Origin of the sequence: Rhodococcoides kyotonense, from assembly GCF_001645385.1 — a bacterium.
GTDB classification, from domain to species: domain Bacteria; phylum Actinomycetota; class Actinomycetes; order Mycobacteriales; family Mycobacteriaceae; genus Rhodococcoides; species Rhodococcoides kyotonensis_B.
The window spans coordinates 1-922,746 of sequence record NZ_LVHI01000012.1; the positions used below are offsets into that span (position 1 = coordinate 1).

Genomic DNA, 922,746 nt, shown 5'->3' on the forward strand with positions numbered 1-922,746 from the left:
GACTGATTAAGTGTCGTGTTCGGTAGTCGCGAGTTCTCCTGCTAATTACCCCAGTTCGGTGTTGTCGAGGGCCAGCGGATTGTGCGAACAACATCTAACCGCGCCGTAGTATCGGTGGCAGCGAGGAGAAAGGTGGTAGCAGGATGGAGAAGGATTTCGACGACGTCGGCGATCACACGGCAGCAGAAGATCCACGGGCGCGCTGGAGGAAGCTGCCGCCGGAGGTGGAGCCCACCACCACCTCGAAGGACCCAGCAGTCCGAGCTACGGACTTCGATGTGGCCCCGATCTACGACCCGCAGACTGGACTGGTGCGAACGTTCCGCTGAGTCGATTTTGGTGGCCGCCCATCATGGGCGAACTCAGTCGCATCCACCTGTCGCAACGTGATTCGTCAGATGCACCGAGCAGAGGCTTGACGTTCTAGGTCGCGTGTCCAGGGAGCTAGAAGTCGTGCGTGGATGGGTATGAGCTCCATGCGGTCCCGATGGTGAGTGCGTGGCGTTCGGTGGTTCCGGGGTAGAAGCCGAATTGGTTGGCGACGATCGCCGGCGGGATGGTCCGGAGTAGTTCGCGCATGGCGCTGTTGCGGGCGCCGAGTAGGTCAATTCCGTTGCTGCGCAACTGTTTCATCATCGATTGGGGACTGATGTGCTGTCCTGGTGATCTTCCGGGAAATAGCCACGGGGACCCATGGTTGGACGCGGTGTTCATGTGCGGCCGCCGGCTGATCAAAGCGATGATCGGGGTGGCAAGAGCTGCGGGGATCGAGACAGGGTCGTCGTCGATACCGATGTCGACCTGGCCGTCGTCGGCTTGGGTGATCGCGCGGAGGGGGAGTGCAGCAATGCGGGTGATCGGTTGCGCGCATATCAACAGCAGGACGGTCGCTGCTTGAATCCAAGTCGGGACGTCTGGGTTTCGCAGGGTGTTTGCGAGCTGGGCATAACGGTCCGCGTCGCTGGTGACGGGTGTATGGCGAGACGTGCGGTGAGGGAAAACCAGGTCGTGAGCCATGTGCTGGTGCCGGGTGCACCACCGGACGAACATCATGGCCGAGCTCCGGGTCGTCGGGCCGGTGGCGATCCACGTGTCGATGTCTGCCTGGGTCGCAGATCCAAGTTCCAGGCCGCGGTCGTGGAGCCAGTTGACGAAGTCGATTGCGACGGTGATTTCCTGTTTGGCGCTGAGCATCGCTCCTTCGGGAAGTGGTGCCCGTTCGGCGCGGGTTCGAAGTTTGCGCAGGTGATTCCAGTTTGCGAAGCCGGCGATGACGTCGCGGGCTTGCCGGATGTCCGTGGTGGCGAGTTTGGTGTCGATCCAGCTGGTGAATCGGTCGAGATTGCGGTCGTAGGCGGGCAGGATGCCGCAGCGGACGAACAGGTCTCGCAGGTGGCGGCCGATCCGCGGGGAGGCGTGGTCGGCGAAGGTGGCATGGGTGATGGGGTAGCGGCGGGTGGTGATGCCGGTGAGGAGGTCGAGCACGTCAGGGTTGCGCAGCCAGATCATGGCGCTGCGGGGGTTTTCCTGGGTGGTCAGCGCCTCGAGCAACGGCTCTAGTTCGGGTGTGATCTCGTCGGCGTCGGGTGCGGTGAACAGATCGGTGAGGTCATCGGTGAGGCAGCAGCGGGCGCAGAGTCCGCGGCGGTGCGGTTCGTCCTGGTCTCCGCATCGGGTGCAGGTCAGGCGTGGATCGTCGATGCCCGCGCAGTCGGTGCAGATCGGGTTGCCGTGGGTATCAAGGCCGGGCAGGAGTCTGTTCGGTAGGGCGCAACCGGGGCAGATGCCGCGGCACCGGGTGGCTCGTTGGTAGCAGCGGCGACAGACGAAGCCTTCCGGCCAACGCACTCCTCGGTGTTGGTTGGTGTCGCCGCACCGGGCGCATAGATGTTGCGACGCAATGGTATTGCTGGTGCTTGTCATGGCGCGATCCATTCGTAAAAGGTGCGGCGGGATTCTACTGCGGTGATCCGGGACGGTGGATGCGGGCGCGTTTGGGTCGCACTGATGGATCGGGAACTGCGGCGATCGCTGGGCCGCGTGTGCCGCTGGCTGTTCGGCGTGACGGGGTGGCGTCGACGCGGAAGTCGCACAAGTCTTCGGTGGTGCAGTCGAGGACGTGGCATAGTGCGCCGAGCAGCGCCAGCGGCAGTCTGTCGGGGGTGTTTCCGAGAAGGCGGTAGAGCTGGGAGGCGGACAGTTCGATCCCGACTTCATGCAGTGGGGTCATCAGGTCCGAGATGTTGTTCATTCCGCGTGCGGCCATGACTTCCCGCAGGCGCCATTGGTATCCGATACGGTATTGCATCGTCAGTACTCCTTCCGTTGTTGCCTAGCAGCGGTTTTCGCAGCGGTGAGGCGGTCTGCGGCGGCTTGTAAGGCCGAGGCGACAACTCGGGTGCGATAGTCGGGGGAGACGAAGGTGTAGATCGATGTGGTGGATGCGTGTTCGTGGCCGACCTGCTCTTGGACGAACCGAGTGTCGTAGCCGGATTCGACGAGCATGCTGACGTAAGACCGGCGCAGCGAGTGGAAGTCCAGTCCTGGATCGGTGAGTCCTGCCTGGTCGCAGAGTGCGGCGAAACTGGTCGAGATGGCTCCGGCGCTGATTCGATCGGATCGTTCGGTGGGGAACAATGCCGCGCTGGTGCGTCCGAAGGCGGGGCGAGCGTGCTCGATCCATTGTTCGAGGCAGTCGATGACCCACGCTGTTTCTGGAACGGTGAGCACTCCGCGGCGTTTGGGTGGCGATCCCTTGCTGGGTTTGCCGTATCGGACGTAGCAGACGCCGAACTGGCCGAATTGCGGCGCCCGTGGGTTCGGGCCGAAGTCGGACAGGTCGAGCATGCGAGTTTCGTTGCGGCGCAATCCCCATGCGTAGGCGACCTTCGTCATGGTCGCAGTCCGGAAGGCGACCATCGGGCCCTTGACGCCGGCGTCTCGGCGCTGTTCGACGAGGTCGTCCGCCGTGTCGCACAGGTCCTGCAGCTCGTCGACTGTGTAGGCGCGTTTGCGTGGATCACGTGCACTTTCTTGAACGTGACGGGCCGAGTTCGACTCGACGATGATCTGCACCGGATATGTACCGAATCGGTGTTCACACTGGGGGATCCACCCATAGGCGGGATCGGTCAGATATGCCATGAACTGCCGGATCGCGCCCTGGTAGCCCAGCACTGTGCTGTGCGCGGAACCGCTGATTCCGCGGAGCTCGGCGACCCAGTCGTCCGCCTGCGTCGCGGTCCACTCCCAAGGCCCGTCCACGTCACAGAAGTCCCTGAATCTACGCAGGACCGAGATTCGACTCGCGATGGTGCCCGGGGAGAGGTTGCGTGCCAACTGTTGTCGCGTCCAGCCAGTCACCATTGCCTCGAACACCGCTTCGGCTGGTCGCAGTACAGCGACCCCGTCAGCCAGCTGCAACTGCGCCGCACCAGGCGGCAGCTCACCACGACTCATCGACAGACCCCCCAGTCATTCGCATGATGCGCGAAAGTCTCGCACAATCTGCGAATCACCGCACGTCGTAGCAGGTCACAGCCTCACTAATCTAGGCCAGATTCGACACCGCGGCCCGGCGCGGCCACCAAACAATCCGTCCCTGGCCGAGCTAGCATCGGCATCGCTACAGGTAGCTGCCTCGGAAACTGCGTTCAGGAACGCAGCCATCGGGGTGGGGTTCGAGTTCGCACTTCCTGCGACTCGCAACAGACGACTTGTCATAAGATAAGTTATCGGCGTTAACATATTTGCTCGCAGGAGCGTTTTTCTGGCGCGATATCCGCTCAGGGCAGGTTTTGGAACCGCGGCCCGGCGCGGCCACCAAACAATCCGTCCCTGGCCGAGCTAGCATCGGCATCGCTACAGGTAGCTGCCTCGGAAACTGCGTTCAGGAACGCAGCCATCGGGGTGGGGTTCGAGTTCGCACTTCCTGCGACTCGCAACAGACTAGTTGACATAATGTAGATTATCGGCAAAACGCCGACATGGGCGCCGAGTCATGAACTGGCTGTACACGGTGCACACGCGTCACGCCTCGACACATCGGAACGCTCTGTCTCACACCGCTCGTAACGTCGATCTCCACGCGGTTCGCGCACTCGGTCCAGCCGGCATCCGCCGGGACGTCGACGGCCCACGATTGTCGCGGTTCTCGCCCCACGATCGTCGTTCACCTCATGGAGTCTCGGCGGCACCGCAAAGCCACGGGACCCCCGACTCACCGACCCTGCCCACACCTGTAGAAACGTCACAGTGACGTTTCTATAGGTGTGGAGTTCGTCGCCGGGATCTAGCTCACTGTGACGCTGCGTCGAGAAATTCGAGAACCTGTGGGGTAACCGGGTCCACGATGTCCTGGACCTCCGTGTGCTTGCCGACGTACTTGGCCACCAGCGGACAGACGGCGACCACTCGCAGGCCCTGTGCACGCACGTCGTCGAGTGCGTTCTTCACCAGGATCGAACTGAGGCCGTGGCCCGCATAGGCGTCGTCAGTCTCGGTGTGAAAGAACACCCTCCGGCCGTCGTGGTCGCGGTACTCGGTGAAGCCGATGACGGAGTCGTCGATTCCGAGGGTGTAGCGCTGCCCGGGAGCATCGTGAGCGACGGTGACGCGGTCGCGGATGTCGTCGTTCGAAGCGGTCATCGTGTGGCCTTTCTACTGTTGAGGTCGCACCGTGTGTCGGCTGACGATCGATATGCGGTTGAAGGCATTCATGGCGATTGCTACCCAGCACAATGCCGAAATCTCTTTGTCGGACAACACCTTTCGGGAGAATGCGTAGTCGCGATCCTGGCTGGCGCTGTCGGGCAGCGTGGTGACCGACTCGGCGAGCGTCAGAGCGGCGCGTTCACGATCGTCGAACAACGTCGTGTCCCGCCACGCGGGCAACACCGAGAGCCGCTGCGGCGTCTCCCCCGCTGCCACTGCGGCTGCGCCATGGACGTCCAGACAGTATGCGCACCTGTTGATCTGGGAAACACGGACGTTGACCAGCTCGACGAACCGGCGATCCATACCGGCGTCGTGCGTGGCGGCGCGGACAGCCTTGGCCACAGCGACTTGCGCTTTGAACACTTCGGGATCATGTTTGTCGATCAACACCCGCAGCACTGGAGAGTGTGCATCGTCGGAATCGCTGTGGGTCACGGAAGCCTCTCGGGTCGTACGGAGGGGATCGAACACGTTCTCGCGCATCGACATTACTCGTCGACCGACGGCAGTTCCCACCCCGATCCGGCGAGGTGCGCCGGTGAGGAGGAACATGAGCACATGAGCAACCTCGAAACCCGGCCGTCCGAGATCGACTGCCGGTCGGACGCGGACGCAGGTACTGCTGGTGACGTCGGCGACATCGTCGTGGAGGTGCTCACAGCGCGCGATGTGCCGCTCGGTGGACCGCGTGCGATGACGGTGCGTCGCACACTGCCCCAGCGTGAACGGTCGTTGATCGGCGCCTGGTGTTTCGCCGACCACTACGGTCCCGACGACGTGTCGACGACGGGTGGCATGGACGTACCACCGCATCCACACACCGGTCTGCAGACGGTCAGTTGGCTGTTCACCGGCGAGATCGAACATCGCGACACGATGGGCAATCACGCGATGGTGCGGCCCGGTGAGCTGAACCTGATGACGGCAGGCCACGGGATCGCGCACACCGAGGTGTCGACGTCGAACACCACGATCCTGCACGGCGTCCAGCTCTGGGTGGCCCTTCCGGCCGACGCCGCGGACACGCCGCGCGACTTCGCGCACTACGTGCCGCCTGCCGTCGAGCGGAGCGGCGTCGCCGTTCGCGTGTTTCTCGGCGAATGTGCGGGTGATCGGTCGCCGGTGCACACCTTCACGCCGTTGCTCGGGGCCGAGCTGACGTTCGCGCCGGGTGCCGAGATCGAGCTCGACGTGGACCCCACGTTCGAACACGGTGTCCTCGTCGACGACGGAACAGTGCAGGTCGTCGAGTCCGCAGCCGAACCGCTCGTTCGAACCGAGATGGGATACATCGGGGTCGGCGCGACGCGTCTTCACCTGCGCAACGTCGGCGCCGACGTTGCGGCCCGTGTCGTGTTGCTCGGTGGAACGCCGTTGAACGAGGACATCATCATGTGGTGGAACTTCGTCGGCCGCACGCACTCCGAGATCGAGCGCTACCGCGAGCAGTGGCAGGCGCACAGTGACAGGTTCGGCCAGGTGCAGGGCTACGAGGGGGATACTCAACATCTGCCCGCGCCGACGCTGCCGAACAGCAGCCTCAGGCCGCGAGAGAACAAGGCCGGGCGCGCTTTTCGCGATCGATAGCCGAGTAGCCCAGCCGGGGAACGATTCGCGGGGCGGAATCCATCGAACGGCGGCCCGGCCCGGGATAGCATCGCCCGGTGGAATTCGCCGAATACGTGTCCAACGACGCCACGTCTCTGGCCGAGCTGGTTCGAACCGGCGAGGTCAAGCCCCGCGAACTGCTGAATCTGGCGCGCACGCGGGCGGACGCCGTCGACGGTGGCCTCAACTCCATCGTCATGCGAATGGACGCTGCTGCCGACGAGCGTGCCGACAGCGGCGAATTGACCGGGCCGTTGGCCGGTGTCCCGTTCCTGATCAAGGATCTGGCGCAGGAGTACAAGGGTTACCCGACGTCGTACGGTTCACAATCACTGAAGAACGATGTCGCCGCAGAACATGCACTGGTCACACAGCGGTTCCTCGATGCCGGTCTGGTGATCTTCGGAAAGACCAACACCCCCGAGTTCGGCGCGAAGGGCGTCACCGAATCGGAACTGTGGGGCCCCGCCCGTAATCCGTGGAACCCGGAACGCACGCCGGGTGGATCGTCCGGTGGTGCCGGCGCCGCAGTCGCCGCCGGTATCGTCCCTGCAGCGGGCGCCAACGACGGCGGTGGATCCATCCGCATCCCGGCTGCCTGCAATGGACTGGTCGGGTTGAAACTCGGTCGCGGTCTCTCGCCGTACGGACCACAGACCGGTGAGGTCCTGTTCGGGATGGTCGGGCAAGGTGTGGTGAGCCGAACCGTTCGCGACAGCGCAGCACTGTGCGACGCCATCGTCGGCCCCGACCCGTACGCCGACTATTCGGCGCAGTTCCCGACCACGCCGTTCGCGTCCGATCTCGACCGCCGTCCTGCGAAGCTGCGCATCGGCTGGTCCATCTCGTCGTCGGTGAACCCGAACCCCGACCGTGAAGCCGTCGCGGCGGTCGAACGGGCCGCGACGCTGCTGACCGGGCTCGGCCACCGCGTCGAACAGGTGGCTCCCCCCTACGACGACCGGTCCTTGTCCCGTGACTTCCTGACGATCTGGTTCGCGCAGGTGTACGCCCAGGTCGTCGACATCAAGGCCCGTCTCGGTGCGAAGAACTCGCAGTTCGAACCGGACACGCTGGCGATGGCCGAGTTCGGCCGTCACAGCGGGATGAACGCGATGATCGCCGCTCTCGAGAACACGAGGACCTACGTACGGTCCCTCGCCGAGTTCCACACTCGGTTCGATCTGTTCCTCACCCCCACGCTCGCAACTCCCCCACCGCGGCTCGGCGCAACCGCGACGTCGCCTCTGGTCCAACTTGCAGCACGCGTCATGAACGCCATGCGTGGCGGGCGCGTCATGGCACTGAGCGGCTTGCTCGACGACGCGATCGAGCAGAACCTCGGTTGGGTGCCGTACACCCAGCTGGCCAATCTGACCGGCCGCCCCGCGATCAGCGTTCCGTTGCACTGGACCGACGACGGCCTCCCCCTCGGAGTGCAGTTCGTCGGACCTCTCGGCTCGGAGCGTCTCCTGCTTCAGCTCGCGGCGCAGCTCGAGGAAGCGCAGCCGTGGATTCAACGGTTCCCGGCCCCGCACGGCGTCGTTTGAACAGCGCAACGCACGGATATCCGACTCCCGACACGACGTCAGGAGGAACCATGCCGAAGAATTCGTCGAGCGACTCGAAGCCGCAGCTCAAGGACCAGGACATGTACGAGGAGCTCCGCAAGGAAGGCAACTCGAAAGAAAAAGCGGCTCGCATTTCCAACGCCGCGGCGAACAAGGGTCGGTCGTCCGTCGGCGCGAAGGGCGGTCATTCGGGTTCGTACGAGGACTGGACCGTCGACGACCTGAAGTCGCGGGCCAAGGAACTCGGCCTGTCGGGCTACTCGGATCTGAAGAAGGACGATCTTATCGAGAAGCTGCGCGACCACTAGGACGCAGTCGGACCCCTAGAGTCCGATATCCGGGATTCGTCGCCGGAATCCATGTCGCCATGCGCGAGATGGCTACGCGGCAGGACCCACCACAGGCCGATCAGCAGTACCGCGACGACGATCGCAGCACTGACGGCTCCGACGATGCCCAGCACCAGGTCGAACGTCAGAGTCACTACCCCGACGAGCGCCACGGCGAGTGACAACAGCCCGAGAATGGCAAGTCGGTTTCCGACTCGGACCAGATATCCGATGGCCCGCTTGCGGAACAGAAGACGGTGCATACCGACTGGGGCGATCAGCAGTATCGTCGCGACGATCGACGCAGCGACCGTGACCAGATACACGGCCCGGCCAGTCGACGACAGCTGATCGAAGCGGCCTTGGAACGGGACCGTGAGCAGAAATCCGGTCAACAGCTGAACACCGGTCTGCACGACTCGAAGCTCCTGAAGCAGTGCGTTCCAATTGCGATCGAGTTGCTGAGTCGGGGTCTCGTTCCGCGCCTTGCCATTCCATTCGCGCTGAGCCTCGCCCTCGCCGGTGTTCATTCGACAACACTACTGCCGGACCGGTCCAGATCCCTCCCACCTCACCGAAGTCGTTCGGCGTCCCGTGCTCGCGATACGAGGTCGTCGCACAGGCGCGTCAATTCCTCGGCCGTGGCACCTTCACCTATCGCGATCGCCACGTCCTCGGCGGCGCACCGGACCTCGAAGGCTCGATCGATCAGGGCCGACGCCTCGTCCGCGGACAGGACGACCGCATCCTCCGCGATCGACGTGCCCTTGACTGCGCTTCGGTGTTCGTAGGCGCGTTGACGGCACGACTGCCTGCAGTACCGTCGCCGACGCCCCATTCCGGAATCCGCGACTTCGCGTCCACACCATTCGCACGCATGGGCTCGTCGGGACATCGGTGACATGCCCACGAGCCTACGGCGTGCTGCCGGGTAGAATGATGCGTACTTGTGCGCGGATCGATTCGTGTCGCACGCCGAACCGGGAACGATCGGCGTGCTCGGCGCGTTGAAGAATCTGTGAGTGGCGTGGGGATCGTGTACAGCAGGCACGACGTCCGCCCCAGCACGCACTATCGAGGGAGAGGACTTCACAATGGCAGATCGTGTACTTCGGGGTAGCCGACTCGGCGCTGTCAGCTACGAGACCGATCGAGATCACGACCTCGCGCCTCGTCGCGTCGCCCGCTACCGCTGCGACAACGGCGAAGAGTTCGATGTGCCGTTCGCGGACGACGCCGAAATTCCGGGCACCTGGATGTGCCGCAACGGTCTGGAAGGCACCCTGATCGAGGGCGCTGCGCCCGAGACCAAGAAGGTCAAGCCTCCTCGTACTCACTGGGACATGTTGCTCGAGCGTCGCTCGGTCGAGGAGCTCGAAGAGCTTCTCAAGGAGCGAATGGACCTCCTCAAGGTGAAGCGACGCGGAGCCTGATACTCGGGTAGCGCCGATGCGCACCACCGTTCGCGTTCGGACTCCGCGAATCCGAGCGTACGAAATGCAACTGCGCCGAACGAATTCATTCGTTCGGCGCAGTTTTTTCGTCTCGAATGGGCTCGAAGTTTGTTTTTCGGGCGTCGTGCAACGATCCGACGACGAAAACGAAAATGTCGGTCATTGTTCCCCTCGTGGGGCGCGCCGAGATGTCAGAATCGAAGGCTGAGCCGATCGTCGTCGGGGTAACGGTCCAGAAAGTCAGCGCGATATGTTGTGAATACCGTTGAAATCGAGCAATCGCAGCGCTGTGCTGCAGAACGAGGGGGCAGCGAATCGTGAGCGACGAGTCCGACGGATTGTTGAGATCGCTTCGCGGTGAACTCGATGCGATCGACCGGCGGCTGCTGGAAGCGGTCAAGGAACGCATCGACGTGTGCGTTCGCGTCGCACATGTGAAGCGAGACTTCGATATTCCGATGATGCAGCCCGGCCGTGTCGGTGTCGTGCAGGACCGCGCTCGTGAATTCGCGCGGAACAACGATCTGTCCGAGGACTTCCTGGCGTCGGTGTATTCCCTGCTCATCGCAGAGGCTTGTCGCGTCGAGGACGTCATCATCGACGCGGACCCGGTCGCAGCCTCGCTGGAGTCGAACTCGGACGGCGCAGCATCGACGAACGGCGACGGACCCGCCTCGACTCCGCGGCAGCGTTAGGTGGCCGTCATGGCAGTGCGCACTTTGTTGATCGACAATTACGATTCGTTCACGTACAACCTGTACGGACTACTCGCCGAGGTCAACGGAACTCCGCCCACCGTCGTGAAGAACGACGTCGCTTGGGAGACATTGGATTTCGCCCGATACGACAACGTTGTCATCTCCCCCGGCCCCGGCCGACCCGCCACCGCCCACGACCTCGGCATCTCGTCGCGTGTGATTCTCGAGAGTGGTCTACCGGTGCTGGGTGTCTGTCTGGGGCACCAGGCCATCTGTCACGTGCTGGGTGGTCACGTCGATCTCGCGCCGCTCCCGATGCATGGTCGTGTCTCGACGATCACGCACGCCGGCACCGATCTGTTCGACGGGCTGCCGTCGTCGTTCTCGGTGGTCAGGTATCACTCGCTCGTCGCAATCGAGCTTCCCGACGACCTGGAGCCGTGTGCGTGGACGGCCGACGGCCTCGTCATGGCTGTTCGCCACCGCACGCTTCCGATGTGGGGAGTGCAGTTTCACCCCGAGTCGATCAGCACCGAATACGGACGGGAGCTTCTGGCGAACTTTCGCGATCTGAGTCTGCCCGCCGCGACGTCGCAGACTGCGCCTACCCGGTCCGCGTACGCCATCGAAACCCGTTGCGTCGAGGGCGATTTCGATACCGAACAGGTCTTTCGCGCATTGTTCGCCGACGGTCCGAACAAGTTCTGGCTCGACGGGAGCTCGGCGTTGGAGGCGGACTCACGGTTCTCCATCATGGGTGATTGTTCCGGTCCCCGTGCGGAATACGTGACCTACAGCGTCGCCGCGGCGCGCGTGAACGTGCAGCGCAGCGACGGCACCGTCGAGTCGGTGGATTCGACGTTCTTCGACTACCTGAATCGGCAGTTGACGGAACGCGCCGTCCCGCCGCTGCACGACCATCCGTTCGCCTTCGGTCTCGGGTACGTCGGCTATCTGGGGTACGAACTGAAGGCAGACGTGGGAGGTCAGCTGGTCCACACTGCCCCGACTCCGGACGCGTCGATGGTCTTCGCCGACCGCGCGCTCGTGTTCGATCACGACGCCGGGCGGTGCCATGTTCTGGCGCTGGTCGCCGATCACGAGGAGCCGGCGACACTCGACTGGTTCGCATCGATCACCGAGTCGCTGCGGCGTCTCGACGGAGTTCGAGGTCGTTCCGAGCCGGAGCCCGAACAGCCGTTGGTCGCTCCGACGGTGCAAGCGGATCTGCAGCTCCGCCACGATCGCGCGAAGTACATCGGACTGATCGAACAGTGTCTCGCCGACATCCGGTCGGGTGAGACCTACGAGGTGTGTCTGACCAACATGGCGACGTTCCCGGGACCGATCGACGCGCTCGGCACGTATTCGTGTCTGCGCGAGATCAATCCGACCCCGTACAGCGCGTTCCTCGGGTTCGACGACCTGTCCGTCTCCAGCGCATCGCCCGAACGCTTCCTCCGCATCGACGCCGACCGCATCGTGGAGTCGAAGCCCATCAAGGGCACGCGTCCCCGGGGCGCAACGGAGGCGGAAGACGAGTTGCTGCGGGCGGATCTTCTCTCGAACGAGAAGGACAACGCCGAGAACCTCATGATCGTCGATCTGGTCCGTAACGATCTCGCTCGCGTGTGCGTGCCCGGTTCGGTGCACGTACCGAAGCTGTTCGATGTCGAAACCTATGCTCCTGTGCACCAATTGGTGTCGACTGTTCGGGGCCGTCTGCGTGAGGACGCGTCGGCCGTGGACTGCATCGGGGCTGCATTCCCGGGCGGCTCGATGACGGGAGCGCCGAAGATCCGTACGATGGCGATCATCGACAAGCTGGAAGACGGCCCTCGCGGGGTGTATTCCGGAGCGATCGGCTACTTCTCGTTGACCGGCACCGCCGACTTCTCGATCGTGATCAGAACCATCGTCTCCACCGAGCACGAGGTGACCTTCGGTGTCGGCGGCGCAATCGTGGCGTTGTCGGATCCCGAGGAGGAATTCACCGAGACCATGGTGAAGGCCGTCTCGATGCGCCGCGCGTTGGACAACACGAACAACTGACCTACCCATCGAAAAAGATCGGGCCGCAACGGTGACACCGTTGCGGCCCGATCTTTCGTCGTGCCGTCTACGGAGTGTTGAAGTACTCGAACGCCGCAGGCCCGATGTTGGGGTTCGCGTTGTTCGTCCCGATGATCGTGCCCGCCACGACACCGATCGCTGTACCGATGATGCAACCCGCGATGAAATTGGGGAAGATCGACACACACCCGATCGCAAGTCCGAGTGCCGCACCTACGGCTGCTCCTGCCGCTCCCCCGTTGGCCAGTCCGATTCCGGTCTGGCTGAGCAGGTTGTCCAGCGCCTGCTGTTTCGTCACCGGTCCGGCCACGTCGGTGACCAACGCGGCCGGCTGCGGTGTGAGCAGAAGCTGCCGCTCCCCTGTGATCGACGGTGCGATCGAATACTGCGTTCCGTTCACCGTGTACGTCAGCGGCAGGCTCGCGAGCACCGCCCCCGAATCACCGACGACCTGAACCGCCGACGCCGACGCGTCGAGGCGGAAGGCGCCGCCGTCGAGGACGGTCCTCACCGATCCTTCGGGGGTGGCCGACGTTTCGAAGCCGACCGACTCTGCTGCGGGTGCAGCATTCGCAGGGCCGCTGCCGAGAGCCACGGTGACCGCGGTCGTGGCCACGACCGCCACGATGGTTGCTGACACGGACTTGATTCGTTTCACAGGCATCCCCAGACCGTAGTTCGGCGAAATGGATCGTGCGTAGGTCACGATGGTATTCGCTACCGCGCGTTCTGTGACCGAATGAAGCAAAATTCGTCGGAACCAGAAATCATCTGTCGAGATACTCTTCGAGTTCCTTTCCGATTTCCGCGAGAACCTCCGGCTCGATCATTTGATTGTGCGCGCAATCGATCGATCGAATACGTATTTCTCCGGACACGAACGAATTCCACTGCGACGGTTCTCGTCGAACTCCGTCACCGGATCCCCGTGCGGCCGCGAAGAACAGAACATCACCGTCGAACTCATCCGGAACGAATGCATTCATCAAAGCTGTCGAATTCGAGAATCCCGCATTGATTCGTTCGAGGTGACCGGGAGTCAGGCCGGTGTCCTGTCCGAAGGCGTCGTTCAGCAACGTCACGGCACCGTCGTAGGTCAGGGCAGGTTCGGACTCGTCACGCGAGACGTCCACGCCGAGGCCCTCGAGAAGTTCCTCGACGGTCAGTTCACCCGCGGTCGTCTCGGCAGGATCGAGAACGTAGCTGTCCATGATCGTCAGCGACTCGATCTCCGCACCCGTCGCACGCAACTCGACGGCGACGGCATGCGCGATGGCGCCGCCGAGCGACCACCCGAGCACGTTGTACGGCCCGTCCGGCTGAACCGCGCGGATTTCCTCGACGTACCGGTGTGCGAGTTCCTGGATGGACTCGAACCGCCCACCTTCGGAGATACTCGGCAGCTGCAGACCGTAGACGGGACGGTCGTCGTCGAGGTGCCGCACGATTCCCGAGTAACCCCACGACAGGCCGATTCCCGGGTGGACGCAGAACAACGGCGTTCCGTTGCCCTCCGCGCGCAACGGGATCACGACCGAGAACGCGGCGTCGAGCTGGGATGTCGACGTGCCTTCCCCTGCGTCGATCCGCGCGGCGAGACCGCCTGCCGTCGGATCGAGGAACAGCGCCTGCAGCGGAACCCGGACGCCGACGGCCGCTTCGAGTGCGGGCACGATCCTCGTCGCGACGAGGGAGGTACCACCGAGATCGAAGAAGTTGTCGTCGACTCCGACCGTGGTGACTCCGAGGATGTCGGCGAACACCGCGACGACCGCGGTCTCCGTCGGGGTCGACGGCGCACGGTACGGCGTCGATGTCGACCCCAGCTCCGGTACCGGAAGAGCACGGCGATCGAGCTTGCCGACGGGAGTCAACGGAATCTCGTCGAGTTCGACGATCGCCGTCGGCACCATGTGCCGCGGAAGGGATGCGGCGAGGAAGTCGGTCAGCTGCGTCGTCGAGACGCTGTGCTCGTCGTTCACCCGGATGTAGGAGACGAGAACCGTGTCACCCGACGGCGCGGTGTGACCGATCGTCGCCGCGAAGCCGACCGCGTCGTGCTCGGTGAGCGCGGCGTCGATCTCACCGAGTTCGATGCGGAAGCCGCGCACCTTGACCTGGAAGTCGCTGCGTCCGACGAACTCGATCGTGTGACCACTCGTCCAGCGGACGACGTCGCCCGTGCGGTACATACGCTCGCCGGGCTCGCCGAACGGATCCGCGACGAACCGTTCCGAGGTCAACGCGAACCGGTGCAGGTAACCGCGGGCCGTCGCGGGTCCGGCGATGTACAGCTCGCCGGCGACCCCCGCAGGCACGGGCCTGAGTCGCTCGTCCAACACGAGGTACCGGAACCCGATCGCCGGGCTACCGACGTCGATCGAAGCACCGGCCGCGAGCGGGCCGCCGACGCTGGCCTGGATGGTCGTCTCCGTCGGGCCGTACCCGTTGAACAGTTCGCGTCCGGGCGCCCAGCGGGCGACGAGTTCGGACGTCACCGCCTCGCCGCCGAGTGCGAGCACCTCCACGTCGGGAAGCCTGTCGGCGTCGATGGACGCGAGCGCCGCGGGTGTCAGGAACGTGTGCGTCACCCGGTGCGCTTCGAGGTAGTCGGCCAGATCACTGCCGCCGTAGAGGCCGGGCGGGACGATGACCAGAATCGCACCGACGCCGATGGCCATCGTCATCTCGTACACGGACGCGTCGAAACTCGGTGACGCGTTGTGCGAGATGCGCGATTGCCGCGTCGGGTGGAACCGCAGTGTCACCTCGTGCTCGAGGTTCGACATTCCGCGGTGTCGGACGGCCACACCCTTCGGACGACCCGTGGACCCCGACGTGTAGATCAAGTACGCCGGATGGTCGAGTTGCAGAGCCGACGTTCGGTCCGCATCGGTCACCGGATCCGTCGGGTACTGCTCGGCGTCGGCGACGAACTCCGGGTCGTCCACGACGAGCCAGGTGACGCTGTCCGGCAACTGATTTCGGAACGCAGACAACGTGAGGCCGATCGGAGACCGGGAGTCGTCCAGCATGTGAGCGATGCGCTCGGACGGGTAGTTCGGATCGACGGGGAGGAACGCGGCGCCCGATTTGGTGACGCCCCATGTCGAGACGACCGATTCGATCGACCGCGGCATCGCGAGCGCCACGTACGTCTCCGGTCCCGCGCCGTAATCGATGAGCATGCGCGCGATCTGGGTCGAGACGGAGTCCAGTTCGGCGTACGTCAGCGTTCGGTCGAGGTACTCGAGGGCGATGCCGTCGTGATTCTCCCGGACGGCATGCGCGAGAATTTCGGGCCACGTCGAGGGTTCTCCCCCGTCGTCGCCGCGCGCAGGCGCGAACAGCGGCCGTTCGGTCTCGGTGAGGATGTCGATGTCGCCGAGTGGAGCATCGGGTGCGCCGATCGCCGCATCGAGGATGCGTACGAAGCGTTCGGCGAACGAGTAAACGGTCGACGGTTCGAACAGCGCGGTCGCATAGTCGATCGCACCGTCGATACCGGCGGGTGCGCCCTGTTCGTCGAACGTTTCGGACAGCAGCAGTTGCAGGTCCTGCTTGGCCACCGGCACGTCGATGTCGACGCCTTCCACGACCAGGCCCGGCAGGTCGAGTCGCGCCCGTTCGTTGTTCTGGAACGACAACGCGACCTGCGACAACGGCGCATACGCGGTGGAACGCGACGGGTTGAGCACTTCGACCACCCGCTCGAACGGGATGTCACCGCGCGCGAACGCTTCGAGGTCGTCGTGTACGAGGCGTCGCAGAAGCGCATCGAACGACTCGGCGCCCACGACGACGGTCCGCAGCACGAGGGTGTTGACGAACATGCCGACGATGTCGTCGAGTGCCGCCTCGCCGCGGCCGGCGATCGGAGTCGAGATGGCGATGTCGTCGGTGCCGCTGAGCCTGGACAGAGTCACCGCGAACGCACCGTGCACGATCATGAACATCGTCGCCGGGTGAGTCCGGGCGAACTCGGTCAGCCTGACGTGCAGTTCGGCGTCGATCGTGAATCGGACGCGGCCACCGACGAATGTCTGCGTGGTCGGACGGGGCTTGTCCGTCGGCAACGGAAGCAGCTCGGGCAGACCGCGCAGCGTCGTGCGCCAGTACTCGAGCTGACGTGAGGCGATGCTCGTCGGATCGTCCTCGTCGCCGAGCAGCTCGCGCTGCCACAGCGTGTAGTCGGCGTACTGCACCTCGAGCGGTTCCCACGCGGGAGCCGTCGACTGCGTTCGTGCCAGGTACGCGGTCATGACGTCGCGAGCCAGCGGCGCCATCGACGCGCCGTCGGCCGAGATGTGGTGCACGACGACGGTGAGGACGTGGACGGGCTCGTCGGGCGACGGGACCTCGAACACCGCGAGGCGGATCGGAATCTCGGTCGCCACGTCGAAACCGACGCCGACGAAGCGTCCGACGGCCTCGTGAATGTCGTTCTCCTCCACCGGCGTCACGACGACCGTCGGAAGGACGTCCTCGGTGCGGTGTACGAGCTGCTGCGGTCCATCGGCTCCGGCGGGGAACGTCGTGCGCAGCGACTCGTGCCGATCCAGCAGGTCCGACACCGCCGCCGTCAAAGCGGCCGGATCGAGCTCGCCGGTCAGCCGGACGACGAGAGGCACGTTGTACGCCGGTGACGACGGGTCGAAGCGGTTGATGAACCACATCCGCTGCTGCGCGAGCGACAGCGGAATCTCCGCAGGTCGCGCCTTCGCGCCGAGTACCGGACGGCCGTCCACAGCCGAAGATCCGCGGACGAGTGCGGCGAGCGCCGCCACCGTCGGGGCTTCGAAGATGGCTCGGACACCGAGGCTGCTCGACGTCGTCGCATTGACACGTGCGATCACGCGCGTTGCGGACAGCGAGTCGCCACCGCGGTCGAAGAATCCGTCCAGTGCTCCGACGCGGTCGACTCCGAGGATGTCGGCGAACACCGCGGCGACCGCTTCTTCCTCCGCGTCGCGCGGCGCGACGTAGTCGGCGGTCTCGGCACCGAACTCGGGTGTCGGCAGTGCTCGGCGATCGAGCTTGCCGACGGGCGTCAGCGGAATCTGTTCCAGCGGAACGATGATCGACGGCACCATGTGTCCGGGCAGGCTGGCGGCCGCGTGTTCGGTCAGTACCGACACGTCGAGTTCCGCCGTCCGGTCCACCGGACGAACGTATGACACGAGAACCGTAGTGCCGGAGGGTGATTCGGCGCCCACCGTCGCGACGAAGTCGACGCTCGGGTGCGAGGACAACACTGCGTCGATCTCGCCGAGCTCGATACGGAAGCCGCGCACCTTGACTTGGAAGTCGCTGCGTCCCACGTATTCGACGGTGCGTTCCGGCGTCCACCGAACGACGTCACCGGTGCGGTACATCCGCGTTCCCGGCTTGCCGAACGGATTGGCGACGAACCGCTCCGCGGTGAGGCCGGGACGATCGTGGTAGCCGCGTGCCAGGCCTGCGCCCGCGAGGTAGAGCTCTCCCTGCACGCCGACGGGAACCGGCTGCATCCGGCCGTCGAGGACGACCGCTTCCACGCCGCGGATCGGGCCGCCGATGGTGAGCAGCGAATCGCCGTCGAGCGGATCGCTGATGTTCGACATGATGGTGGTCTCGGTCGGGCCGTATCCGTTGAACAGGGCACGGCCGGGCGCCCACGTCGTCACGAGCTCGGCAGGCACTGCTTCGCCGCCGACGACGACGTTTTCGAACGTGTCGAGCCCGATCGGATTCACCGAGGCCAGCACAGCGGGCGTGATGAACGCGTGCGTGACGCCTTCCGCCGCGATGATGGCCCGTAGTTCGTCGCCGCCGTAGACGGTGGGCGGGACGATCACCATGGTCGAGCCTGCACCGAACGCCAGCAGATATTCGAGTACGGATGCGTCGAAGCTCGGCGACGACACGTGCAACGTCCGTGCGTCCGGCGTCAGCGAGTACCGATCGATCTGCTCGTTCGCGAAATTCTCCAGGCCGCTGTGGGTGACGACGACGCCCTTGGGCAGACCCGTCGAACCCGATGTGTAGATCGCGTAGGCCGCGCTGGACATGTCGACGCCTGCGACGCGTTCGGTCTCGGTGAGAGGCTCGGACGACAACGACGCCAGTTCGGACTCGGTGTCGACGTCGTCGACGACGATCCAGGGCTCACCGCCGACGAGTGCGGCCGGAAGATCGTCGCGATTCGTCGTCGTCGTGATGCCGAATCGGGCGGCCGAATCGGACAGCATGTGGTCGATGCGATCGCGTGGATAACCCGGGTCCACCGGAACGAATGCCGCTCCGGTCTTGGCGACGGCCCACACCGCGACGACCGACTCCACCGACCGAGGCAGGCCGAGCGCAACGAACGTTTCGGCTGCCACTCCGCGGCGCAGCAGCAGGCGTGCCAGCTGCGACGACCGGCGATCGAGTTCGCGGTAGTCGACGGACCTGCCGTCGTAGCGCAGCGCGATCCGATCGGGGTCCATCGACGCCGCACGCTCGAAGACCTGCGCGAGCAACCGCGTCGACCCGCCTTCGAGTCCCGAGACGGGTGCCAGGGCGTCGTGCTCCGCGTCGTCGAGCAGCCTGATGCCTGCGACCGGCCTGCGGTCGTCGGACAGCATCGCGTGGAGCACGCGTTCGACGCGGCCGACGATGCGCTCGACCTCGTTCTCGGCGAACAGATCTGGGAGATACTTCGCCTTCAGATGCAGTCGATCGTCCACCGACGCGACGAGCGTCAGCGGATAGTGCGCGGCGTCCTTGCCCACGACGTCGGCGACGCGCATGCCTGCGATGTCGGTGTCCTCCGACAGTCCCGCGCGATCGACAGGATACGACTCGAACACGGTGAGGGTGTCGAACGCGACGCCGGCGCCGGCGGCACGCTGGATCTCGGTGAGACCCATGTAGTGGTGATCGAGCAGTGACGCCTGCTCCACCTGGATCCGGTCGACGAGATCGCCGATCGGCTCTGCCGGGTCGAGTGTGACGCGGACCGGCAGCGTGTTGATGAACAGGCCGATCATGGACTCGATGCCCGGAATCTCCGGCGGTCTACCCGAGACGGTGGCGCCGAAGACGACGTCGTGACGACCGGTCAACGTGGCCAACACGATTCCCCACGCGCTCTGCACGAACGTGTTGAGCGTCGCACCGCGCTGAGCCGCACGGTCGCGAAGTGCCGCCGTCGTCTCCAGGGACAGCGATCGCGTCGTCTCGAGCGACACCGTCGACAACTGACGGCCGCGGTCCGCGGCGGCCAGCAGCGTCGGCTCCTCGACACCCGCGAGCGCCCGAACCCATTGTGCCGTCGACACTTCCGGGTCCTGCTTCTTCATCCACGACAGATAGTCACGGTATGCAGGCACCCGCGGCAGCATCGAGTCGTCGCCCGCCGTCGCGTACAGCGTCAGCAGTTCCTTGATGAGAAGTGGGGTGGACCAGCCGTCCAGCAGTATGTGGTGATTGGTCAGCAGCAGTCGCCACTCGCCGTCGGCCTTCGTGATCAGGGTGAACCGGAGCAACGGCGCACGATCGAGCACGAACCGCGTGCCCCTGTCCTCGGCCAGGACGGATTCCAACGCGCTCTCGGCGTCGTCGGCGCCGCGCAGGTCGACCTGCTTCCACGGCACCCGAACCCCGGTCTGTACGACCTGCACGGAGTGGCCTGCGGCGTCGTGCACGAACGCGGTACGCAGGTTCGCATGGCGATCCAGCAGCGTCTGAGCTGCCGCCTTCATGCGCGTCGCGTCGACCGTTCCGCGGAGCTCGAGGCCGAGCTGCACCATGTACGCGTCGACGCCGTCGTCGGCACCCGCTGCGACGCCGTGTCCCACCTCGCCCGCGAGGCGCGCGTGGAACAGCAGACCCGACTGCAGAGGCGACATCGACCAGACGTCGTCGAGCGCCGGGAAGCGCTGTTCGAGGTCCACGATCGTCGCCTGGTCGAGATCGACGAGCTCGAGGTCGGACGGGGTGTATCCACCCGCATCGGTACCTGCCGCGTGCACGGTCAGCGCCGTCAGCGCTTCGATCCACAGTTCGACGAGCCGCTCCACCTCGGACGCGGACAACACACCCGTCGGGAACGCGAACGTCGCGTCGAGCACCGGGCCGGCAGGCGTCGAATTGGTGACTGCGTTGATGTCGAGCAGCGCGGGGACCGGCATCGTCGGATTCTGCGCATCCCCGAGGGACGCGTCGGACACCGGAATCCAGCCGACGTCGTCCATGCCCTCGGTCGACGCGGTCGCGAACCGGCCGAGGTAGTTGAAGCTGACCTGCGGACGATCGAACCCGCCCAGTGCCTGCCCGCCCTGATCGGTCAGGTAGCGCAGCAGGCCGAAGCCGATGCCGTGGTCCGGGATGCCGACCAGCTGTTCCTTGATCGACTTGATCGCGTCGCCGGCGGAACTACCCGCGACGAACGCGTCGGCGACATCGATGCCGGCGAGGTCGAGCCGAACCGGGAAGATGGTCGTGAACCACCCGATCGTGCGGCCGAGGTCCGCGCCGGGAACGACGCCTTCCTCACGCCCGTGGCCCTCGAGGCTCACGAGGGCGTCGTCGACGTCCGCACCGCGTTCGCGGCGCCACGCGGTCAACGCCAACGCCAGACCGGTCAGCAGCCCGTCGCTCACGCTGCCGTGGAATGCCTCGGGCAGCGTCGTCAGCAGATGTTCGGTGACCTCGACGGGCAGCGACGCCTTCACACGATCGACGGTGGCGTCGACGTCGACCGCCGGATCGAGCGCCCGCGTGCCGATGAGCGGGTCGTCACCGGTCAGAATTCGAGTCCACAGCGGGAGCTCGGATACGCGACGTTCGGCGACCTCGGCGAGACCGGTGGCCCAGCGCCGCATCGATGTCCCCGTCTCGGCCAGATCGGGATTCTCTCCTGCCACGATCCGTGCCCACGCCGTGGCGAGGTCGGGCACCAGGATCCGCCAGGAGACGCCGTCGATCACCAGGTGGTGAGCGACGATCAGCAGACGGCCCGCGCCCGATTCCGTGGCGAACCAGACCATCTGGATCATTCGTCCGTCGGCGGGGTCGAGGCGGTCAGCGGCGGCGTCGAGTTCGCGCGCGGCGACGGCGGAGAACTCGTCGCCGACGACGGTGTCCACGACGACGCGGTGGATCACCGATGCAGCGGTGATCGTTCCTGCCGGAGCGACCGTTTCGGTCCAGTCTCCGATTTCGTTGCGGTACAACCTCGCTCGCAGCATGTCGTGGCGGTCGAGCACCGCTTGCACGGTGCGATCCAACACGTCGGAGTCGATCGACGGCGGCAGCTGCAGCAAGGCCGTCTGCGTGTAGCGACCGAAGTGCTCGCTCCGCCCCAGCATCCACTGCACGATCGGAGTGAGCGGCAGGTCGCCGACTCCCCCGCCCGGAAGTTCCTCGAGCACGACGACGTCGGTGGCGCTGCCGAACTTGGCGACCTCGGCGAGCGACGCGACGGTCTTGCGCTCGAAGATGTCCCGCGGCGCGATGACCAGTCCGGCCGCCTTCGCACGCGACACCAACTGGATCGACATGATGCTGTCGCCGCCGAGCGCGAAGAACGAGTCGTCGACGCCGACCGCGTCGAGACCGAGCACCTCGGCGAACAGCGATGCGAGCCGCTCCTCGATCGGGGTAGCCGGCGCTCGGCTCTGCGTGACACGCGAGGCGAAGTCCGGGGCAGGCAGTGCGCGACGGTCGAGCTTGCCGTTGGCGGTGAGCGGCAGCTCGTCGATCACGAGGAGCGCCGCGGGAACCATGTAGGACGTAAGCGTCGCGCCGACGAACTCGAGCACGGCCGACGGTTCGACGGTGCGGCCCGATTCGGGCACGACGTAGCCGACGAGTCGATCTCCTGCCCCGTCGTCACGGACCGTCACGACCGCCTGGGCCACCCCGTCGAAGTTCGACAGCGCCGACTCGATCTCACCGAGTTCGATGCGGAATCCGTGCAACTGGATCTGTGTGTCGCTGCGGCCGAGGTATTCGAGGCTCCCGTCACGGTTCCAGCGCGCGGTGTCGCCGGTGCGGTACATGCGCGTACCGGTGGCGGACTCCGGATCGGCGACGAAACGGGTCGACGTCAGCGCGGTGCGGCCGAGGTAACCGCGGGAGAGCTGTGCACCCGAGACGTACATCTCACCCGTGACACCCGGCGGAACGAGCCGCAGGCGGTGGTCGCGAACCGACACGGTCAGCCCCGGTAGAGCCTGCCCGATGACGCTCGCGGACGCCGACGCGGCGAAGTCCGCGGTCAACGGCAGGTAGCTGACGTGCACCGTCGTCTCGGTGATGCCGTACATGTTGACGAGGGTCGGAGCATTCTCGTCGTGACGTGCATACCACCGACCGAGCTGGGCCAGGTCGAGGGCCTCACCGCCGAAGACGATGTAGCGCAACGCAAGTCGGCCTGCCTCGGCGGGTGCGACTCGGTCGGCCTCGGCGAATTGGTAGAACGCCGTCGGTGTCTGGTTGAGCACCGTGACCTGTTCGGAGACCAGCAGTTCGCGGAACTTCTCCGGCGAGCGAGCCGTGTAGTAGTCGACGATGACGAGCTTGCCGCCGTACAGCAGCGGTCCCCACAGCTCCCACACCGAGAAGTCGAACGCGTACGAGTGGAACATTGTCCACACGTCGGTGTCGTCGAAGCCGAACTTGTCGATCGTGTTCTCGAACAGCGTCGCGACCGTCGTGTGCGTGACCTGAACACCCTTGGGGCGTCCGGTGCTTCCGGACGTGTAGATGACGTAGGCGATCGAGTCCGCGGACGCTTTGCCGAGGCGATCCTCGTCGCCGAGCACGTCGGACGACAGCCGCTCCAGTGCGGACGCGGTCTCCGGGTCGTCGACGAGCACCGAGGTGATGCCGTCGGTCGGCACCGATCCGATGTCCGCCGTCGTGGAGACGACGCACACCGGGCTGGCGTCGTCGAGCATGAACGCCAGCCGGTCCGCCGGATAGGTGACGTCGACCGGGAGGTAGCCGCCGCCCGCCTTCAGTACTGCGAGCAGCACCACGACGAGGTCGGCGGTGCGCGGCATCGCCACCGCGACGAGTGTCTCGGGTCCGACGCCGACGGAGACCAGATGTCGCGCAAGCCGATTCGCGCGTGCGTCCAGGTCTGCGTACGTGTAGGTCGACGTGCCGTCGACGACGGCGACGGTGTCGGCGAAACGGGCTGCAGCCGTTTCGAATCGGCTGGTGAGCGTGTCCTCGGACGGCGTGCGACCCGCATGGTTCCACGTGGACTGCATCGCCGTGACTTCGGCGGGGCTGACGATGTCGACGTCACCGACGATGCAGTTCGGGTCGGCGGTGACGGCCTCGACGATGGCGGAGAACCGGTCCGCGAACATGCGTACCGTCGACTCGTCGAACAGATCGGTGGCGTACGTGATCGCCGCCGACATGCCTGCGGGAGCACCGGATTCGTCGACCTTCTCCGACATCGTCAGCTGCAGATCGAACTTCGCGACGGCAGCGTCGAAGTCGAGCGCGGTGACGACGAGTTCGGGCAATTCGAGGTGCGGCCGTTCGTTGTTCTGGAACTCGATCAGCACCTGGAACAGCGGCGAGCGATCCGTCGTGCGCAGAGGCGCGAGCTCGTCGACCAGTCGCTCGAACGGTACGTCGGTATTGTCGAACGCGGCGAGATCGGCGGCACGCGTCCGTGCGAGCAGGTCGGTGAAGCTCACGTGCGGTGAGACCTCCGTGCGCAGCACGAGGGTGCCGACGAACATGCCGACGAGCTTGTCCAGTCCTGCTTCTCCGCGACCGGCGATCGGCGTACCGACGGCGATGTCCTCGGTACCGCTCAATCTGGCCATCAACAGTGCCCACGCGGCGTGTACCGCCATGAACACCGTCGAATGCGCCTCTCTCGCAATGTCGATCAACGCGCGGTGCACCGACGGCGCGAATTCGAACTTCACCGTGGCGCCGCGCATCGACTGCTGCGCGGGCCGCGGCCGATCCGTGGGCAACGGCAGCAGATCCGGAAGATCGGCCAGCTCACGCGACCAGAACGCCAACTGCGACGACATCACCGACGCCGGATCGTCCTCGTCACCGAGCAACGCACGCTGCCACAACGTGTAATCGGCATACTGCACCGGCAACGGCTCCCAATACGGCGACTCACCGTTCACCCGAGCCGAATACGCCACCATCACATCAGCAGCCAACGGCGCCATCGACGCACCGTCGGCAGCAATGTGATGCACCACGATCGCCAACACGAACTCATCGACCGCAACCCCAACGGCTCCCAATACGGCGACTCACCGTTCACCCGAGCCGAATACGCCACCATCACATCAGCAGCCAACGGCGCCATCGACGCACCGTCGGCAGCAATGTGATGCACCACGATCGCCAACACGAACTCATCGACCGCAACCCGATACAACCGAGCGCGGAACGGAACATCCACCGTCACATCGAAACCGAGACCCGCATCGGACGCGATGCGCTCGAACAACGTCGACGCCTCCACGTCCACGGGCACGAGCGACACGAGCGTCGACCGCGCGTCGTGGATCGATTGACGCGGAGCCTCGCCGTCCGACGGGAACGTCGTGCGCAACGACTCGTGACGCACGAGGACATCGGCGATGGCCGCGTTCAAGGCGTCGACATCCACGACGCCTGTCAGTCGCACCGCAAGCGGAATGTTGTACGCAGGCGACGACGTGTCGAACTGGTTGATGAACCACATCCGCTGCTGCGCCTGCGACAACGGAATTCGATCCGGACGGGTCATCGGAACCAGCGCCGGCCTCGAGTCGACCGCGGCGAGTCGGCCCGTCCGTGCCGCCAACATCTCGACGGTCGGGGCCTCGAACAGCGCGCGCACGCTGACGTTCGTGCCGAGCGCACTGTTGACTCGCGCCGTCACACGCGTCGCACTCAGCGAATCGCCGCCGAGGTCGAAGAAGTTGTCGTCGAGTCCGACGTCGTCGATACCCAGCACCTCGCCGAACACCTGAGCGACGGTGATCTCGGCGTCGGAGACAGGTTCGCGACGCTCTCCCCCGCTGCGCAGATCCGGTGTGGGCAGCGCCCGGCGATCGAGCTTGCCGGCAGGGGTCAGTGGAATGGCGTCGAGCAGCACGAACGCCGACGGAACCATGTGCGACGGCAACGCCGAGGCGGCCTTCACACGCACGTCGTCGACGTCGATCACGGCACCCGGCACCGGCATCAGGTACGACACGAGCACGGTCGAACCGGCAGGCCCCGGAACGCCGAGTGTGGCAACGAATTCCACACCGGGAACCGTGGCGATGACCGCATCGATCTCGCCCAGCTCGATGCGGAATCCGCGAATCTTGACCTGGAAGTCGGAGCGGCCGACGTATTCGAGCGCGCCGGAATCGTTCCACCGCACCACGTCTCCGGTGCGGTACATCCGTTCGCCCGGTACACCGAACGGTGCCGCGACGAATCGTTCGGATGTGAGTACGGCGCGATCGTGGTACCCGCGAGCCAATCCTGGTCCGGCAAGGTACAACTCACCCGCGACTCCGACCGGAACCGGCTGCAGTCGCGCATCGAGGACGACGACCGCGGACCCGAGGACGGGGCTTCCGATCTCCACCGGGACACCGGGGTGCATCTCGTTGCTGAGAACAGCGACGACCGTCGCCTCGGTAGGTCCGTAGGCGTTGAACATCTTTCGGCCCGGCGCCCACCGCTCGACCAGTTCGGGACCGCACGCTTCACCGCCGGTCGCGACGACTCTCAGCTCGTCCAGGCCCGTCGGATCCACCGACGCCAACGCGGCAGGCGTGATGAACGCATGCGTCACACGGTGTTCCGCCACGAACGACGCCAGTTCCGCGCCGCCGTACACGTCGGTCGGCGCGACGACCAGCGTCGCTCCGCTGCCGTAGGCGAACAGCAGCTCGAGCACACTGGCGTCGAAGCTCGGGGACGCGAACGCCAGCACCCGAGAATCGGCCGTGACCTCGAAGCGCCTGCGCTCCTCCTCGGCGAAGTTCTTCAGGCCCGTGTGCGTCACGACGACGCCCTTCGGCACACCCGTCGAACCGGACGTGTAGATGAGATACGCAGCGTGGGACGGCCGGAGTCGGCAGGTCCTGTCGGCGTCGGTGACCGGGGTGTCGGGCAACGCTGCGAGCGTCGCCCCGATCTCGTTGTCGTCGAGGAATACCCAGTCGACTGTCGTCGCGGCGTCGCCCAACACGGAGCGATGTGCCGACACGGTAACGCCCACGCCGACACCGGAGTCGGTGAGCATGTGCGCGATCCGGTCCACCGGATACGACGGATCCACCGGCAGGAACGCAGCACCGGCCTTCGCCACCGCCCACACCGACACGACCGACTCGACCGACCGCGACAACGCCAACGCCACGAACGAACCAGGACCCACACCNTCGGTGAGCATGTGCGCGATCCGGTCCACCGGATACGACGGATCCACCGGCAGGAACGCAGCACCGGCCTTCGCCACCGCCCACACCGACACGACCGACTCGACCGACCGCGACAACGCCAACGCCACGAACGAACCAGGACCCACACCACGCGAAATCAACAGACGCGCCAACCGCGTCGACGCCGCATCCAACTCGCCGTACGACATCGTCCTGTCACTCGACACGAGCGCCGCCGCGTCGACGCCCGCGCCATCGACCGCACCGCACAGAATCTCCGGCAACAATCGCTCGCCGACCGACGATCCACCACGCACCGGCACCAACGCCGCNGCCGCATCCAACTCGCCGTACGACATCGTCCTGTCACTCGACACGAGCGCCGCCGCGTCGACGCCCGCGCCATCGACCGCACCGCACAGAATCTCCGGCAACAATCGCTCGCCGACCGACGATCCACCACGCACCGGCACCAACGCCGCACGCTCGGACTCCGACAGCAGATCGAGCTTGCCCATCAGCAGGTCGGGTGTCGTGGCGAATGCATGCATCACGCGTCCGATGCGACCGACGATGGCGTCGACTGCCGACGATGCGAACAGTTCCGGCAGATACTTCGCCTCGATGTGCAGGCGATCGTCCACCATGGCCACGAGCGTCATCGGATACTGCGCGGTATCGCTGCCGTCGACGATGTTCGCGACGCGCATCCCGACGATGTCGGTCTCGGTCGTCAGGCCTGCGCGGTCCATCGGGTAGGACTCGAACACCGTCAGCGAATCGAATGCGACGACGGGTCCGACGATGCGCTGAATCTCGGTCAGGCCGAGATAGTGGTGATCGAGCAGGCTCGCCTGTTCGTTCTGCAGCCGAGAGATGAAGTCTCCAAGGCTTTCTCGCGGATCGATCGTGACGCGGACCGGCAGCGTGTTGATGAAGAGACCGACCATGGACTCGATGTCGTTGATTTCCGGTGGCCGGCCCGAGACCGTCGCGCCGAAGAGGACGTCGTCGCGCCCCGTCAGCGACGCGAGGACGGTTCCCCATGCCGCCTGGACCAGGGTGTTCAGGGTGACACCGTGGACTCGCGCGAACGTCCTGAGTCGTTCGGTGTCCTCCGTCGTCAGGGAGGTCAGCTTGCGCGCGGCGAGAGTCGATTCCTGCCTGCGGCTCTCGACGGGGGTGAGCAGCGTCGGCTCGGACAGCCCTGCCAACGCGGAACGCCATGCGTCACGGGCGGCCTCGGTGTTCCGGCGACTCATCCACGTCAGATACTCGCGGTACGCGGGCACCCTCGGAAGCACGGAGTCGTCGCCGTCGGTTGCGTACAGCGTCAACAGTTCTCGCACCAGCAGCGGCGTCGACCAGCCGTCGATCAGAATGTGGTGGTTGGTGAGAACCAGACGCCACTCCGTCTCGGTGACCGCGATGAGCATGAACCGCAGGAGCGGTGCTTCGGCCATGTTGAAACGCCGTCCGCGATCGGCCGCCAGAAGGCGATCGAGTTCGGCGTCGCGTTCGTCGTCGGGCAACGAGGTCAGATCGATCGACGTCCACGGCACGTCGACGCGTCCGGAGACGACCTGCACCGAATCGCCCTCGATGTTGTGCACGAACGCAGTACGCAGGTTCGCGTGCCGATCGAGAAGCTTCCGTGTCGCCGCACGGAAGCGTGCCTCGTCGACCGACCCCGTCAGCGTCATGATCAACTGCACCAGGTAGGCATCCACGGACTGGTCGGACAGTTCGGCGTGGAACAGCAGACCTGCCTGCAGCGGGGACATCGACCAGATGTCGACCGCTCCCGGATAGCGCGCCTCCACGTCGTCGATGGCAGCCTGGTCGAGCTGGACGAGGTCGAGATCGGACGGCGTGAATCCGCCGGAACCCGTACGACGCGCGTGGTGCGCGAACGCCGTCAGCGCACGCACCCACAGCGCACCGAGGCTGTCGACGTCGTCGCGTTCCAACACCCCGGTCGGGAAGGCGAACGTTGCCTTCAGGCGTGCCTCGCCGTCGTGGGTCGTCGTCGTGACCGCGTTGATGTCCAGGGCCGCGGCGACGGGCAATTCGGGATTCTGGACGTCGCCGATCTCGTCGCTGTCCACCGGCAACCAACCGACGTCGCGCAGGTTTTCTGGGACCGCCGAGCTGTAGCGGCCGAGATAGTTGAAGCTGATCTGCGGCGCCGCGTAACTGGACAGGGCCGCGGCGGACTCCTCGTCGAGGTAGCGAAGCATGCCGTATCCGATTCCGTGATCGGGTACGGCGAGCAGCCTCTCCTTGACGGCCTTGATCAGTCGGCCCGCATCCGCGCCTCCGTCCAACGCGTCGTCGATGTCGATGTCCGTCATCGCGATTCGGACCGGGAAGATCGTGGTGAACCAGCCGACGGTCCTGGCCAGGTCCGCACCGGGCACGACCTGATCCTCACGGCCGTGGCCCTCGAGGCTGATCAGCGAATCGGGTGTCTCGATGCCGCGATCTCGACGCCATGCGGCCACCGCGAGCGCGAGCGCCGCCATCAGCCCGTCGTTGACGCTGCCGTGGAACGCTTCGGGGATGGTCGTCAGCAGGTCGTCGGTGACGTCGGTCGGAAGTTCGACTTCGACCTTGTCGACCGTGTCGTGGACGTCGACCGTGGAGTCCAACGGACGCGATCCGACGAGCGGATCCTGGCCCGACAGCGTGTGCTGCCACAGGTCGAGCTCGCATCGACGATCGACGCTGACCTCGACGAGACCGTGCGCCCACCGGCGCATCGACGTTCCCACCGGAAGAAGCGTCGGCGTCTCGCCCGCAACGATCTGCGACCACGCAGTCCCCATGTCGGGCACCAGGATTCGCCACGACACACCGTCGACGACGAGGTGATGCGCGACGATCAGCAGCCGGGGTTCGGCGGAATCCAACCAGACGAAACGAATCATCGAACCGGCGGCCGGATCGAGCAGGTGTGCCGCCCGATCCAGTTCGGCTGCAGGCGTTGTCGATTCCACGTCCGCATGGTGCAGAATGTCCGCGGCGGTCACCGATCCCACCGGCTGCACGTCCATGGTCCACGCACCGTCGATCTCACGGAGGCGGCCGCGCAGCATGTCGTGGTGGTCGACGATCGCCTGGATCGTTCCTTCGAGCGTGACGCGATCGATTCCTCGAGGCAGCGTCAGCAACGCAGTCTGGGTGTGTCGGTCGAAAACCGGTGTGCGTTCGATCATCCAGGAGACGATCGGTGTGAGCGGTACGTCGCCGACGCCTCCGCCGGGGAGCTCCTCGAGGACCGCGACGGCCTCGTCCGCACCGGACAGGGCGACTTCGGCGAGCGCTGCAACGGTCTTGCGCTCGAACACGTCTCGCGGAGACAGGACGATGCCCGCAGCTTTCGCACGCGACACGAGCTGGATCGACATGATGCTGTCGCCGCCGAGCGCGAAGAACGACTCGTCGATGCCCACATGATCGAGACGCAGCACCTCTGCGAACAGTTCGGCGAGATGCTTCTCGACGGGAGTGCTCGCCTCACGTGAGGATTCGGAACGCGTGTCGAACGTCGGCGCGGGCAGTGCCCGCCGATCCAACTTGCCCGCGGGCGTCAGCGGAATCGACTCGAGTTCGACGAATGCGGCCGGAATCATGTGGCTCGGAAGTGATTCGGCGACGTGATCGCGCAGAACGCGGGTGTCGACCGATGCACCGTCAGTAGGCAGGACGTACGCCACCAGAATGGTGTTGCCCGCCGGGCCCGTCGCTCCGACCGTCGTCACGAAATCGACCGTCGGATGCGTAGCCAGCACGCTGTCGATCTCACCGAGTTCGATGCGGAATCCGCGCACCTTGACCTGGGAGTCGCTGCGACCGACGAACTCGAGCGCGCCGGATCGCGTCCACCGCACGACGTCGCCCGTCCGGTACATCCGAGAGCCGTCGGTCGCGAACGGATTCGCGACGAACCGCTCGCTCGTCAACACCTGTCGGCCGTGATAGCCGCGTGCCAGCGCAGGCCCGGCGAGGTACAGCTCGCCGGGCACCCCGACCGGAACCGGATTCATCCGCCGATCGAGCACCACCTCGGCGAATCCGATGGTCGGAGCGCCGATGTCGACGGGCATACCGGGATGCAGCTCGTCGGAGATCGACGAGAAGATCGTGCCCTCGGTCGGCCCGTACGCGTTGAACATCGACCGGCCGGGCGCCCACCGCTCCACCAGTTCCGGTGAGCACGCGTCGCCGCCCGTGGCGATGACGTCGAGATGCCGGAGGCCGGTCGGATCGACCGACGCGAGGGCGGCAGGCGTGACGAACGCGTGTGTGACCCTCTTGTCGTCCAACAACCGTGACAGTTCGGGTCCACCGTAGAGACTCGGCGGTGCGACGACCATCGTTGCGGCGCTACCGAAGGCCAGCATGAATTCGAGAATCGACGCGTCGAAACTCGGCGATGCGAACGCGAGCGTCCGAGAACCGGGAACGACGCGGAATCGCCGGTTCTCCTCTGCCGCGAGGTTGGCGAGTCCACGGTGAGTGACGACGACGCCCTTGGGCACGCCGGTCGATCCCGAGGTGTAGATGAGGTACGCGGCGTCGTCGAGTCGGAGTGGTCTCGTGCGGTCCGCGTCGACGACGGGCGCCGTCGACCGGGCCGAGACGTCGGCGGTCGACTCGTCGTCGCCGAGGACGAGCCACGTGGTGCGGTGCGTGTCGTCGGCCGACGTCAGTTCACCGAGCGCGTCGGCATGTTCGGGTGTCGTGAGTCCGATGGGCGCCGCGGAGTCGACGAGCATGTGACGGATACGGTCCGTCGGATACGTCGGGTCGACGGGCAGGAACGCGGCACCTGCTTTCGCCGTCGCCCACATCGCGACGATGGTGTCGACCGAGCGCGGCAGCGCGAGTGCGACGAACGTGTCCGGACCGACGCCGCGATCGATCAGAAGGCGGGCCAGTTGTGAGGAGCGAGCGTCGAGTTCGCCGTAGGACACGACGACGTCCTCGAATTCGATTGCTGCAGTGTCCGTCCCGGCCGCAGAGACGGCGTCGGTCAGGATGTCGGGGAGCAATCGCTCGGGCAACGCCGCCGCACCGCGTACGGGAGCCAGCGCGGTGCGCTCGGCGACGGTCAGCATGTCGATGTCGCCCACGGCCACGGCGGGGTCGGCGGTGACAGCGCGAAGCACCGACTCGTACCGGGTCGCGAACTCGGCGACCGAAGCCTCGTCGAACAGGTCCGTCGCATAACGGAACGACGCCGTGATTCCCGCCGGCTGGCCCGAGACGTCGAACGCCTCCGAAATGGTCAGCTGCAGATCGAAGTTCGCGATGTCGTCGACGAGATCCATGGCTTCGACATCGAGATTCGGCAGTGTGATGTTGGGGCGTGCGGTGTGCTGGAACTCGAGCATCACCTGGAACAGCGGCGTGTACGCGGGCGTACGCACCGGATCGAGGCGGTCCACGACGCGCTCGAACGGCACGTCGGCGTGCGTGAACGCCTCGAGGTCCGTGCTGCGCACGGCGTCGAGCAGGTCCTGGAACGAGGTGGACGACTCGATCCGGGTGCGCAACACCAGCGTGTTGACGAACATACCGACGACGTCGTCGAGCGCCGCGTCACCGCGACCGGAGATCGGTGTTCCGACCGAGATGTCCTCGGATCCCGACAGCGCGGACAACAGAATGCCCAGTGCCGCATGCACGATCATGAACACGCTGGAGTCACGCGACGACGCGAGCGACGCCATCCGACCGTGCAGTTCGGCATCGAGATCGAACCCGAGCTTCGCGCCACGGAACGACGGGTCACTCGGCCGCGGACGATCCAGCGGCAGTTCGAGCACCTCGGGCGCCCCGGACAACGTGTCCACCCAGAACGCCAACTGAGTCGACATCAACGACTCCGGGTCCTCTTCGGACCCCAGGAAGGCGCGCTGCCACAGTGCGTAGTCGGCGTACTGGACCGGGAGCGGTTCGATGTTCGGCGCATGGCCGTGTACCCGGGCGCTGTACGCGACGATGAGGTCGCGCGCGAGCGGCGCGGTGGAAAATCCGTCGGACGAAATATGGTGGACGACGAAGGCCAACACGTGTTCGTCGGGACCGAGGCGCAGCAACTGTGCGCGCACCGGAACGGCCGCCGCGACGTCGAAGCCCTCGCTCGTGACCTCGGCGACGATGCGCAGCGCGTCGTCCTCGGACTCGGCGTCCACCGGCTCGAGGTCCGAAAGCACCTGGTGGGCTTCGAGAATCGACTGAACCGGTCCGTCGTCGGTCAGCGGGAACACCGTACGCAGCGATTCGTGCCGCTCGACGACGTCGGCAACGGCCGCGCGCACCGCGTCGACGTCCAGCGCTCCCGTCATCCGCATCGCGAAGGCGACGTTGTACGCGGACGAGGACGTGTCGTACTGGTTGATGAACCACATACGTTGCTGTGCAAGGGAAAGCGGAACCGTATCGCCTCGTTCCATCGGTACCAGCGCCGGACGGGCTTCGGTCCGATGTTCCTGCGACTCGACGACGGCAGCGAGACCACGCACTGTCGGCGCATCGAACAGATCGCGCACCGTCAGATTCGATCCGAGCGACGCATTGATTCGGGCGACGAGCCTCATCGCGACCAGTGAGTTGCCACCGGCCTCGAAGAAGTTGTGCGTCACACCCACCATCGGCACGCCGAGCAGGTCGGCGACCTCGGCCGCGATGATTTCCTCGATCGGATTCTCGGGTGAGACGACGTCGGTGTCGAGAGTCCCGAACTCGGGCTCCGGCAGCAACTTACGATCGAGCTTGCCGCTCGCATTGAGCGGGAATGCGTCGAGTTCGACGACGATCGACGGGACCATGTACGCCGGAAGCGACGTCGCGACTGCTGCCGTGACCGCGGAGGCGTCGAACTCGGTGTCGCGGGTCGGAACGACGTAGGCGAGCAGGTGCTCCCCCGTCACCGCATCGCTGTGCACCAGAGCGACGGCCTGCGCCACGGTATCGTGCCGCAGCAGAGCGGCCTCGATCTCGGGCAGTTCGATGCGGAGCCCGCGTAGCTTCACCTGGAAATCGGTGCGCCCGATGTACTCGAGATTGCCGTCCGCACGCCACCGCACGAGGTCGCCGGTTCGATAGAGTCGAGATCCGCTGCTGCCGAACGGATCGGCGACGAACCGGTCCGCGGTGAGGTCGCCGCGTCCGACGTAGCCACGCGCGAGCTGGACACCGGCGAGATACAACTCACCCGGCGATCCGACCGGTGCGGGCTTCAGCGAACCGTCGAGCACGTACACCTGCGTGTTCCACACCGGTGAACCGATCGGAACGACCGTGAGATCGTCTGCGGCGCAATGATAGTGAGTGACGTCGACGGCTGCCTCGGTCGGGCCGTAGAGGTTGTGGAGCTCGGCGCTCGCGAACTGCGAGAACGCTGCCACCGTCGCGGGCGGCAATGCTTCGCCACTGCAGAAGACCAAGCGCAACGATGCACAGTCGTCGGCGTCTGCCCCCTCGGTGAAGACCGACAGCATCGACGGTACGAAGTGCACGGTCGTGATGCGCTCGCGAGAGATCGTCCGCGACAGGTAACCCGGATCGCGGTGACCGTCGGGCTCGGCGATGACCAGCTTGGCGCCGACCTGGAGCGGCCAGAAGAATTCCCACACCGACACGTCGAACGTCGCAGGCGTCTTCTGCAGCACGTTGTCCGACGGCTCGAGGTGATACTCGTTCTGCATCCACAGCAAACGGTTGGCAATCGCGTCGTGCGTGACGGCGACGCCCTTCGGGCGGCCCGTCGACCCCGACGTGTAGATGACGTACGCGGTGTTGGCGCCGGTGAGGTCGGCGGTGCGGTCTCGATTCGTCAGTGCAGCTGTGTCGCGATCGGAGACATCGATCAGGTCCAGCGCGAGAACGGGGGTCTCGACGGGAACGTTGATCCAGTCACGGCTGGTCGTGACGATGCAGATCGGATCCGCGCTGTCGATGACGTACGCGGAACGATCGACCGGATGGTCTGGGTCGATCGGTACGTAGGCACCACCGGCTTTGAGGATGGCATACATTCCGACGAGCAGATCGGTCGAGCGGCGAACAGCGAGACCGACGTGCGTCTCGGGGCCGACGCCCAACGACACGAGGTGGCGCGCAAGCTGATTCGAGCGATCGTCGAATTCGCGGTACGTGACGTGCTCGTCGTCGAACACCAGGGCGATCGAGTACGGGCTTCGGGCGACCTGCAGATCGAAGAGGCTCACGAGCGTCGGATCGTCACCGACGGCGGCGGGCAGTGGATGATCGGTGGCGTTCCAGGTCTCGAGCACGGTGGTGCGTTCGGCTGCCGACAGCATCTCGAGTTCGTGCAGCGACGCCGTCGGCGCCTCGCAGATCGATCGGAGAAGGCGCAGGAACCTGTCGACGAAGCTGTCGACGGTGGACGCGTCGAACAGTTCCGTCGAGTACGTGAAGTTCGCGCGCGAAGCACCGGTTTCGGTCGGCGCTTCGTCGACGCGCAACTGCAGGTCGAACTTCGTCGTCCCCGTCGGGATCTCCTCGAAGGACACTGCCAAGCCCGGCAGTTCGAGGTGCGCGCGTTCGTTGTTCTGGAACTCGAGCAGTACCTGGAACAGCGGCGAATGGTCGGTCGACCGTGTGGTCGCCACTGTGTCTACGAGCTTCTCGAACGGTACGTCGGTGTTGTCGAACGCGGCGAGATCGGCGGCACGCGTGCGTGCGAGCAGGTCGGTGAAGCTCACGTGCGGTGAGACCTCCGTGCGCAGCACGAGGGTGCCGACGAACATGCCGACGAGCTTGTCGAGGCCTGCTTCGCCGCGACCGGCGATCGGAGTGCCGATGGCGATGTCGTCGGTACCACTGAGCCGCGACAGCAGCAGCGCGAGAGCCGAATGAACGACCATGAACAGGGTGGCGTCATGCTCCGATGCCAACTGCGCCAACGCATGTCGGAGATCGCTCGGAATTTCGAACTCGGTGGTGGCACCGAGTACCGATTGCTGAGGCGGGCGCGGGCGGTCGATCGGCAGCGGCAGCAGATCCGGAAGATCGGCCAGCTCACGCGACCAGAACGCCAACTGCGACGACATCACCGACGCCGGATCGTCCTCGTCACCGAGCAACGCACGCTGCCACAACGTGTAATCGGCATACTGCACCGGCAACGGCTCCCAATACGCAGATCCGGAAGATCGGCCAGCTCACGCGACCAGAACGCCAACTGCGACGACATCACCGACGCCGGATCGTCCTCGTCACCGAGCAACGCACGCTGCCACAACGTGTAATCGGCATACTGCACCGGCAACGGCTCCCAATACGGCGACTCACCGTTCACCCGAGCCGAATACGCCACCATCACATCAGCAGCCAACGGCGCCATCGACGCACCGTCGGCAGCAATGTGATGCACCACGATCGCCAACACGAACTCATCGACCGCAACCCGATACAGCCGAGCACGGAACGGAACATCCGTCGTCACATCGAAACCCAGACCCGCATCGGACGCGATGCGATCGGCCGCCTGTGCAACGTCCACGTCGGTCACGGACAACGACCCTGCCGCGGCGACGACTTCGGGCGAGTCGACGGGAAGAACGTTCTGATGCGGGATCTCGTCGGCCACCGGGAACACGGTTCTCAGCGACTCGTGTCGAGCGACCACGTCGGCGACGGCCGTTTCCAACGCGGACACGTCGACCGCGCCCTTCATGCGGACCGCGAGCGGAATGTTGTAGGCGGGTGACGACGTGTCGAACTGGTTGATGAACCACATCCGCTGCTGCGCCTGCGACAACGGAACTCGATCCGGGCGGTCCATCCGCACCAACGCGGGGCGTGCATCGTGGCCGACCGAGGTCTCCGCGCGGGCGGACAGGGCCTCGATGGTCGGAGCTTCGAACAGGTCGAGAACGCGCAGTCCAGTGCCCAGTTCGGCGTTCAACCTGGCGACGACGCGGGTGGCAACCAGCGAGTTACCGCCCAGGTCGAAGAAGCTGTCGTCGATTCCGACGCGCCTGCCGTCCAGGAGTTCGGCGAACACGTCGGCGATGCGTCGTTGCGTGTCGGTCACCGGGGCGCGGAACTCGGTGGTTCGTCCGAACTCCGGTTCCGGGAGTGCACGGCGATCGAGCTTGCCTGCCGGCGTGAGTGGAATGGAATCGAGCAGCACGAAGGCCGACGGCACCATGTGCGACGGCAATGCCGAGACCATCTGTGCGCGTAGGCTTTCGACGTCGATCGTCGAGCCCGGGATCGGAACGAGGTAGGACGCCAACGCCGTCGACCCTGCAGGTCCCGAAACACCGAGCGTCGCAACGAATTCCACGTCGGCGGCCGACGCGATGACCGCATCGATCTCGCCCAGCTCGATGCGGAATCCGCGCACCTTGACCTGGAAGTCGGAGCGCCCGACGTACTCGAGTGCACCGGAGGCGTTCCACCGCACCACGTCTCCGGTGCGGTACATCCGCTCGCCGCCCACACCGAACGGCGCAGCGACGAACCGCTCCGACGTCAATCCGGCCCGCGCATGATAGCCACGCGCCAGAGCAGGCCCGCTCAGATAGAGCTCACCCGCGACACCCACCGGAACGGGCTGCAGACGCTCGTCCAGAACCAGCTGTACCGAGCCCGTGATCGGCGAGCCGATGTCGACCTGCTTCCCCGGTTCGAGCGCGGAACTCACCGACGAGAACACGGTCGCTTCGGTCGGGCCGTAGGCGTTGAACATCTGTCGGCCCGGCGCCCACCGCTCGACCAGTTCGGGACCGCACGCTTCACCACCGGTCGCGACAACTCTCAGCTCGTCCAGGCCCGTCGGATCCACCGACGCCAACGCCGCAGGCGTGATGAACGCGTGCGTCACATGCTGTTCGAGCAGCAATGACGCCAACTCGGGGCCGCCGTACACATCCGTCGGCGCGATCACCATCGTCGCGGCACCGGAGAAGGCGAGAAGAAGTTCCAGAACCGAGGCGTCGAAACTCGTCGAAGCGAACGCGAGCGTCCGAGAACGCGGCGACACCTCGAATCGGACGCGCTCGAGTTCGGCCATGTCGGAGAGGCCGCGGTGCGTCACGACGACGCCCTTCGGCACGCCCGTCGAACCGGACGTGTAGATCAGGTAGGCGGCGTCGTGAAGCGTGAGCGGATGTACCCGTTCCGCGTCGGTGATCGGGCTGTCGGAATGGGTGGCGAGCGCGGATACGACCTGCTCATCGTCGAGAATCGTCCAACTCACGGACGGACCGACCTCGGTCAGGGTAGTGCGGTGAGCGTCGATGGTGATGCCGAACGCCGCACCCGAATCGGTGAGCATGTGCGCGATCCGGTCCACCGGATACGACGGATCCACCGGCAGGAACGCAGCACCGGCCTTCGCCACCGCCCACACCGACACGACCGACTCGACCGACCGCGACAACGCCAACGCCACGAACGAACCAGGACCCACACCACGCGAGATCAACAGACGCGCCAACCGCGTCGACGCCGCATCCAACTCGCCGTACGACATCGTCCTGTCACTCGACACGAGCGCCGCCGCGTCGACGCCCGCNTCCAACTCACGGACGGACCGACCTCGGTCAGGGTAGTGCAGTGAGCGTCGATGGTGATGCCGAAATCGGTGAGCATGTGCGCGATCCGGTCCACCGGATACGACGGATCCACCGGCAGGAACGCAGCACCGGCCTTCGCCACCGCCCACACCGACACGACCGACTCGACCGACCGCGACAACGCCAACGCCACGAACGAACCAGGACCCACACCACGCGAGATCAACAGACGCGCCAACCGCGTCGACGCCGCATCCAACTCGCCGTACGACATCGTCCTGTCACTCGACACGAGCGCCGCCGCGTCGACGCCCGCGCCATCGACCGCACCGCACAGAATCTCCGGCAACAATCGCTCGCCGACCGACGATCCACCACGCACCGGCACCAACGCCGCGCGCTCGGACTCCGACAGCACGTCGATGTCGCCGACGACGGCGTCGCTGTTCTCGGCGGCCACATTCAGGATGCGGAGAAGCCGTTCGGCGTGGCCGCGGACGACCTCCTCGTCCAGAACAGCCGCGTCGTACTGCACGTCGACGGAGATGCCTGCCGGCGCTCCGAGTGCATCGACGTTCTCGGTGGTTTCGACCACGAGATCGACGCCGTCGAAGTCGGTCAGCCGAGCAGTGCAGGAGTGCGCGAGGACGATGCGGAACAGTGCGGCGTCGTCGGTGGCGACCTCGCGGGCGACGTCGGCGAAGGTCACGTGGCTGTGAGCGAGCGCCGCAGAATCGATGCCGCGCAGCCGCTGAGACAGAGACGAGAACGACTCGCTCGGGTCGACGGAACTCCGCAGAACCACGGTGTTCCCTGCTGTGTACGGGGTTCGCGCGCCGATCGAGACGTCGTTCTCGCCGGAGACGCGTGCGAGCACGGTGGCGACCGCGGTGTGCAAGGACACCAGGACACTCGAACCCTGTCGTGCTGCCGAGGCCAGCAGCGCTCGGTGAGACTCGGCCCCGAGCTGCACGCTCAGTGTTCGTGGTTCCCGCGTAGCGTCCGCGGTACGCGGTCGGGACAGTGGAAGCCCCGCAGGCTCGGGCCGGTCGGCGAGCTCGGAGTGCCAGTACAGCAACTCCTGCCGCTCGACACGCCGGCGTGCTCCGATCGCTGCACTCTCGGGATGTACGTCGTCGATGGCGTCGTGAGGGCTCGCGGCCACGAAGGCGGAGACGACCTCGACGAACGAACGGTGGTGTTGCGCAAGGTCTTCGTCGACGTAACGGTTCGGGTTACCGCGGAAATCGACGAATGTCTTTGCGGGATCGCCACTCTGGTAGATGTTGACCAGGAGGTCGTCGACCGGGCCGGACGTGACGATGTTGAATTCGCCGACGATCGAACCGAGATGGATCTGCTGATGGAACAGCATCACGTTGACCATCGGGGCAACCAGCGCCTTGTCGATACCGTTGCTCTTCAGGTCACGGCGGATGTCCTCGATGCTGAACCGCTGGTGGCGGAGCGCACCCATCAGTTCGAGCTGCACCTGGGCGACGAGATCGCCGACTGTCCCGTGCGTCGGCACGGTCACCGCAATGGGCGCGACGTTCACGAGCATTCCGCCCGAACGGCGCAGTGTCGCAGTCGTTCTCGCGGACACAGGCATGTTGACGAGAACGTTCTCCCGCCCGGTCATGCGGGAGAGATAACACGCGAAGGCCGCGATGACGACCGCCGCAGCCGTGGCACCCTTGGACGCGTCGGAGTTCTCCAATGCTGCGACCACGTCGTCGGGCAGCGACGCGCTCTCGAGCTTGCTGGCCGCAACCGTCGCGCCGGGGTTGTTGGCCAGCGTCGCACCGTCGTGTACGTCGCGGACGTGATCGGCCCAGTACTGCCGATCCGTTTCGAAGCGTGCCGACGAGCGGTATGCCTGATCCACCTCGTACAACGTGCGGAGATCGGCCGCTTTGGCCGGTGCAGGCTCGCGGCTTTCGACCTCGGCGGTGTAGAGCTCGGCGGTTCGGTTGACCATCGTCATGGCGCCGTAGCCGTCGAGCGCGACATGGTGAATCTTGCTGTACCACAGGTATCGATCGTCTTCGACCTGCAGCAACGACATGGCAACCAGTCGGTCACGTGTCAGATCGACTGGTGTGGTGTAGTTTTCGTCGATCCAGCGACGCGCCGACGCCATCGGGTCCGTTTCGCCCCGGAAGTCGACGAGTGCAATCGTGTCGTCGATGGAATGGTCGACGATCTGGATCGGTTCGCCGTCCACCTCGACCAACTGTAGAAATCCCGATTGGAACTCGTGCCCAGCCACCCGCGACGCCCGGCGCAGGACGTCCACGTCCAGATCTCCCCGCAGATCCACGTACTGCGCGATGCAGACCGGAACGGACGGAGCCAGCTGCTGCGCGAACCACATTCCTCGCTGCGCCGACGACAACGGGAAACCGGAACCTGCGTCACCCTGTTCGTGCAGTGGAGAGCTGTGAGATTCGCCTGAAACTGCGGCCCGCATTCATTCGCCTTTCTGGAGCGAGGTCGAGGAAGGGAGAGTCGGGGCAGGGTCGGTCAATGCAAGATCCGTTCTCGAACGTGCGACGACGGGCGCTGAAAGATCCACCCCGGGAGGCCGGTGTCGCGCGGTGGCTGTCCGCCCGACGTGGCCTTTAGTGTGGTTCGTTGCGCGCAAAGGCGTGGATTGGCCCGCACCGACCGGGCGACGCCGCAATTCGGTACGGCAATGGTCGCATGACCGTACTCGCGGATTGTTTCACGAGCGATTCTGCAGGCTTGTCGACGAGCACCCAATCTTCCACCGAAGATCCCTCCCGAGTGTCCGAGCCACCGACCGCACATCGACGACCGAGACGAACCGCGCAACCTGCGTCGTGCACGACAGGTCTCCACCACGATCGACCGAACGAATCGCCGACCGAGGCCGAAGCTGTTCATTCCCTACGACGGACATGTGCGCTTACACACACCGCGAACTAGAACATACAATAATGCGCCGCCCCCTTTTATGGCCGATCACTATTGAGGAATCGAGCCTACGTCGGAGACCGTTACAGATCTCGACAATGGCTGGCGCGCAACCCAAGTCGTCATACGAAAATCGGCGTATAAATCGACGTCGAATCCATATGAGTCGGTCGTTACGGGGCTAGTGGTCGAATTTGCCGACCGAACCGGTCGTGTGGATTGTTCTGCGCGATCGTGCAACTCCGACAATGACGAATATCGCTGCAAGCGAACAGAGAACGTACTCCGGAATCGCCCCGAGATCGGTGGCGACCGTCGTGTCGTGACGCAGCTCGATCTCCGAGACCAGCGCATCGGGAACGAACAGCTCCGTCCGTTGCGTCACAGCCCCGCTGGGCGACACGATCGCACTGACACCACTCGTCGCCGCCACGACGACCGACCTGCCGTGCTCCACGGCGCGTACGCGTGACATCGCCAGTTGTTGATAGGTCATCTCGGTATCGCCGAAGGTTGCGTTGTTGGTCGGTATCGCGATGAATTCCGCACCGGAGCGGACGGATTCGTTCAATGCACGATCGAATGCCACCTCGTAGCACGTCGCGATACCGGCGGCGATTCCGTCCGCGTGAACGACACCGTTGCCGGTCCCCGGCACGAAGTAACCGGCACGATCGGCGTACTCGGAGAACAGCCGGAAGAAGCTCCGCCACGGCAGGTATTCGCCGAACGGCTGAATGATCTTCTTGTCGTGGCGTTCCCCCGGCCCTGCTGCGCCGTCCCACACGATGACCGAGTTGGTGGTCGTGCGATCGTCGTTGACGAGAACGGATCCGACGAGGATGGGCGCGCCGACCGCCTCGGACGCCGCGGTGATCTCGGTGGCCGCATCTGCGTTGCGGAGCGGATCGATGTCCGACGCGTTCTCCGGCCACACCACGAGGTCGGGCGCGGGCGTGCGGCCGGCACGCACGTCGTCGGCAAGACTCAGCGTTTCGCGAACGTGGTTGTCCAGCACCGCGCGACGCTGTGCGTTGAAGTCGAGCCCGAGGCGCGGGACGCTTCCCTGAATCGCCGCGACGGTGATGGTGCGCGAATCCGGATCGTGCGAGTCCCCGATGAGCATCGGTGCCACGGCAAGGGCGACGATCGACGCACTCGCGGCGACGGAGACGCCGACGATGATTCCGCGAAGGCGTTTCTCGAGCAGCGCGACAGCCACCGCGGCCAGTCCGGTCCCCGTCAGTGCGACACCGAAGCTCAGGAGCGGGGCGCCACCGACGCCCGCGAGAGGCAGAAGCCACCCGTCGGGCTGTCCGAACGCGAGGCGACCCCACGGAAAACCACCGAACGGGAAACTGGATCGAGCCCATTCGACGAGGCTCCAGACGAGAGCGAGAGCCAGAGGCCACCACCGGGTCCGTGCCGCGACGACGGCGAGCACGCCGAACAGTCCGGTGAAGACCGATTCCGCCGTCGCCAGCGCGAGCCACGGAAGTGGTCCGACGTACACACCGATCCACGGCAACAACGGAACGAAGAAGCCCAAGCCGGCGAGCAGTCCGTATCCGAAACCGGCCTTCTTCGATTGTGGACCGTCTCCCCGCCCTCTGACGAGCACGAGGACCAGCAGTGCGATCGACAACGGTGCCAGGAACCACAGCGTGCGGGGTGGGAAGCTCAAATAGAGCAGCAGACCCGACGCCACGGAGACAGCACTCGACGCGGCGACCCTCGTGATCGCCCGAGGGTCACGCTTCATGGATCACGCGCCCGCGATGAACGGTGCGCAGGCAACGCGGGCTCGGCGAGTCCAGCTCGAGCGGCGGCAAGGGCGGCACTCCCGCTCTCGGATCGGTGGACCACCGCTGGACGCCGTCCTTCGGGGCCCTCACGACGAGTTCGGGCGCGTCCCACATCGCGAAACTGGCAGGCGCTCCCGGCGTCAACGTCCCCGCCAGCCCGTCGCGCACACCGCCTGCTCGCCACGCGCCCCTGGTGGCAGCGGCGAACGCTGCGCGCGGCGAGACTCCGCTACCGGCTGTGTGGTGACCGACCGCAGCGCGTAGTACCGCCCACGGGTCCATCGACGTCGCCGGTGCGTCGGATCCGAATGCCAGGGAAACGCCCGCGGAGGCCAACGGTGCCAGCGGATTCAGTGCACGCGCGCGGTCCGCGCCGAGGCGTTGTGCGTACATGCCGTCGTCACCTCCCCAGAGGCGGTCGAACCGCGGTTGCATGCTCGCGATGACGCCCCACGCCGCGAGCGACGCGGCGTGGTCGACGGAAACCATCTCCAGGTGTTCGACGCGGTGGCCGCGCGCGGCCAGCGCTGGACCACCCACCGAGGCGGCGACACGCGCGAAGCCGTCGACGACGGCTGTCACCGCAGCGTCTCCGATGGCGTGGAATCCCGCCTGAACACCGACTTCGGTGCACGCGGCGACGTGCGCAGCGATCGCGTCGACGTCGAGGTACGACGTGCCTCGGCCGGGGACGTCGGTGTAATCGTCGGTGAGCCACGCGGTGTGCGATCCGAGGGAACCGTCGACGAACACGTCGCCCGCCAGTCCGTGCGCACCCGTCCGTGCGAGCAGGTCTCGGGCCTCCGCGGCGCTGGTGACCGCTTCGCCCCAGTAGCCGCGGACCTCCACCCCGTGCTCGGTGGCCAGGAGTTCGGTGAAGTCACCCAGACCCGATACGTCGGGGCCGCCACACTCGTGCACTGCGCAGATCCCGGCTGCGGCCGCCGCGTCGAGCATCCGCCGACGGGCCGCGTCACGTGCGGCGGGGGTCAGCAGGGATCGAGCGGCGGCGCGAACCACGTGATGAGCCGCAGCGGTCACCGGCAGCTCCGGGTGGAAGCCGATCGCGTTCGCCAGGTCCGGGCACGCCGCGCGCAGGACCGTCGAGCACGCGGCGGAATGCGAGTCGACGCGCGTCAGATACACGGCGCGGCCGGGGGCAATGGCGTCGAGCTCGGAGGTGGTGGGTGCTCCCCCGTCCGGCCAGTGCGACTCGTCGAAGCCGTGACCCCAGATCACCGCGTCGTCGGTTCGCGCGGCGTGACGGCGGAGTTCGTCCAGACACTGAGCATGGGACCGGGACGCCGACAGGTCCAACCCGCCGAGCAGCAGCCCGTGTGCCGTCGTATGAACATGTGCGTCGACGAAGGCGGGAGCGACGAAGGCCCCCGCGAGGTCGAACTCCTCGGCACCCGGATGAAGTGCGCGGCCGGTTCGGTCTTCGCCTGTCCACGTGACGATTCCATCGGTGACGGCCATCGCCGTGGCGTCGGGAGCGGAAGCGCTGTAGATCCGCCCGCCGAGAAACAGTTGGGTGCTCACGGCTGACCAGTCTGCCCTCAGCGGGTCGGCTTATCGAAATCCCGTCCGTCGATCTCGATGATGCGCCCGCTGGTGCTCGGGTACTGCCCCGCGTACGTCTCACCGATCACCTCGCCGTCGATGACGGTCGGTCGCATTCTGCGCGTCGCGACCGCGACGCTCGGCATCCAGCGGGCAGCAGCGGCCAGCACCAGCGGCCGCAGGGCCCACCGCGAGACCGGCAGCAGCAACAGGATGCCGAACACCGTCGTCACCAGACCTGGTACGAACATCGCGACCGACCCGACCGCGAACAGAACACCGTCGGCGACCGCTCCCGCCGGCGTCCGTTCACCGCGACTGGCGGCGCGCAGACCCTCCATGACGCGGCGGCCCTGCGACCGTACGAGGACGAGCCCGACGACCGAACCTGCGATCAACAGCAGCACGGTCCACAGCACACCGATCGCGCTGCCGACCGCGACGAGTGCGGCCACCTCGACGACGACATAGAGGAGAAAGAGCGCAAACACGGTAGTTCCTTTCGTTGCCTGTATCGACAACGAACCGGGGTTCCGATTTTCTCCCGGATCGGACGACATTCCGTCGAGCAGCTAGGCCCCCGGCCGAACCAGTCCCGTTTCGTAGGCCAGAACGACGGCCTGGACGCGGTCGCGTAGACCGAGCTTTGTCAGTACACGCCCGACATGTGTCTTCACCGTCGCCTCGGACAACACCAGGCTGCCGGCGATCTCGGCGTTCGACAATCCTGTGGCGAGCAGTCCGAGCACCTCGCGCTCACGGTCGGTCAGCGCGTCGAGCATCGCCGGATCGCGAGTGGGCGTCGTGTCGCCGGAGATGAACCGTCCCAGCAGGCGCCGCGTGACTTTCGGCGACACGACGGCGTCGCCACCCGCGATGCTCCGGATGGCGGAGACGAGATCCTCCGGTGGGGTGTCCTTGAGCAGAAAACCGCTCGCACCCGCCTTCAAGGCGCCGAGGACGTGCTCGTCGAGATCGAACGTCGTCATCACCAGAACACGCGCCTCGGAATTCGACTCGACGATGCGCGACGTCGCCGTCACGCCGTCGATGCCCGGCATCCGGACATCCATCAGTACGACGTCCGGCTTCAACTCGTCGACCTTCGCGAGCGCCGACGCACCGTCCGACGCCTCGCCCACGACAGACAGATCGTCCTGGGCGTCGAGGACCATCGTCAGGCCCATCCGCATCAATTCCTGGTCGTCGACGATGAGAACGGTGATCGGCACAGGGGACAACCTATCCCCCGCGGCCGATAAGTTCCGCAGGCTCCACTCCCGTTCATTCGAGTGGGAGCACCGCACGCACCACCCACTGGCCGTCGTCGGTACGGCCCGCGTCCAGCGTCCCCTGCAGGACGGCGACGCGTTCGCGCATGCCGAGGAGCCCGTTTCCGGTTCCCTGCACCGTGCTCGCAGTCGGTCCGACGTCGCGATTGATCACCTCGACGTGGACGCCGCTGTCCCGTCGGACGACCGAGACGCGAGCTCTCGGCGCATGACCGCCGTGTCGCAGCACGTTGGTCAGCGACTCCTGGACGACACGATGTACTCCCAAGCTGATCGCGGGGCTGATGTCGTCGAGGTTTCCCGTCTGCTCGAGTTCGACGTAGAGGCCGGCCTTGGACATCATGTCCACCACCTTCGCCAGACCCGCTGTGCCGTACTGCGGCATGTCGTCGGTGTGCGGTGTCGTTCGCAGCAAGGCAACGGTCCGGCGCAGTTCGGCAAGCGCCTGCCTACCGGTCGCCGAGATGTTCGCGACGGCTTGTTCGGCCCGCTCGGGATCTTTGCGTATCGCGTAGGACGCACCGTCGGCCTGTACGACCATGACGCTCACCCCGTGGGCGATGACGTCGTGTAGTTCGCGTGCGATGCGCGTCCGTTCGAGGGCGACCGCCTCCTCGGCGCGGCGATCTCGGTCGTACTCGGCGACGACAAGGCGCGCTTCGACGGCCTCGTCGTACGCGCGCCGGGCGCCGAGGAACTCGGCCGCGATCCACGCCAGCGCATACATCATGGCGCCGAACACGACGCTGGTGATGAGGTCCTCGTCGAACAGAAGCAGCGCCAGTATCGAATCCAGGATCACCGCGATCAGATAGAACAGCGCGTCACGCCGACCCACGTAGGCCACCAACGTGTACAGCATGATCGGCAGCGCGAGCAGCGAGGGATGAAGGTTGGTCGTCTCTCCCAGTGCCGCGCCGGTCGTCGTGCCGAACAACGACACCACGAGCACCGCGACCGCGACCGTTCGAGGGTGCCGACGACGCCATGCGATCGGGGTGCAGACCGCCGAGGTGACCACACCGAACAGCACCCAATTCGTCGACTCGGCGTTGGCGACCAGCGCGACGACGTCGAGCACGACGAGCATTCCTGCGAGCAGCGAGTCCGCGACGAAGGGCTTGCCCCTGAGCCACAGGCTGAATCTCCGCATGTGATTGAGTTTGCCGTATGCGAGCAAGGGCCTTATGACCGCGGCGGACTGGGGATTGTTGATGGTGGCGGCCACTGCCGCCGGCTGGGTCGATGCGGTCGTCGGCGGCGGCGGATTGATCCTGCTACCCGCGATCCTGCTGGTCGCGCCGCAGCTGAGTCCCCAGGCAGCGCTCGCGACCAACAAGGTGACAGCCGTGTTCGGTACGGCCGCGGCCGTCGTGACATTCGCACGCAAGGTGGCTCTCGACTGGAAGATTCTCGTGCCGGCCGCGGTGCTCGCCGCGGTCGCGGCTGCCGGTGGCGCCGCGGCGGTGTCGCTGATCGACCGCGACCTGTTCATCCCGATCATCATGGTCGCGCTCGTCGGTGTCGCGGTGCTCGTGACGACGCGCCCGACCATCGGGACCGTCGCCGCAGCTCGCCCGCCGACGACTCGGAAGATTCTCGTCGTCGTGTTTCTCGCCGCCGGCTGCTTCGGCTTCTACGACGGCATTCTCGGCCCCGGCACGGGAACGTTCTTCATCATCGCGTTCGCGACGCTGCTCGGCACCGAGTTCGTGCGCAGCGCCGCGATGGCCAAGGTGCTCAATCTCGGATCCAACGTCGGGGCTCTGACGTTCTTCGCCGTGACCGGACACGTGCTGTGGCAGTTGGGCGCAGCGATGGCGGTGTGCAACGTGATCGGTGCCGTGCTGGGATCGCGTGCGGCGCTCGCACGCGGCGCCGGATTCGTGCGCGTCGTACTGCTCGTCGTCGTCATCGGCATGGTTGTCCGCCTCGGCTGGCAACAATTCGGCTAATCTCCGTGTCTGTGACCCAGCCGCCCCACCGCGATGTCGATCCGGACTTCCGTGCGATGCCGTGCGGTGAACTGGCCGCTGCTGCCCTGGACGTCGCGCGGCGCGCCGGTGCGTCGCACGCGGACTTCCGAGTGCAGCGCCTCACCACGCAATCGCTGAACCTGCGCGACGGCGTCGTCCAGTCGGCCGTGGACGGCTCCGAAATCGGCCTCGCAGTGCGCGTCGTCGTGGACGGTACGTGGGGTTTCGCGTCGCACAGCGATCTGTCGGTCGACGCGGCCGCGGCGACGGCACGCACGGCCGTCGACATCGCGCAGGCACTCCGGTCGCTGAACCGCGAACGCGTCGAGCTCGCCGACGAGCCCGTGTACGCGAACGCGACATGGGTGTCGGAGTACGACGTCGATCCGTTTCACGTTCCGACCCGCGACAAGGTCGAACTGCTCACCGACTACTCCGCCCGCCTTCGCGCGTCGGACGGCGTCGATCATGTGACCGCTTCGGTACTGCAGGTCAAGGAACAGACGTACTACGCCGATCTGGCCGGCAGTTCGATCACGCAGCAACGAGTCCGGCTCCACCCCCAGCTCGAAGCGACGACGGTCGACACGGCCGCGGGCGCCTTCGAGACGATGCGCACTCTCGCCCCGCCGGTCAGCCGTGGATGGGAGTACCTCGGTGCCGACAGCACGTGGGACTGGTCGGACGAACTGACGCGCATCCCCGGATGGCTCGCCGAGAAGGTGAAGTCGCCGTCCGTCGTTCCGGGTCCGACCGACCTGGTGATCGACCCGACCAATCTGTGGCTCACGATCCACGAATCCATCGGTCACGCAACCGAGTACGACCGCGCAGTCGGGTACGAGGCGGCGTACGCCGGTACGTCGTTCGCGACCCCGGACCAACTCGGCACACTGAGGTACGGCAGCGACATCATGCACGTGACGGCCGACCGCACGGAGGTGGGCGGGCTCTCCACCATCGGCTACGACGACGACGGCGTGGCCGCGCAGCAGTGGGATCTGATCCGTGACGGCGTGCTCGTCGGCTATCAGCTCGACCGCGTGTTCGCGCCGAGGCTGGGACTCTCCCGCTCCAACGGGTGCTCGTACGCCGACTCGGCGCAGCACGTTCCGATTCAACGAATGGCGAACGTGTCCCTGCAACCGGATCCCGTCGTCGATCGCACCATCGACGATCTGGTCGCCTCGGTCGACGACGGGATCTACGTCGTCGGCGACAAGAGCTGGTCGATCGACATGCAGCGCTACAACTTCCAGTTCACCGGACAGCGGTTCTTCCGCATCAGGAACGGCGTGCTCGACGGCCAGGTGCGCGATGTCGCCTATCAAGCGACGACGACCGACTTCTGGGGATCGATGGATCTCGTCGGCGGCGTGTCGACGCGACGCCTCGGTGGCGCGTTCAACTGCGGAAAGGCGCAGCCCGGTCAGGTCGCGGCCGTCAGTCACGGATGTCCCGCTGCCGTCTTCCGTGGAGTGAACGTTCTCAACACGCGATCGGAGGCAGGCCAGTGATTCCCGGTCACGAGGTCGTCGAGCGGGTGCTCGCACTCGCCACGGTCGACGACACGTTCGTCATCGTCACCGACTCCAGCGAGGCGTCGTTGCGCTGGGCCGGAAATTCGATGACCACCAACGGAATCGGAATTTCGCGACACTGGACCGTCGTCTCCGTCGTCCGTGGATCCAGCGACACGAAGGTCGCGACGATGTCGTCGACGAGCGTCGACCCGGACGAGATCGCGTCGATCGTCGCAGCGTGCGAGAACACCGCTCGCGCAGCCGAACCCGCCGAGGATGCGATGCCACTCGTCACCGGCACCGGCGATCCGGACGACTGGGCCGCCGACACCGCGCTCACGAGCATCGGCGTGTTCGGCCGTTTCACCGAGGACCTCGCCGCGGGCTTCGCCGGCCGGGACCAGCTGTACGGCTTCGCCCATCACCGCCTCGACACGGTCTGGCTCGGATCGACGTCGGGGATCCGGCGCCGTTTCACGCAGCCCACCGGCTCGATCGAGATCAACGGCAAACGCGACGACGCGAGTGCCTGGGTCGGCGCGAGCACCAAGCACTTCGACGACGTGAACGTCGCCTCGTTGCTGAGTGACCTGTCGACGCGGCTGGGGTGGGCTTCGACGCAACTCGATCTTCCAGCAGGACGATACGAGACGTTGCTACCGCCGTCGGCCATCGCCGATCTGATGATCTACCTGATGTGGACGATGGAAGGCCGGGGAGCGCAGGAAGGTCATACGGCGTTGTCGCGGCCGGGCGGCACACGCGTCGGCGAGAAGCTCGGTTCGATTCCCCTGACGCTGTTCTCCGATCCGAACTACGCCGGGCTCGAGTACTCGCCCTTCGTCGCGACCGGTGCGTCCAACGATTCGGTCTCGGTGTTCGACAACGGAATGGCCACCTCGCGCGTCGACTGGGTACGTGACGGTGCCGTCGGAGCGCTGGCGTACCCGCGGTTCCTCGCCGACAAGTACGACACCGACCCCGTGATCCCCGGCGACAACCTCGTCCTGACGGGCGGCAGCGACGCCGACCTGGACGCGATGATCGCACGCACCGAGCGTGGACTGCTGCTGACGACGCTGTGGTACATCCGAGAGGTCGATCCCGCCACGTTGCTGCTCACCGGACTGACCCGTGACGGCGTCTACCTCGTCGAGGACGGAACGGTCACCGGAGCCGTCAACAATTTCCGCTTCAACGAGAGCCCACTGGATCTGCTGCGCCGCGTCACCGAGGCCGGGGCGACGGAGAAGACGCTGCCCCGGGAGTGGAAGGACTGGTTCACGCGAACGGCGATGCCGCCGTTACGTATTCCTGATTTCCACATGTCCTCGGTGAGCAAAGCACAGTAGGACTACTTCTCCGGTCCTGAGATCTCCAGCGCGATGTTGTCCGGGTCACGGAATTCCAGGATGCTCAGGCCTTCGCCGGCCGACTTGATGCCCTCGTGACGAATTCCCAGTTCGTCGAGGGTCGCCACGGCGTTCTCGAGATCGTCGTAGGTCGCGACGGCGAAGCTCAGGTGGTCGAGGCCTGCGCGGTCTTCGTCGAACCGATCCTCGCCCGGCGCAACCGGACGAAGGCCGAACAGTCCCCCGGCGAACGAGTAGATCACTCCCCCGAACAGAAACCACAGCTCCTTCTTGGTCTGCTCGTCGGCGTTCGGATCCCACTCGTACGCGACGTCGAAGCCGAACACGTCGTCGTAGAACTTCCGCGAGACGTCGATGTCGCTGACGGTGATGCGGACGTGGTGGAAATCGGTAGCTGCTATCGCCATGGTGTGTCTCTCCTCGTCGAAGACCTGTCGCCGTCGCGCTGCCCGCGTGCCACCCCGCCGAAGAGTGCACCACCGAGCGCGAGTCGAAACGCGCGAAGCCCACTCCGGTCAGGATTCGAGAAGTATCACGGCGCCGCTGGAACTAACGTATTCCGCGTGAACCCACCGAGGGAGAGGCGACAACGGATGGCAGCGAGTGCGGGCACACGGTCACCCGAGATGCACGCGGCCGACAGCCACGATCTGATTCGAGTCCAGGGCGCGCGGGTCAACAACCTGCAGGACATCAGTGTCGAGATCCCCAAACGCCGACTGACCGTGTTCACCGGCGTGTCCGGTTCGGGCAAGAGCTCTCTCGTGTTCAGCACGATCGCCGCCGAGTCGCAGCGCATGATCAACGAGACGTACAGCGCGTTCGTCCAAGGTTTCATGCCGACGCTCGCGCGGCCCGACGTCGATGTGCTCGACGGCCTGACCACGGCGATCATCGTCGATCAGCAGCGGATGGGTGCCAATCCGCACTCGACGGTCGGCACTGCCACCGACGCCAACGCGATGCTGCGCATCCTGTTCAGCCGCCTCGGTGCGCCGCACATCGGGTCGCCTCAGGCGTTCTCGTTCAACGTCGCGTCGATCTCCGGCGCCGGAGCCGTCACAATGCAGAAGGGCGGGCGTGAGACCAAGGAGAAGCGGACCTTCTCGATCACCGGCGGCATGTGTCCGCGCTGCGAGGGACGCGGGTCGGTCAGCGACATCGACCTGACGGCGCTGTACGACGACAGCAAGTCCCTCAACGAGAGTGCGATCACGATCCCCGGATACAGCATGGAGGGGTGGTACGGCCGAATCTTCCGTGGCTGCGGCTACTTCGACCCCGACAAGCCGATCGCGAAGTTCACCAAGAAGGAACTGAACGATCTCCTCTACCGCGAGCCGACCAAGATCAAGATCGAGGGCATCAACCTCACCTACTCGGGTCTCGTTCCCCAGATCCAGAAGTCGTTCCTGTCCAAGGACGTCGACGCGATGCAGCCGCACATCCGCGCGTTCGTCGAGCGTGCGGTGACGTTCCAGACGTGTCCGGAGTGCGACGGGACCCGTCTCAACGAGGGCGCGAGGTCGTCGAAGATCAAGGGAATCTCCATCGCCGACGCGTGCGCGATGCAGATCAGCGACCTCGCGAAGTGGGTGGGCGGGCTGAAGGAACCGTCCGTCGCACCCCTGCTCGAGTCGCTCGGCGAGACGCTCGACTCGTTCGTGCAGATCGGACTGGGCTACTTGTCGCTCGAGCGTCCCGCAGGCACGCTCTCCGGTGGTGAAGCTCAGCGCACCAAGATGATTCGGCACCTGGGTTCGTCGCTCACCGACGTGACCTACGTCTTCGACGAGCCGACCACCGGTCTGCATCCGCACGACATCCAGAACATGAACGACCTTCTGCTGCAACTGCGGGACAAGGGCAACACCGTTCTCGTCGTGGAACACAAACCCGAAACGATCGTGATCGCCGATCACATCGTCGATCTCGGGCCCGGGGCCGGATCCGCCGGTGGCACAGTATGTTTCGAGGGCACGGTCGACGGCCTGCGTTCGAGCGACACGATCACCGGACGGCACTTCGACGACCGGGCGACGCTGAAGGAGTCCGTCCGAGAGTTCACCGAGGTCGTCGAGATCCGCGGCGCCGATACGCACAACCTGCAGAACGTCGACGTCGACGTGCCGCTCGGGGTGCTGACCGTCGTCACGGGCGTCGCGGGCTCCGGCAAGAGCTCGCTCATCCACGGGTCGCTGTCCGGGTTGGACGACGTCGTCGCCATCGATCAGGGCGCGATCCGTGGGTCGCGTCGTAGCAATCCCGCGACGTACACCGGACTGCTCGAGCCGATCCGCAAGGCGTTCGCGACGACGAACGGCGTCAAGCCTGCTCTGTTCAGCGCGAATTCGGAAGGCGCCTGCCCGACGTGCAACGGCAACGGTGTCATCTACTCGGACCTGGCGATGATGGCAGGCGTCGCAACCCCGTGCGAGGAATGCGAGGGCAAGCGCTTCCAGGCATCGGTCCTCGAATACCACCTCGGCGGCAAGGACATCAGCGAGGTGCTCGAGATGTCGGCGGCGGAAGCGCACCAGTTCTTCGGTGAGACGTCGAAACTGGCTGCGGCGCACAAGATCCTGACGCGATTCGTCGACGTCGGCCTCGGCTACATCAAACTGGGTCAACCGCTGACCACCCTCTCCGGCGGTGAGCGTCAGCGGCTCAAGCTCGCGACCCACATGGGCGAGAAGGGCGGAATCTACGTTCTCGACGAGCCGACGACCGGCCTCCACCTGGCCGACGTCGAACAGCTGCTCGGTCTGTTGGATCGTCTCGTCGATGCGGGCAAGTCGGTCATCGTGATCGAACATCATCAAGCGGTCATGGCACACGCGGACTGGATCATCGACCTCGGCCCCGGCGCCGGTCACGACGGCGGTCGCGTCGTCTTCGAGGGCACGCCGACCGATCTCGTCGCCGATCGGTCCACGCTGACGGGCGAGCATCTCGCGGCGTACGTGGGGCGCTAGCCCTCGTGCGCGCGAATGCATAACCCTCTATGTACTCGCGCGCACATGGGGTGCATGACGCGTCATCATCCGCTGAGCGCGGTCGAACACCGCGGCCCGCACGTCTGCGGGGCCGAGCAGTTCACAGTCGCCTCCGAGCATCCATACCGTCGAACAGGCATGTGCCACACCGCCGAACAGTGCGTCGAGTTCGACCCACCCGTCGTGCGGGGCCGATGTCTCGTCCACTCGGATCGCGGTGGCGGCGACGTGGTCCAGCTGATCGGGCCGCACACGCAGTCGAACGGACACGGTGTCCCGACTCGACCTGAACCGTCGGCGACCGGCATCCCACAGCGCACCGAGATCGACCTTCGGACTCCTGCGGGCGTCGTCGTCCAGTAGTTCCGCACGGCGAATCCGAGACAGTCGATAGGTCCGTTCGTCCCCGTCCACCGTCGCCATCAGGTACCAGTGCCCGGCGGCGTACACGAGTCCGATCGGGTCCACCGTCCGCACGCTCGGCGTACCGCTACGGCCCTCGTAGTCGAGCCGTAGTCGGCGCCCGAGAAAGACCCCGCGCTGGACGACGTCGAGATACTCGTCGCGTTCGGGGTCTCGGAGCCAGCCTTCGGGCCGGACCAGTACGCGGTCGGCCACCGACGTCGCGACGCGTCGCTGCTCGTCGGGCAACGACGCCGCGACCTTGCGCATAGCGGACGCGAAGGCCGACCCCATGCCGAGCGACGCCGACGCGTCCGCGGACATGAGCGCTGTCGCCTCCTCCGCGGTCAAGCCGGTGAGGTCCGTCGTGAAGCCGGGAAGAAGCTCGAAACCTCCGTGACGACCGCGTTCGGCGAACACCGGGAAGCCCGAGGTGGACAAGGCGTCGATGTCCCGCAGCACCGTGCGCTCCGAGACTTCGAGCTCGGCAGCCAGCTGCGACGCGGACATGCGCCCACGATGTCTCAGCAGAAGAACCAACGAGATCAATCTGTCCGCGCGCACTCGCCGATCCTCGCACGAATACACGACAGAAGATGTCATGTATTCGATGTTGACTTCTTCTCGTACCGTTCGAACCACGACGAAACGAGAGCATCATGACCGACATCGCACTCGATCCCCGGCCCCTCTACCGCGACGCGCTGGCCTGGGTCGCCGACCTGATGGAAGCAACTCGCGACGACCAGATGACGCTGCCGACGCCGTGCCCGGACTTCGACGTCCGAGCGCTGCTGGGGCACCAGATCGCGGGTGTGCGACGCGCCAGGACGATGGCACTGGGCGGCGACCCCACGACCGTGCCGGTGGTGCTCACCGGGTTCGACGACGCGACTGCCGCGTATCGAGAGGAGGCCCGACTGGCGCTCGAGGCATGGGCGGGTGAGAACACGCTCGACATGACGGTCACGGCGCCCTGGGGAACCGTGCCGGGCCGCGCCGCGGTGTGGGCCTACATCAACGAAACCCTCGTTCACGGATGGGATCTGGCGGTGTCGACGGGTCGTCCGTCCGAGGCCGAACCCCGGCTCGTGGAACCCGTGCTCGCCGCCGCCGCACGCGCGATTCCCGCCGAGCCTCGCGACGTCATGCCTTTCGACGAGGTCGTCGAACCCGCCGCCGACGCCGGCCCGACCGAACGCCTCGTCAATTGGTCCGGCCGGGTCAGTGCTCCGTGGCTCGGTGCCGCGTCACGCTGAGCCGTCGAACACCCGGGTGCCCGCGAGGTAGGTGGCGCGGACGTCGAGGTCGGCGATGTCTTCCGGCGGGACGGTGCGAGGATCGGCGGACAGCACGACGAAGTCCGCGTACTTGCCGACTTCGATGGAGCCGATCTCGTTCTCGGAGAACAGTTGCCAGGCTGCGTCGATGGTCTGAGCGCGAATGGCCTGTTCGACGGTCAGCCGTTGTTCCGGACCGGAGACGTGCCCGTTCGGTGTCGTTCTCGTGACTGCGACGGCGATGTTGCGCAGCGGTTCCTCCGGAGTGACGGGAGGATCGTTGTGCAGGGAAACCCTCATGCCTGCCGCTACGGCCGACCCGGCGGGCATCCACCTCGATCCATGCTCGGGCCCGAAGAGTCCGTCGACGAGAACGTCACCCCAGTAATGGATCTGGTCGACGAACAGGCTGCACGTCACGCCGAGCGATACCGCGCGTGCGATCTGATCGTCGCGGATCGCGCCGACGTGTTCGAGGCGCAGCCGGTGGTCCGGACGGGGGTGGCGAGTGAGGACGCTGTCGTACACATCCAGAATCGTGTCGATCCCGTTGTCGCCCATGACGTGACACGCCAACGGCCATCCCAGCGGAAAGTAGGCGTCGACGATTTCGGTCAGCTGTTCGCGGGTGTAGTTCGCGTGCCCGCACGATCCCGGCTCGACGCCGATGGCCGCGGTGGCGTCGGTGTCGAGGTACGGGAACGTCAAGTCGATGTTGCCGATCCACGGCGAACCGTCCACCCAGATCTTGATTCCCGTAGCGCGCACCATGTCGTCGCCCGCACCAGGGGTGGATCGCGCGGTCATCGTCGGGTTGGACATCTCGTAGGTACGAAGGCGAACCGTCAGCGCTCCCTGCGCGTTCAACGCCTCGACGAGAGGGCCGAACTTCGGGTCGTACGCCATCTCGGAACACGTCGTCAGCCCGGCGCGGTTGAGCCGTGCGCACTCCTCGGCCAACATCTTCGGATAGGAGCCGGCATTCATCGCGGACGAGACGAGCGGAAACACCGCCGCAGTCTCTCGGGCCGTACCGTCGAGCTCGCCGTTCGCTTCACGCCCGTAGGCCGCGCCCTTCGGGTCGGGTGTGTTGCGGTCCAATCCGTGCAGACGGGCCGCCACGGAGTTGAAGAACGCGAGGTGGCCCGAGTTGTGCAGGATCACGAGCGGCGTATCCGGTGCGACGGAGTCGAGCCACGCCAGGGTCGGCTCTGGAAGGCCTTTCTGCAGCAACGCATCCCACCCGCTGAGGAATGCGCCGTCGTCACCGCGGCGCCCGACCTCGTCACGCACGGCCGCCACGACGGCGTCGGCGTCGCGAACGGTCACCGGACGGATGTCGACCATCCGATCGGACAGCACCACCGCCTCCATCAGCGGATGGCCGTGCGCCTCGACCAGACCGGGCATCACGCATCCGTCGCCGACGTCGACGACGTGTGTGCTCGGGCCGATCTCGGAGTCGAGTTCCGCTCTGGTGCCCACCGCGCAGATACGACCGTCCCGCACCGCAACGCCTTCTGCGGTGGGGCGACTCGCGTCCACGGTCAGCACGGTTCCGACAAGAACAAGATCGGCGTACGACGACATCCTTACCTCCCGAAAAGGAAGTATGCAGGTCGCGTCAGGCGGGCGCCACCGATATGCCGACGGTGCCGGTCTTGCCGCGCCGAAGCGTGCTGCCGGTGACGGTCAGCCAACCGAGAATGCCGTACTTCCGTGCGATCGCGCGACGAACCTTGTCGGTGGCGGGACCGTCCAGTATTTCGGCGAAGCCGTTCTGCGCCTCGCCCTGGATCTTCCCGCGCGCCGTGCAGGGCGCTACCGTCACACGGCCGTTGCGCCGGATCCTCTTGACCTTCCACGAATCGGAGGTCGTCCACACCAGTAGGCGGTCACCCTCACGAACGCCCCACAGTGGCGTCGCGACGGGCGTGCCGTCCTTCTTGAACGTGGTCAGCGAGACGTACTTTCCGTCGGCGATCTCCTGAAACGTGGGCATACGACCAGCGTACGGCTACTCCCCCTCCAGATCGCCTTCCGTCTGCAGATACACCTGGCGAAGTTCACCGAGAATCTCCGGATCCGGTTCCGCCCACATGCCGCGTTCGGTCGCCTCGAGCAGCCGTTCGGCGATGCCGTGCAGCGCCCAGGGGTTCGACTGTTGCATGAACTTCTGGTTCTGCTCGTCGAGAACGTATGTCTGGGCGAGCTTCTCGTACATCCAGTCCGCGACGACGTCGGTCGTCGCGTCGTACCCGAACAGATAGTCGACGGTGGCCGCCATCTCGAACGCGCCCTTGTACCCGTGCCTGCGCATCGCCTCCAGCCAACGCGGATTGACGACGCGTGCGCGGAACACCCGGGTGGTCTCCTCCGACAACGTACGGGTGCGGACGGTGTCCGGCCTCGTACTGTCGCCGATGTAGGCCTCCGGTGACGTGCCCGTCAGCGCGCGCACCGTAGCGATCATGCCGCCGTGGTACTGGAAGTAGTCGTCCGAGTCGGCGATGTCGTGCTCGCGCGTGTCGGTGTTCTTGGCCGCCACGGCAATTCGGCGGTACGCCGTGCGCATGTCGTCCGACGCGGGCACACCGTCCAGGCCGCGGCCGTATGCGAAACCGCCCCACGTCGTGTAGACCTGCGCGAGATCCTCGTCGCTACGCCAGGTCTTGCTGTCGATCAGCTGCAGCAGGCCTGCCCCGTACGTTCCTGGCTTGGACCCGAAGATACGCGTCGTGGAGCGTCGTTCGTCGCCGTGCTCGGCGAGATCGGCCTGCGCGTGCGCGCGGACGAAGTTTCGGTCCGCAGGCTCGTCGAGCGCGGCGACCAGACGCACCGCGTCGTCGAGCAACGCCAGGACGTGCGGGAACGCGTCGCGGAAGAATCCGCTGATGCGCACGGTGACGTCGATGCGCGGGCGTCCCAGTTCTCCCAGGTCGATGACCTCGAGCGTCGTGACGCGCCGCGACGCCTCGTCCCACACCGGCCGGACTCCGAGCAGCGCGAACACTTCCGCGACGTCGTCACCGGACGTGCGCATCGCGGACGTGCCCCACACGGACAGGCCGACCGATTTCGGCCACTCGCCGTGATCCTTCCGGTACCGCTCGAGCAGGGAGTCGGCCATCGCCTGCCCGGTCTCCCACGCGAGCTTCGACGGGACGGCCTTGGGGTCGACGGAGTAGAAGTTGCGGCCGGTGGGCAGGACGTTGATCAGTCCGCGCAGCGGCGAACCGCTCGGCCCCGCGGGGACGAATCCGCCGTCGAGGGCGTGCAGAACCTGCTCGATCTCTTCGGACGTACCGCGCAGTCGCGGAACGACCTCGGACGCGGCGAACCGAAGGATGTCGGCGACGACGGATCCGTGGTCCCCGGCAACCGTGTCCGCTGCTGCCGGATCCCATCCTGACGCCTGCATCGCCGCGACGAGACCGTGAGCGACGGACTCGATGTCGTCGACGCGTGTGCGTGCCTCGTCGCCCTCCTCGCTCAGACCGAGCGCCTCGCGCAGACCGGGAACCGACTGTTCACCACCCCACATCTGCCGCGCGCGCAGCATCGCGAGCACCAGTTCGACCTCACTGTCACCGGCGGGCGCCTGCCCCAGAACGTGGAGCCCGTCGCGGATCTGAACGTCCTTGATCTCGCACAGCCACCCGTCGACGTGCAGCAGCATGTCGTCGAACACGTCCTCGTCGGGTCGTTCTTCGAGACCGAGATCGTGGTGCATCTGCGCCGCCGTCATCAGCGTCCAGATCTGCTGGCGGATCGCCGGGAGCTTCGCGGGGTCGAGTGCCGAGATGTTCGCGTGTTCGTCGAGCAGTTGTTCGAGGCGCGAGATGTCGCCGTAGCTTTCCGCGCGCGCCATCGGCGGGATGAGATGGTCGACGAGGGTCGCGTGCGCACGACGCTTTGCCTGGGTGCCCTCGCCGGGGTCGTTGACGAGGAAGGGGTAGATCAGCGGGAGGTCGCCGAGTGCCGCGTCGGTGCCGCACGAGGCTGACATACCGAGGGTCTTACCCGGCAGCCATTCGAGGTTGCCGTGCTTGCCGAGATGCACCATCGCGTCGGCGCCGAAACCACCGTCGTCCTGCGACGCCTGGATCCAGCGATACGCGGCGAGGTAGTGGTGACTCGGCGGGAGATCGGGATCGTGGTAGATCGCGACGGGCTTCTCGCCGAACCCGCGCGGAGGCTGAACCATGATCACGACGTTGCCGAATTGCATTGCCGCGATGACGATTTCGCCGTCCTTGTCGGACGATCGGTCGACGTACATGTCGCCGGGTGCGGGGCCCCAGTGCTCCTCGACGGCCGAGGTCAGCTCGTCGGGCAGCTGGGCGAACCACGATCGGTACCGCGCTGCCGAGATGCGAATCGGATTGCCCTCGAGTTGCTCGTCGGTGAGCCAGTCCGGGTCCTGACCGCCGCGTGCGATCAGGGCGTGGATCAGCGCGTCACCGTCACGGGCCGCCAGCCCTGGAATGGCGTCCGGTCCGTCGACGGGTCCGAGATCGTATCCAGCGGAACGCATCTCGGTCATCAGTGCGATCGCACTGGCAGGCGTATCGAGTCCGACGGCATTGCCGATGCGCGCGTGCTTGGTCGGGTACGCCGAGAACATCAACGCGATGCGGCGTTCCGGCGTCGGGATGCGACGAAGTTTCGCGTGCCGCACGGCGATTCCCGCGACGCGGGCTGCCCGCTCGTGATCGGGCACGTAGGTGGTCAGGCCGTCGCCGTCGATCTCTTTGAACGAGAACGGAACCGTGATCAGGCGGCCGTCGAACTCCGGGACCGCGACCTGGGTTGCCACATCGAGCGGAGAGAGTCCGTCGTCGTTCGCTTCCCAGGTCTCGCGGCTGCTGGTCAAGCACAGTCCCTGCAGTATGGGCACGTCGAGCGCGGCGAGTTCGGCGACGTCCCATGCCTCGTCGTCACCGCCTGCCGATGCGCTCGCCGGCTTGGTACCACCGGCGGCCAGGACCGTCACGACCATCGCGTCGGCTTGTTTCAGGGTCTCGAGAAGTTCGGGCTCCGCGGTGCGCAACGACGCACAGAAGATCGGAAGCGCTTGTCCACCTGCATTTTCCACGGCCGTGCACAGCGCATCGATGTAGGTCGTGTTTCCGGCGAGGTGCTGGGCACGGTAATACAGAACGGCGACGACAGGAGCGGAGCCTGCGGAGTGACCCGATGGCACAGGGGCGGAATCGACGGTTCGAGTCGGTTGGCGCTCCAGAATCCCCCACGTCGGGGTGTGCAGTGGTGCCGAGAATCCGTTGCCGGTCAGCAGGACCGTGTCGGACAGGAACGCGTGCAGCTGCACGAGGTTCTCGGGGCCGCCCTCGGCGAGGTAGTTGTGCGCCTGGGCCGCGACGTTGGCCGGAACCGTCGACAGCTCCATCAACTCGGCGTCCGGTGCCTGTTCGCCACCCAGCACGACGACGGGAAGTCCGGATGCGAGGACGGCGTCGACGCCCTCTTCCCAGTATCGCCTCGAACCGAGGATGCGCAGGACGATCAGATCGACGCCGTCGGCCAGCGCGGGAACGTCGTCGGCGAGCAGTCGGGACGGGTTGCCCCACCGGTAGTCGGCGCCGCTGGCGCGCGCACTGAGCAGGTCGGTGTCGGACGTCGACAGCAGCAAGATCACGGGTAAAGCCCTCCTGAAGGGTTTCGCGCCCTTCTACGTCGATCGACAGCGTCGAACGAGAGTGTCGAACGAGAGTCTCGTGCTGCGATCCGAGAGGGTCTGGCTTTCACAGTGGCGCGACCGCACCGGGATTGCACCGGGTTTCCTCTCGGACGAAGCCTTGTCGGGACGGAATGCTACCCGGGTGTGTTCGATGCCGACGTGGACGCCGTCGATACCGCTTGTAGCCTCGACGACATGAGTTCGACCGACCCGCGTGAGCACCCGGACCGCTGCCCCGGTGCGCTGACGATGCATCAGGCTGCCGACGGCGGCCTCGCGCGTGTCCGCCTGCCCGGTGGCCGGCTCACGCCCGATGCGATGGTGCAGCTCGCGCACGCGGCCTCCGAGCTCGGCGACGGCAAGCTCGAACTCACGTCACGCGCGAACGTGCAGTTCCGCGGCATCACCGATGGCGACGCGCTGGCGGAGCGTCTGGCGTCGGCGGGGCTGCTTCCGTCCGCGACGCACGAGCGCGTGCGCAACATCCTCGCGTCACCACTGTCTGGCCGTGTCGGCGGACTCGCAGACGTGCGTGCTCTCGTCCAGCGTCTCGACGAGGCGCTGTGCTCCCGCGATACGTTGGCGGAACTGCCTGGTCGGACGCAGTTCGCGCTCGACGACGGCCGAGGAGACGTCACCGCCTTGCAGCCCGACTTCGGCGTCCAGGCGATCACGCCCGAGGAGTTCGCGCTGATACTCGCGGGAGCCGACACCGGTGTGCGCATCGATGCGGAGGACGTGGTGGACGTCCTGCTCGACGCCGCTCAGGTATTCGTCGACCTTCGGGACACGCAATGGCGGCTGTCCGAACTGTCCGACGGACCGGCACGAGTGCTCGACCAGCTGGGGCTCGGTGCCGGAGAACCCGAAGAACTCGACTCGTCCGGGGCGGACGAGGCGCCGATCGGTTGGATGACGCAGGACGACGGCCGTGTCGCGCTCGGCGGTGTGCTCGCGATGGGGGTGCTCGACGCCCGTCTCGGGGAGTTCCTGGCAGCGATCGAACGGCCGCTCGTCGTGACGCCCTGGCGCGGCATCGTCGTGTGCGATCTCGACGAGGGTGCCGCCGACACCGTCGTCCGAGTGCTCGCACCGATGGGACTGATCTTCGACGCATCCTCGCCGTGGGCGCAGGTCAGTGCCTGTACCGGATCACCGGGGTGCGAGAAGTCCCACGCCGATGTGCGCGGCGACCTCACGCAGGCGGTCGAGAGAGGTGACGTCGAGGCCGGACGTCGCCAGCACTGGTCCGGATGCGAGCGGCGATGCGGTAAACCGAAAGGCGACGTCGTCGACGTCGTCGCCGGACCCACCGGCTACCGGGTGTCCTGACGCCTCGTAGCACTCCCCTATCGTGAACTTCATGTACGACTACATCCGCGACGGTGCGGAGATCTACCGGCAGTCCTTCGCGACCATTCGGGCGGAGGCCGATCTGTCGGCATTCGCACCCGAGGTCGCGCAGGTCGTCGTCCGGATGATCCACGCATGCGGTGAAGTCGATCTGACCGAGGTCGTCGCCGCCACCGACGACGTCGTCTCGACGGCCCGCGCCGCGCTGAGGGCAGGCGCGCCGATTCTGTGCGACGCCAACATGGTGGCCGCAGGCGTCACGCGTCGGAGATTGCCTGCCGACAACGACGTGCTCTGCACGTTGTCCGATCCAGCGGTTCCCTCTCTCGCCGAGAAGCTCGGCACCACGCGCACCGCGGCGGCGCTCGAGCTGTGGGGCGAGAAGCTGGACGGCGCGGTCGTCGCGATCGGTAATGCTCCGACAGCTCTGTTCCATCTGCTCGAGATGCTCGCTGCAGGTGCTCCCCGACCGGCCGCGATCGTCGGCGGCCCTGTCGGATTCATCGGTGCAGCCGAGTCGAAGGAAGACCTGATCGCGTCCGAGCTCGGGCTCGACTACATCGTCGTCCGCGGTCGGCGCGGTGGAAGCGCCATCACGGCGGCCGCCGTCAACGCCATTGCGAGCGAGGAAGAATGAGCGTGCAACACGGGAAATTGTGGGGCGTCGGGCTCGGCCCGGGCGATCCGGAACTGGTGACCGTCAAGGCCGCCCGCGTCATCGGCGAGGCCGACGTCGTCGCCTTCCACAGTGCGCGGCACGGCCGAAGCATCTCGCGGGGCGTCGCTGCTGCCTACATGCGCGACGGCCAGATCGAAGAGCACCTCGTCTACCCCGTCACGACGGAGGCGACGGACCACCCGGGTGGATACCAGGGCGCGATCGACGAGTTCTACGAGGAATCCGCGGATCGACTCGCTGCCCACCTGTCCGCAGGTCGGTCGGTAGTCCTTCTGGCAGAGGGCGATCCGCTGTTCTACAGCTCGTACATGCACATGCACAAGCGGTTGTGCGATCGGTTCGACGTCGAGGTCGTTCCTGGCGTGACGTCGGTGAGCGCGGCGTCGGCGGCGTTGGCCACACCGCTCGTCGAACGCGACGAGGTCTTCACGGTCCTGCCGGGAACCCTGCCCGTCGAGGAGCTGACGCGTCGCCTCCGCACCACCGACGCGGCCGCGATCATGAAGCTGGGTCGCACCTACCCGAATGTCGTTCGTGCGCTGCGGGAATCGGGACGCTTGGACGAGGCGAAGTACGTCGAGCGGGCGAGCACACCCGCGCAGCGTGTTCTCGCCGCGGCCGAGGTCGACCCATCCGAGGTGCCGTACTTCTCGATCGCGATCGTTCCGAGCCCCGTCAACAACCCGGTGGCAGCACGCGGCGCGAGCACGACAGGTGAAGTGGTCGTCGTCGGACTCGGTCCTGGCGCGGACCGGTGGACCACCGACGAGGTGCGCCGGGAACTGGCGGTCGCGACCGATCTGGTCGGGTACGTCACCTACGTGGATCGAGTGCCGGTGCGCCCCGGGCAGACTCGCCACATCAGCGACAACAAGGTCGAGTCCGAACGTGCCGCGTTCGCGCTCGATCTGGCCAAGCGCGGCAAGCGTGTCGCCGTCGTCTCGTCCGGCGATCCAGGCGTGTTCGCGATGGCATCCGCCGTCGTCGAGGTCGCGGCGGAACCTCAGTGGTCCGGCGTGCCCGTCCGAGTCGTTCCGGGAATGACCGCAGCGAACGCCGTGGCGAGCCGAGTCGGCGCACCGCTCGGCCACGACTACGCCGTCATCTCGCTGTCGGATCGCTTGAAGCCGTGGGACGTCGTCGCGCAGAGGCTGTCCGCCGTGGCAGCCGCCGATATGGCGATCGCGATCTACAACCCTGCGTCGAAGTCGCGTACCTGGCAGGTGGCGGCGATGCGCGATCTCCTGCTCGAGCATCGTGGGCCGGACACACCGGTGATCATCGGTCGTGCGGTCGGCAGCGACGACGAGACGGTACGGACGGTGCGCCTCGCGGACCTCGATCCCGCGGACGTCGACATGCGGTGTCTGCTCATCATCGGCTCGTCGCAGACCACGGTCGTCGAGACCGGCAGCGGTACGCAGATATTCACGCCGCGGCGTTATCCCGAGGTGGCGGCCAACCCGTCATAGGTGGTCGTCCAACCAGGTCACGACGTCGGCGACCGAATCCGTCTCGAGGTCGCCGTGCGGGGGCCGCGGTCGTTCGATCATGACGACCGGCAGCCCGAGTTCACGCGCGGCGACCAGCTTGGCTTCGGTCATCGCTCCCCCGCTGTTCTTCGACACGATCAGGTCGATGCGCCGACTCCGCATCAGGTCACGTTCGGCGTCGACGGTGAACGGGCCACGCGCCAGCAGCAACTCGTGTTGCGGGGGCAAGTCGGCGTCGGGCGGATCGATGCTTCGGACGAGGAACCACGATGTCGCATCGCCACCGAACGCACCGACGCCCTGACGTCCGATCGTCAGAAACACCCGCCGAGGCCTGTCGCCGACGATCGTTGCCGCGTCCTGCACCGACGCCGCGGCCGTCCAGCGGTCGCCGGGTCCGGGAACCCACGCCCGACGACGCAGCGCCGCAACAGGAATCGACGTCGTGGCGCCGGCCGCGACCGCGTTCTCCGAGATCTGCGCGGCGAACGGGTGAGTCGCGTCGACCACGGCACCGATGTCGTGTTCTCGAATCCAGGACGCGAGACCGTCGACGCCACCGAAACCGCCGACGCGGACACGTCCCGCGGGCAGCAACGGATCCCGCACACGGCCCGCCAGCGACGTCACGACATCGAATCGGCCGTCGCCGTCGAGAGACTGCGCGAGGGCGCGCGCGTCGGACGTGCCTCCCAGAATCAGAACTTTCACGGCTTGACCGAAACCCACTGCGCGACGGGCAGTTGCGGACGCCAGCTCGTGAACGACCCCAACGGCTCGCCGCGATAGATCTGGAACTTTCGCAGCGACCCGCCGTAACGCGAAACGCACTGCAGCAACAGCGCTTCCGACTCGGCAGTGACGGCGTTGGCGACGACGCGGCCACCGGATCGCACCCGTGCCCAGCACGCGTCGAGCATGCCGTCCTGGGTCAGCCCACCGCCGATGAAGAGTGCGTCGACCGGACCGTCGTCCGCCAAGTCCTCGAACGCAGACGGTGCGGCTCCGACGCATCGCAACGCAGGCACCCCGAGCGTCGACGCGTTCTGCGTGATCTGGGTTCGCCTGTGCGGCGCCGATTCGAAGACGACCGCACGGCACCGCGGATCGGTGCGCATCCATTCGATGGCAATGGATCCCGAGCCGCCGCCGACGTCCCACAACGTCTCGCCCGGTGACGGTGCGAGTGCGCCGACAGTGAGCGCGCGCACTTCCGCCTTGGTCAGCTGCCCGTCTCCGGCGTACGCGGTGTCGGGCAGACCGGGAACGCGCGTGAGCCTGGTCGTTCCGGAGAAGATGCATTCGATCGCGACGACGTTCAGCGCATCGGCCGCCCCCTCGGTCCACGTGTTCGCGGTGGAACGAACGGAGCGCTCCGCAGGTCCGCCCAGCTGTTCCAGGACGGTGACCCGCGACTCGCCGAACCCGTTCTGTCGCAACAACTCTGCGACAGCACCCGGAGTGGTGCCGTCACGCGAGAGCACCAGCACGTTCACCCCGTCGGCGAGGGCAGGTCCGAGCGCCCCGACGGGAGTGTTCACCAGGCTGACCGTCGTCGTGGTGTGCACTGCCCATCCCATCCGCGCGCAGGCCAACGACAGCGAGGACGGGGCGGGTATCACGTGCAGTCGGTCGGCGCCGAACACCCGCGCCAGCGTGACGCCGATCCCATGGAACATCGGGTCGCCGCTCCCCAGCACGCAGACCGAACGGCCGTCGAACTCGTCGATCGCACCGCGCAGCGTCGGCAGCATCGGACTGGCCCACTGCCGTTTTCGCGCGTCCGGCACCGGTACCGAATCCAACTGTCGGGCCGACCCGAACACGACGTCGGCCCGTTCCACGATCGCACGCGTTGCATCGGACAGTCCGTCCCAACCGTCGGCGCCGATACCCACGACGTCGATCGGTACGTCCACGGAGGCAGGCATCAGCGCGGCATCCTTCGCCAGATCCACGCCGGAAGTAGATTCATGACGATGTTGATCGGCGCGAGGATGCCGGGAATCCACACGCGGGCCCTACCGGCTTTCACTGCCCGCGCGGTCGCGTCGGCAACCTGCCCCGGCGTGCTCGAGAACGGCGCGGGAGTCATGCCCTCGGTCATCGAACCGATGACGAACCCTGGGCGCACCAGGAGCAACGACACACCGGATCCGTGCAACGCATCGGTCAATCCGGATGCGAATCCATCCAAGCCGGCCTTGGCGGAACCGTAGACGTAGTTGGCCTTGCGCACACGCTTGCCCGCGATCGAGGAGAACACGACGAGCTGTCCGCGTCCCTGCGCTCGCAGCAGGTTCGCGGCGTGCGTCAGAACGGACACCTGCGCCACGTAGTCCGTGTGCACGACGGCCACCGCATGCTCGGCGTCGACCTCGGCACGCGCTTGATCACCGAGGATCCCGAAGGCCAGGACGACGGTGCCGAGCGGCCCGTGTTCGTTCGCCACCGCTTCGAGCAAGGGGCGGTGTGAACTCAGGTCGTCGGCGTCGAACTCGACGGTGACGACGTCTCGCGCGCCCGCCGCGCGTACCCGCGCCACCTGCTCGGACAGATCGTCCTTCCGCCGCGCTGCCAGTACGACGGTTCGTCCCTGCGCGAGCCGAACGGCCAGCTCGACGCCGATCTCGCTGCGGCCGCCGAGCAACAGAAGTGTCTCGTGGTCGTAAGTGGTCGTCACGTCACACAGTCTGTCCGATTAACGTTTCGTCCATGGCTACCACCCCCGCCGACCCTTCGTCACTGACCGAAGAGGCACTGCAGTTCCTCACCGACCGCCATCTCGCGACGCTGACGACACTGCGACCGGATTCCACACCCCACGTCGTCGCCGTCGGGTTCACCTGGGATCCGGACGCCGGCATCGCTCGCATCATCACCAGCGGTCGATCCCAGAAAGCGATCAACGCAGCCCGTGGTGGATACGCGGCAGTGAGCCAGGTCGACGGGGCGCGCTGGCTGACGCTCGAAGGCCCCGCCGAGGTCCTGACCGAGCGTCCGGACGTCGCCGAGGCCGAGCGACGCTACGCCGAGCGGTACCGCGTCCCCCGTGAGAATCCGGAACGAGTCGTCATCCGAATCGCGGTCCAGCGCGTTCTGGGCTCCAAATCCTTGCTCGGGCGGTGACAGCTCGTTCCCGCGGGGACTAGTCGACGGGAAGAACCGTGAGGCCGTGCGGACGGAGGTTGACCGATTCGCAGCCGTCGGCGGTGACGACGACGATGTCCTCGATCCGGGCTCCCCACTCGCCCCGGAAGTAGATACCGGGTTCGACACTGAAGGCCATTCCTTCGGTCAGTTCGATGTCGTTGCCGGAGACGATGTACGGCTCCTCGTGCACCGAGAGTCCGATCCCGTGGCCCGTCCGGTGCAGGAACGCCTCTCCGAGCCCCTCGGCCGCCAGGATGTCGCGAGCCGCTGCGTCGATCGACTGCGCCGTCACTCCGGGCCGCACCGCGTCGACCGCGGCCTGCTGTGCGCGTTCGAGCACCGCGTACTGCGAGGCGATCTCCGGCGTCGGCTCACCGAGCACGTAGGTGCGCGTCGAATCCGAGTTGTAGCCCGGTGCGACGGGCCCACCGATGTCGATGACGACGACGTCACCTGCTTCGATGACCCGGTCGGACACCTCGTGGTGCGGGTCGGCGCCGTGAGGGCCGGACCCGACGATGATGAACTCGGCTCCGGTGTGGCCTTCGTCGACGATGGCCGCACCGATGTCCGCGGCGACGTCGGCCTCGGTGCGGCCCACCTTCAAGAACTCCCCCATCCGTGCATGTACGCGGTCGATGGCCTGACCGGCCCGACGAAGTGCGTCGATCTCCGCATCGTCCTTGATCATGCGCAGGCGCCGCAGCACGTCCGTTGCCAACACCGGTACCCGGCCGACGGCCGCGGCCAACGGAACGAAGTGCAGCGCGGGCATGGCGTCGTCGACGGCCGTTGCGGCGCCGGGGTGCAGCGCCTCGGCCACCAGATCGTAGGGGCTGACGCCGTCGACCCAGTCGGTGATCTGCAGTCCCAGCTCCGCCACCGCGGAGTCGGTCAAGGCCGCCAGCTCCAAGCGGGGTACGACGACCGTCGGCGTTTCACCGTCGGCAGGCACGACGAGGCAGATCAGTCGCTCGAAGGAACTGGCTCTCGAGCCGACGAGATACTGCAGGTCCGGTCCGGGCGTGATCAGCAGTGCCGCGAGCCCGGCCTCCCGCGCGTACTCCGCGGCGCGGGACAGGCGGGAGGCGTAGACCTCGGACGGAAAACGGGCAGCCGAATGTGTCGAATCGGAACTCATGACTCCAGGCTATCGGCGTTTGGCAAGATGTTGCCCATGACAGCCCCGGGAAAGTCGCCCTTGCTCCTTCTCGACGGAGCCAGCCTGTGGTTTCGCGCCTACTACGCTCTGCCCGAATCGATTACGGCTCCCGACGGAAGACCCGTCAACGCGGTCCGCGGCTTCATCGACATGGTGGCCGCACTGATGACGCGCACCGAGCCGTCGCGCATGGCTGTCTGCTTGGATCTGAACTGGCGACCGCAGTTCCGCGTCAACGCGGTCCCGTCGTACAAGGCACACCGAGTCGCCGAGGCAGTCGTCGGCAGCCCCGACAGCGAGGAAGTGCCCGAGACTCTGACACCCCAGGTCGACATGATCATGGACGTACTGGCCGCGGCCGGTGTCGCGACCGCGGGCGCCGAGGGACTCGAAGCCGACGACGTCCTGGGCACGCTCGCTGCCCGCGAACGCACCGACCCTGTCGTCGTCGTCAGTGGCGACCGAGATCTCCTCCAGGTCGCCGCCGACGAACCCAACGAGGTACGCGTGCTGTACGTGGGGCGCGGACTCGCGAAGGCCGAATTGTTCGGGCCCGTCGAGGTCGCCGAGAAGTACGGCGTCCCGCTGCACCGTGCGGGCGACGCCTATGCCGAACTCGCTCTGCTTCGGGGTGATGCGTCCGACGGGCTACCGGGCGTCAAGGGTGTGGGCGAGAAGACCGCGTCGACGCTCATGCTGCGGTTCGGCTCGATCGAGGCGCTCCGCGCGGCCGCGTCCGATCCGACATCCGATCTGGCACAGGGCATTCGAGCGAAGTTGGCCGCAGCGAGCGACTATCTCGACGCCGCGCTACCGGTGGTGCGCGTCGTCCGGGACGCCGACGTCGTGTTCTCGCGTTCCGACGTCATCCCCGCGGTTCCGGCCGACGAGGCACGGCTGGCGGAGTTGGCGTCCGAACTGGGTATCGGCAACGCCGTGAATCGACTGACCACTGCCATGTCGACTCACGGCGCTCGCTGACTCGATCGGAACGCGGTCAGCGCGGCCGCGACACCTCGTACGTGCCGTCGTCGTCGGTGAACGTCAACGTCACGGTTCGCGAGATCCCGTCGACGTTCAACGAGCAGTCGAACGAGTTGCCGCGCTTGACATCCTGGCCGTCCGGGCACGACACGTCGGTCACTCCCGACGATCCGTAGGTGCCGGTCACGATTTCCTCGACGCCGGACTCGGCCGCCGTCCGATCCAGGGTCTTGCCCCCGCCGAGCGTGGCGAACAGAACGCCGCCGATGACGGCAATGGCCAGGACCAGGCCGAGGATGACGAACAGCGGAGTTTTCGAGCTGCTTCCCTGCGACGGCTGCTTACCCGGATTCCACGGCTGCTGCCCCTGCGGATACTGCCCTTGACCCGGCTGACCCTGACCTGGCTGACCCTGGCCGTACGCCTGCTGCGGATACTGGCCGTACTGCCCGGGCTGCTGCCCGTACTGCTGTTGACCGGGTTGCTGTCCGGGATACTGGCCCTGCGGATAGCCACCCTGCGGGTACTGCCCCTGCGGATAGCCCTGTGGGTACTGACCCTGCGGGTACTGCCCCTGCTGGTACTGGCCCTGTGGGTACTGACCCTGTGGGTACTGACCCTGCGGGTACTGACCCTGCGGATAGTGGCCCTGAGGGTTCGGGTACTGGCCACCCTGGGGATTCTGAGCCTGCGGATTCTGAGCCTGCGGGTTCTCGGCCTGCGGAGTCTGGCCCTGCGGGTACTGGCCGTACGGCTGTTGCGAGTGCTGGCCCCACGCCTGCGCACCGGACTGCCCGGCGTCGGGTGCATCGCTCCCCGATTCACCCTGCGTACGGGACCACTGATCGTCAGGATTGCCAGGACCGTAAGGGCCGCTCATCTCGCCTCCACTGAGTTTCGATTTCTCGACCGATACCGTATCCCGCCGCGCCGACTCAGGCGGCATCGACGGCGACCACTCCACGACGCAGCGCCGAAATCGCCCGCGCTGCAGTCTTCGACAGCTCCGGATCGGGCGCTGCCAGGCGTACCTGATCCAGCAGATCGATGACCTGCCGACACCACCGGACGAAATCACCCCCTGACAGGGCTTTTCCGTGGTCACCGGCCGCGAGCAACGCGTCGACGAGCGAATTGTCGCTGGCCCAGCGGTACACGGCCTTGACGAATCCCATGTCGGGCTCACGCGTCGGCGGCAGCTTGTGGCGAACCTCGTCGGCATGCAGTTCTGTCCACACGCGGACCGTTTCGCCGAGTGCGAATCGAATAGGACCCGTCGGGCCGTGCGGGATCGGGTCGCCTTCCTGACGTGACTCGTAGACGACCGCGGACACCACCGCGGCGAGCTCGGCCGGCGACAACCCCCGCCACAACCCTTGCCGGAGGCATTCGGCGACGAGAAGATCCGATTCCGAGTAGATGCGGCCGAGGCGACTGCCGTTCTCGGTCACCGTCGGCGACTTGCCCGTGGTGATGTAATCGCGCTCGGCGAGCAAGGCCAGAATGCGATCGAAAGTTCGCGCGAGCGAGTTGGTCGTCGCGGACACCTTCTGACGCATCGTCTCGGTCTCTCGCGCAATTCGGTTGTAGCGCTCCCCGACTCGCCCGAGTTCGTCGCGATCGGGACGCGAGTGAACCGGATGCGACCGGATGCTGCGCCGCAGCGTCGCAAGCTCGCGATCGTCCGCCGCCGTCGATTTACGACGCCGCCTGTCCGACCCGGCCGTGATTCCCGTGGACCGGAGAGCCGCGGCCAAGTCACGACGGGTGCGAGCGGTGCGGTGATCGACGTGCCGTGGCAGGCGCATACGGCCGAGAGGGTCGGCAGGCGACGGGAAGTCCGCGGCCGAGAGTCGCCCGGCCCACTTGTCCTCGGTGAGGAAGAGCGGTCTCGGATCGCCGCGATCGTCGTCGGGTTCCAGTACGACGGCGAGGCCACTGCGACGGCCGCTCGGAATGGAGACGACGTCGCCGCGCTTCAATGCACGCAGTGACTCGACGGCCTTGTCGCGACGGTCCTGCCTCCCCTGGCGTTCGAGCGTCTTCTCACGCGCCTTGAGCCGTTCACGGAGGCTGGCGTACTCGAAGTACTCGCCCTCGGGTCCACCCAGCTTCGTACCGAGCTGAGCCAGCGTCGTCTCGTTCCGTTCGATGCCGCGCACGAGACCCACCACCGAACGGTCGGCCTGGAACTGGGCGAACGACCGCTCGAGAAGCGCGCGCGAATCCGGCGCCCCGAACTGCTCGACGAGGTTGATCGACATGTTGTAGCCGGGGCGAAACGAACTCCTGAGCGGGAACGTGCGCGTGGACGCGAGACCGGCGACCTCGGTCGGTTCGGTTCCCGGTTGCCACAGCACGACGGCGTGACCCTCGACGTCGATTCCGCGCCGACCGGCACGTCCCGTCAACTGCGTGTACTCGCCAGGCGTCAGCTCGGCGTGCGTCTCGCCGTTGTACTTGACGAGCTTCTCCAGCACCACGGTGCGCGCGGGCATGTTGATGCCGAGGGCGAGCGTTTCGGTCGCGAACACCGCGCGGACCAGCCCTTTGACGAACAGTTCTTCGACTGTGTGCCGGAACACCGGCAGCATTCCGGCATGGTGGGCGGCGAGTCCCCGCTCGAGCGCCTCACGCCACTCCCAGAACCCGAGCACCTCGAGATCCTGGCGTGGCAACTCCGACGTGTGCTTGTCGACGATGTAGCGGATTTCCTCGGCCTGTTCCGGGGTCGTCAGCGCCAACCTCGATCGCAGACACTGCGTCAGCGCGGCGTCGCATCCCGCACGGGAGAAGATGAACGTGATCGCCGGAAGCAGTCCCTCCTGATCGAGGCGCGCGATGACCTCGGGGCGCGGAAGCGGTCGGTTGTTGACGCTGCCGCTGTAACTGCCACCGCCACCGGAGCGCCCGCGGCCGCGACTGTGGGGGGCCTGCCAGCGATCGACGTGGTCGAGTGCCTGACGCTGCTTGACGTGTCGGACGAGTTCCTTGTCGACGACGACCTTCGATGCGCCGTCTGCATTGGCCCTGCTGTCGAACAAATCGAAGAGGCGACGACCGACCATGATGTGCTGGGACAGCGGAACCGGCCGGTTCTCGTCCACGACCACCGTCGTGTCTCCCCGGACCGTCTCCATCCACGCACCGAACTCCTCGGCGTTGCTGACCGTCGCGGACAAGCTGACCAGTCGAACGTCCTGCGACAGGTGCAGGATCACTTCCTCCCACACCGCGCCGCGGAAGCGGTCGGCGAGGTAGTGCACCTCGTCCATCACGACATGCGACAAGCCGCGAAGTGCGTCGGACGACGCGTACAGCATGTTCCGCAGCACCTCGGTGGTCATGACGACGACCGGCGCGTCCGGATTGATGCTCGAATCACCGGTGAGCAAGCCGACCGATTCGCGCCCGTAGCGGGCGGTCAGATCGGCGAACTTCTGGTTGCTGAGCGCCTTGATCGGCGTCGTGTAGAAGCACTTGCGACCTGCGGACAGCGCGAGATGAACCGCGAACTCGCCGATGACCGTCTTGCCCGCACCCGTCGGGGCACACACCAGCACGCCGTGACCGGCTTCCAGAGCGGTGCAGGCGTCGACCTGGAAACGGTCGAGAGGGAAATTCAGAGCGCCGGCGAATCTTTGCAATTCCGACGTGGAGACGGTCACTCGATCACGTCAGATCGTGTCGGTGAAATCCTGGTCGCGGCGAACGATCTGCTCGCGTGCTGCCGGTGGCGTGACGGAAACCGGAGACTCGATGGAACTCGCGGAGTCGATCGACGTTGCCTCGTCATCGGACACATCACCCCAATCGTCGTTTCTCTTCCGCAATTTACGCCTGTCGTTCAGACGCGCGATCTGGACCGCGATCTCGAACAACAGCGTCAACGCCAGCGCCAGTGCCAGCATGGAGAACGGGTCCTGGCCCGGAGTCGCGATGGCTGCGAACACGAACAGGGCGAAGATCAGTCCGCGGCGCCATGCCTTGAGTCGTTCGTACGTCAAGACGCCGACGAAGTTCAGCGCGACCACCAACAGCGGAATCTCGAAACTGACTCCGAAGATGATCAGCAAATTGATGAGAAAGCCGAAATACTGCTCACCGCTGAGCGCGGTGATCTGCACGTTGTCACCGATCGACAGCAGGAAGTGCAGTCCCTTGGCGACGATGAAGTACGCGAGCACCGCACCGGCGACGAACAGCGTCGCCGCCGACGTCACGAAACCGATGGCGTACTTGCGTTCCTGCGAGTACAGGCCGGGCGTCACGAACGCCCAAATTTGGTACAGCCAGACCGGGCACGCCATCACGACGCCCGCGGTGAACGCAACCTTGAATCGCAGCAGGAATTGATCGAACGGTCCCGTCGCGAGGAGCCTGCACTCGTCGTCGCCACTCAGATTCGCCCGCAAGCTCGGGTCCAACGAACAGTACGGCCCACGCAGTAGGTCACCGAGACTCTCGATGCCGACGATCGTGTGTGAATACCAGAAGAACCCGAACGCAGTCGTCACTGCCATTGCCAGCAGCGACCACATCAGTCGGGTCCGCAGTTCGTACAGGTGATCGACCAACGACATCGTGCCGTCGGGATTCAGGCGGCGCTTGCTTCGCCGTGGATCGAACGGGATTCGCATTCTCTGTCTTCGCTCAGCAGTGAACCGGGGTGCAGGCGTGCACCCCGGTTTGCCCCAGTGTGTGGGTTACGTCAGGCGGACTTGGAGTCCGGCTGAACGTGAGCGTGCGCGTCGACCGGACGGGTCGAATCGAGCTGTGCCGGAGCTGCGGTCGGTGCGGCCGGAGCGTCGGACTTGCCGTCGTTCTGCATCTCCTTGACTTCGCTCTTGAAGATGCGCAACGAACGTCCGAGTCCACGAGCTGCGTCGGGCAGCTTCTTCGAACCGAACAGAATGACGACAACGAGCGCAACGATCGCCCAGTGCCACGGGCTCATGGCTCCCATGTTTACCTCCCAAGATCAGATGGTGTCGAGCGTACCCGAGTTTTCGGCGGGAACGCCGCCGAGGACCGGTCGTTTCCTGTTCGTTCATCTGTATTGAGCCGAACGAAACAACAGGCTCCGAGTCACTCCAGGTCCGCGTACGCAGCCAGCGCCGACCGCGCGCGGTTCTCGACGCTGCGCTGCAGCTCAGGGGGCCCGAGAACGGTGACGCCTTCGCCGAAGCCCAACGTCAGACGCGTCATCCAGGCGAGGGTCGCGAAACGCATGGTCACCGTCAGCGAGCCGTCGGCGTCGGCGCCGACCTGCGTCATCGGGTAGTAATCCATCACCCACGCGTATCCGGGAGCGATACGCAGCCGCGCCTGAGGCAGCGTCGGGTCGTCGTTGAAGATGTCGAAACTGTCGTCCTGCGGCACACCCTCCGGGGGGCGCGACGGCTCGTCGAGTTCCACGGCGCGATCGATTCGGTCGAAACGGAACAGCCGCACACCTTCCGCACGACGGCACCACGCCTGCAGGTAACTGTGATCGTCGATCAAGACGGTGCGGATCGGGTCGACGACGCGTTCGGACACTGCGTCGCGGGACGCCGAGTAGTAGGTCAGATCGAGCGCGTGCTGGTTGCGCGACGCGGAGCGCACTGCCGCCGCCGCCTCGTTCTCGACTCCGGAAACGTCGTCGCCACCGTCCGAGGACGACGGCACGTTCGCCGCCGCGGTACCGGCGGCGTCCTCGATCTTCGCGATCGCACGCTGCGCTGCCGACGGATCCACCATTCCCGGCATGGCCGTCAACGTTCGAAGCGCCACGAGCAAGGCGGTCGCCTCCGTGGACGTCAACCGCAGCGGGCGATCGATTCCTGCCGAGAACGTCACCTCGATGCTCTCCTCGGAGAACGACAGATCGATGAGATCACCGGGTCCGTAGCCGGGCAGTCCGCACATCCACAGCTGATTGAGGTCGGCCATCAGAGTGCTCGTGGACACGCCGAGTTCGTCGGCCGCTTCGGCCGCGCTCATGCCCGGATTGGCGAGGAAGAACGGAACCATGTTGAGCAACCGAGCGAGCCGCACCGACAGACGCGCGCTCATCGTTGCATTCCGAACACTCCGGTGGTCATGTTCGCGGTCGACTCGACGCCGGCGTCACCGGCGACGGATCGGAGCGTGGTGAGCACGTCCTGACGCAGTTCGAGCGGTGCGAGCACCAGCGCATCGGCACCGTGTCCGGCGACCAACCGGGTCACCCATTCCCACGAGCGCACCGGAATCTGCAACACCGATCCCGTTCGACCGCCGACGGTGCGATGCTCGACGACGTCGCCCAGGCGTCTGATTTCGAGCGCACGGTCGTCGGCGACCCAGATGGTGGCCGTCCCACTCACCTCCGCGGTCCCCGCGACGCGCTCCACGATCGCCTGCAGATCGACGTCGTCCGGCTTTCCGACGCTTCCCGCCCTTCCGAACGTCGTCACGTCGTCTCCGATGCGCGACAGACGGAAGGTACGAACGTCGTCTCGATCGAGGTCGTGACCCACCAGATACCAGCGCCCGCGGAACGTGACGACGCCCCACGGCTCGACCGTTCGGGTGGTGAACGGATCCGACGTCGAACTCCGGTGATCGAACTTGACCGAACGGCCGGCGTCGATGGCCGCCAGCAGCGCGCCGAGCGCAGGTTCCGATCCCCGAGTACGCGCGGGCACAGCCGTCACGGACGCGGCCGACTCGTCCTGGTCCACCTGGATGCCCGCGGCGCGAAGCTTCAGCAGAGCGCTCTGCGCGGCGGAGGTGAGCTCGGGCGACTCCCACAGCTGAACGGCGACGGCGACGGCTGCTGCCTCCTCCCGACTCAGATCGATGTCGGGCAGTTCGTAGGCGTCGCGGTTGATGCGGTACCCCTCTACACCGTTGTTCCCGACGGACACGCCCGTCTCCAGAGGAACGCCCAGGTCGCGGAGTTCGTTCTTGTCGCGCTCGAACATCCGACCGAACGCCTCGTCGCTTGCCGAATCCCCGTATCCCGCGACGCTTTCCCTGATCCGCTCCGCCGTCACGAACTGACGCGTCGACAACAGACAGATGACCAAGTTCATCAATCGTTCGACTTTGCTGATCGCCACGTGAAGAAGCCTAATGGTCGTAGCGAAGACTGCTACATCGACGCGATCAACCGCTCGACACGCTCGTCGACGCTGCGGAACGGGTCCTTGCACAGAACGGTGCGTTGTGCCTGGTCGTTGAGCTTGAGATGCACCCAGTCCACGGTGAAGTCACGACCTGCCTCCTGCGCGGCAGTGATGAATTCGCCCCGCAGCTTCGCGCGCGTCGTCTGCGGCGGCACGTCGACGGCCTCGTCGATCTGATCGTCCTCGGTGACGCGCTTGGCGAGACCCTTGCGCTGCAGTACGTCGAAGACGCCTCGGCCCCGCTTGATGTCGTGGTAGGCCAGATCCAGCTGTGCGATCTTGGGATCGGACAGTTCGATGGAATACCGGTCCTGGTAGCGCTGGAACAACTTGCGCTTGATCACCCAGTCGATCTCGGTGTCCACCTTGGCGAAGTCCTGGGCTTCGACGGCGTCGAGGGTGCGGCCCCACAAGTCGACGACCTGCTCGACCTGGGTGTCGTGCTCTCGGGTCTTCAGATGTTCGACGGCGCGAGAGTGGTACTCGCGCTGTATCTCGAGGGCACTGGCCTGCCGTCCACCCGCCAGACGGACGGGCCTGCGACCCGTCAAGTCGTGACTGACTTCGCGGATCGCGCGAATCGGGTTGTCCAGAGCGAAGTCTCGGAACGCGACACCTGCTTCGATCATCTCGAGAACGAGCGCGGCGGTGCCGACCTTGAGCATCGTGGTGGGCTCGGCCATGTTCGAATCGCCGACGATGACGTGCAGGCGACGGTACTTTTCGGCGTCCGCGTGCGGCTCGTCGCGGGTGTTGATGATCGGGCGCGACCGAGTCGTCGCCGACGAGACGCCTTCCCAGATGTGCTCGGCGCGCTGCGACAGGCAGAACGTGGCGGCCTTGGGCGTCTGCAGCACCTTGCCCGCTCCGCAGATCAGCTGACGGGTGACCAGAAACGGCAGCAACACGTCCGAGATGCGCGAGAACTCACCGGCTCGCTGGACGAGGTAGTTTTCATGGCAGCCGTACGAATTGCCTGCCGAATCGGTGTTGTTCTTGAACAGGTAGATGTCGCCGCCGATGCCTTCCTCGGCGAGGCGCTGCTCGGCGTCGATGAGGAGGTCTTCGAGAACGCGCTCGCCCGCACGATCGTGCGTGACGAGTTGGAGGAGACTGTCGCACTCGGCGGTCGCGTATTCGGGATGCGAACCGACGTCGAGGTAGAGGCGCGCGCCGTTGCGGAGAAAGACGTTGGAGCTACGTCCCCACGACACGACCCGCCGGAAGAGGTAGCGGGCTACCTCGTCGGGGCTGAGTCGCCTGTGCCCGTGGAACGTACACGTCACACCGAATTCGGTCTCGATGCCCATAATTCGTCGCTGCACACTTCGACAGTACAACGCAGACGGCGCCGATGACGGCTCCCAACACACCGCATTCGGCGAGTGCCGGGCCTGCACACCTACGCTCGACGCATGAGAACCCGTTCCGCTTCGTTCGCACCCGGGTCGTTCCGCACGCTTCACTTCTGTTCCAGCCGAGTTCACGCGTGGGACGAGGCGATGTTCGACCGAACCGCGACACTGCGGGCGTCGGTTGCCGATCCTGCACTTCGTGCGCTGAGCACGGCAGCGAACCACAGCGTCCTGTGGGGAGTGTCCGCAGGCATCCTTGCGTTGCGTCCGGGTCGTACACGCCGCGGAGCCGTTCGAGGCGTGCTCGCCGTCGGCGCGGCGAGCGCCGTTGCGAACGGACTTCTCAAGCCGCTCTTTCCGCGGACGCGTCCCGGCACCGAACTGACGCCGCTCGTTCGTCGTCTTCTGTCGCCCCCGGTGTCGTCGTCGTTCCCGTCCGGCCACTCGGCGTCCGCCGCGGCGTTCGTCACCGGCGTCGCCCTCGAATCGCCTGCGGCGGGGGCCGTCCTCGCCCCGGTCGCCGCAGCAGTCTGCTACTCACGCGTGCACACCGGCGTTCATTGGCCGAGCGACGTCGTCGCCGGTGCCGCACTGGGCGCAACGCTCGCTCTTTCCACCCGCCGTTGGTGGGCGGTGCGTACCGAGGAACCTGCCGACGTACGGGGAGAATGCGATGCTCCCGCACTCCCCCGCGGCGGCGGGTTGTTGGTCTTGACGAATTCGGGGGCCGGCACCGACGACGACGGCATCACGAACGACATTCGTCGATACCTCCCCGATGCCGAACTGTTCGAGCCTGACCTCGATCTGGATTTCGGTGAGCAACTCGAACGGCGCATCGCGGCGGCCCAGCCGCGGGCGCTCGGGGTGTGCGGCGGCGACGGTTCGATCGTCGCAGTCGCCGATTCCGCTGTGCGGCACGGTCTTCCGCTGGCCGTGTTCCCCGGCGGAACATTGAACCACTTCGCGCGCGACGCGGGCATCGTCGACGTGAAAGCGACCGCGTCGGCCATCGAGAACGGACGTGCTGCCATGGTCGACGTCGCGACCGTGCGTGTGGACGACGCGCGTACGGTGTCGTTCGTCAACACCTCGACGTTCGGCGGCTACCCGGACTCGGTGCGCATCCGCGAGAAGCTGCAGGGGCGGATCGGGAAATGGCCTGCCGCAGCGGTGGCCATGGCGCGCGTCCTCGCCGCGGCCGAGCCGCTCGACGTCACGATCGACGGCCGGCGCAAGGCAGTGTGGATGCTGTTCGTCGGGAACGGTCGGTACTCACCGTCCGACCAGGTTCCGATGTCGCGGGACTCCATCGGCTCGGGAACCCTCGACGTGCGCTACCTGCCGTCGAAGCCGTTTCTGTCTCGCACGCGTCTGTTGTTGGCGGCCGCGACCGGCACGCTCGGGTCGTCGACGACGTACGTCTGCGAACGGGTTCGGTCCGTGACGGTGTCCGTCGTCGGACCGGAGGTGGCACTCGCGACCGACGGCGAGGTCACCGCGGACGGCCGTGTGTTCGAGTTCGCGAGCGGAACCGGCGTCGCACTCTACCGCGATCGGTAGGACGCGACGCCGGCCCGAATTGCCGATGGGTTACGCGGGAAGCAGATCTTCCAGCGCCGGGCCTGCGATCCTGCGGAACGCACGCCGCGGGCGTGCCTGATCGAGCACGGCGACCTCGAGCGAGCTGACCTCGAGAACCTTTTTCTCACCGTCGGCGGAACCGCCTGCTGTCGCCCCGGAACCTGCGCCTGCACCGTCGGACAACGCCGCGACGGCGATCTTCACCGCAGAGGCGAGGTCGAGCCCGGGACGGTAGGACTCGCGCAGTGCCGTCACGATCGGCTCGGTCGTGCCGCCCATGACGACGAAATCCTGCTCGTCGACGATCGACCCGTCGTAGGTGATGCGATAAAGCTGCGTCGACGGGGCCTCGTCGGAATGAGAGACCTCGGCGACGCAGATCTCGACCTCGTACGGCTTCAACTGCTCCGTGAAGATCGTGCCGAGTGCCTGCGCGTACGTCTTGGCGAGCGAGCGGCCGGTGACGTCACGCCGGTCGTACGTGTAGCCCTTGGTGTCCGCGTGCAGAATGCCTGCCTTGCGGAGGCTCTCGAACTCGTTGTACTTGCCGACCGCCGCGAAACCGAGACGGTCGTACAGCTCGCTGACCTTGTGCAGCGCGGTCGAACGGTTCTCCGCAACGAACAGAACGCCGTCGGCGAACGTGAGAACGATGACGCTTCGGCCCCGTGCGATGCCCTTGCGCGCGAGCTCCGAGCGATCGCGCATGATCTGCTCGGCCGACGCGTAGTACGGCATGGTCATGACGCGGTCCCCCCTTGCGATGCGTGTCGGGCTTCGGCCGCGCGCTGCGCGATGACAGCCTGCGCCGCGTCCGCGATTCGAGATTCCGCCACCGGAGCGGCACCGACGCTGGTGACCGCCACGGCCGTGGGGTAGATCCCCCGCGTGACGTCGGGACCACCGGTTGCCGAATCGTCGTCCGCGGCGTCGAACAATGCCTCGACGACGGCAGCGAGGGCTGCATCCTCGGTGGCACCGGGCGTGTACAGCTTCTTGAGCGCTGCCTTGGCGAACAGGGAGCCCGACCCGACTGCGTGATATCCCGACTGCTCCTCGTACCGTCCACCCACGATGTCGTACGAGACGATGCGGCCCGCCTTCTCCGGCTCGTTGACGTCGATGTCGAAACCGACGAGAAGCGGGACGGCAGCCAGACCTTGCATCGCGGCACCCAGGTTGCTGCGCACCATCGAGGACAGCTTGTTGGCCTTGCCGTTGAACGTGAGCGGAACGCCCTCGATCTTCTCGTAATGCTCCAGTTCGACCGCGAACAGGCGTACCAGTTCGATCGCGATACCTGCTGTGCCTGCGATGCCCGCCGCCGAGTACTCGTCGGTGACGAACACCTTCTGCATGTCCCGATTCGCGATCAGGTTTCCCTGCGTCGCGCGCCGGTCTCCCGCGATGAGGACGCCACCGGCGAAGGTCACGGCGACGATGGTCGTGCCGTGCGGCGCAACGTCCGACATACCGTGGCCGGCCGCCGTCATACGGCCCTCGGGGAGCAGATGTGGTGCATGGTCGCGCAGGTAATCGGTGAACGACGAGTGATGAGAGCCGAACGACGGCAACAGATCACGCGGGGCGTGTCCGGCTGTGCGATCCTCCGTCACTGGCCGCCCTTCTGAACGTAGGCGCGAACGAAATCTTCAGCGTTCTCCTCGAGCACGTCGTCGATCTCGTCGAGAAGGTCGTCGGTCTCCTCCGCCAGCTTCTCGCGACGTTCCTGACCACCACCGGCCTCGCCTGGGACCTCGTCGTCGCCGTCGCCACCGCCAGAGCGCCGTGTCTGCTCCGTAGCCATAGTCGCCGACCTCCTTACGTATTCGCATCGATGTGCTCGGACCTTCACCCTACCGATTCGATACGCGCCAGGGGTGGCAAGACACAACGTCCGACGACTTCGAATACCGGGGACGGCGGCGCAGCCGCAGATCAGGTGGTGAGTTGCTCGACGAGTTCGGCGGCCGTTTCCGCGGTCTCCAGAAGTTCGCCGACGTGCGCCTTGCTGCCGCGCAGCGGCTCGAGCGTCGGGATTCGGACGAGCGAGTCGCCGCCCAGGTCGAAGATCACCGAATCCCAACTGGCAGCGGCGATGTCGGCCCCGAACTTGCGCAGAACCTCTCCGCGGAAATAGGCGCGCGTGTCCGCGGGCGGCGTCGACACGGCGTCGAGAACCTGCTGTTCGGTGACGAGCCGCTCCATCGAGCCGCGCGCCACGAGGCGGTTGTACAGGCCCTTGTCCAGGCGGACGTCGGAGTACTGCAGGTCGACGAGGTGCAGCCGGGGCGCCGACCAGCCGAGCCCTTCGCGCTGACGGAATCCCTCGAGCAACCGCAGCTTCGCAGGCCAGTCCAGCAGGTTCGCACACTCCATGGGATCGCGTTCGAGCAGATCGAGCACCATGGCCCACTTGTCCAGGATGTCGGCGACGCGGGGGTCGTCGTTGCCCTCACTGGCCACGAACTTCGCGACGCGCTGGTGGTAGATGCGCTGCAAGGCCAGACCCGTCAGTTCCCGCCCGTCGGCGAGTGCAACAGCCTGCCGCAGCGTCGGGTCGTGGCTGATCTGATGGACGGCCGTGACCGGACGAGCCAGCTGCAGGTCCGACAGGTCGACGCCCGCCTCGATGATGTCGAGGACGAGAGCCGTCGTGCCCACCTTGAGGTACGTCGCCATCTCGGCGAGGTTCGCGTCGCCGATGATGCAGTGCAGCCGGCGGTACTTGTCCGCGTCGGCGTGCGGCTCGTCGCGCGTGTTGATGATGCCGCGCTTCAGCGTGGTCTCGAGCCCCACCTCGACCTCGATGTAGTCTGCGCGCTGCGACAGCTGGAAACCGGCCTCGTCGCCCGACTGCCCGAGACCGACCCGTCCGGATCCCGTGATGACCTGGCGGGATGCGAAGAACGGTGACAGTCCGGCGATCACCGCGGAGAACGGCGTCTCTCGCGACATCAGGTAGTTCTCGTGCGTGCCGTACGACGCGCCCTTGCCGTCGACGTTGTTCTTGTAGAGCTGCAGACGCGGCGCTCCGGGAACACTCGACGCGTGGCGAGCGGCCGCCTCCATGACGCGTTCGCCCGCCTTGTCCCAGATGACGGCGTCGAGCGGGTCGCTCACCTCCGGTGCCGAATACTCGGGGTGGGCGTGGTCGACGTACAACCGTGCGCCGTTGGTCAGGATCATGTTGGCGGCGCCGACCTCGTCGGCGTCGATGACCGGGGCCGGCCCGCTGAAGCGACCCAGATCGAATCCGCGTGCGTCGCGCAAGGGTGACTCGACCTCGTAATCCCACCTGGTTCGCTTCGCACGCGGCACTCCGGCCGCCGCGGCGTACGCCAGCACGGCCTGGGTGGATGTCAGGATCGGGTTCGCCGTCGGTTCGCTCGGTGACGAAATTCCGTACTCGACCTCGATACCGATGATGCGCTGCATAATCTACGAGCCTAGGTGATGAACGCGACCGGCATCGAACCCAGGACCGTCGAACGGCCGAAAGCGTCGGGGCCGTTCGCACGATGTACGAACGGCCCCGACGAAGACCTCGGTTGCCTCACACGGCCCTTACAGGTACTGCCCCGTGTTGGACTCGGTGTCGATCGCGCGCGACGCACTCGCGTTCTTGCCGGTGACCAACGTGCGGATGTAGACGATGCGTTCGCCCTTCTTGCCGGAGATACGCGCCCAGTCGTCCGGGTTGGTGGTGTTCGGCAGGTCCTCGTTCTCGGCGAACTCGTCGACGATCGAGTCGAACAGGTGCTGCACCCGCAGACCCGGATTGCCCGATTCGAGAACCGACTTGATCGCGTACTTCTTCGACCTGTCGACGATGTTCTGGATCATCGCGCCCGAATTGAAGTCCTTGAAGTACAGAACTTCCTTGTCCCCGTTGGCGTACGTGACCTCGAGGAACCGGTTGTCGTCGCTCTCGGCGTACATACGGTCGACGACCCGCTCGATCATCGCGCGTACGCACGACGGCCGATCTCCGCCGAACTCGGCGAGGTCGTCGGCGTTGACCGGCAGCGAATCGGTCAGGTACTTCGAGAAGATGTCCTGTGCCGACTCCGCGTCGGGACGCTCGATCTTGATCTTCACGTCGAGACGGCCGGGGCGAAGGATGGCCGGATCGATCATGTCCTCGCGGTTGGACGCGCCGATGACGATGACGTTCTCGAGACCTTCCACGCCGTCGATCTCGGCGAGAAGCTGTGGCACGACCGTGGTTTCGACGTCGGAGGACACACCCGATCCGCGCGTGCGGAAGATGGAATCCATCTCGTCGAAGAACACGATGACCGGCGTTCCCTCGGACGCCTTCTCGCGCGCACGCTGAAAGATCATCCTGATGTGACGCTCGGTTTCACCGACGAACTTGTTGAGCAACTCGGGGCCCTTGATGTTCAGGAAGTACGACTTGGCTTCCTTGGCATCCTGGCCGCGCGCCTCGGCGATCTTCTTCGCAAGCGAGTTGGCGACGGCCTTGGCGATCAGCGTTTTACCGCATCCCGGCGGGCCGTACAGCAGCACACCCTTCGGAGGCCGAAGCGAGTACTCGTGGAACAGATCCTTGTGCAGGAACGGCAATTCCACCGCGTCACGAATCTGCTCGATCTGCCTTCCGAGGCCACCGATGTCCTCGTAGCCGACGTCGGGCACTTCCTCGAGCACGAGGTCCTCGACCTCCGCCTTGGGAACGCGTTCGAATGCGTAGCCCGCCTTCGTGTCCACGAGCAATGAATCGCCGGGCCGAAGCCTGCGCGACGGCTCGCCTGGATCGTCGGGGCCCTCGTCGTTGGCCATGTCGAACAACGGCTTGGCCAACCACACCACACGTTCTTCGTCCGCGTGACCGACCACCAACGCCCGCGAGCCGTCACCCAAGAGCTCGCGAAGCGTACTGATTTCACCGACCTGCTCGAACGAACCTGCCTCGACGATGGTCAGCGCTTCGTTCAGCCGGACGGTCTGCCCCGATGCGAGCGTGTCGGTCTCGATGTTCGGCGAACACGTCAACCGCATCTTGCGCCCGGACGTGAACACGTCGACGGTGTCGTCCTCGTGGACGGTCAACAGAATTCCGTAGCCGCTCGGCGGTTGTCCCAGGCGGTCGACCTCTTCGCGCAGCGCGATGAGTTGCTGGCGTGCCTCCTTGAGGGTGTCCATCAACTTCGAATTGCGCAAAGAAAGCGAGTCGACGCGCACCTCGAGTTCGCGTACGTGTTCAGGCGATTCGCCCAGTTGACCCAGCTGTCGACGCAGCGACGCAGCTTCGGCGCGCACGTTGTCGAGTTCCGCTCTGGCCGCGGCCGAATCCGGATTGTCTGTCGAGCTCATGAGCGACTCCTCCCAGTCCGATCAGTCAACGCTACCGGCACGGCGGCAAAAGTGCGTGTGGACACGATCCAGTGGTCTCGTATGCCCCGGTTCGAGCCATCCGAACCCTGAGTCGCGTCATGTTAGCCTCGCCTGACCACCTGCGATTTCTGCATCTCGAGGGAGAGACTTCACCAGTGAAAATGTTCAAGGTCACAGCAGCGGTCGTGTCCGTCTCGGGGGCACTCCTGATCGCCGGGTGCAGCTCCGGCGACGACACCGATCATGCGGATCACACGACGACTGCCGCGGTCACCTCCGGAACCGATCAGTCCTCGGCCGAGAACGTCGCAGCTCCGACCGTCGACGAGTTGACCGCGTCGCTGAACCTGCTCGTCGACCCGCAGGTCGACGCGACGACCAAGGCCGCGACCGTGGAAAACGGTCAGGCTCGGCTGGCGAACCTCGAGCAGATGACGGCCGCCCTCGCGAACTACGGGGACATCACCTTCCAGGTCGACGAGCCGACGGTCGAGGGCGAGACGGCGACCGCGCCGGTCACGATCGCGACCGCACGAGGCACGACCGCTCCGACGCCGAACACGTGGGTACTGATCGACGGCAAGTGGAAGGTGTCCGACGCGAGCGCATGCCAGATCCTCGCCATGGGACAGGCGCCCTGCGTCTAGAACCCGGAGTCCATCTGCCGGTGCGCGTGATCGACACTTGCTGTTCTCAGCCCTTGCCGGAGCGACGCTGCGGCTTGGGCGTCACCGTCCCCGCCGCGAGCTTTCGCGCGCTGACGAGGAAGGCCGTGTGCCCCTGCATCCGATGTTCGGGGCGCACGGCGAGGCCTACGACGTGCCATCCGCGCACGATCGATTCCCACGAGCGCGGCTCGGTCCAGCATTCCTGCTCGCGCAGGGCTTCCACGACGCGGGACAGCTGCGTGACGGTCGCGACGTAGACGATGAGCACGCCGCCCGGGACCAACACGTCGGCGACGGTGGGCAGCGCGTCCCACGGAGCCAGCATGTCGAGAACGACGCGGTCGACGGTCTCCCCCGGCCGGTCGTCGGCGAATCGGCTGATGTCCGCGACGGTGAGTTCCCAGTTGTCGGGCCGCTCGCCGAAGAACGTCTCGACGTTCTTGACCGCGTAGTCGGCGTGGTCCTGGCGGATCTCGTAGGAGATGACGGTGCCGCTCGGTCCGACGGCGCGAAGCAGCGAGCACGTGAGCGCACCCGACCCTGCACCGGCTTCCAGCACGCGAGCCCCGGGGAACACATCCCCTTCGTGCACGATCTGCGCCGCGTCCTTCGGGTAGATCACCTGCGCGCCGCGCGGCATCGAGAGAACGTAGTCGGTCAGCAGCGGACGAAGAGCGAGGTACGGCGTGCCGTTCACCGACGTGACGACGCTGCCCTCGTCGGCGCCGATCAGCGCGTCGTGTGTGATGCCGCCGCGGTGGGTGTGGAATTCCTTGCCCGCGTCGAGAACGACGGTGTAGTGACGTCCCTTGCCGTCCGTCAGCTGAACGCGGTCACCGACACGGAACGGGCCGCTGCGGGCCGGACCGGTGTGGTGCGCGAGACTCTCGTCGTGGGACTGGGTCTCGTCGTGTGACTGGGTCTCGAGGTGGGACTGGGTCTCGTCCGAAGACATGCTCTCGTCCGAAGACACAGCAGTTCTCTCTTTCGTCGGTGCTCGCGGAGGTCGTGTCGCCTCGGAAGTGGACGACGACTCGACCGACCAGATTACGTGCCTCCACGATCGTGTCGGACGACGGGCTTAGTCTGCGTGGTGTGAGTATTACCGATTCGCTGCCGATGGAGCTCTCCGTCGGATCGACTGCCCCGGACGCGTCGGACCCTTCTCGACGTAGCAGGCCCGCACTGTCCCCCTCCCGCGCCAACGACTTCAAACAGTGCCCGCTGCTGTACCGCTTCCGTGCGGTCGATCGCATCCCGGAGAAGTCGACCACCGCACAGGTCAAGGGAACCGTCGTTCACGCAGCACTGGAAGCGCTGTACGGAATGCCCAGTGCGACACGAGATTCGGCGACGGCAGTCGAGCTCGTCGACCCAGCGTGGGAACGCGTCGTCGCCGAGTCTCCGGACATTGCGGATCTGCTCACTCCTGCCGAACGTGCCACGTTGCTCGACCAAGCACGAGCACTCGTCAGCGGCTACTACGAGATGGAAGATCCCACTCGGTTCGAACCCGAGTCGTGCGAACAGCGCGTCGAGATCGAGCTCGCCGACGGCACTCCCCTGCGCGGTTTCATTGACCGGATCGACGTCGCGCCCAACGGCATGGTTCGCGTCGTCGACTACAAGACGGGCCGTGCGCCCAGCGGTTTCACCGAGGCCAAGGCGCTGTTCCAGATGAAGTTCTACGCGCTCGTGATCATGCGGATGCGCGGCATCGTTCCCGCGCAGCTCAAGCTGATGTATCTCGCGGACAAGAAGTCGTTGACGTACACCCCCGACGAGGGCGAGTTGCTGCGCTTCGAGCGCATGCTGTCCGCGATCTGGAAGGCGATCGTGACGGCGGGCGAGACCGGCGACTTCCAACCCCGTCGCGGAACGCTGTGCAAGTGGTGCGATCACCAGCCGCTGTGCCCGGAGTTCGGCGGAACTCCGCCTGTGTACCCCGGTTGGCCTACCGGAGGCGACCGATGACACCGAGTCCAGCGACAGCCGACGCGTTCTACGTTCCGCTCGGCCCGAACGAGCGCGGCCACGAGGTGTTCCGCACCACCGAACGAACCGTCAGCCTGTGGGCACCCACGATGCAGCACGGCGCGCCCCCGTCTGCTCTGCTGGTCCGAGCGCTGGGGCGCGTCGCCCCGCGTCCCGACATGCAGCTCACGAGGGTCGTCGTCGAGTTACTCGGCCCGGTTCCCATCGCAGACATCGAAGTTCGCGCGTGGACGGAACGCCCCGGGTCGTCCATCGAACTCGTCGTCGCCGAGCTGTGGGCGCGTACGAGTTCCGGTGTCGACCGAGCCGTCGCCAGAGGAACGGCGTGGCGCATGGCCACCGCGGACACATCCGCCGTCTCGTCCGCCGCAGACACGCCGCTGAAACCGTTGTCCGACGCCGTTGTTCACACCTGGGGCGGCACCTGGAAGTCCGGTTACCTCGACAACGTCGAGATGCGCGCGCTCACCGAGTTCGGCGTCGACGGGCCCGGTCAGGTGTGGGCGCGTCCGAAACCCGCTCTCGTGGAGGGCGAATCGATGACTCCGATGGAGCGCTTGTTCTCGATCGCGGACATCGCCAACGGGATCGGTGCCAAGATCGATATCGACCGATGGACGTTCCTCAACACCGATCTGACCGTGCACGTGTTTCGCGAACCGGTCGGCGACTGGGTGGGCGTGTCCGCCGAAACATCCACCGGCCCCGACGGATTCGCGATGTCCGCAGGCGTACTCCACGACGAACGCGGACCCGTCGGACGGATCGCTCAGACGGTGCTGGTACGACCTCGGTGAGGTGTCGACATTCCGGTGATCAGAACGCCCGACAGGACCTGATGTCCGACGCCAGAATCGCTTTCGCGCCGAGCTCGGCGAGATCGTCCATGACGGAATTGTGGGCCTTTCGAGAGACCATGGCGCGCACCGCGATCCAGTTCTCGTCGGCCATCGGCGACAACGTCGGCGATTCGATTCCCGGCGTGATCTTCACAGCCTCGTCGAGAATGGCCTTCGGGCAGTCGTAATCCAGCATCAGGTACTGCTGCGCGAACACGACACCTTGAATGCGGGCGATCAGCTGCTTCCGAGTTCGGTCGCTGCTGTCGCTACCGTCCCTCCCGTCGCCGCCTGCTCGTTCGATCAGCACACCCTCGGAATCGCACAACGACTCACCGAATGCGACGAGATTGTTCTGCCGCAGCGAGCGACCGGATTCGACGACGTCGGCAATTGCGTCGGCGACACCCAGCTGGATGGAGATCTCGACGGCACCGTCGAGCCGGATGACCGTCGCCTCCATTCCACGCGCTGCGAGGTCGGCCTTCACCAGATTGGGGTACGACGTCGCGATGCGGAGGCCGGCGAGGTCGTCGGTGGACCAGTCCTTGCCCTGCGGTCCGGCGTAACGGAAGGTCGAACGCCCGAATCCGAGAGACAGAAGTTCCTCGACGGGAGCTCCTGAGTCGAGCGCGAGATCGCGGCCGGTGATGCCCAGGTCGAGCTGGCCGGAACCGACGTAGATTGCGATGTCCTTGGGGCGGAGGAAGAAGAATTCGACGCCGTTGGCGGGGTCGAGGACGGTGAGGTCCTTGGAGTCGCTTCGACGCCGGTAGCCGGCTTCCTTGAGAATCTCTGCGGCGGATTCGGAAAGAGCACCCTTGTTGGGAACTGCTACGCGCAACATGACGATGTCCTTATGTGAGAGAAGTCCGATGGAGGAGAACCTGCTCACAGATGTCGGTAGACATCCTCCAGCTTCAGCCCGCGACCCACCATCAACACCTGAACCCAGTACAGCAGCTGGGAGATCTCCTCGGCCAGCGCGTCGTCGCCCTCGTGTTCGGCGGCGATCCAGACCTCGCCCGCTTCCTCGATGATCTTCTTCCCTTGAGCGTGCACACCTGCATCCAACGCGGCCACGGTGCCGGAACCCTCGGGACGGGTGGCGGCACGGTCGGTGAGCTCGGCGAACAGTGAGTCGAAGGTCTTCACGGTGGATGATTCTTTCATGACGCTGGATTCGTGACGCGGCCGACGCCTCTCATCACTGTTCACGCCGGTCGTGCGTCGCGCCAGGCCGACCGAAATCCTGCATCGGTGAGTCCCACCAACGACTCGCGGACGACGTAACCCGGCCGCGCGTCCACCGACACCTCGGACGGCACGAGCAGCACCGAACAGCCTGCCCGGTGCGCCGAGAGCGATCCCGTCGGCGAATCCTCCACTGCCAGACACGACGACGGTTCGAGACCCAGCAGCGAGGCCCCACGAAGGTACGGCGCAGGGTGCGGCTTACCTTCCTCGACTTCGTCTCCGCTCACGGTAAAGTCGAAGTACTCGCGACCGATCGTCTCCAACGCGTTCTCGACGAGGCCGCGTTCGGTGTTGGTGACGAGCGCGGTCTTCAGGTCCATGTCGCGGGCCAGCTGCAGCGCATCCTTGGCACCCGGTCGCCACGGGATGCCTTCTGCGAACAGAGTTCCGACGCGGTCGGTCAGCCAGTCGCGTCCGCGTTTCAACGATTCCTCGGTGACCTCGGTGCCGGTATGCGCGAACACCTTCGTCAGCGCGCCGCGCATCGAGTTGCCGAGGGTGCTCTCACGGACCTCGGCCGTCAGCTCACGCCCCAGCTCGAGCGACAGCTCGGCCACCGCGACGTCCCAGATCTTCTCCGAGTCGAGCAGTGTGCCGTCCATGTCCCACAGAACAGCGAGCAGAGTGTTCTCAGACATTGAAGTACTTGGCCTCCGGGTGGTGAAGCACGAATGCGTCGGTCGATTGTTCGGGATGCAGCTGCAGCTCTTCGGACAGCTTGACGCCGATTCGCTCCGGTTCGAGCAGGGCCGCAAGCTTGATGCGGTCCTCCAGATCGGGGCACGCGCCGTAGCCGAACGAGTAACGCGCACCACGGTATTCGAGCTTGAAGAACCCTTCCGGGTTCGTCGGGTCGTCGGCCGCGACACTGGTCCCGCCTGCCAACTTCAGCTCCTCGCGGACGCGGCGGTGCCAGTACTCGGCGAGCGCTTCGGTGAGTTGCACTCCGATGCCGTGCACTTCGAGGTAGTCCCGGTACGAATCGGATGCGAACAGCTGATTCGCGAAGTCCGCGATCGGCTGGCCCATCGTCACGAGGTTCATCGGAAGCACGTCGACCTGACCTCGCTCGCGCGCCGATTCGCGTGACCGGACGAAGTCGGCGACACAGAGGAACCGGTCGCGCTGCTGGCGGGGGAACGAGAAGCGGAATCGCTCCGGTGCGTCGGGCTCGGGTTCGGTGAGCACGACGACGTCGTCGCCCTCGGAGACCGCTGGGAAGTACCCGTACACGAGCGCCGCGTGCGCCAGGATGCCGTCGGTGCTGAGGCGGTCGAGCCAGTAGCGCAGGCGCGGTTTGCCTTCCGACTCGACGAGATCCTCGTACGTCGCGCCCTCACCCTTGCGTGCGCCCCGCAGACCCCACTGGCCGAGGAACAGTGCCCGCTCGTCGAGCAGACCGGCGTACTCGGTCAGCGAGACACCCTTGACGATGCGCGTGCCCCAGAACGGCGGCACCGGCACCTCGATGTCGGCCGCGACGTCGGAACGATCCGGCACGACGACGGGAGTCTCGGCCGCCTTACGCTGCTCGGCGATTCGACGCGACCGCTCGTGGCGCGCCTTGCGCTCCTCGGCTTTCGCCTTGGCCTCCAACGCTTCCGGACTGTCGGGCGCAGGGCCCCCACCGCGCTTCGTGGTCATGATGGTGTCCATCAGGCGCAGACCCTCGAACGCATCGCGTGCGTAGTGGACCTCGCCCTCGTACACGTCCTGAAGATCGTTCTCCACGTAGGACCGCGTCAATGCCGCGCCGCCCAGCAGCACCGGGAACTGCTCGGCGACTCCCTTGTTGTTGAGTTCGATCAGGTTGTCCTTCATGACGACCGTCGACTTCACGAGCAGACCGGACATGCCGATGACGTCGGCACGCTTGTCGAGCGCAGCTTCGAGGATGGTCGAAATCGGTTGCTTGATACCGAGATTGACGACCTCGTAACCGTTGTTGCTCAAGATGATGTCGACGAGGTTCTTGCCGATGTCGTGCACGTCGCCCTTGACGGTGCCGAGCACGATGCGACCCTTGCCGTCGTCGTCCGTCGCCTCCATGTGCGGTTCGAGGTACGCCACGGCAGCTTTCATGACCTCGGCCGAGGCGAGCACGAACGGCAGCTGCATCTGACCGGAGCCGAACAGTTCGCCGACGGTCTTCATGCCGGACAGCAACGTCTCGTTGATGATCTCGAGCGGCGGCTTCTCGGTCATCGCAGCATCGAGATCGGCGTCGAGTCCGGCGCGTTCGCCGTCGACGATGCGACGTTCGAGGCGCTCGAACAACGGCAGGCGTGCCAGTTCCTCGGCGCGAGACTCGCGGGCGGACGCGGCCGACACCCCCTCGAACAGCTGCATGAGCTTCTGCAGCGGGTCGTAGTCGTCGGTGCGCCGGTCGTACACGAGATCGAGAGCCGTCTCGCGTTGCTCGTCCGGAATCTTGTTCATGGGCAGAATCTTCGACGCGTGCACGATGGCCGTGTCGAGGCCCGCTTCGGTGCACTCGTGCAGGAAGACCGAGTTGAGCACCTGCCGCGCAGCAGGATTCAGGCCGAACGAGATGTTCGACAGACCCAGCGTGGTGTGCACGTTCGGATACTTCGCCTTGAGCTGCCGAATGGCTTCGATGGTCTCGATGCCGTCGCGTCGGACCTCTTCCTGGCCGGTCGAGATGGGGAACGTCAGCGTGTCGACGATGATGTCCTCGTGGCTCAGACCCCAGTTGGTCGTGATGTCCTCGATCAGTCGGTCGGCGACGCGCACCTTCCACTCGGCGGTACGAGCCTGGCCCTCCTCGTCGATGGTCAGCGCGACGACAGCGGCACCGTGTTCCTTCACCAGCGTCATGATCTTGTGGAAGCGCGAGTCGGGACCGTCACCGTCCTCGTAGTTCACCGAGTTGACCGCGCTGCGCCCACCCAGATGCTCCAAGCCTGCCTGCAGCACCGCGGGCTCGGTCGAGTCGAGCATGATCGGCAGCGTGGACGCCGTCGCGAGACGTGACGCGAGCGCGGCCATGTCGGCGGCGCCGTCGCGGCCGACGTAGTCGACGTTGAGGTCGAGCATGTGGGCGCCGTCGCGGGTCTGATCCTTGGCGATGTCGAGGCACTTCTCGTAGTCCTCGGCGATCATCGCCTCACGGAAGGCCTTGGATCCGTTGGAGTTGGTGCGCTCGCCGATCATCAGGATGCTGGCGTCCTGTTCGAACGGAACGGCCGTGTACAGCGACGACACACCGGGCTCCGGGGCGGGCACGCGGTCGGCCTTGGTCACACCGTGCACGAGGTCTGCGACCTGACGAATGTGCTCGGGCGTCGTACCGCAGCAGCCGCCGACGAGCGACAGGCCGTACTCGCTGACGAACGAACCGAGAGCCGTCGCCAGCTCAGGTGCCGTCAGCGGGTATTCGGCGCCGTTCGCGCCCAGCGTCGGCAGGCCGGCGTTCGGCATGACCGACACGGGAAGCGTCGAGTGCTTCGACAGGTGACGCAGGTGCTCGCTCATCTCGGCGGGACCCGTCGCACAGTTGAGACCGATCATGTCGATGCCGAGCGGCTCCAACGCGGTCAACGCTGCGCCGATCTCGCTGCCGACCAGCATCGCTCCGGTGGTCTCGACCGTGACGTGGGTGATGATCGGGATACGGACGCCGAGCTTGTCCATCGCGTTCTGGCTGCCGATGATGGCCGCCTTGACCTGGAGCAGATCCTGGCAGGTCTCCACCAGGATCGCGTCGGCGCCTCCGTCGATCATGCCGAGCGCTGCCTCGGTGTACGCGTCGCGGAGCGAGGCGAACGGCGCGTGACCCAGGGTGGGCAGCTTCGTGCCCGGACCCATGGATCCGAGGACGAACCGGTCCATGCCGTCGCGTCCCTTGCCCATCTCGTCGGCGGTCTCACGGGCGAGACGGGTGCCCTTCTCGGCGAGGTCGCGGATGCGGTCGGCGATGTCGTAGTCGGCGAGGTTCGGCAGATTGCAGCCGAACGTGTTGGTCTCCACCGCGTCGGCACCTGCCGCGAAGTACGCCCGGTGGATTTCGCGCAACACGTCCGGGCGGGTCTCGTTCAGGATCTCGTTGCAGCCTTCGAGACCCAGGAAATCGTCGAGCGTCAGATTCGCGTCCTGCAACATCGTTCCCATAGCGCCGTCGCCGATCACAACGCGAGAACGAATCGCATCCAGCAGGCCGGTTCTATGTAGCGCAGGCATCCCTACAGAGTAGAGGGCAAGGCGCCGCGGCCACGACAGCGCTGCCTGGTCGTAGTCTGTCGTGGTGAGTCCCCGAAACCGCGACGGCAACTTTCCCGCCGACAACGACGACAACATCGACGCAGAGCGCGACAAATCGGACAGCGCAGCCGAAACGCTACTGGATGCGGTCTCCACCGCTGTGTCGAACGCAACACCGTTTTCGCCGGTTTCCGAGCTCGTCGACGACGACGAGATGCCGCTGCCGACGCTGCGCGACCCGATTCTGGTGGCTGCGTTCGAAGGCTGGAACGACGCGGGCGACGCCGCGAGCGGTGCCGTCGAACACCTGGAACTGATCTGGGACGCGAGTCCGCTCGCGGAGCTCGACTCCGAGGATTACTACGACTACCAGGTCAACCGACCGACCATCAGGCAGGTCGACGGCGTCACCCGCGAGATCCAGTGGCCGTCGACGCGTCTGTCGGTGTGTTCTCCCCCCGGAAGCGCCCGCGACATCGTTCTGCTGCGCGGTATCGAGCCGAACATGCGGTGGCGTAGCTTCTGCGACGACCTGTTGGAGTTCATCGAGCAGCTCGGCGTCGACACCGTCGTCATCCTCGGCGCGCTCCTGGCCGACACGCCGCACACCCGCCCTGTTCCCGTCACCGGAAGCGCGCACAGCGTGGAGGCGGCCGAACGGTTCAATCTCGAACAGACCCGCTACGAAGGTCCGACCGGCATCACCGGAGTTCTGCAGGACGAGTGCGTCAAGGCAGGCGTACCCGCCGTGTCGTTCTGGGCCGCGGTTCCCCACTACGTCTCGCAGCCGCCCAACCCGAAGGCAACGGTTGCGTTGCTCCAGCGTGTCGAGGAAGTACTCGACATCGAGGTGCCGCTCGGCGAGCTCCCCACCCAGGCAGAGGATTGGGAGGAAGCCGTCACCGAGATGACGAAGGAGGACGAGGAGATCAGCGAGTACGTCCGCAGCCTCGAGGAGCGCGGCGACGCCGAGGTCGACATCACCGACGCCATCTCCAAGATCGACGGTGACGCCATCGCCGCCGAGTTCGAACGCTATCTCCGTCGGCGGGGTCCCGGCAGCTTCGGTCTGTGACGGGTACTCGACCCCAGGACAGACCTCGATCCGAACGTCTTCGCGTCGCTGCGCTGTACTCGGGAGGCTTTCTCGGCCCGTTCGGCGGCGCACTGGTCGCGTCGATGCTTCCCGAGATGGGTGACTCGCTCGGTGTCTCCACCGGGTCCGCGTCGTCGTCGTTGACGGCGTATCTGCTGCCGTTCGCGCTGACGATGCTCGTGTCGGGCACGCTCGGCGCCAGGTGGGGACGCCTGCGCACGGTCCGGATCGCCTACGGCGTGTACACACTCGCGTCCATCGTCTGCGCGCTGGCGCCGACGCTCCAGATTCTGCTCGCGGCGCGAGTGGTGCAGGGATGCGGAAACGCGTTCACGACGCCTCTGCTGCTCGCAACCCTCGCGGCGGCGACCCCTCGTGAACGTCTCGGCCGAGTTCTCGGGACGTTCGGCGCGCTGCAGGCGGCAGGGCAGACGAGTGCGCCGCTCGTCGGTGGGGTGGCTGCACAGTTCGACTGGCGCTACGCGTTCGTCGTGCTGGCGGTGGTGTCGGCGGTTCTCGGTCTCGTCGGCCTGCCGCGCACGGATGACGCGACGTCGGCAGCGCCGCGCGAACGGCTCCGCGACGCACTGCGCCCGCATGTGGTGCGTATCGGGTTGGTCGCGCTGCTCGGGTGGGGCGCGCTGGGTGGGCTGAACTTCATGCTCGCGTATCGCGCCGAGGACGTGTTCGGCTTGAATGCGCCCCAGCGCGGTGTGCTGCTCACCGTCTTCGGGCTGACCGGCATCCTGACGGCGCGGGCGGTCGGTCGGTTGATCGACCGTCTCGGCTCGGGCCGAACCGTCGTCATCGGCGCTGTCGCGGGTGCTGCTCTCGTCGCCGTAGCCGGAACAGCTCCGGCGCTGTGGGCCGTCGGAGTCGCGTGGGCACTGGCGGGCGTGGCATCGCAATTCGTGCTCGTCGGCGTGAACGCCGCAGTACTCGGCGGTGGGGCGAATCGGGGCGGCGCGGTATCGGTGGTTCAGGCCTTCCGCTTCTCGGGCGCCGCCCTCGCGCCACTCGCACTGACGCCGCTCTACCTCGTACACCCTGCAGCCGGATTCCTGGTCCCCGCACTTCTTCTCGCGGTGGTGGCGCCGATTGCGATGCCACGGGCCGCGCCCCCTGACAGGGGGTCCACGCCGGCTGTGAGTTCTTCCTGAGTCGACGCCCGGCCAGCTACCTGCGCGGGAAGGAGCGATCGGACGTCTCGCTTGTCCGCGCAGGTTCCAGCCAGCGCGCACGTTGCAACCCGCGCAGCTGCTGCAACCTGCGCGGACATGACGTCCGCTGCGAAATTCCCGCGAATCCGTCGACGGGTGGGAGTCGCCTCGGCAGCTGATTGCACGAGAACGAACGTCACGTGTTTTCGCTCCCACACGCGCACCCCCTACCCTGTTCCAGTGAGCGATTCGGGTGACGACAACGCACGTGCGATGGGCGCGGCGACGTTTCTGCAGGAAGATCGCCTCAAACTGTTCGCGTTCACCGTGGCAGAGAAGCGGCACGAGTACCTCTGGGTGCTGCGCGCGTTCGACATCGCCCGTGCCAACTACGTCGTTCTCCTGCACGCCGCCGACATCGCCGACACCCTGGCCAGGAATGCGCCGGACGATGCGCAGCTGCGCGCGTCGGAAATCGGGCCGTTGCTCGAACAGCTGCATTCCTGGGAGCTCCTCGAACGCAGCTACGACGGCTCACGCGCCGCGACGCTCGCCGAGTACCGCAACCGCCACTTCGTCTATCAGTTCAGTCAGGCCGGCTACAAGGCGTTCCGTGCCGTCGAGGACGTGCTGGGCGCCCGCCTGGACGACGCGTCGCTCTCGCGGCTCGTGCTCCCCGAACTCCTGGCCGACATGCACGAACTCGCCGACGCGAACCGTCAGGCCGACGGCGACCTGATCTACCGCAAACTGTCACGGCTCGACTCGACTCTGTCGGAGATGGCGACGCGTGCCGCCCACTTCTACCTCGTGCTCGGTGACCTGGTGCGCACCACCGAGATCACTCCCGAGTCGTTTCTCGTGCACAAGGACGCGCTGCTGACGCACATGCGTGAGTTCAGCTCGGACCTGACGCGCTACGCGCCCAAGTTGGCCGAGGCGATCGGCGTCGTCGAGGCCACCGGCATCGACGCGTTGATCGACCGTGCTGCGGTCAGCGACGAGCGAGTGTTCCTGACGGTCGACGAACGCCGCGCCGACTGGCGTGCCCGGTGGTCCGGCCTGTCGCACTGGTTCGTCGCGGCGGAATCCCAGCTCAGCGAATCCGAACGACTGCGCGAAGGCACGATGAGCGCCATCGCGGCAGTTCTGTCGCTTCTGCGCCGCGTCACCGAGACGCGGAAGGGCGGCGTCAGCCGCGAGAGCCAGCTACGTCACCTTGCCGGGTGGTTCGCCAACAGTCCGACCGAGGACAGCGCGCACGCGCTGTTCCATGCGGTGTTCGGGCTCGGACGCCCCCGACACCTGTCGATGGTGCATCCCGATGCGGACATCATCCCGACGTCGCGAAGCTGGTGGGATGCTCCCCCCGTCGAGATCTCCCGGACGCTCGCCGAAACCGGCAGGACGCCGTCGCCCGGTGTCCCCGGCCGGTTGCAACGCAACGACGGCAGTATTCGACGCCTCCGCGAGCGCCAACTGGAAGCCCAGCGCTCACGCAGCGTCGCGGCGCAGTCGCTGGCGACGGCAGGTGTCTTCGAACGCACCCTCGACGAGGAGGAAACCGAGGTCTTGTTGAGCTTGCTCAATGCCGCCCTGACCGCACGCGTGAAGGTCAGCGGTCGAACGTCGGGATCCACGAGGTCCGACAGCGGCGTCAAGCTGACGCTGAGCGACAGCCCGACGTCCACTGTCGTCCGAACAGCAAGGGGCAGACTGCATCTCGACCGACTCACGCTCGACGTCGCAGAGGTGACGCGTCGATGAGGGCACGCGACATCCCCACTCTCGCACTCGATTCCTATCAGCGTGCAGCGCGGGTAGCGCTCGCCAACCATCTCGTGACGACGACCTTTCCCGACCGGATCGCCCTCCCTCTGCTCCGACGCTGGGCGACCGAACTGCGCGAGGACCTGCTCGAACTCTTCGGGTATCGACTCGAGGTCACCGAAACCACCGCCCGGCTGTTTCCCGTGCTCGACGCGCTCGACCCGACTCAGCCGGCGCGCACGGCGTCGGATCGGGTGTTCGATCGGCGACGGTACGCGTACCTGGCGCTGGCGCTGGCAGCTCTCGGTCGAGCGGGAAACCAGATCACGTTGTCCGAATTGGCCGATCACGTTGCCGGAGAAGCAGCTCAGGTCGACGGCGTCGAACTGGCAACCGACCGCGCCTCGGACCGCGATGCGTTCGTCGACGCCGTGGGCTGGCTCGGTACTCGCGGCGCAATCTCGCTCGCAGACGGCGATGCAGGCGGTTGGGCGAACAACCCTGCATCCGGTGAGGCGCTCTACGACATCGAGCGGTCCGTCGTCGTCGCCATGTTCCGGCCCCCGCGTGCGATTCAGCACCTCCGATCGGTCACCGGCCTGCTGGCGGGGTCGGACGTCGTCACGATGGAGGACGACGACACCCCGGTCCGCTCCGATCCGAAGGAGACCATTCGACAGGTGCGACGGTTGCTGGTGGAACGGCCCGTCGTCTATTTCGACGACCTGGATCGTGACGAGCGTTCGGCGCTCGCAGCCGACCGGACCGTCGCCGACGTCGAATTGCTCACCGGGTTGGTGTCCGAACGGCGCGCCGAGGGCGTCGCACTGATCGACACGTCAGGACGGTTGTCGGACATACGTTTTCCGAGTACCGGCACCATCGCCCAGGTCGCATTGCTGCTTGCGGGCGAGATGTCGGATCGGGTCGTCGATCCGGACGCCGACGAGTTGGCCACGCACACGATGCCGGACGACTCGGATCTGATCGACCGCCTCGACGCCGCCATCCCCGGTGGCGGCATCTTCGACGATCTGGCCGAGTTCGGTTCCGCAACACTGGCTTCGAAGGACGACACGGAGGCCGCGACCTACCCGTTCCTCGAGAACAGCTGGCTCGCAAGCGTTGTCGCCGACCTGATCGAACGCTTCGGGAAGACGTTCGCCGCGCAATGGCAGGCGGACCCCGATGGACTGCGCGAACGCGCGATCGCGATGCTCGACCGACTTCGCTTGGTGCGCAGCGTGTCCGGCGGAGTACTCGTGCTCCCCGCGATCGCCCGCTACCGCGACGTCATGGTCAACGTGCGCGAGCGCACGCCCCAGGACTCCCTTTTCGACAACTCGAACTCAGCAGAAACCGAGGCGCACTAGATGACAGCACACACACAGCGCTTCCGCCCCACCCGCGCGGGCATCATCAACCTGTGGGACTACCGCGACCAGGAGTTCTCCTTCGCCGACGGGCGACTGGTGTTGCGCGGACCGAACGGTTCGGGGAAGACCAAGGCACTCGAGGTGCTCTTCCCCTTCGTGCTCGACGGACGTATCGAACCGCGCAGGCTGAATCCGTTCGCCGGTGAGGAACGCACGATGAAGTCCAACCTCCTGTACCGCGGACAGGAGAGTGCGCTCTCGTACGTCTGGATGGAGTTCGGGCGCGGTTCGACGGACGATCCCGAGTCGGTGACCGTCGGCATCGGCATGCGCGCCACCAAGTCGAACGACAAGGTCACGCGGTGGTACTTCGTCGCGGACGGCCGTGTGGGCGTCGACTTCTCGCTGATCGGTTCCGACGATCGCCCGCTGACCAAGAAGCAGCTCGCCGAACAGCTGGGCACCGATGCGCTGACCGATCGCCCGGTGGACTACCGCGCTGCGATCGACGCCCGCATGTTCGGACTGGGCGCGCAACGCTACGACCAGCTGATCAACCTGATCCTCACGCTACGTCGGCCCCAGCTCGCGAAGAACCTCGACCCGAAGGGCCTGTCGCAAGCGCTGACCGACGGTCTGCGTCCGCTCGACGAACAACTCGTTCTCGAAGCCGCACGATCGTTCAGTGACATGGAAGAGGTCGGCCGCGCCCTCGAAGGGCTCGCCCAAGCCGATCGAGCCGCGAAGAGCTTCGTCTCCGTCTACTCCAAATACCTTCGTGTGCAGGCACGTTCGGACATCGAGACGGTGACGCGCCGCCTCGAAGCCGTTACGCACGCGACGACGGCACACTTCGCTGCCGCAGCGCTGAAGGAACGACGCCTCGGCGAGCGCGAGGCGGCCGAGAAGCGGTTCGACGACGCCGAGCGTGCACTGGACCAAGCTGTCGCCGACCGCGAGACGTTGCAGCGCTCGAGCGCCTACGAGGGCAAGCAGCAGTTGGACGATCTCGCCGAGTCCGCCGAGAAGCTCGCGGTGTCCGCGAAGACCCAGACCGATCGTGCACGAGGCGCCCAAGCCGAACTCGAGAAACGGTCCGCGGACGCGACCCGAGCAGAGGCAGCGCTGCGCGACTCCGTCGCAGCACTCGGTCGGGCGGAGGACGACCTTCAGGCGGCAGCCGAAGACGCGGGCATCGTGTGGACGCCGTTGCCGTCGGGTTCGCGTAGCGACCAGTTCACCACCGCACTTCGTGGCCACGCCGAGGAACGTGACGGCGACGTCCGCGCTGTGCGCGAGGCGCTGAGTACCGTCGAGAAGGCGGCGACCGAACGGGCACGGGCCGACAAGAGCAGTTCCCGGGCTCGCGAACTTCTCGACGCGGCCCGCGCTGCCGTCACCGAGGCCGAAGCCGCCGTCGAACTGGCACGGGCCCAGTTCGCGTCGGGACTTCGCTCGTGGTGGTCGGAGCACTCGACGCTGTACGCGTCGGCCGACATCGGTGTCACGGCGTTCGAACAGCTCGACGCCGCTGTGCCGCACATCGGTGAAGACGACGCACCGAGCCTCGACGCCGTGCTCTCCGACGCGTCGGCGGACGGTCTGGAGTCGGTGCGTGCACGACGGGCGCAGGCATCGATGACAGCGACAGCGCTGTCGGAGGAACTGGCGTTCATGCGATCCGAGCGCGACACGATCAGCGCGGAGCACGACGACGCTCCCCCGCCGTTCGCGGCCCGCATCAGCTCGCGCGACGGTCTCGTCGGCGCACCGCTGTGGCAACTCGTCCGGTTCGCCGACGGGGTCGACCCAGCCGATGCGGCGGGCGTGGAAGCGGCGCTGCAGGCGGCGAACCTGCTCGACGGGTGGGTCTCGGCGTCGGACGCGCCGACGTCGCTCGAATCCGACCAGTTCCTGGTCGCTATACCCGAGACCGACCGCCCGCGTGGTTCGACGCTGGCGGACGTTCTCGAGGTGGAGCCGAATACGGATGTTCCCGAAGGGGTGGTCAGCGCGATTCTGGAGTCGGTCGCCCTCCGCCGCGACGGCGCGTCCGAGAACTCGGCGGTGTCAGTCGGCGTCGACGGCCGGTTCTGGCAGGGCGTACAGCAGGGCCGTCACGTCAAGAGCGACGCGGAGTACATCGGAGCCACGGCACGCGCACGGCGTCGCGCCGCTCGTATCGCCGAGCTCGACGGGTCGATCGTGTCCACCGAGGCCGCGCTGACCGCAGCCCAGGACACCGAGCGCGCGGCCGGTGAACTGCTCCGAGACTTGACCACGGCCGCCAAGAAACTGCCGAGAGTGGCCGCCATCGCCAAGGCGCAGAAGTCCGTCACCGAAGCTGCCGGTGCGCTGCGCACGTCACAGGCGGCGTCGACGGCGGCCGACCGCGAACTCGACCAGGCGATCGCCGAACTGTCCGCCCGCGAGAAGCATCTGCGAACCACCGCCGTCGCGCACCGCACCCCGCACACCGCTCGGGACGTGGACTCGCTCGCCGCGGCGATTCGGCATTTCGAGAACCAAGGTGCGCTCGTCCTGCGCCGACGCGGAGACAACGTGCGCGAAGCCGAACGCCAGCGGGAAGCGCAGAACCGTCTGGAAGAAGCAACGGGTCTCGCCGAGGAACTCGCCGAGGAAGCGGCGATCGCCGAGGAGAACCATCAGCAACAGGTACAGCGTCTCGAGCTTCTGCGTGAGAATCTCGGTGCCACCGCCGACCAGATCGACGCCGATCTCGAGCAGGCGCGCGAGCGTATAGAGAAGTGCAAGGTGGAACAGCGCGCTGCCCGCAAGGCCGACAAGGAGGCAGGTGAGGCGATCGGCAAGGCCGAGGGCGCGTGCAACACCGCCCAAGAGAGCTTGCGGGCAGCACTGACCGAAACTCTCGGCGACGCAAACCGTCTCGCACCCTACGCACGCAAGGATCTGCTCACGATCCTCGGCGTGGACGAGGTCTATGCGTGGCCGGCCAGCGACTCGGCGTGGCTCACCGTCGATCAGATTCTGTACCGCATCCAGCACGCCTCCGGCCCGGACGAGGAGATCCAGGTTCTGCCACCGGTCGTGCACGAGATGCATCGGGCTCTCGACGCAGCGACTTCGTCGGTGAAGGCGAGCGATTCGTACCGCAAGAGCACGCGGACCGCGCTGACCGGGGCTTTACAGGAGTTCGATTCGCAACTCGCCGGGTCCGGCCAGGACTACCGACTGCAGTGGGACGCGCCGGACGGCTTGACCGTCGTCCGCGTCCAGGACGAGCAGGGGTACTCGTCGGTCGGCGAATTCGCCGAACGCATCGCCGATGCACGGTCGAACCAGGAGCTGCTGCTCACCGAGCACGAGCGACGCATCCTCGAGGATGCCCTGCTCACCGGATTGGCGCAGCAGATCCACGAACGGACCGTCGACGCCCGCGAGCTGATCGCGCAGATGTCGACCGAGATGAAGCAGCGAAAGATGTCGTCGGGCAACACGATCGGCGTGCACTGGGTGCTCGCCGACAATCTCGACGACGGCGCCCGGGCGATCTCGAAGCTGCTCGACCGCGACGCGTCGGCACTGAATGCGGAGGATCTCGCCACGATGCGTGCCCATTTCGCGTCGGAGATCCGGATCGCACGTGCCGCGCACCCCGAACGTTCCTATCCGGAGATTCTCGCTACGACGCTCGACTATCGACGTTGGCGCGTGTTCTCGTTCTCGTTGATCCGCGGCGACGGGACGGAAGACCGTCTGACGGTGGCCCGTCACAGTGCACTGTCCGGCGGTGAGCAGTCGGTGTCGCTGCACCTGCCGTTGTTCGCCGCTGCCCACGTCATGTTGTCGTCGGCCGACCCGCATTCGCCGCGACTGCTCGCGCTCGACGAGGCGTTCGCCGGCGTCGACGACAACGGTCGAAGCGAATTGCTCGGTCTCAGTGTGCAATTCGATCTCGACCTGTTCATGACCGGGTACGACCTGTGGATCACGTACTCCCATGTGCCTGGCTGCGCGCACTACGATCTCGCACACTCGACCGCCGAGAACACCGTCAGCGCCGCACTTCTGGTGTGGGACAACGGAGAACTCTTCGCCGAGCACGACGGCACCGATCTTGCTGCGGCACTGGGTTCCCCGCTGACGCGTCGGGTCCCGACACGCGCCGAGGGCGGGCTCGAGTTCGCTCGCTGACGCCCGAGAACCCCGTGCGCCGACCCAGCGCACGGGGTTCGAGGTGCTTTATCGGTCAGCGCAGATTCACACCGAGCAACGCATCGACGGCGTCCGCGAAGAGACCGGGTGCCGACGTGTCCGAACCGCCCTGTGCAACAGCAAAACTCGCCCATGCGTCGAGCGCGTCGAGCGCCTTGGGGGTGTCCAGGTCGTCGGCGAGGTGCTGACGCAGTCGGGCGACGACGTCGTCGGCGCCGACGGCAGATTCCAATGCCGCGGCACGACGCCACAGCGCCAGACGCTCCTGCGCACGCTCCAACACCTCGTCGGTCCACGCTCGGTCCTGGCGGTAGTGCCCGGAAAGCAGACCGAGACGAATGGCCGCCGGATCCACGTCCTGCGCGCGCAGCTTCGACACGAAGACGAGGTTGCCGCGACTTTTCGACATCTTCTCGCCGTCGAGACCGATCATGCCCGTGTGCACGTAGTGGCGCGCGAAACGGCCGTCGCCGGATGTTGCCTCGGCGTGCGCGGCCGAGAACTCGTGGTGCGGGAAGATCAGGTCGCTACCGCCGCCCTGGACGTCGATGCCGGATCCGATGCGATTCAGTGCGATTGCCGCACACTCGATGTGCCAGCCGGGGCGACCGGGACCGAACGGGGACGGCCACGACGGCTCACCGGGGCGCTCGGCACGCCACAGCAGCGCATCCAACGAATCCCGCTTGCCCACGCGATCGGGATCTCCCCCGCGCTCGGCGAAGAACTTGTCCATGGTCGCGCGGTCGTAACCGGACTCGTATCCGAACTCCGGCGTCGCGTCGGCACGGAAGTAGACGTCCGGGTACTGCTCGTCGTCGACGACGTACGCCGCACCCGAAGCGAGCAGCTTCTCGACCAGTTCGACGACCTCGTCGACCGACTCGACCGCACCGATGTAGTCACGAGGAGGCAGTACACGCAGCGCCTCCATGTCCTCACGGAACAGCGCGATCTCCCGGGCACCCAGATCACGCCAGTCCTCACCGTCTCGGTCCGCACGCTCGAAGAGCGGATCGTCGACGTCGGTGACGTTCTGGACGTAGTGCACGTCGTGTCCGGCGTCGCGCCACAGACGGTTCACCACGTCGAACGTCAGATACGTTGCGGCATGACCGAGATGCGTCGCGTCGTACGGGGTGATTCCGCAGACGTACATCTTCGCCTGCTGACCCGGAGTGACCGGCCGCACTTGCCGGTCCGCGGTGTCGTACAACCGAAGTGGTGGCCCCTGACCGGGGATCGACGGAACGGCTGTGTCGGACCAAGACTGCATGCAGACGAGCCTATCGGAGTCGTCTCAGAAGGCGGGCCACGGTATCGGCCTACTCGACCGAGGCTCGGGCATGACAGGTCGTGCGATCAGTCCGCGTGCTCGCGCGAGCAGTGCATCGATCTCGTGTTCGGTGATGTGGCCGCGCAGTCGCGGTTCGACGGCGTCGGCGAACGTGTCGACGAACTCGACGATGTCGCTCATCGACGCGTCGTCGATCGCCCTGCCGGACCAACCCCACAGCACGGTGCGCAGCTTGTCCTCGGAGTGCAGGCAGATGCCGTGATCGACGCCGTAGACGTAGCCGTCGAGTCCCTCTAGCGCGTGGCCGCCCTTACGGTCGGCGTTGTTGAGCAGTACGTCGAGGACGGCCATGCGCTGCAGACGTGGATCGTCGGCGTGGATGAGGGCGACTTCCTGCCCCTCGCCGTCGTAAGCCTGCAGAACCGGAATCCACCCCTCCGGCACGAGTTCGGGTGGACAGAGGTCGACGAGGTCGATGCGCGTACCGTCCTCCCCGTGCGGCTCGGGAGTGTCGATCCAGCGCTGCACCATGCCGGGCCCGAACGGCCCGTCGCGCAGAATCGTCGTCGGGATGACGCCCCAGCCGAGCGCGTCGGAAATCTCGTACGACGCGATCTCACGGCCTGCGAGAGTGCCGTCCGGGAAATCCCACAGCGGCACCTCGCCGCGAATGGGCTTGTAGACGCAGCGCACCGGCTCGGAGGATTCGGTCGACGTGCCGGAAGCGTCACCGTCGAGGGTTGCCTCGCACACCAACGTCGCATTGCTCGCGGACACGACCCGACCGACGACGGTCAGTTCGCCGGTTTCCATGACGGCACGCCCGGCGAACGGTGGCCTGTCTTCGATCAAAGTTCGTCGCCCAGTTCGGTCGCGGAGCCGAAGGTCGCGTCACGCCGGTATCCGTTGGATCGCACACACGTGTGGCCGTCCTGCGCCAGCGGCTGACCGCACAGCGGGCACGGGGCCCGTCCGGCGGCGATCACCTTCTCCGAGCGCAGCGCGAACTCACGCGCCTGGATCGGTGTCAGGAACACCCGAACGGCGTCGGGACCCTCGTCGGTGTCGTCGAGCACGACCGACTCGTCGACCTCGGTCTCGCTGATGGCCAACAACTCGACGACGACGGCGTTCGCGTCCGCGTCCCAGCCGAGACCCATCGTCCCGACGCGGAACTCGGTGTCGATCGGCGTCAGCAGCGGACTCGTGTCCCCCACCGTCGTCTCCTCCGGTGGTACGTCCGCGCCGAACCGACGATGCACCTCGTCGAGTAACAGACCCATACGGTCGGCGAGTACCTGAACCTGCTGCTTCTCGAGAGCGACCGACACGACTCGCGTCTCGTGTACGGCTTGCAGGAAGAACGATCGGTCGCCGGGCTCACCCACGGTTCCTGCGACGAATCGATCAGGGGTGCGGAAAACATGTATTGCGCGTGGCATTGCACCTCCTGGGTTCATGGCGTACGAGCTCGAAAGAACGTACCGAAGGGATCCGCCCTATCGGACCCCGCACTGTTTCATTATCCGCTATCGAGCGGACTACGCTCCGGAACCTCCGCCCGGCACCGCGTCGGAATCCGACCCGGTCTGCGATTCCGACGCCGATCCGGACGACGTGGACGACGCCTTCTCGACGGCAGGAACCACACCCGACAGATCCAGCCCCGTGTCGTTGGTTCGCAGCACGAACGGCCTGGTCGAGGTGTACCTCACGACGCTCACCGATGCCGGATCGGCGACGATGCGCTGAAAGGAATCGAGGTGGCAGCCGAGGGCGTCCGCCAGCACCGACTTGATGACGTCGCCGTGTGTGCAGGCAACCCACAACACGTCTCGCCCGTACTCCTCGGCGAGTCGTGCATCGTGCTCACGGACCGCTGCGACCGCTCTCGCCTGAACCTGCGCGAGACCCTCGCCGCCCGGGAAGATCGCGGCGGACGGGTGTTGCTGCACGACCTTCCAGAGCGGCTCGTTCACCAACTCCTTGATCGCCCGCCCGGTCCACGACCCGTAGTCGACCTCGAGCAGCCGCTCCTCGACCACCGGGGTCAGCCCGCGCTTCGCAGCCAGCGGTTCGACGGTCTGCTCGCACCGCTGCAGCGGCGAACGCACGATCTCCTCCACCGGGAGCGAACCGAGCCGCTCGGCGACGAACGCAGCCTGCTCCACCCCGCGGTCGTCCAGGCCGACGCCCACCGACCGGCCCGCCAGCGTTCCGGCCGTGTTCGACGTGGACCTACCGTGGCGCAACAAGATCACCGTCATGAACGCCAGCCTAATAGGCAGACTGAATCAGGTCGTTTCTCCCAGGCTCCACGCCCGGCCTATCAGGTCGCCGAGACGACGCCCGTCGCCAACAGCGCCATGACTCCCACACCCAGCACGATGCGGTAGCCGACGAACCAGTACAGCGAGTGGTTCGCGACGAACTTCAGCAGCCATGCGATCGACGCGTAGCCGAGACCGAAGGCCACCAGCGTCGCCACGATCAACTGCGGTCCCGACGCGTTCAGACCCTCGCCCGCCGGCGCGAAGGCGTCGGGAAGCGAGAACAGGCCGGACGCGGTGACCGCGGGGATCGCGAGCAGGAACGAGAACCGCACCGCCGCTTCGCGTTCGAGGCCCATGAAGAGGCCCGCACTCGTCGTGGCACCCGAGCGAGAGACACCAGGAATCAACGCGAGGCACTGCGACAGTCCCATGACCAGGCCGTCGCGCGTCGTGATCTGCTCGATCGGCCTGCGCTTGGTGCCGACGTATTCGGCGACGGCGATGACGATCGCGAAGACGATCAGCATCGTCGCGATCAGCCAGAGATTGCGAGCCCCGGTACGGATCTGGTCCTTGAACAAGAACCCGAGCACACCGATCGGAATGGTGGCGATGATCACGTACCAGCCGAGGCGGTAGTCCAGGGTGCGCTGAGTCTTGTCCCGGAGGCCGACGAACCACGCTTTCACGATGCGCACGATGTCGCGCCAGAAGAACAGCAGCACCGCGGCTTCGGTGCCGAGCTGCGACACCGCGGTGAACGACGCGCCCGCGTCGTCGCCGAAGAAGACGCTGGACACGATGCGCAGGTGACCGGACGACGAGATCGGCAGGAACTCGGTGAGCCCCTGCACCGCTCCGAGGACGATCGCCTGCAACCAGGTCATGGACTCACCGATCATCGGACCTGCCCCCGTCCGGTGATGCGGCGTCCGTTCGGACGGCTCCGAGCTGTGGATTCGGCGAGCATGTTCACGATGCTGACCGTACCTAACAACCGACATGCGCACTGGGCGACACTCGCACCGCCCCGCGTCGCGCACTACTCTGCTGACTCGGCGCGCCCCCGTGCCGCAATCACTCGAGTGAGGAACTGTCGAACGTCATGAAGCAGAGATCTGTCGGCTCCAGCGGGCTGCGTGTGTCGAGACTCGGACTCGGCACCCTCGGATGGGGCAGCGGCACCGACGGCGACGACGCCGCTGCTCAGCTGTCCGCGTTCGCGGACGCCGGTGGAACTCTCGTCGACACGTCGCCGGCCTACGGTGACGGCCGCGCACAGCGAGTTCTCGCCGAGGTCCTCGACGACGTCGTCCCGCGCCGCAATCTGATCGTCAGCGGTGCTGCCGGCGTGTCGACGCAGCGCGACACCTACCGCGTGGACTGCTCGCGACGCGCTCTGTTGGGCCAGTTGGAGGAAACTCTGCGCGAACTGGGCACCGATTACCTGGATCTGTGGCAGGTCGCGGCCTGGGATCCGAATACACCGGTCGACGAGATCGCGGCCACACTGGACTACGCGGTGACGAGCGGCAAGGTGCGCTACGTCGGGGCGCGCGGTCACCTCGGGTGGCAACTCGCGACGGCGGCGGGAGCGGCAGGAGCGGGCCGCATTGTCGCGACACAGGCCGAGTACTCCCTGCTCGCACGCGGCATCGAGGACGAGCTGATTCCTGCGGCGGTGCATCACGGCGTCGGCGTCCTTGCGGCCGTTCCGCTCGCGGGCGGTGTTCTGACCGGCAAGTACCGCAAGGGCACGCCTGCGGACTCGCGCGGCGCCGACGACCTGCACGCACACTCCATCGCCGCGTATCTCACCGACACTTCCGACAACGTCGTCGACGCCACCGTCACCGCGGCCAGTGGACTCGGCACGTCGCCTCTCGCGGTGTCGCTGGCCTGGGCGCGTGATCGACCCGGCGTCAGTGCTGCCATCGTCGGCGCCCGCGATCTGGCGCAGCTGACGGGCGTACTGGTCGCCGAGGATCTCGAACTCCCGCGCGCCATCACGTCGGCGTTGAACGACGTCAGCAGCTGATCATGGACAGGCTAACCTTGTTCGCGTGAACGGATTGCGCGCGAAGCGGACACGGCTGGCCTTCGGAATCGTCGCCGCGGTGTCGTCCGTCGTCCTCGTCTCGTGCGCGGGGACGGATGCCGGGAACGGCGGTGAGTCCGCGGGCTCGATCGGACCGCGCACGGCGGTCGTCGAGAATCCGGATCCGGAACCCATCACCGACGCGCCTGCACCCGCGCTGCCCGTCACGACGCGGAGTCTGGACGGAGTCGACGTCACGGTGTCCGACACCAGCCGGATCGTGGCAGCCGACCAGTACGGCACTCTCGCCACGACGGTGTATGCCCTCGGACTCGGTGACAACCTCGTCGGCCGCGACACGTCCGCCGATTTCCCGGCGGTCGCCGACGTCACCGACGTGACCCCTGGCGGCCATTCGCTCAGCGCAGAAGGAATCCTCGCGCTGAACCCCACCGTCGTGCTGACCGACACGAGCATCGGGCCACGCGCGGTCCAGGACCAGTTGCGGGCTGCGGGCATCCCGGTCGTCTACTTCGACCCGACGCGCACTCTCGACGGCGTCGGACCGCAGATCGAGGCCGTCGCGTCGGCTCTCGGCGTTCCCGACCGGGGCGCACGACTCGCCGAGCGCACAGCCTCCGAGATCGACGCCGCGACACGCGCGGCGCCGACCGACGGTGACCCGCTGAAGATCGCGTTCCTGTACATGCGCGGTCCCGCGATCAAGATGCTCGCCGGACCCGGCTCGGGAGCGGATTCGCTCGTCGCAGCGCTGGGCGCCGACGACGCGGGGACCGCATCCGGCCTGACCCAGCAGTTCGTGCCGGTCACCAGCGAAGCGCTGATCGCAGCCGCACCCGACGTCATACTGATGATGACCGACGGCCTCGAGTCCATCGGCGGCATCGAGGGCCTCGAACAGGTGCCCGGGATCGCCCAGACGCCGGCCGGGCAGTCCGAGCGCATCGTGGACATGGCCGACGGCGTGATCCTCAGCTTCGGTCCGAACACCGGAAAAGTACTCGACGCCCTCGCGAAGGCCGTCTACGAACCGGCTTCATGACGTCCCACGCAGAGACACAGGTCGGGTCGACGCCGGAACGGCACCGACACCTGCGCACCTGGGCGGTGTTCGGTGTGCTCGCGGCACTCGTCGTCGTGCTGGCTCTGGTCTCCGCCTGTACGGGCCAGGTGCAGACGACCCCGTTGGAAGTCGTCGGAAGCATCTTCCACCGCATCGGTCTCGACGTCGGCCCCATGCCGTCGCATCCGAGCGGCGACGTCACGCTCTGGCAAGTTCGCTTCCCGCGCATCGCGCTCGGAGCCGTCGTGGGCGCAAGCCTGGGCTGCGCGGGCGCATTGCTGCAAGGCGTTTTCGCCAACCCGCTCGCCGAGCCGGGCGTCATCGGTGTGTCGTCGGGAGCAGCGGTCGGCGCGTCGTCCGTGTTCGTGCTCGGAAGCGCATTCGCGGGCGTCTGGTCGGTCGCCACCGCCGCGTTCCTCGGCGGGCTGATCACGACCGTGCTGGTCTATCTCCTCGCGCGCGGGGGCGGCCGGACCGAGGTGGTGACGCTCATCCTCACCGGCGTCGCGATCAACGCCTTCGCGGGCGGCTTGATCGCGTTCTTCACGTTCGTGGCGTCGCCCGCGGCTCGCGATCAGATCGTCTTCTGGCAGCTCGGATCGCTGTCCGGGGCCACCTGGCAGGCTGTCGCCGTAGTCGCTCCGCTGGCGGTGGTCGGGATCGCGGCGTCGATGGCCATCGCGCACCGGCTCGATCTCCTTGCGCTCGGCGAGAACGTCGCACGACACCTCGGCGTCGACGTCGAACGGCTGCGACAGTTCGCCATCGTCGTCGTCGCGCTGTTGGTGGCGTCCGGGGTCGCGTTCACCGGCATCATCCTGTTCGTCGGGCTCGTCGTCCCGCATCTGATGCGCATGCTTCTCGGACCGGCGCACCGCACGCTGATTCCCTCAAGCGCATTGGGCGGTGCCGTGGTGTTGATCGGCTCCGATCTGCTGGCCCGCTCGCTCGTCGCGAACGTCGACATGCCGCTCGGCATGATCACGTCGCTGATCGGCGCGCCGTTCTTCTTCTGGATGTTGCGCCGCACACGAGCGAAACAGGGCGGATGGGCATGAGGCTGTTCTCCCGCCGACACGACGAACTCACCCCCGTCACGCCGGGCGACGTCACACTGCGCGCCCGAGGCGTCGACGCAGTTCGGTCCGGTCGTACCGTTCTGCGGTCGCTCGACCTGGACATCGTCGCAGGCGAGGTTCTCGCACTCGTCGGACCGAACGGGGCAGGCAAGTCGACGGCCCTCGGAGTGCTCGCCGGAGAGACCGACCCCCAGGCGGGCACGGTCGAACTACAGGGGCGACCGTTGTCGTCGTGGTCGGACGTTCGAGTCGCGCGTCGGCGAGCCGTTTTGCCCCAACAGCACACCGTCGGTTTCTCGTTCACCGTCGAACAGGTCGTGAGGATGGGCCGATCGCCGTGGAACGGAACGCCGTACCAAGACGGGGACGACGTATCGATCGCGGCCGCGATGGACGAGTGCGACGTCGCTCGGTTCGCGCACCGACCGTTCTCGAGTCTGTCCGGCGGCGAACGAGCCCGCGCGTCCCTCGCCCGAGTTCTCGCCCAGGACACCACGACCCTGCTCCTGGACGAGCCGACGGCCGCGCTCGACCTCGGTCACCAGGAAACGGTGATGTCCGTCGCACGTGGACGCGCACTCGCCGGGAGTGCAGTCGTCGTCGTTCTGCACGATCTGGGTCTCGCAGCCGCGTACGCCGACCGGATCGCGGTGCTGCACGACGGCTCGCTCGAAGCCGTAGGTAGCCCGAGGACGGTCCTGCGGGCGGACCTGCTGTCCCGGGTCTACGGTCATTCCGTCGAGGTACTCGATCACCCCGTGACCGGCGCTCTGCTCGTGCTGCCGGTGCGCGACGGCTCGTCGCGCCCGGAGTCAGCCGACGTCGATCAGTGAGCTCATCCGCCCCAGAAGCGACCTCATCGGTGACGACTCGCTGGTCGACGAGTCGACCGGAGTCGCATGGTTGACGGCGTCGCGCACCGCAGCGATGACGCTGCGTTCGTCGGCGATGTCGACCTCGGTCATCGACTGCTCGGCGACGGCCGAGACGTCGGACTCGTCCGGGACGGCGGACGACATGGTCGCGCGGTAGACCGCCAGATACAACGTGCCTCGGTGAACACGGAACGCGAACGGCCGACCGTCGTCGGTCCTGCCGAATCCGTTGGCGTGGGATCCCGTGGTGATCTCTTCGACGTCGAATCGGTCGGATTGGGCGTGCTGGAGTGAAGTGCCTGCGGTGTCGAAACGATCTTCGGTTTCCAACTCGACTCCTCGTTTTCTCCCCGCGAACCACGGTACCGCCACGCGCAGATCGGTCCGAGTCGGGTCCGACGACGGGCTCGCCGGAGCGATCAGGCAGGCTTGGGAGCGGTCACCGAGAACACGAACGTTGTCAGGAGCAGACGAAACCGATGGAACACACACAGTCGCCGCGGCGGATCGCTCTGGTCATGGCGGCCGCTTCGGCTGTGCTTCTCGCGACGGCGTGCTCGAGCGACAGCAGCGACGAACCCGATGCCGTGAACCTCGAACCGGTGACGAGAGTGGACTCCCCCGACACTGCGGTACCCCCGATCGGCGTCGTCACCGACTCCCCTTCCGGTCTGCATTCCACCACATTCGACGCCGACACGCGCTCCGTCGTCGCGCTGTCCGACGACCTGATGTCGCTTGTCGTGTTCACCGCTCCCGACGGCCAGATCGCCGACCAACCACCTCGTGAGATCTCACTACCGGGAGCGGCCGCCGGGATCGCCGACGCCGGTGACGGTCGCCTGCTGCTACCGATGGACCGATCGCTCGTCGAAGTCGATCTGCGCACGTCGGACATCGACTCCATTCCGATCGACGCGAATCTGACGAGCGCGGCGCGCCTCGACGACGGCCGCTTCGCCGCGGGTGACGACGGTGGCACGATTCACGTCGTCGACCCGGACGGCGATCGGTCACAGGTCGAGACGGTCGGCGGTCTGACGTCGGTCGACGCGCTGGCATCGACCCAGTACGGCGTGACCGCTCTCGACCGCCACCAGACCTCGCTCACCGAGGTGAAAGTCGACGACGGTTCCCTCGGCCTCGCCTTGCGAGCCGGCGAAGGAGCGGCGCACCTCGACACCGACAGGTTCGGACGGATTCTGGTCACCGACACCGTCGGACGCGAACTGCTGGTCTACTCCTCCGAGGATCTGCTGCTCCGTCAGCGCTTTCCGGTCGATGCGCAGCCGTGGGCCGTCGCCTACGATGACAAGTCCGACGTCGTCTGGATCAGTTTGCCCGGAGACAACGAAGTGGTCGGATACACGCTGGACACGGGCATTCCGGTCGAGGTCGCACGGTTCCCGACCGTCCGGCAGCCGGATTCGATCGCGGTGGATTCCGACACCGGTGACCTGTTCGTCGGGTCGGCGACCGGGAATGGACTGCAGCGAATTTCGGTTGCCGAGGGGCGATAGAACACCAGCGAAAGGCAATGCCACAGTGCCGAAATCCACAGTGCCGAAATTCACTGCGCCGAAAACGACCACCGCACGCACCCGCGTTCCGTCCGACTGGGACATCACCTCCGAGGATTGGGAGTACATTCCCCTCCGCCTGCCTCCGGACGTCACACGCGTGACAGCATCGATGCGGCTCGCAATTCAGGCCGAGTTCGGCGGCTGGGAGCTGTCCCGGGTCCGGCTGTACACGGACGGCAGTCGACGGGTTCTGCTCAAACGCAAGAAGACGGCCTATCACGTTCCCGAACCGGGCATGTAAGTGTCCCTCGACCGGGACTCCAAGTAGAGAGAAGATCTGTGGGTCACACGTTGTATCGCGCTTTGCTCCGGCTGATGTTCCTTCTCCCGCCCGAGAAGATTCACCACATTGCCTTCGGCGCGATGCGCGCTGTGACCGCGTTCGCACCCCTACGGGCGCTCGTGCAGAAAATCCTCGTCGTCGACGATCCGTTGTTGCGCAGCACGGTGTTCGGCGTCGAGTTCCCCGCGCCTCTCGGTCTCGCGGCCGGATTCGACAAGAACGCCGACGGTGTCGACGCCTGGGGTCCTCTCGGGTTCGGGTTCGCCGAAATCGGCACCGTCACCGCTCAGGCTCAGCCCGGCAACCCGCAGCCCCGCCTGTTCCGCCTTCCCGACGACCGAGCCCTCGTCAATCGCATGGGCTTCAACAATCACGGCGCAGGCGCTGCGGCCGGAATCCTGCGTGGTCGTCGGGGCATGATTCCGATCGGCGCGAACATCGGCAAGACGAAGGTCACACCGGCAGCCGAAGCCGCCGCCGACTACACCGCAAGCGCAACCCTCCTCGGACCGCTGGCCGACTTTTTGGTCGTGAACGTCAGTTCGCCGAACACACCGGGTCTGCGTGACCTGCAGGCAGTGGAATCCCTGCGGCCGATCCTCTCCGCAGTACAGAGCGTCGTGTCGATTCCGGTTCTGGTGAAGATCGCTCCCGACCTGTCGGACGACGATATCGACGCCGTCGCCGATCTGGCGGTCGAGCTCGAACTGGACGGAATCGTCGCGACGAACACGACGATCTCCCGGACAGGCCTGCGCACCGATCGTGCCGTCGTCGAGGCCGCGGGCGCAGGTGGAGTGTCGGGCGCGCCGGTGGCCGAACGCTCGCTGGAGGTGCTCCGACGGCTGTACGCCCGCGTGGGGGGCCGAATCGCGCTGATCTCTGTCGGTGGCATCGAGACGCCCGATCAGGCATGGGAGCGGATCACGGCAGGCGCGTCCCTCGTGCAGGGCTACACCGGATTCATCTACGGTGGCCCGTTCTGGATGCGGCGTATCAACAAGGGCATCGCCGAACGTGTTCGCGCAGGCGGCTTTTCGACGCTGTCGGACGCGGTGGGGTCGGCGAGCCGCTGACGATCGTGTGGGGCGCGCGGACGACACACCGCACGCCCCACACCATCACGCCTCGTAGACGCCGGTCAGCAATGCACGTCCGATGGCGTGCGAGAAGAGATTGAACCCGAGGTACGCCGGCGTGGCCGTGTCGTCGACCTCCAGTCGCTCCACGTCCACGGCGTGCACGGCGAAGATGTACCGATGCGGGCCGTGTCCGGCGGGCGGCGCGGCACCGATGTAGCGGGCAAGGCCTGCGTCGTTCTTCAATGTGATTGCCGAGCTGGGGATTCCGGTGCCGCCGTCGTCACCTGCACCCGCGACGAGCGACGTCGTGTCCGCCGGAATGTTCGCGACGGCCCAATGCCAGAACCCGGATGCGGTCGGCGCGTCGGGATCGTACGCGGTGACCACGAAGCTCTTGGTGCCCTCGGGGAAGCCGGACCACGACAGCTGCGGTGAATTGTCGTGTCCTCCCGCGCCCATGATTCCGCTGACCTGCTGCAGATCGAGCGTCGCCCCTTCCTGGAGATCTTCCGAGGTGAGCTGAAACGACGGCAGGTCGGGCAGCGCGGCGTACGGGTCGAATGTCATCGACGGTCCTTTCGTAGCGATCCTGAGTGCAGCTGGGGGTCTCAGCTGTGGAGCAGAAAGTGTTCCAGTACCTGTGTACCGAACTCGAGCGAAGCGACGGGTACCCGCTCGTCGACTCCATGGAACAACGCGGCGAAGTCGAGTTCCGGTGGGAGCCTGAGCGGAGCGAATCCGAAGCAGCGAATTCCCAACCGCGCGAACGCTTTGGCGTCGGTGCCGCCGGAGAGCATGTACGGAACGGTCCGCCCGTTCGCGTCGTGAGCCAGGACGGCGTCGTTCATCGCGTCGACGAGGTGACCGTCGAACGTGGTCTCGTACGAATCGAGCTTGGTGATCCATTCGCGTTCGACGTTCGGACCGATCAGTTCGTCGACCTCTCGCTCGAACTCGGCCTGACGACCCGGCACGACGCGGCAATCGACCATCGCCTCGGCCGTCTGCGGAATCACGTTGGCCTTGTATCCCGCCTTCAGCATCGTCGGGTTGGCCGTGTCGCGCAGCGTGGCACCGACGATGCGAGCGATACTTCCCAGCTTCTGCAGGGTGCCGTCGAGATCCGGGGACGTCGGATCGAAATCCAGACCGGTCTCTTCGGAGACCGCGGCAAGAAACTCCGCGACCGAGTCGGAAATCACCAGCGGAAACGTGTGATTGCCGAGTTTGGCCACTGCCTCGGCAAGGTAGGTCACCGCGTTCTCGTCGTGCAGGAAGGATCCGTGTCCGGCACGCGCCTTCGCGGTCAGCTTCATCCAGCCGAGACCCTTCTCGGCCGTCTCGACCATGTACAGCCGCCTCTCGGTGCCGTCCGGACGCGCGACGGTCAGCGAGAAGCCACCGACCTCTCCCACTGCCTCGGTCACACCCTCGAACAGGTCGGGACGGTTGTCGACGAGCCAGTGCGAACCCCACTTGCCGCCGTTCTCCTCGTCGGCGAGGAACGCGAACATGATGGTGCGAGGCGGAACGGTTCCGCGCGACTTGAACTGTCTGGCCAGCGCGAGCGCCATGCCGACCATGTCCTTCATGTCGACGGCGCCACGTCCCCAGACGTAGCCGTCCTCGACCGCCCCCGAGAACGGATGGACACTCCAGTCGGCGGGTTCGGCGGGAACGACGTCGAGGTGGCCGTGGATCATCAACGTGCCGCGGTCGGGATCGGCGCCTGCGAGCGTCGCGAAGACATTGCCTCGGCCGGGAGCACCGGACTCGACGTACACCGTCTCGTATCCGACCTCCTCGAGTTTCCGCGCCACCCACTCCGCGCATTCCTTCTCGCCCTTGGTGGTCTCGAGTTCGCCCGTGTTGGACGTGTCGAATCGGATCAGGGCACTGACGAGATCGACGACCTCGTCCAGTGCTGTGGTCGGGACTGTCGCTGGTGCGGAGTTATCGGCTGAAGACACCACACTTTCCTACCACCTGTCCGGGATGCGCGGGTGACGTGACGGGTCGGATGACGTGCGGATTTGGGAGATCGGGCGTCTCTCGTATAGCTTTAACGAGCACACAGCGACCGGGTGTGCGAGCGACGGAGTGCTCGTCGAACAACAGAACAACGCAAACTGGTCCGAGTGGCGGAATGGCAGACGCGCTAGCTTGAGGTGCTAGTGTCCTATTAACGGACGTGGGGGTTCAAGTCCCCCCTCGGACACCAGAGATCGACACCGACGCCTCGGTGAGATCGAACAAGATCTGAGTTGAGACAGACGACGTAGGCCCCGATTCCTTTGGAGTCGGGGCCTACGTCGTTGTTCTCGATTCGGTCGTCGTCCGGCTACAGTCCTTGTCCGGATGCAGTCGAGTGACAGGCGCCTGCCTGGGAGGAAAACGAAGATGACCGACGCCGCCACCGGTATCGATCCCGCCGATCTCGAGACGTGCCTACGGGTGCTGAAGCTCGCAGGCGATCTGGACAAGAATCACCCTGATTCCATTGTCGTGCAGCGGGCGTCGGGGCAGATGTTCAAGGACCTCAAGCGGGCTCGTCGTATCGCTGCCCGCAACGCGAAGTCCGAAGCGGACCGGGCCGTCGTCGCCGCCACCGCAACGGGCTCCCCCGACCGCATCGACGACGAGACGGCAGGTCTGTCACTGACAGCACGTGCGACGGGGGAATTCGCGGGTACGCTCATCCGGCCTCGCCCCTGCTACATCTGCAAGCAGCGCTACACCCAGGTCGACGCGTTCTACCACCAGCTGTGCCCGGACTGCGCTGCGACGAACCGCAGCAAGCGCGACGCAGGCACCGACCTCACGGGACGGCGCGCACTGCTGACCGGCGGACGCGCCAAGATCGGCATGTACATCGCCCTGCGGCTTCTGCGCGACGGTGCCCACACCACGATCACCACTCGCTTCCCGAACGACGCGATCCGACGGTTCAGCGCCATGGAGGACAGCGACAAGTGGCTGCATCGTCTGCGCATCGTCGGAATCGATCTCCGCGACCCCGCTCAGGTTGTGGCTCTTGCCGATTCGGTCGCAGCCGAGGGTCCGCTGGACATTCTCATCAACAACGCGGCGCAGACGGTGAAGCGCTCGGCCGGGTCGTACAGTGCGTTGATCGACGCGGAATCCGAAGCGCTGCCGTCGGGTCCGCGACCCGATGTGATCACCTTCGGCAAGACGAGCGAGGCGCATCCGGCCGCACTGACGAGCGCGTTGCCCGGCACTGCCGTGGGCGCGGTCGCAGGCACGTTGACGGCGGACGCCGTGAGTTCGCTTGCGCTCGTGGCCGGTTCGGCAACAGCCGAACGTATCGAGCAGGGCATCGCCATCGACGCCGGTGGTCTCGTGCCCGATCTCGCGGACACGAACAGCTGGGTGCACACCGTCGATCAGGTCGATCCCGTCGAACTCCTCGAAGTGCAGCTGTGCAATTCCGTCGCGCCGTTCATCCTCGTCAGTCGTCTTCGTGCCGCCATGGAATCCTCGCCCGCGCGTCGCAAGTACGTCGTCAACGTCTCGGCGATGGAAGGCCAGTTCGGCCGCGCATACAAGGGTCCCGGTCACCCGCACACCAATATGGCGAAGGCGGCGCTGAACATGCTGACGCGCACCAGCGCCAAGGAGATGCGCGAGAAGGGCATTCTCATGACGGCCGTCGACACCGGATGGATCACCGACGAGCGCCCGCATCCGACCAAGATGCGGCTCGCCGACGAGGGATTCCACGCACCGCTCGACCTGGTCGACGGCGCAGCACGGGTCTACGACCCGATCGTCCAGGGCGAACTCGGGGTGGACCTCTACGGCCAGTTCCTGAAGGATTTCGTGCCCTCTCCCTGGTGATCGTGTCGCCTACGTTTGTGCTGCGACGGTCACGGTTATACGAGACACTCGGCAACATACGGGGCGAAAACAGGGTGGTCACAACATGGGCGACGACGTCGACCGGCGCAAGTTCACCCGTCAGGACCGGCATCGGTTCCGGCAGAAGGTCCAGGACTGTCTGGACGCACTCGCGACGATGCTCGCGCACGACACGTTCGACGTCGGCGAGCCGAGAATCGGCATGGAGGTCGAGCTGAATCTCGTCGACGACGAGATGGCTCCCGCGATGGCCAATGCGACGGTCCTCGACGCCATTGCCGATCCGGATTATCAGACCGAACTCGGCCAGTTCAACATCGAGATCAACGTCGAGCCGCGGCCGATGCGCGGCGACAGCATCGGGGCGTTGGAGTCGGACCTTCGTCGGTCGCTCAACGCCGCCGACGAGCGAGCGCGCGAGTCGGGCAGCCGTCTCGTCATGATCGGAATGCTTCCGACGTTGACCGAGAAGCACTTCGAGCATCGGTGGCTCTCGTCGAATCCTCGATACGATCTGCTCAATCAGCAGATCTTCGCCGCGCGAGGTGAGGACATCGAGTTGCAGATTCCCGGCGTTCGCCTGCCGGGATCGACCGCCGCCGAAGATCTGAACACGATCACCGACACCATTCTTCCCGAGGCTGCATGCACGTCGATGCAACTGCACCTGCAGGTCTCCCCCGACGACTTCGCCTCGTACTGGAACGGTGCGCAGGCGCTCGCGGGCATTCAGGTTGCGCTGGCGGCGAATTCACCGTTCCTCGCGGGCCGCGCGCTGTGGCACGAAACTCGAATTCCGTTGTTCGAGCAGGCGACCGACACCCGCCCGCTGGAGCTGAAGAACCAGGGCGTCCGCCCCCGCGTGTGGTTCGGAGAACGCTGGATCACGTCCATCTTCGATCTGTTCGAGGAGAATTCGCGCTACTTCCCCGCCCTGCTCCCGGTCTGCAGCGACGAGGACCCGAAAGAGGTTCTCGCGCAGGGTGGTACACCTGAGTTGTCGGAGCTGCGGATGCACAACGGGACGGTGTACCGCTGGAACCGCCCGATCTACGATCGCTCCGACGGCGGCCACCACATCAGGCTGGAGAACCGAGTACTGCCCGCCGCGCCGACGGTCGTCGACAGCCTCGCCGATGCCGCGTTCTATTACGGAACGCTACGGACTCTCGCAGAAGCCGATCGTCCGCTGTGGTCGCAGATGTCGTACGACGCGGCCGCCGAGAATCTACATTCCGCGGCCCGCAGCGGATTCGATGCGCGTCTGTACTGGCCCGAGGTCGGGTGGGTCAGTCCGCAGGAACTGGTGTTGCGACGCCTGCTGCCGATGGCCGATGCCGGTCTTGCGGCGTACGGCGTCGACGCGGAGGTGCGGGACCGCTATCTCGGTGTGATCGAGGGCCGGTGCCTGGCGAAGGTCTCCGGTTCGGTGTGGCAACGGAACTCCGTCGTCGACCGCGAACGCGCCGGGCAGTCTCGTGACGACGCGCTCTCGGGCATGTTGGCCGACTACGTCACGCAGATGAACGAGGGCGGACCCGTACACACCTGGTCGTTCTAGCGCCTACGATCGACACATGCTCTACCGAGCTGTCGCCGACGTCACGGTGGTGGTGCATCTGGCATTCATCGCCTACGTCGTCGCGGGCGGGTTCGTGGCGTGGCGTCTGCCGAGAACGATCTGGCTCCACGTCTGCGCCGTCGCATGGGGTTTCACGTCGGTCGTCGTCGGCGTCGACTGCCCGCTGACGGCGGTGGAGAACTGGGCGCGGGTCCGTGCCGGCGTCGCGGAACTGCCGTCGACGGGCTTCATCAGCCACTACCTGACCGGCGTCGTGTATCCCGAGAGCGCGCTGGGCGCCGTAAGGCTGGCCGCTGCGTTCGCGGTGCTCGTCTCCTGGATCGGATACGCGCATCTGCGGGTCCACTCCCACCGGGAGGCGGGAGTGGAGCCTGCGGAATGACCCGGGGGGCGGGAGTGGAGCCTGCGGAATGACCCGGGGTGCGGGAGTGGAGCCTGCGGAATGACCCGGGGTGCGGGAGTGGAGCCTGCGGAGTGACCGAGGGGGTCTTCGACTCCCGTGGAGATCCGCGTTACTGTCCAGTACATGACTTCGTCACGCGAGCACGACATCGTCGTCTACGGTGCAACCGGTTTCGTCGGCAAGCTCACCGCCGCCTACCTTGCGTCCCATGCCCCCGCGAACACGTCGATCGCCCTGGCTGGACGGTCGCTGTCGAAGCTGGAGGAAGTCCGACGTTCGCTTCCCGCTTCGGCGGCCGAGTGGCCGTTGATCCAGGCCGATGCCGCCGACACCGACGCACTTCGCACGATGGCCGAGAGCACGCGTGTCGTCATCACGACGGTCGGCCCGTATGCGAAGTACGGCCTTCCGCTGACCACCGCGTGCGCCGAGGCAGGGACGGACTACGTCGACCTCACCGGTGAGGTGCTCTTCACGCGAGAGAGCATCGACACCAACGAGGAGATCGCCCGACGCACGGGCGCACGGATCGTGCACGCCTGCGGATTCGATTCCATCCCTTCCGATCTCGGCGTCCATGTCCTGCACGCGGCCGTCGCAGCCGACGGTGCGGGCGAGATGACCGACACCACCCTCGTGGTCACCTCGATGCGCGGCGGCGTCAGCGGCGGAACCATCGACTCGTTGCGCACACAGATCGAGGTCGTCAAGAAGGACAAGAAGCTGCGACGTCTGGCCGCGAGTCCGTACACGTTGAGCCCGGACCGGTCTCGTGAACCCGACCTGGGTCGGCAGTCCGACGTGCAACTGGTCGACGGCAAGGACATCGCTCCCGGCGTGAAGGGGTGGAAGGCGCCGTTCGTCATGGCGTCGGCCAACACCCGTGTCGTGCGACGCAGCAACGCACTACGAGACTGGGCCTACGGCAGGAAGTTTCGCTATCGCGAGGTCATGAGCGTCGGCTCGTCCGTTGCTTCCCCGCTCGTCGCCGGCGCCGTGTCCGCCGGGTTGGGCGCGATGGTGTTCGCGATGACGGTCGCGCCGAAGAAGCTTCTCGATCGTGTTCTGGTTGCGCCCGGCAGCGGCCCGAGCACGAAAGCTCAGGAGAACGGACACTTCACGGTCGACATCTACACGACCACGACAACCGGTGCCCGCTACCGTTCGCGCGTGAAGGCGAAGGGCGATCCTGGATACAAGGCGACCTCGGTCATGCTCTCCGAATCCGCTCTTGCCTTGGCGTTCGACCGGGATCGTCTGCCCGACGCGGCAGGGGTGCTGACGCCCGCGACTGCGATCGGCGACGCCCTGGTGACCCGCCTGCGTGACGCCGGGTTCGAGATTCGAGCCGAGAAGGCGTGACCGTCGACGACCTCATACGGTCGTACGACGCCGCCCTCGGGATCGATTCCGGCGCAAGCTGTTTCACCGTCGGTGACTTCGGTTCGATGCTGTCCGCGACGCTCCCCGTAGCAGAACTGGCGAGTGGAGCAGTCGCGTCGTTCGCTGCGGCGGTCGACCGCTACCGGGTGGCCCACGGACTTCCGACGAGTGCGTGGCACCTCGACCCGGGACGGATCACCGCATCGTTCTCCGGCGATCGGATGTTGCGGATCGACGACGCTCCGGTTCAGGGATTCGCAGAGTTGTCCGGGTTCTTCCGCAGCGCCGACGGCTGGGTCCGCACGCACGCGAACTATCCGCACCACCGGCGTGCTCTGCTCGCCGCCCTCGGCCTGCCGGACGATGCCGACCGCGGGGCGGCGGCGTCGCTCATCGGCAAGCTGACGGGACAGGACATCGAGGATCGGTGTGCCGCCGCCTCTGCCGTCGCTGTCCGGGTGCGCACTGAGGCCGAGTGGACCCGCGACGCTGCGTCGGTCGCCGATTCCGGCCCACTGATACGAACCGCGGCCGGGTCTCGATCATCAGGGAGACGACGTTCGGGCGCTCGGTCCGACGCGACGGCCGACGCGCCGATGCGCGGCATCCGGGTGCTCGACATGACGCGTGTGATCGCCGGGCCCGTCTCGACGCGGGCCCTCGCGCTGCTGGGTGCGGACGTGCTCCGCGTCGACCCTCCGCAGATGCCGGAGATCGAGTGGCAGCATCTCGAGAACGGACAGGGTAAGCGGTCCGCACTTCTCGACATCCGTGCGTCCGACGACGCCGAGGTACTTCGCGATCTCGTCGCGACTGCCGACGTCGTCGTCACCGGATACCGCCCCGGCGCGCTGGAGGCGTTCGGGCTCGACGTCCTGCCTGCGGGCGTCGTACACGGTCGCGTGTCGGCGTGGGGGCACGGGCCATGGGTGGATCGACGCGGGTTCGACAGCATCGTCCAGGCGGCCACCGGGATTTCGCTCGTCGAAGGCACGTCCGAGAAACCCGGAGCCCTGCCGGCGCAAGCGCTCGACCACGCGAGTGGTTACTTGCTCGCCGCCGCGGTCGTCGACGCGCTGACAGCGCAACTTTCGGGCAACGACTCGCTCGATGTGTCGGTCTCGTTGGCACGGACCGGTGCGTGGCTACGGGGCCGACGGGGACGCGTCACGCATCCGGTGGCGTCGACACTGCCCGGCGACGAGACGACAGTCCAGCACGGTTCGATCCGTGCCGCACGGCCCGCGTTGATCGAGTACTGCGACTATCCGTCGCCGGCTCGTCGATTCGGATCCGACCAACCGGCTTTCCGGTGACCTGAGAACCCGACTCAGGACGCGGGAGCAGGCAGCTTGGACGCCTCCTGGTAGAGCGTCTTCGCTTCCTTCGGCGAATCGACCTGCGGCGGGGATCCCTCGAGCGGCTGTGTCGCGGATTCGCGAAGGAATCCGACCGCGACGAGGCCGATGACGCCACTGAGAATCAGATAGAACGCGGGGACCATGGCACTGCCCGTCGCCGAGACCAGCGCCGACGTGACGAGCGGGGTCGTGCCGCCGAACAGCGAGACCGACAGGTTGAAGCCGATCGACAGGGCTGCGTATCGGACCCGGGTGGGGAACAGCGCGGGCAGCGTCGATGCGCTCGGCGCCGCGAAGCACGCCAGGATGACACCGAGAACCAGACATCCGATCAACGGTCCGACGAAGCCTGTCCGTTGGATCAACAGGAAGCACGGAATCGCGAGGACGATCTGCGCGACGGCTCCGAAGACGAAGACGGGCTTGCGCCCGATCCAGTCGGTGAGGCGTCCGACGCCCACGATGATCGAGACCACGATGACCATCGCGGACAGCACAAGCAGGTCGGCGCTGAGTTGCGAACGACCGAGCACCTCGGTGAAGTAGGTCGGAAGGTAGCTCGTGACCATGTAGTTGGACACGTTGTACAGCAACACGATTCCCATGCAGATGAGCAGCGCGCGCCAGTGCTGCGTGAAGATCTTGCCGATCTCCTTCGCTCCGCTTTCCTGCTCCTTGACCTTGGAGTCGTGATCGTCGAGCTGCTTCCGGAATGCGGGAGTGTCCTCGAGCTTGAGGCGCAGGTAAAGGCCGATGATTCCCATCGGGCCTGCGATGAAGAACGGTATGCGCCAACCCCATTCGACCATCGTGGCGTCGCCGAGCGCCGCGTTGAGGATCGTCACGAGACCCGAGCCCATCGCGTAACCGACGAAAGTGCCGAAGTCGAGCCAACTTCCGAAGAAGCCACGTCGTTTGTCGGGCGAATACTCGGCGATGAACGTCGTGGCACCGCCGTATTCGCCGCCCGTCGAGAAACCCTGAACGAGACGCGCGACCAGAAGCAGAATCGGAGCCCAGATCCCGATGGTGGCGTAGCTCGGGATCAAACCGACTGCGAGGGTTCCGATGGACATCAGGATCATCGTCGCGGCGAGAACCTTCTGCCTGCCGATGCGGTCACCGAGCGGACCGAAGAACAGACCACCCAGCGGTCGGACGAGGAAGGCCGCAGCGAACGTCGCGAACGTACTGAGAAGCTGAACGCCGGGCGAGGCATCGGGATAGAAGACCTTGCCGAGTGTCGCGGCCAGATAGCCGTAGACGCCGAAGTCGAACCACTCCATCGTGTTGCCGAGCGCGGCGGCCGAGACCGCGCGCTTGAGCATCGGCTGGTCGACGACCGTGATGTCGTCTTCGGTCAGCTTCGGTTTACGGTGCATCAGGCGGGCGAACACGCCCCGCCGCAGATGCCGGACATGTTCGTGTCCCCACCGGGTGTCCTCCGGTGGCGTCTGGGATGACTCGGAATCCTTCGCAACCGTCATTTTCTTAACGTTAGCCAGCATAATTATCAGGTTTCAAACCGTTCGGCGGTCGATGAGTCGGATTCCTCTGCATCCCCGCAGGTCATCTGACCTAAACCTCAATTTTGTTCGCGCACTGCACAATTGGGCCATTTCGGTCAATTCGGACGCGGCCTGGTCGTCGGTGCACACCCCGAAACACCGCGAACACCTCGAACCGGGCACGATCATTCGGTGCGCACTTCCATGCTCCCCGAATCCCACAGCCCGAAAGCGGTGATCGCGTGACCGTCCCCCTGATCGTCGACGTCGACACCGGAATCGACGACTCTCTCGCTCTGCTCTACCTGTTGTCGAGTCCCGAGGCCGAGATTCTGTCGATCGCGTCCACCGCGGGCAACGTCCCGGTGAACCAGGTCGCGGCGAACAACCTGGCCTGGCTCGACCTCTGCGGCGCCACCGACATCGAAGTCACACTCGGCGCGCAGAAGCCACTCGTCGCGCCGCTCATGACGACCGAGGAGACACACGGCCCGCAGGGAATCGGACACGCCGAACTACCACTCTCGACGCGTTTGCTGTCGGATCGCGACGCCGCGACCGCCTGGGTCGAGATCGTCCGTGAACGTCCCGGCGAGGTCACCGGTCTCGTGACAGGCCCTCTGACCAACCTCGCGACGGCCATTCGCGTCGAGCCGGAACTGCCGCGGCTGTTGAAACGATTGGTCGTCATGGGCGGGGCGTTCCACCATCCCGGCAACACGACCCCGACGAGCGAATGGAACATCGCGGTCGACCCCGAGGCAGCGGCCGAGGTCTTCGCGGCGTTCGCCGGTCTGCCCGAAAACCGACTGCCGATCCTGTGCCCGCTGGACGTCACCGAGACGGTGGAGATGTTCCCCGAGCACATCGCGCGGCTCGCGGAACGCGCCGGAAGCACACCGCGAGAGGTTCTGTCGGAGGACGACGCGTCGACGACACGGTCCTCGGCGTCGAACCCCGTCGTCAGACACTTCTCCGACGCCGTTCGGTTCTACTTCGAGTTCCACCGCGACCACGATCAGGGGTTTCTCGCGCACATGCACGATCCCTTCGCGGCTGCCGTGGCGTTGGATCCGAGCATCGCCGTGCAGCGCACCGCGACCGTCGACGTCGAACTCGACGGAAAGCTCACGCGCGGAACGACGGTCGCGGACTACCGGGGAATGTGGGGACGCGAGCACAACGCATCCATCGCGTATGCAACCGACCCCAGCGCCTTCTTCGACGATCTGATCGAACGAGTGGGCGGGCTGGCTGCGCGCCTGTACCCCTAACTCTCCCCCGAATCGAATGCATCGAGGAGTTTCTGGGCGGCCAACGCCGCCGTGAGAGATCCGTCGCGGACGCTTTGTTCGACGTCCGCGCGGATTTTCTTGACGGCCGGGTTCTGCGCCAGCCGCCGGAGCAGCTGATCGTCGACCATCGTCCACGTCCAGTCCACCTGCTGCGTACGTCGTTTCTCGGCGAATTCGCCTGCGTCGGTGAGGATTTCACGATGCCGCAGCACGGTGTCCCAGAAGTCGTCGAGCCCGACTCCTTCGAGCGCGCTCATCGTCAGCACAGGCGGCTTCCAGATCGCGTCGTGCGGGTAGATCATCCGCAGCGCACCCTGCAGTTCGCGCGCGGCACTCTTCGCCTCGATCGCATGCTTGCCGTCGGCCTTGTTGACGGCCACAAGATCGGCGAGCTCGAGCACGCCCTTCTTGATGCCCTGCAGTTGGTCACCGGTGCGTGCCAACGTCAGGAACGCGAAGCAATCGACCATGTTCGCGACGGTGACCTCGGACTGCCCGACGCCGACGGTCTCCACGAGAATGACGTCGAACCCGGCGGCCTCGAGCAGCACGATGGTCTCGCGCGTCGCACGGGCGACGCCACCGAGAGTGCCCGACGTCGGAGACGGCCGGATGTAGGCGTTGTCCTCGACCGTCAGCCGGGCCATGCGCGTCTTGTCACCGAGAATCGAGCCACCGGTACGCGTCGACGACGGATCCACCGCCAACACCGCAACCCGGTGTCCCTTCCCGATCAGATACATCCCGAGCGCATCGATGAACGTCGACTTTCCGACGCCGGGAACACCGGTGATGCCCACCCGATGCGACCCACCCGCCTTGGGCAGCAGCTGCAGAAGCAGCTGCTGCGCCAACTCGCGGTGATCGGTGCGCGTCGATTCGACCAACGTGATCGCCCGGGCAAGACCCGACCGTTCGCCCCTCAGAACCGACTCGGCAACCGCGTCGATGTCGATCTGCCTGCCAGGCTTGTTCGCAGACGTCATGCTCAGGCGGACGCCTCACCGGATTCGGCGGCAGGGCCGTGTCCGAGTTGCTCCGAGAGCTTCTGCACCAGCCCGATCGCCGCGTCGGCGATGACCGTTCCGGGTGGGAAGATCGCCGACGCGCCCGCGGCGTAGAGCTCGTCGAAATCCCCGGGCGGGATGACGCCACCGACGACGATCATGATGTCGGGACGATCCACCGCCGCGAGTGCGTCCCGCAGTGCGGGAACCAGCGTCAGATGGCCTGCGGCCAACGAGGACACTCCGACGACGTGAACGTCGTTGTCGGCCGCCTGACGTGCGACCTCCTCGGGTGTCTGGAACAACGGGCCGACATCGACGTCGAAGCCGATGTCCGCGAAGGCCGTCGCGATGACCTTCTGACCTCGGTCGTGCCCGTCCTGGCCCATCTTACAGACCAGCACGCGGGGACGACGGCCCTCGTCCTCGGCGAACTTCCTGGCCAGTTCGGTCGCCGTGGCGATGTTCTGGGATTTGCCTGCTTCGTCGCGGTACACACCACTGATTGTCCGGATTTCCGCCTGGTGACGCCCGTAGACCTTCTCGAGCGCGTCGGAGATCTCGCCGACGGTGGCCATCTTGCGCGCCGCATCGATCGCGAGGTGCAGCAGGTTGTTCTCCAGCCCCGATTCGTTCGACGCGGCAGCTCGGGTCAGGTTCGCCAGCGCTTCCTCGACGGCGGCGGTGTCACGCTCGCCGCGCAGACGCTCGAGCTTCTCGATCTGCTCGCGTCGTACCTTCGAGTTCTCGACCTTGAGCACTTCGATGGTGTCCGGCTCGTCCGGGACGTACTTGTTCACGCCGACCAGGGGCTGACGACCGGAGTCGATGCGAGCCTGAGTACGGGCGGCGGCTTCCTCGATGCGCAGCTTCGGAATGCCCTCGTTGATGGCTTGCGCCATACCGCCTGCAGCCTCGACCTCGGCGATGTGTGCACGCGCCCGGTTCGCGAGCTGGTGGGTCAGCCACTCGACGTAGTGCGAGCCGCCCCACGGGTCGATCGGTCGAACGGTGTTCGACTCCTGCTGGATCAACAACTGCGTGTTGCGCGCGATACGTGCGGAGAAGTCCGTCGGCAACGCCAGAGCCTCGTCGAGGGCGTTGGTGTGCAGCGACTGAGTGTGTCCCTGCGTCGCGGCCATCGCCTCGACACACGTACGAGCGACGTTGTTGAACACGTCCTGCGCCGTCAGCGACCATCCGGACGTCTGCGAATGTGTCCGCAGCGACCGTGATTTCGCGCTCTTCGGCTCGAACTTCTGTACCAGCTCCGACCACAACAGACGCCCGGCCCGCAGCTTGGCGACCTCCATGAAGAAGTTCATGCCGATCGCCCAGAAGAACGACAGGCGCGGCGCGAACGTGTCGATGTCCATGCCTGCATCCAGTCCCGCGCGGATGTACTCCACACCGTCGGCGAGTGTGTACGCGAGCTCCAGATCGGCTGTCGCACCGGCCTCTTGGATGTGATAGCCGGAGATCGAGATCGAGTTGTACTTCGGCATCTTCTCGCTGGTGTAGGCGAAGATGTCGGAGATGATCCGCATCGACGGCTTCGGCGGGTAGATGTAGGTGTTGCGGACCATGAACTCCTTGAGGATGTCGTTCTGGATGGTCCCGGCCAGCTTCTCCGGGGGCACACCCTGCTCCTCGGCGGCCGCCACGTACAGCGCGAGAATCGGCAGCACAGCGCCGTTCATCGTCATCGACACCGAGACGCTGCCCAGGTCGATGCCGTCGAACAACTGACGCATGTCGTAGATGGAATCGATTGCAACACCGGCCATTCCGACGTCACCCTGCACGCGCGGGTGATCGGAGTCGTAGCCGCGGTGCGTCGCGAGGTCGAACGCGACCGACAGACCCTTCTGTCCGGCGGCGAGGTTGCGGCGGTAGAACGCATTCGATTCCGCCGCCGTCGAGAAGCCAGCGTACTGACGAATCGTCCACGGCTGATTGACGTACATCGTCGGGTACGGGCCGCGAACGAACGGCGGTGCACCCGGGTAGCTGTCGACCGGATACCCCTGCGCTTCGGCTTCGTCGCGATCGGCCTTCGTGTAGACGGGCTTGACGTCGATTCCCTCGGGAGTCGACCAGACCACCTGCTCGGCCGTGTAGTTGTTCGCTCGCGCGCCTGCGGCGATGTGCGCCGATGCCTCGTCCGGCGTCGGCGCGGACGGTGCCGGCTCGGACGGATCCTTCAGCGGCACATCGGCGAAACTGCCGATCGTGTGCGAGATGCGCTCATCCTGACTGGTCATGGCTCTACGCTCCCAGCGTGTCGAGGAGGTCGGACAGGACAGCGACGGCGTCGACCTTCATGGTCAGGAAGCCGTCGGGACGCTCGTCCCCGGTGACATCGGCGAAGATCTTGTCCGGGCCGGCGAGCAGGACCCGCTCGATGCCCGCCTTCCGCAGCGCAAGCACCGCAGCACGTGCTTCGTCCGCGTAACGCTTGTCGGTACCGCACAACACCGCGGTCGTCGCTCCCGACGCAGCGACAGCGGCCGCGACGGCGTCGGCCGTCAGCGGACCCGGGTTCTCGGTATGAATGCCGCCCGAAGCAAGGAGATTCGCCGCGAACGTCGTACGCACGTTGTGCTCGGCGATCGGCCCCAGTGGAACGAGCAGTATCTCGGGCCGCGAACCGTTCGCCTTCAGGTATGCATCGGATCGGTCCCGCAGCGCCTCGAATGCCGCGCCGTACCGAGCGACACCCGTGTCGGTCGACTGCGGCGGCAACGGCTCCTCGGCGAGGTTCGGGAACTCGTTGACGCCCGTGACCGGGGTACGTCGGTGCGCGATATCGGAATCGCGCAGCGCTCGGACCCGGTCGATCTCGCGCGAGACGAAGCCCGAATCCAGCGCACTCACGTAGCCACCGTTCGACTCGATCGCCTGGGTGAATTCCCACGCCTTGGCTGCGACGTCGTCGGTCAGCTGCTCGATGTACCACGAGCCGGCACCCGGATCCAGGACACGGCCCAGATGCGATTCCTCGAGCAGCAACAGCTGGGTGTTGCGGGCGATCCTGGCCGCGAACGTCTTCGACACACCCGCGGCGCCACCGTCGATCGCGGCGTCGAAGGGCAGGACCGTCACCGCATCGGCACCGCCGACACCCGCGCCGAACGCGGCCAACGTCGTACGCAGCATGTTCACCCACGGATCACGTTGTGCCATCATCGCTTCCGACGTCACCGCGTGCTGCGGCGCGCCACCGTCGGCCGGTGCGCCGCACACCTGCGCGACGCGCGCCCAGACCGACCGCGCCGCACGGAACTTCGCGATCGTCTGGAACTGATCGTCGGTCGCTGCAAAGCGAAATTCGATCTGCCGCAACGCATCTCCGACCGACATGCCCACGTCGGTCAGCGCGCGAAGGTAGTCGAGACCCGCCGCGACCGCAGCCCCGACCTCTTGGGCGTCACTCGCTCCGGCGTTGTGAAAGACAGTGCCGTCGATCGTGATCGCGCGCACGGTCTCCGCCCGCTGCGCCGCACGAGAAGCCAGTCGTACCGTCTCGTCCAGATCCACGGACTCGGTCCCGGCGAAGCGCGACGTCAACGACGCCGCGCCCAGGCGTACGTCGATGGCGCCTCGATCCTCGGCGGTGACTCCGTCGAGGATCCCGAAGACGACGTCGGCGGCGTCGCTCGTTCCCGCCTTCGCGTCCAGGACGACCGGAGCCAGATCCCACAGCACGCCGTTCAGGGCCACCGGCAACGCTTCGACGGCCAGATCGGCTCCCCCGAGCCGCAGCCACAGCGCACTGACGCCGTTGTTCAAACCGTCGAGGATCGACTCGTTCACCGCCCCTGCATCGGTCTGTCCGATGCCGTACCGCGCGCTGACCTTCCAGCCTGCGTTGACGTCACGACCGGAGTCACGACCGCGAACGAACGGGAACACGCCCGGCAACGGACGGTCCACGAGTTCGTCCTGCGGCCCGTACAACGGCGACACCGTCACACCGTCGTAGGTGTGGGTCTCCAACAGACGCTCGGGCTCGGGAGGCAGGTCGGCGACGTCGACACGACGCGACTTGGCCAGCACCGTCGCGACGGCCTTCTGCCACGCCTCGTACGCGCTGCGCGCAGCGTCCTCCTGTGTAGCACTGGGCACGATCTGCTCCTCGATTGATCGGCGAGAGCCGATCGACAGTAGGCATTTTGTGTGATGTTAACCGCGATCGATCCGACATTATCGTGAGGAACACCTCACGTTCTCGTCGGTAGCCCTTTCCAGCGATCGACAGCATCGTTCGCGCCGGTAGTCTCGGTGAACGTGGCGAAGCGACTGCGTGATCCGAGGTTCATCGGACTCGTCGTTCTCGTCGTCGTTCTGACCGCCGCGGCCCTGATCGTGCCGCACCCGTCCATCGCGCAGGTCCGCGCATGGGCGCAGTCGATCGGCCCCCTGTTTCCTGTCGTGTTCTTCGCGGTCCACACCATCGTCACCATCGCACCGGTTCCGCGAACTCTGTTCACACTGTCCGCCGGTGTGCTGTTCGGCCCGGCGATCGGACTGACCGTCACCGTCGGCGCCACCACCGTCAGCGCAGTCCTGGCGCTGCTGTTGGTGCGCGCGGTCGGCCGCGAATGGTTCGCGACGCGTTTGACCCACCCGGCAGTGAAGGCGATCGACGACAGCCTGATTCGTCGCGGCTGGTTGGCCGTTGGCTCCCTCAGGTTGATCGCCCCTGTCCCGTTCTCCGTCGTCAACTACTGCTGTGGGGTGTCGTCGATTCGAGTGCTTCCGTTCGCGGCCGCGACGGCGGTCGGCGTCGTACCCGGCACGATCGGCATCGTCGTACTCGGGGACGCGTTGGGCGGCCACACCGATCCACTGCTGTTGGCGCTGTCGGGCGTGTGCATCGCGGTGGGCGTGGTGGGCCTCGTCGTCGACTGGAGGTTGTCGGTGACGTCGCACAGGCGTTCGGCCGATACATCACCGTCAAGCTTGGATGCTTGATTCTCGTCAGTCAAGCTAAATGCATTGACTTGGCGGAATCCAGTCTCTAGCCTTGTCGCAATGTACGTATTGACGGTCGACCAACGCGGTAGCCGCCGGGACGTCGACCGCGTCGGCCGGCTGCTCGACAGCATGCAGGACTCCCGGCTGGTCCGGCCGTTCGAACGAACTGCGGGCGACGAGGTACAAGCTGTCGCAGCCGACGCCCGCACGGTGGTCGACATCGCGCTGTCGTTGGTCAGGCAGGGGTGGTGGAGCGTGGGCATCGGCGTCGGTTCCGTCGAACAGCCGCTGCCGGAGAGTACGCGCGCAGGTCGGGGCCCGGCGTTCGAGGCGGCGCGCGACGCCGTGACCCGGGCCAAGAACGCGCCCGCGTCGATCGCGATCACCGCAGCCGACGCCGCGTCGGAAGGCCGCAGCCGAGACGCCGAAACGGCCCTCACGCTGGTTGCCCTGCTCGTCATTGACCGCACCGACCAGGGTCACGCCGCGGTCGATCTGATGGCCGACGGTCATACCCAGAAGAGCGCCGCCGAAGTATTGGGGATCAGCAAGCAGGCCATGTCGCAACGACTGTCGGTGGCCCGGTGGACCATCGAGGCGGGCGGACGGGTCTTGGCCGAACGTCTGCTCGCCGAACTGGACACGGCACCGGGTCACACAACACAGGGGGATACATGACGGTCGTGACGTTGGTTCTGCTCGGAGCCGCGGCTGCTGCAGCCGTCGTACCGCCGCGTCGGCCCGTCCCGCACTGGTTTCCGGCGGCCGCAGCGACGATCCTGCTCGCAGCGGCGGCCGTCACCGGCGCGAACACACACCCGGCGACAGGATTCGCGCTGGCCGCCACGTACGTGCTCACCGTCGCGGCAGCGCTGACCGGTGGCTCACCCGTCGTCACGGCGGTCTTCCGACTGGCACGTCGGACGAACGGTCCGGCTCCCGACGCCGCGGATCAGCCTCTGCACGGTGGTCGCACGATCGGAATCCTGGAACGCAGCGCGGTCGCGGCGTCGATCCTGGCCGGATGGCCCGAGGGCATCGCCATCGTGCTGGCGGTCAAGGGTCTTGCACGCTATCCCGAGCTACGCGGGGCTCAGGCGTCGGCAGCCTCGGAGCAGTTCATCATCGGCACGTTCACGAGCGTCATGTGGGCCGTAGCGGTGTGCGGCGTCGGTCAGGCGCTGGTGACGTGACACCAGCGGCCCGACGTCGGCGTCACCGCTGCTGTTCGGGATCCATCGACGGCGTGAGCGGTCCGGTCTCCGGCTGACGGGCGGACAATTCGCCCAGATCGAGACCCTTCGTCAGACTCGGGTCGGGCGCGAGAGACGTGTCGACCGGTGTCCGGGCGACGGCCTCGGCTGCCTTGACGGCTTCCGCCACGGCCGGGTCGGTCTTGGCCTCGAACCAGTCGGCGACCTCCGCCGAATCGTCCTCCGGCTTGGGCGCGACACCGCCGTCGGCACTGGGCTCGAAACGGAAGACTCCGTCCTCGCCCTGCGCGCCGAGATTCTTCGCGAACCCCTTCAACGCATCCCCGAAATCGCTGGGGATCATCCAGACCTTGTTCGCATCGCCCTGCGCCATCTGGGGAAGCGTCTGCATGTACTGGTACGCGAGCAGCTCGGGAGTCGGCTTGCCTGCCTTGATCGCGGCGAACACCTTCTCGATGGCCTTCGCCTGGCCCTGCGCCTGAAGGTATTTCGCGGCACGGTCACCCTGAGCGCGAAGGATGCGCGACTGGCGTTCACCCTCGGCCGTCAGAATGGCGGCCTGCTTGGCGCCTTCGGCTGCGAGGATGCGGCTCTGCTTGTCGCCCTCGGCCGTCTTGATGGCCGACTCTCGGTGGCCTTCGGCCGTCAGAATGGTCGCCCGCTTCTCTCGGTCGGCCTTCATCTGCTTCTCCATCGACTCCTGGATCGACGGCGGTGGATCGATGCTCTTCAGTTCGACGCGGGCGACGCGCAGGCCCCACCGACCCGTGGCTTCGTCGAGCACGCCGCGCAGCTGGCCGTTGATCGAATCGCGCGACGTCAGCGTCTCTTCCAGCGTCATACCACCGACGACGTTGCGCAACGTGGTCGTCGTGAGCTGCTCGACACCCACGATGTAGTTGTTGATCTCGTAGACCGCAGCCTGGGGATTGGTGACCTGGAAGTACACGACGGTGTCGATCGACACCGTCAGGTTGTCCTTCGTGATGACCGGCTGCGGAGGGAACGACACGACGCGCTCACGCAGATCGACCTTGGCCCTGATGCGATCGACGAACGGTACGAGGAACGTCAACTGACCGGACACCGTCTTCGAATAGCGCCCGAGCCGCTCGATGACCGCTGCGTCCGCTTGCGGAACGAGCGCAACGGATTTCGCGACCAGAACGACGACGAGCAGAACGATCACGCCGAGAACTATCAGTGCTGCCATGAAGCTACGGTCCCCTCCACACGACGGCGGTAGCGCCGTCTATTTCCATCACGGTCACGGTGGTGCCCGGCGCATACACCTCGGTCTCGTCGAGCGGACGAGCCGTCCACACTTCGCCGGCGAGCTTGATCTGTCCTTCGTGCGCCGAAACCTGTTCCAGCACAAGGGCACTCTTGCCGGTCAACGCGGCAGCGTTGGTCGGCAGAAGCGGCGGCTTCGCGAACTTGCGGAGCAGAATCGGCCTCACGCCGAGAACGAGGGCCAGCGACACGACGCCGAACACGAGCGCGCCGGCCCACACCGGAAAGTCCGTCACGGCCGAAACCCCGGCGGTGGCCAGTGCGCCACCGGCGAGCATGAGCAGGAAGAAATCGCCCGTCAGTGCTTCGGCAGCCGCGAGTACCACTCCTGCGATGAGCCAGATGATCGCCGCCACACCGACCATACAACCACAAACCGGACATCCGGCGGCAGCGTCGCTGCGTACGGCGGTGTTCGGAAACGAACGCCGATCAGACCTCGGTGACGAAATCGACGAGACGCTCCACCGCGCCGATCAGCGGCGCCTCGAGATCGCGGAACGTCGACACCGACCCGTACACGTGTCGCCAACCGTCCTTGGGTGTCCCCCATCCGAGTTCGCGGCAGATACCGGTCTTCCAGTCCTCACCGCGAGGGATCTTCGGCCACGCGGCGATCCCGACCGCCTTCGGGCGCACCGCTTCCCACACGTCGATGTACGGATGGCCGGTGACGAGAACGTGCTCCCCGAGCGAGGTCGTCAGCCGAGACTCCTTCGAGCCCTCGACGAGGTGGTCGACCAGCACACCGACACGACGACCCGGCCCCGGCTGGAAGTCGGCGAGCCGCTCCCCCAGATTGTCGAGTCCCTCCAAGTGTTCGACGACCACACCCTCGACCCGAAGATCGTGGCCCCACACACGTTCCACGAGGGCCGCGTCGTGCACTCCCTCGACCCAGATTCGGCTGGCACGCGCGGTACGAGCCCGCAGATTCTCCACCTTCGTCGAACCGGACGCCGATCGCGTCGATTCCTGCTTCTTCGGTGCCACCGCGCGCTCGAGCGTGACGCGTTTGCCGTCGATCATGAACGCCGCCTCGCGGAGCGCGAACAACCGCGTCGTGCGTGCCGCATCTTCCAGTCGGACGAAATCGCCGTCGTAGGTGCGCTCGAACCCGACGACCGCGCCGCAGAACCCGCTGGCTGCGTCCTCCACGACCAGTCCGCGCTCGGCCGGCACGCGAGGTGCGGGCACCTTTCGCATCCGGCTGTGCCCCGCAAGAATGTCTCCGCCGTACATGTCCACGGCGGATCACGGTATCGAAGGCCACCTTTGTGCGCCTGTCGCCACGCCGTCCTATGCTCGTGAGTCGTGAGTTCTCCCAGTGCAAGCCTCGCCGTGTGGGCCAGTTCGTGGCTGGCCGGAATCGGTGCGCCCGACGACGTGATCGACGCCCTGACCGAATGGGCGCCGATGCATCTTCTCGTTGCAGGCGACGGCCCGTCCGCCGACGCCACCGGCTTGTCGTGGCCAAGTCCGCGCGCCGACGGCGTCGCGGGACTGCTCACCGTGATTCGACGTCACCTACCCGCCGAGCGCACCGAACCCGGCATCGAGCTGTTGCTGCCGGGGCCCGGTGCCACGACCACCCATCTGCCGCCGGGAACGCCGTTCGCGCGCAGCGCCATCGGAGCGGAGCAGGCGGTCGTCGTCGGTGATCCCGGGGCCCGCGGTCTCGGCATCGTCCCCACGGTCGAGGGCCCCGACGTCCTGCGTTGGACGGTGTTCGTCATCGATGTCCCACTGCACGCAGGCACCGATTTCACGTTGGGTGAAGCCGAGTACGCCATGCGTGAGGCCGTTCGCGGCGCAGCCGATGCGCTCGGGACGATGCAGTCACTGCCCACGCGATCCGAGCTCGGTGACCCGCGTGCCCGCATCGCGGCCGAGCTCGCCGAACTCTCTCGGCACCGCTACCCCGACGAGACGCCCGAACGCGCGCTCCGCGTTCTCGAGTCCGCCGACCGTGTCGCAGCGATCCTGTCGGTGGCTCGCCATTCGTCGCCCACCGAGGAACCCACCGCGCACTCGGCGGCTGCGCGCGAGGACCTGATCAGACCGCTGTGGAACGCGGTTCGCTCCGCACGACTCGGCGCGATCTCCGCGAGTATCGCGTCGAGCGTTCCCCGCCGCTGACGCCTGCGAACGGTGTCGCCGCTGCCCTCAGGTCGCGGCCCCGGCACGAGTGGGACGTGCCGGTTGTTCGCAGCACCGGAACGCGCAGCGAGACCCGTTGAGCGTCGATCCGTAGCGCGGGACCGTGCCTCGGCCACGTTCGTCGGCACCTGCGATGTGCTCGCGAACCAGCTCGACGACCATCTGCGCGAACCGTGCATCGGTACCCGGCGTCGCCGCCCGCGCGAACGCCATGTTCAGCTCGCGCGCTTTGTCCTTCGCCTCGGTGTCGAGATCCCACACCACTTCGAGGTGGTCGGAGACGAACCCGATCGGGCAGACGACAACGGCGTCGACGCCGTCACGCGACAACGACTCCAGATGATCGCAGATATCCGGTTCGAGCCACGGCACCTGCGGTGGGCCCGAACGGGACTGCCACACGAGATCGAAGTCGTCGATGCCCGACGCGGCCGCCACGAGTCGCGACGCCTCGGCGACCTGCCTGCTGTACAGATGGCCACCGTCTTCCGGCGGACCTGCGTTCGCGTCGGCGGCGCTCGGAATGGAGTGCGCGGTGAACACGACCCGGGCGGTCTGCCGATGCTCTTCGGGAAGGGATTCCCGTGCCGCTGAGATGGCATCGGCGAACGCTGCGATCATCGCCGGATGGTCGTAGTACTGCCGAATCTTCACCAGGTCCGGGGCGCCGTCACCCGCGGCGTCACGGGCGCGCGCGACGTCCTCGTGATACTGCCTGCAGCCCGAGTAACCGCCCCACGCCGACGTCGGGAAGACGAGAGCACGCTCGACGCCGTCGGATGCCATCTGCGCGACGGTGTCCTCCACCATCGGATGCCAGTTCCGATTCCCGAAGTAGATCGGCAATTCGATTCCGGCCGCGGCCAACTCGGTCTCGATCGCCGCGATGATGTCGCGGTTCAGAGCATTGATGGGAGAGACTCCACCGAAATGCATGTAGTGCTCGACGACCGCGTCGAGGCGCTCGGGGGGCACTCCGCGCCCACGCGTGACGTTCTCCAGAAACGGTCGGACATGGGCTGGCTCTTCGGGGCCGCCGAACGAGAGAACGAGAAGAGCGTCGTAACCGGGGGACGTCGTCGTCATGGGCTCCATTGTGCGCCTGGCCCTCGTGTGACCGAACACGCACCGACCCCGAATACGGGAAATGCGCGCCGCAGCGCGCATTTCCGGTAGTCGACGAGTGCTACATGCCTTCCGGCAGGTAGGTGTTGTGGCTGGCACCGCCGTCGACGTAGACGATGGAACCGGTCGTACCGGGGAGCCAATCGGACAGCAGCGCGACGACCGACTTGGCGACGACCGTCGGGTCGTCGTAGTTCCAGCCGATGGGCGAGGCGGCATCCCAGTACTCGTTGAGCTGGTTCATCTTCTTCGCGTCACCGGTTGCGGTGCCTGCGATTGCCTTCGCGGCGAGCGTGCGAATAGGGCCTGCCGCAACGAGATTCGAACGAATCTTCTTCGCCTCGCCGACCTCGCGAGCGACATAGCGGTTGACCGACTCGAGAGCGGCCTTCGCGACGCCCATCCAGTTGTAGTACGGCATCGCGGTGCGCGGATCGAAGTTCATGCCGACGATCGAACCGCCCTCGTTCATGACGGGCAGTGCTGCGCGAGCCAACGACGCGTAGCTCCACGCCGAGATCTCGAATGCCTTGGCGGCGTCGGGGCCTGGGCCGTCGAGGAACGGCTTGGCGTCCGGACCCATCAGCGTGCGCGGAGCGAACGCAATGGAGTGCAGAACGCCGTCGAGGCCCTCGGGTGCGACCTCACGGACGCGATCGGCCAGCGCCGCAAGGTGTTCCTCGTTGGTCGCATCGAGCTCGATGGCCGGCGGAACGGGCTGCGGCAGTCGCTGCGCGATGCGGTCGATCAGACGCAGCCGATCGAACCCGGTGATGATGACCTTGGCGCCCTGGTTCTGCGCCATGGCGGCAGCGTGGAACGCGATCGAGGCATCGGTGATGATGCCGGTGACGAGAATTGTCTTACCTTCGAGCAGTCCGCCCATGTGTCTTCCTTGTCGAAATCGGAAACGAATCGAGAAATGAAAAGCCGGATGACCGACGAGGGCTCAGTGGCCCATGCCCATGCCGCCGTCGACGGGGATGACCGCACCGGACACGTACGCCGAGTCGGGGCCCGCGAGGAAGCTGACGACGGCCGCCACGTCCTCGGGCTGGCCGAGACGCTGCAGCGGGATGAATTCCTTTGCCTTGCCGCGCAAGTCGTCGGGCAGATCGGCGGTCATGTCGGTCTCGATGAATCCCGGCGAGACGACGTTCGCCGTGATCGATCGCGAACCGAGTTCACGTGTGATGGAACGAGCCATACCGATGACACCGGCCTTGGACGCCGCGTAGTTGATCTGGCCCGGGCCACCGCCGAGCGCGACGACGGAACTCAGGAACACCATGCGGCCCCAGCGCGCACGCAGCATTGCGCGGTTGGCACGCTTGGCAACTCGGAACGCACCCGTCAGGTTCGCGTCGAGCACCCGCTCGAACTGCTCCTCGGTCATACGCATCAGCAGCGTGTCGTCGGTGATTCCGGCGTTGGCGACGAGCACCTCTACGGGGCCCTGCTTCTCCTCGACCTCCTTGAACGCAGCGTCGACCGACTCGGAATCGGTGACGTCGCACTTCACGCCGAGTAGACCCTCGGGCGCTCCGGATCCGCGGTGCGTGACGGCGACCTTGTGACCGTCGGCGGCGAGCCGTTGTGCGATGGCGAGGCCGATGCCCCGGTTACCTCCGGTGACGAGTACCGATCGAGCGGTGAAGTCGGGTGTTGACATGTCTGCAACCTATCTGTTCGTGCGGAAATGGCAAAGCAGAGCTACTGGTGAGTAGTAACAGGGAATCACGGCAATCTTTGCCGCAGGACCAAAGCCGTGCCCAATCCTGTTGCGGTGAAAAGGACTCCGAGAATCAGCCACGGGCGACTCGCGTCGCCCCGCGTGATCTCGAACCCGATCTGCTCTTCGAGAGTGTCGTACACCGCACGCAGTTCCTCCAGCGACGACGCCGTGAAGAAACTCCCGCCCGACAGGTTCGCGATCTCTCGGAGCGACGGGTCGTCCACGGGAACAGGGACACGTTCGACACCGGAATCGTCCTCGATGTCGACGGTGCCGTAGCTCGTACCGAACGAGATGGTCGAGATCGGAACGTTCTTGTCCTTGGCCGCACGTGCGGCCGTGTAGCCGCCGCGGGGATCGTCCGGACTCTCGGGAACGGTCTGTTTGCCGTCGGACAACAGCACGATGCGTGCGGGCGGTGCCGCGTCACCGCCGCCCAGGACGGCACCGAGTGTGTCGATGGACTGCAGCGACGTGAAGATCGCCTCACCCGTCGCGGTACGTTCGCTCAACTGCAGCTTGTCGATGGCCGTCTTGGTCGCTTCGCGATTCGCCGTCGGCGAGACCAGCACCGACGCGGTGCCCGCGAACGCCACGAGACCGAGGTTGATGCCGGGCGTCAACCCGTCGGCGAACGACTTGCCTGCCTCCTGCGCGGCCGCCAGGCGCGACGGTTCGACGTCGGTGGCCTCCATCGACAGCGACACGTCGATGACGAGCATGACGGTCGCCCGGTTCCGCGGAACCTTCTGATCCGACGTGGGACCGGCGAGCGCAACCGTCAACAGCAGCAAGCCGACGAGGACGAGCGCAGTCGGCACATGCCGCCAATAGCCGGGACGCGTCGGCGCGACCTTCTCCAGCAGGTCCATGTTGGAGAAGCGCAACGTGTGCCTGTGCCGCGTGCGTTGCACGAGAACGTAACCGACGACGAGGCCGATCACGACGAGCAGGAACAGCAGCCACCACGGTGACGTGAAATCCGACAGACTCACCGGCGACCCACCCGAGCGTTGGTGACGGCACCCGCACCGAGCGTGTGACGCCGCGACGAGACGAAGCGGACGACGTCGGCGATCCAGTCCCCGTCGGTGCGGAGCGTCATCCGCGGTGCTCCGCAGCGACGCAACGCTCGTTCGACCTCGGACCGATGATTCGCTGCAGCCTCCGCGAAGTCCTCACGGAGACGCGGAGTCACGCTGAACTCGCGCGTGCGACCGGATTCGGGATCGTGCAACACCACATCTCCGATATCGGGTAGTTCGAGATCCCGCGGGTCCAGAACTTCGACGGCGAGCACATCGTGCCGAGCCGCGATGGCACGGAGCGAACGCTCCCAGTCGATCTCACCGAGGAAGTCACTGATGACGACAGCCATACCGCGCCGCCGCTGCGGCCGACGCAACGACTCGATCGCACCCCGCAGATCTCCGCGAACACCGTCCGCCGCGCTCGGCGTCGTCGCGATGGTTCGAAGCATCGACTGAAGGTGCACTCGGCCACCGCGCGCCGGAATACGCGTCGTGTTCTCTCCCGTCGCGACCACCGCGCCGATCCGGTTACCTCCACCGCTCGTCAGATGCGTGATCGCTGCCGCCGCGGCCACCGCGAGATCACGCTTCTCGCATCCCGTCGTGCCGAAGTCCAGGCTGGCCGACAGGTCGACGACCATCCATGTCTCGAGCTCCCGGTCCGCGACCGACTGCCGGACGTGTGGATGCGTCGTGCGAGCGGTGACGGACCAGTCCATCTGGCGTACGTCGTCGCCCGGCTGGTACTCGCGTGCGTCACCGGGCTCGGAGCCCGGCCCGGGAATCAACCCGAGGTGGTCTCCGTGCAGCACACCGTCGAGTCGACGACGCACCGTCAGCTCGAGAGTGCGGAGCGCCGCCGTCAGCGTCGGGTCCCGAAGCTCACCGCTGCGAAACGAGGGCGGACGCGCGTCGGACGACCGAGCGGCCGCGCCGGCTGCTGCCCCACTCACTGCTTCTGGCTACCCACGGCCGGAGAATTGCCAGCGGACTTGTCCAGGTTCGGCGCCGGTGCACCCTGCTGCCCGTTACCGGGGAACGGCGCCTGGCCCGGCTGTTGCGGTCCGTGCTGCTGCGGTCCCTGCTGGTGCGGTCCGGGCTGCTGTGCGTGCGGCTGCTGCGGGGCGTGCGGGTGGGCAGGCGCCTGATGCGGCCCCTGCTGCTGCGTAACCGCTTGCTGCGAAACCTGTTGCTGCGGAACGGGAACGGCCTGCGGTGACACCTGAGGCAGACCCACCGTCTGCAGCACGCGCGTGATGACGTCCTCGGGTGTGACCTCGTCGGCGAGCGCGTCGTACGACAGCACGAGACGGTGACGCAGCACGTCGGGGATCACTTCGAGGACGTCCTGCGGGACGACGTAGTCGCGTCCACGGAGCAGCGCGAGCGCGCGGGACGCCGAGATGATGCCCAGCGTGGCGCGTGGTGACGCTCCGCACGCGATCCAACTGGCGACGTCGTCGAGGCCCAGCTGTTCCGGGGTCCTGGTGGCGGCGATGACTCGGACGACGTAGTCGACGAGCGCATGATGCACGAACACCTGACTCGCGACGTTCTGCAGCCGGACCAGCTCGACGGGGTCGAGGATCTGCTTGGGTGTCGGCACTGCCGTTCCCATGCGGTAGACGATCTCGCGCTCTTCCTCGACCGACGGGTAGTCGACGACGATCTTGAACAGGAAGCGGTCGCGCTGCGCCTCGGGAAGCGGGTACACACCCTCGTTCTCGATCGGGTTCTGCGTCGCCATCACGAGGAACGGATCGGGCATCGGGAACGTCTTGCCGCCGATGGACACGTGCCGCTCGGCCATGACTTCGAGCAGCGCCGACTGCACCTTCGCGGGTGCGCGGTTGATCTCGTCGGCGAGGACGAAGTTCGCGACCACGGGGCCGAGTTCGGTGTCGAACTCCTCGCGGCCCTGCCGGTAGATGCGCGTACCGATCAGGTCGGTCGGTACGAGGTCGGGCGTGAACTGAACACGAGAGAACGATCCGCCGACCACTTTCGCGAAGGTCTCGACCGCGAGCGTCTTCGCCACGCCGGGAACGCCTTCGAGGAGAACGTGGCCACGGGCCAAAAGGCCGACCAGAATGCGCTCGACCAGCCGATCCTGGCCGACGATCACACGCTTGACCTCGTACACGGCCTTCTCGAGCGTCTGAACATCCTGGGCGAGAGCCGAGGTGTCCGTCCGGCTCGAACCGCCCCCGCTCGGCATACTGCCGTTCGGTTCGCTGCCGTCACGTGATGTCACCAAGAATTCACCGCTTTCATTCGCATCGTCTCTCGGGCACGTCGGTGTCCCCCGCCAACTATTCCAGGTGATTCTCTCGCGTGCCGGAAGGCCGAGGCCACCGGCGAACTACACCCGCTCAGGACACCATACGCACGGCGTACGGCGTCATGCCGTCGTATCGGACGGGTGAAACTTTGACGACGTCGCCCGATTGTGGCGCCTCGAGCATCTTGCCGTCGCCGAGATACAGCGCGACGTGCTGGCTCGCATTGGGACCGTAGAAGAGCATGTCGCCCCTCTTCATGTCCGAGGACGGCACCTGCTTGCCTGCCGTGTACTGGTAGCCGGTGTAATGCGGGAGCGAGATCCCGAGACCTGCGAACGCGTAGATCATGAGGCCGGAGCAGTCGAATCCGACCTTGTTGTAGTCGCCGTAGCTGTCGGCGACGCCACCGTCGCGGATGCCCTTGGTCGGGCCGTTCTCGTCGCCGCCGCCCCACGAGTACGGAACGCCGAGCTGCGACATACCGCGGTCGATCGCGAGCTCGATGGCGGCGCTTCCGGTGAGTGACGGGTTCGACTGGCCCGAACTGCGCGGCTTCTTCGGCGTCGGCGTCGCGGCGGTTCCCGAACTGCTGTCGCTGTCGCTGTCACCGATGCTGCTGGATTCGTCGTCGATGTCGGTGTGGGCTCGCTGGCCGGCGGCGGCAGCCGCGGCAGCTGCTGCCGCCGCCTGGTTCGCTGCGACCCTGGCGGCGGCCTGAACAGCAGCTTCTTTCGCGGCCGCGGCCGCGGCGACGATGGCGGCGTCTTCTGCAGCCTTCTGCTGCTCCCACGCCGAGTACGCCGCACGCTGACCTTGCAGACCGGCGACGTCGGACCGAGCCGCGTCGAGCTGCACCTGGGCAGCGTCACGCTGGCTCTCGATCGCGGCCTTCTGATCGGCCTGGGCCTGCAACGCGGCTCGGGCGACGGCGATCGCTTCTTCCGCTTCGGCCTTCTTGTTCTCGGCCTCGGCGGACGCGGCGTCGGCCTGCTGCTTGGATTCGCGTGCCGTCGACTCCTTGTTGGCTTCCTCGGCACGAGCACGCTGCAGACCGTCGAGCACCGCGTTCTGGCTGTTCGACAACACCCGCAACACCTGCGCGCGGTCGAGGATGTCGTCCGGGCCCGTCGAACCGAGGAACGACGCGACCGACGCGACTCCCGAGCCCTGCGTGTAGCTGGACCGAGCGAATTCGTCGAACTTCTGCTGCGCGGCTTGAATCTGGCCACCGGCGTCGGCGAGAGCCTGTTGCGCCGTCGCCACGACCTGCGCCGCCAGATCCGCCGCGTCGCGGGCGTTCTGGAGATCGACGAGCGCTTTGTTGACGTCCTCGCGCTTGATGGCGACGTCGTTGTCGAGCTGCGCCAACTGCTGGTTCGCGGCCGCAACCTGGTTGATCAGGTCACCGACCGCGCCGAGCGACGAGTCGACGCGCGAGCCGGCTGCGGCGAGGTCCGAATCGGACGGGTTGGGAGGTGGCGGTGGAACTGCGGCCGCGGTACCGGACACTGCGCCCATGAGCGCGACGACCAGGCCGGCCCCGACCAGTAGTCGAGCAGAACCCGAGAACGTCCTACGGCGAGTACTGCGGAATGCCCGTCGCCTCACAAATGTCTCCCTCGGTCCCGGCACTCGCGGCGTTCGATGAACGTCGTCGCCGGTCGAGCGGCCCGTCGCATCCACGTCGGATGCGTCTGCTCACTCGCCGAGCAGGAAGAAAGCACGCAGCAACACGACAGGTGCAGACCACGTCGGTCACACCCGAAGCATCGGTCGACCGTTTCCCCACGGATAGACCTCTGCCCTCTGCGACACTCCTTCCCCAGCAGTGCCAATGGCACCGTACGACACTTCGCCCACTAATGAAACTCCAGTCACAAAGAACACATTTGTAATTCGACCAGCGAAAACGCGCTGAACTCGGGTTATGCCGAAAACAGTTCTTCGGTCTTTTTCCGGGGATCGTGACCCCGATACGACGAACGCCCCGACCGCGTGGTCGGGGCGCTGTCGTGAACGGCTGCTACCGGTCGGCGGTCGGCCGATGCTCGACCGACGTGTGCCGACGAACCTTGGCGACCGCGGTGGCCGCGGCTGCACCGGCGACTACGACCACGATGGCGCCGGTCATGAGCGCCCACGGAGTCTGGTCCCCGGTCAGGGTGTCGACGAAGTTGTCCGCCGCCACGACGGGGTCACCGGTGTACGTGCGGTCCTGTCCGGCTTCCAGCACGACGCGCGAGACGGAATCGCTGAACGATCCGACCTGCCCCGGACTCAGCACGAGAACCGTGCCGCCGTCCTGCGCGCCCACGGCCGTCGCCAGATCTCGGAGTTGCGAATCGTGCGACGCGTTCTGTTCGACGACGACGATGCTCAGATCGATGCCGTTGTCCTCCGCGCGCTGGACCGCATCGAGCAAACCGTCTTCGACGGAAGCAGGTGCGCTCACTCCGGTTGCCTCGACCGCAGCCACGATCGAATCCACGTCGACACCCGGCGGGATGTCCGCGGCAAGGGGAACGAAGGCCGCGAGCGGAGCAATGGCGTGGATCGGTTCAGGCATCTCTCGTCCAGTCGGATCTAGGAAAGGAATGTCGGGGGCGGAAGCGACCGCACCGCACAGACCATAGCGTCACGGGGCGTCCTCGAGTCGTCGGCCCGCCGGTCCCACGCCGGAGAGACTGAGGCTGCCCTGCATTGCGAACCCACAGCAACTACACGAAAATCGACCCCGAACGGCAACCGCAAGAACATGTAGGCTGCCCTTCGTTTCAACCGGACAAGCGTACTGTTAGACTCGAGAACGAGACGTTCACCCGCGCCAACCGGCCCGCGACGTACGCCTCGCTTCAACCGTCGACACAGCCCCGTCGGCGGTGTGCCTCATAGACGAGTGGAGCTGAAGTGACCGCCAGTAATGATTCATTCGGTGCAAAGGGCACCCTCGAAGTCGGAGAGAACTCGTACGAGATCTTCCGTCTGTCGGCCCTGCCCGGCGCCGAGAAGTTGCCCTACGCGCTGAAGGTCCTCGCGGAGAACCTCCTTCGCACCGAGGACGGTGCCAACATCACCGCCGACCACATTCGTTCGATCGCGTCGTGGGACCCGTCCGCGGACCCCAGCATCGAAATCCAGTTCACCCCTGCACGTGTCATCATGCAGGACTTCACCGGCGTTCCCTGTGTCGTCGACCTCGCCACCATGCGCGAAGCTGTGACGACTCTCGGCGGCGACCCGAACAAGGTCAACCCGCTGTCCCCCGCCGACATGGTCATCGACCACTCGGTCATCCTCGACGTCTTCGGCAAGGCCGATGCCCTCGAGCGCAACGTCGATCTCGAATACGAGCGCAACGGCGAGCGTTACCAGTTCCTGCGTTGGGGCCAGGGCGCGTTCGACGACTTCAAGGTCGTCCCCCCCGGCATGGGCATCGTCCACCAGGTCAACATCGAGTACCTGGCACCGACGGTCATGACCCGCAAGGGCCAGGCCTACCCCGACACCTGTGTCGGCACCGACTCGCACACCACGATGGTCAACGGCCTCGGCGTGCTGGGCTGGGGCGTCGGCGGTATCGAGGCCGAGGCAGCCATGCTGGGCCAGCCCGTCTCGATGCTCATCCCCCGCGTCGTCGGGTTCAAGCTCTCCGGTGAGATCCAGCCGGGCGTCACCGCGACCGACGTCGTGCTGACCGCTACCGACATGCTGCGCAAGCACGGCGTGGTCGGCAAGTTCGTCGAGTTCTACGGCAAGGGCGTGGCCGAGGTTCCTCTGGCCAACCGCGCGACGCTGGGCAACATGAGCCCCGAATTCGGTTCCACCGCAGCGATCTTCCCGATCGACGACGAGACCATCAACTACCTGCGCCTCACCGGCCGCAGCGACGAGCAGATCGCTCTCGTCGAGGCGTACGCCAAGGAGCAGGGCCTCTGGCACGACCCGGACAACGAAGCCGAGTACTCCGAGTACATCGAGCTCGACCTCAGCACTGTCGTCCCCTCGATCGCAGGCCCGAAGCGTCCGCAGGACCGAATCCTGCTGTCGGACTCCAAGGTCGCGTTCCGCAAGGACATCCACAACTACGTGGAGGAGAACTACCCGGCCGAGCACACCCAGCTCGACGAGGCAGTCGAAGAGTCGTTCCCGGCGAGCGATCCGGCCGTGCTGTCCTTCGCCGACGACGGTGCCGTCGACGTTCAGTCGGCCGCCAACGGCTCCGAGGGTCGCCCGACCAAGCCGGTCAAGGTCGTCACCGACGAGGCCGGAGAGTTCGTTCTCGACCACGGCGCCGTGGTCGTCGCGGGTATCACCTCGTGCACCAACACCTCCAACCCGTCGGTCATGCTCGGAGCTGCGCTGCTCGCACGCAACGCCGTCGAGAAGGGTCTGTCGACCAAGCCGTGGGTCAAGACCAACATGGCTCCGGGCTCGCAGGTTGTCACCGACTACTACGAGAAGGCCGGCCTGTGGCCGTACCTCGAGAAGCTCGGCTACTACCTCGGCGGCTACGGATGCACCACGTGCATCGGCAACACCGGCCCGCTGCTCGAGCCGATCTCCAAGGCGATCAACGACAACGACCTGTCCGTCACCGCGGTTCTCTCCGGAAACCGTAACTTCGAGGGTCGCATCTCCCCCGACGTCAAGATGAACTACCTGGCTTCGCCTCCGTTGGTCATCGCGTACGGTCTCGCCGGAACGATGGACTTCGACTTCGAGAGCGACTCGCTCGGAACGGATCAGGACGGCAACCCCGTCTACCTGAAGGACATCTGGCCGTCCTCGCAGGAGATCGAGGAGACCATCCAGTCCGCGATCAGTCGGGACATGTTCAGCAAGTCCTACGAGACGATCTTCGCCGGCGACAGCCGTTGGCAGAACCTCGAGACGCCCGAGGGCGACACCTTCGCGTGGGACGAGAACTCGACGTACGTCCGCAAGGCTCCGTACTTCGACGGCATGACGATGGACCCGGCCCCTGTCGAGGACATCAAGGGTGCACGCGTTCTGGCACTGCTCGGCGACTCGGTCACCACCGACCACATCAGCCCGGCAGGCCCGATCAAGTCCGGTACCCCGGCCGCGCAGTACCTCGACGCGCACGGCGTCGAGCGCAAGGACTACAACTCCCTCGGCTCGCGTCGCGGTAACCACGAGGTGATGATTCGCGGAACGTTCGCGAACATCCGTCTGCGCAACCAGCTCCTCGACGACGTCTCGGGCGGTTACACCCGCGACTTCACGCAGGACGGCGGCCCGCAGGCGTTCATCTACGACGCGTCGCAGAACTACCAGGCAGCGGGCATCCCGCTCGTCGTGCTGGGTGGCAAGGAGTACGGCTCGGGATCGTCGCGTGACTGGGCCGCCAAGGGCACCCGTCTGCTCGGCGTCAAGGCCGTCATCACCGAGTCGTTCGAGCGCATCCACCGCTCGAACCTCATCGGCATGGGCGTTGTCCCGCTTCAGTTCCCGGCCGGTGAGAGCGCCGCGTCGCTGAAGCTCGACGGCACCGAGACGTTCGACATCGTCGGCATCGAGAAGCTGAACGAGGGCGTCACGCCGAAGACGATGGCCGTGACCGCCACGAAGGAAGACGGCACCAAGATCGAGTTCGACGCCGTCGTGCGCATCGATACCCCCGGTGAGGCGGACTACTACCGCAACGGTGGCATCCTGCAATACGTGCTGCGCAACATGATTCGCGGCTGATCGGTTCCTCGACCGCAGTAGTGATCTGCTCCGTCACGGCGATGGACCCGGAAGTGGCTTCTTCCGGGTCCATCGCCGTTCGGCGGAGATTTCATCGAGAGTAGGAACGACAAAGTGCCCAAGGTCAGTGAAGATCAGTTGGCCGCCAGACGAAGCGAGATACTCGACGGCGCCCGACGATGCTTCGGCGAGTTCGGCTACGAAGGCGCGACGGTACGGCGCTTGGAAGAGGCCACCGGGCTGTCGCGAGGGGCGATCTTCCACCATTTCAAGGACAAGGACGGCCTGTTCCTCGCGCTTGCGCAGGAGGATGCCCGACGCATGGCCGAGGTCGCGGCGAACCAGGGTCTCGTCCAGGTCATGAGAGACATGCTCGCCGAGCCCGATCGGTTCGAGTGGCTCGGAACCAGGTTGGAGATCGCGCGCCGACTGAGGACCGACCGCGAGTTCCGGGAGAGCTGGTCGGAACAGTCGGCCGAACTCACCGATGCGACTCTCGCCCGCCTCGAGCGGCAGAAGACCGCGGGCCGTCTACGCGACGACGTCCCGAAAGATGTGGTGCTCGAATACCTGGATCTGGTGCTGGACGGCCTCGTCGCGCGCATCGCGTCGGGACAGAACGGCAGCAACCTGTCCGCAGTTCTCGATCTCGTCGAGGAGTCCGTGCGGAAGTCGGACACGAACAACTAATCCGGCCGCGCGGACTTACGTCGGTTCGGACCACCGCGCGTACGCAGCGGTGTGTCCGACTCGGCCAACACCTTGTGCACGAATCCGTAGGAGCGACCGGTCTGCTCGGCGAGCGATCGAATGCTCGCACCCGACGCGTACCGGTCCACGAGCATCGCCCGCAGCCGATCACGCGAATCCCCGGTGATACGAGTGCCTTTCGTGTACTCGGCACCGACCGCGGACACAGCTCCCGCACGTGGATCACCGTTCGGGATGGTCCCTCGTGGTTGTGCGCGGCCCATGGCGTCCTCCAGTCAGCGAACCTCACTCACCGAAAACCCCCCGTGACTTCAGGGTAGAGGAGGTCACCGGACGCCATCGGAGAACAGCCGAATCGTCCGAAGCGACCGGTCAGGCCAGCTGAATGAGCTCCAGGTAGTCCTGAGACCAGTGATCCTCGGTACCGTCGGGCAGCAGGATCACACGCTCGGGCGAGAGCGCCTCGGCTGCACCCGGGTCGTGCGTCACGAGGACGACGGCACCCTTGTAGCTGCGCAGCGCGTCGAGAACCTGCTCTCGCGAGATCGGATCGAGGTTGTTGGTGGGCTCGTCGAGCAGCAGCACGTTGGCGGCCGACGACACCAGACCCGCCAGGGCGAGGCGAGTCTTCTCACCACCGGACAGCGTGCCTGCGGGCTGCTCCAACTGCGGGCCGGTGAACATGAACGCACCCAACAGCGACCTGAGCTCCTGCTCCCCCGTGTCCGGCGCCGCGTGTCGGATGTTCTCCCACACCGACGCGTTGTCGTCGAGGGTGTCGTGCTCCTGCGCGAAGTACCCGACGCGTAGACCGTGGCCGGGTTCCAGCTGACCGGAATCGGATTTCTCCGATCCGGCCAGGATGCGCAGGAGCGTCGTCTTGCCCGCACCGTTCAGTCCGAGCACGACGACGCGGCTGCCGCGGTCGATGGCGAGGTCGACACCGGCGAAGATCTCGAGCGATCCGTACATCTTCGTCAGGTTCGAGGCCATCAGCGGGGTCTTGCCGCACGGTGCCGGTTCGGGGAAGCGGATGTGGGCGACCTTGTCCGACACGCGCTCGGCATCGAGGTTGGCCAGCAACTTGTCGGCCCGCTTCGCCATGTTCTGTGCTGCAACGGCTTTCGTCGCCTTGGCGCCCATCTTGGCCGCCTGGGCGCGCAGCGCGCCCGCCTTCTTCTCGGCGTTGGCGCGCTCGCGGCGTCGACGCTGCTCGTCGGTCGCCCGGGCGTCGATGTACTTCTTCCAGTTCATGTTGTAGATGTCGGCCTCGCCGCGGACGGCGTCGAGGAACCAAACACGGTTGACGACGTCCCCCAGCAGTTCGACGTCGTGGCTGATCACGATCAGACCGCCCTCGTGGTTCTGCAGGAAGCTACGAAGCCAGTTGATCGAGTCCGCGTCGAGGTGGTTCGTCGGCTCGTCGAGCAGCAACGTGGTGGTGGATCGACCGCCGCTACCGTCGGACGCCGCGAACAGGATGCGCGCCAATTCCACGCGACGACGCTGACCACCCGACAATGTGCGCAGCGGCTGAGCCAGGATGCGGTCGGGCAGACCGAGACTGTTCGAGATGCGTGCGGCCTCGCTCTCCGCCTCGTACCCGCCCAGCGACGCGAACCGCTCTTCGAGGGAGCTGTATTTGCGCACGGCCTTGTCGAGGCGGTTGTCGTCGACGAGCTCGGCCATCAGAGCTTGCTGCTTCTCCATCTGGCGCAGCAGCGTGTCCAGGCCGCGAGCGGAGAGCACCCGGTCCTTGGCCAGGACGTCGAGGTCTCCTTCTTTCGGATCCTGCGGCAGGTACCCGAGCTCGCCCGTACGCACGACCTGGCCGGCGTACGGTTCGCCCTCGCCCGCCAGAATCCGGAGCGTGGTGGTCTTGCCTGCACCGTTACGGCCGACGAGACCGATCCTGTCACCTGCCTGGACGCGCAGTGCAGGTCCAGGGGCTGAGAGCAACGTGCGGACACCGGCACGAACTTCCAAGTCGGTGGCGGTGATCACGCATGAGCTCCTAGCGATAGCGGGCAGGTCCGAACGTCGACGCGATCGGCTTTGCTACGAATGGTGCCCGGACGGTGACCCGAGCAACCACTCATTTTAGCCGCTCCCGGAGTGTGCTCCCGCCACTATGGGCCGTGACCCCGGTAACGTCTGGCGCATGACCACCGCGAACACAGCAGACGAGAAGGACCTTGCCGGACGAGTTGCTCTGGTCACAGGGGCGAGTCGAGGCATCGGAAAGGCGATAGCGGCCGAGTTGCTCGCCCGCGGCGCCTCGGTCACGATCACCGCGCGAAAGCCGGAACCGCTGGCCGACGCGGCCCGCGACCTCGGCGCCGAGGCCGGCGACGCAGCGAGGGTGCACGCCGTACCGGGAAACGCGGGCGACGCGGATTCACGACGTGACGCGGTGACGCAGACGATCGAGCAGTTCGGCTCGATCGACATTCTCGTCAACAACACCGGCATCAACCCCGTGTACGGCTCGCTGATGGACGCCGACCTCGACGGCGTCAAGAAGATCTTCGACACCAACGTCGTCGCCACCCTCGGATTCGTGCAGGAGGCCTATCGCCAGTGGATGGGCGAGCACGGCGGGGCGGTCGTCAATCTCGCCAGCGTGGCAGGCCTTCGGTCCACCGGTGTGATCGCCGCCTACGGTGCGTCGAAAGCTGCGCTGATCCGGTTGACCGAAGAACTCGCCTGGCAGCTCGGCCCGTCGATTCGCGTCAACGCAGTCGCACCCGGCGTCGTGAAGACCAAGTTCGCGGAGGCGCTGGTCGCGGCGGGCGAGGACAAGGCCGCGGCGATGTACCCGATGAAGAGGCTCGGGACTCCCGAGGATGTCGCGTCGCTGGTCGGGTTCCTCGTGTCCGACGCGTCGTCGTGGATCACCGGCGAGACGATTCGCGTCGACGGCGGCCTGCTGGCAACCGGCGGGCTGTGAACGAGCCCGCACCGCACCGGCGATCGGCCGACCTCGTCGTCATCGGCATGGGGCCGGCAGGCCGGTCTCTGATGCACCGCGCCGAGGCGTCCGGCATCGATGTCCTGGGCATCGACGCGCATCCGAATCGAACGTGGACTCCCACCTATTCCGCGTGGGCGGACGAGCTACCGAGTTGGCTTCCTCTGTCCGTTGCGGCGTCGTCCACCACGCGGCCGGCGGCATGGACGACGCGCAGGCAGGCGATCGAGCGCACCTACTGCGTCCTGGACACGCCGGCGCTGCAGCGTGCTCTCGTCGTGGATCCCGCCAGGGTCGTCGCCGCCACCGCGACCGACGTGCGCTGCCATCAGGTGACGCTCGCAGACGGACGAGTCATCCACGGGCGCACCGTCGTCGACGCGCGGGGTTCGGTCGGAATGGCCGGCCTCGCGGAACAAACGGCATACGGCGTCGTCGTCGAGCGGCATGTGGGCGAGAAACTGCTCGAAGGTGAGGGCGCCTGGTTCATGGACTGGCGGTCCGACAACGGATCCGACCCCGCCGACACACCGAGCTTCCTCTACGCCGTCGCGCTCGACGAACACCGAATCCTGCTCGAGGAGACGTGCCTCGTCGGAGCGCCTGCGCTCACGTCGGATGTGTTGCGCGACAGGCTTGTCCAGCGCCTGAGCACACGCGGACTCGACCTGACCGGCGACGAAGCCGTCGAACGCGTGAAATTCGCGGTCCAGCCCCCTCCGCGCGACCGGGCGGATCGCGGGGTGCGGCGGTTCGGAGCACGCTCGGCGTCGATGCACCCGGCCACCGGATACAGCGTCGCCGCATCGCTCGCGACGACGGATGCATTCCTCGCCACGGTGACGAGCGGCCGCTCTGGACATTCGCCGTCCATCTGGGCCGTTCAACGTCTGCGCAACCTGGGCCTGCGGACGGCGCTGAATCTGGAGGCTCGTCAGATTCCGGATTTCTTCGCGAGTTTCTTCGAGTTGTCGGTACCCCTTCAGACGGCCTATCTGTCGGGCGGAAACGACCTGCGCGGCACGCTGGGCGCCATGATGCGCATGTTTCCGACGCTGCCCCCGAGTGCGCGGTTGGCGATCGCGAGAACGGTCGCCGGCAGATGAATCGGTCCCTTCGCTCGACACGGCTGTCGTTTCTCGGGAATCATGAACCCCATGCGTAGCATCTGGAAAGGATCGATCGCCTTCGGACTCGTCAACGTGCCGGTGAAGGTCTATTCGGCGACGGAGACCCACGACATCAGGTTCCACCAGGTGCACGCGAAGGACGGCGGCCGCATCAAGTACGACCGGGTGTGCTCCGAATGCGGAAAGTCGGTGCAGTTCGCCGACATCGACAAGGCGTACGACTCCCCCGACGGTGATCGGGTCGTCCTGACCGACGAGGACTTCGACAAACTACCGGCAGCGGAGAAGCACGAGATACCGGTGCTCGAATTCGTTCCGACCGATCAGATCGATCCGATTCTCTACGACAAGAGCTATTTTCTCGAGCCCGATTCGACGTCGCCGAAGGCCTACGTGCTGTTGAGGCAGACCCTTCTCGAAACCGAACGGACCGCGCTCGTGCACTTCACGCTGCGCCAGAAGACCAGGCTCGCCGCGCTGCGCGTCCGCGACGAGACACTGGTCATTCAAACTCTTCTGTGGCCCGACGAGGTGCGTGCAGCGGAGTTCCCGTCGCTCGACGACGCACCCGAGGCACGTCCGCAGGAAGTGAAGATGGCGACGTCGCTGGTGGAGAGCATGTCGTCGGACTTCGATCCGACCGAGTTCACCGACGACTACCAGATCGAACTCCGCAAGCTGCTCGACGACACCATCGCGAACGGTGGTGAAAAGGTCATCCACACCGAGGAAGAGACGTCCGACGACGGCGAGGACGCCGAGGTGGTCGACCTGGTCGCGGCACTGCAGCGCAGTGTCGAGGCCGCGGGCCGGAACGCCAAGAGTTCGTCCACGGAATCGTCCGGGAAGTCCGCCGCGAAGAAGGCACCTGCCAAGAAGGCAGCGGCGAAGAAGACACCCGCGAAGAAGGCCCCCGCCAAGAAGACGGCAGCGAAGAAAACTGCCGCCAAGAAGTCGTCCGGTGGCACGAGCGAGACGCGCAAGGGCGCCTGAGCAGAACGTAGTGGCAGAACGAAGAACGCTCCGCGTCATGTTTCCGACGCGGAGCGTTTCTCGTGCTGAGGTGAAGCGTTTCGATCGCTAGACGGTGAAGCCGAGTGCGCGGAGCTGCTCGCGTCCGTCCTCGGTGATCTTGTCCGGGCCCCACGGCGGCATCCAGACCCAGTTGATCTTCAGATCCGCGCACAGGCCGCTGCGCACGAGAGCACCGCGGGCCTGGTCCTCGATGACGTCCGTCAGCGGGCACGCCGCCGACGTCAGCGTCATGTCGATCGTGACGATCTCTTCGTCGTCGACCTTGATGTCGTAGACGAGGCCCAGGTCGACGACGTTGATGCCGAGCTCGGGGTCGACGACGTCGCGCATGGCTTCTTCGAGGTCCTCGAGAACCTTGATCTCTTCGGGGGTGAGCGGAGCAGCGGCGGTCGTGTCCTCTGCTGCTGTCTCGGGTGCTTGTGGTTCGGTCATGCCTGTCCTCCGGATCGAGCGGGAGCTTCTTCTACTATTCGAACAACCGCGTCCTTGAAAGCCATCCACCCGAGCAGCGCGCACTTGACGCGTGCGGGGTACTTCGACACTCCGGCGAATGCGATTCCGTCGCCCAGGACGTCCTCGTCACCCTCGACGCTACCCCGGCTTCCGACCATCTCGCCGAACGCGTCGACGATGCGCAGAGCCTCGGGGACCGCCAATCCGACGACCTGATCGGTGAGGACGGACGTCGCCGCCTGGCTGATGGAGCAGCCCTGACCGTCGTAGGACACGTCCGCGACGGTGCCCGCGTCGTCGATGTGCACGCGGAGAGTGACCTCGTCACCGCACGTCGGGTTGACGTGATGCACCTCGGCACCGAACGGCTCACGTAGGCCGCGGCCGTGCGGGTGTTTGTAGTGGTCCAGGATCACGTCCTGGTACATCTGTTCCATTCGCATCTCAGGCCACCTCACCGGTTCCGAAGAACCTCTGCGCTCGCTCGATGGCGGCGACCAGGGCATCGACTTCGTCGAGCGTGTTGTAGAGCGCGAACGACGCCCTGGCGGTGGCCGCGACCCCGAATCGACGATGCAGTGGCCACGCGCAGTGATGTCCGACGCGGATGGCGACGCCCTCGTCGTCGAGAATCTGACCGAGGTCGTGCGCGTGGATTCCGTCGACGACGAACGAGATGGCCGAACCCCGATCGACGTTGTCCGTCGGGCCGACGACCCGTACCCCGTCGAGTGCGGCGAACCGCTCCAAGGTCGCGCCGACCAAGCTGTGCTCGTGACCGGCGATGCGTGACATACCGATCTTGCCGAGGTAGTCGACCGCGGCACCGAGACCGACGACCTGCGACGTCATCGGCACGCCGGCCTCGAAACGCTGCGGCGGCGGCGCGTACGTGGTCTTCTCCATCGTCACGGTCTCGATCATCGACCCGCCGGTGATGAACGGCGGCATCGCGTCGAGCAAGGCGGCCTTGCCGTACAGGACGCCGACGCCGGACGGGCCGAGCATCTTGTGCCCGGAGAACGCCGCGTAGTCGACGTCGAGTGCATGGAAGTCGACGGTCATGTGCGGAACCGACTGGCACGCGTCGAGCACGACGAGCGCGCCGACGGCTCGAGCACGGCGAACCAGCTCGGCCACCGGTGCAACGGCACCGGTCACGTTCGACTGGTGAGTGAACGCGACGACCTTGACGGCGTCGGTCAGCTCGAGCGAATCGAGATCGATGCGTCCGTCGTCGGTGACGCCGTACCAGCGCAGTGTGGCACCCGTTCGACGCGCGAGTTCCTGCCACGGAACGAGGTTGGCGTGGTGCTCGAGTTCGGTGATCACGATCTCGTCACCGGGACCGACCCGGTGCTCGAACCGATCGTCTCCGAACACATGCGTGACGAGGTTCAACGACTCGGTGGCGTTCTTGGTGAACACCAACTCGTTCACGTCGGCGCCGACGAACGACGCGATGGCCGCGCGGGCACCTTCGTACGCGTCGGTTGCCTCTTCGGCCAGCTGATGCGCGCCGCGGTGAACCGCGGCGTTGCACGTCACCAGAAAGTCACGTTCGGCGTCGAGCACCTGTACCGGACGCTGCGATGTCGCGCCGGAATCGAGGTACACCAAAGGCTTGTCGTCGCGGACGGTTCGCCCGAGGATCGGAAAGTCGGCGCGAATCGTGTCGACGTCGAACGCATCGTCCTTCGAAGCCACCGGTGCCTCCGTCCTCACAATGTCGCGGTCTGCGTGAATCCTGCGTATCCGTTCGTCTCGAGCTCGTCGGCCAGCTCGGCGCCGCCCGACTGGACGACCTTGCCGCCGACGAACACATGCACGAAATCGGGCTTGATGTAGCGCAGGATTCGCGTGTAGTGCGTGATCAGCAGAACGCCGCCGTCCTCGCGCTCCCGGTAGGTGTTGACGCCCTCGGACACGACGCGCAGCGCGTCGACGTCCAAGCCGGAGTCGGTCTCGTCGAGGATCGCGATCTTCGGCTTGAGCAGACCGAGCTGCAGGATCTCGTGGCGCTTCTTCTCGCCACCGGAGAAGCCTTCGTTGACGCTGCGCTCGGCGAACTCTTCCTTGATCTCGAGTTCGCCCATGGCGGTCTTGACTTCCTTGACCCAGTGACGCAGCTTCGGCGCCTCGCCGCGGACCGCGGTCGCGGCGGTGCGCAGGAAGTTCGACATCGAGACGCCGGGCACCTCGACCGGGTACTGCATCGCCAGGAAGAGTCCTGCGCGAGCCCGCTCGTCGACGGACATCTCGAGCACGTCTTCACCGTCGAGGGTGATGCTGCCCGACGTCACGGTGTACTTGGGGTGGCCGGCGATCGCGTACGACAGCGTCGACTTGCCGGATCCGTTCGGACCCATGATCGCGTGGGTCTCGCCGGACTTCACGGTCAGATCGACGCCCTTGAGGATGTCGATGGACGGGGCGGTCGGATCCGACTGCGCGACGCTGACGTGCAGGTCGCGGATTTCGAGCGTGGACATCTGTAGTTCCTTCGAAGTGTGAGAGGTGGGCTCAAGCGCCGGTGACGGCGAGTTCGATCTCGATGGCGGCGTCGAGACGCTCGCGCACGGCGGGCACCGGAATACGTTCGATGATCTCGTGGAAGAAGCCGCGGACGATCAGACGTCGGGCTGCGTCCTCGGAGATTCCGCGAGCGCGCAGATAGAACAGCTGCTCGTCGTCGAATCGTCCCGTTGCACTGGCGTGTCCTGCACCGAGGATCTCGCCGGTCTCGATCTCGAGGTTCGGCACCGAATCGGCGCGCGCACCGTCCGTCAGAACGAGGTTCCGGTTGAACTCGAACGTGCTGGTGTCCTCGGCCTCGGCGCGAATGAGCACGTCGCCGATCCAAACGGTGTGCGCGTCCTGCTTGCCCGGACCGGTCTCGCCCTGCAGCGCACCCTTGTAGAGAACGTTGGACTTGCACTTCGGCGCCGTGTGATCGACCAGCAGTCGCTGCTCGAGGTGCTGGCCGGCGTCGGCGAAGTAGAGGCCGAGGAGTTCGGCGTCGCCACCGGGTGCGTCGTAGTGCACCGTCGGGCTGACGCGAACCAGATCGCCACCCAGGCTGACGTTGAAGTGCCGCAACACCGCATCGCGCCCGAGCCGAGCGTGATGTGCCGCGACGTGGACGGCGTCCTGCTGCCAACTCTGCAGCAGCACCACGGTGAGCTGCGCGCTGTCGCCGACGACGAACTCGATGTTCTCGGCATACGTGCCGCTGCCGACCTGGTCGACGACGACGGTTGCCTTCGCAAACGGTTCGAGCCGAATCTGCAGGTGACCGAATGCGATCGCGTCGGCACCCGGGCCGGTGACGGTGACGTCGATCGGCTCGGCGATCTCCTGCTCGCGCGCCACGGTCACGACGGTCGCATCGGCGAACGACGAAAACGCTTGCGCCGCAATACGATCGGCGGGCACACCGGCCACGCCGAGACGGTCGTCGTCGCGACCGACCTTCTCGACGGTGACGCCGTCCACCGCGGTGACCGCGATGTCGGAGCCGGCGGTGGCGACAGCGGAACCGTCGTGCAGGCCACGGAGTCGACGCAGAGGCGTGAACCGCCACAGCTCGTCACGTCCCGACGGCACCTCGAACGCGTTCACGTCGTAGGAGGTGAACTGAGCGCCCTTGTTGGCGACCAGCTTCGACTTGTCTTCCTTCGCGCCGGGGTTCTCGGACGCCACTGCGCCCTGCACTCCCGTGAGGGGACCCTGCGCGCCTGTTGCGGGGTTGGTCACTTAACCGACCGATCCTTCCATCTGAAGCTCGATGAGCCGGTTGAGCTCGAGCGCGTATTCCATGGGGAGCTCGCGAGCGATCGGCTCGACGAATCCGCGAACGACCATCGCCATCGCCTCGTCCTCGGTGAGGCCGCGGCTCATCAGGTAGAAGAGCTGATCGTCGCTGACCTTCGAGACCGTCGCCTCGTGTCCCATCGAGACGTCGTCCTCACGGATGTCGACGTACGGGTAGGTGTCCGAGCGGGAGATCGTGTCGACGAGCAGTGCGTCGCACTTGACCGTCGAACGCGAGCCGTGTGCGCCCTTGTTGATCTGGATCAGACCGCGGTAGGACGTGCGTCCACCACCGCGTGCGACGGACTTGCTGACGATGTTCGACGACGTGTGCGGCGCGAGGTGCAGCATCTTCGACCCGGTGTCCTGGTGCTGGTCCGGACCGGCGAACGCCACCGACAGAACCTCGCCCTTGGCGTGCTCGCCCGTCATCCAGACGGCCGGGTACTTCATCGTGACCTTGGAACCGATGTTGCCGTCGATCCACTCCATCGTCGCGCCTGCTTCTGCCTTGGCGCGCTTGGTGACGAGGTTGTAGACGTTGTTCGACCAGTTCTGGATGGTCGTGTAGCGGCAGCGACCACCCTTCTTGACGATGATCTCGACGACGGCGGAGTGCAGCGAGTCCGACTTGTAGATCGGCGCGGTGCATCCCTCGACGTAGTGCACGTACGCACCCTCGTCGACGATGATCAGAGTGCGCTCGAACTGACCCATGTTCTCGGTGTTGATGCGGAAGTACGCCTGCAGCGGGATGTCGACGTGGACGCCCGGCGGCACGTAGATGAACGAGCCACCCGACCACACGGCCGTGTTGAGCGCCGAGAACTTGTTGTCACCGGCGGGGATGACCGTTCCGAAGTACTCGCGGAACAGCTCCGGCTGCTCCTTCAGAGCGGTGTCGGTGTCGAGGAACAGCACACCCTGAGCTTCGAGATCCTCACGGATGGAGTGGTAGACGACCTCGGACTCGTACTGTGCCGCGACGCCCGACACGAGGCGCTGCTTCTCGGCCTCGGGGATGCCGAGCTTGTCGTAGGTGTTCTTGATGTCCGACGGCAGATCGTCCCACGTCGCTGCCTGCTTCTCGCTGGAGCGGACGAAGTACTTGATGTTGTCGAAGTCGATTCCGTCGAGGTCGGAACCCCACGACGGCATCGGCTTGCGATCGAAGGTCTTGAGGGCCTTCAGCCGGGCCTCGAGCATCCACTCGGGCTCGTTCTTCTTGGCCGAGATGTCGCGAACCACCGCTTCGGACAGTCCGCGCTGAGCGCTTGCCCCGGCGACGTCCGAATCCGCCCATCCGTATCCGTAGTTACCGAGTGACGCAATGGTCTCGTCCTGCGTCAGCGGGGCTGCGGGCGCAGCTGGGGTCACCTGGTCTGGTGAGACGGTCATGCGAGCTCCTTCCGGAGGCTTGTACGTTCTCCGGCACTGGGCTGTGCACCGGATGTTATGGAGGGGGTGGAACGAACGTGCGGGGTGTTCAGTGGAACGTGGGTGGTGCATGCGCAATCGCCGTTGGCGATGGTCGCGAGTCGTTGGACGTGCGTGCCGAGCAGTTCGGAGAATGCACGACGTTCGGCGTCGCACAACTCCGGAAACTCCGATGCCACGTGCGAGACCGGGCAGTGGTGCTGGCAGATCTGCACCCCGTTGCCCACCTTTCGGGTGGACGCGGCGAAACCGGCGGCGGTGAACGCGTCGGCGATCCGGTCCGCTGCCTCGGTGACGTCGACTGCACGTTCACCTGCCGCGGGCTCGACGTCGGCGACGATGGCGTCGACGCGTTGCCGGGCGAACGTCTCGATCGCGGCGTCGCCACCGATCTTGCGCAGCTGACGCATCGCGGCACCGGCCAGGTCGTCGTACGTGTGGCCCAGCCTGTTCCGTCCGACGGCCGTCAGCTGGAAGTGCTTCGCGGGGCGACCGCGGCCCCGATGCCGAACGGCTGCCGAGGATGCGACGCGCGCTTCGCCGGTCTCGATGAGTGCGTCGAGATGGCGCCTGACCCCTGCCGCGCTCACACCGAGCCGCGACCCGATGTCCGACGCCGTGATCGGTCCTTCTTCGAGCAGTAATGTGACGACGGCGTTCCGCGTCTGCCCCTCGTGACCGACGGGCGCGGCTACCGACGACGGCGAACTCGACGTGACGACAGCCTGCTCGGACGCGGACACGTCGGCACGAGAACGGCTGTTCTCGGCGGCGCGCATGCGACTGACGGATGTTTTCACAACACCAGTGTGACGGAATTACCCGCACCGGTCCACCAAGGGTGCCCTTCTTCACCGACCGGCGGCACCAGGGAATATCCGTCGTCCACCCGTTGTTGGAGTGCCCTCGGACCGGACCGACCGCGCGTGCGGCCCGCACGGTTACGCTTCACACGTGCCACAGACCGCCGACGACGAGAACTTCGCGGACTCCTCGGTCACCCCGACCGATCATCCCGGACGACGCCTCGGGCAACTCCCGCGCACGGTAGTCCACTCGGCGCGGCGACTCGTCGGCCTCGACACACGCCACCCGTCGTCGGCGAGTGTGGCTGCGCTGCACGGTGACGAGCCCGAGGCGCCCGGTCTGAACGCGTCGGAAACGTCGCAGCTACGGGCGATACGACGGTTCGGCGCGGCAGGCGCGATTCTCATGGCCGTCGGCGCGCTCGGCGCAGGAGCGCAACCGGTCCTGCAGAATCCGGTCGCCGGAGTCCGGGTGCTGAGCCTGCCGTCGCGCATGGCGAGCTCGGCTCTGACGATCACCATGACCGGAACCGTCATCGTCGTGTTGGCATGGCTGTTGCTCGGCCGCTTCGCCGTCGGGCGTCTGCGCGACGGATCGGTCCCCCGACGAATGACGCGTTCCCAACTCGATCGCACCCTGCTGCTGTGGATCCTTCCGCTGTGCGTCGCACCGCCGATGTTCTCCCGCGACGTCTACTCCTACCTCGCCCAGAGCGAGATCACCGCGCGAGGCCTCGACCCCTACGAGATCGGGCCGGCAGGGGCACTCGGCGTCGACAACGTCCTGACGCGGACCGTTCCCAACATCTGGCGAGACACGCCTGCGCCGTACGGCCCGTTCTTCCTCTGGATCGGGCGCGGCATCACGTGGCTGACGGGTGAGAACATCGTCGCGGGCATCTTCCTGCATCGGTTGCTTGCCCTCGTCGGTGTCGCGTTGATCGTCTGGGCGCTACCCCGCCTCGCTCGGCGCTGCGGTGTCGCCGCGGTCAGCGCGTTGTGGCTCGGTGCCGCCAACCCCCTGCTGCTCTTCCACCTGGTGGCGGGCATCCACAACGAAGCCCTGATGATCGGACTGATGCTCGCCGGTACCGAGCTCGCGTTGCGCGCCATCGAATCCGCGTCGCCCATCAGGAACGCGTCGTTGGCTCTTCTGCTGTCCGGCGCGGCGCTGATCGCCCTGTCGTCGACGGTGAAGATCCCGTCGCTGCTCGCGCTCGGGTTCGTCGGGATGGCACTCGCCCGACGATGGGGCGGAACGGTCAAGGCCGTCGTCTCGGCGGCAGCGCTGCTCGGTGTCGTGGCGGTGATCGTGCACGTCGGGGTCAGTCTCGCGAGTGGCCTCGGCTTCGGGTGGGTGCACACCCTCGGGACCGCGAGCGTCGTGCGCAGCTGGATGTCGATCCCGACCATCCTGGGCGTCGGCACCGGGTTCGTCGGCGTGCTCCTCGGCCTCGGCGACCACACGACGGCTATGCTGAGTCTCACACGACCGATCGCGTCGGTCGTCGCAGGCTTCGTCGCGATCAGGATGCTGGTCGCGGTCCTGAAGGGACGGTTGCACCCGGTCGGCGCGCTCGGCGTCTCGCTCGGTGCGCTCGTACTGCTGTTCCCGGTGGTCCAGCCGTGGTACCTGCTGTGGGCGGTCATCCCGCTCGCGGCGTGGGCGACACGGCCTGCGTTCCGTGTTCCTGCGATCGTCTTCTCGACGATCGTCAGCGTCATCCTCATGCCGAACGGCAGCGAGTATCTGCCGTTCCAGATCGTCCAGGCAGCCGTCATGACCATCCTGACCATCGGCGTCCTGTATCTCCTGACCCGCTCGACGCTGCCGTGGCGGTCCGAGGTCGGACCGCAGACACGCCGGACATCGGCAGGGGAATACGCTGGTTCCTCGTGATCGTGCGCTCGTCGAACTCCTCGACGCAACCTGCCGTACAGCTGACCGATGTGCGGAAGTCGTACAACGGACTTCTGGCCGTCGACGGACTCGACATCACCGTCGAACGTGGTCAGGTGCTCGCTCTGCTCGGACCCAACGGAGCAGGCAAGACGACCACCGTCGAGATGTGCGAAGGATTCGTCACCCCTGATTCGGGAACCGTCCGAGTGCTCGGCCTCGACCCGATCACGCAATCGGCCCAGCTACGCCCCCGCATCGGTGTCATGTTGCAGGGAGGCGGCGCCTACCCGGGCGCCAAGGCCGGCGAGATGTTGCACCTGGTCGCGTCGTACTCCGCGAATCCGCTCGACCCCGACTGGCTGCTCACGTGTCTCGGCCTGGACCGCACCGTCAAGACGCCGTATCGACGGCTGTCCGGCGGTCAACAGCAGCGGCTCGCTCTCGCGTGCGCCATCGTCGGTAGGCCCGAACTGGTCTTTCTCGACGAACCGACGGCCGGTCTCGACGCGCAGGCGCGTCTGTTGGTCTGGGAACTCGTCGAGGCGCTGCGGCGGGACGGCGTCAGCGTGCTGCTGACGACCCACCTCATGGACGAGGCCGAACAGCTCGCCGACCAGCTCGTCATCGTCGACCACGGCCGTATCGTGGCGTCGGGCACGGCATCGGAACTGACGAAGCAGGGCGCCGAGGGACGCCTTCGCTTCACCGCTCCCCCTGGCCTCGAGCTCTCGCTTCTCGACGCCGCCCTCCCCGTCGGCTATCGACCGTCCGAGGAGTCGCCCGGCTCGTACGTGATCGAGGGCGTCATCGAACCGGACATCCTCGTGACGGTGACGTCGTGGTGCGCACAGCAGAACGTTCTCGCGACGGAACTCCAGGTGGATCAACGTCGCCTGGAAGACGTGTTTCTCGAATTGACCGGCAGGGAGCTCAGACGATGACGGTGCGCAAGGACGCACGCAGCGACAACCGTTTCGACGCGGGACTCTTCACACCCGACCCGTCGCCGAACTCGCCACTCACGATGCTGACGTCGCAGTCCATGCTCGAGCTGAAGTTGTTGCTGCGCAACGGCGAACAGCTTCTGCTGACGATGTTCATCCCCATCACGTTGCTCGTGGGTCTCACTCTTCTGCCCCTCGGCGCGATGGGCAAGGAACCCGTCGACCAGGTCGTGCCCGCGGTGATGATGGTCGCGATCATGTCGACGGCGTTCACCGGACAGGCCATCGCAGTCGGATTCGATCGCCGTTACGGCGCATTGAAACGTCTGGGTGCGACGCCGCTGCCCAAGTGGGGCATCATCGGCGGCAAGGCCGTGGCCGTCGTACTCGTCGTCGTCCTGCAGTCGGTACTGCTCGGCGCCATCGGGGCGTTGCTGGGGTGGCGCCCCGGCGCAGGCGGACTGGTACTCGGCGCGGTGATCATCGCCCTCGGGACCGTCACGTTCGCGACGATGGGTCTGCTGCTCGGCGGAACTCTGCGCGCGGAGATCGTGCTCGCGCTCGCCAACATCCTCTGGTTCGTGATGCTCGGAATCGGCTCGCTCGTCGTGCTGAGCGACGACCTGCCGGTCGCGCTGCACACCATCGCGCGGTTCGTCCCGTCCGGGGCCCTTGCGGAAGCACTCGGCAACGCGGTGTCCGGTTCGTGGGACTGGTTCGGCGTCGCCGTGCTCGCCGGCTGGACCGTCGTCTGTTCCTGGCTGGCCGTTCGGCTGTTCAAGTTCGTCTGACCGGGGTCAACGACAGCCTGTAGTTGATCGACCACTACGATCACCACGTGCTGTATCGAGCGTTTCTGAGCGTCGTCGACCGTCTTCCGCTGCCCTCGCTTCGAGTGCAGAAGATCCTGGCGTTCATCGTCATCCTGACCCAGGGCGGCATCGCCGTGACCGGCGCGATCGTGCGCGTCACGGCGTCCGGACTCGGATGCCCGACGTGGCCGCAGTGCTTCCCCGGCAGTTTCACGCCGGTCGGTGTGTCGGAAGTACCGGTGCTGCACCAGGCAGTCGAGTTCGGAAACCGGCTTCTGACGTTCGTCGTCGTGCTCGCCGCTGCAGCGATCGTCCTCGCCGTGACGCGGGCGCGTCGTCGTCGCAACGTACTTCTTTTCGCGTGGCTGATGCCGCTCGGAACCGTCGTGCAGGCGATCATCGGCGGATTCACCGTTCTCACCGGTCTGCTGTGGTGGACCGTCGCCATCCACCTGGTGGTCTCGATGGCGATGGTGTGGCTGGCCACGTTGTTGTACTTCAAGGTCGCCGAACCCGACGAGAACGTCGTGTCCACGCGAACCGTGCCCGAGCCTCTGCGCATGCTCGCCGGATTGTCCGGCATCGTGCTCGCAGCCGTGCTCGTCGCGGGCACGATGGTGACCGGCGCAGGCCCGCACGCCGGCGACAAGAGCATCGACGAGCCGGTTCCGCGTCTCGAGATCGAGATCGTCACGCTGGTGCACCTGCATGCACAGCTGCTCGTTGCCTACCTCGCCCTTCTGGTCGGACTCGGATTCGCGCTGTACGCCGTGCGAGCCTCCGACACGGTCAAGAAGCGCCTCTGGGTGCTCATCGCGACCGTCGTCGCACAAGCCCTCGTCGGTGTCGTCCAGTACTTCACGGACGTGCCCGCCGCACTGGTGGCCGTGCACGTGGCCGGAGCGGGCGCCTGCACCGCAGCGACCGCGGCCGTGTGGGCGGCATGCCGGGCTCGTACTCCTGCCGACGAGCTGGTGGACAGCGCAGCGATCTAGAGCTGGAAGTCAGACCTCACGAGGGGAGAGGCAGCCGGTCTCCCCCTCAGACGACCGACTACCTCTCCACTCATATTCGACGCGACCCGGAAACATTCGGTTCCCCGGTTTCGGGGAAAATTTCGCGGGTTCGGATTACTTCTCGAGCGCTGCGTTACGCGCCTTCGGGAAACGGGTCTGGCGCGCAACCCATCCCGCCATCCGGCGGTAGTGCCCCGGGGCCGGATTGACCGAACTGACGAGGTCACGGTCCCATTCCGACTCGCTGAGACTGTCCACCTGGTCGACGAGCGCCCGGGCGATCTCGTCGTTCGCGACGACCTGGTCCCCCAACACGCCGTCGGCGCCCACGAGGGTCACCCGGGTGCCTGCGCGGCCGATCGGCTGAACGACGACATGTCCGGATCCCCCGTGCTCGCCGACGAACTCACGCACCGCCTTCAGCGCGCCCGCGGGCACCTCCGTCTGGGGCGCGTCCTCAGCCTGATCCGAAATGTCTTCGAGCGTCTTCTCAGAATCGGTAGCCATTGCACGACAATACCGCTCGGTAACCTCGTGCACGCGTGGAGGGCGCTGCGCGCCCCGTGAGCAGAAATGCGTACCGGGGTACGCATTTCTGCTCACATGCGCGTCAGGAGAACAGCTGTGCGAGCGTGTCCCAGCCGATGACCGAGTCGACCGCGAGTCCGCAGAACACCAGCGCCAGGTACTCGTTCGACAGAATGAAGAGCTTGAGCGGCTTGACCGGTGTGCCGCCGCGAACGCCGGCGTACAACCGGTGCGCGACGACGAGGAACCACACGCCCGCCGCCAGTGCGACCGCCGCATAGATGACGCCGGATCCAGGGGCCAACGCGAACGTCGCCAGAACCGTGGCCCAGGCGTAGATCACGATGTGCTTGGTGACCTTGGTTTCCGACGCAACCGCAGGCAACATCGGCACGTTGGCGGCCTGGTAGTCCTCCTTGTAGCGCAGCATCAGCGCCCATGTGTGCGGCGGCGTCCACAGGAAGATGACCAGGAACATGACGATCGCCTGCCAGCCGATCGTCCCGGTGACGGCCGACCAGCCGATCATCACGGGCATGCAGCCGGCGGCACCGCCCCAGACGACGTTCTGCGACGTCCGCCGCTTGAGGACGAGCGTGTAGACGAAGATGTAGAAGCAGATGGTGACGACGGCGAGAATGCCGCTGAGCAGGTTCGTCGTCGCCCACAGCCAGAAGAACGAGACGATGCCCAGTGTCACGCCGAAGACGAACGCGTGCGACACCGGCATCGCGCCGCGTGCGAGCGGACGCTTCGCCGTCCTGGCCATGACCTTGTCGATGTCCGCGTCGGCCACCATGTTGAGGCAGTTGGCGCTGGCGGCTGCCATCATTCCGCCGAACAACGTCGTCAGGATCAGCCACGGCTGCACGTGTCCACGGTCGGCGAGCAGCATGGCCGGGATCGTCGTGACGAGAAGAAGCTCGATGACCCGCGGCTTGGTCAGCGCGACGTACGCCAACACCAGATCGATCGCCCGCTTGGTCGCGGACTTCTCTCCGGTGGTCTGCGACGGGGCGTCCGCACCGTGTGCGTCGTCCTCGGGGTGGCTAGGGCCGCCTGCGAATCCGTGGCCGCCCGGCCGCTGCCCCATTCGCACTACGTCTCCTTGCACGGGCTCGAAACACATGAACACTCGAACTACTGCACGCACACGTCGACACCGAGAACTTCGGTGCGGATGCGTACTACTACAAGCGATGGTAGACGTCGACCATCCCGACTCCAATTCTCAGGGCACCCAAAGTGAGCAATGCGTCGCTCCCCGGTTACGCCGACGCGACCGGGAGGGGGAAGGCACGACATCGGACCGCCGCGGAACTAGGCTGGTGGGCGACGTGTTTCCGATGCGCTGAAATCGGTGCGCGCAACTGGCCTTACTCGTACCAATGTCAGGAGATCTCTGCTCGTGTCGATCACAGACGATATTGACGTCCTCACCACGGCGCACCACCCCAGCGACTGGACGGACCTGGACACCAGGGCGGTCGATACCGTCAGAGTCCTCGCTGCGGATGCGGTACAGAAGGTCGGCAACGGGCACCCCGGCACGGCCATGAGCCTGGCCCCGCTCGCCTACACGCTTTTTCAGCGCACCATGCGCCACGACCCCAACGACACCCACTGGATCGGACGCGACCGTTTCGTCCTCTCGTGCGGACACTCGAGCCTGACGCTCTACCTGCAGCTGTACTTGGGCGGATTCGGTCTCGAGCTCATCGACATCGAGTCGCTGCGTACCTTCAAGTCCAAGACCCCCGGCCACCCGGAGTTCCGCCACACCGACGGCGTCGAGATCACGACGGGTCCCCTCGGCCAGGGTCTCGCGTCCGCTGTCGGTATGGCCATGGCGTCGCGACGCGAACGCGGCCTGTTCGACCCCGAGCCCGCGCTCGGTGACAGCCCCTTCGATCACTTCATCTACGTCATCGCCTCCGACGGCGACATCGAAGAAGGTGTGACGTCCGAGGCGTCGTCGCTCGCAGGAACGCAGCAGCTCGGCAACCTGATCCTGTTCTACGACGACAACAAGATCTCGATCGAGCACGCCACCGACATCGCGCTGTCGGAGGACACGGCAGCTCGGTACGAGGCGTACGGCTGGCACGTCCAGGTCGTCGAGGGCGGCGAGAACGTCGTGGCGATCGAAGAGGCCATCGAGAAGGCCAAGGCCGTCACCGACAAGCCGTCGATCATCGTGCTGCGCACGATCATCGGCTTCCCTGCTCCGACGATGATGAACACCGGCGCCGTGCACGGTGCCGCTCTCGGCGACGAAGAGGTCGCGAAGGTCAAGCAGGCGCTCGACTTCGACCCCGAGAAGAAGTTCGAGGTCTCCGACGAGGTCATCGCGCACACCCGGTCGCTGCAGGAACGCGGACGCAAGGCCCACGCCGAGTGGAACACCCAGTTCGACGCATGGGCCGCACGTGAGCCCGAGCGCAAGCAGCTGCTCGACCGGCTGACCGCGGGCACCCTGCCCGAGAACTGGACCGACGTCCTCCCGTCCTGGGAGCCCGGTAGCAAGGCCATCGCGACGCGCGCCGCGTCCGGCGAGGTGCTGAGCGCCGTCGGACCGGTCCTTCCCGAACTCTGGGGCGGATCCGCCGACCTCGCGGGCAGCAACAACACGACCATCAAGGGCGCCAAGTCCTTCGGCCCCACGTCGATCTCCACCGACGACTGGGACGCCGAGCCCTACGGACGCACGCTGCACTTCGGTATCCGTGAGCACGCGATGGGGTCGATCCTGTCGGGCATCGTCATGCACGGACCGACCCGCGCCTACGGCGGTACGTTCATGCAGTTCAGCGACTACATGCGTCCGGCGGTGCGTCTGGCGTCGTTGATGGACATCGATCCGATCTACGTGTGGACCCACGATTCCATCGGCCTCGGTGAGGACGGCCCGACGCACCAGCCCGTCGAGCACCTCGCCGCGTTGCGTGCCATTCCGAACCTGTCCGTCGTCCGCCCGGGCGACGCCAACGAAACCGCGTTCGCCTGGCAGGCCGTGCTGGCGCGCTCCAGCAGCAGCGGCCCCGTCGGTTTGGCACTGACCCGTCAGGGCATCCCGATTCTCGAGGGCACGAGCTACGAGGGTGTGTCGAAGGGCGCCTACATCCTCTCCGAGTCCTCGAAGGCGGCTCCGGACGTCGTCCTCATCGGCACCGGCTCGGAACTGCAGTACGCCGTCGAGGCGCAGACGACTCTCGAGGAGCAGGGCATCGCGGCTCGCGTCGTGTCCATGCCGTGTGTCGAGTGGTTCTTCAGCCAGGACCAGAACTACCGCGACCAGGTCATTCCGCCCACCGTCAAGGCGCGCGTCTCCATCGAGGCGGGCATCGCGATGCCGTGGTACCGGATCGTCGGCGGCTTCGGCGAGATCATCTCGCTCGAGCACTACGGCGAGTCGGCGGACGCCAAGACGCTGTTCCGCGAGTACGGATTCACGGCCGAGGCCGTGGTCGCTGCCGCACAGCGCTCGATCACCAATGTGAAGGGATAACCCATGACCCAGAACAAGAACCTCGCAGATCTGTCCGCAGCAGGCGTATCCGTCTGGCTCGACGACCTGTCCCGCGACCGCATCAACTCCGGCAACCTGCAGGAGCTGATCGAGAGCAAGAGCGTCGTCGGCGTGACGACCAACCCGTCGATCTTCCAGGCAGCGCTGAGCAAGGGCGACGCCTACGACGCGCAGGTTCGTGAGCTGGCCGAGCGAGGCGCCGACGTCGACGCCACCATCCGCACGGTCACCACCGACGACGTGCGCAACGCGTGCGACATCTTCGCTCCCGTCTTCGAGTCGACGGCAGGAGTCGACGGCCGCGTCTCCATCGAGGTCGATCCCCGCCTGGCGCACGACACCGAGAAGACCGTCGCGCAGGCCGTCGAGCTGTGGAAGATCGTCGACCGCCCGAACGTGCTCATCAAGATTCCCGCGACCGAAGCCGGCATTCCCGCGATCGCCAAGGTCATCGGAGAGGGCATCAGCGTCAACGTCACACTGATCTTCTCCGTCGAGCGGTACGAGGCGGTCATCGGCGCCTACCTCGAGGGACTGGAGGCTGCGCGCGCCGCAGGCCACGATCTGTCCAGAATCCACTCGGTCGCTTCGTTCTTCGTCTCGCGCGTCGACACCGAGATCGATGCACGCCTGGACAAGATCGGCACCCCCGAGGCCGAGGAACTCAAGGGCAAGGCTGCTCTGGCGAACGCTCGCCTGGCCTACGTCGCGTACCAGCAGGCGTTCGAGGTCGGACCGCGTTTCCACGAGCTCGCCGGATCCGGCGGACGTCCGCAGCGCCCGCTGTGGGCGTCGACCGGTGTCAAGAACCCCGCGTACCCGGACACGCTCTACGTCACCGACCTGGTGTCGCCGAACACCGTCAACACGATGCCCGAGAAGACTCTCGATGCTGTCGCCGACCACGGTGAGATCACCGGTGACACGATCTCGGGCAAGGGTCAGGAGTCGCAGGAAGTCTTCGACAAGCTCTCCGCCATCGGCATCGACGTCACCGACGTGTTCCTGACGCTCGAGAACGAGGGTGTCGCCAAGTTCGAGGCGTCGTGGACCGAGTTGCTCGACGCCACCGGCGAACAGCTCCGCCAAGCGGGCCAGAAGAGCTAGAGACGTGACCACCGCAGACACCGAACACAAGGATCCTGCGCAGAACAGTTCCTCGGAGTGGACCAACCCGCTCCGCGATCGAAGTGACAAGCGTCTTCCGCGAATCGCCGGACCGTGCAGTCTCGTGATCTTCGGCGTCACTGGCGATCTCGCTCGTAAGAAGCTCATGCCTGCGGTGTACGACCTGGCGAACCGGGGGCTTCTGCCCCCCGGTTTCGCCCTGGTCGGCTTCGCTCGACGTGAGTGGGGCAAGGAAGATTTCGCCACGATCGTGCACGACGCGGTCCGGGATCACGCGCGTACACCCTTCAGCGAAGAAGTCTGGAACACCCTGGCCGAAGGGTTCCGGTTCGTGCAGGGGTCCTTCGACGACGACGCTGCATTCGACGAACTGTCCCGCACGCTCACCGAGCTGGACGAGACCCGCGGGACGGGCGGCAATCACGCGTTCTATCTGTCGATCCCACCCGGCGCGTTTCCCGTCGTCCTCGAACAGCTCTCTCGCTCCGGGCTGTCCCAGGGCAAGGACGACCAGTGGCGACGCGTCGTCATCGAGAAGCCGTTCGGCCACGACCTTCAGAGCGCTCAGGAGCTCAACGCCGTCGTGAACCGAGTGTTCCCGGAGGACACCGTCTTTCGGATCGATCACTACCTCGGCAAGGAGACGGTTCAGAACATCCTGGCGCTGCGCTTCGCGAACCAGCTGTTCGATCCGATCTGGAATGCGCACTACGTCGACCACGTTCAGATCACGATGGCCGAGGACATCGGATTGGGCGGCCGCGCAGGCTATTACGACGGCATCGGCGCGGCCCGTGACGTGATCCAGAACCACCTGCTGCAGCTGCTCGCGATCACCGCGATGGAGGAACCGGTCAGTTTCAGCCCGTCGGAACTGCAGTCCGAGAAGATCAAGGTGCTGTCGGCGACCAAGCCTGCACTCCCTCTCGGGGAAACCACCGCCCGCGGCCAGTACACCGCGGGGTGGCAGGGCAGCCAGAAGGTCAAGGGGCTCAAGGAAGAAGAGGGATTCGACTCCGAATCCAACACCGAGACGTACGCGGCGATCACCCTGCAGGTCGACACCAGGCGCTGGGGCGGCGTCCCGTTCTACCTGCGCACCGGAAAAGCGTTGGGGCGCAGGGTCACCGAGATCGCCATGGTGTTCAAGCGTGCACCGCACCTGCCGTTCGACGCCACCATGACCGAGGAACTCGGCCAGAACGCGCTCGTCATCCGCGTCCAGCCGGACGAGGGCGTCACCATGCGCTTCGGATCGAAGGTGCCGGGCTCGAGCATGCAGGTGCGCGACGTCAGCATGGACTTCAGCTACGGGCAGGCGTTCACCGAGTCGTCCCCCGAGGCCTACGAACGTCTGATCCTCGACGTTCTGCTCGGCGAGCCGTCGCTGTTTCCCGTCAACGCCGAGGTCGAACTGTCCTGGAAGATTCTCGACCCGATTCTCGAGTACTGGGCGTCCGGCGGCACCGCCGAGCCGTACGAGGCCGGCACGTGGGGACCGACCTCCGGTGACGAGATGATGCACCGCACCGGACGCGAATGGAGAAGGCCGTGATCGTCGACATCCCCCGCACCACCACGGCCGAGGTCGGCAAACAGCTGGTCGAGCTGCGCGAGTCCGGTGGTGCCGTCACCATCGGGCGCGTACTCACGCTCATCGTCGCCAGCCCGGACGCCGAGAAGGCAGAGCGTGCCATCGAGGCCGCGAACGACGCCAGTCGTGAGCACCCGTGTCGTGTCATCGTGCTGACCCACGGTGACCGCGCCGCCGAGTCGAGTCTGGACGCCCAGATTCGCGTCGGAGGCGATGCAGGCGCGTCGGAGGTCGTCGTGCTCAGGCTCAACGGCGAACTGGCGGATCACGAACACAGCGTCGTCATCCCGTTCCTGCTGCCGGACACGCCGATTGTGGCGTGGTGGCCGGACGAGGCTCCTGCGGTTCCTGCGAAGAATCCGTTGGGCCGCTTGGCTATTCGTCGCATCACCGACGCGACGAACGCTCCGGACACGACCGCGGCGATCAAGAGCCGCGTCACCAGTTACCGGCAGGGCGATACCGACCTGTCGTGGAGCCGCATCACGTACTGGCGTGGGCTGCTCGCGACGGCACTCGACCAGCCGCCGCACGAGAAGGTCGTGTCCGTGTCGGTCTCCGGTTTGGCCGAGGAGCCCGCGTTGGACATCCTCGCCGGCTGGCTGGCCGCGAAGCTCGACGTGCCGGTCCACCGGACGACGGGCGAGCTGAGAGTCGAGCTGCATCGCGAGAACAGCAGCATCTCGATCACCCGGCCCCAGACCGGCAAGACTGCCACGCTTCGGCGCACGGGACAGCCCGACGCCGAGGTCGCGCTGGCGCGTCGGGACACGCGTGAATGCCTCGCCGAGGAGCTGCGTCGCCTCGACACGGACGAGATCTACGAACTGGCCCTGAACGGACTGTCGAAGGTGACTTATGAGTGAGACATCGGTTCTGCATTTTCTCGACGCCGACGCGCTCGTCGACGCGGCACGTTCGAGGTTCGTCGACGTCGTCACCTCGGCGCAGGCCGAGCGTGGATCCGCCTCGGTCGTACTGACCGGTGGTGGAACCGGCATCGCACTGCTCGAAGCTCTGCGCAAGGACTCGGGGAACATCGACTGGAGCCGCGTCGACGTCTATTTCGGCGACGAGCGGTTCCTGCCGGCGGGCGATCCCGAACGCAACGAAGTTCAAGCGTCGGACGCCCTGCTGAATCACGTCGACGTGCACCCAGATCGAGTGTTCCGCATGGCCGCGTCGGACGGTCCGCACGAGAGCGACCCCGAGGTGGCTGCGGCGTCGTACGCCCGGGTTCTCGCAGCCCACGCCGACGAGGGTGAGCGGGCGCCGGAGTTCGACGTGCACCTGCTCGGCATGGGAGGCGAGGGACACATCAATTCCCTGTTCCCCCATACCGACGCGGTGCGCGAGACGACGCAGTACGTCATCGCGGTCGAGGACTCCCCCAAGCCGCCACCCGTGCGAATCACGTTGACTCTGCCCGCGATTCGACGTGCGAAGCATGTCTGGCTACTGGTGTCCGGCGAAGCAAAGGCCGAGGCCGTGGCTGCAGCGGTCGGCGGCGCCTCCCCGGACGACGTGCCATCGGCCGGAGCCGTCGGATCCGAGTCGACGGTGTGGTTCGTCGACACGGCGGCCGCGTCGAAGCTGGACACGTAGTACGAGCGGCGAGAACCACGACGGCGTCGAATCTGCTTGTCCGTCAAGCAGGTTCGACGCCGTCGCCGTCTCTCGACAGGTCCCCGGCGGGCGGCGTCGCAAGGCTCGAATCCGTGGCGTCCGTGCCGGCCGACATCTGCGCGCGACCACCGAGAGACCGACGTCCGTGCACGCGATACGCGGTCCCGTCACGCCACGATCGGGCGTCGCTCGAGCACTGTGCCACGGCCTTGTCCCCCTTTGCCTCGACCCGGCTTCCTATCCCTTCTGACGCGGCCGCCGAGGAAACGGTTCCACCAGCGGACTCACCGCGACAGCGACGAGAAGAAGGTCCGGAGATCGTCGATCAACTCGCCCGGCGTTTCCATCGCTGCGAAATGTCCGCCGTGATCGAACTCGGTCCACCGGACGATGTGGTTCTGCTTCTCGGCGATTCCACGAATACTGTTGTCACGCGCGAACACTGCGGCAGCGGTAGGCACACCCGACGAGGTCAGCTCTGCTCCCCACTGCGTCGACTCCTTGTACAGGCGCATCGACGACCCGATGGTCTCGGTGAACCACAGAATGCTGACGTTCGCGAGCAGCATGTCGCGGTCGATCGCGTCGGATAGGGTCTTCGCCGGGTCGATGTAGGTGTTCACGACGTCGATCACCCAGGACAGCAATCCGACCGGTGAATCGGTCAGTGCGGGTGCAAGCGTTGCGGGCCGCGTCGAATGAACAGACGCATACGACGCTGTCTCGGAATTGCTCCAATCTGCCAGCGCCGCAACTTTTTTCCGATCCTCGGCACTGTATCCGCTACCGTCGTCGTCCCACGACGGGATGGTGATCGGTCCGTTCATGTGCACTCCGATGACCTTGTCCGGCGCAATCCGCCCGAGCTGCGGGGCGATGAACGAACCGGCGTCTCCGCCTTGTGCACCGTAGCGGTCGTAGCCGAGTTCGGCCATGAGCCGCGCGATCAGCTCGGCCGAACACACCGTGTCTGCGTCACCGCGCCGGGTCGTGGGGCCCGAGAAGCCGAATCCGGGGAGTGTGGGCACCACGACGTGGAACGCCTGCGCCGTATCGTCGCCGTGGCCACGCGGATCCGTGAGCGGTCCGATCACGTCGCCGAAGTCCTCGAACGGCCATCCGTGAACGAGAACCAACGGAACCGCGTCGGGATCCGGCGACGCGACGTGGACGTAGTGGAGCGTTCGGCCGTCGATGTCTGCGACGAACTGCGGGTACCGATTCAGTCTCTTCTCGTGGGCACGCCAGTCGAACGCCGTGGCCCAGTACTCGGCGAGTTCGCGCAGATACGTGACAGGGACGCCGTACTCCCATCCGACACCGGGAAGGTCGTCCGGCCAGCGGGTGCCGGTCAGACGCCGTCGAAGGTCGTCGAGTTCGGCCTGAGGAATGTCGACACGGAACGGTGATGCCTTGAACGAAGTCATGCCACGCACGGTATGGGCTGTCGAGGACGGCTTCGGTCCTCGACAGCCCATCGAGAACTATTACCCGCTGTTGCGCAACGCCGTCGCTAGACCGTTCATCGTCAACAGAATTCCGCGCTTGACGCGCTCGTCGTCGTCGCCTGCACGGAAGCGCCGCAGCATTTCGACCTGCATCTGGTTCAGCGGCTCGAGATACGGGAACCGGTTGTGCACCGACCGTTCCAGCGCCGGGTTGTCCTCGAGCAATCGGGAATGACCGGTGATCTTCAGGTACATCTCGATGGTCTTCGCGTGTTCGGTCTCGATCATGCCGAAGATGCGATCACGCAAAGCCGTGTCCGGCACCAGCTCGGCGTATCGAGCGGCAATGCCGAGATCCGACTTCGCCATGACCTGAGCGAGATTGGACAGCACCGTCTGGAAGAACGGCCACTTCCGGTACAGGTCGGTCAGCACGGCCAGCTTCTCGTCGTCGCCGTCGACCCATTCCTCGAACGCCGAGCCGGTTCCGTACCACCCCGGAAGCATGACGCGGCACTGACTCCAGGACATGACCCACGGGATCGCCCGGAGGTCGTAGACCGAGTTGGTGGGCTTCCGCGATGCGGGCCTGCTACCGATGTTCAACTCCCCGACCTCGGCGACGGGCGTCGACGTCCGGAAGTACTCGACGAACCCGGGCTCCTCGTGCACCAGACGGCCGTAGGCGGCACGGGCTCTGGCCGCCAGGTCGTCGAGCACGGCGTAGGCCGGTTCGGCCCCGTCGCCCAGACCTTCGACGTCGAGCAACGTCGATTCCAGCGTGCCCGCGACGAGCGATTCGAGGTTGCGCCGTGCCATCGACGGTTCGGCGTACTTCGCCGCGATGATCTCGCCCTGCTCGGTGAGTCGAAGCGAGCCCTGGACGACGCCGGGCGGCTGGGCGAGGATCGCGTCGTAGCTGGGGCCGCCGCCGCGTCCCACGGTGCCGCCGCGACCGTGGAACAGCCGCAGTCGAATTCCCGTGGTGCGCGACGCCTCCAGCAGATCCAGTTCGGCGCGGTACAGCGCCCAGTTGGCCGCGAGGTACCCGCCGTCCTTGTTGGAGTCCGAGTACCCGAGCATGACTTCCTGGTTCATGCCGCGGCCCTCGACGAGAGCTCGGTAGACCGGGACGTTCAGCGTCGCGACGAGCGTCTCGGCGCCCTGCTGCAGGTCTTCGATCGTTTCGAACAGCGGCACGACGCCGACGGTCGACGTCGGGGCCGACCCGTCCGCACCCGGATCGAAGATGCCTGCTTCCTTGAGCAGAAGGGCCGCTTCGAGCATGTCGCTGACCGACTGACACATGCTGATGATGTAGTTCTGGATCGTGTCGGGGCCGAGATGATCGATCGCCGTCTTCGCGGCGCGGACGATGCCGAGTTCCTTGGTCGCAAGGTCGCTCAGTCGGGCGTCGGCTGCCACGAGCGGACGACGCGTCGTCAGCTCCCGAGACAGCAGTGCGACCCGCTCGTCCTCCCCCAGCGACGCGTAGTCCGGATGCACACCGGCCCACGCCAACAGTTCGGCAACGACCTCTTCGTGCGTCTCCGAGTTCTGACGCATGTCCAGGGCCTGCAGATGGAACCCGAACGTCTCGACGGCTTGTCGGAGCGCGAGCAGACGGTCGTCGGCGATCAGTGCGTCGCCGTCGGCACGCAGTGCTCGGTCGATGACGTCGAGATCGTTCAACACGTCCTGCGGGGCGGCATACGGCGTCGCGCCCAGGTCGAGCGCAGAGACAGGCAGCGAGTCGAGCACTGCAACCGCGGTGGCGGTGAGTCGGGCACGAATTCCACGGACTGCGACGCGGTACGGCTCGTCCTCCCGTCGGTCGTCGGGATCTCCCGACTCCGCAGCGAGGGCGGTCAATTCGTCGGCGATGTCGGCCAACCGCGCCGACATCGACAGTTCCTTCTCCAGCGCGACCAACTGGTCCAGGTAGTGCGCGAAGGCGACGTATCCCGCCTGGTGTGTCGCGGTGTGCACGACGTCGCCGGTGACGTTCGGGTTGCCGTCGCGGTCGCCGCCGATCCACGAACCGGGGCGCAGGATCGGCCGCGGCAGCAGACCGTCCTCGGGGTACCGTGTACGCAGTGCGGCACGGACATCCGCGTTCAGCGCCGGGATGACGTCGAAGAGCGATGTCTCGAAGTACCGGAGCCCGACCTCGATCTCGTCCTGGATCCGCAAGCGGGACAAGCGGATCAACGCCGTCTCCCACAGTGTCAGCACCTGACGCCTGATCGAGGCATCAACGGACGCAAGCTCTTTCGCGGCCGACGCCTTGTTCGGCGCCGCAGCCATCGCGACCTCTCGACGACGCATCAGCTCGGTGATCTTGGACTGTACGTCGAACACCGTGCGCCGACGCGTCTCCGTCGGATGCGCCGTGATGACCGGCGAGACAAGGGCATCGGTCAATGCGGACGCGATCCGGTCGCGCGTGAGGTTCGCGGCGTCGAGCTTGAGCCAGGTCGCCTCGAGGCTGCTGTCCTGCGGCGGATCCTCGCGGTCGAGGTGAATCGCGCGTCGACGCTCGCGGTGCAGATCCTCGGCGAGGTTGGCCAGGAGCGAGAAATGACTGAATGCGCGGATGAGCGGAATCGCTTGGGCTACAGCGGTATCGGCGTACATGCCGACGGAGGTGCCTCGATCGACCTCCGAACGGCGGACGGCGAACGATTCGACACGCGCCCGCTCGACGAGGTCGAACGTCTCCTCACCCTCGTGTTCGCGAATGATGTCGCCGAGAATCCCACCGAGATAACGGATGTCCTCGCGCAGCGGTTCGGTCAGCTCGCGACCCTGGGTCGTCGGTGTGACGAACGCAGGAGATCCAGCCGACTCCACAGGGGTTTCACTCATTCGTACAGTATCGCCGAACGCCCCCGCATCCGCAGTTCACACCACGTCGTGTCGGCATGTCTTTACAAATGACCTCGGTGAGGCCGCGACAGTCAGGAGAACTTGATCTCGAGGCCGATGCCGAGAATCGCGATGAGCCAGACGATGCCGGTGAAGATGGTCAAGCGGTCGAGGTTCTTCTCGACGACCGTCGAACTCGACAGAGACGATTGCACGCCGCCACCGAACAGACTGGACAGACCGCCGCCCTTACCCCGGTGCAACAGCACCAGAAGAATCAGCGCCAAGCTGGTGACGACCAGCAAGATATCCAGAAACAGTTCCATGTCCGCCTCACATCGATTCAGCTCACGACCGCTGACAGCCTACCTGTCGAACGCCGACTGCCGTGCCACCGCCTCTCGCGAGACAGTGGCACGGCAGCTCCGGTCGGGTGTCGCCCAGAAGATCAGGGCAGGGGTCCCCCTGCGGCGATGGCCGACAGGGTGGCGAACTCGTCCGCCTTCAACGACGCACCACCGACGAGGGCGCCGTCGACGTCGTTCTGCGCGACGATCTCGCCGACGTTCTTGGCGTTGACCGATCCGCCGTAGAGGATTCGAACGCCGGCCGCGACATCGGCGGACGCCAGCGTCTGCAGTTCCTCGCGAATGGCTGCGCACACTTCCTGCGCATCCGCAGCGCTGGCCACCTTGCCGGTACCGATGGCCCACACGGGCTCGTACGCGATGACGATCTTGGAGATGTCCTCGGCGGACAGCCCCTCGAGCGACGCACGCAGCTGAGCGACGTTGTACGACACGTGCTCACCGGCCTCTCGAATGTTCAGGCCTTCGCCGATGCAGACAATCGGCGTCAGCCCGTGCTTCAGCGCAGCCTTGGTCTTGGCCAGGACCGTCGCGTCGTCCTCGCTGTGCAGCGTGCGGCGCTCGGAATGTCCGACGACGACGAACGTGCATCCCAGCTTGGCGAGCATGCCACCGCTGATCTCACCGGTGTACGCACCCGAGTCGTGAGTCGACACGTCCTGCGCACCGAAGGTGAGCAGCAGCTTGTCACCCTCGATCAGCGTCTGCACGCTGCGGATGTCGGTGAACGGCGGGATGACCGTCACGTCGACCTTGTCGAAGTACTTCGCGGGCAACGAGAACGCGATCTTCTGTACCAACGAGATGGCCTCGAGGTGGTTGAGATTCATCTTCCAGTTGCCGGCGATAAGCGGCTTACGTGCCATCTGTTCAGTCCTCCAGGGCTGCGAGACCGGGGAGCTGCTTGCCCTCGAGGTATCCGAGCGACGCCCCTCCTCCGGTGGAGATGTGCGAGAAACCGTCGTCCGGAAGTCCGAGGGCCCGGACCGCGGCAGCGGAGTCGCCGCCACCGACGACGCTGAAAGCGCCGTTCGAGGTCGCCGCGACGATCGCCTCGGCGAGACCCTTGGTGCCTGCCGCGAACTTCTCGAACTCGAACACACCCATGGGGCCGTTCCAGAACACCGTCTTGGCCGCGCGCAGAACCGCACCGAAACGCTCGACGGACTCCGGGCCGATGTCCAGACCCATCCAGCCGTCGGGAATCTCGTACGACGGCACCGTCTTCGCTTCCGCATCCGCGGAGAACGAATCGGCGACGACGACGTCCTTCGGCAGGTGGATGACGTCACCGAAACGCTCGAGCAGGTCCTTGCACGTGTCGATCATGTCGTCCTGCAGCAGCGACGAACCGACGGACTGTCCCTGAGCCGCGAGGAACGTGAAGCACATTCCGCCGCCGATGACGAGTGTGTCGACCTTCGGTGCCAATGCTTCGATGACCGCGAGCTTGTCGGACACCTTCGAGCCACCCAGCACGACCGCGTACGGGCGCTGCGGGGTCTCGGTCAGCGTCTTCAGGACGTCGACCTCGGTGCCGACCAGGTTGCCCGCGTACGACGGGAGCAACTTCGCGACGTCGTAGACCGACGCCTGCTTGCGGTGGACCACACCGAAGCCGTCGGACACGAACGCACCTTCGCCGTCGGTCAGCGCCACCAACTCGGCGGCGAGCGCGGCACGCTCCGCCTCGTCCTTGCTGGTCTCGCGCGGATCGAAGCGGATGTTCTCGAGCAGGAGGACGTCGCCGTCGGTCAGTCCCTCGGCGCGCGCCTGGGCATCCTGCCCGACGACGTCGCCGGCCAGCTGCACGTGCCTGCCCAGCAGCTCGCCGAGCTTCGACGCGACAGGCGCCAACGAGTACTTCGACTCGGGCTTGCCATCCGGTCGTCCGAGATGCGCCGTCACGATGAGCTTGGCGCCCGCGTCGAGCAGGGCGTTCAGCGTCGGAAGCGACGCGACGATCCGGCCCGGATCGGTGATGACACCGTTCTCGATCGGAACATTGAAGTCCGATCGGACCAGCACAGCGCGGCCGGACACCCCGGCGGCGATCAGATCCTGCAGTGTTTTGACTGCCATGTGATCAGAGAGACTTTCCGACGAGGCCGATGAGATCCGCGAGGCGGTTGGAGTAGCCCCACTCGTTGTCGTACCAGGAGACGATCTTGACCTGGTCGTCGATGACCTTGGTCAGGCCCGCGTCGAAGATCGACGAGTGCGGGTCGGTGACGATGTCCGACGAGACGATCGGATCCTCGGTGTACTTCAGGATGCCCTTCAACGCGCCCTCGGAGGCCGCCTTCATCGCAGCGTTGATGTCCGCGGCGCTGGCCGACTTCTTCAGGTTGGCCGTCAGGTCGGTGACCGAGCCGGTCGGGATCGGCACACGCAGGGCGTAGCCGTCGAGCTTGCCGAGCAGCTGCGGGAGAACCAGGCCGATCGCCTTCGCGGCGCCCGTTCCGGTCGGAACCACGTTCAGAGCGGCAGCGCGCGCACGGCGCAGGTCGCTGTGCGGGCCGTCCTGCAGGTTCTGGTCCTGCGTGTACGCGTGGACGGTCGTCATGAGGCCCTTGACGATGCCGAACTCGTCGTCGAGAACCTTGGCGATCGGTCCGAGGCAGTTGGTGGTGCACGACGCGTTCGAGATGATGTTCTGGCTGCCGTCGTACTTGTCGTCGTTGACGCCCATCACGATGGTGATGTCCTCACCCTTGGCGGGCGCGGAGATGATGACCTTCTTGGCGCCTGCGTCGAGGTGACCCTTGGCCTTGGCCGCATCGGTGAAGATGCCGGTGGACTCCACGACGACGTCGACACCCAGGTCGCCCCACGGAAGTGCGGACGGGCCCTCGCGCAGCGACAACGCCTTGATCTTCTGGTCGCCGACGACGATGGTGTCGTCGCCCTCGAGGCTCACGTCGTGCGGCAGACGGCCGAGGATGGAGTCGTATTTGAGCAGGTGCGCCAGGGTTGCGTTGTCCGTGAGGTCGTTGACAGCCACGATCTCGATGTCGTTGTTGCCCAGAGCTTTCTGCGCATCGACTGCCCTGAAGAAGTTACGTCCGATGCGGCCGAAGCCGTTCACGCCTACCCGGATCGTCACTGTTCGCTCCTAAGTTGTTGAACCGTTTGTCGGATTTCGTGCATGTGGACATCCGCACGCAGCAGATCCCACCCTAGTGCGCAGTCACGACTCGCGCGCGGGTCGTCCGCTACCAGGGCATTCACGCCTCGTCGAGCAGTTCCGCGGTGACGGCCGACTCGGTGTCCGGAATGCCGGTGTCCTTCGCTTTTCGGTCCGCCATCGACAGCAGACGGCGGATCCTTCCCGCGACGGCATCCTTCGTCATCGGCGGATCGGCCAGCTGGCCGAGCTCCTCCAGGGACGCCTGTCGATGCTGGACTCGCAACGAACCCGCCGCGGCGAGATGGTCGGGAACGTCGTCGCCGAGGATCTCCAACGCCCGTTCGACGCGTGCCGCCGCCGCGACTGCAGCACGTGCGGAGCGTCGTAGGTTGGCGTCGTCGAAGTTCGCGAGCCGGTTGGCGGTCGCACGCACCTCGCGTCGCATGCGGCGTTCCTCCCAGACGAGGCGAGTGTCCTGAGCTCCCATGCGGGTCAGCAGAGCGCCGATGGCCTCGCCGTCGCGGACGACGACGCGATCGGTGCCACGCACCTCACGCGCCTTGGCTGCCACACCCAGTCGTCTGGCTGCACCGACGAGCGCCAGCGCGGCTTCCGGACCGGGGCAGCTGATCTCGAGCGCCGACGAGCGACCCGGCTCGGTCAGCGACCCATGAGCGAGAAAGGCACCGCGCCATGCCGCTTCGGCGTCGCCGACCGTCCCGCCGACGACCTGTGCGGGGAGACCACGCACGGGCCGACCGCGCATGTCGAGCAGTCCCGTCTGGCGAGCCAGCGCTTCGCCGTCCTTCGCGACGCGCACGACGTAGCGAGAGCTCTTGCGCAGACCGCCTGCACTGAGAACGTGCACGTCCGACGAGTAGCCGTAGAGGTCGAAGATCTCCCGCCGCAGGCGCCGCGCGATCGACCCCAGATCGACCTCCGCCTCGACGACGACACGCCCCGCAACGATGTGAAGCCCACCTGCAAACCGCAGGAGAGCCGACACCTCGGCTCTCCTGCAGCTCACCTGGGTGATCGCGAGCCTCGAGAGCTCGTCTTTCACCTCCGCTGTCATGGCCACGAAGTGATCCCCTCTCTGCGCGACGTCGTCGGCGCAGTCCCGTCTCGCGACGAGACGATGCTACCGAGCGCTGCCGCCAACTTTCCGAAATGATGCGCGTGAGTACCTGATTCGGCGACATCGTCGTAGACGACCTCGGCTCCCAGCCTGGCAGCCGCACGGGCGAGGTGGTCTCGCTCTCCCCCGGCAGGCACGGAGAGCGAGTCGACGAGGACGTAGTCGACTCCGAAGTCAGGCGCGTGTTGGGAGAGTACGTGCAGATGCCGCTCGGCGGAGAATCCGGTGGTCTCCCCCAACTCCGGCGCGAGATTCAACACCAGGACCTTCGGCGCCGTCGATCGGTCGAGAGCAGCCAGTAGGTCCGGGACGAGAACGTGGGGAATGACACTGGAGAACCACGAGCCGGGACCCAGCACGACGAGGTCGGCCGCGCCGATGGCCTCCACCGCTTCCGGCGTCGCCGGTGGGTCGGGAGGCATCAGACGGACACGCCGCACCTTGCCGGGTGTCGTCGCGACGGCCACCTGACCCCGTATGACGCGGCTGACCCGAGGATCGTCCTCCAGCCCCGAGACGTCCGCCTCGATGTCGAGCGGAACGGGTGCCATCGGGAGCACCCTGCCGCGGATTCCCAGCAGATCGGACACCTCGTCGAGCGCCAGAACCGTGTCACCGAGCACCTCGGTGAGCCCGGCCAGTATGAGATTGCCCACCGAGTGTCCCGCCAACGCCCCGGTACCGCGGAAGCGATGTTGAAGCACGTCGGCCCACATGCGGGTGCGCGGGTTCTCGGCGGCCAGCGCGGCCAATGCCATCCGCAGGTCACCGGGCGGAAGGACACCGAGCTCGGCGCGAAGGCGACCCGACGATCCCCCGTCGTCCGCGACGGTCACCACGGCCGTCACGTCGGAGGCGAGCCTGCGGGCCGCGCTCAGCGTGGCATACAGGCCGTGACCTCCACCCAGCGCGACGATCTTCTTCGACGACGTGTCGTCCGGCTGCAGGTCGGTCATTCGCGACCCATGTCTCGATGCAGCACCCGCACCGACAGGTCGTCGTGTTGTTCCAGCATCGCGGCTAGCGCTTCCGACATGGCTACGCTTCGATGTTTTCCTCCGGTGCACCCGACTGCAACCGTCATGTATCGCTTGCCTTCCCGCCGATATCCGTCCACCGTCAGCTGCAACAGATGGTGGTAGGTGTTCAAGTAGTCCTGGGCCCCGTCCTGCTCCAGGACGTAGTCGCGGACCGCCTCGTCCCGACCAGTGTGCTCGCGGAGCTCCGGAACCCAGTGCGGGTTGGGCAGAAATCTGACGTCGCACACCAGATCCGCGTCGATCGGAAGACCGTACTTGAAGCCGAAGGACTGCACGGTGACGCCGATCATCGCGGCATCCGCGCCTCCGAACGCGGCCTCGATCTTGCGACGTAGCTGGTGCACCGACAGCGACGAGGTCTCGATCGTCACGTCGGCTGCCGCCTTGACCTGCGCGAGGCGGAGCCGCTCGGCTGCGATGCCTTCGGTCAGCGTGCCGTCCTGCCCGTCGTTCTGGAGTGGGTGGCTACGTCGGTTGGACTCGAACCGTCGAATCAGCGCCGCGTCGGTGGCGTCGAGGAACAAGACACGATTGCGGACGCCCTTGGAATCGAGTTCCCGGACGACCCAGCCGAGGTCGCCCGTGAACAGACGGCTGCGCACGTCCATCACGAGTGCGAGCCGTTCGATGCGCGGGTCCGACTCCAGGCCCAGATCGACCATCTTCGAGATCAGCTCGGGTGGCAGGTTGTCCGCGACGTACCACCCCATGTCCTCGAGCGCCTTGGCGGCAGTACGAAGCCCCGCGCCCGACAAGCCGGTGACGAGGGCGACCTCGATACCGCCTGGGTGCGGTGGGACGACGTCGTCGCTGTTGTCGCTCGCGCTGTCCGCCGCCGTCGCGTCCGGCGCCGGCTGTACATCCGGTTTGCTCACGTCACGCCTCACCCTGTCGAAGTTGCATCTTCCCGACCCCGATCGGCAGCGTCGCTGCCCGTGACTCCATCTTGACCGACGATGTCCGAAGTGTCCGACCCGACGGTGTCCGGTATGACAGGGCCGGACTCCGCACCCAGTGCCTCGAGCACCGACTTCGCCGTCATCTCGCCGATTCCCGGTACCTGGACGATTTCTTCGACCGACGCCTGCTTCAGCTTGGCGACGGATCCGAAATGCGCCACGAGAGCGTTACGACGCGTCTCGCCGAGCCCGCGTACCGAGTCCAGCGCCGACGCCGTCATGCGACGCGAACGCTTGCTGCGGTGGAAACTGATGGCGAATCGGTGTGCCTCGTCGCGCACCCGTTGCAGCAGGTACAGGGACTCGCTGGTCCTCGGCAGGATGACCGGATCCGACTCGCCCGGCACCCACACCTCTTCGAGACGCTTGGCCAGACCGACGATCGCGACATCGGTCACGCCCAGCTCGTCCAGAACCTCGGAGGCGGCTGCGACCTGGGGAGCGCCGCCGTCGACGACGAACAAGTTCGGTGGGTACGCGAAGCGCTTCGGGCGTCCGGTCTGCGGATCCAACGCGGCCTCGGTTGACAGGTCGCCACCGCCACCGGCGTCGGAACTGTGCCGGAGGAATCGGCGACGCGTCACCTCGGCGATGCTGGCGACGTCGTCGGAATGTCCGTCGCCCGCCGCTTCCTTGATCGAGTAATGGCGATAGTCGCTCTTGCGCGGGAGACCGTCCTCGAACACGACGAGCGAGGCGACGACATCGGTGCCCTGTACGTGCGAGATGTCGATGCACTCGATCCGCAGAGGCGCGGAGTCGAGATCGAGCGCCTCCTGAATACCCTGCAGCGCAGCCGATCTGGACGTGAAGTCACCTGCACGCTTGAGCTTGTGTTGCTGCAGCGCCTCCTTGGCGTTGCGTTCGACGGTCTCGGCCAGCGCCTTCTTGTCACCGCGCTGCGGAACCCGAAGCTGCACGTTGGACCCGCGCAGACGGCTGAGCCATTGCTGTACCTGATCGGAGTTGGCAGGCATGACCGGAACGAGGACCTCACGCGGAACCGCATTGGCGCCTGCGTCGTCGACACCGGGCGACTGAATCGACATGGCAGCCTGCTCACCGTAGAACTGCGTCAGGAACTGCTCGACGAGAGCAGGCAGATCGTCACGGTTCTCGGCTTGCTGCTCGACCACTTCTCCCGCCTTCTCCACGACCCAGCCCCGCTGGCCGCGCACCCGCCCACCGCGCACGTGGAAGACCTGCACGGCGGCTTCGAGGTCGTCGGCGGCGAAGGCGACGAGGTCGGCGTCCGTGCCGTCACCGAGAACGACAGCCTGCTTCTCCAACGCGCGTCGGAGTGCGCCGACGTCGTCGCGCAGCCGAGCCGCGGTCTCGAAATCGAGTTCCTCGGACGCCTCCTGCATGCGCTTCTCGAGTTGCCGCACGAGCTTGTCGGTCTTGCCGGAAAGGAAATCGCAGAAATCCTCGACGATCTTGCGGTGCTCCTCGGCGCTGACGCGGTCCACGCAGGGCGCCGAACACTTGTCGATGTACCCCAGCAGGCAGGGCCTGCCGATCTGGCTGTGCCGCTTGAACACTCCCGCCGAGCAGGTACGCGCCGGGAACACTCGCAGCAGTAGATCGAGGGTCTCCCGGATGGCCCACGCGTGCGCGTACGGCCCGAAGTACCGCACACCTTTGCGTCTCGGACCGCGGTAGACGAACAGCCGCGGATACTCCTCGTTCATCGTGACGGCGAGCATCGGGTAGCTCTTGTCGTCGCGATACCGAACGTTGAACCGCGGATCGAACTCCTTGATCCAGTTGTACTCGAGCTGCAGCGCCTCCACCTCGGTGGTGACGACCGTCCATTCGACGGACGCTGCGGTGGTGACCATCTGGCGGGTACGCGGATGCAACGACGCGACGTCCGCGAAGTACGAATTGAGTCGGCTGCGCAGGCTTTTGGCCTTGCCGACGTAGATCACGCGTCCGTGCGGATCACGAAATTTGTACACGCCGGGTTCGACCGGGATGGTCCCGGTGGCCGGGCGATACGTAGAGGGATCGGACACGTAATCCAGGCTAGCCGCAGGGTCCGACGCGGAACATCACGTGTCGGCGCCTGCGTATTTGGCTTCGAGAGCGCGGAACGTGCGCACGGCTGCGACGGCTCGGTCGCGATCGTTCGACTGGATGGCCATGACCGGGATGAACTCGTCGTCGGGAATGTCGACGCGTGCCCACATGGCGCCGTCGGGGAACGACAGACCCCGAACGAGATCCCACTCGATGAGTCGCTCGGACAGGATGTTGCGGACCGCGACCCCTTCCGCGCCGACCCGCACACGCGGACGCGTCAGCAGCAACGCGATGCCGGCGAGCAAGAAGCCGATGCCGGCGAGCGCCAGCTGGTCGGCGGTACGGAAGTACACACCGGTCGGCGACACTCGCAAGAGAACGGCGACGGTCACGTGCGCGGTGACCAGTACGATCGCCGCGACGACGGCGTATCGGGCGGACTTCCGAGATCTGACTTCGAGTTCCCAGCGACCGGGCTCGGTCATCGCGCAGCCCCGTCGACACTGGGCTGCCGTAGTCGCTGCAGCGTCAACGCCGTGTCGATGGCCGCGGCCACCGCTTGGGCGCCTTTGTCCTCGCTCGACCCGGGAAGCCCGGCACGATCGAGCGCCTGCTGCTCGTCGTTGGTCGTCAGAACACCGTTGGTGACAGGAGTGCCCTCGTCGAGCGACACCCGCGTCAGACCGGCCGTGACGGCGTCGCAGACGTACTCGAAGTGCGGCGTGCCGCCCCGGATGACGACGCCCAACGCAACCACTGCGTCGTGCGTGCGCGCCAACTGCTGCGCGACGACGGGAAGCTCGATGGCACCCGCGACGCGTACGACGGTCACGTCGGTGACACCTGCCTCGTCGGCCTTGCGAGTGGCTCCGTCGAGCAGCGCCTCGGACACCGTCTTGTGCCACTGGCCCGCCACGATCGCCAACTTCAGATCGGCAGCACCGGACAACTGGAGTACGGGTTCGCCCTCGCCGCTCATGGATTCGTTCCCAACTCGATGTCCGGGGTGGAGCCGGCCTTGTGACCCAACTCGTACTCGTCCAGGCCGACGAGGTCGTGGCCCATGCGGTCGCGTTTGGTCCGGAGATACGTCAGGTTCTCGGCGTTCGCGCGCAGGGGCATCGGCACCCGCTCGGTGACGTGCAGACCGTAGCCGTCGAGTCCGACGCGCTTGGCAGGGTTGTTGGTCAGCAGACGCATCGACGAGATGCCGAGGTCGACCAGGATCTGCGCACCGATGCCGTAGTCGCGCGAATCGGCGGGCAATCCGAGTTGGAGGTTCGCGTCGACGGTGTCCGATCCCGCGTCCTGCAGCTGGTAGGCCTGCAGTTTGTGCAGCAGACCGATGCCGCGGCCTTCGTGGCCACGCATGTACAGCACGACGCCGCGGCCTTCCTGCGCGATCATCTCGAGTGCGGCGTCGAGCTGCGGACCGCAATCGCAGCGCAAAGACCCGAAGACGTCGCCGGTGAGGCATTCGGAGTGGACGCGCACGAGCACGTCGCTGCCGTCGCCGTCGGGGCCTGCGATGTCGCCGCGCACGAGGGCTACGTGCTCGACGTCGTCGTACACGCTCTGGTAGCCGACGGCGCGAAAAACGCCGTGCGACGTCGGGATCCGTGCGTCGGCGACGCGTACGACGTGCTTCTCGTGCTTGCGACGCCATGCGATGAGATCGGCGATGGAGATGAGCGCGAGATCGTGGTCGTCGGCGAAGACACGCAGCTCGTCGGTGCGAGCCATCTCACCCTCGTCCTTCTGACTGACGATCTCGCAGATCACACCGGCGGGACGAAGATCCGCCATGCGTGCCAGGTCGACGGCGGCCTCGGTGTGGCCGGGGCGTCGCAGCACGCCGCCGTCCTTGGCGCGCAGCGGCACGACGTGGCCCGGACGAGTGAAGTCGCCCGCGCCGCTGTTCGGGTCGGCCAACAGACGCATGGTCGCGGCACGATCGGATGCGGAGATACCGGTTCCGATGCCTTCGCGCGCATCGACGGTGACCGTGTACGCCGTGCCGTGCTTGTCCTGGTTGGTCGCGTACATCGGAGGCAGACCGAGCCGGTCGCAGTCGTCGCCGGACAGCGGAACACAGAGGTATCCGGACGTGTATCGCACCATGAACGCCACGAGCTCGGGGGTGGCCTTCTCGGCGGCGAAGATCAGATCGCCTTCGTTCTCGCGATCCTCGTCGTCGACCACCACCACGGCTTTGCCTGCGGCGATGTCGGCGACAGCACGCTCGATACTGTCGAACCTAGTCACGTCGTACGCTCCAAAGTGTCTCGTTCCGCACCGACTTCAGACGTCGGCGCAGATACCCCTCCAACACTACTTTCCGGTTCGGTCAGTCTGCGGCGAGGGTCTGCAGGCGCTCGACGTACTTCGCGATGACGTCGACTTCGAGGTTCACCGGCGTACCGACCGGCGACCGGCCGAGGGTGGTGAGCTCGAGTGTCGTCGGGATCAGCGAGATCTCGAACCAGTGACCGTCCGCATCCTCGCCCAGGCCGGACACCGTCAACGAGACACCGTCGACGGTGATCGATCCCTTCTCGACGACGTATCGGGCGACCGAGGTCGGCAGCGCGATGCGCACCACCGTCCAGTTCTCGGAGGGCGAGCGGCTGACGACCGTTCCGGTGCCGTCGACATGCCCCTGAACGAGGTGTCCGCCGAGCCTGCTGCCGAGCGACGCAGCGCGTTCGAGGTTCACGCGGCTGCCCACCTCCAGCCGCTGCAGGCTTGACCGGTTCAATGTCTCCTGCATGACGTCGGCGGTGAAGGAGATCCCGTCGAGGACGTCCACCACGGTCAGGCACACACCGTTGACCGCGATCGAATCTCCGTGACCTGCATCCGACGTGACGACAGGTCCCTTGACGGTGAACCGCGCCGCGTCGGCCAGGTCTTCCTTGCCGACGATCTCGCCGAGCTCTTCGACTATCCCGGTGAACACTGTCTACGTCACTCCTGTTTCTTTCGGTACGGCGACGACGACCAGGTCGGTCCCCAGCGTCTGCACACTCTCGATCGAGAACCGCAGGGCGTCGGCAATTGTTCCGACCCCCGCATTCTCCACCGCGGCTCTGCCCGACCCCAGCACGACGGGCGCGATGTAGGCCACGATTCGGTCGACCACGCCCGCTGCGAGAAACGCACCCGCCAGAGTCGGACCACCTTCGACCAGCACATCGGTGTGGTCGGCCAGAACGGCGAGGACGTCGAGTGGGTCGTGACTGCGGACGAACGCCGTCTGCGCGTCGTCTCCGCGTATACGAGCACCGGCCGGTATCTCACGTCGCCCGACGACGACGCGCAGCGGCTGCCGGGCGGCGTTGGACCCGTCGGTCAGCCGTGCGGTCAGCAGCGGGTCGTCGGCCAGCACTGTTCCGGTCCCGACGACGACGGCGTCGAGCTTCGCGCGCTCGGCGTGGACGTGAGCGCGCGCGTCGGGACCGGTGATCCACTGACTCGTTCCGTCTGCGGCGGCACTGCGTCCGTCGAGACCTGCCGCGTACTTCAACGTCACGAACGGCCTGCCCGTTCGTTGCTTGTGCAGCCAGGCGCGCAACGGACCGTGCGAGACGGCGTCGGCCTCCAGACCGGATTCCACGACGACACCCGCGTCGCGCAGCCTGTCCGCGCCGCCCATCGCCACGGGGTTGGGGTCGTCGACGGCGTGGATCACGTGGGCGATACCGGCATCGATCAGCGCGACTGCACACGGCCCGGTCCGACCGGTGTGGTTGCACGGCTCGAGCGTGACGACGGCCGTACCGCCCCGAGCCCGGTCACCGGCCTCGCGCAACGCCATGATCTCGGCATGAGGACCACCGGGTGGTTGCGTGGACCCGATACCGACGACCGCGCCGGCGGCATCGAGGATCACTGCGCCGACGGGCGGATTGGGGCTCGTACGTCCCCGTGCCGATTCCGACGCGTCGATCGCCGTGCGCATCGCGGCCGCGTAGTCCGGCACATAGTCGGACGCGGCGGGATCCGACATCAGAGGGAAAGATGTGCCGACGCGCGCCCTGCCTGCTCGCGGAGTCCACGGACCGCAGCGGCGGGATCGGCAGCGCCGTACACGGCAGAGCCGGCGACGAAGCAGTCGACGCCTGCCTCGGCCGCCTGCTCGACGGTGTCGACGTTGATTCCACCGTCGATCTCGACGACGAGCGTCAGCTCACCGGAGTCGACGAGTTTCCGCACGGTTCGAGCCTTGCCGAGCACGTCGGGAATGAACGACTGCCCGCCGAAGCCGGGCTCGACGCTCATCACCAGCAGCGTGTCGAATTCCTTCAAGATTTCCAGGTAGGGCTCGATCGGGGTGTTCGGCTTGACCGACAGGCCCGCCTTCCCGCCTGCCGCCCGAATGTCCTTCGCCACTGCGATCGGATCGTCCGTTGCCTCGGCGTGGAACGTCACGTTGTACGCACCTGCCTCGGCGTACGACGGCGCCCACCGGCCGGGGTCGTCGATCATCAGATGGCAGTCCAGCGGGATGTCCGTCGCCTTCAACAGGCTCTTCACCACGGGCAGGCCCAACGTCAGGTTCGGAACGAAGTGCGCGTCCATGACGTCGACATGCAGCCAGTCCGAACCGGTGACAGCGTCGGCCTCCTCCCCCAGACGAGCGAAATCGGCGGACAATATCGACGGAGCGATCATCGGAGCAGCCACATGCGCAGCCTAGTGCGGCCCTGTATCAGCCGTCACAGGCGGTTGCCGTCAACCCCAGTTCTCCGCCTTCGTCAGACAGAACGGATGGCCCGCCGGATCGAGCAGCACCCGCCACGTCTCCCCGGGCTGATCATCGGGAAGCACAGCCCCGAGGTCGACGGCCCGGCGCGCGGCGTCGTCGAGGTCGTCCACGGCGAGATCGACATGGAACTGCTTGCTGCCGTGGGGATTCGGCCACGCGGGCGAGACGTAGTCCTCGACGCGACCGAAGCCGAGCGCGGTGTCCTTTCCCGTCACCATCGCGTACTCCTGTTCCGCGTGTGCGACCGCGGTACGTGGGCACGACCCCCGAATGGGTGCTGAACCGGTACCGCATTCATGACGCCATCACCGATCTCGACGACGGATTCTCCGGCTCCATCGCCGATCTGGCGGCGCGCTACGCCTGGTTCGACCAGGCGCACTTTACCCGGGAGTTCACCGAACTCGTGGGCGTGCCACCGAGCGACTATCGATCACGACGGCTTGCGTAGCGCCGCCAGGAACATGGCATCCGTTCCGTGTCGGTGCGGCCACAACTGCACCGAGGTGCCGTCGCCGACACCCGGCACATCGGGCACCAGTGCGCGGGTGTCGAGCTCCTCCACACCGTGCCTGCGGACCGCGTCGGCGACGACGGCCGAGGTCTCCGACAGGTGCGGTGAGCAGGTCGAATAGAGCACGACCCCGCCGGGACGCACCAGTTCGATCGCGGAGGCCAACAGCTGCTTCTGCAACGTCACCAGCTCGGCGACGTCCTTCGGCGAGCGTCGCCACCGTGCCTCGGGGCGACGACGCAACGCTCCGAGACCGGTGCAGGGCGCGTCGACGAGGACGCGGTCGTACCCCGGATCCAGGCCCGGATCGCGTCCGTCGACGGCGTGCACGGTGACGGGCAGCGCCTTGGTCGTCTTGCGCACCAGTTCGGCCCGGTGCGCCGCAGGCTCGACGGCGTCGACCTGCGCCGCGTCGATCTCGGCCAGTGCACCGAGCAGCGCCGCCTTGCCGCCCGGCCCCGCACACAGGTCGAGCCAACGACCCCCGTCGGGACCGTCGAGCGGTGCCAGCGTCAGCGCCCGCGCGACGAGCTGGCTGCCCTCGTCCTGCACCCCGGCGAGACCGTCGCGGACCGCGTCGAGCTTGCCGGGGTCGCCGCCGTCGAGGTAGACCGCGTAGGGCGAGTACTTTCCCTCTTCTCCCCCGGTGATCAACGCCAGTTCCTCGGCCGAGATCTCTCCGGGACGCGCGACGAGGTGGACCGCCGGACGGGCATCGTCGGCTTCGAGGACCGCCGCCAGCTCGCCCGCGTCGGCACCGAGTGCGTCGGCGAATGCCTGCGCGATCCATCTCGGGTGGGCATGTTCGAACGCGAGGTGCCCCACCGGATCCTTCTCCGCGTCCGGAGCGAGCTCGGCGACCCACTCCTCGGCGCTCTTCTCCGACACCCGCCGCAGTACGGCATTGACGAATCCCGCTTTGCCGCTGCCGAATTCGGCGCGCGTCAGGTCGACGGACGTGGCGACGGCGGCGTGCGGCGCGACACGCGTGCGCAACAGTTGGTAGGCGCCGAGACGAAGAATGTCGAGCAGACCGCCGTCGATCTCGGAAATCTTTCTGCCCGAACCTGATTCGACGACCGCGTCGAGCAACCCACGGGCGCGACACGCGCCGTAGGCAAGTTCGGTCGCGAGCGCCGCGTCGCGGCTGTCCAGCTTGCGATCCCGAAGCAGTCCTGGCAGAACGAGATTGGCGTACGCATCGCGTTCACGAACTGCCTTCAGAACATCGCGCGCAGCCAGCCGTGCCGGATCGATCGGCGGTGCCGACGACGGTCCGCGCCCGCGCTGGGGTCGCTGGCCACCGCCACCACGAGATCCGGGACTGCGCTGCGGCCGACCGCCGCGAGCCGATCCGCCGCCGGAACGACGCCGACCGGCGTTGTCGGAGTTGCCGTCTCGGTTCGAGTTACTGCTGCGGTCGCTCACTGCGCCACCGTCCCGTCGATCGATCGTGCGCCGCGCGCCCAATCTGCTGCCTTCATGAGTTTCTTGCCCTGCGGTTGCACGTCACCGAGAACGATCGAGCCGTCACCGGTTCCGATGTGGACACCGTCCTTGCGCGCCAGAACCTCTCCGGGTTCGAGCGTCTTGTCGGACGGACGGACCGGTCCGATCTTCACACGCAGATCTCCGATCGTCGTCCAGGCGCCCGGCGCGGGAGTGACGGCACGAATATGCCGGTCGACCGCCGTCGACGACGCCGACCAGTCGATGCGGGCCGCGTCGACGGTCACCTTCGCGGCGTGGGACACACCGTCCGTGGGTTGCGGGATTGCCGATGCCTCACCGGATTCGATGGCGTCGAGCGTCGCCTCCAGAAGCTCCGCACCGCTCACCGACAGCCGGTGCAACAGATCTCCCGACGTGTCGGTCGGGCGAATCGTCTCGGTGACGACGCCGAGAACAGGACCGGTGTCCATGCCGTCGTCCAGCAGGAAGGTCGATGCGCCGGTGATGTCGTCTCCTGCGGCGATCGACGCCTGCACGGGCGCTGCTCCGCGCCACGCAGGGAGAAGAGAGAAATGGAGATTGATCCAGCCGAAGCGAGGGATGTCGAGAACGGGCCGCGGAAGTAGAGCGCCGTACGCGACGACGGGGCACACGTCGGGAGCGAGATCGGTCAGTTCCGACACGAATTCGGGTTCGGACGGACGCCTCGGGGTCAGAACCGGGATCCCGTGCTGGTCGGCCAGTAGTCCGACGGGGGAGCGATTGACCTTGCGGCCGCGTCCGGCGTGGGCATCGGGCCGCGTCACGACGGCCACCACATCGTGTTTCGTCGACGCGATCAGCCGTTCCAGCGACGAAACCGCCGCATCAGGCGTCCCTGCAAACACAACACGCACCAGTTGGCTCCCGAAGAATAGGTAGTTCGATTCCGTACGACGAACTACCTATTCTAGGGAACCGCTGTCGCAGCTCATCGATCACTCCGCCGTAGGCGACGACGCGGCGTCGCCGTTGTCGGCATCGTCCTCGGCGAGAATGCGGTAGAGACGTCGCCGTGCGTCGGTGAGAACCTCACCGGCCGCCTTCACCTGGTCGGGCGTCCCGACTGCTGCAACCTGGCCTGCTGCGCCCATCAGTTGGCCGATGAGACCGCGCAGATCGAGAGCGTCACCGCCGACGCTGCGGCGCACGTCGTCCCACGGGGCGCCCAGCTCAGCTCGGTGCTCGTCGACGAAGGTGGTTCCCTGCTCGGTGAGTCGTGCAGTCTTGCGGCCGTCGACTTTCTCGATCAGAACGAGGCCCTCGTCTTCCAACTGGGACAGGGCGGGATAGATCGATCCCGGACTCGGCTTCCACGCACCCTCGCTTCGCGCGACGATCTGCTGGATCAGCTCGTAGCCGTGCATGGGAGATTCCGCCAGCAACAACAGAATTGCCGATCGGACGTCTCCTCGCCGACCACGTCCGCCGCGTCCTCGACCTCGTCCGAAGTCGCCGCCCGGCCCGAAACCGCCGAATCCGCCCGGTCCGAAGCCACCTGGCCCGAAGCCGCGATTCCGGTCGCCGCGTCCGCGGTGTTCGTCTCCGCGGAGTCCGTCGCCGCCGTGTCCGCGACGCCCATGGCCACCACGGTGACCCGGCCCGCCACGATGACCTGAATCCGGTCGCGAATCCTCGGGACCGGACGCATCCTGCGGCATCCACATCGTGAACGCTCGCCGCTTCTGGGCACGTTCCGCCATGCCCATCCAGGGCATGCGGTGCATGTCGAAGTAGTTTTCCATGTCCTTGCTCCTTGTCGTATCGTTTGGACATATTGACGATATATCGACAATGCATCGATGGCAACCCCCTGACGGTCGAGCTCACCCGCGTCAGGACAGCCGCGGAACCAACCCGAATATCGTTGCAGGAGAACCCGATCCGGCGCGATTGATCGGGCCGCCGACCAGGATGTAAGCACCGGTGGTGGGCAACGATCCGAGGTTGGTCAGGTTTTCGAGGCTGATGCGGTGCTGGTCGTACAGCTTTTCCGACACCGGATACGTGTCGTCGTTACCGAGATCGGGACCGAACGTATCGGTGCCGAGAGCGCCGCGAGCGGCGAGCCTGCCCGTGTCGATCAACCACTGGGCGGCGTCGGCGGAGAAGCCCGGCTGATGGGTCACACCGTCCGCGTCCGCGCCCACGTATGCATCGGTGCCCCATCGCGATTCCCAGCCGGTCCACAGCACGACCGCAGCTCCGGACGGGATCCGCCCGTGTGCAGTTTCCCACTCCTGCAGATCGGCGACGGTGACCGCATAGTCGGCGTCGGCCGCGGCCTTGTCGCGAATGTCGATCTTGACGGCAGGCAGGAACAGATCCTCGGGTACGAGTCGGTCCGCCGTCAGGCCTCCGTCCTGGAAGTGCGCAGGCGCACCCCAGTGCGTTCCCGTGTGCTCACCCTGGCGCACGTTCTGCAGGTAGTACCCGTCCTCGGCGACCGTCGCGGCTGTCTCCAGCACGAACTCCGGGTCGCCGGAGAAGATCGGTGTGGACGCCGGATCGTTGACGTGCGACAACGAGACGATGCGCACCAGTTCGCCCAGCGGCACCGCCGGCGTCGGTAGATCGGCCGATCCGGTCCCGGGTGCCGCATGTGCGAAACTCCGACCCGCGAACCGCGCCCCCGCGATGCCGGCCAGTCCCGTCGCCACCCGCCGAACCCACTGCCTGCGGTGCATTCGAAGCGCCCTCCTCGCGGCCGAGTTTCGTGTGGTGCCACGTCGTCGCCGAGGACTCTATGCGGACCGGCAGCCGAGCGGTGACTCAACCGATACGAATGGGATCGATCTGCACGCGGACCGCCTCGGTGTTCTTCCGCGCGCTCCGAACCGCCTGAGCGTCGGCGAGCGCGTGCGCCAGCGCTCCCCCGGCGGCACGCGGGACCCGCAACAACAGCCGTTGCACGTCTCCTGGCATCCTGTCCTCGCCGCCGCCCGCAGGCAGCCGTTGCCCCTCGGGAAGGTCCACCGGCCCGAGAACCTCTGTCCCCTCGGGCAATTCGGCCGTCTCGACGAGAGCCATGATCGCGGCGGTCGTGCCATCGACGGCCGCGACATGGACAGCAGGCGGGAAGCGCACCTCGGCGCGCTCGTCGAGTTGACTTCGCGCGTGCCCTACTGGATCCCACCGGACCAGAGCCTGAACCGTCGGAATCTCGGATTCCGCGACGACCACGACGCGGCCGCCCTCGGCTCCCGGACGTACGAGGGCAGCTGCCGTCATCCAGCGTCGCAGCGCTTCCTCGGCCGCACGCAGGTCGGCTCGGCCGAGCAGCGCCCATCCGTCGAGAAGCAGCGCAGCACCGTACCCGCCCGGAGCCCACGGCTCGGCGCCGACCGTCGAGATGACAAGCGACGCACCGGGTTCGACGGTGTCCAGAACTGCCGGGCCCCCCGATGTTCGCACCGTGACGCCGGGGAATGCGCGTCCCAGTTCCTCGGCGGTGCGGTGCGCTCCGACGACGACTGCGCGGAGCGCGCGCGAGCCGCACACGGTGCAGCGATGATTGGTGTCGGCGATGCCACACCACGTGCACGTGGGGCTCGCGGCCCCGTCGGCTCCTGGCGCCGACGGTAGTGCCAACGGGCCGTTGCATCGGCGGCATCGCGCTGGGGTCCGGCATTTTCCGCACGCGAGAGACGGGATGTAGCCGCCGCGCGGTACCTGCACCAGCACCGGTAGGTCGTTCTTCACCGCTGTTCGCGCAGCGTCGAAGGCAATCGCCGGCAGCCTCGCAGCGCGGGCTCCCGGATCGCGGGCCAGCGCATGATCGCTGTCGGCCAACGCGACGACGTGAGGCTGCCGGGCGCGGACCACGTCTCGTGGCGCCACGAGATCGTGGGCCCATCCCGAGTCGACGAGCGCTTCGGCCTCTGCGGTGCGTGCGTGTCCGGCGAGGACCACGCCGCATCCGGTCTCGAACGCTCGCAGCAACGCGACTTCACGGGCGTGCGGATACGGCGAACGCGGCTCGGCGTATCCGTCGTCACCGTCGTCCCACAGCACGACGAGACCGAGATTCGCGGCGGGTGCGAAAACGGCACTGCGGGTACCGACCACGATCGACACGTCTCGACGCAGCACGCCGAGCCATCTCCGGTATCGCTTGGCCGGACCGAGCCCGGCGGAGAGCGCAGCCACGACGTCCGGGCCCGCTGCCGCTTCACACGCGGCCGCGACCCGATCCAGGTCGCGTTGATCGGGCACCACGATGACGGCGCTGCGGCCCACGGCGACACACGTTGCCGCGAGCTCGGCGAGCCGACGCGCCCACTCCTCGCCCGGAAGGGCCTGCCAGACGGCCCGTGGATTGCGGCCGGCGCGGAGTGCATCGAGAAACGCGGACCCGTGGGTATAGCTGCTCCACGCTCGTTCGTCGACCACGGGTTCTGGAACGTCCGGTTTTTCGGGCGGATCCTCGGACTCGACCTTGGCGTGACGCGGCGGAACCGCCAGCCGGAGAACGTCGGCACGCGTTCCCGCGTAGCGATGCGCGACGGCCGACACCAGCCGGCTGACCTCCGGCGTCAGAACCTGCTCGTCGGACACGACGCGGTCGAGCCACCCCAGCTTGCCGGTGTGCTCGGTGGTCGCCACGCGTTCGACGACGAAACCGTCGACGAGTCGACCCGCGAAGCGGATGCGGACACGAACGCCGACCTTCGCGTCGTCGGCGAATTCGGCGGGGACGAGATAGTCGAACTCGCGATCGAGGTGCGGTAACGGCAAGAGCGGCAGAACCCGAGCTATGGGGAGCTCGGGTGCTGCCGCTCGCGCTGTGCTGCTCAGAGACCCGCTGCCGCGCGCAGCTTCTCCGCGCGGTCGGTCGACTCCCACGGCAACGCGATGTCGGTACGACCGAAATGACCGTAGGCGGCGGTCGGCGCGTAGATCGGGCGGAGGAGGTCGAGATCGCGAATGATCGCGCCCGGACGCAGGTCGAAGACTTCGTTGATCGCCGACTGGATGCGCGCCGGGTCGGTCTTCTCGGTACCGAAGGTCTCGACGAACAGACCGACGGGGGCTGCCTTGCCGATGGCGTAGGCGACCTGGACCTCGATGCGGTCGGCCAGACCTGCGGCGACGGCGTTCTTGGCGACCCAGCGCATCGCGTACGCGGCGCTCCGGTCGACCTTCGACGGATCCTTGCCCGAGAACGCGCCACCACCGTGGCGCGCCATTCCGCCGTAGGTGTCGACGATGATCTTGCGGCCGGTCAGACCTGCGTCGCCCATCGGTCCACCGAGCACGAACTTGCCGGTGGGGTTGACGAGCAGACGAATGTTGGACGTGTCCAGCGTGGGCACGTTCAGTTCTTCGAGTACCGAGCCGAGAACCTTCTCGCGGATGTCGGGCGTCAGCAGGTTGTCGAGGTCGATGTCGGCGGCGTGCTGCGTCGACACCACGACCGTGTCGAGGCGCACCGCGTCGTCCCCGTCGTACTCGATGGTGACCTGGGTCTTGCCGTCCGGACGCAGGTACGGAAGCACACCCGACTTACGAACCTCGGTGAGACGACGCGACAGCCGGTGTGCGAGCGCGATGGGCAGCGGCATCAACTCGGGGGTGTCGGTGTTGGCGTAGCCGAACATCAGACCCTGATCGCCTGCGCCCTGCCGGTCGATCTCGTCGTCGGACAGGCCCTCGACGCGTGCCTCGTGGGAGTGATCGACGCCCTGCGCGATCTCCGGAGACTGCGCACCGATGGCGATGTTGACGCCACAGGAGTTGCCGTCGAAGCCCTTGGCGGACGAGTCGTAGCCGATCTCGAGCACCTTGTCGCGCACGATCTTCGGAATGTCGGCGTAGGCGGTGGTGTTGACCTCGCCCGCGACGTGAACCTGGCCGGTCGTGACGAGCGTCTCCACCGCCACGCGCGCACGCGGATCCTCCGCGAGGAGCGCGTCGAGAATCGAATCGCTGATGGCGTCGCAGATCTTGTCTGGGTGACCCTCGGTCACGGACTCACTGGTGAAGAGCCGACTGCCGGACTTGCTCACGGATTTCCTCTCGACGTGTTTCCCGGCCGATCGGAGCCGCTGCTCCGGTCGGCACTTCCATTGTCTACGGTCACGCTGTTACTGCAGGTAAGCACACATGGGCGTTCTGGCACACCGACACTAGTCGCGTCGATGTCGCCCGTGCACCCTTGAAATCACCCGAGATCCGAATGTGAAACATCGGACAGCACGGAGACCACCGCGTCGACGACGCGACTGGCGAGCAGCGCCTTCGACCCGGCACCGAGAGCGGCTTCCGATCCGTCCGATCCGAGGAGCCATCCGTCGTTGTGATCCACCTCGAACGCCTTGCCGTCGCCGACCGCGTTGACGACGAGCAAATCGCAACCTTTGCGTTCGAGCTTCGCGCGTGCGTAGGTCAGGACGTCGCCGTGCTCGTCACCGGTCTCGGCGGCGAAACCGACGATGACCGTGGCTTTGTCGATATCCCCGTTCCGACGCGCGTCGACGAGACCGGCGAGGATGTCGTCGTTGCGGACGAGCGGGATCGAGTCGGGCTCGTGGGCGCCCTTCTTGATCTTGCTCGTCGCGATACTGGACGGGCGGAAGTCCGCGACGGCCGCAGCCATGACGATGGCGTCGGCGTCGGCCGAGTACTGCGTCACCGCGTCCCGCATCTCGTGCGCGGTCTTGACGTGAACGACGTCGACGGCGGCCGGATCCGGAAGATTCGCGGTGAAGCCGGCGATCAACGTCACACGCGCACCGCGCTGCGCCGCGACGCGGGCGATGGCGTAGCCCTGTTTGCCGGAGCTGCGATTGCCCAGGAACCGAACCGGATCGAGCGGTTCGCGGGTGCCGCCTGCTGTCACGACGACGCGGCGGCCGGTGAGATCGTGCGGAAGCGAATCGGTGCGCTCTGCCGACAGCATCGCGAGCGCGTGGATCTCGTCGGGCTCGGGAAGCCGTCCCGCGCCGGTGTCGCGGCCGGTCAGCCGCCCCGAAGCGGGTTCGATGACCGTGACGCCCCGACTGCGCAGAGTGGCGACGTTGGCGACCGTCGCCGGGTGCTCCCACATCTCGGTGTGCATCGCAGGCGCGACGACGACGGGACATCTCGCCGTCAACAACGTGGCGGTCAGAAGATCGTCGGCCCGGCCGCCTGCCATCCGAGCGATCAGATCGGCGGTCGCAGGCGCGACGACGACCAGGTCCGCCTCTTGCCCGAGGCGCACGTGAGGCACCTCGGGAACGTCGGCGAACACTCCGGTGTGGACCGGGTTGCCCGACAACGCCTCGAATGTTGCGCGGCCGACGAACTCGAGCGCGGATTCGGTCGGGATGACGCGGACGTGGTCACCGTTCTCGGTGAACCTTCGAATGAGGGAACAGCTCTTGTAGGCGGCGATACCTCCGCCTACACCGACGACTACGCGCAACTTGGCTGATTCCTTGTTCGGTTCTTATTCGCCTTCGGAGTGCTCGAGGAGATCGGAGTGGATCTCGCGAAGCGCGATGGACAGCGGCTTCTCCTGCAGGCCCGGCTCGACGAGCGGGCCGACGTACTCGAGGATGCCGTCGCCGAGCTGGTTGTAGTAGTCGTTGATCTGACGCGCGCGCTTGGCTGCGTAGATGACCAGCGCGTACTTCGACGACGTGCGCGCGAGGAGCTCGTCGATCGGAGGGTTGGTGATCCCGAGCGGCGTGTCGTAAGCCGGGAGTGCGCTACGCGCGTCGAAGTCGGAACCGGCCACTGAAGTGCTGCTCACTATGGAATCTCCCTGAATAGCGTCGATGCTGCATACGTACTGAACTGCGAAAAGGTTGTTCGTGCTCGTGAACCTCGGAGGCCGAGAACCTCAGGAAGGGCCGACCGACGAGCTACCGACCAACAAGGATACCAACTCTTCGCACGAATGGTCGACATCGGTATTGACGATGACCGTGTCGAACTCGTCCTGCGCGGCCAGTTCGACCTTGGCGGTCTCCAGTCGGCGTGCGGTGGCCGCCGATTCCTCGGTCGCCCGCGACGTGAGTCGGTGAACGAGGTCGTCCCACGTCGGCGGTGCCATGAACACCAGCTGCGCCTCGGGCTTCGACACCCGTACCGCTCGCGCGCCGGCGAGGTCGAGCTCCAGAAGCACCGGTTTCCCCTGCTCGAGCGCCTCTTCGACCGGCGCGGCCGGGGTGCCGGACCGATGCAGGCCACCGTGGACGCTGGCCCATTCGAGCAGCTCCCCTGCCTCGATCATGCGATCGAACTCCGCGGCGGTGACGAAGTGGTAGTCCTCACCGTCGATCTCACCCGGACGTGGGTCGCGCGTGGTGACGGACACGCTGAACCACAGTTCGGGCAGTACGCGTCGAACGACGCGGACGACACTGGACTTACCGACGCCGGAGGGACCGGCCAAAACGATGAGCCGGCCCCTCCGGGGCGATGACGCGTCACGATCGGACACGTGCGCTACCTCCGCTTGTACGTGCACTCAGGCGTCGAAATCGAACTTGGTCAGCAGTGCCTTGCGCTGGCGATCGCCGAGGCCACGGAGACGACGCGTCGGCGCGATCTCCAGCTCGGTCATCAGCTCCTGCGCCTTGACCTTGCCCACCTTCGGCAATGCCTCGAGAAGTGCCGATACCTTCATCTTGCCGAGGATCTCGTCGGTCTCGGCGTCTTTGAGCACCTGCTTCAGATCGGTGCCGCCTCGCTTGAGGCGCTCTTTGAGCTCGGCCCTGACTTTACGGGCGGCAGCCGCCTTCTCCAGAGCAGCGGCACGCTGCTCTGCGGTCAACTGGGGAAGCGCCACGTTTCCTCCGTCTCATCGTGGGGTGGACAGTGCACGGAATGGCGGGTCGCGCACGTCGCTGCTGCGCAACTCGTGGTCACCAGCAACATCAGCGACGTTACCGACGCGCGACCCGCATGGCGAACTTGCCCCCGGAGCTGACGGGGTCGCAACCATGGTCTATGCGAGGCCCGCTTCTACTTCGTCGCGGAGGGTGGTGGCGGCATCGCGAAGAGCGGTGACCGACGGCCCTGCCGCGAGCACGCCGCGAGACGAGTTGGGCAGCAGAAGCTCTCGGGAACCCGCGAAGATCTGGGCGAGATCGTCGACACCCGCGCCCTGAGCGCCGAGCCCGGGAGCGAGGATCGGGCCGGTGAAGTCGCTGAGATCCAGACCGTGATCACGCGTTGCGCCGACGACGAGACCGGCCGTGGCGCGTCCGTCCCGGTCGATGTCGGCAGCCCCGTCGACGATGGACTGCGCGACCGACCGATGGGACGCCGTCGCGGTCTGCAGGTCCGCCCCCTCGGCGTTGGACGTTCGCGCGAGGACGAACACTCCTCGACCGTTTCGCGCGGCCAGGTCGAACGTCTCGCGCAGCGAATCGAACCCCAGGTACGGGGAGACGGTGACCGCGTCGGACGACAGCGGCGAGTCCTCCCCGAGCCACGTCTGCGCGTAGGCGCTCATCGTGCTCCCGATGTCGCCGCGCTTGGCGTCGGCGACGACGAGTGTGCCTGCGTCACGCAATACCGAGACGGTGCGTTCGAGCACGGCGTACCCCGCGCTGCCGTAGGCCTCGAAGAACGCGACCTGAGGCTTGACGACGGCGACCTCGCCGACGAACGCCTCGACGCACAGCTCGGCGAAGGTCTCCAACCCGTCGGCCGATCGGGGCAGACCCCAGGCGTCGAGCAGCGACGGGTGCGGATCGATGCCGACGCAGAGCCGGCCGCGCGCCGCCGTCGCAGCGCGCAGCCGATCCGCCCACGTCTTGCTCATGCCGTGACCGAGGCGCCCGCGATGGCCGCGTGCAGGTCCTGCAACGACCGCACTCCCACCCCACCGGCAATGGCGGCTTCGATGCCCTGCACTGCCGCCGACGCGCCCTGCACCGTCGTGATGCACGGAATGCTCTGTGCCACCGCGGCGCTGCGGATCTCGTAGCCGTCGACGCGCGGTCCCGAGTTGCCGTACGGGGTGTTGATCACCATCGCGACGTCCCCGGCGAGGATGCGGTCGACGATCGTCGACTCCCCTGCAGGTACGTCCTCACCGGACTGCTTGTAGACCTGCTGGCACTCGACGCCGTTGCGACGCAGCACCTCTGCGGTGCCCTCGGTCGCGAGGATCGTGAAGCCCAGGTCGGCGAGACGCTTGACCGGGAAGATCAGCGACCGCTTGTCCTTGTTGGCGACCGATACGAACACCGAGCCCGACGTCGGCAGCGAACCGTATGCCGCCGTCTGGCTCTTGGAGAAGGCGGTACCGAAGTCCGCGTCGATACCCATGACCTCGCCCGTCGACTTCATCTCCGGGCTCAGCAGCGTGTCGACGCCCGTGCCGTCGGCGCGACGGAATCGGTTGAACGGCAGGACCGCTTCCTTGACGGCGATCGGCGCGTCCAGCGGGGTCGTCCCGCCGTCGCCCTCGGCAGGCAGGATGCCTTCGGCCCGCAGGTCGGCGATCGACTCACCGAGCATGACGCGCGCACACGCCTTGGCCAGCTGCACGGCCGTGGCCTTGGACACGAACGGAACCGTCCGGCTCGCACGCGGATTCGCTTCGAGGACGTACAGAATGTCGTCCTTGAGCGCGTACTGGACGTTGAGCAGTCCCTTCACGCCGATGCCCTTGGCGAGCAGCTCGGTGGACCGTCGCACGTTCTCGATGTCGGCCTTGCCCAACGTGATCGGCGGCAGCGCACACGCCGAGTCGCCGGAGTGGATACCGGCTTCCTCGATGTGTTCCATGACGCCACCGAGGTAGACCTCGGTTCCGTCGCACAGTGCGTCGACGTCGATCTCCACCGCGTCTTCGAGGAAGCGGTCGACGAGAACCGGACGGTCGTGCGAGATCTCGGTCGCACGCGAGATGTAGTCGGCGAGCGATGCCTCGTCGTAGACGATCTCCATGCCGCGGCCGCCGAGCACGTACGACGGACGCACGAGGACGGGATAGCCGATACCGCCCGCGATCTCGCGAGCGCCGTCGAACGTCGTCGCGGTTCCGAACTTCGGAGCAGGCAGGCCCGCCTCGGTGAGGACACGACCGAACTCGCCGCGATCCTCGGCCAGGTCGATCGCCTCGGGGCTGGTTCCGACGATGGGAACACCCGCAGCCTTCAGGCGCTTCGCCAGTCCCAGCGGCGTCTGGCCACCGAGCTGCACGATGACACCTGCCACGGTGCCGGACTGCGATTCGGCTCGATATACCTCGAGCACGTCCTCGAACGTCAGCGGCTCGAAGTACAGGCGGTCGGCGGTGTCGTAGTCGGTCGACACGGTCTCCGGGTTGCAGTTGACCATGACGGTCTCGTAGCCGGCCTGCGACAGCGTCTGCGCCGCGTGCACACACGAGTAGTCGAACTCGATGCCCTGGCCGATGCGGTTCGGGCCCGAACCGAGGATGAGCACCTTCTGACGCTCGCGCTGTTCGGCGACCTCGGACTCGGCGTTCGGATCGAGCTCGTAGGTGCCGTAGTGGTACGGCGTCTTGGCCTCGAACTCGGCTGCGCAGGTGTCGACCGTCTTGTAGACGGGGTGGACACCCAGCTCGACGCGCAAGGCGCGAACACCGTCTTCACCGCCGAGTTCCGGCCGCACCGCGGCGATCTGGCGGTCCGACAGGCCGTGGTACTTGGCCTGACGCAGGAGCGCCTCGTCGAACTTCTCGGCGGCACGCAGTTCGTGTCCGAGTTCGTGGATCTGCTGGAACTGGTCGAGGAACCACGGGTCGATCTTGGTGGCGTCGAACAGCTGCTCGAGGGTCGCGCCCAGTTCGAACGCCTTCTCGATGCCGTACATCCGGCCGTCCTTCGGGACCGACAGGTCCTTCAGCAACGACTCGAGGTTCACGGCCTCGACCTCGGGGCCGGTCCAGTAACCCGCTCGCTTCGTCTCGAGCGACCGCATGACCTTGCCGAACGCCTCGGCGAAGTTACGGCCGATCGACATAGCCTCGCCGACGGACTTCATCGTCGTCGTGAGCGTGCCGTCGGCGCCCGGGAACTTCTCGAACGCGAACCGCGGCGCCTTGACGACGACGTAGTCCAGCGTCGGCTCGAAGCACGCCGGGGTTTCCTTCGTGATGTCGTTGACGATCTCGTCGAGGGTGTAGCCGATGGCCAACTTGGCGGCCATCTTCGCAATCGGATAGCCGGTGGCCTTCGACGCCAGTGCCGACGACCGCGAGACACGCGGGTTCATCTCGATGACGACGAGGCGGCCGTCCGTCGGGTCCATCGCGAACTGGATGTTGCAACCACCGGTGTCGACGCCCACCTCGCGGAGGATGTCGATCGAGAGGTCGCGCATCTTCTGGTATTCGCGGTCGGTCAGCGTCATCGCCGGGGCGACGGTGACCGAGTCGCCGGTGTGCACACCGACCGGGTCGACGTTCTCGATGGAGCAGACGATGACCACGTTGTCGCGGCCGTCGCGCATGAGCTCGAGCTCGTATTCCTTCCAGCCGAGGATGGACTCCTCGATGAGCACGTTCGCGGTCGGCGACGCGGCGAGCCCGCCTCCGGCGATGCGCGTGAGGTCGGCGTCGTCGTAGGCCATGCCCGAGCCCAAGCCGCCCATCGTGAACGACGGCCGCACGACGACCGGGAAGCCCAGCTCGGCGACGGTCTCACGCACCTCGTCCATCGTGTAGCAGACGCGAGAGCGCGCGCTCTCCCCTCCGACCTTGGACACGATGTCCTTGAACTTCTGACGGTCCTCGCCACGCTGGATGGCGTCGAAGTCCGCGCCGATGAGCTCGACGTCGTACTTCTCGAGGATCCCCTGCTCGTGCAGCGCGACGGCGGCGTTGAGCGCGGTCTGGCCACCGAGGGTTGCGAGAACGGCGTCGATCGGATGTCCCTGCTCGGCCTCGCGAGCGAAGATCTTCTCGATGAAGTCGGCGGTGATCGGCTCGACGTAGGTGGCGTCGGCGAACTCCGGGTCGGTCATGATGGTGGCCGGGTTCGAGTTCACGAGGCTGACGCGCAGGCCCTCCTCGCGAAGTACCCGGCACGCCTGAGTGCCGGAATAGTCGAACTCACAGGCCTGTCCGATGACGATCGGTCCCGAACCGATGACCAGGACGTGTCCCAGATCGCTGCGGCGTGGCATTACTTGTCAACTCCCTCGAGCACTGATGTGAACCGATCGAAGAGGTACGCGGCGTCGTGTGGGCCCGCCGCGGCCTCGGGGTGGTACTGAACCGAGAACGCGCGTCCACTCAGCAGTTCGACGCCTTCGACGGTGCCGTCGTTGGCGCACGTGTGGCTGATCCGGGCGCGGCCGAAGTCGGTGTCGAACTCCTCGCCTGCTTCGCCTTCGAGCGCGAAGCCGTGGTTCTGCGCGGTGATGGCGATGCGTCCGGTGGTGTGCTCGACGACGGGGATGTTCATGCCGCGGTGGCCGAACTTCATCTTGTACGTCGAGCGTCCGAGCGCGCGGCCGAAGATCTGGTTTCCGAAGCAGATGCCGAACAACGGCAGTCCGCGTCCGAGAACCTCGCGGGTCAGCGCGACGTTGGCGTCGGCAGTCGCTGGGTCGCCCGGTCCGTTGGACAGAAAGACGCCGTCGGGATTCAGCTCCAGAATCTGGTCCATGGTGGCTGCCGACGGAACCACGTGCACACGGATGCCGCGCTGGGCGAACATACGCGGTGTGTTCGTCTTGATGCCGAGATCGACTGCGGCGACGGTGAATCGGGCGTCGCCGCCTTCGGGCTCGATCACGTAGCCGGTGTCGGTGGTGACCTCACCGGCCAGGTCGGCACCGAGCATCGACGGCTGACCGACGACCTGCTCGAGCATCTCCGTCTCCGTGCCGAGTGCGTCACCGGAGAAGACGCCCGCGCGCATCGAACCGCGGGTGCGCAGGTGGCGTACGAGAGCGCGCGTGTCGATGCCGGCGATGCCGACGACGTTCTGCGCCTCGAGCTGTTCCTGCAGCGATCCGGTCGATCGCCAGCTCGACGTGCGTCGTGCCGGGTCACGGACGACGTAGCCTGCGACCCAGATCTTGTTGGGATCCTGGGCGCTCGCGGCTTCGCCGTCTTCCTGGTTCCAGCCCGTGTTGCCGATCTGCGGCGCCGTCGCGACGACGATCTGACGGTGGTAGCTGGGGTCGGTCAAGGTTTCCTGGTATCCGGTCATACCGGTGCAGAAGACGGCTTCGCCGAGAGTCCGTCCGGTGGCGCCGAAGGTGGTGCCACGGAACGTCCGGCCGTCCTCCAGAACAAGAACTGCGCTGCTCACGCGGGTGTCTCCTTCGAGTCGTTCGTGCCTGTGTTCGGATGTGTGTCGACCCACGTGGGGTAGACGAGCTTGTCGTCGGCTCGAAAGCCGGTGTCGATCTCGGTGCCGGTCGGCAGGGTCCAGCGGATGACCAGCAGGCCGTCCTTGCTCATGACCTTGCCCGCCAACGCACGATCGGTTCTGATCCCGCGAATGGACTCCTGCGGAATCCAGATGGTGGACTCCCCTGTTCGCTCGAGCAGGATGCCCTTCTCGTACCGCGACAGTTCCGCCGTCGCGCGGTGGCCGATGTCGCCGACGGCGATGCGGTCCTGCCAGTTCGGCGCGATCGTGCTGCCGACGTACAGGCCGGTCGCAGCGGCGATCGACGGTGCCCCGAGATCGGCGGGCACGGGAGGGAACACCCCGATCCGGTCCGCCTGACGCTTCTGCCGGCCACGCCAGCCCCAGAAGATCAATCCGATCATCGCCAGCCAGAAGACGACGAACGCGACGACGATGACCACTCTGTCCACGGCTATGCCTCCGTCGCGACGCGAACGGCGCCGCCCAGGGCAGTGATCCGTCCGCGCAGCAGCGTCGTGGTGACTCTGGCCGAGAACGCCATCTGCTCGAACGGCGTGTTCTCGGAGATACTGGCGAACTTCCTGCCCTCGACCGTCCACGATGCGTCCGGGTCGACGAGCGTCAGGTTCGCGATCTCTCCGACCTCGATCGGACGCCCCTGGTCGGCGAGTCCGACGATCTCCGCCGGACGCTCGCTCATGACGCGGGCCACGCCACGCCAATCGAGCAGACCGGGCTCGACCATCGTCTGCGCGACGATCGCGAGGGCGGTCTCCAGACCGAGCATGCCCGGACGCGCCTGCGAGAACTCACAGCACTTGTCCTGCTCGGCGTGTGGCGCGTGATCGGTCGCGACGCAGTCGACCGTGCCGTCGGCGAGGCCCGTGCGCAGCGCCGCGACGTCGGACGCCTCGCGCAGCGGCGGGTTCACCTTGTTGACGGCGTCGTACGTCTCGAGGCGCGAATCGTCGAGCAGCAGGTGATGCGGCGTCACCTCGGCCGAGATCGAAATCCCTTGTGCGCGTGCCCACTTGAGCAGTTCGACGGTTCCCGCCGTCGACGCGTGACAGATGTGCACCTTCGCTCCGGCGTCGCGAGCGAGCAGAGCGTCACGGGCGACGATCGACTCCTCGGCGGCACGCGGCCAGCCGGCGAGACCCAAGCGAGCTGCCGTCGGCCCCTCGTGTGCGACGGCACCGACGGTCAGACGCGGCTCCTCGGCGTGCTGCGCGATGAGCACCCCGAGCGAGCTCGAGTATTCGAGCGCGCGACGCATGATCAGCGGGTCGTCGACGCATTTGCCGTCGTCGGAGAACATCTTGACCTTGCCGACGCCACTCGCCATCGTCGCCATCTCGGCGAGCTGCTTGCCCCCGAGACCGACCGTGACGGCACCGACCGGGTGCACGTCGACGAGTCCGACCTCCTGGCCGCGACGCCACACGTGATCGGTGATGACGACCGAGTCGGCGACGGGGTTGGTGTTGGCCATCGCGAACACCGCCGTGTAACCACCCAGTGCGGCTGCGGCAGAACCGGTTTCGATGGTCTCGGTGTCCTCGCGGCCGGGCTCGCGCAGGTGGGTGTGCAGGTCGACGAATCCGGGGAGCAGAATCTGCCCGCCCGCCTCGACGACCTCGGCATCACCTGCGTCGAGATCGGATCCGATGGCGGCGATCTGGCCGTCGTCGATCAGGACGTCGGTAGCGGGTTCCTCGCCGTAGATCAGAACGCCGCGCAGCAGAACACTCACAGCGCACCTCCGTCCGAGCCGACGAGCAATCGGAACAGCACCGCCATGCGCACGTGAACTCCGTTCGTAACCTGTTGCAGTACAGCAGTTCTGGGTGAATCGGCCACCGACGACGCGATCTCCATACCGCGCAGCATCGGTCCCGGGTGCAGCACGACGGCATGCTCCGGGAGAAGGTCCATCCGCTTCTGGGACAGCCCGTATGTGATCGAGTACTCCTTCGCCGACGGGAAGAATCCGCCGTTCATCCGTTCCGCCTGCACGCGCAGCATCAGCACGGCGTCGAGCGAGGGCAGTTCGGCATCGATGTCGTGCGACACGCGGACCGGCCAGCCGGAGACTCCGACGGGCAGTAGCGTCGGCGGCGCGATGAGAACCACCTCGGCGCCGAGCGTCGACAACAGAATCGCGTTCGATCGCGCGACGCGACTGTGCAGGATGTCGCCGACGATGCCGATGCGCCTGCCCTCGATGTCACCGAGACGTTGGCGCAGGGTCACGGCGTCGAGCAGCGCCTGCGTGGGGTGCTCGTGGGTTCCGTCACCTGCATTGATGATCGCGGGTCCCGCCCCGTCGCCCTGGCCCTTCGTCCACGCGGCGATCTGGTGTGCCGCACCCGATGCCGGGTGACGCACGATCAGCGCGTCCGCGCCCGCGGCACGCAGCGTCATCGCGGTGTCCCGCAACGACTCCCCCTTCGACACCGACGAGCTGCTGGCGCTGACGTTGATGACGTCGGCGCTCATCCACTTGCCTGCGACCTCGAACGACACACGGGTGCGGGTCGAGTTCTCGAAGAAGACGGTCATGACCGTACGGCCGCGGAGAGTCGGGAGCTTCTTGACCTCGCGGCCCAGCAGCGCCTGCTCGAACCGATCGGCCTCGTCGAGCAGCTCGGTCGCGGTCTCGCGGGTCAGATCGGCCACGGACAGCAGATGCTTCACTGCACTACACCTTTGTTTCCATCTGGGTCACTCCTGCGGGCTCCGCTCCCGGCTGAGATAGATACACCGTCCTGCCCGTCGTGCTCGGTCAGAGACACCGACACGTCCTCGGTCCGAGCCGTCGGCACGTTCTTTCCGACGTAGTCGGCGCGCAACGGGAGTTCGCGATGTCCGCGGTCGATGAGAACGGCCAGCTGAACGGCCCTGGGGCGACCGAGGTCACGCAGCGCGTCCAGCGCTGACCGCACTGTCCGGCCGGAAAACAGGACGTCGTCGACGAGAACCACGAGTGCGTCGTCGATTCCGCCCTCGGGGACGAGAGTCCGCTCCAGGGGGCGGTGCGGCTTGTTCCGCAGATCGTCGCGGTACAGCGTGATGTCGAGCGAGCCGAGCGGCGGGCGCACACCGCTGAAGACCTCGATGCGCTCGGCGAGGCGCTCGGCGAGCGTGGTGCCGCGCGTCGGAATGCCGAGGAGGACGACACGGGGGCCGTCCGCGGAATCCAGCGCGGTCTTCTCGATGATCTGATGCGCCATCCGGGCGATGGTCCGGCCCACATCCGCGGCGGACAGCAGCTCGCGGGAAGAACCAGGTCGATTGTCGGGAACGGAAGAACTTTCGGGCGCAGGCAAACTACGACCTCCTTCTCCGCCTCTCTGGACGGATCGTTAAAGGATGTCTGACGGTGACACAGCCTAGCAATCGCTCCTCCCCGCACGAGCGGCGGGGAGGAGCGATTCGAAAGATACTCAGGAGTCGGCGGGCTTGTCCTCGGCAGTACGCGAGGACACGGCCGCGGCTGCCGCTCGAACCTGAGGCGCCACGAGCACGATCTGGCCGAGAACGCCGTTGACGAACGACGGCGAATCGTCGGTGGACAGCTGCTTCGCGAGTTCGACGGCTTCGTCGACGGCCACGACCGGCGGCACATCCGTCGCGTGGAAGAGTTCCCACACCGCGACACGCAGAATCGCGCGGTCGACGGCCGGAAGCCGGTTCAGCGTCCAATCCGTCAGGTGGTCGGAGATCACACCGTCGAGACGATCGAGATTCTCGGCGACACCGACGACCAGCGTCTCGGTGTACTCGCTGACGGGCGCGATCGTATCGTCGCCGCGCGCCAACTCGATACGCTCCTTGGCCAGGTCCACCGGATCGGTGTCACGCGCCTCGGCCTCGAACAGGAAGTCCACGGCCCGCTTGCGAGCCTTGTGGCGCGCACCGAGCTTCTTCGGCTGCTCGGGCTGTTTCGATGCAAGACGTGCTTGGTTCTTCTTCGACGACACGTTAGGAGTTCACACGCCCGAGGTAGTTGCCGTCACGCGAGTCGACCTTCAGCTTGTCGCCGGTGTTGATGAACAACGGAACGGAGATCTCGGCGCCGGTCTCGAGGGTTGCAGGCTTGGTGCCGCCGGTGGAGCGGTCGCCCTGGAGACCGGGATCGGTGTGCTTGACCTCGAGCTCGACCGTGACGGGCAGCTCGACGTACAGCGGCGCGCCCTCGTGGGTCGCGACCTGAACCTGCATGTTCTCGAGCAGGAAGCGTGCGCCGTCGCCGACCGTCGCCTCGGAGATCGAGATCTGGTCGTAGGTGTCGCCGTCCATGAAGACGTAGTCGCTGCCGTCGTGGTACAGGTACGTCATGTCGCGACGATCGACCGTCGCGGTGTCGACCTTGACGCCTGCGTTGAACGTCTTGTCGACGACCTTGCCCGACAGCACGTTCTTCAGCTTCGTACGCACGAAAGCGGGGCCCTTGCCCGGCTTGACGTGCTGGAACTCGATGATCGACCACAGCTGGTTGTCGATGTTGAGAACGAGACCGTTCTTGAAATCGCTGGTAGAAGCCACTGGCTCTTACGTCTCCTCGTATTTCTCGCCTGCGCCGTGCGTCACACGAGAATCAGTTCTTTGCTGGTCATGGTGAGCAACTCGGGTCCGCCGTCGCGAACGACGAGTGTGTCTTCGATCCGGACGCCACCGCGCCCCGAGATGTACACACCCGGCTCGACGGTCACAGCTGCACCGCTCAGCAGTGTACCGGTGCTGGTGCGTGCAATTCCCGGCGCTTCGTGGATTTCGAGGCCGACACCGTGTCCGAGGCCGTGCAGGAACAGCTCCCCGTACCCGGCGTCCTCGATGACCGATCGTGATGCCGCGTCCACCGAAGCCGTGCTCACGCCGGGTGCCAGCGCCTCTCGGCCCGCGGCCTGAGACCGCAGCACGAGCTCGTAGATCTCCTTCTGCCACGCGTCGGGCTCCCCGATGACGACCGTGCGTGTCATGTCCGAGTGGTACCCGCCGACGAGCGCACCGAAGTCGAACTTCACGAAGTCACCCGTCGCGAGTACAGCCGCCGTGGGCCGATGGTGAGGCACGGCGGAATTCGCACCCGCTGCGACGATCGTCTCGAACGAGATGCCGTCGGCACCCGCGTCGAGCATCTGAGCTTCGAGCTCGCGCGCCACCTCGAGCTCGGTACGTCCGGCTCTGATTCCCCCGCGCTCGATCAGTAGCGCGAAGGCCTCGTCCGCGGCACGACACGCGTCGCGCAACAGCCCGATCTCGTGCTCGTCCTTGACCATGCGCAGATCCTCGACGAGGCCCGGACTGCGGACGAGCGTCGGAGCCGCGTCCAGAGCACTCCACGCGTCGTGCTGGTCGACCGTCACGACATGGCTTTCGAATCCCACGTTCCCGGACGGCGCCGCCCGGTCGTCGGTCAGCAACGCCGTCGCCGACGACCTGTCGATCGACGCACGAAGGTCGGGAACCTGGGCGGCGACCTGGGAGAGATACCGACCGTCGGTGCAGATGACGGTTCCGTCCTCGTTCCCGTCGGAATCGGCGGCGGACACCACGAGGGCGGCGTTGCTCCCGGTGAACCCGGTCAGGTACCGGATGTTGAGGAGATCGGTCACCAGGAGTGCGTCGAGGTTCTTCGCGTGCAGAGCGCGACGTAGCGCGGCTCGACGCGCTCCGAAGTCGGCTCGTTTCCGGTCTGCAGACATTCCTCCAACCTATCGTTCGACGCAGCTGCCACGGCCCATCGATGTCGTAGACCGTCACGAAATTCTGTGGGGCCGGACACACTTACCGGCGGGTAGGGATAGGCTGACCCCATGACTGGGTGGGTTGTGCGCGGAATCGGTATGGGTCTGATCAACGTGGGGGTGCGGATACTGCTGGGGGCAGCCGTCGCGCAGTGGCCGACGCACGGCTCGCAGCTGCGCTGGGTGGGCATGGCCGCCGTGCTGCTGGCGGTCGTCGTGTGGGCCGGAATCGACGGAATCCGCGACCGACATGCCAATCCCGATCCCGAATACGGCAAGGATCTGACGATGGTCTGGCTGAAGGCCGCGGTCGTCGGTGGTCTACTGGCAGGCCTTCTCGCGTGGCTGGTCGGATTCCTCGTCGAGTTCAGCGTCGGCCAGAATTCGCTGTTCTTCGAACTGACGTCGGGCGCCGCGTTCACGATCCTCGTCATCTTCATTCCAGCGACGATCGCCGTGTTCCTCGGACGCCTTCTCGCTTCGCGCGATGCGAAGAAGAAGCTCGCCGCGACCGACGCCGAGCGCGAGCAGCACCGCCGCGAACATCACACGGTCGGCGCGAACGCCTCGGGTCAGTCGGCTACCGGTCAGGCAGCGCCGTCGCAGTCGACGGCCGACCAAGCACGGTGGGCCGACGACTCGGCCGACACCGAAGTGTTCCCGGCCGTCGGTCCAGACCTGCAGAAAGATCAGGGCTCGAAGAAGAGCACCAGCTAGAGCAGAATTCCGGTGCTGGACGGGCCGGAGTCGTCCCGTGCGATGGCCGAGTAGGCCGCGACGAGAAGGCTCGGGTCCGGTCCTTCCAGTCGTCCCGGCTTGGCAAGGCCGTCGAGCACGACGAACCGCAGCATTCCGGCGCGATTCTTCTTGTCGGTCTGCATGCCCTTCAACAGATCACCGAACGCGTCCGCGTCGTACGTCGTCGGCAGCCCCACCGCCTCGAGGATGCTGCGGTGACGGTCGGCGGTGGCGTCGTCGAGACGGCCGGCCAGGCGACCCAGTTCGGCCGCGAAGACGAGACCGACGGCGACGGCAGCACCGTGACGCCAGCGGTAGCGCTCCCGGCGTTCGATGGCATGGCCGAGCGTGTGTCCGTAGTTCAGGATCTCGCGCAGACTCGATTCCTTGAGGTCGGCCGCGACGACGCGGGCCTTGACCTCGACGGAACGACGAATGAGTTCCGGCAGAACGGTCCCCTGAGGGTCGAGCGCGGCGTCCGGATCGGCTTCGATCAGATCGAGGATGGTCGGGTCGGCGATGAAACCGGTCTTGATGACCTCGGCCAGACCGGCCACGATCTCGTTGCGCGGAACGGTTTCGAGCGTCGCGAGGTCGACGAGGACTGCTGCGGGTTCGTGGAACGAGCCGACGAGGTTCTTGCCGGCCTCGGTGTTGATGCCCGTCTTGCCGCCGACCGCTGCGTCGACCATCGCCAGGAGCGTCGTCGGCACGTGCACGATCTTGACCCCGCGCATCCACGTCGCGGCGACGAAACCGGCGAGATCGGTGGCCGCGCCGCCGCCGAGGCTGACGACGGCGTCGCTGCGCGTCAGACCGATCCGGCCCAACACCTCCCAGCAGAACCCGGCGACCGCCAGTTCCTTGCCGTCCTCGGCATCCGGAATCTCGATGCGGTGAGCATCGATTCCCTTGGCCGCCAAGGCTTCTCGAACGGCTTCGGCAGTCTCCGCGAGCGGCGGCTGGTGAAAGATCGCGACGGTGGCCGTCCCGGCCAGTTCGCCGACCAGATCACCCAGCAGTCCCCTGCCGATGATCACCGGGTACGGCGCTGCGGTCTCGACCATGACGCGTACGGGCTCGGTCATTGTTCTCACCCTCCATCGAATCGGTTGGGTCGCCCCAGTGCGGGCGGTGTCGTGGCACCCGCGTGCTCGTGATGCGCTCTCAGTTTCGCGACGACCTGGGTGACGACACGTGCCGGACTGCGCCCGTCGGTGCGCACCCGGATGGTGGCTGCCGAACGGTACAGCGGCCGCCTCGTACGCATCAGGTTCTGGTACTTCGTACGCGGATCCGGGCCGGCCAGCAGCGGTCGAGCATTGTTGGCGCCCGTGCGGCGCAAGCCCTCGGCAACGCTGATCTCCAGATAGACCACGGTCTGCGACTCCAGCAGCGCGCGTGTGCGCTCGGAGAGGATCGAGCCCCCTCCCAACGACACGATGCCGCTGTGGGTCGCGATGGCGTCGGCGACCACCTGCTCCTCGATGACGCGGAACGCGGGTTCGCCGTCCTCGGCGAAGATGTCCGCGATGGTCCGTCCGGTCGTCCGTTCGATCGCGGCGTCGGTGTCGAGCAGTTCCAGTTCGAGCGCCTGAGCGACCCGACGCCCGATGGTCGACTTGCCGGCACCGGGCGGGCCGATCAACACCGCGTACGGAGTCATCGCGGCGGCCGGGCGGCAGAGCCCTTCACGTAGTGGTCGACGTTGCTCGCCGTCTCCGCGAGCGAGTCTCCCCCGAACTTCTCGAGCGCGGCCTGCGCGACGACGAGGGCAACCATCGTCTCGGCGACGACGCCGGCAGCAGGGACCGCGCAGACGTCGGACCGCTGGTGGATCGCGACGGCCTCGTCACCGGTCGACATGTCGACGGTGGCGAGCGCGCGCGGAACCGTCGAGATCGGCTTCATCGCAGCGCGCACCCGCAGCGCCTCGCCGTTGGTCATGCCACCTTCGATGCCGCCTGCGCGGTTGGTCGACCGCAGAACTCCGTCGGGGCCCGGCTTCATCTCGTCGTGCGCGGCGCTTCCACGCCTGCGGGCGGTCTCGAAACCGTCGCCCACCTCGACGCCCTTGATCGCCTGGATGCCCATGAGGGCGGCCGCGAGCCGTGCGTCGAGCCTGCGCTCGCCGCTCACGAACGACCCGAGTCCGACGGGCAGACCGTGCACGACGACCTCGACGACGCCGCCGAGGGTGTCACCGTCACGTTTGGCGGCCTCGATCTCGGCGATCATCGATGCCTCGGCCGCGGCGTCGAACGCGCGGACGGGACTGGCGTCGATCGCGTCCAAGTCGTCACCGGACGGCGCAGGGCCGACGTACGGCTCCGACGCGCCGATGGAGATGACGTGTGAGACGACGTCGACGCCGAACGCCTGCTTCAGGAATCGCCGTGCGACGGTTCCGATCGCGACGCGGGCTGCGGTCTCGCGCGCGCTCGCACGTTCGAGCACCGGGCGCGCGTCGTCGAAGCCGTACTTGAGCATGCCGGAGTAATCGGCGTGACCGGGACGGGGACGGGTCAGCGGACTGTTGCGGGCGAGGTCGGACAGCACCGACTGATCGACCGGGTCGGCCGACATGACCTGCTCCCACTTGGGCCACTCGGTGTTTCCGACCTCGATCGCGATGGGACCACCGAGGGTCAGGCCGTGCCGGACGCCGCCCGTGATGGTGACCTTGTCGGCCTCGAACTTCATGCGGGCACCACGCCCGTATCCGAGTCGTCGACGCGCCAACTGAGCAGCGATGTCGTCCGAGGTCACCTCGACACCCGCGACCATTCCTTCGAGGATGGACACGAGAGCGGGACCGTGAGATTCTCCAGCAGTAATCCAGCGCAGCACGCAGCTATCCTTCCACGTCCGTCACGCCGCGAGTGCCAGCAGGGTGGCCGCGCACATCGCCGGGCCGTGTGGCACCGGAGTCCGTGAGCGGCCGGCAGCCGACAGCGCAAGCCCGCACAGGCCGGTGAGCAGCGGTGCAGCAACCGCGGCCACCGCCCACGCGTCGACACCCGACATACCGGTGACACCGCCCAGCGACCACGCCAACTTGACGTCGCCCGCGCCCAATGCGCGCGGCGCCGCGAGATGGACGGCCAGGTAGCAACCGAACAGTGCGACGGCACCCGCCAGCATCGCGGGAACGGCCCCCACGACGCCCGAATACACGGCGATCGCGGCAGCTCCTGTCCCGGTCAGCGAATTCGGCAACCGCCGTGACATCAGGTCGATGCAGGACAGGCACACGCACCACGAGACGAACACGATGACCAGGGGTCCGCCGTCGAGCCATCCGGCGGCCGTTGCAGCGGAAGCGGACCCGAGTTCGACAGGAAGGGTTTGAAAGTACACACACGCATGCTCGCGTGCCTCGCGTCGGCCCTCACGCGGAATGCCCTGGTCGCGATCTGCCCTGTGAGCGAAGAGAACCTGTGGAATCTTCTCAGATCGCGGCGCGCATGGCGGCTCTGGGCGCGGGCTTGCCGGTGAACTGCTCGACCTGGCCGTACGCCTGATTCAGCAGCATCTGCACACCCGAGATCACGGTGCCACCCGCGGTCTCGACGGCCGTGGCCAACGGCGTCGGCCACGGGTCGTAGATGGCGTCGAGGACGACCGGAGCATGCGCGACGGCCGCAGCGACGGGTTCGACGCCGACCGCAGGCACCGTACTGACGGCCACTGCGGCGCGTGCGGCCACACCGGCGAGGTTCGGGTCCGTGATGGTCACGAAGTCCGCGGCCATCCCCGTTGCCTTCGCGCACGCGAGGGTGTCCTGCGCACGCTCGGCCGATCGCGCCACGACGGTGACCGATACCGCCCCGAGCCCGGCGAGAGCGACGATGGCAGGACGCGAGGTTCCGCCTGCTCCGACGACGAGAACCGAGCGACCCGTCAGGTCGACGATCCCCGCCTCGACGAGGGCACCTGCGACGCCGTCGACGTCGGTGCAGTCCGCGCGCCACCCCGTCGCCGTCCGCACGAGCGTGTTGGCCGATCCGGCCAACACCGCGCGATCGGTGCGCTCGTCGGCGACATTCAACGCTGCGACCTTGCCCGGCATCGTCACCGACAGTCCGACCCAGTCCGAATCGAGACCGGACACCAGATCAGGCAGCTGTTCGCCCGTGCACAGGATTCGCTCGTACGTCCAGTCGTCCAGTCCGAGCGCGCGATAGGCCGCCAGGTGCAGAAGAGGCGACTTCGAGTGTTCGATGGGACTGCCGAGTACCGCAGCGCGCATCGATCAGCGCCCGCTCTCGAGGAAGCCGTCCTCGACCTTGCCGATGTTCGCCAGATGCTCGTCGTAGCTTCGGGTGAACAGCGTCTCCCCTGCGGTGTTGATGGTCACGAAGTACAGCCAGTCGCCGTCGGCGGGCGCCTCGACTGCCTCGACCGCCCCGACACTGGGCGACGCGATCGGTGTGGCAGGCAGACCCTCCATCGCGTACGTGTTCCACGGCGTCACGGTGGCTCGGTCGAGGTCGGTCGTCGCGACCTCGGTGGTGTCGAGCGCGTAGTTGACCGTCGAATCGAATTCGAGCTTCTGCGGTTCTGCGAGACGGTTGATGATGACGCGCGCGACCTTGCTGAAGTCCTGGGGAAGCGATTCCCGTTCGACGAGCGACGCGGCCACCAGCGTCTGATACGGATCGAGGCCCGAGTTGGCTCCCGCGGTCAGAATGCCGGTGCTCTCGTAGGTCTCGGCGCTCTCGGACACGAGCTGCGCCAGGATGTCGGTGGGCGACGCGGTGGGATCGAAGTCCCAGCTGCCGGCCGAGATGAGGCCTTCGAGCTGACGGTCACGGTCGGGAACCGTGCTCACTCGTTCCGCAGCCCAGTCCGGAACCCCGAGGGTCGACGAGTCCTCGGCCGCGCCTGCGGCGTTGAAGTCCTCGTACGAGATGCAGGTCGGGGTGCCGCTGCCGGTGGTGTCGATGCAGCTCGCCTCCGACAGCAGCGTGTAGATGCCCTTCTTGACCGCCTCGGTGTTCACGTCGCTGGAATCGTGCAGCTGACGGCCCTCGGAGATGACGACGCTGCCGACGCGAGCAGCGGGGTCGACGAGCGCGGTGACGGCCTCGGACGCCGGAACATGACTGGGCAGCAGGTAGTAGCCCGGCTGCACCGCGGAGATCGACGAATTCTGCACGGCAGCGCTCATGAACGCACCGGTGCTGGCGACGACACCCTTGTCGACGGCGTCGGCGCCGATCTGCTCTGCGGTGTCACCGGGATGCACCCGTACGACGACGGACGGCCCGGCGGTTCCCGACGCGAAATCCTCGGGACCGCCTGGTCCTCCGGTGAAACGATCGAACACGAAGTACCCCACTCCGGCTACGGCCAGGACGACGATCAATCCCAACGCCAACCCGACGGTCCGTCCTCGGCGCTTGCGGCGCTCGGCCTCGAGGTCCTGCCGGCGCTGGGCGCGACTGCGGCCGACCTCGCGGGGGCCCGGAGCGTTCACGGCACGATGGAACTCGCTGCCTTCGTCCGTTCGATAGCCGATCGGATCGGTGTGGACCTCGTCCTCGTACCTGTAGTTGTTCACTCGCCGGCCTCCGGAGTCGGACCTGTGTCTTCGGAACTGGTGGTGCTGGTGCGTGCCGCGTTCAGGCGGCCGGAGCGCTCGTCGAGCCACCCCTGCAGGATCGCGACGGCCGCAGCCTGGTCGATCACCGAACGCTGAGCCTTGGCACGGACTCCGCTTTCTCGAAGTGCACGCGCCGCAGTCACGGTAGTCAATCTTTCGTCCGCCATGCGTACCGGCACGCCGGGCAGACGTCGCGACAATGTACGCGCGAAGCCCTCTGCAGCTTTCACCGCCGAACCGCTCTCACCCCGGAGAGTGCGCGGCAGCCCGACGACGATCTCGACGGCCTCGTACTCCCGGACGATCTCGATCACCCGAGCGACATCGGGCGCGTCGGGGCCTTTGATCTTGGATCGGGCGACGGTCTCCACCGGCGTCGCGAGCACCCCACCCGGATCACTCGATGCGACGCCGATGCGCACGCTTCCGACGTCGATGGCTATGCGTCGGCCGGGCCCCGGGTCGTCGTCGCCGGGGCGGTCGGGTTCGCGACGGGACGGCCGGGCCTGTCCGGCGGAATCCGTCACGATCAGGAAGCGAGTTCCGAGATTCGAGCACGCACTCCCGACAGAGCTTGCGCGATACCGTCCGGGTTGGAGCCGGATCCCTGCGCGGTCTCCCCCTTGCCACCACCGCGGCCACCGATCGCGGGACCGAAGCTCGACACGAGTTCACCGGCCTTGATTCCGGCGTCCTGGGCGCCCTGGTTGGCGTTCACGACGAACGGGACCTTGCCGTCGACGGTGCCGAACAGCACGACGACGGCGGGATCGGACCCGAGACGTCCGCGCACGTCGGCGGCGAGAGTGCGCAGGTCGTTGCCGCCGACCCCGTCGGGAGCCTGCGCGACGACAGCGCGGACCGACCCGATGCGCTCGGCCGAGTCGGCCAGCGTCCCTGCCGAGGCCAGAACCGACGCAGCCTTCACCGCTTCGAGTTCCTTCTCCGCGACCCGAAGGCGATCGACGAGCGTCTCGATACGGGCAGGCACTTCGTCGGTCGGCACCTTCAGCGACGACGCGACTCCGGCGAGCAGCGCGCGCTCCTTCGCAAGGTAGCGGTAGGAGTCGAGACCGACGAACGCCTCGACTCGGCGCACGCCGGAACCCACGGACGACTCACCGAGCAGCGTGACCGGTCCGATCTGCGACGAGTGGCCGACGTGGGTACCACCGCACAGCTCCATCGAGAACGGCCCGCCGATCTCGACGACGCGAACCTCGTTGCCGTAGTTCTCGCCGAACAGCGCCATCGCGCCCATCGCCTTGGCACTGTCGAGATCGGTGACCATCGTGTTGACGGCGAAGTCCGCGCCGATCGCGTCGTTCGCGACGGCCTCGATGTCGTTGCGCTGCGCCTCGGACAGGGCGCCCTGCCACGAGAAGTCGAATCGCAGGTAACCCGGCTTGTTGAGCGAGCCCGCCTGAGTAGCGTTGGGGCCCAACACCTGTCGGAGCGCGGCGTGCACCATGTGCGTTCCCGAGTGACCCTGCGTCGCGCCCTTGCGCCATGCGGGATCGACGTCGACGCGGACGACGTCACCCTCGGTGATCTGCCCGGTCTCGACGGTCACCTTGTGCGTCCAGACCTTCTTGGCGATCTTCTGCACGTCGTTCACCTTGACCGACAAGCCGGGCGCGCTGATCGAACCGATGTCGGCGATCTGACCGCCGGACTCCGCGTACAGCGGGCTGCGGTCGAGAATGACCTCGACGGATTCACCCGCAGTAGCCGTCGGAACACGGACGCCGCCGGAGATGAGCGCGAGAACCGTTGCCTCGGAGGATAATTCGTCGAAACCGGTGAATTCGGTCGCTGCGGTGTCGACGAAGTCCTTGTAGACGGACAGGTCGGTGTGCGCATGCTTGCGCGACTGCGCGTCCTCCTTGGCGCGACGACGTTGCTCGGCCATCAGCGACCGGAAGCCCTCTTCGTCGACCTGAAGACCGGCCTCCGACGCCATTTCCAGCGTCAGGTCGATCGGGAATCCGTACGTGTCGTGCAGCGCGAACGCTTCGGCGCCGCCGATCGTCGTCTTGCCCGCAGCCTTGACCGACTCGGCGGCGGTGTCGAACAGCTTCGAACCGGACGAGAGCGTCTTCAGGAAGGCGGTCTCCTCGCCGACGGCAACGGTGAGGATGCGATCGAAATCGGTGACCAGTTCCGGGTACGACTCGGCCATCGTGTCCCGCACGACGGTGACGAACTCCGCCATGCTCGGCTTGTCGGCCCCGAGAAGTCGAGCAGACCGGATGATGCGACGCAGCAGTCGGCGCAACACGTACCCGCGGCCCTCGTTACCGGGGTTGACGCCGTCCGCGATCAGCATCACGGCGGTACGAGCATGATCGGCGATGACGCGGAACCGGACGTCCGCCTGGTGGTCGGTGCCGTACGTGCGACCGGACAGCGACTCGGCCTTCGTGATGACGGGACGAACCAGGTCCGTCTCGTACACGTTGTCGACACCCTGCAGCAGGAACGCGACACGCTCGACACCCATGCCCGTGTCGATGTTCTTCTTCGGCAGCACGCCGACGGGCGGGTGGCCCTTCTTCGGACTCAGGTCACCGCGAACGTCCTGCATGAAGACGAGATTCCAGATCTCGATGTAGCGGTCCTCGTCGACGACGGGCCCGCCCTCCTTGCCGTACTCGGGTCCACGGTCGTAGTAGATCTCCGAGCACGGTCCGCCCGGTCCTGGCACGCCCATGTCCCAGTAGTTGTCCGCGCCGTCACGGAACTGGATCCGCTCGTCGGGCATTCCCGCGACGCGTCGCCAGATCTCGGCAGCTTCGGGATCCTGGTTGTACGCGGTGACCCAGATCCGTTCCGGATCGAACCCGTAACCGCCTTCGGACTGTGGCTTCGTGATCAGCTCCCAGGCGAGCGTGATCGCGCCCTCCTTGAAGTAGTCGCCGAAGCTGAAGTTGCCCGCCATCTGGAAGAAGGTGTTGTGCCGGGTCGTGACGCCGACGTTCTCGATGTCGCCGGTCCGCACGCACTTCTGAACGCTCGTCGCGGTCGGGAAGGGCGGGGTCTGCTGGCCGAGGAAGTACGGCTTGAACTGCACCATGCCCGCATTGACGAACAGCAGGTTGGGGTCGTCGAGCACCAACGAGGCACTGGGCACTTCGGTGTGCCCGGCCTTCACGAAGTGGTCGAGGAAACGCCTGCGAATGTCATGGGTTTGCACGTACACAGGTTAACGCGCCGGACTCGGCACAGGCGCAGGCCCCGCCGCGGTCCGCCGCTAACGTCCTCGAACGATACGCCGGAGCTTCCCGACGCGCGTGCCGATCTCCCGTTCGACGCCGTGATCGGTGGGCTCGTAGTAGTCGACGCCGACCAATTCGTCGGGTGGATACTGCTGCCTCAGGACACCGCCTGGGTCGCTGTGCGGGTACTTGTATCCGACGGCGTTGCCGAGAGCCTGCGCGCCCTTGTAGTGACCGTCCCGCAGGTGCGCAGGCACGGATCCGGACTTGCCTGCGGCGACGTCGGCCATCGCAGCACCGAGCGCGGCGATCACGGCACCGGACTTCGGCGCCGTCGCGAGGTGGATGGTGGCCTGCGCCAGCGCCAGCCGCGCCTCGGGCATTCCGATCAGCTGCACGGCCGTCGCGGCTGCCGTCGCCGTCTGCAGCGCCGTCGGATCCGCCATACCGACGTCCTCGCTCGCATGCACCACGAGGCGCCGCGCGATGAACCGAGGGTCTTCCCCCGCGGTGATCATCCGAGCCAGGTAGTGCAGCGCCGCGTCGACGTCCGATCCGCGGATGGACTTGATGAACGCGCTGATCACGTCGTAGTGCTGGTCGCCGTCGCGGTCGTAGCGCACCGCGGCCTTGTCGACGCTTGCCTCGACGGTCTTCAGGTCCAACACCGGTCCGGATGCGGCGCCGGCTGCCGCTTCCAGCGCCGTCAGTGCGCGTCGCGCATCACCGGCCGCCAAGCGCACCAGGTGAGCCATGGCGTCCTCGTCGATGGTCACGGCGCCGTCCAGACCACGCGGATCGTTCGCGGCCCTGGTGAGCAGCAGTTCGATGTCGTCGCTGCTCAGCGGCTGCAACTGCAGCACGAGCGAGCGCGACAGCAAGGGAGACACGACGGAGAACGACGGGTTCTCCGTGGTTGCGGCGACCAGCAGCACGATCCGGTTCTCGACGGCCGCGAGCAGCGCATCCTGCTGGGTCTTGGAGAATCGATGTACCTCGTCGATGAACAGCACGGTCTGTTCGCCTGCGGTCAACCTGCGACGGGCCAGGTCGATGACGCCGCGCACTTCCTTGACTCCGGCCGACAACGCGGACAACGCCTCGAATTTGCGGCCGGTCGCACCCGAGATCAGCGACGCCAGGGTCGTCTTGCCGGTCCCGGGCGGGCCGTACAGCATGACCGACGACGCGCCCGAGCCGTCGACGAGCCTGCGCAGCGGAGCACCGGGCGCGAGCAGATGCGATTGCCCGACCACCTCGTCGAGCGTCGTCGGGCGCATTCGAACCGCGAGTGGCGCGTCGGGCCTGACATACGGGCGAGAGGCGGGCGACGGGGACGTCACGTCGGGTGCGATGTCCTCGTCCTCCGCCTGCGGGGCCTCGAACAGACCGTTCTCTTCGGCGTCGTCGTCGAAGCCCGCACCGAAACCTGTACTCACGTCGAAAACGCTATACGACGGCCGAGCTGCCGATCACCGGTCCCATTTGGCGCGCAGCGCGGTGACGACGCGGTGGGCGAACTCGGCGACATCGGACGCCCCCGTCCGCTCTGCCTGATCGGCGAGCACGCTCCACCGAGCCAGCAGGGCCGCCGAGCGCGGCACCGACAGATGATGTTCGCGAGCAGCAGCGATGCGTGCATGATCGTTCGGCAGGAACCAGTAGGTCGACAGCCACACCCAGATGAGCTGCGCGTCGAGAATCTTGGACGCGAGCACGTGATCGTCGGCGAGGTGCGGCCAGATGCCGACGACCTCGGCACGCCATGCGTCGATCATCGCCTGGGCACGCTCGGTGGACAGATCGAAGTGGCACAGGCAACCCGGGAACGACGCCAACGCATACGTGATGTCCAGAGTCGCGTCGCGGAAGCCACCCCACTCGTAGTCGAGGAACCGGACGCCTTCGTCGTTGACGATGATGTTGTCGGGACACAGATCGGCCGGACTGAACGCGCGGAACGCGCCGTGCGCGAACAGCCGTCCGCTGCGCTCGACACGGTGCAGAATCGACTCCGGCGTCTCCCCCAGATCGAGTTCGTCGGAAAGCATGCGTGGAACGGCAACCAGTGCGTCGGGAATCTGAGCCGCGATACCGTCGTCGGACAGCGGCAGCCCGGCACGCCGCAGCAGTGCTGCGAAATCTTCCTCGCGACCCACGGTTGCCGCGTGCATGCGTCCGAGCGCCTGCGCCATGGCCATGAGCGAGTTGGTCACCGACGCCGTGTCGGAATGCCGAAGCAGCGTCGTGATCGGGCTCGCGTCCCCGAGGTCGCTGAGCACGAGCAGCCGGGCGTGAAGGTCGTAGGCGAGCAGGTCCGGTCCTGGCCTGCTGTCCGTCGCGAGCGCCGTCGCGAACTGGTACGACGCCGCCTCCCGGAGAAACGCCGCCTGACTGCCGGTGGTCTGCTTGCCCTCGTGAACGTCGGCGTCGGCGGCGGTCTCACGGAGCTGCTTGATCACGAGGGTGCGCGGAAGCTGAAATGGGTTCTCGGCCACCCGGACACGGAGAACGACAGCCTGCCCACTGCCGCCGAGGTCGACGGCATCGACGAGCGTGACGGGTGCGCCGGTGCGCTTGGTGAGCAACTGCTGTGCAGCTGCTACAACCTCTGAGACAGGGTCTGCCAATGTTGCGGTCATCGGGTACCAAGGTACCCGGTCGCACCGACCGACTGTGCCCTCCGCAACACAACGAATCGGACGCTTTCCGGTCGACCTGCACAAAGGTCCTGTCGCAATTGCATCACGACGGTCGACAAAGCTCAGGTCACGGGTGCCACGTCCACCGATACCGAAATCGTGCTGGACTCGGCCTCGGTGTAGATGACTCCGCGCAGCGGCGGCACGTCGGCGTAGTCCCGACCCCACGCAACGGTCGCATAACGCTCGTCGACGAGCTGATCGTTGGTCGGGTCGAACGCAAGCCATGTTCCGTCCGGTGTCCACACCGCGGCCCAGGCGTGGGTCGCGTCGACGCCGACCATCCGTTCCTTGCCGGGAGGCGGTTCGGTCGCGAGGTAGCCCGAGACGTACCGTGCCGCCAGGCCTTTCGAGCGCAGGCACGCGATCGCGAGCCGCGCGAAGTCCTGACAGACCCCGGACCTGGCCCCCAGCACGTCGGCGACGGTCGTCGACACCGTCGTCGAACCGGACTCGTACGTGAAGTCGGTGAAGATGCGGTGCGTCAGATCGACGACGGCGTCACGCAGCGACCGGTTCGGCGGGAAGCTCACGGCGGCGTAGTCACGAACCTCGTCGGTGATCTCGGGAACGTCCAGGTCGAGGACGAACTCGACCGCGGTGGCACCGTCGACGCCGAGGTACTGCGGGCGCGCGGTCTCCCAGGGCGACGTCGTGCCGAGCGCATCGTCGGCACCGGTCGGCTCCGACACCTCGACGAGCGAATCCGCCGTGACCACCAAGGTCTCGTGGTCGGTGGTGACATGAAAGTAGACGTCTTCGTTGCCGTAGACGTCGACGCCGAACGACTGATCCGAGGGTGCAGGCTCGACGGTCACCGATTTCTCGACGCACCGCTGGGCCTCGGTGTCTCGCGGCGCCAGGAAGCCCCGCCCGTACGACGACGTCACACGATCGGAGTACTTATAGGTGGTGATGTGTCTGATGCGGTAGCTCTTGCTCACTCTCGGACCTCGCCTGTCGAACCTCGCAGCGCTCTCGAACCCCACAGCGCACTCGAACCCCACAGCGGCTGCGTTCCGCCCGGCAGAACCATGTGCGTCGCCAACACGACAACCGAAAGCTGTTCGAGCTGTGCGTGAATGCCGTCCAGCAGCTCGACCAACTCGGTGCGCACACCGGACGCGTCGACGCTCTCGAGGTCGCCCGGGTCGACGCGCCGAAGCCGCACGGCCATCTGTTCGACGAGGACTTCCGGCCGTGAGGTGCCCGACGCGTCCGGAAGCGAGCCGAGATCGTGCTTGAGCCGATCGAGCTGGTACACCAACGACCGCGGATTACCTTCGTCGAACAACAGCAACTGTGCGACGGCCGCCGGCCGCGCGGGCCCACGATTGCGACGCCGGTAGATCACCGAGGACTCGGCAGCCGACAACACCGAGTCGATGACTGCCTGCTCGGTCGTCGGAGGCAGCGCGTGGCTCAACGTCGCCGACAGAAGCGCCGTCAGTTGAAGGCCTCGCTCGATGCGCTTGCCGGTATCCATCAGGTACCAGCCCGCGTCACGGACCATCGACTCCGACGCGAGTCCGCTGAGCGACAGAAGGCCACGCAGAACCGACGTGTGCGACGCCGCCAACTGCGCGCCGTTGCCCTCCGAGGCTTCGAGTTCGGCCAGCGCGGTGGCGATCCGGGCCAGCACCGCCCACGTGTCGGTCGACAGCTGGTCTCGCACGCGCCGGGCTGCCTGCTGTACACGGTCGATCGACTGCGCCAGCGACCCGAGTCGGTCCACGGCGAGCGTCAGCGACCGAAGTTCGGACTGTGCGTCGGCGCGGATCTTCTCGTCGAAGAATCCCGGCGCCGTTCCCGACACCCGCGTCACCGCTTCGAGCAGAAGCGGGAGGCTGTCGCTCCCGTCGAGCCACGGCATCGACGAGAAGTCCTGCAAGCGTTCGCGGACTGCGATGAGAAGGCGTGTCATGTCCTCGGCGCGTTCGCTGTAGCGACCGAGCCAGAACAGATCTCCGAGAACACGAGGCGAGCTGACGACGTCGCCTGAGGTTGCCGCGTAGTGCGGAAGCTCTTCGACGGACGAGGGCGGGGTGTGCGCCGCGGCGTCGGCGGGAGTGGCACGTTCGGCGGACCTGACCCAGACGTCTTTGGAGGCCACCGTGATGAGTGGCTCTGCCACCGGCGAGGTGACCAACACCCGGCCGAGACCGCCTGCCATGGGCGTGTAACCGACCCGCTGCGCAACGCTGAACAGCCTGAGACCCACCTCGGCTGCGCCCACCTGACCGCCGTACGCCGAACCCGACGGGGCGACGGCGAACTCGGGAATGTCCTGGCCGACCCACTTCCACGGCTCGGCGCGCACCTTCCGCAGAAGCGAGTCGACGTCCGCTTCGGACAGGTCGTGACCGAGGACGGTCGTGCGCGTGGTCACCGATGTGAACAGCAGCGACCGCACGTGCGACGTCAGGTGAGACAAGCCGGAGCGTTCACCACCCCAGTACGTCGGAGTGGATTCGAGCAGCAGATCCTCGTCCAGCAGCGCCCGGCTGAGCGACGGGAGAAGCGGGTACAGCGCGGGGCTTTCCAGAATGCCGCTGCCGAGCGTGTTGACGACGGTCACTCCGCCGCGGCGCAACACTTCGACGAGACCGACGACGCCGAGACGTGAATCCGGTCGGAGGTCGAGCGGATCGGTGAACGCGGCATCGACGCGTCTGAGCACCACGTCGACCCGACGCAACGTGCCGAGCGAGCGCATCCACAATGCCCCGTCGCGAACGACGAGATCCGCGTTCTCGACGAGCGGAAAACCGAGAATCGTCGCCAGATAGGCCTGGTCGAACGCCGTTTCGGACTGCGAACCCGGACTGAGGACGACGACGACCGGATCTTCTGCCGCAGCGGGCGCCGCGTCGATCAACGCCGACCGCATCGCCCGGGCGAACGTCGACAACGGCCGAGGATTGGTGCCGGCGAACAATTCCGGTGCGGCACGCGACATCACCCGGCGATCGGCGAGCGCGTAGCCGATCCCCGACGGCGCCTGCGTGCGATCGGCGACGACACGGAACCGTCCGTCCGACGACCGACCGACGTCGGCGGCGTGGATGAACAACTGATGCGGGCCGGGCACGGTGATGCCGTGCGCGGCTCTGATGTAGCCGGGGTCGCCGTAGACCAGTTCGGGCGGGACGAGCGCCCTTCGAACCGTGTCCATCGCGCCGTACAGATCGGTGAGCAGAGCGTCGAACAGTCGAGATCGTTGAATCAGGCCTGCTTCCAGGCCTGTCCAGTCGTCGGCGGAGAGGACGAGCGGAACGCTGTCCAGTCGCCAGCGCACGGGGGACGCGACCCGTTCGACGCCGTCGGCCGGAATCGGGTTGTACGTGATGCCGTGGTCGTCGACGAGGCGGCGCACACGTGACTGCAGAGCGCGCTCCCCACCTGGCCCCGCGGCATCGATGCCCCGGACGAGCCGATTCCACTGCGGCCGGACGCATCCGTCGGGCGCGAGAAATTCGTCGTAGCGGGTGTCCGCGCCGCGCAACGTACTGCGGCGTGCGTGATACTGCGACACCAAGCGGTCGGAGACCGAAGGCGAGCCGGGGCTGCCGTCGACCGACCCGGACGCGGGGTCGACCGTATCGACGGGCACCATCGAGTCGTCATTCCTTTCGTGGGACGAGTCGACGCCGCCGGTCACCGGTGGGCACCGCGGTCAGAACAGGACACCCGTGCGCCGGAGATCGAGCATTCCCGGGGCGGTGACGTCGATCGACTGTCGCGCTTGCATTTCGACCAATCTTGCTACGTTCACCTTCCCCGCGGCGAATCCGCCCTCCTCGAACCGACCGTTACGTCGCGATTCCGCCTCGACGGCGTTGACCGGAGGCCCGTCGTACGACCGGCCTCCCGGGTGGACGACATGGTAGGTGCACCCACCGACAGCACGCCCGGTCTGTCTCTCGACGACGTCGAAGTGCAGCGGACTCTGTACCTCGATGGTCGGGTGCAACGCGCTCGGCGGCTGCCACGCCCGGTAGCGCACACCGGCAACCTGGACGTCGTTCCGATCGGTGCGCAGCAGTGGCACGGGCACGCCGTTGCAGGTGACCAGGTAGCGGCCGTCGTCGGCGCCTGCCACACGCACCTGGATCCGTTCGACCGAGGAGTCGACGTACCGCGCGGTGCCGGACGACGTCGACTCCTCGCCCAACGTGTTCCACGGTTCGATGGCTCCGCGCAGTTCGAGTTCCGCGTCGCCGACGACCGTCGTACCGATCCTGGGAAATCGGAACTCGGTGAACGGGTCGAGCCAGCTGGTGTCGAATTCGATCCCGTGCTCGCGCAGGTCTTCGGCGACGCGTCCGATGTCGGCGGTCACGAAGTGCGGCAACATGTAGCGGCCGTGCAGGTTCGCGCCGTGGCGGACGAGGGGCGCCTTCAGCGGTTCGTCCCAGAACCGGCTGACCAACGACCGCACCAGCAACGACTGCACCATCGCCATCTGGTGGTGCGGCGGCATCTCGAATCCACGCAGCTCGAGCAGACCGAGCCGACCCCGGGTACTGTCCGGGCTGTACAGCTTGTCGATGCAGAATTCGGCCCGGTGAGTGTTGCCGGTGATGTCGGTCAGCAGGTGTCTCAGTGCGCGGTCGACCACCCACGGTGACGCGGTTCGATCCGCATCCGTCATCCGCCCGATCTCGCTGAACGCCACCTCGAGCTCGTAGAGAGCCTCCTCGCGCCCCTCGTCGACGCGCGGCGCCTGCGACGTCGTACCGATGAACCTGCCCGAGAACAGGTACGACAACGACGGATGCCGCTGCCAGTGCGTCAGCAGCGACACGAGCAGGTCGGGTCGCCTCAGAATCGGCGAGTCCGACGGCGTCGTGCCACCGAGAGTGATGTGGTTGCCCCCGCCCGTGCCGCGGGTGGTGCCGTCGTTGTCGAACCCTTCCGTGCTCAGACGTGACTGCCGCGCCTGCTCGTACAGCGTCTGCATCAGATCGTCCTGTTCGCCCCACGACGACGTCGGCTGCACGTTGACCTCGATGACGCCTGGATCCGGCGTCACGGTGAGTGTCTGGATCCGTGGGTCCGACGGCGGACCGTACCCCTCGACCACGACCGGCGTGTCGAGTGCAGCGGCTGCGTTCTCGACGAGCGTGACCAACTCGACGAAGTCGTCGAGCCGGTTGGTCGGTGGCATGAACACGTACAGTGTTCCGTCGCGGACTTCCGCGACGAGGGCCGTCACATCCGAGCCCCCGACGCGACCGCGCGCAGCCTCGTTCGTCTCGACGAGCCGCGCGTAGCGCGCTTCGGCCGGGTCGACCTGCCTGGGCGGACGTTGTGTCCGTTGCTGCAGTGGATCTTTCGGGGCAGTCGGATCGTCCGGATTCTCGGGCGGTCGGCCCGCCCACGTGATCGCGTTCAACGGCAGTCGAAGACCGGCGGGTGAATCGCCCTCGAGCAGAACCAGTCTGCCCCGGCGCAGCGTCCAGTCGGCGCTCTGCCAGCCGGCGCCGTCGGCGCTCCTGCTGATCGGAAGCACGAACGCAGCGGGCTCGTCGGTGCTGGATTCGAGTCGGCGCAACAGTGCCGCCCGCGTCTCCGCCGAATCGGCACCCGGCTCGATGTCGTCGTCGTGCGGCGGGTCTCCGTACGGTTGCCGAACCAGATCCAGAAGTCGCACGAGCGGATCCTCGTAGGCCGGGCGGGCCTGAGTCTCGGGCAGACCCAGTGCCTCGACGAGCTTCTCCACGAGGGCACGTGACGTCGCCGGATCGACAGGGGCGGGCCTACGGTCGTCGGGCGGCCAGGGGTCGGCGACGAGATCGGAGTTCCGCCACAAGGATTCGCCGTCGGTACGCCAGAAGAGCCCGATCTGCCAGCGCGGCAACGGCTCTCCCGGATACCACTTGCCCTGGCTGCGTTGCACGAGCCCGTCCGGAGCGTAGATGGTGCGCAACCGTTCGGCGAGGTCGCTCGCGAGCCGACGTTTGTGCGGGCCGTCGGCCGTCGTGTTCCATTCCGGTGCCTCCTGATTCTCGATCGCGACGAACGTCGGCTCGCCCCCCACCGTGAGGCGGATGTCCTGCTCGGACATCCGTTCGTCGAGGACCGCTGCGGCCGCGCGAACGGCCGTCCATTGCTCGGCGGTGTACGGCAACGTCGTGCGGGGATCCTCGTGGACGCGCACGACGGTGTTCGAGAAGTCGAGTTCGGCCTCGCATTTGCCGGTGGCGCCGGAAATGGCTGCGGCCGTGGAGGGATGGGGCGTCGCGGACAGTGGAATGTGACCTTCGCCGGCGAACAACCCCGACGTCGGATCCAGGCCGACCCAGCCCGCACCGGGCAGGTAGACCTCGGTCCATGCGTGCAGATCGGTGAAGTCGGCAGCGGGACCCGACGGGCCGTCCAGCGATCTCACGTCCGACGCCAATTGCACGAGATAGCCGGAGACGAACCTCGCGGCCAGGCCCATCTCTTGAAGGACCGACACCAGCAGCCAGGCCGAGTCGCGGCACGAGCCGACCCCGGAGGTCAACGTGTGATCGGGCGTCTGCACACCGGGTTCCATGCGGACCGAGTACTCGACGTCACCGAGGACGGCTCTGTTCGCCATGACCAGGAAGTCGATCGTCCGCATCGTCGAACCACGTTCTCGCACAGCAGCGTCGAGCTTCTCCACCCACGCGGTGACGACCGACCCCGGCCCCGATCCCGGCTCCTCTTCGTCGACGGCCCGCAGGTACGGCTCCAGATCCGGAAGGTCGCGTTCCTCGTACTCGAAACCGAAGTGTTCCGCCCAGTCCTCGACGAAGAAGTCGAGAGGATTGATCACCGCCATGTCGGCGACGAGTCCGACGGTGACGGACATGCGATCGGTGCGTTCGGGAAAGACAACGCGCGCAAGGAAATTCCCGAAGACATCCTGCTGCCAGTTGACGAAATGCTCGGCGGGTTCGATAGTCAGCGAGTATGCCTCGATCGGCGTCCGCGAATGCGGCGCCGGACGCAGACGGATCTCGTGCGGATATACCCGCACCATGCGGTCGAACGAATAGCTCGTCCGATGTTCCAGTGCGACCTTGATGCCCATGGCGAGCCCCTCACCTGTCCCGGAATGGGTGCGAATGCACAACCATAGTTCGGGCCAGGCCCACTCGCCTGTCGAGAATCGACAGGTCCGAAAATGCCCGTTCTCCTCGACCTCGTGTACTGCTTGACACACCCTCGGGAATGCGGTTCGCTCACCAGCGCATGTGTAAAGAATTGGTACGCAACTATAAATACTCCAGCCGAGGGGAATGTCAGTGAGCGAGAATCCACCCAATGGACCGCAGTACGGCGGCAGTCCGGACCCCAACCAGCCGCAGTACCCGCAGAGTCCAGCGGGCAACTACCCTCCTCCGGGAAACTACCCGCCTCCCGGTAACTACCCCCCGCCCGGCAACTACCCGCCACCTCCGGCGACCGGCAACTACGGCTACGGGTCGGGCTCGCAGCTTCCGAACGGCGGGCAACCCGGCAGCCTGGGACTGCGTTTCGCCGCTCGCTTCATCGACGGAATCATCATCGGCATCATCGCTCTGATCGCGTACTTCATCGCCGGGGACGGCTTCGTCGGGCAGTTCATCCTCGGACTCGTCAGTGCGCTTCTCGGTTTCGCATACTTCACGTTCCTCGAGTCCAGCCGCGGTCAGACCTTCGGCAAGCAGATCCTCGGTCTGCGGACCCTCGGCGCTGCGGGGGGCAACCCGACGCAGGCAGAGGCAGCGAAGCGGAACGCCTTCCTGCTTCTGAACATCGTTCCGCTTCTGGGCGGACTGTTGGTGTTCATCGCGTACATCGTCATCGCGGTCACCATCAACTCCAGCCCCACCAAGCAGGGCAAGCACGACGAACTCGCTGGTGGAACGCAGGTCGTCAAGGTCGGCTGATCCCCCGGAAAGCAACGCGAGTGGGCTCGTCGCCTCCAGGCGACGGGCCCACTTCTCTTCCCATTCCAATGTTTCGATCCGACAACTCGCAGTGCCCGACGCGACGCAGTCGGTCACAATCTGTTCGAGTCCCCCTACGAGGAGTGATGACCGTGAGCGAGAACCCACCCGACGGACCGCAGTACGGCAGCAGCCCCGATCCGGAACGCCCCGACCTCGGCAAGAACGAGCCGGGACGCGGTTACCCGCCGCCCCCGCAGAACTACCCGCCCGCAGGCGGAACACCCACACCTCCCGGCGACTGCCCACCCCCCGGCAGTTACCCACCGCCCGGCGGATATCCCCCACCGCAGGGCAGCACCCAGCCTCCCGGTGGCTATCCGCCGCCCGGAAACTACCCGCCGCCCGGTGGATATCCTCCACCGCCGCAGGGCGGCTACCCGCCCCCTCCCGGCAATTATCCACCGCCTCCTGGTAACTACCCGCCGCCTCCTGGTAACTACCCGCCGCCTCCTGGTAACTACCCGCCGCCGCCCGGGAACTACGGACCCGGCAACTACGGCGCAGGAAACTACGGCGGAGGAAACTACCGCGGCGTGCCGACGACGTTGAGCGTCGGCGACGCGGTGTCCTTCGGCTGGAATCGATTCAAGGACAACGCCGGAGTCTGGATCGGTATCGCGGTGATCGCCGCGGTCATCCAGATCGTGATCAACCTGATCTTCGGCGGTACCGACACGTCAGGAGATCTCTCGGCCGGGTTCGGCGCCCTGGCCATCATCGGCACGGTGATCAGCACCGTCGTCGGCTACCTCATTCAGGCGTCCCTCATTCGCGGCGCCCTGCACGAGGTCGACGGCAACAAGCCCGCGATCGGGTCGTTCTTCCAGTTCGGCAACGTGGCCGCGATCATTCTCGCGAGCTTCCTCGTCGGCATCCTGGTGTTGGTCGGGTTCGTCCTGCTGATCATTCCCGGCATCATCCTGACGTTCCTGACGTGGTGGACACTTCAGTTCGTCATCGATCGCAATCAGGATGCGATCACTGCCATCAAGTCGAGCGTCAAGGCGATCTCGTCGAATGCAGGCCAGCTGATTCTGCTGGCACTGGCACTCGTCGGCATCAACATTCTGGGCGTGATTCCGTGCGGCTTGGGCCTTCTCGTCACCATCCCGATCACAATGATCGCGTCGACGTACGCGTACCGCGTCGTCTCGCAGTCCCTGCCCGCCTGACGGGTCGCGAACCGACACCGAAGCCCTCCTGCGACAGATCGCAGGAGGGCTTCGTGGTGTTCGTGTTACTCCGACGCGGCGTCCGCGTCGACCTTCTCGTCCCGCTTCTCCGGCTTCGCGTCGATACCGGATTCCTTGCGCTGCAACGGTGTGATCGGCGCAGGCGCGTCCGTCAGCGGGTCGACGCCACCGCCGGACTTCGGAAATGCGATGACCTCACGGATCGAGTCGACGCCTGCCAGCAATGCCGTGATGCGGTCCCAGCCGAACGCGATCCCGCCGTGCGGGGGCGCGCCGTAGCTGAAGGCGTCGAGCAGGAAGCCGAACTTCTCCTGCGCCTCGGCCTCGTCGATACCCATGATCGCGAAGACGCGTTCCTGAATGTCCTTGCGGTGGATACGAATACTGCCGCCGCCGATCTCGTTGCCGTTGCACACGATGTCGTAGGCGTAGGCGAGAGCAGAGCCGGGATCGGTGTCGAACGTGTCCATCGACTCGGGCTTCGGCGACGTGAACGCATGGTGGACTGCGGTCCACGCGCCCGAACCGACGGCGACGTCACCGCTGGCGGTCGCGTCGGATGCGGGCTCGAACAGCGGCGCGTCGACGACCCAGACGAACGCCCACGCCTTCGGGTCGATGAGGTCGAGCTTGCGTGCGATCTCACCGCGTACCGCGCCGAGCAGTCCTCGCGACGCCTTGACCGGTCCGGCGGAGAAGAAGATCGCGTCACCGGGCGCGGCACCGACGTGCGCTGCGATGCCGTCGCGTTCGGCGTCGGTGAGGTTCTTCGCGACGGGTCCGCCGAGAGTTCCGTCCTCGCCGACGAGGACGTACGCCAGACCCTTGTGTCCGCGCTGCTTGGCGAACTCCTGCCATTTGTCGAGCTGCTTACGCGGCTGCGACGCACCGCCCGGCATCACGACGGCGCCGACGTACGGCGCCTGGAAGACGCGGAACGTGGTGTCGGAGAAGAAGTCCGTGCACTCGATGAGTTCGATGTCGAAGCGAAGGTCCGGCTTGTCCGAACCGTAGCGACGCATCGCCTCGGCGTAGGTGATGCGAGGAATCGCCGACGTGAACTCGTGTCCGACGAGCTTCCACAGCGCGGCGAGGATCTCCTCGGCGAGCAGAATCACGTCGTCCTGCGTGACGAAGCTCATCTCGATGTCGAGCTGCGTGAACTCCGGCTGCCGATCGGCGCGGAAGTCCTCGTCCCGGTAGCAGCGTGCGATCTGGTAGTACCGCTCGATGCCGCCGACCATCAGCAGCTGCTTGAACAGCTGGGGGCTTTGCGGCAGAGCGTAGAAGCTTCCGGGCTGCAACCGGGCGGGCACCAGGAAGTCGCGGGCACCCTCGGGCGTCGACCGAGTCAGCGTCGGTGTCTCGACCTCGACGAATTCGTGGTGCGCCAGAACACCGCGCGCCGCCGCGTTGACGTGCGAGCGCAGGCGAATGGCGTGACCCGGGCCCTCGCGGCGCAGATCCAGGTAGCGGTACTTCAGACGCGCTTCCTCACCCGGCTGGTCGTCCAGCTGGAACGGCAGCGGCGCGCTCTCGGACAACACCTCGATGTCGGTCGCATCGACCTCGATCGCGCCGGTGGGAATTTCGTAGTTCTGGTTTCCCTCGGGACGCTCTTCGACCTTGCCGACGACCTTGACCACGTACTCGGCGCGCAGACGGTGTGCCTTCTCGGCAACGTCGCCCTCGCGGAACACGACCTGCGCGACACCGGAAGCATCGCGGAGGTCGATGAAGATGACACCGCCGTGATCGCGACGACGCGCCACCCAACCCGTCAGTGTGACTGTTCGATCGACGTGCTCGGCTCTGAGGGAGCCGGCGAGGTGGGTGCGCAGCACGGGTTTCCTTTCGAAAAAATGGGGTCGAGAGTGTTCGTCGAGTACCGATCCTACGGAGACACGTACCCGGACCGGAAACGGATACCTCGCCCGCATGGGAAGCTGCTACTCGACCGACGGTTCATCCGACTCCGTCGGGGCACGGACTCCGCGAGAGGATTGGGCGATGACGTTCAGAGAAGGCGCACGGGCGCAGCCAGGCCGAGTGTCGGTCGGCGGCGGCGGTGGCGGCCGCGGAGGCAAGATCGCACTCGGCGGTGGTGCAGGCGGACTCGTCATCCTGGTGCTCGCGCTGCTGTTCGGCGGAGACCCCGGCTCGCTGCTCGGCCAGCTCAGCGGATCGGCCGACAACTCGGGTCAGTACGAGTCGGGAACGGGCACACTCGAGAACTGCGAGACCGGCGCCGACGCGAATGCGAACGTCGACTGCCGAGTCAGCTTCACGGCGAGCAGCCTCGACACCGTCTGGGAATCGCAGCTACAGCCGCAGACCGGAGTCGCGTACGTCCAGCCCGCAGTGCGTCTGTTCTCCGGCTCGACCAACACCGGCTGCGGCAACGCCACGAGCGCCGTCGGCCCGTTCTACTGCCCCGCCGACTCCACCGCGTACTTCGACACGAGCTTCTTTCAGGTTCTCGTCGACCGCTTCGGATCCAGCGGTGGCCCGCTGGCGCAGGAGTACGTCGTCGCCCACGAGGTCGGCCACCACATCCAGAACCAACTCGGCGACATCGGCCGCGCTCAGGCGGATCCGCAGGGTGCGGAATCGGGCGCGGTGCGCGTCGAACTGCAGGCCGACTGCTACGCCGGGATCTGGGCGCACCACGCCGCCGTCATCGATGATCCGAGCACCGGCGAGCCGTTCCTCGAACCTCTCACCGACACCGACATCCGGGACGCGCTGTCCGCGGCGTCGTCGGTCGGCGACGATCGAATCCAGCAAGCGTCGAGCGGACGCGTCAACCCCGAGGGGTGGACGCACGGCTCGTCCGAACAGCGTCAGCAATGGTTCCTGGCCGGCTACCGCACCGGCCAGGTAGCCGCGTGCGACACGTTCTCCGCGCGTGACCTCGATGCACCTCCGGCTCTGAGATGACGTATCAGAACAGAGTCAACGCGGGCGTGCGAGCGTCCGCTGCCCGGCCCGGATCCGCCGGCACGTTCTCGGGCATCGACCGGGACTCTCCGACGCCGAAGCCGTGCTCGTCGAGCAGAGGGTCGATGCGCTGACGCAGCCATGCCTTGTATTCGGGCGTGACGTAGGCGCCGTGGCCGTACAGCTGTCGGTACCGACGCACCAGCGCGGGATGCTGCTCGGCGAGCCACGACAGGAACCAGTCCTTGGTGGACGACCGCAGATGCATCGGCATCGCGGAGACGGACGTGGCGCCTGCGTCGGCGAGCGCGCCGATCAACGCGTCGAGTTGCCGGGCACCGTCGGTGAGGAACGGAATGACGGGCGCCACCAGGACACCGCACGTCAGTCCCGCGTCGCGCACTGCCCGAATCAGGTCGAGCCGCGCCCGCGGACTCGGCGTCCCCGGTTCGAGTTGCTTCTGCAGATCCGCGTCGTGGATGGCCAGACTGACGTTGATGCGTACCTCGACCTGCTGAGAGGCAAGCGTCAGCAACGGGAGGTCACGTCGCAACAACGTGCCCTTGGTGAGAATCGAGAACGGTGTGCCGGACTCCGCGAGCGCGCGAATGATGCCGGGCATCAACCGATACCGGCCCTCGGCACGCTGATACGGATCGGTGTTGGTTCCGAGCGCAACAGGCTCGCGCTTCCACGACTTGCGTGCGAGTTCCTTGCGGAGCACCGCGGCGATGTTGGTCTTGACGACGATCTGAGTGTCGAAATCCGTTCCGGCATCGAGATCGAGATACTCGTGCGTCGGCCGAGCGAAGCAGTAGCGACACGCGTGCGAGCACCCGCGCGCCGGATTGACGGTCCACGTGAACGGAAGCGACGCGTCACCGTTGATCTTGTTGAGCGCACTCTTGCACAGCACCTCGTGGAACGTGATGCCCTCGAACTCGGGTGTCTGTACGCTGCGCACCAGACCCGACCGCTCCAGACCGGGAAGCGCGCCCTCGTCGGCGGCATCGAGCGTCTGACCGGACCATCGCATGCCCACTAGTCGAACATGTGTTCTAGGCCGTGTCAAGACGCCACGAATCACGACGGGAAGATAGCGTGTACCCGATCCCTTTCGTCGCCCCGAGGAGCGTTCCCCCACGTGTCTGCACCCATCGCGCCCACTCTCGAACCCATTCTCCGCCTTGGCCTGACGCTCGGCGTTCCGATCGACGTCGGCAGCGTTCCCGGCGGTGCGCGCGTCGTGACTCCGATCCTCGGCGGTGCCGCGCCTGGCCCGGACATCGAAGGGACACTTGCGGGTTCGGCGTCCGTCGTCGGGGTGACACGCCCGGACGGCTGCACCGAATTCAGTGCCGAGCTGACGTTGGAACTGACCGACGGCGGTTATCTGTCGCTGACGTACCGGGGCTTTCAGTTCGGGCCTGCCGAGGTGATCGAATCGCTGAACGGAACCGAGGAAGTCGACCCCGCGACGTACTACTTCCGCGGCACACTCGACATCGCGACATCGGTGCCGCAGTTCACTTACTTGAACCGTGCTCTCGTCGTGACGTCGGGTACCAGGTCGGCCGAATCCGTTGTCCTCGACGCCTTTTTGGTGACGTAGACCCGTCAGCTCGACAAGCCTGCCACTTCACGATCGGTGAGGGTGGCCATCGGCGTCCGCCCGGCTTCCCTCACCAGCTCGATCGCACGGTACAGCGGGCGTTCGTTCAGGCCCGCGTCCCGTGCCTCCGCCTTGAGTTGGTCGACGAGGACCGACGCGACCGCAGCCGCGGGAACCAGCTCGCTCGTCCACAACGCGTCGGCGAGCGCCCGTAGCGACAGAATCGGCAGCTCGCGGCCGCCGCCCTGGGTGTAGAGAGCGAGCGGGATCGAGACGCGAGTTCGCCCGTCGTACAGGCGAAGCGAGATCTGATCGATGCGCGCGGTGCGTACTTGGACCTCCGCCGAGACGAGCGTGGGTACGTCGAGCGCCCGCGTGCGGACGGCGCCACGCGCATGCAGGGTCGTGCCGTCGAGCCACAGGCGTCGACGCAGCCCCACCCACGCCGATCCCGCTGCCGGGACCGCGACCACGACGCCGAGGACGACCGCGACCGCAACGGGCAGAAAGAAACTCGCGATCACGGCAAGCAGGACGCCGACGACGACGGCGCCGACGGCCACCTTGCGCAGGCGTGGCGCGATCAGTTCGGCCGGTACGAGATCGAGGTCGACGTGATCGGCGCCCCGGCCGTCAGCCGGCAAGTTCGGACTCCAACACGGCGACGACGTCGGCCAGCGGCGTTTCCTTCTGCTCACCGGTCGACAGATCCTTGACGACCACGACGCGTTCGGCCAGTTCCTTGTCGCCCAGAACCAACGCGTAGCGCGCGCCGGACCGGTCGGCGGCCTTCATCGCACCCTTGACTCCGCGGTTGCCGTACGCCAGATCGACGCTGATGTTCTTGGTCCGCAGCTGTCCGGCGATCGCCACGAGCTGAGCCTTCGCGTCGGTTCCGAGCGGCACTCCGAACACCTCGCAACGCGCCGCGGAACCGGCCGACTTGCCCTCGGCGGCGAGAGCGAGCATGGTGCGGTCGACGCCGAGCCCGAAACCGATACCCGACAACTCCTGACCGCCGAGCTGGGCCATCAGTCCGTCGTAGCGGCCGCCGCCCCCGATGCCGGACTGCGCCCCGAGGCCGTCGTGGACGAATTCGAACGTCGTCTTGGTGTAGTAGTCCAGGCCGCGGACCATACGTGGATTGACGACGTACGGGACCTTCAACGCGTCGAGGTGTCCGAGGACCTCGTCGAAGTGCGCCTTGGCGGTCTCGGACAGGTGATCGAGCATGAGCGGTGCGTCGGCGGTCATCTCACGCACGTCGGGCCGCTTGTCGTCCAGCACGCGCAACGGGTTGATCTCGGCGCGCTTACGCGTCTCGGGGTCGAGCGGAAGCGCGAACAGGAACTGCTGCAACAGCTCTCGATACTGCGGTCGGCACGTGTCGTCGCCGAGCGAGGTGATCTCCAGCCGGAAATCGGTCAGCCCGAGGCTGCGGAACCCCGCGTCGGCGACGGCGACGACCTCGGCGTCGAGTGCAGGGTCGTCGACGCCGATGGCCTCCACGCCGACCTGCTGCAGCTGCCGGTAGCGACCTGCCTGCGGACGTTCGTACCGGAAGAACGGTCCTGCGTACGCGAGCTTGACGGGGAGCGCGCCGCGATCGAGTCCGTGCTCGATGACCGCACGCATCACGCCTGCTGTCCCCTCGGGGCGCAGGGTGACGGATCGGTCACCGCGGTCCGCGAACGTGTACATCTCCTTGCTGACGACGTCCGTCGACTCGCCGACGCCGCGCGCGAACAATCCGGTGTCCTCGAATATCGGCAGTTCGATGTGTCCGTATCCGGCGTTGCGGGCTGCATTCAACAGGCCCTCGCGGACGGCGACGAACTCGGCCGAGTTCGGAGGAACGTAGTCGGGAATGCCCTTGGGCGCAGAGAACGTAGACGGCTTGCTCACGGTCACAGTGTTCCTTGTTCGGGGCCGGACAGTCCAACGAGGAAGGGGTTCGACGCGCGTTCCTGGCCGATCGTGCTCTGGCCGCCATGGCCGGGCAGGATCACCGTCTCGTCGGCCAGCGGCAACAGTGTGGCTGCGATCGAGGCGAGCAGTTGCTCGTGGTTGCCGCCGGGCAGGTCGGTGCGCCCGATCGAACCCGCGAACAACGTGTCGCCCGTCAACGCGATCGTTGCCGTGCCGTCCGGGGTGTCGACGTCGGTCGTGAAGACAACCGATCCCTGCGTGTGCCCCGGCGTGTGCAGAACCTCGAACGTGATGCCCGCGAGCTCGAGGGTGGAACCTCCGACCAGATTCTCGACCGTCTCGGGCTCGTGGAACTCCGCGTCGCCCAGCAGCGCGGCGAGCGTCGGACCTGTCCCGCGCAGCGGATCGGACAGCATGTAGCGATCGTCGTCGTGGATGTAGGCCGGAACACCGAACTTGGCGCACACCGGTGCGACCGACCACGTGTGATCGAGATGACCATGCGTCAACAGCACCGCGACCGGCCTCATGGACGACGAGTTCAAGAACTCGATCAACGGTTCCGCAGCATCCTGTCCGGGATCGACGACAACGCATTCGGTCGCGTCGTCCTGCGCGAGGATGTAGCAGTTGGTCTGGAACATCCCCGCCGGGAATCCGGTGACGAGCACAGCACTAGCTCCTAAGGGTTGCGGCCAGGTAGTTCGTCCACAGTAATCCGGTCGTTCCTGCAGGCTCCACTCCGGCACTGTGCGCCTGTGATGCCCGTCAGTCACTTCTCAGGAAGTAATGGCACACTCACTCACGGCCGGTTTCGGCCCTGGACGAGCAGGAGGATACCGAAGTGCCCAGCAACGAGCAGCGGCGTGAGGCGGCGAAAAGGAAACTCGAGCGGCAGCTCGAACGCCGTGCCGAGCGTGCGAAGAAGCGCAAGCAGCTGACGATCGCAGGATCCGTACTGGGCGTCGTCGTGGTGGTCGGAGCGGTCGCCGTGGTGTTCGCGTTGACCCGAGGCGGCGACGACGAGTCGGAGACCACCACCGCGTCCGCTACGCCGTCCTCGGACACGCTCATCGCCGACGGCCGGTCCGAGCCGCTGCCCGACACCGTGACCTGCGCCTACCCTGCGTCGGCACAGCCCGCGGCCAAGGAGAACACTCCCCCGCGCACCGACGGCGTTCCGACGTCGGACGAACCGCTGAGCTACAGCATGGCGACGTCGCAGGGCAACATCGGCCTGACCCTGAACAACCCCAAGTCCCCGTGCACCGTGAACAGCTTCGTCTCCCTGGCCAATCAGGGCTACTTCGACGGCACCTCGTGCCACCGACTGACGACGAGCGCCTCGCTGAGCGTGCTCCAGTGCGGTGACCCGGCCGGTACCGGAATGGGCGGCCCCGGATACGAATTCGCCGACGAATTCCCCGCCGACCAGTTCGCCGAGGGTGACCCGGCAGCCGACGAACCGATCACGTACCCCCGTGGCACCATCGCGATGGCCAATGCCGGACCCGGCACCAACGGCAGCCAGTTCTTCCTCGTGTACGGCGACTCGACGCTTCCTCCCGCGTACACAGTGTTCGGCACCATCGACGAGACGGGACTGCAGACGTTGGACAAGATCGCAGCCGCAGGCGTGGAAGGCGGCGCCCAGGACGGCAAGCCCGCGCAGCCCGTGGACATCACGTCGATGGTGAGTGACCTGTGATGCGCCGTACCTCACCCGCAGTCCTCGCCGGCGCAGCCGCCGTCGCCCTTCTCGTGGCCGGCTGCTCGTCCGACGGTTCCGGCACCGCGTCGTCGACGACGTCCGGGTCGGCCGGCTCGACCACCTCGGCCGCGCCGACGACGGAGCAGCAGCAGCTCGACCTCAGCCGGTTCGGCGCTCTGCCCGCTGTTCCGTCACCCGAGGCGTCGACGACGACGTGCGACTACCCGGAGGCGACGCCCGCCATCAAGGACAACACCCCACCGGCGACCGACGGGGTGTCGACGCAAGGCACCGTCGACGTCGCAATCACGACGAGCCAAGGCCCGATTCAGCTGGTTCTCGACCGCGGCGAAGCTCCGTGCACCGTCAACAGTTTCACCAGTCTGGCGACGCAGAGCTACTTCGACGACACGACCTGCCACCGGCTGACCACCACGCCGGGACTCGAAGTTCTGCAGTGCGGTGACCCGTCGGGGCAGGGCAACCGCGGCCCGGGCTACGAGTTCGCGAACGAATACCCGACCACGGCATATCCCGTCGGAGATCCCGCGTCGTCGCAGCCGGTCGTGTACCCGCGTGGCACCGTCGCGATGGCGAACGCCGGTCCGGACACGAACGGAAGCCAGTTCTTCCTCGTCTACGCGGATTCCGTGTTGCCGCCGCAGTACACCGTGTTCGGCACGATCTCCGAGGAAGGACTCGCCACGCTCGACAAGGTCGCAGCGGCGGGCGTCGCGACCCCCGGTGGAGACGGTGCGCCGAACGCCGAGGTCACGCTCGAGACGGTAGTCGCGCAGTAGCGCCACGTGAGTGCGAATGTACAGCGGGCTGTACATTCGCCACTCACGGGCGGCGACGCCGCCTTACGCCGCCGACGTGAGTCGGTAGACGTCGTAGACGCCTTCGACGTTGCGTACGACGTTCAACACGTGGCCCAGGTGCTTCGGGTCACCCATTTCGAACGTGAACTTGCTGATCGCGACGCGATCGCCCGACGTCGCCACCGACGCCGACAGGATGTTGACCTTCTCGTCCGCCAACGCCTTCGTCACGTCGGACAGAAGCCGATGCCGGTCGAGCGCCTCGATCTGAATCGCCACCAGGAACACCGACGACGCCGACGGAGCCCACTGCACGTCGATGAATCGTTCCGACTGCTCACCGAGCGACTTCGCGTTGGTGCAGTCGGTCCGGTGCACACTCACCGAACCTCCTCGCGTCACGAAGCCGAGAATCTCGTCACCCGGGACCGGGGTGCAGCACTTGGCGAGTTTGGCCACGACGCCCTCGGTACCGGACACGAGCACGCCCGCATCGCCGACGTGACGCGGCCGCGTCGGAATGGTCGACGGCGTTGCCCTCTCGGCCAACTGCTCCTCGACGTCACCGACCCCGCCCAGGTGCGCGACGAGCCGCTGGACGACGTGTTGCGCGGACACGTGACTCTCGCCGACAGCCGTGTACAACGCCGACACGTCGACGTAGCGCAGTTCGTGAGCGATGGTCGACATCGACTCGGCATTCATCAACCGCTGCAACGGAAGACCGCCGCGGCGGACCTCCTTGGCGATCGCATCCTTGCCTGCTTCGAGTGCTTCCTCGCGGCGCTCCTTCGCGAACCACTGGCGGATCTTCGTCTTCGCGCGCGGCGAGACGACGAACCCCTGCCAGTCACGGCTCGGCCCGGCGTTGACGGCCTTCGACGTGAAGACCTCGACGACCTCACCGTTGTCGAGCGTGCGTTCCAAGGCGACGAGTCTGCCGTTGACGCGGGCGCCGATACAACGGTGCCCGACCTCGGTGTGCACGGCGTACGCGAAGTCCACCGGACAGGACCCGGCGGGCAGCGTCACGACGTCGCCCTTCGGCGTGAAGACGAAGATCTCCTTGACCGCGAGGTCGTAGCGCAATGATTCGAGGAACTCGCCCGGGTCGGCGGCTTCACGCTGCCAGTCGAGCAACTGACGCATCCACGCCATGTCGTCGACCTCGGCGTTGTCGCTGCCGTGCTTGCCGCGTGTCTCCTTGTAGCGCCAATGCGCGGCGATGCCGAACTCGGCCGTCCTGTGCATGTCGCGGGTGCGAATCTGCACTTCGAGCGGCTTGCCCTCCGGACCGACGACGGTGGTGTGCAACGACTGGTAGACCCCGTACCGCGGCTGCGCGATGTAGTCCTTGAACCGGCCTGCCATCGGCTGCCACAGCGAGTGCACGACGCCGACCGCGGCGTAACAGTCGCGAATTTCGTCGCACAGGATGCGAACGCCGACGAGATCGTGGATGTCGTCGAAGTCGCGCCCCTTGACGATCATCTTCTGGTAGATCGACCAGTAGTGCTTGGGACGCCCCTCGACCGCGGCACTGATGCGCGACGCGGACAGCGACGCGTTGATCTCGGCACGCACCTTCTCGAGGTAGGTGTCCCTCGACGGCGCCCGATCTGCGACCAGGCGGACGATCTCGTCGTACTTCTTGGGGTGCAGGATCGCGAACGCGAGGTCCTCGAGTTCCCACTTGACCGTCGCCATGCCGAGGCGATGCGCGAGCGGCGCGATGACCTCCAGCGTCTCCTTGGCCTTGCGCGCCTGCTTCTCCGGCGGCAGGAACCGCATCGTGCGCATGTTGTGCAACCGGTCGGCGACCTTGATGACGAGCACACGCGGGTCGCGGGCCATGGCGATGATCATCTTGCGGATGGTTTCGCCCTCGGCCGCGGACCCGAGAACGACCTTGTCCAGCTTGGTGACGCCGTCGACCAGGTGCGCGACCTCTTCGCCGAACTCGTCGGTCAGCTGAGTCAGCGAATACCCGGTGTCCTCGACGGTGTCGTGCAGCAGCGCGGCGACGAGCGTCGTCGTGTCCATGCCCAGCTCGGCGAGAATGTTCGCGACGGCGAGCGGATGGGTGATGTACGGATCGCCCGACTTGCGCATCTGCGTCGCATGCCGTTCGTCGGCGACGTCGTACGCCCGCTGCAGCAGCGCGAGATCGGCTTTCGGGTACAACTCCCGGTGCATGGACACCAGCGGCTCTAGCACCGGCTTGACCGCCGTGCTGCGTCCGGCCGTGATACGACGCGCCAGTCGCGCGCGGACTCGTCTCGACGCCGACGTCGGCACCGCGGGCGTGGTTCTACCGGTTGCCGCCCGAGACGGCGTGGCCTGCTGCTCCCCCGCGTCGTTCTGCTCGGTCTCCGGCCTGGATCGTTCTGGCACGGATCGGTCGACGGAACGGGTCATGTGATCGCCTCCTGCCGCGCTGTCTGCGTCGTGTCGCTCCCGCTTGGAACGCAGTATGGGACAACTTTAGTCCTCACACCTGCTTCAGGCAGGTGACCGGGTACCCCTCGCATCGCGAACGTCCACCGAGCGCAGCGATCTCGAGGACGACGGCGGCACCGACGATCTCGGCGCCGCGCCCTCGCAGCAGCTCCGCGGCCGCGGCGATGGTGCCACCGGTGGCCAGCACGTCGTCGACGACGAGAACACGGCGGCCCGAGACATCAATCGCCTCGGGGATCTCCAGTTCGGCTGCGCCGTATTCGAGTTCGTATCGCTGGGACACCACCGGCGGAGGAAGCTTGCCCGCTTTGCGCATGGCCAGAACTCCCGAACCGAGTGCCAACGCCACGCCTGCCCCGAGCAGGAATCCGCGGGCGTCGATACCGGCGACGAGATCGGTGCCCTCGCCCGCGACGGCCAGCTCGTCGATGACGGATGAAAGACCGACGGCGTCGGCGAACACCGGGGTCAGATCGGCGAAACGCACACCCGCGGTCGGGAAGTCGTCCGCCCACCGTACGAGTCGGTCGATGTTCTTCGACGCCGTGCTCTCGGTCGTCACGGACGGGTCGCTGTGTCTACTCACCGATGAAGTATCCACCTGTCCATGTTCCAGCCGATACCCGCGGCCGTCGGATCGACGACGACGTTGCCCATACCGTCGGCCACGGCCGCGGTTCGCGGGGCCGAGAACAGTGGCAACGACGGCATGTCGTTCCACAGAATGTTCTCGCCCTCGGTAGACAGCGCGAGACGCGAGGCATCCGAGGTTTCCACGGACAGTTGGTCGACGATCGCGTCGATACGACCGTTCGCGTAGCCGCCGACGTTGCTGCCCGCACCGCTGTGCAGACTGTCGTGGGCAGTCGCGTCGGACACCGAACCCGCGGCACCGGACGCCGACGCCGTGGAGCCGAGAATCGCGTCCACCTCGCCCGTTCGGAGTGCCGTCGGCGAGAACTGCGGTGAACCCGCGTCCTGCACCGTGATTCCGGCCGGTGCGCACGCGGCCGCGATGTCCGCGACGATCTGGGCGCGACGCGAATCCGGCGCGAGGTATCCGATACGGACGGTGAGGCCGTCGATGCCTGCACCGGCGAGTTCGGCCATCGCCGTGGCGATGTCGGGCTGACGGAACCGGTTCGCCGCCGTCGCCGCCACCGGCGCGTACAGCAGATCGTCGACGCGAACGAGACGCGAATCGACGACGCCCGACCCGACACCGGTCGTCTCGTCGAAACCGGGGTGACCGTAGCTGTCGAACAAGGACTGTCGCGGCGTGCACAGCGCGATCGCCCGGCGCGCAGCCGACGGGGCGAGTGCACCGCTCGTCGCGAACGTCAGTTGCTCGATGCCGGTGGACGGATAGTCGGTACGTGCGAACCCGTCCGCCGGGACGTCGTTACCCGCCCCGTGGTCGATGACTTCCAGTTCGCCGTCACCGGCACGAGACTGAATGTCGGTTCCCTTGGGCCACACGACTATTCGATCGGTGGACGGGGCGATGCCCCACCACTTGTCGTTGGCGACGAGTACGAGACCGCCGTCCGCGGTGTAGGAATCGACCCGATACGGACCGTTCGACGGCAGCAACGACGTGTCGACCGAGCCGGGCGTCAGATTCCACCCGGTGTTCCAGAATTCGGCGATGCGGCCGACGACGTCGAGGTCGTCCGACGCGATCGGCGCGACGACGTCGGGAACGCCTGCCACCCGGGCTGCGACATGGGCGGGGAGAATGTCGGTGGCGCCGAACAGATTTCGCCAGTCCGAGTACGAGCGCCCGGCCCGGAACGTGACCGTGGCTTCCTTGGCTCCCGCGCTGCAGGCGACCTGATCGATGTCCTTGTACCCGGCCGTCGACGCCGCGTCGAACAGTGGCAGATCGTTCTCGCCCGCCACGAAGCGGCCGCTGTTGGCAGCCCATGTCAGCACGAGATCGTCGCACGTCATCGGAACCCCGTCGGAGTACACGGCCTGTGGCGCGATCACGTACCGCACCGTCAGCACGTCGCCGGGCACGACGGCCGCACTGCCGATGTCGTTGTCCGCCAGCGCTTCTCCCTCCGGCCCCAGATAGCTGAACCCGGTCTGCACCCGCGGGAACGCTTGTCGCGCACCCGATGCCGCGCCGTCGACGGTGTTCGCGTTGTACGTCGAGACGACGTTGTCGAGCGCGTACCCGATGGACGGAACCTGGTCCTCGGCTGCCGAACAGCCCGCTACGACCGATGCCGTGACGACGGCAGCCACCGCTGCCGTCGTCGTGCGCACTACCCCGATCCGTGCGTGCATCAACGCCTCTTCTTGTTCCGCTTTCCGGTCGGCCGCGAACCGGGCGTCGGAGTCACCGACGCGGGAGCCTTGGACGCGACGGCGACGGCAGGCGTGGCTCCCCCGCCGCGCTGGGCCGCCTCGGCGCGCTTGGCCAACACCTTCCTGGTGTGCGCTGCGACCGGACCCCACTTCTCCTTGAGCGTGACGAGCAGCGGCGTCGCGAAGAAGATCGACGAGTACGCGCCGACGATCATGCCGACGAGCTGGACGAGGGCCAGGTCCTTCAGCGTTCCGACGCCGAGCAGCCACACCGCCACGATCATCAACGCCAGCACCGGAAGCACACCGATGACGGTCGTGTTGATCGACCTCATCAACGTCTGGTTGACCGCCAGGTTGGCCTGCTCGGCGTACGTCTTGCGGTTCAGGTGCAGGATGCCGCGAGTGTTCTCCTCGACCTTGTCGAACACGACGACGGAGTCGTAGAGCGAGAAACCGAGGATCGTGAGCAGACCGATGACCGTCGCCGGAGTCACCTCGAATCCGACGAGCGAGTAGACACCGGCTGTGACCAACAGGTCGAACCCGAGCGCGGCGAGCGCCGCCAACGCCATGTCCCGTTCGTAGCGTATCGAGATGTAGATACTGACGATCACCAGGAACACCACGAGCGCGATCAACGCCTTCTGCGTGATCTGCCCACCCCACGTCTCACTCACGTCGGACACGCTGATCGCGTTCGGCGTGGCGGTTCCGCTGCCGTCGACGGGCTGGAACGCGTCGAACAAGGCAGTCTTCACGCTGTCGACCTGGCCTGCGTCGAGGGCCTCGGACCGCACCTGCACGGTGGCCGCGGCGCCGGAACCGACGGTCTGCACCGACACCGGCTCGAATCCGAGCGTGTCGGAGAAGACGGTCTCGACCTGCTCGGTGCTGACATTGTCGGCGGCCGGGAGCTGGATCCTCGTTCCACCCTCGAAGTCGATGCCGAGCGTGAAGCCGCGGAAGACCATGCTCAGCAGGCAGATCAAGACGATCGCACCGGTCAGCAGGTAGTAGAAGCGCCGGCGTCCGACGACCTCGAACGCACCGGTACCGGTGTAGAGGCGATTCAGCCAACCATGATGCGGCTGAGCGTCCTGTGCGACGTCGGCGTCCTTCACGAGCGTCGAACCTTCGACGTCGCTGCGGGGAGAATCGGACATGTCATGCCCCCTTGGTCGGCGCGGCGGCCGCAGTGTCGGGCTTCGGTCGCGCGGCCGCACGTTTGCGTTCCTGCGCGATCTCGGCGACGGCGCCGAGGCCGTTGACCCCGGGCTTGGACCAGAACGTGGACTTGGACGCCAGGTAGACGAGCGGCCACGTGACGAGAACGACGACCACGACGTCGAGGATCGTCGTCAGGCCGAGGGTGAACGCGAATCCACGCACCTGGCCGACGGCGAGCACGTACAGCACAGCGGCGGCGATGAAGCTGACCGCGTTACCGGACAGGATCGTCTTGCGGGCGCGAGCCCATCCTCGCGGAACGGCGGACCGGAAGCTGCGTCCCTCGCGAATCTCGTCCTTGATGCGTTCGAAGAACACCACGAACGAGTCGGCGGTCATACCGATGCCGATGATCAGACCGGCGATACCTGCCAGGTCGAGGGTGAAGTTGATCCACCGACCGAGCAGTACCAGGATGCCGTAGACCATCAACCCGGCCAGGACCAGTGACAACGCCGTCAGCAGTCCGAGCGCCCGGTAGTAGATCAGGCAGTACACCAGCACGAGGGCCAGACCGATCGCGCCCGCGATGAGGCCCGCCTCGAGCGATGCGAGGCCGAGAGTCGCGGACACCGTTTCGGCTTCCGACGACGCGAACGACAGCGGCAACGATCCGTACTTCAGGGTGTTCGCCAACTCGGCCGCGGACTGGGCGGTGAACTGCCCCGTGATCGACGTCGCGCTGCCGGCGGGCGTCGCGCCCTGGATCTGCGGGGCGCTGACGACCTTGGAGTCGAGCGTGAACGCGGCCTGACTACCGATGTTGGCACCGGTGAACTGTGCCCACGTGGTGCTTCCTTCGGAGTCGAAACTCAAACTGACCTCGTGACGCGACTGCTGGGTGTTGAAACCCGACGTCGCATCCGCGATCTGCTGTCCGTCGATGATGCTCGGGCCGAGGATGTAGACCGCGGTACCGTCCGTGGAGCACGCGACGAGGGGCAGCGCCGGGTCGTCGTTACCCTGCAGCGGGTCGGGCGCGTTGCAGTCGATCGTCGCGGCCGCAGTCTGCTGAACCTGAGGGTCTTCGCTCTGCCGCGAGGCTTTGGCCTCGGCGATCTGTGCGGCGGCCTGCTCGCTCTCGGTGCCTTCGGTCGCGGGCTCCTCGGACGACGTGGTGTCCGCAGCGGGGGCTTCGGGAGAGGGAGTCGGGTCGACTGCGCTCGGGTCCTGAGCCGGGAACGGGCGTCCCTGCGGGACCGAATCGCCTGCAGGTGCCGGTGCCTCGGTTGTCGGCGCGGCCGGAGCCGGCGTCTCGGTCGCAGGCGCCTGCGCGCCGGCCGACGGCTGCAAGGCGCTCTGGACGGGCCGAATGAACAGACGTGCCGTCTGTCCGAGCGATCGAGCCTGCGAGCTGTCGTCGCCGGGAACCGTGATGACCAGGTTGTCGCCGTCGATGACGACCTCGGACCCCGAGACGCCGAGACCGTTGACGCGCGTCTCGATGATCTGCTGAGCCTGCTTCAAGCTGTCCTGGCTCGGCGCGCTGCCGTCAGGGGTTCGTGCGGTCAAGGTGACGCGCGTGCCGCCCTGCAGGTCGATGCCCAGTTTGGGACTCGGCGACTTGTCTCCGGTGAAGAAGACCAGTGCATACACGGCAGCCATCAGAACCGCGAACACGGCTAGATAGCGACCTGGATGCACCGATCCGCTGGAAGGTGCCACGGTGTGTGATTCTCCTCTGGGCTTTCGGACGGCATGCTGGGTCGGACGAGGGGGACGCGTTCCCCGGCACGCGAAACCGCTGCCGGATCAGGTCCGACAGCGGCGACGGTGCTGGGCCGAGGTCACTCCTTGTCGAGGCGACGCGTGGTCTGCGAGGTGGTTTCGTCTGCGGGAGCCTGGGGTGCCGGCTTCTCGAGCGACGGAGTGGAGCCACCGATGCCGGACAGGTCGTCGGGCGCGGAGAATTCCTCGTCGCCCTCGGTGTCGGCGGGAAGAACTTCGCGGACGACGGCGCGCGACCACGTGGTGACGATGCCGTCGGCGATTTCGAGGTCGACGGTGTCGTCCTCGACGAGCACGACACGTGCGTACAGCCCGGCGGTGGTGACGACCTCGTCGCCGATCTTCAGCGAATCCTGCAGCGCCTGCGTGTCGGCCATGATTTTCTTCTGCTTGCGGACGTTCAGGAACATCGGTACGAGCAGGGCCACGATCAGGAGCGGGAAGAGCAGTTCCATCTTTACGTCAGTCCTCGAAGTTTCGTAGTACGGGGTGTTCGGAAAGTCATCGGTACGTGCGGTGCGCACGCTCGAACTCCGCAGCGGAGTCCGTGCATGGCCCCCAGTGTGCCATTACCGGGGTCGTCCACTGCTCGGCTCCCACCGATTATCAGCAGATTATTCGAATAGGCCCTGTTGAGGCTCGCTCGCCCGAACCGTGATACCGCCGATGGCGAGATCCGGAGGAGGCACGAGACCCAGGTGCTCCCACGCGGCTGCCGTGGCGACGCGTCCGCGCGGGGTGCGCGCGATCATTCCGGCTCGGACCAGGAACGGCTCGCACACTTCCTCGACCGTCGCAGGTTCTTCGCCGACCGCCACTGCCAGCGTCGACACGCCCACCGGCCCTCCCCCGAAGCTGCGGATCAGCGCGCTGAGGACGGCCCGGTCGAGTCGGTCGAGGCCCAGGTCGTCGACGTCGTAGACCACGAGCGCCGCTTTTGCGGTGTCCTTCGTCACGGTGCCGTCGCCGCGCACGTCGGCGTAGTCGCGGACACGTCGGAGCAGACGGTTGGCGATACGAGGCGTGCCCCTGGACCGTCCCGCGATCTCGGCGCACCCGCCCTTGTCGATCGGGACACCCAGGATTCCGGCCGACCGGAGCAGAATGCGCTCGAGTTCCTCCGGCTCGTAGAAATCCATGTGAGCGACGAAGCCGAACCGGTCTCGCAGCGGGCCGGTCAATGCGCCGGACCTGGTGGTGGCGCCGACGAGGGTGAACGGCGCGACTTCGAGGGGTATGGACGTGGCGCCGGGACCTTTGCCGACCACGACGTCGACCCGAAAGTCCTCCATCGCGAGATACAGCATTTCCTCGGCAGGTCGAGCGATGCGGTGGATCTCGTCGATGAACAGAACGTCACCCTCGACGAGGTTGCTGAGCATGGCGGCGAGATCGCCCGCCCGTTCGAGCGCGGGCCCCGACGTCAAGCGCAGGGACGTACCGAGTTCTTGAGCGATGATCATCGCCATCGAGGTCTTGCCGAGACCGGGAGGTCCCGACATCAGAATGTGGTCCGGAGTGCCACCGCGGAGCTTGGCACCGGACAGCACCAGTTGCAGCTGCTCCCGCACACGGGGTTGGCCGATGAAATCCGTCAGCGACTTCGGTCGCAGGCTCGTTTCGATGTCGAGATCGTCCGGGGTGGCCTGGGCGGTCACCTGCGACTCGTCGATGTCGGACTCGTCGGTCATTTGCTCTTGCTCAGGTAGGCCAGAGCCGACCGCAGCGCGGCCGATGTCGACGCGTCGGGCTGCGCCGCGAGGACCGAATCGGTGGCGTCCTCGGCCTGTTTGACGGCGAAGCCGAGTCCCGTGAGCGCTTCGACGATCTGATCACGTACCGGTGAACCGGCGGCGCTGCCGGACGACAACGGAACACCCGACGATCCGACGATCGCGTCGACCTTGTCTCGCAGCTCGACGATCATGCGTTCGGCGCCGCGCTTGCCGATCCCGGGCACACGCGTCAACGCCGTCACATTGCTGTCCGCGAGTGCCGTACGCAGCGCATGCGGGTCGAGGACCGCCAACGTCGCCATCGCGATGCGCGGCCCGACGCCGGACACCGTCAACAGCAGCGAGAAGAGGTCACGCGTCTCGTTGTCCGAGAAGCCGTACAGGGTCATCGAGTCCTCGCGGACGATCATCGTGGTCAGCAACCTCGACTCGGCGCCGCGGCTCAACGTTCCGAGAGTCGCGGGCGTCGCGTTGACGCGGTATCCGACGCCCGACGCTTCCAACACGGCGTGATCGAGGGCGATCTCGAGGACTTCGCCGCGTATCGACGCGATCACCGCGCACCTGCCTTTCGTGCCACCTCACGCTCGGCTGCGGACTTGCGTGCCGCACGTGCCTTGCGCTCCTCGGCGAGCCTCGCTTCGTACTTGCGCTTCTGCTCCGCCGCCATCTTCTCGGCCTGTGCCATTCGGGCGATCATCGGAGCCCGCCAACAATGACAGATCCCGAGCGCGAGAGCATCCGCGGCGTCCGCGGGCGTCGGTGCGACCTGCAGGCCGAGAATACGCATCACCATCGCGGTGACCTGCGCCTTGTCGGCACTTCCGTTACCGGTGACGGCTGCCTTGACCTCACTGGGCGTGTGGAAGCAGACGTCGATGCCGCGCCTGGCGGCTGCGAGGGCGATGACACCCCCGGCCTGAGCCGTACCCATCGCCGTCCGCACGTTGTGCTGCGCGAAGACACGTTCGATCGCGACCACGGAGGGCTTGTGGGTGTCGAGCCAGTACTCGGCTGCCTCGGAAATACGGAGTAGACGCTGGGAGAGTTCCATGTCCGCGGGAGTACGGACGACGTCGACGTCGAGCGCGGTGACGCTCCTCCCGGTACCGCCTTCGATCACACTCAACCCGCAGCGGGTCAAGCCGGGATCGACGCCCATCACACGCACTCTGGCACACCTTCCGCCTACGAACTGTTGTTCGATAGCGTAGCGGAGGGACGCCCGGGCGGGCGTGTGCGACACCCGCCCGGTGCGCCGACCTAGTCGGCGTCGAGTTCGGCCAGCACCTCGTCCGAGATGTCGACGTTGGAGTACACGTTCTGTACGTCGTCGCTGTCCTCGAGCGCGTCGATCAGCTTGAACACCTTGCGTGCGCCGTCCGCGTCGACCGGAACGCTGACCGACGCCTGGAAGCTGGCCTCGGCGGAGTCGTAGTCGATGCCCGCGTCCTGCAGAGCGGTACGGACCGCGACGAGGTCGGTCGGCTCACTGACGATCTCGAACGTGTCACCGTTGTCGTTGACTTCCTCGGCACCGGCGTCGAGCACGGCCATGAGGACGTCGTCCTCGGACTGGCCGTTCTTCTCGAGGGTGACCAGTCCCTTGCGGGAGAACAAATAGGACACCGAACCCGGGTCGGCCATGTTGCCGCCGTTCCGCGTCATCGCGACACGCACCTCGCCGGCTGCGCGGTTGCGGTTGTCGGTGAGGCACTCGATCAGCACCGCGACACCGTTGGGGCCGTAGCCCTCGTACATGATGGTCTGCCAGTCGGCGCCGCCGGCTTCCTCGCCCGCACCGCGCTTACGTGCCCGCTCGATGTTGTCGTTGGGAACCGACGTCTTCTTCGCCTTCTGAATGGCGTCGTACAACGTCGGGTTACCCGAGGGGTCTCCACCACCGGTGCGGGCCGCCACCTCGATGTTCTTGATCAGCTTGGCGAACGACTTGCCGCGCTTGGCGTCGATCACAGCCTTCTTGTGCTTGGTGGTGGCCCATTTGGAGTGGCCGCTCATACGATGGAGCCCCTTTCGTACTGCATACAAGTGTCTGCACAGTTTACGCGCGCCCTCGGGCGTCCGACGCCGCGATGGCGGTCGAACCCGATCAGGCCGCTCGGACGAGGTCCACGAACAGCCGGTGCACGCGGCGGTCACCGGTGACCTCGGGGTGGAAGCTGGTCGCCATGACGCTTCCCTGACGCACCGCGACGACGCGCCCCTCGGCTGGGCCGTCGGGGACGGTCGCGAGGACCTCGACGCCGGCGCCGACGCGTTCGACCCACGGTGCGCGAATGAAGACCGCGCGGACGGGATCACCGTCGATGCCGACGACGTCGAGGTCGGTTTCGAAGGAATCGACCTGACGACCGAACGCGTTGCGTCGAACGGTGATGTCGAGCCCGTCGAGATGCTGTGCGTCGGGCCGAGTGTCGAGTATCTCGCTCGCCAGCAGGATCATGCCCGCGCAGGACCCGTACGCGGGCAAGCCGTCCTTCAACCGGGCTCGGAGTGGTTCGAGCAGGTCGAACACCGAGAGCAGAGTGCTCATGGTGGTCGACTCTCCGCCGGGGACGATCAGACCGTCGACCGCGTCGAGTTCCTCGGGCCTGCGCACCGTGATGCCGTGTGCTCCGCTGGTTTCCAGCGCTGCGAGGTGCTCGCGCACGTCGCCCTGCAGCGCCAGAACGCCGATCGTCGGCTCGGTCATCGAGGCGTGAACGGGTCTGTGGCGGACTTGCTCGTGTCACGTTCGAACCGCATCAGACCCTCCTGTACGACGGCCGCGACCATTCGGCCCTGCCGATCGAAGATCCGGCCCTGCGCGAGAGCACGACCGAAATCCGCAGACGGCGACGTCTGGTCGTAGAGCAACCATTCGTCGGCACGGAACGGGCGCAGGAACCACAGCGCGTGATCGAGCGACGCGGTCTGCGTGACGACGTCCGGGTGCGGCACCTTCGCCGAGCCGATGAGCGTCATGTCCGACATGTACGCCAGTGCACAGACATGGAACACCTGGCTGTCCGGCAACCGATCGCGGTAGCGGAACCACACTCGTTGCTGCGCCGCGAAACTCGCGTGCTTGTCCTGCTGATCGTCCGGGATACGCCGGATGTCCCACTCCTTCCACTCCGCGTAGAAGGAGTGGTCGTAGTCGGGCAGTTCACGCGGATCGGGCAGAGATTCGGGGTCGACGGCACGCGGCATCGTGTCCTGGTGCGAGATGCCGTCGTCGTCGACATGGAAGGACGCCGACATCGTGAAGATGGCCTTGCCGTCCTGGATTCCGGTGACGCGCCGCGTGCAGAACGACCGGCCGTCGCGGATGCGATCCACGAGGTAGATCGTGGGCTCGGTCGGATTCCCCGGTCGAATGAAGTAACCGTGCAGCGAGTGCACCCGGTACTGCTCCTCGACGGTGTTCACCGCGGACACGAGCGCCTGACCGGCGACCTGTCCACCGAAGGTGCGCTGGAGCAGACTCGGGAACGTTCTGCCTCGAAAGATGTCGTTCTCGATGCGCTCTAGTTCGAGAATGTCCTCGATACTGGCCATGGGTCACCTTTCTCTAGCTGCCGAAGAAGGCTAACAAGCAGCCGTACAGGCAGGATGGTCGACGTGCCTGCCGTTCAACCGATCTTTCCGGATCGTCTCGCCCATACGATCGTCGAACGAACTCCGCGCGGACGTCGTGCCGTCGTTGCGATCGACGGCGCGGACGCGGCCGATCCGGTCGAATTCGCCACGCGCGTCCGTGATGTCGCCGCATCCGACGGACGGTCGGCGACGGTGATCGACCTTCACGACTTCGTCAGACCCGCGTCGTTGCGCTTCGAGTACTCGCGGACCGACGAATTGACCTACCGGACCACGTGGTTCGACTTCGACGCCCTCGACCGTGAGGTGATCGCACCGCTGCAGCCCGGCGGTCGTGGCCGAATCCTGCCCCGGTTGTGGGACGAAGCGACGGACCGCTCGGCCCGCGCCCCGCTCGTCGACGCGGCCCCGGACCACCTGGTGATCGTCGCCGGACCGATGCTGCTGGGACGGGTATCCGCTGCCGTCGTCGTACATCTGACGCTGTCCGCGGCGACTCTTCGCAGGAGGACCGGTGAATCCGAACAGTGGACTCTCGAACCGCTGGCCGAGTACTACCGGGACGTGACCGACCGGCCCGATTTCCTCGTCCGCTGGGACCATCCCGACCGGCCTGCGATCATCCCCTCGTGAGTGCGAATGCGTGCTGGAGCACGCATTCGCACTCACATGCGGTTCACCAGCCGCGCTCGGCCAGACGGTGGCCGACGGGCAGATCGTCGACGTTGATGCCGACCATCGCCTCGCCGAGACCGCGCGAGACCTTGGCGAGGACATCGGGGTCGTCGTGGAACGTGGTGGCCTTGACGATGGCCTCGGCGCGCTGCTGCGGGTTGCCGGACTTGAAGATTCCCGATCCGACGAAGACACCCTCGGCGCCGAGCTGCATCATCATCGCCGCGTCGGCAGGCGTGGCGATACCGCCCGCGGTGAACAGCGTCACCGGCAGCTTGCCCGCCTTCGCGACCTCGACCACGAGATCGTAGGGCGCTTGCAATTCCTTTGCGGCGACGTACAACTCGTCCTCGGGCAGCGACGTGAGGCGACGGATCTCGTCACGAATCTTCCGCATGTGCGTGGTCGCGTTCGACACGTCGCCCGTGCCCGCCTCGCCCTTGGAGCGAATCATGGCCGCGCCCTCGGTGATTCGGCGCAGCGCCTCGCCGAGGCCCGTGGCGCCACACACGAACGGGACGGTGAAGTTCCACTTGTCGATGTGGTTGGCGTAGTCGGCCGGGGTGAGGACCTCGGACTCGTCGATGTAATCGACACCGAGGCTCTGCAGGATCTGCGCCTCGACGAAGTGTCCGATGCGGGCCTTCGCCATGACCGGGATCGACACCGAGGAGATGATGCTGTCGATCATGTCCGGGTCGCTCATCCTCGACACGCCACCCTGAGCACGGATGTCGGCGGGGACGCGTTCGAGCGCCATGACCGCGACGGCGCCTGCATCCTCGGCGATCTTGGCCTGTTCGGCGGTGACGACGTCCATGATCACGCCGCCCTTGAGCATCTCGGCCATCCCGCACTTGACCCTGGCCGTTCCGACGCCGCCGTCGACGCTGTCGGTGTGGCTGCTCACTGGCACGATAGGGGTACTCACGACGAACTCCTGAGGTATGGGAACGATGGCGTTGCCGGCACTGCTGCTCACGGCGCGACCGAGTGTAGGGAGCAGTGGACCGTCATTCCATAGCCAATCGAGATTTCCTGGACCTCTCGACGACGTCGTTCTCAGCGAATCGCGCGGACCTCGGGTTCGACGCGTCGTGCCAACACGATGTTGACCTCGTCGAGCAGTTCGGCGAGATCCTGCGGGTAGACGGTCTCCCCCGTCGCCGCCAGCGAACGGATGTCGTCCTCGGTACACCAGCGATGTCCGGTGACCGTGCGCCGTTCCAGATCGGTGAACCCCGAGTGCTCGGGCTCGAACTCCTGTGTGCGGTAGGCGAAGAACAGTTCCTCGGACCGCAGAAGCGTGCCGTTGAACGGGAACGTGGCGACGCGCCGCCACATCGGGCCCTTCAGGTCCGCCGCCGCGGCGACGAGCCCGGTTTCTTCCAAAACCTCGCGTGCCGCCGCCTCGCGCAGGTTCTCGCCGGGTTCGACGGCGCCGCCGATCGTGAACCAGAAATAGACGTCGGGAACGGTCGGATCGTGGCCGCGCAGCAGCAGCACCCGTCCGCGCTCGTCGACGAGAACGACACGCGACGACGTCCGTTGCACGGCTCGACCCTCGGTTCCGTACGTCGCGGATGCAGACCGCTCGACGATCTCGAAGTAGGCAGGCAACGGCGCCGTGCCACCGAGATGCAGGACGCGGACCGGACGGGTCGTGCGCAGTGCCAGCGTGTCGCGCACCGCGTCGTTGTGGAACCGCCTCGCGATCAACACCCGCGCTTCGGCGTCGGCCAGTTCGGCGACGAGCTGCGGCGGAAGGTCGGCCGAATCGACCGCGGCGAGCGCGACGGACAGCGCGTTCTCGGCGTCCTCACGATGCACGCGGTCCGCCCGTTCGGCGACGTCGGCGAGCGACGCGAGTTTCCTCGACTCGTCGAGTCGAGCACGCGTCGCCGCCGACACCGCACGCGCGACGACCGCTCGCCGCGCCAGCGCCGCGTCGAGCGACTGCCACGCGAGATCGGTGCGCACGTGCAGTCGGTCGAGCCGGTTCGCCGTGCCGTAGGCCCACAACCCGACGACGAGAATCACCGCTGCGATCGCCCCGAGAATCAGGATGGTCAGTGCCGAGAACGTCATCAGCTCGCCGACCTGACCTTCTGACCTCCGACGGTCACCGTCTCGTACACCCGCATGATCTGTTCGGCGACGACCGGCCAGTCGTACTCGACGACGACCGTGCTGGCCGCGTCGACCAGTGCTTGCCGTGTGGCGTCCGACGACAGCACCGAGTCGAGCGCCGTCGCCAACGCTGCGGAGTCGTCGACCGGAACGAGCAACCCAGCGGTCCCGTCGCGCAACACCCGCCGGAACGCGTCGAGTTCGCTCGCCACCACCGCGGTTCCCGACGCCATCGCCTCGACCAACACGATGCCGAAACTCTCGCCGCCGAGGTTGGGGGCGCAGTACACGTCGGCGCTGCGCATCGCCGACGCCTTGACGTCGTCGTCCACCTGCCCGAGGAACGTCAGGTGCCGCGCGAGCGGGCCTGCGTCGCGGCGCAGCTTGTCCTCGTCTCCGCGGCCGACGACCAGAATTTCGAGGTCGGGGTGGTGTTCGACGAGCGTCGGCAACGCGCCGAGCAGGACCGCCATGCCCTTGCGTGGTTCGTCGAAGCGTCCGAGGAACAGCACGGTTCGGCCTGCGCGTGGGTAACCCGGGAGCATCGGGGCGCGTGCGAACGCCTGCACGTCGACGCCGTTGGGGATTTCGACGGCGTCGCTGCCGAGCGCTTCGACCTGCCAGCGGCGGGCCAGCTCGGAGACGGCGATGCGTCCACTGATCTTCTCGTGGTACGGCCGCAGCACCCCTTGAAAGGTGCTCAGTACCAACGATTTCGTCGTCGACGTGTGGAAGGTCGCGACGATCGGACCCTCGGCGGCCTTGAGGGCCAACATCGACAGACTCGGCGCGTTCGGTTCATGGATATGCAGGACGTCGAAGTCGTTCTCGGCGATCCAACGCCTGATGCGCGCGTAGGTGACGGGTCCGAAACGGAGCCGCGCAACGGATCCGTTGTACGGAATGGCGAGCGCTTCGCCCGCGGAGACGACGAACTCCGGCAGCGTCGTCTCCTCGGACGCGGGCGCGAGGACGCTGACGCGATGGCCACGCTCGATGAACACGTCGGCGAGCTGTTCGACGTGGGCCTGGACGCCGCCCGGAACGTCGAACGAGTACGGGCAGACCATTCCGATCTTCACGTGCCCTCGATTCGATCGCGCCTGGCCTGGCTCAGGTCGGACAGCCACAGCGGCTGCAGCATGTGCCAGTCCTCCGGGTGCGCGGCGATGTTCGACGCGAACACGTTCGCGAGAGCCTGTGTGGCGCTGTCGATCCCGGCCGTGACGTCGATGCGCGGCGAGATCGAGAAGCCCCAGCCGTCGCCGTCGAACCAGCAGTGCACGGGAAGCAGGTGGGCACCGGTGTCGATCGCGAGCTTCGCAGGGCCCGCGGCCATCCGCGTCTGCTCACCGAAGAACTCGACGGGTACACCGTGTCGGGCCAGGTCGCGCTCACTGAGCAGGCACACGACCTTGTTGTCGCGCAGCCGATCCGACAGCGCCGCGAATGGCGGAGTCTCGCCGCCGCTCAACGGGAAGATCTCGAAACCGAGGCTCTCGCGATAGTCGACGAAACGCTGATAGAGCGACTCCGGTTTCAGCCGCTCCGCGACCGTCGAGAATCGACCGTAGTAGCGCACGAGCCACATACCTGCCATGTCCCAGTTCCCGCTGTGCGGCAACGCGAGAACGGCACCGGAGCCGTCGGCGAGGGCCGCGTCCAGGTGTTCGCGTCCCTGCACACACCCGTCGATGACGGCGGCCTGGGCGTCGAGATCCATCGAGGGTAGCCGGAACGCTTCACGCCAGTACCGTGCGTACGACCGCACGCTCGCCCGGATCAGATCGTCGGGGACCGCATCCGGGGTGACGTCCAGGACCCGGGCTAGATTACGCCTGAGTTGTTGTGGCCCCCCGTGCCGCGACGCCGCGACGTCGGCGCCCGTGTCGAACGCCCTCCGCGCCAGGCCCTGGGGCAGGGCACGCACTACCCGCCACCCTGCCGCGTACCCGGCATCGGTGGCGCGTTCGGCGAACGTCATGCCGATTCGGTCTTTCCCGTGGCGTCACTCGACGGCGGCGTGATGATGTCGCGGGCACCGTCCGATCCGCGCACGGCGAGCACGCGCTGGAACACGGTGACGACGCTGAGCGCTGCCAGCACCCACATCGCGGGGTAGAGAACACTTTGCAGGCCGGGGATGTCGAAGTGCCTGCCGATGCCGGTGAGACCGGCTGCGACGAGCACGATCACCAGGCGATCGGGACGTTCGATCCAGCCACCGTCCGCCGACAGGCCACTGGCCTCGGCGCGAGCCTTCGCATAGGAGATGACCTGCGACGTCACGAGGCACACCAGTGTCGTGACGAAGAGAACCTTGTCGTTCTCGCTGAACACGGCCCACCACGCGAGACCGGCGAAGATCGCACCGTCGGCGACGCGATCGCAGGTGGCGTCGAGTACTGCCCCGTACTTCGTGCCGCCGCCGCGCGCCCGGGCCATCGCTCCGTCGAGCATGTCGAACAGCACGAACAGCGTGATGACCATGGTGCCCCAGAACAGGTACCCGGCCGGGAACATCGTGATGGCGGCGACGACGGTGACGACCGTTCCGATCAGAGTCACCGAGTTGGGAGTCAGGCCGGTGGCATTGAGCGCACGTCCGAGTGGCGCCGTCACTTTGGACACCGGCGCTCGACCCAAGATACTCAGCACGACGCACCCCCCTGCAGAATCGTAGTCATTCGGCCCAGGCCGACGCCAGCAATGCCCGTGTGTCCCGAAGTAGCTGGGGCATGACCTTCGCACCGCCGACGACGGTGATGAAGTTCGCGTCGCCGCCCCACCTGGGGACGATGTGCTGATGCAGGTGTTCGGCGAGCGAACCACCCGCGGCGGCGCCCAGGTTCAATCCCACGTTGAACCCGTGCGGACGCGACACCGTCTTGATGACGCGGATGGCCTGCTGCGTGAAGGCCATCAACTCGTCGCTCTCGGCCCGGGTCAGGTCTTCGAGCGCGGCGACGCGCCGGTACGGCACGATCATCGTGTGGCCCGGGTTGTACGGGTACAGATTCAGCACCGCGTAGACCTGCTCGCCCCGCGCCACGACCAGCCCGTCCTCGTCCGTCATCTTCGGGATGTCGGTGAACGGTTCGCTGGAGTGATTCTTGGATTCCGGCGCTTCGGTGATGTACGACATCCGATGCGGCGTCCACAACCGCTCCAACCGATCCGGATCACCCACCCCGGTGTCGACGATCGTGGCGTCCTGTTCGGGCATGTTCAGCTCACTCCTGAAGTGTCGGGAAGAAAGAGCCCGGCCGTCGGAGATGCGTTGTCGCGGGCGGCAATCCAGTCGGTGATCAGTTCGACGGCGCGTTCCGTCGGAACCCCGTTCACCTGGGTGCCGTCGCGGAACCGGAAGCTGACCGCACCGGCTTCGACGTCGCGCTCACCGGCCAGGAGCATGAACGGGACCTTCTGAGCCGTCTGATTGAAGATCTTCTTCTGCATCCGATCGTCGCTTGCGTCGACCTCCGCGCGAATTCCACGCTTCTTCAACTCGGCGACGACGGCGAACAGGTGGTCCTGGTGCACCTCGGCCACCGGAATTCCGACGACCTGAACCGGTGACAGCCATGCCGGGAACGCACCTGCGTAGTGCTCGGTCAGCACACCGAAGAACCGCTCGATCGACCCGAACAGTGCTCGGTGGATCATCACCGGGCGTTCCTTGACGCCGCCGGAACCGGTGTATTCGAGCTCGAAGCGTTCGGGCAGGTTGAAGTCCAATTGAATGGTCGACATCTGCCAGGTGCGTCCGAGCGCGTCCTTCGCCTGGACCGAGATCTTCGGACCGTAGAACGCGGCGCCACCCGGATCCGGAACCAGGTTCAGACCCGACGCGGCCGCCACCTCGGCGAGGGTGTTCGTCGCTTCCTCCCACACTTCGTCGCTGCCGACCGACTTCTCGGGGTTACGGGTCGACAATTCCAGGTAGAAATCGTCGAGGCCGTAGTCCTTCAGCAGCCCGAGCACGAATTCCAGTGTGCGGGTGAGCTCGTCGCGCATCTGCTCGCGGGTGCAGAAGATGTGCGCGTCGTCCTGCGTCATGCCGCGCACACGGGTGAGTCCGTGGATGACGCCCGACTTCTCGTAGCGGTAGACCGAGCCGAACTCGAACAGCCGCAACGGGAGTTCACGGTAGGAGCGACCGCGCGACCGGAAGATCAGGTTGTGCATCGGGCAGTTCATCGGCTTCAGGTAGTAGTCCTGGCCGGGCTTGCGGACAGCGCCGTCATCGTCCAGTTCGGCGTCGAGGTGCATCGCCGGGAACATGCCGTCGCGGTACCAGTCGAGGTGACCGGAGACCTCGTAGAGGTGCCCCTTGGTGATGTGCGGGGTGTTGACGAACTCGTACCCCTCCTCGATGTGACGCTGCCGTGAGTAGTTCTCCAGCTCGTTGCGGATCACGCCGCCCTTGGGATGGAACACGGGAAGGCCCGATCCGAGCTCGTCGGGGAAGCTGAACAGGTCGAGTTCCGAGCCGAGCTTGCGGTGGTCGCGACGCTCGGCTTCGGCGAGCAGCTCGAGGTGGTGATCGAGTGCCTCGGTCGACTCCCAGGCGGTGCCGTAGATGCGCTGCAGGCCCGCGTTCTCCTGGTTGCCGCGCCAGTACGCTGCGGAACTGCGCGTCAGCTTGAACGCGGGCACGTACTTGGTCGTCGGAATGTGGGGTCCGCGGCACAGGTCGCCCCAGATGCGTTCTCCGGTGCGCGGATTGAGGTTGTCGTACGCCGTCAGCTCACCGCCGCCGACCTCCATGATCTCGGGGTCGTCGATGTCGGATTTGTCGTCGACCAGTTCGAGCTTGTACGGCTCGTTCGCCAGTTCCTCGCGTGCCTGCTCGATCGACTCGTAGACGCGACGCGAGAAGCGCTGTCCCGCTTTGACGATCTGCTTCATCTTCTTCTCGAGCTTGGTCAGATCCTCGGGCGTGAAGGGTTCCTTCACGTCGAAGTCGTAGTAGAAGCCGTCCTTGATGAACGGGCCGATTCCGAGCTTGGCGTCGGGGAACAGCTCCTGCACGGCCTGCGCGAGAACGTGGGCCGCCGAATGCCGGATGACGTTGCGTCCGTCGTCGGTGTTCGCCGGTACCGGGTCGACCTCGGCGTCGACGTCGGGAGCCCACGAGAGGTCGCGTAGCTTGCCGTCCGCGTCACGAACGACGACGATCGCGTCGGGACCCTTGTTGGGTAACCCGGTGTCACGGAGCGCCGTTCCGGCGGTCGTTCCAGCCGGCACCATGATGCGTGCGGGCAAGACGGCGTTTCCGGGACTACTCACAGCGATGTGCTCCTCGTTCGTTCTTCGCGGCCGGTGAGACCGATGACAGCCTATCGGCTGAACACCCGGTACTTACCGCCACACGTCCGCGGCGTGGCTACAGCGGACTGGACAGCCAGTTCCAGTCGAGGCCGAACCATCCACCGACGAGCGAGAACGTGCCGAGCAGCCACAGGGTCAGCAGCACGACGAGGGTCGTGAACAGCACCCCTATCCCTTTGACCACGAGCGACTGCCGCGAGAACCACTCCATGAACCGGTCGTAGTGCTTCCGGACGAATTTCAGCAGGCGGTGCGCCCACGTGAACTCGGACGCAAGGATGCCGAGGCCCGCGAACACGATCAGCCAACCGGGACCCGGGTACGGGATGGCGAGAATGCCGAGGGCGAGAACGACGACACCCAGGACACCGACCGCGATGCGGTAGGCGAAATCCACGGTCGGGTTGGCCGCGATCTTCTTGCGGAACCGACGACGCCGTTCGGCGACCTTGTCGAAGACACCGCCCTTGTCGTCGCGCGGCGCGTCGTCGCGCGGAGGGTTGTCGGTGCGGGCGTCGTCTGCGGTCACGGATACAGGCTACCGACGTCCGGCGACAGTGCCCGGACGACGACAGTGCCCGGACGACGAAAAAAGCCCCGCACGAATACGTGCGGGGCTTCTTCGATTCTGTGGTCCCGGCTGGGATCGAACCAGCGACCTTCCGCGTGTGAAGCGGACGCTCTTCCACTGAGCCACGGGACCGAGGGGATCTCGTCGAACGAGGCAAAACAGTAACACGCGCCCCACGCATTCCACGAATCGCCTCCGCACACCCCCTCACCCCCGAATGGACGGGCGTGCATCACTGGATTCCCGCCCGCTCACCCATACCTATGTGCGTGGCGTGAAGGCCACACAGCTGTGCTGACAAGGCGATTTGTGAGTTCGCCAGAAGTTGGTCTAGTGTTTTCACCGCACCACGGAGAGGGCAACCGCCTCCGGGGAGCGAATGCGGATGTAGCGCAGTGGTAGCGCATCACCTTGCCAAGGTGAGGGTCGCGGGTTCGAATCCCGTCATCCGCTCGAGGCTGGAACATTCTCGTAGTTCAGGGCAATCGAAAGAACGCCTGGCCCATGGTGGAGTGGCCGAGTGGTGAGGCAACGGCCTGCAAAGCCGTGCACACGGGTTCGATTCCCGTCTCCACCTCGTAAGCTTGCGCGATTAGCTCAGCGGGAGAGCGCTTCCCTGACACGGAAGAGGTCACTGGTTCAATCCCAGTATCGCGCACCACGAAGAGGAACCCCGACATCTCAGTGCCGGGGTTCTTTTCGTCAGAGACCGAAACGGTTTCGCATGCGGATGTAGCGCAGTGGTAGCGCATCACCTTGCCAAGGTGAGGGTCGCGGGTTCGAATCCCGTCATCCGCTCGTCGTCGGCTGCATACGTGCAGTTCGGCTATAGTTTCGAGAACCCGCGCGATTAGCTCAGCGGGAGAGCGCTTCCCTGACACGGAAGAGGTCACTGGTTCAATCCCAGTATCGCGCACCACGCAGAAGAACCCCGGACACACCCCGTGTCCGGGGTTCTTCTGCTTTTCGGTGGTGGCCGAGCCGCGCGCAGTGCACGCTGTAGGGGCAGCCCCCCGAACGGAAGGAGGCCCATCGTGGCCGACGACAAGCAGACGGGAAGCGACATCTCCGTCGACGAGGAAACCAAGCGACAGGCAGAGGAGCAGGTCGCCGGACTCGACGAACGATACGAACCAGGAGCAAGGCCCACGGTCGTGCTCCCCGGGACCGACGGGATGGTCTCGGGAACGGCATTCGCCGACATCGTTCAGGACGACACGGGCACATCCGACGAGCCGAAGGTCGACGCGGGCACCGATGAGTGAACCGACCGAGGGTGTCGAGCTCGTCGACGACGACGTCCACGGTTTTCTCCACACCCCCGGTGGCGATCCGGTCGGCGCGCTCGCGCTCACGCACGGAGCAGGCGGCAACTGCGCCTCGTCACTGTTGGTCGACATCGCCACGCGGTGGTCGTCGGCCGGATTCGTCGTTCTCCGTTTCGACATGGCGTTCCGGCGTGCCAAGCCGAAAGGCCCTCCACACCCGTCGAAGTCGGCCGACGATCGAGCAAGCATTCGACGAGCCACAGACAGGCTGGCCGACGTCGACGGCCCGCTGATCGCCGCCGGTCACTCCTACGGTGGCCGCCAGATGTCGATGCTCGCGGCCGAGCACGCGTGGGCGATCCAGGGCCTCGTTCTGCTGTCCTATCCCCTGCATCCGCCCGGGAAACCGGAGAAGGCCCGGACCGCCCACCTGCCCGACCTGACGGTCCCCACGCTGTTCGTCTCCGGCACCAAGGACCCGTTCGGAACCCCAGCAGAGCTGTCGGACGCGATCGCACTCGTCCCCGCGCCGACGCGATTTCTCGACATCGACGGAGCAGGGCACGATCTGTCCGCAGCGAAGCATCACACTGCCGAACGCACTCTCGAGGCAACGTCGGAATTCTTCGCGCCGAACACGCGGGACCGGACGACGTCGCCCACCTAGTCGAATGTTCTACTTAGGGCTATGCCCACCTGGGGATGGTTCATCGTCGCACTCGCTCTCGTCGACACTGCGGTTCTCGCCGCATGGCTGTTGGCTCGTAAGGCACCGGGCAAGAATTCTGCGACGACCACGCAGATGATGCTGGCCGGTCTGGACGACCACGCGCGCAACGAGATCTACCGCCTCGTCGGCGAGAAGAAACAGATCAACGCGGTCAAACTGTTCCGAGAACGAACGGGCGCCGGCCTGAAGGAAGCGAAGGACATCGTCGACTCCGTCGGACGAGGAGAACCCCTTCCGACGCCGGGTACGTACACACACGCCACGGGACTCGACACCGGAGCGTGGGAAGACATCATTCCGAAACTTCGCACACTCAAGTCCGAAGGCAGAACCATCGCGGCGATCAAGCTGCTGCGTGCGCGCACCGGCCTGACGTTGCGTGAGGCCAAGGAAGCGGTGGACCGGCTGTGACCGTGACGGTGGGTGTGGCCGGTCTGTGGGAAGCGGAGCAATTGGCCGACGTCGCGGCCGTCACGTTCCCCTTGGCGTGCCCACCCGGGTCGACGCGAGAATCGATCGATGCGTTCGTCGCCGACGTCCTGTCACACGAACGCTTCGGCGATTACCTCAGCGATCCAGGGCGCACCATTCTCGCTGCGAGAGAAGACGATTCGGTCGTCGGATACGCCATGCTCGTACACGGCGACCCCGCCGACCCAGCACTTGCCGCAGTCGTCGCGCACTCCCCCACGATGGAACTGTCGAAGCTGTACGTGCTCCCCGGTCACCATGGTGGCCAGGTGGCACGTGCACTCATGGCGGCTGCCCTCGAGCACGCGTCGGCGACGGGATGTGCGGGAGTCTGGCTCGGCGTCAACCAGGAGAACACGCGGGCGCAACGCTTCTACGCCAAGAACGGCTTCGAGATCGTCGGCACCAAGACGTTCACCGTCGGCACCGAGGTGCACGACGATTACGTCATGGAACGCGCTCTCTGACCGGCGCCCTCTGACCGGCGCCCTCTGACCGGCGGCCTCAGCCGACGGCCTCAGCCGACGGCAGCGAAGCGCGACAGTGCCAGCAGACGCGACGTCGCGCGAAGGTACTTCTTCCGGTAGCCACCCGCCAGCATTTCCTCGGTGAAGATCTCGTCCAGCTTCGCGCCCGACGAGGTGACGGGGATGCTGGCGTCGTACAGCCGGTCGGCGAGCACGACGAGCCGCAGAGCGATGGACTGATCCGCAGCGGGGTGCACGTTCTTCAGGAACACCGCGCTGACGCCGTCGAGCAATTTGCCGTACCGCGACGGGTGCAGCGTGCTGAGATGCGCGAGAAGCTCGTCGAAGTCGTCGAGCGTGGCGCCCTCGACCTGTGCCGCGCGCTCGACGAGCTCGGCTTCCGACGTCGGCTCGGGGGCAGGCGGCAGATCACGGTGGCGGTAGTCGGGACCGTCGACGCGAATGGTCTCGAAGATCGAACCGAGCTTCTTGATCTCGCGGAGGAAGTCGGCGGCCGCGAAGCGGCCCTCTCCGAGCTGTCCCGGCAGCGTGTTCGACGTCGCGACGATCGAGACACCGCGCGCGGACAGCTCGGTCAGAAGCCGGGAGACGAGCATGGTGTCGCCCGGGTCGTCGAGCTCGAACTCGTCGATGCACAGCACGCTGTGACTCGACAGCTCTTCGAGGGCCTTGTTGAAGCCGAGAGCGCCGACGACGTGAGTCAACTCGACGAACGTGCCGAACGCCTTGGGCTCGGGCACGCTGTGGAAGATCGATGCGAGAAGGTGGGTCTTTCCGACACCGAAGCCGCCGTCGAGGTACAGGCCTGCACCCGTCGCAGGGGTCTTCTTACCGAAGAGTCCGCGCTTGCCGCCCTTGCCACGAATCTTCGCGACCTTCTGCGAGAACGCCTCGGCCTTGGCGACCGCTTCGGCCTGACTCGGCTCGTTCGGGTCCGGAATGTACGAGGAGAAACTGACGTCGTCGAACATGGCTGGCGGGACCATCTGGGCGATCAGCTGATCGGACGGCACCACAGGATTGCGGTCGACAAGACGTGCAGGCATTGACTGAGCGTATCGACGTGTTCTCATCTACTTTGTGCGGCTACTGGATTTTGCGACCTACTTCACATCCGACAACGATCTCGCGTCCCGGGTCGGTGCCGAGCTCGACGACGACGAGCTTCGTCGCGCATATGCGTACCCAGGCGCTCTGACCAGGCCGTGGGTTCGCGTCAACTTCGTGTCGACCGTCGACGGCGCGGTCAGCGCCGACGGAGTCTCCGCCGGTCTCGGCACGCCGTCGGACAAACGAGTGTTCGGTGCACTGCGTGCGCTGGCCGATGTCGTGGTGGTCGGTGCGGGCACCGTCCGCGCCGAGGACTACGGCGGTGTGCACCTGGCCGACGACGAACGCGAGCGTCGGATCGCGGCCGGACAGTCGCCGGTTCCGCGGATCGTCGTCGTGACGGCGTCCGCGTCGCTCGATCCGCAGTCACGGCTGTTCACGGACACCGAGGTTCCCCCGACCGTCGTGACCGCGTCGTCGTCCTCCCCCGAGGCTCGACGACGCCTCGACGCCGCGGGCGCGCGCGTCGTCGTCGTCGACGGTGACGTCACCCCGGCAGCCGTGACTGCCGAGCTCGAACGCGCCGGAGAGCGACGGGTTCTCCTCGAAGGGGGGCCGGGCCTGTTCGGAACTTTTCTCGACGACGACGCCGTCGACGAGATCTGCTCGACGGTCTCCCCGGTCGCCGTCGCCGGCTCCGCGGGACGCATCGCGCACTCGGAACACGCGTCCATGCGCGCCATGAACCGCGCCCACGTGCTGGCCGACGACGACGGCACGCTGCTGACGCGTTGGGTTCGGGCCCGAAATGCAGAGACCGGGCAGAATGAGGTGCCGTGACGCCGAAACGATCGATACTCGCCGTCGGTGTGGCCGTGGCGCTCTTCGGATCGGCCTGCGCGGCGGGCCCGTCCTCGCGGCCGGATGTGGCCGTCGAGCAGAATTCGCCGGGGCAACCCGACCAGTCGGAAGCGAACGACGAACCGCAGGTTCCCGAGCTCGAGAAGCCGGTCGACGACCTGGCGTGGAGGGACTGCACGCAGAGCACGCTCGACGCGTACGGCCTGACGCCTGCCACACCTGGTCTCGTTCTGGACTGTGCCGACTTCGAATCGCCGGTGGACGCGTCGGGACAGATGTTCGGCTCGTTCTCGGTCGGTGTGATGCGGGCGCGACTCGACCGCACGCCTGCCGACGCGCCTCCCCTCGTCCTGACGTCCGGTGCCGACCGTTCGTCGATGGCGACGCTTGCCGACATCGCGGCCGGTCAGAGCGGAACGCTGTTGGGCGCCAATCCGATCGTGGCGGTCGACAGACGGGGCATCGGACGGTCCACGGCGGTGGATTGCATCAAGATCGACACCCGCGAGGCGCTCGAGGGCCTCGGTCAGTTCTCGGCGGGCTCGGGTGACGCGGCAGACCGTGCCGTCGACGTCGGCCGCGAGGCGACCATCGAGTGCACTGATCTTCTCCAGCCCCAGGAGCTGGCGTTCGCGACGAGTTACGCAGCCGACGATCTGGACCAGCTGCGGATGGCATGGGGCGTCGACACCCTCGGCATCATCGGAACCGGTAACGGCGCATCGACGGCGTTGGCCTACGCCGCGCAGTATCCGGAACACGTTGCCCGGCTCGTCCTCGACTCGCCGACCGGTGTCGGCGTCGACCAGATGACGCTGGCGGAACAGAAAACGCAGGGACGTGAGGCGGCGTTCGCCGCGTTCGCGCTGCGATGCCGAGCTCTGCAGTGCTCCCTCGGCGACGCACCGCAGGACGCCGTCGCCGACCTCGTCGGACGCGCCGCTGCGGGTGACCTCGCGCCACTGTCGTCGCACGAAGTGCTCGACGGCATCGCGTACGCCCTCGCATCGTCTGCGCGCGACGCATCGCGCCGGGCGCTCGATCTGTCCGACACCCTGTCGGCCGCGCGATCCGGCGACGTCGGCCGGCTGCAACTGCTGGCGTCGCGCGCGCACGCTGCCTACGGCACGGACGGCCAGTTCGTCGCGCGCTGCACCGACGGCAGGCAATGGCCGTCGCCGCAGGTCGTTCGAGACGCAGGCGCCGCGTGGTCCGAGCGCTACCCCGTCTTCGGCACGGACGCGGCGCTGACGGCGCTGAGCTGCTCGTCGTGGCCGACTGCGCCGGCTGCCCCGCTGCCGTCCTCGCTGGACATTCCGGTTCTGTCGCTCAGCGGGTCCGGCGATCCGATGGTCGGCAACGCCGGGTTCGCCGGAGTCACGGGCCTCGTCGCCTCCACCGGTGCGCGTTCGGCGTCGATGACGTGGCAAGGCGCGGGCCACCCCGTCGTCGGCGGATCGGTGTGTGCGCAGACTGCGGTCGGCAACTACGCGCTCGACGCCGCACTCCCGCCCGACGGCAGCGCATGCCCCGCCTGAGCTCATGGGCTCGGGGTGTCCGACACAGCGACGACAGCCGGTCAAGGTACCGTTCTGCGCGTGTCACTTAGCTTTCTCGAGCCTCGAAACGGCCGGACCACCACAGATGTAATCAAGTTCGCACTGTGGCCGTTCGCCGTCATGATGGTGCTCAACCGCGTGCTCGTGCGCGCGGTCAACGGTGACATCACCGACGACTTCAACCCCGTCTACAAGGCGGCGTTGGCGTTCCTGAACCGGCAGCCCGTGTACACGGCGAACTTCGACTCCGTCGATCCCCACTACCTGTACCCACCGGGTGCGACGATGCTGCTGTCTCCGATCGCCGTCATCGACCCGGAACGCTCACGCTGGTTGTTCATCCTCGCCAGCACGATCGCGATCATCGCGGCGCTCTACATCTTGCTGCGGATCTTCGGGTACGGCCTGAATTCGGTTGCAGCCCCCGCGCTGCTCCTGGCGGCGTTCGCCAGCGAAACCGTGACGAACACCCTCGTGTTCACGAACTTCAACGGGTTCGTCCTGCTCGGCGAGATCGCGTTCGTCTACTTCCTGCTGAAGCGCAAGGACTTGACTGCCGGTGTCGCGATCGGTCTCACCATCGTCGTCAAACCGATTCTGGTGCCGCTGCTCATCATCCCGTTGATGACGAAGCAGTGGAAGGTGTTCGTCACCGCGGCGGCGATACCTCTGGTGTTCACTGCGATCGCGTGGCCGCTGTCGGTCGATCCGATGGACTTCGTTCGACGCACCGTCCCGTACCTGCTCGAATCGCGCGACTACTTCAACAGCGCCATCGTCGGAAACGGCCGTTACTACGGTCTGCCGGAGTGGATGATCTTCGGCCTCCGCGGAGTCCTCGGCGTCATGGTGCTCGTCTCGCTGTGGATCCTGTACCGCTACTGCCGCGAAGATCGTCTGTTCTTCGTCGCTACGACGTCGGGTCTGGTCCTCACGGCCCACTGGCTGCTCGGCTCGCTGGGCCAGATGTACTACTCCATGATGCTGTTCCCGCTGCTGATGACGGTGGTGCTGAAGAATTCGGTGCTCAGGAACTGGCCCGCATGGCTCGCGATCTACGGGTTCATGAGCTACGACCGATGGCTGTCCGGTCGCTTCTACACCACGGGCAGAGCGTTCGACTACATGCGGACGACGTTCGGGTGGAGCTTGCTGATCATCGTCATCTTCGGCGTGCTCGTCGGACGGTATTTCGCTGCACGCAGCGACGGCCGCCTGGATCGAGGAATCGAACCCGAATGGATCGAGGCCGAGAATCGTCGCATCGACGCGGAGGCAACCACGAACGGCGACCGAGCTGCGAAAACCGCACGGGCAACGGAATCGTATTAGCGTGGTGGCATGAGTTCAGCGACCGACAACAATTCCGTGCCCGCCGTCCAGCACACCGATGCGGAGTGGCGCGAGAAGCTCACTCCCGAGGAGTTCGCGGTGCTGCGGCAGGCCGGTACCGAACGGCCGTTCGTCGGCGAGTACACCGACACCAAGACCGAAGGCGTCTACAACTGCCGCGCCTGCGGAGCCGAACTGTTCCGCAGCACCGAGAAGTTCGAATCCCACTGCGGTTGGCCGTCGTTCTACGATCCCGCCGACAGCGACGCAGTCATCCTGAAGGAGGACAACTCGCTCGGTATGCGTCGTGTCGAGGTCGTCTGCAGGAACTGCCACAGCCACCTCGGGCACGTGTTCGAGGGTGAGGGCTACCCGACACCGACCGACCAGCGGTACTGCATAAACTCGATCTCGCTGACGCTGCAGCCCTCGACGAATCAGGAGTAGGTGCGGCTACGCCGGCTGCGAACCCTGTCGAACGTAAACCGACCTCATGGTCCTGTAGTGCAGTATCTTTATCGAGTGCCGAACTCGATCAAGACATTCTGGTGGCGCCAGCTCAAGGTCACCGGTATTCGCCCCAATTTCGGCGATGAACTGACGCCGGGCCTCGTCGACGCGCTCTTCGGTAAGAAGTGCTCGTGGAGACGCCCGAAGAACAGCGACATGACAGGAGCTGGTTCGACGCTGGAGATGGTCCAGTTGATGAACGCCCCCGACACGTTGAAGATCTGGGGTTCCGGTTTCATGCTGAAGGACGGGCTCGACGGCCGGATCTTCGACTTCCCGAGTTTCGACTTCTATGCCGTGCGCGGGTATCTCTCGTTGGAGCGCGTCAAGTCGGACCGTGAAGTGGCCGTGGGGGATCCGGGGCTCTTGGCGAGCAGGGTCTACCCACGTTCCACCTCCGTGGCCGGCCGAGTCGGCCTGGTCTACCACTGGATGCACAAGACCGACCCTGTTGTTCTCGCTCTTGCGCGCGACAAGAAGATCACACTGATCGACCCGTCTCGTAAGCCCGCCAAGGTCATCGCCGACATCACGTCGTGCGACTTCGTCATGTCCACGAGCCTGCACGGGTTGATCGTCGCCGACTCCTACGGCATTCCGAACGCGTGGATCGAGCTCGACCGGGAAATCGGCGGGGCCGGATACAAATTCGAGGACTACTACTCGGTGTTCGACGGGAAAGCCGTTCAACACTCGTCGGATCTCACACGGGATGATGACGAAATCGCCCGATTGCGAACCGAATACCGGCCGATCCCGAACCTGACGGAGATTCAGGACAATCTGATTGCTGCCTTCCCGTATCGCGAAGGCATAATGTGACCATGCGCACTTTTTCGTCAGCAGAGCAGTTGAAGGCCGCCGTCGGCGAGGATCTCGGGACCAGCGATTGGTTGCAGATCACCCAGGATCGGGTGAACACGTTCGCCGACGCGACCGGTGACCATCAATGGATTCACGTCGACGTCGAACGAGCGAAGAAGGAAAGTCCCTTCGGTGCACCGGTGGCGCACGGCTACCTCAGTCTGTCGCTGATCCCACTGCTCAATGCGGAGATCTACTCCGTGGAGAACGTGAAGCTCGGAATCAACTACGGATCCAACAAGGTTCGGTTCGTCAACCCCGTCACGGTGGGGTCGCACGTACGGCTGCAGACGACGCTGACGTCGGTCGACGACGTGGCCGCAGGCGCGGTACAGATCGTCACGACGCAGACGCTGGAGATCGAGGGCGTCGACAAGCCGGCTCTGGTCGCCGAGACCATCACCCGATTCGTGTTCGAGTAACGATCGTCGGCGGATCGAACGCCGTGATCGGCGGCAGCTCGCCGTCGTAGCGTTCGATCTGCACGAGGACGTGTTGGCCGGTACAACCGTGCGACAGCGACGACGCACCCACGTCTGCCGTCAGCACATTGGGATTGCCGTGCTTGCACATCGACGCCGTGTCCGACGGGTCCTCCGGGTCGTACCACGCACCCGTCGACAGCTGCACGACGCGCTCGAGCATCCCGTCGTCGACGACGACCCCGGCGAGACAGGAGCCACGGTCGTTGAACACACGCACGACGTCACCGTCGGCGACACCGTATGCCCCCGCCACGGCCGGGTGCAGTCGAATCGGCTCGCGGCCCTGCACTTTCGACGCCTGGCTCGTGGCGCCGTGGTCGAGCTGACCGTGCAGCCTCGTGCGCGGTTGGTTCGCGATGAGATGCAGCGGAAATGCTTCTGCGCGTTCGCCGTTCAGCCACTCGTCGGGTTCGTACCACGCCGGGTGTCCGACGCAGTCGTCGTACCCGAAGCCGTCGACGACCTCGGAGAAGATCTCTATTTTGCCGCTCGGAGTGCGAAGCGGCGCGGCGACCGGGTCCTTTCTGTAGTCCCCGAGCAGCGTCAGCCCGTCTTCGGTCGACATGCGGAACGAGCCGTCGACCCAGAAGTCGTCGAACGTCGGTGTCGTGACGCCCGCCGACGCGAGATAGCCCTGCCACTGTCGGTAGAGATGTCGGAGCCACTCCCCTGACGTCCGGCCCTCGGTGAATTCCTCTGCGACGCCTAACTTCTCGGCGACTGCGGCGAACGTGTCGTAGTCGTCTCGCGCGTCGGCGAAACGGGGTACGGCCGGGTGCATCGCGACGAGAAGCGGGTCGTTGCGAGTGCAACTGATGTCGCTGCGTTCGAGCGACGTCGTCGACGGGACGACGATGTCGGCGTGTTTCGCCATCGGCGTCCAGTACGGATCGTGCACGACGATCGTGTCCGGACGTGCCAGCGCACGCCGAAGCCGTCCGATGTCTTGGTGGTGATGGAACGGATTGCCGCCTGCCCAGTGGACGAGCTTGATGTCCGGATAGGTCAGACGCCGGCCGTTGTAACGACATTCGTCACCTGGGTGCAGCAGCATGTCCGAGACCGCCGCGACGGGAACGAACGTCGACACCGGGTTGATCCCTTGCGGCAGCGTCGGCAGCGGATACGGTACCGGGGCGAGTCCTGGTTCGTTCATCGATCCGTACCCGTGGCCGAATCCGCCCCCGGGAATACCGATCTGGCCGAGCATCGACGCCAGCGTCAGCCCCATCCACGGCGCCTGCTCACCGCTCTTGACGCGCTGCAGCGACCACGTGACCGTCACCAGGGTTCGATGCGACGCCATCTCGCGCGCGAGATCCACGATGGTCTGCTCTGCAAGACCCGAGATGCCCGATGCCCAGGCAGCCGATTTCGGTATACCGTCGCTGTGCCCCAACAGATATCGCTCGAACCTGTCGTAGCCGGTGCAGTACGTGTCGAGAAACGCTGTGTCGTGCAGATTCTCGGTCGCCAGCACGTGGGCGAGACCCAGCATGACGGCGACGTCGCTGCCGGGAATGGGAGCCAACCACGTTGCGGCGCCGGTCATGTCGTCACGGAGCGGGCTGATCGTGACGATCTTGCCGCCACGAGCACGCAGCGCGGTCAACGCATCCTGGGTCGGGTGATTCGATGTGCCGCCGTGGTTGATGGAGGTGTTCTTCACCGGGACACCGCCGAACGCGACCAGCAGATCGGTGTTCGCGGCGATGACGTCCCAGGATGTGGAGCGCGAGAACATCTTCCAGTGTGCACCGACGACGTGCGGCATGATCACGCTCGTCGCGCCGGTCGAGTAGCTGTCGACCGAACGCGTGTAGCCGCCGAGACAGTTCAAGAAGCGGTGAACCTGGCTCTGCGCGTGATGGAATCGGCCCGCGCTGGCCCATCCGTAGGAGCCGCCGTAGATCGCCTCGTTCCCGAATGTGTCGACGACGCGCCGGAGCTCGGTCGCCAGCAGATCGGTGAGTTCGTCCCAGGACACCGCGACGAACTCGTCGTTGCCCCGAAGATCGCACGGACCAGGGCCGTTCTCCAGCCATCCACGCCGCACCGCGGGCCCGGCGATACGCGAGCGGTGACGCACCGAACCTGGGATGTTCCCCAGGACCGGCGACGGATTCGCATCGTTCCGGTCCGGGTGGACCCCGGTGATCTCGCCGTCGGCCGCCGAGGCACGGAACATGCCCCAGTGGGCCATGTGCTGCGCGGCACCCTCGAAGCTCACTCGGGGTCAGAGTCCGTAACGAGCCAGCGCGTCGCGCAGCGCGGTGGGACGTTCGGCCGTCGGACGCGGCTCGACCAGGGCAAACGAACATCCGATGGCCGTCGCAGCGCCGTCGGCTTCCTCGCTGTCGCCGACCATCAACGTCCGAGCCGGATCGACGCCGAGCGCCTGCGTCGCGTGCTGGAAAATTCCCGGCCGAGGTTTGACGACGCCGACCTCGTAGCTGAGGACGAATTCTGTCACGTACTTGTCGATCCCCAGCGCCTCGAACGCGGGCCGGATGTCGAACGCGATGTTGCTGAGCACCGCGACGGGAACAGACCGACTCGCAAGCGATTCGAGCACGTCGGCGGTGTCGGGATACGGCGTCCAGCAGGAGGGATCGACGACGCGTCCGTAGACGGACTCCGCCTGAGAGGCCTCGGTGACACCCGACTCGCGCAATACGTGCAGGTACGCCTGACGGTGCAGCGCCGGGTCGAGATCACGGTTCTGCCAGGCATGCCGCGACACGTCGTCGAACTCCACGACCTCGCCGACGGGGGCCGTCATCCGACGCATCAGCTCGGCGACGTGATGCCCATCGAGGGGCGACCCGTCGGGACGCGTCACTCCGTCGAACCAGGAATCGTCCTCGTCGAGTCGGAACAGCGTTCCGGAGAAGTCGAAGATGACCGCTTGAATTTCGCGCTCCGTCACGGCAGCGAGGCCACGAGGGTCTCGATGTCGACGCGAGGTCCGGTGAAGAACGGCGTTTCCTCGCGCACGTGCCGCCGCGCTTCGGTGGCACGCAGGTCGCGCATCAAATCGACGATGCGGTCGAGTTGTAGCGCTTCGAAGGCCAGGATCCACTCGTAATCACCGAGCGCGAACGCAGGCACGGTGTTGGCGCGGACGTCCGCGTAGCCGCGTGCAGCCTTGCCGTGATCGGCGAGCATGGTCCTGCGTTCCTCGTCGGGCAGCAGGTACCAATCGATGGACCGGACGAACGGGTACACGCAGATGTACGCTCCCGGCTCCTCGCCCGCGATGAACGACGGCACGTGGCTCTTGTTGAATTCGGCAGGCCGGTGCAGCGACGAGTTGCTCCACACCGGCGTGCTCGCGCGACCCAACGCCGTGGTGCGACGGAAGTCCGAGTACGTCGCCTGCAGGTCCTCGATACGCTCTGCGTGCGTCCAGACCATGAAGTCGGAGTCGGCCCGCATGCCCGCGATGTCGTAGATGCCGCGGACGACGACGTCCTCGCCGCGGTTCTCGAAGAACGATCGCGCCTCTTTCGCAGCGTCCTCGCGGTCCTCACCCAGGACTCCGGGCGTGACCTTGTACACCGAGAACATCGAATAGCGAAGAGTCGAGTTGAGCGCTTGATAGTCGAGGCGTGCCATGAGCTCTATCGTGCCACTTCGCATATGGCCGCGGCCGCCCTGGTGGCGGACGCGACACACGCGGGCACACCGACGCCGTTGCTCCACGCGCCTGCGACGGCCAACCCGTCGACGTCCTCGACAGCCGAGAAGATCGCGGCGACGCGATCGAGATGCCCCGGCGCGTACTGCGGCAGTCCCCCGCGCCATCGCTGGACGACGCTCGACGACGGGTCGATCTCGATACCGGTCACGCGCCTAAGACCCTGACGCGCAACATCGACCAGCGTGTCGTCCGTCCAGTCGAGCGCCCTGGTGTCACCGAATCGACCCAACGACGCACGAACCAGCGAGACAGACCGGTCGGCAAGGTGCCCCCATTTGCGACTCGACAGCGTGAACGCCTTGGTCTCGAGACCTGCGTCCGTCGCCACGAGTATGCCCGAGTTGTCGGGTAGTTCGGCGTCCGACGGAAGTGCCATCGCGACGACCGCCGCCGATGCGAGCTCGATGTCGGCCGCCGCTGCCGACGCCTCGGGCACGGCAGCGGAAAGAATGGTTGCGAGCGCGGGCGCCGGAACTGCGAGAACGACGGCGTCGACCTCGCCGATCGGGTCGACATCCCAACCGCCGGACGTCCGACGGAGAGACGTGACCGCGGTCCCGAGGACGATGCGCGCGTCCGCGGCAGCGACGAGCGCGTCGATCAGAACACCGTAGCCGTCACGCAGTGCACCGAAGACCGGCCCTGCGCTCGGCGGCGGTATTGCTGCGGCGACCGCCGCGGTGAGACTCGTCGCCGAATCGTCCAGTGCCGCAGCCAGAGTCGGGAGCGCAGCGCGTACACCGATCGACGCGGACAGGCCCGAGTACACACCGCCGAGCAGCGGATCGACCGATCGGTGCAGCACCTGCTCACCGAACCGTCCGCCCACCAGCTCGGCGACACTGACGTCCGTGTGTCGATTCCACTGCAGCGGGGTTTCGGGCTCTGCCTCGATGGCGCGCACGGTCGCGTCGTCGACGAGTCCCACGACCGACGACGCGGACGCCGGGATGCCCATCAGCGTGCCGCCGGGCAACGGATGCAGCGCGTTCTGCGAGTAGATCAGTGGCCGCTTGCCTGCGGGGTGCACGAGCTGGCTCGCGAGACCCAGCTCCTCCATCAGGGCGGGAATCTCGGGTCGACGACCGATGAACGCCTCGGCCCCGACGTCGAGAGGGCCGTCTTCGAGGTGCACCGTCCGCAGCGTGCCACCGAGCCGATCCGACCCTTCGACGACGGTGACGACGGCGTCCGGACCGAGCGTCGAACGCAGCCGATACGCCGCGGTGAGACCGGTGATACCGCCGCCGACGACCGCTACCCGCCGCACGGTCACAGCGAATGCACCAGCTCCACGACGCGAGTCAGCACGTCCGGGTCGGTGTCCGGCAGCACGCCGTGTCCGAGGTTGAACACGTGCCCGGTGGCGCCGGCCGCCACGGCACGATCCGCCTCGCCGGCGATGCGTCGCACCTCGGATTCGACGGCGTCCCAGCCTGCGAACAGCACGGCGGGATCGAGGTTGCCCTGCAACGCTTTTCCGGGGCCGACGCGTCGGACGGCGTCGTCGAGCGGGATGCGCCAGTCGACGCCGACGACGTCCGCACCTGCCTCGCCCATCGCGCCCAGTAGTTCACCCGTGCCGACGCCGAAGTGGATCTTGGGAACGCCCGCCGCGCTGACGGCGTCGAACACCTTGGTCGAGTGCGGCAGCACGAATTCGCGGTAATCGGCCAGCGACAGTGCACCGGCCCAGGAGTCGAACAGCTGCAGGGCATCGATGCCCGCGTCGATCTGTGCCTGCAGGAACGTGATGGTGGTGTCCGCGAGGGTGTCGAGGAGTGCATGCCACGTCGCGGAATCCGAACGCATCAGCGCCTTGGTCTTCTCGTGGTTGCGGCTCGGACCACCCTCGACGAGGTACGACGCCAGCGTGAACGGCGCGCCCGCGAACCCGATGAGGGCGGTCTGCCCGAGCTCCTCGGTCAGCAACGTCACTGCCTTCGCCACCGGCTCGACCTGCTCGCTGTGCAGCGTGGGCAGCGCGGCGACGTCCGCCGCCGAACGCACCGGATTCGCGACGACCGGGCCGGTACCGGCGACGATGTCGAGATCGATACCCGCAGCCTTGAGCGGAACGACGATGTCGGAGAACAGGATTGCCGCATCGACGTCGTGGCGACGCACCGGCTGCATAGTGATCTCGGCGACGAGCGCCGGATCGAAGCACGAGTCGAGCATTCCGATACCGGCACGAATCTTTCGGTACTCGGGAAGCGAACGTCCTGCTTGTCGCATGAACCAGACAGGTCGTCGCGACGCCTTCCTTCCGGCGGCGGCCGCCAGAAGAGGGGCGTCGGGCAGCTGGCGACGGGTCGAAGGCGTGTCGTTGTTCATCGCCGTCCATGCTGCCACGCGGCGGCGACACTTCCTTCATGCAGGTACGCCACGGTTTCGGCTCACTCGAACGAACCAGAAGCGACATTTGTTCCGAATCGGCGCGCCTCCGACGCCGAAATACGTGAGAAGTCTAACGTCCGGAGTCGTGACCAAACCCGGACCCTCTGCCGAGCCTGCGCCGTTTCGATCGGCGATCGAGGCGATGCACCGGGCCGTCGTGCACCCGGCGATCGAGATCGGGCCGATCCGGCCTCCGCAGCGCCTTGCCCCCTACAGCTATGCAGTCGGCGCCGAGGTGCAACAGCAGGCGCGCGAGAACACGGACGAGCAGTTCGACGGCGACGCCTTCGGTCGATTGATCCTGCTGTACGACCCCGACGGGGACGAAGCCTGGAACGGCACGATGCGTCTCGTGGCCTACATCCAGGCCGACGTCGACGAATCGCTCGCGTCGGACCCCCTTCTCCCCGAGGTCGGCTGGAGCTGGCTCGTCGACGCGCTCGAGAGCCGATCGGAGCCGCTGACCGCGCTCGGGGGCACGGTGACGTCCACCAGCTCGGTGCGCTACGGCGACATCGCCGGCCCACCGAAGGCTCACCAGCTCGAGCTGCGCGCGTCGTGGACGGCGACGTCGATCGAGTTGGCATCGCACGTCGAAGCGTTCTGCGAAGTGCTGGCGTACGCCGCCGGATTGCCGCCGGCAGGCATCACCGAGCTGAAGGGACGGGACGCGAGCCGCACGTAGCGCGGTACGCAGGTCACTCGTGAGGGCCTAGAGTCTCCTCTCATGTCAGTGACCAGTTCCGACGACTCCTCGGACACACCGAACCCGGTACCTCTGCTCGCCCCGGCCGACGGTGTGCCCGACGTCGTCACGACGGCCGACGGTGTACGCGCCGCTGCCGAACTGCTCGCGGGCGGCGACGGACCACTGGCCGTCGACGCGGAACGCGCGTCGGGATTTCGCTACTCCCAACGCGCCTACCTGCTTCAGTTCCGACGGCGTGGTGCGGGGACGGTGCTGCTCGATCCGATCCCGGTCGCCGACGCGCTCGCTCCTCTCGCCGAGGTCGTCAACCCGCTCGAATGGGTGTTGCATTCGGCCGATCAGGACCTACCGGGCCTCGCCGAACTCGGCCTCGTGCCTGCCTCTCTCTACGACACCGAGCTCGCGGGCCGTCTCGCGGGATTCGAACGCGTCGGGCTCGGTGCCATCGTCGAGCGGATGCTCGGTCTGTCGTTGCAGAAGGGCCACGGCGCAGCCGACTGGTCGACGCGTCCACTGCCCGAGACGTGGCTGAATTACGCCGCTCTCGACGTCGAGGTCCTCGTCGAACTACGCGATGCGATGGCTGCGGAACTGGAAAGCCAGGGCAAGACCGAATGGGCACGTCAGGAATTCGAGCACATCCTTACTCTCGGACCGCCCAAGCCGAAGGGCGATCGGTGGCGCAAGACGTCGGGCATCCACTCCGTGAAGTCACCCCGCGTGCTCGCCGCGGTGCGTGAGCTGTGGCAGACACGCGACGGGGTCGCGCACCGTCGCGACCTCGCGGCCGGCCGCGTCCTTCCGGACTCCGCGATCATCGCCGCGGCGACCGCAGACCCCAAGACCGAGAGCGAACTACGCGCCCTTCCGGTGTTCGGCGGTCCGCGTCAACGCAGGTCGACGCGCCTGTGGTTGAGCGCGCTCGAGCGTGCGCGCTCTCTGGACGCGCGTGACCTGCCACCCAAGACGCTTCCGTTCGACGGTCCGCCGCCGCCGAGTCGGTGGGCCCGCAAGGACCCCGACGCGGCCGACCGCCTCTCCGCTGTGCGTGCTGCGATGTCGGAGTTGAGCGAGAACGTGTCGGTGCCCGTCGAGAACCTTCTGATGCCGGATCAGTTGCGCCGTCTGGTCTGGGACTGGCAACCGTCGGACGACGCCGCGTCGTTCGAGTCGAGGCTCACGGTAGCAGGCGCCCGGCCGTGGCAGCGTGAGCTGGTCGTTCCGGTCCTCGTCGAGGCACTGACCCCTCCTCAAGTTACCGACCGGTAATACCGGCTACAGTGGGGGCAGCCCGGCGTCGGCCGGGCAAGAACGTCCGCATCAGTCGGGAGGATCGAAGCGTGTCTGTACCCGCGTCCAACTCACAGCGGAATGTCGTGTTCGTCGACGGCATCCGCACCCCGTTCGGCAAAGCAGGCCCCAAGGGCATCTACGCCGACACCCGTGCCGACGACCTCGTCGTCAAGGCCATCCGCGAGCTGCTCCGCAAGAATCCGAATCTGCCGCCCGAGCGGATCGACGAGGTCGCCATTGCTGCGACCACCCAGACAGGCGATCAGGGACTGACCATCGGTCGTACCTCGGCACTTCTCGCCGGACTCCCCCGCAGCGTCCCCGGATTCGCGATCGACCGCATGTGCGCCGGCGCGATGACGTCGGTCACCACGACCGGCTCGGGCATCGGCTTCGGCCAGTACGACGTCGTCATCGCCGGCGGAGTCGAGCACATGGGACGGCACCCGATGGGCGAGGGCGTCGACCCGAACCCGCGCTTCCTCGCCGACAAGCTCGTCGATCCGAGCGCCCTCGTCATGGGCAACACGGCCGAGAACTTGCACGATCGCTTCCCGTCGATCACCAAGGATCGCACCGACGCCTACGCCGCCGCGAGCCAAGAGAAGTACGACGCCGCGAAGAAGGCCGGCTTCATCGCCGACACGCTCGTACCCGTCGCGACCAAGTCCGCCGCAGGCTGGGGCCTGGCGACCGAGGACGAGCCGCCTCGCCCCGGCACCACCGTGGAGGATCTCGCGAAGCTGAAGACGCCGTTCCGTCCCGCGGGGCGCGTCACCGCCGGCAACGCCGCAGGCCTGAACGACGGGGCCACCGCCGCGATCCTGGCAGGCGAGGACACGGCCCACGAGTTGGGCCTGAACGTCGGCATGCGAATGGTCGGCTTCTCCTTCGCAGGCGTCGATCCTGCTGTGATGGGCATCGGTCCGGTCCCGGCCACCGAGAAGGTGCTCGCACGGACGGGCCTCGGCATCGACGACATCGGCCTGTTCGAGATCAACGAGGCGTTCGCCGTCCAGGTTCTGGCGTTCCTCGAGCACTACGGCATCGCCGACGACGACCCCCGCGTCAACAAGTGGGGTGGCGCGATCGCGTGCGGTCATCCGCTCGCCTCGTCGGGCGTGCGACTGATGACGCAGCTGAGCCGTCAGTTCGCGCAGCAGCCGGAGGTCCGCTACGGCCTGACGACCATGTGCATCGGTCTCGGCATGGGCGGAACCGTCATCTGGGAGAACCCGAACCACGCCGATTACTCAGGAGCTTCCAAATGAGCGACATCACCACGGCGTTCACGGACGAGGTAGTCACGAACGCGTTCACCAAGCTCGTTGCCGTCCCTGGCCTCGACGGCCCGATCGCGCTGGTGACGTTGGACAACGGCTACGACCACACCAAGCCGTCGACGTTCGGTCCCGGCGGACTGACGCAGCTCGACGCGGCCCTCGACGAGGCGTTCGCGGCAAACCCGGTTGCCATCGCGGTCACCGGCAAGCCGTTCATCTTCGCCGTCGGCGCGGATCTCAACGGCGTACCGAACATCGAGACCAAGGATGAGGCGCTGCAGATCGGGAAGCTCGGCCACAAGGTGTTCCGACGCCTGCGCGAGTCCGAGATTCCGACGTTCGCGTTCATCAACGGCGCAGCATTGGGTGGCGGCCTCGAGGTCGGTCTGCACTCGCACTACCGGACGGTCGCCGACAACGCTGCAGCACTGGGTCTTCCGGAGGCCTTCCTCGGCCTCGTTCCCGGCTGGGGCGGAACTCAGTTGCTGCCCAACATCATCGGTGCATCGAACGCGGTCACGGTGATCATCGAGAACTCGCTCAACCAGAACCGCACCCTGAAGCCACAGCAGGCGCTGGACCTCGGCATCGCCGACGTCGTGCTCGGTGGGGCCGACTTCATCGAGCAGTCCCTCGCATGGGCCGCACAGGTCGTCAAGGGCGAGATCACCCCGGCACGCCCGGACATCGATCGCGGCCAGGCATGGGACGACGCCGTCGCGCGCGCCAAGGGAATCGTCGCAGGCAAGACCGGCAACTTCGCACCGGGACCAGTCGCTGCCGTCGAGCTCATCGAGCTCGCCAAATCGACGGACATCACCGACTCGGCGTCACTCGACACGGCATTCGCCGCCGAGGACGAAGCGTTGTCGACACTTCTCGTCAAGGACGAGTTGCGCGCAGGCCTGTACGCGTTCGACCTGGTGCAGAAGCGCGCGAAGCGTCCGGCGGGCGCACCCGACAAGTCGTTGGCGCGCAAGATCTCCGGCGTCGGCATCGTCGGAGCGGGCTTGATGGCCAGCCAGCTGGCTCTGCTGTTCGTACGCCAGCTGAAGGTGCCGGTCATCCTCACCGACATCGATCAGGAGCGCATCGACAAGGGCGTCGGCTACGTCCACGACGAGATCGACAAGCTGCTCGGCAAGAAGCGCCTGTCCCCCGACGCCGCGAACCGCCTGAAGGCGTTGGTGTCCGGATCCATCGACAAGGCTGCGTTCGCGAAGACCGACTTCGTGATCGAGGCCGTGTTCGAGAACCTGGACGTGAAGAAGAAGGTCTTCGCCGAGGTCGAGGAATTCGTCTCTCCCGAAACGATTCTCGCGACCAACACGTCGTCGCTGTCGATCACGAAGATGGCCGCCGACCTGTCGCACCCCGAACGCGTCGTCGGCTTCCACTTCTTCAATCCCGTTGCCGTGCTTCCGCTTCTGGAGGTCGTCAAGGGCGAGAAGACCGACGATGCCACGCTCGCAACAGCGTTCGCGACGGCCAAGACGCTCAAGAAGTCCGCGGTACTGTCCGCCGACCTTCCTGGCTTCGTGTTCAACCGACTCGTGACGCGTGCGTCGGGCGAGATCATCGCCGCCATCGACGAGGGCACCCCGTTCGAGGTCGCCGACGGTGCCGTCGGTGAACTCGGCATGCCGATGAGCCCGCTGACGCTGCTCGGCCTCGTCGGACCTGCCGTGGCGTTGCACACCGCCGAGACGCTCGGCGAGGCGTACCCGGATCGGTTCAAGGACTCCGCAGGTTTCCGCGCACTCGTCGACGCCAAGAAGCCCGGCGTGTGGACCTGGGGACCGGAAGGCCAGGTCGTCGACCCCGAGGTCGCCGCGCTGTGGCCGCAGGGTGATTCGCCCTCGACTGCCGAAGAGGTGCTCGACCGGACGCGTCGGGCCTTCGCCGACGAGATCCGCATCATGCTCGACGAGGGCGTCGTCGCAGCACCCGAGGACATCGATCTCTGCCTGCTCCTCGGTGGCGGGTTCGGATTCTGGAACGGCGGCATCACGCCGTACCTCGACCGCACCGGCACGTCGGAAGCGGTGACCGGCAAGCGTTTCCTGGCTCCGGGCGTCGCCAGCGTGTAGCTGCGGCGTAGCCGCCCGTGCGCGGATAGTTGGCCTGGAGGCCAACTATCCGCGCACGGGTCGCGCAGCGGCACCCTGTCACATTCGCCCGGGCTGTCTCGTCCGAGGTGGTATGACACAGAACATGAGAATCGCAGTCGCAGGGGGCACCGGCGTCGTGGGCCGTCACGTCGTCCGAGTGGCGAAGGACAACGGACACGAGGTCGTGGTTCTTTCGCGCTCGTCGGGAGTGGACCTCACCACCGGAACAGGACTGGCCGGCGCGTTGGACGGCGTCGACGTACTGATCGACGTCTCGTCCACCCAGACGATGTCGGCGAAGGACTCCACGGCGTTCTTCACGACGGTGACGCGCACTCTTCTCGCGGCGGAGAAAACCGCGGGCGTGCGGCATCACGTCGCCCTGTCCATCGTGGGCATCGACGACGCGCCGCACATGTACTACGCAGGCAAGGTCGCCCAGGAGAAAGAAGTCACGAGCGGTGACGTGCCGTGGACGATTCTGCGTGCGACTCAATTCCACGAGTTCGCGTCGCAGATCTACGGACAGATCAAGATCGGTCCGATCATCGTCGTGCCGAAGATGCGGTCGCAGCCCATCGCGGCGCGAGAGGTCGCTGCACGCCTCGTCCAACTGGCCGAGGGCACGCCTGCAGGGCGTGTGAAGGATCTCGGCGGCCCTCACACAGAACTGATGTCCCGGATGGTGCGCGACTACGCCGCCTCGATCGAGGGAACGCAGGCACACCTCGGCGGCCGAATCGTCGAACTCCCGATACCGGGTGCATACGGCAAAGCGATGCGCGACGGGACCCTGCTGACGGGCGCGGACGCGGACCACGGAATCCAGACGTTCGACGAGTGGCTCGGGACGCAACAGGCCCGGTAACTGTTCGAACGAGAATCGCACGATTTCGCACACGCCGTGCTCGGGTCGGGTCCATGATGACGTTCAGACCATCGCCGCTGCTGGTCCCGACCGCGAAAGCAGGACTCGCCATGACGCAATCTGCAGAACGCCACACTGCGAAGGTCATCGGGGTCACCGTCGCGGCCGCGGTCGGCGGCTTCCTGTTCGGCTTCGATTCCTCGGTGGTCAACGGAGCCGTCGATTCCATTCAGGAGAACTTCGCCCTGTCGTCGTTCGTCACCGGTTTCGCGGTCGCGATCGCGCTGCTCGGGTGTGCGGTCGGCGCGTGGTTCGCGGGCCGACTCGCCGACAGCTGGGGCCGCAAACGCGTCATGCTGCTGGGGTCGGCTCTGTTCACCATTTCGTCGCTCGGGTCCGGATTCGCCTTCAGCGTGCCCGATCTCATGCTGTGGCGCGTGCTCGGCGGTCTCGGAATCGGTATCGCGTCGGTGATCGCCCCGGCGTACATTTCCGAGATCGCCCCAGCTCGATTCCGTGGCGGGTTGGCGTCGCTGCAGCAGTTGGCGATCACCGTCGGCATCTTCGCAGCCCTGCTGTCCGACGCCGTGCTGCAGAACGCCGCGGGTGGGCCGTCGAACGATCTGTGGTTCGGCCTCGAAGCGTGGCGGTGGATGTTCCTCGTCGGCGTCGTACCGGCACTCGTCTACGGCTTTCTTGCGACGCTCATCCCCGAATCGCCGCGATACCTCGTCGGCAAGCATCTCGACGAGGAGGCCGCGCGCATTCTCGGCGAAGTGTCCGGCGAGCTGAATCCCGGTGAGCGAGTTCAGGAAATTCGGCTGACGTTGCGGAAAGAATCTCGGTCGTCGTTCCGCGACATCCGAGGACCGAAATTCGGATTGCAGCCGATCGTCTGGGTGGGAATCGCGATGGCGATCCTGCAACAGTTCGTCGGCATCAACGCGATCTTCTACTACTCGACGACGCTGTGGAAGTCGGTCGGTTTCAGCGAGAACCAGTCGTTCGTCACGTCGGTGATCACGTCGATCATCAACGTCAGCATGACGTTCGTCGCCATTCTGTTCGTCGATCGGGTCGGTCGCAAGAAGCTTCTGTCGATCGGCTCGGTCGGAATGTTCGTCGGTCTGGTACTCGCGGCGGTGTCGTTCTCGCAGGCGGTGGGATCCGGTGACGATCTGACCCTTCCGGAACCGTGGGGCGTCGTCGCGTTGGTCGGAGCCAACTTGTTCGTCATCTTCTTCGCCGCCACGTGGGGTCCGATCATGTGGGTGATGCTCGGCGAGATGTTCCCCAACAACATTCGTGCTGTGGCCCTCGGCCTCAGTACCGCAGCGAACTGGATCGCGAATTTCGCCATCACACTTGCGTTTCCACCGCTGTCGCAATCCATCGGCCTCGGTTTCATTTATTCCTTCTTCGCGTTCTTCGCGCTCCTGTCGTTCTTCTTCGTCAGGTTCAAGATCCGCGAGACGAAGGGTATGGAACTCGAGGACATGGTCCTGTAGTGAATCGAGAAGCACTCCGAAGGGAGTGAGATGTCATGGGAATGTTCGTCGTCGAGTACTCGTACACCGACGAATCGTCCGCCGGCCGCGACGACCACCGCACCGATCATCGCGCGTGGCTGACCGAACTCGTTCGCCGCAAGGTCGTTCGATCGTCCGGGCCGACGGCTGACCACACCGGAGCGACATTCATCGTGCAGGCCGACGACGCCGATGCCGTCAGACGCTTGTTCGCCCACGATCCGTTCGCGCGCGCACACCTCGTCGAGGATGTCCGGGTGTCCGAATGGACGCCGGCACGGGGTGATTTCGGAGGGTGATTTTTCGGAGTGCGTGCCGATGCCGCACCCGTCGACAGGCATCGTGACACCATGCCCCGCACACCATCGTTCCTGACGCATCCCCATCAGGCGTTCACCGCCGGGTTCTACCGCAACGACGATTTCGACTTCGAAGTTCGCATCGCGCTCGGCGCAGCCGCGTTCGGTGCGACCGACGCCGGTGAGGTCATGTCCGCGATCGCGCACGTCCGCGACAACGACCACGACGCCTGGTTCGACGCCTGGGTCGCACTCGGAACGCGCGTGAGGGCTCTCGCCGACCGTTCGGCCGAGTCCGGCCACGACGTCAGCGCCGCACAGGCGTATCTGCGCGCGTCGACGTATTTCGCCGTCGCAGTCAATTCGATCGCGGGACTGGGCAGCGACGACCAGTTGCTGCCGACGTTCCGGCAGCATCGCTCGGCGTGGGATCGTTTCGTGGACACGACGTCGTATTCGGTGGACCGCATCGATATTCCGTACGAGGACGGGCACATGCCCGGCTACTTCTTCCACGCATCGGGCGAGGGTCGCCGGAAGACATTCGTCATGGTCAACGGCAGCGACGGGTCGATGAGTGCGCTGTGGTCGTCGGGGGCGGCGGGCGCGCTGGCGCGCGGGTACAACGTGCTCGTGTTCGACGGACCCGGACAACAATCGATGCTGTTCGAACGCGGCATCGGGTTCCGACCCGACTGGGAAGCCGTCGTGACGCCGGTCGTCGACGCCCTCGTCGGCCGTCCCGACGTCGACGCGGACAAGCTGGCGCTGTACGGGCTGAGCCAGGGAGGTTTCTGGGTACCGCGGGCGCTCGCGTTCGAACACCGCTTCGCGGCAGCGATACTCGATCCGGGCGTCGTCGACGTCGCGACCTCGTGGACGGATCACTTCCCGAAGAACATGATCCGCATGCTCGACGACGGTAACCGCGCGGCATTCGACCGCGACATGGCGATGGGAATGAAAGTCTCGAAAGAGACTGCACGCGAATGGAATTTCCGCGCCAGACCGTATTTGCGCGACGGCTACTTCGACACCGTGATGGAGGTACGCAGGTACACCATGAACGGTCTGCTCGGCAAGATCGACACCCCGTTGTTCGTGGCGAACCCCGAGGACGAACAGTTCTGGCCGGGCCAGCCGAAGCAACTGGCCGACGCCGTCGTCGCCCCGGTGCATCTGTGCGACTTCACCGCGGCCGAGGGCGCCAACTATCACTGCCAGCCGATGGCCCGACTACTGACCGATCAACGCATGTTCGACTGGCTCGACGCGACGCTCGGGTGATCAGACCGTCTTGGCCCAGTCGACGATGTTCTGAGCGACGTCCTCGGACGTGAGACCCAGTTCGCGGTGAATCTGCTCGCGAGAAGCGTGATCCAGGAAGCGTTGCGGCACACCGATGTCGCGGCAGACCGTATCGACTCCTGCGGCTCGGATAGCGGCGGATACGCTCGATCCGACACCGCCGTGCACACCCGAGTCCTCGAGCGTGACGACGAGGCGGTAATCGGCGGCGAGCGCCGTCAGCGAGTCCGGGACCGGAAGCACCCAGCGCGGATCGACGACGGCAACCGAAAGTCCCTGTGCCGTCAGCTTCTTCGCGGCGTCGAGCGCCAAGCCGGCGAACGCTCCGACCGCAACGATCAGAACGTCACGGTCGTCCGTTTCCGGCTCGGCGAGCACGTCGACCACACCGTCCAGCCGGCGAATCGCCGGAACGTCCTCGGTGACCGAACCTTTCGGGAATCGCAGAGCGGTCGGACCGTCGTCGATCGCGAGGGCTTCGCCGAGTTCTTCGCGCAACGTCGCGCCGTCACGGGGCGCCGCGACACGCATGCCGGGCACGATACCGAGTAGCGACAAGTCCCACATGCCGTTGTGGCTCGCCCCGTCAGCACCGGTGACGCCCGCACGGTCGAGCACGAGTGTCACCGGCAGCTTCAGCAGCGCCACGTCCATGAGAAGCTGGTCGAAGGCACGGTTGAGGAACGTCGAATAGACCGCGACGACCGGATGCAGTCCACCGAGCGCGAGACCCGCCGCCGAGGTGACGGCATGCTGCTCGGCGATGCCGACGTCGAACAAACGGTCGGGATAGGCCTCTCCGAACGCGGCAAGTCCCGTCGGGCCTGCCATCGCCGCGGTGATGGCCACGACGTCCTCGCGAACCGCGGCCCGATCGATGAGTTCCTGTGAGAACACCGACGTCCAGTCCGGCCCTGATTTCGACCGCGCGAGACCTGTGAGCGGGTCGATGACGCCGGTGGCGTGCATCTGGTCGGCGACGTGATTCTCGGCGTGCGCGTAGCCCATCCCCTTGCGGGTGACAGCGTGGACGATGACGGGCCCGCCGTACGCCTTGGCTCGTCGCAGTGCGGCCTCGAGTGCAGGCTCGTCGTGACCGTCGACCGGCCCGAGGTACTTGATCCCGAGGTCGGTGAACATGACCTGGGGGCTGATCGCGTCCTTCACACCGGCTTTCATGCCGTGCAGCATCGCGTACGCCGTCTTTCCGACCAACGGAATCCTTCGCACGATCCGTCGACCGTTGTCGAGGACTTTCTCGTAGCCGGGCTGGAGTCGGAGGGCCGCGAGGTGCTCGGCGAGCCCGCCGATCGTGGGCGCGTAGGAGCGGCCGTTGTCGTTGACGACGATGACGAGCGAGCGATCCTTGCCCGCTGCGATGTTGTTCAGTGCCTCCCAGCACATTCCGCCGGTGAGCGCGCCGTCGCCGACGACGGCGACGACGTGACGGTCGTTCTGCCCGGTCAACTGGAACGCCTTGGCGAGACCGTCGGCGTACGACAACGATGCCGACGCGTGGGAGGACTCGACCCAGTCGTGCTCGCTCTCCGAACGAGCCGGGTAGCCGGACAGCCCGCCCTGTTTGCGCAGGGAGTCGAACGCTCCCGCGCGACCGGTGATCATCTTGTGGACATACGCCTGATGACCGGTGTCGAAGATGATCGGGTCGTTCGGCGAATCGAAGGTGCGGTGCACGGCCAGGGTCAGTTCGACGACGCCGAGGTTCGGGCCGAGATGGCCTCCTGTGGCGGACACCTTCTCGACGAGGAAATCGCGAATTTCGCCGGCCAGGTCGGCAACCTCGGACGGGGCCAGACGGCGCAGGTCCTCGGGCGTCTGAACACGAGCTAGGACACCCACCGAGATCGCTCCCTTCGGCCGGACTCTTGCGAGTCACGATCAGCACAGTCTACGTAGCCTGTCGCGAGCGAAGCCCTCGACAACACGTTCCAATCGACAATACTGTGGTCTGCTCGGTGCGCCCAACCACGGATGGCGCGTCCGTGGTCACATCGAATCCCGTAGCTGCAGCATAGGGTTGCCTCATGACGACCGTGGTCGACGACATTCTGCACCGCATCCACGAGGCGTGCCGCGACGAAATCTCGGGCGCCGTGGCCGATTACATACCCGAACTGGCCGCGGTGTCCCCCGACGGCTTCGGAATCGCGCTGGCCACGAGTGACGGGTACGTCTACGAAATCGGCGACACGCGCGCGCCGTTCACCATTCAGTCCATCTCGAAGCCGTTCACGTACGGTCTCGCGCTCGCCGACAACGGGGAGGACGCGGTCGCCGCGAAGATCGACATCGAGCCGTCCGGCGAACCGTTCAACGAGATCAGCCTCGACCCCGTTACCGAACGTCCACGAAATCCGATGATCAACGCCGGCGCCATCACTTCGGCATCGCTGATCCACGGTCGGACTGCCGAGCAGCGCTTCGAACGCATCAGAAAGGCCTATTCGCGGTACGCGGGACGCGAACTGACGTTCAACGACGCCGTGTACAGGTCCGAGGCGAGAACCGGTCATCGGAACCGCGCGATCGGATACATGCTCCGGTCGTTCGACATCATCGCCGGCGACCCGGACGAGGCCGTCGACCTGTACTTCCGTCAGTGTTCCATCGACGTCACCGCCGCCGACCTGGCGATGATGGCCGCGACCATGGCCAACAACGGCGTCAATCCGCGAACGGGTGAACGCGCCCTGTCCCCCGTTCTTGTCGAGCGAGTGCTCAGCGTCATGACGACCTGCGGAATGTACGACGGCGCAGGCGACTGGGTCGCCAAAGTCGGTTTGCCCGCGAAGAGCGGGGTCGGCGGCGGGGTACTTGCGGTCCTGCCGGGTCAGATGGGCATCGCCGTCTACTCGCCGCGCCTGGACGGACACGGCAACAGCGTCCGCGGGGTGGCCGCGTGCCGTCAGCTCTCTCGCACGCTGGAGCTGCACTTCCTGCACGTGCCCCGCGCCGCGGCGTCGGCGGTCCGTGGGCGCTACACCGTCGCCGAGGCCCCGTCGCGTAAACGGAGAAGCGACATCGAGCAGGACGCGCTGGCGAAGTTCGGTCACCGCGCGCGGGTGTACGAACTGCACGGCGATCTGCTGTTCTCGGGCGCGGAGACCGCGGTGCGTGAGATCGGAACGTTGGACGAGGACCTCGACGCACTCGTGCTCGACGTCCGGGGCGTCGACGACGTCAGCGACATCGCGCGCAGCATGTTCGACGACCTGCGCACCCAGCTCGCCGCCAAGCGTTGTCACGCGGCGTTCGTCGACCCACGAGGCGTCCTGGGTCATGCATCGTCCAGCATCGATCCGAAGGATCCCGGTGGACGAGTGTTCGGAGACATCGGCTCGGGCATCGGATGGGCCGAGGAACTGGTGCTCGACCGATACTGCGTGGGCCCGCGGCAGCCCGTGAGGATCTCGGCCGTCGAACATCCGGTGTTGGCCGGACTCACCGAGGAGCAGTACGCGCGGGTCGAGGCAGTGACCGACACCAGGCACTACGCAGCGGGCGACGTCATCGTGCGGGCGGGCGACCCCGCTGCCGGTCTGTTCCTCGTTCTCGTCGGGGAAGTCAGCTCCACCTACGACACACCCGACGGATTCCATCAGCGGATCTCGACGCTGTCCCCCGGCATGAGTTTCGGAGAAATGCCTCTGTTGGCGAACACACCGTTTCTGCTGAATTTCCGCGCCGACACCGACCTGACCGTCGCCGTCGTGACCGTCGCCGATTTCCACGCGCTCACCGTGGACGCACCCGCGACGAAACTGGCCGTGCTGGGCAACCTCGCCGCGGGTGCGTACGCCCAGATGAACATCGCCATCAAGTCGTTGGGACAGTTCGGCGTCGGGAGATGATTCCCGACGCCGAACTCTCTCGTGCGGTCTAGGCCGTCAGCGACACCATCGTCAGCACCTCGGTCGGCTGCGGTGAACCACCCGCAGGCTCGAGCGAGAACGCGAAGTTGGTCGACGCACCCATGCCGTCGATGACGGTGTCTCCGTCGCCGGACAACTGATCCGCAGTCACCAGACCCACCGATCGCGGGGTCCCGTCCACGAACCACATCTGGTAGTCCTTGCCCGGCTCGGGAGCCGGAACGCCGTCGAGCTTCACGACGACCGAATCGGACTCGCGCGAATACGAGACGGTTGCCGTTCCGCCACCGGGGAATTCGGCGACGGCCTCGCGCGCATCCGGGGCCGCGACGATCTGCTCGGCCTGCGTCGGCGTCGGCTCGTTCTGCAGCACCTGGGTAGCCACGACGACGCCGCCGACCGCGACGACCACCGCTGCCGCAGCGGCCATCACCGTGGTGCGCCACTTGGACTTTCGACGTTCGCGATGGCCTGCCATGCTCGTCACGTTCGACTTCTCGCGCGGAGTCGGCGCCGCCTGCGGAGTGTTCGGAATCTCGTCCAGCACACGGGTTCTCAGCTCCGCCGGGGGTTCGACGGCGTCGAGCACCGACACCAGAGCCAGCGTTTCCTGAATCTCGCTGACGAGGATGTTGAACTGAACGCGCGCCGTGTCGTCGACGGACCGCAGGTCGTTCTCGATCTCGGCGTGCTCGGCCTCGCTGACCGCGTGCAGGGCGTACACCTCCGCCGCGTCGAGCAGCCGTTGTCGGGATGCGTCGCTCATGAGGGTGTCACCCCCAGACATGTCTTCAACTTGATCAGTCCATCTCTTATTCGCGATTTGATGGTGGGCACGGCCACTCCGAGCCGCTCGGCCACCTCGCGGTAGGTCCATCCGCTGTAGTAAGCCATTCGTACCGACTCGCGCTGCGTATCGGTCAGTGTGTCGAGGCACGCAACCACGGCCTCGGATTCGAGTCGCTGCGTCACCGCCTCGAGCACCTCGTCGTGTTCCGAGGACTGGCTGATCGCCCCGTACGCCGCCTCACGATCGGTTCCCGACTGCTCGGACCTGACGCGGTCGACGGCACGTCGATGCGCCAGCGTCATGATCCAGGCGAGCGGACTCCCCTGGGCCGGGTCGTAGTTCGGCGCCGACCGCCAGATCTGCAGGAAGACCTCCTGCGTCGTCTCCTCGCTGTACCCCGGGTCGCGCAGAACCCGCAGCACCATGCCGTACACCCGAGCCGATGTGGCGTCGTACAACTCGCCGAAGGCGCGCTGATCTCCAGCGGCGACGGCGACCATCAGTCGACGTAGACGTTCGGCCTCGTCCGCGCGCAGATTGCGTAGCTGCGCGCTTGGCACGGCACAGGCGGGGCCGTCGCCGCCCTCGGGTGTCGACGGGTTCTCTTCTGAGCCTGGTATTCCCTGATACGGCGAACCCTGGCTCGGGTTGCTGCTCACCGGAACGAGGTCCCAACTGCTTCGACTCTGATCGCGTTCATTGATCAAGAGAGTAGTGCTCATATTGCCTTCACACCGAAACCTCCGCGTTTTCCCGCCGCACAACACATTCGGTACATGTCACGAAATGGATGGCCGACCGGGAAATTCATTTGCGGAACTGCGTGAACTCGGACAATCTTGGACGAATGGGACACGAGGCGGCAATCGAGACGTCAGGCCTGATCAAACGCTTCGGCGACAACGTCGCCGTGGATGGAATAGACCTACGGGTCCCGTCGGGCGGGGTGTACGGCGTGCTCGGCCCGAACGGGGCAGGCAAGACGACGACCATTCGGATGCTCGCGACCCTGCTGCCGATCGACGGTGGCACCGCGCGGGTACTCGGTCACGACATCGCCGCCGAGCCCGACGCGGTGCGCAGCAAAGTGTCCCTCACCGGGCAGTTCGCGTCGCTCGACGAGGACCTCACCGGCACCGAGAACCTGGTGCTGCTCGCACGCCTGTACGGCTATTCTCGCCCGGCCGCCCGCTCGCGCTCGGACGAGCTGTTGTCGGCCTTCGGCATCGCCGATGCCGGTGGGCGACAGGTGAAGACCTACTCCGGCGGTATGCGTCGGCGTATCGACATCGCGGCGAGCATCATCGTCACCCCCGAACTGATCTTTCTCGACGAGCCCACCACCGGCCTCGACCCCCGCAGCCGAAATCAGGTGTGGGAGATCGTGCGCGCACTCGTCGCGGGCGGCACGACGGTCCTGCTGACCACCCAGTATCTCGACGAGGCCGACCAGCTCGCAGGCCGCATCGCGGTCATCGATCGCGGACAGGTCATCGCCGAGGGCACCACGAGCGAACTGAAGGCGTCCGTCGGCGCGGGATCGCTGCACGTACGCGTCTCCGATCCCCTGCAGCGTGACTCCGCGGCGAGGATCCTGCGCACGATTCTGCGTGAGCAGGTCGTCGAGGAAGCAGATCCTGCGGCTCTGTCGGCGCGTCTCGACTCGACGTCGTCGGTCGCATCGGCTCTGCCCGCGTTCGAAGAAGCGGGAATCGGCATCGCGTCGTTCGCCATCGGCCAACCGAGTCTCGACGAGGTCTTCCTCGCCCTGACCGGACACACCACCGACACCACGGAGCGTGCGTCATGACCACTTCCCCCACCGAGATCGCGGCGTCGACCGACGCGGTGTCCGACGTCCTTCGGGCATCGGGTCCCCGACCCGCGAGGCCGTCCGCTCTGTCCACGTCGCTGTCGTTCGGGTGGCGCGCGCTGCTGAAGATCAAGCACGTTCCCGAGCAGCTGTTCGACGTGACGATGTTCCCGATCATGTTCACGCTGCTGTTCACGTACCTGTTCGGCGGGGCACTGGCCGGCTCGACGAGCGCCTACATCCAGTTTCTGCTGCCCGGCATCCTGGTGCAGACGGTCGTCATGATCACCATGTACACCGGCGTCACCATCAACAAGGACATCGAGAAGGGCGTCTTCGACCGCTTCCGATCGCTGCCCATCTGGCGTCCGTCGCCGCTCGTCGGCGCCCTGTTCGGTGACGTCGTGCGCTATTCGCTGGCGTCGGTCATCGTGTTGATTCTCGGCCTGATCATCGGTTTCCGGCCCGAGGGTGGAGTCGTGGGCGTCGTCGCGTCGGTCGTGCTGTTGCTGGTGTTCTCGTTCTGCCTCTCGTGGGTGTGGACGATGATCGCGATGATCGTCCGGACGGAGGCCGCCGTCATGGGCGTCTCGATGTTCATCCTGTTCCCGCTGACATTCGCCAGCAACATCTTCGTCGATCCGCAGACGATGCCGGGCTGGCTGCGCGCTTTCGTCGAGGTCAACCCGGTCAGCTTCCTCGTCACGTCGATTCGGTCCCTGATGGCAGGCGAACCCGACTCCTCGAAGCTGTTGGTCACCGCGGTGATGTGCGCCGGCTTCCTGGTGATCTTCGGGCCGCTGACGATGCGTCTCTACAACCGCAAGACCTGACGTCAGGCACGCGACGCGGCTCGTGCGCGGTGGCGCCGAACCGCGTCGCGGTTGGAACACGCTGTACCGCAATAACGTTGGCGTCCGGTGCGCGAGACGTCGGCGAAGATGTTCGAACAGCCCTCTGCGGCACAGCGTCCCAGCCGCGTCATTCCGCGCGTCGTCAGGTGCAGTGCGGTACCCACACTCACGAGCGCCCTGATGACTGCGCCGAGCGGGATGTTCGGATCACGGTAATGCATGTGCCACCCGTCGCCCGCGTGGTCGGTGAGGCGTGGATAGGCCGATGCGCGGGCGAGCATTCCGTTGACGATGTCCGCGCGTGCCTCGTCGGTCGTCGCGTCGACGACGGTTGCCCATTCACGGAGGAACTGCATCGCGTCGGCGAGATCGGCGTCGGTCGGTTCGGTGTCGACGACGAGCCCTCCGTCGACGCAGCGCCGTCCGAGTTCGGCGGCCGATTCAGGCGGCGTGTTGTAGAGGTCGACGCCCAATTGCACCGCATACGTTCCGTAAGGGTTGATGTGCATAAGACCATTACAGCACAGTGGGCGTATGACCACACACGACCACACCTGGACCACCACGAGCCGACACGACACCAGCGAGGGCCGCATCAGCTACCAGCACTGCCCCTGCGGCGCCCAGCGAATCCTCGCTCCGGCGTATCCGGAGCGCGCACAGCTCGCCGTCGTCCTGCCCTGATGCCTACTGCTGGAGTCTGTCGGCGAGCAGCGGAACGACCTGCTCCACCGCGTACTGCAGCGACAGCACCGAACTGGTCGAGTACGACTTCGCGACGACGGGGTCGTCGAACACCAGCGACCGACCGTCCTGCACTGCCGGTATCGCCCGGAACAGCGGATTGTCGGTGACGTCGGACGGCGACGTCTGAATCGGAAAGATCACGACGAGGTCCGCGTCGAGCAGGCCGAGCTCCTCGTCGGAGATGGGCACCGAGAACCCCTGCGGCGGTAGCGCATCGATCGTCGGATTGGACACGAACCCGAGCTTCTTCATGAACTGCATGCGCGTGCTGTCGGAAACGTATGCGCCGTAACCGGTTCCGCTGTACGCGCCGACGGTAATCGTCTTGCCGACGAATTCCGGATTCTGCTCGACAGCCGCGGCGAAATTCGCCTCGACCTCGGACAACAGCTCGGCTCCTGTCGCCGACTCGCCCAGTGCCGCCGACACCATGGTGACCTGTTGATCGAGCGAGGTCAGATAGTTGTCGGCACCCTCGGGCAGTGCGATGGTCGGCGCGATCTGCGACAGCCGGTCGTATCTGTCCTGGTCGCCGGAACTCTTGGTATCGAGAATGACGTCGGGTTCGAGCGCGGCGACGGCCTCGTAGGACGGCTCCTGGGTGCCGATGATCTCGGGCGACGCGTCGTACAAGCCCTCGGCCCACGGGCCGACCCCGTCTCCCCCGAACGCAAGCCAGTCGCTCGCACCGACGGGCTGGACACCGAGCGCGAGAGCGGTTTCCGCGTCGGCCCAGCCGAGAGCCACGACGCGCTGGGGCTTCGATTCGACGGTCACCTCGCCGAACTTGGTGTCGATCGTCACCGGGAAAGCACCCTCGGCGGACGCACCCGTCGTATCGGGCGACTCACCGACCTCCGACGACGAGCACGAGACCACCGCGCCGACGGCGAGAACCGCTACGGCGAGGGTGGACAGGGACGAAGTTCGCATTCTGGACAGCACCCGCCCACGCTACGACACCCGGTGTCGCCGTGGGGGTGCCACGATTTTCGTCAGCGAACGAACAATCCGATGCATTCCACGTGATGGCTGAGGGGGAACGCGTCGAACGCCCGCATGTCCGCGAACTCGAAACCCGCGGCTCGATACAGCGCAGTGTCACGGGCGAACGATGCTGGGTCGCAACCGATGTGGACCACCCGGTGGGCGTCCGTCGCTTCGATCGCCGACACCACGTCCTTGTCCGCGCCCGATCTCGGCGGGTCGAGGACGACGACGGATGGAGACGGAAGCGACGCGACGACGCGTTCGACCCGGCCGGGAACGAATTCGATCTGCGGTGAATCGGCAAGTGCCGCAGCACCGTCCGCGGCTGCGCGACGGGAGAATTCGACACTGGCGACCCGGCCCGACGGACCGACTGCGTCGGCGACGCTCGCCGCGAACACCCCGACTCCCCCGTAGAGATCCCAGGCCACCGAGCCCGCGGCAGCGTCGGCCCACTCGGACACGACGTCGCTGTAGACCTGTGCGGCGTTCCGATGGGCCTGCCAGAACCCGGTGGCGTCGAGTTCCCACTGCCGCCCCGAGACGTACTCGTGCGGACGCCCGGTTCCCTCGACGACTTTCTCCGGACGTGGTCGCGACGCGGCTGCCCGACGTGCCGCAGCGCCGCGACGACCCGGCGATCGACGACCTGTACGTGACACCGCAGCAGGAGCGACCTCGACGACGTGGCGCACATCGTCCCCGTCGACCGCGACGGCGAGTTCGCTTCCCGGACGCCATCGTTCGGCGTCGAGACCGTCGAGTGCACCCGCAACCACCTGTGGGCAGCCGAGGTCGGTCACCAGCGTCGAGCTACGGAAGCGATGGAAACCGGCGCGGCCTGCGCCGTCGACACCCAACCGCACTCGCGTACGCCACCGGGTGCCGTCGTCGTCACCGGGGAGACCCTCCACGGTGACGTCGCGATCGATACCCGCGATTCGACGCAGTTGCTCGGCGACGACAGCAGCCTTCATCGCCCGACCGGCGTCGACAGTGGCGTGCGAGTAGTCGCAACAGCCCGAACCACCGGGTCCGGAGATGGGGCAGACCTGCGGGATCCGGTCCGGCGACGGCGAAACGATCTCGACGGCGTCCGCGCGGCAGAACGATCCGCCTCGATCCTCGGTGACCTTGGCTCGGACGACTTCGCCCGGCAGTCCGTGCCGGACGAACATCACGCGCCCGTCGTGGCGGGCGACGCAGAACCCGCCGTGCCCGGGTGGTCCCAGGGTGACCTCGATCGTGCGGCCGAACCAGTTCTCCGTCATCGACATCTGTCCCGTCACGACGCGTTCGGGGGTTCGTAGCCGCGACGGGACGCTCCCGGCGCGTTCTCGATCGACTCGCGCTTCGCCTTCTCGGACGAATGCAGCTGCCACGGCACGCTGGTGACCATCACGCCCGGCTGGAACAGCAGGCGGCTCTTGAGTCGCAGCGCACTCTGGTTGTGCAGAATCTGCTCCCACCAGTGTCCGACGACGTACTCGGGAATGAACACCGTGACGACGTCACGCGGCGAGTCACGGCGTACTCGCTTGACGTAGTCGAGCACCGGCTTCGTGATCTCGCGGTACGGCGACTCCACGACCTTGAGCGGGACGGTGACGTCACTGTCCTCCCACTCGCGGACCAGAGTGCGCGTGTCGGCCTCGTCGACGTTGACCGTCACGGCCTCCAACGTGTCCGGGCGGGTGGCCCGTGCATAGGCGAGTGCACGCAGCGTCGGCATGTGCAGCTTGCTCACCAGCACGATCGAGTGCGTGCGGCTCGGCAGTACGCCGTCCCACTCCTCGTTCTCCAACTCGCGGGCGACCGTGTCGTAGTGGCGACGGATCATCCGCATCAACGCGAAGATCGCGACCATCGCGACGATGGCGATCCACGCTCCCGCGGCGAACTTGGTGATCAGCACGATCACCAGCACCGCGCCCGTCATCGCGAGACCGACACCGTTGACGATGCGGGAGCGGAACATGTGGCGTCGAACATCGGGGTCCTGCTCGGTGCGGAGCAACCGTGTCCAGTGCCGGATCATGCCGGTCTGGCTCAACGTGAACGACACGAACACGCCGACGATGTACAGCTGGATGAGCTTGGTCACCTCGGCGCCGAAGACGACGACGAAGGCTATGGCGGCACCGGACAGGAACAGGATTCCGTTGCTGAACGCGAGGCGATCACCGCGCGTGTGCAGCTGCCGTGGAAGGTAACGGTCCTGTGCGAGGACGGATCCGAGGACCGGGAAGCCGTTGAACGCGGTGTTGGCGGCGAGCACGAGGATCAGGGCGGTGACGATGGTGATGAAGAAGAACCCGATCGGGAAGCCCTGGAAGACGGTCTCGGCGAGCTGCGCGATGAGCGTCTTCTGGTGGTAGTCCGCGGGCGCACCGATCAGCTGCTCGTGCGGGTCGAGGGCGTACTTGATGCCGATCTTCTCGGCCAGAACGATGATGCCCATCAGCAGCGTGATGCCGATGACGCCGAGCATGAGCAACGTCGTCGCCGCGTTGCGTGATTTCGGCTTCCGGAACGCGGGAACGCCGTTGCTGATCGCCTCGACACCGGTCAGCGCCGCACAACCCGACGAGAACGCCCGCGCGATCAGGAACGCGAACGCGATCCCGTACAGATGCGAATCCTCGGCCTTCAGCTCGAAGGACGCGGACTCGGCCTGCAGGTCCTCACCGAGAACGAACACACGGACCAGACCCCACGCCAGCATCAGGACCATGCCGATCATGAACGCGTAGGTCGGGATCGCGAACGCCGCACCCGACTCACGGATGCCGCGAAGGTTGATCGCGGTGATGAGCACGATCGCGACGACCGCGAACAGCACCTTGTGCTGCGCGACGAACGGAACGGCGGACCCGATGTTCGACGCGGCCGCCGAGATCGAGACGGCCACCGTGAGCACGTAGTCGACGAGGAGCGCGCTGCCGACGGTCAGCCCGGCGTTCGGCCCGAGGTTGGTGGTGGCCACCTCGTAATCGCCGCCACCCGACGGGTACGCGTGGACGTTCTGTCGGTAGCTCGCGACGACGACGGCCATGACGATGCAGACGGCAAGGCCGATCCACGGGGTGAAGGCATAGGCCGAGATTCCGGCAACCGACAGCACCAGGAAGATTTCCTCGGGCGCGTACGCAACGGACGACATCGCGTCGGAGGCGAACACGGGTAGTGCGATGCGCTTCGGAAGGAGCGTGTGACCGAGCTTGTCGCTGCGGAACGGCCTGCCGAGCACGAGCCGCTTCGCGGCGGTCGAAAGCTTGGGCACGGTGAGAGCCTAGGCGCTCGTGCCGAGTAAGCGAGTACCAGGAGCATCGAAACTCGAATTCGATGCCACCTCCGCTCGATTCGCGACGCGCGGCCCGATACGTTGGTGCAGGCCGATGCGAACGCGCATCGACGGGCAGTCGTGATCCGAGGGGAGCAGCAGCGGTGTACGTAGTGGTGATGGGGTGCGGCCGCGTCGGCGCATCACTGGCCGGCGCGCTCCAGCGGATCGGCCACGACGTGGCGATCATCGACCGTGACGAGAATGCGTTCCTCCGGCTCGACCCGACGTTCGACGGTGTGCGGGTCGTCGGTATGGGATTCGACCGTGATGTGCTGGTGAAAGCAGGCATCGAGAAAGCCGAAGCGTTCGCCGCCGTTTCGTCGGGCGACAACTCGAACATCATCGCGGCGCGTGTGGCGCGGGAGACGTTCGGCGTGGACAAGGTCGTCGCCCGGATCTACGACGCGAAACGCGCCGCGGTCTACGAGCGTCTCGGTATCCCGACGGTGGCCACTGTTCCGTGGGCCACGGACCGGTTCCTGCACAACTTGTTGCGTGACGACCCGACCACGAAGTGGCGTGATCCGTCCGGCAACGTCGCGGTGGTTCTCCTCGAGATCGACGACGGTTGGGTCGGCAAGAAGCTGTCGCTGCTCGAGGAAGCGACGCGCTCACGCGTCGCGTTCATCATCCGGTTCGGGACCGGACTCCTCCCGGACCGGAAGACGATCATCCAGGCCGACGACGAGATCTACGTCGCGGCGGTGTCCGGGACGGTGGCCGAGGCCATTGCCCTGGCAAGCAACCCGCCGCCGTCGGACGACTAGTCGTACGCTGGCCACATCCGCCTCGAGAACGAACGGGAACCCATGAGAGTCGCAATCGCAGGAGCCGGCGCCGTCGGCAGATCCATTGCCCGCGAGCTGATTCGCAGCGACCACACGGTCATGCTCCTCGAGCGCAAGCTCGACCACCTCGACCCCGACGCCATCCCCGAGGCCGAGTGGGTGCTCGCCGACGCGTGCGAGCTGAGACTGCTCGAGGCGTCGGCGCTCGAGACCTACGACGTCGTGATCGCCGCTACCGGTGACGACAAGGCGAACCTCGTCCTGAGCCTGTTGGCGAAGACCGAATTCGGGGTCAACCGCGTCGTCGCACGCGTGAACGATCCGCGCAACGAATGGCTGTTCGACTCGTCGTGGGGCGTCGACGTCGCGGTGTCCACCCCGCGAATGCTCGCCTCCCTCGTCGAGGAAGCGGTGTCGGTCGGAGATCTGGTGCACCTCATGACGTTCCGCAAGGGTCAGGCGAACCTCGTCGAGGTCACGCTTCCCGAGAACACACCCCTCGCGGGCAAGCCCGTCAAGAAGCTGTCGTTGCCGAGAGACGCTGCGCTGGTGACGATTCTGCGCGGAGGGCGGGTGATCGTCCCCCAGCAGGACGACCCGCTCGAAGGCGGCGACGAACTGCTGTTCGTCGCGTCCGTCGAGGTCGAGGCCGAGCTGCGTGCAGCGGTCGGACTGGTCCAGACGACCTGAATCACGCAGCCGACGTACGATCCGCGCGTCGCACAGCCCAGAACGTGACGAGCAGCGCGACGCCGGTGAGCGGCCATCCCATTCCGATACGGGCGACCGCGAGCCAGCCGGTCTGATCCGAATCGTAGAGCTGCGACTGCACGAGGTACCGCGCGCCGAAGACGACCGCCCAGGCGAGCGTCGCGATGTCGTACGCGTACACCGACCGTCGGTTCGATCGCCAGGACGTGCCCCCACCGTTGAGGTATCCCCACACGACTCCGACGAGCGGCCACCGAGCGACGATCGACAGCACGAACACCGCGCCGTAGACGAGGCTGGTGTAGATCCCGAACAGGAAGTAGCCCTTGGCGTCTCCGGTTCGATACGCGATGAAGGCGCAGATACCGACGCCGAAGAAACCGGAGATGGCCGGCTGGATCGGGGTGCGCTTGGCGAGGCGCCAGATCGTGACGCCGAGAGCGACGGCGAGAGCGGCCCAGATCGCCACCGTCAGGTCGAACAGGCTGTTCGCCGGGACGAACACGATGACCGGCAGAGTCGACGACACCAGCCCGGACAGTCCGCCCATCTGCTCGAGGACGGTCTCCTTCTTCGCAGCCGCGTTCGTCGGCACGGGCGGCGCATCGACCTCCGGTGTCTGCTGTACTTCCGGGGCGTCGGGTGCTTTACCGTCTCTGTCGGTCACGACGTCGAGAGTGCCATACGCGGCGAATCAGGATTCGTCGCGGAGTTCGTAATAGGGGTTGTAGACGATCTTGCGGCCGTCGCGCTCTCCGACGCGGCCCTTGATCATCACCGTCTTGCCGGGCTCGATGCCTGCGATCTTGCGGCGGCCGATCCACACCAGCGTGACGGGGGCGGTGCCGTCGAAGAATTCGGCTTCGACGTTGGCGTTCGCAGCCTTGGAGCACGTCTCGACGCTGCGAAGACGACCCAGCATCGTGACTTCTTCGCCGCGCGAGCAATCACATGCCCGGCGTGCTCCCGACGCTTCCGACGTCTCAGCCATCTCTTCGGCGTCGAGCTGGTCGACGTCCTCGGTCAGCTTCCGCGTGAGTCGGCGGAAATATCCTGCGGCAGCGGGTGCCATGGTGAGCTCCTGGAGCATTCTGCGACCGGGTCGGTCGCGTAAAGGCCTGTACATCGGCCACTGTAGACCCGCGAACCTGCTGTGGCCAACCGGCCTCGCCCTGCATGTGACGACTCACGGTCCCGGTGTCCGGGGTGCCGGCCCTACCGGCACAATCGACGGAATGACATGGGCCACACACGCCGTCGTTCTTCCCGGAACGGGATCGGACGCCGTCTTCGCGCGCGACGCCTTCTCCCCTGCCCTCGAGACGATGGGCACTGTGACGTCGGCGATCGATCCCGACCCTCGACGCGTCGTCGCGGGATACGAGGACGCACTCGACGACGCAGCTCGACGCCACGGCCGAATCATCGTGGGCGGCATCTCGATAGGTGCCGCTGTCGCACTGTCCTGGGCTCGCCGTCACCCGGAATCGATCGTCGGCGTGCTCGCCGCGTTGCCGCCGTGGCTCGGCGAACCCGGCGATGCGCCTGCAGCGCTGAGCGCCCGCTTCACGTCGGCTCGCCTGGGCGAATCGGGCCTCGACGACGTGACCGCGGCGATGGTCGCGTCGACACCCGGGTGGCTCTCCGCCACGCTCACCCGTTCGTGGGCGTCGCAGTGGCCGGATCTGCCACTTGCACTGAACGAGGCCGCGAGCTACGCCGCTCCCACGATCGACGACCTGCGTCGTACGTTCGTTCCGACGGCCATCGTCGCGGCCGTCGACGACCCGGTCCACCCGCGTGCCGTCGCCGACACGTGGCACACCGCGCTCCCGACGTCGTCGCTCGCCACCATCACGCTCGACGACATCGGTCGCGACGCAGGCATTCTCGGGATCAGGACCGTGTCGGCGCTCTCATCGCTCCTGACGTGAGCCGAAAGCCGAGTTCAGCCGAGCTGTTGCATGGCCGATCCGGACGTGCCGCGGCGCGGACCCTCGGTCGGCGCAGTGGGTGCAGCCGGCTGAGGGGCCGCCTGTCCCGCCGCCTGACCCGTCGGTTGGCCGGGCGCTTGCCGATCCACGGCCTGCTGGGCCTGTTGCTGCTGAGCCGCCGCGAGTTGAGCCGTCAGAGCCGCGGGCAGAACCACCGGAAGTGGGGTGCGCACCGGATGCGGATCGCTGCCACGATCGACGATCGTCTGCGACAACACGTTCCGGGCGATCGCGACGAGCGGGGCGTCGCCGCCGACCGCACCGGCGGGCCCGGCGAGCACACAGCGCACCATCCAGCGGTAGCCGTCGACGCCGATGAAACGGAGGTCGGCGTTCGTCGTGACGGCGTGCAGCTCACGCCCCCACGGGCCGGTCTCGATGCTGACGTCTGCTTTGTCCGCTCGTAGCGACGTCGCGAGGTCGCCTGTCACCTCGCGCCACTGTCCCGGCGATTTCGGAGCGGCGTAGGCGGCGATGGTGATGCGGCCGTGCTGCGTGACGACGTGTACGGCCTGCGGCGCGCCGGACCGGTTCATCTCGACCTGCAGCTGACCACCCTCGGGCAGAGGAATCAGCACCGAGCCGAGGTCGAGACGGGTCTCGACGAGTGCGTCACGGCTGTCGTCGACCTCGGTCAGGTCGAACGGTCCGACCGTGGGGTCGACGTTCGCGCGCTCGGTGTCGTCGGCGTCGGGCGCCGTGTCGTCTGCGACGCCGCTCACACGCGAGTCGTCGGTGGCTGCGTTCTTCTTACGCCGTCCGAACATGATCAGTCCTCTTCTTGCTTCGTCATGGTGCTCGTCGCTCCGGCAACCGCCGAGTCGACCAGACTGGCGTGGCCTCCGCTCGAACCGTATCCGCCGCTCCCGCGCGTCGTGTCGTCGAGCGAATCGACCTCTTCGAACGTGCAGAGTTCGACGCGCTGCACCAGTAGCTGCGCGATGCGGTCACCGCGGACCAGGTGAATGGTCTCACGCGGATCGAGGTTGATCAGGCAGACCTTGATCTCACCGCGATAGCCGGCGTCGATGGTGCCGGGCGCGTTCACGATGGACAGACCCGAACGTGCGGCGAGCCCCGAACGGGGATGAACAAGTCCGACGGTACCCAGCGGAAGCGCCACGGCGATGCCGGTTCCGACGACACGACGCTCGCCCGGCGCGATGCTCGCGTCGGCGGTGATGTGCAGGTCCACTCCCGCGTCGCCCTCGTGGGCTCGCGTCGGCAACGGCAGTCCGTCGTCGAGTCGTTTCAGCGCAATCACCGGCGGGTTCGGCGAATTCGCCTGATGGTCGTCACGTCGTGCATCGTCGCTCACGTGGTCCGAGACTACGCCGTACGGCCCGTGACGCGCTGCACGGCATGCGGCACCTTTCCCTTGGCCACGTAGTCTGGAGGGCGTGCCTCACGATCGCCAGCCCGACCTCGAACCGACCGCGGACTCTTCTCACGCCGACACACGCACCGTCGTGTATTCGGAGAAACTGTGGGTCCCGCTGTGGTGGTGGCCCGTCGGTCTGGCCGTCGCAGCGCTGCTGGCCGCCGAGGTGCACATGGGTGCCCCGGGGCTGCGCGCGTGGCTCCCCTACGTTCTGTTGCTGCCGTTCCCGCTGTGGGCCCTCTACTGGCTCAGCCGGATGAAGATCGAGGTCGTCGTCGACGCGGACGGCACTCGGGAGCTGCACGCCGGGCGTGCTCACTTACCGCTCGACGTCGTCGACCGGGTCGCCGTGGTGCCTGGAACGGCAAAAAGTGCGGCACTGGGAAGGCAACTGGATCCACTTGCCTTCGTTCAGCACCGCACTTGGGTCAAACCGATGGTCCTGGTAGTTCTCGATGATCCCGACGACCCCACCCCCTACTGGTTGGTCAGTTCGAAACGACCTGACGATCTGGTAGCTGCACTGGCCGCGCCCACCCCCGGAGATCGCCACTAGGCGATCTCGGCGTCGATTCCAGTACGTGCTACGCCTGCTGCTCAGCGATCAAGCAGCGCAGTCTCGGCACACGAGCACGCCGTTCGCGTCGCTTGCCAGCCTGCTCCGGTGATGGACCAGGAAGCAGCTCGAGCACGTGAACTCGTCGGCCTGCTTCGGGACGACTCGCACGGACAGTTCTTCTCCGGACAGGTCTGCACCTGGGAGTTCGAACGATTCCGCCGTGTCGGACTCGTCCACGTCGACGACCGCGGACTGCGCCTCGTTGCGACGTGCCTTCAGTTCTTCGAGAGAGTCCTCGGAGACGTCGTCGGATTCTGTTCTTCTCGGTGCGTCGTAGTCGGTTGCCATTGTTCCTCTAACCCCTCGTCTTCTTGCTTGATTTCCGGTGGTTGCTGCTGACGACGTCCTAGCTCGGTCGCCGGCTGTGAGGAGGCGTTTGCGTTGCTCCCACCGTCCTTGTTCGTGTTGAACGCACGAGAACCTCGTAAGGTGCCCGAAAACACCGGGTAATGCCCGATCGATCTCGGCTCGAAACCCTCTTCGACACCTACGCGACGATCCCGATTCGCACCGATGCGTCTCTGGTCTGAAACCACCGGGGCCGCCAGACAATAGCCGAAGCTTTGCCGTTTGACGAAACCGAACCGCCGAAAGCGCCGAAATCGGTCGTGCACCGGGCATGAACAACACGAGCCACCGACTCATTCCCACCCCGGCCCGAGTGAATTTCGCCGACGACTTGCCGACAGACGCAGCCGTCCGTTCGGGAGGCAACTACAGTGAGCGAGCGCGCTGGGACCGGTCGCCGGTAGCGCCGCATTTCGAACCGGACGACGGAAAGGCGTATCCACACCGTGGTTTCTCTGATCACCGAGGGTAGTTCGGTCGACGATCGCGGACGGCCGTTCCGCCGTAGGCGCGCAATGCCCATCCTCGTCGTGCTGCTCGCTCTCGCCCTGCTGGGCGTGTTCACCTGGATACGCGTCTTCACCGCGGGCGAGGCGGTCACCGCGACGGTGGAATGCAACCCGCCGTCGACGACGCCGGCTGCAGATGGAACCGTGCCCGCCGAACTCGGTGAGCGCGTGGACCGCTCGACTCTCGAGGACACCGAACCTGCGGCGCTGTCGGCCACGCGCGTCAGAGTCTTCAACGCGAACGGCGAATCCGGCCAGGCGGCAACCGTCGCGGCAGAACTGAGCGACTACGGGTTCGCGAGCGCGCCCGACGTCCAGGTCGGCAACGATCCGGTGTACACGGACCAGAACATGCAGTGCCAGGGCCAAATTAGGTTCGGCCAGAACGGAATTGCCGCTGCGAGCGCCGTCTCGCTCGTCGCACCGTGCGCCGAGTTGATCGAAGACGGACGCGGCGACGACACCGTCGACCTCGCCCTCGGAACGTATTTCAAGGATTTGCAGCCGAATTCGGACGCGGAGTCGGTTCTGCAGTCGCTGGCCGGAGTCACTCCAGGTACACCCGCCGCCCCCCTCGACATCGACCTTCTGGACGCAGCTCGACAAGCGACCTGCTGACCGACACCACGTCCGGCGGTCCGGCTCGGGTCAGTCCGTCGGGATCGGCGCCAGCGCTCCCACTTCACCCAGGAGCTCGAGGAATTCGGCGTCGATCCCGGCTGCGACAGCGACGGTGACAGCACCCTCGGCGCTCGACGAACTCGGCGACGGCAACCGAAGAACGGCACCCGCTTCTTCTGCGATCAACGACCCGGCGGCCCAGTCCCACGGACTCAGTCCGTGCTCGAAGTGAGCGTCGACCGCCCCCGACGCGACCATGCACAGATCCAGTGCTGCCGACCCGACACGCCTGATGTCCCGGACCCGGGGAAGCAGCTGTCCGATCATGCGGCCCTGCGCCGTACGCCGGGACGAGGAATACCCGAAACCGGTGGCCACCAACGCAAGTGAGACGTCCTCGATCGGGTTGCACGCCAGTCTCGTCGCGGTCCCGTCCGACGTCGTGGCGAAGGCTCCCCGGCCTCGTGCCGCGGTGTAGACGATGTCACGTGCGACGTCGACGACGACTCCTACGACGCTGACGCCGTCGATCTGCGCTGCGACCGAAATCGCATACGCGGGAAGCCCGTACAGGAAGTTGACGGTCCCGTCGATCGGATCGAGGATCCAGCGCACACCCGCGACCGAATCGGTTCGACCGCCGCCCTCCTCCCCCAGAATCGCGTCGCCGCTTCGCCGTTCCGCCAGCAGTCCACGCAGCAACTGTTCGGTCTCGGTGTCGACGACCGTGACGGGATCGGTCGGTGTGCTCTTGGTCTGTACGGACTCCTCGTGCCCGCCGACACCCGACTGTCGCGCGTTCGGGCCGAAGACCTCGGGACGTCGCACCCGCACGTGAATGGCCGCGGCGCGCGCGACCTCCACCGCCACGTCCAGTAGTGACGACGTCAGAGCCGCATCGGGATTCGGGGACGCTTCGGACGAATTACCTGGAGTGGACACGGGTCTATCGGATCACACGAGATGCGCCGCGCACCACCCGCGCGGGCGCGCCTCGACGTTCCGAACGCGCAATGCACCGTCCGCCCACTATCCTTCTCGGAGGGTACGTCCACGCCTTCTCAGTTCCCACGACACCAGGAGCATGCGCCACATGACACAGGCAGGTTCGGGACCACAGTCCACCGACGGCACTCAGCGGCTCGGCTTCGGAGTGGACGTCGGCGGTAGCGGCATCAAGGGCGGCATCGTCGATCTCGTGACGGGTGAACTCGTCGGCGACCGGTACAAGATCGAGACCCCCCAGCCGTCCACGCCGGAGGCCGTTGCGGGCGTCGTCGCGGAGATCGTGAAGTACTTCGATTGGTCGGGTCCGGTCGGCGTCACACTCCCGGCCGTCGTGACCGCAGGCATCGCGCGCTCGGCAGCGAACATCGACAAGGGCTGGATCGACACCGACGCCAAGGCGTTGTTCGCCCGCGCGATCGGGCATCCGAACATCACCGTCCTCAACGACGCCGACGCCGCGGGTGTGGCCGAGGACAAGTACGGCGGCGGCAAGGACAAGAGCGGCGTCGTCATCCTGCTCACGTTCGGCACCGGAATCGGATCGGCCGTGCTGCACGACGGCGTGCTGCTCCCCAACACCGAGCTCGGTCACCTCGAGGTCGACGGTAAGGAGGCAGAGCACCGCGCCGCGTCGTCGGTCAAGGAACGCAAGGACCTCTCGTACAAGGAATGGGCCAAGGAAGTGTCCAAGGTCCTCGAAACGTTCGAGGCGCTTCTGTGGCCCGATCTGTTCATCGCCGGCGGCGGAATCAGCCGCAAGTCCGAGAAGTGGATTCCGCACCTGACGAACAGAACTCCGGTGGTGGCGGCCACATTGTTGAACACCGCAGGCATCGTCGGCGCAGCTCTGGCAGCCGACACAGCCGCGTTGCAGGGCCACGCTCGGTAACAAACTCTCCGCGGGTCGTTACAATGGTTGATGCCGGTCTGCACGCCGGCATCAATCGACAAGACCTCTCCGCCGGAAACAACTCTGGCGTGACGCCGCACGACACCGTCACGAAAGGGCGTACGTGGCAGCCACCGATATCCGTCAGACCGTGGATTCAGAAACAGAGTCTGCGACCCCTGCACCTGCTGCGGAGGCGCCGAACGGAACTGTCCGACCGGCCAAGGCACCGGCGAAGAAGGCCGCAGCCAAGAAGGCTCCCGCCAAGCGCGCCGCAGCCAAGAAGGCGCCGGCGAAGAAGGCCGCAGCCAAGAAGGCTGCAGACCCCGCTCAGGCGACCGACGGTGACGAGGACGCCCCCGGCATCGACGACATCGACATCTCCGACGGCGACATCGCCGCCGCGGCCAACGACGTCGTCGACGTCGTTGCGGCTGACGACGACAGCGAAGACGACGGAACGTCCGAGCCCACCGCCGAGGACAAGGCGTCGGGAGACTTCGTCTGGGACGAAGAAGAATCCGAGGCTCTTCGACAGGCACGCAAGGACGCCGAGCTCACCGCGTCGGCCGACTCCGTTCGCGCCTACCTCAAGCAGATCGGCAAGGTCGCCCTCCTCAACGCCGAGGAAGAGGTCGAGCTCGCCAAGCGCATCGAGGCCGGGCTGTTCGCCACCGAGAAGATGCGCGAGTTCGCCGAGAAGGGCGAAAAGCTCCCCGTCGCTGCGCGACGCGACTTCACGTGGATCTGCCGTGACGGCAACCGCGCCAAGAACCACCTGCTCGAAGCGAACCTTCGTCTCGTCGTGTCGCTCGCCAAGCGCTACACCGGCCGCGGCATGGCCTTCCTCGACCTGATCCAGGAGGGCAACCTCGGTCTGATCCGCGCGGTCGAGAAGTTCGACTACACCAAGGGCTACAAGTTCTCCACGTACGCCACCTGGTGGATCCGTCAGGCCATCACCCGCGCCATGGCCGACCAGGCCCGTACCATCCGCATCCCGGTGCACATGGTCGAGGTCATCAACAAGCTCGGTCGCATCCAGCGTGAGCTCCTGCAGGATCTGGGCCGCGAGCCCACTCCCGAGGAGTTGGCCAAGGAAATGGACATCACGCCGGAGAAGGTGCTGGAAATCCAGCAGTACGCGCGTGAGCCCATCTCCCTCGACCAGACCATCGGCGACGAGGGCGACAGCCAACTCGGCGATTTCATCGAGGACTCCGAAGCCGTCGTCGCCGTGGACGCCGTCTCGTTCACGCTGCTGCAGGATCAGCTGCAGTCGGTACTCGAGACGCTGTCCGAGCGTGAAGCCGGCGTCGTGCGTCTGCGCTTCGGTCTCACCGACGGCCAGCCGCGCACGCTCGACGAGATCGGCCAGGTCTACGGCGTCACGCGTGAGCGCATCCGTCAGATCGAGTCGAAGACCATGTCGAAGCTGCGCCACCCGTCCCGGTCGCAGGTTCTGCGCGACTACCTCGACTGACACACACCGTTCGCGACACCGCCGTCCCGCTCGCGGGGCGGCGGTGTCTTGTCGGTGGCAGTCAGAGTGCGGGCGGCGCGAACGAGCCGTCGCTGCCGGGCGCGTAGTCGCGTACCGAGGTCACCGCACCGGCCGGAAGCGGACCGTACAGGTGCGGGAACAGCATGGAGTCGGGATCGCTCGGCACGCCGGGTTCCCATCGCACGGGTGATCCCAGTCGTTCGGGGTCGAGGACCAGCAGGACCAGATCCTCGCGTCCGGCGAACAGACGGTTCGCAGGCAAGTGGACCTGCTCCGGCGTCGACAGGTGGACGAATCCGACGTCGTCGAAATCGGCCGGGCGCCGGCTGCCCGCGGCCCGCGCCGACAACCACTCTTCGTAGCTGCACATGTGCAGCAGGACACCACCGGATTTGCTCACGCCTCGATCCTACGAGGGCCGCACACGCGCGCGGAAGGTCAGCTGTGAGCGAACACGAACCGGTGGACATACCTGTCACCAGCAGCAGCCGAGCCAGTTTCGTGTTAGTGACAACACAAAGAAACACCCTCGGGAACAACGCATGAAGCCCAAACGTCTGACAGAGTGTACGGACCGCGCCATACCGACGCGGCGGACCGGCCCCAGGCACTCGGGTAACACCGAAAGCCAGTACGGAGGAGTCATGCCCGGAACATTGACCAGCCCACAATTGACAGCAGCCGACCGGTGCGACCGGTGCGGTGCAGGGGCTCGTGCACGTGTTGTGCTCTCGACCGGTGGAGAACTCCTGTTCTGCAACCACCACGCCAAGGAGCACGAAGACCGTCTGCGTGAAATGAACGCAACGGTGATGACCGAAACGGACTCTGCGGTGTAACCGGCTCGCCTCGGTAGCTTTCGACACCAACATATGAACAACGAAGAACGGGTGGCTCCAATCGGAGCCACCCGTTCTTCGTGTGTCGTGCGATCGTGTACGCGCCTTACATCTTCCGCAGCTGCGCGATTCGTTCCCCGAGCTGCTCGGCCGTCGCCATCGCAGTGGGAGGGCCGCCGCAGATGCGTCGTAGATCGCCGTGGATGACGCCGTGCGGCTTTCCGGTGCGGTGGTGGTACACCGCGACCAAACTGTTCAGTTCACGCCGCAGACCGGCCAACTGACCGGCAGAGGACACACGCTCCGCTGCGGCGGGAGGCGGCACCGCGGGCGTCGGTGCAGCAGGAGTCTTGTCGAGCTGTTCCTGCTGTCGCTGCCGGAGCAGGTCGCGCATCTGCTGCGCGTCCAGAAGCCCCGGGAGGCCGAGATAGTCCGCTTCTTCGTCGCTACCCGAGAACGTGGCCGTGCCGAACGACGAGCCGTCATAGATGACCTGATCGAGTTCGGCGTCGGCGCCGAGCGCCGTGTACGCCTTCTCGTCCTCGCCCGGCTCGTCCTTCTGCTTGTTCGCGTCGGCCAGCAGGTCGTCGTCGAGACCGTCCTTCTCGCGGTGCGGCTTGCCCAGGATGTGGTCGCGCTGCGCCTCCAGCTGGCTCGCGAGGTCCAACAGGACGGGAACGGACGGCAGAAAAACACTTGCGGTCTCGCCGGGCCGCCGCGACCGCACGAATCGGCCGATCGCCTGGGCGAAGTACAGCGGGGTCGACGCGCTCGTCGCATACACACCGACGGCGAGACGCGGAACGTCGACGCCCTCGGACACCATGCGGACCGCGACCATCCATTTCTGGTTGCTCTTGCCGAACTCGGCGATGCGAGACGACGACGTCGGGTCGTCCGACAGAACGATGCACGGTGTCTCGCCGGTGATGACCTCGAGCAGCTTGGCGTACGCGCGCGCGACGGTCTGGTCGGTGGCGATCACGAGTCCGCCCGCGTCGGGCACTCCTCCGGCGCGGAGCTGACCGAGCCTGGTGTTCGCGGCCAGCAACACCGCCGGCATCCAGTCGCCTTGCGGGTCGAGAGCGGTGCGCCACGCGCGCGCCGTCTGCTCGGCGTTCAGCGGTTCACCGAGGCGCGCGGTGAACTCCTCCCCCGCGCTGTCCCGCCACCGCGCCTCGCCCGAGTACGCGAGGAACACGACGGGACGGACGACACCGTCCCGCAACGCATCGGAGTAGCCGTAGGAATGGTCTGCGCGTGAGCGCATGAGCCCGTCGGAGTCCGGCTCGTACGTCACGAACGGGATCGGACTGTCGTCGCTTCGGAACGGGGTTCCCGTCAGCGCGAGGCGACGGGTCGCATCCGAGAACGCCTCGCGGATCCCCTCGCCCCAACTCTTGGCGTCGCCGCCGTGGTGAATCTCGTCGAGGATGACGAGCGTGCGCCTGGCCTCGGTGCGAACGCGATGCTTGAACGGGTGCGACGCGATCTGCGCGTACGTCACGACGACACCGTGGTAATCGCTCGACGTCTGGCCGGTGGAGTTCGAGAAGTTCGAATCGAGCGCGATGCCCGCCCTGGCCGCGGACTCCGCCCACTGGTGCTTGAGATGCTCGGTCGGCGCGACGACGGTGACCTGATCGACGGTGCGGTGCGCGAGCAGTTCCGACGCGACACGGAGCGCGAACGTCGTCTTGCCTGCACCCGGCGTCGCGACCGCGAGGAAGTCCTTCGGTGACGCCATCAGATACTTCGTCAGTGCGCGCCTCTGCCAGGCACGCAGCGGCGCTCCGCCCGGGGAGATTGCGGTTCCCGGGGTGGCCCCGGAGGGTGTGTCGGCGTCGGTGGTCTCTGCGCTCATTGGCCGCCTGTTCCTGGCATCGATCGAGTCCTCACTGGCAATGGGAAGAAGAAGCCGTAGCTGTGCAATGTCCGCGGTGGAGCCTATCTGTCGGCACCGACCGAACCCGAATCGTAGCGAGCCACATCGATCGACTCGGTGGGCGACACGGACAGCCCCAGACGGGCATTCGGGCGTGTCGTCAGGAATGCTGGAGAGATCATGAGCGAATCTGCAGGCGAACGACGTACGGGCGAGCTGTCGAAGCGGCGGCCGCTTCATGTCGCCTGGACTGTGGTCCTCCGCACAGCGAGCAAGGCTTGGGACGACTCGATCTTCAGCAAGGCGGCTACCGCGGCGTTCTGGCAGACGCTCTCGCTCCCGCCGCTGCTGCTCGGCGTCCTCGGCAGCCTCGGGTTCGTCGCAGGCTGGTTCGGGCCCAACACGATCGACATCATCGAATCCAAGATCATCACGTTCAGCGCGAGTGTGTTCAGCGACTCGGTTGTCGACGGAATCATCGAGCCGACCGTGCAGGACATTCTGCAGCAGGGACGCGGCGAGATCGTGTCCGCCGGATTCCTGCTGTCACTGTGGGCGGGCTCGTCGGCGATCTCGACGTTCGTGGACTCGATCGTAGAAGCCCACGGGCAGCAGGATGCTCGTAACCCCGTCTGGCAACGCATCTTCGCGTTGTTGCTCTACGTCGGTTTCCTGATCGTCGCCGTGTTCGTGCTCCCCCTCGTCGCACTCGGGCCGACGTTCGTGCAGAGGATCCTGCCCGCGTCGTGGTTCGAGATCGGGAGCGAACTGATCGACTTTCTCTACTATCCCGCCGTCGGACTGCTGTTGATCGCGGGATTGACGACGCTGTACAAGGTCGCGCTGCACAGGTCCCTACCGTGGCACCGTCTGCTGGGCGGCGCGTTGCTGGCAGGCGTGTTCTTCATGATCGCCAGCGCGGTGCTGCGGTTCTACTTGACCTGGGTGACCGGCACCGGCTACACCTACGGCGCGTTGGCGACGCCGATCGCGCTGCTGCTGTTCGCGTTCTTTCTGGGCTTCGCGATCGTGCTCGGAGCAGAGTTCAACGCGACCATCCAGGAGTTCTTTCCCGCGCGAGCGACACGCCTGGAACAGATGAAGGAATGGCTCGCCGCCCAGGCCGCCTTCGAGGAGTCGAACCCGGTGACGGCCGTCGCACGGCGACTCGCGACCGGACCGATCCGAATCGCCGGCGACCGCAACAAGCCCGGCGCTGCGACCGATTCACCCGCAGCCCGGGCCGAGCGTGAAGCCGAGCCGGCGCCGGCAACTCAGAAGAGTGCGCCCCGGAAGAGTCCGGCCCGGAACAATGCGACGCAGAACGACTCGGCGAGGCGCGGAGACCAGGCCGGTCAGTCGCCCTTCTTCAAGCCGTCGTAGATCTTCTTGCAGTCGGGGCATACCGGCGAACCGGGCTTGGCCGACTTGGTGACCGGAAACACCTCACCGCACAACGCGACGACGTGGGTACCCATCACAGCGCTCTCGGCGATCTTGTTCTTCTTGACGTAGTGGAAGACTTTGGGCGCGTCGTCGTCCGTGGTGTCGTCGGGTGCGATATCGGGACGTTCCTTGGTCTGTGTGCTCATGCTGAAAGATTATTCCGCACGCGCGACGACACACGCATCTTCGGCGAGGCCAAGAACACGTGTGCAATCCTGCGGCACGAGTGCCACAGTGGAGGTATGACGAGAACACCGGGGTTTTCCGGCTCGAGCGAGAGCGGCTCGGCCCGTAACCCCGTACTGATCACCGAAGCCAAGAGTTCGGTCGAAGAGCAGCACCGCGCCCGAGTGCGCAAGTACATGTTCATCATGTCGTTCCGCATACCCGCGCTCGTGCTGGCCGCCATCTCGTACGGCATCTGGGCCAACCCGTGGATCGCCATGGCGATCGTCGGAGTGTCGATCCCCCTGCCGTGGATGGCGGTTCTCATCGCGAACGACCGCCCACCCCGCACCAAGGACGAAGTCAGCAGATACGACGGCCGACGCGTGAGCAGACCTCAGGTCGAAGCCCGCGCGCATCACGTCATCGATCAGCACGACGACTGAACCCACGCCTCGCACAGGTCACGACCCAGCTGAAAGACTGGGCTCGTGACTGCAACTCTGCTCTCGATCTGCCCGGCGCTACGGACCGCTTTCGAACGAACCGGCTACGACGCCGATTCGCTGCTCGACATGTTGGGCGACGACGCGCATGCCGCTCTCGGCCGCAGCGAACCCGTCCCGGTGCGACGCGCCAGCATGGACGGTGGTGATCTCGGAGTTCTGGTCCGCCTCTTCCTCCTCGTGGACGACGTCGTCGAGGAGGACGCCGCGCGGGCCCTGGCACCTGTCGACCTGGACGACGCAGTCGATGCCGGACTTCTGACGCGCGTCGTGGACGGCACGGTCCGAACTCTGCTGGACGTTCGACCGCTCGACGCGGGCCACGGTTCCCGCTGGATCGTGTCCGACCCCGACGGCAGCATGCGCCCGGCACCGACTGCACCCGACCACGTTCTCGGCGTCGGACAGGCGTCGCTGTCGTTGTTGCGCGGCACGCCGACGACGCCCGCTGCCGAGGTTCTCGACGTCGGCACGGGCTGCGGGGTCCAGGCCGTCCACGCGGCCGACTACGCCGAGACGGTGACCGGCACCGACATCAGTCCACGCTCGGTGCAACTGGCCGCGGCGACCGCTGCCCTGAACGGTCTGTCTCTGGAACTGATCGAGGGCTCCTGGTTCGAACCGGTCGCGGGCCGTACGTTCGACCGCATCGTGGCCAATCCGCCCTTCGTCGTCGGTCGCGGCACCGTCGAGCACACCTACCGCGACTCCGGCCTCGACCTCGACGGCGCGTCTCGATTGATGATCGGCGAGGCACCGAAGTACCTGAAGCCGGGAGGCACCGCAGCCATCCTGGCGTCGTGGGTGCACGTCGACGGCGAGGACTGGCGCGCACGGGTGGCGTCGTGGTTGCCCGATCACGGCGTCGACGCATGGATTCTGCAGCGTGACGTCGCCGATCCTGCCCTGTACGTCGGCACATGGATGCGCGACGGCGGCCTCGATCCCCGCGACGAGGCCAATGCGGCGCTCGCCCAGTCCTGGCTCGACCACTTCGCCGCGGCCGACGTCCGGGGCATCGGGTTCGGCTTCGTCTACCTGCGCAAGACGGAACTACCGACCGACGTTCTCGCCGAGGATCTGCGGCACGCGTTCGAGGACCCGCTCGGCAACGAGGCGATCGCCTACTTCGACCGACTGACGTGGCTCCGGGAGAACGATCCGGCCGACTCGGTGTTCGAGCTCGATCCCGCGACGGCCCTCGAACACGTGTCGCTGCCCGGCGACGAGGGTTGGCACACCGAGGTCATCCGCGTTCATCGCGGCAACGGCCCGAACTGGCAGCACGAGATCGACGAGGTCGGCGCGATGCTGCTCGCGGGAATGCGGGCCGACGGGATGCCGTTGAACGAACTCGTCGCCCTGCTCGCCGCCGCACACGGGCTGGATTTCGAGCCGCTCATGGCAGGGGCGCTCGAACTGACGACGGGATTGGTCAGGCACGGCCTCGTGCTGCCGTCCGGACTGGTTCCCGCCTGAGGTTCCGTGCTGGGCCTTCTCAGCAACTTCTCAGGGGGTCGGGGGGATAAAGCCTGGTCAAGCGGGTATCACGCGATGGTGCGGTGGGAACTTTTCGAACTCGACCGGACGTTGATCCCTATGAGACACCACCGATCAGGAGGCAAGTCATGACAAGCCCCAGCACCACGACCCGCCCACGTCCCACCGACGCCGATCTCGACGCGCAGAGCCCGGCAGCAGATCTCGTTCGCGTCTACCTGAACGGCATCGGCCGGACCGCGCTGTTGACCGCGGACGAGGAAGTGGACCTGGCCAAGCGAATCGAAGCGGGGCTGTACGCGAAGAACGTGCTGGAGAACTCGAAGCGACTGACAGCTGCGAAGAAGCGCAATCTGGCGATCATCGTGCGTGACGGCAGTGCGGCGCGCAGCCATCTGCTCGAGGCCAACCTTCGTCTCGTGGTGTCGCTCGCCAAGCGCTACACCGGCCGCGGCATGCCGCTCCTCGATCTGATCCAGGAAGGCAACCTCGGACTGATCCGCGCGATGGAGAAGTTCGACTACGCCAAGGGATTCAAGTTCTCGACGTACGCGACCTGGTGGATCCGCCAGGCCATCACTCGCGGCATGGCCGACCAGAGCCGCACCATTCGCCTCCCTGTCCACCTCGTGGAGCAGGTCAACAAGCTGGCTCGTATCAAGCGCGAACTCCACCAGCAGCTCGGCCGCGAGGCGACCGACGAGGAGCTGTCGAACGAGTCGGGTATTCCCGTCGAGAAGATCGCCGATCTGCTGGACCACAGCCGTGACCCGGTGAGCCTCGACATGCCCGTCGGCAGCGACGAGGAAGCACCCTTGGGCGACTTCATCGAGGACTCCGAGGCGACGTCGGCGGAGAACGCCGTCATCGCGGGCCTCCTGCACAGCGACGTTCGTACCGTCCTTGCGACGCTGGACGAGCGTGAACAGCAGGTCATTCGTCTCCGTTACGGTCTCGACGACGGACAGCCCCGCACACTCGACCAGATCGGCAAGCTCTTCGGCCTGTCGCGCGAGCGTGTGCGTCAGATCGAGCGCGAGGTGATGGTCAAGCTGCGACAGGGCGACCGCGCCGAGAAGCTGAGGTCGTACGCCAGCTGATCCTCGGCTGGGTCGGCTCCGAACTGGTGGAGCAGCGGTGCAGTTTCCCGCGCGCTCCATCGTAGGCGGTGGCCGGGTCGCTTTCTCTCCCCCTCTTGGGAAAGTCGACCCGGCCTCCGCTCGTTTTGTCTCTACCGGAGTCGCCTGGGACCCAGATCGTTTCGTGACGGCACGGGCCCCAGACGCAATCGTGCATCGGTGATCTGCGCTCCGTGCGCCGACGCCAGAACCGGTTCGCAGGCCAGTTCCCTGATCTCGGGGATGTCGTCGGCCATCGCCGACACCCGCTGCACCAGGTCCACCAGCGCACTCTTGTTGACGGGCACCGCATTTCGATACCCGGACAGGAGAGGCGCTGCTTTCGGGGCATCGATCAGCTGGACGGATTCGTCCTCGGTCAGCGGCAGAACCCGGTACGCGCGGTCACCCAGCAGATCCGAGATCACCCCGGCCAGACCGAACGAGATCAGCGATCCGAACGACGGATCGTCCTGCACGCGCACGACACAGCCGATTCCCTTCGCCGCCATCTTCTGCACGTGCAGCAACGGCTCTCCCGAGTCCGCGGCGAGCGAACGATACGCAGCACGCACCGCGTCGCTGCTCGCGAGATCGAGGCGCACTCCCCCGAGATCCGGTCGGTGACGCCACTGCTCGCCCGTCGCCTTGACCGCGACCGGGTAGCCGAGCTCCTCGGCGGCCGCTGCCGCCTCGGCTTCGTCGGTCACGGCACGGAAGTCGACGACGTCGATGCCGTAGCAGGCCAACAACTCGGCGGTCTCGAAATCGGACAGCCAGCGGTCCTGCCCGGTCCAGCCGCGGACGAGGGACGCCGCGCGTTCTGCATCGACTCCGTTCGGCCGTACCGGTGCGGACGCCGGACGGCTGCGCCACGACGCATAACGCCATGCCTTCGCCAGCGCCGTGACGGCACGCTCGGGGCTGGAGTACGAGGGCACCGAACCGCGGATGGGATGACCCTCGTCCCCGCGTACCGCGAGCACGTCCGGAATTCCCTCGGTCGCCAGGAACGTGGTGAGGACGGGCTTGTCGGCGCCGCGCACGGCCGCTCCGAGCGCCTCGGCGAACGGCTCGACCGTGACCGCGACCGGCGGCACGAACACGACGATCACCGAATCGACGTCGTCGGCCGCGAGAGCTTTCGACACGGCCGCGGCGAACTCGTCCGGGCCTGCCTGCGGGCCCACGTCGATCGCCGCACCGGCGTGGAGACCGTCGGCCCGCGCGGCGTCGACGGCGAGCACGCCAAGAGCAGTCGAGTTTCCGACGACCGCGACCCGCGGGCCCGTCGGCAGCGGCTGATAGCCGAACAGCACCGCACAGTCGAACAACTGCGCGATGGTGTCGACCTGGATGACGCCTGCCTGCTCGAAGAGCGCCTTCACGATGGTGTCGTCGATGTCGGGTCCGGTCGCGAGCGCGGGTGGCACCGCACCCCGTCCGCTCTTCACGGCGACGATCGGTTTGTTCCGAGCAACGCGCCGCGCGATTCGCGTGAACTTGCGTGGATTACCGAAACTCTCCAGGTAGAGCAGCACGACCTCGGTCGCAGGATCGGAGTCCCAGAACTGCAGCAGGTCGTTACCGGAGACGTCGGCCCTGTTGCCCGCCGAGACGAACGTCGACAACCCCAACCGGCGTTTGGCCGCCTGGTCCAGAATGGCGATGCCCAGCGCTCCGGACTGACAGAAGAAGCCGACGCGTCCCGGCGTCGGCAGGTGCGGCGCCAGCGTCGCGTTCAGCGAGAAGTCGAGATCGGTGTTCGCGACGCCGAGCGCGTTCGGGCCGATCAGGCGCATCCCGTGGGCACGTGCGGCGCGCACGAGTCGACGTTCCTTCTCCTGGCCTGCCGAACCCGTCTCACCGAAACCGGACGACACCACGACGAGCGCTTTGACGCCCTTGTCCAGGCAGTCGTCGAGCACCTCGTCGATCGCCTCGGCGGGCACGGCCGCGATCGCGAGATCGACCGAATCGGGGATGTCGTGCACCGTCGGATACGCCCGCACTCCACGCACCGATCGGTGGTCGGCGTTCACCGGATAGACCGGACCGGTGAAACCGGCCGACAGTAAGTTCGTCAGGACCGCGTTGCCGACCTTCGAACTGTCCGTCGATGCTCCGATGACCGCAACAGAGCTGGGGCTCAACACGTTTCGTACGCTTCGCGCCTCAGCGGCGCGCTCCCGCGAATTGCGGACCGACAGAAGGGCTTCGCTGGGATCGATCGCGAATTCCAGCCGTAGAACACCACCTTCGAAGCTCCGGCTGACCTGATAGCCCGCCTCACGGAACACCGTCACCATGTTGCGGTTCTCGGCCAGCACCTCGGCGACGAACATGCCGACGCCGTTCTCGGCCGCCGCACCGGCCAGGTGCTCGAGGAGTATCGGACCGAGCCCGCGTCCCTGGTGGGAGTCGGCGACGACGAACGCGACCTCGGCGGAATTGCCGTCGCCCTCCGGCAGCCGCTCGTATCGGCCGACGGCGATGATGTCGTCGCCGAGAATTGCCACGAACGCGACGCGATCTCGGTGATCGACGGTCGTGAAGTTCAGGACATCCCGTTGCGGCATCGTCGGGTACGGACCGAAGTACCGCAGGTATCTGGTTCGTTCGGACAGCCTGCCGTGGAACGCCACCAGCGCATCGGCGTCGGACGGCACGATCGGACGCAGGTGCACGACGCCGCCGTCGGAGGCCAGCACGTCGGCAACCCAATGCTTCGGAAACGACGTCTCGGCCTTCAGCCGTTCACGTTCCTTCGCGGTGGGTTCTGTCTCCGTGGTTTCCGTGGAGTCAGTCACGAGGGTCCTCCGGGTCGAGTCCGAGCAACGGGAACGCTGCTCGACGGGTTGCCAGAATCGCGGAGTCGACGCGTTCGAGAGCTCGATCCGACGCTTCCGTCGATCCGGTTGCCGCACCCCCCGGGCCGTCCCATGCCGGGTAGTCGACGTCGCCTCCGTCGCCCATGACCTGGGGCAGATCGATGCTCGGTGCCATCGCCCGAACCCGCTCCCGCCACGAATCGGGCAGCGCGAGCCCGGCATCGACCGGGCGTCCGAGCGCTGCGGCGATCAGATAGGTCCACGCGCGAGGGACGACGCGGACCAGACCGTAACCGCCTCCGCCGACAGCGATCCATCGCCCGTCTGCGTGCTTGTCGGCCAGATCGCGCATCGCCAGGAACGCCGCGTTCTGACCGTCGACGGTGAGCGCGAGATCGGCCAGCGGATCCTCGCGATGACTGTCGACGCCACACTGGCTGACGATGATCTGAGGACGGAACGCCGCGACAGCCCCCGGCACGACGGCGTGAAATGCCCTCAGCCACAGCCTGTCTCCGGTGTTCGGCAGCAGAGGAACGTTGATCGACGTGCCCTCGGCGGCACCCGTTCCGACTTCGGTGGACCACCCGGTGTTCGGCCACAGCGTTGCAGGATGTTGATGCAGCGACACCGTCAGCACCCGCGGGTCGTCGACGAACGCGTGCTGGACGCCGTCACCGTGATGGGCGTCGACGTCGATGTACGCGATGCGATCGAACCCGTTGTCCAGCAGCCAGGAAATCGCGATCGCGGCGTCGTTGTAGACACAGAATCCCGATGCCCAGTCCGGCATCGCGTGGTGCATACCGCCACCGATGCTCACGGCCCGACGGGCTCTGCCCGACGCGATCTCCCTCGCGGCCGCCAGCGTTCCGCCGGCAAGCATCGCGCTGGCCTCGTGCATCTGTCGGAACACCGGATTGTCGTCGGAACCGAGACCGTGCTCGACCGCATCGGGATGGACGATCGACGGTCCCTTTTCGGGAGCGTTCTTGACCGCTTCGATGTACGCAGGGGTATGGATTCGCAGCAGTTCGCTGTCGCTCGCGGCCGTCGGTTCGACGGGCTCGATTCCGTCGAGCACCCCGATGCTGCGTGCCAGCGACATCGTCAGATCGAGGCGAGTGGGATTCATCGGGTGGTCGTCACTCCACCGATACGAGAGGTAATCGGGGCTCCAGACGACGATGTCGTCCTGGGCCGCCGCGGTGCTCGGAGGCGGTCCGGCCGCCAGGTCTGCCATGACGACAACGCTACTTGTCGTCATGGGGCGGCGCGAGCAACGGCGCGCGTCGCCCCGCGGTTACCGACGGGTACCCGAACGGGGCACGCGGGCGGTCGACCTACGACGCCGATTCGAGCTCGACAACGGTAGAATCGCCCGAGACGAAGGGGTTGAGTGTGAAGGATCTGGTCGACACCACGGAGATGTACCTCCGGACGATCTACGACTTGGAAGAAGAAGGCGTCGTGCCGCTGCGGGCACGTATCGCCGAGCGCCTCGAGCAGAGCGGTCCCACCGTCAGTCAGACAGTTGCCCGTATGGAACGCGACGGGCTGCTCTCGGTTGCGGGCGATCGCCACCTCGAGCTGACGGAGAAGGGCCGCAGCCTCGCGGTGTCGGTGATGCGCAAGCATCGCCTGGCCGAGCGACTGCTGGTCGATGTCATCGGACTTCGCTGGGAGGACGTGCACGCCGAGGCGTGCCGGTGGGAGCACGTGATGAGCGAGGAAGTCGAACGACGCCTCGTCACCGTGCTGAACAACCCCACCACGTCTCCGTACGGCAACCCGATTCCCGGGCTGGAAGAACTGGGTCTCGGACAGCCGGCGGCGCAGCACGAGGACTTGATTCGGCTGACCGATCTCCCCCACGGACAGGCGACGGCCGTCGTCGTACGTCGACTGGCCGAGCACGTGCAGTCGGATCCCGAAGTGATCTCACAGCTGCGTGATGCAGGCGTGGTCCCTGATGCACGGGTTACAGTCGAGGCGAAGGCGGGAACGGTCACGATCACCGTTCCCGGTCACGAAGGCATCGATATTTCGGACGAAATGGCCCACGCGGTTCAGGTCAAGCAGGTCTAGATCCCTCCAGTCGGGTACCGGGGCCTGTCTCGACGACCGGCCGCCGGCCCGACGAGGAGCGGACAGTGAAACTTTTGGTGACCGGCGGCGCCGGCTACGTCGGCAGTGTGTGCGCCGCGGTGTTGATCGAACGTGGCCACGAAGTGGTTGTCGTGGACAATCTGATCACCGGCAACCGCGACGCGGTGCCGCCACAGGCCACGTTCGTCGAAGCAGACATCAAGGACGTGGCAGCGTCCGTCCTCACCGGCGCGGAGTTCGACGGTGTTCTCCATTTCGCTGCACAGTCACTCGTCGGCGAGTCCGTCGTCGCGCCGGACAAGTACTGGACCGGCAACGTCGTGACCACTCTGGCGCTGCTGGACGCGATGCGTGAATCGGGCACTCCCCGACTCGTCTTCTCCTCGACGGCGGCAACGTACGGCGAGCCGGAGCAGACCCCGATCACCGAAGCGATGCCCACCGCCCCGACCAACCCGTACGGTGCGACGAAGCTGGCGATCGACCATGCGATCACGTCGTACGCGCACGCGTACGATCTCGCTGCGACGAGTCTCCGGTACTTCAACGTCGCGGGCGCGTACGCCGGATTCGGCGAGAACCGCGTCGTGGAAACCCATCTGATCCCGTTGGTGCTGCAGACCGCACTGGGCCAGCGCGCCAAGATCTCGGTGTTCGGCACCGACTGGCCGACTCCCGACGGCACGGCGGTGCGCGACTACATCCATGTCGCCGACCTGGCCGAGGCCCACATCCTGGCGCTCGAATCGTCGGCCGCAGGAACGCACCGGATCTACAACCTGGGCAGCGGAACCGGATTCTCGGTCAAGGAAGTCATCGAGGCGTGCAAACGCGTGACCGGCCTGGACATTCCGGTGGAGGAAGCACCGCGACGCGCAGGCGATCCGGCCGTCCTCATCGCGTCGAGCGATCGAGCGATCGCCGATCTGGGGTGGAAGCCACAGTTCACCGATCTGGACGTCATCGTGTCCGATGCCTGGACGTTCCTGCAGGAGCTCGGCGATCGGTCGCACGCCGCGACAAGCGGCCGTTGACACGGTTTCTCAGGGAGCGGCGAGCGGCAACGGCAGGCGCACGCCGCACTTGTCGGCTGTCGCATAGCCGCTGAGTGCAACTTCACGGATCAGCGCAGGGCCCGCGCCCGCGGAGAGCGATCGGTCGAGCAGCCGGGCGAGTGAGTGCTCGGGGTCGGCGTCCAACGCGACCTCGAGTGCTATCACTGCCATGGCACCGTCCCCGCGCGAGTACGCGCTGAACGCGAGAAGGCATGCGGCCGTTGCGCGTTCGGGCGCCGGGAGGACACGCGTCAACGTCGCCCACAACATCTCGGCGACGTGGGCCATCTCGGTGAGCACGAGCGCGAGCAGGCTGTCGCGCACGGGAAGACGGCCAAGAGCAGCTCCGATGGTCGCCGCGGTGTCGGCCGTGATGTCCAGCACAGGCGCGGCGTCGGGTGAATGCGTGTGCGCCCGGTCGAGGATGTCGAGAATCCGCGAGAGATGGGTTCCGTCCGAGTCGTGCCGTTCACCCCGCGCCTGGGGCATCAAATCCGCTACCCGCCGGCTGGTCTCGTCGTCGACCGGCTGCACCGCGTCGGCCAGCCGCTCGCGTGACGGCTGTACGAAGCGTCCCTCCATCGCGTAGGCGAGCGCGACCGGTGACGTCCGCGGGTCCCCCACTCGCCCCCATTCCTCCATGCCGTCCAACGACGCCCATTCCGCCCCTGCCGCGATCTCCGGCGTGAACAACACCCGAAGCACGTCGGTTCCCCGGGCACCGAAATCGTCGATCACGCACTGCGCCAACACTTCGTAACGCGCGTCGCCTACCGGGCCCGACATCGTCGCCGCACCTCGATCGTCGACGACGACGGCAATGGCGTCGAGCACGTCCTCGCGTTCGCACTGCGTGGCGAACCGGTCGATCACCTCGAGCATCCTGTCCGGGATCACGTAGAGGGTCGTGCCCGCGAACCGGCGGCATTCCGGGACGTCGAGGTCGTGCCGCATGACGGTGCCCGCGGTGATCGTGCCCCCGTCGTCGATGCGGAGGCAGATCAGCACAAGCGAGCGCTGCGGGACGAATCCGAGCATCGCAGGCAGAGCAGCAATCAGCTCCCCTGGCGCGTCGAGGCGGACGGTGACGGAAGAGGCGGGTCGGTCGTCGGAGTGTGTCGTCATGGGCACGAGCCTGGACCACCGGCCGAACGGGATCAGCCCGTCACCTGGGGCTGAGCGAAACCCTGTGGATCGAGCGAACTTGTGGACAGACCGCCCTCGCGATCAGCCTGCCTTGACCTTCTGCACGGCTGCGGTGAACAGTTCGTCCAGCGTGGCCGCATCGGGAGTGGAGTCGTCGAACGACATGTAGGTCGCGGCGATGCGCGTTCCGTCCACCTGAGCCATCAACGTCAGCATGGACTGCGTGATCGATTCGGTTCCCGATCCCGACGACACCGTCTGCTTCACGGCCAGAGTCTCGTCCGCGTCGATCGGGGGCGCGGGTGTGATCGTCGAACGAATGGTCGACGTGGCACCGGATTTGGTGGCCTCGACCTCGGCACACCGAGTCAACTGATCTTCGCGGTCCGACAGCGGCTCGTCGACGGAGGTGAGCTCGACCGAGATGGTCGCGCGGTTCGCGTTGTCGGTGCCGACGATCAGCGCCGCGGACGTCGGATCTGCCGGCTTGCACCCGGCGGGCGCCACCTCCGCGCCCGCGGGAATTCCCGTCAGGTCGGGAGAGGCCTGGCTGATGGCCTGGGGCGGGAGCACGATGGCCTCGTACGGGGCCGGGAACTGCGACGGGTCGATCAGCAGAGCATTCAGATCGGAGTCCGCGCCCGCCGAACTGCCGGGCGCCGGAGATGCTCCGGCGTCGCCGGCGGCGGGTGTTCCGGTGACCTTGCTGCCGCAGCCGGCGACGGTCAGCGCTGCGAGTGCGCCGAACGCGAGCAGAATCGGTCGAGACGTCGTCACGGAACGGCGCAACACGGAAGTGTCCTCCAGCGGTCTACGGCGGGTGTGGTCGATCCACCTTCTCACCTGTCAGGGCCGCCGAGCGGTAGGCACGCGGGGTGCGGCGTCGCCGCCCGTGATGCTCCTATGAGTGTCAACTGCGGATTTTCTGTGTGAGTAGTTGGAACATTTCGCGGGCGACGGCTCGTTTGAGGCAGCGGATGATGTCGCGTTTGCTTTTGCCTTGGGCGAGTCGTTTGTCGCGGTAGGCGCGGGTTCGGGTTTGAGGCAGCGGATGATGTCGCGTTTGCTTTTGCCTTGGGCGAGTCGTTTGTCGCGGTAGGCGCGGGTTCGGGGGTCGCGTTTGAGGCGGGCCAAAACGATGATGTGCAGTGCCCGGTTGGCTTGCCGGTTTCCGCCCCGGTTGAGTCGATGGCGAGTGGTTTTACCGGAGGATGCAGGGATCGGTGCGACTCCGCAGAGGCTGGCGAACGCGGCCTCGTTCGAGATCCGGTCGGGGTTGTCGCCGACGGTGATCAGCAGTTGCGCGGCGGTCTCGTAGCCCACTCCGAAACGGGCGATGAGGTCGGCGGCGGCGTCGTCGACGAGTGGGTGCAGGTCGGCTTCGAGGGCGGCGATCTCGTGGTCGAGCATGCGGATGCGGCGGGCCAGTGACCGCAACGCGGTTTTGACTGCCGCCTCGTAGCCCACTCCGAAACGGGCGATGAGGTCGGCGGCGGCGTCGTCGACGAGTGGGTGCAGGTCGGCTTCGAGGGCGGCGATCTCGTGGTCGAGCATGCGGATGCGGCGGGCCAGTGACCGCAACGCGGTTTTGACTGCCGCCGCCAGCGCGCCGGGTTCGACCACGCCCGGTCGTAGCCCTGCGCAGGCCTCGACCAAGGCCTTCGTCGAGAGATCGCGCAGCTGCTCTCGGATCGGCTCGGGCGCGTTGACCACCGCCGACTTCAATGCGGTGATCGCCTCGGCGCGGGATTTGACTGCGGTGCGACGAGCGTTGTGCAGGAATCGAATTGCTTCGACGTCCCCGTCGTGTGCTTTCGGGACGGCGCGCAGCTGCTCTCGGATCGGCTCGGGCGCGTTGACCACCGCCGACTTCAATGCGGTGATCGCCTCGGCGCGGGATTTGACTGCGGTGCGACGAGCGTTGTGCAGGAATCGAATTGCTTCGACGTCCCCGTCGTGTGCTTTCGGGACGGTGCGTGCGATACCCGCCGCTGCCAGGCGAGCGGCGCTGTAGGCGTCGAGGGAATCGGACTTGCCGTGGAATCGGCGTGACTGCCGGTCGGTGCGGTCGACGTCGACGACCTCGATGCCCGCTTCCTGCAGGACTGCAGTCAGCGCTGATCCGTAACTACCGGTGCCTTCGACACCGATTCGAGCGACGACACCGGCGCCGCGAACCCATGCCAGTAGAGCGCGGTAGCCGGCGGCGGTGGCGGGGTTTTCGGTCATGCTGGACACTGGTTATCCCTTCACGAGGTGACCACGCACCGGCCGGGACGGCGGACAACACAGTGACGGGACTCTTTGGTCAGGCTCCTATCAAGTCACTCCGCCCCACCGGTCGCGTGTGCTTCAGGTGTCCATCGATGCAGCAGCCGACACATCACGGGAAAGACAGCCATCGGCGTCAGCGCGGAAACGAGTCAAACCACTGCATCGACGAACCATTCCAGTATCACTGCGMGGTGGTCGATGATCGCGGCGTGGTGGGTGTCTTTGTGGGTGTCGACACCGGCGAACACGGTCAGGCTGACATCGGGTGGGTTTTCGGTCATGCTGGACACTGGTTATCCCTTCACGAGGTGACCACGCACCGGCCGGGACGGCGGACAACACAGTGACGGGACTCTTTGGTCAGGCTCCTATCAAGTCACTCCGCCCCACCGGTCGCGTGTGCTTCAGGTGTCCATCGATGCAGCAGCCGACACATCACGGGAAAGACAGCCATCGGCGTCAGCGCGGAAACGAGTCAAACCACTGCATCGACGAACCATTCCAGTATCACTGCGCGGAAAGTTAGCCCAGAGGCCGACTTTCCGCGCACGGGTGCGGAGCGCCTGTTACGAATACCAGGTCGGTTCGGGCAGTTCGCCGGTCAGAACCCAGCGGCCCACTTCGCGCCGCTTGTACGCGACCGGGTCGTGCAACGTGTGGGTACGGACGTTGCGCCAGAAGCGATCGAATCCGTACTTGCCTGCCGTCGCCCGTGCACCCAGAGCCTCGAACACCGTCGACGTGATCTCGAGCGACACTTCGGTCGCACGCGCTTTCACGGCGGCGACGCGGACCTCGTGGTCCCCTCGCTCCTCGGCCGTCACGTTCCATGCGTCGTCGTGAATGCGCTGCGCTTCCAACGCAACTGCGTCGGCGAGTGCTTCGACGGCCCACAGTTTGGACGTCAGATCCCCGTAGATGTCGATGATGTAAGGCTCGTCGACGGCGCGGTCGACCGTGCTGTGCAGCCACGCACGCGTCTTGTCCTTGGTGTACGCCGCCGCTTCCTCGAGAGCACCCCTCGCGATACCGAGGTAGAAGTTGACGAACACCAACTGGATCGTCGGTACGTTGAGCGTGTTGTAGACCCGGGGCTGAAACTGCTTGTCCACGAAGCCTGCTGCGCTCGCCCAGTCGACGCGCACCTTGTCGATGGTGACGCTGCCGCTCTCCGTCCGGCGCTGGCCGATGTTGTCCCAGTCGTCGTGGAACGTCAGACCCTCGATGTTCGACGGCACGATCGCGAAGACGTGGGCGTCGCTACCGGACAACGCCCCCTCGAGCACCGTCACGTCCGAGACGCGGCTGCCCGTCGAGAACGTCTTGGCGCCGTCGAAGACGATGGTGTCGCCCTCGTCGGTGACGACGACATCGCTGTCCCGCGGGTTGACCGCGCCGCCGAAGAACCACTTGTTCCGAGTCGCGTCCGCTTCGACGGCGTCGATCTGTTCGGGGGTCCCGACGAGCCGTGCCGCCCAGAACCACAGCAGGTGGTACCCGAGCAGCTGACCGATCGACCCGTCGGCGGCTGCGACCCGACGAATGACCTGATATGCCGTCGGCCAGTCCTGACCGGCTCCGCCGTGTTCGACGGGCCCGAGAAGGGTGACGAGGCCGGAATCCTTCAGCAACTGGACCTCGTCGTGCGGCGGTTCGGTGCCTCGGTCTCGCGCGACGGCGTCGACGGCGAGCAACTGCGCCACCTCCCCCGCCCGCGTGATCCACCCCTCGGGCGACGTCGGGGCATCCGGCCAGTCCTTGTGCAGAGCTCGGTTCTCGGTGGTTGTCATGCAGCCAGTGAAACCGTTGCCCGCAGGGATGAACACAGTTCGGATCAGGCTGATTCTGAGAAAGAAGGGCCGGATCTACTGAGCCGGTATCGACGCCATCACTCGGTCCGCGAGGGTCCGGACCGGGATTCCCGTTGCGTCGGATACGCGGTGCAGATCGTCGTGCTCGGGCTTCGCGCGGTGCGGCCCGACCTTGACCCGCACCGTCATGCCTTCGATTTCGACGTCGATCCACCGACGAGGCAACGTACGACGGTCGACGATCGTACGACGCACACCGAGCGTGCCGGTCTCCGCGAGCAGCCGTTCCTCGACCGTCGCCGCTGCCAGTTGTGAGCACAGCGCCGAGACGGTGTGCATCGGCCTGCCCTTCTTGCCGGTTCCGGGCGAGATCCAGGCATCGGCGGCGCCTGCGGCGAGCAGACGCTCGACGACGACAGCAAGCACTTCGCCCGTCACGTCGTCGAGGTTGGTCTCGAGCACGACCATCGCGTCGACGGGATCCGCGTCGGACACCGGCGTCCCCAGGACCGCGGTCAGGACGTTCGGCCGGCCCGGGGTGTCCCGCGTGCCCGCACCGTATCCGACGCTGTGCATCGTCATCGCGGGGACCGGACCGTACCGCGTTCCCGAGGTGGCGAGCAACGCGGCACCGGTCGGGGTGACCGTCTCGGTGTCCGTGTCCACTCCCACGACACGCGCGCCCCGGAGCAGGCCGAGCGTGGCAGGCGCGGGCACCGGCAGCAGCCCGTGCGCAGCGTGCGTCTGTCCGATGCCGAGACCGACGGCGCCGGAATACACCGCCGTGATGTCGAGCGCCGCCAACGCAGCAGCGACACCCACGGTGTCGACGATCGTGTCGACGCCACCCAACTCGTGCAGATGAACCTTCTCGACGGTGGAGTCGTGGATCTTCGCCTCGGTCTCGGCAACCGAGCGGATCGCGCGGACCGCGAACTGCGAAACCTGTTCCGGCATAGCCCGTGAGGCCATGTCCAGCAACTCCGACGCGTGACGGGCGGGAACGTGGTCGTCGACCGTGACGATCGCGTGCGTCGCGCGCACCCCCTGCCTCTCCACCGACTCGGTCTCGAGCGTCCAGCCGGTGATGCCCGTGGACTCGATCGCGTCGCGAACGACGTCGATCGGGGCACCGAGGTCCAGCAGCGCACCCAGCATCATGTCCCCCGAAATTCCTGCAATCGGGTTGAGCCACAGAATCATTCGACGGCCTTCGTTCGCGTGTAGGACTGCGCCAACCGGAACGCAGCCATGGCAGCACCGAAACCGGAGTCGATGTTGACGACGGTCACGCCCGCGGCGCACGAGGTCATCATCGCCAGTAGCGCGGTGACGCCGTCCAACGCGGCGCCGTATCCGGTGGAGGTCGGCACCGCGATCACCGGACTCGCGACGAGCCCTCCGACGACGCTGGCCAGCGCACCTTCCATACCGGCGACGACCACGACGGCGTCGAGAGCACGGATCTCGTCCACGCGGGCCATGATCCGATGGATTCCGGCGACTCCGACGTCGCGAATCTCGGTGACCGACAACCCGATCGCCGACGCCACCGCCGCTGCTTCCGACGCGACCGGACCGTCGGCGGTGCCCGCGGTGACGACACCGAGCGTGAACGCTCCCGGTGCCGCGCTACGCCAGGCGAGCACGCGGCCGACGGTGTCGTACGTGGAACCGGGAACCGCGTCCCCCACTACCGCTGCGGTATCCGCGGAGACCCGGGTGACCAGCACCGGCCCGGAGTTGTTCTGCAGCAACAGCTCGACGATGCGCGCGATCTCGACGTCGGTCTTGCCCGGTCCGTACACGACCTCCGGCAGACCCTGCCGGCGTTCACGATCCAGGTCGACGGTGTAATTCGGCTCGCGCATCATCGCACGACCGGCGTCAGGCTCAGCAGCGCGTTCATGCTCCCGCTTCGAAGGCCGCGGAGATCGAGCGAACCGAACACGAATCCGGCTCGGTCGAGGATGCGGAGAATGTCGTCGCGAGAGTCGAACGCAGCAGCCATGTCTCGCTCGGCTACCTCCACGCGCGCGAGCGTTCCGTCGGCGTGGGTACGCACTCGGAGCTCTCGGAACCCGAGGTCGTGCAGCGCCTGTTCGGCGTGCTCGATCTTTCCGAGCACGTCGGCCGTCACTCGGTCGCCGTATGCGATGCGCGACGAGAGGCACGCGGCCGCAGGCTTGTCCGCCGTGACCAGACCCCACTCGGCGCTGATTGCTCGCACATCTGCCTTGGTGAGTTCCGCATCGACCATCGGTGCGATGGCACCGCGCTGTGCCGCAGCGGTCTGCCCTGGGCGGTGATCGCCGAGATCGTCCAGATTGGTGCCGAGGGCCATACGCGCACCCATCAGCGTCGCCAAGGGAGTCAACGCGTCGAACAGCGCACTCTTGCAGTGGAAGCACCGGTTTCCGGTGTTCGCGACGTACTCCGGATCGTCGAGTTCGTCCGTGCAGACCTCCACGTGAGCGATGCCATGCTCGCGGGCGAACCGGCGTGCCGCGGCACGTTCGGCGGACGGCAGACTCGCCGACACCGCGGTGACGGCGACTGCACGGTCACCGAGCACGCGATGCGCGGCCGTCGCGAGCAACGCGGAATCCGCGCCGCCCGAGAACGCCACCAACAGCTTCTCTTCCCCTGCGAGCCGAGCCGTCAAGCGTTCGGCTGCGTCCGACACAGTCACGACTGCACCGCCGACACGTACGGAATGGTCTGCGGCCCTTCGGGAAGAACACAGACACGAGCCTCGGGTCCGACGCGTCGCAGCTCTTCGTCGACTGCGGCAGCGATGTCCTCGACGAGGAAAAGATGCGCGGTGCGCAGTTCCTCGTCGGACAGGAACGTCGTGTGCATGCCGATGCGCGCCTTGGCGAGTACACGCGCGAGTACCTGAACCTGCCACTGATCCGGCACCGTCTTCTCACGTGCCGAGATGGCGGTCAGCAGTTCGGCGGGCGTGGACTCGGAGGCGAGGACCTCACGGAACGATCCGTGATCGGGGAAACCGTCGCTGCACTCGGCGGCGCAGATGATGAGACCACCGGGCTTGACTACCGTTGCGGCAGCGGTCATTCCCTTCACTGCCTGGTAGACGCTCTGATCCAGAGGGAAGCCGGAGTTGGTGGTGACGACCACGTCGTACAGCTGCGGCACCGGGACCATCGACAGCTCTCGCACCACCTCGCGTGTCGTCTCGTGCATCGCCAGCAGTTCACCGCCGAATGCTGCGACGACCTTCTGCTCGCGGTTGAGAACGACGTCGAGAGCGAAATCGACGCCCGTGCCCGACGCGATCGCACGCACGTCGTCGTGCACCGGATTGCCCTCGCAGACAGCCCATGTCGCCTTCTCACTACCGATGCGGGCCGCGTTGTGCAGGGTCAGGACCGTGTCGAGGCCGGCGAGCCCGGGCGCCACGAGCTTCGGGCCGCCACTGAACCCGGCGAAGAAGTGCGGCTCGACGAAGCCCGTCGTGATCTTGACGTCGGACTCGGCCCAGATCCGGTTCAGCCAGACCGGCACCCCGTCACCGTAGGTGCCCATCCACTTCAGCGAATCGTCGTCGCGTGCATCGTGATTGACGATGCGCATCGTGTCGACGAGCTCGTCGCCCAGCATGATCCGCAGTTCTTCGTCGGTGTTGCCACGATGGGTTCCGGTGGCGACCAGCAGCGTGAAGTCGTCCTTGGTGGAGATGCCCTCCAGCTCGGCGAGCAGCGCACGCACCATCAGTTCACGGGGTTGTGGCCGGGTCAGGTCGCACAGCGACACTGCGATCTTCTGACCTGGCTTGACCACCTCGCGCAGAGGCGGCCCAGCAACCGGCTTGGCCAACGCCTGACGCAGCAGGCTCGGAACGTCGTCGGATGCGGGCTGGTAGGTGGGCGCGACGACGGTGGTGCGGTCCTCGGGCAGTTCGATCGTCAGACCGGTTCTGCCGTAGGCGAGTTCCACCGGAATCCGGGACTCGCCGTCTCGTTCGGTCATGACTACTCCTCGTTCTCGTGTTCGTGGTGCACGCGGCGGATCTACTCACCCGTACCGCGGCCGAATGGGGCAGCCCGAGGAACGGACTGCCCCACGCGGGCTTTCGATGGCTGTGTCTACGACGCTACCGTGGCGAGTTGCTACGGAACCATCCAGCCGAGGACCGGTGTGGACTGGAGCACGATCAGCGCCGTGATGACGGCCAGCAGTCCGAGGCTCCACGGAAGCAGTTTGCGGAACAGTGTGCTCTCCGAGCCGACGACGCCCACCGCGGCGGATGCGACGGCCAGGTTCTGCAGCGACAGCATCTTGCCCATGACGCCTGCCGACGAGTTGGACGCTGCCATCAGCGTGGCCGACAAGCCGGTCTGATCGGCCGCGGTCACCTGCATGGCGCCGAAGAGCGAGTTCGACGACGTGTCCGAGCCGGTCAGCGCGACGCCCAGCCAACCGATGATCGGCGACAGGACGGCGAAGAACGCGCCGGTCGACGCGAGCGCCAGTCCGAGCGATGTGGTCAGACCCGACAGGTTCATGACGAACGACAGCGCGAGCACCGACGTGACGGTGACGATCGTCCACTTGAGCTGCACGAGGGTGGCGCCGAACGTGCGGATGCCCCGCATCGGGCTGATCTTGTAGATACCCATCGTGATGATGCCCGAGAGCAGCAGCAGGGTTCCCGTCGCGGCGAGATGGTCGAACTTGAACTTCTGTGCGGCAACGGCATTTCCGTCGGCATCGACCACGTCGAGACCCGGCCACTGGAACGTCGTACTACCGATTCCCACGAGAGCGGACTTGACGGCCGGAATCTGAGCGATCGAAAAGATCACGATGACGACGAGGTACGGAGCTGCAGCCATCAGAACGTGACGCAGCGGGGGCCGCTTGACGACGACTGCGCCGGTGACCGCCGTCGCGGTGCCGGACGATCCGGTACCGCCGCCGTCGATTCCGCCGGTCTCGATGCGATCGGCATCCGTGGGCTCGGTGCTGGAGATGATCTCCTTCGGCTGCCAGACGCGCAGGAACGCCAGTACCGCAATGATCGTCGCGACTGCGGCGAGCACGTCGGTCAGCTCGACCGCGATGTAGTTGGACACCAGGAACTGAGCGAGACCGAAGACGAAGCCCGCGACGAGCGCGACCGGCCACGTGTGCTTGATGCCGCGCTTGCCGTCGACCAGGAGGACGAGCAGCATCGGCACGATGATGGCGACGAGCGGTGTCTGACGACCGGCCATGCTGGACAGTTCGTGCAGCTCGATTCCCGTGACGCCGTTCAGTGCGATGATCGGGGTACCCATCGATCCGAACGCGACCGGCGCGGTGTTGGCGAGCAGACAGATGACTGCGGCCTTGATCGGGTTCATGCCCGTCGCGATCAGCATTGCGGCCGTGATGGCAACCGGCGCACCGAAGCCTGCGAGCGACTCGAGCAGGGCTCCGAAGCAGAAGGCGATGAGAACAGCCAGGATTCGGAGGTCGTTGGAGATCGACCGGATGGTCGTTCCCAGCGTCTCGAACCACGGGGTGTCGGCACTGAGTCGGTAGATCCACAACGCGGTGATCAAGATCCAGAGGATCGGGGTCAGGCCGTAGGTGACACCGGCGGCCGCCGCACTGAGAGTCTGCCCGACGGGCATGCTCCACACCACCACGGCCAGGATCAGCGCGATGGCCAGTCCGGTCAGGGCAGACAGGTGCGCCTTGACGCGAAACACGCCGAGCAGCACGAACATCGTGACGAGGGGGATGGCAGCGACCAGGGCCGACAGGGCCAGGGACCCGCCGACGGGATCGTTGATCTGTTGAAACATCAGGTCTCTTTCGATTTTTCTAGCAATCAGCTGCAGGAGTGGAGCCTGCGGAATGACCCAGGGAGGGGGAGAAGGTGCCGTACATGGCGGCGATGTGCGAGGCGCTGCTACGAATCAGATCGATTGCCTCATCGGTCATCTCGACCAGAGTCGACGGTCCGGAGGCGATCGACACGGCTGCGGTGATGCCCGCATCCCGAGCTTCCTTCGGATCCAGCATCACTCGCCCCGCCACCACGACGACGGGACACCCGGACGGTACCGCACCGGCGACGCCTGCAACGACTTTTCCGTTCAACGACTGCGAATCGAACGAGCCTTCACCGGTCAGGACGAGATCCGCCTGCGCGCAGAGCTCACGAAATCCGACGGCACCCATCACGAGTTCGGAGCCCGGAAGAAACTCGGTCGTCAGTACTGCGGACAGGCACGCAGGCATTCCACCTGCAGCGCCCGCGCCCGATAGCTCGCGCGCATCGACACCCGTCGAATCGGCAAGAACCGCCGCGAGATTCGCGAGCCCAGCGTCGATGACCTGAACCTGCTCCGGAGTCGCGCCTTTCTGCGGCCCGAAAACCGATGCAGCGCCGCGGCTTCCGAGCAGTGGGTTGTCCACGTCCAGCGCGACGCGAAAGTGCACATCGGCTGCACGCGGATGCCTACCCGTCATGTCGACCGAGCGAATCTCGCCCAATCCCTGCGCACCGCTTGCGACTTCGACCCCGGACTCGTCGAGGAACTTCACACCCAGCGCACTCGCGAAGCCCATGCCTCCGTCGTTGCTCGCGCTGCCGCCGATGCACAGCAGGATGTCGGTGACACCCTCGTCCATCAGATGACGGGCCAGGATCCCGACCCCGTAACTGTCTGCGCGCATCGGCTGGAGGTCTACATCGGACACGTGCGGAAGTCCGTTCGCTTCCGCGGCCTCGATGACTCCTGTTGTGCCGTCAGCGGATACGGCGACCCGAGCACGACGAGGGCGCCCGATGGCGTCGACGGTATCGACCTCACGGATATCGGCGTTCAATCCCGCCGCGAGAGCGTCGAGCGTGCCCTCCCCGCCGTCCGCCAGCGGGCATTCGATCACCGTCACCGCCGGACCCAGGGCGTCCCGCACTCCGTCAGCCATGGCCGCAGCGGCCTCCGACGCAGAGCAGGAGCCCTTGAACGAGTCCGGAGCCGTGACCACGGTAAGTCTCTTTTGCTCCATCTCTGTAGGCTAGGTCACAAAGATTCGGCCAGATATAGGCGTCGGACACATATATCGGATCGATTTCACCCAAATATCAGTGCGTCGCGCACTCTTTACGCTCTGTTGATCGATTCAGCTGTCAATGCGATGCGCATCGTGACCGCATCGTCGAACGTACGAAGATCGAGCCCGGTCAGAGCTTGGATGCGGTTCAACCGCTGCACGACGGTATTGCGATGCGCGTGCAATGCCGCTGCCGACGCCACCACCGAAAGATCGTGCGCCAACACGACCGCGGCCGTGTGACGCAACGTGGCGGACAACGGCCCGAGGGTGCGCGACGCGCAGTCCGTGGACAGTTCCGTCGCCTGCTGCGCCAGCAGGATCTCGAGAGCGAACCCACTCAGCTCGTGAACGCCACCGTCGTTCACTTTCGTTGTGCGAGTGAGAATGTCGAGACGTTTGGCGTCGACGACGAGCTCCGCGGTCGTCGCGGACGGACGTCCGGCGACGACCGTCGCACCACGCGAGCGCAGCCTGTCGAGCACCACGCTCCGCACTCCGTCGTTCGCTCGTCCGAGCAGAAACCAGACGACACCGGCGCGTTCGATGCCGACGACGTTGTCGAGTCCCGTCATCGAGGACTCCAACCTCGACGGCTGTGCGTCCGTGCCTGCCGTGTCGAACGCGACCAGCACACTCCACGGAGGACGACTGGGTCGTCCCACATCGTCGAGCACGGCGCTCACACGCGCCTCGGACACCCTCGGTTCACTGATCAGCGTGTTCAGCAGGTCTCGCAAAGTCGATGCACGCCAATGAGAATCGACGAGCTGCTGTTCCTGACGCACCAGCAGCATCACCGTCAGGACGACCACGCGCGCAACGGGTTCGACGACAGACGGCTTGCCCGTCACGCCCACCACTCCGACGGCTTCCCCGTCGATCACCAGGGGCACGTTGACACCGGCCTTGGACTGCTCGCGGTCGCGCGCGATCCGGACGATGTCTCGTTTCGCGAGCGCAGCGATGGCCCCGTCGTGACTCGTTCCGAGCCTGGACGGGTCGGCCGACGCGATGATGACGCCGCGGTCGTCCATGATGTTGACGTTGTGCTCGACCACGGGACGCACCTGGTCGACGACTCGCTGGGCGAGCTCTGCAGTCAGCACGCTGGTACTCCCTTCCACGACCGCATCGATGGACCACCACAACCGTCTATCGGTTGCCACGTGACATCGATGCCGATAGAGCGTACGAAAAAGGCCCGCCGCTGACGCGACGGGCCCTTTCGACAGGAACTGCTTACTTCACGGAAAGCGATTCCAGGATCTCGCGAGCGAGTGCAGCGGTCTCGGACGGCGTCTTGCCGACCTTGACGCCTGCAGCCTCGAGCGCGTCCTTCTTCGCCTGAGCCGTGCCCGACGAGCCGGAGACGATGGCGCCTGCGTGGCCCATGGTCTTGCCCTCGGGAGCGGTGAAGCCTGCGACGTAGCCGACGACCGGCTTGGTCACGTTGGCCTTGATGTAGTCGGCCGCACGCTCTTCGGCGTCGCCACCGATCTCACCGATCATGACGATCAGCTTGGTCTCGGGGTCGTTCTCGAACGCCTCGATGGCGTCGATGTGCGTCGTACCGATGACCGGGTCTCCACCGATGCCGATGGCCGTCGAGAAGCCGAAGTCACGGAGTTCGTACATCATCTGGTAGGTCAGGGTGCCGGACTTCGAGACGAGGCCGACGGGTCCCTTGTCGGTGATGTTCGCCGGGGTGATGCCGACGAGAGCCTCACCGGGCGTGATGATTCCGGGGCAGTTCGGGCCGATGATGCGGGTCTTCTTGCCCTTCTCCACGTTGTAGGCCCACGCGTAAGCGGAGTCCTGCACGGGGATGCCCTCGGTGATGACGACGAGCAGCGGGATCTCCGCGTCGATCGCCTCGACGATGGCGTCCTTGGAGAATGCCGGGGGAACGAACGCGATGGAGGTGTCCGCACCGGTCTTCTCGATTGCCTCGGCGACCGAAGCGAACACGGGAAGCTCGATGTCGTTGCCCTGTGCGTCGACATGCTTGACCGTCGTGCCGGCCTTGCGTGCGTTGACGCCACCGACGACGTTGGTGCCGGCCTTGAGCATCAGGGCGGTGTGCTTGGTTCCCTCGCCACCGGTGATGCCCTGGACGATGACCTTGTTGTCCTTGTTCAGAAAGATAGACATGGTTTCCTCTACTTCGCTGCCAGCTCGGCGGCCTTGTCGGCGCCTTCATCCATGGTTCCGGCGAGCGTCACCAGCGGGTGCGCGGCGTCGGCGAGAATCTTGCGTCCCTCTTCGACCTTGTTGCCGTCGAGACGCACTACCAGCGGCTTGTTGGCGTCGTCGCCCAGCTTCTTCAGCGCGCCGACGATGCCGTTGGCGACAGCGTCACACGCGGTGATGCCACCGAAGACGTTGACGAACACGCTCTTGACCTGCTCGTCACCGAGGATCACGTCGAGGCCTGCAGCCATGACCTCTGCGGAGGCGCCGCCTCCGATGTCGAGGAAGTTGGCAGGCTTGACGCCACCGTGCGCTTCACCGGCGTATGCGACGACGTCCAGCGTGGACATGACCAGTCCGGCGCCGTTGCCGATGATGCCGACCTGTCCGTCGAGCTTGACGTAGTTGAGGTCGTTCTCCTTGGCCTTGGCCTCGAGAGGATCGGCCGCGTCCTTGTCCTCGAAGTCCGCGTGGGCTTCGTGGCGGAAGTCTGCGTTCGCGTCGAGCGTGACCTTTCCGTCGAGCGCGAGAATCTGGTCGTCGGGGGTGCGAACCAGCGGGTTGACCTCGACGAGAAGCGCGTCTTCCTTGATGAAGACTTCCCACAGCTTCTGGATGGTCACCGCAGCGGCGTCGAGCACCTCGGCGGGCAGCTTGCCCTTTTCAGCGATATCACGAGCAAATGCGAGGTCGACGCCCTTCACGGCATCGACCGGGATCTTCGCGAGTGCGTCCGGGTTCTCCTCGGCCGTCACCTCGATCTCCACGCCACCCTCGACGGAACACATCGCGAGGTAGGTGCGGTTGGTGCGGTCGAGCAGGAAGGAGATGTAGTACTCCTCGGCGATGTCGGAGGCTTCTGCAACGAGAAGCTTCTTCACGACGTGGCCCTTGATGTCGAGGCCGAGGATCGCTTCTGCGTTCTCGGTAGCTGCCGCGACGTCCTTGGAGTACTTGACGCCGCCGGCCTTGCCTCGACCGCCGACCTTGACCTGTGCCTTGACCATCACAGGCTTGCCGATTTCCTCGGCAATCTGAGTTGCACCAGCAACCGTGTCGGTGACACGGCCTGCGGACGTGGGTACGTCGTGCTTGGCGAACAATTCCTTCGCCTGGTATTCGAAGAGATCCATCAGCTCACCGTCTCGTCTACGTTGACGCCCGCTCAAGGGGTGTGAGCGGGTCCGGTCATCGACTTTATCCAGGTGCCCGGAGGCTTCATCGCCCACCCGGAACCTATGTGGTCTATCTCACCGGTACGCGGCATGTGTCCCAGGTCTCATCGAGCGCGCCGTCGAGCCGAAAGCAGCGCCGCCACAACGAGAATCACGCAGCCGAGGGCTCCGGCGACGACACCTGGACCGACCGTCGGGTCCGTCGCACGCCCGGAAGTCAGCGGCCAGCCCACCACGTAGACGACGACGGCCGCCGACCCGCCCGCCAGAAGCGCGGCACCGCGCGCAGGCCTCGAACGGGCAGCGACGACGGCCGCAACCACCACTGTCACCGCGAGAGCCATCTGGCCCCACACGTCCCAACCCCACGGGATTTCGGTCACCGTGGCTGCGGTGACGTCGGAGCCGCTGTAGAGCGGGAGCGCGAGACCGATCGCGGCGACGACGGCACCGAGCAAGGCAACCGCGCCGACGACGCGGTCTCCCGTCGTGTCGGACGTGTCGACGTCGTCACGCTCCGCGCTTCCCGCCAGGAGCGTCGCGGAACCGCACACCACGGCCGCGACGACGGCGACAATGATCGCCAGCCCGCCGGATCCGATCGCGATGCCGTCGATGTCCGTTGCGAGCACGACGGCCTGCAGTACGCCGGCGCCCGTCATCACGACGGACACGCTCAGCACACCCGTTGCAGGGCGGACCGTTGCCGCGAACAGCGAGAAGAACAGCGGCACCGACGCGACGACGAGAACGAACCCGGCGATGACGGCGGTGCGGGTCGCGAGGATCGTCGGTGTCGGCAGACCGTCGGGAACGACGAGAACAGCTAGCAGCCCACCTGCGATCGACGCCACGCCGGACACGACACCGGCCACACCTGCGACGACGTGCCACCGCGTCGACGACAGATGTCCGTCGTCGAGCCCCGACCGACGGACGCGATCGGACCCTGCCCGACGCTCACGCGCGGCTGCCACCGGCCATGCCGTGACCCCGGCGGCGAGAAGGACGACGGCAGCGGCCGTCCCCGCGACGGAGCCCGGGGACACCTCGATCCCGGGGCCGGACGCCAGACCGGCGAGCAGCCGCGACCCGGTCAGACCGATCAGTGCCGCACCCGCACCGAACAACGCGCCCGACGCGACGACGGGCGAGATCGATGCCAGTGCCGACGCCGCGACGACGAGGACTGCCAATGCGGCGAGAGCCGAGCCGACGGCCGTCGTCCACGGCGACTCGACGACCGCAGGCACGAGCACGATCGAATCGGTCGAGACGAACGGCGGAACGAACAGGGCCCCCGCGCCGATCACGGCCGCCACCACGGCCACCGTCGACAGCAGACCGCCGACGCGTGCGGCGGCGGCGCGCCCGGTCAGGTCCGGGCTGGCCGACTGGCCGTACCCGTCGCTCAGCGATGCTCGACCGACCGCGATCCAGCCGAGCAGGCCGGCAAGCACTGCGAGTGCGTGCGACGCCACCACCACATAGGCGCCTGCGCTCGGCTCGAGCACCGCTGCGGTGATCGGGCGGAACAGCTCCAGCCGGTTCGCGTCGATCGGATCCAGGAGCAGGCCGAGATCGAGAACGGTCAGTCCGACGGCCACCGCCCCGTATCCCGCCGTCACGGCTCCGGCCAGTGCAGGACTGCGAACGACCGCCAGCCAGGCGCCGACGGCGACGACCGCGAGAGGGACGGACGCCACCAGACTCGCGCCGACGAGGCCGCCCGTCGGGCCATCACCCGACGTCGCACTCACGGGGTCGAGAACGACGACGGCGAGCGCGAGACTCGCTGCGATCGACGCGACCGCCGCGGCCGCGATCGCGGGAGGGCGAGCGCCCTTGTCGTCCTGTGCCCTGCCCTCGATCACTCGAGGGGAAGCCTTGTCGGACCGGTGGATCTGAGATGAGGACGCCACACGACAGACGCTATCGTTCGTCGCCCCGGGAACACGTGATGCGCTCGTCGTGTTTCGACAACGGAATCGGGGGTACTCCCGCGTTGTCGGAGACCCCAGGGCGTCTCCGCGTTTCGCCTGTTCGCGTTGTGAGCCATCTCACATATCCGACCGCGGGGCCCGTAAAACTTGCGCCGCTTGCAATCGTTTCGTTACCGTCTGCCGAGTCTTAAGTCACGAGCAGATCACGAAACGGAGGCCGCAGGTCTTGTCGCAACACCGCGCGTCCTTCACCGCAAGCCGATTCGTCAAGCCGGCAGCGGTTACCGACAGCGCACCTGCCGTCTACTCGCCCGACACCGTGTTTACCGAGGACACCGTGTACACCCGGGACACCAGCTGGGGCTCCGAGGCCGAGAACCTCGAGTCGAGCCGGTACGACTACTTCGCCAGCAGCTACGGCGCAGCCAAGACCTATCACGACTCCGAGCTGCATGTGTCCGAGATGGACGACGCAGCCGACGACTCCGTGACCGAAACCATCGAGGCCGTCGCCCGCCGAGGCGGAGCGCACCGCATTCCGACGCCTCCCACCGCACTCAAGGGCCGCGCAGCGGTTCTCGCCGTTGCCGCCGGTGCCGTTGTCGCAGCGGGCCAGGCCGTCGTCGATCACGAACCCGCCGCCGCCAGCTCGTCCGAGGAGGTTGCGCTCGCAGCCGGAGCGGCTCCCGCAGCCCCCGGCATCGCCGCGACGACCACCCCCGAGGCCGCCGACTACGCAACGGACACTGCTGCGGCTTCGCCGTCGTCGGCCCCGCAGATCCTGAACGTCGCGAACCCGGTCGATCTCAGCCAGTTCAACGACCTGCTCGCCAAGGGCCAGCGCTTCAGCGAAGAACGCGCCGCCCGCGAAGCAGCGGCACGACGCCCGCTGTTCGTCCTCCCGGCGGTCGGAACCTACACATCCAACTTCGGCATCCGCTGGGGCGTCCTCCACGCCGGTGTCGACATCGCGAACGCCATCGGTACACCGATCCTCGCCGTCGCCGACGGCAAAGTCATCGACGCCGGTCCTGCATCCGGGTTCGGCATGTGGGTTCGTCTGCAGCACGCCGACGGCACCATCACGGTGTACGGCCACATCGACAGCGCCAACGTCACCGTCGGCCAGGAAGTCATGGCAGGCGACCAGATCGCGCGCATGGGTAACCGCGGTTTTTCCACCGGACCTCACCTGCACTTCGAGGTGCACCTGCCCGGCGAAAACAAGATCGACCCGCTGCCCTGGCTGGCATCCCGCGGCATCAGCCTCGGTCCCGAGCAGGACTGAGTTCAGTCGGCGTCGTACGCCTTCTCTGGCCCCTGGTTTTTCTGACCGAATGTGACATTCGGTCACCTTTGGCGGAGCGAGGGCCTCATCCGGTCACTCAGAGTGACCCAGGGCGTCATTCGCTCCCCCCGCGCTCCTCGCCCGACCGAGGGCGTCATTCGCTCACTCAGAGTGACCCAGGGCGTCATTCGCTCACTCCGCGCCCCGCGCCCGACCGAGGGGGCCATCCGGTCACTCAGAGTGACCAAAGGACGCCCTCGGTCACCTTCGGCGACGTTTCGCCACTCGGCACCCCAGGATCGCGGAGCTACAGCTTGGTCATCGGCACGCCACCGATGAGCATCATCTTGACGCGACCGGACGTGCCGAAGTCGACGAGCACCATCGCCGAGGTACCGCTTCCGGTGGACTCGAGGACCGTTCCGAGGCCGTACTTGTCGTGGTTGACGCGATCGCCGACGGCCAGCACCAGCGTGTTGTTCTTGGGTCGGGGCGCACCGAAGCTGGGGGTCGACGGCCGATCGCCGAACCCACCGCCGCCGAAGCCGCCACCGCCGAAGCCCCCACCGAATCCGGATCGCGGCCGTCCACCGCCGATCGCGCGGCCGGAGATACCCGGGTCCTCACGCTTCCAGTTGATCAAGGACTGCGGAATCTCCTGCAGGAAGCGCGATTCGGGGTTGTTGATCGGCTGACCCCATGCCGACCGCATGATCGCGCGCGTCACGTACAACCGATGGCGCGCCCGAGTGATGCCGACGTACGCAAGCCTGCGTTCCTCGGACAATTCGTGCGGATCGCCGAGTGCCCGCATGTGCGGGAACTGACCGTCCTCCCACCCCGTCACGAAGACGACCGGAAATTCGAGACCCTTCGCGGTGTGCAGCGTCATCAGCGTGACGACACCTGTGCCGGAGTCCGGAATCTGGTCGGTATCGGCGACCAAGGACACTCGTTCGAGGAAGGCCGCGAGCGAACCGGGCTCGGGTAGACCCTCGTCGTCGGCATCCTCGTCGACGACGTCATCGGTGTCGAGCTCCGCCTCGACGGCCGCCAGGTTTCGCGCCTCCGACGTGAATTCCCGTGCGACGCTGACCAATTCGTTGAGGTTGTCGAGACGCGCGCCGTCCTGTGGATCACTGCTGCCTTCGAGTTCGGCGCGGTAGCCCGTCCGATCGAGCACGGCTTCGACGACGTCACCGATGTCGGCGATGTCGTTGCCGTCACCGTCCGTGGTGCCGAGTACGTCACGCAGTTCGTCGAGCAGATCGAGGAACTGACCGATCAACTTCTGCGCACGCGAGTTGAGCAGCGCAACCTTGCCGTCGGCCGCGTCGCGCAGAGCCCGAGCGAAGCTGATGTCGCGCTGCTCGGCATGCACGGCCACGCACGCCTCGGCGCGATCGCCGATTCCGCGCTTGGGCACATTGAGAATGCGACGCATACTGACGGTGTCGTCTTCGTTGGACAACACACGCAGGTAGGCGACGATGTCGCGAATCTCCTTGCGCTCGTAGAACCGAACGCCGCCGACGACCTTGTACGGCAGCCCGAGGCGGATGAAGATCTCTTCGAGCGCACGGGAGGAATTGTTGGTGCGATAGAAGACCGCGACCTCGTCGTAGCGGACGCCTTCGCCGTCGACCAGCCGATCGATTTCCGACGCGACGAACGACGCCTCGTCGTGCTCGTTGTCCGCGACGTAGCCGACGATCAGCTCGCCCTCGCCGGAGTCGGTCCACAGCCGCTTCTCGCGCCTGCCCGCGTTACGCGAGATGACGGAGTTGGCCGCCGACAGAATGTTCTGCGTCGACCGGTAATTCTGCTCGAGCAGGATGGTGCGCGCATCGGGATAGTCGCGCTCGAACTCCTCGATATTGCGAATCGTCGCGCCACGGAACGCGTAGATGGACTGATCGGCGTCACCGACGACACACAGCTCCCCCGGCTCGACGGTGCCCTCGAGTGCCCCGTCGGAATCCTCACGGCCCACGAGCTCACGCACGAGCATGTACTGAGCGTGGTTGGTGTCCTGGTACTCGTCGACGAGCACATGGCGGAACCGTCGACGGTAGTACTCGGCGACCTGTGGAAAGGCCTGAAGCAGCCCGACGGTCTCGCCGATCAGGTCGTCGAAGTCCATGGCATTCGCGGCGCGGAGGCGCTGCTGATAGTGACCGTAGACGCGCGCGATGAGCTTCGGCAGCTCCACGGTCTCCTTCTCCGCGTCCGCCGCGGCGTCCTCGGGGCCGATGAGCTCGTTCTTCAGGTTGGAGATGTGCGTGGCCAACAACCGCGCCGAGAACTTCTTCGTGTCGATCTGCAGATCCTTGGAGATCATCGTCAGCAGGCGACGCGAGTCGTCGGCGTCGTAGATCGAGAAGTTCGAGTTCAGACCCGGCAGCAACGATGCCTGGCTGCGCAGGATGCGGACGCAGCTGGAGTGGAACGTCGACACCCACATGCTGTTGGCGCGTGGACCGACGAGACCTGCAACACGTTCACGCATCTCGGCGGCAGCCTTGTTGGTGAACGTGATGGCCAGTACCTGCCCGGGAGAGACGCCCCGCTCGGCCAGAAGGTAGGCGATGCGACGCGTCAGGACGGCCGTCTTACCCGAGCCTGCACCTGCGACGATGAGCAACGGCGATCCAGAATGCACCACGGCCTCGCGCTGCTGGGGATTCAGCCCCTCCAACAGCGCTTCCGACTTGCTCTTACCTGGCACTGGGACAACCTGAAGATTCGTGTTCATCGCGCATCCAGATTACCGGTGGGGACCGACAGGACGTCATCGCCGAGGACGTCGCACGAACAGCCGACTTTTCACGGGCGGCATCCGAGTGGCAAACTGGATCGGTGATCGAAACAGCCGTCCGTCGCCGCCTCCTGCCGTCGGTCGATCTACCAGCGACGAGACAAGGGGATTGTCGGTAGCAGTGCGCGCCCCGAGGTCCTCTTTTCGACGAGGGTCCGGGGTTTCTTCATGTAATTGCCGACATTCCGACCCACGCACCCGCGTAACGGTGACGAACAAGCCAACGATCCACGAAGTGACAATAGGAGAGAAAATGGCATCCACCACGCAGAGCGACTCCGAATCCACGTTGCCGTCGACCGAGGCAGAGATCGACGATCTCCGCCAGGAGATCGACCGCCTGGACGCCGAGATCCTGGCCGCCATCCAGCGCCGCACCGAGGTCTCGCAGTTGATCGGCCGCACCCGCATGGCTTCGGGTGGTCCTCGCATGGTCCACAGCCGTGAGATGAAGGTTCTCGACCGCTTCAGCGCCCTCGGCCAGGAAGGGCACACGCTTGCAATGCTTCTTCTCCGCCTCGGCCGCGGACGTCTCGGCCGCTAGACACCCGGGCCGCTGGACGCCGGGCCCTGTACGTCCGGTAGCTGACAACCTCGACGCTCGTTGTGCACGGCAACCCGTGCACAACGAGCGTTTCGGTCAGCTCAGAGCGATGTACTTGGTCTCCAGGTACTCCTCGATCCCCTCGCTTCCCCCTTCGCGACCGAAGCCGGAAGCCTTCACACCACCGAACGGCGCCGCCGCGTCCGAGATGACTCCGCGGTTGACGCCCACCATGCCGCTGTCGATGGCGTCGGCGACCCGTAGCGCTCGATCGAGCCCCTGCGTGTAGATGTACGACGCGAGACCGAATTCCGTGTCGTTCGCGGCCGCGATTCCTTCTTCCTCGGTGTCGAATCCGACGATCGGTGCGACGGGTCCGAAGACCTCTTCCTTCAGAATTCGTGCTTTCGCAGGAACGTCGGTGAGAACGGTCGCGGGATAGAAGTAGCCGTCACCGCCTGCGGCCTCGCCGCCCAGCGCCACCGTCGCACCGGCGTTCACGGCGTCGTCCACGAGTTCCTGGACCTTGCTCAGCTGGTCGGCGTTGATCAGCGGCCCGAGCTTGGTGTCGGGATCGATGCCGGGTCCGAGCGTGAACGTCTTCATCTTCTCGACGAGTTTCGCCGTGAATTCTTCGCGAACGCTGTTGGCGACGTGGAAACGGTTCGCAGCGGTGCACGCCTCGCCGCCGTTGCGCAGCTTGGCGAGAATCGCACCGTCGACGGCCGCGTCGATGTCCGCGTCGTCGAACACGACGAACGGCGCATTGCCGCCGAGCTCCATCGACGTCCGCAACAAGCTGCCCGCAGACTGTTCGACGAGCTTGCGACCCACCTCCGTCGAGCCGGTGAACGTCAGCTTCCGCAGCCGCGGATCCTCCAACAAGGGTGCGCTGACCGCGCTGGACTTCGACGTCGTCAGCACGGACAGGACACCCTCGGGCAGTCCTGCCTCGGCGAACAGCTGCGCGAGCAACAGCATGGTCAGGGGCGTCTCGCTCGCGGGCTTGACGATGATCGTCGATCCCGACGCCAGCGCAGGTCCGATCTTCCGAGTCCCCATCGCGAGCGGGAAGTTCCACGGTGTGATGGCGAGAACCGGCCCGACGGGCACCTTGGTGACCAGGATGCGTCCGTTGCCCGCAGGCGCCGGGGTGTAGCGGCCGTCGACGCGAACGGCCTCTTCCGCAAACCATCGGAAGAATTCGGCACCGTACTTGACCTCGGCCTTCGATTCGGCAAGAGCCTTACCCATCTCGAGCGTCATGACGGCCGCGATGTCGTCGGCGCGTGCCGTGATCTTCTCGAAGACCGCGCGCAGAATCTCACCGCGCTCACGAGCGGGAGTCTTGCCCCAGGACTTCTGGGCGCCGGCGGCCGCGTCGAGCGCCTTGATCGCGTCGCCCGCACTGGCGTCGGCGACCCGGGTGAGAGGCTTGCCGGTAGCAGGATCCTTGACCTCGAACGTCGCACCGTTCTCGGCATCGACCGCGAGGCCGCCGATCCACAATTTCGCAGGAATCGATTCGATGAGCTTGGAGGTGTGCATCCCTTCAGTCTGCCCTTGCTGTCTGCACAGCAAACGAGAAGGCGCGCACTCGGGCCGTCCGCCCACTAGGGTTTGTCGATATGAGCAGTGACATCACGGGCACCGAGGCCTGGACGAACCTGAAGGCGCATCACTCCTCCATCGGCGAGACCGACCTGCGAACTCTGTTCGCCGACGACCCGGATCGCGGCCGCGAGTTCACCTTGACCGCGGGCGATCTGCACATCGACTACAGCAAGCACCGGATCGACCGCGAGACCGTGTCTCTTCTCGTCGAACTCGCCCGCGCAGCCGACATCGAAGGCCGTCGCGACGCGATGTTCGCGGGCGAGCACATCAACACCTCCGAGGATCGGGCAGTTCTGCACACCGCGCTTCGCCTTCCCGCCGACGCTCAGCTGGAAGTCGACGGACAGAACGTCGTCGCCGATGTTCACGAAGTCCTCACGCGAATGGGAGAATTCACCGATCGCGTCCGCTCCGGCGAATGGGTCGGCGCGACGGGCAAGAAGATCGAGACCGTCGTCAACATCGGTATCGGTGGCAGCGACCTCGGACCCGTCATGGTCTATCAGGCACTGCGCCACTACGCCGACGCAGGCATCTCGGCGAAATTCGTGTCCAACGTCGACCCTGCCGATCTCGTCGGGGCGCTCGACGGACTCGACCCGGCGACGACGTTGTTCATCATCGCGTCGAAGACCTTCTCGACTCTCGAAACGCTCACCAACGCAACAGCTGCGCGACGCTGGCTCGTCGACTCGCTCGGCGAGGACGCCGTCGCCAAGCATTTCGTGGCGGTGTCGACCAACGCGGAACGCGTCGCCGATTTCGGTATCGACACCGACAACATGTTCGGATTCTGGGACTGGGTCGGCGGACGATACTCGGTCGACTCGGCGATCGGCCTGTCGGTCATGGCGGTCATCGGAAAGGAGGCGTTCGGAGAATTCCTGGACGGCTTCCACCGCGTCGACGAGCATTTCCGAACCGCTCCCCTTGCCGAGAACGCGCCGGTGCTGCTCGGCCTCATCGGACTCTGGTACAACAACTTCTTCGGCGCGGAAACCCGTGCAGTGCTGCCGTATTCGAACGATCTCGCACGCTTCCCGGCGTATCTGCAGCAGCTGACGATGGAGTCCAACGGCAAGTCCGTCAAAGCCGACGGATCGCCCGTGACGACGTCGACCGGCGAAATCTTCTGGGGTGAGCCGGGAACCAACGGTCAGCACGCGTTCTACCAGTTGCTGCACCAGGGAACACGACTGATCCCGGCCGACTTCATCGGGTTCGCCGAGCCCACCGACGATCTCCCGACGCGCGACGGCAGCGGCAGCATGCACGACCTGCTGATGAGCAACTACTTCGCGCAGACCAAGGTGCTCGCATTCGGCAAGACCGCGGACGAGATCGCCGCGGAAGGAACGCCGTCGGATGTGGTGCAGCACAAGGTGATGCCGGGCAACCGTCCGTCGACGTCGATTCTCGCGCCGAAGTTGACGCCGTCGGTCGTCGGCCAGCTCATCGCACTGTACGAACACCAGGTGTTCGTCGAGGGCATGGTGTGGGGCGTCGACCCGTTCGACCAGTGGGGCGTCGAACTCGGCAAGACGCAGGCACTGGAACTGACACCGGTCTTGACCGACGCCGAAGCACCTGCAGCGCAATCCGACTCGTCCACCGACGCGTTGGTCCGGTGGTACCGGGATCAGCGGGGTCGAGCGAAGTAGCTACGGCGGCGGCGAAATTTACCCTCCTGTTGTGCGGTTTCGAGGCCCATAGCCACACAATAGGAGGGTAAATTTCGGTCGTGGGGGATCCGTCCGGCGTCGGTGCGCGTCCAACCGAGTATGGATTTCGACGGCCTGTTCTCCCGCGCCGACGCGCTCGCTTCCGGGATGTCCGACGGGCAGTTGCTCAGAGCTCGCCGACGTGGCGAGGTGTTGACGATTCGGCCGGGCGCCTATGTGACGTCCGAGCACTTCGGAACATTGGACTCGGAGCAACAACACCTGATGTTGGCCCGAGCCATAGCCCTCGACAGTCCCGTCGTTCTGAGCCACCAGTCTGCGGCTATCGCCTGGGGCATCGATGTGTGGGGGCTACCGCTCGCGCAGGTGCACACGACGAACGGCCGCAGCATCACGGCCAGGAGCAGTCGTCGATGGAGGGTGCACGGTACTGCCCTCGATCCCGACGAGCACACCTCCCGCGACGGAGTGGGGCTGACGACACCGGCGCGAACCGTCGTCGACATCGCGCGATCCACCGACTTCGAACATGCTGTGTGCGTGGGTGATTCAGCTTTGCGACGCGGGCTCGTCACGATCGGAGAACTGCAGGAATCGGTAGTGCGGGCCAAGCATCGCACGGGCGTGCAGAATGCGGTCGACGCGGTAGCCGCGATGACCGACCGCAGCGACAGCGTCGGCGAAACACGGAGTCGACTCATCCTCGTCGACGCAGGATTCGTTCCGCTACTCAATCCATCTCTGTACGACGACGGCGGCGCCTTCCTCGGCCGCGTCGACTTCTTGCTCGGACCTCCGCCGGTCGTGCTCGAGTTCGACGGCGTCGGCAAGTACGGGGCAAGCGCCGTCGAGATCCGTGCAACCGCGCTGGCTGAGAAATATCGCGAGGATCGGATCCGCGCGGTCGGCTATCCGTTCGCACGATGGGGCTGGGACGACCTTTCCCGGCCTGCCGTCATCGTGGACCGGGTCCGGCGGGCGCTCGAATTGGCGAGCCGTGCGCCAGCGCCGACTGGTTGTATCCGTAACAACCCGATGCCGCGCTGACCAGATTTACCCTCCTGTTGTGCGGTTTTCGACCCCGAACCCACACAATAGGAGGGTAAATTTGCCGCGCGGGAGCAGTCCGCGCGGGAGCAGTCCGCTCGGGAGCAGCCCCGCTTACACCCTCGCCAACACCGCTGCGGTATCCACCCCCGTCGGCAAGGTGCCGAAGGCCCCGCCCCAGTCTTCTGCCAACCTGCTGGCGCAGAAGGCGTCGGCAACCGCGGGATCTCCGTGACGCACGAGCAGGGACCCCTGCAGCACGAGGGCCATCGACTCGACGACGCGTCGGGCGCGGTATTCGATGTCGGACCGGTCGGCCAGCTCCTTGCCGACGCGGGCGATGGCGTCGTCGAGTCGAGAGTCCGCGCCTGCTGCGAGGCCGACCTCGGTGAAATACGCCTCGACGGTGTCGGGCTGCTTGGCCAAAGCGCGTAGGGAGTCAAGTGCCGCGACGTTGCCCGATCCTTCCCAGATGGACATGAGCGGCGACTCCCGGTACAGCCGGGGCATGCCCGATTCCTCGACGTAGCCGTTGCCGCCGAGACATTCGAGCGCCTCGGCCGCGTGCGACGGCGCCCGCTTGCACACCCAGTACTTGGTGACGGCCAACGCGATTCGACGCAGTTCGGCTTCCTGCGTGTCACCCGAGGCGGCACGGTCGGTCGCCCCGGCCAACCGCATCATCACGGTCGTTGCCGCTTCGGATTCGATGATCAAGTCCGACAACACGTTCCGCATCAGTGGCTGATCGACCAATGCCGCACCGAACGCCTCGCGATGCCGAGCGTGGTGCACCGCCCGCATCGTCCCCGCACGAATACCGGCCGCCGAGCCGATGACGCAGTCGAGCCGCGTCATGTTCACCATCTCGATGATGGTCGGGACGCCGCGTCCTTCCTCGCCGACGAGCCATCCCGTCGCACCCTGGTATTCGATCTCGCTCGACGCGTTGGACTTGTTCCCCAGTTTGTCCTTGAGTCGTTGCAGTGCAATGCGATTGAGCGAACCGTCGGGAAGGACGCGGGGCAGCAGGAAGCACGACAGCCCTCCGGGTGCCTGCGCGAGCGTCAGGAACATGTCGGACATCGGGGCAGACGTGAACCACTTGTGCCCGACGATCGAAAAGGTCCCGTCCGAGGACGGCACCGCCGTGGTCGTGTTCGCGCGTACGTCGGAGCCACCCTGCTTCTCCGTCATCGACATCCCTGCGATGAGGCCTCGCTTCTCCGTCGGCACGCGGAGTCCGAAGTCGTAGTGCGTCGACGCCAACAACGGCTCGTACAACGCCGCCAGTTCCGAATTGTGCCGCAGCGCAGGCACTGCCGCGTACGTCATCGAGATCGGGCACATGTGTCCGGCGTCGGCCTGGCCCCACGCGTAGAACTTCGCGGCCCGTGCGACGTGGGCGCCGGAACGGTCGCATTGCCACGGGGTGGCATGCAAACCGCCCGCGACAGCCACCGACATCAGGTTGTGCCAGTGCGGATGGAACTCGACCTCGTCGATGCGGTTGCCGTAACGGTCGTGTGTGTGAAGCACGGGTGGATGCTCGTTGGCCAGTCGGCCCCACTCCTGTGCCTCGACACTGCCGGCCAGATCGCCGAGCTCGCGGAGATCGTCGTACGCCCACTGCGCTCCCTCGCGCGCGAGACCTTCGAGCAGCGAGAAGTCGTCGGACGTGTCGTAGGGCAGTAGATCCGGGACCTGATTGAAGACGCTGTGCGTGGCGGGGAATGTCATGGACGAACTCCTAACGAGCGGAGGGCGAATGCGACGAGATCGGGGACGACGTCCGGGCCCGGCGGTCGATCCGGACTCAGCGGCCCCACCAGAACTTCGCCGACGGCACCGACGAGTGCGGCCGCCGCCAGCTGTGCGTTCTGTTCGGGCACGTCACCCGCGGCGATGCCCGCGGTGATCGCGCCGGCGATGGCGTCGGTGAAGCTTCGGCGGAAGACAAGCCGTTCGGCGTCGACGGCGGCATCCACGGGTTCGGCGAGCAGCGCGTAGGCCATGGTCCGGTTCTTCATCGCGCGGCCGGCGAACGTCTCGACGATGGCCGTGACCCGCTCGACGACGGTGCCGCGCGCACCCGCGTCGGCGACGGCCTGCACCTCGCGGCCGCATACTTCACGGAAGATCGCGACGACCAGATCGGACTTGTTCTCGAAATGGGTGTAGACACTCCCCGCCGAGACACCGGCCGCTGCGGCGACGGAAGCGATGGACAGACCCTTGTAGCCCTGCGTCGACAGCACCTCGACGGCGGACGCGAACAGCTTCTCTCTGCCGGCGTCGAGCCTGGCTTGCACGGACTCCGTGCGGCGGTACGGCATGTCAAGGATTGAAGCACCGATTCATTGCTTCAAGCAAGGCCTGCTGGGTACCGTCGACTGCATGGCAGTGAGGATCGAGCGCTCCGGGCCCGTCACGACGATCGTGCTGTCGCGCCCCGAGTCCAGGAATGCCGTCGACGGTCCGACGGCGGCCGAGCTCGTCGCCGCGTTCGAGGACTTCGATGCCGACGACGACGCGGCCGTCGCGGTTCTCTGGGGCGAAGGCGGGACGTTCTGCTCTGGCGCCGATCTCAAGGCGCTCGGTACCGAACGATCCAATCACGCAACGGAACACGGCGACGGTCCGATGGGGCCGACCCGCATGCACCTGTCCAAACCGGTCATCGCCGCGGTGTCCGGGTACGCCGTCGCCGGAGGACTCGAACTCGCGCTGTGGTGCGATCTCCGTGTCGCCGAGGCCGACGCGACGTTCGGCGTGTTCTGCCGCCGATGGGGCGTTCCGTTGATCGACGGCGGAACCGTCCGCTTGCCGAGGCTCATCGGCGCATCACGTGCGATGGATCTCATTCTGACCGGCCGCGCGGTCGACGCCGACGAGGCGCTCGCGATCGGCCTGGCCAACCGGGTCGTGCCCGTCGGGCATGCGCGTCGGGAAGCCGAAGAGTTGGCCGGGGCGCTCGCCTCGTTCCCGCAGACCTGCATGCGACGCGACAGGCTGTCTCTGCTCGAACAGGACGGGCTCGTCGAGGATGCAGCCCTCGTGAACGAATTCCGACACGGCGTCATCTCCATGTCGGCCGACGCGCTGAACGGTGCGCAGGCGTTCGCCGCAGGCGCCGGAAGGCATGGGGCAGCCACGTCGTGACGACGGATCGCCAACGCAGGACTACCGTGAACTCATGAGCGAGCACGACATCTACAGCAAGATCGAGCAGTTGGTCGCCACCGAGCACAAGCTCAGGTCGCAGACCGAAGCCGGCGAGATCGACCCGAGTGACGAGAAGGCCCAGCTGGCATCGATCGAGCGTGCGCTCGACCAGTGCTGGGACCTGCTGCGTCAGCGCCGCGCCCGTCTCGATGCGGGACAGAACCCGGACGACGCCCAGGTCAACAGCGTCGAACAGGTCGAGCACTACCTGCAGTAACTACACGAAGCGGTTCGTCAGCTCGTTGGGCAGGAAGCGCAGGGCCAGGTCGATGCCCTGCCACTTCAGGCCGGGCAGGGCGACGCGTCGCGATTCCTTCTCGATGGCGTCGACCATTGCGGTGACGCCCTCGTCCAGGCTTGCCGTCATGGACGACGCGTCGCCTGCTTTCGCGGACATGTCGGTGGCGATGAAGCCGGGCAGCAGCGTCGTGACGGCGATGTCGGTGCCTGCCAGTTCCGTCGACAGTGCTTCACCGAGTGCGGCGACGCCTGCCTTGCTGGCGGAGTAGACAGCTTTCGCGCCCGGGAGGCCGCGGTCCGCGCTGATCGACGACACGAGCACCAGGTGTCCGAACTTCTGCGCCCGAAAGATCTCGAGCGCTGCCTCGGTCTGCGACAGGGCACCGACGAAATTGGTTCGAGCCGTGGCGAGGTTCGCGTCGGCTCGACCGCTTCCGATCTTGGCGCCCTTGCCGAGACCCGCGTTGACGACGACCCGGTCGAGCCCGCCCACTTCGTCTCGTAGCTCACCGAACGCGGCGACGACGGCCTCGTGGTCGGTCACGTCGAGTGCTCGGACGGCAACCGTGATGTCGGGATGTTGCGCAACCAATTCCTCGCGCAGGCTCTTCAATCGATCGAGTCGCCGCGCACACAATGCGAGATCGCGCCCCTTCGCGGCGAACCGCCGGGCCATCTCCTCCCCCAGGCCCGAGCTCGCGCCGGTGATCAGAATCTTCTGTCTCCTCTGCCCCATGGCCGACGAGCCTATGTCACTCTGGAGAAATGACCTCAGCGAGCACGGACGAATTCGACGTCATCGTCATCGGCGGCGGACCCGTCGGCGAGAACGCGGCCAGTTACGCGATCGCCGGCAGTGACCGCACTGCCGTCATCGTCGAGCACCAACTCGTCGGTGGCGAGTGCTCGTATTGGGCGTGTATGCCCAGCAAGGCGCTGCTTCGTCCGGGCCAGGTGCTCGACGCCGCGCGCAACATGCCCGGCGTCGAGGAGCTGGTCGGCGACAAGCCGCTCGACGTGCCTGCGGTCCTTGCGCGTCGGGACTCGTTCACGCATGCGCTCGACGATTCGTCGCAGGTCGACTGGGCCGAGTCCGAGGGCATTTCCGTCGTACGTGGCCACGGCCGTATCTCGGGTGAGAAGACCGTCGATGTCGACGGCCGTACGCTGACCGCGCGACATGCCATCGTTCTCGCGACCGGTACGACGGCGTCGATTCCCGGCACTCCCGGTCTGCGCGAGGCGTTGCCGTGGACCTCGCGCGACGCGACCAACATGCACGAGGTGCCGACGCGCGTCGCAGTTATCGGTGGCGGGGTCGTCGCCAGCGAGAGCGCGACGTGGTTGCTGTCGCTCGGTGCCGAGGTGACGATGCTCGTGCGCGGCGGGTCGTTGCTGTCGAACGCCGAGCCGTTCGCGAGCGAACTCGTCGCGGACGCACTACGCGCGCGAGGCGCGAGGATCGTGTTCCACGCGGACGTGACGAACGTGTCGCGACCCGACGTGAACGACACGGGCATCGGCAGAATCCACGGCGGCCCTGCCGAACTGACCGTGGGCGGCGAGACGATCACCGTCGACGAAATCGTCGTTGCCGCAGGCAGAAAGCCGACCAGCGGCGATGTCGGCCTGTCGGCAGTCGGGTTGGAGGACGGCGCCACCGTCGAGGTCGACTACCATCTACAGGTGCCTGGCATTCCGTGGCTCTACGCGGTCGGCGACGTCAACGGACGCGCGCAGCTGACTCACATGGGCAAGTACCAGGGACGCGTCGCGGGCGACGTCATCGCGGCGCGTGCGGACGGCACGCCGCTCGACGGCAAGCGATTCTCGGCGACGGCAGATCACGGGCAGATCCCGCAGGTCGTGTTCACCGCGCTCGAGGTCGCGTCCGTCGGGCAGACCGAGAAGAACGCGCGCGACGCGGGCATCGACGTGGAGATCCTGGGCGTCGACATCGCGGTGGCCGGGTCGTCGCTGCAGCAGGACAACTTCTCCGGGCACGCGCAACTGGTGGTGGACCGGGCGAAGGACATCGTCGTCGGAGCCACGTTCGTCGGACCCGGCGTCGCCGAGTTGGTCCATGCCGCAACGGTTGCCGTCGTCGGCAAGGTGACTCTCGACGACCTGTGGCACGCGGTCCCGTCGTACCCGACGGTGAGCGAGGTGTGGTTGCGGCTGCTGGAGTCTCGCAGGACGTAGATTGGACGCGTGAGCCAGGAAACCGGATCGAAACAGCAGCCGCTGTTGGTGTTGGGCAAGATCACCGAGATTCTCGACGCGTTCTCGTTCGACCGTCCGTCGCTGACGCTCGGTGAGATCCAGCAGAGCACCGGAATTCCGACGTCGACGGTGCAACGCCTGGTCACCAACCTCGTCGCACAGGGTTTCCTCGACCGCGCCGGAGATCGGATCCGCATCGGCGTCCGGATGGCGTACTGGGCAGCAACGGCCACAAAGGATCTCGACGTCCTCTCCATCGTGAACCCGGTACTCAAGGAGGTTCGAGACCTCACGGGCGAAACCGCCTGCTTCTTCCGGCCGGAACAGAACTATCGCGTGTGCGTCGCGATCGCCGAGACGAAGCATGCACTACGCCGAGACATGTACGTCGGCAAGGTGATTCCGCTGAACGTCGGATCGGCGAGCCGTGTGCTGCTCGCTTACGATTCGGCACTCGCAGACCGCATCCTGTCGGGCACCCTCGAACAGATGACGGCCGAATCAATCACGCAGAAGGACACGCTGCGCGCCGCGGTCGACCGGGCCCGCGCCGACGGCTACGCCATCACGACCGGTGAACGCGAGACCGGTGCGTCGGGGTTGTCGGCGCCGGTGTTCGACTCCGCCGCCGACATCATCGGTGCCGTGACCATCAGCGGCCCGACACTTCGAATGCCGTTGTCGCAGTGCGAGGAATGGGTGGACCTGCTCGTCTCGCACGCCGAGCAGATCACCCGAACCCTCGGTGGCCGCTACCCGGCGTGACCCCACGCTTCGGGATTGACCGGATGCGGCGGTAGCGAGCCGGTCGCCATGGCTGCCGCGTTCTCGGCGCACAATCGGGCCATCTCGGACCGCACCGACACCGTCGCGCTCCCGACGTGCGGTAGCAACACCGTGTTCGGTAGTCCCGCGAGCCCCGGTTCCAACTCCGGTTCCCGCTCGTACACGTCCAGGCCCGCACCCGCGATGACTCTCTCGCGCAACGCCGTCACCAACGCAGCCTCGTCGACGACGGGTCCGCGCGCGGTGTTGATCAGGATCGCGGAGTTCTTCATCGCGTGCAGCACCCGTGTGTCGACGAGGTGATGCGTCGACTCGCTCAGCGGAACGTGCAGGGACAGAAAGTCGCTCGTCGCGACGAGCTCGTCCCACGACACGTGCTCGACGCGTCCGGCGAACTCACCCAATTCCTCGTCGCTGACCTCGCGGTCCGACGGCGGACGCGGGCAGAACTTGACCGTCATGCCGAATCCGAGAGCTCGACGCGCCGTCGCCCGTGCGATTCGGCCGAACCCTGCGAGCCCGAGAACACGACCGGACACGTCGGTGCCGAGCATGAATTCGGGCTTCCACCCGGTGAATCCGCCGGAACGGACGAGATTGTCCGACTCGATCGCACGCCGCGCGGCCGCCAGCATCAGCAACAGCGCGATGTCGGCGGTCGAATCCGTCAGTACCCCAGGCGTGTTCCCGACGGTGATGCCGCGCGCCGTGGCCGCAGCGACGTCGATGTTGTCGAATCCGACGGCATAGTTCGAGATACCGACGAGCTTGGCCGACGCCAGCAGCTCGGCATCGAACTTGTCGCGCAGTTGCGACACGACGACCGAATAGTCACCGGAGGCGCATCGCTCCACCAAACCGTCGTGGTCGAGCTCGAGGACCTCCACCTCGCCTGCCGCGGCGAGAATGTCCATGCCGGGCGCGGGAATCGGGTGGGTGACGAGGATGCGGCTCACAGCACCCACTCGAACTTGTCTGCTGACGAATGCGCACCCTGAACGGTCTTGGAACGCATGGGCTCGCCCAGTTCGGCGAGAAGTTTCTCCGACAAATCCACCATGGTGGCCAGCGTATCGGGCTGGAACCAGTCGGGTCGCGTCGCGAACAGAATGTCCTCGCTCGAGGTGTTGCCGCTTGCACCGGGTGCGAACGGGCACCCGCCGAGGCCACCGAGTGAGCCGTCGACCATCGCTGCGCCCGCGGTGATGGCGGCGAGGGTGTTGGCCACACCGAGTCCCCACGTGTCGTGACCGTGGAAGACGATGCGGCGCTGCGGTGTTTCGTCGACGACGCGGGTGATCAGCGACGATACCTGTGCCGGAACGGCCTGCCCGAGGGTGTCGCAGACGACGATGTCCGTTGCCCCGTGCGCACGCTCGTCGCGCGCGATGTCGAGTACACGCTCCTGCGGCACCTGCCCTTCGAACGGGCAGGTGAACGACGTCGCGATGCACAGCTGGATCTGCCCGTCGACGCTGCGCGTGATCTCCACGGCGTCGGGCATCGCCGCGAGGCTGTCCTCGGTGAGGCGGCCGATGTTGGCCTTGTTGTGCGAATCCGACGCCGAGAAGCAGTACTGAAAGTTGCGCGCCCCTGCCGCGGCGGCCTTTTCGATGTGCCTGGGCGTGGCCACCCAGACCCAGCACTTCTCCAGTTCCTCGTCCGTCAATTCGCTGATGACTTCGAGCGTGTTCGCCATCGGCGGCACCAGATCACCGCGTGCCATGGATCCGATCTCGAGCGACGGAACACCGGCTGCGAGCAGGCTTCTGGCGACGTCGAGCTTTCTTTCCGTCGACAGTAGTTTCCCGGTCAGCTGCAGACCGTCACGCAACGTGACGTCCCGGAGTTCGGCGGTGGGGGTGAACTGGAACATCAGGCGTCCATCTCTTCGTCGGTGCGTCCGAGCAAGGTCGAGAGTACTTCGCGGGTGTGCTCGCCGAGGTCGGGCCCCACCGATCGGATGGGGAGCGAGCGGTCGCCGATGACGGGCACAACCCCGACGAACCCCACGTCGGCCGGCTCGTCCGCGCCGGTGTCGACCTCGAAGTGCTGGATCATGTTTCGTGCCGCGTACTGTTCGTCGGCGACGACGTCGGCCGCGGTGTAGATCGGTCCCGACGGCACTCCTGCGGCGTCGAGCTGCTTCAAAGCTTCGTCACGAGAACGCATTCCGGTCCACGCGCTGATGGCCGCATCGAGTTCGTCACGACGCTTCCAGCGACCTGCGTTGGTCGCCAGTTCCGGGTCGGCTCCGAGATCGGGACGTTCGATCGTGTTCATGTAGCGCTGGAAGATGGCGTCGCCGTTGCCCGCTACGACGACGGACTTGCCGTCGTTGCACATGTACGCGTTCGACGGCGCGATACCTTCCATGCGGCCGCCGGTGCGTTCGCGTTCGACGCCGTACGCGAGATAGTCCGGAATGAGCGACTCCATCATCGACAGAATCGACTCGTTGAGAGCGACGTCGATCGAGCGCTGCTCCAGCGACAGCGTCTCCTTGGCTGTCTGCCGCTGGAAAAGGGCCATGACACAACCGAATGCGGCGTACAGGCCTGCGATCGAGTCTCCGATGGACACGCCGACGCGTACCGGCGGCCGGTCGGGATCGCCGACGAGGTTGCGAAATCCTCCGTAGGACTCGGCGACCGCGGCGAAGCCCGGCCGTTCCGACATCGGTCCGGTCTGCCCGAACGCCGAGATACGGGTGATGATCAGATCGGGATTCTTCTCGCTGAGAATCTCGGGCGAGAGCCCCCATTTCTCCAGTGTCCCCGGCCGGAAGTTCTCGAGCACGATGTCGCACTTCGCGGCGAGGTCGATGACGTCCTGACGGCCCTGCTCGGTGCGCAGGTCCAGCACGATCGACTTCTTGTTGCGATTGATCGTGCGGTACAGCATCGACGTCGTGCCGGAGTAGAGGCGCCAGTTGCGGAGTTCGTCTCCGGTACCGGGACGCTCCACCTTGATCACCTCGGCACCGAAGTCGGCCAGCATTCGGGCCGCGGTCGGTGCGGCGATGTAGTTACCGAGTTCGAGTACTCGAACTCCGCTCAGTGGGAGTGCGTTCATGGTCAATTACCCTCTCAGAGAACCAGACTCATGGGCAGGATCAGCAGGATGGCGACGACGGAAGCGACGGACACGCCGACCGAGCACGTCTTCAGTGTGCCCCTCGTGCTCTGTCCCATCAACGACTGCAGCAGCCAGAACGTATTGCTCGTGACGTGCACCGCGAACAGCGATCCTGCGCCCGCTGCGAGCGCGATGAACACGGGGTCGAGGCCGATCAGCGGCGCGACGGGAGCGAGGATGCCTGCAGAGGTGATGGCCGAGATCGTGACCGAGCCGACGGCGATGTGCAGCGCAGCGGCGATCACCCACACCATCAGCAGAGGCGCCGCCGTGCTCGCCGTGAAGTACTGGCCGAGAATGTCACCGAGCCCGGCTTCCTTGATCATCGCGGCGAGCGAACCACCGACGCCGGTCAGGATCAGGATCTGGCCGCTCTCGGCGAAACCACGGGCCAACGCCTTCTCGACGCGCTTCTGGCCGACGGTGTAGCGCGCGACAAGGCACGTTCCGACCAGTCCGATGAGCAGTGCGATCACCGGGCTCGCAACGAATTCGACGACGGGGATGGAGATCTCGGCTACCTCGAGTAGCGCTCCGGTCGCGATGAGTACGAGCGCCAGGAGCAGAGGAGACAACAGCACGACGAGACGCGTGCGCTTCTCGGCACGTACGGCCTGCGCGACTCCGCCGGAAACGAACGGTTCCGCGGCGGGATCCTCGTCTTCTTCCACCGCGACGGAGATGAACTCCTGCTCGTCCTTCTCCTCGTTCCACCATCCGCGGCGGAACGCGAACGTCATGACCGCGATCGAGATGATCACGACGGGGACGATCAGAATCAGGCCGTAGATCATCATCTTGCCCAGCGGTACGCCGAGCAGTCCGGCAAGGGCCAGCGCCGCGACGCCGGGGACCATGAAGACGATGCCGCATTCGAGACCGATCGCGAGCGCCGTCGCCATGCGCGCGGTGCCGAGCTTGCCGATCTTCGGTGCGAGATTGCGTGCGAGCGGCGCCGAGATGACCAGCAGAACGTCGAGGAAGATCGACTGCAGCACGGTCGCGATGGTCAGGGACAGCGCATACGGCAGCCGCTTGGGACCGAACGTCTTCAACAGCGTCCCGACGAGGCGTTGGATCGCCTTCATCTCCTGGAGTACCGCCCCCATGAGCACTCCGAACCCGATCAACAGACCGACCTCGGCCATGATCTCGCCGAAGCCTCCGGTGATGGTCTCGACGGTCGTCGACACCCCGAGCTTCGTCGCGAGCCCGAGGTAGGCGGCGCCCAGCACCAGCGAGACCACAGGGTTGAAATGGAAGCGCACGATGAAGATCACCACCGCGAGTACGGCGACCACCGTATGAATCACGATCCACATATCGGACATCTGGGTTCTTTCCACGTAGTGAGTGGCGCCATCCGAGGCGCGTAGATGTGACGAGCCACACCGTCGCTCACATTATGGGCACAGATTCACTTCATGGGCAAGGGCGGCTTCGCCGCCTGCGGTTGGGCCCTCTTCACCTGCGCCGCTGCCTTCGACACGTCCAGCTCGACGGGCGACCGCACGATCACCGGTCCAGTCCGCAACATCCCGTCGGTCAGCGGCTCCGCCCGCAGGCCGCCGCGTCCGATGAGCGCTTTTCGGGCACCGTCCACGATCATCGAATCCATCCAGGCGCACGGATGGGCCGGTCTGCCGCCACGGAAGCGAACCGGGCCGTCACCGGAATCCAGCTCGAATTCGACGCCGCGCAGCGGGTCGAGTTCGATACCGCGTACTACGATGTTTCGCCTGGCCACGGCGGTGTCGGGCATCTCCGTCGCCAACGCGTCGCCGACGGCTTCCCACGCCTCGACGGCCAAGAACGTCACCGCGGCCTCGGTATGGGCCTTGACGCCGAAGAATCGGTCGCCGCGAATGCCCTTGTTCGCGACGATCTCGACCCGCTCGACAAGGTCGGTCCTCACGTCGTCGGCAGGCCCGTCCTTCGACCTACCGAAATACGCATGGGCAGGTGAGACCAGGAGTTGGAGAATGTCGGCGCGATATTCGAACACCATGACCTTCAGTGTCCACGACCGTCGGCGTGGGGAAATTTGTACACTCGCCGACATGGCTTTCAACACCAGAATCGCCACGCTGGACGGCGTCGTCGAGGGCAAGACCGTGGGCGATCTCGTCACCTGGCGCGGCATCCCCTACGCGGCTCCACCCGTCGGACCACGTCGGCTGCGCGCGCCTCAGCCTGTCGAGCCGTGGACAGGAGTCCGCGACGCGACCGAGTGGGGTAACGCGTCGGTCCAGCACAAGCGCGGCACGATGCTCTCGATCGGCAAGTATCAGCCGTCGAGCGAGGACTGCCTGACGCTCAACGTGTTGGCCCCGGGCAGGCGCAGTGCGACGCCACGGCCGGTGATGGTGTTCATCCATGGCGGCGCGTACACGCTCGGCACGTCGGCGACGCCCCTGTACGGCGGCGGCTCATTGGTCCGACGGTCTTTGAGGGACTCTCACGGCGTCGTCTACGTGTCGATCAACTATCGGCTCGGTGCGCTCGGCTATCTGGACATGACCCAGTTCTCCACCGAGGCACGGCAATTCGACTCCAACCTGGGTCTGCGAGATCAGGTCGCAGCCCTCGAATGGGTGCAGCGGAACATCGCGCAGTTCGGCGGAGATCCGAACAACGTGACGGTCTTCGGGGAGTCCGCCGGAGGAAACGCCGTCACGACCCTGCTGGCGACGCCCGCCGCGAAAGGGCTTTTCACGCAGGCGATCGCGGAGAGTTCGGCACCCGGTCTCGTCGGCACGCACGCGAACGCGACGCAGTGGGCCGCGCAGTTCCTCGACTTCCTGGGCCACGACGGCGACCCTGCCGACGCACTCGACACCGCCGACGTCACGCGTCTCGGCCGAGCAGGAACGAAACTAGCCCTCACGGTCGCGTCGGCGACTCCCGGTCTGCATCCGTTCGGGCCCGTCGTCGACGGTGACTACCTACCGAAGAATCCGCTCGACGCGTACCAGGACGGGTCGGCGCATCGCGTCCCCCTGATCATCGGTACGAACGCCCGCGAAGGCACACTGTTCCCGAAGGTGCTCGACGCGCTACCCACCAACCCCGAGCGCATCGACAAGCTGTTCTCGTTGACCGACCCGTCGGCCAAAGATGCTGTGCTCGAAGCCTATCCGGGCTACCCGGCGGAGGCAGCTGCCATCGACGTCGGCGGCGACTTCACGTTTTGGAAGCCGTCTCTGGAAGTGGCGGAAGCACATTCGGCGTACGCGCCGACATACAGCTACCGCTTCGACTTCGCGCCGCGCATCATGCGGTGGCTCGGCCTCGACGCCACCCATGGATTCGAGTTGTTCGCGGTGTTCGGCATCAGCAACACGACGTTCGGCAAAGCGATGACGCTGCCGGGCGGCCGGAAGGCGTTCGCCGACGTCACCGAACGTGTGCAGTCGCAGTGGCTCGAGTTCGCGAGAACCGGTGCGCCCCTTCCGTCGTGGCCGAAGTACGACGAGCAGAGCCGCGAGACGATGATCTTCGACGCCCGCACCCGTGTGCAACGCGATCCGCGGCGTGACCGTCGTCGAGCATGGGAGGGCTACCGCGGCTACGCGAGCCTGAAGACCGAGCCGAGCACTACTTGAGCAGGCGCGACATCCGGCGGTCGGCGAGGATCTTGCCGCCGGTCTGACACGTCGCGCAATACTGGAACGAACGCTCGGCGTAGGAGACTTCGCGGACCGGATCGCCGCACACCGGGCACGGCAGGCCGGTCCTGGCATGTACCCGCATGCCGGACCGCTTCTCCCCCTTGAGTCGGGCGGCGTCCTGGCCCACCGAGCGCGCGACTGCATCGGTCAGCACGTCGCGCATCGCCTGATACAGCGTGGCGACGGACTCCGCATCGAGCTTGCTCGACGACGCGAACGGCGACAACTTCGCCACGTGCAGAATCTCGTCGGAATACGCGTTGCCGATGCCGGCGATCAGAGCCTGGTCGACGAGCGACGTCTTCAACCTGGCCGTGGTACTGCCGAGAATCTCGGCGAACTCGGGCTCGGTGACGGCCAGCGCGTCCGGTCCGAGTCGGGCGATGCCCGGCACCTCGCTGGGGTCGTGGACCACCCAGACCGCGAGCCGCTTCTTCGTGCCCGCCTCGGTGAGGTCGATCGCGGGCGTCAGACCCTCCGGGGTGAAGAAGTGCACCCGCAACGCGAGCGGCCCCTTGCCGGGCTTCGGCGGTGCGGCGCTGGGGTTGTCCGTCCAGCGCAGCCACCCGCCACGCGAGAGATGGGTGATCATCCAGAGGTCACCCGCCTGCAGCGCCAGGTGCTTGCCGAACCGCGCGGCATCGGCGACGTCGCGCCCCTGCAGCACGGTGATCGGCGGATCGAACGTCTTCAGAACACTCAGCGCCGCAATGTCGACACGACCGACGACGGAACCGACTGCGTGCTCGCGCAGGAACCCGGCGAGCGCTTCGACCTCGGGTAGCTCAGGCATTGCCCCATTATGCGGGCCCACCGTGCTCGTGCACGGGATATAGACTGGCTCACCGTGATGGTTCCAACCCCGTACGAGGATCTCTTGCGGCTCGTGTCCGAGACCGGCACCCCGAAGTCCGACCGCACGGGCACCGGCACGACCAGTGTCTTCGGCCACCAGATGCGCTTCGACCTGTCTCGGGGATTTCCGTTGATCACCACCAAGAAGGTGCATCTGAAGTCCATCGTGTACGAACTGCTGTGGTTCCTGCGCGGCGACTCCAACGTGCAGTGGCTGCAGGAACACGGCGTCACTATCTGGGACGAGTGGGCGGGTCCGAACGGAGAACTGGGTCCCGTCTACGGCGTGCAGTGGCGGTCGTGGCCGACGCCGTCGGGTGAGCACATCGATCAGATCAGTCAGGTCATCGAGACCCTGCGCACCGATCCCGATTCACGACGCATGATCGTCTCGGCCTGGAACGTCGCCGACATCCCGCAGATGGCCCTCGCGCCGTGCCACGCGTTCTTCCAGTTCTATGTCGCCGACGGCACCCTGTCGTGCCAGCTGTACCAGCGCAGTGCCGACATGTTCCTCGGTGTGCCGTTCAACATCGCGAGCTATGCGCTGCTCACCCACATGGTCGCCGATCAGGTCGGGCTGAAGGTCGGCGAGTTCATCTGGACCGGCGGTGACTGCCACATCTACGACAACCACCGCGAGCAGGTCACCGAACAGCTCTCCCGTGAGGCGTTCGCCTACCCGACTCTGAAGCTGGCGCACCGGGATTCGATCTTCGACTACCGATTCGAGGACATCGAGATCCTGGACTACCAGCACCACCCGGCGATCAAGGCGCCGGTGGCGGTGTGACTGCTCGTCACGTCGGCATGATCTGGGCGCAGGCCCGCGGCGGTGTCATCGGTGACGGCGGGACCATCCCGTGGCACGTCCCCGAGGACATGAAGCATTTTCGGTCGACGACGCAGGGCCACCCCGTCGTCATGGGCCGCAAGACGTGGGACTCGCTACCGCCGAAATTCCGTCCCCTGCCCGGCCGTCGGAACATCGTCGTGACACGCGATCCCGATTGGTCGGCCGACGGCGCCGAGAGAGTCGGAAGCATCGACGACGCACTGTCACTGGTCGACGACACTGTCTGGATCATGGGCGGAGGCGAAATCTACCGCGCTGCACTGCCTTTCGCGTCGGAGCTTCAGGTGACGGACATCGACCTCGACATCGAGGGTGACACCGTCGCACCCGAGGTGTCCGACGAATGGACGGCGTCCCCCGGAGAGTGGCAGACGAGCAGCAACGACGGCATCCGCTACCGCTTCGTCCAGTACGGCAAGGCTTACCGAACCGCTTGATTCGCACCGACTTCCGTCGACTCCGCTCTTGCCGGACGGACATTGGGGTCATACTGGGCACATGGACAAGAAGTCACTCACCGCCCTTGCCCGACAACAGCTCAAACTGGCCGTGGGGGCGTCCAGTGGCCGCAGCTCGCAGACCGTCTACGGCGGTCACCAACGGCATCTTCGGCAGACCGTCGTCGCGCTCGCAGCGGGAAACAAGATGGCCGAGCACGATCTGAACGGCGAATCCACGGTGTTCGTTCTCAGCGGCAAACTCGAACTCGCCAGCGGCGAGAAGTCCTGGAAGGGTTCCGCGGGTGACCTTCTCGTCATTCCCGACGCCCGTCACAGCGTCGAAGCAATCGAAGACGTCGCGTTCCTGTTGACGGTGGCGGTCTAGCCCCCGGGTCCTCGCACCACCATGACCGGGCAGTCCGCGGTGTGGACGAGCGCGTAACTCGTCGACCCGAGAAGCATGCCGGCGAACCCGCCGCGTCCGCGGTGTCCGACGACGATCAGTGACGCCTGCTCCGACATCTGGCTGAGCACGCGCACCGGACGGTCCTGCGCGACGACGCGTCGCACCTCGACGTCCGGGTACTTGTTCTGCCATCCCGCGAGACTCTCGGCGAGCAGAACTTCTTCCGACGCGGCGATGGTTTCCCAGTCGCGCGGCGGGCCCGCCACCTGAGCAAGACTCACGTCGGACCAGACGTGCACGGCCACCAGCGGCGAATTACGTTGTGCGGCTTCCTCGAACGCAACGCCTACTGCTGCCTGATTCTGCTCGGAACCGTCGACACCCACGACGACGGGACCGAGCGTGGGCGGGCGGCCGTCGATACTGCGACCTCGCACCACCACGACGGGCGACGAACCGTGCGCGCACAACGCCACAGCTGCAGACCCGAGCACTCCCGACTCGGACTCGCCCAGGCCACTCGCACCGAGGACGATCGCTTCCCGACCGTGCGACTCGGCCATCAACACCTCGGCGACCTTGCCGTCCACCGCCGCGGTGACGATGTCGAACCCGGATTCGTCGACGCTTTCGCGTGCGAGGACTTCGGCCGATGCCAGACGGGCATCGGCAACCGCTCGGTATTCGGTGATGTCGTCTGCAGCCAGATGCGCAGGAGGATCGACGGCGGTGACGATCCGCAACGTCCAACCGCGTGGTGCAGCTGTCAGCGCGGCCCAGACGACGGCGCGGTCGGCGCTTTCGGAACCATCGATGCCCACCACGATCGTATGCGCGCCCGACACGGGACCACCTCCGGTAGGGATCGGATGTCCGGCCTCAGGATAGACGAAGGTGCCTCTCTCCGGCTCGACACCGGAGAGAGGCACGCTACCCTCGGACCCCCCGGGGGCTTTTCTGGTCGCGCGCCCGACCTAGGACGCGCGCAGTCTTCTCGCTTCGAACGATGCCGCTCGGGCCTCGAGATCGCCGAGGAACTCGGCCAGGATCTTGGTGCTGCGGGCACCGAGGTCGAGGTCGGTCCGTTCGAAGAATCGCCAGAACTTCAGGACCGGTAGGACCACCTCGTCGAGGTGGAGTCGGAGGTCGTAGATGCCGTCGCGTTCGATCAGCATCGAACTGCGCTCGAACCCAGGAAGGCCGCTTCCCGGCATCTGGAAGTTCATGATGACCTCGGTGACGATCGACGCTGTCTGCGCGGGCACGATGTCGAAAGCCGCGGCCGCGATGCTGCGGAGGAACTCGACCTGACGTTCCTGGTCGGCGACGACGCGGCCGAGCAGGGCCGTCGCCACCGGATCGGCACATTCGACGGCCGCGTTGCGGTGGCTGACCATCGTGGCCATGACATCGATCGTGGCGTGCGCGATCGATCGAAGCAGGTGGTCACCTTCCATCGACGACGCGATCCCCACCGTCATGCACTGGAACCGGGCGCGGTCGAGCGCAACGGGATCGACGCTGCGCGTAGCGACGAGGTAATTCTCTATCGCTGCCGCGTGACGCGCCTTCTCGTCGGACCAGGCGGACGTCCACGACGTCCACGCGCCAGGAATGGCAGGCGACTCCACCGAGCGATAGTTGTTGTGCGTCAGAAGCGTCGTGATCAGTGCCGCCTTGGCGGTTTCGGTCAGCGTGGAACGTTGTGCGCTCCAGAACGATTCGGGTTCGACGTAGTCCGACGACGTCCAGGTCGACGAGTTGCCGAAGCACTCACCGAGTTTCGCCTCCATGACAGGCTCCAGCTCTCGGAGCAACGCCAGTTGAGTCACCCGTCCGCGCACTGCCTACCCCCTGAATCGATGGTGATCGCCCCCGTCGGTGCGTCGGCGTCGTCGGATCCGCACCGTGAAAACGTAGGCGCCGGATCACGGCGCTGGGAACCGGTTTTCGAAGGTTTAGGCAATGTCGCAAGGCCGGATCGCCGGGCCTCGAGAGTCCTCACAAGTTTCTTCGCCGAACCTATGGATAACGCGTTGATAACAACCTATGATCTAGTCCGCTAGAGGGCTCGAAACAATCTCCAAGTACGAAAACGTTGGAATTTCGTCGAAGTTTGCCTACGACAACTAGGTAAGTACGCCATACTACGCACCAGTAACTTTGTTTCCGCCAGAGCTGAAGTTCCCACACGAAGGGCTGATCTGTGACCGTTCACAACACGACGAGCCTCGGAATCATGGTCGCGGGCGAGCCCGCTTCCGCTCCACTTCGCGACTTCCGTGCCGTGGCCCGGCTGCTCGTCGGCCACTTCGCCGCCAACACGCCGTGCGGTTCGCTACCTGGCGAGCAACTGCACGGCGACGTCACCGAGTTCACGGTCAAGTGCATCAGCATCGCGGTCCAGATGCTCGACGAGCGTCGCGCTCCGAACGACGCGGACCTCGCCGAACTTCGTGCGAAGGCGAGCCAGTGGGCGCGTGAAGGTGTGCCACTCGAATCTGTGCTGACCGTCTATCACGAGGGAATTCAGATCGGCTGGAACCTCGTGTCCAAGCGAGCGGGCGACGGCGATGCACGCAGCCTCATCGAAGCAGCGCGAGTGTTCGTACTTCTGTCGGAGAAGGTGTCGATCGCCGCATCGAAGAGTTACGTCGAAGAACTTCAAGCCGTCGCCAGCGAGCACCACACTGCGGCACACACTCTCGTGTCGTCGCTGCTCAGCGGACACAACGCGGTGTCGTTCGCGCGTCAGAGCGGAATCGAGCTGGCCGACAGTTACCTGGTGCTCGCGTTGTCCGTTCCTCCTCATCCCGACGAGAACGACCCGGCCATCCAGCGGACCGTCGCCGCGCGTCGGAAACTACGTCGCGTTCAAGCCGAACTCGCGACCATCTGCGGTCGCACGCCGCTGTCGATGCTCAGCCCCGAGGGCGGCACCGTTCTCATTCCCGGTGTGCACGACGAGGAATGGGTCGAGGCGCTCGTCCACCGGATCAGCACCGCCGCCGAGGTTCAGGTGACCGCCACCGCCGAGCAGTCGGCCATCGCCGACATTCCCACGGCCGCCGACCAGGTTCACGAGTTGCTCGTGCTCGCACATCAACTTCACCGTCCCGCCGGGCTGTACCGCATGGACGATCTGGTTCTCGAATATCAGCTGACACGTCCGGGACCGGGTCGACGTCACCTCCGGCAGATCCTCGAACCGCTCGACGCGTCCCCCGAACTTCTCGAGACGCTGGAGATCCACATCTCACACGACCTCAACCGTCAGCGCTCGGCCCGACAGCTGCACCTGCACACCAACACCGTCGACTACCGGTTGAAGAGGATCGCGCAGCTCACCGGGTTCGATCCGACCCGACCGTCGGGCATCAGGCATCTACAGGCGGCGTTGGTCGCGCGCCGGCTCGAGGCTTCGCAGGGGGCTGCCTAACCATCGCGGGAATTATTCGAGAAGGCATGCAGTTGCACCCCTCGACAGTGTTCGATCCATGCCCCGGGTACCAACACTTTGCCGCTGCGAGCGGCCACCTGCCGAGAGGCGCACTGGCGGACACTGTCACCTCGGGAGCCGTCCACACATCGTGTGGGCGGCTTCCTTCTTTCTCGAAGTCATCGGGTACCCTGACCGTGCGCCTTCGTAGCTCAGGGGATAGAGCAACCCTCTCCTAAAGGGTAGGTCGCAGGTTCGAATCCTGCCGAGGGCACCACACGTACCACCAAGCCCTTCCAAGCCACTGGCTACTATGCGGCATATGAAACCATGCGTTCTGTCAGTTTTGGCGGTCTGCGCCGTCGGCGCGGTCGTCGCAGGATGCAGTGCGCCCGACCGATCAGCTGACGCCGCACCGTCGGCGAGCGCGCGCGTCGAGGCCACCGAGACGACAGCCGCTTCTCCCAGCACTCCGCCCGAACGAACTCCGTCCGACCCGGCGGACTTCGGTCGACTGTTCGACAGATACGTCGCGTCGGGTGTTCCCGTGGTCGACTGGGCCAGATCGGTCTGCCAAGCATTCGATCGGGGCGAATCGACGTCATCGGTCGAGACTTCGCTGGCAGGCTACCTCGAGAACTACCCGCCGCCAGGAGATTCGGCGTCGTGGGTTCCCGCGGATTCTCAGTTCCTCGTTGACAATTCGGTCACGCTCTACTGCCCCGAGCACCTTACCCTGATCGACAACTAGCACGTCGCGATCCCTTGCACGGCTCACGGCGGTCCGCTAGTCTCGAACATGTGTTCGAAAGAGATTGGGGGATCTCGTGGAAACAATCGACGACGCGCAGGACGCACTGGGGGCGGCAGAAGTGCTCGCGTTCGTGTCGAGGCTGCAACAGCGGCTCGACCTGCCCGACGCAGCGGCCGGCGTCGATTTGATCTCCGCCCTCGAAACCGTGAAATCTGCAGCGTCGGCCGTGCAGGCTACGGCGACGGTGTCGGTTGCAACTACCATCGAGACGAAGCGCAAAGAATCCGGAAAGCCGAAATCGCAGTGGCGCAAAGGAATTGCGTCGCAGATCGGATTGGCTCGCCGCGAATCACCCAGCAAGGGCGGCAGATTCCTCGGGCTCGCACGCGCGCTGGTCGATGAAATGCCCCATGCTTACCGACGTCTGCTCGCAGGCGAACTCAACGAATGGCGCGTCACCATGATTGCCCGCGAGACCGCGTGCCTGGCCGCCGACGACCGACGGGAGATCGACAAGCGGCTCTGCGAGAACCCCGACACGCTGAAGGGGCTCGGCGACAAGGCAATCGAGGGGAAGGCGCGGGCACTGGCTGCCGAGCTCGATCCGGCGTCCGTCGTGAAGAAGCGTGCGAAGGCATATTCGCAGCGTCGCACCGCTACTCGACCGCAGCCGGACTTCATGGCCCAGTTCACCACGCTGACATCCATGGATCGTGCTGTCTCCATGTGGGCCACCTTGAAACGTGACGCCGACTCGATGGTGGGCGTCGGCAAAGAGCCCAGGACGCGAGACCAGATCATGGCCGACCTTGCGTACGAGCGCATTACAGGCGCCGCGTCGGCGACCAGCAGTGCGCCGGTGTCGGTGAACCTGGTCATCTCCGACGACTCACTACTGTCGGACGGGGCCAAGCCCGCGCACCTCATCGGCTACGGAGACATCCCTGCGACCATCGCGCGGCATCTCGTGAAGGAAGCATGCGAGTCCGACACCGACGTCGAATTGCGGAGGCTTTACGCCACGCCGGCGACCGGCGCCCTCACCGCGATGGAGTCGAAATCGCGACACTTCCCGACAGCGTTGGCGAGGCTGATCGACATCCGTGACCGAACCTGCCGAACACCGTGGTGCGACGCGCCGATTCGTCACCGCGACCACATACGCCCCCATGCACGGGGAGGAAAGACGAGCGCGGACAACGGGGCGGGTCTGTGCGCGGCGTGCAACCACGCGAAGGAAGCCGAAGGCTGGGTGTCGACACCACGACCGCGTAGATACGGCGTGGTGCACGGGTACGACTTCGAGACTCCGACCGGGCATCGGTACACCTCGGAGGCACCGCCGATGCCCGTCGGCAGGGTGTATGTGTCGCTCGTCGAGCAGGATCTCGACGACGGTCTGTCGGCTGCGTGAGTGCCTGATGCATCACTCGGGAAATGATTTCGAGGCGTCACCCGTTACACTCGACGATGGCGCGCGTAGCTGCTCGTCAGACGTCGTGGAATGCTTCGACTTTCCGCCCGGCTCCGGCCGCGTTGTCCATGTGCACCCTGCACAGGCTTTTCTTACGGCGATCGATACTGCCCACCGGCAGTCTCGCCACCTTGCATTCGCGGGCGAATTCGCCCATGGGTGCACTAGTTTGCCCGAAAGGCACACCACTTTCTATGACTACGTTCGCTTCGTTCGGTGTCCCGACTGCACTCGCCGAAGTTCTCTCCGCCCAGGGCAAGACCGAGCCCTTCCCGATCCAGGCAGACACGCTCCCCGACACACTCGCGGGACGCGACGTGCTCGGCCGCGGCAAGACCGGCAGCGGCAAGACCCTGGCGTTCTCCATCCCGATGGTCGCCCGCCTCGCCGAAGGATCGACAGGACGCCGCAGGCCGGGCCGCCCACGTGGCCTCATTCTGTCCCCGACGCGTGAGCTGGCCACCCAGATCGCCGCAACGATCGAGCCGTTGGCCGCTGCCTACTCGATGAAGGTCACCACCATCTTCGGTGGCGTCTCGCAGAACCGTCAGGTGGCGGCGTTGTCCGCAGGCGTCGACATCGTCGTCGCGTGCCCCGGACGTCTCGAAGACCTCATGAAGCAGCACTACGTGAGCCTCGAGAACGTGCAGATCACCGTCCTCGACGAGGCCGATCACATGGCCGACCTCGGATTCCTCCCCGGCGTGACCCGCATCCTGTCCGCCACGCCCGCGAAGGGACAGCGCCTGCTGTTCTCGGCGACGCTGGACAACGGCGTCGACAAGCTCGTGAAGCGATTCCTCACCGACCAGGTGACGCACTCGGTCGACGAAGCCACCTCCCCCGTTGCCGCCATGACGCACAACGTGTTCGAGGTCGACGGCGTCGAGACCAAGAAGAAGCTGGTGCACACGTTGGCGTCGGGCACCGGCCGCCGGATCCTGTTCATGCGTACCAAGCATCAGGCCCGCAAGCTCGCGAAACAGTTGACGGAGGCCGGAATCCCGTCGGTCGACCTGCACGGCAACCTGTCCCAGGCTGCGCGTGACCGCAACCTGCTCGCGTTCTCGTCCGGTGACGCAAAGGTTCTCGTCGCCACCGACGTCGCCGCCCGCGGTGTGCACGTCGACGACGTCGCACTGGTCGTGCACGTGGATCCGCCGGCCGAACACAAGGCGTACCTGCATCGTTCGGGTCGTACCGCGCGCGCCGGAAGTGCGGGGGACGTCGTCACCGTCGTGCTCCCGGAACAGCGCAAGGACACGGCAGTCCTGTTGCGCAAGGCCGACATCAAGGTCACTCCCATCCGCGTCACCGCGGACTCCCCCGAGGTGGCACGCCTCGTCGGCGAGCAGGCAGCCTACGTCGCCCCGGCGCCCAAGGCCGCGACGCAGCAGCCGCGTCAGGCCAAGCCCCGCAACGGTTCCGGCCGCAGCAGCAATCCGCGTAGCACCGCTGCTCGCGGCGGCGGCAATTCCCGCAGCGCGTCGGGCAACCCGCGTGCAGGTGCAGGTGCGACAGCAGCCGGAGCCGACGGCCGTCAGCACGCAGCAGGCGGCGGACGCCGTCGCCGTCGTCCTGCAGGGCCCGCCGCGAGCCAGCGGACGCGCTGAGTTTCTACAAGCTCCGCGCGAAGCAGAGTGAGGTCGGCTCGTCGACGTACGGGCCGTACGAATCGATTCGCGAATATCCCTCGCGTTCGTAGAACCTCACCGCATCGGGCTGCCCCGACCCCGTTTCGAGTTTGAGTACCTCGATTCCTCGGTCACGGGCCAGACGTTCGAGCTCGCGGAGGATGGCGACGGCTGCGCCTCCTCCGCGCTCGAAGGGGATGACGTACATCCGTTTGATCTCGGCAGAACCGTCGCCGAGCAGTCTCAATGCGCCGCAGCCGATGCCGACGGCGTTCTCGTCGCGGGCGACGACGAAGACCGCGATGTCGTCGGCCGACGGTGCACTGCCCGGCTCGTGGTTGCTGTTTCCGTAGCGAGCATCCAATTCTGCTCGCTGAGCCGCACGCAACTGGGCGCCCACTGGGGTGTCCCAGCTCTCTTCGTTCACGGTGACCAATTCGTGCGCCTCTCTCGTTTTCGCTGATCAAGAGTTTAAGTCGGTTCCTGGCACACTGGACAAGTGAGTAAGAACCCCCGTGTCCACAGGCAGGCCCTGACGCCTGCAGAACTGGCCACGGCTGCGGTCATGAGCAGTTTCTCCGTCGCGCTGTCCGTCGTCGCGATGGTGGTCCCCCTTGCGACGGCGCTGCAGATCGTTGCAGCTGTGCCGATGGCCGTCGTCGCGCAACGTCACCGCACGCGCGCGCTCGTGTCCGCCGCGGTGGCGGGCACACTCGTCGCGTTCGTCGCGGCAGGCACCACGACGGCCATCACTGTTGCGACGTCGGCGTTGCTCGGCGGGCTGGTCGGTCGCGCGAAACGCAAAGGACACGGCCTGCTGTCGGTTCTGGGGACCGCGTCGATCATCGGCCCGTCGCTCGGCCTGGTGACGGTCCTCGCGCTGTGGGTCTTGACGCCGCTTCGAGAGCTGTTCCTCCGGACGATCGAGAACACCATCGAGGGCATCGCCCGACTGCTCGCCCGCGCCGATGCTCTCGTGTCGACCGCCGACGTCGTGCGATCGAGCGCAGGCGCGGTGATCGACAACTGGTGGTGGTGGATTCTCGGCACGATGAGCGTCAGCACCGTCGGCGGCGCATTCTTCACCTGGCTGATCCTCGGCGCCGTTCTGGACCGCCTCGCCACCATTCCCGTCGTCGATCATCTGCCCGCAGGTGGCGACGGTGACATCGGCCCCCTTCCGGTTCGGTTGCACGACATACACTTTCGCTACGACGGCGCACACTCGGACGCGCTGCAGGGCATCGCCCTGACGATCGGATACGGCGAATTCGTCACGATCGTCGGACACAACGGCTCCGGAAAATCCACCCTCGCACGGATCCTGGCCGGCCGCGTGCCGACGTCGGGCGTCGTCGAACGTCCCGGCATCGCGGGTCTCGGACGCGTCGGCGGCACGGCAGTGGTGTTGCAGCGGCCGGAAAGTCAGATCCTGGGCAGCCGCGTCGCCGACGATGTCGTGTGGGGTCTCGCGCCGGATTCCGATACCGATGTCGACGCGCTGCTCGCCGAAGTGGGTCTGGCAGGAATGGGTCCACGTGAAACCGCATCTCTCTCCGGCGGTGAGATGCAGCGGCTCGCCGTGGCCGCAGCCTTGGCGAGACGGCCCGCGTTGCTGATCGCCGACGAGGCAACGACGATGGTCGACGCGGACGGCCGGGCCCGATTGGTCGCGCTGCTCGCCGATCTCCCGAAGCGGCACCGCATGTCGGTCGTGCTCGTGACGCATCAGGAATCGGAGACGACAGCTGCCGATCGCGTCATCCATCTCGACGGAGGAAGACAAGTCGAGCACGCCCAGGATTGGATGCGTGCACGCTTCCTGGACGACGACCCCACGCCGTTCCGTGCGGGGGCTCCGCTGATGGAACTACGCGGCGTCGAGCACACGTACAACCGGCGTACGCCGTGGTCGCAGAAGGCTTTGAACGGTCTCGACCTCACCGTTCGTCACGGCGACGGCATTTTGATTCTGGGCGGAAACGGGTCCGGGAAATCGACGCTCGCATGGGTTCTCGCGGGCCTGACGACGCCGTCGCACGGCACGGCCGAGTTCGACGGCTCCCCGATCTCCCGGGACGTCGGAACCGTCGGCCTGGCTTTCCAGCATGCTCGTCTGCAACTGCAACGCCGGACCGTCTCGGAGGACATCGAAGCGGCGGGCGGTCCCGAAGTCGGCTCGGCGCACGTGGCGTATGCGATGGACGCCGTCGGACTGGATCGACGTCTGGCGGGGCGCGACATCGACGCACTCAGCGGCGGGCAGATGCGTCGGGTCGTCATCGCCGGATTGATCGTCAACAAACCTCGCGTGCTCGTGCTCGACGAACCCCTCGCCGGTCTCGATCCGCCGGGCCGAACGGAGATCATCGGCGTGCTCGGGAATCTCCGGCGACGCGGCATCGCGATCGTCGTCATTTCCCACGACGTCGACGGTATGGACCGCATCTGCGACCGAACGATCGTGTTGGACAACGGCCGCATCGCACAGGACCTGTCGAGAAGAGGAGTGACGTCGTGACAACCGTTGTGCTGCGGCAGGTTCCGCGGACGTCGCCGATCCACCGGCTGTGGGCAGGTACGAAACTGATCTCGGTTCTGCTGCTGAGCATTCTGCTCGTGGTCGCACCGTCGTGGCCGACCATCGGTGTCATCGTCGCACTTCTGGTCGTCACGGCAATCGTCGCGCGCGTGCCGCCGACGGCGATACCGCGTCCACCCATCTGGATCTGGGGCCTGTTCGTGATCGGCGCGCTGATCAACGCGCCGCTCGGGTTCGACGCGATCCTGCTGTTCCTGCGTGCGACGACGTTCGCATTCGTGCTGTTGGGTGCGTCGATGATGCTCGGCTGGACGACGTCGATGAGCGACATCGCGCCTGCAGTCGCCGTGCTGGGCTATCCGCTGAAGAAGATGCGGTTGCCGGTCGACGAATGGGCAGCCACCGTCGCCCTGTGCCTGCGATCGCTTCCGCTGTTGATCGAGGAGATGCGGGTCATGAACGCGGCACGTCGACTGCGTCCGAAATCGGTACTCAACAGCGCGGCCGACAACTCGATCGTCGACCTCGTCACCGCCACCATGTCGATCGCGATCCGGCGCGCCACCGAGATGGGCGAGGCCATCACCGCTCGCGGTGGCACCGGCCAGATCACCGCGTACCCGAGCAGGCCCGGCATGACGGACGCCATTGCACTCGTCGTGGTCGCGGCGTGCTGTGCGTTGGGCATCGTGCTCACGGTGATGCTCGGCTGATCGGCGCCGCGTCTACTGCCCGCCGACCCGTTCGGTGCGCGAATTGAGTGCCTTGACGAAGACCTCGGGGATGTCGCGTGGATCCTCGGCGATGTAGCTGGTTCCGCCCGTTGCAGCCGAAATCTTCTGCAACGCAACAGGATCCGCGTCCGTCGTGATTCCCACGGTCACGATCACGATCGGACGAACCGGGTCCTGCTCGCGCTGCAGCGTGGCGAGCAGTTCGTCGAGGCTCGGGCTGCCCGCATCCTCGTTCGCGCCGTCGGTGAGGATGATGACGCTGTTGACATAGTTCGGGTCGTAGCCTTCTTTCACCCGGCGGAAGGCGGCGAGAGTCGTGTCGTACAAACCGGTTCCACCGCCGACGAGCGAGGGCAGCGTGCGAATGGCCGACAGAATGGCTTCGCGCTGCGGCACTCCGTCGACCATGTTGCTCACCGGGCCCAGGGGAACCAGCTCACGGAAATCCTGGTTGCCACCGCCGAGGCCGATCGAGAACGCCCACAGACCCATCTCGGTCTGGTCGCTGAACAACGAATTCGCACCGAGGCTGGCATCGACCGTCAACGCGATGCGCGTCGAATCACCGGACTTCGCTGCCATCGAACCCGACACGTCCTCGACGACCAACGTGCGCAGGGGCAAGGCGAGCACGGCCCAGTCGCGGAGCGTCGTCTCGATCGCCAACGGGTTCTTCAGTTCGAGCGATGCCGCCGATCCGACGCCCTTGCCGTCGGGCAACGCCGTGCCGTTCGACTGCCGAAAACCGGCGGCCGTCAACGCATCCGTGGCGGATTTCGTCGACAACACCGACGACAGCGACGCGCCGGCGTCCTTGGCTCTGTCGTAGTCGGGTCCGGCTGCGGCGGTGACGGCGAGCGGAAAGTTCAGGAAGTAGCTGCCCGTCGGCGGCACCGACGCCGTCAGCGGCGCACCGGGATTCGCGTCGTTGTAGGCGACGAGACTCTGTTCCGTCGACACACTCGTACCGCCGTCGGTCGCGACCTGCTTCACCAGATCGGCTACCTCGTGAGGTGTGTCGGCGATGCGCCCGAAGTCCTGAGCCATCGGCACGAGCGCCGCCGACACCGCGTTGGCGTCGGTGATCGCGACTTCGGACTCGGCGAGCGCACCGAGAATCGACGCCAACGACGCACTGCTGGTGAGCGGATCGCCGATGCGCTGACCCTGCTTCTGCAGAACCTGAAGCCACGTCACGGCAGGGGGCAGCGAATCGTCCTGCGAGACAACGACCGGAAGCGTGTTGGCCACCGAGGACTTGGCCAGCTCCGGGAGCGCCCCCGTGGATCGCAACGTCTTGAGCAGCCACAGCGTCGAATCCGGGATCCACAGATCGGGACGGTTCGCGTTCTCGCCCGCCAATTCCGCAGCCGTGTCGCTCGGAGCTTCGGCGCGGACCTCGAAATCCGTGCAGCCACGCGACACCTCGTCGGACTGCGCGAGGACGTCGGTGATCACCGGCGCAATGGTCGGATCGACGGCGAGAGAGACCTGCCGGGTGCCGTCGCACCCGGCGGATCCGGCCCGGACGGCCTGAACTCCGAAGTACCCTCCGACCACCACGACCACGGCGACTACGACGATGGCACCCCACGTCAGGGCAGGATGTGTGCGCGATCCAGTTCCGTGCCGCCCCGACATTCTCCTTCGCCCCCAAACGAGTCTCTGTGCATCCGGCAAACCAACCTAGCTGCTGAATCAGCGGCCGGACCGGCTTTTGAGAGCATTCACAAAGACGTTGGGGATTTCCGCTGGGTTTCTCGCCAAGAAGCTGGTTCCGCCGGTGGCCGCCGAGATCTGTTGCAGCACGCCGGCGTCGGCGTCGTCGGTGATCCCGATCGTGACGACGATGACGGGCTTCGTCGGGTCCTGCTCCGCCCGTAGCGTCGACAACAATTCGTCGAGGGAGATGCTGTCGGGATCTTCGTTCGTGCCGTCGGTCAGGATGATGACGCTGTTGATGTAGTCGGGGTCGTACCCTTCCTTGACCTTCCGGAACGCCGCCAACGTGGTGTCGTAGAGGCCCGTTCCGCCACCGACGAGGCTCGGCAGAGTCCGCGTCTGCTGCAGCAAGACCTCACGCTGCGAGGTTCCGTTCACGTTCTCGTCGAGACGCCGGATCGGCACGAGTTCGCGGTAGTCCTGGTTGCCGCCGCCGAGTCCGATCGAGAACGCCCAGAGTCCGAGAGCTGCGTTGTCCGGGAACAGTCGGTTGCCGGTGTCGCTGGCCTGCACGGTCAGTCCGATCCGGGTGTCGGCGCCCGCGCTGTAGCCCATCGAGCCGGACACGTCTTCCATGACGAGCGTGCGCGACGGCAGCGCCAGGACCTGATACCGCTGCAACGTGTCCTCGGCGGTCTGTTGATCCGCGATGGTCAACGTTGTGACATCACCCAAACCGCGGCCGTCGCTCAGGGCGGTCGCGTCGGGAGCTCGGAAGCCTGCGTCGGACAGCGCCGACAGACCGGCCTCGGAAGCGAGGGCGTCGGCGACGGCGCGGCCGACCTCCTTGGCCTCGTCGTGCCGCTCCCCCGCGGGCTCGGTGACGGCAAGCGGGAAGTTGAGAAAGAAGCTGCCGGTGGGTGGTGTCGTCGCACCGAGTTCGGTGCCGGTGTCCTTCTCGTACGTCAGCAGCGACTGTTCGGACACGACGGCGACGCCGCCGTCGGAGGACATCTCGTCGAGACGCACGACGGGGTCCGCCTCCCCACGCGTCGCGGCCTGCGCCTGCGCGATGGGAACGAGGGCAGCGGACACCGAGTCGACGGCCTCGGCGTCGGACCCGGCTTCGGCGAGCGCGCCGAGGATGGCCGCGTCGGACACGGTGTTGCTGAGCGGATTACCGATTCGTAGGCCACGCAACTGCAGTGCCGTGAGCCAGGTGTCGAAAAACGGAACCTCGTCCTTGCGGGCAGCGATGACCGCCGGACTACTGGCCACCGACTGGCTGGCCAGGTCGACGAGGGCGCCCGTCGCACGTACGGTCTTGCCGACCCACAGCGACGAGTCGGGAATCCACAGAGCAGGCGCGTCGGCACCCTTCGACACCGCGGCCGACGCGTCGGCCGAATCCTGGGCGGTGACGTCGACGCTGCCGCACCCGAGTTCGTCGGCCGACTTGCCTGCCAGAACGCCGGCCACCACGTCCGCGATCGCAGGATCGGCTGCCAGGGTGTACGTGGCCGGATCGGAACAATCGGAACCGAAGGCCTTTTGTGCTGCGAACACACCGCCGCCGACCACGAGCAGCGCCACGACGGCGATGACGCCGTACTTCACCAGTCCCGTCGAGCCGGACGCGGCGGACGGCGCGCTGTGTTTGCCTGGCATTGCAGAACCTCTCCGTAGTGAGCAGAAGCCGAACTGCGATGACTCCCGCTGTGCGGTTGGCGGCGATAGTAACGGGTTCTACGAGTACAGAGTCTCGAACTTCTTCAGCGAGCTCTCGATGTCGCCCTTCAAGGCTCGTGCGACGCCCGAGCCGATGGGCCCGAACAACGGCGCTCCGCCGAGATCGATGTCGAGCGCGAGGTCCGATCCGCCGGCCTTGGCTTCGGACACCGACAGCACGAGCGAGATCTTGACGCCGCCCTTTCCGTTTCCTTTCAGCTTCAACTTCTTCGGTGGGTCGTAGCTCTCGATGGTCCAGCGGACCCGGTTGCGCATGCCCTTCACGGTGGCCACGCTCTCCAGCGTGGTGCCTGCAGCGAGCTGGTCGGGGAGCTCGCCTCGCCATGCTTCGTGGATGGACAACCACTTCTCGTAGTCCGCGAGATCCGACGCGTGAGACCACGTCGTGTCGGGGTCGAGGGGAACGTTGACGGAAACCTTCAGCTTGGCCACGCAGGGATAGTAACCACACATGCCACGACGCCCGTGTGAGGCATGACTCACACGGGCGTCGTGGTTTTGTGACAGTTCCTAGTGGACCGACGCCTTTTCGGCACCGATGCCGGTCAGCGACCGCACCTCCATCTCGGCCTGCTTGGTCTTGTCCTCGTTGTCCTTCGACAACAGGGTGCCGACGATGCCGAGCACGAAGGCCAGCGGGATGGACACGATGCCCGGGTTGGACAGCGGGAACCAGGCAAAGTCCGAACCGGGAATCATCGACGTCTTCGACCCGGACACGGCGGGCGAGAAGACGATGAGCACGAGCGTCGAGATCAGGCCACCGTACATACTGCACAGCGCGCCGGTGGTGTTGAAGCGACGCCAGAACAGCGAGTACACGATGGTCGGCAGATTCGCGGCTGCGGCGACGGCGAACGCCAGTGCGACGAGGAACGCGATGTTCTGTCCGTTCGCGAGGATGCCGAGGCCGATCGCGAGCAAACCGATCACGACGGCGGTGATCCGCGAGACCTTGACCTGCTTCCGCTCGTCGACGTCGCCCTTCTTGATGACGGACGCGTAGATGTCGTGTGCGAACGACGCCGATGCGGTAATCGTCAGACCCGCGACGACGGCGAGGATCGTCGCGAAGGCGACGGCAGAGATGACGCCGAGCAGGACGACACCGCCGAGTTCGAACGCGAGAAGCGGTGCGGCCGAGTTCTGTCCGCCTGCCGACGCGAGAATGCGATCCGGTCCGACGATGGCCGCGGCGCCGTAGCCGAGAACCAGGGTGAACAGGTAGAACGCACCGATCAGAGCGATGGCCCAGACGACACTGCGACGGGCTTCCTTCGCGGTGGGCACGGTGTAGAAGCGCATGAGAACGTGTGGGAGACCGGCAGTTCCGAGCACGAGTGCGATGCCGAGCGACAGGAAGTTCAGCTTGGACATGTTGCTGCCGCCGTACTGGGCACCGGGCTCGAGCACGTTGGTCGCAGCGACGGTCTCGCTGGCCGAGCCGGAGATGGTCGCCTGTGCGCTACCGAGCAGGTCGGACAGGTTGAATCCGAACTTCGCGAGCACGAGCACCGTCATGAACAGCGCGCCTGCGATGAGCAGAACAGCCTTGATGATCTGCACCCACGTCGTACCCTTCATGCCGCCGACGAGGACGTAGACGATCATCAGCACACCGACGACGGCGATGACGATGGATTGCCCGGTGCGATCGGAGATGTCGAGCAGCAGTGCGACGAGTCCACCCGCGCCTGCCATCTGCGCGAGCAGGTAGAACAACGACACCGTCAGCGTCGACAACGCGGCCGCGGTACGGACCGGACGCTGCTTCAGACGGAAGCTCAGCACGTCGGCCATCGTGAATTTACCTGTGTTGCGGAGCAATTCGGCGACGAGAAGCAATGCGACGAGCCACGCGACGAGGAACCCGATAGAGTACAGGAAGCCGTCGTACCCGTAGACCGCGATGGCACCTGCGATGCCGAGGAAGCTGGCCGCGGACAGATAGTCACCGGCGATCGCGACGCCGTTCTGCGGCCCGGAGAATCCGCCGCCCGCGGTGAAGAACTCCGACGCCGTCGCGTTCTTCTTGCTCGCGCGAATGACGACGAACATGGTGACGGCGACGAACGCACCGAAGATCGCGATGTTGACGATCGGTTCGCCGACGGTGGTGTCGGCGGCTTGTGCCAGGACGTTCACGACCGAGCCTCCATTTCGTTGCGAAGCGCTTCGGCGCGGGGATCGAGCTCACGGTTCGCGAATCGGACGTAGATGCCCGTGATGGCGAAGGTCGTCACGAACTGACCGAGCCCCAGCAGCAGGCCGACGTTGATGTTGCCCCACACCGGGGTGGACATGAAGTCGTGCGCGTAGTTGCTGAGCAGCACGTAGACGATGTACCAGATCAGAAAGAACGCGGTCATCGGAAAGACGAAGCTGCGCAGGCGTCGTCGCAGCTCCTGAAACTCCGGGCTTGCTTGCATCTCCACGAACGCTTGCGCATCCGGGGGTGTTGTATCCGGCTTGGTCACCGTCGTTGCTCCCTCTTTCGGCCGTCACGGTCTGTGACTCGGAACTGAAGGAGACGGTAATGAGAGCCACATCACAAAGGAACGATGCGGCAGCGATCGCACGGTGAACCGACCGTCGATGCGACGAACGGTCGCCGAACGACGACGAACGGACTTACAGCTCGCGCTCGCGATCGCGGCCCATGTCGAGACGTTCCGGCGCGTGCAGCCGGGTGAAGATGCGTCCGACGTCGACAGGCACCGATCGTGCCGTGGCCTTGCTGACCAGGATCATGAGCGCGAACGCGAGCGGAACACTGACCGCCGCCGGGTAGCCGAGAATCGCTGCGGGCCAGCCGGACCACACGGCGTCGGACACTCCGAACACCGACAGCGTCGCCGCGGTGAGGGACACGACGCCGCCGCCGATCAGCCCCGCCGCGGCGCCCGCGGCCGTCAAACCGCGCCACCAGATTCCGAGCACGAGCAGCGGGCACAACGTCGACGCGGCCACGGCGAACACCAACCCGACCGTGCGCGAGAGATCCAGCGACACCACACCCAGAGACAGAGCAAGCGGGACGATGCCGGCGAGGACGGCCGCGATACGGAAGTCGCGGACCCGACCGCGCAGCACATCGGTGCTGAGCACGCCGGCAATACTGACGAGCAGGCCGGACGACGTCGACAGGAACGCCGCGATCGCACCCGCGGCGACGACGGCAGCGAGCAGTTGGCCACCGACACCCGACAGGACCGACCCCGGCAGCAGCAACACCGCGGCGTCGGACGTGCCGGTGATCGACAGTTGCGGCACGTAGAGGCGAGCGAACACCCCGAGCAGCGTCGGGAACAGATAGAACACGCCGAGCAGACCCAACACCGTCAGCGACGTGATGCGTGCGGCACGTCCGTCGGGGTTCGTGTAGAACCGCACCAGCACGTGGGGCAGGCCGAGAGTACCGAGGAACGTCGCGAGAATGAGCGAGTAGACCTGGTACAGCGGGTGCGTCCCGCCCAGTCCCCACCCCGGTTGCGCCCACTGTCGATCCGTCGTCGGCGCCCCCGCGACGACGGGAACCGGCGAGTCCGCGTCGAGAACGAGCGTCGTACCGTCGCCGAGTTCGTGCGTTCCGGGGTCGAGAACAAAACGCCCGTCCACGGCCTCCTGGTCGACGGTTCCCCGCGCGGTCACCTCGATCGGCGAATCCACCTGCACCAGAACGTCGGTGGAGATCTCGACGGTCGTCTCACGATCGACGGTCGGTGGCGCCGGACTGCCGACGACACGGTCGTCCGCGAGAAAGTGCATGGCCAGCACGACGGCGGGAACGGCGACGGCCGTGAGCTTCAGCCAGTACTGGAACGCCTGCACGAACGTGATCGACCGCATCCCGCCCCCGACGACGTTCGCGATGACGATGAGACCGACGACGGCCGCGCCGACCCAACTCGGAACGCCGAGAAGGATGTTCAGTGTCAGGCCCGCACCCTGGAACTGCGGCACCAGATACAGCGCGCAGATGATGACGACGACGAACATCGCCAGTGTCCGCAATCGCCGTGAGCCGAGGCGGAACTCGGCGAAATCCGGGACCGTGTACGCCCCGCTACGTCTCAAGGGTGCGGCGACGAACAGCAGCAATCCGAGGTAGCCCGCGGTGAATCCGATCGGGTACCACAGCGCGTCCGCGCCGTATTTCGCGATGAGACCGGCGACGCCGAGAAACGACGCAGCCGAGAGGTATTCACCGGAGATCGCCGCCGCGTTCCACCTCGGCCCGACACTGCGCGACGCCACCAGAAAGTCCGACGTCGTGCGTGCCAGTCTCACGCCGTAGACACCGATCGCGACCGTGGCGACGGCTGCGAGCAGCAGCGCGGCAACCGTCACCCAGGGCACGGTGTCCATCTAGTCGTCCACGAGGTCGACGAACTCGTGTTCGTTGCGGTCGGCCTGACGCACGTACACCCACCCGACGACCAGCAGCAGCGGATAGACCGCGACACCCAACACCAGCCACGGCAGCCGAATTCCGAACAGCGTCGCGTCGGCGAACGCGGGAACGACGAGGGACACGAGCGGGATGGCGAACAGCACGGCCAACGTCAGCAGCGCCAACCGGACGGACAGCATCAGTTGTGCACGTACGAGACCACGGACCATCGCGTCGCCGACCTCGGTCTGCTCCTGGACCTCGACGCGGGTGCGCACCATGCGTGCTCCGCGCCTGCCCGCGAGAACGACGCGTTCCCTCGGCCGGCGTCGTGGCCCGGTCACCGGCTCGACCAGGACTGCAGCGGACCGCGGACCAGTCGGTCCTTGAGTTCTCTGGTGTGACGGCGGCTCACCGGCAGTTCGGTGGCGGGCAGTGCGCCGTCGGCGCGCAGGCACACGACCAAACCCGAACCGACACTGCGAATTCCGGTCACGAGCGCGAGCGACACCAGGAAAGATCGGTGCACCCGAAGGAAACCACTGCTCCCCCAACGGCTTTCGAGCGTAGAGATCGGGATACGCACCAGATGCGAGCCGGACGTGGTGTGCAGCCTGGCGTAGTCGCCCTCGGCTTCGACCCATCCGACGCTCGAGCGTTGGACGAGCGTCGTCGTCCCGGCGAGTTCGACGGGAATGATCTCGTCCGAGGCGACGGCGTCCTGCGGTTCGCTCTGTCTACCCGCCGACACGATCCGGCGAAGCGATTCCGCGAGCCGCTCCTCGCGCAGCGGTTTGAGCAGATAGTCCACCGCTCCGAGGTCGAATGCCGCGAGTGCACGGTCGTCGTGCGCGGTCACGAACACCACGGCAGGTGGGCGCGCGAAATTCGATAGGATCCCTGCGAGTTCCATGCCGTCGAGTCCGGGCATGTTGATGTCGAGGAACACGGCGTCGACAGCAGGCACACCGGGTCCGGCGGGATGTTGCAGCCGACGCAAGGCAGTGGTGGCGTCCGAGGCCGTACTGACCTCGGCCACCGAGTCCTGTCTGCTCAGCAGAAAGGCAAGCTCGTCGAGCGCGGGTTTCTCGTCGTCGACCGCGAGCACGACGAGCCCTGTCGACGACGCAGTATCCACGGACGTCATCGTGCCAGACGCGCCGGTCATGCCCGAATACCTGCTCGAAATTTCGGTACCCGCATGCTGACCTTGGTTCCGGCGCCCGGCGCGGTGTCGACGACGAGTCCGTAGTCGTTGCCGAACGCTGCACGCAATCGGTCGTCGACGTTGGACAGCCCCACGTGCGCGCCTTCCTCCACGTTCAACGAGCCCGAGCGCAACATGTCCGGATCCATGCCGACGCCGTCGTCCTCGACGCTGATCAGACAGTCGGTCCCCTCGTCGGCGGCGACGATGGTGATGGTGCCGCCGCCCGAACGTCCGGCCAGCCCGTGTCGAACCGCGTTCTCGACGAGCGGTTGCAGCGCGAGGAACGGCAGCACCACGCTCAACACCTCGGGCGCGACCCGCAGCGTCACCTGCAGAGTGTCGCCGAAGCGGGCGCGTTCGAGAGTCAGGTAGCGGTCGATGTTGCGCAGCTCGTCGGCCAGCACCGTGAATTCGCCTGCCGTCCGGAACGAGTAGCGCGTGAAGTCGGCGAACTCGAGCACCAGCTCGCGAGCCCGGTCCGGGTCGGTCCGCACGAACGACGCGATCGTGCCGAGTGCGTTGTAGATGAAGTGCGGACTGATCTGCGCTCGCAGTGCGCGTACCTCGGCGCGATCCAATCGAGCGCGTGACGCGTCGAGCTCGGCGAGTTCTATCTGCCCGCACGCGTACCGGGCGACCTCCGAAATCGCGCCGAGCATGCCCGGCCCCGGCACCGACGTCGTCACGGCTCCGAGAACGCCGACGACGCCGACGTCCTCGATCAGCAGCGGTTGCGCGATGACAGCACGTACCGCGTGATCCGGCCCCAGCGGATACGACAGCAGGACGCGTCGCTCACCCTCGATCGCACGTGACGACGCCTCCAGAAACGGCCCCGCCAGTTCGTCGTAGGGGCCGTTCCACGTCAGCAGGCTCGCATCCGCGTCGGCGACACCGAGCGCATCGCCGCCGGTCAGGGCCCGCAGATGCGGTGCCGCCTCGGCGGCGGACTCCGCGTCCAACCCTTGCCGCAGCGGGCGCGCAGCCAGCGATGCGGTGTGGAGCGTCGAATGCACGGCTCGTTCCTCGGGCGTCGTCAGCGCGCGACGGCCACGGAAGCTGATCAGCGCGATCGCCGCCACCGCACACGCGGCGATGACGGCGAGCCAGAGAGGCGCAGAGTTCACTCGGGCTGCCGCTCCGCGTCGAGCTGCGTCGGTCGATCCAGCACGGCCCTCACCCTCCTGCGCAGGTGTTCGGCGCGGGCGCACCCGCGAAACGGTCGGACAGCCATGACACTCCGTACGGAATCGCAGCCTGGTCGGAATGACCTTGTCCCGGGTCCCGCCGAAGTTCGACGACGTCTCCCAACGAGCATGCCTCGGCGACGGCGTCCTGTGTCCACTTCGGGTCGATCAACTGATCCTGGTCGCCCACGAACGCCGCCAACGGAACCGACGACCGCGCACGCGGAAGCGCGACGGACGTCAGCCACTCCTCCATGCGCAGTCGCGACGCCTCGGTGGCAGGCGCGGAATCGCCGGGCGTCAGACGCGTTGCGGCTTCGGCCTTCTGCACTCCGAGCAGATCCGTGCACGCGGTGAGTGCACGGCGTTCGCTGCTCAGGACGCCGCGGATGTACTCAGACGAGTCGACGTCGGGCTGCCGAAACTGCACACCGTCGACCAGAAACGGCGTCAGCAACGCCTGCGGAAGGGTCGGTGTCGCACCGCTTCGATACAGCGGGCTCAGATCCAACACGGGCGACAGACCGACCGCGCCGACGAGATCGAGACCGTCACCGTAATCCGCGCGCTCCGCCGCAGCCCAGACCGCCTGTCCGCCTTGTGAATTGCCGATGGCGCCCCATCGCGTTCCAGTTCCCGGCACGAGCGCACGTGCCGCGCGCACGATGTCGATCACGTTGTACGCGGCGGCGTCGGGATCGAGATACGGGTGTGGTCCGTCGGTGCCGATACCCTCGTAGTCGGTGACGGCGACGACCATGCCGCGTTCGAGGAACGGTGCGACAGTTCCGATGGTGCCCAACAGGTTCGGATACAGGGACGGTGCACATTCGTCGGTGACGCCCGTGGTTCCGTGCGCGACGGACACGACGGGCCATCCACCCGCGGGCGGCGCTCCGCTCGGTGTGAACACGACGCCCGACACCTCGGTACCTGTAGTGCCGTCCCCGGACGTGGACCGGTAGACGACGCGGGTCGCCGTCGCACCGAGCACACGGACCGCGAAGTCCGCATGACCCATGGCGAACGACGAGACCACTGCGCCCCGCTCGTCGCCGACCGGGGCTGCAGGCACGACTGCCGAATGCGGCTGCGTTTCTGCCTGTGGCTTCGTCTCTGCCTGTGGCTGAGCGCAACCCGCCAGCACGCAGACCGCGACGGCCAACGCCGCTGCCAGCCGCGTCACCGAATACGCCGTTCGATTCGCGCCTCGGCGGCAGCCTCCTCGACGTCGAGACCGTCCAGAACCTCCCGCAGCACCTCGTCGTCGAGATCGCCGGAGTCACGCGCTTTCACGAGCGCAGTTCGCTGCGCCGCCAACACGTTTCGTCGCAACCGGTCGAACGTCGCACTCGCCGACTTCTTGCGTTCCTCGTGGTCCTCGGCCGCGTCGGCTTCGAGACGGGCGCGGACCGAGCGTCGCACTCGGTCGAGCACCGCGTCGACCGATTCCTTGTCGGACCCCGAGATGCCGTCGGAGGCCACCTCGGACAGGTACGTCTCGGCGGCTGCCCGAGAGATCGCGCGGGCCAACGCATGCTGCTCTTCCGTCTGCTGCTGCTCGAGCGGATCCGCGACGTCGAGGCGCCGGATCAGCATCGGCAGCGTCAGACCCTGGATCAACAGTGTTCCGACGGCAACGACGAACGCGACCGCCTGGATGACGCCGCGGCCCGGGAAGGGATCGCCCGTCACCGTCACGAGTGGTACACCCGATGCCGCGGCGAGCGTGACGACACCGCGCATCCCGGCCCAGGACAGCACGAGGTTCTGCCGCCACGTGAGACCCACGGCATCGGTGCCGGAGGATCCGTTCCGCCGCACCAGTTTTCGGCTTGCGGCCCGTCGACCGGTGTTGACGAAGATCCACGCCGGCCGCACCGCGATGACGACCGCGAGAATCAGCAGCGAGTAGGCGAAGATGTGCAGCACGGGCAGGCCGTTCCGCTCGACCTCTGCGATGACCGACTTCAGCTGAAGACCCATGTACGCGAACACGAATGCCTCGAGCAGCAGGTCCAGGGTCGGCCACACCTGCCGCTCCTGGATTCGCGTCGTCACCGGGACGTCGGCGGTGACGCGTCCGAGCACGAACCCCGCCGTCACCACGGCCAGCACACCCGACGCGTGTATCTCCTCGGCGGCGAGGTACGCCGCGAACGGAAGAACGAGGCCGAGAACGGTTTCCAAGGCCGAGTCCTGGATACGGGATCGGACGAAACGCACGATTCTCGCCAGTATCAGCCCGATCAGAACTCCGCCGACGATCTCGTACGCGAAGAACAGAACGGGCGAGTCGATGGCGATCTTCTTACCGGTGACCGACGCGACCGTGAGAGTGAACAGGGTCAGTGCGGCGGCGTCGTTGACGAGACTCTCACCCGTCAGGATCGCCATCATGCGCGACGGCAGGCCGAGCTTTCGGCCGACGGCGACGGCCGCGACCGCGTCGGGAGGTGCGACGACGGCGCCCAGCACGAGGGCTGCACCTAGGGTCAGTTCCGGGACGAGCCAGTTCGCGAAGTAGCCGACGGCGAAGGTCGTCACGACAACCATGATGATGCCGAGCCGCAGAATGTGGCCGAGGTTCTTACGGAAACTGACGAACGAGAAGTCGAGCGCAGCCGAGTACAGCAGCGGGGGCAGGACCGCGCCGAGGATGAGATCCGGCGCGAGGGTGATGTGCGGGACGCCGGGTACGAACGACGCGATGGACCCGACCGTCACCAGGACGAGCGGAACCTGCAGATCGAGACGCTTCGCGAAACCGGCAACCGCGACGGCGGCAATCACCACGAGGAGAAGAATCGGTCCGTCCACACGAACATAGTGCGCCAACGCACCCGTGCGCGGATAGTTGGCCCAGGGGCCGACTGTTCACGCACGGGTCGCGCAGCCGCATTATTTTTCCGGAATCGCCTTCTTCGCGGCTTCCTGAACCTTGTCGACCTTGTCGGAATACTTGCCGCCGGTCTTGTTGTCGATGAAGTCACCGGCCTTGTCGACGGCGCTCTCGATCTTGTCCGAGTTCTCGGCAGCGGCCTTCTTGCCCTTGTCGACGAGACCCTTCAGATTGTCTGCGAAACCCATGATCGCTCCATCTCGTGTGGTTGTGTCCGACCCCGAAAAGCTTACTCAGGCCGGTGCGCCTGCAAACAGGCGTCGTCTTTCTCCGTGCAGCGCCGCACTGATCCACCAGGCTGCTTCGACTGCCACGATGCCGATTGCGCCGATGACGAGTGCCGTCGTCGTCAGGGCGATGTTCGACGGGTCCAGCTTGAAGAACGTGCGGCAGAACGGGATCGTGAACAGCAGCAGGTAGCCGACGACCGACCCGGCGAGCAACAGAATCTTCCACCACACGTACGGCCGCGCGACGACGGCGAGAACCCAGACGGCGATCATGATCAACGTGATCAGTGCCGTCGTACTGGCTTGCGTCACCTGGGTTTCCGACGCCTCGGGCCCCTGGTACGCGAGCAGGTACGACACGAACGTCGCGACACCGACGATCAGTCCCGACGGCACCGCCAGACGCATGACGCGGCCCACGAATCCAGTGCGTGCGCGTTCGTTGTTCGGCGCGAGCGACAGGATGAACGCCGGAATGCCGATGGTGAACCACGCTGCGATCGTGACGTGCCTCGGCAGGAACGGATACGGCAGTGGTTCGAAGTGGAAGATCTGCGACAGCACACCCGAGATCCCGATGAGAAACGCGAGCAGCACCGAGTACACCGTCTTGGTGAGGAACAGATTCGAGACGCGTTCGATGTTGCCGATGACGCGTCGACCTTCACCGACGACATACGGCAGCGTGGCGAACTTGTTGTCCAGCAACACGATCTGTGCGACCGCGCGCGTTGCCGCGCTTCCCGATCCCATCGCGACGCCGATGTCGGCGTCCTTGAGGGCGAGCACGTCGTTGACGCCGTCGCCGGTCATCGCGACGGTGTGCCCCCGAGACTGCAGCGCGCCGACCATCTGCCGCTTCTGATCGGGACGCACGCGTCCGAAGGTGATGCCGCTTTCGACGGTGTCGGCCAGTTCGTCGTCGTTCTCGGGCAGCGTGCGTGCGTCGACGGGGCTGCCCTCCAATCCGAGCGAGCCCGCGACCGCGCCGACCGACACCGCGTTGTCGCCGGAGATGACCTTGACCGAGACGGACTGGCTGGCGAAGTAGTCGAGGGTCTCGCGGGCGTCGGAACGCACCTTCTGCTCGAGGATCACCAGGGCCCGAGGCGTCACGACGCCGGGAGCGTCGACGTCGTCGACGGGCAGGTCACTGCTGGCCAACAGCAGGACACGCAGGCCGGACGAGCCCGCATCCTCGGCCTGGCGCGCGATGACAGTGTCCGCGTCGAGCAGTACGTCCGGGGCGCCGAGGAGCCAGTTGCCGTGGTCCCCGTAGGACAGCCCGCTCCACTTCTTCGCCGACGAGAAGGGTGCGACGGCAGTCTCGGTCCAGTTCGGATCGTCGGGAAAGGCCTCGGCAATGGCGAGCACGCTGGCGTTCGGCCGCGGATCGTCGTGGGCGAGGGCAGCGAGCACCTGCGTCAGCAGGCCGCCGTCGCCGTCCTCGACGACACGCAGCTCCGACAGGCGCATACCGTTCTCGGTGAGGGTTCCGGTCTTGTCCGCGCAGACGACGTCGACGCGCGCGAGACCCTCGATCGCGGGAAGTTCCTGCACGAGACACTTGCGCTGGCCGAGGCGAACGACACCGACCGCGAACGCGATCGACGTCATCAGCACGAGGCCTTCCGGCACCATCGGCACGAGCGCGGCCACCATGCCGTTGAGCGCGGGCCCGAGCGACTGACCGCTCGAGAACAGCTGGTTGTAGATGATCAGCGCACCGGCCGGAATCATCAGGTACGTGATGAACTTCAGGATCCTGTCGATGCCGCTGCGCAGTTCGGAATGCACGAGCGTGAACTTGCTGGCTTCCTCGGCGAGCCGGGCGGCGTACGCGTCGCGTCCGACTTTGGTCGCCCGGTAGGCGCCGCTGCCCGAGACGACGAAACTTCCCGAAAGCACTTGTGCGCCATCGGTTTTGTGGACAGCGTCGGCCTCGCCGGTGAGCAGGGACTCGTCGACCTCCAGGCTGGCCGTCTCGATGATCTCGCCGTCGACGACGATCTGATCGCCCGGTCCGAGTTCGATGACGTCGCCGAGGACGACCTCGTCGGGCGCGACCTCGCGGGCCACGCCGTCGCGTCGCACGACGGGCTTGTTCTGGCCGACGATCGCCAGTTCGTCCAGCGTCTTCTTGGCGCGGATCTCCTGGATGATGCCGATGCCGCTGTTCGCAATGATCAGCAGGCCGAACATGCCGTCGACGATCGACCCGGTCGACAACACGATCAGCAGCAACACACCCAGGATCGCATTGATTCGGGTGAAAACGTTGCCCCGAACGATGTCCTTGACGGACCGACTCGCACGAGCCGGGACGTCGTTCGATTTCCCCTCGGACCGAAGCTGCGCCACCTGCGCTTCGGTCAATCCGCCCTCGCGCTCGTCCGTCTCGATCGACATGGGGGTTAGCCTAATCGGGTCGTTCCTGCAGGCTCCACTCCTGCCTATGCGTTCGCCGTCATCCGAGCCGTGCCCACCAACGGTCGTCGGCGACGCCGTGAGCGACGTCGACCCGCTGACCCGGCATCGGCACGGCCGTCGTGATTCCTGCCTCGTTCGCCGCGGCCTTCAACCGAACAATCGGCTCCGACCACGGATGGAAGGCGAGGTTGAAGGTAGCCCAGTGGACCGGCACGAGAACACCACCGTTCAGGTCCTCATGCGCGCGGACCGCTTCCTCGGGGTTCATGTGAATATCGGCCCAGCGCGGGTCGTAGGCACCGACCGGCAGCAGCGTCAGATCGAAGGGGCCGTACTGGGCACCGATCTCGGCGAACTTGACCGTGTATCCGGTGTCACCACCGAAGAAGACGCGATGCTCCGGCCCGGCGAACGCCCAGGACGCCCACTGCGTCGGGTCGCGCCTGAGTCCTCGACCGGAGAAGTGCCTGGCCTCGGTGCACGTGATGGTCAGACCGTCGATCTGGGTCTGCTCGTCCCAGTCGAGTTCGACGATCCTGTCCTCCGGGATCCGCCAGTGCCGCAGGTGCGCGCCGATGCCGATCGGTACGACGAACGGCGCGTCCTGCAGACTCGCAAGCCGCTGGATGGTCGCCTTGTCCAGATGGTCGTAGTGATCGTGCGAGATGACGATGGCGTCGACCTTCGGAAGCGCGCGCAGCGGCAGAGGCGTCGGATGCAGCCGAGCCGGACCGAGCGTGCGCGACGGCGACACACGGTTGCTCCACACCGGATCGGCGAGGATCCGTCGACCGTCGAGCTCGATCAGCACCGACGAATGCCCGTACCAGGTGACGGCCGTTTCCCCGGCGTCGACCGGCGCGATCGTCGGCGCCAACGGGACCGGTCGCTGCGGCTTGCCGTCAGATCGACGCTTGAGGAACGACACCAGGAGAGACTCGCCGCTGCCGCCGGTGAAGCTCGAGCTCGGCTCGCTGTTGTGGAACCGGCGGTCGCGGTAGCGCGCGGAGTTCGCGGCGTACGGCGCGATCTTCGCTGCGGTGGCACCGATCTGCGCGGGCAGACCCCACGCGGCACGCGTCACCCAGGCAGCAGCCGCGACACCCACAGCAAGAGGCACGATCGATTTGCTCGTCACCGAAGCCACGATAGGTGAACTGCTGCGATCGAGGGCGTGGTCACCGCGTCGATCGCGTCGCCTGTGGTCGCTGACGTGGACCGATGTTCCCGTCGTGTTCTCCCTCGGCGTAACGGCCATCTCCCGCAGCTCGGCGCCCCGGTACGGAAGTAGAATTCTCGATGTCGTTTTTGCTCTGAAAGGAGATCGCACCCAGTCATGACCACCGAACAGCGTGAGTTTCAGGCCGAGACGCGTCAGCTCTTGGACCTGATGGTTCACTCCATCTACTCGAACAAGGACAGCTTCCTTCGCGAGATCATCTCGAACGGGTCCGACGCACTCGACAAGCTGCGGCTCGAGTCGTACCGAAACAAGGACCTCGACGTCGACGTCTCCGATCTTCACCTCGAACTGGAGATCGACAAGGAGGCGCGGGTCCTGACGATCCGCGACAACGGCATCGGCATGACCCGCGACGAGGTCATCGACCTCATCGGCACCCTCGCCAAGTCCGGCACCGCCGAGGTGCGCAAGAAGCTGAAGGAAGCCAAGGACGCGGCCGCGTCGGAAGAGTTGATCGGTCAGTTCGGCATCGGCTTCTACTCGACGTTCATGGTCGCCGACAAGGTCACGCTGCTGACGCGCAAGGCCGGGGAAAGCAACGCGACGCGCTGGGAGTCCGACGGCGCAGGCACGTACGAGATCTCCGACGTCCACGACGCCCCGCAGGGCACGTCCGTGACGCTGCATCTCAAGCCGGCCGACGAGGAGGACCACCTCCACGACTACGCGTCGGAATCGAAGATCAAGCAGCTCGTCAAGAAGTACTCCGACTTCATCGCGTGGCCGATTCGCATCGACGTCGAGAAGACCGTCAAGGCAACCGAAGAGGGCGCCGAGGACACCACCACGATCGAGACGCAGACGATCAACTCGCAGAAGGCACTGTGGACTCGCCCCAAGGACGAAGTGTCCGAGGACGAGTACAAGGAGTTCTACAAGCACGTCAGCCACGCATGGGACGAGCCGCTCGAGGTCATCCCGTTCAAGGCCGAGGGAACGTTCGAATACCAAGCGCTGCTGTTCATTCCGTCGCAGGCGCCGTTCGACCTGTTCATGCGCGAGGGCAAGACGGGCGTGCACCTGTACGTCAAGCGCGTCTTCATCATGGACGACTGCGAAGAGCTGATGCCCGAGTACCTGCGGTTCGTCAAGGGTGTCGTCGACGCACAGGATCTCTCGCTGAACGTTTCACGTGAAATCCTGCAGCAGGACAGGCAGATTCGCGCGATCCGACGACGTCTGACGCGCAAGGTCCTGTCGACGATCAAGGAACTCCAGAGCGAGAACGCAGAGAAGTACCAGACGTTCTGGTCGCAGTTCGGTCGGGCGCTGAAGGAAGGCTTGATCTCCGACTCCGACAACCGCGAGACGCTGCTGCAGGTGTCGTCGTTCGAGTCGACTCATTCCGAGTCGGGCCTCACGACGCTCGCCGAGTACGTGGACCGGATGAAGGACGGCCAGGAGCAGATCTACTACATGACGGGCGAATCCCGTCAGCAGATCGAGAGCTCGCCGCACATGGAGGCGTTCAAGGCTCGTGGCCTCGAAGTTCTGCTGCTGACCGATTCGGTCGACGAGGTCTGGGTCGGCAACGTTCCCGACTTCGACGGCAAGGCATTCCAGTCCATCTCCAAGGGCGAGGTCGACCTCGACACCGAGGAGGAGAAGAAGGAAGCCGAAGCCAAGCGCGAGGAGCAGGACAAGGAGTTCGAAGAGCTCCTGAAGTGGATGAGCGAAACCTTGTCCGAGGACGTCAAGGAAGTTCGCCTGTCGTCACGTCTCACGACGTCGCCCGCGTGCGTCGTCGGCGACGAGTTCAGCTTCTCCCCGCAGCTCGAGAAGATGTACAAGGCGTCGGGACAGTTCATTCCGACGTCCAAGCGCATCCTCGAACTCAACCCGACACACGACCTGGTGACGGGCTTGAAGAAGGCACGCGAGGATCGCAGTGACGACCCGTCGTTGGCCGAGACCGCCGAATTGCTCTACGCCACGGCACTTCTCGCCGAGGGCACCGAGTTGAAGGATCCCGCGAAGTTCTCGCGTCTGCTGGCCGACCGGTTGACGCGGACGGTGTAGGCGACTTCGTCGCACGTGAGTGGGAATGTAGAGCAGGCTCTACATTCCCACTCACGTGCTAGGCGAACCCGAGCTCGTCCAACGCGGCCAGATAGTGCTCGCCGTCGAAGTCGGGTAGCAGCGCCGACTGCAGGATGTACCCCTGACACAGCCCGACGACGAGGGGCGCGACCGCCCGTGCACGATCGTCGGAGTCCTCGAAACCCTTCTGCGCGAACCAGACTCGCAGATAGCGCTCGTACAGCCCTCGCAGTTCCACCACGACCGGAATCACCGTCGACGTCTCGCGCGGCTCTGCTGCCGCCGCCGCCCAGATCTGCACCAGGATGCTCGGGTTCCCGATGTCGCGCGTCATCCCCGCCAGGAACATGCGGATGACAGCCTGCGGCGGAGGCAACGGATCCTGCTTCTCCAGCCCGTCGAGGTCCTCGGACCGGCTCCTCAGGACGTCACGCGTCACCTGCAGGATCAGCTCCTGCTTGTTCTTGAAGTAGCTGTAGATCGCGCCGGCCGACAGCCCTGATTCGGAGATGATGTCGGCCATCGATGTGCCCTCGAACCCCGATCGCGCGAAGCACGTCATCGCCGCATCGATGATCTGACGTCGACGCTCGACGCGGTGGTCCTCGCTCACTTTGGGCACCCGGCCATATTAAAAACGAATGCTCGTTCTTGACAACTGGCCCTCGGCGTCTCAGCATAAAAGAACGATTATTCGTTTTATTTAGGAGTCGAACCATGAAGCTCACCACCTGGCCACGCGCCGTCGCCGTCGCACTCGCAGGCACGGCAGCCCTGGCCGTCGTCGTCCTCGCCTTCCTGTGGCCGTCCGTCACGTCGAAGGTCCACGAGATTCCTGTCGCTGTCGTCGGCGACTCACCCGCTGTGACCAGCCGGTTGTCGGAGCAGTTCGACGTCACGACGGCGGCGAGCCGTGACGACGCCGTGCAGCGGATCGAATCGCGCGACGTGTACGGCGCAGTCGTTCTCGGCCCGACCCCGGAGGTTCTGACGGCCTCCGCCAACGGCGCGGTCGTCGGTCAGATGCTCACCGGGGTTGCGTCGGCGATGAATGCTCAGGTCACCGACGTCGTGCCGCTGGCGTCGACCGACGCGCGAGGCGCCGGCCTGTCGGCAATGGCGTTCCCGCTGGTAATCGGCGGCATCATCGGCGGTGTCGTCATCTCGATGACCACCAGGGGCGTGTGGCGACGGCTCCTCGCCACCGCGGTCTACGGCGTCGGGGCAGGTGTTGTCGTCGTGGCCATCACCCAGGGTTGGTTCGGCATTCTTCACGGACCCGTGCTTCTCGACGTGGCCGCGGCAGCCCTCGCGGTTCTGGCCGTCAGTGCCCCGATCGTCGGTCTGACGTCGATCATCGGGCCGGCGGGCATCGGCGTCGTCGCGGTACTGATGATGTTCGTCGGAAATCAGATCGCCGGGGCGACGCAACCCGCCCAGTTCCTGCCGGCGCCGTGGGGTGCCATCGGACAGTTCTTGCCGCCGGGCGCCGGGTCGACCCTGATGCGGACGCTGTCCTACTTTCCCGAGGCATCGACCGCTCAGGCGTGGTGGGTGCTGATCGCGTGGGTCGCGCTGGGTGGCGTGTTCATGGCCGTCGGGCACCGCACGACGACGGCCGCGACACGCGCGTCGATCGTGCGAGCAAGCTCGGTCGCCGAGCCGGAGCGTGTTGCACTGTAGGCACCGACCATCGAATGGAGGCCTTGGACGTGACGGACCCGGTACTGATCGAACGCAGCGACGACGTCGTCGTATGGACCTTGAACTATCCCGAAGCGCGGAACCCGATCTCGGAGATCGAGACGATCGACGCGCTCGAGGACGCCGTTCGGGACGTGAACCGCGACCCCAGTGTGCGAGTGGCGATTCTGACCGGCGCCGGGTCCGCGTTCTCGTCCGGAGGCAACGTCAAGCACATGCGGGACAAGGAAGGAATGTTCGGCGGCAGCCCGGCCGAACTGCGGCAGGGCTACCGTCACGGCATCCAGCGCATTCCGAAAGCGTTGTACCACTGCGAGATTCCGACCATCGCCGCCGTCAACGGTCCGGCCGTCGGGGCGGGGTGCGACCTGGCGCTGATGTGCGATCTGCGTATCGCGTCGACGACGGCGAAGTTCGCGGAGAGCTTCGTCAAGGTCGGCATCATTCCCGGCGACGGCGGTGCATGGCTGCTGCCACGGGCCGTCGGCATGGCTCGGGCGAGCGAGATGGCGTTCACCGGTGAGGCGATCGACGCGTCGACGGCGCTCGAGTGGGGCATGGTGTCGCAGGTGGTCGACCCCGACGACTTGCTCCCCGCGGCGCACGCGCTGGCGGCACGTGTGGCCGTCAACCCGCCGCAGGTGTTGCGGATGACGAAGAAACTCCTGCGCGAAGGTCAGCACCAGAGCCTCGAGTCGCTGCTGGAACTGTCCGCGGCGTATCAGGCGATCGCGCACACGACGTCGGACCACTCCGAAGCGGTGAACGCGATGCTGGACCGGCGGGAGCCGAGGTTCGAAGGCCGCTGACGCGCCTCGTGCGTGCGAATGTACAGCCGGCTGTACATTCGCGCGCACGGGCTAGGCGCTCATCGCCAGTTCCGCGCGGAGTTGATTCATCGCCCGATGCTGGGCGACCCGCACCGCGCCGGCGCTCATTCCGAGCGCCCGACCGGTTTCGGGAGCCGTCAGTCCCCACACGACGCGCATCAGAACGATCTTGCGCAGTTTCGGGGCAAGTGTGTTCATCAACGCTGTGGCATCGCTGTGCAATTCGGAATTCAGCGCGTGCTGTTCCGGACCGTCGTCGGTACTCGGTTCGTCGGTCACGAGTTCGAGTGAATATGCCCGTCGCAGAGCGGTTTTGCGGCCCGCGTCGGCCAGTTTGTGCGATGCGATGCCGTAGACGAAGGCCATGAACGGTTTGCCGTAATCACGATACGTCGGCACCGCCGTCACGAGCGCCAGACAGACTTCCTGCACCACGTCGTCCGCGGACACGTCGAGGTTGCCGGAACGCGTTGTGCAGTAACGCTCGAGGTGTGGCCGCACCAGAGCGATCACGTCTCCCAGTGCGTCCTTGTCACCGGCCACTGCCTGCGGCACGCGCGCCTCGAGTGTGTCCACGATGTCTACCACGGTCATCGCTCACGTCCTCCCTGCCGAACTCCCCTGTCGATGATTCGATACTGCGGCGATTCCGGTTTGGTCACTACCCACCCCAGGGTGAACAAGTGCACCCCGGGGGTGATCTTTCGTCAGTCGTCGGGAGGGTTCGACGACGCGTGCAGGTCGACGACAGTAGTGGGACGTAACGCATTCAGCGGTACAGGCGAAACCCCGTACACACCACCGGACATCGGAGGACCCATGAGGCAGCGGACGCAGGGACGGAGCACAGTGGTCGCGGACGACGGCACAGCCCTTGCCGTCCGCGAATCGGGCGATCCGAATGCACCGATGACGGTGGTCTTCGTGCACGGTCACTGTCTCGCCAAGGAATCGTGGGCCGACGTTCAGGACGAGCTCGCCGCGACGTGGGGCGACGACATCCACATGGTCTCCTACGACCACCGCGGCCACGGCGCGTCCGGCAGCGCCGACGCATCCACGTACACGATCGAACAACTCGGCCGTGATCTCGCCGCCGTCGTCAGAACCACGGTTCCGACGGGCCGTTACGTGGTCGTCGGACATTCGATGGGCGGCATGACGGCCATGGCGTACGCGCGTCAGCAACTTGGCGAACTCGGTGATCGGCTGGTCGGCGTCGGCCTCGTCGCCACCGCTGCATCGGGCCTGGCGGAGGACGGTCTCGGGGCGTATCTGGCCCATCCGCTGGTGTCGATGTTCCAGTCCGCGGTGCGTCACGCACCGTCGGTCATGGGCCGTTCCAAGCGTCTCAGCAGGGGAATCTGCGCCCCGATCGTCCGGGCGGCAGGCTGCGGGTCCCGGCGCGTCAGCCCACGGGTCGTCGCGGTGGCCACCGCGATGCTGAACGACACGTCCGTCGTCACGATGGCCGCGTTCCTGAAGTCGCTGCACGATTTCGACGAGTCGAAGTCCATCGCCGCTCTGGCAGTCGTCCCGACGTTCGTGCTCTGCGGGTCCGACGACGTCATGACCCCGATGCAGCATTCGGAGGCGATCTCGCGCCACCTCCCGGCAGCGCGCCTGGTCACCGTCGAGAAGGCCGGCCACATGGTCGTCCTCGAACGTGCACGCGAGGTTGCCGACGCGGTGGCGACGCTCGTCGAGCGCGCGATCGCCGATACCAGGACGCTAGAGATCGCGCTGTGAGATGACGCCGCTCTGCAGCGCGCGTTCGGCGAGTCGCACGCGCTTCTGATTCTGCGGAAGGTCCTCGACGCCGAACTTCGCGAACAACACTCGCAGGTGCGTTTTGACGGCGTCGACGCTGAGAAAGATCTCGGTCGCGATCTGCTGGTTCGACGACGGGTTGGCGAACGTCGCGTTGTGCTTGTACGGCCGGCACAGTGCGACGAGGACCGACCGTTGAGTGTCGGTGAGCGAGCGGGTGTTCGGCATCTCGGCGGCAATACGCGTCGCCTCGTCGCCGAGTCCGGAGAAGTCGTGGAACGTGAGCAACGAGCTGCCGATGCGGATGGTGTCGCCCTGACGCAGACTGCGTCGGCCCGTCAATCGGTCTCCGTTGACGAACGTGCCGTTGCGGGAAAGACCGTCGTCGACGACGGTCCAGTGCGTGCCCATCCATTCGATGGCCGCGTGCAGACGCGATACCTCGTGATCCTCGGGAAACGCGATGTCGGCGTGTGGTGATCTACCGACGGTGAGGCGGCTGCGATCCGGCGACAGTGTCACCTCGTGCCGCTCGCCGCCCTTGCCCTCGTATTGGAGCCGCGGATCCTCGTGTTCGCCCCCACTCACCGCTACATCCTGCGCTCCCGGACTCGGTCAGAGCAAGACGTAGCGGCGATCGCTGGCTACTTCTTGGCAGGCGGCGCGTTCAGCAGGGTGATGAACTGCTGGGCATTGGCGGCGACGGCACCGAGGCCACCGACAGCGGTTCCGGCGAGCGACGCCGTGGAGCCGAGCAGCAGTGCACCACCGATGCATCCGGCGATCGGACCTGCGCCGAACAACAGCGCCGCCGGTGCGGAGACGACGCCGGCGGCGACGGCACCGAGGAGGCATCCGCCGACGAGACCCGTTGCGGCACCGAGGAATCCACCGACGGAAGCCGTCAGACTCAGATTGTCCTTGACGCCTGCGACGGCGGCAGGCAGGTCGACCTGTTGCAGACCGGGAAGCTGCGTCGACACGGGGGTGGCAGCGGCAGGGGTGACGTCGGCCGTCAGAACGGCGTGATTGCCGTCGATGTCCGCGGCGACGGGGTGAGCGAAGCCGTCGACGGCGAGGGACAGCGGCACGGAGTCGACCAAGGCGCCGCTGGCGTCGCGGACGACCAGGTGATCGTCTTCGTTGCTGAGACTTCCGGCAGACGTGTCGACGATGACCTGGTTGCCGCTCTGCGTGACGTTCCACCCGACCGGCGCCGGAGCCGGAGCCGGGTCCGCGTAGGACGTTCCCATTGCGGTCGTCATGGCCGCGACGACCAATGCCGACGTGGCTGCGAATTTACCGATTCTCATGTTCCCCGTCTCCCGGTGAAAGTACGTACGCACCCGGTCGGGTGCGGCGCAAACGTACGGGGAGAACGGGGACCTGCACATGACCCGAACGCATCCACGGCAAGGCCGTCGCGTAAACAGCGGTGCAGAGTTACGCCAAAGGGACAGAACGGATTTGGCAACTTTCAACTAACGGTAATGAGGAGCCTACTACTTCCCACGCCGGACGTTCATCGGCCCAGGAATTTCGGAGCGCGCTTCTCCTTGCGTGCGCGTCGCGCTTCCTTCATGTCCTCGCTCGTCCACGCCGCCCCGAACGCTTCGAGCTGCTCCTGGGTGGCCTCCTCGTGCGTTCCGTCGTCGTTGAAGACCAGCTTGAGGTGGCGAAGGGCGAGCGGGGCGAGCTCGGTGATCGACGCAGCCCACTCCTGAGCGTCGGCAAGGTCGCCACGCTTGTTCGCCAAACCGCTGTAGAAGGCACGCTCGGCGTCGAGCCGCTCCCCTCCCATGAGGATCGTGCGCGCGGCACTCGACCCGGCCAGTGAGGCGAGTCGCTTGATCGTCCAGTTGTTGACGGCGATACCGAGGCGTGTCGACGGGATCTCGAAGTACGCACCGTCCGCGACGACGCGGAGGTCGCTGGCTATCGCCAACTGAGTGCCCGCGCCGACGGCCGGTCCGTTGACGGCCGCGACGATCGGGATCGGTGCGCCGTCGACCGACCGGAGCAGCAGCTCCAGTGCTCGCGGGAAGTCCGCGGCGAAATCGTCACCGCTGAGGTCGGCGCCCGCACAGAAGCTGGACCCCTGCCCGGTGAGGACGACGACCCGCGCATCCGTCGCGACCGCGTCCTCGATGCCGGCCCGCAAGGCCGTGCACAGCTCGGTGTTCAGTGCATTGCGCCGCTCGGGACGCTGAAGTTCGAGGGTGACGACAGCGCCGTCCCGTGTCTGTCCGATCATGAGTGCAGACGTTACTCATGGGTACGAACGACTGCGCTCGACGGGCTGATCTACTGGGAACCGTGATCGAGACAGACGTGGCCGTCATCGGCGCCGGGCAGGCCGGCCTTTCCGCGGGATATCACCTGCGTCGGGCGGGCCTGGCGCCCAGCGACGGGTTCGTCGTGCTCGATCGATCCCCCGAACCCGGCGGCGCATGGCAGTACCGCTGGCCGTCGTTGACGCTGAGCACGGTCAATCGCGTCCACGACCTCCCCGGCATGCAATTCGCGGACACGCTTACCGGCGAGGCCCCCGACGGCGTCGTCGCCGCCGAAGCGGTGCCTCGGTACTACCGGATCTACGAAGAGAAGTTCGACCTGCAGGTACGACGGCCTGTCACCGTCACGGTCGTCTGCGATCGCGAACCGCGCTTCCGCGTCGAGGCCGGGGACGTCGTACTGTCGGCGCGCGGCCTGATCAACGCGACCGGCACGTGGGAGAAGCCGTTCATCCCCCGCTACCGCGGCGCCGAGACCTTCCGCGGACGACAGCTGCACACCAGGGACTACAGGACCGCCGACGAGTTCGCCGGCAAACACGTCATCGTCGTCGGCGGCGGAATCTCGGCGGTGCAACTGCTCGACGAGATCTCACTGGTCACCTCGACCACGTGGGTGACGCGTCGGGAACCCGAGTTTCGTGACAGCGACTTCGGTCCCGAAGCCGGACGTGCGGCCGTGGCGATGGTCGAGGAACGCGTGCGCGCAGGCCTGCCGCCGGGCTCGGTCGTCTCGGTGACGGGTCTGCTGCTGACCGACAGGTTGAAGGCAGCGCGCGATCGCGGAGTTCTGGTGCGGCGGCCGATGTTCACCTCGGTCGAGCCCGACGGCGTCCGGTGGGACGACGGATCCTTCGTGCGCGCCGACGTCATCCTGTGGGCCACCGGATTCCGCAGTGCGCTGGACCATTTGGCGCCGCTGAGGTTGCGCGGCCACGGCGGCGGCATCGTCATGGACGGGCGGCTCGCCACCCGCGTCGCGAAGGATCACCGCGTGCATCTGCTCGGCTACGGGCCGTCGGCCAGCACGATCGGCGCGAACCGCGCGGGCAGAGCAGCGGTATCGGAGTTACTGGAGACCTTGAGCTGATTCTGGCGGGTCCGAGCCATCCCGCTCCGCGCAGGTTTCAGCAGCTGCGCACGTTGCAACCTGCGCACACGCTGGAAGGTGCGCGGCAGGGGAAGTGCCCGCCCACCCCGGTCCGCTCCGCGCAGGTTTCAGCAACTGCGCACGTTGCAACCTGCGCGCACGCTGGAAGGTGCGCGGCAGGGGAAGTGGCCGCCCACCCCGTTCCGCTCCGCGCAGGTTTCAGCAATTGCGCACGTTGCAACCTGCGCACTCGCTGGAAGGTGCGCGGCAGGGGAAGTGGCCGCCCACCCGCTCCGTGCCGCGCAGGTTTCAGCAGCTGCGCACGTTGCAACCTGCGCGCACGCTGGAAGGTGCGCGCTCGCAAAGGGTGCGAACGACACCTACTTACTTGACACCCTGAGTACCAGATAGAAATTTCGACCAAATCGCCCACTTCTGCACTCGGTGTCAGATACGTTTCTTCTCATGTCCTCCAATTCGGACATCCTGCCGCGAAACGCACAGCGCCCCGGTGGGCCAATCGTTTTGCGCTCGTACTGTTTTCACCAACCGAACAAGGAAGTTCGACCATGGGAAAGCTCGACGGGAAAGTAGCGTTCATCACCGGCGCCGCCCGCGGACAAGGCCGCAGCCACGCCGTCAGACTCGCCCAGGAGGGCGCCGACATTATCGCGATCGACCTCTGCGAGCAGGTCGGAACCGTCGGGTTCCCGCTCGCCACCGAGGAGGATCTTGCACAGACGGTCAAGGAAGTCGAAGCGCTCGATCGTCGCATCGTCGCCACGAAAGCCGACGTCCGCGACACCGCGGCACTGAAGAAGGCCGTCGACGACGGCGTCGCAGAGCTCGGCCGACTCGACATCGTCCTCGCCAACGCCGGCATTGCCAGCTTCGCGCCGGTCGACGAACTGACCGACGAGATGTGGGACGACATGATCGACATCAATCTCACCGGCGTGTTCAAGACGGTCCGCGCGGCGTTGCCACACTTGAAGGCCGGCGGACGCGGAGGCGCGATCGTGCTGACGTCGTCGACGGCGGGCATCAAGGGCCTGGGCAACCTCGCGCACTACGTCGCCGCGAAGCACGGCGTCGTCGGCCTGGTGAAGACCTTCGCAAACGAGTTCGCGCCGTACAACATTCGGGTCAACTCGGTGCATCCGACGTCGGTGAACACCGATATGATTCACAACGAACAGACGTACAAGACGTTTCTCCCCGACAACCCGAATCCGCAGAAGGACGACGCGGCCGAGGCGTTCAAGACGCTGAACGCACTGCCGATCGAGTGGGTCGAACCTGTCGACATCTCCAACGCCATTGCATTTCTCGTCTCCGACGAGGGCCGGTACATCACCGGCGTCCAACTTCCCGTCGATGCAGGATCGGTGATCAAATGACCGGCAAACTCGAAGGCAAGGTCGCCTTCATCACTGGGGCAGCGCGCAGCCAGGGCCGCAGCCACGCCCTCAGACTCGCCCAGGAAGGCGCCGACATCATCGCCGTCGACCTGTGCGGCCCCGTCGACACCATCGAGATGTACCCGGCTGCAACGGAATCGGATCTCGAAGACACCGTGAAACAGGTCGAGGCACTGGACCGTCGGATCGTCGCGACGAAAGCCGATGTGCGGGACAGCGCAGCGTTGAAGAAGGCCGTCGACGACGGGGTTGCCGAACTCGGCCGCCTCGACATCGTCCTCGGCAACGCGGGCGTGTTCGAGATCGCGCCCGCCCTCGACATCACCGACGACGCCTGGCAGAACATGATCGACGTCAACCTCACCGGCGTCTGGAACACGTGCAAGGTCGCACTCCCCCATCTCATCGCCGGCGGCCGTGGGGGGTCGATCGTGCTGACGTCGTCGACCGCGGGTCTCAAGGGCACACCGAACACCGTGCACTACACCGCCACCAAGCATGGCGTTGTCGGCATCATGCGCACACTCGCGAACGAATTCGGGCAGCACAGCATTCGTGTCAACACCGTGCACCCGACCGGCGTCGACACGGTGATGATCCAGAACCGCAAGACGTGGGGATTGTTCGCACCCGACGATCCGAATCCGACCCGCGAGAAGGCAGAACCGATCTTCGCGACGACGAACACGTTGCCGATTCCGTGGGTCGAGCCGATCGACATCTCCAACGCCATCGCGTTCCTGGTGTCCGACGAGGCTCGATACATCACCGGCGCAACACTTCCCGTGGACGCCGGGTACACGATCAAATGACGTCGCTGATGTCGATCGCCGAGATTCGCCGCCGTATCGCGGCGAATCTCGTCGGTCGTGATTACGAACTGGATCTGGTGCTCGCCGCAGTGGCGGCCGGGCGGGACATGCTCATCGAAGGCCCGCCCGGCACCAGCAAGAGCACGCTTCTCGGTGCGATCACCGCCGAGTGGGGCATTCCGCTGCTGTTCGTCGAGGGCAATGCAGACTTGACGCCTGCACGAATCGTCGGACACCACAACCCTGCTCGCGTTCTGCGGGAGGACTACAGCGAGGACAACTTCGTACCAGGTCCCCTCGTCGACGCAATGCGTTCCGGCGGATTCCTGTACGTCGAGGAATTCAACCGCGCGCCCGAGGACACGCTGAACACTCTTCTGACGGCGATGGCCGAGCGTCGCATCACGATCCCGCGCGTCGGGACGGTGCACGCGTTGCCCACGTTCCGCGTCATCGCGTCGATGAACCCGTACGACAACGTCGGGACGACGCGCTTGTCCACGAGTGTGCACGACCGCCTCTGCCGACTCGCGATCGGCTATCAGGACGCCGAAGCGGAACGCGGAATCGTCGCACTCAGAACGGAATCCGACTCGCCACGACTGATCGCCGACGCCGTCGCGATCACCCGCGCGACCCGAGAACAGGACGACATCACGCAGGGCAGCAGTGTGCGCGGGGCGATCGATCTGACGCTCGTCGCTGGGCAGCTGGCGGACTTGCGGTCGGTCGCGATACCCGTCGTCGCCGATATCGCGCCACCGCGCGACCTGCCGCAGGACTATCAGGCACTGATGCTCGACGCCGTACTCGTGGCCCTGTCCGGCCGAATCCACGTCGATGAGACCGCCGATGCGACACCGGAGACGATCCTGCGTCGACTCTGGGAGGACCATTTCGTCCTGAATCCCGCTGCGGCCGCGCCTGGTTGAAGAGCCGTCGCGGCCGATTCCCCGGTGCGCAGGCCGGGGAGCAAGAACGCGTCGGCAACGCTGAAACCGCTGCGCCGCAAACCGAAACAGCTCGACGAATCCCCGTCGTTGTTCAAGCCCGGCGGCAGCGGCGCAGTCCTCGTCGTCGACGGCCGAAGCCGGGCAGGTAAGGCCGCGGGCGAGAACAACCCGTCGGCACCCGGTTTCACCGACGAGACGGCGGAGGTGATTCCGCTGCGCGACGCAACCGAGGAGGAGTCGTCGGCCGACGCGGCCACGCGTGCTCGGGCCCGTAAGATCGCTGCCCGTCTGGCGGTGCGACGGCCACGCCGCGACGCGCGGGCGCGGCGCGGCATCGGCGATCTGACGTCGTTGCGCTACCGCGGCGGGTCCGACGAGATCGACATGGATCGCACCCTCGACATCCTGGCGGCGAATCCGCTGCCCGAGGACGACGACATCGTCGTGCGGGAACGTCTGCACACCAAGCGCTCGATCGTGCTCGTCGTCGACATCTCCGGATCGATGAAGGGCGAGCGGGTCAGGACGGCCGCGGCGACCGTCGGCGCGTTGGCAGGCGAGCTGAACCAGGACAACCTGGCGGTCGTCGCATTCTGGTCCGACGCCGCCGTCCTCACGCGCTTCGGCGATCCGATGACGCCGCTCGGCATTCTCGACACGATTCTGCGCATTCCGGCTCAGGGACTCACCAACGTGCAGTTCGCCCTCGACACCGCGGCCGGACTGCTGCGCGGGACATCGTCGCGTGATGCGCGCGTCGTGCTGCTATCCGACTGCGTCCACAACGCCGGACCCGACCCGCGGTACATCGCCGCGTCGATCCCGCGTCTCGACGTCCTGCTCGACACGTCCGGTGAGAACGACCTCGATCTGGGACGCGATCTGGCGCGTCTCGGGCACGGACGGATCCGCACGGTCCGCACGTACCGCGACGTCGGGCCCGCGCTGAGCGCGTTCTTCTGACACCGTTTCAGAAAGCTGCAAGAACCCTCCAAGTCGCTCCGGCCAGTGTGTGCACACCACACCCGAAGGAGCATCATCATGAGCACTCTGCTCGGAAGACTCGGCGCACTGTGCGCCGCACACCCTTGGCGAACGATCACGGTCTGGGTCGTACTGCTGGTGTCCACGCTCGCCGCTGCAGGTGCGTTCGGCGGCCAGATGCAGGACGACTATCACGTCGACGGGCTCGAATCCGTCGCGGGCAGCGACCTGCTGGCCGAACGGTTTCCGGACATGGCAGGAACCGACGCCCGCGTCGTCGTCCACGATTCCGACGGTCTCCACCAGGCCGACCTGGCCGGCCTCGGCAGTCGGCTCCGCGATCTCGACGGCGTCGGAACAGTAGCGCCCCCGCGGATGTCCTCGGACGGCGACACCGCGCTGGTCGCCGTCCAGTACTCCGTTCCGGTGACCGACTTCGCCGGAACCGAGGGCATCGATGCACTGCGGACGGCGACGGCACCGCTCGAACGCGAGGGCGTGCAGGTCGAACTCGGCGGGCAGGTGGCCGAGAACATCAGCGCTCCGAGTGGCGTCGCCGAAGCAGTCGGCATCGTCGTCGCGCTGGCCATTCTGTTGGTGGCGTTCGGATCGGTCGTCGCGGCGGGGCTCCCGATCGCGGTGGCGATCGTCGGAGTCGGGATCGGAACGGGAATCATCGCGTTGCTGTCGGCCGTCACCGAGATCGGCCCCATGGCCCCGACGATCGCGACGATGGTCGGCATCGGCGTCGGCATCGATTACGCGTTGCTGCTCGTCACCCGTTTCGCCGACGGTCTTCGATCGGGCCTCTCCCGGACGGAGTCTGCAGCACAGGCCAATTCGACGGCAGGCGTCTCCGTCGTCTTCGCCGGTACGACGGTTCTGCTGTGCCTGCTCGGCCTGCGCCTCGCCGGCGTGCCCGTCTACGCGTCGATGGGGTATGCGACGCTGGCCGTCGTCGGCGCGGTGATGCTGACGTCGGTCACTCTGGTGCCTGCACTGTGCGCGCTTGCCGGCCCGCGCGTTCTGGGCAGAAAGGTGCGGACCACGGTCGGCGCGTCCCGAACCGAGCGGTGGGCACGCATGGTGTGTCGCAGACCGGTGGCGTGGGCAGTATCGGCACTGGTACTGATGGCTATTCTGGCCGCACCCGTGCTCGACATGCGACTGTGGCCGCAGAACGCAGGAACGCAGCCGACGTCGAACACGACCCGAGTGGCCTACGACCTGATCGACGCCGAATACGGTCCAGGCGCCAACGGGCCGTTCACGCTGGCCGTCGATCTGACGACGGTCGACATCGACTCCCTGACAACGCGATTGGCCGTCGAGCCGGGGATAGCCACGGTGATGCCGCCGATGGTCAACGCAGCGGGAGACACGGCGATCGTCGTGATCGAGCCGACGACGGGACCCGCCGACGAAGCGACGACCGAATTGCTCGACCGACTACGCTCCGACGTCGCAGGCGACGGCGTCGTCGTCACCGGTGTAACCCCGATCTTCGCGGACATCACCGACAAACTCGCCGACCGGATCTGGCTCGTCGTCGCGTTCGTCGTGGCTCTGTCGGTCGTCTTGCTGACCGCGGTGTTCCGTTCGATCGTCGTATCGCTGAAAGCCGCGGCGATGAACTTGCTGTCGGTGGCCGCGGCATACGGCGTCATGGTCGCGATCTTCCAATGGGGCTGGGGCACAGAACTGTTGGGGCTTCCGCACGCAGTACCGGTGTCGAGTTGGGTACCGATTCTGATGTTCACGATTCTGTTCGGACTCTCGATAGACTACGAGGTGTTCCTGCTCTCACGCGTCCGTGAACTGTGGCTGCGCTCCGGCGACGCTCATTCCTCGGTCGTCGACGGCGTCGCCTCGACCGGACGGGTCATCACCAGCGCGGCCGCGATCATGGTCGCGGTGTTCCTCGGCTTCGCGATGGACGCCGACGTGACGGTCAAGATGATGGGCGTCGGACTCGCGACGGCGGTGTTCCTCGACGCCACCGTGGTACGCATGGTGCTCGTCCCGGCGACGATGACGCTTCTGGGACAATGGAATTGGTGGACGCCCACGAGGCTGCGAACCCGGGTCACTCCGCAGGCTGCGGTCCCGCACCCAACTGCTCGACCACATATTTCGCAAGAGAACCCAACCGAGCCCGCTCCGGCATACGCGTCGGAACATCGAGAGCGTCCAACGGCGCCGAGGTGACCGGTCCGACGCAGATCGCGACGACGGGACCCCGTAGCGCATTGAGGAATTCGTCGAGAAGACCGTTGTCCTTGGCCGTCGACAACATCGATGCGACGGCCGGGGCGCTGGTGAAGGTGACGGCGTCGACATCGTGGTTCAGGATCTCGGCCAGAAGGTCGATCAGCGGCTGCTGATCGACCGGCCGAATCCAGCGATAGACGGGGATAGCGCGGACGTCGGCGCCGAGTCTGCCCAGAGCCTCGCTGAGGTGGATCGTCGGCTCCCACTCGGTGATGGTGCCGTGCAACTGGACAGCGACGTCCATGCCCGCAACGCCTTCCGCTGCGAGATGATCGGCGACTTCCTGGGATGCCTCGGTCGTCGGCGACCAGATCTCGCGGAGACCGGCGCCGCGAATGGCGCCGCGTGCCTTGGGGCCTCGCGCGATGATGCGCGTGGACCCGAGGGCCGCCAGAAGTTCCTCACGGTTGTCCCAGCCCTCGGCCGCGTCGAGCCAGCCGCGGAAACCGATACCGGTACTGATGACCGTCAGTTCGGGAGGGCGTTCGATGAAGTCGGCGGTCTTCTCACGGAGATCCGAGTCGTCGAGAAGAGGGAGAACGTGAATCGCGGGGACGTGCACGGTCCGCGCGCCGCGGCGTTCGAGCAGCGCGGCGAACTCGTCCGCCCGCCGTTCGGCGGTCAGTGCGATCGTCTTCCCCGACAGTGGAGCCATGCCGGAAAGGATAGGCGCTCCACGCCTGTGCGTGCATAGTCGGACTCCTGCCCAACTATGCACGCACGGGTGGCTATGCCGCGAACACGTCCGGATCAGGGCCGGTGCGGCCGTCCGGGGTGTCCAGCGCGTTGATCTGCTGAATCTCGTCGCTCGACAGCTCGAAACCGAAGACGTCGAAGTTGCTCGCGATGCGCGCCGGCGTCACCGACTTCGGGATCACCACGTTGCCGAGCTGAATGTGCCACCGCAGGATGACCTGGGCCGGGGTGACGCCATGCGCGTCGGCGATGGTCGCGAACGCCGGGTCGTCCAGAATCGTGCCGGAACCGAGCGGGCTCCACGCCTCGGTCGCGATGCCCTTCGACGTGTGGAACGCGCGCAGCTCTTCCTGATTGAACCGCGGGTGCAGCTCGATCTGGTTGACGGCCGGAACCTCGCCGACCGCGTCGATCAGTTTCTCGAGCGTCGGGATGGTGAAGTTGGAGACGCCGATGGAACCGATCCGACCGTCGGCCTTCAGCTTCTGGAACGCCTTGAACGTGTCGATGTACTTGTCACGGTCGAGCTGCTGCCAGTGAATGAGATACAGGTCCAGGTAGTCGAGTCCCAGACGGTCCATGCTGGCGTCGAAGGCGGTCAGCGTGGAGTCGTAGCCCTGATCGTCGTTCCACAACTTGGTCGTGACGAACAGCTCGTCGCGTGCGATGCCGGATTCCGCGATCGCCTTACCGGTGCCGGCTTCGTTCTCGTACACCTTCGCGGTGTCGATGCTGCGGTAGCCGACCTTGAGTGCTTCCGCGACCGCGTCGTATGCGCCGTCGTCGGGAACCTGCCACACGCCGAAGCCGAGCTGGGGAATCGCATGCCCGTCGTTCAGCACGATCGTCGGAACAGAACTGGTCTTCGGTGAAAACGTCATACGAATGCCAACTCCCGAGCGGGTTGCTCTGTTCCCAGCACGCGATAATGGCGGGTGTGACTGCCACGCTTCGCATCGACGATCTTTCTGCCTTCCACGGCGACCGCACCCTGTTCGCCGGGCTCGACCTCACGGTCACCGAGGGCGACGTCATCGGCCTCGTCGGCGCGAACGGCGCAGGTAAGTCGACGCTGCTGACGCTGCTCGCGGGCGTCGGAACAGCCGAGTTCGAGGGTGAGGTCTACACGAGCCCGCCCGACGCCACCGTCGGATATCTCGCGCAGGAGCCGGACCGTCGGGCAGGAGAAACCGTCGTCCAGTTCATCGGTCGCCGCACCGGAGTCACGGCCGCCGAACAGACGATGAACGACGCGGCCGAGGCGCTCGGTTCGGGCTCGGACGAGGACCTCTACACGCCCGCGCTGGAGAAGTGGCTGGCGCTCGGCGGCGCCGACCTCGCCGAACGGACCGAAAAGGTGCTTGCCGACCTCGGTCTCGCGGTCGACGGTTCTGCCCTGATGACGTCGTTGTCCGGTGGTCAGGCCGCGCGGGCAGGGCTCGCCGCCATTCTGCTCGCCCGGTACGACATTCTTCTGCTCGACGAGCCGACCAACGATCTCGATCTGGCGGGGCTCGAGCAGTTGGAACGGTTCGTCGTGGAAACGCGAGCGGCAATAGTCGTCGTCAGTCACGATCGTGAATTCCTCGCGCGGACGGTCACCGGCATCGTCGAGTTGGATCGGGGTCAGCGCCGCATCGACGTGTACGACGGCAGCTACGAGTCCTACCTCGCCGAACGGGAAATCGCGCGACAGCATGCACGGGAGAAGTACGACGACTACGCCGACACGAAGGCAGCGTTGGAGTCCCGCGCGCAGATGCAGCGGAACTGGATGGAATCCGGCGTCCGGAACGCGCGTCGCAAGGCAACGGACAACGACAAGATCAGCCGCAAGACACGCGCGGAATCCACCGAGAAACAGGCCGCGAAAGCGCGTCAGACACAACGCCGTATCGAACGGCTCGAGGTCGTCGAGGAGCCCCGTAAGGAGTGGGAACTGCGGATGGAAATCGCCGCGGCACCCCGCAGCGGCACCGTCGTCTCGGTGCTAGGTGGGGCAGTCGTGCGTCGGCCGGACTTCACGTTCGGACCCGTCACGACGCAGATCGAATTCGGTGACCGTGTGCTGATCACCGGCGCGAACGGTTCGGGAAAGACCACGTTGTTGTCGGTACTCCTCGGCAAACTGGTGCCCGACGAGGGAACCGCGTCGCTGGGCTCCGGCGTCGCGGTCGGTGAAATCGACCAGGCGCGAGGGCTGTTCACCGGGGCTGCGACCGTGGCCGAGTCATTGAGTGCCGCAGCTCCGGACTGGCCCGACGCCGATGTGCGTACGTTGCTCGCAAAATTCGGACTGCGGGGCGACGACGCGCTGCGGGCCGCCGATTCTCTGTCTCCGGGTGAGCGCACTCGCGCGGCCTTGGCCCTGCTGCAAGCGCGTGGCGTGAATTTGCTCGTGCTGGACGAGCCGACCAATCACCTCGACCTGCCCGCGATCGAGCAACTCGAACGGGCGATGGAGAACTTCGAGGGTACGTTGCTGCTGGTCACGCACGATCGCCGCATGCTCGACACCGTCCGCGCGACGCGACGGTGGGTCATGGACGGCGGTCGGTTGACGGAGGTGTGACTTCCCCGTCGGCATCGATGGACCGTGGCATCCGATAGACGGTTGCCGCGGTCCACCGATGCGGTGGAGCGTCGTCAACGGTTGACAGATCGTTGGGTTTATACAACACTTCGTTCTATGAGCCCCAAGCGTGCGACCACGCTCCCGATTTACAACCGGGTGGGAGTTCTGCGAGCCGAACGCAAGATGAGCCGCGCGCAACTGGCCGAACTCGTCGACGTCAACCCACAGACCGTGGGGGCGCTCGAACGAGGTGACCACTACCCGAGTCTCGACCTGGCCATGCGCATCTGCGACGTCTTCGACCTCCCCATCGAGGCCGTCTTCTCGCGCACGGAGCTCGGACCACTCTCCGCCGAACTGTTCAGAAGGGAACCATGAGTACCCCGGACACGAACATCCTCAGCCGCTACCAGACCTATCGGACGCGGCGCTTCCTGGAGAACGACGCCAAGACGCGCCACTGGTTGCCGGGTTGGCGCACACAGCATCGCCGACGCGTTCTGGCCGTCGCCGTTCTGGCCACCCTGTTCGTTCTTCTCGTTCTGTCGATCTCCACCCTGTTCTGGAAGTGGGCGCCCCTTGCGTGGCTCCCGGCCACCGCAGCGTTCCTCGTCCTGTGGACCATCCTGCAGACCGTGTCCGGCCGTCACAGCGACGCACCCGTGGGAGCGCTCGACGAGTGGGAAGTGGAGCAGCGCAACGAAGCTCGCTCCATCGGCCTGACGGTCACCCAAGGTACCGTTCTCACCGCCGTCATCGCGCTCGTCTTCCTGTCCACCACCCTCGACAACGACCGCCTCGCCTACGCGGGCGGCCTCTGGACCCTGGTTGCCCTCCTGACCGGAATCTGCTCTCCCGCAATCATTCTTGCTTGGATAACCCCTGACCCCGATCCCGAAGATCTCTGAAAGAGGCACCATGAGCACCCTCACGATCGACGACATCTCGAAAAGGTACGGCGACAAGATCGCCCTGGATTCCCTGACCTTCGACGTTCGGCCGGGCGAGCTCTTCGGCTTCGTCGGCAGCAACGGAGCGGGCAAGACCACCACGATGCGCATCGTCCTCGGCGTGCTGTCGGCCGACTCCGGGCGAGTTCTCCTGGGCGGCAATCCCGTCGACCTCGACGTCCGCCGAACCATCGGTTACATGCCGGAGGAACGCGGGCTCTACCCGAAGATGAAGGTCGGGCCGCAGCTGGCGTATCTGGCCGAATTGCACGGACTGTCGTCGGCCGACGCGAAGGCCGCGGTCGCGCGATGGACCGAACGACTCGGCATCTCCGAGCGATTGAACGACACGGTCGACGCGCTCAGTCTCGGTAACCAACAGCGCGTTCAACTCGCCGCCGCACTCGTGCACGACCCCGCGGTACTCGTTCTGGACGAACCGTTCTCGGGCCTCGATCCCGTCGCCGTCGACGTCATGAGCGACGTGCTGCGAGAGAAGGCGTCGTCCGGTGTGCCCGTGATCTTTTCGAGTCATCAGTTGGATCTCGTGCAGCGGCTGTGCGATCGGGTCGGCATCATCTCCGGCGGTTCGATGAAGGCCGTGGGCACCGTCGACGAGCTTCGCGGGGCAGGTGACGCACAACTTCTCGTACACGCACCGGGCGCCCAGGAAGGCTGGGCCGACGCCATCGCAGGCGTCACGCCGATCGGTCATTCCGACGGGCGCACCATCCTGAGCGTCAAGAGCGGCGCCGACGACCAAGCCATCCTCCGCGCAGCGCTGGCCACCGGACCCGTGCACGAATTCTCCTTCCGCAAACCGTCGTTGAGCGACCTGTTCCGAGAGGCAGTAGCATGAGCCAACAGATGAGTTCGAGTCGCGCCATCGGATTGATCGCCAAGCGCGAGTTCACCGTTCAGGTGATGAAGAAGAGCTTCGTCATCAGCAATGTCATCATTCTCGCCGTCATCATCGGCGGCATCATCGCCTACTCGATCATCTCCGGAGGTGACGACGAGGAACGTGACGTCGTCGGCGTCGTCGGCGATTCTTCGATCGCGTCCATCCTGGAGCAGACCGGCACCGCCGTCGGCAGCCCGGTCGAGGTTCGCGAAATCTCCGACGCCGACACCGCGCGCGCCGACGTCGAATCCGGTGATGTCGCAGTCGCTCTCGTACCGGGTAGCGCAGGCGCGTACACGGCGATCACCGACTCGGAGCTCGAGGGAACTCTCCGCGCCGTCGTCGAAGGAAGCGTGCAGACGCAGGCGACCGACACCGCTCTCGCCGCGCAAGGCGTCGACCAGAACGCATTGGCAGCGGCCGCGTCGCAGGCAACCGTGACGGTCGAGGCGATCGATCCTCCGGATCCCGAAGCGGGACAACGTGTTGCGCTGTCACTCGCCGCGGTGTTCGTGCTGTACGCGCAGATCATCGGATTCGGGATGTACGTCGCGATGGGCGTCGTCGAGGAGAAGTCGTCGCGTGTCGTCGAACTGCTGCTGTCGACGGTTCGGCCGCTGCAGTTGTTGTGGGGCAAGATCATCGGGATCGGCGCGGTCGGCATTCTGCAACTCGCGTTGTACGGGGCAGCGGGTGTCGGAGCGGGACTCGCCACCGGCACTCTCACCGTCACCGGAACGGCCATCACGGTCTTCGCCAGCACCCTGGGCTGGTTCGTCCTCGGTTTCGCGTTCTTCGCGGTGCTGTACGCGGCAGGCGGTTCGATGGTCTCGCGGCAGGAGGACGTCAATTCGACGACCATGCCGTTGCTCCTGCTGATCATGGCAATGTTCTTCTCCGCGTTCTACTCCGTCGGAGATCCCGAGAGCACGCTCAGCAACGTCCTGAGCTGGATTCCCCCGTTCTCCGCCGTCATGATGCCGCTGCGCATCGCGGCCGGTGTGGCGCCGGTCTATCAGGTCGTCGGCACGGTGCTCATCATGGCTGCCACCACCGCAGCCCTGGCCGTCGTCGCCGCGAAGATCTACCAGCGCTCGATCCTGCGGATCGGCAAGACCGTCACGTGGAAGGAAGCATTCGCCCGCTAAGCTCCAGTTCCATGAGCACGCGAACGTCCGCCGCCGAGATTCTCGATGCCATTCTCGACGGCGGATCGTTCGTGTCGTGGGATTCCCCGCCGCTCGACGTCTCCCCCGGCCCGGCCTACGCGGCGGACCTCGACAGGGCGCGGGAGAAGAGCGGCGTCGACGAGTCGGTTCTGACCGGACGCGGCATGATCGACGGCAGACCGGTGGCCGTCGTCGCCTGCGAATTCGCCTTTCTCGCCGGATCCATCGGCGTGGCCGCCGCGGAACGGATCGTCACCGCCATCGAACGGGCGACGGCCGAGGGACTGCCGTTGATCGCGTCTCCCACGTCGGGCGGAACGCGTATGCAGGAAGGGACGCTCGCGTTCGTCCAGATGGTGAAGATCGCAGGCGCCGTCACCGTACACAAGACGGCCGGACTGCCGTACCTCGTGTACCTCCGCAACCCGACGACCGGTGGAGTGTTCGCGTCCTGGGGATCGCTGGCGCACGTCACGTTCGCGGAGCCCGGCGCACTGATCGGTTTTCTCGGACCCCGCGTGTATCAGGCGTTGTACGACAAGCCATTTCCCGACGGCGTCCAGACCGCCGAGAATCTGTACCACCACGGCGTCATCGACGGGGTCGTGCCGATCGACAGCCTCCGCCACCTGCTCGTACGTGCCCTACGCGTCGTCACTGGTGAGACCGAGATTCCCGCCGAGTTGGAACCCGCCCCGGCCGACATTCCGGAGCACTCCGCGTGGCATTCCGTCGAGGCATCCCGACGCGAAGACCGTCCGGGCGTCCGGGAGCTGTTGGAACACGCTGCGACCGAACAGGTTCCGTTGAGCGGCACCGGTCAGGGCGAATCGGACACCACTATTCTGTTGTCGCTGTGCAGGTTCCGCGGAATCTCGTGCGTGGTGTTCGGCAACGACCGCAGCAGTCACAGCGTCACCGCAACCATGGGGCCGGCCGCACTCCGAGAAGCGCGTCGGGGAATGCGCTTGGCCGAGGAACTGGGCATTCCGCTGGTACTCGTCATCGACACGTTCGGTGCCGCACTGTCGAAAGAGGCCGAGGAAGGTGGTCTCGCACCCGAGATCGCGCGGTGCATCAGCGATCTCGTCACCGTGAACACACCGACCGTCTCGGTGCTGCTCGGACAGGGGACGGGAGGCGGCGCTCTCGCCCTGCTGCCTGCAGACCGAACGCTGTGTGCGCAGAACGCGTGGCTCGCGCCGCTGCCGCCCGAAGGTGCCAGTGCGATCGTCCACCGAGACACCGCCCACGCCCCCGATATGGCGGAGGCACAGGGCATTCGGTCGGTAGACCTGTTGCGTGACGGGATCGTCGACGCCATCGTCCCCGAGAACCCGGACGCGGCAGACGAACCCGTCGAGTTCTCGACACGCGTCGCCGGTGCGATCGCCCGCGAGCTACGTGAGATCGCGACCGGCGGGCCGGACCGCGTCTCGCTGCGTATGGAAAGGTACCGGCGGCTCGGAGTTCGGGATCAGAGCTAGCAGGTCGCCGGCCCGAACGTCCGACGGCAATGCGACCTTGCCGTCGCCGAACGCGAAGAACTCCCGTCCGGCCACCGAATGTCGATTGGCGACCTCGGCTGCGACACAGTCGCACGCGGCCGCGTCGACACGCACTGTTCCGGCGAGTACCGACCTCACCCGCGTGACGACGACGCCACCCAGCCGTGTCGGAGTTCCGTCGCAGTCGGCGAGATCCTCGACGCACACGCCGTCGACCATCAGGCGCCCCAGGTGAAAATGCGTCGCCGACGGCCAGATCGCCATGTCGAATCGGGACGGGCACGCGGCTCGGAGGGAGGGAAGTTGTTCGAAAAGGGTCACGTCGTCGAGTGTTCGTCGGGTTCGCCGCGGTTACCAGAGTTTTGACGAAACCCTTACGGACCAGCCGCGACTGGCTGCACAGTGTTGACGCGATTCGGGCGGGATCCCGCCAGTTCGGCCCGACAATGTGCACTCAGTTGCGCGGGAGAGTACGACTGGACGAATTGATCGACTTCCGACGCCGCCGCACCACGGTAATGATCTCCTCGACGACGCGGTCGAGGTCGGCAAGCACCGTCGCGGCCGAATACCGCAGCACCAACCATCCTTCGAGGACCAGAGCGTTCTGCCGTCGGCGATCGTTGTTGAATGTCGCCGGATCGCTGTGGAACTCGCGTCCGTCGATCTCGACGATGACGCGGGCACGGAAGTCGACGAGGTCACCGTAGAACGGACCCACCCTCGCGTTGATCGCCATCCGAAAGTTTCGGGCGGTCAAGGCACGCGCAACGATTCGCTCCGGTTCGGAGCGGGTGCCGGGGCAGCAGCGTCGAAGCTGTTCTCGAAGAGCCGCCATGCCCTTCATGCCGGCAGAAATATCGCAGATCTCCGCGACTCGTCGCCACGGAATCCGTGCGCCGATCGCAGCGTCGAAGAACTTCTCCAGTTCGGGTTTCGGAAGAACCGCAGCGACATCGACGAATGCCTGCTCGATCGGGACGATCCGAAATCCTCCATACGTTGCGACGGTCGGCAGCGTACGGCGATAGATTCGCACCCAATCGGGGGCACGTGATCGGCCCGACGGATCGATCGTGACTTCGACGCGCTGCGGTTCGTAGTCGATCAGCCCCCAGAGCCACGCTGCGGTCGTGTGGCTGACCACTGCCTTCGGCTTCCACAACACGACGGCCCGGCACAGATCCATGTAGTCCGGCTTCTCGGTCGCATAGATCTCCGGAAGCAGACGTATGAGCTCCCCGGACTTCACGCGTCGCGAAATCGCACTTCGACTCATCCCTGATGCAATCAGCTGTGCCGCTGTCGATACCCCCATGACGAACAACCGTCGCCTATGGAGATCCCCGGTGGTAGGGGCAATTTTCGTCCTGTGGATAGCCCGCGACTGAGTGCACATTATCGGGCCATGTGCACGGGATCCCGCCAGTTCGGCCTGACAATGTGCAACCAGTTGCGCGTATCCGCAACTAGTGTGGTTTTCATGAGCGGCGAGTACCGGAAGAGCTTCGACAGCAGCATCACCGATCGCGAAGGGTTCTGGCTGGATGCGGCCGAGAGCGTCACGTGGGACGCGCCGCCGAGCAGGGCGTACGACGGCGCGGGCTGGTTCCCCGACGGTCGGCTGAACACCTGCTTCAACGCGCTCGACCGCCACGTCCAGGCCGGTCACGGTGATCGGACGGCGTTGATCTACGACTCGGCGATGGTCGGCACCCAGCGTTCCTACACGTACGCGGAGTTACTGGACTCGGTGGCCACGTTCGCGGGTGTTCTGGCGAAACACGGCGTCACTCGCGGCGATCGGGTGGTGCTCTACCTTCCGATGATCCCCGAGGCCGTCGTCGCGATGCTGGCGTGCGCGCGGATCGGTGCCGTGCACTCGGTCGTGTTCGGTGGATTCGCTGCCAAGGAACTCGCCGCGCGTATCGACGACGCGAAGCCGAAGCTGATCGTCACCGCGTCGGGCGGTCTGGAGCCGGGACGTACCGTCGAATATCTTCCGATCGTCGAGAAGGCCCTGTCTCTGTCCTCTCCGACGACGGTCATCGTCAAAAAACGCGACGAGATTCCCGCCGACCACGCCTGGCTCGACTGGGACACCGAGATCGCCGACGCGTCTGCCGCCGAACCGGTTTCGGTGCAATCCACCGATCCGCTGTACATCCTGTACACGTCGGGAACGACGGGTAAGCCGAAGGGCGTCGTGCGCGACAACGGGGGCCACGCCGTCGCACTGACGTGGTCGATGCGCCACATCTACGACGTCGGAGCAGGCCAGGCGATGTGGACGGCGTCGGACGTCGGATGGGTCGTCGGACATTCGTACATCGTCTACGGCCCGCTGCTCGCCGGTGCGACCACGGTTCTGTACGAGGGCAAACCCGTCGGAACTCCCGACGCGGGTGCGTTCTGGCGCGTCATCGCCGATCACGGTGTGCGAGCGCTGTTCACGGCGCCGACGGCTCTGCGCGCGATCCGCAAGGTCGATCCGCACGCGTCGGAACTCGAGAAGTACGACGTGTCGTCGCTCGAGACGCTGTTCGTCGCCGGCGAGCGCCTCGACCCCGATACGTACGAGTGGATCAGCCGCACGCTGAATCGTCCCGTCGTCGACCATTGGTGGCAGACCGAGACCGGCTGGGCCATCTGCGCCAATCTACGTGGGCTGGAACCTCTTCCGATCAAACCCGGTTCGGCGACCGTCCCCGTTCCCGGCTTCCAGGTCGAGATTCTCGACGCGACGGGCACTCCCGTCGAGGCGGGCACCGAAGGCAACGTCGTCGTGAAACTGCCGCTACCGCCCGGCACGTTGGTGGGCCTGTGGAACGACGAATCACGGTTCCAGCGTTCCTATCTCGACACGTTCCCCGGCTTCTACCTCACCGGCGACTCGGGATACATCGACGCCGACGGGTACGTGTTCGTGCTCGGTCGTAGCGACGACGTCATCAACGTAGCGGGACATCGGCTGTCGACGGGTTCGATGGAAGCCGTCGTCGCGAGTCACCCGGCCGTGGCCGAATGCGCCGTCATCGGCATTCACGACGACCTGAAGGGCCAGCGCCCGAGCGGATACGTCGTGCTGAAAGCAGGTGAGACGATCGAGGAGGACCAGCTACGCGACGAACTGGTCGCGATGGTGCGCGATCAGATCGGTGCACTCGCCACGTTCCGTGACGTCACCGTCGTCGGGGCGCTGCCGAAGACCCGGTCGGGCAAGATCCTGCGCAAGACGATGCGTCAGATCGTCGCGGGTGAGGAGTACGGGGTGCCGTCGACCATCGAGGATCCGGCGGTGCTCGACGCGTTGGCGGAGCGGCTTCGCCGCTCGTGAGTGGGAATGTATACCCCTCTACACATTCGCACGCACGGGTGACGGCGTCGCCTACTGTTTCTCCTTATGACCGAGCTCGACACCCGCCCGAAACCCGACCTCCTCGCTCTCGGCGCCGTCACGATCACCGTGCTGTCGTGGGCGTCGGCGTTCGTCGCGATCCGCGGCGTCGGAACGTCGTTCGGCGCGGGACCTCTCGCGCTCGGGCGTCTGCTCATCGGCACGGTCGCGCTCGGACTCGTCCTGCTCGTCCGGAGGACATGGGTGCGGCCGAGCAGAACACAGTGGCTGCAGATCCTCAGCGTCGGAGTGTTCTGGTTCGCGATCTACAACGTCGCGCTGAACGCCGCCGAGCAACGGGTCGACGCGGGCACGACATCGATGTTCATCCAGATCGGCCCGATCCTGGTGGCCCTGTTCGCCGGACTGCTGCTCGGCGAGGGCTTTCCGAAATGGCTCGTCATCGGTGCCGCCGTCGCGTTCGGTGGTGCCGTCATGGTCGGCGTCGTCACCGCCGTCACGACGACCGACACCACCAGGACCGACGCCGACGCCCTCGGAATCGCGCTGTGCCTCGTCTCGGCCGTCACGTACGCGATCGGCGTACTGAGCCAGAAGCCGGTGCTCCGCACGATTCCCGGCCTGCAGGTGACGTGGATGGCCTGCGCGATCGGCGCGCTGTGCACTCTGCCGTTCCTACCCGCGCTTCTGGGTGACCTGAGCCACGCATCGACAGGCGCCACCGGCGGACTGATCTACCTCGGCCTCGTCCCGACGGCACTCGCGTTCAGTACGTGGGCTTTCGCGTTGTCACGTATGAACGCCGGCCGACTGGGCGTCACCACGTACGCCGTCCCGCCGCTGACGATTCTCATGGCCTGGGCGCTCCTCGGCGAGGTCCCGCACTACCTCGCCGTCCTCGGTGGAGTCGTCTGCCTCGTCGGAGTCGGGCTGTCACGGCGGCGTTGATCGGGTCGTTCCGCAGGCTTCACTCCCGGCGATAATTGGGTCGTTCCGCAGGCTTCACTCCCGCGGAGGTAGCGAGTTGAACCGCACGATCGCCACCTGACGTTCGTGCCCGTGATCGACGATCGGCTCCGGATACTCCTTGGGCCGACCGCCTTTCAGGGCGTGCACCGCCTTGCCCTCGATGCCGCGCAACTCCGGTACCCAGCGACGCACGTAATCGCCTGCGGGGTCGAACTTCTCGCCTTGCGTGATCGGGTTGAACACGCGAAAGTACGGTGACGCATCCGTTCCCGTGCCCGCGGTCCACTGCCATCCGTGCTGATTGTTGGCCAGGTCGCCGTCGACGAGCTGGTTCATGAAGTACCGGGCGCCGCGCCACCACGGCAGGTGTAGATCCTTGACGAGGAACGACGCGACAATCATCCGCACCCGGTTGTGCATCCACTTCTCGGACGCGAGCTGACGCATTCCGGCGTCGACGATCGGGAAGCCCGTGCGGCCCTCCTTCCACGCCTCGAACATGATGTCGGCGTGCTTGCCGGAGTCGACATCGATACCGTCGAACTTCTTGTCGTAGTTCTCTCGCGCGCTGTCCGGTCGCTGAAACAGGATGTCCGCGTAGAAGTCTCGCCACGCGATCTGCCGTCGATACGCGGCACTTCCCTCGTTGCGCAGTGTCGACAGGTCCTTCAGAATCGTGCGCGGATGAATGTTGCCGTACTTCAAGTACACCGACATGCGGCTCGTCGAATCGAGATCCGGGCGGTTGCGCTCGTCGTCGTAACCCTCGATCCGACCCAGAAACTCCTTCCACTCGTCGAGCGCCGCCTTCTCCCCCGCGGGCGCCTCCGACGCATCCTTCTCGGTCGGGATCTTCGCTCGTCGCGGTAGGCCTGACACGTCCGACGGGTCGAGCCACGTCGCGGTCTTCTCCGACGTCTCGGCCGGTCCGCGCCAACCATGGTTCATCCACTGCCGGAAATACGGCGAGAACACGCGATACGGCTCGCCGTTGTCCTTGGTCACTCGCCCCGGCGCGATGGCGTACGGAGAGCCGGTCGCGTGCAACGACACCCGCTTCCCGACGCGTTCGTCCCGCTCCCGCCCGTACGGGCCGTAGTCGGCGCTGACGTGGACCTCGTCGGCGTCGACGGCTTTCGCGACCTTCGGCACCACCGTCGCCGGATCACCCTTGACGACGAGCAGACGTCCGTCCAACTGCTCGTCGAGCGCGGACAGGCTTCGGAACAGGAAGTCGCGACGAGGACCACCCGACGGCTTCAGCAGTGCGTCGTCGAGCACGAAGAGGCCGAGGACCGGGTCACCCGACTCCGACGCGGCACCGAGAGCGGGCAGATCGTCGAGTCGGAGATCGCGTCGAAACCACATGACAGACATGGCCCGATACATACCCGCCGGTTTCTCAGAGAAACGCCAATCTTGCTTCACAGTCGCCGCAGAATCGGCCCCTAGCTTGGGAAACACGCACGAACGAGAAGGAAAGGAGCACATCATGAAGACCACGCCGAGGTTCCCGGGAGCGCAGTCTCTGGTGAACAGCACCTGCAGTTTCGAGAAGTACTACGAGGCCCTGTACTCGCAGGCGCCGACGGTCGCCTGGTCGCTCGACACCGACGCGACGCGTCGTAGCGCCCTGGAGGAGTTCTTCGCACAAACGCCCGAGGAACGGCAGAAGACCGTCGACAGTTGGGCTGCCTAGGCACAATGGGGCTGTGTCCGAGACAGCACCGAGCAACCACGCAGCGACCGAGAGCACCGCGACCGTCCTCGTCGTCGACGACGACGAGGACGTTCTGTCGTCACTGCAGCGCGGATTGCGCCTGTCCGGATTCACGGTGATCACCGCGGTCGACGGCGCCGCCGCTCTGAGCGTCGTCGCCAGCCAGTCACCCGACGTCGTCGTCCTCGACATCAACATGCCCGTCCTCGACGGAGCGAGCGTCGTCAAGGCGCTGCGCGCGATGGGTAATGACGTCCCCATCTGCGTGCTCAGCGCACGCTCGTCCGTCGACGACCGCATCTCCGGCCTCGAGAACGGGGCTGACGACTATCTCACCAAACCGTTCGTCCTCGCCGAACTCGTCGCCCGCGTCAAAGCGATGTTGCGACGACGCGCGGTCGCGCCGGTGGCAGAGCCGTCGGGTGGCGGTTCGTCGTCGGAAATCGTCGTCGGGCCGCTGTCGGTGGACATCCCCGGCTACCGGGCCCACAGCCAGGGCCGGGAGCTCGACCTCACCAAACGTGAATTCGAACTGCTCGCGGTGCTCGCACGGAACAAAGGAGTCGTCCTGACGCGTGAGCGGTTGCTCGAGCTGGTGTGGGGTTACGACTTCGTCGCCGACACCAACGTCGTCGACGTCTTCGTCGGATATCTGCGCCGAAAGATGGAGGTCGACGGCGCATACCGCGTCCTGCACACGGTTCGAGGCGTCGGATTCGTGCTCAGGGACGCGTCGTGAGGCTGTCGTTGCGCCTTCGTGTCGCGGCCGCCACGGCGCTCGGCGCGACCATCGTCGTCGCGTCGCTCGCGGTCGTCACGTCGGTGGCCATCTCGCGCAACAACGTCAACCAGCTCGACGAAAGGCTGACGACCGCGTCCCAGGCCCTGGTTCCGAACACCGCAGTGCTCGAAACGTTCCTGAACCAGCTGTCGTCGGCGTTCGCCGTCACCATCCGCACCGGTGACACCATCCGTGCATCCACCCCGATCCAACTGCCCGACCTGCCCGAAGGTTCGCAGACCGTCGACGTCGGCGGCCAGAGATTCCGCGTGTACACCACGACCACGACGTCGCTGATCGATCTGTCCATCGCCATCGGAGTGCCTGCGATCGAGGCGCAGCAGGTGACCGACGAGCAGCAGCGCCTCGTCCTGTTCATCGGACTCGGGGCGATTGCCGTGTCGACTGGCCTGGGGTGGATCTTCGGTGGTCGAGCGGTGAAACCTCTCGTGACGTTGACCCGTCAGGTGAGCGCGCAGCCGCCGTTACCTCCGGACACGAAGACCGGCGTCAAGGAGGCCGACGAATTGGCGACGGCCATCGGCGGGATGTTGCAGCGCGTCAACGACGCGCAGGAACGCACCAACGACGCGCTCGCGACCGCCCGTGACTTCGCTGCGGTCTCCGCACACGAACTTCGTACGCCGCTGACCGCGATGCGCACCGACATCGAAGTGCTGCGGACCCTCGATCTGGAACGCGCGCAGCAGCAGGAGATTCTCGGTGATCTGGACCGAACCCAGGGTCGCGTCGAGACGACGCTCGGCGCTCTGGAGAAGTTGGCGTCGGGTGAACTGCAGGACGACAGCGACCGCGTCGACACCGACATCGTGGACATCTGCGACGTCGCAGCGCAGGACGCGATGCGTCAACACCCCGATCTGACGGTGCGGATCGAGTCCGAACCGTCGGTGACGATGCGCGGCTTTCCTGCGGGCCTGCGTCTGGCCGTCGACAACGCGATCGTCAACGCCATTCGCCACGGCGACGCGAAGAACCTCGTTCTCGCGATTCGCCGCGACGAGGGTCGCGTCGTACTCACCGTCGACGACGATGGAACCGGCGTGCCCGTCGACGAACGCGACGCGGTCTTCGAGCGGTTCTACCGGGGAGCGGCCGCCGCGAAGGGCGGGTCTGGTCTCGGACTCGCCCTCGTCGAACAGCAGGCTCAATTACACGGCGGCACAGCCTATTTCACCGACAGCCCGCTCGGCGGGGCCAGGTTGGTGATGGAACTGAGTGCGGCTGCGCCACCCGTGCGCGGATAGTCGGCCTCTGGACCGACTATCCGCGCACGGGCGCGAAGCGCACTTATTTGACGTCGAGCAGATCGATCACGAACACGAGGGTCTTGCCGGACAGACGGTGGCCTGCACCTGCAGGACCGTACGCCAGCTCCGGCGGAATGGTCAGCTGACGCCGTCCGCCGACCTTCATGCCGGGGATGCCGTCCTGCCATCCCTGGATGAGACCCTGCAGCGGGAACTGGATCGATTCGCCGCGGTTCCACGACGAGTCGAACTCCTCTCCACTGTCGAACTCGACGCCGACGTAGTGGACCTCGACATTGCCGCCGGCGACCGCTTCCGCGCCGTCACCCTCGACCAAGTCGACGACGACGAGGTCGGTGGGCGGAGGGCCGGCCTGAAACTCGATAATTGGCTTCGTCACGGAACCCACCCTACGTCGTGCAGGTCAGCCGATCGGGTCAGCCATGCGAATCACGTCGTATGCGCAGGTCAGCTCGTTGCCGGTAGCGGGGTCGGTCATCTCGACCTTCCACGTGTCGGCGAACTGGTCGACGCCGGGGTGCATCGAGATCGTGCCGGAGATCAGGATGGTGCCGCGCTTGAACAGGCCGCGCTCCCGCAGAACGTCGAGCCAGTACTTCGGAGCCAGCAGATCGCCGAGTGATCCGGTCTGAATCGGGGTATCGCCGACCCATGCCTTCAGGGTGATGTCGTCGATGCGGTCGGCGACATCGGACAAACGCCATGCGCCCAGGCCGAGGACGTCGGGAGACGCGTTCTTGCTCCATGCGACGCTGTGGACCTCGAGGTCACGGTCGGTGTGATCGCAGGCGACCGTCAGCAGGACGTCGTCCTCGGAGTCGCCGAGAATCACGAGTGCCCACTCGGCCTCGCCGGACGTGCGGCCGTGCTGCACGTGAACGGTGTCGGTCTGCTGCGCCAGGTACGGCGAAATCGGGTACATCGCGGGAGTGACCGTCGGCGCAGGAACACCCAGTTCGGCCAGCTCGGCGATGTGGTGCGCAACCTCTTCCTGGTTGCGGCCCGCGTATCCCGCGTTGAGAAGATTCAGTGGTTCGACGGTTTCGGTCGTGCCGTCGGGCAGCGTGAAAGTGAGCATGAGCCTAAGGACCTCTTCCCGTTACTTTTTTGTTTCCAATACGCCGAAAAGCTTGCGCATACGTCTTGTATACAGCAAGTATGGAGACCGTTCAACGGATCCGCGTGATTCCAAGCACAGCGAAGGAGTTGCCATGACTGCGCAGACAGTCGACAAGAAAGGCCTGGCGAGGGCATTCGCCGCGAGCCTGACCGGGACGGCATTGGAGTGGTACGACTTTGCCGTCTACTCGGCTGCCGCCGCCTTGGTGTTCCCCATCATCTTCTTTCCGGACAGCGATCCGCTGACCGGAACCCTGCTCGCGTTCTCGACCTACGCGGTCGGCTACATCGCCCGTCCGATCGGCGGATTCGTCTTCGGTCGCCTCGGCGACGTCATCGGACGCAAGCAACTACTCGTGATCACGCTGCTGCTGATCGGCGTCACGACGTTCCTGATCGGTCTCATCCCCAGCTACGACACGATCGGCATCGTCGCGCCGATCCTGCTCGTCACGATGCGCTTCACTCAGGGCGTCGCCGTCGGCGGTGAGTGGGGTGGCGCCGTGCTGCTGTCCAGCGAATACGGCAACCCGCGGCAGCGCGGCTTCTGGTCGTCGGCTGCCCAGATCGGCCCGCCTGCAGGCAACCTGCTCGCCAACGGCGCTCTCGCCGCACTGACCATCGCTCTGACCGAGGACCAGTTCGAATCCTGGGGCTGGCGTATCGCGTTCCTGTTCTCGGCAGTACTCGTCGGCTTCGGTCTGTGGATCCGCCTGAAGCTCGAGGACACCCCGGTCTTCAAGGCCCTGCAGGAAAGCGGCGACCGTTCGGAAGCTCCGATCAGCGAGGTCTTCAAGACGCAGCTGCGTCCGCTCGTCGCCGCGATCCTCTCGCGCATCGCTCCCGACGTCATCTACGCGCTGTTCACCGTCTTCTCCATCACCTACGGCGTCCAGAAGCTCGGGTTCGCCCGCAGCGAGGTGTTGACCGCCATCCTCATCGGCTCCGCGTTCCAGCTCGGACTCATTCCGCTGGCAGGCGCGATCTCCGACCGCATCAACCGTCGCCTCGTCTACGGAGTCGCGGCGGTCGGTGGCGTCGTGTGGAGTGCGATCTTCTTCCTGATGATCGGCGGCAGCTCGCTGCCGCTGCTGATTCTCGGCGTCGTCGTCGGACTCGCGTTCCACTCGTTCATGTACGGACCGCAGGCTGCGTTCGTCACCGAGCAGTTCACGGTACGTCTGCGCTCGACCGGTAGCTCGCTCGCCTACACGATCGCAGGCGTCTTCGGTGGCGCGATGGCACCGCTGATCTTCGTGTTCCTGCTCGACAAGACCGACAGCTGGGTACTCATCGTCGGCTACATCGCCGTCGTCGGCGCACTCACCGTCCTCGGACTCGCCTTGGGCCGCAACCCCGATCGTGCCGAGGAAGAGGACCACGACGTGATTGCGAACGCTACGCCCGCAGCAGGATCTGCAGTGTGACCTCGAGGTGATCGTCGATCGCTCGCTGCACGAGGCCCTCGTCACCGCCTTCCAACGCGGTGACGATGGCCTCGTGCTCGGTGCACACGTTGCGCTGACGATCGGCCGCCGAGAACAGAGCAGTCAGCCCGACGCGCAACTGTCGGGCCCGAAGTCCCGCATACGTCCGCGACAGCAGCTCGCTTCCGGCCGCGTCGACGAGGATCTGATGGAACTTTCCGTCGAGATCGATGAAATCCTTTGCGGCGTCGTCGGTTCGGTTGTCGGCGAGATCTTCCTGCTCGACGAGAATCGACCGCATCGCCGACGCCGGAACGTTCCCGGCACGCAGCGACGTCGTCGCCGCGTGCCGCTCGAGGACACCGCGCAGATCCATCAGTTCACTGATCTGACGTCCCGACATGGCCGGGACGTGTGCGCCCCGCTTCGGTACCATCTCGACCAGACCTTCCGCCTGCAACATCAGCAGGGCTTCGCGAACGGGCGTGCGAGACACGCCGATTCGCGTCGCAAGATCCTGTTCGTTGAGAAAGGTGCCGGTCGCAGCGGGCGACGTGAGCACCTGATCACGCACGAAGACGTAAGCCTTGTCCCTACCCGACAGCGATTGCATACGATATGTATACCTGCCGGCGCCAGATGAAACCAGGAGTTCTCCCATGAGCACCACCGTCCGAATCAGCCTTGCCCAGGTCAACAGCGGGGCCGACCCGTCGGAGAATCTGAAGATCATCGACACCCATGCCGAGGCCGCGAAAGCGGCCGGGTCGTCGCTCGTCGTGTTCCCCGAGGCCATGATGCGACGCTTCGGCCTTCCCCTGCGCGAGATTGCCGAGCCCGTCGACGGGCCGTGGGCCGACTCCGTCCGCGAGATCGCGGCGCGTCACGGCATCACGATCGTCGCGGGCATGTTCACCCCCGCCGACTCCGAGCGCGTCGCCAACACGCTGCTCGTCACCGGCAACGGCGTCGACGCCGGCTACGACAAGATTCACCTGTTCGACGCGTTCGGGTTCGCCGAGTCCGACACCGTCGCACCCGGTCAGGATCCGCTCGTCGTCGACATCGACGGCGTGAAGGTCGGCTTCGCCACCTGCTACGACGTCCGCTTCCCTGCGCTGTTCCAGAAGCTCGGCGACCTCGGAGCCGAACTGATCATCGTCGCGGCATCGTGGGGATCGGGCCCGGGCAAGGTCGAGCAGTGGTCGCTGCTCGCCCGCGCACGTGCGCTGGACTCGACGGCGTTCGTCGCAGCCTGCGACCAGCCGGAGCCCGAGGAAACCGCGGGTACCGCACCCCTCGGCGTCGGACATTCGGTCGTCAGCTCCCCGATCGGTGAGGTCATGGGCGAGCTCGACGCCACGCCCGGCATGCTGACCGTCGACATCGACACCGCGGTCCTGGACGGCGTCCGGAAGAAGCTGCCGGTGCTGGCCAACCGTCGCCAGTTCTGACCTTTCGAAACCCACGGAAAAGGCCGCCCACCCCGGACAGGGTGGGCGGCCTTCGTCGTAGCTCTACCGGGAAGCGACATCCTTGTAGTCGCGCTCGGTGTAGCCGGTGTAGATCTGACGCGGACGGCCGATCTTCGTCGTCGCATCCTCGTGCATCTCACGCCAGTGCGCGATCCAGCCCGGGAGGCGACCCATCGCGAACAACACCGTGAACATGCGCGGCGGGAAGCCCATCGCACGGTAGATCAGGCCGGTGTAGAAGTCGACGTTCGGGTACAGCTTGCGCTCGACGAAGTAGTCGTCGGTGAGCGCGGTTTCCTCGAGCTTCAGGGCGATGTCGAGGAGCTCGTCACCGTTGCCCAGCTTGCCGAGGATGTTGTGCGCAGTTTCCTTGACCAACGTCGCGCGCGGATCGAAGTTCTTGTAGACGCGGTGCCCGAAGCCCATGAGCTTCACGCCGTCTTCCTTGTTCTTCACTCGACGCAGGAAGTCGGTGGCGTCGCCGCCCTCGGCCTTGATCTTGTCGAGCATCTCGAGAACTGCCTGGTTGGCGCCGCCGTGCAGCGGGCCCCACAGAGCGTTGATGCCGCCCGAGATGGACGTGAACAGGTTGGCGTCCGACGAGCCGACGAGACGAACCGTCGACGTCGAGCAGTTCTGCTCGTGGTCGGCATGCAGAATGAGCAGCATGTCGAGGGCCTTGACGATCTCGGGATCGACCTCGTAGGGCTCGGCCGGGAAGCCGAACGTCAGGCGCAGGAAGTTCTCGACGAGGCTCTTCGAGTTGTCGGGGTACAGGAACGGCTGGCCGACGGACTTCTTGTACGCGTACGCCGCAATGGTCGGCAACTTGGCGAGCAGGCGGATCGTGGACAGCTCGACCTGCGCAGGATCGTTGGGATCCAGCGAATCCTGGTAGTACGCCGACAGCGCGTTGACAGCGCTGGACAGCACCGGCATCGGGTGCGCGTTGCGCGGGAAGCCGTCGAAGAACCGCTTGAGGTCCTCGTGCAGCAGGGTGTGCCGACGGATCTTGTCGGTGAACGTCTCGAGCTGATCCTCGGTGGGGAGCTCGCCGTAGATCAGCAGGTAGCTGACCTCGATGAAGCTGGACTTGTCTGCCAGTTGTTCGATCGGGTACCCGCGGTATCGAAGGATTCCCTTGTCACCGTCGATGTAGGTGATGGCCGACTTCGTCGAGGCGGTGTTGACGAACCCACCGTCGAGAGTCGTGTAACCGGTCGTAGCCAGCAGCTTTCCCAGTTCGATGCCATCGTTGCCTTCGGTGGCCTTGGCGATGGACATGCTGTATTCGCCACCGGGGTAGGTGAGGGTGGCTTTGGCGTCATTCTCAGCGGGCACGAATGGTCCCTCTCGAACTCATGTAACGGACACGTACTTAAATCGGACAGTTCTTTACGTCGATAGAGAAACTAGTCTCTCGGCGCCTCGGACGCCCACGGAGGGTCGGCACCCGGGCGAGAAACCGTGATGGCAGCTGCCCGAGCAGCGAAGCTCAGTGCTCGCTCCCAATCTTCCCTACCCATGTCACGAACGGCGCTGGATGTGACAATGGTCTCTTCATTCAAAAACTGTAGTAAAGCCCCGTGCACGGTGTCACCTGCGCCGATGGTGTCCACCACGTCGACGGCCACGCCGGGAACAGAGATTTCTTCCGACGCCCGGAACACCGACAGACCGTCGCCGCCGCGCGTCATGACGACGGCCGACACGCCCGCGGCGAGCCAGTCGTCGACCGTCGTCCCCTCGGTTCCGAGCCCGAGCCAGTGCGAATCGTCCTCCGAGACCTTCAGGATGTCGACGTCGGGAAGCCACGATCTGAATCGCGTGCGGAACTCGTTGGCGGTGATGTCGCCGCTCGTGCTGTCGATGGCGGCAGGCCGGATGTTCGGGTCGAGCATCGTCAGCTTGCCGGCGGCGTGCGCTCTTTTCAGCAGGTTCGCGTACACCGACGCACCCGGCTGGTACAGAAGCGACAACGTGCCGAACGACAGAACGTCGATGTCGTCCGGGATGTCGCCCGGATCCTGGACGAGACGATCCGCGGTGCCGTCCGCGTAGAACGAGTACTGGGCACTGCCGTCCGACGCGAGCGTCGTCATCGCCAGCGTGGTCGGCTCCTCGCCGCGCTGAACCCACGACGTGTCGACGCCTGCGCCGCGCAGACTCTCCAAGATCTGGTCGCCGAACGGGTCGGTCGACACCCGCGAGAGGAATGCGACCTTCGAACCCAGGCGTCCGATCGCGACGGCGACGTTGAACGGGCCACCACCGAGCTTCGGCGCCAGCAACGGTCCTTCGTGCACCGGTACCAGATCGACCAGTGCCTCTCCACACACGAGAATCGTCATGCGGCGCGATGCTCCATTCCCCACGAACCGGTCCAGGACTTGCCCGGCTCCAGTACCAGTAGATCGATCCCCGAGTTGAACGCGTCGGGCGGGCACGTCATCGGTTCGATGGCGAGCGCCCGACCACGGTCTGGATAGGCCTGGTCGTTCTTGGGGTCGGCCGTGAACACCTGAATCCAATCGAATTCGCGATCGGTCCACAACACCGTGGCGGCGCCGTCGGGACCCGACAATACGTGGCGTGCCTTGCCGTCCTCGTCGGGAACTTCGGCGCTGAACGGCGTGTCGAGCCAGACGTCCTTCAGGGACTTGGCGGTGGTGAAGTCGTAGTCCGTGCCCGCGGTCGGTACGGAAGGACCATGAGGCAGCATTCGATCCGGATCCAACTGCAACCGTGTGCCCGCGGACAGCTCGAGCGTGCACTCGTCCAGAGGCACGTCACCGACGCGTACGAACGAGTGGAAGCCCATTCCGAACGGCGCGTCGACGTCACCGGCGTTGGTCGCCGACGCCGTCACGACCAGACCGTCGTCAGTCAGCTCGTGGGTCACCGTCAGCGTGATCCGGTACGGCCACCCCTTGTGCAGACCGACGTCGACCGACTGTTCGACGCGAGAATCGGAGTGGTCGACGAGCGTCCAGTCGACGCGTCGGACGAACCCGTGACTGGCGTTGCCTCGCGCAGGCTCGGTGATGTCGAGCTCGTGGTCGACTCCGCCGAACGAGAACTTGCCGTCGGCGACGCGGTTGGGCCACGGCGCGAGCACGAGACCGGCCGACAGCGGGGGCTTCTTCCCCAGTTCCCACGTCTCGGTCATGGGCGCGCCGTCGAACTCGAGCGAGCGCAGACCGGCACCGGTCGAGGCGACTTCGGCGCGGTATCGACCGCTCGTCAGCACGTAATTCCGTTCGTCAGCCATGGTGTCCATTGTCCACCCTCGTGACTCGATATCGAATGAATGCCGGAAGTGCGACGGCTGCGATCACCACACCGACGACGACGAGAACGCCGCCACCTGCAGCCGCGGCCGCAGTACCGACCATCGCGGCGCTCGCCCCGTGCAGGACGTCGCCGATACGCGGACCACCCGCCACCACCACGATGAACACGCCTTGCAGACGGCCGCGCATGTCGTCGGTGGCGACCTGCTGCAGCATCGTCGACCGGAACGCAGCCGAGATCATGTCCGCACCACCGCCGAGCGCGAGGAAGGCAAGGGCGATCCACAGCGCGACCGAGACGCCGCCGCTCGTCGCCATCCCGACGCTGACGCCGAACCCCACCATCGCCAGTCCCCACACGACGATGCAGACGATCACCGCAAGCCCCTGCCGCTCGACGCGCGGGAGCCATCCCGAAAACACACCGCCCAGAACGGCACCCGCCGACAGCGCCGCGAACAACAAGCCGAGAACCAGGCCGCCCGACGCCGGATCACCGAACGTGTCGTGCGCAATCTGCGGGAACAGCGCGCGCGGCATCCCGAAGACCATCGCGATGATGTCGACGACGAACGACGCGAGCAACACCTTCTGCGTCGCAAGGTACGTGAAACCCTCGACGACCGAACGTAATCCGGCCCTCCGCCCGGCCTCCGCCGGTGGGATACGCGGCAATCGGATCACGGCCCACAGCGTCGCGAACAGGGCGATCGAGTCGACCAGATACAGCGTCTGCAGACCCGCGAGCGGAATCATCGTGCCCGCGATCAGCGGACCGGCGATGGCCCCGAAGTTCATCACCGTCATGTTCAACGAGTTCGCCGCAGGCAACTGCGCTCCGGGCAGTAACCGGGGAATGATCGCGCTGCGCGTCGGCTGATTCACCGCGAAGAACGCCTGCTGAACGGCCAACAGGCACAACACGACCCACACGTTGTTCAGATCTGCGAACGCCTGCAACCACAGCAGGGTCGACGTCGAGATCAAGCCGACGGTCGTGATGGTCAACAGCGTGCGGCGATCCATGACGTCGGCGAGCGCCCCGCCCCACAACCCGAACACGATCAACGGTACGAGGCCGAAGACACCCGTCAGACCGACGTATGCCGAACTGCGGGTGATCTCGAAGATCTGTTGCGGCACAGCGACGATACTGAGCTGCGCACCGATGACGGTGACGATGTTCGCCACCCACAGGCGTCGGTAGGCCTTGTTCTGCAGTGGTGTCGTGTCGGCGAGTACTCCGCGAAGCTTGCTCTTCTTCTTCAGCGCTTCCGTCACGGCTGAAGCCGCTCCACCACCGCGTTCGCGACGGTGACGCGAATCCTGTTGTGCAGACGGCTGGTTCGACCCTGCCAGAACTCGACGGTGTCGGGAATCAGCCGGAAACCACCCCAATTCGGCGGTACCGGAACCTCTTCGCCGTCGAACCGCGTCGTGACGTCGGCGAGCGCCTGTTCGAGCTCCGCGCGCGAGCCGATGGGTCGAGATTGCGCCGACGCCCACGCGCCGAGCTGCGATCCGCGCGGACGCGTCGCGAAGTACTCGGCCGTCGTCTCCGCCGACACTTTCTCCACAGACCCTCTGATGGACAACTGGCGCGCTATCCCGATCCACGGGAACGTCACCGATGCATACGGTGTCCGCGTCAGGTGAGTGGCCTTGTCCGACTCGTAGTTCGTGTAGAAGACGACACCGTCCCGCTCGAGGTCCTTGCAGAGGACCGTGCGCGTCGACGGACGACCCGCCTCGTCGACGGTCGCCAACACCATCGCGTTGGGCTCGGGAATCTCGGCGGCAATCGCGTCGGAAAGCCACGCGCGGGCCACCGGAAACCAGCCGTCGACCAGCTGATCAGCGTCGAGATCGGTGTCCTGGCGGTAGTCGACCCTCATGTCCGCCAGAGGCTTCTGCTCATTCTGCACGTACCCGAACGTTACTCCCGGGTACGACGGGTTACAGTGCTGACCAGGCAAGCTCGAACGCGAGCCGCAAGGCCACAAGGAGAGTCCTAACGTCATGGCTGTTCAACAGGTACCCGAAGATTTCGTCAGCGGCCTCGAGGGCGTCGTCGCGTTCACCACCGACATCGCCGAGCCGGACAAGGACGGCGGCGCACTGCGTTACCGCGGCGTCGACATCGAAGATCTCGTCGCCAAGCGGGTCACGTTCGGCAACGTGTGGGCACTGCTCGTCGACGGCCGCTTCGGCCCCGGCCTCCCGCCTGCCGAACCGTTCCCACTTCCCGTGCACACCGGCGACGTCCGCGTCGACGTCCAGGCAGGCCTGGCGATGCTGGCCCCGATCTGGGGATACCAGCCGCTGCTCGACATCGACGACGCCACCGCCCGCGAACAGCTCGCCCGCGCGTCCGTCATGGCACTGTCCTACGTCGCCCAGTCCGCACGCGGCATCCATCAGCCCGCGGTCCCGCAGAAGAAGATCGACCTGTGCGAGACCGTCACCGCACGCTTCATGACGCGATGGAAGGGCGACCCCGACCCCGCGCACGTCGAAGCCATCGACGCCTACTGGGTCTCCGCGGCCGAGCACGGCCTGAACGCGTCGACGTTCACCGCTCGCGTCATCGCCTCGACCGGCGCCGACGTCGCCGCCTCGCTGTCCGGTGCGATCGGCGCGATGTCCGGCCCACTCCACGGCGGCGCGCCCGCACGAGTGCTGCCGATGATCGAAGAGGTCGAGAAGCAGGGCGACGCCCGCGCGCTGGTCAAGGGCATCCTGGACCGCAAGGAAAAGCTCATGGGCTTCGGGCACCGCGTCTACCGAGCCGAGGATCCCCGCGCCCGCGTGTTGCGTGCGACGGCCAAGCGCTTGAACGCACCGCGCTACGAGGTCGCCGCCGCATTGGAGCAGGCGGCGCTGGCCGAGCTGCGTGAGCGCCGCCCCGATCGCGCGATCGAGACCAACGTCGAATTCTGGGCCGCGGTCATCCTCGACTTCGCCGAGGTACCCGCGCACATGATGCCCGCCATGTTCACCTGCGGCCGCACCGCGGGATGGTGTGCGCACATCCTCGAGCAGAAGCGACTCGGCAAGCTCGTGCGCCCGGCGGCCATCTACACCGGACCTGCACCGCGCTCCCCCGAATCCGTCGACGGGTGGGGGCAGATCGTCTAGGGCGGTCGTTCTGCGCAGGTGCGATCGGACGTCCCCGAACGCGGTCCGCGCACCTTCCAGCAGGCGCGCACGTTGCAACCTGCGCAGCTGCTGCAACCTGCGCGGGTAGATGCGAGCGCACAGCGATCGGACGCCCCGAACGCCGCCCGCGCACCTTCCAGCAAGCGCGCACGTTGCAACCCGCGCAGCCGCTGCAACCTGCGCGGGGAGGAGCGAGCGCACAGCAAACGGACGCCCCGAACGCCGCCCGCGCACCTTCCAGCAAGCGCGCACGTTGCAACCCGCGCAGCCGCTGCAACCTGCGCGGGTTGCATTGAGCGCACAGCAATCGGACGCCCCGAACGCCGTCCGCGCACCTTCCAGCAGGCGCGCACGTTGCAACCCGCGCAGCCGCTGCAACCTGCGCGGCAGAACCGAGCACACACCGATCGCACATCGCGAACCTCGACCGCACACCTTCCAGCAAGCGCGCACGGTGCAACCCGCGCAGCCGCTGCAACCTGCGCGGATATGACGGTTCGCTGCCGAATTCCACAGGTTCGCTTTATCCACAGGCGACCGCTCACCCGACCGTCGGCCAGGTGTGGCTGGGCCACCATAAGTCGCATGTACCCGGAGAAAGACCCGCTGCTGCTGCGTCGCGACATGGTTCGAGACGGATCGTCGGACAGTGACATTCGTATCGCGAAGGCCGACGGTTCGATCACGCCCCTTCGGCGAGGCGCGTTCGTTCCGACGACGACGCTGAAGGATCTGCGGCCGGAGGAGCGGCACCTGCTCAATGTCCGAGCACATCTCGCCGCAGCGACCAGCGCACTCGTCGTGAGCCACCAGTCCGCGGCCGTCGTGCACGGCTTCGCGATGTTCGCCCCGGACCTGGGGAAGGTCCACTTCACCGTCGACCGAGAGTCCGGCGGTCGAACCACGAAGACTCGCCACGTGCACGCGAACACCCTGACCGAAGCCGACGTGACCGTGGTCGACGGAATTGCGGTGACGTCGGCCGATCGCACTGTTGCCGATCTGCTGAGACTGCTCCCGTTCGAGGCCGGCGTGTGCGTCGGCGATGCTGCACTACGGGCAGGCTCGGCAACTGTCGCGGGAATCGAGGAAGCGCTGGCACGGTCGGGCAAACGAGCCGCGGTGAAGGCGCGACGCACCCTGGCGTTCTGTGACGCGCGGAGCGAGAGCGTCGGGGAATCGCGAACTCGTGTTTTGCTGCACCGCGCGAAGATGCCTCCCCCACTTCTTCAGATCGAAGTTCGCAACAAGCGCGGTCGCTTCGTCGGACGACTCGACCTGGGGTACGCCATCGGAGTTGCGCTCGAATTCGACGGGAAGGTCAAGTACACGAAGCACGCGAAACCAGGTCAGGACCCGGGCGACGTCGTCTTCGCGGAGAAAGTTCGCGAGGACGAGATCCGACGAATCGGATGGGTCGTGTTACGGGTGACGTGGTACGACCTCGATCACCCGGACGAGTTCTTGGCGCGGCTGCAGGAAGCGCTCGACCTGGCGGCGACGCTGCCTGGCCCCGCGTCGTTCGACGAGCCGGCATGACCGCGCAGGTTCCAGCAAGCGCGCACGTTGCAACCCGCGCGACTACCGCAACCTGCGCGGGCAGAAGCGAGCGCACACCGATCGCACATCGCGAACCTCGACCGCGCACCTTCCAGCCACCGCGCACGTTGCAACCCGCGCAACTGCTGCAACCTGCGCGGGCAGAAGCGAGCACACACCCATCGCAAATCGCGAACCTCGACCGCGCACCTTCCAGCCAGCGCGCACGTTGCAACCCGCGCAACTGCGGCAACCTGCGCGGCAAGAAGCGAGCCGGCATGACCGCGCACTTTCCAGCAAGCGCGCACGTTGCAACCCGCGCAGCTGCTGCAACCTGCGCGGCAAGAAGCGAGCGCACAGCGATCGGACGCCCCGAACGCCGCCCGCGCACCTTCCAGCAAGCGCGCACGTTGCAACCCGCGCAACTGCTGCAACCTGCGCGGGCAGAAGCGAGCCGGCATGACCGCGCACCTTCCAGCAAGCGCGCACGTTGCAACCCGCGCAACTGCTGCAACCTGCGCGGGCAGAAGCGTGCCACCATCACCGCGCACCTTCCAGCAAGCGCGCACGTTGCAACCCGCGCTACTGCTGCAACCTGCGCGGGCAGAAGCGAGCCACCGTCACCGCGCACCTTCCAGCCAGCGCGCACGTTGCAACGCGCGCTACTGCTGCAACCTGCGCGAACGAGGAAGCGGCGAACAGTCGACCCGACCCATCGACTAACCTGTACACGCCATATTCCAACAACGCCCACTTTCCCCGAAACTTAGGATGCGCTGCTCACATGGCCGACTTGCCGATCATTCCCGCTGACCTTCTGCCCGCCGACGGACGCTTCGGCTGCGGCCCGTCCAAGGTTCGGCCCGAGCAGCTGCAGTCCCTGGTCGACGTCGGCGCCTCCGTGTTCGGTACCAGCCACCGCCAGAAGCCCGTCAAGGACGTCGTCGCACGGGTGCGCGCAGGTCTGCGCGATCTGTTCTCGCTGCCCGACGGCTACGAGGTCGTCCTCGGTAACGGCGGTACGACGGCGTTCTGGGACGCAGCCGCGTTCGGCTTGATCCGTGAGAAGTCGCTGCACCTGACCAACGGCGAGTTCAGCTCGAAGTTCGCGTCGGTCGCGAAGAACAACCCGTTCATCGGCGATCCGATCGTCGTCAAGGCCGATCCGGGCAGCGCCCCCGAGCCGACGTCGGACCCGTCCGTCGACCTCATCGGCTGGGCACACAACGAGACGTCGACCGGTGTTGCCATCCCCGTCAGCCGTCCTGCCGGTTCGGAGAACGCACTCATCGCGATCGACGCGACGTCCGGTGCGGGCGGTCTGCCGGTGAACGTCGCCGACTCCGACGTCTACTACTTCGCCCCGCAGAAGTGCTTCGCCGCCGACGGTGGCCTGTGGATCGCACTGATGAGCCCCGCTGCGCTCGAGCGCGTCAGCGAGATCCAGTCGTCGGGTCGCTGGACTCCGGACTTCCTGTCCCTGCCGATCGCGATCGACAACAGCAGCAAGGACCAGACGTACAACACCCCCGCGCTCGCGACGCTGCTGCTGTTCGCAGACCAGATCGAGTGGTTGAACGGCAACGGCGGCCTGGACTGGGCCACGGGTCGCACGGCCGACTCGTCGTCGCGCCTCTACACGTGGGCCGAGCAGAGCGAGTTCGCGACGCCGTTCGTCGAGAACCCCGCACATCGCAGCCAGGTCGTCGGCACCATCGACTTCGACGAGAAGATCGACGCGGCTCAGGTCGCGAAGATCCTGCGTGCGAACGGCGTCGTCGACACCGAGCCGTACCGCAAGCTCGGACGGAACCAGCTGCGCGTCGGCATGTTCCCGGCCATCGAACCGGACGACGTCACGGCACTCACCAAGAGCATCGACTACGTCGTATCCACACTGAGCTAGCAGCGAGCTCACAGGCGGGCGCTTTCTTCGAGAGCTAAAATAGTTGGCAGTCGCAACTATCTCGGAGGGAGCGCCCGTGCGTGTTCTGGCATCCCTTCTTCGACTGAAGGTCACCCTCGGGTACTTCGCGCTCGCCCTGACCGCCACCGCGCTCCTCTCCCATCTCCGCCCACACACCCAGTGGCACGTTCTGTTCGAGGCCAGCACCAACCTCCACAATCTCGGCGACGGCCATGTCGGCACCCTCGTCGCGAGTGCCTTTCTCACCGACGGTGAGACCGACTGGCTGTGGCTCGGATCGGTCGCCGTCCTGTTCGCCGTCGCCGAGTGGCTGTCGGGTTCGACCCGGTTCCTGCTGACGTTCGTCGCCGGACACGTCGGTGCGACGGCACTCGTCGCGCTCGGCCTGTTCGTCGGAATCCGCGCGGACTGGCTCGCCGATTCTCTGGCGGTGGCCGTCGACGTCGGCGTCAGCTATGCCGCGGCCGCAGTCGCCGGCTCGATGATTCGCTACCTGAGCGGACCGTGGAGGACGACGTGGGCGTGCGGGTGGGTGTCGCTCGTCGCCGCGTCGGTGGTGATGGACCCGTCGTTCACCGCGTTCGGACACGCTGCGGCACTGTCGATCGGACTGGCTCTGGGCGCCTTCTACCTGCGACGCGATGGAAAACCGTTGATCGACAATCGGTCTCGCACCGTCGTGGCCGAACCCGTGCAGCCGTCGGCATCGATGACTAGTCTGTGACACCGGAGAACCTACGCGTGTCGGACATCCGACCGAGATCACGAGTGGATTACAGTCGAGAGCGGACGATATCGCGAGTCGGCGCGATGAGGAGGTCAAGGTGCGAGATCTACGCGTGGTCGGTCTCGAACCCGATGGGCAGTACGTGATCTGTTCGGATCCCAAAACCGGCGACAAATTCCGGCTTCCGGCCGACGACAAGCTCCGCGCTGCCTCACGCGGTGACATCGCTCGACTAGGACAGATTGAGATCGAAATGGACAGTTTGCTCAGGCCCAAGGAGATCCAGGCTCGAATTCGCGCGGGTGCCAGCGTCGAACAGGTTGCAAGTGATTCCGGGATGGTACTGAGCCGGGTCGAGATCTTCGCCCATCCCGTCTTGCTCGAGCGTTCCCAGGCCGCCGCGATGGCGCAGGAGGGCCACCCGATGCGCCCCGACGGTCCCGCCGTCCAGACGCTGTCCGAGGTTGTCACGCAAGCCTTCCGCGCACGTGGGCACAGCCTCGACGACGCCACATGGGACGCATGGCGCGACGACGACAACAAGTGGGTCGCCCAACTGAAGTGGCAGGCAGGCCGCACCACCAACAAGGCGCACTGGCACTTCATGCCCGACGGCCACGGCGGCACCATCACCGCGCTCGACGATGCGGCGTCGGAACTGATCGATCCCGACTTCGGACGTCAGCTGCGTGGTCTCGCTCCGGTCCGCGCCTTGGAGCCCGCACCCGCCGAGGACGCCCAGCAGTCGTTCGACGAGTACTACGGAACGACGTCGGACAGTGAACTCGAAGCAGCCGAGCACGAGCCGGAGTCGAGCACTCCGGAACCGAAGCACGAAGCATCCGCACCGAAGAAGGACAAGAAGGGCAAGCCTGCGATGCCGTCGTGGGAGGATGTCCTGCTAGGTGTCCGCTCCAGCGGCCACAGCTGATACACGAGCACAGCTGACATCGGGGAGGGTGCAGGCAGTGGGGGCCAAGGCATCGACCATCTGGTACGTCGACACGCCGGATCCGATTTCGGTTCTGCGCCAGACCACTTCGTCCCGTCACGACGCGGCGACGGCGCTCGTCGGCAGCCTGTTCGCCGACAAGGTCGCCGTGCCGACACAGCAGGCGCCCATCTCCAAGTCGGCGTCGGTGGGGGTCGACGAGGTCGCCGTCGGTAGCTATCCCGGCGTGACGGTCGTGTGCAGCACCCGCATCGCCGACGCGTCTCCTGCATCGCTGTCCGAGCACTGGTCGCGTCCGCTCGCGTCGGAGAAGACCTATCTGATCGCGACCGACCCGGAGACGGCGTGGGGCGCGTTCGCCTACTGGGAGCGCGGATCGCTGCGACGCTCGTTCAGCGCGACACCGATCTACATCTACGAGGACATCGGTCTGCCGCTGGTATGGGAACGCCCGTTCTGGGCAGGCGAGCACCCGCTCGTCTATCCGCCGGGCGTCATGCCGGATCCGCAGTCGCTGCCGTTCCATCCGCAGGAGTTCGCCGAGGCCGCCAATGCGCACTGGCTCGGCTTCCGCTACACCGGCGCTCCCCGCGGGGAGGAGTTCGACCCGAACTCCCTACCGGTGAGCGGATTCTCGCTGTACACCCCCGGTGAAGAGCCGACCGCTGCACCTCCCCCGGCGCCCGCGTCGGAACGGTCGTTCAAGCGCTGGTGGCGACGGAAATCCCCAGCGCCACGAAGCTGACCACGGCGCCCACGACTGCGCCGTGGACGAGCCACCGCACGGTCGGCTTGTGCCTCCACCGCAGGATCGTCGGAGCGGCGCCGCCGACCACGACGACGTTGATTGCGAGTGCGAGCGCACTGTTGATGGCGGCGAGTTCGAGCCCGAACGCCGTGAGCGCGGTTCCGACGAGTACCGCGGCGAATGCCGCCACGGGTATGCCGGTGTAGAGGACGCTGGTGTTCCTCACCGGCCTCATTGCAGGCGTACTCGCTCGTACAACGCCATGGCCGCCGCGGTGGCCACGTTGAGCGAATCGGTGCCCGGTGCCATCGGAATGCGTGCGCGAACATCGCTGGCGCGCATGGCATGTTCGGTGAGACCGGGGCCTTCGGCTCCGAGCATCAGCGCCACCTTCTCCCCCGTCATCGCTTCCGCGAGCGAGATCGCCGACGGGTTCGGCGTCAGCGAGATGGTCTGAAAACCGGCCTCCCGCAATATGTTCAGGCCACGCGGCCAGTCGGGGACACGCGCGAACGGAACGCGCAGAACGTGACCCATCGACACCCGCACCGCGCGTCGGTACAGCGGATCGGCGCACGCGGCACCGAACAACACGCCGTCGGCACCGAGTCCCGCCGCGTTGCGAAACATCGAACCGAGATTCTCGTGGTCGTTGACGCCTTCGAGGACGACGACCGTGCGCGCATCCTTCAGTACGTCGGCGAGGTCGAGCTCGGGCGGCCGATGAGCCGCGGCGAGCACTCCGCGATTGAGATGGAACCCGACCGCGTCGGCCATCACGTCGGCGGTCGTGCGATAGAACGGCACGTCGACATCGTCGAGACGCGACCCGAGTTCGGTCAGGCGGCGATCGACACCGAGCAGACTGATCGGCGCGAACCTCGACGACAGCAGCCGCTCGGCCACGAGCACACCCTCGGCGATGACCAGTCCCTTTCCGTCGGGCAGATCCGGGCGACGGTCGGAGGAGTTGAGATCGCGGAAGTCGTCGAGACGGGGATCGGCTGAGTCATCGATGTCGATTACGTGTACCACGTGTCCATCTTGGCATCGTGTGAAAAGCTCGACTGTGATGAGTACCGATGACGCGATAACGATCAGAACCGCTACCGACGACGACTGGGGTGCCGTAGCTCTCCTCGACGCGCACGCGTTCGGTGAGCACCAGAACTCCGAGGACCTCGCCGAGACCCAGATCCTGACGAGTTCCGAACACGTCGTGATGGCCTGGCACGGTGAGACTCCCGTCGGCGTCGCGATGCACTTCCCGATGTCGGTGACGGTGCCGGGCGGCGCTCAGGTCGAGGCATCCGGTGTGTCGTGGGTGTCGGTCGCGCCGACGCATCGTAGGCGCGGGATTCTGCGTCGCATGTTCACGAAGCAGCACCGCAAGCTGCAAGACGCGGGTGCGCCGCTGTCGCTGCTGACCGCCAGCGAAGCCACGATCTACGGCCGCTTCGGCTACGGACCCGTCACCGAGGAACATCGCGTCGTGATCGACCGACGGTTCGCACAGTTCCACTCGGGCGTGCGTCCGGTGACCGGGGTGCGGCTCGTCGAGTCGGCGGAGGCGTCGAACCTTCTTCCCGAGATCTATCACCGCTGGCAGCGTCGTACCGCCGGCGCACAGCCGAAGCCGCCGATCCGATGGGAGCGCTTCTTCGCCGACCGCGAGAACCGCAGGCAGGGTCTGACGGAACTGTTCTTCATCGTTCACCCGGACGGCTACGCCGCGTACCGGCGCAGCGAGAGCGAGAGCAAGATCGTCGTCCAGGAGTTCATCGCCGTCACCGACGCCGCGTACGCCGAACTGTGGCAGGTGCTCGCAGGCGTCGATCTCGTCGACTCCATCGAGGTCAACCAGGCCCCCGACGAGGCACTGCCCTTCCTGCTGACGAGCAATCGTCTCCCGAAGGTCACCGACCATCACGACGCGTTGTGGTGCCGCATCATGGACGTCAAGGCTGCGCTCGAGGCCCGAACGTACGGCGTCGACGCGCAGTTCGTCATCGAGGTCGACGACCCGTTCCTCGACGCGGGCGGAACGTTCGACGTCACGATCACGGCAGGGCAGGCGTCCGTCACCCGCACCGAAGCCGCACCCGACGTCACGATGAAGATCGACGTGCTCAGCTCGATGTACTTCGGGCAGCACCGGGCGACGCGGTTCGCGGCGGCCGAGCGGTTGACGAGTCGCGACGCCGACGCGCTGCACACGGTCGATCTCGCGTTCTCCACCGACCGTGCTCCAGTCATGGGGTGGGCGTTCTAGCCCGGCCGCGCTCGACTCCCTGACATTTGTCATGACCGACCCGTGACGGTGTCAGTCCGACCGGTGATGCCGTGCACTGTCGCGGCATCTCGGATCCGGAGATGCTTCTAGGCATGAAGCAACCGGATGAAGGAAACCTGTTCACGGACCTGATGGAATTCGGTCCGGCTCCGACGATGGCCCGCGAGGTCGTCGTCGTCGTGATCTCGATCGCGCTCTTCGGTGTGGTGTTCGCACTCGTCGGGCCGACCGTGCTCCTGTTCGTCGCCGCCGCGGTCGCCGCAGTGTTCCTCGGCGTCCGCTTCGCGATCGGACTTCGCGGCTGGAGCAGGTCATGAGCATGATCGAGGTGGCGAACATGACGCGCCGATACGGCAGCGGCAAGAGCGCGTTCGAAGCGGTCAGCGGTCTCGACCTGTCGGTGACCGAAGGTGAGCTGTTCGGCCTGCTCGGCACCAACGGCGCCGGCAAGACGTCGACTCTCGAAGTGATACAGGGACTTTCGCGACCGAGCGAGGGAACCGTCTCGATCATGGGCCTCGACCCCATCCGCGATCGCCGCGATGTGCGCCCGAATCTCGGCATCATGCTGCAGAGGGGCGGGTTGCCGTCGGACCTCACGGCGCTCGAGAGCCTGACGATGTGGGCCGGAACCTGCAGCGACCCGCTGCCGCCCCGCGAGGTATTGGAACGCGTCGACCTCGCCGATCGCGCCGACACACGCGTGAAGTTCCTGTCCGGCGGTGAGCAACGACGCCTCGACCTCGCCTGCGCCATCATCGGACAACCTCGCGTGCTCTTCCTCGACGAGCCGACGACGGGCCTCGATCCCGAAAGTCGGCGCAACACATGGGCTTTGATCGAAGACCTCAAGCGATCCGGCGTCACGATCATGTTGACGACCCACTACCTCGACGAGGCCGAGGGCCTGTGCGATCGGCTCGCGATCATGCACAAGGGACGCGTCGTACGCGCCGGGACCGTCGCCGAGGTCGTGGCGGACCATCCCGCCAGCATTCGGCTCGAACTACCCGATGCGCCTCTGCCCGAACTGGTGTCGTCGACCGTCGACGTGGAGGACGGCAAGGTGGTCATCCGGACGAACGAACTACAGGACACCCTCACCGAATTGATGCTGTGGGCACAGCGATCGGGCGTACGCATCCACGGCCTCGACGCCAGGGCTGCATCGCTCGAGACCGTGTTCCTGTCCATTGCAGACGAATTCGACCGACCGCAGGAGGTCGCGGCATGAACACCTTGACAACACTGTCCCGCAGCGAATTCACCCTGCTGCTCCGCAACCGCGTGCTGCTGTTCAACGCGATGGTCATGCCGTTGCTGTTCCCCATCGTCGTTCTGGTCATCGGCCGCGACGACGGACTGCCCGACACCGTCGTGTCCGGAGCACTGGAAGTGTTCGCACTGTTCCTGCTCGTGTTCCTGGTGTACTACAACCTCCTGTCCGCGTACGCGACGCGTCGAGACGAGTTGGTGCTCAAGCGACTTCGCACCGGTGAAGCGACGGACAACCAAATTCTTCTCGGCCCGGCCGTTCCCTCGTTCGCGCTGACGGTGATTCTGACGATCGCACTGACGGCGATCATCGCCTTGCTCGGCGGTGGCCTTCCCGTCAATCCGGTCCTGTTCGTCGCCGGACTCGGCGGTGGCGCAGCGATGTTCGCGGCCCTGGCCCTGATCACGTCGTCGTTCACGCGTAATGCCGAAGCCGCGCAGATCACCAGCCTTCCCGTCATCCTGGTCGCGATGGCAGGCACGTCGTTCCTGCGAAACATCGTCCCCGAATCCCTCGACAGAATCATCGATCTGACACCGATGGCTGCCGTGCTGGATCTGGTGAATCTCGGCTGGCTCGGCACGACGGATCCCGAATCCGCGCCTCTGACGGCCGCCCAGACGTTCTCGCCCGCGGTGATGCCGCTTGTCGTCGTCGCCGCGTGGATCGTCGGTTCGGTCGTCGTCGCGAAGACGCACTTCCGCTGGGAACCGCGGGCCTGATTCTGGCAAGGTGAAAGACATGGAACTGCGCCGTTACCTCGATCCGCGCACGACGTGGAAGGACACGACCGAGGTCGACAAGGTCCGGCTCTACACACGTCAGTCCTTCATCAGCATCATCGTCGCGCTGCTCGTCGCCGCGGTGACCGATACCGTGTCCCGCGGCGAATGGGCCACTGCCGTCGCGATGGCCGTCAGCGCGACCACGGCCGTCATCGCGATACGACGGATGCCCAGGCTGGGCGGAACTGCTCGAGGTGACATCCGATGGCCGGTCGCACTGTGCGTCGCCGGGAGTGTCACCGCCGGTATCACGAGCAGCGCTCCGGCCCTGTGGATCTGGGCGCTGCTGATCACCTCGATTCCGATCAGCGCGATGATGACGTTGCGCGTCGCCGCGCTGACGGCGGTCGTCGTCGGAGCAGGAACCATCGCCACGCGCTTCGGGGTGCTCGGCGGTGTGATCGCGTGTTTCGTCGTACTCGCGATGGCGGCCAGCACGCACCTGTCGATCTGGTTGCTGCGCATCGTCAGCGAGCTCGACGCGTCGCGTCACGCGGCATCGGCCCTGTCCGTCGCCGAGGAACGCCTGCGGTTCTCGCGCGATCTGCACGACGTCGTCGGCCGGGCTCTGTCGGCCATCGCGGTCAAGAGCGAACTCGCGGCAACACTGTCGCGTCGGGGAGACGACCGGGCCGCCTCGCAGATGGACGAGGTGCGCGATCTCGCACACCAATCCATGACCGAGGCAAGGCAACTCGCTCGGGGCTATCGCCAGATCGACCTCGTCGCCGAGATCGACGGCGCGCGTTCGCTGCTGAACGCTGCAGGCATCGAGACCGACACCGTCGGCAACGCCGACACCCTCGACCCGGCCTACACCGAGGCGGCCGCGTGGGTCGTACGGGAGGGCGCGACCAACGTTCTCCGGCACTCCGACGCCTCCCACTGTCGAATTGCCCTGAGCGAGAACGGAGTGAAGATGACCAACGACCGGCCACATGCTGTTCGTTCGAGCGACGGAACAGGACTGAAGGGGTTGAAAGAACGCCTGGCCGCCGTCGACGGTACTCTCGACGTTGCCTGCACCGCAGACGAATTCACACTGTCCGCGGCATTCCCGGCTACGGTGGCCTCATGATCCGCGTACTGCTCGCCGACGACGAGAACCTCATCCGCAGCGCGTTGGCGACGATGATGGCGCTCGAGGACGACATCGAGATCGTCGCTCAGACCGAGTCCGGCGAAGAAGCCGTCGAGGCCGCGACGAAGCATTCGCCCGACGTCGCGGTCCTCGATCTGCAGATGGGCGGCATCGACGGTATCGAAGCGGCCGGGCAGATCGCTGCGGCGTTGCCGTCGTGCGCAGCGATCATCGTCACCAGTCACGGCCGTCCCGGATATCTGAAGAAGGCGCTGGCCGCGGGTGTGCGCGGCTTCCTGCCGAAGACGACGTCGGCCTCCACGTTGGCCGAGGTCGTGCGTACCGTGCACGGCGGTGGTCGCTACGTCGATCCGACACTGGCGGCCGAGGCGATCGGCGCCGGCGATTCACCGTTGACGCCGAGGGAAGCCGACGTGCTCGAATACGCGGCCGACGGCGCGTCGATCGCCGAGATCGCCGAACGTGCACACCTCACGCAGGGCACGACGCGAAACTATCTGTCGGCCGCGGCGGCGAAACTCGGTGCAGCGAACCGTCACGAAGCGTGCGCGATCGCCCGACGCTACGGCTGGATCTGAGGCAGCGCGCCTGCTCGGACGGGACGGTGACAGACCTGCATGACGGGTAGACGCAGTCGGTCGGTCCCGCGCACGAACCGGACACGCAGATTGCCCAGACGCATCAGGTACACCCCGGCCACGACGCCCGTCGCGAGCGAGACGACGCCACCGAACAACAGCGGTGCGCGCGGGTCGAGCACGTCGGCCAACCACCCGAGGACCGGGCTGCCGAGCGGCGTCCCACCGAGAAAGCAGAGCATGTAGATGCCCATGACGCGTCCTCGCATCTCCGACGGCACCGACATCTGCAGAATGTTCATGGCCGACGTCGTGAACGTCAGCGTCAACGCACCCGTGGGAACCAGCAGTAGCGCGACGAGGACATAGTTCGGCATCAGCCCGACGAGTGTCTCGAACACCCCGAAACCGATGACCGCGCCGAGGAACAGCCGGAGTCTCGGTGAGCTGGTGCGTCGGGCCGCCAACGTCGCTCCCGCGAGGGTTCCGATGGCCAGCGTCGTCGACAGAAGCCCGTACGCGTCGGCGCCGCTGCCGAACGAATTACGTGCCAGCACGGCCAGACTCAGCGGAAAGTTCAGCCCGAAGGTCGACACCATGAACACCGTCGCGAGCAGCACGCGCAGATCGGGTCGTCCCCACACGTACGCGAAGCCTTCGCGGACCTGACCTTTCGCTCGCGGAGCCGGCTCGACGCGGAACAGATCCCCCGCACGCATCGCCAGAAGTGCGCCGAACACGCCCACGAACGACACCGCGTTGATCAGGAAGACCCATCCCGTACCGATCAGGGTGATCAGGACCCCGGAGATCGCAGGGCCGACGATGCGCGCCGAGTTGAACGTCATCGAGTTCAACGCGATCGCGTTGGAGAGCGTTTCCTTGCCCACCATCTCGATCGTGAAGGACTGTCGCACAGGCGCATCGATCGCCGACGAGCATCCGAGCACGAACGCGATGAGGTAGACGTGCCAGAGCGCGACGACGCCCCCGACGTCGAGCACACCCAGCACCAAGCCGCAGATCGCGGCGAATGCCTGCGTGATCATCAGCAGCGTGCGCTTGTCGTACCGGTCGGCGAGAACTCCACCCCACACCGACAGCAGCAGAGTCGGCCCGAACTGCAGGGCCATGACGATTCCGACGGCGAAGCCGTTTCCCCCGGAAAGGGTCAGTACGAGCCAATCCTGCGCCACGCGCTGCATCCAGGTACCGATGAGGGAGACGATCTGCCCGGACGCCCACAAGCGGTAGTTGCGTGTTCGCAGCGCTGCGAACATCGACGGGGCAGTAGGCACTCTTTAGATACTAACCCTAGGTAACGATTTACTCCGAGTCGCTCACCAAGGCGCCGATGATGGTGACGGCGTCGCGCAGCACCGCCAGCTGCGGCTCGTCCAACCCCTCCAACTGAGCCGTCATCCATGCTTCGCGTGCGCTGGCCTCGTCGGCGATCAGTTCCTTGCCCGCCGCGGACAGCGAGACGATCACCTGACGGCCGTCGGTGGGGTGCGGAGTGCGCACGACCAATCCGAGTTCGGCCAGCGACGCGATGACCCGCGTCATCGAGGGCGGCTGGACCTTCTCGCGCGTGGCGAGTGCCCCTGGCGTCATGTCCCCTTCGCGGCTCAAGGTTGCAAGAGCCGACAGCTGAGTCAACGACACCTGCGAATCGACTCGGCGCCCCCTGAGATGGCGAGTCAATCGCACGACGGCAAGCGACAGATCACTTGCCAGTTCACGGTTGTCCTTCACGCTGTATCCCGACGTCACAGCGGAGAGATTACGCCTAGAGCCGCGTTCGGGCTCACGTAACCGCGTCAGTGATGGGTCCGACGACGAAATATGCAACGAAGAGCGCTGCCACGACCCAGAGCAAGGGATGAACCGACTTCGCCTTCCGAGCGGCTACGGCGAGTACGACCCAGGTGATGAAACCGACGCCGATTCCATTTGCGATGGAAAACGTGAACGGCATGACGACGATGGTCAGGAACGCCGGAAGGGCCACCTCGAACTTGGTGAAATCGATGTCGCGGACCTGCCCGATCATCAGCGCGCCGACGACCACGAGGGCAGGTGCGGCAGCCTCGATCGGCACGATCGCGGTGAGCGGCGTCAGGAACATCGCCGCGAGGAACAGCACGCCGGTGACGACGTTGGCGAGGCCCGTCCTCGCGCCTTCGGCGATGCCCGACGCCGATTCGACGAACACCGTGTTCGACGACGCCGATGCCGCACCGCCGGCGATCGCGCCGGTTCCCTCGACGACGAGTGCCTTTCCGATACCCGGCAGGTTGCCCTTGTCGTCGACGAGGTTGCCCTCCTTGCCGAGACCCGTCATCGTGCCCATCGCGTCGAAGAAGTTGGCCAGCACGAGGGTGAACACCAGAAGGCTGGCGGCCAGAACGCCGATGCGGGTGAAGGCGCCGAACAGGTCGACGTCACCGACCAACGACAGGTCCGGAATCTGGAAGAGGGTGTCCGGCAGGATCGGCACGCTCAGGTTCCACCCCTTGGGGTCGACGCCCTGGGACGGTCCGACATCGGTGAGAGCCTCGATGACGGCCGCGACGCCGGTCGTGACGACGATGCCGATCAGCAATCCGCCGCGCACCTTTCGGACGACGAGGATGCCCATCAGCAGGACACCGAAGACGAACACGGCCGTCGGCCACGACGCGATGGAACCGTCGATACCGAGACCGACCGGAACCGTCGTGCCCGCGGCGTCGGGAATGCGGCGAACGAAGCCGGAGTCGACGAGACCGATGAACGCGATGAACGCGCCGATACCGGCGGCGATGGCGGCTTTCAGCTCCGACGGGATCGCGTTGAACACCGCGGTACGGAACCCGGTCACGGCGAGCAGCACGATGATGATGCCGTCGATGACCACGAGGCCCATCGCCTCGGGCCACGTCACCTGCGGCGCGATCGTGACGGCGAGCAGCGTGTTGATGCCGAGACCGGCGGCGATGCCGAACGGATAGTTGGCGACGATGCCGAACAGAATGCTCATGAAGCCGGCCACGAGCGCGGTCACCGCGGCGACCTGTGACACCGGGAGGATGTTGCCGAGAACGTCGGTCTTGGCCGCGGCGTCGTCGGGCGAGAAGCTACCGAGGATGAGCGGGTTCAGGACGACGATGTAGGCCATCGCGACGAAGGTGACGAGACCGCCACGTACTTCGGCGCCGACCGTGGACCCTCGTTCGGTGATCTTGAAGTAGTTGTCCAGCAGCCGGGACGAGAAAGCCATGGGAGTAACCTACCTTCATGGACAGGCAGAGTGCGGACAGGGAAAGTGTGCTCAGCCCGCGCCTGACGGATCCGGCGCCGGTACTCGCTGTCGGAATAATCGCATGGATCGTCGCCGCGGTCGTAGTCGCGGTCAGCGGCGACCGATGGGCGGACGCGCTGACGACCTGTCTGACCGGAATCGTCCTGGGCGCCTTCGGCTTCACACTCTTCGTGGTCCAACGTGCCGCGGCACGACGCGGGAGCAAGACCGCTCAACGCGGATTGACCTGAGAGCGCCGTCACGTAATCGCCGTCATAAAACAGCCTTTGACGTGCGGAAATTCACCGCCGAACGCGGTTGTGTAACACAGATTTAACGCGGATCATCGGTGATGTCAGATTCGAAACAGCACCGATTCCCGAAAGCAAGGCCATGAAGCTCGTTTCCCAGTTCCGTACCCGTCGCAATCACGTCCGTTCGCTTCGCGCTCTCTACGCCCGCGCACACGCCGTCTCCAGCCCGTCCATGCGCGACGAGTTGCTCGTCATCGCACAGCGGAGCGACTTCGCGCGGTAATCGCCACCGCCGCAAGACCCCACAGAACACCGAACACCCAGCCCGCCAGAACATCTGTCGTCCAATGGGCGCCGAGGTAGATCCGCGAGAAGCCGATCGACAGGGATGCGACGGCGGGTAACACCAGCACCACCGGATTCCGACGCCACGACACGGTCGACCGCCACATCAGTGCAGTGACCGTCGTGGCCAGGATCGCCGACATCATCGCGTGCCCCGACGGGAACGAATAGGTGGAGATCTCCACCAGACGTTCGGGTATCGGGGGCCGGTCACGTCCCCACAGCAGCTTGCCGAGGCTCATCGCGCCCCAGCCGGTCAGCATCGCGCCACCGACCATGATCGCGTCGGGCACTCGTTTCGACACCAGCAGCGCGACACAGACGACGACCGACAGCACGAACATCGACACCGTGTTGCCCAGCGTCGTGATCGCCCAGAAGACGTCCGTCAGCCACGGCACCCGGTGCGCCACCATCCACTGCAGAACGTCACTGTCCACGCGGTCTCCCCCAGCTCTCGTCACAGTGCACGATGCCGTCGTCGGTCACCCACGACGCGACCCGGCGTCTGCCTTCGACTGCGCCGGTCACGCGCACGGTCAACTCTCGGTGCACGACGACCTGTCCCGACGGCAGCTCCGATCCCAGCGCCGCGCAGGCAAGTACCGCGTCCGGCTCGCGATCCCACGAACTGACGCGTCCGACGCCGACGACGTCCGCGCGAATCGATTCCGACGCAGTGCGCACGTCCAGGATCGACGCCAACGTCGCCGCCGATTCCATCGAGGACAGCACCGCGACGTCCGACGTCACGACGCCGACGAACCACGGCCGGTCGACGACCACCGCGTCGGCGGGGTCGATCACGGCCCCGGACATCGCACGCACACGGGGAGGAAGATCGAGATCGTCGAGATCGACGACTCCCGACGACACCGCCTCGGCGACGAGTCGGTGCGCACGCGCGACGACGGCCGGCGTCGGAGTACGCGCCGGATCGGCGAGCCGGTCCAGAATCAGGGACGCGAACTCCGCGCTGTCGCAGACCGCGGGCGCCAGCGCCGACGCCACGTCGTCGGCGTGCGGATGGTCGAGCGGATCCAGCAGGCCGGCGAATGTCAGATCCGACGGGGCACGGTAGTGGCCGAGCCGATGGCCGTCGATCACAGCGTGCCGACGCAGCCACCACGCGGTGTACCCGCCACGATCGGCGAGCAGGTCGCGTGTGGTCCGCTCCTCGACCAGCTGCGACAGAGCGTCGGGCCAGCGTTCGTCGTCGACGAGGTCGAGGTCGCGGACGGCGATCAGCACATCGGGGTCTTCCCGCAACGACGCCCACCAGGCGCCCTCGTCGGCGAGATCGTGATCCGGTCCGGTCGGCAGGTCCTCGGTGACGACGCCGAAACCCCATCCGACGCCGACCGCCCGCAACGCGTCGGCGCCGAACCTGTCGACCACGGACGTGGCGACGACACCGAACGGCGAGTCGCTCGACAGCAATCGCACCAGCGGCGCGTCCGGGAGCAGTAGTTCGTCGGCGGCGCGCAGTTCACCGTCCGTGTCCTCGATCGGAAGCGAACCGAGCCACGACGGCAAATCCCGCTGCCCGTCGGCCAGCGACAGCACGGTGGCGATGAGTTCGTCGACGGCATCGTCGTCGTCCCAGTCCAGATCGTCGAGCACGACCTGCAGCGCCGGATCGGACAACAACTCCGCGGGCGACGCCTCGGTCGCGCCGAGCCGGGTCAACAGCGGTGCGGCGGCGTCCGGGTGGACGAGCCGAGCCCAGTGCACTCCCCCGACCCCTCGTGCTCCCACCGCGAGAACCGTAGTACGCGGGCCCGTGACGGTGCGGCCGTCGGACAGCGGAACCGGCAGCGCCGCAAGCTCTTCCGGAGCGACACCGTCGGTGACGAGCGGGGCCAACGCGTCGTACAGGCGGTGCCACCAGAGGGGTTCGTGCGACGTCCCGGACAGCATGTCGGCGAGCCTGGCCAACCCGATTCGATGGACGTCGACGGCCGCGAGGGCGGGGCCGTGCCGCGGGCCGGACACCGACGGGGCCGCGAGATCCGGCATCACCGGCCCGAGCACCTCGGCCAGTTCGTCGGTCAGTCCCGGCAACACGACGGCCCGCGACGGAATCAGATCCTTGCCGTCGACGCCGGGAAGCCAAGGGACCGAGGCACATTCACGCACGATCCGCTCGCGCAGCACTCCGTCGACCTCACTGCGCGCGAAACCCGGCCTCGGCACGAACGACGGCCGTGAAGCAGCAGGAAGCGCGGCGAGCATGCGGCCGTAGCCGTCTGCGATCCCTTCGACGGGAGTGCCGGGCAGCGTGCGTCTGCGGTCCGGTTGCATCGCGACGTCGGCAATCACGATGGCGGGCAACGACAATTCCTCGTCGGACCGCGTCGGAGCGCGCAGAACGTCGGCGTCGACAGGCACCGGGACGCCGTCGCTCATGGGCACCACCCAGCGCGCGTGGTCGGTGCGAAACTGCCACCAGGTTCGGTCGCCGATGGTCAGGTGCGCCGCACCGTTTCCGATATCCGTTGTGCGGCAGTCGAAGTGCGTGTCGTCGATGTCGATCGTCGTCAACGAGTCGAGTTCGAGGAGCAGGTCGACGGCCTCGGCCCGGAACGCGTCGAACATCGGTGCGGCATCGTGACGTAGCTTCAGAACGATCTCGGACGCAAACCCTTCCGCCGGCGCTTCGTTCGTCGGCCACGCCAATCGGAGCACCGGGATACCCGCGTCCGGGGCCGTCAGACCCGCGTCGATCAGAACCTGCCCGGTCCGTTCGGCACTGAACACGATTCCGCCTGCCGCGGAACGGAATTCGATCTCGGACGCCACGGTACGCACGGCAGTGAAGCCGACTCCGAACCGTCCGACCCCCGACGTCTTCGCCGACGCACGCAGCGCCGTCAACGCATGCACACCCTCGATGTCGAGAGGGGCACCCGTATTGGCCACGTGCAACGCGTCGCCGACGCACCACACCTTCACATGCCCGGGAACCCCCGCTCGGTCCGCCGCGTCGGCAGCGTTCTGCGCCAGCTCGGTCAGCAGACGATCGCGATATCCCGCGCGAACCAGATCCGCCTCGGTCGCCGCATCCTCTCGCAGCCGGGTCGGCGACGACGTCCACGCCGAGACGACCCCGGCCCGCAGAGCTTCGGTGTCGAAAGGATCGTTCAGGTGGTCGATTGCGGATCCTGGATCGGCTGCTCGTCCTGCGACGCCTCCGCCGCTTCCGTCTCCTGCGGCGCTTCCGTCTCCTGCGCCGGTTCCGGTTCCTGCACCGGTTGCGGTTCCTGAGGTGTCACGTCGAGCACGGCGTCGTCGTACGGCTCGAACTGCGGCGAGCCTGCGCCGGTGCGCAACTCGGTGTCCGAGTGCGCGCCGCATCCGTACTCGGCGTGGACGACGCGTCCGTCGGCGGCGAACTCGTTGCCGCACACACCGAACGCGGCGGAGAGCGACCCGGCGATCGGAAGGTAGAAGCCGCACAGACCGCACGTCGACGGTGCGGCCTTCGCCATCTCGCTGCCCGGACCGAATTCGCCGTCGTGCCACCGCTCGGCCGCGTCGAGACGTCCTTCACGGCTCGGCACCTGCGTCCGTCCGAGGCCGAGCTCGTATGCGACGTCGTCGACCTGCGGGTCACCCGTCGCGACGTACCCGGGAACGAGCCGCGGATCCTGCACGCGAGGGGGAAGGAGATCGCCGGGACCGAGATCGCCGGGGCGAATGCGCTCGTCCCACGGCAGCCACTCGGGCGCGACGAGAGCATCGGGGCCCGGCAGCAGAACGAGCTCGCTGATGGTCGCGGTGTCCGCGCCCTCGGGTGCCGCGACGACGACGGCCCACTGCCAACCGCGGTAGCCGGGCAGGTCGCTCACGAAGCGATGGGTGGCAGAACTCTCGTCCTCGGCCGTCACGCCGAGATACTCACCGATACCGCCTTCGCCCAGGTCGACGACCGCCTGCCGCGCCAGATCCACGGCGTCGGCCAACACGGGGCGAACCGGTTCACGCTGGGTTGTCCGATCGCGCACGGCTTCGTCGCGGTCCGAATGGTCGAGTTCTGGAGACGATACGAAACTCACGTCGTTCATTTTGCCGCATCACGTCGAATGCGCCCAGTTCGGGCCTGCCATGATGGGCGGATGACCGTCCCCTTCCGGGCCGTGCCGGGTCTGCTCGCCGCGGCGGTTCTGCTGATCGGGTGCTCCGGAGCCACGGACGAGCCGGACGCCACCGCCGCGACGTCGACCGTGACGGTCGTCCAGACGCGGGAGCACGATCGAACGGCGTTCACCCAGGGTCTCGAGGTGTCCGGCGACGAACTGTACGAGGGCACCGGCCGCAACGGGTCGTCGTACGTACGGGTTTCGTCCCTCGAGACGGGCGAGGAACTGCGACGCGTCGACCTGTCGTCGAACTATTTCGGCGAGGGGCTCACCGTCGCCGGAGACTCCCTCTGGCAGATCACGTGGCGCGACGGCGTCGCGTTCGAGCGCGATCCCGTCACGCTGCAGGAGCGTCGGCAGGTGGTCTACGACGGCGAGGGCTGGGGCCTGTGCGACGACGGTGACCGACTGATCATGAGCGACGGCTCGTCGACACTCACGTTCCGCGATCCCGCGTCGTTCGACGAGACGGGGTCGGTCCAGGTGACAGTGAACGGCGAGCAGCTGAGCAACCTGAACGAACTCGAATGCTCCGACGACGGTTCCGTCTATGCCAATCTCTGGCAGAGCGACGACATCGCCCGGATCGACCCCGACTCCGGGCGCGTCACCGAGATGATCGACGCGTCGCCGCTCTGGAATTCGATGACCTCCGACGAGCGTGCGGGTGCCGACGTGCTCAACGGAATCGCGCAGATTCCCGGCACCGACAGGTTTCTCGTCACGGGGAAGCTCTGGCCGACGATGTTCGAGGTGCAGTTCACACCCCAGCCGTGAGTCGGTGTCTTCGCCGCGTCGATTTTTAGGACAGAATTGACCCCGTGACCGATCCCCGCCACTCCGATACCCCTCCGGGTGAGGATCACCCGGGATTCGACAACTACCGACCTGCGCCGCGTCAGGCCAGCAGGCGCACTCCGCTGCCTCCACTGCATCCCCCGGCGCCTCCTCCCGGTAAGGGGTCGGGCCCGAAACCGCCGCCGATGCCGCGCAAGCTGACGGTCACCCGCGTCGCCGCGATGCGTAGTCGCGAGCTGACGGGCAAGGGCATCGGCGCGTTCCAGCGAGCCGCCAAGGCCGACGGCGCCGACAAGTCCGGTCTGACGGCTCTGACGTACGCGACGATGGCGAACTTCGCGTCCGACGCGGCACTGGCCGTCGCGCTCGCGAACACGTTGTTCTTCTCGGCCGCGACGGGCGAGGACAAGACGAAGGTCGCGCTGTATCTGCTCATCACGATCGCGCCGTTCGCCGTCATCGCCCCGCTCATCGGCCCGATGCTCGACCGACTTCAACACGGCCGACGCATCGCGCTGGCCACGTCGTTCGTGCTGCGCGCGACGCTGGCGGTGGTCCTGGTGTTCAACTTCGACAGTTGGGTGCTGTACCCGGCGGCGCTCGGCATGCTCGTACTCAGCAAATCGTTCGCGGTGCTCAAGAGTGCCGTGACCCCGAGGGTGCTACCACCGGAGATCGACCTCGTCCGCGTCAACTCGCGGCTCACCGTGTTCGGTCTGATCGGCGGCACGATCGTCGCAGGCGGTGTCGCGGCCGTGGTCGCGTGGCTCGCCGGGTCGTCGGGCGCGCTGTGGTTCGTCGCCGCCATCACGATCTTCGGCGCGTACCTGAGCATGCGGATCCCGTCGTGGGTCGAGGTCACCGAGGGCGAGGTCCCCGCGACACTCAGCTACCACGGCGACGACGCCGTCACCGAGGTCATCCGACGCGAGAAGCAGACGGCCGCTGCCCCGAGGAACCGTCGTCAGCCCCTGGGCAAAGCCGTCATCGTCGGATTGTGGGGCAACGGCACGATTCGAATCCTGACCGGGTTCCTCACGCTGTACGTCGCGTTCGTCGCCAAATCGCAGACCGAACACGAACCGATCAAGCAGGCCGCGATGCTCGGACTCGTCGGCGCGGGCGCAGCGATCGGAAACTTCGCCGGCAACGCCGCGGGCGCGCGCATCAAGCTCGGCAGGCCCGCGATCGTCGTCCTGCGCTGCGCCGCCGCCGTGACGGCGTTCGCGATCATCGCAGCCATCACCGACAGTCTGCTGACCGCTGCGCTGGCGGCTCTCGTCGCCTCCTGCGCCAGCGCCCTCGCGAAGGTCTCCCTCGACGCGTCGCTGCAATCCGATCTGCCGCCCGAATCCATCGCATCCGGATTCGGGCGTTCGGAGACCGTTCTGCAGCTCTGCTGGGTTCTCGGCGGAACGTTGGGCGTGCTGCTGCCGACCGAATACTGGCTGGGTTTCACCGTCGTCTCGGTATTACTTACGATCGGACTCGCGCAGACCTTCCTCACCTACCGAGGAAAGTCGCTGCTGCCCGGGCTCGGCGGAAACCGTCCCGAGCACGCCGAGCAGACCTTTCCCGACGCCGCCACCCGACAGAACGTGAGCTAAGTGAACCTCGCACCGAAAACCAAGAAGATCCTGGCAATCGGGGCGGCCGTTGCCGTCGTCGTGCTCGTCGCCTTCGTCGGGGTGTTGGCGCTCCTCGTCCGGGACGCACCCTCCGGGCGACCGAGCATCACAGCTTTCGCCGACGGCCGGACCATCGACGTCCAGCCCTACCTGTACTGCCCCGTAGACCAGCCTTTGTGCGGCAGTGACGGCGAGAGCGTCACTCTGCCGGTACGCGAGGGACGTCCGCTCCAGCTGTCGCTACCGAGCGAGATCGCGTCGGCGCCGTGGATTCTCGCCGCCGTGTACTCCGACGAGTCGGGAAGCGACGCCGTCGAAACCGACACCCTGTACCTCCCCGACTCGACCTCGGCGGTGACGGTCCCGCCGGTCGACGACCAGGGTCGTGCGCTGCTGGGCGTCGAGGTCCGACTGCCGTCCGGCGTCATCGACACCGACACCCAGCAGGAAGAGATCGTCAGTCACGCGATCTGGTCGATCGCCACGGCCTGAGCGGAGATCGTTTCTTGCTCAGCTGTCCAATTCCCGGGCCACCGCGCGCACGACCTCGGAGATCTTCTGCGCGGTCTTGCGGTCCGGGTACTTACCCTTGCGCAGCTCCGGCTGAATGGTTGCCTCGAGCAACGTGATCATGTCCTCGACCATGCCGTGCAACTGGTCCGGAGTGTGTTTGCGCTCCACTGGCTCACGCCGGTTCGCGCTGTTCTGCCGCACCGACGGGGCAGGTTCGAGCACCTTCAGACTGAGCGCCTGAGGACCGCGTCGACCGGCAGCCATGCCGAACTCGACCTTCTGGCCTGCCTTGAGGCCCTCGACGCCGGGAGGAAGCGCAGACGAACGAACGTAGACGTCCTCTCCCTCTTCCTGCGAGAGAAAGCCGAAACCCTTGTCGACGTCGTACCACTTCACCTTGCCGGTCGGCACTGCGCTCACCCGTCCATTCGCTCGAAGTACTTCCACACAACAGTCGCGCCCCACATACGAACGTAGGACGCGAATACTGCAGTCTACAGCGGAGGGCATCTGCGAGGCATCTGCGTTTTCGTTCGCAGCCCAGCCGCTAAGTTGGTGACGTGCCCGATTCGCGCCCCCACCGCAACACACTGCTCCGCGTCGCACTGACGATCTTCGCCGTCGGCCTGCTGGCGATCGTGGCCATCTTTCTCGTTCCCGCGATCACGAACGAGGAACCGCCACTGTGGCTTTATCTGACTGCAATGCTCGCGTCGCCCCTCGGCTTCGTTCTGGCGCTAGTGTTTGCGCTGATGTCCGGTAGACGTGCGAGGTAGAGGGGCCGACAAGTGCGAGTGATCCTGAACGTCATCTGGCTGATCTTCGGCGGACTCTGGCTGGCACTCGGCTATTTCGCTGCGGGCATCGTCTGCTGCATTCTCATCATCACCATCCCGTTCGGCATCGCGTCGTTCCGCGTGGGCGTCTACGCGCTGTGGCCGTTCGGCAAGACCGTCGTCGAGAAACCGACCGCCGGAGTCGCGTCGTTGATCGGCAACGTGATCTGGGTGATCGTCGCCGGCATCTGGCTCTCGATCGGTCACATCGTCACGGCGGTCGCGATGGCGATCACGATCATCGGCATCCCGCTCGCGATCGCGAACTTGAAGATGATCCCGATCTCCCTGATGCCACTCGGCAAGGACATCGTCGACGCCTGATCACTTCAGCCCCTCCCGCCCCATTCCGGCTAGATGTGACTTCTGTCACATAACAGCGGCATAACGGAAGGGCAACGAGCGGGCGACGCCGACGCATCACCGCCGCTAGCTGGGAGTTCGCCGGCCCCGCATTCCGTTACCCGAACGACTGTGGCCGCGTCCCCCGAAATCGACAGTTACCAAATGGTGACACTCCGGCGGAACTTCAGTACGGTCATCAGCGGCTGAGAAACTTCGGCCGAATCCGTACCCGCAGCGCCCAACCTCGTCCCGCGGGAACGGAACCCTCGACGAACTACCCAGGGGACGAGGACGGGGGACCCACACGTCCTCTCGGATAACCGGAAAGCGTTGCCGGGCAACGATTTCCTTGGGGTGAAGCCCGACAGATCCTCCGGAACGGTCGGGCCGGGCTACCTCTCAGCCCGAACCCGACAGCTGACCTCGCAGGCGCCAGTGGAGAGGATTTCAATTCGTATGAGCGGACGTCATCGCAAGCCGACCACCACCGGCCGCACGGTTGCCAAGGTCGCCGTCACCGGCGCCATCATGGGCACCGCGGGTATCGCCTTCTCGGGCACCGCGAACGCGGCCCCCGACTCGGACTGGGATCGCCTCGCACAGTGCGAAGCAGGCGGTAACTGGGCCATCAACACCGGCAACGGTTTCCAGGGCGGCCTGCAGTTCTCTCCGAGCACCTGGACGTCGCACGGCGGCGGACAGTATGCAGCGTCGGCCAACCAGGCCACCCGTGAAGAGCAGATCGCCGTCGCCGAGAAGGTCCTCGCATCGCAGGGTTGGGGCGCATGGCCCTCCTGCTCGTCGAGCCTCGGACTGAGCAGCGCGCCCACCGAGCGCAGCGTTCCTGCCTCGCCGCAGTCCGCTCCCGAAGCCCCGAAGCTTCCGGACCTCACCAGCATCCCGACGGTCGACGGCACCGCCGAGGTCATCGACGGCATCACGACCGCCGTGCAGACCATCACCAACGATCCGCAGATCACGTCCTTCATCCAGGACGCGACCAAGGGCATCCAGCTCGACCCGCAGATCGTCGAGTTCTACCAGGCCAACAAGGCATTCCTGCCTCAGTAAGCGCCGCACGTACGCGAAAGGCCCCCGAGATTCTCGGGGGCCTTTCGCGTATCTGTTCTTCTAACGGTTGACGACGGTCACCGGGTGCGCGTACGGCAGCTGCTCCACCGGCAACGGGAACTCCGTCTCCTCGCCGAACGGGGACAGGCCTCCCGATCGGGAGGACGAGAGCTCGGTCACCGCGTGATCGCCACGAGCGGTTTCGGGCCAGCCTGGATCGACATAGGGCTTCTTCGACTTGTTCACCATGCGCCCATTTTGACACCTGCGACGCGCCGTACACCAGCCCAGGTCTCTAATCTGTAAAGCAATGACCGATACAGCAGTGGCTTCGGACCTCGCGGCGTGGCTGAGATCCCGTACCGACACCGAGCTCGTCACCACCCTGACGCTGCGGCCGGACCTGACCGTGCCGCCGCCGTCGACCATCGGGGTGCTCGCCGGGCGTGCCGAACAGCGAGCCTCGATCCTGCGCGCCGCGGACACGCTGGACACTCTCACGCTGACGATTCTCGAGATGCTCGCCATCGAGGGCGCTCACGAAATGCCGGTCACGCGGGCCCAGCTCGACGCGATCATCGCCAAACGAGCCACGGGCAAGGCCGTCGACCGCGCACTCACGTCGTTGCGCGAACGTGCACTCGTCTGGGGCACGACGTCGCTGCGCATGGTTCCTGCCGCTCGTGACGCCGTGCCCTGGCGTGTCGGTCGCATTCTCGACGCCACCGAGCAGCTCACCGCCGAGCAGATCACCGCAGCGCTCGCCGAACTGGACGACAGCGAACGTAGCCTGCTCGAGACGCTGGCAAGGTCGTCGCCCACCGGCAGGACGAGGGACGCAGCACCCGACACTCCCCCCGATCGGCCGGTGCAGAAACTCCTGCGCGCGGGTCTGCTGATCTGGCTCGACGAGCAGACCGTCGAACTGCCGCACCAGGTCGGACAGACGTTGCGCGGCGAACCCGTCTCCGATCCGACGTCGCTGACACCTCCGAAGCCCGCGACCAGCAAATTGACCGCGGCCGACGTCAACGCCGCTGCAGCAGGCGAGGCACTCGAACTGATTCGGCACTGCGGGGCCGTCGTGCAGGCGTTGTCCGACACCCCGGCTCCGGCACTGAAGGCCGGTGGCCTCGGTGTCCGCGAGATCAAACGCATCGCTAAAGTCACCGGGCTCGACGACACCCGCGTCGGACTGCTCGTCGAATTGCTCGCGGCCGCGTCGCTCATCTCGAGCGGCACCCCGGACCCGCTGCCACCGAACGATTCCGGTGAGGACTACTGGGCACCGACGTCGGCCGTCGACGCATGGACGAACGGCACCACCGCCGCCAAGTGGCACACGCTCGCGTCGGCGTGGCTCGATCTGCAGCGCGCGCCGTGGCTGATCGGGATGCGTGATCCGAGCGACAAGCCTGTCGCCGCACTGTCCGACGAAGTGCGGTCCCCCGCCGCGCCGCGTGACCGGCGGACCATCCTCGAGTACCTGGCCGACCTGGGAACGGGTGTGGCAGCGGGTGAGATCGACATCTCGCGCGGCCTGGCGTGGCGTCGTCCCCGGTCGGCGGCCCGGTTCTCACCGCGGCCGGTCTCCCGCATGCTCGCCGAGGCGACGGCACTGAGCATCGTCGCGCGCGGGGCACTGTCGACACCCGGCAAGGCGCTGCTGCACGGCGGCGACGCGGAAGCGGAGATGCGCGACGCGCTCCCCACCCCGATCGACTACGTGCTGGTGCAGGCCGACCTCACCCTCGTCGCGCCCGGACCGCTCGAACCGGAGTTGTCGGACCGCATCGACCTCGTCGCCGACGTCGAATCCGCAGGTGCCGCGACGATGTACCGCATCACCGACGACAGCCTGCGCCGCGCACTCGACGTCGGAATGTCCGCATCCGAACTGCACTCGCTCTTCGAGGTGCACTCGCGCACGCCGGTGCCGCAGGGCCTGACCTATCTGATCGACGACGTCGCCCGCAGGCACGGGCGGTTGCGCGCGGGTGTGGCGTCGTCGTTCGTGCGGTGCGAGGACCCGGCGCTGCTGGCCGAGGTGCTGAAGTCGCCGGCATCCGAGCAGTTGGCGCTGCGCGGACTTGCCCCGACGGTGGCGATCTCGCAGGCGCCGCTGGCCGAGGTCCTGGCCGTGCTGTCCGCGGCCGGGTTCGCGCCTGCCGGTGAGGACGCGAGCGGTGCCATCGTCGACCTGCGTACCCACGGCGCCCGCGTGTCCGCGCGTCGGCACCGTCCGACGTACCGGAACCAGGCGGTCCCGACCGAGGAACAACTCGGACGGCTCGTCACCGAGCTGCGCGCCGGGGAGCGGGCAGCATCGGCGGGCGGCAAGACCGTTCGCTCCGACGGCACCCGCGCGACCGGGTCGGCGACGATGGCCCTGCTGCAAACGGCCGTCAAGGTGCGTCGCAGCGTGTCCATCGGGTACGTCGACGCCCAAGGTGTCGCGTCGCAACGCGTCGTGGACCCGGTGAGCGTCGGCGGCGGGCAGCTCGACGCGTTCGACCCGGCAACCGGGGTTGTCCGGCGATTCACTCTGCACCGCATCACGTCGGTGGCGCTCGTGGAGTAGGCGGCTGCGCCGCACGTGCGCGCGAATGTACAGCCGGCTATACATTCGCGCTCACGTGCGCGGAAGCCGCCTCGTGTGGACAATGGAAGAATTGCGCACTTTCCGTAGGAGGAATCGGTGACCGACGGACCCCTCATCGTCCAGTCCGACAAGACGCTGTTGCTCGAGATCGACCACCCGCAGGCAGGCGAAGCCCGCGGCGCCATCGCGCCGTTCGCGGAGCTCGAACGCGCGCCCGAGCACGTCCACACGTATCGCATCACGCCCCTCGCGCTGTGGAACGCGCGCGCGGCCGGTCACGACGCCGAACAGGTCGTCGACGCACTGGTCAACTACTCGCGCTACGCGGTCCCGCAGCCGCTGCTCGTCGACATCGTCGACACGATGGCCCGCTACGGCCGTCTGCAGCTGGTCAAGAACCCGGCCCACGGGCTGTCGCTCGTCAGCCTCGACCGTGCCGTGCTGACCGAGGTCATGCGTCACAAGAAGATCGCGCCCATGCTCGGCGCCAAAGTCGACGACGACACCGTCATCGTCCACCCGAGCGAGCGCGGTCACCTCAAGCAGATGCTGCTGAAGATCGGCTGGCCCGCCGAGGACCTCGCCGGTTACGTCGACGGCGAAGCGCACCCGATCGATCTCGACCAGGAAGGCGGCCACTGGTCGCTGCGCGACTACCAGGAGATGGCGGCCGACTCGTTCTGGGCGGGCGGCAGTGGCGTCGTCGTGCTCCCCTGCGGCGCGGGCAAGACGATGGTCGGAGCTGCCGCGATGGCCAAGGCGAAGGCGACGACGCTCATCCTCGTCACCAATACCGTCGCCGGCAGGCAGTGGAAGCGCGAGCTGATCGCGCGCACGTCGCTGACCGAGGACGAGATCGGCGAATACTCGGGCGAGCGCAAGGAGATCCGCCCGGTCACGATCGCGACGTACCAGGTGATCACGCGTCGAACCAAGGGTGAATACAAGCACCTGGAGTTGTTCGACTCCCGCGACTGGGGCCTGGTCATCTACGACGAGGTCCATCTGCTGCCCGCGCCGGTCTTCCGTATGACGGCCGACCTGCAGTCGCGTCGACGCCTCGGACTCACCGCGACGCTCGTGCGTGAGGACGGCCGCGAGGGCGACGTCTTCTCGCTCATCGGCCCCAAGCGGTACGACGCGCCGTGGAAGGACATCGAGGCGCAGGGCTGGATCGCGCCCGCGGAGTGCATCGAGGTCCGGGTCACGCTGACGGACGCCGAGCGTATGGCCTACGCCGTCGCCGAGCCGGAAGAGCGCTACAAGCTGTGCTCGACGGCCCACACCAAGATCGCCGTCGTGAAGTCGATTCTCGCCAAGCACGAGGACGCACCCACGTTGGTGATCGGCGCTTATCTCGACCAGCTCGAGGAGCTCGGTGAGGCGCTGAACGCGCCGGTGATCCAGGGGTCGACGAGAAACAAGGAACGAGAGCAGCTGTTCGACGCGTTCCGCCGCGGCGAGATCCAGACGTTGGTGGTCAGCAAGGTGGCCAACTTCTCGATCGATCTACCGGAAGCGTCTGTGGCAGTGCAGGTTTCGGGCACGTTCGGATCGCGGCAAGAAGAGGCGCAGCGCCTCGGACGACTGCTGCGGCCGAAACACGACGGCGGACAGGCGCACTTCTACTCCGTCGTCTCCCGGGACACGCTCGACGCGGAGTACGCCGCACACCGCCAGCGTTTCCTGGCCGAGCAGGGGTACGCCTACCGCATCACGGACGCCGACGACATGCTCGGTCCCGCGATCTGACAGACGTGCTAATAATGGGCGTGTGCGCCAATTCCAGTTTCCTGTCGACGTAGCCCACGCCAAGTCGGTGAACGAGACGATGGCCGACGTACGCAGGCTTCGCGTGTCGGCCATCGTGACCGCGGTGGTGCTGATCGGCGCCGGGATCTGGTTCTTCTGGATGGCACACCCGTGGTCGTACATCCTCGGCGCGGTGTTCTTGATCACTGCGGCGACGTCGCTGTGGGTCACGGTCTGGGCCCCGCGCAAGGTCGGCACCGTCGAAGACCTCTACGCGAAGGGCGGCCTCGTGCCGGCGGTCATCGCGGAGAAGCGGGCGCGCGGTGTGACGTTGCTGGCGCTCGTCGACATCGCGAAACCCGACGCGGACACGCGTCACTTCGCACTGGTCACCCGCAGCATTCGAACACTTCCCGGCCACGAATTGGTGGAAGGCGAACTGGTTCCGTCGATTTCGGTGCTCGCCGACCGCAACAAGAACACGATCGGCGACACCTGGCAGATGGTGTCTCCCATGCCGATCGCATGGGGAACCACCGACAAGACGATCATCGCGCGCGCGACGGCCGAGATCTCCGACGAAGAATGGGCCTTGCTCGTCGCGAACATCGGTCTGTCGGCGAAGGTGCGTGAGGCCGACAACCAGCAGTTGCTCGTCGACCCGCACGACCTTCCCGACGACCTCTGATCAGCTCAGTGCTGGAATGACCTCGCGCTCGAAGAGTTCGATGCCGGAGCGGTCGTAGGCCGCTTCGGGGAAGTAGAAGATGCCGTAGCCGAGGCCCTTCTCCTTCAACGCGGTGAGGTTCTCGACGATCTGCTCGGGCGTTCCTACGCCGGGCAATCCGCGGAACGCGCCGAGGGCAGCGTCCGCCTTCTCCGCACCCACGTGCTTGGCAAGACGCTCCTCGAGCTGCTTCAGCCGATCCTGCACCTCGGCCTCGCTGGAACCGATCGCGACGTTGTAGTTGGCCGAGCGAACGATGGCGTCGAAGTCGCGGCCGAGCGTGCGGCAGTGGCCTTCGAGCAGCTCGGACTTGCGCGTGAATCCTTCGAGAGTGCCGTCGAAGTTGGTGTAGTTCGCGTACTTCGCCGCGATCTTCAGCGTCACCTTCTCACCGCCGCCTGCAATCCACAGCGGAATTCCGCCGTCCTGCAACGGCTTCGGCCATACACGCGCGCCGTCGACCTGGTAGTACGTACCGTCGAGCGTCGCCGAGCCCGTCTCCCAAGCCTGCTTGAAGATCTGCACACCCTCGTCGAGCGCCCCGAGGCGATCACCCGCCTTCGGAAAGCCGTACCCGTACGCACGCCACTCGTGCTCGTACCACCCTGCGCCGATTCCCATCTCGACGCGTCCACCGGACACGAGATCCACGGTAGCGGCGACTTTCGCAAGGTAAGCAGGGTTGCGGTAGGCCATGGCGGTGCACATCTGACCGAGCCGGATACGCGACGTCGACGCCGCGAACGCGGACATCAGTGTCCACGCCTCGTGCGTCGCCTCCTCGGTGGGCTCGGGGACCGTGTGGAAGTGGTCGTAGACCCACAGCGACTCCCACGGGCCGGAGTCGGCAGCCGTCGCCAGGGTGCGCATCACCTCCCACTGGTTCGAAGGATCGATGTCGACGAGATCGAGTCGCCAGCCTTGAGGAATGAACAGTCCGAATCGCATGCTTCGAATCGTACCGAGCAGCTCGGTAATAGACTGCTCGTCCATGAGCACCAGCTCGCTCGTCGAACGCTTTCAGACGCATCGAAACCACCTGTTGGCGGTCGGCTACCGCGTGACCGGAAGCGTTGTCGACGCCGAGGACGCGGTGCAGGAGAGCTGGATCAGGTTGTCCTCGGCCGAATCGGACTCCATCGACGATCTTCGTGCCTGGCTCACCACCGTCGTCGGCCGTATCTGTCTCGATCGACTGAAGTCGGCCGCATCTCGACGCGAAAGCTATGTCGGACAATGGCTTCCCGAACCGATCGTGTCTACTGCAAGCGCACCAGGCGACGACCCGCTCGACGTCGTCGTCAGAACGGAGGACACGCGGCTCGCGGCCCTCGTCGTGCTCGACACGCTCTCGCCCGCGCAGCGGGTCGCGTTCGTTCTGCACGACGGCTTCTCCGTCCCGTTCGACGCCATCGCGTCGGTTCTGGACGTGACACCGGCCGCTGCCCGGCAGTTGGCGTCGCGCGCCCGCAAGCAGGTCGACCACGCGCCGGTCCCCGTCCCCGACGCCGAGCACGACATCGCTGTCACCCGATTCATGACGGCCTTGGCGACGGGCGACCTCGATCGCGTCGTCGCTGCGCTGCATCCGGACTGTCGCACGATCGGCGACAGCGGTGGCACGACGCGGACCGCGGTGCAGATCGTGCACGGCCCCGACAAGTGCGCGCGCTTCTTCCTCGGCTTGATCGCGAAGTACGGCCCCGACACACTGCTGTCGATGGTTCCGGCGTCGGTCAACGGTCAGCTCGGGTACTACTCGCACGGCGTGTCCGGCGAGCGCGGATTCCCGGCCAGAGCAGGCGGATTCACGGTCCGGGACGGTCTGGTGTGGGCGTCGTACGACTTCGCGAATCCGGCCAAGCTCAAAGGTGTGACTCGGTCGCTTCCTTCCACGGAACCCGACACGCGTCCCCCGAGCCGAAACCCTGCTCGGTGATGCCGAGCGAGCTGTTGATCCGCGCCCTCATGTTCTCGAGGCCGATCTGATAGGTCAGTTCGACGACTCCTGCCCGGCCGAAGCGTCGTTCCAGATCGGCCACCATCTCGTCCGTGACGTCGATCGGCGTCGACGTCATCGCGTCGGCATAGGCGATCGCAGCGCGCTCGTCGTCGGTGTACTTCGACGACGTCTCGTACTCGCCGATCTCGCGTAGACGGTCGACGTCGAGACCGTCGAGACGCTGGATCATGACGCCGAAGTCGACGCACCACGAACATCCGAGCGTCCACGCGGTGCGATAGACGGCCAGCTCGCGCACGCTCACCGGAAGCGTATTCGACGCCTTGTCGGCGGCCAGTTCGCTGACCGCAGATGCGAAGAACAGTTTCGGATGGTGCGCGAACACCGCGAACGGCTCGGGAACCTCGCCGAACATTCGTGCCGCAGCCTTGTACGTCAGCCGCACCGGCAGCGACGCGTCCTGTGGGATGACGGGTGGAATTCTGGTCATGACTTCTCCTGTGGGTGGTTGCTGCATACATAGCCTCGGACGAGTCGGGCGACGAAAATGTGACGCCGGAGGGGCCGGGAGTGGAGCCTGCAGGAATGACACGGATAAGCTGCTGTGATGAGCGCGGAGCATTCGAGCCGGACCGTCGAACGCCTACGCCCGTTCGGATCCACGATTTTCGCCGAGATGACGGCGCTGGCTCTCGAGAAGAACGCCGTCAATCTCGGCCAGGGTTTTCCCGATACCGACGGGCCCGCGTCGATGCTGGCGACGGCGGAACGGGCGATCGCCGACGGCTTGAATCAGTACTCGCCCGGTCCTGGGCTGCCGGTTCTGCGTGAGGCCATCGCTGCGGACCGGAAGCGGCGCTTGGACGTCGACTACGACCCGGCGAGCGAGGTGCTCGTGACGGTCGGCGCGACGGAGGGCATCGCCGCGACCGTTCTGGGTCTGGTGGAGCCGGGCGAGGAGGTGGTGCTGATCGAGCCGTACTACGACTCGTACGCTGCAGCCGTGGCTCTCGCCGGGGCTCGCCGGACGACCGTGCCGCTCGTTGCCGACGGGAGCGGCTTCGCACTGGATCTGGATGCGCTCGAGCGTGCGATCGGACCGAACACGAAACTGCTGATCGTCAACACTCCGCACAACCCGACCGGGACCGTGCTGAGCCACGAGGAACTGACGCGGATTGCCGAAATCGCTTGTGAGCACGATCTTCTCGTGCTGACCGACGAGGTGTACGAACGGTTGACGTTCGACGGACACAGCCACCTGCCCCTTGCGTCGCTGCCCGGAATGTTCGAGCGCACCGTCACCGTGTCGAGTGCGGCGAAGACTTTCAACGCCACGGGGTGGAAGACGGGTTGGGCACTCGGCCCGCGGGTGCTGATCGACGCGGTGCGCGCCGCCAAGCAGTTCTTGACCTTCGTCGGCGGCACACCGTTCCAACCTGCGGTGGCGCACGCACTGAACCACGAATCCGCGTGGGTGGAGAACCTGCGCGTCGACCTACAGTCGAAGCGTGACGTGTTGTCGTCGGCGTTGACCAAAGCCGGCTTCGACGTGAAGTCCAGTAGCGGAACGTATTTCGTCTGCGCCGACGTCGCCGGAATCGGAGAGACCGACGCCATCGCGTTCTGCCGCACGCTCCCCGATCGGATCGGCGTCGCCGCCGTACCCGTGTCGGCGTTCGTCGATCATCCGGAACCGTGGAAGACGTTGGTGCGCTTCGCCTTCTGCAAGAAGGACGAGGTTCTCGCCGAGGCAGCCGACAGACTGCTGAACCTGTGACCCGATGAGCGCCCGCACAATCCCGGCCGGCTTCGTCGCCAAAGCCGTGTCGCTGGCCGAGAGCGGGGGCGTCGACCTCGCCTATCCGATGTCGATCGCAGGCATCGGGCACGACACGCTCGACGACCCGAACGGCAGACTGACCGCCGAACAGGTCACCTTGTTCACGCAGGCGGCATGGCAGATCACGGACGACGAATTGTTCGGACTGGCCAGTACTCCGATGCGCCGCGGCAGTTTTCGCGTCATCTGCCTGACGCTCATCCACTGTCCCGACCTGTCGACGGCTCTCGTACGCATGGCCGAGACGACGCGTGTGCTCTCGGGCATGCCGCCCATGGGAATCACCCGGGGCGAGACGTCGACGCGGCTCACGATTCCCCCGGCGGACAACAGCCACCTCCCGGTAGCGGCCAGGGCCGCTGCAGGCCAACTGCTCACCGACTTCCGCATGGTGCTCGTCCATCGCTTCGCAGCCTGGCTCATCGGTGGACGTGTGAAGCTCCATGCCGTCGAATTGCCGTACGAGATGAGCGATCCGGCGACCGGCAAGTTGTACGACCGTATGTTCGGCACCCGCGTGACGTTCGGCGCGCCCGCGGCGGCGCTCGAATTCGACAACTCTGCGATGCGGGCACCGATCGTCCAGACCGAGGAGACGCTGGCGGAGTACCTTCGCGAATCACCGACCCTGCTGTTCACTGCTCGTGACTACGACAGCACCGCGTCGTCGCAGGTCCGCAGGGCCCTCGAGCTCGGATTGCACGGGCAGGCCCCGGGGACGGACGACATCGCGGAGATGCTGTCCGTCAGCACCGCGCATCTCCGACGCCTCCTGCGGCAGGAAGGCACGTCGGTCAACCAGATTCGCGAGGAAGTTCTGCGCGACGCGGCGGTGTCGGGCCTGAGCCGTGGTGACTCCGTCGACGACATCTCGAGCAGGCTCGGCTTCTCCGAGCCGTCGGCGTTCCGTCGCGCGTTCAAACGATGGACGGGCCAGACACCGGGTTCGTATCGCTAGGTCAAGCAGAACTCGTTGCCCTCGGGGTCGGCCATCGTGATCCAGTCGAACGGTCCCTGCGAACCACGATGGAGAATCCGCGCGCCCCGTGCGCCGAGCTTCTCCGCGACGGCTTCGCGGTCGTCACCGACGCGCACGTCGAGGTGCTGGCGATTCTTGACCGTCTTCGGCTCCGGAACGGATTGGAACAGTATCCGCGGACCGTCGGGGTTGTCGGGGTTCGCGATCGCGGCCCCGATCTTCCACACCAGGTTTCCTTCGAAGACGACGGTGTCCTCCTCTCGGGCGTGCCCCTTCTCGACCAGCCCTCGAATGAAGTTCCCGTCGGTGGGCTCGACCTGCCACCCCAGCGTTTCCGCCCACCATTTCGCCTGCTCATGAGGCTGTGCGCAATCGATCGTGACCTGTACGTCGTATGCCATGCGGACACCATAGACAACCGATCGGACACATGCGCCGAGTTTTCACTGGAACATACGTTCGAATCGCGCTAGGGTGGCCGACATGAGCGTGGAACTGCAGGGCTCACTGTTCACCGACACCGACACCGATTTCGGCCCACTCGGGTCGTCGGTGACCCGGCGAACACTGACCCGCGGCGCCTGGGTCGACGTCCGTCCCGGGTGGGCCGGTTCGATCGACCTGTTCGACAGGCTAATCGCCGGGGTCGACTGGCGGGCCGAACGACGCCAGATGTACGACCGGGTGGTCGACGTTCCCAGGCTCGTGCGGTTCTACGGCGAGCACGAACGTTGGCCGGATCCTGCGTTGATGGAGGCGAAGAGTGCGCTGGACGCGCAGTACCGCAGCGAACTCGGCGAACCGTTCGCGACCGCCGGATTGTGTTACTACCGAGACGGATCCGACAGCGTCGCCTGGCACGGGGACGACATCGGCCGTAGCGCCACCGAGGACACGATGGTCGCCATCCTCTCCCTCGGCGCGACGCGGCAGTTGATGCTGCGGCCGCGCGGCGGCGGCACGTCGCTGAAATTCACTCTCGGACACGGCGATCTGATCGTCATGGGCGGCTCGTGCCAACGCACGTGGGAGCACGCGGTACCCAAGAGCACCCGCGCGACCGGCCCACGCGTCAGCGTGCAGTTCCGGCCGCGCGGGGTGCGCTGAACTAGCCGCGCCTGCGCGTCACTGCGTCGGCGAGAGCGTCCAATTGTGTTGCCGTGGTGTCCCAGTCGAGGCACGCGTCGGTGATGGACTGTCCGTACGTCAGTTCCTCCTTGTGCCCGAGCGTCAGATCCTGACGGCCCGCAACGAGGAAGCTTTCGAGCATGACGCCGACGATGCCGTGCTCTCCCTCGCCGAGGCGTCGCGCGACGTCGGTGACCACGTCGACCTGCTTGTTGTGATCCTTGCGGCTGTTGCCGTGGCTGGCGTCGATGACGACACGCTCCGGCAGGTTCGACTTCCGCAGGCGAGTGACGGTCTCGGCGACCGATTCCGCGTCGTAGTTCGGTCCGTCGGTGCCGCCGCGCAGGATGACGTGGCAGTCCGGGTTACCCGTCGTGCGGATCAGAGCGGCCTGGCCGTCGAGGTCGGTTCCCGGGAAGACGTGGCTCGACGCGGCCGCGCGGGTTCCGTCGACCGCGACCTGGATGTCGCCCTCGGTGGAGTTCTTGATGCCGACCGGCATCGACAGCGCGCTGCAGAGCTGGCGGTGCACCTGACTCGCGGCGGTGCGGGCACCGATGGCGCCGTAGCTGACCAGGTCCGCGATGTACTGCGGCGTGATCGGGTCGAGGAATTCGCAGCCCACGGGCAGTCCGAGCGCCGAGATGTCCACCAGAAGCTGACGGCCGACGCGCAGACCCTCGTTGATGTCGAACGAACCGTCGAGGTGCGGGTCGTTGATGAGGCCCTTCCAGCCCAGCGTCGTACGCGGCTTCTCGAAGTAAACCCGCATGACGATGTGCAGGCGGTCGCCGAGCTCGGTGGCCTTCTCCGCCAGCCTGCGGGCGTAGTCCATCGCGGCCGTGGTGTCGTGCACCGAGCACGGTCCGACGACGACGATCAGCCGGTCGTCGCGGCCGTCGAGGATGTCGACGACGCCGTCGCGACCACGGCGAACCGTCGCCGACACCGCGTCGTCCGCTGCATGTTCGCGGCGCAACAACGACGGCGCGACCAATGGGCTGATGCTGATGGTCCGCTGTTCGTCGAGGTCGGTACCAGCGGGGGTGATGTCGATAGTCATGAGAAATCTTTCTGTTTCTCAGACCGACTCTCGGGGAGCTCCACGCACACGTCGAGCCGGTCTGCATCCGGCTCGTGGGGTGGGAATCTCAGCGCATGGCGTCGCTGGCTGACCCACCCGGGGCCGGCCTGCTAAACCAAAAATATGCGCGCTGCATGGAACAGACCGTAGCACGACCCCCGACGGCTTCCGTCGACAACCGCGTCATGGGGGCTTTCAGGGCATCCGATGTCGTGCGCGCGAATGTACAGCCGGCTATACATTCGCGCGCACGTACGAAGCCGAAGGGTAGCGTTACCTCACCTTGCACCCGATCTCCGCACGAAGAGGCACCGTGAAACGCGCACCACTACTCCTGGCCCTCGCCGCCACCGTCACCCTCGTGGCCGCCTGCGGCAGCACAGAACCAGCCGCCACCAGCAGCTCGGCACCTACCACCACCATCGCACCCGGTCCCACCGGCGTCCCGGACGGTATGGGCTCCCCCGGCGTCGACGACGGCGTCTTCCCGCGCACGGTCGGCCACTTCGGTGGAAGCACCGAAATCCCCTCGGAGCCGAAGCGCATCGTCGTCATAGCGACAGGCCAACTCGACTCCGTCCTCACGTTGGGTGTCGTACCGACCGGTGTCGCATACGGCGACGGCGCCGCGCTGGTTCCGGACTACCTCGCGCGCGAATTTCCCCAATACGCCTCGCAGATGGCCGATTTCGTCGACGTCGGACATCGCCAGTCTCCTGACCTCGAAGCCATCGCGGCCCTGCAACCCGACCTGATCCTCGCGAACGAAGCTGGGTCCGAGGAGAATTACGAGACCCTGTCGGCCATTGCGCCGACTGTGCTCACCGAGGGCACCGGCGTCAACTGGAAGCAGGACTTCCTCCTTCTCGCCGACGCACTCGGCCGAACCCAGCAGGCACAGTCGTTCCTCGACGAATTCACCACGCGCGCACACGACTTCGGCAACTCCGTTCAAGGGTCGCCCACGGTGTCGTTCGTGCGGTTCACCGCCGACCGCGCTCGTGTGTTCGGCGTGGCGTCGTTCGTCGGCTACATCGCATGGGACGCGAATCTCGCGCGTCCGGAGAGCCAGCAGTTCGACAAGACGTCTCAGGACTTCAGCGAGGAAGAGATCCAATCGGCCGACGCAGATCGGGTTTTCGTCGGGAGTCAGACGTCCGACGCCGGCTCACGGGCGGACCAGTACACGACCAACCCACTGTGGACCGGAATGAGCGCGTCGACCGAAGGCCACATCGTTTCGGTCGAGGACGATCCGTGGTACCTCAACGCGGGACCCACCGCGGCGACGCTCGTGCTCGACGGTCTCGAGGAATCGCTGCGCTGACGCACCCGTGCGCGGATAGTTGGTCTCCGCTCCAACTATTCGCGCACGGGCGGCGCAGCCGCATATAGGTTGCGCACAACATAAACGTGCACTACCGTTCAGGACGTGACCAACGAACTCGCACTCGATCGCCAGGTGTGCTTCGCGTTGTACTCCGCATCGCGGGCTACCACCGCGGTGTATCGCCCGATGCTCGAGCGCATGGGCGTCACGTATCCGCAGTACCTCGTGCTGTTGGTGCTGTGGGAGAAGGACGGCCGAGGCGTCCGCGAGATCTGCACCGAACTCGATCTCGACACCGGCACACTCTCACCGCTGCTCAAGCGGCTCGAAGCTCTCGGATTCGTCGAACGGCGACGCCTCACCACGGACGAGCGTCGCGTCGAGATCCATCTGACGGAGTCCGGCCGCGCCTTGCGTGCCCACGCCGTCGACATCCCCAAACAGCTCGCAGGCAAGACGGGTATGACCGTCGCCGACCTCGAACATCTCCGAGACGCGCTGGTCAAGCTGACCGACGCGCTTCACGACACGGAAGGGTAACCACCGAAGATGAAGACCATCTACACCGCAGAAGCTCTGGCCACCGGTGAAGGCCGCAACGGTCACGCACGCACCTCCGACGGGCGGCTCGACCTCGACCTCGCGATCCCGGAGGCCATGGGTGGCAGCGGCCAGGGCACCAACCCGGAGCAGCTGTTCGCGGCCGGATACGCGGCGTGCTTCCACTCGGCGCTGCAGTTGGTCGCGCGTCAGGACAAGGCCGACGTCACGGATTCGGCCGTCGGCGCGCGCGTCGGCATCGGCCCGAACGACGCAGGCGGCTTCCAGCTCGAGGTCACTCTCGAGGTGACGCTGCCGAATCTCAGCCGCGACGAGGCACAGGCGCTGGCCGACAAGGCACATCAGGTGTGCCCGTACTCCAACGCCACCCGCGGCAACATCGACGTCACCGTCACGGTGACCGAGGACTAGGAGGTATTTCCATGCAGGCCACCGAGATTCATCTCGCGTCCCGCCCCAAGGGCGAGCCGGTGCCGGACAACTTCCGCACTGTCACCACCGAACTACCGGCGCTCGAGGACGGTCAGATCCTCGTGCGCAACACCGTCATGTCGGTCGATCCGTACATGCGCGGCCGCATGAACGACGTCAAGTCCTACGTCCCGCCGTTCCAGTTGGATGCGCCTCTCGACGGCGGCGCGGTCGGTGAGGTCGTCGAAACCCGTTCCGACGCTTTTGCTGTCGGCGACGCCGTCTCGCACGGCAAGGGCTGGCGCGACGTCGCGATCGTCGACGCGTCCTCGGCGAAGAAAATCGATCTGGACAAGGCGAAGGCGTCGGCCTACCTCGGCGCACTCGGCCTGACCGGTCTGACCGCGTACGCGGGACTCACCGCCGTCGCACAGTTCAAGGAAGGCGATACCGTATTCGTGTCCGGCGCAGCCGGAGCGGTCGGTTCGCTCGTCGGACAGATCGCGAAAGCACTGGGCGCGGGCCGCGTCATCGGCAGCGCCGGTTCACCCGAGAAGGTGCGACGCCTCCAGGAACTCGGCTTCGACGCCGCGTTCGACTATCACGACGGGTCCGTGAAAGAGCAACTCGCGCAGTCAGCTCCGGACGGCATCGACGTCTACTTCGACAACGTCGGCGGCGATCATCTGGAAGCGGCCATCGCGTCGGCCAACACGTACGCGCGATTCGCGTTGTGCGGAGCGATCTCTCAGTACAACGCGACGGAGCCGACACCCGCTCCGCGCAACCTCGCGCTCGCGATCGGCAAGGAACTGACGCTGAAGGGCTTCATCGTCGGTTCCTACCGCCAGCTGTCGGGTGAGTTCGCCGAGAAGATGGCGACGTGGCTCGCCGACGGCTCCGTCCAGTGGGACGAGACCGTCGTCGACGGTCTCGAGAATGCGCCGAAGGCGTTCATCGGACTTCTCCGCGGTGAGAACACCGGAAAGATGGTCGTCACCATCTGATGTGAAACCGGTGGCGCGGCGGTCACTCGTCGCGCCACCGATAGGTGACGCCGGTCAGCGCCTCCGATTTCTCCCACAGCCCGGCCGCGACGGCTCGATCACGTGCTCGCGCAGCGTATCCCACGATCGTCGGGTAGCCACGCAGTTCGAACGGCCCGTCCGGGCCGATGTACAACCCGCTCGTCACCTCGGGCGACGTCGCGGCGTAGAGCTCCGGGAGCGCACCCCTCTCCGCACTCTGCGCGACCAGGTTTCCGATGCCCATGACCTTGTCGTAGACCGTTTCGGTGTGCGACTGCAAATTCGTCCGCGCGTAACCCGGATGAGCGGCAAGCGATTTCACCGATGATCCGCTTGCAGCCAGGCGCCGGTCGAGTTCCAATGCGAACATCAGATTCGCCAGTTTGGATTGTCCGTACGCTCCCCACCGCCGGTAGGGCCGTCGGTCGTAGTTCGGATCGTCCAGGTGAATTCGGCCGATCTGGTGCAGACCGCTCGACATCGTCACGACGCGATCGGTGATGCGGGGCAGCAGCAGACCCGTCAACGCGAAATGGCCGAGATGGTTGGTGCCGAACTGCATCTCGAAACCGTCGACGGTTCGTCGGTTCGGCACCGCCATCACGCCCGCATTGTTGATCAGAACGTCGACGGTGTCGACCGTGTGCGCGAACTCCCGCACGGACTCGAGGTCTGCCAGATCCAGTCGACGCACGTGCGCCCGCGGTCCGATGCTCCGCGCGACGGCGTCGCCTTTGTTCGTGTCTCGACACGCGAGTACGACGTCGGCGCCCGCCTTTCCGAGCGCCCGCGCGGTCACTTCACCCAATCCGCTGTTCGCCCCGGTGACGATGAAGCGCCGCCCGGTCAGATCGGGAATGTCGGACGCAGTCCAGGCGGGGTCGGAGGTCATTGCCCGAGCCTAAGGCCCACCAAGCATCAGCGTGATGCGATTGCGGACGCGTGATTCATCGGCGGCCGGTCGTCCGTCATCAGCGGCGAGGTGACCGCGTGGAACGGGTCGTCGCCGAGGCCGAACACCCTGTGTTCCTGCGTCGAGTCGGGGATTCCGAGCCGGCCGAACATCGTGGCCATGATCTGACGGCTCATCATCGCGAGTTCGGACGACGGACGATTGCGGTGCTCTCGCACACCGAGGTCGACCTGGCCTATCGCGTCGACGCCGAGTCTGTCGTAGGTGTCGAGCAGAATGCCGATCTCGACGCCGTAGCCCGGCGCGAACGGTATTGCCGCGAGCAGCTCACGCGTCGCCGCATATTCACCGCCCAAGGGCTGCAACACGCCGGCGAGTTCGGGCCGCAACGCGGTCAGAAGGGGCCGAGCCACCAGTTCGGTGACGCGGCCGCCGCCCTGCTCGGTCGCGACGCCGTCGACACGCAGCGGCCGTCGATAGAACCCCTTGACGAGCTGCACACGACTTCCGAGGAGCAACGGCCCGAGGAGCGACGGCACGAATAGGGGGCTGGGATCGACGAGGTCGGAGTCGACGAACACGACGACGTCACCCGTCGTCGCCGCGAGCGATCGCCACAGCACCTCGCCCTTGCCGGGGCGCGGAGCGAGCCCGGGGAACGCTTCCTCTCGCGTGACGACCCGCGCGCCCGCGCGTCGCGCCTCCGCCGCGGTGGCGTCGACCGATCCCGAATCGACGACGACCAGCTCGTCGACGAGGGTTCCGAGCAACGGCACGATCGATTCGACGACGCCGCCCACCGTCGCCTCCTCGTTCAGAGCGGGCAGTACGACCGACACGGTCCGGTCGAACTTGGCGTCGACGAGCTCGGCCACGGACCAGTCCGGCGTCCGCCACGAATGCCGGAGCACCCCCGGGCTCACTGCGACACCCCCATCGCCGACGCGAGCAACGGCCACGAGTCGTGCATGTCCTGTTGCCAATAGCCCCACGAGTGCGTTCCGGAATCGCGCAGGTTGTAGGTCGCCGGGATACCGAGCGACTCGAGCCTCGTCTGCAACTGCCGCGAGCACACGTCGGTCGCCCTCTCGATGAGCGCGCCGACGGCGAGTTGCTCGGCGAGCTTGGCCGGATTGCCTGCGATGTCCGGGCCGTCGATCGTGTCGAGCGGTCCCGGCAGTCCCGACCCGCTCGAGACGTACAGGGCCGTGCCACGAAGCTTCTCGGCGTGCACGAACGCGTCGTGTTCCACCCACGAAGGATCCGAATCCGGCCCCCACATGTTGAGAGTGTTTCCGCGGCCGCGCATTTCGACGACCGACTTCACGTACGCCCGGCCGAGCGGGTCCGACGTCATCGCACACCCGCTGTACGACGCGGCCCCGCGATAAAGCCCTGGATGTTCGATCGCCAGCTGCAACACCGACGTTCCCGCCATCGAGATGCCGGCGATGGCGTTGATCCCGTTACCGGAGAATTCGGCGTCGACGACGGGAGGCAGTTCCTCGGCGAGGAACGTCGACCACTTGTTGCGCCCGAGGACAGGGTCGTCGTGTTGCCAGTCGGTGTAGTAGCTCGCGGCCCCACCGGTGGGCACGACGACGTTGACCTGCTTGTCACCGAAGAACGCCGGTATGTCGGTGCGGTCGAACCAGCTGCTGCCGCCGTATCCGCCTGCCGCGCCGTTGAGGAGATACAGCGTGGGAGCGGGGATGTCGGGGTTCGCGGCACGGAACACGGTGAGGTCGACGGGGCGGTCCATCGACGGCGAGTAGACCTGCAGCGACGTGGTGCGGTCGGAGACGGATGCGGCGTCGACCACGTACACGACGTCGGAAGGTGCTGCGGTGGAGGGCATTCCGTACGCGAACGCACAGATGCATGCCGCGGCCACGGCAAGAAACGACGACGCGACAGTGCGATACGGCATTTGCGAAATGCTATGTCGGACTCGGCAACAGGACCGTCGCCGGACGGCAAGTCTGTCAGATGTCGGTGAGGGACGACGCGATCCTTTGGGCCCCTTCACAAGGCGCGCTCATGTTTGGGGCCATTCACAAGGCCGAACACGTGCCTGCGACGAAGTCTCGGCCCCATCATGGACGGCGTGCGGGCGTTCTGCTGCGCACAGTGTCTGCACATCGCATACGGAAAGAAGGATGTCGCGTGGTCAGCTTCGGACTCATCGGTGATTGGAACCCCGTACCCGGACACGTGACGACGTGGAAGCCGACCCCCGAATGCATCGCTCGCGTGCACGCCGCGCCGCCGCACCCGGTGCCGCCGTCGCACATCCAGGAGGAGTATCTGAAGTCCGCGTACCGAAACCGTGACTCGGGCTTTCGTTTCTCCCGTTTGTGCCTCGTCACGTTCGACATCTTCGAACCGCTGAACGCGGATGCGATGACGCAGGCCGTCAACGGCTTCCTGCGTAAGCACGACACGTTCGCGAGCTGGTTCCACACCGACGAACACGGTGTGGTGCGCCACGTCACCGATCCCGAGTTCGTCGAGCTCGCGCCGACCGACGTCGGTGAGTTCGACGACCAGGAAGCCCTGCGGCAGCATGTCCAGGACACCACTCCTGGCCCGACGAGCTGGGATTGCTTCTCGTTCGGCGTCATCGATCACGGGGACACGTTCACCGTCTATGCCGCGGTCGATCATCTGAACACCGACGGAATCTCGCAGGCACTGACGTTCTTCGAACTCCGCACGCTCTACACCGAGGCGGCCGCAGGCACCCTGAACGTGCAGCCGTGCCTGGGCAGTTACCTCGAGTACTGCACTCGCGAACGCGAGGCGAGTGCCCAGCTGACGTCCCGGTCGCACGAGGTTCGCACGTGGATCGACCTGGTCCGAGAGAACGGCGGCGACCTCCCGACCTTCGCGCTACCGCTCGACGCGCACGCCGAGAAGTACACACGCTCGGAAGTGCGGGACTTCCCGCTGTTCGACAAGGAACTCGCGGATGCCTTCGACGAGGCCTGCGAGCGCGCAGGCGCCAAGATCACCGGCGGGATCTTCGCCGCCGCAGCGATCGCCGAGTACGAGTTGGTCGGCAAGAAGAACTACCTGGGCCTGACCCCGAAGAGCACCCGCACGACGCCCGGCGAGTTCGGCGCCATCGGCTGGTTCTCCAGCCTCATCCCCGTGCATTTCACCGTGTCCGGAACGTTGACCTTCTCCCATCTCGCGGGAGTTGCGCAGCGCGCCTTCGAGTCCGGCAAGCTGCTGTCCAACGTCTCCTACCACCGCGTACTCGAGCTGGTCACGCCCGACAGCGGCATCACGACGCAACCGGGCTGGTCCGCACCGATGATCTCCTACGTCGACGTGCGCAAACTTCCCGGCGCCGACATCGTGTCCAGCGTCAACGGCGGCCTGTTCGGCAACCAGGGCAGCTCCGACGAGGTCTACATGTGGATCAACCGGTTCGAGAACCACACCGGCGCGACGTTCATGTTTCCCGGCACCGACGTCGCGCGTCGGTCCATCGATCGCTACTTCGCGGCCATCGGCGACGTCTTCCTGTCCGTGGCCCGCACCGGTGACTATTCGTTCGCCGACGCGGTGTCGGGAAGGACCGCGTAATCGTCGTGACGTCGACTCGTCACATCGCGTACCGCAGGCTGTGCGCATGCCTGATGGCGGTGTTCATGCTGATGATCGACGTCACGATCGTCAATGTCGCCCTGCCGTCCATCGCCGACGACATCGAAGCCGATGCCAGCGCGCAGGCATTGATCGTGTCGTCGTACACGCTCGCGTTCGCGTGCACGTTGCTGACCGGGGCCTGGCTCGGTGGACTGATCGGTCGCCGAACCGTGTTCGTCTGCGGGATGGCCGGTTTCGTCGCGGCGTCGATCCTGTGCGGATTGGCCGGGTCACCGGAGCTACTCGTCGCGGCGCGCGTGATCCAGGGCATCGCGGGCGGTCTGGTGTCCGGCCAGACCGTCGCGGTGATCGCGTCGTCGTTTCCACGCGAGCGTCACAGCGTCGTGTTCGCGATGTACGGCGCGACGGCGGGTGGTGCAGCCGTTCTCGGGCCGTCGATCGGTGGAGTTCTGGTGTCGCTCGATCTTCTTCAATGGGGTTGGCGCACGGTGTTCTTCGTCAACGCGCCGATCGGTCTGACGGCCCTGGCGCTCGCCGCGTCGAGCCTGTCCGACGCGAGGCCGGCCACGTTGCCGCGGTTGGATCTGCGCGGAGTCGCCCTCTCCACGCTGGGCCTGGTGCTGCTCGTCTATCCGTTGACGCACAGCTACCGGCACGGCTGGTCGCTGCCGACAGTGCTCTCGGTCGTCGCATCCATGGCCTTCTGCGCTCTGTTCGTCGTACACGAGAAGCGCTGGTCTCGAATGGATCACGAGCCGATGCTTCGACTCGAGCTGTTCCGTCGTCGAACGTTCGCGATCGGGTGTGCGCTGTCGATCCTGATGTTCGGATCGTTCACCGGCTTCTTCTTCACCGTGTCGCTCAGTCTGCAATTCGGCCTCGAACTGTCCCCCGTGCGTACCGGCGTCGTGACGGTCCCGTTCGCGCTCGGCGCGGCCGTGTTCTCCGTTCTGTCGCCGAAACTGTTCGCACGCATGGGAACTCGCATGCTGCCGCTCGGTTTCGTGCTGTTCGGTGTGTCGCTCCTGTGTTTCGCCGCACTGTCCTACCACGAGTCGACGGCGAAAAGTGTCGCCGCTCTTGCCCTTCCGTTGTTCGTCGGCGGCGCGGGTATCGGCGTCTTCGTCGCGCCGCTGCAGACGACGATCGTCTCCGGCACCGACAGCTCCACGGTCGGTTCCGCGTCGGGGATCATCCCGACCGTGCAGCAGGTCGGACAGGCCGTCGGACTGGCGTTGGTCGGTCTGCTCTTCTTCCACCAGTTGTCCGATCTGACGCCGTCGGTGCCGCCCGGCAGTGTCGGCTGGGCGTCCGCCCAGCCGTACGTCGTCGCGCAGCGCCATGTCTTCTTCGTGTTGACGGCGGTCGTCGCGGCCTCGGCCCTTCTCGCCCTCGCTCTGCCGAAGAAGGTCGAAAGCCCTCCCGCAGTTCCCGTCTCCGCCTGATCCATGTCACCACCGAGAAGAAGGACCACCGTGCGTACTCGTCTCACCGCAGTCTTCGTCGCCGTCGCCGCCGTGTGCGGTCTCCTCGCCGGGGCATCCTCCGCGGCAGCCGACCCCGTTGCACTGGCCCCCGATCCCGACGCGTTCTACGCCGCGCCACCCACGATCGGCGACGCGGCCCCGGGCGACGTTCTGGATTCCCGACGCGCCGACAGTCCGCGATACCCGAACACCGACATCTGGCAGATCAAGTACCGGTCGACGAACTCCGCCGGCGACCCGATCGCCGCCGTGACGACGGTCCTCATGCCGCGCGGCCGAGGGGAAGGAACGCCCCTCGTCTCGTATCAGGCGATCGTCAACGCACTGGGGACGAAGTGTGCACCGTCGCACGGCCTATTCTCCGACGAACTGATCGAGGCACCCGCCGTCTACCTGGGCATGGTCGCCCGCGGATGGGCCGTTGCGGTACCCGACTACCTCGGGCCGAACGCGGCGTACGGCGCGGCGAGGATGGCCGGTCAGATCACCCTCGACGGAGTGCGCGCGGTGCAGCGATTCCAGCAGCTTCCGCTCGCCGATTCGCCAGTCGGCCTGCTCGGGTACTCGGGCGGCGGCTTGGCGACGTCGTTCGCCGCCGCGATCGCCCCTGGTTACGCACCGGAATTGAAGATCGCGGGCATCGCCGAGGGCGGAATCCCGTCGGATCTCGCACAGATCGCGCAGAACCTCGCCTACAGTCCGCAGCCACACCCCGGCTTCGGTATGGCGATGGCCGTCGCGCTCGGTCTCGAACGCGAATACCCCGAGCGCTTCCCGATCACCGAGAACCTGAACGACCGGGGAATGGCATTGCGCAACAAGATGTTCAACGAATGCAGACGATCCATCCTGATCGACGGCGCGTTCCACAGCGCGCGAGATCTGACGACGGCCGCGTCTCTCGCGGACACGCCGAGTGCACAGGAAGTACTGCGTGAGAACAGCGTGACGTTCCACGAGGGCGTCCCGACTGCGCCGTTGTTCGTCTGGCAGGGTGTGAACGATTTCATCGCGCCGTTCCAGCCCGTCCGCGACATGGTCGGTCGATACTGTGCGGCAGGTGCGACCGTTCAGTTCCGCGGATACCCTGCTGCCGAACATTTCTCGGCGACGGTCGTCGGTCTCCCCGAGGCCTACCTGTGGCTCGACGCACGCTTCCGGGGTGAGCCCGCACCCACCAACTGCTGAGGCGGATAGGGTGAGCGCCATGGCCCGCGCTCCCCTTCCCATCCGCAACGGCCTCGGACCTACCCGTATCAGGATGCCCGACGACGCCTCGGCCTCCACCGTTCTCGACTATCTCGTCGGCAGGTTCCCACAGGATGCCGATCGGTTGCGGGAGAAGGTGGCTGCTCGCGAGGTGGTGGATGCGGCAGGTGTACCGATCGGAGTCGACACGCCGCTCGTTCCCCGCGCCGACATCTACCTCTACCGGGACGAGCCGGACGAACCCGTCGTCTCGTTTCCGATCGACATTCTTCATCGGGACGAGAATCTCGTCGTCGTCGACAAACCTCATTTCCTCGCGACGACGCCACGGGGCGCGTACGTCACGCGGTCCGCGCTCGTCGTGCTCCGACGTCAGCTCGACCTGCCCGACCTCAGTCCGGCGCATCGGCTGGATCGACTGACGTCGGGTGTACTCGTATTCACCGCACGGCCGGAGGTTCGACGCGCCTATCAGGAACTGTTCGCGCACCGCGCCGTCGAGAAGGAGTATCACGCCGTCGCACGGTTCGATCCCGGTCTGACGTTCCCGCGGACTGTGCGAAGCCGAATGATCAAGGAGCGCGGCGTTCTTCGCGCCGAGGAGGTCCCGGGCGAGCCCAATGCGGAAACCCACGCAGACATCGTCCGGCACGACGGCGTGCACGCACTGTACTCGTTACGGCCGAGAACCGGTCGTACACACCAACTTCGACTTCACATGAGCTCGCTCGGCATCCCGATCCTCGGCGACAACTTCTACCCGGAGTTCTACGACGTGGCCGACGACGACTACTCCGCGCCTCTGCAACTGCTCGCACGGTCCATCGAGTTCGTCGACCCGTTCACCCGTGAACGTCGGGCGTTCACAAGTACCCGCTCGTTGCAGCTCCCTACTCGGGCATAGACAACACGTCGCCGTGCGAGAAGTTGTTCTCGGCTATTTCCGCGGTCCTGACGGCGATTCGGTGCGACAACACCGCCATCGTGAACAATCCGATCGCAACGTTGCCGAGGGCCGCGAACCCTTCCTGGGCGAAATCGACGAGCGCATTGAGCATCGTGAAGATCAGCGCGGCGATCCGCAACATTCGCAGCGGCCACAACTTCTTGTTTCGCAACGCCACGGCCGACGGCAACGACAGAGCAAACGTCGTGCAGGACGACAGGAACAGAATTCCGCTCGAGATTCCCATCCTGTCGATGTCGAGCGTCGTGTCCTCGGAGTCGAAGTGGAAGTCCCCGACCACCAACTGCACGATGCCGAAGACGACGCCTGCGAACGACGCCAGCGTCAACCCCCACGCGACGACGGGCACCCAGCGCGGGCTCTTGAAGAAGGCGGGAATCAGGCGCGGCGCGAAGCGTCGCATCGTGTAGAGCCGGGCACTTCCCGGACTGCAGTTCCCGAGCAACAGCCGCAGACCGCTGACGGTCTCGGCGTCGGCTCCTTCCGCTTCGGCACGCGCAACCATGCGCAGAGCCCACTCGCGACGATGTTCCGGCAAGCCGTGCGCCACCCCCTCCGCCGCGATGAGAGCCGCGTTGGCGAGCGTCTCCTCGCGCGACGGCCTACGCGCGTCCCGCACGATGCGGTTGCCGACGAGGACGACGACCACGAGCACGTACATGATCTCGGCCGACGGGCCGTAGAAGTAGTCGTTGTTCTTCGTGACGAACTTGCCGACCTCGTCGAGGAACAGTCCGAACCCGATTCCACCCAACACCACGGCGAACGCGCGCACCCCGAATCCGATGAAGAGCCAGCCGATCAGCAGAGCCAACATCATCGCGGCGCCGCCCCACAGCGCGTGCGCGATGTGCAGCGTGCCACCACCGACCTGCGGGTAGCCGGTCAGTTCCAGGTACAGGCGCGTCACCAGAATCGTCGCGATCGCGATGATCATGAACGCCTCGGTCGTCGCACTCCCGTACGCGTTGCGCAGTATCGGTGACCGGCCGACCCGCGCAGTCGACGGCGCAATCCCGGTTGCCATCGGACCAGTATGAGCGGCCCGGTCCACCGGACGACGCGTTTCGACCGACTAGGGTGACTGTGGCGAAAGCTACGATCACACCCATGAAGTTCCGAACACTCGCCCTCACGTCCGGCCTGTCGCTCGCGCTCGTCGTGGCAGGTTGCAGTTCCGAGGATCAGTCCGAGGCGAATCAGACCCTCGACAACGCGGCAGGCTCGGCCAGTAGCGTGGCCGCCAGCCTCGGCGAGCAGGCGGGAAATCTGTTCGACGACGCGAAGGTCGAGGCGTTCGTCGTGGCCTTCCGCACACAGTTCGGCGCTCTTGCCGACAGCCGTGACGACAACGCGATCAAGGCCCTGCTGAACAGCACGTGCGCCGAGATCGCGAGCGGAACCGACGAGTCGACCGTCGTCTCCGAACTCGAAGTCGAGGCGGCGTCCGGTGACGTCCGCCCCTCGACCGAGCAGGCGCAGCGCATCTACGATCAGGCGAAGCTGGCCTGCAGCTGAGCGAACGGCTTGACAAACTTCTTTGCTGAAACTGCAATAGTCGTATGAGCAAGCCGGAACGAGAGATCGACGACGTCATCGCAGGCGTCGGCCCGCGCCTACGTCGGCTCCGCAGCGAACGGGGTACGACGCTCGCCGCTCTCGCGGAGACGACGGGAATTTCGCTGAGCACGTTGTCCAGACTCGAATCCGGCGACCGCAAGCCCAGCCTCGAACTGCTGTTGCCGATCGCTCGTGCGCACCAGATTCCGCTCGACGAGTTGATCAGCGAACCACCTGTCGAAGACCCGCGCGTCACGGGCACCCCGGTGCGCCGCGAGAACGTGACGATCCAACCGCTCACGCGTCGGCCCGGCGGCATGCAGGCCTACAAGATCGTCGTGGACCCGGACCGGCACGAACCGTCCCCGCGCGTCCACGAGGGGTACGAATGGTTGTACGTTCTCAACGGTTCGCTCCGTCTCGTGCTCGGTGAACACGACATCGTCATGAAGCCCGGCGAGGCCGCCGAGTTCGACACCCGCGTTCCGCATTGGTTCGGCGCAGCAGACGGAAGACCCGTCGAGATCCTCAGTCTGTTCGGGCCGCAGGGGGAACGGATGCACGTTCGCGCGAAACCATCCGAGTCTTAGCGCATCGGCTACTTTCTCGTCGGTGGCGTGTGGCAGAGTGAGCGCTCTCACGGACAGTGAAATAGCTCTCAGCTCGATCACGATCACTACGCATCTCGAGGAATGTTCATGACAGACAGAAGTCCCGACACAACGACGTCTCGGGGACCCGCTTCACGCACCGATGTCGATATCGCGACGGGTGTGCTCGTCGGTTTGCAGGGAGGTAGCGTCTCTGCCGCGGTCGACGATTTGTTCTCCACCGCCCGTGACAATCGGGTGAGCCTGTTCGAGCTGGCGCGCGCGGTGATCACGTTGGCAGAGGGTGGGGACCGCGGCGACACCGAGACCCGCCGAGTGGCTCTCGCACGCTGGGGCGCCCATCTTGCCCCGCGTTCAGCGTCGGAAGACAGTGTCTCCGCGTAGTTCCGGAAAACGTGCCGTCATGTTGTCGATCTGACGATACATCTCGTACAGCTCCTTCCGGAGCACACTCGCCTGCGCCTCGAGTTCCCGCGCGCGTGCCTCGGCCTTGTCGGCACGCGCGCGGAACGCCCGCGCCTGAGCGACCTCTATCGAGGTCGTGCACTTCTCGATGTGCTCGGCCAATCCAGCAGCGAATACACGCGCTTGTGCGAGATTGACGTCGTAATTGTCGTCGCGTCGATGGGGGTCGATGAGATCGTCCTTCGGTGGCACACGGATTCGTGTCTATCGGGATTTCGGTTCAATCGTGGATGACTCCGCGGAACACGATACGCGGCAACACAATGCGTGCCCGCATGACCTACGAGAACACGAGAGCCAGAACGACCGACGCCGATGTCGCCGCGATAGCGACGATGACGAGCGTCGCCAGGATTCGCTGCCTGAGAGGCCGCCCCGACGCCCCACCGGCGGACATCGGGAATGCGTCGTCGACGAAGTCGTCGGCGTCGACGCCGTACTCGTCGAAATAGATCGTGTCGCGCGGCGGCACCCAGACCTGCCCGTTGCTCGCGACGGCGGCCGACAGACGATCGAGACGCATCTTCGCCTGAGCCGGGTAGTAGTCGGACGGCGCGTTGATCGGCAGAACCTGCGCCAGCGAGATCGGCGAACGATGCCGAGCCTCCAACGCAGCGAAGGCGGCCGACGCGGTGGGGTCGTCGTCTTCTTTGGACGTCAGGAACCACGCGGCTCCTGCGCCGACGCGATCTCCCATGAGGAGGTGAGTGTAGGCGAGAAGCTCCAGAACGGGTTGCGACGCCGGGGCAGTTCTCAGCGCCGAATAGAGCCGATCGCGGGCCGACGTGTAGTCGCCTCGGGCGAGGTCGGCCTGTGCTTGATCGATGACATCCACCGAATCAGCGTAGCGATGTTCGGGGGCAAGAGAAGGCCGGGTTCCGAATCGGAATCGACAGCCGTGATGTGCGCGTGCGCGCGAAGATTGTGGTGGCCAGGGCCGGGATCGAACCGGCGACCTTCCGCTTTTCAGGCGGACGCTCGTACCAACTGAGCTACCTGGCCGGGCGGCACCGGTAAGAATGCCCACTCGTAACTCTGCACTGCATGTAACTCTGTACTACTGGTGACGCTGACTTGCATCGCAACTCAGTGCTTTCGCACTGATTTTGCGACCCTGACGGGACTCGAACCCGCGACCTCCGCCGTGACAGGGCGGCGCGCTAACCAACTGCGCCACAGGGCCTTGCTCGAATTTCTGTCGAAATTCACTGCCGCAAACCTTAGCAGAAGTTTTTTCTGCTTCGAACCGCGGCGGCCTGCAAGAGACTGCTGTACTGCTGGCCGGTTTGTCAATTCCGACCGTGTCCTACGGTACCCCCTACGGGATTCGAACCCGCGCTACCGCCTTGAAAGGGCGGCGTCCTAGGCCGCTAGACGAAGGGGGCCCGCCGGATTGCTCCGGCGCTACCCTCAACGGCGTTCCGTTGGGAGCTGGGATAGCTTAGGACACTTTTCGCGGAAAACTCAAACCGGCAGGTCAGAGGCGTTTTCAGCGCTCGAGACGGTGTTTTCGGACCAGCCGCGGGTGCGCCAGGCGTCCAACCATTGAGGGGTTGCCATCGCGAACAGGATCACCTCGAGCGATTCCTCGAACATCGCGCGTAGGTCCCGGCTGTCGGACACGAGATCGGCCATGTAGCGCTGACCGGCCAACGATGCGGACAACACGCGTACGAACTTCTCCGGCGTGAACTCGTCCGAGAGGTCACCCAACTCCTGGGCGCGACGGGCCTGCTCGAGGCCGGCGAGACCCCACACCTTCCCGCCTCCGGACTGCACCTCGCTGTAGAACTCGGGCTCGACGATGAGCCGGAATTCGGCGCGAACGATCACGTCCGACTGGAAGCTGCGGGCCAGGTCGTCGATGATTCCGTGGAGCACGTCGAACGGGTGCAGCGTCGACCCTCTCCAGCGTTCGGTGATCGCGACATACTTGTCGAGAGCGGCGCTCAGTACAGCCCTTGCCAGGTCCTCTTTCGACTGGAAGTGGAAGTACATCGCACCCTTGGTGGCGTTGGAGCCCTCCAGGATGGTGTTGACCGACGCTGCCGCATACCCACGACGCGCGAACTCCGATGCCGCAGCCTCGACGATCGCCGCCCGGGTCCTCCGTGCGCGCTCTTGTTGTGCCATTGGTTTTCCGTGCCTTCCAAACCCACGCGACCCGCTCTATCAGCGGCTTACCGCAATTTCGAGACTACTTCACTGCAGCGCGAAAAGACCGTCCTCCACCTTGGAACTCCTCGAGAAACCGAGAAACGGACAAATCCGCGGACCATTACAAACAATCCGAGTGGTATGGTCTCTTCGGCTCGAGTGCGCTGCAGGGGGTGCGCACTCGAGTCGCCGACTTCTTCAGCGCACCTCGTGACGACACCTCTCGGGAGTGTGTCATCCTCCCGAGCCGCCGGGCTTCTTCCGGCGGTCTACGACACCACCCACCCTACCCGGTTTTCATACGTAACCGTCGGATCGTTTCGTCTGCCCGATCGCGTCGACGACGGCCTCGGCACACGCGATCGCACATCGACGAGAATCGACTTTCGGGTCCCACGCGATCGAATTAGCCGATGCCGAAAACAGGCATCCGGCCCGATAGTGCTTCACGCCGAATCGACGGGATCGAAAACCCGAACATTTCACGGTCGTACGGTATCGAGAAATCGATAGTTGAACCACGAATCACATTATCCGAGAACGTGTTTCGCAGTTACTTTTCGACATATACGTCTTCATGTAACCCGTTGCGACACAGCCACTTTCGAATCATCTCGCTCGATGTTCCAGTTAATACACTGCGTCCGAATACATTCGAAAGCAACCGGTTCAGTAACGGTTCGAAATCGACACAGTCAGTTCCAACACGCCGGGCTTCGGTCGGTAATTAATGTGGTGTAGAGCACATCGGGTCGACGACGACTACGAATTCAGGTGACGGCATGATCATGGGAAGAATTGCAACTCGTTCAGCAGTAACCATTCTCGCGTGCGCACTCGTCGCAGCGACGCCGTGGACGGTCGACGCAGACCCGATAGCGGACTTCGTGTCTCCGGCGCAGGACCCGAGCCTGGCTGCAGCCACCCCGCTGGGCGAGCCGTGGTTCGACCCGCCGCCCGGATACGAAAGCTCCGCTCCAGGAACGGTTCTCGATACTCGCGACGTCACCGTCGGACCGCTGGTAACACCGACGCGATCGACTCAGATTCTGTTCCGCACCAGCGACTCCCACAACCGGCCGGTCGCTGCGGCCACCACCGTCGTCGTTCCCACTGCCCCCTGGACCGGACCTGGTACGCGTCCGGTGGTCGCGTACAACATGGCCATCGATTCACTCGGAAACACGTGCGCCCCGTCGTGGACCCTGCCGCGCGGGATTGCGCCGGAAATCGCTGCGGTGCAACTATTTCTGGCCAAGAACTATGCAGTCGTCGTCACCGACCATCAGGGACCGCGGCAGGCGTACGCCGCGGGCCGCATGGCAGGACACGCCGTCCTGGACGCGTTGCGCGCCATGGTGAATCTGCCCGGGCTGGGACTGCCACACGAATCTCCGATCGCGATCACCGGCTACTCGGGCGGCGCCATCGCGTCGGGTTGGGCCGCGCAGCTCGCTCCCGATTACGCGCCCGACGTCAACCTGGTCGGCACTGCGTTCGGCGGTGCTCCTGTCGATTACCGAATACTCCTCGGCTCCATGAACGGAAACAACGGCGCATCGACGCTGTTCCTCTCGGCCACGATGGGCGTCGCACGGGAGTACCCGGAGATGTTCCAACTCATGAACGCCAACGGCCTCAGGTTGGCGCAGATCGCCAAGGACATGTGCATTTATCTGTTGGCACCCCCCGGTCTGGTGGCACCCATTCCGGTGCAAGCTCTCTCGGACGTCCCGAACGTGCACCGCACGCCCATCGCGGAGCGGATCATCGCGGACAACCGAATGGGCGGAGACCTCGCTCCGTCGGCGCCCGTCTTCATCTACCAAGGACAGCAGGAATTCTGGGTCCCTCGACAAGGGGCCGAGACGCTCTACGACGAATGGTGCGCGAACGGCGCGAACGTCAGACTCGAGGAGTACGTCGGCGAACACCTCGTCGTCGCGATCTCCGGGTTGCCCGGCTCTCACGCCTGGATCGACGACCGCCTCGCGGGCAAGCCTGCGCCGGAAGGGTGCAGCAGCTTCGGACGATGACAGGCCGAGGGGGTGCCTCGTGAGTCCTGGAGTGTGCACCACTACACTTTCGATCCGCGCCCCTATAGCTCAGTTGGTAGAGCTACGGACTTTTAATCCGCAGGTCGTAGGTTCGAGTCCTACTGGGGGCACCGAATGCGCACGGCTCGAACTTCACCGCGGTTCTTCGGCCGAAGTTCGAGCCTTTTTCGTCGTCGGCCTGCGAAGGGCCCGTGACCGCGAGGCGAACAGCGGATGACGATTGCAACTCGATACCGCGACGAATGCGTTGCAGGCCGCGAAAGGGCAGTCACCCGTCGGGCAGACTGTCTGCGTCGACGCACAGCACATCGACAGCAAACATGCAGCCCTTTCCCGTTATGCAGTCGTACACTCGGTAACGGTTCGAGAACGGGGAACGAACCTGCAATGGGGGAAATCTCCGAAGTACCAGCCGGTAATCGTGATGCGCGACGCAGTTCGACGCGTGCACACAGCGAAGTTACGGTGCCGTAGGCTGGGTCCGGTTATCCGCAATGTCTGGAGGCAATGTAATGGCGAGGGATCTGACACAACTGGAACTGCTTCAAGAGCTGGTTCCTGTTGCGGAAGACAACGTGAACCGCCACTTGTCCATGGCCAGGGAGTGGCATCCGCACGACTACGTGCCGTGGGACGCGGGCCGTAACTTCGCGGCACTCGGCGGCGTCGATTACGACCCGGAGCAGAGCAAGCTCTCCGAGGTCGCCAAAGCTGCGATGATCACCAACCTGCTCACCGAAGACAACCTGCCGTCCTACCACCGCGAGATCGCCGAGAACTTCTCCCAGGACGGCGCCTGGGGCACCTGGGTCGGACGGTGGACCGCCGAGGAGAACCGGCACGGCATCGTCATGCGCGANGGCTGCGATGATCACCAACCTGCTCACCGAAGACAACCTGCCGTCCTACCACCGCGAGATCGCCGAGAACTTCTCCCAGGACGGCGCCTGGGGCACCTGGGTCGGACGGTGGACCGCCGAGGAGAACCGGCACGGCATCGTCATGCGCGACTACCTCGTCGTCACCCGCGGCGTCGATCCCGTCGCGCTCGAGCAAGCCCGCATGATCCACATGACCAACGGTTTCGCATCCCCCGCCGGATCGCAGACCGGACTGCTGCACTCCGTCTCGTACGTGACGTTCCAGGAACTCGCGACGCGCGTCTCGCATCGCAACACCGGCAAGGTGTGCGACGACCCGATCGCCGACCGCATGCTCCAGCGCATCGCCGCCGACGAGAACCTGCACATGATGTTCTACCGCAACATCAGCGCCGCAGCCCTCGACATCGCACCCGACCAGACACTCGACGCGGTGTGCAATATCGTCATGAACTTCCAGATGCCCGGCGCCGGAATGCCCAACTTCCGCCGCAACGGTGTCCTGATGGCCAAGCACGGCATCTACGACCTGCGTCAGCACCTCGAAGAAGTCGTCTGGCCCGTCCTGCGCAAGTGGAAGATCTTCGAGCGCGAGGACTTCACCGGCCGCGGCGAGACCCGTCGGGAAGAACTCGCCGCATTCCTCGAAGACCTGGAGAAGCAGGCCACCAAGTTCGAAGAAATGCGCGACCGTTCGCTCGCCCGCGACGCGGCGAAGGCGGCAAAGCAGGCGTCCTGACCTGCGCAGAACCCGCTCCACCTCGATCGTGCCCGGTACCGTGGTCGGTGCCGGGCACCGCTCGTTCGCTCCACACACCCAAGAAATAACGAGGCTTTTTCGATGACATTGCAGATCGGTTCACTCGAACTGCACAGCCCTGTTGTGCTGGCCCCGATGGCAGGGGTCACCAACGTGGCGTTCCGCACGCTGTGCCGTGAGCAGGAGATCGCACGCGCAGGCAGCACCTCCGGGCTCTACGTCTGCGAGATGGTCACCGCCCGCGCGCTCGTCGAGCGTCAGCCCGCGACGATGCACATGACCACCTTCGGGCCCACCGAGACACCCAGGTCGCTGCAGCTCTACACCGTGGATCCGGACACCACCTACGCGGCCGCGAAGATGATCGTCGACGAGAACATGGCCGATCACATCGACATGAACTTCGGTTGCCCCGTGCCGAAGGTCACCAAGAAGGGCGGAGGCGCCGCGCTGCCGTACAAGCGCGCCCTGTTCCGACGCATCGTCGCTGCCGCGGTCAAGGCCACCGAGGGCACGTCGGTACCCGTCACCGTGAAGTTTCGTGTCGGCATCGACGCCGAACACCACACGCATCTCGACGCGGGCCGCATCGCGGCCGAGGAAGGTGCGGCGGCCGTCGCGCTGCATGCTCGCACCGCGTCACAGCGTTACTCCGGCACCGCGGACTGGAACGAGATCGCCCGATTGAAGGAACACGTGACCGACGTCCCGGTCCTCGGCAACGGTGACATCTTCTCCGCGTCCGACGCGGTACGCATGATGAACGAGACCGGTTGCGACGGCGTCGTCGTCGGGCGCGGATGTCTCGGTCGCCCATGGCTGTTCGCGGAGCTGAGTGCACGCTTCGCCGGCCGTCCGGAGCCGACGCCTCCCACCCTCGGCGAGGTCACCACGATCATCCGCCGCCACGCCGAGCTGCTGGCCGATCACCACGGCGAGGACAAGGGCCTGCGCGAGCTCCGCAAGCACGTCGCGTGGTACCTGCGGGGCTTCCCCGCGGGTTCCGACGTACGAGTGCAGATGTCGCTGGTCAAGTCTCTCGCCGAGCTCGACGACCTGTTGGCCCTCCTCGACCCGACCGTGCCGTTCCCGAAGGACGCGGAAGGCCCGCGTGGGCGCCAGGGATCGCCCGGCGCAGTGTCACTTCCCGAGGGCTGGCTCGACGATCCCGAGGACGACCGTGTTCCCGTCGGCGCCGACCTGATGCATTCCGGAGGCTGACCTGCGTCGACGGTTCGGCGCCATGATCGAAGTGGACCGCGCCCGTCTCCTCGGTATCATGGCTGGGATCGCCTGACTCGGCGAGCACGATATTTCGCCAGGAAGGCCAGGAGAACACGTGGGTGACGATCGGGACCCGAACGCGCCCGTGCCCGAGGGCAGGGCTCCGTGGGAGCGCCCGATCTCTCGTGTTCGGCCGCAGTCTTCGGGCGCGCCCGAGGCCACACCGCCGCGTCAGGACACGTCCCCGCCGAAGCCACCGATCGCGCCGACGGCACCCGCCGCACCCCGCGTCGAACAGCCCACGAGCGACGACTCCTCGCGCGACGGCGGCCGACTGAGCCGTCTCGTCAAACGAACCCCTCGCTCGGCCGAGGGAGTATCCGTCGCCGAGTTGACGGCCAAGATGGCCGACGGTGACTCCTCCCAGGAATCGGCGGCTCAGGCCGACCGTCCCGACGTCGAGGCCCCGACGGAGAAGATCGACCCCGTTACCGACGCGACGCCCCGCCCGAAGACAGCCCAGCCGGAAGCCGTCGGAGCTCCCGCCGACGAACGGCCCGCGCTCACGCGCCTCGCGATGAGCAAGGTGCGTCGCCGCAAGCGTGCGAGGAACGTCGCGCGCGGATTCGTCTCGATCCTCGCGATTCTGTCCGTGGCCCTGACGGGCGTCGTCTGGGGCTATCTGCGCAGCACCGACCGCGGCTTCGCCCAGGTCGCGGCCCTCGATCCCGATTCCACCGACGTCGTCGACGCCGCAGGCCAGTACGGCGACGAGACGTATCTGATCGTCGGCACCGACACCCGTGCCGGCGCGAGCGGCGAGATCGGCGCCGGAACCGTCGACGACGCCGAAGGCGCGCGGTCCGACACGGTCATGCTCGTCAACATTCCTGCCGACCGCAGCCGCGTGGTCGCCGTGTCGTTCCCGCGTGACCTCGACGTCACCCGCCCTGCGTGCGAGGGCTTCGACAACGACTCGAACACGTACACCGGCGAGATGTATCCCGCAGCCGACGGCGACAAACTCAACGCCACCTATGCACTCGGTGGTCCCAAGTGCCTCGTCAAGACGATCCAGAAGATCTCGGGTCTGAAGATCGGTCACTTCGTCGGCATGGACTTCGCCGGCTTCGAATCGATGGTCGACGAGATCGGTGGCGTCGAGGTCTGCACCCCGCAGCCCCTCGTCGACGGCGAACTCGGAACCGTCCTCGCGAATCCAGGCGAGCAACGCGTCGACGGACGTACCGCACTGAACTACGTCCGCGCACGCCACGTCGATTCGGAAGGCAACGGCGACTACGGACGCATCAAGCGGCAGCAACGTTTCCTGTCGTCGCTTCTTCGTTCGGCGCTCTCCAACAAGGTATTGCTCGATCCGGGCAAGCTGAACGGCTTCGTGAACGCCTTCACCAGTGACACGTTCGTCGAGAACGTCAAGACTCAGGATCTCGTCACGCTGGGCCGATCGCTGCAGAACGTCGATGCGGGCGCCGTCACGTTCCTCACGCTCCCCACGTCGGGCACGAACGACTGGGGCAACGAGATCCCCATGGACGACGCCATCTCCGCGATCTTCAGCGCCATCATCAACGACGACCCGCTGCCCGGTGAAGAGCGTCAGACTCCGACCGAGACGTCGGCCGCTCCCCCGGAGCAGGCGGCACCCGTCCTCGCGGTGGATCCGATGACGGTGTCGATCCAGGTCTCCAACGCGTCGGAGATGCCGGGCATGGCGGCAACGGCGTCCGAGGAGCTCTCGACCTACGGCTTCCAGATCGTGGGCGTGGGCAACTTCGTCGGGACCGCTGCGCAGACCGTCGTCCGCTACTCACCCGGCCAGGAATCCGAGGCAGCGACCGTGGCGTCGGCCATTCCGGGTGCCGTCGTCGAGGAGGGCCAGGGTCTCGACAGCCTCGTGGAAGTGGTGCTCGGAGCCGACTACCCCGGCTACACCACCGCCCCCACGACGTTCGGCCAGCCGATCGACGTCACGCGGGTTCAGGGCAGCACCGGATCTGCACCGCTGCCGACGGATCTTGCGTTCACCAACGCTGCAGACGACACCTGCGCATAGCCACCTATCCATTCACACCCCGTTCACTCCGGCGTCCATGACTCGGTGCATGTGAGCTACTAAACTCCGTGGTTATGCGCGTCGCCTACAACGAACAGATGAACGAGTTGGCCGATCTCCTCGGTGAGATGGCCACTCTGGCCGGATCCGCCATGGACACGGCCACCCAGTCCCTCCTCCAAGCCGACCTGGTTCTCGCCGAGCAGGTCATTTCCGACCACGACAAGATCACCGACCTCAGCGCCCAGTGCGAGGAGAAGGCTTTCTCCCTGCTCGCCCTGCAGGCTCCGGTCGCCGGCGATCTGCGTTCGGTCGTCTCCGGCATTCAGATCGTCGCCGACATCGATCGCATGGGCGCACTGGCTCTGCACGTCGCGAAGATCACCCGCCGTCGTCACCCCAACCACACGCTGCCCGAAGAGGTCAACGGTTACTTCGCCGAGATGGGCCGCATCGCCGTCCAGCTCGGTGCGTCGGCGCGCGAGGTGCTCGAGACTCGTGACCCCGAGCGGGCCGCCAAGCTGCGCGAAGAAGACGAGGCGATGGACGACCTGCACCGCCACCTGTTCACCGTCCTCATGGACCGTGAATGGAAGCACGGTGTGGCTGCTGCCGTCGACATCACGCTGCTCGGCCGCTACTACGAGCGTTTCGCCGATCACGCCGTCGAGGTCGGACGCCGGGTCATCTTCCTTGCCACCGGGGAACTGCCCACCGAGCTGAGCGCCACCCACCTGCCCAGCGCCTGACCTTCCATGGACCGAATGTCCCATTCGGTCACCGAAGGGGCTCGACAGCCCTCGGTGACCGAATGGGGCCATCCGGTCACTTGAAGTGACCGAATGCGACATTCGCTCCGGTCGCCGCCGCCGCCCGCGCACGAGAAACCCCCGAACCCAATGGGCTCGGGGGTTTTCTCGTGTTCGAGTGCGGTCGCTCGGCGGGAGGGGAGCCTGCAGGAACGACCGGGCGGTTCTATCCGAAGCGGCCCGAGATGTAGTCCTCGGTTGCCTTCTGCGACGGGTTGGAGAAGATCTTCTCGGTGTCGTCGAGCTCGATGAGCTTGCCCGGCTTGCCGGTGGCCTCGAGGTTGAAGAACCCGGTCTGATCGCTGACGCGAGCGGCCTGCTGCATGTTGTGCGTCACGATGACGATCGTGAAGTCCTTCTTCAGCTCGCTGATCAGGTCCTCGATCGCGAGGGTCGAGATCGGGTCGAGTGCCGAGCAGGGCTCGTCCATGAGCAGAACGTCGGGCTGCACGGCGATGGCGCGTGCGATGCAGAGACGCTGCTGCTGACCACCGGACAATCCACCGCCCGGCTTGTCGAGACGATCCTTGACCTCGTTCCAGAGGTTGGCGCCCTTGAGGGACCGCTCGGCGACCTCGTCGAGCTCCTTCTTGCTCTTGCCGCCCTGCAGCTTGAGGCCTGCGACGACGTTGTCGCGGATGGACATCGTCGGGAACGGGTTCGGACGCTGGAAGACCATGCCGATGGTCCGTCGCACACCGACGGGGTCGACGCCCGCACCGTAGATGTCCTCACCGTCGAGCAGAACCGAACCTTCGACGCGTGCACCCGGGGTGACCTCGTGCATGCGGTTGAGCGAGCGGAGCACGGTCGACTTGCCGCAGCCGGACGGTCCGATGAACGCGGTGACGCCGCGAGGCGGAACTGCGAGCGTGACGTTCTGGACGGCGTGGAACTTGCCGTAGTAGATGTTGACGTCTTTGAGGTCGAGACGTTTTGCCATGGTCGGCTCCTGAAGTTTCTGTGAGGCTCGCGGTCAGACGTTCTTGGGCGAGAAGAACTTGGAGACCAGCTTCGCGCCGATGTTGAGCAGTGCAATGATCAGGATCAGCGTCAGCGCTGCTCCCCACATGCGCTCGGAAGTGAGCGCGCCGGTTCCTGCCTTCTGCAGGTCGACCATCATGAGCGGCAGCGACGTCTGCGGTCCCGAGAACAAGTTGAAGTTGATCGCCGTCGCGGATCCGACGAGGATCAGCACCGGCGCCGTCTCACCCATGACGCGGGCGAGGGCGAGCATGATGCCGGTGACGATGCCGGACAGGGCCGTCGGAACGACGATCTTGGCGATCGTCTTCCACTTCGGCACACCGAGCGCGTAGGACGCCTCACGCAGATCCTGCGGGACGATGCGCAGCATCTCCTCCGCGGATCGAACGATGACGGGAATCATCAGCAGCACGAGAGCGAAAGCCACCGCCAGGCCGGAGCGTTCGAAGCCGAACGTGGCGATCCAGAGCGCGTAGATGAACAGCGCGGCGACGATGGACGGGACACCGGTCAGGATGTCGACCATGAACGTCGTGGCGCGGGCCAGGCGGGTTCCTGCGCCGTACTCGACCAGGTAGATCGCGACGAAGATGCCGATCGGGATCGAGATCAGCGCGCAGAACAGTCCTTGCGTGAGCGTGCCGACGATGGCGTGATACGCACCGCCACCCTCGATGAACTGGGTGATACCGGCCTGCGACTTCTGCCACCAGTTCGGGTTCACGACGGCCGAGAGACCACGCGAGACCACCGTGTACAGCACCCACACCAGGGGCACGAGGGCGATCAGAACGGCCAGGCTGACCAATGCCGTCGCCGTGGCGTTCGAGAACTTGCGACGCGCACTGACACCCTTGAAGGTCGGTTCCTTGACCGGGCGATCCATGGTTGCGGTCATGGCCTAGTCCTTCTTTCCTGCGATCGCGGCGCGGGCGCCTGCGTTGACCACGAAGGTGAGCACGAACAGCACCAGGCCGGCGGCGATGTAGGCGCCTGCCTGCAGCTGGTTGTTGAACTCACCCGCGGCGAGAGCGATCTTGGTCGCGAACGTGCTACCACCGTCGAACAGGGTCCATCCGAACGTGGACTGCACACTGCGGATGATGATGTACAGCGCGATGGTCTCACCGAGTGCGCGACCGAGACCCAGCATCGAGCCGCTGACGAAGCCGGACTTGCCGAACGGGATGACGGTCGTGCGCACGACCTCCCAGCGCGTGGCGCCGAGGGCGAGTGCCGCTTCGATCTGGCCACGGGGGGTCTGCACGAACACCTCGCGGGTGACCGCGGCGATGATCGGAAGAATCATGACGGCGAGCACGATGCCGCCGGTGAAGATGGTGCCGCCGCCTGCGATCGAGACCGAGCCAGTCGCGAAGAGCGGGAACCAGCTCAGGTTCTCGTTGAGCCATTCGGCGAACGGGCTGATGGCCGGCGCCAGAACGTAGAGGCCCCACAGACCGAAGACGATCGAGGGCACCGCCGCAAGGAGGTCGATGACGTAGCCCAGCGGGCCCGCGACCCTCTTCGGTGCGTAGTGAGTCAGGTAGATGGCGATGCCCAGTGCGACGGGCATCGCGAGGATCAGCGCGAAGATCGACACCGTCGCCGTCACCAGGAACAGGTCCCGAATACCGAAGACCATCGCCGACGTGTCGGAGGTGTTCCACTGACCGTTGTAGGTGAGGAAGTTGACGGTGTTGTTCGACAACGCCGGTATGGCACGCCACAGCAGGAACACGCCGATAGCGGCGATGAGCGCGATGATGAAGACACCCGAGCCCGTGGCGAGGGTGGAGAAGATCCGGTCACCAGGGCGAACGACGGCGCCCTTGGCTTTCTTGTCCGACAATTGCTTGGGTTCTTCCGTATTCCGCGGCGCACCGCCTGCTGTGATGCTCGCCGCAGACGGACCGCCGGTGATCGATGTGGTGTCGCTCATACCGCTCACGTCTCTCGTGTAGTGGCCAGACGACGGGGTCCTACCCGACGCCACGGCACAGGATGTGCCGTGGCGTCGAAGCAGGCTCTCGTCTCATTGAATCAGGCGATGGCGTTGATCGCAGTGACCAGACGCTCCTTGAAGGACTCGGGCAGCGGAACGTATCCGGCGGCTTCGAGGCCTTCCTGTCCTTCGTTGGCTGCGCTGAGCAGGAACGACTTGACTGCGGCCGAGGTGTCGGCGTCGTAGCCCGCGGAGCAGACGATCTCGTAGGTGGCCAGAACCAGCGGGTAGCTGTCGGCAGCGTCACTCGCGTACAGAGCGTCGATGTCGATGGCGAGGTCGTTGCCCTCACCGGAGAAGGTGGCGGTGTCGATGGCCGCGCCTGCGGTCTCGCTGCTCAGCTCGACCGGTCCGTTGCCGAAGTCGACCGACGCCATTCCCAGGCTCTCCTGCTCGGCGAAGCCCTTCTCGACGTAGGTGATCGAACCGGGGGTTGCCGCGACGGCCTGTGCGACGCCCGACGAACCGTTCGCGCCCTCTCCGACGCCACCCGCCCAGTCGGAGCTGTGGTCGAGGGTCCATGCCTCGGGAGCAGCGGCGGACAGGAATCGCTGGAAGTTGTCGCTGGTGCCCGACGAGTCGGAGCGGTAGATCGGCGTGATCGGGGTGGACGGCAGGGTCGCGCCCTCGTTCGCCGCCGCGATGGCCGGGTCGTTCCACGTGGTGATCTGGCCGTTGAAGATGCGAGCCGCGATCTCCGGGGTGACGACCAGGTTGTCGACGCCGTCGAGGTTGTAGGCGACGGCGATCGGGCCGAACACGAGCGGAAGGTTCCACGCCGGGTTCCCTTCGCAACGCTCTGCAGCCTGTGCGGCCTGCTCGTCCTTGATGGTCGAGTCGGAGCCGGCGAAGTCGACGAGGCCTGCGACGAACTGGGTGCGGCCGTTACCGGAACCGCTGGTCGTGTACTCGACGGCCTGTCCGGAGCAGACGCCGGAGTAGATCGACGTGAAGTTGGACATTGCGTTCTGCTGAGCGGACGAGCCTTCACCCGTCAGCGGGGACTTGCCCTCGCACGTTGCTGCCGAATCCGTGCCTGCGGCCGATTCGACGTTCGCGTCACTGCCGCATGCAGTCAGCAGCATGGCGCCGACTGCCACTGCGCCTACGAGAGACGCGCTGCGCTTGAGCTTCACCTGTTTCCTCCGAGGATCTCGAGCCGTTCCACGCCAGAGGTCGGGCCGACCTCTACGTGATGGGAAGGTGCCGGCCACGTGGAACCTCGCACCGGGCCGCTCCGGGGCGGCCCAGATGAGAAGGTAGGGGGAGACGGTGGACGGTTACCCCCAGCTCGGTGAACGGAAGATGAACAGCTGGGCCGAATGTCCGGTTCTACCCGCGTGCGTAAGCCGCGTCGACGTGAAATCGGTCGAAACCGAGGCGCTCGTAGGTGTGCACGGCCGCCGCGTTGTCCGCTTCGACGTACAGCAGCACGTCCTCGAGCTGACGGTTCTCGAGATAGTGCAGTCCGGCGAGCGTCAGGACGCGTCCGAGACCACGACCCTGCGCGGCGGGGTCGATCCCGACGACGTAGACCTCGCCGATCTCGGCCTCGTCACCCTCGGCAGGATGGACCTTGGTCCAGTGGAATCCGAGGAGGGTGTCGGTACCTTCCTCGAACGCGAGAAACACGCCCGCCGGATCGAACCACGACTCGTCACGGCGCTCGGCGATGTCCTTGTCGGTCCAGCCACCTTGTTCGGGGTGCCACGAGAACGCCGCATTGTTGACGCGAAGGAGCTCCGCGTCGTCCTGATGGCCGCGATAGGTTCGCAGCGAAACCCCTTCGGGCACAACGACATCGGGCAATTCCGGCGCGGCGAGCGGGCGACGCATCTGCAGCAGCTCCCTCGCCACCTCGAGCCCGAGGTGCGACGCAACGGCGCGCGCGGGCGCCAGATTGCCGTGCGCCCAGACCCGTGCGTCGTCGCCACCTTCGGTGAGGGCACGTTCGACGAGCATGCGACCGATCCCCCGACCTCGGAACGTCGGGTCGACGACGACCTCCGCCATCGCGGGCGCATTCTCGTTCGACGGGACGACACCCGCGTAGCCGACGACCGTCGCTCCGTCCGTCGCGACGAGGTGGACGGAATCGCCGTCGGCCGTGACGGCCTTGACCGCCTGCTCCGAGATCGGAGCGGTGCCGTCGGCCACCGTTGCGCGGGAGACGATCGCGAGGATGTCCTCGGCCATGGCCTCTGTGATCGACGCGAACTCGGCCTTGGCGATGTCGAACGACACAGTCATGTTCTCTACGCAGTACTTCCGTTGGTGGAGCTGAATTCGATGTCGTCACCGTCGGCGAAATCGTCGCCGGTGGTGTCGGCGTCCGGCGCGACCGGCCCGCCTTTCCTGCTCGGCCGGACGGCCTTGTATCCCACGTTCCGGACGGTCCCGATGAGCGACTCGTACTCGCTACCGAGTTTGGCGCGGAGGCGTCGCACATGCACGTCGACGGTTCGGGTGCCGCCGAAGAAGTCGTAGCCCCAGACCTCCTGCAGCAGCTGCGCGCGCGTGAAGACGCGACCCGCATGTTGCGCGAGGTACTTGAGCAGCTCGAACTCCTTGTACGTGAGATCGAGCGGACGCCCGCGCAGGCGGGCGGTGTAGGTGCCCTCGTCGATGACGAGCTCGCCGAGGGTGATCTTGCCCGACGCTTCCGGGCTCGCGACGCCACCGGATCGACCGGCCAGCAGCCGGAGCCGGGCGTCGAGTTCCGCCGGTCCCGTACCGGGGAGCAGGATGTCGTCGAGACCCCATTCCGAGTTGACCGCGACGAGGCCGCCTTCGGTCAGCACCGCGACGACCGGGATCGCGGAGCCGGTGCTGCCGAGCAGCCTGCACAGCCCGCGCGCCGCCGCGAGATCGGTCCGCGCGTCGACGACCGCGATGTCCGCCGAGCCTGCCTCGAGAAGCGACGACACCTCGGTGGGGGCGGGCCGCACGTGATGCGCCAGGAGCGCGAGCGACGGTAGAACAGCCTCCGGATTGGGATCGGAGGTCAGAAGCAGAAGCTCCACACCGCCTCCATTCTTGCCGCTGTCGTGCCGAGATCGCATCGAGTCGACGTGTCAGGTCACCAGCTCACCCAAGACGGAGTGAGCTGCTTGTTCAGGGGTTCAGACTAGCGTGCCCGCGGCTACCTCCGTTCGACGCACCGACCGATTCGTCGGTCACAATGGTCGAATGCGGAAACTCATCATCGGTCTCGTGAGCCTCGTGGCGCTCGCCCTCGTCGTCGACTTCGGGGTGGCCGCCTATTCGGAGTATCGAGTCTCGCGTGCCATCCGCCAGGGCGGCGACCTGCCGTCGGATCCACAGGTGACCGTGCACGGATTCCCGTTCCTGACGCAGGCCGTCGACGGCCACTATCGAAACGTCGAGATCAGGGCACAGGACGTACCGAACGACTACGTGCGCGCGACGACCATCGAGGCGAACCTGCGCGGCGTCTCGATTCCGCTGTCGAACCTGGTCGACGGCTCGGTCCGCACGGTCCCCGTCGACGAACTGGACGGGCGGGTCCGCATCGAGGCGACCGACCTCGGCCGGTTCCTGGGCATCGTCGACCTGCAGGTATCCGCTCCCCCGGCCGACAAGTCGGATGGAACGGGCGGTTCGGGCGGCTCCGGCATGACGACCAACGGCGGTGTCGTTCTGACCGGCACCGTGCCCGTCGGGCCGATCGAGACGGAGGTCAGCGTCCAGGCGGACCTGATCCTCGACGGCGACAGCGTCGACATCGTCGCGAGCGACTTCTACTTCGGACCCGAAGGCAGCGCCGACTTCTCCATCCCCGATGTCGTCAAGCCGGCCGTGCTCGGTCTCTTCACCAAGACCATCGATCGCCAGACTCTTCCGTTCGGAGTGCTGCCGACCGACGTGTACGCCGAAGGCTCGCAGATCGTCATCGAGGGCACCGCGAAGAACACGACGATCGACCTCGACCAGATCGACGCACCATGACGGGAATCACAGTCCTCGTCATCGCGGTGATCGCTGCGGTGTCGCTCGGACTGGCGATTCGCCACCGATCCGGACGCGTGATCGACACGTCCGGCGCCACCGTCCCTCAGGAGCTGCACACTCTCCTCGAGAGCGCCGGTGCCAGGCCGGGCGCACCGACGGTCCTGCACTTCTCCGCCGAGTGGTGCGGGCCGTGCGCCGCGGTGCGCCGCGTCGTCGGGCAAGTTCTCGCGGACACGGACGGGCCGGTGGATCTCGAGGTCGATATCGACGACCATCCCGAGCTCGCGCGAGAGCTCGGGGTGCTGTCGCTGCCGACGACGTTCGTGCTGGATCGCGAACTGGCGCAACGCGCCCGCATTCCCGGCGTCCCGACGGCGGCATCGCTGCGATCCGCCCTGCTCGACCTGTAGTTTCGACCGGTCGCGTTCTCCGCTAGAATCCTCTCCTGTGTCCCACCGCCAGGAGCTGTTGCTCACCAGTCGACGCACGGTAGATCTGTGCCGACTGGGCGGTTGTTGCTGTCGCTGCCGCTGATCGTCCGAACCCTGGGGCGCCGTCGCGCCCTGGCCCGAAGTTCGAGATGACCACTGCGAACCGTCGTTCGCGGGTCCTGCAGATCGTCCGTTTGTCAACGAACGCTGGAGCACGCACACACCATGTCTTCCGATATCCGTTCCACCGTCGACCAGGTCGACGTTCGTGGTCCACGGTTCGCCGCCTGGATCACCACGGTGGTTCTCGCCGCTGTCCTCGTCCTGTCCACCGTCGACGTGACGGTCGCTGCGATCCTGCTCGCAGCGCAAGCCGTCGTCTTCGCGATCGGGGCCGCTGTCGGTCCGCGCCGTAGTCCGTACGGCCGCGTGTTCGCCGCTGCGATCGCGCCACGCCTCTCACCCACCACCGAGCGCGAGCCCGTTGCGCCGCTGAAGTTCGCACAGCTCGTCGGCTTCGTCTTCGCAGCCGTCGGCGTCGTCGGCTTCGTTGCCGGCGTGCCCGTACTCGGCACCGTCGCAACCGGATTCGCTCTCGTCGCCGCCTTGTTGAACGCGGCGTTCGCGATCTGCCTCGGCTGTCAGATCTACCCCTTCGTGGCACGACTGCGGACACAATCCTCCAGTGCCTGACCGCTCGACCCCCCACCGACCGAAGTAAAGAAAGATCGAAAGGAAACCCATGGCTCGCTCCGACGTCCTGGTCTCTGCCGACTGGGCCGAGCAGAACCTGAACGCCCCGAAGACCGTCTTCGTCGAGGTCGACGAAGACGCAAGCGCCTACGACGGCGGTCACATCGAGGGCGCAGTGAAGCTCGACTGGCGCAAGGACCTCCAGGATGCCGTTCGCCGCGACTTCCTGAACCAGGACCAGTTCTCCGACCTGCTGTCGGCCAAGGGCATCTCGAACGACGACACCGTCGTTCTGTACGGCGGCAACAACAACTGGTTCGCCGCCTACGCCTACTGGTACTTCAAGCTGTACGGCCACAAGGACGTCAAGCTGATCGACGGCGGTCGCAAGAAGTGGGAACTCGACGGTCGTCCCCTGTCGAAGGACGTCGTCACCCGCGAGACCACGCAGTACCGCGCCGAGGCTCCCGACCTGTCGATCCGCGCATTCCGCGACGAGGTCATCGACGCCATCGGTAACAAGAACCTCGTCGACGTGCGTTCGCCCGACGAGTTCTCCGGCAAGATCCTCGCTCCCGCACACCTTCCGCAGGAGCAGGCGCAGCAGCGTGGACACGTCCCCGGCGCCATCAACATCCCGTGGAGCACCACCGCGAACGAGGACGGCACCTTCAAGGACGACGACGCCCTCGAAGCCCTCTACAAGGAAAAGGGCTACGACGAGGACAAGGCGACCATCGCCTACTGCCGCATCGGCGAGCGTTCGAGCCACACCTGGTTCGTGCTCAAGGAGCTGCTAGGAAAGTCGGACGTCAAGAACTACGACGGAAGCTGGGTCGAATACGGCTCGCTCGTCGGAGCACCCATCGAGTTGGAGGTTCACTGATCATGTGTGGAGCACCCGTACAGGGCCAGACCATTCCCGCAGGCGTCGACGTCGAGAAGGAGACGGTCATCACCGGCCGCGTTCTCGCGTCCGACGGTGAGCCCGTCGGCGGCGCGTTCGTGCGTCTGCTCGACGGCACCGGAGAGTTCACGGCCGAGGTCGTGGCATCCGGAACCGGCGACTTCCGCTTCTTCGCGGCTCCCGGCAACTGGACGCTGCGCGCGCTGTCCTCGTCCGGCAACGGACAGGCAGACATCGCCCCCGAGAGCGCAGGCATCCACTCGGCGAACGTGACCGTCGGAGTCTGATCCTCGAAACATCAAAAGCCCCACACCTTCTCGAAAGGTGTGGGGCTTTTGCGGCTTCGCCGCCCTACTCCGGGGTCCGGGCGTTCTGCGGCGGGAAGACGCCCTCCGGTACGACGACGCCGAGCGAATCGAGAAACGCTCCGAGATCGCTGTCCCGGGTGACCGTGCCGGGCTCGGGAACGAGCGCGGGCATGGGCGCGGGCGCGGGCACGGGGTTTGCCTCCGGTCGGGGTTCGGGGGCTGCATCGGCCGGTGCGGCGCTCTCCGCTGCCTTCCGATCCCGCTCGGTCTTCGCCAGATCCGTCACCCACGCGACGATCTTCTCGCTCTCCCACTCGCGTCCGTCGTTCGGATTGTTGTTCCAGTAGAGGAGGTGCTGGAGGAAGCCGATGAAGATGTACGGCTCGACGACGACGTCGACGATTCCCTTGTTGTTCTCGACGAGGCCTTCACCTTCTGCCCGCAGCTTGTTCCTGACCGTCTCGACTCCGGGCCCCATGGCCCAATTCAGGTCCGCGAGAAGCTGATCCGGGCTGAGCGCGTCGACGGCAGCGCCTTCGTCGACACGGTAGGTCTGGTCGGACACCTTCAGCAGAACTTCGAGCAGTGTCTCGTCGGATTCGAGCCAGTTCTTGTTCGTGGCGATGTCGATGATGGCCCTGGTCGCGATGTTCGCGACCGTGCGTCCGAAGTCCGCGACGGTCTGGACGGGGTTCAGGACGGTGAACCGCATCTGGCCGAGCACTCCGAGAGCGAGATTCAACGCCAGGATGTTGTCCGGGGCGTCGCATGCGAGGTCGTACGGACGGCACGACCATGTCACCTTGTCCCGAAGAGCGCCGTAGTCCCTCGGCGCCTGCGCCTGGAAGCCGCCACCGGACGGGCCGGGTTCGTCGAAGTTGGGCGCGCCCGCAGGACGGTACGGCGCGCCGATCATCACGACGCCTGCGATGTCGTCGCCGGTCACCGACGCGTTCGAATCACGGTGTCCGAGTTCGACGGCCACCCGTTCGACGACCTCGCCGCCGACGCTGTAGCCGAGGAGCACGAACTTCGTCGCGTCGCCGCACTTGGTCTTGTACTCGTCGAGCAGGCGGTTGGTCGACGCCACCCCGTCGGCGACGGACTGCTGGTACGTCTCGACGTCGTTCAGCACCCCGAGCCCGTACGTCGACGGGTACGGCACGTAGAGCCAGCCCACGCTGCCGGGACTTCCCGCATTGACCTGGCCGACAGGGAGTGTGACGTTTCCCACCCAGTTCGACGCCACCGATCGGGGCTCCTCGTTGAGCGGATCACGGTCGGAGTCCGAGTCCGTGGCGCCGGACACCGCGAGCATCAGCACGTCCGGGCAGTCCTGCGCGTAGTTGTTCGGGTCGATGTTCGGTTCGTCCGAGGAACCGGTGCCGGACGAACCGCTGTCGGCCGAACCCGAGTCCGGAGCAGCCGAAACTGCTGGTGGGGCCACTAGAAGCACAACCGCGGCAAGTGCCACGGACGCAGACAGCAACGAGCCTGCACGCAATCGGCGACGCATGGATTCAGGTCCTTCCCCAGAATTCGAAACACTCGAACACACCAGTAGCGCCGGGCATTTCACACCCCGGGCCCGACGCCACGAGGGAAAGGTACCGTGCCGAACGAGATTACGAGCTAATCGAGGGCCAACCGATAAACCGCGTGGCCGATCGTTGGGAAAAGACACTATTGCGTGTGTCCGCGCGGGACCGCTCTGCGACCGAGAAGAACCCTGGGTCTAAACTGGCGTCGTGGTCATCTTCTTCGAGGTCCTCCTGGCGCTCGCCGCAGTCGCCATCATCGCGTTCTCGCTGTACGTCGTCTACCGCTTGGTCACCGACGAATCGTGAGTGATCGCGCCGCCGACCAGCCGGACGAGACTCGGTCGGGCAACGAGGCGATCGCCGAGGCAGCCGAGAAGTTCGCGTCGACGTCGACGCGCAACATCCCGACGCTGCCCGATCTGCCGCACCCGGACGACACCGCCAACCTACGGTTGGGCCCGGATCTGAACCCTGCGCTGCTCGCGCTGCTCCCGCTCGTCGGTGTGTGGCGCGGCGAGGGCGAGGGCCGCGATCCGGAATCCGGCGTCGAGTACGCGTTCGGTCAGCAGATCGTCGTCTCGCACGACGGTGGCCCGTACCTGGGGTGGGAATCACGCTCCTGGCGACTCGACTCCGACGGCAACTACGCCCATCCCGACCTTCGTGAGGCCGGATTCTGGCGCGTGAGCGGCGGCGACGGCGTCAAGGGCAGCGAGAACGAGGAAGTTCTGGAACTGCTGCTGACGCACAGCACCGGCGTCGTCGAGCTGTACTACGGCCACGCACTCAACCAGTCGTCGTGGGAACTGGCCACCGATGTGGTCATTCGCTCGACGTCCGGCGCACTCGTCGGCGGCGCCAAGCGTCTGTACGGCATCGTCGAGGGTGCAGATCTCGCCTACGTCGAAGAGCGCATCGGCGCCGACGGCGAACTCACGCCGCGCCTCTCCGCTCGCCTCTCCCGTTACATCGGCTGACTTCGTACGACACTGCCGCGCGTTCACACCGAAAATGTCGGTTGTGAGCGCGCGGCAATGTTGTATGTCGGCCTTCGAAACGGAACAGCCCCCGAGCCGTACCTGCTGGTGCAGGTCCCGGTCGGACGGACCGGGGGCTCGGGGGCCGGGTAACTGCCGTGGATTCGCTCGCCGCGTGCGCGGGGGTGAATCCGTCAGCGACAGCGGCTAGCTGGCAGCCACCTCACGCGTCCTAGAGTTCTTCAACTTCAGACCACCTCCTCTCTCGTGTACTCAACAAAGTACGCGGAGATTCGTTGCTCGGCAAAGGATTATTCGAGCGCCGGATCCTGCGTAGCGTCGGACAGGTCGACGACCAGGTCAGCGCCGGTTCTCTCGGGCAACTGGTGCGTGACCAGCACCACGGTGCGTTCCGGATCGACGAGCCCGGACCGCGCGTCCAGCAACGCCCGCAGCAGCTGTGCCCCGCCTTGGTCGTCGAGGTGCTCGGTGGGCTCGTCGAGCAGCAGGACCGGGGCCTCGGACAACAGAGCCCTCGCCAGCAGGATGCGACGACGTTGGCCACCGGAGACTGCGTCGGCGCCTCCGGCGAGCACCGTGTCGACGCCGTCGGGCACGCTGTCGATCCACTGTCGCAGTCCGACCTTGTCCAGCACCGCACGTGCAGTGTCCGCGTCGACGTCCCCTCGAACGACCCGCAGGTTCTCCAGGATGGTCGTCTCGAACAAGTGCGCGTCCTCGGCGAAGAACACGGCCCCCGCGGCGTCGACGCGTCCCGCGACGGGTGGGAGGAGTCCCGCCAGCGTCATCAGCAACGTCGTCTTACCCGCGCCGCTCGGACCGACGACGGCGACGCGGCTGCCCGCGGGAAGGTCGAGATCGATCTGTCGCGTGACGACGGTCGATTCTGGCCAGCCGCAGTGCAGCCCGACGGCACCGACGCGGTTCTGAAGCCCATCGAGCTGCTGCAGTGGAGTCTGAAGGAATGACCCGAATGCCTGCGCAGGTCGGCCTGCGTCGTCGAGCAGCGCCACGATGCGCGACGCCGACAGCCGTGCTCGGGTCAGGGCCGTCGCCGCGGCAGGCAGCGCCGACGTCGCCTCGAACGCCGCCAGCGGGACCAGCACGATGATCGCGAGGGCCATCGGCGTCATCCCGCCCGGGGCGCCGCCGCTGGGACCGTACAGTCCGATACCGACGAGCAGCGACCCCAGCACGGACGCGCCGATCGACAGCGGGAGCGCCGCGTCGGCGAATGCTCCGGACGTCGCCGCGCGGTCCTTCGCGCGTACTGCACGCCGGTTGGCGGCCGACATCTCGTCGAGCGTCTCGGTCAGGCGTCCCGCGACTCGGAGCTCGGCACCGTGGTCGAGCGCACGCACGGCGGCTTCGGCGAATTCCGAACGCGAACGGACGCCCTCGGACTCGTGGATCGACGCCGATCTCGCAGCCAGTATCGGCGCCAGCACTCCGGCGATCACCAACACACCGAACAGGATCGCTGCGGCGCCGATCGACACGAACCCGAGCAGTACGACGGCCGCCACCATCAGGATCGTCGACACCAGAATCGGAACGACGGCCTTGACGACGACGTCACCGAGCACGTCCACGTCGGCGCCGGTACGCGTCATCAGATCTCCACGGCGAAGCCCTGCCGCAGCGGCAGGCTGCCCGGACGCCAGACGCTCGTAGAGCCGTGTGCGCGCCGCCGTCGTGCCCCGCAGGGCCGTGTCGTGCGTCGCGAGCCGTTCGAGGTAGCGGAACACCCCTCGCGAGATGCCGAGGGCTCGCACCGCGACGACGGCGACGGTCAGGTCCAGTACCGGCGGCATCTGCCAGGCGCGGGTGATGAGCCACGCGGAGACCGCCGCGAGCGTCAGGGCGCTGCCGAGGGTGGCGACGCCTGCCGCCACCGACAGTGCAACGCGCTTCGGCTCGAGTTCGAGCAACGACGTTGCCCGACGCAGGTCACGGAAGCTCATCGGACGTCACCTCCACCACGACGTCGGCGGAGTCCAGCACTGCGCGCCGGTGTCCCACCATCACGACGGTTCTTCCCTGTGCCGCGAGCCGGCGCACCGACGCGAGCACTGTTCGTTCGCTGTCGGCGTCGAGGTGCGCGGTCGGCTCGTCGAGCAGAACGACGGGCGCCGACGACGTCAGTACCCGTGTCAGGGCCAGCCGTTGGCGCTGCCCCAGCGACAGACCGAGGCCACCGGTCCCGACGACCGTGTCCCATCCCGACGGCAGTTCGCCCAGCACCGTGTCGAATCCCGTTGCGATGCATGCCAGTCGGAGCACTTCCGGATCCGGACGCGCACCGGTGAGAGCGAGATTGTCGTCCAGTGTCCCCGGCAGGATCACCGGATGCTGCGGCAGCCACGCGACCTGACTCCACCACGAGGGGCTGTCCAACTCCGCGAGATCGACGTCGCCGATCGTGACGTGACCGGACGACGGCGTCGTGAGACCCAGAATCACGTGCAACGCAGTCGATTTGCCGGATCCGTTCGGGCCGGCGAGCACCGTCACGGCCCCGGGACGGAACGACGCGTTCAGGTCGTGCGGCGCCGACCGATCCCGCGCGTCGGCCGAGATGCCGGTCAGGGTGATCGTCGCGCCTGCCGCATCGATCGCACGCGTTCCTGCCTGCCGCGCAGGTGCCCGATCGAGCACGGCGAACGCCTTCACCGATGCCGCCACACCGTCTTCCGCGGCGTGGAACTGCGCGCCGACCCGTCGCAGCGGCACGTACACCTCGGGGGCCAACACGAGTGCGATGATGCCTGCTTCGAGCGCCATGTCACCGAACACCAGCCGCAGTCCGATGCTGACGGCGACGAGCGCAACACACAGTGTCGCAAGAAGTTCCAGCACCATCGAGGACAGGAACGCGATACGTAGCGCTCGCATCGTCGCCCGACGGTGTGCGTCGCCGAGTGCCCTGATGCGTGCAGCCGGTCCACGCTCACGGCCGAGCGCTCGCAGCGTGGGAAGTCCGGCGATCAGATCCAGCAATTGCGAGGACAGACGCGTCATCGACACGAGCGTCTTCTCCGCCCGTCCCTTCGTCAGCAGCCCGATCAGGATCATGAAGATCGGGATGAGAGGAAGCGTGAACACGATGATCAGGGCCGATGTCAGATCCTGAAACAGGATGACCAGCAACGTCGCCGGTGTCAACGTTCCCGCCAGGATCAAGGACGGCACGTAGCCCGTCAGGTACGGCGCGAGGCCGCCGAGCGCCCGCGTCGCGACCGTCGCGACATCGTTGCGCTCCGATGCGAGCACGCGGGGATCGCCGAGAGACGCGGTGCGGACGACGTCGTTCTCGAGCTCCTCGACGACGCGCGACGCCGCCCGGTGCCCGTAGCGCGACTGCAACCAGGTCGCCGCGACGCGAACGACGATGGCGCCGAACAGGATCCACAACCGGGTCGACCACTCCGCAATGGACCGCGCATCGGTGGTGATGACGCCTGCGAGAACCTCACCGATCATCACCGCCGACACGATGATGCCTGCGGTGTCGACGATCGAGAACAGAACCGTCAGAACGAGATACCGTCGCGCAGACTTCGAGTATCGCCACAACCGCGGGTCGATCGGGCCGCGCGACGGCTTCTCGGTGGTGGTCATCGCGGCCTGACCGTCAGTCCGATCGACTCCGGGATGTGCGCGGTGGAGATGCGCTTGCGGAAGACCCAGTACGTCCACGCCTGGTAGCCGATGACGACGGGAGCCACGAATGCGGCCGCCCAGGTCATCACCTTCAACGTGTACGGGCTCGACGACGCGTTGGCGATGGTCAAGCTGAAGCTCGGGTCCGTCGTCGAGGGCATCACGTTCGGGAACAGCGACCCGAACAGCAGGACCACCACGGCGACGACGGCCACCGTCGTGAAGACGAAGGCCCAGCCCTCTCGGACGCGGGCGGTGAGTGCCACGACGGCGATCAGCGAGACCGCGGCGATCGCGACCATGATCCACGTCCAACTCTTGCCGTGAGCCAGCTGTGTCCACAGAGCGAATCCGCCGCCGACGACGACGGCCGGAACCGACAGTCGCACAGCCATCTTCACTGCGTCCTCGCGGACGTCACCCGACGTCTTCAGAGCGATGAAGACGGCACCGTGCAGCGCGAACACCAGGGCCATCGTCGCCCCACCGAGAAGTGCGTACGGCGACAGCAGGTCGAAGAACCCGGCCGTGACCTTCTTGTTCTCGTCGATGGCCACCCCGTCGACGATGTTCGCGAACGCGACGCCCCACAGGATCGACGGCACCCACGAACCGATTCCGATGCCGAGGTCGCACCGACGTCGCCACACCGGGTCGTCGATCTTGCCGCGGTACTCGATCGCGCAGATTCGCAGAATCAACGCGACGAGGATGAGCAGCAGCGGAAGGTAGAAGCCGCTGAACAGCGTTGCGTACCACTCGGGGAACGCCGCGAACAACGCTCCGCCTGCCGTGATGAGCCAGACCTCGTTGCCGTCCCACACCGGTCCGATGGTGTTCAGGACCGCGCGTCGCCGCTTCTCCCCCACCTCGGGATCGGCATGTCGGCCGAAAATCGGCATGAGCATTCCCACTCCGAAGTCGAAGCCTTCGAGGACGAAGTAGCCGACGAACAGTACTGCGATTGCGACGAACCAGAATTCCTGAAGTCCCATGATCGTCTCCCTAGTACGCGAACGAAAGCTGGGCGGTGTCGTCGTCGGCGTCGGACTCGTCGACGGCGTGTGGGTGGGCGTCGTGTTCGAGCGGGCCTTCGAGAACGTAACGCCTGATCAGGAAGAACCACACGCAGCCGAGCGCGGCGTACAGCAGTGTGAAGGTGGTGAGCGACGCGATCACCAGCGAGACCGGATGATCCGACACACCCTGGTCGACGGTGAGTCTGATCTGGTCGATCCCGTTCAGATTCGGTGCGACGACCCAGGGTTGGCGTCCCATCTCGGTGAAGATCCACCCTGCGCTGTTGGCGAGGAACGGCGTCGGGATCGCCGCCAACGACAGCCACGAGAACCACCGTTGATCAGGTATCCGCCCACCCCGGGTGACCCACAGGCCCGCCAGCGCGAGGAGCGCAGACCCGGCCGCCAGGCCGATCATCATGCGGAACGCCCAGTACGTGACGAACAGATTCGGACGGTAGTTGCCCGGTCCGAATTGTTGCTCGTACTGCTCCTGCAACTGGTTGACACCCTGAACTGTTGCGCCGAAGTCGTTTTCGGCGAGGAACGAGGTCAGGCCGGGGATCGAGATAAGATGCTCGACGGATTCGCAGTTGTTGTGCGTGCCGACGGTCAGCAACGAGAACGATGCACCGGTTTCGGTGTTGCACAACGATTCCGCCGACGCCATCTTCATCGGCTGCTGCTCGAACATGAGCTTGCCCTGGACGTCGCCGGTGACGGCGAGCGCAACGCCCGCAATGATCATGACGACGAACGACATCCGCGCTGCAGGACGGAACATGTTCCGCGAGTCGACGTCTCGATTCCTACGCGCCTCGCGGACCATCCACCACCCCGAGATGCCTGCGACGAACGTCGCCGCGGTCAGGAATGCGCCTGCCACCGCGTGCGGGAATGCGGCGAGCGCCGTGCTGTTGGTCAGCAGCTCCCAGATACTCGTCAGTTCGGCGCGACCGGTCTCGGGGTTGTAGATCGCCCCGACGGGATGCTGCATCCACGAGTTCGCGGCGATGATGAAGAAGGCCGAAGCGTTGACACCGATCGCGACGAGCCAGATCGTCGCCAGGTGAACCACTTTGGGCAACCTGCCCCAGCCGAAGATCCACAGTCCGAGGAACGTGGATTCGAGGAAGAACGCGACCAGACCTTCGAGCGCGAGTGGCGCACCGAACACGTCGCCGACGAAGCGAGAGTACTCACTCCAGTTCATTCCGAACTGGAACTCCTGGACGATGCCGGTAGCGACGCCCAGCGCGAAGTTGATCAGGAACAGCTTGCCGAAGAACTTGGTGAGCCGATACCAGGAATCCTTCTTGGTGACGACCCACATCGTCTGCATCGCGGCAACGATGGGCGCCAGACCGATGGTCAGCGGAACAAGGATGAAGTGGTAGACAGTCGTGATTCCGAACTGCCACCTCGAGACGTCCAAGGCGTCCATGAGCAACTCCGAACTCGCGGGAGGGCAACAACGCTGTTGCCGCTGCACAAGAGGCTTGCCGCAGCGAGTTCGAATGTACTACTACGCGTAGTAGTAGCTCAAGAGTCGGCGGCCTCGGCGTCGGCCGTTTCGACGGCCGTGTCGACCATGGAACGGACGTCCTCGGCGATCTCCGGGACACCCAGTTTCACTCCGTTCAGCGTCACGACACGAGCCGCGAGCGTGATGGACGAGACGAGCCAAACACCATCGGCCGCAACGAGATCCGCGGGGTAGACATCCGCCCGCTCGCAGGTGAACCCCTTGCCCTCCGCGACCCGAAACAACGCGTCGACGGTGGTACCCGCGAGGATGCCGTGCTCGGCCGGCGGTGTGACGAGAGTCTTACCGCGCGCGAGCACGACGGTCGACCGCGGGCCCTCGAGAACGCGTCCTTCGCTGCTCGTGTAGACGACGTCGTCGGCACCCATGCGGGCCGCGTGCCGTAGAGCCGCCATGTTCGTCGCGTACGACAGCGTCTTGGCGCCCATCAACTGCCACGGGGCGTCGGCCGCGAAATCCACCGAATAGCCGCGCGCGAGGGTGATCGCGGACACCCCCTCCGAGCGAGCTTTCGCCACCCGCGCGTGCACGGGGCCGACAGTCGCGAAACCTGTCGGGTCGCCGCCGCTCTCGCGGCCACGGCTCAGCACCAGCCGCAGCGCACCTTCGTCCGTGGACAGCGACGACCATTCGTCGACGGCCTGCGCGACGAGCAGACGCCACTCGTCGAGGTCGGGTGCGGGCAGGTCGAGTGCCGCTGCCGACGCCGTCAACCTGGCCAGATGGGCTTCGACGCCACAGGGCGCCCCGCCGCGCACGAGGAGTGTTTCGAATATTCCGTCCCCTCGAACGACCGCGAGGTCGTCGGCACACAGAAGCGGAGCGTCCGCGTCGTGAACTTGCCCGTCGAGGGTGACTACTACGCGTTCCGACATGGAGGCAGCTTAGCCACGCGGGTCGTGCTCCTACTATGGAGAACGTGTCCGATACCGTCGCGATCCCACCGAGCCCTCTGCTCACTCTCCCCGACGCAGTGCCTTCTCCCGAAGATTCGCCCGACCATGCTGTGGCGTGGCACTACGGCAACCCGTTCGGCGAGCAACGCGACGCGGCGACAGGCGCGGCCGTCGTCGATCGATCACACCGCTTCGTCATCGCCATCGCGGGCGACGAACGGTTGACCTGGCTCGACACCATCTCCAGTCAGCTCGTGAAGACCTTGGCCGACGGCACCTCCGCCGAAAATCTGTCTCTCGACGTCAACGGCCGCGTCGAGCATCACTTCGTGCAGACCGACCTGGACGGCGTCACCTGGATCGACACCGAGGCCGCCTCGGGACCGGCGTTGCTCGCGTTCTTGAAGAAGATGGTGTTCTGGTCCAAGGCCGAACCACGCGACGGCAGCGAACTGGCCGTCCTGAGCCTCCTGGGTCCTACTGCCGCCACGGTGCTCGAGGCCGTCGGTGCACCTGTCCCGGACGGCATCTACGACGCGGTCGCCCTCGACGGCGGCGGGTTCGTGCGCCGCATGCCGTGGCCGGGCGAGAACGCGTTCGACCTGCTGGTCCCCCGGGCCTCGTCGACGACCTGGTTCACGTCGTTGCGCGACGCGGGTGCCACCCCGGCCGGCACGTGGACGTTCGACGCGCTGCGCGTCGAATCGCTACGCCCCAGGATCGGGATGGACACCGACGAGAAGACGATCCCGCACGAGGTGCGCTGGATCGGCGGTGTCACCGAGCACGGCGCGGTGCATCTGGACAAGGGCTGCTATCGCGGGCAGGAGACCGTCGCGCGCGTCCACAATCTCGGCCGGCCACCTCGCCATCTCGTGTTGCTGCATCTCGACGGGTCCGCCGACGGGCGTCCCGTCACCGGCGACGACGTCACTGCCGGAGGGCGAGCCGTCGGACGTCTGGGTACCGTCGTCGATCACTTCGAATTGGGCCCGATCGCTCTCGCGCTTCTCAAGCGCACCATTCCCGTGGACACCGAACTCGTCGCGGGCCCGTGTGCCGCGTCGATCGATCCCGACTCGGTGCCCAGTTACGACGACGTACAGGCAGGCCGTGCGGCCGTCGATCGCCTTCGCGGCCGATGACCGGCCGGATCGAAGCCGTCTGCGTCGTGCACGCGGACGTTCCCTTCGGGCGTCGCGCAGTCGTGGATTCGGCGATCGACAAACGGCCCGCAGTCGGCCCCGTCGACGTCGGGGAGCACGGTCTGTCGGGTGACTACAGCCGTGACACGAAGTTCCACGGTGGCGGCGATCAGGCCCTCTACGCGTACGACGAGAGCGAGGCCGCGCGCTGGGCGTCGGAACTGAATCGCGACGTCCCGGCCGGCTGGTTCGGCGAGAACCTGCGGACGTCGGGCGTGGCCGTCACCGACGCCGTGATCGGATCGCGGTGGCGGGTCGGCACGACGCTGCTCGAAGTGACCATTCCCAGGCGCCCGTGCGGCACCTTCGCCCGGTGGGTCGACGAGCCCCGTTGGGTCCGACGGTTCACCGAACGCGGTGACGTCGGCGCGTATCTGAGGGTGATCGAGACCGGCGTGTTGACTGCAGGTGACGCGGTCGTCGTCGAGGACGTGCCTGCACACGGCGTCACGGTGAGACACCTCTTCGAGGGCACCGATGTCGACGGCCTGACGCGACTTCTGGAGTCGCCGAACCTTGCGACGAAGGTCGAACGCGACGTCAGAGCGGCATTGGGCGTCGGATCCAAATCGTGATCCTTACCCGGCCTCACGACGTTTATGCTGGTAGTTACCGTGCAGACACATTCTGAGATGAAGCGAACAGGCGCCATACGGAGTCCGTATGAGCATCTGAGCCATTCGCGCGCTAGAGTGTGTGCCAGGAAGAAATACCAAATCTAACGGGGCGCCCAAATTTCCCCAGGCCGCCCCGCAAGTCCGCGAGGGGGCAACGCCATGGGCCGAGGCAGGGCTAAGGCAAAGCAGACAAAGGTCGCTCGTGAGCTGAAGTACAGCTCGCCGACAACCGACTTGGAGAGTCTGCAAAGAGAGCTCTCCGGTCATTCGTCCAACTCCCATCGTGGCGGCATCACCTCGGACTCGGATGGATATTCCCGAGTCGAGGAAGACGAGTACGAGGACTGGCGACGCTGAACAGCGATACATGACAAGTGAGGGGGAGCCGCACTGCGGCTCCCCCTCACTTGTTCTCGTCGTTTCTCAGAAACGCGGGTGGTTGCCCACCAGGTGCGCACGCTCGACGGTCTCCGACTTGTCCGTCGACTTCTTGACGGTTCCCAGAGTCCAGCAGTCGATGTGGCGTGCCGTCAGCACGGCAAGAGCACGGTCCACGTCCTCGGGTGCGACGATGGCGACCATTCCGACGCCCATGTTGAACGTCTGTTCCATCTCTGCACGCTCGACTCGTCCGCGCTGCGCGATGAGCGAGAACACCGGCGCCGGGCTCCACGTCGCGCGGTCCAGTTCGGCGACGAGACCGGCAGGCATGACGCGGGCGAGGTTGTTGGCCAGTCCGCCACCGGTGACGTGGCAGAACGTGCGCACGTCGGTCTCCGCGGCGAGCGCGAGGCAGTCCTTGGCGTAGATCTTCGTCGGCTCGAGCAGTTCCTCACCGAGCGTGCGACCGAATTCCTCGACGTGTCCACCCAGGTCCATGTGGTTGATCTCGAGCAGGACCTTGCGGGCCAGCGAGTAACCGTTGGAGTGCAGACCGGACGATCCCATCGCGATGACGACGTCACCGGGACGCACACGATCGGGTCCGAGCACCGCATCGGCCTCGACGACGCCGACGCCTGTCGCGGACAGGTCGTAGTCGCCGTCGGCCATCAGTCCCGGGTGCTCGGCCGTCTCGCCGCCGAGCAGGGCGCAGCCGGCGATGACGCAGCCTTCTGCGATGCCCTTGACGAGTTCCGCGACCATCTCGGGCACGACGCGGCCGACCGCGATGTAGTCCTGCAGGAACAGCGGTTCCGCGCCACAGACGACCAGGTCGTCGACGACCATCGCCACGAGGTCCAGGCCGACGGTGTCGTGCTTTCCGAGCGCCTGCGCGACGGCGATCTTGGTGCCGACGCCGTCGGTCGAGGCGGCGAGGATCGGCTCGCGGTAGTCGCCCTTCAGCGAGAAGAGGCCCGCGAATCCACCGAGGCCACCCATGACCTCGGGTCGCGAAGCCTTCTTGGCAAGTGGTGCGAAGAGTTCGACCGCGCGGTCACCTGCTTCGATGTCGACGCCTGCCGCGGCGTAGGAAGCACCGCCCGAAGATGCTGCGTGGGGTGGTCGGGAATCCTCGGTCATGCGGCTCCAGCCTTGTATTCGTAATTCGGTTGCGCGGTGACGCGCACAGTTGCGCACTAACGGTACCGGAGCCGGTCTTCGGTGGGCGCACTCGCTGGTCCTCGAAAAACTTAGTTAGCGGGCGTAACGTTCATGCTGCATCGTCCGAGCGGTCTTCGGACCACGAACTGGGAGGCAGAACATGTGCGGAATCACGGGGTGGGTGTCCTACGGACGCGACCTACGGAACGAAACCGGGACACTGCGTGCGATGACGGACACGATGAGCCGGAGGGGCCCCGACGACGAGGGCCTGTGGACGGCCGAACATGCCGCGCTCGGCCACCGACGCCTCGCGATCATCGACATCCCCGGCGGTCACCAACCCATGACGCTGACGCGACCGGACGGCTCCGAGGCCGTCATCGTCTACAGCGGCGAAACCTACAACTTCCGGGAACTGCGTCGGTCGCTCCCCGACACCTTCACCACGAACAGCGACACCGAGGTCGTTCTGCACGCACACGAGGAATGGGGCCAGGGCGCCGTCGAACATCTCAACGGGATGTTCGCGTACGCGCTGTGGGACTCGCGCACGCAGGAACTTCTCCTCGTTCGTGACCGCCTCGGCGTCAAACCGCTCTACTACCTGGAAACCGAGGACGGCGTCCTGTTCGGCTCCGAACCGAAGGCGATTCTCGCCAATCCCCTCGCATCGAAGAACGTCGGTGTCGACGGCCTCCGCCGGCTGCTCGGCTTCGTGGCCGACCCGTCGAACGCGGTGTTCGACGGCATGAAGGAGGTACCGCCGGGCCACGTCGTCCGCGTGTCCGCGCACGGGCTTCGGGAAGTACGGTACTGGGGCCTCGACGACCACGAGCACACCGACGACCTCGACACGACGATCGCCACCGTTCGAGAGTTGTTGGACGACACAGCCTCTCGCCAGTTGATCGCCGACGTACCGCTGTGCACGTTGCTGTCGGGCGGACTCGACTCGTCGGCGCTGACGGCTCTCGCAGCACAGCAGTTGGCTGCGGCGGACAAGGGAGCGGTGCGATCGTTCGCCGTCGACTTCGTCGGCTACGCAGACAATTTCGTCGCCGACGGACTTCGCGACGCGCCCGACACGCAATTCGTCCGCGATGTCGCCGACCACGTGGCCGCCGATCATCGCGACATCGTCCTCGGCAACGACGACCTGCTCGATCCCGCGCACCGCGCCGCGGTCTTGGCCGCCCGTGACTACCCGGGTCTCGGCGACATGGACACATCGCTCTACCTGTTGTTCCGAGCGGTGCGGGAGCAGTCGACGGTCGCACTCTCGGGTGAGTCCGCCGACGAGGTCTTCGGCGGTTACGCCGACTTCCACGATCCGAAAGTCGTTGCCGCCGATACGTTCCCGTGGCTCGCAGGCGGTATGGCCCAGGGACGCGACACGATGGCTGCGTTCGCGCCCGATGTTCGCGCGCAACTGGACATGGACTCCTACTACGAGGCGCAGTACCGTCGCGCACTCGCCGAGGTGCCCACGCGCACGGGCGATGTGGGGTTGGAGGCGCGGATGCGGCAGATCTCCTACCTGTACCTGACGCGTTTTCTGCCGTTGCTCCTCGAACGCAAGGACCGGATGAGCATGGCCGTCGGCCTCGAGGTTCGCGTGCCGTTCTGCGATCACCGACTGGTGCAGTACGTGTTCGGGACGCCATGGGCCTTCAAGACGTTCGACGGTCGAGAGAAGAGCCTGTTGCGGGCAGCGACGGCGGATCTACTGCCGCAGTCGGTGGTGCAGCGCGTCAAGAGCCCGTATCCGAGCACACAGGATCCGCACTACGCGAAGACGATTCTTCAGGAACTCGGTGCGGTGCTGGACGATTCGAACGCACCCGTCGGCGCCCTTCTGGACCGGACGGAGGTCGAGAAGCTCCTCGGGGCGCAGGACGATGTGCATGCCCGTCACGCGGCGGAGCGAGTCGTCGGCATCAATTCCTGGTTGGCCGACCATACGATCAGCCTGTAAGCGGCTCCGCCGACCGTGCGTGGGAATGTATAGCCCTCTACGTATTCCCACGCACGGCAGGTGTCAGGGCCTGCTCAGTGCACTCACGTTCGCGTTGTCGCCGTCGACGGGCTGGCCGGCAGCCGTCGCCAGCAGACCTTCCAGGACATGCTTGCCCAGCGCGTTGTCGGCGGGCAGCTTGATCGGGTACTTGCCGGTGAAGCATGCCGTGCACAGACGCGACTCCGGCTGCTCGGAGGCCGCGATCATGCCCTCGGTCGAGATGTATCCGAGGGAGTCGGCTCCGATGGCCTGGCGCACGCCTTCGAGAATGCCGTCCTCGGCGTCGACGCCGTTCGCGATCAACTCGGCGGGCGACGCGAAGTCGATGCCGTAGAAGCATGGCCAGCGAACCGGCGGCGACGCGATGCGGACGTGGATCTCGAGTGCGCCTGCTTCACGCAGCATGCGAATGAGCGCACGCTGGGTGTTGCCGCGAACGATCGAATCGTCCACCACGACAAGCCTTTTGCCCCGAATGACCTCCTTGAGAGGATTCAGTTTGAGGCGAATACCGAGCTGACGGATGGTCTGCGACGGCTGAATGAAGGTGCGTCCGACATACGCGTTCTTCATCAGACCCTGGCCGTACGGGATGCCCGAGCCCTGCGCGAAGCCGACCGCGGCAGGTGTACCCGACTCGGGTACCGGGATCACCAGGTCGCCCTCCGCGGGATGTTCCTGTGCCAGGCGACGCCCGATCTCGACGCGCGTCGAGTGGACCGAACGCCCGCCGATGACGCTGTCGGGACGCGCGAGGTAGACGTACTCGAACACGCAGCCCTTGGGCTCGGGGGCCGCGAACCGCGACGAGCGGACACCGTCGGCGTCGATCGCCAGCAGCTCGCCCGGCTCGATGTCACGCACGAACGCGGCACCGACGATGTCGAGCGCGGCCGTCTCGCTGGCCACGACCCAACCGCGATCGAGACGTCCGAGCGACAGCGGGCGGATACCGTGCGGGTCACGAGCCGCGTACAGCGTGTGCTCGTCCATGAACGTGAGACAGAACGCGCCCTTCAGCGTGGGCAGCAGTTCCATCGCGGCCTGCTCGATCGTGCGGTCGGCCGCCTTGTGCGCGAGCAGCGCGGTCACGACGTCGGAGTCCGACGTCCCGTTGCCCTGCAGGCGATCGCTGATGAGGCCTTCCTCGCGAGCCCGCGAGGCGAGGTCCGCGAAGTTGACGAGGTTGCCGTTGTGGCCGAGCGCGATGCCCGTGCCCGCGGTCGTGGTGCGGAAGATCGGCTGCGCGTTCTCCCAGGTGACCGAGCCACTGGTCGAATAGCGGCAGTGTCCGACGGCGACATGCCCCGGCATGGCGCCGAGGGTCTGCTCGTCGAAGACCTGGCTGACGAGACCGAGATCCTTGAACACCAGGACCTGGGAACCGTCGGAGACCGCGATGCCCGCAGCTTCCTGGCCGCGGTGCTGCAGCGCATAGAGCCCGTAATACGAGAGCTTGGCCACATCCTCCCCCGGAGCCCAGACTCCGAATACGCCGCACTCTTCTCGAGGCTCGTTCTCGGGTTCGTCGAGGGGCTTGCCTACCAGAAGATTTGGACTGTCGACCGACAAATCGGCAGAGGTCACAGCACTGCTCCCTTGGGGGATGGGGCGGGGGGCCGTGCCCAGTCTACGGGCACGCGAGACATGTCAACGCATCGACGGCCCTGCGCCATTCCCGAACCGAGCACTTTGTCGTCACCCGCTGTCCACCTCGGGGGCGTTCAGGCACGCAGGATCGGCAACCAGTGCCCTACCTCGGACGCCCTGCTCCCCGACGCGCTGATCGCCCCGTCGCGGAGGGCGTCGTCGAACGACCGGACCCCCAGCGCGATCTCGAGCCAGGTCCGTGCGTCGGTCTCGACGACGTTGGGCGGCGTCCCCCGCGTGTGCCGCGGGCCGGTGATGCACTGCACCGCGACGAAGGGCGGCACCCGCACCTCGACGCTCGATCCCGGCGCCACCTGGGCCAGCGTCCTCGCGGTGGTGCGGACGGCGTCGGCAAGCGCTGCCCGCGGGGGCTTGTCCAGGGACCCGTCGCGCACCCAGTCGGCGACGGCCAGCACGGCGGTGCGGACCTGTTCGGGGGTCACGGTTTTCGTCGGAGCCACGTCGTTCAGCCTAATTCCGTGTCGTAGCGACGCGCGCGCACGGCCGACACCGCTCCCGACGCGTTGATCGCGTAGTGCAGCAACGCCGGCGCGAGCACACTGCCACTACGACGGCGCAGCCACGAGAACAGCACGCCCGCGGCAGAGGTGGCGGCAATGGTTCCGAGAACGGAGTCGCCCGCCGCACGGGCCGGATGAATGTGCCAGAGGCCGAAGAAGATCGGCGACCATCGCGGTGCCACCGCGTCGAACACTCCGCGAAAGATCAACTCCTCGGCGACGACGGTTCCGACGGGGATGCGAAAGAGGATCCACTCGGCGAGGTCGTCGTCCGACGGCCTGACGTTCGCGGCGAGGGCGGGTACCGCCGCGACGACCGCAGCACCGGTGACAGGAACGGCAGCAGCCGCGAGCCCCCATCGCAGTCCCGCGCGCCACGGCCCGAGGGGTGATCGGGTGACGGCAGCCAGCGATACCCCGAACGCCGCGTTCACCACGGCCCGACGGCGGGGCGACAGACCCAGCGCAGGCACGACGACCGTGCTCCAGGCCGTCGTCGCGGCCCCCAGGAGGACGGCCCTCACTTCTCCGGACCGTCGCGGCCGGCGAACTTGTCCATGACCGCGCGGACCTTCTCGGTGTCCTCGGCCGTCCAGCCCTCGGGCGCGGCGACCGATACCCAGCCGTCGAGGACGAGGGTTCCGTAGTTGTGGCCGTGTCCGTCCGGGACGCCTGCCGCATTGGTGAGGTCGGCCGCGACCTGCCAGAACGTGACGATCGGGAACCACCGCATGTCCGGTAGACGGTCCGGCCCCGGCGCTTCGGCGAGCCAGTCCGGGCGTTCGAACAGCAGGTCGGGCGACCACCACACCACCGGATCGGACGCGTGCTGCACGTAGAGAACCCGCGGACTGAGCCACGGTTCCGATTCCGGCGGGATGCCGCTGGAGTTGTCGGCGAACCGCACGACGAGGCCGTCGGCGTAGACCGGGCGCACTTCGGGCGTGCCGGGATCGCGTCGCGTCACGAATTGCGACCACAACCGGTTCGCGTTGGGCGGGCCGACCCACAACACGCCGTCGACGCTTTCGCGGATCTCGGCAAGGCCGTCGAACGCACCTTCGCCCGCCTGCGTGCCGAGGCTCTCGCCGTAGACGTACAGCCGGGGACGCGTCGCCTCGGGCTCTTGAAGCCAGCGCTGGCGAACCTTGTCGATCAAGGCCTTGCCGGCCTCGGCGGCCTTGTCGCGCTCGGCGAGGAACGAGATCCAACTCGGCAGATACGAGTACTGCGCGGCGACGGTAGCGACGTCGCCGGCGAACATGAGCTCCTCGGCTTCGATCGCCGTCGGGTTGACCCAGCCCGTCCCGGTCGTCGGCACGACGACCAGTGCCTGCCGCTGGAACGCGCCGGTCCGTTCGAGCTCCCGGACGACGATGTCGAGACGTTCGTCCTGGGTGTCCGCGGTCTCGAGGCCCGCGTACGCACGAATGGGCTCGAGCGCGGGTCGGCCGAGACCGTCGGAGATCTCGTCCGCGCTCAGTCCGCTGGACACGAAGTTCCGGCCTTCGAAACCGAGGGTGTCCCACGGCGCCAACGACACCGGGCTACCCGACCGTTCCGGCCGCAGGGGCTGGACGGCGCCGTCGCGAGTTTCGTTGTTCTGCAGGCTGAACACGGAATTGGTGACGTCGGACACCGCCCGCAGCAGGACGCCCTGCACGAGCGCGATGACGAGAACCACGACGAGGACGACGCCGATGACGTTGGCGACCTCGCGCGGCATCTTGACGATCTTGTTGACCTGACGCGCCACGAAGCGCACCAGATCGCGGAGCACGCGCATACCGGAGATGAACAGCGCGGCGACGCCGATGCTCAACGCGCCGGTGCGAAAGTAGCCGGTCGTCGTCGTGCCTTCGGCATCCATCAGTGCGGCGAGCTCACGCTGCCAACCGGCCGAGAGATACAGCATGTACAGCGAGGCGAGAACCGCGATCGGAACGATCGCGAACTTGACGTACAGCTCGACCTTGCGCGGCAGAGGCCACCAGGACTTGCCGCCCAGGAACCACCGACGTACCGCCCACCCGACGACGACGCCGAAGCCGTAGCCGATGGCGGCGTTGATACCACCGATCAGCCCCTGGAACAGCCAATCGCGCGGCAGCAGCGACGGCGTCAGCGACCAGCAGAAGAACAACGCGCCGAACGCGATTCCGGTGAAGTCGAGTTTCAGCAGCCCCCACAGCCACATGACGAAGGGGTGCTTGTCCGGGGAGGGCACCGACAGTTCGATCGGGAGACGGTAGTGCGAGTGCTCGCGCTCTACCGTGTCGACTGTCCCCTCCGATGCCTCTCCCCCGGACATGGCCTACCCGAAGAGTCTGGGAAGGGTGCCCTCGAAGGTTTCACGGAGCTCGGTCATGGAGACCGAGAACTGACCCTGAACTTCGATGTCGTCCGAGCCTTCGTCGACGACGCCGATGCGTGTCCACGGCAGACCACGGGCGCTGCACATGCCGGTGAAACGGGTCTCCTCGGTGCGCGGCACGGCGACGAGCACGCGGCCGGAGGACTCGGAGAACAGCGTGACGAACGGATCCGCGCCCTCGGGAAGCAGGATGCGGCAACCGGTTTCACCGGCCAACGCGGCTTCGACGACGGTCTGCGCGAGTCCACCCTCGGACAGATCGTGCGCGGCGCTGATCAGGCCGTCGCGCGACCCGGCGAGCAGGATGTCCGCGAGGAGCTGCTCGCGTGCCAGGTCGACCTTCGGCGGCACGCCACCGAGGTGATCGTGCTCGACCTGCGCCCAGATGGAACCGTCGAACTCGTCGTGGGTGTCGCCGAGCAGAATCAGCGTCTCGCCGGGCTCGAGGCCGAGGCCGGTCGGGATCCGGCGGTGGACGTCGTCGATGACACCGAGAACGCCGACGACCGGGGTCGGGAGGATGGCTTCCGAGCCGGTCTGGTTGTAGAAGCTGACGTTGCCGCCGGTGACCGGGATGCCGAGGGTGGCACAGCCGTCGGCCAGACCGCGGACGGCCTGCTGGAACTGCCACATGACACCCGGGTCCTCGGGGGATCCGAAGTTGAGGCAGTTGGTGACGGCCTTCGGGGTCGCACCGGTGACGGCGACGTTGCGGAAGGCTTCGGCCAGCGCGAGCTGAGCACCCTGGTAGGGATCGAGCGCGGTGTAGCGGCCCGACGCATCGGTGGCCAGCGCGATGCCGCGGCCGGACTTCTCGTCGATGCGAATCACACCGGCGTCAGCGTTCTCGGCGAGGACGGTATTCCCGCGGACGTAGCGGTCGTACTGCTCGGTGATGAACTTGCGGCTGCACAGCTGCGGCGAACCGATCATCTTCAGGAGCGTGGCCTTCAACTCGTCCGGCGTCTGCGGACGAGTCAGCGATGCAGTCGAATTCGCGACGAGTGCGTCCTGGGTGTCGGGACGCTGCACCGGGCGGGTGTAGACCGGGCCTTCGTGCGCAACGGTCTTCGGCGGAACGTCGACGACGGTCTCACCGTGCCACGTGATTTCGAGGTGATCGCCGTCGGTGACCTCACCGATGACCGTCGCGAGCACGTCCCACTTCGTGCAGACGGCCATGAACTTCTCGACGTTCTCGGGCGTGACGACGGCGCACATGCGCTCCTGCGACTCGCTCGACAGCACCTCTGCCGGAGTCATTCCGGTGGCGCGCATCGGCACCTGCTCGAGCGCGATGTGCATGCCACCGCTACCTGCGGACGCGAGTTCTGAAGTAGCACAGGACAATCCGGCACCGCCGAGGTCCTGGATACCGACGACGAGCTTGTTCGCGTACAGCTCCAGGCAGGCCTCGATGAGGACCTTCTCGGTGAACGGGTCGCCGACCTGGACGGCAGGAAGCTTCTTTCTGCCGCCTCCGGTTTCGTCGCCGTCGAACGTCTCCGACGCGAGGACGGACACGCCGCCGATGCCGTCGAGGCCGGTGCGCGCACCGAACAGGATGATCTTGTTGCCGACACCCGACGCGAATGCGAGGTGCATGTCCTCGACGCGCATGACGCCTGCGCACAGCGCGTTGAGCAGCGGGTTGCCGGCGTAGGACGCGTCGAACACCGTCTCGCCGCCCACGTTGGGAAGACCGAGGGAGTTGCCGTAGCCGCCGACGCCGGAGACGATGCCGGACAGCACGCGGCGCGTGTCGGGCGCATCTGCAGCACCGAAACGCAGCTGATCCATGACGGCGATGGGACGTGCGCCCATGGCCATGATGTCGCGGACGATGCCGCCGACGCCCGTCGCGGCACCCTGGTAGGGCTCGACGTACGACGGGTGATTGTGGCTCTCGACCTTGAACGTGACGGCCCAGCCGTCACCGACGTCGACGACGCCTGCGTTCTCACCGATACCGGCGAGCATCGACTCACGCATCTCGTCGGTGGTGGTCTCGCCGAAGTACTTCAGGTGCACCTTGGAGGACTTGTACGAGCAGTGCTCGCTCCACATGACGGAGTACATCGCCAGCTCGGCGTCGGTGGGGCGACGGCCGAGAATCTCTTTGATTCGGGCGTACTCGTCGTCCTTGAGTCCGAGTTCCTTGTACGGCTGCGCCACGTCCGGTGTGGCGACTGCGGTTGACACTGTATCGACGGACACGAGGAGTGAGTCCTTCCCTGGAGCGAATTGCCGAGGTCAGTCTATCCGTGCAGGCCGACAGGCTCTAATCAGTGTTCGTCGTTTGTGCGAACATGGCCTGGTGGACATCCCTTTGACCGAGAACGATCTGGACGAAACAGGCGTCATCACGCCGCAGATGGTGGTCAAGGGGGTGGACGTCCCGAAGAAGGCCGTCGTCTGCTTCTTCGCCGAGGTGATCGAGTCCATAGCAGGCGAAGGCAAGGCTCGGGTGCTGTCGATCCTGCGGTCCGAGCACGGCGAACACCCGGTCTACGAGATCGAACGCGCAGGTGAGCGTCTCGCGGTGTTCCATCCGGGCGTCGGTGCGCCGCTCGCCGCCCTGTTTCTCGAAGAAGCGATCGCACTCGGGTGCGAGGAGTTCGTCGCCGTCGGCGGGGCGGGCGCGCTGACCGATCAGCTCGGGATGGGACACGTCATGGTCGTCGACAGCGCCGTGCGCGACGAGGGCACGTCCTTCCACTACCTCCCGCCGGGTCGCGTCGTCGATGCGGATCCCGACGGCGTCGCGCTGCTGCAGCAGGTGCTGACCGAGGCGGGCATCGATCACGTCACCGGTCGGTCGTGGACCACCGACGCGCTGTACCGCGAGACCCGAAGCCGGGTGTCGAGGCGCGTCGACGAGGGGTGTCTGACGGTCGACATGGAAGCGTCGGCGTTCTGTGCCGTCGCGAAGTATCGCGGGGTGCGCTTCGCGCAGTTGCTGTACGCCGGTGACTCGCTGGCGGCCGACTGGGAGCACCGCGGCTGGACCAAAGCGGGCACCGTCCGCGAGCAGTTGTTCTGGCTCGCGGCCGATGCCTGCGTGCGCTTCTGATTCCGCTGGCACCTGGCTTGTCGAGCGAGCACCCTTCTTGCCGAGCTAGCCCCCGAATTCGCGGCTCATGTGGGGTGTTGGCAGTGCAAAAAGGGTGTCAGCTCCCCGAGATTGCTACGCCGCAGGCGCCAGGAACGCCGCCAGTGCATCAGCGTACGCCGTGATGTCCGACGCGCCCATGAGCTCACGTGAGCTGTGCATCGCGAGTTGCGCAGCGCCGACGTCGACGGTCGACAGCCCGGTGCGCGACGCGGTGATCGGCCCGATCGTCGAGCCGCACGGCAGATCGGCGCGGTGGACGTACCGCTGCAGTGGCACGCCCGCCTGATCGCACGCCAGCGCGAACGCGCCTGCACCCGCGGAATCCGTTGCGTACCTGAGATTTTGGTTGACCTTCAGAACCGGGCCACCGCCGAGTTCGATGCGGTGCGCCGGCTCGTGGCGATCCGGATAGTTGGGATGCGTCGCGTGTGCCATGTCGCCCGACGCGCAGATCGAGCCCGCCATCGTGCGCAGGAACTCCTCACGCCCGCCGCCGCGTCCGAGCACGATTCGTTCGAGCACCGTGTTCAGCAGATCCGAGAATGCACCGCGGTCGGACATGCTGCCGACCTCCTCGTGGTCGAACAGCGCAAGCACCGGCGTGACGTCCGTCGGCGCGGCGACCGCTGCGATCAGCGCCTGCGTCCCGGCGTAGCAGGTGCCCTGATTGTCGAGCCGGGGCGCGCTGACCAGCTCGGATCCGACGCCGACGATCGCGCTCGGGGCCAGATCGTGCGTCATCAACTCCCACCCGAGGACGTCGGTCGGTTCGACGCCTTCCAGTGCGGCCACGTAGTCCACGAACGAGCGAGGTGAGTTCCCGACGCCCCAGATCGCGTTGACGTGTCGCTGTGGGTCGAGCGTGACACCTTTGCGGTCCTCGGACAGGTGAATGGCCAGCTGCGGCACGCGCAGAATCGGTTCGTCGACCTTGACGAGCACTTCACGCAGACTGTTGCCGTCGCGCACGCTGAGTCGGCCGGAGATTCCGAGATCCCGATCGAGCCACGAGTTCAGCCAGGCGCCGCCGTACGGTTCGAGCCCGACCATCTGCCACCCCGCCGACTCGAGGTCCGGGTTCTGCTTCACACGGAGGTTGGGGCTGTCGGTGTGTCCGCCGACGATCCTGAACGGGCCGTCAGCGTGAGTACTCCAGGCCACGAGGGACCCACCGCGGATCAGGTAGTACTTCCCCGGTTCCGTCGGCCATGCCTCGGTCTCCTCGACACGGACGAATCCGACCTCCTCGAGCTGTACCGACACCGTCCGGCACACATGGAAAGGCGACGGAGAGACGTCGACGAAATTGCACAGACCGGCAGCAGTGGCGTTGGAGGACATGGGAACCATTGTGTCAGCCACTGCGTCGAACAGGACAAGACCACATCGACAGTCGGGGGATGACATGAATTACCTTGCGCAACAACCTTTTACCGCTACATCTGTCGCGATCATCCGAATGAAGGTGATCGCCGCGTGCAAGAGCCGCGGGGTCGAGGTGACGACGATCGACGGGATGACGTTGAGAATGGAATCGGGATTCACGATGGGACTGCACAACCTGGTGCAGCGGTGCAGTGTCAACGATCGCCGACATTGGGACGACATGATCGAGTTCCACGTGACGACGACGCTCGAGACGCAACGTCTTTCGAACCCCGAATACCTTCTCAACATGCCCGACGACGAGTTCTACATGCGTCTTCGTGAACGAGTGGTTCCACCCGAGATCTTGTCGATCATGAACGAGTACTCGTACTCCAGCCCGTTGGTCGACGCGCCCGGTTCGCCACGGCGGGTACTCAACCTGTCGTTTCCGAACCTGGCCCTGAACGTGGCAGACCGGTATCTCGCCAACCGAGATCTGTCTGCCGCGTGGGCGTTCGGCCGCGAGAACACCGCGGCCGTGAAGTTCGAGACGTACGAGAGCATGCTGAAAGACGACGTCGCCGTCGAGGTTCGGCGTGGCGATTCGATCTATCTGGCGTCCAAGGTGGCGAACATGCCGCGCTTCCTCGCTGACGAACTGGGTGACGCCCCGTTCGGCGTTCTGTTCGCCGTACCGAGCGCATACGAGATCGACTGCCACCGCCTACGCTCGCACGACGAAGCACAACGCGCCGCGGACCTGCTGCTCGAGCTCGCGGTCATGCTGTCGACCGACACCCCGAGCCAGCTTTCGAGCGAGGTGTTCTTCTGGCGCGACGACGAGTACTGCCAGGTGTCCCGCAACGGCGTCCTCGAGCCGACCGGGCATTTCGACGACACGCTGCGTGAACTTGCCGACGGCTAGTGCGTTCCGGACACGCAGAACAGGTTGCCGTCGGGATCTGCCAGGGTGACCCACCGGAAGTCGCCCATCGTGTGCTGTTCCACCTCGGACGCACCCGCCTCGACGAGCCTGACCAACTCACCGTCGAGATCGGACGTCGTCAGATCGAGGTGCATCCGGTTCTTGCCCGGTGTCGGGTCGTCGACCTTCTGGAAAGCCAGTCGATACGGCACGGCCGGGAGCGCGACGATGTAGAACCAGCCGTCGTTCTCCTGCTCGATGTTCCCTCCCGTCTGCTCAGCCCACCAGCGCGCGAGCGGGCCGGGGTTCGAGGAGTCGAGCGTGATCATCGCCGGAGTCAGTGTCATGGCCGGAGACTATCTCCGGCCACCGACACCATGTTTGTCAGGCGTTGACGACCGCGTCGAGAGCCGAGTAGAAGATGCCGAGACCGTCGTCGCTCGGGCCCGTCAGGGGCTCGGTGGCGTGCTCGGGGTGCGGCATCAGTCCGACGACGCGGCCGTTGGGCGAGCAGATGCCCGCGATCTCGCGCTGCGAACCGTTCGGGTTGGATCCGCTGTAGCGGAACACGACTCGGCCTTCGCCCTCGAGCTCGTCGAGCACGTTCTGCGGCGCCTGGTAGCGGCCCTCGGCGTTCTTGACCGGGATCAGGATCTCGGCGCCGACGTCGTAGCGCGACGACCACGCGGTGTCGGTGTTCTCCACCTTCAGCCACTGGTCGCGGCACACGAAATGCAGCGCTTCGTTGCGGGTGAGCGCGCCGGGAAGGAGACCGACCTCGCACAGGACCTGGAAACCGTTGCAGATGCCGAGCACGGGCATACCGCCCTGAGCTGCGGTGACGACCGATTCCATGACCGGCGCGAATCGAGCGATGGCACCCGCGCGCAGGTAGTCACCGTAGGAGAAGCCGCCGGGCACGACGATGGCGTCGACACCCTTCAGGTCGGCGTCGGCATGCCACAGGCTGACGGGCTCACCGCCGGCGAGCGAGACTGCGCGCGATGCGTCGACGTCGTCGAGGGTTCCGGGGAACGTGATTACACCGATGCGAGCGCTCATGCGAGACGGGTGACCTTCCAGTCCTCGATCACCGTGTTCGCGAGAAGCGACTCGGCGATCTTCTCGAGCTCGGCGTCGTCGACGCTGTCGTCGACCTCGAGCTCGAAACGCTTGCCCTGACGCACGTCGGACACTCCGGCGACGCCCAGCCGACCCAGCGCACCCGCGATGGCCTGACCTTGCGGATCGAGAATTTCGGCCTTGGGCATGACATCGACAACTACTCGGGCCACGAGGAAGCTCCTAGGAAAAGATGTTTACCGGCGGAAGAGAGTTTACGCAGGCACTGCGACAGTCGCGAAACTGCGCATATGTTGAGTACATGCGACTGACACACTTCGGGCATTCCTGTGTACTCGTCGAACTGAACGGCACGACCGTGCTCTTCGACCCCGGTAACTTCTCCCACGGGTTCGAGGGCATCACGGGTCTCGACGCCATCCTCGTCACCCACCAGCATCCGGACCACGTCGATCTCGAGCGGCTTCCTGCTCTGCTGCAAGACAATCCGGGTGCCGCGCTGTACGCCGATCCGATGACGACGTCTCAGCTCGGTGAGCGCTGGACGGCCGCGCACGCGGGCGACGTCTTCTCGATCGGCGGCATCCAGGTCACCGGCGTCGGCGGCACGCACGCGGTGATTCATCCCGAGCTTCCCGTGATCGACAACACGGGCTATCTCCTCGGCACACCCGAGAATCCCGGTCAGCTTCTGCATCCGGGCGACTCGTTGTTCGTGCCGGAACAGAAGGTCGACGTGCTGGCGCTCCCGACGGCAGCGCCATGGTCGAAGCTCTCGGAGAACGTCGAGTTCCTGCGTGCGGTCGCGCCGCGGGCGGCATTCCCGATCCATCAGGCGGTCGTCGCCGAGCAGGCACGCGGCATCTACTACGGACGGTTCACGGACATGGCCGACGACGCCACCGAGTTTCGTACGTTCGACGCCGAGACCAGCGTCGAGATCTAGCCCACGTGCGCGCGAATGTACAGCCCTCTGTACATTCGCGCGCACGGGGCCGTCAGGCCGCCCGGCGAATCCGGCGCACGTGCTCGTACACGGCAGGCTCGGCGCCGCTGTACAACGCGAGATCGACCGCGTCGAGCATCGCCTGATGCGGCCCACTACGGCCCAATTGCTTTGCGCTGACCGACAAGCGGATCAGGCCGTCACGTCGCGCGGTGCGGCCGGCCCCGATGACGAGGGCGCGGCACCACCACGGTTCGGTCTTGAACCCCTCGCCGATGCCGAGAACACGCCCGCGCTGCACGGCCCCGGTCTCGAGGTCGTGGATTGCGCTCACACCGGCGATCATGCGGAACCCGGCGTCGGGCAACGCGGCCACAGCTCCGGGCGAGGCAACCCACCGCGGCGGAGCGAAGACACGCGTGCGCAGTCCGATCTCTTCCATGACGCGATCGGCGGCCATCAGACGCAACCGCGCCTCGTGACGCGGCAGCGCCGCGAACTCCGCTCGCCGACGCTTCGTCGCAGCCTGGTCGTAGCCGTGCAGCACGATGGCATCACCCCGGTCGCGACGGCTGCGCAGCCAATCCTGCGTCAGCTCGTCCTGCGTCAGACGGTATTTGTCCTTCAGTCGTGGTGCGACGAGAAGCGACATCGCGACACCGCGTTTGTCGAGTTCCTGCGCGAACTCGACAACGTTCTCGCAGGTGTCGTCCCTGATTCCGCTCACCGACACGATCAGTCGTCCAGACATGGCTCGAGCCTCGCACACCAGGGTGAACGAGGCTCGACAGTCGCGTGGCGACAGGCTAAACGGCGATCGTTTCCTTCGGCAGGATCTTGTCGATCGCGGCCAGCACCTCGGGCGCATCGGGTTCGGTGCGAGGACGGAAACGGTTGGTGACGACGCCGTCGGGCGAGATCAGGAACTTCTCGAAGTTCCACTGGATGTCGCCCGCTTCACCGTCGGCGTCGGCAGTCTTGGTGAGCTCGGCGTACAGCGGGTGCCGGTTCTCGCCGTTGACCTCGATCTTCTCCATCATCGGGAAGGTGACGCCGTAGGTGGTGGAGCAGAAACTTTCGATCTCCTCGGCGGTGCCGGGCTCCTGGCCGCCGAACTGGTTGCACGGCACGCCGATGACCGTGAGTCCCTTCGACGAGTACTCGGAGGCCAGCTTTTCGAGGGTGGAGTACTGGGGGGTCAGGCCGCACTTCGACGCGACGTTGACCACGAGGACTGCTCTTCCTGCATATTCATCGAGCGAGGTGGGCGCTCCGCCCAACGTGTTGATGCCGATGTTCTGGACTTCAGTCATGCCCCGAACCTACCTGTGCGTTACCGCAAAAGGAGAACGACCCCGCTTGTAAGCGGGGTCGTTCTCCTGTTCTACCGAACCGGGCGCCGGGGGGATTCGGCAGCACCCGGCAGCTCTCACGCCTTCGCAGGCTCCTTCTGGAGGGACGGACGGTCGTCCTCGGGCAGATGGTCGTCGACCATCGTTGCCTCGTCGAACGGCAGGCCGCCGTCGAGGACGGTCTTGACGCGGGAGGCGTCGACGGTCTTGGTCCAGGTGCCGATGAGCAGGGTCGCGACGGCGTTTCCGGAGAAGTTCGTGACCGCGCGGGCCTCGGACATGAACCGGTCGATGCCGACGATGAGGCCGACGCCGTCGAGCAGCTCGGGGCGGTGGCTCTGCAGGCCGCCTGCCAGCGTGGCCAGACCGGCACCGGAGACTCCGGCCGCACCCTTCGACGCGATGATCATGAACAGCAGCAGCGAGAACTGCTCCGGGATCGACAGCGGCATGTTCATGGCGTCGGCGATGAAGATCGACGCCATCGTCAGGTAGATCGCCGTGCCGTCGAGGTTGAACGAGTAGCCGGTCGGAACCACGATGCCCACGGTGGTGCGCTCGACGCCGACGTGCTCCATCTTGGCAATCAGACGCGGCAGAGCCGACTCGGACGACGACGTCGCAACGATCAGCAGGTATTCGCGAGCCAGGTACTTGACCAGCTTGAAGATCGAGAAGCCGGAGACGAAGCGCAGGATAAGGCCGAGGAACCCGAACACGAAGATGAAGCACGTGATGTAGAAGGCGAGCATGAGCGTGCCGAGCTGGATGACCGCGTCGAATCCGGTCTTGCCGACGACGCCGGCGATGGCTCCGAAAGCACCGATCGGGGCGACCCACAGGATCATCGTCAGGACACGGAAGACCAGCTTCTGCACCGCGCCGATGCCCTTGAGAATGCCTTCGCCCGACTTGCCCATGGCCTGCAGCGCGAAGCCGACGAGGATGGCGACGAACAGGGTCTGCAGCACACTGCCCGACGTCAGCGACGACAGCAGCGTCTCCGGAATGATGCCTGCGATGAAGTCCATCGTGCCGCCGGCCTCGTGCGCAGCGTTCGCGTACTGGTCACCGGAACCGCTGCTGGGGATATCGAGGCCGGTACCCGGCTGAATCAGGTTCCCGACGACCATGCCGACCGCGAGGGCGATCGTGGACATCGCGATGAAGTAACCGAGGGCGAGGCCACCGACCTTGCCGACGCTGGCCGCGGCACGCACCGATCCGATGCCGAGGACGATGGTGCAGAAGATGACCGGGCTGATCATCATCTTGATCAAGCTGACGAACAGAGTTCCGAGTACTGCGAGCTCGACCGCGAAGTCCTTCGCAGTCAGGCCGACGATGACGCCGCCGACGACGGCGATGATGACCGCGATGTAGAGCCAATGCGTCTTGTCGCGCTTCTTCTTGGGTTCGGGAACCGGGTTGCGGCTTCCGTCAGCATCGATGCTGGTAGTCATGGGTATGTCCTTTGTGACTAATGGAGTGAGTTGGATCACGCCTTGCTAGAGGACGATGGTGGTCGAAGCCGTGACCGATGTCACGAATACGTTCATTCTGTTCACAGGTTCGAGTTACGAAAGAAGGCACCGCACGTGGCCAAGCGCCCGACGAGCGTCGCAGGGCAGGTTCTGGTCCTGCAATTGGTCGTCATGGCCGTCGTCGTTCTCGCGGGCGGCGTGCTGACGGTCGTCCACGAGCGCTCGAACAGCGACGACGCGACCCGGCGCGAGGTCGTCGCGATCGCCGCGAGCATCGCGAACGAGCCGTCGACGGCGGAGGCCATCTTGTCGAACGACCCGACCGGCCGATTGCAGCCCGAGACCGAGAAGATCCGCGGCGTCACCGGCGTGGACTTCATCGTCGTCATGGCGCCGGACCGCACGCGGTTCACGCACACCACCGTCGACCTGATCGGCAAACCGTTCAGCGGGAACATCGACCGGGCGCTGCAGGGCGAGACGTTCACCGAGACCTACGTGGGTTCGCTCGGCCCGTCGATCCGGGCGGTGACGCCGGTGACCGACTCCGCGGGCACGATCGTCGGACTGGTGTCGGCCGGAGTCACACGGGCCAAGATCAGCGACCAGTTCTTCCAGGGCCTACCGCTGATCGTCGGGGTCGTCGTCGCTGCGTTCGTCGTCGCGACTGTCGGGTCCGTTCTGCTCGCGAGAAGGTTACGACGCCAGACCCTCGGGCTCGCTCCCGACGAACTGCGCTCGATGTACGAGCATCACGACGCCGTGCTGCACTCGATCAGCGAGGGCCTCGTCGTGTTCGGCCGCAAGAACAGCGCAGAGATCGTCAACGACGAGGCGCGACGGCTCCTCGATCTTCCCGACGGCCCGGTCCACCGAACCGATCTCCCGGAATCGTTGCAGCAGATGAAGTCCGGAACCGTGCACGGCGAGCTCCACGTCACCGAGAACCGGATACTCGTCGTCAACCAGGACCCCGTGATGTGGGAGGGTCATCGTCTCGGAGACGTCCTGACCGTCCGAGATCGCACCGAACTGCAGGGCGTCATGGGTGAGCTCGACTCGGTGCGCAGTTTCGCGGAGTCGTTGCGCTCGCAGGCGCACGAGTCGGCGAACCGCCTGCACACCGTCATCACGATGGTCGAACTCGGGCGGCCGCAGGAAGCCGTCGAATTCGCGACGGCCGATCTCGAACTCTCGCAGCATCTGATCGACCGGCTGATGACGGCAGTGAGCGAACCCGCCCTCGCGGCGTTACTCCTCGGCAAGGTGAGCCAAGCCGCTGAGCAGGGCGTGGAGCTGTCGATCACCGAGGACACGGCGCTCGATCACGCGGGTTCGGTGACGCCTCGCGAATTGGTCACGCTGGTGGGCAATCTGATAGACAATGCAATCGATGCGTCGAAGGAAGCCGAACAACCGTGGGTCGAAGTGACCGTGCGCGATTCGGCGTCCGAACTACTCGTGCGAGTCTCCGACAGCGGGCCGGGAATGCCCGCCGACGTTCTCGAAAGAGCGCTGACGCGAGGCTATTCCACCAAGTCCGGGTCGCGCGGTCTCGGCCTCGCGCTCGTCACCCAGGTCGTGCGTCGCTATCACGGCGCGCTGACGTCCGAAATCACGTACGGGTCGGTGCTGACGGCGCGTATTCCACTGGACCGGCCCGCATGATCCGGGTGCTGATCGTCGAGGACGAGGTTCTGATTGCCGAGGCACACAAGAACTACGTCGAACGCGTGCCCGGGTTCACGGTCGTCGGCATGGCGCATACCGGACAGGCGGCCTTGAAAGCCGCCACCGAGGCCGAGGAGCCCGTCGACCTCGTGCTCCTGGACATCGGCCTGCCCGATTCCAACGGCATCGACGTCGCCGCCGCTCTGGGTGGTCTGCGGCCGAGCCCCGACGTCATCGCGATCACGTCGGAGCGAGATCTGTCCGTGGTGCGGTCGGCCGTCGCGCACGGCGTCGTGCTGTATCTACTGAAGCCGTTCACGTTCGCGGCGTTTCGCGACAAGCTCGAACGCTATCGCGAGTTCCACGACGCGTTGCCTGCGGGTGAGAACGCGGCGAGCCAGCGCGACATCGACCGCGCGATGTCCCGTCTCCGCACGGCAGACGAGCGGGCGTCGTCACCGAAAGGCATTGCGCCACAGACAATGGACGGCGTCACCGCCATCGTCCGTGACGCGCCGGGTGGCTTGAACGCGTCCGAGGCCGCCAAGCTCGTCGGCGTCTCACGCGTCACGGCGTGGCGCTATCTCGAACGCCTCGCCGACGACGGCCTCGTCACGCGCAACACGGAATACGGCCGCGCCGGACGCCCGCAGGTGCGGTACGTCTGGCGGTAGGCGGCTTCGCCGCACGTGCACGAAAATACATAGAGGGCTATGCGTTTCTATGCACGTGCGCCGGAGGCGCTTACGATCCAGGCGTACTCGAACGCCGCTTCCTTCCACTTCTCGTAACGCCCGCTGACGCCGCCGTGACCCGCGCTCATCTCGGTCTTCAGTAGCAGCTCCGAGTCACCGGTCTTCGTCGCGCGCAGCGCCGCAACCCATTTCGCCGGCTCGACGTACAGCACACGAGTGTCGTTGATCGACGTGATCGCGAGAATCGACGGGTAGTCCTTGGCTTCGACGTTCTCGTAGGGGCTGTACGACTTCATGTACTCGTACACCTCCTTGTCCGCCAACGGATTTCCCCACTCGTCCCATTCGATGACCGTCAGCGGCAGCGACGGGTCGAGGATCGACGTCAGCGGATCGACGAACGGCACGTTCGCCAGGATGCCGTTGAACAACTCGGGAGCGAGGTTGGCGACGGCACCCATCAGCAGTCCTCCCGCGCTCCCGCCGTCGGCGACCAGATGTTCCGGCGACGTACGTCCGGTGGAGATCAAATGCTGTGCCGCGGAGACGAAATCGGTGAACGTGTTCTTCTTCGTCAGCGTCTTGCCGTTGTCGTACCAGTGCCGGCCCATCTCGCCGCCGCCTCGGACATGCGCGACGACGAACACGATGCCGCGGTCCAGTAGCGACAGCCGCGCCACCGAGAACGCCGGATCCATCGACGCCTCGTACGAGCCGTAGCCGTACAGCAGCGTCGGCGCGGGGCCGTCGGGCACGTCCTTGCGGCGCACGATCGACAGCGGTATCCGCGTGCCGTCCGACGCGACCGCCCAATCCCGTTGCTGCACATAGTTCGACGCGTCGAAGTCACCGAGTACTGGCTGCGACTTGCGGAGCAACAGCTCCTTTGTCGACAAGTCGTAGTCGTACACCTGTCCGGGCGTGATGAACGACGTGTACGCCAATCGCAGCAGAGGCTGCGTCCATTCCGGGTTCGATCCCGATCCGACGGCGTAGAGCTCCTCGTCGAATTCGAGCTCGTGGTACGTGCCGTAGCCGGTGGAGTCGAGCGGCCAGACAGCCAGACGCGTCAGCGCTTCCCGGCGGTAACCGAGTACGAGATGATCGGCGTAGGCGTCGACGTCCTCGAGCCGGACGTCGGCGCGGTGCGCAACGAGCGTCGTCTGCTGCGTCGGGTCGTCGACGGGTGCGTCGGCGAGGATGAAGTTCTCGGCTTTGGCTCCGTCGGTGCCCCACCCGTTCACGGATCCGTTGTGCAGGACGAGGAATCGATCCTCGCCCTTCACGACGGCGTGCTCGATGCTGTACTCGACGCCGTCGACGCGCGGGAGCACGACGCGGAATTCACCCTCGGGGTCGTCGGATTCGAGGACGAGGCATTCGGACGTGATCTTCGAGCCGACCCAGATCATCAGGTACTTCTCGCTGCGCGTCGATCCGAAGCCGACCCAATAGCTTTCGTCCGGCTCGTGGAAGACCGTGACGTCCTCGTCGGTCGACGTCCCGAGCTTGTGACGCCACACCGTGTCGGGTCGCCACGACTCGTCGACGGTCTGATAGAAGACGAAGCTGTGGTCGAACGACCAGGTCGCGCCGGGTGCCGTCTTCTCGATGACGTCGGGCAGCATCTCGCCGGTACGAAGGTCCTTGAACCGCATCGTGTAGCGCTCGTCGCCTTCGACGTCCACCGAGTAGGCCAGTAGATTGCCGTCGCGGCTGATGGAGAATGCGCCGAGTGCGAAGAACGAGTGGCCTTCGGCTTCGACGTTGGCGTCGAGCAGGACCTGCTCACCGGGAACGTCGTCTCGCAAGGAGGGCGGCGTCCAGTCCTCGGGAGAGTCGACGGGACAACGGCATTGGAGGCCGTAGGACTTGCCCTCCTGCGTGCGGGAGTAGTACCACCAGTCCCCCATGCGCGTCGGCACGGACAGGTCGGTCTCCTGGGTACGTGACTTGATCTCGTCGAAGATCGCCTCGCGCAACGGTTCCAGACCGGCGGTCTGCTGCTCGGTGTACGCATTTTCGGCTTCGAGGTAGGCGATCACTTCCGGATCGTCCTTGTCGCGCAACCATTCGTAGTTGTCGACGAATGTGTCGCCGTGGTGCGTCCGCTCGTGCGGAACCTTCTTGGCGACGGGAGGAACGAGTGTCACGGGTGTACCCAATCGTCGAAGTTCAGGCCCGAGATGCGTTCGTAGGCCTCGATGTACCGTGCGCGGGTCGACGCGACGACGTCGTCCGGCAGGGCCGGAGGCGGAGTGTCGCCGCGGCGGTCCCATCCGGACTCACCCGTCAGCCAGTCGCGGACGAACTGCTTGTCGAAGCTCGGCTGCACCTTGCCCTCCTCGTAACCGTCGGCGGGCCAGTAACGTGAAGAGTCCGGAGTCAGAACCTCGTCGGCAAGAACGAGATTGCGGTCCGCGTCGAGACCGAACTCGAACTTGGTGTCCGCGAGAATAACGCCGCGGTCCAGTGCGAAATTCGCTGCACGCGTGTAGATCTCGAGGGTGTCCTCACGCAGCTTGAACGCGAGTTCTTCACCGACCTTGTCGACGACGGCCGCGAAGTCCACGTTCTCGTCGTGCTCACCGAGGGCAGCCTTCGCCGCCGGGGTGAAGATCGGTTCGTCGAGCTTGCTCGACTCGACGAGCCCTGCGGGAAGCTCGACGCCACACACCGCGCCGGTGCGCTGGTAGTCCGACAGTCCCGATCCGGTCAGATATCCACGGGCGACGCATTCGATCGGCACCATCTCGAGCCGCTTGACGACGAGAGCCCGTCCGAGAAGTTCCTGCGGGATGCGTTCGTCGCGAGGGTCCCCGGCAAGATGGTTGACGCCACCCAACTCCTCGAAGAAGAACACGCTCATTGCCGTCAGGACGCGGCCCTTGTCCGGGATGGGTGTCTCGAGAACGTGGTCGTAGGCCGAGATTCGATCGCTCGCGACGAGGAGAAGATGGTCGTCGTCGATGACGTAGAGATCGCGAACCTTACCCCCGGCGAGGTGTTCATAGCTGCTGAGTTGTGGACGCACGAGACCAACCCTATCTGGGTGTGCTCGCACGGTCTGCCCGTGTCGAGGAACAATGGTTGGTGATGGCAACGAACCAAGAAGTGCCCGATGTCGGTTTCCGGTCCGAGCGAGGGCCGATTCTGATCGCCCTGATGCTCAGCACGTCACTCGTCGCGCTCGACTCGACGATCATCGCGACGGCGGTGCTGACGATCGTCGGCGATCTCGGTGGGTTCGGTCAGTTCCCGTGGCTGTTCTCGATCTACCTGCTGGCCCAGGCCGTGTCCGTCCCGATCTACGGCAAGCTGGCCGACCTGTTCGGGCGAAAAAAGGTCATGCTGTGGGGCATCGGGGTGTTCCTTCTCGGATCGATCCTGTGCGGCCTCGCGTGGTCGATGCCCGCCCTCATCGCGTTCCGCGCCGTGCAGGGACTCGGCGCAGGCGCGGTGCAGCCGATGTCCGTGACGATCGCGGGTGACATCTACACGTTGCAGGAACGCGCCAAGGCACAGGGCTACTTGGCCAGCGTCTGGGCGATGAGCGCGGTCCTGGGGCCCGCACTCGGCGGAGTCTTCTCCGAGTTCCTGTCCTGGAGGTGGATCTTCTTCGTCAACATTCCGCTGTGTCTGTTGGCGGGGTGGGTGTTGATCCGGCGCTTCCACGAGGGCGCACTCGACAGAACGAAGCCGAAGATCGACTACGCGGGTGCCGCCCTGCTGACGATCGGCGCCGCCGCGGTGTTGCTCGGCCTCCTCGAAGGCGGCCAGTCGTGGGCGTGGGCGTCGCCGATCAGCATTTCCATCTTCGTCGGTGGCGTCGTCGCGCTGGCTCTGTTCACGTGGCAGCAGACGCGCGCCGCCGAGCCGATCCTGCCGCTCTGGGTCTTCACGCGTCGCGTACTCGTCGTCAGCAGCCTCATCTCGCTGCTGGTGGGTGCCATCGTGCTGGGTCTGACCTCGTACGTTCCGACGTTCGTCCAAGGCGTCCTCGGTACCGGTGCCATCGTGGCGGGTTTCGCAGTGGCGACGCTGACGCTGGGATGGCCGATCGCAGCGTCGCTGTCGGGCAAGTTCTATCTACGCTTCGGGTTTCGCGCGACGGCCATGACGGGTGGAACGATCGCGGTCGTCGGCGCAGGTGCGACCACGCTGGTCGGCTCCGATTCCCCGATCTGGATGATCGCGGCGGTCTGCTTCGTCGTCGGCCTCGGCATGGGTCTCATCGCCAGCCCGACGCTCATCGCCGCCCAGACGAGCGTCGAATGGGAAGAGCGTGGTGTTGCTACGTCGACGAACATGTTCGCGCGTTCGATCGGAAGTGCCGTCGGAGTCGCGGTGTTCGGTGCCGTCGTGAATTCGCGAGTATCGGGCGAGCCGGATCCGGTGCAGCTGTCCGACGCCGTTCATCTGGTCTTCGTGGGTGTCTTCGTGACGGCGGTCGTCATGCTCGCCGCGGCGGCGCTGATGCCCAAGTCGGCTGCCACCCGTGAGTGAAAATGTATGACCTGCTAAACATTCGCACGCACGTGCGACGAAGTCGCCTACAGCCCCACCCGCTCCAGCATCGCGTCGAATTCCTCGCTCGCCTCGGCCTGACTACGGCCCGCGGTCAGCGCGCCGTTGTACACGGCCAACGCCTCCTCCTGATACTTCTTGTACTTCTCGAGCCACTGTTCGGAATTCACGCGCCAGTAGCCGATGATCTCGAATTGCCGCACGGGATAACCGAGTTCCTTGCGGAAGTACTTGCGCACGACGCGTGACGACGACGCCTCGCCCGCGAACCAGACGTAGCCTTCGCCGTCGGGGAGGGCGTAGTCACGGACGGCGCCCTCGAGCACGCTCGCGCAATCGCCGTTGCCGGAACCGATCCGCCAGTCGTACGTGACGTCGCCCTTGGTCTCGAACTCCTGGATGTCGCCGCGTTCGAGCACCTCGACGATGGCGTGCGCCTTCGCCCCACTGGGCAGTTCCTCGACGATCCGACCCAGCGCGGGCAGTCCCGTCATGTCGGCCACGAGCAACTGCCACTCCGCGGTCTCGGGGAGGTCGTACCAGCAGCGGGGGCGCGTCCACAGCACGACCTGACCGACGGTGGCATTCAACGCCCACGTGGCTGCGACGCCTCCCTCGTGTGCAACGAAGTCGATCACGAGAGTGCCTGTCGCCGAATCGATTCGACGCACCGTGTAGTTGCGGCCGTCGGGCACGGGTTCGACGTCGTGGTACCACCATTGACCGTCGACCTCGGTCATCGCAGGTGGGCGGTCCTCACCGTCTCGCGGGAAGAAGATGGTGACGCATTCGTCGGGCTTGCCGTTGGAGACGTACTGCGCGACGTCGTCGCCGCCGAACGTCACCCGGACCATGTGCGTGGTCAACTGCTCGACCGCGACCACTTCGGCGAAGTAGTAACCCTTGCCCGTCATCGAACCTCGTCTTCGCTAGATCTGCGCGTGTGCATGGTTAGCCTACGCTCACTATCGATGCTCGGTACACGAGCCACGGTCGCGCCGGCATACAGACCCGCCACCAACGCCGTGACAGCCGCGCGACCCTGGTCGTCCTCGAAGAACACGATCTCCCGTACCGGACGACTCTCGACGACGTCGACCACCACAGTGAGGGAATAGTCGCCCGCGACGATCGTCGGCAGTTCCGTCACGTCCGCTTCGACCAGTACGTCGTCGAGGACGTGTTCCGTGCCGACGTGACCCAGCACGCGTTCGACGTCGCCGCGACGGAGCCGGTCGACCAGCACATCCGGCATGCCCGAGTGATCGAGGAGCACGATGCTTGCGCCCAGCCGTTCCAGCGCACAGAACGCGACGGCGAAGTCGACGGCACCGGCTACCAGGACACCCACTCGAGTTCCGTGGTCGACGCCCGAGCGGTGCAGACAGGCGGCGAGATAGTGAGCCGAGTCCGACAACGAGCCGTAGTCGACGGCGTTGCCGTCGGCGATCAGAGCGACGACGTCGTCCGGTGCGTCGTCGAGACACTGTGTCAGCGAGCGACGAACGGCCGTCGTCGGTGCACCGCCGGGATCGTTCACTCCTCGTCCTCACACTCGATGAGCCGCTGTCGACGCATCCGAGTGTGACACATAGGAAAGGCAACCTTAACTTCCCGGCGTCATCGCGACGCTCGCGAACGCCATCGAGGTTGAAGCTTGGAGCGTATAGTCGAGGTGTTGCATTTCGCACCGACCTGTCACGACGCATTCGAGGATCCACCCCAGTGTCCACTCCCCTGCCGCCGGTCGACGAGGTCGAGTCCTTTCTCGCCACCTGTTCCGAAATCGAATCGATCACGTTGCGCGACAGGATCTTTGCGACCGATCCCGTGCCCGTCCACGACATGGCAGTGCGCCTTCGTGTCGCCCCGGAACACGCTGTTCGGATCGAACACCGCTCACGCACCCGGGCATTCGACGCGCTTCGACGGCTCCCGAGCCTGCGAGCGCTCGGGGACCGCATCCTCGAGGTCGCCCGTCCCGTCGCCTCCCTGTCTCGCGTCGCCAGCGCGATTCCCGACACGACCCGCACGATTCCCTCACTGCGTATCCCGTTGTGGTCGTTGATCTCTCAGATGGACGAGCGCTTGTCCGTCGAATCCGGCTGGGTCTTCTCACCCACGCGCGACGCCGCCCGCGACGAACTCTCCGCCGTCGTCGCCCGCAACTCGACGATCGACGGCATCACGCCTCTCCGCGCCGTCGCCGAGCACTTCGGTATGCCCGCAGCGGAATTGGAGGACTTCGCAGCCGGGTACCGTGTGCTCGACGGCAATCTCGTCCCGCTCGACCTGCCGGTCGCCGGTCAGCTGGCGTCGATCCTGGCGTCGACGGGCACGCCGATGTCCATGCCGGACCTGATGGACCGTATGCAACCGACACGGTCGGCCTCCAGTGTCCGCAACGCCCTCGTGACCGATGCACGATTCGTCAAGACCGACCGCACCCTGTGGGCGCTGACACGCTGGGGTATCCCGCCGTACGTACCCATCCACCGCCAGATCGCGAGCATCGTCGACGACCGCGGCAGCATCGAGATCGACCGCCTCGTCGCGGAGATCACGGGTTCGTACGACGTCAAGGAACAGAGCATCCGAACCTATGCGTCCACAGGCGAATTCGTGACCGAGAACGAGATCGTCACCCGGCGTCGACATTCCTACACGCCGCGCAAATCGCCGTCGAAGACCAAACACCTGTACCGCGGTCACGGCGTCGTGCGATGGCGTACCACCGTCACGGCAATCCATCGCAAAGGATCGGCGTTCAATCTGCCGTCGGCACTCGCGGCACTGCTGAACGTCGGGCCCGGCACGCCCCGTTCCTTCGACTCTCGGCTCGGTGGTCAGTCGGTCATGTGGGTGTCGGTGCAGGCCCGATCGGGGACGATCAAGCGTTTCGTCGACGATCTGGATCTCACCGAGGGTGAGGAGATCTTCCTCGAGTTCGGCGACGACGGGACCTTCGACGTCGTCAGAGCCGACCTGCCCCATACCGATCCGGCAACCCGAATTCTCGGTCTGATCGGCCGCCGCGCCCGTGACGCCGCCGACGACTCGACGGTTCTCGCCGAGGTCGCCGACGCCGTGTGGCTCCCGAACGACGCGACGCGCGCCGAGGTGGTGTCGATCTTGTCCTCGCGCAAGGAATTCGAGCTGAGGGCTGCGATCGAACACCTACCCATCAGCCACGCGTAGCGAATTCCACCACCGTCGATCCCCAACCGAGCGAGCCGAATCGTGGCTCTCCGTAACCACTCTCGGAGACCAGCGCCCGAAGTTCGCTTTCGGTACGTCGGCCCGTGCCGTGCAGACACAGCTGCAGCAGATCGCTTTCGGTGTCGTGATCGTCGGTCGTCGCCGGATCCAGCAGGTCGGTGATGACGACGACCCGCATCGCCGACGCGCCGATCGCGCGTAGCAGCACCTGCGCGTCGGCGTCGGGATGCAGGTCGAGGACGTCGACGACGATGGCCAGATCCACTCGGTCACCCAGGACGGTGAACTCGCTGGCGTCGATACGGACGACGCCGTCGCGACGGGCCTCGGACACGTCGGCGTAGTTTCGCGCATTCATCGCGGGCAGTCCGACCAGGCTGATGCGCAGGTCGGGCCGTAGCCGCGCGAGCGTGTCGGCGTAGACCCCTGCACCTTCACCGTAGATCGCGACGACCTCGACCCCGTCGAAGTCGACGGCATCCGGCAAGGCCGGCGCACGGTACACGGCGCCGAATGCTGCCTCCTCGTGGAAGTCGTCGAGAAAGCCCGGCTCGCGCTGCTTGTCGGCGAAACCGTGCCCGACGGCGGCCGATCCCGTGCGCACCGATTCGAGCAGTCCGAGAAACGCCATGTCGAGGCGGGTGTGGATCTTGTCGAAGTGCAATGCCTGGCTCAGGAACGTGTCCTGATCCGCGAGAACGGCACCCGTGTCCGTCAACGCGTACCGACCGTTGTCGACGGTCATCAACCCCATCACCGCGAGGTGCCGGAGCAACTTCGCCGTCGCGCGTGCGTCGGTGGAACATTCGGCAGCGATCGCCTCCGCAGAGTGCGCACCTGCGTCCACCGCAGCGAACACACCGACGGTCACGGCAGTGCGAAGCGCAAGCGGCGGAAGCAGTTCCGACATCTCGTGTACGGCGTCCGCCGGATCGGATTCGACCGCGAGCGGTTCGCGATACCGCCAGTACCCGGCGATCTCGACGAACTGCTTGTCGATCTCGCGATCCTGCTTGGCCCAGCGTCGCAACGGCTTGATCGTCGACGCCTCCCCGGCAACCCACAGGTACGGCTGACCGGGCCGCCACTGCGCGCCCTGCACGGTCTCGACGAGGCGCGACCGACCGTCGGCCTCCGACCGGTACAACCACGTGATGTCCACGTCCGCAGTAGACTTCAGCTCCTGCCGGTGCGACGGCTCGGCAACTTCGACGACGACGGTCGCCGGCATGTCGGCAGGAAGTTTTTCCAGACAGTGCGCGATGGCCGGCAACGCCGTCTCGTCCCCGGCCACGAGCATCCAGTCCGCACCGATGGGCAACGACGACGAATGCTTTGGTCCCGCAACGAGAATCTTTTCCCCCGGCTGGACGCTGTACGCCCAGTCCGATGCAAGACCTCCCTTGTGCGCGGCGAAGTCGACGACCAGTTCACCTGCCGCCTCGTCGAACCGGCGAACCGTGTAGGTGCGGCTGTACTGGAACGACCCGGCAGGCCAGTCGACGGTTCCGTTGTCGAGGTTGCGCGGAACCTCGAAAGGCAATGCACCCGTGGAAGGGTCGACCGGCAGGAGCTTGATGTCGTCGTCGAACCCGTTGCTCCGCACCGGAGGAAGCTCGACACCGTCTCGCACATGACGATCCAACGACGGACCTCCGAGAACGACGCGACGCATCCCGGGCGTGACGTCCTCCACCGTCAGAACATCGAACTCTCGCATGCAGATCGGAAAGATCTCGACCTCGCGTACGGTCCCCGCCATCGAACTTCCTCTCGTGTGTTCTCAGTACTCGCCGAGCGCAACCGCGACCCAGTGGGACACGGTCGGATCAGCTGCGAGCGTCGGGAAATCGACGTCCGCAGCGCCCGTGGACCGCCATCGTTCCACAAGGCCCATGATGCGGATCGAGTCCAACCCTTCGTCGAGCAGGTTCAGCTCGTCGTCGATCCTCTCGGGTGACCGGTCGAGTGCGGTGGCGATGTCGCCGATGACGGTCTCGCGGGTGAGCACAGTGGTGAGTCCTTGTCTTTCGGGGACTGAAACAGTCTTCTTACTTGGCGAACATGGTCTGGACCTGGTCCAGCGTCGAGATCACTCCGTCGTAGTCCGGCCGGTAGCTCGTCGCCGGAAGCTCGAACACCTTGCCCGACGCGAATGCAGGCAGGTTCGCGTACGCCGGGTCCTGCTTCAGCTCGTCCAGGCCGCGTCCGGCGACCGGAACGACGATGACGACAGGCGCGGTGGCGACGTTCCCGAGCAGCTCGTTGCTGATGATGAAGGAGTCACCCGATCCGTAGAGTTCGGGGTTGTCCGCCTTGGTCAACACGTCGTCGGGCTCGAAGCCCACGGTCTTCAGCAGTTCCGGCAACGTCGCGGTCTGCGGAATGAACGCCGGCTCGTTCGTGCTCAACGACAGGAAGTACGCGACGGGGGAACCCGGAACCGTGATGGCATCCTCGACCTCGGCAACCTTGTCCTCGTAGGCGTCGAGCAGGCCGTCCACCTTGTCGGATTCGCCGGCCGCGTCGGCCACTGCCTCGAGCTGCCCCTGCCAGGTGTTGACCGACGACGGGATGAGGACCGTCGGGGCGATCGCGGTCAGCTGATCGTAGGCCTCGTCGGCCTGTACCGCCGAGATACCCTGCCCGCCACCGATGATCAGGTCGGGCTCGGCCTGCGCGATGGCCTCGATGTTCAGCGCTTCACCTGCGGGCAGTTCCTGGGTGCCTTGCGCCTGCGCCTTCTCGGCCCACTGCGGCGGGAAGCCGCCGTCGAGGTTGGTGACGCCGAGTAGTCGGGTATCGGTGATCGCGATCGGCGCGTCGAGGGTGAAGAGGTAGCCCGCCAACCCTGCCGACAGCACGGCGATGCGCTGCGGATCGGCGGGAACGGTGACGTCACCCTTGTCGGTCGAGACGACGCGCGTGTCGCTGCTGCTCTCGTTCGTCGTGGCGCTGCCGTCGGATTCGGCATCGCTGCTGCTGCACGCCGTGAGGCCGATGGTCACCGCGGCCAATGCCGCGACGATCCGTACACCACGTCGTCGAAACTGTGTGTCAGACACTGAAAGATCCTTCCGAGATCATCGTTGTGTTCGTGTTCCCCGATCGGCTTCTAGCGCCCATCGGAATCCTTCTCGTGTGCCAGCAGCGGCACGATCGAACTCCAGCCCCCGGCACCCACCATCCCGTCGTGGTCGGCATCGACGGCGTGGACGACGAGTTCGCCGTCGTGCACGCGCGTCCACCGATCGGCGAAACCGAGCGGTGGCTTCGAGCGCTGGGCCTCGAACAGCGTCAGCGTTCCCCGATATGTCGGCGATGTCGCATTTCTCAGCAGGGAGGCAGTGTAGGCGAAGTTCGCATCGATATGGGGTGCTAGCTCGGGCGCTACGGTTTTCGCTGTCCGCATGGTGTCGGTGGACGTGTGTCCGTCCGCAGGTTCGCTGTCGATCAACCCGACGAAGCCGACGGATTCACCGAGAGCATCCAGCCTGGCCGCCATCGCATGGGCCAGCACTCCTCCGAACGAATAGCCGAGCAGGTCGTACGGACCGTCCGGCTGTTCCTGCCGCACCGTCTGCACGTACAGCTCGACCAACTCGTCGAACGTGTGCGGGCGCTCCAGGGGCAGCTGCAGCCCGACGACCGGCCGATCGATCCGTGCAGCCAGAGGCGCGAACTGCCACGCGACACCACCTGCAGGATGGATGCAGAACAGCGGGTCACCCGTCGCCGCGGTCGGGAACCGCAGGAGGATGTGGTCGCCCGACGAGCTACCTCCGGCGTCGACGAGTTCCGCAATCGACGAGACCGATTGTCGTGCAATCAAATCCGCGATCTCGACACGAACGCCGAATTCGCGCTGCACCCGAGACACCACGCGCATGGCGGCGAGCGAGTCACCCCCACAGTCGGCGAAACCGTCGTCCCCGCCGATGTCGTTCCAGCCCAGCACATCCGAGAAAATATGTGCGACGCGGCGCTGGGTGTCGGTCCGCAACGTATCGGCGACGTCGCGACGCGGCGGCTCGGGAAGAGCGGCGCGATCGAGCTTGCCGTTGATCGTCAACGGGATGTGGTGGACGACGACGATCCGAGACGGCACCAGATGCGCCGGAACCGAATCACGAAGCAACGCCCGTAGATCCGCAGACTCACCGGACGCGACGACGTAGCCGATCAGCCGAGGAATGCCACTGTCGTCGCGGACCGTGGCGGCAGCCCGCTCGACGCCGGGCAGTGACTCGAGCGCGGACTCGACCTCACCGAGCTCGATGCGCATTCCTCGGATCTTCACTTGTCTGTCGACGCGGCCGAGATACTCGAGGCGACCCCCGGGCAGGTAGCGGACCAGGTCACCGGTCCGGTACATACGCTGCCCCACCGTGAACGGATCGGCGACGAACACGCTCGACGTCTGTCCGACACGACCGAGATAGCCGTGGGCAACTCCGTCGCCGGACATGTAGAGCTCGCCCGAGGCACCTACCTCGACGGGCCGAAGCCCCGAATCGAGCACTCTCGCACTGGCATTGCGCACTGGACGACCCAGGCACGGTGTCTCGCTGTCGGCAACCGCGGATCCCATGGCGTTGATGGTGAATTCGGTCGGTCCGTACAGGTCGTACCCGTCGACGCCGTCCTGCTCGCGCAGCCGCGTCCACAATTCCTGCGGTACTGCTTCGCCGCCGAGCATCACCAGTACAGGCGCCCGCTCGCCGTCGAGAAGCCCCGCGGCGATCAGTTCTCGTGCGTAGGAGGGTGTCACGTTGACGACGTCGATGCCGACGTCGCGGTAGTGCCCGACCAGACCGATCGGATCGGCCCGCGCCGCCTCGTCGACGACGTGCACGTGATGGCCTGCCACCATCCAGAACAGTTCCTCCCACGACATGTCGAACGAGAACGACACCGTGTGGGCGATGCGCAGAGTCCGTCCACCGACGGATTGCTCTGTGGGACGGAAGATCTCGTCGCGGTGATTGTGGTACATCGCCGTCAGTCCGCGGTGCCCGACCTGGACGCCCTTGGGCTTTCCGGTCGAACCCGACGTGTAGATCACGTACGCGAGCTGGTCCGGATGAACTGGTCCGGCGATGCGGTCCGGGGAGACCGTCGGCGGCGGAGCGGAACCCGACAGAACAGAGCGCACCGCCGGGTCCGACAGGTCGAGCACGTCCACACTCGCAGGGAGCGCCGCGGTGACCGCTGCGACGTCGTCCGAGGAGGCGTCGACGGTGACGATCGCGGCAGCGCGACTGTCCAGAACCAGTTCGACGTGTCTCGAAGCCGGATGCGCACGATCGAGTGGGAGATACGCTGCGCCGGCACGCATCACGGCGAAGATCGCGACGACGTGATCGGCGGTACGAGGCAGCAGCAAGGCCACGACGTCGCCCGCGCCGACTCCCGACGCGGCGAGCACCGACGCGAGCGCGGTGACCCGGTCGTCGAACTGCCGTGCCGTCAGCGTCTCGGTGCCGCACGTCAGTGCCGGACCGTCGGGTGACGAGGCGGCACGCTCCGACAGCAACACGTCGATGCTTCCTTCGTGATCGCCCGGGCCAGGCATCGAAATGCGGGCGGGTGTGAGCGGCGTCGACTCCGGATCGTCTCTGTCGCGGCCGGTGTCGGCAACGGTGACTGCGCCCGTCACGCCGACCAGCGCACCGAGCATGTCGACGACGACGGACGACAGCGCACCGGCCGTCGCGTCGTCGACGAGTTCGGGCCGGTTCTCCAGCGTAAGTTCCATTCCGCCGCTACGACTTCGCGGATCCACGTCGAGTGTGACCGCATAGTGTGTCGCGTCGAACGCCTCCGCGTGGGTGATGCCGACACGCTCGAACACTCCGGCTCGATCGGCGTCACCACCGACGTTGCGGAACACCATCAAGGTGTCGAAGAGCGTGTCGAAGCCCGCGGCGCGCGAGATCTCACCGAGCCCCAGGTGATGGTGGTCGATCACCGACGCCTGGCCGGCGAAGACGTCGCGCACGAGTTCACGCAGCGTCGTTCGCGGCGACATCGTGACTCGCACCGGGACCGTGTTCAGCGTCAACCCCACCATGCGGTCCGCGCGCGGCACACGCGGATCACGACCGGACACGGTGGTGCCGAACACGACGTCGTCTCGGCCGGTGACTCTGCGCAACGTCAATCCCCATGCAGCCGAGACGATGGCGGAAACGGTGATGCCCAGGTCGGCGGCCAGGGCGGTCACGGCGTCGCGCACCGTGTCGTCGACCCGCCGAGTGTGCCGGTTCGGCACGGACATGGCTCCTCGGCCGTTGCGGCGAGCGACGATCGTGGGTTCGTCCAGATCGGCGAGGCGACGCGCCCACGCTGCCCGCGCCGCGTCGTCGTCCAGCGCGGACAACCGTCGCAGATGGTCGGTGAAGTCGGCCGGCGGTTCGAGAACCCGCAGCGCCGCGTCGACGACGTCGTCGTCGGTCGTCTCGGGACCCGCCAGTGTCCTGGCGACGCCGTACAGCACGAACAACTCGCCGAACAACACACCCTGCGACCACGCATCGGTCAGCAGATGATGTCCGGTGACGATCAATTGTTCGGTCTTGGACGCAACTGCAACGACCGCGCGCAGCAACGGCCCCCGATCCAGCCGGAACGGGCGGGCGAACTCGTCTGCGGCAACGGCATCGAAGTCGGCCGACGACTCCACGAACTGCTCGTCCACGACGACGGCTGCCGGGCGAAGAATCGACACCGGCTCCGCGAACACCGCGTGCGTGAACACCGCGGTCAGGTTCGGATAGCGCCGCAGAACCGCAGCCACGGCGATGTTCAGCGCCCGACGGTCGATCGTTTCGGCGAACGTGAATCGGTGCTGCACGTGGTAGCTGTCGGCGCTCTGCCCGCTGGTGACGGACTGGAAGTACATTCCGCGCTGCAAAGGCGTCAAGGGAAGAACCCGCTGCCACCCCGCATAGTCGGCGTCGAGCGTCTCACGTTCGGCGTCGCCGACCTCGACCAACTCGGTCGACGCGTCTTCGGCTACGCCACTGCTGCGGATGGCCGTATCCGCGAGGTCGACGAACGAGTGCGACTCGAACACCGAGGCCACCTGGACTGTGACGCCGCGCCTCCCGGCAGCCGCGACGAATCGCACCGCGGCGATGCTGTCGCCGCCCGCTGCAAAGAAACCGACGTCGGGAGCGACCTCGGTACCCAGCACCTCCGTTGCCGCGGCGAGGAGGTCCCCGAGAATGGTCGACCCGGCCCGATCTCCCTGCGCCACAGTCTCTTCAGTCTCCTCCCGACGACGAGGTACCGGCAGCGCACCTCGATCGAGTTTGCCGTTCAGGGTGCGAGGCAGGGACGACAGGACGGTGATCGATTGCGGAAGAAGCTGATTCGGCACCGTGGCGGCGAGTCGTTCACGGACCACGTCGCCGTTCGGTTCGATTCCGTCGACGGGCACGACGTATCCGAACAGCCGGACCGTACCGTCGGCGATCTCCGCTACCTTGGCGGCGGCGTCGGCGATGCCGTCGAGGGCCCGCAGAGCCGACTCGACGTCGCCGAGCTCGACTCGGAAACCGCGGACCTTGACCTGGTCGTCGGTGCGTCGCAGGTACTCGAGCCGGCCGTCGCGCTTCCGTACGAGGTCACCCGTGCGGTACAGCCGTTCACCGGCCTTCGACGGGTGCGCGACGAACCGTGTCGCGCTGTGCGACGGCCGATTCAGATAGCCGCGTGCCACCTGCGCGCCCCCGAGGTACAGCTCTCCTGCCGCACCGTTCGGCACCTCGCGCAACCACTCGTCCAGAACCCGCGCATCGACGTCGATCCACGGGGACCCGATCGTGACGGGCGTTCCCCTCCGGAGTTCGGCGGCCGTGGCCCACACGGTGGCTTCCGTCGGGCCGTACACGTTCCAGACCGTGTCGCCGACGGCCGTCAGCTGGTCGGCGAGTTCGGCCGGGACAGCTTCACCACCGACGAGCACACGCACGGAACAGTCCCGCAGGCTACCGAGCAGCAGGCGCCACAGCGACGGTGTCGCCTGCACGACAGTCGCATTCGACTCGGCGATCACCGCCGCGAGCTTCGGTGGATCGACGACGGTCGTGCGCGGAACGACGACGACGGACGCGCCGACGATCAACGGACACAACAGTTCCAGCACCGCGATGTCGAACGACACCGTCGTCACGGCGACGAGGGTATCGGACGACCGGACCCACCCCAGCCGAACCGCGGCGTCGGCGAACGCGGCAAGGTTCGCCGTCGTCACCATGACGCCCTTGGGGTTGCCCGTGGTACCGGAGGTGTGGATGACGTAGGCAAGTGCGTCGTCGGCCACCGGCACCGGGGGCAGGACGACGTCGGACCGGCGCTCGACATCGACGTCGTCGACGAGGACCGCGGGCAGGTCGATCCACGACACCGCGTCGACGGTGGCACGCTGCACGAGAACGCACGTCGGCCTCGCGTCGTCCATCATGTACTGCAGGCGCTGCCGCGGGTAGTCGACATCCAGCGGCAGGTACGCCGCACCGCACCGCAGGACGGCCAACAGGGCCGTCGGAAGGTCCTCGTCACGACCGATCGCGACGCCGACGACCGATCCGGGCCGCACACCGTTCTCGGTCAGAACACGCGCTGTCGCCTCCACGCGAGACGCGAGTTCGCCGTATGTGAGGACGCGGTCACCGGCGACCACGGCGACGCCGTTCGGGTCGTGCACGGCACGATCGTGGAAACGGCGGATCAGCGACTGCGGAACGGATTCGCGCACAGGCGAATACAGCAGGTCGTCTCGACCGGATCGCGACAGCGGCTCGTCGGGGCGTTCCAGTACGTCGTCCAGCGAACGGATGATCTCGGCGGCGAGGTTCCGGGTGGTACCGACGTCGAACAGATCGGCCGCACCGCCGACGGCCACCTCCGTACCGTCCCGGCTCTCCCGCAACCACACTGCGACGTCCATACGGGCAGGTGGGTCGACGGGTTCCAGTTCGGTCGCCGTCGCCTCTCCCCACCGCATCGAGTCACCGCGAACCTCGTGCCCGACCATGGTCTGGAACAGCGGGTGTCTGCCCAACAGTCGCTCCGGCGCGACCGCGTCGACGACACGATCGAACGGAACGTGCTGATGTTCGAGTGCAGCCAGAGATGTTGCGCGCACGCGTTCGAGCACCTGGGCCGGTGTGGGGTTGCCCGACAGGTCGATTCGATGAACGACCGTGTTGACGAGGTAGCCCACGGTGTCACGGAAACGGCCGTCGCCGAGGAGTTCTCGGTCCGACACCGTCGTGCCCAGCGGTATGTCGACACCTGCGCCGAACCTGTTCCACGCCAGTGCGACTGCGGCCTCGAGGATCATCAGCGGGCTGACCCCGTGACGGACGGCGGCAGCGCGCATTTCCCGGGCGGTCTTCTCGCTCACTGCCGTGCGCACGCCCACCGAACGATGCGACGCGTCTCGCGGTCGAGGCCGGTCGGTCGGAAGGTCGAGTTCGGCAGGAAGATCGGCGAGCGCGCTCGACCAGTACTGCACCGAGTCCGACGGGGTGTCGGCCTGGGCCGCGAACTCCCAGAACGACGGTGCACCGCTGTCGAGCCTGGGCACCTGCCCTGCGAGCCGCTGCTCGTACGCCCGCCCCAGCGATTCCAGGACTACTCTCACCGACGCTCCGTCGATCGCGATGTGGTGCACGACGATCACGAGCACGAGCCGGTCACCACTACCGCGAATCACGCTCGCGCGGGCCGGTACTCGCCGTTCGATGTCGAAGACGGCATCGGGAGCGGTGAGGAACGACTGGGCGGCCTCCTGCATGTCCACCGAGGCGTCGACGATCGTCAGCTTCGGAATCTCCGACTCACCCCGGACGTGAGGTCGTGGGTCGCCGCCGGCGTCCGCTGGGTAGCACGTCCGCAGAATGTCGAAGTGCACCAGAACATCACGCCAGGCATCACGTAACGCGTCGACGTCGACGGGACCGGCCAGTTCGAGCACGACGGGGACGTCGTGTGCGTGCGAACCCGGGCTCAGCCGTTCGAGTATCCACAGACGCTTCTGCGCCGAGGACACGACCGGCTCGGCGGTGATCGATTCCGGCGCCGGCGGGATCGCCAGCGTACGCGACAGTGCTGCAATCGATCTCGGCGTGCGAGCGTCGAATATCTCGGCGACGGTGACTGCAATCCCCACGCGACGCAGGGCAGCGACCGCACGCATCGCGGCGAGCGAGTGGCCCCCGCGGTCGAAGAAGTCGTCGTCGACACCGATCGGTACCTCGAGCACGGTGGACAGCTGCGTCGCGACGGTCTCGGCGGTCAGCGGATCGGCCGCCGACGACGGTACGACGGATGCGGCTCGGGCGTCTCGGCGCGGTGGAAGCGTCGGGATCGACGACGGCACGAAGTCCGAGGCGGGCCGTTCGAGGTCGACGATCATCTCGGTGAGAATCTCCGAAAGTGACTGCACGACAGCCCGAACGACGTCTACACCGACCTCGCCGGGATCGTGATCGACGACGAGCGTGAATCGGTCTCCCGGGGGCGCGAGCAGCGACAGCGGATACTGCGTGACGCTGACGTTTCCGATACCCAGGATGCGCGTCTCCGCAGACGGATCGTCGTCGGCACCGAACGCGCCGGGATAGTTCTCGAACACGACGAGCGTGTCGAACAACGGACCACGGCCACGGGCGTCGGCGAAGGCTTCGATCTCCGACAACGGGAGTTGCTGTGCGTCACCGAGGTCGTACTGTTCGGACTGGCTTCGCTGCAGCACCTCGCGCAACGGGCGCGCATCGAGCTGCATACGAACCGGCACGGTGTTGCTGAACAGACCGACCATCTCTTCGACGCGGTCGAGGTCCGACGGTCGGCCGGAGACGGTGGTGCCGAACACCACGTCGTCCCCGCCGACGAGAGCGCACAGCACCGCGCTCCAAGCGCCCTGCACCAGAGTGTTGACGGTGAGGCCGTTCTCCCGGGCGAGACCAGCCAGCGCCTCACCCGTCGACGACGGAAGTTCGACGGCGATCGACGACCCGGCCGTTCCGGAATCGCCGGTCCCGCGGGCGACGATCGTCGGCTCCGTGACTCCGGCGAGCCGGGTCCGCCACAGTTCCTGCAGTGCGGTGTGATCCAGCCTGCTCAACCAGCGAAGAAAGTCGGCATAGTCGGCGGCCGGTGCACGTCCCGCCCCGCCGTGGTTGTAGTGCTGCACCAGCTCGCGCAGCACGATGGGTGTGGACCAGCCGTCGGTCACCAGATGGTGGGCATTCAGAACGAGGCGGGTGCGACTCTGCGGCAACAGCACCACGTGTGCAGCGAGAAGCGGGCCGCGTCGGACGTCGAACACCGTAGTTGCGGCGCGATTCTGCACGAGAGCGGCGACGGAGTCGGCGGCACGTCGAGACAGCGTGCGCACGTCGGTCACGTCCCAGCGAACACTCTTGTCGCGTGGAATGGATTGAACCGGCTCGTCCACTCCTTCGAAATGGAAGCCGGACGCCAGGTTCGGGTGACGGGACACGACCGCGTCGAATGCGTCGTGCAGTCGACGGGGGTCCAGGTCGCCGTCGAGGTCGACGACGGCCGTCAGGGTGTACACGTCACGTTCGGCGTGGCGCGCGGCGTGAGCCAGCAGACCGGCTTGCAGCGGCGACAGCGGCAGCAGAGTGTCCAGTGGGCCGGTGATGGACTCGAGTTCGTCGATCTGGCGCTGAGTGACCGACACCGTGTCGCAGTCCACCGCGCTCAGTCCACCGTCGAACACGGCGGCGTGCACCGTGAGGCTCTCCAGCGCGTCGGCGAACGACGACTGCAGCGAGGCCACCGCGTCGGCGTCCAGGAGCTCGTTCGCCGCGGTCCATTCGATCACGAGGTGCGAGTCCTGCGCGAAGACGTTGACGGCCAACACTTCCGACAGTGTCCGACCGTGCGGTTCGACGACCCCGAAGGCATCGCCCGGCGCGGAACGCCAGCCTGCACCCGACAGGCCGGTCGACGCGCCCATGTAGTTCAGCACGATCTGCGGTGCGGGCAACGACGCGAGGTCACGTCCCGCGTCGTCCAGGAACCGCAGGACGCCGTACCCCACTCCGCTGTCGCGGCCGCGTCGGCGATCGGTCTTGACGGCATGCAGCATCTCGGCGAGAACTGCTCCACCCGAACGCGCTTCGGCGAACCGCTCGTCCGCCGAGACGCACGAGCCCGGCACCGTCACGGGATATTCGGTCGTGAACCACCCGACGGTCGAACCGCGGCCGCGACGGTCGCCGTTCTCGGTGTCCCGGCCGTGGCCTTCCATGAGGACCGGGAAGTCGCCCTGGTCACCGAACGAGCTGCGCACCGCAAGAGCGAGCGCGACGAGAAGAACGTCGTCGGGTCGAGCGCTGTACTTGGCGCACAGGTCGAGGACTGCAGCTGCGACGGCACCCGACGCCGTCGTCGTGGTGACCGACGCGGTCGCATGGGTGTCGACGCCGGGCCGTGGCGCGGTCTCGGTCAACACCGCACGATTCGACGTCAGGACTGCGGACCAGTGACTCAGTTCGTCGAGATAGCGATGCGCCGCGGCGCGATCGGCGAGTTCACCCGCACGATGCCGCCAGGACTGTTCGTCGGTCCTCGCGAGTTCACGGCCGGATGCCGTCGCCACCAGGTCTGCGACCAGCACGCTCCAGGACACCGCGTCGACAGCGAAGTGATGCACGACGGTCAGCACCCGGTCCGGGCCGTCCACGACCCGAATCACGCCGAGCCGCACCATCGTTCCGGCAACCGGGTTCAAGTCCTGCGCGAGTTCGTGCGCGAGGCACGCGGTTCGAGTTCCTGCGTCCGCGCTCGACATCGGCCCGAGTTCGGCGACCTCGGCCGGATCGGCGGACTCGGCGATGTCCACCGATTCCGCGTCGCGCACCGTCATCCGCAGGGCCGCATGGCGACCGAGCACGGTGCGCAGTGCGGCCTGCAGCTGTTCGACGTCCACGTGCTCGTCGACCTCGACGGCAGTCCACTGCGCGTACGACGCCACCGCATCGAGCGTGTCGACGGACAGCGCGTTGCGCATGACGGGAGTCGTCGGGGCGGGGCCGACGGCGATGTCGTCGTCGACGTCGTCGGCACGCCGCTCGAGCGTCCGCGACGCGGCGGCCAACGCAGCGAGGTCACGCCCGGACAGAATCTCCTTCGGTGTCAGCACCACTCCGTGCCCGCGCAATCGCGCGCTGATGGCGATCGCGCCGATACTGTCCCCGCCGAGGGTGAACAAGTCGGAGTCGACGGAGACGTCGTCGTGCCCCAGGACTTCACCGACGACAGCACACAGCGCGAATTCGGCTGAGGTGCTCGGTGTTCGGTCGACCGAGACCGGACCGGACGCCGACGGCGCAGGCAACCGGGCACGGTCGACCTTGCCGTTGACGGTGACGGGCAGTTCGTCGAGTACGACGACGGCCGACGGAACGAGATGATCGGGGACCCGCGTGAGCAGTGCGCGTCGGATGTCGTCACCGCTCGTGGCTTCGTGGGCGGTGACATAGCCGACGACCTTGGTGCCTGCCCCGGACCCGAAGACGACGGCAACCGCGGCACGCACCGGATCGATCTGTGCGAGAACCTCTTCCACTTCCCGCAGTTCGACGCGATGGCCCCGGATCTTGACCTGGTCGTCGGCGCGACCGAGATACTCGAACCCGGTGGCGTCGTCCCAGCGCGCGAGGTCGCCGGTGCGATACATGCGGCGCCCGGGAAGGTACGGATTCGCGACGAACCGGTCGGCGGTGGCACCCGGTCGATCGAGGTATCCGCGCGCGAGCTGCGGGCCGGCCAGATACAGTTCGCCGACTTCGCCGTCGAGCACGGGCCGAAGCGCACCGTCGAGCAGGTAGGCCGCGGTTCCGTCGAGAGGACGACCGATGCGTACCACGCCCGAGTCGACGTCGTCCGAGATCGCGTCGACCGTCGCTTCGGTCGGTCCGTACATGTTGTAGACGCGAGCCGCACTCGCCCCCAGCACTGCGGCGAGCGCGGGAGGCAACGCCTCACCGCCGACGACGACGGTGGTCACGCCGGATTCGGCCAGTCCCGCGTCCACGAGGAACGACGCCATGGACGGGGTCGTGTCGACGACGTCGATCGCGTCGTCCGCGAACTTCTGGATCTGCAGGTCGGCATCGCGCTGAACGTCGCTGTCGTACAGGAACACTCGGTGGCCGTCGAGAATCCACAGCAGGGGATCGAGCGAGGCGTCGAAGGCGAACGACGTGGTGTGTGCGACGTGCAGACGGCGCCCACCCACGCGTGACGCGGCATCGGCGTAGACACTGGCACGCTGACGCGCGACGAGGTGCGCCAGGCCGCCCGCGCGTACGACGACGCCTTTGGGAGTACCCGTCGAGCCGGACGTGAACAGCACGTAGGCCATGTCGTCGGGTCGGGACGCGGCCGACTCCCCCAGTCGGACTGCGTCCCCGGTCAGGTCGTTCAGAAGCAGGACGTCGCAGTCGACTGCCACCGGCGAAGTTTCGGCACACAGCATTAGCACCGGCTTCGCCTGGGAAGCGAGCGCGTCGAGCCGTTCGGTCGGGTATGCCGGGTCGAGCACGACGTACGCCGCGCCGACCTCCCACACGGCGAAGATGCTCGCGACGATGTCCGCGCTGCGTGGCAGCGCCAACGCGACGATGTCGTCCGCACCGACCCCGCGGCGCCGAAGCACCCCAGCGATGGTGCCGACGCGCTCTCCGAGTTCGGCTGCGGTCCAGTGTGTCTCGGAATCGACCAGCACGACCTCGTCCGCATGACGGACGACCATGTCCGCGAACACCGTTCGCACGGGCGGCGCGTCACGAACCAAGGGAGGCGGCGTCCACCCGGCGGGAATCCCCGTGCCGCGCAGGTCGACGTCGGCCAGCGTCGGTCGTTCGGGAGCGCACAGCGCACCGACGAGCTCGGCCAGACCCCGCACACGGGCCGCCGCGGCCTCGGCGGACACAGCCCTCGCGTCGACCTCGAAGCCGAGCAGCATCCGTCCACCGTCGAGGGGCGTGGCCGTCAGACCGAGTTCCTCGGGCGGACCGCCCGCGACATTCCGCAGGGTTCCGACCGCCCCGGCGAAGTCGAGCTCGACGTCGAACGCCTTCAGGTTGATACCGACACCGTGCAGCAGCGCACCCGCGCCAGGGGCGGAAAGGTCGCGCACGATGTCTTCACCGCGATAGCGCTGATGGGCTCGCAGCTCGCCGAGAGCCGCGGCCACCGACGTCGCGAGTGCCCGGACGTCGTCGGTCAGGGACACCGACACACGCAGCGGCAGAACGTTCACGGCCATCGACGGGGTGGTCAGTGTCGCGCGCGTGGTGCGCACCATGATGGGCAGGGCAAGGACGACATCGGTGGTCTGCTGCAGGCGGGCGACGAAGCCTGCGTACGCTCCGATGAACACGTCGGCCCACGTACAGCCGATGTCCTCGGCGATCGACCTCAGCAACGCCATCCCGTCCGCCTCGACGACGGCGCGCGCGGAGTGCGTCTGCGGAGCCGATCCGACGTCGCCGGTCGATCGTCCGCGCAGCTCGGGAAGCGGACTGAGCCGCCGCATCCAGTAGTCCCGATCGGAGGAGGCGTCGTCGGATTCCCGGTACCGGACGTCCTCGGTGACGACGTCGGTGAACGAGCCGAACGGATTCGGGCGCAGCGTCTTTCCAGTCACCGCCGACGTGTACCGTGCGGCGAGACGGCGCGAGATCATCGCAGCGGAGTAACCGTCGACGATCAGGTGGTGGTAGAGCTGAACGCACCACACCTCGGTCTCGGAGAGCCGAAGAACGGTGTAGACGAAGAGTTCTCGATCGACCATCTCTCGGGCTGCCTCGGCCGCGTCCCGCCGAATGCGCGTGACGTGTTCGTGGGCTGCAGCGTGGGGATCCGCCTGGCCGGTCAGGTCGACGACCGGAACGTCGACGGCGTCCGCCGGTTCGATCCACTGCCGCGGCCCGTCGTCGGATGCCACGAAGCGGAGTCGCATCGTGTCCGCCTCGGCAACCGTGGCGCTGATGGCGTCGATCAGAACCGACACGTCGATCGGCACGCCGTCATCGGACGCGTCGATCTCGAGCACCTCGCCGACGAGGTAGTACGGCGAATCCGGTTCCAGCCGTTGTGCATTCCAGATACCCAGCTGGGCGCCGGTCAGAGGCATCAGTGCCGCTGCTGTGTCGGTGCGGTGCTCTTCGACGAGTGTCATCGTGATTGGCTCTTCTTGTCGATCTTGCCCACCGAGGTCGTGGGGAATTCGGAGACGAACTCGAACTTGTCCGGAACGGTGTACGCAGCGACCTTGCGCTGGGTACGAAGAAACGCCCGCAACTGTCCCGCCGTCGGCTCGTCGGAGTCGGGGTCACGGCGGATGACGAACGCGCAGATCTTCTCTCCGAGAACGGGATCAGGAATGCCGACGACCGAGACGTCGTGAATCTTCTCGTGCGCGAGCAGATGGTTCTCGACGACCGCAGGCGCGACCTTCTCACCACCGCGGTTGATCTGATCCTTGCTGCGGCCGACGACCTGGAGATAGCCCCTGTCGTCCTGGACAACGATGTCACCGGTGGTGTAGAAGCCGTCCATGGTGAACGCAGTCCGATTGTGTTCGGGGGCACGGAAGTACCCGCGAATCGTGTACGGTCCGCGTGTCTGCAGATGACCCGGCATTCCTGTCTCCACCGGCTGCCCCGCATCGTCGACGACGCGTACCTCGTCGTCCGGCGAGATGGGCCTTCCCTGCGTGCCGAACACGGTGGCGTCGTCGTCGCCGACGCGGGTGTAGTTGACGAGCCCCTCGGCCATCCCGAAGACCTGGGTCAACGAGCAGCCCAGTTCGGGGCGAACCCGGCGAGCGACTTCCTCGGTCAGCTTCGCGCCGCCCACCCACACCGAGACCAGCGACGTCAGATCGCGTACCCGGCGCGCCGACGAATTGAGCCACGCCATCAGGACCGGGGGCACCAACGGTGCGTGCGTGACCGCATGCTGCTCGACCAGGCGCAGGCACGTGTCGGGCGACGGATCGGGCGCCATCACGACGCTGCCGCCGACGGCGACGACACCGAGCAATCCCGGAGAGCTCATCGTGAAGTTGTGCGAGATGGGCAGTGCCGCAAGCATGACGGACGTCTCGTCGATCTCGCAGATGCGCGCACTCTCGCGCACCGAGTAGAGGTAGTCGTCGTGCGTGCGCGGGATCAGCTTGGGCGTGCCGGTCGTTCCGCCGGACAACTGCAGAAACGCGATGTCCGACGGCAACGCACGTGTGCGCCTCGGCACCGCGTCCGCGGTGGCCCACGACGGCTTTCCGACCGGCACGACCACGGTGACCAGATTCGCTACGGCAGAGCGGATTTCGTCTGCGATCTCGGTGTACGAGGTCGACCCGAAGCGGTCGACGGTGACGTACGCCCGGGCTTCGGTGGCGCGGCAGAACTGTTCGAGCTCGGCTCGTCGGTGTGCTGCGAGCGCGAAGACGGGTAACGCACCGAGCTCGAACAGCGCGAAGACGACCTCGACGAATTCGCTGGTGTTCGGCATGTGCACCACGACGCGGTCACCGCGGCCGATACCTCGCGCGTCGAATTCGCCTGCCACCGCTTGGACGCGATCGGCCAACTCGGCGTAGGTCAGCGCGCGATGGTCGTCGACCACCGCGATGCGCGTCGGATACTCGGACACGCTGTCCGCCAACAGATCCGAGTGCGTCTGCCCGGTCCAGTAGCCCTTGTCCCGGTAGTCGGCTGCGAACTCCTTGGGATAGGGCACGACACCGTCGAGCACCAGCGGCGTGAGCGTGTCCACCGACGAGCTCATCGTGCGGCGCCCGCTGCCACGGGCTGGCGGCCGAGCGCGTCGGCAACGTCCGTGGCGGTGACGACCGCACCGCACCGCTTGGCGGCGTAGGTCGCCGCCATGACATGCTCGTCGCGCGAGAAGTCCGCGGTCGCGTCGAGTACGAGGAACGGGCAGACATCGGACATGAACGCCTCTGCGGCACTGAGCATGCAGCCCATGTGCGCGTAGACGCCCGTGACGATCAGCTGGTCACGCCCGTGGTGGCCGAGCAGCTCACGAAGGTCGGTGCGCTGGAACGCCGAGTACCGCCACTTGGTGACCTCGATGTCGCCGCGACGCGGAGCGAGCGCGTCGATGACGTCGGTGTCGCGTCCCGCGCCGAGGCCCGGCCCCCAGAAGTCCGCGAGAATGCCGCGGCGAGAGGGGTGTTGGTCACCGGGTTGCATCGTGTACACCACTGGGATGCCGAGTTCGGACGCCTGTTCTCGCAGCGCCGAGATCTTTTCGACGACGGGTGTGATCAGCTCGGGCGCGTCGGCGTACGCGTCGATGAAGTAATTCTGCATGTCGTGGATGAGCAGCGCCGCCCGGTCGGGGTCGAGCTCCCAGTCGACGACGTTGGCCGGAACTTCGTCACGGCCGGGAATCGAGTAGCTCGTGATCTTCGGAATTGCCATGGTCGTCCCTCTCGTTCGTACGAAAATCGGTCTTCGATCGGTCGATGCTGCGGTGTGGCGGCTACGCGGTTCGGTGCCTGCTCCACGCGTCCCACAGCTCGCTGTAGCGTCCGCGTCGCTGGATCAGATCGTCGTGAGTTCCCACCTCGACGACGGTTCCGTTGTGCATCAACAGAATTCGGTCCGCCCGCCTGGCTTGGTCCAGGCGGTGCGCCACGATCACCGCACTGCGACCGGACAACGCCGCGTCGGCTCCCCGTTCGAGAATCCCCGCCCCTGCGCTACCTGCATCGGCGGTGGCCTCGTCGAGAATCGCGACCGGCGGGTCGGCGAGGACGAGTCGTGCGAGGGCCAACTGCTGCGACTGCAGCGGCGTGAGCTGATGTCCGCCCGCACCGACGACTGTGTCGAGTCCGTCGGGCAGCAGGTCGACCCACTCGCGTGCGAACACCGTCTCCAGTGCCGCGGTCATCCGTGCGTCGTCGGCATCGGGATCCGCCAGGGCCAGGTCGTCGCGCAACGGCCCGGCGAACACGTGAACGTCCTGGGTGATCAGGGTGATTCGCGTCGCACGTTCGGTGTCGGGGGCATCCGCGATATCGGCCGAACCGAAGGTCACCGTTCCCGTCGCAGGCGTCCGCACGCCCGCGAGCAACGCCGCCAGCGTCGACTTCCCGGACCCCGACGCGCCGACCACCGCGATCGTCTCGCCTGGTTCGACGCGAATGTCGATGTCGCGCACCACCGTTCGGCCCGGACGGTAGCCGAACGAGACGCCGCGCGCCGCGAGGACGCCGCTCTCCGGGAGAGCCGCATTCCGATCGCGAGTCGGGTCGTCGACCCGGATCACTCCGACGATTCGTGCGAGAGACGCCAGGGCGGACTGCAATTCGTCGATGACGAGCAGCACGTCCTCGATCGGCTCGAACAGACGCAGGAAGAACAGCATGGCCGTCGTCGTCGCGCCGACCGTCAACGCGTCGGTTCCGACGAGGTGGAATCCGATGATCAGCAGCGACGCCATACCGATGAACTGGGCGGTGTTCAGACGGCCGTAGAAGCGGTTCTGCACGATGCGCGCCCGCATCGTCCACCGCACCACTTCCCAGGAGTGCAGGCCGACGCGGCGCGCGAGCGTCGGCGCCAGGTCGTACGCGTGCACCGTGCGCAGACCCTGCACGGCCCCCAGAACATGCTGCGCGCGCACGCCCATCGCTGCCCGCTCGGCTGCGTAGATCTCCGGAGCGTTGCGCAGATACCACCGCACGGCCAACGCGTAGATCGGCACGACCACCAGCAGGGCGATCAGGAATCGCCAGTCCAACGCCGTCAGTCCCACCGCAGTGAGCAGCACCGTGAACAGCGACGTCGACAGCGCGGGGACGACGTTCGTGATGGCGTTCGACACCTCGTCGACGTCATCGGTCGCCCTCGACACGAGATCTCCGCTGCCTGCCTCCTCGACGTGTTCGAGCCGCAGAGCCAGGCTGGAGGTGAACATCTTCTCGCGTAGCCGGGCCAGCACCGTCTCGAACAGCCTCGCCGACAAGACGACGGCGAGCGCACCGAAGGCGGCGAACCCGAGCGCCGCGGCCACCATCACCGCTCCCAGCAACCAGATACGGCCGTCGGCATCGCCGCTCACGACCGTGTCGACCATCGAGCCCAGCGCCCACGGCGCCACGAGACCGAGCGCGGCTCCGACCGTCATCGTGACCACGAGGACCGCGGCCCGCGATCCCTGACCGGCCAGCGCGAGACGCACTTCGGCCACCACGGCTGCCGTGTCGGCGATGGGCAGCGTCGTCCGTTTCGTACCGGTCGTCATCGCGACACCTCCACTGCTTCCCGACGGCTGCCGAGATCGACGACCGTCGTTGCTGCGGCCAGCACTGCAGGTGACGACGTGAACACGATCGTGGTTCGTCCCGTCCGCGCGAGACCGATCCGTTCGGCCACCGCGGCCTCGGTGACGGAGTCGACGGCCGACGTCGGCTCCAGGAGCACGAGTACATGGGGGTCCGCGGCGAGCGCGCGCGCCAGCGACACGCGTTGCCGCTGTCCCCCGGACAGCATCCGTCCCGCTTCGCCGACCGGGGTGTCCAGGCCGTCGGGCAGCACGTCGACGATGTCGTCGCACGCCGCTGCGAAGACGGCACGTGCAATGGCGTCGGAACCCTGGTCGCCGTCGACTCCGGAGGCGATGTTCTCGGCCACGGTGCCCTCGAAGAGATCGCTCTCGTGCGGTGCGACGAGCAGGGTTCGACGGCGGTCGGCGTCGGGCAGATCTGCGACGTCGATTCCGCCCACGGTGATCACGCCGTCGGCTGGAACCGTCAGCCCGGCGAGCATGTCGGCAAGTTCTGCGGTGGTACGCGCGTCGGCCACGACGGCGACGAAATCGCCTTCGGCGATTCGCCGATCCACGGTGTGCCCGGCGTTCAGGACCACGTCGTCGAGACGGATGTCGAATCCCGTTGCTGTGTCGCTTCTTTCGGCGCAGCGACGCGCGGGAGGCGCCTGCAGGACGGTCAGCACCCGTTCGGCCGACGCCACCGCCTGCGCCCAGATGGTGCCCGCGTTCGACGCGAACGCCTGCAGCGGACCCATGACGAATTGTGTGACAGCGACGACGGTGATGAGCTGGCCGACGGTCATCGCACCGCCGAGAGCCATCAGCCCTGCGGCGACGGCAACGCCGGCGATGAACAGACCTGCGACGGCTTCCATCGACCCGAGGTAGCCTGCCCGTGCGACGCTGGCCTTCAGCGTTCCGTGCAGCGCGCGCTCGCTCGCGCCCCGGTAGCGGTTGCCTGCTCGGTGTTCGGCGCCGAGCCCCTTGACGATGCGGAATCCTCCGACGAGGTCGGTCGCCGTGCCTGCTGCCTCTCCCGCGGCCTGCTGCTCCTGCATGCTGCGCACGCGAAGCGGCGACCCCGCGCGATCCATCGCCCACAGCATCAGCGGCGTCGCGACGAGGATCGCGAGACCCAGCGGCCACGAGATGTACAGAAGAATCGCGGCGGACGCGAGGACGGCAGCGAACTCGCCGACCGGGTAGACGACGATGGCAACGGCGCTCGCCAGCTGACGCGCGTCGGACGTGGCGATGTTCAGCAGCATGCCCGGCTGACGCGATTCCCCGCTCATGCCGCGGGCGTCGAGAATGCGATCGGTGATAGTGGTGCGCACGTGGTGCTGAATCGCATTCATGCCGAGAAAGCCGATGCGCGAACCGAATCGGAACGTCACCGACACAGCCGCGTACACGATACCGAGGACGACAACCCACAGCACGAGCTGTCCGAGGTCACCCGGAGCGATGGCTCGATCGATGGCGACACCCATGATCACCGGCACGAGCGCGGCACACAGCTGGTGCACGATCAGCAGAATTCCGGCGGGCACGGTGTACTTCTTGGCGGCGAACATCGTGCGCCAGGTCAATGCGCGCGGAGTCGTCGATTCGGTGACGACGATGTCGGTCGTCGCGATCGGCGTCGCAGGCGCGGCGAAGAAAACGGGCAGTTTCATCAGTGGGTGAGCACCGAATCGAGCAGGGCACGAGAGCTGAGCGAGTCGACCAGCTCTCCGGACCGCACCGCGATGTTCGACAGCAACGACGACGTCAGACCATGCGAATGTTCGGTCCCACCCTGCAGGTAGATACCTCCGGTGACGTGGTCGGCAGTGCGTACTCGATAGTCACGCTCGAGCTCGGGCGTACCGTCGTCGGCGAATCTGCACTCGTCCGCGAGCGGGCCGAGCACCGTGCGTAGGTCGAGCGGGCGGAATCCCGTCGCGAACACCACTGCGTCGCACCGCAGATGCTCGTCCCGGCCTGTCGGTCGATGCCGAACGGTCACGTCGACGCCGTCCTCGGTGACGACCGGCGTCGACACCTCGGATGCGCCGTGCACGAACAGTCGCCGCGTCCCCGTCACACGCTCGGTGTACTCGCGTTCGTAGAGGTCCTCGATCAACGGCAGGTCGACGGCCGAGTAGTTGGTACTGCGATGGTAGGCCATCAACTGCGCACGCAATTGCGGTGTCGCCGAATAGAAGTCGTCGACGGCTTCGGGGTCGAACACCCGATTCGCGTAGGGGCTGTCGTCGGCCGGGCTGTATCCGTACTTGGTGATCACGCCGTGCACGTGCGTGTCGGGAAAACGGTCGTGCAGATGAGCCACGACTTCTGCTGCGCTCTGACCCGCGCCGACGACGACGAATCGACCGTGTCGGCGTTCGGGCAAGGCGGACAGGTGGTCCAGCAGACGGTGGTTGTGGAACACACGTCGCGACGACTCGACGCCGTCCGGCAACTTCGGTGTGAGCCCGCCCGCGAGTACGACGTCGCGGGCCCGCAGAATTCGCGACGTGCCGTCGGCGCCGGTGACCGTCGCTTCGAAGTGTTCGCCGTTCCAGGCGATCGCCGTCGCCGACGTCGCGTAGTCCACGTCGGCGGAAACCTTGTCGGCGGCCCACGTCAGATAGTCGTGGAACTCGACACGCGACGGAAAGAAGGTCTGCAGGTTGATGAAGTGCGTCAATCGTCCACGGGCCGAGAGATATTCGAGGAACGTGAACTCGCTGCGTGCATTGCGCTGCGTGGCCAGATCCTTGAGGAACGAGATCTGCATGGTCGTGCCGGGCAGCAGCATGCCGGCGTGCCAGCGGAACTCCGGTTGGCGTTCGACGAATTTGGCGCTGAGTCGGCGATCGTCGGGAACTTCCGAGTTGTGCTCCTTCAGCGCGATCGCCAGGCCCAGATTCGAGGGTCCGAATCCGACTCCCAGGATGTCCACTACCTCGGAATGATCGCTCTCCATCAGCACAAGTCGTCCTCCGTCGAAGAATTTAACGTAGCCTAACCTATCGGACGGCGGCCAGTTTAGGCTATTTCGAACCGACGTGGAACGACACCCATCGAGACGAGGGACACCGATGAGCACCCAGACGAGTACGGCGGACGAACGTATCGGAATCCGGACATCAGGACGGTTCGTGCTGTCGCGCCCGCACGGAACGGTGGTGGCAAGTGGTGTGCGACAACAGTTCACCGACGCGGTCGACGCGATCGACGCGCTCCGCTCCGGCGCTGCCGACACGGTGGTGGGCGCGGTTCCGTTCGCGGCAGGGGCACCGTGCGCGCTGACATCGCCCGAGAAGATCGGCTTCACCACGGACCGTTGGACCCCGCCGCGCGCTCCTCGCCCGTTGCCTGTCCTCGTCGTCGACGAACTGCGCGAACGCGAGCATCTCGACCGCGTGCGCACCGCTGTCGATGTCCTACGCAGCGACGGAAACCCACTGGACAAGGTCGTACTCGCGCGGACTCTGTCACTGCGGGCCGAACGGCCGGTCGATCCCGAGGCCGTCCTCGCTGCACTGGTGTCGAATACACCGAGCGGTAACGGATATCTGGTCGATCTCGGCGCAGCGGGCGGCCGTCACGTCGGCAAGACGCTCGTCGGTTCGAGCCCCGAAGTGCTGATCCGCACACGGGGGCGCGTCGTGACGTGCCATCCACTTGCGGGTTCCGCCCCGCGCCACCCCGACCCCCGCGTCGACGACGAACACGGCAGATCACTGGCGCGCTCGACCAAGGACCGGCGCGAACACGCGTTCGTGGTCGACGCCATCCGGACCGCGCTGACGCCGTTCTGCACCGTCCTCGACATCCCGGACACGCCGAGTCTGACGACGACGCCGCAGCTGTGGCATCTGGGCACACCGATATCCGGCGAGTTGAAGGACCCGAGCGTGACCTCGTTGGAACTGGCCGTCGCTCTGCACCCCACCCCTGCCGTGTGCGGAACTCCGACCGAACTCGCGTACGCGACGATCGACGAACTCGAAGGCGATCGAGGCTTCTACGCCGGAGCCGTCGGGTGGTCGGACGGACGCGGCGACGGCGAATGGATGGTGGCGATCCGCTGCGCCGAAATCGACGGCAGCGCAGGCAGAATCACTGCCTACGCCGGCGGAGGAATCGTTGCCGAATCCGATCCCGATACCGAACTGCAGGAGACGAACGTCAAGTTCGGCACCGTCCTCGGAGCGCTGGGAGTGACACTGTGACAACACTTGTCGTGGGAGCCGGACGAGGAATCGGTCGTGCGGTGGCGCTGACCCTGGCGCGGGCAGGCCACCGACTGGCGTTGATGGATTCCGACGCCACCGCACTGGCGGAGACGACAGACTGTCTCGACGAGGCGACGCCTGCGTACACCGTCGACATCCGAGACGCCGACGCCGTCGGCGACGCGATCGACGACGCCGAAGCGCGAATCGGACCTCTCACGGGCCTGGCCCACGTCGCAGGCATTCTCGAGACCGGGTCGATCCTGGACTCCGATCCAGGCGCGTGGCAGAAGACCTACGACGTCAACGTGTTCGGTCTGCTCAACGTGGTTCGCCACACGGGCCGGAGCATGCGGGAGCGTCGTTCGGGATCCATCGTCGTCGTCGGCTCCAACGCAGCCGGGGTGCCGCGCATGTCGATGGGCGCGTACGGATCGTCCAAGGCAGCGGCGACGATGCTCGTGCGCATACTCGGACTCGAAGTGGCGCAGTACGGAATTCGCGCGAACATCGTCGCACCCGGCTCGACGGACACCGACATGCAGCGTTCGATGTGGCCCGACCCGGAGGACGACGCCCACGCCCGGCCCGTCATCGAGGGCGACCTCGCCACCTTCAAGGCCGGAATACCGTTGGGCCGCATCGCCTTGCCCGAGGATATCGCCGATTCCGTCGAATTCCTGCTGTCCGACCGCGCCCGCCACATCACGATGCAGTCGTTGTACGTCGACGGCGGAGCAACACTACGGGCGTGATGTTCAGCCGAGCACAGCAGCTATTTCCGCGGCCGTGCGATCGAGCTCGGCGCGGGACGGGGACGTCGGACGCGCACGGAGTCCGAAACCGTCACCCGACGTTCTCGGGATGACGTGGAGATGGACGTGGAAGATCTCCTGACCCGCGACCGTGCCGTCGGCGAGGAAGAAGTTGATCCCGGCGACGCGCGGATTGCTCGCGCGCACCGCGGCGGCGACCTTCTGCCCGACGACGAACAGATGCGCTCCGACCTCCGGGTCCAGTTCCGCCAGCGATCGCGCCTGCTGACGAGGCACCACCAGGACATGACCGCTCGTGAGCGGGCGAATGTCCATGAACGCCACTGCGATGTCGTCCTCGAAGACACGGGAGGACTCGGCGGTTCCAGCGATGATCTCGGAGAAAATCGTGTACGGGTTCATGACACGAGCTTAAATCTGCGTCCGCTGCACGTCGCGACTACAGTCTTGCCATGGGAATGATCGGTGGTGTTCTGTTCGACATCGACGGCGTGCTGGTCACGTCGTGGAAACCCGTGCCGGGCGCCGCGGAGACGCTGGAGTACCTGAGCAGCAAGGACATTGCGCGCGCATTCCTGACCAACACCACGTCGAAGACGAGGTCCCAGATCGCCGACGCGCTGACCGACGTCGGCATGGCAGTGCACGCCGACGAAATCGTCACCGCTGCAAGCCTTACCGCCGATCATCTGCGCGAAACCTACCCGGGCGCACGCACGGTCGTCGTGAACAACGGCGACATCACCTCCGATATGCCGGGCATCGAATTCGTCGACGAATCCGACGGCGATCCCGACGTCGTCGTGGTCGGCGGCGCGGGCCCCGAATTCACCCACGAACGCCTCAGCCGCGTCTACGACTGGCTGTGCCGCGGCATTCCCGTCGTCGCGATGCACCGAAGCCTGATGTGGACGACGGGCGACGGCCTGCGCATCGACACCGGGATGTACCTGGCCGGTATGGAACAGGCGTCGGGACACAAGGCGAAGGCCGTCGGAAAGCCTGCGCCGCTTGGCTTTCAGACCGCAGCCGAACGCATGGGTGTCGATCCGGTCGACGTCGTCATGGTCGGCGACGACCTGGACAACGACGTGCTCGCCGCCCAGGTCGTCGGCATGACGGGTGTGCTCGTGCGCACCGGGAAGTTCCGGCAGGACGTCCTCGACCGACGTGAGAAGGAGGAGTTCGGGCTCCAGCCGTCCCACGTCATCGATTCGGTGGCCGACCTGCCGGATCTGCTGCGCTGACGCACCCGTGCGTGCCGCACTAAAGGATCGGCGAGGGCGTGTACTTGGCGCCGGCCGGGAACTGATGCAGGAGGTTCTCGACCTCCGCGACGACAGCTGCGACCTGGGTCTCGGCGGATCCGACGAACGCCGACTTGTCCTGGAGCGCCTCGTCGAGCGCTGCGCGATCCAGCGGGATGCGGTCGTCGGCGGCGAGACGGTCGAGCAGATCCGGCTCCTTGCCTTCCTCACGCATCGCGAGTGCGACGGCGACGGCGTGTTCCTTGATGGCCTCGTGCGCGGTCTCGCGACCGACGCCCGCTCGCACCGACGCCATGAGCACCTTCGTCGTCGCGAGGAACGGCAGGTACCGCTCGAGCTCCTTGGCGATGACGGCCGGATACGCACCGAACTCGGCGAGCACGGTCAGGAAGGTCTCGATCATGCCGTCGATGGCGAAGAACGCATCGGGCAGCGCGACGCGACGGACGACCGAGCAGAAGACGTCGCCCTCGTTCCATTGCGCACCGGCGAGCTCGGCGGCCATCGACGCGTAACCCCGCAGCACGACCTGCAGACCGTTGACGCGCTCGCACGAGCGGGTGTTCATCTTGTGCGGCATCGCCGACGACCCGACCTGGCCCGGCTGAAAGCCCTCGGTGACGAGTTCGTGGCCCGCCATCAGGCGGACGGTGTGCGCGAACGACGACGGTCCGGCACCGACCTGCACCAGCGCGGACAGCACGTCGTGATCGAGTGAACGCGGGTAGACCTGACCGACACTGGTGAGCACGTGCCGGAAGCCGAGGTGGTCGGCGACGAGACGTTCGAGGGCCGTCAACTTCGACGCGTCCCCGCCGAACAGGTCGAGCATGTCCTGGCTGGTTCCCATCGGGCCCTTGATGCCGCGGAGCGGGTAGCGCGAGATGAGCTCCTGCAGACGCGTCAGCGCGATGAGCAGTTCGTCGGCGGCGGACGCGAAACGCTTTCCGAGCGTCGTGGCCTGGGCGGCGACGTTGTGGCTGCGGCCCGCCATGACGACGGACGAGTACTCGGCCGCGCGCTCGGCGAGGCGGGCGGCGACGGCGATACCGTGCGAGTGCACATGTTCGAGCGAACGCAGGATCTGCAGCTGCTCGACGTTCTCGGTGAGGTCGCGGCTCGTCAGACCCTTGTGGATGTGCTCGTGGCCCGCGAGTGCGTTGAACTCCTCGATGCGCGCCTTGACGTCGTGACGCGTGACGCGTTCACGGGCGGCGATGGAGTCCAGGTCGACCTGGTCGACGACGCGCTCGTAGTCGGCGATGGCGGCGGACGGCACGTCGACACCGAGTGACGACTGTGCCTTGAGGACCGCGATCCACAGCTGTCGTTCGAGGACGATCTTGTGTTCCGGAGACCAGAGGGCCACCAATTCGGGGCTGGCGTAACGGGTGGCGAGGACATTCGGAATGGTCACGGGGTCTCAGTCTACTGAAGGCACGACCGAAGCCCCTACCCCGCAGGCGCGACCACGTCGATGACCTCGAGCAACATACTGCGCGCCATCGCGCGTGGTTCCGGATCGACTTCGCCCAACGCGCCGACGACGGCACCGTCGACGACCGCGACGATGCGTCGCAGCTGCTGTTCGTGAACGGTTCGTCCGGCGCGGCGGAGCACGTCCGTCAGCAGGTCGTCGATCTGTGCCCGCAACCGCAGCTGCACTTCACGCAGTTCCGGATGCCGCGCCGACGCGACGAACCTCTCGTAGCGGGCGATCAGCCGTTCGCGTCCCTCACCGACACCGTCGTCGGGGCCGATGAGCAGGTCGACGATCAGCTCGACCGTCGACACCAGATCGGTGTGCAGTGTGCCCATGCCGTCGACGCGTCCCCGCATGATCTCCAATTCGCGATGTCCGAGCACCTCGACGGCACACGCGATCAGGTCGTCGAGCGATTCGAAGTAGTACGTCGTCGACGCCAACGGCAGCCCGGCCCGCGTCGCGACCGCCCGGTGACGCACGGCGTCGAACCCGCCTTCGACGAGAAGATCGGCCGCGGCGCACGACAGAGCATGTCGACGGCGAACCCCCTTGGGGGTGGCACCCGACACCTTGTGCGGCGTTCCGGCTGGGCCAATGGACATTCGAGTCATCGTGCCAGTCCGCGGTGGTGCGTTCGACCGAAAACGACGCATTTGCGTGTATGGAATCGTGAAGGCCATGCACCACGCGACCATCGACCTCCGTTCGGACACCGTCACCCGCCCTGATGCCGCCATGCGCGCCGCCATGGCCGACGCCGAAGTGGGTGACGACGTCCTCGACCACGACCCCACGATGGCCGCGCTGGAGGAGCGCGTCGCGTCGATGCTCGGCTACGAGGCCGCCCTGTGGGTGCCGAGCGGATCGATGTCCAATGTCATCGCGTTGATGCTCCACCTCAGCCGCGGCGACGCGTTCCTCGCACCCGACCACGCGCACGTGCTCGGCTCCGAACTGGGCACCGCGGCATGGCTCGCGCTCGGCATGCCGCGTCCGCTCCCCCACGACGGCGGCCCCGGTCGGCCGTCGGCTGCCGCCGTCCGTGCCGCAGCGGGTGGGCCGGGCCCGTACTTCGCGCTGAACACGACGCTGCTGTGTCTCGAGAACACGCACAATTTCGCGGGCGGCGCCGTGTTCGACGCGCAGGAATGGAACGAATTGCTCGCTGCTGCACGCGATTCCGGACTTCTGGTGCATCTCGACGGCGCCCGCGTCTGGAATGCGGCGGCCGCTCTCGGCGTGGAACCGGGCCTGTTGACGCGCGGCGCCGACACCGTGTCGGTGTGTTTGAGCAAGGGTCTCGGAGCACCCGTCGGATCGGTGCTCGTGTCCGACGCGGCCCGCATCACCGAGGCCAGGCGCATCCGCAAGATGCTCGGCGGCGGCGTCCGTCAGGGTGGAATTCTGGCCGCAGCGGGCCTGCTCGCCCTGGACAACGTCGACTCGCTGGCGCAGGACCACGCCAATGCCACGCTCCTCGCCGACGGCCTCCGCGACCGTGGTTGGGACGTCGCCGACCCGCAGACCAACATCGTCCTCGCGAGCGTTCCGGATCCACTCGCGACGGTTACCGAGCTGGCCGCGTCGGGCATCGCCGCGGTGACCGTCGCGGGCAAGGTGCGGTTCGTGACGCACCGCGACGTGTCCGAGGCCGACGTGAAGGAAGCCCTGGAACGTCTCTAGCCCGTCATCACCGGACCGAGGCGCGTCAGCGCTTCCTCGATGTCCGCGGTCGCGCCCGCGAACGAGAAACGGATCGTGCGGTGCCCGTGCACGGTGTCGAAGTCGACGCCGGGCGCGATCGCGACGCCCGTTCGCGCGAGGACGTCGGCACACCAGGCCCGCGAATCCTGCGTCAGGTGCCCGACGTCGGCGTACGCATAGAACGCGCCGTCGGCGGGTGCCAGGTCGGTGACGCCGAGCTGCGCGAGACCGTCGAGCAGAATCTTTCGGTTGGCGGCGTAGCGCTGCACGTGGCCGTCGAGTTCGACGCGGGACTCGTCGGTGAACGCCGCGATGGCCGCTACCTGGGAGATCGCGGGCGGGCAGACGGTCATGTTCGACGCCAACCGCTCGACGGATCGCAGCAGATGCGACGGCAGCAGCATCCAGCCGAGCCGCCAGCCCGTCATCGAGAAGTACTTCGACACCGAGCCGATGACGACTGCCTCGCGGGAGAACTGCCACGCGCTCGACGTCGTCACGTCGCCGTACGAGATGCCGTGATAGATCTCGTCGGAGATCAACAGCGTGCCGCGGTCCTCGCACCATCGCGCGATGGCGGCGAACTCGTCGACGTCGATGATCGTGCCGGTCGGATTCGCCGGACTCGCGATGATCAGGCCCTTCGGCGCTTCGGGCAACGCGTCGAGCATGGCGACGGTCGGCTGGAACCTCGACTCGGGTCCGCATTCGAGCTCGACGACGCGACAGCCCAACGCCGTCAACGTGTTTCGATACGCCGGGTAGCCCGGCCGGGCCATGACCACGGTGTCGCCGATGTCGAACGCAGCGAGGAACAGCAAGGTGAACGCACCCGACGAACCGGTGGTGACGACGACGTCGTCCGCATCGACGGCGATACCCGCCTCGTTCGCGTGATACGACGCGATCGCCTCGCGCAGCGGCAGAATCCCGAGGGTTTCCGTGTAGCCGAGCAGGTGCGCGTCGAGTGCCTCGCGTGTCGCTCGCAGCACCGGAGCAGGCGCGGACGTCGACGGCTGTCCCGCGGCGAGCGATAGCACGTCGCCGTGCGTGCGCGTCCTGACGGCAGCGGCTTTGAACACGTCCATCACGTGAAACGGTTCGATCTTGGATCTGTTCGACTCGGTGACCACGACTACCGAGGCTAACCGTCGTGGAAGACTGGACCGATGCCGGAACCCACTGCAGACGATGTCGCCGATGCTCTCGACGCCCTGCGAGCGGCGACGCCCCTGGTGCAGTCGCTGACCAACGTGGTGTCCGCGAACTTCGTCACCAACGTCCTGCTCGCGGCAGGCGCCAGCAACGCACACATCGACAACGTCCACGAGGCAGCAGGTTTCGCCGCGGTCGCGAGCGGCGTTCTGATCAACCTCGGCACTCCCGACGACGCCACCGCTGCCGCGTTCGACCTGGCCGCGGACGGGGCCTCCGCAGCGGGGACGCCCTGGGTGCTCGATCCCGTCGGCGTCGGAGGTCTGCCGTGGCGCACCGACCTGGCTGCGCACCTGCTGACGAAACACCCGACCGCCGTTCGCGGCAATGCGTCCGAGATCATCGCGCTTGCCGGACAGGGCAATTCGGGCCGCGGAGTGGACAGTTCGTCCGGCTCCGACGCGGCCGTCCCCGCGGCCATTGCTCTGTTGGAGTTCGCTCAGGTCGTATCGGCGTCCGGTTCCGTGGACTACATCGTCGGACGCGGAGATTCAGGCCCGGTCGGGGTACGGGTCGGCGGCGGCAGCCCTCTCCTCACCAAGGTCACTGCGACGGGATGCTCACTGGCCGCTCTCGTCGCCGCCTATCTGGCGATCGCTCCCACACCGTTGATCGGCATCACGTCGGCACACGCACACGTCGCCGTCGCGTCGGACATCGCTGCGGAGAACGCGTCCGGACCGGGGTCGTTCGCGGTGGCCTACCTCGACGCGTTGGCCGCAGTCACCCCCGACGACCTGCGCCGACGCGCTCTCGTCGAGCCGTTCTCGTTATCCACAGGTCGTGCCTGACGGGCCGTGTTCGCGGCATTCGTCGTGCGATCGTGTGTCGCCATGGGGGTATACACACGCACACACCTGCTCGAGTCGGGGATGTCTCGGTCGACCATCGACCGAAAGGTCCGAAGCGGCGCGCTGATTCGGCTGTTGCCGAGCGTCTATTCGGACCCCGAGCCGTCGTACTTCGATCTCTGTGTCGCGGTCACGCTGTGGCGACCGGATGCCGTGCTCAGCCACGTCAGCGCAGCGTGGTTGTGGGGCATGGTGGAGCGCGAACCGCCGACCGTGCACGCGACTCTTCCGCCGTCGGTACGCGTCGGCTCCGCCGACTGGCTGACGCTCCATACGCGCGCAGTTGTCGCGTACGAACGCCAAGGTCTGCCGGTCGTGTCGGCCGTTCAGTGTTTCGTGGACGTGGCAGCAACGCTCGACACGGCAGAGGTGGAGCAGTTCTTCGACCGCAACATCGGGTCCCGTGTGTCGTGGCGTGCAGTCATGGACCACTGCGACACCGTCAAGGGGATGAAAGGCATACCGGAGGTTCGGCGGCAACTCGAAATGTGCTGCCCCGGAACGCTGTCCGAGCCCGAACGAATGGTGGCACGAGCCGTGCGCGCCCGAGGGGTTCGCATGGAGATCAACGCGAAGATCGGTCCGTACTACGGAGATCTCGTCGACTACCCGTCGAAGGTGGACGTCGAGGTGGACGGACGCGAGTACCACAGCGCCCCGGCAGTGTTCGACAACGACCGCGTCCGCCAGAACTGGATGGTGGTACGGCAGTGGATGGTGCTCAGGTTCTCGGCAGCCACCGTCTACCGCGACGTGGACAAGGTCGCGGACGAGATCGTCTTCCACGTGCGGCGGCGTAGACGAAGCAGGGGTGCATGATGCTCCCTAACTCGGGGAAATGTGCGGGATCCCGCGGATTTCACGGAGTTAGGGAGCAAAATACCCGGGTCTACAGGGTAATCCGACCCTCGAGCGCCGCCAGACCGATGTCGGTGCGGAAATGGCTGCCCGGCAACGTGATCGCGTCGATCTTCGCGTACGCATCCGCGCGGGCAGCAGCGAGATCCGCACCCGAACCGACGACGCTGAGCACACGTCCACCCGCGGAGACGATTGATCCGTCCTCGACAGCCGTACCCGCGTGCAGCACGCCGTCCGCCTCGGATCCGACGATGGTGTCACCGGTACGCGGACGACCCGGGTAGTTCTCGGCTGCGAGTACCACGGTCACCGCGGCGCCGTCCTTCCACTGCAGCGGCGAGAGCGAGGCCAACGTGCCCGTGGCAGTGGCGTTCAGCGCCTCACCGAGCGGAGAGTCGAGCAGTTCGAGCACAGCTTGGGTCTCGGGATCACCGAAGCGGCAATTGAATTCGACGACGGCCGGTCCCTGCGCACCGATTGCGAGGCCCGCGTACAGAAGACCCGAGAACGGGCATCCACGCTTTGCCATCTCGGCGGCGACGGGCTCGACGACGTCGGTCACGATCTGCTGAACCACCTCGGCCGGCAGCCACGGCAGCGGGGTGTACGCACCCATGCCGCCGGTGTTCGGACCGGTGTCGCCGTCGCCGACACGCTTGTGGTCCTGCGCCGGGAGGAGCGGTACGACGGTGGTGCCGTCGACGAGGCAGAACAGCGACACCTCGGGTCCGTCGAGGAACGATTCGAGCAGCACGGGGTGACCCGTTTCGAGCAGTTCGGCTGCGTGATCCCGTGCCACCGCACGATCGGTCGTGACGACGACACCCTTGCCCGCGGCGAGACCGTCGTCCTTGACGACCCAGTTGGGGCCGAACCGGTCGAGGGCTTCGTCGAGCTTCGCAGGCGAGTCGACGACCTCGCTGTGTGCGGTGCGCACACCCGCGGCGGCCATGACGTCCTTCGCGAACGCCTTCGATCCTTCGATACGGGCGGCTGCGGCGGACGGGCCGAACGTCGCGATCCCGGCGTCGCGCAGCGCGTCGGCGACACCGAGGACGAGGGGCACCTCGGGTCCGATGACGACGAGATCGGCCTCGACCTTGCGGGCCAGCTCGGTGACGGCTGCGCCGGATGCGACGTCGACGGAGTGTTGCTCGGCGAGCTTCGCCGTGCCTGCATTGCCCGGAGCCACCAGCAGCTTGCTGACGTTCGGGTCCTTGCTCAGTGCAAGAAGGAGGGCGTGCTCACGAGCACCGGAACCTATGACGAGTACGCGCACAGTGCCCAAGCGTATCGGCTGGACACACCAGAAACGAAAACACGCTCCCCGCTGGTGCGGGGAGCGTGTTCGGCTCGTCTAGCTCAGGTCGTACAGCGTGACGCCGTCGACGGTGGTCGACGTGTAGTTCGCTTCGACCCACTTGGCGATCTCGGCGGACGTGCCCGAGTTGCCACCGCCCATGCCTCCACCTGCAATGAAGTAGTGGATCTCCCCGTCGGCGACGTACTGCTGGAACTGTTCCAGCGTCGGCGACGGGTCGGTGCCGTTGAAGCCACCGATCGCCATGACGGGTTCCTCGGTCGCGAGCTGGTAACCCGACGCGCTGTTCGATCCGACCGCCGCAGCGACCCACGTGTAGGAGTCGGCGTCGGCGTCGAGCAGTGACGTGAGAGCGTCGGACGGTGTGCTGCCGTTCAGCAGTCCACCGGCGCCGCCGCCCATGCCACCCATCGGTCCGTCGGCGGCAGCTGCTCCTGGGAATCCCGCGGACGCCTGGCCAGGCATCTGAGAACCAGGCATCTGAGGACCAGGCATCTGAGGCACCTGCCCAGCACCCGGCATCTGACCCATCGGACCACCGTCTCGCGTACCGCCGCCCATTCCGCCTGGGCGACCCATACCGCCCGGGCCCATTCCGGTGGACGGACCTGCGGAGACGATCGATCCTGTGTGCGGAGTCGCGATGGTGTCGATCGCATAGGCCGTCGGACCGGCAAGGCCTGCGAACATGATCGCGAGAATGGTTGCCACCGCGAGCTTTCCACGCGTCGCCACCGGAACAAGCAGGAGCACCGCAGCGACGAGTCCGACGACCAGCACCGCCCAGCGCAGCCACGGAACGAATTCTGCGCTGCGGCCCAACAGAACCCACGCCATCGCCACCGCCGCCGATACCGCAGCGGCCAGACCGATTCGCACCCACAACCACTCACGTCGACGCCACGCCAGCACGCTGCCTGCGCCGATGAGTGCGGCGATCGCGGGAGACAGTGCGACCGTGTAGTACGCGTGGAAGATGCCGGCCATGAAGCTGAACGTCAGGCCCGTGACCAGCAGCCACAGACCCCACACGATCAGCGCGGCACGCTTCGGGTCGGTGCGGCGGGCGCGTCCGCGCAACACGAGTCCGAGTACGAACAGAATCAACGCGGCCGGGATCAGCCACGCGATCTGGCCGCCCTGGGACGCGTCGAACATGCGGGTGATGCCGGTCTCGCCCCACATGCCGCCGCCCGCACCGCCACCGGGACCACCGCCTCCACCGACGCTGCCGGTCTCCTCGCCGTTGAGGCGACCGAGGCCGTTGTAGCCGAGGGTGAGCTCGAGGATCGAGTTGTTCTGCGATCCACCGATCCACGGACGCGACGACGCCGGCCACAGTTCGACGGCCAGCAGCCACCAACCGGCGGACACGATGGCCGCACCGAGCGCGGCGAACAGTTGCAGCAGTCGTTTGACCAGCTTCGGTTGTCCCGCAACGAGATACATCGCAGCGATCGGCGGGACGACGAGCATCACCTGCAGCTGCTTGGTCAAGAATCCGAATCCGACGAACATGCCGGTCACCACGAGCCAGCGTGTGCGACCGTCTTCGACTGCACGCATCGACGCCCACACGGCGGCGATCATGAGCAATACGAGCAGCGCGTCGGGGTTGTTGAACCGGAACATCAGTGCCGCGACGGGAGTCACAGCCAATGCAAGGCCGGCGAGAAGACCTGCGGCAGCGCCGAACTGGCGGCGGATCGTTGCCCACAGCAGCGCGACGGAGCCCACACCGAGCAGCGCCTGAGGAATCAGCATCGCCCACGAACTGAGACCGAAGATCCGTACCGACAGCGACATCAGCCAGAGCGACATCGGCGGCTTGTCGACGGTGATCGAGTTGGCCGCGTCGGACGACCCGAAGAAGAAGGCCTTCCAGGACACCGAACCTGCCTGCACTGCAGCCGAATAGAACGAGTTGGCCCAGCCGGACGCGCCGAGCCCCCAGATGTAGGCGACCGCGGTTCCCAGCAGCAGTGCGCCGAGTCCGACCCATTCCCATCGTGTGCCGGTCCGCTGCACGGGAGCGTCGGCAGTGCGTTCCATCAACATGGTCATTTACGTACGTCCTCGTTGTTGCGGAACACCCATCGGAGGGCGACGAAACGGCACACCGTCGCAACGAGATTCGCGACGACGAGCACCGCGAGTTCCACGTGGCGAGACGCACCGGGCGCCCATGCATGCAGGAGGGCCAACGAACCACTAGTGACCAACAGGGCGAACCCGAACACGAGCAAGCCCTGCAACTGATGCTTTCCGACGTCCTCGGATCCGCGGACGCCGAACGTGAACGCCCGGTTCGCCGCAGTGTTCAGCACGGCGGTGATCAGCAGGCCCAGGAAGTTCGCGGCCTGAGCACCGATCAACGGATGCAGGATGAGATAGAGCAGCGCGTACGCGATCGTGCTCGCGACGCCGATGATGGCGAAGCGCACCATCTGACCGACCATTCCGTGCGGAACTCCTGCCACCAGCGGCTCCCGTCCGAGACTCCTGCGAAGGTCGGCGACCGGAAGCGCGCCGGTGGCCAGTGCGCGGCCGACGCGCCAGCAACCCTGCAGGTCCTTCACGGCGGTGTCGACGATGTTGACGCTCGAATTGGGGTCGTCGACCCAGTCGACGGGCACCTCGTGAATTCGCAGCCCTGCCTTCTCGGCGATGACGAGCAGTTCGGTGTCGAAGAACCAGCCCGTGTCCTGCACGAGCGGCAACAACTCACGAGCGACGTCGGTGCGCATCGCCTTGAAGCCGCACTGGGCGTCGGAGAATCGCGCACGCAGCGACGTTCGCAGAATCAGGTTGTAGCTGCGAGAGATGAACTCGCGCTTGGCACCTCGCACGACGCGGGACGAACGGGCGAGCCGTGAGCCTATCGCGAGATCGGAGTGACCCGACATCAGCGGAGCGATCAGGGGCATCAACGCGTTGAGGTCGGTGGACAGATCGACGTCCATGTACCCGACGACATCGGCGGTCGACGCCATCCACACTGCCTTCAGCGCGCGACCACGGCCCTTCTCGTCGAGGTGATGAACCTGGACGCTGTCGATCTCGGCCGCGAGCCGGTGCGCGACGGCGAGGGTGCCGTCGGTGCTCGCGTTGTCGGCGATGGTGATCGTCGACCGGAACGGGATGGCGTCGTGGAGATGAGCGTGCAGGCGACGAATGCACTGTTCGAGGTCCGCCTCTTCGTTGTAGACGGGAATGACCACTTCGAGAGTGGCCGCCTGGACCGAGCCAGGCTCACGGCCGTCTGCTCGGAGTAGCGAGTTCGATGTCATGGGATCAAGATTCGGCCCGTCCCCTGCAACCACCCTGCATCCTCGCTGGCAGTTACCTGTGTGTGGCGAAGCCGCATACCCTGTCACCCATGGCATCCGTGTTCAGCAAGATCATCAGCGGCGAGATCCCCGGACGATTCGTGTGGGAGGACGACGACGTCGTGGCATTCCTGACCATCGCACCGGTGACGCAGGGGCACACTCTGATCGTCCCGCGCGAGGAGATCGACCAGTGGCAGGACGTCGACGGCGCAGTCTTCGGCAAATTGACGGCCGTCGCCCAGAAGGTCGGACAGGCCGTTCGCACAGGGTTCGACGCACCGCGTGCGGGCTTCCTGATCGCAGGCCTCGAAGTTCCGCACCTGCACCTGCATGTGTTCCCGGCGTACGAGATGGGCAACTTCGACATCTCGAAGGCGGATCCGAGCCCGTCGCCGGAGTCGCTCGACGAGGCCGCGACGAAGATCAGGGCAGCGCTCACCGACCTCGGCTACGGGGCGAACGTCCCGTCCTGATTCACGCGGGGCAGTTCGACGCGGAAGGTGGCACCCTCACCGGGAGCACTGTCGACGGTGACGGTGCCGCCGTGCGCGGCGACGAGAGCAGCGACGATGGACAAACCGAGTCCGCTGCCGCCGCTTTCGCGGGTACGGGAGGTGTCGGTGCGGTAGAACCGCTCGAACACGTGTCGAGTCTCTTCCTCCGACAAGCCGTGCCCGGTGTCGCGTACCTCGAGCACCACCGATTCTTCGGTCGTGCCGACGCACACGGTGATCGAGGCGTCCGACGGTGTATGCCGTAGAGCGTTGCCGACGAGGTTGCCCAGCACCTGACGAAGTCGCGCATCGTCACCGGTGACCTCTGGAATTCCCGGCCCGGCCAACACCTTCAGTGCGATGTCGCGCTCGGGTGCAACGGCTTTGGCGTCGTGTACCGCGTCCGCTGCGATCGACAGAACGTCGACGGTCTTCGTCTCGAGTGGCCGCTGCGCGTCGAGTCGCGCGAGCATCAACAAGTCCTCGACGAGCAGGCCCATGCGCGCCGACTCCCCTTCGATACGGTTCATCAGCAGCGTGATGTCGCTCATCGCACCCTGGCGGTACAGCTCGGCGAAACCCCGAATCGTCGTCAGCGGCGTGCGCAGTTCGTGGCTCGCGTCCGCGACGAAGCGTCGCATCTTGGTCTCCGACGCGCGAGCCGCCTCCTCGGACGCCTCGCTGGCCGCGAAAGCCCGTTGAATCTGCGAGAGCATGCCGTTCAGTGCAGCCGACAGTCGTCCGACCTCGGTGCGCTCGCTGCGCTCGGGGACGCGCTCGTGCAGATCACCTGCAGCGATGGCGGCGGCGGTCGCCTCGACCTCGACGAGCGGACGCAAACTGCGTCGTACGACGAAGTACGCGACGACGGCCAGGACGCCGAGAACGATTGCGCCGACGATCAATTGGAGCCGGACCAGCCGATCCACGGTGAGGTTCGTCGGGGTCAGGCTCTGTGCGATCGTCGTCGTTCCCTGCGCGTTCGACACTGTCAGGGCGCGCCACTCGGTGTCGCCGCCGTCCACGGATCCGACGGTGACGGGGTGGGACGCGTCGACACTCTCGACGTCGGGCGTGTCGGGTCCCGAGTTCTCCTGAAAATTGACCTCGCCCGCCTGGTTGACGGATTCGACGTAGAAATCGCTCGGCGGTCGGCGGGATTCCGACGGCGGCGGCAGCGGTAGGTTCCGCGGCTCGGCCCACCCACGCGAGGCGTCCATCAGGCTCTTGTCGACGCGGTCGATCAGCGATCGTTCCAGCGCCGACGTCACCAGCACGCCCGACGCGGCCAGGCCAGCCGCGACGAGCAGCAGCAACGCCGCGACGAGCGTGAACCGCAGCGGGACGTCACGGAGCTTGGGCAGAACCTTCACCGCGGCTGTCGCATCACGTAGCCGACACCGCGGAGGGTGTGGATGAGCCGAGTGTCACCGGTGTCGACCTTGCGCCGCAGATACGACACGTACGATTCGACGACGCCGACCTCACCACCGAAGTCGTAATGCCACACGTGATCGAGGATTCGCGGCTTGCTCAGCACAGTGCCCGCGTTGACCATGAAGTACCGCAGCAACGTGAACTCGGTGGGCGACAACGACACCGGTTCGCCGGCTTTCCACACCTCGTGAGTGTCGTCGTCGAGTTCGATGTCCGCGAACGAGATTCGCGACGGCGCCGTCTCCTGGGTCTTGCCCGACCTCCGAAGGATCACGCGCAGACGAGCGACGACTTCCTCGAGACTGAAGGGCTTGGTGACGTAGTCGTCGGCGCCGAGCGTCAGCCCCGACACCTTGTCCTCGACTGAATCACGCGCGGTCAAGAACAGCGCGGGCGCGTCGACACCGTCGGCACGCAGCCGACGCAACAGACCGAACCCGTCCATGCCGGGCATCATGACGTCGAGAATCAGCGCCTCGGGCCGGAACGTGCGGGCCTTGTCCAACGCCTCCGGGCCGGAGGATGCCGTCTGCACGTCGAATCCCTGGAATCGCAGGCTGACCGACAGCAGTTCCACGATGGTCGGTTCGTCGTCGACAACCAGTACGCGTGCCTCAGGAGTTTCGCTCACGACTCCATGATGGACCCCATCCCTGCCCACTCGCTGGTTCCTCGCTGTGAACTCGCTGTGAGCACCTGGCCGTCCGGGACGAGTGCAAGAATGTACGGCGATGGTCGAGACGCAGGAGCCCGCACGCTCTCGCATCCGCATCGGTTCCATGCATGTATTCGCACTTCTGCTCGTGTCGGCGATCGTCTTCCGCGACCCGTTGGTGTCGTTCGTCGGCTCCGTTCCCGAGATACAGACCGGCGCGACGATCTTCCTGGGCGTCTTCGTCCAGGCGACACCGTTCCTCGTTCTCGGTGTCCTGGTCAGCGGCGCGATCGCGGCGCATCTGTCACCGAGGGTGTTGCGACGGCTCTTGCCGTCCGACGAGAAGAAAGCCGTCGGCGTCTCCGGGTTGGCCGGTATGGCATTGCCCGGGTGCGAGTGCGGAGCCGTCCCGGTCTCACGCCGGTTGATGGATCAGGGCGCTCCGACGTCGGCGGCATTGGCGTTCTTGTTGTCGGCGCCTGCGATCAACCCGGTCGTCCTCGTGTCGACGGCCGTCGCGTTTCCCGGTGAACCGCGCATGGTGCTCGCGCGTTTCGTCGGGTCGTTGGCGACGGCCTGGGTGATGGGGTGGCTGTGGGCCCGTGCAGGCAAGGCGGAATGGATCACCGCTCGGCTCGTCGACCACGACGTGGACACCGGCAGATCGAAGTGGGAAGTGTTCTCCGAGGCTGCTCGCCACGACCTGTTGCAGGCAGGTGCGTTTCTCGTGTTCGGTGCGGGCGCTGCGGCGGTGCTGCACATCGTCGTGCCCGACGCCGTCCTCGATCACCTCGCCGGCCAGATGCTGCTGGCAATTCTCGTGATGGCGTTTCTCGCCGTCGTGCTCGCGTTGTGTTCGGAGGCCGACGCCTTCGTCGCGGCGAGCATGTCGATGCTGCCGTTGCTTCCGCGGCTGGTGTTCCTCGTCGTCGGCCCGGCGGTCGACGTCAAGCTGATGGCGATGCAGTCAGGCAGTTTCGGACGCGGGTTCGTCGCCCGCTTCGCTCCGGTCACGCTCGTGGTCGCGATCGTCTGCGCGACCGTGTCCGGCTACCTGATCCTCGGCGGCGCCCGATGAAACGCGAAGTTCAGAACGTCCTGCTGCTGCTTCTCGGCGGTGCACTCCTGCAGATCGCGCTCAACGGTGACTACGTTCGCTACGTCAAACCGAGCCTGCAACCGTATCTCGTGATCAGCGCGGCCTTCATGGTCGTGCTGGCGGTGGCCGCCATCGTCAGAGATGTCCGACGCGGCGGCCCCGGCCACGATCACGCGGACGGCAGTCACGCGCACAGCAGTCGCCCGTATTGGATGCTGCTGGTTCCGGCAGCGCTCATTCTGTTCGTCGCGCCTCCCGCGTTGGGCGTGTCGTCGGTGTCCGATCGGGTGGTGACGGCCGATTCACTGGAGAAGACGGCCTTTCCACCCCTGCCCGACGGCGACGCGCCCGAAGTCCCGATCCTCGACGTCGTTCAGCGGGCGGCGCGCGACAACACCGGCAGTCTCGACGATCGCGAGATCACCGTGACGGGGTTCGTCGTGCCGAACGACGACGGCAGCACCGACCTCGCGCGAGTCCTGGTGATCTGTTGCGCTGCCGACGCTCGGTCGATTCGCATCCATCTCGACAGGCCGATCGACGGCGAGTGGCTCCGCGTCCGGGGCACGGTCGCGCCGTCGTCGCCGGAGACCGGGAACATCCCGACGATGACCGTCACCGGCGTCGAGCACATTCCGACGCCGGAGAACACGTACGCCTATTGAGCGCCTTCGGCGCACGTGCGCAGAAATGTATAGCGGGCTATACATTTCTGCTCACGTGGAGTTTGGTACCCTCGTACCAGTCTCGACGACTAGCGGACGAGCGCACCGTACCCGGCCTGCGACAAGACGGTGCATGGGAGTGTTCTGTCATGGCTTGGATCGTTCTCGTCATCTCCGGTGTCCTCGAAGCAGTCTGGGCGACTGCCCTCGGCAAATCCGAAGGGTTCTCGCGCCTGAGCCCCACTGTCGTCTTCGGTGTCGCGCTCGTCGCCAGCATGGCCGGACTCGCCTACGCGATGCGGACGCTGCCGACCGGAACCGCGTACGCCGTCTGGGTCGGAATCGGCGCCGCTCTGACCGTCGCGTACGCCATGGCCACGGGCGACGAACCGGCGTCGTGGATCAAGATCGCCCTGCTGATGGGCATCGTCGGATGCGTCGTCGGGCTGAAACTGCTGCACTGATGTCTCCAGCAGTTACAGTAAAACGATGAACTGGGTGTCAGCGATCACACTGCCTGTGCGCGCCGGGATCGCCGTCGCCGAGACAGCACTGTCGGCCACCGAACTCGCATTGTCGACGACGCGTATGGCCCTCGAATCCGGTACTGCCACGCCGAAAGGCGCGGGCGGAACGCTGCAGCTGCTGTCCCAGCTCGGGCAGCTGACGTCCGACGACCGGGCACTCGGAAACGCGCTGCGGGCAGGCGGCCCGCTCGACCGGCTGCTCGCACCGGGAGGCGTCGTCGATCGGCTGACGTCCGACGAAGGCACACTCGATCGCCTGCTCGCGGAGGGCGGACCGGTCGACCGCGTCACGGCGACGGGAGGTCCACTGGACCGGTTGTTCGCCGAGGACGGACCCATCGAACGACTGCTCGCCGAAGGTGGCCTGCTCGATCGCATCACCGCGGTCGACGGGCCGCTCGAGCGATTGACCGCGAACGACGGTCCGCTCGAACTCCTCACGCGCGAGGACGGCATCCTCGAGCGCGCCATCCAGGAGGGCGGCCTGCTCGAACAGCTGCTCGCCGAGGGCGGGGCCATCGAACGGCTCACCGCACAGGGTGGGCCGTTGGATCAGCTGGTGACGCTGTCGCAGACACTGTCGTCGCTTGCCCCGAATCTCGAACGCATGAGCGTCAGCATCGACATCCTGCAGGACACGGTGGAAGTGCTTGCGGCAGCGGTCAATCCGCTGGGAGAGCTCGTCGGCCGTCTACCGAATCGATGGCTCAAGGGCGGAAAACAGACGGTGCACGAGCTTCACTGACGAAGACTGCGCGCGATGACGAGACGCTGAATCTGGTTGGTGCCTTCGAAGATCTGCGTGATCTTCGCGTCGCGCATGTACCGCTCGACGCGGAAGTCGCGCGTGTAGCCGTAACCGCCGAACACCTGAACGGCATCGGTGGTCACCTTCATCGCCGCATCCGTGGCGACCAGCTTCGCGACGGATGCACCCCGGGAGTAGTCGAGTCCGGCGTCGCGTCGTCGAGCGGCGTCGATGTAGGTGGCACGCGCGGACGCCACCGCGGCTGCCATGTCGGCGAGCAGGAACCCGAGACCCTGGTGGTCGACGATCTTCTTGCCGAACGTCGTGCGCTCGTTGGCATAGGCAACGGCGTCGTCGAGCGCGGCCTGCGCGATACCGACGGCCACCGCCGCGATACCGAGACGACCGGAATCGAGTGCACTGAACGCGATCTGAAGACCCTGGCCTTCTGTTCCGAGCCTGCGCTCCGACGACACGAACGCGTTGTCGTAGTGGGCCGACGTCGTCGGAACGGCGTGCAATCCCATCTTCTCCTCGGGCTTGCCGAACGACAGTCCTTCCTGATCCTTCGGAATCAGGAAGCACGAGACACCCTTCGAACCCTCACCGGTACGGGCGAAGAGGTTGTAGAAGTCGGCGATGCCGCCGTGCGTGATCCACGCCTTCGACCCGTTGACGACGTAGCCGTCGTCCTTGGGCGTTGCCTTGCAGGCCAGCGCTGCCGCGTCGGAGCCGGCCTGCGGCTCGGACAGGCTGTAGGCGCCGATGAGGCTGCCGCCGAGCATGTCCGGCAGCCACCGCTGCTTCTGTTCCTCGGTGCCGAAGGCGAGCAGCGGCGAACATGCCAGGCTGTGCACGCTCACCGCAACCGCGACGGCAGCCCACCGCGCGGCAAGTTCTTCCAGAACCTGCAGGTAGACCTCGTAGGACTGAGCACCACCACCCCACTCTTCGGGGAACGGCAGGCTCAGCAGACCCGCCTCGCCGAGCGTGCCGAACACGTTGTCCGGGTAGGTCTCGTTCTTCTCGTGCTCGTCGACGATCGGATCCAGCACCTTGTCCGCGACGTCGCGGGTGAGCTGAATCAGGTCACGAGCTTCGTCGGTGGGAAGCAGACGATCGACGGGCACTTGGAACTCCTCACAGTACTGACGGACTCTCTCCAGTACTATTACACGAATGACCGCAGCTCACGCCACCGCTCGCCGAGCCCAACTCTTCGACCAGCTGGTGGAGCTGCTCCTGGCCGAGGGTTTCGCGCACCTCACGCTCGACGACATCGCGTCCCGCCTCCACTGCAGCAAGTCGACGCTCTACACCCTCGCCGGCAGCAAGGAACAGCTGGTGCGGGCGGCCACGGTCCACTTCTTCCGCGGCGCGACGGACCAGGTCGAGGCGGCCATCGCCGGCATCGAGGGCTTCGCCGACCGCCTCACCGCATACCTGTCGGCGGTCGGCGTCGCGCTGCAACCGGCGTCGGACCGGTTCATGGACGATCTCGCCGCGTTCGCACCCGCACGCGAGATCTACGAGCAGAACACGGCGTTCGCCGCCACACGCGTCCAAGAACTGATCGACGACGGCGCATCGACGGGTGAAGTCCGCAGTCTCCATGCGGCGTTCGTCGCCGATGTCGCCGCGTCGACCATGGCCCGAATTCAGAGCCGGGAGGTCGCGCAGCGCACCGGACTCGACGACTCGCAGGCCTACGCGGAACTCGCCGCGCTGCTGACGACGGGTCTCACGGACGCCGGTTCCTGACGGCCGATCCCCACTCCCGCGGCCCGCGCGACAGCCTTCAGCGTGGCCGTGAGCACCGACCAGTCGAGGCCTGCACTCCACCCGGTTCCGTCTGCCGTTCGGAATTCGACCACGGTCAACGCGTCGCTGTCGTTCCCGGAACGAACACTGCCCTGATGCAGATCGAGCATGTCGACCGGACGGTTCAGCGCGGCGAGTGCCGCGGCGACAGCCTCGACCGGACCTACCTCGTCGTGCGTGCTGACGTGGTCGACGCCGCCGACCCGCACGGTGACCGTCGTACGTGAGTTCCCGTCGACCTCGTAGCCCTGCAGAGTGACGTCGCCGTCGTCGAGATAGGCGTCCGAGAACATGCTCCACAACTCGGCCGGTGACACTTCGGTGCCTGCGTCGTCGGTGCGACGCTGGACGTGTCGGGCGAAATCGATCTGCAGGCGCCGCGGCAATTCGATGCCGTACTCGGTCTCGAGCAGGTACGCGATTCCGCCTTTGCCCGACTGCGAGTTGACGCGGATGACCGCGTCGTAGGAACGTCCGATGTCGGCCGGGTCGATCGGCAGATACGGCACTCGCCACTCGATCTCGCGCTCGTCGCGGCCCTCGGCGACAGCACGCGCCCGATGCTCCGCGAAGCCCTTCTTGATCGCGTCCTGGTGCGTCCCACTGAAGGCCGTGTGCACGAGATCCCCCACATAGGGATGTCGGGAGTGCACCTCGATCTGGTTGCAGTACTCCACGGTGCGGCGGATCTCGTCGATGTCCGAGAAGTCGATCATCGGATCGACGCCCTGCGCATGGAGATTCAGCGCCAGGGTCGCGAGGTCGACGTTTCCGGTGCGCTCGCCGTTACCGAAGATGCAGCCCTCGACACGTTGCGCACCTGCGAGCACGGCCAGTTCGGCGCATGCGATACCTGTTCCACGATCGTTGTGCGGATGTACCGACAGCACGACGGAGTCGCGTCGAGCCAGGTTCTTGTGCATGTACTCGATCTGGTCCGCATACACGTTCGGTGTCGCAACCTCCACCGTCGCAGGCAGATTCAGGATCACCGGCCGATCCGGTGTCGCGTCCCACGCGGTGGTGACGGCGTCGCACACGTCGAGCACGAAGTCGGGCTCGGTCAGGTTGAAGACCTCGGGCGAGAACTCGAAGCGCACGTTCGGCATCGAGCCGGCGAAGTGCAGAACGTCCTGTGCCCCAGCCAGAATCATTCGCTTCAGATCTTCTGCGGTCCGCCCCAGGACGACATCGCGCCACGTCGGTGCCGTCGCGGTGTACATGTGGACGACGACCGGATTCCGAATGCCCCGCACGGACTCGACGGTCCGTTCGATCAGGTCACGTCGCGCCGGGGTGAACACCACGACCGTGACGTCCTCGGGCGCGATGTCGGTCGAGGCGAGCAGCCGAACGAAATCGAAGTCGGTCTGCGACGCGGACGGATAGCCGACCTCGATCTCCTTGTAGCCCATCGCGACCATCAACTCGAAGAATCGACGCTTGCGCGCCGGGTCCATCGGTTCGGGCAGAGCTTGATTGCCGTCGCGCAGGTCGACGGGCACCCACAGTGGCGCGTGCGTGATCCGTCGACGAGGCCAATCACGTTCGGACAATGGAACTTCGACGCGTGAGTAGACGTCACGGTAGCGGTGGGACGGCATCTGCGAACCGCGCTGACGATTCCAGGTGGGCGCTCCGGCCGGGACAGGGCCCGACGGGGTCGAGACAGAGGTGAACATGCTGACGGTTCCTTCGGTGAAGTGGGAGTAGAACCGGCGCACGTGACAACCCCGCGGAGGGGAGCCGGTTCGACTAGGCCCCGCCGCGGCGGCGAAGGAGAAGCATCCCGTGGATCGACATGACAGCACCGTAGCACAACTCCTCAGACAAGTAGACGAGTATGCTCGGTCCTCGTGCCCCACGTACGCCGGACGTCCCTCGCCGATCAAGCGGCCGATCTTCTCCTCACGCGCATCCAGGCGGGCGAATGGGAGGTCGGCGCAAAACTCCCGGGCGAGACCACCCTCGGTCCCCAACTCGGAGTCGGACGCTCCACGGTTCGCGAGGCCATCCGCCAGCTGGCCGGACGCGGAATACTCCGAACTCGGCAGGGCGCAGGCGTTTTCGTGGCTGCACTCGAACCGGAGGAGGGGTGGGACACCGTGCTGCGCCGAGCCGACATCGACGCGGTCGTCGAAGCGCGTCTCGCGATCGAGGTCGAGGCTGCCGGCTGGGCCGCGCAGCGACGAACACCAGCAGACATCCGCCGGATGCGGGCCGCTCTGCGGTCGCGGGATCGACATCGAACCGACCTGGAGGAGATGGTCGACACGGACATCGCCTTCCACCGCACGGTCGTCGCGGCGGCGCACAACGAAATCCTCACCGGGCTGTTCGACGGCTTCAGCCCGCGACTGCGCGACGCCATGATCGACATGCTCCGGATCCACGGACGGTTCGGCTCCGACGAGGACCACGACGTGCATCGACGCGTCCTGGACGCCATCGTCGACGCCGACGCGGCCGCAGCGCGCTCGCTCAGTCGTGCGCACCTCGAGTCGCTACACGGTCCGGTAGCCACGGCAGGGGTGCATAACGCTCCCTAACTCGGCGAAATCGACGGGATCCCGCACATCAGGTCGAGTTGGGGAGCGAAATACTCGGTACTACTTCCGCCGGTACAACCGCTCCGGGCGCCCGACGTTCCCGTAGTCGAGCGACACGTCCACCCGCCCGATCCCGACGAGGTATTCGAGGTATCGACGCGCACTCGATCGGGACATCCCCGAACGCTCCGACATCTCGCTCGCGGAGACAGCGCCATCGACGTCGCGCAGACGGTCCTCGACCAGCTCCAGCGTCACACGGCTGAGCCCTTTGGGGAGGTCGTTGCCTGTTCCGGTCAGCCCGAACGCCTTGTCCACCTCGGCTTGCTCGGCTTCCTGCGACGCACTCAAGCGCTGCCGCGTCGTGCGGTACTGCTCCAAACGGTCCTGCAGCGCAGCGAACTTGAACGGTTTGATGAGGTAGTGCACGACGCCGCTACGCAGGGCACGCTGCACGGACGCGACCTCGCGCTCACTGGTGATGACGAGAACGTCGACGTCGGGCACCGACTCGCGGAACCGCGCGATCAAGTCCAGTCCACTCGCTCCGGGCAGATGCACGTCGAGCAGCACCAGATCCGGTCGGAGGACCGACACGGCTTCGACGGCCGACTCCGGCGTGTGCGCGACCCCGCACACCATGAAATCGTCCACCTTGGAGACGAATCCGGAGTGCACCTTCGCAACCATGAAGTCGTCGTCGACGACCAGAACTCGTATCACTGCTGCTCCTCGATCACTGCCGTGAACACCGTCCATCCGCCGTCCGATCCGACGGACACGTCACCGCCGCGTCGGCGACAGACGAGCCGCACCAACGCCAGTCCGAAACCGTGCCCGGTACTCGCCGAACCCCGTGTGCTCCACCCTTGTTCGAAGATGCGTTCGGGATCCGGCACACCGGGTCCGTCGTCACGCACTTCGATCTCGATGCCGTCACCCTCTCGCAATGCGATCCGTACCCGACCCGACGACGCCGCGACGGCATTGTCGACGAGATTGCCGAGCACCGTACAGAGATCGCGCGAGAGTGCACCGCCGTGACTGCCGAGCCTCGACCCGTCGTCGATCTCGACCGACACCGAACGATGCGCCGCTGCACCGATCTTCGCGATCAACAGCGCGGCGACACCGACGTCGGACACCGAATCCGTCACCACCGACGTCGCACCCTCGCGGCGGGCGGTGAGTCCGTCGACGTAGTTCACCACTTCGTCGTACTCCTGCAACTGCACGAGACCGGAGATGGTGTGCAGCTGATTGTCGAATTCGTGAATGTGTTCCCGGAGCGCCGTGGAGCTGGTCCTGGTGACGCCCAACTCCTCTTCGACGTCGGTCAGTTCGGTGCGGTCGCGGAACGTGGTGACGGTTCCGACCGCCCTTCCCTTGGACACGATCGGGACCGTGTTCAGCACGAGCACGCGATCACCGACGACCACTATCTCGTCGTCCGATGCGGTACCGAGCAGCACGTCACGCAATCGGTCGGTCAATCCGAGTTCGTCGACGGTTCTGCCTTTGCTCCCGTGCTCGATGTGCAGCAACTCGTGAGCGCTCTCGCTCATCAGCAGGACGCGTCCGTTCGGGTCGAGGGCGACGACGCCTTCCTTCAACCCGCGCAGCATCGCCTCGCGCTGCCCGACGAGATCGAGGATCTCACTGGCCTCCATGCCGAGGGTCTGCCGTTTGACCCGTCGCGCGAGGAGGACCGACCCCACGCCGCCGAGCACCGACGCCACTGCCAGATAGACGATGAGGTTCGGCGCGGCCTGAAGAAAACGGTCGAGCGCCGACGGGTATCGATCTCCGACGACGGCGGTTCCGATGAACACACCCTCGTCGTCGAGCACGGGCACGTTGGCCTCGACGGCCTTGCCGAACGTCGTCTCGGTGAGGCCGACCGTCGATCCACCGGCGGCCGAGCGGGTCGTCGACCCGACCTGTTCGGGCACGGTGGACAGGATCACGGCACCGTCGCCGTCGGCCAGCTGCGCGTAGTCGAGCCCCGACACCGCACGCACCGATTCGACCGCACTCTGCAACCCGGTCCTGATACGAGGCTGCGCCGACGGCAACAGCTGCCGTACGACGGGGTTCGCGGCGAGCGTTTCCGCTGCGGACTGCGCTCGACGGCCCGCGTCCCGTTGGAACGTCGCCGACGACTGTGCAAGCGACAGCCCGCCGATCGCCACGAGAACGACGACGACGATCAGCAGCTGCAACCTCAGCAGCTGGGCCGCCAACGTAGTTCTGCGCACGAAAAGACACTACGTCTCACCTTCGTGCGCGAAGAACAAATGATCGTGCGCACAATGGACACAATTGAAACTGTGACCGCAAGGGTGACCCCAGTCACAAAGTGAGGTGTACTTCCTCGGTGCCCACGACGAGACTTCGAACTGCGACCAGCGCCCTGTGCGTCTCGGTCGCCGTTCTCGTGGGCGGTGCCGCAGCCGGTTGTGCAACGGAGCCGGCCGTCTTCGCCGGCCCCAACGGCAACGAGCGAGTCCGGTTCGTGGTTCCGTCGGACGCGGGTGGTGGCTACGACCTCACCGCCCGCAACCTGACGCAAACACTGAGCAACGACGACACCGACTACGACGTCGTCGTGCTCCCTGGTTCCGGCGGGGTCGTCGGACTGGGCAGGCTCGATCTCGAAGTCGGCAACCCCGACCTCGCGATGGTGATGGGCCTCGGACTCATCGGCGCCCTGGAAACGACGCCGTCTGCTCATTCGATCTCCGAGACCACGCCGCTCGCACGGCTGCTCGAAGAGCCCGAAGCCGTTCTCGTACCGGCCAACTCGCCACTTCGGACGATGTCCGATCTCGTCGACGCCTGGCGCGCCGACCCGTCGGGCCTCACCTTCGGCGGTGGATCTGCGGAGGGCGGACCGGACGGCGTGTTCCGCATCCTGCTGGCGCGGGCGATCGGCGTCGACCCGTCGGCATCGTCGTATCGCCAGTACGAGGGCGGCGGACAATTGCTTCCCGCACTGCTCACCGGGGACGTCGACGTGGCCACCACCGGTGTCAGCGAGTACCTGGACCAACTGGCGGCAGGCACCGTTCGCGCACTGGCCGTCAGCACCGACGCGCGAATACCCGTCGTCGACGCACCCACTGCCCGCGAGGCAGGCGTCGACGTCGTGTTCGCGAACTGGCGCGGGCTTCTCGCGCCACCGGGCTTGTCACCGGACCAGATCGCGGTGTGGACCGACCGAATCCGCACTCTGGACGACTCCCCCGCCTGGCACGACGTGCTGACCCGAAACGGTTGGCGCAGCGCAGTTCTCACCGGTGACGACTTCTCCGAGTTCCTCGGCGAGCAAGCGTCGTTCGTATCCGAGACCTTGTCGGTCTCGTCGCACAGCTGAATCACTGCTTCAGTTTCGTAAAGGAGTACACCCATGCTCGTGATACTGGGCTTCCTCATGGTCGCCGTCTTCATGTATCTGATTCTCACCAAGCGTGCGACGCCTGTCGTCGCGCTGACGCTGGTCCCGGTTGCGTTCGGTCTCATGGCCGGTGCAGGACTGGGGATCGGCGACATGATCACCGACGGCATCAAATCGCTTGCGCCGACGGCCGCGTTGCTGTTCTTCGCGATCATCTTCTTCGGGATCATGATCGACGTCGGACTGTTCGATCCGCTGGTGAAGGGGATCCTACGCCTCGTGCGCAACGACCCGATGAAACTCGTCGTCGGCACCGCCGTGCTCGCGATGGTCGTCTCACTCGACGGCGACGGCTCGACGACGTTCATCATCGTCACCTCCGCGTTGTTGCCGCTGTACCTGAAACTCGGTGTGAGCCCGGTGATTCTGACGGTCGTGGCCGGCCTGTCGAACGCGACGATGAACATCATTCCGTGGGGTGGCCCGACGGTGCGTGCCGCGTCGGCGCTCGGTATCTCGCCGTCCGACGTGTTCGTTCCGATGGTGCCGTCTTTGATCGCGGGCCTGATCATCGTGCTTCTGTTCTCGATTCACCTGGGCATCATGGAGCGTCGTCGCCTCGGAAAGCTCGTCTACGAACCGGAATTGGTGCATGCTGCAGCTTCCGGTGGTACCGGTCGAACCGGCGGAACCGGCAAGCACGACGGCCCCACGCCTCCAGCCACCGGCGGCAGCGGTGAGTCCGGCAGCTTCATGGACGGCGGACTGGACCCCGAGCGCGACACGCTGCGCCCGAAGCTGTTGTGGTTCAACGCAGCTTTGACGGTCGTCCTTCTCGTCGTCCTCGTCATGGACATCCTGCCGATTCCGGTTCTGTTCATGATCGCCGCGTCGATCGCCCTGACGGTCAACTTCCCGCGGGTCAAGGATCAGGGCGAAGCCATTGCGCGGCACTCGTCGTCGATCGTGTCCGTCGTCGCGATGGTCCTCGCCGCCGCGGTTCTCACCGGTGTCTTCCAGGGAACCGGCATGGTCGAGGCGATGGCCTCGTGGCTGATGAACGTCATTCCCGATGCCCTCGGCCCGTTCCTGGCCGTCATCACCGGTGTACTGAGCATGCCGCTGACGTTCTTCATGACCAACGACGCGTTCTACTTCGGCGTCCTGCCCGTATTGACCGAAACCGCAGCACAATACGGCATCGAACCCGTCGAGATGGCGCGTGCGTCGATCACCGGTCAGGCCGTTCACATGCAGAGCCCGCTGGTGCCCGCGATCCTGCTGCTCGTCACGTTGGCAGGCGTCTCGCTCGCCGATCACCACAAGAAGGTCCTGTGGCGTGCGGCGGTCGTGTCGCTGACCATGCTCGTCGTCGGCGTCGCCCTCGGCCAGATCCCGTTCGGCTGACCGTTTTCGCGACAAGGAGAACATCATGACCGTTGCAGTCGTACACAGCCAGACCGACGAAGGCAGGCAGGCCCTTGCCGCCGGGATCCGTGAGGCGCAGACCAGGAACACCGAACTGGTTGTGCTGCATGCCCTGTCGGGGTCGTCCGAGCAGTCCGCCCGCGATCGGGAGATCGCCGCGGTCGACGCCGCAGTCCGTGCCGTCGCCCCCGACGCCCGCGTCGAGGCAGCACTGCCCGATCCCGATGCGACCAGCACCCTGCTGGCGCTCGTCGACAAGGTCGACGCGGAACTGGTGGTCATCGGCTCACGCCACCGCAGTGCAGTCGGGAAATTCCTGATGGGACAGCAGGTACAGCGACTGCTTCTCGAAATTCCGGTCGAGATTCTCGTTGTCAAATCCAGGCAGTAGGCATGGACCTGATGCAACCGGCTTTTGTCACTGACGTAAGCTACTGATTCTCCAACGGTGAAGTCATCGCCGACAGTCGAAGTGCACACGATGCACTGGACCAGTGTGGTGATGGCATGGAAGACACGTCGCGAGTCGGTGATTCGCGTGCGTACTCGGATTCGACCCCGCTCGATGCCTTTCGCGATCTCCTGCGTTCGACCGTGCGCGTCGACACTCTTCTGCAGAGTGTCGTCGAGCAGGTCGTCGCGGTCGTGCCCGGCGCGGACATGGCGGGGGTGACGTTGCCCGGCGACCGAGCGGGCGAGATCGAGACGGCCGCGTGCACGGACGCGCGGGTGTACACCATCGACTCGGATCAGTTCCGTGCCCACGAAGGCCCGTGCGTCGACGCCGCGCACACCAGGTCGACGGTGCGAGCCCGCGAGACCGACATCGAGGGCCGGTGGCCGAGGTTCGCCGCCGATTCCGCCGACATCGGCGTCCGCAGTTACCTGTCGGCGCCGATCTCGGTGGATACGAACCGGACCGGCTCACTCAACGTGTACAGCTGGACCGATCACGGCTTCAGCGACACGGACGAGCTCCTGGTGGGCGTCTTCGCAGCGGCCGTGGAAAGCACCGTGTGGAATTTCCGGCTCGCTCAGGCGGCCCAGGCCGAACTGGACGGGCTCCGAGAGGCGATGCGGTCGAGGGCCGTGATCGAACAGGCCAAGGGAATCGTGATGGCGATCCGAGGCATCGGTCCCGACGACGCGTTCGACGTGCTGGCGATGCAATCGCAGAACGAGAACGTCAAACTGGCGGAGATCGCTCGTCGCGCTGTCGAATCGGTTGTCCGCGACTGATGACAGACGATCCCGAGGGCTGTGTTTTCAACCCACGGGATCTGGTGTTGGTGATCTCCGGATACCACCTGCACCTGTTGCTGGCCATGCCCACTCCCGGTGCGAGCGAAACTCGTCGCCCGCGTTTCGTTTCAGACGCCCCCGGGCATGCGTCGCAGGACTGTACGACGCGCGACGGCTTAGGGGGCTGACATGGCGACGGAACTACAGACCGACGCCACTACCGAACAGGTGTGGAGCGTCATTGCCGACGGCTGGAGTTACGGGACGTGGGTGGTCGGCGCGTCGCGTATTCGTGCCGTCGACGAGGCATGGCCGGCGAAGGGCAGCTGCATCCATCACTCGGTCGGGGTCTGGCCCCTGGTGCTCAGCGATCGGACACGATCCATCGGCGTCCACGAGGGTCGCGAACTGCGCCTCGAGGCCCGCGCGTTGCCGTTCGGTTCGGCGAGCATCACCTTGCGGCTGCACCCACTTGCATCCGGCTGCCGCATCGAGATGATCGAGCATGCATTGACCCCGCCCGCCAACCTCGTTCCGGACTCCGTGCAACATGCGCTGGTGCACCCCCGCAACAAGGAGGCGCTCCGGCGGCTCGCGTACCTCGCGGAAAGGTCCACGACGCCCGAATGAGCACCACCACAGCCGACGCCGTCGTCATCGGCGCAGGCCACAACGGTCTTGTCGCCGCAGCAGCGCTCGCCGACGCCGGATGGGACGTCGTCGTCCTCGAGGCCAACGCCCAGCCCGGCGGTGCCGTGCGCAGTGCGGAACTCGTACCCGGATACTCCAGCGACCTCTACAGCGCGTTCTACCCGCTCGGCGCGTCGTCACCGGCGATCAGGTCGCTGGAACTGGAACGCCACGGGTTGCGGTGGGTGCGCTCACCTGCGGTCTACGGTCATGCGCGTTCGGCCACGGACGAGAACGCGCCTGTCGTGCACAACGACGTCGCCGACACCGCAGCCGGTCTCGCCGAGCACGACCCCCGCGACGCCGACGCCTGGATCAGGCTGTTCGAGGACTTTCAACGCATCAAGAAACCGCTGCTCGACGCGTTCTTCGGCGCCCCGTTCCCACCGGTACGTGCCGGCGCTGCCCTGGCGAAGGCGCTGGGGCCCGCGGACATGCTGCGGTACATCCGCTTCATGGCCTTGCCCGCCCGGGTGATGGCACACGAGACGTTCCGCAGCGACGCTGCCCGCTGTCTACTGCTCGGCAACGCGATGCACGGCGACGCACCGGTCGACGCGCCGGTGAGCGGGGCGATGGGTTACCTGCTCACGATGCTCGCTCAGGACGTCGGATATCCGGTGCCGGAAGGCGGAGCCAGCGCGCTCATCGACGCCCTGGTGCGACGCGCAGGCAAAGCCCAGCTGCGGTGCGATACTCCCGTGACGCGCATCGGCGTCGAGAACGGCCGGGCCACCACCGTCCACACCGCCGCCGGTGACACCATCCGCGCGCGGAGAGCGATCATCGCTAACGTCTCGGCCCCGGCGCTGTACGAGACGTTGCTCCCGGCGGGCGTGCTGCCGAGGCGCGTGCACGACGACCTCGAGAAGTTCGAATGGGACACCCCGGTCGTCAAGATCAATTACGCGTTGGACCGGCCCATTCCGTGGCGATCGAAGAGTCTGTCGCTTGCCGGGACGGTACACCTCGGCGCCGACGACGACGGCCTGCTGCGTTGGATGACCGATCTGACGACGAACGTTCTGCCGAAGAAGCCGTTCATGCTGTTCGGACAGATGACCACCGCGGATCCGACGCGGTCGCCTGCGGGCACCGAGAGCGCGTGGGCCTACACGCATCTGCCGAGAGGCGTGACGGACAACGAGTCGGCCGACACGATCGCCGACCGCGCACACGAGGTCCTCGAAGAACACGCACCTGGTTTCGACGCCGCCGTCGTGGGCCGCGTCGTGCAGAGGCCGAACGACATGGCTGCAGCCGACGCGAACCTGTTCGGCGGGGCCGTCAACGGCGGAACGGCGCAAATCCAGCAGCAGTTGATCTTTCGCCCGATTCCGGGCTTGGGACGGCCTGAAACCCCGGTCGAGGGGTTGTTCCTCGGCAGTGCGTCCGCCCACCCCGGCGGGGGCGTGCACGGTGCAGCCGGAATGAATGCAGCCCGCGCGGCACTGGGCCAGCACGGGCTGTTGGGACCGATAAGGAAAAAGGTGACCAGCTCGTTGCTCGAGCTGGTCACCCGCCCACCTGGACCTGAAGTCAGGCCACGGCGTCTGCGACCGACGTGAACCTACGAACAGCAGGTACGACGTTCGCGGCCTCCAGCAATCTGTGCACTGGATGACCCTCGACGAGGCGCCACACCGTGCCCGCCTCGGCGGCGGCATCGTCCAGGGCCGCGAACACTCGCAACCCTGCGATACCGAAGAAGCCCACGTCGGACAGGTCGAGGATCAGGCGTACACCCGATGCAATTCGTCCGCACGCATAGTCGATCAGAATCGGCGCGCTGCGAATATCGATGTCACCGTGCACCGTGACCACCACCGATGCGTCGCCTGCCGGCTCCGCACTGAAGATGGCACCGGTCTCGGCGACCGCTACCGAACTGGACTTCGCTGCGTGTGTGTTGGTGCCTCCCCCGTCGTTCAACCCCTGTGGAGTAACAGTCATAGCCATCCCATCGTTGAGCGATTGGGAGGGAAACTGCCCCGCGAAGTAAGAAATCCGCTGAGTGGAAGAAACCGCTGACGGTTGGGATCCACCCGGGCGTCTCCCCCGACGGCTGTTATCTCAACCTCGATCAACCCTACGGCACTGAACCTCGTCCGTATAGTCGCGCCGGTTTCGTCCCAGCATGAGCGGGGCATTCGCCGTTCGAGGAGGGGACGTATCTACAGCTAGGAAGGCGGTGCCATGAAGGCAGTCACGTGGCAGGGAAAACGCAAGGTCAGCGTGGACACGGTGCCCGATCCGAAGATCGAGAAGCCGACCGACGCGATCATTCGCGTCACGACGACCAACATCTGCGGCTCCGATCTGCATCTGTACGAGGTGCTCGGCGCTTTCATGAATCAGGGAGACATCCTCGGGCACGAGCCCATGGGAATCGTCGAGGAAGTCGGCTCCGAGGTCACGAATCTGCAGGTCGGCGATCGCGTCGTCGTGCCGTTCCAGATCTCGTGCGGCAGCTGTTTCATGTGCAACGGCGGATTGTTCACTCAGTGCGAGACGACGCAGGTCCGCGAACAAGGCATGGGCGCTGCGATCTTCGGCTACTCGAAACTCTACGGCGCAGTTCCCGGAGGCCAAGCGCAGTACCTGCGCATCCCGCAAGCCCAGAACACACACATCAAAGTCCCTGTCGGACCGGATGATTCGCGGTTCGTCTACCTGTCGGACGTCCTCCCGACGGCATGGCAGTCGGTCGAGTACGCAGGCATCCCGGACGGCGGATCGGTGACGGTACTCGGTCTCGGTCCGATCGGCGACATGGCCGCGCGCATCGCAGCGCACAAGGGATACCGCGTCATCGGCGTCGACCGAGTTCCGGAGCGCTTGCAGCGCTTGGCCGCTCGCGGTATCGAGGTGTTGAACTTCGACGAGCACCCCAAGGACCTGGGTGACGTCATCCGTGATCGAACCGACGGCCGCGGAACGGATTCCGTCATCGACGCCGTCGGAATGGAAGCGCACGGATCACCGGTTTCCAAACTGGCACACGACATCACGGGACTTCTTCCCGACGCGATCGCCGGTCCGTTCATGCAGAAGGCAGGCGTCGACAGGCTCAGCGCCTTCTACAGCGCGATCGACATCGTGCGGCGGGGCGGAACCATCTCGCTGATCGGCGTGTACGGCGGCATGGCCGACCCGATTCCGATGCTGACGTTGTTCGACAAGCAGATTCAGCTCCGCATGGGGCAGGCGAACGTGAAGAAGTGGGTCGACGACATCATGCCGCTTCTCACCGACGACGATCCGCTCGGCGTCGACAGTTTCGCGACGCACGTGCTTCCCCTCGACGAGGCACCGCACGCGTACGACATCTTCCAGAAGAAGCAGGACGGTGCAGTGAAGGTTCTCCTGAAGCCATGACGCGTATTCGAATGGTCAAGGGCGGGCCCCTCATGGTCGAGGGGCCCGTCGAGATCGAGATGCCGGACGGCGAAACCGTCGAGTCGGACCGAGTCACGGTGGCGCTGTGCATGTGTCACCGCAGCAAGAACTATCCGTTCTGCGACACCAGCCACCGCAAGCGACGCTGAGCCACCGCACCGGACGTCATTGCGTCCAGCGGCGAATCATGGCGTCTCCGAATCGATCTTCGACGAATGCGAGCGCCCGCATCCCGAACACGACGTCCGCCTCGAGTTCGGGATGCGCGGCCACGAGCGATCCGACGACGTCGTGCCGCATGATCTGTTCGTGCACCGCGTCGGCCTCGACGTGTTCGGCGTAGAACCGGACGCACTCCGCGGGAGCCCCGAGCCGCTCGAAGGCCGTGACGAGACGCGCCGAACCCGGCGACGACGTGATCTCGGTTGCCGCGAAATGCCCGACTGCGGCGCCACGCAGCGCACGATGCAACCCGAAGAGCGACATCAGATTGACGACGGCCAACATCTCCGGCACAGCCGAATCCAGGTACGCCAGATACGTGGTGTCCATGTTCGCGGCGCGCATCGCGTCCGCGTAGAGCTGCTGATGGACCCGTTCACCTCGGCCTGCGCCGAACTCGTCGTACTCGACCGCGACGAACGATGCCTTCGCCTGACCCGTCAGACGCGGTATGGCGAACGCGTGCGGATCGGCTTCCTTCAGGTGATACAGCGACCGGTTGGCGAGGTACTCCTGCATCTGCGCCCACGACGCGTCGTCACGCAGGAACCACGACGGTCCGGTGCCCGTTCTGGGTTCGATCGACAACGCGTCCATCTCGGCGACGACGTCGTCACCCGGCTCCACGTTCGCGCGCACGGTCGCGAGAAAACGGCGTTCCAGTTCTCGCCGAAATCCGAGAATGCCCGCGTGCCATTCCCATTCGTCGCCGACGCCGTCGAAGCTTCGATAGTGCAATTCGTAGCAGACGTACAGGGCGAGCTGCAGATCCGCACCGAGGGGGTCGGCATCGCCAGGAATGTCCGGCAGGTCAACGGGCATCGCCGGATCACCGCGAAGGGCGTCGACCACCGCGGCGGACAGCGGTCCCCGAGGTTCGGGCAACTTGCCGGGCAGCGTGAAATCGGTCGTTTCGGCTGGGGTCTTCTCGGCGGTGAGGGCGGGCGTCATTCGACGCGGTTACCCTCGCGGCCGGGGTACGAAACGGTGTCGGGGCGCAACTCGTCGTGATGGGCTCGCATCGCGTCGATCAGCACGGTGAACACCCGATGCGCCGCGGCCAGGTCCGGATCGGGCAGGTCCGCGAGGGCCGCATGGGTCTTCTCGCCCAGCGGACCGAAGAATCCGCGTGCGACGTTCATGCCGTGGGTGTCGTACCGCAGGATGACCTTCCGTCGGTCACGCTCGTCCTTCTCGCGTCTGATGTGACCCGACGCGATCATGCGCTCGACGAGGTAGGTCATCGCCGCGGACGTCAGCCCCAACTGCGCGCCGAGTTCGCCTGCGGTCAGGGGCTTGCCGTCGACGTCGGCGACCATGATCAGCAGCAGTGCACGAAAATCGTTGGGCCGCAGATCGTGCAGCGATCCGAAGGCACGGCCGATCTCTTCGGACACCGACGACAGCGCACGGACGTCCGACGAGATCAAGGACTCCAGTTCGCTGCGATCGGGCACGACGGACAGACTATCGCGCCACGCCGACGCCAGATCCTTCAGTTGCTTAATTGTTAAGTTGATGAGATTGTTGGCGGGTGAACTTCTGGACCCGGTTTGCCCGAATAGTCACCTTCCGACACTCGTGGGCGCTCGCGCTCGCCGTCGTTCTCCTGTCCGGCGGCTTCATGGCCGCCGTCGGCGAGAACGACTCGGCGGGCAGCGCACCCTCGTCGATACCGTCGTCCGCCGAATCCGCGCAGGTCACCGAGTTGCTGACGCAGTTCCCAGACTCGGACACCGCTCCCGTCATCCTGGTCGTGTCGCGAGCCGACGGCGCGGCGCTGACCGAAGCGGACACCGCCGCGGCCCAGCAGGCGCTCGATCGGACCGGTGACGGTGCTGCCACGCCCCTCGTCCCGTCTCCCGACGGCGAGGCAGTCCTCGGCCTGATCCCCATCGACGCGTCCCTGTCCGGTTTCGGACTGAACGACCTCGTCACGTCCCTGCGGGAGGCGGCGACCGACGGTCTTCCCGACGGCCTGCAAGCACAGGTCACCGGCGGTCCCGCGTTCGGCGCGGACATCGCGAACTCGTTCTCCGGTGCCAACTTCACGTTGCTCGCCGTCACCGCCCTCGTCGTCGCGATCCTGCTGATCGTCACCTACCGCTCCCCGATCCTGTGGCTCGTACCGCTCGTCGTCATCGGCCTCGGCGATCGCGTCGCGACCTCGGTCGGGACGGCCCTCGCCGACGTCACCGGCCTGTCGTTCGACGGCTCGACGTCGGGCATCACCAGCGTTCTCGTCTTCGGCGCGGGCACGAACTATGCGCTGCTTCTCATCTCGCGCTATCGCGAAGAACTGCGCACGACGACGGAACACCGAACCGCACTCGAACGCGCCGTCCGGCATGCCGGTCCCGCCATCCTGGCGAGCAACGCGACCGTCGTCCTCGCATTGCTGACGCTGCTGCTGGCGATGTTGCCGAGCACGCGAAGCCTGGGCGCGCTCGCTGCCGCGGGCCTCGTCGTCGCAGCGATCTTCGTACTGGTCGTGCTGCCACCGCTTCTGGCGCTGTGCGGACGAAAGTTGTTCTGGCCGTTCGTACCGGGCCCCGACGACCGAGACACGGCGACGTCGGGTCCGTGGTTCCGCATCGCCGAGGCCGTGTCGAGGCATCCGATCCGCACCGCGAGCGTCACCATCGTCGCGCTCGTCGCCTGTGCCGCAGCGCTGTTCGGTACCGGGATCGGGCTGTCGCAGACCGAGCAGTTCCGTGTCACCGCCGAGTCCGTCGAAGGATTCGAGACCCTGGCCGAGCATTTCCCGTCCGGACTCGCGGACCCGACGACCGTCGTGGCACCGACCGAATCGGCCGCAGCCGTCGAGACCGCACTCGGCTCGGCAGCCGGGGTCGATTCGTTCACCCGCGTTGCGGATTCGGGTACCGGTCTGACCCGCTGGTCGGTGGTCACCGACGCGGCACCGTCGTCCGACGACGCATTCGCCACGGTCGAGAACGTGCGCGCGTCGTTCGACGACATTCCGGGTGCGCTGGTCGGCGGAAGCGACGCACAGGCCCTCGACACCTCCGACGCGGCCGCCCGCGACCGGCTCGTGGTCGTGCCTGCGATTCTCCTCGTCGTGTTCGCCGTGCTGATCGCGTTGCTACGTGCCGTCGTCGCGCCGGTTCTGCTCGTGGCGACGACGGTCCTGAGCTCGCTGGCCGCCATCGGCGTCGGAAGTTGGGTCAGCGACCACGTGTTCGGCTTCCCGGCTCTCGACGACAACGTGCCGCTGTACGCGTTCCTGTTCCTCGTCGCGCTCGGCGTCGACTACACGATCTTCCTCGTCACGCGCACCCGGGAGGAAACCCCTGGGCACGGCACCCGGTCGGCCATCGTGCGCGCGGTCGGAGCGACGGGTGGCGTCATCACCAGCGCCGGAATCGTGCTCGCCGCGGTGTTCTGCGTACTCGGCGTGTTGCCCCTCATCACGCTGACCCAGCTGGGAATCATTGTGGGACTTGGCATTCTGCTGGACACGTTCGTCGTCCGCACTCTGGTCATCCCAGCACTGTTCACCCTGATCGGCCCGGGGATATGGTGGCCGAACCGAATCGATTCGGACAGTTCGGAATCGACAGCACAGAAGGAGCGAGTCTCATGACAGTACGGTCGATGATCACACGCAGCGCCCTCGCGGCAGCGTGCGTGACATTCATGGGTGCAGGCGTCGCGCAGGCAGCGCCGCCGACGGGATCGGCCGGGTGGGAGCCGTTGGCTCCGGTTCCGTCGCTCGACGTCGAACGGTACCTCGGAACATGGAACCAGGTCGCCGCGGTCCCGCAGCCGTTCAACCTCGAATGCGCCCGTGACACTCAGGCGAACTACCAGTTGATCGATCCGACGAACATTCGCGTCGAGAACACGTGCACGACGTGGACGGGCGGCTCCAACGGCATCGTCGGAAACGCACGGGTGAACGACACCGTCACCAATGCCCAACTGCACGTGAGCTTTCCGGGCGTCCCGACGCAGGACAGCCTCGACGGACCGACCAACTACATCGTCGCGTACATCGCCGACGACTACTCGTGGGCACTCGTCGGCGACCCGCTGCGGACGTCGGGCTTCGTGCTGTCGCGTTCACCGGAGGTGAGCGTGGAACAGTTCCGTGAAATCCGCGCCGTCGTCGAGTCGAAGGGATACAACTCGACGACTCTGCTGACCTCGCCGACCCCCGGCGGCGCCACCGAGATCCGCCCGCTGTCGACCGTGTAGGCGCGTCGCACGTGCGCGCGAATGTACAGCGGGCTGTACATTCGCGCGCACGGGTCTTACTCCACGTTCAACGCCACCCGCCGCAGCAGACCCGACAGCGCTTCCAGATCGTCCGCATCCAGGCCGTCGAGCAGTCCGCGGTCACGCTCGAGCCGGACCGGAAAGACCCGGTCGACGAGGTCGCGCCCCGCGTCGGTCAGCTGTAGCAGCACGACTCGCGCGTCGCGTTCGAACCGCAGCCGCTCGATCAAGCCTTCCTTGACCAGACGCTCGGAGATCTTCGTCGTCGACGCGCCACTGAGCATCGTCACCGACGTCACCTCACTGGCCCGCAGCGCCCGTCCCGTACGGCGCAACGCGCTGAGGACGTCGAATTCCGCGCGGGACACACCCATGGGCGCGAGCGTCGCGTCGAGCAGATGATTGGCCTTCGCGGAAATGCGGCCGATACGAGCCAGCACCTCGATCGGGGAGGTGTCGATGTCGGGAAAAGTCGTCGACCACTCGCGTCGGACCTGGTCGACGAAGTCCCCGCCCGATTTCTGCGCCCGGATCATGTGAGCAACCCTACGTCGACTCATTTTAATTTACTAGTGAAATATAGATAAACTACTTCGGTGACCGCGCCACTCGACAGACTTCAGCACTCCCGTTCCGCGCTCGCCCATGCCGTCTCCGGCCGCGCCTGGAAGCAGGCGACCCGACTCGGCCGCGCCGACGCGTCGGTCGCCCCGGCCGTGCGCGTGGGTCTCGCTGTCGCCGTCGTCCTGGTCGCGGGCAAACTGCTGGGCCACCCGGAGTTCGCCGGCTTCGCCGCACTGGGCGCTCTCGTCTCGGCGTTCGGTCGGTACGAGCCGTACCCGCGCCGCGCCGGGAAACTCGCACTCGTCGGCGGACTGATCGTTCTGTACGCGACCTTCGGCGCCGTCCTGGGCGTCTCGACGTCGTTCGCCGCTCAGGTGTGGGCGATTTCCATCGCGTCCGGAGTCGCCGCGCTGCTGCTGGCGGCGTTCGAGATCGCCGGCCCCGGGCCCGTCATCCTCATCTTCGCCGCGACGGCAGGCGTCGGCTTCGGTCACACGGCGCCGGACGTAGAGGCGGTGTTCGCAGCCGTTCTCGTCGGCGCCGTCGTCGGCTGGGTCGCTGCGATGCTGCCCGCCCTGCTCCACCCCGTCGGGCCCGCCCAGCTGGCGGTGGCCCGCGCACTCGCCGCGGTCGACAGTCGCAACGACCCGGTCGCACGCGCCGCGATCGCCCGCGCGCGAACCGTCGTCGCGCTCAGTCCTCGCCGCAGCAGCGGCCACGTGCACAGCCTCGGTCTCGTGACCCTGCTCGACGACGCCGAAGCACTTCTCGACGCCTGGGCTCGTGGCGACGAGGCATCTCATGCCCAGGAGGTTCTCGCGCACGAGCGTGCACTGCGCAAGATGCGGCGTCACGACGCGTTGCCGGTACGTGCAGCCCAACTGTCGGCTCGCCCGACCAACTTCTTCTCGACGGGACTCGCGCGCCTGGCCTCGAAGTCGTTGCTGCTCAATGCCGTCCGCATCGCGGCGGCGGCCGCGCTCGCGGGCTGGTGCGCCCAGGCGTTCGGGTTCGATCACCCGCTGTGGGCCACGATGGGTGCACTGGCGGCGATGCAGGGCATCACGTTCCACACGACGGTCCAACGCGGAATCCAACGTCTGCTGGGCAACGTGGGCGGTGCAGTGATCGCCGCCGGACTGATCGCGCTGTCGCTCGGCTACTGGCAGACGACCGTTGCGATCGTCGTCTGCCAGATCGCCGCCGAAATGTTGGTGATGAGGAACTACGCACTCACGTCGCTGGCAATCACCCCGATGGCCCTGATGATGACCGGACTTGCCGGTCACCTGTCGCCGACGGTTGCCGTCGACCGCGTCGCGGACACACTCATCGGGGTTCTGATCGGCGTCGTGATCACGGCGGTCACCATCGAGATCGGTGACCGCCAGCACTTGAACTGACGCGTCAGCCGAGGACGGTCGCGACCGGTGTCGAGGACCGTCCGATCAGCTTCTGCAGGTCACCCGACTCGGTGTCGAGCTCACCGCGCGCGATGCCCGCGTCGGCGCTCGGCAGCATCTCCGCGACGAACTCCGGCAGGCCGGCGCCGAGCAGAATCTGCTTGTACTCGGCCTCGGTGACGTCGTGGTAGGCGATGGGCTTTCCGGCGATCGTCGAGATAACGTCGGCCAGCTCGGCGTAGGTCAGTCGCTCGTCGCCACCGAGCTCGTAGATCCTGCCGCCCTGGTTCTCCGACAGCAACACGGTGGCAGCGGCGGCCGCGTAGTCGGCGCGCGCGGCCGCGGCGATCCTGCCGTTCCCCGCCGACCCGAGCAACGCGCCGTTCTCGATGGTCTGCTGCAGCGACGCGGCATAGTTCTCCCAGTACCAGCCGTTGCGCAGAATCGCCGCAGGCACGGACGAGTCGGCGAGCAGCTTCTCGGTCGCGAGGTGCTCGGCAGCGAGGCTGACGCCGGACGTATCGGCCTTCAAGATGCTCGTGTACGCGATCAACGAGACGCCGGCCGCTTCCGCGGCATCGATCACGTTGGCGTGCTGGGGAACCCGCTGTCCGACGTCGGATCCCGAGACGAGAAGAAGCTTGTCGACGCCGGTCAGCGCCGCCTTCAGCGCGTCGGCGTCGGTGTAATCCGCGACGCGGACCTGCACGCCGCGATCGGCGAGCCCCTGCGCTTTCGCTGCATCACGCACAACGGCGACGACGTCGCTCGCGTCCACTCCGCGGTCCAGAAGCTCCTCGACGACAAGTGCTCCGAGGTGTCCGGTGGCGCCGGTTACTGCAATGGTCATGGCTGTTCCTTCGTCGGTGGTTCGCGGTCGACCGCCACTATGCACTTACTTTTCGTACAGTGCAACCCATGAGGTAAGCACTGCCGTGATCGCATGCGCTAGCATGCACATCATGAGCGAGGGATCGGACGGCAATTTCGAGGCCGACGTCTTCGCGCGCAACTGCTCGTCGCGCGAAGCGCTGCAGAACGCGACGAGCAGATGGGGCATCCTCGCCCTCGCCGCCCTCGCGGAGGGTGACTATCGCTTCAATGCGTTGCGTCGCCGCGTGGACGGTGTCAGCGAACGCATGCTGTCGCAGACACTGCAGACCCTCGAACGCGACGGCATGGTCGTGCGGACTGTTCTCGAGTCCATTCCCCCCAAGGTCGAGTACAGCCTGACGCCGCTGGGCCGCGAGGTCGCGACGCATCTGACGAGCCTCATCGAACTCGTCGAGTCCTCGCTGCCCGACGTCGTGGCCGCGCGGGAGCGTCACGACGCAAAGCCGGCCTAGAGTCCGCCGCGCACTGCTAGCGTGCTGCCGTGTCAGGAATTCGGAGAAGGTCCTTCCTCGTCGCGACGGGTGCGACGGCGCTCGGGACAGTCGCACTGGGCTCTTCTCGCGCGTGGGCGACGCCGTCGGGTCTGGAGGTCGGCCGCGGCGTCGGCGACATCACCGGTGAGCCCCTCGGTGCAGGCATGAACGGGTACGCCGTCCTCGAACAGTCCTCTGCCGGACTGCATCTGCGCCAACGCGCCCGCGCGTTCGTCTTCGTCGACGCCGCATCCGGCGGGCGCCTCGCGCACGTGACGTGCGAGCTCGGGTTGATGTTCGAGAGCATCTTCGAGGAAGTCCTGCGCCGCCTGGCGGTGCGCTACGGCGACACCTATCACCGCGGCAACGTCCTGCTGTCGGCGACGCATACCCACGGCGCCCCCGGCGGCACGGACGGTCACCTCCTGGTCGACATCACCACTCTCGGTTTCAGACCGGCGACGTTCGAATCCAACGTCGCCGGCATCGTCGACGCGATCGTGCGCGCGCACGACGACGTACAACCCAGCCACGTGTCGATCGCGTCGGGTTCGCTCGACGACGCGGGCGTCAATCGATCTCCGATGGCGTTCGACCGCAATCCCGACCGCGACCGGTTCTCGGACCGGATCGATCCACGCTCGGTCAATCTGCAGGTGACTCGGGGCGGTGAACTGGTCGGCGTCGTCAATTGGTTCGCGACACACGGCACCTCGATGAAGGCAACCAACCTGCTGGTCAGCACCGACAACAAGGGCTACGCGGCGTGGCACTGGGAACGCGAGGTGGAACGAGTCGATTACCGAAACCCGAGCTTCGTCGCGGCGTTCTGCCAGAGCACGCCCGGCGACATCACGCCCAACCTCGAGGGGCAACCCGGCACGGGTCCGACGACCGACGAGTTCGAGAACACTCGCATCATCGGCCTCCGGCAGTTCGAGACGTCGCAGCTGCTCACCGAAACGATTGCGCCACAGCTCGATTCGGGTGTCGACGTTCGGTGGGTGTACGTCGATTTCTCCCAGTACACCGTCCGACCGGAATTCACCGGCGACGGACAGACCCACACGACCAGCCCGGCCGCGCTGGGTGCCGCGTTCGCCGCATCGAGCCAGGAGGACGGTGGCGGCATTCCGGCGCTCGGACTCCAGGAGGGCGAACGGGGTGGCAATCCTGCACTGGCAGCGCTCGGTTCGGTGCTGCTTCCGCAGTGGCTGCGCGACGCCCAGGCACCGAAGGACGTCGTGCTTCCCGTCGGGTCGATCCCCGGGATCGTGCAACAGATCCTCCCGTTCCACCTGGCACGCTTGGGAAGCTTTCACCTGTTCACGTGTCCGTTCGAACCCACGATCGTCGCCGGATCCAGACTGAGAACGGCCCTCGCCGACGCACTGGCCGTCGATCGCGAACTCGTCGTCGTCCAGGGATACACGAACGGATACGGGCATTATCTGACGACGCCGGAAGAATACGACCAGCAGGACTACGAGGGCGGCGCAACGGTTTTCGGACGATGGCAACTTCCCGCGACGATGCAGATCGCGGTCGAACTGGCGTCGGCCATGCGCGACGGCCGTCCCGTCGACAGCGGCACGGCACAACGCGACCTGACCGGGCTCGTTCCGAGCGCACCCACCGGAAATCCATTCGTCGACCTGCCCAGTCCTGGAAGGTCTTTCGGTGACGTGCTCACCGAGCCGGCCGCACGCTATGCGGCGGGCCAACAGGTGTCGGTACGATTCTCGGGCGCCAATCCCAACTCGAATCTGCGACGCGACGACACGTATCTCGCGATCGAGCGAGCCGACGACACCGGGTGGATTCGGGTTTTCGACGACGGCGACTGGTACACGAAGATCTCCTTCGACAACGTCGGTCCGATCACGGAAACGACTGTCACGTGGGATATTCCGCGCTCGCAGCAGGCCGGGCGCTATCGCGTCGTCTATTTCGGTGACGCCCGGTCAGCGGACGGCCGACTCACGCCGTTCACCGGAACCACGGCCGAGTTCGACGTGGCCTGACCATGTCGCTCGAGCACAGAGCCATCGCGTTGATGACGGCGTTGACGTTCACGACCGGAATTGCCGACGCGGTGGGATTCCTCGCCCTCGACCGCACTTTCGTCGGCAACATGACCGGCAACGTCATCGTCCTCGGTATGGGCGTCGCGGGCGGTGACGACCTTCCGGTACTGAGTCCCGTCATCGCGCTGGTGTCATTCACCGGCGGCGCGGTCGCGGCGGGATTCGCTCTGCGTGGCGCTGCGGGACGCTGGAACCGCCGCACCACAGCGCTCGTCACAGCCGGTGGCCTCGTGCTCGGGGCCGCCGCGGTAGCGCTGTTCCTGCTCGACACCGACGACGGTCGAACTCGGATCGGAATCGCGGCGGCCGCAGCGCTGGCGATGGGCCTTCAAGCCACGGTCGCCCGCGCCGTCGCGGTCAAGGACATGACCACGGTCGTCGTGACGTCGACGCTCACGTCGTTCGCCAGCGAGTCGTTGACGGTCCCGAACGCCGAATCGTGGTGGGCTCGACTCGCCGACCGCCGCGTCGGTGCCATAACGGCGATCTTCGTCGGTGCCGTCGTCGGCGCGTTGTTGCTACTCGTGCATCCCGGTCTGGCGCTGCTCACCGCGGCCGTGCTGACACTGGCCGTCGCCGCCGCGGGTCGGCTCGTCCTACCGTCAGGGCTGTAGCAAGGCGCCGAGCACTGCCGCCGTGAGTGCGACGACCTCGTCGTGGTCCGCCTCGGCCAACGCGTCGAGAGTCCCCGACGACCGACCCATCGCGATGCCTGCCAGGGCGGCGACGGCCAGCTGCGCTCGAAGGCGAGGGTTGTCGAGCCCCTCGGCGGTCATGCGTGCCCGAACCCCGGCCGTCAGACGCTGGTCGACGCGTTCCGACGCGGCAGCCTGCACCGCGGGATCGTCGTGGGCGCGCATGACCGCATGCAGGACAGGGCTCGGTCCGACGTCGTGAATTCGCCTCAGTGCGTCGTCGATCCGACGCGGCTCGCTGATGTCACCGAGCTCTGCGACCTCGTCGTTGTCCGCGGGCAGCGTCGCGATGTACAGCGCGGCCTTGTTGCCGAAGTAGCGAGCGATCAGCGCGGGGTCGGCACCTGCGCGTTCGCCGATCTCTCGAATCGTCGTGCGCTCGTATCCGCGGGTTCCGAACAATTCCGCGGCGGCGGCGAGAAGGTCTCGACGGGTCCGGGTGGAATCTCGACTGCGTGTCATCTCTCTCCCACCGAATGCGTTCTCCGCGAATCCACGTCGTACGCGAAGCCGCCCGACACCGCCGACTCCACGCTCTCGTCCACCAGCGACTTCGACACCCGACGTCGCGCATACGGCAAGCCCAGCGCCAGCAGGCCCGTCACGATCCACAGAACGATGCCTGCGGTGGCCGTCGCCGAATATCCGTCATCCGTCGGGTACACCGCGCCGGGCAGGGTGTAGGCGGCGAGAATGGTTGCGCTGAGCGCACTTCCGACGGCGCCGCCGACGGTGCGCGTGACCTGGTTGACGCCGAGGGCACTCCCGGTCTCGTGCGACGGCACCGCGCTGACGATCAGCGCGGGCATCGCCGCGAACGTCAAGCCGACACCGAGACCCGCGATACCCATCACGGCGAACACGACCCACAACTCCGAACGCCCGACCGCCAACAGGACCAGCGCGACGACGAATGCCACGGCCCCGAGCGGCATCACCAGGGTGCGCGGCACCCACCGACTCGCACTCGGTAGAAGCCGGTTGGCGACGACGCTCGCCAGCGAGAACGGGACGAGGACGAGGCCCGCGACCATCGCGGAACGACCGAGTCCGTATCCGGTGTCCTCGGGCGTCTGCACCAGTCGAATGACCGTGGAGGACAGCACGAACATGCCTATGCCCGCCAGCAGCCCGGTGACGTCGGCGGTCAGGACGGATCTGTTGCGCAGCAACGACAGCTGTACGAGCGGGAACGCACAGTGCACCTCGTGACGTGCCCACAGCGGCAGGACGACGACGCCGATCACGACGCAGATCGCCGAGGGCCACGACGTCCACCCCCAGGTACCGCCGGTACTGAGCGCGAGGAGCAACGCCGTCAGGCCCGCACCGAGCAGAACCGCTCCGAGGACGTCGAGTGGACGCCGCTTCAGGTGGCCGCTGGTCGGCACGACGAACACCGACGCGAGAAGCACAGCCGACGTCGCGATCGCGGCGACGACGAAGCACGCGTGGAATCCCCAGTAGTGGGCGATTACTCCGGTGAGCGGGTAGCCGAGTCCGATCCCGGCGACCGCGGTGACCGACAGCGCCGCGACGCACGACCGAGCACGCGCAGGTGCGAGATGATCGCGAGCGACCGCCATCGCCAGCGGCATCAGCCCGAGGCCGATGCCCTGAAGTGCTCGTCCGACGATCAGCATCGCGAAGTTGCCCGGCATCGCGGCGAGCACACACCCGAGCGCGACGACCGCAAGTGACCCGACCACCGCCTGCTTGCGGTGGGGTCCGTCGCCGAGTCTGCCGAGGATCGGGACGGTGACGGCGCCGGTGAGCATCGCGATGGTCAGCGACCACTGCGCGCTGGTGAACGACACCCCGTACGTGGATGCAACGGTCGGAATCAATGGGGCACCCACACTGCTCACGACGGCGACGACCGTGCAGATCGACACCAGTACCGGAACGAGCCCGCGTCTCACCGCGGTCGGCAGCGTGTCATCGGTCGATGTCATCGCTTGATGATATGCCGCGCAAGTCCAAGTTACCGAACCGACATCGTTCCGAGACTCGACCGTTACGATGGCGGATGTGTTGTCGTGTCGTGCAACGGGAAGCGTGATGTAAGAGGCGTCACAGCGTTTCGTCCCAGCGCGAGCGCCTCCGACCGGCTCGACCACCACTCGGAAGGCGTCCTCATGTCTCTCGCACGTAACACGACGATCACTCGCGCGCTCGGCGGTGCTGCATCCCTCGGAATCGCTCTTGCCTGCGCGGCACTGCTACCGGGCACCGCATCCGCAGCGCCCGTCGAATGCACGACTGCACCTTCAGGCGCCGCCGAAACCGGCCTCGCGGGGGCGTCCCAGTGCTACAGCACTGCCGATGCGACCAGCGCCGCCGCGGGCTATGGATTCGAAGGCTGGGGATCGGCGACCGCGCTGAGCAACGCCGCCGCCCTGGCGCTCGGGTTCGGCGGGGGAACCGCGGTGTCCGACGCGACGTTCGGCGCGGGTCCCGCCGCGATCTCGTTCGGTCCTGGCAGCGTCGCCACCAACGAGGCCATCGGACCCGGTCTGTCCATCGCCATCGCAGGCCCCGGTTCCGTCGTGACACTGACACCGACGGGCGCGGTCTGCAACGGCCCCGGCATCGCGGGAAGCTTCACCACATTGCAGGGCTGCATCGGCTGACCGTCAGCTGACGGATGCGTTCTCGCGCTCCGCGTTTCGCGACCGTCGCGCGCGGAGCGCGAGAAACACCTTGGCGCCGAACGGCGCCGCGAAGAGCATGATCACGAGCCGGACCACCTGTACGGCCGCGACGAAGGTGACGTTCGCGCCGCTCGCTGCGGAGACGGCCAGCACCGCCGACAGACCGCCGGGCGTCGTCGCGAGATATCCCTCCAACAGCGAGATTCCGGCGACGTGGGACAACAGCAAGCCGAGCAGGGCACACACTCCGCCGACCACGAGAATGAGCGCCACAGCCCACGGCATCACCCGTCCGACGGCCCGCACGCTGTCCCGAGTGAAAGCGAGCCCTGCCTGCCATCCGATGAGAACGAACGCGATCGGGAGCAGAACCGTCGGAGCGGTGACCCCGTCGATCCACCCTGAGAGCTCCATACCCATCGACACCGCGAGCGGTCCGAGCGTCGCGGGCGCGGGCAGCCGAATCAGCCGTGCGACGACGATCCCGACGACGATGGCACCGGCAACGACGAGAAGGTCCACGTACCACGGGGTTTCGCCGGAGCCGGTCGACGCTGCGCCGCTGGTACCCGCACCGAAGACGAGCGTCGCGACCAACGGCATCGTCACGATGATCAGTCCCACACGCATGTACTGGACCACGGCGACCATGCGCTCGTCGCCGCCGAGTTCACGAGAGACTGCGACGAGCCCCTGCGCTCCTCCGGCGATCATCGACAGAGCACCGGTCAGAGCATCGACGTCGCGATGGAACGCGAGGAGCATTCCCGCCGCCACGCTGACGACGAGGGTTGCGATGCACACACCGAGCGCGGGCAACCAACTCGAACCGAGAGCCGACAACGTCTCGGTGTCGACCATCAGTCCGACACTCACGGCCAGAATGCCCTGCGCGAGCATGCCCGCCGGTCTCGGAAGACGGTCGGGACCGGCGCCGCGCACCGCGAAGACGGCAGCGACGACGAGAGATGCGAACAACGCCGCGGCAGACAGTCCCAGGGCTGCCATGACCGCCCACACCACGCTCGTCACAGCCAGAAGAGCAAGCCAACGGAACATGGGTTTTCGCACACGGTAAGACTACGCTTATCAATCGAAGCGTCAAACCAGACGAAACAGGCCTACAAAGATACTGTTGCACGTACTAACAGGTGTGCCGGGGAGGGTTATTCATGAGCGCAACGGAGCTACGGGAGGCGATGCTCGCATTGACACGGCGGTTGCGCAGGCAACGCCCGAAGCACTATCTGACACCGAGTCAGATGCAGATCCTCGGCGACGTCGAACGCAGTGGTGGGTCGAGCGCCCCCGTCGACCTCGCGGCTCTGCAGGGAGTCCGCATTCAGTCGTTGACGAGCAACCTCAACGCTCTGGAAGCCGAGGACCTGGTCACCCGCACGCCGGACCCGGGTGACCGACGCCGTCTGCTGATCCGCATCACCGACAAGGGCACCGAACTCGTCGCCGCCGATCGTCAGCAGCGCGACCGCTGGCTCGCCGACGCGATGAACGAAGAGCTGACGGGACTCGAGCGGGACGTCCTGCACCTCGCCGCGCCCATCCTCTGGAAACTGGCTCGGCGTCCGGATTCGGCGGACACCGTTGACCTTTCCGACCGTTCTGGTGGAACATGATTCGGACACACCCCTTTCGGCGGCATCGTCCGTCGGCCATGACCACAGGAGTAATGAGCTTCGATGATGTCCTACCTGCTGTACGACGCGCTTCTCCCCCACCTCGGATCCGACGCGGCGACGTACTGGGCAACGTTGCTCGTCGTCAATCCCTTCTGACGCACCGATAGCACGGCCGACGCGAGGGTCGCACCGAAACGTTTCGGTGCGACCCTCGCGCGTTCGTGTTCGGCCCCTGTTGTCCGGGCCCTGTTCGTCCGGGCTTCGGCTAGGCCAGTGCAGGTGTCGGCAGCAGTCTCGACAGCACGTCCGAGAGCGTGACCACCCCGACCGTGCGGTCACCGTCGACGACGAGTGCGAGGTGGCTGCTCGTCTCGCGCATCGACGCGAGCGCGACGTAGACGGGTGTATCGACCGCGAGCGTGAACACCGGACGCGTCACGTCCGCCAGGCCGACGTCGTCGGCGAGCGTGTCGCGCACATGGACGACGCCGCTGACGGTTTCCCCGTCACGCACCAGGATGCGTAGGTGGCCCGACTCCCGCGACGCTGCTCGAACGTCGTCGAGCGTCGCGGTGGATTCGACCGAGATCGGAACCCCGTGCGTGCGAAGAAGATCTCCGACCACCAGGTTCTGCAGTTCCAGTGCTCCCGCGATCTGGACGGAGTAGCTGGCGTCGAGTGCACCGACGTTGACCGAGTGTTCGACGAGCTGGCGCAGGTCGTCGGGATTCTGACCCGACGCGACCTGACCGGACGGTTCGACGCCGACGCGTCGAAGCAGCCAGTTCGCCATCTCGTTCATCGCAACGATGACGGGCCTGGTCAGGAACATGAACCCACGCATCGGGATCGCCAGCATCGTGGCGGACTTCTCCGGGTGCGCGATGGCCCACGACTTCGGCGCCATCTCGCCGACGACCAGGTGCAGGAACGTCACGATGATCAACGCCAGCACGAACCCTGCAACGTCCGCGACCCAGTACGGGACGCCCCACGACTCGAAGAGCGGTGTGAGCGCGTAGTGGACTGCGGGCTTCGTCGTCGCGCCGAGTGCCAACGTGCACAACGTGATTCCGAGCTGCGAGCCGGCGAGAAGAACAGTCAACTCACTCGCACTGCGCAGTGCGGCACGCGCGGATCTGCTGTTCGGAGCCGCGTCCTCGAGACGGTGACGCTTCGCCGCGAGCAACGCGAACTCGACGGCGACGAAGAACGCACTGGCCGCGATGAGCCCGACGGTGACCGCGAGAACGACCCAGGGATTGCTCATCGGTGGTTGTCCATTTCTGCGCTGTCCGTGCGGTCGTCGGCGTCGGTGCGTTCCCGTTGTCCGAGTTCGAGTCGCACGGACGACGGTACGTAGTTGTCGATTTCGAGCACCTCGACCGACACGAACCTCTCCGGGATCTCGTCGTCGTCGGCGATCAGATCCTCCGATTCGGCGGGCAGATCGACTTCGATTCGCGTCCCGACGTCGGGCAGCGAACCGTGGTGCGCGATGACGAATCCGGCGATGGTCTCGTAGTCACCGGCAGGCAGGTCGTGGTCGATGGACCGCTCGACCTCGTCGATGTGGATCTCGCCCGCCATCGTCCACGTGCCGTCCTCACCCGCGACGGGCGTCGTGTCGATCTCGTCCTCGTCGTGCTCGTCGGTGATCTCTCCGACGAGTTCCTCGGCGAGATCCTCGATGGTGATGACGCCGGTGAGACCGCCGTATTCGTCGATCACACAAGCAAGTTGGTTCTTCGACGTGCGGAGTTCGACGACCGCGTTCGGCAGCGCCTGTGTCTCCGGAAGGATCAGCGCGGGACGCACGAACTCGGCGATCTCCGCCTCGGGACGATCGGTCACCGCCAGGATGTCCTGCAGGTGGACGACACCGACGATGCCGTCGTCCTCGTCGAGGACGGGGTAACGCGAATGCTCCTGCCCCATCAGCGTTTTCACTTCGACGAGCGAATCGGTGGCACGCACCGTCGCCGCACGCGAGCGCGGAATCATCGCATGTTCCACGGTGCGCGTCGGGAAGTCGAGAATCCGATCGAGTAGATCGGACAGCTCGTCGGGCAGATCGCCCGAATCCTTGGACTCGGCGACGATGTGCTCGAGGTCGCGCGGCGTCGCCGAATGTTCGACGTCGTGCACCGGCTCGATCTTGAGCGAGCGCAGCAGCAGATTCGACGCGTGATCGAAGATCGTGATGAGCCAACCGAACAGCTTCAGGTAGACGGTCGTCGACAACGACAACCACCTGGCGACAGGTTCGGGGCGCGCGATGGCGAAGTTCTTCGGGAACAGTTCACCGAACAGCATCTGCACGAACGTGGAGAAGAGCAGCGCTGCGACCGCACCGATACCCACGCCGACGGCCGTCGGAATTCCGATCCCGCCGAACATGGTTCCGAGCGACTGCCCGATGAGTGGTTCGGCCACGTAACCGACCAGCAGGCCGGTCACGGTGATGCCCAACTGGGCACCCGACAGCATGAACGACGTGCGTTTGGTGACTTGCAATGTGCGACGGGCACCTGCGTCGCCGGCCTCGGCGCGAGCCTTCAGCCGGGAGCGGTCCACGGTCATGTATGCGAATTCCTGAGCCACGAAGTAACCCGTGGCGACGGTGATCAGGAAGACGACGAGGACGCCGAGCAAGAGAGTGAGAATCACACTCATTCGCCGGACACCGCCTCGCAACTAGTCGACATAGTGCGTGGGGCCGTGTCCGGCCCGGGTTTATCGCTGTCCATGAATCCTCTGTTTGTGGGGGTTTCGGCGGTGATGTCCGATTCTAGCGGGTGCCGACGCCGTCGGGAGATTTCACGACAAGAACGGGCACAGGGCTGTCGAGGAGGACACGCTGCACCGTGCTGCCCATCAGGAACTTCCCGACGGCCGAGCGTCGCCGAGACCCGATCACCAGCAGCGACGCGCCGACGTCGGCGACGAGATCCACGATCGCACCAGCCGGATCGCCCGCATCGGGTTCGACGCGCACGGACAGTGTCGCGTCCCCGAGTCCGCGCGATTCGAGGATCTGTCTCGTCGCGAGAGTCGTTGCCTCCCTGTCTTCCTCGGACACGGTGTTGGAATCGACGACGGCCAGGACGACGAGTTCCTTGCCTCTCAGTGTTGCTTCCTCGACTGCACGGACGAGCGCCTCGCGGCCCTCGGGTGAATCGCTTGCCACTACGGCTACCGCCATGCTTGTCTCCGCTTCCGGGAAATCGTTGATTGGACTATTCGGACAAAGCGTATCTACTGTGTCGCTGTGACACATCACACGAAAGGCTCGCCAGGAGCGGAGCCTGCGGAGTGACCGGAAAATCACTCGCGAGGTTCTCGCCCACTCTGTCCAAGTCTCTACTTGCAGTTGCCGTCGCGGCGGCGGTGACAGTCGCCGGAATCGATGCTGCCCGCAGCGGCACCGGTTCGGACGCACGAGCAAAATTGACCTTGATCGCTCCTGCTGCCGCAGGTGGAGGCTGGGATCTGGTTGCCCGTGAGGCGCAGCAGGCACTCCGGAGCGACGGCATCGTCAACAACGCGCAGGTGGTGAACGTCCCCGGTGCCGGTGGCACGATCGGCCTGAGCCAACTCGAAGGTCTCCGCGGTCAGTCGACCACCGTCATGGTGACCGGCACCGTGATGCTCGGCGGTATCGCCATCAACGACTCCGACACGACGTTGGCCGATACCGTGCCGATCGCGAAGTTCGCGGAGGACTTCGAGGTCTTCGTCGTCCCCAAGGATTCGCCGTACCAGACCATCGACGACATGATCGCGGCGTGGCGCGCCAATCCGGGCGGACTGCCCATCGGAGGCGGTTCGCTCGGCGGAATCGACCACATCGTGGCCGGCCAACTCGCGCAGGAAGCGGACATCGACCCTGCGGCGATCAACTACATCGCCTACTCCGGTGGCGGCGAGGTACTCACGTCCCTCCTGTCCAACACCGTCGGTGTCGCTGTCAGTGGCTACAACGACTTCCGCGACCAGATCGAGGCCGGAAACGTCCGCGCGCTCGCGGTGGCAGCACCCGAACCGGTCGAGGGCATCGACGTCGAGACGTTCGTCGAACTCGGATACGACGTGGACCTCGTGAACTGGCGTGGAATCGTTGCGCCGCCCGGTATTTCGGACGAGGACCGTGACACGCTCGTCGACATCGCCACCGAGATGCACGAGACCGAACAGTGGATGACCGCGGTCGAGCGCAACAGGTGGAAGGAATCGTTCCAGACCGGAGACGAGTTCGGCGAGTTCCTCGAGGTCGAGCAGACTCGCATCACCGACATCCTCCGAGAATTGGGGTTGGTATGACCGCCGTCGAAACCACCACGGACGTCCGGCGCAGTTTCTGGACCGGCCGGAGCGGACTCGTCGTCCCCGCACTGCTCGTCGCACTCGGGCTGTTCCTCGTCTACGGCACGGTGACGATGGAGGTTCCACCCACGGCGACTTCGCCGGGGCCACAGGTCTTTCCGGCGATCGTGGCGGGCGGATGCTTCGTCGTCGCCGCGCTGGTCGCACTGCAGATTCTGCTACGTCCCGAGGTGGTCGAGCGGGGTGTCGACGACGACGGCCGCCCGGTGACGGGCCCGGTGAGCAATTGGCGCACCCTCGGAATCACTGTCGGGTCGGTCGCCCTGTTCATCGCGCTGCTCGACCCGCTCGGCTGGGTTCTCGCGGGGGCGCTGCTCTTCTGGGGTGTCTCCATCGGATTGGGTTCTCGCCGTTATGTGTTCGACGGAGCCATCGCCCTGCTGGTGTCCTCCGCGGTTCAAATCGCCTTTTCGGCCGGTCTCGGCCTGACGTTGCCCGGCGGCCTTCTGGCCCAGGTGTTCTGATGGAGCTGATCTTCTGATGGATTCGTTGAGCAATCTCCTCGACGGGTTCGGTACGGCGCTGACGCCGATGAACCTCGTCTGGGTTCTCGTGGGCGCCGTTCTCGGCACCGCCGTCGGTGTGCTGCCCGGCCTGGGCTCTGCCATGGCCGTCGCACTCCTGCTCCCGGTCACGTTCACCCTCGATCCCACCGCAGCGCTGATCATGTTCGCCGGCGTCTACTTCGGTGGACTCTTCGGAGACTCGATCGCCGGCATTCTGATGAACACCCCCGGCAACTCGACGGCCATCGCAGGCACCTTCGAGGGCCATCGCATGGCCAAGAGCGGCCGAGCCCCGCAGGCATTGGCGACGTCGGCGATCGGCGCGTTCATCGGCGGAATCGTCGCGACCACGCTCGTGGTGTTCTTCGCTCCGACGCTCGCATCGCTCGCGACGAATTTCGGTCCGGCCGAGTACTTCGCGCTTGCGGTGTTCGCCTTCATCGCGACGTCGGCCGTCGTGTCCGACTCCGCACTGAAGGGCCTGACGGCCCTGTTGATCGGCCTCACGTTGGCCGTCATCGGTATCGACGGCCCCTCCGGAGCATCGCGGTTCACGTTCGAGGTACCCGCGATGTTCGACGGCATTCACATCGTCGTCATCACTGTTGCCATGCTGGCACTCGGCGAAGTCATCCACGTCGCTTCGAAGATCGGGCGACCGGAGGACAACTCGTTGATCCCGTCCGGCGGGCGCCCGTTCCTGAGTCGCTCCGAGTTTCGTGAGGCGATGCCTGCCTGGTTGCGCGGCACGGCATTCGGTGTCCCGTTCGGCGTGATTCCGGCGGGTGGAGCCGAGGTTCCGAGCTTCCTCGCCTACGGCACCGAGCGTCGACTCGACCGTCGCCGCAAGAACCCGATGTTCGGAAAAGGCGCGATCAAGGGTGTCGCCGGCCCGGAAGCCGCAGGCAACGCCACCGCCGGTACCGCGATGGGTGCACTGCTCGCGCTCGGCCTACCGACGTCGGCAACCGCTGCGATCCTTCTCGCCGCATTTCAGCAGTACGGAATGCAGCCAGGACCACTGTTGTTCGACCGTAGCGGCGAGATCGTCTGGGCACTGCTGGCCAGCCTGTTCGTCGCGATGATCGTGCTGTTGATCCTCAACCTGCCCTTCGCGCCGCTGTGGGCGAAGCTGCTGAAGATCCCGAAGAACTACCTGTACGCGGGCATCTCCGTGTTCGCCGCCCTCGGCGTCTACGCGACGAGCGCGTCGATAGTGGACCTGATGTTCATGCTCGGGCTCGGCGTTCTCGGGTTCATGATGCGTCGCTACGGCATCCCACTCGCGCCGGTGATGATCGCCGTCATCCTCGGGCCGCTCGCCGAGGACTCGCTACGCCGCGCACTCGCCGTCAGCGAAGGCGACCCGACCGTTCTCGTCAGCAGTGCGATCACCATCGTCCTGTATTCACTGATGGCCATCGCGATCGTCTTCACGATCGTGGGCAAGGTGCGCTCTCGGGCGAAAGCCGACTTCTAAGCGCCTTCGGCACACGTGCGCGGCAATGTACAGCGGGCTGTACATTGCCGCGCACGAGTCGTTTCACCTCCGTGGACAAATTTACGTTTTTGTCTAGACAGTGGACAATTTCGGAGTATTGTCATCCGTGCAGTGACTCACACCACTCAACGGATGGTCCGAGGAGGACTCTCGTCATGGCGACTCACACGAGCCCACAGCCGGAAGCCCCGGTAGAGGAATGGCACGACAAGAAGCGCTACCTGTGGCTCATGGGCCTCGTTCCGCCCACGGCAGTCCTCATGGCGGTCGCCTTGGTCTGGGCGTTCAACGGGCTCGGCTGGACCGCCGTGTCGCCGGTCTTCTGGTGGATCGGCCCGATCCTCGTCTACGGACTGCTTCCGGTGCTCGACCTGTTCTTCGGCCCCGACGGGCAGAACCCGCCCGACGACGTGATGGAGCAACTGGAGAACGACAAGTACTACCGCTACTGCACGTACATCTACATTCCGTTCCAGCTCACCAGCCTGGTCGTCGCGTGCTACCTCTGGACGGCCGACAACCTGAGCTGGCTCGGTATGGAGGGCGGATTGAGCGTGATCTCGAAGATCGGGCTCGCGTTCAGCATCGGCGTCATGGGTGGCGTCGGCATCAACACCGCGCACGAAATGGGCCACAAGAAGGACAGTCTCGAGCGATGGCTGTCGAAAGTGACTCTGGCACAGACCTTCTACGGCCACTTCTACATCGAACACAATCGCGGCCACCACGTACGCGTCGCGACGCCCGAGGACCCGGCGAGTGCGCGCTTCGGTGAGACGTTCTGGCAGTTCCTTCCTCGCAGCGTCTGGGGCAGCTTGAAGTCGTCCTGGGCGCTCGAGAAGACGCGGATGAACCGACTCGGCAAGTCCACGTGGAACATTCGTAACGACGTACTCAACGCCTGGCTGATGTCACTCGTACTCTTCGGAACGCTCACGGCCGTGTTCGGCGTCGGCATCCTGCCGTTCCTGGTACTGCAAGCGGTGTACGGCTTCTCGTTGCTCGAGACGGTGAACTACCTCGAGCACTACGGACTGCTCCGCGCCAAGACCGCATCCGGTCGATACGAACGCTGCGCACCTGCACACAGCTGGAACTCCGACCACATCGTCACCAACATCTTCCTGTATCACCTTCAGCGACACAGTGATCACCACGCCAATCCCACCCGGCGCTATCAGACACTGCGCAGCATGGACGGCGCTCCGAACCTTCCCAGCGGGTACGCGAGCATGATCTCGCTCGCCTACTTCCCTCCGATCTGGCGCAGGGTCATGGATCACAGGGTGTTGGAACACTATCGCGGCGACATCGAGTCCGTGAACATCCAGCCGAGCAAGCGCGAGAAGATCCTCGCCCGCTACGGGGCGGACGCGTGACGATGGCGAAATACGAATGCCCGGTCTGCGCCTACGTGTTCGACGAGGTGACAGGCGCACCGCGAGAGGGCTTTCCGGCCGGGACCGGATGGTCCGAGATCCCCGACGACTGGCCGTGCCCCGACTGTGGGGTACGGGAAAAGATCGACTTCGAACAGAAAGCAGGCTGAGATGAACACCGATTTCAAGCTCTACCAGTGCATTCAATGCGGATTCGAGTACGACGAAGAGCTCGGCTGGCCGGAGGACGGCATCGAACCGGGCACCCGGTGGGAAGACATTCCCGACGACTGGAGCTGCCCGGACTGCGGCGCAGCGAAAGCCGACTTCTTCATGGTCGAGATCAGCAGACCGTAACGGGAGCGAAGGTGATCGCTAGACTGGCCGCTGTGACGACACATCCGGTCAGCCCGTACAAGAACGCGGCAACGAACCTGATGCGTTCCACCATTCTCGACAGCCTCCACGATCTGCTTCTCGAACGAACGTGGTCGACGGTCAACATGGCCGACGTCGCGAAAGCCGCCGGCATCAGCAGGCAGACCCTGTACAAGGAGTTCGGGACCAGGAAGGGTCTGGCGCAGGGGTACGCACTGCGCCTGACGGACGCGTTCGTGTCCGCGGTCGACGACGCCGTCTACTCCAATGAAGGCGACGGTCTCCGAACTCTGTACGTGTCGTTCACCGAATTCTTCGGTCGCAGCGCGAAGGACCCGCTGGTGCTGTCGATGCTCACCGACGACCCACCGCCGGACTTGCTGCGACTCGTCACCACCGAGAGCGGAATCCTGATCGAGCACGCGGCTTTTCGGCTCGCGGAGACGTTCCAGCGCAGTTGGATGCACGTGTCGCCGCACAACGCGGACGTGCTGGGTCGAGCGGTCGTCAGGCTCGCCCTCAGCTACATCTCGATGCCCCCCACGAATTCGGCCGACGTCGCAGCCGACATGGCGTCGCTGCTCACGCCGTTCGTCGACAAGGTCCAGGGCACGGCCTGAAGAACCCGGTGTGCGAGAGTGACACCATGAGTCAGCTCCACCATGCACCTTTCTCGGACCTCAGCGGGCACATCGTCTACTCCCTCTGCAAGCTGCGAGTCGACGTGTTCGTCGTGGAACAGAACTGCGCGTACCCCGAACTCGATGGCGCCGACGAACACCCGGACACCGTGCACTTCTGGCACGAGGACGACGGACGTGTGCTGTCGACACTGCGGTTGCTCCGCCGCGACGGAGAAACTCGGATCGGCCGCGTGTGCACCGCCGTCGACGCGCGTGGACGTGGACTGAGCGCCCAGTTGATGCGCGCCGCGATCGAACACGCGGACGGCCAGGACATCGTCATCGGCGCGCAGGTGCAGCTCGAAACGTGGTACGGCGGTTTCGGATTCGTGCGGTCCGGCCCGGATTACGACGAGGACGGCATCATGCACCTCCCGATGCTCAGGACAGCACGCTGACGGCGGCGTCGACGATCCGATCCTCGGACACCAGGACGTGCAGCGCCGCGTCGCCGAGCGGGATGAAACTGTCCTCACTGGCGATGCGGGCCAACTTCCCCGTGTAGCCCGCGTCGACGAGCGCGGCGATCACGCCCTCGCCGACTCCACCGGATCGCCTGGTCTCGTCGACGACCAGCACGCACGATGTCGCCGACGCCTGTGCGACGACGTCGTCCACCGGAAGCGGTGCGAGCCAGCGCATGTCGACGACGCGAGCATGAACGCCCCGCTGCGAAAGTCGCTGCGCCGCGCGAAGACTCATGGGAACTCCGTTGCCGAACGTGATGATCGTGAGGTCCGCACCCTCGCCGTACACCCGGGCACGTCCGATCGTCGCTGCCTCGACGCGTCCACCGGACAGCCAGCCGTCGTCGCCGTCGTCGTAGAGGTCCCGTGTGTGGTACAGCGCGATGGGTTCGAGAAACACACAGACCGCCCCCTGCTCGACGGCAGCCGACGCACACGCGTCGAGCATGGCTGCGGCGTCGCCCCCCCGCGCGGGTGACGCCACGACGATGCCGGGTATATCCCGCAGTGCCGCAACGGCATTGTCGTTGTGGAAGTGACCGCCGAAACCCTTCTGGTACCCGTATCCGGCGATACGAACGATCATGGGGTTTCGATACTGGCCGTTCGAGAAGAACTGCAGCGTCGCCGCCTCACCGCGGATCTGGTCGGCAGCATTGTGCAGGTACGCGAGGTACTGGATCTCCGCGATCGGCAGGAGCCCGGACACCCCCGCGCCCGCGGCCAGTCCGAGGATCGATTGCTCGTCGAGCACGGTGTCGAACACCCGGGCCGAACCCGCCGCGGACAACAGCCCACGCGTGACCCCGTACACGCCGCCTTTGCGTGCGACGTCCTCGCCGAACAGTACTGCCTGCGGGTACCGGTCGAGAATGCATCGTAGAGCAGCGTTGATCGCCTGCGCGAGAGTCGATTCGGCGGGAAGGTCGATCGAGTCGGACGGTGCGACAGCCTTGTACGCGAGCGGCGTCATGACGGCCTCGGCCGTCGCGAGCTGGGACGCGTCGGCGACGTCACGGGCCGTGTCCATCACCTCCGCACGCTTCTCCTCGTACAGTGCGACGGCGTCGGACGCGGTCAGCACGCCGCTGTCGATCAGCGTCCTCGCCGTCTGCAACACAGGGTCTCGCGCGTAGTCCGCGGTGATGTCCCGTCGACTGCGGTACGACGACTCGACGTCGGACCCGGCATGCCCCATCAGCCTGACCGTGTCGATGTGCAGGAACACCGGACGGCGCCTGCGTCGAACACGATCGACGGCGGCGATCGATTTCTCGTAGGTGTCGACGAGGTCACTGCCGTCGGCGTGGACGTAGTCGAGTCCAGGCCGGGACGAGAAGTTCGACGCGATCCACCCAGCCGGGGTCGGCACGCTGATGCCGAGTCCGTTGTCCTCGCAGACGAAGAGGATGGGCAACGGCACTCCCTGATACGCCGAGTGCACGGCGGTGTTGAAAGCACCCAGTGCTGTCGAATGGTTGGCCGACGCGTCCCCGAAACTGCACACGGTCACCGCGTCGCCAGGCCACGGACACGGGACACCCAGTTTGCGGGCACGCACCGTCGAGAACGCGACTCCGACGGCACGCGGCAGGTGCGACGCGATGGTCGACGTCTGCGGAATCACCGCGAGGTCGGCGCGGCCGAACACCTTGTGTCTGCCACCGGAGATCGGTTCGTCGACCGCCGCGACCAGCCCGAGCAACACGTCTCGGATCGGATCGCTGCCTCCACCCTGTCGTGCCCGTTCGAGGAAGAATGCGCCCGAACGGTAGTGCAGCAGTGCAGGATCAGTGACCCTGAGCGCGCCCGCGACGGCAGCGTTGCCCTCGTGCCCGGACGAGCCGATCGTGTAGTACCCCGTACCCTCGGAGCGGAGCCACCGGGCCGCGAGGTCGAGATGGCGACTGCCGAGTTGCGCGTCGAACAGCTCGAGAGCTCGTTCCGGCGTCAGCGAACCCAACGACCGTCTGCTGGAACGCGCCCCGACGTGCTCCAGGAAGTACTCGTCGATCGCCTCGGCCATGGTGCATTATGCGCTCATGCGGCAGACCGTCGCCAGGAAAGCAGCACGCCTTCTCCGCGGTCAGGTTTCCACGGCAAGAAGATCGCCACGGCGAGAGCGCACGCCAACGACGCCGACACCGTCACGTACGACGCGAGCTGAAACCCCTCGAGTGACGCCGCTTTCATCGCGTACACCAGGTCGGCCTTCTGCGTGGCGAAGATCGAACTGGTCGGCGCCTTGACGATCTCGAGGACGCTGACGACAGTTTCACGGGCGAACGCCTTCTGGTACGGCTCCATGACCGTGTCGGGAATGGCGTCGATCCTCGGCGCGACCCGGTCGGTGTAGATCGAGGCGACGATCGACCCGAGTACGGCGACGCCGAGTGTGCCCCCGACTTCTCGGGTCGTGTCGTTGACGGCGGACCCGGCGCCTGCTTCGTCGAGCGACACCGACGACATGATCGACTCCGTCGCGGGACCCTGCACGATCGCGAGCCCGAGACCCATCAGCACCATGGAGAGCAGTACCGGTCCGACATACGGTGTTTCGACCTTCACCTGACCTGCGATGAACATTCCTGCGCTCATCACGACCATGCCGAACGCGATGACGGCGGTGGTACCGATGCGTTTCGCGATCAGCGTGGCGACGGGCGCACCGACACCGATCGACGCCGCGAACGGCAGCGAGTGGACACCGAATTCGAGTGGGGTCATCTCCCGGACACCCTGGAAGTACTGGGTGATCATGAACAGAAAGCCGAACATGCTGAAGTAGGCGACCGCGATTGCCAACGCGGGCAACGAGAATCGCCGGATGCGGAACAGACTCATGTCGAGAACCGGCGACGGCGCCCGCAGCTCCCACCACACGAACGCGCCGACGCACAGGACCCCGATCACGTAGGCGGTCACACTCGTCGTGGAGAGCCAGCCCTGGTGCGGGGCCTCGATGATGCCCCACACGAGCGACGTGATGCCGACCAGCGACAGCGCGATACCCAGCAGGTCGAACTTCCCGACGTGCGACGCCTTCGATTCGGGAACGCAGGCCAACGCGGCCAGCAGTACGACGAGCGCGACCGGCACATTGATCCAGAACACCGAATGCCACGAGAAGTGTTCGAGCAGAAAACCTCCCGCGGTGGGCCCGATCGCGATGGCGAAACCGGCCATCGCGGTCCACGCGGCGATGGCGAGAGCCCGCTCGCGGGCGTCGGAGAACATGTTGATAATGAGCGCGAGCGTCGCCGGGAACACCGCCGCCGCACACACTCCCATCGCTGCCCTGGCCGCGACGACTTGACCGAGGTCCGCGGCGAGTGCCCCGCCGATGGACATGACGGCGATGCCTGCCAGTCCCACCGTCATGACCCTGCGCCTGCCGTATCGGTCGCCGAGGTGGCCGAATGCGAGCAGAAGACCCGCGAACGTGAGGGTGTACGCGTCGACGACCCATTGCAGGCCGCCGATGCTCGCGCGCATCTCGAGACCCATCGACGGGAGCGTGACGTTGACGACGGTGTTGTCGAGCACGACCAACAGCTCGGCCGCGCAGATCACAGCGAGGGCTAGATAGCGGCGACGGGCGCCGATTATGACGGGGTGCATAACGCGAAGTTATCTGTAACCGAGGGTTATAGCAATGGCTGGTCGGGCAGGGAGTACTCCACCCATCGAACTATCTCGGTCTCGACACGGTCGAGTGCGCGCGTGCTGCGCTGGGCTTTCGCGACGAGAAGCGCCCCCTCGACGGCGGCGATCGACATCGTCGCCATGCCGCGGGCACGCTCTCGTTCGACTCCTCGCTGCCACAGAGCCGCCGCGATCGTGTCCTCCCAGAACTCGAAACTCTCGCCCGCCGCCGCGACGGCCGCCGGAGCATTGACCCCGTCGAGCGCCGCAGGGGCGACCGGACAGCCGGCGACGAAGTCGGTTGCCGTGAGCTCGTCGCGGAAGCCGGAGATCAACGCCCGCAGCGTCGCGACAGGTCCGTGCTCGGCGAGCCCGGCTGAGATCATCGACCCCATCAGCACGCCCGCGGTGCGCGTCGCCTCCTCCACCAACTGCGGCTTGCCACCGGGGAAATGGTGATAGATGGATCCCCGCGGCGCGCCTGCATGTTCGACGACGTCCAGCAACGACGTCGCTTCGATCCCGCGCTCTCGGAACAACTGGGCCGCGCTGCGCAGCATGTCGTCTCGCGTCGACCTCTTGGCCACACACCCTCCCATTGACGTAACCGCCGGTAACGTTTAATGTCGGCGGCAAGCTATGTCGTCCAGCATAGAAGATGCGAGACCCCGGGAGAGAGTCATGACGATCGACGACCCACATCGGCTCGGCTCACCGCTCACGCTCGCATGCGGTCAGGTACTGCCGAATCGCCTGATGAAGGCTGCGTTGAGCGAAGGCCTTGGGACGCCGAGTCACGCGCCGGACGACCGGCTGACACGCCTCTACACCCGCTGGGGAACGGGCGGGTTCGGTCTGGTGATCACCGGCAACGTCATGGTCGACCGCACCCACCTCGGCGAACCGGGCAACGTCGTCATCGAGGACGATCGGGACCTGGACGGGCTCACCACGTGGGCCAAGGCCACGAAGGACGGCGGCTCGCCCATCTGGATGCAACTCAACCACCCGGGGCGTCAAGCGAATCCGCTGGCCACGAAGGCGAAACCGGTCGCGCCGTCGGCGGTGGCGTCGGGAGTTCCCGGACTGCCTGCTCCTCGGGCGCTGACCGAGTCCGAGATTCTGGACATCGTCGACAGATTCGCGACTGCGGCATCGGTCGCCGAAGCCGCCGGTTTCGACGGCGTCCAGATTCACGGTGCGCACGGCTATCTCGTCTCGCAGTTCCTTTCTCCACTGTCCAATCGCCGGGAGGACCGCTGGGGCGGAAACCTGGACGGCAGAATGCGTTTCGTGCTCGAGGTCGTACGTGCCATCCGCGCCGCGGTGTCGCCCGGTTTCGCCGTCGGCATCAAGCTGAATTCGGCGGATTTCCAACGCGGCGGGTTCACCGAGGAGGAGTCGCGAGAGACCGTCGAACATCTGGCCGGTGAACGTATCGACCTCATCGAGATCAGCGGTGGCAGTTACGAATCACCCGCCATGATGGGCCGTGCGACGGTCGCCGCGAGCACCGCGGCGCGCGAGGCCTACTTCCTGGAATACGCGCGGGAGGTCAGGCAGGCGGCCGGCGACGTCCCGCTCGCCGTGACCGGCGGATTCCGCACCAGGAAGGCGATGAACCACGCTGTCGCAGAGGGCGATTGCGATGTGATCGGACTCGGTCGGCCCACCACCGTCGTCCCCGATGCCGGCCGGCAACTCGTGGACGAGCGCGTCGAGCGTCTCGACGCGCCGCGCATCAGCCTCGGGCTCCCTCGCGCGCTGGCGAAGGTCCGCGCGCTGAAAGCGCTCGACGGCGCACTCGATCTGCAATGGCACACCGACCAGCTCCACATTCTCGGGCGCGGCGACGACCCGGATCCGACGCGCCCGGCCTGGCGCACCGCCGCCACGATGATCGAACGCAACGGAGTCGACGCGTTCCGCAGCAGGCGCAGCGCCACATAGGCCGTGCATTTTTCGCCGAGCCGGGGGACGATCGACCGCATGACCAACCGATACGAGGCATGGCCGTCGCTCCCCGTCGATTCCTGGATCGACACTCGGGACACCGTTCACCTGTGGACGCAGATCGTCGGAAAGACCCGCATGGCGCTCGGGCCTGCGGTGAACCATTGGTGGGGTGTGACGCTGTACGTGGACGGCTCGGGACTGACGACGTCGCTCATGCCCGCGGGAGATCGCGGGCTCGAGATCAAGTTCGACTTCCTGAACCACGAACTCCTGTTCCAGCTGACGGACGGTACGAGCCGCCGGATGGCGCTCGCTCCGCGGACCGTCGCCGATTTCCACGACGAGTACACCCGCCACCTTCGCGAGCTCGGTCTCGATGTTCGAATTGTCGGAACGCCCGTCGAACTACCCCATGCCGTTCCGTTCGCCGAGGACACCACCCACTGCTCGTACGACGCGGAGGCGATGTCGACGTTCTGGCACTCGCTGGTCAGCGCAGACCGAGTCTTCTCCCGGTTCCGGGGTGAGTTCCGCGGCAAATCGAGTCCGTCGCACTTCTTCTGGGGCGCTTTCGATCTCGCGGTCACCCGCTTCTCCGGCCGTCCCGCACCCACACACCCGGGCGGAATCCCCAACTGCCCCGACTGGGTGATGCACGAGGCATACAGCGCCGAGGTGTCGAGCTCGGGATACTGGCCGGGCGGCGACGAGGAGGGTGTCTTCTACTCGTACGCGTCCCCCACCCGGAGGGGTACGACACGCACCCGGCCGTCGAGGCACCGGCCCGGTGGGACTCCGCACTCGGCGAGTGGGTACTGCCGTATCACCTCGTCCGGCAGGCACCCGATCCCGACGCCATGCTTCGGGCTTTTCTCGAGCAGACCTACCGCGCCGCGGTGGAGACGGCCGGGTGGCCCTCTTCGTGATTCGGGGTCAGATGGTGGTGCCCACATCCTCGGCAACCAGTCGGTCCAACGCGCGCTCGGCTACCGCCGCGATCGTCATCGACGGGTTGCAGGCCGCGGAGTTTCCCGGCATCAGCGCCCCGTCGAGGACGTACAGCCCACGCTGACCGAGTACTCGACCTTCGAGATCGCACACCGAACCCATGTTCGCGCCGCCGAGCGGGTGCCATGTCGACGGCACGAGGGAGTTGGTGTCGACGAGTGTGCCCGTCGGTCCGGCGATCCGTGCGGTCGCCGGGCCGATGCACGACTTCTGAAGTACGTGGTCGCCCTCGCGCGGCCACTGCAGCACGGCGTCGTCGATGCGGGAGTCGTAGACGAATCGCCCTCTGCCGGAACTGACTCCGTAGCCGACCATCGTCGTACTGCGGGTGTCGATCGTGTTGGCACCCACCGTCACCGGCGGGAACGATGCCTGGATGACGGTGTAGGCAGAGTGCGGGTCGTCCCAGTTCAAGCTGCCGTAGACGACAGGCCCGCCCTGACCCGGGCCGAACCCGTCGACGATGTCGGCCCACACGTAGATGCGGTCGGCGTTGGTGCCCCACCCCGCGCCGAGTTCGTCCGGCAGGTCGGGAATCCGTCCGGCAGCGGACGCGCGCATCAACAGCCTGGTGGTGTTCGCGCTTCCGGCGGCCATGACGAGGGCGCCGGTGGTCAGGATCTTGTTCTCCACCACCCGTCCCGTCTCGTCGGTGCGGTCGACGTACACGGTCCACCGTCCGTCGGGTGCTCGTTCGACGTCGCGAACTTCGTGCAGCGTCTCGACGGTCACGAGCCCCGTCGCTTCCGCGGCCGCGATGTACGTGACGTCGACGGAGTGTTTTCCGCCGTTGTTGACGCCGAGTGCGCCGTCGCCGTTGGTGTACGACGGGGCCATCTCACCCCGCAGCTCGGCCAGCGCGTAGTTCCAGTCGATCGGCATCGGGATCTTCGACACCGGAAATCCTTCGCGAGCCGCGTTGCGCGCGAAGATGCGTGTGAGCTCGTAGTTGGGGCTGTCGATCAATTCGTCCGGCGCCGTGGCGAGTTGGAGCATGCGCGCCACCCGCGGGTAGTGGACGCGGTTCATCAGCGCCCAGTCGAGTTCCTCCGGGAAGTTGGCGTCGAACACGTGTTGCGCCGGTTGCAGCGTCATGCCCTGGTACACAAGCGATCCGCCGCCGAGACCCGCCGCGCACACGGCAGTCATGTTGTCGCCGACGACCGTTTCGAGCAGTCCGACGTACGGCTCGAAGGCTACCGGAGTACCGAATAGTTGCGGATTCGATCGGTGCCACAGTATCCGCTTGTCCGGATTGGTGGCGTGCGGGAAAGTGTCGGCGTTCGGCCCTGTCGGCCAACGTCTTCCGCGCTCCAGCATCGTCACCGGAACGCCCGCCTCGGCCAGCCGCAGGGCCGTCACTCCCCCACCGAAACCGGAGCCCACCACCACGACTCGATGCTCTTCGCGCGTCAACGGGATGCGTTGCACCCTCGGCCCTGCATGAGCCAGCGGCCGGGAGACGGCAACCGCGCCCACCGCGGCCGCGGCACCGAGGAGAAAGGAACGCCTGTTCGGACCGGTCAAGATGTACCCCCACACATCCGCAGATCGTCATGTGGGGAACAAACTAGACAGGTAGACGTAAGAGTGTCAAGGAAGAGCGCGGAGAGCCGGCTCGAACCATCGACGGAGGAAGGACCGCAGATCGTCGTCGGTGCGCACGGTGTCGCTGTCGAACGAGATGACCGACAGCCCCAATCGCACCACGAGTTCCACGACGTCGTCGAGACCTGCCCGGTCGATCAGGCCGCGCGCGATCATCGGCTCGAACAACTCTCGCGCAACAGGTTTCGCGCGCGCCATCATGCCGGCGTCGAACACGGGGTTGCCGCGCTCGGCCACGAGCAGTGTCGCCAGCACGGGATGCGTACGCACAGCGGTTCTTCCGGCGACGATCACGTCCGCGACGTAGTCGAATGCGGTATCGACCGTATCGAGGTGCGAGCGAATACCGCCGAGCACCTCGCGCACCACCCCTGCCATGGCCTGGGACACCACTTCTTCGCGTGATCCGAAGATGGAGTACACGGTCTGCCTGGACACGCCCGCGGCGGACGCGACCGCCGCGACGTTGACGCCTTCGAACCCGTGCTCCTCGATCAAGCGCAACGTGGCGTTCAGAATTTTCTGACGTGACCGCATGGCCACCATTATGTACGCAGCCGAACCTTCAGGTGCGCATGCAGATGGTCGACGGCGGCCTGCACTCGTCGCGGCACCTGTGCGGCAGCGGAATACACGGCATGGATGTCCGCGGCGGGGGTCGGGACGTCGGGCAGGAGTTGGACGAGCGTTCCGTCGTCGAGCATCGGTTTCACGTGCCACATCGATCGCATGAGGACGCCGCGGCCGTCGATGCACCACTGCGTCGCGATGTCTCCGTCGTTGCTGATCATGTTCCCGGCGACACGGATCGCCGTCTCACCCGCGCCGAAACCGAACCTCCACAACGCGTAATCACCTTCGTCCTGACGTAGGACGATGCAGTTGTGGTCGCGCAGATCGCCCATCTCCCGTGGAGCCGTGTGCGTCTCGAGATAGCGTGGCGACGCGACGACCACTCGTCGGTTGTGGCACAACAGCTTTGCCGTCAACCGGGAATCCTGCAGCGCACCCACCCGTATCGCGATGTCGAACGGCGCGGCCGACGGGTTCGGCGGCGCCGACGACAGTTCGACGTCGACCTCGACGCGGGGATGCTCGGCCACGAAGTCTGCCATCAGCGGTGCGATGTGCGCCCGTCCGAGACCCACCGACGACTGGATCAGCAGCCGCCCGCGCAGTTCGGCGTAGTGCCCGCTCACCGACTCCTCGAGCTCGGCCAGTTCGCCGGCGATCACCGCGACGCCCGCCGCGTACCGCTCCCCTTCGGGGGTCAGCGTCGAACGCCTCGTGCTGCGTCGCACGAGGCGGACTCCGAGTCGACTCTCGAGCTGCGAGAGCCGCTTGCTCACCGACGACACCGACATGCCGAGAGCGCGTCCGGCCTCCGTCAGGCTCGACGAACGCGCCACGACGTCGAAGAACTCGAGGTCGTCGAACTGACTCACACGCGCCTTCTTTCCAATTCGGAAAAGCAGTGTTGCCGTCGCACGGCTTTCGCTCGAGCTTATTGCGCAATACGGTGGCAATACCAGTGATCACCCTCGATCGAATACGGAGCACTCATGGGCGCCACACACCGCATTGCCGTCATCCCGGGCGACGGAATCGGAAAAGAGGTCGTACCCGAAGGCATGGCAGTGCTCGAAGCCGCGGCGTCGGCATTCGACTTCACGATCGACTACGAGGAGTTCGACTACGCGAGCGCCGACTACTACACGGACACCGGCCAGATGTTGCCCGACGGCTGGTTCGAGCAACTGAGCGAATTCGACGCCATCTACTTCGGTGCCGTCGGCTGGCCCGACGTCGTCCCGGATCACATCTCGCTGTGGGGCAGCCTGCTGCAGTTCCGCCGCCACTTCGATCAGTACGTCAATCTTCGGCCCGTCAAGCTGATGCCGGGCGTCACGAGCCCGCTGGCCGGCCGCGCACCCGGCGACGTCGACTTCTACGTCGTACGCGAGAACACCGAAGGCGAGTACTCGAGCATCGGCGGCAAGATGTTCGAGGGCACCGACCGCGAGACGGTCATGCAGGAGACCGTCATGACGCGGACCGGCGTCGACCGAATCCTGAAGTACGCGTTCGATCTTGCGCAGAAGCGGCCCGCCAGACACCTGACGTCGGCGACGAAGAGCAACGGGATCTCCATCACGATGCCGTACTGGGACGAGCGGGTCGAGGCAATGGCCAAGGGGTACGAGGACATTCGCGTGGACAAGTACCACATCGACATTCTGGCTGCGAACTTCGTGATGCACCCCGACTGGTTCGACGTCGTCGTCGCGAGCAACCTGTTCGGCGACATCCTGTCGGATCTCGGTCCTGCGTGCACCGGCACGATCGGTATCGCACCGAGCGCGAACATCAACCCGGAACGCAAGTTCCCCAGCCTGTTCGAGCCCGTGCACGGTTCGGCACCGGACATCGCAGGCCGCGGCGTCGCCAACCCGGTCGGGCAGATCTGGAGCGCCTCGCTGATGCTCGAACATCTCGGTGAGGTGAAAGCGGGCGAGGCGATTCTGACGGCCGTCGAAACCGTTCTCGCACAGGGCGGTTCCTCGTTGACGCCGGACATGGGCGGCACCGGAACGACGTCGTCGCTCGGCGCGGCAGTACGCGACGAGCTGGTTCGTCAGGCGTCGTGATGGCGCATGTTCTGATCACGACCGACTACCTCGCCCCCGGTGACGACGTCGACCGCATGTTCACCGATCGAGGGCACACCACGACACACAGCTCGGCGGTCGGCGCCCGGCCGGACGGTGAGCTGGCGTCGCTGCTCGCGGAGTCCGATGCGGCGCTCGTCGGAGGCGACACGATCACCGACGAGATGATCTCGGGCGCACCTCGATTGGCCATCATCGCGCGCAGTGGCGTCGGATACGACGCCGTCGACGTCGACGCAGCCGCCGCGCACGGAGTCGTCGTCACCAACACCCCCGGCGCCAACGCGAACGCCGTGGCCGAGCTCGCCTGCATGTTGATGCTGATGTGCGCGCGCCGCGCAGTCGACACGACGGCCGGTGTCGCACAGGGCGAATGGCCCCGGCACGACACGTACGAGCTACGCGGGACGACCCTCGGCATCGTCGGATTCGGGCCGAGCGCTCGCAGGTTGGTCGAGCTCGCGGCCGCGTTCGGCATGAGTGTCGTCGTCACGACGGCCTACCCGGACCCCGAGCTCGTCGTGCGGTACGCCGAGCTCGACGACCTGCTCGCGGTCTCGGACTTCGTGTCGCTGCACCCGAGGGCGACGAAGCAGAACGTCGGGTTGATCGGTCGCCGCGCCCTGTCGATGATGAAACCGACTGCGTCGCTGATCAATACGGCGCGCGGCTCACTGGTGGACGAGGATGCTCTGGCCGCCGCGCTTGCCGACGGCACGATCGCCGCGGCCGGACTCGACGTGTTCGCCGTCGAACCACTCCCGCAGGACAGTCCTCTGCGGTCGCTTCCGAACGTCGTCATGATGTCGCATCTCGGCGGACAGACGGCTCAGGCGCGCGTCGCGGCGAGCCGGGCGGCAGCGGAGGACATCCTGCGGGTACTGGCCGGGGAGGCGCCGTTATCTCCGGTGCCCACCGCGTGAACGAGCGGTCCATACGATCGGATAGCTCGAATGCCACATTCATGCGGCGACGAGACCGCTAGCGCGCGACGACCCTGCGCAACTCGGCGCGCGTAGCGCGATAGATGTCCGCCAGATCGGCGTCTTCACCGGCGTCGACACGCGTCGCCCAGTCGTCGAACGCGATGCGCAGAGTCATCCCTGCGCCTTCGACCAGCAGTCGAGCGTACGAAAGCGACTCACGATCACCGAGTTTCGACGCCACGGCATCGGTCAGCCGACACATCGTCGTCGCGTCGAGCGCGATGGCAGTCGCACGGAGATGCGCGTCGCCGACGATGAGTCGACGGGTCCGCAGGACGCGGCTGCGTGTCTCGTCGGATGCCTCGACGAGTCGCACCGCGGCGCGTTCGTAGATCGCTTCCATACCCGCGAGGTCGATGTCCGCGGAGTCGGTGGACGCCAGCCAGTCGTCGATGTCGGCTTCGATGTCGACGTCACCGCCCAGGATCGACTCTTCCTTCGTCGGGAACTGGCGGAAGAAGGTGCTCGGCGAGACGCCCGCTGCACGCGCTATCTCGTCGACCGTTGTGGCCGCGACGCCTTTCTGCTCGAACAGGTCGAGAGCGGCGCGGGTGATCTCGAGCCGCGTCTCCCGTCGTCGACGTTCTCTGAGGTCAGGCGTTCCGGTGGTCATGGCATCTCCCTTCGCCACGGGCCAAGATACCAGCCGATTTCAAGTTGACAGTCACTGTCAGATTGATTCAGACTATCGGACGTTGTACATGCCGACTTCTCTTCGCAAGGGATCATTTCTCGATGGACACACAAGCGATCGACTCCACGACGGGTCAGCACTCCGCTGAGCCACTCACGTCCGCCAACAGATTGCTCATCGGCGTTCTCGTCGTCGCCTCGTTCGTGATGATCCTCAACGAGACGATCATGAGCGTCGCACTGCCGCGACTGATGGTGGATCTGAGCATCACCGCGAGCACCGCACAGTGGCTGACCACCGGCTTCATGCTCACGATGGCCGTCGTCATTCCGGTGACGGGCTTCCTGTTCCAGCGGTTCACGCTGCGGCAGGTATTCGTCGCCGCCATGGGCCTGTTCAGCGTCGGCACCCTGCTGGCCGCGTCGGCACCCGGTTTCGAACTCCTCCTCGCCGGCCGGGTCGTGCAGGCGAGCGGCACCGCGGTGATGCTGCCGTTGCTGATGAACACCGTGCTCAACCTCGTGCCCGCCGAGAATCGCGGCCGCATGATGGGCGTCATCTCGATCGTCATCGCCGTTGCGCCTGCCATCGGCCCGACCATCTCCGGCATCATCCTCGACGCACTCGACTGGCGCTGGATGTTCTGGCTCGTCCTGCCGATCGCACTTGTCGCGTTCGCGGTCGGATCGGCTCTGGTCAAGAATGTGACCGCGACCAGCAAGACCTCGTTCGACGCCGTGTCGGTGGTCCTGTCGGCACTCGCGTTCGGCGGATTGATCTACGGCCTCAGCAGCATCGGCCATTCGGCCGAGGAATCGTCGGTGCCCGTCTGGATACCACTGCTCGTCGGTGCCGTCGCCCTGGTCGTGTTCGTCCTGCGGCAGATCAAGCGTCAGGAATCCGGACGCGCCTTGCTCGACCTGCGCCCCTTTGCGACGCCGACCTTCAGCATCGGCCTCGGCATGCTCGCGATCAGCATGATGGCACTGTTCGGCGCACTCATCCTGCTGCCGCTGTACCTGCAGAACATTCGGGGTCTCGACACGCTGACCACCGGTTTGATGCTGCTCCCCGGCGGCCTGCTGATGGGTGCGCTCGCACCGTTCGTCGGACGCGCGTTCGACCGCATCGGTCCGCGGCCGCTCGTCATTCCCGGCATCGTCGTCGTCAGCGCGGCTCTGTGGCTGATGACGCTGCTCGACGCGCAGTCCCCGCTGCCGATGGTCGTCGGAATCCACTGTCTGATGACCGCCGGGCTCGCGACCGTCATGACGCCGATGATGACGTCGTCGCTGGGTTCGCTACCGCCGCAGCTCTATTCGCACGGCAGCGCGATCTTCAACACGCTTCAGCAGGTTGCAGGCGCCGCCGGTACCGCGTTGTTCGTGACGGTGATGACGACGACCACCACGTCGCGCATCTCGTCGGGGACGGCCGAACTCGCCGCGAACGAGGCGGGTATCCACACCGCCTTCCTGGTCGGCGGCGTCGTGTCCTTGCTCGCCGTGGCGGCGTCGTTCTTCGTTCGGCCGGCGGCTCCACCCGTGCGCGCGAATGTATAGCCGGCTGTACATTCGCGCGCACGTGGGCTACGTCCCCTGCGTGTGACGCGCCCGGACCGTCGCCAGGGCGATCAGCCCGACCACGGCGAGCGTCATCACGAAGAACGCCGGTGACAGAATGTTGCCCGTCTGCTCGACCAGCCAGACTGCGACGAACGGCGCCGTACCGCCTGCGATGATGACGCCGAGGTTCCAGCCCATCGCGACGCCGGTGTACCGCGACTGCTTGTCGAAGAACTGCGGCAGGATCGTGTAGGCGCCGACCTGCGCCGCGGCGCTGTTCAGCATGATCACGACGAATGCGAGTGTCGCGACGACCAATCCGAGATGCATCAGCCCCATCATCGGATAGGTCAGCACGATGAACCCGACGAATCCGATGGCCATCAGACGGACCGTTCCGATGCGGTCACCGAGACGTCCCGCCAGGGGCATGGCCACTGCGGCGATGCCGATTGCCGTCGTCGCCACCCAGAACACGGGCGTCGCGTCGTAGCCGAGCTGCTTGGTCAGGTGAATGGCCATGTACGTCAGGCCGATGTAGGCGGTGCCGTTGACCGCCGCGCTGAGTGCGGTGGCCTGGGCCAGGGCGCGCGGTTGACGGAGGAACACCGAACGCACGGGCGAGCTCTTCTCGTGCTTCGTCTCGGTGACCTCGTGGGTCTCCTCGACGCGGGTGCGCACCCACAGGCAGAACAGCGTGAGCGGCAGCGCCATCAGGAACGGGATGCGCCACCCCCAGCTGTCCATCTGCACGTCCGTCGTCAGCGCGGACACAGCGCCGGCTACGGCAGCAGCCAGGGCGAAGCCGCCCGTCGAGCCCATCGGGGTGAAGGCGCCGTACGTGGCCTTCAGGTGCGACGGCGCCGACTCGGAGATGAAGGTCGCCGAGCCACCGACCTCTCCGCCCGCCGAGAAGCCCTGCAGCAGACGCACGATCACGAGCAGAACCGTCGCCCAGACGCCGATCTGCGCCGGGGTGGGCAGCAGACCCATCGCCGTGCTTCCGACGCCCATGCAGACGAGGGTCGCCATCAGCGCACGCTTGCGGCCGAACCGATCGCCGATGTGACCGAACACGATGCCGCCGAGCGGGCGCACGAGGTAGGCCGTGCCGAACACCGCAAGCGCCGACAGCAGCGACGTCACGGGGTGCTCACTCGGGAAGTACAGCGGCGCGATGACGACGGCCAGGTAGCCGTACAGGCTGAAGTCGTAGTACTCGATGAGCGTTCCGACGCCACCGGCGAGCGCGGCACGCCGAGTCTTCTTGCGATCCTCGGTCGTCCACGGCTTCGCCGGTGGGGCGGACGTGATGTCTGGTGCGGTCATAGGGTTCGGCTCCTCGCGAAGAATGTGACCTACGTCATGCTGATACTGAATGTCGAACAATCGTTTGTCAATGACTGAACATCTGCATGCGGCACCTGTAGTGGTTGTTTCCGCACATCTGCACTCCAGCGCCGAACAGTTGACAAACGATCGTTCGGATCACGACTATGGTGGGGATCGAGTGCCGTGCACCGACTGCAGTGACAGTTCGAGCCCGATGAGGTGGACCAACGTGAAGCAGATCGACGCGCCCTGGACGGCGCTCTACCCCGACGCCGTCCGCGCCGGTATGGACCTGGAGTTCTCGACGATGCGCGATGCCTGGGACGCCCACGTCGCGACGAGGCCGGGCGCGCCTGCGGTGCACTACTTCGGGTCGACGCTCAGCTTCGCCGAGATTGACGCCGCCGCGGATGCCCTGGCATCGGGACTGACGTCGCACGGTCTCGTGCCGGGCGACCGCGTCGCGATCTATCTGCAGAACGATCCGCAATGGCTCGTCGCGCTGCTCGCCGCCTGGAAGGCGGGCGCGGTACCCGTCGCGATCAATCCGATGCTGCGCGAGAAGGAACTGACACACCATCTGCTCGACTCGGGTGCGCGTGCGCTCGTCTGCCTCGACAGCCTGTACGACGACGTCGTCGCCCCGATGCGCGACACGACGGACCTGGCGATCGTCGTCACGACGCATCCGCTCGACATGACGCCGACGGCCGAGGTGCCCGCGTCGATCGCGTCGCACATCGGGGAGCGTCGCACATTCGAAGACACTGTGGACTGGCATACGTTGCTGGCCGAACACGCAGGCTCCCAACCCGTTTCGGCACCGTGTTCGGCATCCGACATCGGCGTCCTGACCTACACGTCCGGTACGACCGGCCGCTCCAAGGGAGCGATGAACCTGCAGAGTGCGCTCGTCCACAACTCGACGGTCTACACGTCGTGGTGGGACCTGCGCGCAGACCAGGACGTGATCATCGGCGTCGCACCGGTTTTCCACATCACCGGTCTCGTCGCGGGCTTCGGCATCCACATCCTGAGCGGCGCACCGATCGTGTTGCTGCATCGCTTCGACGCCGAAGAGACGCTGCGAGCCATCGACACGTGGCGGGGCACTTTCATGATCGGTGCGAGTACGGCGTTCATCGCGTTGTGCAATCACCCGTCGCGCGAGAAGTACGACCTGACGTCGCTGACGAAGACGCCGTCCGGTGGCGCCCCCGTCGGACCCGCGTTGCTCGAACGCGTCCGTGCCGCAACGGGTTGGGTGCTGCGCGGCGCGTACGGCATGACCGAGACCACCTCGCCCACACATCTCGGTCCGGTCGGCGTCGATCCACCGGTCGATCCGGACAGCGGCGCGTTGTCGGTCGGTGTGCCGGTACCGAATGCGCGGGTGCGCATCGTCGACATCACCGACGGCCACGACGTCGCTCCCGGTGAGACCGGCGAGATCATCGTGTCGGGCCCCATGGTGGTGCCGGGATACTGGCAACTGCCCGAAGAATCGGCGCATGCGATTCGCGACGGCTGGCTGCACACCGGTGACATCGGCAAGATGACCGAAGACGGGTGGCTGTTCGTCGTCGACCGTCTCAAGGACATGATCAATGCCGGTGGCTACAAGGTCTTTCCGCGCGACGTCGAGGACGTGCTGTACCAGCATCCGGCAGTCCGGGAAGCGTCGGTCATCGGTGTGCCCGACGAGTATCGAGGAGAAACCGTGAAGGCGTTCGTGTCTCTGACGCGCGATGCGACGGTGACCCCCGCCGAACTCGTCGACTTCTGCAAGACGCGTATGGCGGCCTACAAGTACCCGCGCGACGTCGTGATTCTCGACGAACTACCCAAGACGACGAGCGGAAAGCTGCTCCGTCGCGAACTTCGTACCGCAGACGCCGGGAGGCAGTGAACGATGACGGCAGCGACCACGACGGACGACCTCGACGTCGCCGGAGTTCGACAATGGCTGGTGGACAACGAGACCGGACCGATCGGCGATCTCACGACACGCCTCATCGCGGGGGGTCGCTCGAACCCGACGTACGAGATCGGCGACGGCACCCGGCAGTGGATTCTGCGTCGCCCACCCCAGGGACACGTGCTCCCGACGGCGCACGACATGGGGCGTGAGTACCGAGCGATGTCGTCGCTGCGCGACAGCACGGTTCCTGTCCCCAGAACTGTTGGCCTGTGCGAGGATTCGAGCGTCATCGGCGCATCGTTCTACGTCATGGACAAACTCGACGGCATCACGCTACGCACGCAATCGGACACCGAAGAGCTGACGGAGCAGCAGCGCACCGGAATCACCGACTCGATGATCGACACGCTCGTCGCGCTGCATTCCCTCGATCCGGCGGACGTCGGCCTGTCCGATTGGGGTAATCCCGACGGCTTTCTCGAACGCCAGTTGCGCCGGTGGATGCGACAGTGGGACGCGTCGGCGACGTCCGAGCGACCGGAAGTCGCGGAGATTCATCGCAGGCTCACCGCGGCGCTGCCGCAGAAGAGCTTTCCGGGAATCGTGCACGGAGACTTCAAGATCGACAACATGATGGTCGATCGGTCCGACCCGACGAAGATCCTCGGGGTGCTCGACTGGGAGATGTCCACTCTCGGAGACACACTGACCGACCTCGGCATTCTGTGCTCGTTCTGGGATCAGGAAGGCGAGTTCTTCAATCCCATCACCGCGGGCGCGACCGCACTCCCCGGATTCCCGACGCGCGACGAGGTGGTGCGCCGGTACATCGCCGCGCGGGGCATCGACGTGCCCGACATCGACTGGTATCTCGTGTTCGCCGACTTCAAGGTCGCCGTGATTCTCGAAGGCATTCACGCGCGTCACCAGCAGGGGCACACCGAGGGTGAGGACTTCTCGACGGTCGGCGAGATGGTCGGCCCGCTACTGGGCCGCGCTCTCGAACGCGCCTCTGCCTCTTCGGTTCCCGAGCTTAACTCGTAGAAGGACGCATCTCTTGACACACACCGTGAACACCGTCGCAATGCCCGCTTCGATCGACGTCGCTTCGCTCGATCTTCGGCCGTCGGCCAGGGCGCTGGAGCTTCGCGAGACGCTCGTCGACTTCATGCACACCCACGTCTTCCCCGCGGAGCACGAGTACGAGAAGTACCGAGCGTCGGCCGACCCCGGTGACAGCTCACTGCCTCCCGTCGTCGAAGAGCTCAAGAAGGAAGCACGCTCGCGCGGGCTGTGGAATCTGTTCCTCCCCGCGTATTCCCGTATCAGTCAGCTCGATTACGCGGGTCTCGCCGAGATCACCGGCTGGAGCTTGCATCTCGCACCCGAAGCAACCAACGGGCAGGCGCCGGACACGGGCAACATGGAGTTGCTGCACATGTTCGGCACCGAGGAACAGCAGGCGCGATGGCTGGAACCGTTGAAGGACGGCGTGATTCGATCCGCGTTCTCGATGACCGAGGTCGAGGTCGCGAGTTCCGACGCCACCAACATCCAGACCCGCATCCGACGCGACGGCGACGAGTACGTCATCGACGGGCGCAAATGGTGGACGAGTGGGGCGTCGGATCCGCGGTGCGAACTGCTCATCGTGATGGGCAAGACCGATCCCGACGCGGCGACGCATCGACAGCAGTCGATGGTGCTGGTGCCCGTCGACACCCCGGGTGTGACCGTCGTACGGGATGTTCCGGTGTTCGGCAGGCACGATCAGCACGGGCACTGCGAAATCGTCTACGACAACGTGCGCGTCCCGGTGAGCAACATCCTCGGCGAGGAGGGCGCGGGGTTCGCGATCGCGCAGGCCCGTCTCGGCCCCGGACGTATTCACCACTGCATGCGTGCACTCGGTGCCGCCGAACGTGCACTCGGGCTGATGACGGCGCGGGCACAGGACCGCATTGCGTTCGGCAAACCTCTCGCCGAACAGGGCGTCGTGCAGCAGCAGATCGCGGAGTCGCGCATCGCGATCGATCAGGCCCGGTTGCTGTGCCAGTACGCGTCGAAGATCACCGACGTACACGGCAACAAGGCTGCGGCGCCGTATGTTTCGGCGGCGAAGGTGTCCGTGCCGCGTGTCGCGCTCGAAGTCATCGACCGTGCCATTCAGGTCCACGGCGGTGCGGGTGTCAGCGACGACGTGCCGCTCGCCGCGATGTACGGGTGGCACCGGGCCATGCGCATCTTCGACGGGCCGGACGAGGTGCATCTGCGGACCATCGCGAAGGCGGAATTGCGCAAGGCGCACGTGCGCGCGAATGTATAGCGGGCTATACATTCGCACGCACGAGCGCCGGAGGCGCCTCACTCGCCCACGGTCATCTCCCCCATCTCGTTCCAGCCGGTCGCGTCGAGGGACTGGCTGATGATCTTCGGGGTGGATACGAGGGCCTGCGGCAGCTCCTCCATGGCTTTCTTGAAGTGGTCGCTGTTCACGTGTGCGCCGCCGGCGTCGCCGTCGCGGAACGCCTCGACGAGCACGTAGACCGCCGGGTTTTCGAGGCTGCGGGACCACTCGAACCACATGTTGCCCTCTTCGGCGCGGGTGGCAGCGGTGAACTCGGCGACGTGGTCGGGCCACTTCTCGGTCCATTCGGGCTTCGTCTCGAACTTGACGACGATGAAGATCATGGCGTACTCCTCACGGGGTCAGGATTGCGCGGCCGCGGATGGCGCCTGCGTCGAGATCGTCTATGGCACTTTGGAAGTCGTCGAGCGCATACTTCACCGTGTGCAGCACCACCGATCCTCTGGCCGCCAGCGCCATCAGGTCGCACAGATCGTTGTAGGACCCCACCAGATTACCGACGATGTTGATCTCGGAGGACACGATGTCGATCGTCGGCACATCGATGTTCTCGCCGTATCCGACGACGTAGTAGTTGCCTGCCTGACGCAGCATCGCGACGCCTTCCTTCGTCGCACCTCCTTCGCCGACGAAGTCGATCACCGCCTCACCGCCTGTACCGCCGGTCAGCTCGAGTACCTGATCGATATGCGTTCCGTCGGCCACGATTCCGTGGTCCGCACCGATCGACGTCGCGAGTTCGACGGCGGCGGCATTGCGATCGACGACGACGATCTCCGCTGCGGTCAGCGACTTCAACACCTGAATTCCGATGTGGCCCAATCCGCCTGCGCCGATGACGACGACGCGGTCTCGCGGCGTCAACAGTTTCGACGCCTTCGCGGCCGCATGGTAGGCCGTCAGTCCCGCGTCGGCGAGGGCGGCGACGTCGGCGGGTTCGAGTGAGTCGTCGATCTTGACGACGCTCCGTGCCGACGTCTTCAAGTACTCGGCGTAGCCGCCGTTCGTGTCGATTCCGGGGAACTGGTTGATCTCGCAGTGCACGTCGTCGCCGGACCGGCACGCACGACAGAGCCCGCACGTGATCAGGGGGTGGACGATGACCTTGTCGCCCTCCTGCACGTTCGTCACGGCGGACCCGACGGCATGTACCCATCCCGCGTTCTCGTGACCGATCGTGTACGGCAGCTGGACGCCCGATTTCTCGGCCCATTGCCCTTCGAGGATGTGCAGGTCGGTGCGGCACACGCCTGCACCGCCGATCTTGACGACGACGTCGAAAGGCCCTGTGGGCGTGGGTATCGGCAGTTCGGCCATCTGCAGTTTGTCGTGGTATCCCACGACCTGTACGGCTCGCATCGTGCTCATCGTTTCTCTCCTAGAGGGCGTCGACCGTGGTGCGGTCGGGGTCGTCGTAGCGGGTGCGCAGGAGCCCGCGGCAGAAGTGCGCGTTGCCGTCGATCGAGATTCGTGTCGAGCGGGCTCGGCGCAATGCGAGCGGAACGTCGATCTCGGCATAGTCGTTTCCGTCGTGGTCGACCATGACGAGGCTGTCCGGAGATGACGGCAGTCCGATGACCCTGCGACGCGACAACAGAGCACGGGTCACGGAGTCATTCGGCAGATCGCCGAGCACGACGCGTCCCATCTCGTTCATCTGCCGCGACGGTTCCGCTTTGAGCAGCGCCGTCAAGCACCGCTCCATGGCGGCCACATGGGCCTTGCGGTGGAAAATCGTTCGGAGTTCCTCCAGATCGTCCTCCGCCTCGTGCAAGAACGTACCCCGATAGCCGGCATCGGCGGCCAACCCCGCGTTGATGATCTTCGAGTCGTGATGGTCGATCAATTCGACTGTCACACTTCGCGTCCAGGGCAAGGCTGTCAGCACATCCTTGGCGTCCGACGCCATCAGGTACGCGAAGTTCGGCGCGCAGAACGACGTCGGCAACCGCAACTGAACCAGCACGTCGTGGTCCGACGAGACGATCAGCGAATGCACGAAGTCGAGATCGGTTATCGGCTCGTCCAATTCGGGATCGACGACCACGCTCAACGCTCGAAATGCCTCTGTTTCACGTGAATCCGACATCTCATGCTCCCACGAGACGATCGTCGTCCATCCGGTCCGCGCCACGCGGGCCGACGGCAGGCTCGTCGGCGTCGGCGAGTCGGAGATCCTCGGGTACCTCGATGTCGTACATCTTGGCCGCGTTCAGCCCCAGAACCTTCTTCTTCTGATCGAGCGTGATCGGTGGGTATTCGCTGAGCTCCTCCGGGATCTGGAAGTCGACGAACGACTCGATCAACCACCGCGGCGTCCACAGCGCATAGTCCGACGAGAACTGGATGCGATCCTCTCCCAGCCAGTACAGCAGTTCACCCATGATCTGCCCGAAGTACTTCGGACGGGTGTGCATGAACGGTATCGCCACCGCGAGACCCGCGTGCACGTTCGGCTCCTGCGTCGCGATCCAACAGAAATCTTCGAGCCGCGGTAGTCCGCAGTGTTCGACGACGAAGTTCAGGTCGGTGAAGTCGGTGGCGATGTGATCGACGTCGGCGACGTCGAAGGCGTCGCGGTCCAGCGGCCGGATGGTCGGTCCCTTGTGAACGTGGATGTTCGTGATGCCGAGTTCTCGGCACACCTCGAGGTAGCGGCGAGTCCAGTCGTCGTCCAGCTTGTAGCCGCGAGAGTCTCCGTGCCACTCGGCGGTGTAGAGCTTGACGCCCTTCAGTCCGAACCGTTCGGCGTCCGCACGAAGCTGGTCGAGTCCGCGCTCACCGTTCCGCGGGTCGAAGTGGTGGTTGTAGGTGAGCAGTCCCTTGTGGGCTTGCGTCAACGCCCACGCTTCCTCGGTCTGGCCGAAACCGTTCACGTAGAACTCACCGAGGTGCGCCGGCTGGAAGATCGCATGGTCGACATAGCCGTCGATGAACAAATCCTTGATCAGGCGTTCGCCGCCCTGGTACAGGTACTCGTCGTACGTCCACAGCTCCGACTCCGGCGACAGGTTCCGGTGGTAGTCGTAGAAGCAGTCGATGAACTGCTTGCCGTGGATGTTGCGTTGATTCTCGACGCGCGCATCCCACAGCGCGACGTGCGCATCGACGATGAAGAACTTGTCGTCTCCCTTTTGATACATCTCGCATCCTTCCCGCTTTTCCGGCCAGTGACCGGCACCACACTTGGTGGCGTCGACGCTAGGGCGACGCGAAGACGTCGGGCAGGGCTCGGATGTCTCAATGTGAGACGCGGACATCTCGGCTTCTGGCTGTAACCTGAATCACACATATGCCGTCGACGCGCGAGGAAGCCGCTTGTCAGACCTTCGACCAGACCGACCGGCCGCATCCGGCCCGCTCGCGAATCGGGACGACGCCCTCGTCCCGCAGCGGCTGCGCGCGTCCTGGCTCAGAAGCGAGCGCTACGGCGTCTCCGCCGACGCCGTCGAGCCGATGTTCGCCGGCACCGAACCAGCGGAGTCGCTGTTCCACGAATGCGGCAACGAGGTGCTCGCCGATCTGCAGCGCACGATGGAGTCCGAGCCGGTCGGCATGATGCTGACCGACTCCGACGGCGTCGTACTGAGCCGGGTCAGCGGCGACCACAGCCTTCTCCGTGCGCTGGACGCAGTTCATCTCGCACCCGGGTTCGGATACTCCGAGCGGGAGGTGGGCACCAACGGCCTCGGTCTCGCGCTCGCCGACATCGCTCCGACGATGGTGCGTGCCGACCAGCACTACTCCCACAGCCTCACCGGATTCACGTGCGCGGCGGCTCCCGTCGTCGACCCGGCCACCGGCAAGCTCGAAGGGGCGGTCAACCTCACGACGTGGTCGAGGACGTCGAGCAACCTACTGCTGACGTTGGCGCGCTCGGCTGCGAGCACGATCGCCGGCTCGATGCTGGCGCGCGGCTCCGAACGTCGCGCGCGGCCGCCGTCGCGTCGCAACCTCTTTCGCATCGAGCACCCGTCGTCGGCCGACGGTCTCGAACTCGGCCCAGCCTGGTCCGAGGCGTCGACCACCGCGTGTACCGCGATGTCGGCGGGCTCCGTCGTCGCGGCAGTCGGTCCGCCGAGTTCCGGTCGCGCGACGCTGCTGGCCCAGGCTGCGCGACGCGTGTTCCCGCGTCACCGCATTCTCTCGGCTGCGGCTCCCGACCTCGCAGACCTGCAGGCGTGGCTCGATCTGTGGTCGTTCGAGGCGGGACGGTCCGACACCGTCGTCGTGTTGCGTGACGTCGACACGCTGCCCGCCTACGCCGCGGGTCAACTCAGAAATCTGTTGTTCACCGCCCAGGGCGCGGCGATGCCCGTCGCACTGACGGCCGAGACGTACCAGGATGTTCCCACCGCGTTGGCCGACGTGGTCACGTCGGTCGCAGCGGTGCCGCCGTTGCGCAATCGCCCCGAGGACGTCATGCCGCTCGCGCGTCACTTCGCCGCGACGTTCCGCGGTCGCGAGGTGGCGTTCTCGCCCGCCGCGGAACGCGCTCTGCGCAACTACGACTGGCCACACGATGCCGCCGAGCTGTCACGCGTGATCGCCCGCGCGATCAATCGCTCGGACATCGTCGACACTCCCGTTCTTCCCACCGAGGTGCTCGCCGGGCCTGCTCGACGGATGTCGTCGATCGAGGCATTCGAGCACGGCGAGATCGTGCGCGTGCTGTCCGGAAAGCTCACGATGCAGCAGGCAGCGGCAGAACTCGGGATGAGCCGGGCGACGCTGTACCGCAAGATCCGCTACTACAAGATCGACGTCGCGCGAGGGCGCTCCGCCTACCGATGATTGGAAGTTCCCGCGAGGGGTTATCTCGCCAGACATGACCGCGAACGAGAACCCCGATCACACCGAGGACGAACCCAAGGGCGGCCGACCGGGTCCGACGGACCAAGGCAAAGACGGCGGCATGGCCACGCGCGAACTCGCACCCGAGATCGCCGAGGAAAACGACGACTGACCGGTCCAGCGCCTGAGCACCGGTTGCCAGTCACCCGACGCACTGTCACCGGCCCACGCCACGTAGCCGTCGGGACGGACGAGCATCGCCGGTCCGTCGTCGCGGCGCCGCGCGCGAGTGTCGAGCATTTCGAGCGTGCGTGCGTGCACGCCGAACGCTCGGCTGAGTGGTGACACCGCGTCATGTTTCTCCAGCACGACGACGGACTTTCCTGCCGACGCCAGCTCGCCTGCCATGGTGCATCCGGCGGGTCCGGCTCCGACGACCACGACATCCACGGTGTCCATGACGGCCTCCTGGGCTTGGGTCAACGGTTGTCGACTTCGACGCTGAACCGGGTCCGCATCCCGGTCAACGCCTGTTGACTCGACCCGGGAATTCAGCGAGTTTTCACCATTCGTGCAGGTACAAAAACCGCACTGTTCGCGGTGTTGCAGTACACACCCGAAAAAGTCGCATCCGCGATGCGCAATTACTACCGTCTGTCGTATGCAGCTGACGCGCTTCACGGACCTCGGACTGCGAGCGTTGATGCTGCTCGCAGCCGCGTCCGACGACGGGCGCCGGGTCACCACACGATCCATCGCCACGAATGTTCACGCGTCCGAGCATCACGTCGCCAAAGCCGTCACCCAGTTGGCCGAACTGGGTCTCGTCGAGTCGCAACGCGGACGCGGCGGCGGACTGTCCCTCACTGCCCAGGGACGAACCGCGACGGTGGGACAGGTCGTCCGCCGACTCGAGGGTGACGCGGACGTCGTCGACTGCGTCGGCACGCGCCCGTGCCCACTGCTTCCTGCGTGCAGACTGCGTCGTGCACTCGCGGACGCGAAGGAAGCGTTCTACCGCGAACTCGACGGTCACACGATCGGCGATCTGACCGACAACGCCGTCCTCCCTCTGATTTCTTCACTTCCCCTCCTGCCCGGCACCGCCGGACGCTGAGCCCGAAAGGCCCCGTAGCCATGACCGAGACGACCCATGCCCACACCCCGGTGACGCCCTCGGCGCCGGACGAACTCGACGAGCATCACGCGGCCGTCATCCGCGCGACGCTTCCGCTCGTCGGCGCCAACATCGACGCGATCACGACGGAGTTCTACCGCCGCTTGTTCGAGGCCCACCCGTCGCTGAAGCAGAACCTGTTCAACCGCGGGAATCAGGCTCGCGGCGCCCAACAGCGCGCTCTCGCAGGCGCAGTCGCGACTTTCGCGACACACCTCGTCGACCCCGATCTGCCGCACCCCGTCGAGTTGCTCTCGCGCATCGGGCACAAGCACGCGTCGCTCGGAATCACGGCCGACCAGTACAGCGTCGTACACGAGAACCTCTTTGCAGCGATCGTCGAAATCCTCGGCGCCGACGTCGTTTCGGCCGACGTGGCGGCCGCATGGGACCGGGTCTACTGGATGATGGCGGATACGCTGATCGACCTGGAACGACGCCTGTACGAGATCGCCGGCGTCGAGGCCGGGGACGTGTTCCGACGCGTCACCGTCACCGAACGCGTCGACGACCCGTCCGGTGCCGTGTCGATCTCCGTCGAAGACCCGGCGGTTTCGCTGCCTGATTTCACTGCGGCACAGTATGTTTCGGTCGGCGTGACGCTTCCCGACGGCGCACGGCAGCTGCGTCAGTACAGCCTCGTCGGTGCACCCGCCACCGGTGTGTGGACGTTCACGGTCAAGCCTGTCGACAACGAGGGCACGCCCGCGGGCGAGGTGTCCACCTGGATTCGCGACCACCTGCGCGTCGGCGACACGATCGACGTCACGTTGCCGTTCGGCGACCTGGCCTCGGGAACACTCGGATCGCGTCCTGTGGTGCTCGTGTCGGCGGGCATCGGCATCACACCGATGATCGGCATTCTCGAATTCCTTGCCGCCGAAGCGAAGACCTGTGAGGTGTTGTCGCTGCACGCCGATCGTTCGGAGCAGACACACCCTTTGCGTGAGCGGCACGCACAGCTGATCTCGGAACTGCCGTCGGCGTCGCTCGATGTCTGGTACGAGCAGCGCGGCCTGATGGATCTGAGTGAGACCGCGTTCCCCGACGACGCCGAGTTCTACCTGTGCGGCAACGTCGGGTTCACCCGGTCGGCTCGAGACCAGCTGACACTGCGCGGGATCCCCGGGGAGCGCGTGCACACCGAACTCTTCGCGCCGGACGACTGGCTGGTCTGAGCCGACGCCTCGGTCAACATCCGTTGACGCACGAGGACGTCGTCCGGTGGGTCGACCCGACGTCACGCGGTATCTGACCGACTAGACCCGGTCAGGAAACGCGCGCCGGGAGACGACGGCGATGATCAAGCCGCACGCGAGAACCCCGGCAGCGACCCATGCCAGGTTCGACACCCCCAGAGCGGGAAGCAACGCCGCCCCGATCGCCGCGCCGGCCGCGATCCCGATGTTCGACGACGCGTTCACCCACGCACCGGCCAGTTCCGGTGACGTCGCGTGTGTGCGCACCGCGGACGACTGGTAGATCGACGGCACACCGCCGAACGCACCGTTCCACATCGCTGCCGCGATCACGACGGCGATCGCCGACGGATGGGCCCACCCCACGGCGAGCACGCCGATCGACACGATGGACAGGATCACGACGGTGGTCCGACGCGGATTGCGATCCAGCATCTGGCCGGCGAACCACAGTCCGGCCAGGCCGCACGCTCCGCAGACGAGCAACAGGGGTCCGATGGCCGAATTGCTCACTCCCGCAGCGAGGAACAGCAGGCTGATATAGGTGTACAGAATGTACTGTCCGACGTAGGTGACGGCGTTCGACGACACGACGGCCGTCAATTGGCGCCGACCCGCACCGACACCGTCGGGCCGCTCGGGAGTCTCCGACGTGACCGGCGGAAGGAAGCGGGCAACCAACACGAGCGTGATCGCCGACGCCACCGCAAGAACCACGAACGCCGCTCGCCACCCCATGGCCGTGCCCAGTGACGTCGACACCGGGACGCCGAGCACGAATCCGACCGACGCGCCGCCCGTCGCGATCGCCAACGCCTTGCCGACCTGGCCGCGGTCGACCAGCCGAGGTGCATAGCCGATGCACAGCGAGAAGAACAGGGCGTGTGCGGCGCCGCCGATCGCGCGTCCACCGACGACGACTGCGAAGGTCGGCGCCGCCGCCACCACGGCATTGCTGACGACGTACCCCGCAATCGTGGCCAGCAGCAACGGCTTTCGCGGCAACGACCGCGTCAGGATGGTCATCGGCACGGCCAACAGAGCGACCATTCCGGCGTAGAGGCTCACGAGCAGACCCGCCGTCGACTCGTCGACGGAGAACCCGGAGCCGATGGCGGGCAACAACCCGACCGGGAGCATCTCCGTCGTCACCGCAAGGCAGGACGCGACGGCAAGCGAGATCAAGCCGGGGAGCGTGGCCCGGACTGTTCGGGCACCACCGCCCGCGGCATGAGTCGTCGTCATGCGTTCTGAATATACTCAGCCGCCGAGTTTAATCAAGTGCGATGATGACGGCGATGAGTCGACCACAGGACAGCACCGCCGCACGCTGGCACGGAGCCGCCCAACTCGTCGGACTCGTGCGCGCCGAACCGGGCATCACCCGAGCGACCGCCGCGCAGAGGCTCGGCATCAGCAGCGGCGGGGCCACCGATCTCGTTGCCCGCCTTCGTGCCCATGAACTGCTCGACGAGGTTCCGGCTCCGAGCAAAGGGCGTGGGCGTCCGACGACGGTGCTGCAGCCACACGCGCGTGGGCCGCTCGTCATCGCCGCCGACCTACGTCCGAAAGACTGGAGTCTGGCGCTGGCCGACATCGGCGGGCAGCCGAAATTCGTCACCCCGACGCCCCTCGACTCGCCCGATCCGGCACAGCTCGTCGCGGAGGTCGCGTCCGCAATTCGCGACGCGTACGACCGTGAACCGGGCCGGGTTCGGGCGGTGTCGGTGTCGGTTGCGGGCACCGTCAGCGACGACAGGCTCGTTCAATTCACGCCGCGCGGGTGGTCCGACGTGGATCTCAGCCCACTGACCGCCGCCCTCCCCCGCCACCTCGACATACCGTTGCTGATCGGGAACGACGCCACGCTGGCGGGCTTGGCCGAGGCGAGAACCGGTGCGGCACACGGCGCCGGGACCGCGTTGCATCTGATGATCGGCGTCGGACTGGGAGGCGCGTTGGTCGTCGACGGCGTTCCAGCGATGGGCGCGCACGGCGCGGCAGGCGAGTACGGCCACATCCCGTTCGGTGACCCCTCCCAGGTGTGTCCCTGTGGCGCGCAGGGCTGCTGGGACCTGACGATCGACGGCCGCGCCCTCGCGCGGCACATCGGGGAAAAGGCGCCCGTAGATCCGATCGCGTACGCACGCGGCATCGCCGGGGGGAACAACCTGTCCGACAACAGGATTCGCGGCGCATTCGACGCCGTCGCGACCTCCATCGGGCGTGGCATCGCGGGCCTGGTCAATCTGCACGACCCCGACGTCGTCACGCTCGGCGGGCTCGCCCCGACACTGCGGGGAGCCGCGTCGGACAGCTTCGACGCGGCATACCGGCAGGGCCTCATGGCTTTTCGTAAGAATGCAGCGCCGCCCGTTCTCGACGGCCTCCACGGCGACGACGGGCCTTTGCATGGCGCCGTCGCAATCGGACTCGATCACGTGACGTCGGAGCAGTCGCTGGCGGAGTGGGCTCGGCAGTAGGCGCTACTTCTTCTGGGGGTCGTGGCCCCAGTTCATCAGCGAGTACCGCCACGGTGTGTCGCTGACATCGCCCTTGGGCCTCTGCGCGGAATGCCGATTGATGTACCCGACGACTTTCCGCATGTGCTTGTAGTCGTCGTCCGTCAGATCGGCTTTCTTCGTATGCAGGATGTCGACGATGCGACGGCCACTTTCGTGACCGGTGGATTCGCCACCGTCCTTCTTCTGCCCGACGTCTTTCGACTCGTCCGTCTTCAGAAACTTCTCGAGCTCGCCCGCGGTCATGTTGACCGCGTCCTTGAAGTCCTTCCAGGTGTCCTCGTGGTCGTCGGCCATGGTCAGGACTTCTTCTTCAGCGCCGACGGCTTGTGCACGGCGTCCTTGCCGGACTTGTCGCTCTCGACGCGGTATTGAGGTTCGTCCTTCGACGCCTTGACGGTCCGGCCTGCGGCTTCCTTCTCCGAGGTGATCTTCTCCTTGACCTCACCCTCGGCCGTGCTGCCGTGGCTTTTCCATTCGACCTTGTCGCCATTGTGGAACTCGTCTTTGCTCATGGGGTCACGGCTACCCGTCCGCGCGAGATCTACTCCCCTGTTGTGCGGTTTCGACGCTTCGAGGCACACATCAGGAGGGTAGATTTCGCCGCGATCCACCGAGTCGCGCCGCCTGGGTCGCCAGGTGACGCCGCTCGGCGAGGGTGGTCGCAGCCTCCGCCGCCTCGGCGAACAGCGTCGCAGCGGTCTCGAGATCGCCCGCCTTCTCGTGCAGGTACGCCGACGCCGCGGCATAACGCGGCACACCTGGATCGATCCGCGCGAGCGCTGCAAGACCCGCCGCAGGACCGTCGGCCTCGCCGACCGCGACTGCGCGATTGAGTCCGACGACGGGGCTGTCGGTGATCGCCTGCAGCTCGTCGTACCACTCCACGATCTGGACCCAGTCGGTCTCGTCGGCGCGAGGCGCGTCGGCATGCAGCGCGGCGATCGCGGCCTGTGCCTGGAACTCGCCGAGTCGATCGCGTCGCAACGCCTTCTGCAGGATGTCGACGCCGTCGGCGATCATCGTCGTGTCCCACAGGCTGCGGTCTTGCTCGGCCAAGGGCACCAACGTGCCGTCGCTGCGCGTCCGGGCCGGCCGCCGAGCATGATGCAGCAACATCAACGCCAGCAGTCCGGCGGTTTCCTCGTCGTCGGACATGGTGTGCAACTGCCTCGTCAAGCGGATGGCTTCCGACGCGAGGTCGACGTCGCCGCTGTAGCCCTCGTTGAAGATCAGGTACAGCACCCGGCGGACGGTCGCAGGATCGCCCGGTTCGTCGAATCGGACGTCCGAGACGGTCTTCTTCGCGCGGCTGATGCGTTGTGCCATCGTCGTCTTCGGGACGAGGTAGGCCGCCGCGATCTGTTCGGTCGTCAGACCACCGACGGCCCGCAACGTCAGCGCGACCGCGGACGCCGAGCTCAGCGACGGGTGCGCACACAGGAAGAACAGATGCAGTGTGTCGTCGCGACTCTCGGCCGGGCCCGGCGGCGGCTCGGCGTCGACGCGTAGCTCGCGCTCGCGTCGAGACATCTCGGATCGGTGAGCGTCGAGAAACTTGCGCCACGCGACGGTGACGAGCCAGCCCTTCGGATCTGCAGGCGTTCTGTCGGGCCAGGATTTGAAAGCCTGCAGCAGCGCCTCCTGAACGGCGTCCTCGGCCGTCGCGAAATCGAGTCCGCGACGGACGAGCACACCGATCACTGCGGGAGTGAGCTCCCGGAGCAGCTGTTCGTTCATGTCACTCGGTGACGGTCGGGGGCACACCCATCAACGGACGAACTTCGAGCCACTCGTGGATCGGCTTGCCGTGTGCGCCGGGCGCGGCAGACAGTTCGCCTGCGAGTTCGAGGGCGCGGTCGTAGGTGTCGACGTCGATGATCATGAACCCGGCGATCAGGTCCTTCGTCTCGGCGAACGGCCCGTCGGTCACAGGCGGCTTACCCTCGCCGTCGTAGCGGACCCAGGCGCCCTCGGAGGACAGCGCATGGCTGGCGACGAACTCACCGGTTCCGCGAAGCTTGTCCGCGAAATCTTCCATGTACTGCATGTGCGCATCCACCTCGTCGGGTGCCCACTGGTCCATCGGGACGTCGTTCACTGCCTCGGGGGCGCCGCGGTAATGCTTCAGGAACAGGTACTTCGCCATGACTGTCTCCTTCGGTATCGGGCAGCCCCTGTGGCTGCATCCACCCCTGGGACGGAGCCGAAGGACCGTTGTCGACATGGTTCCAGAACTTTTTTTCGTTTCGGGCGGTCACACGGGCCGCGCTTTCCTACGATCGACGTGCGGGGCCAGCATGTCGATGATCGGCGATGTCCGCCGTCGGCGATGATTTTCGGTCTCGCTGCGTGTCTCGATAGATGTCGTAGAACTGCGAATATTTCGAACCGACTCGACTGTGGAGATGACGATGACTACTCGACTCAACCCGTACCTCGGCTTCCGAGGCGACGCGCGCACCGCAATGGAGTTCTACCAGGGTGTCTTCGGCGGCGAACTGACGATGAACACGTTCGCCGAGTTCGGCGCCAGCGACGACCCTGCCGACAAGGACCAGATCATGCACAGCCAGCTCGAGACACCGAACGGGCTGACGCTGATGGGCGCGGACACCCCGGCTAGCATGCCTCTCGACGTCGGCAACAACGTCTCGGTCTCGCTCAGCGGTGAGGACGAAGCCGAACTGACCGGCTACTGGGACAAGCTCGCCGTCGGCGCCCAGAACACGATGGGACTGAACAAGGCGCCGTGGGGCGACACCTTCGGGATGCTCACCGACAAGTTCGGCATCAACTGGATGGTGAACATCTCCGGGTAGCCCTGCTCTACGGTAGGTTCCTTCACCGACACCCGTCACTCGGATCGTCCGGCACGTTCCTGCCGGTGAAGGGATCTACTTTCTCATGGCTTCGATTACTTTCGACCGTGCCACCAGGCTGTTTCCAGGTTCCGACGCGCCCGCCGTGGACGCGTTGGACCTCGAGATCGCCGACGGCGAATTCCTCGTCCTCGTCGGCCCATCGGGTTGCGGCAAATCGACGTCTCTGCGCATGCTCGCGGGCCTCGAGGAGGTCGACAGCGGCCGAATCCTCATCGGCGGCAACGACGTCACGCACGCCGAGCCCAAGGAACGCGACATCGCGATGGTGTTCCAGAACTACGCGCTGTACCCGCACATGAGCGTCGCCGAGAACATGGGCTTCGCCCTCAAGCTCGCCAAGGCGAGCAAGGAGGAAATCCGTACGCGGGTCCTCGAAGCCGCCAAGCTGCTCGACCTCGAGCAGTACCTCGACCGCAAGCCCAAGGCACTGTCCGGCGGTCAGCGTCAGCGAGTTGCCATGGGACGGGCCATCGTTCGCCAGCCGCAGGTATTCCTGATGGACGAGCCGTTGTCGAACCTCGACGCCAAACTGCGCGTCCAGACGCGTACGCAGATCGCACAATTGCAACGCAGACTCGCCACCACGACCGTCTACGTCACGCACGATCAGGTCGAAGCCATGACGATGGGCGACCGCGTCGCAGTGCTGAAGGGCGGGGTCCTGCAGCAGTGCGCGTCACCGCGTGAGCTGTACCGGACTCCGGCCAACGTCTTCGTCGCCGGCTTCATGGGATCACCGTCGATGAACCTGTTCCGAGTCCCTGTCGCCGACGGCGGAGTCCGCATCGGCAACCAGGTCGTTCCCGTGTCCCGCGCCGCGCTGGCCGGATCCACGGGCGCCGACGTCGTCTTCGGTATTCGCCCGGAGCACGTCGAGATCTCCGAGTCCGGACTGAAGCTCGAGATCGACGTCGTCGAGGAACTCGGTTCGGAGGCCTTCGTCTTCGGGCGGGCGGACATCAACGGATCGCCGCAGACCATCGTCGCCCGCGCCGACTGGCGTGACCCGCCGCAGAAGGGCGAGGTCGTGCACATCCGGTTCGACGAGGCGCACGCACACGTCTTCGACGGCGCCGGGGATGGTGTGCGGCTGAGCTGACGGCTCCGCCTTCGACACCGAGGGGCGCCTTCGGTCACTCTGAGTGACCGAAGGCGTCATTCGCTCCGATCAGACTCGACGTCCACCCAGATGCTCGGCGAAGAACCTCTCCACCGCACGGTAGAAGCCGATGCTGTTCTCCGGGTTGACGAAGCCGTGCCCCTCGTCGTCGTACACGATGTAGTCGATGTCGACTCCCCGAGCCCGCAGCCGTTCGACGACGTTGTCGGACTCGGCCTTCACGACGCGGGCATCGTTGGCGCCCTGGGCGATCAACAGCGGCGTGGTGATGTCGTCGAGCCGGGTGATGGGCGAACGCGCGAGCATGTCCGCTTCCTGCTCGGGAATCGCCGGGTCGCCGACGTACAGGTACCAGTTGTTGACCAGGCCGGGACGCGCGAAGGCCGGCTGAGTCCGCATGAAATTGGCCAGGTCCGAAATTCCCACGTAGTCGACGGACGCAGCGAAGACGTCTGGCGTGAATGCGGCACCGACGAGCGCCGCGTACCCGCCATAGGATCCGCCCATGATCGCGACGCGATCCCTGTCCGCGTATCCCTGAGTAATGGCCCATTCGACGCCGTCGATCAGATCGTCGTGCATCTTGCCGGCGAATTCACCGATCGCGGCCTGGGTATGCGCCTTCCCGTACCCGGTCGATCCGCGAAAGTTGACCTGCAGCACCGCATATCCGCGATTGGCCAGGAATTGCACGATCGGCACGTACCTCCAGGCGTCGCGGTACCACGGACCGCCGTGGACCAGAAGAATCATCGGCAAACCCACAGGTTCGACGCCGACCGGAAGTGTCAGGTACGACGGCAGTTCCAGTCCGTCACGGGCGGTAATCGTCACCGGGGTCATCGGCGCCATGTCGTCGGGATTCAGATGCGGGTAGGGACGGAACAACTTTCGGCTCTCGCCCGTCGTGTGGTCGTAGTAGTAGGTCACTCCGGGATCTCGGTCGTGCGTGAACGCCACCACCCACTTTCGGCCACTGTCGTCCGAGGACATCGCGCCGATATCGCCGTCGGACAACGCATTCAGATTCTTCACGACCTCGGCGAACTCCGAGTCGAACGTGTGTATCACCTGCCGTTCGCCGAGGTAGCGGGCTCCGATCAACTCACCCGCCTTGTCGAAGATCAGCGGTGACTCCACCTGTTCGACGGCTCGGCGAGCAGCATCCAGTTCCAGCGTCGGATGACTGTCGACGACAGTCTCCTCTCCCGTGTCCAGGTCGACGCGGTTCAGCCGAGTGAGATCGCTGTCGGTCGTCGACGCGATCCACAATCCCGTGCCGTCGGCCGTGGGGTGGGTGACGCCGACGCCCATCGGATAGTCGGCTCCGTCGAACGTCGTCACGTGCTGGACGACGTCCGAGCCCTTCTTTCGACGCGCAATGTTCATGCCGCCCTGCGCAGTCATCTCGAAGAGCAGGAGATCGCCCCCGACGCCGGGGGTCCAGGACTGGCCGGGCCCGGGGCTCTCGCCGATCATCGTCAATTCACCTGTGGCGATCTCGAGTTCGTACAGATCGAACGCCGCCAGGTCGCGGGCATTCATGAGCAGCGTGACGACGCCCTCCTTCTCGCGCGAGCGTTCCAGCGCGTAGACCCGCGATCCAGGAAACGGCGTCAGGTCGACGGCATCGGCGTCGGGATCGTCGAGGTCGACGCGAAAGACGTGATGGTTTTCGTCACCACCCGAATCCTGAAGGTACAGAAGCCACCGCGGGTTGTCCGTCCAGTGGTAGTCGAGCACGCTCCGAACGTCGTCGGCCGTCACACATCTTGCGTCGTCGTTGCCGTCGACATCCTGAACCCACACGTTGAGGCGGTTCTTCCATGGGGCCAGGAAGGCAATTCTGTTGCCGTCCGGCGAGATCGACGCTCCGGTCCGTGCCGGGGGTCCGAAGAAGTCGTCGAGGGAAATCAGTTCGGGTGCGTTCATCATTCTTCCTTCCATTTCTCTTCTCGGTTCTGGGGTTTCGGTATGGCCGCATGTCGGTCGCGAGGCGCATGGGGTCGATCTCAGGACGCGGCCCAGATCGTTTCGAGATCCAGAATCTTGTTGTGACGCAACGTCAGGACACGTTCGGTCGCTGCGAGAATGCCTGCGACGACCAGCGTCGTGTTGGCCCAGGCGGGTAATTGGATCGGCGACACGAATGTGCCGAACTGTTCTGCGACCATCGGTACCTTCGTTGCGATCTCGAGCGCGAACGACGCGGCCAGTACGAGGTTGACGACCAGAATGGCGATCGCTGCCCAGCCGATCGCGCGACTGAGCCTCGGGTGGCGACGATCGAAGCGTCGGCGACGGTACTCCAGCGTGCCGGGGACAGGTGCGAGTCTGCGGCCGGTACCGTCGTCGGACACGAAATCGACTCGCGTGACGCCGTACAGCGAGACCGCCACCTCGATGGTGCCGCCGTCGATCTCGATGGAGGCGGGCAGGTCGTTCGTGGTGGCGAGGTATCCGTTCTCGTACAGCTGGACCGTGTCGTCCTCGGACAGCGAGTCCACCTCGACGGTGTACAGGATGGGCACGCCAGCCGATGACGGCCGCTCCAGCGTGTACAGATACCGGTTCAGCACCTGCCACGGCCTGAACGGACTCAGGCGCTTCGCGGGCGTAGGTTGCTCGTTCACGCTGTACAGAGTCGTCGGTACGCCGCATTCTCGACAGTGCACACACGCACGAGTTCTGGTTACAGCATCACGGGTGGAGCATGACATCTGTCATGAGGATGCCCGGCTCAACGGAATTACGCGATGGTTCGGTTGCGCTGCAACGGTTTACGTGCGGCAGTTCGGGGCAGGGTTTCCGGGCAGCACTGTAGGCGGCACACGTCGGGCTTCGTGTGTGCCGCTGGGCGCGGATGTAGTTGTCGACCGGCTCAGCTGGGGCGGGCCGTCCTGCAGCCCACCACCCCAGCCGCCGCCGAATCAGGCGGCCGGTGGATCGGCCTCCTCACCAACCGAATTCGGCCCGCCCGCAGATCCTCTACCGCCCGACACCCCGGTCGCCGGCTGCCCAACGGGTGTTCCCGCATCGGACCGGGTGGCGTGATCGTCGCGAATGTCATCGAAAAGCTCGGGCTGGACGGGATCGGACTGGAGGGTCTCAGGCTGGACGGTCTCGGGCTGGCAGGTAGCGGACTGAAGGGTCTCGGGCTGGACGGTCTCGGGCTGGCAGGTCGCGCGCGTGTCCGCCTCGGACACAGGCACACCCGACGCAGGGCTATCCGGCGCGGGCATGTCCGGTAGCGGAACCTCAGGGCAGGGATAGATGTATTCGTTCGGGTGATGAAAATGATTGACCCGCCCCCTCCGGCTCGGATCGATCGACGCCGGCGCATGCCACAACGTACGCCCCGGATAGGGATGGTTTGCGCCGGCTTTCGTTGTCGCCCAATCGTTGTTCCCCGGCCCCACCAACCGATGATGCTGATCGCAGCCAAACGTCAAATCCTCGATATCGGTATTACCGCCGGCCGCCCACTCCTTGACGTGATGGACCTGCGACCACGTCGCCGGACGAGTGCAGCCCGGAAAGCTACAACCCCGATCGGCTGCGATCAGCACGATCCGCTGATCCTCCGACGCAATCCGCTTGGTCCGCCGCAACTGCAACGGCCGCTCCTGCTCATCGAACAACACCAGATAGTGATGCGCGTGCGAGGCCATTCGAATGGCATCCCGCATCTTCACCAACGACCCCGTCGCCGTCACCGCATGACCAGTGCCAGCCTCGAGATCCTTCCACGACATCGACACCACCGCCGTCACCGGCAACCCCCGATGCCGACCCATCTGCCCCGACGCCAACATCTGCCGAAACACCATCTTCACCGCATCATGCTGACGCCGACCCCTACCCCGCCGATCCCGACCCGCCCGCTCTTCAGCCGCCTTGTCTGGGGCAGTCTTGTCGGTAGCGGCCCCGTCTGCAGCAGTCCTATCTGCCGCGGCCGTGTCGGTAGAGGCATTGCCTGCAGCAGGGGTATCGGAATCGTCGACCCCCGGCTCGAACAACCCTTCATCCGTGCCGGCCGAATCGGTACCGTCGCCGTCCGAGCCAGTCGAACCGTCGTCACCACCCGAGCCGGTCGAATCATGCTCGGCGTTAGGGCCATCCAAGACCTCCGCGTCGCCCGTGCCGGTCTCGGTGTCGGCGTCGGGGTCATCGGCCGCACCGGAGTCACCGGGCGCGTCAAGGTCACCGGTCGAGTCAGGGTCACCGGGGACGTCGGGATCATCGACCACCGGCGAAAGATCGGCACTGTTGCACTGCCCCGGCTTGGCCCACTTGGCCAACACCGCCTCCAAATACGCCCGAAACTCCGCATCGACAACCATCCGCACCTTCGACAACCCATCCGGACCCTGCTCCTCCAACCGCACATAACACCGATCGGCCACCCGCTCCGGACTCTCGTCCTCCCCATCCGGATCGAGCACGTCATACAACCGGCCCGCCGCCGCCTTGAAATGATCCGGACCCAACTCCCGCGCCAACTGCGCCAACTGCGCCTCCGCACGCTCACGAGTTTCGACATCGACCTTCCCACCCAACCGGCGAAAGAACTTCCGCACGATCTGCTGATGCTCCTCCCCGATCACCCCGTCCTCACCAGCCCGCGAGGTATCCGCCGACAACGGCTCCAACCGCTCCCCCGTCAACGACGTCCGCTCCCCGAACTCCTTCGCCAACAANCCACCCAACCGGCGAAAGAACTTCCGCACGATCTGCTGATGCTCCTCCCCGATCACCCCGTCCTCACCAGCCCGCGAGGTATCCGCCGACAACGGCTCCAACCGCTCCCCCGTCAACGACGTCCGCTCCCCGAACTCCTTCGCCAACAACACCCGCTGCCCCGCCKSATCACGCGAAATCCSCARCAACACCGCCAACGCCTCCGGCGTCGACCCCCACATCCCGTCCAACCCACCCCCGCCGATCAGATCCGCGATCCAGGTATGGCCGTAGGAGAACAACATTCGCTGCACCACCTCCACCCGCACCAACAACGCCCGCCGATCCGCATCCCCCATCCCGAACGTCTGCACCCGCCCCAACACCTCCGCAGCCGACTCCAACGACGCCACCACCGACGCCAAGAACGCAGGCCCGATCACCGGCACACCACCACCAGCCCCCGAGCCCCCACCAGCATCAGCACCCGATCGATCACCACCGCCGACACCATCCGGAAACGACACCCCCTCCGCCTCCGCATCGGACACATACCACTCCGGCACCGACGGCACCTCCGACGACCAATCAACGCCCCCACCAACAGCATTCACCGAAACCGCCCCCATCGACTCGTCCCCCACGACNCCGACGCCAAGAACGCAGGCCCGATCACCGGCACACCACCACCAGCCCCCGAGCCCCCACCAGCATCAGCACCCGATCGATCACCACCGCCGACACCATCCGGAAACGACACCCCCTCCGCCTCCGCATCGGACACATACCACTCCGGCACCGACGGCACCTCCGACGACCAATCAACGCCCCCACCAACAGCATTCACCGAAACCGCCCCCATCGACTCGTCCCCCACGACCATCAACCACACCATAGCCGCACCCACCGACAAGTTCCGGAACACCAGTTCAAATCAGAACCCACACCGCCACAGCCGATTACAGATTCGGCCAAAACCAAAACTCGCCGACGGATTTCCGTCGGCGAGTCTCTCGATAACTACAACGTTCTCACACCCGTGCCGGCTCCGCGAGATGCTTGGTCGACCGACGGAACGCCCACACCGTGACGAGTACGGCCAGCGCGAACAACGGTGTGCCCATTGCGATTTTCGCGAATGCCAACCATCCCGTGGCGTCGGTGTCGTACAGCCAGTCCTGCACGATGTAGCGGGCGCCGAACAGCACGGCGAACGTCAGCGTGGCGACGTCGTGCGCGCGGAGAACAGTGCGCTCTGCGCGCCAACGGAACCTGTTGCCGTGCAGCGCGCTCCAGAGTATTCCTGTCAACGGCCGGCGTGCCAGAACCGACGCGAGCATGATCACCGCACCGCCGAGCGACGTCCAGATACCGATCAGGAAGTATCCGCTGCCGGATCCGGTCCACGCGGCGACAACTCCAGCGGCGACAACGCCGATCAGTCCCCCGATCGCCTGCGTGAGCGGTTCACCCCGTCGCATGCGAACCAGGGCAAGGACGAGCGCGACGGCGACGGCAATGGTGATCGCGACAGGGAGTGCGACGAGTGCGTTGGCTGTCACGAAGGCCACGACCGGAATCGCTGTGTAGATCATGCCGCTGACACCGCCGAGACTGTTCAGCAGTACCTGCGTGGCATCGACGTCCTTCGCTTGCTCCTGAGCTGGGTCCGGCGTCGTCATCGTGCCCTCCTCGTCGATCGTTGCTGTGGCGTTGTCGTTCATGTTCTCCACTGTCGTCGCGACGACGTGCCCACAACAGTGCAGACCACCATGAGATGAAGTTACGACGCCATTGATCGGCCATGACGGATGTCATGGATCGCCCCGCTAGCCTGGGACAGTGCCCACACAGCATCGAGGAGGCCGGACCATGACATCTGCGGATTCGATGGAAACGCTCCGCAAGCGCACCAGCGAGAAATGGCGCACCCACCCTGACGATGTGCTGCCGATGTTCGTCGCCGAGATGGATTTTCCACTCGCACCGCCGATCAGAGCGGCGCTGCACGCTGCGCTGGACGCGGGTGACACCGGGTACGTCGATCCACACGACGCCAGTGCTGCACGGGCTTTCGCGTCGTACGCCTCGGATGTCTGGAACTGGGATGCGAACCCGGAACGTATGGGGTACGCCACCGACGTCAGTGTCGTCATCGTCGAGTCCCTGCGCAGACTCATCGAACCGGGTGACGGCGTGATCATCAACCCACCGATCTACCCACCGTTCTTCGAGCTTGTCCCCGAAGCAGGTGGTCGCGTCGTCGAAGTACCGTTGTCCGACGACGGTCGGCAGTACTCGCTCGATCTCGACGGCATCGACCGCGCCTTCGAGAAAGGAGCCCGTGCACTCCTGTTGTGCAGCCCGCACAACCCCGTCGGACTGGTGCATTCACGTGAAACACTGACCGAGTTGTCGCGCATCGTCGCTCGTCACGATGCGGTGGTCGTCAGCGACGAAATTCATGCCCCACTGACGCACCACGGCACGACGTTCACGCCCTACCTGACGGTGTCCGACGAGGCGCGCGAACACGGTATCGCAGCCGAATCCGGCAGCAAGGCATTCAATCTCGCCGGATTGAAGAGCGCGCTGTTCGTCGCCGAATCCGACCGCATGACCGACCTCATACGGGGCCTACCCGACGAGGTGGACTTCCGCGCGGGACTACTCGGACTCATGGCTACGCGCGAAGGCTTCACACACGGTCGAGAATGGCTCGCCGCCACGATCTCGACGATCGAACGCAACTTCACCGTCCTGGAACAACAACTCGCGGAGAAGCTTCCGCACGTCACGCTACGACGGCCGAATGCGACCTACCTTGCATGGTTGGATCTGCGCGGCCTCGGCTGGGGCGACGACCCTGCCGACCGTGCACTCCACCACGCGAAACTCGCTCTGTCCGACGGCATCAGCTTCGGCACGGAAGGTAGGGGCTTCGCGAGGATGAACCTGGCCTGCGCACCGGACACGATCGTCGAGGCGATCGACCGCCTCGCCCGCGCACTGTGAGCCCGCTACACCGGTGAGGGCTGACTCGGACGCTGCAGCTCGTCGGTGGGATCGATCGTCGACGACTGCTTCTTCTCCGCGGTCACAACAGTTCCCACGGTGGCGACGATGACGAGAGCAATAGCCGACAGGCGCAGAACACCCGCACTCTGATGCAGCAGCAGCCACCCTGCGAGCGTCGCGAAGATCGGTTCGAGGCTGAGCAGCACTCCGAACACGTTGCGCGGAATGCGCCGTAGGGCAGCAAGTTCGAGTGAATACGGAATGGCCGACGACAAAAGCGCCACGAGCGCAACGATCGCCAACACCTTCGGATCGGCGAAGGCCTCGATGCCCTGCATCAACCCGACAGGCATGACGCATACAGCACCGACCGCGAGAGCCACAGCAAGACCGCCTGTTCCTGGAACCTCTTGTGCAACACGCGCATTGGTAAGAATGTACAACGACCAGAATCCGGCCGCGAGGAGCGCGAACAGTACTCCGATCGGGTCGAGCGACGTCGAATGCACGGCCGATTCGATCCCGAGCATCGCCATTCCCACCAGGGCGACACCTGCCCAGCACAGGTCGACGCGCCGACGCGACAACACCGCCGCGAGAACCAGCGGACCGAGGAACTCGATCGACACGGCCACCCCGAGAGGAATCCGTTCGATCGCGGCGTAGAACGACCCGTTCATCGCCGCCAACGACGCACCGAGCGCGCAGACGACCTTCCACTGAGCCCGCGACCATTGCCGGACCCGGGGACGAACGAACACCGCGAGCAACACAGCTGCGATGGCGAGACGGGCGGCGGTGACCGCCCAGGACCCGGCCAGCGGGAATATCTGCACGGCCAGTGCAGCACCGAACTGCAACGACACACACGACCCGACGATCATCGCCACCGCGGATCCGGTGCCCTGCATTCGACTGAAACTTGCCATGGATTCAGCTTTGCGGACCGTCTAAGGTAAGTCCAGCGAATCATTTTTACCATTAACAATCAGAGTTCCTTACCTATCAAGGAATTGCATGTTGTACGTTCCGCGGTTGCGCGTTCTGCTCGAGTTGCAACGGAGGGGAACCCTGGCGGGCGTCGCACGCGCACTCTCGTACACGCCGTCGGCGGTCTCTCAGCAGTTGTCGCTACTCGAGAAGGAGGTGGGCGTGCGCCTGCTGGAGCCGGTCGGACGCGGCGTCACGCTGACCGACGCCGCAGTCGGTCTCGCCGCACACGCCGAGGTGGTCCTTCGGCAGCTCGAAGAGGCCGAATCGGATCTGGCTGCGGCGCACTCGACAGTTCAGGGGACGTTGCGGGTCGCGTCGTTTCAAACCGTCGTGTTCGCGATCGTTCCCGCCGTCCTGGATCTCCTGGCCGTCGAGCATCCGTCGTTGTCCGTCGAGTTCGATCAGCATCACATGGGACAGGCGTACGACGGATTGCTCTCGCATGCGTACGACCTGATCCTCGGCGAGGAGTATCCCGGACTGCCCGAGGAGGTCCGGCCGGGCGTCGATCGGGCCGATCTCGCTGCAGATCTACTGATGCTCGCAGTGCCCGACGGCACGGACTGGTTGTCGCCCGGGCGGCGTCTCGTCGATCTGGCCGATGCGCCGTGGGCAATGGACCCGGCCGACACCCCGACCGGCATCTGGGGGCGTTCGGTGTGCCGGGCAGCCGGGTTCGAACCCAGGGTCACGTTCGTCAGCCCCGACCCGCTCATGCATGCACACCTCGTCCGGACCGGCCATGCGGCCGCGTTCATTCCCGCCTTGATCGCCGCCGACCAGTCCGACGGTCTCGAGCTCAGCACGTTGCCAGGACGACCTCAGCGCACGATCTACACCGCTGTCCGGGAAGGCCGCGGTCGTCATCCCGCCGTCCGCGCCTTCCGTGCCGCACTGGCGACGGCGTCGGCGTCGCGCACCCCCGTCGACAGCGTCGGTGGAATTCTCGCCCCGGATCCGGCGTCCCCCACTCGCTGAAGGAAGATTGCAGCCATGAGCAACAGAACCAACATCTCGTCCGGCTCCGAGTGGGAACCGAAGATCGGATACAGCCGCGCCGTCCGCATCGGAAACAGCGTCGCGGTCTCGGGTACGACGGCACCGGGCGAGACCGTCGCCGACCAGACTCGCGCTGCCCTCGCGACCATCGAAGCAGCTCTCGTCGACGCGGGCGCATCCCTGCAGGACGTCATCCGCACTCGCATCTACCTGCGCGACGTGTCGCAGTGGCAGGACGTCGCCGCCGTCCACGGGGAGATCTTCGGAGAGATCCGGCCTGCGACCACGCTGCTCGGCGTGAATGCACTGATCGACGACGCCCTCCTGGTCGAGATCGAGGCCGACGCCATCATTTCCTGACGTCCGACGGCTACGCCTTCCGCGTGTCGGCGGGAGGCGTGGCCGCAGTCGTCGACGCACGCACGGTCAGCGTCGGCTCGAACCGAACATGTCTCGGGGATGCCGACGGGTCTGCTACCGATCGTTCGAGCAAATCGACTGCGGCATGGCCGATGTCGCGGCTCGGCTGACGAACGGACGACAGCGAGACGACAGCCGACGCCGCGAAATCGATGTCGTCGTACCCGATGACGGCGATGTCGTCCGGTACCACCGAGCGACCGAGCAGGACCAGACTCTGCAGAACACCCAGTGCGAGAAGGTCGTTCGCGCAGAAGATCGCGTCGGGCCTGTCCTGCGGAGCACGGTCGACGATGGCGGCCGCGGCGGCCCTGCCCGCGAGGACGCTCGAGTCGGGTGTATCGACGACCTCGAGTTCGGTTCCGTCGAATTCCTGTGCGGCGGCGCGTGCACCACGCAGGCGGTCCGCGACCTGCCTGAGACTCGACGGTCCGCCGACGTAGGCCAGTCGCCTGCGCCCCTGCTCGCACAGGTGACGCACTGCCATCGCGCCGCCCGCGACGTCGTCCACCGCGACCGACGAGAACGGCGTACCCGTGCCGTCCCGGTCGACCAACACCACCGGAGTTCCGCGCGACTGCAACAGCTCGAGCCGGGACAGGTTCTCGCCGACCGGTGACACCAGCATCCCGTGAACCCGCTGTTCGTCGAATGTGTCGAGGTACAGCCGCTCACGGTCGGGCTTGTCGTCGGTCGACGCCGACAGGACCATCAGATTGCGTTCGAACGCATTCGCTTCCGCGCCGCGAGCAATGTCGGTGAAGAACGGGTTTCCCAGGTCGAGGACGACGAGACCGATGCATCGCGACCGTCCCGCGCGCAGTTGCCGGGCGGCGTCGTTGCGTACGAAGCCCAACTGGTCGATGGCCGCCATGACCCGATCCACGGTGGCAGGCGCCACCTTGTCCGGCGCGTTCAGCACGTTCGAGACCGTGCCGACGGACACACCGGCCGCGGCGGCCACCTGCTTCATGCTCTTTGCCACGACAGCAGTCTTCCAGCTCCGCGTATGTCGGCGAACGCGGTATCAGGAACGGGGCCGCGGCACCAGACGCTCGAGCTGCGTCACGTGGCCCGGTTCGAGTTCTTCGAGCGACGTGACGCCGAGCAGCCGCATCGTGCGCTCGACCTGTTCGGACAGAATGTCGATCGCGCGGTTCACGCCTGCCTCACCGCCCGCCATCAGCCCGTACAGGTACGCACGCCCGACCAGCGTGAATCGGGCGCCGAGCGCAATGGACGCGACGATGTCGGCGCCCGACATGATGCCTGTGTCGAGCATCACCTCGGTGTCCGAACCCACCTCTCGTGCGACATCGGGCAGCAGATGGAACGGGATGGGGGCGCGATCGAGCTGTCGCCCACCGTGATTGGACAGGATGAGGCCGTCCGCTCCGAGGTCCGTGACGGCTTTCGCGTCGTCCAGCGTCTGAATTCCCTTGACCACCAGCTTTCCTGGCCACTGCGTCTTGATCCAGGCGAGGTCCTCGAAGGTGACCGTCGGATCGAACATCGTGTCGAGCAGTTCGGCGACGGTGCCGGACCAGCGGTCGATCGACGCGAACGACAGCGGCTCGGTCGTGAGGAAGTCGATCCACCACTGCGGCCGAGGGAGCGCATTCATCACCGTCCCGGGCGTCAGCGCAGGCGGAATGGTCATACCGTTGCGCTTGTCGCGCAGCCGTGCACCCGCCACCGGGACATCGACGGTGACGAGCAGGGTGTCGAAATTCGCCTTCGCCGCCCGCTCGACGAGAGCCATCGAGCGCTCGCGGTCCTTCCACATGTACAGCTGAAACCAATTGCGGCCGTGCGGATTCGCGTCGCGCACATCCTCGATGGAGTGCGTTCCCATCGTCGACAACGAGAACGGAATTCCCGCACGGGCCGCAGCGCGCGCCCCGGCGATCTCGCCCTCGGTCTGCATCATGCGTGTGAACCCGGTCGGCGCGATGCCGAATGGCTGCGCGACCGGTGCACCGAGCACGTCCCACCCGGTCGATACCTTCGACACATCGCGCAGGATCGACGGGCGAAATTCGATGTCCTGGAACGCCTGTCGCGCACGCGTGATCGACAACTCGGCTTCGGCCGATCCGTCGGTGTAGTCGAAGGCGGCCGTCGGAGTGCGACGCTTGGCGATCTTTCGAAGATCCTCGATCGTCAGGGCCGCGTCGAGACGGCGCTTCTTCGCGTTCAGCTGCGGCTTCTTGAACTGCATGAGGGGCGCGAGATCGCGCACCTTCGGGACCTGCCTCTTGACCATTGCTGATCCTTTCTCGTTGTTCATGCCGTTCTCGCCCGCTGCGAACAGGTGCGGGAGACCGCTGGTGTGTACTGCGTCGGCGGGAACGTGGTTGCAACGATACGACGCAGCCGGTCGAGTTCACCGTGAATCGAACCGTGGGCACGTGCCTGTACCAGGACGTTACCCAACGCCGTTGCTTCCGCCGGTCCAGCAAGGACCGGGATACCCGACCGATCCGCCAGAATCTTGCACAGCAGCGAATTCTGGGCTCCGCCGCCGACGACGTGAATCTGCCGGGCCGAGAAGCCTGCGAGCGACGCCGCGTCGTGCACCGCACGGGCGAATGCCGCGGCCAACGACTCGACGACGGCGCGAACCATCTCCACTCGCGACGACGGCGCGTCGAGGTCTCGCTCCAGATACCAGGAGCGGATCCGCCGCGGCATGTCGCCGCGGGACAGGAACACCGGGTCGTCGGCGTCGAAGACGTGCGCAGGCGATGGGCATTGGGCCGCGGCAGCGAGCATCGTCGGCAGATCGACCGGCGCTCCGTCGGACCGGCTCCACTCTCGCACGGTCTCCGACAGCAGCCACAGTCCCATGACGTTGTGCAACAGTCTGTTTCGGCCGTCGACCCCGGCCTCGTTGGTGAATCCCGCCTCGCGCACGGCTGAACCGAGCACCGGGGCCGCGGTTTCCGCTCCGACGAGTCCCCACGTGCCACAGGATATGTACACCGACGACGAAGGATCCATCGGAACTGCCGCAACCGCCGACGCCGTGTCGTGCGAACCGACCGTGGTGACGACAGCACTCGTGTCCACGTCGAGCACGCCGGGCAGTACCGGACCCAACACGGTCCCAGGGTCGACCACGTCCGCGAACAGCGACGGGTCGAGTCCGAGCCGTGCCATCAGATCGACATCGGGCACCCCGTCGGTTCCGAACAGGCCCGTCGTGGATGCATTGGTCCGTTCGGTGACCTCGCGTCCGGTCAACCAGTACGAGACGAGGTCCGGCACCAGCAGAGCCCGATCTGCGACGCCCAGCAGTCCGTCTTCCTTCTCGACCGCAAGCTGATACACCGTGTTGAACGGCAAGAACTGTAAACCGTTGCGAGAGAACAATTCTTCACGGCCGACGACGGATTCGACCAGTTGGACGCCGCGCTCGGACCGTTCGTCACGGTAGTGATGCGGCAGGCCGAGCAGTCGCCCACCGCGCAGCAGACCGTAGTCGACGGCCCAGGAATCGACGCCGATACTCACCAGGTTCTCCGACTGCCGCACGACGTCGGCCAGCCCCTTTCGGATGTGCCCGAACAAGCCTGGCACGTCCGTGTGCAGTGCAGTCCTGGTTCCGTTCCACAACCGCAGGGGTTCGTTGGGGAAACGCGCCACGACGTCGAGATCCAGCACATCCCGTCCTGCGGCGTCGGTGCCGACCACGCCGACCACGACGCGACCGCTCGTCGCGCCGAGGTCGACTGCCGCGACCGTCGACAGGCTCATCGCAGGAATGCCGCCGCGACTCCTGCATCGACGGGCACGTGCAGGCCCGTCGTGTGCGAGAAGTCCGACGTGCACAGTGCGAACGCAGCACCCGCGATGTTCTCCGGCAGCACCTCACGCTTCAACAGCGTGCGCTGCGCGTAGAACTTGCCCAGGTCCTTCTCCTCGACACCGTAGACCGCGGCGCGCGAGGCGCCCCAGCCGGCCGCGAAGATGCCCGATCCCTGCACGACACCGTCGGGGTTGATGCCGTTGACCTTGACGCCGTGCTCACCGAGTTCCGCTGCGAGCAAACGAACTTGGTGCGCCTGGTCGGCCTTGGTCGCCGAGTACGCGATGTTGTTCGGGCCGGCGAACACCGAGTTCTTGGACGAGATGTACAGAATGTCACCGCCCATCTTCTGCGCGATCAGCGCCGACGCAGCCGCGCGGGACACCAGGAACGATCCCCGTGCCATGACGTCGTGCTGCAGGTCCCAATCCGCGACGGTCGTCTCCAGCAGCGGCTTCGACAGCGACAGGCCGGCGTTGTTCACGACGAGGTCGATGCCACCGAATGCCAACACCGTCGCGTCGACAGCCGCCTGCACCGCAGCTTCGTCGGTGACGTCGGCGCGCACACCGATCGCGACGTCGGTGCTGCCGATCTCGGCCGCGACGTCGGCCGCCTTCTGCTCGTCCAGGTCCGCGATGACGACGCACGCGCCTTCCGCCGCGAGCCGGCGCGCAATGGCCTTCCCGATTCCCGACGCGGCCCCCGTGACCAGCGCGATGCGCGTCGCCAATGGCTTGGGTTTCGGCATCCGTGCGAGCTTGGCCTCCTCCAGCGCCCAGTACTCGATGCGGAACTTCTCGGATTCGTCGATGGGACTGTACGTCGACACCGATTCCGCGCCGCGCATGACGTTGACGGCGTTGACGTAGAACTCGCCCGCGACGCGTGCGGTCTGCTTGTTGGCGCCGTAGCTGAACATGCCGACACCGGGGATCAGGACGATGGCGGGATCGGCGCCGCGCATCGCCGGAGAGTCCTCGGTCGCGAAGCGCTCGTAGTAGGCCTGGTAGTCCTTGCGGTAGGCCTCGTGCAGCGTCTGCAGGCGCTGCACGCACTGTTCGACGGGTGCATCCGCCGGCAGGTCGAGAACGAGAGGCTTGACCTTGGTGCGCAGGAAGTGGTCGGGGCAGCTCGTGCCGAGGGCGGCAAGGCGCGGGTGTTCGCTCGCGGCCAGGAAGTCCAGTACGACCTGCGAATCCGTGTAGTGCCCGACCTTCGGTTCGTCGGTCGACGCAAGGCCGCGAATGTGCGGGGCCAGTGCCGCTGCCTTCGCGCGGCGCTCGGCCTCCGGGAGCGCGGCATAGCCGTCGAGTGGTGCGCCGAACGGCTCGGCCGTGCCGTGCTCGGCCAGATACGCCTCGGCCGTGCGGATGATGTGGAGCGAGTTCGCTTCCGCATCGTCGGACGTCTCACCCCATGCGGTGATGCCGTGGCCGCCGAGAATACAGCCGATGGCCTGCGGGTTGGCCGCCTTGATCGCCGAGATGTCCAGTCCGAGCTGGAAACCCGGACGTCGCCACGGAACCCAGACGACGGTGTCGCCGTAGATCTTCCGGGTCAGCTCCTCGCCGTCGGCAGCGGTCGCGATCGCGATACCCGAATCGGGATGCAGGTGGTCGACGTGAGGTGCGTCGACGAGTCCGTGCATCGCCGTGTCGATCGACGGCGCAGCACCCCCGCGGCCGTGCAGGGTGTAGTCGAACGCCGCGACCATCTCGTCCTCGCGGTCCACGCCGGGATAGACGTCGACGAGCGAACGGAGCCGGTCGAGTCTGAGCACGGCCAGCCCGGCCTCTGTCAACGTGCCGAGATCGCCTCCGGATCCCTTGACCCACATCAATTCCACGTCGGCACCCGTGACCGGATCGATGTCGGTGCCCTTGGCGGAGGTGTTGCCACCTGCGTAGTTGGTGTTGCTCGGATCGGAGCCGAGACGGTTCGATCTGGACAGAAGGTCTCGAACGGTCGGGTTCATCGTCACTTCCTGCTCTGTTGTCATGGTTCACGCACCCCAGGACGTCTGGGTTCCGCCGACGCGTTCGGCCTCGATCTTCTCCTGGTAGCCCGATTCGGCGTAGGCACGCATCGGATCGGCCGGCAGCCCGCGGCCCTCACGCCACGACGCCAGCTGCGGGCGAACGTCGGTGTAGAACGCGTCCATGAAGATCCCGTTGGCAGCCAGCACGTCTCCCGTTTCCTGCGCGGCCGTCAATGCTGCGGTGTCGACGAGCGCCGCACGCAACGTCATTTCCTGCACGTTCAGAACCGATCGGATCTGACCGGGAATCTTCGCCTCGACGTTGTGGCACTGATCGAGCATCAACGCCAGGTCGGAGTCGGGTGCAAGACCGCCCCCACGGATCACCTCGAACAGAATTCGGAAGAGCTGGAACGGATCCGCTGCACCGACGATGAGGTCGTCGTCCGCGTAGAAACGGGAATTGAAGTCGAACGATCCGAGCTTTCCGAGGCGCAGCAGCTGCGCGACGATGAACTCGATGTTGGTCCCCGGTGCGTGATGCCCGGTGTCGAGGCACACCGCGGCGCGATCGCCGAGAGCAACCGTGTGCGCGTACGAGGTGCCCCAGTCCGGAACGTCGGTGACGTAGAACGCGGGCTCGAAGAACTTGTACTCGAGCACCAGTCGTTGGCCTTCGCCGACGTGCTGATAGATCGCGGCGAGCGATTCGGCCAGCCTGTCCTGGCGACCGCGGATGTCCCCTTGGCCGGGGTAGTTCGTGCCGTCGGCCAGCCACACCTTCAGATCCTGCGAACCGATCTCGGTCATGATCTCGAGGCACCGCAGGTGGTGGTCGATCGCTCTCTGCCGCACCGTCTTGTCGGTGTGGGTCAGGCTGCCGAACTTGTACTCGTCGTCCTGGAACGTATTCGAGTTGACAGTTCCCAGACGCACTCCCAGATCGGCAGCGTACGACTTCAATTCGGTGTAGCTGTCGACCGTGTCCCATGGAATGTGCAGGGCCACAGCGGGAGCCAGTCCCGTCAGACGATGCACGGTCGCCGCGTCGGCGATCTTCTCCTGGATCGTCCTTGGCGTGCCGGGTGTACCGAACACCTTGAAGCGAGTTCCGGAGTTCCCGAAGGCCCAGGACGGAAGTTCGATGGCGAGCGCGTCGAGAATGCTGTCGGGTCGAACGGTATGTGTTGTCACAGTGCACGCTCCGGGGTGGGGCTCGGGGTCTGGCGGGGGGTGGTCAGGTCGTCGGAAACGACGGTTCCATAGCGCTCGATCTCGATCTCGGGCAACGACTTTCCGCGCGTGTTCGGTGCGAACACTGCGCCGATCGCCAGTGCCACCGTGAGAAGGCCGATGAGCAGAAGTCCGACTGTGGTGAGCCCGGTGGCGGCCAGAAGCGTCGGGAAGAAGTAGCTGAGCAGTCCGGTGGCCGTCCGCACGACGAAGAACATGAAGCCCTGAGCGCTGGCGCGGTACGGCGTCGCGAACAGCTCACTCGCCCACAGGCTGTAGAACGCCTGCGCGCCGATTCCGCTGGAGATGCCCCACGTGATCGCGAAGATCAACAGGGTGGGCATACCCGCGTCGGTGAAGAACACCAAGATGGCCCACGCGGCGATGCCCAGTGCCGCGCCGATCGAGTACAGCAGTCGCTGCGACATGCGATCCGCGAACTTCATGAACCCGAAGTACGTCGCGGCAACGGTGCATCCCCACACGAGAACCTGCAGAAGATTCTGTTCGACGGCACTCTCCACTCCGGCACTCTCGTAGACGCGCGGCATGAAGATACCCGCCTGGCCGGCGACAGTGTTCCAGAAGCCGTAGATGCCGATGAGCACCAGAAGTGCGGTGATGTTCACTCGTTTGGTGAACAGTCCCTTCAAACCTGCTGCGCCGAAGGTCTTCTCGCGAGTAGCAGCGCTTGCAGTGTCGGCGGCCTCGTCCTTCCAGATGGCCGACTCGGGCAACCCCTGCCGAATCCACCAGACCACCGCAGCCACGACGAACAGATGCACGAAGATGATGCGCGATCCGAGCAGATCGAGCGGCGCGAGGAGCGCGGCGAGAGCGAAGCCGATGAACGGGCCGACGGACCAGGCAAGTTGCGCTGTTCCGACGTGCCGGGCTCGTTCGCGCGACGGTGCTTGCTCGGCGATGTACGTCCACGAAGCAGGGACGCCTGCTCCGACGGCGACGCCGGTGATGACGAAGGCCGTCAACAGCATCGCGAAGTTCATCGCGAACGCAGCGATGAGAACACCGACCATGTACACGATCAGATCGTAGGTATAGATGGCTTTGCGTCCGTATCGATCACACAGAGGCCCGCCGATACCGGCACCGATGGCGGCGCCGAACGCGTTCGCACTGAACGCCGCGAGTAGTCCGACCGCAAGGTTGCTGATGCCGAACTCGTTCTGCCACAACGTCAGTGAAGTGGCGATCGCAATGATCGAGCCGGCTTCGATGTAGTTGCTCATCGCGACCGATATGGTCGCGCGCCACCCGGTGGTGGACTTGGCGCCGATCTTCATGAGGGCTCCGAAAGGATGTGTGGGGTCAGGGGGATCGAAAGAATTCAGGGCAGATGGAAGTAGTGCGTCAGGAATTCGAGAGGCGCATCCGGGCGCGCTGCGGGCTCGAAGTACTCGGCCATGTTTCGCTGCCATCGGGCGTCGACGTCGGTCGCGCTCATCGCCGCAGTCATCGCGGCGGGATCCTTCGATTCGACGTAGCCGACGACGAGTCCGTCCTCGGGACGGAGAAACAGGGAGTAGTTCTTCCATCCGGTGTCACGCAGCGCATCGAGCATGTCGGGCCAGACGTGTTCGTGAGCCGCCAGATAGTCCTGTACGCGATCCGGCCTGAGCTTGAGCAGGAAGCACACTCTGTGGAGCTCCGCATTGTCGGCGTCTGCGACGGTAGTCATGACTCTCCAGCGACGTAGTGACGGTGAGCCGTCCCGGTGGATCGAAACGCGGATTGAAACGTTTCAATCAATGGCCTGGCTCACATTAGGGCTCGCTCGTGGGCTACGTCAACCCCCTGATCCGGCTCGGGTAGTCCCGAGAACACCGGCCGTTCGCTGTAGCACATTGCTACACTGGGTGTCGCGTGCCGATCGAGGGAGCGAATCATGACGAACGTCGCCGACAGGGTCACGCGGTTCTCGTCCGAACTGGTCGACGCCGCAGCAGCAGAAGGCGAGCGAGAGAACCGCTCGGCCAGGCAACAGCTCGAACACTGGGCTCGGGTGGGCCGTGAGGTATCGAATCAGCGGCAGGTCGCACGTCGACGCGTCGAAGCCGCGCTGGCCGGCCGGACACCGCTGAGTGCGCTCTCCGACGAAGAGGGCGTCGTGTTCAACGCCGAGGTTGCCAGCGCTCTCGAAGAGTCGCTTGCTACCGGCGATCACGTCGCGGATCGCGCTGCACAGGGGCGCGTCACGGTCTCGCTCGACGAGCAGGGACGCGTCGTCAAGCATTTGCCCGACGGTACCCAGATCGTTCTGTGAGACGACTGGATCTCGTCGTCGGCCCGAACGGTTCCGGTAAGACGACGTTCGTCGAACAGCGCCTCGCGCCGTTGCTTCCGGGAAGTGCGTTCGTGAATGCCGACGTCATCGCGCGGGAGCGCTGGCCCGATGCGCCGGAGGCGCATTCCTACGAGGCCGCGAGGATCGCGTCGAGCATTCGCGACGGCCTGGTGTCACAGGGCGAATCGTTCATCGCCGAGACGGTGTTCTCCCACCCGTCGAAACTCGACTTTCTCGACAAGGCCGGCCGGGCGGGCTATGTCGTCGTGCTGCACGTGGTCATGGTCCCCGTCGAACTGTCCGTGGCCCGCGTTGCGGTACGCGTCACCGAGGGTGGGCACGACGTTCCGGAGGACAAGATCCGCGAGCGCTTCGATCGGTTGTGGCCGTTGGTAGCCGAAGCGATTCGGCGCTCGCATCATGCCACGGTGTACGACAATTCCGCCCCCGACGTCACCCGCATCGCAGCGAGGTTCGTCGAGGGCGATCCTGTCGGTGACACCACTTGGCCTACATGGGCACCCGCAGAGCTACGACCGTAGAACTCAGCGCGCCGGCGCGAACGCCGCTTCGAACGCATCCAACGCGGCGTCCGGATCTCCGGACGCCCAGGCTTCCATTCCGACCACGCCGGAGTAGCCGATCTTCTTCAGCGCCGATGCCACTGCGCTGTAATTGATTTCGCCCGTACCCGGTTCGCACCGGCCCGGCACATCGGCGACCTGGATCTCACCGATGTACGGCAACGCCTCGGTGACCAACTCGATCAGGTTTCCTTCTCCGATCTGCGCGTGGTACAGGTCGAGATTCAGACGCAGATTCGGGTGATCGACTGCCTTGACCAACGCCAAGGTGTCCGACGCGGTCGCGAAGGGAGTTCCGGGGTGGTCGACCGCGAGGTTGAGATTCTCGAGGACGAACGTCCGACCGGCGGCGGCGCCCAACTCGGCGATCTTGCTCAAAGTGTCTGCGGCAGTGAGCCACATCGACGGCGTCACGACCTCGACCGGCCGGACCGGAAGACCTCCGTCACCGAGCCCCGTGCCGTGCAGGTTCAACCGTGGGCAGTCGAGCTTGTCGGCGATCTTCAAGGACTGCGCTGCAGTCGCGAGCAGCTCCTCGATACCGTCCGGCTCGGTCAGGTTTCCCGTGAGATAACCCGTCATCGACGAGAATTCGGCTCCGGATCCGGCGAGCGCATCGATGTCCTTGCTCGACCAGTCCCAGATTTCGACGAGCAGACCGCGTTCGGAGATCCGCTCGATGCGGTCCATCAGCGGCAGGTCCGAGAAGATCATCTCCGCGCATGCGGCGAGCGTCACTCCGCTCATGCGGACACCTCGACAGCCTGTCCTGTTGCGGCGCTGTCGATCGCGGCGAGCGCAATGCCGAGCGCGATGCGGGCATCCTCGCCGGTGACCTGGGCCTGCGTTCCGTTACGGATCGCATCGACGAACGCGATGAACTCGCCGAGGTACGCGCTGCGCAGCAGATCCGTGTCGCGGCGTGCGGTGTCGATACCGATTCCCTCGGGACCGTAGTACGTCATGTTGCTCGTCAGCGAATCTCCCATGGTGACCATGCCACCGGATCCGAACACCTCACCGCGCACGTCGTAGCCGTACAGAGCACTGAAGTTCGCTTCCGCCACTGCAATTGCGCCGTTGTCGAACTCGACCGTCACCACTGCGGTGTCGAGATGACCGTCCGCTTTGGCGTCGGGACGGATCAACGCGTCGGCGATCGCTGTCACGCGCTTGGGGCGCGCGCCCGGATTCAGGAAGCACAGCGCGTCGAAGTCGTGGATCAAGGTCTCGAGGAAGATCGTCCCCGGTGGGATACGCGCCGGGTCGGCGGAGAACGGTCCGGGATCGCGGGTGACCGAGCGGAGCAGCTGCGGAGTGCCGACGCGTCCCGCATCGATCGCCGAGCGGGCCGCGATCCATCCCGGGGCGAATCGTCGGTTGAACCCGACCTGAAGGACGACGCCTGCCTCCTTCGCTGCGGCGATCGCTCGGTCCGCGTCGGCGAGGGTCACGGCCATCGGCTTCTCGACGAACACGTGCTTGCCGGCGGCAGCGGCTTGAACGACCAGGTCCGTGTGGGTGCGGGCGGGCGTCGTGATGAGCACGGCGTCGACGTCCGGGCGTGCGAGCACGGCGTCGGCCGACCGCTCGACGACGTCCACGTCGAGATCGGCGGCGAGACGATCGGCGTTGGGCGTCGGGTCGACGACGGCAACCAACGTGGCACCGGGGACGTGGTTCGCAACGAGCTCGGCGTGGCTCGAACCGATCCGACCTGCGCCGATCAGTGCCAGACGCACCGGGGATTTCTTGGACACGATTTGCTCCGAAATTCGAGAAGGGGGACTAGAACGTACTACTGTTACGTTCTAGTAGACGATGTTAGGGCTGCTGATCGGTCCGGTCAAGACCGGGTTCGCCCGGGCACGCTCCGAGGCGGGCGAGGAACGAAGCGCGACCGTCAGCGCTGGTTCAGCTCGACGGCGCTGCTGATCAGAGCCGAGAAGGCGTCGGCGTCGAGGATGTCGTTCTCACGGATGTCCACTGCCCGACGCGTCCCCGCGTCGAGACTGGCGTTGAACACCCCGGCCGGGTCGTCGAGCGACGCACCCTTGGCGAAGGTGACCTTGACCTTGTCCTTGTAGGTCTCGACCGTGCAGAGAAGACCGCCCAGACCGAAGGTGGGCACACCGTCGGGGTTCGACGCCTTCTTCCACTTGGCTTCCTCGGTGACGCCCGGTGCGGCGGCCTCGATCAGGGTGCGGATCTTCGACACGGTCTCTGCTCGCCAGTCATCGCTCATGGGCGATCACTGTAGTGCTGTCGTGTTCGTTCACGTCCAGTACAACATCTGAGCCTGCGGCAGAATGCGGTCCACCTCGTCCGAGAACCACGACCGCATCTCGTTCATGATGTCTCGCAGATAGACGTACTTGACGCCCCCGAACTTGGACCGCTTCGCCGACCGCGACTCCTCGTCCATCTCGAGCTTGGTGCCGGGATACCACCCGAGAAGGACGTCCTTGCTCGACGGCGTGAAGCGGTGCGTGATGGCCTCGACCGTCAGATCGACGTCCGGTACGTCTACGAGTGCGTCGGCGACGTCGGACAGCAGGCGGCCGTACTGCTCGCGCCATTCCGGTACGGGCATGATGGGCGCGACCGTCAGCCCGACGCGGTAGCCGGCGAGCGCGAGCGAGCGCAGAGCCTCGATCCGAGCGGGCATTCGCGCGGTTCCGCCCTCGAAGCGGTTGCCGATGTCGGCGGCGTTCACCGAGACCCTAACTCTGGTGCGGCCACCGTGATCGAGCGTCACCAGCTCGGCGACGTCGTCGAACTTGGTCGTGAAACGTAGGGACACGTCGTTGCCGAACTCACCCGCGCCGACCCGGGAGATCGCGGCCGCGAGCGAGCCCGTCACGTGCTCGATTCCCAATGGATCGGTGTAGCAGGACATTTCGAAGGTCGTGCCCTCGTGTCCGCGCTCGGTGGTGCCGGAAGTGATGGTGCCGCGGCCGGCGTGGGTCGCGATGGGCGCCAACACGTCGTCGAGATTCGCGAACACCCGCGTCACGGGCGGGCCGGACAACGACCCCGCCAGATAGCAGTACTGGCAGTGCGCGGGGCAGCCTTTGGCAAGGTCGATTCGCCAATCCGCGCTGGGTGGAATCGGTTGCGGCTTCAACGCGCTCGGAGGCGCCACGACGACGGCGAGGGTCGATTTGGCGCGCGCGTACGTCTCGCGTTCGGTCTCACCGCGGAGGCCTGTCAGCCGGTTCGAGGTCAGGAAGTCGATGTCGGCGACGCCTGCCGCCTCGCAACGCCGAACGATCTCTGCCGTGTGCGGTAGATCTGCGGCAGCCGCGGTGATCAGGACATGCTTCGGAGTCCAGATTCGGGTGGGCACAATCAGCGTCTGAGTCATTGCCTCGTTCAACACTCTCGGCAGTCGAAGGGACGGTGCCCGCCAGTGCGCCTCTCGGCAAGCGGCCGCTCGTGGCGGCAATTCTGGGGTGGTACCCGGGGCATTGGATCGGGCACCGTCGAGTTGTTCAACGGCGACGGTCGCGTCGGCATTCCGCACCACAGGCCGATGAAGTGTGAAGTGCACCGCAGCCATCACACCGCGTCGGCGTCCACCGGGTCCACGAGTTCAGGAATGAGCATGTCGCTTCGAACGAGAAACGGATACGCCCCGGTTCCGTGCGACTCGTTCTGAACCAGGACGAGACCGTCGTCGCGTACTTCACGCACGGTGACCACGACAGTGTTCGCCCCCGCAGTGAAGTGACAACGGTCGCCGGTGTCCATTCCGCATCCATACCCCGACCCCGACGAAGTAACACACTGCTTTTTCCGTGTGACGCGTAGGGAGCCGAACAAGGGGGGTAGATGGTTACGGTGCCCGAACTTCCGGAAGTAGAGAATGCCCGCCAGGTCGTCGAGAAGGCACTGGGCAGGGTCATCGTCGACATCGACGACACGGATACCTACGAATGCCGGCCGCACAATCCGGGTGATATCGAGCGTGCGCTGAAGGGCGGGATGCTCACCGAGGCGTGTCGACGCGGTAAGGCGATGTGGTGCGAGACCGAGACAGCGGACGGCGAGGTCGGGCCTACCCTCGGAATCCACCTCGGCATGGGCGGGCGCATCATCGTGACCGCGCCCGACGGGGAGCAGTCGTCGACATACGGCGGTGGCGACCCCCACGTCGGTGAACGTGACACCGACAAGCCGGAGTGGACGCGGTTCGCCATCACGTTCGACGACGGTGGTCAGCTCCGACTGTTCGACAAGCGACGACTGGGCCGGGTACGGCTCGAACCCGACATCGATGCGTTGGGACCCGATGCCGCCGAGATCTCGCGTGACGACTTCCGCGAGCGAATCGGCTCCAGCGCAGCGCCTGTGAAGGCACGACTGCTCGACCAGGCGGTCATCGCCGGGATCGGCAACTTGCTCGCCGACGACATTCTCTGGCAGTGCGCTCTGTCCCCGTCTCGCCGTGCCAAGACCTTGACGACGGACGAGCTCGACGAGCTACGGGTGGTGCTGCGGCGGGCCATCCGGGCCGCGATCCGCAAGGGCGGCGTCCATACCGCCGAGATCATCCCGTTCCGGAAGGTCGACGCCACCTGCCCTCGCTGCGGATCTCCGATGGCCCGCGGAACCGTGGGCGGGCGAACCACCTGGTGGTGTTCGAACGAACAGTCCTGAAAGGCAGGGCTACCGAGCCTGCCTCGGTCTCGCCACCGCGCGGTCGGAGCTCATCCCGCGATGCATCGTTCTGTCGCCGACGACGCCGCTGTGGTCGGCTTTGTGCATGACGCAGCGGTTGTCCCAGATGACGACGTCGTGGGGTGACCACGAATGTCGAAGTACGTTGTCCTCGCGAGTGGAATGGTCGACGAGACGAGCGATGAATTCGAACGCCTGCTCCGCGGTCATCGAAGACACGGCCCGGCAACGCGCAGGCGCAGTGAGGTACAGGGCGGAGCGGCCGGTCACCGGATGTTCGAGCGCCAAGGGGTGATCGGCCGAACCCTCTATCCCGTCGAGACCGGTGACGGTATGGGTGACACTCGCCCCGTCGACGATTTTCCTGTCGTCGGCCGACAGAGTGTCGTAGGCGCGGTACTGATTGCTGAAGAGGGTCTGCCCACCCTGCTCGGGCACATCGACCGCGCGGAGCGCCGTGTACGCCGGCGGATGGGGAACATAGGTGGTGTCGACGTGAAACGTCGACTTGGGAGGTGTGCTCCGGCCGACGTTCGAGACGACGTTCAGATCGGGAAAGCCGTCGACGGGCGTCTCTCCGTCGGTGAAGAGCAGATCACCGAAAGACTGTACGAACGCGAGAAATTCGTCGTTTCCGACGTGTTGGTCGGGAAGAATCGCGACGCCGTGCTCGGCGAGCAGGGTGCGTAGCTCGTCGGTATCCGACGGGTTCAGCGCTCCCACTGCGATGCCGGATACGCGTACTCCGAGGGGGTGCAGTGCTTCGTGTTTCATCGTCCTGGCCTTTCGTTCTTCAGTTCCCGCAGCGAGAGCGCGAACAGTTCGGTGACGGAAATGCCTGCAGCCGACGCCATCACCGCGATCACGCTCCCCGGTGAGTACGAGCAATACAGTCCGGCCTCGAGAAACCACGGATTGCCGTCGGGGTCGATTCGGAAATCGAACAGACCGTAGTGCCTGCATCCGAGCGCAACGTACGCGGTTCGCGCTGCGGCCCAGACGGTTTCGGTGACCGGGTCGTCCGTGTCGACGATCCACGCCTTGGTCGAATTCTTCGCGACGAGGTACAGGTCACCGTCCGCGGAACGGTCCAGTTTGTCCGCCCGACTACGGATCGGGTTGGCGTCGTCGACGGCATATTCTTCGAGAGGCAGACACACCAGTTCGCCGTCCCGTTCGATGATCCCACAGCGAATTTCTCGGCCGAGCGGTACGTACGCTTCGACCAACGCCGCGTCCGAATGCCGAAGCGCCTCGCGCACCGCGGCATCGAGATTCGAACCATTCTCGACGACATCGACGCCGACGGAATTGTCGGAATCCACCGGCTTGACGACGACCGGAAACGGAACCGTCGTCGCGCCGGGGGCACGAAGGACGTCGCCCTGCGGCACCGAGACTCCCGCCGCAGCCACGACGGCTCGCGCGATGTTCTTGTCGGCGGTCATGGCCATCACGGCCGGGCGGTTCCCGAGGACCGGCACCGACAGAAGGTCGAACATCGATCGATACGTGGTCATGCCGGGAAGGCAGAACATCTGCGGTATAACGACATCGATGTGCAACGCCGCGATCCGCTCGAAGGCCTGCGCGACGGTCAGGTCCCCCTCGTCCACGGCAGCATCGAGACTCTCGACGAACTGCCACCGTCCGCCGGGCGTCACAACGGCGATATGGACGCGATATTGGGGGTCGTCGGACACGGCGCCCAGAAACCCTGTGGCGTACACCGCCGAGAGATCGGCATGAAACCGGTCGACGGCCGAGCCGACCAGCGCGAGCACGGTCGTCGTCATCAGTCCCCTCCGAGTTCGACGAGTTTGCCGATGTTGAAATCGATGCGAGACCAGCTACCGCCGACCAGCGCATTCTTCAGCAGTAGCGTCGGAATCTGCAGGTGGTGCACCAGCAAGTACGGCAACGGGTCCCAGCGCGCGTAGATCGCGTCCGTTCCCTCTCGTATGACGCGCAATCGGTGCGCGCGGTTCGACTGAGTCAGCAGTCGCCACACTTCGTGGTAGATCCAGTATGTCGGTTTGGATTCCGGCGTCGGGACCACCGCTTCGTCGTTCTTCGTAAGGTATGCGTTCGCCAACTCGTCGTGGTCGTAGAACATCGTGATGGCGGAGTGGGTGCGCGGGTTGCACTCGATCGCGTACACCCGGCCGTCGCTGCTCTCGATGAAGTCGAACGACAGTTGCCCGGTCACCCCGAGCTCGCTTACGAAACGTTCCACCCAGGAACGGATCTCGGGCTTGTCCACCATCGCATAGTTGACCTGGAACGCGGACGATTCGCAACATGCGTACACCGTCAGGGCCCCGTCGCGCACGGTTCCGTGCGTGCAGTACTCCTGACCCGAGACGAACTCCTGGAGAATCCATGGGTCATCCTCGGAAATGTCGAGGCTGCGGGCGAATTCGAGGTTGCGCTCCGGAGTTCGATCCGACAGCCGCGTCAGATCCATTCTGCCGACGGGGTTGTACGCAATGCGTTTGAGGATGTACTCGCGCCCCGGCGGGAAATCGAAATCCGCGATCTGTGCCGGGTTCGTGATGCGGCGCCAGTCCGGTACGGAAAGACCCATGGCAGCAGCGGCTTCCGAGAACGTCGACTTGTCGTCGAGCATGCGGACGATCTCGGAGTCACCGTGAACCACCTCGCACACGTCGTCGAGCACACGTTTGGCGTCGGCGTCGTGGACGCTGGCAGCGGGGCTCGCGACGGGCACGAACACGTCCACGCCCTCGCGCAGCGCGACGTCACGCAACGCGTCGGCGTAACCGGGATCCGTCGGATCGGGGATGCAGTGGAACGCGTCCACCGCGCGCGAGAACCGGTGGCCGGTGAGCCGGTATTTGGCCGACTCGACGAGAACCACACGGTGGCCCGCACGATGGAACGCGCGAGCCAGACTCAATGCCTTGGTCATCTTCCCGCCGCTCACCATCACCGTGCGTCCCGACGGGCGGGCGGCTACCCGTCGTCGATCGAGAAGTGACAGGCCGACGACGGCCAGGTCGACGGGCATCGTGGCGGCCAGTGCGCCGAGCGCACCGACCGTCCGAGCCAACGCTGCGAACTGCATGGTCGGCTACGCCTCCACTCGCCGAATCAAGGTCACGCCGTCTCGTAACGGAAGCAGAACCTGCTCGACGCGCGGGTCCTCGGTGACGAACGTGTTGAACGCCTCGACCGCATCACCGTTGGCGGTTCGGTACGCCGGATCGGCGTACGGAGTGCCCTGGAGCAGGGTGTTGTCGACCGCAACGATGGCTCCCGGGGCCAGCAGATCACTGTCCATCAGGTGCCGGTAGTAGTCGAGGTAGCCCGTCTTGTCCGCGTCGATGAACACGAGATCGAACCGACCGGAAAGCCGGTGCAGCGTCTCGAGGGCCGGGCCGACTTCGACCGAAATTCGGCTACCGGCCGGTGATTGGGCGAAGCACTCCCGGGCGAAGTCCGCGACGAATCGGTCGACTTCGCACGCCACCACTTCGCCGCCGTCGGGAAGAGCATCGGCCATCGCCAGAGCCGAATAGCCGGTGAACATCCCGATCTCGAGCACCCGCCGAGCTCTGGTCATGTGCACCAGGAATTTCAGCGCCTGGCCTTCCACATGGCCGGACAACATCTCCTGTTCGAGCGGGCCGGAACCGGACACGACGGTCCGTGAGTCCCAGTCCAATCCGAGTGTGCGACGGGACAACTCGGCCAACGCCGACGATTCGCGCGTCGTGTGCCGGTCGAGATACGGGTCGAGTCCGTCGGCGAGGTCGCGCGCCCGCCGCAGCCGGCGGGCGAACTCCTCCCCGACATCACCGGCGTCCAACGCCTCCACGAGCTCGCGAAGTTCTTTCCCGAGAATGGTCGTCGGCGTCACCGGGCGGGAGGTGCGGACGGCACCGTCGGTCATGTGTGGGCACCGGTGAACATGTCGATTCCCGCTCCACCACGGTCGAATTCGAGACAGATCTTCTTGTGGAGGGCGAGCGCGTCGGACAGCTCTTCCGTCGTCAGGTCGTTGAGGAACCGGCACGATCCGATGGGATCGGGAACCGCGGCGCGCAGGATGCCGTCGCGAGTCCTCAGGATCGATGCGGTGGCGTCGGCGAGAAGCTCGGGGGTCAGGTGATCGCTGTCGAGAGCAAGGCCGAGTCGGCTCATGACACCGAGAATGCGGTCGCGCTCCGACGTCGAGATCAAACCGCGTTGCTCGGCGACCGTCGTCGACAACGCCATGTCGATGTTGATCGCGTGACCGTGGAAGAACGGCGCAGGAGGCGTGAGCTCCAAGGTGGGACTCCACGTGTGTCCGAAGGCGATGACACGGTCGAGCTCGATCTCGTGAAGGTTGGGCGCTTCGAGCTCGAGCATCGTCTCGATTGCCTGGTACGTCAGGCGATCAGCCACGGCACGCAGCTCGGGGGTGCCGCCCGAGTGGCCGAACTTCGTGGAAAGCAGTTCTGCGCCATGCTGATCCAGCATGTCGAAGATCGCGCTGTTGCCGACGACGGAGATCTTGATCAGCTCGGCCATGCCGTTCCGAATCTGATCCTCGGGCAACGTGGCGAGAAACGAGAAGTCCAACAGAACCTTCTGCGACGCGTGATATGCACCGAGTCGGTTCTTGTGCTTGCCGTAGTTGACCGCGACCTTGATGGACACGCTGGCGTCGATCAGACCGATCAACGTGGTGGGGATACGGATGTAGGGCGTGTTTCGACGGTAGCTGGCACACGCGAAGCCCGCCACGTCGGTGGTCAGTCCACCGCCGACCACCAGCACCGGCTCGGTCCGGACCAGTCCGAATGCGTCGAATTCACCGACGATCCGCTCGAACGTCTCCAGAGACTTCGCGGTTTCGGCGATCGTGACCGGTACGACGGTCAGTGCGATCTCGTAGTGGTCGAAGTAGGCGCGCGCACGATCGCCGTACAGCGCGTGCACGGTCTCGTCGACGACCATCAGGCATCGTCCGTACTGTCGATAGCTCTCTGCCAGTTCGGGATTCGCGACGTCGAAGACACCGTCGACGTAGAGCAGGTCGTATTCGATCCGCTCGTAGCCCTCGACGTGAAAGGCGCGGTCGGTTGCCGTGACCTGGGCTTGCATGTTGCTCATGAAACAGTCCTCTCTTGTCCGCGACCGGATCTCACTCGCGTCCTTCTGCCCACCGAACGAGCTGGTCCGGATCAAGGCGGTCGACGGTGGCCACCGCGGCCGAGAAGTCCCCTCCGACCGTGTTCGAGTTCGGGAATGCAACGCATCGGATCGACGCGGCCGACGCCGACTCGACACCGCCGACGTTGTCCTCGATAGCGATGCAGTCGGCTGCGTTCTCGCCGAGCCCGTCGACGGCGACCCGGTACGCATCCGGATCGGGCTTGACCTCGGCCACCGTGGTCTTGTCGACGACGATGTCGAACGACGCCGCGCTGAGCTCTTCGAACGAATCGAGCAACGCGGACACGTTGTCCGGCGACGTGGTCGTCACCAGTCCCAGCTTGAAACCGTGGTCACGTGCAGCGGCGACGGTGTCCAGCACGCCCGGACGCGGCTCGATACCCTCCGTGGCAAGCAGCTTGCGGAAGAGCTCGGACTTGGTCGAATGCACTGCGGCAGAATCGACTTCCTGGCCACGAGACGACGCATAGTCGGCGATACGTGCGGCGCCACCGTTACTGGTGAGCATCTCGGAGTATTCCTCGCGTGACCAATTCCAGTCCAGACCGTGTTCGGCGAACGCGTCGTTGAACGCGCGCCGCTGGAGCTCGGACGTGTCGGCCAGCGTACTGATGGATCCGAAAAGTAGTGCAGTCATGTGTGGGTCCTCGAGGAAGTTGTGAACCGGGTCGTTCTGGTCACCGTCGTGACACGGCGTGTTCGGATAGCGCCGGCAATGCGTTTTCGTCGATCACCGACCAACTGCTTCAAGCCCACTCTGTCGACGGCGAGTGTCGGCCACACGCCTGCGAACATCACGGATGCATCACGAAATATCACGACCAGATAACGACCCTCGCGGGTGCTCGGAACGACCAGGATTCGAATCGACCGTTCACGGGCACAGCTTGTACAACCTCGGACCGTTCCCGGGAACGGCTCGACGGCCAGGTGCTGCCGGTTCAACCAGCAGCCGGCAGCACCGATCGCGCAGCACGCCGTGCACCAGCGGCGTGCGCTCGATGCGCGCTGCCGGGTTCACTACCCTCTGGACTGACCGCGTCGGTCACGACGATCGGTGCATGACAGGAGTTCAGGGAATTCGACGACGGTCAATCCCCAGGAAGCCGACAGCGCGTTCGACCACGCGTATCGAGTGACTTGCGATCACATTCTCGACGGCACTCATCCGACCGGAACGATGTTCCCGCGAGATGTGCAAGGTCGGCAGGCCCGAACTGACACATCACTCGTGGTTGTCGTCGCCGTGGGCCGTGACCCACGCAATGTCCACGGGGTCGTCACTGCTCAGAACCTGCATGTCCTCGCCACCGTCGCATGTGCACAACGCGATCGACACCGAACCACCGGTGTTCGACAGGAACCGCCACGTGCCGCCGCTGTCGACCCAACGGGCCAGTGTTGGCACGAAGTCGTCGTCCATGTCGCACTCCGTTCCGGCCGCACGCTGCCGACGGCATCAGGACTCATACTAAGCAGCGACGAAACGTCTTCCTCTGCCGACCAGGTCTGCCGTGTCTGGTGTCGCTGCTCTCGCCGACCATCGGAAGGATCGGCCTCGGACGGTGGACTGTGCAGCCCCGGGTGTTCGGGCTGGGGTACCTCATGCATACTGCAGGTCTGCACAAGCAAGCCAGTCATCGGGGGAAGCCGGTCGAAATCCGGCACTGACCCGCAACGGTGGGCCGCCCAGCTTTCAGGGGTGGCGAGTCCGATTACCCGATGAGTGGTGTGCGACAACCTATTCGTCGTGGTCTACGAATCGGCAGTCCAGCTCGTGGCGATTCGTGCTGCGCGCTGACTCTCACTTCGTGGCTCTGAGCTCCAAGCGAGGTTCTCATGTCACGTTCCACCCTCACTAGTGTTTGCACGGCCGCCCTATGTGCATCGTTTGCGCTCGTTCTGGCCGGTTGTTCGCGCGGCGACACCGTCGACACCGCGTCCGAACCCCCGGCGTTCGACGAGCCCGTCTCGATCACCAACTGCGATCTCACGCAGCAGTTCGACGCGCCGCCGCAGCGCATCGTCTCCATGAACGACCACGTCACCGAAGTCCTCATCGAGATGGGCGTCGCAGACCGCATCGTCGGCATGGGCTACCGCAACGCGACACCCACCCCCGATACTGCCGAGGCCTTCTCCCGAATTCCGGGACTGGCCGACGAATACCCGACCAAGGAGCAGATTCTCGATCTCGACCCTGACTTGGTCGTCGGCGGCATGCGCAGCGCCTTCAACGACAAGGAAGGTCGATCCCGGGAGTCGTTCGCCGACGTCGGGATACCTACGTTCCTGTTCTCCGAGTACTGCGGATCCGGCTTTCCCGACATCGGCATGCTCGAACAGGACTACACGCAACTCGGACAAGTGCTCGACGCCGAGGACGCAGCTCGGACGGTCACCGACGGTGTCGTCGCGCAGCTGACCGAGATCAGCGACACGCTCGCAGGCGCGGCGCCGACGCCGACGTTCTTCTACGACTCCGGCGAAGACGCACCCACCACTATCGGTGGAGTCGGCGTCGGGCAACTCATCGGTGACTATGCAGGCGCGGCCAACATCTTTCCCGAGGGCGAGCGCCCCTACCTGGACACCACGTGGGAGCTCATCGGCGAACGCGCTCCGCAGGCAATCATCGTTCTCGACTACGGCGACACCACGGCACAGGACAAGATCGATTACTTGAAGAACCAGCCGATCATGGCAACCACCCCTGCCGTGCAGTCGAACACCTTCATCGTGGTGCCACTCGACGATTTCTTCGAAAGTCCTCGCCTCGTCACCAGCGTCGACACCATCGCGCGAGCGCTGCACCCGGACAGGTTCACCTCCTGATGACCGCCGTTGTCGAAAAGCCGACTGCTGCACAGACAACCGCGTCACCACGGCGGTCCACGCTCGGCTTCGGAGCTTTGATCTTCGGCCTGATCGCGGCGCTGTTGCTGGCGATCGCGGCAGCAGTGTCGTTCGGGTCGGTTCGAATTCCGATCGGCGACGTCTGGGCGATCGTCGCGCATCGTGCGATGCCCGGCGCGCTCGAGTCCTGGTGGAGTGAGACACGGGAAGTCATCGTCGTCGAGTCCCGCCTGCCGCGATCGTTGACGGCCGCAGTCGTCGGAGCCGCGCTCGCGATGGCGGGCGGTGTCGCACAGGCTGTCACGCGCAATCCGCTGGCCGATCCCTATCTTCTCGGGGTGTCTTCGGGCGCGGGTTTCGGTGTGGTGCTGGTGATGACGATGGGCGTCGGAGCAGGCGTGCTCGGCGTGTTCACCATTCCTGCTGCCGGATTCATCGGGGCGATGATTCCGCTTTTCCTGGCCTTGCTGATCGGCGGTCGGTACCCGCAGTCGACGGCCATCGTTCTTGTCGGCGTCGCACTGGGAAGTGTGTTCTCGGCGTTGATCACGTTCACACTGCTGGTCTTCGCCGACGAGCACACCCTGGGCGGTGTGTTGCATTGGCTTGCGGGAGGATTCGGTGACGCGCGGTGGGCGACACTCACCTTCCCTGCCATCGCGCTTCTTGTCATCGGCGTCGTGTTGTTGCTCAGCGCGCCACGCATGGATCTTCTGAAGACCGGTGACGACGGTGCCGTCGCCCTCGGTCTGAATGTTCGACGCTTCCGCGTGATCCAGCTTCTCGCCGTGTCGATGCTGGCCGGCGCAGCCGTATCGGTCGGTGGCGGAATCGGATTCGTCGGGTTGCTGGTCCCGCATCTGGCCGGCTACATCGTCGGCACCCGCGCTATCAGACTGCTACCGGTCGCAGCCTTGCTCGGGGCGATCGCACTGGTCGGCGCCGACACCCTTGCCCGCTCGATCGCACGCAGTACCGAAGTGCCGGTCGGTGTCGTCACGGCACTGGTCGGAGCACCGATCTTCGTGTTCATGCTCTACCGCCAATACGGAAAGGCAGTCCGGTGACTCTGTCCGTCCACAACGTCTCCGTCAGCCTAGGCAATCGAGAAGTGCTGCACGGCATAGGCTTCGAGGTGCAACCCGGCCAGATACTCGGTCTCGTCGGACCCAACGGGTCCGGCAAGACGACGGCCCTCCGATGCTGTTACCGCGCGCTGACCCCGACGGCCGGGACCGTGCTGGTCGACGCCGTCGACGCCCACACGATGAAACGATCCGAACTCGCCCGAGCAGTCGGCGTCGGGACTCAGGAGCCGGAAGCTTCTGCGGGCCTTACTGTTCGAGAGTCGGTTGCGCTGGGTCGGGTACCGCACCGCGGATGGTTCGACCGCCCGACCACGTCGGACGACGCCATCGTCTCGACATGCCTGTCGCGTGTGGATCTGACGGACCTGGCCGACCGGGACGTCGCGGCCTTGTCCGGTGGTGAACGTCAACGCGTCGCCATCGCTCGTGCGCTTGCGCAACAACCACGAATCCTGTTGTTGGACGAGCCGACGAACCATCTCGATCTCCGTCATCAGCTCATCGTCATGAACGCGGTTCGAGAGCTCGCAGCAGAAGGTCTTGCGGTCGTGGTCACCGTGCACGACCTTCGGCTTGCGGTCGAATACTGCACGTCCTTGGCCGTTCTCGACGGCGGCTCGGTCGTGGCTGCAGGTCCGACGGCCGACGTGCTCGGTGAACGATTGTTGGCGGAGGTGTTCGGGATCCGGGCCACCGTGTGTTCGGACCCTCGCCCCCGGATCGATATCGAGGGCCTGGCATGACCGCGTATGAAACGACTGCCGCGGCGGTACCGGCGCTCGCCGACTACCTCGACGGTCCGTTCGACCTCCCCGCCACGGTCATGCTCGACCCGACATGGATCCGCGCACGTGTCGACGACACCGGGCGGCGGTGGAACTGTGTCGACGACCGTGTGAACGGAACGTTGTGGTGGTACTCGGCCAGCTCCACGCTGGCGTTCGTCGCCATCGCCACCGCGATGGTGACCGGCCGCGCAGCCAACCCCGACCTGCACACGTCTCGAACGTTCCTGAGACCGAACGGCTACCTCGGCGGGGTGCACACCGACGATGTCGTGGGCCTTCCGGAACTGCCCGCGGCACTCGACAAGACCATGGGCGCCGTGATCGATGTCCTCGCGACCGTGTCGGGAGCGCGCAGGCGTGCGTTGTGGGCGATCACCACCGACTCCATCGCCAACCGAGCACTCGATGTCGGTGCCGCCCTGGGTGATCGGACACGTGGCAGCACATTCGCCGCGACCGTGATCGACAGCATGCCCTCGTCTCCGCCTGCACCCGGATTCGTCGACGTAGGTGGTCGCCGATTCACCCGTCGCTGCTCCTGCTGTCTCCTCTACGAAACCTCCGACGCCGACAAATGCAGCAGCTGCCCACGACGTACACGAGAGGACCGCCGGGCGCGGCTGGAAGCTGCGGCGGCCAGTCGGTGACGGGGATGTCGGCGGGCACGTAGGGCTGCGCGACAGGTCGTCGGCGGGTGGCAACGAAGGTCGGGTGGCCTCGTCGATTGCAGAGACGGCAGTTCGCCCGACGACCACCGGTCTGCATGACCGTGCGGTCACACTCCTGTGGCCGCGCCTTGCGCGAGGTCTCTGCTGCCGAAGACGGGTACCGCGCACAGCAATGGAAGGACATCACGGACGACTCGTCGTCCGCCGTCGTCACTTGCGGACTCCACCACCGGTCGCAGCAGTACCCCATCGGCCACCGACGCCGAGGCGATGTCGGTGATGAGTCCGGCCAGGCCTGGCCCCGTTCCGACGTACGTCACGGTGGTGGAGTCGCACGCGACCGCCGCGGCCAGTTCGCGGCGAGCGGTGCGTGCGTCGTCGGCGATATGGATGTCGATCTCCAGAATGATTGCGACCTCGGACGGGCCCGCACCCGAATCCTCGCGTTCCCGTCGCACGCGGGCGTATTGCCGTTGCGCGTCGCCGAGATCGCGGGCGCGTAGGCGAATGACTGCACGCGGTACCGGCCCCGTCAGGTGGACGAGGCGATTGTCGGGCATCACATCGGGAACGCTCATCGCCGGGCCCCGGTGAACTGCCCGGCGGCATCGACGACGTCGCTGGCGAACGTCCCCAGCGTCTCCGTTCCATCGTTTCTGTCGACGAGCAACTCGGCCATAGGACACGCTCCACTAGGTCGGCAATGTGATCTTTCGGAAACGTAACAACGATGTCGTCTGCGTCACAGTCCTCGAAGGAGGACGACCTTGCCGCCTCGCCGGACACCCGCGCCAACTGACCTCCAAAGAGGACTGTTTCGGCGCGGAGTCGAGCTTTAGCGTTTGCCATCTGTTACTTACCTCACACTGGCCGACCAAAAGTGTCGCGCCGCCGCTTTGCCGGGTCCGTGCGCCGCTTGGATCCCTCACCTCGTTGCTCAGTACTTGGTTCGGAGACCCCCATGCTCGAAAATGACACGAAACTCACCACAGAAGGGCCGTTGCCCGCCGCGGCCGAGCCACCGTCCTTGACGTCGAGACGCTTCCGTCTCACGGCTGTCGTACTTGCCGTCGTGGCGGCATCGTTCGAGATCCAGCAGCTGATGGTCATCCCGCTTCTCGGCTTGCTGTCGACGTCACTCGACGTGTCGGCGGCGACCACGACGTGGATCGTTCTGTCCGGCTTGGTCGCGGGCGCGATACTGACCGGTCCGCTGTGCAGGCTTGCCGACAGAATTGGGCCGAAGAAGGTATACCTACTGGCCGCGAGCGCAGTGTTCATAGGAAATGCGTTGTGTGCATTGGCTATTGCGTGGCAGCTGCCGGCGCTGATGCTGGTCGGTCGCGCCCTCGTCGGCATCAACATCTCGGCGGCGCTCGGCGTCGCCATTCTCAAATCACTGTGCAGTCCGAAGCAGATGCAGATGGGAATGGGCATCGTCACTCTCGGCCTCGGAGTCGGCGTCGTGCCGTCGTTCCTGCTCGCAGGAATCTTGATCGACCGCGGCGCCGAGCTGGTCACAGTCTTCTGGGTGACTGCCACGCTCGCCGCTGCATGTGTACTGCTTCTTCTCCTCGTCCCGACCACCGCCGGTTTCGCCACGGTCCGTATCCCGCTGCTGTCCTCCGTTCTCATCGGTAGTTGGGTGCTGCCGATCTGCCTCTTCCTGAGCCTCGGCAACTCACACGGATGGACTTCACCGTCGTCGTTCGTTCTTCTGGTGGTGGCCGTCATCGGCTTCGCGGGCTGGGCCCGTCACGAGTCGTCCTCCGACAATCCCCTGATTCCGCTACGCATGCTGCGCGGCAACGCGCTGGTGGGGTACTACGCCACCGCATGCATCGGATTACTCGCCTACGGTTACTACCTCACCGCCTCGGCGTTCGCGCAGACCCCGCCTGCCGAGGCCGGCTACGGCTTCGGTGCGTCCGTGTTCGAATCGGGATTGATTCTGGTCCCGGTCGGCATCACCGTTGCCGTCCTCGGCCCGCTCGTCGGCAGGCTCCTGCACGCCGTCGGGCCCAAATGGGTACTTATTGCCGGAGCCGGCATTCTCACCGCTCAATTCATCCTGATGGCCGTCGTCAAGTCCGAGCTCTGGCACATGTACGCGTATGCAGCGATGTTCGGCGTCGGCGTCGCGCTCTTCCTCCCGGCGGGGTGGTCCGTGTTCGCCCTGCAGGCAAAGTTCGACGACATCGGAATCACCGCCGGTATGGCGCTCATAATGCAGATGATCTACGGAGCTTTCGCAGCGGCTATCGGAACAGTATTCCTCACCCGCGACGTGGTGCCGGGGACGTCCTACTCCGTCGAAAGCGGCTACACCACAGTCTTTTTGCTGTACGCAGTCGGCATGGCCGTGGCGTGCATCACCGGCTTCTTCATCCGACGAGACCCGTCGATCGATCACCACGACAGCTGACTGCATCACAATCCGAGGAGAACGACGATGAAAGCATTGCGCTACTACGGTGCCCGCGACATCCGGTTGGACGACATCGACGAGCCCGAACCGGGGCCGGGCATGGTGAAGGTCGCCGTGGAAGCCGCAGGCATCTGCGGATCGGACATTCACGAGTACCGCGGAGGACCCATTTCGACACCGGTGCATGCGCCTCACCCGCTCACCGGGGAGAGTACGCCCATCGTCCTCGGTCACGAGTTCTGCGGGACCGTCGTCGCCGTCGGTGACGGCGTGAACCGCATACGCGTGGGGCAGCGCGTGGCTGCGAACGCAGCGCTGTGGTGTGGGCAATGCGCGGCCTGCGTCGACGGCCACACCAACGTCTGTCACAGCATCGGATTCCACGGAGTCAGCGGCGGCGGCGGCGCATTCGCGGCCTTCGACGTGATCGGTGAACGCAACGCGCACGTCGTTCCCGACGCCGTTCCCAGCTCGGTAGGGGCGCTGCTCGAACCGTTGGCCACCGCTGTACACGCCGTCAAGCTCGCAGACGTGTCCGAAGGAGACCACGCCGTCGTGTTCGGAGCCGGACCTCTGGGGCTCATGGTGATCAGCTACCTGGCCGGCTCCGGTTCGGCGGGAATCGTTGCGGTGGAACCACATCCGGAGCGAGCAGCCGCAGCCCGCCGACTCGGTGCCTCGACCGTCATCGATCCGCTCACCGAAGACGTCGTATCTCGCATCGCCGAGGCCGTCGGTGACGGTCGCGTCGGTGCCAGCTTCGACGCGGCGGCAGCGCCCGACAGCCTGCACACCGCGATCGCGGTGACGGGAACACGGGGATGCGTGATCAACATCGCCGCCTGGGAGAAGCCGATCGAGTTCGACCCGACCATGTTGCTGTACCGAGAAATCTGCATTCGAGGCAGCCTGGCCTACGACAGCGGCGACTTCGAGGACGCCATTGCACACGCCGTCCAGCGTGTCGGGGACCTGTCATCCCTGATCACATCGACCATCCCGTTGAGCGACGTGGTGACAGCAGGATTCGACCGGCTCGCATTCGAACGGAACGACGAGATCAAGGTGCTCGTCACCCCGTGACCCGACGCCGGCGCGGGGCACACCCGCACCAGCTGTTCGGAACGGACCAAAGAAAATACCCCAACCAGATTCCCTGGTCGGGGTCTTTTCGTGGAGCCCCCTAACGGGATTGAACCGTTGACCGCTCGCTTACAAGGCGAGTGCTCTACCGCTGAGCTAAGGAGGCGTTGTGCGTCAGCCACTATAGCCGTCCACGTGACTATCAGTGCCAACAGGTACCTTGTCGGAGGATCAACCCAGCGACAGAAAACGGACATGACCTTCCTGCACGACTTGACGGCCACGCTCAGCCGTCTGACGGGTGAGCGTCGCGCCACCATCGATACACCCACTGCAGCACCGTCGCCGCTGCAGCCGATCGACCTCACCGACGACGCGGTCGTCGCTGAGGTGCTCGACCTGGCGGTGCGTGTCGGCGAGGTTCTTCTCGCCTCGGGCACCTCTGCGACGGATACTGCAACGCAGGTGCAGTTCATCGCCGCCACGTACGGTCTGGCTCGCACCGATGTGGATGTCACGTACAACTCGATCACTCTCAGCGCCCACCGCGGCCCGACGCGTCCGCCGTCGACGACGATGCGCATCGTCCACTACCGCTCGATGGACTTCACGCGTCTGGCTGCTGTCGACCGGTTGATTCGCGGTGTGCGTATGAAGATGATTCCGCCGCCGATCGCGCGCGAGACGTTGGACAGGATCACGACGGCTCCCCATCCGTACAACCGCTGGATCGCGACGTTCGCGTGGGCCGGAATGGCCGCGTCGATCGGCGTGCTGCTCGGTGGTGGCGTCCTCGTCGCGGTCGTGAGTTTCCTGACGACGATGGTGATCGACCGCATCGGCCGCGTCCTGAATCGCGCCGGCCTTCCGTTCTTCTTCCAGCAGGTCGTCGGCGGCTTCGTCGCGGCGACGCCTGCCATCACGCTCTACAACTTCCAGGACCAGCTGGGGATCTCCATTTCTCCGTCGCAGGTCATCGCCGCCGGTGTGACGGTACTGCTGTCGGGATTGTCGCTGGTCGGCTCGGTACAGGACGCGATCACCGGGGCACCGATCACGGCGTCGGCCAGATTTTTCGAAGTTCTGATGATGACGGGCGGCATCATCGCCGGCGTGGCGACGTCGCTCAAATTGGCGGCCATCATCGGTATGGACCTGCCGCTGATCAGCAACACACCACTGCCGGACATCACGCAGGTGCCGACGAAAGTGCTTGCAGGTGCGGCGGCGTCGCTGTTCTACGCGCTGGCCTGCTACGCCGAGAGGCGCGCACTGACGGCTGCGTTCTTCGGCGGTTTCGCGGGCGCGCTCGGCTACCTGATCGTGCAGCAGCTCGACACGGGCCCGATCATCGCGTCGGCATTCGCCGCGACGGTCGTCGGTTTCGCCGGTGGTCTGATGGCTCGTCGGGCATTGATTCCACCGTTGATCGTGGCGGTCGCAGGCATCACGCCGTTGCTGCCCGGTCTGTCGCTCTACCGCGGCCTGTACGCGATGCTGAACGAGCAGTTGCTCATCGGCATCAGCTCGTTGTTCGCCGCCTTCGGCATCGGCTGCGGACTCGCCGCAGGGGTGACCCTCGGTGAATGGGGAGCCCGTACGCTGCGGCGTCCGCGCATTCTCGCGCGCACGGAAGAGCTACTGCGTCCCACTCTTCGACGCACAGAAGAACCGCGCCGCCCGACGACTCGTCGGCGACGCGGTTCTCCGGAAAAGACCACTCAGAAGGAGCGCCGGGTCTAGGCCTCGGGCTTGCCTTCAGCGGACTGACGTGCAGCTGCGTCGGCCTCCATGGCCTCGCGGAGGCTACGCGGACGCATGTCGGTCCAGTTCTTCTCGACGTACTCCAGGCATGCTGCGCGGCTGTCCTCACCGAAGACGACTCGCCATCCCTGAGGGACGTCGGAGAACGTCGGCCACAGCGAATGCTGATCTTCGTCGTTGACCAGTACGAAGAAGCGTCCGTCTTCGTCATCGAATGGATTGGTGCTCATCTCGCCTCACTCGTCACAAACGTGTTGTTTATCGGCAGTCTTCACTGTGAAGTGCCCCCCGACCCTAGCAACGCACAGTATCGCACCGGGGTGCCAGCTTCTTCAGCTCAGCTGCGCAGAAAGTCCAGGATCGCGTCGTTGATCGCGTCGGGCCGCTCGAGATAACCGTAGTGGCCGACGTCGGGAATCTCGACGTACTGTGCGCCGGGAATCGACTTCGCGAGCTCGGCGCTGAGGTACGCCGGGATCATGCGGTCGTGTTCGAACCCGACCGACAGGCACGCCACCGAGATCCGGCTGTAGACGGCGCTGCGATCGAACCTGTCGTCCATGCCCAGCTGGGCTCGCACGCCCGGCGACGTCGGCGCAGTCGAGAACTCGAACAAGTCGAGCCAATCGCGGGCGCTTCGCGGGTCGGCCAGCGTCGTCGGCGACAGATTCATCACCGCGGTGACCGCGGCCGCATACGTGGGCGGCAATTCCGTCTTCGAGTCCGCGAGCGCGCGCTCACCGTCGCCCAGCGTCTTCTGGAACTCGTCGAGACGGGCATGACCGGCTAGGAAAACGGCCTTGCGGACCAGGTCCGGACGCGTCAGCGCCAGCTCCTGCGCGACGCGCGCACCCATCGATGTTCCAACGACGTGGGCCTTCTCGTCACCGTCGCGGACCAGCTCGATCACCCCCGCGGTATCGGCGACGAGATCGTCGATGGTCATCCCCTGGGCGCTCTCGTACGACGGCGCGATGCCCCGGTTGTCGAAATAGCAGACGCGGTAGCCGGCCTTGACGAGGGCGGGAACCTGGTGAAGCTCCCATACGCGGCCGGGGCTGCCGGTGCCCATGATGAGCACGACCAGGTCGCCTGTCCCCTTGACCTGGTAGTTCAGCGATATCCCGTTCACGGTCGCAATCGGCATGTAACTCCTTCAGATAAGTCCCTGGTGCTCGCGAAGAGCTTAGTGCTGGTTTCTGTCGTCGACCACGGGGTAGTCCTGCCACGACCCGATCGCGACCATGCGAGGAGTAGCCCAGATGAGCGATGACAGAGCATCCGACCAGGCACGAAAGAGCCTGTTCGACGCGGCCAAGGGAAAAGCCAAAGAGGTCGTGGGTGCCGTCACCGGTAACGACGAACTGACCACCGAAGGCCAACTGCAGAGCGCCCAGGCGCGCGAGCGCAAGGAAGCCAAGGCCGCCGAACTCGCTGCCGAGGCGCAGGCACAGGACGCGGCCGAGGAGCTGGCGTCGGCGAAGAACATCGCGGAGGAACAGCGCGAGGCCGCGAGCGAGAGCGCGGACGAGGTCGAGGCGAACGCTCGACGCGTCCGACAGGAGCAACACCTGGCCGCCGAACAGGCCAAGAGCCAGGCCATCGCCGACGCGTCGACGCAAGCCGAGATCGACGCGCAGGCCGAGCAGATCGAGGCCGCTGCGGAAAGACGGTCCGACGCGACCGAGGCCACCAAGGAAGAAAGCGACGCCGTGCGCGAGCACAGCGAAGACATCGCCGACGCCGACGCGCTGCGGGCCGAGGCCGATCGGGCGCGTCGGAACGCGTGACACCCCTTACGTCGACAAGGAGATTTGCCATGAACGCGCTCAGCATTCCGCTTTCCATTCTGAGACTGCAGTACAAGATCGTTCGGATCCCACTCCAGCTGTTCGAGACCAACGTCGTTCAACGACGTGACACCGAGGACCCGGCGCGGCTCGCGTACGAGCGCACGGTCGGAACGTTGGACAAGGTGATCGGCGGCGCGCTCGGCGCTACCGACATCGAGCGGCGAGGATCGAAGCTCGTCGAGCGAACGGACGATCTGGCCCGCGCAAGCCGACTCGACGAGCTCGCCGACGAAACCGAGGCCCAAGCAGATCAGAAGTTGGAGTCCGCCCGCGAGGCCGCGCACAAGGAGCGGGCGGCAGCGGCCGAGGCTGCCGACGACGCTGCGCGTGAGGCTCGCCGCGAGGCCGAGGAGCGCAAGCAGCAGGCAGCCCAGGACGCGGAAGAGCGTGCGGCCGCAGAGAAGCAGCGTGCCGACGAGCTCGCCGCATCGCGCGTCGAGGAGGCCCGCAAGGCAGAGGAGAAGCAGCGCGAGCAGATCGCCAAGGTCGAGGAGATCGTCTCCGCGCCCGCGGAGGCCGAACTCGCCGACGCCGCCGAGCACCAGGAAGAAGCCGAGGCGAAGAAGGAAGAGGCCGAGCGGATCGAGAAGTTGTTCCTGGCCGAGAAGAAGGACTAGGCGCGCTACGCGCACCTTTCAGCCCACGCGCACGTTGCAACCTGCGCGTGGGCTGAAACGTGCGCGGGGCTGTGCCCGTCAGCCCCGGAACGTCGAGCGATACGCGCTCGGCGAGCCTCCGATCTCGGCCATCAACTGTTGACGCATCGAGGTCGCGGTTCCGAAGCCCGCCTCCTCAGCGATCCGGTCGATCGTGAGGTCGGTGTTCTCCAACAACTCTCGCGCGCGGTGCAGCCGCTGCGCCGCGATCCACTTCGCCGGGGACACACCGACTTCCGCGGTGAAGCGCCGCGTGAACGTCCGGACACTCATCGACTGTCGTTGCGCCAGAACCTCTACCGACAGATTCTGCCGCAGATTCGCGACTGCCCACTCCTGAGCCGACGCGGTCGACGTCGTCGTGGTCCGCGGCACTGGCGTCGTGATGTATTGCGCTTGTCCGCCGCTGCGATGCGGCGGCACGACGGTTCCTCGCGCGACACGGTTGGCGACCGACGCGCCGAAGTCGTGGCGAATCATGTACAGGCACAGATCGATTCCCGACGCCTCCCCGGCTGCCGTGAGAATGTTCCCGTCGTGGGTGTAGAGCACGTTCGGTTCGAGGTGCACCTGCGGATACAGTGCGCGAAACTGATCCGCCGAAGCCCAGTGAGTCGTCGCCCGTCGCCCGTCGAGCAGCCCGGCCGCGGCCAGGACGAACGCCCCTGTACAGATCGACGCGATGCGCGCCTCCGGCGGTATGTGATCGAAAATTTCGGTGCCCGACGACGACTTCGGTCCGTAGTCCAGATCCGACGCCGGCACGATGACGGTGTCCGCGTCGACCAGCGCGTCGAGACCCTGTGAGACGTGGATCCGGACATCTGCATCGGTGCGCACGGGCCCGGGCGTCGTCGTACAGGTGACGACGTCGTACAGCTTTTCACCGCTCTCGGACGCAGCCTGACCGAACAGCCGATGCACGGATCCGAACTCCATCCCGAGAAGTCCGTCGCGCACGAACACCACCACTCGATGCATGGCCGGATTCTTTCACATGTTGTCCGATCGGCCACTGTTCTTACGGAAACGCCGGTGACAGGCTCATGACATGAACATTCTCTGGGTTCTCGCGCATCCCGACGAGCGGTCGCTGAATGGCTCGCTTCGAGACTCGGCCATCACAGCACTTGCCGACGCGGGCCATACCGTCGAACAGTCCGATCTCTATCGTATGGCGTGGAATCCCGTTGTCACAGGCGAGGATTACGCCCACGACCCCGACGAACGGTTGCAGGTCGCGACGGCGTCGTCGACGGCACTGCGCACCGGCACCCTGGCAGAGGAGATCGTCGTCGAGCAGGAGAAGTTGCGCCGAGCCGACGCCGTGGTACTGCAGTTTCCGCTGTGGTGGTTCTCGATGCCGGCGATCATGAAGGGTTGGATCGACCGGGTGTTCGTCGAAGGATTCGGATACGGCATCCGGCGTGACACCGGGGGCACCCGACGCTACGGCGACGGCCTGATGGCGGGAACCCGCGCGATGATCGTCACCAGCATGGGCGGAAGCGAACACACCGTGTCGCCGCGCGGAATCAACGGGTCACTCGATGAGCTGCTGTTCCCGATTCAGCACGGATTCCTCTGGTACACAGGGATGTCCGTGCTACCGCCGGTGTTGGTGCCGAGCGCTGACAGGATCGGGCCCGACGAGTACGAGCACGCCGAGAAGACGCTGCACGATCGACTGGCTTCGCTGTTCACCGACGATCCGATCCCATTCCGGCACCAACACGGCGGCGAGTACGACGAGAAGTTCGTACTGCGTCCCGAGTATGGTGCCGGAGATTCGGGAGTGCGGGTGCACAGGCGCGTCGCACCCGTGCGCGGATAGTTGTAGCGGAGACCGACTATCCGCGCACGGGCCGCGCAGCGGCACTCTCCCACGCCGACCACAGTTCGGCGTAACGTCCACCGGCAGCAACTAATTCGTCGTGCGGACCCTGCTCGATGATCGTGCCGTGCTCGAGCACGACGATCCGGTCCGCTGCCGCCGCCTGCGTCAGTCGATGCGCGACGACGAGCGTGCTGCGGCCACGGGTAGCGGCGTCGGCTGCAGCTTCGAGATCGCGTGCACCCGAACTTCCCGCCTCGGCGGTCGCTTCGTCGAGCACCGCGACCGCGGGATCGGCGAGGACGAGCCGAGCGAGCGCAAGTTGTTGCGACTGAGCGGAAGTCAGCGCGTGACCACCTTCGCCGACGACGGTGTCGAGGCCGTCGCCTAGCGCGTCGACCCACCTGTCCGCCCCGACGGTCTCGAGCGCCGCACGAACGTCGTTGCGCGACGCGTCGGGCGCCGCGAGCAGCAGGTCGTCGATCAGCCTGCCCGCGAACACGTGGACTTCCTGGCTGACGATCGCGATGTGGCGCCTGAGACCGTCGGCACCGAGATCGGCGAGTGTCTCGCCGCCGATCCTGACGGTTCCCGACGTCGACGCGATCGACCCGGCTGCGATCGCCGCGATCGTCGACTTGCCCGCTCCCGTCGAACCGACGAGCGCAACCGTCTCTCCCGCAGCCACTTTCAGGTCGATGCCGTGCAGCACCTCGTGACCGGTGTCGTACGAGTGCCGCAGATCCGAGACCTCGAGTGTCCCGTCGGAGGGCGTCGCGCCGGTTCCGGGCGAACGGTCGTCGGGAATGTCGATGACGCCGACGAGACGCGCAAGGCTCGCGCCTGCCGATTGGACGTCGTCGAACGAGAACATCAGCATGCCGATGGGGTTGAACAAGCGGTGGAACAGCAGCGCTGCAGCGGTGACCTGGCCGACGGTGACGTAGCCGTCCTGTACGAACAGGAACCCGGCGGCGAGGATGACCGACAGGCCGACGCACTCGGCGCGGTTGCTGCGAGATCCGAAGCGCGTGAACAGTCGAAACACGGTGATGCCGATGTCACGCGCCTTGCCCGACGCGTTGTCGATCTCGGCGAGGTGGGCGTCCTCCAGCCCGTAGGCGCGGACGGTTCGCGCACCCTGCATGCTGCTGATCAACGCCTGTGAACGCTCGCCCATCGCGACACGCTCCGCGGCGTACAGAGGCGCCGACCTCGGCAGATACCACCGGAGCGCCATCACGTACATCGGAATCGCGACCATGCCTGCGAGGCCGAGCCGCCAGTCGAGGCTGAGCATCGCGACCACGCTGAGCGACACCAACAGCAGCGCCGACACGATGTTGGGGATGACCTCGCCGATCGACTTGGCCATCACTGCGACGTCGTCGCCGACACGCGAGAGCAGATCGCCCTTCCCGACGCGTTCGAGCGTGCTGACCGGCAGGTGCAGTGCGCGCGAGAGCACGCGTTCACGCAGCGTCGCGAGCATGCCTTCGCCCAGCTTGCTGATCAGGTACGAGCCCAACGCGGTGAACACGCCGCCGACGATCGCAGCCACGGTGATGATCACGACGACGGTGACGATCGTCGACGTCGGTGCACCCTCGGTGACCCGGTCGACCAGGATGCCGAACACGTACACCGGAATCAGCGACATCGCGGCGGCGACGGCGCTGACCAGGAGCGTCAGTGCCGCGAGGCCGCGTCGGGAATTCAACTCGTTCGACAGATAGGCCCAGGACCGTGTGCCCGTGGCGATCGGAAGCAGTTGTTGCGTGGTCATCGGAGGACCGTCTCCTTGTAGCGAGCATCGCCGACGGCGAGGTCGTGATGGGTACCTTCCGCGACGACGCGTCCCTCGTCGATCACGAGAACTCGGTGCGTCACCGCCAGCAGCGCGGGGCTCGTCGTGATCAGAATGGTTGTCTGTGCGCGGGTGTCGTCGTGACGCAGTTCCCGGATGCCGGTCGCGATGGCGTGTTCGGTGACGGCGTCCACGGCCGTCGTCGGGTCGTGCAGCACGAGAACGGGAGCCGACATCGCCAGTGCGCGCGCGAGTGCGACGCGTTGGCGTTGCCCGCCGGACAGGCTGGCGCCGCGGTCCGTGACGGAATGGTCGAGACCCTTCTCGTGCATGTCGACGACGTCGGTGGCGGCCGACGCGGTGAGAACGCGACCCAGATCCTGCCTGTCGCTCCCGGCTGCGATGTTGGTGCGCAGGGTGCCGGCGAACAGGTCGGTGTTGTGCGGTTCCACGAGGACGGTCTTGCGCACCTCGGGCAGTCCGAGACCGTGGATGTCGAGGCCACCGATCGTGATGGATCCGAGGTAGTCGTCGGCCCCGAGCTGGCCGGACAGCACGGCGGCCAAGGCCTCGCCGTCCTGCGCACGGAGCGCGACTACGCCGAGCAACTCCCCGGGCGCCGCCGAGAGATCGACCCCGTCGAGCGAGCGATACGTGACGCCTTTCACCGCGAGGTCGGTCGCGGACGGCTTCTCGGAACCACCTTCGGCGAGAACATGATCGGCGCCGAGCACGAGCGCGAGTCGGTCCGCGGAACCGCGCACGACGGCAGCGACGCCCGGCAGCCGGGACATCGTCGTCAGCGGCTCCATGACGAACTGCGACAGGCCGACGACGGTGATGAGCTCACCGACCGAAATGCGCCCTTGCAGCGCGAAGAATCCGGCCATGCCGGCGACACCGACCGACAGCAGCGCGCTGACCGTCGTCGAGAATCCCAGGTAGACGCTGTTGGCCTTGGCCATCTTCATCGTCGCCGTCAACGCAGTCCTGCTCGACGCGTGGAAGCGCGTCGCCGCGGCGTTCTCGGCTCCGATGCCGCGCAGCGGACGCACGCCGCTGACGAGATCGGTGGCCATGCCGGATACGCGCGCGACGGTGGCCTGCTGCTGCGTCGCGGCCCTCGTCAGCAGCGGGGCCGCGCGTTGCAGCAGGAACATGATGACCGGAGTGCCGATGAGCACCGCGAGACCCAGTGGGATGTCGATGACCAGGAGTGCGACGGCACACACTGTTGCCGCCGTCGATGCCGCGACGGTACGGGCGATGACGTCGAGAATCCACGACGTCTTCTCGGCGTCGGACGTCGACACCGACAGCAGCTCTCCGGACACGAGATCGGTACGCACCCCGCGCGGGTGCAGCACTTTGCCTGCCACCTCGACACGCATGAGATGAGCCTCACGTTCGATGCCGACGACGATGATGCGCGCACCGAATCGGTAGGCGTACGACAGCACGACGAACAGCGCAGCCAGTCCGACCAGCGACAAGATCATCGCTCTGCCGTCGCCGGTGTCGATGGCACGGCCGACGATCAGACCGATCGCGACCGGCACCATCGTCTCGCAGAACTGGTGCACACAGAAGAAGATCGACGAGATGATCAGCCGCGCACGCTGGCGTCGAACACTGCGACGCAGGATCGCGCTGCCGGTCGTCGGCGAGTCACTGACGGAAGACACGGCCATCACGCCGCCGGGTGGGAAAAGTGCATTAGCCGACCCTAATCCATAGGGGTGTCAACCTGTTCATGCCCGAAAGTGGCGAGAGTGCGTCCGATTTACATAGAGTCGTGGCGCGACGAGCACAATCAGCTCTCGAATTGCAAGGTTCAACGAAGACGGAGATCACCATGGCCGCCAAGACGACCACCGACAACGACATCGCCGACGAAGACATCGAGCCCTTGGCCGACGAGACGGCAGTGCAGGCACAGCGCGTCGTCGCGGCATACGCGAACGATGCCGACGAGTGCCGCATGCTTCTGTCGATGTTGGGTATCGAACCCACTGCAAAGGTCGACTAGTTCGCCGCGGGGAACTTCCCCCGGCCTTCCATACCGATAAGGACAGTAGTGGCTGACGCCTCGCAGGGTTCGGATTTCGTCGTCGTGGCCAACAGGTTGCCCGTCGACCTGGAGAAACTGCCCGACGGCAGCACGCGGTGGAAGCGCAGCCCCGGCGGGCTCGTCACCGCGCTGGAACCCATTCTGCGGGCGAACAACGGCGCCTGGGTGGGGTGGCCCGGCGTTCCGGACGTCGACGTCGAACCGTTCTTCGAGGACGGGCTCGAACTGTGCCCCGTCGGTCTCAGCGAGCAGGAAGTCGCCGACTACTACGAAGGCTTCTCCAACGCGACGCTGTGGCCGCTGTACCACGACGTCATCGTCAAACCCGTGTACGACCGGTCGTGGTGGAACGCCTACGTCGAGGTCAACCGCCGTTTCGCCGAGATCACGTCGAAGGCCGCCGCGCAGGGTGCGACGGTGTGGATTCAGGACTACCAGCTGCAGCTCGTCCCCAAGATGCTGCGCATGCTGCGCCCGGACCTGACCATCGGGTTCTTCCTGCACATCCCGTTCCCACCCGTCGAGCTGTTCATGCAGATGCCGTGGCGCACCGAGATCGTCGAAGGACTGCTCGGCGCCGACCTCATCGGCTTCCACCTTCCCGGTGGTGCACAGAACTTCCTGTATCTCGCCCGCCGGCTGGCAGGCCAGGTCACGTCCCGCGGAACCGTCGGCGTGCGGTCGAAGCTCGGGTCCGTGCAGGTCGGATTCCGCACGGTGCGCGTCGGCGCGTTCCCGATCTCCATCGACTCCGGCGACCTCGACGAGAAGTCGCGCTCCAAGGCCGTCCGCGATCGGGCGAAGCAGATCCGCAAGGAACTCGGCAACCCGAAACGCATCATGCTCGGCGTCGACCGGCTCGACTACACCAAGGGCATCGACGTGCGGCTCAACGCGTTCCGTGAACTGCTCGAAGAGGAGCGCGTCGATCCCGTCGACAACATCATCGTTCAGCTCGCCACACCGAGTCGCGAACGTGTCGAGAGCTACAAAGCGATGCGCGGCGAGATCGAACAGCAGGTCGGCCGCATCAACGGTGAGTACGGACAGGTCGGGCATCCCGTCGTGCACTACCTGCACCGCCCGATCCCCCGCGACGACCTCATCGCCTACTTCGTGGCCGCCGACGTCATGCTCGTCACCCCGCTGCGTGACGGCATGAACCTCGTGGCCAAGGAGTACATCGCGTCACGCAGCGACCTCGGCGGTGCGTTGGTGCTCAGCGAATTCACCGGTGCCGCAGCCGAATTGCGTCAGGCGTACCTGTGCAATCCGCACGACCTCGACAGCGTGAAGGACGCCATTGCGGCTGCGCTGGAACAGGCCCCCGAGGACGGGCGTCGGCACATGCGGGCGATGCGTCGTCAGGTGCTGGCGCACGACGTCGACCGCTGGGCCCGTTCGTTCCTGAATGCTTTGTCCGATGAGGCGGCTTCGCCGCATGTGAGCGCGAATGTAGAGCGGGCTATACATTCGCACTCACGGACCTAGATGGGTTCGAGGCCGCTCACCAGCCAGCGACCATCGACGTTCTCCATGCTCATCCGCACCCGACTGCCGCTGCTGGCGGCGTCGGGCGCATCGGAGCTGGTGGTGATCTGATTCAGGAACAGCAGCACCGTCGCGGTGTCCGGCGCCGCATCGACGACGGACGCGCCCTGCACCGTCACCTGCACCGTCAGTGACTTCTCCTTTGCGCCGGGCGCGATGACGCTCGTGACGAGCGCGCTGTACTCGTCCTTGAAATCACCCGTCAAACCGTCTGCGGCAGAGGCCAATTGCTGGTCGACGCCGCCGAAGTCGTACGCCAGCATCGCAACGGCCTGCGCGCTCGCCGCCGTCACGGCATCCGTGCGCGCCTGCTCGGTCCGTTCGTTCTGACGATAGTGGTAGAACAGAACACCGACCCCGGCGGCCAATCCGAGAACCACGACGACAGCCAAGGCACGCAACACATTTCGGTTCACGGTACGAACTCCACCCTCGACGCCGTCATGACTCCGTCGTCGTCGACGACGGTGACACGCAGCCGAAAGTCCCGCGGCTCGGGTTCCGCCGCGTCGGAGTTCTGCACCATCGCCCGCGCCGCGACGAGAACGTCCGCGGAATCCGCAGTGCTGCTCTCCATTCCGGCTTCGATGATCTCGCCGTTCGAGTCGACCCGCGCCTGTTGCACGACCTCCACGAAAGGCCCTTCCCTACCCTCGAATTCGGCCTTGAAGTCCCCGCTCGCGCCGGCCAGAAGCCGATCGACGTCCTGCTGCGCGGAGTCGGGATGAATCGTCGTCAGATTCAGCACGGTTTGGCGCGCGGTCTGCACGAAGCGCTGGTTGCGTTCGTCCTGCGCAGCCGCCGACCGCACGGCGTAGGACAACGAGATGCCGGCAGCCAGCAACGCGAGAACCACGACGAGGAACAGGGCCGGAAGGAGGCGTCGGCGACGCGGTATCTCGCGAGCCTCCGCGACGGGTTCCACGACGGGCACTTTCTCGACGACCGGCACTCGCTCGAGGACCGGCGACGCCGTCGCCCCCGAGGGGCCCGCAGGACGAACCGCGCGACGACGCGGACGCCTCGGCGTGAGGCCTTCGTCCGGTTCCATAACGACCTTCCTCGTCGGTGCTGTCTGTTGGCATGCTAACTAGAACATGTTTTCAGTGGGCGCGGATCGCCGTTTTGCACGCCGAACCGTCATGAACGCAGTCGAATCTGGAACTCGTTCTCCAGGCTGATAGCCTCGACCATCCGGCTGTTACGCGAGAGGATCTTTCGAGATGGCACACACGCTGACCTGGCACGACGACGTGAGTCGTCAGGCCAGGGTTCTGTCCTGCACGTTCCGGCTGGCGCTCAAGCCCGCGTTCACGATGTGGCCGCTCACCGACCGCGGAATCCGGGCCATCGGCCAGCTGGATCGCGCCGTCGACAGACTCCCGAAGCCGCGACGCGTGACGATCGAGCAAGTTGCTCTCGGCGGCGTGCCGTGCGAGAAGACGACGCATCCCCGCGTCGCCACCGGTTCGCTCGCCGGTGCGACGGTTCTGTACTTCCACGGCGGCGGATTCGTGTTCTGCGGCTTGGCAACTCACCGTAGCGCGTGCGCGACGATAGCCGCACGCGCAGGACTCCCCGTCTACTCCGTCGAGTACCGCCAGATCCCCAAGGGCGGCATCGGCACCTCGATCGCCGACGCCATGCACGCGTACCGCGCTGTGCTCGACGTCGCCGCCGACCCGTCCAAGGTCATCGTCGCCGGCGACTCCGCGGGCGGGTATCTCGCGATGAAGGTCGCCGAGATCGCCGTTTTGGAAGGCCTGACTCCGCCCGCCGCGGTGCTCGGGTTCTCGCCGCTGCTGAACCTCGACCTGAAGAGTCACCCGCGCGCGTTCATGAAGAAGGACGCGTACCTGCCGATGAAGCAGGTCCTCGCCCTCGAGGGCCGCTGGCTGAACGGTCCCGACGCCATCCCGGGGGCCGCGTCGCCGATCGAAGCGGACCCGTCGGTGTTCCCGCCGGTCTTTCTGTCGACAGCGCAGTACGAGCTCATGCGTCCCGACGTGGAGGCGATGACGCGGACGCTCGCGTCGGCAGGCAAGACCGTCGAGACGCATGTCTGGAAGGGACAGGTGCACGCCTTCCCTGTGTTGGCCGGTGCTTTGCCGGAAGGCCGGACCGTGCTCGACCTGGCCGTCGCCTTCGCCGCCCGTCACCTCTGACACCTACCCGACCTCCTGCTGCCCCGTCATGAGTCCCTGCAGACCGTCGGCACCGGCGAGCCCCGGCTGGCTGTAGGTGGTGCCGTCGGGCGCGATGTAGGTACCGGTTCGCGGGTCGTACGGCCTCGCTGACGAAGAAGCGGGTGCGACACTGCTTTGACCGCTGGGGAATTCGGTGTACGACGGTTCGTCCTGCTCGATGGGTCCGTACGGAGGGTTGTTGCCGAGCGGCACGTAACCGGCATCGCTGCGGCATATTTCGGGTGTCGGGGCGCGTCGGCCTGGCACTTCCATGCACGGCAGGTTGCGGGCTCCGCGGACAGCGGTGCTGTCGTTCTGGGCGACCTTGCAGAACAGGTCGGGTGGTGAGTCGGGGACGGAGACGTCGTTCGGGTCACGCCGCTGGTCGGCAGGCAGAAAGCCCGTCGTGCAGGCGGGCGGATCGTTCACTTCGAGCTGGAAGTCGACGATGGCGCCCTCGTCCGGCGGACCGCTGCCCGCCGCCGTCACCAGCGCCGCCGTAATCGGTGGGTACAGCACGAGAATCTGCTCGATCCCCGCGTTGTAGATGACCCCGACCTGCCCGACGCTGACGAGGTTGGCCAGCAGAATCGGCAGCGTCGGCTGAAGTTGTTGGAACAGCTCGTTCGCGGTCGACGCCGCAGTAGGCCCCTTCTGGATCACCGACCGCAGAGTGGGATCGCTGGCACGCAATTGGTCGGTGAACGTCGCGAGAGCAGTCGTCCACGACCGAATCGCATCACTGCTGACGACCTGGCCGTCCAGCAACGGTCCGGCTTGGTCCAACAGAATTTTCGTCTGTTCGGAATTTGCATTGGCCTCCTGCACGAACAGACGCGTCGAATCGATGAAGCTCTGCAGATCCGGGCCCGTTCCGTTGAAGGCCTGAAACGACTCGTCGACGACGGTACGCAGGCGTGTGTCGGAGATGCTGCGCAGCAACGCATCTGCTTGATCGAGCATCGGTCCGACGTCCTGTGGCACGGACGTGCGCGAGGTGGGAATGACGTCACCGTTCTGCAGGGTTGCACCGCCTCCACGAGTCGGCACCAGATCCACATACTGTTCCCCGACCGCAGAAACGCTCTTGACCTGAGCGTCGACGTCGGCAGGAATGTCGACGCCACTGTCGATGGACAGATCGGCGTCGACGCCGTCGGGAGGCAGCGCGACCGTCGTCACCTCTCCGACCGTCGTGCCGCGGTAGGTGACGTTCGCGTGCGGGTACAGGCCTCCGGTCGTCGGCAATTGCACTGTGACGCTGTACCTTCCGATGCCCGCCATCGCAGGCAACCCGACATACCTGGTCGACATCACAACGAGTCCGATGACCGTGAGGATCGAGAAGACGATCAACTGAATGCGTACGAAACGTGTGAGCATCATGGCGGGAACCCCTGCCCCGGCAGTTCCACCGGCGGAAGGCCCGGAATTCGAATCGTCGGAGGCTCCAAGGGTCCACGCAGCGGATCATCTGCGGACGCGGCCGTCGGCGCGGCCTGGGTTCCCAATGCTCCCTCGAGGCCGGCGATCCTGCCTGCCAACGGTGTTCCCGTCAGGAAGTTCGAATCCAGGCGTGGCAGGGACAGGTCGATCGTCATCGCGAGATTGGCGTAGTCGCCGCGGATGACGTTGTCGATGCCTTCCTGTGGGAACGGGTAGGTCAGCAGCACCGACAGCACCTCGGTGAGCGCGTTGCCCGAATCGGCGAGTGCCTGCAGCACCGGCGTGAGGCTCGCGACGTTGGTCTGCAGATCTGCGCCCGACGTGTCGATGACCCGGGTCACGACGTCGCTCAGCCGCCCGAGCGACGTGAAAGCCGACGTGATGTTCGGCCGTTCGGCCGTCAGGACGTCGAGCGCAGGCGGTACCTCGTTCAAAGCCTTCGTCAGCGTGGCACGTTGGTTCTCGACGTTCACCGAGAGCCGGTCGATGCCCTCAATCGCCGCGATGATGTCACCGCGCTGGGTGTCGAGGCTCGTCACGAGGTCGTCGAGGCGCGGCAGGAGATCGCGCACCTTGTCCTCGCGACCTCCGATCGCGTGATTCAGTTCGGTGGTGATGTCCTGGATCTGAGCGAGACCACCGCCGTTCAGTACGACGGACAGCGACGACAAGGTCTGTTCCGTCGTCGGATACGCCCCTGCCCGATCGAGTGGAATCACGTCACCGTTCTCCAGACGTCCCTGCGGATCGTCCGGCGCGACGAGTGCGAGATGCTGCGAACCCAGCAACGACGTCTGGCCGATCTTCGCGGTCACGTTCTCGGGCAGTGCGACATCGTCGTTCAGCGAGACCGTCACGAGCGCGTGCCAGTCCTGCACGACGATGGCGTCGACGCTTCCGACGGTGACGTCGTCGACCATGACGGGCGAGTTCTGGGACAGCGTCGTCACGTTCGGCATCTCGATCCGTACCTGGTACGAATGTTCGCCTCGCCCTTCGGTTCCTGGTAGCGGAAGCGAATTCAGCCCGTCCCACTGGCACGCGGACAGACTGAGAACCAACGCGGCGGCGGTGAGCCCCTTCGACAGCACGTTCATCGCCCACCTCCCAACAGGTCACCCAGACTCGGAACCCGAACCGTCGGCATCTCGGGCAGCGGCGACGGCGCAGGGGCCGGGGCCGGGGCCGCCTGCTCGAGACCGGGCTCGGTGTAGACGATCTGATCGGGGTACGCGTCGACACCACGAGCCGGATTGGTCAGCAACGCAGGGTAATTGAACACCAGTGTGCTCAGAACTGGTCCGAGGTATTGCTTGCACAGATCGGCACTGCGCTCGCTCGTCGCGTTCTCGACACCCGCGACGGCACCGCAGATGAAGTTGATCGGGTTGCCGAAGTTGTTGGCTGCGATCGCTCCCGTCAGCGTTCCCTGCGCAGGCTGGTAGATGTTGTTGAAGTTCGCGAGCGCGTTGGGTCCGGAATGCAGGATGCGCTCGATCTCCGGCCTCTTCGTGGTCAGCACCTGCGTCGCGTCGGCGAGCCGGCCGACGCTCTCCACCAACGCCGACCGATTGTCGGTGACGAACCGTTGCACCTCGCCGATTGCGACGTCAAGATCGGCCATCGCCGTGCCGAATTCGTCGGAACTCTGCGCCAGCATCTCCGACACCGACGCGAGGCGTCCTCCGAACTGGACGATCTGTTCGTTGCTGTTCGATAATGCCGAGACGAACGCCTGCAGATTGCGAATGGTCGCGAACAGATCGGTTCGTCCGTCCGACAGCACTCGCATCGTGTCGGACAATTCCGTGAGCGTCGCCTTCAGCGCCTCTCCGTTGCCCTCGAGATTGTCCGCGGCGGTGTCGATGAACCGGCCTGCCGGGCCTTCCTGACCGACCCCATCGGGTCCCAACGCCGTCGACAACTTGGTCAGCTCGGTCTTGATCTGGTCCCATTCCACCGGCACCGCAGTGCGTTCCATCGGGATGGTCTCGCCGTCCGACAGCGTGGGACCACCCGAGTAGACCGGGGTCAACTGCACGAACCGAGCGGACACCAGACTCTGCGCGACGATGACCGCGGCCGCGTCAGCGGGGATGTCGACGTCGGAGTCGACGCGCATCGTCACGACGGCGTCCTCCTCCTGCGGATCGATCGACTCGATCCTTCCGACGGTCACACCGAGGACCCGCACGTCGTCGCCCGCGTAGAGTCCCGTCGTCGACGAGAAACGTGCGACGACGGTCGACGTGGTCACGTTCCGGTAGACGACGAACCCGACCGCGACAAGAGCAACGACGAGTACGACGGCACCTGCGAGCGTCAGTAGCTTTCTCATATCACTGCCCCGGCGGTTTCAGGATCGGAGGTGCATTCTTGGGCAGCAGGTCCTGCAGCGTCTGCGGCAACTGCTCCGGTGCGACGACGCTGTCCACCACCGCTTTCCACCACGAGCTCGGCAGAATGTTCTGGATGTACGCGTTGAAGAACGGCCCGCTCGCCACCGATTCGCCGAGTGCGCTGATGTAGGGTCCGAGGCCGTCCAAGGCGCCGGCGATGTTGTCGTTGTTCTTCTGCAGCACGGCGACAACGGAATTGAGCTTCGCGAGCGTCGGACCGATCTGCCCCTCGTTCTCCTGCACGAAGGCGGTGAGCTGACGCGACACCGCCGAGATGTTGGTGATCAGTTGACTGATCGCGGTACGTCGTCGATCCAGTTCGCCGAACAGCTCGTTGCCGTCGAGCACCAATTGGTTGATCTGACCACTCCGGTCGGCGAGGATGCCGGTGACGCTCTCCGCTCGATCCAGCAGTTGCTGCAACGTCTCGTCGCGCGAGTTGATGCTGTCCGACAACCGGGTGATGCCGTCGAGCGCGGCGCGCAGTTCGGGTGGCGTGTCCGCGAACGTGTCGGAGGCCGTGTCCATCGCATCCGCGAGTTGGGTCGTGTTCAGGTCCGACACGGTGGTGCTCAGATCGCCGAGCGCGTCGGTGAGCGAGTACGGCGACGTGGTGCGGCTCGAGGGGATGGTGTCGTGGACGTCGATCGTTCCGGAGCCGTCGGGCATGACCCTCAACGACTTTCGGCCGAGAATGGTGTTGGTCTTGATGTCGACCCGGGTGGCGTCGCCGAGTTCGATGTTCTCCGCCACCGTGAATCCGACGCGTACCTCCTGGCCGGCCAGGGCGATGTCGTCGACTTTGCCGACGGTGACCCCCGACACGGTCACGTCGTCGCCCACCATCAGTCCGCCTGCGTCGGTGAAGAGCGCCGAGAATCGGGTACCACCGGACAGGAACGGAAGTCGGTCGTACTGCAGCGTCGCCACGACGACGCAGACGGCGAGGACGATGCCGATCATGCCGATCTGGACGGGATTCCTAGTTCGCTCCATTGATGTTCGCGCACCTCCCCGTGTCCTGTTTGGCGGTCGGGACGAGAAGCGTCTGCCCGTCCGGCCCGGACAGTTTGAAGGTGTTGGAGCACAGGTAGAACTGGAAGAAGCTGCCGTAGGACCCGACGCGAATCAGTTTCTTGTAGTCGCTCGGTAGCCGTGTAAGCACGGCATCGATGTCACCGCTGCCCAGATCGAGTTGTGTCGCAGTGCGATTGGCCTGCGCGATCATCGACTGTATGTCCGGACGCGTCGCCTGCAGCAGGCCCGCGAGGTCGCCTGCGGCACCGTCGATGCGCGGAATGGCGTCGCCGATAGGGTCCTTGTCCTGCGCAAGCCCGCTGATCAGCTGGTGTAGAGAGTCGATGGTCGTCTCGAACTGCTCGCCTTGACTGTCGATGGTGCCGAGCGTGGTGTTCAGGTTCGTGACGACGTCGCCGATCAGTTGGTCGCGGTCGGCCAGAGTGTTCGTGAACGAACTGGTGCTACCCAGCAGTGATACCAACGTGCCACCCTGACCTTGCAACACGTGCAGCAGCGCCGCGGACAGGTCGTTGATCTGCTGCGGATCGAGTCCGCGCAGAAGGGGTTTGAATCCACCGAGCAACAGATCGAGGTCGAGTGCGGGCGACGTCTGTTCGACGGGAATGGTTCCGCCGTCGGGCAATTCGGTCGCTGCGCCGGGACCTTCGAGCAGTTCGAGATACCGGTCACCGACGAGGTTCTCGTACCGCACGGTCGCGGCGGTGCTTGTGAGCAGTGGGTACGTCGAGTCGACGTCGAAGTCGATCTCGGCCCGGTTGTGTTCGCCGACGCCGACGCTCGTCACCGAGCCGACCGGCACGCCCGCGATACGGACCTTGTCGCCGGTCTTCAGCCCGGACGCATCGGTGAAGACCGCGGAGTACGCGTCGGTACTGCCGAATCGATACTGGCTGAACACGAGTGCCAGCGCCGCGAAGATCACCGCCATCACGAGCGCGAAGATCGACAGCTTGACCGTGTTCCCTCTGATGGCAGGTCTTTTCACGGCCACGCTCCTGCGAACAGGAACTGGAAGATGGTGGGCACGTCGACCGACGGCTGCGTCGTCGGAACGTACGGAGTGTCACCGGTATCGGCGACGACGAACGGCGCCGGTGCCTGCTTCGGATCGAAATCGGGTAGCCCGTAACAATTGGGGCCACCGGTCGCGGCGATCTTCGGCAGATCCTTCTCCACCGTGTAGGCCGGATCGCCGAGCAGGAAGCTCGAACTCAGTGCGATGGAGGCCTTGTCGCCCGCACCGGCGAGCGGGCCGAAGGCCAGACGCCCCTTGTTGAGACCGACGATGAAGCAGGTCAGTTCGGGTGAGTACTCGTCGAGCAGGGTCGTGGTGGCGGTCAACGTGTGCAGCGCGGTCTCGAGGGGCTGTTCGTTCTCGGTGAGAACCTGGTTCGACGTGTCGGCGAGCCCGGTCACGTTCATGAGCAGCAGATCGAGGTTCGCCTGCTCGGCGACGATGGTGTTGCTCGTCGTCGTCGCATTGTCGAGCACGCGCATGAGATCCGGCGTCGCGTCGGCGTAGACGTTCGTGACCACTGCGGCCGCCGCCAGATCTCGTTGCAGTGCAGGCAGACTCGGATTGATCGTGGCGAGATACTCGTCGGATTCGGCGAGCAGCTCGCCCAATTCCTCACCTCGTCCACGCAGCGCCGACGACACCGCGCCGAGCGTCGCGTTCAGCTTCTCGGGCTCCAACTGCTGCAGCACGTCCGAAAGATGTTGGAACAGCGTGTTGAACTCGACGGTCACGTTGTCGGCGGAGATGACCGCACCGGGCACCAAGGTCTGAACTGACGGGTCGGGTGGCACGACGAAGTTCACGTATTTCGCGCCGAACACCGTCGTCGACTTGATCTCGACGGCAGCATTGGCCGGAATCATCGACAGCGTGGACGGATTCATGTCGAGCTGAAGCCGCGCCATGCCGTCCTGCTGCGAAATGGACGCCACCCGACCGACTTCCACTCCCCGGAGCTTCACTTTCGCCTGTGGATCCATGACGAGACCGGCGCGCTCCGACGTCACGGTGACCGGCACCGTCGACCTGAATCCTCCGGAGAAGATCGTCAGCGCGAGTCCGACGACGGCGACGAGACCGAGGACGAGGCCTGCAGCGGCAAGTTTCTTCATGACGCGCCTAGCCCGACAGGTTGAAGTTGCCCGAGCTGCCGTAGATGGCGAGCGAGATCAACAAGGTGACGGTGACGACGGCGATCAGCGATGCGCGGACCGCGTTCCCCACGGCGACGCCGACGCCGACCGGGCCACCGCTGGCGGTGTATCCGTAGTAGGTGTGAATGAGCATGACTGCCAACGCCATGACGATGGCCTGGGCGAACGACCACAGGATGTCGGTGGGGATCAGGAACGTGTCGAAGTAGTGGTCGTACACACCGGGTGACTGACCGTAGATGATCACCGTCGCGAACCGGCTCGCCATGAACGATGCGATCACTGCAAGGGAGTACAGCGGCACGATCGCTACCATTCCGGCGAGTACTCGCGTACTGACCAGATACGGAATCGACGGAATGGCCATCGATTCGAGCGCGTCGATCTCCTCCGAGACGCGCATGGCTCCGAGCTGTGCGGTCGAACCGGCGCCGATGGTGGCCGCGAGTCCGATACCCGCGATGACGGGAGCAGCGATGCGCACGTTGATGAATGCCGCGAAGAACCCGGTGAGCGCCTCGACGCCGATGTTCCCGAGCGACGAAAAGCCCTGAACCGCAATGGTTCCACCGGCGAACAGAGTCAGAAATCCGACGATGACGACGGTTCCGCCGATGACCGCGAGAGCACCGGACCCCATGCTGATCTCGGCGACGAGACGCAGCGTTTCCCTCTTGTAGCGCACCGCTGCCCGGGGAACCGATCCGAGTGCGCGCCCGTAGAAGATGGCCTGCTCCCCCAGCCGGTCCGCCGAGCGCGACGCGCCGGACAGTCGCCGGCGCGCGAGCGGGAATCGACCTGCTGCAGCGAGAGCCATTCAGCGCCGCCTCATCCGGCCGTCAGCTTGATGCCGACGGCCGTGACGACGACGTTGACCACGAACAGCGCCATGAACGCGAAAACGACGGTCTGATTGACGGCGTCGCCGACGCTCTTCGCGCCGCCCTTGACGTTCAGACCGAGGAAACAGGCCACGAGTCCGGCGATCATGCCGAACAAGCCGGCCTTCACCTGAGACACGATCAGTTCGCCGAAACCGGTGAGCAGCGTTATGCCGTTCACGAACGAACCGGGGTTGACGCCTTGTAGATACACCGAGAACACGAAACCGCCGAGAATGCCGATGGTGCAGACCAATCCGTTGAGCAGGAGGGCAATGACCGTCGACGCCAACACCCGTGGCACGACGAGCCGATGAATCGGATCGATGCCGAGGACACGCATCGCGGCGATTTCTTCGCGAATCGTCCTGGCCGCGAGGTCGGCACAGATGGCCGTCGCACCGGCGCCCGCGACGATGAGCACCGTGACGATGGGACCCACCTGAGTGACGGCACCGAGCGCGGCACCTGCTCCGCTGAGGTCGGCGGCACCGATCTCCCGCAGCAGAATGTTGATGGTGAAGCTGACCAGAACCGTGAACGGTACGGCGACAAGGACCGTCGGCACCATCGACACCCGCGCGATGAACCACGCCTGGTCGACGAACTCCTGACGCTGGAACGGCCGGGAGAACACCGCCCGCAGCGTGTACCAGGACATGTCGAAGAACGCGCCGACCGCACGAAGGGGGATGACGAGAAGGTCGTTCATCAACCCTCCTCGAATAGTTCGTGACCGTGTCGAACAAACTAGAACACGTTCATTTTCGTACGCATCGACCACTGACGGGGTGGAAACGGGGAAAGCCGCTATGTTGCCGTGACCTGCGGCTGATCCAATGCCAGTGCAGCCCCGGCCGAGAACGTGCGCCCTGGATCGCGATCGTGGAAGTACGCGCCGAGGTGCGTGGCCAGCGTGTCCGGCGTCCATGCGTCCGCCGACGCGTCGAAACGCTGTTCGACGACGGGAGCAGCCATCAACGCGACCATCGCGCCGTAGACGACGAAGAGTTGGCCGTTCACGGCGTCTGCGGCGGGTGACGCCAGATAGCGCACGAGCGCGGCGACGTGGTCGGGAGACAGCGGATCGACCTGGCCGTCCGGGGCGTCGCCGAACACGTTCTCCGTCATGGCCGTTCGCGCGCGGGGGCAAATTGCGTTGGCGCGCACGCCGTATCGGGACAACGCACGTGACGCCGACAGCGTCAGCGCGGTGATGCCGGCCTTCGCTGCCGCATAGTTCGCCTGGCCTTCCGGCCCGAGCAGGCCCGCTTCCGAGGACGTGTTGACGAGGCGTCCGTACACGGGTGCGCCGACCTGCTTCGACTGCGCACGCCAGTACGCGCCTGCAGTGCGGGTCAACAGGAAATGCCCGCGAAGATGAACATGGACGACGGCATCCCAGTCGTCGTCGGACATGTTGAACAGCATGCGATCTCGGACGATTCCAGCATTGTTCACGACGATGTCGACGCGTCCGAACTCGCGCTCGGCTGCCGCGAACATCGCGTCCGCGGTGGAGCGTTCGCCGACATCGCCCTCGACGAAGACTGCGCGCGCGCCTGCGTGCTTCACCAGGTCGATGGTCTCGTCGACAGCCGGGCCGGACGCGATGTCCCCCACAACGACGTCCGCGCCCGACTGCGCGAGCCCGACCGCCTCCGCGCGCCCCAACCCGGCCGCCGCGCCCGTGACGAGGGCTACCCGACCGTCCAATCGCACCGATTCGTCGAACACGAGTCACAATCTAGAACGTGTTCCTGCTCGAAAGCAAGCATCTCAGGCGCCCCACCCGAGCGCCGCCCGCGGACACGACGCGATGGCCACGTCGATCACTTTGCGTAGTTCCGGGCGCTCGGACGCGCCGGAGATCGACAGCTCGTCGTCGTCGTCCAGGTCGAACACCTCCGGGACCAGGCCCACGCAGACGCCGTTGGCTTCACAGAGATCACGGTCCACTTCGACCATCGTTCCTCCCGGGTGCCGCTTCGCGGCCCGTGCGCGGATAGCTGCACCCTGGGCCAACTTTCCGCGCACGGGCGCCGTAGGCGCAATACTAGAACCTGTTCCACTTCGTGTGCAATGATTCGAGAACCCACACCATGCCGCCGGAAACGAGGCGCCGATGCACATCACCTACACCGAGGACCAAATCGCGCTGCGCGAAGAATTGCGCGCCTACTTCCGCACGCTGATCACCCCGGAACGCCGCGAAGCATTGAGTTCGACGTCCGGCGAATACGGCGAAGGGACGGTCTACCGCGACGTCGTCGAACAGATGGGCCGTGACGGCTGGCTCGCGCTGGGCTGGCCGACGGAGTTCGGCGGTCAGGCACGATCGGCGATGGAGCAACTGATCTTCACCGACGAAGCCGCCATCGCAGGCGCGCCGGTTCCGTTCCTGACCATCAACAGCGTCGCGCCGACGATCATGGCGTTCGGCACCGACGAACAGAAGTCGTACTTCCTCCCACGCATCGCCGCAGGCACACTGCACTTCTCCATCGGATACTCCGAGCCGGAGGCAGGCACCGATCTGGCGTCCCTGCGTACGACGGCAGTGCACGACGGCGACGACTTCGTGATCAACGGCCAGAAGATGTGGACGTCGCTCGTTCAGTACGCCGACTACGTCTGGCTCGCGTGCCGTACCGATCCGGAAGCCCGCAAACATCGCGGCATCAGCATGCTGATCGTCCCCACCGACGCCGACGGTTTCTCCTGGACTCCCGTCCACACCATGGCAGGCCCCGACACCAGCGCCACGTACTACCAGGACGTGCGCGTCCCGACGTCCGCGCTCGTCGGCGAGGAGAACCGCGGCTGGTCGCTGATCACCAACCAGCTGAACCACGAACGCGTCGCGCTGACGTCCGCAGGCCCGCTCGTCGCCTCGCTGCGGGAAGTCCGCGAGTGGGCACAGAACACCAAGAGGCCCGACGGCACACGCGTCATCGACCAGGAATGGGTGCAGATCGCGCTGGCCAGGGTGCATGCGAAGGTGTCGTACCTGGAACTGCTGAACTGGGAGATCGCGTCGTCCGAGGCCGCCGCGCCGAGCCCGGCGGACGCGTCGGCCAACAAGGTGTACGGCACCGAGCTCGCCACCGAGGCCTACCGCACGATGATGGAGATCCTCGGGCCGTCGGCGACGCTGCGGCAGGGATCGCCCGGCGCGCACCTGAGCGGACGGCTCGAACGTCTGCATCGGTCGTCGTTGATTCTGACGTTCGGCGGCGGCACCAACGAAGTGCAGCGCGACATCATCGGCATGACGGCCCTCGGCCTCCCCGCGTCGGCCCGCTGACACAGGTCACAGAAGGAGCATCAGTGGATTTCACGACGACCGAGGCACAGCGAGACCTCGCCGCCCTCACCCGCGACATCGTCGCGCGCTACAGCACCGACGACGTTCAGCGGCAACTGGATTCGCGTCCCGACGGGATCGATCGCGCGCTGTGGGGAGTACTCGGCACATCGGGGGTGCTGTCCGCGGCGACTCCGAATTCGGTCGGAGGCGACGGCTTCGGCGTACTGGAGGCCGCGTCGATCGCGGTGGAACTGGGACGCGGAATCGCGGCGGTCCCCTACGTCGCGCACTGGACCGCGGTGTCCGCGATCGCTCGGTTCGGCACCGACGAGCAGCGTCACGAATGGGCTGCACCTGCCGCACTCGGGTCGTCGATTCTGACGGTGGCTCTCGACGAAGACGACACGGTGAGCGCCCGGGAAACAGCTACCGGGTGGACCCTGTCCGGCACGATGACCTGCGTCGACAGCGCGCCCATCGCCGACGGCATCGTCGTCGCCGCGGTCGATGGCGTCTATCTGCTCCGGCCGTCGGACCCGGGTGTGGCCGTGACATCGCAGCACGGCGTCGACAATCGCAGCATCGGCGAATTGGAATTGACTTCTGTTGCAGTCGATTCCGTTCGGCGACTGGCCGAGTCCGCTGCCGCACAGCAGGTTCGCGCCTGGCTGACGCTTCTGACGTGCGCCTATCAGGTCGGGGTTCTGGAGGAGTCGCTCGCGGTCACGGCGAACTACGCCCGCGAACGGGTCCAGTTCGGCAAACCCATCGGCAGCTTCCAGGCCGTCGCACAGCGCTTGGCGGACGCGTACATCGACGTCAAAGGCGCACGTCTGACGATGTGGAAGGCCGCGTGGGCGGTATCGGCAGGACGCGACGCGGACGACGACGTCGCAGTGGCCAAATTCTGGGCAGCGGACGCCGGCCATCGCGTCGCTCACACGCTCGTTCACGTGCACGGAGGCGTCGGCCTCGACCGCGACCATCCCGTGCACCGCTATTTCCTCGCGGCCAAGCGTGCCGAATTCGCGTACGGCGCGGCGACGTCGACCCTGCGTCGACTCGGTGCGGCCCTGGCCGCAGTGCCCGCGTGATACGTAAGGGCACGGTTCGTAAATCGATTGGCAGCACGCAGCCAGATTGATACCGTTTCGGTCGTCGTCAAGTCGAAGTGAGGAGGAACGCAATGGTGGTCGTTCGGCGTACAGCACTGCCCTGGGCCCCGTGCGTTCACAGGGCTCCCCTGTTCATTCCTTAGCCGGCCCCGCACTCACGGGTCGGCCTTCGAAAGGCTTCCCGTGTCACTTTCCACATACGGTTTCGACTCCTATTGGCAATCCCTGTTCGAGAAGTACAGTTTCGACGGACTCCCCGGTCGCGTCACCTCCGTCTTTCGCGGATGGTGTGACGTAGCAACGGAATCGGGTACTACCCGCGTTCGGTCCGGCAGTGCCGACGTGTGCACCGGCGACTGGGTCGTCGTCGGCACCGACACCGTTCTTCATGTACTCCCCCGGCGTACGGCGGTCGTGCGCGCATCTGCCGGACAGACGTCGGCGTCGCAGATCCTCGCGTCGAACGTCGATACCGTCGTCGTGACGGTGGCGGCGGACACCGAACTCGACCTCGGCCGCGTCGAACGTTTCGTCGCCTTGGCCTGGGCGAGCGGCGCCACCCCGATCGTCGCACTGACCAAGAGCGACAAGGCTTCCGAGAGCCGATACGCGGATGTGAGCGCTGCATCGCCAGGTGTTCACGTCGCCGAGCTCAGTGCATACACCGGGAATGGACTGGCCGAGTTCCTGACGCATCTCACCGGCACGATCGCGCTGATCGGCCCGTCGGGATCCGGAAAGTCGACACTGGCGAACAGAATGATCGGCGACGACGTGTTGGCCACCGGTCACGTTCGCTCCGGCGACGCGAAAGGCAGGCACGTCACCGTCCGACGCGAACTCGTGCCGCTGCCAATACCGGGAACCACCGTCATCGACACACCGGGACTACGGTCGGTCGGTGTGTTGTCGTCCGACGACGGACTTTCGGCGACGTTCTCGGACATCGAAGATCTGGCAGCACACTGCCGATTCGCCGATTGCGCACACCTGTCCGAACCCGGGTGTGCGGTACGCGAGAACGTCGATCCACGACGCGTCGCGAACTATCAGCGTCTCGTCCGCGAGAACGACTGGGCGACGACGCGGCACGACGTCCGCGCGAACCAGGCCCGGCTCGCGGAGGCGAAACAGATCTCGAAGGCGCAGCGTCAGCTGTACAAGAGCCGGAACCGGCCGCGACAGTCGCGCTAGTCGAACAGCGTCGGAGATTCCGGCTCGGCGGCTGCGGGCGCGGCCTGCTGCGTGGGCGACGCCTTGCGCACGACGGACAGCGTGGTCGTCCGGACCGACAGTCGGTGTCCGTCGTGGTGTTCGAGCAGCGCGAGACCCTGACGAATCTCCAGCACCTTCCAGGGGCCGGCATGCCCACTGGCCTGGACAAGGTCGCCCACTGCGATCTCGGAAGCCACTGCTCTCTCCATTCAGGTCGGTCGTCGTACCGACTTCTACCCTAGACCGGACAGGACGTCGTACCGGGCACAACCGGACCCGCGTCCTCGCGCGTCGCCGATTCCCGGACCGGTCGGTACGAAACGTCGCGACAAACCGCCGATTCGCCCGCTACGGGCCGGGGGAACCGACGATCTCACTAATTCGATTGGAGTACAACGACTTTCGTGTCGACTACGGGCTCGGCAATCCTCTACCATAGGCCGGTGCCTTCGTCTGTGACCCCAGCTGAAACCCTGTCCGTGGTCGTTCCAGCTCATAACGAAGAGTCCTACATCGGCTTCTGCCTCGAAGCGCTGCTCGCTCAGGGCGACGACATTCACGAAATCGTCGTGGTCGACAACAACTCGACGGATCGGACGGTCGAGGTCGTCCAGGCGTTCATGCGCACCGAACCGAAGATCACGTTGATATTCGAGGACAAGCCGGGCGTCGCGCATGCACGCAACGCAGGCTTTCGCGTCGCCAGCGGTGACGTCCTCGGTCGCGTCGACGCCGACACCCGCGTCACCGCAGGGTGGGCGCGCGCGATACTCGATTTCCTGTCCAGCGACGGCGCCCACATCGGCGCGATCACGGGCCTCAACCTGCCGTACGACTCGCCGGTTCGCGGACTCAAGGCGTGGTGGTTCGGCAGGCACCTGAAGAAGGGCAACGTCGGGGGCGGCCGCCTGGTCAAGAACCTTCACGGAGCCAACATGGCCATCCGAAAGACGGCGTGGCATCGCGTCGGACATCTGGTCAGTACCGACGCTGCCCTGCACGAAGACCTCGATCTGGCGTTGTGCCTCGGTTCGGTCGGCGTGGAGATCGCGCAGCTGTCCGACATGAACGTCGATGTGTCGCCGCGTCGAGCATTCACCCCGCCGTCGGAGTTCCACGAGTACATCGACTCCGGTATCCGCACGTTCACCCATCACGACGTCATGACGAAGGAGAAGCGCAAAGCCCTTCGTCTGCACTGGTGGTGGCACATTCTCGTGTTCGCCGTCTACCGCCCGTTCGATCCGATCAAGAAGCGCTACTCCGTGCGGCATCTGCTGCGTCCGGTGCAGACGCGCATGCTCCCGGTCACCGCGGAAGGCGTGGTCACCGTCGAAGCTGCGACGCGACGGGCCAGCTGAGCTACCGCAGCTTCTCGAGTCGGCTGACGGCCTCCTCGAAGCCGGCGACCAGCTCGTCGACGACGTCGGCGACGGGTCTGATCTCGTTCATGCGGCCGACGATCTGCCCGACGGGCATCGCTACCACCTTGGAGTTCCCCGCCCTGTCGATGCGTTGATGCGCCTCGCTGACCAGGATGTTCTGCAGCGGCATCGGTAGCGGATCGGGCGCATCCGGGGCGCTCCAAGCGTCGGTCCACTCGGTCTTGAGGAGCCGGGCGGGCTTACCCGAGTAGATCCGCGTGCGGACCGTGTCGCTCGACGACGCCGCCAGCAACGCCTCCTGCATCGCCGACGGCTTACCCTCCTGCCGAGCGCCGAGGCGGTATTCCGCGGTGGTCAGCCACGCCGATCCCATCCACACCCCCTGCGCACCGAGCGCGAGCGCGGCCGCGACCTGGCGTCCGCTACCGATGCCGCCCGCCGCCAGAACGGACGCGTCGCCTGCCACGGCGTCGACGATCTCGGGCAGCAACACCATCGATCCGATCTCACCGGTATGACCCCCTGCTTCGTACCCCTGAGCGATGACGATGTCGACGCCGTTCTCCACGTGTCGACGTGCGTGCTCGGCCTTGCCCGCCAGCGCCGCGACCGGCACCCCGTGCTCGTGCGCCTGTCCGATCACGTCGGTCGGCGGAGACCCCAAGGCGTTGGCGATCAACGCGATTCGGTGCTTCAGTGCGACGTCGACGTGTGATCGCGCAACCGAGTGCAACCATCCGAGCACGCCTTCGTTGCGCGCCGAATCCGCTCCCAGCGGCGGGATTCCGAGGTGTTCGAGCGTGCGATCCACGAAAGCCCGATGTTCCGGCGGTATCAACTGATTCAGATCGACGGCTGCGCCCTCGGTGGGTACCTTCGCCGGCATCACGATGTCGACGCCGTACGGCTTTCCTTCGGTGTTCTCGTCCATCCAGTTCAGTACTTCGTCGAGTTCGTCCGGGTCGTTGAAGCGCACACACCCCAGAACGCCCAGGCCACCCGCCCGACTGATCGCGGCCGCGACATCTTCCGACGGCGTGAAACCGTATATCGGATAGTCGATTCCGAACTTCTCGCAGAGATCTGTGTGCATTCAGCTGCCTCGTGTCGCAGTCGTCAGTGAGTTCGTCTCGTCGGCCGGGCGCGCCTCGGTCTGTTCGGACGCCCATCGGTAGTCCGGTTTTCCTGCAGGCGAGCGCTTGATCTCGTCGACGAACCACACCGCACGCGGAACCTTGTATCCCGCAATGACTTTCCGGGCTTCGGCGTCGAGTTCGGCCAACGAGGGCCGATTCTCACCGCGAGCCTGCACGACGGCGGCGACCGTGTGACCGAGGCGATCATCCGGCACGCCGACGACGATGGCGTCGAACACTTCCGGGTGCGATTTCAATGCGCCCTCTACTTCCTCGGGGAACACCTTCTCGCCGCCGGTGTTGATCGACACCGAGCCACGGCCCAACATCGTGACGGTGCCGTCGGCCTCGACCTGCGCGTAGTCACCGGGGATCGAGTACCGGACACCGTGGATCTCCTTGAACGTCGCCGCCGTCTTCGCCTCGTCCTTGTAATAGCCGATCGGGATATGCCCGTGTCGCGCAAGCAATCCCGTCTTTCCGGACCCAGGTTCGACGGGATGGCCGTCGTCACCCAGCACCGACGTCGACGCGTCGATTTTCACCCGCGGGCCACCCGTGTGCTCGGTTCCTTTCGCGACGACGCCGAGACCACCGAAGCCAGTTTCGGACGAGCCGATCGAGTCGGTGATCATTCGATTGGGCAGCAGTTCGAGGAATTTCTCCTTGATGCTCGGCGAGAACAGGGCTGCACTGCTTGCCATCAGGTACAGCGTCGACAGGTCGTACGGGGTGCCGTTCGGTCTGCCCGAGGTGAGGGCGTCGAGCATCGGTCGCGCCATTGCGTCGCCGGTGATGAAGATCAGGTTGATGCCGTGCTTGTCGACGAGCTCCCAGATCACGTGGCCGTCGAAATCGGGATGCAGCACGGTCTTTCCGCCACCGAACAAGCTCTGGAAGGTGGCCCACTGCGCGCCGCCGTGGATCATCGGCGGGATCGGCATTCGCGTCATGGCCGGGTTGGCGGCGCCCATTTTCGCGAGATCCCACTCGTCGTCGAGATATTCGCCCGTCATGAAATTGATGCCGCCTCCGAGCACGCGCCAGACGTCTTCCTGACGCCACATGACGCCTTTGGGACTGCCGGTCGTGCCGCCCGTGTACAGCATGTAGATGTCGTCGGGGCTGCGCTCGCCGAAGTCCCGTTCGGGAGAGGACTGCGCGAGCGCGTCGTCGTAGGTGACCTGTTCGCCGTCGCCGTCGATGACGACGGTCGTCGTCAACTGCGGGCACGTCGGCAGCACCGCAGCCACCTTGTCGCTGTAGCGCCCCTCGTGGATCAGAGCCACCATGTCCGAATTCTGGAAGATGTACTGTAACTCGTTCTCGACGTATCGATAGTTCACGTTGACGACGACGGCGCGGATCTTGAACACCGCGATCATCGCCTCGATCGCTTCGATTCCGTTGCGGCTGTAGACCCCTACCTTGTCGCCGGGCCCTACGCCCTGTTTCTGCAGGTAGTGAGCCAGCCGGTTGGTGCGGTCTTCCATCTGCGCGTAGGTGATCTCCCGATCTCCACACACCAGTGCGACCCGGTCGGGAACCAGGTCGATTGCATGCTCCACGAGGTCTGCGATGTTGAGGGCCACGCATCGAAAATAGAACGTGTTACTGTTTCTGGCAATAGCCGAGGATGGGGGATTTCGATGACTTCCACAGCGTCACCTACCGAGGCCGCGCACGCCCTCGTCGAGAAGCGCGGACACGTCCTGATCGTCACGATGAATCGACCCGAGGCGCGCAATGCGCTGTCCGGCGAGATGATGACGATCATGCGTGACGCGTGGGATCGCGTCGACTCCGATCCGGACATCCGCGTCGCCATCCTGACGGGCGCCGGTGGCGCGTTCTGTGCCGGTGCCGACCTGAAGGCGATGACGTCGACGCATCCCGGTGACAGCTTTCGCGGTGGTGGATGGGACCTGTCGAAGATCGAGGCATTGCTCAAGGGGCGACGACTGTCCAAGCCGTTGATCGCTGCCGTCGAAGGACCTGCGATTGCGGGCGGCACCGAAATCCTGCAGGGCACGGACATTCGCGTCGCGGGCGAGAGCGCGAAATTCGGTGTCTCCGAGGCGCGGTGGGGCCTGTTCCCGCTCGGTGGCTCGGCGGTGCGCCTCGTTCGCCAGATCCCGTACACCGTCGCGGCAGATATCCTGTTGACGGGCAGGCACATTCGGGCCGACGAGGCTCTGCAGATCGGACTCGTCGGCCACGTCGTACCCGACGGCCAGGCGTTGACGAAAGCTCTGGAGCTCGCGGATCTGATCGCAGCGAACGGACCTCTGGCCGTTCAGGCCATCCTGCGCACCATCCGCGACACCGAAGGGATGCACGAGAACGACGCATTCGAGGTGGACGCGAAACTCGGCGTCGCCGTCTTCCAGAGTCAGGACGCCAAGGAGGGGCCGAGGGCGTTCAGCGAGAAGAGGGCGCCGAGGTTCGAGGGTCGGTAGGGCGCTCCGCGCACGGGTGCGTCAGCGCAGAATCGCCTCTTCCGGGGTTCCGTTCTCGAGAAGCGCGCTCACCGTCGCCGCTTCCATGCCCGGCGAACCGCAGACCAGGACCTGATGGTTCGCGAAGGGTTCCTGCACGCCGATCACGTCGGCGAGACTGCCTTCCCAACAGTGTTCCGGCCCGAAAAACGCTGCGGCCGAACCCAACTCGGCTCGAATGGCGTCGTTGAACCGATCCGGCCCCCACGGGTCGTCGAGCTGATCGACGACGGGGACCACCGTCAACCACGGCAATTGCGATACCAGGATCCACAGCAGATCCGACGCGTACAGATCGCGCGGAGACCGTCCTCCGACGTACAGCGTGACGTTCGGCGGTGACGGCCTTCGCGACAGATCGAGGATCAGCGAGCGCATCGGCGCCAAGCCGGTGCCACCGGCGATCATGACGACGTCACGCCCCGAGTCGTCGACATGCAACGCACCACCCGGGTCGCTCAGCTGCCAAACGTCCCCTGGCCGAGTGTCGTTGACGATCGAACCACTGACCCATCCCGCCGGAACTGCCCGGACATGGAACTCGAGTTTTCCGTCGAGCGACGGGGGCAGAGCGGGTGAATAACGCCGCGAGACTCGTGGATTCTGGGGGACGACGACCTCGACGGACTGACCCGGACTGAACGGAACTGCGTCTCCGACGAGACGGACCACGGCCAGATCGTTGCGTAGGCGGTGGTACTGAACCACCTCGGCGTTCCACGTCTGCATGGGCACCCAGCCTACAAGTGCGGCTGCGCACTACCAGGGATCGTGATGCACGCTCGACAGATCGACGCCGCCTGCCTGGAGCCGGAACTTCGTGGTGTTGATCATCGACGGCGAACCGACGATCTGAATGTCGCGCCCTTCCCATCGACCGAACTCGGCGACCGTCTGGCCGATCTGCCCGACGATCGGCGCGGTGTCGAAATGGTGGCCGTCGTGCATGTACCACCACGGGTCTTCCTCGGACTCGACGATGCCGACGACCGAAAGCCACGGATTGGTCGACGCGATGTGCAGAAGCGTCGGCAAGTCGTATAGATCGCACGGATACTTGCCGGCGACGAACAGGTGCACGCGGGCGTTGTCCGTGCGCGACGCCATCTCCATCAGCTGCGCTCGGATCGGTGCGATTCCCGTTCCCGACGCGATCAGCAACCGGTCTCGCCCCTCCGCCGCCGTGTGACGCGTCATGCTCCCCAACGGCGAGCCGAGCGTCCACCGGTCGCCGATCGCGGTGTTCGCGACGATGGCCGGACTGACCCAGCCACCGGACACGCGTCGTACATGAAATTCGATCTGTCCTTCGGCGTTGGCCGGTATCGCGGGCGACAGGTATCGCCACATACGCGGCCGGCTCGGAATGGACACACTGACGTACTGCCCAGCGCTGTAATCCATGGGTTGGTCGAGCTGCAGGCGGACGATCGACACGTCGTCGAGCACGCGGATGTGATCGACGACGGTGCCGTGCCACATCGGCGGTCCCTCGTCGGCGTTCGCGCCGTCCATCATCGCTCCCGCGATGACCGCGATGGCTTCACGCCAAGCGGAGTCGACGTCGTCGGTCCAGAGTTCGGTACCCGCGAATTGCTCGAGTGCGGAGATGAGGGCGTTGCCGACCGCGGTGTAGTGGGCATCGGTGACGCCGTACTTGCGATGGTCACGACCCAGTTGAGCGAGAAACGGAAGAACGCGATCGAGTTCTTCGAGCTGGTCGACGACATGTGCGATCGCGGAGACCAACCTGTCGCGCTGGACGTCCATCGCTGCGGGAAAGAAGTCGCGCGCCTCCGGGTTGCGGGCGAACAGGATCGCGTAGAACGAACTGGTCAGCTTCTCGGGCCCACCCTCGACCGCCGCGACAGCCTTGAACGAGGCTCTGACAAGCGAGATCGCGCGAGCATCCATTGTTCGAAGTCCCCAATCCGCGCCCAGACGCGGGAAGTCGGCATTCTCGATCACCGTCTGTCGAACGCGGAGATCGAAGGTCGATCCGGAGAGTGTAGCTCAGCACGGTGATGCCGACCGGACGAAAACAGACCGTTCACCCCTGTAACACAAGATTCTCCGAACGACCTCGCCGGATTCCGCGGACGAGCCGACCGTGCATTCGAATTCTCGTGCGGCGCATCGTTTTCGGGCTTCCACGTCCTGGCCGAAGGCCCTAGGATCTGCGGGGTCCTTCAAGATCGACTTCTGTACCGAGCGAAACGGGGGTTTGCGCATCGTGACTGTCGCTGTCGGGGCGAGCCTGCAAGACCGGAACGAAAGTAGACAGCACGAAGAACTCGACCCGGATCGAGTGCGTCGACTTCGTGAATGCGCAGAATTCTTCGACGCCCCGGAGTTGGCGCATCTGCGTCCGAGCCGCAAGGCCGAAGCGCTCACCGAGCTCGCGAACACCGGGACCTACCTGCAGACACCGGAGGAAATCCTCGTCGGCGCCAAACTGGCCTGGCGGAACCACGCGCGATGCGTCGGACGCAAGCACTGGCGCACCCTCGAGCTGATCGACGCGCGACACGCGACGACAGCGCACGAGATCGCCGACGCATGCTTCGAACATCTGCGTCGCGCAACCAACGGCGGAGCCCTCAAGTCGATCGTCACCGTGGGCCCACCGCCGCTGCCCGACGGCCGTGAATATCGCATCGTCTCGCCTCAGCTGATCCGGTATGCGGGATACGACGACGGCAGAGGAAAGATCACCGGTGATCCCGCTCACATCGAGCTCACCCAACTTGCCATGCGGCTCGGGTGGCGTGGTGAAGGCTCACGGTTCGACGTTCTGCCCCTGATCGTGTCCACGCCGGACGAACCGCTGCGATGGTTCGAGATCCCACGCGATCTGATCCTCGAAGTCGACTTCGTTCATCCCAATTACCAGTGGTTCGCGAAACTCGGACTCAAATGGCACGCGGTGCCCGCGGTATCCAACATGGACCTCGAAATCGGTGGAGTCCGCTACCCGTGCGCGCCGTTCAACGGCTGGTACGTCAACACCGAGGTCGGCGCCCGGAACTTCAGCGACCAGGATCGGTACGACATGCTGCCGACCATCGCGAAGAAGCTGCGCCTCGACATGCGCTCCGACCGCACCCTGTGGAAGGACCGTGCGCTCGTCGAACTCAACCGCGCCGTGATCCACAGTTTCCGTGAGGCGGGCGCCTACATGGTGGACCACCACACCGTCGCGAAGCAGTTCGTGGACCACGTCGACCGCGAAGCCCAGGCGGGCCGCGCATGCCCGACGGATTGGACGTGGGTCAATCCGCCGATGTCGTCGGGCATCACCCCGACGTTCCACCGTCTGTACGACCCGCCGGACATGGACATCCGGCCGAACTTCGTGTCCCGTGGCGCATCGGGCTGCCCGTTCTCCTGAGCTGCGGGGGCCGGGGCTCGCTGCGGGGGGCATACCGCGGGCTTACCGCGCAGGTTGCTGCGAACGCGCAGGTTGCAACCTGCGCAGCAGCTGCAACGTGCGCAGACGGGCCGAGACAGCGAAACCCCGCGCCCACCGCGGACTTTTCAGCGAACGCGCACGTTGCAACCTGCGCAGCTGTTGCAACGTGCGCAGCAAGGCAAAGAGAGCGAAACCCCGCGCCCACCGCGCACGTTGCAGCGAACGCGCACGTTGCAACCTGCGCAGCTGCTGCAACGTGCGCAGCAAGGCAAAGAGAGCGAAACCCCGCGCCCACCGCGCACCTTTCAGCAAACGCGCACGTTGCAACCTGCGCAGCTGCTGCAACGTGCGCAGCAAGGGCCGAGGGAGGGAAACTCCCCGCCCACCGCGCACCTTTCAGCAAACGCGCACGTTGCAACCTGCGCAGCAGCTGCAACGTGCGCAGCAAAGTCAGCGCTGGTTGCGCGGCTTCCAGACGACGAGGGCGTTGCGCTGCACCGGGACGAGATCGCGTCGGTAGCCGGCGTGAACATCTGCCAACTCCTGCGCGAGCTCGGCTACCCGCGCCTGCAGTGCCTCGACCTGGTTGGTCAGCTCGATGATGCGCTTGATGCCCGCGAGGTTGACGCCTTCGTCCTGCGACAGCCGCTGAACTTCGCGAAGCAGCGCCACGTCTCGCGGCGAGTACCGTCGCCCACCGCCGTTGGTGCGGTGGGGTGTGACGAGCCCGAGCCGGTCGTAGGTACGCAACGTCTGCGCGTGCATGCCGGCGAGCTGTGCCGCGACGGAGATGACGAACACCTGCGCGTCGGGATCAGCGTGGCCGGGCCCCTGCGCGCCGGAGCCGGGAGGGGGAACCGTCATCATGCACCTGCCCACCCGGCCCGCGGGTCGAATCCGCTGGCCTTCTCTGCTTCCAGATAGGCATGCAAGGCTTCGGTGGCCGGATCGTCGAGCTTCTGCGGCACCGCGACCTTGACCGTGACCATCAGGTCACCGGGTGTTCCGGCCTTCTTCGGAACGCCGCGTCCACGCACACGCAGCACGCGGCCGTCGACCGTTCCCGGCGGAACCTTCACTCCGACGCGGCCGTCGAGCGTGGGGACGGACAGCGTCGTCCCGAGCACGAGCTCGCCGTAGCTGACCGGGACCGTGACCGTCAGGTCGTCGCCGGTGCGTCCGAAGACCTTGTCGGGCCGGACACGGACGGTGACGTACAAATCGCCCGACGGTGCTCCACGCAGCCCGGCTTCGCCCTGGCCTGCGAGGCGGATCTTCTGGCCGTCCGAAACTCCTGGTGGGACGCGCACGGTGATGGTGCGCGTGCGGTTCTGCACACCGGTTCCGCGGCAGTCGTCGCACGGGTCGTCGATGATCGAGCCGGTTCCGCGGCAGTCGTCGCACGGCTCGCTGAATCCGAACGCACCCTGGTTGCGGTTGACGACGCCGGCGCCGTTGCACCTCGGGCACACCCGCGGACTGGTTCCGGGCTTGGCCCCGCTGCCGTGACACGTGGTGCACGACGACGGGCTCGTGAGCCGCAGCGGAACGGTGACGCCCTGGGTGGCCTCGCGGAAACCGAGAGTCGTCTCGGTTTCGACGTCGCTGCCACGCCGCGGCCGATTGCTCGCGGTGCGTTGCTGGCCACCGCCGCGATTGAACAAACCACCGAACAGGTCGCCGATGCCGCCGTCACCGCCGCCTTGACCGAAGATGTCGCCGACGTCGAACGTCTGTCCGCCACCACCGAACCCGCCTGCGCCTGGATTGAACCCACCGCCACCGCCGCGACCGAAGCCGCCCGACGCGAACAGCCGTCGAGCTTCGTCGTATTCCTTGCGCTTGGCCGGGTCGGTCAGCACGGACTTGGCCTCGCTGACGGCCTTGAACCGCTGCTCGGCCTCGGCGTTGCCCGGGTTGGCGTCGGGATGGTTGTCCCTGGCCAACTTTCGGTACGCCTTGGTGATTTCTTCCGTGGTGGCGCTGGAGGAAACGCCCAGCTCCTTGTAGAAGTCCTTCTCGATCCACTCCCGCTGGCTCACCGGGCGTTTCCTCCTCTCGCTCTATTTCTTTTTACTTCTCCTCGGATGCATCGGCATCCGATTCCGCAGCTGTTGCCGGGACTTCGTCGACCACGCCCACCATCGCGGTACGCAGGACCTTGTCGCCGAGCTTGTAGCCCGGACGCATCAACGTCCCGATGACCGGATTGCTGCCGTCGCCCTCGTGGGAGACGGCCTCGTGGATCGCCGGGTCGAACGTGTCGCCGACGACACCGAACGTCGCGAGACCGATGTTGGTGAAGACACCGGCCAGCTTGTCGGCCACCGACTTCAGCGGACCCGTCTCCAGGTCGCCGTGCTGACGCGCGCGCTCGAGGTCGTCGAGAACGGGAAGCAGCTGCGATACGACGGACGCCTTGGCGTTGTCGATCACCGACTGCTTGTCCCGATCCGTACGACGGCGGTAGTTGGTGTACTCCGCCTGCAGACGCTGCAGATCCGCGGTGAGCTCTTCGACCTGCGTGTCACGCGGGTCCTGCTCGTCCTCCGCGATCGCTTCTTCCACCGAGCCGGGCTGCGGCGCAGCCGCGGTACCCGCCAAGGGTTCCGCTACTGCGTCGCCGTCCCGTGCTTCACCGGTCTCGCGATCCACCTTGCGCTTGTCGACATAGGTGACCGGTTCCTGCTCGGTGTTCTCCGAGCTCACTTCTTCTCCGAATCGTCGGCAGGCTCGTCCACGACCTCGGCGTCGACGACGCCGTCGTCGGCTGCCTGAGCGCCACCGTCGGCGCCGCCCTGCTCCTTGGCCTGAGCCTCGTAGATAGCGGTTCCGAGTGCCTGCGACTCGGTCGACAGCTTCTCGACGGCCGTCTTCACAGCCGCGATGTCACTACCGGCGAGAGCCGACTTGGCCTCTTCGATGGCCGTCTCGACGCGTCCCTTGAGCTCTGCGTCGACCTTGTCCTCGTTGTCCTTGACGAACTTCTCCGTCTGGTGGACGAGGGACTCGGCCTGGTTGCGGACCTCGGCCTCTTCGCGACGCGCCTTGTCCTCTTCTGCGTGCGCCTCGGCGTCCTTGACCATCCGGTCGATCTCTTCCTTGGACAAGCCGGAGCCGTCCTGGATCTTGATCGTGTTCTCCTTGCCGGTGCCCTTGTCCTTGGCCGTGACGTGCACGATGCCGTTGGCGTCGATGTCGAAGGTGACCTCGATCTGCGGCACCCCGCGCGGAGCCGGCGGCAGCTCGGTCAGCTCGAAGGAGCCGAGGAGCTTGTTGTGCGCGGCGATCTCACGCTCACCCTGGAAGACCTGGATCTGCACCGACGGCTGGTTGTCGTCAGCGGTGGTGAAGGTCTCGGATCGCTTCGTCGGGATGGTGGTGTTGCGCTCGATGAGCTTGGTCATCACGCCACCCTTGGTCTCGATGCCGAGGGACAGCGGCGTGACGTCGAGGAGCAGAACGTCCTTGACCTCACCCTTGAGTACGCCGGCCTGCAGAGCAGCTCCGACAGCCACGACCTCGTCCGGGTTGACGCCCTTGTTGGGCTCGCGTCCGCCGGAGAGTTCCTTGACGAGCTCGGAGACGGCGGGCATACGCGTCGAACCACCGACGAGCACGACGTGGTCGATGTCCTTGACGGCGATGCCGGAGTCCTTGACCACTGCCTGGAACGGCGCACGAGTGCGGTCGAGCAGGTCGGAGGTGATCTTCTGGAACTCGGAACGGCTGAGCTGCTCGTCGAGGAACAACGGGTTCTTGTCCGCGTCGACCGTGATGTACGGCAGGTTGATCGAGGTGCTCTGGCTGGAGGACAGTTCGATCTTGGCCTTCTCGGCAGCCTCACGCAGACGCTGCAGCGCCATCTTGTCCTTGGTCAGATCGATGCCGTTCTGAGCCTTGAACTTGTCGACGAGCCAGGTCACGATGCGCTCGTCCCAGTCGTCGCCACCGAGGTGGTTGTCGCCGGACGTCGCACGGACCTCGACGACACCGTCGCCGATTTCGAGCAGCGAGACGTCGAACGTGCCGCCACCGAGGTCGAAGACCAGAATGGTCTGCTCGCTGTCGCCCTTGTCCAGGCCGTATGCGAGAGCAGCCGCGGTGGGCTCGTTGACGATGCGCAGGACGTTGAGACCGGCGATCTGGCCGGCTTCCTTGGTTGCCTGACGCTGCGCGTCCTCGAAGTAGGCGGGCACGGTGATGACCGCGTCGGTGATCTCTTCGCCCAGGTAGGCCTCGGCGTCGCGCTTCAGCTTCTGCAGCGTGCGCGCGGAGATCTCCTGCGAGGTGTACTTCTTGTCGTCGATCGACGTCGTCCAGTCGGTGCCGATGTGGCGCTTGACGGAGCGAATCGTGCGGTCGACGTTGGTAACCGCCTGGTTCTTCGCGGGCTGGCCGACCAGCACTTCACCGTTCTTGGCGAAAGCGACGATCGACGGAGTGGTGCGTGACCCCTCGGAGTTGGCGACCACAACCGGCTCGCCGCCCTCGAGGACGGACACGACCGAGTTGGTGGTCCCGAGGTCGATACCGACCGCACGAGCCATAGTGTTTCCTCCTGTTTGTAGCTTGGTCTGATTCCTAGCTGAGCGAACCGCACTCAAGTCTGCCCCGACGGATTCGGATCCGTCAACTCGGACTTGAGCCTGGTCCACTCAAGGCTGTCGAAAGGCTCAACGGAGGGGTCGGCGCGTTTGTTCCCGCGGCTCACGAAAATTGTTCGACATGGCCCGACACAGCACTGCGCCGCGACGGGCATACCCGTCGCGGCGCAGATTCGGTGAAAGCTCGTAATCTAGGCGTCGGCCTCGTCGTCGACCTCGGGCGCGCAGTTGATGCTCAGCAGGCCGACGGCGATGTTGTTCGGGTACGCGGCGTCGAGCTGCGGGCTGAACGCTGCCGCACCGCCGGGACGCGAGACCCACTCGGTCAGCTCGCTCGGGACCGTGTAGGTCACCTTCTCGCCGGCCTCGATGACCTCCTCGTTGAAGACACCGGGCGCATCGGGGAACACGGCGAAGTTGGTGGCGACGTTCGCCGCGTCACCCTTGCCCACGTTCTCGACGTCGATCGTCAGAGCGGCGAACAGCCCCTCCTTGCCCTCGACAGGCACGCACTTGGTTCCGATGGCCACCGCGAGGTCGGGCGACTCCGGCATCGACGATCCGAACGGCGCGGGTGCGGGCGCCTCTTCTTCCTGAGCCGACGCAACGGGTGCCAGCGCGACCGCACCGACGGCGGCGGCGAAGACGGCCGTCGAGGCCATGACTGTGGTGCGGGCAAAGCGACGCATATGTGACTCCTGTGACTGAAGTGAAGGTTGTTGCGACTAACTATTACCTACATCAATCAGACATTCCACACCGAACGGTCTCGATTGGGTGACGCTTCAAGCACCGAACGTCACGGCTTACAACGATGTAATTCACCGCCGCAGAGCCTGTCTCGCAGTCAGGTTTCGCGGAATATCGGCGGGGGGATACGGAACACTGCGGCGCAGCCCGCGCGTACGTAGGGTCTAGAACAAAGCGAGGCTACGGAGGCACATGGATCCCGAAGTGCAGCACGAACCGAGCGAGATCACGTACGACGAGAAGTTCTATCCGGCACGACCCCGTCCGCTGCGCCCTTCCGTTCGCCGTGCCGACCGCAACGGCGCGCGGTCCCAGGACGGCGACCCGTCGGCGGACAATCCGCAGTACGTCGAATGGCTCACCGAGCAGTCGATGCTGCGCGACGCCACGCTGATCGCCGAGCAGCTGTCCGGCAAGGGCAGCATGTGGCAGAACCCGTACGCCGATCCGAACCCGCGCGGTGCCGTCGAACGTGCGCCCGTCTGGTTCACGGCCTACCCGATCTCGGTCATCAACGCCCCACGGACCAGCTTCCTCAGCACCCTCGGTGACGAGGCGCTGTGGCAGGCGTTCTCCGAAATCGGTATCACCGCAGTCCATACCGGGCCGGTGAAGGTCGCGGGCGGCATCCACGGCTGGCGTCCGACACCGTCGGTCGACGGTCACTTCGACCGCATCGGCATGCAGATCGACCCTGCCTTCGGCACCGAGGAGGAGTTCCGACGCCTGTGCGTCGTCGCAGCCGCGTACGACGGCATCGTCATCGACGACATCGTCCCCGGCCACACCGGTAAGGGTGCCGACTTCCGGCTCGCGGAGATGGCCGTCGCCGACTATCCGGGCATCTACCACATGGTGGAGATCGAACCGCAGGACTGGCATCTGCTCCCCCGCGTCCGCGCAGGCGCCGATTCACAGAACATCGACGCCGAAGCCGAGGCCAACCTCGCCCGCGCCGGCTACATCATCGGCCAGCTGCAGCGCGTCATCTTCTACGAGCTCGGCGTCAAGGAAACCAACTGGAGCGCAACAGCTCCCGTCGTCGGTGTCGACGGCGTAGAACGACGCTGGGTGTATCTGCACTACTTCAAGGCGGGGCAGCCGTCGATCAACTGGCTGGACCCGTCGTTCGCCGGAATGCGTCTGGTGATCGGCGACGCGTGCCACTCCATCGCCGATCTCGGAGCGGGCGCCCTGCGTCTCGACGCGAACGGGTTCCTGGGCGTCGAGCGTCGCGCCGAAGGACCGGGGTGGTCCGAGGGACATCCGTTGTCCGAGGCCGCGAATCACCTGATCGCGAGTGTCGTGCGCAAGATGGGCGGGTTCACGTTCCAGGAGTTGAACCTGACGATCGACGACATCAAGGCGATGGGCGCCAACGGCGCCGACCTGTCGTACGACTTCATCAACCGGCCCGCGTACCACCACGCACTCGTCATGGGAAACACCGAATTCCTGCGGCTGACAATGTCGTTGGCCCGCGACCACGGCGTCGACCCGGCATCTCTGGTTCACGCGCTGCAGAACCACGACGAGCTCACCTTCGAGCTGATTCACTTCGCGACGCTGCATGCCGAGGACGAGTTCCACTACTGCGGCGAGGTCGTCAAGGGTTCCGACCTGGGCGACCAGATCCGCGCCGAGCTCACCGACCGTCTGACCGGCCGATGGGCGCCGTACAACCGAACGTTCACGACCAACGGAATCGCCTGCACCACAGCCAGTGTCATCACGGCGTCGCTCGGGATCAGAGACCTCGACCGGATGGACGAATCCGACATCGAGACCGTCAAGACGGCACATCTGATGCTCGCGATGTACAACGCGCTGCAGCCCGGCGTGTTCGCACTGTCCGGTTGGGACCTGCTCGGAATTCTGCCGGTCGACGCGGACGACGTGGCCGAGCTCATCCGTGAGGGCGACACCCGCTGGCTGAACCGCGGGGCCCACGACCTGATGGGCAGCTACCCCGAAGCCGAGCGATCGGAATCCGGAATGCCGCGCGGCAGAAGCCTGTACGGCACGCTTCCCGAGCAGTTGAAGGACCACAACTCGTTCGCCCGTCGTCTGGCCCGAATCATCGAGCTACGCAACAGGTACGGCATCGCCACCGCGCAACAGCTCGACGTGCCGACGGTGTCTCACAAGGGCCTGCTCGTGCTGGTCCACTGCCTGAATCAAGGCGTCATCCAGGCGACCGTCATCAACTTCTCGTCGGACGAGGTCGTCGCCACCATTCAGTCCAAACATCTCACGGCGGGTGCGACGGTCTACGACATGTTCGACGACTCCGAAGTCGCTGTGGTCGACGAGCTGAACAGTTTCCCGATGACGCTCGCGCCGTACCAGGGGGTGCCGGTCATCCTGCGGTGACCCTAGGATTGGTCAGCGTGAACGAAGAGCGAGAATCCGAGTTTCGTCGACCGCCGGCACGCCCGGAATTCTCCGTCGCTCCGTTGCGTCCACACACCGAACCGACCGGGCCGACGCCCGCGCTGCGAATCGCACTGTGGGCGTGGGCCGCGGTGGCCGTCGTGTTGGTCGGGATCGCAGCCGTCGTCGCCCTCGAGTACGACGACGTGCGCGCAGCTCTCGCGGTCTCGGTGCAGGACGCCGGGGCCGGCGCCACGTCGTCCGAGGTCGCGGACACGGTGACGGCAACCCTGCTCGGCAGCGGCGCCGTAGCGCTGGTACTGCTTCTGCTCGCGGCGCTCGGTCTGTCGATGGCCGCCGCCAAGCGGGTCGCGTCGGGAATTCTTCTCCTCGTCGTCGGACTCGCGACGGTCGGTGCGTGCGTCCTGTTCTGGTCGTTCATGTCCGACGCGGGGTCCATCGCATCGGGCGTGCTGCAGTGGGGTCCGTTGGTGGGCGCGGGCTTCGCCGCAATCGCGTCGGTCGCCGCGGCTATCGGTATGGCCCGGAAGTGATCTTCGCCGCCCGGGATGCGTTCAACAGCTAAGGGTTGCTTTACTTAAGTCATGAATTCGATCCCGACTCGACGTCTCATGGCTCTGACCAGCACGGCGTCGGTTCTCTTACTTGTCACTGCCTGTAGTTCCTCGGAAGCGTCCGAGGAACAGGCGACACCGGGTACGCATTCGGTCTCGACGCAGTTCGGCACGATCGACGTTCCCGACGAGATCGAATCCGTCGTCGTCATCGACGGGCGCCGCGACCTCGACATCGCACTCGCGTTCGATCTTCCGATCGTCGGCATGCCGGTCGAAACCGAAGCTCCGCCGGAGATTCCGGGCGCCCTCACCGCACCCACCGAAGCGCTTCTCGCCGACGGGGTTCCGGAGCTGTATCCGCGGAATGTCGTCGACGTCGAGTCCATCGCACGCGTCGCCCCCGACCTGATCATCGGTCGTGACGAGGTCGTCGAGGAGATCTACGACCAGCTGAGCACCGTCGCACCGGTTCTGCCCGTCGGTTCCACCGGTTCCGGTGTCACGTGGCAGCAGGACGTCCAGGCCGTCGGCGACGCGTTGAACCTGCAGGACGACGCGCAGAAGATCATCGCCGAGTACGACGCACGGGTCGGCGAGATCAAGGCCACCCACGCCGACGCCATCGCGAACACCGTCGTGTTGCCCGTCAGCACATCCGACGAAGGGGGCATCTCCGTCGGACGCGAGCGTGTTCCGTCCATCGCACTCGTGGACATCGGTGCGCGCTTCGGAAGTGCATGGGATGCAGCGACTCCCGAGGTGGAGTACGGGCCCGAGAACATCACGGCGGCCGGCGACGCCGACGCGATCATCGCCGCCATCACCACGGACGAGGACCTGCGCGCGATGAACGCCAACGCACTCTGGACGTCCCTGCCCGCGGTAGCGAACGGCCGCATCGTCCGTACCGACAAGTTCACCAACGACGGCGGACCGTTGACCGCATTGTGGACGCTCGACCTGGTCGAGCAGTTGTACGCACCCGAGTAGGAGCTACGTCCGGATCAGCGCGTGCCTGCGACGATGCCCTCCGCGCTGCGCGCGGCCACGGCGCAGGCACGCGCAGTGAAGGGATCGAGCAGCGGATGCTCGGACATCCTGCGCCACTTTCGCACTGCGGTGAGCGCACCGTCGCGTATCCCGCTGTCCGCGTCCATACCCAACCGGGCAGCGGGACTTATCCCGTAGCCGCCGATGAGGCGTTGCAACTCGGCGAGGTCGCCTTCCGGAAGCTTTGGCGCCTGCGAGCGCATCCTGCCGAGCAGGCGCAACTCCTGGAAACCGTGCACGTCGGCCAACATTCGGCCTGCTTCGGCGCGGAATACCCCGGACTGCGGGATCGGCCGTGCTTCCAGGATGCGTTGAAGCGCAACGAGAGCCGAGTGGAGCTTCAGCTGGTCGGCACGCTGCCCGAACTGGACGTCGATGACCGAACGCAGTTCGTTCAACCCACTACGCTCGACGAGTTCCGCTGCGAGCGTCGGTGAATCGTGCACACCGAGCTTGATCAGCGTGATCGCCATGCGAATTCCGAACAACCCGAAGCGGTCGACGATGGACGCACGCAGATCCGCGTCCACCGGCAGCAGCCCCGGACGGGAGAACCGATCGGCGGACAGCATGGCGAGCTGCAGGTCGGCGTCGGGCACCTGGGCGAGCGTTTCGAACGCAGCGAACTCGTTCTGCCGCAACGTCTCTGCCGCCAACGCGAGCAGGCCTGCCACCGGAACGACGGCCTGACACAGCCCGGTCGCCTCCAACTCGGCGGCGAAGCGCGACGCCACCTCCTTGGCGGACATCATCGCGTCCATGCGGCCCGCGCCTACCTCGTCGGCACGGGACACGACGCCCACGACACCGAGCGGGCCGGACTCGCCGCCGACGTGTGCGCCGATCTGGCCAAGGAACGACACGTCCGTCGCATTCAGCGTCCGTAGCAGATACACCACCGCGTCCGCGCCCGACGACGCGTTCTCCGGTGTCAGCATCGACAGCGTCCTCGCCGACACGTCGCGGGACAGCGACGACGTCCCCGGGGTGTCGATGATGGTGGTGTGGTGCAACGTTCGCGCCGGCCATTCGACGTCGAGGCGATCCACCTGCGACGCCGTCAGGGAACCGAGGTCGAACGTCAGCCTTCCGTCGCGACGCTGAACGGGCACGTGTGCAGAGCGGTCACCGTCGTACCAGGCCGTCACGGTCGGCGACGGGCCGCTGCGGTACCACGTCACGACCTTGGTGCACTCGGTCGCGTCGGTCGGCGCTATGTCCTGTCCGACAAGCGAATTGAGCAGAGTCGACTTGCCCGCCTTCAACGACCCCGCCAGCGCGACGCGTAACGGCTGGTCCAGCCGGTCGAGACATTCCGTCAGTGCTGCGGCCGCATAGGTGTCGATGGAGTAGGCGCTGCGTGCCGCGGCGATGAGGGTGCGAGCGTCGGCGAGAGCGGTCACCGGACGGAATCACCTGCCGGTACGAGAGCCGACGCGCGTTCGTTCAGTTCTGCGACGACCTTCATGTCCCGATCCAATTGCGCGATGCGCGTCGTCCGTTCGGTGGTTTCGACGTTCGCGGCCTCCTGGGCGGCCTTCAGCGAATCGTTGAGCGATCGAAGAGTCTGCTCGGCGATCGACGTGAAGTGGTCGCGCAGGACGCGCTGGATCTGCCGCAGTCGGTCCTTGGACTCCTTGCCGACCTGGAAGCTGACGTCGTCGGTGAATCGGCGGATCGCCATCTTGGCCTCGGCACGCCTGCTCTTGATCCGATTTTCCTTGTCCTCCTTGTACGCCTTCGTGCCCAGCAGCACTCCGGCGCCGATGGAGATCGGGTTGAGCAGGCTGAGCCCGACGAACGTCGTGATGAGACCGAACATCAGGATGCCGCCGTACGACCCGCGCATACCGACGAGCACCTTCTGCGTGATACCGGTCTTGCCGGTCTCCAGATCCGCAAGCGACGCAACGGGATCGAGCACGTTCTCGAGGTCGCCGAGGTCCAGATCGGGTAGCGCGACGGCTCCCGCTGCCGCGAAGTGTTCCGCGACGAGCTCGGACAACCACAGTGCACGCTCGTGCGCCCACACGAAGTTGTCGCCGACGGATGCGGCGATCTGCTCCTCGAGCCATTCCCCCAGCTCGACCCAATCGGATCCGGGATCGCCTTCGTCGACGGTCTCCTCTGCTTCGCGCGTCACCCGGCGCAGGCGGTCGCGCAGGTCGTGGTCGATGTCCGACGCGAGGTCGGCGATACCGTCGCTCAGCGTCTGTTGCCACTGCGACGTCTTCTTGTGCAGTTCCTCGGCGGCGGCCTTGGCCCGCTGCAGTCCGGCGACGGCTGCCGCGGCGCGCTCCGGATCTCGCAGTGCCGCAAGCTCACTGCCCATGGCGAGCGTGAGATGTTCGGTGACGGAACGGACGTCGAGCGACACAGCGGAACGCGTCGTGGCATCGGCCGTCGACACGACCTGGTCGCGTAAGAACGCGTAGAGGTCGGGGAAGCCCGATTCGGCGTTGAGTTCCTCATCGTTCAACCGCAGCGCATGTGAACGCAGCAGCGACGACAGCGCGATCATGGGAACGTCGAGCCCCTCACGCTGCAGATGCCCACGGTTGGCCTCGACGATCTGACGCCAGTGCGGGTACAGGTCGGTCTTGGTGATCAACACGGCGACGGACGGGCACAGGCCGAGAACCTGTCGGAGGAAGGCGGTTTCGGGTTCGGTGAACTCGCGGCTCGCGTCGGACACGACCAGTACCGCGTCGGCCGACGGGATCAAGCCGAGAGTTGCTGCGGCATGCGGATTTCCGTGGCCTCCGACGCCGGGCGTATCGACGAGAACGAGTCCGTCCGCGAGAAGCGGACTCGGAACGTTCACCTCGAGACGCAGCACCTCACGCCCCTCGGCACGTGGACTCGCGGGCGTGACGGTCTGCAGTTCCTCGAGCGGGAGGTCGACGCGTACCGGGTCGTTACCCGGGTCGGCCAGAACCAGTTGCGCGCTCGGCTGTTCCGCGTTCTGCACGATCGTCGGGATCGCCGTCGTCTCGTCGTCACCGACCGAGCAGACCTCCAGATTCAACAGCGAGTTCACGAACTGGCTTTTCCCCTGTTTCAAGGGTCCTACGACGACTATTCGTCTTCTGGGGTCGAGCACTCGATCGCGTGCGAGTTCCATACGCGAGACGAGATCGGACCGTCCGACCGTCTGCGCCACTGCCGCAGTGCGATCGAGCAGATCGGCCAGCTGCTTCGCTTGCCCGTCCATAGCCTTCTTTCGGATACACGTGTGTTTGAACGAGACTCTAACGACGAAGAGGCCCCGCGCGCACTATGCGGGGCCTCTTCGTCGAACCATGTCAGGGTGTCACGGGTTCAGCAGGTCCGTGTTGTGGTCGGCCGCGACGTCGGTGACGGACGCGGCAGTGCTGTCGATATCGCCGTGCAGGCTGCTGTCACCCGACAGTGCCGAGCTTGCGCTGCCGAAGACATCGGAGTCGACCGACGACCAGGCGCTGCTCGACGCGGCCCCGTCGAACGAGCCCGACAGCGAACCGGACGTGCTCGCGGCGCCGTCGGCGAATCCGCCGATGCCGGAGGAGATTCCACCCGCGAGTCCGCCCACTGCGTCGGCACCGCCGCCGATTCCGCCCGCGATCTGACCTGCCACGTCGGATCCGGCGTCGACGCCACCGGCCAGTCCGCCTGCGACGTCGCCCGCCACGTTTCCGGCGGCAGAGCCTGCGGCTTCTGCACCGCCGGTGACTGCGCCGGCGACGCCTGCGCCTGCTGCCGCACCTGCGTCGACTCCGGCACCGAGTCCGGTGGTCAGGCCGCCGCCGAGGTCACCGGCGACCGAGCCACCGAGGTCGGCAGCGCCATCCACCGCACCAGCCAGGCCACCACCGAGACCAGCAGCCGCATCGACACCCGCACCGACGGTTCCATCCACCGCACCAGCCAGGCCACCACCGAGACCGGCAGCCGCGTCCACACCCGCACCGACGGTTCCATCCACCGCACCAGCCAGGCCACCGCCCAGACCGGCAGCCGCGTCCACACCCGCACCGACAGTTCCATCCACCGCACCAGCCAGGCCACCGCCCAGACCAGCAGCCGCGTCCACACCCGCACCGACGGTTCCGCCGAGAGCGCCACCGAGGCCGGTGGTGAGTCCGCCGCCCAGTCCGGCGAGTCCGCCGCCGAGACCTGCGAGTCCGCCGGTCAGGCCTGCACCTGCGTTGCCGACGGCGGCGAGGCCACCGTCCAGTCCGCCTGCGAGGCCACCTGCGACGCCGCCGACGGTTCCGAGTCCCAGATCACCGGAACCCGTGAGGTCGCCGGCCGCACCGAGGGCCGCGTCGAGAGCTCCGGTGAGCGCGCCGCCGAGCTCTGCGCCGCCACCGAGGGCCGTACCGAGGTCGAGCGACGTACCGAGATCGAGTGCACCGCTGGTGTCCAGGACGGTGTCCAGGGCTGCGCCGAGGCCTGCGCCCGCTTCGCCGCCCACACCGAATGCTGCGCCGAGCACGCCTTCGAGGTCGGTGGCTGCACCGACGTCGACGCCTGCAGTCGCGTCGAGTGCGGAGCCGAGAGCCGCGGTCAGGCTGCCGATCGCGCTGGTGTCCAGGTCGAGTGCGGTGCCGAGTGCACCGGAGACGATGCCGCCGAGGTCGGCGCCGGTCACTCCGGTGAGGTCCAGGTCGGCGAGGGCACCCGCGTCGAGCACTGCGCCGAGCGAGGACCCGATCGTCGACGCGAGGCCACCTTCGGTCGCGAAGACGCTCTCGAGTGCGCCGCCGAGGCCCGAGGCCACGTCGAGGTCGACGCCACCCGCCAGGTCGCCTGCTGCACCGAGGGCTGCGTCGAGTGCACCTGTCAGTGCGCCACCGAGCGCTCCGCCTGCACCGAGAGCCGTACCGAGGTCGAGTGCACCGGTCGTGTCGAGCACGGCGTCGAGAGCTGCGCCGAGGCCTGCTCCCGCTTCGCCGCCCAGTCCGAACGCGCCGCCGAGGATGCTTTCGAGATTGCCACCGAGACCTGCGCCCAATGCGCCGTCGATCGCCGTGCCGAGCGAACCGGTCAGGTCACCGATGACACCTGCGTCGAGATCCAGCGCGGTTCCGAGCGTGCCTGCGACGATGGCACCGAGGTCGGCGCCGACGAGGCCACCGAGGTCCAGATCGGCCAGGACGCCTGCGTCGAGGACGGCACCGAGGGCGCCGCCGAGGGCAGTTCCGAGGCCACCCTGCAGAGCCAGAACGCTTTCGAGACCACCCGCCAGACCGCCGGCCAGGCCTCCCGCGAGACCGCCGCCTGCGCTGATCGCGGCGTCGAGGGCCGAGCCGAGTCCTGCTGCGACACCGCCGCCGAGGCCGAGGCCCGCGGTCAGTGCGGTTCCGAGGTCACCGGCGAGATCGATTCCGCCGAGGCCGATCACGGCACCGAAGGCGTCGCCGAGTGCTGCGCCGAGGTCGGCACCGATGGTTCCGCCGACACCGAAGACCGATTCGAGGGCGCCGCTCAGTGCACCGTCGACGCCGGCGAGAGCGCCGAGGTCGATGCCGCCCACAGCTCCGAGGGCCGCGTCGAGAGCGCCGTTCAGTCCTGCCGTCACGTCGGCACCGAGGTCGAGTCCGCCGCCGATGAGGCCGGTCAGTGCGCCGCCGAGATCCGCTGCGCCACCGAGGTCGATCGATCCGCCCGCGCCGATGATCGCCTCGAGTGCGGCGCCGAATGCTGCGCCGAGCTCGGCACCGATCTGGCCACCGACGGCCAGTGCCGCGCTGAGAGCTGCACCGATGGACGCTGCGATGTCGCCCGCGAGGTCGATGTCACCGCCGAGTCCGCCTCCGATTCCACCGCCGATGATTCCGCCGCCTGCAAGGCCACCGCCGACGACGGCTCCTGCGGTCAGGCCGAGGCCGGTCGACAGTCCGCCGCCGATCGCGGCACCGCCGGCGAGACCGCCCTCGATGCCACCCGACGCGCCTGCGCCGACGATCGCGGCCAACTGCGATCCGGCGCCGGCGAAGAGGCCGGACTCGGCGACCATCGGTGCGACCGCGACGATGTCCGCGTGGCAGACGTCGCCGAGCCCGGCCGCGGCGAGAGCAGCCTCGGGGTTGGCGCAGTACGCGGCAGCTGCCTCGTCGTCGCGCAGCAGGCTGAGGATGAAGTCGAGTACTGCGTTGGTGGCCATGTCCTGGCTCCTTCTGGAATCGGTGATTCGTGGTTGATCACAAAGCTATGGACCCCAGCGGGTTCGGCCAACGGGCCCCAGCCCCCTATTCACGAAGCTTCTCCCAGGGGTGTCGCATTAGGGGATCTCGGAGCTATAGGGGATTTCCCCGCCAACCATCCGTGAGCAGCTGTGAAGCGTAACGAAAGATGCCATGCTTTCGACATCAACGACAGCGCCGCTCGGCGCTGGCACCTCGAGAAGTCGGAGACGCAGAAATGAGCGCAGGGCTCGGCATAAGGATCGGAACGATCACCTCGGTGGCCGTCCGCAGCGATTCCCACGACCCGCACGCGCCCCGCGACTACGCGACCGACGAGGCCATGCCCACCGTCACCAAGAAGTCCGCGCTCGATCTGCGCCCCGGTGCCGCACCCAGCCTCGCGAACACAGGGGAGCGTAGCCCGCGGCACCTGCTGAGCGGCTTCGCAGATCGCGTCGGCGACCCTGTTCCGCTCATCGACGACGACGGCCGTTCGCACCAGGCCGAGGATCTGTTCGCCACGGCCGCGCGTGTTCTCGTCGCCGAGGTGAGCGCGGGGGCGGAATCCGACGCGGCCGTCGTTCTCACCCATCCCGATCGTTGGTCCGGCTACACCGTCGACACCCTGCGCGACGCGCTGGGACGTGCGGGCGTTCCCGACGCGACCCTCGTCACCGACTCGGTCTCCTCGATGCGGTGGCTCGAGAGCATGCGCGGCGCGTCGGGCGACGGACTCGTCGTCGTCTACGACCTCGGCGCGTCGTCGCTCGACGTGACGTTGATGCGAACCGGCGTCGAACAGGGCGCCCTCGGCCCCGGCGTGCACTCCACCGACTTCGGCGGCGCGCAGTTCGACCACCTGATCACGCAGTACGTGCTCGAAACCGTCTCGAGCAGCCATTCTTTCGATTTCGATCCGTTCGATCCCGATACCGTCGGTGCTCTCGTCGAACTGCGCGCCCGCTGCGGCGAGGCCAAGGAGCAGCTGTCCTACGAGACCGCGACGACGCTGTCGGTCGACCTGCCCGGATTCAGCGCCGAGACGCGTCTGGTTCGCGACGAGGTCGAAGACCTGCTGCGCCGGCCGATTCTCGACTCGATCGAACTGGTCCGGGAAACGTTGCACACGACGGGTCTCGACATCTCCGACGTGACGCAGGTTCTCCTGATCGGTGGCAGCTCGAGCTTTCCACTCGTCGCCGAACTGATCTCCTCGGAGCTGCGAGTACCGGTCGTCACCGGTCCGCACCCGGACCGCATCCCGGCCATCGGAGCCGCACTGTTCGGCGCGGAGATCGCCGCCGCGAGCGTCGCCGAGGCACCCACGGCGGCAGCCGTCGCAGTCACCCGGCCCGCGCCTCGTCCCGCGCCGGTGATGTCGACGGCAGCTGCCGACGAGGGCCGCATGTCGGGCCGCAAGCGCGCGGGTATCGTCGTCGCTTCGGTTGCGGCACTTGCCGTTCTGGCCGGCGGCGGACTCTCCCTCGGTACCGCGCTCACCTCGAACGACGCGCCTGCCGATGCAGCGGTCGTCAGCACCACGACCCCCTCGGAGAAGACCGCGCCCGGAACCACCGCAGCGACCGTCGCCGACTCGAACGGGACGGCCACGACGTCGAACGGCCTGCCCGCACCGACCGTCGCAGCCGATGGAACGCTCATCCCGGCGCCGGGCACCGTGATCGCGCCCGACGGCACCGTCGTCGCCGATCCGGCAGCTCCCGCAGCAACCGGAACACCGGGTGCGCCCGCGCCGAACGTCGCCGTTCCCGACGTCTCCGTCCCGAGCGTGTCCGTTCCGAGCCCGCAGGCACCGACGTACACAGCACCCACCTACACCCCGCCGACCTACAACGGTCCGACGCTCGGTGACGTGGGTACCGGCGTCGGCGGAGCCGTCAGCGATCTCGGCACCGGCGTCGGAGGCCTGACCGGTGGCGTCGTCGACGGTCTCGGCAACGTCGTCGGCGGAGTTACCGGACCTCTGCTCGGCAACTGATGTCCCTGACGAAGCCGGCGATCGCCGCACGGGCAGCGGAACGAGGCCGCCCCATCTCGGGCGCACTGGCCAGTGCCGTCCTGACGGTGACCGGCGGGTGCCCGATGACGGTGGACATCGCGATCGATGCTGCGCGACAAGCTGATTCGGACGAGTCCGTCACCCGAGTCGTCGCGGACGCCGTGTACGAGCATCAGGTTCGACGGCTTCGTGACCTCGGCAGCTCCGAGCAGGACGTCGTCGCCCTTGCGCACTTCGGCATCGGTCACGACGTCGAGGTGTTGACCGAACTGTCCGACGGCTCCGACGCCGCGTCCGTTCTCGAGCAGGCGCTCGCGTCGGGCGCGCTGGCCGCAGCTCCACTGCCGGGTGTCGACCGGGCGTTGCGTGAAGTCCTCGGAGCTCGACGACTCTCGGCCGTGCTCACGACCCTGCTCGAGTTCCGACTGAAGACCGAGACTCTCGACGCTTCCACCGCACTGACGTTGTCGCGCAACGGGATACAGCACCCCTCATTGGCCCGCTTTCTGTGCGCTGCCGCGGACGTCGCCGAGCCGGACGACGCCACGCTCCTCTATGCGGGCGCCGTCGACGCCGGGGCTGATCCGCTGCCGGTGGCCGCGCGCCGAGCCGAGGCGTCGGCTGCGCTCGGCGACTTCGATGCGGCCGAGCAGCTGTGCGACACCGTGCTCGAGAACAGCACGTCGGTCGATGTCGACGACCTACGCAGAGCGGTCAGGGTGTCCGCCACCGTCGCCGCCGAGCGCGGGATGACAGCACGAAGCGTTCAGCTGTTCGAGTGGCTCGGACCCGAACGACTCGGCGCCGACGCCGATCTCGCGCGGACGGTGTCGCTCGTCGGCGGCGTTCCCCCCGCCTCGGACGCAGACAAGCCGTCCACGCCACCGACGTCGGCGACCGCCGCCGTGGCCCTGTTGGCGACGGGCCTCGAGCAGAGCGTCGCAGCCCGGTCGACCGCCGACGTCGTCGCCGCGACGAACACGTTGATGCGATCGGTGTCGTTGTCCGGAACCAGCACTCGCCGCGTCGCGCCCGAGAACGCCGCGTCGACGTCGGTACTGTTCGCACTGCATTCGGGTGACCTGGCGAGGGCGGAGTCGATCGCCGCGCGCGCCGCGGACCAGCTGCCCCCTCGCCACCCCGCTGCCACCCGAGTTACGTTGCTGCGCATCTGGACTGCGATGCTCGCCGGGGACACCCAGTCGGCGACCGCCGGGCTCGACGCACTAAGGATCCCCGCGTCGCACACGCGCAGTCTGTTCTTCGCGCACGCACTCCGCGTCGGCCTCGCGCGACGCTCGGGCGACGCGGGTGCGCTCCTGCGGGCGTGGGACGACGCGCAAGACGTCGTCGTCGCCTACTCGGCGGATCTGCTGTCACTACTCCCGGTCGGCGAATTGCGGCTTGCGGCAGTACGACTGGGCAAGCCGGAGGCAGTGTCGCATCTCGTCGCGCAGGCGCAGCTCATCGTCGAGATGCTGGACGAGCCGCCCGCATGGTCGTCGGCGCTGCATTGGTACGGCGTTCAGGCGGCGATCCTTGCGGAGAATCCACCCGAGCTCGTCCCGCACGCCAAAGCACTTGCGGCTGCAGCCGACTCGAACCGCTACAGCGCGGCGCTCGCAGGTGCTGGCCGTGCGTGGCTTGCCGTACTTCAGGGGCACCCCGACGTCGCGGACGTCGAATCCTCGGCGCGCTCGTTGGCGGGCGTCGGATTGTCATGGGACGGGGCGCGTCTCGCCAGCGAAGCTGCACTGCGCGTCGAGGACACGCGGGTCGCGACGGCACTCCTGCAGATCGCCCGATCGCTACGCCAACCCGTCGCGGCGCCCACCGCAACGACGGTGGAACCCAAGGGGTCTCTCAGCGCACGCGAGGCGGAGGTCGCCGAACTCCTCGTCCTCGGTGTCACCTACCGCGAGGCCGGTAGCAGGCTTTATATTTCCGCGAAGACCGTCGAACATCACGTTGCACGCATTCGCCGACGGCTCGGCGCGGGCTCGCGCTCGGAACTGTTGTCGATGCTGCGTGCCATGGGATACGGGTCGAGCGGCGCCGAGGTGTAACTCCCGGGCCCCCGAATACGACATCCCGGGCAGTGAGGTGCGCCGTACGGTTCGCCATGGTCCGACCCGAGGTCAAAGCTGAGATGTACAACCGGCACGCGCAGCCCGCGCACAGTTCGTCCACCGGCGAAGCACTTCCCGACGTCGGCTTGTTCATCGACGACGACCGAGCCATCGCCGCGGTGTCGCACCCGCTGCGTTCCAACCCGTCGCTGCACGTTGCGTCACTGCATCCGACTGTGCTGTTCGTGCATGCTGACGGCTCTGCCTCTCTCGGCGGCACCGACGACGCCGACGCCACGGAATTCACCGGTTTCATCTCCGACACCGACGACCGCGGCGGATTCAGCGCCTCGGACCTCACTGCGATGACGATGTTGTGTCTGTTGAGCGACGTTTCGGGCCCGACGACCAACGGAGTCGACGCCCTCGCCGCTGCGGCGACCTACCCTGCCACGTGGACTGCCGAGCACGTCGGATCCGTGCGGGAATCCATGAACCGTCACGGCCTCGGGCACGTCGCGCTCGTGTCGGAAGCCGAAGCACTGCGAGCGTGGTCGGAAAGTACCTTGTCGACGTGGGCCGGATCGGATTCCGGTATCGCCGCCGCGCGCGGTGCCGCAGCGATGGCAAGTGCGTATCCGGTCGACGCGGTGACCGAGAGAATTCCGGTGGCCGGAGAGCGTCGGACGTCGACGCGCACTCCTATCCTTCTTGCAGCCGGCTTCGCTGCCGTGCTCACGCTCGCGGCCGGGGTCACGGCGTTGGCCTTGCGCGGCTCGGATGCGACGGTCGTTCCGACGATCGACAGCGCCGACGTCGCTGCACCTACGACAACCGTCTCCTCACCTGCGCCGCAGATCCCGTTCCCGACGGTCGTGCCCATCGTCGTCGAGCCCGAGGCGCCGGCGGTACAGGTCCCGACGGTCGAGGTCACCACACCTCCCGAAACGACGCCTCCGGTCGTCGAAGAGCCAGTCGCGACGCGGCCAGCGGCTGACGCAACGACCACCACTCCCGACGCCACCACTCCGGACCGTCCCGAGGAGGAGCCGTCGACGCCTGAGGTTCCGGAGGAGGACCAGTCGGAAGAAGTCGACGAAGGCGACGGCAGCACCGTGCCAACCGCGACGCCTGACACGGGTCAATCGATTCAGACGCCGGATACTCCTGCGTTCGGGTAGCTCCCCCGCACGCTGACCTGCGACGGTGCCGGCTGCACACACTCATGCCCTAAGGTGGGGCGCTGACACCAGACCCGATGAAGGGATTTCATGCGTAACACGGGGGCACTGCGCGCCGCAGTGATCGGTTCATCGGCGTTGTTGTTCTTCGCTGCTTTCTCCATTCCTGCCTCGGCTGCCCCCGAGGGAACCGTCGTGCAGGGTTCCGCGGATCAGCTTCCGCAGGAACTCGCCGACGCGGTGATCCGCGATCTGAAGATCTCGCCGCAGGAGTATTTGGACCGCGCTGCACGCGCGCAGGAATTGTCGACGTACGCATCCGATTTCCGCGCCTCGCGTCCCGGTGATTTCGCGGGCGCCTGGATCGGCGAGGACGGTGAGGCCGTGGTCGCCGTGACGTCGCAGGACGCTGCGCGCGCCGTCGCGAAAGACGGATTCGGCACCGAGCAGCGCCCCGTGTCGGCGGACGGTCTGGAACAGTCGCTGGGCGAACTGAACAAGTGGGTGGCGTCGCTGCCTCGTGAGGTCTCGAGTCAGATCAACGGAACCTCGATCGACTTTCTCGACAACCGAGTCGTCATCGACATCGCGAACAGCGACATCGGACGCGCACTCAACCTCCCGACTCTGCTGGCCAATCTGAAGGTCAATCTGTCTCCTGGCGGACAGCAGCCGGCCGACCCGTCGCCGATGGGTGGAGACACCTACATCACGACGTCTGCCCCCATCTCCGAGGTGCCGACCACCGACATCAGCATCTGCTCGTTCGGGTTCAATGCCGTCGACGGTTCCGGCAATCCGGTCAATCTGAGTGCGGGACATTGCAATCCGAATGCGGAGACAGGTGCAGGCGGCGCCCCGGTGTACTTGCCGAACCCCGCTGACGTACACAACAGCACGCAGATCGGGCAGTTCCAGCGTTCGAGCCTCGGCACGGGCAATGCGCTCGACTGGTCGGTCATCTCGTTGAACGACAAGGCAGTTCAGTCCGGACTCGACCGCCCGACCGTGCGCGGCGCCAACGGCAGCACCGTAACCATCACCGGCTCCGCCGATCCCGTTGTGGGAGCGCCGGTGTGCAAGTCGGGTCAGTCGTCGTCGTTCACGTGCGGTGTCATCGCAGCCGACCGCGTCGAGACACAGCTGTTCATGGACGACGGCACCAGCCGTACCGTCCGCGGATTCGCCAGTACCGCATGCACTCTGTCCGGTGACAGTGGTGGCGCGATCGTGACGGGCACGCTCGCTCTCGGTGTCACCAGTGGCTCGAACAGCGGTGGCGCGCCGAACTGCACCGAAGCCAACATCACGCTCGCCCACTTCGGTGGCACTGCGAGCCTGGGCATTCCGATCAACGCCATCGCAGCGGAAACCGGTACGACGGTGCGGACCGCTCCGGTCGACTAGTCCACTTCGGCTCGACTAGTCCACTTAGCTCGAGAATGGGCCATCGCAGCACGTGCTGCGGTGGCCCATTTTTTGGTCTCCGTGCGGTTCGTGGCAGACGCTCACCATTTCGTCAGACGCGCGCTTGTTTGCTAGCCATTCGCCGCGCGGCTAGCGAATCGGTGAGCGTCTACGGCCGGGGTGTCGACACAGACTGCAGAAACCGGCAATTCGGTTCGTGCGCCATATAATTCGTTTCGCACACTACGAGCTCGACCCCCTCGAATATCCCCGACGAACTCGTCGCCGAACAGATACGGAATCACATGCTTGGACTGCTTGGAGTTGCGTTCGACCTCATCGGCTACGCCGTGACCATCATCGCCGAAGGGATCAAACTCTCCTCCCCCGGCACGTTCAACTGAACTGGCCCCGTACACAACTCAGGCCCGTCACCACGGAGGTGACGGGCCTGAGTTTGTTTGGCGCTACGAATCAGTTCGCAAACTTGGTGGTCCCGGGGGGAGCAATCAGAGTGTTCACCAGGTCGACGCCGGCAATCACGAGCGTCGGTCCGCCAGCTGTGATTGTTCCGGCTAGTGCGCCGATTGGCGCGCCGATCAGGGCGCCCCCGATGCACGTAAGAACAGCGGCGGGAATTCCGACGACCGTAAGGGCGGGCGGCGTTCCGCCGATGAGGCAACCGACACCTGCTCCGACGATGGATCCGCTCAAACTACCGATTGCGGTCGCGAGCGCCAGCTGGGACGAGAACGTCTGCTGAGCCTTCAAGTTCTCATCGGGGGACGCAACGGTATTTACAGCCGGAAGGTCGCTAGAACGAAGCGAAGCCTTGTTGAAGTCGAGCTGCGGGACCAGGCGGAGCGTCTTGCCGTCGTTGTCGACGTTCTGCTCGTACGGGAAGTTGAGGCCACCGAGGTTGAAGGACAACGGCAGGGTGACGAGGACCTTGTCGGCCTGGTCGAGAACGTCGACCGTCTTGCCGTCGTCGGCGACCTTGAAGACACCGGCGTCGATCGTCGTGACGATCGTGCGGTCCTCGAGGTGCGACTCGTAGTTGACGTCGCCCGACTGCGCGGGAGCGTCTGCGGCCGGGTCTGCATAGGCAGTTCCGCTGGCGAGTCCCATCGCGGAGGCAACGAATGCCGCCGTAACGACCAGTTTGCTGAGTTTCATGTCGAGATTGTTCCGTTTCTATGCAGGAGCCTGGCTGTACTGATCATGAGGGGGCCCGTCGACGCAGAAACACCCCTGACTTGAATCCGCGAATATGTCGGTGCTGCAGCAGCATAACGTACAAGTCGGACCGCGCGTTATCGTCTTGCCACCTTCCCGAGTCCGTTTCTTTGCAAAGGCCCTGCAAAGCACAGGAAAATGCCAGCGCACAGTTTCGATGCCCTCAATTTCAGGGGCAAACGTGACCCGTTCGAGACCTCGCGGTGAACGCAATGAACGCAACTTAGGTCTGCCTTCCGATTCACCCTGTCGGGGCCTGGGAATAACGTGAGCCGTCGGACGCTACCTACTGACCGGTTCAGCCCACCGCGACGAAGGTCGATCCGCAGAACTACCTGCACCGCCCTCGCCGGGCGGTGCGAAGTTACTCGTCAGTACACCGAAGTTGTTACTGGTGGGTAACTTGGCTACGCTTAGGCTGATGGGGCTGACCCGAGGTGGCTCTCCTTGCTGCCGATGAACGAAAGGCCGCTTACATGAACGCCCTGACGATCACGTTGGGCACGGTCGGTGCGCTGTTGAGTCTCGTGTGTTGGTACGCGTTCATTCGCGGCGCACTGCGGATGTTCAACATCGTCCGACTCGGCCAACCTGCTCCGGACCGTTGGCGTCCGATCGTCCCTCGCTTCAAGCAGATGGTCGTCGAGTTCCTGGCTCACACCAAGATGGTCAAGTTCCGGACCGTCGGTTGGGCGCACTGGCTCGTCATGATCGGCTTCATGCTGGGCGCGGTCGTGTGGTTCGAGGCCTACGGCCAGACGTTCAACCCCGAGTTCCACTGGCCACTCGTGGGCAACACGGCGGTCTACCACCTCCTGGACGAGATCCTCGGCCTCGGAACGGTCATCGGTATCACGACGCTGATCATCATTCGTCAGCTGAACCACCCCCGTAAGCCCGAGCGTCAGTCGCGCTTCGCCGGGTCGCGCTTCCAGGCCGCCTACTTCGTCGAAGCCGTCGTCCTCATCGAGGGTCTCGGCATGATCTTCGTGAAGGCCGGCAAGATCGCCACCTACGGTCACGCCAATGCGTGGACCGATTTCTTCACGATGAACCTCGCGAAGCTGCTGCCCGCGAGCCCCAACATGGTTGCGGTCTTCGCGTTCGTCAAGCTGATGTCCGGCATGATCTGGCTCTACATCGTCGGCACCCGCATCAACTGGGGTGTCGCGTGGCACCGCTTCACAGCATTCCCCAACATCTACTTCAAGCGCATGGACGACGGCACCGTGGCTCTCGGCCCGGCCAAGCCGATGATGTCCGGCGGCAAGGTCCTCGAGATGGAGGAAGCCGACCCCGACGTCGACGCGTTCGGCGCGGGCAAGATCGAGGACTTCAGCTGGAAGGGCTGGCTCGACTTCACCACCTGCACCGAGTGTGGCCGCTGCCAGTCGCAGTGCCCCGCGTGGAACACCGGCAAGCCGCTGTCTCCGAAGCTGCTCATCATGTCGCTGCGCGACCACAGCCACGCCAAGGCGCCGTACCTCCTCGCCGGCGGCAAGAAGGATCTCGGCGGTGACGAGGTGGGTCTCGTCGACGCCGACGGCAACCCGGATCAGACGAAGCTCGACCGGATCCCGCAGGCTGCGCGCGACGAAGCCGATCGCAAGCTCGTCGCCGACGCAGTCGAGGGCGGCATCATCGATCCCGAGGTTCTGTGGAGCTGCACCACGTGTGGCGCCTGCGTCGAGCAGTGCCCGGTGGACATCGAGCACGTCGACCACATCATCGACATGCGTCGTTACCAGGTCCTCATCGAGTCGGAGTTCCCGACCGAGTTGGCGGGCCTGTTCAAGAACCTCGAGAACAAGGGCAACCCCTGGGGCCAGAACTCGAAGGACCGTCTCAACTGGATCAACGAGATGGACTTCGACATCCCGGTCTTCGGACAGGACGCCGACTCGTTCCAGGATTACGAGTACCTCTTCTGGGTCGGCTGCGCCGGCGCCTACGAGGACCGCGCGAAGAAGACCACGAAGGCCGTCGCCGAACTGCTCGCGACCGCGGGCGTGAAGTTCATGGTGCTCGGCGCCGACGAGACCTGCACCGGTGACTCGGCCCGCCGCGCCGGCAACGAGTTCCTGTTCCAGCAGCTCGCGATGCAGAACATCGAAACGCTCAACACCGTGTTCGACGGCGTCTCCCGGGAGAAGCGGAAGATCGTCGTCACCTGTGCACACTGCTTCAACGCGCTCGGCAACGAGTACCCGCAGGTCGGCGGCGACTACGAGGTGGTTCACCACACGCAGCTGCTCAACCGTCTCGTGCGGCAGAAGAAGCTCATCCCGGTCGCCTCGGTCAGCCAGGACATCACCTATCACGACCCGTGCTACCTGGGCCGTCACAACAAGGTGTACGACGCTCCCCGCGAGCTGATGGCCGCGTCCGGCTCCAACCTGAAAGAGATGCCGCGTCACGGTGAGCGGTCCATGTGCTGTGGTGCCGGTGGTGCCCGCATGTGGATGGAAGAGAACATCGGCAAGCGCATCAACATCGACCGGGTCGACGAAGCGCTCGAGACCAACCCCAAGAAGATCGCCACGGGTTGCCCGTTCTGCCGCGTCATGCTCACCGACGGTGTCACGGCACGTCAGGAAGGCGGCGCACACGAAGGCGTCGAGGTCGTCGACGTCGCGCAGCTGATGCTCGAGTCGATCACCCGCGTCGACTCGTCGGTCCTCAGCGAGAACATCAAGGTCGTTCCCCGCGAGCTCACCCCGGAAGAGAAGCTCGAGTCCGAGAAGATCGCGGAGGTCGAGGAGAAGGGCCGCGTCGAGGAGGTCGAGGTCGCTGCCGAGGGTGTCGATCCCGAGGAAGCTACCGAGAAGGCACAGCCCGCCAAGGCGGCAGGCGGCCTGAAGATGAAGGGCCTCGCGAAGGCACCGGGAGCCAAGGCGCCCGGGGCGAAGGCGCCAGGAGCGAAGTCCGAGAACGCCGACGGTGACACGGCGGCCGACGCATCGAAGCCCAAGGGTCTCGGTCTTGCCGGCGGCGCGAAGGCTCCCGGCGGTAAGGGTCTTCAGGTCAAGGGCAAGGCACCGGGCGCGAAGTCTGCGGCACCGAAGCCTGCCGAACCCGCAGCAGCAGAGTCGACGGCCGACGCGACGTCGGAGGCACCTGCCGAAGCGACGGAGACGAAGCCGACCGTCAAGCCCAAGGGTCTCGCCGTGAAGTCGGGCTTCAAGAAGCCGGGCGCCAAGGCACCCGGCAAGCCTGCGGCAGCTGCGGCGCCGACGGCCGAGGCAACCCCGGCACCGACGGCCGAGACAGCCGATGCGCCCGCAGACGCTCCGGCCGAGTCGACCGATACGTCGGCAGCGCCTGCGTCCGAGTCGATGCCGACGGTCAAGCCCAAGGGTCTCGCCGTGAAGTCCGGCTTCAAGAAGCCAGGCGCCAAGGCACCCGGGAAGCCTGCCGCAGCACCTGCGCCCGCGGCGGAACCTGAGCCCGCGGCAGGACCACAGGCTCCCGCCGAGGCCACATCGGAAGCCCCAGCGAATGTGCCTACCGAGGCGAGCGCACCGGAGTCAGCTGCTACCGAGGCGAGCGCACCGGAGTCAGCTGCACCCGAGGCAACGACGTCGGAGACGTCGGCACCGGTTCAGGAGTCGAAGCCGACCGTCAAGGCCAAGGGTCTCGCCGTGAAGTCGGGCTACAAGAAGCCAGGCGCCAAGGCACCCGGTAAGCCTGCAGCAGCCCCGGCGTCTGCCGAGCCTGCCGCGGAACCGGCCGAACCGGCTGCGCCGACCCAGCCGACCCAGGAAGCGGAGGCACCTACCGAATCCGAGCCGACCACCCCGGCTCAGGAGACGAACGCGCCGGAGTCGACGGCAACCGAGACGACGCCGGAAGCACCTGCCGAGACGTCGAACGGGGATGCTCCGGCTCCCCCGGCGGCGAAGCCCGGTGGACTCGTCTTCCGTGCCGGAGCGAAAGCACCCGGTCGACGGAAGTAACCTGGCACCTTTTTCACCGACTTCGCCCCCGCGCTCGCGTCAGAGCCCGGGGGCGAAGTCGTCAACGGGGGTGCTTGGTCCGCGATCGCCGAGTTATCCACAGGCACATACTTTGTCCACATTTTTCGAATCGGTCTTGTTCGACGCTGAATCCGACGCCACTATTCGCTCATGACTCGCATCGTCTCCCGATCCGACGCCCTTGCCCGCGGATTTTCCGACGCCGAACTGCAGCGTTACTGCCGCACCAAAGCGTGGCGTCGGCTCCGCCCCGGAAAGTTCGTCAGCCGAAGCGAATTCGACACACTGTCCGCGACGGAGAAGCACAGGGTCGTCGCGGAAGCTGTGTACAAATCGGCGACCGCAGACGATACGGTCGTCAGCCACGTCAGCGCTGCGGTGTTCCACGGCCTCGACGTCGAAGCATCCGATCTTCGACGAGTTCACCTCACCCGCAACCGAATCGGCGGTAGTCGAAAGAGCAAGCTACGCATCGTGCACGCGGCGGCGTACTCTCCATCCGAAGTCACGCTTGTCGACGGTGTACGAGTCACGACGCTTGCCCGCACGATCGCGGACATCGGCCGGTCCTTGACCTTCGAGAACGCGGTCTGCCTTGCAGATCTCGCCGCACGCAGAAAAAAGCTCACGCGCGACCAGGTCCTCGCAGTGCTCGATGCATGCCCGACCCATCCCGACAACAGGAAAGCGCGTCGGGTAGCGAATTTCATGGACGGTAGGGCCGAGAGTGGCGGCGAATCGCTCTGCCGCATCGTGCTGCACGAGTTGGGTTACGCCCCAAGACTTCAGGTAGGTCTTGCCGACGCGGACGGAGAATTCGCTCGGGTCGACTTCTACCTCGACGACATCTTCACCGTCGTCGAGTTCGACGGCCGAATCAAGTACGGCCGACTCGTGCCCGAGGGTCAGACACCGTCCGACGTCGCATGGAAGGAGAAGCGACGCGAGGACCGAATCCGTTCGGGCGGTGCGCAGGTGGTGCGCCTGACGTACGACGACCTGCAGCACCCCGAACGGATCGCACGCACCATTCGCGCCGCCGCAGACCGCGCGCGGAAATCCCCGCCGCCGACGCTGACGATCGGTCGATAGCTGGAACCTCTCCTGCAGAGCTGGCACCTCCCTTGCTGAGCTGGCATGCCCAATTGCGTCCGAGCAGAGAGGCGAGCTCGACAACAGCGGTGCTAGCTACCCCGCAGCTCCCGACCTCCCCCGATCACGGCCTCCACAGCTCGAGTTCGGGAATTCCCGGCGGGGTGAATCCGAGCACCTGGCCGTAGAACGACAACTCGGATTCGCGCGCGTTCACCTGTGTTTCGAGCTTGCGGAAACCGTGCGACTCCCCCTCGTACGCGAGGTACGCGTGCGGAATTCCCTTGCGTACCATCGCGTCACGGAAACGCTCGGCCTGTGACGGGGGCACGATGGGGTCCGACAGCCCCTGCAGCAGCAGCACCGGGCACGACAAACCGTCGACGTTGTTGACCGGCGCCCGAGTCCGGTACAGGTCGATCGCCTCGGGCAGCGGGCCGATCAGCCCGTCGATGTACCGGGATTCGAAGTCGTGCGTCTCGGCGACGAACAGTTCCAGTTCTGCAACGCCGTAGTACGAAGCGCCACAAGCGAATACGTTCGACGACGTCAAGGCCGCCAAGACCGTCCACCCGCCGGCGGAACCGCCTTCGATGGCCAATCGTGCAGGGTCGGCGAGGCCCGCGTCGGCAAGACCCCGAACGGCGGCGACGGTGTCCTCGACGTCGACGATCCCCCACTGTCCACGGAGCCGGTTGCGGTACTCGCGGCCGTACCCACTCGACCCGCCGTAGTTGACGTCGATGACTCCGATTCCGCGGCTGGTGAAGTAGGCGAAGACCGGGTTGAGCGCGGGCGCGACGTGCGCTGTCGGGCCACCGTGCACGAAAGCGACGTACGGCGGCAACTCCCCGTCCAGCCCTTCGTACTCGGGGTTGCGTGGCGCGTAGACGATGGCGTGCACTTCGCGCTCGGGGCCCTGGAAAGTTCTGGCTTCCCCCTGCGGGAGGTACTCGGCGTCGGGAATCGTTTCGATGCTCGACCGAATGTCGGTGACTTCTCGCGTGGAGAGGTCGAGCTGCCGCAGACCGCCCGGGCTCTGTGCACCACCGGCTTTGAGCAGTACGAGCGAACCGCGACGGCCACCCAGCGACACCGACGTCAGCGGCCCGAGGTCGATGTCGTCCATCGCGCCGGTGGCGGGATCGAGAACGCCGAGCGTCTCGGTGCCGACAGTGCGGACGGTGAGCAGCTTTCCGTCGTCGAGAATCGAGTACCAGCGCGCACCGAGTTGCCACAGCGGCGCGCCGAAGTCCGCCTCGGCCGGGTACAACGGCGTGACGTCGCCGCCGAGCGCGACCGTGTAGAGGTTCCACCATCCGGTGCGGTCGCTGACGACGTACAGCGACGTCTCGTCGATCCACTCCGGCTGGAGCACCGATTCCTCGGTGCCGCCGAGCACGGTCTCCCACGTCCCGGTCGCCAGATCCGCGACGCGCAATTCCGTTCCGTCCCACGGCATCTGCGGATGGTTCCACGCAATCCAGGCAAGCTTGCTGCCGTCGGGCGACAGACGCGGGTACGCCAGAAAGTCGGAGCCGGAGACTATCGATCGAATTCCTTTGCCGTTCAATGCGATTGCGCAGATGTCTCGGCGGATCTCGTCGCCCTCGTGGGTCTCACGTACCGCGAAGACCTCGTCGCCGACAACCGACAGTTCGGCGAACCTGACCGATGCCGCGACGTCCGGCTTGTCGGTCAACGGAACCGGCGTCTCGCCTGGCACGGCAAGGTAGACGCGCTGATCGGAGAACTCCGAGAACACGATTCGGCCGTCGTCGGTGGCGGCCCACGCGCCGCCGCCGTACTCGTGCACGCGAGTGCGCGCGTTGAACGGCTCGGGGAGCAGCGACTCGACGCGGCCGTCGGTGTAGCGACAGATGGTCGTGCGACCGTTCTCGGTGGGACGCATCTCCGACCACCAGATCTGGTCGCCGACGAAGCGCCCGCTCTCCACCGGATGTCCGCTGGCCGACAGGTCGGTCGCGGAAATGGGAGACGGCCAGGATCCGAAGGGCAGCGCGGTACGAGTCACGACGACCAGTATTACCCGACCGGTGTCAACAATTCCGGGCTGTTGTTCCTGACGCTGTTGACGGCCGTGCTGACCTCGTAGGGGACCAGCCTGGGTTCCGGGATGGCCGCGAGCATCTCCTGCACCGAGTTCAGATCGGTGATGGCCGGATTCAGCCAGTCGGACCGCATGTTCTCGGGGACGATGACGGGCGACCGATCGTGGATGTGTCCGAGTGCGTCCGCGGCAGGAGAAGTCAACACCGTCACCGACCACAGCCAGCGATCGGGATCGTCCTCGGGTTTGGCCGGATCGCGCCACAGCTCGTACAGGCCTGCCATTGCCAGTACCCCCTCCTCGTGTAGGAAGTACGGGACCTTCTGGCCGTCGCGCTTCTCCCACTCGTAGTAGCCGTCGGCGGGGACGATGCAGCGGCGACGGGCGGCCGCCTTCTTGAACGACGGCTTCTCGGTGATCGTCTCGGACCTCGCGTTGATCAGGCGGCTCCCGATCTTGGCGTCCTTGGCCCACGACGGGATCAGACCCCACCTCACCGACCGGAGTTGGCGGACGGCGTCGGCCTCGGGTTCGTCCTTGGGTGCCCGCTCGAGAACCGTCCTGACCGTCTGCGTGGGCGCGACGTTGTACGCCGGCGGAAGCTCGTCGCCGACCGTCTCGGCGATGTCGAAGACCGCACGCAGATCACTGTCTGTCTGGGTACTGGCATACCGTCCGCACATGCGACCGATTGTCGCACCGAGCACCGACATCGGCACCCAGGTGGACTGGCAGCGCAGAATGCACACCTGGCACGATGGGGTTGTGAGCCATCCGCACCAGAGCCACCAGCCGCGTATTCACCGCCCGCTGCAGCAGTCCACCAAGCTGCAGAACGTTCTCTACGAGATCCGGGGTCCGGTACACGCGCACGCGGCGAGGCTGGAGGCCGAGGGACACCGCATCCTCAAGCTCAACATCGGCAACCCTGCGCCGTTCGGTTTCGAAGCGCCCGACGTCATCATGCGTGACATGATCGCCGCGCTGCCGTACGCGCAGGGCTATTCGGAGTCCAAGGGCATCCTGTCGGCCCGTCGTGCGATCGTCACCCGGTACGAGCTCGAGCCAGGATTCCCCGAGCTCGATGTCGACGACGTCTACCTCGGCAACGGCGTCTCTGAGCTCATCACGATGACGATGCAGGCGCTGCTCGACGACGGGGACGAGGTGCTCATCCCGGCACCCGACTACCCGCTGTGGACGGCGATGACGACGCTGTCCGGCGGCAAGGCCGTGCATTACCTGTGCGACGAGGACAACGACTGGAACCCCGACCTCGCCGACATCGAATCGAAGATCACCCCGCGCACCAAGGCGCTGCTGGTCATCAATCCGAACAATCCGACGGGTGCGGTCTACTCGACCGAGGTGCTGCAGGGCATCGTCGACCTGGCACGACGCCACCAGCTACTTCTGCTCGCCGACGAGATCTACGACCGAATCCTGTACGACGACGCCAAGCACACCTCGCTCGCGAGCCTCGCTCCCGACCTGCTGTGCCTGACGTACAACGGGCTGTCGAAGGCGTATCGGGTCGCGGGTTACCGAGCCGGATGGCTCGCGATCACAGGGCCCAAGGAACACGCGGCCGGGTTCATCGAGGGCATCGACCTGTTGGCGTCGACACGCCTGTGCCCGAACGTGCCTGCACAGCACGCCATTCAGGTCGCGCTCGGCGGTCACCAGAGCATCGAGGATCTGATTCTTCCCGGCGGCCGCCTGCTCGAGCAGCGCGACGTGGCGTGGGAGAAGCTCAACGAGATTCCTGGCGTCTCGTGTGTGAAGCCCCGTGGCGCGCTGTACGCGTTCCCGCGTCTCGATCCCGAAGTGCACGAGATTCACGACGACGAACGGCTCGTGCAGGATCTGCTTCTGCAGGAGAAGATCCTCGTCGTGCAGGGCACCGGGTTCAACTGGCCGGGCCACGATCACGTTCGCATCGTGACACTCCCGTGGGCGCGGGACCTTTCCGTCGCCATCGAACGCTTCGGTAACTTCCTCGCGTCGTACACGCAATAGCGTCGGAAAAGAGTTCGTCGCGCGTTCACGTCGTCGGGAACCGGTGGAGAATCCACCGAAGTGGTTGAAAGTGATGCAAAAAACATACCTCGATCGGCCCCAAACCGACGCGAAGTCTGTAGATTAGCGGGCGGCACTTCGTGTGCCCGAGCACTGGTCGTATCCCATCCCCCCCGGGACGATCAGGAAGGTGGCGGGGGACGCCCCCCCTGCTCCCCGCCACCGCGCTCCTCATCCCGGCACCTACTCTTGCACCTGTGGAGTCACACGGTCACGGACACGGGCATTCCGACGCCCCGGCGCCTCTCACCCCTCTCGCAGCCCGCATCGTCGTAGGACTTCTCGTCGCGATCGGTCTCGCCGTCGTCGCGGGTGCGATCGTGCTGTGGCCGTCCGAGCAGCACGTCGACATTCCGCTTCCGTTTCAGACGTCCGGCGGCGGCGCTGTCACCACCGAGGCCGGGACCGTCGTCTCGCAGGACATCGGCGCGTGCGGTAGCGCGTCGGCCGGTCGCGTCTTCACCGGCAATCCGACGCCGCCCGTCAGCGCCGGCTACGACTGTCAGCGCAGCATCGTCGCCATCGAATCGGGGCCGAACGCCGGCACGAAGACTCTGCTCGAAATCGTCCCGGGGCCAGGGCAACCCGATCTCCGCACCGGTGAGAGCATCCGGCTCGTCCGTCAGACCGACCCGAGCGGTACGACGCAGTACTCGTTCAACGACTTCTCGCGAGGCCTTCCACTTGCATTGATCGTCGCTGTCTTCGCGGTCGTGATCTGCATCGTCGCCCGGTGGCGTGGTTTCCGTGCGCTGATCGGTCTGATCATCGCGTTCGCCGTGCTCGTGGTGTTCATGCTGCCCGCGCTTCTCGACGGCGCTCCTGCCATTCCGGTCGCCCTCGTCGCGGGGTCGATCATTCTGTACGCCGTGCTGTATCTGGCGCACGGAGTGAATCTTCGGACGTCGTCCGCACTGCTCGGAACCTTGACGTCGATGGCGCTCGCAGCCGTTCTGTCCTACGTCGCCATCCGCATGACCCACCTGACCGGTCTGTCGGAGGAACAGAACACCGACGTGCAGGCCTACATCCAACACGTCAGCATCACCGGCCTGCTGCTCGCGGGTTTCATCATCGGATCGCTCGGCGTGCTCAACGACGTCACGATCACCCAGGCGTCGGCCGCGTTCGAAATCGCCGGGGCCGATTCGACGACGACGCGACGCCACATCTTCTCGTCGGCGATGCGCGTGGGCCGCGACCACATCGCGAGCACGGTGTACACACTCGTGCTGGCCTATGCCGGTGGCGCACTGCCGCTGCTGCTGCTGTTCTCGGTCGCAGGCAGATCCATTCAGGATGTGCTGACGGGTGACGCCGTGGCCATCGAGATCGTTCGATCCTCGGTGGGCGGCATCTCGCTCGCGCTGTCCGTACCCCTCACGACGGCCATCGCGGCGCTTCTCGCGCGACCCGGCGGCGTTCCGACGAAGAAGTCCGGGCGGCATTCCAAATAGTGCCGCTGCGCGGTCGTGCGTGGATAGTTGGCCCAGAGGCCGACTATCCGCGCATGGGTGGCGCAGCCGCAATCAACCCCGCCTTCAAACCGGGATCGGCGGCGGTCGCGGCCTCCCACCCCTTGTCGGCCAGGGCGACGACGTAAGGCAACGTCGCGTTCGTCAGCGCGTAGGTCGAGGTGTGCGGCACCGCGCCCGGCATGTTCGCGACGCAGTAGAACACCGACTCGTGGACGCGGTACGTCGGGTCGTCATGCGTCGTCGGAACCGAGTCCTCGAAGCATCCGCCTTGGTCGATCGCGATGTCGACGAGTACCGAACCCGGCTTCATACGCTGAACGAGGCTGTTCGACACCAACTTCGGCGCCTTCGCCCCGGGCACCAGCACGGCACCGATCACCATGTCCGCACCGAGTACGGCCTGCTCGAGCTCGAGCGCATTGGAGACGACGGTCTTCACCGACCCGTGGTACGCGTCGTCGATCGCTCGAAGCGCCTTTACATTCAGGTCGAGGACGGTGACGTCGGCGTGCATACCGTGCGCGATCGCGACCGCATTCCGCCCCGCAACGCCTGCGCCGATGACGACGACGTGTGCTGGCCGGACTCCCGGCACACCGCCCATCAGAACGCCGCGCCCACCGCCGCTGGCCATCATGTGATACGCCCCGACCTGGGGCGCGAGACGACCGGCAACCTCGCTCATCGGCGCCAACAGAGGTAGCGACCCGTCGGGTGCGGTGACGGTTTCGTACGCGATGGCCGTCGTCCCCGACGCCGACAGCGCGTCCGCGCAGGCCTTCGACGCGGCGAGATGGAGGTACGTGAACAACACTTGATCCGCACGTAGTCGCGAATACTCTTCTGCTACAGGTTCTTTGACCTTGACGAGCAGATCCGCCTCGGCCCAGACGTCGTTCGCATCGACGAGAATCTGCGCACCCGCGGCCTTGTAGTCGGTGTCCGAGAACGACGAACCCACGCCCGCCTCGGACTCGATGACCACGTCGTGTCCATGCGAGATCAGTTCGTGCACGCCTGCCGGAGTGACCGCCACCCGGTATTCGTGGTTCTTGATCTCGCGCGGAATTCCGATCTTCATTGCCGCCTCCAGAGCAGGGGTCCGATGGATGTCCCCACTATGAATTATCGGGAGAAATACCCACAACAGGTGTGAACATAATTCTGTAGGGTGACGACATGGCGGCAGATAATTCGGATTCAGCACGTTCGGGCTCGGCCGGATCGAACGATGTTCGACGCGCACCGCTCGACGCGATCGACCACATCCTCATCGACGAACTACGTCGCGACGCCCGCATGCCCAACAATGCTCTTGCCGCCGCGGCCGGTATCGCGCCGTCCACCGCACTCGGCCGCGTCCGGTCACTCGTCGAACGCGGCGTCATCCGAGGCTTTCACGCGGAGATCGATCCCGACGCGCTCGGGCAAGGCATCCAGGCGATGATCTCGGTGCGCCTACAGGCCGACGCCCGACGACGCATCAGCGAGTTCGGCGAGCAGATCGCTGCGCTGCCGGAGACATCGAACATCTACTTCATCGCAGGCGCCGACGACTTTCTCATCCACGTGGCGACCGTCGACACCGTCGCACTGCGGCACTTCGTCGTCGACAACCTCAGTGCGCACCCCGCCGTCGCGGCGACCGAGACGATCCTGATCTTCGAACACATTCGGCCGCGCGGACAACGCACGCCCGTCACGGACTGATTCTAAGGAGCAGGCGGGAACAGCGGCGGTAGCACCGGCAGCGTGAAGTCCGGCAGACCCGGAATCAACGGTGCAGGTGGAGCCGGTGCAGGTGCCGGTTGCTGCGGCGACTGCTGAGTCGGTGCCTCCTGCGTCGGCGCCGGCTGGGTGACTGCGTCCGACGTGTCCGGAACCACCTGAGGCGCGGGTGCAGGTGCAGACTCCTCCACGGTCGTCGTGGGGGCCGGGGCCGGCGGCGGAGGAAGCACGACCGGCACCTCCGACGTCGCTGCCGGGGCCGATGTCGTCGGGGCCGGGGCAGACGTCGCAGCCGGAGCTTCGGTCTGCGTGTTCGTCACCGACGTCTGGACCACCGGAGCGTCGTTCTGCTGGGTGAACAGGAACGCACCTGCGGCGACGACGGCCGCGGCCGCGACTCCCGCGACCGACCATCCACGGACGAGGCGACGCTTGCGTTCCTCGTCGTTCTCGCCGTCGGAGTCGTCGAAGTCGGCGTCGAGCCAGTAGACGTTGGAGAGCGCGAAGTGCGGGGACTTCACGGGAGCCGAGCTCGTCTCGGGCACAGGCTCCGGTGCCACGGGAGCCCGACGCGTCGGCGGCTCGTCGGACACCGCGGGCACCTGCTGCGTGACGGGCATCGATCCCTGGAGTCGCGGAAGATCTTCTCGCGCAATGGAAATGGTGGGTGTCGCGTCCGTGGGCCGCGGTGATCGCTGCGGCGCGCCTTCACGCGGAGCACGCACGGGTATCGGACGCGCCGGAGGCCGAGGCCGTTCGACGGCGGGTGCGGCCGTCGACCTCGCCGACAGCGCGGCGCCGCGGGCAGCGACCGACTCCGGCTCGTTCGGGGTGATCGCGGGCAGATCCAGCGATCGTCCGACGCGCTCGCGAACGAGCGGAATGCGCGAACCTCCACCGATGAGCACGACGGCGTCGATGGGCACGTGCGCGCTGATGAGCACGTCGCGCGCGAACTCGATCGACCTGTCCACGGTGTCGCCGATGAGCGACTCGAAGCTGTCACGCGAGAGCAGGATCATTCCGCTCGCGTCGGGCAGGCACACGGCGTCGTTGCTCGACAACCGTTCCTTCGCGACACGGCATCGCCGTTCGAACAGCTCGATGTCGGCGTCGTCGCTCGGCTTGCCCAGCCTGTCGAGCTGGTTGTCCCGGAGAACGTCGTCGAACAGATCGCCGCTGAACTCGGTGCTACGACTCGACGCGACGACCCGGCGAGCCCTCAGGTCGACGACGCTGACGTTCAGGCCGGAGCTTCCGAGGTCGTACAGCGCGACCGTCGAGTGCCCCGCTGCTTCACCGCTCGCGACGAGGTACTCGATGACCGCCTCGACCTCGTGGATGAGGGAGTAGTTCTGCAGGTGCTGGTTCTCGAGCGCGCGATGCAGAGTGTCGGCCTGCCGCGCGTCGCGATAGGCGACGCCGGTGCTCAGATGCGGTTCCGACTCCGCCGCGACCGCGCTGATCGACTCGGCGGCCAGGTACTCGACTTCGTCGTCGACGGTGTCGATGACCTGGTTCTTGAAGAACAACGGCTGCGGCGGGTCCGACGGAACCACGCGTGTCGCGACGGCCGCACCACCACGCGGCAGCGCCATACGTACGGCGTGGGCACCCATGGACACCCCCAGCAACACAGTCATGCAAAGACCCTCGTTCGTGTCCGGCGGGGCATGCTCGAATCGCCCCGATTGCGTCACACGCTACCTGGGACGGCCGAGGGTCGTGTACTACACCTGATCGATCGCCTGGTCAGTAGGCTCCTTCGCGTCTCGTGACAGCGCGAACCGTGCGGGCGATGATCACCAGATCCTGGCTCATCGACCAGTTCTCGACATACGACAGATCGAGCCGAACCGATTCCTCCCACGACAGATCGGACCGGCCGCTGACCTGCCACAATCCGGTGACACCCGGCTTGACCAGAAGGCGTCGTCGAACGTCGATGTCGTAGCCGTCGACCTCGCGGCGCAGCGGCGGCCTCGGGCCCACCACACTCATATCGCGCTTCAGCACGTTGAAGAACTGCGGAAGCTCGTCGAGGCTGAGGCGTCGGATGATCTTGCCGACGCGGGTGACGCGCGGGTCGTCCTTCATCTTGAACAGGACGCCGCCGTCGGAGTCGTTCCGCCCGAGCAGCGCCTCGAGGTGGGCTTCGGCGTCGACGACCATGCTGCGGAACTTGATCATCTCGAACGGTGTGCCGTCGAGGCCCATGCGTTCGGATCGATGGAACACCGGACCCGGGCTGGTGCATTTGACGGCGACGGCGATGGCCAGCATCACCGGCGCAGCGACCACGAGCGCGGTGAGCGCGAAGACCACGTCGAATGCGTTCTTGGTGAACTTCGCCGCCCCGTCGTACTGCGGCTTCTCGACGGTGATGAGCGGAATGTCCGCGGCGGGGCGCATCACGAGGCGCGAGCCCGAGATGTCCATGACGCCGGGTGCCACGACGAGGTCGATGTCGTGGGGTTCGAGCGCCCACAACAACTTGCGGATACCGACGGGCCCCAGATGTTCGGTGGCGGTGACTGCGACGGTGTCCGCGCCGCATGCGCGCACCGCATCGAGAACCGAGTCCTCGTTGCCGAGCAACGGGACCGATCGACCATGCACCGTCAGGAATTCAGGCGCACCGGCGGCGTCGGGGGCGCAGTAGCCGAGGACGCGATATCCCGACGTCCGATCGCGTTCCAGCGACCGGATCAAGCCGGTGGCGGCACTGGGAGACCCGACCACGAGAAGGGACGTCGTCGACGTTCCCCGTGCACGCTCGTGCGCGAGCCGTTTACGCCACGCGCGACGCGTGACGAGGAGACCGGCGGTGCCCAGCGGGAACGCGATCGCGAGATAGCCCCGAGCGACGTCCATCTGAAACAACAGGCTTCCGATCGCGAGCAGCCCGAACAACCGGAACGACGTGGTCAGAACGAGCCGGTACTCGTCGGGGCCCGAACCCACGATGCGCGGAGACCTGCTGCGAAACGCTGCCAGGGCGATGAGCCACGCGACGATCAGGCCCACGGTGACGGGCAGATAGCCGGAGTCCGTGTCCGCGCCGAAGCGACCGAAGTGGGCGAAGGTCACGGACAGAACGACGACCAGCGTGTCACTGACGACCGGTCTGTGCGAGTAGCGCTTCTGCCACTCTGCGCGGGACTGGCCGCTGAGGCTTCCTGGAACCGACGGGGCTCGGAGCTCCCTGTCGATGCTGGTCAAGTGGTCGCCTTCCGTCGTGATCGTCCCTATGACCGGTCGACGCGTTCGTGGCCGGCCGGCGTGGGCGTGGGCCGCCCGACGCGACTTGATTTCCCGGCACAACGAGCAACGGACCGCCCCCGACGCGGCCGCTGCACCGCGTCGAGCGGTGCGATCGCCAGGCTAACAGAAAATCCTACTTCAGGTTTGTTTCTACGCATCCAATCCGGTTCTACAGCGGTTTCTCGACGCGATGGAGGACAACCGCTCCGGTCGAAGCGTCCGATTTCGTGCAAAACAGACCGTTCGACTATATTGTCGGGAGATAGCAAGCATCGGTACTGCGATCCGGGGTCGTCGCATGCCAACGGTCACCACACGGTTCGGTGCGGCTCGCTCCGCGCCTGGCGGTGGTGCCGGACGTACCGACGAAACCGACTCGACTCGCGTCGAGTCCGCGTGAAAGTAGCTCTGCATGAATCTGACACACCCGGAAGCCGATTCGACCGTGGCGGACGTCGAGAGCGCCGCTGCGTGCAGGCTGTGCGGCAACACCGAATTGCTCAGTGTTCTCGACCTCGGGGCAACCCCACCGTGCGAGAAGTTCCTCACCGCACACGAGCTGGACGACCCGGAGCCTACTTACCCGCTGCATCTACGCCTGTGCGAGCGCTGCTTGCTTCTGCAGATTCCCGGCCTGATCACTCCAGAGGACACGTTCGTCGAGTACGCCTATTTCTCGTCGTACTCCACTAGTTGGGTCGAGCACGCGCGCACGTTCGTCGCCGCTGCGACCGACCGCCTGGCTCTCGACGCGTCGTCGTTCGTCGTCGAGGTGGCCAGCAACGACGGTTATCTGCTTCAGCACGTCGTCGAGCGCGGTATCCCCTGCCTGGGCATCGAACCGTCCGTCAACGTCGGTCGTGCAGCAGTCGACCGAGGGGTACCGACGTTGACGGCCTTTCTCACCGAGGAGTCGGCGCAGCAGGTGCGCGACGAGCACGGGCCCGCCGATCTGGTGGTCGCCAACAACGTGTACGCGCACATCCCCGACCTTCTGGGCTTCACGCGGGCCTTGCGCACTCTGCTGGCCGACGACGGCACGGTCAGCATCGAGGTCCATCACGCGATGGAATTGGTGACGCACGCCCAGTTCGACACCATCTATCACGAACACTTCCAGTACTACACGGTGCTCGCCGCGCGAAATGCGTTGGCCACGGCCGATTTACAGCTCGTCGACGTCGAACGCCTCGGAACACACGGCGGTTCGATCCGGTTGTGGGCCAGACCGTCGGAAGCAGGTGCGACGCCGTCCGCCGCCGTCGAGGAGATCATCGCCGTCGAACGCGCTGCGGGCCTCCATGAACCGTCCGGATACCTCGATCTGCAGTCCCGTTCCGAAGCGGTCCGGCAGAACCTTCTCTCCTTCCTGCTGGACTGCAAGAAGGACGGGCTGTCCGTCGTCGGCTACGGCGCACCGGGCAAGGGCAACACCCTTCTCAACTTCTGCGGCATCCGCCCCGACCTGCTCGCCTACACGGTGGACCGAAACCCGTACAAGCACGGCAGGTTCACGCCCGGCACGCGCATCCCGATCCATCACCCCGACCGCATCGCGGTCGACCGGCCCGACGTGGTCCTCGTTCTGCCCTGGAATCTCGAAACCGAGATCAGCGCACAACTCGACTACGTGCGCGAGTGGGGTGGTCGGATCGTCTATCCACTGCCCACACTGCACGAATCCCGCACGTCCGCAACGAAGGAGGAGAACTGAGATGAAGGTCGTACTTTTCTGTGGCGGATACGGGATGCGTATGCGCAACGACGGTGGAGACACTCTGCCCAAGCCGATGCAGCTGGTCGGACCGCGCCCGCTGGTGTGGCACGTCATGCGGTACTACGCGCACTACGGACACAAGGAGTTCATCCTGTGCCTCGGGTACGGCGGCGAGCACATCAAGCAGTACTTCCTGAACTACAAGGAGACCGAGTCCAACGACTTCGTCATGCGCGGTGACACCGTCGAGCTCCTGGACTCCGACATCGCCGACTGGACCATCACGTTCGTCGACACCGGGCTCGAATCCCCCATCGGTGAGCGTCTGCGCCGCGTCCGCAAGTACGTCGGCGGTGACGAGTACTTCCTCGCCAACTACGCGGACACGCTGACCGACGCGCCGATCGACAAGATGATCGCGCGCACGGTCGATTCCGGTTCCGCCGCTTCGCTTCTCGCAGTGCCGCCGCAGTCGTCGTTCCACTGCATCGACGTCGCTCCGGGTGGCGCCGTCAAGCAGATCACGCCGGTGAGCGAATTCCCGATCTGGGAGAACGGCGGATACTTCACCCTGTCCCAGGAAGTGTTCGATCTGATTCCTCCGAACGGCGATCTCGTCGAGGATGCATGCGGCACGCTGGCAGGAGAGGGTCGACTTCTCGCCTACCAGCACAACGGTTTCTGGAAACCCGCCGACACGTTCAAGGAGCGCGCCGAGCTGGATGCGAACTACTACAAGGGTATTCGCCCATGGATGGTGTGGGAGAAAGATCCCGAGACCGAGCCCGCCCCGTTCGGACTGGTCGCCGTTCCGTGAAGTCCTTCGCCTCCGGCTCGATCCGCGAGATAGCGCTGCTCGCCGCGCACTGCGACGACATCGCCATCGGAGCGGGCGGCACCCTGCTGACGATCGCTCGGGCCAACCCCGGCCTCACGGTGCATGCGCTCGTCCTCACCGGCGGCGGTGGGGCACGCGAGGTCGAGGAGAAGACGGCGCTGGCTGCGTTTCTTCCCGGTGCCGACGTGCGGCTCACCGTCACCGACATTCCCGACGGCCGGTCCCCCGCGCACTGGGATGCCGCGAAGGACACGGTGGCGGCGTTCCGACGCACGTGCGAGCCGGACGTGGTGTTCGCACCCCAGAAGAACGACGCTCACCAGGATCATCGCCAGTTGGCGACGCTCGCGCCGACGGAGTTCCGCGATCACATGATCCTCGGCTACGAAATTCTCAAATGGGAATCCGATCTGCCGACTCCCTCTCTGTATCACCCGATCTCGGACGAGATCGCACGCGAGAAGGTCGAACTCCTGCACGCGTCGTACCCGTCGCAGACCGACAAGGACTGGTTCGACGCCGACGCCTTCCTCGGCCTGTGCCGCATACGCGGAGTGCAATGCAAGTCTCGCTACGCCGAAGCATTCGTCGTAGAGAAAACCGTCATCGATTTCGTAGGAGCTTGACTGATGCGAGTACTGGTCACCGGACATCAAGGCTACCTGGGCACGGTCATGGTTCCCGCGCTCGTCGAGGCCGGGCACACCGTCACCGGATTGGACTCGGGACTGTTCGCGGATTCGATTCTCGGACGGCCAGTTCAGGACCCGGAGACCCTCGCAGTCGACCTACGCGACGTGACGGCCGAGCAGTTGGCCGGAATCGACGCGGTCGTCCACCTCGCTGCGCTGTCGAACGACCCGCTCGGCGCCCTCGCTCCCGAGATCACCTACGACATCAACCATTTCGCCTCAGTCCGCCTTGCGCGTCTGGCGAAGGAAGCGGGTGTGTCCCGGTTCCTGTACGCGTCGACCTGCTCGGTCTACGGCTCCGCCGGCGAGGACCTGGTGTCGGAGAGCGCGCCCCTCAAGCCGCTGACCCCGTACGCCGAGAGCAAGGTGCGCGTCGAGGACGACGTCGCAGCCCTGGCAGACGACAGCTTCAGTCCCGTATTCCTCCGCAATGCAACGGCATTCGGGTTCTCGCCGCGACTGCGCGCCGACATCGTGCTCAACAACCTCGTGGGCCACGCTGTCCTGTCGGGCGAGGTCCTGGTGTTGTCCGACGGCACCCCGTGGCGTCCGCTCGTCCACGCCCAGGACATCGCGTCGGCATTCGTGGAGGCACTCGCCGCCCCGGTGGACCGCATCCACACCCGCGCCTTCAACGTCGGCATCGAGTCGAACAACGTGACCGTCGCCGACATCGCGGACGCCGTCGTGCGTACCGTTCCGGGTTCCACGCTGAACATCACGGGTGAGCACGGAGCCGATCCACGGTCGTACCGCGTCGACTTCTCCGCGATTCGCGAGGCGCTTCCCGGATACCAGGCGCGGTGGAGTGTGCTCGACGGGGCGGAGGAGCTCTACCGCGAGTACACCGCCGCCGGTCTCACACGCGAGAACTTCGACAACCAGTTCACCCGCCTGAAGAAGCTGAAGGCCCTGCAGGATGCCGGTCGTATCGACGAATCGATGCGATTCGTTCGAGCGAAAGTCTGACCGGCCGTGCCCCCTTCGCTTCGGTCAGAGCCGTTCGACTGCATCCTTCCACGTGCCTGCGGTGCGGTCACGGTCGCTGACGGCCGTCGGTTCGAGCGGCCACTCGATGGCCAGGGTGGCGTCGTCGTACGCGACACCGATGTCCTCGCTCGGGTCGTGCGGTCGGTCGATGCGATAGCAGACGTCCGCCGTCTCGGTGAGCGCCTGGAAGCCGTGCAGCAGGCCAGGAGGAATGTACAGGTGCGCGTGAGTGTCGTCGTCCAGACGGAACGTACGCACCTCACCGAAGGTGGGGGAACCGGGCCTGGCGTCGACGATCACGTCGAGCACCGCGCCGTGCGCGCATCGAACGAGCTTCGCCTCACCTCGGCCGAGTCGTCCGTGCATCCCTCGGATCGTTCCCCGCACGGAACGCGACTGGGAGTCCTGCGTGAAACTCGTCGACGATACTTCGGTGCCGGCAACGTGCGCGTCGAAGATCTCGGTGTCGAAAGTCCTTGTGAAGAAACCGCGTTGGTCTCGGAACGGTTGGGGGACGAACAGCAGAACGCCCTCGATGTCACTGGAGTCGACTCGCATGCGTCGATCATGAACGATTTCGCGCGCCGAGTCACGTCGATGGCGAGAATTCGATGACCGGCCGTCGCTGCCGCGGGTGCGGTTCCGATCAGCTCGATATCGTCCTGGACCTGCACTCCGTGCCCGCCGCGGACCAGTTTCCCCAAAATGCGAGCGCCGGTTCCGACGACGCGCGCCACCCGCTCGCAATGGTGTTGTGCGGCAGGTGCGCACTGGCCCAGTTGGCCGACGACGACACCGTCGCCGACGAACCACGCGGGATCGAACCCCAGGCTCTGACGGATCAGGCCGCGGAGGCCGTTGCAGTGGTTGCCGGTTCGGGATGGCTGCGCGGCAGTACCGTTCGCGAGTTCGGCAGCCCGCACGGCGGAACGTGGCTCCCTCTGTTGTCGGACCGCGGCGTCGACGAGGTGGCGCCCGGGCAACGGGCGGACGTCGTGCTCGATTGCTTCGGCATCATGCACGAACCCGACCAGGCCGACGCGTTCGCCGTGCGCGCAGCGTCTTTGGCCGAGGACGGAGTGCTGCTGATCCAGTTCCACACGCTGTCTGCGATCGTGCGAGAAGGGCAATGGAACGCGTTGCGCCACGGACACTTCGCGTACTACTCGCTGACGTCGCTGACGCACCTGCTCGCGGGCGTCGGCCTCGTCGCGAGGTCCGCGTGGACGTTCGAGCTGTACGGCGGCACCATCCTGCTGGCAGCCACCCGAACCGGCGTTCCCGACGCGTCGGTCCGCGAGATTCTGGATGTTGAGCGTGCAGCGGGTATCGACGACGCGGAAACCGTCGGCGCGCTGCACAGTGCCGCGGAGACAGACCGGACGATGCTGCACGATTCGCTCGTCGAGCTGAAGAGTGCGGGCAAGGTCGTGTTCGCGTACGGTGCCGCATCCCGCGCGGTCGCGCTGTTCGCGATGGCAGGGTTGACGCGGTCGCTGCTTGCCGGCGTCGCCGACGCGTCCCCGTCGAAGCGGGGCCGACGCATGCCCGGCACCGACATTCCGATCATCTCTCCCGCGGAACTGGTTGCGGCACAGCCCGACGTCGTGTTGCTGCCGCTGCCCGACCTGCTCGGCGAACTCGACGCGTCGATTCCCGAGCTGCGCGGACGATGGTGGTTGCACGGCACCGACATACGGGAGGGCACTCGATGAACGTCAGCGGATCGCCGTCATTGCACAGTCATCGCGGATTCGCGAAATCGATTGCGGCTCAGTCGCGTCTGCACGATGTCATCCCCGGCGGCGCGCACACGTATGCACGCGGCGCCGACCAGTACCCCGACGACATGGCCCCGGTTCTCGAATCGGGATCGGCTGCACACGTGTGGGATCTCGACGGCAACTGCTACGTCGAGTACGGCATGGGTCTTCGCTCGGTCACCCTGGGGCACGCGTACCCGCCCGTCGTCGACGCCGTCACCGAGGCCGCGCGCCGGGGCCACAACTTCAGCAGGCCCACGGCGTTGGAAGCCGAGGTGGCCGAGTCGTTTCTGGATCTGGTTCCGACTGCAGAGATGGTCAAGTTCGGCAAGAACGGTTCCGACGCGACCTCTGCCGGCGTCAAACTTGCTCGCGCGCACACCGGCAGGGACTTCGTCGCGGTGTGCCGTCAGCCGTTCTTCTCCACCGACGACTGGTTCATCTGCACGACCGAGATGAACGCAGGCATCCCGTCGGCCTATCGCGATCTGACGCTGCCGTTCTCGTACAACGACCTCGATTCGCTGCGTGCGGTCTTCGACGCGCATCCGGGACGGATCGCATGCGTCGTCATGGAGGCCGCGACGGGTACCGCCGAACCCGAACCGGGCTTCCTCGAGGGCGTCCGTGCACTGTGCGACGAGGAAGGCGCACTGCTGCTGTTCGACGAGATCATCACCGGGTTCCGCTGGGCCACCGGCGGCGCTCAGTCGGTGTACGGCGTCACGCCGGATCTGTCGTCGTGGGGGAAGGCGATGGGCAACGGATTCGCCGTGTCCGCCCTGGCGGGCAAGCGAGAGTACATGGAGCGCGGCGGTTTACGCACCAACCTGCCGCGCGCGTTCCTGATGTCGACGACGTACGGACCCGAGACGACGTCACTCGCCGCGATGAAGGCGGTGTTCCAGACCTATCGCGAGCAGGACCCCGTTGCCGTGATGGAGGCGAGGGGCACTGCACTCGCCGATGGCGTCAACGACGCTGCCGACCGCGCCGGACTGTCGGACTACCTGCAGGTCATCGGACGGCCGTCGTGCGAGGTGTTCGTCACCCGCGACGCCGATGGTGTTCCGTCGCAGGCATATCGGACCCTGTTCCTCCAGGAATTGTTGACGTGTGGCGTTCTCGGACAGTCGTTCGTGATCTCGGCGGCGCACACCGAGGCCGACGTCGACCACACGATCGCGGCATGCGAGGCCGCAATGGTCGCCTACCGCAAGGCAATCGAGGCCGGGACCACCGACGGTCTGCTCATCGGACGGCCTGTGGCTCCGGCTCTTCGGTCGCTCGCCGATCCGCGTCGGGCGTGGTGATCGAACCGGAGGCATCGTTGCAATCCTCGGCGCGGACGATGTAGAACGCCGAGCCCGCGAGCGCCAGGAAGATCCACATGAGCAGCCAGATCTGGGCGAATCCGGATATGTCGAGGATGATCGCGATCACGGCGACGGCAGCGATGGCGGCCGCGATGCCCCGGGTCAGCTCGAACATGCCTGCGTCGGCGCGATTCTCGGCTCGTGCGGCTCGCTGCGAGAAGCGTCGTGACGCGACAAGTGCGGCGCCGAATCCCGCGCCGAGCAACAGAACGAACGCGAGCACCCCGATCACGCCGGCCTCCATGAGCCTGCCGAGGTATTGGTTGTCCAGGACGGGATAGCCGCGCGCGGAGTACGTCGCGGTGCCTTCTCCGAACCACAGGTGGTCGGAGAAGTGCTCGAGCACGTAGGCGCGGCCGCGGTCACGAGACTGCAGCGAGGAGTCGGTACCGCTCGTCGCGAAGATCTGCACGAACGCGTTGAGAAGCTTCGAGTCGGTCACGTAGGCGACGACCAACGGGACGCCGACGATGCCGACGAGCGCCAGTACGCGTCGCACCGGCCATTTCCACGCCATGAACAGCACCGCCACACCGAGGCCGACGACGGCCGAGCGAGACAACGTCAACGCTGCCCCACCGACGAGGACGACCGCGAGTACCGCCCAGTGCCACGACCGACGTCCTTGCGCGCGTGCGGAATACACGACGCCCAGCGCGATCGGAACCAGTACCGTCAGAATTGCGCTGAGTTCCAGCGGGTGACCGGCGCTTCCTTGCGGTCGAGCGAAGCCTTCCCGCATGAGCGCTTCGCTGAGCACCGAGCCGTGGTCTTTCAGCAGCGGCGGCTTCAGCATCGCCGCGAGGTCCATTCCGGTGCCGTACTGGATGATTCCGAACGTCGCGCTGATCGCGCCGCCGATGACCAGACCCTTTGCGACCCATTCCAGGGCCTCTCGTGTCCGGATGACCGTGACGATGAAGAAGAAGACACTGACGAGCGCGAACTCGGTGATCAAGTTGGTCTGCGAACTCGCCAGCACCGCAGGCTTCGTCGGCTTCGAGGCGAGTGACGCGAACGACAGGAGGCTGGCCACGGCGTACAGAACGACAGCAGCAGAGAGGATTCCGAGTTCGGCCCGCGAACGCTGGCCGACGATACGCGTCAGCACCCACAGCAGGCCGCACCCGAAGAAGATCAGCGACGCCGGGCTGAAGCCGAGGGCGCCGGGAACGGTGAACGACTGCCGCATACCGAGCAGCAGCACCGAACCCACGACGACGACGGCAGCGCCGATCGGTATCGCGTGCGCACCGAACCGGATCTGCCGTCCCGGAAGGTCGACGGTCACCGCCGCGGACCGCCTCCGCTGATCGACGAACGCGGGTAGTCGTGATGGCCCGACCGGATCGGCACGTGCACACGCTCTTCGACGCCGTAGTAGTCGTCGATCTCGTGCTCGATCTCACGCACCGGTGTCGTCGTGCGCGCCGGGAAACCATCGGTCGAGTCCGTCCGCCGCTGTTCCACGACCCTCGGATCCCGGGGCGTCGGAACGTTGAACGGATCGAAATCCTGGTAGCTCGACGAGTCCGGCGGCTTCGGCGCGGCCGTCGAATGAACACGTCCGGGAGGCCGGACCGACACACGATCTCGCTCAGGCTTGGCGTCGTCGGACGACGACTCGGTCTTCGTCGGTTCGGCTGCCTTGGCATTCCCGAAAGCCGACCAAACGTCGACCTGAGCGGGGAACGCCGCGGTGTCCGCGTCGTCGGCCTCGGTCTCACGCGACTCGGCGCCGACCGAGACCGTCTGATCGTCGGCGTCGGACGCGTCGTCGACTGATTCGGATCGAACCGGCTGGGCCGGAGCGGGTTCCGCGACACGCCGAGGATTGTGAGCCGTCACAGACTTCGATGCGCTGATGACGGTCGCGCGGCGGGCAGGCGGAGCTGCCTTCCCAGGGGTCGCCGCCTCGGGCACCGTCGTCTCGGGGATCGTCTCGGGGATCGTCTCGTCGGCCACCGGAACCGCGGACCGAGCGTCGCGTCTCGGCCTGCGGCGGTCGAGGATCGTGCCGACGGTGACGATGCCGAGCAGTCCGACGACGAGCACCGCCAACGCGTACGAGCCCGCCGCCTTGAGGGGGCTGGCCGCGACGAGTGCTCCCGGCTCGGGCATGACGGCGGCCGTGATGGACGCTTCGGTATTGGGTCGCACACCCGTCTGTACCTGCAGTTGCGCGAGCGCAGTGGACGAATAGTCGAGCAACGCCTGGGCGCCCGCCTGCGCCGCTTCCGGGGTGGGTCCGCTGGTGGTGATCATCAGCTGAGGCGACAGACGCAGCGCGGAAGCGGTGTCTCCGAGCGTCGACGTGACGGTGTATTCGCCGGAGGCGCCGGCCTCTTCGACGAGCGCCACCGCGGCGGGCGACTGCAGCAACGTGGCCGCGACGGCCGCGAGCTGCCCCATGTTGTCGTTCAGGTTGACGAAGGGGTTCAGCTTGGCGTCGATATCGCCTGCTCCGGGCGGATAGACCACCGCCACCGCCGAGGACTCGTACGTGTCGGTCGACGACATGACTCCGTACGTGCCGGCCGCGACGGCACACAGCAGTACGACGAGACATGCCACTTTGCGGCGGAGCGTGGCTCTCACCAATTCGTCGACGTTCACATCTCTGCTTTCGATCGTGATTGTGGAATGTTACAGCTCCATTGATACCAGTCCGAGACGGTATTTGCCTCTCAAACCGGATATGCAGTAGTGCGACTGGTCTGTATCCTGTGTGCATGACCGTTAACCACGCCCAAAACATACCTTTGGTCGGGTATCAACAGTCGGGGATCCGTTCACACGCCGCGCACACGGGAGAGATCGATCGAAAAGCACTGACTCGCAGGTTCGGTACCAGCACTTTCAGCCTTCGCGTCCCTCGGTTCGGAGACTTCGAACGGTGGCGCGCGACGCGCATCGACCACTCCCGTTTCCTGGCCCCGGCTTTCGGTGAGGCCGGTCGCACCTGGGCCGAGTTGAACACACCGGCCGCCTGGATCGAGAAGTACGTGACCGACCGTCGGTTGTCACGACGAGGACTTTCTTTTCCCCACCTCTTGTTCGAATCGTCACACACCGACGCCGCCGGTCCGCGGGTTGCCGGTGAGGTGAACATCTCCCGCGTCGACGGCCTGTCGCAGGCCGGAGAACTGAGTGTGTGGTGCACGCCCAGTGTCCATCAGTCCGAAGTCACGGGCTGGGCAGGACACGTCGTCGTACTGGAGGCCTTCACTCGCGCGAATCCGTTGCGCTGGGTCATTGCCCCCGTCGCTGTCGACAACCCCCGTCCGGCAAAGGGTTTGGGCCTGGCCGGATTCGAGAAGACCGCCAGGCTGCGACGGCAACGGAACTACGACGGCAGCCCCACCGACCACAACCTGTGGGTGTGCGAGAACACCTCGCGTAACCGGATCCGCCTCCAAGAACTGATGGAGAACGCATGAGCATCGACAGATACGACGACGACCGCAACGGATCCACGGTCCGCCTGGTGGCGGGCGGCACCCCGGTGGAGTTGTGCACGTTCGACGAGGTCGTCGAGGCGGTGACCCGTCGTTTGGCGGACCCCGGCCACATCCCACTCGCCCTGGGGTCGGTCAACCTCGATCACATTCACCACTTTCGCCCGATGCCCCACTCGGTCGACCACATCGACACCGAGCGCGACGACCTGGCATGGGCGTTCCTCGCCGACGGCGCGCCGATCGTCAATCAAGCGGAGAAGTTGACCGGACGCTCGTGGTCGCGGGTGACCGGATCCGACCTGCTGCCCGCCATCGTCGACATGGCGTCGGCCGAGGGTCGTACCGTCGGCATCCTGGGCGGTACCTCCCGCATGCACGAGCGTCTGCGGTTCGTGTTGCGCCGCAGCCACCCCGATCTGAACGTCGCCGGCTTCTGGTCGCCGTCGGCGGGAGAACTCGCCGATCCGGCACAGTCGTCGCGTATCGCCGCGCAGATCTCGGCTGCCGGCGTCGACATTCTGGTCGTCGGGCTCGGCAAGCCACGCCAGGAGCAGTGGATCGACACGTACGGTCTCGCAACGGGAGCCCGGCTGCTTCTCGCGTTCGGAGCTGCAGCCGACTTCCTCGCCGGCGAGTCACAGCGCGCACCTCGGTTCTTCCAGGAGAACGGTCTCGAATGGTTCTACCGGCTGGTCACCGAGCCGAGACGTCTGTCACGTCGCTATCTTCTCGAGGGCCCGCGTGCTTTGATGCAGCTTCGACACGCACACATCGAGGTAGTCGACGACTCGCCCCTCTTCCGCCGGGCCGACGTCGCTACACCGACCGAACGATCTGCGCTAGGTGGTATGCCATGACGCTCGACGTGAACTGCGAACGCACCCGGGCCGCCGCGGCATGACCCATCGCCGCGGCCCGATCCGGGTCGGCGAGCAGTCGAGCGATGGCATCGGCCAGAGCATCGACGTCGCCACCCGGGACGAGCACGCCGGTCACGCCGTCCTCGACGTAATCGCTCATCCCGGGATTGTCGGTGACGACGACCGGCCGTCCACTCGCCATCGCTTCGAGCACCACCGTCAGCCCCGACCCGGAGATGGTCGGTCGGAGCGCGAGCGCGACGACGCTCGCGCGCTGGTACAGATTTCGCATCCGGCCGTCGAGGCGTTCGGTGTGCACGGTGCCGAGGTGCTCCGGCACGTCGACGGGCAGCCCGGTGGCCAGTTCGAGGAACGCCTCGGGCACCGAACGCCGGACGGTGGCTACCGCGTCGACGAGCAGGGCGTGATCACGGAAACGGTCCTCGCCTGCACTCATGATGCGTCCGGGCACAGGTGGTTCGGTCTGGACACCGTAGAAATCGGCATCGATTCCGAGAGGCACGAAGTGAAGTCTTTCTTTCTCGACGCCCCATTCGTGGTGCAGCGTGTCGAGAACGGGACGGCTCTGCGACCACAACGCCGGAGTCTTCGCGAGGGCGTGCGCGAACAGTCCGTTCCACTTCGGGTACGGCGCGGATCTGTGTGTGATCCAACCGATGCCGGACACGACGGGCGCGTATCTGCGCGACGTCTCGGCGAGCAGCGCCGCCGGAATGCCGGTGCGCTCGTCGTAACACAGCACGGCGTCGGTCTTGTTTCTCGTGTAGTTCTTGCGCTCCCCCAGCGCTTCGACGAGCTCGAGCCCGTCCACTCGATATCTCACGGACGCACCGACTCTGGATCGCGCGCGTCCGAGTTCCGCAGTGCCGAACGTGGTCTCGATACCGTTCTCGGCCAGTTTGTGCAGACCGTACGGGGTTGCGTCCGGAACTTCCCCCGCGTCGTAACGACGACGCCATTGCGTAGCCGACAGCATCCCCGCCAGCGGAACATGAGCCCGCATGCTCGAAACGTCCTCTCCCCGAAAGTGGACTCGATCGACCATCCCGCCACAGTAGTCTCTGCGTTCGATTGCGGTGCGGCGCGATCGGTTCTGAAACGGGTGACGGCATGAAACTCGCCTATCACCTTCCGGAGGCCACGGCGCACCGTGACCCGTCGAAGCGTGCGCAGGAAATGGCCGCACGAGAGGCATTCTGGCAGTTTCCGGAGCAATCCACCATACGATTCGACCGAATAGTCGACACTGCTCCCGCTCCGCAGCCGAGTCCGCCCGAGAGCAGCGACGACGAGGTGTCGACCGGAAAGATCGCGCAGGCCTTCGGAACACAGCTGATCTTCCGTGTCGTCGGAATGATCGCTTCGGTCTTCACCGTCGCCATCACGACCCGCCATCTCGGCCCGACGTCGTACGGCCACTTGACGACGGCCATCGTGTTCGTCGGTCTGTGGACGAGTTTCACCGAACTCGGAATCGGGTCGGTGATCGTGCGACGCGTGACATCCGGCAAAGGTGACCTGCAACGCCTGATACGCATCAACACCGGTTTGTCGTTGGTGTACTGCGTCCCACTGTCTTTGATCACCATGGCCTCGGGTCTGCTGATCTACCAGGGCGACGCCGAAGTACGCGCGATGCTGATCATCATGTCGACGACGCTGACGGTGTCGACCGTATTGACCTGCGTCCAACCGATTTTCGTCACGAAGGTGAACTTCACCGCGGTGGCGGTGTCGGACCTCGTGGGACGTATCGCATCACTGGCCGCGACGCTCGTGATGATCCAGATCGACGCGCCCCTGGTGTGGTTCGCGTCCGCGCAGGTGGTCCCTCTCGTCGTGCAACTCGTCGTCCAGTTCTGGGCCGCGGGCAAGATGATTCCGTTCTGGCCTATCTTCTCGTGGCGGGAAAGTCTCGGTCTCGTCGTCGAAAGCCTTCCGCAGACGGGTGTCCTGATCATCGGCGTGCTGTACTGGCGCACCGACGCGGTCCTGCTCAGTCTGTTGAGCACCCCTGCCCAGGTCGGTGTCTACGGCCTCGCGTACACGGTCGCCTTCACGACGTCGGTCATCTCGCAGTTCTTCCTGTCGTCGACGCTGTCGTCGATGACGCGAAAGTTCGCCGTCGACAAGAAGGGCTTCGCCGACTTCGTCGAGCGCAGCGTCGAAACCCTGTCGCTCGTGGCACTTCCCATCGGTCTGGTCGGCATCATGCTGGCGGGCCCGATCGTCGCGACCATGGGATCCGACGAATTCGTGTCCGACGGACGGCCGACCCTGGCTCTGCTCTTCTGCGCGGTAGCGGTCACCTTCATGAACGGCGTCCTAAGTCAGGCGTTGTTCGCGGCACACGATCAGGTGTTCCTGTTGCGGCTCAACGTCGTCAACCTCGTCGTCAACATCGGTCTGAACATCGCGCTCATTCCGACGTTCGGTGCCATCGGCGCCAGCGCCGCGCTGTTGTTCGCCGAACTCAGCGGCCTCGTCGTCGTGACCTGGCGACTGCATCGCAAGAGTCCGTACCGGACGCCGGTCAAGTACATGGCCAAGGTGCTTCTCCCCCTGACCGTCACGGGCGTCGCCGTCTACTTCGTGCAGGATCTTCCTCTCGTGATCTCCGGTGTCGTGGCCGTGGTCGTCTACGCGGCGGCGAACTTGATCTTCGGGCCTGCCAAGATCGGGAATTTGAAGACCCTGCTGGACACCGAAGGTGATCCGGAGGACGAACCCATCGACGTTCCCACAGCGACCGACCGAGGAAGGACCACGCCGTGACCCGGCCCAGCAACGACGAGCGCTCGGTGAGCGTCCTGATCGTCGCCTACCGTAGCCCCGAGCAACTCCGGACGTGCCTCGACTCTCTCGACAAGCACATGCCGTCCGATTCCGTTCTGGTGTGGGACAACTCCGGCCCGGACTACCCGGGCATGGACGACGTCCGACGCAGCCACCCGACGTCGCGCTGGTTCGGCGACGGCACCAACAAGGGCTTCGCGGCAGCGGTCAACGCACTCGCCGCAGAAGCTCCGAACGACCATCTGCTGCTGCTGAATCCGGACGCCGAGGTTCTCGCACCGCTCGACCGCACCCTCGCTGCACTGCGCCGCGACGGAGTGGCCGCGGCCGCGCCCATGGTCGTCCCCAACGGGGAGAGGTTCCACTCCGAACGCACCGGCCGTCATCGTAGTTGGGATGTCGCGCATCGTGATTCCGGTGTCGTTCGATCTCTCGTGTCCAAGGCCGGCTACGCCGAAAGGCTCCGGGGCACACCGCTGTCCGACCTGTATGCGTCGGCACCTGGCGACGTGGACGGCTATCTGACGGGTGCGTGCCTCGCCATCGACCGCGACGCGTGGGACTCCGTCGGCGGTTTCGACGAAGAATTCTTCCTCTACGGCGAGGAGTTCGACTGGCAGCAACGCGCTCGGGCCGCGGGGTGGACGATACGGCTCGTCGACGAGACCGCGATCGCGCACTCGGGCGCAGGCACGGTCGCCGGCGACGAGCAGGGCACGTCACGATCGGCTGAGCTGTTGCGCGCCAACGTCGCTCTCGGTCTCGAGCACCGACGCGGGGTCCACAGCGCGGACATCTATCTCGCCGGCACCTCCCTGCTCGACCGCGTGCAGCGTTCGCGTCGAGCAGCCAGGAAACGTACCCGTGCGCACGCTCGGCCGTCCATCGTGTTCACGATCAATCGGCTCGTCTACGGCGGCGCCGAACGCCATCACGTACTGCTGGCGACCGAGCTGCACCGACGGGGATACGACGTCACGATCGCCGCGATGCAGCGGTTCGGACCTTTGGTGGCCGAGATTCCGCACACGGTGCGGGTGGTGCGCCAACCCTGGTGGGCACCGATGATCGACACGGCGAGCAGGGATGCGATCGTCGTCAGTGGTGACACCAACACTGAGGTCGGTTTCGCGAGCCTGTGGCGCGCGGCGGGCAGACATCGGAAGTGGTTGGCGGCGGCGCACATTCCGCCGGAACTGGGTGGCCCCACGTACTCGACTCCGCTGGCACGTGCGATGACGCGCGCCGACGGCTTCGTCGCATTGTCGAGAGGGCACTGGGATCAGGCCACCGCACACCAGGATCTCGGCGACCGCGTGTTCGTCGCACCCAACGGCGTGGTCTCCGATCGGTCTCTTCCCGCCGAGGAACCGCGACGTCCGATCGCCGACGTCCCGCACCTCGTCATGCTCTCGCGCATTCTCGAACACAAGAATCCTCACCTGCTCGTCGAGGCGCTCGACGGGTTGCGTCATCTGCCGTGGGAACTGTCGATCTACGGCGACGGACCGGATCGCGAGCGGCTCGAAGCACTCACCCCGGCGGATCTGGGCGATCGAATTCGGTGGCGCGGTTGGTCTCCCGGTCCACAGCATGCGCTCGCCGACGCCGATCTTCTGTGCGTCCCCAGTTGGTCGGAGGCGTTCCCGATGGTGATCCTGGAGGCGATGGCGCGTCGCATCCCGGTCGTCGCGTCGTCGGTGTGCGCGGTTCCCGACATGCTCGATCACGGCAAGGCAGGCCGCCTCGTCGAACCGATCACCGTCGACGCGTGGCGTCGGACTCTGGCAGATCTACTCGGCGACACGTCGACGTGGCCTGCACTCGGTCTCGCCGGGTACGACCGTATGCGATCGGAGTACACGATCGAATCGATGGCCGACGCCTACGAGGAAGCGTTCGACGCCGTGCTGTCGGAGGGTTCTCGATGAAGGTACTGTGGCTGTCCCCGTGGATGCGGCCGCTGGCTCGTATACACGTGGAAGCATTGCGCGCCCAGGGCGACGACGTCATGCTGGTCACCACCGACCAGCACCCGGAGTCCGACGCGGCCCGCCCGTACGAGATCGTGCTCGACGCGCGTGTCAAACAGCCGTCGAGTTGGGCGCCGTTCCTGCGTGCCCTGCGGGCCGCACGCGCATTCGCACCCGACGTCGTCGTCACCGAGCTCGTGCGTGATCCGCGCTGGACGGCGTTCGGCGCTCTCGCCCCTCGCGTGCAGTTGATCCACGACGACCGACCGCACGATGCGTCCGAGAATCGACCGGCCTGGGAACGTGCGATCTTCGACCGGTGGGGCGGACGCTCCGCTGCGACGATAGCGTTCAGCGACTACGTTGCCGACGCGGTACGCCACGGGCGTGTTCCGGGCGCAGGCACACCGGTCCATGTCATCCCGTTGACGAGCGACGTCGAAGACACACGCGTCTCGACTGTCGTTCCCGCGGATGCGCGTCGGGACGTCGTTCTGCTGGGACGCATCAACTCGTACAAGAACATCGAGGTCGTGCTCGAGGCGTGGCGACGCCATGTCGGTGGACCGGGCTGGCGTGGAGACGATCTCGTCGTCATCGGCAAAGGCGAGACCGGGGTCCCGCTGCCCCCGCACACGATTCACCGCAACGAACCGTTCCGGTACGACGACGAACTCGGCGCGATCTCGCGCGCGAAAGCATCTCTCGTGCACTACCGTCGGGCGTCGCAGAGCGGTGTTCAGGTGTTGTGCATGCAGCTCGGTGTCGCGACGATCGTCAGCGACCAGGGCGCGCTACCCGAGTTCCAGACTCCGGGCGAACCGGTGATCGGAGTCGACGACGTGGATGCGCTCGTTGCCGAACTCGATCGGGTTGCGAACTCCGACATTGCCTTTCGATCCGGATCTGCTGCACGGAAGCACTACGACGCGCAGTTCTCCTCCGCCGTCGCCGGTGCGCGTCTACATGCGCTGCTCGCGGCGACGGCAGGTGTCGCGCCAGATCTCGTCCAGCCGCGCGTACCAGGCGTCGACGTCGAACTCTGATGCGGTGGCCCGCGCCCCGACGGCGATGCGGCGTCGCGCGTCACCGTCCTCGACGAGGCGTCGGATCGACTTCGCCAGTGCGGGAACGCCTCCGGGGGTCACGACGAGCGCGTCGACGTCGTCCGTGACCACTTCGCCGACGCTACCCGCCGGGGTGCACACCGGAGCCAGGCCGTGCGACATCGCCTCGAGCAGCGCCATCGGCAGGCCTTCGCTGTAGCTCGGCAACGCGAACACGTGCGATCGCGACAGGATGTCGGAGCACTGCTCGGGCGACATCCATCCCGCGACGGTCACCACGTCGCCGATTCCGTGACGACGCACGGCTTCTCGTACCTCGTCGACGTCACCGTCGCCGCACATCGTCACCGACGTGCGTCGTCGAACGTCCTCGGGTAGCGACGCCACCGCGTCGACCAGGTCGAACGATCCCTTGCGCTGCCCGAGCCTTCCCAGCGTCACGATGCGTACGGTGTCCGTATCGGTCTGCGAGGCAACCACTTCCGGTAGCCGAACCGGATTGTGCAGTACCGTCACCGCACGACGGTCCAGCTCCATGCGCTCCGCGTATTCGTCGGCGAGAGCGCTACCGAGTACCAGCCACCGGTCCGCGGTCAACGCGCGTCGAACGAAAGATCGCCCCGCCGAGGGCAATCCGTCGAACCACCCGGCGAAATCGTAGCTGTGTGCATGCACGACGACGGGAACGCCGACGCGTCGAGCCACCGCCATGGGCAAGCATTTACGAAGAACGCTGCCGCCGTGGGCGAGATGGACGTGCACCACGTCGGTACGACGACGCGCGATCGTCCACGACGCGCGCAGCATGCCGGTCACACCGACCCACAGTTTGCGAGCTCGGGTGGAATCGACGTAGGTGGCGATGCTGATCGTCCGGACGTCCGCGGACGGATTGGCCAGCATCAGCGACACGACGGTCGCCATCCCTCCACGGCTGGTCGGTGACGATGCAGCAGGCCCGATGACCAGCACACGAAGCGATTTCTGCACTGTTATAGTCTAACTGGTCTTTTCCTGTCCTCCAGCTCGAGAGTCGGTTCATGCCCCCATCCGCCAAGGGATCCCTCGAGCTCGGGTTCGGCTTGCTCCAGATCGGTGTTCGTCTCGCGAAAACCCGGATCAGGCAGGCCCGTCGCCCGTCCGTGCACTTCGGCGCCGTGGAGGCGGAAGCCGTCACGACGGCAGGCGTGCTCGAGCTGGTGCGGACACCGCCCGAGCGTCAGGCGGCCGGTCGTGGTCACATCGGCCCGCACTACCGATATTCCGTCGAGGTAGACACCGTTCCGGTCGGGTTCGTCATCGCTCTTCTCGATCACGGCACTGCGTCGGCCACCATCGTGTCGACCATCGACACAGACGATTACGACGTCGTGGCACCGGAAGCGGTTGGCTCGCTTGTCGACTCCATTCGGCACTCCGACCCATGGCTGCGACGGGCGTCGATCGCAGTCCACCCGGACGACATCGGCTTGTCGCGCGCACTTCGTCTACGGGGATTCGCCTGCGAGGGAAGCGTTCCCGGTTACGTGGACGACGCCATGGGCACTCGTCGACACCTGTGGACCGCGATGCTCGACTGAACACGCGGTCACGGAATTTCGAACGTCACCAGTCCGTAGCCTCCGTCCATTCCACGTCCGTTCTGGGCCAGGCTCATCGGTTCGTAGTTCACGGTCGACGTCGCACCTGCCTTGTGCTCGTTCCACACCACCGCTGCAGACACCGTGTAGAAACCCGACGACAGTCCCGAGACGTCGAATTCGACGTTCTCCTGCGCGGTGGTCGGAGCCGGAACACCACCGGTGTCGGACGACGATTGCGGTGAGGTCATGGTCCGCAGGTCGATCGCCGACGGAACGGTCTGCACCACAGCTCCGCTCGGGTCGAGCAGCCGGTACTCCACGGTCCAGTTCTCGTGGACTGCTGCGGTGCCCTTGTTGGTCCACCGGACCGTGCCCGACACCGTTCCGTCGCTGTCGGGAGCACCTGCGGTGGCGTCGGCGACGTAGCGGTACCCCGACACGACGTTCGCCCTCGACCACAGCGAATAGAGATCCCGGCTCATGGTGTCGCCGTTGAACTGGTCGGGGAATCCGCTGCTCGCCGTCATGGAGACGTGGTGGTCGATGACGTCGGAGAGCGCACGCTCGTAATACTCGGTCGACGTCATGTCGTCGGGCTTCTGACACCATTCCGTCAGCACGGGCGCCGTCGAATAGCGTTCGAGCAGAACGTCGACGATGGGATCCGAGCGTTCGACGTACTTCGAGTACTGGTTCCCGGCCCAGGTCGGTACCGGCGAGAAGACGCCGAGGCAGTCCGAGCGAAGGCCGACGGGTTTGACGGTGCCCGCGAGCTCCGCACTGTCCCTGAGCAACTGCTTGACGATCTCTGGATTGCCTGTGGCCGTGACCATCTGGGTATTCCTGAACGCGCGAAGATTGGCGTCGACCAACCGGACCACCGTGGCTTTGGTGATGTACTGATCTCGGTACTGACTGTAGTAACCGAGTTCCGCTTCGCTCGATTGCTCGTCGGGCGCGGGCATTCCGAGCTGATCACGCATGAACGCAACGTGATTCTCGCTGAAGTCGCCGTAGCCGGACATCTCGAAGATCGACAGGCGTTCGTCTCGGTCGTACTTACGCCCGAGGGCAGCCAGGAGCGCCTCGAAGTTCCCGACGTAGTTGTTGTCGTTCCAGTTCGGGATGACCTGCTGCACGCCGTCGTACTCGTAGGTGGCCGTCGCACCGGGCACGGTCGTGAGCCAGTCGGGTACGCCGATGTTGACGTTGCCCTCCGGGGACGTCTCGCAGCACGAGTCGTACGACGACACCCGCAGGCCGACGCGCATCCCCTGCGCCGCGTACGTCTCCAACGCCTCGTCTATCGCCGAGAAGTCGTACTTCGCCGATTCCGGCGCATCGGGGGGCAGCGTTCGAGGGTCGACGGGCTGGAGCGAACGCCAATCGACTCGGATGGCAGCATCTTTCGAACCCGGCCAGTCCGGATAGTGTTGCTGGCCGACGTTCGACTGCGGGAACAACCCGGTTCCGATGTTGTCGAATTGGCCGCGCAACGGATTGACGACGTCGGGGCCGTCCATCTCACGGAACACGGGATGGTCGGTCACGGGTTCGTGCGCGACCGTTCCGACCAGGGCAGTCGCCACCGCGAGTATCGGCGCGAGAATCAGCCATCGACCGCGCATTCTTCGGTCAGACAACGGCGGACGTCGCATTCTCGTACGCCCTCCGCAGGACAGCGGGGAGCCGTGCGTCGACGGTCATGAGGCCCTTCTACCGGTACAGAAACAGCGCACCTCGGGGGGAACGGCGCACTCTAAAAACCGATAGTACAAGAAATGTCGGTAAATTAGGGTGCGTGATCGAAACCGATGCTCCTCGGCCGCTGTGAAGGCCACGAGACGGGTCGTCGTCGTGTCCGCGGCCGTCGCCGTGGCAATCGCGTCGGCGGTCGGATATCCCGTCTACGTCGACCCGGTAGCCGATCGGCCTGCGCATGCCGACGCGATCGTCGTCCTCGGCGGATCGGAGGACAATCGCGACGAACTCGGCCTCGAGCTCGCGGAGGACGGGTACGCGCCCGAGCTCGTGTACTCGAATCCGTACGGTTCGGTGGACCGGCTGACCGAGATCTGTCGCGACGGTCGCAGCGATGTCACCGTCGAATGTTTCGTGCCCGAACCGGGGACGACGCGCGGCGAGGCTCGCGAGATCCGCGATCGCGCGGGGCGCGAGGGATGGAAGTCGGTCGTCGTCGTCACGTCGACCCCGCACCTCTCGCGGGCCAGGTACATCATCGGCAAGTGCTGGGACGGCGACGTCACCTACGTGCCCAGCACCACCGACCGTTACGTGTTCGAGTGGGCGTGGGAGTACGTCTATCAAACCGCGGGCTATGCGCGCGCCGTGCTCGAGGACTGCTGAGCGCTACGCGGGATCGAGCAGCTTGCCGATGTCGGCGAGATACATGCTGCGTGTGTTCGCGCTCGCGAGGTCCCGCACCCGGCTGCGCTCCCGCTCACGCGTCACCGGGTCGTTCGTCAAACGGTCGACGGCCGCGCGCAACGCCACGGCGTCGCCGGCAGGCACGACCGCAGCCGCGAGATGCTTGTAGCCCTCGAGTCCGCGAACATCGGTGACGACGACGGGCGTCTCCAGAGTCGCGGCGCTCATGATCCGAACGTGGCCCGCACTGACGGACCGGTCCTGTAGCGGAATGACGTAGACACTCGCCGCGGCGAGCAGGTCGGCGTGCTCCTCTTCCGACACTTCGCTGCGGACGACGATGTCGGTGCCTGCGGCGGACCGAACGACGTCGTCGTGATCGTCCGCCGAGCAGACGATGGTCAGATTCCACGGTCGGTCGCGGGCAGCATCGATCAGGAGATTCCAGTCGCACGAGCTGCGTCCGCTGGCGAAGACACCGACGCGGTCCGCGTCCGGCGTCGGGGTCCGCGACGTCGAATCGTCGTAGAAGTAGAAGGGAACCACCGTCACGGCCACCGGGTCGAGGTTGTACTCGTCGATGTACAGCGACCGTTCCCACTGCGTCATCACCTGAATGGATCGGGCGGCCCGATGGAGTAGTCGCCGGTACAGAAACCTGACGGTCCTACCCATGAGCCCCGACTTCAACCCGGGCAGAAATTCGACGATCACGAGAGAGCGGCGGCGTAGCGCGCAGATCAGCGCGAGGACGACGATGCCTGCAGGCCGAGCCACGCCTTCGGACGTCACGACGATGCCGTTCCTGCCGGCCGCGGACAGCAGGGACAGCGCCGACACGACCGCGCTGACGTAGCCGCCCGACGGCTGGGCCAGGATGTCCGCACCCAACGATTCGCCGTACCAGACATTGCTCACCACACGTCGGTCCTGCCCGCTGCGCTGATCCACGTGAATCCTCCCGAATCGGAGTGCGCAGCACGTCGGACGCACGGCGCAGCTCTAGGACAGGAAGTATGACCTAGAACCTGGGCAGCTCGAACACGGGCGGAGGCGGCAGCTGGATCTGGGGAAGCTGAATCTGCGGCAACCCCGGAATCAGCGGTGCAGGAGCGGGTGCGGGCGCAGGCGCCGGAGCGGGTTCGTCGTACTGCGGAGCCTCGTACGTCTCGACGGGTGCAGCGGGAGCGGGCGCAGCTTCCGTCGTCGCGGGAGGCGGTGCCACGGTCGTGACGGGTGTCGTGGTGGACGCCGCCGAGCTCGACGTCGACGGCACTCCGGTGACGGTGTCGGCCGTTTCCGTCGGCGCGCTGGCCGGTTCTTCCGAACCGCCGTAGCCGAGCGTGAGTCCGAGGGCTGCGACGGCAGCGAGTCCACCCGCGACCAACGCCGCGCCGCGAATCTTCCGTTTGGACGTGGCCGTGCGGTCCACCGGCTCCGGGCTGAGCCAATCGGGAGCACCGGTCAGGGCCTGTGCGGGAGCTGCCACGGTCGGCTCGGGGTTCTCGACCGGTGTCGCCAGAAGCGCAGCGCCCTTGGCCGCGACGGCTTCCGGATCCCGCGGCGTGACGACGGGCAATCCGGTCCACGACCGAAGAATGGCCTCGACCAACGGAATGCGAGCGCCGCCGCCGATCAGGAACAGGGCGTCGACGTGCTGCGGCGAACGGCTGATGACGTCGCGCACCAAACGTGCCGAGTACTCGATCGGGACGGTCACCAGTGCCTCGAACGATTCACGCGAGATCAGGATGACGCCACTTTCACCGGGCAGGCACACGGCACCGCTGGTGGACAGCTGTTCCTTCGCGATGCGGCAGCGGCTCGTGAACTCCTGCACACCGAGCGTGTTCTGGGGATCCACACCCTGCTTGGCGAGTTGGTTGTCACAGATCAGCCGATCGAAATCGTCTCCGCTGATGTCGATGGTGCGCTCGGCGAGCAGAACGTTGCCCGACGCCCGATCGACGACACTGACGGTCAATCCGGAGCTGCCGAGGTCGTACAGGGCGATGGTCGAGAAGTCACCGATTTCACCGGAGGCGTCGAGATACGCGAGGGCGGCTCTGGCCTCGGGGACCAACCGATAGTTGTACAACCGCTGACGTGCCATCGCCTGCTGGATGTCGCCGAACTGCTGTTGATCGCGGTACGCGACGCCGGTGGCTTCCACCTGGCTGCCGTCGTTCTGGGAGAGCACGACGCCGATCGACTCCGCTGCCAGTTCTTCGGCGCGGTCCCAGTGCGCGTCGACGGTATCGCTCTGGAAATCCAACTCTCGGTGCCCGGACGTGTGCAGGCGCAGATCGGGCCGTGCCATTCGAACGGCACTGGACCCGACCGATACACCGAGAACCTCAGTCATGACCTGCCTCACTTGGTTAGCAGCGAACGGACTCGCCGACCGGTTTGGTAACGATCCCATCTCGAAGCCGTCGCTCGGGCATCACTGTAGCCTGACCGTTCTTCGAATGCGATTGCCGGATGCAGCGAGTGCAGAGGGGGCACTAGCCTGTCCCAGTGCATGTCCTCTTCGTTTGTACCGGGAACATCTGCCGCTCGCCGACCGCGGAACGCCTCGCGGTGGCCTACGCCGGCGAGGCGGGTGTCCAGCTGACGGCGTCGAGCGCCGGGACCCACGGTCTGACCGGCCACGCCATGGACGAGACCGCCGCGTTGGTGCTGCGTCAGCTCGGCGGTGAACCCGACGGATTCGTCGCACGCCGTATCTCACCGCGCATCGCCGACGACGCCGACCTCATTCTGGCGATGACAGCCCGGCATCGAGACGAGGTGCTCGCGATGGCACCGAGGAAACTGCGTCGGACGTTCACTCTTCTCGAGGCAGCGTCTCTCGCCGAGCAGTCGGGAGCGCAGTCGCTCGACGACCTCGCGGCCGCACGGGCGCGACACTCGGTCGACGAGACCGACATCGCCGATCCGTACACGAGACCTCACGACGTGTACGAGAGCGTGGGGCAGCAGATAGCCGATGCACTGCCCGGAATCGTTCGTCTCCTCTGACGATCTGTCCGGTTGTACGCCGTCGCGAGCTGAGCGCACCACCGACCGCTGAGGTAACGTTCCGATATCGGTGCCGCCGACAAGGGGACGGCAACTTCGCGTGAGGGCTGACAAGACGATGCGTGACAAGGTCATCGCGACATCTGCGGTGGCAATCGCAGGACTCGCAGTAGCCGTCGGACTCGGTATCGGCGCTCTCGGAGGCGCGTTCGACGATTCCGCCGAGCAGGTCGCGCCACCGGCATTGCGGTCCGACCTCAGTACCGCCGTGACGGCGACGCCGTCGGCCATCACCGTTCCGCCGTCACCCACCTGGCAGGTGGCCGTGCCCACGCAGCCGCGCACGACGACCACGACGCCCCCGACCACCACCGAGGCCGCGCCGACCGGCACGGACGACACGTCGACGACGCGCAGTCCCCGCAGAACCACCGCCGATCGTTCGGAGGACGAGACGACCACCGAGACGACGACGCCCAGGCGCTGAGCCGCCGAGTCGCGCGCTACGTGACGGATCCGGACGCGCCGACCTCACCGATCGAGGATTCGAACCCGTTCTCGGCCGGGGCGAGTTCCGAAATCCATACCAGGACCGAGCGAGTCTCGGTCGCCTGATCGAGGGCGATGTGCGTCGTACCGGGTTTCAACACCCCCGAGCCGAGGACCTGGGTCGCGTCGAATCCCTCGTCCTTCTCCGGCGCGGTCCTGATCTCGACGGCCGTTCCGACGTCGTCGGATGCGATCCAGATCTCGTCGATGTCGACGGTTCGATCGAAGTCGAGGACGAGACCGATGCCCTGCTCGGTACCGCCGAACGCGCTGCGGTAGGTGTCGGTCGACCACCGTGTGGCCGGATTGGAATCGACGGCTCGGCCCGCGTCGTTCGCGTTGTCCGCGTAGCGCACGGCAGACCACGCCTGTGCGCTCGCGGGCCGCAACGGCACGTCGGCCGACGAGGGCCCGGGTCCTCGAGGAGCCGACAACGACGGGACCGCGACGCTCTGTACGCCGCGGCCGAACACGGTGGTGGAGATCAACCACCCTGCACCGCCGAACAGCAGCAGCACGACCACTGCACCGATCGCCGCCGCCAGTCGCGTTCGCGACGTCATTCGTGGTGCGTCCGGGGGTTCGACGGGAACGTTTTCGATCGGCACCGCAGGCTGATCGGCGATCAACAGAACATAGGGCGGGGTCACCATCACCCGCGGCGGGACGGCGGACGGGGTCGCGAATTTCTCCAGCGCGTCGGATCGCGGACGGTTCGGTCGCACCATGTCCATGTGGACGACCTTGACTCCGAGTTCGCGGCCCGTCGCGAGATCTCGTGCGCGCCAGGACGAGGCGAACGACGGTGACGGGCGTTTCTCGAGCAGCCGATATCGGTCGGCCAGAACACTTCCCGCAGTGACCGTCGCGCTCATCGTCGCCTCCCACCCCGGCGACTCACCTCGCCGTGACGACAGGCCGAGGAGAGTCACTACCGTGCGGGTCATCGCCGGCGCCGTCCCCCGTGGATTCATCCCCCACGCCCGGCACTGCTGACCCTGAGGCGATTGTGCTACTTCACAACTGCGACTGTCCGGGCTTTGCGGTAACTCCTCAAGCGGATTGCGGTGCGCCCCACACCATGCGCACGACGGTGCCGTCGTGATCGGACGTGACGGTCGTCGAGTCCGCCAGCGCGTGCATCAGAGGAACGCCGCGGCCGCGCGTCGCGTCCGGGGCATGCACGGACCAGACGCCGTGGTCGCAGATCGTCACTTCGATCTGACCGGTCTCCGGGGCGTACAACGCGTGCAGGTCCAGAGTCCCTGTCGCGCCGTCCTGTTGGTATGCGTGTTCCACGGCGTTCGCCAGAGCTTCGTACGTCGCCAGAACGACGTCGTACACACGCTCCGGTTCGACCTCGAGACCGGTGAGCCATTCGCCGAGTGCGACTCTGAGCGCGGACGCCCGGTCCGGGGCCGCGGCTTCGCCGTCGAAGTTCAGGTGCATGACGTCCCCTCGACCTGGGCTGAGTAACTGTCCGGTGGCAGCGTCGAGCGGCGTGTCGTCTCCACCGAGTGCTGTGACCTTCATGAGAGCGTCATACCCGAAACTTCAGGACTTACCCGCATCGAGTGCAGTAAGTGCTTCGTCGACGGTCGCGTAGATGCCGAACAGCTGGTCGAGGCCGACGAGAGCAAGCGGTCGACCGGTTGCGGGCCCATCGGCGACGACGGCGAAGCTCGCCTTCTCACCGAGCTGCTGGTGGGTCGAGGCGAGCAGCGACATTCCCGCCGACGCGAGGAACCCGACGTCGGTCAGATCGATGACGAGAGCTGCCGGCGATTTTCCGAGAACCAAGGAGATGGACTCCGACAACTGCGGTGCGGTCACCAAATCCAGCTCACCGGATACGGTCACGACGACGATGTCGTCGCGCCAATCTACTGCTACGTCGAAATGTTGAGGCCCAAGGCCCGACTCGTCCACGGTCACAGAAGAACAAGATACCCGAGGGCTCGCGACCCCTCACATGGTGCTGTTGCGCGCTCACCTGGCGTTGGGTCGGTTTCACACTAGAGTCGAGCGGGTGACGACCGATCGCCTTCCCTCGCTGTCGGCGACGGCCCTCGGTGGAGCTGTGGGCGCCGTGGCCAGATTCCAGATCTGGCAGATACGCGATTCGTCGCGGTGGTTGATGGTCAGCACGTTCGCGGTGAACGTGGTGGGGTGCCTGCTGCTCGGTGCCGCACTCGGATACTTGTCGGGCTCACGCGCTCCGATGCTGCGCGCCGGCGTGCTCGGGCTCGCCTGCGGCTTCACCACGTTCGGCTTCTACGCGCTGCACGGCGTCACGTACGACGCCGCATGGCACTCGGTCCTCTACATCGTCACGACGCCGGTGCTGTCGGTCGTCGCTCTCGCAGTGGGCGCCTTGATCACCCGACCGGTGGCTGCGCGTCGATGATCCCTCTTCTACTCGTCGCCCTCGGCGGCGGCGCCGCAGCTCTGACGCACGTCGCGTTGACCGAGGCCGCCACCGATCGCCGACGCGTTCTCCTTCTCACCGTCTCGACGTGCGGGATACTCGGCGTCGTCATCGCCGCAGCACCGCCGCAGTGGATCGTCGGCGTCGTGTGCTTCGGATTCCTGGGCGGCCTGGCACCGATGTCGTCGGTCGCGTTGTGCACGGTCACGCAGATACGCGACGGCAGAGTGCGCGACGCGGCGCTCTTCCTCGCGGCCAACGTCGTCGGTGGCGTCGCGTGCGTGATGTTCGGAATTCTGTTGTTGAAGTCCGGCGTGACGCTCTACTCCAAGTTCTGACAGTCGCCCTGGACAGCGGCCTTGACGAACCCAGCTACCTGGTACAGGTAGGTGTACTCCCAGAAGACGAGAGAGAAGTTGTAGGTGCGCGGCACGGCCTGCATCGTGACGTCGCCGTCGAAGCACTGATCGAAGATGTAGCGCGCTCGCGGCAGGTGGTAGCGCCAACTGACGACGACGACGTGGTCCCACCCTCGTTCTCGCGCGAGTTCTCGGGTGAAGATCGCTTCGCCACGCGTCGTACTCGGCTCGGGTGGAATGCAGAGCACCGTGTACTTCTCGGTGTCGGCGCCGCAGTATTTCTTCATGACGGGGTCTTTCGGCCCGTACGGGTCGGACAGCACGACGGTGTCGGCGACGCCCTGCTCGGCGAGCGAGACTCCGTATGCCTCACGGCCGTCGTGTTCGCCGCCCAGGACGATGATGGCGTCGGCGCGTGAGACCGGATCGATGCGCGCTTTGGTGAATGTCACATAGCCGCCGATTCCGACCACCGACATCACGATGACCGGGAGCACGATGGCCACCACGATCCATCGGCTTCTCCGCATCACCCGTCCAGCGTAGGCAGCGACGCGCGACGACGCCTCGGCCAGCGATGAAGCTCACGTACCCGAACAGGCATCGATGCGCCGCGGCAACCGGTAGACGGCTGCCACGGCGCATCGATGTCGTCTGCTACTGGCTCGGCTGCGGGAGGTTGCAGTCCGTCACCTTGGGGTTGACCCCTACGTAGTTGAGCGGACCGGCCACGACGGTGAGGGCGATGGTTCCGACGCCCGCGCAGTTCTCCGGCGCGCTGGAGGCGTATCCCCTCTGGAACACTGCGACGGCTCCGATGACGAGCCAGATCAGGACGATCAAACTGACGATTCGCATGACTTCACATCCCCTCCCGTGACCGCCGGTCGGCCACTGCGGACCGGGCGGATACCCGGTCCGAGGTGGGCGAAACCCAGGCGCTGCGCCGCTCGTGCGTGCTTGGTTGGCCCAGGGTCCGACTAAGCGCGCACGGGTGCGGAGCGCACTTCCAAACTCGCGTCGGCGAGGCCGAGGTGATCGCGCAGCGTCGTTCCGGTGTAGTCGGTACGGAACAACCCGCGGCGCTGGAGTTCCGGGACCACGAGGTCGACGAAGTCGTCGAACGTGCCGGGCGCCTGTGCTGCGGACAGGATGTAGCCGTCGGCCTCCCCGCCGTTGAACCCTTCCTCGATCTGGTCTGCGATCTGCGACGCCGTCCCGACGAACTGCGGCAGCAGAACACCCTGTGCGTACAGCTTTCCGATGTCGCGCAGCGTGAGCGAGTCCTTGTCGCTCAAGCGGTGTGCGACGTCGAACAGGCCTTGACTACCGGGGACGGTGACCTCCTCGATGGGTGCGTCGAGGTCGTACTGCGAGAAGTCGTGGTCGGTGTGCACCGACAGCGTGATCAGCCCCGAGATCGGGTCGGCGAGTTCGTTGTGGAACGCCTGCTTCTCCCGCGCGATGGACTCGGTCTCGCCGACGAACGGCACGAACGACGGGAAGATCTTGATGTCATCCGGGTTGCGGCCGAAGTTCGACGCGCGGGACTTGACGTCGTCGTAGTAGGCCCTGCGTCCTTCTTTCGTCGGGTCGATCTCGAAGATCGCGTCGGCCCACCGCGCCGCGAAATCCTTTCCTGTCGAGGACGATCCGGCCTGGAAGATGACCGGACGGCTCTGCGGCGAGTGCGGCACGGTGAGCGGGCCACGCGTCTTGAAGAATTCCCCGTCGTGGTCGACGGTGTGCACCTTGTCCGGATCGGCGAACAGTCCGGATTCCTTGTTCTGCACGAGGGCGTCGCGCTCCCAGCTGCCCCAGAGCTTGTACGCGACTTCGAGGAATTCCTGTGCGCGAGCGTAGCGTTCGTCGTGACCGAGATGGTTGTCGATTCCGAAGTTCTGAGCCTCGGCCTGGTTGAGCGACGTCACGACGTTCCAGCCTGCGCGCCCGCGACTGAGGTGATCGAGCGTCGCGAAGATGCGTGCGAGTTCGTACGGGTGGAAGTACGTCGTCGACTTCGTGATCGCGAGGCCGATTTTGTCGGTGACGCCCGCGAGCACGGCTGCGACCAACGACGGATCGATGGTCGCCGACGCCTGAGTTCCACTGCTCAACGGAACGCGAATGTCGTTGCCGTAGCGGACCGGCGTGGCCAGCAGGTCGGCGAAGAACAGGAAGTCGAACTTGCCGCGTTCGAGCGTCTTCGCGACGCGCGTGTAGTAGTCGGGTCCGAGATAATCGGTTTCCGACGCCGGATGCCGCCACGCGGCATGAGAGTGGGTGACGTGCGAGGCGATGAGGAAGCCTGCGAGGTGCAGTTCGCGTGACATGTGAATTCCCTTGTGCGTGAGTTCGATCAGAAGTAGCCGTTGAACGGCAGGGGCTCGTCGTTGAGAATCTTGTTGCCGATGGCAGCAGCCTTGTACGCGGCAGGGTTGTGCAGCGTGATCGTGCGGATGTTGCGCCAGTGCCGATCCAGGTTCTTCGCGCGCGACGCGGCAGATGCGCCGCCGACCTCGAACAGAACCGTCGCCGCACGTGTCGCGATGTCGTCGATGTGCACCTTCGCCTGCGACGCACGCAGCGACGCGAGGGCCGCGAGATCGGCGTCGGGAACGGCGTTCACGAGAGACTCGTAGGCGGCGTCGATGGCATCCGCTGCAGCGAGCGTCGTCGACTCGGCGGCGAATGCCGTGCTCGCCAGTTGTCCGACTGCGTTCTGCAGCAACGGGTCTCGCGTCAGCTCTTCGGTCGGTCCATGCGCGAACCCGCGGGTGCGGCTTCCGATCAGGTCGACGGCGTCGGTCACGACGCTGCGCAGAATTCCGCTGACGAGACCGTGCAAGTACAGCTGGAGGAATGCGAACTGATAGGACGGGTCAGGCGCGGCGTCGAGCGGGATGCGCGAGACGATGTCGTCCTCGGTCACCGACACAGACGTGAATCGTGTTGTCCCGGTCCCGGTTCGGCGCTGACCGATCCCGTCCCAGTCGTCGACGATCTCGACGCCGTCGCGATCGGTGGGAACGATGACGGATGCGACGGCGACACCGTCGATGTCGGCCCAGATGCTGACGTAGTCGGAGAACAAGGTGCCGGTGCTGTAGAACTTCTCGCCGTCGAGCAGGAACTTGTCACCGTACGCAGTCAGGTGTGTTCCGTACTTGAAGTTGCCGACGGCCTGGCTGCCGCGCTCGCTGCTGGCGTTGCCGAAAATCTTGCCCTGCAGGATCAGCTGGATCCAGCGGTCGTTCTCGAATCCCGGATAGTCGACGGCGGTCGCCTGACGGAGTCGTTCCTCGACGAACCAGAAATGGGTGCGCAGGATGTGCGCGACGATCGGGTCGGCCTCGGCGATGTCCGCGATGACGCCGAACAGTTCGCGGACGGTGAGCCCGCCACCGCCGATGTCCTTCGGGAGTCGAAGCGCTCCGACGCCCGCCCGCCGGAGTGCGTCGATCTGGTCGAACGGGTTCTGATCCTCCAGGTCACGCCTGCTCGCTCCCTCGGCGATGGTCGCGAGAAGTGCGCGGTATTCGGTCGAGCCGGGAACGAGCACGCCGACGGGCTTGTCTACTGCGGTGGTCATGCGTTCGATCGTCGAACCTTCAGCGCACGTTGTCAGTAGTTGAAATCAGCCTGAACATAAGAATTCCCGGCTTCGGTCGTTGCTCGACGTGGGCGTCGAGGTCACCGGCCCCTCCCCGCGCACCTTTCAGCGGATGCGCACGTTGCAACCCGCGCGTTCGCTGAAACCTGCGCGGCCGAGGCGTGCCTGCACCCGACCCGTTCCCAGTTCGCCTCCCCGGCACCCGCTTTGTACGCTTACGCGAACGAAGGGACCCTTTTCGACGATGAGCAGACGCAGTCTCGACTCCTACGACGCGTACGGCGGGTGGACCGACGATTCCCGTCGGCGTAATCGGTTACGACGACGTCGTCATGCCGATGCTCGTCGCAACCGGCACCGCACGCGTCGACGCGTCCTCCTCGGGTCGGGTGTCGTCGTCCTCGTGCTGTTCGCGCTGTGCGGCTGGCTCGGATACACCGCGTACAGCGCGTATTCGAATCTGACTGCGGCCAAGGACCACGCGGGTGCTGCCAGGGCTGCCCTGCTGGCGGGCAACAGCGAGCGCGCGTCCGCGCAGTCTGCAGACGCGGTCCGCACGTCGAGCGACGCCGCGAGCGCGACGGGTTCGCCGATCTGGCGGGCCGCGTCGGCGATCCCGTTCGTCGGCAGCCCGTTGCGCACGGTCTCGGAGATCACCGAGGTGGTCGACGGGCTCGCGACCGATGTCCTCGCACCGGCGGTCGAGGTGGGAACCGCGCTCGATCCCAAGCGTCTTCGCACTCCCGACGGCCGTATCGACGTCCAGGCGTTGCGCGACGCGGCCCCCGCGCTCACCGAGGCCGCGTCGGCGGCGGATACGTTGAACGCACGCGCGGCCGAGATCGCCGAGCCGTCGTACCTCCGCCAGGTCGACGACGCGCGGAGTCAACTGCAGGATCAGGTGCACGAACTGTCGACGCTTCTGACCAACACCAGCATCGCGTCGCAGGTGTTGCCGTCGATGATGGGCGCCGACGGGCCGCGTAGTTACTTCATGGCGTTTCAGACCAATGCGGAGTCGCGTGGAACCGGCGGGCTGATGGGCGGTTTCGGCATCGTGACGGCCGTCGACGGCCGTGTGCAGGTCGACGATCTCGCCCGGAACAGTGAGCTGAAGGAACGCTACGACCCCATCGACCTCGGTCCCGACTTCTACGCCGCGTACGAGGAGCGCTACCAGGCGACCCAGAACTGGCAGAACAGCAACATCAGTCCGCACTTCCCGTACGCGGGGCAGATCTGGCAGTCGATGTGGCAGCAGGAGACCGGTGAGATCGTCGACGGCGCCCTTGCGACGGATCCGGTTGCGCTCAGCTACGTACTGGACGTCGTCGGGCCCGTGACGATGGCCGACGGCGAAGTCATCGACGCCGACAACGTCGTTCGTATCACGCAGTCGGACGCCTACTTCCGCTTCCAGGACGACAATCGTGCCCGCAAGGACTACCTGCAGGAGATCGCGGCCAGGGTCGTGACGAAGATGCAGGGTGACATCGGCTCTCCCGCAGCACTGCTGGAAGCTTTGGGCCGCGCCACGAGCGAAGGTCACATCGCGGTATGGAGTGCGGACCCCGCGATTCAGAGCATCATCGGTCCCACGAAGATCGGGCACGAGATTCCCGATTCCCCGGCCCCGTACGCGGCCGTCGCGGTCACCAACGGTGCGGGCGGAAAACTCGACTACTACCTGCAGCGCGACGTCACGTACACGGGCGGATCGTGCGAGGGCCCGACGCGTCCCACCAAGGTCGTCGCCGAGATCACCAACAACGCACCGGCTCAGGAATATCCGGTGTACGTCGCGGGGCGTCAGAACGAGTCCACTCGGTTCGGCGGCCCTCCTGGCACCAACCGCAGCGTCGTGCAGTTGTACGCGACGCAGGGCTCGACGCTCGAGAACGTCACGCTCAACGGCAATCCGGTGTTCTTGGTGACGGCGAGCGAGCGCGGGCACCCGTTCTTCTACACGCCGATCGTGACCGAGCCCGGACAGACCAACGTGCTCGAGTTCGACCTGATCGAGCCGACGGCGCCGGGTGAGGCGCAGGCACCGGTGCAACCGCAGGTGCAGCCGTCGACGTCGACGGTGGACGTGCCTACCTGCCGCTGACGGCCTCGCGGTCGTCGACCAGGGTGTCGAGTTCGCGGCCCTTCGTTTCCGGGGCCGCGAACGCCATCCACAGGACCGCGACGAGGACGAGCCCGCCGACGATCGCGAACGTCATGGGCAGGCCGAGAACCGGCCACAGGACCGACCCGAACAGCAGCGGAGCGAATCCCGTCGCGGCACGGCTGACCGACGACGCGTAGCCGAAACCGGAGGCGCGCAACGTCGTCGGATAGAGCTCGGAGACATAGCAGTAGAGCACCGGGATCGCGATCTGCACGACGAAACCGAAGACCGCGAGCCACACCAGTGCACCGGATCCGGCGTCGAGCATCATCGCGAAGACCACGAGCGCAGCGCCCGCCACCGGCCCCGAGATACCGATGACCCACTTACGCCCGACCACCTCGACGAGGTACGCGGACACGATCACGCCGACGATGCCGACCCCGGTCATCAGTGTCGTGCCTGCGAATGCGGCGAAGTCGTCGTAGCCCTGTCTGCGCAGAATCGACGGCATCCAGCTCAGTGCGGCGTAGTACAGCAACATGATCGACACGAAGAGCAGCCACGCGGCGGACGTGATCCGCGAGCTGTAACTCCACACTGCCTGCAGTCCTGCGAGCGCGGACCGCTTCGGCGCGGTCTCGGCGACGATCTCGTACGGCTGGGGCACGGCTCCGGTGCGCACGACCATGTCGTCGATCACCGCCCGCGCCTCCGCTTCTCGGCCGACCTTGGCGAGATAGATCGGCGACTCCGGGATTCCGCGGCGAACCCAGAACAGAAGCAGCGCAGGCAGAACCATGAAAAGCAGCATGACGCGCCAGCGGGTGTCGCCGTCGATCGGCACGAGCATCGTGGCGACGACGCCACACACGGTCGCGCCGATCGGCCACCATCCGTCCATGGCGGACAGCACTTTTCCGCGTATCCGACGCGGCGAGAACTCGCTGACGAGGGCGTAGTCGACGGGAATGCAGCCGCCGAGGCCGAATCCGGCACAGAATCGGAGCAACACGAAGATCTCGAAGTTCGGCGAGAACGCACCGAGCACCGAGAAGAGCGCGAAGATCAGCAGGGTCAGCGAGAACGCGCGTTTGCGTCCGACGCGGTCGGCGATCGTGCCCCACACGACGGCGCCGACGGCCATGCCGATCAGGTTGCCCGTGGCAACGAGTCCGCGTTCGGCCTGCGAGAGATCCCAATACGTTCCGAGCAGAGGCGTCAGAAACCCGTTGAGTGCGACGTCCCAGGCATCGAACATGTAGCCGAGTCCGCCGATGACGAAGATTCGTCCCTGCACTGCCCACTTCCAGGGGAGCTCCTGCACCACCTGTTCACCGGTCTTCACCGCCGTATCTTCTCATCGCACGGCTCGGTATACAGTCGTGCCATGCGAACGGCGGCAGCGCTCGTGGCTGCAGCGCTGCTCGTGGCGGGGTGCAGCGGCGACCAGAACACGAGTACCGAGGCAAAGACCGAACCCTCGACGACGCATCAGGTCTACTACGCATCCGGATCGATGACGGTCGGATATCCGACGCCCGCTCCCCCGCCGACGGGTTCGCCGTCGGTCGTTCCGGGCTTCGTGGATCAGCCGCCCGACAGCACGTTCACCATCGCCGACGTCCGAATCGCCGACGGCGCGGCCGTGTTCACGTTCGACGGCGACGGCGTCCTCAACTACGTGGCGCGCTACGTCGACGAGGCAGCCGTCTACGGCAGTGACCAGACGGTGGACGTGCCGGGGCGGTCGATTCTGCAGCTCGACCTGATCACCGATCCGTCCGCGGACACCACGCAGATGGTCCGGTCGACGGTGACGGCTCCCGAGGCCGAGGGGCCGGTCTTCGTGCACACGGCCCAGGCGTCGGAAGGCGTGTTCCAGGCGTTCATCGGGACGTCCGTCGACAGATCCGACATCGTCGTCGTGCCGCAGCAGAATCCGCCGACGCTGACGGTGTCGGTCACCGGAGCGGCTTGAGCACTCGGCTCGGCACCCAGTGCGTCACGGTCTCGCTGCGATCCTTCGACATCAACTGATAGGTGACGCGGCCGATCCAGTCGCCGTCGACCGTCATCGACCACTCCGTCAGATCAGCCGGTACGACGGTGCGGACCTCGAACCCGTCCGCGGTGTAGCGGCCGGTGTGGTGCGGTGGCTGCGGGTAGAGCACCGCGAGATCCACCAGCACCTTGACCGGTGGGGTGAGCACCTTGAACGGCTGCCGCCGCGGGTGCGCACCACCATCCCATCCGTCCACCGATCGATCATATGTTCGAAAGCATGATCGACTCAAACGAGACGACCGGTGAAGTTACTTGTAGCGCGACGCCTCGCTGACGCCGTTGCGAGCCGGGCCGCCGTCGTAGGGCTGGGCAGCGGGCTGGGCAGTCGAGTGGACGCTGGGCTGCGCCGGGCTCAACACCTGCTTCGGCACCGACTTGTCCGTCTCGTAGTAGTACGCGTAGCCGTCTCCGCCACGACGGCCGGAGGTGGGCGTCATCGTGAAGACCGCGCCGAGGATGTGCGCACCGATGGTGGTCAGATTGCCTGTCGCGCGCTCGAGTTCGGCTTCGGACGTGTGGCCGTGGCGTGCGATGACGAGCGCGCCGTCGCTGTGTGTCGTCAGTAGCGCGGAGTCCGTCACCGGCAGCAGCGGTGCGCCGTCGACGATGACGTAGTCGAACCGGCCACGCAGGTCCTCGATGACGCGGCGCGACGCCTCGGAGCCGAGCAGCTCGCTCGGGTTCGGCGGCAACGGCCCCGACGCCAACACGTCGAGTCCGACGAACTTGCTGGGCTGCAGGACGTCGTCGAGACCCGCCTGTCCCGCGAGGACCGTCGACAGTCCGACGGACCCGATGAGACCCAGGTACTTCGACACGCGCGGCCGACGCAGGTCGCCTTCGACGAGGACGACGTGATGGCCGGCTTCGGCGAGCGCGAGCGACAGGTTGATCGCCACCGTCGTCTTGCCCTCCGACGGGACGGCACTGGTGACGACGATGACGCGCGGCGGATTGTCGACCTCGAGGAACTGCAGGTTGGTGCGCAGCTCGCGGAACGCCTCGGCGCTCGACGAATGTCCGGCACCGAACGACACGATCGACGAATCCTTGAGGCTCTTGTCGAACGGGATGTTGCCGACGAGCGCCGAATTCGCGGACTTCTCCAGCGTCTTGCGGTCCTTGATGGTGTTGTCGAGACGGTCGCGCAGGACGGCGAGTGCGATACCGAGAAGCAGACCGACGGCAGCACCGAGCGCGAGGTTGCGCTTCGTCTTCGGGCTGACGGGCGTCGACGGTGTCTGCGCCTGTTCGACGAGGCGGACGCCTGCCGTCGGAGAGCCGCCGTCCTCCGGGGTTTCGAGTTCACGGACGAGCGTGGTGAGCTGGGTCGCCATCGAGTTCGCGACGTCGCGGACCGTCGCCGCGTCCGTTCCGGTGTGGCAGATGTCGAGCAGGACGGTGTCGGGCGTCGACTTGGCCGTGGTGTCGCGCGCGACCTCGGCCGGGGTAGCCGTCAATCCCAGTTCGTCGATGACGCGTGCGGCCAGGGTTTCCCCCGTCACGAGTTCGGAGTACGACGCGACGCGCTGCTGCGAGAACAGGTTGCCCTGGTACGTCTCGCTGACCGACGAGCCGCCGGACGTCGACACGAACACCCGGCTGCATGCCTGGTACGTCGGTGTGGTGAGAAGCGAGACGGCGAGCGAGCCCAGAATCGCGACGGCGACAGTGACGACGATGATCATCCATCTGGTCTTCAATATCTTGAGATAGTCCTGGATTTCCACGTCGTGCTCCTAAACTCGAAAAATTCGTGTCGATAATTTCATAGCGTCGTACGGACTGCCTTTCCTCATGAATGCACGTCGCCTCCGACACCCGGCCCTTCGGCCGCCTGCGAAATCGACACCGCGCGCAGTTCTTCCCCGATCACACTCGCCCCCACCGGCCCCAACATCTCGTCGTGTTCGACGTCCAGACCGCGCACCCGAACCGGCCTGTCCACGAACGGGTGCCACTGGGATGCACCGTCGGAGTTCCGCGCCGAGAGGTAAATAGTATCGCCCGAGAACTTCTCGGGCGCATTCGCAGCGACCAGCGCGGGTGCAGCGACGACCGGTTCGTACATGCGGCGCAGATGTTCGCTGGTAACGGTGGCGGCGCCGGGATACGTCGCCGCCAAATTCCTCGAAATTGCTTCGAACGAATGACCCTCCGCCCCGAGATGACGACCGAGGTCCTGGGCCGTGAACTGCTCGGCGTTCTCGGGTTCGGTCAGATGCGCATCGACGAGAACAAGCGTCACCTCCCCTCCCCCTTTCTGGAGTCTCGTTCCAACGGCGTGCGCGATGACGCCGCCGAGGGACCAACCGAGCACGACGTACGGCCCGTGCGGACACACCGCGCGGATCTCGTCGGCGTAGCGATCCGCGTACTCGTCGATGGACGTCGGGGCGATCTCGTCTCCTGCCATGCCTGGTCGTTGCAGCCCGTAGATCGGCGCGTCGACGTGGGCGGCCAACGCTGCGTAACTCCACGCGATCCCGACGGCAGGGTGAATGCAGAACACCGGGATTCCGTCACGGCCGGGCGTCAGCGGGAGGAGCACGTCGAACATGTTCTGGGCCTGCATGTTCGACGACCGTTCGAGCCTGTCGGCCATCGCCGACACGGTGCGGTCGACGAACATCCATGCCACCGGGACTTCGCGGCCGAGAAGCCCGGAAAGCGCATCGGAAACCTGCACGGCCCCAAGGGAATGCCCGCCCAGATCGAAGAAATCGGCGTCGACGTCGACATTGTCGGGATGTATCCCGAGTACGTCGGCGAAAGCGGTGCACACGATTGTTTCCAATTCGGTGGAGGGTGTGCGAGTGGACGACGACGCGAGCACCGGGGCAGGCAGCCGACTGACGTCGATCTTGCCCGCAAGTGTCGTCGGTAGCGCGTCGACCGTCGTCACCGTGCTCGGAACCAGGTACGGCGGCAGCGTCCTTGTCAGAAACGTACGCAGACCGGCGTGCGTACCGTCCCCGGTGACGTACGCGTCGAGAACCGTGCCGGTGTCGCTTTGTCGACCTGTCACGAACGCCTGGTCGACGGCCGGATGCTGCAGCAGTGCGGCTTCCACCTCCGCGGGTTCGACGCGGTGCCCGCGAATCTTCACCTGGGTGTCCGCGCGGCCGAGGAATTCGAGGTACGGCCCGCCCGAACCGGCACGCCAGCGCACCACATCGCCCGTGCGGTACATGCGTGCTCCCGGCTTGCCCAGAAGGTCTGGTACGAACCGTGACGCCGTCAGCCCTGGCCGCGCGACATAGCCGTCGGCCAGCGCAGGTCCCGCCAGATACAGCTCGCCCACGACGCCCGTCGGGACCTGCCGCAGAACCGGGTCGAGAACCAACGCGTCGAAACCCCGCGTCGGCCAGCCGATTCCCGAGTCGACGCCGGCAGCGAGATCGTCGCTGCACGTACCCATGATCGTGGCCTCGGTGGGACCGTACGCGTCGAACACCGATCGGCCGGACGCCCAACGTCGGATCAGTTCGGAGCCGGCGACGTCCCCGGCCATGATCACGGTCGTGACGGTCGGCGCTGCAGCCGGATCCGTGGCGGCAAGGACAGCGGGCGTGAGGCAGACATGTGTCACGCCGGCCGTGGTCATGAAGTCCGCGAGTTCGCGTCCTGCACGCACGGCAGGCGCGACGAACAGGGACGCACCCGAACCTGCCGCGAGCAGCATCTCGAACACCGACGCGTCGAAGCCCGGGGACGCGAACTGCAGCACCGCCGACCGATCATCGACGCCGAACGTCTCGCGTTGTGACGCCACCAGATTCGCGATTCCACGTCCGGCCACGCGCACACCTTTGGGCGTCCCCGTCGACCCGGAGGTGTAGATGACGTAGGCCGGGTCGTCCGGCGTGGGCCGTACCGCAGCCGACGGCGAGGACGTCGAATCCGGAGGCAGCCAGTGGGTTCCGTCGCAGATCGGCTCGTTCGACACACCCACGACCGGCGCGGCTTCGCTCACGATGTCGGCGATGCGGGACGTCGGATGCGCCGGATCCACCGGAAGGAATGCAGCGCCGGTCCTGGCGACGGCCCACACCGCGACGACGTGATCGATCGATCGTGGCAGTGCCAGTACGACGACCGTTCCCGGGCCAGCTCCGCGCTGCAGCAACGCGTAGCTCAATCCCGTTGCACGCGCGTCGAGTTCGCGATAGGTGAGGTGATCCGACCCGTCGACCACGGCGGTCGCGTCGGGCCACCGGCTGACGGCGTGGTCGAAGACGTCTGTGAGCGTGCAGAATTCGGAGACGCCGACCGTGTGTGCAGGAAGCTGACCGTACGTACCGAGGACGTCGATGCGCCTCAGCTCGGTCGTGGGCTCGCGCACGACGGCCCGTAGCAACGCCGTCAGGCGCGACGCGACCATGCGCACCGTGTCCACGTCGAACCGCCCAGGCGAGAACGCAATACTGCCGGTCATGGACGCGTCGTCGAGCACGATCTCGAGATCGAACTGGGTGTCGCCGGTGGGGAGCGGGCGAACGACGAGGTCGTCGACGACCGGCTGCGACGAGACCGACAGCAGGACTTGGAAGAACGGGTGGCTCTCGCCCCGACGCGGCGGCGCCAGATGCTCCACGACGTCGTCGAACGGCACGTCGGCGTGCGCGAATGCATCGAGGTCGCGACCGCGCACATCCGCGACGAACTGCTCGAACGTGAGCGCGCGATCGATCGGAGTCCGGAGAACGACTGTGCCGACGAACATTCCGACGAGATCGTCGAGCAACGGACTGGTGCGACCCGACACCGGGGTTCCGACGGCGACGTCGTCCGTGGACGCGAGATCGGCGAGCAGCAGGGCGACGGCTGCATGGACGACGACGAAGGTCGTCGCGCCGAGGCGACGTGCCAACGCCCGCAGTTCGACGGCGGTGGCGTCGTCGATCGTGAAGTCGGCCGGCGTCGCCGGGCCTTCTGCCGTGGGAGCGCCGCTCGGAAGTTCGAGGTAGTCGGGGAGTCCTTGCAACGCCTGCTCCCAGAATGCGAGCTGTGTCGGCGCGACGATGTCGAGGATTTCACGGTGCCAACGACGGTAGTCCGCGTAATCGACTGCGACGTAGGGTAACTCGGGCGATCGACCGTCGAACCGGGCGTCGAGCGCGACGCGCACGTCCCGCACCAGTGGTGCCACGGATGCACCGTCGACCGCGATGTGATGAGCGACGACGACGAGGTCGACGTGCTCGCGTCCCGAGTCCACGAGTGCGACTCGAACCGGTGCGTCGACGGTGAGGTCGAATCCGGCATTCGCGATCCGATCGATGTCGTCGACCCGCAGTGCGAGATCGGGAACCACGTCGTCCGCGGCGCGCACCGACACGACAGGCCCCGGCGCATACACCGTCCGTAGCGGCTCGTGTCGGTCGAGCACGTCCACGATCGCTCGACGCAGGGCACGGGTGTCGACGTCGCGCGGCAGCGCTAGCGCGAACGCCAGGTTGTACGCGCTGGATGCACGGTCGAGTCTGTTGTGCAACCAGATTCGCCGTTCGGCGGCCGACAGATCGGTGCTGCCGTCCGGGCTGTGCCGCAACACCGGCAGCGCCACGCGACGGCCCGACGACGTATCGAGCACAGCGGCAAGCGTTCTCGCCGTCGGCGCGTCGAACAACGTACGGAGCGAGACCTCGACCGCGAAGGTGGATCCGATGCGTCCTACTGCCCGCAGCGCCGTCAACGAATCACCGCCGTGCGCGAAGAAGTCCGCGTCGACGGTCAGGTCGTCGACACCCAGCACGTCGGACAGAATTCCCAGCACGATGCTCTCGCGCAGGGTGCGCGGCGACCCTTGTTGTGTAGCAACGACATCCGGGGCCATCAGCGCGGCTCGGTCGACCTTGCCGTTCGCGGTAACGGGGATGTCGTCGACGAACTCGATCATGGCAGGAACCATCGACGCAGGCAGCCTGCTCGACGCCCACGCTCGCGCATCGACCGCCGCGTCGCCGACGACCCATGCGACCAGCCGTTCGTCTCGCACATCGGCGACCGCACGCGTCAGCGACGGATGAGACGTGAGGGCGGCTTCGACGTCGCCCAATTCGACGCGGACGCCACGCAGCTGCACCTGCGCATCGGCTCGCCCGACGAAGTCGAGGGCACCATCGGGCCGTCGACGGACCAGGTCGCCGGTGCGATACAGCCGTCGTCCACCGGCACCGGCGACGAACGACGCGGCAGTCGCCGCCGCGTCGCCGTAGCCCCTCGCCACGCCGTCACCACCGAGGTAGAGCTCGCCGATCGCGCCGAGCGGAACCGGATGCAACCGGCCGTCGAGCACGAGCGCGTCCACCGAGTCGAGGGGTGCACCGATGGTGGCCGTCGTCGTGAGCGGTTCGGTCAACGTTGCGACGACGGTCGACTCCGTGGGCCCGTAGGCATTCAACATCGTTCGTCCGGTCGACCATTGCCCAACCACATTGTCCGGCAGCACGTCCCCGCCGACCGCGACGGTGGTGACGGTGTCGACGGGCGGCACCGTGGCCAGCAGAGCGGGAGTCGACAGAAAGTGTGTGACGCCGTGTGCGCGCAGGTACTCCGCGGTCTCGACGCCCCCGGCGAGCGTCGGCGGTGCGACCACCAACGTCGCGCCCGAACCGAATGCCAACAGAATTTCCAGCACAGCAGCGTCGAAGTTGAGTGAATACCCCTGCAACACTCGTGATTTCGACGTGACGCGGTATCGCGGAACCGCCTGGCGCGCAAGCGCATGCACCGCCCGGTGGGTGACGGTCACCCGCTTCGGCGTGCCGGTCGACCCGGAGGTGTGTACGACGTAGGCGGCATTGTCCGGTCTCAGCGGCCCCCGCCTGTCGGCATCTGTGACCGCCGCGTCCCGGCATGCACCCGCATCCGCCTCGGACACCCACGTGACGTCGGATTCGGATCCACCGATTCCCAGCGACGTCCCGCGGAGCATCTGAGCGCGCCGCGCCGCCGGGTACTGCGGATCGACCGGCATGAACGCCGCACCGGACTTCACGACGGCCCACATCGCGACGATGTAGTCGGCGGAACGTTCGAGGGAGATCGCGACCGTGGTTTCCGGACCGGCGCCGTGACCGATCAGACTGCGCGCCAGTCGATTCGATCGCCGTTCCACCTCGTCGGCTGTCACGGCCACGGTGCCGTCGAGGTCGACCGATCGGAAGACGTCGAGCAGCGTGCCCTCCCCCGCACGTGCATGGCTCGGGGCTGTATCCCCGACGACCCATTCGATGTCGCCGACCACGACGGTCGGGTCCGCGGCCACGGTCCCGAGAGTGCGTTGGAACGCCGCGACGAACGCGTCGACGGTCTCACGTCGATACATGTCCGACGCGTACTCGAGCCACCCGTCGATGCTGTTCTCGGATTCGGTCAGCACGAGTCCCAGATCGAACTCGGACACGTTCTTGGATCCGGTGACGACGTCGGACGGCAGATCGACCTGGTTCTCGTACGACAGCATGATCCTCGGCGCAGCGTGCCGAATGTCCGACAGCGCAGCGAGATCCGACCGTCCGACCTGATCGAGCAGTTCGACGAAGGTCGCCTCCCGGTCGACCTGCACCACGAGTGGGACCGTCAGGGCGAACATGCCGACCATGTCGACGGTGTCCGGGTGCGTGCGCCCCGACGTAGGTGTGCCGATCACCGTTCGGCCCAGTCCGCTGAATCTGGCCAGGGTCATCGCGAGAATGCTGTGCACGACCATGAACGGTGTGACACGCGCGTTCTGCGCGAGCCTCCGCACGTCGTTCACGGCAATGTCGACGGGCCGTCGAGAGATGTGCAGGCTTGCGCGCGCCCCGTCCGCGGGCAGGTACGCCGACGGTGCGTCGTCCAGCGGAGCGACGTCGACGTGGGCGTGGTGCGATGACGCGAAGTGCGCGTACTGCACGGCGAGCGGTTCCCACTCCGGCGAGCAGCCGACGCCGCGAGCTCGAAACGCGAGTGCGAAATCCCGGAGCACCACCTCGACCGATCGACCGTCGACGGCGATGTGGTGCGCGACGATCGCCAGGGCGTCGCCGTCAGGAGTGCGCAGTAGGGTGGCCCGGAGAGGAACCTCGACGGTCAGGTCGAACGGCGTTGCAGCACAGAGGTTCAGGCCGGCCTCGATGGACTCGGCGTCGAGCTCGGGTAAGTCAACCAGCACCTGAGACGGATCGACAACGACCTGATGCGGTCCGTCCTCGTCCGCCGGAAAGCACGTGCGCAGGATGTCGTGGCGCGCCAGAACATCGCGCAGTGCCGCGATCGCGTTCTGCGCCTGTCCATCCGGAAGACGAACGGCCACCGGCAGTGCGTACACGGTCGACTCGTTCGCCTGCTCGGCCATCCAGATGCGGAACTGCGCCGCCGACAACGGAACCCGATCCGGCACGACGACGGACGCCAGAGGCGTCATGGGCACTGCATGTCTCTCGTCCAGCAGCGCCGCGAGAGAGGCGACCGTCGGGTGTCGAAACAACTCGGCGAGCGTCACCGAGGTGCCCAACCGGGCCAGCACGGTCGACGCGGTGAGCGAATCGCCGCCTGCATCGAGCAGGTTGTGGTGGCGGCCGATCCGGTCGACTCCCAGTGCAGACGAGAATACCTCGGCCACAGCAATTTCCGTCGGCGACATCGGCGCGTCGTACTGCGCGTCGCCGTCCGGGTTCGACAACGCCCCGCGGTCCGGTTTGCCGCTGGGGGCAAGGGGAATCTCGTCGACGACGGTGATCGTCGTCGGCACCATCCAGTGCGGCAGCGCAGATCGCAGATGTGCATCGAGGGCAGTGACATCATTGTCGTTGTCATTGTCTTCGTCGACCACGACGAACGCCACCAGCGACGTACCGCGAACGACGACGACGGCATCGCGCACCGAACAATGACGCACGAGGCACGCCTCGATTTCTCCTAGCTCGACGCGTCGACCGTTGACCTGCACCTGAGTGTCGGTGCGGCCGAGAAACTCCAGTACGTCTCCAGCCGCCGAGGTCCGCACCCGATCACCCGTGCGGTACAACCGTTGCCCGGGTGTGAATGGGTCGGCCACGAATGTTGCTGCCGTCGAACCGAATCGATGATCGTAGCCGCGTGCGATTCCGTCCCCACCGAGGTACAGCTCGCCGACGCCTCCCGCGGCCACGGGGCGCAGCGCTCGATCGAGAACCAGCGCCCGCACTCCGGGAATCGGACGGCCGATCACCACCGGTTCGTCCACGTGCATCGGCGCGGACACCGTCGCCACCACGGTTGCTTCGGTCGGGCCGTACGCGTCGAGCATGGTGTGTCCCGGCGCGAACCGATCGCGGAGCGCGGGTGGGCAGACATCGCCCCCGACGTCGAACACGGTGACGCCGTCGAGATCCTCCGGTGCCAGGGTTGCGAGGACCGCCGGCGCGGTGATCAGGTGGGTGATGCGCTCTGCCGCAATCAGATCGGCGAGTCGACGGCCGGACGTGACGTCGCGCGGCGCCACGACGAGGGTGGCGCCCGCCGCGAAGGCCATCAGCATCTCCTGGATCGACGCGTCGAACACCGGAGATGCGAGGTGCAGCACCCGCGACGTGCGGTCGACGCGGTACTGCTCGACGACCGCATCCGCGAGTGCGGCGAGGCCGCGATGAGTGACACTGACGCCCTTGGGGATTCCGGTGGTTCCCGACGTGTGCACGACGTATGCCTCGTTGTCGACCGACACCGACGCCGTCACCGGGGCCGCGTCGGCGCCGGGAGCGATCCACCGGATGTCGTCGCACATGGGCTGCACGTCCGTGATTCCGAGTCGTACGTCGGCGGCGCGCATCATCTGGACGGACCGTGGATCGGTCGGGTCGACCGGCACGAACGACGCCCCTGCCCGTGCGACGGCCGAGCACGCGACGACAGACCTGTCCGACCTGGCCATCGCGACCGCGACACGCACCTCCGGACGCGCACCGGCGGCCGCCAGTTGTTCTGCCAGACGGTTGATTTCGCCGCTCAGCCGATCGTAGGTGTACGACGTTTCACCGTACCGAAGCGCAACATCGCCCGACCGCCCGCGGAGCAACTCGGGCAGCGTGCACGGCGAGACCGGTGCGGGAACACACCCGAGATCGGTGGGCGGGAGAGCGATGGCCGACGCTGCCTCACCGTCGTTGGCGGCGACGAACGCGTCGAGTACAGCCAGAAAGCGGTCCCGGTGCGTCGTCAGTGCGGCGGCGTCGTACAGCTGCGGGTTGCCCAGGAGGTCCACCCTGGTACTGGCGCCCGGGAGGCCCGGATACACGTTGACCATGATGTCGTCGACGGGGCCGCTGGACAGGACGTGGTAGTCGCCGACCGTGTCGCCGAGACGTATCTCGTTGCCGAAGGTCATGATGTTGACGGTCGGACCGAAACTGTGTCCGGCGTCGTAGCGTTGATGCCGTAGAGCTCCCGAGAGTGCCAGCTCGACGCGGCGGCGCAACGCGCCCACGGTCGTCGTCGACGGGACGGCAACCCGTAGGGGTACGACGTTCGCGAGCATGCCGATCGACGCTCGTAGCCGCGCGGTCGTGCGACCCGAGACGGGAAGGCTCAGCACGACGTCGTCCGTGTCCATCATGCGCGCGAGGTACAGCGCGAATGCCGCGAGGACGTCCGGAACACGCACCGCAGCAGTGTCTTTCAGTGTGGCACCGACCGAGATCGCCGCGCCTGCGACAGGGGCGGACCGGCCCGCGAGCCACACCCGTTCGGGGCGATTCGCGAGCACCCCCTCCCAGTAGGTCCGGTCCGACTCGAATCGCGTCGAGTTCTCGTACGCCAGCTCGTGCTCTCGGATGGCCCGTAGGGGCAACCCACGCGTCGGCGGGGTCTCGGCGCCGTCTATCATCGCCGCGTACACGGCGGCCGTGCGTTCCCACAGGGCGATCGCGCCGAGCCCGTCCATGACGACGTGGTGCACCCGGCTGAACCAGAACCATCTCCTCGGACCGACCTGCAGCAATTCCGAGATCATCAGTCGATCGTGGAGCATGTCCACCGGCTGTCGGCACCGAGACTCCATGTACGCCAACGCAGTACCGACGGGATCCGCCTCGCCGGTCAGATCCCGATACTCCAGGCCGTACGTCGCGTGTCGATCCACCTGTTGGTACACGAAGCCGTCGCGCTCGAAGAGGCTCACGATCGGCGATTCGAGCTCCCGCGTCGTGACGTACGAGGCGCGAGTCAGCGTCGGTACGTCGATGCCCCCGACGACATCGACGTACTGAGCAATGGTGAACGGAACATGCGGATCCACGGTCTGTGCGAGGTAGATATCGGCCTGCGCGGGAGACAGCGGGAAGGCGCTGGGGGCAGGCGAGGGCGCCGCGACACGAGTCGATTTCGACGCCACACGATCCCCTCCCGACAAGGGCCGAACGAATGCGAGCTGAATAATCCCGCTCGTACAAGTTAGTTCTTTTCCTTGAATTGTTCTACTCGGCGAATGGGCCCGAATTCCGTATATGAATCGATATTTCGGGAGATTTCGACGCGGTCGCTTCGGCCAGGCCCCCCGAATCGTCCTATCGCCCGTTTAGCAGGTGAGTGGCCGTGCAGATGCCAGTTCGCATCCGAATTGGGCGACGTCGTGCCACCTCGTTCCATGACGTCCGGGATGGACAAAAATCGTCATCACGCTACGATCACGGAGAATTCACACTCATTCTCGAGTACCACGCGGTCCGGTTATCTCCCGTCAGGAGCATTTCTGTCATGTCCGATAATGCGCACAGTGGAACGCCAGCGTCGCGGAGAAGACGTCCTTTACTGATCGGACTCGCAGTCGCAGTCCTGATCGTCGTCGGCTTCGGGGTCTGGCTCGGCTACTGCACGTACTCGGCACGGACGAATCTCGAGACGACACGCGACGCCGCGACACGAGCCAAAGATGCGTTGCTGACCGGAGACGTGCCTGCCGCCCGCATTGCTGCCGCGGAAGCCGCGGATGCTGCCGACGCGGCGCGCGCGAACACGTCGGCATTGCCGATGACGGTCGCGGCAGCCGTTCCGTGGCTCGGCAGTCCGGTCGATACCGTCGTGCAGATCACCGACGTCGTGCACGGTCTTGCAGTCGACGTGCTGGAGCCTGCGACGGAAGCAGGCGCCACCATCTCGCCCGACAGCGTCGTCGAGGGCGGGGGCCGGGTGAACCTGCAGGCTCTGTCCGACGCGGAACCCGTTCTCGCGCAGACCTCCGCGGCTGCGGACGAGTTGTACCGGCGTGCGCAGTCCATCGACGACCCGGCGTTCCTGTCCGTCGTCGGCGATGCTCGCGAACAACTGCAGAACCAGACACACGATCTCGCAAGCCTGCTCGGAAACATCTACACCGCAACCCGTCTGCTGCCGAAGATGATGGGCGCCGACGGTCCGCGTTCGTACTTCCTCGCATTCCAGACGCCTGCGGAGGCACGCGGAACCGGCGGGCTCATCGGTGGGTACGGAATTCTGCGCGCCGAGAACGGCACGGCGGAGATCGACAAGCTCGGGACGACACGGGAATTGAAGTTCGCCGAGCGCCCGATCGACCTCGGTCCCGAGTACGACGCGTTGTGGGCACCGCGGAACACGACCGTCGACTTCCGAAACTCGAACGCGAGCGCCAACTTTCCGTACGCGGGGCAGATCTGGACGTCGATGTGGACGGAGCAGACCGGGGAGTCGCTCGACGGCGCCATCGCGACGGACCCGATCGCATTGAGCTATCTGCTCGGTGCCACCGGCCCGGTCCGGCTGGCCGACGGCGAGGAGATCACCGCGGACAACGTCGTCGAGGTGACGCTGTCCAGCTCCTACGCACGCTTCGGCGACGACCAACTCGCGCGCAAGATGTACCTGCAGGAGATCGCAGCGGCCGTCGTGACGAAGATGACGAGCGGGGTTGCACCCACCCGAGCGCTGATCGACGCTCTCGGCCGCGCCGGAAGCGAGGGACGCATAGCCGTGTGGAGCGCGGACGCGTCGGCGCAGGAGATTCTCGCGGGCACGGCCATCGGCCACGCGCTTCCCGACGACCCGGCGCCGTACGCCGGAGTCGTCGTCAACAATGCCGGTGGCAACAAGCTGGACTACTACCTGGCGCGCGACATCACGTACACGGCCGAGGCCTGCACCGGACCGACACGGAAGTCGACGGTGACGGCCACGTTCACCAACAACGTCCAGGCCGATGGACTGACCACGTACGTCGCCAGCACGTTCCTGCAGGGCGTGCCGTACGGGACCAACGAGTCGATCGCCTACCTGTACGGCACCCAGGGCGCGAAGATCACGTCGATGTCGATCGACGGCGCACCCGCGTTCTCGGTGCAGAGCGGCACCGAGCTCGGGCGTCCGGTCAAAGCGGCGTACCTGTCCATCGCACCAGGCGAGTCGTCGACCGTCACGTGGGAGCTGGAGGAGCCTTCGGTGCCGGGACAGGCGAGCGCCCCGGTCCAGCCGCTGGTCGACACCCCTTCCGTCACCGTCGACGTCCCCGAATGCCGGTAACCGTTCCTGAAATTTTCCAGTGATATTTCCCAACCTTCGGGTGCTGGCTCGACATCGAGACCCCTGAACTGTGAATGTGGAGGCGATACGCGTCCACGAACAGTTACGGAGATGTACCCGCATGTTGCCGAAGTCCCGACCGGTCTGGTCCGTCGCTGCTGCCCTCGCTGTGGGGACGGTCGGCCTGGTCGGCTGCAGCTCCGACAGCGGCTCCGACGAAGCAGCTGCCGACACCACGACGAGCGCCGCGGCGTCGCAGGCCGCGGGCGGCAGTGACCCGTCGAACGAAGTCTGCGCCAAGCTGCAGGACATCTCGGATTACGAGATGCAGTCGATGCAAGCCCTGGCCGGCGCCGATCCGGCGGATTGGCCTGCGCTGCAGTCCGCGCTGACGGCGTACTCGTCCGGTCTGGCCGAGCACTACGACCCGGCCATCGACGTCGCCGACGAGCAGACCGCATCGGACCTGACCAAGCTGCGCGACGCCAGCGCCGCCGCCACCGCGAGCGCGGCCGACGCGCCGTCGTACGAGGTGTTCAACGAGCAGTCGACCACGTCGATCGACGTCGACACCGCTCAGGCAGCCATCGATGCGAGCACCCGCGTCGATCAGTACGCGCAGAGCACGTGCGGTTTCTCGATCAACCAGCAGTAGTGCGGCTGCGCATCACGGAGTGAACGGTGGGGCATCTCGCTTGAGGCCCCACCGCCACACCTGCCCGAGCCGCGCCACACGCGCGCGTCGCGACGCCGACGACGCCCCACCGGCAACCACACCGGCGAGCGTGACCAGAGCGAGTTCGACACGCTGGCCGTAGCTCGTCAGCCTGTTGCAGTGATACGACGTGAGGCGGATCGCGGCGTCGGCGCGTGCTCGTTCGACGAGGGTGCCGTGACTCTTCTGCGACGACGCGGCGATGTGCTGAATCTCCGCTCGCCGTGCGACGAGGAGGTCGATTCCCTGCGACGACGCCCGACGGGACAGGTCCGCATCCTCGCCGTACAGGAAGAATCGTGCATCGAACGGTCCGAGCTCTGCGAGCAGCTCACGGTCGGCGAACAGCGCACCGCCACAGACCTTTTCGACCACCACGACATCAGCGTCGACCTCGGCGAGAGCGGCGGCGAACCGGTCGCGCTTGCGCTTGCGCGAGATCGAGAAGTTCCACTGCATGTACGCGTCGGATTGCACCCGGCCGTCACGGTGAAGCCATCCTCCCACCAGCGACCGTGGGTGGTGGTCGGCCGCGTCGAGGAACCGGGCGAGCCCGTCGGGCGCGAGGGCCGCGTCCGGATTGAGCATCAGAACCGAATCCGCGGTCGACGCGGCGACGCCGTGGTTGACGGCGCGACCGAATCCGACGTTGCGGTCCATCCGCAACACCCGCATGGTCGACGCGTCGATCGTGTCCTCGACGGGCGTCGAACTTGCGTTGTCCACCAACAGGATCGATCCGTCGACACCGCATGCTCGATACGACGCCTGCACCGAGTCGGTGCACGCACGGAGCAGGTCGGGGTCGGATTCGAAGCAGACCACGACGACGTCCACGGTCGTACTGCGTGTCATGAGGTCACGTCCTTCTTGTCGTATCCCAGCAGGCCGATTCCGAAGCCGCACAACAGAAGTACCGGTCGGATGTAGAGCGCGTCGTAGAAGAAGCCCGACAGCACGATCGCCAGGATCAGGACGGCTCCGGCGCGGACCCTCGTCGAATCGGACCGCAGCAGAGCACGAATCGCGATGAGTGCGAGGGCGACGATGCCGAGCACGGTGACGACGCCGAAATCCCACAGCAGACTGAGGAACAGATTGTCGACGGTCGTGAACCCCTGGATGCCGAGTCCGCTGCCGAGTGCGTCGAGCAAACTGCGTGCACCGGAACCGAACACGACGCACGCGCCGCTGCAGGTGTCCGACCATTCGTCGAACACGATCGCGGCGTAGTTCCGGTTGTCGAGCGACGCGGACCCGGTGAGGCCGCCGAAATCGAAGACACGTTGGCCTGCCAGCGCTGACCAGTACAGCACCACCACCGTGACGGCGGCCGCCAGCAGCAGCGGCCCGAGCCACGCCGTCCGGTGCCCGACGGCCATCTGCCCCTGCCGACGTCGATACGCAGTCGTCGCGACCGTCAGCACGGCCACGGCTGCAGCACACAGAACGGCCGAACGGGTGCCCGAGGTCGAGACCGACACCGCCGTGGCCACCACGACGACCCATCGCACCGCGGCGCGCCTCGACGCCATCGTCGACGACAGCACCAGAGCCGCGGCACCGACACCGACCGCCACCATTCCGGCCGGTACCGCCTGGCCGATCAGCCCGCGGGACCGGAACGTGTCCCGCGAGTACGCGGTGTAGTGCGGGTCGCCGAACAGCTCGCCGAAGACGTGCTGCTGCACCAGGTATTCGACGCCCATCGTCACGGCCAGCGCGACGGGCAGGACGACGAGGACGACCAGCGGCTGCCGTAGCGCCACCGCCAGTCCGGCGCCGACGACGATGGGCGCGAGCAGCGTCACGTATCCGACCGGGTTGAAGTTCATCACCTGGTTGAACGTCAGCACGAGGAAGCCGAACAGCAACGCGGGCACCACGATCGTCGTCTCGGCGCGACGGATCGCCCACACCGCGGCCGCCGACCCGACGAGCAGACCGACCAGTCCGAGATAGCGCCAGAACGACCCGACCGTGACGAAGTCGACCGGTATCGCGACGACGATCGCCGCGGCAGGCAGCAGCAACGTAATGCTCCACCTCCCGCGTCGCTCCGTCTGCACGGTCTCCGCAGGTGCAGGTGTACGAACGCGAGTACTGCGTCTCACCTGCGCCGGTATCACCGGCCTCGCCGGGAGTGTCATCGAGCGGCACCTTTCTCGAGCCGCGCCAACGCTTCCAGCGGGTCCTCCCCCGCGAGATCGGCGACGCCGTCCGCCACTCGGTCGTCGTCCCAATCCCACCAGCGCAACGCTCGCAGACGCGCGATGACGTCGTCGTCGAATCGTTTGCGTACCAATGTTGCCGGATTACCGGCGACGATCGAGTACGGTTCGACGCTGCGCACCACGATGCTTCCCGCCGCGACGATCGCGCCGTCGCCGATGTGAACTCCCGAGACGATGGTGGCGCCGAACCCGATCCACACGTCGTTGCCGATCACGACATCGCCCTTGCTGCAGGGGTATCCATCGGTTCCGGCTCCCGGCAGACCCAACTTGTGACGGATCGGGAACGTCGTCAGCCGATCGGTCGGATGGTTGCCGCCGAGCAGGATGTTCACTCCCGCAGCGATCGAGCAGTATCGACCGATACGCAGCCGCGTCGGATCGTTGTCGTACAGGCGCACTTCGGGAATTCCGTAACTGTGCGCGCCCATCTCGACGCGTCCCGACGCGATCAGGTTCCGCAGAACGCGTCGGCGATACCGGTTCGGGTCGACGACCCTCAGCACGTGATCGATCATGCGAACACCTCCCGTACGTAGCGGCCGGAGACCGCCCAGAACCACAGTGAGAACGCCACCATGGCGGCAGCCCAGACGGTGATCAGCGTCATCCCCGTGCCCGTCGTGATGCCGATGCCGTAACCCAGTACGACGACGGCCGCCAGTGGCACGAGGTAGCGCAGCTCGAAGTCGGGCCTGCCTGCGCCGGTCAGGATGTTCACCGGCGCGATGGTGGCGCAGTTCGCGCCGTGTGCAAGCGCGACGAGCAGCACGACGGTCACCGACGGCGTCAGATCGAGCGCGACACGCTGGGCCACGAACGCCACGACGCCTGCCCCGATCATCAGCGGAACCATCACGAGCAGAACGAGTTTCCGGACTCGGACAAGCAAAGCTGCGCCCTGCTCCGACGTGGTCAAGCGGGACGAATCGGCGACAAGTCCGGCAGCAAGCGCGATCAGCACGATCTTCGGAATCATGACGAACCGCGTCACGATGTCGTAGCGGGCGAGCAGTTCCGCGTCTCCGACGAGACCGAGTGCCCACCTGTCGAGTTGGGTGATCAACAGTCCGAGCATCGCGACGACGACGCGAGTCTTCATGAACAGTACGATCGTCTGCCGCACCGACGCCGACGTATCGGCCGTCAGGGCAGCATCGTTGCGGCGCCTGCCACCTTCGAGCGCGAATCCGAGAACCGCCTGCACGCCGCCTGCCACGACGGTTCCGATGCCGAGCGAGACGATGCCCGCCCCGGACTCCAGCGCCGCGAGAGTCGCGACCAGTTGCACGGATCCACCGAAGAACAGCACCGCGGTTCGACGATAGAAATGGCTGCGCCCCAACGCCGCAGCGCCGTAGACGACGCCGATGCTGCGCAGCACCCCGCCGAGAGAGACGAGCGCGATCAACGTGTAGGCCGACCCGCGATCGGCGGTCAGGCCGGCCGCAGTCGAATACGCGGGCCAGATCCCGATGGCCAACGCTCCCAACACGATCGGAGGCAGAGCCGACAGCCCGCACAACGTCGTCGATGTGCGAAAGTCGAGGTGGCCACCGCCCGCGAGTTTCGTCGCGAGTGTCGGTGTGCCGAAGTCGAACACGATGAAGATCGTCGACAACGTCGCCGCGAGAGCCCACACGGCGTAGTCGTCGACACTCAGATAGGCGGATCCGAGGATCGGCACGAACGCCACGAAGGCGCTCGCCGCGATGGCAGGCAACCCGCCCTTGAGCAACCGAACCGCAAGACTGCGCACACCCGCTTCGGTCGAGGTCACTGCCGCCGGCCCAGCACTCGTCGGCAGCGTTCGACCGACTCGGTCATCGTGGCGCGGCATTCCTCCAACAGGTCGGCGTCGATCGTCGGAAACCGCTCGGCGGCATCACCTTCCCACCGGCCGACCCACGGCATGCCGACGGCGTCGAACACCGGCCCGACCGTGTCGGACGACGATTCGACCCACCCGAACGGCACGGCGCCTTCCGTTGCGCCTGCGACGAGGGCGTGGACCCGGTCGCTGACGACGAGCGCACTGCGCGCGTAGACGTCGCGCACCGTCTGTTCCTGGTCGGCGTGATTCTCGACGAACCAGGCACGGTACTGCCCGCCGAGCGCCCGCGACAGATGCTGCGACGTCAGATAGTCGGCCGAGGAGTGCACGAGCACCGCAGGTTCCAGCCCGAGTGCCGACGTCGTCGCGGCGAACCACTCCATCCAGGTATCCGACGGCCTCGGGCGATCACCGCGCAGCACCACTGCCGCGAACGGCCGGTCGGTCTCCCATCGGTCGACGGGCGTGCCGAGCCGAAAAGCCCAGTCGGGCAGCGGACGGGGATGCCGCCTGCGACAGAGAGCGGCCACGAGACGATACGGCAGCAGCACCAACGGATTCGCCGACGACGCGTCGACGCCACGGCCGCGCCAGATCCCGCGCCCGCCGCGCGGGAACGCGACGATCATCAGTGCCGCCAGCATCCACATGTGCATCGAGTGGCGCGCGCCGACCTCGACGCGTCCGGTGTCGACGGCGATGCGCGTCGGCCCGCGCAGTGCACTGACGAATGCCCGCCCGAGCCACACCCGAAAGCTGCCCGTCCGAACGTCGTTCGCGTCCAGACCGAGTCCGGCGACGTAGTCGGGCGACGACGTGCCCGTCCACACGACGAGGTGCCCGCGCTCACGCAGGTAGTCGAGGTAGCCGCGCCGCGCGATGGACGACGCGATGTTCCCGGTGCGTCCCGGCGCGCACACGTACACGGTGCTCACGGGGTGGCCTCGACGTGGGGAACGAGACTGCGCAGGTTCTGCACCAACTCGTCCCGTGCGGGTACCGCGCGGCGCACCCCTTCGTCCACATCCGCGACGTAGCGCCGACGCTCCGACTCGTCGTCCAGTAGGGCACGCACCTGCTGCAGCACACGTGCGGGCTCGAACTTGTTGACGTTGTGTACGTACCGGTCGAGACCGAGATCGGCGAACGCACCGAAACCCTTGCGCTCGTACGCAAGATGAATCACGTAGTGCCCGGCCTTCAGCGCCATCAACGCGGCGTGCAAACGCACCGCGACGACGACTCGCGGCGTCTGCGGGGCCAGAAAGTCACCGCGCGGCAGGATCTTTCGCGCACCGACCGAGGCCATGGCGTCGACGTCGTCGTTGCCCGCGGTCGCGCTCTGGACGTACCCGTCGAACGTTCCCACCTGGTGTGCGAGATTCACCACCAGCGGGCCGACCTTCCCGCGTACGGCCCGCACCGTCAGGACGGGCACGGGATCCACATCGAGCCCCCTGCGCTCGATGTGGCCCGCGCCGAGAATGGCCAGATCGCTGAGCCGTCGCACACCGGCGTCGGCGAACTGCGCCAGACTGCGATCGTCGCGCACGTAGAACGCGTCGATCCTCCGCATGCGGCCCGCCAACAGCCTGGTCACCGCGGCGTTCGCCGGGCCGACGCTCTGGGGAAGGTACACCGTCGGTGTGGAGGTTCGGCTCGCGGCCCACAGCTGCGGACCGTGCACCAGTGCGGTTTTCAGCGTTTCGACGGCGTAGCCGGCGCGCAGGTAGCCGCCGCCCACCGCGACGACGAGGTCCGCGTCGTCGAGCTCGCGGAGCAGTCGTCGATACGGCCCGGCGTAACCGGTGAGCGACGGACTCGAATCGACCACGCGTGCAGCGATTCCCGTGAAGGTCTCGGGATGCGACGCGGCGATCGTGACGTCGACGCCGTCGCCGAACGCGGCACGCACCAACGCGAGCGTCTCGTCGACGAGCAGTCCGTCACCAGCGTTCTCGGCGCTGTATCCGTGCAGCACGACGACCTTCATGATGCCGCCGCCTTCTCGTACACCCGAAGGTGGGCGTCCACGCTCACATCCCACGTGAACGACGACGCCCACAGACGTCCGCGAGCGGGCACACCGGCGCGCCACTCCGAATCCTCGACCGCGCGGACGACCCCGTCTGCGATCGCGTCGGCGTCGATGTTTTCGAGGACCCCTGCCGGACCGGCGATGTCACGCAACGCGCCCCGGTTCGACGCGAGAACCGGCGCCCCCGCGGCCATCGCCTCGAGCACCGGGAAGCCGAATCCTTCGTAGAGACTCGGGAACACGAACAGCGACGTCCGCTGCATCAGCGCACGACGGTCGTCGTCCGAGACGAATCCGAGGTGAATCACGTCGGGGCTCTTCGCGATTGCGTCCATGGACGCCTCGAAGTTCCATGCCGGCTTTCCGGCAATCACGAGCGGCAACCCGAGCGCCCGCACGTCGGGACGGCTCATCGCCTCGACGAGTGCGACGAGGTTCTTGCGCGGTTCGATGTTGCCGACGTACAGCAGATACTCGTCGGGAATTCGCCCACGCACGTCGTCGGACAACGACACCGGTTCGGCGAACGCGTCGGCGTCGATTCCGTGCGGCACCACGTGGATGGTCGCGAGGTCGACACCGAACACCTCGGCGATGTCCTCGGCACTCGACGCCGACACCGTGACGACGGCGTCGGTACTCGCCACCGCACGTGCGACGCGTGTGCGCCAGATCGTCTCCTGGGCACCGCTGCGGACCCCGTCGATCCACCGGCTGGCGATGCCGTGCACCGTAACGACGGACGGCGTTCTCGTCCGCAGCAGAGGGCCCGTGTCGGCGACGTAGTGCAGCACCGCGTCTGTGCGCCTGAGGCCCTGCACGGTTTCGGAGAGCATGGTCATCGGTGCCGAACCGTGGAAGCGCATCGACTCGACGGCCGTACCCCTCGCGCGTAGGCCGTGCGCCAACGCCCGTGCGTAGGTCGTGTTGCCTCCCACGTGCCGCTCCAGGATGCGTCCCGGCATCAGCACTCTCACCCTGCCCTCCGATACAGAGCGTCGAGGGCGAGTGACTGGACTGCGGGCGAATGAACGGCCACCGATTCCCTCGTCTCCCTCTGCGCGCGGTGCCGGTAGGCCCGATCGGAGAAGAATCGGTCGACGGCGTCGGCAGCGGCACGAGGGCAGTTCCGCGTCAGCGGAAATCCGAGTCCTTCGAGGGCATCGATGCCGCGCGCCAGAATCGGTGTCCCGACGGCCGCGGCCTCGAGCAGAGTGATCGGCGCACCCTCCCACTCGGCGGAATGCAGGTACAGATCGGCGGCCGCGATGTGCTTCTTGACCAGGTCCGATGGCACCCACCCGGTGATGACGACGCCTGCCTGTTCGAGCACCTCACGCATATCGACGTCGCCGTCGCCGACCCACGTCCAGCGCACGTTGCTGTGCGACGCACGGGCTACTTCGGCGAAGAACAGCGGATCCTTCTGCGCCGAGATCCGCCCTGCCATGACGACCTCGGGCCTGCCGTCGGGACCGTGGTCCGACGGCGGCACGAGTGCGGCGTCGGGTACGACGTTGGGCAGGTAGGTGACCTCGGTGGACGGGCCTGCCATGCGTGCTGCGGACGCGGCCTCGAACGGGCTGATCGCTGCGATCGTCTGCGCTCGTTTGCTCAACACCGTCTCGATCGCGCGGTAGGCCGACCGTGCGGCGCCGGAGCTGTCACGACGCAGAAATGCGTACGCGTGCGGGGTGTAGACGATCTTGATGTCCGGCCCGAAATCGAACAGACGCAACAATCCGGCGAAACTGGAATGCAGATGAATTGCATTCGGTTTCGTGCGGAGGATATGCGCTCGTGCCGCCCGGATGAAACCGGTCAAAGACCCGTTGTAACTGATCGTTTCGGCACCGCACGGCTCTGCGATGTCGTGTTCGGACCGCGTTCGCACCAGAACCTGGTGAACGAGCGACGGAGAATTCTCGATGTAGCGAGAAATGGCGGATTGAACCCCGCCTCCGTATGCCTCCGAAATATGAAGGACGTCTGCTCGGCACACATGTGTGTCCGTAATTCGTTGTGTCACTGCAACTCCCCGACGAAGTGCGCCTTGTGTTACCTGCATGCACAGATGAGCGAGCTGCCCACACCGCGCTGATACGGCCGGACGACTCGACCTCTGATTCGAACGACTCGACGCGGCATTTCGGTGCCGACTCTGTCATCCAAGGGAATGACACACTGTCGTTCGATCGTTGTCAAACCGAGATGGAATTCGGGCCGCGTCGGTGTCGACAATCATCGAGAAATCGATTTATTTCATCGATTGAATGCTTTTCCGTGAACGCCGAGGTACCGATTCGACGAATTCGGCATCACACGACCGATCCGACGCGGCATTCCGCGGGCCGTCAGGCTTGAAATGATCCGTAAACCGTTCGAATCCCCGTAAAACGCGTACGTTGCTCGCGTCAGATCAGTTCCCGATGCCCGAACGGGCGGCAGACGGTGTTCCACAGCTCCGCGGTCTGGAAAGCCCAGAACGCGGCGAATTCCAGTATCAGCGCTGCTTCGGCGACGAGCACGAACAACGTCCACTCCACCGTCGCCGACAACACGAGAACGGCGATCAACGTGGCCAGCATGACGATTCCGACGATCCGATACGCGAGGACGTACCGATCCGATTCGGAAAGAACGGCATTCGCCCAGATCGCAAGAATGACGAACGCGAACATCGCCACCGCAGCCAGGCTGTGGCCGTGCCGCTCGAACCAGTGCGGGGTGAACACGAACGTGTACGCCAACACCGCCGTGACGGCCCCTCCGACGATCCGCGCGAGCGTGCCGACCGGCGTCCACGACGCCCCGAACGAGCCGGACGCGAACGACACCGACGCCACGAGAACGAGGAGAGCACCGACGACGACGCTCGATACGTTGTTGCCGATCGCATGACCTGCGTTGTAGTCGAGCGGCAAACCCGGCCCACCGCACAGGCCTCGCATCCGGCCGCCGCCGTCGGGACCGAGGTTGGTCGGCCAACCAGTCGGAACGGTGGCGACGACGAACGCCCACAAGCCGGCGAAGTCGTACAGGACGTCTTCGGTATCCGAACTGCCCTTGTAGACGAGCAGCAACGTGCCGAGGGCACACAGCACAGCGATGAAGACGATGTGCACGTCGGTGAAAAAGTAGGCGCTGATGGATGATTGGAGACACCATCCGGCGGACGCGACCTGGATGAAGACCGAGACGAAGAGCATCAGCACCAGAATCACGACGCCGATCCGGAGGCTGCGATACGTACCGAGAACGGCGGCGACCGGGAAGCCGTCGCCATCCCCGTTTCCAGTCACGCAGGCTCCCATGTCGACAGGTACCGAACACTTCATTGAACATCGGACCGGCGACGTGCGGGTCGAAATGGATCGAGTTCGACGCGCCGCCCGCAGCAGCGAACCGATGGTTTTGTAATGAACTAAGGTCACGATCAGATGAACTACTCGACCATCGACGACGACACACGGCACCTCGGGTGCTCCGGAGGACTCATGCCGTATCGAACCGGACGCGTACCGCTCGCGCGTCGCCGGCTCCGGTCGTCGGCCATGATTCTGCTGGCAGGCGCGTCGCTGTACGGCATCACGGCGTGTACGGCCGGCGCACGTGACGTCGCCGAACCGACGCCGGTCGTGGAGACCACATCACCCACGACGGTCGCGTCGTCCACGCCGACCCCTGCGCCGACGACGCCGTCGACGCCTCCCCCGCTGATCCCGCCCAGCGTCGTCGCGACGGCAGAGCCAATTCCGTCCGTCGACTACGACGTTCCGGCGCTCCCGCCTTTTGCGACGACGGAGTACGTTCCTGCACCGCCCGTCGACAACGGCATCACGACGCCGTCCCCTGCACCGCCCGAACCGTCGATGCCCCCGCCGAATCCCGTCGATTCGCGCGGGTTTCCGCTCGGCACCACGTGCGGTGCGGTGTCGTGCACGTCGCCGGACGGAGTCACGTTCGTCAACCCCGATGCCGTGCCGAATTTCGGGACCCAGCCGTTCGATCAGCTGTGTGAGCAGACCGTCTGCTCGCCAAGTTTCCCGCTGACCCCCGGGCTGCCGTCCACCGGAAGCGCCGGCTAGCCGTCGGCACCGCTTGAGTGGTTCATCCATACGAACAGATGGCTTGAACGGTTCATTCAAGCCATCTGTCCGCGCCCACCCTCGGCTGAATCAGTTCACGAGGCCTTCGCTCCGCAGCCAGTCGTAGGCGACGTCTGCGGGATCTTCACCGTCGATGTCGACGCGCCCGTTGAGTTCCTGCATCAGGTCGTCGTTCAGGCGCTCGGAGACGACGGCCATCAGGTCGGCGATCTCGGGATGCTGTTCGAGTACCGCACCCCGCACGACGGCCGTTCCGCTGTAGGGCAGGAAGAACTTTCGGTCGTCGTCGAGCACAGTGAGGTTCAGATTCTTCACACGCCCGTCGGTCGTGTAGACCATGCCGAAGTTGCACGGTGCGCTCTGCGCGGTCGAGGTGTAGACGACGCCTGCATCCATGCGCGTCACCTGGTCCGACGGCACCCCGTCGGGCGCGTTGAGCGGTATCCCGTACGTCTCCAGCATCGGCACGAATCCGTCTGCGCGGCTGAAGAATTCGTCGTCGACGCAGAACGTCCGGTCTCCGATCGGGAGCTGTGCGACGTCGGACAGCGACGTGACACCGAGCCTTTCGGCGGTACCGGCCGACGCGGCGAACGCATACGTGTCGTTGAAGTTGGCGGGCGGCAGCCATTCGAGGTCGTAGTCCTGCTTCTCGATGTCGTGGACGCGCTGCCACAGCTCGTCGGGGTCGGTGATCGTCTCGGTTTCGCCGTGGTAGTTAACCCAGCCCGTTCCGGTGTACTCCCAGAGGATGTCCGCGTCACCGTTCAACTGCGCCTGGCGCGACGACGCGGACCCCGGCGCTCCGGTGAGGTCGGTGACGTTCGCACCCGCCGCGGCCAGGTAGGTCGCGGTGATCTTGCCGAGAAGCACGCCCTCGGTGAAGCTCTTGGACGTCACCACCAACGATGCGCCGTCGAGCGGGGCCGCGTCGTCGGTGAGCGTCGTGCTCTCGAACGTGCCGGACGAGCTCACGAGCCCACATCCCGACGCGAGTGCCGCGATCAATGCGGCTCCGAGTGCTGCTCTGCCTCTCATGCCACTCCTCGCGGGGTTGCGACGAGCTCGACGAGTCGCCCGAGCCAGTCGATGATCAAGGCCAGCAGTGCGACCAGAACGGCGCCGGAGATCAGGAGTTTCGGAAGGAACAGCGTAACTCCGGTCGTGATGAGCGTGCCGAGGCTCGTGGCGCCGATGAACGTACTGAGCGTCGCGGTGCCGACGAGAATCACCAGTGCGGTGCGAACTCCGTTGAGGATCACCGGAACTGCGAGCGGCAGCTCGACCTGTGCGAGTGTCCGGACGCCGGAGAATCCGATGCCGCGGGCCGCTTCGATGGTTCGTTTGTCGACCTGGTCGATGCCGGTGATGGTGTTCTGGAGAATCGGCAGGATCGCGTAGACGACGAGACCGACCACGGCAGTGCGGAATCCGGTGCCGAGCCACATCGTCAGCAGCACGATCAAACCGACCGCGGGCGCGGCCTGGCCGACGTTCGCGAAGTTGACGACGAACGGCTTGAACGGCTTCGCCCTGTCCCGCGTCAGCAGGATGCCGAGCGGGATGGCGATCGCGATGACGATGACCGTGGCCGTCAGCGTCAGCTTGATGTGGTCGAAGATGGTGTTCTGCAAGTTCGTCCACCCGAGCGACGCCTCTTCCGTCGGCGTCAGCGTCGTCGTCGCGTACCAGGAGAAGTAGCCGACGCCGAGAATCACGATGAGCAACGGTTCGAACCACACGTCCATCGGTGTTCGCCGCAGCCGGTTCATGCGGAAGGGCTCTCGCCGTGCGCGGTGTAGGAGACGTGGCCGTCGCCCTCGCGAGCATCGGACAGCTGACTGCGGATGACGGCCATGACCGTGGCGATCGTGAGAGACCCGGTCACCGCACCGCGGCCGTCGGTGACGAGGACGCCGCCCTGACTGGCCGCCAACATGGTGTCGAGCGCGTCGTTCAGTGTCGACGACGGCGCCACCGTCGGGAGACGGTTGTCGACGTAATCCGAAATTCGGTCCTTCGTCGCCACCTCGTCGAGCGACGGCCACGACCGGGGGCGGCCGTCGGCGTCGACGACGACGATCCACGTGACACCTCCGGCTTTCGCACGGGCGATGACCTCGTGCGAGTCGTCGCCGACGCGTGCCGTCACGACCGGTTCGTGGTCGACGTCCTTGACCCTCGAGAGCGTGAGGTGCGCGAGCGTGGCGCCCGAGCCGATGAACTCCTCGACGAACGGAGTGGCGGGACGCGCGAGAATTTCCTCGGGCGACGCGTACTGCTCGATCTTGCCGCCTTCGGACAGGATGAGCACCTTGTCGCCCAGCTTGGTCGCTTCCTCGAAGTCGTGGGTGACGATCACGATGGTCTTGGCGACCTCGTGCTGGATCGCGATGAGGCTGTCCTGCAATCGAACTCGCGTGATCGGGTCGACGGCGCTGAACGGCTCGTCCATGAGCAGAACCGGCGGGTCCGCGGCGAGAGCACGTGCGACGCCGACGCGTTGCTGCTGGCCGCCGGACATGTCCTTCGGCAGCCGGTCACGGAAGGTGTCCGCGTCGAGCCCGACGAGGTCGAGCAAATATTCCGTGCGTTCGGCGATCCGCTTCTTGTCCCACCCGAGAACTCGCGGTATCGCGCCGATGTTTTTGGACACCGACCAGTGCGGAAACAACCCGCCGGCCTGGATGACGTAGCCGATCGACTGACGAAGCTTGTCGGGGTCCTCTCCCGTGACGTCGCGATCGCCGATGAACAGCCGTCCCTCGGTCGGCTCGATCAGACGGTTGATCATCTTCAACGTCGTCGTCTTGCCGCAACCGGACGGTCCGACGAACGCGACGATGTGACCTGCCTCGATGTCGAGGTCGATCTTCTGCACGGCGGGCTTGGCCTGGCCGCGGTACTGCTTGACGACGCCGTCGAGCCGAATCGAGGCACCGGTGACGGTCCGTTCGGTGTCGGTCATGACAATCCCTTCGAGATGGTGAGGCGCCCGAGGAGGACGAGCAGCGCGTCGAACACCAGGGCGATGACGACGATGAGAACCGTTCCGGTGAAAGCCATCTCGACGGAATTGGTTCCGCCGAGCCGGGACAGACCGTTGAAGATCAGCGAGCCGAGACCGGGGCCGAGGACGTACGCGACGATCGCGGCGACACCGACCACCATCTGCGTCGACACCCTGATTCCGGTGAGGATGACCGGCCACGCCATCGGCAGCGACACCGAGAAGAGGATGCGGACACGCGAGAGTCCGATTCCCTGGGCGGACTCGATCACCGTGTCGGGAACACCGCGGAGTCCGACGATCGCGTTGCCGATCACCGGCATGGCCGCGAAGAACGCCAGCATGATGAACGACGGCACCACGCCGAGCCCGAACGGCACGATGAGCAGCGCCAGGAGGGCGAGGGACGGAATCGTCAACGCAACGCGGCTGCTGGTCAGGGTCAGCGAGGAGAACAACGGAAGCCGATGCACCGCAACGGCTGTCGCGATGGCGACGAGGGTACCGACGAGCACCGTCTGGAAAGCGAGCGATGCATGTTGGTACGTCAGAAACGCGAGAAACTCGCCTCGCCCCTGAAGGTAATTCCAGAGGTTCACGAAACTCCTTCGGGCAGCGGGCTTTCAAGAGGACACAGTGAAACCGTCGACACCCCCGTGTGTCGTCGGCGACGATACCGGCCGTTTCGCATTCACGCCCGATTTCAGGGAAATGGTCGACTGGTCGATCTCCACGCCCAGCCGAGCCGTGTGCTTGCGTACCAGCGGAAACGGGCGAGGCTGCGACGGCGCGCCCTCCCAGCGCCGAATTCGAATCAGCTCGAGCAAAACTCCACCCGTGCGCGCGAATGTATAGCCGCTATACATTCGCGCGCACGTCGCCTATTTGGATCAAATCCAGAAAACCCTCGCGCGATCCGCCGATCCCTCCTAGTGTTGGGGGCATGGCTTCGGCATCCGACACTGCGGCCCGGCTCCGCGCCGCGGGACTTCGCGTCACGCAGCCGCGCATCGCCGTCATGGATGCCGTCCGCGCCAACCCGCACGCCGACACCGAGACCATCGCGAGCGTCGTGCCGAACACCTCGCGTCAAGCCGTCTACGACGTGCTCGACGCGTTGTCGACGGCCGGTCTGCTGCGTCGGATCCAGCCTGCAGGACACCGTGCACGGTACGAGTCGCGCATCGGCGACAATCATCACCACATCGTGTGTCGCACTTGCGGTCTCATCGCCGACGCGGAGTGCGCGACGGGCGAGACCCCGTGTCTGACGGCGTCGGACGACCACGGTTTCGCGCTCGACGAAGCCGAGGTCATCTTCTGGGGAACGTGCCCGAAGTGCGCCGCACCCACCGAAACTCGATCACACCCGTGATCGTTCCAGATCGACCAGCCCACCGTCGAAAGGAATGCAGTGACCTCCGATAGCCGCCCGCCGAACCCGGACACGGGAACGCAGAGCACCAGTGAAAGCGAAAATCCGGTCATCGAGTCGCCCAAGCCGAAGGGCGACAGGCCGCTGACCAACAAGGACTGGTGGCCGGAGCAGATCGACCTGTCGATCCTTCATGCACACACCTCCAAGTCCACCCCTCTCGGCGAATCCTTCGACTACAAGGCCGAATTCGCGAAGCTCGACGTCGACGAGCTGAAGGCCGACGTCACCGCGGTACTCACCGACTCCAAGGACTGGTGGCCCGCGGACTACGGCAACTACGGCGGCCTGTTCATCCGCATGAGCTGGCACGCCGCAGGCACCTACCGCATCTACGACGGCCGTGGCGGCGGGGGGCAGGGCGCACAGCGCTTCGCACCGCTGAACAGCTGGCCGGACAATGCGAACCTCGACAAGGCGCGCCGCCTCCTGTGGCCGGTCAAGCAGAAGCACGGCAACAAGATCTCGTGGGCCGACCTGCTGGTCTTCGCCGGCAACGTCGCTCTGGATGCCATGGGATTCCAGACGTTCGGTTTCGCCTTCGGCCGCGAGGACATCTGGGAGCCGGAGGAAGTCTTCTACGGACCCGAGGACACGTGGCTCGGCACCGACAAGCGGTACTCGGGTGAGCGTGAACTCGCCAAGCCCCTCGGTGCGACGACGATGGGCCTGATCTACGTCAATCCCGAAGGGCCGGAGGGCGAACCGGATCCGGTCGCCGCGGCGCACGACATTCGTGAGACGTTCGGCCGTATGGCGATGAACGACGAGGAAACCGCCGCGCTCATCGTCGGTGGTCACAGCTTCGGCAAGACGCACGGTGCGCGTCCTGCGGACAAGATCGGCCCCGAGCCCGAGGGTGCGCCCGTCGAGCAGCAGGGCCTCGGCTGGAAGAACGGCTACGGTACCGGCAAGGGCGAGGATCAGGTCACCAGTGGCCTCGAGGTCGTCTGGACCAAGACGCCGACGCAGTGGGGCAACGGCTTCCTCGAGAATCTCTACGGCTACGAGTGGGAGCTGCAGAAGAGCCCCGCGGGCGCGTGGCAGTTCGTCGCCAAGGACGGCGCGGGCGCAGGCGAGATCCCCGATCCGTTCGGCGGACCGGGACGCGCACCGACGATGCTCGTCACCGACGTCGCATTGCGCGAGGATCCGATCTACGCCGAGATCACCCGGCGCTGGCTCGATCACCCCGAAGAGCTGTCCGAGGCGTTCGCAAAGGCCTGGTACAAGCTGCTGCACCGCGACATGGGACCGATCGAGCGTTACCTGGGCCCGTGGGTTCCCGAACCGCAGCTGTGGCAGGACCCGGTTCCGGCTCGGCCGTCGACGCTGATCGACGACGCCGATATCGCGTCGCTCAAGGCGAAGATTCTCGAAACCGGCCTGTCCGTACAACAGCTCGTCGGCGTCGCGTGGTCTTCGGCCGCGAGCTTCCGCAAGACGGACTTCCGCGGCGGCGCCAACGGTGCACGCATCCGTCTCGAGCCGCAGAAGAACTGGGAGGCCAACGAACCCGCGGTCCTGGCCGAAGTTCTGAGCGCACTCGAGCAGGTGCAGAAGAATTTCAACGGCAGCGGCGACGGCAGTACGCAGGTGTCACTTGCCGACATCATCGTCCTGGCGGGTGCTGCGGCCATCGAGAAGGCTGCACGCGACGCGGGCCACGAGGTGACCGTTCCGTTCACCCCGGGGCGCACCGACGCGTCGCAGGAGAACACCGACGTCGATTCCTTCGCGGTGTTGGAGCCTCGCGCCGACGGCTTCCGCAACTTCTTCAAGGAAGGCGAGGAGACGCCTGCTCAGGTGCTGTTCCTCGATCGCGCGTACATGCTCGATCTGACCGCGCCTCAGGCGGCCGTGCTCGTCGGCGGTCTGCGTGCCCTGGGCGCGAACCATGGAGGCACGAAGCACGGTGTGTTCACCGACCGTCCGGGCGTGCTGACGAACGACTTCTTCGTCAACCTGCTCGACTCGGACACCGAGTGGACCAAGACCGGCGACGACGAGTACGTCGGCAAGACTCGGGCGACGGGTGAGCAGCGCTGGACGGCCACCGGGCTCGACCTGATCTTCGGTTCGCACTCGCAGCTGCGTGCGATCTCGGAGGTGTACGCGCAGGCCGACAACGGTCGTAAGTTCGTCGACGACTTCGTCGCGGCATGGGTCGAGGTAGCGAACAACGATCGGTTCGATCTGAAGTAGCCGAGTCTCGACCAGGATTGACCCAGAAGCCCCCGGGGTATGACGCAGCGGATCATGTCCGCGTCGACCCGGGGGCTTTTGTTTTGACGACCAGCGCCACGCCACCTCTCGCGACTCAGCAGGAGTCGACCGCTCCTGCGGTCGTAGAGCAGCCGATTCTGCTGGACCTCGCGTCCGTGCGGCTGCTTCTCGACGCGCTCGGAGCGATCGCGTTGTTCGTCACGGCGACGGTGGCGCTGTCCATCCACGAAGCGGTCGCCGTGACTGCTGCCGTCGGAATTCTCGTGCTCGGCGCCCGCGGATTCAGGCGGCTCGCCCGACGGTCGTTACCTTCCCGTGATGTTCGTGATCAATCCGTGACCTTCTGACAACCCTTCCCGCAACCTGAGGCTGAGAAGGTATTCACAGACGTAGAAGCACTGAAGAAGCCGGTGCGCCCCGATATTCCATTTGTGAAGACTAAGGGGAATGCAACATGACCGTTACAGAACCCGTGGCCGACTTCATTGCGCACATCGCAGACCAGGAACCGCCGGCTCACACAACTCGCTACTCGCTCGACTCGGAGTCCTACTCCGCCGACTACGCGGTCCTCCGCGCCTCCGGTGAGCTCGACATGTCCGCTCGTGTCGAGTTCGTCGAGACCCTCGATCGGATGGCAAACGAGCACGCGCACGTTCGCGTCGATCTGTCCGAGGTGTCGTTCATGTACTCCGGCGTAGCCAACGCGATCATCGACAACGCCCGCATCAACGATGGCACGGTGAGCGTGTTCGCGCCGACTCGCCCGGTGCGCATGATCCTCGACGTCCTCGGCGGCGGAGACTTGGTAGTCGACGAATAGGAAAGACCAGTAGGATCGAGTCCGCGTCGAGCAGCCGGCGCTGACAATCGCCGCATACGCGCCGACGACCTGCTTGCAGATTCATGCCGGATGAGCCTCCAATCGGTCGTCCGTCGCCCGCGTGCGACGACACTCCGACGCTGGAGGCTCATTCTGCATGACTTCTGCTTCTGAACACGCTGCTGTGCACACCAGTCCCGAATCGCCCACGTTGCTCGGGCTGGAGGTATCCATGCAGTTCGCGCCGGTGCGGCGGCTCGACGATGCCGCGTTGGCTGCTGTCGAACTGCAGCTCAGCGGTCCGCGTGGGTCTGCTCTCGAATCTGCCGATGCCCTGCGCCGGGCAGCGCAGATGATGGACCAAAGGGCCGAGTACGACGACCGCAAGTTCGAGTTCTCCCGCAGCGAGGTCGCGGCGTCGATCGCCGGGACTCTCCCCCTACTCGTGACGGTCGACTCTCAGTCTCGGGTCGCGCTGGAGGCTCCCGCGTCGGACAGCCCCGAACGACTGATCGTGACCGTGAACGTCGCGGACATCATGAACAACCCCCACGAAGCCCTCGGGCGGGTGCAGACCGCCCGGTCGCACGGTCGTCTGATCGCTCTCGACGGCGTAGGCGCCGAACTGCACGCCGCGACGCTGCTGTCGCTCATCGAGCCGGACATCGTCATCACGGCGCGAGAATTCATCACACGGACCATCGACTTCGAGATCGGATCCCTGGCGCACGCGTTGGCCGCCTACGTCGAGCGTACGAACGCGGTCGTCATCGCCGAGGGCATCGACAGCGAGGCCGCCCGTCTGTCGGCACAGACCATCGGGGCGACCTACGGCCTCGGCGCTCTCTATCCGCCACTCGCGAATCCGGACACGTTGCTGCGAGAGAACGTCGTCCCCATTCCGAACTCTCCGGTGTGGAGCACTCCGGCATCCGACGTGGGCACGCCGTACGGCATCGTCAGCACGCACGCGGAGTCGCGTCGCGGAACCAAGCGCCTCCTCGTGCAGATGAGCAAGACCCTCGAGTCCCAGGCCGTCGCGATGGGGTCGTCGATGCTGGTCCTCGGAACCTTTCAGCGGGCCAAGCACTTCACACCGACGACCGCGATGCGGTGGCGTCACATGTCCGAATCCATCGGTTTCGCCGGCGTCTACGGCGTGGGTCTGTCCCACATGCTCGACGGACGCATCCAACACGCACCCCTCGGCGAGGACGACGACCTCGTCAACGAGTGGGCCGTCGTCGTCCTCGGGCCGCACTATTCCGCTCTGTTGTCCGCCAGGGACCGTCACGACAACGGACCCGACCTCGAGCGCACGTTCGACTTCGTGCAGACGTACGACCGGACGACGGTCGTGCAGGCAGCGCACACGATCATGCGGCGGTTCGTCACGGCGTAGACGGCTGCACAGCTGGGCCCTCCGTTCCTTAGCCACCCGAAATTACCGACGAGTTCTCCGACATCCGTCGGACATCGGTCGTAATATCTGGTCAACGTGGTTGAGGAGTAGCCCGTAGTCGAACGAACCGGACTGCGGTGTGCTGCGAATTTCCGCTCAGCATGCCGCCGTCTGACGAGGCACGGAGGGTATCGATGACGCTACTCGACTCGGTGCATACTGCACCTGCGTCCATACGAATGTCGTTCTGCACACCGATCGTCTTGGACGCGAACGTGTTTGCGATGTCGGTGGACGAGCCGGCGGGTGGGCCCGTCGTCGTCCGCGTGTGCGGCGGATTCGATCCGGCGTCGACGCGCGAGTTCGAACACTGTATCGACGACGCACTCACCTCCGGCCGCTCGATCGTGATCGATCTGATGGACGTCGAACACATCACGCCGCGGGCTACATCTGCTCTGGCCCAGGCGTCGGTTCGGTTGAGCCACAGTCGATCCTGCATCACCGTCGCCTGTCGATTCTCGGTGCGGGGCACCATCGTCAGCCTCGCGGGCACCATCGACTGTCACGACACGTTGGCACAGGCCATCACGGCGGCTCTGCCGTCGGCGACCGAGTCCGTCGGTCATCGTCCACGTCCCACGACCACCGTGACGACGAAGAACGACGCCGTCGACGCATTGCACGGAACCTATTTCTAAGTCTTTCCGTGGGCGATCCCCCAGCCATAGGGTGTAACTCGGTCCTGAGCGGGTAATCCATGCGTCCCTGGGCGCAGTAACTGCTCGGCGGAATTCTGCTGCCGACGCATTGGAGGAACAATGTTCGGAATGTCCAGCACGCGGGAAGAAGATACCGGACCTTCGGAATTCCACGGCGCCTACAACCGCGAGAATCGTGGCGAAACCCCAGTTCAGACCCTCGATCGCAACTGGATATCGCTGTTGCAAGAACTGCGCGTCGTACAGACCGGTGTGCAGTTGTTGACCGGCTTCCTGTTGATTCTTCCGTTCCAGGAAAGATTCCATCGACTTCCCGATTACGGCAAAACGGTGTTCATGCTGACGGTGGTGTCGGCCGTCGCGGCCACCATTCTGTTGGTGGCGCCAGTGGCGATGCACCGATTGCTGTTTCGGCGACGTGCCGTCGCACAATTGGTCGCCGCAGCACACCGATCCGCGGTCGCCGGTCTCGTTTTCCTCGGACTCGCGATGACCGGCGTCGTCGTGCTCGTCTCCGAAGTCGTCATGGGAGGCGCGGCTGCGGCCGTCGGCGGGGGCGTCGCAGTCGTGGCCTTCGTGTCGATGTGGGTGGTCGTCCCGCTACGCATGCGCCCACGCGCGGGGACGCAGAATACCGACGAGTCGTACGCGGACGCGTCGAAAATCAAGTCCTAGTCAGCTTTTCGCGGAATACAGCTGTGCGAGTTCTTCGAGAACCGCTTCCGCCCGATCCGCCCCGTCCTGATGCCCCGCCCGGCGGAGAACATCGCGATGCGCTGCAAGTTGCGCGCACAGCGCCGGAATCGCCTCGGCGGGAATGGCGTTGACCGGACGTTCCGTGCGGAAGACCTCTTCGACGGCCTCGATCAGATTTCTGTCAGGCATGACGCGGCGGCTTTCTGCGGGTGCGGTGAGTCGCGTTCGCTGAAAAGACGCCTCGAGCAGGGAATTCGGCGAACGGAGTGAGTCGATGTCGACTCCGACCGGCACGTGCTCGACCAGGTTTTGTGGACCTTACCACGCGTCCGACACCTCGCGAGCGACGCGTCACTGCTTTTCGGGCGCCCTTTCGAAATCACGGGTAGTGTTGGTAGCACCGCCGCGTCTCGAGAGCAACGGCGGCCGACCACGTCACCTCGAGCCCGCGGGCAGACGTCGAAGTGTGTCGCGCTCGCGCACTGCGACACGATCCAATCCCGATCCGGCGCTTGATCGCCCGGTCGACCGGAGGTGCCTCATGGCGTCCGAATTTTTGCCCAACGTGATCTGGACCGAATCACGGAAGCGTCAATGCTGGTGGGACAAAGTTGTTTTCGGAGAGCACCCCTCCACGTCGAAGAGCGTGACACCCCCGCCTACCCCGACCCACCGAGCTGAGTCCACGCGGAGAATGCGTTCTGCTTAGCGGACCGAAACCTACGCGCCGGAGCAGGGTTAGAAACAATCGGACAGGGGCAACCTCGGGTACCGACTACGGAGGTACCTGTGACCGCAGCCCGAGAACGTACTTATCCCACCATCAGCGTCGACGACGGCGTCTACGCACCTCAGGAGGATTCTTACCTCCTGTGTTCGGAAATTACATCGCTCGGGATTCTTCCCGGTGCCCGCGTCCTCGATCTGTGTACCGGTAGCGGTATCGCCGCCATCGAGGCCGCGCGCAGTGGAGCACGCGAGGTGTTCGCATACGACATCTCCGAGCAGGCGGTGTCGTGCGCGTCGGCCAACGCCGTCGCCAACGGCACGAACGTGAACGTTTGCCTCGGAACACTCACCGACGCGCAGCGCCACGGTCCGTTCGACGTCGTCGTGTCCAATCCCCCCTACGTTCCCTCCCCGAACGAGCCGGAAGGCATGGGTCTGCACCGGGCCTGGGACGCCGGCGATCGCGGCAGAACCGTCCTGGACCTGCTGTGCTCCAGCCTGTCCGATCTGCTCGTACCGGGCGGTGTGGCCGTGTTCGTCCAGTCCGAGTTCGCCGACGTCGACGAATCCGTGCGGCAGCTCCGTCTATCCGGTCTCGACGCCTCGGTGGTGAGACGACAGACCATCGAATTCGGGCCGGTCATGCACGAACGTGCGGCATGGTTGGAAGCCACACGTCAGCTCGACGTCGGTCGCCGGCACGAGGAACTGGCCGTCATCTTCAGCCGCAGGCCGTGATGCGAACCATCGCTGACTGACCCGAAACCTTCCGATCGAACTGGCTGGTATATAAAATTCAGTTGTTTGTTCGACAGCGTGTCGATCCTGCATCCAGCAGCCGACGCGCTTGCCCGGAAGGACATCTGGATGTCGTACGACCGCGGAGAAGACCGTTCTTCACGGCATGCGGAACTACCCGCGCTTCTTGCTCAGTTCGCGCGCGACATGCGCGACGAACGCAGGTCCACGTCGAATACGCTCAACGGTATTCTGCACACGGCGGTCGAGCTCGTCGACGGCGCCGACAGCGGCTGCATCACGACGCTGACCAAGGGCGAGCGCACGGTCGTAGCCGCGACCGACGAGATGGCCGAGGAACTGTGCCGTCGACAGTACGAGTACGGCGAAGGTCCGATCGCATCGGAGGTGCGCCACTTCGATGTCGTGGTAGCCGACGATCTCGGTGTCGAACATCGCTGGCCCCAGTTCGCCGCAGGCGCCGTCGACCAGGGCGTGCGGTCGTTGGTCGCGTTCCAACTGTTCAGCAACGGCGACGACGTCGGAGCGCTCGTGCTCTACAGCAACCGAGCCAAGGCGTTCGGCCCCGACGCCGTTTTCACCGGGGAGGCGCTGGCCGCCCACGCCGCGATCGCGCTGCTCGGCGCGCGGGACAACGAACAGTTTCGCGCGGGCTTGGCCAGCAGGGACATCATCGGCCAGGCGAAGGGCATGATCATGGAGCGGTACAAGATCGACGCGGATCAAGCTTTCGAATTGCTGACCAAACTGTCGCAGCAGCGGAACATTCCGCTCAAAAAGGTCGCGGAGGAGCTGGTCGCGGCAGAGCGTCCGTAGGTCGGCCCTCCCTGCTGTTCCGGTACGCCGACTGTCGAACCGCTCGAAGCCATTCGGGCGCAGGCCGGACCTGCGGGTGACTGTTCCGAACCGGGTCGAAACCGACCTGTGCGTCCGAGATGCCACTCGGACCGGTCGGACGAAGGTACGCCAAGGGCACGAAATCGTCTGCCCCGCATGCCTGGTCGATGCGAAATTCCATTCGATTGCTGAACAGCGCGTCGCGCGCGTTCTCCAAATTCATGGCGCCGGTGGGCGATTCGGTCGCCACGGCGCGAAGCCACCACGAACGCCCGTCGTACTGCAGAGGCATCAGCGTCGAGAACTCGGCGGTTCCCCACGACCGTGCCGGCCACGGAATCATGCGGCCGACGATCCCTTTGCCCGATCCCGCGAGCAGAACGTCCCAGTCCTGCTCGTCCGGTGACCGTCCGAATCTGCGAAACGCCAGTCCCCCGATGTCGGGTATGCCGAAGGGCAGTCCGATCCCCTTCGACAGACGTGCGAGCACGTCGCCCGACTGCAGCGGCAGCCCGTGCCCGTCCGGCGCCACGCGGCGCACCTCACCACGGAACATGACGCCGTCGGGATGGAACACCCGGGCCTGACGCAGCGCCGACGCCGCACGAAAAGGCATACCTACCAAGGCTGAAAAATCCATGCGCTCCCTCGACTTCCGGACGCACGGATTCCCCACGGCGGCAGGTATCAATCCTCACGAGCGAGTTCGGTTGCTGCGCAACCCCCGAGCGCGGCTGGTTTGTTACGACGACCCGGGGGTATCACGTCGTTCGGATACATCGACCGACCCGACAACGAGGGGTGTGCGTGATTTACGCTGCGCGAAACAAGGCTGCGCGAAACAAGGAAACGGACGGCGGACGCCCGTGAGTGCGGACAAGTTGCACATCGCGATCGTCGCCTCGAACCGCTTCCCCATCAAGCAACCGTTTGCGGGCGGACTCGAAGCGCACACGTGGCACCTGGCCCATTCGTTGGCCGACGCTGGGCACGAGGTGACTCTCTTCGCCGGGCCCGGGTCGGACCCTGCATTGGGCAGCACGTGCCTCGACGTGCAGGTCCTCGAATTGTCTCCGCAGGCCCGCGCCGACGTCTCGATGCCGTCGGACACGTTCATGTCGGATCATCACGCGTACCTGCGGCTCATGCTGGACCTGGCAGCCAGCAGCCAGTACGACGTAGTGCACAACCACAGCCTGCACTATCTGCCCATCGCGATGGCGCGAACACTCGCGACGCCGGTGCTGACGACGCTTCACACTCCGCCGACGCCGTGGATCCAGTCGGCGGTGGCCGCGTGCGACGGCGTCGGAACCAGGTTCGCCGCGGTCAGTCGGCACACCGCCTCGATGTGGCACGGGATCGTCGACGAGATCGACATCGTGCCGAACGGTGTCGACGTGCTCGGTTGGCCCGAGGGATCCGGCGGCCCGTATCTCGCCTGGTCCGGCCGCTTCACACCCGAGAAGGGGCCCCACCTCGCGATCGAGGCCGCAGTACGAGCCGGGTACCCGATCAAGCTCGCGGGCCCGATCTCCGACCCGGAGTACTTCGCTCGCGAGATCGGACCTCGCTTGAACGACCGGGTGACGTACGTCGGGCATCTCGATCAGCGCGAACTCGCCGCGTTGGTCGGCGGGGCAGCTGCCGCGCTGGTCACCCCGTCGTGGGACGAGCCCTACGGGCTGGTGGTGGCCGAGGCGTTGGCGTGCGGCACGCCCGTCGCCGCGTTCGCGCGTGGAGGCATCCCCGAGATCGTCACCGCCGACTGTGCGACGCTGGTACCTGCCGACGACGTCGACGCCCTGGCCGCAGCGATTCCGCGTACCGTCGCGCTCGACCGAAAGACGGTCCGCCGTCACGCGATCCTTCGATGCTCCGCCGAGACGATGCTCGACGCCTACCTGCACCTGTATCGAGGAATGATGTCGGCGCCGGTGACAAGGTTGCACGATCCCGTGAAGCATCTTCGCCCCGCGGGACGTCGTCGCCGGCCGGCCTGAACCATGGCCGAACGAGCTCGTGTGCGTGAGCGCACTCGTGTGGTGCGGTGGTGGCGCCTGTGGCGGACGCGTCGCCCCGTCACCTTCACTGACAAGGTCAAGTACAAGATGCTTCGTGACCACCGCAGGCTACTGGTCACGTTCGCCGACAAGGCAGCGGTTCGTGATCATGTGGAATCCCTTGTCGGACCGGGCTTTCTACCGACTGTGTACGCGGTTCTGGACTCCCCGTCCGATCTCGTCGATCTCGAGCTCCCCGCCGAGTTCGTCATGAAGCCGACTCACGGCAGCGGGGCGGTCGTCGTCGTGTCGGACAACGCCGAACCGGACACCGAACTACCGCCGATCGACGCGTGCTGGAGCTACACACACGTCCGACCCAAGCGGGCCGATCGACGGCACCTGGCGGCGATCGCCGATTTCTGGACGCGTCAGCTGTACGGTCAAGGACCCAACCGGGAGTGGGCGTACGGCGCCGTTCCCCGTCGAATTCTGGTGGAAGAGCTGCTGACCGGGCCGCACGACGGTATCGCGGACGATTACAAGTTCTTCGTGTTCCACGGCCGGTGCGAGTTCGTACAAGTGGATACCGGACGCTTCGGTGGGCGGACCCAAGACTTCTACCGTCGTCCGTGGACCCACCTACCGCTGAGTGGGGGCCCGCCGCACGCAGATCCACCGCAGAACACACCGCCGAAGTTGGACACGATGATCGAGATCGCCGAAACGCTCTCGCGTGGCACGGATTTCGTACGCGTCGATCTGTACGTCGTGGGGTCCAGGATCGTCGTGGGCGAGCTGACGAGCTATCCGGCCGGCGGTAACAGCCCGTTCGAACCCGCGTCGTACGACCGTGAGTTCGGCCGGTACTGGACGGTACCGCGCAGATACACGGACTGATCAGCCGACGAACCAGTTCATGAGCACCGATGTCCCTGCATCGGAGTGATCGATGGACACCCCGTCGCACAGGGCCGTCATCAACGGAATACCGTTGCCGCGCACCGGATTCGACGCCGGTCTCTGCCACACACCGTGATCGACGACGACCACCTGCAGCGCCCGCTCGACGGTCGAGTAACCCGCTCTCAGGTCGAGAGTCCCAGTTGTGTCCAAGTCGCGGTACGCATGCTCGACGACATTGGCCATCGCCTCGTAGACGGCGAGAGCGATGTCGGCGCTGCGGTCGTCGTCGAAGTCGGTGATGCCGAGCCATCCGACGAGCGCATGTCGTATACCGCTGATTGCCTCACCGTGGGCGGGAACGTCCAGGAACACGAATTCGCTGGGACCGACGCCGGGTACGGGATCGAAGTCGGCCGACAATCCAGTCATAGGCGAGCCATACCCGATATCGCCGAAATATCGCGGGCCCTTGCGAAAAAGAGCCTACGAGTCCACGGCGTCGATCGCGGAGTCCAGATCGGTGAACACCGTGATCGTTCGGTCCAGCCCCGTGATGGTCAACGGTCGACGCGTCGCGGGGCCGTCCGCGACGACCGCGAACGTGCCGAAAGGCGTCACCCGTCCACTGATTTCGACCAGAACGGTCAGTCCCACCGAGGCGAGAAAGGTGACTCCGGACAGGTCGACGACCAAGGCGTCGATACGGGATCCGGTCAGCACGGAATCGAGGGACCGAGACAGATGCGGCGCCGTCGCCAGGTCGATTTCGCCGCGCACAGCTACCACGGTGACGGAACCTGCGTGCTTCACCGTGACATCCAACGGAGGTTGTGCCACTTCGAGTCCCTGGGTGTGAGCCATCCTGCTGCCGTCGAGTCTAGTCCTGCACGTCGTCGATGCCGTTGCTGTTCCGGCGCCTCGACCGCAAACGCCGGTACTTCACCACCCAGGAAATCACGACGGCACACCACCCGACCGCGATCACGATGCCACCCCAGAGTGCAGCCTTGGCAAGGCTGTGATCCGAGTAGACGTATCCGATGCCGCCCCACAACGCGCCCACTACGACGAACAGCGCCATGACCGAGAGCGCCGACTGTGTCGTCTTGTTCACCACCACGAAGTTTTCCTACCCACAATGGGCAGCGATCATTCCTCCCGGTCCGTGCTTCCGATCACGACGTCGCCGCCTGCTGCTATGCGACGGGCGACGTCGACGATCGGGCTGCCGGTCCGCCGCGCGAGACCGCGCAGGACGTCGTGAGCAGCGCCGATATCCAGTCCGTGCCGCTCGGCGATGATCCCGACGGCGAACTCGGTGTCGGCGGTGTCTGCGGCATCGGCGCGAACGGCGTCGGATCGGTGACGGCGCTCGCCGTCGTCGGACAGCCGTAGCGCGGCACCCGCCAGGTCGGCGAGCACCTGAACGCTCATCGCGTCGCGCGGGGTTCGCATCCACGGCTCCTCGGTTCCGACGACGACGGCCCCCACCGGTCCGCCGTCGATGCGGATCGGATAGGCCCGCACTGCGGCGAGGCCGACACCGACGGCGTCCGACGCGAACGCGGCCCAGCGCGTCGACGGTTCCGCGGTGTCGTCGACGACGACGACGGCATTGGTCGCGACGCTCGTCGATGCCACGCCCATGAAGACCGAGTCCGGAGGCGCGGCCGATTCGTCGGTGGACGCGGCGACCACGAACGACGTCGGGTACGAGGCGACCACGGCCGCGCACGACCCGGATACGACGGCCATCGCCTGCTGCGCGATGGTATCGAGAATCTCGTGCGAGTCGCGGTGGACGGGTGCGGTGAGCATGCCGCTGACCGATGCCAGACGGGTGGTCACGGGAACGGTGTTGTCGGTCATCTCTACCTCTCGGGCGTTACTGGGGACGATGTCGGCGGCGTCCACCTCATGTCTCGCCCTGCGTGAATGTCGTTCGGTGTGCAACTACGTCGTCGGCGATCTCGGTGAGCGAGCACTGCTCCAGATAGGCCCTGGCCCGCATCGCGGACAGCGCATCGGCGAACGTGACGTTCAACTGAACCGACACCATGCCCGCCGCATAGTTGATCTGAGGCCGAGAGAACTCGGAATCCCAAATGCCGCGTCGGTGTCCGTCCTGGCTCAGTTCTTCGGCGCCGTTGCCGTCGCTTTTCTCGCCCGCGCCGAAGTACGTCAGCACCACCTGCCCGACGATGTCCGCACCGCGTTCCATCGCCGCGTACTCGTCAGGTGTCGGATCGCCTGCGCGTGTCCGATACAGCTCGAGCACACCGAACACCGTCGACGCGACCCGCAACGGGAAGGTGAAGACAGCCGCAGCGCCTGCCGCGGTCGCATCGTTCGCGAACGCGAGCCAGCGATGCTCGTACTCTTTCCGACGCAGATCCGGGCACAGGACCGGCTGCCCCGAGCTGAACGCGTCGAGACATGGACCCAGGCCCGCGGTGAACTGGATGTCGTCGAGGTAGTGGGCGACGGCATTGCTGGCGTACACCAACTCCCGGGCTCCCGACGGCGCCATGAGCGTGACCGCACCACCGTCGGCGTTCGTCCTGCTCGTGACGGCATCGCACGCCTGGGAGAGCAACAAACGCGACGGGCTGCTGTCCCCGGCGGGAACGCTCCTGCCGGTCAGCTCTGGGCCGTCGTCCTCGTGGCCCGACGCCGATGATGTCATGGCGGACTCCTGCACTCGGTGTGATCGACTTTCGTCTACCACTGGTCCGTTGTTCCGGATCCGAGATACGTGTGAGTTGCCTGCCGATGCTGCATCACCGCGTTCATGATGTCGGGTCAACTTCCCTCTCAGTGCGCCAACCGCACTGAAACGGACGAAGGTAACGCCCACCTCGACGGCGAACGCACCTCGGCGGGCGTAAGTTCTTCACCCTGTGATTTCGAGCGGTTGCTTGATAATTGCGTCTAGCGTACGACCTTAGATGACTCTCCGCGCCACGCACGGCATACCGTTCGGAAGGTTTACGATGTCGCCGAGACAAGCGTCGCCGTACCAGGTGACGAGTGAGGCGACACGATAGCGATGGCCGACGACAGCAGTCCTCAGCGCGGCGGACCCCTGTGGGAGTCGGATCCCGAGTTGGCCTCCGCCGTCGAGATCCGCCTGTCGCTTCCCATCCGCGGTAGCGACGATCTGATCGAACTGATGGCACGCGTAGCGGCCATCGCCGTGCAGCATATCGCCGGTGCCGATCACGCGGGCATCACCGCCGCATTCGACGACATCGCGCCGTTCACGGTTGCTCCGACCGACGAACGAGTGTCGACGTTCGACCGCGCACAGTACGAGTTCGACGGCGGCCCATGCCTGCTGGCCGCGCGAACGGATCGCATCGTGCATTTCGATCTCGCCGAGATGGGGCAACTGTGGCCCGACCTGTCCATCACGGCCCATCAGAGCAGCATTCGCCGAGTGACCGCAGCGCCGTTGCACCATCGGGCCATCTCGGTCGGCTCGCTGAATCTCTACACCGACCACAGCACCGCGGCGACGATACTCACCACGTCCGAATTGCTGCCGGTTCTGCTCGGACACCTCGACCGCGGACTCGACGAATTCGGACTGCACCTCACGTCGACGGCGTTGGCCCACGAACTGATGCAGGGCGTCGAGACCCGGGCACTGATCGACAACGCCATCGGGGTGATCATGGGGCTGAGGCACTGTTCGGACACGCAGGCGGCCGATCTCCTCGACACGAAGGCGCGCACCGAGAACATCGGCCGTCGCGACGCCGCGCGACGGGTTCTCGACGATCGAGCACTGTGATGTGGCGCAGGCCCGGACCTGGCGTCGGACGTGACGTTGATCGCTGAAGGTTTGAGCGTCAACGTGCTCGACGTCGGTTTTCAGGTCGAAAGTAAAAGAATGGTTATATAGAAAGTCGCCGAGCCCGCTTGAAATTTCATGAACAGACCGCGCATTCTGGAGTCATGGCTACCACCACCGACATCGCGCCCGAGGAACAGCGAGCACTGGACGAGATCGTGTCTCGTCTGTCGGAGAAGTTCCCCGAAACGGACTCGTCCACAGTCGAATCCGCTGTTGCGGACGCGCACCGCCGTTTCGACGACACGAAGATTCGCGACTTCGTTCCGCTGTTCGTCGAGCGGCACGCGACCTCAGCTCTGGCGAACTAGGCGCTGCGCGCCCGTGCGCGCGAATGTGCACCCCGCTATACATTCGCGCTCACGACTCCGGCTGGTCGAGCCGACCCAGCAGCTCCACCGCAGCCCGGGCGTACTCCCCGATCCAGCGATCCGAAATTCGCTTGATCGGCAGCGGAGCCAGCGACAGATGCCGCTCACGCCCGACCTTCCGTCCCGTCACCAGTTCGGCCTTCTCGAGCACACGCAGGTGTTGCAGAGTGGTCGTGCGATCGACCTCGGGCAGCAGTGCGCACAGCTCACCGGTCGTACGTGGGGACTCCTTGAGGATGTCGAGCATGCGCCGACGGATCGGCGCGGCGAGGGCCTTGAAGACCGCATCGTCGTCGTCGGTCTTGTGCTCGATTCGGGACATGTTGTAAAAATACAACATGACTGAAAATCTGACGGAACTGTCCTTCACCGTGTCGGGTCGGATTTCGCGTCCGATCGCCGAGGTCTACGAAGCGGTGGCCGATCCCGCGCAGCTGTCCCAATACTTCACCACCGGCGGGGCACGTGGCCGCCTCGAACCAGGGGCCGAAGTGTCGTGGGATTTCCACGATTTCCCGGGCGCGTTCCCTGTCCACGTCGTCGAGGCAGACCCGCCGAACCGCATCGTCATCCGATGGGGCGGCGAAGCCACGACCGCCGAAGATGGCCACACCACAACGACTTTCGAGTTCGAGTCGCTCGACGACGACACCCGCACACTCGTCACGATCACCGAGTCGTCATGGACGCCCACCGCCGACGGCGCCAAGAACGCGTTCGGCAACTGCCAGGGTTGGACCGGCATGCTCGCTGCGATGAAGGTCTGGATCGAACACGGCATCACCCTGCGGGAGGGCTTTTACAAATAGCGGCGCGTTATCTCGCCGACGCCAGCTCGTTACCTCTCCGTGTCCATTCGGGTTCCACTGTAGAGACATGGGCCTGTCAGGCTCATCGGTAGAACTTCCCGCCTGCGAAAGAGAGGAATCCGATGACAAGCCCAGAGCACGCCGACGAGGTCGAGACTCGACCCGCGTCGTTCCTGCAGATGTTCGTCGACGCAGATACGCGCGACAACATCGAACCCGTCGGCTAGATCCCCGCTCGTCCGCGGATGGACGCCATGGCGTCCTGCGCCTCCGCGAGAAGGCCGTCGACGTCGACGCGTACGAGTCGATGGTCCCGCTTGTGCACGACACCGTCGATCATCACGAACGACACGTTCGACGGATTCGCAGCCCTCACCGCGAGCGTGGTGGCGTCGTAGACCGGCGCCGTGTTGACCGAATCGGATTGCACCAGAACGAGATCCGCCGGCCTCCCCTCGGCCAGCACTCCCGCGACGTCGCCCAGACCCAGCGACCGCGCCCCTCCCGCAGTTGCCCAGTCCAGTACCGTCGCATCGGCGACGACGCCCTGCTTCGCGTCCACTCCCCCAGGCAGGTCGGCGGTCAGCTTCATGACGCCGAACATGTCCGCACTGCCGGACAACACCGTGTTGTCGACGGACAGACCGATCGGCACCCCGGCTGCCTGCATCGCAGCGATGGGCGGAAGCCCGTATCCCACTTGCAGTTCCGTCCACGGGCTGATCGACACCGGCGACTGGGCCCGTGCAATCGCGTCCAGATCAACAGGACTGGCTGCGGTCAGATGAACCAGTTGCACATCCGGGCCGAGTCCTCCACGCGCATCCAGCTTTTCGACGCCACCGAGTGCCGCGGCCTCTGCGTTCGACGCCATATGGATTGTGATCGGCAACCCGACCGAACGTGCGGTGTCCCATTCCTGTTGCCAGACAGCATCTTCGGACCGATCGGGTCCGCGTGCGCACATTCCCAGCGACACCAGGCCGTCGGGCAGCGACCCGGCGAACTCTCTCAGGTGCGTCAAATTCATCGGCTCGGCAGCACCCAGCGCCTGGGGATAGCCGTACGCGAATCGCCCACGAACGCCCGACGAATGCATCGCCTCGAACTCCGCTTCGGCGTGCGCGGGGCTGATCACGTTGTGCGCCCAGTTGTGCACGGTCGTGATACCGCCGTTCACCGCCTCCGCCAACGCCAGTCGCACGCCGAGTCCGCTGTCCTCGGGCGAGAACAGCCCGGAGATCGACGCCATGCTGGGCGCGAATCCGCCTTTCGACGTCTGCCCGAACCCACGGGCCAGCGAGTTCCACATGTGCCAATGAGTGTCGACGAGCCCCGGCAGAGCAATGCATCCGGATGCATCGACGACGTCGGCCCCCTCTGCCGACAGCCCGGTGCCGATCTCGGTGATGCGTCCGTCGTCGACGCGGATGTCGGCGTCGGTCAACTCGCCCCTCGCGGGGTCCATCGTGAGTACCGAACTCGCCCGCCGAACAAGAAAAGAACCGGTGTTCGACGCCTTGGCGTCGGCACATCCGGCGAGAGTGGCTGCGGCCCCGAGGGAGGCCGCGACTCCACCGAGGATGGCTGCTCGTCGTGAAATGTCTGGCACGATCGCTCCTGCCGCAAAAGTCCGATTGTCTTATCAAACCCCACAGTACGGACTGACGGTCAACGACGCCGGGCGACCATTGCCCCGTGCGACCTGGTGTCCGGTTCGTGCCTGGTCAGGCTCTCGATCACGTCGAAGTCGGCAGCTTCCACTACGGCGCACAACCGTTCGACCGGCCATCGGTACGCGGTGACGACGGCGTGGTCGAACGGCTCGAGCTCGGACCATTCGAAGAACCCGAGCAGCAGTGTGCCACCGGGGCGGAGTGCGCGTGCGAACTCGGCCAGCGGTTCCGCGATCCGGTCGGGCGTGTGATGAATCGTGGAGTACCAGCTCAGAACTCCGCCGAGCGAACGGTCGTCGACACCGAGAGATGCGATATCACCGACGCGGAAACCTATCTCCGGGGATTGCCGACGCGCATGGTCGACGAACGTCTCGGACAGGTCGACGCCCTCGACGTCGACACCCAGCGAGGCGAGGAGACGTGTCCAATGCCCCGGACCGCACCCGGCGTCGACGACGGGTCCGGTCAGCGTTCTGGCCCAGGCGGAGATGAGCGCACGGTCGTCGGGATGGACGGATTCCAGAGTTCCGCAGACGTCGACGTACTCCGCTACACGTTCGGAGTATGCAGCCGCCACCGTCTCACCCGAGTAGGCATCTCGCACCCGCCCAGACTGCCATGTCGACCGCAGACCGAGCCGAAAATAGTTCTACGCCGCCTGTTTTCGTCGGCGATGGAAGCTGGGCCAGGGTGTCCGGTCGGGGTCGACGACGGCCGGCGGGATGCAGTAGGGGTGTCCGTCGTCGCCGATCAGTAGTTGCCAGTCGGAGTTGTGGATCTCGTTGTGGCACGCCCCGCACACCAATGCCGAGTTGTTCAGATCCGTCGTACCGCCGTCGACCCAGTACTTCACGTGGTGCACGATGCACCACTGCGCGGGTTTGCCGCATTTGATGCAGCACCGATCCCGAACCACCACCGCTGCCCGCAGCCAAGGCGGTGCGAGGCGTTCGCTGCGGCCCATCGCCAACGGCACACCGGCATCGTCGACGATCACCGGCGTCAGATTCGCATCACAGGACAGCATCTCGGTGAGCCGTCGACTGATCGGGCCGGTCCACGACAGCACGAACGGCCAAGCCGGATCTCCCGGACCAGGACCAGGACCAGGACCAGGACCAGGACCAGCGCCGGTACCCGATCCCGTGCCGGCGCCGCCTGTGGGCGTGTTCCGATCCGGCCGCAGCAGATCTTTCAACCCGACGACCAGGTTGACGTTGGCCCGCACACCGCCTTGTTTCGGAGACTTCCCGCCCTGGATGTGCAGGTCCAGCATCCGGTCCAGCCCGTCCGCGCGGCGCTGCGACGCGGTCCGCGGATCCGGGGTGCCATCGGGTGACGGTTCGGGTTTCGACAGCGGTGAGAGCACCGACTGCAGTTTTTCCGCGAGCAGGATGTCGAGGTTGCCTTTGAGTTGCATCCGCCCGTTCGGCAACGGATACAGATCGAGGGTGTTCATCGCCCGGTTCTCCGACAACGGCACCGGAACCGGCCCCAACGGCGCGACATCGTCGTCGTCATCGGGGTCGGGGTTGTCGGCGTCTCGGCGGGCACGTTCCTGCTCGTAGCGCACACGGGCGGCTTCGGCGGCTGCGTGGGCGAGCTCGGCGGCGCGCCGGGACACCCCGAACACGGTGTGATCGCGGGCGTGATCCAACAAGGTTGCGACCACACGAGCCAATTCGTCGTCGGACAGGGTGGGGTCGGCGGTGCGAACCGAATCGTGCCCGGCGACTATGGCACGAATATGGTCACCGTGGATGTCTCCTTTCACGGCCGCGTCGAACACGTTCGTGTGGATGTCGAGCCAGTACCCCCACGTGATGTGACGTTCGGCTTCGGTTTCGGTGATCCGCGCGGTGCGCGCATACCAGCGTTTGGTCTCCGACGAGCCCAACGACAGTGCGAGTCCGCGCCGGTCGATCTCGGCGACCGTCCTGTATTTCCGTGCCAAGACACCGGATTCGGTCACACACGCAGCCTCGAGGCCGGACACACAGTCCCGATCCGACAACCCCGCCAAGCCCCCCGACTCGTCCATGCCGCGCAAAGTACACCGCACCACCGACAGAAACCGGAGCCCTGCAACCCTTCCGATCACGCTGAGTGGATACCTATCGCTGCGGGTTCTCGCGCAGAAGACTCGACAGCGATTTCACACAAGCCGAAGGAGTGGATCATGACTACCAGCACCGTGCTCAACAACGTCGACATCGAGACCGTCGGTGGCCTGATCCAGGCCATCGAGACCGACCCGGCCAAAGCGCAGACCACCTGGGCCGCCCATGTGACGTGGAAGGGCGCGTTCGCGTCGGAAGCCAGAATTCGCACGTTCGAGCCGTCGAAGTCCGACGAGCCACCGGCCCTCGGGGGCGGGGACACCGCTCCGAACCCCGTCGAGCAGCTGTTGGGAGCACTCGGTAACTGCTTGGCAGTCGGTTATGCCGCCAACGCGACCGTCGCCGGCATCGAGTTGAAGGCCCTTCGGGTCGATGTGAAGGGTGACCTGGACCTGCACGTGTTCCTCGGCTTGAAGGACGGGCACGCCGGGTTCGACTCCATCACGGCGACGGTGACCATCGACTCCGACGCGCCCGCCGAGCAGATCGAGGAACTGCACGCCAAGGTTCAGGCCAGCTCACCCGTCGGCCACACCCTGCAGAACGCGGTGCCCGTCGACGTTCGGCTCGGCTGAGCGGACCTTCAGCCTGCCGTCACATCGAATTCGCGGACGTCGGCGTCGAGGATCGCGGCCTGCTGGCCCGAGTCGGGTCCCGATCCTCGAAACGCCGCCAGTTCTTCCCGCGTGGACCAACATTCGTACACATTGATGCGCGACGGGTCGATCAGATCCGCCCCGAGTGCGAAGTCGAGGCAGCCGTCGGCGCTTCGTGCGAGTCGCACCACCCCCACACATCCGTCGAGGTAGGCGTCTCGGTCACTCACGGTCAGGTATCCGGCAACGATGATCATGCGGGTGTAGACCGTCGTCGCGCGTTCAAATCACCGCCGACGCAACCGCCAGCGCAATTCCCTGCAGCATCGCTCGATCCAACGACTTCGTATTCGACGCGAACTCCACGTCGATTCTCGTTCCCGACGGTTTCACGAGCAGAACGTTCTCGATGGGCTTCCCATCGAGGCTCGCGCTCGCCGTTCCGGGTTGGTCGTCGCGAAACTGAGCTCCGTCGGAGAGGGTGAGCGCCGGGCCCTCGGGTTCCTGGTAGTCGGCATCGGAGACCGAGATCGTCAGCGCGTCGCCTCCGGCGAGCACGGACCCACAGGCACTACTCGTCCCCTCCGGTGACACCCGCAGCGCTCCGAGCGGGCGATCCAGGGCCACAGGCGCATCGATCGAGCGCCAGAAGCCGTCGAGCGCCGCATTGATGTTCTGGACTATCTCGTCGGTGAACTGGCCGCTCTCGAGACCTGTCGTGGCACACGGAAGGGGAACGGGAAGAACGTCGCCAGGCACCGGCGTCGACCACAGCAGCTCAGGAATCGCCGCGAGGGATCGAAGCTCGTCGATCGACATGGGAACGGTTCCAGTGCTGCGGAATTCGTCGTCGCGATCGGACGCCGACGCTGTGATTCGTGTGCCGTCGGTCGCGTAGATCCGAGCCACGTTGGTGTAGATGCGCTCGCCGCTGTATTCGCTCCAGGTGTCCTGAACGTCCACCACGGTTCCGTCGGACACAGTTTCACGTGAATCGAGCCAGCCCGCCTGGCATGGACGCGGTCCGTCATCGGATCGAGTTACGTTGACTGTCAACGATCCTGCGGTTCCGTCACGAATCACCGACGCTTCGGCTGTTGTGCCAGCGTCGAATTCGGGACTTACGAATGGAACCGGCTGGAAGACGAACGGATCCGAGTAGAACAGCGCGCGGCTGCCGGCTACCACCTCGATGTCGTCGGGCAGGGCTTCTTGGATCGCGAGCGACATCGCGTTCGCCTTCGTCGACGTCAGCCACGGGTAGTCCGGGTGGTCGTACCCTTCGAGACCTGATCGCGCAAAGCCATAGGAGACCGAATCTTCCGGCGGTTCGACGGTGTCACATCCCGGAATGTCGACAGGATATTCGACGGGTTCGCTGGCGTAACTCGACGACGCCTCCACCGGATCATTCGTCACGCCTGCAACGACTACACCCGCTCCCACGATTGCCACAACCACCAACGAATCCGTCCACGCCCATTTTTTGCTCATCGTCAGCTGTCGTCGCCCGAGATGTCCGTTCCGTTACGCAGGGTGCCGACATCGGATGTATCGCGACGTGCGGGAAGCACCGAGCATCCATCGATCGGAATGCGGTTGTCGCGCGCAGGCAGGAGATAACAGGCGTCGAACAATCCGTCCACATTCCGAGATGCGGTACAGGCGACGAGGGAAAATCGCGGGACGGCCAAAGGTATCAGACGACTTTCGCCGGATACAGGACTAGGTGCCGAACCCCGCCGACAGCGCTGAGTGACGCCTTCGCACAAGAACGAGCCGCGTCGTTCGAATCGCTCTATCCTGGAGATACAGCGCCGAGAGGAATAGCCCACGGTGTAGCGACGCTGGTCTTGCCGTCGGGGCCAGCGGTGGGACGGGCAAGCCGACGGAGTGAGTAGTCCGTTCGATGCGTTCCGAAGACCCACTCGACACGCAGCGGTACCCGCCGTCGCCTGCCGCCGAGTTGGCCGACTTGGGGTTCACCGAGGCAACGGAGATCGGCCATGGCGGCTTCGGCGTCGTGTACCGCTGCAATGAAAGCGAATTGGAACGACTTGTCGCGGTCAAGGTTCTGACGGTCGAGCTCGACCAGGAGAACAAGTCCCGCTTCTTTCGGGAACAGCAGGCGATGGGGCAACTGACCGGCCATCCGAACATCGTCAACGTCTTGCAGGTCGGTTCGACCGACAGCGGGCGCTTGTTCATCGTGATGCCCTATCACCAGCTCGATTCGCTGGAGAGTCGAATTCGACGTGACGGTCCTCTTCCGCTCGACGAAGCATTACGGCTGGGGGTGAAGATTGCCGGCGCAGTGGAGACGGCGCACGGGCTCGGCATCCTGCATCGCGACATCAAACCCGCGAACATCCTGCTCAGCGACTACGGCGAGCCGGAGCTTGCTGATTTCGGCATCGCTCACATCAGCGGAGGTTTCGAAACTACGTCCGGCGCGGTCACCGGATCGCCTGCATACACCGCACCGGAAGTGCTGGCGGGCAACCCGCCCACGGTGGCAGCCGACGTGTACAGCCTGGGCGCCACGTTGTTCAGCGCGTTGACCGGCCACGCTGCGTTCGAGAGACGCAGCGGCGAGCAGGTTGTAGCCCAGTTCTTGCGTATCACCCAACAGTCGATCCCCGACCTCCGCGAACATGGGATACCCGACGACGTGTCCTCAGTCGTCGCGCGAGCGATGTCGCGCGCTCCGGACGATCGTCCTCGCACGGCATCGGAGTTCGGGGAGGAACTGAGACAGGTGCAGCACGATCTCGGCTTTCCGATGGACGACATGGCCCTTCGAGAGGAGCACCGCAGCGAGACCGATGCGAAGGCCGACGCGTCGTCCGCGAGATCGAAAGGCTCGGCGCGGCCACGTCCTCCGTCAGGATTGGGTGGAGCGACCGGAAATCTTCCGCTCGAGCTGACCAGTTTCATCGGTCGACGCAGCGAACTCACCGCGGCCAAGAACTTGTTGTCCAGTTCCCGCTTGGTCACGTTGACGGGTATCGGGGGCGTCGGCAAGACCCGTCTTGCAGTACGCGTGGCGTCGAGCGTGCAGCGTGACTTCGCCGATGGTGTCCGCCTCGTCGAGATGGCCGAACTACGTGGAATGTCCGCGCTGGTCGATGCGGTCGCTGCCGCTGTCGGCGTCCGTGGTCAGTCCGCACGGTCGATGCGTGAAGTGTTGACCGATGTTCTTTCACGCAAAGAGCTGTTGCTCCTGCTCGACAACTGTGAGCACATGGTGTCCGAAGCTGCGGAGTTGTGCCAGGAATTGTTGACAGTGTGTCCCGGGCTGAAAATTCTGGCCACGAGCCGCGAGGCACTCGGCATCGCTGGTGAATCCATACTCCGAGTTCCGCCTCTGAAGGTTCCGGACCCCAGCAGTCACCCATCGCTTCGCGCGGTGCCCAGGTACGACGCTGCAAGTCTGTTCGTCGAACGCGCAGCCAGTGCGGCACCAGGTTTCGCACTCACCGAGGACAACATCGAGGCTGTTCTGGGGATCTGCCGCCGCCTCGACGGTCTGCCTCTGGCGATCGAATTGGCTGCCGCCAGGTTACGGATGATGTCGCCGGAACAGATCCTGCAACGGCTGACCGACCGATACACACTCTTGACACGCGGCAGCAGGGGCGCGCCGGACCGGCAGCAGACACTGCGCCTCAGCATCAACTGGAGTTACGACCTGTGTACCGCGTCGGAGAAGCTCGTGTGGGGACGGCTGGCGGTCTTCGCCGGAAGCTTCGATCTCGACGCCGCAGAGCAGGTGTGCAGTACAGGCATGTCCCCGGACGAGCTGCTCGACACGTTGACCGCACTCGCGGACAAGTCGATCCTCATCAGGGACAAGAACGGGTCCGCCATGCGGTTTCGCATGCTCGAGACGCTCCGGGAATACGGTTTCGAGAAACTCGAACGTACCGGCGAGACCTTGATCATGCGTCGCCGTCATCGAGACTGGTTCGAGAGCCTGGCAACCGACGCGGAAGACGACTGGATCAGTCCTCGGCAGCTCGATTGGATCGCCCGCCTGAAGCAAGAACAGCCGAATTTTCGAGAAGCCCTCGAGTTCGACATCGACGACGATCCGGGTTCCGGGCTGCGCACCGCAACGGCGCTCTACTGGTTCTGGCTGTCCCAAGGCTCGTACAGCGAAGCCCGCGAGTGGTTGACACGGCTGCTCGAACGTATGACCGGAAAACCTACTGTCGAATGGGTGAAAGCCCTCTACTGCGCGGGCGCGATGGCGAACGTGCAGGACGACGTCGGAGCGGGCGTCGAACTCGCAGACAAGGCGCGAGCGTTGGCCGCCGACAAGGACGATCCCATGATGCAGGCGTTGGTTGCCAACGCAGATGGCACGGTTGCGCTCCACAGTGGAGACATCGCGAGGGCCTCGTCGTTCTTCGAAAAGTCGGCGCCTCTCTTCCGCCGAATCGGACACCGAACGTTGGAGACGGCCACGATGCACCTCCTGGGGCTGGCGTACGGATTGAACGGACAGACCCGCAAGGCGATCGAGTGGCACGAACAAGTCCTTGCTCTCACTGCGGAGCAGGACGAGAAGATGTACCGCTCGCGTTCGTTGTGGGCAATGGCCGTCGACGTCTGGAGGCAAGGCGAATCCGACCGTGCAGTCCGGCTGCTCGAGGAGGCCTTGGGCGCCACTCGACTCCTCCGCAACCCCCGCATGACCGCATCGTCTCTCGCTGCACTGGCGTGGATCACCCTCGGGCAGAACGATCCGACTCGGACGGCGGTCCTGCTGGGGGCGGCCGACGGAGTGGCACGATCTTTCGGCAGCTCACCTGTCATCCATCCCAATCTGATGGTTTTTCAGGACATGTGCACGAGAGGAGCCCGCGAGCAGCTCGGTAAGGCCTTCGACGCAGAGTACCGACGTGGAACACAGTTGGGCATGGACGAGGCAATCGCATACGCACTGCGCGAGCGTCCGTCCGGTGCCACGAAACCCGACGCGACTGCATCGGAGCGCTTGACCAAGAGGGAACGAGAAGTCGCAGCCCTCGTCACGGAGGGCTTGACCAATCAGGCCATTGCCGACCGGCTCGTGATCTCGCCCAGAACCGCGCAGGGGCATGTGGAGCACATTCTCGCCAAGCTCGGCTTCACCTCACGTGCTCAGGTTGCAGCCTGGGTCGCCGACCAGACGCATGAGTAGCCGACTCGACGCGATCCCCTTCATGTCATCGGCCGTGCAGTCGGTCGCGGCACAGGCTGCCAGGCCCGAAGAATCTCCTGACAAAGGGCGGCTTTGACCGCAGTGAACCGACGCGGTTCCGTCGACCTCGGCATCAGAGCAGCCTGCACCATATGAAGGAACTTGAGGCGCGAAACCCCGAACTTGACGAACACGGTCTCCGCGTCGGCTCCGCCGTACGGCGCCCACTCGATCGCAAAAATGAGCAGCACCTGTTCGGTACCGGTGAGTGAGCACTCGCGCGCGAAGAGTTCGCACCAGCCGAGTGATCGCCTGACCCAACCTAGATCGGCTGCAGGCGGGACGGTGAATGTAGCCGAAGGCTGTGAATCTTCGAGCGGCGGGACGAGTCTCAGGTGCATCGGTACCTACTGTGATCGAACGAATGAGGGGGTGGCCCAATGCTGGCCGACGTATACCCGTCTGTGACCGTCCGATCGGCGGGGTGGGGTACCTGTTCCGTGGTGTGGCCGGGGCAACAAGTCGACAAGTCGGTTTCGTCGGCGAAAGCTGCTGCGTGCGTAGCCGGTTCGTCCCATCTGCGAAAAACGGGTAGTTCAGCCGATGCGGCAGAGGTCGCGTCTCGGCGATCGTGTTTCACAAGGCGGCCCCCTCGCCGCAACGACGAAGGAGAAATGCCGTGATCGAGTCGATCTCGAACAGCCTACGAAACCTTGCCGTGTCCGGGGTGATCATGACGCTCGCAGTGCTGACTATCTGGAGTTCCCGATCCCCGGCATTCAGACGTAGGACTCCGGTGCCTCCGAAGCGCCGCAAGCCGCCCGTGGCTGAAGGCCAGCAAGAGTGCAAGAACCGTGCCGGGCACGCTTCCGAGCAACGACATCGAGGACGGCGCCGATGCGGTGACCAAAGTCCCGAAGCCGAAGACAACCAGCAGCGCCATCACGCCGACCACCCACCACGACACTCGCGGCCGGCACGCGATCGCAGCAACGAAGCACAACACGACTGGCGCAGCCAGGACCGGTACGAGCGACATCCCGAAGTGGTCCCACAGGGTCTGATTGCATATGTGTGCCGACATCGTCAATCCAAGCTCGCAGTCGGTGATCTGCATCGGAGTCCATTGCGCGACGGATGCTCCCAGTCCAATATGCACAATCGCGAGCGCAATCCATGCGCCCCTGATCCACATCACTGCCGCCACAGCGCGACCATCACATTCACCAGCAGGATCAGCATGACCGCATACGGGACTGCGACAATCAATTGTTCGACGGTCGTCAGCACTGGACTCCAACTGTTCGGATCGCGGAACTCAGGCGGATCGACCACATTCCACAACATAATGCCGACCAATAGGGCGCAGCACAGCGCAACCGACCCCAACCCCGCTGTGAGATAACGGCGCGCGCGTGGCCATACGTCAGGCAAGTACCACAGATAACTGCCCTTCAGCACCAAGAACGATCCGGGAAGCCAGATGATCGCGGAAAGCAGACCAAGCTGATTCCATTCCACAACCACGCCGCCAACGGTGTCCCACCAGAAGCCGAGCGCGCCTGCGGCGAGCGTGGCACAGAACCACAGCAGAGGCAGAAGTCCGGTGACAGATAAGCCTCGAACCTGAGGCGGCATTGAGACAGACGCATCGGTCATGCGTCCATCATGATGCAGTCGGCTTCACTATTGCGTCTACGGCCATGTACAGCGTCGACGTTTCGCGGTCCAGAATCGACGAGTCGGCAGGCAGTGCTCGCTCGATCGAGATCCCGTTGACGACGGCGTTCAGAAAGTTCACCTGCTGCCCTATATCGCCGTCCACCAGTGCGCCTTCGTCGGCCAGGACGGTCAGCCAGTGCTCCATTCTCCTCAGCCCCTCGGCCGTCATGGCCTGATACGCCGCACGAGTCTTGTCGGTAGGTTCCGACACGATGAACGCGTCGAACACCTTGATCCAAGCCTTCCGCGCTTCGTCCCCCACCTGCGGCGCAACCACCTGTCGTAGGCACGTGACCAGGCGATCGCGAGCCGGGACCGACCTATCGTGGATGATTTCGTCGTCGGGCGTCGCCACGTCGTAGATCGTCTGCAGGACTGCGTCACGCAGCGCGCGCTGCGTCGGAAAATGGTGTCGCAGCGACCCCATGCTGACACCGGCCCGCGACGCGACTGCCCGCACACTGAGCGTCGACGCCGGGTCTTCGCCGATCATCTCGCATGCCGCGATGATCACCTTGGCCCTGGAATCGAGTTCCTTATTCTCTGTCATCGCTCCCATTCCCTCGCGCGAGTGTCTACGCATGCACGGGCTCACCTGAACCAACTCCGAATTAGCACGCCGTGCTAGCACGGTGTGCTAGTGTCGCGCTGTCACTGAAATAGTACAGCGTGCTAGATCGCCGAACAGGAGGGATACAGTGCTCGAACAGCTACGACAACACCGCGCCGCCAGGCGGCTTCGCGCCGGCGACGGTCGACCATTACAGCGCTTTCGGTGGTGGCAACTGCCCGGTCGCGCGCTGTTCTACCTTCGACTCGACGACGCCTATGCGGTGGACGTTCGGCACTGGCAGAACCAGAGCTCGGGCAACGTCACAGCCAACCTCTACCGGAACGGGAGGCAGGTCGCCGCGTCGAAGCTGCCTGCCGCCTTTCCCGTCCGGGGCGGCACGATCCACGTTGCCATGAGCGGCTCCGGAATGAAGCGATGTCACTTCGTCGCCGACGACGGCAGTGAACGTCAACTGAGCCCGGACCTCGCCTCCGCGGAGGGGCGACGCGCACGCCTGGCCCAGAATCACCCGATGACGAGTCGGATGATCGGCGTCGTGTCGGTAGCGATGCTTGTCGTCGGCGTAGCTCTGCTCGTTCTTCAAGTCGCCGAAGCCATTTCGCAGATTCCACCTGTTGCCGACTCTGTCGGCACCTTCACCTCGCCGATCGGTCTGCCGATCTGGCTCAACATCGCACTGGGCCTCGGCGCGGCCGTCGGCAGCATCGAGCGCTCCCTTCGGCTGCGTTACCACTGGCTCCTCGACGCGGTCGGCACCTGACACCACGGACAGAAAGGCAACATCATGAAATCCCGATTGCTTCCGATGGTCGCGGCGGCCGGCCTCCTCGTCGCCGGTTGTTCGGCGACACCGGCTTCGACTCAGGCAGACTCCGAACCTCCTGACCTGCAATGGTCTTCCTGCCCCGACGGCGTCGAGAATCCGGAAACCGGCCCCGCCCGGTTGCAGTGCGCCACGGTGCCCGTCCCGCTGGACTACGACGACCCGGATGGCGAGACGATCGACCTGACGATCTCGCGACTACCGTCGAAGAACCCCGATGCGCGACGCGGCTCGCTCATGCTGAATCCCGGCGGCCCCGGCGGTACCGGGCTCGATCAACCGATCTTTCTGTCGGAGCGAGAAATTCCTCAGGAACTGCTCGATACCTACGACCTCATCGGAATGGACACCCGCGGCATCGGGCACTCCTCACCGATCAGTTGTGGTTTCACGCCCGACGTCGAGTACTACGGCGCCGTCCCGCCGTACGCCTTCGACGAGGCAGCGTTCGACCAGCAGGCGAACACCGCCGAAGAAGTGGCCACGCGGTGTGCAGCCAACGACGACGGACGTACTCAGCATGTGACGACGGCGAACATGGCACGCGACCTCGACCGTATCCGCGCGGCGCTCGGCGACGACAAAGGAAACTTCCTCGGGTACTCGTACGGCACTGCTCTCGGCGCCGCGTACGCGTCGATGTTTCCGGACACGTCCGATCGAATTGTATTGGACAGCAACATAGGTGACACGCATCTCGATCAGGACGGCATGCGTCGTTACGGCCTCGGTATGGAAGACACGTTCCCCGACTTCGCGAAATGGGCCGCCGCACGCAACGATCAGTACGGCCTGGGTAGCACGCCGGAGGAGGTACGCGACACCTATTTCGCCATCGCCGACAAACTCGACCGCACTTCGGTCGAGGGAACCGACGGACGGCTCTTCCGGCTGTCCACGTTCGTCACCCTGTACAACCCGGCGTCGTACGAATCGGCAGCACAGAGCTGGATCGCTTTCCGCGACGGGACACCTGACGACGCACCCCTCGCAGTGGGCGCCGCAGCCTCACAGATGGACAACAACTGGTCTGTCTTTCTCGCGGTGACGTGCAACGACGTCGAGTGGCCGTCGGATCCGGCCGCATACGAGCAGGCCGTCGAGGAAGATCGTCGGAAGAATCCCCTGTTCGGTGCGGCAGCGGCGAACATCATGCCGTGCGCGTACTGGCAGATCGAACAGACCGAGCCTCCCGTCCAGGTCGAGAACGACGGACCGACGAATGTGCTTGTCGCACAACATCAGCGCGACCCGGTCACACCGTTGCGCGGCGGTGAACTGATCCACGAGAAGTTCGGCGACCGCTCCAGGTTCCTCAGCGTCGACGGTAGCGGCCACGGCGTCTACGCCCTCGGCAAGAACACGTGCGCCCAGGACGTCATCACCGACTACCTGGTCGACGGCATCATGCCGGAACAGGACATGACTTGCCCGGCTCCGTAGTCAGCCGCCCAGCGCGACGTCGACGACCAATCCGTGGTGGTCCGAACCTTGAATGACGATGCGTTCCAACGACGTCGGCTGTGCGTCGTGCGTCAGGACGTGGTCGATGCCGATGATCGCCGGAAACGACTTGTCCGTCGGATAGGTCGGCAGGATACCCACGCCCAATTGGTCTGCGGCGTCGGAATATCCGGCGTCGAGCAGTTCTCGGAACTGCTTGTGGGTGTAGGTGGTGTTGAAGTCACCGCTGACGACGACAGGCCGGTCACCAGCCGCAGCGGAGGCCATGGCGTCGCGCAGATCTCGCAGTTCCGACGTCCAGACATCCGGCGGCGTGACGTACGCGGGCCCCGGATGCACCGCAAGAATCTCGAAGGGCATCGAAAACTGAACCTGCGCAGTGAGATTGGTTGGCCCGTAGTAGCCGTCGAGCTCGCGCATATCCGTCAACGGGAAGCGGCTGTAGATGCCTGCGCCACCGCCACCGTTCTCGTCGGGCATCAAGTAGTGGTACGGCAGCAGGTCCTCGAGGCCCTGGTCGCGCAGACGCCCGGCCAGGGTCTCGGTCAATTCCTGCACCGTGAGGACGTCGACAGCCTCGGCGCGAACGGTTTTGATGAGGCTGACGGGATCAGCCGCTCCGAACAGCAGATTCGCCTGCATCACGCGCACCGACGGGCCGTCGACCTCCTGTCCGTTCGCGAGGTACAGCGGACTGATCACAGTTGCACCCAATCCGATCAGTACCGCCGAGATCGCCAACAGGATCCAGCGGCGGAACACCAGGCAGATCAGCGCGGCCACGAGCGTGACCGTCAACAGAAGCGGCACGAACGACGCGAGGGCGATCAGCGGATTGATCGGCCTGTCGGAGAACATCGCGACGACGGCGACCGTGCCCGCTGCAACGCCTGCCAGTCCTGCCAGCTGAGCGACACGGCGCGCAACGACGTTCTCGGTGAACAAGCCCATACGAAACGGTAGCAACTGCGGCTTCGCCGCCGAATCGGTCCCACGTCGGTGCACACCTTCGACGGTGCGGAAGACTCCACCCGCCCCTACCCCCCGGGGGTATCAGCTGCTACGGTCTGACGCATGCGTTCGTTCGGTCAACCCATTCGGCGGGCCGCTCCGGCCGCGCGTGGGCTGATTGTGGCGTTCGTGCTGTTCGGGGTGGTTCTGATGCATTCAGCGCCTCTTGCTGTGGGCGAACACCCCAGCATGCCGATGTTCGCCGACAGTGTGCATCCGGTCGCCTTCGGGGAACACGACTGTTCGACGCCTCATCACATGATGCATCGGTGCGCCGGGACGATCACGACGTGGACGGCGTTGACCTTCTCCACAACGGCGGTTGGTGACGTACCGAGAACCGTTGCTGCCCACAGCCGAACAGGCACCGCACGATCCGAATGGGGTCGCGCCCCGCCGTGGACGCTGTGGACGTTGGACCAGTCCGTTCTCCTGCGAGTGTGACAGGTATTCAGACCGCACTGAAAACCATTCACTCACAGGGAGATCTACAGATGAATACCAAGATTGCACTCGGTGCAGCCGTTGCGGCGGCAGCACTCTTCGTCACTGGATGCAGCAACAGCACGACGGCGGACCACTCGGCGCATCCGTCCACGTCGGTTCAGGCTGCGCCGAGCCACGACGCGACTGCCGTCTACAACGACGCCGACGTCCACTTCGCCACGATGATGTATCCGCATCACGCACAGGCGATCGACATGGCCGAACTTGTACCGGACAGGTCCACGAATGCGGAAGTGATCACGCTGGCGTCGGAGATCGAAGACGCTCAGAAGCCGGAAATGGACCAGCTCGCAGCACTTCTCGCTCAGTGGGGCCAGCCTGCCCCGTCGATGGACATGAGCGGAATGGACGGCATGGAGCACGGGCAGGGCGGCATGATGGTCCCCGACGACACGGGCTCGTTGACGTCGCTGAGCGGACAGGAGTTCGATCGACGATGGCTGACGATGATGATCGAGCACCACATCGGTGCCGTCTCGATGGCTGAAGCGGAGATCGTCGACGGGTCGAACCCGGACGCGATCGCGATGGCTCAGTCGATCGTCGACACACAGAAGGCCGAAATCGAACGGATGCAGCAGCTGCTTGGTTAGCCGAATCCCATCAGCGGGGGTACGGCCCATCGACACACGGTTCGTACCCCACTGCTGGGGGTTCATCTCAGGCGCAGCCGCCCTACTCCGGCGCCTGCTCGTCTTCCTCGGGTTCGAAGGACGATTCCGACGTGTGCCCGACGGCCACTCCTTCGTCGGTGTCCGGGATGGAGCCGTCCTTCCCGAGACCCTCGTCGTCTGTGCGACCTGTGTCAGTAGCCATCGTCGACCTCCTTCTGGGGTTGCGGGTGGGTACCTCGGCCGCGTCGGGCCGAAACTCGGCAGTCAGGGCCGCGAGTCATGACGCGGGTGGCCGTGGGTGCGCCGCTTTTCCTTCATCTCCGACTCGAACACGTGACGTTTTCCGTCCTGCAGGGCGTTTCGGATCGCGCGCTCTTCCTCGCGGAACGCGGTCCAGTAGTTGTCGTCGAAATCTTCGACGATCTGGAACGTCCATCGACCGGCGAGAACGTTGCGCCCGATCAGTTCCGTGGTCAGGCGGTCTGCATGTTCGGCGTGCCCGCTGTCCCGCAGCTCCTGCACTGCCTCGTCGAGAAGCAGGTCTGCGTGCCCGATCAGCTGGTGCAACTCGTAGAGATGCCCTCGCGCCCGCTCGACGTACTCGAGTGCCTCGGACACCTTCCCGACGGCGGCGATCGTGTCGTCGTCCGCGCCCTCGGGGCGAAGGTGGTCTTTGTCCGGTCCATCTGTCGATTCGCTCACCGCTTCGGAGTTTCCCGCAGTCCATGCGAGCAAACCGCGAGCGAGACCTCTCGACGCATGTGGCTATGGTTGATTCTGATCTACGGCGCCGTCGGGGCGACAGGAAAGGCTTTACTCATGACGATCGACAATGCTCAGCCCGGTTCACTCGTGGTCCTCGTGACCCGGAAGGGTTCGACGACCGTAGTGTCCGTTCGTGGTGTCGTGGACCTGCAGACGGCACCTCAGCTGACCGAGTCCATCGACGCCGTGCTCGCCGAGAACGTGCCGACGACGCTCATCGTCGATCTCACCGACGTGTCCTTCCTGGCCTCCGTCGGAATGACGGTGCTGATCGAGGTCAGTCGACGCGTCGCCGGCACAGCGCACTTCGCGGTGGTGGCCGACGGTCCGACGACCAAGCGGCCGATGACGCTGATGGGGATCGACCAGATGATCACCGTGCACACCGACCTCGACGCGGCCCTGGCTGCAGTTTCGAGCAACGGCGAATAACGGGACGACGACGGGTGGGTGAAGTAGACGTGGCCGGGTATGACGCTTCCATGGTTGTCCACTCACCCATCAGTCCGACCGTCGCGACGTCGACCGCTGCCCCGCTCGAACTGGTGATCGCGGACGTACCTGCCACCCCCAGCCGCGCCGGCGCCGTCAGACATGCCGTCGCTTCGTGGCTCGATGCGGCCGCGATCGATTCCAGTCGACGCCCAGACGTCGAGCTCGCCGTGTACGAAGCGCTGGCCAACACTGTCGAACACGCCTACCGAGACTTCGATGTCCCGGGAACGTTCACCGTTCGAGCCGCGTTCTCGGCGCTCGAACAGACCCTGGAGGTGGCAGTGGTCGACCATGGTCGGTGGCGGCCACCCACACCGAATCCGATGCGCGGCAACGGTTTACCGCTTATTTCGGCGGTGACGAGCGTCTCGTCCGTAGCTCCGTCGCGCGAAGGCACGTCCGTCGTGATGCGGTGGGACGCAGCCGCACTCGCGGGAGCCCTGTAGCGACCAAACCCGAACAGCGTCGAAACCGCCTGGTACGTATTCGGTGAATGCTTCCGCTGAGCGCCGATGCGTGACAACGTGGGATGTGCGCGTCGACCACGACCCTGAGGGTTTCGATGAACGACAATGCACAGCATCTCCACAGCCAGATTGCCGAACTGGCGCGTTCGATTCACACGTCGGGCGACCCCGACCCTTCCACCGAAGAAGGAATCTTGGCCGACGTGACCACATGGGCGGCGAAATTCATGACGGCCGTCGATCATGCCGGGGTCAGTCTCATCCACCGTCACAACAAGAAGTACGACTTCCAGGCCGTTGCCCCGACCGGTGACATCCCACGATTCATCGACCAACTGCAGGACAGGTACGACGCCGGCCCGTGCCTCGATGCCATCCGGAGTCACGGCACCGTTCTGGTTCAGGACTTCGGCCAGGAAACCCGCTGGCCGCTGGTGGCCGACGCCATCGTCGACCAGACGCCCGTGCGGGCCAGTCTGTCGATGCTCCTGTACACCGACACGCAGTCGATCGGCGCGCTCAACCTGTACTCCGAGACGCCCAGCGCGTTCGATCAGGACATGATCGAGCAGGCCGAGGCTTTGGCAACGCATGTAGCAGTCGGGATCTCTCGCGTCAGACGGGACGAACAGTTCAAGTCGGCCCTGGCGTCGCGCGACATGATCGGGCAAGCGAAGGGGATGATCATGGAACGCTTCAGCATCGACGCATTGCAGGCCTTTCGACTCCTCAGTCGGCTGTCCCAGGATCGCAACATTCCGGTCACCGAGATCGCGAAGCAACTCGTCGAGGCGGGCCGCGAGGCGTGAAGCACCGGTGGTCCGCCACAACCGTCTATCGGCTGCCGCGTGACATCGATGCGCCTCAACCGAGCGCGAACGCCACCAAAAACCCCGCAGCCGTTGCCATTCCGACCCACCAGCCGCCGTCGCGATAGGCCTCGGGCATCAGCGAGTCCGCGAGGACCGCCAGCGTCGCCCCACCCGCGAACGCCTGCACCGTCGAGATTCCGGTTTCGGGGATGACATCCGACAGCAGATAGCCGACGACGGTCACACCGACCAGGACCGCCGCGGTCACGCTCCACAATCCGAGCGCGCGAGAGTGGTTGAAGCCATGCTGATCCCTCATCAACGCTGCGCCGCCGACCGCTTCGGGCACGTTGCCCACCGCGACCGCGACCAGCAGCACGATTCCCCCGCCGCTGGTGAGCGACACCCCGAGCGCGGTGTTCTCGGGTACACCGTCGAGCACCGTGCCCAGCATCAGCGCCCACCCGATCGCCGCAGGGCCGAGTTTGTTCTCGATCAGATGATTGGCGACGACGTACACGCCCGCGCCGAGGAACAACGCTCCCCCGGCGATCAGGATGCCGGCCTGCTCGAAGGCAGGCGCGAACAGTTCCGACGACACCGCGGCGATCATCGTGCCTGCACCGAACGCCATCATCGCCGCCAGCACGGGTTTGGGTAGCGACCACCGCAAACCCACTGCCGCGCCGACGACCAGGGGCAGGGCGGTACCCACTCCGTACAGGGCAGCTCCGAACGCGTTCATCGTCGACGTATCGCCGCAATAATGCCTGCTCAAACGAAACGTGCTGCCGCCCAAGCGAAAACGGACATTCCGGCCATTCCTCGAGACGCTGCTGCCGCGGCGACGTCAGTCCTCGTCGTCCTCACGCAGGTCCCGCAGACCTTTGGCCACCCGCAGGCCGACGACCAGCGACAGCAGACACCACACCCCGAGAATCCCGACGACCCACCAGACCATTCAGTCAGTGTGACAGAAAAACTCTCCATTATCGGTATCGGAGATGGTTTTCCGGCATGAAAACATGTGGGTTCGCGCCCCGGGCGTCGTGGTAGTCGGTTTGGTGTTGGATGGACCTACGCTGCCGACCGATGTGAACGGATGACCCATGCGCGACCCAACGGACGACCCGGCAATCCTGCGGGCTCTACTCGAGTTCTCACCGGACATGCTTGCGTTGTCCGAGTTCTCCGGGCGCGTCGTGTATGTCAACCCGGCGGGCCTCTCGCTGGTCGGTTTGTCCGAGCTACCGGAGAGCCCGCACCTGAGCACGTCGGAGTTCTTCACCCCGCGCGGCCTCGAGGTGTCGTCGCAGGTCGAGAACGGTCTGAGCACCATCGGCTTCTGGCAGGGCAGGAGCGAGCTGCGTCATCACGTGACCGGGACGGGCATTCCCGTCGTGGTCACGACATTCGTCGTTCGCCGCGACGGCGGCAAGCCCGACCTCATCGCATCGATGATCCGCGACCGGACCGAGGGCGCTCGACGCGATCGCGAACTCGAGGCATCCGTCATCGCGGCGCGTCGTAGCGCGGCGGAGAAGCACGCACTCGCCGATCTCGGTCGGCTGGCGGTGTCGGCCGAGCTCCCCGAGTTGCTCGACGCGGCCGCGGCAGCCGCGTCGACGCTCATGGGTGTCGAGTCCGCGGCCATCGCACGGCATGAACACCCCTCGGACGACTTTCTGCGCATCGACGCCGTGACGCGCGCGATGGGCGACAACCCCGTCGTCCCGTCGGGAGACAGATCGTTGGCCGGGTACGCGATCGAGCACAACGCGGCGACCGTCTGCACCGACACCGGTTCCGAATCACGCTTCGACACCGCCGCCATGGCAACACTGGGCCTCCACAGCGGCGTCGCGATCCCCGTTCCGATCGCGAGTTCCAACCCGTGGGGCGCCCTGTCGATCTACAGCACCGGGACCCGCGACTACAGCGACCAGGAGGTCGAATTCCTCACCGCCATCACCAGCGTGCTGTCGACCGCGCTCAAACGGATCGATCTCGACAACGAACTCCGCATACGCTCCATGCACGACTCTCTCACCGGACTTCCGAACCGAGCTTTGGCCTACGAGATCATCGACGACGCATTGGCAAGAGCGAGTGAGGAATCGACTTCCGTCGCATTGCTGCTGCTCGACATCGACGATTTCAAGGTCATCAACGACAGCCTCGGTCACGACGCGGGTGATCGTGCGCTGGTTCGGTTCGCGCACCGCCTGTCCGCCACGGTTCGAGCCGAGGACACCGTTGCCCGACTCGGCGGCGACGAATTCTTGATCATCTGTGAACGCGTCGACGACATCACGCACGCGGAAAAGCTTGCGCACCATATCTCGACGTCGATCGCCACACCGAAAGCGATGGACGAAGCACCCGTCCCGTTGAGCGGGAGCATCGGCATCGCCGTCTCGAAGCCGTCGTCGACGCGGAGACAGCTCGTGCATCAGGCGGATCTGGCGATGTATCGCGCGAAGGACAGCGGTGGCGGGTACGCCGTGTTCGACACCGGCGATCTGTACGACGCCGATCGCGTCCGGTCGTTGTCGGTCGATCTCCGAAATGCACTCGCGCACAACCAGTTGCATCTCGTGTACCAACCGTTGGTCGACATCGCGACCGGCACGTTGGTCGCCGTCGAGGCGTTGGCCCGATGGGACCATCCGGTACACGGACTCGTGGAGCCGAGCGAGTTCGTTCCCGTCGCCGAAAGGACCGGTCTGGCAACGGCACTCGGATCCTGGGCGCTGCGCACCGCCTGCGCTCAGGCTGCGAAGTGGCGACGTTTCTCCGACGTCGAGATGCGCGTGAATGTCAGTGCGCTGCAACTCCGTAACACCGCCTTTCCCGGCGAGGTGGCGGCGGTACTCGAAGAAACCGGCCTGCCACCGGGCGCACTCGGTCTCGAAATCACCGAGACCGTATGGGTGGCAGATACCTCACGGGTAGCCGACACGATCGCCGCGCTGCATTCGATGGGGGTTGCGCTGTTGCTCGACGACCTCGGCAAGGGCCACAGCTCCATCTCCTACCTGGACCGCTATCCGATGTTCGAGTGCTTCAAGATCGACAAGTCCTTCATCGCGAAACTCCCCACACCGCGCGCCACCGCGGTCGTGACGGCCATCGTCGCGCTCGCCAAGGCGTTCGGCGTGACCGTCGTCGGCGAAGGCGTCGAGACCCGGGAGCAGCTCGACGCACTGGCCGCGACCGGCTGCGACCTCGCGCAGGGGTACCTCTTCGGCCGGCCCATGAGTGCGGACGATCTGACGGCGACCCTTCCGCGCAGATAAAGGTGGGTTAGCCACGCCCCAGCCGGGTAAGGACAGAAACGGGCGGGGGTAGCAGAAGGAGACAAGGTGCCCGACGCAAGTGTGGCCGAGTCGCGGATCGTGGAGATCAGCGAACGTTGCCTGACAGAAGTAGGTGTCGACGGTGTGGCCGTCGCAGTTCTGACCGACGACGCCGCCAACCGTGACCTTCTCCACGCCACGAGCGACGACGCCGCTCGGATCGACGAGCTGCAGTTCACCACCGGTGAAGGCCCGTGTTTGCGCGCGTTCGTTCGCGGCGAACCCGAGCTGCACGCGAACATCCAGGACGATGCGGCGTCATGGCCTACGTTCGCGTCGGAACTCGTCGGCGAACTGGGTGTGAACGCCGTCTTCGCCTTTCCCCTTCTCGACGGTGGCGCGAAGCTCGGTGTGCTCGAGATGTACCGTCGGGAATCACGCCCGTTGACGGCGGAACAGTATGCGGCCGCCGAGCGTGCGGCAGCAGCGTTGGGAATGGCTGCGGTCGTCGAACTGGTCTCGTACGCAAGCACTCTCGAGAAGGGGACCATCGAGCAACATCAGGGCCCGTTCGCCCCGGAACGAGCCGACGTCAACATCGCCGTAGGAATTCTGTCAGCGACGCTCCGCGTGGCACCGGAGGAAGCGTCGGCGCGGCTGCGGGCACGGGCGTTCGCCGAATCGAAGTCGATCTCGTCTCTCGCTCACGACATCGTGCACAACCGCAGTTCGATCGACGACGACTCGCGGAGCGCGTGATGTTCTTCCTTTTCGGCTACGGCGCCAAGCAGAAGCATCTCGGGCCCGGCCAGGTGCGCACGTGCCCGCGGTGTCACAACACGACCCAGTGGTCCCGAATCAAGCAGTTCAAACAGTTCACGGTCTTCTTCGTCCCGATCGCGCGGTGGAGTCGGTCGCAGTTCGAGCAGTGCGGGATCTGCGGAACGGCCGTGGAGGTCTGACGGGTAGGCGGCTGAACGACATGTCCCAGTTGTGGTTCTCTGATCAGGGATCCCGGACGGCAGCGGGACAAGTGGGACACTACGTCCGCCGCTTCCGAGAGTTTCTTCTCCGACGCACGACCTCCACGATTTCACGGGCAACTTTCTCCGGGTCGGACAACACGTCGAACGCCGAGTACCGCAGCACCAACCAACCCTCGAGCACCAGATGGTTCTGTCGCCGTCGATCTTTGCTGAACACCTCTGGCGCGCTGTGGAACTCGCGTCCGTCCACCTCGACGATCACCATCGCCCATTCGTCCACCAAATCGCAAATGTAATCGCCCACCCGGTAGTTGACACGCATCCGCAGACCCAGAACGATCAGCGTTCGGCCGAGAACACGCTCGGGTTCGGAAGCGAAACCGATTGACGCAGTGGCGATCAGCCCTGACGCGCGCTTGTTTCCTCGCAGGTTCGGGGTGCGTCCGATGAGTGACGTCACCTGGTCTCTGTCGACGTCGGTCGTCAAGCGCTGGTCGACCAGCCGGGCAGCATCCTGCAGTGTCATGACCGCGACACAGTCGATCAACGTTCTCGGTTCGATGGGCACAGGTAGTCCCCCGTGTACGACGCGTTCACCGGCCGGAAGGGTGCGCCGGTACATCGTGATCCAGCTGGGGAGCCGGGGTTTCAATCCAGGACCCAGACTTATCTCGAAGACTGCCGGTTCTTCGATCCAGCCGTAGAGCCACGCTGCAGTCCGATGGCTGAGCAGTGCGGTTGGCTGCCACAGTGTGATCGCGTAGCAGCGGGCCATCGCCGACGGTTCCTCGCTGCAGTAGATCTCCGGCAGAACACGTACGTAGCGACGCGCAATCGAGCTGCTCGACATTCCTAGATCGAGAAGTTGGCGCCTGGTGACTATTCCGTATGGATGCACAGTGAACGAGCATCGGGTAGCCGCGCACACGAACTCGGTTGTCGACCTGGGATTTCAAGTTGCGCTGTGGAGAAACGAATCCTGTGGATAGCGGGCGTGATGTCCCACATGCGGCCGCCGTGTCAGGGATCCCGGACGGTACCGGCACAAGTGGGACACCGGCCCCTCAATCCCTGTTCTGATAGACGTCCGGAATTCCGTCGTGGTCGTCGTCCCGGGTCTCCAGGGTCTCGATGTCGCGGTAAGCCTTGTTTCGGGTGCGCAGGATGACGGACGCAAGTGTTGCCGCGATCAGGGAACCCGCGAGAACCCCGACCTTGACGTGGTCGTCGCGTTCGGTGCCTGCCCCGAAGGCGAGGTCACCGATCAGTAGTGAGACGGTGAACCCGATGCCCGCCAGCATTGCGACTCCGAGCACGTCGAGCCATTTCAGCCCCGCGTCGAGGGTCGCTCTGGTGAAGCGCGACACCAGGTAGGTGGTGCCGAAGATGCCGATCGTCTTGCCCACGACCAACCCGGCGATGATGCCGATCGCGATCGGATCGGTCAGTGCGCTCGCCAGCCCGGTCAGACCGCCGACGGTGACTCCGGCTGCGCAGAACGCGAACAACGGCACCGCGACACCCGCCGAGATCGGGCGAATCTTGTGCTCGAAGTGCTCCGCCAGGCCGGGTCCTGCCTCGGGCCCACCGGCTGCTCTACTGCGAATGACCGGCACCGTGAACCCCAACAACACTCCGGCGACGGTGGCATGGACGCCGGATTCGTGCATCAGCACCCACGTCACCACGGCGAGCGGGATGAGAATCCACCACGATCGAATACGCTTCTGCACGGCAAGTGCGAAGAGTGCCAACGGAATCAGCGTCAGCCCGAGAGCGACGAAGTTCAGGTCGTCGGTGTAGAAGACCGCGATCACCGTGACCGCCAGCAAATCGTCCACCACCGCAAGCGTCAACAGGAACGTACGCAACGCTGCAGGTAGGTGCGTGCTGATGACTGCCAGCACTGCCACCGCGAACGCGATGTCGGTCGCCGTCGGTATCGCCCAACCCAAGAGCGCGCCGTCACCGGTCCGCAGATTGACGAGCACGAAGATCAGCGCTGGCACAGCCATACCGCCGACGGCTGCAGCGATCGGCAGCGCGGCCCGGGAGCGGTCGCGCAAGTCACCGGCGACGAATTCTCGCTTCAACTCGAGGCCGACCACGAAGAAGAAGATGGCCAGCAGCCCGTCGGCCGCCCACGTCGACAGCGTCAGGTCCAAATGCAGCGCCGACGGCCCGACGCGAGTGTTCATCAACGAGTGATAGGAATCGGACCAGCCCGAGTTGGCCCAGACCAGTGCGACGACCGTCGCGACCAACAACAGTGCGCCGCCGACGGTTTCCTTGCGCAGAATCCGTGCGATGCGGTCGGTTTCGGGCCAGGAGCCGCGGGAGAACAATGGCATCCGGGGTTCGGTCATCAGTCTCGTCGTGCCTTTCGTGCATCGATGGTTGACGCCACACACGAACGTGAAGACCGAAAGTGCGCAGCGCGAAATTGTTGCCGACCAGACTTCCCGGCGCACCGATATGTCAGTCTACGCATCGCTGACGGCACCTACCGAGGCGGGAGGGGATACGGCAACTTCCGAGCTAGTGGCCGACGCGGTCGCCGAGGGCGCGAATTCTTTCTGCGATGTCGTCGCGAATCAGACGCCACAGTCGCCTACACAGGGGCTGCGAACCCCACTGATGTCCCAGTTGCCGCGTTCACATCAGGGATCCCGGCCGGCAGAAGCAGAAGTGGGACATCACTCCCGCCGCCGTCGCGAGTTTCGTCTCCGCCGGACTACCTCCACAATCTGGCGCGCGGTTTTCTCGGGGTCGGACAGGACATCGAATGCCGAGTACCGCAGCACCAGCCAACCGCAGAGCACCAGTTCGTTCTGCCGACGGCGATGCCGGCTGAAAACGTCGGGCGCGCTGCGGAATTGGCGCCCGTCCACCTCGACGATCACCATGGCCCACTCGTCGACAAGATCGCACAGGTACGAGCCCACCCAGTAGTTGATGCGCAGCGGAAGGCCGAGGGCAATCAGCGTTCGGCCGAGGGGTTGCCACAGCGTGATCGCGTAGCAACGCGCGATCGTCGAAGGTTCTTCGGTGCAGTAGACCTCGGGTAGAACTCGCACGTAGCGACGGGCTATCGAACTGCTGGGTATCGGCCAACGCCAGGAGTTCTGGTCGGGTGACGATTCCGTATGCGTGCACTGGAGGAGCATCGGGGCACCGACCGCCGTGGACGTCACGCCGACCTGGGGTTTCGGTGTGGTCTGTGGATAGAGCCGATCATGGGGAGTGGGAGTGATGTCCCAGTTGCCCGCCGTCGATCAGGGATCCCGGATGGCGGGCGCGCAACTGGGACACCACTACCGACAAACCGCTAAGTCCGCTCTTGCAACACCCGGACTCGACGGAACTGCCTGCACAGCGGGGCATCTCGACCCTATGCCCGCCGAGACCTTGGCCACCGTGCCCATTGCCTTCGACCCTCGACAGCACTGGGCCTTCGTCCCCAATCCCTCTGTGTGCGTACATATATGGACCTGTGCACACGTATACCTTGCACGCGCCTGACGGCAGTCGCAGAATGAACACTGTTTCGCCGGGGCGAAAGGGGAACATCGGTGAGCACCGTATCGATCGACACGTACGACTTGGAAGAGGCCGAGGAAGTCTTCAGCGCGGCATATTCCAAGATGCATTTCTCGGCTCCGCCCGGGACGCCCACGCACACCAAAGTCGAACGATCCCAGCTCGATAACCTGACACACGACGAGATCGACTTCAACTACGAGTTGAAAGCGCATGTCGACCCGCTGCCGGACATCGCGCTGTGCCGCGTGCACTCGGGCATCCTCACCCAGCAGTACCCGGGCGGACACCTGGAGGGTGCACGGGCCGACGAGATCACCGTTGTCGGATCACAGATCGGTAAGCCGTTTCAGATCAACGCTCACAGCGCGCACTACGACGTCGTCACCATCGACCGTGCCCGGTTCGACCGCGCGGCAGGCGGCTCGTCGGCGATCGGTGAACCATCTCCGGCAACGCTGACCGGAACAAGTCCGATCTCTCCCGAGGCCACTGCACACTTGATCTCGGTGGTCGACCACATCACGCGCGATGTGATGCGCAGCCCGTATGCGTCATCCAGCCCGTTGGTCATCGACAGCGTCTCGAACTATCTGGCGTCGGCCCTGCTCCAAGCTTTTCCCACCACTGCACTGCTCGAGCCGACCATCGAGGATCGCCACGACAGCACCCCCGCGCTACTGCGTAAAGCCATCGCCTTCATCGACGACAATGCCGAGCGCAGCATCGCCATGAGTGACATCGCCGAGTCGATCTACGTCAGCCCTCGGTCACTGCAGTACATGTTCCGCAAGCATCTCGACACCACACCGACGGAATACCTGCGACGCGTCCGCCTTCACCAGGCCCACCTCGAACTCGTCGCCAGTGATCGCATGCGCACCACCGTCGGCCAGATCGCCGCCGGGTGGGGCTTCGGGCACCTGGGCCGTTTCGCCAGCTATTACCGACAGCACTACGGAGTCAGCCCACATCAGACGCTGCGACGCTGACAACCGGATCCTTGTACAGATTGCGAACGAAACACGACACGTTCGTCCACTCTGCGCATGGCTGCCCCTCGTAACCACCGTGGAGACCTGCTCGCGGTTACGCTCATATCGGGTCGAACACACCGGCTCCGGCGGTGTTTCGTTCGACCTTCTTCACTTCCCTCTCAGCGCACCGCCGAACGGTCGTCTACCCCTCGGCAGCCCCGTAGCCCATCGAATTCCCTGCGATCGGTGAACGGGACTGCAGACGACCAGAGCCGCAGACCCTCCGGGGTCTGCGGCTCGCGGTGTTTCTGACACAAAGCATGCTTGTGGAAACCCAGATATCTTCGGCGTAGACGTCGCGATCACTACAACAGCGACAGCACGAAGGCCGATGCCGACGCGTTCGGTGGTGTCGACATCGCGGTCAACACCGCGCAGGCTTCGAGCCCCGTGTCGCGGTGAACAGAATCCAAGGGACGTCGCCGACGACGGCAGTCATCGACACCGGCTGTTTCGCGTTCGTCACCGCAGAATCGGGGCGTAATCACCATGGGCAGGTGGTTGTCCTGGACATCGACGAGGACGCTCCGCTGGCACCGGTTCAAGCATTGTAATTGCGTCACACCAAGTCTCGACTACGACAGGCGCTACTCGACAACCTGAAACCACCGCGCGCGGCACCGATAACCCTTGGCAAGGAAGCCTAGGCTAACCTGAGAGTCCGATCCACGACTCGACAGGAACACCCTTGACTCTCCGAACGACCCTCCGCGCGGCCGCGGCACTGACCGCTGCAGCGGCGGTAACCGTCACCCTGACAAGCTGCAGCTCGTCCGAACCCGAGCACACCGCCGCGCCGACGACCGCTGCATCCGACGCCTCCTTCCCGGTGACCGTGCAGCACATGTACGGCGAGACGACGATCGAGACCGTCCCCGAACGGGTCGCCACGTGGGGCTTCGGCACCACCGACGCAGCTCTCGCGCTGGGCGTGGTCCCGATCGCGATGCCGACGGCCGATTACGGCGGCGGCGACGATCTCACCTACCCGTGGGTCAAGGACAAGATCGACGAACTCGGCGGCGAGGCACCCGTCCTCCTGGACAACGCAACCTACGAACTGCCCGTCGAGCAGCTTCTCGCGACCGACCCCGATGTTCTTCTCGCGCCGCACTCCGGTCTCACCCAAGCCGAGTACGACGCGGTCACCGCAGCCGGCATCCCGGTCGTCGCACCACCCGAAGAACTCTGGTCGACGCCGTGGCGCGACGTCATCACGACCACCGGTACCGTTCTCGGACGCGTCGACCAGGCGCGTGACGTCGTCGCCGATCTCGACAAGCAGGTGTCCGACGCCGGGGCCGAACACCCCGAATTCCGCGGCCGCACAATTGTTTACGTGTCCGAAGCCGAGGACGTGTACTACCTGCTCCTGCCCTCCGATCCGCGTGTGGAGCTGCTGACCAACCTCGGTTTCACGTCGGCGCCGTCGGTGACCGAGCTGGCGACGGGCGAATCCCCCTTCTCCACAACCGTTTCCGCGGAGAACCTGTCGAAGATCGACGCCGACGTCGCGTTCACTCAGGTCGACACCGACGCCGATCTGCAGGAGTTCCTGTCGTCGACGACGTCGCGTCAGATCCCGGCCGTCGCCAAGGGTGCCGTGGCCGGCTTCGTCGGCGAGGAAGTCGGCTCGGCCATCCCGCCGACGGCCCTGTCCATTCCGTATTTCTTGCCGACGCTCGTCGACGGCCTCGCGAAGGCCGTTACGGTCGCGTAGGCGCCTTCGGCGCACGTGCACGGAAATACGTAGCCCGCTACGTATTTTCGTGCACGTAGCGTGCGGAGCCACACCATGCCGTACCTTCATCCCATGACGGCTCCTCGCACTGCCGACGCACGCCCGACCAGACACCTCACGGTTGCCGCCCTCATTGCACTCGTCGTCGTGTATCTGGCCGTCATTCAAGGCATCGGTTGGTTGATGTCGCGGGGCCTCGATGCGCAATACGCCGCGCCCACCACGATCGACGAATTGTGGCGTGGGATGACATTTTCCATCGCCCTGTCGGTGGTTCTGGTCTATGCCGTCGTCGCATATCTTCGGTGGTGGCGGCCGGTGTGGGTCGACGACCGACCGGTCCAACGCTGGCTTATCGTCGTGCCGATACTGATGCTTGTCTCGATTCTGGTCGTCACCGACTACTCCGGCCTCGCCGCGCACGGTGTCGCGTTCACGGCACTACTGCTGCTCACGTGTCTTCTGGTCGGCCTCGGCGAGGAGACCATGTTTCGTGGCATCGCCGTCACGTGCTTCCGCACCAACAACTTCAGCGAAGGCAGAGTGGCGCTGTGGAGCACGGTCATCTTCGGTGTCGCTCACGCCAGCAACATCATCTCGGAAGGTTCGAAGGCGTTCATCCAGGTCGTCGCCACGATCATTGCGGGCTACTTCTTCTACATCGTTCGCCGACGCACCCACGGCCTGCTCGTGCCGGTCATTCTGCATGGGCTGTGGGACTTTTCGCTCATCTCGGGTCAGACGACGCCGGGTGAGAGTCATCCGATCGCTGTGTTGGCGATACTCACCATGGTCGTGCTCGCGATCATCTTGGTCATCCGACGCCATCACATAGAACCTGCGGCGCCGGGCGTGGTGTCCCACTAGCGCACCATCCATCAGGGATTCCTGATCCGAAATGCAGGACTGGGACACCCGCGCCGGTTTGCTGACTGATTCGATGTGCGTCAATATAGATACGTGTCGAATCAAGAACCCTGCTGCCCCACCGAGCCTGTCCGTGATCCCCTCGGACGGGACGAGGCGTCGACGTTGGCGAGTGCGTTCAAGGTCCTCGGTGATCCGGTCCGGCTTCGACTGCTGAGTGTCATCGCAGCCCAGGCGGGTGGCGAGGCGTGCGTCTGTGACATCTCCCCCTCCTTCGACGTGTCGCAACCGACGATCTCGCATCATCTGAAGGTGTTGCGCGACAACGGTTTCGTCACCTCCGAGCGTCGCGGCACGTGGGTCTACTATCGAATCGTGCCGTCGGCGCTCACGCAACTGACGTCGCTGCTGACGGAGCTCGCGGGTACGGAGATCGCAGCATGAGCGCCGAAGCCCCGCCTACCGTCGTCGGAAAGCTGTCGACGCTCGATCGCTTCCTACCCGTGTGGATCGGTGTCGCGATGGTCGCAGGCCTGATCCTCGGACGCGCGATACCCGGGATGAATTCCGCGCTATCCGCGATATCCGTCGACGGCATTTCGCTCCCGATCGCCCTCGGCCTGCTGGTCATGATGTATCCGGTGCTCGCGAAGGTGCGCTACGACCGCGTCGCTGCGGTGACCGGTGATCGCGCACTCCTGATCTCGTCGCTCGTTCTCAACTGGCTGCTCGGCCCGGCGTTGATGTTCGCACTCGCGTGGCTGCTGCTGCCGGATCTTCCCGAGTACCGGACGGGTCTGATCATCGTCGGACTCGCGCGCTGCATCGCGATGGTCGTCATCTGGAACGACCTCGCCTGCGGTGATCGTGAGGCGGCTGCCGTTCTCGTCGCCCTGAATTCGATCTTCCAGGTGCTCATGTTCGCCGTGCTGGGATGGTTCTACCTCTCGGTACTCCCGGGATGGCTCGGCCTCGAACAACAGACGATCGACACCTCTGCGTGGCAGATCGCGAAGTCGGTGCTGATTTTTCTCGGCATTCCGCTCGTAGCAGGATTCCTCACCCGACGTCTTGGCGAAAAGGCAAGGGGCCGAGCGTGGTACGAGGACCGGTTCGTACCGGTCATCGCGCCGTGGGCTCTGTACGGACTGTTGTTCACCATCGTCGTTCTGTTCGCGCTGCAGGGCGACCAGATCACGTCGAAGCCGTGGGACGTGGTGCGCATCGCCGTACCGCTGCTGATCTATTTCGCGGTCATGTGGGGTGGCGGTTTCGCCCTCGGTGCCGCGCTCGGCCTGGGTTATCACCGCACTGCCACACTGGCTTTCACGGCGGCAGGCAACAATTTCGAACTCGCCATCGCGGTGGCGATCGCAACCTACGGGGCGACGTCCGGGCAGGCCCTTGCCGGGGTGATCGGCCCTCTCATCGAAGTTCCGGTGCTCGTAGGTCTGGTGTACGTATCCCTATCTCTCCGTGCACGTTTCGGAGACGGCGCACGCAATGTCTGATCCGGTGAGAGTCTTGTTCGTCTGCGTCAGCAACCGCGGCAAGTCCGTGATGGCCGAGCGCCTCGTCCCGACGATGACCACGTCGATCGCCGCGTCGTCGGCCGGCACCGCAGCGAAGATCGGCGGAACGGTCAACGAACTGTCCGCGACAGCGCTCGACGAAGTGGGAGCCGACGTCGCCGATCACCGACCACGTCAACTCACCGACGAGTTGATGCAGGCCGTCGACATGGTCGTCGTGGTCGGTCCAGCCGAGGTCACGCCACCACCGGGGGTGACGGTCGAACGGTGGGCCACCGATGAACCGTCGGAGCGGGGCATCGACGGGCTCGATCGGATGCGGCTGATTCGCGACGACATCGCCACGCGCATCCGCGCTCTCGTCGACCGCATCGAGCGGTAGGCGAGAGCGCGACGAAGCGCGACTCAGCAGCAGGCAGCCGACGCGCCCCCGCCGCCACCGCAACACACGGCAGCACTGTCGTTGTCCTGCAACAGCTTCGGGCTCGTCCCGAAAGTGTCGGAGTCGGCTAGCACGGTGTAGACCTCCCACTTCTCGCCGGCCGGCCCGGTGACCCACACCTTGTCCTGGGTGGCGAAGCAACACGTCGTACCGATCTCCTCGTCGGTGAACAGACCCTCACCGGTGAGGCGCGTGATCTCGGAGTGCACCTGCGCGGACGAGTCGACCTCCACGCCGAGGTGATTGACCGTGCCGCCCTGGCCTGGATTCTCGATCAGCACGAGTTTCAGCGGCGGTTCGGCGATGGCGAAGTTCGCGTAGCCGGGCTTGACCTTCGCGGGCTCGACTCCGAACAGCTTGGAGTAGAACGTGATCGATTCGTCGAGCTTGTCGACGTTCAGTGCGAGTTGTGCGCGAGACATGACCAGACCTCCACCTGTGAGACATATATCGAATTACTAGCGAACCCAGACTGCGCCACCTTTGCGACATATGTCAAGAAGGTTGTACGGTGAATGTCATGCCGAAGACGTTGCCGCTGATCGACACGACAGCTCCGATCTGCTGCGCACCTCTGGCGGCAGCCCCCATGGACAACGACGCGGCCCTGGAGGTCGCGTTGCGACTGAAGGCGCTCGCCGATCCCGCCCGGGTGCGGTTGATGTCGGTCCTCCTCAGCGCCGACGCCGGCGAGGTGTGCACGTGCGATCTCGCCCCTGCGGTCGAGCTGACGGAGTCGACGGTGAGCCATCACCTGGGGCAGCTCAAGAAGGCCGGCCTGGTCACGTCGACCCGTCGTGGCATGAACGTCTACTACTCGGCGAAGCCGGACGCACTCGATGCCCTGAGAGTCGTGCTCGATCCGAACTGCTGCCGCTGACCCGAGGCACCGCATGAAATGCTCGGCACCGAAAATCGGACTTGGTAGCGGCGACCGTTCGCGTGTTCGGCAAGATCTACGAGACCGATCGGTCGGGTAGTTTCTAGACCATGACTCCAACGTGGGTACAGGTACGAGGCGCGAACTACGGAACCATGGGCCGATCCATCAGCGGGACGGTCCACCGCCCCGACGGATCGTGGCAGCTGGTGCGTCATGTACCCGACGACACGTGGCGCTACGAAACCCAGCAGAACGAGCCCGTATTTATCGAAACCCCCACCGACCGATGGTCCCGCGACGCCGACGGGACGATGGTGCACGCAGTCAAGTCACCGAACACCATGTACGCGATCATGGGCATCGGATCGCCGTCCTTGTTGCTGCGCGCTTACGACACATTCCCGCCGAGAACGACCCACGGGTTCGACGACCAGCGTTTCGTCGACCCGAGCGCTCCCCGAGAAAGCAGCGTTCGCGGTCGGCCCGGATGGGAAGTGACCGCGCGCGACCACCACATGAACGAGGCCGTCACCTACGTGTTCGACGCCGAACTCGGAGTCGCCCTTCGGTGGCAGCGTGGCGAGGAGTGGATGGAGCTCTCCGATCCCACATTGGACGAGACTTTCGACGACAACCTGTTCCGGTGGACGGGACCATCGCGCCCAGCCGAAGACGAGATCGCAAAACACCAACGTGAGCACGAAAAACGTCAGCGCGAGCTTGCGAGCATTCCCCAAGCAATCCCGTCGTGGCTCCCTCTGACCACGCACGTCCAGTCCCTGTCCGGTAATCACCGCACCGGCGAGCTGACCCTGTCCATCGGTGGCAACGCGCCGCAATTCACTCTCCGGCGGTGGGTGACCGCCATCGGCGAACCGGCACTGGAGTGGCCGAGTGATTCGACGCCAGAACGGTACCGCCAGTCCATCGGCGACTGGACCTACGAGATACGTAGTTACAACGAGATCGACCACGACGACTGCCTCCGCATCGTCGACTCGATCGTTCACGTCGATCCACCCGACCGCGACCCAGCCGAGATCGTGGCCGAGCTCGAAGCAGAGGAGCACGACCGGCACGAAGCAGAGGTGCTTGCGACGCTCGGAACCGGCAGGATCCTTACCAACCACCTCAAAGGCGAATCACTGTTCATCCGAACGGATTTCAGCGACGACGACGCCTGGCGCGCCATCGCGACCGCAGCGATGGCCCCTGTTCCACAAGGCAACGACGTCGAGTTCTCCGCGTACCTCACTTGCATCGACAATCCGGAGTACGACGGAATGACCGTCGATGACCTTCTCGGCGCGATCGGTGAACCACCGCCCTACTACGCGTTCCTCGTCGATTCCGAGACGGTCGGCAACCCCGAGATGCCGATCGTTGTCGTCGACACCGGCCCGGGCGATCCGGATCGCCCGCGCGGCAGAACCTTTCGCGTCATCCCGTCGCAGATGTCGGGCGTGGAGAACAATCTGTCCATCGCGAACATGGACTTCGAAAGTTTCGCGGACAGCGTCGACGACGACGGTGTCTTCCGCGGATTTCCCGAACCGCCGCGTCCCGTCGAAGAGGTGACGACGCGCGAGATCGCCGACTGGATTGCAGGCGACCTTCACTCGGAAGCGTTGAAGGAACTCCACGCCGTGCTCGACGGACGGAAGTATCGCTACCCGGTGCAGCTGTTCGACGTCGAATTGTCGGAGGTGCACGCGCAGGTTCGCGATGCACACCCGGGAAATCAGCGCGGCCTTCTCGGTTTCGACGAGTATCTGCGGGCAACGGAATCGGGTGGGCCAGCGTTGCGGGGGTACGCTCCTGCCCACAGTGCGTCCTGGCATTTCGTGCTCGACCGCGACTCGCACCGACCCATTGCCGCCTACAGAATCGAATACCAGCCGTACACCCCGCCACCCGAGGAAGACGGTGTGCCGCGGACACCGAGGTTCGAGGTCCCGTTCGTGAACACGGAGCCCGTATCGGAGTCGCATCTAACCGATGACGACGATCTCGTCGACCCCGAGGTGGTCAAGCGCGCAGTTCTGGCCGAGGCCGCTCGGCTGCACGATGGTGCCGAGCTCAGTGGGGGTAATCCTCTGCCGCAACGCATCCCGCGGCTGCCGGGCTACCGTATCGGCTGCCACGTTCGAATCGACGGTGAACACGCGTTCTACGTCGCCATCGTCACCGACATACACGACGAGTTCCTCGTCATCGAAGTTCCGAATACAGGACTGCGCATCGTCGGACCAGGGGAACCCTGAGCGTCAGCTCGCGCCCGCCGCCCGGGCCGTGGTGAACGAGCGGTACAACCGGATTGAGTTGGCGCACGCCCATCCTGCAAGGATGGGCAGAACGAAACTTGCCGCCGCCCAGCCCGTCACCATGGTCACTACCACGACGGCGGCCGCGATCAGGGTGATGCCGAAGGCGTCGATCTTTGTGCCGATCGACGAATCGGGTGCGGCACCTCTGCCGGGGAAACGGGGTGAATCGGCTAGTGTCCTCACTGCATCGACAAACGCAGCGGTTCCCGCAATGCCCATGAACGAGAAGAAGACCACTTCTTTAAGCGTGAAATCCCAGCCGACAAGCGGGTCGAACAGCCCACGCACCATCGACACGATGGTTCCGATGCCCGCAATGAAACCCAGATACAACAGGACGATAGGGCCCACCAACCCACTGAAACCCCTGCGACGCGCCATAATTGCAGGCTATCAACTCGATGAGCCGCGCCCGGTGTGTCTTCCAGTTGGCATCATTTCCTACGCGATGAGTGATGACTCGCGTAGCGTTTCAGCCTCGCGAACGATCACCAGAGCCACGGGAGTTCCGGCTCCCGCGGCAGAAGCACTTTTCGATGCCGAATCAGCATGTCTGCAAATCACCAGCTCTGAAGCTTCGAAATTCGGTCGGCAACTGCAGTATCGGGGAGGGTGATTTGATAGCCCATTCGACGAAGAGCCCCGACCGCCTCGGACGGGGCATCACGAACGACTGCGCGAGTTTGAATACGACGCCACCTCTCACGACCCTCGTGGACTGCGTCGAGCCATGTTGCCTTGCTATCGAATTGGCAGTCCTCGATGAGGAATTGGACGAAGTCTTCCAAGCAAGGACGAAACCGGTCACCCCCGAGCGGGAGATGCAAGGACTCGAGACTGTGTGGCGTCTTATGCTTCAAACGCGACAGAATATGGGAGAACGCACCCCGGTGTGCATGTACATGTAGGTGAGCAGTGGGTTTTCGGCGCGCGTTGCGCTCGTACTCCAGTCTGACCATCGGCGTCTTGTCGATCGCAGCCACCAACCTGTAGGTCGAATTCTCTACCGCCAAATATCGGTCCTGCGAGTCGAGACAGCACTTGATGGTTACCCCTAGGAACGCGAGCGGGTTAGGGGAAGAACCACCTCGAGGCGGCGCCTGCGTAAGGGGAACCGTCGCCTGGATGACGCTTCGAGGCTTGTCCGATCTAGCGCTCACCGTCACTTCCCAATCGGTCGACGGGAACGAGGCGTGAATCAGCTCAGCGGTTTCACTGGCGAAACTATTCGCCCTGTCGTGAAATTCTTCGACCGCTGTCTCCGAGTGAACAGGGGCGCTAGCAGTCGGTAAGGAGGAACTCGATTGATTCAAGGTCTTCCCATGCTTGCCATTCGTCACCTACAAGAGCGTACTGACTGGCTTTGTCCGCGAACTCGGAAAGAGACATACCGTGCTTGGCGAGAATCAACTCTCGGCGCGCTACCAACTCAGCCGGGGTGTAACTCGTTACTGTAGTCATCGGTTAGTCCTTTCTACTCGTTCAGCTGACAGCGACTGTGTCGATTGGACCAGTCTGACACGTGCAGCATCGGGGTGTAGACAAAGTATGCGCTTCGGCACCGACAGGCCGCGTCGGCACAGGTCTCGATTGTGGGCCCAGCTCAGCGCCCACGTCAGTAGCGCACCACCCCTCCGGCCTTACCCCTCCGTGACGTCTTCGAAGTGCACGGTGACGGCCGTGTCGTCGATGTGGTGGCCGAGCAGGTCGGTCAGCGTCGTGCGCGCGAGGTTGCCGAGGTCGAGCCCGACCGCATGCAAGTCGGTGCCGTACGCACCCGTCACGGTGATGGCGGCCCCGATACATGTGTGCCCGTCGAGCTCGAGGTCGACGGCGATGGGGTCGGCGCCGTGCACGCCGAGCAGAGCGCGTCGCACGGTCAAGCGCACGATGTGGTCACTGATGCGAAGGGTGTCGTGCCCCTGCTCGACGGACTCAGCCGGGTAGGTGGCGTCGACCGGCCAGGTGCGACGCGTGGTTGCCCGCACCTTTGCGAGCACCGAGCTGCTGATGTCGACCCAACGCGGTTCGCGATCGTGAGCCGAAAGCTCCTGCGCTGCTCGGGCGAGGAGAGCGTCGTCGGGTTCGTCGGGGGTCATCTCCATGTCGACATCCTTGCGCTCAGTGTGGTTCGGGCTCGTTGCAGTTGTCCGCGCACCGCGCCGGGCGACATGGACATGATCTGTCCGATTTCCACGTGGGTCATGCCTTCGACTTCCCGAAGGAGCCATGCTGATCTCTGACGGTAGGGCAATTCGGACAGCGCCGCGTCCAAGGCCGCCATGAACCCGGAACTCGCCGCCTGCCGTTCGGGGTCGCCGGAGGGGTCGTGGTCGGCCCGTTCGAACACCCAGTCCTCGGCCGGGGAGATGGCGCGTCGACGACGGTGGTCGACGACCTTGTGCGAGACCAGGCTGAACAGCCATGTCCGCAGGCTCGACGCGCCCCGAAAGTTCTCGAGCCCTTTCCAGGCTGCGACGAACGCGTCTTGGACGACCTCTTCGGCGGCCCCGGAGTCGCTGAGGAGGTTGCGGGTGAAGCGATACATGTCGGGGCCGTAACGCATCACGATGGCCTCGAACGCTTGCCGATCCCCCAGGACAGCCGCTGCGATCAGCGACTGATCCGACGCATCGCCGCCGCGTCGTCGCCACGCAGTGTCACCTGCATCGATGTCGTGTCCATCGTCGAGCATCCCCACGTTCCTTTCGAGGACCGCCCGACGCGTCCCACGGAATCGGCGGATGCCGACCCCGTTTCACAGTGCTCTGTTGTACCTCTGGGTTGTTCCGTCCAAACATCCCGGGTTTTCGGCCTTCACCAGTGTGATCCAGAACACGTATATCGGACGTGCGCTTTCCACGAGTCGCCACGACCAATCACCGAAGAACACACAATCGAACGAAGGGATATGGACGATGACCACCACGCAAGCAGCACCCACCGGCACGGCCCCCGCAACCACCACGAAGACGAGCCCCAAGCCGGTCTCCGATTCGGCATTGGTCAGCTCGGACGGCCGCACCACCATCGCGGACACGGTCGTCTCCAAGATCGCCGGCATCGCCACCCGCGAGGTCCAGGGTGTGCACGATGTGGGCGGCGGAGCTGTCCGGGCCATCGGTGCGCTGCGCGAGCGCATCCCGGGTGCACGCGTCAACCAGTCCCAGGGCGTGTCGGTCGAGGTCGGTGAGCGGCAGGCAGCCGTCGACATCGACATCGTCGCCGAGTACGGCGTCTCCATCGCCGACCTGGCCGCCGGAATCCGTCGCAACGTCATCACCGCGGTCGAGCGGATGACCGGCCTCGAGGTCACCGAGGTCAACATCACCGTCCACGACGTCTTCCTCGACGACGGCAGCGACGACACCGACGAAGCGGCAACTGTTCGCGTCCAATGACATCGGGTGACAGCGACACCGGCCGTCCCCGCCCCGACACGGGCGGGGACGGCGGCGACGTCGACCTGTCCGAGGCACTCGCCCGCACCGTGACGGCCACCGACGGCGTCGCGGGTCTGCACGGCGGCATGTTCGGAGAAGTGGCGACTTATCTGCCCGGTCGCCGCGTCGCCGGAATCCGGTTGGACCACAACGGGATCGACATACACATCTCGCTGCTGGCCGGTGCGCCCGTACGCGAGACGGCCGACGCGGTGCGTCGCGCAGTACACGCCGTCGCCGACGGCCCCGTGCACATCACCGTCGAGGACGTCGTCGAGGTGGCGAATTCGTGACAGGTCAGGAGAGGTCGGCCGAACAGCGGCGTGCTGCTGCACTGAAAGCAGCGCGCCGCGAGATCGCCCGCACTCACCACCCTGATCGCGGCGGCGACCCCGACACGTACATCCGTCTGCTCGCCGAACTCGATCGCCGGCAGATATCGCGCCCGGCCACGAGTGCAGCAGCGGTGCAGGGCATGTCTCGCCGCGCCCTACGGCGTCGGGCGTGGCGCCGCACGATCGACGCCGTACGCCGCAAGGTCCGGCGTCGCCTCACCGGCTCGTCCAAGCCGACACGGCGCTGAACGCTCTGTCGGACAAAACAATTCATTCCTTACACGTGGAGACCACATGAGAACGTCGACGATCGGACTTCTGGCAGGTTTGTTGATCGCGATTGCGGCTGCCGCGGGCGGTTTCACCGGTTTCCTTCTCGCACTGCTTCTCGGGGCCGGTGGCTACCTCTACGGCAGCTACCGCGACGGCGAGGTCGATCTTCAGTCGATCCTGCGGGGCCGTGGCCGTGGCTGACACGACCACCACCCTGGACGGTGGCGTCGCGCCTTCCGGTGCGCCCGTCACCGATTCGCCGACGACGGCGTTGCGGGAACCGGATGATCGCGGTGCGCTGACCATCCGGGATTCGGTTGCCGAGACCATCGCACGCAAGGCGGCGCTCGCGGTGCCGCACGTCGTCGCGAAGTCGACAGGCTTGTCGAAACTGACCGGCCGCGGTCTGCCGCGCGTCGAGGTCACGATTCGAGGAGACCACATCCGCGCATCGCTGGATGTGGCCATCGTGTGGCCGGCACCCACGGCGCGAACCGCTGCGCAGATCCAGGACAGCGTCGCCGCGGACCTCGCCCGTTACACGGCACTGACGGTCGACACGGTCGACGTCACCGTCCTCGTCATCACCGCAGAAGCAGTCGCGGCTGCGTCCGATTCTTCGACGCGGCAGACCAGGAGAGTGCAATGACCGCTCCGACAACGATCTCGAAAGACAGCGCGACACATCCGGTTTCGGATCCGCCTGTCGCGGAGAAGAAGCCGCTCGGCAGTGGTGCCGCGGCTGCGGTCGCGGTCCTGTTGGCTCTGGCCGTCGTCGCGGCCGGGGTGATCGCAGGCCGCGATGCCCTCATCGCCGCGGGCGCTCTGACCGGCGACAGGTGGATCGACGCCGGCCTGCTCTGGCTCGACGGACTCACCGCGCAGAATTGGATGGCGCCTGCCGGCATCGGTGTCGCCGTGCTCGGCGTCGTACTTCTTGTTGCAGCCGTCGCGCCGCGTCGTCGCCCGTATGTCGCGACCTCGATTCCGGGTGTGTGGCTTCGCCGTCGCGACCTCCCGGCGCTCGCGCACGCGGCCGTCGTCGATATGCCCGCGGTGACGTCGACCCGGGTTCGGGCGACGCGACGCAAGGTCTCGGTGGCACTGACGGCCCACCCCGGAACCGACTGTGCCGCATTGCAAAAGCAAGCAAAGTCGGCCGTCGACGACGCGTTGTCCTCGTTGACGAAGCCACCGAAGGTCACCGTCTCGGCCTCCACAGGAAGGACCCGCTCATGAACCGCGCAACCATAGCGTTCGACCGTATCGCAGTGGCGCTCGTGGGCCTGGCCTTGATCGCCGTCGGCGCAGGGGCAGCGGCATGGCAGTGGGGTTACCTGCCGGAGACGCGCCAGCGCATCGATGTTCCGTTCGCCGAGAACACGATTCAGGCGACGTGGTGGCCGTGGGCTCTCGGAGCCGGTGCCGTCGTCCTCGTCCTTGTCGGGCTTCGGTGGTTGTTCGCGCATCGACCCGGTCGACGTGTCGGTCGCCTTTCGGTGTCGTCGACGGGTGATCAGGCCGGACAGTTGTCGGTCGACGTCGACACCATCGCGCGATGCGCAGCCGACGCCCTGGCCGCGTCCGATCACGTCCGAAGTGCGCGCGGTACAACGCGTTCCGATCGAGGAGAGCGTGTCGTCGAATTGACTGCCACCCTCGAACCCTCCCCGTCGGCCCTCGCTCAGACCGCCCCGGTCCTGGCCGACACGACTCGGGACATCGCACTCTCGCTCGACGACACCCGCGCGTCGACGCGAATCCTGTTGCGCCTCCCACCACCGGCACGGGATCGCCGTGTCCACTGAGTCTCGCGCTGTGCCCGTTGCGGGCTTCGACGCCCGCCTGAATCAGCTTCTCGCCGAGCAGGCCGAGAAAGCCGGTGAAACGGTGGACACCTTCATTCGGCGTGCTGTAGTGGCTCGGCTGGTCGAGGCGCTGAAAGCCGACGAGGAATCGGACGTCGGGCAGCTGCTACGCCACCTGCAATCCAATTTCGACAGCGGTAAGGACGGTTCCTCCGACCCGTCTCTGGCCGGTACCGCCATCCACGATCCCGAGCGCTTGCGCGCCGTCGAGGCCACGGGGTTGCTCGACACCGACGTCGAGGAGCGATACGACCGACTCGCCGCGATGGCGTCGGATGCGTTGTCGGCGCCTGGCGCAGCGATCTCACTGTTGACCGACGAACGCCAGTTCTTCAAGAGCGCGATCGGGCTACCGTCCGAGCTCGACGGTGCGCGTGACATCCCGCTGGAGCTGTCGATGTGCAAGTACGTCGTCAACGCCGGGGAAACAGTGATCGTCGAGGACGCACGACTCGACTCCAATTACAACGACCACGCAGCCGTCACCGGCGAGCTGATGGTGTCCTACCTCGGAATCCCGTTGTCCGACGACGATGGCCACGCCGTCGGGACACTCTGCGTCTGGGATCAACAGCCCCGCCAGTGGACCACCGGTCACGTGCAGCTTCTGCAGGACGTGGCCTGGATCGTGCGCGAACGCATCTTCGAATAAGTACCGTTCAGTCCGCTGTGACGGAACCGGACGGCGGCTGGGTCGGCTCGGCTGTCTCGCGCCTACGCAGGAGCACAAGACCCGCACCTGCGACGATGACCGACAGCACCGAAACGGCCGTCGAGGCCCACTCCCAGACGCTCGGAGCGTAGCTGGGTTCGATGCTCGTCAGCGGTGTGTATGCCGTCCAACCGAATTCGACGATGATCGGAACGGTCACCACCACTGGCGTCGTCGCGGCGATCACTGCGACCGACGATTCGGTCGGCAACAGCGACGCGAACGCCACTCCCGCGGCCAGAGGAAGTACGGCGGAGACTGCAACGGTAGTGATCGCGTCGAGTTGTGAACCCGCGAGAATCCCCGTCGCGGCAACAACCGCCAGAACCCCCAGCGCCGCAAGCGGCAACCGCCACTTCATACCGACCACTAAGCCGACGAGCAGGCAGACCACGAACACACCTGTCGCCGATGCCTCCAGCGAGCTTGTGGACGACGCTGCGACGAACGCCAGTGCCACGAGAACGATCGAGCCCGTTCTCCGAGGGAGCGTGAACGCCGCCCCCACAAGCAGCGGCACGACCAGAAGACCCAGCAGCCAACGCTTCTGCATTGTTCCGTCCGCGCCGAGTGAATCCACCGCTCGGACGAACAGCCAGTAGAGAACTAGCCCTACCAAAGGAACAACGATGCCCACCAGCAGTATTCGCACGCGCGCTTGCGCCGTTTCGATCGCTCCGAACGGCGATACCCACGCAGCCGCTGCCAGCAGCAGTGCGAGTACACCGACGATGATCCAGTAGTACGTCTGGGGCGCAGGCTCCGCCATGTACTCGTACTCGGCGTAGCGCAGTGGAACGTCGACGATGGGCGCAGCCAGGGTCACGCCGACAAGAAGCCCGAGCACCAGTGAGCACTGCGCAGTTCGGCGGTCGCCTGCACCTGACAATGCCGCTGCTCCACCGAGAATCAGCCCGGCAGCTGCTGCGCGCGGGTGCAGCGCCCACAGATCACCGCCGGCCGAAGACGCCACGACCAGCGCGACGCCGAGAGCTATCGACGCCAGTGCCCACCGAGCCCGCCTCACCGCGAGCGTGGTCACGACAGCCACGACGCTGCCGAGTGCAGCGGCGGATGCGGCACTGCCCAAGAACACGTCGAGTCGGTCACCGCCTGCAACGAACGCGAAGTTGCGTGGCACGGATGTCGTCAGCGTGACTGCAGCAACGAATGCGCCTGCGAACACGGTGAGCAGGGCGAGGAGTCGTCGAGCCGCATTACTGGACACGATCGAAAGAATAGGTGACGACGAGCGGCCTGAGCGTGCATGCCCTGCGCCACTTCGAACGTGAAGGCCTGTTGTTGCGTCCGATCAAGCGGGCCGGGTCCAAACACAGGATGTACGACGCCAGCGACATCAATTGGTTGTTGCTGATCAACAGGTTTCGCGAGTCAGGGATGCCGGTCGCGACGATCAGGCAATTCGCCGAGCTGGTGCGTAGCGGCCCCGGCAACGAAGCAGATCGGCTGCAGATCCTGCGCGCGCACGAGGCCGCGATCGAACAGAAGATCGCCACGCTCCGGGAGAATTTGGACGTCATCCGCACCAAAGTCGCGATCTACGCCGACCACGTGAACCACGGCACGGCCGTGGGCGTGTGGTCGCCGCGACCGTCGTCACAGCAGGAAGACGACGAGCGCTCCCGCGGTGAGGCCCACGACGGCAGCAAGGAGGAGGAAGCGTAGATCGGTGCTACGCGATCGGCTCGGCAGTCGGTTACGCATGCAAGGATTGAACAGCATAAACGGGGATTTTGCTTGTTCGAGCCTAGGATTCAAACGTTTGACTGAGTGGCTCAGAAGTTGTTCCACCACTACGCGCCGATAAGCGACCTAGACCGCACCCGCCTCGCAAACGCGACCGGTGCGCGGCATCGGGCCAGCACTGGAACCGTCCCTCCTTATCGGCGCAGCAATGCAGTCACAATGCCTGACGCGGTCCGCCGTCCCGCTAAGTCCGCGTTTAAGCGCCCTGGGAGAGTGCACTACTCGTGTTATGCGCGGATTCCCGGGCCTACCGGAGACCGCCCGGAAGCGCCTTTCATACGTCTCGATGGCGACCACGACTTGAGGCGCAGCGCCGGCTGCTCAATCAGCTTGCAACTGGAATACCCCGCGCCCACGGCGAGCACAGCCGCGATAATCGAGAACGCCCACGGGTTCAGTGACGCAAGCCCACCGAAAACCAGAAGCTGCTGCAGCGGGAATGCATATAGATAGACGCCATATGAGATGTCGTTCTTGGCGCCGATTGACCGAAACGGCAACGACTGGCCCAGCCAGATGCATAGGTATGCCAACGGGATCGCCGAGACTACAGTCGTGACCCCAGCCCACGCGAATACCACGATCAGGACAGCTGAGATCGCCGCGAGCACCCAGGTCAGCGGCAGTCGCGTCGAGAGCGCCCAGAGTGCGGCGCCGCCGAAGAAGAACACTGGCAGGGATGGTGTATTCGGGGGTGCGAATGCCGTCGCTCAGGGTCGGCGGTCGGCGGCGTAGTTTGCCCATTGGCCGTTCGTCTTGAAGGTGTGTTTGGCGACGGTATGAGCGTTGAGCCCTAGGATTCCCGCGAGCACACTCGGCGGGAGCTCACGGGCTAGCTGTGCGGTGGCGGACAGTCGTAGCTTTCGGGGCTCGATTCCAATGGCGCGCAACCTGTTTCCTAGACTGGTTGCACTCAACGGTTTGCCTGCGTGGCCACCTGCGAAAAGCCATGTCGTAGGTAGTTGTTCCGCAGTTCCGGTGCGCCGCTTGAGGGGTAGATTTCGGGCGATGGCTGCGAACGGATCTGGCAGGTCGAGGACGTCGGTGGGACCGAGTCGTAGACCTGTGGTCGTCGCGGTGGCAATCACATCGGCTGTGGTGAGGCTGACGATTCGCCGTAGCGGCTGGGCGTAGAGGGCGACCAGCGCACCGGCCAGTCGATCTACCGGGTCGAGTGACTCGTCGTGGATAAGGCGCCGGCCGATCTGCCAGCGATCCTCGGCGTCAGTCGGTAGTTCTGCATGGGCTCGACGCTCTTTCGGGAGGGCAATCTCTTTCGATAGGTGCCGTGTTCTTTGTGCCCAGGTCAAAAACGGGCGGATGTGCCATCGGGACGCACCGGGCTCTGCGAACCAGGCGTCAATGTCGTATTGCGCACATCGAGGCATCTCGGTTCCTCGTCGTTCGAGTGTGTTGAGGAACTGAATGACTTGGAGGATCTGGCAACGTGCGTTCTGTACGGCGGTGCCGATCGGTCGGTGCGTTTCGAGTCCGCGCAAACGCGGCAGTACAGCCCAGTGCGTCCACTGGCTAGCGAGCTTGCGATGGCCTGTGTCGAGTCCGCTGAGGAGTTGCGGGAGCTCCGTCTCGAGCCGCCGGAGACTACGGTGCACGTCGGGGTCGAGGATGCCCGTAGCGATGAGGAGTGATCGGAGGTAGTCGACCGACTTGGGCCGAGGGAGCAGGTCGAGTGATTCGTGCGTGAGGGGAATGGTGCCGTCGTGGAGGCCGCGCAATAGGTCTGTGTTGCGGTTCAGCCATCGCCGTGTGGTCGTCGGTTCAGCCTGCATGATGGCGTCACGAAGTGGTTCCAGGAGCCCGTCGGCAGTCGGTGGTAAGACGTGCTCGAGGTGGCAGCGGAGCGCGCATCGCGCGCACATGCGTTCGCCGTCCATGGCGATCAGGGGCTGACCGACGCTGGGGCACCGCGGGCAGCTTCGCTGCGCCTTCTCGCGACACCATCGGCATAATGCGTTGTCGTCCAACAGCTTGTCGGGTTTCGTGCAGCCGGTGCACGCGCCGCGATGCTGTCGTCGTCTTTTCCTGCAGCGGTCGCACACCCGGACGCGGTCTACGACTGAATTGCACAGTACACAAACAGTATTGATCACTTCTTACGTTTGATTTCCGCTCGCCGTGGTGTGCGCGTCTTCGCGTCGGATGGTGTTGCTGCGGTCTTGGGCCGATGGGTAGTTGTACCGGTCGCTCGCACCGTCGCCCGTTCGGCGACTGGTTCGATCAGATCGTTCGGTGTGCACGAGAGTATGTCGCAGAGCGCCGCGAGGGTACGCAGGCTGAGGCGTTCCGGCGTTCCAGTGACCAGGCGATACACCTGAGCTTCGGACAAACTGATCCCGCGCTCGGCAAGCAGCGGTCCCAAACCGGTCGTCGCGAATATTCCCCTCTCGGCCAACAGTCGGCGTAGGTGCCAGTCGTAGTTCAAGCGTGGCTGTTGCATCCCTGTCTCCGTCCTACTCTGCGGTGAACGCTCGGTCCAATGCCCGTCGGAGGGCATTGTTCTTGTAGTCGGTGCCGACGCTGGTGTAGATCGCGGTGGTAGATCCCCAGGAGTGTCCGAGTTGTTGCTGAACAAACAGGTGGTCGAAACCGTCTTCGAGTAGGTGTGTCGCATACGAGTGCCGTAGGCAGTGCGGACCGAGATGCTTCTCCAGTCCGATTGCGTCCCGGTACTCGGCGAAACGGTGCGAAATCGACTCGGTGCCGACGCGTGCCCGACGTTCTGTCGGCCACATGGCGAGATGGTCGGTGTCGTACAGGGGCCGAATCTCGGTGACCCACTCGGCGACGGCTTCGGCGGCCCACCCCATCGTGGTCAGTACCGTTCGGCGGCGCGGTGGCCCTCCATTGAGGGCTTTGCCGTAGCGAACCGACAATGCGCCATGGCGGCCGAACTCTTTGGCCGCGGAGTTCGCGGTCCAGTCCACGATGTCCAACATCGCTGCCTCGCGGCGACGCAGCCCCCAGGCATAGATGACCTTGAACAACGTCGCGTCTCGGTAACTGGCAAGCCATCCCTTGCGGCCGGACAACCCAACCCGGTTCACCCGCTCATCGCAGTAGTCGAAGAAGGCCTGTAACTCGTCCCTCGTCAGTGGCCGGTTTCCTGGTCGACCTTCGTACTCCCCGCGGTGGACGACGGTGTTCCATTCGTGGAAAACCTGCACCGGGTGAACGCGAAAGTATCGCTGACACACTTCATCCCACCGATATCGGACATCAGTGATGTAGGCGCAGAACAGCGACGCGGCCATCTGGTAGAGCCGCACAGTCGAGTGAGCGACCCCCGAATCGACAAGATGTGCGGTCCACTCCTCGACGTCCATCGACGACCAGTTCCAGGGGTAGTCGTTCGTGAATGCGACCAGCCTCCGCACGATCTGTGTCCGTCGCTCGATCGTCAAGTTTGCGAGCATCCGCGCACGTTGCTGCGTCTCCCATCCGTCGATCATTCCTTCCAGGACCGTTTCCTCCGGAACCAGTAATACGACGCCATCACTGAGGAAGCGGTCGGCGGAACCTTTGGCGTCGGACGCGGGCTTTTTGGCAACAGGGTCGACCGGCACTGGATGAATGTAACAGTCATTCGATGCATGTTCACGTGATGCTCTTCAGCTGCTGATGGCCGACGAGCCCGCGGCCGCCCCCGGAGATCGACGCAGATGCAAGTAGGCGGTTGTGACATGGATGCCCCCTTTTCAACGGTACGGGGAGGGGGTATGGTCCGAATCGTCGCAAGATACCCCCTGGGGGTATCACTCAAGATGAAGGAGTACCTCATGATCACCACGAATTACCGAGTCACCGGCATGACCTGCGGACACTGCGAGGCGTCGGTCCGGGAAGAAGTCGGTGCTGTGGCCGGGGTCGACACGGTCGAAGCATCGGCGTCGGCGGGGACGCTGACGGTGACAAGCGCCGATGAGCCCGACCACGCCCAGGTCGTCGCCGCCGTTCGCGATGCCGGATACACAGCCGAACCGCAACCCGCAGATTCACGCACCGCGTAGCCGCTGAACTCGGTGGAGAGAAGGATTCGCACGATGAACAACCACACACACGCCGATGTCGGCGTGGCCGAGACAGCGGGCACACAGTCGGGCCACGACCCGTCTGGACACAGCGCAGCCCACACCGGACACGGCGAGCAGACTGAACACGAAGGCCATACCGGGCACGGTGGCCATGCCGGTCACGGCGATCACGTCGGCATGTTCCGTCGCCTGTTCGCGATCATGCTGGTCCTCGCCGTCCCGGTGATCGTTGCCTCGAACATGTTCGCGATGCTCCTCGGATACTCGCTGCCCGACGCAGCGTGGATCGCGTGGGTCTCCCCGGTACTGGGCACCGTGATGTATGTCTGGGGCGGTTCCCCGTTCCTCACCGGCGCAGTCAGCGAAATCCGTTCACGTGCACCAGGAATGATGCTGCTCATCGCCCTCGCGATTACCGTCGCATTCGTCGCGTCGATGGGAGCGAGCCTCGGCCTGCTCGATCATCAGCTCGACTTCTGGTGGGAACTTGCCCTGCTGATCGTGATCATGTTGCTCGGGCACTGGATCGAAATGCGATCCCTCGCTCAGACCACCTCCGCCCTGGACTCGTTGGCAGCACTGCTCCCGGACACCGCCGAACGCGTCGACGGCGACGACGTAGTGCAGGTATCCCCGGCCGAGCTGCAGCTCGGTGATCTCGTCGTCGTCCGCCCCGGCGGACGCGTACCCGCGGACGGCACCATCGTCTCCGGATCGGCGAGCATGGACGAATCGATGATCACCGGCGAATCACGCACCGTCCGCCGCAGCGACGGCGACCAGGTCGTCGCCGGCACTGTCGCCACCGACTCCGGCCTGCGCATCCAGGTCACCGCAGTAGGGGAGGACACCGCCCTCGCCGGCATCGGCCGGCTCGTCGCCGACGCCCAGAACTCGACCTCGCGCGCTCAGCGCATCGCCGACACCGCCGCCGGCTGGCTGTTCTGGTTCGCTCTCGGATCCGCGATCATCACCGCCGCCGTGTGGACCCTGGTCGGGATGCCCGACGACGCCGTCATCCGCACCATCACCGTGCTGGTCATCGCGTGCCCGCACGCACTCGGACTCGCGATCCCGTTGGTGGTCTCCATCGCCACCGAACGCGCCGCCCGCGGCGGTGTCCTGGTCAAGGACCGGCTCGCACTCGAAACCATGCGCACGGTGGACACGGTGCTCTTCGACAAGACCGGGACCCTCACCAAGGGTGAACCCACCGTCACCGCAATCGAGGTCGCCGAAGGGCGCACCGCCGCCGAGGTCCTCGCTTTGGCCGCTGCCGCAGAAGCCGACTCAGAACATCCCCTGGCCCGCGCCATCGTCGACGCCGCACGCGCGCGGAACCTGACCGTCCCGGCTGCAGCCGGTTTTCAGTCGTCCCCCGCCGTCGGGGTCTCAGCCGACATCGACGGCCTCCGGATCCAGGTCGGCGGGCCGGCACTGCTCGAGCAAGAGCGCGGTTCCGAACTCGCCGTCGCCGACCGGTGGCGCGGTGACGGGGCGATCATCCTGCACGTCCTCGCCGACGGGGCCGTGATCGGTGCACTCGCGCTCGCCGACGAGATCCGGTCAGAATCACGCACCGCGATCGATGCACTCCACGCCCGCGGAATCACCGTCGTGATGATCACCGGTGATGCCGATGCCGTCGCGAAGTCCGTCGCGACCGAACTCGGTGTGGACCGCTACTTCGCCGGGGTGAAGCCGGAAGACAAGTCCCACACCGTCGCTGCACTCCAGGGCGAAGGACGTACGGTGGCGATGGTCGGCGACGGAGTCAACGACGCCCCAGCGCTCGCGCAAGCCGATGTCGGTATCGCGATCGGGGCCGGCACCGACGTCGCTATCGCATCGGCCGGAGTAATCCTCGCCAGCGACGACCCGCGGTCGGTGCTGTCGGTAATCGAACTCTCGCGCGCCTCGTACCGAAAGATGAAGCAAAACCTCTGGTGGGCAGCGGGATACAACCTCATCTCAGTCCCACTCGCGGCAGGAGTGCTCGCACCGGTCGGGTTCGTACTGCCCATGTCCATCGGCGCGATCCTGATGTCGCTGTCGACGATCATCGTCGCCGCGAACGCGCAGCTGCTCCGGCGACTCGACCTCACGCCCGACACCATCGCCGGAGCGCTGAACGAGGGGAGTTCCAATCCTCCGTCGCAGCGCACACCGTCACTGTGAGAGCTGATCTCGTACCGGAAACGCAGCCCTGACGACTGCGAAACGCTGATGGCCGCACCCTCTCCGCCGGAGAGGATGCGGCCATCGTTGTGTGGCGGGCCGGGTCAGCCGAGCAGCCGCTGCATGGTCTCGATTTCCGGCTGCTGAGTGGCGACGATGGCGCGTGCCATCTCCAGGGCGTCAGGATTGGAACCGTCCGCGATTTCGGTGTTCGCCATCTCGATGGCACCGGTGTGGTGGGCGATCATCATCGTCAACCACTGGCGGTCGAATTCCGGTCCCGACGCTGCCATCAACGCGTCCATGTCCTGAGCGGTCATCATGCCGCTGCCAGAGCTGTGGTCCATCCCGCCCATGTCACTCATGTCCATGTCGGGCATGGGCTGGCCCCACTCGGTCAGCCATGCCGTCATCTGGTCCATCTCGGGCTGCTGTGCGCCGGCGATCGCCGATGCCAGCGACAGCACGTCCGGGTTGTCGGTGCGGCCGTTCGCCATGTCGGCCATCTCGACTGCTTGTGCGTGGTGCGGATACATCATCTGCGCGAACATCACGTCGGCATCGTTGAACTCTGCGGACGCGCTTGCTTGGGCCGAGGACATCGGTGCGGAGGACATCGAGCCCATGGAATGCCCGTCCATCGACGAATCGGTCGAGTCGTTGCTACAGCCGACGACGAGGAACGCGCTGGCGGCGGCAGCAGCGAGTGAAGCCATGACTTTGGTACGCATGTGGAATCTCCTTGCAAGAGTGGACAATCAGGGGTGTGTGACGTGTTTCGGTCCGCCGGTCGACGCGCGTCTACCGGGCTCCCTGTCACACTCGCAAGGTCACCGATCTGTCCAACTCCCACAAGGTCCACGGCGGTGCGCGCTCCAGGATGGAGTCTGTGCGCCCGGCGATCCCGTCCACCGCTGTCGGCGACTGGCCTGTCTCGGTGCTCATCGTCGGGACGGACAACGCGGCCCACGACACCGGAGTTCCCACACAGGGATGCATCATCTGATGCGCCGACGGACAATCGTGTTCCCCGAACATCACCGAAGCCGAGCTACTGCCCGGGGCTGTCGACGCCATCGCGGCATGGCCACCGGTCATCGACTCCGACATCGGGCCAGCCATCGACGATGCCGGTGTCACAGAATGCATCAACAACACCCCGAACACCGTCACTGCAATCAACAATCCGATCGCCGAGGCTGTGCCCCGTCGAGTGCGACGAATCGTCGAGTTCATGCTCTCGACGGTAACAGGGCATACCCCCCAGGGGTAGCGTCGGTGCATCGTTCAGCTGGCCAGTCGGACGTCAGCTCTCGGTCGTGCGAACCAGTGAACCAACACCCCGCTCGCGACACTGAGTGTTGCGAGCGTCGGCATCGCCACCACGATCGCCCTGTCGAGCCCCCAGAAGGTTGCGAGCGCACCGATCCCAACCGCAGTGAGACCCTGCGACAGGTACGCCACCAAGTACATCAACGACAGTGTCGCGGCCCGCGTCTCGGCCTCGGAGGCTGCGACGACCATCCCGAGCCCGCCGTAGAACATCAGGCCGTACCCCACCCCACTGATGACCGCAGCGAGCAGGAAGACCGTGAGCAAGTCCACGTTGGCTGCGGCGACGAGGGTGACAGACCCGGTGGCGGAAAGCACCGAACCGGCCAAAGATGCGGACGTCGGCGAACCGCGGCGGGCGATGATGGACGCGGGAACGATGGCAACAGCCCAACACGCAAGTGCGCACGCGGCGACGAAAGCGTCGACGGTACCGACGAGATCCCTCACGATCTGCGCACCGAGCCCGATGAACACCGCGCCCATCATGAAGGCCACGGTGAGGGAAGCAACACCGATGGCGAACTGCATTCGAGTTCTCGCGGGTGCTCGCACCCGACTGGGCCGCCATCGAACATTGCTGCGCGTGGCCTCCTCGGGGAGGAACCACACCAGCGGCAGCAGAGCAATCGTCACGCCGAGCAAGATGGCGAACGGGAACGTGGTGGGCAAGGCGGAGTACTGCACGAGCGCACCGCCGACAACGAGCGCGAGTGCGGTACCGCTGGCCGTCGCCGCCGTATTGACGGAAGTGGACAGTGCCGCGGTGCGGCGCGGTGCGAACTCGACGAGTGCGGCGCTGGCCGCACTCATCGCGATACCGACCCCGAGTCCTTGAAGAGTGCGGCCGATGAAGATCGGGACGAGACCGCTTGTGACCACGAACAGCGCAGTGCCGACAGCGACCATGCCGACGCCGGCAAGCAGTACGCGGCGTCGCCCGATCGAGTCCGAGAGAGACCCACATGCAACGAGAGCGAGAACCAGCGCTACCGGGTAGGTAGCGAACAACGCGGTCGTGACGACCTCACCTACGCGCCACCGATCCGCTAAGAGCGGATAGACCATCGACGGCGCGCCGCTCGCCCACAACGACACAACCAGGACGCCCGCCGCCGTCGACAACGCCACAGGTAACGGCAAGGTCTTGCGTGAACGAGGGCGGCGGTTCACCGATCTACGCCGACCGAACCGACGGTGTGCGACCAACCGAGCGGAAGGTGGTGCGCCCAAGCCTCAATGGGTGTCGAGTAGAGCAAGGATGGTCCTCACGATCAGATCGGGTGCGTCCATCGAATCCAGTCGCCCTGCTGCTATCTCGGCTCCGGCACCGTGAAGGACCTGATGGAGCACGGCGACTTGCCACGAGGTGGGCATGTCACGTGAAAACAGTCCTGCACTGCGTCCGCGTTCGATCAACGATTCGACCCGGCTCGCGGGGCCGTCGTGAAGCTCGCGGATACGCGCTGGGGGGAGTTCTTCCTCGGCGGCGGCAATGACCGATCGTGACCGGTCCACCAGCTCCCAGCTGCTGTGAATGAGCCGGGACAACGCTTCTCGGGGATCCCCACCCAGATCGACCGCAGCCAACGTCTGCTCACCGCGATCGATCACACGCGCCACCACGGCATCGATGAGCGCTGGGCGAGAAGCGAAGTGACCGTAGAGCGTCACCCGCCCGAGACCGGCTTCCCGTGCGATATCGCTCATCGTGGCGTTCTGCCGCCGAGACAGGCAGACGATCGCAGCATCGAGGATGCGCTCGACGTTGCGCACCGCGTCGGCTCGTTTACCGCCTACCTGTGACGTATCGGTCGTCATAGAACCCTCACTTCCCGAACACGTTTGTATGAGTTACGGTACCAGTGTCCAACTCAAACAACTATGTACAACTTAGGAGGCAGTGGTGACCACGTCGAAAACGACACCGGAAGCGGGCGAAGGGCTTCACCCGAAGCGATGGCTCGCACTGGCCCTGCTGGGCACAGCGCAGTTCATGCTGATCCTCGACGTCACAGTGGTCGCGATCGCGCTACCGCAGATGGGCATGGACCTGGCCCTCTCGCGGGAGGCGGTCACGTGGGTCGTCGCCGCATACACCCTGACCTTCGGCGGCTTGATGCTCCTCGGCGGGCGTAGCGCGGACCTGTTCGGGTCCAAACCAATCGTCTTCGCCGGCCTGGCCGTCTTCACCGCCGGCTCGCTAGCGGCCGGACTGGCTGCCAATGCCGAGTTCCTGCTCGGCGGCCGCATTGTCCAAGGCATTGGCGCGGCGATGCTCTCACCGGCGGCGTTGTCGGTGGTGGTGCGCCTGTTCGCCGGCGACGAACGCAACCGCGCCCTGGGCATCTGGTCGGCATTGGGCGGCGGCGGCGCGGCGGTCGGTGTCCTGCTCGGTGGCCTGATCACCGCCGGACCGGGATGGCCGTGGGTGTTCTACGTCAACATCCCGGTCGGCCTGATCGTCATTTTCGGCCTTCTGCGCGTCCTTCCGCCCCTCGCCCCAGCTCCCGGGCCGCGTCCCGCGCTCGACATTCTCGGTGCAGCGCTGGTCACCGCTGCGACCGGATCGGCGATCTACTCGTTGACCGTCGCCGGTGAAATCGGATGGACCAACCCGCAGACCCTCACCGCAGCCGGGGCAGCGGCAGCGCTCTACCTGCTGTTCTACTGGCGACAGCAGGCCGCGTCCTCTCCGCTGATGAACCTAGGACTGCTCAGCCGACGTCCCGTCGGTGCCGGAGTGTTCGTGATCCTGATCGCAACAGCCCTGATGGTCGCAGTGTTCTTCCTGGGCACCTTCTACTTTCAGCAATCCGCCGGGCACGGCCCCCTCGTGACCGGACTGTTGTTCCTACCGATCGCCGTGGCCACGATGACGGGAGCGAACCTCGGCGGACGCCTCATCGGCCGCTGGGGCGCACGAATCCTCGGCACCGCCGGGATGCTCATCGCAGCGTTGGGATTACTTGTGCCAGCCCTGTGGGCAACCACCGCGGCGACCACGATCGGCGTCAGCTTCGGCGCATTCGGTATCGGCGCGCTGTTCGTCGTCGCCTCAGCCACCGCGCTCGGACAGATCGGCCCCGAGGAGGCCGGCATCGCATCCGGCCTGCTGAGCACCTTCCACGAATTCGGTGCATCCATCGGCGTGGCCACCGTCTCGAGCATCGCTGCACTCAGCCTCGTCGCGGGTGGCGGTGACACCGGGTTCCAACACGCGTTCCTCTTCGCCGCAGCCGCTGCTGCACTGGCCGCAATGATCTCCGCCGTCGTCATCCCGCCACGCCCCGCACTCTGATCGTGCAAAACCAGGCACCGCCGGTCAGGAAGTGGTGAAAGCGTCACCGTCACCGTCGACGAATGAGCTCTCGGTCCGGATAGTGTTCGTGGAGAACGTGATCAGGTTGCCGTCTCCGTCCACGGACGCGAATTCCATCGTCCCCCAGTCCGTCGCGACGGGGTGGCCGGCGTCTGCCGGGTGCAGAACGCCCGCGCGCGAGAGTTCGTCGTACAGCGCGGTGACCTCGTCGACGGTGATGCGGCAACTGGCCGTTCCCGCGAGGAAGGTCTCCGCTCCGCTGCACACAGGCCAGGGTGCGGTGTCGGGCCGGCTGCTCCAGCTGTCGTCGTCGGCGGCCCACAGGTGGATCTCGACGTCGTCTCGAGTGAGCTTGGCGAAGGTGGGATCGGAGTACTGCGCCGTGAAGCCCAAGGAGCGGGTGTAGACAGCGACAGCTGTCTCGATGTGCCGTACCGGCAGTGCGGGGACCGCTCTGGACATACGCATAGGCAACACTAACGCCAATGAACGGCACGAGGAAGCGAACGCTGCCGTGCCTTCGGGGAGTGCGTGCGGGCCGAGGTGCACGGTCGCCGCGCGGACGCTACCGCTCGGCGTTCGACCGGGTCGGCGTGACGCGACCCTTCGCTGCGTTCATCGTTGCAACGCTTCGCCTTTGGATCGCAGCGACGCGGCGAGTTGGTCGACGGTCGGCAGACCCGCCAGGCCGCGGTCGGTCGAGTAGACGCGGTAGGCAAGTTCGGTCAGTTGCACGGCATCGTCGAAGGCGTCGACGCCGTCAACGAGGATGGTCGGTGAGCCTGCGAAGGCCGACGCCGCTGCCTCGGCGTCGGAGGAGATCAGCCGGCGTCCGATCTCGATGTCTGACTGTCCGATCAGGCTGGCTGCAGCACGAACCCGGTCCGCAGCTTCCTGCCAGTTCGGGCATCCGTCGAAGTACAAGATCTCCACCTTCATTCGAGCGAGTCTGCCCTCGAATCGGATGGCGTGCCGGTGCGGCCACAACGGGGGTCAGTTCATGGTGAGATCGTTTCGGCTGCAACGGGCGAGGCGGCGATCGTGCACCTGATGCTATTCGGCATCCTTCAGGCCGAATGTCAAGAACCTTTCGGCATAGTAGCTTTCAATCTCCAGCGGGCCGTACTGGTAGACGACGTTCAATGCGAGCAGGACAAGCCCCGTGAGATAGATCGGCAGCTTGGTTCTGCGCAAGCTGGCTGTGATACCGAGGACCGCAACAATCAAGTAGCAGGCGAACTCGAACGGCAGGGACCACAGCGACCCGTTCCAGTCGGACTGGAACAGGAACTGATCGATGGATGTCGTCCCGGCGACGTCAACTTGCCCGCGAAACAAGGTGATGTTCTTGAGGAAGTAGGCAAGGCCGCCGTCTGCGCGTGTGAACACGCCGAGTCCATTGTTTCCCGCCAGGAACCACACAATCGGCGCCGCGACCAGTCCCACCACCGCAATGCAAACCCAGTAGCCGGGGTAGATCCTGAGGACACGTCGCCAGAGGTACTTCGAGGTCGACTGTTCATTCATTCGACTGGCCGTGATGAGGTAGCCCGAGATGACGAAGAACCCGGCGACAGACCAATGCCCTAGCGTCATATCACCAAGCCGCGGTTCGGGCCCGGCGCCCGTGAGTGGCCACGTGTGAGACACGATCACAGCTAGCGCGAAGACGAGACGCAAAAAGTTCAGACTGTTTCGTCGCCGGTCGAATGCAACGTCTATCGATGCCACAAGGCCCCCTTCAATTCGAGGGGGACACTACTGTGCCGACCGCGAACCTTCGCGTCGAGCACTGTGCCACGGTGCGGCACAATATCCAGAGATCGCACGAGCGATCTAGATTGTGGGGTAAGTCGTCGTGGGTAGTCAGACGTTGGCGTTTCTGGGCACCACTCGCGGCGCAGGGGTGTTGCTTGCTCTTTCGGCCCTGGTCTTGTGGTTCTCGTTGCCGAGAAATCCCTCCGCACTCCCGCGGTTGCTTGTGCTCAGCCTCGCAGCATTCACCTTCGGTGCACTTTTTCCCGGCAACATCGGCCTCGTCATTCAGATGGTCGCGTTGTTCGGCGGTTTTGCGCTCTGGTTACTGACGCCCGCCGCGGAACGGCGGGGCAGCGCAGTCGTAGCCACGTGCGCTGCCATCATCGCGTTCTGGGCGCTGCTCATCTTCCATGAGAACGTGCCTTCGCTAAACATCGGCTTGCTCGGATTCCGCAAGACTGTGCTGGCAATCAGTGGACTGGTTCTAGGCTGCGCAGTGGCGCGCCCACTGGTTCAGCGCGTTGAGCTACTAGTCGTACGACTGCTATCGATTGCGCTTACTGTGTCCTTAGTCGGGTACTTCTTCTTCCCCCAGGTCGCCGACTTGGTGCCACGCGCGGCGGACAAGTACACCGCCCTATACCGCGGTCAGGAGCGGCTACAAGGCGTCTTTTCAGGGCCATTCCACGTCGCAGGGGCAGCAATTCTCTTGCTCGGATGGTCGCTCGTCCGGAGGAAAACCCATCCCAGAATGGCGGCAGTATCAGCGGCGATTGGCTTGGCAGCTATGTACTTCACATTCGTTCGGAGCGCCTACGTCGCAATCGTCTTCGTTCTACTCACCGCAGCACTGGCCTCTCCCTCCGCAACCACCCGCGCAAAGCGCATCTACTTTTTCGCGATCGCGGGGGTCGCGGCTTATCTCGTGCTGGCGCGAGGCGGACCATTGACCGACACCGTCGAATCCATTTCGAGCTTCTCTACCGATGGTCGCTTCCAGAACCGAATTCCCGAATGGCAGGAGGGCCTGTCGATGTTCTTCGACTCGCCCGTTTACGGCTGGGGATCCGGTTCGGCGGGAGACACACTCGGGTCAGCCTTCGCTGGCGGTGAGCACGTCACACCCCACAACATCCTGCTGAAGTTTGCCGTCGAAGGCGGCCTTATCGGACTTGCCCTACTCGGCGCCGTTGTCGCTTCCATCGTCTCGGGACTGACGTGGCGTAGCGTGCATGGACAGCTCGCGACTGTATCGGCAGTCGGCCTGCTGGCGATGGGGATAACGGGATCAGCAATCGATACCCTTCCGGTGTCGTACCTGGCTCTGATGCTAGTTGGGCTAGGGATCGGAATCACCAATACAGACAGGCGCACATGTCGATCATCTCTCGGCTCCGACAAACCCACGCTGAAGCTAAGCTCCGGCGCGGACGTTGCCGCAGCTGCAACGAGATCCTGCGCCACGACGCACAAGCCAATGTGTGCAGCGACTTCTGTGCGTCGGAATACGTCTCGCGCAACTTGATCTAGAGCTTTGTGACGGTGGCGCAGGCGAACTGGTAGGTGCCGCCGCCCGCGACCGAGATCATCGGCCACAGTTGAGTGTCGGCCGGTAGCCGCGTGTATAGCGGCGTTTCGAGCACTCCCGACCGGGCGATGTTGCCGTGGATTGGATCACCGGAGCCTCCCGAGATCTACGACACCTCGGACGGGAAGACGCCGGACGGGACGTTGAACTCGGCGGCGAGGTACTGGTTGCCCGACGTCGCGACGGCCTGCAATCCGGTCACTTCGAACTCGACAGCGAAGATCGTCGTCTCACCGGTCGCGCCGCCCGGGTCGCCGTTACCGGACAACGAAAACGTGCCGTTGTCGGGGACGACGACTTGCAGCCACTTGCCGGGAACGCCGTTGACGGCGCTCATCGAAATTCATCACTGACGCTCACTGAAATTCATCACCCGTGTGGCACCGCCAACGAGGGCGGGTCTCCAACGAAGCTGATGGTCTCTGACCACGCACCAGCTACTCGAAGGAGACCCGCTCCTCATGCTTACACGGGAGGAAGACATGGAAGTACACGCCCTACGCAAACGAGGCTGGACGATCTCGGCGATCGCCCGTCACACCGGCCGAGATCGCAACACCATTCGCAGCTACCTTAACGGCACAACTGCCCCTGGAGTGCGCAAACGCAGCGCACCGGACCCATTCGAGGTGTTCCTCGCCTACGTCACCGCCCGGCTGATCGACGACCCGCATCTGTGGGTGCGGACGCTCTGTGACGAACTCGAAGACCTCGGATACACGCTGTCGTATCAAACCCTGCACCGCAAGATCCGCGAGTTGAAACTACGTCCCGTCTGCCACGCATGTGCGACCGCCACCGCGAGACCCAATGCGGTGATCGATCATCCACCAGGCGAAGAGACACAATGGGATTGGGTCGACCTACCGAATCCACCCGCCTCGTGGGGGTGGGGAACGACGGCGCACTTGTTCGTGGGAACTCTCGCCAATTCCGGCAAGTGGCGTGGAATCCTCGCACCTGCGATGACCCAGCCTCATGTGGTCGACGGCCTCGACCGAATCTGTCGCGGACTGGGAGGCGTAACACGGGTGTGGAGGTTCGACCGGATGGCCACGGTCTGCCACCCCGAGTCCGGCCGAGTCACCGCCAGCTTCGCCGGTGTCGCGAAACACTACGGTGCATCCGTTGCGATCTGCCCACCGAGGCGCGGTAACCGCAAAGGTGCGGTAGAGAAGGCGAATCACACTGCAGCACAGCGTTGGTGGCGCACTCTCGCTGACGACCTGACCGTCGAGGGGGCACAAGCAAATCTCGATCGGTTCTGCAGTCTGCGCGGCGACACCAGGTTGCGGCCGACGAAGGACGGCCGAGCATCGGTCGCGACCCTGGCCACTGCCGAAGGATTGCATCCACTGCCGACCGCGGCGTATCCAGCGATCGTGTCCACCGAACGTGTCGTCTCTCGACAAGCCCTGGTGTCCTATCGCGGCAACCGCTACTCGGTTCCACCCGAACTCGCCTCGGCTTCAGTGACCGTCACCCAGGTACTCGGCACCGACATCATCGACATCGTCACCACCTCCGGCATCACCATCGCCCGACATCGTCTGGCCGCCGACGGCACCGGGATAATGGTCCGCGAGCACGGCCACATCTACGCCCTCGAACAAGCAGCGATGGCCGGCGCGAGCACCGGACGACCGCACCGCCGAAAAGAACGCATCCCACCCGGGACGGACGCACTCGCTGCCGCCGACAAGCTCCGAACCGCCGCCGGCGCAACGCTTGCCGATCCCACGGATTGCGATGAGACCGATAGTGGCGCAACCGAATCCGACGTGAGCGGGGCCATCGTCTACGACCTGTCGATCTACGAACGCGCCGCGCACGGAAGGAACACTCTCTGATGGCAGCCGAGAAGACGAGCGACCGTGTGCCGGCACCGAACACCGCCGAGGCAGCGAGCCTCTACCAACGCTTGCGCGGGCATCTCGCAGTGCTCAAACTCTATGACGCGGCCGAAGCGTTGCCCTCGGTCCTCGACCAAGCAGCTGCCGAGGAACTGTCGATGACCGCGGCATTGGACCGGTTGCTCTCGATCGAGGTCGGAGCTACCGAGGCACGCCGGTTGGCCGGCAGGCTGCGGTTTGCATGTCTGCCGACACCGGCATCACTCGAAGACTTCGACTACGGCGCAGCCGCTGGAGTCGACAAGAAGCTCGTCGAAGAGCTCGCAACCTGCCGTTTCCTGGAGACGGCGACGAATGTCCTGCTCATCGGCCCACCGGGCGTCGGCAAGACGCATCTGTCAGTCGGGCTGGCTCGCGCCGCCGCGCATGCCGGATACCGAACCTATTTCACCACCGCCGCCGAACTCGCGGCCCGCTGTCACCGCGCCGCGTTGGAAGGAAGGTGGGCAACGACGATGAGGTTCTACGCCGGGCCGACGTTATTGGTGATCGACGAACTCGGCTATCTCCCGTTGCCCGGTGAGGCGGCGTCGGCGTTGTTTCAGGTTGTCTCACAACGGCATATGAAAACCTCGATCATCATGACCACCAACCGCGGCGTTGGATCGTGGGGTGAAGTACTCGGCGACAACACCGTCGCAGCCGCCATGCTCGACCGACTCCTACACCGTTCGGTCGTACTCAACCTCGACGGAGATTCCTACCGACTCCGCGACCACAACGCACGATCGGAGAAGCTCCGCAAGGCCACCACAGGAACCCGCCAACCACTACAGTGAAGACCGCTCACAGGTGATGAATTTCGCCGAGCACATCTGCTGAAGTTCGCTGAGCCTCGTCACCGTCCGTGCGGTCGACAAGCCCAGTAGTCAGGGAGGCGTTCGATGCGGCCCACCCTGACGGGGCGGTGCCCGCTGCTGCGCCCTAAAACAGGCCAGCGAGGTGAGCAGATTGGTCGGGTCAACGGCGTGCACCCGCGAGACACGACTCAGAGGCGGGACCAGCGGACGCAGCGTGTCGGCCGACAACCTTCCGGCCACGCACGCGCCGACGCTCCGGAAGTGGGTGGGTGGGTGTTGTAGCCCATCGCGTAACCGGCGATCCAGTTGTCCGCGACGTCCGGGTTCGCGAGGACACCGAAGTAGTCGACCACGATGACGTCGGGCTGCGTGTACGGGAGTTGCCGGAGCCAGCCGTTCAGCGTCATGGCGTGGGTGCGGGACGCGGTGGTGCGTGTGTTGCGGGCGGGATCGTTCCGAGGATGACGCGTGCGCCGATCTCGCGGCACTCGTCGATTACTGCCAGGATGTTGGTCTGCGCCGTCGCAACCGGGACCACGACGGCGGTGTCGCCTGCGTCGTCGGTGCCCGCGAGGATGTGCACCCAAGCCGGTGCGTGCGGCTTCACGTCTGCGTCGAACCGGGCGAGGATCTGCGTGCTGGTCTCGCCGCCGACGCCAGTGTTCTTTAACGTGCGTAGCCGGTGGCCGAGCATGATTTTCGCTACGGCCAGAACGAG

830 protein-coding genes, 13 tRNA genes, 10 pseudogenes and 2 riboswitches (1 of these 855 only partly in view) are annotated in these 922,746 nt (G+C 65.9%); of the genes and pseudogenes, 373 read left to right on the top strand and 480 right to left on the bottom strand.

All coding sequences use genetic code 11. The annotated features are described in order from the left end of the window. Window positions 1-143 precede the first annotated feature (143 nt). On the top strand, window positions 144-329 hold the full coding sequence (locus A3K89_RS08165) for a hypothetical protein (protein WP_068424059.1): 186 nt from the start codon (window positions 144-146) through the stop codon (window positions 327-329). Window positions 330-444: 115 nt separating this feature from the next. Here the strand turns inward: A3K89_RS08165 and A3K89_RS08170 are convergent, their stop codons facing one another. The 5 genes from A3K89_RS08170 to A3K89_RS08190 all read right to left on the bottom strand — a co-directional run bounded on the left by A3K89_RS08170 (window position 445) and on the right by A3K89_RS08190 (window position 5,151). Beyond that, on the bottom strand, window positions 445-1,551 hold the full coding sequence (locus A3K89_RS08170; protein WP_157105273.1) for a hypothetical protein: 1,107 nt from the start codon (window positions 1,549-1,551) through the stop codon (window positions 445-447). Window positions 1,552-1,957: 406 nt separating this feature from the next. Beyond that, entirely contained in the window at window positions 1,958-2,308 is a 351-nt protein-coding gene (locus tag A3K89_RS08175; RefSeq protein WP_068424063.1) for a helix-turn-helix domain-containing protein, read from the bottom strand. A gap of 2 nt (window positions 2,309-2,310) precedes the next feature. Continuing rightward, window positions 2,311-3,264 (bottom strand): tyrosine-type recombinase/integrase, encoded by a 954-nt coding sequence (locus tag A3K89_RS26290; RefSeq protein WP_254303467.1) that lies wholly within the window; start codon window positions 3,262-3,264, stop codon window positions 2,311-2,313. 1,032 nt (window positions 3,265-4,296) lie between these two features. Beyond that, on the bottom strand, window positions 4,297-4,647 hold the full coding sequence (locus tag A3K89_RS08185) for a GNAT family N-acetyltransferase (protein WP_068424067.1): 351 nt from the start codon (window positions 4,645-4,647) through the stop codon (window positions 4,297-4,299). Between the two features lie 12 nt (window positions 4,648-4,659). Then, window positions 4,660-5,151 (bottom strand): carboxymuconolactone decarboxylase family protein, encoded by a 492-nt coding sequence (locus A3K89_RS08190; protein WP_254303468.1) that lies wholly within the window; start codon window positions 5,149-5,151, stop codon window positions 4,660-4,662. A gap of 123 nt (window positions 5,152-5,274) precedes the next feature. Between A3K89_RS08190 and A3K89_RS08195 the strand changes: the two genes are divergently transcribed. The 3 genes from A3K89_RS08195 to A3K89_RS08205 all read left to right on the top strand — a co-directional run bounded on the left by A3K89_RS08195 (window position 5,275) and on the right by A3K89_RS08205 (window position 8,203). Next, entirely contained in the window at window positions 5,275-6,303 is a 1,029-nt protein-coding gene (locus tag A3K89_RS08195) for a pirin family protein (RefSeq protein WP_068425838.1), read from the top strand. A gap of 77 nt (window positions 6,304-6,380) precedes the next feature. Continuing rightward, complete coding sequence (locus A3K89_RS08200) at window positions 6,381-7,874, top strand: amidase (protein WP_068424071.1); 1,494 nt, start codon at window positions 6,381-6,383, stop codon at window positions 7,872-7,874. Between the two features lie 50 nt (window positions 7,875-7,924). Next, the gene (locus A3K89_RS08205; protein WP_068424073.1) at window positions 7,925-8,203 is read left to right on the top strand and encodes a DUF7218 family protein; all 279 of its coding nucleotides are present in this window, start codon (window positions 7,925-7,927) and stop codon (window positions 8,201-8,203) included. Here the strand turns inward: A3K89_RS08205 and A3K89_RS08210 are convergent. Both A3K89_RS08210 and A3K89_RS08215 read right to left on the bottom strand, forming a co-directional pair. After that, entirely contained in the window at window positions 8,200-8,754 is a 555-nt protein-coding gene (locus A3K89_RS08210; RefSeq protein ID WP_254303469.1) for a DUF6328 family protein, read from the bottom strand. The two genes, A3K89_RS08205 and A3K89_RS08210, sit on opposite strands and share 4 nt — an antisense overlap. A 41-nt stretch (window positions 8,755-8,795) precedes the next feature. Further along, window positions 8,796-9,119: a hypothetical protein gene (locus A3K89_RS08215; protein WP_114331000.1), complete on the bottom strand. Its 324-nt coding sequence runs from the start codon at window positions 9,117-9,119 to the stop codon at window positions 8,796-8,798. A 199-nt stretch (window positions 9,120-9,318) separates the two neighbouring features. On the opposite strand from A3K89_RS08215, the gene A3K89_RS08220 reads away from it, so the two are divergent. The 3 genes from A3K89_RS08220 (at window position 9,319) to pabB (ending at window position 12,428) form a co-directional block, all read left to right on the top strand. Then, entirely contained in the window at window positions 9,319-9,657 is a 339-nt protein-coding gene (locus tag A3K89_RS08220; protein ID WP_068424075.1) for an RNA polymerase-binding protein RbpA, read from the top strand. A gap of 338 nt (window positions 9,658-9,995) precedes the next feature. Then, the gene (locus A3K89_RS08225; RefSeq protein ID WP_068424077.1) at window positions 9,996-10,373 is read left to right on the top strand and encodes a chorismate mutase; all 378 of its coding nucleotides are present in this window, start codon (window positions 9,996-9,998) and stop codon (window positions 10,371-10,373) included. A 9-nt stretch (window positions 10,374-10,382) separates the two neighbouring features. Further along, entirely contained in the window at window positions 10,383-12,428 is a 2,046-nt protein-coding gene (gene pabB, locus A3K89_RS08230) for an aminodeoxychorismate synthase component I (protein WP_068425844.1), read from the top strand. Between the two features lie 67 nt (window positions 12,429-12,495). Here the strand turns inward: pabB and A3K89_RS08235 are convergent, their stop codons facing one another. The 12 genes and pseudogenes from A3K89_RS08235 to A3K89_RS08280 all read right to left on the bottom strand — a co-directional run bounded on the left by A3K89_RS08235 (window position 12,496) and on the right by A3K89_RS08280 (window position 47,156). Beyond that, window positions 12,496-13,113, bottom strand: a complete 618-nt coding sequence (locus A3K89_RS08235) for a hypothetical protein (RefSeq protein WP_206030658.1) — start codon at window positions 13,111-13,113, stop codon at window positions 12,496-12,498. Window positions 13,114-13,216: 103 nt separating this feature from the next. Beyond that, window positions 13,217-24,679, bottom strand: a complete 11,463-nt coding sequence (locus A3K89_RS08240; protein ID WP_068424079.1) for an amino acid adenylation domain-containing protein — start codon at window positions 24,677-24,679, stop codon at window positions 13,217-13,219. Between the two features lie 77 nt (window positions 24,680-24,756). Continuing rightward, window positions 24,757-27,084 (bottom strand): annotated as a pseudogene (locus A3K89_RS26825) (amino acid adenylation domain-containing protein); the annotation flags it as partial. Window positions 27,085-27,324: 240 nt separating this feature from the next. Further along, window positions 27,325-35,157 (bottom strand): annotated as a pseudogene (locus A3K89_RS26295) (amino acid adenylation domain-containing protein); the annotation flags it as partial. 54 nt (window positions 35,158-35,211) lie between these two features. Beyond that, a pseudogene (locus A3K89_RS26830) lies at window positions 35,212-35,928 on the bottom strand (condensation domain-containing protein); the annotation flags it as partial. Continuing rightward, on the bottom strand, window positions 35,928-38,378 hold the full coding sequence (locus A3K89_RS08250; protein WP_157105274.1) for a non-ribosomal peptide synthetase: 2,451 nt from the start codon (window positions 38,376-38,378) through the stop codon (window positions 35,928-35,930). The gene A3K89_RS08250 and the pseudogene A3K89_RS26830, both read right to left, overlap by 1 nt. After that, window positions 38,309-40,876 (bottom strand): condensation domain-containing protein, encoded by a 2,568-nt coding sequence (locus A3K89_RS08255; RefSeq protein WP_068424085.1) that lies wholly within the window; start codon window positions 40,874-40,876, stop codon window positions 38,309-38,311. Before A3K89_RS08255 ends, A3K89_RS08250 begins: the two co-directional genes overlap by 70 nt. Window positions 40,877-41,524: 648 nt before the next feature. Then, on the bottom strand, window positions 41,525-43,105 hold the full coding sequence (gene lnt, locus A3K89_RS08260; RefSeq protein WP_068424087.1) for an apolipoprotein N-acyltransferase: 1,581 nt from the start codon (window positions 43,103-43,105) through the stop codon (window positions 41,525-41,527). Next, on the bottom strand, window positions 43,095-44,690 hold the full coding sequence (locus A3K89_RS08265) for an amidohydrolase (protein ID WP_068424089.1): 1,596 nt from the start codon (window positions 44,688-44,690) through the stop codon (window positions 43,095-43,097). The genes lnt and A3K89_RS08265 overlap by 11 nt, the downstream gene beginning before the upstream one ends. A 17-nt stretch (window positions 44,691-44,707) precedes the next feature. Beyond that, the gene (locus A3K89_RS08270) at window positions 44,708-45,202 is read right to left on the bottom strand and encodes an FxsA family protein (protein WP_068425850.1); all 495 of its coding nucleotides are present in this window, start codon (window positions 45,200-45,202) and stop codon (window positions 44,708-44,710) included. An 81-nt stretch (window positions 45,203-45,283) separates the two neighbouring features. After that, window positions 45,284-45,943, bottom strand: a complete 660-nt coding sequence (locus tag A3K89_RS08275) for a response regulator (protein ID WP_068424091.1) — start codon at window positions 45,941-45,943, stop codon at window positions 45,284-45,286. A 52-nt stretch (window positions 45,944-45,995) separates the two neighbouring features. Continuing rightward, window positions 45,996-47,156 carry a sensor histidine kinase gene (locus A3K89_RS08280; protein ID WP_068425853.1) on the bottom strand — a complete coding sequence of 387 codons (1,161 nt, stop codon included), beginning with the start codon at window positions 47,154-47,156 and terminating at the stop codon, window positions 45,996-45,998. 34 nt (window positions 47,157-47,190) lie between these two features. On the opposite strand from A3K89_RS08280, the gene A3K89_RS08285 reads away from it, so the two are divergent. Genes A3K89_RS08285 through A3K89_RS08295 form a run of 3 tightly spaced genes read left to right on the top strand, consistent with a single transcriptional unit; the run spans window position 47,191 to window position 50,854 of the window. Next, entirely contained in the window at window positions 47,191-47,958 is a 768-nt protein-coding gene (locus tag A3K89_RS08285; RefSeq protein ID WP_068424093.1) for a TSUP family transporter, read from the top strand. 11 nt (window positions 47,959-47,969) lie between these two features. Next, window positions 47,970-49,496: a TldD/PmbA family protein gene (locus tag A3K89_RS08290; protein WP_068424095.1), complete on the top strand. Its 1,527-nt coding sequence runs from the start codon at window positions 47,970-47,972 to the stop codon at window positions 49,494-49,496. Then, window positions 49,493-50,854: a metallopeptidase TldD-related protein gene (locus tag A3K89_RS08295; RefSeq protein ID WP_068424097.1), complete on the top strand. Its 1,362-nt coding sequence runs from the start codon at window positions 49,493-49,495 to the stop codon at window positions 50,852-50,854. The genes A3K89_RS08290 and A3K89_RS08295 overlap by 4 nt, the downstream gene beginning before the upstream one ends. A 2-nt stretch (window positions 50,855-50,856) precedes the next feature. Here A3K89_RS08295 and A3K89_RS08300 read toward each other — a convergent pair whose 3' ends face one another. Then, a complete protein-coding gene (locus A3K89_RS08300; protein ID WP_068424099.1) occupies window positions 50,857-51,282 on the bottom strand; it encodes a VOC family protein in 426 nt (141 codons plus the stop codon). A 186-nt stretch (window positions 51,283-51,468) separates the two neighbouring features. On the opposite strand from A3K89_RS08300, the gene A3K89_RS08305 reads away from it, so the two are divergent. Beyond that, window positions 51,469-53,850 (top strand): ATP-binding cassette domain-containing protein, encoded by a 2,382-nt coding sequence (locus tag A3K89_RS08305; protein WP_068424101.1) that lies wholly within the window; start codon window positions 51,469-51,471, stop codon window positions 53,848-53,850. A gap of 27 nt (window positions 53,851-53,877) precedes the next feature. Here A3K89_RS08305 and A3K89_RS08310 read toward each other — a convergent pair whose 3' ends face one another. Continuing rightward, window positions 53,878-54,876, bottom strand: a complete 999-nt coding sequence (locus A3K89_RS08310; protein ID WP_254303470.1) for a helix-turn-helix transcriptional regulator — start codon at window positions 54,874-54,876, stop codon at window positions 53,878-53,880. A 56-nt stretch (window positions 54,877-54,932) separates the two neighbouring features. Between A3K89_RS08310 and A3K89_RS08315 the strand changes: the two genes are divergently transcribed. Beyond that, window positions 54,933-55,532, top strand: a complete 600-nt coding sequence (locus A3K89_RS08315) for a TIGR03086 family metal-binding protein (protein WP_068424103.1) — start codon at window positions 54,933-54,935, stop codon at window positions 55,530-55,532. Here A3K89_RS08315 and A3K89_RS08320 read toward each other — a convergent pair. The 3 genes from A3K89_RS08320 to cobN are packed head-to-tail and all read right to left on the bottom strand — an operon-like array spanning window position 55,524 to window position 61,212. Further along, complete coding sequence (locus tag A3K89_RS08320; RefSeq protein ID WP_068424105.1) at window positions 55,524-57,143, bottom strand: amidohydrolase; 1,620 nt, start codon at window positions 57,141-57,143, stop codon at window positions 55,524-55,526. The genes A3K89_RS08315 and A3K89_RS08320 overlap by 9 nt on opposite strands. Before the next feature lie 34 nt (window positions 57,144-57,177). Continuing rightward, complete coding sequence (locus tag A3K89_RS08325; RefSeq protein ID WP_068424107.1) at window positions 57,178-57,555, bottom strand: PPOX class F420-dependent oxidoreductase; 378 nt, start codon at window positions 57,553-57,555, stop codon at window positions 57,178-57,180. 15 nt (window positions 57,556-57,570) lie between these two features. Then, on the bottom strand, window positions 57,571-61,212 hold the full coding sequence (gene cobN / locus A3K89_RS08330) for a cobaltochelatase subunit CobN (protein ID WP_068424109.1): 3,642 nt from the start codon (window positions 61,210-61,212) through the stop codon (window positions 57,571-57,573). A 237-nt stretch (window positions 61,213-61,449) separates the two neighbouring features. Here cobN and cobG point away from each other — a divergent pair, with 237 nt between their 5' ends. The 3 genes from cobG to cobJ are packed head-to-tail and all read left to right on the top strand — an operon-like array spanning window position 61,450 to window position 64,758. After that, window positions 61,450-62,586, top strand: coding sequence for a precorrin-3B synthase (cobG, locus tag A3K89_RS08335; RefSeq protein ID WP_084423731.1), 1,137 nt, complete (start codon window positions 61,450-61,452; stop codon window positions 62,584-62,586). A gap of 31 nt (window positions 62,587-62,617) precedes the next feature. Continuing rightward, complete coding sequence (locus tag A3K89_RS08340; RefSeq protein ID WP_068425859.1) at window positions 62,618-63,244, top strand: precorrin-8X methylmutase; 627 nt, start codon at window positions 62,618-62,620, stop codon at window positions 63,242-63,244. Next, window positions 63,241-64,758 carry a precorrin-3B C(17)-methyltransferase gene (cobJ, locus tag A3K89_RS08345; RefSeq protein WP_068424111.1) on the top strand — a complete coding sequence of 506 codons (1,518 nt, stop codon included), beginning with the start codon at window positions 63,241-63,243 and terminating at the stop codon, window positions 64,756-64,758. Before A3K89_RS08340 ends, cobJ begins: the two co-directional genes overlap by 4 nt. On the opposite strand, the gene A3K89_RS08350 is transcribed toward cobJ, so the two are convergent. The 3 genes from A3K89_RS08350 to A3K89_RS08360 are packed head-to-tail and all read right to left on the bottom strand — an operon-like array spanning window position 64,753 to window position 67,471. Continuing rightward, window positions 64,753-65,490, bottom strand: a complete 738-nt coding sequence (locus tag A3K89_RS08350) for a cobalt-precorrin-6A reductase (protein ID WP_157105275.1) — start codon at window positions 65,488-65,490, stop codon at window positions 64,753-64,755. The two genes, cobJ and A3K89_RS08350, sit on opposite strands and share 6 nt — an antisense overlap. Next, complete coding sequence (locus A3K89_RS08355) at window positions 65,487-66,710, bottom strand: bifunctional cobalt-precorrin-7 (C(5))-methyltransferase/cobalt-precorrin-6B (C(15))-methyltransferase (RefSeq protein ID WP_068425861.1); 1,224 nt, start codon at window positions 66,708-66,710, stop codon at window positions 65,487-65,489. Before A3K89_RS08355 ends, A3K89_RS08350 begins: the two co-directional genes overlap by 4 nt. Then, on the bottom strand, window positions 66,710-67,471 hold the full coding sequence (locus A3K89_RS08360; RefSeq protein ID WP_157105276.1) for an SDR family NAD(P)-dependent oxidoreductase: 762 nt from the start codon (window positions 67,469-67,471) through the stop codon (window positions 66,710-66,712). The genes A3K89_RS08355 and A3K89_RS08360 overlap by 1 nt, the downstream gene beginning before the upstream one ends. Before the next feature lie 23 nt (window positions 67,472-67,494). Here A3K89_RS08360 and A3K89_RS08365 point away from each other — a divergent pair, with 23 nt between their 5' ends. After that, entirely contained in the window at window positions 67,495-67,908 is a 414-nt protein-coding gene (locus tag A3K89_RS08365) for a pyridoxamine 5'-phosphate oxidase family protein (RefSeq protein WP_068424117.1), read from the top strand. Between the two features lie 19 nt (window positions 67,909-67,927). Here A3K89_RS08365 and A3K89_RS08370 read toward each other — a convergent pair whose 3' ends face one another. Next, a complete protein-coding gene (locus A3K89_RS08370) occupies window positions 67,928-69,073 on the bottom strand; it encodes a M24 family metallopeptidase (protein WP_068424119.1) in 1,146 nt (381 codons plus the stop codon). 27 nt (window positions 69,074-69,100) lie between these two features. Here A3K89_RS08370 and A3K89_RS08375 point away from each other — a divergent pair, with 27 nt between their 5' ends. After that, the gene (locus A3K89_RS08375) at window positions 69,101-70,075 is read left to right on the top strand and encodes a 5'-3' exonuclease (RefSeq protein WP_068424121.1); all 975 of its coding nucleotides are present in this window, start codon (window positions 69,101-69,103) and stop codon (window positions 70,073-70,075) included. Window positions 70,076-70,091: 16 nt separating this feature from the next. On the opposite strand, the gene A3K89_RS08380 is transcribed toward A3K89_RS08375, so the two are convergent. The 7 genes from A3K89_RS08380 to pafA form a co-directional block, all read right to left on the bottom strand. Next, the gene (locus tag A3K89_RS08380) at window positions 70,092-70,958 is read right to left on the bottom strand and encodes a DUF4333 domain-containing protein (RefSeq protein ID WP_068425864.1); all 867 of its coding nucleotides are present in this window, start codon (window positions 70,956-70,958) and stop codon (window positions 70,092-70,094) included. A 55-nt stretch (window positions 70,959-71,013) separates the two neighbouring features. Then, window positions 71,014-73,746 carry a DEAD/DEAH box helicase gene (locus tag A3K89_RS08385; protein WP_068424123.1) on the bottom strand — a complete coding sequence of 911 codons (2,733 nt, stop codon included), beginning with the start codon at window positions 73,744-73,746 and terminating at the stop codon, window positions 71,014-71,016. 9 nt (window positions 73,747-73,755) lie between these two features. Then, window positions 73,756-74,718 carry a twin-arginine translocase subunit TatC gene (gene tatC / locus A3K89_RS08390; protein ID WP_068424125.1) on the bottom strand — a complete coding sequence of 321 codons (963 nt, stop codon included), beginning with the start codon at window positions 74,716-74,718 and terminating at the stop codon, window positions 73,756-73,758. A gap of 71 nt (window positions 74,719-74,789) precedes the next feature. After that, window positions 74,790-75,044: a Sec-independent protein translocase subunit TatA gene (gene tatA / locus A3K89_RS08395; RefSeq protein WP_068424127.1), complete on the bottom strand. Its 255-nt coding sequence runs from the start codon at window positions 75,042-75,044 to the stop codon at window positions 74,790-74,792. Window positions 75,045-75,166: 122 nt separating this feature from the next. Beyond that, window positions 75,167-76,135 (bottom strand): helix-turn-helix transcriptional regulator, encoded by a 969-nt coding sequence (locus tag A3K89_RS08400; RefSeq protein WP_068424129.1) that lies wholly within the window; start codon window positions 76,133-76,135, stop codon window positions 75,167-75,169. After that, window positions 76,132-77,166, bottom strand: coding sequence for a helix-turn-helix transcriptional regulator (locus tag A3K89_RS08405; RefSeq protein WP_084423673.1), 1,035 nt, complete (start codon window positions 77,164-77,166; stop codon window positions 76,132-76,134). The genes A3K89_RS08400 and A3K89_RS08405 overlap by 4 nt, the downstream gene beginning before the upstream one ends. A gap of 32 nt (window positions 77,167-77,198) precedes the next feature. Further along, complete coding sequence (gene pafA, locus A3K89_RS08410) at window positions 77,199-78,557, bottom strand: Pup--protein ligase (protein ID WP_174551392.1); 1,359 nt, start codon at window positions 78,555-78,557, stop codon at window positions 77,199-77,201. Between the two features lie 177 nt (window positions 78,558-78,734). On the opposite strand from pafA, the gene A3K89_RS08415 reads away from it, so the two are divergent. Beyond that, entirely contained in the window at window positions 78,735-80,150 is a 1,416-nt protein-coding gene (locus tag A3K89_RS08415; protein ID WP_254303505.1) for a bifunctional phosphatase PAP2/diacylglycerol kinase family protein, read from the top strand. 30 nt (window positions 80,151-80,180) lie between these two features. Here the strand turns inward: A3K89_RS08415 and prcA are convergent, their stop codons facing one another. The 5 genes from prcA to arc all read right to left on the bottom strand — a co-directional run bounded on the left by prcA (window position 80,181) and on the right by arc (window position 85,511). Next, the gene (gene prcA, locus A3K89_RS08420) at window positions 80,181-80,915 is read right to left on the bottom strand and encodes a proteasome subunit alpha (protein ID WP_068424133.1); all 735 of its coding nucleotides are present in this window, start codon (window positions 80,913-80,915) and stop codon (window positions 80,181-80,183) included. Next, entirely contained in the window at window positions 80,912-81,787 is an 876-nt protein-coding gene (gene prcB, locus A3K89_RS08425; protein WP_068424135.1) for a proteasome subunit beta, read from the bottom strand. Before prcB ends, prcA begins: the two co-directional genes overlap by 4 nt. Then, a complete protein-coding gene (locus A3K89_RS08430) occupies window positions 81,784-81,978 on the bottom strand; it encodes a ubiquitin-like protein Pup (protein ID WP_068424137.1) in 195 nt (64 codons plus the stop codon). The genes prcB and A3K89_RS08430 overlap by 4 nt, the downstream gene beginning before the upstream one ends. 131 nt (window positions 81,979-82,109) lie before the next feature. Then, entirely contained in the window at window positions 82,110-83,609 is a 1,500-nt protein-coding gene (gene dop, locus A3K89_RS08435; RefSeq protein WP_068424139.1) for a depupylase/deamidase Dop, read from the bottom strand. 129 nt (window positions 83,610-83,738) lie between these two features. Next, window positions 83,739-85,511 (bottom strand): proteasome ATPase, encoded by a 1,773-nt coding sequence (gene arc, locus A3K89_RS08440; protein WP_068424141.1) that lies wholly within the window; start codon window positions 85,509-85,511, stop codon window positions 83,739-83,741. Between the two features lie 182 nt (window positions 85,512-85,693). Here arc and A3K89_RS08445 point away from each other — a divergent pair, with 182 nt between their 5' ends. Then, window positions 85,694-86,179, top strand: coding sequence for a hypothetical protein (locus tag A3K89_RS08445; RefSeq protein ID WP_068424143.1), 486 nt, complete (start codon window positions 85,694-85,696; stop codon window positions 86,177-86,179). A gap of 46 nt (window positions 86,180-86,225) precedes the next feature. Here A3K89_RS08445 and A3K89_RS08450 read toward each other — a convergent pair whose 3' ends face one another. After that, the gene (locus A3K89_RS08450; protein ID WP_068424145.1) at window positions 86,226-87,155 is read right to left on the bottom strand and encodes a tRNA (adenine-N1)-methyltransferase; all 930 of its coding nucleotides are present in this window, start codon (window positions 87,153-87,155) and stop codon (window positions 86,226-86,228) included. A gap of 140 nt (window positions 87,156-87,295) precedes the next feature. Between A3K89_RS08450 and A3K89_RS08455 the strand changes: the two genes are divergently transcribed. After that, complete coding sequence (locus tag A3K89_RS08455; RefSeq protein ID WP_217266255.1) at window positions 87,296-88,174, top strand: RecB family exonuclease; 879 nt, start codon at window positions 87,296-87,298, stop codon at window positions 88,172-88,174. Further along, entirely contained in the window at window positions 88,171-88,992 is an 822-nt protein-coding gene (locus A3K89_RS08460) for a thioesterase family protein (RefSeq protein WP_068424149.1), read from the top strand. The genes A3K89_RS08455 and A3K89_RS08460 overlap by 4 nt, the downstream gene beginning before the upstream one ends. 19 nt (window positions 88,993-89,011) lie before the next feature. Here A3K89_RS08460 and hisG read toward each other — a convergent pair whose 3' ends face one another. Genes hisG through metH form a run of 4 tightly spaced genes read right to left on the bottom strand, consistent with a single transcriptional unit; the run spans window position 89,012 to window position 94,491 of the window. Next, window positions 89,012-89,881, bottom strand: a complete 870-nt coding sequence (hisG, locus tag A3K89_RS08465; protein ID WP_068425873.1) for an ATP phosphoribosyltransferase — start codon at window positions 89,879-89,881, stop codon at window positions 89,012-89,014. A 44-nt stretch (window positions 89,882-89,925) separates the two neighbouring features. Then, window positions 89,926-90,207 carry a phosphoribosyl-ATP diphosphatase gene (locus A3K89_RS08470; RefSeq protein ID WP_174551393.1) on the bottom strand — a complete coding sequence of 94 codons (282 nt, stop codon included), beginning with the start codon at window positions 90,205-90,207 and terminating at the stop codon, window positions 89,926-89,928. Window positions 90,208-90,248: 41 nt separating this feature from the next. Further along, window positions 90,249-90,929 (bottom strand): HAD family hydrolase, encoded by a 681-nt coding sequence (locus tag A3K89_RS08475; RefSeq protein WP_068424151.1) that lies wholly within the window; start codon window positions 90,927-90,929, stop codon window positions 90,249-90,251. Beyond that, complete coding sequence (gene metH / locus A3K89_RS08480) at window positions 90,922-94,491, bottom strand: methionine synthase (RefSeq protein WP_068424153.1); 3,570 nt, start codon at window positions 94,489-94,491, stop codon at window positions 90,922-90,924. Before metH ends, A3K89_RS08475 begins: the two co-directional genes overlap by 8 nt. Window positions 94,492-94,726: 235 nt before the next feature. Here metH and A3K89_RS08485 point away from each other — a divergent pair, with 235 nt between their 5' ends. The 5 genes from A3K89_RS08485 to A3K89_RS08505 all read left to right on the top strand — a co-directional run bounded on the left by A3K89_RS08485 (window position 94,727) and on the right by A3K89_RS08505 (window position 104,090). Beyond that, window positions 94,727-95,587: a PAC2 family protein gene (locus A3K89_RS08485; protein WP_114329706.1), complete on the top strand. Its 861-nt coding sequence runs from the start codon at window positions 94,727-94,729 to the stop codon at window positions 95,585-95,587. Continuing rightward, on the top strand, window positions 95,584-96,768 hold the full coding sequence (locus A3K89_RS08490; protein WP_068424155.1) for an MFS transporter: 1,185 nt from the start codon (window positions 95,584-95,586) through the stop codon (window positions 96,766-96,768). Before A3K89_RS08485 ends, A3K89_RS08490 begins: the two co-directional genes overlap by 4 nt. A 273-nt stretch (window positions 96,769-97,041) precedes the next feature. Continuing rightward, window positions 97,042-98,535, top strand: coding sequence for a TIGR02677 family protein (locus A3K89_RS08495; protein ID WP_068425881.1), 1,494 nt, complete (start codon window positions 97,042-97,044; stop codon window positions 98,533-98,535). Then, window positions 98,532-99,911 carry a TIGR02678 family protein gene (locus tag A3K89_RS08500; RefSeq protein WP_068424157.1) on the top strand — a complete coding sequence of 460 codons (1,380 nt, stop codon included), beginning with the start codon at window positions 98,532-98,534 and terminating at the stop codon, window positions 99,909-99,911. The genes A3K89_RS08495 and A3K89_RS08500 overlap by 4 nt, the downstream gene beginning before the upstream one ends. Beyond that, the gene (locus A3K89_RS08505; RefSeq protein ID WP_068424159.1) at window positions 99,912-104,090 is read left to right on the top strand and encodes a TIGR02680 family protein; all 4,179 of its coding nucleotides are present in this window, start codon (window positions 99,912-99,914) and stop codon (window positions 104,088-104,090) included. It abuts the gene before it with no gap. Window positions 104,091-104,145: 55 nt separating this feature from the next. Here A3K89_RS08505 and mshC read toward each other — a convergent pair whose 3' ends face one another. The 5 genes from mshC to A3K89_RS08530 all read right to left on the bottom strand — a co-directional run bounded on the left by mshC (window position 104,146) and on the right by A3K89_RS08530 (window position 108,580). Continuing rightward, entirely contained in the window at window positions 104,146-105,387 is a 1,242-nt protein-coding gene (gene mshC, locus A3K89_RS08510) for a cysteine--1-D-myo-inosityl 2-amino-2-deoxy-alpha-D-glucopyranoside ligase (RefSeq protein ID WP_068424161.1), read from the bottom strand. 24 nt (window positions 105,388-105,411) lie between these two features. After that, on the bottom strand, window positions 105,412-106,221 hold the full coding sequence (locus tag A3K89_RS08515; RefSeq protein ID WP_068424163.1) for an SCO1664 family protein: 810 nt from the start codon (window positions 106,219-106,221) through the stop codon (window positions 105,412-105,414). 35 nt (window positions 106,222-106,256) lie between these two features. Beyond that, window positions 106,257-106,850 carry a DUF3090 domain-containing protein gene (locus A3K89_RS08520; RefSeq protein ID WP_068424165.1) on the bottom strand — a complete coding sequence of 198 codons (594 nt, stop codon included), beginning with the start codon at window positions 106,848-106,850 and terminating at the stop codon, window positions 106,257-106,259. A 99-nt stretch (window positions 106,851-106,949) separates the two neighbouring features. Next, a complete protein-coding gene (locus tag A3K89_RS08525) occupies window positions 106,950-107,675 on the bottom strand; it encodes a histidine phosphatase family protein (RefSeq protein ID WP_068424167.1) in 726 nt (241 codons plus the stop codon). A 62-nt stretch (window positions 107,676-107,737) separates the two neighbouring features. After that, complete coding sequence (locus tag A3K89_RS08530; RefSeq protein ID WP_174551413.1) at window positions 107,738-108,580, bottom strand: undecaprenyl-diphosphate phosphatase; 843 nt, start codon at window positions 108,578-108,580, stop codon at window positions 107,738-107,740. Window positions 108,581-108,786: 206 nt separating this feature from the next. On the opposite strand from A3K89_RS08530, the gene A3K89_RS08535 reads away from it, so the two are divergent. Genes A3K89_RS08535 through A3K89_RS08550 form a run of 4 tightly spaced genes read left to right on the top strand, consistent with a single transcriptional unit; the run spans window position 108,787 to window position 112,715 of the window. Further along, window positions 108,787-109,719 carry an aldo/keto reductase gene (locus A3K89_RS08535; protein ID WP_068424169.1) on the top strand — a complete coding sequence of 311 codons (933 nt, stop codon included), beginning with the start codon at window positions 108,787-108,789 and terminating at the stop codon, window positions 109,717-109,719. Between the two features lie 25 nt (window positions 109,720-109,744). Continuing rightward, entirely contained in the window at window positions 109,745-110,782 is a 1,038-nt protein-coding gene (locus tag A3K89_RS08540) for a heme/hemin ABC transporter substrate-binding protein (protein ID WP_254303471.1), read from the top strand. Then, window positions 110,779-111,861 (top strand): FecCD family ABC transporter permease, encoded by a 1,083-nt coding sequence (locus A3K89_RS08545; RefSeq protein WP_068424171.1) that lies wholly within the window; start codon window positions 110,779-110,781, stop codon window positions 111,859-111,861. Before A3K89_RS08540 ends, A3K89_RS08545 begins: the two co-directional genes overlap by 4 nt. Then, window positions 111,852-112,715, top strand: coding sequence for a heme ABC transporter ATP-binding protein (locus tag A3K89_RS08550; protein WP_068424173.1), 864 nt, complete (start codon window positions 111,852-111,854; stop codon window positions 112,713-112,715). Before A3K89_RS08545 ends, A3K89_RS08550 begins: the two co-directional genes overlap by 10 nt. Here A3K89_RS08550 and A3K89_RS08555 read toward each other — a convergent pair. Beyond that, window positions 112,695-113,087, bottom strand: coding sequence for a hypothetical protein (locus A3K89_RS08555; protein ID WP_206031326.1), 393 nt, complete (start codon window positions 113,085-113,087; stop codon window positions 112,695-112,697). The genes A3K89_RS08550 and A3K89_RS08555 overlap by 21 nt on opposite strands. A 149-nt stretch (window positions 113,088-113,236) precedes the next feature. Between A3K89_RS08555 and A3K89_RS08560 the strand changes: the two genes are divergently transcribed. The 3 genes from A3K89_RS08560 to A3K89_RS08570 all read left to right on the top strand — a co-directional run bounded on the left by A3K89_RS08560 (window position 113,237) and on the right by A3K89_RS08570 (window position 115,699). After that, window positions 113,237-114,277: a YncE family protein gene (locus A3K89_RS08560; RefSeq protein WP_068424175.1), complete on the top strand. Its 1,041-nt coding sequence runs from the start codon at window positions 113,237-113,239 to the stop codon at window positions 114,275-114,277. A 103-nt stretch (window positions 114,278-114,380) separates the two neighbouring features. Continuing rightward, complete coding sequence (locus tag A3K89_RS08565) at window positions 114,381-114,581, top strand: DUF5703 family protein (protein ID WP_371828796.1); 201 nt, start codon at window positions 114,381-114,383, stop codon at window positions 114,579-114,581. Window positions 114,582-114,631: 50 nt separating this feature from the next. Then, the gene (locus A3K89_RS08570; protein ID WP_068425892.1) at window positions 114,632-115,699 is read left to right on the top strand and encodes a quinone-dependent dihydroorotate dehydrogenase; all 1,068 of its coding nucleotides are present in this window, start codon (window positions 114,632-114,634) and stop codon (window positions 115,697-115,699) included. Between the two features lie 45 nt (window positions 115,700-115,744). Here A3K89_RS08570 and A3K89_RS08575 read toward each other — a convergent pair whose 3' ends face one another. Then, window positions 115,745-116,272: a YbhB/YbcL family Raf kinase inhibitor-like protein gene (locus A3K89_RS08575; protein WP_068424179.1), complete on the bottom strand. Its 528-nt coding sequence runs from the start codon at window positions 116,270-116,272 to the stop codon at window positions 115,745-115,747. A gap of 41 nt (window positions 116,273-116,313) precedes the next feature. Then, window positions 116,314-117,675, bottom strand: a complete 1,362-nt coding sequence (locus tag A3K89_RS08580) for a M20/M25/M40 family metallo-hydrolase (protein WP_084423732.1) — start codon at window positions 117,673-117,675, stop codon at window positions 116,314-116,316. A gap of 162 nt (window positions 117,676-117,837) precedes the next feature. Between A3K89_RS08580 and A3K89_RS08585 the strand changes: the two genes are divergently transcribed. The 6 genes from A3K89_RS08585 (at window position 117,838) to A3K89_RS08610 (ending at window position 124,268) form a co-directional block, all read left to right on the top strand. Continuing rightward, window positions 117,838-117,926 (top strand) — tRNA-Leu (locus A3K89_RS08585). Window positions 117,927-118,105: 179 nt separating this feature from the next. Further along, entirely contained in the window at window positions 118,106-119,563 is a 1,458-nt protein-coding gene (locus tag A3K89_RS08590; protein WP_068424181.1) for an SDR family NAD(P)-dependent oxidoreductase, read from the top strand. An 85-nt stretch (window positions 119,564-119,648) separates the two neighbouring features. Beyond that, window positions 119,649-121,145 carry a glutamate-cysteine ligase family protein gene (locus A3K89_RS08595; RefSeq protein ID WP_068424183.1) on the top strand — a complete coding sequence of 499 codons (1,497 nt, stop codon included), beginning with the start codon at window positions 119,649-119,651 and terminating at the stop codon, window positions 121,143-121,145. A gap of 16 nt (window positions 121,146-121,161) precedes the next feature. Continuing rightward, entirely contained in the window at window positions 121,162-121,548 is a 387-nt protein-coding gene (locus A3K89_RS08600) for a DUF2784 domain-containing protein (protein ID WP_068424185.1), read from the top strand. 144 nt (window positions 121,549-121,692) lie between these two features. Continuing rightward, window positions 121,693-122,931: a saccharopine dehydrogenase family protein gene (locus tag A3K89_RS08605; RefSeq protein ID WP_068424187.1), complete on the top strand. Its 1,239-nt coding sequence runs from the start codon at window positions 121,693-121,695 to the stop codon at window positions 122,929-122,931. An 86-nt stretch (window positions 122,932-123,017) separates the two neighbouring features. Continuing rightward, entirely contained in the window at window positions 123,018-124,268 is a 1,251-nt protein-coding gene (locus tag A3K89_RS08610) for a CoA transferase (protein ID WP_068425899.1), read from the top strand. A gap of 14 nt (window positions 124,269-124,282) precedes the next feature. Here the strand turns inward: A3K89_RS08610 and proP are convergent, their stop codons facing one another. Next, a complete protein-coding gene (gene proP, locus A3K89_RS08615) occupies window positions 124,283-125,800 on the bottom strand; it encodes a glycine betaine/L-proline transporter ProP (protein WP_068424189.1) in 1,518 nt (505 codons plus the stop codon). A gap of 263 nt (window positions 125,801-126,063) precedes the next feature. On the opposite strand from proP, the gene A3K89_RS08620 reads away from it, so the two are divergent. Beyond that, complete coding sequence (locus A3K89_RS08620) at window positions 126,064-127,095, top strand: nucleoside hydrolase (RefSeq protein WP_084423676.1); 1,032 nt, start codon at window positions 126,064-126,066, stop codon at window positions 127,093-127,095. Here the strand turns inward: A3K89_RS08620 and meaB are convergent. From meaB to mutA, 3 genes are read right to left on the bottom strand one after another with little or no spacing between them, the layout of a single operon-like run. Continuing rightward, window positions 127,092-128,102, bottom strand: a complete 1,011-nt coding sequence (meaB, locus tag A3K89_RS08625; protein ID WP_068424191.1) for a methylmalonyl Co-A mutase-associated GTPase MeaB — start codon at window positions 128,100-128,102, stop codon at window positions 127,092-127,094. The two genes, A3K89_RS08620 and meaB, sit on opposite strands and share 4 nt — an antisense overlap. 2 nt (window positions 128,103-128,104) lie before the next feature. Further along, window positions 128,105-130,387, bottom strand: a complete 2,283-nt coding sequence (gene scpA / locus A3K89_RS08630; RefSeq protein ID WP_068424193.1) for a methylmalonyl-CoA mutase — start codon at window positions 130,385-130,387, stop codon at window positions 128,105-128,107. Window positions 130,388-130,391: 4 nt separating this feature from the next. Beyond that, window positions 130,392-132,251: a methylmalonyl-CoA mutase small subunit gene (mutA, locus tag A3K89_RS08635; RefSeq protein WP_157105277.1), complete on the bottom strand. Its 1,860-nt coding sequence runs from the start codon at window positions 132,249-132,251 to the stop codon at window positions 130,392-130,394. Window positions 132,252-132,413: 162 nt separating this feature from the next. Between mutA and A3K89_RS08640 the strand changes: the two genes are divergently transcribed. Genes A3K89_RS08640 through A3K89_RS08650 form a run of 3 tightly spaced genes read left to right on the top strand, consistent with a single transcriptional unit; the run spans window position 132,414 to window position 134,296 of the window. Next, complete coding sequence (locus tag A3K89_RS08640; protein ID WP_068425905.1) at window positions 132,414-133,100, top strand: TVP38/TMEM64 family protein; 687 nt, start codon at window positions 132,414-132,416, stop codon at window positions 133,098-133,100. 60 nt (window positions 133,101-133,160) lie between these two features. After that, window positions 133,161-133,781: a hypothetical protein gene (locus tag A3K89_RS08645; RefSeq protein ID WP_068424195.1), complete on the top strand. Its 621-nt coding sequence runs from the start codon at window positions 133,161-133,163 to the stop codon at window positions 133,779-133,781. Beyond that, a complete protein-coding gene (locus tag A3K89_RS08650; protein ID WP_068424197.1) occupies window positions 133,778-134,296 on the top strand; it encodes a hypothetical protein in 519 nt (172 codons plus the stop codon). Before A3K89_RS08645 ends, A3K89_RS08650 begins: the two co-directional genes overlap by 4 nt. A 22-nt stretch (window positions 134,297-134,318) precedes the next feature. On the opposite strand, the gene A3K89_RS08655 is transcribed toward A3K89_RS08650, so the two are convergent. The 3 genes from A3K89_RS08655 to A3K89_RS08665 all read right to left on the bottom strand — a co-directional run bounded on the left by A3K89_RS08655 (window position 134,319) and on the right by A3K89_RS08665 (window position 136,852). After that, on the bottom strand, window positions 134,319-135,530 hold the full coding sequence (locus tag A3K89_RS08655) for an SPFH domain-containing protein (protein ID WP_068424199.1): 1,212 nt from the start codon (window positions 135,528-135,530) through the stop codon (window positions 134,319-134,321). Between the two features lie 4 nt (window positions 135,531-135,534). Continuing rightward, the gene (locus tag A3K89_RS08660) at window positions 135,535-135,966 is read right to left on the bottom strand and encodes an NfeD family protein (protein WP_068425907.1); all 432 of its coding nucleotides are present in this window, start codon (window positions 135,964-135,966) and stop codon (window positions 135,535-135,537) included. Window positions 135,967-136,042: 76 nt separating this feature from the next. Then, window positions 136,043-136,852 (bottom strand): DUF3097 domain-containing protein, encoded by an 810-nt coding sequence (locus A3K89_RS08665; RefSeq protein ID WP_068425910.1) that lies wholly within the window; start codon window positions 136,850-136,852, stop codon window positions 136,043-136,045. A 72-nt stretch (window positions 136,853-136,924) separates the two neighbouring features. Here A3K89_RS08665 and A3K89_RS08670 point away from each other — a divergent pair, with 72 nt between their 5' ends. After that, complete coding sequence (locus A3K89_RS08670; RefSeq protein WP_068424201.1) at window positions 136,925-137,749, top strand: hypothetical protein; 825 nt, start codon at window positions 136,925-136,927, stop codon at window positions 137,747-137,749. 27 nt (window positions 137,750-137,776) lie between these two features. Here A3K89_RS08670 and A3K89_RS08675 read toward each other — a convergent pair whose 3' ends face one another. From A3K89_RS08675 to A3K89_RS08710, 8 genes are all read right to left on the bottom strand, one after another. Next, window positions 137,777-138,856, bottom strand: a complete 1,080-nt coding sequence (locus A3K89_RS08675) for a ferrochelatase (RefSeq protein WP_068425913.1) — start codon at window positions 138,854-138,856, stop codon at window positions 137,777-137,779. Between the two features lie 100 nt (window positions 138,857-138,956). After that, on the bottom strand, window positions 138,957-139,781 hold the full coding sequence (gene inhA, locus A3K89_RS08680) for an NADH-dependent enoyl-ACP reductase InhA (protein WP_068424203.1): 825 nt from the start codon (window positions 139,779-139,781) through the stop codon (window positions 138,957-138,959). 63 nt (window positions 139,782-139,844) lie between these two features. Next, entirely contained in the window at window positions 139,845-140,567 is a 723-nt protein-coding gene (gene fabG1 / locus A3K89_RS08685; RefSeq protein WP_068424205.1) for a 3-oxoacyl-ACP reductase FabG1, read from the bottom strand. Between the two features lie 65 nt (window positions 140,568-140,632). After that, window positions 140,633-141,625, bottom strand: coding sequence for a VWA domain-containing protein (locus tag A3K89_RS08690; RefSeq protein ID WP_068424207.1), 993 nt, complete (start codon window positions 141,623-141,625; stop codon window positions 140,633-140,635). Beyond that, on the bottom strand, window positions 141,622-142,614 hold the full coding sequence (locus tag A3K89_RS08695; protein ID WP_068424209.1) for a DUF58 domain-containing protein: 993 nt from the start codon (window positions 142,612-142,614) through the stop codon (window positions 141,622-141,624). The genes A3K89_RS08690 and A3K89_RS08695 overlap by 4 nt, the downstream gene beginning before the upstream one ends. Continuing rightward, window positions 142,611-143,879, bottom strand: coding sequence for an AAA family ATPase (locus tag A3K89_RS08700; protein WP_068424211.1), 1,269 nt, complete (start codon window positions 143,877-143,879; stop codon window positions 142,611-142,613). The genes A3K89_RS08695 and A3K89_RS08700 overlap by 4 nt, the downstream gene beginning before the upstream one ends. A 154-nt stretch (window positions 143,880-144,033) precedes the next feature. Further along, a complete protein-coding gene (locus A3K89_RS08705; protein WP_068424213.1) occupies window positions 144,034-145,551 on the bottom strand; it encodes an NlpC/P60 family protein in 1,518 nt (505 codons plus the stop codon). Between the two features lie 415 nt (window positions 145,552-145,966). After that, complete coding sequence (locus A3K89_RS08710; RefSeq protein ID WP_068424215.1) at window positions 145,967-146,509, bottom strand: Rv1476 family membrane protein; 543 nt, start codon at window positions 146,507-146,509, stop codon at window positions 145,967-145,969. Window positions 146,510-146,850: 341 nt separating this feature from the next. Between A3K89_RS08710 and acnA the strand changes: the two genes are divergently transcribed. Next, on the top strand, window positions 146,851-149,655 hold the full coding sequence (gene acnA / locus A3K89_RS08715) for an aconitate hydratase AcnA (RefSeq protein WP_068424217.1): 2,805 nt from the start codon (window positions 146,851-146,853) through the stop codon (window positions 149,653-149,655). Between the two features lie 114 nt (window positions 149,656-149,769). Then, window positions 149,770-150,345, top strand: coding sequence for a TetR/AcrR family transcriptional regulator (locus A3K89_RS08720; RefSeq protein ID WP_068424218.1), 576 nt, complete (start codon window positions 149,770-149,772; stop codon window positions 150,343-150,345). On the opposite strand, the gene A3K89_RS08725 is transcribed toward A3K89_RS08720, so the two are convergent. Together A3K89_RS08725 and A3K89_RS08730 are read right to left on the bottom strand one after the other, a co-directional pair. After that, a complete protein-coding gene (locus A3K89_RS08725) occupies window positions 150,342-150,629 on the bottom strand; it encodes a helix-turn-helix domain-containing protein (RefSeq protein ID WP_222634118.1) in 288 nt (95 codons plus the stop codon). The genes A3K89_RS08720 and A3K89_RS08725 overlap by 4 nt on opposite strands. 109 nt (window positions 150,630-150,738) lie before the next feature. After that, complete coding sequence (locus tag A3K89_RS08730) at window positions 150,739-152,370, bottom strand: ABC-F family ATP-binding cassette domain-containing protein (protein ID WP_068424222.1); 1,632 nt, start codon at window positions 152,368-152,370, stop codon at window positions 150,739-150,741. Between the two features lie 157 nt (window positions 152,371-152,527). On the opposite strand from A3K89_RS08730, the gene A3K89_RS08735 reads away from it, so the two are divergent. The 3 genes from A3K89_RS08735 to ku are packed head-to-tail and all read left to right on the top strand — an operon-like array spanning window position 152,528 to window position 155,460. Then, complete coding sequence (locus A3K89_RS08735) at window positions 152,528-153,316, top strand: SDR family oxidoreductase (protein WP_068424224.1); 789 nt, start codon at window positions 152,528-152,530, stop codon at window positions 153,314-153,316. Beyond that, the gene (locus A3K89_RS08740; RefSeq protein WP_254303474.1) at window positions 153,313-154,443 is read left to right on the top strand and encodes a lycopene cyclase family protein; all 1,131 of its coding nucleotides are present in this window, start codon (window positions 153,313-153,315) and stop codon (window positions 154,441-154,443) included. The genes A3K89_RS08735 and A3K89_RS08740 overlap by 4 nt, the downstream gene beginning before the upstream one ends. A gap of 51 nt (window positions 154,444-154,494) precedes the next feature. Next, entirely contained in the window at window positions 154,495-155,460 is a 966-nt protein-coding gene (ku, locus tag A3K89_RS08745) for a non-homologous end joining protein Ku (RefSeq protein WP_068424230.1), read from the top strand. A gap of 87 nt (window positions 155,461-155,547) precedes the next feature. On the opposite strand, the gene A3K89_RS08750 is transcribed toward ku, so the two are convergent. From A3K89_RS08750 to A3K89_RS08780, 7 genes are read right to left on the bottom strand one after another with little or no spacing between them, the layout of a single operon-like run. Next, a complete protein-coding gene (locus A3K89_RS08750; RefSeq protein WP_068424231.1) occupies window positions 155,548-155,934 on the bottom strand; it encodes a metal-sulfur cluster assembly factor in 387 nt (128 codons plus the stop codon). Continuing rightward, window positions 155,931-156,398, bottom strand: a complete 468-nt coding sequence (gene sufU / locus A3K89_RS08755; protein ID WP_068424232.1) for a Fe-S cluster assembly sulfur transfer protein SufU — start codon at window positions 156,396-156,398, stop codon at window positions 155,931-155,933. The genes A3K89_RS08750 and sufU overlap by 4 nt, the downstream gene beginning before the upstream one ends. 1 nt (window position 156,399) lies before the next feature. Next, window positions 156,400-157,662, bottom strand: a complete 1,263-nt coding sequence (locus tag A3K89_RS08760; RefSeq protein WP_068425920.1) for a cysteine desulfurase — start codon at window positions 157,660-157,662, stop codon at window positions 156,400-156,402. Between the two features lie 14 nt (window positions 157,663-157,676). After that, complete coding sequence (sufC, locus tag A3K89_RS08765) at window positions 157,677-158,447, bottom strand: Fe-S cluster assembly ATPase SufC (RefSeq protein WP_068424234.1); 771 nt, start codon at window positions 158,445-158,447, stop codon at window positions 157,677-157,679. A gap of 31 nt (window positions 158,448-158,478) precedes the next feature. Then, the gene (gene sufD / locus A3K89_RS08770) at window positions 158,479-159,711 is read right to left on the bottom strand and encodes a Fe-S cluster assembly protein SufD (RefSeq protein WP_068424236.1); all 1,233 of its coding nucleotides are present in this window, start codon (window positions 159,709-159,711) and stop codon (window positions 158,479-158,481) included. Beyond that, a complete protein-coding gene (sufB, locus tag A3K89_RS08775; RefSeq protein WP_068424238.1) occupies window positions 159,712-161,166 on the bottom strand; it encodes a Fe-S cluster assembly protein SufB in 1,455 nt (484 codons plus the stop codon). Next, window positions 161,163-161,984 carry a helix-turn-helix transcriptional regulator gene (locus tag A3K89_RS08780; RefSeq protein WP_084423677.1) on the bottom strand — a complete coding sequence of 274 codons (822 nt, stop codon included), beginning with the start codon at window positions 161,982-161,984 and terminating at the stop codon, window positions 161,163-161,165. Before A3K89_RS08780 ends, sufB begins: the two co-directional genes overlap by 4 nt. Window positions 161,985-162,312: 328 nt before the next feature. Between A3K89_RS08780 and mptB the strand changes: the two genes are divergently transcribed. The 4 genes from mptB to A3K89_RS08800 are packed head-to-tail and all read left to right on the top strand — an operon-like array spanning window position 162,313 to window position 166,665. Then, window positions 162,313-163,911 carry a polyprenol phosphomannose-dependent alpha 1,6 mannosyltransferase MptB gene (gene mptB, locus A3K89_RS08785; protein WP_068425928.1) on the top strand — a complete coding sequence of 533 codons (1,599 nt, stop codon included), beginning with the start codon at window positions 162,313-162,315 and terminating at the stop codon, window positions 163,909-163,911. Continuing rightward, window positions 163,911-164,855 carry an ABC transporter ATP-binding protein gene (locus A3K89_RS08790; RefSeq protein ID WP_371828797.1) on the top strand — a complete coding sequence of 315 codons (945 nt, stop codon included), beginning with the start codon at window positions 163,911-163,913 and terminating at the stop codon, window positions 164,853-164,855. The genes mptB and A3K89_RS08790 overlap by 1 nt, the downstream gene beginning before the upstream one ends. After that, complete coding sequence (locus tag A3K89_RS08795) at window positions 164,852-165,649, top strand: ABC transporter permease (RefSeq protein ID WP_068424240.1); 798 nt, start codon at window positions 164,852-164,854, stop codon at window positions 165,647-165,649. The genes A3K89_RS08790 and A3K89_RS08795 overlap by 4 nt, the downstream gene beginning before the upstream one ends. A gap of 47 nt (window positions 165,650-165,696) precedes the next feature. Next, entirely contained in the window at window positions 165,697-166,665 is a 969-nt protein-coding gene (locus A3K89_RS08800) for a COX15/CtaA family protein (RefSeq protein WP_068425931.1), read from the top strand. Window positions 166,666-166,800: 135 nt separating this feature from the next. Here the strand turns inward: A3K89_RS08800 and A3K89_RS08805 are convergent, their stop codons facing one another. Together A3K89_RS08805 and A3K89_RS08810 are read right to left on the bottom strand one after the other, a co-directional pair. Then, complete coding sequence (locus A3K89_RS08805; RefSeq protein ID WP_068424241.1) at window positions 166,801-167,193, bottom strand: hypothetical protein; 393 nt, start codon at window positions 167,191-167,193, stop codon at window positions 166,801-166,803. A gap of 103 nt (window positions 167,194-167,296) precedes the next feature. Continuing rightward, window positions 167,297-168,313: a heme o synthase gene (locus A3K89_RS08810; RefSeq protein WP_068424243.1), complete on the bottom strand. Its 1,017-nt coding sequence runs from the start codon at window positions 168,311-168,313 to the stop codon at window positions 167,297-167,299. Between the two features lie 309 nt (window positions 168,314-168,622). Here A3K89_RS08810 and tkt point away from each other — a divergent pair, with 309 nt between their 5' ends. The 5 genes from tkt to pgl are packed head-to-tail and all read left to right on the top strand — an operon-like array spanning window position 168,623 to window position 175,070. After that, window positions 168,623-170,722 (top strand): transketolase, encoded by a 2,100-nt coding sequence (gene tkt / locus A3K89_RS08815; RefSeq protein WP_068424245.1) that lies wholly within the window; start codon window positions 168,623-168,625, stop codon window positions 170,720-170,722. Window positions 170,723-170,725: 3 nt separating this feature from the next. After that, window positions 170,726-171,850, top strand: a complete 1,125-nt coding sequence (gene tal / locus A3K89_RS08820) for a transaldolase (RefSeq protein ID WP_068424246.1) — start codon at window positions 170,726-170,728, stop codon at window positions 171,848-171,850. Window positions 171,851-171,854: 4 nt separating this feature from the next. Continuing rightward, window positions 171,855-173,426 (top strand): glucose-6-phosphate dehydrogenase, encoded by a 1,572-nt coding sequence (zwf, locus tag A3K89_RS08825; protein WP_068424248.1) that lies wholly within the window; start codon window positions 171,855-171,857, stop codon window positions 173,424-173,426. Next, window positions 173,423-174,331 carry a glucose-6-phosphate dehydrogenase assembly protein OpcA gene (gene opcA / locus A3K89_RS08830; protein ID WP_346764391.1) on the top strand — a complete coding sequence of 303 codons (909 nt, stop codon included), beginning with the start codon at window positions 173,423-173,425 and terminating at the stop codon, window positions 174,329-174,331. Before zwf ends, opcA begins: the two co-directional genes overlap by 4 nt. Continuing rightward, window positions 174,324-175,070 carry a 6-phosphogluconolactonase gene (gene pgl, locus A3K89_RS08835; RefSeq protein ID WP_068424252.1) on the top strand — a complete coding sequence of 249 codons (747 nt, stop codon included), beginning with the start codon at window positions 174,324-174,326 and terminating at the stop codon, window positions 175,068-175,070. Before opcA ends, pgl begins: the two co-directional genes overlap by 8 nt. Window positions 175,071-175,375: 305 nt before the next feature. Here the strand turns inward: pgl and A3K89_RS08845 are convergent, their stop codons facing one another. The 17 genes from A3K89_RS08845 to A3K89_RS25725 form a co-directional block, all read right to left on the bottom strand. Next, on the bottom strand, window positions 175,376-176,518 hold the full coding sequence (locus A3K89_RS08845; RefSeq protein WP_068424256.1) for an epoxide hydrolase family protein: 1,143 nt from the start codon (window positions 176,516-176,518) through the stop codon (window positions 175,376-175,378). A gap of 60 nt (window positions 176,519-176,578) precedes the next feature. Then, window positions 176,579-179,407: a phosphoenolpyruvate carboxylase gene (ppc, locus tag A3K89_RS08850; protein WP_068424258.1), complete on the bottom strand. Its 2,829-nt coding sequence runs from the start codon at window positions 179,405-179,407 to the stop codon at window positions 176,579-176,581. Window positions 179,408-179,499: 92 nt separating this feature from the next. Next, window positions 179,500-179,733: a preprotein translocase subunit SecG gene (gene secG / locus A3K89_RS08855; RefSeq protein WP_068424261.1), complete on the bottom strand. Its 234-nt coding sequence runs from the start codon at window positions 179,731-179,733 to the stop codon at window positions 179,500-179,502. 122 nt (window positions 179,734-179,855) lie between these two features. Further along, entirely contained in the window at window positions 179,856-180,641 is a 786-nt protein-coding gene (tpiA, locus tag A3K89_RS08860) for a triose-phosphate isomerase (protein WP_068424263.1), read from the bottom strand. 4 nt (window positions 180,642-180,645) lie between these two features. Next, complete coding sequence (locus tag A3K89_RS08865) at window positions 180,646-181,857, bottom strand: phosphoglycerate kinase (RefSeq protein WP_068424265.1); 1,212 nt, start codon at window positions 181,855-181,857, stop codon at window positions 180,646-180,648. A gap of 4 nt (window positions 181,858-181,861) precedes the next feature. Continuing rightward, entirely contained in the window at window positions 181,862-182,881 is a 1,020-nt protein-coding gene (gene gap / locus A3K89_RS08870; protein ID WP_068424267.1) for a type I glyceraldehyde-3-phosphate dehydrogenase, read from the bottom strand. A 121-nt stretch (window positions 182,882-183,002) separates the two neighbouring features. Next, window positions 183,003-183,986 (bottom strand): DNA-binding protein WhiA, encoded by a 984-nt coding sequence (gene whiA, locus A3K89_RS08875; protein ID WP_068424269.1) that lies wholly within the window; start codon window positions 183,984-183,986, stop codon window positions 183,003-183,005. Further along, window positions 183,977-184,999 carry a gluconeogenesis factor YvcK family protein gene (locus A3K89_RS08880; protein WP_068424272.1) on the bottom strand — a complete coding sequence of 341 codons (1,023 nt, stop codon included), beginning with the start codon at window positions 184,997-184,999 and terminating at the stop codon, window positions 183,977-183,979. The genes whiA and A3K89_RS08880 overlap by 10 nt, the downstream gene beginning before the upstream one ends. After that, on the bottom strand, window positions 184,996-185,862 hold the full coding sequence (rapZ, locus tag A3K89_RS08885; protein WP_068425934.1) for an RNase adapter RapZ: 867 nt from the start codon (window positions 185,860-185,862) through the stop codon (window positions 184,996-184,998). Before rapZ ends, A3K89_RS08880 begins: the two co-directional genes overlap by 4 nt. Window positions 185,863-185,966: 104 nt before the next feature. Then, complete coding sequence (uvrC, locus tag A3K89_RS08890; RefSeq protein ID WP_068424274.1) at window positions 185,967-188,060, bottom strand: excinuclease ABC subunit UvrC; 2,094 nt, start codon at window positions 188,058-188,060, stop codon at window positions 185,967-185,969. Window positions 188,061-188,096: 36 nt separating this feature from the next. Continuing rightward, a complete protein-coding gene (locus A3K89_RS08895) occupies window positions 188,097-188,552 on the bottom strand; it encodes a PH domain-containing protein (protein ID WP_068424276.1) in 456 nt (151 codons plus the stop codon). Continuing rightward, on the bottom strand, window positions 188,549-189,046 hold the full coding sequence (ribH, locus tag A3K89_RS08900; RefSeq protein ID WP_068424281.1) for a 6,7-dimethyl-8-ribityllumazine synthase: 498 nt from the start codon (window positions 189,044-189,046) through the stop codon (window positions 188,549-188,551). Before ribH ends, A3K89_RS08895 begins: the two co-directional genes overlap by 4 nt. After that, complete coding sequence (locus tag A3K89_RS08905; RefSeq protein WP_068424283.1) at window positions 189,043-190,332, bottom strand: bifunctional 3,4-dihydroxy-2-butanone-4-phosphate synthase/GTP cyclohydrolase II; 1,290 nt, start codon at window positions 190,330-190,332, stop codon at window positions 189,043-189,045. Before A3K89_RS08905 ends, ribH begins: the two co-directional genes overlap by 4 nt. 82 nt (window positions 190,333-190,414) lie before the next feature. After that, window positions 190,415-191,026, bottom strand: a complete 612-nt coding sequence (locus tag A3K89_RS08910) for a riboflavin synthase (protein ID WP_068424285.1) — start codon at window positions 191,024-191,026, stop codon at window positions 190,415-190,417. A gap of 3 nt (window positions 191,027-191,029) precedes the next feature. Then, window positions 191,030-192,076, bottom strand: a complete 1,047-nt coding sequence (gene ribD / locus A3K89_RS08915; RefSeq protein ID WP_068424287.1) for a bifunctional diaminohydroxyphosphoribosylaminopyrimidine deaminase/5-amino-6-(5-phosphoribosylamino)uracil reductase RibD — start codon at window positions 192,074-192,076, stop codon at window positions 191,030-191,032. Continuing rightward, a complete protein-coding gene (gene rpe / locus A3K89_RS08920; protein ID WP_068424289.1) occupies window positions 192,076-192,753 on the bottom strand; it encodes a ribulose-phosphate 3-epimerase in 678 nt (225 codons plus the stop codon). Before rpe ends, ribD begins: the two co-directional genes overlap by 1 nt. Window positions 192,754-192,801: 48 nt before the next feature. Beyond that, a complete protein-coding gene (locus A3K89_RS25725) occupies window positions 192,802-193,053 on the bottom strand; it encodes a VOC family protein (protein WP_167674268.1) in 252 nt (83 codons plus the stop codon). Window positions 193,054-193,088: 35 nt separating this feature from the next. Between A3K89_RS25725 and A3K89_RS25730 the strand changes: the two genes are divergently transcribed. Then, complete coding sequence (locus tag A3K89_RS25730) at window positions 193,089-193,286, top strand: helix-turn-helix domain-containing protein (RefSeq protein ID WP_254303475.1); 198 nt, start codon at window positions 193,089-193,091, stop codon at window positions 193,284-193,286. On the opposite strand, the gene A3K89_RS08935 is transcribed toward A3K89_RS25730, so the two are convergent. The 20 genes from A3K89_RS08935 to A3K89_RS09030 all read right to left on the bottom strand — a co-directional run bounded on the left by A3K89_RS08935 (window position 193,269) and on the right by A3K89_RS09030 (window position 214,848). Then, a complete protein-coding gene (locus A3K89_RS08935) occupies window positions 193,269-194,777 on the bottom strand; it encodes an RsmB/NOP family class I SAM-dependent RNA methyltransferase (RefSeq protein WP_068424293.1) in 1,509 nt (502 codons plus the stop codon). The genes A3K89_RS25730 and A3K89_RS08935 overlap by 18 nt on opposite strands. Further along, a complete protein-coding gene (gene fmt, locus A3K89_RS08940) occupies window positions 194,774-195,697 on the bottom strand; it encodes a methionyl-tRNA formyltransferase (RefSeq protein WP_068424295.1) in 924 nt (307 codons plus the stop codon). Before fmt ends, A3K89_RS08935 begins: the two co-directional genes overlap by 4 nt. A gap of 81 nt (window positions 195,698-195,778) precedes the next feature. Further along, entirely contained in the window at window positions 195,779-196,585 is an 807-nt protein-coding gene (locus tag A3K89_RS08945) for a PadR family transcriptional regulator (RefSeq protein ID WP_254303476.1), read from the bottom strand. 90 nt (window positions 196,586-196,675) lie between these two features. Continuing rightward, window positions 196,676-197,527, bottom strand: coding sequence for a cyclase family protein (locus tag A3K89_RS08950; RefSeq protein WP_068424297.1), 852 nt, complete (start codon window positions 197,525-197,527; stop codon window positions 196,676-196,678). An 85-nt stretch (window positions 197,528-197,612) separates the two neighbouring features. Beyond that, window positions 197,613-199,637, bottom strand: a complete 2,025-nt coding sequence (locus A3K89_RS08955) for a primosomal protein N' (RefSeq protein ID WP_068425937.1) — start codon at window positions 199,635-199,637, stop codon at window positions 197,613-197,615. Continuing rightward, complete coding sequence (gene metK, locus A3K89_RS08960) at window positions 199,634-200,848, bottom strand: methionine adenosyltransferase (RefSeq protein WP_068424300.1); 1,215 nt, start codon at window positions 200,846-200,848, stop codon at window positions 199,634-199,636. The genes A3K89_RS08955 and metK overlap by 4 nt, the downstream gene beginning before the upstream one ends. A 155-nt stretch (window positions 200,849-201,003) precedes the next feature. Then, window positions 201,004-202,248, bottom strand: a complete 1,245-nt coding sequence (gene coaBC / locus A3K89_RS08965; protein ID WP_068424302.1) for a bifunctional phosphopantothenoylcysteine decarboxylase/phosphopantothenate--cysteine ligase CoaBC — start codon at window positions 202,246-202,248, stop codon at window positions 201,004-201,006. A 24-nt stretch (window positions 202,249-202,272) separates the two neighbouring features. Next, window positions 202,273-202,578, bottom strand: coding sequence for a DNA-directed RNA polymerase subunit omega (rpoZ, locus tag A3K89_RS08970; RefSeq protein WP_068424304.1), 306 nt, complete (start codon window positions 202,576-202,578; stop codon window positions 202,273-202,275). A 90-nt stretch (window positions 202,579-202,668) separates the two neighbouring features. Next, a complete protein-coding gene (gmk, locus tag A3K89_RS08975) occupies window positions 202,669-203,271 on the bottom strand; it encodes a guanylate kinase (protein ID WP_068425940.1) in 603 nt (200 codons plus the stop codon). Between the two features lie 27 nt (window positions 203,272-203,298). After that, window positions 203,299-203,619: an integration host factor, actinobacterial type gene (gene mihF / locus A3K89_RS08980; protein ID WP_068424306.1), complete on the bottom strand. Its 321-nt coding sequence runs from the start codon at window positions 203,617-203,619 to the stop codon at window positions 203,299-203,301. A 159-nt stretch (window positions 203,620-203,778) separates the two neighbouring features. Continuing rightward, window positions 203,779-204,600 (bottom strand): orotidine-5'-phosphate decarboxylase, encoded by an 822-nt coding sequence (pyrF, locus tag A3K89_RS08985; RefSeq protein ID WP_068424308.1) that lies wholly within the window; start codon window positions 204,598-204,600, stop codon window positions 203,779-203,781. Further along, window positions 204,597-207,938 carry a carbamoyl-phosphate synthase large subunit gene (carB, locus tag A3K89_RS08990; RefSeq protein ID WP_068424310.1) on the bottom strand — a complete coding sequence of 1,114 codons (3,342 nt, stop codon included), beginning with the start codon at window positions 207,936-207,938 and terminating at the stop codon, window positions 204,597-204,599. Before carB ends, pyrF begins: the two co-directional genes overlap by 4 nt. Then, window positions 207,938-209,074 (bottom strand): glutamine-hydrolyzing carbamoyl-phosphate synthase small subunit, encoded by a 1,137-nt coding sequence (gene carA / locus A3K89_RS08995; protein WP_068424312.1) that lies wholly within the window; start codon window positions 209,072-209,074, stop codon window positions 207,938-207,940. The genes carB and carA overlap by 1 nt, the downstream gene beginning before the upstream one ends. Beyond that, entirely contained in the window at window positions 209,071-209,589 is a 519-nt protein-coding gene (locus tag A3K89_RS09000) for a PH-like domain-containing protein (RefSeq protein WP_068424313.1), read from the bottom strand. Before A3K89_RS09000 ends, carA begins: the two co-directional genes overlap by 4 nt. A 2-nt stretch (window positions 209,590-209,591) precedes the next feature. After that, window positions 209,592-210,893 carry a dihydroorotase gene (locus A3K89_RS09005; RefSeq protein ID WP_068424314.1) on the bottom strand — a complete coding sequence of 434 codons (1,302 nt, stop codon included), beginning with the start codon at window positions 210,891-210,893 and terminating at the stop codon, window positions 209,592-209,594. After that, entirely contained in the window at window positions 210,890-211,837 is a 948-nt protein-coding gene (locus A3K89_RS09010; protein ID WP_068424316.1) for an aspartate carbamoyltransferase catalytic subunit, read from the bottom strand. Before A3K89_RS09010 ends, A3K89_RS09005 begins: the two co-directional genes overlap by 4 nt. Further along, window positions 211,834-212,469, bottom strand: coding sequence for a bifunctional pyr operon transcriptional regulator/uracil phosphoribosyltransferase PyrR (gene pyrR / locus A3K89_RS09015; RefSeq protein WP_068424318.1), 636 nt, complete (start codon window positions 212,467-212,469; stop codon window positions 211,834-211,836). The genes A3K89_RS09010 and pyrR overlap by 4 nt, the downstream gene beginning before the upstream one ends. 117 nt (window positions 212,470-212,586) lie before the next feature. Next, window positions 212,587-213,123: a transcription antitermination factor NusB gene (gene nusB, locus A3K89_RS09020; RefSeq protein ID WP_068424320.1), complete on the bottom strand. Its 537-nt coding sequence runs from the start codon at window positions 213,121-213,123 to the stop codon at window positions 212,587-212,589. 1 nt (window position 213,124) lies between these two features. After that, a complete protein-coding gene (gene efp / locus A3K89_RS09025) occupies window positions 213,125-213,688 on the bottom strand; it encodes an elongation factor P (RefSeq protein WP_068424322.1) in 564 nt (187 codons plus the stop codon). 41 nt (window positions 213,689-213,729) lie between these two features. After that, window positions 213,730-214,848, bottom strand: a complete 1,119-nt coding sequence (locus A3K89_RS09030) for a M24 family metallopeptidase (RefSeq protein ID WP_068424324.1) — start codon at window positions 214,846-214,848, stop codon at window positions 213,730-213,732. A 111-nt stretch (window positions 214,849-214,959) separates the two neighbouring features. Here A3K89_RS09030 and A3K89_RS09035 point away from each other — a divergent pair, with 111 nt between their 5' ends. Continuing rightward, window positions 214,960-215,607 carry a B-4DMT family transporter gene (locus A3K89_RS09035; protein WP_068424325.1) on the top strand — a complete coding sequence of 216 codons (648 nt, stop codon included), beginning with the start codon at window positions 214,960-214,962 and terminating at the stop codon, window positions 215,605-215,607. Here the strand turns inward: A3K89_RS09035 and aroB are convergent. The 13 genes from aroB to A3K89_RS09100 form a co-directional block, all read right to left on the bottom strand. Further along, complete coding sequence (gene aroB / locus A3K89_RS09040) at window positions 215,604-216,716, bottom strand: 3-dehydroquinate synthase (RefSeq protein WP_068424326.1); 1,113 nt, start codon at window positions 216,714-216,716, stop codon at window positions 215,604-215,606. The genes A3K89_RS09035 and aroB overlap by 4 nt on opposite strands. A gap of 5 nt (window positions 216,717-216,721) precedes the next feature. Beyond that, the gene (locus tag A3K89_RS09045) at window positions 216,722-217,294 is read right to left on the bottom strand and encodes a shikimate kinase (protein ID WP_068424327.1); all 573 of its coding nucleotides are present in this window, start codon (window positions 217,292-217,294) and stop codon (window positions 216,722-216,724) included. After that, a complete protein-coding gene (gene aroC, locus A3K89_RS09050; protein ID WP_068424329.1) occupies window positions 217,291-218,478 on the bottom strand; it encodes a chorismate synthase in 1,188 nt (395 codons plus the stop codon). Before aroC ends, A3K89_RS09045 begins: the two co-directional genes overlap by 4 nt. Before the next feature lie 21 nt (window positions 218,479-218,499). Continuing rightward, window positions 218,500-218,904, bottom strand: a complete 405-nt coding sequence (locus A3K89_RS09055) for a prepilin peptidase (RefSeq protein ID WP_371828798.1) — start codon at window positions 218,902-218,904, stop codon at window positions 218,500-218,502. Window positions 218,905-219,079: 175 nt separating this feature from the next. Next, entirely contained in the window at window positions 219,080-219,880 is an 801-nt protein-coding gene (locus tag A3K89_RS09060; RefSeq protein WP_068424331.1) for a shikimate dehydrogenase, read from the bottom strand. A gap of 3 nt (window positions 219,881-219,883) precedes the next feature. Then, window positions 219,884-221,194 (bottom strand): endolytic transglycosylase MltG, encoded by a 1,311-nt coding sequence (locus A3K89_RS09065; RefSeq protein WP_068424333.1) that lies wholly within the window; start codon window positions 221,192-221,194, stop codon window positions 219,884-219,886. Then, window positions 221,191-221,763 carry a Holliday junction resolvase RuvX gene (ruvX, locus tag A3K89_RS09070; RefSeq protein ID WP_068424335.1) on the bottom strand — a complete coding sequence of 191 codons (573 nt, stop codon included), beginning with the start codon at window positions 221,761-221,763 and terminating at the stop codon, window positions 221,191-221,193. Before ruvX ends, A3K89_RS09065 begins: the two co-directional genes overlap by 4 nt. A gap of 2 nt (window positions 221,764-221,765) precedes the next feature. Beyond that, window positions 221,766-224,432, bottom strand: coding sequence for an alanine--tRNA ligase (gene alaS, locus A3K89_RS09075; RefSeq protein WP_068425945.1), 2,667 nt, complete (start codon window positions 224,430-224,432; stop codon window positions 221,766-221,768). A gap of 57 nt (window positions 224,433-224,489) precedes the next feature. Then, window positions 224,490-225,893, bottom strand: a complete 1,404-nt coding sequence (locus tag A3K89_RS09080) for a replication-associated recombination protein A (protein WP_068424337.1) — start codon at window positions 225,891-225,893, stop codon at window positions 224,490-224,492. Between the two features lie 33 nt (window positions 225,894-225,926). After that, window positions 225,927-227,096 carry a kinase gene (locus tag A3K89_RS09085; RefSeq protein ID WP_068424338.1) on the bottom strand — a complete coding sequence of 390 codons (1,170 nt, stop codon included), beginning with the start codon at window positions 227,094-227,096 and terminating at the stop codon, window positions 225,927-225,929. A gap of 122 nt (window positions 227,097-227,218) precedes the next feature. Beyond that, window positions 227,219-228,100 carry a transglutaminase family protein gene (locus A3K89_RS09090; protein WP_068424339.1) on the bottom strand — a complete coding sequence of 294 codons (882 nt, stop codon included), beginning with the start codon at window positions 228,098-228,100 and terminating at the stop codon, window positions 227,219-227,221. Then, entirely contained in the window at window positions 228,097-230,772 is a 2,676-nt protein-coding gene (locus A3K89_RS09095; RefSeq protein WP_068424340.1) for a circularly permuted type 2 ATP-grasp protein, read from the bottom strand. Before A3K89_RS09095 ends, A3K89_RS09090 begins: the two co-directional genes overlap by 4 nt. Window positions 230,773-230,832: 60 nt before the next feature. Then, on the bottom strand, window positions 230,833-234,222 hold the full coding sequence (locus tag A3K89_RS09100) for a transglutaminase family protein (RefSeq protein ID WP_068424341.1): 3,390 nt from the start codon (window positions 234,220-234,222) through the stop codon (window positions 230,833-230,835). Between the two features lie 208 nt (window positions 234,223-234,430). On the opposite strand from A3K89_RS09100, the gene A3K89_RS09105 reads away from it, so the two are divergent. After that, window positions 234,431-235,063 (top strand): RDD family protein, encoded by a 633-nt coding sequence (locus tag A3K89_RS09105; protein ID WP_068424343.1) that lies wholly within the window; start codon window positions 234,431-234,433, stop codon window positions 235,061-235,063. Window positions 235,064-235,215: 152 nt separating this feature from the next. Next, window positions 235,216-236,298, top strand: coding sequence for a hypothetical protein (locus A3K89_RS25375; RefSeq protein ID WP_084423737.1), 1,083 nt, complete (start codon window positions 235,216-235,218; stop codon window positions 236,296-236,298). A gap of 65 nt (window positions 236,299-236,363) precedes the next feature. Here the strand turns inward: A3K89_RS25375 and aspS are convergent, their stop codons facing one another. Further along, the gene (gene aspS / locus A3K89_RS09115; protein ID WP_068424345.1) at window positions 236,364-238,163 is read right to left on the bottom strand and encodes an aspartate--tRNA ligase; all 1,800 of its coding nucleotides are present in this window, start codon (window positions 238,161-238,163) and stop codon (window positions 236,364-236,366) included. Between the two features lie 166 nt (window positions 238,164-238,329). On the opposite strand from aspS, the gene ypfJ reads away from it, so the two are divergent. Next, entirely contained in the window at window positions 238,330-239,259 is a 930-nt protein-coding gene (gene ypfJ / locus A3K89_RS09120; protein WP_068425949.1) for a KPN_02809 family neutral zinc metallopeptidase, read from the top strand. Between the two features lie 4 nt (window positions 239,260-239,263). Here the strand turns inward: ypfJ and A3K89_RS09125 are convergent, their stop codons facing one another. Further along, entirely contained in the window at window positions 239,264-240,295 is a 1,032-nt protein-coding gene (locus A3K89_RS09125; protein WP_068425952.1) for an Rv2578c family radical SAM protein, read from the bottom strand. 108 nt (window positions 240,296-240,403) lie between these two features. Between A3K89_RS09125 and A3K89_RS09130 the strand changes: the two genes are divergently transcribed. Next, the gene (locus tag A3K89_RS09130; protein WP_068424346.1) at window positions 240,404-240,871 is read left to right on the top strand and encodes a DUF3237 family protein; all 468 of its coding nucleotides are present in this window, start codon (window positions 240,404-240,406) and stop codon (window positions 240,869-240,871) included. Between the two features lie 5 nt (window positions 240,872-240,876). Here the strand turns inward: A3K89_RS09130 and A3K89_RS09135 are convergent, their stop codons facing one another. From A3K89_RS09135 to A3K89_RS09145, 3 genes are read right to left on the bottom strand one after another with little or no spacing between them, the layout of a single operon-like run. Further along, window positions 240,877-241,515, bottom strand: a complete 639-nt coding sequence (locus A3K89_RS09135) for a hypothetical protein (protein WP_068424347.1) — start codon at window positions 241,513-241,515, stop codon at window positions 240,877-240,879. Next, window positions 241,505-242,776 carry a histidine--tRNA ligase gene (gene hisS, locus A3K89_RS09140; RefSeq protein WP_068425955.1) on the bottom strand — a complete coding sequence of 424 codons (1,272 nt, stop codon included), beginning with the start codon at window positions 242,774-242,776 and terminating at the stop codon, window positions 241,505-241,507. Before hisS ends, A3K89_RS09135 begins: the two co-directional genes overlap by 11 nt. A gap of 2 nt (window positions 242,777-242,778) precedes the next feature. Continuing rightward, window positions 242,779-243,471, bottom strand: coding sequence for an MBL fold metallo-hydrolase (locus tag A3K89_RS09145; protein WP_068424349.1), 693 nt, complete (start codon window positions 243,469-243,471; stop codon window positions 242,779-242,781). Between the two features lie 173 nt (window positions 243,472-243,644). Here A3K89_RS09145 and A3K89_RS09150 point away from each other — a divergent pair, with 173 nt between their 5' ends. Both A3K89_RS09150 and A3K89_RS09155 read left to right on the top strand, forming a co-directional pair. Then, window positions 243,645-244,508: a peptidylprolyl isomerase gene (locus A3K89_RS09150; protein WP_068424353.1), complete on the top strand. Its 864-nt coding sequence runs from the start codon at window positions 243,645-243,647 to the stop codon at window positions 244,506-244,508. Continuing rightward, window positions 244,508-245,311, top strand: a complete 804-nt coding sequence (locus A3K89_RS09155) for a peptidylprolyl isomerase (RefSeq protein ID WP_068424354.1) — start codon at window positions 244,508-244,510, stop codon at window positions 245,309-245,311. The genes A3K89_RS09150 and A3K89_RS09155 overlap by 1 nt, the downstream gene beginning before the upstream one ends. 63 nt (window positions 245,312-245,374) lie before the next feature. Here A3K89_RS09155 and A3K89_RS09160 read toward each other — a convergent pair whose 3' ends face one another. From A3K89_RS09160 to A3K89_RS09215, 12 genes are all read right to left on the bottom strand, one after another. Beyond that, the gene (locus tag A3K89_RS09160; RefSeq protein ID WP_068424355.1) at window positions 245,375-247,750 is read right to left on the bottom strand and encodes a RelA/SpoT family protein; all 2,376 of its coding nucleotides are present in this window, start codon (window positions 247,748-247,750) and stop codon (window positions 245,375-245,377) included. Window positions 247,751-247,823: 73 nt separating this feature from the next. Further along, window positions 247,824-248,378, bottom strand: coding sequence for an adenine phosphoribosyltransferase (locus tag A3K89_RS09165; RefSeq protein WP_068424358.1), 555 nt, complete (start codon window positions 248,376-248,378; stop codon window positions 247,824-247,826). Then, entirely contained in the window at window positions 248,375-250,087 is a 1,713-nt protein-coding gene (locus A3K89_RS09170; protein WP_068424361.1) for an ABC transporter substrate-binding protein, read from the bottom strand. The genes A3K89_RS09165 and A3K89_RS09170 overlap by 4 nt, the downstream gene beginning before the upstream one ends. After that, on the bottom strand, window positions 250,087-251,274 hold the full coding sequence (gene secF, locus A3K89_RS09175; protein WP_068424364.1) for a protein translocase subunit SecF: 1,188 nt from the start codon (window positions 251,272-251,274) through the stop codon (window positions 250,087-250,089). The genes A3K89_RS09170 and secF overlap by 1 nt, the downstream gene beginning before the upstream one ends. 1 nt (window position 251,275) lies before the next feature. After that, on the bottom strand, window positions 251,276-253,003 hold the full coding sequence (gene secD / locus A3K89_RS09180) for a protein translocase subunit SecD (RefSeq protein WP_174551394.1): 1,728 nt from the start codon (window positions 253,001-253,003) through the stop codon (window positions 251,276-251,278). 122 nt (window positions 253,004-253,125) lie between these two features. After that, window positions 253,126-253,521, bottom strand: coding sequence for a preprotein translocase subunit YajC (gene yajC, locus A3K89_RS09185; RefSeq protein WP_068424367.1), 396 nt, complete (start codon window positions 253,519-253,521; stop codon window positions 253,126-253,128). 159 nt (window positions 253,522-253,680) lie between these two features. Then, window positions 253,681-254,757, bottom strand: coding sequence for a Holliday junction branch migration DNA helicase RuvB (gene ruvB, locus A3K89_RS09190; protein WP_068424368.1), 1,077 nt, complete (start codon window positions 254,755-254,757; stop codon window positions 253,681-253,683). Further along, a complete protein-coding gene (ruvA, locus tag A3K89_RS09195) occupies window positions 254,754-255,359 on the bottom strand; it encodes a Holliday junction branch migration protein RuvA (RefSeq protein ID WP_068424369.1) in 606 nt (201 codons plus the stop codon). Before ruvA ends, ruvB begins: the two co-directional genes overlap by 4 nt. Then, window positions 255,356-255,973: a crossover junction endodeoxyribonuclease RuvC gene (ruvC, locus tag A3K89_RS09200; protein ID WP_068424373.1), complete on the bottom strand. Its 618-nt coding sequence runs from the start codon at window positions 255,971-255,973 to the stop codon at window positions 255,356-255,358. The genes ruvA and ruvC overlap by 4 nt, the downstream gene beginning before the upstream one ends. Window positions 255,974-256,065: 92 nt before the next feature. Further along, on the bottom strand, window positions 256,066-256,821 hold the full coding sequence (locus tag A3K89_RS09205; RefSeq protein WP_068424375.1) for a YebC/PmpR family DNA-binding transcriptional regulator: 756 nt from the start codon (window positions 256,819-256,821) through the stop codon (window positions 256,066-256,068). A 91-nt stretch (window positions 256,822-256,912) separates the two neighbouring features. Then, entirely contained in the window at window positions 256,913-257,515 is a 603-nt protein-coding gene (gene pdxT, locus A3K89_RS09210; RefSeq protein WP_068424378.1) for a pyridoxal 5'-phosphate synthase glutaminase subunit PdxT, read from the bottom strand. Beyond that, window positions 257,512-258,363 carry an acyl-CoA thioesterase gene (locus tag A3K89_RS09215; protein WP_068424381.1) on the bottom strand — a complete coding sequence of 284 codons (852 nt, stop codon included), beginning with the start codon at window positions 258,361-258,363 and terminating at the stop codon, window positions 257,512-257,514. The genes pdxT and A3K89_RS09215 overlap by 4 nt, the downstream gene beginning before the upstream one ends. 54 nt (window positions 258,364-258,417) lie before the next feature. Here A3K89_RS09215 and A3K89_RS09220 point away from each other — a divergent pair, with 54 nt between their 5' ends. Beyond that, on the top strand, window positions 258,418-259,038 hold the full coding sequence (locus tag A3K89_RS09220) for a hypothetical protein (RefSeq protein ID WP_206030954.1): 621 nt from the start codon (window positions 258,418-258,420) through the stop codon (window positions 259,036-259,038). A gap of 43 nt (window positions 259,039-259,081) precedes the next feature. Here A3K89_RS09220 and pdxS read toward each other — a convergent pair whose 3' ends face one another. The 9 genes from pdxS to A3K89_RS09265 all read right to left on the bottom strand — a co-directional run bounded on the left by pdxS (window position 259,082) and on the right by A3K89_RS09265 (window position 267,247). Next, entirely contained in the window at window positions 259,082-260,011 is a 930-nt protein-coding gene (gene pdxS, locus A3K89_RS09225; RefSeq protein WP_302050730.1) for a pyridoxal 5'-phosphate synthase lyase subunit PdxS, read from the bottom strand. A 131-nt stretch (window positions 260,012-260,142) separates the two neighbouring features. Next, complete coding sequence (locus A3K89_RS09230) at window positions 260,143-261,168, bottom strand: NUDIX hydrolase (RefSeq protein WP_068424386.1); 1,026 nt, start codon at window positions 261,166-261,168, stop codon at window positions 260,143-260,145. Continuing rightward, window positions 261,168-262,292, bottom strand: coding sequence for a glycosyltransferase family 4 protein (locus tag A3K89_RS09235; protein ID WP_068424388.1), 1,125 nt, complete (start codon window positions 262,290-262,292; stop codon window positions 261,168-261,170). Before A3K89_RS09235 ends, A3K89_RS09230 begins: the two co-directional genes overlap by 1 nt. Continuing rightward, the gene (locus A3K89_RS09240) at window positions 262,289-263,194 is read right to left on the bottom strand and encodes a phosphatidylinositol mannoside acyltransferase (protein ID WP_068424390.1); all 906 of its coding nucleotides are present in this window, start codon (window positions 263,192-263,194) and stop codon (window positions 262,289-262,291) included. The genes A3K89_RS09235 and A3K89_RS09240 overlap by 4 nt, the downstream gene beginning before the upstream one ends. Next, window positions 263,191-263,868 (bottom strand): phosphatidylinositol phosphate synthase, encoded by a 678-nt coding sequence (pgsA, locus tag A3K89_RS09245; RefSeq protein WP_068424393.1) that lies wholly within the window; start codon window positions 263,866-263,868, stop codon window positions 263,191-263,193. Before pgsA ends, A3K89_RS09240 begins: the two co-directional genes overlap by 4 nt. A 25-nt stretch (window positions 263,869-263,893) precedes the next feature. Next, a complete protein-coding gene (locus A3K89_RS09250; protein WP_068424394.1) occupies window positions 263,894-264,436 on the bottom strand; it encodes an HIT family protein in 543 nt (180 codons plus the stop codon). A gap of 2 nt (window positions 264,437-264,438) precedes the next feature. Further along, window positions 264,439-266,463: a threonine--tRNA ligase gene (gene thrS / locus A3K89_RS09255; RefSeq protein ID WP_174551415.1), complete on the bottom strand. Its 2,025-nt coding sequence runs from the start codon at window positions 266,461-266,463 to the stop codon at window positions 264,439-264,441. 136 nt (window positions 266,464-266,599) lie between these two features. Then, window positions 266,600-267,073, bottom strand: coding sequence for a TIGR02611 family protein (locus A3K89_RS09260; protein ID WP_068424398.1), 474 nt, complete (start codon window positions 267,071-267,073; stop codon window positions 266,600-266,602). A 102-nt stretch (window positions 267,074-267,175) separates the two neighbouring features. After that, window positions 267,176-267,247 (bottom strand) — tRNA-Val (locus A3K89_RS09265). Window positions 267,248-267,496: 249 nt separating this feature from the next. On the opposite strand from A3K89_RS09265, the gene A3K89_RS09270 reads away from it, so the two are divergent. The 9 genes from A3K89_RS09270 (at window position 267,497) to A3K89_RS09310 (ending at window position 270,051) form a co-directional block, all read left to right on the top strand. Continuing rightward, window positions 267,497-267,568 (top strand) — tRNA-Gly (locus tag A3K89_RS09270). A gap of 53 nt (window positions 267,569-267,621) precedes the next feature. Continuing rightward, window positions 267,622-267,692 (top strand) — tRNA-Cys (locus A3K89_RS09275). 9 nt (window positions 267,693-267,701) lie between these two features. Next, window positions 267,702-267,776, top strand: a tRNA-Val gene (locus A3K89_RS09280). A 65-nt stretch (window positions 267,777-267,841) separates the two neighbouring features. Beyond that, a tRNA-Gly gene (locus A3K89_RS09285) sits at window positions 267,842-267,913 on the top strand. Window positions 267,914-267,959: 46 nt separating this feature from the next. After that, window positions 267,960-268,034, top strand: a tRNA-Val gene (locus A3K89_RS09290). Window positions 268,035-268,179: 145 nt separating this feature from the next. Beyond that, window positions 268,180-268,380, top strand: coding sequence for a hypothetical protein (locus A3K89_RS09295; protein WP_371828799.1), 201 nt, complete (start codon window positions 268,180-268,182; stop codon window positions 268,378-268,380). Then, window positions 268,373-269,050 (top strand): alpha/beta hydrolase family protein, encoded by a 678-nt coding sequence (locus A3K89_RS09300; protein WP_068424401.1) that lies wholly within the window; start codon window positions 268,373-268,375, stop codon window positions 269,048-269,050. The genes A3K89_RS09295 and A3K89_RS09300 overlap by 8 nt, the downstream gene beginning before the upstream one ends. Window positions 269,051-269,071: 21 nt before the next feature. Then, window positions 269,072-269,524, top strand: coding sequence for a ribosomal protein L7/L12 (locus A3K89_RS26300; RefSeq protein WP_068424402.1), 453 nt, complete (start codon window positions 269,072-269,074; stop codon window positions 269,522-269,524). Next, on the top strand, window positions 269,521-270,051 hold the full coding sequence (locus tag A3K89_RS09310) for a GNAT family N-acetyltransferase (protein ID WP_068424403.1): 531 nt from the start codon (window positions 269,521-269,523) through the stop codon (window positions 270,049-270,051). The genes A3K89_RS26300 and A3K89_RS09310 overlap by 4 nt, the downstream gene beginning before the upstream one ends. Before the next feature lie 50 nt (window positions 270,052-270,101). Here A3K89_RS09310 and zapE read toward each other — a convergent pair whose 3' ends face one another. Then, on the bottom strand, window positions 270,102-271,118 hold the full coding sequence (zapE, locus tag A3K89_RS09315; protein ID WP_068424404.1) for a cell division protein ZapE: 1,017 nt from the start codon (window positions 271,116-271,118) through the stop codon (window positions 270,102-270,104). Window positions 271,119-271,161: 43 nt separating this feature from the next. Between zapE and A3K89_RS09320 the strand changes: the two genes are divergently transcribed. The 6 genes from A3K89_RS09320 to A3K89_RS09345 all read left to right on the top strand — a co-directional run bounded on the left by A3K89_RS09320 (window position 271,162) and on the right by A3K89_RS09345 (window position 276,670). Then, a complete protein-coding gene (locus tag A3K89_RS09320; protein WP_371828800.1) occupies window positions 271,162-271,962 on the top strand; it encodes a pyrimidine reductase family protein in 801 nt (266 codons plus the stop codon). Next, window positions 271,959-273,521 (top strand): alpha/beta hydrolase, encoded by a 1,563-nt coding sequence (locus A3K89_RS09325; protein ID WP_068424413.1) that lies wholly within the window; start codon window positions 271,959-271,961, stop codon window positions 273,519-273,521. Before A3K89_RS09320 ends, A3K89_RS09325 begins: the two co-directional genes overlap by 4 nt. Window positions 273,522-273,581: 60 nt before the next feature. Further along, window positions 273,582-274,874, top strand: a complete 1,293-nt coding sequence (locus tag A3K89_RS09330; RefSeq protein WP_068425965.1) for a glycosyltransferase family 87 protein — start codon at window positions 273,582-273,584, stop codon at window positions 274,872-274,874. A 9-nt stretch (window positions 274,875-274,883) separates the two neighbouring features. After that, the gene (msrB, locus tag A3K89_RS09335; protein WP_068424416.1) at window positions 274,884-275,321 is read left to right on the top strand and encodes a peptide-methionine (R)-S-oxide reductase MsrB; all 438 of its coding nucleotides are present in this window, start codon (window positions 274,884-274,886) and stop codon (window positions 275,319-275,321) included. Between the two features lie 75 nt (window positions 275,322-275,396). Further along, window positions 275,397-276,206, top strand: a complete 810-nt coding sequence (locus A3K89_RS09340) for a polysaccharide pyruvyl transferase family protein (protein ID WP_068424419.1) — start codon at window positions 275,397-275,399, stop codon at window positions 276,204-276,206. A 2-nt stretch (window positions 276,207-276,208) separates the two neighbouring features. Then, window positions 276,209-276,670, top strand: coding sequence for a MaoC family dehydratase (locus A3K89_RS09345; protein ID WP_167674270.1), 462 nt, complete (start codon window positions 276,209-276,211; stop codon window positions 276,668-276,670). Here A3K89_RS09345 and A3K89_RS09350 read toward each other — a convergent pair. The 5 genes from A3K89_RS09350 to hemE are packed head-to-tail and all read right to left on the bottom strand — an operon-like array spanning window position 276,648 to window position 282,773. Beyond that, window positions 276,648-278,936, bottom strand: a complete 2,289-nt coding sequence (locus tag A3K89_RS09350; protein WP_167674281.1) for a molybdopterin-dependent oxidoreductase — start codon at window positions 278,934-278,936, stop codon at window positions 276,648-276,650. The genes A3K89_RS09345 and A3K89_RS09350 overlap by 23 nt on opposite strands. Before the next feature lie 33 nt (window positions 278,937-278,969). Beyond that, the gene (locus A3K89_RS09355; protein ID WP_068424422.1) at window positions 278,970-279,662 is read right to left on the bottom strand and encodes an HAD family hydrolase; all 693 of its coding nucleotides are present in this window, start codon (window positions 279,660-279,662) and stop codon (window positions 278,970-278,972) included. Then, a complete protein-coding gene (hemQ, locus tag A3K89_RS09360) occupies window positions 279,659-280,351 on the bottom strand; it encodes a hydrogen peroxide-dependent heme synthase (protein ID WP_068424423.1) in 693 nt (230 codons plus the stop codon). Before hemQ ends, A3K89_RS09355 begins: the two co-directional genes overlap by 4 nt. Window positions 280,352-280,356: 5 nt before the next feature. Then, window positions 280,357-281,712, bottom strand: a complete 1,356-nt coding sequence (locus A3K89_RS09365) for a protoporphyrinogen oxidase (RefSeq protein ID WP_068424424.1) — start codon at window positions 281,710-281,712, stop codon at window positions 280,357-280,359. Beyond that, window positions 281,709-282,773: a uroporphyrinogen decarboxylase gene (gene hemE / locus A3K89_RS09370; RefSeq protein WP_068425971.1), complete on the bottom strand. Its 1,065-nt coding sequence runs from the start codon at window positions 282,771-282,773 to the stop codon at window positions 281,709-281,711. Before hemE ends, A3K89_RS09365 begins: the two co-directional genes overlap by 4 nt. A 148-nt stretch (window positions 282,774-282,921) precedes the next feature. Here hemE and A3K89_RS09375 point away from each other — a divergent pair, with 148 nt between their 5' ends. The 8 genes from A3K89_RS09375 to A3K89_RS09410 all read left to right on the top strand — a co-directional run bounded on the left by A3K89_RS09375 (window position 282,922) and on the right by A3K89_RS09410 (window position 292,215). Beyond that, window positions 282,922-283,521 (top strand): DUF3000 domain-containing protein, encoded by a 600-nt coding sequence (locus tag A3K89_RS09375; protein ID WP_068424428.1) that lies wholly within the window; start codon window positions 282,922-282,924, stop codon window positions 283,519-283,521. A gap of 42 nt (window positions 283,522-283,563) precedes the next feature. After that, window positions 283,564-284,814 carry an HRDC domain-containing protein gene (locus A3K89_RS09380; protein WP_068424429.1) on the top strand — a complete coding sequence of 417 codons (1,251 nt, stop codon included), beginning with the start codon at window positions 283,564-283,566 and terminating at the stop codon, window positions 284,812-284,814. A 71-nt stretch (window positions 284,815-284,885) separates the two neighbouring features. Beyond that, window positions 284,886-286,109: a thiolase family protein gene (locus tag A3K89_RS09385; protein ID WP_068424430.1), complete on the top strand. Its 1,224-nt coding sequence runs from the start codon at window positions 284,886-284,888 to the stop codon at window positions 286,107-286,109. Next, the gene (locus tag A3K89_RS09390; protein WP_068424433.1) at window positions 286,106-288,211 is read left to right on the top strand and encodes a 3-hydroxyacyl-CoA dehydrogenase NAD-binding domain-containing protein; all 2,106 of its coding nucleotides are present in this window, start codon (window positions 286,106-286,108) and stop codon (window positions 288,209-288,211) included. The genes A3K89_RS09385 and A3K89_RS09390 overlap by 4 nt, the downstream gene beginning before the upstream one ends. A 124-nt stretch (window positions 288,212-288,335) precedes the next feature. After that, a complete protein-coding gene (locus A3K89_RS09395; RefSeq protein ID WP_068425974.1) occupies window positions 288,336-289,100 on the top strand; it encodes an SDR family oxidoreductase in 765 nt (254 codons plus the stop codon). 110 nt (window positions 289,101-289,210) lie between these two features. Beyond that, window positions 289,211-290,608, top strand: a complete 1,398-nt coding sequence (locus A3K89_RS09400; protein WP_068425978.1) for a sugar porter family MFS transporter — start codon at window positions 289,211-289,213, stop codon at window positions 290,606-290,608. Window positions 290,609-290,643: 35 nt separating this feature from the next. Continuing rightward, complete coding sequence (locus A3K89_RS09405; RefSeq protein ID WP_068424437.1) at window positions 290,644-290,928, top strand: YciI family protein; 285 nt, start codon at window positions 290,644-290,646, stop codon at window positions 290,926-290,928. Between the two features lie 51 nt (window positions 290,929-290,979). Beyond that, window positions 290,980-292,215 carry an alpha/beta hydrolase family protein gene (locus A3K89_RS09410; protein ID WP_068425981.1) on the top strand — a complete coding sequence of 412 codons (1,236 nt, stop codon included), beginning with the start codon at window positions 290,980-290,982 and terminating at the stop codon, window positions 292,213-292,215. Here the strand turns inward: A3K89_RS09410 and dxs are convergent, their stop codons facing one another. Next, on the bottom strand, window positions 292,216-294,096 hold the full coding sequence (dxs, locus tag A3K89_RS09415) for a 1-deoxy-D-xylulose-5-phosphate synthase (protein ID WP_068424439.1): 1,881 nt from the start codon (window positions 294,094-294,096) through the stop codon (window positions 292,216-292,218). A gap of 185 nt (window positions 294,097-294,281) precedes the next feature. Here dxs and glsA point away from each other — a divergent pair, with 185 nt between their 5' ends. Then, the gene (gene glsA, locus A3K89_RS09420; protein WP_068424443.1) at window positions 294,282-296,108 is read left to right on the top strand and encodes a glutaminase A; all 1,827 of its coding nucleotides are present in this window, start codon (window positions 294,282-294,284) and stop codon (window positions 296,106-296,108) included. 28 nt (window positions 296,109-296,136) lie between these two features. Here the strand turns inward: glsA and A3K89_RS09425 are convergent, their stop codons facing one another. Together A3K89_RS09425 and A3K89_RS09430 are read right to left on the bottom strand one after the other, a co-directional pair. Beyond that, window positions 296,137-296,895, bottom strand: a complete 759-nt coding sequence (locus A3K89_RS09425; protein WP_068424445.1) for an anti-sigma factor — start codon at window positions 296,893-296,895, stop codon at window positions 296,137-296,139. Next, the gene (locus A3K89_RS09430) at window positions 296,892-297,641 is read right to left on the bottom strand and encodes a sigma-70 family RNA polymerase sigma factor (protein WP_068424447.1); all 750 of its coding nucleotides are present in this window, start codon (window positions 297,639-297,641) and stop codon (window positions 296,892-296,894) included. The genes A3K89_RS09425 and A3K89_RS09430 overlap by 4 nt, the downstream gene beginning before the upstream one ends. Window positions 297,642-297,766: 125 nt before the next feature. Between A3K89_RS09430 and A3K89_RS09435 the strand changes: the two genes are divergently transcribed. Together A3K89_RS09435 and A3K89_RS09440 are read left to right on the top strand one after the other, a co-directional pair. Further along, window positions 297,767-298,729 carry an ATP-binding cassette domain-containing protein gene (locus A3K89_RS09435; RefSeq protein WP_068424450.1) on the top strand — a complete coding sequence of 321 codons (963 nt, stop codon included), beginning with the start codon at window positions 297,767-297,769 and terminating at the stop codon, window positions 298,727-298,729. Then, window positions 298,726-299,565: an ABC transporter permease gene (locus tag A3K89_RS09440; RefSeq protein WP_068424452.1), complete on the top strand. Its 840-nt coding sequence runs from the start codon at window positions 298,726-298,728 to the stop codon at window positions 299,563-299,565. Before A3K89_RS09435 ends, A3K89_RS09440 begins: the two co-directional genes overlap by 4 nt. A 2-nt stretch (window positions 299,566-299,567) precedes the next feature. Here the strand turns inward: A3K89_RS09440 and A3K89_RS09445 are convergent, their stop codons facing one another. Then, window positions 299,568-300,095 (bottom strand): CGNR zinc finger domain-containing protein, encoded by a 528-nt coding sequence (locus A3K89_RS09445; RefSeq protein WP_068424453.1) that lies wholly within the window; start codon window positions 300,093-300,095, stop codon window positions 299,568-299,570. Between the two features lie 25 nt (window positions 300,096-300,120). Here A3K89_RS09445 and A3K89_RS25965 point away from each other — a divergent pair, with 25 nt between their 5' ends. After that, complete coding sequence (locus A3K89_RS25965; protein WP_167674272.1) at window positions 300,121-300,270, top strand: hypothetical protein; 150 nt, start codon at window positions 300,121-300,123, stop codon at window positions 300,268-300,270. A 3-nt stretch (window positions 300,271-300,273) separates the two neighbouring features. Here the strand turns inward: A3K89_RS25965 and A3K89_RS09450 are convergent, their stop codons facing one another. The 3 genes from A3K89_RS09450 to A3K89_RS09460 form a co-directional block, all read right to left on the bottom strand. Then, entirely contained in the window at window positions 300,274-301,266 is a 993-nt protein-coding gene (locus A3K89_RS09450) for an iron-siderophore ABC transporter substrate-binding protein (protein ID WP_174551395.1), read from the bottom strand. 62 nt (window positions 301,267-301,328) lie between these two features. Continuing rightward, window positions 301,329-302,594: a class I SAM-dependent RNA methyltransferase gene (locus A3K89_RS09455; protein WP_068425987.1), complete on the bottom strand. Its 1,266-nt coding sequence runs from the start codon at window positions 302,592-302,594 to the stop codon at window positions 301,329-301,331. A gap of 14 nt (window positions 302,595-302,608) precedes the next feature. Continuing rightward, window positions 302,609-304,606 (bottom strand): APC family permease, encoded by a 1,998-nt coding sequence (locus A3K89_RS09460; RefSeq protein WP_068424455.1) that lies wholly within the window; start codon window positions 304,604-304,606, stop codon window positions 302,609-302,611. Between the two features lie 164 nt (window positions 304,607-304,770). On the opposite strand from A3K89_RS09460, the gene A3K89_RS09465 reads away from it, so the two are divergent. Together A3K89_RS09465 and A3K89_RS09470 are read left to right on the top strand one after the other, a co-directional pair. After that, window positions 304,771-305,436, top strand: coding sequence for a potassium channel family protein (locus A3K89_RS09465; protein WP_068424458.1), 666 nt, complete (start codon window positions 304,771-304,773; stop codon window positions 305,434-305,436). Between the two features lie 42 nt (window positions 305,437-305,478). Continuing rightward, entirely contained in the window at window positions 305,479-306,147 is a 669-nt protein-coding gene (locus A3K89_RS09470) for a potassium channel family protein (protein WP_068424461.1), read from the top strand. A gap of 1 nt (window position 306,148) precedes the next feature. On the opposite strand, the gene A3K89_RS09475 is transcribed toward A3K89_RS09470, so the two are convergent. Together A3K89_RS09475 and A3K89_RS09480 are read right to left on the bottom strand one after the other, a co-directional pair. Beyond that, window positions 306,149-306,718: a DUF3159 domain-containing protein gene (locus tag A3K89_RS09475; RefSeq protein ID WP_167674283.1), complete on the bottom strand. Its 570-nt coding sequence runs from the start codon at window positions 306,716-306,718 to the stop codon at window positions 306,149-306,151. Window positions 306,719-306,862: 144 nt separating this feature from the next. Next, window positions 306,863-307,240 (bottom strand): OB-fold nucleic acid binding domain-containing protein, encoded by a 378-nt coding sequence (locus A3K89_RS09480; RefSeq protein ID WP_068425992.1) that lies wholly within the window; start codon window positions 307,238-307,240, stop codon window positions 306,863-306,865. A gap of 163 nt (window positions 307,241-307,403) precedes the next feature. Between A3K89_RS09480 and A3K89_RS09485 the strand changes: the two genes are divergently transcribed. Further along, the gene (locus A3K89_RS09485; RefSeq protein ID WP_068424464.1) at window positions 307,404-308,102 is read left to right on the top strand and encodes an alpha/beta fold hydrolase; all 699 of its coding nucleotides are present in this window, start codon (window positions 307,404-307,406) and stop codon (window positions 308,100-308,102) included. Between the two features lie 14 nt (window positions 308,103-308,116). Here the strand turns inward: A3K89_RS09485 and A3K89_RS09490 are convergent, their stop codons facing one another. Next, the gene (locus A3K89_RS09490; protein WP_068424467.1) at window positions 308,117-308,929 is read right to left on the bottom strand and encodes a DUF3710 domain-containing protein; all 813 of its coding nucleotides are present in this window, start codon (window positions 308,927-308,929) and stop codon (window positions 308,117-308,119) included. A 2-nt stretch (window positions 308,930-308,931) separates the two neighbouring features. Beyond that, complete coding sequence (gene dut / locus A3K89_RS09495; protein WP_174551416.1) at window positions 308,932-309,426, bottom strand: dUTP diphosphatase; 495 nt, start codon at window positions 309,424-309,426, stop codon at window positions 308,932-308,934. Window positions 309,427-309,562: 136 nt separating this feature from the next. Between dut and A3K89_RS09500 the strand changes: the two genes are divergently transcribed. After that, window positions 309,563-310,099: a DUF3093 domain-containing protein gene (locus A3K89_RS09500; RefSeq protein ID WP_084423686.1), complete on the top strand. Its 537-nt coding sequence runs from the start codon at window positions 309,563-309,565 to the stop codon at window positions 310,097-310,099. A gap of 48 nt (window positions 310,100-310,147) precedes the next feature. Here the strand turns inward: A3K89_RS09500 and A3K89_RS09505 are convergent, their stop codons facing one another. After that, window positions 310,148-310,450, bottom strand: coding sequence for a DUF4193 domain-containing protein (locus A3K89_RS09505; RefSeq protein ID WP_019664051.1), 303 nt, complete (start codon window positions 310,448-310,450; stop codon window positions 310,148-310,150). A gap of 506 nt (window positions 310,451-310,956) precedes the next feature. On the opposite strand from A3K89_RS09505, the gene cei reads away from it, so the two are divergent. Next, window positions 310,957-311,637 (top strand): envelope integrity protein Cei, encoded by a 681-nt coding sequence (cei, locus tag A3K89_RS09510; RefSeq protein WP_068424473.1) that lies wholly within the window; start codon window positions 310,957-310,959, stop codon window positions 311,635-311,637. Between the two features lie 30 nt (window positions 311,638-311,667). Here the strand turns inward: cei and A3K89_RS09515 are convergent, their stop codons facing one another. Further along, entirely contained in the window at window positions 311,668-312,582 is a 915-nt protein-coding gene (locus A3K89_RS09515; protein WP_217266256.1) for an inositol monophosphatase family protein, read from the bottom strand. Between the two features lie 151 nt (window positions 312,583-312,733). Here A3K89_RS09515 and ppgK point away from each other — a divergent pair, with 151 nt between their 5' ends. Further along, window positions 312,734-313,537, top strand: coding sequence for a polyphosphate--glucose phosphotransferase (gene ppgK, locus A3K89_RS09520; protein WP_068424474.1), 804 nt, complete (start codon window positions 312,734-312,736; stop codon window positions 313,535-313,537). Window positions 313,538-313,598: 61 nt separating this feature from the next. Then, window positions 313,599-315,020: pseudogene (locus A3K89_RS09525) on the top strand (RNA polymerase sigma factor); the annotation flags it as partial. 61 nt (window positions 315,021-315,081) lie between these two features. On the opposite strand, the gene A3K89_RS09530 reads toward A3K89_RS09525, so the two are convergent. Then, window positions 315,082-315,411: a DUF952 domain-containing protein gene (locus A3K89_RS09530; protein WP_084423740.1), complete on the bottom strand. Its 330-nt coding sequence runs from the start codon at window positions 315,409-315,411 to the stop codon at window positions 315,082-315,084. 274 nt (window positions 315,412-315,685) lie between these two features. Here A3K89_RS09530 and A3K89_RS26305 point away from each other — a divergent pair, with 274 nt between their 5' ends. Further along, the gene (locus tag A3K89_RS26305; RefSeq protein ID WP_068424479.1) at window positions 315,686-315,880 is read left to right on the top strand and encodes a DUF7455 domain-containing protein; all 195 of its coding nucleotides are present in this window, start codon (window positions 315,686-315,688) and stop codon (window positions 315,878-315,880) included. A 106-nt stretch (window positions 315,881-315,986) separates the two neighbouring features. Here A3K89_RS26305 and A3K89_RS09540 read toward each other — a convergent pair whose 3' ends face one another. Further along, window positions 315,987-317,627 (bottom strand): DEAD/DEAH box helicase, encoded by a 1,641-nt coding sequence (locus tag A3K89_RS09540; protein WP_240931114.1) that lies wholly within the window; start codon window positions 317,625-317,627, stop codon window positions 315,987-315,989. A gap of 318 nt (window positions 317,628-317,945) precedes the next feature. Between A3K89_RS09540 and A3K89_RS09545 the strand changes: the two genes are divergently transcribed. Beyond that, complete coding sequence (locus A3K89_RS09545; protein ID WP_068424488.1) at window positions 317,946-319,148, top strand: YihY/virulence factor BrkB family protein; 1,203 nt, start codon at window positions 317,946-317,948, stop codon at window positions 319,146-319,148. Here the strand turns inward: A3K89_RS09545 and A3K89_RS09550 are convergent. Next, window positions 319,121-319,357, bottom strand: coding sequence for a DUF3039 domain-containing protein (locus A3K89_RS09550; protein WP_068424491.1), 237 nt, complete (start codon window positions 319,355-319,357; stop codon window positions 319,121-319,123). The genes A3K89_RS09545 and A3K89_RS09550 overlap by 28 nt on opposite strands. A 96-nt stretch (window positions 319,358-319,453) precedes the next feature. On the opposite strand from A3K89_RS09550, the gene A3K89_RS09555 reads away from it, so the two are divergent. The 3 genes from A3K89_RS09555 to A3K89_RS09565 all read left to right on the top strand — a co-directional run bounded on the left by A3K89_RS09555 (window position 319,454) and on the right by A3K89_RS09565 (window position 322,482). Next, window positions 319,454-319,822 (top strand): DUF3099 domain-containing protein, encoded by a 369-nt coding sequence (locus tag A3K89_RS09555; RefSeq protein ID WP_068424493.1) that lies wholly within the window; start codon window positions 319,454-319,456, stop codon window positions 319,820-319,822. A gap of 45 nt (window positions 319,823-319,867) precedes the next feature. Then, window positions 319,868-321,361: a N5-glutamine methyltransferase family protein gene (locus A3K89_RS09560; RefSeq protein ID WP_068424496.1), complete on the top strand. Its 1,494-nt coding sequence runs from the start codon at window positions 319,868-319,870 to the stop codon at window positions 321,359-321,361. A gap of 149 nt (window positions 321,362-321,510) precedes the next feature. Further along, window positions 321,511-322,482 carry a sigma-70 family RNA polymerase sigma factor gene (locus A3K89_RS09565; RefSeq protein ID WP_068424498.1) on the top strand — a complete coding sequence of 324 codons (972 nt, stop codon included), beginning with the start codon at window positions 321,511-321,513 and terminating at the stop codon, window positions 322,480-322,482. 131 nt (window positions 322,483-322,613) lie between these two features. On the opposite strand, the gene A3K89_RS09570 is transcribed toward A3K89_RS09565, so the two are convergent. Together A3K89_RS09570 and A3K89_RS09575 are read right to left on the bottom strand one after the other, a co-directional pair. Beyond that, window positions 322,614-325,253, bottom strand: coding sequence for a bifunctional acetate--CoA ligase family protein/GNAT family N-acetyltransferase (locus A3K89_RS09570; RefSeq protein WP_174551417.1), 2,640 nt, complete (start codon window positions 325,251-325,253; stop codon window positions 322,614-322,616). A 49-nt stretch (window positions 325,254-325,302) separates the two neighbouring features. Next, window positions 325,303-326,574 (bottom strand): acetoin utilization protein AcuC, encoded by a 1,272-nt coding sequence (locus A3K89_RS09575; protein WP_068424504.1) that lies wholly within the window; start codon window positions 326,572-326,574, stop codon window positions 325,303-325,305. 158 nt (window positions 326,575-326,732) lie between these two features. Between A3K89_RS09575 and A3K89_RS09580 the strand changes: the two genes are divergently transcribed. Next, complete coding sequence (locus A3K89_RS09580) at window positions 326,733-327,419, top strand: metal-dependent transcriptional regulator (RefSeq protein ID WP_068424508.1); 687 nt, start codon at window positions 326,733-326,735, stop codon at window positions 327,417-327,419. 65 nt (window positions 327,420-327,484) lie between these two features. Further along, on the top strand, window positions 327,485-328,474 hold the full coding sequence (gene galE, locus A3K89_RS09585; protein ID WP_068424511.1) for a UDP-glucose 4-epimerase GalE: 990 nt from the start codon (window positions 327,485-327,487) through the stop codon (window positions 328,472-328,474). 9 nt (window positions 328,475-328,483) lie between these two features. Here galE and A3K89_RS09590 read toward each other — a convergent pair whose 3' ends face one another. The 15 genes from A3K89_RS09590 to A3K89_RS09655 all read right to left on the bottom strand — a co-directional run bounded on the left by A3K89_RS09590 (window position 328,484) and on the right by A3K89_RS09655 (window position 346,093). After that, window positions 328,484-329,620 carry a DUF4192 domain-containing protein gene (locus A3K89_RS09590; protein WP_068424514.1) on the bottom strand — a complete coding sequence of 379 codons (1,137 nt, stop codon included), beginning with the start codon at window positions 329,618-329,620 and terminating at the stop codon, window positions 328,484-328,486. 102 nt (window positions 329,621-329,722) lie between these two features. Further along, on the bottom strand, window positions 329,723-330,430 hold the full coding sequence (locus A3K89_RS09595) for a sensor domain-containing protein (RefSeq protein ID WP_371828801.1): 708 nt from the start codon (window positions 330,428-330,430) through the stop codon (window positions 329,723-329,725). A 57-nt stretch (window positions 330,431-330,487) separates the two neighbouring features. Continuing rightward, window positions 330,488-331,870, bottom strand: coding sequence for a transposase (locus A3K89_RS09600; protein WP_068424516.1), 1,383 nt, complete (start codon window positions 331,868-331,870; stop codon window positions 330,488-330,490). A gap of 194 nt (window positions 331,871-332,064) precedes the next feature. Further along, window positions 332,065-332,196, bottom strand: coding sequence for a hypothetical protein (locus A3K89_RS26575; protein ID WP_302050731.1), 132 nt, complete (start codon window positions 332,194-332,196; stop codon window positions 332,065-332,067). A 285-nt stretch (window positions 332,197-332,481) separates the two neighbouring features. Beyond that, window positions 332,482-333,705 (bottom strand): acyl-CoA dehydrogenase family protein, encoded by a 1,224-nt coding sequence (locus A3K89_RS09605; RefSeq protein ID WP_068426002.1) that lies wholly within the window; start codon window positions 333,703-333,705, stop codon window positions 332,482-332,484. A 75-nt stretch (window positions 333,706-333,780) separates the two neighbouring features. Next, window positions 333,781-334,929, bottom strand: a complete 1,149-nt coding sequence (gene larC, locus A3K89_RS09610; RefSeq protein ID WP_068424519.1) for a nickel pincer cofactor biosynthesis protein LarC — start codon at window positions 334,927-334,929, stop codon at window positions 333,781-333,783. Beyond that, window positions 334,926-335,600: a nickel pincer cofactor biosynthesis protein LarB gene (gene larB / locus A3K89_RS09615; RefSeq protein WP_157105280.1), complete on the bottom strand. Its 675-nt coding sequence runs from the start codon at window positions 335,598-335,600 to the stop codon at window positions 334,926-334,928. Before larB ends, larC begins: the two co-directional genes overlap by 4 nt. Then, window positions 335,597-336,418, bottom strand: a complete 822-nt coding sequence (larE, locus tag A3K89_RS09620) for an ATP-dependent sacrificial sulfur transferase LarE (protein ID WP_254303478.1) — start codon at window positions 336,416-336,418, stop codon at window positions 335,597-335,599. Before larE ends, larB begins: the two co-directional genes overlap by 4 nt. Continuing rightward, on the bottom strand, window positions 336,415-337,722 hold the full coding sequence (gene larA, locus A3K89_RS09625; protein ID WP_068424525.1) for a nickel-dependent lactate racemase: 1,308 nt from the start codon (window positions 337,720-337,722) through the stop codon (window positions 336,415-336,417). Before larA ends, larE begins: the two co-directional genes overlap by 4 nt. Before the next feature lie 140 nt (window positions 337,723-337,862). Next, a complete protein-coding gene (locus A3K89_RS09630) occupies window positions 337,863-339,545 on the bottom strand; it encodes an L-lactate permease (RefSeq protein ID WP_068424528.1) in 1,683 nt (560 codons plus the stop codon). 19 nt (window positions 339,546-339,564) lie between these two features. Further along, window positions 339,565-340,758, bottom strand: a complete 1,194-nt coding sequence (locus A3K89_RS09635; protein ID WP_068424530.1) for a glycerate kinase — start codon at window positions 340,756-340,758, stop codon at window positions 339,565-339,567. 95 nt (window positions 340,759-340,853) lie between these two features. Next, window positions 340,854-341,912, bottom strand: a complete 1,059-nt coding sequence (locus A3K89_RS09640) for a CdaR family transcriptional regulator (protein ID WP_068426007.1) — start codon at window positions 341,910-341,912, stop codon at window positions 340,854-340,856. Window positions 341,913-342,045: 133 nt separating this feature from the next. Beyond that, the gene (sucD, locus tag A3K89_RS09645) at window positions 342,046-342,957 is read right to left on the bottom strand and encodes a succinate--CoA ligase subunit alpha (protein WP_068424533.1); all 912 of its coding nucleotides are present in this window, start codon (window positions 342,955-342,957) and stop codon (window positions 342,046-342,048) included. Between the two features lie 8 nt (window positions 342,958-342,965). Next, window positions 342,966-344,129 (bottom strand): ADP-forming succinate--CoA ligase subunit beta, encoded by a 1,164-nt coding sequence (gene sucC / locus A3K89_RS09650; RefSeq protein ID WP_068424535.1) that lies wholly within the window; start codon window positions 344,127-344,129, stop codon window positions 342,966-342,968. Window positions 344,130-344,275: 146 nt separating this feature from the next. Then, complete coding sequence (locus A3K89_RS09655; RefSeq protein WP_254303479.1) at window positions 344,276-346,093, bottom strand: hypothetical protein; 1,818 nt, start codon at window positions 346,091-346,093, stop codon at window positions 344,276-344,278. 247 nt (window positions 346,094-346,340) lie between these two features. On the opposite strand from A3K89_RS09655, the gene A3K89_RS09660 reads away from it, so the two are divergent. Next, entirely contained in the window at window positions 346,341-347,402 is a 1,062-nt protein-coding gene (locus A3K89_RS09660; RefSeq protein ID WP_068424540.1) for a M23 family metallopeptidase, read from the top strand. 307 nt (window positions 347,403-347,709) lie between these two features. Here the strand turns inward: A3K89_RS09660 and pcrA are convergent, their stop codons facing one another. Then, window positions 347,710-350,157, bottom strand: coding sequence for a DNA helicase PcrA (gene pcrA / locus A3K89_RS09665; RefSeq protein WP_068424543.1), 2,448 nt, complete (start codon window positions 350,155-350,157; stop codon window positions 347,710-347,712). Between the two features lie 316 nt (window positions 350,158-350,473). On the opposite strand from pcrA, the gene A3K89_RS09670 reads away from it, so the two are divergent. Next, window positions 350,474-350,764, top strand: coding sequence for a chorismate mutase (locus tag A3K89_RS09670; RefSeq protein ID WP_068424545.1), 291 nt, complete (start codon window positions 350,474-350,476; stop codon window positions 350,762-350,764). A gap of 96 nt (window positions 350,765-350,860) precedes the next feature. Here A3K89_RS09670 and A3K89_RS09675 read toward each other — a convergent pair whose 3' ends face one another. Further along, window positions 350,861-352,312 carry an NAD-dependent succinate-semialdehyde dehydrogenase gene (locus A3K89_RS09675; RefSeq protein ID WP_068424547.1) on the bottom strand — a complete coding sequence of 484 codons (1,452 nt, stop codon included), beginning with the start codon at window positions 352,310-352,312 and terminating at the stop codon, window positions 350,861-350,863. A gap of 80 nt (window positions 352,313-352,392) precedes the next feature. Here A3K89_RS09675 and pgi point away from each other — a divergent pair, with 80 nt between their 5' ends. Together pgi and A3K89_RS09685 are read left to right on the top strand one after the other, a co-directional pair. Beyond that, window positions 352,393-354,042 (top strand): glucose-6-phosphate isomerase, encoded by a 1,650-nt coding sequence (gene pgi, locus A3K89_RS09680; protein WP_068424550.1) that lies wholly within the window; start codon window positions 352,393-352,395, stop codon window positions 354,040-354,042. 102 nt (window positions 354,043-354,144) lie between these two features. Beyond that, window positions 354,145-355,110 carry a type IV toxin-antitoxin system AbiEi family antitoxin domain-containing protein gene (locus tag A3K89_RS09685; RefSeq protein ID WP_254303480.1) on the top strand — a complete coding sequence of 322 codons (966 nt, stop codon included), beginning with the start codon at window positions 354,145-354,147 and terminating at the stop codon, window positions 355,108-355,110. A 114-nt stretch (window positions 355,111-355,224) separates the two neighbouring features. Here the strand turns inward: A3K89_RS09685 and A3K89_RS09690 are convergent, their stop codons facing one another. Beyond that, window positions 355,225-356,850 carry an acyl-CoA dehydrogenase family protein gene (locus A3K89_RS09690; protein ID WP_068424554.1) on the bottom strand — a complete coding sequence of 542 codons (1,626 nt, stop codon included), beginning with the start codon at window positions 356,848-356,850 and terminating at the stop codon, window positions 355,225-355,227. Further along, a complete protein-coding gene (locus A3K89_RS09695) occupies window positions 356,847-357,446 on the bottom strand; it encodes a TetR/AcrR family transcriptional regulator (RefSeq protein ID WP_068424557.1) in 600 nt (199 codons plus the stop codon). The genes A3K89_RS09690 and A3K89_RS09695 overlap by 4 nt, the downstream gene beginning before the upstream one ends. Before the next feature lie 61 nt (window positions 357,447-357,507). Here A3K89_RS09695 and A3K89_RS09700 point away from each other — a divergent pair, with 61 nt between their 5' ends. Continuing rightward, window positions 357,508-358,272: a crotonase/enoyl-CoA hydratase family protein gene (locus tag A3K89_RS09700; protein WP_068424560.1), complete on the top strand. Its 765-nt coding sequence runs from the start codon at window positions 357,508-357,510 to the stop codon at window positions 358,270-358,272. 34 nt (window positions 358,273-358,306) lie between these two features. Continuing rightward, window positions 358,307-358,552 (top strand): DUF2630 family protein, encoded by a 246-nt coding sequence (locus A3K89_RS09705; protein WP_068426010.1) that lies wholly within the window; start codon window positions 358,307-358,309, stop codon window positions 358,550-358,552. Here A3K89_RS09705 and A3K89_RS09710 read toward each other — a convergent pair whose 3' ends face one another. Then, window positions 358,553-359,311 (bottom strand): SDR family oxidoreductase, encoded by a 759-nt coding sequence (locus A3K89_RS09710; protein ID WP_068424563.1) that lies wholly within the window; start codon window positions 359,309-359,311, stop codon window positions 358,553-358,555. 29 nt (window positions 359,312-359,340) lie between these two features. Between A3K89_RS09710 and A3K89_RS09715 the strand changes: the two genes are divergently transcribed. Further along, window positions 359,341-360,777 carry a dihydrolipoyl dehydrogenase family protein gene (locus A3K89_RS09715; RefSeq protein ID WP_068424566.1) on the top strand — a complete coding sequence of 479 codons (1,437 nt, stop codon included), beginning with the start codon at window positions 359,341-359,343 and terminating at the stop codon, window positions 360,775-360,777. Between the two features lie 9 nt (window positions 360,778-360,786). Then, a complete protein-coding gene (locus tag A3K89_RS09720; protein WP_254303481.1) occupies window positions 360,787-361,563 on the top strand; it encodes an IclR family transcriptional regulator in 777 nt (258 codons plus the stop codon). On the opposite strand, the gene A3K89_RS09725 is transcribed toward A3K89_RS09720, so the two are convergent. The 5 genes from A3K89_RS09725 to A3K89_RS09745 form a co-directional block, all read right to left on the bottom strand. Then, window positions 361,551-362,540 (bottom strand): 2-hydroxyacid dehydrogenase, encoded by a 990-nt coding sequence (locus tag A3K89_RS09725; RefSeq protein ID WP_068426013.1) that lies wholly within the window; start codon window positions 362,538-362,540, stop codon window positions 361,551-361,553. The genes A3K89_RS09720 and A3K89_RS09725 overlap by 13 nt on opposite strands. Further along, window positions 362,537-363,460 (bottom strand): hydroxymethylglutaryl-CoA lyase, encoded by a 924-nt coding sequence (locus tag A3K89_RS09730; RefSeq protein ID WP_068424573.1) that lies wholly within the window; start codon window positions 363,458-363,460, stop codon window positions 362,537-362,539. Before A3K89_RS09730 ends, A3K89_RS09725 begins: the two co-directional genes overlap by 4 nt. After that, entirely contained in the window at window positions 363,460-364,659 is a 1,200-nt protein-coding gene (locus A3K89_RS09735; protein ID WP_068424574.1) for a CaiB/BaiF CoA transferase family protein, read from the bottom strand. Before A3K89_RS09735 ends, A3K89_RS09730 begins: the two co-directional genes overlap by 1 nt. A 14-nt stretch (window positions 364,660-364,673) precedes the next feature. Beyond that, entirely contained in the window at window positions 364,674-366,053 is a 1,380-nt protein-coding gene (locus tag A3K89_RS09740) for a GntP family permease (RefSeq protein WP_068424575.1), read from the bottom strand. Between the two features lie 86 nt (window positions 366,054-366,139). Beyond that, entirely contained in the window at window positions 366,140-366,730 is a 591-nt protein-coding gene (locus A3K89_RS09745; RefSeq protein ID WP_068424576.1) for a molybdenum cofactor biosysynthesis protein, read from the bottom strand. Between the two features lie 52 nt (window positions 366,731-366,782). On the opposite strand from A3K89_RS09745, the gene A3K89_RS09750 reads away from it, so the two are divergent. Beyond that, window positions 366,783-368,327, top strand: a complete 1,545-nt coding sequence (locus A3K89_RS09750) for a carboxylesterase/lipase family protein (RefSeq protein ID WP_068424577.1) — start codon at window positions 366,783-366,785, stop codon at window positions 368,325-368,327. On the opposite strand, the gene A3K89_RS09755 is transcribed toward A3K89_RS09750, so the two are convergent. Next, complete coding sequence (locus A3K89_RS09755; RefSeq protein ID WP_068424581.1) at window positions 368,320-369,186, bottom strand: Fpg/Nei family DNA glycosylase; 867 nt, start codon at window positions 369,184-369,186, stop codon at window positions 368,320-368,322. The two genes, A3K89_RS09750 and A3K89_RS09755, sit on opposite strands and share 8 nt — an antisense overlap. Before the next feature lie 54 nt (window positions 369,187-369,240). Between A3K89_RS09755 and A3K89_RS09760 the strand changes: the two genes are divergently transcribed. The 3 genes from A3K89_RS09760 to A3K89_RS09770 all read left to right on the top strand — a co-directional run bounded on the left by A3K89_RS09760 (window position 369,241) and on the right by A3K89_RS09770 (window position 370,929). Further along, window positions 369,241-370,041: a thymidylate synthase gene (locus A3K89_RS09760; RefSeq protein ID WP_068426016.1), complete on the top strand. Its 801-nt coding sequence runs from the start codon at window positions 369,241-369,243 to the stop codon at window positions 370,039-370,041. Continuing rightward, entirely contained in the window at window positions 370,038-370,541 is a 504-nt protein-coding gene (locus A3K89_RS09765; RefSeq protein ID WP_302050732.1) for a dihydrofolate reductase, read from the top strand. The genes A3K89_RS09760 and A3K89_RS09765 overlap by 4 nt, the downstream gene beginning before the upstream one ends. Before the next feature lie 61 nt (window positions 370,542-370,602). Then, complete coding sequence (locus A3K89_RS09770) at window positions 370,603-370,929, top strand: cupin domain-containing protein (protein WP_068424584.1); 327 nt, start codon at window positions 370,603-370,605, stop codon at window positions 370,927-370,929. Here A3K89_RS09770 and A3K89_RS09775 read toward each other — a convergent pair. Both A3K89_RS09775 and A3K89_RS09780 read right to left on the bottom strand, forming a co-directional pair. Then, window positions 370,926-371,795: a universal stress protein gene (locus tag A3K89_RS09775; RefSeq protein WP_068424587.1), complete on the bottom strand. Its 870-nt coding sequence runs from the start codon at window positions 371,793-371,795 to the stop codon at window positions 370,926-370,928. The two genes, A3K89_RS09770 and A3K89_RS09775, sit on opposite strands and share 4 nt — an antisense overlap. A 129-nt stretch (window positions 371,796-371,924) precedes the next feature. Further along, window positions 371,925-372,743: an acyl-ACP desaturase gene (locus A3K89_RS09780; RefSeq protein WP_068426022.1), complete on the bottom strand. Its 819-nt coding sequence runs from the start codon at window positions 372,741-372,743 to the stop codon at window positions 371,925-371,927. Window positions 372,744-373,156: 413 nt separating this feature from the next. Here A3K89_RS09780 and A3K89_RS09785 point away from each other — a divergent pair, with 413 nt between their 5' ends. From A3K89_RS09785 to A3K89_RS09805, 5 genes are all read left to right on the top strand, one after another. Further along, complete coding sequence (locus A3K89_RS09785) at window positions 373,157-374,389, top strand: PucR family transcriptional regulator (RefSeq protein ID WP_068424589.1); 1,233 nt, start codon at window positions 373,157-373,159, stop codon at window positions 374,387-374,389. A gap of 201 nt (window positions 374,390-374,590) precedes the next feature. Further along, a tRNA-Arg gene (locus tag A3K89_RS09790) sits at window positions 374,591-374,666 on the top strand. Window positions 374,667-374,711: 45 nt separating this feature from the next. Continuing rightward, window positions 374,712-375,140, top strand: a complete 429-nt coding sequence (locus A3K89_RS09795) for a DUF732 domain-containing protein (protein ID WP_157105281.1) — start codon at window positions 374,712-374,714, stop codon at window positions 375,138-375,140. 76 nt (window positions 375,141-375,216) lie between these two features. Beyond that, window positions 375,217-376,557 (top strand): HNH endonuclease, encoded by a 1,341-nt coding sequence (locus tag A3K89_RS09800; protein ID WP_254303482.1) that lies wholly within the window; start codon window positions 375,217-375,219, stop codon window positions 376,555-376,557. Between the two features lie 254 nt (window positions 376,558-376,811). Further along, window positions 376,812-378,230 carry a DEAD/DEAH box helicase gene (locus A3K89_RS09805; protein ID WP_068424592.1) on the top strand — a complete coding sequence of 473 codons (1,419 nt, stop codon included), beginning with the start codon at window positions 376,812-376,814 and terminating at the stop codon, window positions 378,228-378,230. Window positions 378,231-378,234: 4 nt separating this feature from the next. On the opposite strand, the gene A3K89_RS09810 is transcribed toward A3K89_RS09805, so the two are convergent. Beyond that, window positions 378,235-378,678 (bottom strand): GNAT family N-acetyltransferase, encoded by a 444-nt coding sequence (locus tag A3K89_RS09810; RefSeq protein WP_254303511.1) that lies wholly within the window; start codon window positions 378,676-378,678, stop codon window positions 378,235-378,237. A 72-nt stretch (window positions 378,679-378,750) separates the two neighbouring features. Here A3K89_RS09810 and A3K89_RS09815 point away from each other — a divergent pair, with 72 nt between their 5' ends. Both A3K89_RS09815 and A3K89_RS09820 read left to right on the top strand, forming a co-directional pair. Next, window positions 378,751-380,772 carry an ABC transporter ATP-binding protein gene (locus A3K89_RS09815; protein WP_254303483.1) on the top strand — a complete coding sequence of 674 codons (2,022 nt, stop codon included), beginning with the start codon at window positions 378,751-378,753 and terminating at the stop codon, window positions 380,770-380,772. After that, window positions 380,769-381,506: an energy-coupling factor transporter transmembrane component T family protein gene (locus tag A3K89_RS09820; protein WP_068424595.1), complete on the top strand. Its 738-nt coding sequence runs from the start codon at window positions 380,769-380,771 to the stop codon at window positions 381,504-381,506. The genes A3K89_RS09815 and A3K89_RS09820 overlap by 4 nt, the downstream gene beginning before the upstream one ends. 12 nt (window positions 381,507-381,518) lie before the next feature. On the opposite strand, the gene A3K89_RS09825 is transcribed toward A3K89_RS09820, so the two are convergent. From A3K89_RS09825 to A3K89_RS09890, 14 genes are all read right to left on the bottom strand, one after another. Beyond that, on the bottom strand, window positions 381,519-383,168 hold the full coding sequence (locus A3K89_RS09825; protein ID WP_068424596.1) for a VWA domain-containing protein: 1,650 nt from the start codon (window positions 383,166-383,168) through the stop codon (window positions 381,519-381,521). A 57-nt stretch (window positions 383,169-383,225) separates the two neighbouring features. After that, window positions 383,226-384,857, bottom strand: coding sequence for a VWA domain-containing protein (locus A3K89_RS09830; RefSeq protein WP_068424597.1), 1,632 nt, complete (start codon window positions 384,855-384,857; stop codon window positions 383,226-383,228). A 78-nt stretch (window positions 384,858-384,935) separates the two neighbouring features. Next, window positions 384,936-385,370 (bottom strand): type II toxin-antitoxin system Rv0910 family toxin, encoded by a 435-nt coding sequence (locus A3K89_RS09835; protein WP_068424598.1) that lies wholly within the window; start codon window positions 385,368-385,370, stop codon window positions 384,936-384,938. 78 nt (window positions 385,371-385,448) lie between these two features. Next, entirely contained in the window at window positions 385,449-387,083 is a 1,635-nt protein-coding gene (locus tag A3K89_RS09840; RefSeq protein ID WP_068424600.1) for a solute symporter family protein, read from the bottom strand. Next, window positions 387,080-387,367, bottom strand: a complete 288-nt coding sequence (locus A3K89_RS09845) for a DUF485 domain-containing protein (RefSeq protein ID WP_068424602.1) — start codon at window positions 387,365-387,367, stop codon at window positions 387,080-387,082. The genes A3K89_RS09840 and A3K89_RS09845 overlap by 4 nt, the downstream gene beginning before the upstream one ends. Before the next feature lie 202 nt (window positions 387,368-387,569). Further along, on the bottom strand, window positions 387,570-389,306 hold the full coding sequence (locus A3K89_RS09850; RefSeq protein ID WP_068424605.1) for a sodium/solute symporter: 1,737 nt from the start codon (window positions 389,304-389,306) through the stop codon (window positions 387,570-387,572). Further along, complete coding sequence (locus A3K89_RS09855) at window positions 389,307-389,612, bottom strand: DUF485 domain-containing protein (protein WP_240931099.1); 306 nt, start codon at window positions 389,610-389,612, stop codon at window positions 389,307-389,309. A 59-nt stretch (window positions 389,613-389,671) separates the two neighbouring features. Then, window positions 389,672-390,499: a LytR/AlgR family response regulator transcription factor gene (locus tag A3K89_RS09860; RefSeq protein ID WP_240931089.1), complete on the bottom strand. Its 828-nt coding sequence runs from the start codon at window positions 390,497-390,499 to the stop codon at window positions 389,672-389,674. Then, entirely contained in the window at window positions 390,496-391,638 is a 1,143-nt protein-coding gene (locus A3K89_RS09865; protein ID WP_254303512.1) for a sensor histidine kinase, read from the bottom strand. The genes A3K89_RS09860 and A3K89_RS09865 overlap by 4 nt, the downstream gene beginning before the upstream one ends. 79 nt (window positions 391,639-391,717) lie before the next feature. Further along, window positions 391,718-392,914, bottom strand: a complete 1,197-nt coding sequence (locus A3K89_RS09870) for a lipase family protein (RefSeq protein ID WP_068424609.1) — start codon at window positions 392,912-392,914, stop codon at window positions 391,718-391,720. Next, window positions 392,911-394,548 (bottom strand): Na+/H+ antiporter, encoded by a 1,638-nt coding sequence (locus A3K89_RS09875; RefSeq protein ID WP_068424610.1) that lies wholly within the window; start codon window positions 394,546-394,548, stop codon window positions 392,911-392,913. The genes A3K89_RS09870 and A3K89_RS09875 overlap by 4 nt, the downstream gene beginning before the upstream one ends. An 81-nt stretch (window positions 394,549-394,629) precedes the next feature. Next, entirely contained in the window at window positions 394,630-394,818 is a 189-nt protein-coding gene (locus A3K89_RS09880) for an antitoxin (RefSeq protein WP_068424611.1), read from the bottom strand. Between the two features lie 45 nt (window positions 394,819-394,863). Beyond that, window positions 394,864-397,269, bottom strand: a complete 2,406-nt coding sequence (locus tag A3K89_RS09885; protein ID WP_068424612.1) for an HAD-IC family P-type ATPase — start codon at window positions 397,267-397,269, stop codon at window positions 394,864-394,866. Window positions 397,270-397,327: 58 nt separating this feature from the next. After that, entirely contained in the window at window positions 397,328-398,428 is a 1,101-nt protein-coding gene (locus A3K89_RS09890) for an MBL fold metallo-hydrolase (RefSeq protein ID WP_068426033.1), read from the bottom strand. Window positions 398,429-398,626: 198 nt separating this feature from the next. On the opposite strand from A3K89_RS09890, the gene htpG reads away from it, so the two are divergent. Continuing rightward, window positions 398,627-400,552, top strand: coding sequence for a molecular chaperone HtpG (gene htpG / locus A3K89_RS09895; protein WP_068424613.1), 1,926 nt, complete (start codon window positions 398,627-398,629; stop codon window positions 400,550-400,552). Between the two features lie 58 nt (window positions 400,553-400,610). On the opposite strand, the gene A3K89_RS09900 is transcribed toward htpG, so the two are convergent. Beyond that, complete coding sequence (locus A3K89_RS09900) at window positions 400,611-401,195, bottom strand: TetR/AcrR family transcriptional regulator (protein ID WP_068424618.1); 585 nt, start codon at window positions 401,193-401,195, stop codon at window positions 400,611-400,613. 95 nt (window positions 401,196-401,290) lie between these two features. On the opposite strand from A3K89_RS09900, the gene A3K89_RS09905 reads away from it, so the two are divergent. Then, complete coding sequence (locus tag A3K89_RS09905) at window positions 401,291-402,256, top strand: hypothetical protein (protein WP_068424620.1); 966 nt, start codon at window positions 401,291-401,293, stop codon at window positions 402,254-402,256. A gap of 29 nt (window positions 402,257-402,285) precedes the next feature. After that, the gene (locus A3K89_RS09910; protein ID WP_068424623.1) at window positions 402,286-403,086 is read left to right on the top strand and encodes a crotonase/enoyl-CoA hydratase family protein; all 801 of its coding nucleotides are present in this window, start codon (window positions 402,286-402,288) and stop codon (window positions 403,084-403,086) included. 51 nt (window positions 403,087-403,137) lie between these two features. On the opposite strand, the gene shbA is transcribed toward A3K89_RS09910, so the two are convergent. Then, window positions 403,138-403,701 (bottom strand): RNA polymerase sigma factor ShbA, encoded by a 564-nt coding sequence (shbA, locus tag A3K89_RS09915; RefSeq protein ID WP_068424626.1) that lies wholly within the window; start codon window positions 403,699-403,701, stop codon window positions 403,138-403,140. Window positions 403,702-403,926: 225 nt separating this feature from the next. Here shbA and A3K89_RS09920 point away from each other — a divergent pair, with 225 nt between their 5' ends. Next, entirely contained in the window at window positions 403,927-404,856 is a 930-nt protein-coding gene (locus tag A3K89_RS09920) for an alpha/beta fold hydrolase (RefSeq protein WP_068426036.1), read from the top strand. Here the strand turns inward: A3K89_RS09920 and A3K89_RS09925 are convergent. The 3 genes from A3K89_RS09925 to A3K89_RS09935 all read right to left on the bottom strand — a co-directional run bounded on the left by A3K89_RS09925 (window position 404,839) and on the right by A3K89_RS09935 (window position 407,131). After that, window positions 404,839-405,465 carry an FHA domain-containing protein gene (locus A3K89_RS09925; RefSeq protein WP_068424629.1) on the bottom strand — a complete coding sequence of 209 codons (627 nt, stop codon included), beginning with the start codon at window positions 405,463-405,465 and terminating at the stop codon, window positions 404,839-404,841. The genes A3K89_RS09920 and A3K89_RS09925 overlap by 18 nt on opposite strands. Window positions 405,466-405,521: 56 nt before the next feature. Further along, on the bottom strand, window positions 405,522-406,190 hold the full coding sequence (locus A3K89_RS09930) for a hypothetical protein (RefSeq protein WP_068424631.1): 669 nt from the start codon (window positions 406,188-406,190) through the stop codon (window positions 405,522-405,524). A gap of 209 nt (window positions 406,191-406,399) precedes the next feature. Then, window positions 406,400-407,131: an enoyl-CoA hydratase gene (locus A3K89_RS09935; RefSeq protein ID WP_068424634.1), complete on the bottom strand. Its 732-nt coding sequence runs from the start codon at window positions 407,129-407,131 to the stop codon at window positions 406,400-406,402. Between the two features lie 17 nt (window positions 407,132-407,148). Here A3K89_RS09935 and A3K89_RS09940 point away from each other — a divergent pair, with 17 nt between their 5' ends. From A3K89_RS09940 to A3K89_RS09965, 6 genes and pseudogenes are all read left to right on the top strand, one after another. Then, complete coding sequence (locus tag A3K89_RS09940; RefSeq protein ID WP_068424637.1) at window positions 407,149-408,261, top strand: NAD(P)-binding domain-containing protein; 1,113 nt, start codon at window positions 407,149-407,151, stop codon at window positions 408,259-408,261. A 569-nt stretch (window positions 408,262-408,830) separates the two neighbouring features. Continuing rightward, on the top strand, window positions 408,831-409,661 hold the full coding sequence (locus tag A3K89_RS09945) for a mycofactocin-coupled SDR family oxidoreductase (protein ID WP_068424640.1): 831 nt from the start codon (window positions 408,831-408,833) through the stop codon (window positions 409,659-409,661). Beyond that, window positions 409,658-410,494 (top strand): mycofactocin-coupled SDR family oxidoreductase, encoded by an 837-nt coding sequence (locus tag A3K89_RS09950; RefSeq protein WP_068424642.1) that lies wholly within the window; start codon window positions 409,658-409,660, stop codon window positions 410,492-410,494. The genes A3K89_RS09945 and A3K89_RS09950 overlap by 4 nt, the downstream gene beginning before the upstream one ends. Continuing rightward, on the top strand, window positions 410,491-411,426 hold the full coding sequence (locus tag A3K89_RS09955; protein WP_068424646.1) for an AAA family ATPase: 936 nt from the start codon (window positions 410,491-410,493) through the stop codon (window positions 411,424-411,426). Before A3K89_RS09950 ends, A3K89_RS09955 begins: the two co-directional genes overlap by 4 nt. 69 nt (window positions 411,427-411,495) lie before the next feature. Beyond that, on the top strand, window positions 411,496-412,410 hold the full coding sequence (locus A3K89_RS09960; protein WP_068426040.1) for a vWA domain-containing protein: 915 nt from the start codon (window positions 411,496-411,498) through the stop codon (window positions 412,408-412,410). Window positions 412,411-412,608: 198 nt separating this feature from the next. Then, window positions 412,609-414,504, top strand: a pseudogene (locus tag A3K89_RS09965) (MMPL family transporter); the annotation flags it as partial. A 13-nt stretch (window positions 414,505-414,517) separates the two neighbouring features. Here the strand turns inward: A3K89_RS09965 and A3K89_RS26310 are convergent. Next, window positions 414,518-415,357, bottom strand: coding sequence for a uroporphyrinogen-III synthase (locus A3K89_RS26310; protein ID WP_174551398.1), 840 nt, complete (start codon window positions 415,355-415,357; stop codon window positions 414,518-414,520). 73 nt (window positions 415,358-415,430) lie between these two features. Beyond that, a complete protein-coding gene (locus tag A3K89_RS09975; RefSeq protein ID WP_068424652.1) occupies window positions 415,431-416,279 on the bottom strand; it encodes an aldo/keto reductase in 849 nt (282 codons plus the stop codon). Window positions 416,280-416,335: 56 nt separating this feature from the next. Between A3K89_RS09975 and A3K89_RS09980 the strand changes: the two genes are divergently transcribed. The 6 genes from A3K89_RS09980 (at window position 416,336) to A3K89_RS10005 (ending at window position 422,483) form a co-directional block, all read left to right on the top strand. Beyond that, on the top strand, window positions 416,336-417,970 hold the full coding sequence (locus A3K89_RS09980) for an ABC-F family ATP-binding cassette domain-containing protein (protein ID WP_068426042.1): 1,635 nt from the start codon (window positions 416,336-416,338) through the stop codon (window positions 417,968-417,970). Between the two features lie 117 nt (window positions 417,971-418,087). Further along, window positions 418,088-418,351, top strand: coding sequence for a helix-turn-helix transcriptional regulator (locus A3K89_RS09985; protein ID WP_068424653.1), 264 nt, complete (start codon window positions 418,088-418,090; stop codon window positions 418,349-418,351). Then, window positions 418,348-418,881 carry a hypothetical protein gene (locus A3K89_RS09990; protein WP_068424660.1) on the top strand — a complete coding sequence of 178 codons (534 nt, stop codon included), beginning with the start codon at window positions 418,348-418,350 and terminating at the stop codon, window positions 418,879-418,881. Before A3K89_RS09985 ends, A3K89_RS09990 begins: the two co-directional genes overlap by 4 nt. Before the next feature lie 10 nt (window positions 418,882-418,891). Continuing rightward, complete coding sequence (locus A3K89_RS09995) at window positions 418,892-419,782, top strand: ABC transporter ATP-binding protein (protein ID WP_068424662.1); 891 nt, start codon at window positions 418,892-418,894, stop codon at window positions 419,780-419,782. Next, window positions 419,779-420,975, top strand: coding sequence for an ABC transporter permease (locus A3K89_RS10000; RefSeq protein ID WP_068424663.1), 1,197 nt, complete (start codon window positions 419,779-419,781; stop codon window positions 420,973-420,975). The genes A3K89_RS09995 and A3K89_RS10000 overlap by 4 nt, the downstream gene beginning before the upstream one ends. A gap of 11 nt (window positions 420,976-420,986) precedes the next feature. Further along, complete coding sequence (locus A3K89_RS10005; protein ID WP_068424668.1) at window positions 420,987-422,483, top strand: carboxyl transferase domain-containing protein; 1,497 nt, start codon at window positions 420,987-420,989, stop codon at window positions 422,481-422,483. Here the strand turns inward: A3K89_RS10005 and A3K89_RS25735 are convergent. Both A3K89_RS25735 and A3K89_RS10015 read right to left on the bottom strand, forming a co-directional pair. Next, window positions 422,397-422,825: a hypothetical protein gene (locus A3K89_RS25735; protein WP_157105282.1), complete on the bottom strand. Its 429-nt coding sequence runs from the start codon at window positions 422,823-422,825 to the stop codon at window positions 422,397-422,399. The genes A3K89_RS10005 and A3K89_RS25735 overlap by 87 nt on opposite strands. A gap of 133 nt (window positions 422,826-422,958) precedes the next feature. Further along, window positions 422,959-423,822, bottom strand: a complete 864-nt coding sequence (locus tag A3K89_RS10015; RefSeq protein WP_068424674.1) for a DUF559 domain-containing protein — start codon at window positions 423,820-423,822, stop codon at window positions 422,959-422,961. A 165-nt stretch (window positions 423,823-423,987) separates the two neighbouring features. On the opposite strand from A3K89_RS10015, the gene A3K89_RS10020 reads away from it, so the two are divergent. Together A3K89_RS10020 and A3K89_RS10025 are read left to right on the top strand one after the other, a co-directional pair. Further along, window positions 423,988-425,841: a propionyl-CoA synthetase gene (locus tag A3K89_RS10020; protein WP_068424677.1), complete on the top strand. Its 1,854-nt coding sequence runs from the start codon at window positions 423,988-423,990 to the stop codon at window positions 425,839-425,841. Window positions 425,842-425,907: 66 nt separating this feature from the next. Further along, entirely contained in the window at window positions 425,908-426,810 is a 903-nt protein-coding gene (locus A3K89_RS10025) for a DMT family transporter (protein ID WP_068424680.1), read from the top strand. A gap of 54 nt (window positions 426,811-426,864) precedes the next feature. Here A3K89_RS10025 and A3K89_RS10030 read toward each other — a convergent pair whose 3' ends face one another. Continuing rightward, window positions 426,865-428,208 (bottom strand): cryptochrome/photolyase family protein, encoded by a 1,344-nt coding sequence (locus A3K89_RS10030; RefSeq protein WP_068424683.1) that lies wholly within the window; start codon window positions 428,206-428,208, stop codon window positions 426,865-426,867. Between the two features lie 115 nt (window positions 428,209-428,323). Between A3K89_RS10030 and A3K89_RS10035 the strand changes: the two genes are divergently transcribed. From A3K89_RS10035 to A3K89_RS10045, 3 genes are read left to right on the top strand one after another with little or no spacing between them, the layout of a single operon-like run. Then, window positions 428,324-428,530: a hypothetical protein gene (locus tag A3K89_RS10035; RefSeq protein WP_068426045.1), complete on the top strand. Its 207-nt coding sequence runs from the start codon at window positions 428,324-428,326 to the stop codon at window positions 428,528-428,530. A 13-nt stretch (window positions 428,531-428,543) separates the two neighbouring features. Beyond that, the gene (locus A3K89_RS10040; protein WP_068424686.1) at window positions 428,544-429,290 is read left to right on the top strand and encodes a response regulator transcription factor; all 747 of its coding nucleotides are present in this window, start codon (window positions 428,544-428,546) and stop codon (window positions 429,288-429,290) included. Continuing rightward, the gene (locus tag A3K89_RS10045; protein WP_068424689.1) at window positions 429,287-430,600 is read left to right on the top strand and encodes a sensor histidine kinase; all 1,314 of its coding nucleotides are present in this window, start codon (window positions 429,287-429,289) and stop codon (window positions 430,598-430,600) included. Before A3K89_RS10040 ends, A3K89_RS10045 begins: the two co-directional genes overlap by 4 nt. 43 nt (window positions 430,601-430,643) lie before the next feature. On the opposite strand, the gene A3K89_RS10050 is transcribed toward A3K89_RS10045, so the two are convergent. Continuing rightward, a complete protein-coding gene (locus A3K89_RS10050; protein ID WP_068426048.1) occupies window positions 430,644-431,003 on the bottom strand; it encodes an FKBP-type peptidyl-prolyl cis-trans isomerase in 360 nt (119 codons plus the stop codon). Window positions 431,004-431,027: 24 nt separating this feature from the next. Then, the gene (locus A3K89_RS10055) at window positions 431,028-431,702 is read right to left on the bottom strand and encodes a DUF2848 domain-containing protein (RefSeq protein WP_068424694.1); all 675 of its coding nucleotides are present in this window, start codon (window positions 431,700-431,702) and stop codon (window positions 431,028-431,030) included. A gap of 133 nt (window positions 431,703-431,835) precedes the next feature. Here A3K89_RS10055 and A3K89_RS10060 point away from each other — a divergent pair, with 133 nt between their 5' ends. Then, window positions 431,836-433,170, top strand: a complete 1,335-nt coding sequence (locus A3K89_RS10060; RefSeq protein ID WP_068424695.1) for an MFS transporter — start codon at window positions 431,836-431,838, stop codon at window positions 433,168-433,170. Here the strand turns inward: A3K89_RS10060 and A3K89_RS10065 are convergent. After that, complete coding sequence (locus tag A3K89_RS10065) at window positions 433,142-433,783, bottom strand: GntR family transcriptional regulator (RefSeq protein ID WP_068424696.1); 642 nt, start codon at window positions 433,781-433,783, stop codon at window positions 433,142-433,144. The genes A3K89_RS10060 and A3K89_RS10065 overlap by 29 nt on opposite strands. Window positions 433,784-433,829: 46 nt before the next feature. Here A3K89_RS10065 and A3K89_RS10070 point away from each other — a divergent pair, with 46 nt between their 5' ends. After that, a complete protein-coding gene (locus tag A3K89_RS10070; RefSeq protein ID WP_068424698.1) occupies window positions 433,830-434,624 on the top strand; it encodes a carbon-nitrogen hydrolase family protein in 795 nt (264 codons plus the stop codon). 63 nt (window positions 434,625-434,687) lie between these two features. Here A3K89_RS10070 and A3K89_RS10075 read toward each other — a convergent pair whose 3' ends face one another. From A3K89_RS10075 to pdxH, 5 genes are all read right to left on the bottom strand, one after another. Continuing rightward, window positions 434,688-435,986, bottom strand: a complete 1,299-nt coding sequence (locus A3K89_RS10075) for a citrate synthase (RefSeq protein ID WP_084423690.1) — start codon at window positions 435,984-435,986, stop codon at window positions 434,688-434,690. 71 nt (window positions 435,987-436,057) lie between these two features. Continuing rightward, window positions 436,058-436,996: a carbohydrate kinase family protein gene (locus tag A3K89_RS10080; protein WP_068424701.1), complete on the bottom strand. Its 939-nt coding sequence runs from the start codon at window positions 436,994-436,996 to the stop codon at window positions 436,058-436,060. Continuing rightward, the gene (locus A3K89_RS10085; RefSeq protein WP_068424704.1) at window positions 436,993-437,925 is read right to left on the bottom strand and encodes an aldose 1-epimerase family protein; all 933 of its coding nucleotides are present in this window, start codon (window positions 437,923-437,925) and stop codon (window positions 436,993-436,995) included. Before A3K89_RS10085 ends, A3K89_RS10080 begins: the two co-directional genes overlap by 4 nt. After that, a complete protein-coding gene (locus A3K89_RS10090) occupies window positions 437,909-439,219 on the bottom strand; it encodes an MFS transporter (protein ID WP_068424707.1) in 1,311 nt (436 codons plus the stop codon). Before A3K89_RS10090 ends, A3K89_RS10085 begins: the two co-directional genes overlap by 17 nt. Then, window positions 439,216-439,833, bottom strand: a complete 618-nt coding sequence (gene pdxH / locus A3K89_RS10095) for a pyridoxamine 5'-phosphate oxidase (RefSeq protein ID WP_068426054.1) — start codon at window positions 439,831-439,833, stop codon at window positions 439,216-439,218. Before pdxH ends, A3K89_RS10090 begins: the two co-directional genes overlap by 4 nt. 124 nt (window positions 439,834-439,957) lie before the next feature. Between pdxH and A3K89_RS10100 the strand changes: the two genes are divergently transcribed. From A3K89_RS10100 to A3K89_RS10125, 6 genes are all read left to right on the top strand, one after another. Next, the gene (locus A3K89_RS10100; RefSeq protein ID WP_068424710.1) at window positions 439,958-441,076 is read left to right on the top strand and encodes a citrate synthase 2; all 1,119 of its coding nucleotides are present in this window, start codon (window positions 439,958-439,960) and stop codon (window positions 441,074-441,076) included. Window positions 441,077-441,682: 606 nt separating this feature from the next. Beyond that, window positions 441,683-442,636: a hypothetical protein gene (locus A3K89_RS10105; RefSeq protein ID WP_068424713.1), complete on the top strand. Its 954-nt coding sequence runs from the start codon at window positions 441,683-441,685 to the stop codon at window positions 442,634-442,636. Window positions 442,637-443,420: 784 nt separating this feature from the next. After that, window positions 443,421-444,542 carry a phosphoserine transaminase gene (gene serC / locus A3K89_RS10110; protein ID WP_068424716.1) on the top strand — a complete coding sequence of 374 codons (1,122 nt, stop codon included), beginning with the start codon at window positions 443,421-443,423 and terminating at the stop codon, window positions 444,540-444,542. 76 nt (window positions 444,543-444,618) lie between these two features. After that, on the top strand, window positions 444,619-445,287 hold the full coding sequence (locus A3K89_RS10115; protein WP_068424719.1) for a rhomboid-like protein: 669 nt from the start codon (window positions 444,619-444,621) through the stop codon (window positions 445,285-445,287). A 100-nt stretch (window positions 445,288-445,387) separates the two neighbouring features. Further along, complete coding sequence (gene sepH / locus A3K89_RS10120) at window positions 445,388-446,221, top strand: septation protein SepH (RefSeq protein ID WP_068424722.1); 834 nt, start codon at window positions 445,388-445,390, stop codon at window positions 446,219-446,221. Window positions 446,222-446,258: 37 nt separating this feature from the next. Continuing rightward, a complete protein-coding gene (locus A3K89_RS10125; RefSeq protein ID WP_068424725.1) occupies window positions 446,259-446,987 on the top strand; it encodes a DUF6928 family protein in 729 nt (242 codons plus the stop codon). On the opposite strand, the gene A3K89_RS10130 is transcribed toward A3K89_RS10125, so the two are convergent. Then, on the bottom strand, window positions 446,944-447,216 hold the full coding sequence (locus A3K89_RS10130) for a DUF2537 domain-containing protein (RefSeq protein ID WP_254303484.1): 273 nt from the start codon (window positions 447,214-447,216) through the stop codon (window positions 446,944-446,946). The two genes, A3K89_RS10125 and A3K89_RS10130, sit on opposite strands and share 44 nt — an antisense overlap. Before the next feature lie 5 nt (window positions 447,217-447,221). Next, complete coding sequence (locus A3K89_RS10135; RefSeq protein ID WP_068424731.1) at window positions 447,222-448,025, bottom strand: TrmH family RNA methyltransferase; 804 nt, start codon at window positions 448,023-448,025, stop codon at window positions 447,222-447,224. Window positions 448,026-448,062: 37 nt separating this feature from the next. Between A3K89_RS10135 and A3K89_RS10140 the strand changes: the two genes are divergently transcribed. The 6 genes from A3K89_RS10140 (at window position 448,063) to A3K89_RS10165 (ending at window position 453,024) form a co-directional block, all read left to right on the top strand. After that, a complete protein-coding gene (locus A3K89_RS10140) occupies window positions 448,063-449,262 on the top strand; it encodes a GNAT family N-acetyltransferase (protein WP_068424734.1) in 1,200 nt (399 codons plus the stop codon). Between the two features lie 113 nt (window positions 449,263-449,375). Next, a complete protein-coding gene (locus A3K89_RS10145; RefSeq protein WP_084423746.1) occupies window positions 449,376-449,600 on the top strand; it encodes a hypothetical protein in 225 nt (74 codons plus the stop codon). Beyond that, window positions 449,597-450,517, top strand: coding sequence for an ABC transporter ATP-binding protein (locus A3K89_RS10150; RefSeq protein ID WP_068424737.1), 921 nt, complete (start codon window positions 449,597-449,599; stop codon window positions 450,515-450,517). The genes A3K89_RS10145 and A3K89_RS10150 overlap by 4 nt, the downstream gene beginning before the upstream one ends. Then, window positions 450,514-451,281 carry an ABC transporter permease gene (locus A3K89_RS10155; protein ID WP_068424740.1) on the top strand — a complete coding sequence of 256 codons (768 nt, stop codon included), beginning with the start codon at window positions 450,514-450,516 and terminating at the stop codon, window positions 451,279-451,281. The genes A3K89_RS10150 and A3K89_RS10155 overlap by 4 nt, the downstream gene beginning before the upstream one ends. 19 nt (window positions 451,282-451,300) lie before the next feature. Then, a complete protein-coding gene (locus A3K89_RS10160) occupies window positions 451,301-452,422 on the top strand; it encodes a sensor histidine kinase (RefSeq protein ID WP_068424742.1) in 1,122 nt (373 codons plus the stop codon). Further along, a complete protein-coding gene (locus A3K89_RS10165; protein WP_068424745.1) occupies window positions 452,419-453,024 on the top strand; it encodes a response regulator transcription factor in 606 nt (201 codons plus the stop codon). Before A3K89_RS10160 ends, A3K89_RS10165 begins: the two co-directional genes overlap by 4 nt. Here A3K89_RS10165 and A3K89_RS10170 read toward each other — a convergent pair. From A3K89_RS10170 to A3K89_RS10180, 3 genes are read right to left on the bottom strand one after another with little or no spacing between them, the layout of a single operon-like run. Next, the gene (locus A3K89_RS10170) at window positions 453,009-454,304 is read right to left on the bottom strand and encodes an MFS transporter (protein WP_174551419.1); all 1,296 of its coding nucleotides are present in this window, start codon (window positions 454,302-454,304) and stop codon (window positions 453,009-453,011) included. The two genes, A3K89_RS10165 and A3K89_RS10170, sit on opposite strands and share 16 nt — an antisense overlap. A gap of 46 nt (window positions 454,305-454,350) precedes the next feature. Next, window positions 454,351-454,779, bottom strand: coding sequence for a MarR family winged helix-turn-helix transcriptional regulator (locus A3K89_RS10175; RefSeq protein WP_068426059.1), 429 nt, complete (start codon window positions 454,777-454,779; stop codon window positions 454,351-454,353). A 52-nt stretch (window positions 454,780-454,831) separates the two neighbouring features. After that, on the bottom strand, window positions 454,832-456,286 hold the full coding sequence (locus A3K89_RS10180; RefSeq protein WP_068424751.1) for an NCS2 family permease: 1,455 nt from the start codon (window positions 456,284-456,286) through the stop codon (window positions 454,832-454,834). 17 nt (window positions 456,287-456,303) lie between these two features. Here A3K89_RS10180 and A3K89_RS10185 point away from each other — a divergent pair, with 17 nt between their 5' ends. Further along, on the top strand, window positions 456,304-456,558 hold the full coding sequence (locus tag A3K89_RS10185) for a DUF2530 domain-containing protein (RefSeq protein WP_068424753.1): 255 nt from the start codon (window positions 456,304-456,306) through the stop codon (window positions 456,556-456,558). Between the two features lie 254 nt (window positions 456,559-456,812). Here A3K89_RS10185 and A3K89_RS10190 read toward each other — a convergent pair whose 3' ends face one another. Genes A3K89_RS10190 through A3K89_RS10200 form a run of 3 tightly spaced genes read right to left on the bottom strand, consistent with a single transcriptional unit; the run spans window position 456,813 to window position 460,964 of the window. Continuing rightward, window positions 456,813-457,346: a phosphatase PAP2 family protein gene (locus tag A3K89_RS10190; protein ID WP_084423692.1), complete on the bottom strand. Its 534-nt coding sequence runs from the start codon at window positions 457,344-457,346 to the stop codon at window positions 456,813-456,815. Then, complete coding sequence (locus tag A3K89_RS10195; protein ID WP_068426064.1) at window positions 457,336-460,053, bottom strand: ATP-binding protein; 2,718 nt, start codon at window positions 460,051-460,053, stop codon at window positions 457,336-457,338. Before A3K89_RS10195 ends, A3K89_RS10190 begins: the two co-directional genes overlap by 11 nt. Continuing rightward, window positions 460,050-460,964, bottom strand: coding sequence for a DUF3027 domain-containing protein (locus tag A3K89_RS10200; protein WP_371828794.1), 915 nt, complete (start codon window positions 460,962-460,964; stop codon window positions 460,050-460,052). The genes A3K89_RS10195 and A3K89_RS10200 overlap by 4 nt, the downstream gene beginning before the upstream one ends. Window positions 460,965-461,024: 60 nt before the next feature. On the opposite strand from A3K89_RS10200, the gene A3K89_RS10205 reads away from it, so the two are divergent. Genes A3K89_RS10205 through A3K89_RS10215 form a run of 3 tightly spaced genes read left to right on the top strand, consistent with a single transcriptional unit; the run spans window position 461,025 to window position 463,966 of the window. Beyond that, window positions 461,025-461,825: a glutaminyl-peptide cyclotransferase gene (locus A3K89_RS10205; protein ID WP_068424755.1), complete on the top strand. Its 801-nt coding sequence runs from the start codon at window positions 461,025-461,027 to the stop codon at window positions 461,823-461,825. Between the two features lie 44 nt (window positions 461,826-461,869). Next, window positions 461,870-463,453 (top strand): MFS transporter, encoded by a 1,584-nt coding sequence (locus A3K89_RS10210; RefSeq protein ID WP_174551399.1) that lies wholly within the window; start codon window positions 461,870-461,872, stop codon window positions 463,451-463,453. Then, the gene (locus A3K89_RS10215) at window positions 463,454-463,966 is read left to right on the top strand and encodes a DUF2771 domain-containing protein (protein ID WP_068424758.1); all 513 of its coding nucleotides are present in this window, start codon (window positions 463,454-463,456) and stop codon (window positions 463,964-463,966) included. It abuts the gene before it with no gap. Between the two features lie 18 nt (window positions 463,967-463,984). On the opposite strand, the gene A3K89_RS10220 is transcribed toward A3K89_RS10215, so the two are convergent. Continuing rightward, entirely contained in the window at window positions 463,985-464,398 is a 414-nt protein-coding gene (locus A3K89_RS10220; RefSeq protein WP_068424760.1) for a cold-shock protein, read from the bottom strand. Between the two features lie 149 nt (window positions 464,399-464,547). Between A3K89_RS10220 and A3K89_RS10225 the strand changes: the two genes are divergently transcribed. The 3 genes from A3K89_RS10225 (at window position 464,548) to A3K89_RS10235 (ending at window position 466,239) form a co-directional block, all read left to right on the top strand. Then, a complete protein-coding gene (locus tag A3K89_RS10225; protein WP_068424763.1) occupies window positions 464,548-464,763 on the top strand; it encodes a hypothetical protein in 216 nt (71 codons plus the stop codon). A 12-nt stretch (window positions 464,764-464,775) separates the two neighbouring features. After that, a complete protein-coding gene (locus tag A3K89_RS10230; protein WP_068424766.1) occupies window positions 464,776-465,147 on the top strand; it encodes a YccF domain-containing protein in 372 nt (123 codons plus the stop codon). Window positions 465,148-465,425: 278 nt separating this feature from the next. Then, window positions 465,426-465,616, top strand: a riboswitch (cyclic di-AMP (ydaO/yuaA leader). An 8-nt stretch (window positions 465,617-465,624) separates the two neighbouring features. Further along, on the top strand, window positions 465,625-466,239 hold the full coding sequence (locus tag A3K89_RS10235) for a transglycosylase family protein (protein ID WP_068424769.1): 615 nt from the start codon (window positions 465,625-465,627) through the stop codon (window positions 466,237-466,239). A gap of 60 nt (window positions 466,240-466,299) precedes the next feature. On the opposite strand, the gene A3K89_RS10240 is transcribed toward A3K89_RS10235, so the two are convergent. Beyond that, a complete protein-coding gene (locus A3K89_RS10240; RefSeq protein WP_068424772.1) occupies window positions 466,300-466,488 on the bottom strand; it encodes a hypothetical protein in 189 nt (62 codons plus the stop codon). A 61-nt stretch (window positions 466,489-466,549) separates the two neighbouring features. Here A3K89_RS10240 and A3K89_RS10245 point away from each other — a divergent pair, with 61 nt between their 5' ends. The 3 genes from A3K89_RS10245 (at window position 466,550) to A3K89_RS10255 (ending at window position 471,281) form a co-directional block, all read left to right on the top strand. Next, entirely contained in the window at window positions 466,550-468,820 is a 2,271-nt protein-coding gene (locus tag A3K89_RS10245) for a helicase-associated domain-containing protein (protein WP_068424774.1), read from the top strand. A 117-nt stretch (window positions 468,821-468,937) separates the two neighbouring features. Further along, window positions 468,938-470,593 (top strand): DNA repair helicase XPB, encoded by a 1,656-nt coding sequence (locus A3K89_RS10250; protein WP_068424777.1) that lies wholly within the window; start codon window positions 468,938-468,940, stop codon window positions 470,591-470,593. 22 nt (window positions 470,594-470,615) lie between these two features. Then, the gene (locus tag A3K89_RS10255; protein WP_174551400.1) at window positions 470,616-471,281 is read left to right on the top strand and encodes a DUF3239 domain-containing protein; all 666 of its coding nucleotides are present in this window, start codon (window positions 470,616-470,618) and stop codon (window positions 471,279-471,281) included. Here A3K89_RS10255 and A3K89_RS10260 read toward each other — a convergent pair whose 3' ends face one another. Beyond that, a complete protein-coding gene (locus A3K89_RS10260) occupies window positions 471,282-472,268 on the bottom strand; it encodes an LLM class F420-dependent oxidoreductase (protein WP_068426075.1) in 987 nt (328 codons plus the stop codon). A gap of 43 nt (window positions 472,269-472,311) precedes the next feature. Here A3K89_RS10260 and A3K89_RS10265 point away from each other — a divergent pair, with 43 nt between their 5' ends. After that, window positions 472,312-473,259 carry a sigma-70 family RNA polymerase sigma factor gene (locus tag A3K89_RS10265; RefSeq protein WP_068424780.1) on the top strand — a complete coding sequence of 316 codons (948 nt, stop codon included), beginning with the start codon at window positions 472,312-472,314 and terminating at the stop codon, window positions 473,257-473,259. Here A3K89_RS10265 and A3K89_RS10270 read toward each other — a convergent pair. Beyond that, window positions 473,186-473,773, bottom strand: a complete 588-nt coding sequence (locus A3K89_RS10270; RefSeq protein WP_068424783.1) for a carboxymuconolactone decarboxylase family protein — start codon at window positions 473,771-473,773, stop codon at window positions 473,186-473,188. The two genes, A3K89_RS10265 and A3K89_RS10270, sit on opposite strands and share 74 nt — an antisense overlap. Before the next feature lie 117 nt (window positions 473,774-473,890). Here A3K89_RS10270 and A3K89_RS10275 point away from each other — a divergent pair, with 117 nt between their 5' ends. Together A3K89_RS10275 and A3K89_RS10280 are read left to right on the top strand one after the other, a co-directional pair. Beyond that, window positions 473,891-475,063 carry a pyridoxal phosphate-dependent aminotransferase gene (locus tag A3K89_RS10275; protein ID WP_068424786.1) on the top strand — a complete coding sequence of 391 codons (1,173 nt, stop codon included), beginning with the start codon at window positions 473,891-473,893 and terminating at the stop codon, window positions 475,061-475,063. A gap of 4 nt (window positions 475,064-475,067) precedes the next feature. Next, window positions 475,068-476,084: an AraC family transcriptional regulator gene (locus A3K89_RS10280; RefSeq protein WP_068424789.1), complete on the top strand. Its 1,017-nt coding sequence runs from the start codon at window positions 475,068-475,070 to the stop codon at window positions 476,082-476,084. Here the strand turns inward: A3K89_RS10280 and A3K89_RS10285 are convergent. Further along, a complete protein-coding gene (locus A3K89_RS10285; RefSeq protein ID WP_068424792.1) occupies window positions 476,081-476,506 on the bottom strand; it encodes a VOC family protein in 426 nt (141 codons plus the stop codon). The two genes, A3K89_RS10280 and A3K89_RS10285, sit on opposite strands and share 4 nt — an antisense overlap. An 82-nt stretch (window positions 476,507-476,588) precedes the next feature. Here A3K89_RS10285 and A3K89_RS10290 point away from each other — a divergent pair, with 82 nt between their 5' ends. After that, entirely contained in the window at window positions 476,589-477,212 is a 624-nt protein-coding gene (locus A3K89_RS10290; RefSeq protein ID WP_068426078.1) for an alpha-ketoglutarate-dependent dioxygenase AlkB, read from the top strand. 1 nt (window position 477,213) lies between these two features. Here the strand turns inward: A3K89_RS10290 and A3K89_RS10295 are convergent, their stop codons facing one another. Then, window positions 477,214-478,296, bottom strand: a complete 1,083-nt coding sequence (locus tag A3K89_RS10295; RefSeq protein ID WP_068424795.1) for a 3-deoxy-7-phosphoheptulonate synthase — start codon at window positions 478,294-478,296, stop codon at window positions 477,214-477,216. A gap of 334 nt (window positions 478,297-478,630) precedes the next feature. Between A3K89_RS10295 and A3K89_RS10300 the strand changes: the two genes are divergently transcribed. The 4 genes from A3K89_RS10300 to A3K89_RS10315 all read left to right on the top strand — a co-directional run bounded on the left by A3K89_RS10300 (window position 478,631) and on the right by A3K89_RS10315 (window position 481,626). Beyond that, window positions 478,631-479,644 (top strand): ABC transporter substrate-binding protein, encoded by a 1,014-nt coding sequence (locus A3K89_RS10300; RefSeq protein WP_068424798.1) that lies wholly within the window; start codon window positions 478,631-478,633, stop codon window positions 479,642-479,644. Window positions 479,645-479,749: 105 nt separating this feature from the next. After that, a complete protein-coding gene (locus tag A3K89_RS10305) occupies window positions 479,750-480,187 on the top strand; it encodes a MarR family winged helix-turn-helix transcriptional regulator (RefSeq protein WP_068424803.1) in 438 nt (145 codons plus the stop codon). 9 nt (window positions 480,188-480,196) lie between these two features. Then, window positions 480,197-480,619 (top strand): organic hydroperoxide resistance protein, encoded by a 423-nt coding sequence (locus A3K89_RS10310; protein ID WP_068424806.1) that lies wholly within the window; start codon window positions 480,197-480,199, stop codon window positions 480,617-480,619. Window positions 480,620-480,630: 11 nt separating this feature from the next. Continuing rightward, window positions 480,631-481,626 carry an NADP-dependent oxidoreductase gene (locus tag A3K89_RS10315; protein ID WP_068424809.1) on the top strand — a complete coding sequence of 332 codons (996 nt, stop codon included), beginning with the start codon at window positions 480,631-480,633 and terminating at the stop codon, window positions 481,624-481,626. A gap of 22 nt (window positions 481,627-481,648) precedes the next feature. On the opposite strand, the gene A3K89_RS10320 is transcribed toward A3K89_RS10315, so the two are convergent. The 3 genes from A3K89_RS10320 to A3K89_RS10330 are packed head-to-tail and all read right to left on the bottom strand — an operon-like array spanning window position 481,649 to window position 484,490. Beyond that, window positions 481,649-482,539: an oxidoreductase gene (locus tag A3K89_RS10320; protein ID WP_068424812.1), complete on the bottom strand. Its 891-nt coding sequence runs from the start codon at window positions 482,537-482,539 to the stop codon at window positions 481,649-481,651. A gap of 26 nt (window positions 482,540-482,565) precedes the next feature. Further along, the gene (locus A3K89_RS10325) at window positions 482,566-483,483 is read right to left on the bottom strand and encodes a glucosyl-3-phosphoglycerate synthase (protein WP_068426081.1); all 918 of its coding nucleotides are present in this window, start codon (window positions 483,481-483,483) and stop codon (window positions 482,566-482,568) included. Further along, entirely contained in the window at window positions 483,480-484,490 is a 1,011-nt protein-coding gene (locus A3K89_RS10330) for an alpha/beta hydrolase (protein ID WP_068424815.1), read from the bottom strand. Before A3K89_RS10330 ends, A3K89_RS10325 begins: the two co-directional genes overlap by 4 nt. Window positions 484,491-484,726: 236 nt before the next feature. Here A3K89_RS10330 and A3K89_RS10335 point away from each other — a divergent pair, with 236 nt between their 5' ends. From A3K89_RS10335 to A3K89_RS10350, 4 genes are read left to right on the top strand one after another with little or no spacing between them, the layout of a single operon-like run. After that, on the top strand, window positions 484,727-486,154 hold the full coding sequence (locus A3K89_RS10335; protein ID WP_068424818.1) for a condensation domain-containing protein: 1,428 nt from the start codon (window positions 484,727-484,729) through the stop codon (window positions 486,152-486,154). A 5-nt stretch (window positions 486,155-486,159) separates the two neighbouring features. Next, window positions 486,160-487,623 (top strand): MFS transporter, encoded by a 1,464-nt coding sequence (locus tag A3K89_RS10340; protein ID WP_254303485.1) that lies wholly within the window; start codon window positions 486,160-486,162, stop codon window positions 487,621-487,623. 30 nt (window positions 487,624-487,653) lie between these two features. Beyond that, window positions 487,654-488,853 carry a lipase family protein gene (locus tag A3K89_RS10345; protein ID WP_068424821.1) on the top strand — a complete coding sequence of 400 codons (1,200 nt, stop codon included), beginning with the start codon at window positions 487,654-487,656 and terminating at the stop codon, window positions 488,851-488,853. Between the two features lie 19 nt (window positions 488,854-488,872). Then, window positions 488,873-489,778 carry a pseudouridine synthase gene (locus A3K89_RS10350; RefSeq protein ID WP_068424824.1) on the top strand — a complete coding sequence of 302 codons (906 nt, stop codon included), beginning with the start codon at window positions 488,873-488,875 and terminating at the stop codon, window positions 489,776-489,778. On the opposite strand, the gene A3K89_RS10355 is transcribed toward A3K89_RS10350, so the two are convergent. Next, window positions 489,765-490,868: a hypothetical protein gene (locus A3K89_RS10355; RefSeq protein ID WP_068424827.1), complete on the bottom strand. Its 1,104-nt coding sequence runs from the start codon at window positions 490,866-490,868 to the stop codon at window positions 489,765-489,767. The two genes, A3K89_RS10350 and A3K89_RS10355, sit on opposite strands and share 14 nt — an antisense overlap. A gap of 83 nt (window positions 490,869-490,951) precedes the next feature. Between A3K89_RS10355 and A3K89_RS10360 the strand changes: the two genes are divergently transcribed. From A3K89_RS10360 to A3K89_RS10370, 3 genes are all read left to right on the top strand, one after another. Then, the gene (locus tag A3K89_RS10360) at window positions 490,952-491,359 is read left to right on the top strand and encodes a hypothetical protein (protein WP_068426087.1); all 408 of its coding nucleotides are present in this window, start codon (window positions 490,952-490,954) and stop codon (window positions 491,357-491,359) included. A 44-nt stretch (window positions 491,360-491,403) separates the two neighbouring features. Continuing rightward, window positions 491,404-491,991, top strand: coding sequence for a helix-turn-helix domain-containing protein (locus A3K89_RS10365; RefSeq protein ID WP_068424829.1), 588 nt, complete (start codon window positions 491,404-491,406; stop codon window positions 491,989-491,991). A 108-nt stretch (window positions 491,992-492,099) separates the two neighbouring features. Further along, window positions 492,100-492,396: an ANTAR domain-containing protein gene (locus A3K89_RS10370; RefSeq protein WP_068426093.1), complete on the top strand. Its 297-nt coding sequence runs from the start codon at window positions 492,100-492,102 to the stop codon at window positions 492,394-492,396. Here the strand turns inward: A3K89_RS10370 and A3K89_RS26165 are convergent. The 6 genes from A3K89_RS26165 to A3K89_RS10400 all read right to left on the bottom strand — a co-directional run bounded on the left by A3K89_RS26165 (window position 492,367) and on the right by A3K89_RS10400 (window position 494,610). Beyond that, a complete protein-coding gene (locus A3K89_RS26165) occupies window positions 492,367-492,669 on the bottom strand; it encodes a hypothetical protein (RefSeq protein ID WP_206030933.1) in 303 nt (100 codons plus the stop codon). The two genes, A3K89_RS10370 and A3K89_RS26165, sit on opposite strands and share 30 nt — an antisense overlap. Window positions 492,670-492,757: 88 nt before the next feature. Further along, window positions 492,758-493,312, bottom strand: coding sequence for a DUF6584 family protein (locus A3K89_RS10380; protein ID WP_068424832.1), 555 nt, complete (start codon window positions 493,310-493,312; stop codon window positions 492,758-492,760). 90 nt (window positions 493,313-493,402) lie between these two features. Beyond that, window positions 493,403-493,479 (bottom strand) — tRNA-Phe (locus A3K89_RS10385). A gap of 107 nt (window positions 493,480-493,586) precedes the next feature. Further along, window positions 493,587-493,660 (bottom strand) — tRNA-Asp (locus A3K89_RS10390). Between the two features lie 129 nt (window positions 493,661-493,789). Beyond that, a tRNA-Glu gene (locus tag A3K89_RS10395) sits at window positions 493,790-493,862 on the bottom strand. A gap of 79 nt (window positions 493,863-493,941) precedes the next feature. After that, the gene (locus tag A3K89_RS10400) at window positions 493,942-494,610 is read right to left on the bottom strand and encodes a TetR/AcrR family transcriptional regulator (RefSeq protein WP_068424835.1); all 669 of its coding nucleotides are present in this window, start codon (window positions 494,608-494,610) and stop codon (window positions 493,942-493,944) included. A gap of 806 nt (window positions 494,611-495,416) precedes the next feature. Here A3K89_RS10400 and A3K89_RS10405 point away from each other — a divergent pair. The 7 genes and pseudogenes from A3K89_RS10405 to phoU all read left to right on the top strand — a co-directional run bounded on the left by A3K89_RS10405 (window position 495,417) and on the right by phoU (window position 502,382). Then, complete coding sequence (locus A3K89_RS10405) at window positions 495,417-496,670, top strand: lipase family protein (RefSeq protein ID WP_068424838.1); 1,254 nt, start codon at window positions 495,417-495,419, stop codon at window positions 496,668-496,670. A 58-nt stretch (window positions 496,671-496,728) separates the two neighbouring features. Continuing rightward, window positions 496,729-496,801 (top strand) — tRNA-Lys (locus A3K89_RS10410). Between the two features lie 402 nt (window positions 496,802-497,203). Further along, a pseudogene (locus A3K89_RS26835) lies at window positions 497,204-497,536 on the top strand (acyl-ACP desaturase); the annotation flags it as partial. A gap of 10 nt (window positions 497,537-497,546) precedes the next feature. Then, window positions 497,547-498,311, top strand: a pseudogene (locus A3K89_RS10420) (acyl-ACP desaturase); the annotation flags it as partial. A gap of 102 nt (window positions 498,312-498,413) precedes the next feature. Further along, window positions 498,414-499,553 (top strand): tRNA dihydrouridine synthase DusB, encoded by a 1,140-nt coding sequence (gene dusB, locus A3K89_RS10425; RefSeq protein ID WP_068424846.1) that lies wholly within the window; start codon window positions 498,414-498,416, stop codon window positions 499,551-499,553. A gap of 118 nt (window positions 499,554-499,671) precedes the next feature. Continuing rightward, window positions 499,672-501,633: an LCP family protein gene (locus A3K89_RS10430; RefSeq protein ID WP_068424849.1), complete on the top strand. Its 1,962-nt coding sequence runs from the start codon at window positions 499,672-499,674 to the stop codon at window positions 501,631-501,633. Window positions 501,634-501,707: 74 nt separating this feature from the next. Continuing rightward, window positions 501,708-502,382, top strand: a complete 675-nt coding sequence (gene phoU, locus A3K89_RS10435; RefSeq protein WP_068424852.1) for a phosphate signaling complex protein PhoU — start codon at window positions 501,708-501,710, stop codon at window positions 502,380-502,382. Window positions 502,383-502,608: 226 nt separating this feature from the next. Here the strand turns inward: phoU and pstB are convergent, their stop codons facing one another. From pstB to A3K89_RS10465, 6 genes are all read right to left on the bottom strand, one after another. Further along, entirely contained in the window at window positions 502,609-503,385 is a 777-nt protein-coding gene (pstB, locus tag A3K89_RS10440) for a phosphate ABC transporter ATP-binding protein PstB (protein WP_068424855.1), read from the bottom strand. A 33-nt stretch (window positions 503,386-503,418) separates the two neighbouring features. Beyond that, window positions 503,419-504,327: a phosphate ABC transporter permease PstA gene (gene pstA / locus A3K89_RS10445; RefSeq protein ID WP_068424860.1), complete on the bottom strand. Its 909-nt coding sequence runs from the start codon at window positions 504,325-504,327 to the stop codon at window positions 503,419-503,421. A 3-nt stretch (window positions 504,328-504,330) separates the two neighbouring features. Beyond that, a complete protein-coding gene (pstC, locus tag A3K89_RS10450; RefSeq protein WP_068424862.1) occupies window positions 504,331-505,371 on the bottom strand; it encodes a phosphate ABC transporter permease subunit PstC in 1,041 nt (346 codons plus the stop codon). 101 nt (window positions 505,372-505,472) lie between these two features. Beyond that, entirely contained in the window at window positions 505,473-506,570 is a 1,098-nt protein-coding gene (pstS, locus tag A3K89_RS10455) for a phosphate ABC transporter substrate-binding protein PstS (RefSeq protein WP_068424865.1), read from the bottom strand. Between the two features lie 196 nt (window positions 506,571-506,766). After that, window positions 506,767-507,684 carry a mycothiol synthase gene (gene mshD / locus A3K89_RS10460; protein WP_068424868.1) on the bottom strand — a complete coding sequence of 306 codons (918 nt, stop codon included), beginning with the start codon at window positions 507,682-507,684 and terminating at the stop codon, window positions 506,767-506,769. A gap of 5 nt (window positions 507,685-507,689) precedes the next feature. Beyond that, a complete protein-coding gene (locus tag A3K89_RS10465) occupies window positions 507,690-508,457 on the bottom strand; it encodes a winged helix-turn-helix transcriptional regulator (RefSeq protein ID WP_068426095.1) in 768 nt (255 codons plus the stop codon). 166 nt (window positions 508,458-508,623) lie between these two features. Between A3K89_RS10465 and A3K89_RS10470 the strand changes: the two genes are divergently transcribed. The 5 genes from A3K89_RS10470 to A3K89_RS10490 all read left to right on the top strand — a co-directional run bounded on the left by A3K89_RS10470 (window position 508,624) and on the right by A3K89_RS10490 (window position 511,724). Further along, on the top strand, window positions 508,624-509,403 hold the full coding sequence (locus tag A3K89_RS10470; RefSeq protein ID WP_068424871.1) for an LmeA family phospholipid-binding protein: 780 nt from the start codon (window positions 508,624-508,626) through the stop codon (window positions 509,401-509,403). Further along, entirely contained in the window at window positions 509,400-509,816 is a 417-nt protein-coding gene (locus A3K89_RS10475; RefSeq protein ID WP_068424874.1) for a thioredoxin family protein, read from the top strand. Before A3K89_RS10470 ends, A3K89_RS10475 begins: the two co-directional genes overlap by 4 nt. Before the next feature lie 246 nt (window positions 509,817-510,062). Continuing rightward, window positions 510,063-510,530 carry a DUF4395 domain-containing protein gene (locus tag A3K89_RS10480; RefSeq protein WP_068424877.1) on the top strand — a complete coding sequence of 156 codons (468 nt, stop codon included), beginning with the start codon at window positions 510,063-510,065 and terminating at the stop codon, window positions 510,528-510,530. A 49-nt stretch (window positions 510,531-510,579) separates the two neighbouring features. Further along, entirely contained in the window at window positions 510,580-511,416 is an 837-nt protein-coding gene (locus A3K89_RS10485) for a sulfurtransferase (RefSeq protein ID WP_068424880.1), read from the top strand. 2 nt (window positions 511,417-511,418) lie between these two features. Further along, window positions 511,419-511,724 (top strand): DUF1416 domain-containing protein, encoded by a 306-nt coding sequence (locus A3K89_RS10490; RefSeq protein ID WP_068424883.1) that lies wholly within the window; start codon window positions 511,419-511,421, stop codon window positions 511,722-511,724. A 64-nt stretch (window positions 511,725-511,788) separates the two neighbouring features. Here the strand turns inward: A3K89_RS10490 and A3K89_RS10495 are convergent, their stop codons facing one another. Next, window positions 511,789-513,261, bottom strand: a complete 1,473-nt coding sequence (locus A3K89_RS10495) for a cutinase family protein (protein WP_068424887.1) — start codon at window positions 513,259-513,261, stop codon at window positions 511,789-511,791. Between the two features lie 327 nt (window positions 513,262-513,588). Between A3K89_RS10495 and A3K89_RS10500 the strand changes: the two genes are divergently transcribed. Next, on the top strand, window positions 513,589-514,263 hold the full coding sequence (locus tag A3K89_RS10500; protein WP_068424889.1) for an FABP family protein: 675 nt from the start codon (window positions 513,589-513,591) through the stop codon (window positions 514,261-514,263). A gap of 311 nt (window positions 514,264-514,574) precedes the next feature. On the opposite strand, the gene cydC is transcribed toward A3K89_RS10500, so the two are convergent. From cydC to A3K89_RS10525, 5 genes are all read right to left on the bottom strand, one after another. Then, complete coding sequence (cydC, locus tag A3K89_RS10505) at window positions 514,575-516,248, bottom strand: thiol reductant ABC exporter subunit CydC (RefSeq protein WP_068424892.1); 1,674 nt, start codon at window positions 516,246-516,248, stop codon at window positions 514,575-514,577. Further along, window positions 516,235-517,905: a thiol reductant ABC exporter subunit CydD gene (cydD, locus tag A3K89_RS10510; protein ID WP_068424895.1), complete on the bottom strand. Its 1,671-nt coding sequence runs from the start codon at window positions 517,903-517,905 to the stop codon at window positions 516,235-516,237. The genes cydC and cydD overlap by 14 nt, the downstream gene beginning before the upstream one ends. Continuing rightward, window positions 517,902-518,942: a cytochrome d ubiquinol oxidase subunit II gene (gene cydB / locus A3K89_RS10515; protein ID WP_068424898.1), complete on the bottom strand. Its 1,041-nt coding sequence runs from the start codon at window positions 518,940-518,942 to the stop codon at window positions 517,902-517,904. The genes cydD and cydB overlap by 4 nt, the downstream gene beginning before the upstream one ends. Window positions 518,943-518,952: 10 nt before the next feature. Continuing rightward, on the bottom strand, window positions 518,953-520,410 hold the full coding sequence (locus A3K89_RS10520) for a cytochrome ubiquinol oxidase subunit I (protein ID WP_068424900.1): 1,458 nt from the start codon (window positions 520,408-520,410) through the stop codon (window positions 518,953-518,955). Between the two features lie 98 nt (window positions 520,411-520,508). Continuing rightward, complete coding sequence (locus A3K89_RS10525; protein ID WP_068424904.1) at window positions 520,509-521,387, bottom strand: aminodeoxychorismate lyase; 879 nt, start codon at window positions 521,385-521,387, stop codon at window positions 520,509-520,511. A 35-nt stretch (window positions 521,388-521,422) separates the two neighbouring features. Here A3K89_RS10525 and ygfZ point away from each other — a divergent pair, with 35 nt between their 5' ends. The 3 genes from ygfZ (at window position 521,423) to A3K89_RS25400 (ending at window position 523,587) form a co-directional block, all read left to right on the top strand. Further along, window positions 521,423-522,553 (top strand): CAF17-like 4Fe-4S cluster assembly/insertion protein YgfZ, encoded by a 1,131-nt coding sequence (gene ygfZ, locus A3K89_RS10530; protein ID WP_068424907.1) that lies wholly within the window; start codon window positions 521,423-521,425, stop codon window positions 522,551-522,553. Further along, complete coding sequence (locus tag A3K89_RS10535) at window positions 522,550-523,188, top strand: MOSC domain-containing protein (RefSeq protein WP_068424910.1); 639 nt, start codon at window positions 522,550-522,552, stop codon at window positions 523,186-523,188. The genes ygfZ and A3K89_RS10535 overlap by 4 nt, the downstream gene beginning before the upstream one ends. 201 nt (window positions 523,189-523,389) lie before the next feature. Beyond that, window positions 523,390-523,587, top strand: a complete 198-nt coding sequence (locus A3K89_RS25400; RefSeq protein ID WP_084423698.1) for a DUF3073 domain-containing protein — start codon at window positions 523,390-523,392, stop codon at window positions 523,585-523,587. Window positions 523,588-523,653: 66 nt separating this feature from the next. On the opposite strand, the gene purM is transcribed toward A3K89_RS25400, so the two are convergent. Continuing rightward, window positions 523,654-524,754: a phosphoribosylformylglycinamidine cyclo-ligase gene (gene purM, locus A3K89_RS10540; protein ID WP_068424914.1), complete on the bottom strand. Its 1,101-nt coding sequence runs from the start codon at window positions 524,752-524,754 to the stop codon at window positions 523,654-523,656. Window positions 524,755-524,935: 181 nt separating this feature from the next. On the opposite strand from purM, the gene asnB reads away from it, so the two are divergent. Next, window positions 524,936-526,753, top strand: a complete 1,818-nt coding sequence (gene asnB, locus A3K89_RS10545) for an asparagine synthase (glutamine-hydrolyzing) (protein WP_084423699.1) — start codon at window positions 524,936-524,938, stop codon at window positions 526,751-526,753. A gap of 63 nt (window positions 526,754-526,816) precedes the next feature. On the opposite strand, the gene purF is transcribed toward asnB, so the two are convergent. The 5 genes from purF to purL form a co-directional block, all read right to left on the bottom strand. Continuing rightward, the gene (purF, locus tag A3K89_RS10550) at window positions 526,817-528,382 is read right to left on the bottom strand and encodes an amidophosphoribosyltransferase (RefSeq protein ID WP_068424917.1); all 1,566 of its coding nucleotides are present in this window, start codon (window positions 528,380-528,382) and stop codon (window positions 526,817-526,819) included. Between the two features lie 137 nt (window positions 528,383-528,519). Further along, window positions 528,520-528,906 carry a sterol carrier family protein gene (locus A3K89_RS10555; protein WP_068424920.1) on the bottom strand — a complete coding sequence of 129 codons (387 nt, stop codon included), beginning with the start codon at window positions 528,904-528,906 and terminating at the stop codon, window positions 528,520-528,522. A 5-nt stretch (window positions 528,907-528,911) separates the two neighbouring features. Then, window positions 528,912-529,490, bottom strand: coding sequence for a CPBP family intramembrane glutamic endopeptidase (locus A3K89_RS10560; protein WP_068424922.1), 579 nt, complete (start codon window positions 529,488-529,490; stop codon window positions 528,912-528,914). Next, window positions 529,487-531,277 carry an alpha/beta hydrolase gene (locus A3K89_RS10565; RefSeq protein WP_068424925.1) on the bottom strand — a complete coding sequence of 597 codons (1,791 nt, stop codon included), beginning with the start codon at window positions 531,275-531,277 and terminating at the stop codon, window positions 529,487-529,489. Before A3K89_RS10565 ends, A3K89_RS10560 begins: the two co-directional genes overlap by 4 nt. A 3-nt stretch (window positions 531,278-531,280) precedes the next feature. Next, the gene (gene purL, locus A3K89_RS10570) at window positions 531,281-533,557 is read right to left on the bottom strand and encodes a phosphoribosylformylglycinamidine synthase subunit PurL (RefSeq protein ID WP_068424928.1); all 2,277 of its coding nucleotides are present in this window, start codon (window positions 533,555-533,557) and stop codon (window positions 531,281-531,283) included. 100 nt (window positions 533,558-533,657) lie between these two features. Between purL and A3K89_RS10575 the strand changes: the two genes are divergently transcribed. Beyond that, a complete protein-coding gene (locus A3K89_RS10575) occupies window positions 533,658-534,413 on the top strand; it encodes a nucleoside phosphorylase (RefSeq protein WP_254303487.1) in 756 nt (251 codons plus the stop codon). A 114-nt stretch (window positions 534,414-534,527) separates the two neighbouring features. Here the strand turns inward: A3K89_RS10575 and A3K89_RS10580 are convergent, their stop codons facing one another. After that, window positions 534,528-535,805: a M18 family aminopeptidase gene (locus tag A3K89_RS10580; protein ID WP_068424930.1), complete on the bottom strand. Its 1,278-nt coding sequence runs from the start codon at window positions 535,803-535,805 to the stop codon at window positions 534,528-534,530. A 109-nt stretch (window positions 535,806-535,914) separates the two neighbouring features. Here A3K89_RS10580 and A3K89_RS10585 point away from each other — a divergent pair, with 109 nt between their 5' ends. Further along, window positions 535,915-536,748: a hypothetical protein gene (locus tag A3K89_RS10585; protein ID WP_174551402.1), complete on the top strand. Its 834-nt coding sequence runs from the start codon at window positions 535,915-535,917 to the stop codon at window positions 536,746-536,748. On the opposite strand, the gene A3K89_RS10590 is transcribed toward A3K89_RS10585, so the two are convergent. Genes A3K89_RS10590 through purS form a run of 3 tightly spaced genes read right to left on the bottom strand, consistent with a single transcriptional unit; the run spans window position 536,745 to window position 538,043 of the window. After that, on the bottom strand, window positions 536,745-537,095 hold the full coding sequence (locus A3K89_RS10590) for a VOC family protein (RefSeq protein ID WP_068424935.1): 351 nt from the start codon (window positions 537,093-537,095) through the stop codon (window positions 536,745-536,747). The genes A3K89_RS10585 and A3K89_RS10590 overlap by 4 nt on opposite strands. A gap of 37 nt (window positions 537,096-537,132) precedes the next feature. Continuing rightward, window positions 537,133-537,810 (bottom strand): phosphoribosylformylglycinamidine synthase subunit PurQ, encoded by a 678-nt coding sequence (purQ, locus tag A3K89_RS10595; protein WP_068424940.1) that lies wholly within the window; start codon window positions 537,808-537,810, stop codon window positions 537,133-537,135. Continuing rightward, complete coding sequence (purS, locus tag A3K89_RS10600) at window positions 537,807-538,043, bottom strand: phosphoribosylformylglycinamidine synthase subunit PurS (protein WP_068424943.1); 237 nt, start codon at window positions 538,041-538,043, stop codon at window positions 537,807-537,809. The genes purQ and purS overlap by 4 nt, the downstream gene beginning before the upstream one ends. An 89-nt stretch (window positions 538,044-538,132) precedes the next feature. Between purS and A3K89_RS10605 the strand changes: the two genes are divergently transcribed. Next, window positions 538,133-538,777 carry an MBL fold metallo-hydrolase gene (locus A3K89_RS10605; protein WP_068424945.1) on the top strand — a complete coding sequence of 215 codons (645 nt, stop codon included), beginning with the start codon at window positions 538,133-538,135 and terminating at the stop codon, window positions 538,775-538,777. Between the two features lie 52 nt (window positions 538,778-538,829). Here the strand turns inward: A3K89_RS10605 and A3K89_RS10610 are convergent, their stop codons facing one another. The 3 genes from A3K89_RS10610 to A3K89_RS10620 all read right to left on the bottom strand — a co-directional run bounded on the left by A3K89_RS10610 (window position 538,830) and on the right by A3K89_RS10620 (window position 541,592). Further along, entirely contained in the window at window positions 538,830-539,528 is a 699-nt protein-coding gene (locus A3K89_RS10610; RefSeq protein ID WP_068424955.1) for a DUF2334 domain-containing protein, read from the bottom strand. A 55-nt stretch (window positions 539,529-539,583) separates the two neighbouring features. Continuing rightward, complete coding sequence (locus A3K89_RS10615) at window positions 539,584-540,090, bottom strand: glutathione peroxidase (protein ID WP_068424957.1); 507 nt, start codon at window positions 540,088-540,090, stop codon at window positions 539,584-539,586. A 116-nt stretch (window positions 540,091-540,206) separates the two neighbouring features. After that, window positions 540,207-541,592: a cation:dicarboxylate symporter family transporter gene (locus A3K89_RS10620; RefSeq protein WP_068424959.1), complete on the bottom strand. Its 1,386-nt coding sequence runs from the start codon at window positions 541,590-541,592 to the stop codon at window positions 540,207-540,209. A gap of 192 nt (window positions 541,593-541,784) precedes the next feature. On the opposite strand from A3K89_RS10620, the gene A3K89_RS10625 reads away from it, so the two are divergent. Both A3K89_RS10625 and A3K89_RS10630 read left to right on the top strand, forming a co-directional pair. Then, the gene (locus tag A3K89_RS10625) at window positions 541,785-543,281 is read left to right on the top strand and encodes a sensor histidine kinase (protein ID WP_084423747.1); all 1,497 of its coding nucleotides are present in this window, start codon (window positions 541,785-541,787) and stop codon (window positions 543,279-543,281) included. Continuing rightward, a complete protein-coding gene (locus tag A3K89_RS10630) occupies window positions 543,278-543,958 on the top strand; it encodes a response regulator (RefSeq protein WP_068424965.1) in 681 nt (226 codons plus the stop codon). The genes A3K89_RS10625 and A3K89_RS10630 overlap by 4 nt, the downstream gene beginning before the upstream one ends. 47 nt (window positions 543,959-544,005) lie before the next feature. On the opposite strand, the gene A3K89_RS10635 is transcribed toward A3K89_RS10630, so the two are convergent. Together A3K89_RS10635 and A3K89_RS10640 are read right to left on the bottom strand one after the other, a co-directional pair. Next, window positions 544,006-546,132 carry a S9 family peptidase gene (locus A3K89_RS10635; RefSeq protein WP_068424967.1) on the bottom strand — a complete coding sequence of 709 codons (2,127 nt, stop codon included), beginning with the start codon at window positions 546,130-546,132 and terminating at the stop codon, window positions 544,006-544,008. Continuing rightward, window positions 546,129-547,013: a phosphoribosylaminoimidazolesuccinocarboxamide synthase gene (locus tag A3K89_RS10640; protein WP_068424970.1), complete on the bottom strand. Its 885-nt coding sequence runs from the start codon at window positions 547,011-547,013 to the stop codon at window positions 546,129-546,131. The genes A3K89_RS10635 and A3K89_RS10640 overlap by 4 nt, the downstream gene beginning before the upstream one ends. 62 nt (window positions 547,014-547,075) lie before the next feature. On the opposite strand from A3K89_RS10640, the gene A3K89_RS10645 reads away from it, so the two are divergent. Further along, window positions 547,076-548,485 carry an MDR family MFS transporter gene (locus A3K89_RS10645; protein WP_068424973.1) on the top strand — a complete coding sequence of 470 codons (1,410 nt, stop codon included), beginning with the start codon at window positions 547,076-547,078 and terminating at the stop codon, window positions 548,483-548,485. A gap of 47 nt (window positions 548,486-548,532) precedes the next feature. Here the strand turns inward: A3K89_RS10645 and A3K89_RS10650 are convergent, their stop codons facing one another. Both A3K89_RS10650 and A3K89_RS10655 read right to left on the bottom strand, forming a co-directional pair. After that, complete coding sequence (locus tag A3K89_RS10650; RefSeq protein WP_068424976.1) at window positions 548,533-549,420, bottom strand: siderophore-interacting protein; 888 nt, start codon at window positions 549,418-549,420, stop codon at window positions 548,533-548,535. Beyond that, window positions 549,417-550,046: an AMP-binding protein gene (locus A3K89_RS10655; RefSeq protein ID WP_068424978.1), complete on the bottom strand. Its 630-nt coding sequence runs from the start codon at window positions 550,044-550,046 to the stop codon at window positions 549,417-549,419. The genes A3K89_RS10650 and A3K89_RS10655 overlap by 4 nt, the downstream gene beginning before the upstream one ends. Before the next feature lie 185 nt (window positions 550,047-550,231). On the opposite strand from A3K89_RS10655, the gene A3K89_RS10660 reads away from it, so the two are divergent. Next, window positions 550,232-551,704: a hypothetical protein gene (locus tag A3K89_RS10660; protein ID WP_068424981.1), complete on the top strand. Its 1,473-nt coding sequence runs from the start codon at window positions 550,232-550,234 to the stop codon at window positions 551,702-551,704. Here A3K89_RS10660 and A3K89_RS10665 read toward each other — a convergent pair. The 9 genes from A3K89_RS10665 to A3K89_RS10705 form a co-directional block, all read right to left on the bottom strand. After that, a complete protein-coding gene (locus A3K89_RS10665) occupies window positions 551,691-553,487 on the bottom strand; it encodes an SIP domain-containing protein (RefSeq protein ID WP_068424983.1) in 1,797 nt (598 codons plus the stop codon). The genes A3K89_RS10660 and A3K89_RS10665 overlap by 14 nt on opposite strands. Before the next feature lie 21 nt (window positions 553,488-553,508). Next, on the bottom strand, window positions 553,509-553,736 hold the full coding sequence (locus tag A3K89_RS10670; protein ID WP_068424986.1) for a phosphopantetheine-binding protein: 228 nt from the start codon (window positions 553,734-553,736) through the stop codon (window positions 553,509-553,511). A gap of 40 nt (window positions 553,737-553,776) precedes the next feature. After that, on the bottom strand, window positions 553,777-554,790 hold the full coding sequence (locus tag A3K89_RS10675; protein WP_084423700.1) for an ABC transporter substrate-binding protein: 1,014 nt from the start codon (window positions 554,788-554,790) through the stop codon (window positions 553,777-553,779). Window positions 554,791-554,840: 50 nt separating this feature from the next. After that, window positions 554,841-567,959, bottom strand: a complete 13,119-nt coding sequence (locus A3K89_RS10680) for a non-ribosomal peptide synthetase (RefSeq protein ID WP_254303488.1) — start codon at window positions 567,957-567,959, stop codon at window positions 554,841-554,843. Continuing rightward, window positions 567,956-569,572, bottom strand: a complete 1,617-nt coding sequence (locus tag A3K89_RS10685; protein ID WP_068424988.1) for a (2,3-dihydroxybenzoyl)adenylate synthase — start codon at window positions 569,570-569,572, stop codon at window positions 567,956-567,958. Before A3K89_RS10685 ends, A3K89_RS10680 begins: the two co-directional genes overlap by 4 nt. Next, on the bottom strand, window positions 569,569-570,231 hold the full coding sequence (locus tag A3K89_RS10690; RefSeq protein WP_068424989.1) for an isochorismatase family protein: 663 nt from the start codon (window positions 570,229-570,231) through the stop codon (window positions 569,569-569,571). Before A3K89_RS10690 ends, A3K89_RS10685 begins: the two co-directional genes overlap by 4 nt. Before the next feature lie 61 nt (window positions 570,232-570,292). Next, window positions 570,293-572,059: an ABC transporter ATP-binding protein gene (locus A3K89_RS10695; RefSeq protein ID WP_068424991.1), complete on the bottom strand. Its 1,767-nt coding sequence runs from the start codon at window positions 572,057-572,059 to the stop codon at window positions 570,293-570,295. Further along, the gene (locus tag A3K89_RS10700) at window positions 572,056-573,765 is read right to left on the bottom strand and encodes an ABC transporter ATP-binding protein (protein ID WP_068424993.1); all 1,710 of its coding nucleotides are present in this window, start codon (window positions 573,763-573,765) and stop codon (window positions 572,056-572,058) included. Before A3K89_RS10700 ends, A3K89_RS10695 begins: the two co-directional genes overlap by 4 nt. Beyond that, a complete protein-coding gene (locus A3K89_RS10705; RefSeq protein WP_068424996.1) occupies window positions 573,765-575,060 on the bottom strand; it encodes a lysine N(6)-hydroxylase/L-ornithine N(5)-oxygenase family protein in 1,296 nt (431 codons plus the stop codon). Before A3K89_RS10705 ends, A3K89_RS10700 begins: the two co-directional genes overlap by 1 nt. A gap of 115 nt (window positions 575,061-575,175) precedes the next feature. On the opposite strand from A3K89_RS10705, the gene A3K89_RS10710 reads away from it, so the two are divergent. Continuing rightward, window positions 575,176-576,312: an isochorismate synthase gene (locus A3K89_RS10710; RefSeq protein ID WP_068425000.1), complete on the top strand. Its 1,137-nt coding sequence runs from the start codon at window positions 575,176-575,178 to the stop codon at window positions 576,310-576,312. Then, window positions 576,309-577,070 (top strand): SDR family oxidoreductase, encoded by a 762-nt coding sequence (locus tag A3K89_RS10715; protein WP_068425003.1) that lies wholly within the window; start codon window positions 576,309-576,311, stop codon window positions 577,068-577,070. The genes A3K89_RS10710 and A3K89_RS10715 overlap by 4 nt, the downstream gene beginning before the upstream one ends. A 3-nt stretch (window positions 577,071-577,073) precedes the next feature. Here A3K89_RS10715 and A3K89_RS10720 read toward each other — a convergent pair whose 3' ends face one another. Then, window positions 577,074-577,493 carry an HIT family protein gene (locus tag A3K89_RS10720; protein WP_068425006.1) on the bottom strand — a complete coding sequence of 140 codons (420 nt, stop codon included), beginning with the start codon at window positions 577,491-577,493 and terminating at the stop codon, window positions 577,074-577,076. Window positions 577,494-577,543: 50 nt separating this feature from the next. Here A3K89_RS10720 and A3K89_RS10725 point away from each other — a divergent pair, with 50 nt between their 5' ends. Beyond that, window positions 577,544-578,338 carry an HAD-IIA family hydrolase gene (locus tag A3K89_RS10725; RefSeq protein WP_068425009.1) on the top strand — a complete coding sequence of 265 codons (795 nt, stop codon included), beginning with the start codon at window positions 577,544-577,546 and terminating at the stop codon, window positions 578,336-578,338. 19 nt (window positions 578,339-578,357) lie between these two features. Here the strand turns inward: A3K89_RS10725 and purB are convergent, their stop codons facing one another. Together purB and A3K89_RS10735 are read right to left on the bottom strand one after the other, a co-directional pair. Continuing rightward, window positions 578,358-579,776 (bottom strand): adenylosuccinate lyase, encoded by a 1,419-nt coding sequence (gene purB, locus A3K89_RS10730; protein WP_068425012.1) that lies wholly within the window; start codon window positions 579,774-579,776, stop codon window positions 578,358-578,360. Window positions 579,777-579,811: 35 nt separating this feature from the next. Next, on the bottom strand, window positions 579,812-580,456 hold the full coding sequence (locus A3K89_RS10735; RefSeq protein ID WP_068425016.1) for a TetR/AcrR family transcriptional regulator: 645 nt from the start codon (window positions 580,454-580,456) through the stop codon (window positions 579,812-579,814). Between the two features lie 67 nt (window positions 580,457-580,523). Between A3K89_RS10735 and A3K89_RS10740 the strand changes: the two genes are divergently transcribed. Then, window positions 580,524-581,528 carry a threonine aldolase family protein gene (locus A3K89_RS10740; protein WP_068426112.1) on the top strand — a complete coding sequence of 335 codons (1,005 nt, stop codon included), beginning with the start codon at window positions 580,524-580,526 and terminating at the stop codon, window positions 581,526-581,528. On the opposite strand, the gene A3K89_RS10745 is transcribed toward A3K89_RS10740, so the two are convergent. Continuing rightward, entirely contained in the window at window positions 581,525-582,637 is a 1,113-nt protein-coding gene (locus tag A3K89_RS10745) for a pyridoxal phosphate-dependent aminotransferase (RefSeq protein WP_068426109.1), read from the bottom strand. The genes A3K89_RS10740 and A3K89_RS10745 overlap by 4 nt on opposite strands. A gap of 81 nt (window positions 582,638-582,718) precedes the next feature. Here A3K89_RS10745 and thiM point away from each other — a divergent pair, with 81 nt between their 5' ends. After that, window positions 582,719-583,555 carry a hydroxyethylthiazole kinase gene (gene thiM / locus A3K89_RS10750; protein ID WP_068425019.1) on the top strand — a complete coding sequence of 279 codons (837 nt, stop codon included), beginning with the start codon at window positions 582,719-582,721 and terminating at the stop codon, window positions 583,553-583,555. 42 nt (window positions 583,556-583,597) lie between these two features. Beyond that, window positions 583,598-584,434, top strand: coding sequence for a type IV toxin-antitoxin system AbiEi family antitoxin domain-containing protein (locus tag A3K89_RS10755; RefSeq protein WP_068426115.1), 837 nt, complete (start codon window positions 583,598-583,600; stop codon window positions 584,432-584,434). A 70-nt stretch (window positions 584,435-584,504) separates the two neighbouring features. On the opposite strand, the gene purD is transcribed toward A3K89_RS10755, so the two are convergent. The 3 genes from purD to A3K89_RS10770 all read right to left on the bottom strand — a co-directional run bounded on the left by purD (window position 584,505) and on the right by A3K89_RS10770 (window position 589,087). Next, entirely contained in the window at window positions 584,505-585,755 is a 1,251-nt protein-coding gene (purD, locus tag A3K89_RS10760) for a phosphoribosylamine--glycine ligase (RefSeq protein ID WP_068425022.1), read from the bottom strand. 78 nt (window positions 585,756-585,833) lie between these two features. After that, on the bottom strand, window positions 585,834-587,861 hold the full coding sequence (locus A3K89_RS10765; RefSeq protein ID WP_068425025.1) for a glycosyltransferase family 39 protein: 2,028 nt from the start codon (window positions 587,859-587,861) through the stop codon (window positions 585,834-585,836). Further along, window positions 587,858-589,087 carry a bifunctional glycosyltransferase family 2/GtrA family protein gene (locus tag A3K89_RS10770; protein WP_068425028.1) on the bottom strand — a complete coding sequence of 410 codons (1,230 nt, stop codon included), beginning with the start codon at window positions 589,085-589,087 and terminating at the stop codon, window positions 587,858-587,860. The genes A3K89_RS10765 and A3K89_RS10770 overlap by 4 nt, the downstream gene beginning before the upstream one ends. Window positions 589,088-589,176: 89 nt before the next feature. On the opposite strand from A3K89_RS10770, the gene A3K89_RS10775 reads away from it, so the two are divergent. Continuing rightward, the gene (locus A3K89_RS10775; RefSeq protein WP_068425031.1) at window positions 589,177-589,602 is read left to right on the top strand and encodes an HIT family protein; all 426 of its coding nucleotides are present in this window, start codon (window positions 589,177-589,179) and stop codon (window positions 589,600-589,602) included. On the opposite strand, the gene A3K89_RS10780 is transcribed toward A3K89_RS10775, so the two are convergent. Both A3K89_RS10780 and A3K89_RS10785 read right to left on the bottom strand, forming a co-directional pair. Beyond that, window positions 589,578-590,996 (bottom strand): sensor histidine kinase, encoded by a 1,419-nt coding sequence (locus A3K89_RS10780; protein WP_068425035.1) that lies wholly within the window; start codon window positions 590,994-590,996, stop codon window positions 589,578-589,580. The genes A3K89_RS10775 and A3K89_RS10780 overlap by 25 nt on opposite strands. Then, the gene (locus A3K89_RS10785; RefSeq protein WP_068425039.1) at window positions 590,993-591,691 is read right to left on the bottom strand and encodes a response regulator transcription factor; all 699 of its coding nucleotides are present in this window, start codon (window positions 591,689-591,691) and stop codon (window positions 590,993-590,995) included. Before A3K89_RS10785 ends, A3K89_RS10780 begins: the two co-directional genes overlap by 4 nt. 100 nt (window positions 591,692-591,791) lie before the next feature. Between A3K89_RS10785 and A3K89_RS10790 the strand changes: the two genes are divergently transcribed. From A3K89_RS10790 to A3K89_RS10805, 4 genes are all read left to right on the top strand, one after another. Next, a complete protein-coding gene (locus tag A3K89_RS10790) occupies window positions 591,792-592,793 on the top strand; it encodes a permease (protein WP_068425042.1) in 1,002 nt (333 codons plus the stop codon). Beyond that, window positions 592,790-593,479, top strand: coding sequence for a TIGR03943 family putative permease subunit (locus A3K89_RS10795; RefSeq protein ID WP_068425045.1), 690 nt, complete (start codon window positions 592,790-592,792; stop codon window positions 593,477-593,479). Before A3K89_RS10790 ends, A3K89_RS10795 begins: the two co-directional genes overlap by 4 nt. A gap of 74 nt (window positions 593,480-593,553) precedes the next feature. After that, window positions 593,554-593,615, top strand: a riboswitch (guanidine-III (ykkC-III) riboswitch). Window positions 593,616-593,628: 13 nt separating this feature from the next. Further along, on the top strand, window positions 593,629-593,943 hold the full coding sequence (locus A3K89_RS10800) for a DMT family transporter (protein ID WP_068425048.1): 315 nt from the start codon (window positions 593,629-593,631) through the stop codon (window positions 593,941-593,943). Window positions 593,944-593,968: 25 nt separating this feature from the next. Next, window positions 593,969-594,751 carry an ABC transporter gene (locus tag A3K89_RS10805; RefSeq protein ID WP_068425050.1) on the top strand — a complete coding sequence of 261 codons (783 nt, stop codon included), beginning with the start codon at window positions 593,969-593,971 and terminating at the stop codon, window positions 594,749-594,751. Here A3K89_RS10805 and A3K89_RS10810 read toward each other — a convergent pair. Then, window positions 594,745-595,884, bottom strand: coding sequence for an acyl-CoA dehydrogenase family protein (locus A3K89_RS10810; RefSeq protein WP_068425053.1), 1,140 nt, complete (start codon window positions 595,882-595,884; stop codon window positions 594,745-594,747). The two genes, A3K89_RS10805 and A3K89_RS10810, sit on opposite strands and share 7 nt — an antisense overlap. Window positions 595,885-595,933: 49 nt before the next feature. On the opposite strand from A3K89_RS10810, the gene A3K89_RS10815 reads away from it, so the two are divergent. Further along, on the top strand, window positions 595,934-596,515 hold the full coding sequence (locus tag A3K89_RS10815; protein ID WP_068425056.1) for a TetR/AcrR family transcriptional regulator: 582 nt from the start codon (window positions 595,934-595,936) through the stop codon (window positions 596,513-596,515). Here A3K89_RS10815 and A3K89_RS10820 read toward each other — a convergent pair. Next, window positions 596,461-598,257 (bottom strand): 2-isopropylmalate synthase, encoded by a 1,797-nt coding sequence (locus A3K89_RS10820; protein WP_068426117.1) that lies wholly within the window; start codon window positions 598,255-598,257, stop codon window positions 596,461-596,463. The two genes, A3K89_RS10815 and A3K89_RS10820, sit on opposite strands and share 55 nt — an antisense overlap. 174 nt (window positions 598,258-598,431) lie before the next feature. On the opposite strand from A3K89_RS10820, the gene A3K89_RS10825 reads away from it, so the two are divergent. After that, a complete protein-coding gene (locus A3K89_RS10825) occupies window positions 598,432-599,124 on the top strand; it encodes a FadR/GntR family transcriptional regulator (protein ID WP_068425059.1) in 693 nt (230 codons plus the stop codon). Between the two features lie 60 nt (window positions 599,125-599,184). Here the strand turns inward: A3K89_RS10825 and A3K89_RS10830 are convergent, their stop codons facing one another. Next, window positions 599,185-599,847, bottom strand: coding sequence for a response regulator (locus A3K89_RS10830; protein WP_174551404.1), 663 nt, complete (start codon window positions 599,845-599,847; stop codon window positions 599,185-599,187). Then, complete coding sequence (locus A3K89_RS10835) at window positions 599,844-601,382, bottom strand: sensor histidine kinase (RefSeq protein ID WP_068425065.1); 1,539 nt, start codon at window positions 601,380-601,382, stop codon at window positions 599,844-599,846. Before A3K89_RS10835 ends, A3K89_RS10830 begins: the two co-directional genes overlap by 4 nt. 119 nt (window positions 601,383-601,501) lie before the next feature. Here A3K89_RS10835 and A3K89_RS10840 point away from each other — a divergent pair, with 119 nt between their 5' ends. From A3K89_RS10840 to A3K89_RS10870, 6 genes are all read left to right on the top strand, one after another. Beyond that, window positions 601,502-602,500 carry a Bug family tripartite tricarboxylate transporter substrate binding protein gene (locus A3K89_RS10840; protein WP_254303489.1) on the top strand — a complete coding sequence of 333 codons (999 nt, stop codon included), beginning with the start codon at window positions 601,502-601,504 and terminating at the stop codon, window positions 602,498-602,500. Window positions 602,501-602,533: 33 nt separating this feature from the next. Next, window positions 602,534-603,928 (top strand): CitMHS family transporter, encoded by a 1,395-nt coding sequence (locus tag A3K89_RS10845; protein WP_068425068.1) that lies wholly within the window; start codon window positions 602,534-602,536, stop codon window positions 603,926-603,928. Between the two features lie 25 nt (window positions 603,929-603,953). Further along, the gene (locus tag A3K89_RS10850; RefSeq protein ID WP_068425071.1) at window positions 603,954-604,340 is read left to right on the top strand and encodes a universal stress protein; all 387 of its coding nucleotides are present in this window, start codon (window positions 603,954-603,956) and stop codon (window positions 604,338-604,340) included. Window positions 604,341-604,456: 116 nt separating this feature from the next. Further along, window positions 604,457-605,188 carry a GAF and ANTAR domain-containing protein gene (locus tag A3K89_RS10855; RefSeq protein ID WP_084423702.1) on the top strand — a complete coding sequence of 244 codons (732 nt, stop codon included), beginning with the start codon at window positions 604,457-604,459 and terminating at the stop codon, window positions 605,186-605,188. Between the two features lie 192 nt (window positions 605,189-605,380). Further along, a complete protein-coding gene (locus A3K89_RS10865) occupies window positions 605,381-605,821 on the top strand; it encodes an SRPBCC family protein (protein ID WP_068425077.1) in 441 nt (146 codons plus the stop codon). Beyond that, complete coding sequence (locus tag A3K89_RS10870) at window positions 605,818-607,449, top strand: phytoene desaturase family protein (RefSeq protein ID WP_068425079.1); 1,632 nt, start codon at window positions 605,818-605,820, stop codon at window positions 607,447-607,449. The genes A3K89_RS10865 and A3K89_RS10870 overlap by 4 nt, the downstream gene beginning before the upstream one ends. Here A3K89_RS10870 and A3K89_RS10875 read toward each other — a convergent pair. Beyond that, entirely contained in the window at window positions 607,421-607,834 is a 414-nt protein-coding gene (locus tag A3K89_RS10875; RefSeq protein ID WP_240930929.1) for an STAS domain-containing protein, read from the bottom strand. The genes A3K89_RS10870 and A3K89_RS10875 overlap by 29 nt on opposite strands. A gap of 243 nt (window positions 607,835-608,077) precedes the next feature. On the opposite strand from A3K89_RS10875, the gene A3K89_RS10880 reads away from it, so the two are divergent. Next, on the top strand, window positions 608,078-609,259 hold the full coding sequence (locus A3K89_RS10880) for a zinc-dependent alcohol dehydrogenase (RefSeq protein ID WP_068425085.1): 1,182 nt from the start codon (window positions 608,078-608,080) through the stop codon (window positions 609,257-609,259). Next, entirely contained in the window at window positions 609,256-609,429 is a 174-nt protein-coding gene (locus A3K89_RS10885; RefSeq protein ID WP_068425088.1) for a CDGSH iron-sulfur domain-containing protein, read from the top strand. Before A3K89_RS10880 ends, A3K89_RS10885 begins: the two co-directional genes overlap by 4 nt. Window positions 609,430-609,445: 16 nt before the next feature. On the opposite strand, the gene A3K89_RS10890 is transcribed toward A3K89_RS10885, so the two are convergent. Both A3K89_RS10890 and A3K89_RS10895 read right to left on the bottom strand, forming a co-directional pair. Further along, complete coding sequence (locus A3K89_RS10890) at window positions 609,446-610,453, bottom strand: iron-containing redox enzyme family protein (RefSeq protein WP_084423703.1); 1,008 nt, start codon at window positions 610,451-610,453, stop codon at window positions 609,446-609,448. Continuing rightward, window positions 610,450-610,959: a MarR family winged helix-turn-helix transcriptional regulator gene (locus tag A3K89_RS10895; RefSeq protein WP_068425091.1), complete on the bottom strand. Its 510-nt coding sequence runs from the start codon at window positions 610,957-610,959 to the stop codon at window positions 610,450-610,452. The genes A3K89_RS10890 and A3K89_RS10895 overlap by 4 nt, the downstream gene beginning before the upstream one ends. Window positions 610,960-611,126: 167 nt before the next feature. Here A3K89_RS10895 and A3K89_RS10900 point away from each other — a divergent pair, with 167 nt between their 5' ends. Beyond that, entirely contained in the window at window positions 611,127-613,109 is a 1,983-nt protein-coding gene (locus tag A3K89_RS10900; RefSeq protein ID WP_068426136.1) for an MMPL family transporter, read from the top strand. A gap of 53 nt (window positions 613,110-613,162) precedes the next feature. After that, window positions 613,163-613,723, top strand: coding sequence for a lipocalin family protein (locus tag A3K89_RS10905; RefSeq protein WP_068426130.1), 561 nt, complete (start codon window positions 613,163-613,165; stop codon window positions 613,721-613,723). Window positions 613,724-613,779: 56 nt separating this feature from the next. Here A3K89_RS10905 and A3K89_RS10910 read toward each other — a convergent pair whose 3' ends face one another. Further along, window positions 613,780-614,280, bottom strand: coding sequence for a MarR family winged helix-turn-helix transcriptional regulator (locus tag A3K89_RS10910; RefSeq protein ID WP_068425094.1), 501 nt, complete (start codon window positions 614,278-614,280; stop codon window positions 613,780-613,782). Between the two features lie 60 nt (window positions 614,281-614,340). On the opposite strand from A3K89_RS10910, the gene A3K89_RS10915 reads away from it, so the two are divergent. Further along, window positions 614,341-615,711, top strand: coding sequence for an FUSC family protein (locus A3K89_RS10915; RefSeq protein WP_068425097.1), 1,371 nt, complete (start codon window positions 614,341-614,343; stop codon window positions 615,709-615,711). Window positions 615,712-615,715: 4 nt separating this feature from the next. On the opposite strand, the gene A3K89_RS10920 is transcribed toward A3K89_RS10915, so the two are convergent. Next, entirely contained in the window at window positions 615,716-616,561 is an 846-nt protein-coding gene (locus A3K89_RS10920) for an SDR family oxidoreductase (protein WP_068425100.1), read from the bottom strand. Window positions 616,562-616,673: 112 nt separating this feature from the next. On the opposite strand from A3K89_RS10920, the gene A3K89_RS10925 reads away from it, so the two are divergent. From A3K89_RS10925 to A3K89_RS10935, 3 genes are read left to right on the top strand one after another with little or no spacing between them, the layout of a single operon-like run. Further along, on the top strand, window positions 616,674-617,057 hold the full coding sequence (locus tag A3K89_RS10925; protein WP_068426137.1) for a winged helix-turn-helix transcriptional regulator: 384 nt from the start codon (window positions 616,674-616,676) through the stop codon (window positions 617,055-617,057). A gap of 29 nt (window positions 617,058-617,086) precedes the next feature. Then, window positions 617,087-619,102, top strand: a complete 2,016-nt coding sequence (locus tag A3K89_RS10930; protein WP_068425103.1) for a neutral/alkaline non-lysosomal ceramidase N-terminal domain-containing protein — start codon at window positions 617,087-617,089, stop codon at window positions 619,100-619,102. Window positions 619,103-619,104: 2 nt separating this feature from the next. Beyond that, the gene (locus A3K89_RS10935) at window positions 619,105-619,779 is read left to right on the top strand and encodes a YoaK family protein (protein WP_068425107.1); all 675 of its coding nucleotides are present in this window, start codon (window positions 619,105-619,107) and stop codon (window positions 619,777-619,779) included. Here A3K89_RS10935 and A3K89_RS10940 read toward each other — a convergent pair. Both A3K89_RS10940 and A3K89_RS10945 read right to left on the bottom strand, forming a co-directional pair. Beyond that, entirely contained in the window at window positions 619,768-620,322 is a 555-nt protein-coding gene (locus tag A3K89_RS10940) for a TetR/AcrR family transcriptional regulator (protein ID WP_068425110.1), read from the bottom strand. The two genes, A3K89_RS10935 and A3K89_RS10940, sit on opposite strands and share 12 nt — an antisense overlap. Next, a complete protein-coding gene (locus tag A3K89_RS10945; protein WP_068425113.1) occupies window positions 620,319-621,815 on the bottom strand; it encodes an MFS transporter in 1,497 nt (498 codons plus the stop codon). Before A3K89_RS10945 ends, A3K89_RS10940 begins: the two co-directional genes overlap by 4 nt. A 183-nt stretch (window positions 621,816-621,998) precedes the next feature. On the opposite strand from A3K89_RS10945, the gene A3K89_RS10950 reads away from it, so the two are divergent. Then, window positions 621,999-622,493 (top strand): DUF6764 family protein, encoded by a 495-nt coding sequence (locus A3K89_RS10950; RefSeq protein WP_068425115.1) that lies wholly within the window; start codon window positions 621,999-622,001, stop codon window positions 622,491-622,493. A gap of 3 nt (window positions 622,494-622,496) precedes the next feature. Here the strand turns inward: A3K89_RS10950 and A3K89_RS10955 are convergent, their stop codons facing one another. Then, window positions 622,497-623,573: an AbrB family transcriptional regulator gene (locus A3K89_RS10955; protein ID WP_068425117.1), complete on the bottom strand. Its 1,077-nt coding sequence runs from the start codon at window positions 623,571-623,573 to the stop codon at window positions 622,497-622,499. Window positions 623,574-623,686: 113 nt separating this feature from the next. On the opposite strand from A3K89_RS10955, the gene A3K89_RS10960 reads away from it, so the two are divergent. Then, window positions 623,687-624,148, top strand: a complete 462-nt coding sequence (locus A3K89_RS10960) for a MarR family winged helix-turn-helix transcriptional regulator (protein ID WP_068425120.1) — start codon at window positions 623,687-623,689, stop codon at window positions 624,146-624,148. 268 nt (window positions 624,149-624,416) lie between these two features. Here the strand turns inward: A3K89_RS10960 and A3K89_RS10965 are convergent, their stop codons facing one another. From A3K89_RS10965 to A3K89_RS10975, 3 genes are all read right to left on the bottom strand, one after another. Beyond that, window positions 624,417-625,421 carry a hemolysin family protein gene (locus A3K89_RS10965; protein WP_068425123.1) on the bottom strand — a complete coding sequence of 335 codons (1,005 nt, stop codon included), beginning with the start codon at window positions 625,419-625,421 and terminating at the stop codon, window positions 624,417-624,419. After that, complete coding sequence (locus A3K89_RS10970; RefSeq protein WP_068425126.1) at window positions 625,418-626,827, bottom strand: hemolysin family protein; 1,410 nt, start codon at window positions 626,825-626,827, stop codon at window positions 625,418-625,420. The genes A3K89_RS10965 and A3K89_RS10970 overlap by 4 nt, the downstream gene beginning before the upstream one ends. A gap of 115 nt (window positions 626,828-626,942) precedes the next feature. Continuing rightward, window positions 626,943-627,356 (bottom strand): universal stress protein, encoded by a 414-nt coding sequence (locus A3K89_RS10975; protein ID WP_068425129.1) that lies wholly within the window; start codon window positions 627,354-627,356, stop codon window positions 626,943-626,945. A 110-nt stretch (window positions 627,357-627,466) separates the two neighbouring features. On the opposite strand from A3K89_RS10975, the gene A3K89_RS10980 reads away from it, so the two are divergent. The 8 genes from A3K89_RS10980 (at window position 627,467) to A3K89_RS11015 (ending at window position 633,382) form a co-directional block, all read left to right on the top strand. After that, complete coding sequence (locus tag A3K89_RS10980) at window positions 627,467-628,474, top strand: Bug family tripartite tricarboxylate transporter substrate binding protein (protein WP_068425132.1); 1,008 nt, start codon at window positions 627,467-627,469, stop codon at window positions 628,472-628,474. Then, a complete protein-coding gene (locus A3K89_RS10985; protein ID WP_068425135.1) occupies window positions 628,471-629,001 on the top strand; it encodes a tripartite tricarboxylate transporter TctB family protein in 531 nt (176 codons plus the stop codon). Before A3K89_RS10980 ends, A3K89_RS10985 begins: the two co-directional genes overlap by 4 nt. A gap of 16 nt (window positions 629,002-629,017) precedes the next feature. Further along, complete coding sequence (locus A3K89_RS10990) at window positions 629,018-630,523, top strand: tripartite tricarboxylate transporter permease (RefSeq protein ID WP_068425139.1); 1,506 nt, start codon at window positions 629,018-629,020, stop codon at window positions 630,521-630,523. 176 nt (window positions 630,524-630,699) lie between these two features. Next, window positions 630,700-631,923 (top strand): alkane 1-monooxygenase, encoded by a 1,224-nt coding sequence (locus A3K89_RS10995; protein WP_068425142.1) that lies wholly within the window; start codon window positions 630,700-630,702, stop codon window positions 631,921-631,923. A gap of 2 nt (window positions 631,924-631,925) precedes the next feature. Then, a complete protein-coding gene (locus A3K89_RS11000) occupies window positions 631,926-632,093 on the top strand; it encodes a rubredoxin (RefSeq protein ID WP_068425145.1) in 168 nt (55 codons plus the stop codon). A 1-nt stretch (window position 632,094) separates the two neighbouring features. Further along, on the top strand, window positions 632,095-632,280 hold the full coding sequence (locus A3K89_RS11005) for a rubredoxin (protein ID WP_068425148.1): 186 nt from the start codon (window positions 632,095-632,097) through the stop codon (window positions 632,278-632,280). A gap of 23 nt (window positions 632,281-632,303) precedes the next feature. Beyond that, window positions 632,304-632,921, top strand: a complete 618-nt coding sequence (locus A3K89_RS11010; protein ID WP_371828802.1) for a TetR family transcriptional regulator — start codon at window positions 632,304-632,306, stop codon at window positions 632,919-632,921. Between the two features lie 26 nt (window positions 632,922-632,947). Continuing rightward, window positions 632,948-633,382, top strand: coding sequence for a GNAT family N-acetyltransferase (locus A3K89_RS11015; RefSeq protein WP_174551405.1), 435 nt, complete (start codon window positions 632,948-632,950; stop codon window positions 633,380-633,382). Here A3K89_RS11015 and A3K89_RS11020 read toward each other — a convergent pair. From A3K89_RS11020 to A3K89_RS11030, 3 genes are read right to left on the bottom strand one after another with little or no spacing between them, the layout of a single operon-like run. Continuing rightward, a complete protein-coding gene (locus A3K89_RS11020; protein WP_068425156.1) occupies window positions 633,366-635,477 on the bottom strand; it encodes a thiamine pyrophosphate-dependent enzyme in 2,112 nt (703 codons plus the stop codon). The genes A3K89_RS11015 and A3K89_RS11020 overlap by 17 nt on opposite strands. 14 nt (window positions 635,478-635,491) lie before the next feature. Further along, window positions 635,492-637,072, bottom strand: coding sequence for an MFS transporter (locus A3K89_RS11025; protein WP_068425159.1), 1,581 nt, complete (start codon window positions 637,070-637,072; stop codon window positions 635,492-635,494). 26 nt (window positions 637,073-637,098) lie between these two features. Then, window positions 637,099-637,683, bottom strand: a complete 585-nt coding sequence (locus tag A3K89_RS11030) for a TetR/AcrR family transcriptional regulator (RefSeq protein WP_254303490.1) — start codon at window positions 637,681-637,683, stop codon at window positions 637,099-637,101. Window positions 637,684-637,777: 94 nt separating this feature from the next. Between A3K89_RS11030 and A3K89_RS11035 the strand changes: the two are divergent. Further along, window positions 637,778-639,040, top strand: a pseudogene (locus tag A3K89_RS11035) (NADH:flavin oxidoreductase/NADH oxidase family protein); the annotation flags it as partial. A gap of 45 nt (window positions 639,041-639,085) precedes the next feature. Then, window positions 639,086-639,978, top strand: a pseudogene (locus A3K89_RS26780) (DUF5996 family protein). A 7-nt stretch (window positions 639,979-639,985) separates the two neighbouring features. Here the strand turns inward: A3K89_RS26780 and A3K89_RS11045 are convergent. The 3 genes from A3K89_RS11045 to A3K89_RS11055 form a co-directional block, all read right to left on the bottom strand. Further along, entirely contained in the window at window positions 639,986-641,587 is a 1,602-nt protein-coding gene (locus tag A3K89_RS11045; RefSeq protein WP_167674286.1) for a GMC oxidoreductase, read from the bottom strand. Window positions 641,588-641,653: 66 nt separating this feature from the next. Continuing rightward, the gene (locus A3K89_RS11050) at window positions 641,654-642,205 is read right to left on the bottom strand and encodes a TetR/AcrR family transcriptional regulator (protein ID WP_068426143.1); all 552 of its coding nucleotides are present in this window, start codon (window positions 642,203-642,205) and stop codon (window positions 641,654-641,656) included. Between the two features lie 8 nt (window positions 642,206-642,213). Next, window positions 642,214-643,113: a LysR family transcriptional regulator gene (locus A3K89_RS11055; RefSeq protein ID WP_068425171.1), complete on the bottom strand. Its 900-nt coding sequence runs from the start codon at window positions 643,111-643,113 to the stop codon at window positions 642,214-642,216. Between the two features lie 117 nt (window positions 643,114-643,230). Between A3K89_RS11055 and A3K89_RS11060 the strand changes: the two genes are divergently transcribed. Beyond that, window positions 643,231-644,316 (top strand): tartrate dehydrogenase, encoded by a 1,086-nt coding sequence (locus tag A3K89_RS11060; protein ID WP_068425174.1) that lies wholly within the window; start codon window positions 643,231-643,233, stop codon window positions 644,314-644,316. Further along, the gene (locus A3K89_RS11065; protein ID WP_068425177.1) at window positions 644,316-645,260 is read left to right on the top strand and encodes an NAD(P)-dependent oxidoreductase; all 945 of its coding nucleotides are present in this window, start codon (window positions 644,316-644,318) and stop codon (window positions 645,258-645,260) included. Before A3K89_RS11060 ends, A3K89_RS11065 begins: the two co-directional genes overlap by 1 nt. Window positions 645,261-645,318: 58 nt before the next feature. On the opposite strand, the gene A3K89_RS11070 is transcribed toward A3K89_RS11065, so the two are convergent. After that, window positions 645,319-645,936, bottom strand: a complete 618-nt coding sequence (locus tag A3K89_RS11070; RefSeq protein ID WP_068426146.1) for a TetR/AcrR family transcriptional regulator — start codon at window positions 645,934-645,936, stop codon at window positions 645,319-645,321. Window positions 645,937-646,058: 122 nt separating this feature from the next. On the opposite strand from A3K89_RS11070, the gene A3K89_RS11075 reads away from it, so the two are divergent. After that, window positions 646,059-647,519: an MDR family MFS transporter gene (locus A3K89_RS11075; protein WP_068425180.1), complete on the top strand. Its 1,461-nt coding sequence runs from the start codon at window positions 646,059-646,061 to the stop codon at window positions 647,517-647,519. A gap of 27 nt (window positions 647,520-647,546) precedes the next feature. On the opposite strand, the gene A3K89_RS11080 is transcribed toward A3K89_RS11075, so the two are convergent. Then, window positions 647,547-648,851, bottom strand: a complete 1,305-nt coding sequence (locus A3K89_RS11080; RefSeq protein ID WP_068425184.1) for an MFS transporter — start codon at window positions 648,849-648,851, stop codon at window positions 647,547-647,549. 289 nt (window positions 648,852-649,140) lie between these two features. Between A3K89_RS11080 and A3K89_RS11085 the strand changes: the two genes are divergently transcribed. Genes A3K89_RS11085 through A3K89_RS11095 form a run of 3 tightly spaced genes read left to right on the top strand, consistent with a single transcriptional unit; the run spans window position 649,141 to window position 653,101 of the window. Next, window positions 649,141-650,763, top strand: coding sequence for a class I adenylate-forming enzyme family protein (locus tag A3K89_RS11085; protein WP_240930933.1), 1,623 nt, complete (start codon window positions 649,141-649,143; stop codon window positions 650,761-650,763). A 3-nt stretch (window positions 650,764-650,766) separates the two neighbouring features. Next, on the top strand, window positions 650,767-651,819 hold the full coding sequence (locus A3K89_RS11090) for a phosphotransferase family protein (RefSeq protein WP_068425190.1): 1,053 nt from the start codon (window positions 650,767-650,769) through the stop codon (window positions 651,817-651,819). Between the two features lie 40 nt (window positions 651,820-651,859). Next, entirely contained in the window at window positions 651,860-653,101 is a 1,242-nt protein-coding gene (locus A3K89_RS11095; protein ID WP_068426149.1) for an acyl-CoA dehydrogenase family protein, read from the top strand. A 38-nt stretch (window positions 653,102-653,139) separates the two neighbouring features. Here A3K89_RS11095 and A3K89_RS11100 read toward each other — a convergent pair whose 3' ends face one another. Genes A3K89_RS11100 through A3K89_RS11115 form a run of 4 tightly spaced genes read right to left on the bottom strand, consistent with a single transcriptional unit; the run spans window position 653,140 to window position 656,286 of the window. Beyond that, the gene (locus A3K89_RS11100) at window positions 653,140-653,466 is read right to left on the bottom strand and encodes a putative quinol monooxygenase (protein WP_068425194.1); all 327 of its coding nucleotides are present in this window, start codon (window positions 653,464-653,466) and stop codon (window positions 653,140-653,142) included. Between the two features lie 10 nt (window positions 653,467-653,476). Next, window positions 653,477-654,502 carry an NAD(P)-dependent alcohol dehydrogenase gene (locus tag A3K89_RS11105; RefSeq protein ID WP_068426152.1) on the bottom strand — a complete coding sequence of 342 codons (1,026 nt, stop codon included), beginning with the start codon at window positions 654,500-654,502 and terminating at the stop codon, window positions 653,477-653,479. Between the two features lie 19 nt (window positions 654,503-654,521). Continuing rightward, complete coding sequence (locus A3K89_RS11110) at window positions 654,522-655,232, bottom strand: iron-sulfur cluster assembly protein (protein WP_068426155.1); 711 nt, start codon at window positions 655,230-655,232, stop codon at window positions 654,522-654,524. 1 nt (window position 655,233) lies between these two features. Further along, window positions 655,234-656,286, bottom strand: coding sequence for an amidohydrolase family protein (locus A3K89_RS11115; protein ID WP_068425196.1), 1,053 nt, complete (start codon window positions 656,284-656,286; stop codon window positions 655,234-655,236). 175 nt (window positions 656,287-656,461) lie between these two features. Here A3K89_RS11115 and A3K89_RS11120 point away from each other — a divergent pair, with 175 nt between their 5' ends. Then, entirely contained in the window at window positions 656,462-657,937 is a 1,476-nt protein-coding gene (locus A3K89_RS11120) for a GAF domain-containing protein (RefSeq protein ID WP_240930927.1), read from the top strand. A 228-nt stretch (window positions 657,938-658,165) separates the two neighbouring features. On the opposite strand, the pseudogene A3K89_RS26715 reads toward A3K89_RS11120, so the two are convergent. Continuing rightward, window positions 658,166-658,693, bottom strand: a pseudogene (locus A3K89_RS26715) (FAD-dependent oxidoreductase); the annotation flags it as partial. On the opposite strand from A3K89_RS26715, the gene A3K89_RS11130 reads away from it, so the two are divergent. Both A3K89_RS11130 and A3K89_RS11135 read left to right on the top strand, forming a co-directional pair. Further along, complete coding sequence (locus A3K89_RS11130) at window positions 658,599-659,054, top strand: RrF2 family transcriptional regulator (protein WP_068425202.1); 456 nt, start codon at window positions 658,599-658,601, stop codon at window positions 659,052-659,054. The pseudogene A3K89_RS26715 and the gene A3K89_RS11130 overlap by 95 nt on opposite strands. A 20-nt stretch (window positions 659,055-659,074) precedes the next feature. Next, the gene (locus A3K89_RS11135; protein WP_068425205.1) at window positions 659,075-660,292 is read left to right on the top strand and encodes a globin domain-containing protein; all 1,218 of its coding nucleotides are present in this window, start codon (window positions 659,075-659,077) and stop codon (window positions 660,290-660,292) included. Between the two features lie 81 nt (window positions 660,293-660,373). Here A3K89_RS11135 and A3K89_RS11140 read toward each other — a convergent pair whose 3' ends face one another. After that, window positions 660,374-661,558 (bottom strand): MFS transporter, encoded by a 1,185-nt coding sequence (locus tag A3K89_RS11140; protein WP_068425208.1) that lies wholly within the window; start codon window positions 661,556-661,558, stop codon window positions 660,374-660,376. Window positions 661,559-661,611: 53 nt separating this feature from the next. Between A3K89_RS11140 and A3K89_RS11145 the strand changes: the two genes are divergently transcribed. Further along, on the top strand, window positions 661,612-662,796 hold the full coding sequence (locus A3K89_RS11145; protein WP_068426160.1) for an ROK family transcriptional regulator: 1,185 nt from the start codon (window positions 661,612-661,614) through the stop codon (window positions 662,794-662,796). A 3-nt stretch (window positions 662,797-662,799) separates the two neighbouring features. Here A3K89_RS11145 and A3K89_RS11150 read toward each other — a convergent pair whose 3' ends face one another. The 4 genes from A3K89_RS11150 to A3K89_RS11165 form a co-directional block, all read right to left on the bottom strand. Continuing rightward, window positions 662,800-663,132 carry a DUF3140 domain-containing protein gene (locus A3K89_RS11150; protein ID WP_068425210.1) on the bottom strand — a complete coding sequence of 111 codons (333 nt, stop codon included), beginning with the start codon at window positions 663,130-663,132 and terminating at the stop codon, window positions 662,800-662,802. Window positions 663,133-663,134: 2 nt separating this feature from the next. Beyond that, a complete protein-coding gene (locus A3K89_RS11155) occupies window positions 663,135-663,350 on the bottom strand; it encodes a DUF2945 domain-containing protein (protein WP_068425219.1) in 216 nt (71 codons plus the stop codon). 70 nt (window positions 663,351-663,420) lie between these two features. Next, window positions 663,421-664,575, bottom strand: coding sequence for an RNA polymerase sigma factor (locus A3K89_RS11160; RefSeq protein WP_068425221.1), 1,155 nt, complete (start codon window positions 664,573-664,575; stop codon window positions 663,421-663,423). A 1-nt stretch (window position 664,576) separates the two neighbouring features. After that, a complete protein-coding gene (locus A3K89_RS11165; RefSeq protein WP_068425223.1) occupies window positions 664,577-664,984 on the bottom strand; it encodes a YciI family protein in 408 nt (135 codons plus the stop codon). Window positions 664,985-665,249: 265 nt separating this feature from the next. Here A3K89_RS11165 and A3K89_RS11170 point away from each other — a divergent pair, with 265 nt between their 5' ends. Both A3K89_RS11170 and A3K89_RS11175 read left to right on the top strand, forming a co-directional pair. Then, on the top strand, window positions 665,250-665,657 hold the full coding sequence (locus A3K89_RS11170; RefSeq protein WP_068426161.1) for a VOC family protein: 408 nt from the start codon (window positions 665,250-665,252) through the stop codon (window positions 665,655-665,657). A gap of 85 nt (window positions 665,658-665,742) precedes the next feature. Next, window positions 665,743-666,819: an ABC transporter ATP-binding protein gene (locus A3K89_RS11175; RefSeq protein ID WP_068425226.1), complete on the top strand. Its 1,077-nt coding sequence runs from the start codon at window positions 665,743-665,745 to the stop codon at window positions 666,817-666,819. 69 nt (window positions 666,820-666,888) lie between these two features. Here A3K89_RS11175 and A3K89_RS11180 read toward each other — a convergent pair whose 3' ends face one another. From A3K89_RS11180 to A3K89_RS11200, 4 genes are all read right to left on the bottom strand, one after another. Beyond that, window positions 666,889-668,772, bottom strand: coding sequence for a S9 family peptidase (locus A3K89_RS11180; protein ID WP_068426162.1), 1,884 nt, complete (start codon window positions 668,770-668,772; stop codon window positions 666,889-666,891). Between the two features lie 80 nt (window positions 668,773-668,852). Further along, window positions 668,853-669,473: a hypothetical protein gene (locus A3K89_RS11185; protein ID WP_084423706.1), complete on the bottom strand. Its 621-nt coding sequence runs from the start codon at window positions 669,471-669,473 to the stop codon at window positions 668,853-668,855. A gap of 297 nt (window positions 669,474-669,770) precedes the next feature. Next, window positions 669,771-672,149, bottom strand: coding sequence for a DUF222 domain-containing protein (locus A3K89_RS25410; RefSeq protein WP_442978238.1), 2,379 nt, complete (start codon window positions 672,147-672,149; stop codon window positions 669,771-669,773). A 402-nt stretch (window positions 672,150-672,551) separates the two neighbouring features. Beyond that, the gene (locus A3K89_RS11200; RefSeq protein WP_068426169.1) at window positions 672,552-673,244 is read right to left on the bottom strand and encodes a DUF3159 domain-containing protein; all 693 of its coding nucleotides are present in this window, start codon (window positions 673,242-673,244) and stop codon (window positions 672,552-672,554) included. A 148-nt stretch (window positions 673,245-673,392) separates the two neighbouring features. Here A3K89_RS11200 and A3K89_RS11205 point away from each other — a divergent pair, with 148 nt between their 5' ends. Beyond that, window positions 673,393-674,535, top strand: a complete 1,143-nt coding sequence (locus tag A3K89_RS11205) for a MalY/PatB family protein (protein ID WP_068425231.1) — start codon at window positions 673,393-673,395, stop codon at window positions 674,533-674,535. Window positions 674,536-674,540: 5 nt separating this feature from the next. On the opposite strand, the gene A3K89_RS11210 is transcribed toward A3K89_RS11205, so the two are convergent. Continuing rightward, on the bottom strand, window positions 674,541-675,467 hold the full coding sequence (locus A3K89_RS11210) for an EamA family transporter (RefSeq protein WP_068425234.1): 927 nt from the start codon (window positions 675,465-675,467) through the stop codon (window positions 674,541-674,543). A gap of 88 nt (window positions 675,468-675,555) precedes the next feature. On the opposite strand from A3K89_RS11210, the gene A3K89_RS11215 reads away from it, so the two are divergent. Together A3K89_RS11215 and A3K89_RS11220 are read left to right on the top strand one after the other, a co-directional pair. After that, window positions 675,556-676,509 carry a LysR family transcriptional regulator gene (locus tag A3K89_RS11215; RefSeq protein ID WP_068425237.1) on the top strand — a complete coding sequence of 318 codons (954 nt, stop codon included), beginning with the start codon at window positions 675,556-675,558 and terminating at the stop codon, window positions 676,507-676,509. A gap of 15 nt (window positions 676,510-676,524) precedes the next feature. After that, complete coding sequence (locus A3K89_RS11220; RefSeq protein ID WP_068425240.1) at window positions 676,525-676,890, top strand: RidA family protein; 366 nt, start codon at window positions 676,525-676,527, stop codon at window positions 676,888-676,890. Window positions 676,891-676,900: 10 nt separating this feature from the next. On the opposite strand, the gene A3K89_RS11225 is transcribed toward A3K89_RS11220, so the two are convergent. From A3K89_RS11225 to A3K89_RS11255, 7 genes are read right to left on the bottom strand one after another with little or no spacing between them, the layout of a single operon-like run. Further along, complete coding sequence (locus A3K89_RS11225) at window positions 676,901-677,935, bottom strand: LacI family DNA-binding transcriptional regulator (RefSeq protein ID WP_084423707.1); 1,035 nt, start codon at window positions 677,933-677,935, stop codon at window positions 676,901-676,903. 42 nt (window positions 677,936-677,977) lie between these two features. Further along, a complete protein-coding gene (locus A3K89_RS11230) occupies window positions 677,978-679,216 on the bottom strand; it encodes an alpha-hydroxy acid oxidase (RefSeq protein WP_068426171.1) in 1,239 nt (412 codons plus the stop codon). Window positions 679,217-679,236: 20 nt separating this feature from the next. Further along, window positions 679,237-680,709, bottom strand: coding sequence for a rhamnulokinase (locus A3K89_RS11235; protein WP_068425245.1), 1,473 nt, complete (start codon window positions 680,707-680,709; stop codon window positions 679,237-679,239). Then, on the bottom strand, window positions 680,706-682,763 hold the full coding sequence (locus A3K89_RS11240; protein WP_068425249.1) for a bifunctional rhamnulose-1-phosphate aldolase/short-chain dehydrogenase: 2,058 nt from the start codon (window positions 682,761-682,763) through the stop codon (window positions 680,706-680,708). Before A3K89_RS11240 ends, A3K89_RS11235 begins: the two co-directional genes overlap by 4 nt. Before the next feature lie 3 nt (window positions 682,764-682,766). After that, window positions 682,767-683,936, bottom strand: a complete 1,170-nt coding sequence (gene rhaI, locus A3K89_RS11245; protein WP_068425251.1) for an L-rhamnose isomerase — start codon at window positions 683,934-683,936, stop codon at window positions 682,767-682,769. Then, a complete protein-coding gene (locus A3K89_RS11250; protein WP_068425253.1) occupies window positions 683,933-685,279 on the bottom strand; it encodes an MFS transporter in 1,347 nt (448 codons plus the stop codon). The genes rhaI and A3K89_RS11250 overlap by 4 nt, the downstream gene beginning before the upstream one ends. A gap of 44 nt (window positions 685,280-685,323) precedes the next feature. Beyond that, entirely contained in the window at window positions 685,324-685,674 is a 351-nt protein-coding gene (locus tag A3K89_RS11255) for an L-rhamnose mutarotase (protein WP_068425256.1), read from the bottom strand. Between the two features lie 207 nt (window positions 685,675-685,881). On the opposite strand from A3K89_RS11255, the gene A3K89_RS11260 reads away from it, so the two are divergent. Together A3K89_RS11260 and A3K89_RS11265 are read left to right on the top strand one after the other, a co-directional pair. Further along, the gene (locus tag A3K89_RS11260; protein WP_068425257.1) at window positions 685,882-686,259 is read left to right on the top strand and encodes a TA system antitoxin ParD family protein; all 378 of its coding nucleotides are present in this window, start codon (window positions 685,882-685,884) and stop codon (window positions 686,257-686,259) included. Then, the gene (locus A3K89_RS11265) at window positions 686,256-686,822 is read left to right on the top strand and encodes a zeta toxin family protein (RefSeq protein WP_068425258.1); all 567 of its coding nucleotides are present in this window, start codon (window positions 686,256-686,258) and stop codon (window positions 686,820-686,822) included. The genes A3K89_RS11260 and A3K89_RS11265 overlap by 4 nt, the downstream gene beginning before the upstream one ends. A 3-nt stretch (window positions 686,823-686,825) precedes the next feature. On the opposite strand, the gene A3K89_RS11270 is transcribed toward A3K89_RS11265, so the two are convergent. The 5 genes from A3K89_RS11270 to A3K89_RS11290 all read right to left on the bottom strand — a co-directional run bounded on the left by A3K89_RS11270 (window position 686,826) and on the right by A3K89_RS11290 (window position 690,617). After that, window positions 686,826-687,611: a TIM barrel protein gene (locus A3K89_RS11270; protein ID WP_068425259.1), complete on the bottom strand. Its 786-nt coding sequence runs from the start codon at window positions 687,609-687,611 to the stop codon at window positions 686,826-686,828. Next, window positions 687,608-688,624, bottom strand: coding sequence for a Gfo/Idh/MocA family oxidoreductase (locus tag A3K89_RS11275; RefSeq protein ID WP_068425263.1), 1,017 nt, complete (start codon window positions 688,622-688,624; stop codon window positions 687,608-687,610). The genes A3K89_RS11270 and A3K89_RS11275 overlap by 4 nt, the downstream gene beginning before the upstream one ends. Window positions 688,625-688,767: 143 nt before the next feature. Then, a complete protein-coding gene (locus A3K89_RS11280) occupies window positions 688,768-689,109 on the bottom strand; it encodes a DUF1801 domain-containing protein (RefSeq protein ID WP_068425265.1) in 342 nt (113 codons plus the stop codon). Between the two features lie 30 nt (window positions 689,110-689,139). Further along, entirely contained in the window at window positions 689,140-690,231 is a 1,092-nt protein-coding gene (locus A3K89_RS11285; protein WP_068426174.1) for a spore photoproduct lyase family protein, read from the bottom strand. Window positions 690,232-690,425: 194 nt separating this feature from the next. Next, on the bottom strand, window positions 690,426-690,617 hold the full coding sequence (locus tag A3K89_RS11290) for a hypothetical protein (RefSeq protein WP_068425268.1): 192 nt from the start codon (window positions 690,615-690,617) through the stop codon (window positions 690,426-690,428). An 81-nt stretch (window positions 690,618-690,698) separates the two neighbouring features. On the opposite strand from A3K89_RS11290, the gene A3K89_RS11295 reads away from it, so the two are divergent. Beyond that, on the top strand, window positions 690,699-691,526 hold the full coding sequence (locus A3K89_RS11295) for an Fpg/Nei family DNA glycosylase (protein ID WP_206030500.1): 828 nt from the start codon (window positions 690,699-690,701) through the stop codon (window positions 691,524-691,526). 9 nt (window positions 691,527-691,535) lie between these two features. On the opposite strand, the gene A3K89_RS11300 is transcribed toward A3K89_RS11295, so the two are convergent. The 7 genes from A3K89_RS11300 to A3K89_RS11335 form a co-directional block, all read right to left on the bottom strand. Further along, window positions 691,536-692,321, bottom strand: a complete 786-nt coding sequence (locus A3K89_RS11300) for a TauD/TfdA dioxygenase family protein (RefSeq protein ID WP_068425273.1) — start codon at window positions 692,319-692,321, stop codon at window positions 691,536-691,538. After that, a complete protein-coding gene (locus A3K89_RS11305) occupies window positions 692,318-693,343 on the bottom strand; it encodes a D-alanine--D-alanine ligase (RefSeq protein ID WP_068425275.1) in 1,026 nt (341 codons plus the stop codon). The genes A3K89_RS11300 and A3K89_RS11305 overlap by 4 nt, the downstream gene beginning before the upstream one ends. Next, on the bottom strand, window positions 693,343-694,635 hold the full coding sequence (locus A3K89_RS11310; protein ID WP_068425276.1) for an ATP-grasp enzyme: 1,293 nt from the start codon (window positions 694,633-694,635) through the stop codon (window positions 693,343-693,345). Before A3K89_RS11310 ends, A3K89_RS11305 begins: the two co-directional genes overlap by 1 nt. Before the next feature lie 6 nt (window positions 694,636-694,641). Beyond that, the gene (locus A3K89_RS11315; RefSeq protein WP_068425278.1) at window positions 694,642-695,463 is read right to left on the bottom strand and encodes an O-methyltransferase; all 822 of its coding nucleotides are present in this window, start codon (window positions 695,461-695,463) and stop codon (window positions 694,642-694,644) included. Beyond that, window positions 695,460-696,671, bottom strand: a complete 1,212-nt coding sequence (locus A3K89_RS11320) for a sedoheptulose 7-phosphate cyclase (protein WP_068425280.1) — start codon at window positions 696,669-696,671, stop codon at window positions 695,460-695,462. Before A3K89_RS11320 ends, A3K89_RS11315 begins: the two co-directional genes overlap by 4 nt. Window positions 696,672-696,702: 31 nt before the next feature. Beyond that, window positions 696,703-697,371 carry an HAD family hydrolase gene (locus tag A3K89_RS11325; protein WP_068425286.1) on the bottom strand — a complete coding sequence of 223 codons (669 nt, stop codon included), beginning with the start codon at window positions 697,369-697,371 and terminating at the stop codon, window positions 696,703-696,705. A gap of 588 nt (window positions 697,372-697,959) precedes the next feature. Then, entirely contained in the window at window positions 697,960-698,157 is a 198-nt protein-coding gene (locus A3K89_RS11335; RefSeq protein ID WP_068425295.1) for a hypothetical protein, read from the bottom strand. A gap of 416 nt (window positions 698,158-698,573) precedes the next feature. Between A3K89_RS11335 and A3K89_RS11340 the strand changes: the two genes are divergently transcribed. The 4 genes from A3K89_RS11340 to A3K89_RS11355 are packed head-to-tail and all read left to right on the top strand — an operon-like array spanning window position 698,574 to window position 702,113. After that, window positions 698,574-699,569 (top strand): ABC transporter substrate-binding protein, encoded by a 996-nt coding sequence (locus A3K89_RS11340; RefSeq protein ID WP_068425296.1) that lies wholly within the window; start codon window positions 698,574-698,576, stop codon window positions 699,567-699,569. Next, window positions 699,569-700,657: a FecCD family ABC transporter permease gene (locus A3K89_RS11345; RefSeq protein WP_068425298.1), complete on the top strand. Its 1,089-nt coding sequence runs from the start codon at window positions 699,569-699,571 to the stop codon at window positions 700,655-700,657. The genes A3K89_RS11340 and A3K89_RS11345 overlap by 1 nt, the downstream gene beginning before the upstream one ends. Further along, window positions 700,654-701,421, top strand: coding sequence for an ABC transporter ATP-binding protein (locus A3K89_RS11350; protein ID WP_068425300.1), 768 nt, complete (start codon window positions 700,654-700,656; stop codon window positions 701,419-701,421). The genes A3K89_RS11345 and A3K89_RS11350 overlap by 4 nt, the downstream gene beginning before the upstream one ends. Further along, window positions 701,418-702,113, top strand: coding sequence for a (2Fe-2S)-binding protein (locus tag A3K89_RS11355; RefSeq protein WP_068425302.1), 696 nt, complete (start codon window positions 701,418-701,420; stop codon window positions 702,111-702,113). Before A3K89_RS11350 ends, A3K89_RS11355 begins: the two co-directional genes overlap by 4 nt. Window positions 702,114-702,241: 128 nt before the next feature. Here the strand turns inward: A3K89_RS11355 and A3K89_RS11360 are convergent, their stop codons facing one another. Next, window positions 702,242-702,712, bottom strand: coding sequence for a hypothetical protein (locus A3K89_RS11360; protein WP_157105286.1), 471 nt, complete (start codon window positions 702,710-702,712; stop codon window positions 702,242-702,244). Between the two features lie 383 nt (window positions 702,713-703,095). Here A3K89_RS11360 and A3K89_RS11365 point away from each other — a divergent pair, with 383 nt between their 5' ends. Both A3K89_RS11365 and A3K89_RS11370 read left to right on the top strand, forming a co-directional pair. Further along, window positions 703,096-704,559 (top strand): MFS transporter, encoded by a 1,464-nt coding sequence (locus A3K89_RS11365; RefSeq protein WP_068425305.1) that lies wholly within the window; start codon window positions 703,096-703,098, stop codon window positions 704,557-704,559. A gap of 27 nt (window positions 704,560-704,586) precedes the next feature. Continuing rightward, window positions 704,587-705,645, top strand: coding sequence for a 2,3-butanediol dehydrogenase (locus A3K89_RS11370; protein ID WP_068425308.1), 1,059 nt, complete (start codon window positions 704,587-704,589; stop codon window positions 705,643-705,645). A 91-nt stretch (window positions 705,646-705,736) separates the two neighbouring features. Here the strand turns inward: A3K89_RS11370 and A3K89_RS11375 are convergent. Beyond that, a tRNA-Thr gene (locus A3K89_RS11375) sits at window positions 705,737-705,811 on the bottom strand. Between the two features lie 89 nt (window positions 705,812-705,900). Between A3K89_RS11375 and A3K89_RS11380 the strand changes: the two genes are divergently transcribed. After that, complete coding sequence (locus A3K89_RS11380; protein ID WP_068425309.1) at window positions 705,901-707,388, top strand: threonine/serine ThrE exporter family protein; 1,488 nt, start codon at window positions 705,901-705,903, stop codon at window positions 707,386-707,388. On the opposite strand, the gene A3K89_RS11385 is transcribed toward A3K89_RS11380, so the two are convergent. Then, complete coding sequence (locus A3K89_RS11385) at window positions 707,385-707,639, bottom strand: MbtH family protein (protein WP_068425313.1); 255 nt, start codon at window positions 707,637-707,639, stop codon at window positions 707,385-707,387. The genes A3K89_RS11380 and A3K89_RS11385 overlap by 4 nt on opposite strands. A gap of 107 nt (window positions 707,640-707,746) precedes the next feature. Beyond that, entirely contained in the window at window positions 707,747-708,556 is an 810-nt protein-coding gene (locus A3K89_RS11390; protein WP_068425315.1) for an alpha/beta fold hydrolase, read from the bottom strand. A 115-nt stretch (window positions 708,557-708,671) separates the two neighbouring features. Between A3K89_RS11390 and A3K89_RS11395 the strand changes: the two genes are divergently transcribed. Then, entirely contained in the window at window positions 708,672-709,199 is a 528-nt protein-coding gene (locus A3K89_RS11395) for a general stress protein CsbD (protein WP_068425320.1), read from the top strand. Between the two features lie 29 nt (window positions 709,200-709,228). After that, complete coding sequence (locus A3K89_RS11400; protein WP_068425321.1) at window positions 709,229-709,879, top strand: hypothetical protein; 651 nt, start codon at window positions 709,229-709,231, stop codon at window positions 709,877-709,879. A gap of 78 nt (window positions 709,880-709,957) precedes the next feature. On the opposite strand, the gene A3K89_RS11405 is transcribed toward A3K89_RS11400, so the two are convergent. Further along, entirely contained in the window at window positions 709,958-710,899 is a 942-nt protein-coding gene (locus A3K89_RS11405) for a GlxA family transcriptional regulator (RefSeq protein WP_174551406.1), read from the bottom strand. Window positions 710,900-710,969: 70 nt separating this feature from the next. On the opposite strand from A3K89_RS11405, the gene A3K89_RS11410 reads away from it, so the two are divergent. Continuing rightward, window positions 710,970-711,752 (top strand): NAD(P)H-dependent oxidoreductase, encoded by a 783-nt coding sequence (locus A3K89_RS11410; RefSeq protein ID WP_068425331.1) that lies wholly within the window; start codon window positions 710,970-710,972, stop codon window positions 711,750-711,752. 16 nt (window positions 711,753-711,768) lie between these two features. Here the strand turns inward: A3K89_RS11410 and A3K89_RS11415 are convergent, their stop codons facing one another. Together A3K89_RS11415 and A3K89_RS11420 are read right to left on the bottom strand one after the other, a co-directional pair. Beyond that, entirely contained in the window at window positions 711,769-713,538 is a 1,770-nt protein-coding gene (locus A3K89_RS11415; protein WP_068425334.1) for an ABC transporter ATP-binding protein, read from the bottom strand. Beyond that, complete coding sequence (locus A3K89_RS11420) at window positions 713,535-715,250, bottom strand: ABC transporter ATP-binding protein (protein ID WP_174551407.1); 1,716 nt, start codon at window positions 715,248-715,250, stop codon at window positions 713,535-713,537. The genes A3K89_RS11415 and A3K89_RS11420 overlap by 4 nt, the downstream gene beginning before the upstream one ends. Window positions 715,251-715,414: 164 nt before the next feature. Between A3K89_RS11420 and A3K89_RS25970 the strand changes: the two genes are divergently transcribed. Beyond that, window positions 715,415-715,588, top strand: coding sequence for a hypothetical protein (locus tag A3K89_RS25970; protein ID WP_165839498.1), 174 nt, complete (start codon window positions 715,415-715,417; stop codon window positions 715,586-715,588). A gap of 48 nt (window positions 715,589-715,636) precedes the next feature. Continuing rightward, window positions 715,637-717,121, top strand: coding sequence for an alpha,alpha-trehalose-phosphate synthase (UDP-forming) (locus tag A3K89_RS11430; RefSeq protein WP_068425340.1), 1,485 nt, complete (start codon window positions 715,637-715,639; stop codon window positions 717,119-717,121). Here the strand turns inward: A3K89_RS11430 and A3K89_RS11435 are convergent. Both A3K89_RS11435 and A3K89_RS11440 read right to left on the bottom strand, forming a co-directional pair. After that, window positions 717,118-717,597: a h domain protein gene (locus A3K89_RS11435; protein ID WP_068425343.1), complete on the bottom strand. Its 480-nt coding sequence runs from the start codon at window positions 717,595-717,597 to the stop codon at window positions 717,118-717,120. The two genes, A3K89_RS11430 and A3K89_RS11435, sit on opposite strands and share 4 nt — an antisense overlap. After that, on the bottom strand, window positions 717,594-718,232 hold the full coding sequence (locus A3K89_RS11440; RefSeq protein ID WP_206030502.1) for a hypothetical protein: 639 nt from the start codon (window positions 718,230-718,232) through the stop codon (window positions 717,594-717,596). Before A3K89_RS11440 ends, A3K89_RS11435 begins: the two co-directional genes overlap by 4 nt. Window positions 718,233-718,404: 172 nt before the next feature. On the opposite strand from A3K89_RS11440, the gene A3K89_RS11445 reads away from it, so the two are divergent. Beyond that, the gene (locus A3K89_RS11445) at window positions 718,405-719,346 is read left to right on the top strand and encodes an alpha/beta hydrolase (RefSeq protein WP_068425346.1); all 942 of its coding nucleotides are present in this window, start codon (window positions 718,405-718,407) and stop codon (window positions 719,344-719,346) included. A 3-nt stretch (window positions 719,347-719,349) separates the two neighbouring features. Here A3K89_RS11445 and A3K89_RS11450 read toward each other — a convergent pair whose 3' ends face one another. From A3K89_RS11450 to A3K89_RS11495, 10 genes are all read right to left on the bottom strand, one after another. Beyond that, window positions 719,350-720,753: an MCE family protein gene (locus A3K89_RS11450; RefSeq protein ID WP_068425349.1), complete on the bottom strand. Its 1,404-nt coding sequence runs from the start codon at window positions 720,751-720,753 to the stop codon at window positions 719,350-719,352. Further along, window positions 720,750-721,910, bottom strand: coding sequence for an MCE family protein (locus A3K89_RS11455; RefSeq protein ID WP_068425352.1), 1,161 nt, complete (start codon window positions 721,908-721,910; stop codon window positions 720,750-720,752). The genes A3K89_RS11450 and A3K89_RS11455 overlap by 4 nt, the downstream gene beginning before the upstream one ends. After that, on the bottom strand, window positions 721,907-723,151 hold the full coding sequence (locus tag A3K89_RS11460) for an MCE family protein (RefSeq protein WP_068425356.1): 1,245 nt from the start codon (window positions 723,149-723,151) through the stop codon (window positions 721,907-721,909). The genes A3K89_RS11455 and A3K89_RS11460 overlap by 4 nt, the downstream gene beginning before the upstream one ends. 1 nt (window position 723,152) lies before the next feature. Continuing rightward, window positions 723,153-724,208 (bottom strand): MCE family protein, encoded by a 1,056-nt coding sequence (locus A3K89_RS11465; RefSeq protein ID WP_068425357.1) that lies wholly within the window; start codon window positions 724,206-724,208, stop codon window positions 723,153-723,155. Beyond that, the gene (locus tag A3K89_RS11470; RefSeq protein WP_068426191.1) at window positions 724,195-725,223 is read right to left on the bottom strand and encodes an MCE family protein; all 1,029 of its coding nucleotides are present in this window, start codon (window positions 725,221-725,223) and stop codon (window positions 724,195-724,197) included. Before A3K89_RS11470 ends, A3K89_RS11465 begins: the two co-directional genes overlap by 14 nt. A gap of 11 nt (window positions 725,224-725,234) precedes the next feature. Continuing rightward, complete coding sequence (locus A3K89_RS11475) at window positions 725,235-726,383, bottom strand: MCE family protein (protein ID WP_068425361.1); 1,149 nt, start codon at window positions 726,381-726,383, stop codon at window positions 725,235-725,237. A 7-nt stretch (window positions 726,384-726,390) separates the two neighbouring features. Next, on the bottom strand, window positions 726,391-727,242 hold the full coding sequence (locus tag A3K89_RS11480; RefSeq protein ID WP_068425364.1) for an MlaE family ABC transporter permease: 852 nt from the start codon (window positions 727,240-727,242) through the stop codon (window positions 726,391-726,393). Between the two features lie 11 nt (window positions 727,243-727,253). Beyond that, window positions 727,254-728,018: an MlaE family ABC transporter permease gene (locus tag A3K89_RS11485; protein ID WP_068425373.1), complete on the bottom strand. Its 765-nt coding sequence runs from the start codon at window positions 728,016-728,018 to the stop codon at window positions 727,254-727,256. A gap of 98 nt (window positions 728,019-728,116) precedes the next feature. Then, complete coding sequence (locus A3K89_RS11490) at window positions 728,117-729,043, bottom strand: 3-oxoacyl-ACP reductase (RefSeq protein ID WP_068425374.1); 927 nt, start codon at window positions 729,041-729,043, stop codon at window positions 728,117-728,119. 42 nt (window positions 729,044-729,085) lie between these two features. After that, window positions 729,086-729,274, bottom strand: coding sequence for a ferredoxin (locus A3K89_RS11495; RefSeq protein ID WP_068425377.1), 189 nt, complete (start codon window positions 729,272-729,274; stop codon window positions 729,086-729,088). Window positions 729,275-729,431: 157 nt separating this feature from the next. Between A3K89_RS11495 and A3K89_RS11500 the strand changes: the two genes are divergently transcribed. The 3 genes from A3K89_RS11500 (at window position 729,432) to rsgA (ending at window position 732,925) form a co-directional block, all read left to right on the top strand. Beyond that, window positions 729,432-730,613, top strand: a complete 1,182-nt coding sequence (locus tag A3K89_RS11500; protein WP_068425380.1) for an acyl-CoA dehydrogenase family protein — start codon at window positions 729,432-729,434, stop codon at window positions 730,611-730,613. 23 nt (window positions 730,614-730,636) lie between these two features. After that, window positions 730,637-731,710 carry an acyl-CoA dehydrogenase family protein gene (locus tag A3K89_RS11505; RefSeq protein ID WP_068425383.1) on the top strand — a complete coding sequence of 358 codons (1,074 nt, stop codon included), beginning with the start codon at window positions 730,637-730,639 and terminating at the stop codon, window positions 731,708-731,710. A gap of 204 nt (window positions 731,711-731,914) precedes the next feature. Continuing rightward, window positions 731,915-732,925 carry a ribosome small subunit-dependent GTPase A gene (gene rsgA / locus A3K89_RS11510; RefSeq protein ID WP_068425386.1) on the top strand — a complete coding sequence of 337 codons (1,011 nt, stop codon included), beginning with the start codon at window positions 731,915-731,917 and terminating at the stop codon, window positions 732,923-732,925. On the opposite strand, the gene A3K89_RS11515 is transcribed toward rsgA, so the two are convergent. After that, complete coding sequence (locus A3K89_RS11515; protein ID WP_174551408.1) at window positions 732,922-733,155, bottom strand: hypothetical protein; 234 nt, start codon at window positions 733,153-733,155, stop codon at window positions 732,922-732,924. The genes rsgA and A3K89_RS11515 overlap by 4 nt on opposite strands. 234 nt (window positions 733,156-733,389) lie before the next feature. On the opposite strand from A3K89_RS11515, the gene A3K89_RS11520 reads away from it, so the two are divergent. Continuing rightward, complete coding sequence (locus tag A3K89_RS11520; RefSeq protein WP_254303493.1) at window positions 733,390-734,307, top strand: glycosyltransferase family 2 protein; 918 nt, start codon at window positions 733,390-733,392, stop codon at window positions 734,305-734,307. 1 nt (window position 734,308) lies between these two features. Here the strand turns inward: A3K89_RS11520 and A3K89_RS11525 are convergent, their stop codons facing one another. Continuing rightward, a complete protein-coding gene (locus A3K89_RS11525; protein WP_068425396.1) occupies window positions 734,309-735,424 on the bottom strand; it encodes an NAD(P)H-dependent flavin oxidoreductase in 1,116 nt (371 codons plus the stop codon). Then, window positions 735,425-737,059, bottom strand: coding sequence for an acyl-CoA synthetase (locus A3K89_RS11530; RefSeq protein WP_068425398.1), 1,635 nt, complete (start codon window positions 737,057-737,059; stop codon window positions 735,425-735,427). It lies immediately after the preceding gene. Between the two features lie 57 nt (window positions 737,060-737,116). Here A3K89_RS11530 and A3K89_RS11535 point away from each other — a divergent pair, with 57 nt between their 5' ends. Next, window positions 737,117-737,926 (top strand): crotonase/enoyl-CoA hydratase family protein, encoded by an 810-nt coding sequence (locus tag A3K89_RS11535; RefSeq protein WP_068425401.1) that lies wholly within the window; start codon window positions 737,117-737,119, stop codon window positions 737,924-737,926. Window positions 737,927-737,947: 21 nt separating this feature from the next. Here A3K89_RS11535 and A3K89_RS11540 read toward each other — a convergent pair whose 3' ends face one another. Both A3K89_RS11540 and A3K89_RS11545 read right to left on the bottom strand, forming a co-directional pair. Further along, on the bottom strand, window positions 737,948-738,694 hold the full coding sequence (locus A3K89_RS11540) for an FAD-binding oxidoreductase (protein ID WP_068426194.1): 747 nt from the start codon (window positions 738,692-738,694) through the stop codon (window positions 737,948-737,950). Between the two features lie 30 nt (window positions 738,695-738,724). Continuing rightward, window positions 738,725-739,879, bottom strand: coding sequence for a globin domain-containing protein (locus tag A3K89_RS11545; protein WP_068426195.1), 1,155 nt, complete (start codon window positions 739,877-739,879; stop codon window positions 738,725-738,727). 343 nt (window positions 739,880-740,222) lie between these two features. Here A3K89_RS11545 and A3K89_RS11550 point away from each other — a divergent pair, with 343 nt between their 5' ends. Then, on the top strand, window positions 740,223-741,356 hold the full coding sequence (locus A3K89_RS11550) for a nitric oxide synthase oxygenase (RefSeq protein WP_174551423.1): 1,134 nt from the start codon (window positions 740,223-740,225) through the stop codon (window positions 741,354-741,356). 42 nt (window positions 741,357-741,398) lie between these two features. Here the strand turns inward: A3K89_RS11550 and A3K89_RS11555 are convergent, their stop codons facing one another. The 6 genes from A3K89_RS11555 to A3K89_RS11580 form a co-directional block, all read right to left on the bottom strand. After that, window positions 741,399-741,734: a hypothetical protein gene (locus A3K89_RS11555; RefSeq protein ID WP_068425403.1), complete on the bottom strand. Its 336-nt coding sequence runs from the start codon at window positions 741,732-741,734 to the stop codon at window positions 741,399-741,401. Between the two features lie 93 nt (window positions 741,735-741,827). Beyond that, entirely contained in the window at window positions 741,828-742,241 is a 414-nt protein-coding gene (locus A3K89_RS11560; RefSeq protein WP_068425406.1) for a heat shock protein transcriptional repressor HspR, read from the bottom strand. Continuing rightward, window positions 742,241-743,419, bottom strand: coding sequence for a molecular chaperone DnaJ (gene dnaJ / locus A3K89_RS11565; protein ID WP_068425409.1), 1,179 nt, complete (start codon window positions 743,417-743,419; stop codon window positions 742,241-742,243). The genes A3K89_RS11560 and dnaJ overlap by 1 nt, the downstream gene beginning before the upstream one ends. A gap of 31 nt (window positions 743,420-743,450) precedes the next feature. Continuing rightward, the gene (gene grpE / locus A3K89_RS11570) at window positions 743,451-744,086 is read right to left on the bottom strand and encodes a nucleotide exchange factor GrpE (protein ID WP_068425412.1); all 636 of its coding nucleotides are present in this window, start codon (window positions 744,084-744,086) and stop codon (window positions 743,451-743,453) included. Continuing rightward, the gene (gene dnaK / locus A3K89_RS11575; RefSeq protein WP_068425414.1) at window positions 744,083-745,927 is read right to left on the bottom strand and encodes a molecular chaperone DnaK; all 1,845 of its coding nucleotides are present in this window, start codon (window positions 745,925-745,927) and stop codon (window positions 744,083-744,085) included. The genes grpE and dnaK overlap by 4 nt, the downstream gene beginning before the upstream one ends. Before the next feature lie 248 nt (window positions 745,928-746,175). Further along, window positions 746,176-746,673 (bottom strand): hypothetical protein, encoded by a 498-nt coding sequence (locus A3K89_RS11580; RefSeq protein ID WP_068425416.1) that lies wholly within the window; start codon window positions 746,671-746,673, stop codon window positions 746,176-746,178. Window positions 746,674-746,926: 253 nt separating this feature from the next. Between A3K89_RS11580 and treS the strand changes: the two genes are divergently transcribed. Genes treS through A3K89_RS11595 form a run of 3 tightly spaced genes read left to right on the top strand, consistent with a single transcriptional unit; the run spans window position 746,927 to window position 750,675 of the window. Further along, window positions 746,927-749,107, top strand: coding sequence for a maltose alpha-D-glucosyltransferase (gene treS, locus A3K89_RS11585; RefSeq protein ID WP_068425418.1), 2,181 nt, complete (start codon window positions 746,927-746,929; stop codon window positions 749,105-749,107). A gap of 17 nt (window positions 749,108-749,124) precedes the next feature. Continuing rightward, window positions 749,125-749,661, top strand: a complete 537-nt coding sequence (locus A3K89_RS11590; RefSeq protein WP_254303494.1) for a hypothetical protein — start codon at window positions 749,125-749,127, stop codon at window positions 749,659-749,661. Window positions 749,662-749,712: 51 nt separating this feature from the next. Then, complete coding sequence (locus A3K89_RS11595) at window positions 749,713-750,675, top strand: ABC transporter substrate-binding protein (protein WP_068425420.1); 963 nt, start codon at window positions 749,713-749,715, stop codon at window positions 750,673-750,675. 14 nt (window positions 750,676-750,689) lie between these two features. Here A3K89_RS11595 and A3K89_RS11600 read toward each other — a convergent pair whose 3' ends face one another. The 3 genes from A3K89_RS11600 to A3K89_RS11610 form a co-directional block, all read right to left on the bottom strand. Beyond that, on the bottom strand, window positions 750,690-752,138 hold the full coding sequence (locus A3K89_RS11600; protein ID WP_068425422.1) for a dynamin family protein: 1,449 nt from the start codon (window positions 752,136-752,138) through the stop codon (window positions 750,690-750,692). After that, a complete protein-coding gene (locus A3K89_RS11605; RefSeq protein ID WP_068425425.1) occupies window positions 752,135-753,949 on the bottom strand; it encodes a dynamin family protein in 1,815 nt (604 codons plus the stop codon). Before A3K89_RS11605 ends, A3K89_RS11600 begins: the two co-directional genes overlap by 4 nt. Before the next feature lie 99 nt (window positions 753,950-754,048). Continuing rightward, entirely contained in the window at window positions 754,049-756,883 is a 2,835-nt protein-coding gene (locus A3K89_RS11610) for an IniB N-terminal domain-containing protein (protein WP_068425428.1), read from the bottom strand. 257 nt (window positions 756,884-757,140) lie between these two features. Between A3K89_RS11610 and A3K89_RS11615 the strand changes: the two genes are divergently transcribed. The 4 genes from A3K89_RS11615 (at window position 757,141) to A3K89_RS11630 (ending at window position 763,582) form a co-directional block, all read left to right on the top strand. Further along, complete coding sequence (locus tag A3K89_RS11615; RefSeq protein ID WP_068425431.1) at window positions 757,141-758,904, top strand: Hsp70 family protein; 1,764 nt, start codon at window positions 757,141-757,143, stop codon at window positions 758,902-758,904. Continuing rightward, window positions 758,904-760,991, top strand: coding sequence for a helix-turn-helix transcriptional regulator (locus tag A3K89_RS11620; protein WP_068425434.1), 2,088 nt, complete (start codon window positions 758,904-758,906; stop codon window positions 760,989-760,991). Before A3K89_RS11615 ends, A3K89_RS11620 begins: the two co-directional genes overlap by 1 nt. A gap of 56 nt (window positions 760,992-761,047) precedes the next feature. Continuing rightward, a complete protein-coding gene (locus A3K89_RS11625; protein WP_068425436.1) occupies window positions 761,048-762,175 on the top strand; it encodes a hypothetical protein in 1,128 nt (375 codons plus the stop codon). Window positions 762,176-762,265: 90 nt separating this feature from the next. After that, window positions 762,266-763,582, top strand: coding sequence for a S1 family peptidase (locus tag A3K89_RS11630; protein ID WP_174551409.1), 1,317 nt, complete (start codon window positions 762,266-762,268; stop codon window positions 763,580-763,582). Window positions 763,583-764,056: 474 nt separating this feature from the next. Here the strand turns inward: A3K89_RS11630 and A3K89_RS11635 are convergent, their stop codons facing one another. After that, window positions 764,057-764,758, bottom strand: coding sequence for a hypothetical protein (locus A3K89_RS11635; protein ID WP_068425438.1), 702 nt, complete (start codon window positions 764,756-764,758; stop codon window positions 764,057-764,059). Window positions 764,759-765,294: 536 nt separating this feature from the next. Here A3K89_RS11635 and A3K89_RS11640 point away from each other — a divergent pair. Together A3K89_RS11640 and A3K89_RS11645 are read left to right on the top strand one after the other, a co-directional pair. Continuing rightward, entirely contained in the window at window positions 765,295-768,774 is a 3,480-nt protein-coding gene (locus A3K89_RS11640; RefSeq protein WP_068425441.1) for a (Fe-S)-binding protein, read from the top strand. 171 nt (window positions 768,775-768,945) lie between these two features. Then, the gene (locus tag A3K89_RS11645; protein ID WP_068425443.1) at window positions 768,946-769,887 is read left to right on the top strand and encodes a hypothetical protein; all 942 of its coding nucleotides are present in this window, start codon (window positions 768,946-768,948) and stop codon (window positions 769,885-769,887) included. A gap of 124 nt (window positions 769,888-770,011) precedes the next feature. On the opposite strand, the gene A3K89_RS11650 is transcribed toward A3K89_RS11645, so the two are convergent. Then, complete coding sequence (locus A3K89_RS11650; protein ID WP_068425444.1) at window positions 770,012-771,922, bottom strand: dipeptidyl-peptidase 5; 1,911 nt, start codon at window positions 771,920-771,922, stop codon at window positions 770,012-770,014. A gap of 11 nt (window positions 771,923-771,933) precedes the next feature. Continuing rightward, the gene (locus tag A3K89_RS11655) at window positions 771,934-772,641 is read right to left on the bottom strand and encodes an SOS response-associated peptidase (RefSeq protein ID WP_068426203.1); all 708 of its coding nucleotides are present in this window, start codon (window positions 772,639-772,641) and stop codon (window positions 771,934-771,936) included. Here A3K89_RS11655 and A3K89_RS11660 point away from each other — a divergent pair. Together A3K89_RS11660 and A3K89_RS11665 are read left to right on the top strand one after the other, a co-directional pair. Further along, on the top strand, window positions 772,640-773,977 hold the full coding sequence (locus A3K89_RS11660; RefSeq protein WP_371828795.1) for a pyridoxal phosphate-dependent aminotransferase: 1,338 nt from the start codon (window positions 772,640-772,642) through the stop codon (window positions 773,975-773,977). The genes A3K89_RS11655 and A3K89_RS11660 overlap by 2 nt on opposite strands. A 257-nt stretch (window positions 773,978-774,234) precedes the next feature. Further along, window positions 774,235-775,494 carry a YibE/F family protein gene (locus tag A3K89_RS11665; protein WP_068425447.1) on the top strand — a complete coding sequence of 420 codons (1,260 nt, stop codon included), beginning with the start codon at window positions 774,235-774,237 and terminating at the stop codon, window positions 775,492-775,494. 43 nt (window positions 775,495-775,537) lie between these two features. On the opposite strand, the gene ald is transcribed toward A3K89_RS11665, so the two are convergent. Further along, window positions 775,538-776,596, bottom strand: coding sequence for an alanine dehydrogenase (ald, locus tag A3K89_RS11670; protein WP_068425451.1), 1,059 nt, complete (start codon window positions 776,594-776,596; stop codon window positions 775,538-775,540). 98 nt (window positions 776,597-776,694) lie between these two features. On the opposite strand from ald, the gene A3K89_RS11675 reads away from it, so the two are divergent. Further along, entirely contained in the window at window positions 776,695-777,225 is a 531-nt protein-coding gene (locus A3K89_RS11675; protein WP_068425454.1) for an Lrp/AsnC family transcriptional regulator, read from the top strand. Between the two features lie 2 nt (window positions 777,226-777,227). On the opposite strand, the gene A3K89_RS11680 is transcribed toward A3K89_RS11675, so the two are convergent. Beyond that, the gene (locus tag A3K89_RS11680) at window positions 777,228-778,886 is read right to left on the bottom strand and encodes an Hsp70 family protein (RefSeq protein WP_068425460.1); all 1,659 of its coding nucleotides are present in this window, start codon (window positions 778,884-778,886) and stop codon (window positions 777,228-777,230) included. A gap of 109 nt (window positions 778,887-778,995) precedes the next feature. After that, window positions 778,996-780,465 (bottom strand): sugar transferase, encoded by a 1,470-nt coding sequence (locus tag A3K89_RS11685; protein ID WP_068425463.1) that lies wholly within the window; start codon window positions 780,463-780,465, stop codon window positions 778,996-778,998. 454 nt (window positions 780,466-780,919) lie between these two features. Here A3K89_RS11685 and A3K89_RS11690 point away from each other — a divergent pair, with 454 nt between their 5' ends. Genes A3K89_RS11690 through A3K89_RS11705 form a run of 4 tightly spaced genes read left to right on the top strand, consistent with a single transcriptional unit; the run spans window position 780,920 to window position 784,723 of the window. Beyond that, the gene (locus A3K89_RS11690; protein ID WP_068425466.1) at window positions 780,920-782,221 is read left to right on the top strand and encodes a class I SAM-dependent methyltransferase; all 1,302 of its coding nucleotides are present in this window, start codon (window positions 780,920-780,922) and stop codon (window positions 782,219-782,221) included. Window position 782,222: 1 nt separating this feature from the next. Then, on the top strand, window positions 782,223-783,041 hold the full coding sequence (locus tag A3K89_RS11695) for a glucose-1-phosphate cytidylyltransferase (protein ID WP_068425469.1): 819 nt from the start codon (window positions 782,223-782,225) through the stop codon (window positions 783,039-783,041). Beyond that, complete coding sequence (locus A3K89_RS11700; RefSeq protein ID WP_068425472.1) at window positions 783,038-783,688, top strand: PIG-L deacetylase family protein; 651 nt, start codon at window positions 783,038-783,040, stop codon at window positions 783,686-783,688. The genes A3K89_RS11695 and A3K89_RS11700 overlap by 4 nt, the downstream gene beginning before the upstream one ends. A 3-nt stretch (window positions 783,689-783,691) precedes the next feature. Further along, window positions 783,692-784,723, top strand: coding sequence for an NAD-dependent epimerase/dehydratase family protein (locus tag A3K89_RS11705; protein WP_068425478.1), 1,032 nt, complete (start codon window positions 783,692-783,694; stop codon window positions 784,721-784,723). Between the two features lie 24 nt (window positions 784,724-784,747). Here A3K89_RS11705 and A3K89_RS11710 read toward each other — a convergent pair whose 3' ends face one another. Continuing rightward, window positions 784,748-785,302 (bottom strand): dTDP-4-dehydrorhamnose 3,5-epimerase family protein, encoded by a 555-nt coding sequence (locus tag A3K89_RS11710; RefSeq protein ID WP_068425480.1) that lies wholly within the window; start codon window positions 785,300-785,302, stop codon window positions 784,748-784,750. A gap of 53 nt (window positions 785,303-785,355) precedes the next feature. On the opposite strand from A3K89_RS11710, the gene A3K89_RS11715 reads away from it, so the two are divergent. Together A3K89_RS11715 and A3K89_RS11720 are read left to right on the top strand one after the other, a co-directional pair. Then, window positions 785,356-786,459: a transferase gene (locus A3K89_RS11715; protein WP_068425484.1), complete on the top strand. Its 1,104-nt coding sequence runs from the start codon at window positions 785,356-785,358 to the stop codon at window positions 786,457-786,459. After that, entirely contained in the window at window positions 786,456-787,820 is a 1,365-nt protein-coding gene (locus A3K89_RS11720; protein WP_068425486.1) for a glutamate-1-semialdehyde 2,1-aminomutase, read from the top strand. Before A3K89_RS11715 ends, A3K89_RS11720 begins: the two co-directional genes overlap by 4 nt. Here A3K89_RS11720 and A3K89_RS11725 read toward each other — a convergent pair. Together A3K89_RS11725 and A3K89_RS11730 are read right to left on the bottom strand one after the other, a co-directional pair. Next, complete coding sequence (locus A3K89_RS11725) at window positions 787,759-789,174, bottom strand: O-antigen ligase family protein (RefSeq protein ID WP_068425488.1); 1,416 nt, start codon at window positions 789,172-789,174, stop codon at window positions 787,759-787,761. The genes A3K89_RS11720 and A3K89_RS11725 overlap by 62 nt on opposite strands. Continuing rightward, a complete protein-coding gene (locus A3K89_RS11730; RefSeq protein WP_068425491.1) occupies window positions 789,171-790,499 on the bottom strand; it encodes a hypothetical protein in 1,329 nt (442 codons plus the stop codon). Before A3K89_RS11730 ends, A3K89_RS11725 begins: the two co-directional genes overlap by 4 nt. Window positions 790,500-790,615: 116 nt before the next feature. Between A3K89_RS11730 and A3K89_RS11735 the strand changes: the two genes are divergently transcribed. Continuing rightward, window positions 790,616-791,323, top strand: coding sequence for a hypothetical protein (locus A3K89_RS11735; RefSeq protein ID WP_157105287.1), 708 nt, complete (start codon window positions 790,616-790,618; stop codon window positions 791,321-791,323). Continuing rightward, window positions 791,320-792,201, top strand: a complete 882-nt coding sequence (locus A3K89_RS11740; RefSeq protein WP_068425499.1) for a WecB/TagA/CpsF family glycosyltransferase — start codon at window positions 791,320-791,322, stop codon at window positions 792,199-792,201. Before A3K89_RS11735 ends, A3K89_RS11740 begins: the two co-directional genes overlap by 4 nt. Here A3K89_RS11740 and A3K89_RS11745 read toward each other — a convergent pair. Next, window positions 792,161-793,228 carry a glycosyltransferase family 4 protein gene (locus A3K89_RS11745; RefSeq protein ID WP_068426205.1) on the bottom strand — a complete coding sequence of 356 codons (1,068 nt, stop codon included), beginning with the start codon at window positions 793,226-793,228 and terminating at the stop codon, window positions 792,161-792,163. The two genes, A3K89_RS11740 and A3K89_RS11745, sit on opposite strands and share 41 nt — an antisense overlap. Before the next feature lie 107 nt (window positions 793,229-793,335). Here A3K89_RS11745 and A3K89_RS11750 point away from each other — a divergent pair, with 107 nt between their 5' ends. The 3 genes from A3K89_RS11750 to A3K89_RS11760 all read left to right on the top strand — a co-directional run bounded on the left by A3K89_RS11750 (window position 793,336) and on the right by A3K89_RS11760 (window position 798,040). Further along, window positions 793,336-795,000: a flippase gene (locus A3K89_RS11750; RefSeq protein WP_240930866.1), complete on the top strand. Its 1,665-nt coding sequence runs from the start codon at window positions 793,336-793,338 to the stop codon at window positions 794,998-795,000. Between the two features lie 98 nt (window positions 795,001-795,098). Next, on the top strand, window positions 795,099-796,952 hold the full coding sequence (locus A3K89_RS11755) for a glycosyltransferase (RefSeq protein ID WP_167674288.1): 1,854 nt from the start codon (window positions 795,099-795,101) through the stop codon (window positions 796,950-796,952). Then, window positions 796,949-798,040, top strand: a complete 1,092-nt coding sequence (locus tag A3K89_RS11760) for a glycosyltransferase family 4 protein (RefSeq protein WP_068425504.1) — start codon at window positions 796,949-796,951, stop codon at window positions 798,038-798,040. The genes A3K89_RS11755 and A3K89_RS11760 overlap by 4 nt, the downstream gene beginning before the upstream one ends. Here A3K89_RS11760 and A3K89_RS11765 read toward each other — a convergent pair. Then, on the bottom strand, window positions 797,957-799,051 hold the full coding sequence (locus A3K89_RS11765) for a glycosyltransferase family 4 protein (protein ID WP_254303495.1): 1,095 nt from the start codon (window positions 799,049-799,051) through the stop codon (window positions 797,957-797,959). The two genes, A3K89_RS11760 and A3K89_RS11765, sit on opposite strands and share 84 nt — an antisense overlap. A 50-nt stretch (window positions 799,052-799,101) precedes the next feature. On the opposite strand from A3K89_RS11765, the gene A3K89_RS11770 reads away from it, so the two are divergent. Then, complete coding sequence (locus A3K89_RS11770; protein ID WP_068425508.1) at window positions 799,102-799,641, top strand: hypothetical protein; 540 nt, start codon at window positions 799,102-799,104, stop codon at window positions 799,639-799,641. An 8-nt stretch (window positions 799,642-799,649) separates the two neighbouring features. Here the strand turns inward: A3K89_RS11770 and A3K89_RS11775 are convergent, their stop codons facing one another. Further along, complete coding sequence (locus tag A3K89_RS11775) at window positions 799,650-801,287, bottom strand: DUF4832 domain-containing protein (protein ID WP_254303496.1); 1,638 nt, start codon at window positions 801,285-801,287, stop codon at window positions 799,650-799,652. 187 nt (window positions 801,288-801,474) lie between these two features. Here A3K89_RS11775 and A3K89_RS11780 point away from each other — a divergent pair, with 187 nt between their 5' ends. Continuing rightward, a complete protein-coding gene (locus A3K89_RS11780) occupies window positions 801,475-802,011 on the top strand; it encodes a YdcF family protein (protein ID WP_068425516.1) in 537 nt (178 codons plus the stop codon). 3 nt (window positions 802,012-802,014) lie between these two features. Here A3K89_RS11780 and A3K89_RS11785 read toward each other — a convergent pair whose 3' ends face one another. Together A3K89_RS11785 and A3K89_RS11790 are read right to left on the bottom strand one after the other, a co-directional pair. Further along, the gene (locus A3K89_RS11785; RefSeq protein WP_068425526.1) at window positions 802,015-802,983 is read right to left on the bottom strand and encodes a glycosyltransferase; all 969 of its coding nucleotides are present in this window, start codon (window positions 802,981-802,983) and stop codon (window positions 802,015-802,017) included. 70 nt (window positions 802,984-803,053) lie between these two features. After that, window positions 803,054-804,397 (bottom strand): Hsp70 family protein, encoded by a 1,344-nt coding sequence (locus A3K89_RS11790; RefSeq protein WP_068425529.1) that lies wholly within the window; start codon window positions 804,395-804,397, stop codon window positions 803,054-803,056. 155 nt (window positions 804,398-804,552) lie between these two features. On the opposite strand from A3K89_RS11790, the gene A3K89_RS11795 reads away from it, so the two are divergent. Together A3K89_RS11795 and A3K89_RS11800 are read left to right on the top strand one after the other, a co-directional pair. After that, complete coding sequence (locus tag A3K89_RS11795; RefSeq protein ID WP_084423710.1) at window positions 804,553-805,056, top strand: arsenate reductase/protein-tyrosine-phosphatase family protein; 504 nt, start codon at window positions 804,553-804,555, stop codon at window positions 805,054-805,056. 100 nt (window positions 805,057-805,156) lie between these two features. Beyond that, entirely contained in the window at window positions 805,157-805,543 is a 387-nt protein-coding gene (locus A3K89_RS11800) for a hypothetical protein (protein WP_254303497.1), read from the top strand. Between the two features lie 16 nt (window positions 805,544-805,559). Here the strand turns inward: A3K89_RS11800 and A3K89_RS11805 are convergent, their stop codons facing one another. The 3 genes from A3K89_RS11805 to A3K89_RS11815 all read right to left on the bottom strand — a co-directional run bounded on the left by A3K89_RS11805 (window position 805,560) and on the right by A3K89_RS11815 (window position 807,540). Then, window positions 805,560-806,552, bottom strand: coding sequence for a hypothetical protein (locus tag A3K89_RS11805; RefSeq protein ID WP_157105288.1), 993 nt, complete (start codon window positions 806,550-806,552; stop codon window positions 805,560-805,562). Window positions 806,553-806,658: 106 nt separating this feature from the next. Further along, window positions 806,659-807,138, bottom strand: coding sequence for an ATP-binding protein (locus tag A3K89_RS11810; protein WP_240930868.1), 480 nt, complete (start codon window positions 807,136-807,138; stop codon window positions 806,659-806,661). Between the two features lie 21 nt (window positions 807,139-807,159). Continuing rightward, on the bottom strand, window positions 807,160-807,540 hold the full coding sequence (locus A3K89_RS11815) for an STAS domain-containing protein (protein ID WP_068425537.1): 381 nt from the start codon (window positions 807,538-807,540) through the stop codon (window positions 807,160-807,162). A 94-nt stretch (window positions 807,541-807,634) separates the two neighbouring features. On the opposite strand from A3K89_RS11815, the gene A3K89_RS11820 reads away from it, so the two are divergent. Beyond that, window positions 807,635-808,012, top strand: coding sequence for a FluC/FEX family fluoride channel (locus A3K89_RS11820; RefSeq protein WP_254303498.1), 378 nt, complete (start codon window positions 807,635-807,637; stop codon window positions 808,010-808,012). Next, a complete protein-coding gene (locus tag A3K89_RS11825) occupies window positions 808,009-808,371 on the top strand; it encodes a CrcB family protein (RefSeq protein ID WP_068425545.1) in 363 nt (120 codons plus the stop codon). The genes A3K89_RS11820 and A3K89_RS11825 overlap by 4 nt, the downstream gene beginning before the upstream one ends. On the opposite strand, the gene A3K89_RS11830 is transcribed toward A3K89_RS11825, so the two are convergent. The 4 genes from A3K89_RS11830 to A3K89_RS11845 all read right to left on the bottom strand — a co-directional run bounded on the left by A3K89_RS11830 (window position 808,356) and on the right by A3K89_RS11845 (window position 811,984). Further along, entirely contained in the window at window positions 808,356-808,922 is a 567-nt protein-coding gene (locus A3K89_RS11830) for a YdcF family protein (RefSeq protein ID WP_068425548.1), read from the bottom strand. The genes A3K89_RS11825 and A3K89_RS11830 overlap by 16 nt on opposite strands. 127 nt (window positions 808,923-809,049) lie before the next feature. Beyond that, window positions 809,050-809,250 carry a hypothetical protein gene (locus A3K89_RS11835; RefSeq protein ID WP_068425551.1) on the bottom strand — a complete coding sequence of 67 codons (201 nt, stop codon included), beginning with the start codon at window positions 809,248-809,250 and terminating at the stop codon, window positions 809,050-809,052. A 122-nt stretch (window positions 809,251-809,372) separates the two neighbouring features. Further along, complete coding sequence (locus tag A3K89_RS11840; protein WP_068425554.1) at window positions 809,373-810,725, bottom strand: LLM class flavin-dependent oxidoreductase; 1,353 nt, start codon at window positions 810,723-810,725, stop codon at window positions 809,373-809,375. 26 nt (window positions 810,726-810,751) lie between these two features. Continuing rightward, on the bottom strand, window positions 810,752-811,984 hold the full coding sequence (locus A3K89_RS11845; protein ID WP_068425557.1) for an acyl-CoA dehydrogenase: 1,233 nt from the start codon (window positions 811,982-811,984) through the stop codon (window positions 810,752-810,754). A 265-nt stretch (window positions 811,985-812,249) separates the two neighbouring features. On the opposite strand from A3K89_RS11845, the gene A3K89_RS11850 reads away from it, so the two are divergent. Continuing rightward, window positions 812,250-814,115, top strand: coding sequence for a DUF4012 domain-containing protein (locus A3K89_RS11850; protein ID WP_068425560.1), 1,866 nt, complete (start codon window positions 812,250-812,252; stop codon window positions 814,113-814,115). On the opposite strand, the gene A3K89_RS11855 is transcribed toward A3K89_RS11850, so the two are convergent. Beyond that, a complete protein-coding gene (locus tag A3K89_RS11855) occupies window positions 814,102-815,466 on the bottom strand; it encodes an MFS transporter (RefSeq protein ID WP_068425562.1) in 1,365 nt (454 codons plus the stop codon). The two genes, A3K89_RS11850 and A3K89_RS11855, sit on opposite strands and share 14 nt — an antisense overlap. A 42-nt stretch (window positions 815,467-815,508) precedes the next feature. Between A3K89_RS11855 and A3K89_RS11860 the strand changes: the two genes are divergently transcribed. Then, on the top strand, window positions 815,509-816,099 hold the full coding sequence (locus tag A3K89_RS11860) for an AMIN-like domain-containing (lipo)protein (RefSeq protein ID WP_068425565.1): 591 nt from the start codon (window positions 815,509-815,511) through the stop codon (window positions 816,097-816,099). Here A3K89_RS11860 and A3K89_RS11865 read toward each other — a convergent pair. The 3 genes from A3K89_RS11865 to A3K89_RS11875 form a co-directional block, all read right to left on the bottom strand. Then, entirely contained in the window at window positions 816,083-816,379 is a 297-nt protein-coding gene (locus tag A3K89_RS11865; protein ID WP_068425568.1) for a hypothetical protein, read from the bottom strand. The genes A3K89_RS11860 and A3K89_RS11865 overlap by 17 nt on opposite strands. A gap of 54 nt (window positions 816,380-816,433) precedes the next feature. Next, window positions 816,434-817,915 carry a polysaccharide biosynthesis tyrosine autokinase gene (locus tag A3K89_RS11870; RefSeq protein ID WP_084423711.1) on the bottom strand — a complete coding sequence of 494 codons (1,482 nt, stop codon included), beginning with the start codon at window positions 817,913-817,915 and terminating at the stop codon, window positions 816,434-816,436. Between the two features lie 65 nt (window positions 817,916-817,980). Continuing rightward, window positions 817,981-827,544, bottom strand: coding sequence for a non-ribosomal peptide synthetase (locus A3K89_RS11875; protein WP_068425571.1), 9,564 nt, complete (start codon window positions 827,542-827,544; stop codon window positions 817,981-817,983). A 362-nt stretch (window positions 827,545-827,906) separates the two neighbouring features. Between A3K89_RS11875 and A3K89_RS11880 the strand changes: the two genes are divergently transcribed. Then, window positions 827,907-829,682 (top strand): DUF4012 domain-containing protein, encoded by a 1,776-nt coding sequence (locus A3K89_RS11880; RefSeq protein WP_068425574.1) that lies wholly within the window; start codon window positions 827,907-827,909, stop codon window positions 829,680-829,682. Between the two features lie 121 nt (window positions 829,683-829,803). After that, window positions 829,804-830,337 carry a hypothetical protein gene (locus A3K89_RS11885; protein WP_068425577.1) on the top strand — a complete coding sequence of 178 codons (534 nt, stop codon included), beginning with the start codon at window positions 829,804-829,806 and terminating at the stop codon, window positions 830,335-830,337. Window positions 830,338-830,349: 12 nt separating this feature from the next. Here A3K89_RS11885 and A3K89_RS25975 read toward each other — a convergent pair whose 3' ends face one another. The 9 genes from A3K89_RS25975 to A3K89_RS11930 all read right to left on the bottom strand — a co-directional run bounded on the left by A3K89_RS25975 (window position 830,350) and on the right by A3K89_RS11930 (window position 839,805). Continuing rightward, entirely contained in the window at window positions 830,350-831,252 is a 903-nt protein-coding gene (locus tag A3K89_RS25975; protein ID WP_068425580.1) for a glycosyltransferase, read from the bottom strand. Beyond that, window positions 831,249-832,547 carry a hypothetical protein gene (locus tag A3K89_RS25980; RefSeq protein WP_167674274.1) on the bottom strand — a complete coding sequence of 433 codons (1,299 nt, stop codon included), beginning with the start codon at window positions 832,545-832,547 and terminating at the stop codon, window positions 831,249-831,251. Before A3K89_RS25980 ends, A3K89_RS25975 begins: the two co-directional genes overlap by 4 nt. Continuing rightward, window positions 832,544-833,149 carry a CatB-related O-acetyltransferase gene (locus tag A3K89_RS11900; protein WP_068425587.1) on the bottom strand — a complete coding sequence of 202 codons (606 nt, stop codon included), beginning with the start codon at window positions 833,147-833,149 and terminating at the stop codon, window positions 832,544-832,546. The genes A3K89_RS25980 and A3K89_RS11900 overlap by 4 nt, the downstream gene beginning before the upstream one ends. Further along, entirely contained in the window at window positions 833,146-834,411 is a 1,266-nt protein-coding gene (locus tag A3K89_RS11905; RefSeq protein WP_068425590.1) for a lipopolysaccharide biosynthesis protein, read from the bottom strand. The genes A3K89_RS11900 and A3K89_RS11905 overlap by 4 nt, the downstream gene beginning before the upstream one ends. Beyond that, the gene (locus A3K89_RS11910) at window positions 834,408-835,400 is read right to left on the bottom strand and encodes a hypothetical protein (protein WP_068425594.1); all 993 of its coding nucleotides are present in this window, start codon (window positions 835,398-835,400) and stop codon (window positions 834,408-834,410) included. The genes A3K89_RS11905 and A3K89_RS11910 overlap by 4 nt, the downstream gene beginning before the upstream one ends. Next, on the bottom strand, window positions 835,397-836,458 hold the full coding sequence (locus A3K89_RS11915; protein ID WP_068425596.1) for a polysaccharide pyruvyl transferase family protein: 1,062 nt from the start codon (window positions 836,456-836,458) through the stop codon (window positions 835,397-835,399). The genes A3K89_RS11910 and A3K89_RS11915 overlap by 4 nt, the downstream gene beginning before the upstream one ends. Next, window positions 836,455-837,480 carry a glycosyltransferase family 4 protein gene (locus A3K89_RS11920; protein ID WP_254303499.1) on the bottom strand — a complete coding sequence of 342 codons (1,026 nt, stop codon included), beginning with the start codon at window positions 837,478-837,480 and terminating at the stop codon, window positions 836,455-836,457. The genes A3K89_RS11915 and A3K89_RS11920 overlap by 4 nt, the downstream gene beginning before the upstream one ends. Further along, the gene (locus A3K89_RS11925) at window positions 837,477-838,571 is read right to left on the bottom strand and encodes a glycosyltransferase (protein ID WP_167674276.1); all 1,095 of its coding nucleotides are present in this window, start codon (window positions 838,569-838,571) and stop codon (window positions 837,477-837,479) included. Before A3K89_RS11925 ends, A3K89_RS11920 begins: the two co-directional genes overlap by 4 nt. Before the next feature lie 346 nt (window positions 838,572-838,917). Then, on the bottom strand, window positions 838,918-839,805 hold the full coding sequence (locus A3K89_RS11930) for a hypothetical protein (protein ID WP_157105289.1): 888 nt from the start codon (window positions 839,803-839,805) through the stop codon (window positions 838,918-838,920). Between the two features lie 138 nt (window positions 839,806-839,943). On the opposite strand from A3K89_RS11930, the gene A3K89_RS25740 reads away from it, so the two are divergent. Then, window positions 839,944-840,591 carry a hypothetical protein gene (locus A3K89_RS25740; protein ID WP_068425602.1) on the top strand — a complete coding sequence of 216 codons (648 nt, stop codon included), beginning with the start codon at window positions 839,944-839,946 and terminating at the stop codon, window positions 840,589-840,591. A gap of 90 nt (window positions 840,592-840,681) precedes the next feature. On the opposite strand, the gene A3K89_RS11940 is transcribed toward A3K89_RS25740, so the two are convergent. Genes A3K89_RS11940 through A3K89_RS11955 form a run of 4 tightly spaced genes read right to left on the bottom strand, consistent with a single transcriptional unit; the run spans window position 840,682 to window position 844,221 of the window. Continuing rightward, on the bottom strand, window positions 840,682-841,650 hold the full coding sequence (locus A3K89_RS11940; RefSeq protein ID WP_068425605.1) for a glycine betaine ABC transporter substrate-binding protein: 969 nt from the start codon (window positions 841,648-841,650) through the stop codon (window positions 840,682-840,684). Continuing rightward, window positions 841,647-842,384, bottom strand: coding sequence for an ABC transporter permease (locus tag A3K89_RS11945; RefSeq protein ID WP_174551410.1), 738 nt, complete (start codon window positions 842,382-842,384; stop codon window positions 841,647-841,649). Before A3K89_RS11945 ends, A3K89_RS11940 begins: the two co-directional genes overlap by 4 nt. After that, window positions 842,381-843,580 carry an ABC transporter ATP-binding protein gene (locus tag A3K89_RS11950; RefSeq protein ID WP_068425608.1) on the bottom strand — a complete coding sequence of 400 codons (1,200 nt, stop codon included), beginning with the start codon at window positions 843,578-843,580 and terminating at the stop codon, window positions 842,381-842,383. The genes A3K89_RS11945 and A3K89_RS11950 overlap by 4 nt, the downstream gene beginning before the upstream one ends. Next, a complete protein-coding gene (locus A3K89_RS11955) occupies window positions 843,577-844,221 on the bottom strand; it encodes an ABC transporter permease (RefSeq protein WP_068425612.1) in 645 nt (214 codons plus the stop codon). The genes A3K89_RS11950 and A3K89_RS11955 overlap by 4 nt, the downstream gene beginning before the upstream one ends. Window positions 844,222-844,565: 344 nt before the next feature. Between A3K89_RS11955 and A3K89_RS11965 the strand changes: the two genes are divergently transcribed. From A3K89_RS11965 to A3K89_RS11995, 7 genes are all read left to right on the top strand, one after another. Further along, window positions 844,566-844,997 (top strand): Fur family transcriptional regulator, encoded by a 432-nt coding sequence (locus A3K89_RS11965; protein ID WP_068425618.1) that lies wholly within the window; start codon window positions 844,566-844,568, stop codon window positions 844,995-844,997. Between the two features lie 39 nt (window positions 844,998-845,036). Then, on the top strand, window positions 845,037-847,262 hold the full coding sequence (gene katG, locus A3K89_RS11970) for a catalase/peroxidase HPI (RefSeq protein WP_068425622.1): 2,226 nt from the start codon (window positions 845,037-845,039) through the stop codon (window positions 847,260-847,262). An 83-nt stretch (window positions 847,263-847,345) separates the two neighbouring features. Beyond that, entirely contained in the window at window positions 847,346-847,630 is a 285-nt protein-coding gene (locus A3K89_RS11975; RefSeq protein WP_068425625.1) for a hypothetical protein, read from the top strand. Window positions 847,631-847,737: 107 nt separating this feature from the next. Then, window positions 847,738-848,106: an STAS domain-containing protein gene (locus A3K89_RS11980; RefSeq protein WP_068425628.1), complete on the top strand. Its 369-nt coding sequence runs from the start codon at window positions 847,738-847,740 to the stop codon at window positions 848,104-848,106. Between the two features lie 157 nt (window positions 848,107-848,263). Then, window positions 848,264-849,508: an EAL domain-containing protein gene (locus A3K89_RS11985; RefSeq protein WP_068425631.1), complete on the top strand. Its 1,245-nt coding sequence runs from the start codon at window positions 848,264-848,266 to the stop codon at window positions 849,506-849,508. 284 nt (window positions 849,509-849,792) lie between these two features. Beyond that, window positions 849,793-850,209, top strand: coding sequence for a hypothetical protein (locus tag A3K89_RS11990; protein WP_157105290.1), 417 nt, complete (start codon window positions 849,793-849,795; stop codon window positions 850,207-850,209). Window positions 850,210-850,338: 129 nt separating this feature from the next. Continuing rightward, complete coding sequence (locus A3K89_RS11995) at window positions 850,339-850,905, top strand: DUF6328 family protein (protein WP_068426241.1); 567 nt, start codon at window positions 850,339-850,341, stop codon at window positions 850,903-850,905. Here the strand turns inward: A3K89_RS11995 and A3K89_RS12000 are convergent, their stop codons facing one another. Next, window positions 850,906-851,115 (bottom strand): hypothetical protein, encoded by a 210-nt coding sequence (locus tag A3K89_RS12000; protein ID WP_157105291.1) that lies wholly within the window; start codon window positions 851,113-851,115, stop codon window positions 850,906-850,908. It abuts the gene before it with no gap. A gap of 600 nt (window positions 851,116-851,715) precedes the next feature. Here A3K89_RS12000 and A3K89_RS12005 point away from each other — a divergent pair. Further along, a complete protein-coding gene (locus tag A3K89_RS12005) occupies window positions 851,716-852,393 on the top strand; it encodes a HemK2/MTQ2 family protein methyltransferase (RefSeq protein ID WP_068425640.1) in 678 nt (225 codons plus the stop codon). 66 nt (window positions 852,394-852,459) lie between these two features. Then, window positions 852,460-853,230 carry a GAF and ANTAR domain-containing protein gene (locus A3K89_RS12010; RefSeq protein WP_240930869.1) on the top strand — a complete coding sequence of 257 codons (771 nt, stop codon included), beginning with the start codon at window positions 852,460-852,462 and terminating at the stop codon, window positions 853,228-853,230. Here A3K89_RS12010 and A3K89_RS12015 read toward each other — a convergent pair. Further along, window positions 853,187-853,867 (bottom strand): hypothetical protein, encoded by a 681-nt coding sequence (locus tag A3K89_RS12015; protein ID WP_084423715.1) that lies wholly within the window; start codon window positions 853,865-853,867, stop codon window positions 853,187-853,189. The two genes, A3K89_RS12010 and A3K89_RS12015, sit on opposite strands and share 44 nt — an antisense overlap. 250 nt (window positions 853,868-854,117) lie before the next feature. Here A3K89_RS12015 and A3K89_RS12020 point away from each other — a divergent pair, with 250 nt between their 5' ends. Both A3K89_RS12020 and A3K89_RS12025 read left to right on the top strand, forming a co-directional pair. Continuing rightward, a complete protein-coding gene (locus A3K89_RS12020; protein WP_068425646.1) occupies window positions 854,118-855,254 on the top strand; it encodes a glycosyltransferase in 1,137 nt (378 codons plus the stop codon). Window positions 855,255-855,275: 21 nt separating this feature from the next. After that, window positions 855,276-856,154: an ATP-grasp fold amidoligase family protein gene (locus tag A3K89_RS12025; protein WP_254303500.1), complete on the top strand. Its 879-nt coding sequence runs from the start codon at window positions 855,276-855,278 to the stop codon at window positions 856,152-856,154. Here the strand turns inward: A3K89_RS12025 and A3K89_RS12030 are convergent, their stop codons facing one another. From A3K89_RS12030 to A3K89_RS12050, 5 genes are read right to left on the bottom strand one after another with little or no spacing between them, the layout of a single operon-like run. Then, window positions 856,155-856,589 carry an ATP-binding protein gene (locus tag A3K89_RS12030; protein ID WP_068425649.1) on the bottom strand — a complete coding sequence of 145 codons (435 nt, stop codon included), beginning with the start codon at window positions 856,587-856,589 and terminating at the stop codon, window positions 856,155-856,157. A gap of 54 nt (window positions 856,590-856,643) precedes the next feature. Then, on the bottom strand, window positions 856,644-856,997 hold the full coding sequence (locus tag A3K89_RS12035; RefSeq protein WP_254303501.1) for an anti-sigma factor antagonist: 354 nt from the start codon (window positions 856,995-856,997) through the stop codon (window positions 856,644-856,646). Between the two features lie 40 nt (window positions 856,998-857,037). Then, complete coding sequence (locus tag A3K89_RS12040) at window positions 857,038-857,274, bottom strand: hypothetical protein (protein WP_125833370.1); 237 nt, start codon at window positions 857,272-857,274, stop codon at window positions 857,038-857,040. Window positions 857,275-857,309: 35 nt separating this feature from the next. After that, window positions 857,310-858,029: an ANTAR domain-containing protein gene (locus A3K89_RS12045; RefSeq protein WP_157105292.1), complete on the bottom strand. Its 720-nt coding sequence runs from the start codon at window positions 858,027-858,029 to the stop codon at window positions 857,310-857,312. Window positions 858,030-858,075: 46 nt separating this feature from the next. After that, on the bottom strand, window positions 858,076-858,846 hold the full coding sequence (locus A3K89_RS12050; RefSeq protein WP_157105293.1) for a GAF domain-containing protein: 771 nt from the start codon (window positions 858,844-858,846) through the stop codon (window positions 858,076-858,078). Between the two features lie 363 nt (window positions 858,847-859,209). Between A3K89_RS12050 and A3K89_RS12055 the strand changes: the two genes are divergently transcribed. Beyond that, window positions 859,210-859,956, top strand: coding sequence for an ANTAR domain-containing protein (locus tag A3K89_RS12055; protein WP_068425661.1), 747 nt, complete (start codon window positions 859,210-859,212; stop codon window positions 859,954-859,956). 164 nt (window positions 859,957-860,120) lie between these two features. Beyond that, entirely contained in the window at window positions 860,121-860,327 is a 207-nt protein-coding gene (locus tag A3K89_RS12060; RefSeq protein WP_068425664.1) for a three-helix bundle dimerization domain-containing protein, read from the top strand. Window positions 860,328-860,376: 49 nt separating this feature from the next. Here the strand turns inward: A3K89_RS12060 and A3K89_RS12065 are convergent, their stop codons facing one another. Beyond that, window positions 860,377-860,709, bottom strand: coding sequence for an ArsR/SmtB family transcription factor (locus A3K89_RS12065; RefSeq protein ID WP_254303502.1), 333 nt, complete (start codon window positions 860,707-860,709; stop codon window positions 860,377-860,379). Window positions 860,710-860,725: 16 nt separating this feature from the next. Here A3K89_RS12065 and A3K89_RS12070 point away from each other — a divergent pair, with 16 nt between their 5' ends. Beyond that, window positions 860,726-861,196 carry an SRPBCC domain-containing protein gene (locus A3K89_RS12070; RefSeq protein ID WP_068425670.1) on the top strand — a complete coding sequence of 157 codons (471 nt, stop codon included), beginning with the start codon at window positions 860,726-860,728 and terminating at the stop codon, window positions 861,194-861,196. A gap of 223 nt (window positions 861,197-861,419) precedes the next feature. Here the strand turns inward: A3K89_RS12070 and A3K89_RS12075 are convergent, their stop codons facing one another. Genes A3K89_RS12075 through A3K89_RS12085 form a run of 3 tightly spaced genes read right to left on the bottom strand, consistent with a single transcriptional unit; the run spans window position 861,420 to window position 864,916 of the window. Further along, window positions 861,420-862,808, bottom strand: a complete 1,389-nt coding sequence (locus A3K89_RS12075) for an amidohydrolase family protein (RefSeq protein ID WP_068425673.1) — start codon at window positions 862,806-862,808, stop codon at window positions 861,420-861,422. Window positions 862,809-862,867: 59 nt separating this feature from the next. Continuing rightward, complete coding sequence (locus A3K89_RS12080; RefSeq protein WP_068425676.1) at window positions 862,868-863,479, bottom strand: class I SAM-dependent methyltransferase; 612 nt, start codon at window positions 863,477-863,479, stop codon at window positions 862,868-862,870. Between the two features lie 45 nt (window positions 863,480-863,524). After that, window positions 863,525-864,916, bottom strand: a complete 1,392-nt coding sequence (locus A3K89_RS12085) for a DUF222 domain-containing protein (RefSeq protein WP_084423719.1) — start codon at window positions 864,914-864,916, stop codon at window positions 863,525-863,527. A gap of 138 nt (window positions 864,917-865,054) precedes the next feature. Between A3K89_RS12085 and A3K89_RS12090 the strand changes: the two genes are divergently transcribed. Beyond that, a complete protein-coding gene (locus A3K89_RS12090) occupies window positions 865,055-865,570 on the top strand; it encodes an OsmC family protein (RefSeq protein WP_068425682.1) in 516 nt (171 codons plus the stop codon). An 8-nt stretch (window positions 865,571-865,578) separates the two neighbouring features. Here A3K89_RS12090 and A3K89_RS12095 read toward each other — a convergent pair whose 3' ends face one another. Together A3K89_RS12095 and A3K89_RS12100 are read right to left on the bottom strand one after the other, a co-directional pair. Further along, on the bottom strand, window positions 865,579-865,848 hold the full coding sequence (locus A3K89_RS12095; RefSeq protein WP_068425685.1) for a putative quinol monooxygenase: 270 nt from the start codon (window positions 865,846-865,848) through the stop codon (window positions 865,579-865,581). 25 nt (window positions 865,849-865,873) lie between these two features. Further along, window positions 865,874-867,085 (bottom strand): hypothetical protein, encoded by a 1,212-nt coding sequence (locus A3K89_RS12100; protein ID WP_068425688.1) that lies wholly within the window; start codon window positions 867,083-867,085, stop codon window positions 865,874-865,876. A gap of 415 nt (window positions 867,086-867,500) precedes the next feature. Between A3K89_RS12100 and A3K89_RS12105 the strand changes: the two genes are divergently transcribed. Together A3K89_RS12105 and A3K89_RS12115 are read left to right on the top strand one after the other, a co-directional pair. Beyond that, a complete protein-coding gene (locus tag A3K89_RS12105; protein WP_068425691.1) occupies window positions 867,501-870,779 on the top strand; it encodes a protein kinase domain-containing protein in 3,279 nt (1,092 codons plus the stop codon). A gap of 854 nt (window positions 870,780-871,633) precedes the next feature. After that, window positions 871,634-871,843 (top strand): hypothetical protein, encoded by a 210-nt coding sequence (locus A3K89_RS12115; RefSeq protein ID WP_068425697.1) that lies wholly within the window; start codon window positions 871,634-871,636, stop codon window positions 871,841-871,843. Between the two features lie 130 nt (window positions 871,844-871,973). Here A3K89_RS12115 and A3K89_RS12120 read toward each other — a convergent pair whose 3' ends face one another. After that, window positions 871,974-872,438: a hypothetical protein gene (locus A3K89_RS12120; RefSeq protein ID WP_157105294.1), complete on the bottom strand. Its 465-nt coding sequence runs from the start codon at window positions 872,436-872,438 to the stop codon at window positions 871,974-871,976. A gap of 7 nt (window positions 872,439-872,445) precedes the next feature. Next, window positions 872,446-873,051: a TetR/AcrR family transcriptional regulator gene (locus A3K89_RS12125; protein ID WP_068426256.1), complete on the bottom strand. Its 606-nt coding sequence runs from the start codon at window positions 873,049-873,051 to the stop codon at window positions 872,446-872,448. Between the two features lie 148 nt (window positions 873,052-873,199). Between A3K89_RS12125 and A3K89_RS12130 the strand changes: the two genes are divergently transcribed. Next, window positions 873,200-873,835, top strand: a complete 636-nt coding sequence (locus A3K89_RS12130) for a hypothetical protein (RefSeq protein WP_068425703.1) — start codon at window positions 873,200-873,202, stop codon at window positions 873,833-873,835. Window positions 873,836-873,859: 24 nt separating this feature from the next. Beyond that, entirely contained in the window at window positions 873,860-875,341 is a 1,482-nt protein-coding gene (locus A3K89_RS12135) for an alpha/beta hydrolase (RefSeq protein ID WP_068425708.1), read from the top strand. On the opposite strand, the gene A3K89_RS12140 is transcribed toward A3K89_RS12135, so the two are convergent. Next, window positions 875,342-876,313 (bottom strand): endonuclease/exonuclease/phosphatase family protein, encoded by a 972-nt coding sequence (locus tag A3K89_RS12140; protein ID WP_068426262.1) that lies wholly within the window; start codon window positions 876,311-876,313, stop codon window positions 875,342-875,344. Window positions 876,314-876,436: 123 nt separating this feature from the next. Between A3K89_RS12140 and A3K89_RS12145 the strand changes: the two genes are divergently transcribed. After that, window positions 876,437-876,817 carry a DUF6153 family protein gene (locus A3K89_RS12145; protein ID WP_068425711.1) on the top strand — a complete coding sequence of 127 codons (381 nt, stop codon included), beginning with the start codon at window positions 876,437-876,439 and terminating at the stop codon, window positions 876,815-876,817. A gap of 50 nt (window positions 876,818-876,867) precedes the next feature. Beyond that, window positions 876,868-877,473 carry a DUF305 domain-containing protein gene (locus A3K89_RS12150; protein ID WP_068426265.1) on the top strand — a complete coding sequence of 202 codons (606 nt, stop codon included), beginning with the start codon at window positions 876,868-876,870 and terminating at the stop codon, window positions 877,471-877,473. 82 nt (window positions 877,474-877,555) lie between these two features. On the opposite strand, the gene A3K89_RS25985 is transcribed toward A3K89_RS12150, so the two are convergent. Next, window positions 877,556-877,696, bottom strand: coding sequence for a hypothetical protein (locus A3K89_RS25985; protein WP_165839503.1), 141 nt, complete (start codon window positions 877,694-877,696; stop codon window positions 877,556-877,558). 62 nt (window positions 877,697-877,758) lie between these two features. Then, window positions 877,759-878,196: a hypothetical protein gene (locus A3K89_RS12155; RefSeq protein WP_068426267.1), complete on the bottom strand. Its 438-nt coding sequence runs from the start codon at window positions 878,194-878,196 to the stop codon at window positions 877,759-877,761. Window positions 878,197-878,313: 117 nt separating this feature from the next. On the opposite strand from A3K89_RS12155, the gene A3K89_RS12160 reads away from it, so the two are divergent. The 3 genes from A3K89_RS12160 to A3K89_RS12170 all read left to right on the top strand — a co-directional run bounded on the left by A3K89_RS12160 (window position 878,314) and on the right by A3K89_RS12170 (window position 880,030). Then, the gene (locus tag A3K89_RS12160) at window positions 878,314-878,691 is read left to right on the top strand and encodes an STAS domain-containing protein (protein WP_084423759.1); all 378 of its coding nucleotides are present in this window, start codon (window positions 878,314-878,316) and stop codon (window positions 878,689-878,691) included. Window positions 878,692-878,741: 50 nt separating this feature from the next. Continuing rightward, window positions 878,742-879,200: an ATP-binding protein gene (locus tag A3K89_RS12165; RefSeq protein WP_157105295.1), complete on the top strand. Its 459-nt coding sequence runs from the start codon at window positions 878,742-878,744 to the stop codon at window positions 879,198-879,200. 116 nt (window positions 879,201-879,316) lie between these two features. Then, window positions 879,317-880,030 carry a GAF and ANTAR domain-containing protein gene (locus tag A3K89_RS12170; RefSeq protein ID WP_068425713.1) on the top strand — a complete coding sequence of 238 codons (714 nt, stop codon included), beginning with the start codon at window positions 879,317-879,319 and terminating at the stop codon, window positions 880,028-880,030. A gap of 55 nt (window positions 880,031-880,085) precedes the next feature. On the opposite strand, the gene A3K89_RS12175 is transcribed toward A3K89_RS12170, so the two are convergent. Further along, the gene (locus A3K89_RS12175) at window positions 880,086-880,778 is read right to left on the bottom strand and encodes a ZIP family metal transporter (protein WP_068425715.1); all 693 of its coding nucleotides are present in this window, start codon (window positions 880,776-880,778) and stop codon (window positions 880,086-880,088) included. A 364-nt stretch (window positions 880,779-881,142) separates the two neighbouring features. Here A3K89_RS12175 and A3K89_RS12180 point away from each other — a divergent pair, with 364 nt between their 5' ends. The 3 genes from A3K89_RS12180 (at window position 881,143) to A3K89_RS12190 (ending at window position 884,294) form a co-directional block, all read left to right on the top strand. Beyond that, complete coding sequence (locus A3K89_RS12180; protein ID WP_068425718.1) at window positions 881,143-883,332, top strand: sensor domain-containing protein; 2,190 nt, start codon at window positions 881,143-881,145, stop codon at window positions 883,330-883,332. Between the two features lie 66 nt (window positions 883,333-883,398). Then, entirely contained in the window at window positions 883,399-884,091 is a 693-nt protein-coding gene (locus A3K89_RS12185; protein ID WP_084423722.1) for a GAF and ANTAR domain-containing protein, read from the top strand. Then, entirely contained in the window at window positions 884,091-884,294 is a 204-nt protein-coding gene (locus A3K89_RS12190) for a zinc-ribbon domain-containing protein (RefSeq protein WP_068426273.1), read from the top strand. Before A3K89_RS12185 ends, A3K89_RS12190 begins: the two co-directional genes overlap by 1 nt. A gap of 79 nt (window positions 884,295-884,373) precedes the next feature. Here A3K89_RS12190 and A3K89_RS12195 read toward each other — a convergent pair whose 3' ends face one another. The 3 genes from A3K89_RS12195 to A3K89_RS12205 all read right to left on the bottom strand — a co-directional run bounded on the left by A3K89_RS12195 (window position 884,374) and on the right by A3K89_RS12205 (window position 887,395). After that, complete coding sequence (locus tag A3K89_RS12195; RefSeq protein WP_068425724.1) at window positions 884,374-885,168, bottom strand: DUF559 domain-containing protein; 795 nt, start codon at window positions 885,166-885,168, stop codon at window positions 884,374-884,376. 214 nt (window positions 885,169-885,382) lie between these two features. Continuing rightward, window positions 885,383-886,684: a Na+/H+ antiporter NhaA gene (gene nhaA / locus A3K89_RS12200; RefSeq protein WP_068425727.1), complete on the bottom strand. Its 1,302-nt coding sequence runs from the start codon at window positions 886,682-886,684 to the stop codon at window positions 885,383-885,385. Between the two features lie 330 nt (window positions 886,685-887,014). After that, window positions 887,015-887,395, bottom strand: a complete 381-nt coding sequence (locus tag A3K89_RS12205) for an endonuclease domain-containing protein (protein ID WP_068425730.1) — start codon at window positions 887,393-887,395, stop codon at window positions 887,015-887,017. A 495-nt stretch (window positions 887,396-887,890) separates the two neighbouring features. On the opposite strand from A3K89_RS12205, the gene A3K89_RS12210 reads away from it, so the two are divergent. The 7 genes from A3K89_RS12210 to A3K89_RS12235 all read left to right on the top strand — a co-directional run bounded on the left by A3K89_RS12210 (window position 887,891) and on the right by A3K89_RS12235 (window position 893,417). Then, entirely contained in the window at window positions 887,891-888,850 is a 960-nt protein-coding gene (locus tag A3K89_RS12210; RefSeq protein WP_084423724.1) for a helix-turn-helix transcriptional regulator, read from the top strand. 443 nt (window positions 888,851-889,293) lie between these two features. Further along, on the top strand, window positions 889,294-889,449 hold the full coding sequence (locus tag A3K89_RS25430) for a hypothetical protein (protein WP_174551411.1): 156 nt from the start codon (window positions 889,294-889,296) through the stop codon (window positions 889,447-889,449). A 134-nt stretch (window positions 889,450-889,583) separates the two neighbouring features. Beyond that, complete coding sequence (locus A3K89_RS12215; protein ID WP_068425736.1) at window positions 889,584-890,615, top strand: ABC transporter substrate-binding protein; 1,032 nt, start codon at window positions 889,584-889,586, stop codon at window positions 890,613-890,615. Between the two features lie 93 nt (window positions 890,616-890,708). Continuing rightward, window positions 890,709-891,503 (top strand): type II CAAX endopeptidase family protein, encoded by a 795-nt coding sequence (locus A3K89_RS12220; protein ID WP_068426277.1) that lies wholly within the window; start codon window positions 890,709-890,711, stop codon window positions 891,501-891,503. Between the two features lie 93 nt (window positions 891,504-891,596). Beyond that, window positions 891,597-891,947: an ArsR/SmtB family transcription factor gene (locus A3K89_RS12225; RefSeq protein WP_068425740.1), complete on the top strand. Its 351-nt coding sequence runs from the start codon at window positions 891,597-891,599 to the stop codon at window positions 891,945-891,947. Beyond that, a complete protein-coding gene (gene arsB, locus A3K89_RS12230; protein WP_068425743.1) occupies window positions 891,944-893,014 on the top strand; it encodes an ACR3 family arsenite efflux transporter in 1,071 nt (356 codons plus the stop codon). The genes A3K89_RS12225 and arsB overlap by 4 nt, the downstream gene beginning before the upstream one ends. Next, a complete protein-coding gene (locus A3K89_RS12235; RefSeq protein WP_068425746.1) occupies window positions 893,007-893,417 on the top strand; it encodes an arsenate-mycothiol transferase ArsC in 411 nt (136 codons plus the stop codon). The genes arsB and A3K89_RS12235 overlap by 8 nt, the downstream gene beginning before the upstream one ends. A 23-nt stretch (window positions 893,418-893,440) precedes the next feature. Here the strand turns inward: A3K89_RS12235 and A3K89_RS12240 are convergent, their stop codons facing one another. Then, entirely contained in the window at window positions 893,441-893,899 is a 459-nt protein-coding gene (locus tag A3K89_RS12240; RefSeq protein WP_068425749.1) for an ArsI/CadI family heavy metal resistance metalloenzyme, read from the bottom strand. Window positions 893,900-893,997: 98 nt separating this feature from the next. Between A3K89_RS12240 and A3K89_RS12245 the strand changes: the two genes are divergently transcribed. Both A3K89_RS12245 and A3K89_RS26110 read left to right on the top strand, forming a co-directional pair. Further along, window positions 893,998-894,357 (top strand): Rv2640c family ArsR-like transcriptional regulator, encoded by a 360-nt coding sequence (locus A3K89_RS12245; RefSeq protein ID WP_068425752.1) that lies wholly within the window; start codon window positions 893,998-894,000, stop codon window positions 894,355-894,357. A 110-nt stretch (window positions 894,358-894,467) separates the two neighbouring features. Further along, complete coding sequence (locus A3K89_RS26110) at window positions 894,468-896,624, top strand: DUF6924 domain-containing protein (RefSeq protein ID WP_174551412.1); 2,157 nt, start codon at window positions 894,468-894,470, stop codon at window positions 896,622-896,624. A gap of 3 nt (window positions 896,625-896,627) precedes the next feature. Here A3K89_RS26110 and A3K89_RS12255 read toward each other — a convergent pair whose 3' ends face one another. The 4 genes from A3K89_RS12255 to A3K89_RS12275 form a co-directional block, all read right to left on the bottom strand. Next, window positions 896,628-897,038 (bottom strand): hypothetical protein, encoded by a 411-nt coding sequence (locus tag A3K89_RS12255; RefSeq protein ID WP_157105296.1) that lies wholly within the window; start codon window positions 897,036-897,038, stop codon window positions 896,628-896,630. A 927-nt stretch (window positions 897,039-897,965) separates the two neighbouring features. After that, on the bottom strand, window positions 897,966-898,148 hold the full coding sequence (locus A3K89_RS12265; RefSeq protein ID WP_068425768.1) for a hypothetical protein: 183 nt from the start codon (window positions 898,146-898,148) through the stop codon (window positions 897,966-897,968). A gap of 179 nt (window positions 898,149-898,327) precedes the next feature. Next, on the bottom strand, window positions 898,328-898,792 hold the full coding sequence (locus tag A3K89_RS12270; RefSeq protein WP_240930872.1) for a hypothetical protein: 465 nt from the start codon (window positions 898,790-898,792) through the stop codon (window positions 898,328-898,330). Continuing rightward, window positions 898,783-899,382 (bottom strand): RNA polymerase sigma factor, encoded by a 600-nt coding sequence (locus A3K89_RS12275; RefSeq protein WP_068425771.1) that lies wholly within the window; start codon window positions 899,380-899,382, stop codon window positions 898,783-898,785. The genes A3K89_RS12270 and A3K89_RS12275 overlap by 10 nt, the downstream gene beginning before the upstream one ends. A 223-nt stretch (window positions 899,383-899,605) precedes the next feature. Here A3K89_RS12275 and A3K89_RS12280 point away from each other — a divergent pair, with 223 nt between their 5' ends. The 8 genes from A3K89_RS12280 to A3K89_RS12315 are packed head-to-tail and all read left to right on the top strand — an operon-like array spanning window position 899,606 to window position 903,258. Further along, window positions 899,606-900,088 (top strand): Asp23/Gls24 family envelope stress response protein, encoded by a 483-nt coding sequence (locus A3K89_RS12280; RefSeq protein WP_068426286.1) that lies wholly within the window; start codon window positions 899,606-899,608, stop codon window positions 900,086-900,088. Continuing rightward, entirely contained in the window at window positions 900,085-900,423 is a 339-nt protein-coding gene (locus A3K89_RS12285) for an Asp23/Gls24 family envelope stress response protein (protein WP_240930873.1), read from the top strand. The genes A3K89_RS12280 and A3K89_RS12285 overlap by 4 nt, the downstream gene beginning before the upstream one ends. Next, window positions 900,420-900,713 (top strand): hypothetical protein, encoded by a 294-nt coding sequence (locus A3K89_RS12290; RefSeq protein WP_068425774.1) that lies wholly within the window; start codon window positions 900,420-900,422, stop codon window positions 900,711-900,713. Before A3K89_RS12285 ends, A3K89_RS12290 begins: the two co-directional genes overlap by 4 nt. A gap of 46 nt (window positions 900,714-900,759) precedes the next feature. Beyond that, window positions 900,760-900,939 (top strand): DUF2273 domain-containing protein, encoded by a 180-nt coding sequence (locus tag A3K89_RS12295; RefSeq protein WP_068425778.1) that lies wholly within the window; start codon window positions 900,760-900,762, stop codon window positions 900,937-900,939. Further along, window positions 900,932-901,387 (top strand): Asp23/Gls24 family envelope stress response protein, encoded by a 456-nt coding sequence (locus tag A3K89_RS12300; protein ID WP_167674277.1) that lies wholly within the window; start codon window positions 900,932-900,934, stop codon window positions 901,385-901,387. Before A3K89_RS12295 ends, A3K89_RS12300 begins: the two co-directional genes overlap by 8 nt. Continuing rightward, window positions 901,384-901,977: a DUF6286 domain-containing protein gene (locus tag A3K89_RS12305; RefSeq protein WP_068425781.1), complete on the top strand. Its 594-nt coding sequence runs from the start codon at window positions 901,384-901,386 to the stop codon at window positions 901,975-901,977. The genes A3K89_RS12300 and A3K89_RS12305 overlap by 4 nt, the downstream gene beginning before the upstream one ends. Further along, window positions 901,974-902,546 (top strand): hypothetical protein, encoded by a 573-nt coding sequence (locus tag A3K89_RS12310; RefSeq protein WP_068425784.1) that lies wholly within the window; start codon window positions 901,974-901,976, stop codon window positions 902,544-902,546. Before A3K89_RS12305 ends, A3K89_RS12310 begins: the two co-directional genes overlap by 4 nt. Continuing rightward, window positions 902,536-903,258, top strand: a complete 723-nt coding sequence (locus tag A3K89_RS12315) for a GAF domain-containing protein (protein WP_254303503.1) — start codon at window positions 902,536-902,538, stop codon at window positions 903,256-903,258. Before A3K89_RS12310 ends, A3K89_RS12315 begins: the two co-directional genes overlap by 11 nt. A 7-nt stretch (window positions 903,259-903,265) precedes the next feature. Here A3K89_RS12315 and A3K89_RS12320 read toward each other — a convergent pair whose 3' ends face one another. Beyond that, entirely contained in the window at window positions 903,266-904,546 is a 1,281-nt protein-coding gene (locus A3K89_RS12320; protein WP_068425790.1) for a hypothetical protein, read from the bottom strand. Between the two features lie 14 nt (window positions 904,547-904,560). Here A3K89_RS12320 and A3K89_RS12325 point away from each other — a divergent pair, with 14 nt between their 5' ends. Beyond that, window positions 904,561-905,004: a MerR family transcriptional regulator gene (locus A3K89_RS12325; protein ID WP_068425793.1), complete on the top strand. Its 444-nt coding sequence runs from the start codon at window positions 904,561-904,563 to the stop codon at window positions 905,002-905,004. Window positions 905,005-905,312: 308 nt separating this feature from the next. On the opposite strand, the gene A3K89_RS12330 is transcribed toward A3K89_RS12325, so the two are convergent. The 3 genes from A3K89_RS12330 to A3K89_RS12345 form a co-directional block, all read right to left on the bottom strand. Then, window positions 905,313-905,756 carry a hypothetical protein gene (locus A3K89_RS12330; protein WP_068425796.1) on the bottom strand — a complete coding sequence of 148 codons (444 nt, stop codon included), beginning with the start codon at window positions 905,754-905,756 and terminating at the stop codon, window positions 905,313-905,315. Between the two features lie 1,436 nt (window positions 905,757-907,192). Beyond that, the gene (locus A3K89_RS12340; RefSeq protein ID WP_032364201.1) at window positions 907,193-907,543 is read right to left on the bottom strand and encodes a helix-turn-helix domain-containing protein; all 351 of its coding nucleotides are present in this window, start codon (window positions 907,541-907,543) and stop codon (window positions 907,193-907,195) included. Between the two features lie 13 nt (window positions 907,544-907,556). Beyond that, the gene (locus A3K89_RS12345) at window positions 907,557-908,669 is read right to left on the bottom strand and encodes a tyrosine-type recombinase/integrase (RefSeq protein WP_032405569.1); all 1,113 of its coding nucleotides are present in this window, start codon (window positions 908,667-908,669) and stop codon (window positions 907,557-907,559) included. Window positions 908,670-908,882: 213 nt separating this feature from the next. Here A3K89_RS12345 and A3K89_RS12350 point away from each other — a divergent pair, with 213 nt between their 5' ends. Next, complete coding sequence (locus A3K89_RS12350; RefSeq protein WP_032364250.1) at window positions 908,883-909,113, top strand: heavy-metal-associated domain-containing protein; 231 nt, start codon at window positions 908,883-908,885, stop codon at window positions 909,111-909,113. 33 nt (window positions 909,114-909,146) lie between these two features. Next, a complete protein-coding gene (locus tag A3K89_RS12355; protein WP_068425802.1) occupies window positions 909,147-911,315 on the top strand; it encodes a heavy metal translocating P-type ATPase in 2,169 nt (722 codons plus the stop codon). 104 nt (window positions 911,316-911,419) lie between these two features. Here A3K89_RS12355 and A3K89_RS12360 read toward each other — a convergent pair whose 3' ends face one another. The 4 genes from A3K89_RS12360 to A3K89_RS12375 all read right to left on the bottom strand — a co-directional run bounded on the left by A3K89_RS12360 (window position 911,420) and on the right by A3K89_RS12375 (window position 914,468). After that, entirely contained in the window at window positions 911,420-912,046 is a 627-nt protein-coding gene (locus A3K89_RS12360) for a DUF305 domain-containing protein (RefSeq protein WP_068425806.1), read from the bottom strand. Window positions 912,047-912,131: 85 nt separating this feature from the next. Further along, on the bottom strand, window positions 912,132-912,551 hold the full coding sequence (locus A3K89_RS12365) for a DUF6153 family protein (protein WP_032364204.1): 420 nt from the start codon (window positions 912,549-912,551) through the stop codon (window positions 912,132-912,134). Between the two features lie 51 nt (window positions 912,552-912,602). Then, window positions 912,603-913,820: an MFS transporter gene (locus A3K89_RS12370; protein ID WP_155289413.1), complete on the bottom strand. Its 1,218-nt coding sequence runs from the start codon at window positions 913,818-913,820 to the stop codon at window positions 912,603-912,605. A gap of 63 nt (window positions 913,821-913,883) precedes the next feature. Beyond that, the gene (locus tag A3K89_RS12375; protein WP_032364206.1) at window positions 913,884-914,468 is read right to left on the bottom strand and encodes a TetR/AcrR family transcriptional regulator; all 585 of its coding nucleotides are present in this window, start codon (window positions 914,466-914,468) and stop codon (window positions 913,884-913,886) included. A gap of 85 nt (window positions 914,469-914,553) precedes the next feature. On the opposite strand from A3K89_RS12375, the gene A3K89_RS12380 reads away from it, so the two are divergent. After that, entirely contained in the window at window positions 914,554-915,948 is a 1,395-nt protein-coding gene (locus tag A3K89_RS12380) for an MFS transporter (protein ID WP_032364251.1), read from the top strand. Window positions 915,949-915,972: 24 nt separating this feature from the next. Here A3K89_RS12380 and A3K89_RS12385 read toward each other — a convergent pair whose 3' ends face one another. The 3 genes from A3K89_RS12385 to A3K89_RS12395 form a co-directional block, all read right to left on the bottom strand. Further along, window positions 915,973-916,431 carry a VOC family protein gene (locus tag A3K89_RS12385; protein ID WP_240931215.1) on the bottom strand — a complete coding sequence of 153 codons (459 nt, stop codon included), beginning with the start codon at window positions 916,429-916,431 and terminating at the stop codon, window positions 915,973-915,975. A gap of 153 nt (window positions 916,432-916,584) precedes the next feature. Further along, entirely contained in the window at window positions 916,585-916,908 is a 324-nt protein-coding gene (locus A3K89_RS12390) for an alkylmercury lyase (RefSeq protein WP_068425812.1), read from the bottom strand. Window positions 916,909-917,022: 114 nt separating this feature from the next. Further along, window positions 917,023-917,700: an acyltransferase family protein gene (locus tag A3K89_RS12395; RefSeq protein ID WP_068425815.1), complete on the bottom strand. Its 678-nt coding sequence runs from the start codon at window positions 917,698-917,700 to the stop codon at window positions 917,023-917,025. Window positions 917,701-917,827: 127 nt separating this feature from the next. Here A3K89_RS12395 and A3K89_RS12400 point away from each other — a divergent pair, with 127 nt between their 5' ends. After that, window positions 917,828-919,252 carry an O-antigen ligase family protein gene (locus A3K89_RS12400; protein ID WP_068425818.1) on the top strand — a complete coding sequence of 475 codons (1,425 nt, stop codon included), beginning with the start codon at window positions 917,828-917,830 and terminating at the stop codon, window positions 919,250-919,252. A 169-nt stretch (window positions 919,253-919,421) separates the two neighbouring features. On the opposite strand, the gene A3K89_RS12405 is transcribed toward A3K89_RS12400, so the two are convergent. Continuing rightward, window positions 919,422-919,652 carry a hypothetical protein gene (locus A3K89_RS12405; RefSeq protein ID WP_068425821.1) on the bottom strand — a complete coding sequence of 77 codons (231 nt, stop codon included), beginning with the start codon at window positions 919,650-919,652 and terminating at the stop codon, window positions 919,422-919,424. Between the two features lie 124 nt (window positions 919,653-919,776). On the opposite strand from A3K89_RS12405, the gene A3K89_RS12410 reads away from it, so the two are divergent. After that, window positions 919,777-921,165 (top strand): Mu transposase domain-containing protein, encoded by a 1,389-nt coding sequence (locus A3K89_RS12410; RefSeq protein ID WP_068425824.1) that lies wholly within the window; start codon window positions 919,777-919,779, stop codon window positions 921,163-921,165. Beyond that, a complete protein-coding gene (istB, locus tag A3K89_RS12415) occupies window positions 921,165-922,007 on the top strand; it encodes an IS21-like element helper ATPase IstB (protein ID WP_068425826.1) in 843 nt (280 codons plus the stop codon). The genes A3K89_RS12410 and istB overlap by 1 nt, the downstream gene beginning before the upstream one ends. Before the next feature lie 209 nt (window positions 922,008-922,216). Here the strand turns inward: istB and A3K89_RS12420 are convergent, their stop codons facing one another. After that, a complete protein-coding gene (locus A3K89_RS12420; RefSeq protein WP_068425829.1) occupies window positions 922,217-922,435 on the bottom strand; it encodes a hypothetical protein in 219 nt (72 codons plus the stop codon). Next, window positions 922,432-922,722 carry a GDSL-type esterase/lipase family protein gene (locus tag A3K89_RS12425; protein ID WP_068425832.1) on the bottom strand — a complete coding sequence of 97 codons (291 nt, stop codon included), beginning with the start codon at window positions 922,720-922,722 and terminating at the stop codon, window positions 922,432-922,434. The genes A3K89_RS12420 and A3K89_RS12425 overlap by 4 nt, the downstream gene beginning before the upstream one ends. Here A3K89_RS12425 and A3K89_RS12430 point away from each other — a divergent pair. Beyond that, window positions 922,711-922,746, top strand: the start of a protein-coding gene (locus A3K89_RS12430) for a hypothetical protein (RefSeq protein ID WP_157105297.1). 222 nt of this gene lie beyond the right edge of the window; 36 of the gene's 258 nt are visible here — the first part of the coding sequence; the start codon lies at window positions 922,711-922,713; the stop codon falls past the right edge of the window. The two genes, A3K89_RS12425 and A3K89_RS12430, sit on opposite strands and share 12 nt — an antisense overlap.

Bases quoted from the DNA above. Each gene is read 5' to 3' on its own strand.
- A3K89_RS08165 (WP_068424059.1), top strand. From the start codon at position 144: ATGGAGAAGGATTTCGACGACGTCGGCGATCACACGGCAGCAGAAGAT.
- A3K89_RS08175 (WP_068424063.1), bottom strand. From the start codon at position 2,308: ATGCAATACCGTATCGGATACCAATGGCGCCTGCGGGAAGTCATGGCC.
- A3K89_RS08185 (WP_068424067.1), bottom strand. From the start codon at position 4,647: ATGACCGCTTCGAACGACGACATCCGCGACCGCGTCACCGTCGCTCAC.
- A3K89_RS08195 (WP_068425838.1), top strand. From the start codon at position 5,275: ATGAGCAACCTCGAAACCCGGCCGTCCGAGATCGACTGCCGGTCGGAC.
- A3K89_RS08205 (WP_068424073.1), top strand. From the start codon at position 7,925: ATGCCGAAGAATTCGTCGAGCGACTCGAAGCCGCAGCTCAAGGACCAG.
- A3K89_RS08210 (WP_254303469.1), bottom strand. From the start codon at position 8,754: ATGAACACCGGCGAGGGCGAGGCTCAGCGCGAATGGAATGGCAAGGCG.
- A3K89_RS08215 (WP_114331000.1), bottom strand. From the start codon at position 9,119: ATGTCCCGACGAGCCCATGCGTGCGAATGGTGTGGACGCGAAGTCGCG.
- A3K89_RS08220 (WP_068424075.1), top strand. From the start codon at position 9,319: ATGGCAGATCGTGTACTTCGGGGTAGCCGACTCGGCGCTGTCAGCTAC.
- pabB (WP_068425844.1), top strand. From the start codon at position 10,383: ATGGCAGTGCGCACTTTGTTGATCGACAATTACGATTCGTTCACGTAC.
- A3K89_RS08235 (WP_206030658.1), bottom strand. From the start codon at position 13,113: ATGCCTGTGAAACGAATCAAGTCCGTGTCAGCAACCATCGTGGCGGTC.
- lnt (WP_068424087.1), bottom strand. From the start codon at position 43,105: ATGAAGCGTGACCCTCGGGCGATCACGAGGGTCGCCGCGTCGAGTGCT.
- A3K89_RS08280 (WP_068425853.1), bottom strand. From the start codon at position 47,156: ATGCGGAGATTCAGCCTGTGGCTCAGGGGCAAGCCCTTCGTCGCGGAC.
- A3K89_RS08285 (WP_068424093.1), top strand. From the start codon at position 47,191: ATGACCGCGGCGGACTGGGGATTGTTGATGGTGGCGGCCACTGCCGCC.
- A3K89_RS08300 (WP_068424099.1), bottom strand. From the start codon at position 51,282: ATGGCGATAGCAGCTACCGATTTCCACCACGTCCGCATCACCGTCAGC.
- A3K89_RS08305 (WP_068424101.1), top strand. From the start codon at position 51,469: ATGGCAGCGAGTGCGGGCACACGGTCACCCGAGATGCACGCGGCCGAC.
- A3K89_RS08310 (WP_254303470.1), bottom strand. From the start codon at position 54,876: ATGACATCTTCTGTCGTGTATTCGTGCGAGGATCGGCGAGTGCGCGCG.
- A3K89_RS08315 (WP_068424103.1), top strand. From the start codon at position 54,933: ATGACCGACATCGCACTCGATCCCCGGCCCCTCTACCGCGACGCGCTG.
- A3K89_RS08320 (WP_068424105.1), bottom strand. From the start codon at position 57,143: ATGTCGTCGTACGCCGATCTTGTTCTTGTCGGAACCGTGCTGACCGTG.
- A3K89_RS08325 (WP_068424107.1), bottom strand. From the start codon at position 57,555: ATGCCCACGTTTCAGGAGATCGCCGACGGAAAGTACGTCTCGCTGACC.
- cobG (WP_084423731.1), top strand. From the start codon at position 61,450: ATGAGTTCGACCGACCCGCGTGAGCACCCGGACCGCTGCCCCGGTGCG.
- A3K89_RS08340 (WP_068425859.1), top strand. From the start codon at position 62,618: ATGTACGACTACATCCGCGACGGTGCGGAGATCTACCGGCAGTCCTTC.
- cobJ (WP_068424111.1), top strand. From the start codon at position 63,241: ATGAGCGTGCAACACGGGAAATTGTGGGGCGTCGGGCTCGGCCCGGGC.
- A3K89_RS08355 (WP_068425861.1), bottom strand. From the start codon at position 66,710: ATGCCTGCCTCCGTGGACGTACCGATCGACGTCGTGGGTATCGGCGCC.
- A3K89_RS08365 (WP_068424117.1), top strand. From the start codon at position 67,495: ATGGCTACCACCCCCGCCGACCCTTCGTCACTGACCGAAGAGGCACTG.
- A3K89_RS08370 (WP_068424119.1), bottom strand. From the start codon at position 69,073: ATGAGTTCCGATTCGACACATTCGGCTGCCCGTTTTCCGTCCGAGGTC.
- A3K89_RS08375 (WP_068424121.1), top strand. From the start codon at position 69,101: ATGTTGCCCATGACAGCCCCGGGAAAGTCGCCCTTGCTCCTTCTCGAC.
- A3K89_RS08380 (WP_068425864.1), bottom strand. From the start codon at position 70,958: ATGAGCGGCCCTTACGGTCCTGGCAATCCTGACGATCAGTGGTCCCGT.
- tatC (WP_068424125.1), bottom strand. From the start codon at position 74,718: ATGCGAATCCCGTTCGATCCACGGCGAAGCAAGCGCCGCCTGAATCCC.
- tatA (WP_068424127.1), bottom strand. From the start codon at position 75,044: ATGGGAGCCATGAGCCCGTGGCACTGGGCGATCGTTGCGCTCGTTGTC.
- A3K89_RS08400 (WP_068424129.1), bottom strand. From the start codon at position 76,135: ATGAGCGCGCGTCTGTCGGTGCGGCTCGCTCGGTTGCTCAACATGGTT.
- A3K89_RS08415 (WP_254303505.1), top strand. From the start codon at position 78,735: ATGTTCGACCGAACCGCGACACTGCGGGCGTCGGTTGCCGATCCTGCA.
- prcA (WP_068424133.1), bottom strand. From the start codon at position 80,915: ATGACCATGCCGTACTACGCGTCGGCCGAGCAGATCATGCGCGATCGC.
- A3K89_RS08430 (WP_068424137.1), bottom strand. From the start codon at position 81,978: ATGGCTACGGAGCAGACACGGCGCTCTGGCGGTGGCGACGGCGACGAC.
- dop (WP_068424139.1), bottom strand. From the start codon at position 83,609: ATGCAGCGCATCATCGGTATCGAGGTCGAGTACGGAATTTCGTCACCG.
- arc (WP_068424141.1), bottom strand. From the start codon at position 85,511: ATGAGCTCGACAGACAATCCGGATTCGGCCGCGGCCAGAGCGGAACTC.
- A3K89_RS08445 (WP_068424143.1), top strand. From the start codon at position 85,694: ATGTTCAAGGTCACAGCAGCGGTCGTGTCCGTCTCGGGGGCACTCCTG.
- A3K89_RS08450 (WP_068424145.1), bottom strand. From the start codon at position 87,155: ATGTCTTCGGACGAGACCCAGTCCCACCTCGAGACCCAGTCACACGAC.
- A3K89_RS08460 (WP_068424149.1), top strand. From the start codon at position 88,171: ATGACACCGAGTCCAGCGACAGCCGACGCGTTCTACGTTCCGCTCGGC.
- hisG (WP_068425873.1), bottom strand. From the start codon at position 89,881: ATGTTGCGCGTAGCAGTTCCCAACAAGGGTGCTCTTTCCGAATCCGCC.
- A3K89_RS08470 (WP_174551393.1), bottom strand. From the start codon at position 90,207: ATGAAAGAATCATCCACCGTGAAGACCTTCGACTCACTGTTCGCCGAG.
- A3K89_RS08475 (WP_068424151.1), bottom strand. From the start codon at position 90,929: ATGTCTGAGAACACTCTGCTCGCTGTTCTGTGGGACATGGACGGCACA.
- metH (WP_068424153.1), bottom strand. From the start codon at position 94,491: ATGCCTGCGCTACATAGAACCGGCCTGCTGGATGCGATTCGTTCTCGC.
- A3K89_RS08485 (WP_114329706.1), top strand. From the start codon at position 94,727: ATGCCGCTGCCGACGCTGCGCGACCCGATTCTGGTGGCTGCGTTCGAA.
- A3K89_RS08495 (WP_068425881.1), top strand. From the start codon at position 97,042: ATGGGCGCGGCGACGTTTCTGCAGGAAGATCGCCTCAAACTGTTCGCG.
- A3K89_RS08500 (WP_068424157.1), top strand. From the start codon at position 98,532: ATGAGGGCACGCGACATCCCCACTCTCGCACTCGATTCCTATCAGCGT.
- A3K89_RS08505 (WP_068424159.1), top strand. From the start codon at position 99,912: ATGACAGCACACACACAGCGCTTCCGCCCCACCCGCGCGGGCATCATC.
- mshC (WP_068424161.1), bottom strand. From the start codon at position 105,387: ATGCAGTCTTGGTCCGACACAGCCGTTCCGTCGATCCCCGGTCAGGGG.
- A3K89_RS08515 (WP_068424163.1), bottom strand. From the start codon at position 106,221: ATGGAAACCGGCGAACTGACCGTCGTCGGTCGGGTCGTGTCCGCGAGC.
- A3K89_RS08520 (WP_068424165.1), bottom strand. From the start codon at position 106,850: ATGCCACGCGCAATACATGTTTTCCGCACCCCTGATCGATTCGTCGCA.
- A3K89_RS08525 (WP_068424167.1), bottom strand. From the start codon at position 107,675: ATGACGGTGATCTTGTTGCGCCACGGTAGGTCCACGTCGAACACGGCC.
- A3K89_RS08535 (WP_068424169.1), top strand. From the start codon at position 108,787: ATGAAGCAGAGATCTGTCGGCTCCAGCGGGCTGCGTGTGTCGAGACTC.
- A3K89_RS08545 (WP_068424171.1), top strand. From the start codon at position 110,779: ATGACGTCCCACGCAGAGACACAGGTCGGGTCGACGCCGGAACGGCAC.
- A3K89_RS08550 (WP_068424173.1), top strand. From the start codon at position 111,852: ATGGGCATGAGGCTGTTCTCCCGCCGACACGACGAACTCACCCCCGTC.
- A3K89_RS08560 (WP_068424175.1), top strand. From the start codon at position 113,237: ATGGAACACACACAGTCGCCGCGGCGGATCGCTCTGGTCATGGCGGCC.
- A3K89_RS08575 (WP_068424179.1), bottom strand. From the start codon at position 116,272: ATGACATTCGACCCGTACGCCGCGCTGCCCGACCTGCCGTCGTTTCAG.
- A3K89_RS08590 (WP_068424181.1), top strand. From the start codon at position 118,106: ATGACCGACGCCGCCACCGGTATCGATCCCGCCGATCTCGAGACGTGC.
- A3K89_RS08595 (WP_068424183.1), top strand. From the start codon at position 119,649: ATGGGCGACGACGTCGACCGGCGCAAGTTCACCCGTCAGGACCGGCAT.
- A3K89_RS08600 (WP_068424185.1), top strand. From the start codon at position 121,162: ATGCTCTACCGAGCTGTCGCCGACGTCACGGTGGTGGTGCATCTGGCA.
- A3K89_RS08605 (WP_068424187.1), top strand. From the start codon at position 121,693: ATGACTTCGTCACGCGAGCACGACATCGTCGTCTACGGTGCAACCGGT.
- A3K89_RS08610 (WP_068425899.1), top strand. From the start codon at position 123,018: ATGCTGTCCGCGACGCTCCCCGTAGCAGAACTGGCGAGTGGAGCAGTC.
- proP (WP_068424189.1), bottom strand. From the start codon at position 125,800: ATGACGGTTGCGAAGGATTCCGAGTCATCCCAGACGCCACCGGAGGAC.
- meaB (WP_068424191.1), bottom strand. From the start codon at position 128,102: ATGACGTCTGCGAACAAGCCTGGCAGGCAGATCGACATCGACGCGGTT.
- scpA (WP_068424193.1), bottom strand. From the start codon at position 130,387: ATGACCAGTCAGGATGAGCGCATCTCGCACACGATCGGCAGTTTCGCC.
- A3K89_RS08645 (WP_068424195.1), top strand. From the start codon at position 133,161: ATGTACGTATTGACGGTCGACCAACGCGGTAGCCGCCGGGACGTCGAC.
- A3K89_RS08650 (WP_068424197.1), top strand. From the start codon at position 133,778: ATGACGGTCGTGACGTTGGTTCTGCTCGGAGCCGCGGCTGCTGCAGCC.
- A3K89_RS08655 (WP_068424199.1), bottom strand. From the start codon at position 135,530: ATGGCAGCACTGATAGTTCTCGGCGTGATCGTTCTGCTCGTCGTCGTT.
- A3K89_RS08665 (WP_068425910.1), bottom strand. From the start codon at position 136,852: ATGTACGGCGGAGACATTCTTGCGGGGCACAGCCGGATGCGAAAGGTG.
- A3K89_RS08675 (WP_068425913.1), bottom strand. From the start codon at position 138,856: ATGACGACGACGTCCCCCGGTTACGACGCTCTTCTCGTTCTCTCGTTC.
- inhA (WP_068424203.1), bottom strand. From the start codon at position 139,781: ATGGGCGGACTGCTCGAAGGTAAGACAATTCTCGTCACCGGCATCATC.
- fabG1 (WP_068424205.1), bottom strand. From the start codon at position 140,567: ATGTCAACACCCGACTTCACCGCTCGATCGGTACTCGTCACCGGAGGT.
- A3K89_RS08700 (WP_068424211.1), bottom strand. From the start codon at position 143,879: ATGCCGAGCGGGGGCGGTTCGAGCCGGACGGACACCTCGGCTCTCGCC.
- A3K89_RS08710 (WP_068424215.1), bottom strand. From the start codon at position 146,509: ATGCCTGAACCGATCCACGCCATTGCTCCGCTCGCGGCCTTCGTTCCC.
- A3K89_RS08725 (WP_222634118.1), bottom strand. From the start codon at position 150,629: ATGGGCCGCGCACAACCACGAGGGACCATCCCGAACGGTGATCCACGT.
- A3K89_RS08735 (WP_068424224.1), top strand. From the start codon at position 152,528: ATGACCACCGCGAACACAGCAGACGAGAAGGACCTTGCCGGACGAGTT.
- ku (WP_068424230.1), top strand. From the start codon at position 154,495: ATGCGTAGCATCTGGAAAGGATCGATCGCCTTCGGACTCGTCAACGTG.
- A3K89_RS08750 (WP_068424231.1), bottom strand. From the start codon at position 155,934: ATGACCGAACCACAAGCACCCGAGACAGCAGCAGAGGACACGACCGCC.
- sufU (WP_068424232.1), bottom strand. From the start codon at position 156,398: ATGCGAATGGAACAGATGTACCAGGACGTGATCCTGGACCACTACAAA.
- sufC (WP_068424234.1), bottom strand. From the start codon at position 158,447: ATGTCCACGCTCGAAATCCGCGACCTGCACGTCAGCGTCGCGCAGTCG.
- sufB (WP_068424238.1), bottom strand. From the start codon at position 161,166: ATGACCGTCTCACCAGACCAGGTGACCCCAGCTGCGCCCGCAGCCCCG.
- A3K89_RS08780 (WP_084423677.1), bottom strand. From the start codon at position 161,984: ATGCGCGCCGCCGAGAACAGCCGTTCTCGTGCCGACGTGTCCGCGTCC.
- A3K89_RS08795 (WP_068424240.1), top strand. From the start codon at position 164,852: ATGACGGTGCGCAAGGACGCACGCAGCGACAACCGTTTCGACGCGGGA.
- A3K89_RS08805 (WP_068424241.1), bottom strand. From the start codon at position 167,193: ATGGCTACCGATTCTGAGAAGACGCTCGAAGACATTTCGGATCAGGCT.
- tal (WP_068424246.1), top strand. From the start codon at position 170,726: ATGACCCAGAACAAGAACCTCGCAGATCTGTCCGCAGCAGGCGTATCC.
- pgl (WP_068424252.1), top strand. From the start codon at position 174,324: ATGAGTGAGACATCGGTTCTGCATTTTCTCGACGCCGACGCGCTCGTC.
- A3K89_RS08845 (WP_068424256.1), bottom strand. From the start codon at position 176,518: ATGACTTCGTTCAAGGCATCACCGTTCCGTGTCGACATTCCTCAGGCC.
- ppc (WP_068424258.1), bottom strand. From the start codon at position 179,407: ATGAGTGAAACCCCTGTGGAGTCGGCTGGATCTCCTGCGTTCGTCACA.
- secG (WP_068424261.1), bottom strand. From the start codon at position 179,733: ATGGAACTGTTTCTGGATATCTTGCTGGTCGTCACCAGCTTGGCGCTG.
- tpiA (WP_068424263.1), bottom strand. From the start codon at position 180,641: ATGGCACGTAAGCCGCTTATCGCCGGCAACTGGAAGATGAATCTCAAC.
- A3K89_RS08865 (WP_068424265.1), bottom strand. From the start codon at position 181,857: ATGGCAGTCAAAACACTGCAGGATCTGATCGCCGCCGGGGTGTCCGGC.
- A3K89_RS08880 (WP_068424272.1), bottom strand. From the start codon at position 184,999: ATGACCGACCTGCAGCCGGACGACACGTCGTCGAAGAAGATCGTCGCG.
- A3K89_RS08895 (WP_068424276.1), bottom strand. From the start codon at position 188,552: ATGACCGAGCCCGGTCGCTGGGAACTCGAAGTCAGATCTCGGAAGTCC.
- ribH (WP_068424281.1), bottom strand. From the start codon at position 189,046: ATGAGCGGCGAGGGCGAACCCGTACTCCAGTTGTCCGGTGCTGCCGAT.
- ribD (WP_068424287.1), bottom strand. From the start codon at position 192,076: ATGTCGGATCCCGCCGCGTCCGACTATGTGCCGGACTACGCGGCCGCG.
- A3K89_RS25725 (WP_167674268.1), bottom strand. From the start codon at position 193,053: ATGGTGACGGGAAAGGACACCGCGCTCGGCTTCGGTCGCGTCGAGGAC.
- A3K89_RS08945 (WP_254303476.1), bottom strand. From the start codon at position 196,585: ATGGAAAACTACTTCGACATGCACCGCATGCCCTGGATGGGCATGGCG.
- A3K89_RS08950 (WP_068424297.1), bottom strand. From the start codon at position 197,527: ATGCACCGCAGGCAGTGGGTTCGGCGGGTGGCGACGGGACTGGCCGGC.
- pyrF (WP_068424308.1), bottom strand. From the start codon at position 204,600: ATGAGCAAGACGTGGGCGGATCGGCTGCGCGCTGCGACGGCGGCGCGC.
- carB (WP_068424310.1), bottom strand. From the start codon at position 207,938: ATGCCACGCCGCAGCGATCTGGGACACGTCCTGGTCATCGGTTCGGGA.
- A3K89_RS09030 (WP_068424324.1), bottom strand. From the start codon at position 214,848: ATGTCTGCAGACCGGAAACGAGCCGACTTCGGAGCGCGTCGAGCCGCG.
- A3K89_RS09035 (WP_068424325.1), top strand. From the start codon at position 214,960: ATGACTGGGTGGGTTGTGCGCGGAATCGGTATGGGTCTGATCAACGTG.
- aroB (WP_068424326.1), bottom strand. From the start codon at position 216,716: ATGACCGAGCCCGTACGCGTCATGGTCGAGACCGCAGCGCCGTACCCG.
- A3K89_RS09045 (WP_068424327.1), bottom strand. From the start codon at position 217,294: ATGACTCCGTACGCGGTGTTGATCGGCCCGCCCGGTGCCGGCAAGTCG.
- A3K89_RS09060 (WP_068424331.1), bottom strand. From the start codon at position 219,880: ATGCGCGCTGCGGTACTCGGCAGTCCCATCGAACACTCGAAGTCGCCT.
- A3K89_RS09085 (WP_068424338.1), bottom strand. From the start codon at position 227,096: ATGACCGCAACATTGGCAGACCCTGTCTCAGAGGTTGTAGCAGCTGCA.
- A3K89_RS09095 (WP_068424340.1), bottom strand. From the start codon at position 230,772: ATGGTGCCCGTCGATACGGTCGACCCCGCGTCCGGGTCGGTCGACGGC.
- A3K89_RS09100 (WP_068424341.1), bottom strand. From the start codon at position 234,222: ATGGGCATCAAGGTCGCACTGGAACATCGGACGAGCTATTCGTTCGAC.
- A3K89_RS09105 (WP_068424343.1), top strand. From the start codon at position 234,431: ATGTCAGTGAGCGAGAATCCACCCAATGGACCGCAGTACGGCGGCAGT.
- ypfJ (WP_068425949.1), top strand. From the start codon at position 238,330: ATGACGTTCAGAGAAGGCGCACGGGCGCAGCCAGGCCGAGTGTCGGTC.
- A3K89_RS09125 (WP_068425952.1), bottom strand. From the start codon at position 240,295: ATGCGATGGTCCGGTCAGACGCTCGATGCCGCCGACGAGGGCGCGCTT.
- A3K89_RS09155 (WP_068424354.1), top strand. From the start codon at position 244,508: ATGCGCCGTACCTCACCCGCAGTCCTCGCCGGCGCAGCCGCCGTCGCC.
- A3K89_RS09160 (WP_068424355.1), bottom strand. From the start codon at position 247,750: ATGACCCGTTCCGTCGACCGATCCGTGCCAGAACGATCCAGGCCGGAG.
- A3K89_RS09170 (WP_068424361.1), bottom strand. From the start codon at position 250,087: ATGCACGCACGGATCGGGGTAGTGCGCACGACGACGGCAGCGGTGGCT.
- secF (WP_068424364.1), bottom strand. From the start codon at position 251,274: ATGTCCGATTCTCCCCGCAGCGACGTCGAAGGTTCGACGCTCGTGAAG.
- yajC (WP_068424367.1), bottom strand. From the start codon at position 253,521: ATGGAACTGCTCTTCCCGCTCCTGATCGTGGCCCTGCTCGTACCGATG.
- ruvB (WP_068424368.1), bottom strand. From the start codon at position 254,757: ATGACCGACGAGTCCGACATCGACGAGTCGCAGGTGACCGCCCAGGCC.
- A3K89_RS09205 (WP_068424375.1), bottom strand. From the start codon at position 256,821: ATGAGCGGCCACTCCAAATGGGCCACCACCAAGCACAAGAAGGCTGTG.
- pdxT (WP_068424378.1), bottom strand. From the start codon at position 257,515: ATGACCGAGCCGACGATCGGCGTTCTGGCGCTGCAGGGCGACGTGCGC.
- A3K89_RS09215 (WP_068424381.1), bottom strand. From the start codon at position 258,363: ATGGCCAGTATCGAGGACATTCTCGAACTAGAGCGCATCGAGAACGAC.
- A3K89_RS09220 (WP_206030954.1), top strand. From the start codon at position 258,418: ATGGTCGACGTGCCTGCCGTTCAACCGATCTTTCCGGATCGTCTCGCC.
- A3K89_RS09230 (WP_068424386.1), bottom strand. From the start codon at position 261,168: ATGACGTTCTCGGCACTGACCATCCTGATTCTCGGGGCGATCGCAGCG.
- A3K89_RS09240 (WP_068424390.1), bottom strand. From the start codon at position 263,194: ATGACGTTCGCCGAACGCGCCACCGATGCCGGGTACGCGGCAGGGTGG.
- A3K89_RS09250 (WP_068424394.1), bottom strand. From the start codon at position 264,436: ATGCCCGAACAGGACGCCACGATCGTCGACACCGGGGTGGGTGATCCG.
- thrS (WP_174551415.1), bottom strand. From the start codon at position 266,463: ATGGTGCCGGCTGGAACGACCGCCGGAACGGCGCTCCGTGACACCGGG.
- A3K89_RS09300 (WP_068424401.1), top strand. From the start codon at position 268,373: ATGAGTGAACCGACCGAGGGTGTCGAGCTCGTCGACGACGACGTCCAC.
- A3K89_RS26300 (WP_068424402.1), top strand. From the start codon at position 269,072: ATGCCCACCTGGGGATGGTTCATCGTCGCACTCGCTCTCGTCGACACT.
- zapE (WP_068424404.1), bottom strand. From the start codon at position 271,118: ATGCCTGCACGTCTTGTCGACCGCAATCCTGTGGTGCCGTCCGATCAG.
- msrB (WP_068424416.1), top strand. From the start codon at position 274,884: ATGAGTTCAGCGACCGACAACAATTCCGTGCCCGCCGTCCAGCACACC.
- A3K89_RS09345 (WP_167674270.1), top strand. From the start codon at position 276,209: ATGCGCACTTTTTCGTCAGCAGAGCAGTTGAAGGCCGCCGTCGGCGAG.
- A3K89_RS09350 (WP_167674281.1), bottom strand. From the start codon at position 278,936: ATGGCCCACTGGGGCATGTTCCGTGCCTCGGCGGCCGACGGCGAGATC.
- hemQ (WP_068424423.1), bottom strand. From the start codon at position 280,351: ATGGCACGCCTCGACTATCAAGCGCTCAACTCGACTCTTCGCTATTCG.
- hemE (WP_068425971.1), bottom strand. From the start codon at position 282,773: ATGAACAACGACACGCCTTCGACCCGTCGCCAGCTGCCCGACGCCCCT.
- A3K89_RS09380 (WP_068424429.1), top strand. From the start codon at position 283,564: ATGTCAGTGACCAGTTCCGACGACTCCTCGGACACACCGAACCCGGTA.
- A3K89_RS09390 (WP_068424433.1), top strand. From the start codon at position 286,106: ATGAGCGACATCACCACGGCGTTCACGGACGAGGTAGTCACGAACGCG.
- A3K89_RS09395 (WP_068425974.1), top strand. From the start codon at position 288,336: ATGAGAATCGCAGTCGCAGGGGGCACCGGCGTCGTGGGCCGTCACGTC.
- A3K89_RS09400 (WP_068425978.1), top strand. From the start codon at position 289,211: ATGACGCAATCTGCAGAACGCCACACTGCGAAGGTCATCGGGGTCACC.
- A3K89_RS09405 (WP_068424437.1), top strand. From the start codon at position 290,644: ATGGGAATGTTCGTCGTCGAGTACTCGTACACCGACGAATCGTCCGCC.
- A3K89_RS09410 (WP_068425981.1), top strand. From the start codon at position 290,980: ATGCCCCGCACACCATCGTTCCTGACGCATCCCCATCAGGCGTTCACC.
- glsA (WP_068424443.1), top strand. From the start codon at position 294,282: ATGACGACCGTGGTCGACGACATTCTGCACCGCATCCACGAGGCGTGC.
- A3K89_RS09425 (WP_068424445.1), bottom strand. From the start codon at position 296,895: ATGAGCGACGCATCCCGACAACGGCTGCTCGACGCGGCGGAGGTGTAC.
- A3K89_RS09430 (WP_068424447.1), bottom strand. From the start codon at position 297,641: ATGAGCACTACTCTCTTGATCAATGAACGCGATCAGAGTCGAAGCAGT.
- A3K89_RS09435 (WP_068424450.1), top strand. From the start codon at position 297,767: ATGGGACACGAGGCGGCAATCGAGACGTCAGGCCTGATCAAACGCTTC.
- A3K89_RS09440 (WP_068424452.1), top strand. From the start codon at position 298,726: ATGACCACTTCCCCCACCGAGATCGCGGCGTCGACCGACGCGGTGTCC.
- A3K89_RS09445 (WP_068424453.1), bottom strand. From the start codon at position 300,095: ATGCACATCAACCCTTACGGAACGTATGCGGTGCAATTGGGCGTCGAC.
- A3K89_RS25965 (WP_167674272.1), top strand. From the start codon at position 300,121: ATGACCACACACGACCACACCTGGACCACCACGAGCCGACACGACACC.
- A3K89_RS09450 (WP_174551395.1), bottom strand. From the start codon at position 301,266: ATGCGAACTTCGTCCCTGTCCACCCTCGCCGTAGCGGTTCTCGCCGTC.
- A3K89_RS09455 (WP_068425987.1), bottom strand. From the start codon at position 302,594: ATGACGGAGAACTGGTTCGGCCGCACGATCGAGGTCACCCTGGGACCA.
- A3K89_RS09470 (WP_068424461.1), top strand. From the start codon at position 305,479: ATGAGAGTCGCAATCGCAGGAGCCGGCGCCGTCGGCAGATCCATTGCC.
- A3K89_RS09475 (WP_167674283.1), bottom strand. From the start codon at position 306,718: ATGGGCGGACTGTCCGGGCTGGTGTCGTCGACTCTGCCGGTCATCGTG.
- A3K89_RS09480 (WP_068425992.1), bottom strand. From the start codon at position 307,240: ATGGCACCCGCTGCCGCAGGATATTTCCGCCGACTCACGCGGAAGCTG.
- A3K89_RS09485 (WP_068424464.1), top strand. From the start codon at position 307,404: ATGACATGGGCCACACACGCCGTCGTTCTTCCCGGAACGGGATCGGAC.
- A3K89_RS09490 (WP_068424467.1), bottom strand. From the start codon at position 308,929: ATGTTCGGACGGCGTAAGAAGAACGCAGCCACCGACGACTCGCGTGTG.
- A3K89_RS09505 (WP_019664051.1), bottom strand. From the start codon at position 310,450: ATGGCAACCGACTACGACGCACCGAGAAGAACAGAATCCGACGACGTC.
- ppgK (WP_068424474.1), top strand. From the start codon at position 312,734: ATGACACAGGCAGGTTCGGGACCACAGTCCACCGACGGCACTCAGCGG.
- A3K89_RS09530 (WP_084423740.1), bottom strand. From the start codon at position 315,411: ATGTGCAGCTACGAAGAGTGGTTGTCGGCGCGGGCCGCGGGCAGCCGG.
- A3K89_RS26305 (WP_068424479.1), top strand. From the start codon at position 315,686: ATGCCCGGAACATTGACCAGCCCACAATTGACAGCAGCCGACCGGTGC.
- A3K89_RS09540 (WP_240931114.1), bottom strand. From the start codon at position 317,627: ATGGCGTCACCGAAGGACTTCCTCGCGGTCGCGACGCCGGGTGCAGGC.
- A3K89_RS09545 (WP_068424488.1), top strand. From the start codon at position 317,946: ATGAGCGAATCTGCAGGCGAACGACGTACGGGCGAGCTGTCGAAGCGG.
- A3K89_RS09550 (WP_068424491.1), bottom strand. From the start codon at position 319,357: ATGAGCACACAGACCAAGGAACGTCCCGATATCGCACCCGACGACACC.
- A3K89_RS09555 (WP_068424493.1), top strand. From the start codon at position 319,454: ATGACGAGAACACCGGGGTTTTCCGGCTCGAGCGAGAGCGGCTCGGCC.
- A3K89_RS09565 (WP_068424498.1), top strand. From the start codon at position 321,511: ATGACAAGCCCCAGCACCACGACCCGCCCACGTCCCACCGACGCCGAT.
- A3K89_RS09575 (WP_068424504.1), bottom strand. From the start codon at position 326,574: ATGGCAGACCTGGCGGCCGGACCGCCTCCGAGCACCGCGGCGGCCCAG.
- A3K89_RS09590 (WP_068424514.1), bottom strand. From the start codon at position 329,620: ATGACGACACACTCCGACGACCGACCCGCCTCTTCCGTCACCGTCCGC.
- A3K89_RS09600 (WP_068424516.1), bottom strand. From the start codon at position 331,870: ATGACCGAAAACCCCGCCACCGCCGCCGGCTACCGCGCTCTACTGGCA.
- A3K89_RS09605 (WP_068426002.1), bottom strand. From the start codon at position 333,705: ATGACAACCACCGAGAACCGAGCTCTGCACAAGGACTGGCCGGATGCC.
- larC (WP_068424519.1), bottom strand. From the start codon at position 334,929: ATGATTCTGTGGCTCAACCCGATTGCAGGAATTTCGGGGGACATGATG.
- larB (WP_157105280.1), bottom strand. From the start codon at position 335,600: ATGATGCGCGAGCCGAATTACACCGTCGACCTGGATCGTGAACGCCGG.
- larA (WP_068424525.1), bottom strand. From the start codon at position 337,722: ATGACCGAACGAGACGGCGAGTCCCGGATTCCGGTGGAACTCGCCTAC.
- A3K89_RS09630 (WP_068424528.1), bottom strand. From the start codon at position 339,545: ATGTTTCAACAGATCAACGATCCCGTCGGCGGGTCCCTGGCCCTGTCG.
- A3K89_RS09635 (WP_068424530.1), bottom strand. From the start codon at position 340,758: ATGGAGCAAAAGAGACTTACCGTGGTCACGGCTCCGGACTCGTTCAAG.
- sucD (WP_068424533.1), bottom strand. From the start codon at position 342,957: ATGTCTATCTTTCTGAACAAGGACAACAAGGTCATCGTCCAGGGCATC.
- sucC (WP_068424535.1), bottom strand. From the start codon at position 344,129: ATGGATCTCTTCGAATACCAGGCGAAGGAATTGTTCGCCAAGCACGAC.
- pcrA (WP_068424543.1), bottom strand. From the start codon at position 350,157: ATGAACACGAATCTTCAGGTTGTCCCAGTGCCAGGTAAGAGCAAGTCG.
- A3K89_RS09670 (WP_068424545.1), top strand. From the start codon at position 350,474: ATGGCATCCACCACGCAGAGCGACTCCGAATCCACGTTGCCGTCGACC.
- A3K89_RS09675 (WP_068424547.1), bottom strand. From the start codon at position 352,312: ATGCACACCTCCAAGCTCATCGAATCGATTCCTGCGAAATTGTGGATC.
- pgi (WP_068424550.1), top strand. From the start codon at position 352,393: ATGAGCAGTGACATCACGGGCACCGAGGCCTGGACGAACCTGAAGGCG.
- A3K89_RS09690 (WP_068424554.1), bottom strand. From the start codon at position 356,850: ATGACATTCCCCGCCACGCACAGCGTCTTCAATCAGGTCCCGGATCTA.
- A3K89_RS09695 (WP_068424557.1), bottom strand. From the start codon at position 357,446: ATGCCGTACCGCCGCACGGAGTCCGTGCAAGCCAGGCTCGACGCCGGC.
- A3K89_RS09700 (WP_068424560.1), top strand. From the start codon at position 357,508: ATGGCAGTGAGGATCGAGCGCTCCGGGCCCGTCACGACGATCGTGCTG.
- A3K89_RS09705 (WP_068426010.1), top strand. From the start codon at position 358,307: ATGAGCGAGCACGACATCTACAGCAAGATCGAGCAGTTGGTCGCCACC.
- A3K89_RS09710 (WP_068424563.1), bottom strand. From the start codon at position 359,311: ATGGGGCAGAGGAGACAGAAGATTCTGATCACCGGCGCGAGCTCGGGC.
- A3K89_RS09715 (WP_068424566.1), top strand. From the start codon at position 359,341: ATGACCTCAGCGAGCACGGACGAATTCGACGTCATCGTCATCGGCGGC.
- A3K89_RS09730 (WP_068424573.1), bottom strand. From the start codon at position 363,460: ATGTTCCAGTTCACCCCCACCGCCGAACTCCGGGACGTCACGTTGCGT.
- A3K89_RS09735 (WP_068424574.1), bottom strand. From the start codon at position 364,659: ATGAACGCACTCCCACTGAGCGGAGTTCGAGTACTCGAACTCGGTAAC.
- A3K89_RS09740 (WP_068424575.1), bottom strand. From the start codon at position 366,053: ATGTCCGATATGTGGATCGTGATTCATACGGTGGTCGCCGTACTCGCG.
- A3K89_RS09745 (WP_068424576.1), bottom strand. From the start codon at position 366,730: ATGGTGTTCGAATATCGCGCCGACATTCTCCAACTCCTGGTCTCACCT.
- A3K89_RS09750 (WP_068424577.1), top strand. From the start codon at position 366,783: ATGGCTTTCAACACCAGAATCGCCACGCTGGACGGCGTCGTCGAGGGC.
- A3K89_RS09755 (WP_068424581.1), bottom strand. From the start codon at position 369,186: ATGCCTGAGCTACCCGAGGTCGAAGCGCTCGCCGGGTTCCTGCGCGAG.
- A3K89_RS09770 (WP_068424584.1), top strand. From the start codon at position 370,603: ATGGACAAGAAGTCACTCACCGCCCTTGCCCGACAACAGCTCAAACTG.
- A3K89_RS09780 (WP_068426022.1), bottom strand. From the start codon at position 372,743: ATGGAGGCGAAACTCGGTGAGTGCTTCGGCAACTCGTCGACCTGGACG.
- A3K89_RS09795 (WP_157105281.1), top strand. From the start codon at position 374,712: ATGAAACCATGCGTTCTGTCAGTTTTGGCGGTCTGCGCCGTCGGCGCG.
- A3K89_RS09805 (WP_068424592.1), top strand. From the start codon at position 376,812: ATGACTACGTTCGCTTCGTTCGGTGTCCCGACTGCACTCGCCGAAGTT.
- A3K89_RS09825 (WP_068424596.1), bottom strand. From the start codon at position 383,168: ATGTCGGGGCGGCACGGAACTGGATCGCGCACACATCCTGCCCTGACG.
- A3K89_RS09830 (WP_068424597.1), bottom strand. From the start codon at position 384,857: ATGCCAGGCAAACACAGCGCGCCGTCCGCCGCGTCCGGCTCGACGGGA.
- A3K89_RS09845 (WP_068424602.1), bottom strand. From the start codon at position 387,367: ATGCAAGCAAGCCCGGAGTTTCAGGAGCTGCGACGACGCCTGCGCAGC.
- A3K89_RS09850 (WP_068424605.1), bottom strand. From the start codon at position 389,306: ATGGACACCGTGCCCTGGGTGACGGTTGCCGCGCTGCTGCTCGCAGCC.
- A3K89_RS09855 (WP_240931099.1), bottom strand. From the start codon at position 389,612: ATGGTGCGCACCCGCGTCGAGGTCCAGGAGCAGACCGAGGTCGGCGAC.
- A3K89_RS09860 (WP_240931089.1), bottom strand. From the start codon at position 390,499: ATGACCGGCGCGTCTGGCACGATGACGTCCGTGGATACTGCGTCGTCG.
- A3K89_RS09880 (WP_068424611.1), bottom strand. From the start codon at position 394,818: ATGGGTTTCGCAGACAATCTGAAGGGTCTCGTCGACAAGGGCAAGAAG.
- A3K89_RS09885 (WP_068424612.1), bottom strand. From the start codon at position 397,269: ATGTCGATCGAGACGGACGAGCGCGAGGGCGGATTGACCGAAGCGCAG.
- htpG (WP_068424613.1), top strand. From the start codon at position 398,627: ATGACCACCGAACAGCGTGAGTTTCAGGCCGAGACGCGTCAGCTCTTG.
- A3K89_RS09905 (WP_068424620.1), top strand. From the start codon at position 401,291: ATGAAGCTCACCACCTGGCCACGCGCCGTCGCCGTCGCACTCGCAGGC.
- shbA (WP_068424626.1), bottom strand. From the start codon at position 403,701: ATGACCGTGGTAGACATCGTGGACACACTCGAGGCGCGCGTGCCGCAG.
- A3K89_RS09920 (WP_068426036.1), top strand. From the start codon at position 403,927: ATGAGGCAGCGGACGCAGGGACGGAGCACAGTGGTCGCGGACGACGGC.
- A3K89_RS09930 (WP_068424631.1), bottom strand. From the start codon at position 406,190: ATGAGAATCGGTAAATTCGCAGCCACGTCGGCATTGGTCGTCGCGGCC.
- A3K89_RS09935 (WP_068424634.1), bottom strand. From the start codon at position 407,131: ATGATCGGACAGACACGGGACGGCGCTGTCGTCACCCTCGAACTTCAG.
- A3K89_RS09940 (WP_068424637.1), top strand. From the start codon at position 407,149: ATGGGTACGAACGACTGCGCTCGACGGGCTGATCTACTGGGAACCGTG.
- A3K89_RS09945 (WP_068424640.1), top strand. From the start codon at position 408,831: ATGGGAAAGCTCGACGGGAAAGTAGCGTTCATCACCGGCGCCGCCCGC.
- A3K89_RS09950 (WP_068424642.1), top strand. From the start codon at position 409,658: ATGACCGGCAAACTCGAAGGCAAGGTCGCCTTCATCACTGGGGCAGCG.
- A3K89_RS09955 (WP_068424646.1), top strand. From the start codon at position 410,491: ATGACGTCGCTGATGTCGATCGCCGAGATTCGCCGCCGTATCGCGGCG.
- A3K89_RS26310 (WP_174551398.1), bottom strand. From the start codon at position 415,357: ATGGCTCCACTGTCGGGGAAGACGATCGCACTGACCGCCGAACGGCGG.
- A3K89_RS09975 (WP_068424652.1), bottom strand. From the start codon at position 416,279: ATGACGTTTTCACCGAAGACCAGTTCTGTTCCGACGATCGTGCTGAAC.
- A3K89_RS09985 (WP_068424653.1), top strand. From the start codon at position 418,088: ATGAGCCCCAAGCGTGCGACCACGCTCCCGATTTACAACCGGGTGGGA.
- A3K89_RS09990 (WP_068424660.1), top strand. From the start codon at position 418,348: ATGAGTACCCCGGACACGAACATCCTCAGCCGCTACCAGACCTATCGG.
- A3K89_RS09995 (WP_068424662.1), top strand. From the start codon at position 418,892: ATGAGCACCCTCACGATCGACGACATCTCGAAAAGGTACGGCGACAAG.
- A3K89_RS10000 (WP_068424663.1), top strand. From the start codon at position 419,779: ATGAGCCAACAGATGAGTTCGAGTCGCGCCATCGGATTGATCGCCAAG.
- A3K89_RS10005 (WP_068424668.1), top strand. From the start codon at position 420,987: ATGAGCACGCGAACGTCCGCCGCCGAGATTCTCGATGCCATTCTCGAC.
- A3K89_RS10015 (WP_068424674.1), bottom strand. From the start codon at position 423,822: ATGGGGGTATCGACAGCGGCACAGCTGATTGCATCAGGGATGAGTCGA.
- A3K89_RS10020 (WP_068424677.1), top strand. From the start codon at position 423,988: ATGAGCGGCGAGTACCGGAAGAGCTTCGACAGCAGCATCACCGATCGC.
- A3K89_RS10025 (WP_068424680.1), top strand. From the start codon at position 425,908: ATGACCGAGCTCGACACCCGCCCGAAACCCGACCTCCTCGCTCTCGGC.
- A3K89_RS10030 (WP_068424683.1), bottom strand. From the start codon at position 428,208: ATGTCTGTCATGTGGTTTCGACGCGATCTCCGACTCGACGATCTGCCC.
- A3K89_RS10035 (WP_068426045.1), top strand. From the start codon at position 428,324: ATGAAGACCACGCCGAGGTTCCCGGGAGCGCAGTCTCTGGTGAACAGC.
- A3K89_RS10055 (WP_068424694.1), bottom strand. From the start codon at position 431,702: ATGCTCACTTTCACGCTGCCCGACGGCACGACCGAAACCGTCGAACCA.
- A3K89_RS10060 (WP_068424695.1), top strand. From the start codon at position 431,836: ATGACTGCGCAGACAGTCGACAAGAAAGGCCTGGCGAGGGCATTCGCC.
- A3K89_RS10065 (WP_068424696.1), bottom strand. From the start codon at position 433,783: ATGCAATCGCTGTCGGGTAGGGACAAGGCTTACGTCTTCGTGCGTGAT.
- A3K89_RS10070 (WP_068424698.1), top strand. From the start codon at position 433,830: ATGAGCACCACCGTCCGAATCAGCCTTGCCCAGGTCAACAGCGGGGCC.
- A3K89_RS10080 (WP_068424701.1), bottom strand. From the start codon at position 436,996: ATGACGATTCTCGTGTGTGGAGAGGCACTGGTCGATCTGGTACCGGTG.
- A3K89_RS10085 (WP_068424704.1), bottom strand. From the start codon at position 437,925: ATGGACACCATGGCTGACGAACGGAATTACGTGCTGACGAGCGGTCGA.
- pdxH (WP_068426054.1), bottom strand. From the start codon at position 439,833: ATGAGGGTCGACTACCGCCAGGACACCGATCTCGACGCTGATCAGCTG.
- A3K89_RS10100 (WP_068424710.1), top strand. From the start codon at position 439,958: ATGGCTGTTCAACAGGTACCCGAAGATTTCGTCAGCGGCCTCGAGGGC.
- A3K89_RS10105 (WP_068424713.1), top strand. From the start codon at position 441,683: ATGTACCCGGAGAAAGACCCGCTGCTGCTGCGTCGCGACATGGTTCGA.
- serC (WP_068424716.1), top strand. From the start codon at position 443,421: ATGGCCGACTTGCCGATCATTCCCGCTGACCTTCTGCCCGCCGACGGA.
- A3K89_RS10140 (WP_068424734.1), top strand. From the start codon at position 448,063: ATGAGTACCGATGACGCGATAACGATCAGAACCGCTACCGACGACGAC.
- A3K89_RS10145 (WP_084423746.1), top strand. From the start codon at position 449,376: ATGAAGCAACCGGATGAAGGAAACCTGTTCACGGACCTGATGGAATTC.
- A3K89_RS10150 (WP_068424737.1), top strand. From the start codon at position 449,597: ATGAGCATGATCGAGGTGGCGAACATGACGCGCCGATACGGCAGCGGC.
- A3K89_RS10155 (WP_068424740.1), top strand. From the start codon at position 450,514: ATGAACACCTTGACAACACTGTCCCGCAGCGAATTCACCCTGCTGCTC.
- A3K89_RS10160 (WP_068424742.1), top strand. From the start codon at position 451,301: ATGGAACTGCGCCGTTACCTCGATCCGCGCACGACGTGGAAGGACACG.
- A3K89_RS10165 (WP_068424745.1), top strand. From the start codon at position 452,419: ATGATCCGCGTACTGCTCGCCGACGACGAGAACCTCATCCGCAGCGCG.
- A3K89_RS10170 (WP_174551419.1), bottom strand. From the start codon at position 454,304: ATGTTCGCAGCGCTGCGAACACGCAACTACCGCTTGTGGGCGTCCGGG.
- A3K89_RS10180 (WP_068424751.1), bottom strand. From the start codon at position 456,286: ATGGCTTTCTCGTCCCGGCTGCTGGACAACTACTTCAAGATCACCGAA.
- A3K89_RS10185 (WP_068424753.1), top strand. From the start codon at position 456,304: ATGGACAGGCAGAGTGCGGACAGGGAAAGTGTGCTCAGCCCGCGCCTG.
- A3K89_RS10205 (WP_068424755.1), top strand. From the start codon at position 461,025: ATGACCGTCCCCTTCCGGGCCGTGCCGGGTCTGCTCGCCGCGGCGGTT.
- A3K89_RS10235 (WP_068424769.1), top strand. From the start codon at position 465,625: ATGAGCGGACGTCATCGCAAGCCGACCACCACCGGCCGCACGGTTGCC.
- A3K89_RS10240 (WP_068424772.1), bottom strand. From the start codon at position 466,488: ATGGTGAACAAGTCGAAGAAGCCCTATGTCGATCCAGGCTGGCCCGAA.
- A3K89_RS10245 (WP_068424774.1), top strand. From the start codon at position 466,550: ATGACCGATACAGCAGTGGCTTCGGACCTCGCGGCGTGGCTGAGATCC.
- A3K89_RS10260 (WP_068426075.1), bottom strand. From the start codon at position 472,268: ATGCGATTCGGACTGTTCATTCCTCAAGGCTGGCGACTCGATCTCGTC.
- A3K89_RS10265 (WP_068424780.1), top strand. From the start codon at position 472,312: ATGAGCACCAGCTCGCTCGTCGAACGCTTTCAGACGCATCGAAACCAC.
- A3K89_RS10270 (WP_068424783.1), bottom strand. From the start codon at position 473,773: ATGACCAGAATTCCACCCGTCATCCCACAGGACGCGTCGCTGCCGGTG.
- A3K89_RS10275 (WP_068424786.1), top strand. From the start codon at position 473,891: ATGAGCGCGGAGCATTCGAGCCGGACCGTCGAACGCCTACGCCCGTTC.
- A3K89_RS10280 (WP_068424789.1), top strand. From the start codon at position 475,068: ATGAGCGCCCGCACAATCCCGGCCGGCTTCGTCGCCAAAGCCGTGTCG.
- A3K89_RS10285 (WP_068424792.1), bottom strand. From the start codon at position 476,506: ATGGCATACGACGTACAGGTCACGATCGATTGCGCACAGCCTCATGAG.
- A3K89_RS10290 (WP_068426078.1), top strand. From the start codon at position 476,589: ATGAGCGTGGAACTGCAGGGCTCACTGTTCACCGACACCGACACCGAT.
- A3K89_RS10295 (WP_068424795.1), bottom strand. From the start codon at position 478,296: ATGACTATCGACATCACCCCCGCTGGTACCGACCTCGACGAACAGCGG.
- A3K89_RS10310 (WP_068424806.1), top strand. From the start codon at position 480,197: ATGAAGACCATCTACACCGCAGAAGCTCTGGCCACCGGTGAAGGCCGC.
- A3K89_RS10315 (WP_068424809.1), top strand. From the start codon at position 480,631: ATGCAGGCCACCGAGATTCATCTCGCGTCCCGCCCCAAGGGCGAGCCG.
- A3K89_RS10320 (WP_068424812.1), bottom strand. From the start codon at position 482,539: ATGACCTCCGACCCCGCCTGGACTGCGTCCGACATTCCCGATCTGACC.
- A3K89_RS10330 (WP_068424815.1), bottom strand. From the start codon at position 484,490: ATGCCGTATCGCACTGTCGCGTCGTCGTTTCTTGCCGTGGCCGCGGCA.
- A3K89_RS10350 (WP_068424824.1), top strand. From the start codon at position 488,873: ATGGCCCGCGCTCCCCTTCCCATCCGCAACGGCCTCGGACCTACCCGT.
- A3K89_RS10355 (WP_068424827.1), bottom strand. From the start codon at position 490,868: ATGGCAACCGGGATTGCGCCGTCGACTGCGCGGGTCGGCCGGTCACCG.
- A3K89_RS10360 (WP_068426087.1), top strand. From the start codon at position 490,952: ATGAAGTTCCGAACACTCGCCCTCACGTCCGGCCTGTCGCTCGCGCTC.
- A3K89_RS10365 (WP_068424829.1), top strand. From the start codon at position 491,404: ATGAGCAAGCCGGAACGAGAGATCGACGACGTCATCGCAGGCGTCGGC.
- A3K89_RS10370 (WP_068426093.1), top strand. From the start codon at position 492,100: ATGACAGACAGAAGTCCCGACACAACGACGTCTCGGGGACCCGCTTCA.
- A3K89_RS10400 (WP_068424835.1), bottom strand. From the start codon at position 494,610: ATGGCACAACAAGAGCGCGCACGGAGGACCCGGGCGGCGATCGTCGAG.
- A3K89_RS10405 (WP_068424838.1), top strand. From the start codon at position 495,417: ATGATCATGGGAAGAATTGCAACTCGTTCAGCAGTAACCATTCTCGCG.
- dusB (WP_068424846.1), top strand. From the start codon at position 498,414: ATGACATTGCAGATCGGTTCACTCGAACTGCACAGCCCTGTTGTGCTG.
- phoU (WP_068424852.1), top strand. From the start codon at position 501,708: ATGCGCGTCGCCTACAACGAACAGATGAACGAGTTGGCCGATCTCCTC.
- pstB (WP_068424855.1), bottom strand. From the start codon at position 503,385: ATGGCAAAACGTCTCGACCTCAAAGACGTCAACATCTACTACGGCAAG.
- pstA (WP_068424860.1), bottom strand. From the start codon at position 504,327: ATGACCGCAACCATGGATCGCCCGGTCAAGGAACCGACCTTCAAGGGT.
- pstC (WP_068424862.1), bottom strand. From the start codon at position 505,371: ATGAGCGACACCACATCGATCACCGGCGGTCCGTCTGCGGCGAGCATC.
- mshD (WP_068424868.1), bottom strand. From the start codon at position 507,684: ATGACTGTGTCGTTCGACATCGCCAAGGCCGAGTTCGCGTCGATCACA.
- A3K89_RS10470 (WP_068424871.1), top strand. From the start codon at position 508,624: ATGCGGAAACTCATCATCGGTCTCGTGAGCCTCGTGGCGCTCGCCCTC.
- A3K89_RS10475 (WP_068424874.1), top strand. From the start codon at position 509,400: ATGACGGGAATCACAGTCCTCGTCATCGCGGTGATCGCTGCGGTGTCG.
- A3K89_RS10480 (WP_068424877.1), top strand. From the start codon at position 510,063: ATGTCTTCCGATATCCGTTCCACCGTCGACCAGGTCGACGTTCGTGGT.
- A3K89_RS10485 (WP_068424880.1), top strand. From the start codon at position 510,580: ATGGCTCGCTCCGACGTCCTGGTCTCTGCCGACTGGGCCGAGCAGAAC.
- A3K89_RS10490 (WP_068424883.1), top strand. From the start codon at position 511,419: ATGTGTGGAGCACCCGTACAGGGCCAGACCATTCCCGCAGGCGTCGAC.
- A3K89_RS10495 (WP_068424887.1), bottom strand. From the start codon at position 513,261: ATGCGTCGCCGATTGCGTGCAGGCTCGTTGCTGTCTGCGTCCGTGGCA.
- cydC (WP_068424892.1), bottom strand. From the start codon at position 516,248: ATGAGCTTCCGTGACCTGCGTCGGGCAACGTCGTTGCTCGAACTCGAG.
- cydD (WP_068424895.1), bottom strand. From the start codon at position 517,905: ATGACCACCACCGAGAAGCCGTCGCGCGGCCCGATCGACCCGCGGTTG.
- cydB (WP_068424898.1), bottom strand. From the start codon at position 518,942: ATGGGACTTCAGGAATTCTGGTTCGTCGCAATCGCAGTACTGTTCGTC.
- A3K89_RS10520 (WP_068424900.1), bottom strand. From the start codon at position 520,410: ATGGACGCCTTGGACGTCTCGAGGTGGCAGTTCGGAATCACGACTGTC.
- A3K89_RS10525 (WP_068424904.1), bottom strand. From the start codon at position 521,387: ATGTCGGAACGCGTAGTAGTCACCCTCGACGGGCAAGTTCACGACGCG.
- ygfZ (WP_068424907.1), top strand. From the start codon at position 521,423: ATGGAGAACGTGTCCGATACCGTCGCGATCCCACCGAGCCCTCTGCTC.
- A3K89_RS10535 (WP_068424910.1), top strand. From the start codon at position 522,550: ATGACCGGCCGGATCGAAGCCGTCTGCGTCGTGCACGCGGACGTTCCC.
- A3K89_RS25400 (WP_084423698.1), top strand. From the start codon at position 523,390: ATGGGCCGAGGCAGGGCTAAGGCAAAGCAGACAAAGGTCGCTCGTGAG.
- purM (WP_068424914.1), bottom strand. From the start codon at position 524,754: ATGACCGAGGATTCCCGACCACCCCACGCAGCATCTTCGGGCGGTGCT.
- asnB (WP_084423699.1), top strand. From the start codon at position 524,936: ATGTGCGGAATCACGGGGTGGGTGTCCTACGGACGCGACCTACGGAAC.
- A3K89_RS10565 (WP_068424925.1), bottom strand. From the start codon at position 531,277: ATGTCCGGGGGAGAGGCATCGGAGGGGACAGTCGACACGGTAGAGCGC.
- A3K89_RS10580 (WP_068424930.1), bottom strand. From the start codon at position 535,805: ATGGTTCCCATGTCCTCCAACGCCACTGCTGCCGGTCTGTGCAATTTC.
- A3K89_RS10585 (WP_174551402.1), top strand. From the start codon at position 535,915: ATGAAGGTGATCGCCGCGTGCAAGAGCCGCGGGGTCGAGGTGACGACG.
- A3K89_RS10590 (WP_068424935.1), bottom strand. From the start codon at position 537,095: ATGACACTGACTCCGGCGATGATCACGCTCGACTCCTCGAACCCCGGC.
- purQ (WP_068424940.1), bottom strand. From the start codon at position 537,810: ATGAGCGCTCGCATCGGTGTAATCACGTTCCCCGGAACCCTCGACGAC.
- A3K89_RS10605 (WP_068424945.1), top strand. From the start codon at position 538,133: ATGCGACTGACACACTTCGGGCATTCCTGTGTACTCGTCGAACTGAAC.
- A3K89_RS10610 (WP_068424955.1), bottom strand. From the start codon at position 539,528: ATGTCTGGACGACTGATCGTGTCGGTGAGCGGAATCAGGGACGACACC.
- A3K89_RS10615 (WP_068424957.1), bottom strand. From the start codon at position 540,090: ATGACTGAAGTCCAGAACATCGGCATCAACACGTTGGGCGGAGCGCCC.
- A3K89_RS10620 (WP_068424959.1), bottom strand. From the start codon at position 541,592: ATGACTACCAGCATCGATGCTGACGGAAGCCGCAACCCGGTTCCCGAA.
- A3K89_RS10625 (WP_084423747.1), top strand. From the start codon at position 541,785: ATGGCCGTCGTCGTTCTCGCGGGCGGCGTGCTGACGGTCGTCCACGAG.
- A3K89_RS10630 (WP_068424965.1), top strand. From the start codon at position 543,278: ATGATCCGGGTGCTGATCGTCGAGGACGAGGTTCTGATTGCCGAGGCA.
- A3K89_RS10645 (WP_068424973.1), top strand. From the start codon at position 547,076: ATGGCAACGAACCAAGAAGTGCCCGATGTCGGTTTCCGGTCCGAGCGA.
- A3K89_RS10650 (WP_068424976.1), bottom strand. From the start codon at position 549,420: ATGACGGGCAAGGGTTACTACTTCGCCGAAGTGGTCGCGGTCGAGCAG.
- A3K89_RS10665 (WP_068424983.1), bottom strand. From the start codon at position 553,487: ATGGCGGGGACCGTACGCGAGGTCGAGATCTTTCCGATCTGCATGCGA.
- A3K89_RS10680 (WP_254303488.1), bottom strand. From the start codon at position 567,959: ATGACACTCGTCGAAGAGCACCGCACCGACACAGCAGCGGCACTGATG.
- A3K89_RS10685 (WP_068424988.1), bottom strand. From the start codon at position 569,572: ATGAGCTCGTCGGTGGACACGCTCACGCCGCTGGTGCTCGACGGTGTC.
- A3K89_RS10690 (WP_068424989.1), bottom strand. From the start codon at position 570,231: ATGGCAATTCCGAAGATCACGAGCTACTCGATTCCCGGCCGTGACGAA.
- A3K89_RS10695 (WP_068424991.1), bottom strand. From the start codon at position 572,059: ATGACGACCGGTACGAAACGGACGACGCTGCCCATCGCCGACACGGCA.
- A3K89_RS10700 (WP_068424993.1), bottom strand. From the start codon at position 573,765: ATGAAACTGCCCGTTTTCTTCGCCGCGCCTGCGACGCCGATCGCGACG.
- A3K89_RS10705 (WP_068424996.1), bottom strand. From the start codon at position 575,060: ATGGAGAGCGATCATTCCGAGGTAGTGGACATCCTGGGAGTCGGATTC.
- A3K89_RS10710 (WP_068425000.1), top strand. From the start codon at position 575,176: ATGAGCACCCAGACGAGTACGGCGGACGAACGTATCGGAATCCGGACA.
- A3K89_RS10720 (WP_068425006.1), bottom strand. From the start codon at position 577,493: ATGAACCCGTACACGATTTTCTCCGAGATCATCGCTGGAACCGCCGAG.
- A3K89_RS10725 (WP_068425009.1), top strand. From the start codon at position 577,544: ATGGGAATGATCGGTGGTGTTCTGTTCGACATCGACGGCGTGCTGGTC.
- A3K89_RS10735 (WP_068425016.1), bottom strand. From the start codon at position 580,456: ATGACTCGAATGTCCATTGGCCCAGCCGGAACGCCGCACAAGGTGTCG.
- A3K89_RS10740 (WP_068426112.1), top strand. From the start codon at position 580,524: ATGCACCACGCGACCATCGACCTCCGTTCGGACACCGTCACCCGCCCT.
- A3K89_RS10745 (WP_068426109.1), bottom strand. From the start codon at position 582,637: ATGGACGTGTTCAAAGCCGCTGCCGTCAGGACGCGCACGCACGGCGAC.
- thiM (WP_068425019.1), top strand. From the start codon at position 582,719: ATGCCGGAACCCACTGCAGACGATGTCGCCGATGCTCTCGACGCCCTG.
- A3K89_RS10755 (WP_068426115.1), top strand. From the start codon at position 583,598: ATGGGGGTATACACACGCACACACCTGCTCGAGTCGGGGATGTCTCGG.
- A3K89_RS10765 (WP_068425025.1), bottom strand. From the start codon at position 587,861: ATGACCATGTTGATGGAACGCACTGCCGACGCTCCCGTGCAGCGGACC.
- A3K89_RS10770 (WP_068425028.1), bottom strand. From the start codon at position 589,087: ATGACATCGAACTCGCTACTCCGAGCAGACGGCCGTGAGCCTGGCTCG.
- A3K89_RS10775 (WP_068425031.1), top strand. From the start codon at position 589,177: ATGGCATCCGTGTTCAGCAAGATCATCAGCGGCGAGATCCCCGGACGA.
- A3K89_RS10790 (WP_068425042.1), top strand. From the start codon at position 591,792: ATGGTCGAGACGCAGGAGCCCGCACGCTCTCGCATCCGCATCGGTTCC.
- A3K89_RS10795 (WP_068425045.1), top strand. From the start codon at position 592,790: ATGAAACGCGAAGTTCAGAACGTCCTGCTGCTGCTTCTCGGCGGTGCA.
- A3K89_RS10800 (WP_068425048.1), top strand. From the start codon at position 593,629: ATGGCTTGGATCGTTCTCGTCATCTCCGGTGTCCTCGAAGCAGTCTGG.
- A3K89_RS10805 (WP_068425050.1), top strand. From the start codon at position 593,969: ATGAACTGGGTGTCAGCGATCACACTGCCTGTGCGCGCCGGGATCGCC.
- A3K89_RS10815 (WP_068425056.1), top strand. From the start codon at position 595,934: ATGACCGCAGCTCACGCCACCGCTCGCCGAGCCCAACTCTTCGACCAG.
- A3K89_RS10820 (WP_068426117.1), bottom strand. From the start codon at position 598,257: ATGTTCACCTCTGTCTCGACCCCGTCGGGCCCTGTCCCGGCCGGAGCG.
- A3K89_RS10845 (WP_068425068.1), top strand. From the start codon at position 602,534: ATGCTCGTGATACTGGGCTTCCTCATGGTCGCCGTCTTCATGTATCTG.
- A3K89_RS10850 (WP_068425071.1), top strand. From the start codon at position 603,954: ATGACCGTTGCAGTCGTACACAGCCAGACCGACGAAGGCAGGCAGGCC.
- A3K89_RS10855 (WP_084423702.1), top strand. From the start codon at position 604,457: ATGGAAGACACGTCGCGAGTCGGTGATTCGCGTGCGTACTCGGATTCG.
- A3K89_RS10865 (WP_068425077.1), top strand. From the start codon at position 605,381: ATGGCGACGGAACTACAGACCGACGCCACTACCGAACAGGTGTGGAGC.
- A3K89_RS10870 (WP_068425079.1), top strand. From the start codon at position 605,818: ATGAGCACCACCACAGCCGACGCCGTCGTCATCGGCGCAGGCCACAAC.
- A3K89_RS10875 (WP_240930929.1), bottom strand. From the start codon at position 607,834: ATGACTGTTACTCCACAGGGGTTGAACGACGGGGGAGGCACCAACACA.
- A3K89_RS10880 (WP_068425085.1), top strand. From the start codon at position 608,078: ATGAAGGCAGTCACGTGGCAGGGAAAACGCAAGGTCAGCGTGGACACG.
- A3K89_RS10885 (WP_068425088.1), top strand. From the start codon at position 609,256: ATGACGCGTATTCGAATGGTCAAGGGCGGGCCCCTCATGGTCGAGGGG.
- A3K89_RS10890 (WP_084423703.1), bottom strand. From the start codon at position 610,453: ATGACGCCCGCCCTCACCGCCGAGAAGACCCCAGCCGAAACGACCGAT.
- A3K89_RS10900 (WP_068426136.1), top strand. From the start codon at position 611,127: ATGGCCGCCGTCGGCGAGAACGACTCGGCGGGCAGCGCACCCTCGTCG.
- A3K89_RS10905 (WP_068426130.1), top strand. From the start codon at position 613,163: ATGGGTGCAGGCGTCGCGCAGGCAGCGCCGCCGACGGGATCGGCCGGG.
- A3K89_RS10910 (WP_068425094.1), bottom strand. From the start codon at position 614,280: ATGATCCGGGCGCAGAAATCGGGCGGGGACTTCGTCGACCAGGTCCGA.
- A3K89_RS10920 (WP_068425100.1), bottom strand. From the start codon at position 616,561: ATGACCATTGCAGTAACCGGCGCCACCGGACACCTCGGAGCACTTGTC.
- A3K89_RS10925 (WP_068426137.1), top strand. From the start codon at position 616,674: ATGAGCGAGGGATCGGACGGCAATTTCGAGGCCGACGTCTTCGCGCGC.
- A3K89_RS10935 (WP_068425107.1), top strand. From the start codon at position 619,105: ATGTCGCTCGAGCACAGAGCCATCGCGTTGATGACGGCGTTGACGTTC.
- A3K89_RS10940 (WP_068425110.1), bottom strand. From the start codon at position 620,322: ATGACACGCAGTCGAGATTCCACCCGGACCCGTCGAGACCTTCTCGCC.
- A3K89_RS10945 (WP_068425113.1), bottom strand. From the start codon at position 621,815: ATGACATCGACCGATGACACGCTGCCGACCGCGGTGAGACGCGGGCTC.
- A3K89_RS10950 (WP_068425115.1), top strand. From the start codon at position 621,999: ATGTCTCTCGCACGTAACACGACGATCACTCGCGCGCTCGGCGGTGCT.
- A3K89_RS10955 (WP_068425117.1), bottom strand. From the start codon at position 623,573: ATGTTCCGTTGGCTTGCTCTTCTGGCTGTGACGAGCGTGGTGTGGGCG.
- A3K89_RS10960 (WP_068425120.1), top strand. From the start codon at position 623,687: ATGAGCGCAACGGAGCTACGGGAGGCGATGCTCGCATTGACACGGCGG.
- A3K89_RS10965 (WP_068425123.1), bottom strand. From the start codon at position 625,421: ATGAGCAATCCCTGGGTCGTTCTCGCGGTCACCGTCGGGCTCATCGCG.
- A3K89_RS10970 (WP_068425126.1), bottom strand. From the start codon at position 626,827: ATGAGTGTGATTCTCACTCTCTTGCTCGGCGTCCTCGTCGTCTTCCTG.
- A3K89_RS10975 (WP_068425129.1), bottom strand. From the start codon at position 627,356: ATGGCGGTAGCCGTAGTGGCAAGCGATTCACCCGAGGGCCGCGAGGCG.
- A3K89_RS10985 (WP_068425135.1), top strand. From the start codon at position 628,471: ATGACCGCCGTCGAAACCACCACGGACGTCCGGCGCAGTTTCTGGACC.
- A3K89_RS10990 (WP_068425139.1), top strand. From the start codon at position 629,018: ATGGATTCGTTGAGCAATCTCCTCGACGGGTTCGGTACGGCGCTGACG.
- A3K89_RS10995 (WP_068425142.1), top strand. From the start codon at position 630,700: ATGGCGACTCACACGAGCCCACAGCCGGAAGCCCCGGTAGAGGAATGG.
- A3K89_RS11000 (WP_068425145.1), top strand. From the start codon at position 631,926: ATGGCGAAATACGAATGCCCGGTCTGCGCCTACGTGTTCGACGAGGTG.
- A3K89_RS11005 (WP_068425148.1), top strand. From the start codon at position 632,095: ATGAACACCGATTTCAAGCTCTACCAGTGCATTCAATGCGGATTCGAG.
- A3K89_RS11015 (WP_174551405.1), top strand. From the start codon at position 632,948: ATGAGTCAGCTCCACCATGCACCTTTCTCGGACCTCAGCGGGCACATC.
- A3K89_RS11020 (WP_068425156.1), bottom strand. From the start codon at position 635,477: ATGGCCGAGGCGATCGACGAGTACTTCCTGGAGCACGTCGGGGCGCGT.
- A3K89_RS11025 (WP_068425159.1), bottom strand. From the start codon at position 637,072: ATGCACCCCGTCATAATCGGCGCCCGTCGCCGCTATCTAGCCCTCGCT.
- A3K89_RS11050 (WP_068426143.1), bottom strand. From the start codon at position 642,205: ATGCGGTCACGTCAGAAAATTCTGAACGCCACGTTGCGCTTGATCGAG.
- A3K89_RS11060 (WP_068425174.1), top strand. From the start codon at position 643,231: ATGGGCGCCACACACCGCATTGCCGTCATCCCGGGCGACGGAATCGGA.
- A3K89_RS11065 (WP_068425177.1), top strand. From the start codon at position 644,316: ATGGCGCATGTTCTGATCACGACCGACTACCTCGCCCCCGGTGACGAC.
- A3K89_RS11070 (WP_068426146.1), bottom strand. From the start codon at position 645,936: ATGACCACCGGAACGCCTGACCTCAGAGAACGTCGACGACGGGAGACG.
- A3K89_RS11075 (WP_068425180.1), top strand. From the start codon at position 646,059: ATGGACACACAAGCGATCGACTCCACGACGGGTCAGCACTCCGCTGAG.
- A3K89_RS11080 (WP_068425184.1), bottom strand. From the start codon at position 648,851: ATGACCGCACCAGACATCACGTCCGCCCCACCGGCGAAGCCGTGGACG.
- A3K89_RS11085 (WP_240930933.1), top strand. From the start codon at position 649,141: ATGGACCTGGAGTTCTCGACGATGCGCGATGCCTGGGACGCCCACGTC.
- A3K89_RS11090 (WP_068425190.1), top strand. From the start codon at position 650,767: ATGACGGCAGCGACCACGACGGACGACCTCGACGTCGCCGGAGTTCGA.
- A3K89_RS11095 (WP_068426149.1), top strand. From the start codon at position 651,860: ATGCCCGCTTCGATCGACGTCGCTTCGCTCGATCTTCGGCCGTCGGCC.
- A3K89_RS11100 (WP_068425194.1), bottom strand. From the start codon at position 653,466: ATGATCTTCATCGTCGTCAAGTTCGAGACGAAGCCCGAATGGACCGAG.
- A3K89_RS11105 (WP_068426152.1), bottom strand. From the start codon at position 654,502: ATGCGAGCCGTACAGGTCGTGGGATACCACGACAAACTGCAGATGGCC.
- A3K89_RS11110 (WP_068426155.1), bottom strand. From the start codon at position 655,232: ATGTCGGATTCACGTGAAACAGAGGCATTTCGAGCGTTGAGCGTGGTC.
- A3K89_RS11115 (WP_068425196.1), bottom strand. From the start codon at position 656,286: ATGTATCAAAAGGGAGACGACAAGTTCTTCATCGTCGATGCGCACGTC.
- A3K89_RS11130 (WP_068425202.1), top strand. From the start codon at position 658,599: ATGCAGCTGACGCGCTTCACGGACCTCGGACTGCGAGCGTTGATGCTG.
- A3K89_RS11135 (WP_068425205.1), top strand. From the start codon at position 659,075: ATGACCGAGACGACCCATGCCCACACCCCGGTGACGCCCTCGGCGCCG.
- A3K89_RS11140 (WP_068425208.1), bottom strand. From the start codon at position 661,558: ATGACGACGACTCATGCCGCGGGCGGTGGTGCCCGAACAGTCCGGGCC.
- A3K89_RS11145 (WP_068426160.1), top strand. From the start codon at position 661,612: ATGAGTCGACCACAGGACAGCACCGCCGCACGCTGGCACGGAGCCGCC.
- A3K89_RS11150 (WP_068425210.1), bottom strand. From the start codon at position 663,132: ATGGCCGACGACCACGAGGACACCTGGAAGGACTTCAAGGACGCGGTC.
- A3K89_RS11155 (WP_068425219.1), bottom strand. From the start codon at position 663,350: ATGAGCAAAGACGAGTTCCACAATGGCGACAAGGTCGAATGGAAAAGC.
- A3K89_RS11160 (WP_068425221.1), bottom strand. From the start codon at position 664,575: ATGAACGAACAGCTGCTCCGGGAGCTCACTCCCGCAGTGATCGGTGTG.
- A3K89_RS11165 (WP_068425223.1), bottom strand. From the start codon at position 664,984: ATGGCGAAGTACCTGTTCCTGAAGCATTACCGCGGCGCCCCCGAGGCA.
- A3K89_RS11170 (WP_068426161.1), top strand. From the start codon at position 665,250: ATGACTACTCGACTCAACCCGTACCTCGGCTTCCGAGGCGACGCGCGC.
- A3K89_RS11175 (WP_068425226.1), top strand. From the start codon at position 665,743: ATGGCTTCGATTACTTTCGACCGTGCCACCAGGCTGTTTCCAGGTTCC.
- A3K89_RS11180 (WP_068426162.1), bottom strand. From the start codon at position 668,772: ATGAACGCACCCGAACTGATTTCCCTCGACGACTTCTTCGGACCCCCG.
- A3K89_RS11200 (WP_068426169.1), bottom strand. From the start codon at position 673,244: ATGAACGACAACGCCACAGCAACGATCGACGAGGAGGGCACGATGACG.
- A3K89_RS11205 (WP_068425231.1), top strand. From the start codon at position 673,393: ATGACATCTGCGGATTCGATGGAAACGCTCCGCAAGCGCACCAGCGAG.
- A3K89_RS11210 (WP_068425234.1), bottom strand. From the start codon at position 675,467: ATGGCAAGTTTCAGTCGAATGCAGGGCACCGGATCCGCGGTGGCGATG.
- A3K89_RS11215 (WP_068425237.1), top strand. From the start codon at position 675,556: ATGTTGTACGTTCCGCGGTTGCGCGTTCTGCTCGAGTTGCAACGGAGG.
- A3K89_RS11220 (WP_068425240.1), top strand. From the start codon at position 676,525: ATGAGCAACAGAACCAACATCTCGTCCGGCTCCGAGTGGGAACCGAAG.
- A3K89_RS11230 (WP_068426171.1), bottom strand. From the start codon at position 679,216: ATGGTCAAGAGGCAGGTCCCGAAGGTGCGCGATCTCGCGCCCCTCATG.
- A3K89_RS11235 (WP_068425245.1), bottom strand. From the start codon at position 680,709: ATGAGCCTGTCGACGGTCGCGGCAGTCGACCTCGGCGCGACGAGCGGT.
- A3K89_RS11240 (WP_068425249.1), bottom strand. From the start codon at position 682,763: ATGACAACAGAGCAGGAAGTGACGATGAACCCGACCGTTCGAGACCTT.
- A3K89_RS11250 (WP_068425253.1), bottom strand. From the start codon at position 685,279: ATGAAGATCGGCGCCAAGTCCACCACCGGGTGGCGCGCGACCATATCG.
- A3K89_RS11255 (WP_068425256.1), bottom strand. From the start codon at position 685,674: ATGACTACCGTCGCAGACGCCGACAATGCGGAGCTCCACAGAGTGTGC.
- A3K89_RS11260 (WP_068425257.1), top strand. From the start codon at position 685,882: ATGACGAACGTCGCCGACAGGGTCACGCGGTTCTCGTCCGAACTGGTC.
- A3K89_RS11270 (WP_068425259.1), bottom strand. From the start codon at position 687,611: ATGAGCGGAGTGACGCTCGCCGCATGCGCGGAGATGATCTTCTCGGAC.
- A3K89_RS11280 (WP_068425265.1), bottom strand. From the start codon at position 689,109: ATGAGCGATGACTGGCGAGCAGAGACCGTGTCGAAGATCCGCACCCTG.
- A3K89_RS11285 (WP_068426174.1), bottom strand. From the start codon at position 690,231: ATGACTCAGACGCTGATTGTGCCCACCCGAATCTGGACTCCGAAGCAT.
- A3K89_RS11290 (WP_068425268.1), bottom strand. From the start codon at position 690,617: ATGGACACCGGCGACCGTTGTCACTTCACTGCGGGGGCGAACACTGTC.
- A3K89_RS11295 (WP_206030500.1), top strand. From the start codon at position 690,699: ATGGTTACGGTGCCCGAACTTCCGGAAGTAGAGAATGCCCGCCAGGTC.
- A3K89_RS11300 (WP_068425273.1), bottom strand. From the start codon at position 692,321: ATGAAACACGAAGCACTGCACCCCCTCGGAGTACGCGTATCCGGCATC.
- A3K89_RS11305 (WP_068425275.1), bottom strand. From the start codon at position 693,343: ATGACGACGACCGTGCTCGCGCTGGTCGGCTCGGCCGTCGACCGGTTT.
- A3K89_RS11310 (WP_068425276.1), bottom strand. From the start codon at position 694,635: ATGCAGTTCGCAGCGTTGGCTCGGACGGTCGGTGCGCTCGGCGCACTG.
- A3K89_RS11315 (WP_068425278.1), bottom strand. From the start codon at position 695,463: ATGACCGACGGTGCCGTCCGCACCTCCCGCCCGGTGACGCCGACGACC.
- A3K89_RS11320 (WP_068425280.1), bottom strand. From the start codon at position 696,671: ATGAGCAACATGCAAGCCCAGGTCACGGCAACCGACCGCGCCTTTCAC.
- A3K89_RS11325 (WP_068425286.1), bottom strand. From the start codon at position 697,371: ATGACTGCACTACTTTTCGGATCCATCAGTACGCTGGCCGACACGTCC.
- A3K89_RS11335 (WP_068425295.1), bottom strand. From the start codon at position 698,157: ATGGACGACGACTTCGTGCCAACACTGGCCCGTTGGGTCGACAGCGGC.
- A3K89_RS11340 (WP_068425296.1), top strand. From the start codon at position 698,574: ATGTCACGTTCCACCCTCACTAGTGTTTGCACGGCCGCCCTATGTGCA.
- A3K89_RS11345 (WP_068425298.1), top strand. From the start codon at position 699,569: ATGACCGCCGTTGTCGAAAAGCCGACTGCTGCACAGACAACCGCGTCA.
- A3K89_RS11355 (WP_068425302.1), top strand. From the start codon at position 701,418: ATGACCGCGTATGAAACGACTGCCGCGGCGGTACCGGCGCTCGCCGAC.
- A3K89_RS11360 (WP_157105286.1), bottom strand. From the start codon at position 702,712: ATGAGCGTTCCCGATGTGATGCCCGACAATCGCCTCGTCCACCTGACG.
- A3K89_RS11365 (WP_068425305.1), top strand. From the start codon at position 703,096: ATGCTCGAAAATGACACGAAACTCACCACAGAAGGGCCGTTGCCCGCC.
- A3K89_RS11370 (WP_068425308.1), top strand. From the start codon at position 704,587: ATGAAAGCATTGCGCTACTACGGTGCCCGCGACATCCGGTTGGACGAC.
- A3K89_RS11380 (WP_068425309.1), top strand. From the start codon at position 705,901: ATGACCTTCCTGCACGACTTGACGGCCACGCTCAGCCGTCTGACGGGT.
- A3K89_RS11385 (WP_068425313.1), bottom strand. From the start codon at position 707,639: ATGAGCACCAATCCATTCGATGACGAAGACGGACGCTTCTTCGTACTG.
- A3K89_RS11390 (WP_068425315.1), bottom strand. From the start codon at position 708,556: ATGCCGATTGCGACCGTGAACGGGATATCGCTGAACTACCAGGTCAAG.
- A3K89_RS11395 (WP_068425320.1), top strand. From the start codon at position 708,672: ATGAGCGATGACAGAGCATCCGACCAGGCACGAAAGAGCCTGTTCGAC.
- A3K89_RS11400 (WP_068425321.1), top strand. From the start codon at position 709,229: ATGAACGCGCTCAGCATTCCGCTTTCCATTCTGAGACTGCAGTACAAG.
- A3K89_RS11405 (WP_174551406.1), bottom strand. From the start codon at position 710,899: ATGCATCGAGTGGTGGTGTTCGTGCGCGACGGACTTCTCGGGATGGAG.
- A3K89_RS11410 (WP_068425331.1), top strand. From the start codon at position 710,970: ATGAACATTCTCTGGGTTCTCGCGCATCCCGACGAGCGGTCGCTGAAT.
- A3K89_RS11415 (WP_068425334.1), bottom strand. From the start codon at position 713,538: ATGACCACGCAACAACTGCTTCCGATCGCCACGGGCACACGGTCCTGG.
- A3K89_RS11420 (WP_174551407.1), bottom strand. From the start codon at position 715,250: ATGGCCGTGTCTTCCGTCAGTGACTCGCCGACGACCGGCAGCGCGATC.
- A3K89_RS25970 (WP_165839498.1), top strand. From the start codon at position 715,415: ATGGCCGCCAAGACGACCACCGACAACGACATCGCCGACGAAGACATC.
- A3K89_RS11440 (WP_206030502.1), bottom strand. From the start codon at position 718,232: ATGGAACCGGACGAAGGCCTCACGCCGAGGCGTCCGCGTCGTCGCGCG.
- A3K89_RS11445 (WP_068425346.1), top strand. From the start codon at position 718,405: ATGGCACACACGCTGACCTGGCACGACGACGTGAGTCGTCAGGCCAGG.
- A3K89_RS11450 (WP_068425349.1), bottom strand. From the start codon at position 720,753: ATGATGCTCACACGTTTCGTACGCATTCAGTTGATCGTCTTCTCGATC.
- A3K89_RS11455 (WP_068425352.1), bottom strand. From the start codon at position 721,910: ATGAACGTGCTGTCGAAGGGGCTCACCGCCGCCGCGTTGGTTCTCAGT.
- A3K89_RS11460 (WP_068425356.1), bottom strand. From the start codon at position 723,151: ATGAGAAAGCTACTGACGCTCGCAGGTGCCGTCGTACTCGTCGTTGCT.
- A3K89_RS11465 (WP_068425357.1), bottom strand. From the start codon at position 724,208: ATGGAGCGAACTAGGAATCCCGTCCAGATCGGCATGATCGGCATCGTC.
- A3K89_RS11475 (WP_068425361.1), bottom strand. From the start codon at position 726,383: ATGAAGAAACTTGCCGCTGCAGGCCTCGTCCTCGGTCTCGTCGCCGTC.
- A3K89_RS11480 (WP_068425364.1), bottom strand. From the start codon at position 727,242: ATGGCTCTCGCTGCAGCAGGTCGATTCCCGCTCGCGCGCCGGCGACTG.
- A3K89_RS11485 (WP_068425373.1), bottom strand. From the start codon at position 728,018: ATGAACGACCTTCTCGTCATCCCCCTTCGTGCGGTCGGCGCGTTCTTC.
- A3K89_RS11495 (WP_068425377.1), bottom strand. From the start codon at position 729,274: ATGGTCGAAGTGGACCGTGATCTCTGTGAAGCCAACGGCGTCTGCGTG.
- A3K89_RS11500 (WP_068425380.1), top strand. From the start codon at position 729,432: ATGCACATCACCTACACCGAGGACCAAATCGCGCTGCGCGAAGAATTG.
- A3K89_RS11515 (WP_174551408.1), bottom strand. From the start codon at position 733,155: ATGGAGAGAGCAGTGGCTTCCGAGATCGCAGTGGGCGACCTTGTCCAG.
- A3K89_RS11525 (WP_068425396.1), bottom strand. From the start codon at position 735,424: ATGCACACAGATCTCTGCGAGAAGTTCGGAATCGACTATCCGATATAC.
- A3K89_RS11535 (WP_068425401.1), top strand. From the start codon at position 737,117: ATGACTTCCACAGCGTCACCTACCGAGGCCGCGCACGCCCTCGTCGAG.
- A3K89_RS11540 (WP_068426194.1), bottom strand. From the start codon at position 738,694: ATGCAGACGTGGAACGCCGAGGTGGTTCAGTACCACCGCCTACGCAAC.
- A3K89_RS11545 (WP_068426195.1), bottom strand. From the start codon at position 739,879: ATGGATGCTCGCGCGATCTCGCTTGTCAGAGCCTCGTTCAAGGCTGTC.
- A3K89_RS11560 (WP_068425406.1), bottom strand. From the start codon at position 742,241: ATGACGGTTCCCCCTCCCGGCTCCGGCGCGCAGGGGCCCGGCCACGCT.
- dnaK (WP_068425414.1), bottom strand. From the start codon at position 745,927: ATGGCTCGTGCGGTCGGTATCGACCTCGGGACCACCAACTCGGTCGTG.
- A3K89_RS11580 (WP_068425416.1), bottom strand. From the start codon at position 746,673: ATGCGTCGCTTTGCCCGCACCACAGTCATGGCCTCGACGGCCGTCTTC.
- treS (WP_068425418.1), top strand. From the start codon at position 746,927: ATGGATCCCGAAGTGCAGCACGAACCGAGCGAGATCACGTACGACGAG.
- A3K89_RS11595 (WP_068425420.1), top strand. From the start codon at position 749,713: ATGAATTCGATCCCGACTCGACGTCTCATGGCTCTGACCAGCACGGCG.
- A3K89_RS11605 (WP_068425425.1), bottom strand. From the start codon at position 753,949: ATGGACGGGCAAGCGAAGCAGCTGGCCGATCTGCTCGATCGCACTGCG.
- A3K89_RS11610 (WP_068425428.1), bottom strand. From the start codon at position 756,883: ATGGCCACCAACGCAGTACTCGACTTCATCCTCAGCCTGCTGCGCGAC.
- A3K89_RS11615 (WP_068425431.1), top strand. From the start codon at position 757,141: ATGAGCGCAGGGCTCGGCATAAGGATCGGAACGATCACCTCGGTGGCC.
- A3K89_RS11620 (WP_068425434.1), top strand. From the start codon at position 758,904: ATGTCCCTGACGAAGCCGGCGATCGCCGCACGGGCAGCGGAACGAGGC.
- A3K89_RS11625 (WP_068425436.1), top strand. From the start codon at position 761,048: ATGGTCCGACCCGAGGTCAAAGCTGAGATGTACAACCGGCACGCGCAG.
- A3K89_RS11630 (WP_174551409.1), top strand. From the start codon at position 762,266: ATGCGTAACACGGGGGCACTGCGCGCCGCAGTGATCGGTTCATCGGCG.
- A3K89_RS11635 (WP_068425438.1), bottom strand. From the start codon at position 764,758: ATGAAACTCAGCAAACTGGTCGTTACGGCGGCATTCGTTGCCTCCGCG.
- A3K89_RS11640 (WP_068425441.1), top strand. From the start codon at position 765,295: ATGAACGCCCTGACGATCACGTTGGGCACGGTCGGTGCGCTGTTGAGT.
- A3K89_RS11645 (WP_068425443.1), top strand. From the start codon at position 768,946: ATGACTCGCATCGTCTCCCGATCCGACGCCCTTGCCCGCGGATTTTCC.
- A3K89_RS11660 (WP_371828795.1), top strand. From the start codon at position 772,640: ATGCGACCGATTGTCGCACCGAGCACCGACATCGGCACCCAGGTGGAC.
- A3K89_RS11655 (WP_068426203.1), bottom strand. From the start codon at position 772,641: ATGTGCGGACGGTATGCCAGTACCCAGACAGACAGTGATCTGCGTGCG.
- ald (WP_068425451.1), bottom strand. From the start codon at position 776,596: ATGAAGATCGGAATTCCGCGCGAGATCAAGAACCACGAATACCGGGTG.
- A3K89_RS11675 (WP_068425454.1), top strand. From the start codon at position 776,695: ATGGCGGCAGATAATTCGGATTCAGCACGTTCGGGCTCGGCCGGATCG.
- A3K89_RS11680 (WP_068425460.1), bottom strand. From the start codon at position 778,886: ATGACTGTGTTGCTGGGGGTGTCCATGGGTGCCCACGCCGTACGTATG.
- A3K89_RS11690 (WP_068425466.1), top strand. From the start codon at position 780,920: ATGAATCTGACACACCCGGAAGCCGATTCGACCGTGGCGGACGTCGAG.
- A3K89_RS11695 (WP_068425469.1), top strand. From the start codon at position 782,223: ATGAAGGTCGTACTTTTCTGTGGCGGATACGGGATGCGTATGCGCAAC.
- A3K89_RS11705 (WP_068425478.1), top strand. From the start codon at position 783,692: ATGCGAGTACTGGTCACCGGACATCAAGGCTACCTGGGCACGGTCATG.
- A3K89_RS11710 (WP_068425480.1), bottom strand. From the start codon at position 785,302: ATGCGAGTCGACTCCAGTGACATCGAGGGCGTTCTGCTGTTCGTCCCC.
- A3K89_RS11715 (WP_068425484.1), top strand. From the start codon at position 785,356: ATGACCGGCCGTCGCTGCCGCGGGTGCGGTTCCGATCAGCTCGATATC.
- A3K89_RS11720 (WP_068425486.1), top strand. From the start codon at position 786,456: ATGAACGTCAGCGGATCGCCGTCATTGCACAGTCATCGCGGATTCGCG.
- A3K89_RS11735 (WP_157105287.1), top strand. From the start codon at position 790,616: ATGACCGTTAACCACGCCCAAAACATACCTTTGGTCGGGTATCAACAG.
- A3K89_RS11740 (WP_068425499.1), top strand. From the start codon at position 791,320: ATGAGCATCGACAGATACGACGACGACCGCAACGGATCCACGGTCCGC.
- A3K89_RS11745 (WP_068426205.1), bottom strand. From the start codon at position 793,228: ATGCGGGCTCATGTTCCGCTGGCGGGGATGCTGTCGGCTACGCAATGG.
- A3K89_RS11750 (WP_240930866.1), top strand. From the start codon at position 793,336: ATGAAACTCGCCTATCACCTTCCGGAGGCCACGGCGCACCGTGACCCG.
- A3K89_RS11755 (WP_167674288.1), top strand. From the start codon at position 795,099: ATGCCGTCCGATTCCGTTCTGGTGTGGGACAACTCCGGCCCGGACTAC.
- A3K89_RS11760 (WP_068425504.1), top strand. From the start codon at position 796,949: ATGAAGGTACTGTGGCTGTCCCCGTGGATGCGGCCGCTGGCTCGTATA.
- A3K89_RS11770 (WP_068425508.1), top strand. From the start codon at position 799,102: ATGCCCCCATCCGCCAAGGGATCCCTCGAGCTCGGGTTCGGCTTGCTC.
- A3K89_RS11790 (WP_068425529.1), bottom strand. From the start codon at position 804,397: ATGACTGAGGTTCTCGGTGTATCGGTCGGGTCCAGTGCCGTTCGAATG.
- A3K89_RS11805 (WP_157105288.1), bottom strand. From the start codon at position 806,552: ATGACCCGCACGGTAGTGACTCTCCTCGGCCTGTCGTCACGGCGAGGT.
- A3K89_RS11810 (WP_240930868.1), bottom strand. From the start codon at position 807,138: ATGAAGGTCACAGCACTCGGTGGAGACGACACGCCGCTCGACGCTGCC.
- A3K89_RS11825 (WP_068425545.1), top strand. From the start codon at position 808,009: ATGATCCCTCTTCTACTCGTCGCCCTCGGCGGCGGCGCCGCAGCTCTG.
- A3K89_RS11830 (WP_068425548.1), bottom strand. From the start codon at position 808,922: ATGCGGAGAAGCCGATGGATCGTGGTGGCCATCGTGCTCCCGGTCATC.
- A3K89_RS11835 (WP_068425551.1), bottom strand. From the start codon at position 809,250: ATGCGAATCGTCAGTTTGATCGTCCTGATCTGGCTCGTCATCGGAGCC.
- A3K89_RS11840 (WP_068425554.1), bottom strand. From the start codon at position 810,725: ATGTCACGCGAACTGCACCTCGCAGGCTTCCTCATCGCCTCGCACGTC.
- A3K89_RS11845 (WP_068425557.1), bottom strand. From the start codon at position 811,984: ATGACCACCGCAGTAGACAAGCCCGTCGGCGTGCTCGTTCCCGGCTCG.
- A3K89_RS11850 (WP_068425560.1), top strand. From the start codon at position 812,250: ATGAGCAGACGCAGTCTCGACTCCTACGACGCGTACGGCGGGTGGACC.
- A3K89_RS11860 (WP_068425565.1), top strand. From the start codon at position 815,509: ATGCGAACGGCGGCAGCGCTCGTGGCTGCAGCGCTGCTCGTGGCGGGG.
- A3K89_RS11880 (WP_068425574.1), top strand. From the start codon at position 827,907: ATGTCCGATAATGCGCACAGTGGAACGCCAGCGTCGCGGAGAAGACGT.
- A3K89_RS11885 (WP_068425577.1), top strand. From the start codon at position 829,804: ATGTTGCCGAAGTCCCGACCGGTCTGGTCCGTCGCTGCTGCCCTCGCT.
- A3K89_RS25975 (WP_068425580.1), bottom strand. From the start codon at position 831,252: ATGACACGCAGTACGACCGTGGACGTCGTCGTGGTCTGCTTCGAATCC.
- A3K89_RS25980 (WP_167674274.1), bottom strand. From the start codon at position 832,547: ATGACACTCCCGGCGAGGCCGGTGATACCGGCGCAGGTGAGACGCAGT.
- A3K89_RS11900 (WP_068425587.1), bottom strand. From the start codon at position 833,149: ATGATCGATCACGTGCTGAGGGTCGTCGACCCGAACCGGTATCGCCGA.
- A3K89_RS11915 (WP_068425596.1), bottom strand. From the start codon at position 836,458: ATGAAGGTCGTCGTGCTGCACGGATACAGCGCCGAGAACGCTGGTGAC.
- A3K89_RS11925 (WP_167674276.1), bottom strand. From the start codon at position 838,571: ATGCAGGTAACACAAGGCGCACTTCGTCGGGGAGTTGCAGTGACACAA.
- A3K89_RS25740 (WP_068425602.1), top strand. From the start codon at position 839,944: ATGAACTACTCGACCATCGACGACGACACACGGCACCTCGGGTGCTCC.
- A3K89_RS11940 (WP_068425605.1), bottom strand. From the start codon at position 841,650: ATGAGAGGCAGAGCAGCACTCGGAGCCGCATTGATCGCGGCACTCGCG.
- A3K89_RS11945 (WP_174551410.1), bottom strand. From the start codon at position 842,384: ATGAACCGGCTGCGGCGAACACCGATGGACGTGTGGTTCGAACCGTTG.
- A3K89_RS11950 (WP_068425608.1), bottom strand. From the start codon at position 843,580: ATGACCGACACCGAACGGACCGTCACCGGTGCCTCGATTCGGCTCGAC.
- A3K89_RS11965 (WP_068425618.1), top strand. From the start codon at position 844,566: ATGGCTTCGGCATCCGACACTGCGGCCCGGCTCCGCGCCGCGGGACTT.
- A3K89_RS11980 (WP_068425628.1), top strand. From the start codon at position 847,738: ATGACCGTTACAGAACCCGTGGCCGACTTCATTGCGCACATCGCAGAC.
- A3K89_RS11985 (WP_068425631.1), top strand. From the start codon at position 848,264: ATGACTTCTGCTTCTGAACACGCTGCTGTGCACACCAGTCCCGAATCG.
- A3K89_RS11990 (WP_157105290.1), top strand. From the start codon at position 849,793: ATGTCGGTGGACGAGCCGGCGGGTGGGCCCGTCGTCGTCCGCGTGTGC.
- A3K89_RS11995 (WP_068426241.1), top strand. From the start codon at position 850,339: ATGTCCAGCACGCGGGAAGAAGATACCGGACCTTCGGAATTCCACGGC.
- A3K89_RS12000 (WP_157105291.1), bottom strand. From the start codon at position 851,115: ATGCCTGACAGAAATCTGATCGAGGCCGTCGAAGAGGTCTTCCGCACG.
- A3K89_RS12015 (WP_084423715.1), bottom strand. From the start codon at position 853,867: ATGCCTTTTCGTGCGGCGTCGGCGCTGCGTCAGGCCCGGGTGTTCCAT.
- A3K89_RS12030 (WP_068425649.1), bottom strand. From the start codon at position 856,589: ATGACTGGATTGTCGGCCGACTTCGATCCCGTACCCGGCGTCGGTCCC.
- A3K89_RS12045 (WP_157105292.1), bottom strand. From the start codon at position 858,029: ATGACCGACAACACCGTTCCCGTGACCACCCGTCTGGCATCGGTCAGC.
- A3K89_RS12050 (WP_157105293.1), bottom strand. From the start codon at position 858,846: ATGACATCATCGGCGTCGGGCCACGAGGACGACGGCCCAGAGCTGACC.
- A3K89_RS12055 (WP_068425661.1), top strand. From the start codon at position 859,210: ATGGCCGACGACAGCAGTCCTCAGCGCGGCGGACCCCTGTGGGAGTCG.
- A3K89_RS12060 (WP_068425664.1), top strand. From the start codon at position 860,121: ATGGCTACCACCACCGACATCGCGCCCGAGGAACAGCGAGCACTGGAC.
- A3K89_RS12065 (WP_254303502.1), bottom strand. From the start codon at position 860,709: ATGTCCCGAATCGAGCACAAGACCGACGACGACGATGCGGTCTTCAAG.
- A3K89_RS12070 (WP_068425670.1), top strand. From the start codon at position 860,726: ATGACTGAAAATCTGACGGAACTGTCCTTCACCGTGTCGGGTCGGATT.
- A3K89_RS12085 (WP_084423719.1), bottom strand. From the start codon at position 864,916: ATGGACGAGTCGGGGGGCTTGGCGGGGTTGTCGGATCGGGACTGTGTG.
- A3K89_RS12090 (WP_068425682.1), top strand. From the start codon at position 865,055: ATGACTACCAGCACCGTGCTCAACAACGTCGACATCGAGACCGTCGGT.
- A3K89_RS12095 (WP_068425685.1), bottom strand. From the start codon at position 865,848: ATGATCATCGTTGCCGGATACCTGACCGTGAGTGACCGAGACGCCTAC.
- A3K89_RS12100 (WP_068425688.1), bottom strand. From the start codon at position 867,085: ATGAGCAAAAAATGGGCGTGGACGGATTCGTTGGTGGTTGTGGCAATC.
- A3K89_RS12105 (WP_068425691.1), top strand. From the start codon at position 867,501: ATGCGTTCCGAAGACCCACTCGACACGCAGCGGTACCCGCCGTCGCCT.
- A3K89_RS12120 (WP_157105294.1), bottom strand. From the start codon at position 872,438: ATGACCGATGCGTCTGTCTCAATGCCGCCTCAGGTTCGAGGCTTATCT.
- A3K89_RS12125 (WP_068426256.1), bottom strand. From the start codon at position 873,051: ATGACAGAGAATAAGGAACTCGATTCCAGGGCCAAGGTGATCATCGCG.
- A3K89_RS12135 (WP_068425708.1), top strand. From the start codon at position 873,860: ATGAAATCCCGATTGCTTCCGATGGTCGCGGCGGCCGGCCTCCTCGTC.
- A3K89_RS12140 (WP_068426262.1), bottom strand. From the start codon at position 876,313: ATGGGCTTGTTCACCGAGAACGTCGTTGCGCGCCGTGTCGCTCAGCTG.
- A3K89_RS12145 (WP_068425711.1), top strand. From the start codon at position 876,437: ATGCGTTCGTTCGGTCAACCCATTCGGCGGGCCGCTCCGGCCGCGCGT.
- A3K89_RS12150 (WP_068426265.1), top strand. From the start codon at position 876,868: ATGAATACCAAGATTGCACTCGGTGCAGCCGTTGCGGCGGCAGCACTC.
- A3K89_RS25985 (WP_165839503.1), bottom strand. From the start codon at position 877,696: ATGGCTACTGACACAGGTCGCACAGACGACGAGGGTCTCGGGAAGGAC.
- A3K89_RS12160 (WP_084423759.1), top strand. From the start codon at position 878,314: ATGACGATCGACAATGCTCAGCCCGGTTCACTCGTGGTCCTCGTGACC.
- A3K89_RS12165 (WP_157105295.1), top strand. From the start codon at position 878,742: ATGGTTGTCCACTCACCCATCAGTCCGACCGTCGCGACGTCGACCGCT.
- A3K89_RS12170 (WP_068425713.1), top strand. From the start codon at position 879,317: ATGAACGACAATGCACAGCATCTCCACAGCCAGATTGCCGAACTGGCG.
- A3K89_RS12175 (WP_068425715.1), bottom strand. From the start codon at position 880,778: ATGAACGCGTTCGGAGCTGCCCTGTACGGAGTGGGTACCGCCCTGCCC.
- A3K89_RS12180 (WP_068425718.1), top strand. From the start codon at position 881,143: ATGCGCGACCCAACGGACGACCCGGCAATCCTGCGGGCTCTACTCGAG.
- A3K89_RS12190 (WP_068426273.1), top strand. From the start codon at position 884,091: ATGTTCTTCCTTTTCGGCTACGGCGCCAAGCAGAAGCATCTCGGGCCC.
- A3K89_RS12195 (WP_068425724.1), bottom strand. From the start codon at position 885,168: ATGTCGAGCAGCTCGATTGCGCGTCGCTACGTACGTGTTCTGCCGGAG.
- nhaA (WP_068425727.1), bottom strand. From the start codon at position 886,684: ATGACCGAACCCCGGATGCCATTGTTCTCCCGCGGCTCCTGGCCCGAA.
- A3K89_RS12220 (WP_068426277.1), top strand. From the start codon at position 890,709: ATGACGGCTCCTCGCACTGCCGACGCACGCCCGACCAGACACCTCACG.
- arsB (WP_068425743.1), top strand. From the start codon at position 891,944: ATGAGCGCCGAAGCCCCGCCTACCGTCGTCGGAAAGCTGTCGACGCTC.
- A3K89_RS12235 (WP_068425746.1), top strand. From the start codon at position 893,007: ATGTCTGATCCGGTGAGAGTCTTGTTCGTCTGCGTCAGCAACCGCGGC.
- A3K89_RS12240 (WP_068425749.1), bottom strand. From the start codon at position 893,899: ATGTCTCGCGCACAACTCGCACTGAACGTCGACAAGCTCGACGAATCG.
- A3K89_RS12245 (WP_068425752.1), top strand. From the start codon at position 893,998: ATGCCGAAGACGTTGCCGCTGATCGACACGACAGCTCCGATCTGCTGC.
- A3K89_RS26110 (WP_174551412.1), top strand. From the start codon at position 894,468: ATGACTCCAACGTGGGTACAGGTACGAGGCGCGAACTACGGAACCATG.
- A3K89_RS12265 (WP_068425768.1), bottom strand. From the start codon at position 898,148: ATGACTACAGTAACGAGTTACACCCCGGCTGAGTTGGTAGCGCGCCGA.
- A3K89_RS12270 (WP_240930872.1), bottom strand. From the start codon at position 898,792: ATGGAGATGACCCCCGACGAACCCGACGACGCTCTCCTCGCCCGAGCA.
- A3K89_RS12275 (WP_068425771.1), bottom strand. From the start codon at position 899,382: ATGCTCGACGATGGACACGACATCGATGCAGGTGACACTGCGTGGCGA.
- A3K89_RS12280 (WP_068426286.1), top strand. From the start codon at position 899,606: ATGACCACCACGCAAGCAGCACCCACCGGCACGGCCCCCGCAACCACC.
- A3K89_RS12285 (WP_240930873.1), top strand. From the start codon at position 900,085: ATGACATCGGGTGACAGCGACACCGGCCGTCCCCGCCCCGACACGGGC.
- A3K89_RS12295 (WP_068425778.1), top strand. From the start codon at position 900,760: ATGAGAACGTCGACGATCGGACTTCTGGCAGGTTTGTTGATCGCGATT.
- A3K89_RS12305 (WP_068425781.1), top strand. From the start codon at position 901,384: ATGACCGCTCCGACAACGATCTCGAAAGACAGCGCGACACATCCGGTT.
- A3K89_RS12310 (WP_068425784.1), top strand. From the start codon at position 901,974: ATGAACCGCGCAACCATAGCGTTCGACCGTATCGCAGTGGCGCTCGTG.
- A3K89_RS12340 (WP_032364201.1), bottom strand. From the start codon at position 907,543: ATGCAACAGCCACGCTTGAACTACGACTGGCACCTACGCCGACTGTTG.
- A3K89_RS12350 (WP_032364250.1), top strand. From the start codon at position 908,883: ATGATCACCACGAATTACCGAGTCACCGGCATGACCTGCGGACACTGC.
- A3K89_RS12355 (WP_068425802.1), top strand. From the start codon at position 909,147: ATGAACAACCACACACACGCCGATGTCGGCGTGGCCGAGACAGCGGGC.
- A3K89_RS12360 (WP_068425806.1), bottom strand. From the start codon at position 912,046: ATGCGTACCAAAGTCATGGCTTCACTCGCTGCTGCCGCCGCCAGCGCG.
- A3K89_RS12365 (WP_032364204.1), bottom strand. From the start codon at position 912,551: ATGAACTCGACGATTCGTCGCACTCGACGGGGCACAGCCTCGGCGATC.
- A3K89_RS12375 (WP_032364206.1), bottom strand. From the start codon at position 914,468: ATGACGACCGATACGTCACAGGTAGGCGGTAAACGAGCCGACGCGGTG.
- A3K89_RS12385 (WP_240931215.1), bottom strand. From the start codon at position 916,431: ATGTCCAGAGCGGTCCCCGCACTGCCGGTACGGCACATCGAGACAGCT.
- A3K89_RS12390 (WP_068425812.1), bottom strand. From the start codon at position 916,908: ATGAAGGTGGAGATCTTGTACTTCGACGGATGCCCGAACTGGCAGGAA.
- A3K89_RS12405 (WP_068425821.1), bottom strand. From the start codon at position 919,652: ATGAGCGCCGTCAACGGCGTTCCCGGCAAGTGGCTGCAAGTCGTCGTC.
- A3K89_RS12410 (WP_068425824.1), top strand. From the start codon at position 919,777: ATGCTTACACGGGAGGAAGACATGGAAGTACACGCCCTACGCAAACGA.
- istB (WP_068425826.1), top strand. From the start codon at position 921,165: ATGGCAGCCGAGAAGACGAGCGACCGTGTGCCGGCACCGAACACCGCC.
- A3K89_RS12420 (WP_068425829.1), bottom strand. From the start codon at position 922,435: ATGACGCTGAACGGCTGGCTCCGGCAACTCCCGTACACGCAGCCCGAC.
- A3K89_RS12425 (WP_068425832.1), bottom strand. From the start codon at position 922,722: ATGCTCGGCCACCGGCTACGCACGTTAAAGAACACTGGCGTCGGCGGC.